General features: G+C 73.3%; 843 protein-coding genes, 8 tRNA genes, 6 rRNA genes, 7 pseudogenes and 5 riboswitches (2 of these 869 running past the window's edge). Of the genes and pseudogenes, 526 read left to right on the top strand and 338 right to left on the bottom strand.

Going from position 1 to position 903150, the window contains the following annotated elements:
- From ACT7CP_RS14180 to ACT7CP_RS14170, 3 genes are all read left to right on the top strand, one after another.
- Positions 1 to 333, top strand: partial view of a hypothetical protein gene (locus tag ACT7CP_RS14180; protein ID WP_445442698.1) — the 3' portion only. It extends 327 nt beyond the left edge of the window; only the last 333 of its 660 coding nucleotides appear in the window; its start codon lies off the left edge, out of view; the stop codon is at positions 331 to 333.
- 109 nt (positions 334 to 442) lie between these two features.
- Entirely contained in the window at positions 443 to 601 is a 159-nt protein-coding gene (locus ACT7CP_RS14175; protein ID WP_307505928.1) for a zinc transporter permease, read from the top strand.
- Between the two features lie 79 nt (positions 602 to 680).
- Positions 681 to 995 carry an ArsR/SmtB family transcription factor gene (locus ACT7CP_RS14170; RefSeq protein WP_413961642.1) on the top strand — a complete coding sequence of 105 codons (315 nt, stop codon included), beginning with the start codon at positions 681 to 683 and terminating at the stop codon, positions 993 to 995.
- A gap of 26 nt (positions 996 to 1021) precedes the next feature.
- Here the strand turns inward: ACT7CP_RS14170 and radA are convergent, their stop codons facing one another.
- From radA to ACT7CP_RS14155, 3 genes are all read right to left on the bottom strand, one after another.
- A complete protein-coding gene (gene radA / locus ACT7CP_RS14165; RefSeq protein WP_445442697.1) occupies positions 1022 to 2383 on the bottom strand; it encodes a DNA repair protein RadA in 1362 nt (453 codons plus the stop codon).
- A gap of 69 nt (positions 2384 to 2452) precedes the next feature.
- A complete protein-coding gene (locus ACT7CP_RS14160) occupies positions 2453 to 3289 on the bottom strand; it encodes a hypothetical protein (protein ID WP_445442696.1) in 837 nt (278 codons plus the stop codon).
- Between the two features lie 113 nt (positions 3290 to 3402).
- Positions 3403 to 4176 (bottom strand): SGNH/GDSL hydrolase family protein, encoded by a 774-nt coding sequence (locus ACT7CP_RS14155; protein WP_445442695.1) that lies wholly within the window; start codon positions 4174 to 4176, stop codon positions 3403 to 3405.
- A gap of 69 nt (positions 4177 to 4245) precedes the next feature.
- Here ACT7CP_RS14155 and ACT7CP_RS14150 point away from each other — a divergent pair, with 69 nt between their 5' ends.
- A complete protein-coding gene (locus tag ACT7CP_RS14150; protein ID WP_445442694.1) occupies positions 4246 to 4713 on the top strand; it encodes a hypothetical protein in 468 nt (155 codons plus the stop codon).
- A gap of 16 nt (positions 4714 to 4729) precedes the next feature.
- On the opposite strand, the gene ACT7CP_RS14145 is transcribed toward ACT7CP_RS14150, so the two are convergent.
- Positions 4730 to 5278, bottom strand: a complete 549-nt coding sequence (locus tag ACT7CP_RS14145; protein ID WP_445442693.1) for a TetR/AcrR family transcriptional regulator — start codon at positions 5276 to 5278, stop codon at positions 4730 to 4732.
- Positions 5279 to 5359: 81 nt separating this feature from the next.
- Here ACT7CP_RS14145 and ACT7CP_RS14140 point away from each other — a divergent pair, with 81 nt between their 5' ends.
- On the top strand, positions 5360 to 6292 hold the full coding sequence (locus ACT7CP_RS14140; protein WP_445442692.1) for a ketopantoate reductase family protein: 933 nt from the start codon (positions 5360 to 5362) through the stop codon (positions 6290 to 6292).
- A gap of 22 nt (positions 6293 to 6314) precedes the next feature.
- Here ACT7CP_RS14140 and ACT7CP_RS14135 read toward each other — a convergent pair whose 3' ends face one another.
- Genes ACT7CP_RS14135 through ACT7CP_RS14105 form a run of 7 tightly spaced genes read right to left on the bottom strand, consistent with a single transcriptional unit; the run spans position 6315 to position 14374 of the window.
- Positions 6315 to 7019 (bottom strand): response regulator, encoded by a 705-nt coding sequence (locus tag ACT7CP_RS14135; protein ID WP_445442691.1) that lies wholly within the window; start codon positions 7017 to 7019, stop codon positions 6315 to 6317.
- Entirely contained in the window at positions 7016 to 9574 is a 2559-nt protein-coding gene (locus ACT7CP_RS14130) for a DUF4118 domain-containing protein (RefSeq protein WP_445442690.1), read from the bottom strand. Before ACT7CP_RS14130 ends, ACT7CP_RS14135 begins: the two co-directional genes overlap by 4 nt.
- A gap of 32 nt (positions 9575 to 9606) precedes the next feature.
- Entirely contained in the window at positions 9607 to 10215 is a 609-nt protein-coding gene (kdpC, locus tag ACT7CP_RS14125) for a potassium-transporting ATPase subunit KdpC (protein ID WP_445442689.1), read from the bottom strand.
- 37 nt (positions 10216 to 10252) lie between these two features.
- Complete coding sequence (kdpB, locus tag ACT7CP_RS14120) at positions 10253 to 12457, bottom strand: potassium-transporting ATPase subunit KdpB (protein WP_445442688.1); 2205 nt, start codon at positions 12455 to 12457, stop codon at positions 10253 to 10255.
- The gene (gene kdpA / locus ACT7CP_RS14115; protein ID WP_445442687.1) at positions 12454 to 14130 is read right to left on the bottom strand and encodes a potassium-transporting ATPase subunit KdpA; all 1677 of its coding nucleotides are present in this window, start codon (positions 14128 to 14130) and stop codon (positions 12454 to 12456) included. Before kdpA ends, kdpB begins: the two co-directional genes overlap by 4 nt.
- Positions 14130 to 14234, bottom strand: coding sequence for a K(+)-transporting ATPase subunit F (gene kdpF, locus ACT7CP_RS14110; protein WP_307505958.1), 105 nt, complete (start codon positions 14232 to 14234; stop codon positions 14130 to 14132). Before kdpF ends, kdpA begins: the two co-directional genes overlap by 1 nt.
- Positions 14231 to 14374 carry a hypothetical protein gene (locus tag ACT7CP_RS14105; RefSeq protein ID WP_413961632.1) on the bottom strand — a complete coding sequence of 48 codons (144 nt, stop codon included), beginning with the start codon at positions 14372 to 14374 and terminating at the stop codon, positions 14231 to 14233. Before ACT7CP_RS14105 ends, kdpF begins: the two co-directional genes overlap by 4 nt.
- Before the next feature lie 188 nt (positions 14375 to 14562).
- Here ACT7CP_RS14105 and ACT7CP_RS14100 point away from each other — a divergent pair, with 188 nt between their 5' ends.
- On the top strand, positions 14563 to 14793 hold the full coding sequence (locus ACT7CP_RS14100) for a hypothetical protein (protein ID WP_445442686.1): 231 nt from the start codon (positions 14563 to 14565) through the stop codon (positions 14791 to 14793).
- Positions 14794 to 14812: 19 nt separating this feature from the next.
- Here ACT7CP_RS14100 and ACT7CP_RS14095 read toward each other — a convergent pair whose 3' ends face one another.
- Entirely contained in the window at positions 14813 to 15613 is an 801-nt protein-coding gene (locus ACT7CP_RS14095) for a sulfite exporter TauE/SafE family protein (protein ID WP_445442685.1), read from the bottom strand.
- 71 nt (positions 15614 to 15684) lie between these two features.
- The gene (locus ACT7CP_RS14090; RefSeq protein ID WP_445442684.1) at positions 15685 to 16302 is read right to left on the bottom strand and encodes a TetR/AcrR family transcriptional regulator; all 618 of its coding nucleotides are present in this window, start codon (positions 16300 to 16302) and stop codon (positions 15685 to 15687) included.
- 64 nt (positions 16303 to 16366) lie between these two features.
- Between ACT7CP_RS14090 and ACT7CP_RS14085 the strand changes: the two genes are divergently transcribed.
- Positions 16367 to 16912: a hypothetical protein gene (locus ACT7CP_RS14085; RefSeq protein ID WP_445442683.1), complete on the top strand. Its 546-nt coding sequence runs from the start codon at positions 16367 to 16369 to the stop codon at positions 16910 to 16912.
- Positions 16913 to 16922: 10 nt separating this feature from the next.
- Here ACT7CP_RS14085 and ACT7CP_RS14080 read toward each other — a convergent pair whose 3' ends face one another.
- Positions 16923 to 17639, bottom strand: a complete 717-nt coding sequence (locus ACT7CP_RS14080) for an NADPH-dependent F420 reductase (protein WP_445442682.1) — start codon at positions 17637 to 17639, stop codon at positions 16923 to 16925.
- A gap of 214 nt (positions 17640 to 17853) precedes the next feature.
- Between ACT7CP_RS14080 and ACT7CP_RS14075 the strand changes: the two genes are divergently transcribed.
- Together ACT7CP_RS14075 and ACT7CP_RS14070 are read left to right on the top strand one after the other, a co-directional pair.
- Positions 17854 to 18555 carry a GAF and ANTAR domain-containing protein gene (locus tag ACT7CP_RS14075; RefSeq protein WP_445442681.1) on the top strand — a complete coding sequence of 234 codons (702 nt, stop codon included), beginning with the start codon at positions 17854 to 17856 and terminating at the stop codon, positions 18553 to 18555.
- Positions 18556 to 18607: 52 nt separating this feature from the next.
- Entirely contained in the window at positions 18608 to 19336 is a 729-nt protein-coding gene (locus ACT7CP_RS14070) for a GAF and ANTAR domain-containing protein (protein ID WP_413961625.1), read from the top strand.
- A gap of 19 nt (positions 19337 to 19355) precedes the next feature.
- On the opposite strand, the gene ACT7CP_RS14065 is transcribed toward ACT7CP_RS14070, so the two are convergent.
- Complete coding sequence (locus ACT7CP_RS14065) at positions 19356 to 19997, bottom strand: HAD family hydrolase (protein ID WP_445442680.1); 642 nt, start codon at positions 19995 to 19997, stop codon at positions 19356 to 19358.
- A gap of 209 nt (positions 19998 to 20206) precedes the next feature.
- On the opposite strand from ACT7CP_RS14065, the gene ACT7CP_RS14060 reads away from it, so the two are divergent.
- The 7 genes from ACT7CP_RS14060 to ACT7CP_RS14030 all read left to right on the top strand — a co-directional run bounded on the left by ACT7CP_RS14060 (position 20207) and on the right by ACT7CP_RS14030 (position 26245).
- Entirely contained in the window at positions 20207 to 20788 is a 582-nt protein-coding gene (locus tag ACT7CP_RS14060) for a hypothetical protein (protein WP_445442679.1), read from the top strand.
- A 65-nt stretch (positions 20789 to 20853) separates the two neighbouring features.
- Positions 20854 to 20943, top strand: a tRNA-Ser gene (locus ACT7CP_RS14055).
- A gap of 263 nt (positions 20944 to 21206) precedes the next feature.
- Positions 21207 to 22310, top strand: coding sequence for an AI-2E family transporter (locus ACT7CP_RS14050; protein WP_445442678.1), 1104 nt, complete (start codon positions 21207 to 21209; stop codon positions 22308 to 22310).
- 58 nt (positions 22311 to 22368) lie between these two features.
- Complete coding sequence (gene glpX / locus ACT7CP_RS14045; protein ID WP_413961621.1) at positions 22369 to 23355, top strand: class II fructose-bisphosphatase; 987 nt, start codon at positions 22369 to 22371, stop codon at positions 23353 to 23355.
- Positions 23356 to 23368: 13 nt separating this feature from the next.
- Positions 23369 to 24283, top strand: a complete 915-nt coding sequence (locus ACT7CP_RS14040) for an alpha/beta hydrolase fold domain-containing protein (protein WP_445442677.1) — start codon at positions 23369 to 23371, stop codon at positions 24281 to 24283.
- A 126-nt stretch (positions 24284 to 24409) separates the two neighbouring features.
- A complete protein-coding gene (locus ACT7CP_RS14035; RefSeq protein ID WP_445442676.1) occupies positions 24410 to 25768 on the top strand; it encodes an ABC transporter substrate-binding protein in 1359 nt (452 codons plus the stop codon).
- Between the two features lie 78 nt (positions 25769 to 25846).
- Positions 25847 to 25911, top strand: a riboswitch (guanidine-III (ykkC-III) riboswitch).
- A gap of 10 nt (positions 25912 to 25921) precedes the next feature.
- Entirely contained in the window at positions 25922 to 26245 is a 324-nt protein-coding gene (locus ACT7CP_RS14030; RefSeq protein WP_307506003.1) for a DMT family transporter, read from the top strand.
- 38 nt (positions 26246 to 26283) lie between these two features.
- Here the strand turns inward: ACT7CP_RS14030 and ACT7CP_RS14025 are convergent, their stop codons facing one another.
- The 4 genes from ACT7CP_RS14025 to ACT7CP_RS14010 all read right to left on the bottom strand — a co-directional run bounded on the left by ACT7CP_RS14025 (position 26284) and on the right by ACT7CP_RS14010 (position 30282).
- Positions 26284 to 26997, bottom strand: coding sequence for an ANTAR domain-containing protein (locus ACT7CP_RS14025; RefSeq protein WP_445442675.1), 714 nt, complete (start codon positions 26995 to 26997; stop codon positions 26284 to 26286).
- Between the two features lie 67 nt (positions 26998 to 27064).
- Complete coding sequence (locus ACT7CP_RS14020; RefSeq protein ID WP_445442674.1) at positions 27065 to 28048, bottom strand: carbohydrate ABC transporter permease; 984 nt, start codon at positions 28046 to 28048, stop codon at positions 27065 to 27067.
- Positions 28048 to 29007 (bottom strand): carbohydrate ABC transporter permease, encoded by a 960-nt coding sequence (locus ACT7CP_RS14015; RefSeq protein WP_445442673.1) that lies wholly within the window; start codon positions 29005 to 29007, stop codon positions 28048 to 28050. Before ACT7CP_RS14015 ends, ACT7CP_RS14020 begins: the two co-directional genes overlap by 1 nt.
- A gap of 129 nt (positions 29008 to 29136) precedes the next feature.
- Positions 29137 to 30282: an ice-binding family protein gene (locus tag ACT7CP_RS14010; RefSeq protein ID WP_445442672.1), complete on the bottom strand. Its 1146-nt coding sequence runs from the start codon at positions 30280 to 30282 to the stop codon at positions 29137 to 29139.
- Between the two features lie 97 nt (positions 30283 to 30379).
- Between ACT7CP_RS14010 and ACT7CP_RS14005 the strand changes: the two genes are divergently transcribed.
- On the top strand, positions 30380 to 30802 hold the full coding sequence (locus ACT7CP_RS14005; RefSeq protein ID WP_445442671.1) for a GNAT family N-acetyltransferase: 423 nt from the start codon (positions 30380 to 30382) through the stop codon (positions 30800 to 30802).
- A gap of 15 nt (positions 30803 to 30817) precedes the next feature.
- Here ACT7CP_RS14005 and ACT7CP_RS14000 read toward each other — a convergent pair whose 3' ends face one another.
- The 4 genes from ACT7CP_RS14000 to ACT7CP_RS13985 all read right to left on the bottom strand — a co-directional run bounded on the left by ACT7CP_RS14000 (position 30818) and on the right by ACT7CP_RS13985 (position 33613).
- Positions 30818 to 31456 (bottom strand): hypothetical protein, encoded by a 639-nt coding sequence (locus tag ACT7CP_RS14000; protein WP_445442670.1) that lies wholly within the window; start codon positions 31454 to 31456, stop codon positions 30818 to 30820.
- Between the two features lie 2 nt (positions 31457 to 31458).
- A complete protein-coding gene (locus ACT7CP_RS13995; RefSeq protein ID WP_445442669.1) occupies positions 31459 to 32418 on the bottom strand; it encodes a hypothetical protein in 960 nt (319 codons plus the stop codon).
- A gap of 86 nt (positions 32419 to 32504) precedes the next feature.
- Positions 32505 to 33308 carry a nitroreductase family protein gene (locus ACT7CP_RS13990; protein WP_445442668.1) on the bottom strand — a complete coding sequence of 268 codons (804 nt, stop codon included), beginning with the start codon at positions 33306 to 33308 and terminating at the stop codon, positions 32505 to 32507.
- Between the two features lie 2 nt (positions 33309 to 33310).
- On the bottom strand, positions 33311 to 33613 hold the full coding sequence (locus ACT7CP_RS13985; RefSeq protein ID WP_413961610.1) for a hypothetical protein: 303 nt from the start codon (positions 33611 to 33613) through the stop codon (positions 33311 to 33313).
- A 243-nt stretch (positions 33614 to 33856) separates the two neighbouring features.
- On the opposite strand from ACT7CP_RS13985, the gene ACT7CP_RS13980 reads away from it, so the two are divergent.
- The gene (locus ACT7CP_RS13980; RefSeq protein ID WP_445442667.1) at positions 33857 to 34540 is read left to right on the top strand and encodes a histidine phosphatase family protein; all 684 of its coding nucleotides are present in this window, start codon (positions 33857 to 33859) and stop codon (positions 34538 to 34540) included.
- Here ACT7CP_RS13980 and ACT7CP_RS13975 read toward each other — a convergent pair.
- The gene (locus ACT7CP_RS13975) at positions 34537 to 34905 is read right to left on the bottom strand and encodes a hypothetical protein (protein ID WP_413961608.1); all 369 of its coding nucleotides are present in this window, start codon (positions 34903 to 34905) and stop codon (positions 34537 to 34539) included. The two genes, ACT7CP_RS13980 and ACT7CP_RS13975, sit on opposite strands and share 4 nt — an antisense overlap.
- A gap of 221 nt (positions 34906 to 35126) precedes the next feature.
- Between ACT7CP_RS13975 and opgC the strand changes: the two genes are divergently transcribed.
- The 5 genes from opgC to ACT7CP_RS13950 all read left to right on the top strand — a co-directional run bounded on the left by opgC (position 35127) and on the right by ACT7CP_RS13950 (position 41295).
- Complete coding sequence (gene opgC / locus ACT7CP_RS13970; protein ID WP_445442666.1) at positions 35127 to 37706, top strand: OpgC family protein; 2580 nt, start codon at positions 35127 to 35129, stop codon at positions 37704 to 37706.
- A gap of 169 nt (positions 37707 to 37875) precedes the next feature.
- The gene (locus tag ACT7CP_RS13965) at positions 37876 to 38211 is read left to right on the top strand and encodes an STAS domain-containing protein (protein WP_445442665.1); all 336 of its coding nucleotides are present in this window, start codon (positions 37876 to 37878) and stop codon (positions 38209 to 38211) included.
- The gene (locus ACT7CP_RS13960; protein WP_445442664.1) at positions 38204 to 38626 is read left to right on the top strand and encodes an ATP-binding protein; all 423 of its coding nucleotides are present in this window, start codon (positions 38204 to 38206) and stop codon (positions 38624 to 38626) included. The genes ACT7CP_RS13965 and ACT7CP_RS13960 overlap by 8 nt, the downstream gene beginning before the upstream one ends.
- Complete coding sequence (locus ACT7CP_RS13955) at positions 38626 to 39954, top strand: PP2C family protein-serine/threonine phosphatase (protein WP_445442663.1); 1329 nt, start codon at positions 38626 to 38628, stop codon at positions 39952 to 39954. The genes ACT7CP_RS13960 and ACT7CP_RS13955 overlap by 1 nt, the downstream gene beginning before the upstream one ends.
- 102 nt (positions 39955 to 40056) lie before the next feature.
- Complete coding sequence (locus ACT7CP_RS13950) at positions 40057 to 41295, top strand: PP2C family protein-serine/threonine phosphatase (RefSeq protein ID WP_445442662.1); 1239 nt, start codon at positions 40057 to 40059, stop codon at positions 41293 to 41295.
- A 54-nt stretch (positions 41296 to 41349) separates the two neighbouring features.
- Here ACT7CP_RS13950 and ACT7CP_RS13945 read toward each other — a convergent pair whose 3' ends face one another.
- The gene (locus ACT7CP_RS13945) at positions 41350 to 41895 is read right to left on the bottom strand and encodes a DUF2087 domain-containing protein (RefSeq protein ID WP_445442661.1); all 546 of its coding nucleotides are present in this window, start codon (positions 41893 to 41895) and stop codon (positions 41350 to 41352) included.
- Between the two features lie 106 nt (positions 41896 to 42001).
- Here ACT7CP_RS13945 and ACT7CP_RS13940 point away from each other — a divergent pair, with 106 nt between their 5' ends.
- From ACT7CP_RS13940 to ACT7CP_RS13930, 3 genes are all read left to right on the top strand, one after another.
- Entirely contained in the window at positions 42002 to 42175 is a 174-nt protein-coding gene (locus ACT7CP_RS13940) for an antitoxin (RefSeq protein WP_445442660.1), read from the top strand.
- Positions 42176 to 42301: 126 nt separating this feature from the next.
- The gene (locus ACT7CP_RS13935; protein ID WP_445442659.1) at positions 42302 to 42442 is read left to right on the top strand and encodes a hypothetical protein; all 141 of its coding nucleotides are present in this window, start codon (positions 42302 to 42304) and stop codon (positions 42440 to 42442) included.
- A gap of 125 nt (positions 42443 to 42567) precedes the next feature.
- Positions 42568 to 42858, top strand: a complete 291-nt coding sequence (locus ACT7CP_RS13930) for a hypothetical protein (RefSeq protein WP_445442658.1) — start codon at positions 42568 to 42570, stop codon at positions 42856 to 42858.
- A 75-nt stretch (positions 42859 to 42933) separates the two neighbouring features.
- On the opposite strand, the gene ACT7CP_RS13925 is transcribed toward ACT7CP_RS13930, so the two are convergent.
- The 8 genes from ACT7CP_RS13925 to ACT7CP_RS13890 all read right to left on the bottom strand — a co-directional run bounded on the left by ACT7CP_RS13925 (position 42934) and on the right by ACT7CP_RS13890 (position 52521).
- The gene (locus tag ACT7CP_RS13925; protein ID WP_413961598.1) at positions 42934 to 43125 is read right to left on the bottom strand and encodes a DUF2795 domain-containing protein; all 192 of its coding nucleotides are present in this window, start codon (positions 43123 to 43125) and stop codon (positions 42934 to 42936) included.
- Between the two features lie 22 nt (positions 43126 to 43147).
- Positions 43148 to 44113, bottom strand: coding sequence for a glycosyltransferase family 2 protein (locus ACT7CP_RS13920; protein ID WP_445442657.1), 966 nt, complete (start codon positions 44111 to 44113; stop codon positions 43148 to 43150).
- Positions 44110 to 45696 (bottom strand): D-glycero-beta-D-manno-heptose 1-phosphate adenylyltransferase, encoded by a 1587-nt coding sequence (gene rfaE2 / locus ACT7CP_RS13915; RefSeq protein ID WP_445442656.1) that lies wholly within the window; start codon positions 45694 to 45696, stop codon positions 44110 to 44112. The genes ACT7CP_RS13920 and rfaE2 overlap by 4 nt, the downstream gene beginning before the upstream one ends.
- On the bottom strand, positions 45693 to 47183 hold the full coding sequence (locus ACT7CP_RS13910) for an aldehyde dehydrogenase family protein (protein ID WP_445442655.1): 1491 nt from the start codon (positions 47181 to 47183) through the stop codon (positions 45693 to 45695). The genes rfaE2 and ACT7CP_RS13910 overlap by 4 nt, the downstream gene beginning before the upstream one ends.
- 129 nt (positions 47184 to 47312) lie before the next feature.
- On the bottom strand, positions 47313 to 49109 hold the full coding sequence (locus tag ACT7CP_RS13905) for a glycoside hydrolase family 35 protein (protein ID WP_445442654.1): 1797 nt from the start codon (positions 49107 to 49109) through the stop codon (positions 47313 to 47315).
- 88 nt (positions 49110 to 49197) lie between these two features.
- Positions 49198 to 50553: an ABC transporter substrate-binding protein gene (locus ACT7CP_RS13900; RefSeq protein WP_445442653.1), complete on the bottom strand. Its 1356-nt coding sequence runs from the start codon at positions 50551 to 50553 to the stop codon at positions 49198 to 49200.
- 73 nt (positions 50554 to 50626) lie between these two features.
- The gene (locus tag ACT7CP_RS13895; protein WP_445442652.1) at positions 50627 to 51577 is read right to left on the bottom strand and encodes a carbohydrate ABC transporter permease; all 951 of its coding nucleotides are present in this window, start codon (positions 51575 to 51577) and stop codon (positions 50627 to 50629) included.
- A gap of 2 nt (positions 51578 to 51579) precedes the next feature.
- Complete coding sequence (locus tag ACT7CP_RS13890) at positions 51580 to 52521, bottom strand: carbohydrate ABC transporter permease (RefSeq protein ID WP_413961591.1); 942 nt, start codon at positions 52519 to 52521, stop codon at positions 51580 to 51582.
- Between the two features lie 110 nt (positions 52522 to 52631).
- Between ACT7CP_RS13890 and ACT7CP_RS13885 the strand changes: the two genes are divergently transcribed.
- Together ACT7CP_RS13885 and ACT7CP_RS13880 are read left to right on the top strand one after the other, a co-directional pair.
- On the top strand, positions 52632 to 53681 hold the full coding sequence (locus tag ACT7CP_RS13885) for a LacI family DNA-binding transcriptional regulator (protein ID WP_445442651.1): 1050 nt from the start codon (positions 52632 to 52634) through the stop codon (positions 53679 to 53681).
- 85 nt (positions 53682 to 53766) lie between these two features.
- Positions 53767 to 54903, top strand: coding sequence for a glycosyltransferase family 9 protein (locus ACT7CP_RS13880; protein ID WP_445442650.1), 1137 nt, complete (start codon positions 53767 to 53769; stop codon positions 54901 to 54903).
- Between the two features lie 43 nt (positions 54904 to 54946).
- Here ACT7CP_RS13880 and ACT7CP_RS13875 read toward each other — a convergent pair whose 3' ends face one another.
- The 4 genes from ACT7CP_RS13875 to ACT7CP_RS13860 form a co-directional block, all read right to left on the bottom strand.
- On the bottom strand, positions 54947 to 56260 hold the full coding sequence (locus tag ACT7CP_RS13875) for an alpha/beta hydrolase (RefSeq protein WP_445442649.1): 1314 nt from the start codon (positions 56258 to 56260) through the stop codon (positions 54947 to 54949).
- 169 nt (positions 56261 to 56429) lie between these two features.
- Positions 56430 to 57878 carry a glycoside hydrolase family 26 protein gene (locus ACT7CP_RS13870; protein WP_445442648.1) on the bottom strand — a complete coding sequence of 483 codons (1449 nt, stop codon included), beginning with the start codon at positions 57876 to 57878 and terminating at the stop codon, positions 56430 to 56432.
- A 146-nt stretch (positions 57879 to 58024) separates the two neighbouring features.
- Positions 58025 to 59029: a glycoside hydrolase family 26 protein gene (locus ACT7CP_RS13865; RefSeq protein ID WP_445442647.1), complete on the bottom strand. Its 1005-nt coding sequence runs from the start codon at positions 59027 to 59029 to the stop codon at positions 58025 to 58027.
- 89 nt (positions 59030 to 59118) lie between these two features.
- Positions 59119 to 59628: a luciferase domain-containing protein gene (locus ACT7CP_RS13860; protein ID WP_445442646.1), complete on the bottom strand. Its 510-nt coding sequence runs from the start codon at positions 59626 to 59628 to the stop codon at positions 59119 to 59121.
- 286 nt (positions 59629 to 59914) lie between these two features.
- Between ACT7CP_RS13860 and ACT7CP_RS13855 the strand changes: the two genes are divergently transcribed.
- Positions 59915 to 60199, top strand: coding sequence for a hypothetical protein (locus ACT7CP_RS13855; protein ID WP_445442645.1), 285 nt, complete (start codon positions 59915 to 59917; stop codon positions 60197 to 60199).
- A gap of 83 nt (positions 60200 to 60282) precedes the next feature.
- Here ACT7CP_RS13855 and ACT7CP_RS13850 read toward each other — a convergent pair whose 3' ends face one another.
- From ACT7CP_RS13850 to ACT7CP_RS13805, 10 genes and pseudogenes are all read right to left on the bottom strand, one after another.
- Complete coding sequence (locus ACT7CP_RS13850; protein ID WP_413961584.1) at positions 60283 to 61017, bottom strand: SDR family oxidoreductase; 735 nt, start codon at positions 61015 to 61017, stop codon at positions 60283 to 60285.
- Between the two features lie 86 nt (positions 61018 to 61103).
- On the bottom strand, positions 61104 to 62480 hold the full coding sequence (locus ACT7CP_RS13845; protein ID WP_445442644.1) for a PfkB family carbohydrate kinase: 1377 nt from the start codon (positions 62478 to 62480) through the stop codon (positions 61104 to 61106).
- Positions 62477 to 64423 (bottom strand): glycosyltransferase, encoded by a 1947-nt coding sequence (locus ACT7CP_RS13840; RefSeq protein ID WP_445442643.1) that lies wholly within the window; start codon positions 64421 to 64423, stop codon positions 62477 to 62479. The genes ACT7CP_RS13845 and ACT7CP_RS13840 overlap by 4 nt, the downstream gene beginning before the upstream one ends.
- Complete coding sequence (locus tag ACT7CP_RS13835; RefSeq protein ID WP_445442642.1) at positions 64420 to 65490, bottom strand: glycosyltransferase; 1071 nt, start codon at positions 65488 to 65490, stop codon at positions 64420 to 64422. Before ACT7CP_RS13835 ends, ACT7CP_RS13840 begins: the two co-directional genes overlap by 4 nt.
- Entirely contained in the window at positions 65487 to 66587 is a 1101-nt protein-coding gene (locus ACT7CP_RS13830; protein ID WP_445443992.1) for a glycosyltransferase family 9 protein, read from the bottom strand. The genes ACT7CP_RS13835 and ACT7CP_RS13830 overlap by 4 nt, the downstream gene beginning before the upstream one ends.
- Positions 66588 to 66608: 21 nt before the next feature.
- A pseudogene (locus tag ACT7CP_RS13825) lies at positions 66609 to 67100 on the bottom strand (D-glycero-alpha-D-manno-heptose-1,7-bisphosphate 7-phosphatase); the annotation flags it as partial.
- A 180-nt stretch (positions 67101 to 67280) separates the two neighbouring features.
- Positions 67281 to 67940, bottom strand: coding sequence for a DUF2238 domain-containing protein (locus ACT7CP_RS13820; RefSeq protein WP_445442641.1), 660 nt, complete (start codon positions 67938 to 67940; stop codon positions 67281 to 67283).
- Positions 67934 to 68779: an endonuclease/exonuclease/phosphatase family protein gene (locus tag ACT7CP_RS13815; RefSeq protein ID WP_445442640.1), complete on the bottom strand. Its 846-nt coding sequence runs from the start codon at positions 68777 to 68779 to the stop codon at positions 67934 to 67936. The genes ACT7CP_RS13820 and ACT7CP_RS13815 overlap by 7 nt, the downstream gene beginning before the upstream one ends.
- A gap of 94 nt (positions 68780 to 68873) precedes the next feature.
- The gene (locus ACT7CP_RS13810) at positions 68874 to 70181 is read right to left on the bottom strand and encodes an ABC transporter permease (RefSeq protein ID WP_445442639.1); all 1308 of its coding nucleotides are present in this window, start codon (positions 70179 to 70181) and stop codon (positions 68874 to 68876) included.
- Positions 70178 to 70924, bottom strand: a complete 747-nt coding sequence (locus tag ACT7CP_RS13805; RefSeq protein ID WP_445442638.1) for an ABC transporter ATP-binding protein — start codon at positions 70922 to 70924, stop codon at positions 70178 to 70180. Before ACT7CP_RS13805 ends, ACT7CP_RS13810 begins: the two co-directional genes overlap by 4 nt.
- Positions 70925 to 71092: 168 nt before the next feature.
- Between ACT7CP_RS13805 and ACT7CP_RS13800 the strand changes: the two genes are divergently transcribed.
- Positions 71093 to 72355, top strand: a complete 1263-nt coding sequence (locus ACT7CP_RS13800; protein ID WP_445442637.1) for a sensor histidine kinase — start codon at positions 71093 to 71095, stop codon at positions 72353 to 72355.
- On the top strand, positions 72352 to 73035 hold the full coding sequence (locus tag ACT7CP_RS13795; protein ID WP_445442636.1) for a response regulator: 684 nt from the start codon (positions 72352 to 72354) through the stop codon (positions 73033 to 73035). The genes ACT7CP_RS13800 and ACT7CP_RS13795 overlap by 4 nt, the downstream gene beginning before the upstream one ends.
- Before the next feature lie 43 nt (positions 73036 to 73078).
- On the opposite strand, the gene ACT7CP_RS13790 is transcribed toward ACT7CP_RS13795, so the two are convergent.
- Entirely contained in the window at positions 73079 to 74122 is a 1044-nt protein-coding gene (locus ACT7CP_RS13790) for a DMT family transporter (RefSeq protein ID WP_445442635.1), read from the bottom strand.
- Positions 74103 to 74473, bottom strand: a pseudogene (locus ACT7CP_RS13785) (ArsR/SmtB family transcription factor). Before ACT7CP_RS13785 ends, ACT7CP_RS13790 begins: the two are co-directional and overlap by 20 nt.
- 212 nt (positions 74474 to 74685) lie before the next feature.
- Here ACT7CP_RS13785 and ACT7CP_RS13780 point away from each other — a divergent pair.
- The 3 genes from ACT7CP_RS13780 (at position 74686) to ACT7CP_RS13770 (ending at position 77201) form a co-directional block, all read left to right on the top strand.
- Positions 74686 to 75351: a DedA family protein gene (locus ACT7CP_RS13780; RefSeq protein ID WP_445442634.1), complete on the top strand. Its 666-nt coding sequence runs from the start codon at positions 74686 to 74688 to the stop codon at positions 75349 to 75351.
- 90 nt (positions 75352 to 75441) lie between these two features.
- Positions 75442 to 76506, top strand: coding sequence for a glycosyltransferase family 9 protein (locus ACT7CP_RS13775; protein WP_445442633.1), 1065 nt, complete (start codon positions 75442 to 75444; stop codon positions 76504 to 76506).
- A 155-nt stretch (positions 76507 to 76661) separates the two neighbouring features.
- On the top strand, positions 76662 to 77201 hold the full coding sequence (locus ACT7CP_RS13770) for a helix-turn-helix domain-containing protein (protein WP_445442632.1): 540 nt from the start codon (positions 76662 to 76664) through the stop codon (positions 77199 to 77201).
- A gap of 3 nt (positions 77202 to 77204) precedes the next feature.
- Here the strand turns inward: ACT7CP_RS13770 and ACT7CP_RS13765 are convergent, their stop codons facing one another.
- Complete coding sequence (locus ACT7CP_RS13765) at positions 77205 to 77786, bottom strand: hypothetical protein (protein WP_445442631.1); 582 nt, start codon at positions 77784 to 77786, stop codon at positions 77205 to 77207.
- 115 nt (positions 77787 to 77901) lie between these two features.
- Positions 77902 to 78966, bottom strand: a complete 1065-nt coding sequence (locus ACT7CP_RS13760; protein ID WP_445442630.1) for a S66 family peptidase — start codon at positions 78964 to 78966, stop codon at positions 77902 to 77904.
- Positions 78967 to 79054: 88 nt separating this feature from the next.
- On the opposite strand from ACT7CP_RS13760, the gene ACT7CP_RS13755 reads away from it, so the two are divergent.
- On the top strand, positions 79055 to 79315 hold the full coding sequence (locus ACT7CP_RS13755) for a type II toxin-antitoxin system ParD family antitoxin (protein WP_445442629.1): 261 nt from the start codon (positions 79055 to 79057) through the stop codon (positions 79313 to 79315).
- Positions 79316 to 79424: 109 nt separating this feature from the next.
- Here the strand turns inward: ACT7CP_RS13755 and ACT7CP_RS13750 are convergent, their stop codons facing one another.
- Positions 79425 to 80096, bottom strand: coding sequence for a response regulator transcription factor (locus ACT7CP_RS13750; protein ID WP_307506128.1), 672 nt, complete (start codon positions 80094 to 80096; stop codon positions 79425 to 79427).
- 124 nt (positions 80097 to 80220) lie between these two features.
- Between ACT7CP_RS13750 and ACT7CP_RS13745 the strand changes: the two genes are divergently transcribed.
- Complete coding sequence (locus ACT7CP_RS13745; RefSeq protein WP_413961568.1) at positions 80221 to 80502, top strand: GlsB/YeaQ/YmgE family stress response membrane protein; 282 nt, start codon at positions 80221 to 80223, stop codon at positions 80500 to 80502.
- Between the two features lie 114 nt (positions 80503 to 80616).
- On the opposite strand, the gene ACT7CP_RS13740 is transcribed toward ACT7CP_RS13745, so the two are convergent.
- Positions 80617 to 81456: a ferritin-like domain-containing protein gene (locus tag ACT7CP_RS13740; RefSeq protein WP_445442628.1), complete on the bottom strand. Its 840-nt coding sequence runs from the start codon at positions 81454 to 81456 to the stop codon at positions 80617 to 80619.
- Positions 81457 to 81607: 151 nt separating this feature from the next.
- Complete coding sequence (locus ACT7CP_RS13735) at positions 81608 to 82435, bottom strand: sugar phosphate isomerase/epimerase family protein (RefSeq protein ID WP_445442627.1); 828 nt, start codon at positions 82433 to 82435, stop codon at positions 81608 to 81610.
- A 177-nt stretch (positions 82436 to 82612) separates the two neighbouring features.
- Here ACT7CP_RS13735 and ACT7CP_RS13730 point away from each other — a divergent pair, with 177 nt between their 5' ends.
- From ACT7CP_RS13730 to ACT7CP_RS13705, 6 genes are all read left to right on the top strand, one after another.
- Positions 82613 to 83344: a ThuA domain-containing protein gene (locus ACT7CP_RS13730; RefSeq protein WP_445442626.1), complete on the top strand. Its 732-nt coding sequence runs from the start codon at positions 82613 to 82615 to the stop codon at positions 83342 to 83344.
- A complete protein-coding gene (locus tag ACT7CP_RS13725) occupies positions 83341 to 84501 on the top strand; it encodes a Gfo/Idh/MocA family protein (RefSeq protein ID WP_445442625.1) in 1161 nt (386 codons plus the stop codon). Before ACT7CP_RS13730 ends, ACT7CP_RS13725 begins: the two co-directional genes overlap by 4 nt.
- 115 nt (positions 84502 to 84616) lie before the next feature.
- Positions 84617 to 85231 carry a nitroreductase family protein gene (locus ACT7CP_RS13720; RefSeq protein ID WP_445442624.1) on the top strand — a complete coding sequence of 205 codons (615 nt, stop codon included), beginning with the start codon at positions 84617 to 84619 and terminating at the stop codon, positions 85229 to 85231.
- A 194-nt stretch (positions 85232 to 85425) separates the two neighbouring features.
- Entirely contained in the window at positions 85426 to 85596 is a 171-nt protein-coding gene (locus ACT7CP_RS13715; RefSeq protein WP_413961562.1) for a hypothetical protein, read from the top strand.
- A gap of 136 nt (positions 85597 to 85732) precedes the next feature.
- Entirely contained in the window at positions 85733 to 86191 is a 459-nt protein-coding gene (gene ctaF / locus ACT7CP_RS13710) for an aa3-type cytochrome oxidase subunit IV (protein WP_445442623.1), read from the top strand.
- Between the two features lie 132 nt (positions 86192 to 86323).
- Positions 86324 to 87706, top strand: coding sequence for a serine hydrolase domain-containing protein (locus tag ACT7CP_RS13705; protein WP_445442622.1), 1383 nt, complete (start codon positions 86324 to 86326; stop codon positions 87704 to 87706).
- Between the two features lie 105 nt (positions 87707 to 87811).
- Here the strand turns inward: ACT7CP_RS13705 and ACT7CP_RS13700 are convergent, their stop codons facing one another.
- The 6 genes from ACT7CP_RS13700 to ACT7CP_RS13675 form a co-directional block, all read right to left on the bottom strand.
- Positions 87812 to 88345 carry a RipA family octameric membrane protein gene (locus tag ACT7CP_RS13700; protein WP_445442621.1) on the bottom strand — a complete coding sequence of 178 codons (534 nt, stop codon included), beginning with the start codon at positions 88343 to 88345 and terminating at the stop codon, positions 87812 to 87814.
- A complete protein-coding gene (locus ACT7CP_RS13695; RefSeq protein ID WP_445442620.1) occupies positions 88335 to 88640 on the bottom strand; it encodes a DUF7701 domain-containing protein in 306 nt (101 codons plus the stop codon). The genes ACT7CP_RS13700 and ACT7CP_RS13695 overlap by 11 nt, the downstream gene beginning before the upstream one ends.
- Positions 88631 to 89014 carry a TIR domain-containing protein gene (locus ACT7CP_RS13690; RefSeq protein WP_445442619.1) on the bottom strand — a complete coding sequence of 128 codons (384 nt, stop codon included), beginning with the start codon at positions 89012 to 89014 and terminating at the stop codon, positions 88631 to 88633. Before ACT7CP_RS13690 ends, ACT7CP_RS13695 begins: the two co-directional genes overlap by 10 nt.
- 245 nt (positions 89015 to 89259) lie before the next feature.
- Entirely contained in the window at positions 89260 to 90924 is a 1665-nt protein-coding gene (locus ACT7CP_RS13685) for a catalase (RefSeq protein WP_445442618.1), read from the bottom strand.
- A 106-nt stretch (positions 90925 to 91030) separates the two neighbouring features.
- Positions 91031 to 92920, bottom strand: a complete 1890-nt coding sequence (locus tag ACT7CP_RS13680) for an amidase (protein WP_445442617.1) — start codon at positions 92918 to 92920, stop codon at positions 91031 to 91033.
- A 130-nt stretch (positions 92921 to 93050) separates the two neighbouring features.
- Positions 93051 to 93236, bottom strand: a complete 186-nt coding sequence (locus ACT7CP_RS13675; protein ID WP_307506148.1) for a PspC domain-containing protein — start codon at positions 93234 to 93236, stop codon at positions 93051 to 93053.
- Positions 93237 to 93515: 279 nt separating this feature from the next.
- On the opposite strand from ACT7CP_RS13675, the gene ACT7CP_RS13670 reads away from it, so the two are divergent.
- Positions 93516 to 94091: an ANTAR domain-containing protein gene (locus tag ACT7CP_RS13670; RefSeq protein ID WP_445442616.1), complete on the top strand. Its 576-nt coding sequence runs from the start codon at positions 93516 to 93518 to the stop codon at positions 94089 to 94091.
- Between the two features lie 35 nt (positions 94092 to 94126).
- On the opposite strand, the gene ACT7CP_RS13665 is transcribed toward ACT7CP_RS13670, so the two are convergent.
- Positions 94127 to 95089: a sigma-70 family RNA polymerase sigma factor gene (locus ACT7CP_RS13665; protein ID WP_445442615.1), complete on the bottom strand. Its 963-nt coding sequence runs from the start codon at positions 95087 to 95089 to the stop codon at positions 94127 to 94129.
- A gap of 251 nt (positions 95090 to 95340) precedes the next feature.
- Between ACT7CP_RS13665 and ACT7CP_RS13660 the strand changes: the two genes are divergently transcribed.
- Complete coding sequence (locus tag ACT7CP_RS13660) at positions 95341 to 96873, top strand: amino acid permease (protein ID WP_445442614.1); 1533 nt, start codon at positions 95341 to 95343, stop codon at positions 96871 to 96873.
- Between the two features lie 18 nt (positions 96874 to 96891).
- Here the strand turns inward: ACT7CP_RS13660 and ACT7CP_RS13655 are convergent, their stop codons facing one another.
- The 3 genes from ACT7CP_RS13655 to ACT7CP_RS13645 all read right to left on the bottom strand — a co-directional run bounded on the left by ACT7CP_RS13655 (position 96892) and on the right by ACT7CP_RS13645 (position 103269).
- Positions 96892 to 97695, bottom strand: coding sequence for a DNA-formamidopyrimidine glycosylase family protein (locus ACT7CP_RS13655; protein WP_445442613.1), 804 nt, complete (start codon positions 97693 to 97695; stop codon positions 96892 to 96894).
- Between the two features lie 30 nt (positions 97696 to 97725).
- Positions 97726 to 102522 carry an Lhr family ATP-dependent helicase gene (locus tag ACT7CP_RS13650; protein ID WP_445442612.1) on the bottom strand — a complete coding sequence of 1599 codons (4797 nt, stop codon included), beginning with the start codon at positions 102520 to 102522 and terminating at the stop codon, positions 97726 to 97728.
- Positions 102523 to 102627: 105 nt separating this feature from the next.
- Positions 102628 to 103269: an alpha/beta hydrolase gene (locus tag ACT7CP_RS13645; protein WP_445442611.1), complete on the bottom strand. Its 642-nt coding sequence runs from the start codon at positions 103267 to 103269 to the stop codon at positions 102628 to 102630.
- Positions 103270 to 103454: 185 nt separating this feature from the next.
- Between ACT7CP_RS13645 and ACT7CP_RS13640 the strand changes: the two genes are divergently transcribed.
- Positions 103455 to 104009, top strand: coding sequence for an NUDIX hydrolase family protein (locus ACT7CP_RS13640; RefSeq protein ID WP_307506168.1), 555 nt, complete (start codon positions 103455 to 103457; stop codon positions 104007 to 104009).
- Positions 104010 to 104054: 45 nt separating this feature from the next.
- On the opposite strand, the gene ACT7CP_RS13635 is transcribed toward ACT7CP_RS13640, so the two are convergent.
- From ACT7CP_RS13635 to ACT7CP_RS13620, 4 genes are all read right to left on the bottom strand, one after another.
- Positions 104055 to 104678: a TetR/AcrR family transcriptional regulator gene (locus ACT7CP_RS13635; RefSeq protein WP_413961547.1), complete on the bottom strand. Its 624-nt coding sequence runs from the start codon at positions 104676 to 104678 to the stop codon at positions 104055 to 104057.
- Positions 104679 to 104868: 190 nt separating this feature from the next.
- The gene (locus tag ACT7CP_RS13630) at positions 104869 to 106410 is read right to left on the bottom strand and encodes a DEAD/DEAH box helicase (protein ID WP_413961546.1); all 1542 of its coding nucleotides are present in this window, start codon (positions 106408 to 106410) and stop codon (positions 104869 to 104871) included.
- A 234-nt stretch (positions 106411 to 106644) separates the two neighbouring features.
- Positions 106645 to 107292 (bottom strand): DUF1684 domain-containing protein, encoded by a 648-nt coding sequence (locus tag ACT7CP_RS13625; protein WP_445442610.1) that lies wholly within the window; start codon positions 107290 to 107292, stop codon positions 106645 to 106647.
- A gap of 52 nt (positions 107293 to 107344) precedes the next feature.
- Positions 107345 to 107905: a hypothetical protein gene (locus ACT7CP_RS13620; RefSeq protein ID WP_445442609.1), complete on the bottom strand. Its 561-nt coding sequence runs from the start codon at positions 107903 to 107905 to the stop codon at positions 107345 to 107347.
- 81 nt (positions 107906 to 107986) lie between these two features.
- On the opposite strand from ACT7CP_RS13620, the gene ACT7CP_RS13615 reads away from it, so the two are divergent.
- From ACT7CP_RS13615 to ACT7CP_RS13605, 3 genes are all read left to right on the top strand, one after another.
- On the top strand, positions 107987 to 108487 hold the full coding sequence (locus ACT7CP_RS13615; RefSeq protein ID WP_191147480.1) for an EVE domain-containing protein: 501 nt from the start codon (positions 107987 to 107989) through the stop codon (positions 108485 to 108487).
- Complete coding sequence (locus ACT7CP_RS13610) at positions 108471 to 109061, top strand: 2-phosphosulfolactate phosphatase (protein ID WP_445442608.1); 591 nt, start codon at positions 108471 to 108473, stop codon at positions 109059 to 109061. The genes ACT7CP_RS13615 and ACT7CP_RS13610 overlap by 17 nt, the downstream gene beginning before the upstream one ends.
- A 149-nt stretch (positions 109062 to 109210) precedes the next feature.
- A complete protein-coding gene (locus ACT7CP_RS13605) occupies positions 109211 to 109513 on the top strand; it encodes a DUF427 domain-containing protein (protein ID WP_445442607.1) in 303 nt (100 codons plus the stop codon).
- 13 nt (positions 109514 to 109526) lie between these two features.
- Here the strand turns inward: ACT7CP_RS13605 and ACT7CP_RS13600 are convergent, their stop codons facing one another.
- The 6 genes from ACT7CP_RS13600 to ACT7CP_RS13575 are packed head-to-tail and all read right to left on the bottom strand — an operon-like array spanning position 109527 to position 114136.
- Positions 109527 to 110240: a CGNR zinc finger domain-containing protein gene (locus ACT7CP_RS13600; RefSeq protein WP_445442606.1), complete on the bottom strand. Its 714-nt coding sequence runs from the start codon at positions 110238 to 110240 to the stop codon at positions 109527 to 109529.
- On the bottom strand, positions 110237 to 110752 hold the full coding sequence (locus tag ACT7CP_RS13595) for a SprT-like domain-containing protein (RefSeq protein ID WP_445442605.1): 516 nt from the start codon (positions 110750 to 110752) through the stop codon (positions 110237 to 110239). Before ACT7CP_RS13595 ends, ACT7CP_RS13600 begins: the two co-directional genes overlap by 4 nt.
- 36 nt (positions 110753 to 110788) lie before the next feature.
- A complete protein-coding gene (locus ACT7CP_RS13590) occupies positions 110789 to 111319 on the bottom strand; it encodes a hypothetical protein (RefSeq protein WP_094127718.1) in 531 nt (176 codons plus the stop codon).
- 10 nt (positions 111320 to 111329) lie between these two features.
- Positions 111330 to 112514 (bottom strand): PQQ-dependent sugar dehydrogenase, encoded by a 1185-nt coding sequence (locus ACT7CP_RS13585; RefSeq protein ID WP_445442604.1) that lies wholly within the window; start codon positions 112512 to 112514, stop codon positions 111330 to 111332.
- 43 nt (positions 112515 to 112557) lie between these two features.
- The gene (locus ACT7CP_RS13580; RefSeq protein WP_413961536.1) at positions 112558 to 113415 is read right to left on the bottom strand and encodes a spermidine synthase; all 858 of its coding nucleotides are present in this window, start codon (positions 113413 to 113415) and stop codon (positions 112558 to 112560) included.
- A gap of 52 nt (positions 113416 to 113467) precedes the next feature.
- Positions 113468 to 114136, bottom strand: a complete 669-nt coding sequence (locus ACT7CP_RS13575) for an MBL fold metallo-hydrolase (RefSeq protein ID WP_445442603.1) — start codon at positions 114134 to 114136, stop codon at positions 113468 to 113470.
- Between the two features lie 305 nt (positions 114137 to 114441).
- On the opposite strand from ACT7CP_RS13575, the gene rpoB reads away from it, so the two are divergent.
- The 36 genes from rpoB (at position 114442) to map (ending at position 145225) form a co-directional block, all read left to right on the top strand.
- The gene (rpoB, locus tag ACT7CP_RS13570; protein ID WP_413961534.1) at positions 114442 to 117930 is read left to right on the top strand and encodes a DNA-directed RNA polymerase subunit beta; all 3489 of its coding nucleotides are present in this window, start codon (positions 114442 to 114444) and stop codon (positions 117928 to 117930) included.
- Positions 117931 to 117978: 48 nt separating this feature from the next.
- Complete coding sequence (locus ACT7CP_RS13565) at positions 117979 to 121878, top strand: DNA-directed RNA polymerase subunit beta' (protein WP_445442602.1); 3900 nt, start codon at positions 117979 to 117981, stop codon at positions 121876 to 121878.
- A gap of 166 nt (positions 121879 to 122044) precedes the next feature.
- Positions 122045 to 122524: a hypothetical protein gene (locus ACT7CP_RS13560; RefSeq protein ID WP_445443991.1), complete on the top strand. Its 480-nt coding sequence runs from the start codon at positions 122045 to 122047 to the stop codon at positions 122522 to 122524.
- A 200-nt stretch (positions 122525 to 122724) separates the two neighbouring features.
- Positions 122725 to 123573, top strand: a complete 849-nt coding sequence (locus ACT7CP_RS13555) for an amino acid ABC transporter substrate-binding protein (RefSeq protein ID WP_445442601.1) — start codon at positions 122725 to 122727, stop codon at positions 123571 to 123573.
- 44 nt (positions 123574 to 123617) lie between these two features.
- Positions 123618 to 124283 (top strand): amino acid ABC transporter permease, encoded by a 666-nt coding sequence (locus ACT7CP_RS13550; protein WP_413961531.1) that lies wholly within the window; start codon positions 123618 to 123620, stop codon positions 124281 to 124283.
- Positions 124270 to 125100, top strand: a complete 831-nt coding sequence (locus ACT7CP_RS13545) for an amino acid ABC transporter ATP-binding protein (protein ID WP_445442600.1) — start codon at positions 124270 to 124272, stop codon at positions 125098 to 125100. The genes ACT7CP_RS13550 and ACT7CP_RS13545 overlap by 14 nt, the downstream gene beginning before the upstream one ends.
- A gap of 73 nt (positions 125101 to 125173) precedes the next feature.
- Positions 125174 to 126130 (top strand): hypothetical protein, encoded by a 957-nt coding sequence (locus ACT7CP_RS13540; protein ID WP_445442599.1) that lies wholly within the window; start codon positions 125174 to 125176, stop codon positions 126128 to 126130.
- Positions 126131 to 126149: 19 nt separating this feature from the next.
- Positions 126150 to 126575, top strand: coding sequence for a DUF6121 family protein (locus ACT7CP_RS13535; protein ID WP_445442598.1), 426 nt, complete (start codon positions 126150 to 126152; stop codon positions 126573 to 126575).
- Positions 126576 to 126840: 265 nt separating this feature from the next.
- Positions 126841 to 127215 (top strand): 30S ribosomal protein S12, encoded by a 375-nt coding sequence (gene rpsL, locus ACT7CP_RS13530; RefSeq protein ID WP_012039312.1) that lies wholly within the window; start codon positions 126841 to 126843, stop codon positions 127213 to 127215.
- The gene (gene rpsG, locus ACT7CP_RS13525; RefSeq protein WP_012039311.1) at positions 127215 to 127685 is read left to right on the top strand and encodes a 30S ribosomal protein S7; all 471 of its coding nucleotides are present in this window, start codon (positions 127215 to 127217) and stop codon (positions 127683 to 127685) included. The genes rpsL and rpsG overlap by 1 nt, the downstream gene beginning before the upstream one ends.
- A 47-nt stretch (positions 127686 to 127732) precedes the next feature.
- Entirely contained in the window at positions 127733 to 129847 is a 2115-nt protein-coding gene (gene fusA / locus ACT7CP_RS13520; protein ID WP_413961527.1) for an elongation factor G, read from the top strand.
- 114 nt (positions 129848 to 129961) lie between these two features.
- Entirely contained in the window at positions 129962 to 131155 is a 1194-nt protein-coding gene (gene tuf, locus ACT7CP_RS13515; RefSeq protein ID WP_043584326.1) for an elongation factor Tu, read from the top strand.
- A 165-nt stretch (positions 131156 to 131320) separates the two neighbouring features.
- Positions 131321 to 132289, top strand: coding sequence for a DNA topoisomerase IB (locus tag ACT7CP_RS13510; protein ID WP_445442597.1), 969 nt, complete (start codon positions 131321 to 131323; stop codon positions 132287 to 132289).
- A 438-nt stretch (positions 132290 to 132727) separates the two neighbouring features.
- Positions 132728 to 133036 (top strand): 30S ribosomal protein S10, encoded by a 309-nt coding sequence (gene rpsJ / locus ACT7CP_RS13505; protein ID WP_012039307.1) that lies wholly within the window; start codon positions 132728 to 132730, stop codon positions 133034 to 133036.
- A gap of 8 nt (positions 133037 to 133044) precedes the next feature.
- Complete coding sequence (gene rplC / locus ACT7CP_RS13500) at positions 133045 to 133698, top strand: 50S ribosomal protein L3 (RefSeq protein ID WP_012297754.1); 654 nt, start codon at positions 133045 to 133047, stop codon at positions 133696 to 133698.
- A 2-nt stretch (positions 133699 to 133700) separates the two neighbouring features.
- Positions 133701 to 134357 (top strand): 50S ribosomal protein L4, encoded by a 657-nt coding sequence (gene rplD / locus ACT7CP_RS13495; RefSeq protein WP_307506227.1) that lies wholly within the window; start codon positions 133701 to 133703, stop codon positions 134355 to 134357.
- Positions 134354 to 134653, top strand: coding sequence for a 50S ribosomal protein L23 (rplW, locus tag ACT7CP_RS13490; RefSeq protein ID WP_191147461.1), 300 nt, complete (start codon positions 134354 to 134356; stop codon positions 134651 to 134653). Before rplD ends, rplW begins: the two co-directional genes overlap by 4 nt.
- A gap of 22 nt (positions 134654 to 134675) precedes the next feature.
- Positions 134676 to 135515: a 50S ribosomal protein L2 gene (gene rplB / locus ACT7CP_RS13485; protein WP_307506231.1), complete on the top strand. Its 840-nt coding sequence runs from the start codon at positions 134676 to 134678 to the stop codon at positions 135513 to 135515.
- 12 nt (positions 135516 to 135527) lie between these two features.
- A complete protein-coding gene (gene rpsS, locus ACT7CP_RS13480) occupies positions 135528 to 135809 on the top strand; it encodes a 30S ribosomal protein S19 (RefSeq protein WP_012039302.1) in 282 nt (93 codons plus the stop codon).
- 25 nt (positions 135810 to 135834) lie between these two features.
- Complete coding sequence (gene rplV, locus ACT7CP_RS13475; protein ID WP_116054425.1) at positions 135835 to 136227, top strand: 50S ribosomal protein L22; 393 nt, start codon at positions 135835 to 135837, stop codon at positions 136225 to 136227.
- Positions 136227 to 137024 carry a 30S ribosomal protein S3 gene (gene rpsC, locus ACT7CP_RS13470; protein WP_012039300.1) on the top strand — a complete coding sequence of 266 codons (798 nt, stop codon included), beginning with the start codon at positions 136227 to 136229 and terminating at the stop codon, positions 137022 to 137024. Before rplV ends, rpsC begins: the two co-directional genes overlap by 1 nt.
- Positions 137025 to 137026: 2 nt before the next feature.
- Positions 137027 to 137446 carry a 50S ribosomal protein L16 gene (rplP, locus tag ACT7CP_RS13465; protein ID WP_191147459.1) on the top strand — a complete coding sequence of 140 codons (420 nt, stop codon included), beginning with the start codon at positions 137027 to 137029 and terminating at the stop codon, positions 137444 to 137446.
- A complete protein-coding gene (gene rpmC, locus ACT7CP_RS13460; RefSeq protein ID WP_063070794.1) occupies positions 137446 to 137772 on the top strand; it encodes a 50S ribosomal protein L29 in 327 nt (108 codons plus the stop codon). The genes rplP and rpmC overlap by 1 nt, the downstream gene beginning before the upstream one ends.
- 2 nt (positions 137773 to 137774) lie before the next feature.
- Positions 137775 to 138071 (top strand): 30S ribosomal protein S17, encoded by a 297-nt coding sequence (rpsQ, locus tag ACT7CP_RS13455; protein WP_094116585.1) that lies wholly within the window; start codon positions 137775 to 137777, stop codon positions 138069 to 138071.
- Positions 138072 to 138099: 28 nt separating this feature from the next.
- Positions 138100 to 138468 (top strand): 50S ribosomal protein L14, encoded by a 369-nt coding sequence (rplN, locus tag ACT7CP_RS13450; protein WP_012039296.1) that lies wholly within the window; start codon positions 138100 to 138102, stop codon positions 138466 to 138468.
- A 2-nt stretch (positions 138469 to 138470) separates the two neighbouring features.
- Positions 138471 to 138830, top strand: coding sequence for a 50S ribosomal protein L24 (gene rplX / locus ACT7CP_RS13445; RefSeq protein WP_043668810.1), 360 nt, complete (start codon positions 138471 to 138473; stop codon positions 138828 to 138830).
- 2 nt (positions 138831 to 138832) lie between these two features.
- Entirely contained in the window at positions 138833 to 139429 is a 597-nt protein-coding gene (gene rplE / locus ACT7CP_RS13440; protein ID WP_413961525.1) for a 50S ribosomal protein L5, read from the top strand.
- Between the two features lie 138 nt (positions 139430 to 139567).
- A complete protein-coding gene (gene rpsH, locus ACT7CP_RS13435; protein WP_012039293.1) occupies positions 139568 to 139966 on the top strand; it encodes a 30S ribosomal protein S8 in 399 nt (132 codons plus the stop codon).
- Between the two features lie 4 nt (positions 139967 to 139970).
- Complete coding sequence (gene rplF, locus ACT7CP_RS13430; RefSeq protein WP_307506247.1) at positions 139971 to 140507, top strand: 50S ribosomal protein L6; 537 nt, start codon at positions 139971 to 139973, stop codon at positions 140505 to 140507.
- 2 nt (positions 140508 to 140509) lie between these two features.
- Entirely contained in the window at positions 140510 to 140881 is a 372-nt protein-coding gene (gene rplR / locus ACT7CP_RS13425) for a 50S ribosomal protein L18 (protein ID WP_012039291.1), read from the top strand.
- A 35-nt stretch (positions 140882 to 140916) separates the two neighbouring features.
- Positions 140917 to 141582 carry a 30S ribosomal protein S5 gene (rpsE, locus tag ACT7CP_RS13420; protein WP_012039290.1) on the top strand — a complete coding sequence of 222 codons (666 nt, stop codon included), beginning with the start codon at positions 140917 to 140919 and terminating at the stop codon, positions 141580 to 141582.
- Positions 141582 to 141764, top strand: coding sequence for a 50S ribosomal protein L30 (gene rpmD / locus ACT7CP_RS13415; RefSeq protein WP_012039289.1), 183 nt, complete (start codon positions 141582 to 141584; stop codon positions 141762 to 141764). Before rpsE ends, rpmD begins: the two co-directional genes overlap by 1 nt.
- Positions 141764 to 142339 carry a 50S ribosomal protein L15 gene (gene rplO / locus ACT7CP_RS13410; protein ID WP_445442596.1) on the top strand — a complete coding sequence of 192 codons (576 nt, stop codon included), beginning with the start codon at positions 141764 to 141766 and terminating at the stop codon, positions 142337 to 142339. The genes rpmD and rplO overlap by 1 nt, the downstream gene beginning before the upstream one ends.
- A 124-nt stretch (positions 142340 to 142463) precedes the next feature.
- Positions 142464 to 143786, top strand: coding sequence for a preprotein translocase subunit SecY (gene secY, locus ACT7CP_RS13405; RefSeq protein WP_413961524.1), 1323 nt, complete (start codon positions 142464 to 142466; stop codon positions 143784 to 143786).
- Positions 143783 to 144385, top strand: coding sequence for an adenylate kinase (locus ACT7CP_RS13400; RefSeq protein WP_445442595.1), 603 nt, complete (start codon positions 143783 to 143785; stop codon positions 144383 to 144385). The genes secY and ACT7CP_RS13400 overlap by 4 nt, the downstream gene beginning before the upstream one ends.
- 3 nt (positions 144386 to 144388) lie before the next feature.
- Complete coding sequence (gene map, locus ACT7CP_RS13395) at positions 144389 to 145225, top strand: type I methionyl aminopeptidase (RefSeq protein WP_445442594.1); 837 nt, start codon at positions 144389 to 144391, stop codon at positions 145223 to 145225.
- A 60-nt stretch (positions 145226 to 145285) separates the two neighbouring features.
- On the opposite strand, the gene ACT7CP_RS13390 is transcribed toward map, so the two are convergent.
- Entirely contained in the window at positions 145286 to 147280 is a 1995-nt protein-coding gene (locus tag ACT7CP_RS13390; RefSeq protein WP_445442593.1) for a BglG family transcription antiterminator, read from the bottom strand.
- A gap of 208 nt (positions 147281 to 147488) precedes the next feature.
- Here ACT7CP_RS13390 and ACT7CP_RS13385 point away from each other — a divergent pair, with 208 nt between their 5' ends.
- The 17 genes from ACT7CP_RS13385 (at position 147489) to glmM (ending at position 161428) form a co-directional block, all read left to right on the top strand.
- Positions 147489 to 147896 (top strand): PTS sugar transporter subunit IIB, encoded by a 408-nt coding sequence (locus ACT7CP_RS13385; RefSeq protein WP_445442592.1) that lies wholly within the window; start codon positions 147489 to 147491, stop codon positions 147894 to 147896.
- A 113-nt stretch (positions 147897 to 148009) separates the two neighbouring features.
- Positions 148010 to 148276, top strand: a complete 267-nt coding sequence (locus ACT7CP_RS13380; protein WP_191147452.1) for an HPr family phosphocarrier protein — start codon at positions 148010 to 148012, stop codon at positions 148274 to 148276.
- Positions 148273 to 149943: a phosphoenolpyruvate--protein phosphotransferase gene (gene ptsP, locus ACT7CP_RS13375; protein WP_445442591.1), complete on the top strand. Its 1671-nt coding sequence runs from the start codon at positions 148273 to 148275 to the stop codon at positions 149941 to 149943. Before ACT7CP_RS13380 ends, ptsP begins: the two co-directional genes overlap by 4 nt.
- Positions 149944 to 150053: 110 nt before the next feature.
- Positions 150054 to 151592, top strand: coding sequence for a PTS mannitol transporter subunit IIBC (locus ACT7CP_RS13370; protein ID WP_445442590.1), 1539 nt, complete (start codon positions 150054 to 150056; stop codon positions 151590 to 151592).
- A gap of 117 nt (positions 151593 to 151709) precedes the next feature.
- Entirely contained in the window at positions 151710 to 152147 is a 438-nt protein-coding gene (locus ACT7CP_RS13365) for a PTS mannitol transporter subunit IIA (RefSeq protein ID WP_307506273.1), read from the top strand.
- Positions 152144 to 153319: a mannitol-1-phosphate 5-dehydrogenase gene (locus ACT7CP_RS13360; protein WP_445442589.1), complete on the top strand. Its 1176-nt coding sequence runs from the start codon at positions 152144 to 152146 to the stop codon at positions 153317 to 153319. The genes ACT7CP_RS13365 and ACT7CP_RS13360 overlap by 4 nt, the downstream gene beginning before the upstream one ends.
- Before the next feature lie 231 nt (positions 153320 to 153550).
- Positions 153551 to 153772, top strand: coding sequence for a translation initiation factor IF-1 (gene infA, locus ACT7CP_RS13355; protein ID WP_012039277.1), 222 nt, complete (start codon positions 153551 to 153553; stop codon positions 153770 to 153772).
- 70 nt (positions 153773 to 153842) lie between these two features.
- The gene (gene rpmJ, locus ACT7CP_RS13350) at positions 153843 to 153956 is read left to right on the top strand and encodes a 50S ribosomal protein L36 (RefSeq protein WP_043668846.1); all 114 of its coding nucleotides are present in this window, start codon (positions 153843 to 153845) and stop codon (positions 153954 to 153956) included.
- A 155-nt stretch (positions 153957 to 154111) separates the two neighbouring features.
- Complete coding sequence (gene rpsM / locus ACT7CP_RS13345; RefSeq protein ID WP_015491172.1) at positions 154112 to 154486, top strand: 30S ribosomal protein S13; 375 nt, start codon at positions 154112 to 154114, stop codon at positions 154484 to 154486.
- Positions 154487 to 154531: 45 nt separating this feature from the next.
- Positions 154532 to 154930, top strand: coding sequence for a 30S ribosomal protein S11 (gene rpsK / locus ACT7CP_RS13340; RefSeq protein WP_012039274.1), 399 nt, complete (start codon positions 154532 to 154534; stop codon positions 154928 to 154930).
- 162 nt (positions 154931 to 155092) lie between these two features.
- Positions 155093 to 156088, top strand: a complete 996-nt coding sequence (locus ACT7CP_RS13335) for a DNA-directed RNA polymerase subunit alpha (RefSeq protein ID WP_043668849.1) — start codon at positions 155093 to 155095, stop codon at positions 156086 to 156088.
- A gap of 51 nt (positions 156089 to 156139) precedes the next feature.
- Positions 156140 to 156709 carry a 50S ribosomal protein L17 gene (rplQ, locus tag ACT7CP_RS13330; RefSeq protein WP_445442588.1) on the top strand — a complete coding sequence of 190 codons (570 nt, stop codon included), beginning with the start codon at positions 156140 to 156142 and terminating at the stop codon, positions 156707 to 156709.
- Positions 156710 to 156809: 100 nt separating this feature from the next.
- On the top strand, positions 156810 to 157901 hold the full coding sequence (locus tag ACT7CP_RS13325; RefSeq protein WP_445442587.1) for a GNAT family N-acetyltransferase: 1092 nt from the start codon (positions 156810 to 156812) through the stop codon (positions 157899 to 157901).
- Positions 157902 to 157931: 30 nt separating this feature from the next.
- Positions 157932 to 158921, top strand: a complete 990-nt coding sequence (truA, locus tag ACT7CP_RS13320) for a tRNA pseudouridine(38-40) synthase TruA (protein ID WP_445442586.1) — start codon at positions 157932 to 157934, stop codon at positions 158919 to 158921.
- Positions 158922 to 159072: 151 nt separating this feature from the next.
- Positions 159073 to 159519, top strand: coding sequence for a 50S ribosomal protein L13 (rplM, locus tag ACT7CP_RS13315; RefSeq protein WP_043668861.1), 447 nt, complete (start codon positions 159073 to 159075; stop codon positions 159517 to 159519).
- A gap of 50 nt (positions 159520 to 159569) precedes the next feature.
- On the top strand, positions 159570 to 160055 hold the full coding sequence (gene rpsI / locus ACT7CP_RS13310; protein WP_043668864.1) for a 30S ribosomal protein S9: 486 nt from the start codon (positions 159570 to 159572) through the stop codon (positions 160053 to 160055).
- Between the two features lie 23 nt (positions 160056 to 160078).
- Entirely contained in the window at positions 160079 to 161428 is a 1350-nt protein-coding gene (glmM, locus tag ACT7CP_RS13305) for a phosphoglucosamine mutase (RefSeq protein WP_445442585.1), read from the top strand.
- A gap of 69 nt (positions 161429 to 161497) precedes the next feature.
- Here glmM and coaA read toward each other — a convergent pair whose 3' ends face one another.
- On the bottom strand, positions 161498 to 162457 hold the full coding sequence (gene coaA, locus ACT7CP_RS13300) for a type I pantothenate kinase (RefSeq protein WP_445442584.1): 960 nt from the start codon (positions 162455 to 162457) through the stop codon (positions 161498 to 161500).
- 169 nt (positions 162458 to 162626) lie between these two features.
- On the opposite strand from coaA, the gene glmS reads away from it, so the two are divergent.
- The 7 genes from glmS to ACT7CP_RS13265 all read left to right on the top strand — a co-directional run bounded on the left by glmS (position 162627) and on the right by ACT7CP_RS13265 (position 170509).
- Complete coding sequence (gene glmS / locus ACT7CP_RS13295) at positions 162627 to 164477, top strand: glutamine--fructose-6-phosphate transaminase (isomerizing) (protein WP_413961511.1); 1851 nt, start codon at positions 162627 to 162629, stop codon at positions 164475 to 164477.
- A 10-nt stretch (positions 164478 to 164487) separates the two neighbouring features.
- The gene (locus ACT7CP_RS13290; RefSeq protein ID WP_445442583.1) at positions 164488 to 164847 is read left to right on the top strand and encodes a holo-ACP synthase; all 360 of its coding nucleotides are present in this window, start codon (positions 164488 to 164490) and stop codon (positions 164845 to 164847) included.
- Entirely contained in the window at positions 164844 to 166001 is a 1158-nt protein-coding gene (gene alr / locus ACT7CP_RS13285; protein ID WP_445442582.1) for an alanine racemase, read from the top strand. Before ACT7CP_RS13290 ends, alr (ACT7CP_RS13285) begins: the two co-directional genes overlap by 4 nt.
- Positions 165998 to 167755: an alanine racemase gene (gene alr, locus ACT7CP_RS13280; protein ID WP_445442581.1), complete on the top strand. Its 1758-nt coding sequence runs from the start codon at positions 165998 to 166000 to the stop codon at positions 167753 to 167755. Before alr (ACT7CP_RS13285) ends, alr (ACT7CP_RS13280) begins: the two co-directional genes overlap by 4 nt.
- 9 nt (positions 167756 to 167764) lie before the next feature.
- Positions 167765 to 168382: a tRNA (adenosine(37)-N6)-threonylcarbamoyltransferase complex dimerization subunit type 1 TsaB gene (tsaB, locus tag ACT7CP_RS13275; RefSeq protein WP_445442580.1), complete on the top strand. Its 618-nt coding sequence runs from the start codon at positions 167765 to 167767 to the stop codon at positions 168380 to 168382.
- Positions 168379 to 169992: a tRNA (adenosine(37)-N6)-threonylcarbamoyltransferase complex transferase subunit TsaD gene (gene tsaD / locus ACT7CP_RS13270; RefSeq protein WP_445442579.1), complete on the top strand. Its 1614-nt coding sequence runs from the start codon at positions 168379 to 168381 to the stop codon at positions 169990 to 169992. The genes tsaB and tsaD overlap by 4 nt, the downstream gene beginning before the upstream one ends.
- Before the next feature lie 112 nt (positions 169993 to 170104).
- Entirely contained in the window at positions 170105 to 170509 is a 405-nt protein-coding gene (locus ACT7CP_RS13265; protein ID WP_413961505.1) for a DUF4190 domain-containing protein, read from the top strand.
- Between the two features lie 82 nt (positions 170510 to 170591).
- Here the strand turns inward: ACT7CP_RS13265 and ACT7CP_RS13260 are convergent, their stop codons facing one another.
- A complete protein-coding gene (locus ACT7CP_RS13260) occupies positions 170592 to 171794 on the bottom strand; it encodes a THUMP-like domain-containing protein (protein ID WP_445442578.1) in 1203 nt (400 codons plus the stop codon).
- 144 nt (positions 171795 to 171938) lie between these two features.
- Here ACT7CP_RS13260 and groES point away from each other — a divergent pair, with 144 nt between their 5' ends.
- The 3 genes from groES (at position 171939) to ACT7CP_RS13245 (ending at position 174784) form a co-directional block, all read left to right on the top strand.
- A complete protein-coding gene (gene groES, locus ACT7CP_RS13255) occupies positions 171939 to 172235 on the top strand; it encodes a co-chaperone GroES (protein ID WP_012039257.1) in 297 nt (98 codons plus the stop codon).
- Between the two features lie 130 nt (positions 172236 to 172365).
- A complete protein-coding gene (gene rarD, locus ACT7CP_RS13250) occupies positions 172366 to 173319 on the top strand; it encodes an EamA family transporter RarD (RefSeq protein WP_445442577.1) in 954 nt (317 codons plus the stop codon).
- Positions 173320 to 173497: 178 nt separating this feature from the next.
- A complete protein-coding gene (locus ACT7CP_RS13245) occupies positions 173498 to 174784 on the top strand; it encodes an ABC transporter substrate-binding protein (protein ID WP_445442576.1) in 1287 nt (428 codons plus the stop codon).
- Positions 174785 to 175224: 440 nt separating this feature from the next.
- Here ACT7CP_RS13245 and ACT7CP_RS13240 read toward each other — a convergent pair whose 3' ends face one another.
- From ACT7CP_RS13240 to ACT7CP_RS13225, 4 genes are read right to left on the bottom strand one after another with little or no spacing between them, the layout of a single operon-like run.
- The gene (locus tag ACT7CP_RS13240; RefSeq protein WP_413961501.1) at positions 175225 to 175983 is read right to left on the bottom strand and encodes an ABC transporter ATP-binding protein; all 759 of its coding nucleotides are present in this window, start codon (positions 175981 to 175983) and stop codon (positions 175225 to 175227) included.
- Complete coding sequence (locus ACT7CP_RS13235; protein ID WP_413961500.1) at positions 175980 to 176903, bottom strand: ABC transporter ATP-binding protein; 924 nt, start codon at positions 176901 to 176903, stop codon at positions 175980 to 175982. The genes ACT7CP_RS13240 and ACT7CP_RS13235 overlap by 4 nt, the downstream gene beginning before the upstream one ends.
- A complete protein-coding gene (locus ACT7CP_RS13230; RefSeq protein ID WP_413961499.1) occupies positions 176896 to 177867 on the bottom strand; it encodes a branched-chain amino acid ABC transporter permease in 972 nt (323 codons plus the stop codon). The genes ACT7CP_RS13235 and ACT7CP_RS13230 overlap by 8 nt, the downstream gene beginning before the upstream one ends.
- 6 nt (positions 177868 to 177873) lie before the next feature.
- Positions 177874 to 179289 (bottom strand): ABC transporter permease subunit, encoded by a 1416-nt coding sequence (locus ACT7CP_RS13225; RefSeq protein ID WP_445442575.1) that lies wholly within the window; start codon positions 179287 to 179289, stop codon positions 177874 to 177876.
- A gap of 278 nt (positions 179290 to 179567) precedes the next feature.
- Between ACT7CP_RS13225 and guaB the strand changes: the two genes are divergently transcribed.
- The 8 genes from guaB (at position 179568) to guaA (ending at position 188754) form a co-directional block, all read left to right on the top strand.
- The gene (guaB, locus tag ACT7CP_RS13220) at positions 179568 to 181070 is read left to right on the top strand and encodes an IMP dehydrogenase (protein ID WP_413961497.1); all 1503 of its coding nucleotides are present in this window, start codon (positions 179568 to 179570) and stop codon (positions 181068 to 181070) included.
- A 165-nt stretch (positions 181071 to 181235) separates the two neighbouring features.
- The gene (locus tag ACT7CP_RS13215) at positions 181236 to 182378 is read left to right on the top strand and encodes a hypothetical protein (protein WP_445442574.1); all 1143 of its coding nucleotides are present in this window, start codon (positions 181236 to 181238) and stop codon (positions 182376 to 182378) included.
- Positions 182371 to 183489, top strand: coding sequence for a GuaB3 family IMP dehydrogenase-related protein (locus ACT7CP_RS13210; protein WP_413961495.1), 1119 nt, complete (start codon positions 182371 to 182373; stop codon positions 183487 to 183489). The genes ACT7CP_RS13215 and ACT7CP_RS13210 overlap by 8 nt, the downstream gene beginning before the upstream one ends.
- Positions 183490 to 183587: 98 nt before the next feature.
- Positions 183588 to 184121, top strand: a complete 534-nt coding sequence (locus ACT7CP_RS13205) for a cation:proton antiporter regulatory subunit (protein WP_307506320.1) — start codon at positions 183588 to 183590, stop codon at positions 184119 to 184121.
- Between the two features lie 3 nt (positions 184122 to 184124).
- On the top strand, positions 184125 to 185660 hold the full coding sequence (locus ACT7CP_RS13200) for a cation:proton antiporter (RefSeq protein ID WP_445442573.1): 1536 nt from the start codon (positions 184125 to 184127) through the stop codon (positions 185658 to 185660).
- The gene (locus ACT7CP_RS13195; protein ID WP_445442572.1) at positions 185660 to 186604 is read left to right on the top strand and encodes an SURF1 family cytochrome oxidase biogenesis protein; all 945 of its coding nucleotides are present in this window, start codon (positions 185660 to 185662) and stop codon (positions 186602 to 186604) included. Before ACT7CP_RS13200 ends, ACT7CP_RS13195 begins: the two co-directional genes overlap by 1 nt.
- 9 nt (positions 186605 to 186613) lie before the next feature.
- Positions 186614 to 187177, top strand: coding sequence for a DUF3817 domain-containing protein (locus ACT7CP_RS13190; protein ID WP_413961492.1), 564 nt, complete (start codon positions 186614 to 186616; stop codon positions 187175 to 187177).
- Positions 187174 to 188754 (top strand): glutamine-hydrolyzing GMP synthase, encoded by a 1581-nt coding sequence (guaA, locus tag ACT7CP_RS13185; RefSeq protein ID WP_445442571.1) that lies wholly within the window; start codon positions 187174 to 187176, stop codon positions 188752 to 188754. The genes ACT7CP_RS13190 and guaA overlap by 4 nt, the downstream gene beginning before the upstream one ends.
- A gap of 100 nt (positions 188755 to 188854) precedes the next feature.
- Here the strand turns inward: guaA and ACT7CP_RS13180 are convergent, their stop codons facing one another.
- Complete coding sequence (locus tag ACT7CP_RS13180; RefSeq protein WP_413961490.1) at positions 188855 to 189658, bottom strand: Bax inhibitor-1/YccA family protein; 804 nt, start codon at positions 189656 to 189658, stop codon at positions 188855 to 188857.
- Between the two features lie 141 nt (positions 189659 to 189799).
- On the opposite strand from ACT7CP_RS13180, the gene ACT7CP_RS13175 reads away from it, so the two are divergent.
- Positions 189800 to 190876 (top strand): glycerophosphodiester phosphodiesterase family protein, encoded by a 1077-nt coding sequence (locus tag ACT7CP_RS13175; protein ID WP_445442570.1) that lies wholly within the window; start codon positions 189800 to 189802, stop codon positions 190874 to 190876.
- A 174-nt stretch (positions 190877 to 191050) separates the two neighbouring features.
- Entirely contained in the window at positions 191051 to 193501 is a 2451-nt protein-coding gene (locus ACT7CP_RS13170; protein ID WP_445442569.1) for an ATP-dependent helicase, read from the top strand.
- Here ACT7CP_RS13170 and ACT7CP_RS13165 read toward each other — a convergent pair.
- Positions 193473 to 195473: a hypothetical protein gene (locus ACT7CP_RS13165; protein WP_445442568.1), complete on the bottom strand. Its 2001-nt coding sequence runs from the start codon at positions 195471 to 195473 to the stop codon at positions 193473 to 193475. The genes ACT7CP_RS13170 and ACT7CP_RS13165 overlap by 29 nt on opposite strands.
- 101 nt (positions 195474 to 195574) lie before the next feature.
- Positions 195575 to 196396: an oxygenase MpaB family protein gene (locus ACT7CP_RS13160; RefSeq protein WP_445442567.1), complete on the bottom strand. Its 822-nt coding sequence runs from the start codon at positions 196394 to 196396 to the stop codon at positions 195575 to 195577.
- 248 nt (positions 196397 to 196644) lie between these two features.
- Here ACT7CP_RS13160 and sucC point away from each other — a divergent pair, with 248 nt between their 5' ends.
- The 11 genes from sucC to ACT7CP_RS13105 all read left to right on the top strand — a co-directional run bounded on the left by sucC (position 196645) and on the right by ACT7CP_RS13105 (position 214168).
- Positions 196645 to 197808, top strand: a complete 1164-nt coding sequence (sucC, locus tag ACT7CP_RS13155; protein WP_445442566.1) for an ADP-forming succinate--CoA ligase subunit beta — start codon at positions 196645 to 196647, stop codon at positions 197806 to 197808.
- 27 nt (positions 197809 to 197835) lie between these two features.
- Entirely contained in the window at positions 197836 to 198723 is an 888-nt protein-coding gene (gene sucD, locus ACT7CP_RS13150) for a succinate--CoA ligase subunit alpha (RefSeq protein WP_413961484.1), read from the top strand.
- Positions 198724 to 198883: 160 nt separating this feature from the next.
- Positions 198884 to 200164, top strand: coding sequence for a cell division protein PerM (locus tag ACT7CP_RS13145; RefSeq protein ID WP_445442565.1), 1281 nt, complete (start codon positions 198884 to 198886; stop codon positions 200162 to 200164).
- A 3-nt stretch (positions 200165 to 200167) separates the two neighbouring features.
- A complete protein-coding gene (gene purN, locus ACT7CP_RS13140; protein WP_445442564.1) occupies positions 200168 to 200767 on the top strand; it encodes a phosphoribosylglycinamide formyltransferase in 600 nt (199 codons plus the stop codon).
- The gene (gene purH, locus ACT7CP_RS13135; RefSeq protein WP_445442563.1) at positions 200764 to 202389 is read left to right on the top strand and encodes a bifunctional phosphoribosylaminoimidazolecarboxamide formyltransferase/IMP cyclohydrolase; all 1626 of its coding nucleotides are present in this window, start codon (positions 200764 to 200766) and stop codon (positions 202387 to 202389) included. Before purN ends, purH begins: the two co-directional genes overlap by 4 nt.
- Before the next feature lie 573 nt (positions 202390 to 202962).
- Positions 202963 to 204483, top strand: a 16S ribosomal RNA gene (locus ACT7CP_RS13130).
- 427 nt (positions 204484 to 204910) lie between these two features.
- Positions 204911 to 208030, top strand: a 23S ribosomal RNA gene (locus ACT7CP_RS13125).
- Positions 208031 to 208148: 118 nt separating this feature from the next.
- A 5S ribosomal RNA gene (gene rrf, locus ACT7CP_RS13120) occupies positions 208149 to 208265 on the top strand.
- The 16S, 23S and 5S rRNA genes sit together here, the layout of an rRNA operon.
- A 331-nt stretch (positions 208266 to 208596) precedes the next feature.
- Positions 208597 to 209928: a dimethylargininase gene (gene ddaH, locus ACT7CP_RS13115; protein WP_445442562.1), complete on the top strand. Its 1332-nt coding sequence runs from the start codon at positions 208597 to 208599 to the stop codon at positions 209926 to 209928.
- Between the two features lie 668 nt (positions 209929 to 210596).
- Positions 210597 to 212363 (top strand): ABC transporter ATP-binding protein, encoded by a 1767-nt coding sequence (locus tag ACT7CP_RS13110; protein ID WP_445442561.1) that lies wholly within the window; start codon positions 210597 to 210599, stop codon positions 212361 to 212363.
- Positions 212360 to 214168: an ABC transporter ATP-binding protein gene (locus ACT7CP_RS13105; RefSeq protein ID WP_445442560.1), complete on the top strand. Its 1809-nt coding sequence runs from the start codon at positions 212360 to 212362 to the stop codon at positions 214166 to 214168. The genes ACT7CP_RS13110 and ACT7CP_RS13105 overlap by 4 nt, the downstream gene beginning before the upstream one ends.
- 57 nt (positions 214169 to 214225) lie before the next feature.
- Here the strand turns inward: ACT7CP_RS13105 and ACT7CP_RS13100 are convergent, their stop codons facing one another.
- From ACT7CP_RS13100 to ACT7CP_RS13090, 3 genes are all read right to left on the bottom strand, one after another.
- Positions 214226 to 214741 carry a hypothetical protein gene (locus ACT7CP_RS13100; RefSeq protein ID WP_445442559.1) on the bottom strand — a complete coding sequence of 172 codons (516 nt, stop codon included), beginning with the start codon at positions 214739 to 214741 and terminating at the stop codon, positions 214226 to 214228.
- A gap of 119 nt (positions 214742 to 214860) precedes the next feature.
- Positions 214861 to 215181: an MGMT family protein gene (locus tag ACT7CP_RS13095; RefSeq protein ID WP_445442558.1), complete on the bottom strand. Its 321-nt coding sequence runs from the start codon at positions 215179 to 215181 to the stop codon at positions 214861 to 214863.
- Positions 215182 to 215184: 3 nt separating this feature from the next.
- Positions 215185 to 215637: a GNAT family N-acetyltransferase gene (locus ACT7CP_RS13090; RefSeq protein WP_413964118.1), complete on the bottom strand. Its 453-nt coding sequence runs from the start codon at positions 215635 to 215637 to the stop codon at positions 215185 to 215187.
- Between the two features lie 222 nt (positions 215638 to 215859).
- Here ACT7CP_RS13090 and ACT7CP_RS13085 point away from each other — a divergent pair, with 222 nt between their 5' ends.
- From ACT7CP_RS13085 to ACT7CP_RS13065, 5 genes are all read left to right on the top strand, one after another.
- Positions 215860 to 217074: an NADP-dependent isocitrate dehydrogenase gene (locus ACT7CP_RS13085; RefSeq protein WP_307506365.1), complete on the top strand. Its 1215-nt coding sequence runs from the start codon at positions 215860 to 215862 to the stop codon at positions 217072 to 217074.
- A gap of 245 nt (positions 217075 to 217319) precedes the next feature.
- On the top strand, positions 217320 to 220382 hold the full coding sequence (locus tag ACT7CP_RS13080) for a S8 family serine peptidase (protein ID WP_445442557.1): 3063 nt from the start codon (positions 217320 to 217322) through the stop codon (positions 220380 to 220382).
- A gap of 313 nt (positions 220383 to 220695) precedes the next feature.
- A complete protein-coding gene (locus ACT7CP_RS13075) occupies positions 220696 to 224313 on the top strand; it encodes a S8 family serine peptidase (RefSeq protein WP_445442556.1) in 3618 nt (1205 codons plus the stop codon).
- A gap of 110 nt (positions 224314 to 224423) precedes the next feature.
- On the top strand, positions 224424 to 225479 hold the full coding sequence (locus ACT7CP_RS13070; RefSeq protein ID WP_445442555.1) for an ATP-binding cassette domain-containing protein: 1056 nt from the start codon (positions 224424 to 224426) through the stop codon (positions 225477 to 225479).
- Positions 225476 to 226330 (top strand): ABC transporter permease, encoded by an 855-nt coding sequence (locus ACT7CP_RS13065; RefSeq protein ID WP_445442554.1) that lies wholly within the window; start codon positions 225476 to 225478, stop codon positions 226328 to 226330. Before ACT7CP_RS13070 ends, ACT7CP_RS13065 begins: the two co-directional genes overlap by 4 nt.
- Positions 226331 to 226372: 42 nt before the next feature.
- Here ACT7CP_RS13065 and purU read toward each other — a convergent pair whose 3' ends face one another.
- Positions 226373 to 227245, bottom strand: coding sequence for a formyltetrahydrofolate deformylase (purU, locus tag ACT7CP_RS13060; RefSeq protein WP_445442553.1), 873 nt, complete (start codon positions 227243 to 227245; stop codon positions 226373 to 226375).
- A 78-nt stretch (positions 227246 to 227323) separates the two neighbouring features.
- Between purU and ACT7CP_RS13055 the strand changes: the two genes are divergently transcribed.
- From ACT7CP_RS13055 to ACT7CP_RS13045, 3 genes are all read left to right on the top strand, one after another.
- On the top strand, positions 227324 to 228634 hold the full coding sequence (locus ACT7CP_RS13055) for an MFS transporter (RefSeq protein ID WP_445442552.1): 1311 nt from the start codon (positions 227324 to 227326) through the stop codon (positions 228632 to 228634).
- Positions 228635 to 228659: 25 nt separating this feature from the next.
- Entirely contained in the window at positions 228660 to 229580 is a 921-nt protein-coding gene (locus tag ACT7CP_RS13050) for a hypothetical protein (protein ID WP_445442551.1), read from the top strand.
- A gap of 92 nt (positions 229581 to 229672) precedes the next feature.
- Positions 229673 to 230923 (top strand): Nramp family divalent metal transporter, encoded by a 1251-nt coding sequence (locus ACT7CP_RS13045; protein WP_445442550.1) that lies wholly within the window; start codon positions 229673 to 229675, stop codon positions 230921 to 230923.
- Between the two features lie 21 nt (positions 230924 to 230944).
- Here ACT7CP_RS13045 and ACT7CP_RS13040 read toward each other — a convergent pair whose 3' ends face one another.
- A complete protein-coding gene (locus tag ACT7CP_RS13040; protein WP_445442549.1) occupies positions 230945 to 231625 on the bottom strand; it encodes a metal-dependent transcriptional regulator in 681 nt (226 codons plus the stop codon).
- Between the two features lie 129 nt (positions 231626 to 231754).
- On the opposite strand from ACT7CP_RS13040, the gene ACT7CP_RS13035 reads away from it, so the two are divergent.
- Positions 231755 to 232786 carry an aldo/keto reductase gene (locus tag ACT7CP_RS13035; RefSeq protein WP_445442548.1) on the top strand — a complete coding sequence of 344 codons (1032 nt, stop codon included), beginning with the start codon at positions 231755 to 231757 and terminating at the stop codon, positions 232784 to 232786.
- Here the strand turns inward: ACT7CP_RS13035 and ACT7CP_RS13030 are convergent.
- A complete protein-coding gene (locus ACT7CP_RS13030) occupies positions 232695 to 234164 on the bottom strand; it encodes an MFS transporter (protein WP_445442547.1) in 1470 nt (489 codons plus the stop codon). The two genes, ACT7CP_RS13035 and ACT7CP_RS13030, sit on opposite strands and share 92 nt — an antisense overlap.
- A 151-nt stretch (positions 234165 to 234315) precedes the next feature.
- On the opposite strand from ACT7CP_RS13030, the gene ACT7CP_RS13025 reads away from it, so the two are divergent.
- Positions 234316 to 235173 carry a LysR family transcriptional regulator gene (locus ACT7CP_RS13025; protein WP_445442546.1) on the top strand — a complete coding sequence of 286 codons (858 nt, stop codon included), beginning with the start codon at positions 234316 to 234318 and terminating at the stop codon, positions 235171 to 235173.
- A gap of 30 nt (positions 235174 to 235203) precedes the next feature.
- On the opposite strand, the gene ACT7CP_RS13020 is transcribed toward ACT7CP_RS13025, so the two are convergent.
- Together ACT7CP_RS13020 and ACT7CP_RS13015 are read right to left on the bottom strand one after the other, a co-directional pair.
- Positions 235204 to 235701: a hypothetical protein gene (locus ACT7CP_RS13020; RefSeq protein ID WP_445442545.1), complete on the bottom strand. Its 498-nt coding sequence runs from the start codon at positions 235699 to 235701 to the stop codon at positions 235204 to 235206.
- A gap of 40 nt (positions 235702 to 235741) precedes the next feature.
- Positions 235742 to 237364 (bottom strand): alpha-amylase family glycosyl hydrolase, encoded by a 1623-nt coding sequence (locus ACT7CP_RS13015; protein ID WP_445442544.1) that lies wholly within the window; start codon positions 237362 to 237364, stop codon positions 235742 to 235744.
- A gap of 200 nt (positions 237365 to 237564) precedes the next feature.
- A riboswitch (ZMP/ZTP riboswitch) is annotated at positions 237565 to 237648 on the top strand.
- Positions 237649 to 237680: 32 nt separating this feature from the next.
- On the opposite strand from ACT7CP_RS13015, the gene glyA reads away from it, so the two are divergent.
- Together glyA and ACT7CP_RS13005 are read left to right on the top strand one after the other, a co-directional pair.
- Entirely contained in the window at positions 237681 to 238958 is a 1278-nt protein-coding gene (gene glyA, locus ACT7CP_RS13010; RefSeq protein ID WP_445442543.1) for a serine hydroxymethyltransferase, read from the top strand.
- Positions 238955 to 239857, top strand: a complete 903-nt coding sequence (locus ACT7CP_RS13005) for a bifunctional methylenetetrahydrofolate dehydrogenase/methenyltetrahydrofolate cyclohydrolase (RefSeq protein WP_445442542.1) — start codon at positions 238955 to 238957, stop codon at positions 239855 to 239857. Before glyA ends, ACT7CP_RS13005 begins: the two co-directional genes overlap by 4 nt.
- A gap of 48 nt (positions 239858 to 239905) precedes the next feature.
- On the opposite strand, the gene ACT7CP_RS13000 is transcribed toward ACT7CP_RS13005, so the two are convergent.
- Genes ACT7CP_RS13000 through galT form a run of 4 tightly spaced genes read right to left on the bottom strand, consistent with a single transcriptional unit; the run spans position 239906 to position 243764 of the window.
- Positions 239906 to 240499: a gamma carbonic anhydrase family protein gene (locus ACT7CP_RS13000; RefSeq protein ID WP_445442541.1), complete on the bottom strand. Its 594-nt coding sequence runs from the start codon at positions 240497 to 240499 to the stop codon at positions 239906 to 239908.
- Positions 240496 to 241422: a GNAT family N-acetyltransferase gene (locus ACT7CP_RS12995; protein ID WP_445442540.1), complete on the bottom strand. Its 927-nt coding sequence runs from the start codon at positions 241420 to 241422 to the stop codon at positions 240496 to 240498. The genes ACT7CP_RS13000 and ACT7CP_RS12995 overlap by 4 nt, the downstream gene beginning before the upstream one ends.
- 42 nt (positions 241423 to 241464) lie before the next feature.
- Positions 241465 to 242625, bottom strand: coding sequence for a galactokinase (gene galK / locus ACT7CP_RS12990; RefSeq protein ID WP_445442539.1), 1161 nt, complete (start codon positions 242623 to 242625; stop codon positions 241465 to 241467).
- Positions 242622 to 243764 (bottom strand): galactose-1-phosphate uridylyltransferase, encoded by a 1143-nt coding sequence (gene galT, locus ACT7CP_RS12985; RefSeq protein ID WP_445442538.1) that lies wholly within the window; start codon positions 243762 to 243764, stop codon positions 242622 to 242624. Before galT ends, galK begins: the two co-directional genes overlap by 4 nt.
- A gap of 92 nt (positions 243765 to 243856) precedes the next feature.
- Here galT and ACT7CP_RS12980 point away from each other — a divergent pair, with 92 nt between their 5' ends.
- Together ACT7CP_RS12980 and ACT7CP_RS12975 are read left to right on the top strand one after the other, a co-directional pair.
- Positions 243857 to 244681, top strand: coding sequence for a DeoR/GlpR family DNA-binding transcription regulator (locus ACT7CP_RS12980; RefSeq protein WP_445442537.1), 825 nt, complete (start codon positions 243857 to 243859; stop codon positions 244679 to 244681).
- A gap of 10 nt (positions 244682 to 244691) precedes the next feature.
- Positions 244692 to 245612 (top strand): aldose 1-epimerase family protein, encoded by a 921-nt coding sequence (locus ACT7CP_RS12975; RefSeq protein ID WP_445442536.1) that lies wholly within the window; start codon positions 244692 to 244694, stop codon positions 245610 to 245612.
- On the opposite strand, the gene ACT7CP_RS12970 is transcribed toward ACT7CP_RS12975, so the two are convergent.
- Entirely contained in the window at positions 245609 to 245854 is a 246-nt protein-coding gene (locus ACT7CP_RS12970) for a hypothetical protein (protein WP_307506427.1), read from the bottom strand. The genes ACT7CP_RS12975 and ACT7CP_RS12970 overlap by 4 nt on opposite strands.
- Before the next feature lie 397 nt (positions 245855 to 246251).
- On the opposite strand from ACT7CP_RS12970, the gene ACT7CP_RS12965 reads away from it, so the two are divergent.
- A complete protein-coding gene (locus ACT7CP_RS12965; RefSeq protein ID WP_445442535.1) occupies positions 246252 to 247574 on the top strand; it encodes a hypothetical protein in 1323 nt (440 codons plus the stop codon).
- A 136-nt stretch (positions 247575 to 247710) separates the two neighbouring features.
- On the opposite strand, the gene ACT7CP_RS12960 is transcribed toward ACT7CP_RS12965, so the two are convergent.
- Positions 247711 to 247783: transfer RNA gene (locus tag ACT7CP_RS12960), tRNA-Lys, on the bottom strand.
- Between the two features lie 34 nt (positions 247784 to 247817).
- The gene (locus tag ACT7CP_RS12955; RefSeq protein ID WP_413964139.1) at positions 247818 to 247988 is read right to left on the bottom strand and encodes a hypothetical protein; all 171 of its coding nucleotides are present in this window, start codon (positions 247986 to 247988) and stop codon (positions 247818 to 247820) included.
- A gap of 72 nt (positions 247989 to 248060) precedes the next feature.
- Here ACT7CP_RS12955 and ACT7CP_RS12950 point away from each other — a divergent pair, with 72 nt between their 5' ends.
- The 3 genes from ACT7CP_RS12950 (at position 248061) to ACT7CP_RS12940 (ending at position 250722) form a co-directional block, all read left to right on the top strand.
- Positions 248061 to 248693 carry a DNA-directed RNA polymerase subunit beta gene (locus tag ACT7CP_RS12950; RefSeq protein WP_413964140.1) on the top strand — a complete coding sequence of 211 codons (633 nt, stop codon included), beginning with the start codon at positions 248061 to 248063 and terminating at the stop codon, positions 248691 to 248693.
- 572 nt (positions 248694 to 249265) lie between these two features.
- Complete coding sequence (locus ACT7CP_RS12945; protein ID WP_445442534.1) at positions 249266 to 249868, top strand: sigma-70 family RNA polymerase sigma factor; 603 nt, start codon at positions 249266 to 249268, stop codon at positions 249866 to 249868.
- The gene (locus ACT7CP_RS12940) at positions 249865 to 250722 is read left to right on the top strand and encodes an anti-sigma factor (RefSeq protein ID WP_445442533.1); all 858 of its coding nucleotides are present in this window, start codon (positions 249865 to 249867) and stop codon (positions 250720 to 250722) included. The genes ACT7CP_RS12945 and ACT7CP_RS12940 overlap by 4 nt, the downstream gene beginning before the upstream one ends.
- 76 nt (positions 250723 to 250798) lie before the next feature.
- On the opposite strand, the gene pstB is transcribed toward ACT7CP_RS12940, so the two are convergent.
- From pstB to ACT7CP_RS12900, 8 genes are all read right to left on the bottom strand, one after another.
- Positions 250799 to 251578 (bottom strand): phosphate ABC transporter ATP-binding protein PstB, encoded by a 780-nt coding sequence (gene pstB, locus ACT7CP_RS12935; protein WP_307506439.1) that lies wholly within the window; start codon positions 251576 to 251578, stop codon positions 250799 to 250801.
- A 43-nt stretch (positions 251579 to 251621) separates the two neighbouring features.
- The gene (gene pstA / locus ACT7CP_RS12930) at positions 251622 to 252722 is read right to left on the bottom strand and encodes a phosphate ABC transporter permease PstA (RefSeq protein WP_445442532.1); all 1101 of its coding nucleotides are present in this window, start codon (positions 252720 to 252722) and stop codon (positions 251622 to 251624) included.
- A complete protein-coding gene (gene pstC, locus ACT7CP_RS12925) occupies positions 252722 to 253723 on the bottom strand; it encodes a phosphate ABC transporter permease subunit PstC (RefSeq protein WP_445442531.1) in 1002 nt (333 codons plus the stop codon). Before pstC ends, pstA begins: the two co-directional genes overlap by 1 nt.
- A 105-nt stretch (positions 253724 to 253828) precedes the next feature.
- Positions 253829 to 254932 carry a phosphate ABC transporter substrate-binding protein PstS gene (locus tag ACT7CP_RS12920; protein WP_445442530.1) on the bottom strand — a complete coding sequence of 368 codons (1104 nt, stop codon included), beginning with the start codon at positions 254930 to 254932 and terminating at the stop codon, positions 253829 to 253831.
- Positions 254933 to 255135: 203 nt separating this feature from the next.
- Positions 255136 to 256077, bottom strand: coding sequence for an NUDIX hydrolase (locus ACT7CP_RS12915; RefSeq protein WP_413964144.1), 942 nt, complete (start codon positions 256075 to 256077; stop codon positions 255136 to 255138).
- Between the two features lie 71 nt (positions 256078 to 256148).
- Entirely contained in the window at positions 256149 to 258329 is a 2181-nt protein-coding gene (locus ACT7CP_RS12910; protein ID WP_413964145.1) for an RNA degradosome polyphosphate kinase, read from the bottom strand.
- Between the two features lie 93 nt (positions 258330 to 258422).
- The gene (mshD, locus tag ACT7CP_RS12905; RefSeq protein ID WP_445442529.1) at positions 258423 to 259337 is read right to left on the bottom strand and encodes a mycothiol synthase; all 915 of its coding nucleotides are present in this window, start codon (positions 259335 to 259337) and stop codon (positions 258423 to 258425) included.
- Complete coding sequence (locus ACT7CP_RS12900; protein WP_413964147.1) at positions 259306 to 259998, bottom strand: response regulator transcription factor; 693 nt, start codon at positions 259996 to 259998, stop codon at positions 259306 to 259308. The genes mshD and ACT7CP_RS12900 overlap by 32 nt, the downstream gene beginning before the upstream one ends.
- A 53-nt stretch (positions 259999 to 260051) precedes the next feature.
- Here ACT7CP_RS12900 and ACT7CP_RS12895 point away from each other — a divergent pair, with 53 nt between their 5' ends.
- The 4 genes from ACT7CP_RS12895 to ACT7CP_RS12880 all read left to right on the top strand — a co-directional run bounded on the left by ACT7CP_RS12895 (position 260052) and on the right by ACT7CP_RS12880 (position 263357).
- Positions 260052 to 260318 (top strand): hypothetical protein, encoded by a 267-nt coding sequence (locus tag ACT7CP_RS12895; RefSeq protein ID WP_445442528.1) that lies wholly within the window; start codon positions 260052 to 260054, stop codon positions 260316 to 260318.
- A gap of 193 nt (positions 260319 to 260511) precedes the next feature.
- On the top strand, positions 260512 to 261111 hold the full coding sequence (locus ACT7CP_RS12890; protein WP_445442527.1) for a heme-binding beta-barrel domain-containing protein: 600 nt from the start codon (positions 260512 to 260514) through the stop codon (positions 261109 to 261111).
- Positions 261101 to 262252 carry a CAF17-like 4Fe-4S cluster assembly/insertion protein YgfZ gene (gene ygfZ / locus ACT7CP_RS12885; protein ID WP_445442526.1) on the top strand — a complete coding sequence of 384 codons (1152 nt, stop codon included), beginning with the start codon at positions 261101 to 261103 and terminating at the stop codon, positions 262250 to 262252. Before ACT7CP_RS12890 ends, ygfZ begins: the two co-directional genes overlap by 11 nt.
- On the top strand, positions 262236 to 263357 hold the full coding sequence (locus ACT7CP_RS12880; protein ID WP_445442525.1) for an FUSC family protein: 1122 nt from the start codon (positions 262236 to 262238) through the stop codon (positions 263355 to 263357). The genes ygfZ and ACT7CP_RS12880 overlap by 17 nt, the downstream gene beginning before the upstream one ends.
- Here the strand turns inward: ACT7CP_RS12880 and ACT7CP_RS12875 are convergent.
- Positions 263354 to 264166, bottom strand: a complete 813-nt coding sequence (locus ACT7CP_RS12875) for a class I SAM-dependent methyltransferase (RefSeq protein WP_413964152.1) — start codon at positions 264164 to 264166, stop codon at positions 263354 to 263356. The two genes, ACT7CP_RS12880 and ACT7CP_RS12875, sit on opposite strands and share 4 nt — an antisense overlap.
- Before the next feature lie 35 nt (positions 264167 to 264201).
- Between ACT7CP_RS12875 and ACT7CP_RS12870 the strand changes: the two genes are divergently transcribed.
- The gene (locus ACT7CP_RS12870; protein ID WP_307506473.1) at positions 264202 to 264957 is read left to right on the top strand and encodes a phosphoglyceromutase; all 756 of its coding nucleotides are present in this window, start codon (positions 264202 to 264204) and stop codon (positions 264955 to 264957) included.
- Positions 264958 to 265042: 85 nt separating this feature from the next.
- Here the strand turns inward: ACT7CP_RS12870 and phoU are convergent, their stop codons facing one another.
- The gene (phoU, locus tag ACT7CP_RS12865) at positions 265043 to 265696 is read right to left on the bottom strand and encodes a phosphate signaling complex protein PhoU (protein ID WP_012039182.1); all 654 of its coding nucleotides are present in this window, start codon (positions 265694 to 265696) and stop codon (positions 265043 to 265045) included.
- Between the two features lie 205 nt (positions 265697 to 265901).
- On the opposite strand from phoU, the gene ACT7CP_RS12860 reads away from it, so the two are divergent.
- Both ACT7CP_RS12860 and ACT7CP_RS12855 read left to right on the top strand, forming a co-directional pair.
- Positions 265902 to 267065 carry a sensor histidine kinase gene (locus ACT7CP_RS12860; RefSeq protein ID WP_413964153.1) on the top strand — a complete coding sequence of 388 codons (1164 nt, stop codon included), beginning with the start codon at positions 265902 to 265904 and terminating at the stop codon, positions 267063 to 267065.
- The gene (locus ACT7CP_RS12855) at positions 267062 to 267742 is read left to right on the top strand and encodes a winged helix-turn-helix domain-containing protein (protein WP_413964154.1); all 681 of its coding nucleotides are present in this window, start codon (positions 267062 to 267064) and stop codon (positions 267740 to 267742) included. The genes ACT7CP_RS12860 and ACT7CP_RS12855 overlap by 4 nt, the downstream gene beginning before the upstream one ends.
- Positions 267743 to 267834: 92 nt before the next feature.
- Here the strand turns inward: ACT7CP_RS12855 and ACT7CP_RS12850 are convergent, their stop codons facing one another.
- Positions 267835 to 268401, bottom strand: a complete 567-nt coding sequence (locus ACT7CP_RS12850) for a hypothetical protein (RefSeq protein ID WP_413964155.1) — start codon at positions 268399 to 268401, stop codon at positions 267835 to 267837.
- Between the two features lie 172 nt (positions 268402 to 268573).
- Between ACT7CP_RS12850 and ACT7CP_RS12845 the strand changes: the two genes are divergently transcribed.
- The 4 genes from ACT7CP_RS12845 (at position 268574) to rlmB (ending at position 272915) form a co-directional block, all read left to right on the top strand.
- Positions 268574 to 269056: a CarD family transcriptional regulator gene (locus tag ACT7CP_RS12845; RefSeq protein ID WP_307506486.1), complete on the top strand. Its 483-nt coding sequence runs from the start codon at positions 268574 to 268576 to the stop codon at positions 269054 to 269056.
- Between the two features lie 43 nt (positions 269057 to 269099).
- On the top strand, positions 269100 to 270332 hold the full coding sequence (gene ispD / locus ACT7CP_RS12840) for a 2-C-methyl-D-erythritol 4-phosphate cytidylyltransferase (protein ID WP_445442524.1): 1233 nt from the start codon (positions 269100 to 269102) through the stop codon (positions 270330 to 270332).
- 83 nt (positions 270333 to 270415) lie between these two features.
- On the top strand, positions 270416 to 271867 hold the full coding sequence (gene cysS, locus ACT7CP_RS12835; RefSeq protein WP_445442523.1) for a cysteine--tRNA ligase: 1452 nt from the start codon (positions 270416 to 270418) through the stop codon (positions 271865 to 271867).
- Positions 271857 to 272915 (top strand): 23S rRNA (guanosine(2251)-2'-O)-methyltransferase RlmB, encoded by a 1059-nt coding sequence (rlmB, locus tag ACT7CP_RS12830; protein ID WP_413964158.1) that lies wholly within the window; start codon positions 271857 to 271859, stop codon positions 272913 to 272915. The genes cysS and rlmB overlap by 11 nt, the downstream gene beginning before the upstream one ends.
- 71 nt (positions 272916 to 272986) lie before the next feature.
- Here the strand turns inward: rlmB and ACT7CP_RS12825 are convergent, their stop codons facing one another.
- Together ACT7CP_RS12825 and ACT7CP_RS12820 are read right to left on the bottom strand one after the other, a co-directional pair.
- The gene (locus ACT7CP_RS12825; protein ID WP_043673521.1) at positions 272987 to 274291 is read right to left on the bottom strand and encodes a DUF4032 domain-containing protein; all 1305 of its coding nucleotides are present in this window, start codon (positions 274289 to 274291) and stop codon (positions 272987 to 272989) included.
- A gap of 100 nt (positions 274292 to 274391) precedes the next feature.
- Entirely contained in the window at positions 274392 to 275492 is a 1101-nt protein-coding gene (locus ACT7CP_RS12820) for an ABC transporter ATP-binding protein (RefSeq protein ID WP_307506499.1), read from the bottom strand.
- Between the two features lie 317 nt (positions 275493 to 275809).
- Between ACT7CP_RS12820 and ACT7CP_RS12815 the strand changes: the two genes are divergently transcribed.
- Both ACT7CP_RS12815 and ACT7CP_RS12810 read left to right on the top strand, forming a co-directional pair.
- Positions 275810 to 276727 carry a DsbA family protein gene (locus ACT7CP_RS12815; RefSeq protein WP_445442522.1) on the top strand — a complete coding sequence of 306 codons (918 nt, stop codon included), beginning with the start codon at positions 275810 to 275812 and terminating at the stop codon, positions 276725 to 276727.
- Positions 276728 to 276768: 41 nt separating this feature from the next.
- Positions 276769 to 276841: transfer RNA gene (locus ACT7CP_RS12810), tRNA-Thr, on the top strand.
- Between the two features lie 40 nt (positions 276842 to 276881).
- Here the strand turns inward: ACT7CP_RS12810 and ACT7CP_RS12805 are convergent.
- Together ACT7CP_RS12805 and msrB are read right to left on the bottom strand one after the other, a co-directional pair.
- On the bottom strand, positions 276882 to 277484 hold the full coding sequence (locus ACT7CP_RS12805; RefSeq protein ID WP_445443990.1) for a nitroreductase family protein: 603 nt from the start codon (positions 277482 to 277484) through the stop codon (positions 276882 to 276884).
- Between the two features lie 5 nt (positions 277485 to 277489).
- Positions 277490 to 277891, bottom strand: a complete 402-nt coding sequence (msrB, locus tag ACT7CP_RS12800; RefSeq protein ID WP_116056251.1) for a peptide-methionine (R)-S-oxide reductase MsrB — start codon at positions 277889 to 277891, stop codon at positions 277490 to 277492.
- Between the two features lie 236 nt (positions 277892 to 278127).
- On the opposite strand from msrB, the gene ACT7CP_RS12795 reads away from it, so the two are divergent.
- The 4 genes from ACT7CP_RS12795 (at position 278128) to groL (ending at position 281325) form a co-directional block, all read left to right on the top strand.
- Positions 278128 to 278457: a DUF3263 domain-containing protein gene (locus ACT7CP_RS12795; protein ID WP_445442521.1), complete on the top strand. Its 330-nt coding sequence runs from the start codon at positions 278128 to 278130 to the stop codon at positions 278455 to 278457.
- Between the two features lie 33 nt (positions 278458 to 278490).
- Positions 278491 to 279063 (top strand): LytR C-terminal domain-containing protein, encoded by a 573-nt coding sequence (locus ACT7CP_RS12790; protein WP_445442520.1) that lies wholly within the window; start codon positions 278491 to 278493, stop codon positions 279061 to 279063.
- Positions 279064 to 279298: 235 nt separating this feature from the next.
- The gene (locus ACT7CP_RS12785; protein WP_413964228.1) at positions 279299 to 279517 is read left to right on the top strand and encodes a cold-shock protein; all 219 of its coding nucleotides are present in this window, start codon (positions 279299 to 279301) and stop codon (positions 279515 to 279517) included.
- 188 nt (positions 279518 to 279705) lie between these two features.
- Positions 279706 to 281325, top strand: a complete 1620-nt coding sequence (groL, locus tag ACT7CP_RS12780) for a chaperonin GroEL (RefSeq protein WP_413964162.1) — start codon at positions 279706 to 279708, stop codon at positions 281323 to 281325.
- A 101-nt stretch (positions 281326 to 281426) separates the two neighbouring features.
- Here groL and ACT7CP_RS12775 read toward each other — a convergent pair whose 3' ends face one another.
- The 6 genes from ACT7CP_RS12775 to ACT7CP_RS12750 all read right to left on the bottom strand — a co-directional run bounded on the left by ACT7CP_RS12775 (position 281427) and on the right by ACT7CP_RS12750 (position 288251).
- A complete protein-coding gene (locus ACT7CP_RS12775) occupies positions 281427 to 281717 on the bottom strand; it encodes a WXG100 family type VII secretion target (RefSeq protein WP_043586029.1) in 291 nt (96 codons plus the stop codon).
- Between the two features lie 46 nt (positions 281718 to 281763).
- Entirely contained in the window at positions 281764 to 283524 is a 1761-nt protein-coding gene (locus ACT7CP_RS12770; protein WP_445442519.1) for a sensor histidine kinase, read from the bottom strand.
- A 118-nt stretch (positions 283525 to 283642) separates the two neighbouring features.
- Entirely contained in the window at positions 283643 to 284335 is a 693-nt protein-coding gene (locus ACT7CP_RS12765; RefSeq protein ID WP_012039163.1) for a response regulator transcription factor, read from the bottom strand.
- 64 nt (positions 284336 to 284399) lie between these two features.
- Entirely contained in the window at positions 284400 to 286052 is a 1653-nt protein-coding gene (locus ACT7CP_RS12760; protein WP_445442518.1) for a DNA repair helicase XPB, read from the bottom strand.
- Between the two features lie 20 nt (positions 286053 to 286072).
- On the bottom strand, positions 286073 to 287971 hold the full coding sequence (locus ACT7CP_RS12755; protein WP_445442517.1) for a helicase-associated domain-containing protein: 1899 nt from the start codon (positions 287969 to 287971) through the stop codon (positions 286073 to 286075).
- Positions 287972 to 287981: 10 nt separating this feature from the next.
- Positions 287982 to 288251, bottom strand: a complete 270-nt coding sequence (locus tag ACT7CP_RS12750; RefSeq protein WP_413964167.1) for a hypothetical protein — start codon at positions 288249 to 288251, stop codon at positions 287982 to 287984.
- Between the two features lie 154 nt (positions 288252 to 288405).
- On the opposite strand from ACT7CP_RS12750, the gene ACT7CP_RS12745 reads away from it, so the two are divergent.
- Both ACT7CP_RS12745 and ACT7CP_RS12740 read left to right on the top strand, forming a co-directional pair.
- Positions 288406 to 288789 (top strand): cold-shock protein, encoded by a 384-nt coding sequence (locus tag ACT7CP_RS12745; RefSeq protein WP_086517722.1) that lies wholly within the window; start codon positions 288406 to 288408, stop codon positions 288787 to 288789.
- Positions 288782 to 289549 carry a DUF3027 domain-containing protein gene (locus ACT7CP_RS12740; protein WP_445442516.1) on the top strand — a complete coding sequence of 256 codons (768 nt, stop codon included), beginning with the start codon at positions 288782 to 288784 and terminating at the stop codon, positions 289547 to 289549. Before ACT7CP_RS12745 ends, ACT7CP_RS12740 begins: the two co-directional genes overlap by 8 nt.
- Positions 289550 to 289625: 76 nt before the next feature.
- Here ACT7CP_RS12740 and serC read toward each other — a convergent pair whose 3' ends face one another.
- Positions 289626 to 290744: a phosphoserine transaminase gene (gene serC / locus ACT7CP_RS12735; protein ID WP_445442515.1), complete on the bottom strand. Its 1119-nt coding sequence runs from the start codon at positions 290742 to 290744 to the stop codon at positions 289626 to 289628.
- A 109-nt stretch (positions 290745 to 290853) separates the two neighbouring features.
- On the opposite strand from serC, the gene ACT7CP_RS12730 reads away from it, so the two are divergent.
- The 4 genes from ACT7CP_RS12730 (at position 290854) to ACT7CP_RS12715 (ending at position 295792) form a co-directional block, all read left to right on the top strand.
- Positions 290854 to 291552, top strand: a complete 699-nt coding sequence (locus ACT7CP_RS12730) for an iron-dependent transcriptional repressor DtxR (protein ID WP_445442514.1) — start codon at positions 290854 to 290856, stop codon at positions 291550 to 291552.
- A 403-nt stretch (positions 291553 to 291955) separates the two neighbouring features.
- On the top strand, positions 291956 to 292807 hold the full coding sequence (locus tag ACT7CP_RS12725) for a C40 family peptidase (protein WP_445442513.1): 852 nt from the start codon (positions 291956 to 291958) through the stop codon (positions 292805 to 292807).
- Between the two features lie 357 nt (positions 292808 to 293164).
- Positions 293165 to 293662, top strand: coding sequence for an HNH endonuclease (locus ACT7CP_RS12720; protein WP_119434481.1), 498 nt, complete (start codon positions 293165 to 293167; stop codon positions 293660 to 293662).
- A gap of 57 nt (positions 293663 to 293719) precedes the next feature.
- The gene (locus tag ACT7CP_RS12715) at positions 293720 to 295792 is read left to right on the top strand and encodes a prolyl oligopeptidase family serine peptidase (protein ID WP_445442512.1); all 2073 of its coding nucleotides are present in this window, start codon (positions 293720 to 293722) and stop codon (positions 295790 to 295792) included.
- Positions 295793 to 295834: 42 nt separating this feature from the next.
- Here ACT7CP_RS12715 and ACT7CP_RS12710 read toward each other — a convergent pair whose 3' ends face one another.
- The 4 genes from ACT7CP_RS12710 to ACT7CP_RS12695 all read right to left on the bottom strand — a co-directional run bounded on the left by ACT7CP_RS12710 (position 295835) and on the right by ACT7CP_RS12695 (position 300063).
- Positions 295835 to 296629, bottom strand: a complete 795-nt coding sequence (locus tag ACT7CP_RS12710; protein WP_445442511.1) for an AfsR/SARP family transcriptional regulator — start codon at positions 296627 to 296629, stop codon at positions 295835 to 295837.
- A 229-nt stretch (positions 296630 to 296858) separates the two neighbouring features.
- Positions 296859 to 298355 carry a hypothetical protein gene (locus ACT7CP_RS12705; RefSeq protein ID WP_445442510.1) on the bottom strand — a complete coding sequence of 499 codons (1497 nt, stop codon included), beginning with the start codon at positions 298353 to 298355 and terminating at the stop codon, positions 296859 to 296861.
- A 219-nt stretch (positions 298356 to 298574) separates the two neighbouring features.
- Positions 298575 to 298925, bottom strand: coding sequence for a histone-like nucleoid-structuring protein Lsr2 (locus ACT7CP_RS12700; RefSeq protein ID WP_413964176.1), 351 nt, complete (start codon positions 298923 to 298925; stop codon positions 298575 to 298577).
- A gap of 355 nt (positions 298926 to 299280) precedes the next feature.
- Positions 299281 to 300063, bottom strand: a complete 783-nt coding sequence (locus ACT7CP_RS12695) for an L-threonylcarbamoyladenylate synthase (protein WP_413964177.1) — start codon at positions 300061 to 300063, stop codon at positions 299281 to 299283.
- Between the two features lie 205 nt (positions 300064 to 300268).
- Here ACT7CP_RS12695 and ACT7CP_RS12690 point away from each other — a divergent pair, with 205 nt between their 5' ends.
- Positions 300269 to 301819, top strand: a complete 1551-nt coding sequence (locus tag ACT7CP_RS12690; protein WP_445442509.1) for an SNIPE associated domain-containing protein — start codon at positions 300269 to 300271, stop codon at positions 301817 to 301819.
- Between the two features lie 188 nt (positions 301820 to 302007).
- On the top strand, positions 302008 to 303120 hold the full coding sequence (locus ACT7CP_RS12685) for a type I restriction endonuclease (protein ID WP_445442508.1): 1113 nt from the start codon (positions 302008 to 302010) through the stop codon (positions 303118 to 303120).
- 22 nt (positions 303121 to 303142) lie between these two features.
- Here ACT7CP_RS12685 and ACT7CP_RS12680 read toward each other — a convergent pair.
- Positions 303143 to 303214, bottom strand: a tRNA-Arg gene (locus ACT7CP_RS12680).
- Positions 303215 to 303472: 258 nt separating this feature from the next.
- Between ACT7CP_RS12680 and ACT7CP_RS12675 the strand changes: the two genes are divergently transcribed.
- The gene (locus ACT7CP_RS12675; RefSeq protein WP_445442507.1) at positions 303473 to 307198 is read left to right on the top strand and encodes an AAA family ATPase; all 3726 of its coding nucleotides are present in this window, start codon (positions 303473 to 303475) and stop codon (positions 307196 to 307198) included.
- Entirely contained in the window at positions 307198 to 307497 is a 300-nt protein-coding gene (locus ACT7CP_RS12670) for a hypothetical protein (RefSeq protein ID WP_445442506.1), read from the top strand. The genes ACT7CP_RS12675 and ACT7CP_RS12670 overlap by 1 nt, the downstream gene beginning before the upstream one ends.
- A 50-nt stretch (positions 307498 to 307547) precedes the next feature.
- On the opposite strand, the gene mscL is transcribed toward ACT7CP_RS12670, so the two are convergent.
- From mscL to ACT7CP_RS12655, 3 genes are read right to left on the bottom strand one after another with little or no spacing between them, the layout of a single operon-like run.
- Positions 307548 to 308030 carry a large conductance mechanosensitive channel protein MscL gene (gene mscL / locus ACT7CP_RS12665; protein ID WP_413964183.1) on the bottom strand — a complete coding sequence of 161 codons (483 nt, stop codon included), beginning with the start codon at positions 308028 to 308030 and terminating at the stop codon, positions 307548 to 307550.
- A gap of 28 nt (positions 308031 to 308058) precedes the next feature.
- Positions 308059 to 308487: an FmdB family zinc ribbon protein gene (locus ACT7CP_RS12660; protein ID WP_413964184.1), complete on the bottom strand. Its 429-nt coding sequence runs from the start codon at positions 308485 to 308487 to the stop codon at positions 308059 to 308061.
- Between the two features lie 6 nt (positions 308488 to 308493).
- On the bottom strand, positions 308494 to 309069 hold the full coding sequence (locus ACT7CP_RS12655; RefSeq protein ID WP_307506563.1) for a 5-formyltetrahydrofolate cyclo-ligase: 576 nt from the start codon (positions 309067 to 309069) through the stop codon (positions 308494 to 308496).
- 40 nt (positions 309070 to 309109) lie between these two features.
- On the opposite strand from ACT7CP_RS12655, the gene galU reads away from it, so the two are divergent.
- From galU to ACT7CP_RS12625, 6 genes are all read left to right on the top strand, one after another.
- Complete coding sequence (gene galU, locus ACT7CP_RS12650; protein WP_307506565.1) at positions 309110 to 310006, top strand: UTP--glucose-1-phosphate uridylyltransferase GalU; 897 nt, start codon at positions 309110 to 309112, stop codon at positions 310004 to 310006.
- A gap of 93 nt (positions 310007 to 310099) precedes the next feature.
- A complete protein-coding gene (locus tag ACT7CP_RS12645) occupies positions 310100 to 310768 on the top strand; it encodes a GNAT family N-acetyltransferase (protein ID WP_413964185.1) in 669 nt (222 codons plus the stop codon).
- Positions 310769 to 310891: 123 nt separating this feature from the next.
- Positions 310892 to 311854 carry a hypothetical protein gene (locus ACT7CP_RS12640; protein ID WP_445442505.1) on the top strand — a complete coding sequence of 321 codons (963 nt, stop codon included), beginning with the start codon at positions 310892 to 310894 and terminating at the stop codon, positions 311852 to 311854.
- 66 nt (positions 311855 to 311920) lie between these two features.
- Positions 311921 to 311993, top strand: a tRNA-Ala gene (locus ACT7CP_RS12635).
- A gap of 93 nt (positions 311994 to 312086) precedes the next feature.
- A complete protein-coding gene (locus tag ACT7CP_RS12630) occupies positions 312087 to 313706 on the top strand; it encodes a DUF7059 domain-containing protein (RefSeq protein ID WP_445442504.1) in 1620 nt (539 codons plus the stop codon).
- Between the two features lie 9 nt (positions 313707 to 313715).
- Entirely contained in the window at positions 313716 to 314111 is a 396-nt protein-coding gene (locus ACT7CP_RS12625; RefSeq protein ID WP_445442503.1) for a DUF3054 domain-containing protein, read from the top strand.
- Between the two features lie 16 nt (positions 314112 to 314127).
- Here ACT7CP_RS12625 and ACT7CP_RS12620 read toward each other — a convergent pair whose 3' ends face one another.
- The gene (locus ACT7CP_RS12620; RefSeq protein ID WP_413964189.1) at positions 314128 to 314565 is read right to left on the bottom strand and encodes a pilus assembly protein CpaE; all 438 of its coding nucleotides are present in this window, start codon (positions 314563 to 314565) and stop codon (positions 314128 to 314130) included.
- A 118-nt stretch (positions 314566 to 314683) separates the two neighbouring features.
- Here ACT7CP_RS12620 and ACT7CP_RS12615 point away from each other — a divergent pair, with 118 nt between their 5' ends.
- From ACT7CP_RS12615 to arfA, 5 genes are all read left to right on the top strand, one after another.
- Entirely contained in the window at positions 314684 to 315691 is a 1008-nt protein-coding gene (locus tag ACT7CP_RS12615; protein ID WP_445442502.1) for a LacI family DNA-binding transcriptional regulator, read from the top strand.
- Between the two features lie 98 nt (positions 315692 to 315789).
- The gene (locus ACT7CP_RS12610; protein ID WP_445442501.1) at positions 315790 to 317142 is read left to right on the top strand and encodes an extracellular solute-binding protein; all 1353 of its coding nucleotides are present in this window, start codon (positions 315790 to 315792) and stop codon (positions 317140 to 317142) included.
- 73 nt (positions 317143 to 317215) lie between these two features.
- Positions 317216 to 318163, top strand: a complete 948-nt coding sequence (locus tag ACT7CP_RS12605) for a carbohydrate ABC transporter permease (protein ID WP_445442500.1) — start codon at positions 317216 to 317218, stop codon at positions 318161 to 318163.
- Complete coding sequence (locus tag ACT7CP_RS12600) at positions 318160 to 319074, top strand: carbohydrate ABC transporter permease (RefSeq protein ID WP_445442499.1); 915 nt, start codon at positions 318160 to 318162, stop codon at positions 319072 to 319074. Before ACT7CP_RS12605 ends, ACT7CP_RS12600 begins: the two co-directional genes overlap by 4 nt.
- A gap of 85 nt (positions 319075 to 319159) precedes the next feature.
- Positions 319160 to 320698 carry an arabinosylfuranosidase ArfA gene (gene arfA, locus ACT7CP_RS12595; protein ID WP_445442498.1) on the top strand — a complete coding sequence of 513 codons (1539 nt, stop codon included), beginning with the start codon at positions 319160 to 319162 and terminating at the stop codon, positions 320696 to 320698.
- A 69-nt stretch (positions 320699 to 320767) separates the two neighbouring features.
- Here arfA and ACT7CP_RS12590 read toward each other — a convergent pair whose 3' ends face one another.
- On the bottom strand, positions 320768 to 322366 hold the full coding sequence (locus tag ACT7CP_RS12590) for a S1C family serine protease (protein WP_445442497.1): 1599 nt from the start codon (positions 322364 to 322366) through the stop codon (positions 320768 to 320770).
- A 136-nt stretch (positions 322367 to 322502) separates the two neighbouring features.
- Here ACT7CP_RS12590 and ACT7CP_RS12585 point away from each other — a divergent pair, with 136 nt between their 5' ends.
- Both ACT7CP_RS12585 and ACT7CP_RS12580 read left to right on the top strand, forming a co-directional pair.
- Entirely contained in the window at positions 322503 to 322961 is a 459-nt protein-coding gene (locus ACT7CP_RS12585; RefSeq protein WP_445442496.1) for a hypothetical protein, read from the top strand.
- A gap of 51 nt (positions 322962 to 323012) precedes the next feature.
- Entirely contained in the window at positions 323013 to 324005 is a 993-nt protein-coding gene (locus ACT7CP_RS12580) for an aldo/keto reductase (protein WP_413964197.1), read from the top strand.
- Positions 324006 to 324071: 66 nt separating this feature from the next.
- Here ACT7CP_RS12580 and ACT7CP_RS12575 read toward each other — a convergent pair whose 3' ends face one another.
- Together ACT7CP_RS12575 and ACT7CP_RS12570 are read right to left on the bottom strand one after the other, a co-directional pair.
- Positions 324072 to 324545 carry a hypothetical protein gene (locus tag ACT7CP_RS12575; protein ID WP_445442495.1) on the bottom strand — a complete coding sequence of 158 codons (474 nt, stop codon included), beginning with the start codon at positions 324543 to 324545 and terminating at the stop codon, positions 324072 to 324074.
- A gap of 114 nt (positions 324546 to 324659) precedes the next feature.
- Positions 324660 to 325871 carry an MFS transporter gene (locus ACT7CP_RS12570; protein ID WP_445442494.1) on the bottom strand — a complete coding sequence of 404 codons (1212 nt, stop codon included), beginning with the start codon at positions 325869 to 325871 and terminating at the stop codon, positions 324660 to 324662.
- A 362-nt stretch (positions 325872 to 326233) separates the two neighbouring features.
- Between ACT7CP_RS12570 and ACT7CP_RS12565 the strand changes: the two genes are divergently transcribed.
- The 3 genes from ACT7CP_RS12565 (at position 326234) to ACT7CP_RS12555 (ending at position 330575) form a co-directional block, all read left to right on the top strand.
- On the top strand, positions 326234 to 328735 hold the full coding sequence (locus ACT7CP_RS12565) for a ribonucleoside-diphosphate reductase subunit alpha (RefSeq protein ID WP_445442493.1): 2502 nt from the start codon (positions 326234 to 326236) through the stop codon (positions 328733 to 328735).
- A gap of 162 nt (positions 328736 to 328897) precedes the next feature.
- Positions 328898 to 329893, top strand: a complete 996-nt coding sequence (locus ACT7CP_RS12560; RefSeq protein ID WP_015491025.1) for a ribonucleotide-diphosphate reductase subunit beta — start codon at positions 328898 to 328900, stop codon at positions 329891 to 329893.
- 145 nt (positions 329894 to 330038) lie between these two features.
- Positions 330039 to 330575: a GNAT family N-acetyltransferase gene (locus ACT7CP_RS12555; protein WP_445442492.1), complete on the top strand. Its 537-nt coding sequence runs from the start codon at positions 330039 to 330041 to the stop codon at positions 330573 to 330575.
- Here the strand turns inward: ACT7CP_RS12555 and ACT7CP_RS12550 are convergent.
- The 5 genes from ACT7CP_RS12550 to ACT7CP_RS12530 all read right to left on the bottom strand — a co-directional run bounded on the left by ACT7CP_RS12550 (position 330538) and on the right by ACT7CP_RS12530 (position 335463).
- Entirely contained in the window at positions 330538 to 331608 is a 1071-nt protein-coding gene (locus ACT7CP_RS12550) for a D-alanine--D-alanine ligase family protein (RefSeq protein ID WP_445442491.1), read from the bottom strand. The genes ACT7CP_RS12555 and ACT7CP_RS12550 overlap by 38 nt on opposite strands.
- Complete coding sequence (gene alr / locus ACT7CP_RS12545; protein ID WP_445442490.1) at positions 331605 to 332873, bottom strand: alanine racemase; 1269 nt, start codon at positions 332871 to 332873, stop codon at positions 331605 to 331607. The genes ACT7CP_RS12550 and alr (ACT7CP_RS12545) overlap by 4 nt, the downstream gene beginning before the upstream one ends.
- Entirely contained in the window at positions 332870 to 333496 is a 627-nt protein-coding gene (locus ACT7CP_RS12540) for a M15 family metallopeptidase (protein WP_413964204.1), read from the bottom strand. Before ACT7CP_RS12540 ends, alr (ACT7CP_RS12545) begins: the two co-directional genes overlap by 4 nt.
- A 144-nt stretch (positions 333497 to 333640) precedes the next feature.
- Complete coding sequence (locus ACT7CP_RS12535) at positions 333641 to 334726, bottom strand: sensor histidine kinase (RefSeq protein WP_413964205.1); 1086 nt, start codon at positions 334724 to 334726, stop codon at positions 333641 to 333643.
- Positions 334723 to 335463 carry a response regulator transcription factor gene (locus ACT7CP_RS12530; RefSeq protein ID WP_413964206.1) on the bottom strand — a complete coding sequence of 247 codons (741 nt, stop codon included), beginning with the start codon at positions 335461 to 335463 and terminating at the stop codon, positions 334723 to 334725. Before ACT7CP_RS12530 ends, ACT7CP_RS12535 begins: the two co-directional genes overlap by 4 nt.
- A 108-nt stretch (positions 335464 to 335571) precedes the next feature.
- Between ACT7CP_RS12530 and ACT7CP_RS12525 the strand changes: the two genes are divergently transcribed.
- Positions 335572 to 336423 carry a sulfurtransferase gene (locus ACT7CP_RS12525; protein WP_445442489.1) on the top strand — a complete coding sequence of 284 codons (852 nt, stop codon included), beginning with the start codon at positions 335572 to 335574 and terminating at the stop codon, positions 336421 to 336423.
- Here the strand turns inward: ACT7CP_RS12525 and ACT7CP_RS12520 are convergent, their stop codons facing one another.
- A complete protein-coding gene (locus tag ACT7CP_RS12520) occupies positions 336424 to 337590 on the bottom strand; it encodes a PP2C family protein-serine/threonine phosphatase (RefSeq protein ID WP_445442488.1) in 1167 nt (388 codons plus the stop codon).
- 247 nt (positions 337591 to 337837) lie between these two features.
- On the opposite strand from ACT7CP_RS12520, the gene ACT7CP_RS12515 reads away from it, so the two are divergent.
- Positions 337838 to 338488: a nuclease-related domain-containing protein gene (locus tag ACT7CP_RS12515; protein ID WP_445442487.1), complete on the top strand. Its 651-nt coding sequence runs from the start codon at positions 337838 to 337840 to the stop codon at positions 338486 to 338488.
- A gap of 18 nt (positions 338489 to 338506) precedes the next feature.
- Here the strand turns inward: ACT7CP_RS12515 and hrpA are convergent, their stop codons facing one another.
- Positions 338507 to 342325 (bottom strand): ATP-dependent RNA helicase HrpA, encoded by a 3819-nt coding sequence (hrpA, locus tag ACT7CP_RS12510; protein ID WP_445442486.1) that lies wholly within the window; start codon positions 342323 to 342325, stop codon positions 338507 to 338509.
- Between the two features lie 136 nt (positions 342326 to 342461).
- Here hrpA and ACT7CP_RS12505 point away from each other — a divergent pair, with 136 nt between their 5' ends.
- Genes ACT7CP_RS12505 through ACT7CP_RS12495 form a run of 3 tightly spaced genes read left to right on the top strand, consistent with a single transcriptional unit; the run spans position 342462 to position 346505 of the window.
- On the top strand, positions 342462 to 343307 hold the full coding sequence (locus tag ACT7CP_RS12505) for an aldo/keto reductase (RefSeq protein ID WP_445442485.1): 846 nt from the start codon (positions 342462 to 342464) through the stop codon (positions 343305 to 343307).
- Between the two features lie 59 nt (positions 343308 to 343366).
- Positions 343367 to 344542 carry a magnesium and cobalt transport protein CorA gene (locus ACT7CP_RS12500; protein ID WP_445442484.1) on the top strand — a complete coding sequence of 392 codons (1176 nt, stop codon included), beginning with the start codon at positions 343367 to 343369 and terminating at the stop codon, positions 344540 to 344542.
- Between the two features lie 55 nt (positions 344543 to 344597).
- On the top strand, positions 344598 to 346505 hold the full coding sequence (locus ACT7CP_RS12495) for a thioredoxin domain-containing protein (protein ID WP_445442483.1): 1908 nt from the start codon (positions 344598 to 344600) through the stop codon (positions 346503 to 346505).
- 36 nt (positions 346506 to 346541) lie between these two features.
- Here ACT7CP_RS12495 and ACT7CP_RS12490 read toward each other — a convergent pair whose 3' ends face one another.
- The gene (locus ACT7CP_RS12490; RefSeq protein ID WP_445442482.1) at positions 346542 to 347498 is read right to left on the bottom strand and encodes a 5-dehydro-4-deoxyglucarate dehydratase; all 957 of its coding nucleotides are present in this window, start codon (positions 347496 to 347498) and stop codon (positions 346542 to 346544) included.
- 143 nt (positions 347499 to 347641) lie between these two features.
- On the opposite strand from ACT7CP_RS12490, the gene ACT7CP_RS12485 reads away from it, so the two are divergent.
- The 3 genes from ACT7CP_RS12485 to ACT7CP_RS12475 are packed head-to-tail and all read left to right on the top strand — an operon-like array spanning position 347642 to position 350381.
- Entirely contained in the window at positions 347642 to 348448 is an 807-nt protein-coding gene (locus ACT7CP_RS12485) for an NAD-dependent epimerase/dehydratase family protein (protein ID WP_445442481.1), read from the top strand.
- A complete protein-coding gene (locus ACT7CP_RS12480; protein ID WP_445442480.1) occupies positions 348445 to 349260 on the top strand; it encodes an IclR family transcriptional regulator in 816 nt (271 codons plus the stop codon). Before ACT7CP_RS12485 ends, ACT7CP_RS12480 begins: the two co-directional genes overlap by 4 nt.
- Positions 349257 to 350381: a hypothetical protein gene (locus ACT7CP_RS12475; RefSeq protein ID WP_445442479.1), complete on the top strand. Its 1125-nt coding sequence runs from the start codon at positions 349257 to 349259 to the stop codon at positions 350379 to 350381. The genes ACT7CP_RS12480 and ACT7CP_RS12475 overlap by 4 nt, the downstream gene beginning before the upstream one ends.
- On the opposite strand, the gene ACT7CP_RS12470 is transcribed toward ACT7CP_RS12475, so the two are convergent.
- The 4 genes from ACT7CP_RS12470 to ACT7CP_RS12455 form a co-directional block, all read right to left on the bottom strand.
- Positions 350378 to 350749 carry an SdpI family protein gene (locus ACT7CP_RS12470; RefSeq protein ID WP_445442478.1) on the bottom strand — a complete coding sequence of 124 codons (372 nt, stop codon included), beginning with the start codon at positions 350747 to 350749 and terminating at the stop codon, positions 350378 to 350380. The genes ACT7CP_RS12475 and ACT7CP_RS12470 overlap by 4 nt on opposite strands.
- Before the next feature lie 37 nt (positions 350750 to 350786).
- Complete coding sequence (locus ACT7CP_RS12465) at positions 350787 to 352154, bottom strand: L-serine ammonia-lyase (RefSeq protein WP_413964219.1); 1368 nt, start codon at positions 352152 to 352154, stop codon at positions 350787 to 350789.
- A 9-nt stretch (positions 352155 to 352163) separates the two neighbouring features.
- A complete protein-coding gene (locus tag ACT7CP_RS12460; protein ID WP_445442477.1) occupies positions 352164 to 352820 on the bottom strand; it encodes a hypothetical protein in 657 nt (218 codons plus the stop codon).
- 148 nt (positions 352821 to 352968) lie between these two features.
- Positions 352969 to 353229, bottom strand: coding sequence for a GlsB/YeaQ/YmgE family stress response membrane protein (locus ACT7CP_RS12455; RefSeq protein WP_413964221.1), 261 nt, complete (start codon positions 353227 to 353229; stop codon positions 352969 to 352971).
- Positions 353230 to 353414: 185 nt separating this feature from the next.
- Here ACT7CP_RS12455 and ACT7CP_RS12450 point away from each other — a divergent pair, with 185 nt between their 5' ends.
- Positions 353415 to 353924, top strand: coding sequence for a DUF427 domain-containing protein (locus tag ACT7CP_RS12450; protein ID WP_445442476.1), 510 nt, complete (start codon positions 353415 to 353417; stop codon positions 353922 to 353924).
- 34 nt (positions 353925 to 353958) lie between these two features.
- Here the strand turns inward: ACT7CP_RS12450 and ACT7CP_RS12445 are convergent, their stop codons facing one another.
- The 5 genes from ACT7CP_RS12445 to treS form a co-directional block, all read right to left on the bottom strand.
- The gene (locus ACT7CP_RS12445) at positions 353959 to 354489 is read right to left on the bottom strand and encodes a CoA-binding protein (RefSeq protein ID WP_445443989.1); all 531 of its coding nucleotides are present in this window, start codon (positions 354487 to 354489) and stop codon (positions 353959 to 353961) included.
- 218 nt (positions 354490 to 354707) lie between these two features.
- Complete coding sequence (locus tag ACT7CP_RS12440) at positions 354708 to 356003, bottom strand: O-acetylhomoserine aminocarboxypropyltransferase/cysteine synthase family protein (protein ID WP_307506661.1); 1296 nt, start codon at positions 356001 to 356003, stop codon at positions 354708 to 354710.
- A gap of 118 nt (positions 356004 to 356121) precedes the next feature.
- The gene (locus tag ACT7CP_RS12435) at positions 356122 to 357126 is read right to left on the bottom strand and encodes a YeiH family protein (protein WP_445442475.1); all 1005 of its coding nucleotides are present in this window, start codon (positions 357124 to 357126) and stop codon (positions 356122 to 356124) included.
- The gene (locus ACT7CP_RS12430) at positions 357126 to 358811 is read right to left on the bottom strand and encodes a dolichyl-phosphate-mannose--protein mannosyltransferase (RefSeq protein WP_445443988.1); all 1686 of its coding nucleotides are present in this window, start codon (positions 358809 to 358811) and stop codon (positions 357126 to 357128) included. The genes ACT7CP_RS12435 and ACT7CP_RS12430 overlap by 1 nt, the downstream gene beginning before the upstream one ends.
- Positions 358812 to 358906: 95 nt before the next feature.
- Complete coding sequence (gene treS, locus ACT7CP_RS12425; protein WP_445442474.1) at positions 358907 to 361174, bottom strand: maltose alpha-D-glucosyltransferase; 2268 nt, start codon at positions 361172 to 361174, stop codon at positions 358907 to 358909.
- A 178-nt stretch (positions 361175 to 361352) separates the two neighbouring features.
- Here treS and ACT7CP_RS12420 point away from each other — a divergent pair, with 178 nt between their 5' ends.
- On the top strand, positions 361353 to 361853 hold the full coding sequence (locus ACT7CP_RS12420; RefSeq protein ID WP_413964225.1) for an ATP-binding protein: 501 nt from the start codon (positions 361353 to 361355) through the stop codon (positions 361851 to 361853).
- A 9-nt stretch (positions 361854 to 361862) separates the two neighbouring features.
- On the opposite strand, the gene ACT7CP_RS12415 is transcribed toward ACT7CP_RS12420, so the two are convergent.
- Positions 361863 to 362960, bottom strand: a complete 1098-nt coding sequence (locus ACT7CP_RS12415; protein WP_445442473.1) for a fatty acid desaturase family protein — start codon at positions 362958 to 362960, stop codon at positions 361863 to 361865.
- A 224-nt stretch (positions 362961 to 363184) separates the two neighbouring features.
- On the opposite strand from ACT7CP_RS12415, the gene ACT7CP_RS12410 reads away from it, so the two are divergent.
- From ACT7CP_RS12410 to rsmI, 3 genes are read left to right on the top strand one after another with little or no spacing between them, the layout of a single operon-like run.
- Complete coding sequence (locus ACT7CP_RS12410; RefSeq protein ID WP_445442472.1) at positions 363185 to 363682, top strand: SRPBCC family protein; 498 nt, start codon at positions 363185 to 363187, stop codon at positions 363680 to 363682.
- Positions 363683 to 363730: 48 nt separating this feature from the next.
- Positions 363731 to 364024 carry a hypothetical protein gene (locus ACT7CP_RS12405; RefSeq protein ID WP_445442471.1) on the top strand — a complete coding sequence of 98 codons (294 nt, stop codon included), beginning with the start codon at positions 363731 to 363733 and terminating at the stop codon, positions 364022 to 364024.
- Complete coding sequence (gene rsmI, locus ACT7CP_RS12400; RefSeq protein WP_445442470.1) at positions 364021 to 364836, top strand: 16S rRNA (cytidine(1402)-2'-O)-methyltransferase; 816 nt, start codon at positions 364021 to 364023, stop codon at positions 364834 to 364836. The genes ACT7CP_RS12405 and rsmI overlap by 4 nt, the downstream gene beginning before the upstream one ends.
- A gap of 13 nt (positions 364837 to 364849) precedes the next feature.
- Here the strand turns inward: rsmI and ACT7CP_RS12395 are convergent, their stop codons facing one another.
- Positions 364850 to 365410, bottom strand: a complete 561-nt coding sequence (locus ACT7CP_RS12395; protein ID WP_445442469.1) for a CGNR zinc finger domain-containing protein — start codon at positions 365408 to 365410, stop codon at positions 364850 to 364852.
- Positions 365411 to 365483: 73 nt separating this feature from the next.
- Between ACT7CP_RS12395 and ACT7CP_RS12390 the strand changes: the two genes are divergently transcribed.
- Positions 365484 to 366512 carry an EamA family transporter gene (locus ACT7CP_RS12390; protein WP_445442468.1) on the top strand — a complete coding sequence of 343 codons (1029 nt, stop codon included), beginning with the start codon at positions 365484 to 365486 and terminating at the stop codon, positions 366510 to 366512.
- Here the strand turns inward: ACT7CP_RS12390 and ACT7CP_RS12385 are convergent.
- Both ACT7CP_RS12385 and ACT7CP_RS12380 read right to left on the bottom strand, forming a co-directional pair.
- A complete protein-coding gene (locus tag ACT7CP_RS12385; protein WP_445442467.1) occupies positions 366498 to 367601 on the bottom strand; it encodes an FUSC family protein in 1104 nt (367 codons plus the stop codon). The genes ACT7CP_RS12390 and ACT7CP_RS12385 overlap by 15 nt on opposite strands.
- A 67-nt stretch (positions 367602 to 367668) precedes the next feature.
- Positions 367669 to 368529, bottom strand: a complete 861-nt coding sequence (locus tag ACT7CP_RS12380; RefSeq protein WP_445442466.1) for an aldo/keto reductase — start codon at positions 368527 to 368529, stop codon at positions 367669 to 367671.
- Positions 368530 to 368737: 208 nt separating this feature from the next.
- On the opposite strand from ACT7CP_RS12380, the gene ACT7CP_RS12375 reads away from it, so the two are divergent.
- The 3 genes from ACT7CP_RS12375 to ACT7CP_RS12365 all read left to right on the top strand — a co-directional run bounded on the left by ACT7CP_RS12375 (position 368738) and on the right by ACT7CP_RS12365 (position 372205).
- Positions 368738 to 370288: an MmgE/PrpD family protein gene (locus tag ACT7CP_RS12375; protein WP_445442465.1), complete on the top strand. Its 1551-nt coding sequence runs from the start codon at positions 368738 to 368740 to the stop codon at positions 370286 to 370288.
- Positions 370288 to 371202, top strand: a complete 915-nt coding sequence (gene prpB / locus ACT7CP_RS12370; protein ID WP_445442464.1) for a methylisocitrate lyase — start codon at positions 370288 to 370290, stop codon at positions 371200 to 371202. Before ACT7CP_RS12375 ends, prpB begins: the two co-directional genes overlap by 1 nt.
- Positions 371203 to 371308: 106 nt before the next feature.
- A complete protein-coding gene (locus tag ACT7CP_RS12365) occupies positions 371309 to 372205 on the top strand; it encodes a hypothetical protein (RefSeq protein ID WP_445442463.1) in 897 nt (298 codons plus the stop codon).
- Between the two features lie 59 nt (positions 372206 to 372264).
- On the opposite strand, the gene ACT7CP_RS12360 is transcribed toward ACT7CP_RS12365, so the two are convergent.
- Positions 372265 to 372894, bottom strand: a complete 630-nt coding sequence (locus tag ACT7CP_RS12360; protein WP_445442462.1) for a TetR/AcrR family transcriptional regulator — start codon at positions 372892 to 372894, stop codon at positions 372265 to 372267.
- A 45-nt stretch (positions 372895 to 372939) separates the two neighbouring features.
- Here ACT7CP_RS12360 and ACT7CP_RS12355 point away from each other — a divergent pair, with 45 nt between their 5' ends.
- On the top strand, positions 372940 to 373983 hold the full coding sequence (locus ACT7CP_RS12355) for an NAD(P)-dependent alcohol dehydrogenase (protein ID WP_445442461.1): 1044 nt from the start codon (positions 372940 to 372942) through the stop codon (positions 373981 to 373983).
- A gap of 15 nt (positions 373984 to 373998) precedes the next feature.
- Here the strand turns inward: ACT7CP_RS12355 and ACT7CP_RS12350 are convergent, their stop codons facing one another.
- The 3 genes from ACT7CP_RS12350 to ACT7CP_RS12340 form a co-directional block, all read right to left on the bottom strand.
- Positions 373999 to 374589 (bottom strand): NAD(P)H-dependent oxidoreductase, encoded by a 591-nt coding sequence (locus ACT7CP_RS12350; protein WP_445442460.1) that lies wholly within the window; start codon positions 374587 to 374589, stop codon positions 373999 to 374001.
- A gap of 54 nt (positions 374590 to 374643) precedes the next feature.
- On the bottom strand, positions 374644 to 374877 hold the full coding sequence (locus tag ACT7CP_RS12345; RefSeq protein WP_445442459.1) for a PLDc N-terminal domain-containing protein: 234 nt from the start codon (positions 374875 to 374877) through the stop codon (positions 374644 to 374646).
- A 131-nt stretch (positions 374878 to 375008) separates the two neighbouring features.
- Positions 375009 to 376478, bottom strand: coding sequence for a dihydrolipoyl dehydrogenase family protein (locus ACT7CP_RS12340; protein WP_445442458.1), 1470 nt, complete (start codon positions 376476 to 376478; stop codon positions 375009 to 375011).
- Between the two features lie 267 nt (positions 376479 to 376745).
- On the opposite strand from ACT7CP_RS12340, the gene ACT7CP_RS12335 reads away from it, so the two are divergent.
- From ACT7CP_RS12335 to ACT7CP_RS12315, 5 genes are all read left to right on the top strand, one after another.
- On the top strand, positions 376746 to 377897 hold the full coding sequence (locus ACT7CP_RS12335; RefSeq protein WP_445442457.1) for a bifunctional 2-methylcitrate synthase/citrate synthase: 1152 nt from the start codon (positions 376746 to 376748) through the stop codon (positions 377895 to 377897).
- Between the two features lie 84 nt (positions 377898 to 377981).
- The gene (metG, locus tag ACT7CP_RS12330; protein WP_445442456.1) at positions 377982 to 379559 is read left to right on the top strand and encodes a methionine--tRNA ligase; all 1578 of its coding nucleotides are present in this window, start codon (positions 377982 to 377984) and stop codon (positions 379557 to 379559) included.
- 58 nt (positions 379560 to 379617) lie between these two features.
- Complete coding sequence (locus tag ACT7CP_RS12325) at positions 379618 to 380568, top strand: TatD family hydrolase (RefSeq protein WP_307506726.1); 951 nt, start codon at positions 379618 to 379620, stop codon at positions 380566 to 380568.
- Positions 380565 to 381494, top strand: a complete 930-nt coding sequence (gene rsmA, locus ACT7CP_RS12320) for a 16S rRNA (adenine(1518)-N(6)/adenine(1519)-N(6))-dimethyltransferase RsmA (protein ID WP_445442455.1) — start codon at positions 380565 to 380567, stop codon at positions 381492 to 381494. Before ACT7CP_RS12325 ends, rsmA begins: the two co-directional genes overlap by 4 nt.
- A 10-nt stretch (positions 381495 to 381504) precedes the next feature.
- Positions 381505 to 382443, top strand: a complete 939-nt coding sequence (locus ACT7CP_RS12315) for a 4-(cytidine 5'-diphospho)-2-C-methyl-D-erythritol kinase (RefSeq protein ID WP_445442454.1) — start codon at positions 381505 to 381507, stop codon at positions 382441 to 382443.
- A gap of 39 nt (positions 382444 to 382482) precedes the next feature.
- Here the strand turns inward: ACT7CP_RS12315 and ACT7CP_RS12310 are convergent, their stop codons facing one another.
- On the bottom strand, positions 382483 to 383043 hold the full coding sequence (locus ACT7CP_RS12310; RefSeq protein ID WP_445442453.1) for a helix-turn-helix domain-containing protein: 561 nt from the start codon (positions 383041 to 383043) through the stop codon (positions 382483 to 382485).
- Positions 383044 to 383074: 31 nt separating this feature from the next.
- Here ACT7CP_RS12310 and ACT7CP_RS12305 point away from each other — a divergent pair, with 31 nt between their 5' ends.
- On the top strand, positions 383075 to 384016 hold the full coding sequence (locus ACT7CP_RS12305) for a DMT family transporter (protein ID WP_445442452.1): 942 nt from the start codon (positions 383075 to 383077) through the stop codon (positions 384014 to 384016).
- Between the two features lie 94 nt (positions 384017 to 384110).
- On the opposite strand, the gene ACT7CP_RS12300 is transcribed toward ACT7CP_RS12305, so the two are convergent.
- Complete coding sequence (locus ACT7CP_RS12300; RefSeq protein ID WP_413963733.1) at positions 384111 to 384584, bottom strand: DUF1772 domain-containing protein; 474 nt, start codon at positions 384582 to 384584, stop codon at positions 384111 to 384113.
- Positions 384581 to 385003 carry an ester cyclase gene (locus ACT7CP_RS12295; protein ID WP_445442451.1) on the bottom strand — a complete coding sequence of 141 codons (423 nt, stop codon included), beginning with the start codon at positions 385001 to 385003 and terminating at the stop codon, positions 384581 to 384583. Before ACT7CP_RS12295 ends, ACT7CP_RS12300 begins: the two co-directional genes overlap by 4 nt.
- 109 nt (positions 385004 to 385112) lie before the next feature.
- Here ACT7CP_RS12295 and ACT7CP_RS12290 point away from each other — a divergent pair, with 109 nt between their 5' ends.
- On the top strand, positions 385113 to 385697 hold the full coding sequence (locus ACT7CP_RS12290; protein ID WP_445442450.1) for a TetR/AcrR family transcriptional regulator: 585 nt from the start codon (positions 385113 to 385115) through the stop codon (positions 385695 to 385697).
- A gap of 13 nt (positions 385698 to 385710) precedes the next feature.
- Here ACT7CP_RS12290 and ACT7CP_RS12285 read toward each other — a convergent pair whose 3' ends face one another.
- Positions 385711 to 387432 (bottom strand): glycosyltransferase family 39 protein, encoded by a 1722-nt coding sequence (locus ACT7CP_RS12285; protein WP_445442449.1) that lies wholly within the window; start codon positions 387430 to 387432, stop codon positions 385711 to 385713.
- On the opposite strand from ACT7CP_RS12285, the gene ACT7CP_RS12280 reads away from it, so the two are divergent.
- Positions 387431 to 388618 carry a ThiF family adenylyltransferase gene (locus tag ACT7CP_RS12280; protein ID WP_445442448.1) on the top strand — a complete coding sequence of 396 codons (1188 nt, stop codon included), beginning with the start codon at positions 387431 to 387433 and terminating at the stop codon, positions 388616 to 388618. The two genes, ACT7CP_RS12285 and ACT7CP_RS12280, sit on opposite strands and share 2 nt — an antisense overlap.
- 594 nt (positions 388619 to 389212) lie before the next feature.
- On the opposite strand, the gene ACT7CP_RS12275 is transcribed toward ACT7CP_RS12280, so the two are convergent.
- Positions 389213 to 390496, bottom strand: a complete 1284-nt coding sequence (locus ACT7CP_RS12275) for a hypothetical protein (RefSeq protein ID WP_445442447.1) — start codon at positions 390494 to 390496, stop codon at positions 389213 to 389215.
- A gap of 277 nt (positions 390497 to 390773) precedes the next feature.
- Between ACT7CP_RS12275 and ACT7CP_RS12270 the strand changes: the two genes are divergently transcribed.
- The 4 genes from ACT7CP_RS12270 (at position 390774) to ACT7CP_RS12255 (ending at position 396684) form a co-directional block, all read left to right on the top strand.
- Positions 390774 to 392258 (top strand): M20/M25/M40 family metallo-hydrolase, encoded by a 1485-nt coding sequence (locus ACT7CP_RS12270; protein WP_445442446.1) that lies wholly within the window; start codon positions 390774 to 390776, stop codon positions 392256 to 392258.
- Positions 392255 to 393523, top strand: coding sequence for a glutamate--cysteine ligase (locus tag ACT7CP_RS12265; RefSeq protein WP_445442445.1), 1269 nt, complete (start codon positions 392255 to 392257; stop codon positions 393521 to 393523). Before ACT7CP_RS12270 ends, ACT7CP_RS12265 begins: the two co-directional genes overlap by 4 nt.
- A gap of 102 nt (positions 393524 to 393625) precedes the next feature.
- The gene (locus ACT7CP_RS12260) at positions 393626 to 395644 is read left to right on the top strand and encodes an aldo/keto reductase (protein ID WP_445443987.1); all 2019 of its coding nucleotides are present in this window, start codon (positions 393626 to 393628) and stop codon (positions 395642 to 395644) included.
- Positions 395623 to 396684 carry a LacI family DNA-binding transcriptional regulator gene (locus ACT7CP_RS12255; RefSeq protein WP_445442444.1) on the top strand — a complete coding sequence of 354 codons (1062 nt, stop codon included), beginning with the start codon at positions 395623 to 395625 and terminating at the stop codon, positions 396682 to 396684. The genes ACT7CP_RS12260 and ACT7CP_RS12255 overlap by 22 nt, the downstream gene beginning before the upstream one ends.
- 29 nt (positions 396685 to 396713) lie before the next feature.
- Here the strand turns inward: ACT7CP_RS12255 and ACT7CP_RS12250 are convergent, their stop codons facing one another.
- Positions 396714 to 398894 (bottom strand): ATP-binding protein, encoded by a 2181-nt coding sequence (locus ACT7CP_RS12250; protein ID WP_445442443.1) that lies wholly within the window; start codon positions 398892 to 398894, stop codon positions 396714 to 396716.
- A 296-nt stretch (positions 398895 to 399190) separates the two neighbouring features.
- On the opposite strand from ACT7CP_RS12250, the gene ACT7CP_RS12245 reads away from it, so the two are divergent.
- Both ACT7CP_RS12245 and ACT7CP_RS12240 read left to right on the top strand, forming a co-directional pair.
- The gene (locus tag ACT7CP_RS12245) at positions 399191 to 399541 is read left to right on the top strand and encodes a GntR family transcriptional regulator (protein WP_445442442.1); all 351 of its coding nucleotides are present in this window, start codon (positions 399191 to 399193) and stop codon (positions 399539 to 399541) included.
- Between the two features lie 17 nt (positions 399542 to 399558).
- Entirely contained in the window at positions 399559 to 400500 is a 942-nt protein-coding gene (locus tag ACT7CP_RS12240; protein ID WP_445442441.1) for a DUF1648 domain-containing protein, read from the top strand.
- 34 nt (positions 400501 to 400534) lie between these two features.
- Here ACT7CP_RS12240 and ACT7CP_RS12235 read toward each other — a convergent pair whose 3' ends face one another.
- The 3 genes from ACT7CP_RS12235 to moaA all read right to left on the bottom strand — a co-directional run bounded on the left by ACT7CP_RS12235 (position 400535) and on the right by moaA (position 402287).
- The gene (locus ACT7CP_RS12235; protein ID WP_445442440.1) at positions 400535 to 400870 is read right to left on the bottom strand and encodes a hypothetical protein; all 336 of its coding nucleotides are present in this window, start codon (positions 400868 to 400870) and stop codon (positions 400535 to 400537) included.
- Positions 400871 to 400933: 63 nt separating this feature from the next.
- On the bottom strand, positions 400934 to 401200 hold the full coding sequence (locus ACT7CP_RS12230; RefSeq protein WP_445442439.1) for a MoaD/ThiS family protein: 267 nt from the start codon (positions 401198 to 401200) through the stop codon (positions 400934 to 400936).
- Between the two features lies 1 nt (position 401201).
- Positions 401202 to 402287 (bottom strand): GTP 3',8-cyclase MoaA, encoded by a 1086-nt coding sequence (moaA, locus tag ACT7CP_RS12225; protein ID WP_445442438.1) that lies wholly within the window; start codon positions 402285 to 402287, stop codon positions 401202 to 401204.
- 93 nt (positions 402288 to 402380) lie between these two features.
- On the opposite strand from moaA, the gene ACT7CP_RS12220 reads away from it, so the two are divergent.
- From ACT7CP_RS12220 to ACT7CP_RS12205, 4 genes are read left to right on the top strand one after another with little or no spacing between them, the layout of a single operon-like run.
- Positions 402381 to 402893 carry a TOBE domain-containing protein gene (locus ACT7CP_RS12220; protein WP_445442437.1) on the top strand — a complete coding sequence of 171 codons (513 nt, stop codon included), beginning with the start codon at positions 402381 to 402383 and terminating at the stop codon, positions 402891 to 402893.
- Positions 402890 to 403720: a molybdate ABC transporter substrate-binding protein gene (modA, locus tag ACT7CP_RS12215; RefSeq protein ID WP_445442436.1), complete on the top strand. Its 831-nt coding sequence runs from the start codon at positions 402890 to 402892 to the stop codon at positions 403718 to 403720. The genes ACT7CP_RS12220 and modA overlap by 4 nt, the downstream gene beginning before the upstream one ends.
- Positions 403674 to 404522, top strand: coding sequence for an ABC transporter permease (locus tag ACT7CP_RS12210; RefSeq protein WP_445442435.1), 849 nt, complete (start codon positions 403674 to 403676; stop codon positions 404520 to 404522). The genes modA and ACT7CP_RS12210 overlap by 47 nt, the downstream gene beginning before the upstream one ends.
- A gap of 14 nt (positions 404523 to 404536) precedes the next feature.
- Complete coding sequence (locus tag ACT7CP_RS12205) at positions 404537 to 405592, top strand: ABC transporter ATP-binding protein (protein WP_445442434.1); 1056 nt, start codon at positions 404537 to 404539, stop codon at positions 405590 to 405592.
- Between the two features lie 64 nt (positions 405593 to 405656).
- On the opposite strand, the gene ACT7CP_RS12200 is transcribed toward ACT7CP_RS12205, so the two are convergent.
- Complete coding sequence (locus ACT7CP_RS12200; RefSeq protein ID WP_414751297.1) at positions 405657 to 406007, bottom strand: metalloregulator ArsR/SmtB family transcription factor; 351 nt, start codon at positions 406005 to 406007, stop codon at positions 405657 to 405659.
- Between the two features lie 113 nt (positions 406008 to 406120).
- On the opposite strand from ACT7CP_RS12200, the gene arsB reads away from it, so the two are divergent.
- The 6 genes and pseudogenes from arsB to ACT7CP_RS12170 form a co-directional block, all read left to right on the top strand.
- Complete coding sequence (arsB, locus tag ACT7CP_RS12195; protein ID WP_445442433.1) at positions 406121 to 407242, top strand: ACR3 family arsenite efflux transporter; 1122 nt, start codon at positions 406121 to 406123, stop codon at positions 407240 to 407242.
- A gap of 30 nt (positions 407243 to 407272) precedes the next feature.
- Entirely contained in the window at positions 407273 to 407692 is a 420-nt protein-coding gene (locus ACT7CP_RS12190) for an arsenate reductase ArsC (protein ID WP_445442432.1), read from the top strand.
- 13 nt (positions 407693 to 407705) lie between these two features.
- On the top strand, positions 407706 to 408377 hold the full coding sequence (locus tag ACT7CP_RS12185) for an arsenate reductase/protein-tyrosine-phosphatase family protein (RefSeq protein WP_445442431.1): 672 nt from the start codon (positions 407706 to 407708) through the stop codon (positions 408375 to 408377).
- Positions 408374 to 409366 (top strand): thioredoxin-disulfide reductase, encoded by a 993-nt coding sequence (gene trxB, locus ACT7CP_RS12180; protein ID WP_445442430.1) that lies wholly within the window; start codon positions 408374 to 408376, stop codon positions 409364 to 409366. Before ACT7CP_RS12185 ends, trxB begins: the two co-directional genes overlap by 4 nt.
- Before the next feature lie 26 nt (positions 409367 to 409392).
- Positions 409393 to 410717, top strand: a pseudogene (locus tag ACT7CP_RS12175) (FAD-dependent oxidoreductase).
- An 8-nt stretch (positions 410718 to 410725) separates the two neighbouring features.
- Positions 410726 to 411202: pseudogene (locus ACT7CP_RS12170) on the top strand (GNAT family N-acetyltransferase); the annotation flags it as partial.
- 171 nt (positions 411203 to 411373) lie between these two features.
- On the opposite strand, the gene ACT7CP_RS12165 reads toward ACT7CP_RS12170, so the two are convergent.
- The gene (locus ACT7CP_RS12165; protein ID WP_445442429.1) at positions 411374 to 412819 is read right to left on the bottom strand and encodes a glycosyltransferase family 87 protein; all 1446 of its coding nucleotides are present in this window, start codon (positions 412817 to 412819) and stop codon (positions 411374 to 411376) included.
- Positions 412820 to 412897: 78 nt separating this feature from the next.
- Here ACT7CP_RS12165 and ACT7CP_RS12160 point away from each other — a divergent pair, with 78 nt between their 5' ends.
- Both ACT7CP_RS12160 and ACT7CP_RS12155 read left to right on the top strand, forming a co-directional pair.
- On the top strand, positions 412898 to 414142 hold the full coding sequence (locus ACT7CP_RS12160; RefSeq protein WP_445442428.1) for a molybdopterin-dependent oxidoreductase: 1245 nt from the start codon (positions 412898 to 412900) through the stop codon (positions 414140 to 414142).
- Entirely contained in the window at positions 414139 to 414603 is a 465-nt protein-coding gene (locus ACT7CP_RS12155) for a hypothetical protein (protein ID WP_445442427.1), read from the top strand. The genes ACT7CP_RS12160 and ACT7CP_RS12155 overlap by 4 nt, the downstream gene beginning before the upstream one ends.
- Here the strand turns inward: ACT7CP_RS12155 and ACT7CP_RS12150 are convergent.
- The 3 genes from ACT7CP_RS12150 to ACT7CP_RS12140 are packed head-to-tail and all read right to left on the bottom strand — an operon-like array spanning position 414552 to position 416634.
- The gene (locus tag ACT7CP_RS12150; protein ID WP_445442426.1) at positions 414552 to 415250 is read right to left on the bottom strand and encodes a class I SAM-dependent methyltransferase; all 699 of its coding nucleotides are present in this window, start codon (positions 415248 to 415250) and stop codon (positions 414552 to 414554) included. The two genes, ACT7CP_RS12155 and ACT7CP_RS12150, sit on opposite strands and share 52 nt — an antisense overlap.
- Positions 415247 to 415930, bottom strand: a complete 684-nt coding sequence (locus ACT7CP_RS12145) for a TIGR04282 family arsenosugar biosynthesis glycosyltransferase (protein WP_445442425.1) — start codon at positions 415928 to 415930, stop codon at positions 415247 to 415249. The genes ACT7CP_RS12150 and ACT7CP_RS12145 overlap by 4 nt, the downstream gene beginning before the upstream one ends.
- Positions 415927 to 416634 carry a glycosyltransferase family 2 protein gene (locus ACT7CP_RS12140; protein ID WP_445442424.1) on the bottom strand — a complete coding sequence of 236 codons (708 nt, stop codon included), beginning with the start codon at positions 416632 to 416634 and terminating at the stop codon, positions 415927 to 415929. Before ACT7CP_RS12140 ends, ACT7CP_RS12145 begins: the two co-directional genes overlap by 4 nt.
- Before the next feature lie 119 nt (positions 416635 to 416753).
- Here ACT7CP_RS12140 and ACT7CP_RS12135 point away from each other — a divergent pair, with 119 nt between their 5' ends.
- The 4 genes from ACT7CP_RS12135 to ACT7CP_RS12120 all read left to right on the top strand — a co-directional run bounded on the left by ACT7CP_RS12135 (position 416754) and on the right by ACT7CP_RS12120 (position 420829).
- Entirely contained in the window at positions 416754 to 417590 is an 837-nt protein-coding gene (locus tag ACT7CP_RS12135) for a response regulator transcription factor (protein ID WP_445442423.1), read from the top strand.
- Positions 417587 to 418855, top strand: coding sequence for a sensor histidine kinase (locus tag ACT7CP_RS12130; protein WP_413963704.1), 1269 nt, complete (start codon positions 417587 to 417589; stop codon positions 418853 to 418855). Before ACT7CP_RS12135 ends, ACT7CP_RS12130 begins: the two co-directional genes overlap by 4 nt.
- Positions 418852 to 420471, top strand: coding sequence for a molybdopterin-dependent oxidoreductase (locus ACT7CP_RS12125; protein WP_445442422.1), 1620 nt, complete (start codon positions 418852 to 418854; stop codon positions 420469 to 420471). The genes ACT7CP_RS12130 and ACT7CP_RS12125 overlap by 4 nt, the downstream gene beginning before the upstream one ends.
- Before the next feature lie 100 nt (positions 420472 to 420571).
- Positions 420572 to 420829 carry a hypothetical protein gene (locus tag ACT7CP_RS12120; protein WP_307506802.1) on the top strand — a complete coding sequence of 86 codons (258 nt, stop codon included), beginning with the start codon at positions 420572 to 420574 and terminating at the stop codon, positions 420827 to 420829.
- A gap of 82 nt (positions 420830 to 420911) precedes the next feature.
- On the opposite strand, the gene ACT7CP_RS12115 is transcribed toward ACT7CP_RS12120, so the two are convergent.
- On the bottom strand, positions 420912 to 421598 hold the full coding sequence (locus tag ACT7CP_RS12115) for a PadR family transcriptional regulator (RefSeq protein ID WP_445443986.1): 687 nt from the start codon (positions 421596 to 421598) through the stop codon (positions 420912 to 420914).
- 271 nt (positions 421599 to 421869) lie between these two features.
- Here ACT7CP_RS12115 and ACT7CP_RS12110 point away from each other — a divergent pair, with 271 nt between their 5' ends.
- Together ACT7CP_RS12110 and ACT7CP_RS12105 are read left to right on the top strand one after the other, a co-directional pair.
- A complete protein-coding gene (locus ACT7CP_RS12110) occupies positions 421870 to 422559 on the top strand; it encodes a hypothetical protein (protein ID WP_445442421.1) in 690 nt (229 codons plus the stop codon).
- A gap of 196 nt (positions 422560 to 422755) precedes the next feature.
- A complete protein-coding gene (locus tag ACT7CP_RS12105) occupies positions 422756 to 423967 on the top strand; it encodes a DUF2510 domain-containing protein (protein ID WP_445442420.1) in 1212 nt (403 codons plus the stop codon).
- A gap of 98 nt (positions 423968 to 424065) precedes the next feature.
- Here ACT7CP_RS12105 and ACT7CP_RS12100 read toward each other — a convergent pair whose 3' ends face one another.
- The 5 genes from ACT7CP_RS12100 to ACT7CP_RS12080 all read right to left on the bottom strand — a co-directional run bounded on the left by ACT7CP_RS12100 (position 424066) and on the right by ACT7CP_RS12080 (position 429966).
- Positions 424066 to 425457, bottom strand: coding sequence for a hypothetical protein (locus tag ACT7CP_RS12100; protein WP_445442419.1), 1392 nt, complete (start codon positions 425455 to 425457; stop codon positions 424066 to 424068).
- A 7-nt stretch (positions 425458 to 425464) separates the two neighbouring features.
- A complete protein-coding gene (locus tag ACT7CP_RS12095; RefSeq protein ID WP_445442418.1) occupies positions 425465 to 426382 on the bottom strand; it encodes a TIGR03943 family putative permease subunit in 918 nt (305 codons plus the stop codon).
- Positions 426369 to 427262, bottom strand: a complete 894-nt coding sequence (locus ACT7CP_RS12090) for a permease (protein WP_445443985.1) — start codon at positions 427260 to 427262, stop codon at positions 426369 to 426371. The genes ACT7CP_RS12095 and ACT7CP_RS12090 overlap by 14 nt, the downstream gene beginning before the upstream one ends.
- 464 nt (positions 427263 to 427726) lie before the next feature.
- On the bottom strand, positions 427727 to 428779 hold the full coding sequence (locus ACT7CP_RS12085; protein WP_445443984.1) for a hypothetical protein: 1053 nt from the start codon (positions 428777 to 428779) through the stop codon (positions 427727 to 427729).
- Complete coding sequence (locus ACT7CP_RS12080) at positions 428776 to 429966, bottom strand: hypothetical protein (RefSeq protein WP_445442417.1); 1191 nt, start codon at positions 429964 to 429966, stop codon at positions 428776 to 428778. Before ACT7CP_RS12080 ends, ACT7CP_RS12085 begins: the two co-directional genes overlap by 4 nt.
- Positions 429967 to 430088: 122 nt before the next feature.
- On the opposite strand from ACT7CP_RS12080, the gene ACT7CP_RS12075 reads away from it, so the two are divergent.
- From ACT7CP_RS12075 to ACT7CP_RS12065, 3 genes are all read left to right on the top strand, one after another.
- On the top strand, positions 430089 to 430538 hold the full coding sequence (locus ACT7CP_RS12075) for a Dabb family protein (RefSeq protein WP_445442416.1): 450 nt from the start codon (positions 430089 to 430091) through the stop codon (positions 430536 to 430538).
- 103 nt (positions 430539 to 430641) lie between these two features.
- Positions 430642 to 431631 carry a CPBP family glutamic-type intramembrane protease gene (locus tag ACT7CP_RS12070; RefSeq protein ID WP_445442415.1) on the top strand — a complete coding sequence of 330 codons (990 nt, stop codon included), beginning with the start codon at positions 430642 to 430644 and terminating at the stop codon, positions 431629 to 431631.
- A 76-nt stretch (positions 431632 to 431707) separates the two neighbouring features.
- Positions 431708 to 432496: a glucose 1-dehydrogenase gene (locus ACT7CP_RS12065; protein ID WP_445442414.1), complete on the top strand. Its 789-nt coding sequence runs from the start codon at positions 431708 to 431710 to the stop codon at positions 432494 to 432496.
- Positions 432497 to 432533: 37 nt separating this feature from the next.
- Here the strand turns inward: ACT7CP_RS12065 and ACT7CP_RS12060 are convergent, their stop codons facing one another.
- From ACT7CP_RS12060 to ACT7CP_RS12040, 5 genes are all read right to left on the bottom strand, one after another.
- On the bottom strand, positions 432534 to 432983 hold the full coding sequence (locus ACT7CP_RS12060) for a hypothetical protein (RefSeq protein WP_413963690.1): 450 nt from the start codon (positions 432981 to 432983) through the stop codon (positions 432534 to 432536).
- Between the two features lie 192 nt (positions 432984 to 433175).
- A complete protein-coding gene (locus ACT7CP_RS12055; RefSeq protein WP_445442413.1) occupies positions 433176 to 434240 on the bottom strand; it encodes an NAD-dependent epimerase/dehydratase family protein in 1065 nt (354 codons plus the stop codon).
- Positions 434237 to 435139, bottom strand: a complete 903-nt coding sequence (locus tag ACT7CP_RS12050; RefSeq protein WP_445442412.1) for an MTAP family purine nucleoside phosphorylase — start codon at positions 435137 to 435139, stop codon at positions 434237 to 434239. The genes ACT7CP_RS12055 and ACT7CP_RS12050 overlap by 4 nt, the downstream gene beginning before the upstream one ends.
- A gap of 97 nt (positions 435140 to 435236) precedes the next feature.
- Complete coding sequence (locus ACT7CP_RS12045; protein ID WP_445442411.1) at positions 435237 to 436010, bottom strand: isocitrate lyase/PEP mutase family protein; 774 nt, start codon at positions 436008 to 436010, stop codon at positions 435237 to 435239.
- A gap of 95 nt (positions 436011 to 436105) precedes the next feature.
- A complete protein-coding gene (locus ACT7CP_RS12040; RefSeq protein WP_445442410.1) occupies positions 436106 to 436330 on the bottom strand; it encodes a hypothetical protein in 225 nt (74 codons plus the stop codon).
- A 341-nt stretch (positions 436331 to 436671) separates the two neighbouring features.
- Here ACT7CP_RS12040 and ACT7CP_RS12035 point away from each other — a divergent pair, with 341 nt between their 5' ends.
- The 3 genes from ACT7CP_RS12035 (at position 436672) to ACT7CP_RS12025 (ending at position 438524) form a co-directional block, all read left to right on the top strand.
- Entirely contained in the window at positions 436672 to 437247 is a 576-nt protein-coding gene (locus ACT7CP_RS12035; protein WP_445442409.1) for a VanZ family protein, read from the top strand.
- Positions 437248 to 437369: 122 nt separating this feature from the next.
- A complete protein-coding gene (locus ACT7CP_RS12030) occupies positions 437370 to 438068 on the top strand; it encodes a helix-turn-helix transcriptional regulator (RefSeq protein WP_445442408.1) in 699 nt (232 codons plus the stop codon).
- A gap of 84 nt (positions 438069 to 438152) precedes the next feature.
- The gene (locus ACT7CP_RS12025; RefSeq protein WP_445442407.1) at positions 438153 to 438524 is read left to right on the top strand and encodes a VOC family protein; all 372 of its coding nucleotides are present in this window, start codon (positions 438153 to 438155) and stop codon (positions 438522 to 438524) included.
- Positions 438525 to 438687: 163 nt separating this feature from the next.
- Here ACT7CP_RS12025 and ACT7CP_RS12020 read toward each other — a convergent pair whose 3' ends face one another.
- Positions 438688 to 439275 (bottom strand): DUF1349 domain-containing protein, encoded by a 588-nt coding sequence (locus tag ACT7CP_RS12020; RefSeq protein WP_445442406.1) that lies wholly within the window; start codon positions 439273 to 439275, stop codon positions 438688 to 438690.
- A gap of 24 nt (positions 439276 to 439299) precedes the next feature.
- On the opposite strand from ACT7CP_RS12020, the gene ACT7CP_RS12015 reads away from it, so the two are divergent.
- From ACT7CP_RS12015 to ACT7CP_RS12005, 3 genes are all read left to right on the top strand, one after another.
- Positions 439300 to 439893, top strand: coding sequence for a sugar O-acetyltransferase (locus ACT7CP_RS12015; RefSeq protein WP_445442405.1), 594 nt, complete (start codon positions 439300 to 439302; stop codon positions 439891 to 439893).
- Positions 439890 to 440489 (top strand): TetR/AcrR family transcriptional regulator, encoded by a 600-nt coding sequence (locus ACT7CP_RS12010; RefSeq protein WP_445442404.1) that lies wholly within the window; start codon positions 439890 to 439892, stop codon positions 440487 to 440489. The genes ACT7CP_RS12015 and ACT7CP_RS12010 overlap by 4 nt, the downstream gene beginning before the upstream one ends.
- A gap of 146 nt (positions 440490 to 440635) precedes the next feature.
- Positions 440636 to 441205, top strand: coding sequence for a GNAT family N-acetyltransferase (locus tag ACT7CP_RS12005; protein WP_445442403.1), 570 nt, complete (start codon positions 440636 to 440638; stop codon positions 441203 to 441205).
- 82 nt (positions 441206 to 441287) lie between these two features.
- Here the strand turns inward: ACT7CP_RS12005 and ACT7CP_RS12000 are convergent, their stop codons facing one another.
- From ACT7CP_RS12000 to ACT7CP_RS11990, 3 genes are all read right to left on the bottom strand, one after another.
- Positions 441288 to 441758 (bottom strand): GNAT family N-acetyltransferase, encoded by a 471-nt coding sequence (locus ACT7CP_RS12000; protein ID WP_413963679.1) that lies wholly within the window; start codon positions 441756 to 441758, stop codon positions 441288 to 441290.
- A 74-nt stretch (positions 441759 to 441832) separates the two neighbouring features.
- Positions 441833 to 442267, bottom strand: a complete 435-nt coding sequence (locus ACT7CP_RS11995; protein WP_445442402.1) for a hypothetical protein — start codon at positions 442265 to 442267, stop codon at positions 441833 to 441835.
- 10 nt (positions 442268 to 442277) lie between these two features.
- Positions 442278 to 442631 carry a hypothetical protein gene (locus ACT7CP_RS11990; protein ID WP_445442401.1) on the bottom strand — a complete coding sequence of 118 codons (354 nt, stop codon included), beginning with the start codon at positions 442629 to 442631 and terminating at the stop codon, positions 442278 to 442280.
- An 86-nt stretch (positions 442632 to 442717) separates the two neighbouring features.
- Between ACT7CP_RS11990 and ACT7CP_RS11985 the strand changes: the two genes are divergently transcribed.
- From ACT7CP_RS11985 to ACT7CP_RS11945, 9 genes are all read left to right on the top strand, one after another.
- Positions 442718 to 444013, top strand: coding sequence for a molybdopterin molybdotransferase MoeA (locus tag ACT7CP_RS11985; protein ID WP_445442400.1), 1296 nt, complete (start codon positions 442718 to 442720; stop codon positions 444011 to 444013).
- Positions 444006 to 444506, top strand: coding sequence for a cyclic pyranopterin monophosphate synthase MoaC (gene moaC, locus ACT7CP_RS11980; protein WP_445442399.1), 501 nt, complete (start codon positions 444006 to 444008; stop codon positions 444504 to 444506). Before ACT7CP_RS11985 ends, moaC begins: the two co-directional genes overlap by 8 nt.
- The gene (locus ACT7CP_RS11975; protein ID WP_445442398.1) at positions 444503 to 445042 is read left to right on the top strand and encodes a molybdenum cofactor synthesis domain-containing protein; all 540 of its coding nucleotides are present in this window, start codon (positions 444503 to 444505) and stop codon (positions 445040 to 445042) included. The genes moaC and ACT7CP_RS11975 overlap by 4 nt, the downstream gene beginning before the upstream one ends.
- Positions 445039 to 445470, top strand: a complete 432-nt coding sequence (locus ACT7CP_RS11970; protein ID WP_445442397.1) for a molybdenum cofactor biosynthesis protein MoaE — start codon at positions 445039 to 445041, stop codon at positions 445468 to 445470. Before ACT7CP_RS11975 ends, ACT7CP_RS11970 begins: the two co-directional genes overlap by 4 nt.
- 270 nt (positions 445471 to 445740) lie before the next feature.
- Complete coding sequence (locus ACT7CP_RS11965; protein ID WP_445442396.1) at positions 445741 to 446286, top strand: hypothetical protein; 546 nt, start codon at positions 445741 to 445743, stop codon at positions 446284 to 446286.
- A 10-nt stretch (positions 446287 to 446296) separates the two neighbouring features.
- A complete protein-coding gene (locus tag ACT7CP_RS11960; protein WP_445442395.1) occupies positions 446297 to 446542 on the top strand; it encodes a hypothetical protein in 246 nt (81 codons plus the stop codon).
- 71 nt (positions 446543 to 446613) lie between these two features.
- Positions 446614 to 446853, top strand: a complete 240-nt coding sequence (locus ACT7CP_RS11955) for a molybdenum cofactor biosynthesis protein MoaE (RefSeq protein WP_445442394.1) — start codon at positions 446614 to 446616, stop codon at positions 446851 to 446853.
- Positions 446854 to 446902: 49 nt separating this feature from the next.
- Positions 446903 to 447637: a glycosyltransferase family 2 protein gene (locus ACT7CP_RS11950; protein ID WP_413963672.1), complete on the top strand. Its 735-nt coding sequence runs from the start codon at positions 446903 to 446905 to the stop codon at positions 447635 to 447637.
- A complete protein-coding gene (locus tag ACT7CP_RS11945) occupies positions 447634 to 448188 on the top strand; it encodes a DUF2304 domain-containing protein (RefSeq protein WP_445442393.1) in 555 nt (184 codons plus the stop codon). The genes ACT7CP_RS11950 and ACT7CP_RS11945 overlap by 4 nt, the downstream gene beginning before the upstream one ends.
- On the opposite strand, the gene ACT7CP_RS11940 is transcribed toward ACT7CP_RS11945, so the two are convergent.
- The 4 genes from ACT7CP_RS11940 to ACT7CP_RS11925 all read right to left on the bottom strand — a co-directional run bounded on the left by ACT7CP_RS11940 (position 448092) and on the right by ACT7CP_RS11925 (position 452831).
- Positions 448092 to 448574 (bottom strand): GtrA family protein, encoded by a 483-nt coding sequence (locus ACT7CP_RS11940; protein WP_413963670.1) that lies wholly within the window; start codon positions 448572 to 448574, stop codon positions 448092 to 448094. The genes ACT7CP_RS11945 and ACT7CP_RS11940 overlap by 97 nt on opposite strands.
- Entirely contained in the window at positions 448571 to 450238 is a 1668-nt protein-coding gene (locus ACT7CP_RS11935; RefSeq protein ID WP_445442392.1) for a DUF2142 domain-containing protein, read from the bottom strand. Before ACT7CP_RS11935 ends, ACT7CP_RS11940 begins: the two co-directional genes overlap by 4 nt.
- A gap of 209 nt (positions 450239 to 450447) precedes the next feature.
- Positions 450448 to 451401 (bottom strand): hypothetical protein, encoded by a 954-nt coding sequence (locus ACT7CP_RS11930; protein WP_445442391.1) that lies wholly within the window; start codon positions 451399 to 451401, stop codon positions 450448 to 450450.
- 98 nt (positions 451402 to 451499) lie between these two features.
- A complete protein-coding gene (locus ACT7CP_RS11925) occupies positions 451500 to 452831 on the bottom strand; it encodes an MFS transporter (RefSeq protein ID WP_445442390.1) in 1332 nt (443 codons plus the stop codon).
- A 148-nt stretch (positions 452832 to 452979) separates the two neighbouring features.
- Here ACT7CP_RS11925 and ACT7CP_RS11920 point away from each other — a divergent pair, with 148 nt between their 5' ends.
- Complete coding sequence (locus ACT7CP_RS11920) at positions 452980 to 454797, top strand: ABC-F family ATP-binding cassette domain-containing protein (protein ID WP_445442389.1); 1818 nt, start codon at positions 452980 to 452982, stop codon at positions 454795 to 454797.
- A 12-nt stretch (positions 454798 to 454809) separates the two neighbouring features.
- On the opposite strand, the gene ACT7CP_RS11915 is transcribed toward ACT7CP_RS11920, so the two are convergent.
- Positions 454810 to 455676, bottom strand: coding sequence for a hypothetical protein (locus ACT7CP_RS11915; protein WP_445442388.1), 867 nt, complete (start codon positions 455674 to 455676; stop codon positions 454810 to 454812).
- Between the two features lie 61 nt (positions 455677 to 455737).
- A complete protein-coding gene (locus ACT7CP_RS11910; RefSeq protein WP_445442387.1) occupies positions 455738 to 456589 on the bottom strand; it encodes a hypothetical protein in 852 nt (283 codons plus the stop codon).
- Positions 456590 to 456896: 307 nt separating this feature from the next.
- Here ACT7CP_RS11910 and ACT7CP_RS11905 point away from each other — a divergent pair, with 307 nt between their 5' ends.
- The 3 genes from ACT7CP_RS11905 to ACT7CP_RS11895 are packed head-to-tail and all read left to right on the top strand — an operon-like array spanning position 456897 to position 459524.
- Positions 456897 to 457829 (top strand): MetQ/NlpA family ABC transporter substrate-binding protein, encoded by a 933-nt coding sequence (locus ACT7CP_RS11905; RefSeq protein ID WP_445442386.1) that lies wholly within the window; start codon positions 456897 to 456899, stop codon positions 457827 to 457829.
- On the top strand, positions 457826 to 458863 hold the full coding sequence (locus ACT7CP_RS11900; RefSeq protein ID WP_445442385.1) for a methionine ABC transporter ATP-binding protein: 1038 nt from the start codon (positions 457826 to 457828) through the stop codon (positions 458861 to 458863). The genes ACT7CP_RS11905 and ACT7CP_RS11900 overlap by 4 nt, the downstream gene beginning before the upstream one ends.
- Position 458864: 1 nt before the next feature.
- Positions 458865 to 459524, top strand: coding sequence for a methionine ABC transporter permease (locus ACT7CP_RS11895; protein WP_445442384.1), 660 nt, complete (start codon positions 458865 to 458867; stop codon positions 459522 to 459524).
- 50 nt (positions 459525 to 459574) lie between these two features.
- On the opposite strand, the gene ACT7CP_RS11890 is transcribed toward ACT7CP_RS11895, so the two are convergent.
- Positions 459575 to 460471, bottom strand: a complete 897-nt coding sequence (locus ACT7CP_RS11890; protein WP_445442383.1) for a LysR family transcriptional regulator ArgP — start codon at positions 460469 to 460471, stop codon at positions 459575 to 459577.
- A 69-nt stretch (positions 460472 to 460540) separates the two neighbouring features.
- Between ACT7CP_RS11890 and ACT7CP_RS11885 the strand changes: the two genes are divergently transcribed.
- Together ACT7CP_RS11885 and ACT7CP_RS11880 are read left to right on the top strand one after the other, a co-directional pair.
- Complete coding sequence (locus ACT7CP_RS11885; protein ID WP_445442382.1) at positions 460541 to 461359, top strand: LysE/ArgO family amino acid transporter; 819 nt, start codon at positions 460541 to 460543, stop codon at positions 461357 to 461359.
- Complete coding sequence (locus tag ACT7CP_RS11880) at positions 461356 to 461724, top strand: TraR/DksA family transcriptional regulator (protein ID WP_413963658.1); 369 nt, start codon at positions 461356 to 461358, stop codon at positions 461722 to 461724. Before ACT7CP_RS11885 ends, ACT7CP_RS11880 begins: the two co-directional genes overlap by 4 nt.
- A 49-nt stretch (positions 461725 to 461773) precedes the next feature.
- Here ACT7CP_RS11880 and ACT7CP_RS11875 read toward each other — a convergent pair whose 3' ends face one another.
- Positions 461774 to 462277: a MarR family winged helix-turn-helix transcriptional regulator gene (locus ACT7CP_RS11875; protein ID WP_413963657.1), complete on the bottom strand. Its 504-nt coding sequence runs from the start codon at positions 462275 to 462277 to the stop codon at positions 461774 to 461776.
- 127 nt (positions 462278 to 462404) lie between these two features.
- On the opposite strand from ACT7CP_RS11875, the gene ACT7CP_RS11870 reads away from it, so the two are divergent.
- Positions 462405 to 463871: a DHA2 family efflux MFS transporter permease subunit gene (locus ACT7CP_RS11870; RefSeq protein ID WP_445442381.1), complete on the top strand. Its 1467-nt coding sequence runs from the start codon at positions 462405 to 462407 to the stop codon at positions 463869 to 463871.
- Positions 463872 to 463969: 98 nt separating this feature from the next.
- On the opposite strand, the pseudogene ACT7CP_RS11865 reads toward ACT7CP_RS11870, so the two are convergent.
- Positions 463970 to 464728: pseudogene (locus tag ACT7CP_RS11865) on the bottom strand (NADPH-dependent F420 reductase); the annotation flags it as partial.
- Positions 464729 to 464790: 62 nt separating this feature from the next.
- On the opposite strand from ACT7CP_RS11865, the gene ACT7CP_RS11860 reads away from it, so the two are divergent.
- The 5 genes from ACT7CP_RS11860 (at position 464791) to ACT7CP_RS11840 (ending at position 469375) form a co-directional block, all read left to right on the top strand.
- Complete coding sequence (locus ACT7CP_RS11860; RefSeq protein ID WP_445442380.1) at positions 464791 to 465180, top strand: MerR family transcriptional regulator; 390 nt, start codon at positions 464791 to 464793, stop codon at positions 465178 to 465180.
- Between the two features lie 77 nt (positions 465181 to 465257).
- Complete coding sequence (locus tag ACT7CP_RS11855; protein ID WP_445442379.1) at positions 465258 to 466610, top strand: NtaA/DmoA family FMN-dependent monooxygenase; 1353 nt, start codon at positions 465258 to 465260, stop codon at positions 466608 to 466610.
- A 103-nt stretch (positions 466611 to 466713) separates the two neighbouring features.
- Positions 466714 to 466785, top strand: a tRNA-Gln gene (locus ACT7CP_RS11850).
- 53 nt (positions 466786 to 466838) lie between these two features.
- Entirely contained in the window at positions 466839 to 468383 is a 1545-nt protein-coding gene (glmU, locus tag ACT7CP_RS11845; RefSeq protein ID WP_445442378.1) for a bifunctional UDP-N-acetylglucosamine diphosphorylase/glucosamine-1-phosphate N-acetyltransferase GlmU, read from the top strand.
- A 14-nt stretch (positions 468384 to 468397) separates the two neighbouring features.
- A complete protein-coding gene (locus tag ACT7CP_RS11840) occupies positions 468398 to 469375 on the top strand; it encodes a ribose-phosphate diphosphokinase (RefSeq protein ID WP_445442377.1) in 978 nt (325 codons plus the stop codon).
- Positions 469376 to 469410: 35 nt separating this feature from the next.
- Here the strand turns inward: ACT7CP_RS11840 and ACT7CP_RS11835 are convergent, their stop codons facing one another.
- Positions 469411 to 469785, bottom strand: coding sequence for a hypothetical protein (locus tag ACT7CP_RS11835; RefSeq protein ID WP_445442376.1), 375 nt, complete (start codon positions 469783 to 469785; stop codon positions 469411 to 469413).
- Positions 469786 to 469855: 70 nt separating this feature from the next.
- The gene (gene gndA, locus ACT7CP_RS11830; protein ID WP_445442375.1) at positions 469856 to 471310 is read right to left on the bottom strand and encodes an NADP-dependent phosphogluconate dehydrogenase; all 1455 of its coding nucleotides are present in this window, start codon (positions 471308 to 471310) and stop codon (positions 469856 to 469858) included.
- A gap of 83 nt (positions 471311 to 471393) precedes the next feature.
- On the opposite strand from gndA, the gene ACT7CP_RS11825 reads away from it, so the two are divergent.
- The 4 genes from ACT7CP_RS11825 (at position 471394) to mfd (ending at position 478705) form a co-directional block, all read left to right on the top strand.
- A complete protein-coding gene (locus tag ACT7CP_RS11825) occupies positions 471394 to 473448 on the top strand; it encodes a gluconokinase, GntK/IdnK-type (RefSeq protein ID WP_445442374.1) in 2055 nt (684 codons plus the stop codon).
- A gap of 170 nt (positions 473449 to 473618) precedes the next feature.
- On the top strand, positions 473619 to 474260 hold the full coding sequence (locus tag ACT7CP_RS11820) for a 50S ribosomal protein L25/general stress protein Ctc (protein ID WP_445442373.1): 642 nt from the start codon (positions 473619 to 473621) through the stop codon (positions 474258 to 474260).
- A gap of 148 nt (positions 474261 to 474408) precedes the next feature.
- Positions 474409 to 474996, top strand: a complete 588-nt coding sequence (pth, locus tag ACT7CP_RS11815) for an aminoacyl-tRNA hydrolase (protein WP_413963647.1) — start codon at positions 474409 to 474411, stop codon at positions 474994 to 474996.
- A 76-nt stretch (positions 474997 to 475072) separates the two neighbouring features.
- Positions 475073 to 478705, top strand: a complete 3633-nt coding sequence (gene mfd / locus ACT7CP_RS11810; protein WP_445442372.1) for a transcription-repair coupling factor — start codon at positions 475073 to 475075, stop codon at positions 478703 to 478705.
- Between the two features lie 71 nt (positions 478706 to 478776).
- On the opposite strand, the gene ACT7CP_RS11805 is transcribed toward mfd, so the two are convergent.
- Positions 478777 to 480006, bottom strand: coding sequence for a Na+/H+ antiporter NhaA (locus ACT7CP_RS11805; RefSeq protein ID WP_445442371.1), 1230 nt, complete (start codon positions 480004 to 480006; stop codon positions 478777 to 478779).
- 107 nt (positions 480007 to 480113) lie between these two features.
- On the opposite strand from ACT7CP_RS11805, the gene ACT7CP_RS11800 reads away from it, so the two are divergent.
- From ACT7CP_RS11800 to ACT7CP_RS11730, 15 genes are all read left to right on the top strand, one after another.
- Positions 480114 to 480896: a nucleoside triphosphate pyrophosphohydrolase gene (locus ACT7CP_RS11800; RefSeq protein WP_445442370.1), complete on the top strand. Its 783-nt coding sequence runs from the start codon at positions 480114 to 480116 to the stop codon at positions 480894 to 480896.
- Positions 480897 to 481051: 155 nt separating this feature from the next.
- On the top strand, positions 481052 to 481699 hold the full coding sequence (locus ACT7CP_RS11795; RefSeq protein WP_445442369.1) for a TetR/AcrR family transcriptional regulator: 648 nt from the start codon (positions 481052 to 481054) through the stop codon (positions 481697 to 481699).
- A gap of 12 nt (positions 481700 to 481711) precedes the next feature.
- The gene (gene hisS, locus ACT7CP_RS11790) at positions 481712 to 483019 is read left to right on the top strand and encodes a histidine--tRNA ligase (protein WP_445442368.1); all 1308 of its coding nucleotides are present in this window, start codon (positions 481712 to 481714) and stop codon (positions 483017 to 483019) included.
- A 115-nt stretch (positions 483020 to 483134) separates the two neighbouring features.
- Positions 483135 to 484415 carry a phosphopyruvate hydratase gene (gene eno, locus ACT7CP_RS11785; protein WP_445442367.1) on the top strand — a complete coding sequence of 427 codons (1281 nt, stop codon included), beginning with the start codon at positions 483135 to 483137 and terminating at the stop codon, positions 484413 to 484415.
- A gap of 172 nt (positions 484416 to 484587) precedes the next feature.
- Positions 484588 to 485142, top strand: a complete 555-nt coding sequence (locus ACT7CP_RS11780) for an FtsB family cell division protein (protein WP_413963640.1) — start codon at positions 484588 to 484590, stop codon at positions 485140 to 485142.
- On the top strand, positions 485139 to 485654 hold the full coding sequence (locus ACT7CP_RS11775; RefSeq protein WP_413963639.1) for a DUF501 domain-containing protein: 516 nt from the start codon (positions 485139 to 485141) through the stop codon (positions 485652 to 485654). Before ACT7CP_RS11780 ends, ACT7CP_RS11775 begins: the two co-directional genes overlap by 4 nt.
- Entirely contained in the window at positions 485651 to 486925 is a 1275-nt protein-coding gene (locus ACT7CP_RS11770; protein ID WP_445442366.1) for a S8 family peptidase, read from the top strand. The genes ACT7CP_RS11775 and ACT7CP_RS11770 overlap by 4 nt, the downstream gene beginning before the upstream one ends.
- A 43-nt stretch (positions 486926 to 486968) precedes the next feature.
- Positions 486969 to 488459, top strand: coding sequence for an NAD(P)/FAD-dependent oxidoreductase (locus ACT7CP_RS11765; protein WP_445442365.1), 1491 nt, complete (start codon positions 486969 to 486971; stop codon positions 488457 to 488459).
- Positions 488460 to 488571: 112 nt separating this feature from the next.
- Positions 488572 to 488646, top strand: a tRNA-Leu gene (locus ACT7CP_RS11760).
- A 178-nt stretch (positions 488647 to 488824) separates the two neighbouring features.
- Positions 488825 to 490024 (top strand): PP2C family protein-serine/threonine phosphatase, encoded by a 1200-nt coding sequence (locus ACT7CP_RS11755; RefSeq protein ID WP_445442364.1) that lies wholly within the window; start codon positions 488825 to 488827, stop codon positions 490022 to 490024.
- A gap of 35 nt (positions 490025 to 490059) precedes the next feature.
- Positions 490060 to 492012: a glycosyltransferase family 2 protein gene (locus tag ACT7CP_RS11750; protein ID WP_445443983.1), complete on the top strand. Its 1953-nt coding sequence runs from the start codon at positions 490060 to 490062 to the stop codon at positions 492010 to 492012.
- Positions 492009 to 492347 (top strand): STAS domain-containing protein, encoded by a 339-nt coding sequence (locus ACT7CP_RS11745; RefSeq protein WP_413963612.1) that lies wholly within the window; start codon positions 492009 to 492011, stop codon positions 492345 to 492347. The genes ACT7CP_RS11750 and ACT7CP_RS11745 overlap by 4 nt, the downstream gene beginning before the upstream one ends.
- Entirely contained in the window at positions 492337 to 492786 is a 450-nt protein-coding gene (locus ACT7CP_RS11740) for an ATP-binding protein (protein WP_445442363.1), read from the top strand. The genes ACT7CP_RS11745 and ACT7CP_RS11740 overlap by 11 nt, the downstream gene beginning before the upstream one ends.
- Complete coding sequence (locus ACT7CP_RS11735) at positions 492786 to 494297, top strand: glycoside hydrolase family 26 protein (protein ID WP_445442362.1); 1512 nt, start codon at positions 492786 to 492788, stop codon at positions 494295 to 494297. Before ACT7CP_RS11740 ends, ACT7CP_RS11735 begins: the two co-directional genes overlap by 1 nt.
- A gap of 174 nt (positions 494298 to 494471) precedes the next feature.
- Positions 494472 to 495413, top strand: a complete 942-nt coding sequence (locus tag ACT7CP_RS11730; RefSeq protein WP_445442361.1) for a ferritin-like domain-containing protein — start codon at positions 494472 to 494474, stop codon at positions 495411 to 495413.
- Positions 495414 to 495508: 95 nt separating this feature from the next.
- On the opposite strand, the gene ACT7CP_RS11725 is transcribed toward ACT7CP_RS11730, so the two are convergent.
- Positions 495509 to 496951, bottom strand: coding sequence for an amino acid permease (locus ACT7CP_RS11725; RefSeq protein WP_445442360.1), 1443 nt, complete (start codon positions 496949 to 496951; stop codon positions 495509 to 495511).
- A 121-nt stretch (positions 496952 to 497072) separates the two neighbouring features.
- The gene (locus tag ACT7CP_RS11720; protein WP_445442359.1) at positions 497073 to 499367 is read right to left on the bottom strand and encodes a hypothetical protein; all 2295 of its coding nucleotides are present in this window, start codon (positions 499365 to 499367) and stop codon (positions 497073 to 497075) included.
- Between the two features lie 180 nt (positions 499368 to 499547).
- Between ACT7CP_RS11720 and ACT7CP_RS11715 the strand changes: the two genes are divergently transcribed.
- Positions 499548 to 500966, top strand: a complete 1419-nt coding sequence (locus ACT7CP_RS11715) for a glycoside hydrolase family 1 protein (protein WP_445442358.1) — start codon at positions 499548 to 499550, stop codon at positions 500964 to 500966.
- A gap of 107 nt (positions 500967 to 501073) precedes the next feature.
- Complete coding sequence (locus ACT7CP_RS11710) at positions 501074 to 501640, top strand: LemA family protein (RefSeq protein ID WP_445442357.1); 567 nt, start codon at positions 501074 to 501076, stop codon at positions 501638 to 501640.
- A 10-nt stretch (positions 501641 to 501650) separates the two neighbouring features.
- On the opposite strand, the gene ACT7CP_RS11705 is transcribed toward ACT7CP_RS11710, so the two are convergent.
- A complete protein-coding gene (locus tag ACT7CP_RS11705) occupies positions 501651 to 502916 on the bottom strand; it encodes a winged helix-turn-helix domain-containing protein (RefSeq protein ID WP_445442356.1) in 1266 nt (421 codons plus the stop codon).
- 98 nt (positions 502917 to 503014) lie between these two features.
- Between ACT7CP_RS11705 and ACT7CP_RS11700 the strand changes: the two genes are divergently transcribed.
- Positions 503015 to 504250, top strand: coding sequence for an AI-2E family transporter (locus tag ACT7CP_RS11700; protein WP_445442355.1), 1236 nt, complete (start codon positions 503015 to 503017; stop codon positions 504248 to 504250).
- Entirely contained in the window at positions 504247 to 505602 is a 1356-nt protein-coding gene (gene ilvA / locus ACT7CP_RS11695; RefSeq protein WP_445442354.1) for a threonine ammonia-lyase, read from the top strand. Before ACT7CP_RS11700 ends, ilvA begins: the two co-directional genes overlap by 4 nt.
- A gap of 120 nt (positions 505603 to 505722) precedes the next feature.
- On the opposite strand, the gene greA is transcribed toward ilvA, so the two are convergent.
- Both greA and ACT7CP_RS11685 read right to left on the bottom strand, forming a co-directional pair.
- Complete coding sequence (gene greA / locus ACT7CP_RS11690) at positions 505723 to 506211, bottom strand: transcription elongation factor GreA (protein WP_413963602.1); 489 nt, start codon at positions 506209 to 506211, stop codon at positions 505723 to 505725.
- A gap of 60 nt (positions 506212 to 506271) precedes the next feature.
- On the bottom strand, positions 506272 to 506754 hold the full coding sequence (locus ACT7CP_RS11685; protein WP_413963601.1) for a DUF4307 domain-containing protein: 483 nt from the start codon (positions 506752 to 506754) through the stop codon (positions 506272 to 506274).
- Positions 506755 to 506820: 66 nt separating this feature from the next.
- Here ACT7CP_RS11685 and mca point away from each other — a divergent pair, with 66 nt between their 5' ends.
- From mca to ACT7CP_RS11655, 6 genes are all read left to right on the top strand, one after another.
- Positions 506821 to 507708, top strand: coding sequence for a mycothiol conjugate amidase Mca (gene mca / locus ACT7CP_RS11680; protein WP_445442353.1), 888 nt, complete (start codon positions 506821 to 506823; stop codon positions 507706 to 507708).
- Entirely contained in the window at positions 507708 to 508046 is a 339-nt protein-coding gene (locus ACT7CP_RS11675; RefSeq protein WP_445443982.1) for a hypothetical protein, read from the top strand. Before mca ends, ACT7CP_RS11675 begins: the two co-directional genes overlap by 1 nt.
- 105 nt (positions 508047 to 508151) lie before the next feature.
- Positions 508152 to 508418 (top strand): hypothetical protein, encoded by a 267-nt coding sequence (locus ACT7CP_RS11670; RefSeq protein ID WP_445442352.1) that lies wholly within the window; start codon positions 508152 to 508154, stop codon positions 508416 to 508418.
- 173 nt (positions 508419 to 508591) lie between these two features.
- Complete coding sequence (locus ACT7CP_RS11665) at positions 508592 to 509578, top strand: carbohydrate ABC transporter permease (protein WP_445442351.1); 987 nt, start codon at positions 508592 to 508594, stop codon at positions 509576 to 509578.
- Complete coding sequence (locus ACT7CP_RS11660; RefSeq protein WP_445442350.1) at positions 509575 to 510486, top strand: carbohydrate ABC transporter permease; 912 nt, start codon at positions 509575 to 509577, stop codon at positions 510484 to 510486. The genes ACT7CP_RS11665 and ACT7CP_RS11660 overlap by 4 nt, the downstream gene beginning before the upstream one ends.
- Before the next feature lie 76 nt (positions 510487 to 510562).
- On the top strand, positions 510563 to 511942 hold the full coding sequence (locus ACT7CP_RS11655; protein WP_445442349.1) for an extracellular solute-binding protein: 1380 nt from the start codon (positions 510563 to 510565) through the stop codon (positions 511940 to 511942).
- A gap of 24 nt (positions 511943 to 511966) precedes the next feature.
- On the opposite strand, the gene trhA is transcribed toward ACT7CP_RS11655, so the two are convergent.
- The gene (trhA, locus tag ACT7CP_RS11650; RefSeq protein ID WP_445442348.1) at positions 511967 to 512734 is read right to left on the bottom strand and encodes a PAQR family membrane homeostasis protein TrhA; all 768 of its coding nucleotides are present in this window, start codon (positions 512732 to 512734) and stop codon (positions 511967 to 511969) included.
- 80 nt (positions 512735 to 512814) lie between these two features.
- On the opposite strand from trhA, the gene ACT7CP_RS11645 reads away from it, so the two are divergent.
- A complete protein-coding gene (locus ACT7CP_RS11645) occupies positions 512815 to 513600 on the top strand; it encodes an isoprenyl transferase (RefSeq protein WP_445442347.1) in 786 nt (261 codons plus the stop codon).
- Between the two features lie 114 nt (positions 513601 to 513714).
- Entirely contained in the window at positions 513715 to 515166 is a 1452-nt protein-coding gene (locus tag ACT7CP_RS11640; RefSeq protein WP_445442346.1) for an RNA 5'-3' helicase PhoH2, read from the top strand.
- A gap of 78 nt (positions 515167 to 515244) precedes the next feature.
- On the opposite strand, the gene ACT7CP_RS11635 is transcribed toward ACT7CP_RS11640, so the two are convergent.
- The 5 genes from ACT7CP_RS11635 to xseA all read right to left on the bottom strand — a co-directional run bounded on the left by ACT7CP_RS11635 (position 515245) and on the right by xseA (position 519714).
- The gene (locus ACT7CP_RS11635) at positions 515245 to 516672 is read right to left on the bottom strand and encodes a class II fumarate hydratase (RefSeq protein WP_413963593.1); all 1428 of its coding nucleotides are present in this window, start codon (positions 516670 to 516672) and stop codon (positions 515245 to 515247) included.
- Between the two features lie 82 nt (positions 516673 to 516754).
- Positions 516755 to 517402 carry a carbonic anhydrase gene (locus ACT7CP_RS11630; protein WP_445442345.1) on the bottom strand — a complete coding sequence of 216 codons (648 nt, stop codon included), beginning with the start codon at positions 517400 to 517402 and terminating at the stop codon, positions 516755 to 516757.
- Positions 517399 to 518130, bottom strand: coding sequence for a DUF4245 domain-containing protein (locus ACT7CP_RS11625; protein WP_445442344.1), 732 nt, complete (start codon positions 518128 to 518130; stop codon positions 517399 to 517401). The genes ACT7CP_RS11630 and ACT7CP_RS11625 overlap by 4 nt, the downstream gene beginning before the upstream one ends.
- A gap of 2 nt (positions 518131 to 518132) precedes the next feature.
- The gene (locus tag ACT7CP_RS11620; RefSeq protein WP_413963590.1) at positions 518133 to 518387 is read right to left on the bottom strand and encodes an exodeoxyribonuclease VII small subunit; all 255 of its coding nucleotides are present in this window, start codon (positions 518385 to 518387) and stop codon (positions 518133 to 518135) included.
- 10 nt (positions 518388 to 518397) lie between these two features.
- Positions 518398 to 519714, bottom strand: coding sequence for an exodeoxyribonuclease VII large subunit (xseA, locus tag ACT7CP_RS11615; protein WP_445442343.1), 1317 nt, complete (start codon positions 519712 to 519714; stop codon positions 518398 to 518400).
- Positions 519715 to 519815: 101 nt separating this feature from the next.
- Here xseA and ACT7CP_RS11610 point away from each other — a divergent pair, with 101 nt between their 5' ends.
- Together ACT7CP_RS11610 and ACT7CP_RS11605 are read left to right on the top strand one after the other, a co-directional pair.
- Positions 519816 to 520850, top strand: a complete 1035-nt coding sequence (locus tag ACT7CP_RS11610) for a 4-hydroxy-3-methylbut-2-enyl diphosphate reductase (protein ID WP_413963761.1) — start codon at positions 519816 to 519818, stop codon at positions 520848 to 520850.
- Positions 520847 to 521710, top strand: coding sequence for a DUF6264 family protein (locus tag ACT7CP_RS11605; protein ID WP_445442342.1), 864 nt, complete (start codon positions 520847 to 520849; stop codon positions 521708 to 521710). Before ACT7CP_RS11610 ends, ACT7CP_RS11605 begins: the two co-directional genes overlap by 4 nt.
- A 79-nt stretch (positions 521711 to 521789) precedes the next feature.
- Here ACT7CP_RS11605 and fbaA read toward each other — a convergent pair whose 3' ends face one another.
- The 3 genes from fbaA to ACT7CP_RS11590 form a co-directional block, all read right to left on the bottom strand.
- The gene (fbaA, locus tag ACT7CP_RS11600) at positions 521790 to 522815 is read right to left on the bottom strand and encodes a class II fructose-bisphosphate aldolase (protein ID WP_307507018.1); all 1026 of its coding nucleotides are present in this window, start codon (positions 522813 to 522815) and stop codon (positions 521790 to 521792) included.
- Between the two features lie 169 nt (positions 522816 to 522984).
- Positions 522985 to 524358: a DNA recombination protein RmuC gene (locus ACT7CP_RS11595; RefSeq protein WP_445442341.1), complete on the bottom strand. Its 1374-nt coding sequence runs from the start codon at positions 524356 to 524358 to the stop codon at positions 522985 to 522987.
- Between the two features lie 88 nt (positions 524359 to 524446).
- On the bottom strand, positions 524447 to 525076 hold the full coding sequence (locus tag ACT7CP_RS11590; protein ID WP_445442340.1) for a 3'-5' exonuclease: 630 nt from the start codon (positions 525074 to 525076) through the stop codon (positions 524447 to 524449).
- A 99-nt stretch (positions 525077 to 525175) separates the two neighbouring features.
- Here ACT7CP_RS11590 and ychF point away from each other — a divergent pair, with 99 nt between their 5' ends.
- From ychF to ACT7CP_RS11575, 3 genes are all read left to right on the top strand, one after another.
- Positions 525176 to 526249, top strand: coding sequence for a redox-regulated ATPase YchF (ychF, locus tag ACT7CP_RS11585; RefSeq protein WP_445442339.1), 1074 nt, complete (start codon positions 525176 to 525178; stop codon positions 526247 to 526249).
- 299 nt (positions 526250 to 526548) lie between these two features.
- Positions 526549 to 528090 (top strand): DUF262 domain-containing protein, encoded by a 1542-nt coding sequence (locus ACT7CP_RS11580; protein WP_445442338.1) that lies wholly within the window; start codon positions 526549 to 526551, stop codon positions 528088 to 528090.
- The gene (locus tag ACT7CP_RS11575) at positions 528087 to 528893 is read left to right on the top strand and encodes a hypothetical protein (protein WP_445442337.1); all 807 of its coding nucleotides are present in this window, start codon (positions 528087 to 528089) and stop codon (positions 528891 to 528893) included. The genes ACT7CP_RS11580 and ACT7CP_RS11575 overlap by 4 nt, the downstream gene beginning before the upstream one ends.
- A gap of 102 nt (positions 528894 to 528995) precedes the next feature.
- Here the strand turns inward: ACT7CP_RS11575 and ACT7CP_RS11570 are convergent, their stop codons facing one another.
- The 3 genes from ACT7CP_RS11570 to ACT7CP_RS11560 are packed head-to-tail and all read right to left on the bottom strand — an operon-like array spanning position 528996 to position 531030.
- Positions 528996 to 529763, bottom strand: coding sequence for an SCO1664 family protein (locus tag ACT7CP_RS11570; RefSeq protein WP_445442336.1), 768 nt, complete (start codon positions 529761 to 529763; stop codon positions 528996 to 528998).
- Positions 529763 to 530314, bottom strand: coding sequence for a DUF3090 domain-containing protein (locus ACT7CP_RS11565; RefSeq protein WP_445442335.1), 552 nt, complete (start codon positions 530312 to 530314; stop codon positions 529763 to 529765). The genes ACT7CP_RS11570 and ACT7CP_RS11565 overlap by 1 nt, the downstream gene beginning before the upstream one ends.
- Before the next feature lie 23 nt (positions 530315 to 530337).
- Positions 530338 to 531030, bottom strand: a complete 693-nt coding sequence (locus tag ACT7CP_RS11560) for a histidine phosphatase family protein (RefSeq protein ID WP_445442334.1) — start codon at positions 531028 to 531030, stop codon at positions 530338 to 530340.
- A 93-nt stretch (positions 531031 to 531123) separates the two neighbouring features.
- Between ACT7CP_RS11560 and ACT7CP_RS11555 the strand changes: the two genes are divergently transcribed.
- Positions 531124 to 531573 (top strand): DUF2510 domain-containing protein, encoded by a 450-nt coding sequence (locus tag ACT7CP_RS11555; RefSeq protein WP_445442333.1) that lies wholly within the window; start codon positions 531124 to 531126, stop codon positions 531571 to 531573.
- Between the two features lie 27 nt (positions 531574 to 531600).
- On the opposite strand, the gene ACT7CP_RS11550 is transcribed toward ACT7CP_RS11555, so the two are convergent.
- Both ACT7CP_RS11550 and ACT7CP_RS11545 read right to left on the bottom strand, forming a co-directional pair.
- A complete protein-coding gene (locus ACT7CP_RS11550; protein WP_445442332.1) occupies positions 531601 to 532053 on the bottom strand; it encodes a universal stress protein in 453 nt (150 codons plus the stop codon).
- Positions 532054 to 532055: 2 nt separating this feature from the next.
- Positions 532056 to 533522, bottom strand: a complete 1467-nt coding sequence (locus ACT7CP_RS11545; RefSeq protein ID WP_445442331.1) for an APC family permease — start codon at positions 533520 to 533522, stop codon at positions 532056 to 532058.
- A gap of 247 nt (positions 533523 to 533769) precedes the next feature.
- Here ACT7CP_RS11545 and ACT7CP_RS11540 point away from each other — a divergent pair, with 247 nt between their 5' ends.
- Positions 533770 to 534174 (top strand): hypothetical protein, encoded by a 405-nt coding sequence (locus ACT7CP_RS11540; protein WP_445442330.1) that lies wholly within the window; start codon positions 533770 to 533772, stop codon positions 534172 to 534174.
- 26 nt (positions 534175 to 534200) lie between these two features.
- Here ACT7CP_RS11540 and ACT7CP_RS11535 read toward each other — a convergent pair whose 3' ends face one another.
- Positions 534201 to 535487 (bottom strand): PIN-like domain-containing protein, encoded by a 1287-nt coding sequence (locus tag ACT7CP_RS11535; RefSeq protein WP_445442329.1) that lies wholly within the window; start codon positions 535485 to 535487, stop codon positions 534201 to 534203.
- A 181-nt stretch (positions 535488 to 535668) separates the two neighbouring features.
- Between ACT7CP_RS11535 and ACT7CP_RS11530 the strand changes: the two genes are divergently transcribed.
- Positions 535669 to 536232 (top strand): GIY-YIG nuclease family protein, encoded by a 564-nt coding sequence (locus ACT7CP_RS11530; RefSeq protein WP_445442328.1) that lies wholly within the window; start codon positions 535669 to 535671, stop codon positions 536230 to 536232.
- A gap of 18 nt (positions 536233 to 536250) precedes the next feature.
- Here the strand turns inward: ACT7CP_RS11530 and ACT7CP_RS11525 are convergent, their stop codons facing one another.
- Positions 536251 to 537372, bottom strand: coding sequence for a zinc-ribbon domain-containing protein (locus tag ACT7CP_RS11525; protein ID WP_445442327.1), 1122 nt, complete (start codon positions 537370 to 537372; stop codon positions 536251 to 536253).
- A 49-nt stretch (positions 537373 to 537421) separates the two neighbouring features.
- Between ACT7CP_RS11525 and ACT7CP_RS11520 the strand changes: the two genes are divergently transcribed.
- Positions 537422 to 537976: a GNAT family N-acetyltransferase gene (locus ACT7CP_RS11520; protein ID WP_445442326.1), complete on the top strand. Its 555-nt coding sequence runs from the start codon at positions 537422 to 537424 to the stop codon at positions 537974 to 537976.
- A 24-nt stretch (positions 537977 to 538000) separates the two neighbouring features.
- Here the strand turns inward: ACT7CP_RS11520 and ACT7CP_RS11515 are convergent, their stop codons facing one another.
- Positions 538001 to 538399: a ChaB family protein gene (locus tag ACT7CP_RS11515; RefSeq protein WP_445442325.1), complete on the bottom strand. Its 399-nt coding sequence runs from the start codon at positions 538397 to 538399 to the stop codon at positions 538001 to 538003.
- Between the two features lie 116 nt (positions 538400 to 538515).
- On the opposite strand from ACT7CP_RS11515, the gene ACT7CP_RS11510 reads away from it, so the two are divergent.
- Positions 538516 to 539286 carry a copper resistance CopC family protein gene (locus tag ACT7CP_RS11510; protein ID WP_445442324.1) on the top strand — a complete coding sequence of 257 codons (771 nt, stop codon included), beginning with the start codon at positions 538516 to 538518 and terminating at the stop codon, positions 539284 to 539286.
- 37 nt (positions 539287 to 539323) lie between these two features.
- Here ACT7CP_RS11510 and ACT7CP_RS11505 read toward each other — a convergent pair whose 3' ends face one another.
- The gene (locus tag ACT7CP_RS11505; RefSeq protein ID WP_413963570.1) at positions 539324 to 539695 is read right to left on the bottom strand and encodes a BlaI/MecI/CopY family transcriptional regulator; all 372 of its coding nucleotides are present in this window, start codon (positions 539693 to 539695) and stop codon (positions 539324 to 539326) included.
- A 114-nt stretch (positions 539696 to 539809) separates the two neighbouring features.
- Between ACT7CP_RS11505 and ACT7CP_RS11500 the strand changes: the two genes are divergently transcribed.
- From ACT7CP_RS11500 to gcvP, 4 genes are all read left to right on the top strand, one after another.
- Complete coding sequence (locus tag ACT7CP_RS11500) at positions 539810 to 540271, top strand: SseB family protein (protein WP_413963569.1); 462 nt, start codon at positions 539810 to 539812, stop codon at positions 540269 to 540271.
- Between the two features lie 141 nt (positions 540272 to 540412).
- Positions 540413 to 540499, top strand: a riboswitch (glycine riboswitch).
- Position 540500: 1 nt separating this feature from the next.
- Positions 540501 to 540594, top strand: a riboswitch (glycine riboswitch).
- A gap of 42 nt (positions 540595 to 540636) precedes the next feature.
- Positions 540637 to 541845, top strand: coding sequence for a glycine cleavage system aminomethyltransferase GcvT (gene gcvT / locus ACT7CP_RS11495; RefSeq protein ID WP_445442323.1), 1209 nt, complete (start codon positions 540637 to 540639; stop codon positions 541843 to 541845).
- A complete protein-coding gene (gene gcvH / locus ACT7CP_RS11490; RefSeq protein ID WP_445442322.1) occupies positions 541842 to 542213 on the top strand; it encodes a glycine cleavage system protein GcvH in 372 nt (123 codons plus the stop codon). Before gcvT ends, gcvH begins: the two co-directional genes overlap by 4 nt.
- On the top strand, positions 542210 to 545185 hold the full coding sequence (gene gcvP / locus ACT7CP_RS11485; RefSeq protein WP_445442321.1) for an aminomethyl-transferring glycine dehydrogenase: 2976 nt from the start codon (positions 542210 to 542212) through the stop codon (positions 545183 to 545185). Before gcvH ends, gcvP begins: the two co-directional genes overlap by 4 nt.
- Before the next feature lie 101 nt (positions 545186 to 545286).
- Here the strand turns inward: gcvP and ACT7CP_RS11480 are convergent, their stop codons facing one another.
- The 3 genes from ACT7CP_RS11480 to ACT7CP_RS11470 form a co-directional block, all read right to left on the bottom strand.
- Complete coding sequence (locus ACT7CP_RS11480; protein WP_445442320.1) at positions 545287 to 546909, bottom strand: solute symporter family protein; 1623 nt, start codon at positions 546907 to 546909, stop codon at positions 545287 to 545289.
- Positions 546906 to 547313 (bottom strand): DUF485 domain-containing protein, encoded by a 408-nt coding sequence (locus tag ACT7CP_RS11475; RefSeq protein ID WP_413963565.1) that lies wholly within the window; start codon positions 547311 to 547313, stop codon positions 546906 to 546908. The genes ACT7CP_RS11480 and ACT7CP_RS11475 overlap by 4 nt, the downstream gene beginning before the upstream one ends.
- A 107-nt stretch (positions 547314 to 547420) precedes the next feature.
- Positions 547421 to 548236, bottom strand: a complete 816-nt coding sequence (locus ACT7CP_RS11470; protein WP_445442319.1) for a CPBP family intramembrane glutamic endopeptidase — start codon at positions 548234 to 548236, stop codon at positions 547421 to 547423.
- Between the two features lie 289 nt (positions 548237 to 548525).
- On the opposite strand from ACT7CP_RS11470, the gene ACT7CP_RS11465 reads away from it, so the two are divergent.
- The 3 genes from ACT7CP_RS11465 (at position 548526) to ACT7CP_RS11455 (ending at position 553273) form a co-directional block, all read left to right on the top strand.
- On the top strand, positions 548526 to 550370 hold the full coding sequence (locus ACT7CP_RS11465) for an ABC transporter family substrate-binding protein (protein ID WP_445442318.1): 1845 nt from the start codon (positions 548526 to 548528) through the stop codon (positions 550368 to 550370).
- Positions 550371 to 550549: 179 nt separating this feature from the next.
- Positions 550550 to 552076: an ABC transporter permease gene (locus tag ACT7CP_RS11460; RefSeq protein WP_445442317.1), complete on the top strand. Its 1527-nt coding sequence runs from the start codon at positions 550550 to 550552 to the stop codon at positions 552074 to 552076.
- A gap of 3 nt (positions 552077 to 552079) precedes the next feature.
- Positions 552080 to 553273 carry an ABC transporter permease gene (locus ACT7CP_RS11455; RefSeq protein WP_445442316.1) on the top strand — a complete coding sequence of 398 codons (1194 nt, stop codon included), beginning with the start codon at positions 552080 to 552082 and terminating at the stop codon, positions 553271 to 553273.
- Between the two features lie 41 nt (positions 553274 to 553314).
- Here the strand turns inward: ACT7CP_RS11455 and ACT7CP_RS11450 are convergent, their stop codons facing one another.
- Positions 553315 to 553920 carry a PH domain-containing protein gene (locus ACT7CP_RS11450; protein WP_445442315.1) on the bottom strand — a complete coding sequence of 202 codons (606 nt, stop codon included), beginning with the start codon at positions 553918 to 553920 and terminating at the stop codon, positions 553315 to 553317.
- A gap of 71 nt (positions 553921 to 553991) precedes the next feature.
- Between ACT7CP_RS11450 and ACT7CP_RS11445 the strand changes: the two genes are divergently transcribed.
- The 4 genes from ACT7CP_RS11445 (at position 553992) to ACT7CP_RS11430 (ending at position 560172) form a co-directional block, all read left to right on the top strand.
- Positions 553992 to 555683, top strand: a complete 1692-nt coding sequence (locus ACT7CP_RS11445) for an ABC transporter ATP-binding protein (protein ID WP_413963559.1) — start codon at positions 553992 to 553994, stop codon at positions 555681 to 555683.
- 96 nt (positions 555684 to 555779) lie between these two features.
- Complete coding sequence (locus tag ACT7CP_RS11440; protein WP_445442314.1) at positions 555780 to 557633, top strand: ABC transporter substrate-binding protein; 1854 nt, start codon at positions 555780 to 555782, stop codon at positions 557631 to 557633.
- A 115-nt stretch (positions 557634 to 557748) separates the two neighbouring features.
- Positions 557749 to 559656: a translational GTPase TypA gene (typA, locus tag ACT7CP_RS11435; protein WP_445442313.1), complete on the top strand. Its 1908-nt coding sequence runs from the start codon at positions 557749 to 557751 to the stop codon at positions 559654 to 559656.
- A gap of 6 nt (positions 559657 to 559662) precedes the next feature.
- A complete protein-coding gene (locus ACT7CP_RS11430; RefSeq protein WP_445442312.1) occupies positions 559663 to 560172 on the top strand; it encodes a hypothetical protein in 510 nt (169 codons plus the stop codon).
- 38 nt (positions 560173 to 560210) lie between these two features.
- On the opposite strand, the gene efeB is transcribed toward ACT7CP_RS11430, so the two are convergent.
- From efeB to efeU, 3 genes are all read right to left on the bottom strand, one after another.
- Positions 560211 to 561506, bottom strand: coding sequence for an iron uptake transporter deferrochelatase/peroxidase subunit (efeB, locus tag ACT7CP_RS11425; RefSeq protein WP_445442311.1), 1296 nt, complete (start codon positions 561504 to 561506; stop codon positions 560211 to 560213).
- On the bottom strand, positions 561506 to 562714 hold the full coding sequence (gene efeO, locus ACT7CP_RS11420) for an iron uptake system protein EfeO (RefSeq protein WP_445442310.1): 1209 nt from the start codon (positions 562712 to 562714) through the stop codon (positions 561506 to 561508). The genes efeB and efeO overlap by 1 nt, the downstream gene beginning before the upstream one ends.
- A gap of 89 nt (positions 562715 to 562803) precedes the next feature.
- Positions 562804 to 563712: an iron uptake transporter permease EfeU gene (gene efeU / locus ACT7CP_RS11415; protein WP_445442309.1), complete on the bottom strand. Its 909-nt coding sequence runs from the start codon at positions 563710 to 563712 to the stop codon at positions 562804 to 562806.
- Between the two features lie 165 nt (positions 563713 to 563877).
- Between efeU and ACT7CP_RS11410 the strand changes: the two genes are divergently transcribed.
- The 10 genes from ACT7CP_RS11410 (at position 563878) to ACT7CP_RS11365 (ending at position 584544) form a co-directional block, all read left to right on the top strand.
- Positions 563878 to 565257 carry a PIG-L family deacetylase gene (locus ACT7CP_RS11410; RefSeq protein ID WP_445442308.1) on the top strand — a complete coding sequence of 460 codons (1380 nt, stop codon included), beginning with the start codon at positions 563878 to 563880 and terminating at the stop codon, positions 565255 to 565257.
- A 41-nt stretch (positions 565258 to 565298) separates the two neighbouring features.
- A complete protein-coding gene (gene fdxA / locus ACT7CP_RS11405; protein WP_445442307.1) occupies positions 565299 to 565619 on the top strand; it encodes a ferredoxin in 321 nt (106 codons plus the stop codon).
- 5 nt (positions 565620 to 565624) lie between these two features.
- On the top strand, positions 565625 to 566725 hold the full coding sequence (gene dapC / locus ACT7CP_RS11400; RefSeq protein ID WP_445442306.1) for a succinyldiaminopimelate transaminase: 1101 nt from the start codon (positions 565625 to 565627) through the stop codon (positions 566723 to 566725).
- Between the two features lie 173 nt (positions 566726 to 566898).
- Entirely contained in the window at positions 566899 to 568221 is a 1323-nt protein-coding gene (locus ACT7CP_RS11395; protein WP_413963549.1) for a citrate synthase, read from the top strand.
- Between the two features lie 154 nt (positions 568222 to 568375).
- Positions 568376 to 569962, top strand: coding sequence for a serine/threonine-protein kinase (locus tag ACT7CP_RS11390; RefSeq protein ID WP_445442305.1), 1587 nt, complete (start codon positions 568376 to 568378; stop codon positions 569960 to 569962).
- Positions 569959 to 575955 carry an Ig-like domain-containing protein gene (locus tag ACT7CP_RS11385; protein ID WP_445442304.1) on the top strand — a complete coding sequence of 1999 codons (5997 nt, stop codon included), beginning with the start codon at positions 569959 to 569961 and terminating at the stop codon, positions 575953 to 575955. Before ACT7CP_RS11390 ends, ACT7CP_RS11385 begins: the two co-directional genes overlap by 4 nt.
- 59 nt (positions 575956 to 576014) lie before the next feature.
- Positions 576015 to 577097, top strand: a complete 1083-nt coding sequence (locus ACT7CP_RS11380) for an AAA family ATPase (protein ID WP_413963546.1) — start codon at positions 576015 to 576017, stop codon at positions 577095 to 577097.
- Positions 577094 to 578617 carry a DUF58 domain-containing protein gene (locus ACT7CP_RS11375; RefSeq protein ID WP_445442303.1) on the top strand — a complete coding sequence of 508 codons (1524 nt, stop codon included), beginning with the start codon at positions 577094 to 577096 and terminating at the stop codon, positions 578615 to 578617. Before ACT7CP_RS11380 ends, ACT7CP_RS11375 begins: the two co-directional genes overlap by 4 nt.
- 134 nt (positions 578618 to 578751) lie before the next feature.
- Positions 578752 to 581175: a transglutaminase-like domain-containing protein gene (locus ACT7CP_RS11370; protein WP_445442302.1), complete on the top strand. Its 2424-nt coding sequence runs from the start codon at positions 578752 to 578754 to the stop codon at positions 581173 to 581175.
- A gap of 90 nt (positions 581176 to 581265) precedes the next feature.
- Entirely contained in the window at positions 581266 to 584544 is a 3279-nt protein-coding gene (locus tag ACT7CP_RS11365) for an FtsK/SpoIIIE domain-containing protein (protein WP_445442301.1), read from the top strand.
- Here ACT7CP_RS11365 and ACT7CP_RS11360 read toward each other — a convergent pair.
- On the bottom strand, positions 584534 to 585544 hold the full coding sequence (locus ACT7CP_RS11360) for an asparaginase (RefSeq protein WP_445442300.1): 1011 nt from the start codon (positions 585542 to 585544) through the stop codon (positions 584534 to 584536). The two genes, ACT7CP_RS11365 and ACT7CP_RS11360, sit on opposite strands and share 11 nt — an antisense overlap.
- Positions 585544 to 586962 (bottom strand): 4-aminobutyrate--2-oxoglutarate transaminase, encoded by a 1419-nt coding sequence (gene gabT / locus ACT7CP_RS11355; protein ID WP_445442299.1) that lies wholly within the window; start codon positions 586960 to 586962, stop codon positions 585544 to 585546. Before gabT ends, ACT7CP_RS11360 begins: the two co-directional genes overlap by 1 nt.
- A gap of 71 nt (positions 586963 to 587033) precedes the next feature.
- On the opposite strand from gabT, the gene ACT7CP_RS11350 reads away from it, so the two are divergent.
- From ACT7CP_RS11350 to dxr, 3 genes are all read left to right on the top strand, one after another.
- Positions 587034 to 587519, top strand: coding sequence for an OsmC family protein (locus tag ACT7CP_RS11350; protein WP_445442298.1), 486 nt, complete (start codon positions 587034 to 587036; stop codon positions 587517 to 587519).
- A gap of 164 nt (positions 587520 to 587683) precedes the next feature.
- Positions 587684 to 588697: an FKBP-type peptidyl-prolyl cis-trans isomerase gene (locus ACT7CP_RS11345; protein WP_445442297.1), complete on the top strand. Its 1014-nt coding sequence runs from the start codon at positions 587684 to 587686 to the stop codon at positions 588695 to 588697.
- An 8-nt stretch (positions 588698 to 588705) separates the two neighbouring features.
- On the top strand, positions 588706 to 589788 hold the full coding sequence (dxr, locus tag ACT7CP_RS11340; protein ID WP_413963538.1) for a 1-deoxy-D-xylulose-5-phosphate reductoisomerase: 1083 nt from the start codon (positions 588706 to 588708) through the stop codon (positions 589786 to 589788).
- A 42-nt stretch (positions 589789 to 589830) separates the two neighbouring features.
- Here dxr and ACT7CP_RS11335 read toward each other — a convergent pair whose 3' ends face one another.
- Both ACT7CP_RS11335 and ACT7CP_RS11330 read right to left on the bottom strand, forming a co-directional pair.
- On the bottom strand, positions 589831 to 590490 hold the full coding sequence (locus ACT7CP_RS11335; RefSeq protein WP_445442296.1) for a hypothetical protein: 660 nt from the start codon (positions 590488 to 590490) through the stop codon (positions 589831 to 589833).
- The gene (locus ACT7CP_RS11330; protein WP_445442295.1) at positions 590487 to 591770 is read right to left on the bottom strand and encodes a serine/threonine-protein kinase; all 1284 of its coding nucleotides are present in this window, start codon (positions 591768 to 591770) and stop codon (positions 590487 to 590489) included. The genes ACT7CP_RS11335 and ACT7CP_RS11330 overlap by 4 nt, the downstream gene beginning before the upstream one ends.
- A 135-nt stretch (positions 591771 to 591905) precedes the next feature.
- Between ACT7CP_RS11330 and ACT7CP_RS11325 the strand changes: the two genes are divergently transcribed.
- From ACT7CP_RS11325 to rbfA, 10 genes are all read left to right on the top strand, one after another.
- Positions 591906 to 593333, top strand: a complete 1428-nt coding sequence (locus ACT7CP_RS11325) for a M50 family metallopeptidase (RefSeq protein ID WP_445442294.1) — start codon at positions 591906 to 591908, stop codon at positions 593331 to 593333.
- A 77-nt stretch (positions 593334 to 593410) separates the two neighbouring features.
- Positions 593411 to 594556, top strand: coding sequence for a flavodoxin-dependent (E)-4-hydroxy-3-methylbut-2-enyl-diphosphate synthase (gene ispG / locus ACT7CP_RS11320; protein WP_413963534.1), 1146 nt, complete (start codon positions 593411 to 593413; stop codon positions 594554 to 594556).
- A 105-nt stretch (positions 594557 to 594661) separates the two neighbouring features.
- The gene (locus tag ACT7CP_RS11315) at positions 594662 to 595693 is read left to right on the top strand and encodes a 3-oxoacyl-ACP synthase III (protein ID WP_307507179.1); all 1032 of its coding nucleotides are present in this window, start codon (positions 594662 to 594664) and stop codon (positions 595691 to 595693) included.
- A 7-nt stretch (positions 595694 to 595700) separates the two neighbouring features.
- Positions 595701 to 598379: an alpha/beta fold hydrolase gene (locus ACT7CP_RS11310; protein ID WP_445442293.1), complete on the top strand. Its 2679-nt coding sequence runs from the start codon at positions 595701 to 595703 to the stop codon at positions 598377 to 598379.
- The gene (locus ACT7CP_RS11305; protein WP_445442292.1) at positions 598376 to 599383 is read left to right on the top strand and encodes an NAD-dependent epimerase/dehydratase family protein; all 1008 of its coding nucleotides are present in this window, start codon (positions 598376 to 598378) and stop codon (positions 599381 to 599383) included. Before ACT7CP_RS11310 ends, ACT7CP_RS11305 begins: the two co-directional genes overlap by 4 nt.
- Positions 599384 to 599431: 48 nt before the next feature.
- Positions 599432 to 601204 carry a proline--tRNA ligase gene (locus ACT7CP_RS11300; RefSeq protein WP_445442291.1) on the top strand — a complete coding sequence of 591 codons (1773 nt, stop codon included), beginning with the start codon at positions 599432 to 599434 and terminating at the stop codon, positions 601202 to 601204.
- Positions 601205 to 601289: 85 nt separating this feature from the next.
- Positions 601290 to 602297, top strand: coding sequence for a transcription termination factor NusA (gene nusA / locus ACT7CP_RS11295; protein WP_445442290.1), 1008 nt, complete (start codon positions 601290 to 601292; stop codon positions 602295 to 602297).
- Between the two features lie 50 nt (positions 602298 to 602347).
- Entirely contained in the window at positions 602348 to 602641 is a 294-nt protein-coding gene (locus ACT7CP_RS11290; RefSeq protein ID WP_445442289.1) for a YlxR family protein, read from the top strand.
- Between the two features lie 96 nt (positions 602642 to 602737).
- Complete coding sequence (infB, locus tag ACT7CP_RS11285) at positions 602738 to 605566, top strand: translation initiation factor IF-2 (RefSeq protein WP_445442288.1); 2829 nt, start codon at positions 602738 to 602740, stop codon at positions 605564 to 605566.
- A 127-nt stretch (positions 605567 to 605693) separates the two neighbouring features.
- Entirely contained in the window at positions 605694 to 606221 is a 528-nt protein-coding gene (gene rbfA / locus ACT7CP_RS11280) for a 30S ribosome-binding factor RbfA (RefSeq protein WP_445442287.1), read from the top strand.
- A gap of 75 nt (positions 606222 to 606296) precedes the next feature.
- Here the strand turns inward: rbfA and ACT7CP_RS11275 are convergent, their stop codons facing one another.
- On the bottom strand, positions 606297 to 607175 hold the full coding sequence (locus ACT7CP_RS11275) for an HhH-GPD family protein (protein ID WP_445442286.1): 879 nt from the start codon (positions 607173 to 607175) through the stop codon (positions 606297 to 606299).
- A gap of 38 nt (positions 607176 to 607213) precedes the next feature.
- On the opposite strand from ACT7CP_RS11275, the gene ACT7CP_RS11270 reads away from it, so the two are divergent.
- Positions 607214 to 607786, top strand: coding sequence for a nucleoside/nucleotide kinase family protein (locus ACT7CP_RS11270; protein ID WP_445442285.1), 573 nt, complete (start codon positions 607214 to 607216; stop codon positions 607784 to 607786).
- 34 nt (positions 607787 to 607820) lie between these two features.
- On the opposite strand, the gene ACT7CP_RS11265 is transcribed toward ACT7CP_RS11270, so the two are convergent.
- Entirely contained in the window at positions 607821 to 608816 is a 996-nt protein-coding gene (locus tag ACT7CP_RS11265) for a ketopantoate reductase family protein (RefSeq protein WP_445442284.1), read from the bottom strand.
- Between the two features lie 85 nt (positions 608817 to 608901).
- Here ACT7CP_RS11265 and truB point away from each other — a divergent pair, with 85 nt between their 5' ends.
- The 4 genes from truB to ACT7CP_RS11245 are packed head-to-tail and all read left to right on the top strand — an operon-like array spanning position 608902 to position 611661.
- Positions 608902 to 609861, top strand: coding sequence for a tRNA pseudouridine(55) synthase TruB (truB, locus tag ACT7CP_RS11260; RefSeq protein WP_445442283.1), 960 nt, complete (start codon positions 608902 to 608904; stop codon positions 609859 to 609861).
- Positions 609858 to 610226: a hypothetical protein gene (locus ACT7CP_RS11255; protein WP_445442282.1), complete on the top strand. Its 369-nt coding sequence runs from the start codon at positions 609858 to 609860 to the stop codon at positions 610224 to 610226. Before truB ends, ACT7CP_RS11255 begins: the two co-directional genes overlap by 4 nt.
- Positions 610227 to 610264: 38 nt before the next feature.
- Positions 610265 to 610726 (top strand): hypothetical protein, encoded by a 462-nt coding sequence (locus tag ACT7CP_RS11250; RefSeq protein ID WP_445442281.1) that lies wholly within the window; start codon positions 610265 to 610267, stop codon positions 610724 to 610726.
- 2 nt (positions 610727 to 610728) lie between these two features.
- Entirely contained in the window at positions 610729 to 611661 is a 933-nt protein-coding gene (locus ACT7CP_RS11245; protein ID WP_413963520.1) for a bifunctional riboflavin kinase/FAD synthetase, read from the top strand.
- Here ACT7CP_RS11245 and ACT7CP_RS11240 read toward each other — a convergent pair.
- Complete coding sequence (locus ACT7CP_RS11240) at positions 611658 to 612359, bottom strand: maleylpyruvate isomerase family mycothiol-dependent enzyme (RefSeq protein WP_445442280.1); 702 nt, start codon at positions 612357 to 612359, stop codon at positions 611658 to 611660. The two genes, ACT7CP_RS11245 and ACT7CP_RS11240, sit on opposite strands and share 4 nt — an antisense overlap.
- 37 nt (positions 612360 to 612396) lie before the next feature.
- Here ACT7CP_RS11240 and ACT7CP_RS11235 point away from each other — a divergent pair, with 37 nt between their 5' ends.
- Complete coding sequence (locus ACT7CP_RS11235) at positions 612397 to 613656, top strand: MFS transporter (protein WP_445442279.1); 1260 nt, start codon at positions 612397 to 612399, stop codon at positions 613654 to 613656.
- A 136-nt stretch (positions 613657 to 613792) separates the two neighbouring features.
- A complete protein-coding gene (locus tag ACT7CP_RS11230; protein ID WP_445442278.1) occupies positions 613793 to 615394 on the top strand; it encodes a PHP domain-containing protein in 1602 nt (533 codons plus the stop codon).
- Positions 615395 to 615455: 61 nt separating this feature from the next.
- Here the strand turns inward: ACT7CP_RS11230 and ACT7CP_RS11225 are convergent, their stop codons facing one another.
- Positions 615456 to 616394, bottom strand: coding sequence for an ROK family protein (locus ACT7CP_RS11225; protein ID WP_445442277.1), 939 nt, complete (start codon positions 616392 to 616394; stop codon positions 615456 to 615458).
- 176 nt (positions 616395 to 616570) lie between these two features.
- On the opposite strand from ACT7CP_RS11225, the gene ACT7CP_RS11220 reads away from it, so the two are divergent.
- The 4 genes from ACT7CP_RS11220 (at position 616571) to ACT7CP_RS11205 (ending at position 620094) form a co-directional block, all read left to right on the top strand.
- Complete coding sequence (locus ACT7CP_RS11220) at positions 616571 to 617341, top strand: SRPBCC family protein (protein WP_445442276.1); 771 nt, start codon at positions 616571 to 616573, stop codon at positions 617339 to 617341.
- A gap of 121 nt (positions 617342 to 617462) precedes the next feature.
- On the top strand, positions 617463 to 618989 hold the full coding sequence (locus tag ACT7CP_RS11215; RefSeq protein ID WP_445442275.1) for an SDR family oxidoreductase: 1527 nt from the start codon (positions 617463 to 617465) through the stop codon (positions 618987 to 618989).
- A complete protein-coding gene (locus tag ACT7CP_RS11210) occupies positions 618986 to 619435 on the top strand; it encodes a hypothetical protein (protein ID WP_413963513.1) in 450 nt (149 codons plus the stop codon). Before ACT7CP_RS11215 ends, ACT7CP_RS11210 begins: the two co-directional genes overlap by 4 nt.
- Before the next feature lie 68 nt (positions 619436 to 619503).
- Positions 619504 to 620094 carry a GDSL-type esterase/lipase family protein gene (locus ACT7CP_RS11205; RefSeq protein ID WP_445442274.1) on the top strand — a complete coding sequence of 197 codons (591 nt, stop codon included), beginning with the start codon at positions 619504 to 619506 and terminating at the stop codon, positions 620092 to 620094.
- Here ACT7CP_RS11205 and ACT7CP_RS11200 read toward each other — a convergent pair.
- Positions 620091 to 620951, bottom strand: coding sequence for a TetR/AcrR family transcriptional regulator (locus ACT7CP_RS11200; protein WP_445442273.1), 861 nt, complete (start codon positions 620949 to 620951; stop codon positions 620091 to 620093). The two genes, ACT7CP_RS11205 and ACT7CP_RS11200, sit on opposite strands and share 4 nt — an antisense overlap.
- Positions 620952 to 621130: 179 nt before the next feature.
- On the opposite strand from ACT7CP_RS11200, the gene ACT7CP_RS11195 reads away from it, so the two are divergent.
- The gene (locus ACT7CP_RS11195; protein WP_445442272.1) at positions 621131 to 623272 is read left to right on the top strand and encodes a S9 family peptidase; all 2142 of its coding nucleotides are present in this window, start codon (positions 621131 to 621133) and stop codon (positions 623270 to 623272) included.
- 60 nt (positions 623273 to 623332) lie between these two features.
- On the opposite strand, the gene ACT7CP_RS11190 is transcribed toward ACT7CP_RS11195, so the two are convergent.
- The gene (locus ACT7CP_RS11190; protein ID WP_445442271.1) at positions 623333 to 624076 is read right to left on the bottom strand and encodes a DUF1684 domain-containing protein; all 744 of its coding nucleotides are present in this window, start codon (positions 624074 to 624076) and stop codon (positions 623333 to 623335) included.
- Positions 624077 to 624219: 143 nt separating this feature from the next.
- On the opposite strand from ACT7CP_RS11190, the gene ACT7CP_RS11185 reads away from it, so the two are divergent.
- Together ACT7CP_RS11185 and ACT7CP_RS11180 are read left to right on the top strand one after the other, a co-directional pair.
- The gene (locus ACT7CP_RS11185; protein ID WP_445442270.1) at positions 624220 to 625974 is read left to right on the top strand and encodes a pyruvate dehydrogenase; all 1755 of its coding nucleotides are present in this window, start codon (positions 624220 to 624222) and stop codon (positions 625972 to 625974) included.
- A gap of 87 nt (positions 625975 to 626061) precedes the next feature.
- On the top strand, positions 626062 to 626379 hold the full coding sequence (locus ACT7CP_RS11180; RefSeq protein ID WP_413963507.1) for a putative quinol monooxygenase: 318 nt from the start codon (positions 626062 to 626064) through the stop codon (positions 626377 to 626379).
- 27 nt (positions 626380 to 626406) lie between these two features.
- Here ACT7CP_RS11180 and ACT7CP_RS11175 read toward each other — a convergent pair whose 3' ends face one another.
- Positions 626407 to 627447, bottom strand: coding sequence for an alcohol dehydrogenase catalytic domain-containing protein (locus tag ACT7CP_RS11175; RefSeq protein WP_445442269.1), 1041 nt, complete (start codon positions 627445 to 627447; stop codon positions 626407 to 626409).
- Positions 627448 to 627541: 94 nt separating this feature from the next.
- Between ACT7CP_RS11175 and ACT7CP_RS11170 the strand changes: the two genes are divergently transcribed.
- Positions 627542 to 627895: a DUF6804 family protein gene (locus tag ACT7CP_RS11170; protein ID WP_445442268.1), complete on the top strand. Its 354-nt coding sequence runs from the start codon at positions 627542 to 627544 to the stop codon at positions 627893 to 627895.
- Here ACT7CP_RS11170 and ACT7CP_RS11165 read toward each other — a convergent pair.
- Together ACT7CP_RS11165 and ACT7CP_RS11160 are read right to left on the bottom strand one after the other, a co-directional pair.
- Positions 627870 to 628685, bottom strand: coding sequence for an alpha/beta hydrolase (locus tag ACT7CP_RS11165; protein WP_445442267.1), 816 nt, complete (start codon positions 628683 to 628685; stop codon positions 627870 to 627872). The genes ACT7CP_RS11170 and ACT7CP_RS11165 overlap by 26 nt on opposite strands.
- A complete protein-coding gene (locus ACT7CP_RS11160) occupies positions 628685 to 629809 on the bottom strand; it encodes a glutathione S-transferase family protein (protein ID WP_445442266.1) in 1125 nt (374 codons plus the stop codon). Before ACT7CP_RS11160 ends, ACT7CP_RS11165 begins: the two co-directional genes overlap by 1 nt.
- A gap of 320 nt (positions 629810 to 630129) precedes the next feature.
- On the opposite strand from ACT7CP_RS11160, the gene ACT7CP_RS11155 reads away from it, so the two are divergent.
- On the top strand, positions 630130 to 632262 hold the full coding sequence (locus ACT7CP_RS11155) for a DEAD/DEAH box helicase (RefSeq protein ID WP_413963502.1): 2133 nt from the start codon (positions 630130 to 630132) through the stop codon (positions 632260 to 632262).
- Positions 632263 to 632331: 69 nt separating this feature from the next.
- On the opposite strand, the gene ACT7CP_RS11150 is transcribed toward ACT7CP_RS11155, so the two are convergent.
- The 6 genes from ACT7CP_RS11150 to thiM form a co-directional block, all read right to left on the bottom strand.
- Positions 632332 to 632541 (bottom strand): hypothetical protein, encoded by a 210-nt coding sequence (locus tag ACT7CP_RS11150; protein ID WP_445442265.1) that lies wholly within the window; start codon positions 632539 to 632541, stop codon positions 632332 to 632334.
- A gap of 54 nt (positions 632542 to 632595) precedes the next feature.
- Positions 632596 to 632775 carry a hypothetical protein gene (locus ACT7CP_RS11145; protein WP_445442264.1) on the bottom strand — a complete coding sequence of 60 codons (180 nt, stop codon included), beginning with the start codon at positions 632773 to 632775 and terminating at the stop codon, positions 632596 to 632598.
- Positions 632776 to 632814: 39 nt separating this feature from the next.
- Complete coding sequence (locus tag ACT7CP_RS11140; RefSeq protein ID WP_445442263.1) at positions 632815 to 634173, bottom strand: MFS transporter; 1359 nt, start codon at positions 634171 to 634173, stop codon at positions 632815 to 632817.
- A gap of 113 nt (positions 634174 to 634286) precedes the next feature.
- The gene (locus tag ACT7CP_RS11135; protein ID WP_445442262.1) at positions 634287 to 635177 is read right to left on the bottom strand and encodes a cupin domain-containing protein; all 891 of its coding nucleotides are present in this window, start codon (positions 635175 to 635177) and stop codon (positions 634287 to 634289) included.
- A gap of 157 nt (positions 635178 to 635334) precedes the next feature.
- A complete protein-coding gene (locus ACT7CP_RS11130) occupies positions 635335 to 637638 on the bottom strand; it encodes a bifunctional hydroxymethylpyrimidine kinase/phosphomethylpyrimidine kinase (RefSeq protein WP_445442261.1) in 2304 nt (767 codons plus the stop codon).
- The gene (thiM, locus tag ACT7CP_RS11125; RefSeq protein ID WP_445442260.1) at positions 637635 to 638462 is read right to left on the bottom strand and encodes a hydroxyethylthiazole kinase; all 828 of its coding nucleotides are present in this window, start codon (positions 638460 to 638462) and stop codon (positions 637635 to 637637) included. The genes ACT7CP_RS11130 and thiM overlap by 4 nt, the downstream gene beginning before the upstream one ends.
- A riboswitch (TPP riboswitch) is annotated at positions 638453 to 638544 on the bottom strand. Its footprint overlaps the gene before it by 10 nt.
- A 623-nt stretch (positions 638545 to 639167) precedes the next feature.
- Between thiM and ACT7CP_RS11120 the strand changes: the two genes are divergently transcribed.
- From ACT7CP_RS11120 to ACT7CP_RS11105, 4 genes are read left to right on the top strand one after another with little or no spacing between them, the layout of a single operon-like run.
- On the top strand, positions 639168 to 640109 hold the full coding sequence (locus ACT7CP_RS11120; protein ID WP_445442259.1) for a nitroreductase family protein: 942 nt from the start codon (positions 639168 to 639170) through the stop codon (positions 640107 to 640109).
- A 26-nt stretch (positions 640110 to 640135) separates the two neighbouring features.
- On the top strand, positions 640136 to 640813 hold the full coding sequence (locus ACT7CP_RS11115) for a hypothetical protein (RefSeq protein WP_445442258.1): 678 nt from the start codon (positions 640136 to 640138) through the stop codon (positions 640811 to 640813).
- Between the two features lie 5 nt (positions 640814 to 640818).
- Complete coding sequence (locus ACT7CP_RS11110) at positions 640819 to 641781, top strand: phytanoyl-CoA dioxygenase family protein (protein ID WP_445442257.1); 963 nt, start codon at positions 640819 to 640821, stop codon at positions 641779 to 641781.
- Positions 641778 to 643046 carry an MFS transporter gene (locus tag ACT7CP_RS11105; RefSeq protein WP_445442256.1) on the top strand — a complete coding sequence of 423 codons (1269 nt, stop codon included), beginning with the start codon at positions 641778 to 641780 and terminating at the stop codon, positions 643044 to 643046. Before ACT7CP_RS11110 ends, ACT7CP_RS11105 begins: the two co-directional genes overlap by 4 nt.
- A 14-nt stretch (positions 643047 to 643060) precedes the next feature.
- Here the strand turns inward: ACT7CP_RS11105 and ACT7CP_RS11100 are convergent, their stop codons facing one another.
- The 10 genes from ACT7CP_RS11100 to ACT7CP_RS11055 all read right to left on the bottom strand — a co-directional run bounded on the left by ACT7CP_RS11100 (position 643061) and on the right by ACT7CP_RS11055 (position 655682).
- Positions 643061 to 645217, bottom strand: a complete 2157-nt coding sequence (locus ACT7CP_RS11100; RefSeq protein WP_445442255.1) for a S9 family peptidase — start codon at positions 645215 to 645217, stop codon at positions 643061 to 643063.
- A gap of 9 nt (positions 645218 to 645226) precedes the next feature.
- Entirely contained in the window at positions 645227 to 645412 is a 186-nt protein-coding gene (locus tag ACT7CP_RS11095; RefSeq protein WP_445442254.1) for an LPXTG cell wall anchor domain-containing protein, read from the bottom strand.
- 110 nt (positions 645413 to 645522) lie between these two features.
- Positions 645523 to 646992, bottom strand: a complete 1470-nt coding sequence (locus ACT7CP_RS11090; protein ID WP_445442253.1) for a maltokinase N-terminal cap-like domain-containing protein — start codon at positions 646990 to 646992, stop codon at positions 645523 to 645525.
- Positions 646993 to 646995: 3 nt separating this feature from the next.
- Positions 646996 to 647265 carry a mycoredoxin gene (locus ACT7CP_RS11085; RefSeq protein ID WP_307507310.1) on the bottom strand — a complete coding sequence of 90 codons (270 nt, stop codon included), beginning with the start codon at positions 647263 to 647265 and terminating at the stop codon, positions 646996 to 646998.
- Between the two features lie 112 nt (positions 647266 to 647377).
- Positions 647378 to 648664 carry a D-arabinono-1,4-lactone oxidase gene (locus ACT7CP_RS11080; protein ID WP_445442252.1) on the bottom strand — a complete coding sequence of 429 codons (1287 nt, stop codon included), beginning with the start codon at positions 648662 to 648664 and terminating at the stop codon, positions 647378 to 647380.
- 110 nt (positions 648665 to 648774) lie between these two features.
- Positions 648775 to 651843 (bottom strand): glycoside hydrolase family 2 TIM barrel-domain containing protein, encoded by a 3069-nt coding sequence (locus ACT7CP_RS11075; RefSeq protein ID WP_445442251.1) that lies wholly within the window; start codon positions 651841 to 651843, stop codon positions 648775 to 648777.
- Positions 651844 to 651980: 137 nt separating this feature from the next.
- Entirely contained in the window at positions 651981 to 652949 is a 969-nt protein-coding gene (locus ACT7CP_RS11070; protein ID WP_413963488.1) for a carbohydrate ABC transporter permease, read from the bottom strand.
- Positions 652946 to 653968: a carbohydrate ABC transporter permease gene (locus ACT7CP_RS11065; protein WP_445442250.1), complete on the bottom strand. Its 1023-nt coding sequence runs from the start codon at positions 653966 to 653968 to the stop codon at positions 652946 to 652948. The genes ACT7CP_RS11070 and ACT7CP_RS11065 overlap by 4 nt, the downstream gene beginning before the upstream one ends.
- Positions 653965 to 655317, bottom strand: a complete 1353-nt coding sequence (locus tag ACT7CP_RS11060) for an ABC transporter substrate-binding protein (RefSeq protein WP_445442249.1) — start codon at positions 655315 to 655317, stop codon at positions 653965 to 653967. The genes ACT7CP_RS11065 and ACT7CP_RS11060 overlap by 4 nt, the downstream gene beginning before the upstream one ends.
- A gap of 104 nt (positions 655318 to 655421) precedes the next feature.
- Entirely contained in the window at positions 655422 to 655682 is a 261-nt protein-coding gene (locus ACT7CP_RS11055; protein WP_307507327.1) for a zinc ribbon domain-containing protein, read from the bottom strand.
- A 183-nt stretch (positions 655683 to 655865) separates the two neighbouring features.
- Between ACT7CP_RS11055 and ACT7CP_RS11050 the strand changes: the two genes are divergently transcribed.
- Genes ACT7CP_RS11050 through ACT7CP_RS11040 form a run of 3 tightly spaced genes read left to right on the top strand, consistent with a single transcriptional unit; the run spans position 655866 to position 659089 of the window.
- On the top strand, positions 655866 to 656348 hold the full coding sequence (locus ACT7CP_RS11050; protein WP_445442248.1) for an NfeD family protein: 483 nt from the start codon (positions 655866 to 655868) through the stop codon (positions 656346 to 656348).
- Between the two features lie 31 nt (positions 656349 to 656379).
- A complete protein-coding gene (locus ACT7CP_RS11045) occupies positions 656380 to 657840 on the top strand; it encodes an SPFH domain-containing protein (RefSeq protein ID WP_445442247.1) in 1461 nt (486 codons plus the stop codon).
- A gap of 49 nt (positions 657841 to 657889) precedes the next feature.
- A complete protein-coding gene (locus ACT7CP_RS11040) occupies positions 657890 to 659089 on the top strand; it encodes an MFS transporter (protein WP_445442246.1) in 1200 nt (399 codons plus the stop codon).
- On the opposite strand, the gene ACT7CP_RS11035 is transcribed toward ACT7CP_RS11040, so the two are convergent.
- The 7 genes from ACT7CP_RS11035 to ACT7CP_RS11005 all read right to left on the bottom strand — a co-directional run bounded on the left by ACT7CP_RS11035 (position 659086) and on the right by ACT7CP_RS11005 (position 663073).
- A complete protein-coding gene (locus tag ACT7CP_RS11035; protein WP_445442245.1) occupies positions 659086 to 659967 on the bottom strand; it encodes a Rieske (2Fe-2S) protein in 882 nt (293 codons plus the stop codon). The two genes, ACT7CP_RS11040 and ACT7CP_RS11035, sit on opposite strands and share 4 nt — an antisense overlap.
- A 121-nt stretch (positions 659968 to 660088) precedes the next feature.
- On the bottom strand, positions 660089 to 660820 hold the full coding sequence (locus tag ACT7CP_RS11030) for a hypothetical protein (RefSeq protein WP_445442244.1): 732 nt from the start codon (positions 660818 to 660820) through the stop codon (positions 660089 to 660091).
- Positions 660821 to 660964: 144 nt separating this feature from the next.
- A complete protein-coding gene (locus ACT7CP_RS11025; protein ID WP_445442243.1) occupies positions 660965 to 661861 on the bottom strand; it encodes a glucose 1-dehydrogenase in 897 nt (298 codons plus the stop codon).
- 70 nt (positions 661862 to 661931) lie between these two features.
- On the bottom strand, positions 661932 to 662225 hold the full coding sequence (locus ACT7CP_RS11020; protein WP_445442242.1) for a hypothetical protein: 294 nt from the start codon (positions 662223 to 662225) through the stop codon (positions 661932 to 661934).
- 4 nt (positions 662226 to 662229) lie between these two features.
- On the bottom strand, positions 662230 to 662505 hold the full coding sequence (locus ACT7CP_RS11015; RefSeq protein WP_413963477.1) for a hypothetical protein: 276 nt from the start codon (positions 662503 to 662505) through the stop codon (positions 662230 to 662232).
- Positions 662506 to 662604: 99 nt separating this feature from the next.
- Positions 662605 to 662760 (bottom strand): hypothetical protein, encoded by a 156-nt coding sequence (locus ACT7CP_RS11010; RefSeq protein ID WP_445442241.1) that lies wholly within the window; start codon positions 662758 to 662760, stop codon positions 662605 to 662607.
- 1 nt (position 662761) lies between these two features.
- Positions 662762 to 663073: a hypothetical protein gene (locus ACT7CP_RS11005; protein WP_445442240.1), complete on the bottom strand. Its 312-nt coding sequence runs from the start codon at positions 663071 to 663073 to the stop codon at positions 662762 to 662764.
- A 211-nt stretch (positions 663074 to 663284) separates the two neighbouring features.
- On the opposite strand from ACT7CP_RS11005, the gene ACT7CP_RS11000 reads away from it, so the two are divergent.
- The 3 genes from ACT7CP_RS11000 to ACT7CP_RS10990 are packed head-to-tail and all read left to right on the top strand — an operon-like array spanning position 663285 to position 668748.
- Positions 663285 to 664916, top strand: a complete 1632-nt coding sequence (locus ACT7CP_RS11000) for a pyridoxal phosphate-dependent decarboxylase family protein (RefSeq protein WP_445442239.1) — start codon at positions 663285 to 663287, stop codon at positions 664914 to 664916.
- The gene (locus tag ACT7CP_RS10995) at positions 664913 to 666286 is read left to right on the top strand and encodes a lysine N(6)-hydroxylase/L-ornithine N(5)-oxygenase family protein (protein ID WP_445442238.1); all 1374 of its coding nucleotides are present in this window, start codon (positions 664913 to 664915) and stop codon (positions 666284 to 666286) included. Before ACT7CP_RS11000 ends, ACT7CP_RS10995 begins: the two co-directional genes overlap by 4 nt.
- Positions 666283 to 668748 carry a GNAT family N-acetyltransferase gene (locus tag ACT7CP_RS10990; protein ID WP_445442237.1) on the top strand — a complete coding sequence of 822 codons (2466 nt, stop codon included), beginning with the start codon at positions 666283 to 666285 and terminating at the stop codon, positions 668746 to 668748. The genes ACT7CP_RS10995 and ACT7CP_RS10990 overlap by 4 nt, the downstream gene beginning before the upstream one ends.
- 90 nt (positions 668749 to 668838) lie before the next feature.
- Here ACT7CP_RS10990 and ACT7CP_RS10985 read toward each other — a convergent pair whose 3' ends face one another.
- Together ACT7CP_RS10985 and ACT7CP_RS10980 are read right to left on the bottom strand one after the other, a co-directional pair.
- Positions 668839 to 669297 (bottom strand): Hsp20/alpha crystallin family protein, encoded by a 459-nt coding sequence (locus ACT7CP_RS10985; protein ID WP_413963472.1) that lies wholly within the window; start codon positions 669295 to 669297, stop codon positions 668839 to 668841.
- 122 nt (positions 669298 to 669419) lie between these two features.
- Positions 669420 to 669770 (bottom strand): hypothetical protein, encoded by a 351-nt coding sequence (locus ACT7CP_RS10980; RefSeq protein ID WP_413963471.1) that lies wholly within the window; start codon positions 669768 to 669770, stop codon positions 669420 to 669422.
- Positions 669771 to 669923: 153 nt separating this feature from the next.
- Between ACT7CP_RS10980 and ACT7CP_RS10975 the strand changes: the two genes are divergently transcribed.
- The gene (locus ACT7CP_RS10975) at positions 669924 to 670616 is read left to right on the top strand and encodes an SDR family oxidoreductase (RefSeq protein ID WP_445442236.1); all 693 of its coding nucleotides are present in this window, start codon (positions 669924 to 669926) and stop codon (positions 670614 to 670616) included.
- A 16-nt stretch (positions 670617 to 670632) separates the two neighbouring features.
- Here ACT7CP_RS10975 and ACT7CP_RS10970 read toward each other — a convergent pair whose 3' ends face one another.
- Complete coding sequence (locus tag ACT7CP_RS10970; RefSeq protein ID WP_445442235.1) at positions 670633 to 671802, bottom strand: epoxide hydrolase family protein; 1170 nt, start codon at positions 671800 to 671802, stop codon at positions 670633 to 670635.
- A gap of 93 nt (positions 671803 to 671895) precedes the next feature.
- Between ACT7CP_RS10970 and ACT7CP_RS10965 the strand changes: the two genes are divergently transcribed.
- The 3 genes from ACT7CP_RS10965 (at position 671896) to ACT7CP_RS10955 (ending at position 674635) form a co-directional block, all read left to right on the top strand.
- On the top strand, positions 671896 to 672501 hold the full coding sequence (locus ACT7CP_RS10965) for a MarR family winged helix-turn-helix transcriptional regulator (protein WP_445442234.1): 606 nt from the start codon (positions 671896 to 671898) through the stop codon (positions 672499 to 672501).
- Positions 672498 to 673457, top strand: coding sequence for an NmrA family NAD(P)-binding protein (locus tag ACT7CP_RS10960; RefSeq protein ID WP_445442233.1), 960 nt, complete (start codon positions 672498 to 672500; stop codon positions 673455 to 673457). The genes ACT7CP_RS10965 and ACT7CP_RS10960 overlap by 4 nt, the downstream gene beginning before the upstream one ends.
- 158 nt (positions 673458 to 673615) lie before the next feature.
- Positions 673616 to 674635 (top strand): NADP-dependent oxidoreductase, encoded by a 1020-nt coding sequence (locus tag ACT7CP_RS10955; RefSeq protein WP_445442232.1) that lies wholly within the window; start codon positions 673616 to 673618, stop codon positions 674633 to 674635.
- On the opposite strand, the gene ACT7CP_RS10950 is transcribed toward ACT7CP_RS10955, so the two are convergent.
- On the bottom strand, positions 674580 to 675779 hold the full coding sequence (locus ACT7CP_RS10950; protein WP_445442231.1) for a YihY/virulence factor BrkB family protein: 1200 nt from the start codon (positions 675777 to 675779) through the stop codon (positions 674580 to 674582). The genes ACT7CP_RS10955 and ACT7CP_RS10950 overlap by 56 nt on opposite strands.
- A gap of 82 nt (positions 675780 to 675861) precedes the next feature.
- Here ACT7CP_RS10950 and ACT7CP_RS10945 point away from each other — a divergent pair, with 82 nt between their 5' ends.
- The 6 genes from ACT7CP_RS10945 (at position 675862) to ACT7CP_RS10920 (ending at position 683726) form a co-directional block, all read left to right on the top strand.
- Entirely contained in the window at positions 675862 to 677445 is a 1584-nt protein-coding gene (locus ACT7CP_RS10945; protein WP_445442230.1) for a CYTH and CHAD domain-containing protein, read from the top strand.
- 22 nt (positions 677446 to 677467) lie between these two features.
- Complete coding sequence (locus ACT7CP_RS10940; protein WP_413963463.1) at positions 677468 to 679201, top strand: carboxylesterase/lipase family protein; 1734 nt, start codon at positions 677468 to 677470, stop codon at positions 679199 to 679201.
- 118 nt (positions 679202 to 679319) lie between these two features.
- Complete coding sequence (locus ACT7CP_RS10935) at positions 679320 to 680501, top strand: inorganic phosphate transporter (protein ID WP_413963462.1); 1182 nt, start codon at positions 679320 to 679322, stop codon at positions 680499 to 680501.
- A complete protein-coding gene (locus tag ACT7CP_RS10930) occupies positions 680498 to 680749 on the top strand; it encodes a hypothetical protein (protein WP_413963461.1) in 252 nt (83 codons plus the stop codon). Before ACT7CP_RS10935 ends, ACT7CP_RS10930 begins: the two co-directional genes overlap by 4 nt.
- Before the next feature lie 126 nt (positions 680750 to 680875).
- Positions 680876 to 682351, top strand: coding sequence for an NCS2 family permease (locus ACT7CP_RS10925; RefSeq protein ID WP_445442229.1), 1476 nt, complete (start codon positions 680876 to 680878; stop codon positions 682349 to 682351).
- A 97-nt stretch (positions 682352 to 682448) separates the two neighbouring features.
- Entirely contained in the window at positions 682449 to 683726 is a 1278-nt protein-coding gene (locus ACT7CP_RS10920; protein ID WP_445442228.1) for an Nramp family divalent metal transporter, read from the top strand.
- A 31-nt stretch (positions 683727 to 683757) separates the two neighbouring features.
- On the opposite strand, the gene ACT7CP_RS10915 is transcribed toward ACT7CP_RS10920, so the two are convergent.
- Positions 683758 to 684273: a GtrA family protein gene (locus ACT7CP_RS10915; RefSeq protein ID WP_445442227.1), complete on the bottom strand. Its 516-nt coding sequence runs from the start codon at positions 684271 to 684273 to the stop codon at positions 683758 to 683760.
- Positions 684274 to 684466: 193 nt separating this feature from the next.
- Here ACT7CP_RS10915 and ACT7CP_RS10910 point away from each other — a divergent pair, with 193 nt between their 5' ends.
- Positions 684467 to 685213: a polyprenol monophosphomannose synthase gene (locus ACT7CP_RS10910; protein WP_413963457.1), complete on the top strand. Its 747-nt coding sequence runs from the start codon at positions 684467 to 684469 to the stop codon at positions 685211 to 685213.
- Positions 685214 to 685271: 58 nt separating this feature from the next.
- Here the strand turns inward: ACT7CP_RS10910 and ACT7CP_RS10905 are convergent, their stop codons facing one another.
- Positions 685272 to 686123 (bottom strand): DUF429 domain-containing protein, encoded by an 852-nt coding sequence (locus ACT7CP_RS10905; protein ID WP_445442226.1) that lies wholly within the window; start codon positions 686121 to 686123, stop codon positions 685272 to 685274.
- Positions 686124 to 686229: 106 nt separating this feature from the next.
- Here ACT7CP_RS10905 and ACT7CP_RS10900 point away from each other — a divergent pair, with 106 nt between their 5' ends.
- Positions 686230 to 687747 carry an aspartate ammonia-lyase gene (locus ACT7CP_RS10900; RefSeq protein WP_445442225.1) on the top strand — a complete coding sequence of 506 codons (1518 nt, stop codon included), beginning with the start codon at positions 686230 to 686232 and terminating at the stop codon, positions 687745 to 687747.
- A 73-nt stretch (positions 687748 to 687820) separates the two neighbouring features.
- Here the strand turns inward: ACT7CP_RS10900 and ACT7CP_RS10895 are convergent, their stop codons facing one another.
- From ACT7CP_RS10895 to ACT7CP_RS10880, 4 genes are all read right to left on the bottom strand, one after another.
- Entirely contained in the window at positions 687821 to 688882 is a 1062-nt protein-coding gene (locus ACT7CP_RS10895; protein WP_445442224.1) for a hypothetical protein, read from the bottom strand.
- Positions 688883 to 688925: 43 nt separating this feature from the next.
- On the bottom strand, positions 688926 to 689063 hold the full coding sequence (locus ACT7CP_RS10890) for a hypothetical protein (RefSeq protein ID WP_445442223.1): 138 nt from the start codon (positions 689061 to 689063) through the stop codon (positions 688926 to 688928).
- A gap of 41 nt (positions 689064 to 689104) precedes the next feature.
- A complete protein-coding gene (locus ACT7CP_RS10885; protein ID WP_413963452.1) occupies positions 689105 to 689983 on the bottom strand; it encodes a fumarylacetoacetate hydrolase family protein in 879 nt (292 codons plus the stop codon).
- A 93-nt stretch (positions 689984 to 690076) separates the two neighbouring features.
- Complete coding sequence (locus tag ACT7CP_RS10880) at positions 690077 to 692599, bottom strand: ATP-dependent DNA ligase (protein ID WP_445442222.1); 2523 nt, start codon at positions 692597 to 692599, stop codon at positions 690077 to 690079.
- A 37-nt stretch (positions 692600 to 692636) separates the two neighbouring features.
- Here ACT7CP_RS10880 and ku point away from each other — a divergent pair, with 37 nt between their 5' ends.
- Entirely contained in the window at positions 692637 to 693764 is a 1128-nt protein-coding gene (ku, locus tag ACT7CP_RS10875; protein WP_445442221.1) for a non-homologous end joining protein Ku, read from the top strand.
- A 3-nt stretch (positions 693765 to 693767) separates the two neighbouring features.
- On the opposite strand, the gene ACT7CP_RS10870 is transcribed toward ku, so the two are convergent.
- Positions 693768 to 694730, bottom strand: a complete 963-nt coding sequence (locus ACT7CP_RS10870; protein WP_445442220.1) for a DNA-3-methyladenine glycosylase family protein — start codon at positions 694728 to 694730, stop codon at positions 693768 to 693770.
- 64 nt (positions 694731 to 694794) lie between these two features.
- Between ACT7CP_RS10870 and ACT7CP_RS10865 the strand changes: the two genes are divergently transcribed.
- From ACT7CP_RS10865 to ACT7CP_RS10845, 5 genes are all read left to right on the top strand, one after another.
- A complete protein-coding gene (locus ACT7CP_RS10865; RefSeq protein ID WP_445442219.1) occupies positions 694795 to 696222 on the top strand; it encodes an FAD-binding oxidoreductase in 1428 nt (475 codons plus the stop codon).
- Between the two features lie 103 nt (positions 696223 to 696325).
- On the top strand, positions 696326 to 697531 hold the full coding sequence (locus ACT7CP_RS10860) for a PrsW family intramembrane metalloprotease (RefSeq protein WP_413963447.1): 1206 nt from the start codon (positions 696326 to 696328) through the stop codon (positions 697529 to 697531).
- A gap of 111 nt (positions 697532 to 697642) precedes the next feature.
- Entirely contained in the window at positions 697643 to 697921 is a 279-nt protein-coding gene (locus ACT7CP_RS10855) for a DUF3072 domain-containing protein (RefSeq protein WP_413963446.1), read from the top strand.
- Positions 697922 to 698009: 88 nt separating this feature from the next.
- Positions 698010 to 698627: a recombinase family protein gene (locus ACT7CP_RS10850; RefSeq protein ID WP_445442218.1), complete on the top strand. Its 618-nt coding sequence runs from the start codon at positions 698010 to 698012 to the stop codon at positions 698625 to 698627.
- 131 nt (positions 698628 to 698758) lie between these two features.
- Entirely contained in the window at positions 698759 to 700147 is a 1389-nt protein-coding gene (locus ACT7CP_RS10845; protein ID WP_445442217.1) for a D-alanyl-D-alanine carboxypeptidase/D-alanyl-D-alanine-endopeptidase, read from the top strand.
- Positions 700148 to 700156: 9 nt separating this feature from the next.
- On the opposite strand, the gene ACT7CP_RS10840 is transcribed toward ACT7CP_RS10845, so the two are convergent.
- From ACT7CP_RS10840 to ACT7CP_RS10820, 5 genes are all read right to left on the bottom strand, one after another.
- Positions 700157 to 700819, bottom strand: coding sequence for a response regulator (locus ACT7CP_RS10840; protein WP_413963443.1), 663 nt, complete (start codon positions 700817 to 700819; stop codon positions 700157 to 700159).
- A complete protein-coding gene (locus ACT7CP_RS10835; protein ID WP_445442216.1) occupies positions 700816 to 702054 on the bottom strand; it encodes a sensor histidine kinase in 1239 nt (412 codons plus the stop codon). The genes ACT7CP_RS10840 and ACT7CP_RS10835 overlap by 4 nt, the downstream gene beginning before the upstream one ends.
- A gap of 81 nt (positions 702055 to 702135) precedes the next feature.
- A complete protein-coding gene (locus ACT7CP_RS10830) occupies positions 702136 to 702345 on the bottom strand; it encodes a hypervirulence associated TUDOR domain-containing protein (protein WP_445442215.1) in 210 nt (69 codons plus the stop codon).
- Complete coding sequence (locus tag ACT7CP_RS10825) at positions 702345 to 703145, bottom strand: SDR family NAD(P)-dependent oxidoreductase (protein ID WP_445442214.1); 801 nt, start codon at positions 703143 to 703145, stop codon at positions 702345 to 702347. The genes ACT7CP_RS10830 and ACT7CP_RS10825 overlap by 1 nt, the downstream gene beginning before the upstream one ends.
- Positions 703146 to 703257: 112 nt before the next feature.
- A complete protein-coding gene (locus tag ACT7CP_RS10820) occupies positions 703258 to 703818 on the bottom strand; it encodes a Dps family protein (protein ID WP_445442213.1) in 561 nt (186 codons plus the stop codon).
- A 245-nt stretch (positions 703819 to 704063) separates the two neighbouring features.
- On the opposite strand from ACT7CP_RS10820, the gene ACT7CP_RS10815 reads away from it, so the two are divergent.
- From ACT7CP_RS10815 to ACT7CP_RS10795, 5 genes are read left to right on the top strand one after another with little or no spacing between them, the layout of a single operon-like run.
- On the top strand, positions 704064 to 704966 hold the full coding sequence (locus tag ACT7CP_RS10815) for an SMP-30/gluconolactonase/LRE family protein (protein WP_445442212.1): 903 nt from the start codon (positions 704064 to 704066) through the stop codon (positions 704964 to 704966).
- Positions 704967 to 705019: 53 nt separating this feature from the next.
- On the top strand, positions 705020 to 705586 hold the full coding sequence (locus ACT7CP_RS10810) for a type 1 glutamine amidotransferase domain-containing protein (protein WP_445442211.1): 567 nt from the start codon (positions 705020 to 705022) through the stop codon (positions 705584 to 705586).
- A gap of 34 nt (positions 705587 to 705620) precedes the next feature.
- On the top strand, positions 705621 to 706136 hold the full coding sequence (locus ACT7CP_RS10805) for a hypothetical protein (protein WP_445442210.1): 516 nt from the start codon (positions 705621 to 705623) through the stop codon (positions 706134 to 706136).
- A 9-nt stretch (positions 706137 to 706145) separates the two neighbouring features.
- On the top strand, positions 706146 to 706754 hold the full coding sequence (locus tag ACT7CP_RS10800) for a signal peptidase II (RefSeq protein ID WP_445442209.1): 609 nt from the start codon (positions 706146 to 706148) through the stop codon (positions 706752 to 706754).
- Positions 706755 to 706776: 22 nt separating this feature from the next.
- Positions 706777 to 707610: an aldo/keto reductase gene (locus ACT7CP_RS10795; RefSeq protein WP_445442208.1), complete on the top strand. Its 834-nt coding sequence runs from the start codon at positions 706777 to 706779 to the stop codon at positions 707608 to 707610.
- A 79-nt stretch (positions 707611 to 707689) separates the two neighbouring features.
- On the opposite strand, the gene ACT7CP_RS10790 is transcribed toward ACT7CP_RS10795, so the two are convergent.
- The gene (locus ACT7CP_RS10790; RefSeq protein ID WP_445442207.1) at positions 707690 to 708421 is read right to left on the bottom strand and encodes a M50 family metallopeptidase; all 732 of its coding nucleotides are present in this window, start codon (positions 708419 to 708421) and stop codon (positions 707690 to 707692) included.
- Positions 708422 to 708527: 106 nt separating this feature from the next.
- Between ACT7CP_RS10790 and ACT7CP_RS10785 the strand changes: the two genes are divergently transcribed.
- The 4 genes from ACT7CP_RS10785 (at position 708528) to ACT7CP_RS10770 (ending at position 713739) form a co-directional block, all read left to right on the top strand.
- The gene (locus ACT7CP_RS10785) at positions 708528 to 709055 is read left to right on the top strand and encodes an adenine phosphoribosyltransferase (protein ID WP_413963432.1); all 528 of its coding nucleotides are present in this window, start codon (positions 708528 to 708530) and stop codon (positions 709053 to 709055) included.
- A 155-nt stretch (positions 709056 to 709210) separates the two neighbouring features.
- Positions 709211 to 709699, top strand: coding sequence for a VanZ family protein (locus tag ACT7CP_RS10780; protein ID WP_445442206.1), 489 nt, complete (start codon positions 709211 to 709213; stop codon positions 709697 to 709699).
- 105 nt (positions 709700 to 709804) lie between these two features.
- A complete protein-coding gene (locus ACT7CP_RS10775) occupies positions 709805 to 712081 on the top strand; it encodes a HelD family protein (protein ID WP_445442205.1) in 2277 nt (758 codons plus the stop codon).
- Positions 712082 to 712173: 92 nt separating this feature from the next.
- Entirely contained in the window at positions 712174 to 713739 is a 1566-nt protein-coding gene (locus ACT7CP_RS10770; RefSeq protein ID WP_445442204.1) for a DASS family sodium-coupled anion symporter, read from the top strand.
- 256 nt (positions 713740 to 713995) lie between these two features.
- On the opposite strand, the gene ACT7CP_RS10765 is transcribed toward ACT7CP_RS10770, so the two are convergent.
- On the bottom strand, positions 713996 to 714730 hold the full coding sequence (locus ACT7CP_RS10765) for an HNH endonuclease family protein (RefSeq protein WP_445442203.1): 735 nt from the start codon (positions 714728 to 714730) through the stop codon (positions 713996 to 713998).
- A gap of 26 nt (positions 714731 to 714756) precedes the next feature.
- On the bottom strand, positions 714757 to 716109 hold the full coding sequence (locus ACT7CP_RS10760; RefSeq protein ID WP_445442202.1) for an MFS transporter: 1353 nt from the start codon (positions 716107 to 716109) through the stop codon (positions 714757 to 714759).
- A gap of 203 nt (positions 716110 to 716312) precedes the next feature.
- Here ACT7CP_RS10760 and rpsO point away from each other — a divergent pair, with 203 nt between their 5' ends.
- Together rpsO and ACT7CP_RS10750 are read left to right on the top strand one after the other, a co-directional pair.
- Positions 716313 to 716582 carry a 30S ribosomal protein S15 gene (gene rpsO, locus ACT7CP_RS10755; RefSeq protein ID WP_012038735.1) on the top strand — a complete coding sequence of 90 codons (270 nt, stop codon included), beginning with the start codon at positions 716313 to 716315 and terminating at the stop codon, positions 716580 to 716582.
- A gap of 475 nt (positions 716583 to 717057) precedes the next feature.
- Positions 717058 to 719331 (top strand): polyribonucleotide nucleotidyltransferase, encoded by a 2274-nt coding sequence (locus ACT7CP_RS10750; protein WP_413963426.1) that lies wholly within the window; start codon positions 717058 to 717060, stop codon positions 719329 to 719331.
- 113 nt (positions 719332 to 719444) lie between these two features.
- Here ACT7CP_RS10750 and ACT7CP_RS10745 read toward each other — a convergent pair whose 3' ends face one another.
- Together ACT7CP_RS10745 and ACT7CP_RS10740 are read right to left on the bottom strand one after the other, a co-directional pair.
- Positions 719445 to 719810 carry a hypothetical protein gene (locus ACT7CP_RS10745; protein WP_445442201.1) on the bottom strand — a complete coding sequence of 122 codons (366 nt, stop codon included), beginning with the start codon at positions 719808 to 719810 and terminating at the stop codon, positions 719445 to 719447.
- Between the two features lie 23 nt (positions 719811 to 719833).
- Positions 719834 to 720363: pseudogene (locus ACT7CP_RS10740) on the bottom strand (YbhB/YbcL family Raf kinase inhibitor-like protein).
- Between the two features lie 482 nt (positions 720364 to 720845).
- On the opposite strand from ACT7CP_RS10740, the gene ACT7CP_RS10735 reads away from it, so the two are divergent.
- From ACT7CP_RS10735 to ACT7CP_RS10705, 7 genes are all read left to right on the top strand, one after another.
- A complete protein-coding gene (locus ACT7CP_RS10735) occupies positions 720846 to 721982 on the top strand; it encodes an aldo/keto reductase (RefSeq protein WP_445442200.1) in 1137 nt (378 codons plus the stop codon).
- Positions 721983 to 722132: 150 nt separating this feature from the next.
- A complete protein-coding gene (locus ACT7CP_RS10730) occupies positions 722133 to 722699 on the top strand; it encodes a hypothetical protein (RefSeq protein ID WP_445442199.1) in 567 nt (188 codons plus the stop codon).
- 227 nt (positions 722700 to 722926) lie between these two features.
- Complete coding sequence (locus tag ACT7CP_RS10725; RefSeq protein ID WP_445442198.1) at positions 722927 to 723583, top strand: hypothetical protein; 657 nt, start codon at positions 722927 to 722929, stop codon at positions 723581 to 723583.
- Positions 723584 to 723652: 69 nt separating this feature from the next.
- Positions 723653 to 725008: a M16 family metallopeptidase gene (locus ACT7CP_RS10720; protein ID WP_445442197.1), complete on the top strand. Its 1356-nt coding sequence runs from the start codon at positions 723653 to 723655 to the stop codon at positions 725006 to 725008.
- Positions 725009 to 725016: 8 nt separating this feature from the next.
- Positions 725017 to 725619 carry a histidine phosphatase family protein gene (locus ACT7CP_RS10715; protein ID WP_413963419.1) on the top strand — a complete coding sequence of 201 codons (603 nt, stop codon included), beginning with the start codon at positions 725017 to 725019 and terminating at the stop codon, positions 725617 to 725619.
- Between the two features lie 55 nt (positions 725620 to 725674).
- Positions 725675 to 726505, top strand: a complete 831-nt coding sequence (dapB, locus tag ACT7CP_RS10710; protein ID WP_413963418.1) for a 4-hydroxy-tetrahydrodipicolinate reductase — start codon at positions 725675 to 725677, stop codon at positions 726503 to 726505.
- Positions 726505 to 726954, top strand: a complete 450-nt coding sequence (locus tag ACT7CP_RS10705) for a hypothetical protein (protein ID WP_445442196.1) — start codon at positions 726505 to 726507, stop codon at positions 726952 to 726954. The genes dapB and ACT7CP_RS10705 overlap by 1 nt, the downstream gene beginning before the upstream one ends.
- Positions 726955 to 726981: 27 nt before the next feature.
- Here ACT7CP_RS10705 and ACT7CP_RS10700 read toward each other — a convergent pair whose 3' ends face one another.
- Complete coding sequence (locus ACT7CP_RS10700; protein ID WP_445442195.1) at positions 726982 to 727902, bottom strand: TIGR01777 family oxidoreductase; 921 nt, start codon at positions 727900 to 727902, stop codon at positions 726982 to 726984.
- An 83-nt stretch (positions 727903 to 727985) separates the two neighbouring features.
- On the opposite strand from ACT7CP_RS10700, the gene thyX reads away from it, so the two are divergent.
- The 16 genes from thyX to dapF all read left to right on the top strand — a co-directional run bounded on the left by thyX (position 727986) and on the right by dapF (position 745576).
- Positions 727986 to 728777 carry an FAD-dependent thymidylate synthase gene (thyX, locus tag ACT7CP_RS10695; protein ID WP_445442194.1) on the top strand — a complete coding sequence of 264 codons (792 nt, stop codon included), beginning with the start codon at positions 727986 to 727988 and terminating at the stop codon, positions 728775 to 728777.
- 34 nt (positions 728778 to 728811) lie between these two features.
- Positions 728812 to 729795 carry a 4-hydroxy-tetrahydrodipicolinate synthase gene (dapA, locus tag ACT7CP_RS10690; protein WP_445442193.1) on the top strand — a complete coding sequence of 328 codons (984 nt, stop codon included), beginning with the start codon at positions 728812 to 728814 and terminating at the stop codon, positions 729793 to 729795.
- 59 nt (positions 729796 to 729854) lie between these two features.
- Positions 729855 to 731531: a ribonuclease J gene (locus ACT7CP_RS10685; RefSeq protein ID WP_445442192.1), complete on the top strand. Its 1677-nt coding sequence runs from the start codon at positions 729855 to 729857 to the stop codon at positions 731529 to 731531.
- 238 nt (positions 731532 to 731769) lie between these two features.
- Positions 731770 to 732810 (top strand): efflux RND transporter periplasmic adaptor subunit, encoded by a 1041-nt coding sequence (locus ACT7CP_RS10680; RefSeq protein WP_445442191.1) that lies wholly within the window; start codon positions 731770 to 731772, stop codon positions 732808 to 732810.
- Positions 732807 to 733514, top strand: coding sequence for an ABC transporter ATP-binding protein (locus tag ACT7CP_RS10675; RefSeq protein ID WP_445442190.1), 708 nt, complete (start codon positions 732807 to 732809; stop codon positions 733512 to 733514). Before ACT7CP_RS10680 ends, ACT7CP_RS10675 begins: the two co-directional genes overlap by 4 nt.
- Positions 733511 to 734743, top strand: coding sequence for an ABC transporter permease (locus ACT7CP_RS10670; RefSeq protein ID WP_445442189.1), 1233 nt, complete (start codon positions 733511 to 733513; stop codon positions 734741 to 734743). The genes ACT7CP_RS10675 and ACT7CP_RS10670 overlap by 4 nt, the downstream gene beginning before the upstream one ends.
- A 77-nt stretch (positions 734744 to 734820) precedes the next feature.
- Positions 734821 to 737700, top strand: coding sequence for an FtsK/SpoIIIE family DNA translocase (locus ACT7CP_RS10665; RefSeq protein ID WP_445442188.1), 2880 nt, complete (start codon positions 734821 to 734823; stop codon positions 737698 to 737700).
- Positions 737701 to 737703: 3 nt separating this feature from the next.
- On the top strand, positions 737704 to 738333 hold the full coding sequence (gene pgsA / locus ACT7CP_RS10660) for a CDP-diacylglycerol--glycerol-3-phosphate 3-phosphatidyltransferase (protein WP_445442187.1): 630 nt from the start codon (positions 737704 to 737706) through the stop codon (positions 738331 to 738333).
- Positions 738330 to 738851, top strand: a complete 522-nt coding sequence (locus ACT7CP_RS10655; RefSeq protein WP_445442186.1) for a CinA family protein — start codon at positions 738330 to 738332, stop codon at positions 738849 to 738851. Before pgsA ends, ACT7CP_RS10655 begins: the two co-directional genes overlap by 4 nt.
- Before the next feature lie 139 nt (positions 738852 to 738990).
- Positions 738991 to 739299, top strand: a complete 309-nt coding sequence (locus ACT7CP_RS10650; protein WP_307507543.1) for a helix-turn-helix domain-containing protein — start codon at positions 738991 to 738993, stop codon at positions 739297 to 739299.
- A gap of 84 nt (positions 739300 to 739383) precedes the next feature.
- On the top strand, positions 739384 to 739608 hold the full coding sequence (locus ACT7CP_RS10645; protein WP_413963405.1) for a DUF3046 domain-containing protein: 225 nt from the start codon (positions 739384 to 739386) through the stop codon (positions 739606 to 739608).
- 268 nt (positions 739609 to 739876) lie between these two features.
- The gene (recA, locus tag ACT7CP_RS10640; protein ID WP_307507547.1) at positions 739877 to 740962 is read left to right on the top strand and encodes a recombinase RecA; all 1086 of its coding nucleotides are present in this window, start codon (positions 739877 to 739879) and stop codon (positions 740960 to 740962) included.
- Positions 740963 to 741084: 122 nt separating this feature from the next.
- Positions 741085 to 742140, top strand: a complete 1056-nt coding sequence (locus ACT7CP_RS10635; protein WP_445442185.1) for a regulatory protein RecX — start codon at positions 741085 to 741087, stop codon at positions 742138 to 742140.
- A 47-nt stretch (positions 742141 to 742187) separates the two neighbouring features.
- Entirely contained in the window at positions 742188 to 743768 is a 1581-nt protein-coding gene (gene miaB / locus ACT7CP_RS10630; RefSeq protein WP_445442184.1) for a tRNA (N6-isopentenyl adenosine(37)-C2)-methylthiotransferase MiaB, read from the top strand.
- Positions 743765 to 744688 (top strand): tRNA (adenosine(37)-N6)-dimethylallyltransferase MiaA, encoded by a 924-nt coding sequence (gene miaA, locus ACT7CP_RS10625; RefSeq protein WP_445442183.1) that lies wholly within the window; start codon positions 743765 to 743767, stop codon positions 744686 to 744688. Before miaB ends, miaA begins: the two co-directional genes overlap by 4 nt.
- 9 nt (positions 744689 to 744697) lie before the next feature.
- Positions 744698 to 745576: a diaminopimelate epimerase gene (dapF, locus tag ACT7CP_RS10620; protein ID WP_445442182.1), complete on the top strand. Its 879-nt coding sequence runs from the start codon at positions 744698 to 744700 to the stop codon at positions 745574 to 745576.
- A 99-nt stretch (positions 745577 to 745675) separates the two neighbouring features.
- Here the strand turns inward: dapF and ACT7CP_RS10615 are convergent, their stop codons facing one another.
- Complete coding sequence (locus tag ACT7CP_RS10615; RefSeq protein WP_445442181.1) at positions 745676 to 746293, bottom strand: class I SAM-dependent methyltransferase; 618 nt, start codon at positions 746291 to 746293, stop codon at positions 745676 to 745678.
- Positions 746294 to 746333: 40 nt separating this feature from the next.
- Between ACT7CP_RS10615 and hflX the strand changes: the two genes are divergently transcribed.
- Positions 746334 to 747899: a GTPase HflX gene (gene hflX / locus ACT7CP_RS10610; protein ID WP_445442180.1), complete on the top strand. Its 1566-nt coding sequence runs from the start codon at positions 746334 to 746336 to the stop codon at positions 747897 to 747899.
- A gap of 73 nt (positions 747900 to 747972) precedes the next feature.
- Here hflX and lexA read toward each other — a convergent pair whose 3' ends face one another.
- Positions 747973 to 748653, bottom strand: coding sequence for a transcriptional repressor LexA (lexA, locus tag ACT7CP_RS10605; RefSeq protein WP_413963398.1), 681 nt, complete (start codon positions 748651 to 748653; stop codon positions 747973 to 747975).
- 361 nt (positions 748654 to 749014) lie between these two features.
- Here lexA and ACT7CP_RS10600 point away from each other — a divergent pair, with 361 nt between their 5' ends.
- The 5 genes from ACT7CP_RS10600 (at position 749015) to ACT7CP_RS10580 (ending at position 752382) form a co-directional block, all read left to right on the top strand.
- Entirely contained in the window at positions 749015 to 749404 is a 390-nt protein-coding gene (locus tag ACT7CP_RS10600) for a hypothetical protein (protein ID WP_445442179.1), read from the top strand.
- Between the two features lie 145 nt (positions 749405 to 749549).
- Positions 749550 to 750158 (top strand): imidazoleglycerol-phosphate dehydratase HisB, encoded by a 609-nt coding sequence (gene hisB / locus ACT7CP_RS10595; protein ID WP_445442178.1) that lies wholly within the window; start codon positions 749550 to 749552, stop codon positions 750156 to 750158.
- Positions 750155 to 750796, top strand: a complete 642-nt coding sequence (gene hisH, locus ACT7CP_RS10590; protein ID WP_445442177.1) for an imidazole glycerol phosphate synthase subunit HisH — start codon at positions 750155 to 750157, stop codon at positions 750794 to 750796. The genes hisB and hisH overlap by 4 nt, the downstream gene beginning before the upstream one ends.
- Positions 750797 to 750868: 72 nt before the next feature.
- Positions 750869 to 751615 (top strand): bifunctional 1-(5-phosphoribosyl)-5-((5-phosphoribosylamino)methylideneamino)imidazole-4-carboxamide isomerase/phosphoribosylanthranilate isomerase PriA, encoded by a 747-nt coding sequence (priA, locus tag ACT7CP_RS10585; protein WP_307507578.1) that lies wholly within the window; start codon positions 750869 to 750871, stop codon positions 751613 to 751615.
- Positions 751615 to 752382 carry an SseB family protein gene (locus ACT7CP_RS10580; RefSeq protein WP_445442176.1) on the top strand — a complete coding sequence of 256 codons (768 nt, stop codon included), beginning with the start codon at positions 751615 to 751617 and terminating at the stop codon, positions 752380 to 752382. Before priA ends, ACT7CP_RS10580 begins: the two co-directional genes overlap by 1 nt.
- Positions 752383 to 752451: 69 nt before the next feature.
- Here ACT7CP_RS10580 and ACT7CP_RS10575 read toward each other — a convergent pair whose 3' ends face one another.
- Positions 752452 to 752925: a DUF1844 domain-containing protein gene (locus ACT7CP_RS10575; protein WP_445442175.1), complete on the bottom strand. Its 474-nt coding sequence runs from the start codon at positions 752923 to 752925 to the stop codon at positions 752452 to 752454.
- Between the two features lie 374 nt (positions 752926 to 753299).
- On the opposite strand from ACT7CP_RS10575, the gene infC reads away from it, so the two are divergent.
- The 19 genes from infC to ACT7CP_RS10480 all read left to right on the top strand — a co-directional run bounded on the left by infC (position 753300) and on the right by ACT7CP_RS10480 (position 771851).
- Positions 753300 to 753893, top strand: coding sequence for a translation initiation factor IF-3 (gene infC, locus ACT7CP_RS10570; protein WP_015490649.1), 594 nt, complete (start codon positions 753300 to 753302; stop codon positions 753891 to 753893).
- Positions 753886 to 754080, top strand: a complete 195-nt coding sequence (rpmI, locus tag ACT7CP_RS10565) for a 50S ribosomal protein L35 (protein WP_012298616.1) — start codon at positions 753886 to 753888, stop codon at positions 754078 to 754080. Before infC ends, rpmI begins: the two co-directional genes overlap by 8 nt.
- Positions 754081 to 754126: 46 nt before the next feature.
- A complete protein-coding gene (gene rplT, locus ACT7CP_RS10560) occupies positions 754127 to 754519 on the top strand; it encodes a 50S ribosomal protein L20 (protein ID WP_094116169.1) in 393 nt (130 codons plus the stop codon).
- Positions 754520 to 754582: 63 nt separating this feature from the next.
- Entirely contained in the window at positions 754583 to 755383 is an 801-nt protein-coding gene (locus ACT7CP_RS10555; protein ID WP_413963392.1) for a TrmH family RNA methyltransferase, read from the top strand.
- Positions 755384 to 755533: 150 nt separating this feature from the next.
- Positions 755534 to 756322: an amino acid ABC transporter ATP-binding protein gene (locus ACT7CP_RS10550; protein ID WP_373425964.1), complete on the top strand. Its 789-nt coding sequence runs from the start codon at positions 755534 to 755536 to the stop codon at positions 756320 to 756322.
- A gap of 166 nt (positions 756323 to 756488) precedes the next feature.
- The gene (locus tag ACT7CP_RS10545; protein ID WP_445442174.1) at positions 756489 to 757412 is read left to right on the top strand and encodes a glutamate ABC transporter substrate-binding protein; all 924 of its coding nucleotides are present in this window, start codon (positions 756489 to 756491) and stop codon (positions 757410 to 757412) included.
- 119 nt (positions 757413 to 757531) lie between these two features.
- Positions 757532 to 758179, top strand: coding sequence for an amino acid ABC transporter permease (locus ACT7CP_RS10540; protein ID WP_445442173.1), 648 nt, complete (start codon positions 757532 to 757534; stop codon positions 758177 to 758179).
- Positions 758176 to 759000 (top strand): amino acid ABC transporter permease, encoded by an 825-nt coding sequence (locus ACT7CP_RS10535; protein WP_413963389.1) that lies wholly within the window; start codon positions 758176 to 758178, stop codon positions 758998 to 759000. The genes ACT7CP_RS10540 and ACT7CP_RS10535 overlap by 4 nt, the downstream gene beginning before the upstream one ends.
- A gap of 128 nt (positions 759001 to 759128) precedes the next feature.
- On the top strand, positions 759129 to 760166 hold the full coding sequence (gene pheS, locus ACT7CP_RS10530) for a phenylalanine--tRNA ligase subunit alpha (protein WP_413963388.1): 1038 nt from the start codon (positions 759129 to 759131) through the stop codon (positions 760164 to 760166).
- A 2-nt stretch (positions 760167 to 760168) separates the two neighbouring features.
- Entirely contained in the window at positions 760169 to 762712 is a 2544-nt protein-coding gene (pheT, locus tag ACT7CP_RS10525) for a phenylalanine--tRNA ligase subunit beta (protein WP_445442172.1), read from the top strand.
- Between the two features lie 133 nt (positions 762713 to 762845).
- The gene (gene argC / locus ACT7CP_RS10520) at positions 762846 to 763895 is read left to right on the top strand and encodes an N-acetyl-gamma-glutamyl-phosphate reductase (protein WP_413963386.1); all 1050 of its coding nucleotides are present in this window, start codon (positions 762846 to 762848) and stop codon (positions 763893 to 763895) included.
- Positions 763892 to 765046, top strand: coding sequence for a bifunctional glutamate N-acetyltransferase/amino-acid acetyltransferase ArgJ (gene argJ / locus ACT7CP_RS10515; RefSeq protein ID WP_413963385.1), 1155 nt, complete (start codon positions 763892 to 763894; stop codon positions 765044 to 765046). Before argC ends, argJ begins: the two co-directional genes overlap by 4 nt.
- A 23-nt stretch (positions 765047 to 765069) precedes the next feature.
- Positions 765070 to 765981, top strand: coding sequence for an acetylglutamate kinase (argB, locus tag ACT7CP_RS10510; RefSeq protein ID WP_413963759.1), 912 nt, complete (start codon positions 765070 to 765072; stop codon positions 765979 to 765981).
- Positions 765978 to 767195 (top strand): acetylornithine transaminase, encoded by a 1218-nt coding sequence (locus ACT7CP_RS10505; protein WP_413963384.1) that lies wholly within the window; start codon positions 765978 to 765980, stop codon positions 767193 to 767195. The genes argB and ACT7CP_RS10505 overlap by 4 nt, the downstream gene beginning before the upstream one ends.
- Positions 767196 to 767382: 187 nt before the next feature.
- On the top strand, positions 767383 to 768306 hold the full coding sequence (gene argF, locus ACT7CP_RS10500; protein ID WP_413963383.1) for an ornithine carbamoyltransferase: 924 nt from the start codon (positions 767383 to 767385) through the stop codon (positions 768304 to 768306).
- A 49-nt stretch (positions 768307 to 768355) separates the two neighbouring features.
- Positions 768356 to 769609, top strand: coding sequence for an argininosuccinate synthase (locus tag ACT7CP_RS10495; RefSeq protein ID WP_445442171.1), 1254 nt, complete (start codon positions 768356 to 768358; stop codon positions 769607 to 769609).
- Positions 769610 to 769613: 4 nt separating this feature from the next.
- Positions 769614 to 771095 carry an argininosuccinate lyase gene (gene argH / locus ACT7CP_RS10490; RefSeq protein ID WP_445442170.1) on the top strand — a complete coding sequence of 494 codons (1482 nt, stop codon included), beginning with the start codon at positions 769614 to 769616 and terminating at the stop codon, positions 771093 to 771095.
- A complete protein-coding gene (locus tag ACT7CP_RS10485) occupies positions 771092 to 771229 on the top strand; it encodes a hypothetical protein (protein ID WP_413963381.1) in 138 nt (45 codons plus the stop codon). The genes argH and ACT7CP_RS10485 overlap by 4 nt, the downstream gene beginning before the upstream one ends.
- A 7-nt stretch (positions 771230 to 771236) precedes the next feature.
- Positions 771237 to 771851 (top strand): DNA-3-methyladenine glycosylase, encoded by a 615-nt coding sequence (locus tag ACT7CP_RS10480; RefSeq protein ID WP_413963380.1) that lies wholly within the window; start codon positions 771237 to 771239, stop codon positions 771849 to 771851.
- Between the two features lie 19 nt (positions 771852 to 771870).
- Here the strand turns inward: ACT7CP_RS10480 and ACT7CP_RS10475 are convergent, their stop codons facing one another.
- Positions 771871 to 773181 (bottom strand): hypothetical protein, encoded by a 1311-nt coding sequence (locus tag ACT7CP_RS10475; protein ID WP_445442169.1) that lies wholly within the window; start codon positions 773179 to 773181, stop codon positions 771871 to 771873.
- A gap of 234 nt (positions 773182 to 773415) precedes the next feature.
- Here ACT7CP_RS10475 and tyrS point away from each other — a divergent pair, with 234 nt between their 5' ends.
- The 20 genes from tyrS (at position 773416) to der (ending at position 797894) form a co-directional block, all read left to right on the top strand.
- Positions 773416 to 774720 (top strand): tyrosine--tRNA ligase, encoded by a 1305-nt coding sequence (gene tyrS, locus ACT7CP_RS10470; RefSeq protein ID WP_445442168.1) that lies wholly within the window; start codon positions 773416 to 773418, stop codon positions 774718 to 774720.
- Between the two features lie 555 nt (positions 774721 to 775275).
- Positions 775276 to 776796 (top strand): 16S ribosomal RNA (locus tag ACT7CP_RS10465).
- 427 nt (positions 776797 to 777223) lie between these two features.
- Positions 777224 to 780343 (top strand): 23S ribosomal RNA (locus ACT7CP_RS10460).
- A gap of 118 nt (positions 780344 to 780461) precedes the next feature.
- Positions 780462 to 780578, top strand: a 5S ribosomal RNA gene (gene rrf / locus ACT7CP_RS10455).
- A 1209-nt stretch (positions 780579 to 781787) separates the two neighbouring features.
- The gene (locus tag ACT7CP_RS10450; protein ID WP_445442167.1) at positions 781788 to 782963 is read left to right on the top strand and encodes a tetratricopeptide repeat protein; all 1176 of its coding nucleotides are present in this window, start codon (positions 781788 to 781790) and stop codon (positions 782961 to 782963) included.
- Positions 782953 to 783984 carry an HAD-IIA family hydrolase gene (locus ACT7CP_RS10445; protein WP_445443981.1) on the top strand — a complete coding sequence of 344 codons (1032 nt, stop codon included), beginning with the start codon at positions 782953 to 782955 and terminating at the stop codon, positions 783982 to 783984. Before ACT7CP_RS10450 ends, ACT7CP_RS10445 begins: the two co-directional genes overlap by 11 nt.
- A 9-nt stretch (positions 783985 to 783993) precedes the next feature.
- On the top strand, positions 783994 to 784200 hold the full coding sequence (locus ACT7CP_RS10440; RefSeq protein WP_445442166.1) for a hypothetical protein: 207 nt from the start codon (positions 783994 to 783996) through the stop codon (positions 784198 to 784200).
- The gene (locus tag ACT7CP_RS10435; RefSeq protein WP_445442165.1) at positions 784193 to 785050 is read left to right on the top strand and encodes a TlyA family RNA methyltransferase; all 858 of its coding nucleotides are present in this window, start codon (positions 784193 to 784195) and stop codon (positions 785048 to 785050) included. Before ACT7CP_RS10440 ends, ACT7CP_RS10435 begins: the two co-directional genes overlap by 8 nt.
- Positions 785014 to 785973 carry an NAD kinase gene (locus tag ACT7CP_RS10430; RefSeq protein ID WP_307500738.1) on the top strand — a complete coding sequence of 320 codons (960 nt, stop codon included), beginning with the start codon at positions 785014 to 785016 and terminating at the stop codon, positions 785971 to 785973. Before ACT7CP_RS10435 ends, ACT7CP_RS10430 begins: the two co-directional genes overlap by 37 nt.
- Entirely contained in the window at positions 785966 to 787681 is a 1716-nt protein-coding gene (gene recN / locus ACT7CP_RS10425; RefSeq protein WP_445442164.1) for a DNA repair protein RecN, read from the top strand. Before ACT7CP_RS10430 ends, recN begins: the two co-directional genes overlap by 8 nt.
- Positions 787682 to 787785: 104 nt before the next feature.
- Positions 787786 to 789528 carry a CTP synthase gene (locus ACT7CP_RS10420; protein WP_445442163.1) on the top strand — a complete coding sequence of 581 codons (1743 nt, stop codon included), beginning with the start codon at positions 787786 to 787788 and terminating at the stop codon, positions 789526 to 789528.
- Positions 789525 to 790196: an NUDIX domain-containing protein gene (locus ACT7CP_RS10415; protein WP_445442162.1), complete on the top strand. Its 672-nt coding sequence runs from the start codon at positions 789525 to 789527 to the stop codon at positions 790194 to 790196. Before ACT7CP_RS10420 ends, ACT7CP_RS10415 begins: the two co-directional genes overlap by 4 nt.
- On the top strand, positions 790193 to 791197 hold the full coding sequence (xerD, locus tag ACT7CP_RS10410) for a site-specific tyrosine recombinase XerD (protein WP_445442161.1): 1005 nt from the start codon (positions 790193 to 790195) through the stop codon (positions 791195 to 791197). Before ACT7CP_RS10415 ends, xerD begins: the two co-directional genes overlap by 4 nt.
- Positions 791198 to 791302: 105 nt before the next feature.
- Complete coding sequence (locus tag ACT7CP_RS10405) at positions 791303 to 792151, top strand: ParA family protein (RefSeq protein WP_445443980.1); 849 nt, start codon at positions 791303 to 791305, stop codon at positions 792149 to 792151.
- Complete coding sequence (locus ACT7CP_RS10400; protein ID WP_445442160.1) at positions 792135 to 792989, top strand: segregation and condensation protein A; 855 nt, start codon at positions 792135 to 792137, stop codon at positions 792987 to 792989. Before ACT7CP_RS10405 ends, ACT7CP_RS10400 begins: the two co-directional genes overlap by 17 nt.
- The gene (gene scpB, locus ACT7CP_RS10395; RefSeq protein ID WP_445442159.1) at positions 792979 to 793617 is read left to right on the top strand and encodes an SMC-Scp complex subunit ScpB; all 639 of its coding nucleotides are present in this window, start codon (positions 792979 to 792981) and stop codon (positions 793615 to 793617) included. Before ACT7CP_RS10400 ends, scpB begins: the two co-directional genes overlap by 11 nt.
- Positions 793601 to 794461, top strand: coding sequence for a pseudouridine synthase (locus tag ACT7CP_RS10390; protein WP_445442158.1), 861 nt, complete (start codon positions 793601 to 793603; stop codon positions 794459 to 794461). The genes scpB and ACT7CP_RS10390 overlap by 17 nt, the downstream gene beginning before the upstream one ends.
- Complete coding sequence (locus ACT7CP_RS10385) at positions 794458 to 795576, top strand: prephenate dehydrogenase (RefSeq protein WP_445442157.1); 1119 nt, start codon at positions 794458 to 794460, stop codon at positions 795574 to 795576. The genes ACT7CP_RS10390 and ACT7CP_RS10385 overlap by 4 nt, the downstream gene beginning before the upstream one ends.
- Positions 795573 to 796346 carry a (d)CMP kinase gene (cmk, locus tag ACT7CP_RS10380; protein ID WP_445442156.1) on the top strand — a complete coding sequence of 258 codons (774 nt, stop codon included), beginning with the start codon at positions 795573 to 795575 and terminating at the stop codon, positions 796344 to 796346. Before ACT7CP_RS10385 ends, cmk begins: the two co-directional genes overlap by 4 nt.
- Positions 796347 to 796385: 39 nt before the next feature.
- Positions 796386 to 797894, top strand: a complete 1509-nt coding sequence (gene der, locus ACT7CP_RS10375; protein ID WP_445442155.1) for a ribosome biogenesis GTPase Der — start codon at positions 796386 to 796388, stop codon at positions 797892 to 797894.
- A gap of 91 nt (positions 797895 to 797985) precedes the next feature.
- On the opposite strand, the gene ACT7CP_RS10370 is transcribed toward der, so the two are convergent.
- Positions 797986 to 799302, bottom strand: a complete 1317-nt coding sequence (locus ACT7CP_RS10370; protein ID WP_445442154.1) for an acyl-CoA dehydrogenase family protein — start codon at positions 799300 to 799302, stop codon at positions 797986 to 797988.
- A 295-nt stretch (positions 799303 to 799597) separates the two neighbouring features.
- Here ACT7CP_RS10370 and ACT7CP_RS10365 point away from each other — a divergent pair, with 295 nt between their 5' ends.
- The 5 genes from ACT7CP_RS10365 to ACT7CP_RS10345 all read left to right on the top strand — a co-directional run bounded on the left by ACT7CP_RS10365 (position 799598) and on the right by ACT7CP_RS10345 (position 804815).
- Positions 799598 to 800134: a hypothetical protein gene (locus ACT7CP_RS10365; protein ID WP_445442153.1), complete on the top strand. Its 537-nt coding sequence runs from the start codon at positions 799598 to 799600 to the stop codon at positions 800132 to 800134.
- An 83-nt stretch (positions 800135 to 800217) separates the two neighbouring features.
- Positions 800218 to 800291 (top strand) — tRNA-Pro (locus ACT7CP_RS10360).
- Positions 800292 to 800546: 255 nt separating this feature from the next.
- Positions 800547 to 801599: a DUF4917 family protein gene (locus ACT7CP_RS10355; protein ID WP_445442152.1), complete on the top strand. Its 1053-nt coding sequence runs from the start codon at positions 800547 to 800549 to the stop codon at positions 801597 to 801599.
- Between the two features lie 162 nt (positions 801600 to 801761).
- On the top strand, positions 801762 to 803177 hold the full coding sequence (locus ACT7CP_RS10350) for a hypothetical protein (protein ID WP_445442151.1): 1416 nt from the start codon (positions 801762 to 801764) through the stop codon (positions 803175 to 803177).
- Positions 803178 to 803486: 309 nt separating this feature from the next.
- The gene (locus ACT7CP_RS10345) at positions 803487 to 804815 is read left to right on the top strand and encodes a PASTA domain-containing protein (RefSeq protein WP_445442150.1); all 1329 of its coding nucleotides are present in this window, start codon (positions 803487 to 803489) and stop codon (positions 804813 to 804815) included.
- A 39-nt stretch (positions 804816 to 804854) separates the two neighbouring features.
- Here the strand turns inward: ACT7CP_RS10345 and ACT7CP_RS10340 are convergent, their stop codons facing one another.
- The gene (locus tag ACT7CP_RS10340; RefSeq protein ID WP_445442149.1) at positions 804855 to 805349 is read right to left on the bottom strand and encodes a GNAT family N-acetyltransferase; all 495 of its coding nucleotides are present in this window, start codon (positions 805347 to 805349) and stop codon (positions 804855 to 804857) included.
- Between the two features lie 241 nt (positions 805350 to 805590).
- On the opposite strand from ACT7CP_RS10340, the gene ACT7CP_RS10335 reads away from it, so the two are divergent.
- From ACT7CP_RS10335 to ACT7CP_RS10300, 8 genes are read left to right on the top strand one after another with little or no spacing between them, the layout of a single operon-like run.
- The gene (locus tag ACT7CP_RS10335) at positions 805591 to 807249 is read left to right on the top strand and encodes a TIGR04028 family ABC transporter substrate-binding protein (RefSeq protein WP_445442148.1); all 1659 of its coding nucleotides are present in this window, start codon (positions 805591 to 805593) and stop codon (positions 807247 to 807249) included.
- A gap of 55 nt (positions 807250 to 807304) precedes the next feature.
- A complete protein-coding gene (locus tag ACT7CP_RS10330; RefSeq protein WP_445442147.1) occupies positions 807305 to 808240 on the top strand; it encodes an ABC transporter permease in 936 nt (311 codons plus the stop codon).
- Positions 808237 to 809088, top strand: a complete 852-nt coding sequence (locus tag ACT7CP_RS10325; RefSeq protein ID WP_445442146.1) for an ABC transporter permease — start codon at positions 808237 to 808239, stop codon at positions 809086 to 809088. The genes ACT7CP_RS10330 and ACT7CP_RS10325 overlap by 4 nt, the downstream gene beginning before the upstream one ends.
- Positions 809085 to 810728 (top strand): dipeptide ABC transporter ATP-binding protein, encoded by a 1644-nt coding sequence (locus ACT7CP_RS10320; RefSeq protein WP_445442145.1) that lies wholly within the window; start codon positions 809085 to 809087, stop codon positions 810726 to 810728. Before ACT7CP_RS10325 ends, ACT7CP_RS10320 begins: the two co-directional genes overlap by 4 nt.
- Entirely contained in the window at positions 810725 to 811822 is a 1098-nt protein-coding gene (locus ACT7CP_RS10315) for a putative FMN-dependent luciferase-like monooxygenase (protein ID WP_445442144.1), read from the top strand. Before ACT7CP_RS10320 ends, ACT7CP_RS10315 begins: the two co-directional genes overlap by 4 nt.
- Positions 811819 to 812490, top strand: coding sequence for a CMD domain protein (locus ACT7CP_RS10310; RefSeq protein ID WP_445442143.1), 672 nt, complete (start codon positions 811819 to 811821; stop codon positions 812488 to 812490). The genes ACT7CP_RS10315 and ACT7CP_RS10310 overlap by 4 nt, the downstream gene beginning before the upstream one ends.
- Positions 812487 to 813119 carry an alkylhydroperoxidase domain protein gene (locus ACT7CP_RS10305; RefSeq protein WP_445442142.1) on the top strand — a complete coding sequence of 211 codons (633 nt, stop codon included), beginning with the start codon at positions 812487 to 812489 and terminating at the stop codon, positions 813117 to 813119. Before ACT7CP_RS10310 ends, ACT7CP_RS10305 begins: the two co-directional genes overlap by 4 nt.
- Positions 813116 to 813790 carry a VOC family protein gene (locus tag ACT7CP_RS10300; protein ID WP_445442141.1) on the top strand — a complete coding sequence of 225 codons (675 nt, stop codon included), beginning with the start codon at positions 813116 to 813118 and terminating at the stop codon, positions 813788 to 813790. The genes ACT7CP_RS10305 and ACT7CP_RS10300 overlap by 4 nt, the downstream gene beginning before the upstream one ends.
- A gap of 74 nt (positions 813791 to 813864) precedes the next feature.
- Here ACT7CP_RS10300 and ACT7CP_RS10295 read toward each other — a convergent pair whose 3' ends face one another.
- A complete protein-coding gene (locus tag ACT7CP_RS10295; protein ID WP_445442140.1) occupies positions 813865 to 815355 on the bottom strand; it encodes an MFS transporter in 1491 nt (496 codons plus the stop codon).
- Between the two features lie 213 nt (positions 815356 to 815568).
- Here ACT7CP_RS10295 and ACT7CP_RS10290 point away from each other — a divergent pair, with 213 nt between their 5' ends.
- The 4 genes from ACT7CP_RS10290 to ACT7CP_RS10275 all read left to right on the top strand — a co-directional run bounded on the left by ACT7CP_RS10290 (position 815569) and on the right by ACT7CP_RS10275 (position 820612).
- Positions 815569 to 816939 (top strand): LLM class flavin-dependent oxidoreductase, encoded by a 1371-nt coding sequence (locus ACT7CP_RS10290; protein ID WP_445442139.1) that lies wholly within the window; start codon positions 815569 to 815571, stop codon positions 816937 to 816939.
- The gene (locus ACT7CP_RS10285) at positions 816936 to 818177 is read left to right on the top strand and encodes an acyl-CoA dehydrogenase family protein (protein ID WP_445442138.1); all 1242 of its coding nucleotides are present in this window, start codon (positions 816936 to 816938) and stop codon (positions 818175 to 818177) included. The genes ACT7CP_RS10290 and ACT7CP_RS10285 overlap by 4 nt, the downstream gene beginning before the upstream one ends.
- A 144-nt stretch (positions 818178 to 818321) precedes the next feature.
- Positions 818322 to 819482: a hypothetical protein gene (locus ACT7CP_RS10280; RefSeq protein ID WP_445442137.1), complete on the top strand. Its 1161-nt coding sequence runs from the start codon at positions 818322 to 818324 to the stop codon at positions 819480 to 819482.
- Positions 819479 to 820612, top strand: coding sequence for a hypothetical protein (locus ACT7CP_RS10275; protein ID WP_445442136.1), 1134 nt, complete (start codon positions 819479 to 819481; stop codon positions 820610 to 820612). The genes ACT7CP_RS10280 and ACT7CP_RS10275 overlap by 4 nt, the downstream gene beginning before the upstream one ends.
- 16 nt (positions 820613 to 820628) lie before the next feature.
- On the opposite strand, the gene ACT7CP_RS10270 is transcribed toward ACT7CP_RS10275, so the two are convergent.
- Positions 820629 to 821177, bottom strand: a complete 549-nt coding sequence (locus ACT7CP_RS10270) for a DinB family protein (protein WP_445442135.1) — start codon at positions 821175 to 821177, stop codon at positions 820629 to 820631.
- A 99-nt stretch (positions 821178 to 821276) separates the two neighbouring features.
- Between ACT7CP_RS10270 and ACT7CP_RS10265 the strand changes: the two genes are divergently transcribed.
- On the top strand, positions 821277 to 821759 hold the full coding sequence (locus ACT7CP_RS10265) for a DoxX family protein (protein WP_445442134.1): 483 nt from the start codon (positions 821277 to 821279) through the stop codon (positions 821757 to 821759).
- A 40-nt stretch (positions 821760 to 821799) separates the two neighbouring features.
- Here ACT7CP_RS10265 and ACT7CP_RS10260 read toward each other — a convergent pair whose 3' ends face one another.
- The 10 genes from ACT7CP_RS10260 to ACT7CP_RS10215 form a co-directional block, all read right to left on the bottom strand.
- A complete protein-coding gene (locus ACT7CP_RS10260; RefSeq protein ID WP_445442133.1) occupies positions 821800 to 822039 on the bottom strand; it encodes a PLDc N-terminal domain-containing protein in 240 nt (79 codons plus the stop codon).
- A 34-nt stretch (positions 822040 to 822073) separates the two neighbouring features.
- Positions 822074 to 823309 carry an amidohydrolase gene (locus ACT7CP_RS10255; RefSeq protein WP_445442132.1) on the bottom strand — a complete coding sequence of 412 codons (1236 nt, stop codon included), beginning with the start codon at positions 823307 to 823309 and terminating at the stop codon, positions 822074 to 822076.
- Between the two features lie 92 nt (positions 823310 to 823401).
- On the bottom strand, positions 823402 to 824859 hold the full coding sequence (locus ACT7CP_RS10250; protein WP_445442131.1) for a threonine/serine exporter family protein: 1458 nt from the start codon (positions 824857 to 824859) through the stop codon (positions 823402 to 823404).
- Positions 824860 to 825101: 242 nt separating this feature from the next.
- Positions 825102 to 826004: a dienelactone hydrolase family protein gene (locus tag ACT7CP_RS10245; RefSeq protein ID WP_445442130.1), complete on the bottom strand. Its 903-nt coding sequence runs from the start codon at positions 826002 to 826004 to the stop codon at positions 825102 to 825104.
- Positions 826005 to 826162: 158 nt separating this feature from the next.
- On the bottom strand, positions 826163 to 826426 hold the full coding sequence (locus ACT7CP_RS10240) for a hypothetical protein (protein WP_445442129.1): 264 nt from the start codon (positions 826424 to 826426) through the stop codon (positions 826163 to 826165).
- Positions 826427 to 826932: 506 nt separating this feature from the next.
- Complete coding sequence (locus ACT7CP_RS10235; RefSeq protein ID WP_445442128.1) at positions 826933 to 827841, bottom strand: GntR family transcriptional regulator; 909 nt, start codon at positions 827839 to 827841, stop codon at positions 826933 to 826935.
- Between the two features lie 21 nt (positions 827842 to 827862).
- Positions 827863 to 828903: a 4-hydroxythreonine-4-phosphate dehydrogenase PdxA gene (gene pdxA / locus ACT7CP_RS10230; RefSeq protein WP_445442127.1), complete on the bottom strand. Its 1041-nt coding sequence runs from the start codon at positions 828901 to 828903 to the stop codon at positions 827863 to 827865.
- Positions 828900 to 830279: a four-carbon acid sugar kinase family protein gene (locus tag ACT7CP_RS10225; protein ID WP_445442126.1), complete on the bottom strand. Its 1380-nt coding sequence runs from the start codon at positions 830277 to 830279 to the stop codon at positions 828900 to 828902. Before ACT7CP_RS10225 ends, pdxA begins: the two co-directional genes overlap by 4 nt.
- On the bottom strand, positions 830276 to 831388 hold the full coding sequence (locus ACT7CP_RS10220) for a 2-keto-3-deoxygluconate permease (protein ID WP_445442125.1): 1113 nt from the start codon (positions 831386 to 831388) through the stop codon (positions 830276 to 830278). Before ACT7CP_RS10220 ends, ACT7CP_RS10225 begins: the two co-directional genes overlap by 4 nt.
- A 115-nt stretch (positions 831389 to 831503) precedes the next feature.
- Entirely contained in the window at positions 831504 to 831923 is a 420-nt protein-coding gene (locus ACT7CP_RS10215; RefSeq protein ID WP_445442124.1) for a (deoxy)nucleoside triphosphate pyrophosphohydrolase, read from the bottom strand.
- A gap of 120 nt (positions 831924 to 832043) precedes the next feature.
- Between ACT7CP_RS10215 and ACT7CP_RS10210 the strand changes: the two genes are divergently transcribed.
- A complete protein-coding gene (locus ACT7CP_RS10210) occupies positions 832044 to 832391 on the top strand; it encodes a LysR family transcriptional regulator (RefSeq protein ID WP_307500782.1) in 348 nt (115 codons plus the stop codon).
- A 40-nt stretch (positions 832392 to 832431) separates the two neighbouring features.
- Here ACT7CP_RS10210 and ACT7CP_RS10205 read toward each other — a convergent pair whose 3' ends face one another.
- Positions 832432 to 833268, bottom strand: coding sequence for an alpha/beta fold hydrolase (locus ACT7CP_RS10205; protein ID WP_445442123.1), 837 nt, complete (start codon positions 833266 to 833268; stop codon positions 832432 to 832434).
- 123 nt (positions 833269 to 833391) lie between these two features.
- On the opposite strand from ACT7CP_RS10205, the gene ACT7CP_RS10200 reads away from it, so the two are divergent.
- The 4 genes from ACT7CP_RS10200 to ACT7CP_RS10185 all read left to right on the top strand — a co-directional run bounded on the left by ACT7CP_RS10200 (position 833392) and on the right by ACT7CP_RS10185 (position 838529).
- Positions 833392 to 835107 (top strand): AMP-binding protein, encoded by a 1716-nt coding sequence (locus ACT7CP_RS10200; RefSeq protein ID WP_445442122.1) that lies wholly within the window; start codon positions 833392 to 833394, stop codon positions 835105 to 835107.
- A gap of 116 nt (positions 835108 to 835223) precedes the next feature.
- Entirely contained in the window at positions 835224 to 835898 is a 675-nt protein-coding gene (locus tag ACT7CP_RS10195) for an FMN-binding negative transcriptional regulator (protein ID WP_445442121.1), read from the top strand.
- Positions 835895 to 837460: an amidohydrolase gene (locus ACT7CP_RS10190; protein WP_445442120.1), complete on the top strand. Its 1566-nt coding sequence runs from the start codon at positions 835895 to 835897 to the stop codon at positions 837458 to 837460. The genes ACT7CP_RS10195 and ACT7CP_RS10190 overlap by 4 nt, the downstream gene beginning before the upstream one ends.
- Before the next feature lie 40 nt (positions 837461 to 837500).
- The gene (locus ACT7CP_RS10185) at positions 837501 to 838529 is read left to right on the top strand and encodes an NADPH:quinone reductase (RefSeq protein WP_445442119.1); all 1029 of its coding nucleotides are present in this window, start codon (positions 837501 to 837503) and stop codon (positions 838527 to 838529) included.
- A gap of 92 nt (positions 838530 to 838621) precedes the next feature.
- Here the strand turns inward: ACT7CP_RS10185 and ACT7CP_RS10180 are convergent, their stop codons facing one another.
- The 5 genes from ACT7CP_RS10180 to ACT7CP_RS10160 form a co-directional block, all read right to left on the bottom strand.
- Positions 838622 to 838918, bottom strand: a complete 297-nt coding sequence (locus ACT7CP_RS10180; protein WP_445442118.1) for a hypothetical protein — start codon at positions 838916 to 838918, stop codon at positions 838622 to 838624.
- A 154-nt stretch (positions 838919 to 839072) separates the two neighbouring features.
- Positions 839073 to 839765 carry an NAD(P)H-hydrate epimerase gene (locus ACT7CP_RS10175; protein ID WP_445442117.1) on the bottom strand — a complete coding sequence of 231 codons (693 nt, stop codon included), beginning with the start codon at positions 839763 to 839765 and terminating at the stop codon, positions 839073 to 839075.
- Entirely contained in the window at positions 839762 to 840556 is a 795-nt protein-coding gene (locus tag ACT7CP_RS10170) for an SGNH/GDSL hydrolase family protein (protein WP_445442116.1), read from the bottom strand. Before ACT7CP_RS10170 ends, ACT7CP_RS10175 begins: the two co-directional genes overlap by 4 nt.
- A 115-nt stretch (positions 840557 to 840671) precedes the next feature.
- Complete coding sequence (locus ACT7CP_RS10165; protein WP_413963360.1) at positions 840672 to 841700, bottom strand: LLM class flavin-dependent oxidoreductase; 1029 nt, start codon at positions 841698 to 841700, stop codon at positions 840672 to 840674.
- 106 nt (positions 841701 to 841806) lie between these two features.
- Positions 841807 to 843246 (bottom strand): MFS transporter, encoded by a 1440-nt coding sequence (locus ACT7CP_RS10160; protein ID WP_413962644.1) that lies wholly within the window; start codon positions 843244 to 843246, stop codon positions 841807 to 841809.
- Positions 843247 to 843350: 104 nt separating this feature from the next.
- Between ACT7CP_RS10160 and ACT7CP_RS10155 the strand changes: the two genes are divergently transcribed.
- From ACT7CP_RS10155 to ACT7CP_RS10130, 6 genes are all read left to right on the top strand, one after another.
- On the top strand, positions 843351 to 845162 hold the full coding sequence (locus ACT7CP_RS10155) for a gamma-glutamyltransferase family protein (protein ID WP_445442115.1): 1812 nt from the start codon (positions 843351 to 843353) through the stop codon (positions 845160 to 845162).
- A gap of 145 nt (positions 845163 to 845307) precedes the next feature.
- A complete protein-coding gene (locus ACT7CP_RS10150; RefSeq protein WP_445442114.1) occupies positions 845308 to 846372 on the top strand; it encodes an acetamidase/formamidase family protein in 1065 nt (354 codons plus the stop codon).
- A gap of 5 nt (positions 846373 to 846377) precedes the next feature.
- Positions 846378 to 848144, top strand: coding sequence for an AtzH-like domain-containing protein (locus ACT7CP_RS10145; RefSeq protein ID WP_445442113.1), 1767 nt, complete (start codon positions 846378 to 846380; stop codon positions 848142 to 848144).
- Entirely contained in the window at positions 848141 to 849370 is a 1230-nt protein-coding gene (locus ACT7CP_RS10140; protein ID WP_445442112.1) for a pyridoxal-phosphate-dependent aminotransferase family protein, read from the top strand. The genes ACT7CP_RS10145 and ACT7CP_RS10140 overlap by 4 nt, the downstream gene beginning before the upstream one ends.
- The gene (locus ACT7CP_RS10135) at positions 849367 to 850641 is read left to right on the top strand and encodes an allantoate amidohydrolase (RefSeq protein ID WP_445442111.1); all 1275 of its coding nucleotides are present in this window, start codon (positions 849367 to 849369) and stop codon (positions 850639 to 850641) included. The genes ACT7CP_RS10140 and ACT7CP_RS10135 overlap by 4 nt, the downstream gene beginning before the upstream one ends.
- On the top strand, positions 850638 to 851234 hold the full coding sequence (locus ACT7CP_RS10130; RefSeq protein ID WP_445442110.1) for an iron-sulfur cluster assembly scaffold protein: 597 nt from the start codon (positions 850638 to 850640) through the stop codon (positions 851232 to 851234). The genes ACT7CP_RS10135 and ACT7CP_RS10130 overlap by 4 nt, the downstream gene beginning before the upstream one ends.
- Before the next feature lie 48 nt (positions 851235 to 851282).
- Here ACT7CP_RS10130 and ACT7CP_RS10125 read toward each other — a convergent pair whose 3' ends face one another.
- Positions 851283 to 851909 (bottom strand): nucleotidyltransferase family protein, encoded by a 627-nt coding sequence (locus ACT7CP_RS10125; protein WP_445442109.1) that lies wholly within the window; start codon positions 851907 to 851909, stop codon positions 851283 to 851285.
- 20 nt (positions 851910 to 851929) lie between these two features.
- Between ACT7CP_RS10125 and ACT7CP_RS10120 the strand changes: the two are divergent.
- The 5 genes and pseudogenes from ACT7CP_RS10120 to ACT7CP_RS10100 all read left to right on the top strand — a co-directional run.
- A pseudogene (locus ACT7CP_RS10120) lies at positions 851930 to 852472 on the top strand (2-oxo-4-hydroxy-4-carboxy-5-ureidoimidazoline decarboxylase); the annotation flags it as partial.
- A 117-nt stretch (positions 852473 to 852589) separates the two neighbouring features.
- Entirely contained in the window at positions 852590 to 852973 is a 384-nt protein-coding gene (uraH, locus tag ACT7CP_RS10115; protein ID WP_445443979.1) for a hydroxyisourate hydrolase, read from the top strand.
- A 43-nt stretch (positions 852974 to 853016) separates the two neighbouring features.
- Complete coding sequence (locus ACT7CP_RS10110; protein ID WP_445442108.1) at positions 853017 to 853385, top strand: hypothetical protein; 369 nt, start codon at positions 853017 to 853019, stop codon at positions 853383 to 853385.
- Positions 853386 to 853508: 123 nt separating this feature from the next.
- Complete coding sequence (locus tag ACT7CP_RS10105) at positions 853509 to 854120, top strand: nucleotidyltransferase family protein (protein WP_445442107.1); 612 nt, start codon at positions 853509 to 853511, stop codon at positions 854118 to 854120.
- Positions 854120 to 854251, top strand: coding sequence for a hypothetical protein (locus ACT7CP_RS10100; RefSeq protein WP_413962654.1), 132 nt, complete (start codon positions 854120 to 854122; stop codon positions 854249 to 854251). The genes ACT7CP_RS10105 and ACT7CP_RS10100 overlap by 1 nt, the downstream gene beginning before the upstream one ends.
- Positions 854252 to 854269: 18 nt before the next feature.
- Here ACT7CP_RS10100 and ACT7CP_RS10095 read toward each other — a convergent pair whose 3' ends face one another.
- From ACT7CP_RS10095 to ACT7CP_RS10075, 5 genes are all read right to left on the bottom strand, one after another.
- Positions 854270 to 855733 (bottom strand): amidohydrolase family protein, encoded by a 1464-nt coding sequence (locus tag ACT7CP_RS10095; protein WP_445442106.1) that lies wholly within the window; start codon positions 855731 to 855733, stop codon positions 854270 to 854272.
- A gap of 147 nt (positions 855734 to 855880) precedes the next feature.
- Positions 855881 to 856786, bottom strand: a complete 906-nt coding sequence (pucL, locus tag ACT7CP_RS10090) for a factor-independent urate hydroxylase (RefSeq protein ID WP_445442105.1) — start codon at positions 856784 to 856786, stop codon at positions 855881 to 855883.
- A gap of 68 nt (positions 856787 to 856854) precedes the next feature.
- Positions 856855 to 858285, bottom strand: a complete 1431-nt coding sequence (allB, locus tag ACT7CP_RS10085; RefSeq protein ID WP_445442104.1) for an allantoinase AllB — start codon at positions 858283 to 858285, stop codon at positions 856855 to 856857.
- A 97-nt stretch (positions 858286 to 858382) separates the two neighbouring features.
- Complete coding sequence (locus tag ACT7CP_RS10080) at positions 858383 to 859360, bottom strand: PDR/VanB family oxidoreductase (protein ID WP_445442103.1); 978 nt, start codon at positions 859358 to 859360, stop codon at positions 858383 to 858385.
- Entirely contained in the window at positions 859350 to 860000 is a 651-nt protein-coding gene (locus ACT7CP_RS10075) for a helix-turn-helix domain-containing protein (RefSeq protein WP_445442102.1), read from the bottom strand. Before ACT7CP_RS10075 ends, ACT7CP_RS10080 begins: the two co-directional genes overlap by 11 nt.
- A gap of 249 nt (positions 860001 to 860249) precedes the next feature.
- Between ACT7CP_RS10075 and ACT7CP_RS10070 the strand changes: the two genes are divergently transcribed.
- From ACT7CP_RS10070 to ACT7CP_RS10040, 7 genes are all read left to right on the top strand, one after another.
- A complete protein-coding gene (locus ACT7CP_RS10070) occupies positions 860250 to 861614 on the top strand; it encodes an amidohydrolase family protein (RefSeq protein WP_445442101.1) in 1365 nt (454 codons plus the stop codon).
- Positions 861611 to 862402 carry an ABC transporter ATP-binding protein gene (locus ACT7CP_RS10065; protein WP_445442100.1) on the top strand — a complete coding sequence of 264 codons (792 nt, stop codon included), beginning with the start codon at positions 861611 to 861613 and terminating at the stop codon, positions 862400 to 862402. The genes ACT7CP_RS10070 and ACT7CP_RS10065 overlap by 4 nt, the downstream gene beginning before the upstream one ends.
- The gene (locus tag ACT7CP_RS10060; protein WP_445442099.1) at positions 862399 to 863313 is read left to right on the top strand and encodes an ABC transporter permease; all 915 of its coding nucleotides are present in this window, start codon (positions 862399 to 862401) and stop codon (positions 863311 to 863313) included. Before ACT7CP_RS10065 ends, ACT7CP_RS10060 begins: the two co-directional genes overlap by 4 nt.
- Positions 863314 to 863488: 175 nt before the next feature.
- Complete coding sequence (locus ACT7CP_RS10055) at positions 863489 to 864682, top strand: substrate-binding domain-containing protein (protein ID WP_413962663.1); 1194 nt, start codon at positions 863489 to 863491, stop codon at positions 864680 to 864682.
- A complete protein-coding gene (locus ACT7CP_RS10050) occupies positions 864679 to 866067 on the top strand; it encodes an FAD-binding oxidoreductase (protein ID WP_445442098.1) in 1389 nt (462 codons plus the stop codon). Before ACT7CP_RS10055 ends, ACT7CP_RS10050 begins: the two co-directional genes overlap by 4 nt.
- Positions 866064 to 866876, top strand: a complete 813-nt coding sequence (locus ACT7CP_RS10045) for a creatininase family protein (RefSeq protein WP_445442097.1) — start codon at positions 866064 to 866066, stop codon at positions 866874 to 866876. The genes ACT7CP_RS10050 and ACT7CP_RS10045 overlap by 4 nt, the downstream gene beginning before the upstream one ends.
- A gap of 11 nt (positions 866877 to 866887) precedes the next feature.
- Positions 866888 to 867472 (top strand): pyridoxine/pyridoxamine 5'-phosphate oxidase, encoded by a 585-nt coding sequence (locus ACT7CP_RS10040; RefSeq protein ID WP_445442096.1) that lies wholly within the window; start codon positions 866888 to 866890, stop codon positions 867470 to 867472.
- 40 nt (positions 867473 to 867512) lie between these two features.
- Here the strand turns inward: ACT7CP_RS10040 and ACT7CP_RS10035 are convergent, their stop codons facing one another.
- The 4 genes from ACT7CP_RS10035 to ACT7CP_RS10020 all read right to left on the bottom strand — a co-directional run bounded on the left by ACT7CP_RS10035 (position 867513) and on the right by ACT7CP_RS10020 (position 871159).
- On the bottom strand, positions 867513 to 868862 hold the full coding sequence (locus ACT7CP_RS10035; protein ID WP_445442095.1) for an amidohydrolase family protein: 1350 nt from the start codon (positions 868860 to 868862) through the stop codon (positions 867513 to 867515).
- A gap of 147 nt (positions 868863 to 869009) precedes the next feature.
- A complete protein-coding gene (locus tag ACT7CP_RS10030; protein WP_445442094.1) occupies positions 869010 to 869582 on the bottom strand; it encodes a hypothetical protein in 573 nt (190 codons plus the stop codon).
- A 184-nt stretch (positions 869583 to 869766) separates the two neighbouring features.
- On the bottom strand, positions 869767 to 870288 hold the full coding sequence (locus ACT7CP_RS10025) for a hypothetical protein (protein WP_445442093.1): 522 nt from the start codon (positions 870286 to 870288) through the stop codon (positions 869767 to 869769).
- A gap of 214 nt (positions 870289 to 870502) precedes the next feature.
- Entirely contained in the window at positions 870503 to 871159 is a 657-nt protein-coding gene (locus tag ACT7CP_RS10020) for a hypothetical protein (protein ID WP_445442092.1), read from the bottom strand.
- Between the two features lie 267 nt (positions 871160 to 871426).
- Here ACT7CP_RS10020 and ACT7CP_RS10015 point away from each other — a divergent pair, with 267 nt between their 5' ends.
- Complete coding sequence (locus ACT7CP_RS10015) at positions 871427 to 872533, top strand: XdhC family protein (RefSeq protein WP_445442091.1); 1107 nt, start codon at positions 871427 to 871429, stop codon at positions 872531 to 872533.
- Entirely contained in the window at positions 872530 to 873837 is a 1308-nt protein-coding gene (locus ACT7CP_RS10010; RefSeq protein WP_445442090.1) for an APC family permease, read from the top strand. The genes ACT7CP_RS10015 and ACT7CP_RS10010 overlap by 4 nt, the downstream gene beginning before the upstream one ends.
- A gap of 19 nt (positions 873838 to 873856) precedes the next feature.
- On the opposite strand, the gene ACT7CP_RS10005 is transcribed toward ACT7CP_RS10010, so the two are convergent.
- Together ACT7CP_RS10005 and ACT7CP_RS10000 are read right to left on the bottom strand one after the other, a co-directional pair.
- Positions 873857 to 876733 carry a molybdopterin-dependent oxidoreductase gene (locus ACT7CP_RS10005; RefSeq protein ID WP_445442089.1) on the bottom strand — a complete coding sequence of 959 codons (2877 nt, stop codon included), beginning with the start codon at positions 876731 to 876733 and terminating at the stop codon, positions 873857 to 873859.
- Complete coding sequence (locus ACT7CP_RS10000; RefSeq protein WP_445442088.1) at positions 876730 to 877641, bottom strand: FAD binding domain-containing protein; 912 nt, start codon at positions 877639 to 877641, stop codon at positions 876730 to 876732. The genes ACT7CP_RS10005 and ACT7CP_RS10000 overlap by 4 nt, the downstream gene beginning before the upstream one ends.
- A 177-nt stretch (positions 877642 to 877818) precedes the next feature.
- Here ACT7CP_RS10000 and ACT7CP_RS09995 point away from each other — a divergent pair, with 177 nt between their 5' ends.
- The 4 genes from ACT7CP_RS09995 (at position 877819) to ACT7CP_RS09980 (ending at position 881732) form a co-directional block, all read left to right on the top strand.
- Positions 877819 to 878532 carry a hypothetical protein gene (locus ACT7CP_RS09995; RefSeq protein WP_445442087.1) on the top strand — a complete coding sequence of 238 codons (714 nt, stop codon included), beginning with the start codon at positions 877819 to 877821 and terminating at the stop codon, positions 878530 to 878532.
- 5 nt (positions 878533 to 878537) lie between these two features.
- Complete coding sequence (locus tag ACT7CP_RS09990; protein ID WP_445442086.1) at positions 878538 to 878978, top strand: hypothetical protein; 441 nt, start codon at positions 878538 to 878540, stop codon at positions 878976 to 878978.
- 106 nt (positions 878979 to 879084) lie between these two features.
- A complete protein-coding gene (locus ACT7CP_RS09985) occupies positions 879085 to 880755 on the top strand; it encodes a stealth family protein (RefSeq protein WP_445442085.1) in 1671 nt (556 codons plus the stop codon).
- Complete coding sequence (locus tag ACT7CP_RS09980; RefSeq protein ID WP_445442084.1) at positions 880752 to 881732, top strand: J domain-containing protein; 981 nt, start codon at positions 880752 to 880754, stop codon at positions 881730 to 881732. Before ACT7CP_RS09985 ends, ACT7CP_RS09980 begins: the two co-directional genes overlap by 4 nt.
- A gap of 18 nt (positions 881733 to 881750) precedes the next feature.
- On the opposite strand, the gene ACT7CP_RS09975 is transcribed toward ACT7CP_RS09980, so the two are convergent.
- Positions 881751 to 882008: a hypothetical protein gene (locus ACT7CP_RS09975; protein WP_307500808.1), complete on the bottom strand. Its 258-nt coding sequence runs from the start codon at positions 882006 to 882008 to the stop codon at positions 881751 to 881753.
- A 70-nt stretch (positions 882009 to 882078) separates the two neighbouring features.
- Positions 882079 to 882513, bottom strand: a complete 435-nt coding sequence (locus ACT7CP_RS09970) for a hypothetical protein (RefSeq protein ID WP_413962680.1) — start codon at positions 882511 to 882513, stop codon at positions 882079 to 882081.
- A 93-nt stretch (positions 882514 to 882606) separates the two neighbouring features.
- Between ACT7CP_RS09970 and ACT7CP_RS09965 the strand changes: the two genes are divergently transcribed.
- Entirely contained in the window at positions 882607 to 883572 is a 966-nt protein-coding gene (locus tag ACT7CP_RS09965; RefSeq protein ID WP_445442083.1) for a 3-methyladenine DNA glycosylase, read from the top strand.
- A 45-nt stretch (positions 883573 to 883617) separates the two neighbouring features.
- Here ACT7CP_RS09965 and ACT7CP_RS09960 read toward each other — a convergent pair whose 3' ends face one another.
- Entirely contained in the window at positions 883618 to 884037 is a 420-nt protein-coding gene (locus ACT7CP_RS09960; RefSeq protein WP_445442082.1) for an RNA-binding S4 domain-containing protein, read from the bottom strand.
- A gap of 43 nt (positions 884038 to 884080) precedes the next feature.
- On the opposite strand from ACT7CP_RS09960, the gene ACT7CP_RS09955 reads away from it, so the two are divergent.
- Positions 884081 to 885601 (top strand): flavin monoamine oxidase family protein, encoded by a 1521-nt coding sequence (locus ACT7CP_RS09955; protein ID WP_445442081.1) that lies wholly within the window; start codon positions 884081 to 884083, stop codon positions 885599 to 885601.
- Here the strand turns inward: ACT7CP_RS09955 and ACT7CP_RS09950 are convergent.
- The gene (locus ACT7CP_RS09950) at positions 885598 to 886368 is read right to left on the bottom strand and encodes a Pr6Pr family membrane protein (protein ID WP_445442080.1); all 771 of its coding nucleotides are present in this window, start codon (positions 886366 to 886368) and stop codon (positions 885598 to 885600) included. The two genes, ACT7CP_RS09955 and ACT7CP_RS09950, sit on opposite strands and share 4 nt — an antisense overlap.
- A gap of 116 nt (positions 886369 to 886484) precedes the next feature.
- On the opposite strand from ACT7CP_RS09950, the gene ACT7CP_RS09945 reads away from it, so the two are divergent.
- Positions 886485 to 887492 carry an NADP-dependent oxidoreductase gene (locus ACT7CP_RS09945; RefSeq protein WP_445442079.1) on the top strand — a complete coding sequence of 336 codons (1008 nt, stop codon included), beginning with the start codon at positions 886485 to 886487 and terminating at the stop codon, positions 887490 to 887492.
- Positions 887493 to 887542: 50 nt separating this feature from the next.
- On the opposite strand, the gene ACT7CP_RS09940 is transcribed toward ACT7CP_RS09945, so the two are convergent.
- The gene (locus ACT7CP_RS09940) at positions 887543 to 888022 is read right to left on the bottom strand and encodes a hypothetical protein (RefSeq protein WP_413962686.1); all 480 of its coding nucleotides are present in this window, start codon (positions 888020 to 888022) and stop codon (positions 887543 to 887545) included.
- Between the two features lie 41 nt (positions 888023 to 888063).
- Here ACT7CP_RS09940 and ACT7CP_RS09935 point away from each other — a divergent pair, with 41 nt between their 5' ends.
- Complete coding sequence (locus tag ACT7CP_RS09935) at positions 888064 to 889020, top strand: NUDIX domain-containing protein (protein ID WP_445442078.1); 957 nt, start codon at positions 888064 to 888066, stop codon at positions 889018 to 889020.
- Here the strand turns inward: ACT7CP_RS09935 and ACT7CP_RS09930 are convergent.
- From ACT7CP_RS09930 to ACT7CP_RS09910, 5 genes are read right to left on the bottom strand one after another with little or no spacing between them, the layout of a single operon-like run.
- Positions 889017 to 890603, bottom strand: a complete 1587-nt coding sequence (locus ACT7CP_RS09930; RefSeq protein WP_445442077.1) for an inositol monophosphatase family protein — start codon at positions 890601 to 890603, stop codon at positions 889017 to 889019. The genes ACT7CP_RS09935 and ACT7CP_RS09930 overlap by 4 nt on opposite strands.
- The gene (locus ACT7CP_RS09925) at positions 890600 to 891796 is read right to left on the bottom strand and encodes an ABC transporter ATP-binding protein (RefSeq protein WP_445442076.1); all 1197 of its coding nucleotides are present in this window, start codon (positions 891794 to 891796) and stop codon (positions 890600 to 890602) included. Before ACT7CP_RS09925 ends, ACT7CP_RS09930 begins: the two co-directional genes overlap by 4 nt.
- A 7-nt stretch (positions 891797 to 891803) precedes the next feature.
- The gene (locus ACT7CP_RS09920) at positions 891804 to 892619 is read right to left on the bottom strand and encodes an ABC transporter permease (RefSeq protein WP_413962690.1); all 816 of its coding nucleotides are present in this window, start codon (positions 892617 to 892619) and stop codon (positions 891804 to 891806) included.
- Entirely contained in the window at positions 892619 to 893572 is a 954-nt protein-coding gene (locus tag ACT7CP_RS09915; RefSeq protein ID WP_445442075.1) for an ABC transporter permease, read from the bottom strand. The genes ACT7CP_RS09920 and ACT7CP_RS09915 overlap by 1 nt, the downstream gene beginning before the upstream one ends.
- Positions 893569 to 894777 (bottom strand): extracellular solute-binding protein, encoded by a 1209-nt coding sequence (locus tag ACT7CP_RS09910; RefSeq protein ID WP_445442074.1) that lies wholly within the window; start codon positions 894775 to 894777, stop codon positions 893569 to 893571. The genes ACT7CP_RS09915 and ACT7CP_RS09910 overlap by 4 nt, the downstream gene beginning before the upstream one ends.
- A 112-nt stretch (positions 894778 to 894889) precedes the next feature.
- On the opposite strand from ACT7CP_RS09910, the gene ACT7CP_RS09905 reads away from it, so the two are divergent.
- Positions 894890 to 895963, top strand: a complete 1074-nt coding sequence (locus ACT7CP_RS09905; protein ID WP_445442073.1) for a LacI family DNA-binding transcriptional regulator — start codon at positions 894890 to 894892, stop codon at positions 895961 to 895963.
- Between the two features lie 62 nt (positions 895964 to 896025).
- Here the strand turns inward: ACT7CP_RS09905 and ACT7CP_RS09900 are convergent, their stop codons facing one another.
- The 5 genes from ACT7CP_RS09900 to ACT7CP_RS09880 all read right to left on the bottom strand — a co-directional run bounded on the left by ACT7CP_RS09900 (position 896026) and on the right by ACT7CP_RS09880 (position 900769).
- On the bottom strand, positions 896026 to 896886 hold the full coding sequence (locus ACT7CP_RS09900) for a DUF3097 domain-containing protein (RefSeq protein WP_413962694.1): 861 nt from the start codon (positions 896884 to 896886) through the stop codon (positions 896026 to 896028).
- Positions 896883 to 897164 (bottom strand): protealysin inhibitor emfourin, encoded by a 282-nt coding sequence (locus ACT7CP_RS09895; RefSeq protein ID WP_413962695.1) that lies wholly within the window; start codon positions 897162 to 897164, stop codon positions 896883 to 896885. The genes ACT7CP_RS09900 and ACT7CP_RS09895 overlap by 4 nt, the downstream gene beginning before the upstream one ends.
- Entirely contained in the window at positions 897165 to 898211 is a 1047-nt protein-coding gene (locus ACT7CP_RS09890; protein ID WP_445442072.1) for a M4 family metallopeptidase, read from the bottom strand.
- Positions 898212 to 898304: 93 nt separating this feature from the next.
- A complete protein-coding gene (locus ACT7CP_RS09885) occupies positions 898305 to 899039 on the bottom strand; it encodes a response regulator (protein WP_445442071.1) in 735 nt (244 codons plus the stop codon).
- Complete coding sequence (locus tag ACT7CP_RS09880; protein ID WP_445442070.1) at positions 899036 to 900769, bottom strand: sensor histidine kinase; 1734 nt, start codon at positions 900767 to 900769, stop codon at positions 899036 to 899038. Before ACT7CP_RS09880 ends, ACT7CP_RS09885 begins: the two co-directional genes overlap by 4 nt.
- 143 nt (positions 900770 to 900912) lie before the next feature.
- Between ACT7CP_RS09880 and ACT7CP_RS09875 the strand changes: the two genes are divergently transcribed.
- The 3 genes from ACT7CP_RS09875 to ftsR form a co-directional block, all read left to right on the top strand.
- Positions 900913 to 902298 (top strand): cation:dicarboxylate symporter family transporter, encoded by a 1386-nt coding sequence (locus ACT7CP_RS09875; protein ID WP_445442069.1) that lies wholly within the window; start codon positions 900913 to 900915, stop codon positions 902296 to 902298.
- An 89-nt stretch (positions 902299 to 902387) separates the two neighbouring features.
- A complete protein-coding gene (locus ACT7CP_RS09870; RefSeq protein ID WP_413962700.1) occupies positions 902388 to 902870 on the top strand; it encodes an FHA domain-containing protein in 483 nt (160 codons plus the stop codon).
- Positions 902870 to 903150: the start of a transcriptional regulator FtsR gene (ftsR, locus tag ACT7CP_RS09865; RefSeq protein ID WP_413962701.1), read on the top strand. The gene runs 421 nt beyond the window's last position; the window shows 281 of its 702 coding nt (coding positions 1-281); its start codon is at positions 902870 to 902872; its stop codon lies off the right edge, out of view. The genes ACT7CP_RS09870 and ftsR overlap by 1 nt, the downstream gene beginning before the upstream one ends.

The following is a 903150-nucleotide window of genomic DNA, read 5'->3' as shown; positions in this document are numbered from 1 at the left end:
CCCAAGCTGTCGTTCACCGTGACGAACACGGGCATGGAGCCCTGCACCGCGAACCTCGGGACGACCACGCAGGTGTTCACGATCTCGAGCGGATCCGACGTCTACTGGAAGTCCACCGACTGCCAGACGGGCGCGGAGGACGCCCAGGTCGAGCTCGCGGCCCGCACGCCGCAGACCTCGTCGCCGTTCGAGTGGTCGCGCCAGCGCTCGTCCACCACCACGTGCCAGGAGCAGCAGCGCCCGGCCGTCCCCGCCGGCGGCGCGACGTACACGCTCTCGGTCGAGGTGGCCGGCGTGAAGAGCGCCGAGCCGAAGTCGTTCCTGCTGTACTGACCGGCGTCGCCCGTCGTGCGCACCTGACGACGGTTCTCGATTGGATGCACGCATTGCCATCCATGCATATGTCTGTCATCCTGGTGCTCCACCCACGGAAGGACGCACCATGACCGACACCACCGAGACGCACGCCGAGCACTCCGTCGCCGAGCACCAGCACGGCGCCGACTGCGGTCACGAGACCGTCACGCACGAGGACCACGTGGACTTCGTCCACGACGGCCACAAGCACGCCGAGCACGGCGACCACTACGACGAGCACTGATCCGTCGCGCGGCATCGCGCGCTGATCGAGACGGGGACCGGCCGCGAGGCCCGGTCCCCGTCGTCGTAGGATCGGGCAGATGACCTACCCTCCCGCCGGCTTCGAGCAGGCAGCCGACCTCTTCAAGGTCCTGTCGTCGTCGTCCCGGCTGGGGCTCCTGGGCCTCCTGGCGTCGCGGCAGATGACGGTGTCCGAGCTCGTGGACGAGTCCGGGATGTCGCAGCCGCTCGTGTCGCAGCACCTGCGGGTGCTGCGATCGTCGGGCCTCGTCACCGTGCAGCGCACGGGGCGGATCGCCCACTACGAGGTGGCGGACACGCACGTGAGCCACGTGGTGGACGACGCGGTCGCGCACGTGCGCGAGCACGCGGCCGGATCCGTCGACGCGGGCTGAGCGCCCCCGCCTCCCCGCCCGCCGGATCAGAACGCCTCGTCGAGCTCCTTCTCCCGCTCGCTCTTCGCGAGGGAGAACGCCCGGCCGAGCGCGGAGAACAGCGGCCCCCACTCGGCGTCGACGATCTGCGTGAAGCCGAGCCGCCGGGCCTCCGCCGCGCGCTGCGGCGCCGACGTGACGCCGCGGATCTCGCCCGCCAGGCTGATCTCGCCGAACGCCGCGAGGTCGTGCGGCATGGCCTTGCCGTTGACGGCGGAGACGAGCGCGATGGCGATCGCGAGATCCGCCGCCGGCTCCGTGAGCCGCACGCCGCCGACCGTGGAGACATAGACGTCGCGGTCCGAGAGTCGCACGTTGGCGCGCTTCTCGAGCACCGCGAGCAGCATGGCGACGCGCGACGCGTCGACCCCGTTCACCACGCGGCGCGGCTGCGGCGCCTTCGTGTCGACGACGAGCGCCTGCACCTCGACGGGCAGGGCGCGGCGGCCCTCCATCGCGACGGTGACGCACGTGCCCGAGACCGAGTGGACGCCGCGCGAGAGGAACATGCCGCTCGGATCCGGCACCTCGACGATGCCGTCGCCCGCCATCTCGAAGCAGCCGACCTCGTCGGTGGGGCCGAAGCGGTTCTTGAGCGCGCGGATGAAGCGGAGCGACGTCTGCCGGTCGCCCTCGAACTGGCAGACCACGTCGACCAGGTGCTCGAGGAGGCGGGGGCCGGCGATGGAGCCGTCCTTCGTGACGTGGCCGACGAGCAGGAGCGGCAGGTCGCGCTCCTTGCAGACGCGGATGAGCGTGACGGCGACCTCGCGCACCTGGCCGGGGTGGCCGGGCAGGCCGTCCGAGGTGCTGCTGGAGACGGTCTGCACGGAGTCGACGATGAGGAGGTCGGGCGCCACCTGCTCGATGTGACCGAGGATCGTGCCGAGGTCGGTCTCGGCCGCGATCATGAGCGACTCCTGCAGCCCGCCCGTGCGCTCGGCGCGCATGCGCACCTGCGCCACGGACTCCTCGGCGGTGACGTAGAGGACCTTCGCGCCCTTCGCGGCGGCGCGCGCCGCGACCTCGAGCAGCAGCGTGGACTTGCCGACGCCGGGCTCGCCGCTCATGAGGATGGCCGCGCCCGGCACGATGCCGCCGCCGAGCACGCGGTCGAGCTCGCCGACGCCGCTCGGGCGGTGGCTGGCGGACGCGGTGCCGACGTGCATGATCGAGCGGGCCTGGCTGGACCCGGCGGGCGTGAGCGTGGTGACCCGACCGGCGGCCGCGGGCGTCTGCGACACCTCGGCGACGGTGTTCCACTGCTGGCACTGGCCGCACTGCCCGACCCACTTCGGGGTCGTCCACCCGCACTCCGAGCAGCGGTACGAGGAGTGGATGCGGGCCATGCGGGGGACTCTACCGGCGGCCGCCGACACCGCTGGACGCACCGGTCGGGCCGGCAGGCGGCCGTCGCGCTAGGCGTCGCGGCGGCGGAACAGGAGGGCCGCGACGGTGGCCGGGATCACGAGCCACGCCGCGACGACCGCGACCTCGAGGAGCGTCACCGGGGGCGGGGCGATGCTCCCGGTCGTGCCCGTCAGGATCCGGCCCGCCTGGGTGAGGAGCAGGTCGTGGACGGCCACGTCGCCGATGTCGGGCAGCAGGCCCACGAGGTTCGGCAGCACGAGCTGGATCGCGATGATGGCGGTGATCCCCGCCACGCCGCTGCGCGTCAGGGTCCCGAGTGCGAGGCCGAGGAGGGCGACCAGGGCGAGGTACGCACCGGATCCGAGCAGCGGCCCGAGCACGCCCCACGACGCGAGGCTGCCGTCGTAGCCGAGGTCGGCGCGCGTGCCGGTGGTCAGCGCGTAGGCGGCGAGGCCGGGCATCACGCCGAGCCCGAACGCGACCAGGGCGGTCGCGAGCGCCTTCGCGGCGAGCGCCTCCAGTCGGTTCGGCACCGCGGCGAGGGTGGAGGCGATCGTGCGGCTCGAGTACTCGGACCCCATGGCGAGCACGCCCAGCACGCCGACGGCGATCTGGCTGAGCAGCAGGGGCGTCGTGAGGATCGCGGCCGTGCCCGCGTCGATCGTCGCCGGCGAGGCGCCTCGGGGCAGCGGGTTGGCCACCAGGGAGGCCATCGCGCTGATGCCCGCTCCGGCGAGCGCGACCAGGACCACCGTCCAGCGGATGGACCGGAGCGTCGCGAGCTTCCGCAGCTCCGCGGCGGTCGCACGTCGGAACGTGACCCGGGTCGGCCGGGGGAGGCGTGCGGTCCGCGGTCGGCGGGAGGATCGGGCGGCGTGGATCATGCGGCCGACGCTACGGAGCGGACGCGCGGTGCCGAGTCGGGCGGCGGTGCCGCGCGGATGGGCCGCGGGTGCCGTGCGCAGGAGGTCCGCGGTACCCGGGGCGCCGCGTCGGGTCAGCGCCCCGACACCGCCAGCGCCCGCACGACCGCGGGGAGGAACGGCAGGAACGCGCTCGCCCAGACGCGGTAGCCGCGGTCGTTCGGGTGGAAGAGGTCGCCCGCGGCCTGGGTGAGCGCGAGGATCGGGGTCTGCCGGCGGGTGGTGGCGTGGAGGGGAGCGATGCGCAGGCCGCGGTCGGCGGCGAGGCGGCGGACGATCTCGTTCGCGACCCGGACCTTGCGCTCGTTCGCGGGGAAGTGGAAGCACGGCAGGTCGGCGACGACGGTGGTCGGCGGCACGGCGTCGAGGATCCGGCCGAGGTCGCGCTCGAAGGCGACCGGCTCGAACGCGGCGATGTCGTTGGCGCCGATCGCGAGGGTCACGACGTCGGGCTGCAGCTTCGCCAGGCGGGGGAGCTGGTAGTCGATGAGGTCGGCGACGCGGGCGCCCGAGACGCTGAGGTTGACGGTGCGGACCGTGCGGCCGCTGAGGGCGCGGATCCGGTCGGCGAGGATCCCGACGTAGCCGTTGCCCGGGCGGCTCGCGCCGATGCCCTGCGCGGTGGAGTCGCCGAGCGCGACGTAGAGGAGGTCGCCCTCGGTCTTCGCGTGGTCGCGCCACCAGGCGGAGTTGACGGGGAGCGTCTCGTTGAGGATCACCGCCCGCTCGCGGCGGCCGGCCTCGAAGCGGCGCGGCACGACGAGGGCGGCGGCGGTGAGGCCGCCGAGCGCGGCGGCGGCGGCGATGACGGCGGCGGGACGGGCGGAGCGGGTGGTTCTCGTGGGCACCTCGGGAGCATACGCGCGTGTCCCCGGGTGCCGACTGGCCGGGCCGATGACGGGCGTCACACTGGAGGCATGAGCGTTCATCCGACAAGAACGGCGGGAGGCGAGCTGTCCGCCGCTGACGGGACGCGGAGAGCGCTGGGCATCTCGTCGGCCGTCGTCTGCTTCTGCGGGGGTTCGTTCGTCCTCTTCCAGGCCGTGTCGTTCTTCGCCGAGAGTCTTTCCCCGGGGACGAGTGAACTAGGGGCTGCGGGGTTCGTGATCACGGCCTTCATAGGGCTCATCGCCTTCGCAGGATTTCTGTGCGCCGCGCTGTGCCTCCGGTCCCATGGGGTGGTGCGGTCGCGGTGGGCCGTCCCGGTCCTGCTCGTCGCGGGCGCCGGGATCAACCTCCTCAACGCCGCGATGCTGAGCGGGCCCTACGGGCTGTGGCTCTCGGGACTGCCCTGGCCGGTCCTCATCCTCCTGTTGCCGGGTCCTGCGGTGCCGCTCGGGATCGCGTCGATCGTCGTGTACCTCGCGCTGCGAGTGCGCACGTGAGCCTCCCGGCGGCGGATCAGGCGACGCGGAGGCCGCGTGCGAGGAGCGATGCGACCTGCCGTGCCTCGGATGTCCGGCGGGGGCTTTCGGCCGCGGCTCCGATCCCGTGGAGCGCCATCATCACGGCCCCCGCGCTCACGTCATCGCGGATCGTGCCGTCGGCGACCCCTCGTGCCATCAGGTCGGTGAGGGTGCGTTCGAGCTCGCTCCCGCCCTCGGCTCGGGCCGCGGCGTCCACGATGCCCGCCAGCGTGCGCGCGAGCGGGGCGTGCTCGAGGACGTAGTCCACGAATGCACGCACGAACGCGTCCAGGGCCTCCGCGGGCGGGAGCGACGAGGCGCGGCCTCGCTCGCAGAGCGCGTCCACCTCGCCGCGGTAGACGGCCGCCGCCAGCGCCTCCCGGGTGGGGAAGTGGCGGTACAGGGTCCCGACGCCCACTCCCGCGCGCGCGGCGAAGTCGTCGAACCTCAGCTGCTCGTCGTGCTCGAACACCGACCGCGCCGCGGCGATGATCGCGTCGCGGTTGCGGCGTGCGTCGGCCCGCAGCGGCTTGTCCTCGGCCATGCGCCCTCCCGTTGACATACGGAGATGACCTCCACATACTGACGGTGTGGAGATCGTCTCAACTTTAGCGGGAGGAGTGCCATGAGGATCCTCATGTTCGGACGCGGGGTCATCGCGACCATCTACGGCCAGGTGCTCCAGGAGGGCGGGCACCAGGTCGAGTTCCTCGTGCGCCCGGGCCGTGCCGCCGAGTACGGCGACGAGGTGCGGACCGACGTCGTGGACGCGCGCCGCTCGCCCCTGGGCCGCCGCGTCCGCACGTCCCTCGCGACGCGGCTGCGGGAGTCCCTCGGACCTGCGGACGGGTTCGACCTCGTCGTGCTCAGCGTCGGACACCACCGCCTCGAGGAGGCCGCCGCGTTCCTCGCGCCCCGCATCGGCGACGCGACCGTGCTGGTCTTCGGCAACGTCTGGGACGAGCCGCTCACGGCGATCGCGCCGCTTCCCGCCGAGCAGGTGGTGTTCGGATTCCCCCAGGCCGGCGGCGGCTTCGGGCCGGACGGGGTCCTCCACGGCGCCCTCTTCCGATCGATCGTCCTCGACGCATCCGAGCGAGCGACCGGTCGTCGCGGGCAGCTGGTGCGCGCGGCGTTCCGGCGAGCGGGGCTGGGCACCCGGGAGGAGGAGGACATGCGGGGATGGCTGCTGCTTCACTTCGCCATGGACGCCGGCATGTTCTCCCAGGCGCTGGCCGCGGGAGGTCTCGCGCGCATGGTCGGGGACCCGCGAGCGCTCCGGGAGGCCTTCCTGGCGAGCCGCGAGCTGATCCCCGTGCTCGAAGCCCGCGGCATGGACCTCCGCAGGCACGTCGGTCCCGCCCTCCCGTGGCGACTGCCCGGGCTGACCGCCGCGATGCTGGCGGCCGCGACCGTCCTCGTGCCGATCGCGCGGGTCAGCCTCGCCGCGCACACCGATCCGGACGCCGCCGAGCACCGCGCTGTCCTCGCCGATGCGCTGAGCACGGCCCGGCAGCTCGGCATCCCGACGCCGCGGCTCGCGCGAGCGGCACGCTGACCCGTCCGTCGGCTGGCGGTGGCTACGCCTCCTCCGGCGCCCGCCCCGCCCCCGCGGGCACGAAGCGGTAGCCCATGCCCGGATCCGTGAGCAGGTGCCGCGGGTGGGACGGATCCGGCTCGAGCTTCTTGCGCAGCTGCGCCACGTAGAGGCGGAGGTAGCCGCTGTCGTTCACGTGGGTCGGGCCCCAGATCTCGGTGAGGAGCGTCTGGCGGGAGACGAGCCGGTCGGGGGCGCGCACGAGTAGCTCGAGCACCTGCCACTCGGTGGGGGTGAGGCGCACGCGCTGGTCGGCGCGGGTGACGACGCGCGCCGCGAGGTCGACGGTCACGTCGGCGAACGACACGGTGGCCGAGCGGTCCTCGTCGGCGGCGGCGCGGCGGCCGAGGGCGCGGATCCGGGCGAGCAGCTCGTCGATGGAGAACGGCTTCGTGACGTAGTCGTCGGCGCCCGCATCCAGCGCCTCCACCTTGTCGGCGGCGCCCGAGCGGCCCGAGACCACGAGGATCGGCGCGGTCGACCAGAGCCGGAGCGCCTGGATCACCTCGACGCCGTCGAGCCGCGGCATGCCGAGGTCGATCATGTAGAGGTCGGGCTTCTCGGCGACGGCCAGGCGGATGGCGGCGGCGCCGTCGTCGGCCGTGATGATGTCGTAGCCGAGGCTCGTGAGGGTGATGCGGAGGGCGCGCAGGATCTGCTGGTCGTCGTCGGCGATGAGGATCCTCACGCGGTCACCTCCGAGGCGGGTGCGGCGGCGGCAGTGGCGGCGGCGGCAGCGGCGGCCGGCGGCGCGGCGGGCGCGGATCCTGCCCGGCAGGCCGGCAGCGCGACCACCATCGTGAGCCCGCCGCCCGGGGTGTCCTCCGCGGTGAGCGTGCCGCCCATCCCCTCGGTGAAGCCCTTCGAGAGCGCGAGGCCGAGGCCGAGGCCGGACGCGTTGTCGGTGTCGCCGAGGCGCTGGAACGGCACGAACATGTCGTCGCGGCGCTCGGGCGCCACGCCCGGGCCGTGGTCGACGACGCGCATCTCCACCGACTCCGCGAACGCGCTCGTGCTGAGCCGCACCGGCACCCCCGCGGGCGCGTGCCGCACGGCGTTGCTCAGCAGGTTGACGACCACGCGCTGCAGGAGGCCCGGATCCGCGACCGCGCCGGGGAGGTCCGGCGCGAGGTCGAGCACGGCGTCGGCGGGTCCGAGGTCGAGCTCGTCGAGGGCGGCGAGCACGACGTCGTCGAGGTCGACGTCCATCAGCCGCACGCCGAGGACGCCCGCCTGCACGCGGCTCACGTCGAGGAGGTCGGTGACGAGGTCGGCGAGCGTGCCGAGGCTCTCCTCCGCGGTGGCGAGGAGCTCGTCGCGGTCGCCGTCGGCCCAGCGCATGCCGGGGGAGCGGAGGGCCGTGACGGCGGCGGTCGCGGCGCTGAGCGGCCGGCGGAGGTCGTGGCTGACGGCCGAGAGGAGGGCGGTGCGCACGCGGTCGGTCTGGGCGAGCGGGCCGACCTCGCGGGCGGTGTCGGAGAGGTCGCGGTGCTCGAGCGCGGCGTCGAGCTGGGCCGCGATGACCCGCAGCAGGCGGCGGCCGGACGCCTCGAGGTCGTCGCCGTAGAGGGTGAGGACGGCGCGGGATCCCACGGGCACGTCGGTGGAGCGGGTGCCGGTGACGACGCCGTCCCACGCGATCGTCGCCTCGCGGTCGGCGAGCTTCACGCCCTGCAGCCCGAACGCCTCGCGCGTGCGGCTGACGAGCGCGTGCACGGCCCCCTCGCCGCGCAGGACGGATCCCGACACGGTCGCCAGGAGCTCGGCCTCGGCGGCCGTGCGGCGGGCGAGGCGCGTGCGGCGGGCGGCCTGGTCGACGATCCAGCTGACGAGCAGCGCGATGACCACGTAGAGCACGAGCGCGAGCATGTGCAGCGGCTCGTCGACGGTGATCGTGTAGAGCGGGTCGATGAAGAAGTAGTCGAGCGTGAACCCGGAGAGCACGGCCGCGAACAGGGCCGGCCAGATGCCGCCGACGAGCGCCACGAGCACCACCAGCAGCTGGTACGAGAGCACGTCGCTCGTGATGGAGTCCTCGGAGCGCGTGGCCGAGAGCAGCCAGGTGAGCAGCGGGCCGCCGACGAGCGCGAGCACGGCGCCGAGGATCCGTCGCTTGACGGTGAGCGCGCCGCCGCGGATGCGGGGCAGCTGGAAGCGCCCGCCGGCGGCCGCGTGCGTGACGATGTGCACGTCGATGTCGCCGGACTCGCGGATCACGGTCGCGCCGATGCCGGGCCCGGTGGTCGCGGCGGCGAGGCGGCTCCGGCGGCTCACGCCGAGCACGAGCTGCGTGGCGTTGGAGGCGCGCGCGAAGTCGACGAGCGCGCGCGGGATGTCGTCGCCGACGACCTGGTGGTAGCTGCCGCCGAGCGAGTCGACGAGCGCGCGCTGGCGGGCGAGCGCCTCCGGGCTGCCGGAGCGGAGGCCGTCCTGGCTGGAGACGTGCACGGCCATCAACTCGCCGCCGGCGGAGCGGGCCGCGATCCGGGCGCCGCGCCGGAGCAGGGTCTCGCCCTCGGATCCGCCGGTGAGCGCCACGACCACGCGCTCGCGGGCCTCCCAGCGGGCGTCGATCCCCTTCTCGTCGCGGTAGGCGGCGAGCGCGGTGTCGACCTCGTCGGCGAGCCAGAGGAGCGCGAGCTCGCGGAGGGCCGTGAGGTTGCCGAGGCGGAAGTAGTGGGAGAGGGCCGCGTCGATCCGCTCGGCCGGGTACACGCGCCCGCCGGCGAGCCGGTCGCGCAGAGCCTCGGGCGCGAGGTCGATCACCTCGATCTGGTGCGCCTCGCGGAGCACGCGGTCGGGGATCGTCTCGCGCTGCGGCACGCCCGTGATCTTCTCGACCACGTCGTTGAGGGACGCGATGTGCTGGATGTTGACGGTCGAGATCACGTCGATGCCGGCGTCGCGGATGAGGTCGACGTCCTGCCAGCGCTTCTCGGAGCGGCCGCCCGGCGCGTTCGTGTGGGCGAGCTCGTCCACCAGCGCGATGGCCGGCCGGCGGGCGATGACGGCGTCCACGTCGAGGTCCGTGATCTCCACCCCGCGGTGCGACACCTCGCGCCGCGGCAGGATCTCCAGGCCCTCGAGCATCGCCGCGGTGGCGGCGCGGCCGTGGGTCTCCACGACCGCGACCACCACGTCGGCGCCCTCGTCGCGCAGCCGCCTGCCCTCCTCGAGCATCGCGTAGGTCTTGCCCACGCCCGGCGCCGCTCCCAGCAGCACCCGCAGTCGACCGCGCTTCATGTCCTGTCCCCCTCGCCCGCGTGATGCGGGCGTCAGCCGCCGAGGCCGGCGAGCGCGATGTTGAGCTCGAGCACGTTGACGGTCGGCTCCCCGAGGTAGCCGAGGTCGCGCGCCTGGACGTGCTGCTCGACGAGTCCGGCGACCTCCTGCTCGGGGATGCCCCGGGCCGAGGCCACGCGGGCCACCTGGAGTCGAGCGTATTCCGCGCTGATGTGCGGATCGAGCCCGGAGGCCGACGCGGTGAGCGCGTCGGCCGGGATGGCGCTCGGATCCACGCCGTCGGACGCGGCGATCGCGGCCCTCCGCTCCTCGATGGAGGCGACGAGGTCCTCGTTCTCGGGGCCGAGGTTGCTGCCGCTGGAGGCGGACGCGTCGTAGCCGTCGCCCGCGGCGGAGGGCCGGGACTGGAACCACTCCGGGAGGGCGGCGCCGTCGGCGTCCGTGAAAAACTGGCCGATGAGCGAGGATCCGACGACCCGGCCGTCGGCGGAGACGGGCGAGCCGTCCGCGCGGGCCGGCATCGCGAGCTGGCCGACGCCCGTGACGACGGCCGTGTAGCCGACGCCGAGGATCACGGTGAGGACGGCCATCGCGCGGACGGCCGTGCCGGCGGTGCGGAGGGACTGGCGGGGGGAGGGCATGGGGTTCCTTGTCTGGTGGGGCGTGCGGGGTGCGGGATCAGAAGCCGGGGATCAGGCTGACGACGAGGTCGACGAGCTTGATGCCGACGAACGGCGCGACCACGCCGCCGACCCCGTAGACGAGCAGGTTCCGGCTGAGCACCTTGGAGGCGCTGAGCGGCCGGTACTTCACCCCGCGGAGGGCGAGCGGGATGAGCACCACGATGATCAGGGCGTTGAAGACGATCGCCGAGAGGATCGCGGAGGCCGGCGAGTGCAGCTGCATCACGTTGAGCACCGCGAGCTGCGGGAAGACGCCCGTGAACATGGCCGGGATGATCGCGAAGTACTTGGCGATGTCGTTGGCGATGGAGAACGTGGTGAGCGCGCCGCGGGTGATGAGCAGCTGCTTGCCGATGCGGACGATGTCGATGAGCTTCGTCGGATCCGAGTCGAGGTCGACCATGTTGCCGGCCTCCTTCGCGGCCGACGTGCCCGTGTTCATCGCGACGCCCACGTCGGCCTGCGCGAGCGCCGGCGCGTCGTTGGTGCCGTCGCCGGTCATGGCGACCAGGCGGCCGCCCTCCTGCTCCTTGCGGATGAGCGCGAGCTTGTCCTCGGGCGTCGCCTCGGCGAGGTGGTCGTCCACCCCGGCCTCGGCGGCGATGGCGCGGGCGGTGAGCGGGTTGTCGCCCGTGATCATCACCGTGCGGATCCCCATCGCCCGCAGCTCCGCGAACCGCTCCTTGAGGCCGTCCTTCACGACGTCCTTGAGGTGCACGACGCCGAGCACGCGGCCGACGCCGGCGGCGTCCTTGGTCGCGACGACGAGCGGGGTGCCGCCGCCGTTCGAGACGGACTCGACGGTCTCCATCAGCTCGGCGTGCAGCGACGACGGCAGCGGACGGCCGCCCTCCTCGAGCCACGCGATGACGGCGGACGATGCGCCCTTGCGGACGACCGTGCCGTCGGGCAGGTCCACGCCCGACATGCGGGTCTGGGCGGTGAACGGCACGTCCACGCCGCGGGGCAGCGTCGACGTGTCGAGCCCCTGCGCGATCGCGAGGTCGACGACGCTGGATCCCTCCGGCGTCGGGTCGGCCAGCGACGACATGGCCGCCGCCCGGGCGAGCTCGTCGTCGCCCACGCCGTCGACGCGGATCAGCGCGCTGGCCCGGCGGTTGCCGTACGTGATGGTGCCGGTCTTGTCGAGGAGCAGCGTCGTCACGTCGCCCGCGGCCTCGACCGCGCGGCCCGACATCGCGAGCACGTTCCGCTGCACGAGCCGGTCCATGCCGGCGATGCCGATGGCGGACAGCAGCGCGCCGATGGTGGTGGGGATCAGGCAGACGAGCAGCGCGATGAGCACCGGCACGCTCACGGTCGCCGCCGAGTAGGAGGCGATGGGGTTGAGCGTGAGCGCCACGACCACGAACACGATCGTGAGGCTCGCCAGCAGGATGTTGAGCGCGATCTCGTTCGGCGTGCGCTGGCGCGACGCGCCCTCGACGAGGCCGATCATGCGGTCGACGAAGGTCTCACCGGGCTTCGAGGTGATGCGCACGACGATCCGGTCGCTCAGCACCCGCGTGCCGCCCGTGACGGCGCTGCGGTCGCCGCCGGACTCGCGGACCACCGGCGCGGACTCGCCCGTGATGGCCGACTCGTCGATGGAGGCGATGCCCCACACGACGTCGCCGTCACCGGGGATCGACTCGCCCGCGACCACGACGACCATGTCGCCGAGGGTGAGGTCGGCGCTCGACACCTCGCGGAGCGCGGCTCGCTCGGCGCCCGGGTCGGCGGACGCGTCGTAGGACGCGACCACGTGCGCCATGGTGCTCGTGCGGGTCTTCCGCAGGCTGTCGGCCTGCGCCTTGCCGCGGCCCTCGGCCACCGACTCCGCGAGGTTCGCGAAGACGACCGTGAGCCAGAGCCACAGGGCGATCCCGGCCGTGAAGGTCGCGGGCACGGCGCTGCCGCCGGAGGATCCGGGGCCGCCCGTGAAGGGCTCGGCGATCGCGAGCACGGTGGTGAACGCGGCGCCGACCTCGACGATCAGCATCACCGGGTTCCGCCACATCAGGCGCGGGTCCAGCTTCCGGAACGCGCCGGGGAGCGCCTCGGCGAGCTGCCGCGCGTCGATGGCGCGGGCGCGGGACGCCTTCGGCTCCGCCGTGCCGGTGGTGCCGGTCGTGCGGGACGGACCGGTCGGGCCGTCCGCCGGCGCGGAGCCGGCCTCGGGGGCGGTGGTGATGGTCATGACTGCAGCCCTTCCGCCAGGGGACCCAGCGCGAGAACGGGGAAGTAGGTGAGAGCGGTCACGATGACCGTCACCCCGATGAGGAGGCCGACGAACTGCGGCCGATGGGTGGGCAGGGTCCCCGCTGTGGAGGGGATGCGGTCCTGCGCCGCGAGGGATCCGGCGAGCGCCAGCACGAGCACGATCGGCAGGAACCTGCCGAGCAGCATCGCGACGCCGAGCGCCGTGTTGAACCAGGGCGTGTTCGCGGTGAGGCCGGCGAATGCGGATCCGTTGTTGTTGCTCGCGGAGGTGAACGCGTAGACGACCTCCGAGAGGCCGTGGAGGCCGGGGTTCCAGATGCTGGTGCCCTCGACGTCCGCCCGGATCGCGGGGATCGCGAAGCTCAGCGCCGTGCCGACGAGCACGAGGACCGGCGTGACGAGGATGTAGAGGCTCGCCAGCTTGATCTCGCGCGGCCCGATCTTCTTGCCGAGGTACTCGGGCGTCCGGCCGACGAGCAGCCCCGCGACGAACACCGCGATGACGGCGAGCACGAGCATCCCGTAGAGGCCGGATCCGACGCCGCCGGGGGCGACCTCGCCGAGCATCATGTTGAGCATCGGCATCATGCCGCCGAGCGCCGTGTACGAGTCGTGCATCGAGTTGACGGCACCCGTCGAGGTGAGCGTCGAGGTGGATCCGAACAGCGTCGAGAGCACGATGCCGAAGCGCTGCTCCTTGCCCTCCATGGCGCCGCCCGCGGCCATCGGGGCCGTGCCCGCACCCTGCAGCTCGAAGAGCGTGAGGGCGGTGAAGGACGCCAGGAAGATCGTCGCCATGACGGCCGCGATCGCGGTGCCCTGGCGGGTGTCGCCGACCATCTTGCCGAAGGTGCGGGGGAGCGAGAACGGGATCACGAGCATCAGGAGCACCTGGAACGCGCTCGTCCAGGCGGTCGGGTCCTCGAACGGGTGCGCGGAGTTCGCGTTGAAGAACCCGCCGCCGTTCGTACCGAGCATCTTGATCGCCTCCTGCGAGGCCACCGGCCCGCCCGGGATGGTCTGCGTGCCGCCCGCGAGGGTCTGCACCTCCTGGAAGCCCAGGAAGTTCTGGATCACGCCGCCCGCGATGAGGACCACCGCGGTGACGAGCGACAGGGGGAGGAGGAGGCGGAGCGATCCGCGGATCAGGTCGACCCAGAGGTTGCCGATGGTGCCGCTGCGCGTGCGGGCGAAGCCGCGGACGAGCGCGATGGCCACCGCGATGCCGACCGCCGCCGAGACGAAGTTCTGCACCGCGAGCCCGGCGAGCTGGACCGTGTAGCCCATGGTCGCCTCGGGCGAGTACGACTGCCAGTTGGTGTTGGTGACGAACGAGACGGCGGTGTTGAAGGAGAGGCCCTCGGGCACGGCGGGGAGGCCGAGCGCGTAGGGGAGGAACGCCTGGAGGCGCTGTATCGCGTAGACGACGAGGACGCCGACGAGCGAGAACGCGAGCACCGCGCGGAGGTAGGCGGGCCAGGTCTGCTCGGAGCGGGGATCCACGCCGATGACGCGGTAGATCCCGCGCTCCACGCGGGTGTCGTGGCGCGACTCGTACATGCGCGCCATGAGGTCGCCCAGCGGGCGGTGGACGAGGACGAGGACCAGGACGACGGTGGCGACCTGGAGGATGCCGGCGAGCGTCTCCATCAGAACCGCTCGGGGCGGATCAGGGCGTACACGAGGTACACGACGGACGCGATGCCGAGCACGGCGGCGGCGAGGCCGGCGGCGTCGGCGAACGAGCTGATCACAGCTTCTCCACCCCCCGGCCGACGAGGCCGACGAGGGCGAACAGGACGATGGCGCCTGCGATGTACACGAGGTCGAGCACGGGGATCCTCCGTTGAGGGGGTGCCGCGCCCGGCTGGGGCGCGGGTGCCCGGCGGGGCACGAGGCACCACTAGACACCTCGCGTGCGGGCGTCCTCACGCATCCATACGGTTCCCTCACGGCCCGGCGGGGAACCTCACGACACTCCTACGCGGCGGGATCGCCGCCGTCGCGACGAGGTGCCGCGTGCCTCCTTCTGGGGCGCGCACGGCGGCCGGCGGTGAGGCTCTCGGCCCTAGCGTGGAGGGCATGGCGAACCGATCCCCCTGGCTCCAGCCCGGCCCCGCGAAGCGCTGCGCCCGGCTCGCCGTGGTGTGGGGCGTGCTCGCCCTGTTCGCGGCCGTGATCGCGGTCGCGCTCGTCGACATCCCGGTCGCGGGCCGGCTCTGCGAGGCGCTCGCCGCGGTCGCCTTCGCGGTGCTCGCGATCGCCTACTACGCCAGCTACCGCGTGCACGCCCGTGGGGGCCTGCCGGGCTGAGCACACCGCGGTGCTCGGATCAGGCGGCCCACTCCGCCACCACGTCCGACCCCACCTTCACGATGAGCACCGCCACCACCACGATGAACGCGATGCGGATGAAGCGGCTGCCGCGGGCCACGGCCATGCGGGATCCCGCGTAGCCGCCGAGCATGTTCGCGACGCCCATGCCGAGCGCGAGCGCCCAGAGCACGTGGCCCTGCGGGATGAAGAAGGCGAGCGCGCCGAGGTTCGTCGCTACGTTCACGATCTTCGCCTTGGCGCTCGCGAGCACGAAGTCGTAGCCGAGCGCGGTGATGAGCGCGATGATCAGGAACGTGCCCGTGCCGGGGCCGATGAGCCCGTCGTAGAACCCGATCACGACGCCGAGCAGCGCCGCGATGCCGTGGTGCTTCCGGCCCGTGTGGCGGAGCGCGGCGACGTCGCCGAGCCGCGGGCGGGCGATGGTCACGACGGCCACGATGATCAGCGCGACCACCACGAGCGGCTTGAACACGGACGCGGGCAGCAGCGCCGCGAGGCTCGCCCCGCCGTAGCTGCCGGCCAGCGCGACCGCGGCCATGGGCAGGGCGGTGCGGAGGTCCGGATGCGTCCGCCGGTACCAGGTGACCGCGCTCGTCGTGGTGCCGAAGAGCGACGCGAGCTTGTTGGTCGCGAGAGCCTCCACCGGCGTGATCCCCGGCACGAGCAGCAGCGCCGGCAGCTGCAGCAGGCCGCCGCCGCCCACGACCGCGTCGATCCAGCCGGCCGCGAGCGCCGCCAGGATCATGAGCAGCGCGACCGCGAGGGTGATCTCGCCGAGCGAGCCGCCGATGTCCATCTGTCCTCCGTCACCGGCCGCCGGTCGGCGCGCGCCCGACCAGCCTTCCACGCGGGAGGCGGTGCCCCGCGTCAGCGCGAGGCGCGGGACGGGCGGCCGGCGGGTGCGGCGAGGGAGTCGAGGTGCCGGGCCAGGGCGTCGGTCGCCCAGCCGGTGGGATCCCCGGACCCCTGATAGACGAGGTGCAGCGCCAGGCCGTCGACGATCGCGTGCAGCCGCGGCGTCTCGGCGGCGACGTCGATGCCCGCGTAGGCCGGATCCGTCGCCAGCGCCGCGAGGAGCTCGGCGCACCCGCTCCGCAGGTCGTCGGATGCGCGGTCGTAGACCGGCCGGAGCGCCGGGTCGGTGAGGGCGACGGTGCCGATCACGAGGAAGACCTCCATCTCGAGGCGCCGCTCGGCGTCGAGCGGCAGCAGGTGGCGGAGCCGCTCCTCGACCGACGCGCGCACGGTCTCGCCCGGCGGCAGCGACCGGATCCGTGCCTCGGCCCGCCGCGCCACGAGCTCCAGCGCGAACACCCGCAGCGACGCCTGCGTGGGGAACGTGTAGCGGAGCGAGCTCGCGGCGAGCCCGGCCTCGGCGGCGACGTTCCGCACCGAGAGCGCCGTGATCCCGTCCCGCGCGAGCACCCGCCACGCGGCCTCGCCGACGGCGGTCTCGCGGGCGTCGTGATCCAGGCTCCTCGGCACCTCGCCATTTTCGCACGACTGTGCGAGAGTGATCCCGCACACTCGTACGAGAAAGAGGGCCGCTGTGATCCTGACCGTCATCATCGCCTGCGAGATCGGCTTCTGGGTCGCCATCGTCGCCGGCCTCGCGGTGCGCTACCTGCTCCGCCGCCCGCGCCTCGGCGCCGCGCTGCTCGTGTGCGCGCCGCTGCTCGACCTCGTGCTCCTCGCCGCGACGGCCGTGCACCTGCGCTCGGGCGCGGAGGCGTCGTGGGAGCACTCGCTCGCGGCCCTCTACGTCGGGTTCTCGGTCGCCTACGGGCACCGCCTGATCCACTGGGCCGACGTGCGCTTCGCCCACCGGTTCGCCGGCGGGCCCGCCCCGGTGAGGCCCTACGGCGCCGCGTACACGCGCCTCTGCTGGGGCGGTGTCGCCCGCACGCTGCTCGCCTCCGCCATCGCGGCGGCCGTCATCGGCCTGCTGATCCTGGTGGTCGGCGACGCGGACCGCACCGCGCCCCTCACGGAGACGTTCGCGCTGCTGGCGCTCATCTCGGGACTCGACCTGCTCTGGGCGATCTCGTACACGGTCTGGCCCCGGCGGGCGCCGGCCGCGCGCTCGGCCGCCTGACGGGAGCGGATCAGCCCGCGTCGGTGCCCGCGTCCGCCGACTCGAGCGCGACCAGGCGACGGATCTCCTCCGCGTCCACGTTCACGCCGAAGAGCGAGCGGCCGGGCTCGAGCACGCGGCCGGCGCTCAGCGGGCCGATGTCGACGGGGTCGAAGCCGAACGCGTCCACGAGCGCCGCGACGGTCGCCCGGGCTGCGTCGTCGTCGCCCGCGACCGCGATGCCCTTGCGGCCCGGCGCGCCGGTGGGCCGGGGCCCCTCGTCGAGGTCGTGGTACCCCATGTGGTTGAACGCCTTGACGACGGTGGACTCGGGGAGGGAGTCCTGCACGAGCTCGCTCGTGGAGGAGGCGGGGCGCGCGAGGTCGTCGCGGTGGCCGTCCACCTCCCACCAGTAGTTCATGGCGTCGACGACGAGCTTGCCGCGGAGCTCGGCGACCGGCACGGAGGCCAGCTTGCCGAGGGGGAGGGCGAGGATCACGACGTCGGCGCGGGCCGCCGCGTCGGCCGAGGTGGTGGCGACGGCGCCGGGCGCGAGCACGTCGACGATGAGGGCGATGCGCGACGGATCCCCCGAGCCCGAGATCAGCACGGGGTGCCCGGCCGCGATGGCGCGGCGCGCGAGCACGGTGCCGACCTTCCCGGCGCCGAGGATCCCGACGGTGACGGGCCGCGCCGCCTCCGACCGGTCGGCGTCGCGTCGGGCGGAGGGGTCGTCGGGGAGCGTCATGCCTCCATTCTCCGCAGACTCCCCCGGGCGGCGCGAACCGGCGTCGCGCCCCCACCCGCACCCGTCGTCCGGATGCAACCCCCCTCGGCACGACGGCCGACGCCGGTAGGGTGGCGGAGCGGTCGGCACCCGGTCCTTGCGCCCGCGTCCCTCTCTCGGCATCGGGCCTCGGAGGCATTCGTGATCAGAGCCATCCCCCCTCGTGCGGAGGACCGTGCCTAGCCGCGCTCTCGTCGCCGAGGCCGCGGAGGCGCTCGAGCACGCGACGACGGTCGGATCCGACCTGTGCGGCCCCCTCGTCGCCGCGTTCGGCGTGAGCGGCGCGGCCGTCTCCACGCTCGGGGATCCGCTCGGCAACGAGACCGTCTGCGCGTCGGACGACCGGTCGGCCCGGCTCGACGAGATCCAGCTCGACCTGGGCGAGGGCCCGTGCTGGGAGGCGTTGACCACGCGCCGGCCCGTGCTCGAGCGCGACATGCGGGATCCCGGCGACACGTCGTGGCCGCTCGCGCGCCAGGCCATGCACGAGGGCGGCGCCGGCGCCGTCTTCGCGTTCCCGCTCGTCGTCGCCGGGCTCAGCCTGGGCGCCGTCGACCTCTACTCCCGCACCGCCCGCGACATCTCCGACCAGGAGGTGACGGACGCGACGGCCCTGTCCCGCATCGTCGCCCGCCAGATCCTCCGTCGTGCCCTGCTCGCCGCGGAGGGGCCGCAGGGGCAGGATGGAGCATGGGAGGGACGGTTCTCGCGCCGCGAGGTGCACCAGGCCACCGGGATGGTCGTCGCGCAGATGGGCATCCCCCCGGCCGATGCGCTCCTCGTGCTCCGCGGCCACGCCTTCGCCACGGGCCGCCCGCTGCGGGACGTGGCCGAGGACGTGGTGGGGCGCACCCTCGACTTCACCCCGGACCGCTGACGCGGACCACCCGCCGAACCGCCCGACCGATCGACCCAGAGGAACCACGACGATGACGGAGACCCGCGAAGAGCTGCTCGTCCACACCTTCGTCAGCCTCGCCGACTCGCTCGTGAGCGACTTCGACGTGCTGGAGCTGCTGCAGACGCTGGTCGACCACGCGACGCTGCTGTTCGACGCCAGCGCGGCGGGGATCATCATCGGCCCCGACGACCGGCACCTCGAGGTCGTCGCCTCGACGAGCGAGAAGAGCCGCCTGGTCGGCCTGATGCAGCTCCAGGCGGGCGAGGGCCCGTGCGTCGAGGCCGTGACGACCGGGCAGGTCGTGTCGGTGTCGAGCGTCGCGGAGATCGGCCACCGGTGGCCGCGCTTCGCCGCCCTGGCCGCGGGCGCCGGCTTCCTCTCGGTGCACGCGATCCCGCTGCGCCTGCGCGGCCAGATCATCGGATCCCTCAACCTCTTTCGCGAGCACGAGGGCGTGCTCAACGCGGCCGACGCCACGGCGGCGCAGGCGCTCGCCGACGTGGCGACCATCAGCGTGCTGCAGGAGCGCACGATCCGGGACAGCACGGTCGTGCACGACCAGCTCCGCCGGGCGCTCGACAGCCGCGTGGTCATCGAGCAGGCCAAGGGCGTCATCGCCCACACGCACGGCGTCGACATGGACGAGGCGTTCCGGCTCATCCGCCGACGCGCCCGCGACACGGGCACGGCGATGCCGGTGGTGGCCGAGGGGATCGTGGCCGGGCGGATCGTGATCGCGCGCTCGAGCGCACGCTAGGCGACCCTGCCCGGCGGGATCAGCCCAGCGTGCCGTCGAGGATCCGGTCGAGCGTGCCCAGGTCCTCCCACACGTGCGCGTGCATACCCGCGCGGCAAGCGGCCTCGACGTTGGCGGGCTTGTCGTCGACGAACAGGATCCGCTCGGCCGGCACCCCGAGGCGCGCCACGGCGACCGGCCACACGTCCGCGTCGGGCTTCGCCATGCCGAGCCGCGCGCTCGTCACGACGTGCTCGAAGCGGGCGCCCCAGCCGGAGCGGTCCTCGAGCACGTCGGCGAGCTCGTGCGGGGCGTTGGACAGGACCGCGAGCCGGTAGCCGGCGGCGATCGCCCGGTCGAGGGCGGCGAGGACCTCGTCGTCGGGCGAACCCCAGCGGCGCTGCTCGATGGCGACGAGCTCCGCGAGCCCGTCCTCCGTGGGGACGGCCGCGTCGACGTCCTCGGCGACCGCGGCCCAGAAGTCGCGGGCGCTTCCGCCGCGGTCGTACGCCTGCCGGTGCGCGTCGAAGGCCTCGCGCACGCGCGCCTCCGCGTCCTCGCCGGTGACGCCCGCGGGATCCAGCGCCCGGGTCAGCGCGCCGATGTCGTCCGGCCGCGTGATGAGCACCCCGCCGATGTCGAAGAGGAGCCAGGGCAGGGCGGGGTCGCGGGTCTCGGGCATGGGTCTCCTGGTGCGGGTGGCGGACGGGTCCCCTCGAGCATGCCCCCTCCGCGGATGCGGCGCCGGGAGCGTCCCGTGCCGCCGCCGCGGCAGTCGCCCGCTCGCCTGTGGGTCGCGGCCGTGCGGATCCCGTGAGGGCCGGCCCCGCCGGCGCACGGCTTCCGTGAGGGCGGGCGACACGGGCCGGGCCCGCGGGTAGACCGGATGCCATGACCCTCACCGCGATCCTCCCGTCGCTCCGCCGCAGCATCCCGGATCCGCTCGCCGCCGCCCTCTGGCCCGCCGGCACCGCCGCCTCCACCACGGACCTGCGGGTCGGCGACGTGTCGCTCGTGTCCCTCGTCGCGGAGCACGGCACGCCCTGCACCACCACGGCGGCCGCGGTCGAGCGGGGCAGCTGCGGCCGGCCCTCGCGCTCGGCGTCGGCCTCGGCGGTCGTGCTGCGGATCCTCGCCGTCGCGCCCGCGACCGCCGACGCCCCGCGCGCCCTGCTCCTCGACGCCGACGTCGCGGGCCTCGCCTGCGTGTGGGAGGAGGTGCGGCTGATCGGCCGCGCGTCGACCGCCGCGGTGCGGCCCGCGGAGATCGGCGGTCACCTCGTGCGCCTGCCCGCCGACATCGCGGCCGGCGACCTGATCGCGGTGCCCGTGCCGGCGGCGGTCGAGGTGCGGGGGATCCGCGTGGTCGACGCGTCGGCGCCGGTCGTGCTCCCGTGCGCCGGCCGCATCGCCCCCGCCCCGCTGCGCGTCGAGGCCCCGGTGCCCGTCCGCGCGCTGTCCTCCGCGCGCTGATCCGCGGCCCTCGGCCCGCCCGCCCCCGTGCGGTCGGGGCGCGGGCCTGTACTACACTCGTTCCCGGTGGCGTGTCCGAGCGGCCTAAGGAGCACGCCTCGAAAGCGTGTGTGGGGGAGACTCCACCGTGGGTTCAAATCCCACCGCCACCGCCAGCAGGATCCGGCACCGCGCCTCGCGCGCAGCCGGGACCGCGTGAAGGGCCCCGGGAGACCGGGGCCCTTCGTCGTCCCCGGGCGGACCCGTTCCGACCGCCCGCACGGACGGCCCACGACTCCCGCACAGCGGCGCGGAGGATCCTCGTGCACACGCATCCGGCGCCGACGCCCGCGCTCCCGTCGGGTCCCGCCATGATGGGCGCCGGGCTCTCCTCCGACCGAGGCATCCCCCTCCCGCGCATCGAGATCGGAGCACCGCCATGTCCCACGACGTCGAGCCCTCGCCGGGCGCCCCGCGCGGCGTCACCCCGGGCGTCCTCCTCGCCGCCGAGTGGTCGTGGCGCCTGCTCGTCATCGGCGTCGCGGTCGCCGCCGCCGTCTGGATCCTCATCGCCGTCAAGGAGGTGGTCATCCCGTTCCTGGTCGGCGTCCTCGTGTGCGCCCTGCTGCAGCCGCTCGTCCTGGCGCTGCGCCGACGCCGCTGGCCCGCGTGGCTCGCCATCACGTCCACGCTGCTCGCCACCGCGGTCGCGATCTCCGGCCTCGTGCTGCTGCTCGTGGCGCAGATCCGCACGGGCATCCCCACCCTGCAGCGCGAGGCGATGACGCGGTTCGAGGACGTGCGCGACCTGCTGGCGCAACCGCCCTTCAACGTGGTGCCGGCCGACTACGACGCGCTGCTCGCCTCAACCGGGAAGGCGCTCGAGAGCAGCCGCGAGGCCCTCCTCACCGGCGCGCTCGACGCGGGGCTCGGCGTCGGGCACCTCGTCACCGGGGCGCTCCTCGCGTTCTTCACCATCGTCATCGTGCTCATCGACGGCCGCGGCATCTGGCGCTTCGTCGTCTCCGTCTTCCCGCGGCGCGCGCGTCCGGCCATCGACGGCGCCGGCCGCGCGGGCTGGGGCACGCTCTCGGCCTTCACGCGCGTGCAGATCTTCGTGGCGGCCGGCAACGCGGTCGGCATCGGCATCGCCGCGTGGCTCCTCGGCCTGCCGCTCGCGATCCCCATCGCCGTCGTCGTGTTCCTGGCGTCGTTCATCCCGGTCGTCGGCGCGATCGTGTCGGGCGCCTTCGCGGTCGTCATCGCGCTGGTGTTCGTGGGGCCGCTGCAGGCGGTCGTCATGCTGGTCGCGGTCATCGGTGTGCACCTGCTCGAGTCGCACGTGCTGCAGCCGCTCGTGATGGGCGGGGCCGTGCACGTGCATCCGCTGGCGGTCGTGCTCGCCGTGGGGGCCGGTTCGTACGTGGGCGGCGTGGCCGGTGCGCTGTTCGCGGTGCCCTTCGTCGCGACGCTCAACGTGATGGTGCGGCACATCGCGGGCGGCAGCGGGACCACCCGCACCCCCGCCGTAGGATCGGAGTGACGCACCTGCGGAGTCGACGGAGCCGCCCGCGCACGTCTCTACCGGGAGGAACCCCACCATGACCGAGGAGAACTACTCGAACCCGGACCGCAACCTCGGGATGGAGCTCGTGCGGGCCACCGAGGCCGCGGCCATCCGCTCCGCCCCCTTCATCGGCAAGGGCGACAAGAACGCCGCCGACGGCGCCGCGGTCGACGCGATGCGCAAGTTCCTCGGCACCGTCGCCTTCGACGGCCTCGTCGTCATCGGCGAGGGCGAGAAGGACGAGGCGCCGATGCTCTTCAACGGGGAGCACGTCGGCAACGGCTTCGGCCCCGCGTGCGACATCGCGGTGGATCCCATCGACGGCACGAGCCTCACCGCCGCCGGCCGCATGAACGCCCTCTCCGTCATCGCGGTGAGCGACCGCGGCAGCATGTTCGACCCGTCCGCCGTCTTCTACATGGACAAGCTCGTCACCGGCCCCGAGGGCCGCGGCGTCGTGGACCTCGACCGCCCCATCGGCGACAACATCCGCGCGCTCGCCGACGCCAAGGGCCTCGCCGTCGAGGACATGCAGGTCGCCGTGCTCGACCGGCCGCGGCACGCGGACCTCATCGCGCAGATCCGCGCGTCCGGCGCCTCCACCCGCCTCCTGCTCGACGGCGACGTCGCGGGCGGCATCAACGCGGCCCGGCCCGACTCGCGCATCGACATGTGCGTCGGCATCGGCGGCACCCCCGAGGGCATCATCACCGCGTGCGCCATCAAGGCGCTCGGCGGCGTGCTCCTGTCCCGCCTCGCGCCCAAGGACGACGCCGAGCGGCAGCGGGCCATCGACGCGGGCCACGACCTCGACCGGATCCTCGACCAGGACGACCTCGTCACGGGCGACAACGCGTACTTCGTCGCGACGGGCGTCACCGACGGCGCGCTCGTCGCCGGCGTCACCCGCCACCGCGGCATGATCCGCACCTCGAGCATCGTGCTCCGCTCGCACTCCGGCACCATCCGCCGCGTGGAGGCCGACCACCTGGTCTCCAAGTGGTACAGCTCCGCGAGCTGACCCGGCCCGCGCCATGACCCGCACCCGCCGCAGCCTGCTGTCCCGCCTCGCCCCGGCGGTGATCCGGGTGGTCGGCGGGCAGGGCGAGTTCGCGTCGCCCGAGCGCACCATGCGCCGCGCCGCGCGGCGGGTCCTCCGGCCGGGTGGGTTCGCCCCGCCGCCGCTGCTCCGCGGCGTGCGCGTCACCGCGCGCGTGGAGCGCGGCTGGCACGTCTACGAGGTCGCGCCGAGCGCCGCGGGCGCGCCGACCACCCGGCGTCGCGCGCTGTACGCGCACGGCGGCGGGTGGACGCACGAGATCTCGCCGTTCCACTGGTGGCTGGTCGCGGGGCTCGCGCGCCGCACGGGCACGCGGATCACGGTGCCCATCTACCCGCTCGTCCCGAGCGGCACGGCGGCCGACGTGGTCGCGCGCACGGCGGACCTCGCGGAGGCGCTCGTCGCGGAGGTCGGGGCCGGGGCCGTCACGTTGATGGGCGACTCGGCGGGCGGCCAGATCGGGCTGTCCACGGCGATGGAGCTGCGGGACCGCGGCGTGCCCGCGCCACGCGACGTGGTGCTGATCTCGCCCGCGCTCGACCTGTCGTTCACGGATCCGCTCATCGCGCGCATCCAGCCGACCGATCCGTGGCTCGCGGTCGACGGCCTCCGCGCCGCCGTGGAGTCGTGGCGCGGCGACCTGCCCGTGGAGGATCCGCGGGTGAGCCCGCTGCACGGGTCCCTGGCCGGGCTCGGCCGCATCACGGTCTTCACCGGCACCCACGACATCCTCTTCGCCGACGCGCGCGCCCTCGAGCGGCGGGCGGCGGCGGTCGGGCACCCGGTGCGGATCCACGTGGAGCCGAACCTGCTGCACGTGTACGCGCTCATGCCCATCCCCGAGGGCGCCCGCGCGCGCGACGCGATCGTCGAGCTCCTGCTCGCCTGACGCGGCACCGCCCCCCGCCTGTCCCGGCGCGCCCCGCCCGCGCCGCCCCGCCGCCGGGAGCGAGGACAAGCAGGCTACGGTCGAGGAGGGGGCGATGGGGCCCCCCGTGCTCTCGAGGGGATCCACATGACCAGGACACACAGGACGCTCGCGGTCATCGCGGCAGCCGCCACGGCCACGCTGCTGGCGGGATGCGGATCCGGCGGCTCGGGCGCGGCCGACGCCCCCTTCACGACGGAGGCGAGCGGCACCCTCAAGGCCTGGGCCTTCGACGGCGCGGACGACGTGGGCGAGGCCCGCATGCAGCACGCGGCCGACGCGCTCTCCGGCGTCACGATCGACCTCGACTCCACCGCGTTCGACGCGCAGAAGTTCACGACCCGCGTCGCGAGCGGCCAGACCCCCGACGTCGTGCAGATGGACCGCCAGTTCGTGGCGACCTACGCGGCGCAGGACCTGATCCTCCCGCTCGACGAGTGCTACGCGGTCAACGACGTGGACCCGGCGGAGCGCTTCTACGAGTCCGTCACGAACGACATCCGGTACGACGACGCCATCTGGGCCGTGCCGCAGTTCTTCCAGCCGCCGGCGATCCTCCTCAACGAGCGCGTGCTGGGCGCGGCCGGCGTCACGGCCGACCAGTTCGACACCTCGAAGCCCGACCAGCTGCTGGAGGCCGTCGGCGAGGTCTACCGGGAGTCCGGCGGCGACCCCGCGGTGCTCGGCCTCGACGCCGTGCCCACCAGCCAGGCCGCGCTCTGGATGCTCGGCTTCGGCGGCCAGCTCGTCGACGACGAGGGGAAGCCCACCCTCGACGACCCGTCCAACCTGCCGGGCCTCGAGTTCCTCACGCGCCTGTCGGACGCGCAGGGCGGCTACGCGAAGGGCAAGAGCTTCAGCGACGCGTTCGACACGTTCGGCGACGGCAACCAGTTCGTCAAGGACCAGGTCGGCGCGCAGGTCGGCGCCCAGTGGTACCTCAACGTGCTGTCGCCGTACCGCGACGACATCGACATCTCGGCCGTGCCCTTCCGCGACAGCGAGGGCCAGCCCTTCTCGGTCGCCGGCGGATCCGCGTTCGTGATCCCCGCGGGCGCCGCGAACAAGGACGCCGCGTGCGCCTGGATGCTCGACCTCACCAGCCAGGAGGCGTGGGAGGCCGCGGGCGACGTGCGTGCCGCGACCGTGACCGAGAACGGCGGCATCAACACGGGCCTCTTCACGGGATCCCCGGCCGCCGACCAGGCCGTCCGCGACGCCCACGTGGTGCCGAGCGGCGACGACGGGATCGATCAGGCGATCGCCACGTTCTACGACGTGGTGGCGGAGGGCCGCTCGATCGGCGGCTCCCCGGCGGGGCAGCAGATCCAGAGCGAGCTCCAGAACGCGGTGGCCTCCACGCTCCTCGGCGACAAGGAGCCCGCGAAGGCGCTCGCCGACGCGCAGACCGCGGCGATGCGCGCCTACGAGCAGGCCGCGCGCTGATCCGCGTCGCCGGCGCCGCCTGACCTGATCGGGACCTGCGCAGCCGCACCACCGGAGGGGCGCCCGGGTACCGTGGTACCCGAGCGCCCGTCCGCGCTCCCGGACGACGGATCAGTACCCGGAACGCGACAAGACTGGCCAGAGGGAGCAGTCATGTCGTGGATCGTCCTCATCGTGTCCGGGGTGCTGGAGGCCGTCTGGGCCACGGCCCTCGGGAAGTCCGCCGGGTTCACCAAGCTCGGGCCGTCGATCGTCTTCGGCGTCGCCGTCGTGCTGAGCATGGTCGGCCTCGCCTACGCCATGCGTGAGATCAGCACGGGCACCGCGTACGCCGTGTGGGTCGGCATCGGGGCGTCGCTCACGGTGACCTACGCCATCGTCACCGGGGCCGAGCCCGCGAGCGTCGTGAAGATCCTGCTGCTGCTCGGGCTCGTCGGCTGCGTCATCGGCCTCAAGCTCGTCGACACCGGGCACTGAGCCGGCCCGCCGCCGGGCGGGTCAGGCGCTGACGCCGGTCAGGCGACGGGGCTCCGCCGGTCGGGCTGCACGGCCTCCGCGGCGACGTCGTGGATCCGCCGGCCCGTGCTGCGCGCCTCGTGCCGCAGGGCGGCGAACGCCGCGTCCAGGCTGATCCCGAGGCGGTGCGCGAGGGCGCCCTTGGCCTGCTCGATGACCACGCGGCTGTCGAGGGCGTGCTGGAGCTGCTCGGTGAGGGCCTGGCTGCGATCGATGGCGTGCTGCTGCAGGACGCTCAGGGTCGCGGCGTCGGCGAGCGTCTGCACGAGGGCCGCGTCCCGGTCCGACAGCGCGCCGGGGGTCGGCGCGAAGAGGCAGAGCGATCCCAGCGTGCGGCCGCGCAGGCGCATCGGCGTGGCGTGCACGGCGCGGAAGCCGCGGTCCTCGGCGATGCGGGCGAACGCGGGCCACTCGGCGAGCGTCGTGTCGAGGTCCGGCACCTCGACGGGCTCGCCGTCGCGGACGCAGTCCCAGCAGGGGCCCTCGCGGGTGCCGAGCTGGGCCTCCTCGACGTCCGCCGCGCGCTCGCTCGTGGAGGCCACCACGTGCAGGACTCCGTCGCGGTCGGCGAGCACGATGCCGCCCTCGGTCGCCGACGTGTGGTCGACGCACGCGCCGACGAGGCCGTCGAGGACCTGCACGATGTCGGACGCGCCGAGGTTCTCGGCGAGGGACGTGAAGAGGGTGCGGAAGCCGGATTCGTGCGCGTTCACCCTTCGACGATAGACGGTCGTCGCGGCGCCTCGGGGTGCCGGCGGCCCGGCGGCCCGGCGGGCGGCGTCAGCCCTTGCGGCCCTGCGTGGCGATGCCCTCCACGAAGTAGCGCTGCCCGAACGCGAAGAGCAGGAGCATCGGCAGGGTCACGAGGAGCGCCGCGACCATCACGAGCTGGTAGTCGCCCTGCCCGCCGTTCGTGGGGCTGAACGCGGTCATCGCGTAGGAGAGGCCGAGCGGCACGGTGAAGCCCTCGACGCTGCCGGCGTTCAGGTAGATGAGCGACGCCTGCAGGTTGTTCCAGCTGGCCTGGAACTCGAAGATGAAGATGATGACGAACGACGGGATCGACAGCGGCAGCGCGATCCGCCGGAACAGCCCGAAGTAGCTCGCGCCGTCGAGCCGGGCCGCCTCGAAGAGCTCCCGCGGCAGCCCGAGGAAGAACTGGCGCTGCAGGAAGATGTAGAAGGCCGAGCCGAACAGGTTCATGCCGAACAGCGGCACCCACGTGCCGATCAGCCCGAGGTTCTTCCAGATGAGGAACTGCGGCACCATCGTGACGGCGCCCGGCAGCATCATCGTCGCGAGCACCAGGCCGAAGAGGATCCTGCGCCCCGGGAACCGGAAGTACGCGAAGCCGAACGCCACGAGCGCGCTCGAGATCGACACGAGGGCCGCGGAGATGAGCGCGATGGCGAGGCTGTTGCCCATCCAGCCGAGGAGCGGCAGCTGCTCCCACACCTCGACGTAGTTCTGCGGTGTGAAGGTGCGCGGCCAGAGCGCGTTGTCGAACACCTCGCCGCGGGGCTTGAGGCTCGCGGCGAGCAGCCAGACGAACGGGTAGAGGAACAGGAGCGCGAAGCCGACGAGCACCGCGGCGATGAGCGCGCGCGCGATGCGGGAGCGGACCCGGCGGACGCGGTCGGGGTCGCGGCGCCCGGGACGCGGATCCCGCGACGGCAGCGGCGTGAGGGCCGCGGCGAGGCGCGGGTCCCCGGTGGCGGCGGCCGGCGCCACGGGCGTGGCCGGCGTGCGGTCGGTGACGGCCATCAGCGGTCCCCCTCGTAGTAGACGAACCGGTTGCTCAGCTTGACCTGCACGAGCGTGATGAGCAGCACGATCACGAACAGCAGCCACGCCATCGCGGCGGCGAACCCGAAGTCGAACGACCGGAACGCCTGCTGGAACAGGTACACGCCGTAGAACAGCGACGAGTCGGGGGAGGCGCTCGTCTGGTCGCGCCAGAACAGCAGGTACGCCTGGTCGAACACCTGCAGCGCGGCGATGGTCAGCACGACGATGTTGAAGAAGATCGCGCCCGAGATCATCGGCACGGTGATGGCGAAGAACTGCCGCACGGGCCCGGCGCCGTCGAGCGAGGAGACCTCGTAGAGCTCGCGCGGCACGTCCTTGAGGGCGGCGAGGAAGATCACCATGGTGCCGCTCACGCCCCAGAGCGTCATGAGCACGATGGACGGCTTCACCCACGCGGGGTCGATCAGCCACTGCGGGCCGTCGATGCCGATCGCCTCCAGCCCCTGGTTCACGGCGCCCGTGTTGCCGTTGAGGAGCAGGAGGAACACGCTCGCGGTCGCGACCGTCGGGGTCATCTTCGGCAGGTAGTAGAGGGTGCGGAAGATGCCGGCGCCGCGGCCGAGGCGCGCCAGGAGGATCGCGAGCACGAGCGCGAGGCACACCTCGAACGGCACGGCGAGGATCGCGTAGAAGAGCGTGTTGCCGAGGGAGAGGGCGACGCGCGGATCCGTGAAGAGGCGCTCGTAGTTCTCGGTGCCGACCGGGGTCGCGATGTCGGTGGCGAGGTTGTAGTCGCTGAACGACACCACGAGGCTGTACGCCATCGCGCCGAGCGTGAAGACGAGGAAGCCGAGGATCCACGGGCTGATGAAGAGGTAGCCGGCCACGGCCTCGCGGCGGGCCATACGGGAGCGGCGGGGACGGGGCGGCCGATCGGCGGCGGTGGGGCGCGGTGGGCGGCTCGTCGTCGTCATGGTGGTCCTCGTCGACTGGTGGATCGAGGCGTCGTCGCCTCCACCGCCGACTGTACATGCGCTCCTCCTCCCGCCCGGGTCGCGCGGGAGCGCGTGATGCCGGCCGCGCCGCGAGCGCCGGCGGCTCCGCTACCGCCGGCGGCAGCGGGCCCGCACGGCGAGGACCGCGACGACGCCGGCCGCGAGCGCCGCGGCGCCGAGGCCCAGCTCGAGCGCGAGGCGCGCGCCGTCGCCGCCCGTGCGGGGGAGGCCGGGGTGCGCGGGCGGCACGTCGCCGGGCGGGGTGGTGCCGGGCGGGGTGGTGCCGCCGGAGACGTCGGGCGTGGGGCTCGGGGCAGGGGCGGCCGCGGGCGGCCCGGCCGGGGTGGGCGCGGATCCCGCGGGCGGGGTGGGCGTGGGCCCGGGGGCCGTGGAGGGGGTCGGCGTCGGGGTGACCACGGGGCTGCTGCCGGCGCCGACGGTCGTCCTGCCGGAGCCGACGGGCGAGGTGCCGGTGCCGCAGGTGGAGGAGACGAAGGCGTCGTCGTCGAGCGTGACGGACCCGTTCCGGGCGAGCACGCGGCCGTCGACCGTGACGCCCGTGCCGAGGGAGACCGAGGTGAGCGCGAGCACGGTGCCCGCGAACCCGGATCCCGTGCCGAGCGACGCCGAGCTCGCGACCTGCCAGAAGACGTTGCACGCCTGCGCCCCGTTCACGAGCGCGACGCGGCTGCCGGACCCCGTGGTGAGCGAGGAGGGCGCCTGGATGACGAAGACGGCGGACGGGTCGCCCTGCGCGTCGAGCGTGACCGTGCCGGTGAGGCCGAGCGGGCCGGCGGCCGTGTACACGCCGGGCGTGAGGGTGGATCCGACGAGGTCCGCCGGCACGGCGGCCGTGGTGGGGCGGCCGGCCGCGTCGTCGTAGGCCGTGGTGAGGTCGGTCTGGGCCTGGCCGGCGGCGGCGTCGGCCGCGTGCGTGGCCCCGCCGACGACGCCGGGCGGGAAGCCCGTGACGGCGGCGGAGGGGCTGGTGCCGAGATCCGCCGAGAGGGTGCTGGGGCCGGTGTTCGTGACCCCCTGGCCGGCGAGCACCGAGTAGGACGCGGTGGTGCCGAGGCCGATCGTGGCCGTGGCGGCGGAGGCGCGGGCCGGTGCGAGGAGCGCGGGGCCGAGGCCCGCAGCGGCGACGGCGGCGACGGCCAGGGCGGCGGCGGCCCACCGGGCCGACGGCATCCGGTGGGGCGAGGGCGAGGAGGAGGAGGGCGAGGACGTGCGGGCGTGGCGCGGCTGGGGCATGAGCGGCTCTCATCCGAGGGAATGCGGGGGAACCGCGAACGTATCGAGCGGCGTGCATCGGCCGGGCGGCGACTGCACAGGCCGGTACGGTGTCGGGGTGATCGCCATCGCCGACGAGGTCCCCGCCCGCGACGAGCTGCTCGACCTCTACGGATCCGTCGGCTGGAGCGCCTACACGCGCGACCCGGAGAAGCTCGAGCGGGCGCTCGCCGGATCCGCCCTCGTCGCCACCGCGCGCGACGCCGACGGGCGCCTGGTCGGCCTGGTGCGCACCGTGGGCGACGGGGTGTCGATCTGCTACGTGCAGGACCTCCTCGTGCGGCCCGACCGGCAGCGCGGCGGGATCGGCCGCGCCCTCCTCGAGCACGTGCGCGCGCGCCAGGCCGAGGGCGCGCTCCTCGTCCTCACCACCGACGCCGGCGGCACCGAGGACGGCGATCGCTCGCACCCGTTCTACCGGTCGCTCGGCTTCGTGCCGCACGCGGCGCAGGGGCTGGCGGCGTTCTCGCGTCGGGTGTGAGGATCCGCCTGCCGGTCAGCGGGGCTGGGCGCGGGCGCGCTGCGGGTCCTCGATCAGGCGGACCGCGCCGGGGATGTCGAGGCGTCCCGGGAAGTTGAGGTGCGTGAAGCGGCCCTCGGGGTCGTAGGACGCGGTGGGCGCCTCGATGCGGGAGCCGCGGACGGCGGAGAGGAGCGCGGCCGTGCGCTCCGGCGAGAGGGCGTCCGTCGGGCCGATCGCCAGCACGACGCGGAAGCGGCCGCCGCCCGCGAGGTCGAGGCGGAGCGTCAGCGGATCGCGACGGGGCCGACGGCGGGGCGTGTCGTAGCGGGACGGCGGGGTCTCGGCCGTCTGCTCCACGAGCGCGCCGACGAGGTCCGTGAACGGGCGCTCCCTGCCGCGCAGGCGCAGGATGCCGCGGGACGCGTGCACGTCGAGCCCGGGGGTGAGCCGCGTGATGACCAGGATCGTCAGCGCCTCGGCGATGACGAGACCGACCACGAGGACGGCGATGACGGTGAGCAGGCCGCCGCCCAGCGCCTCCTCGACGCGGCGGCCGAGGGTGACGAGCACGTTGCTCCCGAGGTAGGCGACCGCGAGGGTCCAAAAGCCGCCGATGATGAGGCGCTGGCGGTACGTGGGCGGCGGGATCCGGACCCAGCCGTCGTCCGCCACCGTCAGCTCCCGTCGGCGGGGCGGGTCGTCTCCGCGGGCTCCGCGGATCCGCCGCGCTCGGCCTCCGCCCGGGCCGCGTCGGCGGCGGCGCGCTGCTCGGCCGCGCGTCGCGCGTCGCGGCGGGTGACGAGCAGCGCGCCGATGCCGCCGGCCAGGAAGAGGACCGCGAGCCCGACCACCGGGATCTCCGTACGCCCGAACACCGCCGCCGGGTTCCGCACCGCGACCACCGCGAAGAAGGCGCCCATCGCCGTCGCCACCCCGGCGATGACGTACTGCGCCCGCATCGAGACGCGGTTCCGGCTGGGCGTGCCCGCGGGGCGGACGTTCCGCGCGCCCGTGCCCTGACCGCGCTGCCCGCGGGCGGCCATGGGCTCGGCGGTGCCGCTGCCGTCGACGAGCGCCGCGGTGTCCTCGAGCGTCAGGTGGCCGGGGAACTCGACGTGCGCGAAGCGGCCGTGCGGATCGTCCTTCGAGCGGGGCGGCGCGATGCGGGATCCGGCGACGAGGGCGAGGAGCGCGTCCCGCTGCGCGTCGTCGATCCGCACCCCCTCGCGCGTGGAGATGACCACGCTGCAGCTCTCGCCGCCGGTCGTCGAGAGGCGGAGCACCAGCGTGTCGTCGCCCGGGCCGCCCGCGAGCTCGATGCGGGCGCCGGTGACCTCCGAGAAGCCCCACTCCTTCCGGCCGATGCGGAGGAGCTGGCGTGCGACGTCGATCGCGGGCGGCGCGCTGCGCTCGGCGACGATGAGGTACGCGATGCCGACCACGGCCGCGATCAGGAGAATCGGCAGACCCACGGAGATGAGCGGCGACGGGCCGATGGCGCGGTCGATGATGCGGGTCACGCCGCCGACGGGCGACCAGATCAGGACCCCGGCGACGGCGAGCGACGCCGCGGTGAGGAGCCAACGCTGCCGGGCGCTCGGGGACGGGATGCGCACCCAGGCGCCGCTGCTCATGCCTCGACCCTAGGGCGGTGCACCGCCCGTCCCGGGCCGCGGGGCGCCGACGCGCGCCCCCAGTAGGAGGCGCGCGGGCGGCGGGATCAGGGAGCCGCCGGCTCGTCCCACCCCTCCTGCGGGGTGTCGCACGTGCCCCGGTACACGTACTGCGAGGGGCGCTTGCGCTCGCGGCTCGACCAGTCGATCGCGGGTCGGCGGGCCTCCGGCGGCAGGTAGCCGAGGCGGTACACGGCCATGAGCTGGAGCTCCGGCGGCACGCGCAGCAGCTCCTCGACGCGGGTCCACTGCTCGCGGATCTCCATCGGGAAGGAGATGAACTGGATCCCCATGCCGATCGCCCCGGTCGTCAGCCACACGTTCTCCATCGCGGCGCCCATCGAGAACGTCGAGTAGAAGGCGGCGAGGGACTCGGGGCGCTCCTCGGCGCGGTCGAGCATCACGCCGATGAGCAGCGGGCTGCCGGCGACGAGCTTGCGGTTCTCGCGGCCGAGCGTCCTCGGCACCTGCAGCGAGTTCATCAGCCGCTGGCCGCGCGGCGTGAACGCCTGCTTCGTGAACGGGCGCAGCGGCGCGGGGAGCTTGTCGAAGAGCATGCCGTCGCGGCGGCGGTCCATCTCCTCCTGCGAGAAGCGGAAGTAGTGCTTGTAGCGCTCGAAGAAGGTGCCGTTCGACATCGTCTCGGTCATGCTCTCGCCGCTGATCTCCGCGATCCGCTCGATGGTGTCGCGCTCCTCGACGAGGACGAAGCGCCACGGCTGGCTGTTGAGCTGCGAGGGTGCGCGGCCGGCGACCTCCATCAGGAGGCGCTGGTGCTCCTCGGTCACGGGGTCGGGCAGGAAGGCGCCGTTGGTGGTCTTCCGGGCGCGCAGGACGTCGAGGAATTCCACGGTCATCTCCAGGCGGTGAGGGTGCCCCAGGCGAACCAGGGGGCGGCGGTCAGGGCGACGGCGGGGTGCCGTCGGGTGCGCGTGCCGGCGGCGGGGAGCGCGGCGAGCGGGATCAGGGCGGGCGCCAGGCGGAGGGCGGCACGCAGGGCGGCCCGGCGGGCGGGCGGGGTCCGGGCTCCGAGCGGCGAGGTCAGCGCGACCGCGGTCAGGGTGCACGTGAGCACGTACGCGCGGTGGTGGAGGCGGAGCTCCGGGCGGGGCGGCAGGATCCGGGCGGCGGCGCCGATCCCGATCGCGCAGTTCACGAGGTACGCGGCGGTGGCGGCGGCGAAGGCGAGGTGCGTCGCGGGCGCAGCGGCCGGTCGGGGCGGGGTTCGAGTGGCGATCGTGGCTCCCGTGCTCCCGCTCCGTCCGATGCCCGGGCGGTCGCCGCGGGCTCCTCCGACGCTAGTCCGGCCGTCCCCGCGACGGCTCCGGCGCACAGGTGCCGGGAAGGTCCTGCGGCAGTCCGCGGAGGACGGCGACGCGGGTCCGGGAGGATGGTGTCCATGCAGACACCCCCGGCCGCGCCCGCGCGCCTGCTCCTCACCCGGCACGCGCAGACGCCCTGGAACCGGGAGTACCGGTACAACTCGCGCACCGACGTCGACGTCGGCGACGACGCCCCGGAGCAGCTGGCGCCCCTCGCGGCGCGGCTGCGCGGGGAGGGGGTGGAGCGGATCCTCGTGAGCACGCTCGTGCGGGCCCGCAGCACCGCGCGGATCCTGCAGGAGCAGGGCGTCGCGCCGGGTGTCGTGCCCGAGCCGCGGCCCGAGCTCGTGGAGCTGGACTTCGGCGGCTTCGAGGGGATCACGCGCGACGAGCTCCGCGGGCCCGTGCACGGGGAGGCGTTCGCGGCCTGGCTCACGGGCGACGACGGCGAGCCTGCGGCACCCGGCGGCGAGACGTGGGCGGAGGCGGCCGTGCGGGCGCGGGCGATCCTCGAGGACGTGGCGGCGGATCCGCGCACCACCCTCGTGGTCGCCCACGGCTACCTGCTGCGCGTGCTCTACCTCACGGCGCTCGGGCGCTCGCCGGCGCTCACGCGCTCGCTCGTGTGGGCGAACGGGCAGCTCATCGAGCTGGAGCGCGACGGATCCGGGTGGCGCGAGCGCGAGGCGTCCGCGGACGCGACCGCGAGCCGGGCCGGGGCTGAGGCCGGGACCGGGGCCGGGGCCGAGGCCGCCGGCTAGGAGTCCGCGACCGCGGGATCCGCCATCGACGCCGGGTACCGCAGCTCGAACACGACCTCGTCGAGCGCGCCCGTCCAGACCATGTCGGGACCGCGGCGCGCGAGCGGGCCGTCGGTGAGGTCGATGGCGTCGGCGAGGCCGAGCCCGGCGATCCACGACTCGATGATCTCGCGGCGCATCTCGGGCGCGTAGGCGTCGGCGTCGCCCGCGAAGTGCACGCCCTCCCACGGGCCGCCGAGCTGCCAGGCCAGCGGCGGGAGACCGCGGATGGCGCCCTCGGCGTTCCAGGCCAGCGCGATGGAGGTCTCGATCGCCTGTCGGGTGATGTGCCGCTCGGTCGGAGCGTGCTCGCGTGCGGTCGACACCGTGGTCTCCTCGGCCAGCCGATGGCCGCCCTGCTCGTGGAACTTGTTTGCCGGGATCGAGGATATCCGCCGCGTCGCCCGGCTGGCGACCCGGTGCCGGTGGGTGGATGCGCGGCGGGCCGGGCGGTGCGACGGGGCGCCGCGTCACGTCCCGGCTCGACCCTCCGCGTAGGCTCGGCTCGACGCGCATCTCGGGGGAGCATCGGCGTCGGGGGAGCAGCATGCGCACGCGGGACCACCAGGGGCACGGACGGCCGGCCTCGCAGAGCGCGCGCGCGCGCCCGCGCCCGCGCCCGCGGATCCTCCGCGCGCTCGCCGTCGCGGGGCTCGCCGCCGCCGCGCTGCTCGCGGCCCCGATCCCGGCGACCGCGGCGCCCGCATCCGCTGCGGCCGCGCCCGCCGGCGCGCCCGCATCCGCGCCCGTCCCCGCCCGCGACCTCCCCGACATCCTCGTCCCCGACAGCGGTGCGTACCTCGGCGCGACCATCGACTGGAGCCGCGACAGCGCCGCCGCGCAGGCCGACCGGCTGGGGGCGCCCGCCGCCGTCTACGCGCACGCGGGATCCGTGCCGATGGCCGACGGCGAGATCACCTACCTCCGCCAGTTCGCGCAGCAGGCCGCCGCCGTCGGCGCGATCCCCGTCCTCACCCTCGAGCCGGCCGTGCCGCTCGCCGAGATCGACGACGACGCGGCCGCCGAGCTCGCGGCGGACGTCCGCACCGTCCTCGGATCCGCCGATGCCCCCGCCTACGTGCGCTTCGCCCCCGACATGAACACGCCGTGGTCGGCGTGGGGCATGCAGCCGGGCGCCTACCGCGCGGCCTTCGCGGCGGTGGCGGGCGCGGTGCACGCCGAGCTGCCCGGATCCGCCGTGGTGTGGTCGCCGAGCTGGGGCGGCTCCTACCCGTTCGGCGCCGACCGGCCCGCGTCCGACGCGGACCTCCGCGCCCTCGACACCTCGGGCGACGGCGCCCTCGACCCGGTCGACGACCCGTACGGCCCGTACCTCCCGGCCGCGGGCGACGTCGACGTGGTCGGCCTCTCCGTCTTCCACGACGACTCGCCGGAGGGCCGCGTCGTGATGACGCTCCCCGCGGACGGCGAGCTGGCGGCCCGGCTCGGGCCGGCCGAGGTCCCCGCGGAGGGCGCCGCGCCCGACGACTTCGTCGCGCGCTTCTCCACCCCGACCGCCACGCCGCTCCTCCTCGAGACGGCCGCCCTGACGAGCCCCGCCGCGGAGGCGGGCGGCCCGGCCGCGATCGACGTGCAGCGGGCGTGGTGGCGGCAGGTCATGGCGGCCGCCGGCGACGACGCCTACCCGACCCTCGCCGCCGTGCTCTGGACCGACGCGACGACCGCGCGCGACGGCGTGCCGATCCAGTGGGGCGTGAGCGAGGTCCCGGACGTCGCCGCGGCCTTCACCGCGGATCTCGCCGGCAGCGCCCTCGTCACGGGTCCCGTCCTCGATCCCGTCGCCGCGTCCGCCGCCGCCTCGGGGCCGGGCGTCATCCCGCCCGGCTGGAGCGTCGTCGTCGCCGTCCTGGTGCTGCTCGCCGCGGCGGCCCTGTACGTCCTCGCGACGCGGCCCCGGATCCGCGCGCGCCTCGCGTACGACGAGCCCGGCCGCCGCGACCTCCGCATCGACACGATGCGCGGCATCGCCATCGTGTTCGTCGTCGTCAACCACGTGGGCCTCGTCTCCGCGTTCCAGACGATCACCCAGGAGGGCGTGGGCGTGGTCTCCGGCGCCGAGCTGTTCGTGCTGCTCTCGGGGGTCGTGCTCGGCCTCGTGCACCGGCCCGCGATCGAGGCGGGCGGCATGCGGGAGGTCGCCGGGCGCACCACGCGGCGCGCGGTGAAGCTCTACGTGACCGCGCTCGTCGTGGTGCTCGCGGTCTTCCTCCTCAGCCGGATCCCCGGCGTCGACGGGACCGTCGTCACCACCTTCACCGACGAGGGCACGGGCGCGGCCGGCGCGGGCGCGTCCGGCACCGTCTACGACCTGTACGCGGGGAGCGAGCAGCTGTTCGCGTACCCCGTGTCCCTGCCCGCGGTGATCGACCTCCTGCTGCTGCGGGTCGGGCCGTGGCAGTTCAACATCATGGGCCTGTACGTGGTGCTCCTCGCGGTGTCGCCGCTGATCCTGCTGCTCCTCGCCCGACGCCGGTGGCCGGTCGTGCTCGCGGTGAGCGTCGCGCTGCACATCGTGGGCGCCGTCGCCCCCACGCGCCTGCTGCCGTCCCAGTTCGAGGACTCGTTCCCGCTGCTGTCCTGGCAGCTGCTCTTCGTGGTCGGGATGGTCGTGGGGTACCACCGCCGGAGCATCCTCGCGTGGTGGTCGTCGCGCGCCGGCCGCGTGGTCCTGCCCGCGTGCGTGCTGCTCGCCGTGCTCCTCGGGCTGTTCGCCTGGAGCAACCCGTACCTGGCGGATCCGCTCGACGTGCGGCTCTCGCTCCTGCCGGACGCGACCTACCAGCAGGTCTACGACGCGTGGTTCCAGCGCACGCGGGTCGAGCCCGGGCGTCTCCTCGACGTGCTGCTCGTGGTGGTCGTGGGCTACGCGGCGCTCACCGCGTTCTGGCGGCCGATCCACCGGGCGCTCGGCTGGTTCCTCGTGCCGCTCGGACAGGCCACGCTCTACGTCTTCATCATGCACGTGCTCCTGGCGCTGGTCACCGCGAACATCCCGGGCCTCGCGTCCTCCGGGGTGGTGGTCGGCACGCTCGCCTACGTGGTGATCCTGGGGCTCCTCTGGGTCATGGTCCGCACCCGGTTCCTGTTCCGCCTCGTGCCGCGCTGACCGGCCGGCGACGTGTCCCCCGGAGAGCCCCACGGGATTCCCCCAGCATGGGAGACTGAGCGCGAACGGGGTGCGGGACGACCGGCGGACGCGTGCGAGGGGCATGCGGGCACGCCCACCCGCCGTCCGACCGGATCCGGTCGGCCCGTCCGCGACAGGGGGAGAGCTGATGGCATTCACGACGACCACCGCGATCGTCGACGAGACGACGGTGGTGACCCCGGACGGGATGCTCAACATGGCATCCGCGCCGGAGCTGCGACGCGCGATCGAGGAGGCCGTGGTCGACGGCCCCGCCCGCGTGGTGGTGGACCTCTCCGCCGTCCCCTTCATCGACTCGTCCGGCCTGGGCGCGCTCATCGGCTGCCTCAAGGTCGCCCGCGACCGCGGCGGCGACCTCCGCATCGCGGCGCCCGGCGCGCAGGTGTCGATGGTGCTCAAGCTCTCCAACCTCGACCGCGTCCTGATCTCCTCCCCGACCCCCGAGGCGGCCTACCGTGACTGAGACCACGCGGACCATGACCCTGCAGGCGCCGCCGGACGACGTCGACGCCGTGCACGAGCTCGTCGCCCGGCTCTGGGACGACCGCCCCGACGTGGGCGACCTCGACCGCATGGCCTTCGAGACGGCCCTCGTGGAGCTCGCCTCCAACGTGATCGAGCACGCCGACACCGGCGAGGGCGTCTCCTGCGTGGTCAGCGTCACGGTCGACGACGGCACCATGAGCGCGCGGCTGCGCGACGGCGCCGAGGCCGGCGACTTCCGCCTCGTGCACCGCGACATGCCGGACGTCGACGCCGAGTCGGGCCGCGGGCTCGCCATGGTGCAGATGCTCTGCGACGAGCTCACCTACGAGCGGGTGGGTGACGAGAACGTGTGGAGCGTGCGCCGGACCCGGATCGAGCCCGAGGCGAGCTGATGACCGCCTCCACGCCCGTGCCCGCCTGGAGATCCCGCACCACCTGGCTGCTCGCCGCGGACGACGACGCCCCGACGCTCGACCTGGGCTCGGCCCGCAGCTCCACGACGGCGGGCCCGTCCGCCCTGCTCAAGCAGGGGCCGATGGTGGTGCTGTACGCCATCTCGCTGCTGATGGGGCTCGTGGTCCCGTCGCTGGCCGTGGTCGACCCCGGTGCGCTCGCCGTCTCCGCCGTGATCCTCGTCGTCGCGACGCTGCTCGCGGCGGCCGTCTCGGTCCGGCCGGACCTCGCCCGCCTCACGAACCTCGTGCCGGTGCTCGACTTCGCGGTCGTGGCCGTCCTGCGGCTCGCGACGGGCGAGAACGCGTCCATCTTCGGATCGCTCCTCGTGCTGCCGGTGGTGTGGCTCGGCGCCAACCGCGGGCGCTGGCACATCCTCACGGTGTTCGTCGGCGTCTACCTGACCCTCGCCCTGCCGGGGCTGCTGGCCCTGCGCGGGCAGAACGAGAACGAGCTCTGGCGCGGGCTGTACAGCGCGCTGGCGTTCGCGTTCGCGGCCTTCGTGGTCAACGAGCTGTCGCGCCTCGCGCGGCGGAGCCTCGACGCCGCCCGGGACCGCGAGCGGGCGTCGGAGGAGGAGCTGGCGCGCGCGTCCGCGGTGCAGCAGGCGCTGCTGCCCAAGACGTCGGTGCCGTTGGCCGGCTACCAGGTGGCCGGGGCGTGCCTCCCCTCCAAGGCCGTCGGCGGCGATTTCTTCGACTGGTACCCGGTGAAGGAGGGACTCGCCTTCACGCTGGGCGACGTGATGGGCAAGGGCGTCGGCGCCGGCATCATCGCGGCGACCGCGCGCGCCGTGGTCCGCAGCGCCAAGAACGTGCCGGATCCGGTGGCCGCCATCGAGCGCACCGCCGACTGCTTCACCGCGGAGCTCGGCGAGACGAGCACCTTCGCGACCGTCTTCCACGCGCGCGTGCGGGCCGAGGACGACACCGTCCTGTTCGCCGACGCGGGCCACGGCCTCTCGGCGCTGGTCCGGGCCGACGGATCCTGGCAGCGGCTCGCCTCCGACGACCTCCCCGTGGGCGTCCCCGGCGCCGCCGGCTGGACGACGCACGAGGTGCGGCTCGCGCCGGGCGACCTCATCGTCACCTTCAGCGACGGCGTGCTCGACCTCTACGACGGCACCCTCCGCGCGGTCGACCACGTGGTCGAGCTCGCGCGGGCGTCCTCCTCGGCGGACGACCTCGTGGCGCGGATCACCGCGCTCGCCTCGGAGCAGGCGAACCCGGACGACGTGACCGTGCTGGTGCTGCGCCGCGAAGCCTGACGGCATGCCCGGCACGGGCCCGCGCGGAGGGCCCCCACCTAGACTCGGGGCCAGGCGCCGCGGTCCGGGGGATCGGCCGTCGACGGACGCAAGGGGGATCGGATGGCCATGCAGGAACCCGTCGCGCGCTCGGGCGGATCGGACCCGGCGGGCCGGCCCACGGGCGGCCGCTCCGGCCTCGACGAGCAGGCGCGGCTGCGCGCCGTGCAGTCCCTCCGGCTGGTGGGATCCACCGCGGAGGAGCGCTTCGACCGTGTGACCCGGCTGGCGCGCGAGCTGTTCGACGTGCCCGTCGCGGAGATCAACCTCCTGAGCGAGGTCGAGCAGTTCACGAAGTCGCCGCAGCCCGCGGGCGTCTCGCTGATCTCGGACCGCGCGCAGTCGTTCTGCGACATCACCATCCGCTCGCCGGAGATCCTCGTGGTGCCCGACGCCACCAAGGACGAGCGCTTCGCGCACCGGACCACCGTCACGGGCCCCCGCCACATCCGCTTCTACGCGGGACGCCCGCTCGTCTCCGGCGGCCAGGCCGTCGGCACGCTCTGCCTCGTGGACACCGAGCCGCGCGAGCTCCGGCCCGCGCAGGAGAAGCTCCTCGACGAGATGGGCGCGTGGGTCGAGCGCGAGCTCCGCGACAGCGCCGACGAGGAGGTCGCCGGCGAGGTGCAGCGGCGCCTGCTGCCCGTCGACCGGCCGCTGTGGCCGGACTACGACCTGGCGGGGATCAGCATCCCGTCCCGCGGCGTCGGCGGCGACTTCTACGCGTGGGGCGAGGACGCGGACGGCCTGCACGTGACCGTGGCCGACGTCATGGGCAAGGGCGCGGGTGCGGCGATCCTCGCGAGCGCCGTCCGCTCCGGGTTCCAGGCGCACCGCGGGCCCGACGTCGAGGACACCGTCACCGCGGTGCAGGCGCAGCTCCAGCCCGACCTCGACGCGACCGAGACCTTCGCGACGTTCCTGCACTGCCGCATCGACGGATCCACGGGCCGCTTCGCCTACGCCGACGGCGGCCACGGCCTCACCGTGCTGCTCCGCGCCGACGGCACGCACGAGACGCTGCCGGCGCTCGGCCTGCCGCTCGGCGTCGTGCCGGACGCGACCTGGTCGGCGGGCCGCGGCGTGCTCCGCGCGGGCGACCGGCTCCTCACCTTCACCGACGGCGCGCTCGACCTCTTCGACGGATCGCTCGACAGCGTGGCGCCGCTCGTGGAGCTCGTGCGCTCGGCTACCGACGCCGCCGAGACCGTGCGCCGCATCGCCGACGCCACGGCCGAGGCCGCCGCGCGCGGCCTGCTCAGCGACGACGTGTCGGCGGTCTGCGTGCGGCACGCGGACTGATCCGCGGCACGGACGCCCAGGGGAGCGCGGCGGCCCGGGCGACCGGCGTCGCGCTCAGCCGGCGGCGGGATCCGCGGCGTCCGCGCTCGTCGTGCCCTCGTCGGCCGGCCGCGCGTACTCGGATCCGGAGCGCGTGCGGAGGAGCAGCCCCGCGTCCACGAGGTGGCGGCGGAGCAGCGCGTGGTCGTCGGTGAACGGCGCCAGCCGCTCCGTGAGGGCGCGCTCGTCGAGCACCTCGTCGGGCTCCAGGACGCGCGCGGCGACGTGGCGGAGCAGCGCGCCGAGGTCGGCGGGGCTCGCGGGCCACTGCGCGATGCGGCCGTCGCGGAGGAAGCGATCGACGCCCTGGGCGGGCGGCGTCGCGGGCTGCTGGGCGAGGATCGCGCGGAAGACGGAGTCGGGTGCGGTGGCGGTGCCGTCCGCGTCGAGCACGACGAGGCGCGACCCGACGAGGGACGCGCGGGCCTTCGCGCGCCGCGCGGGCGTGAGGGCGGCGAGGGCGTCGTCGAGGCCGGATCCGAGCACCACGCGCGCGTAGGCCGCCCGCAGATCGGCGTCGGCGAGCACGCCGGCGAGGCGGCGGGGGTCGATGCGGTCCATGGATCCAGCCTCGCATCCGCGACGGGGGGATGTCGCGCGCGCCGGATCGGAGCAGGGTGGAGGTGCGTCCCGATCGGGGCGTTCCGCAGACGAAGAGGAGAACGGCATGGCAGATCTCGGAGACAAGGCCAAGGGACTCATCGACAGCGACAAGGGCGAGAAGGCGACGGACGGGGCCATCGACAAGGGCCAGGACGCCGCCAGCAACGCGACCGGCGGCAAGTCCGACGGCGCCGCGGAGAAGGCCGGCGACGTCGCCGACCAGAAGCTCGGCCAGTAGTCCCGCACATCGAACCCGCACCGCCCGGTCCTCGTCACGAGGGCCGGGCGGTGCCGCGTCCGGCATCCGCGCCCCCGTCGGCCCGCGCGCCTTCCGTCCCGCGGGACCGCCCGGTACGGTCGGCGCATGACCGCCCTCCGACTCCTCGGCCGCGCCCTGATGCGGGTGCTCTACGTGCTCGGCAAGGCCCGCATGGCGGGCGACGGGCAGAACCCGGCGAACGGCGACCCGATGGGGTTCGACAAGCCCACCGAGTACCGCCCCTGACCCGCGCCCCCTCCCCGGCCTCCCCGCGGGACATCCCTCCCGGGGAGCTGTCAACCCCGTCCTGACCGATCCGGCACGCGCATACCGTCGAGGGGATGGCGGGGACGCCCAGGAGGAGAGGGAACATGCTGCGGATCGAGGAGCGCCTGGAGGTCGTCGCGCTCTCGGCGACGGAATGGCGGGTGTGCGACTCGCGCCTGCACGAGAACGACGCGCGGAGGCTCCGCGGCTACCTGCAGGCGCAGGGCGAGCGGGTCGAGCTGATGCGCATGCAGCCGGTCCCGGGGCTCTGCGACTGGTTCAGCTGCCTCGAGGACGCGCTGGCCGCGATCGAGGAGGAGCTCCCGGCGGAGGCCGGCGGGCGCGGAGGACGCGGCGGCGGACGAGCCGTCGGTCACGGCGGCGGGCGGGGCTGAGCCCCGCGGAGCACGTGCGACGGCCCCCGTCCTCACCAGGAGGACGGGGGCCGTCGCGGTCGTGCGGGACGGGCGTCAGCTCACGTCGGAGACGGCGGAGTTGATCGCCGTGGGGGCGTCGTACTCCTTGTCCTCGATCTTCTTGAGGGCGTCGAGCGCGTCGGAGTCGGCGCCCGACTCCTCCGCCTTCTTCACGATCGCGTCCTTGGACGCGGGGTAGTCGAGGCCGCTGAGGTGCTTCTGGAGCTCGATGGGGTTGATGGCCATGGTGATGTCCTCTCGTCGGTGATCAGGAGCGGTCGGCGCGGTCGCCCGCGCCTCCCTCGGATCGAGTCGACTCCTCGGCGGGCGCGTCGCCTAGGGGCGCTTCCTGGGGATCCGGCGACTCGTCGGCGAAGACCACGTCGAAGGCGTCCACGTCGCGGACGGGGATGGTGGTCGGCGCCTCCAGGTGCACGGCGCCGCTCGGCACGATGCCCGCGCCGCCGAAGCGCTCCATGACGCGCCACTGCGCGGCCACGTCCTCGCCGGAGTGGTGCTCGGGCAGGCGCTCCCAGAAGTCGAAGCCGCCGGTCTCCACGAGCGCGTCGCGGCGGTAGAGCACGCAGCCGCCGACCCACGCGATCCGGTAGGCGAGCCAGGTGTCGACCTCGAGGTCGAGGTCCGCGGCGATGTGCGCGAGGTTCGCGGCGTTGTGCAGCGGCCACCGGTCGAAGCCCGGGGTGCCGCGGCGGACGCGCTCCGGCTGCACGGCGTCGCCCCACGGCGTGAAGGCCGTGGCCTCGTGGGCGCGGCGGTCGTCGAGGTAGCTGAGGCCCTGCACGGCGGCGCCGACGAAGCCGATGCCGAGCGTCTCGAGCGCGTCGTGCATCCGGCGGAGCATGCCGGGCTCGAGCCACACGTCGTCGTCGAGGAAGAGCACGGCGTCGGCGGTCGCGCGCGCGAGGAGCGACGCGCGGTGCTCGGCGATCCCGCGGCGCGGCAGGTGCGAGACCACCTCGACCTCGCGGCCCTGCGCCCGGAGCACGCGCGCCATGCCCTGGACGCTCGGCGCGGTCTCCGCGAGGGAGCCGTCGGACTGGTCGCTCACGATCACGCGGAACGGCGGATCGTCCTGGCCGGCGAGGCCCGAGAGGGTGACCGCGAGCTCGGCCGTGCGGCCGGCGCTCGGGATCAGGACGTCGATCGCGGGCGCGTCCGGTGCCCGGCCCGCGCCCCACTCGCCGGACCAGCGGCGGCTCCGGCCCGCGGTCACCGGGGGGCTCCCGGCGCGGGCTCCGGATCCGTCTCGGACGCGGGGGCGTCGGCCGCGGGGCCGGCTGGGCCCGCGGCGGGCGCGGACGTCGCCGTGCCCGCGGGGCGGGTGAAGCCGGGATCGGGAGCCGAGGCGCGGATCCGGTCGACCATCGAGCTCGTGGACTGCGACGGCACGTAGCCGAGGATGCTCACCTCGCCGCCGTACGCGCGCACCACGTCGGTCTCGTCGAGCATCTCGGGCGTGTAGTCGCCGCCCTTCGCGTAGACGTCGGGCTGCACCGCCTCGAGCAACGGGATCGGGGTGTCGGTGTCGAACACGGTGATCACGTCGACGCAGGACAGCTCGGCGAGCACGCCCGCACGGTCCTCCGCGGTGTTCACCGGCCGATCGGATCCCTTCAGCCGCCGCACCGAGTCGTCGCTGTTGAGCGCCACCACGAGCACGTCGCCGAGGCGCTTGGCCTGGCGGAGGTAGGTGGTGTGGCCGCGGTGCAGCACGTCGAAGCAGCCGTTGGTGAAGACGATCCGGTGGCCCCTCTCGCGCTCGGCGGCCACGAGGTCGACGAGCTCGGCCTGGCTGACGGTGCGCGAGCGGGTCTCGCCGAGGTGGTCGGCGAGGGTCGCGGCGGAGCACACGGAGGTGCCGGGGAGGCGCACGACCACGTCGGCCGCGGCCTGCGCGAAGTCGGCGCTCACCGTGAGCGGGAGGCCCACGGCGCGGGCGAGCGTGAGGGCCGCGACGAACGTGTCGCCCGCGCCGGACGCCTGCTTCTCGGGCACCGGGTGCGCGCGCGTGCGGTACGGCTCGCCGGCGCCGAGCACCACGGTGCCGTCGCGGTCGAGCGTGACGACGGCGGTCGCGGATCCGGCCGCGGCGAGGATCGCGTCGCCGAGCGCGGCGACCACGGCGGCCCGGTCCTCGTCGCGCGCGAGCGGCCGGTCGACGAGGCGGCCGGCCTCGCCCGCGTTCGGGGTGATGAGGTCGGGGCGGAGCGGCGCCCAGATGGCGGGGTCGTGCGCGTCGACGACGGTGAGGGCGGGGCGGCGGTCGCGGGCGGCGAGCGACTCGAGCACCACGCCGTGCAGCGTGCCGGTGCCGTAGTCGGAGACGATCTCGGCGTCGACGCCGGCGGTGGCCTCGAGGGCGGCGCGGGCGAGGGCGCGCGCGTCGTCGCGATGGACGGATCCGCGGTGCACGTCGTCGACCCGCACGATCACCTGGTCGTCGCCCACGATGCGCGTCTTGGTGGTCGTGCGCAGGCGCGGCGAGTGCACGAGGCCGGTGACGTCGACGCCGGCGGCCACGAGCAGGTCACGCACGCGGTCGCCCGCGGCGTCCTGGCCGACGAGGCCGACCATCCGCACGGTGCCGCCGAGGCTCGCGAGGTTCACGGCCGTGTTCGCGGCGCCGCCGAGGGACTGGATCCGCTCGGTCACGTCCACGACGGGCGCCGGCGCCTCGCGGGTCATGCGGTCGCTGTGGCCGCGCCACCACTCGTCGAGGATGACGTCGCCGATGACCGTGACGGTCGGCCGGCGCTCGGCGAGGAGGCCGATGATCCCGCGCAGCTCGCTCGTCATCGCGCGTCGCCCGCGTCGGTGCTCACGGAGCCGGACGCGTCCTCGGCGGGGGTGACCGCGCCCGCGTCGAGCACGGGCAGGCCGAGGTGCACGACCGTCGTGGTGCTCATCTCGTCGAGGAGCTCGGGGCCGTAGCCGAAGCCGGATCCGCTGCGGCCGCGGGGCTGCGCGGCACCGCCGGGCGCGCCGCCGAACACGCCGTTGACCTTGATGGTGCCGACGGGCAGCTCGGCGGCGGCGCGCTGCGCGTGCTCCATCGACGCGGTGAGCACGCTCGCGGCGAGCCCGTAGCGGTCGGCGGACGCGCGCTCGAGCGCCTCGTCGAAGTCCTCGACGACGCGCACGGCGGCGACGGGACCGAACGTCTCGTGCGTCATGACGACCATGTCGTCGGTGCAGTCGACGAGCACGGTGGCGGGGTAGCGGGATCCGGGGCCGTCGGGCACGTGCCCGCCGACGAGCGCACGGGCGCCGTCGGTGAGGGCCTCCTGCACCTGCTCGTGCACGGCGGAGCGCATGCGCTCGTCGACCAGCGGGCCGAGGTCGCCGGACGAGTTCCAGCGCTCGGCCTCCGCGACCAGCGCGGCGGTGAAGCGGTCGGCGATGTCGCGGTGGACGTAGATCCGCTCGACCGAGGTGCAGATCTGGCCGGCGTTCGCGAAGGAGCCGAGGGCGGCCTGCGCGGCGGCCCACTCGGGGTCGACGCCCGCGTCGACGAGGAGCGGGTCGTTGCCGCCGTTCTCGCGGATCACGTGGGTGGGCGTCCCGGCGGCGCGGCGCGCGATGGCCTCGCCGGCCGCGGTGGATCCGACGTGCGCGACCACGCGCGTGTCCTCGTGCGCGACGAGCTGGTCGCCGACGTCGCCGCCGCCGACCACGGAGACGAGCACGCCCTCGGGGAGCGCCTCGGCGAGGATCCGGCCGAGCAGCTCGCCGAGGTGCGGGCAGCGCTCGCTCGGCTTGTGGATCACGGTGTTGCCCATGACGAGCGCCGCGCCGATGATGCCGGCCGCCACCGCCACCGGGTCGTTCCACGGGGTGAGCGCGACCGTGACGCCGCGCGGGCGCGGCACCGAGAAGTCGACGTTGGGGAGCGTGCCGAGGAGGGCCTTCCCGCGGTGGACGGGCCCGAGCTCGGAGTACTGCAGGAGCGTGTCGACGCCCGCGCCGACGCCGCCGAGCGCGTCGCCCATGGGCTTGCCCGTCTCGCGGACGTTGAGCTCGGCGAGCTCCTCCGCGTGCTCCGCGAGCGCGTGGGCGGCCCGGCGCACGGCCTGGCCGCGCTGGGCGGGCGGCGTCGCGGCCCAGGCGGCGGCCGCGGTGACCGAGCGGCGCACCGCGGCGTCGACCTCCTCGGGGCTCGACGCGTCGATCGCGCCGACCAGGGAGCCGTCGCGCGGATCCGTGATCCGCAGCGTGCCGGGACCGGCCTCGACCTCCTCGGGGTCGACAGGCAAGTCGATGTCGAGTGCGGTGTCCGTGGTCATCGGTCTCCTCGTGCGGGTCGGCGGCCCGCCCGGCGGGGCGCGGGCGGGCGGCGCTCGCGCGCCCACCCGGCCCGTACCCACTTCCCCGCCCGCTCACACGGACCCGGACGACGCGACCGCGAGGAGCCCCTACGACTCCAGGTGCCCGAGCTCCGGCTGCGCGAGGAACGCCACGACCGGATCCGCCGCTGCGCCCGTCTCGAACACGACGAGGTCGTTGCGGCCTGCGCGGAGCTGCGCGCCCGGCACGTAGAGCGTGTGCTGCGGCCCGCGGGTCCAGTAGCGGCCGAGCGCGAAGCCGTTGACGAAGGCGACGCCCTTGCCCCACGAGCGCGTGTCGAGGAAGAGGTCCGCGGGCTCCTCGACGTCGAAGGACGCGTGGGCGAGCACGGGTCCGTCGAGGAACGCGACGGGTGCGGCGGCGGGTGCCGCGGCGGCGCGGGTCGTCGCCTCGGCGGCCAGCGCGTCGAGGTCGAGCGGCCGGCTCTCCCAGCCGGTGAGCTCCATGCCGTCGAGCGTCGCCGGGCCGATGAGGCCCTTCGCCTCGCCGATGCGCACGCCGTAGTTGACCCGCCCCTGGTCCTCCACGAGCACCTCGAGGATCCGCCCGGGCGGCACGGCGATCGCGGTCTCGTGCTGGTCGCGCTGGATCACGCCGACGCGCACCCCGTCGACCGACACGATGGCCCGGTCGCGCACCTCGCCGAACGCCAGCACCCGCGTGCGGTCCGACGCGGGCAGCTCCACCCGGTGCAGCGCGAAGCCGCGGAACACGCCGAGCGCGTCCATCGACGGCACGGCGTCCGTCGCGCGGGACGGGCCCGCCGCCCCGTCCGCGACGAGCGCCGCGAGCGGCACGACCTGATCGAACGCCACCTGGAAGGCGGGCGCGTCCCCGCGTCGCGCGGGCACCTCGTCGGGCACGGATCGGTAGCGGGAGATCACCTCGCGGAAGGCGAGGTACTTCTCCGTCGGGGATCCCGTCTCGTCCAGCGGGGCGTCGTAGTCGTACGAGGTGACGTGCGACTGGTACGTGCCCTTGTGGTTGGCACCGTTCGTGAAGCCGAAGTTCGTGCCGCCGTGGAACATGTAGATGTTCACGGACGCGCCCGCGGCGAGCAGGGCGTCGAGCTCGGCGGCGGCGTCGGCCGCGGACGTCGTGTGGTGGTGCTCGCCCCAGTGGTCGAACCATCCGTCCCAGAACTCGCTGCACATGAGCGGCCCGGTCGGCTGGTGGCGGCGGAGCGTCGCGAGGCGCTCGGTGGCGCGCGAGCCGAAGGACCCGGTGCGGTGCAGCTCGTCGAGGCTGCCGCGGGAGAGCATGTCGTCGGTCGGCTGGTCGACGGTCGTCAGCGGAACGATGATCCCGGACTCCCGCGTGAGGTCCACGAGGTGGCGGAGGTACTCCGCGTCGTCGCCGTACGCGCCGTACTCGTTCTCGATCTGCACGAGGATCACGGGCCCGCCGTTGTCGATCTGCCGCGGCGCGACGATCTCGTACACGCGGCGGAGGAACTCGTCGACCGCCGCGAGGTACAGCGGCTCGCTGCGTCGGACGCCGACGGCCGGGTCCTCGAACAGCCAGCCGGGGAGGCCGCCGCCGTCCCACTCGGCGCAGATGTAGGGGCCGGGGCGCACGATCGCGTGCATGCCCTCGGCGTGGACCAGGTCGAGGAAGCGGCCGAGGTCGAGCCCGGCGGTCGTGTCGAACGCGCCGCGCTCGGGGGAGTGCGCGTTCCAGGCGACGTAGGTCTCGATGGTGTCGAGACCCATGAGGCGGGCCTTGCGGATCCGGTCGGCCCACTGGTCGGGGTGCACGCGGAAGTAGTGGAGCGCGCCCGCGATCACGCGGTGGGGGCGGCCGTCGAGCTCGAAGTCGTCGGCGCCGATGCGGAAGCGGGTGCTGGTGGCGGGGAGGCCGGGCATGGTCATGTCCTCGGGGGTCGCGGGGTGGCATGGGAGAGGGGAGGTGCGACTCGCGTCGCACCTCCCCTCGTCGATCACATCGTGCGGGCTACTTCACCTCGACGGAGAAGCCCTGCTGCTGGCCGTACTCGGCGGCCGCCTTGCCCCACGCCTCGAGGACGGGGTCGAGCGAGGTGCCGTTGGAGTACGCGGCCGAGGCCGAGTCGCTGAAGATGCTGTTCGTGTAGACCTGGAAGGGCAGGTACTGCCAGTCCGGGACGACGTTCTTCGAGGCCTCGCTGAGCACCTCGTTGATCTTCTGGCCGCCGAAGTACTCGGGGGTCTCGCCGAGGAACTCGGGGCTGTTCAGGTCCTCGGTGGTGGACGGGAAGCCGCCCGCGTCGAAGGAGATCTGGCGACCCTCGGCGTCGGCGGTCGTGAACTTGGCGAACTCCGCCGCGACGAGCTTGTTCTCGGACTGCTGCATGACGGCGATGGAGGATCCGCCGCTCTCCGCGGTCGCGGTGTCGCCGGCCGTGTACTGCGGCATGGGCGCGACGCGCCACTGGCCGGAGCCCTCGGCCGCCTGCGCGATGAGGTTGCCGGGCATCCAGGCGCCGGTGATCAGCGTGGCGATGGATCCGTCGCCGAGGCCGCGGAACCACTCGTCGGTCCAGCCGGGCGTCTGGGCGAGCGAGCCGCCCTCGACGAGCTGGTTCCACATGGCCGTGTACTTCTTGGCGCCCTCGTCCTGCATGTCGATGGTGACCTTGTCGCCGTCGACCTTGTAGGGCTGGCCGCCGGCCTGCCAGATCATGCTCGTGGTGAAGCCGGCGTCGCCGGAGTCGCTGGTGATGTACTGGTTCGGGTCGGCGGCGTGCATCGTCTCGGCGGCGGCCACGTACTCGTCCCACGTGGTGGGGACCGCGATGCCGTACTTGTCGAAGACGTCCTGGCGGTAGAACATCGCCATGGGGCCGGAGTCCTGCGGCAGCGCGTAGAGGGCGTCGCCCTCGGTGACGGCGTTCCAGGTGGACGCCGTGAACTGGTCCTCGAGGTCCGTGTAGCCGTAGCCCGAGAGGTCGGCGAGGGACTTGCCGAGCGCGAACTGCGGGATCGCGAAGTACTCGACCTGCGCCACGTCGGGAGCGCCCTTGCCCGCCTTGATGGCGTTCTGGAGCTTCGTGTACTGGTCGGCGCCGGTGCCGACGTTCTGCACGTCGACCGTGATCTTCGGGTGCTTGGCCTCGAAGGCCTCCGCGATCGGCTCGATGGCCGGGGCCCAGCCCCAGACGGTGATGGTCGACTCGGTGTCGAGGGCGGTGGTCAGCTCGTCCGCGGTGGCGGTGTCGGCGCTGGCGCCGCCGCCGGATCCGGAGGAGCAGGCCGCGAGGGAGCCCGCGAGGACGAGGCCGAGGCCGAGCGCGACGACGCGCTTCGCCCTGCGGGGGAACGAGAGGGACATGGTGGTGCCTTTCACTTCTTCGTGGTGGTGAGGGGAGGTGCTGCGGTGCAGGAGGACGTGCTGAGTGCGGGGACTACGCCTTGACGCCGCCGGCCGAGAGGCCGGACTGCCAGTAGCGCTGGAGGAAGAGGAACGCGATCACGATCGGGATGATCGCGAGGAACGAGCCCGTGATGACGAGGTTGTAGATCGGCTGGCCGCCCACGGTGGTGGACTGCGCGTTCCACTGGTTGAGGCCCACGGTGAGGGGGTACCAGGTGGAGTCGCTCAGCATGATCAGGGGCAGGAAGTAGTTGTTCCAGGTCGCGACGATCGAGAACAGCAGCACCGTGATGAGGCCGGGGCTGAGGAGCCGCAGGCTGATCGTGAAGAAGGTGCGGATCTCGCTCGAGCCGTCGATCCGGGCGGCCTCGAGGATCTCCTCGGGCACCGAGTCGACCGCGTAGGTCCAGATGAGGTACAGCCCGAACGGGCTGATGAGCGACGGCAGGATGATCGCCCACGGGGTGTTCGTGAGGCCCATCTGGCTGAAGAGCAGGAAGGTCGGCACCGCGAGGGCCGTGCCGGGGATCGCGACGGCGCCGAGCACCACCGCGAACACGATCCTCTTGCCCGGGAAGTCGAACTTCGCCAGGCCGTAGCCCGCGAGGGTGGCGAGCAGCGTCGCGCCGCCCGCTCCGACGACCACGTAGATCAGCGTGTTGCCGAGCCAGCGCACGAACTCGCCGTTGCCGTAGGTCAGCACGCCCTGGATGTTGTCCCACAGCGCGAAGTCGCCCGAGAACCAGAGGCCGAACGAGCTGAACAGCGCGTCCTGCGTCTTGGTCGAGTTGACCAGGAGCCAGAAGAGGGGGAGCACGGAGTAGATGAGCAGCAGCGACATCACGATGGTGAGCACGATGCTGCGGCGCTCGCGCGGGGCGCCGGCGCTCTTGCGGCGCTTCGGCGTCCTGTCCGCCGGGGCGTTCCGGGTGGGCGTGCCGGCGTCGGGCGCGGCGAGGGGGGTTCCGGTGAGGGTCGACACGGTCAGCTGTCCTTCCGGGTGCCGACGAGCTGCACCACGTAGGCGACCACCATCGTCAGGACGCCCATGATGATCGCGATGGCGGCGGAGTAGTTGAACTGCTGTCCCGCGAAGGACAGGTTGTACGCGTACATGTTCGGGGTGAAGTACGAGCTGATCGCGTTCGGCGCCAGCGTCTGCAGGATGTTCGGCTCGTTGAAGAGCTGGAAGCTGCCGATGATGGAGAAGATCACGCCGATGACGAGCGCGCCGCGGATGGCGGGGAGCTTGATGCCGGTGACGATGCGGAAGGGGCCCGCGCCGTCGAGCTCGGCGGCCTCGTAGAGGTCGGGCGAGATGACCCGGAGGGCCGCGTAGAACAGCAGCATGTTGTAGCCGACGAACTCCCACGTGACGATGTTGCCGATCGACGCGAGGATCCAGCTCTGCGAGAGGAGGTCCGGGAGGTCCCAGCCGGTGGCCTGCTCGATGTTGCCGACGAGGCCGAAGCGGTTGCCGTAGATGAAGCCCCACATGAGGGCCGCGACGACCGCGGGCACGGCGTAGGGCAGGAAGATCGAGATGCGGAAGAACGCCGTGAAGTGCAGGCGGGCCGAGTCGAGGGCCAGCGCCGCGAAGAGGGCGATGGCGAGCATGATCGGCACCTGCACGACGAGGAACAGGGCGACGCGGCCGAGCGCGTCCCAGAAGTTCGGGTCGTTGAGGGCCTGCGTGTAGTTCGCGATGCCGACGAACGAGTTGCCGCCGATCATCCGCTCCTGGAACAGGCTGAGGTAGATCGAGTAGCCGACGGGCGCGATGAGGACGACGAGGAAGACCACGAGGAACGGGGCGACGAAGCCCAGTCCGGTCCAGCGTCGCTTGTCGCGTCGCATCGGGGGACCGCTCGGGCGGGCCGCGTCGGGCGCCTTCGGCCGGGTGGCCGAGGTCGACATCGTCGTCATGTGCTTCCACTTCGTCGGGGGATCTCCGCGCTGCCGGGCCGTTTCGAAAGGCCGGTCACCCACCTCGGGAGGATTGGGTGTTTGCGCAAACATCTGTGATGCTCGCAACCATGACATCTCCACCGTCGGTCGTCAAGTCGGGTGGCCGCCGCACGCTCGGCGGCCGCACCGTGTCCATGGCGGACGTCGCCGCGCACGCCGGGGTGTCGGCGCAGACGGTCTCCCGGGTGTCCAACGGCGCCCAGAACGTGGAGGCCACGACCCGGCAGCGGGTGATGGACGCGATGGCGGAGCTCGGCTACCGGCCGAACAGCGCCGCCCGGGCCCTGAAGACCGGGCGCTTCCGCAGCATCGGCATCATCATGTTCACGCTCTCCACCCTCGGCAACATGAAGACGCTCGACGCGATCGTGACGGCCGCGTCCGGCGCCGGGTACACGATCACACTCATGCCGGTGCCGCATCCCACCGAGGGCGAGGTGGCCGGCGCGTTCAGCCGCCTGCAGGAGGAGGCGGTCGACGGGGTCGTCATCATCATCGAGGCGCACATGCTCGACCGGGCCGACGTGATCATCCCCGCCGGGCTGCCCGTCGTGATCATCGACTCCGACGCGGGCGACCCGTTCGTGGTCGTCGACACCGACCAGGAGCAGGGCACGCGCCTCGCCACGCAGCACCTGCTGGACCTCGGGCACACCGAGATCGTGCACGTCGCGGGGCCCTCCACCTCGTACTCGGCGGCCCGTCGCGCGGCCGAGTGGCGGCAGACGATGCTCGACGCGGGGCTCGCCCCCGAGGATCCGGCGCAGGGCGACTGGACCACGCGGTCCGGGTACCGCATCGGCCGGGAGCTCGGCCAGCGCGCGGACATCACCGGCATCGTCGCCGCGAACGACCAGATGGCCCTCGGGATCATGCACGCGCTGCACGAGCTCGGCCGCGACGTGCCGGGCGACATCAGCGTGGTCGGCTTCGACGACACCGAGGAGTCGAGCTCGTTCTGGCCGCCGCTCACCACCGTGCACCAGGACTTCACCGAGATCGGCCGCCGCTCCATGCAGGTGCTGCTGGAGATGCTCGAGGGGCGCGAGCCGTCGCACGACCGCATCGTGCCGACGCGCCTCGTGGTGCGCGAGAGCGCGGGGGCGCCGCGGGCCTGACCCGTGCTGTCGCGCCCGCGTTTCGACCGGGCCGCCGCGGGGAACGGGGAGGGGGACCCGCCCGCCCGACCAGGAGGCCATCCACGTGCCCGTCGTCGCCCCGCTCCACGAGACCTTCCCCGACGTCCGCTCCATCGCCGTGCTGCGCGGCGGCGGGCTCGGCGACCTGATCTTCGCGCTGCCGGCGATCGCGGCGCTCCGGGCGGCGTACCCGGGCGCGCGGATCACGCTGCTCGGCACGCCGCTGCACCGCGCGCTCCTCGCCGGTCGGCCGGGCGCGCCCGAGGACGTCGAGGTGCTGCCGGTCGCGCACGGCGTGCGGGACGTGCCGGGCACGGATCCCGACCCCGAGGAGATCGAGGCGTTCGCGGCCCGGATGCGGGAGCGCCGCTTCGACCTCGCGGTGCAGGTGCACGGCGGCGGCCGCAACTCGAACCCGTTCCTGCTGCGGCTCGGCGCGCGGCACACCGTGGGCACCGCGACCGACGACGCCGAGCGGCTCGACCGCGTGATCCCGTACGTCTACTACCAGCACGAGGTGATGCGCGGGCTCGAGGTCGCGGGGCTCGCGGGCGCGCCCATCGCGGACCTGGAGCCGGTGGTCGAGGTCACCGACGCGGAGCGGGACGCTGCCGCGGCGCACGTGAGGGACGCGCCCGGCGGGCTCGTCGTGATCCACCCGGGTGCCACGGACAGCCGCCGCCGCTGGCCCGTCGAGTCGTTCGCCGAGGTCGCGCGCCGGGCCGCCGCGGACGACGCCCAGGTGGTCGTCGTGGGCGACGCCTCGGACGCAGCCGACGCGGACCGCATCGTCTCGCTCGCGCGGGACGGGCTCCCGGCGGAGCAGGCGGGGCGCGTGACCTCGCTCGCCGACGCCCTCACGCTCGGCGAGCTCGCCGGCCTGTTCACGCACGCGGACGTCGTGCTCGGCAACGACAGCGGACCCCGCCACCTGGCGCAGGCCGTCGGCGCGCGCACGGTGGGCGTGTTCTGGTTCGGCAACGTGATCAACGCGGCGCCCGTCGGCCGCACCCGCCACCGGATCCACATGGGCTGGACCACGACCTGCCCCGTCTGCGGCGTCGACGTGACCCAGGTCGGCTGGACCGCTGAGCGCTGCGAGCACGACCCGTCGTTCGTCGCCACGGTGCGGGTGGACGACGTGCACGCGGACGTGGAGCAGCTGCGGCGGGCGTCGCTCGGGGAGCGCGTGACGGCGTAGGCGGCGGCGGCGCGGCGCTGGGCTCAGGACGCGAGGCTCGCGCTCAGCGGCCCGCCGGGTCGAGCGCCTCCGTCGCGTGCGGGGTCGTCGCGATCGCCGCGTTCCGCAGCGACTCCGTGCCCGCGTCGAGGTAGCCGTACGTCTTCTCGTGCGCCGCGAACTCGGCGGCGCGCTCGGCCCTGTCGCGGATGGCGGACCAGGCGCGCGAGTCGGGGTCGTCGTTCCAGGGCGAGTGCAGCACGGGCGCATGGCCGGTGACCGGCAGGAGTCCGCGCGCCGGGTCGCCGTCGACGGAGATCACGGTGGCGCCGAAGCCGGGCGCGCGCGGATCCTGCCGGGAGAGCCGGCCCCACACGGCCTCGTCGTCGTCCACCGCCTCGCCCGCGTAGACGTGGCGGGCGTGCAGGTCGCGGGCGTCGTCGATGGAGTCCTCGACGCCCGCCGAGCCGAGCATGACGAAGGAGTAGACGCCGAGGTCGCGGGCGGCGAGGGCGTCGGCGGCCATGGTGGATCCGTACGAGTGGGCGATGACGCTCACCGACGCGAGGTCGCCGCCGGCCCGCGCCGCGTGGAGCCCCGCGATCTCGCTGGCGAGGAGGGGCGCGCCGCGCTCCGCGTGGTCGCCGAGGGTCGCGTCGACGCCGGGCGGCGGCGTGCGGTAGCCGATCCACGCGACCACGGCGTGCGCGGCCGGGGCGCCCACGGTCGCCTGCGCGTCGAAGACGTTCTGCGCGGTCTCCGTCCAGAGCTGCATGTCGTCGGTGTAGGTGCCCATGCCCGGCACGGTGAAGGTCACCTGGCGCGCGGTGTCGAGGTCGCCCACGGCGATGGCGGCGAGCGGCGGATCCCGGTGGGTGAGCGACACGAGCGCCCGCGGGGGCGGGGTCCCGCCGCCCGCGGGGGCCTTCGGGTGCAGCGCGTCGTGGATCGCGGTGAGCGCGGCGAGGCGGTTCCGCGCGTCGACGTCGTCGGCGCGGGCGGCGACGGCGGCCCGCTCCGTGCGCATCTCCGCGCGCAGCTGGCGCCGGTTGGCCGCGTCGCGCGACGCGTAGTCGACCCCGTCCAGGTCGCCGATGAGCTCCGGGGAGCTCCGGATCAGGGCGCGCTGCTGCCTCCGGTCCTTCGCCGCCCACCACCGGACGACGCGCTCGGGCGAGGCGTCCATCACCTGCAGCGCGAGCGCGGGGTGCGCTTCGATCATGCGCTGGGCCTGCGAGGAGGTGAGGGCGGCGTAGCGGTCGAGCTGGGCGAAGCCGGCCTCGACGCCGGATCCGGGCGGGGCCGGGAGGATCACGAGGCCCACGAGCACGGCGGCGAGGGCCAGCGCGGTCTCGCGTCGCCGGTGGGCTCGGGTCACCACCGCCTCCTCGTGCCGCGCGCCGCCGTCGGGTCGGGGCTGCGCTGATCAGAGCGTAGGGGCCGGCTGCCGCGCGCCCGCCGTGCGCGGGCTGGGCGCGCGCCGGGTGGCGGCCATGCGGATCCGGTGACCGGCGGGGGCGCTGCCCGCGGAGGCCGCGGGCGACGGATCAGCGGCGGCGCAGGGCCAGCGCGTCGCGGAGGGCGGCGGCGGAGGCGGCCGTGCTGTCGATCCGCCAGTCCTGCTCCTTCTGGAAGTCGAACCAGACGAACCCGATCACGTCGGGCTGCGCGTGCAGGTAGGCGACGAGGTCGCGCGTCCACGCGGCCTTCGAGCCGCCGACCTCGCTCGAGGCCACCTCGGCGATGAGGAGCGGCTTGCCGGGCGCGAGGGCGCGGAGCCGGTCGAGGCCGGGGCCGAAGAGCGCGGCCGGCTCCGTCCAGCGCTGGCCGGGGGCGGCGGATCCCCAGTTGTAGCCGTCGAGCGCGACGACGTCGACGTACTCGGCGCCGGGGTAGAGCGAGGCCAGGTCGGTGGATCCCGGGTAGGGCACGTTCGGGCTCCACACCCACCGCACGTTGGTCGCCCCCTGCGCGACCACGAGGTCGTGCACGTGCTTCCACGCCGCGGCGGCGGATCCGGGCGCGTTGCCGTTCACGCCGTCGGACCACGGGTACCAGTTGCCGTTCATCTCGTGGGCGAAGCGGAGCTGGACGGGCTTGCCGTAGCGCGCGAGGTCGGCGCCCCAGGAGCGGATGTAGGCGTCGTGGTCGCCCGCGAGGATGCGCGCGTTCGCGTAGGCGGGCTGGGTCGCTCCCGCACCGCCCTTCCAGGGCTCCCACGTGACGAGGGCCTCGGCGCCGCGCGCGGCGACGCTGGCGATGCCCGCGATCGGGGCCGGGTGGGTGAAGTCGACGTGGTTCATCACGATGGACGGGCTCTCGCCGAGGAGGGCGGACGCCTCGTCGAGCTCGGCGTTCGCGGCCAGGCCGCCCGGGGTGGAGAGGCCGAGGCGGAGGCGCGCGGAGCTGATCCCGGGGCCGGCGGCCGGTGGCGCGACGGGGGCCGCGGTCGGAGCGGGGGCGGGCGTCGGGGTCGGCGCGGGAGCCGGGGTGCGGGATCCGGTGCCGGGGGCCGGCGACGGCGTGGGGAAGGGCTTCGGGGTCGGCGACGGGGACGGCTTCGGCGTGGGTGAGGGGGTCGGCGCGGCCTTCGTCACGGTGAACGAGGCGTATGCCTTCTTCGTGCCCACGGACGCGGTGATGCGGATGGTCGAGAGGGAGCCCTTGGGGATCACGATCCTCGAGGTGAACGCGCCGGTCGCGGTGGTCGTGAACCGGGCGGACGCGCTGCCGGCGGTGAGGGTGCCCGCCTTGCGGACGGCGAACCCGGATCCCGTCACGGCGACGCTCGTGCCGACGGTGCCCGAGGGGACCGACAGGACGATGGCGGGGACCGGTGCGGGGAGGGCCGTCGTGCGCGCGGTCGCGGCGACGGCGGGTGCGGCCAGCACGACGGCGGAGACCACGACCGCGGGGGCGATGACGGTCGCGACCACGCGGGTGGCGACGGGCGTGATCACGCTGGCGACGACGTCGGTGCTTCGGCGGCGGGGCATGGCGGATCGGCGTCCTCTCGAGGGGTTCATGCGAATGTATTCGAGAAGGGCCCCGAGCGATAGGGGCAGTCGCGCGACGGACGCGCAGTCATCCGCCCGGCCGGTCTCCCGACCGTCGCCGTCGCCGGCGGCCCCGCGCGAGCCGCTCATCGGCGCCGCAGCGCGAGGGCGTCGCGGAGCGCGTCGGCGGAGGACGCGGAGCTGGCGATGCGCCAGTCGGCCTCCTTGTCCATGTCGAACCAGACCAGCGCGGTCACGTCGGGCTGCGCCTGGAGGTAGGCGACGAGGTCGCGGTTCCACGCGGCCTTGGATCCGCCGACCTCGGACGACGCGGTCTCGGCGATCACCACGGGCTTGCCGGGCGCGACGCCGCGCAGGCGCGCGAGGCCGGGGGCGAACAGGTCGGCCGGGGCCGTCCACCCGTGCCCGGCGATGCCGGTGCCCCAGTTGTAGCCGTCGAGCCCGACGACGTCGACGTAGGCGTCGCCCGGGTAGAGGCCCGCCAGGTCGGTGGATCCGTAGTACGGCACGTTCGGCGTCCACACCCAGCGCACGTTCGTCGCGCCCTGCGCGACGACGACGTCGTGGACGTGCCGCCAGGCCGCGGCGTACGAGCCCGGCGCGTTGCCGTTCGCGCCCTCGGCCCACGGGTACCAGTTCCCGTTCATCTCGTGCGCGTAGCGGAGGAGGACGGGGCCGCCCCAGCTGGCGAGGGCCGTGCCCCAGTCGCGCAGGTACGCGTCGTGGTCGCCCGCGGCGATGCTCGCGTTCGTGAAGGCCGGCTGGCCGACGCCCGCGCCGGCCCGCCACGGCTCCCAGGTGAGGAGCGACTCGGCGCCGCGCGCGGCCACGGCGTCGAGGGCCGCGAGGGGCGGGGCCTGGGTGAAGTCGGCGTAGGAGAGCACGATGCTCGGGCTCTCGCCGACCTGCGCGGCGACCCGGTCGAGCTCGGCGCTCGCCGTGGGCCCGCCGGGGGTCGCGACGCCGAAGCGGAGGCGGGCGTCGGAGGTCGGGGGCGTCCCGGTCGTGTCGGTCGTGCCGGTGGCCTCGGCCGCGCTCGCCGGTGCGGCGGCGCCGAGGAGACCGGCGGTGAGGGCGAGTCCCAGGAGGAGGGTCGTCGCGGAGCGGAGGGGATGGGGGTCGTGCTGCATGTGATCCAGTTCCTGCGGATGCCCGCTAGGTCCGAGGCTAGGCGCTGGGCTCGTCCCGGGACGGCGGAAGTCCGCTCAGGCCCGGACGGTCAGGGGATGGTCGGGTCGGTCGGCGACGCCGGGACGCGCGCCGGGCGCTCATCGCCGGGGTCCCGCGCGAAGGCGATCGCCTCCTCGATGAACCCGACCACGATGTCGAGCTCGGCCGCGTCGCGCGGCCCGTAGACGAGGAACTCGGTGCCGAAGTCCTCGTACTGGTGGGGCGTCGCCCAGCCGAGCGCGGTCAGCTCGGCGCCCCGCGCGACGGGCAGGCAGAGGTGCACGGACGTGTCGTCGACGCCGTGGAGGTGCACGGGCTCGACGCGGCCCTCGGGCGCGAGCGAGGTCCACGGCACGATCGGCGCCTCGAGGTCCCGCAGGAACAGGCCGCGCGAGGAGGCGGGCGACACCTGGCTGTGGCTCTCGTAGACGCCCGGCAGCGCGAAGGCCCGCGCGACGAGGCGGCCCCACAGCTCGGGCGTCGCGCGGTCGCTGAGCTGCCGCTGCGGACCCTCGTCGGAGAGGGTCGGGCGGGGGCCGGGGCGGGATGTGGAGGGCACCCGCCGAACGTATCGTGCGATCGCTACCGTGCCGGGATCCCCCGATCCGACCCCGGAGCCCGATGAGCTACGACGAGTACGAGCACGCCTTCGACGGGCCGGTGCGTCCGGTCCGGCCGCGCACGCGGCGGAGACCGTTTGACCGGGTCGCCGCCGTCCTCCTCCTCGGCGTCGAGGGACTGGTCGCGTGCTAGTGATCATGATCTAGGAATGGAGTTGCGTCCTGCTTTCGACAATGCCTGCAAGGAGTGCGCGGGCGTATGGCTACACGGTACTTTGGCTCGTGGTGGCGCTCGTCGTCGCCTTGATCGCCTACATCAGTAACCTCGCGGTCAGTGGGCTCTTCGGTGTCTGCGGTTATCAGAACCCCAGATGCGACTACGGATTAGTGGACTTCGCGTACAGATTCGGGGCTTACGGAATGACGTCGGTCGCCGTGCTCACGACGGTCGTGACTCTTGTGTCCATCGCTGCTCGTCGGCCGATGAGGAGGATTCCTCTCGCGGGCATCGGCCTCACCTGCGCGGTGGCTGCAGCTGCATTCGTGATGACGCTCATATCCATCGGTTGACCGTCGACTCGAGACGAGCCCGGCACCCGCGCGATGCGGGGCCGGGCTCGTGTCATGCGCGGAGGGCGCGGATCAGCCGTGGATCAGGGCCAGCTGTCCTCGAGCTCGTGGGTGATGACGAGCTCGCGGATCTCGCAGCCGCGGGGCTGGCCGAGGATGAACATCACCGAGTCGGCGACGGCGGCGGGGTCGTTGAGGTTCGCGTCGGAGCCGGGCTTGTACTTCGGGTCGCGGTCGTCGAAGAAGTGCGTCTTCATGCCGGAGGGGATCAGCGTGGTCACGCCGACCTCGCCCTTCGTCTCGGCGGCCAGCGCGCGGGTGAAGCCGAGGACGCCGAACTTGGAGGCGCAGTAGGCGGTGGCGTCCGAGACGGCCTTGATCGCGAGCGACGACGCGACGGTGACGACGCGGCCGTGCGACTCGGTGAGGAACGGCAGCGCCGCGCGGACGACGGCGACCGTGCCCATGAGGTTCACGCCGATGACCTTCTCCCACTCGGTGGGGGCGACGTCGACGAGGCGGCCGCAGCGGTCGATGCCGGCCGCGGTGACGACGGCGTCGAGGCCGCCGTGCTTCTGCGCGATCTCGGTGACGAGCGCCTCGGTGGCGCGGGTGTCGGAGACGTCGATGCGGTGCGCCTCCATGCCGGTGACGCTCGAGGTGTCGAGGTCGAGCACGATGGGCTCGCCGCCGGCCGCGAGGACCGCCTGCGCGACGGCCGCGCCGAGGCCCGACGCGCCGCCGGTGATGAGGACGCGGCCGGTGCTGGGCCGGCCGGTCGCCGCGGGGGCGGGGGCGGTCTGGGGGGAGTCGGTCATGGGTGTTCCTCTCGTGGTGCGGATCCCGCGCCGGTCGAGCGGCGCGGGTGGTGCGGTAGGTGGGGATCGAGGGCCGTGGGGCCGGCTCAGCCGACGCGGGCGAGCGCGCCCGCGAGCTTCGTGGTCGACCGGCCCGGGTGGTACGGGACGGTCACGGCCTGGCCGCCCCACTCGGCGATGACCGCCGACTCGGGGAGGTCCTCGGCGCGGTAGTCGCCGCCCTTGACCCAGAGGTCGGGCTTGATGGAGCGGAGCGCCTCCTCGGGGGTGTCCTCGGAGAAGAGCACCACCGCGTCCACGACGCCGAGCGACATGAGCAGGTCCACGCGGTCCTCCTCGGTCATGATCGGCCGCTCGGGTCCCTTGAGGCGGCGGACGGAGTCGTCCGAGTTGAGGAGGACGACGAGGCAGTCGCCGAGCGCGCGGGCCGCCGCGAGGGTGCGGGCGTGGCCGGCGTGGACGAGGTCGAAGCAGCCGCCCGTCGCGACGACGGTGCCGCCGGCGGCGCGGGTGGCGCGGACCACCTGGAGGGCGCTCGCCGCGTGGCCGCCGATGGGGCGCGCGGCGGGCGGGCCGACGAGGGTGGCCACGCCGCCCGCGTCCACGTACTCGGCGGCGGAGGCGACGGCGTCGCGCACGGCGTCCTCGACGGTGGATCCGCCGGCCAGCGCCGCGAGGGCGGTGGCGGCGAGGCGGTCGCCGGCGCCGCACGGGTCGCCGGTGGCGACGAGCGGGGCGGGGACGACGACGGGCATGGACGTGGATCCGTCGGCGCCCGCCGACACGAGGAGCGCGCCGCGCTCGCTCATGGTGACGGCGACCGTCCGCACGCCCCAGCGCTCGCGGAGGAGGCGGGCGGCGTCGGCGGCCGCGGAGACGTCGCGGCCGGCGAGCCCGGAGAACGCGCGCGCCTCGGCGAGGTTCGGGGTGGCGAGCGCGGTGTTCGGGACGGGCGGCTCGCCCGCGGGGTGCGGATCCCAGACCAGCGGCACGACCGCGGCGCGCGCGTCGAGGGCCTGGCGGAGGCGGAGATCGCGGGTGACGCCGCGGCCGTAGTCGGCGACGACGATGGCGTCGGCCGAGGCGATCGCGTCGAGCATCTCGTCGGTCGCGGCCGGGGTTGGCGGCGGCGCGCAGCCCTCGTCGATGCGGGCGATGGCGTGGCCGTCGGCGCGGACGCGGGTCTTCACGGGCGTGGGCGCGCCGGACGGGCCGGCGACGACGTCGATCCGGTCGAGGCACGCGCGGAGCGTCTCCGAGTGGCGGTCGTCGGAGAGCACGGTGACGAGGCGCACGTCGTGGCCGTCGCGCGCGAGCATGGTCGCGACGAGGCCGGCGCCGCCCGCACGCGGGAGCGACTCCTCGACCTCGATGACGGGCACGGGCGCGTCGGGGCTGAGGCGGTGGGCGGCCCCGGTCATGTCGACGTCGAGGAGGACGTCGCCGACCACGACGATCCTCATGCCGACACCTCCGCGGGCTCGGCGGTGGCCGCCGCGGACCCCGGCGACGCGGGCGCGGCGTCCGCGGTGGCGGAGGCGACGGCCGCGGCCCGGTCGTTGGCCTTCAGGCGGCTCTCGAACGAGCGGCAGATCGCGTGCACGGCGACGAGCTGCGCCTCCTGCACGTTGGCCGACGGGCCGTCGAGCGCGATGTGGTCGTCGCACGCCTCCACGAGCGGGTTGGGGCCGGGGCCCGTCATCGCCCACGTGGTGGCGCCGGCGGCGCGCGCGGCGGCCGCGGCCTTCAGGAGGTTGACGCTCCGGCCGCTGGTGGAGAGGAGCACGACGATGTCGCCGGAGCGCGCGTGCGCGTGCACCTGGCGGGCGAAGACCTCCTCGAAGCCGTAGTCGTTGCCGATCGCGGTCACGGCGGACGACTCGGAGTGCAGCGCGATCGCGGAGAACGGGCGGCGGTCGCCGTCGAAGCGGCCCACCAGCTCGCTCGTGAGGTGCTGGGCCTCGGCCGCGGATCCGCCGTTGCCGGCTGCGAGCAGGCGCGCGCCGTGGCTCATCCGGTCGGCCATCTCGCTGCCCCACGCGGTGAGGCGCGGCGCGTGCGTGCGGAGGGCGTCGAGGACCGGGCCGAGCGCGTCGAGGTGCGCGTCGACCACGGTCGGGTCGGCGGGGAGGTCGTCGAGGGCGGCGTCCTGGATCGCGGACCGGTACGCCTCGGCGGTGCGGGCGGCGACGGTCGCCCACGAGTAGCCGTGCTCCATGCGGTCGCGGCCGGCGCGGCCGAGGCGGCGGCGGCGGGCGGGATCCGCGTGCAGCGCCTCGAGGGCGTCCGCGATGGCGGCGGGGTCGCGCGGCGGCACGAGGATCCCCGTCACGCCGTCGACCACGCTGTCGGTGAGCCCGCCCACGGCGGAGGCGACCACGGGCACGCCCGAGGCCATCGCCTCGAGCGGCACGATGCCGAACGGCTCGTACCAGGGCGCGCACACGACGACGTCGGCGGTGCGCATCACGGCGGGCATGTCGGCCTGGGAGACGCGGCCGTGCAGGCGCACGCGGTCGGCGACCCCGGCGGCGCGGGCGGCGTCCATCAGGCGGCGGGCCTCGGTGTCCTCGCCCGCGCTCTCGGCGTCACCGGATCCGCCGACGATCACGAGCTCGATGTCGCGGCGGCCGCGGCGGTCGAGGATCGCGAGGGCCTCGATCGCGAGGTCGACGCCCTTGCGGGGCACCAGGCGGCCGATGACCATGACGCGCATGAGGCCGGAGGCGTCGTCGTCGGCGCGTGGGGCGCCGCCGTCGAGGGGCACCGTGCCGTCGACGGGCATGAAGTGCTCGATGTCGACGCCGCACGGGATCACCGTGATGCGGGCCGCGTCGACGCCCGCGCGCACGAGCTCGGCGGCCTCGTCGGAGCAGGTCGCGATGACCGCGTCGGCGCGGCGGCCGACGCCGGGCTCGAGGGCGGCGCGCTCGGCGGGGCTCGTGTCCTCGGCGCCGAGGTGGCGGCGCTTCACGGATCCGAGCGCGTGGAAGGTGTGCAGCACGGGCGGGGCCGCGGCGGCGCCGACCGGGGAGGAGGCGAGGCGCGCGGCGGCGTCGAGGGCCGCGATGCCGGACATCCAGAAGTGGCTGTGCACGACGTCGGGCCGGTTCGTGCGCCAGTCGGCGAGGAGGCCGTCGGCGAGCTCGCCCATGTGCGGCAGGAGGTCGTCCTTGGGGACGGCCCGCGCGGGTCCGGCGTCGAGGTGCACGACCTCCACGCCCGGCGCGAAGGCGACGCGGGCGGGCAGCTCCGGGTCGTCGCGGCGCGTGTAGACGGTGACGGTGTGGCCCTCGTCCGCGAGCGCCGCGGACAGCGCCGCGACGTGCACGTTCTGGCCGCCGGCGTCGACCCCGCCGATGGTCGCCAGGGGGCTGGCGTGCTCGGAGATCATCGCGATCCTCATCGTGTCGTCCTCTCGTCGAGCGGGTGGTGCGTGGGGAGCGTGGGGGCCGGGGAGAGCGGGGGCCCGGACCGGCCGGCCCCGCGGCGGGCGCGACGCCCGGCCGCGGCGTCCACCGCGTCCTGCAGCACGGCGTCCATGTCGCGCAGGAACCGGCCGAGGGAGTAGCGGGCGAGCGCGGCCTCGCGGGCGACGCGGCCGCGGCGGGCGGCCTCGTCGGGGTCCTCGGCGAGCAGCCGCGCGACGCGCACGAGGTCGGCCGGGTCGGCGGAGATCGCGCCGGCGTCCGGCGGCACCGCGCGGGAGGCCTCGGTCGCGTCGAGCACCAGCACGGGCATCGCCATGTGCATCGCCTCGAGGAGCGACAGGCCGAGCGAGGTCCAGCGGTGCGGGTGGATGTACGCCCGCAGTCGCGCGAGCTCCGGGTGCATGCGCGCCGTCGGCAGGTCGCCGCGCGGCGCGATCCGGTCGCCGAGCTCGGGGAAGGCGCCCGGCAGCAGGTCGGTGCCCATGCCGAACACCTCGACGGGCGCGACGTCGGCGAACGCGGGCAGCAGGTCCGTGCCGGTGATGCGGCCGCGGCGCACGGGCTCGTTGATCACGGCGCCGAAGGAGGCGACCTCGCCCGTGTAGAGCGCGCCGGGGTCGGGCACGCCGTGCTCGACCACGGTGGTGGGCGCGGATCCGGTGTCCCACATGAGCGCGTTGAAGCGCGTGACGTGGATCACGGGGATGTCGGTGCGGTCCGCGAGCGGGTGCACGGTCTCGGTCGGGGCGCCGCGCGGCGTGTTGTGCTCGAGGAAGACGGCGGCCACGTCCGTGCCGAGGCGGCGGCCGAGGAGGCGCTCGGCCTCGTCGATCTCGGCCACGCGCTGGAGGAGCACCAGGTCGACGCCCGTCTCGTGCAGGAGCGCGGGATCCACCTCGCGGGCGGTCGCGGGCCAGTCGCGTCCGCCGCGGCCGAGGCCCCAGGCGTCGCGGGCGGGCGTGGTGGGGAACAGGATCTCGTGCGATCCGAGGACGAACGAGTCGGTCCAGCCGCCGTGGACGTGCCACATCAGGATCCTCATGCGGGCACCTCCGCGGTCGGGCGCGAGGCCGTGCCGCCGGTGCCGCCCGTGGTGGCGAGCAGGCGCTCGACCGCGTCGGCGACCTCCGCGGGGGAGACGCCCGCGAGGCACGGGTGGCCGGGGATCGGGCAGTCGCGCGCGCGGCTGAGCTTGCAGGGCGCGTCCTGGTCGCCGAGGAGGATCACGGGCACGCGGTACGGCGCCCAGCGGATCGGCGGGACGACGGGCGAGAACAGGCTGACGACCGGGAGGCCGGTCGCGGCGGCGAGGTGCGCGGGTCCGGTGTTGCCGCTGACGAGCACGGCCGCGCGGCGCATGAGCGCGCCGAGCCCGGCGAGGTCGGTGCGGCCGCCGAGGTCGAGGGCGGCGGATCCGGCGACGTGCGCCGTGAGGTCCCGCTCGTCCGGGCCGCCGGTGACGACCACGGGGATGCCTCGCTCGACGAGGAGCGCGACGGCGTCGCGGTGCTGGTCGGCCGGGTAGGAGCGCGCGCCGACCGCGGCGCCCGGGTGCACGAGCGCGAAGGGGCCGTCGGGGAGGAGCGCGGCGACGTCGTCGGGGAGCGCGGCCTCCGTGACGGCCAGGCGGCCGTCGTCGTCGGCGGGGAGCGCGTGGCCGGCCGCCGCGGCGATGGCGAGGGCGCGCTCGGGCTCCGGCTGGTCCTCGTCGAGGTCCTCGCCGGGCTTGAGGCGCACGTCGAGCAGGGAGCCGGCGTAGTCGACGCTCGCGCCCGTGATCCGCCGCACCCCCGCGAGCCGCAGCAGCAGCGCGAGCGGGAGGGGCGACTGGTGGAAGGAGGTGAGGATGACGGCCTCGTCGGGCGCGACCTCGGCGAGGATCGCGTGCAGGGCGTCGACGGACGCGGCGTCGGCGTCGGGCGCGGGGGAGGAGATCCACGGCGCGTCCCACACGTGGACCGCGGAGACGCCGGGCAGCAGCCGGCCGGCGGACGCACCGCGGGGGCCGCAGAGCAGGTGGACCTCGACGCGCGGGTCGGCGGCGACGGCGCGCACCGCGGGTCCGGAGATCAGCACGTCGCCGACCGAGTCGAGCCGGGCGACGAGCACGCGGCGGGGTGCCTCGTCGGGGAGGAGCAGGTGCACGGCGTCGAGGATCGTCGGGGCGACGAGCTCCGCCTCGGCCACCTCCTCCTCGCGCGTGACGGGCGTGGGCACGAGCACGCCGCGCGCGCCCGCGTTCCGGGCCGCGCCCATGTCGGCCGCGATGTCGCCCACGACCGCGACGTCGGACGGGTCGACGCCCCACGTCCGGCAGGCCTCGAGGACCATGCCGGGGGCGGGCTTGCGGCAGTCGCAGCCGTCGTCGGATCCGTGCGGGCACAGCAGCACGAGGTCGAACGCGCCGAGCAGCTCCTGCACGCGCGCGTTGACGGCGTCGGCCTGCGCGCGGGTGATGAGGCCGCGCGCGATGCCGGACTGGTTGGTCACCATGCCGATGCGCAGGCCCGCGGCGCGCACGGCGTCGACGGCCTCGCGGGCGCCGGGCATGAGCTCGACGAGGGCGGGATCCCCGTTGTACGGGACGTCGACGACGAGCGTCCCGTCCCGGTCGAACAGGACGGCCTGGAGGTCGTTCCCGGGCGAGCGCATGACGGGCACGTACCCGACTGCTCCTCCTCCCAAACGCGGCCGCGAGCACTTCTCCTCCTCCCGTCACACTTCTCCGCGAGTCGAGGAGCAGCGCCCCCGCGCGGGGAGCAGCAGCGCCCTCGGGCGGGGGCGTGCGGACGGGGGCGCTGCGATCGGGGGCGCGGGCGGGCGGGGCCGGCGTCAGCGCGCGGCGACCTCCGTGATCCACCGCGACCGCGCCAGCAGCATCGGCATGAGCGGCGCGACCAGCAGCGCCCCGAGCCCGCCGACGGCCATGTCGCCGATGGTGTCGGCGTACCCGGTGAGGATCTCCGGGTCGAGCCACGCCTGCCCCGCCCACTCGCCGAGCTCCCACAGCGCCGAGAGCGCGAGGCCCACCGTGAGGCTCAGGAACCCGAGCGGCAGCGGCCGGCGGTCGACCACGACGCCGGCGCGGTCGGCCAGCAGGATCACGAGCGCGGCGAGCGCGGCCGTCGTGACGAGGTGCGCGGGGATGTCCCACCACGGCAGCATCTCGTAGAGGTCGAGCCGGTTGCTCGCGGCGGAGACGAGGGTCGTGATCCCGATGGCGAGATCCAGCCCCGGCCGCGCCCCGAGGGACCGCGGCGCCACGAGCCCGAGCAGCGCGAGCGCGAACATCGCGGAGGTGACGCCCGTCCACGCGAACACGGAGAAGAGGAACGTGAGCAGCCCGATCACGCGCACGGCGTCGGCGAGGATCGCCGTGATCCCCTGCGGCGGCACCAGGAAGGTGCGGCCGGCGGCGTCGGCGAAGGCCGCGACGTCCTCGGGCGGGGCGGGCTCGTCGGGCGGGTTCGCGGCGGCGGGATCCGTCAGCACCGCACCACCGCCTGCAGCGCCTCGTGGTCGCTCGGCGCGCGGCCTGCGACGCGCGTGGTGTTGATGCCGACGCGCGCGACCTCGATGTCGGGCGTGACGAGCATCCAGTCGATGCGGCGGGTCGTGCGCTTCGGGGCCTTGTAGTTCGACCACGTGCCCCACTCGGGTGTGAGGCGCTCGCGGGCGCCGTCCCACGCGTCGACGAGCGCGCCCGACTCCACGAGCAGCCGGTGCGGCTCGGTGTCGACGCCCGCGTTGGTGTCGCCCGCCACGATCGTGGGCACCTGCACCTCGGCGACGATCTCGAGCATCATCCGCGCGCTCGCCTCACGTGAGCGGCGGGAGAGGTGGTCGAAGTGCGTGTTCACGTGCCGCAGCGGCAGGCCCGTGGCGAGGTCCGTGAAGTCGGCGACCACCGCGATCCGCGGCACCATGTTGCCCCAGCTGCGGGATCCGGCGACCGCGGGCGTGTCCGACAGCGCGACCTGCCGCCAGCTCGTGAGCTCGAGGCGGCGCGTGTCGTAGAAGGTGGGGCAGCCCTCGCCGTGGCCGTCGGGGTTGCGGCCGTGGCCGATCCGCCGGTAGTGGGGGCCGAGCGCCTGCGACACGGCACGCCCCTGCGTGGGCATCGCCTCCTGCGTGCCGAGGAGCGCGGGCTGCTCGCGCTGCAGCAGCGCGGCGAGGAGCGGTCGCCGGTTCGACCAGCGGTCCGGGCTGCCGGGGCGGTAGTGCGCGAACAGGCGGCGGATGTTGTACGTCATCACGTGGAGCTCGGGGGCGTCGACCGGGCCGACGAGCACCCGCCCGTCCCGCAGGGTGCCGTCGGCGCTGAGGGTCATGGATCCATCGTCCCCCAGCGGGGCGGCCGCGGGCGCCGCTGGAGGGGAACCGTCACGTCCCACGGACCCTCCACCGCCCGCCGCCACGCCCGCGCTACTCGTACCGCAGTGACGTCACCGGATCCGCGCGCGCCGCCCGGGCCGCCGGCAGCGTGCCGGCGAGGAACGCGATCGCCATCACGACGAGCACGATGGTCGCGATCGAGGCCGGATCGAACGCGATGAGCGTCAGCCCGGGCAGCCCCGAGAGCAGGCCGCCGGCGAGGGCGGTGCTGATCCCCGTGCCCGCGGCCACCGCGATCACGACCCCGACCGCGCTGCCGAGGAACCCGATGAACGCGGCCTCGATGCTGAACAGCGCGAACACCTTGCCGCTGCTCTGCCCCATGGCCTTCATCAGCCCGATCTCGCGGGTGCGCTCCTGCACCGACATGAACAGCGTGTTCACGATGCCGAACGACGCCGCCAGCAGCGCGATGATCGCGAACCCGTTGAGCACCAGCACGATGCCGTCGATCACGGTCTGGAACGTGCCGAGCTGGTCGGCGACGGTCGTGCCCGTGTAGCCGGCGTCGGCGAGGCGCGCCACCAGCGCGTCCACGTCGGCGTCGGTCGCCGCGGCGTCGAACCGCACCGTCGCCTGCGCGTACCGGTCGGGCTCGTCCGCGGGGAGGCCCGTGTCCTGCGCGGCGGCGACCGCGTCCGTGAGGGCCGCGTTGGTCGTGATGCTCGCCCCCGTCGTCGACGCGATGCTCTCCTCCGCGACCCCCACCACGGTCGCCTCCACCAGGTGCTGCGCGCGTGCGGCGTCGGTGACCGCGAGCGTCACGGTCGACCCGACGGCGGCCGCGTCGTCCGCGAAGCCGAGCGGCTCCACGAACGAGGTGGGCAGGACGGCCTGCAGCTCGGTGGATCCGTCGTCGGGCGCGACGCCCGCCGTGAGCGTCATGGTCTGGCCGGGCGCGAGGCCCGTGGCGCCGACGACGTAGGGCGCGCTGTCGCCCGCCTGCACGTAGTCCGGCGAGAGGGAGACGGTCGGCTGCACGTCGAGCACGCCGCCCACGCCCTGGAGGGCGGTGATGTCGTCGGGCGTGAGCGCCACCACGGTCTGGCCGGGAGGGCCGGTTTGGGCGCTCGCCACCGTGTCGGGGTCGTACTCGCGGGGGCCGGTCGCGCCGGGCCCCGTGGCGGCGTCGTCGCTCGCGCGCGTCACCGTGAGGGTGTCGGAGGACCCGACCGCGCCCACGGTGTCGTCGATGTAGCGGTCGATGCCGGTGCCGATCCCGTTGGTGAGGGTGAGGGTGAAGGCGCCCACGAAGATCGAGAGGACCGTGAGCACGAGCCGCGTGCGGGAGCGGAACGTGTTGGCGACGGCGGACCGGATCAGGTCGAGGGGCCTCATGCCGCCACCGCCTCGGTCGCGGCGACGGCAGCGGTGCCCGCGAGGCGCGGCCCGTCGTCGCCCGAGTCCTCGACGAGCAGGCCGTCGCGGATGAGGATCCGCCGGTCGCAGCGCGCGGCCAGGTCCTCGTCGTGCGTGACGATGATGAGCGTGATCCCGCGCTCGCGGTTGAGCGCGAACAGGATGTCCTCCACCACCTGGCCCGTCGCCGAGTCGAGGTTGCCGGTGGGCTCGTCGGCGAAGATGATCCGCGGGTCGTTCACGAGCGCCCGCGCGATCACGGTGCGCTGCTTCTGCCCGCCCGACAGGTCGCCCGCGCGGTTGCGGGCCTTGTCGTCGAGCTCGAGCTGCGCGAGCGCCGCCATGCCGCGCCGCCGCCGCTCCGTGCGCGGGGTGCCCGCGATGGCCATCGGCAGCATCACGTTCTCCAGCACCGACTGGCTCGCGGTGAGGAAGAACTGCTGGAACACGAAGCCGAAGGTGCGGTTGCGCGTGCGGTCGAGCCGGCGGCCGCGGAGCTCGGACGTGTCGACGCCCTCCAGCTCGACGGATCCGGAGGTGGGCGCGTCCAGGAGCGCCAGCGTGTGCATCAGGGTCGACTTGCCGGATCCGCTCTTGCCCACGATCGCGAGGCTCTCGCCCTGCCGGATGTCGAGGCTCACGCCCTTGAGGGCGTCGAATCGGTTCTGGCCGCGGCCGTACGACTTGCGCACGTCCCGTACCCGGATGATGGGGGTGTCCATGGTCCTCCTCGGTGGTCGGGCGCCGGTCGTCCGGGCCCTCGGTCGAGCCTCGCCGGGGCGCCCCCGGCGCGCGTCGCCCGACCGCGTCCGGCCGATACCGCGGTCGCGGTACCGGCCCTGGTCCGGCGGGGCGACGCGCGGGGTGCGCGCGTCCGGGATCATGAGGGCATGCCCCGTCCCGCGCCGCGTCCGCCCGTCGCGGTCCCGAGCCCGCGGATGCGGCCGCTCGTCGGCGGCGACCCGCTCACCGGGGGTCCCGCGTCGAGGCGCCGCCGCCCGCCCGCGTGGGTCGGCGACCTGCTCGCGTCGGTCCTCGTCGTGGGCCTCGCGTTCGCGCGCTTCCCCGGCGGGGAGTACCGCGCCGACGATCCGCTCACGTTCGCGCTGGCGCTCGCCCCCGTCGCCGTGCTGCCGTTCCGGCGCCGCCGGCCGCTCCCCGTGCTCGTCGCGTGCCTCGCGCTGTTCGGCGCCGCCGCGTTCGCGGGGCTGCTCGCGCCCGGGATCGTGCTGTCCGTGACGATCGCCATGTTCGTGGTGGCGAACCGCCTCGACCGGCGCGCCGCCGTCACCGCCGCCGCCTGCTCGGTGGCGGCCGTCATCGGGCTCAGCCTGCTCGCGGCGGTGGGATCCGTGTTCGACCCGCGGACCTTCCAGTTCGCCGTCATGACGGCGTTCGCCGCCGCCGCCGGCGACGCCACCCGGTCGCGTCGGGAGTTCATCGCGGCCGTGACGGAGCGTGCCGAGCGCGCCGAGCAGACGCGCGAGTCCGAGGCCCGCCGCCGGGTCACGGAGGAGCGGCTGCGCATCGCCCGCGACCTGCACGACGCGGTCGCGCACCAGATCGCGGTCATCAGCCTCAACGCCGGCGTCGCGTCCTCGGCCGTCGACACCCGGCCCGAGAAGGCGAAGGAGGCGCTCGTCACGATCCGCAGCGCGTCGCGCGCCGTGCTGCGCGAGATCGGCGACCTGCTCGAGATGCTCCGCCACGGCGAGGACGCGGGCGAGGGCGCCGGATCCGCCGCGCAGCCCGGGCTCGATCGGCTGGAGGCGCTCGTCGAGCAGTTCGCGACCGCGGGCCTCGACGTCTCCGTGCGGATCGAGGGCGACCGCGGCGCGCTCCGCGGCGCCCCCGACCTCGTGGCCTACCGCGTGGTGCAGGAGGCGCTGACGAACGCGCACAAGCACGGATCCGCCGGCCGCGCACACGTGCTCGTGGCGGTGGGCGAGCAGGAGGCGCGCATCGTCGTGACCAACCCGGTGCCGGCCCCCGCGGCCGGTGCGGGAGGCGACGCCGTGCGCGCCGACGGCCACGGGCTGCTCGGCCTGCGCGAGCGCGTCGACGCGGTCCGCGGGAGCATCGAGGCCGGATCCGCACCCGGGGGCTGGCGCCTCGCCGCCACCCTGCCGCTCACGAGGGAGGGCCGCGCATGATCACCGTGCTCGTCGTCGACGACCAGCCGCTCATCCGGCAGGCGGTGTCCGACATCCTCGACGTGGATCCGCGCACGAGCGTCGTCGGGACCGCCGTCGACGGGCGCGACGCCGCCGAGGCCGCGCGCCGGCTCCGGCCCGACATCGTGCTCATGGACATCCGCATGCCCGAGCTCGACGGCATCGGGGCCACGGCGGAGATCTGCGCGGACCCGGCGCTCGCCGACACGCGGGTCCTCATCCTCACGACGTTCGAGGAGGACGAGTACCTCGTGGCCGCCCTCCGCGCGGGTGCGAGCGGGTTCATCGGCAAGGGCGCGGAGCCCGAGGACATCGTGCGCGCGGTCGTCGCCGTGCACGCGGGCGACGCCCTGCTCTCGCCCACCGCGACCCGCGGCCTCATCACCCGCTACGTGCTGCCGGGCGGCGCCGGATCCCCGTCACCCGCGATGTCGCGGCGCCAGGCGGAGCTGGAGCACCTCACCGAGCGCGAGCGCGAGGTGCTGCTGCTCGTCGCGCAGGGCCTCGCGAACCCGGAGATCGGCGAGCGGCTCTTCATCTCGCCGCACACCGTGAAGACGCACGTGAACCGGGTGATGAGCAAGATCGGCGCGCACGACCGGGCGCAGCTCGTGATCCTCGCGTACGAGACGGGGATGCTGCGGCCGGGCGAGGGCTAGCGGGACGCGACCCGCGAGACCGCTGTCCCCGACCCCGCGGACCTCAGTGCCCGTGCCGGTGGTGGCTGTCCGGGTAGTGCTCGTGCGTGTGGGTGATCGGCTCGTGCGTGTGCACGTGGCGGTGGCGCGTCCCGGGAGCCACGGGCTCCGCGTGGTCGTGCTGGTGGTGCGCGTCGTGGGTGTGCCAGTGGTCGTGGGTCACGGCCTCGTGCGTGTGCTCGTGCTCGTGCCGCTCCGTCAGGTGCAGCCAGACGCCGACGGCCATGAGGATCCCGGAGAGGACCAGCGGCCAGGTCACGGGCTCGCCGAGCACCAGCGCGAGGATCGCGCCGAAGAACGGGGCGACCGAGTAGTACGCGCCGGCGCGGGCCGTGCCCACGTGCCGGAGGGCGACGATGAAGAGGACGAGGCTCACGCCGTAGGCGAGGAAGCCGACCGCCATCGCCGCGGCGACGCTCCCGAGCGCCGGAAGCTGGGCCCCGAGGAGGAACGCGAGCACGAGGTTCACGGGGCCGGCCACGCCGCCCTTGACCGCGGCCAGCCAGGTGGCGTCGGCCAGCGCGACCTTCCGGGTGAGGTTGTTGTCGATGCCCCAGGAGAGGCAGGCGCCGAGGATCGCGAGGGCGGGCCAGGCGCTGCCGAGCTCGACGCCCTGCGGGACGGTGAGGACCACCGCGCCCGCGACGATCGCGACCATGCCGAGCGCGATCCGCCGGTCGAAGTTCTCCTTGAACACGAACCAGGCCAGCAGCGCCGTCGCGACGCCCTCCGCGTTGAGGAGCAGCGAGGCGCCGGACGCGGGCATGTTCACGAGGCCGACCAGCAGGAGGAGGGGGCCGAGGATCCCGCCGAACAGGATCGCCCCGGCCAGCGGCAGGCGCTCGTCGCGGGCGAGGTGCACGCGCGGGGACCGGCGGATGAGGCGGATCAGCCCGAGCCCGATGCCGGAGCCCGTGTAGAGGAGGCCGGCGAGCATCCAGGGGCTCACGGAGTCGAGCAGGAGCTTCGCGGCGGGGGTGCCCGCCCCGAACAGGACCGCCGACAGCAGGGCCGCCTGGACCCCGCGGCTAGCGAGCGCCGTCCGCACGCGCGGCCTCCTCGTGGTGGTGGGCGGGGGATCCGCCGAGCTGGTGCTCCGCCTGGAAGATCGCGTCGGTCACGAGCTGGCGCGCGTGCTCGTCGACGAGCCGGTAGAAGACGCGCGTGCCCTCCTGCCTCGTCGCGACCACGCGCGAGAGCCGCAGCTTCGCGAGGTGCTGCGAGACGGCGGCGGGGGACTTGCCGACGCGCTCGGCCAGGTCGTTGACGGGAGCTCGCCGTCGCGGAGGGCGAGGACGATCCGCACCCGCGTCGCGTCGGCCAGCATCGCGAACACCTCGACCGCGAGCTCGACGTGCTGGCTGTCGGGATGGCGGCCGCACCTGCTATCCGCATGCATGCGCAGATCCTTTCACATGCGACGGGGCGAAAGCGGCTGGCGGCCACGACCGCGGCCGACCCGCATCCGTCGCCCGGATCACCCCGCCGATTCAGCGGTTGCGGAACAGCGTCTCCTAGGCTCGGAGGTCGAGGTGCCCGCCGATCGCGGCGCGCCCTCCGATGCCGTCCGCACGACCCGACGCCCGACCCCCCGACAGAACGAGAGGCCGCATGAGCGCCATCCAGGCAGTGACCCCCGGCGAGATCCACCCGAGCGAGGGATATGACGGCTTCGTCGGCTGGGTCCTCTCGCTCATCGAGACGCTGGGGGAGGTGGGCGTCGGCCTCGCGGTCCTCATCGAGACGTTCGTGCCGCCGATCCCCTCCGAGGCGATCCTCCCCGTCGCCGGCTTCCTCGCCTACGAGGGCCGCATGAACGCGTGGGGCGCCTGGGCCGCCGCCACGATCGGCGCGCTCGTGGGAGCGCTCATCTGGTACGCGATCGGCGCCGCGCTCGGCCGCGACCGCACCCGCCGGCTCGTCGGTCGGATCCCACTGCTCGACCACGAGGACTTCGACAAGGCCGAGGCCTTCTTCGTCCGCTGGGGCGGCACCGCGGTGCTCCTCGGCCGCTGCGTGCCGCTCGTGCGCTCGTTCATCTCCATCCCTGCGGGCATCGAGCGCATGCCCATCTGGCGCTTCTCCCTCTACACGGTGGTCGGATCCGGCGCCTGGAACGCCATCTGGGTGGGCCTCGGCTTCGCGTTCGGCCCGGCGATCCGCCCGGTGCTGGAGCAGTGGAGCGGCCTGATCTCCTACGCGGCGATCGGCGTCATCGCGCTGCTCGTGCTGTGGTTCGTCGTGACGCGGCTGATCCGGCGGGCGCGGGCGGTCTGATCGCGCGTCGGGCGCACGATCGTGCGCCCGACACCGGCCCGGCCCATCACCCCGCCACCTCCGCGCCTCCCCTCTGCCAGGCTGGAACCCATGCAGACCCGAGGCGACAGCGCCGCCCTCCCCGACGACGCCCGCCCCGCTCCCGAGAGCACCGACGGCGCCGCGAGCCCCGACGGCCCCGCCGAGATCCTCGTCCTCCGCGCCATCAAGCTCGGCGACATCCTCGTGGCCGTCCCCGCGCTCCGCGCCATCCGCCGCGCGCACCCCGGGTCGCGGATCCTCCTGGCCACGACCGGCTGGCTCGCCCCCGTCGTGAAGCTCCTCGGCATGGTCGACGAGCACCTCCCGCAGCAGGGCTTCGACCACCCCATCGCGCGCGAGCCCGGCACGGTCGACCTCGCGATCAACCTGCACGGCGCCGGCATCGAGAGCCGCACCCTGCTCCACGAGCTGCGCGCGCACCGCACCCTCGGCCACGCGGCGCCGCGGTTCGACGGCATGCCCGCCGCCGATGGCCCCGAGTGGGAGGACGGCGTGCTGGAGCGCTACCGCTGGGCGCGGCTCGTCTCCTGGCACGGCATGCCCGCGGATCCGGACGACGTCGGCATCGAGGTCCCCGCCGAGCCGCCCGTCGCCGAGCACGCCGTCGTGATCCACGTGGGCGCCGCCTACGGATCCCGCCAGTGGCCCGTCGACCGCTTCGCCGAGGTCGCCCGTGCGCTCGCCGACGAGGGCCGCACGGTCTTCTTCACGGGGTCCGACAAGGAGCGCGAGCGCGCCCTCGAGGTCGCCGCGCTCGCCGAGATGCCCACCTCGACCGTGCTCGCGGGCGAGCTGGCCCTCGACGCCTTCGCCGGTGTCATCGCGGCCGCCGACCTCGTCATCTCCGCCGACACGGGCGCCGCCCACCTCGCGAGCGCCTACGGCATCCCCTCGGTCGTGATCTTCGGCCCGGCCCCGCCCGAGGAGTGGGGCCCGCCCGCGTCCGGCCCGCACATCGTGCTGACCGACGCGTCGCAGCGCCTCGGCGACACGTTCTCGGCCATCCCGGATCCGGCGCTCCTCGCGATCACCCCGGTCCACGTCCTCGAGGCGGCCCGCTCGCTCGACGGCCACCGCGTGATCCGTCCCCTCACGGGTGAGCCGCGCGACTGATCCCCCACCTCCCCGCACCGGGGTCTGTCCCGGGGGCCTCGATCCCTGCTTCCCTGGGGTGGCGGGACCGTGGCGGGTCGCTGGCGGCCGCCTGGCGGGTCACCGGCGGGTCGCTGGCGTGGTGCCGGCAGGAGGGCGAGATGAGCATGGGACGCATGAACACGACACGGATCATGGAACTACGTCAGGCGCAGGGCTGGACCCAGGAGCGCCTCGCCACCGAGAGCGGCGTGGGCGTCCGCACCGTCCAGCGGCTGGAGGCGGGCGAGGACGCGAGCCTCGAGACGCTCTCCCTCGTCGCCGAGGCGCTGCGCGTGCCGGTGCGCGACCTCTTCATCGACATCGACGGCGCCGGGCTGAGCAGCCGCGTCGGATCCCTCGAGGACCGCACGGCGGAGCAGCAGGCCGGGCGCGACCGCATCGCGCGCGCCTGGCTGCTGCTCTACGTGGGGATCGGCATCGTGCTGACCCTCGTGGCGTTCACCGTCCCGGACGGCATCGTCCTGTTCCTCGCCTACTGGCTCGGCGGCACCCTCATCGCGTCGGCTCTCCGGCGCCTGTTCCTCGAACCCCGCCTGGACGTGCGGTACCCGCTGTCCCGCAGCACCCGCACCCGTCGGCAGCGCCGCCGCGAGCAGCGCGAGGCGCAGGCGGTCGCGGCGGGCGACGCACCGGACGTCGTCCCCGCTGTCTGACGGTCAGCGTCGGCGCCGGAGCACCTCGAACGCGAGCTCCACGGGCACGCCGAGCGGCTGCTCCGTGAGCGGCACCTCGTGCGGGAAGCGCTCGTCGCCCAGCCCGGTGACGATGCGGGCGAACTCGCCGTGCCGGTGGATCCCGCGCAGGTGCAGCCCCGGCAGGTTGTCGTCGAGATGCCGTTCCAGCGACGCGAGGTCGTAATGCAGCGTCAGCCAGATCGCCCACGGCGTCATCTCGGCCGGGAAGCTCACCCAGCAGTCGGCGTCCAGGGGCGCCAGCGGCACCACGGCGGCGATGAGCTCGTGGATCCGGTGGGCACTCGCCCCCGCGGGCACGACGACCTCGTGGCCGGTGGTGGTGATGAGCGTCGTCTGCGCCTCCCCGAAGACAATCCCGTCCACGATCCCCACGCCCTCCGGCTGGGACCGCTCCACGAGCGTGAGCCGCGAGAGCAGGTTGCCCCGGAAGGTCGCGCCGTGCGGGAGGTCCGAGTGGTCGGGCAGCGACGCCGGATGCGCGGTTCCGGCCTCATCGTCCATGAGCCCGGGCGACGGATCCTCGCGCCGGGCGGTCGAGGTCATCCGCGCGAGCATGGCCGCGGTCATGACGACGGCGCGGCCCCTCGTCGCGCCTGCCTCGTCTGCATCCACCTCGTCTGCATCCACCTCGTCTGCATCGACCTCGCCCACGGCGGCCTCAGCTGTAGTCCGCGTGCACGGTCTTCGCCGCCCCGTCGAGCCGCACCGTCCCGCCGTGGGGCAGGATCCACTGCGGGCGCGTGTGCCCGAACGGCACGCCGACGCACACCACGGCGCGCGGGTTGTAGCGGGCGATCTGCTCGATCACCGTGTCGCGCTGCTCCGCCCGCAGCCGCGCCCGCTCCTCGGCCGACGGCACGGGGGCGCCCATGACGATGGTGGGCGGCCGGGCGACGAGCACGCCCTGGACGACGTCGAGGATCCCGCGCTCGCCGAGCGCCCGCACCCACCGCCGCACGCTGTCGGCAGACGGTGCCTCCTCGCTCGTCTCGAGCAGCAGGATCCCGCCCTCGAGCCTCGCCACGTCGGGCATGCGCCCGGCCATCGCGATCTGGTCGATGACCTCGATGCAGCCACCCCAAGTCGGTCCCTCCACAGCGGCGGCTGGCCCGGCCCACGTCCACGGCTCGGTCGCCTCGCGCTCGCCGAAGGCGGTGAGGGCGCGAGGATCCGTCCACTCGACCCCGTGGTCCTCCGACTCGCCCGGCTCCGTGATCTCCAGCTCCCCGCCCTCGATCAGCGCGGCCCGCAGCGAGCGCAGGTGCACGTCGTCGATGCCGGGGCCGGCGCCAAGGTGCACCTGGGTGGATCCGCCGTAGAAGCTCGGGATGCCGAGCCCGGCGAGCAGGTTGTGCAGGTTGGTGTTGTCGCTGTAGCCGAGAAAGGGCTTGGGGTTCCGCGCGAGCTCCTCCGTGTCGATGTGCGGGATCACGGTCACCTGGTCGTCCCCGCCCACGGTGGAGAGCACCGCGCGGATGGAGTCGTCGGCGAACGCGGCCGTGATGTCCGCCGCGCGGTCCTCCGCCGACGCGCCGAGCCGCCGGGTGGTCGGGTACTCCACGGGGATCAGCCCGGTCGCCTCCTGCAGCCGCCGCATCGCCTGCTCGTGCACCTCCGGCGCGAGCCCCGGCGCCGCGAACGCGGGCGACAGCACCGCCACCCGGTCTCCCGCCTTCGCCTTGGGCACGGACTTGCGGAACCGGGAGGTCGTGGAGGGGGCCATGCGGGCCATGCTCGCAGAGCAGCCCGTGAGCGCGGCGGCGTTCTGCTCGGAGCTTCCCTCCTGGGCTGATCCTCGGTATCCATGCTCCATGGCACAGGACGACGCGATCAGCCGGGACGCGAATTCGATCGAGCCCCTATTCCGGAAGGTGGCATCGGGGTGCGATCGCTCCCCACGCGAGCTGGCTCGCGCCGGGCTCCGCACCACGGAGGACCAGGAGCCGAAGCTCGACGCCATGCGAGCAGCGTTGGTCGCCGGCGAGGCGAGCGGAGAAGCAGGACCGTTCGACTTCGACGCGTTCGTCGCGGACAAGCGCGGGCGCAGCCGTGCTGGCGCATCCCGGCGGTGACATCCGGCCCGACACGGTCGACGTGATCCAGATCCTGCACCGGCGAATGGACCCGGCGCGGCACCTGTGAGTGCCGCCAGGCTCGCAGGGGGGTAGCGCCGATGGCTCGCTACGGCCCGCCCAACCAGTGGTCGATCCGATGGTGGTCCGGGCTGAACCCGTGGCCCACGCCCCAGATGACCGCCTGGGTGCGGCTCTGCACCTGGATCTTCCGGTAGATCGAGCGGATGTAGCTCTTCACCGTGTTGGGGGAGAGGTAGGTGAGGGCCGCCACCTCCTGGTTGCTCTTGCCCTGCGTGATGAGCGCGAGGATCTCCGACTCGCGGTCCGTGATCCCCTCGCGCTTGCCCGGCCAGTCGAGCGACGGCGCGCTCGCGGCCCGCAGCGGGGCCTCGTTGAACAGCTCCTCCCCGGCCTGGATCCGCTCGAGCGCCTCCACGAGCTCTCGCGCCGGCAGCGCCTTGGAGAGGTAGCCGTGCACGCCCTGGCGGCGGGCGTCGGCGATCAGCTCGGGCTGGAAGTTCCAGGTGTAGACGACCACGTGCGTCGCGCGCGGGTTCCGCACGAGCTCGGCGATCTCGTGGTGGTCCGACTCCGGCTGCGCGAACGAGTCGTAGAGGACGATGTCGATCTCGTCGGAGAGGGCCGCGTTCGCGTCGATCTCGGCGACGACCACGCGGTCGCGGTAGTCGTCGAACATGTGGGCGAGGCCCTTCAGCACCACGTCGTAGTCGTCGACGAGCGCGATCGTGACGGGGCGGGTGCGGGTGGCGGCGGGCATGGCTCCAGGATCCCACCCCCAGGGGTGTGCTCCCACACCCCGGAGGGTGGTTGATTGGAGTCATCGGCCCGAACGGGCATCCACCGCGCGTCTTCCCTGACGTGCCCGCACAGAGGAGAACACCATGCTCGGACTCATCATCAGCCTCATCGTCGTCGGCCTGATCGCCGGCTTCATCGCCCGCGCGGTCGTGCCCGGCCGCCAGAACCTCGGCATCCTCAAGACGATCCTGCTCGGCATCGTCGGCTCGTTCGTCGGCGGCTTCCTCGGCTTCCTCATCTTCCAGCGCGACGCCATGGACGGCTTCTTCCAGCCCGCCGGCATCATCGGGTCGATCATCGGCTCGATCATCGTGCTGCTCATCTACGTGAAGGTCGGCGGCAACCGCAAGTCCGTGCGCCGCTGAACACGACCGGGCGAGCCCTGGACGCGCTGGCGCGGTCCGGACGACCGCCGGTAGTGGAGCACTGAGGAGGGGCGGGTGGCCGAGGAGGCCGCCCGCCCCTTCCGCGTGCCCGGATCAGGCGGTCGCGCCCGAGGCGCGGCCCTCGGCGTCCGCCGGTCCCAGCAGCGGCGCCCGCGGATCCACCAGCACCGACCGCGCCGCAGCACCGAAGCCGCGCATCGCCCGACCCCAGTACGCCCGCGGCGCCACCCCGCACGCGCGCAGGGCCGCGCGGTGGTCGACGACGATCACCGTCGCCGCGCCCGCCGCGACGACCGTCCACGCCGCCCCGACGAGCGCGCGCAGCGGAGCGGGGGTGTCCCGGAAGCCCGTGCGGAGGCGGTCGATCTGGAAGCGGACGTGGTCCCGCTCGTCGTCCGCGATGCGCTGCCCGAGGGCCCGGATCACGGGATCCGGCGCGTGGTCCGCCAGCGCCGTGAAGTAGCCGGTCGCGACCGTCTCCGCGATGAGGAACAGGCTGATCTCCGTCCGCAGCCCGATGAGGTGCCGCAGCCGGGTGAACGCGGCGTCCGTCCAGTGCGCCGGGAGCGCGGGCGCGTCCAGGTGGTCGAGCGCGCGGAGGAAGAGGGCCGCGTGCTTCTGCTCCTCCTGCACGAGGAGCGCGAGCGCGTGCGTGTAGGCGGGATCGCCCGCGGCGGTCGCCAAGCGGAGCAGGTGCGCGCCGTCGCCGCTCTCGCCGAGCGCGAAGCGCTGGAACGAGCGGACGAACGCGCGTCGGGTGCGGCCGTCGAGCGACGAGGGCGCGCCCGCGGGGATCAGCTCCTCGGGGGCGAGGTGCCGCTCGGCGTTCGCGTGGAAGTGGGCGATCCAGTCGACGGCGGTCGCCATGCGCGGCGTCCTGGCGGTGCTCGCGCGGTGGTCCTGATGCGGGTCGGTGTGCGTGATCGAGGTCATGCGCCCACGCTAGGAACGGCCGGCCTCCCGCCTCGCCCGGCGGGAGGGGGACTGGGCGGCGCCGCTCGCCGCATGCGGGAGCGGCAGGATCACCCCGGAGATGCAGCGTCATCCGGCCCGGGGTGCACCCCGGGGTGCACCCCGACGGGGATCAGCCGAACACCCGCCGCACCACCTCGTGCTCCTCCTCGAGGCCGTCCCACTCGTCGGATCCGTCGGGCCGGACCGACTCGTTCACCATCGCGAGCGCACCCCGGTAGCCCGCGTCCTGCAGCACGCGGAGGGAGCGGGCGTAGTCGACGTCGTCGAGGCGGCCGTCCTCGTGGCGGTGCGCCTTGGCGTGGCAGGTGACCGCGTGACCGGCGATGCGGGCCAGCTGTTCGTGCTTGTCGGGCATGGTCCAGTTGCCGAGGTCGATGAGGAGGCGCACGTCCCCGGCGTCGGCCAGGAGCGCGAGCACGGAGTCCGCGTCGGGCAGCATCTCGCGCCAGTTCTCGGTGACCACCTGGATCCCGGGGTGCCCGTCCGCGAGCCGCGACAGCCGTCGGGCGCTCGCCGCCAGCAGCTCCGGGGTCGGTGCGCTCCGACCGGCGGCGACGCGCGCGTGGTGCGCGCCGAGGGTGAGCGCGTCGTCGAGCAGGTCGGAGATCCACCGCTCGTGCAGGTCGGCGTCGGTGGGGTGCACGAGGTCGCCGTCGTCGACGAGGAACGCGTCGAGCACGATGCCGGACGAGTCCAGCGACGCGCGCAGGTCGGCGAGGTACGCCGCATCCCGCGTGGGCAGCTGGAAGTGGGCGAGCTGCACGGCCCGGTAGCCGCGGCGGGCGAGCTCGGCGGGCAGGTCGAGGAGGTCGAGCGCTCCGGCAGCCCGGCCACCGGGGACGACGGGGCCGGATCCGTCCGGACCGGCGACGCGCGGATGCCCGAGCGTCCCGTCGAGGGACCAGGCGTGAACGGCCTTGTCGGTCGGGCCCGTCACCGGAGGGCTCCTGGCGCGTGGACGATGGCGGTCATGCGGCCTCCCGGGTCGCCCGCATCGGCGCGGGGCATGCGTACGATCGTAGGCGCGGGCATGCCGCCGAGTCACGGCCCGTCTCGGGCCCGACCCGGTCGGCCGAGGCCCGCTCCGCCCGATCACCGCCCGATGAGGAGCGCCATGGACATCGTCGTCTGGAACGAGAACGTGCACGAGAGCCGAGGGGACGCGACCGTGCTGTCGCACTACCCGGACGGGATCCACCAGGTCGTCGCCGACGGCCTGCGTGAGCTCCTCGGGGACGACGCGCAGGTGAGCACCGCCACGCTGCAGGATCCCGAGCACGGACTCACCGAGGAGCGCCTCGCCGCCACCGACGTCCTGTACTGGTGGGGCCACGTCGCGCACGGCGAGGTGGACGACGCCGTCGTCGAGCGGGTGATCCGCCATGTCCACGCCGGCATGGGCCTCGTGGTCCTGCACTCCGGCCACTACTCGAAGGTCTTCACGCGCCTGATGGGCACGACGTGCTCCCTCAAGTGGCGGAACGACGGCGAGCGGGAGCTGGTCTGGACCATCGCGCCGCAGCACCCCATCGCCGAGGGCGTGCCGCACCCGATCGTCATCGACCGGCAGGAGATGTACGGCGAGCAGTTCGACATCCCGCGCCCCGACGAGGAGGTCTTCCTCTCCACCTTCGCGGGCGGCGAGGTCTTCCGCTCCGGCGTCGCGTACCACCGCGGCCGCGGCCGCGTCTTCTACTTCTCGCCCGGCGACCAGGAGTACCCCGTGTACCACCACCCCGACATCCGCCGCGTGCTCGCGAACGCCGCGCGCTGGGTCGCGCCCACGCAGGGCCGCGCCGACCTCACGGCCGACCAGCACCCGCGCGACTGGTTCCTCGCCCGATGAGCGCCGCGAAGGCGACGCCCGCCGTGCCCGCGACCCCCGCCGTTCCGGCGACTCCCGCCGCTCCCGCGACCCCCACCGCCCCGGCGACGGTCGCCCCGCCGACCGCACCCGCCTACGACGGCCCGCGCGTCCGCGTGATCCACGTCGGCCTCGGCGGCTGGGGCGGCGACTGGGCGCGCAACGCGGTCCCGGCCGTCGCCGAGATCGAGGTCGCGGCGATCGTGGATCCGAGCGAGCCCACCCGCGAACGCGTCCGCGCGCTCCTCGGGCTCCCGCCCGAGGCGGCCTTCGCCTCGCTCGCCGACGCGCTCGCCGCGGTGGAGGCGCAGGCCGTCATCATCACCGCGCCGGCCGTCACGCACGCGCCGCTCGCGCTCGAGGCGCTCGCCGCGGGCAAGCACGTCATCGTCGAGAAGCCGTTCGCGAACACGACGGCGGAGGCCGCCGAGGTGGTCCGCCGCGCCGAGGAGCTGGGGCTGCTGCTCCAGGTCAGCCAGAACTACCGCTGGTACCCCGCGCCGCGTCGCGTGCGCGAGCTGCTCGCGGCCGACGCGATCGGCGAGGTCGCGACCATCGAGATCGACTTCCGCCAGTGGGACAACGACGAGCCCGACGACTACCCGCACTACCGCTTCCCGCAGCCGATCATCAACGACATGGCGATCCACCACTTCGACCTGATCCGCATGGTCACGGGCCGCGAGGCCGTGCGCGTGTTCGCGCGCACCAGCCGGCCGTCGTTCAGCCACTACCGCGACCCCGCGGTCGCGAGCATGGTCATCGAGCTGGAGGGCGGCCTCATGGTCGACTACCGCGGCAGCTGGCTGCACCGCGGGCCGGTCACGCCGTGGGCAGGCGAGTGGCGCATCTCGGGCGAGGACGGCGAGCTGACCTTCACGAGCCGCGGCGAGGGCGTGACCGCCGACCGGGTCGGGATCCGCGACGTCGCCGGCGCCGAGCGCGAACTGGACCTCGAGACCCTCCCGCTCATCGGCCGCGCCGCGGGCCTCCGCGCCTTCGCCCTCTCGATCCTCGGCGGCCCGCCGCCCGAGACGAGCGGCCGCGACAACCTCGGCAGCCTCGCCCTCATGGAGGCGGCCGGCCGCTCGGCGGAGTCCGGCCTCTTCGAGGACGTGCGGGACCCGCTCGCCGGCTGACCCGGATCCGGACGGGGCGCGCGCCACCGAGGAATAGCCGCGCCCCGTCCCGCCTTGTGCTCGGCGAGGCCCGACGGCGTGCCGACCACCGCCCGCCACCGACCGGAGGATCCGCATGACGCTCACCGACGACACCACCACCACCGCACCCGCATCGACCGCGCGCACCGCCGACACGGCCGTCCCGATCGTGCGCGAGCTCGACGCCCGCTGGAGCCCCCGCTCCTTCGACCGCACCGCGACCGTGTCCGACCAGCAGCTCGACGCGCTGCTCGAGGCCGCGCGCTGGGCGCCGTCCGGCAGCAACCAGCAGCCGCGCCGCTTCATCGTCGCCCGCCGCGGCACGCACGCGTTCGACACCATCGTCGACACGCTCGTCGGCTTCAACGCCGCCTGGGCCGTGAACGCCTCCGCGCTCATCGTCGCCATCGCCGAGACCTCCACGGTCGAGGGCGAGAAGCGCCCCTACGCCGCGTACGACCTCGGCCAGGCGATCGCCCACCTCTCCGTGCAGGCGCAGGCCGAGGGCCTCCACACGCACCAGATGGCCGGCGTCGAGTTCGACAAGCTGTCCGCCGCGTTCGACCTGCCCGAGAACCTGCAGCCGCTCACCGTGACGGCCGTCGGCGTGGTCGCCCCCGCCGACGAGCTCGAGGGCCCGCTCGCCGAGCGCGAGACCCTGCCCCGCACGCGCCTGCCGCTCTCCGAGCTGGTGCTCGTCCGCGAGTAGTCCTCCCGTACGCCACAGCGGCCGTCGACCTCCGGGTCGGCGGCCACTCTCGTGCGCACGGTGCCTCGCTCCTCCTCGGCACGGGTGTCAAGCCCGTCGTCGGCGTCCGGCCGCGCTCCTAGCGTCGACCGTGGGCGGCGGGACCCGTGGATCACGGGCCGCGGAGGGCCGCCGGGGAGGCACGCATGTCCGACATGACCATCACGAGAGCGCACGGTGCGACCGGGCCCGCCTTCTTCCTCGAGCACCCCTTCGATCTCTGGGGCTTCGACGGCATGCCCGAGGACGGCCCGTACCCCTCCCAGGAGGCGGCGGAGTCCGCGGCACGGCTCGTCCTCGAGGCGGTGTGCGGCGCCGACGACTGAGGTCCGGGGATCACGGAGACGCGCGCTCCGCGTCGGGATCACCCGCTAGCGCAGACGCTCCCCGCGGGTCAAGGTCCTGGGCGCGTCCGCCCGACCGGTGTGCGATCGAGGCACGCTCACCGATCCGAGGGGGACCATGCGCGCCAACGTCCGAATCCTGTTCGTCCTGGCCTCGTTCTTCGCCCTCGCGGGCATCGCCTACGTGGTGTGGAACATCGCCTACGAGGCGCAGGGGCTGAACACCGACCCCAACAGCGGGGAGGGGGCGTCGGTCGTCGAGTGGGTCGGCACCGTCACGCTCTTCCTCTCGGCGGCGTTCGCGGCCTTCATCGGGTTCTTCCTGCAGCGCGTGCACACGGCGCAGGAGGGCGAGCTGCCGCAGGACCGCGAGGACGCCAACGTCGACGACGGCGACCCGGAGCTCGGCTTCTTCTCCCCGCACAGCTGGTGGCCGATCACGCTCGCGGGCGGCGGCGCGCTCGTGTTCCTCGGCCTCGCGGTGGGGATCTGGATCGCCCTGTTCGGCGCGATCCTGCTCGTCATCGCGGTCGTCGGCTGGACCTACGAGTACTACAGCGGCTGGCACGCCCGCTGAGGGATCCTCCCCGGGAGGGCGCGGCCGTTCGCGTAGAGTCCGGCAGGCGACCCGCGTCCGCAGTCCGGCATGCGCCGCCCGCGACGACCGGTCGCGTCCCGTGACAGACCGACCGGATCCGGAGCCCCCCGCATGAGCGACATCCTCGAGTACGTCCGCACCTGGCTGGACCTCCGCGTCTGGCAGACCCGCGTCCCCGGCGCGCAGGTCGCCATCGCCCGGCACGGCGAGGTCGTGCTGTCGGAGGCGTTCGGGGTCGCGGATCCCACCACCGACGCGCCGCTCACCCCCGCGCACCTGTTCCGGGTGGCGTCGCACTCGAAGTCGTTCACCGCCACCGCGATCCTGCAGCTCGCCGAGCAGGGCGCCCTCCGGCTCGACGACCGCCTCGGCCAGCACGTGCCCGAGCTCGCGGAGGGCGGATCCGAGCTCGCCGACGTCACGATCGCCTCCCTCCTCGAGCACGGCGCGGGCGTCCTGCGCGACGGCGTCGACGGCGACCACTGGCAGCACGCCGGCCCCTTCCCCGACCGACGCCATCTGCTCGCGATGGCGACCGCACCCGGCGTCGCCAAGGTCGCGCCCGACACGTCGTTCAACTACTCGAACGTCGGCTACGCGCTGCTCGGGCTCGTCGTCGAGGCGGCGTCCGGCCTGTCGTACGCGGAGTACCTGGCCGAGCGGATCATCGCCCCGCTCGGTCTCCGCGACACCGCCTCCGAATACCTGCCGGAGCGCGCGTCCGAGTACGCGGCGGCCTCCACCTCGCTCCGCACCTCCCGCGAGCGCACCGTCCTCCCGCACGTCGACACGCAGGCGATGGCCGCCGCGACCGGCGTCACGAGCACGGCAGCCGAGCTGGTCGCCTTCTTCTCGGCGCTCGTGCTGCCCGGCGACGAGCGGCTCCTGACCGACGCGTCGAAGCGGATCCAGCAGCGCCCGCGCTTCGCCACCGGCCAGGACCCGGCCGGCCCCCGCCGCTACGGCTACGGCCTCATCGTCGAGCGCATTGGATCCGGCGCCCCCGAGACCACGGTCGTCGGCCACTCCGGCGGGTACCCGGGCCACATCACGCGCACGGCGGTGGATCCCGTGAGCGGCTGGGCGGTCAGCGTCCTCACCAATGCGATCGACGGCCCCGCGGCCGCGCTCAGCACGGGCGTGCTGGAGCTGCTGCTGGCCGACTCCGCCGTCTCCGACGAGGAGCGCGCCGCGGTCGACGCGCCCTTCACGGGCCGCTTCGCGAACATGTGGGGCCTGCAGGACTACCAGGTGGTCGGCGACCGCTTCCTCCGCATCGACCCGACGGCCGAGCACCCGCTCGAGTCCGTCGACGTGCTCGAGCGCACGGGCGACTCGTCGGCGCGCATCGTCGCGGGCGAGGGCTTCGGATCCGTCGGCGAGGAGGTCACGGCCGAGCGCGCCGCCGACGGATCGGTCGACCGGATCCGCGCGGGCGGCGGCATGACGCTCGAGCCCGAGCTGCGGTCCTGGGTGCCGCGGTCGCGCGGCTGATCCGACGGCTGAGTCATCCGGCTGGACATGGCACTTCGATAACGGCGGTACGCGTTTACGCCTTAGGGAATAACTTCAATATCTTAAATGCGGTTCGCCCCGGCCTTACATAGCGAGCTTAGCTCCGCTAAACGAAGCCATAATAATCGCCGCTTGCACTAAGAGGCTTATTGCGTACACCGAAAAAAAGACTCGCGGAACCCATGCTTCTCTCTCGGTAAAACTTTGATACTTCTCTGGGTCCTTCCCTTCTCCCAGGGCCACCCACTCGGCGGTGTAAATGGACGCACCCAGGTACCTTTCCAGAGTATTAATGACCTCGAATTTGCCAGTATTCAACTGTCCAAAGGAAATGAGGAGCGTCCACCATGCTTTGGCGAGAATCAGTCCTGCGAAAGAAAGGCCGCCGAGCCCGGCCGCCTGAAGCTGCGTATCTGACCCATTGCTCAGCATAAATCCGGCCGCCGCAATAATTGCCCCATTAACAGTAAAGTAAAAAGTGTTCAATGCCTGACGACGATCCACGAGTTTTTCGGAGCTTTGTACCATCAACTGATACTGCTGCATGAGCGCGATCTTACTTGCCTTGTCGCGTGGCTTTCCGTTCGGGAACAGTGCATCTTCAACGTCAGAGGGCATCGGCTGCCCTCGCCCGGGCGGTGGCAATAATCGCGTCGACATAGGGTTGATCGCTGCTAGCCACGTCTTCTGCGAGATCTTCGTACGGCACAATTGATTCGTGGGCGCTATTCACTGAACACATCCACGCAACCCAAGCATTGTGGACATCTGCGGCCGTTACTGATTCCCCCTTCGCGAGCAGTAGAACTGCATACATGCGGAAAAGCAAACGTGTGTTCTCATCCGGCAACTCGTTGGGAGCAACGCGCTCTCGAATGTTTCCTGCAATCTGCTCCAGGTAATTTATTTCCACGCTTGCAACCGAGCTACGATGTCTACGAATTTCCAGCGAATCACGCTGGCTGCGGGAAGGCCTCCCGGGATGGTGAACGTGCTATTGGTTTGCGTCTGAATTCCAAAGAGGTGATGACCTTGCCGCTTCGTTTCGGCAATCTCCCACAAGACTGCCTCAGATTTGTGGGTCGTCGCGCCGATGAGTACGATTGTGCCCTTCGTGCGCGCGATGCGAAGACTGCAATTTGTCTTCCAGCTCGTATCCCACGGGTTCTGCACGGAGTAATCGACGAACTCGATGTCGTTATTGCTATCTCTTGCTTGCTGAACTAGAAAATCGCGCGCGTATCTGTCCTCCATCTCGAAGCTGATGAATGCCCTAGGGTTGGCCATAACAAATCACCTTTCAAGCGCCGGCGGATCGTCTCTGCCGTATAAGGAATGATGCGATGAAATGCACCCTACACGTCACCGCTAGGCAACGGTAGATGGACAGAAGCAAGTAACCGAACGGGGAACACGGCGCTCATGAGCGCATGCGTCCTCTGCGCGACGAATCTAGGTCCCGCTATGAAATGCTCATCAAGAGGGGCAGGCGTCCGCTGGCCACCCGCCCCTCTTAACGTCTCGAGCGGGCCCTACGCCGCGTCGACCAGGTTGCGCCGCGCGTCGGGCACGCAGTGCGTCATCATCAGCCCGGTGACGTCGCGCGTCCCGTTGTGCCCGAGGTTCGCGAGGCGCTGCTGCTCCTCCTCCGACAGCGTCTGCGACTGCAGCGGCGGCAGGTCCTTGACCTCGTCGAGCGTGATCCCGAGGCCCTCGCCCACGCGGCGGCCCAGGTCGTCCTCCACGAGGTAGAAGTGCCAGAGCATGCGCTCCTGCACGGGACGCGCGGCCTGCGAGATGAGGTCGGTGAGGTTCGCGACGAGGTCGTCGCGCTCCCAGCCCTCCATGAGCAGGTAGCGCTGGCCGGCCTGCAGGTAGTCGGCGGTCAGCGGGATCCGCTTGCGCGTCAGCCGGCCCGTGATCTCCGGGCCCTGGTCGTCGTGCGTCGGGTACTGCCCCTCGCGGAGCCCGCCCGTGATCGACGGCTCGTAGTTGATGTGCGGGTTCTGGCCGCCGTGATCCTGGTGGAACGTCATCTGCCCGTCGCGCTGGTTCGTCGCCACGTTCGCGTGGTGCGGCGCGTTCACCGGCAGCTGCAGGTAGTTCGGGCCCACGCGGTAGCGCTGCGCGTCCGAGTAGGAGAACGTGCGGCCGACGAGCATCTTGTCGTCGGAGAAGTCGAGCCCGTCCACGAGCACGCCGGTGCCGAACGAGAGCTGCTCGTTCTCGGCGAAGTGGTTGGTCACGTTCCGGTCGAGCACCATGCGGCCCACGGCCTTCGGCGGGAAGTCGTTCTCCGGCCAGACCTTCGTGTCGTCGAGCGGGTCGAAGTCGAGCTCGGGGTGGTCGCCGTCGTCCATGAGCTGCACGCGGAGCTCCCACTCGGGGAAGTCGCCGCGCTCGATGGCCTCGTAGAGGTCCTTCGACGCGTGGCCGAGGTCGCCGCCCTGCACGACGGCCGCGTCGGCCTCCGTCATGCTGCTGACGCCGGCCTTCGGGATCCAGTGGTACTTCACGAGCTTCGTGCCGCCCTCGGCGTCCACCCACTTGTAGGTGTTCACGCCGAAGCCCTGCATGTGGCGGTAGTCCGCGGGGATGCCGCGGGGGCTGAACAGGTTCATCAGCATGTGCATCGACTCGGGCGTCTGCGACATGAAGTCGAAGATGCGCGCCGGCTCCTGGCGGAAGGTGACGGGGTCGGGCTTCAGCGAGTGGATCACGTCGGGGAACTTGATCGCGTCGCGGATGAAGAACACGCCGAGGTTGTTGCCGACCATGTCCCAGTTGCCGTCCTCCGTGTAGAACTTCACGGCGAACCCGCGCGGGTCGCGGGCGGCCTCGGAGGAGTCGCGGCCCCCGATCACGGTGGAGAAGCGGATCGCGACGTCGGTGCGCTTGCCGGGCTCCTGGAAGAGCTTCGCGCGCGTGTACCTCGCGATGGGCTCGTCGCCCCACGTGCCGGTCGCCTCGAAGTAGCCGAACGCGACGGCGCCGCGCGCGTGCACGACGCGCTCCGGGATCCGCTCGCGGTCGAAGTGGCTGATCTTCTCGAGGAACTGGTAGTTCTCGAGCGTCGCGGGGCCGCGCGCGCCGACGGTGCGCTGGTTCTGGTTGTCGTAGACGGGGTGGCCCTGGCGGTTCGTGAGGACCTCGCGGTCATCGCCCTCGGCGGGGCCCTGGGAGGAGACGTCGGTCATGGGGGTTCCTTTCGTCGTCGTGCCTCCAGCCTGCCGGGGGACCGCCGACACGCCCAGCGCCGCGCGGCGACTCCCAGAGGATCGGCCGGTCGCGGATCGGCGACGCCTAGGCCGGGCGGCGTCGGCTTCGGCGGAGGAGGCCGGAGGCGAGGGCCGTCAGGATCCCGCCGGCGAGCGCGAGGCCCGCGGAGATGGCGGCGTTCTGCGCGCCGGTGTTGACGCCGAGGCCGGCGATGCGGGCGGCGCCGAGCGCCTGGGGGACGGATCCGCCGGGTGCGGTGCTCGCGTCGGCCGGGGGCGTCGCCGGGTCGTCCGCCGCCTCGTCGGCACCGGGATCCGCGACGGTCGCCAGCTCCGGCGTCGACGCGGGCGCGACCCGGTGCCGCGTCGCCTGCTCGTACGCGTAGGCCATCGCGAGCAGGTCGCCGTCGCGGCTGCGCGGCGCGGCGAGCTCGAGGCCCACGGGCGCGCCCGTCGACGTGGTGCCCGCCGGCACCGAGATCGTGGGGATCCCGGTGTTCGCGCCGACGTCGCAGTACGTGGTGCCGGCCCAGGTCGGGGTCGCGCTCGTCGCGCTAACGGGCATCACCAGGGCGTCGACGCCCTGCTCGACGAAGAAGCGGTCCATCGCCGCCTTGCCCGCGTCCTGTTCCGCGATCGACCGCTCGTAGTCGGGGTTCGGGATGTCCTCGTGGCTGAGGAAGTAGGCGATGTCGGTGTCGGTGAGCGCGCTCGGCCGGTCGGCGATCACGTCGGCGAAGCTCAGCACGTCGGCCGGCTCGGTGCGCGCGGAGAGGCGCGCGGGCCAGGTGGCCGGCGTCTCGGCGAGGAAGCGGTCGATGCTCGGCCGGATGTCGCGCCAGCCGCCGCTCTGCAGCGTCCCCTCCACGAACTCCTGCGTGAGCGGCACCTCCACGACCTCGGCGCCCTGGGCCCGCAGGTCGGCCGCGGCCTGCTCCATGAGGGCGTCCGTCTCGGCGAGGCCCGGCCGCTCGGGATCCTCCGCGATGTCCCAGCGCACCCAGCCGATGCGCTTCCCGGCGAGGGCGGTGGTCGACAACCCGGCGACGTAGGCGTCGGTCGCCTGCTCGTCGGCGACGGCGGTGAGCGGATCCGCGGGGTCGCGCCCCGCGAGCACCTCCATCAGGAGCGCGGCATCGGCCACCGTCGTCGTCAGCGGCCCCGAGACGTCCTGCCGCGGCGACAGCGGCAGGATCCCGGCGGTGCTCGTGAGGCCCATCGTCGGCCGGTAGCCCACGAGGTCCTGGTGCGCAGCCGGCCCGAGGATGGATCCGCACGAGTCGGTGCCGAGCCCGGCCGGGGCGTACGCCGCCGCGACGGCCGCGCCCGTGCCGCCGCTGGATCCGCTCGCGCTGTTCCGCTGGTCGTAGGGGTTCGCGGTGCGGCCGCGCGCGGAGCTCAGCGTGTACGTGCCGTGCCATGCGAACTCCGACATGTTGGTCTTCGCGAGGATGATCGCGCCGGCTGCCCGGAGGCGTGCGACCGCGGTGGCGTCGTCCTCCGTGCGGTAGCCGCGGAGGGCCGCGCTGCCCGCGGTCGTGGGCATGTCGACGGTCGCGTGGTTGTCCTTCACGACGACCGGCACGCCGTGCAGCTTGCCGCGGATCGTACCGGCCGCCCGCTCGGCGTCGAGCTCGGCGGCGGTCGCGAGCGCCTCGTCGTTCACCGTGATCACGGCGGCGAGGCCCGGCTGGTCGCCGTAGGCGCGGTCGTACGCCTCGATGCGCGCGAGGTAGGCGCGGGTCAGCTCGACGGAGGTGGTGGCCCCGGACTCGAGGAGCGCGAGCGCGTCGGCGACGCCGAGGTCGACGACGGCGGGCGGGGTCGCGTCGGCCGCGCCGGTCGCCGCTCCGGCACGCGGGATGACCGGATCCGCGGAGGCGGGCGCGATGCCGCCCGCGAGCGCGAGCCCCAGGCAGAGGACCGCGGCCGCGGGGAGGCGGGCGGCCGCGCGGATCCGGGGGCGTGCGGGCATGCGCGGTCCTCCAGATCGGGGAGAGGTGTCTCCCCAGTCTGGGAACCGGGTGTTGCGGCGGCGTTTCGGGCGCGGGACGTTCCCGGTCCGCCCGCCGTCACGGGCGGGGGCGGGAGCGCGCGCGACGGGGTCAGGCGCGCTGCTTGGGGAACACGATCCAGAGGATGAGGTACAGCAGCACCTGCGGGCCCGGCAGCACGATCGAGATCACGAACAGGAGCCGGACCAGGAATCGGCTGATGCCGAAGCGGTCGGCGAGGGCGGCGCAGACGCCGGCGATGATCTTCCCGCTACGGGGACGCATGAGGGTGGCCATGCATCGAGCATGGCAGGGGCGCCTGCGCCGCGGCCAGGAGGGCGCCCCCGGCGGATGCCCGGCGCGCGCCCGGCGGATCCGCGTCGAGGACGCCGTCCGCGCCGCCGCGTCGTGCGGGAACGGCTCCCCGTGAGTTCTCCCCGACCTCCGTTTGGGCCCAAAGCGATGGTGCGATACTCGGACGTCGAGCCGGGCTCGGCGTCTCCTCGCGCCGGCGCGGGTCCAGGCGGCGCACGCAGCCGCCGAGCCGCCTGCCCCACGAGTCACGGGAGGAGCCGCATGGAGCCGCACCGCTCGCCCCTGCCCGCCCACGTCGTCGCCGGGTTCCACGCCGCCCCGCGCCGCGCCGCCGCCGTCGAGCGGCTGCTCGCCGCCCTCCTCGACGCCTCCTCCGCCACGGGGGCGGCCGTCCTCCTGCCGCGCGCGTCCGGGGTCGAGGTCGCGGGGGAGTCCGGCGACGCGCTCGCCGCGCTGCTCACGCAGCCCGCTCCGGCGACGGGTCCGGGTCTGCTGCTGGTCGCGATGGGCGACGCCCCCGACGCGGATCCGCGGACGGCCGGAGCGGTCGCCCTGCACTGGGCGTCCGGCGCGCTGACGGACGCCGACCGGGCGCTCGCCGAGGAGGTCGCCGTGCACGCTCGCGTCGCGCTCGCCGCGCGGGACGCCACCGAGGAGCTCGAGCGCGGGCTCGCGGCCCGCACGCTCGTCGGGCAGGCCCAGGGGATCCTGATGGAGCGCTTCTCGCTCGACGCCGACCGCGCGTTCCAGGTGCTCCGCCGCTACTCGCAGGACGGCAACGTGAAGCTCGCCGAGGTCGCCCGCCGCGTCGTCGAGACGCGCGCGCTGCCCGGCTGACGCAGGCGCCGGGTGATCCGCGCCCGACGCGTCGGTCAGGCCGAGCGGCGGTCCGCGTCGCGGAGCCGGATGGGCGACACGGCCGCGAGCGGCGCCGTCTCCGGCACGAGTTCCGGCTCGCCGCGGGTGAGCTCGGTCCGCAGCTGCCCGAGGATCCGCGCGAGCAGCCGCGACACCTGCATCTGGGTCACGCCCAGCTCGGCCGCGATCTCGCTCTGGCTGCACTCGTCGACGAAGCGGAGGTGCAGGATCCGCCGGTCGCGGTCGCTGAGGATCCCGCGCGCGGCGTCGAGCAGCACGCTGCGCTCGGCGCGGGCGTACCCGGGGTCGTCGGTGCCGATGGTGTCCGCGAGGGACGTGCCCTCGTCCTCGTGCACCGTGAAGTCGAGGGACACCGGCCGGAGGCTCGAGTGCGCGGCGAGCGCCTCGGTGACCTCCGCGCGCGGGTGCCCGGTGTGCGCGGCGAGCTCGGCGTCGGTGGGCGTGCGGCCGAGGCGCTGCGTGAGCGCGGGCACGACGGACAGCAGCGCGTGCCGCAGCTCCTGGATCTGCCGCGGCGGCCGGACCACCCAGCCGTTGTCGCGGAGGTGGCGCTTGATCTCGCCGGAGATGGTGGGGATCGCGAACGACACGAAGGGCGCGCCGAAGCCGGGGTCGTAGCGGCGCGCGGCCTTCACGAGGCCGAGGTAGCCGACCTGGCGGAGGTCGCTCCAGTCGTGGGCGCGGCCCGCGTGCTGGCGGGCGAGCTGGTCGGCCAGCTCCAGGTGGTCGAGCACGATCTGGTCGTGCAGGCGGCGGCGCTCGGCCTCGCCGGCCGGATCCTGGGCCACGGCGGCGGCGCGCACGAACCGGTCCTGCGTCACGCGGCGCTTCTCCTCGCGAGCGGCGGCGATGCCGGTCGGGACGGCGGCCGCGAGGGGCACGGGCGTCGCGGGGGCGACGCCCCGCAGGGCGGACGGTGCGGCGACGAGGGCGCGCGAGCGCAGCGATTCGATCACTCAGGACCCTCCGGACGAGGACGGACGCGGCACTCTGCTTGACCGCTCCTCCAGAGAAGCACTGCTTCTCGGGGGTGCCTAGGTCGGGCGAGCACTTCTCCTCCTGCTTCTCCTCCTTCTCCTGCAGGCCGGGCGTGTCGATGGCCCGCGCATCCGCACCAGTCCGGAGCAGCGCCCCCGGACGGGGGCGCAGGCCCCACGCCGGTAGGCTCGATCCCCGTTCCCCGCCTCCCCACCCGAACGGACGCCCCATGAGCCTGTTCCGCACGAAGAGCATCGAGTCGTCGCTCGCCGACGCCGCGGGAGGCGAGCGCAGCCTCACCCGGTCCCTCGGCACCTGGGACCTCATGCTCATGGGCGTGGCCGTCGCGGTCGGCGCCGGCATCTTCTCCGTCGGCGCGAAGGCCGCCGGGAACTACGCGGGTCCGTCGGTGACGCTGGCGTTCGTGCTCGCCGCCGTCACGTGCGGCCTCGCGATCATGTGCTACGCCGAGTTCGCCTCGGCCGTGCCGGTCGCGGGCAGCGCGTACACCTTCACCTACGCCACTATGGGCGAGCTGCTCGCCTGGATCATCGGCTGGGACCTCATCCTCGAGATGCTCACCGCGGCGGCCGTCATCGCCAAGTACTGGGGCATCTACCTGGAGTCGGCGCTGCAGCTCGCGGGGCTCGACATCCCCGCCACCATCACGGTCTTCGGCCTCGGGATCAGCTGGGGCGCCGTGCTCATCACCGCGATCTTCACCGTGCTGCTCGTGCTCGGCACCAAGCTCTCCAGCCGCGTCTCGAGCGTCTTCACCGTGCTCAAGGTCGCCGTCGTCCTGTTCGTGATCGTCGTGGGCGCCTTCTACGTGAAGGCCGAGAACTACGCGCCCTTCATCCCGCCGCAGCAGCCCGCCGAGGGCGCCGCCGCCGACGTGTGGACCCAGTCCCTCTTCTCCTGGGCGAGCGGCCAGGAGCCCACGCAGTACGGCCTCTACGGCCTGCTCGCGGGCGCCTCGCTCGTCTTCTTCGCGTTCATCGGGTTCGACGTCGTCGCCACGAGCGCCGAGGAGGTCAAGGACCCGCAGCGCACCCTGCCGCGCGGCATCTTCGCGGGCCTCGCGGTCGTCACCGTGCTCTACGTGCTCGTGACCCTCGTGCTCACCGGCATGGTGCCGTACACGGTGCTCGCCGACGCCGAGGACCCCTCGCTCACGACCGCGTTCACCGCCGTGGGCGCGGGATGGGCGGCGCAGGTCATCTCCATCGGCACGCTGCTCGGCCTCACCACCGTGCTCATGGTGCTGCTGCTCGGCCTCGCGCGCGTGGTCTTCGCGATGAGCCGCGACGGCCTGCTGCCGCGCGGCCTCAGCCGCACGAGCGCCAAGCGCCGCACGCCCGTGCGCGTGCAGATCATCGCGGGCGTCGTCGTCGCGGCTCTCGCCGGCTTCACCGACGTGGGCGTGCTGGAGGAGATGATCAACATCGGCACGCTGTCCGCGTTCGTGCTGGTGAGCATCGGCGTGATCGTGCTGCGCCGGAAGCGCCCGGACATCCGCGCGTCGTTCCGCGTGCCCTTCATGCCGTGGCTGCCGATCCTGTCGGCCGTGCTCTGCGTGTGGCTGATGCTCAACCTCACGACCCTCACCTGGGTGCGCTTCGTCGTGTGGCTCGCGATCGGCTTCGCGATCTACTTCCTCTACGGCCGCCGCCACTCGGTGCTCGGCAAGGAGGAGGCGCGGATCGCCGCGGGCGGTGCCCCGGCCCCCGAGCTGCCGTCGGTGTCGACGCCGCGGGACTGACCCCTCAGCGCCCGCGCGTCAGGTCTGGCAGCGCGGGCACCAGTAGGTGACCCGGTCCTGCGATCCCATGCCGGGCCGCACGGGGTCGCCGAGCTGGCCCTGCAGGATCCGCGTGCCGCACCGGAGGCACGGCTTGCCCTTCCGCCCGTAGACCCAGTCGGTGCGGCCGCGGCGGAGGTCGCCCGTGGTGGTGCGCTCGATGCGGTCGCGGTTGGCGCGCATGGTGCGGCGGGCGAGCGCGACCATCGCGGGCAGGTCCGGCACCTCGGCCACGGGCCGCGTGGGCAGGACGCCGCGCAGGAAGCAGAGCTCCGCGCGGTAGACGTTGCCGATGCCGGCCGCGTTCCGCTGGTCGAGGAGCGCCAGGCCGATGGGCCGCTCGGGCTGGGCGGAGATCCGCCGCACGACCTCCTCCGCCTGCGCGTCATCCCAGCCAGGGCCGAGGATGTCGGGGCCGAGGTGCCCGACGACCGTGTGCTCCTGGTCGCGGGGGATCACCTCCAGCACCCCCAGCGCGAAGCCCACCGTGACCCGCTCCGCCGTCTCCAGCACGACGCGCGCCTCGAAGGTCGGCCGCCGCCACGCGGTGCCGTGCTGGTAGATGTGCCAGGACCCCTCCATCTTGAGGTGGCTGTGGATCGTGAGGTCGCCGACGCGGTGCAGGATGTGCTTCCCGACGCTCACCACCTCGTCGACCTCCCGGCCCGCGAGGTCGAGGGTCGCGAAGGCGGGCACGCGGAAGTCGGTGCGCGTGAGCACCCGGCCGCCGATCGCCTCCTGCAGGTGCGCGGCGGTGCGGTAGACGGTGTCGCCCTCAGGCACGGGCGTCTCCGCTGCGTCGGGTGAGCCGGGTCACGTGCGCATCCGCAGCCCGCGCGGCGTCGCCGAGAAGCCGTGCTCCTGGAGCGCGGAGCCGAGCGGCGTGCCGAGGATGAACTCCCCGTTGACCTTCTCGATCGCGAGCTTGGCCACGCCGCCGCGCCGCACGACGCCGCCGAGCGACTCGGCGGCCGCCCGCAGCACGGCCTCGTCGGCGTCGAACTGCAGCACCGTCTTGCCGCCGCGCTCCACGTAGAGCACGAGCTCGCCGTCGACCAGCACGACGAGCGCGCCCGCCTTCCGGCCGGCCCGGTGGCCCGTGGGCCGCTCGCCGCGCGCGTCCACGCTGCCGGCGAGGGCGATCGCGCCGACCTCGGGCGCTGACGCGTCGCCCGACGGATCCGCGCCCGCGGCGTCGTCGCCGTCCGCCGCCGACCCGTCGAGCCGGGGCCAGGGCAGCGCCGCGCCGTACGCGTTGGCCGGATCCGTGGCCGCCAGCGTCAGCGCGTTCAGCGGCCGCTCGCCCGCGTCCGGATCCCGCGTGAACCCACGCAGCCGGTCGACCGTGCCGCCCGTGGAGAACTGGGCCGCGCCCAGCGTCTCGATGAAGTACCCGCGCCGGGCCCGCCCGGTGTCCTCGAACCCCGCGAGCACCTTGTAGGTGAGCGCGAAGCCGCCGGGCACGCGCTCGGTCATGACGGATCCGCGCGTGACCACGCCGTACCGCTCGAGCAGCAGCTCGGCCGTGCCGGCTGCGCGCACGGTGGCGTCCGTCTCGGCGAGCGGCACGATCGACCACCGGCCGGCCGCCGTCGACGGCCCGGTGCGCGTCGGCATGTCGGGTCGCGGCATCCGCCCGCCCCGGTACATCCGCCCGCGCGGCGCGCGCTGCGGCGTCTTGTGCGCGGTGGATCCGCCCGCGAGCAGCGCCCGCAGCGGCGAGAGCGTGTCGTTCGTGACGAGGCCCGCCCACACGAGGTCCCACAGCGCGGTGACGAGCGCCTTGTCGTCCGTGGATCCCACGGCGTCGCTCAGCTGCCGGAAGAAGTAGCCGCCGCCCGTGCCGAGCGTGGTGAGGACCTCGCGCTGCAGCTCGTCGGTGTCGTGCGCGTCGGGCTCGGGCAGCGTGAGCGCGACCTGGTCGGCGAGGTGCAGGCTCACCCAGCCGTCGGCACCCGCGAGCGTGCCGGCCCCCGACCAGATGACCTCGCCCGTGGACGTGAGCTCGTCGAGGAAGGCGGGCGTGTAGTCGCGCACCCGGGCGGGCAGCACGAGCGTCTCCCACGCGGAGGCGGGCACGGGCGCGCCCGCCAGCTGCTCGATGACCTGCAGCACGCCGTCGACCCCGCGGAGCCCGCGCTCGCGATCCGCGCCCGCGACGTGCTGCCACGCCGGGAGGAAGCGCGCGAACGCCGCCTGCTCGACCGGCTCGACCTCGCTGCGGAGCGCGGCCAGCGAGCGGCTGCGGAGGCGCCGCAGCACCTCGACGTCGCACCACTCGCTGCCGGACGCCCCCGGCCGGAACTCGCCCTCGACCACGCGCCGCTGGGCGCCGAGCCGGGCGAGCGTGTCGGCGATGACGGCGGATCCGAGGCCGATCGCGGTGGCCGCGTCGGCGATCGTGAAGGGGCCGTGGGTGCGCGCGTAGCGGCCCACGAGGTCGCCCAGGGGATCGGCCACGGGCTCCACGAACGCGAGCGGCGTGCCGATGGGCAGCGGCACGCCGAGGGCGTCGCGCAGGCGGCTCGCGTCCTCGATGGCGGCGACGCGCGGGCGGCCGCCGAACGAGACGCGGAGCGCGCGCTTGCCGGCGACGAGCGCGTCGAGGTGCGCGGCGGCCTCGCCGGCCTCCTCGGGCTCCAGGCGCGCGGCGACCTCCTCGGCGTCGAGCGGCCCGAGGATCCGCAGCAGGTCGGCCACGCCCTCCCGCCCCTTCGCGCGCCGGTCGGTCGCAAGGCGCTGCAGCTCGAGCTCGGTGCGCGCGATGACCGCCGGATCCAGCAGCTCGCGCAGCTCCGCCCGCCCGAGGAGCTCCGACAGCAGCCCCGCGTCGAGCGAGAGCGCGGCGGCCCGGCGCTCGGCGAGCGGGCTGTCGCCCTCGTACATGAACGCGCCGACGTAGCTGAAGAGGAGGCTGCGCGCGAACGGCGACGCGTCCTCCGTGGTGGTCTCGACGATCCGGATGCGCCGGGCCTCGATGTCCTTCGCGAGCGACGTGAGCGCGGGCAGGTCGTAGACGTCCTGCAGCACCTCGCGCACGGTCTCGAGCACGATGGGGAACGCGGGGTACTTCCGCGCGACGTCGAGCAGCTGCGACGCCCGCTGCCGCTGCTGCCAGAGCGGCGAGCGGCGGCCGGGGTTGTAGCGCGGCAGGAGCAGCGCGCGGGCCGCGCACTCGCGGAAGCGCGAGGCGAACAGCGCGGATCCGCCCACCTCGCGCGTGACGATGGCGTCGAGCTCGTCGGGCTCGAACACGAACAGGTCGGCTCCCGGCGGCTCGCCGTCGGTCTCGGGGATGCGCACGACGATGCCGTCGTCGTTCGCCATGGTGGCGCCGTCGATGCCGTACAGCTCGGTGACCCGCGCGCCGACCGCGAGCGCCCACGGCGCGTGCACCTGCATCCCGTAGGGGGAGTGCAGCACCACGCGCCAGTCGCCCAGCTCGTCGCGGAAGCGCTCGACCACGAGGGTGCGGTCGTTCGGGACGTGCCCGGTGGCCTTCTTCTGGTCGTCGAGGAACGCCAGCAGGTTGTTCACGGCGCGGTCGTCGAGGCCCACGCGACCGGCGCGCGCCCGGGCGTCGTCGACCGCGGATCCCGACAGCTCCCGCACGAACGCTCCGATGGCGCGTCCCAGCTCGAGCGGCCGGCCGAGCCCGTCGCCCTTCCAGAACGGCAGCTTGCCGGGCTCGCCGAACGCGGGCGTCACGAGCACGCGGTCGTGCGTGATCTCCTGGATCCGCCAGCTCGTGGCCCCGAGCGCGAACACGTCGCCGACGCGCGACTCGTAGACCATCTCCTCGTCGAGCTCGCCCACGCGCGACGCCTTCTCGCCCACCATGAACACGCCGAACAGGCCCCGGTCGGGGATGGTGCCGCCGGAGGTGACGGCGAGCCGCTGCGCGCCCGGCCGCCCCTCGATGGTGCCCTCGTCGCGGTCCCACACGATGCGGGGCCGCAGCTCCGCGAACTCGTCGGACGGGTAGCGGCCGCTGAGGAGGTCGAGCGTGGCCTCGTACGCGGAGCGCGGCAGGGTCGCGAAGGGCGCGCTCCGCCGGACCGTGTCGAACCACTCCTCGACACCCACGGACTCGAGCGCGACGGCCGCGACGGTCTGCTGCGCGAGCACGTCGAGCGGATTCGCCGGCACGCGCAGCGACTCGATCTGCCCGCTCGCCATGCGCTCGGCGGCGACGGCCGAGTGGATGAGGTCGGCCCGGTGCTTGGGGAAGATGACGCCGCGCGAGACCTCGCCGACCTGGTGGCCCGCACGGCCGACGCGCTGCAGCCCGCTCGCGACCGAGGGCGGCGCCTCCACCTGCACGACGAGGTCGACGTCGCCCATGTCGATGCCCAGCTCGAGGCTCGACGTGGCCACCACGCAGCGGAGGCGGCCGGACTTGAGGTCGTCCTCGATGAGAGCGCGCTGCTCCTTGGAGACGGATCCGTGGTGCGCCTTCGCGAGCACCGGATCCGCGCCCTCGGTGCTCCCCGCCTGCGCCATGACCTCGGCGGGCGGGCGCGCGGCGGTGCGGCGCATGGCGGAGAAGGCCGTGGCGTCGACGGACGATGCGGATCCGGCCCCGGCGCCCGCCAGCACGGGCACGGCGTCGGCCGTGGCGCCCGCCCCCGCGGACCCCGCGACGATCGCCCGCCCCTCGGCGTCGATCCGCCCGTCCTCGATGCGTCCCGTGTAGATCTCGTTGAGCCGGGCCGTGAGCCGCTCCGCCAGCCGCCTGCTGTTCGTGAAGACGATGGACGACGTGTGCTGGAGCACGAGGTCGACGATGCCCTCCTCCACGTGCGGCCAGATGGACCCCTGCTGCGGCTCGCCCTGCGCCGCCGACCCCTCGAGCGGCGCGGTGGTGCCGAGCTCGGTCATGTCGTCGACGGGCACGATGACCCGCAGGTCGAACTCCTTGGTGTTCTTCGGCGACACGATGGTGACGGGCGACCGCCCGCCGAGGAACCGCGCCACCTCCTCGGGCGGCCGCACGGTGGCCGACAGCCCGATCCGCTGGGCCGGCCTCTCGAGCAGCGCGTCCAGCCGCTCGAGCGAGAGCGCCAGGTGGCTGCCGCGCTTGGTGGCCGCGACCGCGTGCACCTCGTCGACGATGACCGTCTCGACCCCCGCGAGCGTCTCGCGCGCGGCCGAGGTGAGCATGAGGAACAGCGACTCGGGCGTGGTGATGAGGATGTCCGGCGGCGTCTTCGCGAGCGCGCGCCGGTCGGCCGCCGGGGTGTCGCCCGAGCGGACGCCCACCGTGACCTCGGGCGGCTCGGCCCCCAGCCGCTTCGCCGTCTGCACGATGCCCACGAGCGGCGAGCGGAGGTTCCGCTCCACGTCGACCGCGAGCGCCTTGAGCGGCGAGATGTAGAGGACGCGCGTGCGGCGCATCGGATCCTCCGGAGCGGGCCGCGAGGCGAGCCGGTCGATGGACCACAGGAACGCCGCGAGCGTCTTGCCGGATCCGGTGGGCGCCACGACGAGCGCGTGCGACCCCTTCTGCACGGCCTCCCACGCGCCCGTCTGCGCGGTCGTGGGGCCGGGGAACGCGCCCTGGAACCACTCCCGGGTGGCCGGGGAGAAGCGCGCGAGGACGGGATCCATCTCCCCATCCTCCTCTGCGCCACCGACATCGGGCCGGGCCCGGCGCTCCCCGGACGACCGCGACGCGAGCCGTGCCGCGAGCTGGGCCGCGCGCCGCGCCGCGCGTCAGCTCGCGTGCTCCCGGATGAACGCGGACACGTCCCGCAGCTCGGCCGCCGACACGGAGTGGGGCAGGTCCTCGTAGATGCGCTCCGTGAGGGCGGTGTGGGCGCCGATCCAGCCGCGCGTGCGGGCCACGGCCGCGTCGGGGATCACCGTGTCGGCCGTGCCGCGGCCCCAGAAGACGGGCGTCGGCGCGGCGACGAGGGCCGGGTCGCCCGCGTGCTCCCCGCGCACGGAGAACCCGCTGAGCTGCACCGCGTAGGAGAAGCGTCCGGGCGCCAGCCGCAGCAGCTGGAGCGCTGTCGCGCCGCCCTGGCTGAACCCGAGGAGGCCGACCGAGCGCGGCGGCGCGGGCAGCGCGTCGAGCCAGTCGAGGACCCCCTGCGCGGCGGCGTCGGCGGCGTCCGGATCCGGGTCGCCGGTGGATCCGGGCACGATCGGGAACCACGCGTGCCCGCCCTGCAGCGCGATCGGCGCGCGCAGCGACGCGATCACGGGCCCGAGCGGCAGGTACGGCGACAGGCCGAACAGGTCGCCCTCGTGCGAGCCGTAGCCGTGCAGCAGGACGAGGAGCGGCCGGTCGGCGAGCTCGGCGGCGGAGGCCGACCAGAGGACGGCGTCGGGATCCAGCGGGAGAGCGGTCACGGTGTCCTCGTCGGCTGCGGCGGATGCGCGGACGCGGGGGATCGGCCGGCCCGCCCATCCTCGCACCCGCGCCCGGGCGGCCGTCCGGCTCGCGCGGCCTACGCCCTGCGGCCCGTCCCGCCGCCGGCGCGTCCGGCCAGCGCGCCGGGTGGCGGCCGCGCACCGGCGGTGGGTGACAATGGACCATGACCGTTCGCACCCCGGACCCGAACATCCCCGACCCGAACTCCGGCTGGCTGTCGGACGTGGAGCTGGCGCAGATCCGGCAGCGGCTGCCCCTCCTCTACGTGGAGGCCGTGCCCGTGCGGGTCGACGGCATGGGCCGGGTGAAGGACATCGGCGTGCTCCTGCGCGCGACGGTCACCGGCCAGATGACGCGCATGCTCGTCTCCGGCCGCGTGATGTACGGCGAGACCCTGCGCGACGCGCTCTTCCGCCACCTCGAGAAGGACCTCGGGCCGATGGCGTTCCCGCAGCTCCCCGCGAGCCCGACCCCGTTCTCGGTGGCCGAGTACTTCCCGTTCCCCGGCGAGAGCCCCTACACGGACGAGCGGCAGCACGCCGTCTCGCTCGCGTACGTGGTGCCGGTGACGGGCACGTGCGATCCCCGCCAGGACGCGCTCGAGATCACCTGGATGACGCCCCAGGAGGCCGCGTCCGACGCCGTCTCCGCCGACATGGAGGGCGGCCGCGGCGCGCTCCTCCGCGCGGCCCTCGCCTCGGTGGGCGTGCTGCCCTAGCCGGACCGCCGCGTCCGCTGCACCGCGTCCGCGGCGCCGGGGTGCTCAGACCGCGGCGACCCGCTCGGCGAACTCCGGCGGCTCCAGGTAATGGCGCCGCAGGTCCTCGAACGCCTGGCTCGCGCCCGCGCCGACGCCGTAGGACCGCTGCACGTGCAGCCCGTCCATGGCGGAGAGCACGACGGCGGCCGCGGCCTCCGGGTCGAGGTGCGGGTCGATGAGGCCCCGCGCCTGGTCGACGATGACGCCCGAGGTGATCCGCTCGAGCTCGCGGGCGCGGCGCTCGCGGAACAGCTCGTGCAGCGGGTGCCCGGCCGCCGAGGCCTCCGACGAGACGACGGCGATGACGCGCGTGAGGCACGCGCTCTGCTCCCCGTCGGCGATGGCCACGGCCGCGTGCTCGGCGACGCTCCGGGGCCGGTGCAGCTCGATGGCCGCGGCGAGGCGCTCCTCGCGGCGCTCCAGCACGGCGAGCAGCAGCTCCTCCTTGCCGCGGAAGTGGTGCAGCAGGCCGGCCGGCGTGATCTCCGCCCGTGACGCGATCTCCCGCAGCGAGCTGCCGCGGTACCCCTGCTCGGCGAACACCTCGATGGCGGTGCGGATGAGGAGCTCCCTGCGCTCCACGCCCTTGCGGTACGGGCCACGGGCGGCGAGGGCGGGGCGTGTCATCCGCACACCGTATCCGGATGCGCGCGCACGCCTCCCCGACCGTCCCCAGGCCGCGCCGCGGCTCCCGACGATCGGGGCGCGGACGCGTCGCCGGGCGTCCTCATCTGATCGCCCCGGGGACGACGGAGGGCCCCCGTCCGCAGACGGGGGCCCTCGATGTCATGCCGGCGCGCGCTGCGCGCCGTGCGGTCTAGCGTCCGCTGGAGACGCGGCGGTGCGTGCGCGCACGACCGCCGGCCGCGGCACCGCCGGAGGCCGCGGGGCGCTCCTGGCGGGGACGCGAGGGAGCGGCGGACGAGCCGCCGCCGAAGCCCTCGGATGAGGTGCTGAACGTGCGGGGCGTGCCGCCGCGCTGTCCGCCCGAGGCGGCTCCGTCGCGGCGACCCGACGCGGCGCCCTCGCGGCGACCGCCGACGGGCGCGCCGTCGCGGACCGCGCGCTTGCGCTGCGCGTTCGCGCCCTGCGAGCGTCCGCCGCCGTTCGCGCGGCCGCCCTGCGACTGGCGCTGGGTGGACTCGCGGACCGACTTCGTCTCGCGCGGCGCGGGCTTGACGTACGCCGCGACGGCGCCCGTCAGCTCGGCCACGGCGGGGGAGGACTCGGTGACCTGCTGCGGCGTGACGTGGATGTCGGCCTTGCGCATCAGGAGCTGCACGTCCTTGCGCTGCGCCGGCAGCATGATCGTGACGACGTCGCCCGCGGAGCCCGCGCGCGCCGTGCGGCCCGAGCGGTGCAGGTACGCCTTGTGCTCGGCCGGCGGGTCGACGTGGATCACGAGCTCGATGTCGTCGACGTGCACGCCGCGCGCCGCGACGTCGGTGGCCACGAGGACCTTGACGTCGCCCGCGGAGAACGCGGCCAGGTTGCGGTCGCGGGCCACCTGCGAGAGGTTGCCGTGCAGGTCCACCGACGGGATGCCCGCGTCGGTGAGCTGCTTCGCGAGCTTCTTGGCGTGGTGCTTGGTGCGCATGAAGAGGATGCGACGGCCGCTGCCGCCCGCGAGCTTCTGCACGAGGAGGCGCTTGGCCTCGACGTCGGACGCCTCGAACACGTGGTGCGTCATGGCGGCGACGGGCGAGTTCGCCTCGTCGACGGAGTGCAGCACCTGGTCGTGCAGGTAGCGGCGCACGAGCTTGTCCACGCCGTTGTCGAGCGTGGCGGAGAACAGCATGCGCTGGCCGGTGTTCGGGGTCTTGTCGAGGATCCGCGTGACGACGGGCAGGAAGCCCAGGTCGGCCATGTGGTCGGCCTCGTCGAGGACGGTGATCTCCACGGCGTCGAGGTTCACGAAGCCCTGCTTCATGAGGTCCTCGAGGCGGCCGGGGCAGGCCACGACCACGTCGACGCCGGCCTTGAGGGCCGCGACCTGGCGCTGCTGCGAGACGCCGCCGAAGATGGTCGTGGTGGTCAGGTTGTACGCCTCGGCCAGCGGGGCCATGGCGGCCGTGATCTGCGTGGCGAGCTCGCGGGTCGGCGCGAGGATGAGGCCGAGCGGGCGGCCCGGACGACGACGGCCGCCGGCGAGTCCGCCGCCGAGGCGCGCGATCATCGGGATGGCGAACGCGAGCGTCTTGCCGGAGCCGGTCTTGCCGCGGCCGAGCACGTCGCGGCCGTTGAGGGTGTCGGGCAGCGTGTCCACCTGGATGGGGAACGGCGTCGTGATGCCGTTCGCCGTGAGGGCGGAGACGAGCGGTGCGGGCACGCCGAGCGCGCCGAAGGTGTCAGTGGTCATGCGGGGGAGTTGCCTTCCAGGCAGGGGTCCGCCCCGGTGTGCGTTCTCGGGGATGTGCGACTACGCACGGAAGCGGAGGATGGCGAAGGCGCCGATGGGCGCATCCGTTCGCCGTAAGAAAGATGTCACCCGCACCCGTCGGCCGGAATCGGCGATCTGATCGGGGCGAGGAGGGACGCGTTCTCTCGACGCAGGGAGCACGATGATGTGCTCGCAAGTCCTCCCACTCTAGCGTCAGTCCTGCGAGAAAGCCATCTCGCCCACCGGCACCTCGAATCCGAGCACGTTCCCGGCGGGCGCGAGCGGGCAGGCCCAGGCCGGGTCGTAGGCGCACGACGGGTTGTACGCGAAGTTCAGGTCGACCACGATCGACCCCGGGGCGCCGGGCCCGAGGTCGGATCCCTTCACGGTGTCGAGCAGGTAGCGGCCGCCCCCGTAGGTGCCGCCCTCCCGCCGGTGCGACGCGTCCTTCACGGGCAGGTGCAGGCCGCCGCCGTAGCTCACGAGGCGCCAGACGTCGAGGGTCGCCTCGTCGCGTCCGTCGGCGGCGGGCAGGTGCACGGATCCGAGGAGCTCGAACGGCACGACGCCGTCGGTGCCCGTCTCGACCTCGTGGCGCTCCTCGCCGCGGTCGTCGTGGATCTCCAGCTCGAACCGCCAGTCCGGGTCGTACTCGGCCACGTCGAGGCGGTCGAAGTCGGCGCGGTGCTCGGGGAGGAGCGGCGTCGCGGGGTGGCCGCGGAACATGTCGTCGCGCGTGCGGCGCCAGAGGGCGTGCGCGGCGGCCGGGTCCGTCTGCGCCACCCAGCGGACCTCCGCGTACATCTCGTGCGTGCGGCGGCGCCAGTCGGCGACGTGGAGGGCGGTGACGGCGGAGGGCATGGGGACACCGTACGCGTCGGGTCAGCCGGATCCGCGCGGCGGGGACCGGTCGTCAGCCGGCGGACAGGGGCGCGCCGTCGGGGCCGGGCGCGGCGGCGGCGTCGGACGGCTCGGGCTCCCAGTCGTAGGCCCACGTCGGCGCGAGCTGACGGAGCCGGAAGGCGCGCCACTGCCAGAACGCCCAGAAGGTGGGCCACATCGCGGGCCCGAGGAGGCCCGCCTCGAACTCGAGCTGGTCGCGGAAGAGGGTCCTGACGCGGCCGTCCTCGTCGGGGCCGGCGGGATCCGCGGACACGGCCATGCTGTGCCGCATGCTCGTGGGGATCGACATGAGCCCGGAGAGCCCGTGGCCGTCGTCCCGCACGATGCGGACGCCGTCGACGCGCGGCTTCATGTCCCGCAGGCGGATGCTCTGGCGGCCGGCCGTGAAGGGCCCCGTCTGCATCGCCGCGACGTGCTCGCGGCCGTCCCAGCTGGTGGGGAACCCGCTGTCCTCGAGCGGCACGAAGTCGACGAGCGGACCCGCGACCTCCCGCATGACGGTGGGCGAGTGGAGCGCGCGCCAGGCGGCGTCGGGATCGCAGTCGAGGATGGTCTTCAGCAGCACGCGCATGGCCCCAGTCTGCTCCGCGCGGCTGGGGGATCGGCCGGGCGGGCCGGGCGTCCGTCCCCCGTGGGACAGGATGGGACGGACATGATCAGGTACTGGGTGGGCGTCGTCTCGCGCGACCGCGTGCTCGACGGCCTGGACCTCGGCATCGCGCAGGTCAACCGCGGCGCCCGCGAACCGGTCGAGCGGCTCGGCGAGGCCGACGGCTTCGTCTACTACTCGCCGCGCGAGTCGTACCCGGACGGGCAGCTCCTCCGCTCCTTCACGGCCATCGGCCGCGTCGCCGACGCCGCGCCCTACCAGGGGCGCGTGGGCGAGTGGCGGCCGTGGCGGCGGCGGATGGACTGGGACCTCGGCGCGGTCGACGCCCCCATCCGGCCGCTCGTGCCCGTGCTCGACTTCACGCGCGACTCCCTCGAGTGGGGCCGCAAGCTCGCACCCGGGCTGCTGGAGATCACCCGCGACGACTTCGAGGTGATCCGCCAGGCCATGCGCCGCGGGGCGCCCGAGCCGTCGCGCCGCGTCATCCGCGGAGGGGCGGGGCCCTGGACGCCCGTAGCATCGGATCGTGACCTCCTCCGCTGACGCCGCGCACCCCGACCCGTCGACGCAGGCCCGCTACCAGGTCCGGCTCGACGGCGGGGTCGCCGGCGCCCGCCGCATCGCCTCCGGCGCCGACGTCATCGTCTGGGTGGACGCCCTGCCCTCCGTCCCGCCGCCCACGGCCGCCCGCCGCGACGAGGTCCTCGCGACCATGCCCGCCCGCCCCGCCGTGGTGAGCGCGGGCCTCGCGGACGGCCCGGCCGTCGCCGCGTGGATCCTCGCCCTCCAGGAGGCGCTCGGCCGCCGCGCGTACGTGGCCGTCGTCGCCGCGGGGACGGTGGAGGCCGACGGATCCTGGCGCGCCTGCGCCGAGGACCAGCTGGCCGCGGGCGCCGTGGTCGACGCGCTCGCCGCCCTCGGGATCGACGCGACGTCGCCCGAGGCCGCGGTCGCGTGCGCCGCGTACCAGCAGCTGCGGCCCGCCGTCGGCCACCTGCTCACCGCGAGCGTCTCCGCGCGGCGCCTCGACGCCGCGGGCCACGGCGCGCTCGTGTCCGCGTCGCTCGCCGCGGATCCCGCCGACGTGGTCGTGCACCGCCTCCACCGCGACGCCTAGTCGGCCCGCCGCCCGCCGCCCGCCGCCCGCGGCCCCGTCCCGCGCCGACCCGGCCGCTCCCCGCGGAATGGGCTCACGGGCGCGCGTGTTCTCCTGGATCAGGCGCCGCCGTCCGCGTGACGCCCCCGATCGTCAGGAAAGGCACGCACATGAAGGCACTTCTCAACGGCGTCACCGTCGCCGAGGCTCCGAAGGACGAGCTCATCGAGATCGAGGGCAACTGGTACTTCCCGCCGCAGAGCGTGGACATGTCGCTCCTCACCGAGACCTCGACGCCGTACCACTGCCCGTGGAAGGGCGACACGCAGTACTACTCCGTGAAGGACGGCGAGACCCAGCTGCAGGACCGCGCGTGGTCGTACCCGACGCCCATCCCGTCGTCGTTCGACCGCGTCGGCCGCGACTACAGCGGCTACGTCGCGTTCTGGAAGGAGGTCCGCGTCAGCGAGTGACGCGGATCGCCGATCACGGCCCGGGGGCTCCGGCTCCCGGGCCGTCGTCGTCCCCGGGGCCGTCCGCGGGAGCCCCGGGGACGGACGCCGGACGGAGCGGCGCCACGCGGGCCGGGATCCCCGTCCGCCGCTCGCGCAGCTGCCGGGCGCGGTGCGCGCGCACCTTCGCGCGGTTGCCGCAGCGGCGCATCGAGCACCAGCGGCGCGTGCCGGACCGGGTCGTGTCGAGGTAGAGCACGGTGCAGTCGTCGGCCGAGCAGCGGTGGATCCGCTCGGACCCCGCCCCGAAGACCGCCACCGCGTCGCGCGCCGCCGAGGCGAGCGCCTGCGCGGGCCGGGCGAGCGCGCGGCCGGCCTGGCGGGATCCGCCGCCGAGCGCGGGCGGCAGGTCGGGCGTCGCCGCGTAGAGGTTCAGGACGTCGACGTCCCGCGGCGCGGGCGCCCGGCCGTCGGCGAGCGCGGCGGCGATGTCGCCGATGGCCTGCCGCAGGGTGCGCGCGTCGGCGAGGTCCCGCTCCGCCGGCTCCGAGACGGGCGCGAGGTGCTCGCTCAGCCACGCGCCGAGCGCCGCGGCGTCGGGCAGCGCCTCGCGCGGCTCCGGGTCCCCGAGCGCGCCGGTGTAGGCGAGGTCGAGGCTCACGGCGCCCGTGTCGAGGAACCAGCGGAGGCCGTCCGGGTCGGTGATCCACTGGCCCGTCGGCCGCTCGGACCCCGGCGCCCGGCTCACGCGGCGCCCTCGCGCCGTGCCGCCTCCGGTGACGGAGGCCCGGCCGCGGCCGCACCCGACGGCACGTCCCGCTTCGTCCACGCGATCAGGTGCGCGGCGTCGAACCGGCGCGAGCAGAGGCCGCACGCGAGCGGCCGGGTCGGCTTCCGGTAGCGGAAGTGCGCGTGCCCGGCCGGGCAGGCGCCCACCCACGGCGCGAGCTCCTCGGCGACCGCGCCCGAGTGCAGGCGGGATCCCTCGTAGCCGAGCTCGGCGGCCGTCCGCTTCCAGCGCGGACCGTGCCCGGCGCGGGATCCGGCGAGCGCGTGCGCCACCTCGTGCAGCAGCACCTGGTGGATCTCGTCGTCCTCGAAGCGCCCGGCCAGGTGCCGCGAGACGGTGATCCGCCGGTCGCCGTAGTGGCAGGCGCCCGCGCGCGTGCGGGCGTGGTCGAACGCGAAGGTCCACGACGGGTCGAGGTGCAGGGCGATGAGGGCCTCGGCCCAGATCCGCACCCGGACGAGGTCAGCCACGGCCGGCCGCCCGCGGCCGGCGGGGGAGCGCGCCCATCACGCGGGCTGGGCGGCGATGCGCTCCTTGGCGACGTCGATCGCGAGCGCCGAGCTCTCGAGCTGGTCGCTCGGGAGGCCCTCGCGCGTGCGGAGCGTGTAGGCGTCCTCGAAGTCGCTCAGCGCGTGGCGGTAGTCGCCGCGGTCGAAGTGCACCTTGCCGCGGTGCTGAAGCGCGAACGCCTCCAGCGCGTACCACTCGTGCGCGCGGGCCTCGTCGACGCAGCCGCCGAGGTCCTGCAGCGCGATGTCGAGCTTGCCCTGGTACTGCTGCACCTGCGCGCGGCGGATGCGGCACGCGAGCAGCGTCTCCCGGTCGCCCGTGAAGCGCGCCTGGCGGACGGCCGCGTTCGCCATGTCCCACGCCTCGTCGAGCCGGCCGAGCATGCGGAGGAGCGCTACCTTCTCGGTGATCGCGGAGAGGCTGCGGAGGTTCTCGAGCTCGTCCAGGCGCTCGCCGGCCGCCCGCAGGTCCACCTTCTCCCGGAGGGTGTCCCTGTCGTAGCCGATGATGATCGCGGTGCCTGTCACGAGGAAGAGATTATCCCGCCTGGATCGGCATGAGCTCGACCCGGAGCAGCTTGTCGTCGCCGTCGCGCGGCGTCCCGCGTCCGTCGGTGTTGCCGGTGAGCATCCGGAGCGACCCGTCGGGGGCCGCCTGGACGTCCCGGATCCGCCCGTACTCGCGGGTGTAGAACTCGGTGACGCGGTCGTCGGGGATGGGATCCGTGGCCACGGCGCCGGGCCGCACGACCCAGAGGCGCTGGCCGCCGAGGCCCGCCATGAAGACCGTGTCGCCCACGACGGCGATGCCGCTCGGGCTCGCGTCGTCGGTGCCCCACTGGCGCACGGGGTCGATGTACGCGTCCGAGGCCGCGTCGTCGCTCGCGCCCTCCACGACCGGCCAGCCGTAGTTCCCGCCGGGCTCGATGAGGTTCAGCTCGTCCCAGGTGTCCTGCCCGAACTCCGCCGACCAGAGGTTCCCCTCCGCGTCCCACGCGATGCCCTGCGGGTTCCGGTGGCCCATCGAGTACACGGGCGATCCCGGCGTCGGATTGTCCTCGGCGCCCTGCCCGTCGGGCGTGAGGCGGAGGATCTTGCCCGCGAGCGAGATCGGGTCCTGCGCCGCGTCGCGGAGGTTCGCGTCGCCCGTGGTGGCGTAGAGCATGCCGTCGGGGCCGAACGCGATCCGGCCGCCGTTGTGGGTCGTGTCGCGGGGGATCCCCGTGACGACGTCCTCCGCGACGCCCAGCCCGAGCGACCCCGGCGCGCCCGTCACGCCCATCCGCACGATGCGGTTGTCGGTGGCGCTCGTGAAGTAGGCGTAGAGCTGCGTCCCGCCGTCGACCTCGCGCGTCGCGATGCCGAGGAGGCCGCCCTCGCCCACGGGGCCCACGCCCGCGATCGTCCCCGCGACGCGCGTCGTGCCGTCCGCGAGCACCTCGACGATGCGCGAGGTGTCGCGCTCGCTCACGAGCAGGGCCCCGGACGGCAGCTCGGCCATCGACCACGGCGACGTGAGGCCGGTGGTGGTCGCGGTCGGCGTCCCGGAGGGGGCGACGCCCGCGGGCGCCGTGTCCGTGCTCGTCGGGGAGGGCGCGGGCGGCTCCGTCGCCCGGACGTCGACCGGCGATCCGTCGTCGTTCGTGCAGCCCGAGAGCGCGACGATCGCGGCGAGGCCGAGCACGGCGAGGCGCGCCGGGCGGGTGCGGGAGCGGCGGTTCATGGGGACTCCGGTGGTTCGGCGGGCGTCGGCGCCCGGGGCGGCCTCAGGGCCTGGTCTGGAAGACGCTGCGGGCGGGGGAGGGGGACGGGACGGCGGTCGCGTCGGTGACGACGGACGCGCCGGCGATGAAGTCGGCGAGCTCGCGCCCCTCGACGACCTTGGCGGGGTGGGGGCCGCCCGCGAGCAGGCGCGGCACGAAGTCGAGCGGGAGCGGCGTGGCGGAGGCCGCGAAGACGACGTTGCCGAACCGCCGCCCCTTGAGCACCTGCGTCTCGGCGAGCGCGGCCACATGCGGCAGCACGTCGCGGATGGTGGCGGCCTGCCCGCGCGCGAACGCGAGCCCGTGGCCGTCGGCGACGTTGACCGTCATGATCCCGCCGGGGGCGAGCATCGCGGCGGCCTCCGCGTGGAACTCGCGGCTCGTGATGTGGGCGGGCGTGCGGGCGCCGCTGAAGACGTCCACGACGACGAGGTCGACGGATCCGCGGAGCCCCTGCGGCAGCCGCCCCATGACCTCGCGGGCGTCGCCGTAGCGCAGCCGGATGGAGGCCTTGCGCGACCAGGGGAGGTGCTCGCGCACGAGGTCCACGAGGTCCTGCTCGAGCTCGATGACCTGCTGGCGCGATCCCGGCCGCGTCGCCTCGACGTAGCGCGGGATGGTGAGCGCGCCGGCCCCGAGGTGCAGCGCGGTGATCGCCTCCCCGGGCTCGCCGAGCAGGTCGATGACGTGCCCCATCCGCTGCACGTACTCGAAGAACAGCTCGCCCGGGTCGTCCATGTTGACGTGCGACTGGGGCGTGCCGTCGACCACGAGCTGGTAAGCGCCCGGCACGAAGCGGTCGGGCTCGATGACGGCCCGGTGCCCGCTCAGGGACAGGACGGTCGACGGGTGCTCGGGCATCTCCTCAGCCTAGGCGTCCGCCCCGCGCCCAGCTGGGCCGCGGGGCGTCCCGTCACCAGCCGCGCGCCCGCCAGTCCGCGAGGGACCCGCGCTCGGCGCCGAGCGTGGTCGAGTCGCCGTGGCCGGGATGCACGTGCGCGTCGTCGGGGAAGCGCGCGAACAGCCGCTCCTCGACGTCGTCCATGAGCTGGCCGAACCGGTCCGCGTCCCCCTGCGTGCTCCCCACGCCGCCCGGGAAGAGCGAGTCGCCGGTGAAGAGGTGCGTGCTGCCGTCGCCCGGCTGCAGGACGAGCGCGACGCCGCCCGGCGTGTGGCCGCGGAGGGCGACGACCTCGACCGTCACGCCGCCGAAGGCCGCCCGGTCGCCGTGCGCGAGGCGCCGGTCGGCGTCGACGGGGAGGTCGCCCGCGTCCTCCGCGCCCACGGCCGCGTCCGCGTCGGTCGCGTCGAGCACGGCCGCGAGGGCGCCGTGGTGGTCGGCGTGCCCGTGGGTGGTGACGACGACCGCGAGCCGGCCGACGGGATCCGGCTCGGCCGCGAGGGCGAGCAGGCGGTCGACGTCGGCGGCCGCGTCGACGAGCAGGCGCTCGCCGGAGTCGAGGTCGGTGAGGAGGTACGCGTCGTTGTCCATGGGCCCGACGGAGGCCTTCCGGATCTCCACGTCGCCCGCCCGGTGCACGTGCGAGGGGCCGCCGGGGGACACGTGCCAGGGTGCGCTCATCCCCGGAGGCTACGCGCGCCCCGGGCCCAGGGAGCCGGGCGACCGGACGTTATACACCGAGACACGCCGAGGATGCAAGATTCCGCTGGACATGGCGCGTCGCGACCTCGTATAGTGATCCTTTGCGCTCCCACTCCCTTTGCCTTCATATTGCGGTCGGTCATCGTGTGCGCTCGGGTCGATCCCGAGCCCATCCCGCGAGGTGTGGCGAGCAACTCCATCAGGATCGGCACGGGTGACAACCCGGGTCGGTCTCGGCGTATCGACGACATCGGAGCCCGACGGGGCCCACGGAGGTAATTTCCTTGGCTGCTGCGCGCAACGCAACTCCCACTCCCCAGAACGGTCGCGACGCATCGCGGCTCTCGTTCGCGAAGATCACTGACACCCTCACCGTCCCCGACCTGCTCGCCCTGCAGACCGAGAGCTTCGACTGGCTCGTCGGCTCGGACGTGTGGAAGCGGCGTGTCGAGGAGGGCACCAAGCAGGGTCGCACCGACCTCGCCCTCAACTCCGGCCTCGAGGAGATCTTCGAGGAGATCTCCCCCATCGAGGACCTCGGGGAGACCATGCAGCTCGGGTTCACGAACCCGTACCTCGAGGAGCAGAAGTACTCCATCGACGAGTGCAAGGAGCGCGGCAAGACCTACTCCGCTCCCCTCTACGTCGAGGCCGAGTTCATGAACCACCTCACGGGTGAGATCAAGACCCAGACGGTCTTCATGGGCGACTTCCCCCTCATGACGGAGAAGGGCACGTTCATCATCAACGGCACCGAGCGTGTCGTCGTGTCCCAGCTCGTCCGCTCGCCCGGCGTGTACTTCGAGCGCCAGCAGGAGAAGACCTCCGACAAGGACATCTACTCCGCCCGCGTCATCCCCTCCCGCGGCGCCTGGCTCGAGTTCGAGATCGACAAGCGCGACCAGGTCGGCGTGCGCATCGACCGCAAGCGCAAGCAGTCGGTCACCGTGTTCCTGAAGGCCCTCGGCCTCACCAGCGAGCAGATCCTCGAGGAGTTCAAGGGCGTCGCGTCCATCGAGCTCACGCTCGAGAAGGACTCCATCCTCACCAAGGAGGAGGCCCTCAAGGACATCTACCGGAAGCTCCGTCCCGGCGAGCAGGTCGCCGCCGAGGCCGCCCGCGCGCTGCTCGACAACTTCTACTTCAACCCGAAGCGCTACGACCTGGCGAAGGTGGGTCGCTACAAGATCAACCGCAAGCTCGGCATCGACAAGCAGCTCACCGACTCGGTGCTGACGGTCGAGGACATCCTCGCGACCATCAAGTACCTCGTCTCGCTGCACGCGAACGAGACGAAGATGAGCGGCACGCGCGACGGCAAGCCCGTCGAGCTGCGCCTCGACGTGGACGACATCGACCACTTCGGCAACCGCCGCATCCGCGCGGTCGGCGAGCTCATCCAGAACCAGGTGCGCACCGGCCTGTCCCGCATGGAGCGCGTCGTCCGCGAGCGCATGACCACGCAGGACATCGAGGCCATCACGCCGCAGACCCTGATCAACGTGCGCCCCGTCGTCGCCGCGATCAAGGAGTTCTTCGGCACGAGCCAGCTGTCGCAGTTCATGGACCAGAACAACCCCCTCGCGGGTCTCACCCACAAGCGCCGCCTCTCGGCGCTCGGCCCGGGTGGTCTGTCCCGTGAGCGCGCCGGCGTCGAGGTCCGCGACGTCCACCCGTCGCACTACGGCCGCATGTGCCCCATCGAGACCCCGGAAGGCCCGAACATCGGCCTGATCGGCTCGCTGGCGTCGTTCGCCCGCATCAACTCGTTCGGCTTCATCGAGACCCCGTACCGTCGCGTCGTCGACGGCGTGGTCACCGACACGATCGACTACCTCACGGCCAGCGAGGAGGACGAGTTCCTCGTCGCCCAGGCCAACGCGCCCCTCACGAAGGACTTCCGCTTCGCGGAGGACCGCGTCCTCGTCCGCCCCAAGGGCGGTGAGGTGGAGCTCGTCGCCAAGGAGAACGTCCACTACATGGACGTCTCCCCCCGCCAGATGGTGTCCGTCGCCACCTCGCTCATCCCCTTCCTCGAGCACGACGACGCGAACCGGGCCCTCATGGGCGCGAACATGCAGCGTCAGGCCGTCCCGCTGCTGCGCAGCGAGAGCCCGCTCGTCGGCACCGGCATGGAGGGCTACGCGGCGATCGACGCCGGCGACGTCCTCACGGCCGACGCCTCGGGCGTCGTGCAGGAGGTGTCGGCCGAGGTCGTCACCATCCAGCTCGACGAGGGCGGCACGCAGACCTACTACCTGCGCAAGTTCGACCGCTCCAACCAGGGCACGAGCTACAACCACCGCGTCCTGGTCTCGGCCGGCGACCGCATCGAGGCCGGCGAGGTCATCGCCGACGGCCCCGCCACGGAGAACGGCGAGCTCGCGCTCGGCAAGAACCTGCTCGTCGCGTTCATGCCGTGGGAGGGTCACAACTTCGAGGACGCGATCATCCTGAGCCAGAACCTGGTCAAGGACGACACCCTCTCCTCCATCCACATCGAGGAGTACGAGGTCGACGCGCGCGACACGAAGCTGGGCAAGGAGGAGATCACCCGTGACCTCCCCAACGTCAGCCCCGAGCTGCTCGCCGACCTCGACGAGCGCGGCATCATCCGCATCGGCGCCGAGGTCCGCCCCGGCGACATCCTCGTGGGCAAGGTCACGCCGAAGGGCGAGACCGAGCTCAGCGCCGAGGAGCGCCTGCTGCGCGCGATCTTCAACGAGAAGAGCCGCGAGGTCCGCGACACGTCCCTGAAGGTGCCCCACGGCGAGCAGGGCACGATCATCGGCGTCAAGGTCTTCGACTCGCAGGACGGCGACGACGAGCTCGGCTCGGGCGTCAACCAGCGCGTCGTGGTGTTCATCGCGCAGAAGCGCAAGATCACCGAGGGCGACAAGCTCGCCGGCCGTCACGGCAACAAGGGCGTCATCTCCAAGATCCTGCCGGTCGAGGACATGCCGTTCCTCGCCGACGGGACCCCGGTCGACGTCATCCTCAACCCGCTCGGCATCCCCGGCCGCATGAACTTCGGCCAGGTCCTGGAGACCCACCTCGGGTGGATCGCCAAGCAGGGCTGGGAGGTCGAGGGGAGCCCGAAGTGGGCCGAGCGCCTGCCCGACCACGCACGCCAGGCCCCGGCCGGCACGAAGGTCGCCACCCCGGTGTTCGACGGAGCGCTCGAGGAGGAGATCGCCGGCCTGCTCGACTCGACGACGGTCACCCGCGACGGCGACCGCCTCATCGGGTCCAGCGGCAAGACGCGCCTGTTCGACGGCCGCTCCGGCGAGCCGTTCCCCGAGCCCGTCTCGGTCGGCTACATGTACATCCTGAAGCTGCACCACCTGGTGGACGACAAGATCCACGCGCGCTCGACGGGTCCCTACTCGATGATCACGCAGCAGCCCCTGGGCGGTAAGGCCCAGTTCGGCGGCCAGCGCTTCGGCGAGATGGAGGTGTGGGCGCTCGAGGCATACGGAGCGGCCTACGCGCTCCAGGAGCTCCTCACCATCAAGTCGGACGACATCCTCGGCCGCGTGAAGGTGTACGAGGCCATCGTCAAGGGCGAGAACATCCAGGAACCGGGTATCCCCGAGTCCTTCAAGGTCCTGATCAAGGAGATGCAGTCCCTCTGCCTGAACGTCGAGGTCCTCTCGGCGGACGGCCAGGCGGTCAGCCTGCGCGACACGGATGACGAGGTCTTCCGCGCGGCGGAGGAGCTCGGCATCAACATCTCCACCCGCTTCGAGTCGTCCAGCATCGACGACATCTAAGCCCGCTCAAGACTTTCGACTCGAAGCTTTCCAAGGAGAGAAGGAAAATTGCTCGACGTAACAACTTTCGATGAGCTGCGGATCGGCCTCGCGACGGCCGACGACATCCGCCGCTGGTCGCACGGTGAGGTCAAGAAGCCCGAGACCATCAACTACCGCACGCTGAAGCCCGAGAAGGACGGCCTCTTCGGAGAGCAGATCTTCGGACCCAGCCGTGACTGGGAGTGCTCCTGCGGCAAGTACAAGCGGGTGCGCTTCAAGGGCATCGTCTGCGAGCGCTGCGGCGTGGAGGTCACCAAGTCCGCGGTCCGCCGCGAGCGCATGGGCCACATCGAGCTCGCCGCGCCCGTCACGCACATCTGGTACTTCAAGGGCGTGCCCTCGCGCCTCGGCTACCTGCTCGACATGGCGCCGAAGGACCTCGAGAAGGTCATCTACTTCGCCGCCTACATGGTGATCAGCGTGGACGAGGACGCTCGCCACGAGGACATGCCGGGCCTCGAGAACGAGCTCCGGCTCGAGATCAAGACCCTGCAGGACCAGCGCGACTCCCAGATCGCCGAGCGCCTCGGGCGTCTCGAGACCGACCTGGCCGCGCTGGAGGCCGAGGGCGCCAAGAGCGACCAGAAGCGCCGCGCGAAGGACGGCGCCGAGAAGGAGATGGGTCAGACGCGCAAGGCGTTCGACGAGGACATCTCCCGCCTCGAGCGCGTCTGGGAGGAGTTCCGCAGCCTCAAGGTCGGCGAGCTCAAGCCCGAGGACGCCGTCTTCCACGAGCTGCAGGACCGCTTCGGCATCTACTTCGAGGCCCACATGGGCGCCGAGGCGATCCAGAAGCGCCTGGAGGCCTTCGACCTCGAGGCCGAGGGGGAGCTGCTCCGCGAGCAGATCGCCACCGGCAAGGGCCAGAAGAAGATCCGCGCCATCAAGCGCCTGCGCGTCGTCAGCTCCTTCCTCGCGACCGGCAACTCGCCGGCCGCGATGGTGCTGCAGGTCGTCCCGGTCATCCCGCCGGAGCTGCGCCCCATGGTGCAGCTCGACGGCGGCCGTTTCGCGACCAGCGACCTGAACGACCTGTACCGCCGCGTGATCAACCGCAACAACCGCCTCCGTCGTCTGCTCGATCTCGGCGCCCCCGAGATCATCGTGAACAACGAGAAGCGCATGCTGCAGGAGGCCGTCGACGCGCTGTTCGACAACGGCCGCCGCGGTCGTCCCGTCACGGGCACCGGCAACCGCGCGCTCAAGTCCCTCAGCGACATGCTGAAGGGCAAGCAGGGCCGGTTCCGCCAGAACCTGCTCGGCAAGCGCGTGGACTACTCGGGCCGCTCGGTCATCATCGTCGGACCGCAGCTCAAGCTGCACCAGTGCGGTCTGCCCAAGCAGATGGCGCTCGAGCTGTTCAAGCCGTTCGTCATCAAGCGCCTGATCGACCTGAGCCATGCCCAGAACATCAAGGCCGCCAAGCGCATGGTCGAGCGCAGCCGCGGACAGGTCTGGGACGTGCTCGAGGAGATCATCCGCGAGCGCCCCGTGCTGCTCAACCGCGCGCCCACGCTCCACCGTCTGGGCATCCAGGCGTTCGAGCCCCAGCTCGTGGAGGGCAAGGCGATCCAGCTGCACCCGCTCGTCTGCGCCGCGTTCAACGCGGACTTCGACGGCGACCAGATGGCCGTCCACCTGCCCCTGTCGGTCGAGGCCCAGGCCGAGGCGCGCATCCTGATGCTCGCCTCGAACAACATCCTCAAGCCGTCGGACGGACGCCCGGTCACCCTGCCCACGCAGGACATGATCATCGGCCTGCACCACCTGACCACCCTCAAGGAGGGCGTCGCCGGTGAGGGTCGCGCGTTCAGCTCGGTAGCCGAGGCCATCCTGGCGAAGGACCAGCTCTCGCTGGACCTCAACGCCAAGGTGCGCATCCGCCTGCACGACCTGTACTTCGCCGAGGGCGAGACGCCCGAGGGCGTCGAGCTCGACGAGAAGGGCAAGACCGTCGGTCCCGTGCTGCTCTCGACCACCCTCGGTCGCGCGCTGTTCAACGAGACCCTGCCGGTCGACTACCCCTACATCGAGGCCGTCGCCGACAAGGGCAAGCTCTCCGAGATCGTCAACGACCTCGCCGAGCGCTACCCCAAGGTGGAGGTCGCGGCAGCGCTCGACCGGATCAAGGACGCGGGCTTCTACTGGGCCACGCGCTCCGGCGTCACGGTCGCCCTCTCCGACGTGCTGACCCCGCCCACCAAGGCGGCCATCCTGTCGGGCTACGAGAAGCAGGCCGCCAAGGTCCAGGGCCAGTTCGAGAAGGGCCTCACGACGAACGCCGAGCGTCGTCAGGAGCTCATCGAGATCTGGAACAAGGCCACGGCCGAGGTCGCGAAGGCGATGGAGGACAACCTCCCCGCCGACAACAACATCAACCGCATGGTGTCCTCCGGGGCACGAGGCAACTGGATGCAGGTCCGCCAGATCGCCGGCATGCGCGGCCTCGTGTCGAACCCGAAGGGCGAGATCATCCCCCGCCCGATCGTCCACTCGTACCGCGAGGGCCTGACGGTGGCGGAGTACTTCATCTCCACCCACGGCGCCCGCAAGGGACTGGCCGACACCGCGCTGCGCACCGCCGACTCCGGGTACCTCACCCGTCGTCTGGTGGACGTGTCGCAGGACGTCATCATCCGCGAGGACGACTGCGGCACCAGCCGCGGGCTCGACCTGCCGATCGCCGCGTACGCGGCGGACGGCACGGCCGTGCGCGACTCCAACGTGGAGAACTCCGTGTACGCCCGCTCGCTGGCCGCTGACGCGGTCAACGAGTCCGGCGAGGTCGTGGCCCCCGCGGGCAGCGACGTCGGCGACGTCCTGATCGACCACCTCATCTCGGCCGGCGTGCACGAGATCAAGGTGCGCTCGGTCCTGACGTGCGAGTCCGCCGTCGGCGTGTGCGCGGCCTGCTACGGCCGCTCGCTCGCCACCGGCAAGCTCGTCGACATCGGCGAGGCCGTCGGCATCATCGCGGCCCAGTCGATCGGCGAGCCCGGCACGCAGCTCACGATGCGCACCTTCCACACCGGTGGTGTGGCATCGGCGGACGACATCACGCAGGGTCTGCCCCGCGTGCAGGAGCTCTTCGAGGCCCGCACCCCCAAGGGCGCGTCGCCGATCGCGGAGGCCGCCGGTCGCATCACGATCGAGGACACGGATCGCAGCCGCAAGGTGATCCTGACCCCGGACAACGGCGACGAGCCGCACCTCTACCCGGTGCTCAAGCGCGCGACCCTCCTCGTCGAGGACGGCCAGCACGTCGAGCTCGGGCAGCAGCTGCACGTCGGCGCCATCGACCCGAAGGAGGTCCTCCGGGTCAAGGGCGTGCGCGAGGTGCAGAAGCACCTCGTGGGCGGTGTCCAGGGCGTCTACCGCTCGCAGGGCGTCCCGATCCACGACAAGCACATCGAGGTCATCGTGCGGCAGATGCTGCGCAAGGTCACGGTCGTCGAGCACGGCGACACGGATCTCCTCCCCGGTGAGCTGGTCGACCGGGCCCGCTACAACGAGGTCAACCGCGCCACGCTGACGGAGGGCAAGAAGACCGCCTCCGCCCGCCAGGAGGTCATGGGCATCACCAAGGCCTCGCTCGCGACCGAGTCGTGGCTGTCGGCCGCGTCCTTCCAGGAGACGACCCGCGTGCTCACGCAGGCCGCCATGGAGGGCAAGTCCGACCCGCTGATGGGACTCAAGGAGAACGTCATCATCGGCAAGCTGATCCCGGCCGGGACGGGGCTCGCGAAGTACCGCGACGTCACCGTCACCGCGACGGAGGAGGCCAAGGCCGAGCGCTACCCGAACCGCATCTTCACGGATGAGTCGGTGTTCAACGAGTCCGACCTGAGCTTCGTCGACTTCGACAGCTTCAGCTCGGACGACTACACGCCCGGCACCTACAACTAGGGACGCCGGCGCGTGAGCGCACGATGAGAAGGGCCCCGCTCCGGCGGGGCCCTTCCTCGTTCCCGGGCCTCCGCCGCCGCGTCCCGGCCCGGCGGCGCCCGGCGATACAGTGGGCGGGACCCGGCGGCCGCCTCGCCGGGGACCCGAGGAGGCGTCGGACGTGCGGATGCTGGAGGACGTGGTCCTGGCGTGGCGCGCGCACGCGCTCCGCTACGCGACCGAGTCGCCGACTCCGGCCGGCGGCGGAACCGGGTCCTGCCCGGCCTGCGACGCCTCGATCTTCACGGACCAGGAGGCGATCCCCCGCGACGCGCCCCACACGGCGATCCACCCCCTCATCGCCGCGCTCGAGGCCACCCGCGCGGAGGCGGCACTCGACGCCCGGGAGCGCCTGTACCGCGAGACGCGCGGCCCCGTCTACCGCGACCACCCCTTCGGGATGCCGGCGTTCGTGGACTACGGGGAGCGGGACGCCGAGATCCAGCACGTGGTCGACCAGGCGCTCGCGCGCGAGCTGGCGCCGCTCGCGCCCGTGATCCGCCAGGCCCTCGACCGCTTCGTCAACCTGCGGCTGCTGGAGCTGGAGGGCGAGATCGGGCCCGTACCCGACGGCCGCGACGGAACGGATCCCGAACCCCTCTTCTAGCCGCCGGGCGACGCCCTCGGGCCGGGTGCGCCGTCATGCGGCGACATGGGAATACCGACACGACGTCGGCGTTGAGACCATGGCGACCGGCGCTCCCGGATGCCGGGCATCCGGCGCCGCATCACCGCACCCCGCAGCACCCGCAGCACCCGCACGAGGCGATCCCGCACCGAGGACGCGCCCTGACCGCAAGGACCCCCATGACGCTCCTGTCCCGCATCCGCCCGTCCCTCGCCCTCACCGGCCTCGTCGCCGTGGCCGCCCTCGGCCTCGCCGGCTGCGCGTCGGGCGACACGGGCACCGGATCCGCGCCGGACGCCTCGGGCACCCCCGCCGCCGCGTCGAGCCTCGCCGACGTGCAGGCCGCGGGCGAGCTCGTCATCGGCACCGAGGGCACCTACTCGCCCTTCTCCTTCCACGAGGGATCGGGCTCCGGCGCCCTCACCGGCTACGACGTGGAGATCGCCACGGCGGTCGCCGAGGAGCTCGGCGTGAAGCCGGTCTTCGAGGAGACCCAGTTCGACGGCATCTTCGCGGGCCTCGAGGCCGGCCGCTGGGACGTCATCGCCAACCAGATCTCCATCACCGACGAGCGCCAGGAGGTCTACGCGTTCTCCGAGCCGTACACCGTCTCGCCGGGCGTGATCATCGTCAAGGGCGCGGACTCGGGCATCTCCTCCTTCGCCGACCTCGCCGGCAAGACGACGGCGCAGTCGCTCACGAGCAACTGGAACGAGCTGGCGACCGAGAGCGGCGCGAAGGTCGAGGCCGTCGAGGGCTTCGCCCAGGCCGTCACGCTGCTGCAGCAGGGCCGCGTCGACGCGACCATCAACGACCGCCTCACCCTCCTCGACTACCAGAAGCAGCAGGGCGACTCCGACCTGCAGGTGGCCGCCGAGACCGACGACCCGTCGCTCAGCGCGCTCGTCTTCCGCAAGGGCAGCGACGACCTCGTGGCCGCGGTCGACAAGGCCCTCGCCGACCTCCGCGCCGACGGCACGCTGGCCGCGATCTCCGACGAGTACTTCGGCGCGGACGTCACGCAGTAGCTCCCCGCGTACGCTGACGGACGAGGACGAGACGAAGGGGACGCATGTCGAGGGAGTGGGACCTGTTCTGGTCGTCCTTCGGGCCGCTCGCGCTCGAGACGCTCCGCGGCACCATCCCCCTGGCCCTCGTCACGTTCGTCCTCGGGCTCGCCATCGCGCTGGGCCTCGCGCTCATGCGCCTCTACGGCAACCGCCTCGTCTCCGGCATCGCCCGCTTCTACATCTCGGTCGTGCGGGGCACGCCGCTGCTGGTGCAGCTGTTCGTGATCTTCTACGGGCTGCCGTCCATCGGCGTCGTGCTCCCACCCTGGCCGAGCGCGGTCATCGCCCTGTCGGTCAACGTCGGCGGCTACGCGGCGGAGATCATCCGGGCGTCGATCCTGTCCGTCCCGCGCGGGCAGTGGGAGGCCGGCCACACGATCGGCATGTCCCGCGCGATGACGCTCCGGCGGATCATCGTGCCGCAGGCCGCCCGGGTCTCCGTCCCGCCGCTGTCGAACACGTTCATCAGCCTGGTGAAGGACACGTCCCTCGCCTCGGTGATCCTCGTGACCGAGCTCTTCAAGCAGGCGCAGCTCATCGCGTCCTCCACGTTCGAGTACATGCTGCTGTACCTGGAGGCGGCGCTGATCTACTGGCTCGTCTGCCTCGTGCTCTCGTTCGCGCAGACCCGCCTCGAGAGGAGGCTCGACCGGTATGTCGCCCACTGATCCCGCACCCGCCGCGCACCGCGCACCGGGCGAGCCCGTGCTCACCGTCCGCGGCCTCCGGAAGTCCTTCGGCGACAACGAGGTGCTCCGCTCCATCGACCTCGAGGTGCGCCGCGGCGGCGTGACCGCGCTCATCGGGCCGAGCGGATCCGGCAAGACCACGGTCCTCCGCTCGCTCAACGGGCTCGAGGTGCCCGAGGCGGGCGTCGTCGAGGTCGCGGCCGCGGACGCCGACTCGCGCGCGGGCACCACGGGCCCCCTCACGGTCGACTTCGGGCGGAAGCCGAAGGCGCGCGAGCTGCTCGCGCTCCGCGACCGCTCGGCGATGGTGTTCCAGCAGTACAACCTGTTCCCGCACCGCACCGTGCTCGAGAACGTCATCGAGGGCCCCGTGCAGGTGCAGCGCCGGCCGGTCGCCGAGGCGACCCGCGAGGCCGAGGAGCTGCTCGCCCGGGTGGGCCTCGCCGACAAGCGCGACCAGCACCCCTTCCAGCTCTCCGGCGGGCAGCAGCAGCGCGTGGGCATCGTGCGCGCGCTGGCGCTGCGTCCGCAGATCCTGCTGTTCGACGAGCCGACCTCGGCCCTCGACCCCGAGCTCGTGGGGGAGGTGCTCAGCGTCATCAAGGAGCTGGCCGACGAGGCGTGGACCATGGTGATCGTCACGCACGAGCTGGCGTTCGCCCGGCAGGTGGCCGACTCGGTCGTCTTCATGGACGGCGGCGTGGTCGTCGAGCGCGGGCACCCGTCGCAGGTCCTGCAGCATCCCGCGGAGGAGCGCACGCGCCGCTTCCTGCAGCGTCTCCTCGAGCCGTTCTAGCCGCTCGCGGCCATCTGACAGCTCCCCGGCACGCCGCCCGGGCGACGGACGCCCCCCGTTGTAGGTTCGAGCCATGACCGACGACAGGCCCGCCCCGCACCGACAGCCCGACGAGGCCGACCAGCCGCGGGACCCCCGCCCCGCCGACGAGGGCCACGTCGCCGCCGTCGCCGCGTTCGACGACGGCCCCGCCGACCGCACCGCCGACTCCGGCCACTCCGACACCTCCACGTTCGACGAGACGGCGTTCGCCGCCACCGTCGACGAGGACCGCGAGGCGCGCGAGCGCGCGGCCCGCCAGCGCGAGGCGCGCGAGCACGAGGCCCGCGAGGCGGAGGCCCGCGAGGCCGAGGCGCGCCAGCGCGACGTCGAGGACCGGGAGCGCCGCGAGCGCGAGGCCCGCGATGCCGACGCCCGCGAGCGCGAGGAGCGCGACCGCCGCGCCCGCGACGAGGAGACCGCACGGCAGAGCGCGTCGCAGCCTATCTACGTCCAGGCCCCCGTCCCGCCGCAGAAGCGCGGCAACCGCGGTTTCGGCGTGCTGATCGCGATCGTCGCCGCCATCCTCTTCGCCCTGCTCTACTCGCTCGGCACGGCGCTGCTCGCCTCGGTCCGCAATCCGGACGCGTTCGGCGACGTGTTCGGCCGGTACCTCTCGTCGCCCGTGTTCTACGTCCCGACGATCGCCTTCCTCATCCTCTTCGTCCTGCTGGCGCTCCTCGTGAACCGCGGCAGGTGGTGGGCGTTCGTCCTCGGCGGCCTGCCCGTCGCGATCCTCGTCTACGCCGCGTACGTCGGCACCCGCCTCCTGCAGGGCGGCGTCATGGACCTCGCCCCCGCGGAGCAGGCGCTCCTCCTGCAGCGCACGGTGACGTTCCCCGACGGGATCCTCGCCGGCTTCCTCGCCCGCGAGCTCGTCACGTGGCTGGGCGCCGGCATCAGCGCGCGCGGCCGCCGGGTCAAGGCGAAGAACGTCGAGGCCCGCGCCGAGTACGACCGCAAGCTGGCAGAGCAGCCGGACCACCGCTGACGCGTGTCAGGGTGGGGGAGTGATCCCCCTCCTGGCCGCCGTCCTGCACGTCGCGCTCGTCGTGTGCGTCTTCGGCTTCGTCGCGCTGCTCGGCGGTGACGACGTGATCCCGGAGCGCGACGCGGGCGTCCTGCTCGGCCCGTCCATGGTGCTGAGCGCGACGCTGGTCTTCGCCGGCGGGCTCGTCCGCACCACGCGGGAGGCGGACCGCGAGCGCCGGAGCCCCGTGATCCCCGTGCTCGGCTGGGGTGGCGCCGCCTGGCTCGCCTACGGGATCGTGGGCGCCGTCGCCTACCTCGTCGGCGGCGCGGACGTCTTCGCGAGCCTCGCGTTCGCCGGCCGCCACCTCGTGGATCCGTTCGGGATCGCGGTGCTCGGCATCTCGGCCCTGCTCGGCCTCGGCGCGGTCGCCCTGGCCGCTCGGGGGCCCGCGTCCACCGTTTGACCGGCGAGTCGCGGAACTGTATCGTAGCGGGGGTGTGCGCTCAGGCGTGCGCTCGTGTCGTGCCGTGAAGTCGGGACGTCCGAGCGGGCCGGGAGCGCACCGATCAGGGTTCGTCCATTCGGCCGGCCCCCACGGCATACCCGCCGGCGCCTCCCACTCCCGTGGACGGCGGACGCGCGGGTCCAGTTGAACTCGATCCCGTCCTACGGGCATCGAATGCTGACCATCAACCCGCTGTCACCGTGCAGCATCGAGGAGTCCCGTAGTGCCAACCATCCAGCAGCTGGTCCGCAAGGGCCGCACGCCCAAGGTCGTCAAGACCAAGGCGCCCGCCCTGAAGGCCAACCCCCAGCAGCGGGGCGTCTGCACCCGCGTGTACACGACCACCCCGAAGAAGCCGAACTCGGCTCTCCGCAAGGTCGCCCGCGTCAAGCTCAGCAACGGCCAGGAGGTCACGGCCTACATCCCCGGTGAGGGCCACAACCTCCAGGAGCACTCCATGGTGCTCGTCCGCGGCGGTCGCGTGAAGGACCTCCCCGGCGTGCGCTACAAGATCGTCCGCGGCGCGCTCGACACCCAGGCCGTGAAGAACCGCAAGCAGGCTCGCAGCCGGTACGGCGCGAAGATGGAGAAGAAGTAATGCCTCGCAAGGGTCCCGCCCCCAAGCGCCCTGTCGTCGCAGATCCCGTCTACGGTGCGCCGATCGTCAGCCAGCTCGTCAACAAGATCCTGCTCGACGGCAAGAAGGGCCTCGCCGAGAAGATCGTCTACGACGCCCTCGCCGGCGTCGCCGCGAAGAACGGCCAGGACGCCGTCGTCACGCTGAAGAAGGCGCTCGACAACGTCCGCCCGGCCCTCGAGGTCCGCTCGCGCCGCGTGGGTGGCTCCACCTACCAGGTGCCGATCGAGGTCAAGCCGCACCGCGCGAACACCCTCGCCCTCCGCTGGCTCACGACGTACGCCAAGTCGCGTCGCGAGAAGACCATGACCGAGCGTCTCACCAACGAGATCCTCGACGCATCCAACGGCCTCGGTGCCGCGGTCAAGCGCCGCGAGGACACCCACAAGATGGCCGAGTCGAACAAGGCCTTCGCGCACTACCGCTGGTAGTCGTCCACCTCGTTCGACAGCACCACCAACCCCTTTCGGAGGAACCTGTGGCACAGGACGTGCTCACCGACCTGAACAAGGTCCGCAACATCGGCATCATGGCTCACATCGATGCCGGCAAGACCACCACCACCGAGCGCATCCTGTACTACACGGGCATCACTCACAAGATCGGCGAGGTCCACGACGGCGCCGCCACGATGGACTGGATGGCTCAGGAGCAGGAGCGCGGCATCACGATCACGTCCGCCGCGACGACGTGCTTCTGGAACAAGAACCAGATCAACATCATCGACACCCCCGGGCACGTCGACTTCACCGTCGAGGTGGAGCGTTCGCTCCGCGTCCTCGACGGCGCGGTCGCCGTGTTCGACGGCAAGGAGGGCGTCGAGCCCCAGTCCGAGACGGTGTGGCGCCAGGCCGACAAGTACGACGTGCCGCGCATCTGCTTCGTCAACAAGATGGACAAGCTCGGCGCCGACTTCTACTTCACGGTCGACACGATCATCAACCGCCTCGGCGCGAAGCCGCTGGTCATCCAGCTGCCCATCGGCGCCGAGAGCAGCTTCGAGGGCGTCATCGACCTCGTCGAGATGCGCGCGCTGACCTGGCGCGGCGACTCCAAGGGAGACGTCGAGCTCGGTGCGAAGTACGACATCGAGGAGATCCCCGCGGATCTGCAGGAGAAGGCGGACGAGTACCGGGCCAAGCTGCTCGAGACCGTCGCCGAGACCGACGACGCGCTGCTCGAGAAGTACTTCGGCGGCGAGGAGCTGACGGTGGCGGAGATCAAGGCCGCCATCCGCAAGCTCACCGTCAACAGCGAGATCTACCCCGTGCTGTGCGGCTCCGCGTTCAAGAACCGCGGCGTCCAGCCGATGCTCGACGCGGTGATCGACTACCTCCCCAGCCCGCTCGACGTGCCCCCCATGGAGGGCCACGACGTGCGCGACGAGGAGAAGATCATCATCCGCAAGCCCGACTCGACGGAGCCGTTCTCGGCCCTCGCGTTCAAGGTCGCGGTGCACCCGTTCTTCGGTCGCCTCACGTACGTCCGGGTCTACTCGGGCCACATCGCGAGCGGCGCCCAGGTCATCAACTCGACCAAGGGCAAGAAGGAGCGCATCGGGAAGATCTTCCAGATGCACTCCAACAAGGAGAACCCGGTCGACTCGGTCACCGCCGGTCACATCTACGCGGTGATCGGCCTCAAGGACACGACCACGGGCGACACGCTCTGCGACCCGACGGACCAGATCGTCCTCGAGTCCATGACGTTCCCCGAGCCCGTCATCGAGGTCGCGATCGAGCCGAAGACGAAGGCCGACCAGGAGAAGCTGGGTCTCGCGATCCAGAAGCTCGCTGAGGAGGACCCGACCTTCCGCACGGAGCACAACCAGGAGACCGGCCAGACGGTCATCAAGGGCATGGGCGAGCTCCACCTCGACATCCTGGTCGACCGCATGAAGCGCGAGTTCAACGTCGAGGCGAACGTCGGCAAGCCGCAGGTCGCGTACCGCGAGACCATCCGCGGCACCGTCGACAAGCACGACTTCACCCACAAGAAGCAGACGGGTGGATCGGGCCAGTTCGCCAAGATCCAGATCAAGATCGAGCCCATGGAGGTGACCGCGGAGAAGACCTACGAGTTCGACAACAAGGTCACCGGCGGTCGCGTCCCGCGGGAGTACATCCCCTCGGTCGACGCGGGCATCCAGGACGCGCTCCAGGTCGGCGTCCTCGCGGGCTACCCCATGGTCGGCGTCAAGGCGACCCTGCTGGACGGCGCGGCGCACGACGTCGACTCCTCGGAGATGGCGTTCAAGATCGCCGGCTCCATGGCGTTCAAGGAGGCGGCCCGCAAGGCGAAGCCTGTCCTCCTCGAGCCGCTCATGGCTGTCGAGGTGCGCACGCCCGAGGAGTACATGGGCGACGTCATCGGCGACCTCAACTCCCGCCGCGGCCAGATCCAGGCCATGGAGGACGCGAGCGGCGTCAAGGTCATCACGGCCAACGTCCCCCTGTCGGAGATGTTCGGCTACGTCGGCGACCTGAGGAGCAAGACCTCGGGCCGTGCGGTGTACTCGATGAGCTTCGGCAGCTACGCCGAGGTCCCGAAGGCTGTCGCCGACGAGATCGTCCAGAAGAACAAGGGCGAGTAGCCCTCCAGTTCGAGCGGCATCCGCCGTTTCAGTAACATAAGCACCATCTCCAATCCGCAGGGCGTCCGAGGAACAACCGGACGCCCTGCCACCGAGTCCTGAGGAGGACCCACAGTGGGTAAGGCCAAGTTCGAGCGGACCAAGCCGCACGTCAACATCGGAACGATCGGTCACGTCGACCACGGCAAGACGACGCTGACGGCAGCGATCTCCAAGGTCCTGGCGGACAAGTACCCGTCGGCGACCAACGTGCAGCGCGACTTCGCGTCCATCGACTCCGCTCCCGAGGAGCGCCAGCGCGGCATCACGATCAACATCTCGCACGTCGAGTACGAGACGCCCAAGCGTCACTACGCTCACGTCGACGCCCCGGGTCACGCTGACTACATCAAGAACATGATCACCGGCGCGGCGCAGATGGACGGCGCGATCCTCGTGGTCGCCGCCACCGACGGCCCCATGGCCCAGACGCGCGAGCACGTGCTGCTCGCGAAGCAGGTCGGCGTGCCGTACCTGCTCGTCGCGCTCAACAAGTCCGACATGGTCGACGACGAGGAGATCCTCGAGCTCGTCGAGCTCGAGGTCCGCGAGCTGCTCTCCAGCCAGGACTTCGACGGCGACAACGCCCCCGTCGTCCAGGTCTCCGGCCTCAAGGCGCTCGAGGGCGACGAGAAGTGGGTCGAGCAGATCGTCAAGCTCATGGAGGCGGTCGACGAGTCCATCCCCGAGCCCGTCCGCGACAAGGACAAGCCGTTCCTCATGCCCGTCGAGGACGTCTTCACGATCACCGGTCGTGGCACCGTCGTCACGGGTCGCGCCGAGCGCGGCACGCTGGCGATCAACTCGGACGTCGAGATCGTGGGCATCCGTCCCACCGTCAAGACCACCGTCACGGGCATCGAGATGTTCCACAAGCAGCTCGACGAGGCCTGGGCCGGCGAGAACTGCGGTCTCCTGCTCCGCGGCACCAAGCGCGAGGACGTCGAGCGCGGCCAGGTCATCGTCAAGCCGGGTTCGGTCACGCCGCACACGGACTTCGAGGGCACCGCGTACATCCTCTCCAAGGAGGAGGGCGGGCGTCACAACCCGTTCTACGCGAACTACCGTCCGCAGTTCTACTTCCGCACCACCGACGTCACCGGCGTCATCACGCTGCCCGAGGGCACCGAGATGGTCATGCCCGGCGACACCACCGACATGAACGTCGCGCTGATCCAGCCGATCGCCATGGAGGAGGGCCTCGGCTTCGCCATCCGCGAGGGCGGCCGCACCGTCGGCGCCGGCACGGTCACGAAGATCGTCAAGTAGCACCCAGCTCCACCAGCACCACCAGCACCACCTCCGACAGGGTCGGGCCGTCATGGCCCGGCCCTGTCGGCCGTTAACCCAGGGAGTCCTCACGGCCTCCTGCGGATGCCGGCCCGCGATCAGTCGTGCGCTAACGATCTCCCGCTCTGCGCGTAGGTTCGAGGGATGGTCAGACTCCGTCGCAGCGACGCCAACGGCAAGGGCTACACGCGGAAGCGGTCCGGGAAGGGCTGGACCTACCTCGACTCCGACGGGAACCGGGTGAGCGACCGCGACCTCCGTGCGCGCATGGAGGGCCTCGGCATCCCGCCCGCCTGGACCGACGTGTGGATCGCCCCGTACGAGAACGGCCACGTGCAGGCCACGGGCGTCGACAGCGCCGGGCGCCGGCAGTACATCTACCACCCGACCTGGCGCGAGCAGAAGGACCGGATCAAGTTCGACCGCGCGCTGCAGCTGGCCGAGTCGCTCCCGTCCGCGCGCCGGCAGGTGACGATGCACCTCCGCCAGGACGGGTTCACGCGCGAGCGCGCCCTCGCCGCCGGCTTCCGCATGCTCGACACCGGCAGCCTCCGGGTCGGCAGCGAGCGGTACACCGAGTCGAACGGGAGCCACGGGCTGACGACGCTGCTCTGCTCGCACGTGACCGTGCACGGCGACGCCGTCCACCTCGAGTTCCCCGCGAAGAGCGGGCAGGAGTGGTCGAGCGACATCCGGGATCCGGACCTCGTCAAGGTCGTGCGGGGCCTGAAGCGCCGCGGCCCGAATGCCCGCCTCCTGGCCTACAAGGAGGGGACGGCCTGGCACCCGCTCGGCGCCGCCGACATCAACGACTACGTGCGGGAGCGCACCGGCGGGGAGTTCACCGCCAAGGACTTCCGCACGCTGCACGGCACGGTCGCCGCGGCGATCAGCCTCGCGAAGCACGGCCCCGAGGAGACGAAGGGCAAGCGGCAGCGTGCGCTCGCGCAGGCGTACCGGGATGCCGCCGAGGTCCTGAGCAACACCCCCACGATCGCGAAGAACAGCTACGTGGATCCGCGGCTCGTCGACGAGTACGCGCACGGCCGGACGATCGACCCGCAGCGCGTCGCCTCGGGGGAGACGGAGCTCCGGAACCTGCTGTTCCGGTGATCGGGAGACGGCCGTCGAGCTCCCCTCCAATGCTGTCCCGAGGCCCGGGATTCCGGGGGAGTGGGCGCGACACGCCCGGGTTGCACGTGGGGCCCGACTATGACAAACTCGTCTAGTTCAACATTCCGGTGCACGGCGCCCTGCGCGCGAGACACCGGATCACTGCCAGGCAGTGCATAGCCGCCCGGAGCGCACGTCGCTCCAGGAGCAGGTTAGGCCGCGGGCAGCAGAGCACAGGCACCGACACCCACCGGATGAGCATCGCTCCTCCGCGCCCGCATGCGGGCGGGTGCACGAGCTGCCCGAGGCCGCGTCCCACGATGCGAGCCCGGGTGCACGACGGACCAGGACGCCACGAGGCGCACCGGTCCGAGCGAGGGACACACGCGTCCAATACGGTCCGAGGCCGCATGACGCACGAAAGAGAGAGAGTCACACATGGCGGGACAGAAGATCCGCATCCGACTTAAGTCGTACGACCACTCGGTCATCGACTCCTCGGCCCGGAAGATCGTCGACACGGTGACCCGCGCGGGCGCCACGGTCGTCGGCCCGGTGCCGCTGCCCACGGAGAAGAACGTGATCTGCGTGATCCGTTCCCCCCACAAGTACAAGGACAGCCGCGAGCACTTCGAGATGCGCACCCACAAGCGTCTGATCGACATCGTCGACCCGACGCCGAAGGCGGTCGACTCGCTCATGCGACTCGACCTCCCGGCCGACGTCAACATCGAGATCAAGCTCTAAGGGAACCCATGTCTACCGCTAACAGGACTTTCACCGGTCTGCTCGGCACGAAGCTGGGCATGACGCAGGTGTGGGACGAGAACAACAAGCTCATCCCCGTGACCGTCGTGCAGATCACCCCGAACGTCGTCACCCAGGTGCGCACGCCCGAGGTCGACGGCTACGGCGCGATCCAGATCGCCTACGGCCAGATCGACCCCCGCAAGGCCGACAAGCCGAGCACCGGCCACTTCGACAAGGCCGGCGTCACGCCGCGCCGCCACCTCACCGAGGTCCGCACGGCCGACTTCGCCGAGTACACGCTCGGCCAGGAGATCACGGTCGGCGCCTTCGAGCCCGGCACCAAGGTCGACGTCGTCGGCACCAGCAAGGGCAAGGGCTTCGCCGGCGTCATGAAGCGCCACAACTTCAAGGGCGTCTCCGCGTCGCACGGTTCGCACCGCAACCACCGCAAGCCCGGTTCCATCGGCGCCTCCTCGACCCCCAGCCGTGTCTTCAAGGGCATGCGCATGGCCGGTCGCATGGGTGGCGAGCGCGTCACCGTGCTGAACCTCGTCGTCCACAGCGTGGACGCCGAGAAGGGCCTCCTGCTCGTCAAGGGCGCAGTGCCCGGCGCGCGTGGCCGCATCGTCTTCGTCCGCAACGCAGTGAAGGGGAAGTAGTCATGGCTACCGACACCCAGCTCGACGTCCTCGACGCGACCGGTGCAGTCACCGGCTCCGTCGACCTGCCCACGTCGATCTTCGACGTGCAGACCAACGTCCCGCTCATCCACCAGGTCGTCGTCGCCCAGCTCGCCGCGGCGCGCCAGGGAACGCACAAGACCAAGGGCCGCGGCGAGGTCTCCGGCGCCGGCCGCAAGCCGTTCAAGCAGAAGGGCACCGGCCGCGCTCGTCAGGGCTCCATCCGCGCGCCCCAGATGACCGGCGGTGGCATCGTCCACGGACCGACGCCCCGCAACTACTCGCAGCGCACCCCCAAGAAGATGATCGCCGCGGCTCTGCTCGGCGCCCTCTCCGACCGCGCGCGCGGCGCCCGCCTCCACGTCATCGAGAGCCTCTCCGCCGGAGACGTCCCCTCGACGAAGACCGTGGTCGCGCTGCTCGACGGCATCGCCACGAGCAAGCACGTCCTCATCGTCCTGGAGCGCACCGACGAGGTCAGCCTCCGCAGCGTGCGCAACATCCCGACGGTCCACGTGCTGTCCTACGACCAGCTCAACGCGTACGACGTGCTCGTGAGCGACGACATCGTCTTCACGAAGGGCGCGTTCGACGCGTTCGTCGAGTCGAAGACGGCCAAGGAAGAGGTTGCCGCATGAGCGCCACCCAGAAGGACCCCCGCGACATCATCATCGCGCCGGTCGTCTCCGAGAAGAGCTACGGCCTGATCGACCAGGGCAAGTACACGTTCATCGTGGACCCCCGCTCGAACAAGACCGAGATCAAGCTCGCGATCGAGAAGATCTTCGGCGTGCAGGTCGCGTCGGTCAACACGCTCAACAAGCAGGGCAAGACGCGCCGCACGAAGTTCGGCCTGGGCAAGCGCAAGGACACCAAGCGCGCCATCGTCTCCCTCAAGTCGGGCTCCATCGACATCTTCACGACTGTCGGCTGAGACCGGGACTAGGAAAACACCAATGGCTATTCGCAAGTACAAGCCCACGACCCCGGGTCGTCGCGGTTCGTCCGTCGCCGACTTCGTGGAGATCACGCGCTCGACGCCCGAGAAGTCGCTGCTCCGCCCGCTCTCCAAGACCGGTGGCCGCAACAACCAGGGTCGGATCACGACCCGTCACATCGGTGGTGGCCACAAGCGCCAGTACCGCGTGATCGACTTCAAGCGCAACGACAAGGACGGCGTCATCGCGACCGTCGCCCACATCGAGTACGACCCCAACCGCACGGCGCGCATCGCGCTCCTGCACTTCATCGACGGCACGAAGCGCTACATCCTCGCGCCGAACAAGCTGAAGCAGGGCGACAAGATCGAGTCAGGCGCCACGGCCGACATCAAGCCCGGCAACAACCTGCCGCTGCGCAACATCCCGACGGGTACCGTCATCCACGCCATCGAGCTCCGCCCCGGCGGCGGCGCGAAGATGGCCCGCTCCGCCGGCGCCTCCGTGCGCCTCGTGGCGAAGGACGGCCCCTACGCCCAGCTGCGTCTCCCCTCGGGTGAGATCCGCAACGTCGATGCGCGCTGCCGCGCCACCATCGGCGAGGTCGGCAACGGCGAGCAGTCCAACATCAACTGGGGCAAGGCCGGCCGCATGCGCTGGAAGGGCGTCCGCCCGACCGTCCGTGGTGTCGCCATGAACCCGGTCGACCACCCGCACGGTGGTGGTGAGGGCAAGACCTCCGGTGGTCGCCACCCGGTCAGCCCGTGGGGCCAGAAGGAAGGCCGCACGCGCCACATCAACAAGCCCAGCGACAAGCTCATCGTTCGCCGCCGCAACGCCGGCAAGAAGCGCAAGTAGGAGTTGTAGAAGATGCCACGCAGTCTGAAGAAGGGCCCCTTCGTCGACGACCACCTGCTCCGCAAGGTGATCTCGGCGAACGAGGCCAGCAGCAAGAACGTGATCAAGACCTGGTCGCGCCGCTCGATGATCATCCCGGCGATGCTGGGTCACACCATCGCGGTGCACGACGGTCGCAAGCACGTCCCGGTGTTCGTCACCGAGTCGATGGTGGGCCACAAGCTCGGCGAGTTCGCTCTCACGCGCACCTTCCGCGGCCACGTGAAGGACGACAAGAAGGGTCGTCGTCGCTAACGCGGCGACGAGAAGGAGGAGAGAAATGGTGGAGTCGATCGCACGCGTGCGTCACATCCGCGTCACCCCCCAGAAGGCCCGTCGCGTCGTGGACATGATCCGCGGGAAGCAGGCCGAGGAGGCCCTGGCCATCCTGAAGTTCGCGCCGCAGGGCGCGAGCGAGCCGATCTACAAGCTGGTGGCCTCGGCCATGGCGAACGCGCGGGTCAAGGCCGACGCGTCGAACAGCTTCCTCGCGGAGCAGGACCTCTACATCGCCAAGGCGTTCGTGGACGAGGGCACCACCCTCAAGCGGTTCCAGCCGCGCGCACAGGGTCGCGCATTCCGTATCAACAAGCGCACCAGCCACATCACGGTCGTCCTCGCGACGCCGGATGAGGCGGACGTGGCGTCGACCACGAAGAAGGCGAGCAAGTAATGGGACAGAAGGTCAACCCGTACGGGTTCCGTCTCGGGATCACCACCGACCACGTGTCGCGTTGGTTCTCGGACAGCACGAAGAAGGGGCAGCGTTACAGCGACTACGTCGCCGAGGACGTGCGCATCCGCACCATGCTCAAGACGAGCCTCGACCGCGCCGGAGTGGCGCGCATCGAGATCGAGCGCACCCGTGACCGTGTCCGCGTGGACATCTACACGGCCCGCCCGGGCATCGTCATCGGCCGCCGCGGCGTCGAGGCCGAGCGCATCCGCGCCGACCTCGAGAAGCTCACGGGCAAGCAGATCCAGCTGAACATCCTCGAGGTGAAGAACCCCGAGGCCGAGGCGCAGCTGGTCGCCCAGGGCATCGCCGAGCAGCTCGCGGGTCGTGTGGCGTTCCGCCGCGCGATGCGCAAGGGCCTGCAGGGCGCCCAGCGCGCCGGCGCCAAGGGCGTCCGCATCCAGGTGTCGGGCCGCCTCGGCGGCGCCGAGATGAGCCGGTCGGAGTTCTACCGCGAGGGCCGCGTTCCGCTGCACACCCTCCGCGCGAACATCGACTACGGCTTCTACGAGGCCCGCACCTCCTTCGGCCGCATCGGCGTGAAGGTCTGGGTCTACAAGGGCGACATCACCAACAAGGATCTCGCTCGCGAGCAGGCGAACCAGAAGTCGTCGCGCCCCGAGCGCCGTAACGACCGTTCCGACGGTCGAACCGGGGATCGCCGCACCAACGCGCCGCGCACCGCGCCGGCCGCCGAGGCAGCGCCGGTCGCCGCAGCAGGAGTTGAGGCGTAACCATGCTTATCCCCCGTCGAGTCAAGCATCGCAAGCAGCACCACCCCGGTCGTACCGGCCACGCGACCGGTGGCACCACCGTGTCGTTCGGTGAGTACGGCATCCAGGCCCTCACGCCCGCCTACGTGACGAACCGGCAGATCGAGTCCGCTCGAATCGCCATGACGCGTCACGTCAAGCGCGGCGGCAAGGTGTACATCAACATCTTCCCCGACCGTCCGCTCACCAAGAAGCCCGCCGAGACCCGCATGGGTTCCGGCAAGGGCTCGGTCGAGTGGTGGGTCGCGAACGTCAAGCCGGGCCGCGTGCTCTTCGAGCTCTCCGGAGTCGACGAGGTCACGGCGCGCGAGGCGCTCACCCGGGCCATCCACAAGCTGCCCCTCAAGGCACGCATCATCAAGCGCGAGGAAGGCGACGCATAATGGCGATCGGTTCCAAGGAGCTCGCCCCCGTCGAGCTGGACACTTTCGAGGACGAGCGACTCGTCGAAGAGCTGAAGAAGGCCAAGGAGGAGCTGTTCAACCTGCGCTTCCAGTCGGCCACCGGTCAGCTCGACAGCCACGGCCGCCTCCGCGCGGTCAAGCGCGACATCGCTCGGATCTACACGGTCATCCGCGAGCGCGAGCTGGGCATCCGTCCCACGCCCGCCCCCGTCGAGGTCCCCGAGAAGCCCGAGAAGAAGAAGGCGACGAAGAAGGCCGCGAAGGCCGACGACGCCGCCGTCACCGAGAAGGCTGAGGAGGCTTGATCATGGCGAACGCCGAAGAGAAGAACACGGCGGACACCGCGACGGTCGACCGCGGCTACCGCAAGTCCCGTCGTGGCTACGTCACGAGCGACAAGATGGACAAGACCATCGTCGTCGAGGTCGAGGACCGCGTGAAGCACCCGCTGTACGGCAAGGTCATCCGCCGCACCTCCAAGGTCAAGGCGCACGACGAGGCGAACTCCGCCGGCATCGGCGACCTGGTCCTCATCAACGAGACCCGTCCCCTCAGCGCCTCCAAGCGCTGGCGCCTGGTCGAGATCCTCGAGAAGGCCAAGTAGCCCCGGCTGCTTGGATGAAGGAGCAACAGTGATTCAGCAGGAATCCCGCCTCAAGATCGCGGACAACACGGGCGCCAAGGAGATCTTGACCATCCGCGTCCTCGGTGGCTCGGGTCGCCGCTACGCCGGCCTCGGTGACGTCATCGTCGCGACCGTCAAGGACGCGATCCCCGGCGGCAACGTCAAGAAGGGCGAGGTCGTCAAGGCCGTCATCGTCCGCACCAAGAAGGAGACGCGCCGTCCCGACGGCTCGTACATCAAGTTCGACGAGAACGCCGCCGTCATCCTGAACAGCAACGGGGAGCCCCGCGGCACCCGCATCTTCGGACCGGTGGGCCGCGAGCTCCGGGACAAGAAGTTCATGAAGATCATCTCGCTGGCACCGGAGGTCATTTAGTCATGGCGAACATCAAGAAGGGTGACCTCGTGCAGGTCATCACGGGTCGCACGCAGGCCAAGGGCGGCGACCGGGGCAAGCAGGGCAAGGTCCTGTCCGTCCTGGTCGAGCGCAACCGCGTCGTCGTCGAGGGCGTGAACTTCATCACGAAGCACGTCCGCGTCGGCCAGACGCAGCGCGGCTCCAAGACCGGCGGCATCGAGACCGTCGAGGCGCCCATCCACATCTCCAACGTCGCGCTCGTCGACCCCGAGTCCAAGAAGCCCACGCGTGTCGGCTTCCGGACCGAGACGGTCGAGAAGGACGGGGTCTCCAAGACCGTCCGCGTCCGCTACGCCAAGAAGTCAGGTAAGGACCTCTAGCAATGACCGACACCGCAACCGCTGGCACGGCCGAGGGCAAGCAGCTCCCGCGCCTGAAGCAGAAGTACCGCTCCGAGATCGTCAGCCAGCTGACCGCTGATCTCGGCCTCACGAACGTGCACCAGGTGCCCGGGCTCACGAAGATCGTCGTGAACATGGGCGTCGGCGACGCGGCTCGCGACGGCAAGATCATCGACGGCGCGGTCGCCGACCTCACCAAGATCACGGGCCAGAAGCCGCAGGTCACCAAGGCCCGCAAGTCGATCGCCCAGTTCAAGCTGCGTGAGGGCCAGGCCATCGGCACCCACGTCACGCTGCGCGGCGACCGCATGTGGGAGTTCCTCGACCGCCTGCTGTCCCTCGCCCTGCCCCGCATCCGCGACTTCCGTGGGCTCAGCCCCCGGCAGTTCGACGGCAACGGCAACTACACGTTCGGTCTCAACGAGCAGTCCATGTTCCACGAGATCGACCAGGACCGCATCGACCGGGTCCGCGGCATGGACATCACGGTCGTCACGACCGCTCGGACGGACGACGAGGGACGCGCGCTGCTCAAGGCGCTCGGCTTCCCGTTCCAGACGCCCGAGAACACGCCGTAGCACGCACCACACGCTCCACCCGCACGACCAGCACCACCGCACGATCGGCGCCGGGCACCCCCGCCCGGCGCCGCCACCACCACAGGTCGTCATCCGTGTCCGGATGAACGAAACCAGGCGAGAGAGGTACCACCAGTCATGACAATGACCGACCCGGTCGCCGACATGCTGACCCGACTCCGGAACGCGAACTCCGCGCACCACGACACGGTCTCCATGCCGCACTCCAAGCTCAAGTCGCACATCGCCGACATCCTCAAGTCCGAGGGCTTCATCGCCGGCTGGGACGTCGCGGACGCCCGCGTCGGCCAGACGCTGACGCTCAGCCTCAAGTTCGGACCGGACCGCGAGCGCTCCATCCGGGGCATCAAGCGCGTGTCCAAGCCCGGCCTCCGCGTGTACGCGAAGTCCGCCGAGATCCCCCAGGTCCTCGGTGGCCTCGGGGTCGCCATCCTGTCCACCTCCTCGGGGCTCCTCACGGACCGCCAGGCTGCGAAGAAGGGCGTGGGTGGGGAAGTCCTCGCCTACGTGTGGTAACGACATGTCCCGCATCGGAAGACTCCCCATCGACGTCCCCGCAGAGGTCGACGTCACCGTGGCCGGCCAGGTCGTCACGGTCAAGGGCCCCAAGGGCGAGCTGAGCCTCACCGTGGCCCAGCCCATCCGCGCCGAGGTCCAGGACGGACAGGTGCTCGTCACCCGTCCCGACGACGAGCGCGAGTCGCGCTCGCTCCACGGCCTCACGCGCAGCCTCATCGCCAACCAGATCGTCGGCGTCACCACCGGCTACACCAAGGGCCTCGAGATCGTCGGCACGGGTTACCGCGTCGCGATCAAGGACAAGGGCGTCGAGTTCGCGCTCGGCTTCTCTCACCCGGTGTACGTCGAGGCGCCCGCGGGCATCAGCTTCACCGTCGAGGGCGTCAACAAGATGACCGTCGTCGGCATCGACAAGCAGCTCGTCGGCGAGACGGCCGCCAACATCCGCAAGATTCGCAAGCCCGAGCCCTACAAGGGCAAGGGCGTCCGCTACGCCGGCGAGAACGTTCGCCGCAAGGCCGGAAAGAGTGGTAAGTGATCATGGCTCTCGGAGTTAGAGGAAAAAGCAAGTCCGCCGCCCGCGGTCGCAGGCACGCACGCCTGCGCAAGAAGGTGGAGGGGACCGAGCTGCGTCCGCGCCTCGTCGTCACCCGTTCGGCCCGTCACGTCTTCGTGCAGGTCGTCGATGACAGCCGTGGTCACACCGTCGCGTCCGCGTCGACCCTCGAGGCCGACATGCGCACGTTCGACGGCGACAAGACCGCCAAGTCGCGCAAGGTCGGCGAGCTCGTCGCCGAGCGCGCCAAGGCGGCCGGCGTGGAGAGCGTCGTATTCGATCGTGGTGGCAACCGCTACGCAGGACGCGTCGCGGCCATCGCCGAAGGAGCTCGAGAGGGTGGTCTGAGCCTGTGAGCGCAGCCGAGAACAACAGCAAGGAGCCCGAGGTCGTGGCCGTGGCGGAGACGCCCGTCGAGACCGCGGCGTCCACCGCACCCGCGCAGAACGAGGGCCGTGAAGGCCGTCGTGGCGGACGCGACCGGAACCAGGGCGGCCGCGACAGCCGCGGTGGCCGTGATGCCGACAAGAGCCAGTTCCTGGAGCGCGTCGTCACCATCAACCGCGTGTCCAAGGTCGTCAAGGGCGGTCGTCGCTTCAGCTTCACCGCTCTCGTGATCGTCGGAGACGGCAACGGACTGGTGGGCGTCGGCTACGGCAAGGCCCGCGAGGTCCCGACCGCCATCTCCAAGGGCGTCGAGGAGGCGAAGAAGAACTTCTTCCGCGTCCCCCGCATCGGCCTGACCATCCCGCACGCCGTGCAGGGTGAGGCCTCCGCCGGAGTCGTCCTCCTGCGTCCCGCGTCCGCGGGTACCGGCGTCATCGCCGGTGGCCCCGTCCGCGCGGTGCTCGAGTGCGCCGGCATCCACGACGTGCTGAGCAAGTCGCTCGGCTCGTCGAACACGATCAACATCGTGCACGCCACGGTCGAGGCGCTCAAGCAGCTCGAGGAGCCGCGCGCCGTCGCGGCCCGTCGTGGGCTCGAGCTCGAGCAGGTCGTCCCGGCCCGCATCCTCCGCGCCCAGCGTGCCGAGGCCGACGCGAAGGCAGGTGTCTGATGGCTCAGCTCCGAGTGACGCAGATCAAGTCCAAGATCAGCGAGAAGCAGAACCAGCGCGACACCCTGCGGAGCCTCGGGCTCCGTCGCATCGGTGCCGTGGTGGTCCGAGAGGACAACGCCCAGAACCGCGGCTACGTCAACACCGTCGCGCACCTGGTGAAGGTGGAGGAGATCGACTGATGGCTGAGAAGAACGAGTCGGCCGAGCAGGCGCCCGTGAAGGCGCCCAAGGCCGCACCCAAGAAGACCGCGAAGACCCCCGTCGCCGCCGCTTCCGCCGAGACGACCACGGTCGCCTCGACGGAGACGGTCAAGCGCGAGCAGGTCCTCAAGGTCCACCACCTCCGTCCCGCCGCCGGGGCCAAGAAGGCACGCCAGCGTGTCGGCCGCGGTGAGGGCTCGAAGGGCAAGACCGCGGGTCGTGGCACCAAGGGCACGAAGGCCCGCTACACGGTCCGCATCGGCTTCGAGGGTGGGCAGATGCCGCTGCACATGCGCACCCCGAAGCTCCGCGGGTTCAAGAACCCGTTCCGCGTCGAGTACCAGGTCGTGAACCTGGAGAAGCTCGCCGTTCTCTACCCCGACGGCGGCGACGTCACCACGAGCGACCTGGTCGCCAAGGGTGCCGTGCGCAAGAACGAGAAGGTCAAGGTCCTCGGGGACGGCGACATCTCGGTTAAGCTGACGGTTGCTGTCGACAAGGTCTCCGGCTCCGCTGCGGAGAAGATCGTCGCAGCAGGCGGCTCCGTCAAGTAGCACTGCAGGACGCACGGGAGGGGCGGTCGGGAATCCGGCCGCCCCTCCCGGCTACTGGGGCCGCATCGGGTCGGCCCGACCCCCGCCTCCCGGCGGACCTCCCACAGAAAGCAGGACACCCTCCGTGTTGAGCGCCGTCGTCAGGATCTTCCGCACCCCCGATCTGCGTCGCAAGATCGGCTTCACGCTGGGCATCATCGCCCTCTTCCGCCTGGGATCCTTCATCCCCGCGCCGTTCGTCGACTTCGCCAACGTGCAGTCGTGCCTCGCGGCGAACCAGGGCACCTCGGGCCTCTACGAGCTCGTCAACCTCTTCAGCGGCGGCGCGCTGCTGAAGCTCTCCATCTTCGCGCTGGGCATCATGCCGTACATCACGGCGTCGATCATCGTCCAGCTGCTCCGCGTGGTCATCCCGCACTTCGACACCCTCTACAAGGAGGGCCAGTCCGGCCAGGCCAAGCTCACGCAGTACACGCGCTACCTCACGATCGCCCTCGCGGTCCTGCAGTCCACGACGCTCATCACGGTCGCGCGCAGCGGTGCGCTGTTCGGCCAGACGAACGTCAGCGCCTGCACGCAGCTCATCACGAACGACGCCTGGTACGCGATCATGCTCATGGTCATCACGATGACCGCCGGCACCGGCCTCATCATGTGGATGGGCGAGCTCATCACGGAGCGCGGCATCGGCAACGGCATGTCGCTCCTCATCTTCACGTCGGTCGCCGCGGCCTTCCCGACCTCGCTGCTCGCCATCCAGCAGAGCCGCGGCTGGGAGGTCTTCGCCCTCGTGATCCTGGTCGGCCTGCTGGTCGTCGCCGCCGTCGTCTACGTCGAGCAGTCGCAGCGCCGCATCCCCGTCCAGTACGCCAAGCGCATGGTCGGGCGCCGCACCTACGGCGGCAACAACACGTACATCCCCATCAAGGTCAACATGGCCGGCGTCGTGCCCGTCATCTTCGCCTCGTCGCTGCTGTACCTGCCCGCGCTCGTCGCGCAGTTCAACCAGCCGGCCGTCGGCCAGGCGCCCGCGCCGTGGGTGCAGTGGATCACCGACAACCTCACGACGGGCGACCACCCGCTCTACATGGCGATGTACTTCCTGCTCATCGTCGGCTTCACGTACTTCTACGTCGCCATCACCTTCAACCCGGAGGAGGTCGCCGACAACATGAAGAAGTACGGCGGCTTCATCCCCGGCATCCGCGCCGGCCGCCCGACCGCCGAGTACCTCGACTACGTGCTCACGCGCATCACACTGCCGGGCTCGCTGTACCTCGGCCTCATCGCGCTCCTGCCGCTCATCGCCCTGTCGCTCGTCGGCGCCAACCAGAACTTCCCGTTCGGCGGCGCGAGCATCCTCATCGTGGTGGGCGTCGGCCTCGAGACGGTGAAGCAGATCGACTCGCAGCTGCAGCAGCGCCACTACGAGGGGCTGCTCAAGTGACCCGGCTCCTGATCGTCGGCCCGCCCGGCGCCGGCAAGGGCACGCAGGCGAAGCGCATCGCGGCCGAGTACGGCATCCCGGACATCTCGACGGGCGACATCTTCCGCCAGAACATCAAGGACGGCACCGAGCTCGGCCAGCAGGTCCAGGCGCTCGTCGACGCGGGGAACTACGTCCCGGACGAGCTCACCAACAGCCTCGTCACCGGCCGCCTCCAGGAGGAGGACGCGCAGGCGGGCTTCCTGCTGGACGGCTACCCCCGCACGCTCGACCAGGTCGCGTACCTGGAGGAGCTGCTGCAGGGCTGGGGCCACGAGCTCGACGCCGTGATCCAGCTCGTCGCCGACGAGGACGAGGTCGTCGCCCGCCTCACGCGCCGCGCCACCGAGCAGGGCCGCGCGGACGACAGCGAGGACGCCATCCGTCACCGCCAGGAGGTGTACGTCCGCGAGACGTCGCCGCTCATCGCCGTGTACCGCGACCGCGGGCTGCTGCTCGAGGTCGACGGCCTCGGCGAGGTCGACGAGGTCGCCGCCCGCATCCGCGAGGCCCTCGCCGCCCGAGGCATCCGCCCGGTCTCCGACGCGGGCCGCGTCTAGCCCGTGGGAGCGCTCCGCCGCACGCCCGGGATCTACAAGACCCCGGACGAGATGCGCCGCATGGTCGCCCCCGGGCTCGCCACCGCCGCCTCGCTCGACGCGGTGCGGGCGCTCATCGCCCCCGGCGTCACGACCCGCGAGCTCGACGCCGCGGCCGACGCCGCGATCCGGGCGCTCGGCGGGCACTCGAACTTCCAGCTCGTGCCGGGCTACCGCCACACGGTGTGCGTCTCGGTGAACGACGAGGTCGTGCACGGGATCCCCGGCGACCGGGTCCTGCAGCCGGGCGACATCGTCTCGGTGGACAGCGGCGCGGAGATCGACGGCTGGAACGGCGACTCGGCCATGACCGTCGTCGTCCCCGATCCCGCGCGTCCGGACGTCGTGGAGGCGCGCGAGCTCCTGTCCCGCGTCACCGAGGACTCGCTGTGGGCCGGCATTGCCCGGCTCGCGACGGCGTCCCACCTCAACGAGGTGGGGGAGGCGGTCGAGGAGTCCGTCGAGGCCGCCGGTGCCTTCGGCATCGTCATGGACTACACGGGCCACGGCATCGGCCGGAGCATGCACGAGGATCCGCCGGTGTTCAACTACCGCGTGCGCGGGAAGGGCCCGGCGGTGAAGCCCGGGCTCGTCGTCGCGATCGAGCCGATGATCACCGACGGCGAGTCGGAGACGCGCGTCCTCGACGACGACTGGACCGTCGCCACCGTCGACGGCAGCATGGCCTCGCACTGGGAGCACTCCGTCGCGGTGCACGCGCGCGGCATCTGGGTGCTCACCCTGGCGGACGGCGGGGCGTCGCGCCTCGTGCCGCTGGGCGTCACGCCCGTCGCGCCCTGAGCGTCGCCGGCCGCTGACGGCCGAGTGCGTCCGGGGCCGGCGCGGCCCGCCGGCCCCGGGTCAGGTGTCCATGACGTGCACGAGCTCCTCGATGAAGGAGCCGTGCGATCCCGACGCCCGCATGATCGCCTGCACGTCGCGGTGGTCGGAGAAGACCTCCACGAACTGGTCGAACACATGCTGGAAGCTCGTGCGCCCGCTCGCGCTGAAGGCGACGAGCGCCACCACGTGCACGCGGTTGCCGCCCCACTGCATCGCCTCGTCGTTCACCACGATCGCGATGGCGGTGCGGTGCGCCGTCATGGCGAGCGAGTGCGGCACGGCGAGCGTGTCCGTGAAGGCGGTGGACGACAGCCGCTCGCGCTCGATGGCGCCCTCGATGTACTCGGGCTCGATGATGCCCTGCTCGACCATGCGCTGACCGAGCAGCCGGATCATGGCCTCCTCGTCGGGCGCGTGCAGGTCCCGGAAGAACAGCGACTCGTCGAGGAAGCGCAGCAGGTCGTGCTTCATGGAGCTCCGGCGCGCGTGCCGGCGGACGCGGGCCACGGCGCGGCGGATCGACTCGATGTCGTCCGGCGTCGGCAGCGGCTGCACGACCACGACGTTGTCGGCGGGCGGCCGGGATCCGGTCGCGTCGATCACGAGCTGCACCCCGAGCGCGTCGGCGTCGACGTCGGTGCGCGTCACGACGGCGTCCACGCTGATGTCCGCGCCGAGCGCCTGCTCGATGCGGCTGCGCATGATCTGGTGCAGGTCGTAGTAGTTCGGGCACACGAGCGCGGTGGCGACCCGGTCGTCGCGCCGCGCGACGCGCTCCCGGTGCGACCCCACGTGCAGGGCGATGTAGGCGATCTCGTCGTCGTTGATCGCGATGCCGCGGCGGCGCTGGACCTCGCTCGCGATGAAGACCGCGATCTCGTAGGTCATCGGGTACGAGGTCTTGATGGAGCGCGCGAGCGGGTTGCGGGAGAAGGAGCGGTCGGCGGCGCGCGCGACGAGGTTGCCGAGGTGCAGGGAGAAGCGGACCGTGAAGTCCTCGTCCTCGAGATCGACCAGGTACTCCTGCTTCACGCGGCGGACGATGGCGCGCACCACGTCGAGGTCGCTCTCGACGACGTGCTCGCGCATCACGGTGGCCAGCGACTGCTCGTTGCCGGGGGTCACGACGCGCGTGCGGACGAGGAGGGCGAGGTAGGCGACGTCGCCGGCCGGCACCGGCACGTCGAAGTGGGCGGCGAGGAGGCGGGCGAGCACGTCGCGGATGGCGAGCGCCGTGGGATCCGCGGCGGCTCCGGCGGCGGCGTCGTGGCCGGCGGCATCGGCCTCGTCGGCCGGATCCCCGTCCGCCGCGGGGAGGGCATCGACCTCGGCGTCCTCGTCCGCGCGCCGCGGCGACCGCGCGAGCCGGTCCATCGCGATCGCCACGTGCAGGAGCACGTTGTCGACGCCGTACTCGTTCACGAAGAAGCCGCGCTCCGTGAGGTCGCGGATGAGGTCCGTCTTGAACGCCTTCAGGGAGTCGGAGGCGAACTCGCGCTGCACGGACTCCAGCGGCAGGAAGCCCTGCGCGCTCTCGTCGCGGAACATGCGGGACAGCAGCCGGCGGAAGTCGCGCTCCGAGCCCTCGAGGACCACCGTGGAGCCCGCACGGCGGAGCGCCAGACCCGCGTCCTCGACGAGGGCGCGCACCTTGCGGAGGTCCGCCTCCACGGTGGACTCGCTCACGTGCAGCTCGTCGGCGAGCGCGTGGACGTCGAGGCCGTCGGGCGCGTCACCGAGGCGGCGCACGAGGGCGTGCAGGCGGTCGCGGGGCGTGCCCTGCGGATCCGCCGCCGGCCGGTCGCCGAGGTGGCGGGCGTAGCTGCCGGCGTCGATGCGGTAGCCGTCGGGGGAGGAGGCGATGGCCACGCTCGAGCGCTCCCGCACGGCCGTGACGTAGTTGCGCACGCTGCGGGTGGTGACGCCCAGGCGGTCCGCGAGCTCGCCGGCCTCGACCCAGCGGTCGGCGGCGGACAGGTAGTCCAGCAGCCTCTCCTGGTTGTCGCTCAGCATGGTCGTCTCCCTCGCGGCGGTCCGCCTCGGCCGGATCCGCGGGGCGAGGCCGGTCCGTGCACACCGAGTCAACCATCCGGTCCGGGCGCGGATGCCCGCGCGGGCCCGCGCCGCACCGGTTTTCCTACCCTGCGGAAGCGGATCTGCTGGCGCCCCGCCCGGCCGCGGAGCACGATGGGACGACCAGCGACGACGCGAGGAGGCAAGCATGACCGGGAGGATCCTCGTCGTCTGCGGCTCCGGCGCATCCAGCACCTTCCTCGCCCACCGCCTCCGCGAGCTCGCCGAGGCCGACGGGCTCGAGATCGAGGCCGTCGCCGGATCCCTCGCCCACGTGCGGCTCGACGCCGCCGGCATGGACGTCGTCCTCCTCGGCGCCCACCTCGCCGACCGCCTCGACGCCGTCCGCGACGCGGCCGCCGACGAGGGCGCGACCGCGGTCCTCCTCGACGCCGACGCCTCGCGTCCCGAGGGCGCGCGCGCCGCGCTCGACCGGGCCCTCGCGGCGATGCGCACGGGCGCCCGCTCGCTCCGCCGCGCGCCCGGCCTGTCGGGGCTGTCCGCGATCCCCGGCCTCCACGGCCGCCCCGCCGGGGGAGCGCCGCCCGCCGCCTGATCACCGGCGCCCGCGCCGACCCCGCGAGACCCGCAGGACCCGCACGACCACCCAGACCCGCACGACCACCGCCCACCAGGGCCCCGCCGACGGGGCCGAACGAAGGAGCCACCATGGCAGAACGCACCGTCACCATCGCCTCGTCGCACGGGCTGCACGCCCGCCCCGCCTCGCTGTTCACGCAGGCCGCCGCGAAGGCCGGGATCCCCGTGCAGCTCGCCAAGGGGGAGCGCAGCGTCAACGCCGCGAGCATCCTCGGCGTCATCTCGCTGGGCGTCGACACGGGCGACGAGGTCGTCGTCTCCGCCGAGGGCGAGAACGCCGAGCAGGTCGTCGCCGACCTCGCGACGCTCCTCGAGTCCGACCTGGACGCCGCATGAGCTCCCGCACCCTCTCCGGCATCGGCATCGGCCGGGGATCCGCCGTCGGCCCCGTCATCCGGATGCCCGACCCGCTCCCCGAGCCCGCCGACACCGCGAGCGCCCTGACCGCCGACGAGGAGCGCATCCGCGTGAGCGCGTCGCTCGCCGCGGTCGCCGCCGACATCCGCATCCGCGGGGAGAAGGCCGGCGGCGCCGCGAAGGACGTGCTCGAGGCGCAGGCCTTCATGGCCGAGGACCCCACGCTCGTCGACGACATCACCGCCCGCCTCGCGACCGGCCGCACCGCCGAGCGCGCCGTGCACGAGGCGTTCGCGGGCTTCCGCGACCTGCTCCTCAGCATGGGCGGCTACATGGGCGAGCGCGCCACCGACCTCGACGACGTCTCGCAGCGCGTCGTCGCGCACCTGCAGGGCGTCGCCGCCCCGGGCGTGCCGGACCCCGACCACCCCTTCGTGCTCGTCGCCCGCGACCTCGCGCCCGCCGACACCGCGCTCCTCGACCTCGACAAGGTCCTCGCGCTCATCACGACCGACGGCGGCCCCACCTCGCACACGGCGATCCTCGCCCGCGAGAAGGCGATCGTCGCGGTCGTCGGCGTCGCGGCCGCGGCCGACCTCGCCGACGGCGAGATCGTCGTGGTCGACGCGCTCACGGGCGCCGTCACCGTCGCGCCGAGCGAGGGCGAGGAGCGGGCGGCCCGCGCCGAGATCGAGACCCGCCGCAACCGCACCGCCGTGCCCACCGGCCCCGGGGCGCTCTCCGACGGCACGACGATCCCGCTGCTCGCGAACCTCGGATCCGCCGACGGCGCCGAGGACGCGGTGGCCAAGGGCGCCGAGGGCGTCGGCCTCTTCCGCACCGAGTTCCTCTTCCTCGACGCCACGAGCGCGCCGACCGTCGCCGAGCAGGAGGAGCACTACACGCGCCTCCTCCGGGCGTTCCCCGGTCAGAAGGTCGTGGTCCGCGCGCTCGACGCCGGCGCCGACAAGCCGCTCGCCTTCCTCAATGACGCCGACGAGGAGAACCCGGCGCTCGGGCTCCGCGGCCTCCGCGTGCTCCGGGCCAACGAGCAGATCCTTCGCGACCAGCTCACCGCACTCGCGAACGCCGACGCCGCCACCGAGGCCGACCTGTGGGTCATGGCCCCCATGGTCTCCACGGTGGAGGAGGCGCGGTACTTCTCCGCGCTCGGCCGCGAGCTGGGCCTGAAGACCGTCGGCGTGATGGTGGAGGTCCCGTCCTCCGCCCTCCTCGCCGACCGGATCCTCGCCCACGCCGACTTCGCGAGCATCGGCACCAACGACCTCACGCAGTACACGCTCGCGGCCGACCGGCTGCTGGGGTCCGTGGCCGCGTTCCAGGACCCGTGGCACCCCGCCGTCCTCCGCCTCGTGCAGGAGGTCGGTGCCGCGGGGCGGGCGCTCGGCAAGCCCGTCGGCATCTGCGGCGAGGCGGCGGCCGACCCGCTGCTCGCCGTCGTGCTCGTCGGCCTCGGCGCCACCAGCCTCTCGATGTCGCCGGCGGCGCTCGCCGACGTGCGCGCCGAGCTCGCCCTCCACACGCGCGAGGAGGCGGAGGCCCTGGCCGCCGTCGCCCTCGCCGCCGACAGCGCCGTCGAGGCGCGCGCCGCGGTCACCGCGGCGTCGGCGCCCGCCACCGTCTGACCCGCACCACCGACCCTCTCCACCGCACCACCCGCACCCGCGATCCCTCCACCCGCAGCACGGCGGCCCGCAGCAGGCCCGCCATCCACCACGACAGGAGCACCACCCCCATGACGACGTCGTCACCCACCCGCAGCACGGGCCAGTCCGTGCGCACGGGCGTGCAGAAGTTCGGCACGTTCCTCAGCGGCATGATCATGCCCAACATCGCGGCGTTCATCGCCTGGGGCCTGCTCACGGCCCTGTTCATCCCGGACGGCTACCTGCCGAACGCCGACATCGCGCAGCTCATCGCGCCGGTGCTGTACTTCCTCCTGCCGCTGCTCATCGCGAACACCGGAGGCCGCATGGTCTACGACGCGCGCGGCGGCGTGGTCGCGACCATCGCGACCATGGGCGTCATCGTCGGCACGGTCGGCGAGCCCTACTTCGACGGCGGCAGCCCGATGTTCCTCGGCGCCATGATCACGGGCCCGCTCGCGGCCTACCTGCTGAAGGTCATCGAGCGCCTGTGGATCGACCGGATCCGCCCCGGCTTCGAGATGCTCGTCAACAACTTCTCCGCCGGCATCCTGGGCGCGGTCTTCGCGATCGGCGCCTACTACCTGCTCACCCCGGTGATCCGCGGCATCACGTCGATCCTCGGCGGCGGCGTCGGCTTCCTGGTCGACAACGGCCTCCTGCCCCTCACGAGCATCGTGATCGAGCCGGCGAAGGTGCTGTTCCTCAACAACGCCATCAACCAGGGCATCCTCACCCCGCTCGGCACGACCGAGGCGCTGGAGGACGGCAAGAGCATCCTGTTCCTGCTCGAGGCCAACCCCGGCCCGGGTCTCGGCGTGCTCCTCGCCTTCGCGATCTTCGGCGCGGGCGCGGCGCGCTCCACCGCCCCCGGCGCGATCCTCATCCAGTTCGTCGGCGGCATCCACGAGATCTACTTCCCCTACGTGCTGTCGAAGCCGCTCCTGTTCCTCGCGGTCATCGCGGGTGGCGCGTCGGGCGTCGCGACCAACGTCGCGTTCGGCTCCGGCCTCCGCGGCCCGGCCTCGCCCGGCAGCATCATCGCCGTGCTCGGCCAGACGGAGCGCAACAGCTTCCCGGGCGTCATCCTCTCGGTCATCATCTCCGCGGCCGTCACCTTCATCGTCGCCGCGGTCATCCTCCGCACCGGCAAGAAGGGCTCCGGCGACTTCGGCGCCGCGGTCGCCGCGACGCAGGCCAATAAGGGCAAGGAGTCCTCGATCCTCACGGGCCTCGGCGCCGAGACCGGCACCGCGGGCACGGTCGGCGGCCTCGCCGACGGCACGGCCGGCACGAACGCCACGGGCACGGACGGCGGGACGGCCACGGCCACCCGCATCCAGGACATCGTCTTCGCCTGCGACGCCGGCATGGGCTCGTCCGCCATGGGCGCCTCGGTGCTCCGCAACAAGATGAAGAAGGCCGGCCTGACGGACGTCACGGTCGTCAACAAGGCCATCGCGGCCCTCGACGGCTCGGCCGACCTCGTGATCACGCAGCGCGAGCTCACCGACCGGGCCCGCCAGAAGAGCCCGGGCTCCGAGCACGTCTCCGTCGACAACTTCATGAACTCGCCGCGCTACGACGAGATCGTGGAGCTGGTCCGGAAGCAGCGCTCGGACAGCTGATCCCGGTCCGCCCCCGCGGCGGACCCGCACCACCGCACGCGCAGGCCCCCGGGGCCCGGTCGACACCGACCGGGCCCCGGTAGCCTCGCATCAGGCACGCAACACGTCAGGAGCACCATGTCGAACGTCCTCGAACCCGCCCAGATCCGCGTCGGCGGCACCGCGTCCAGCGTGGAGGAGGCCATCGCCGAGGCGGCGGCCATCCTCGTCGCCGCGGGCGCCGTCACCCCCGAGTACGAGGGGTTCATGCTCGAGCGCGAGAAGAGCGTCTCGACCTACATGGGCAACCTGCTCGCGATCCCGCACGGCACCAACGAGGGCAAGGACACGATCCTCGACTCCGCCCTCTCCTTCGTCCGCTACGACGCCCCCCTCGACTGGGCGGGCAACGAGGTCCGCTTCGTGGTCGGCATCGCCGGCAAGGACAACGGGCACCTCGAGATCCTCAGCAAGATCGCCATCATCTTCAGCGACGACGACGAGGTGCAGAAGCTCCTCGACGCGTCCACCGCGGAGGAGCTCTACGCCCTCCTGTCCGAGGTGAACGAGGCGTGAAGGCCGTCCACTTCGGCGCCGGCAACATCGGCCGCGGCTTCGTCGGGCTGATCCTGCACGAGGCCGGCTACGAGGTCGTCTTCGCCGACGTCAACGCCGAGCTCATCGGGCACCTCGACGCCGCCGAGTCCTACCGCGTCACCGAGGTCGGGCCGCACGCGCGCGACTGGACCGTCACCGGCTTCCGCGCGATCGACAGCGCGGCGGACGGCGAGTCCCTCATCCGGGAGATCGCCACCGCCGACATCGTCACCACCGCGGTGGGCCCGAACATCCTCCGCTTCGTCGCCCCGGCGATCGCCGCCGGCCTCCGCGCGCGCTCCGCCGACCTCGGCCCCGTCGCCGTCATGGCCTGCGAGAACGCGATCAACGCGACGGACACGCTGCGCGCCGAGATCGAGAAGGCCCTCGTCGAGGAGCCGGACGCCGTCGGCCGCGCGATCTTCGCCAACACGGCCGTCGACCGCATCGTCCCGAACCAGGACCCCGCCGCGGGCCTCGACGTCACCGTCGAGGACTTCTCGGAGTGGGTCGTGGAGCGCGGGCCGTTCGGCGACGCCGTCCCCGAGATCGCCGGCGCCACGTTCGTCGACGACCTCGCGCCCTACATCGAGCGGAAGCTCTTCACGGTGAACACCGGGCACGCGACCGTGGCGTACCACGGCTACGCGCGCGGCGCCGTGAGCCAGTCGGACGCGATGGCGATCCCCGAGGTCGCCGACGAGGTCCGGCAGGTGCTCGAGGAGACGAGCGCGCTGCTCGTCGCCAAGCACGGCCTCGACGAGGCCGAGCAGGCGGCGTACCGCGAGAAGAACCTCGCGCGCTTCGCGAACGCCGCCCTCGCCGACACCGTCGAGCGCGTCGGCCGCCAGCCGCTCCGGAAGCTCTCCCGCGAGGAGCGGTTCGTGGGCCCCGCGTCCCAGCTCGCCGAGCGGGGCCTCCCGCACGACGCGCTCGTGCGCGCCATGGGCCAGGCGCTCCGCTTCGACCCCGCGGGCGACCCGCAGGCGCTCGAGCTGCAGGAGCTCCTCCAGACCGACACCGCGGCGGATCTCGTGCGCCGCGTGACCGGGCTCGACGACCAGCACCCGCTGACCGCCGACCTCGTCGCGCTCGTGGACGCGGCCCAGGCCGACCGCCGCAGCGCCCCCCGCCACCGCGCGGACCAGTAGGGCCACGCGCACGGGCCGGGCGGGCGACCGCCCGGCCCGTCGTGCGCTCCGCTAGCGCAGGATCCGCGGATCCGGCCGCGACACGCGGGAAGAATTGCGACACGCCCGGGTATGCCGTACTCTCGACCCTTGGTGCTCGGCCGCCTCCCGGCGTGCCATCGGCACCACGCGCGCTCCACCTGATGCGCAACCGCACGACCAGCAGACACCACCTCTAGCGACAGTGAGTATATGGCCAAGAAAGACGGCGTCATCGAGATCGAAGGCGGAGTTGTCGAAGCTCTGCCGAACGCGATGTTCCGCGTTGAGCTGAGCAACGGGCACAAGGTCCTCGCCCACATCTCGGGCAAGATGCGTCAGCACTACATCCGCATCCTCCCCGAGGACCGCGTGATCGTGGAGCTGAGCCCGTACGACCTCACGCGCGGCCGGATCGTCTACCGCTACAAGTAGGCCTGCTGCACAAGGAACGGCCCCGCAGCCGCGGGGTACGAGGCCAGCGAAGAACACATAAGGAAGCGTCATGAAGGTCAACCCGAGCGTCAAGCCGATCTGCGAGAAGTGCAAGGTCATCCGACGCAGCGGCAACGTGATGGTCATCTGCGAGAACCCGCGCCACAAGCAGCGCCAGGGCTGATCAGACCCATCGCACGGCACCACCCGCACCACCCATAAGAAGAACGACAGCAACGCCGGAAGCCGGGACCCGCGAGGGTCCGGGGGACACCATCGGTCGGAGGCCGGTGCACAGGCGCTGCTGCAGACCTCCACTCATCACCAGGAGAAGCCTCAATGGCACGTCTAGCAGGCGTCGACCTCCCGCGCGACAAGCGCGTCGAGATCGCACTCACGTACATCTACGGCGTCGGCCGCACCTCGAGCGTCAAGACCCTCGAAGACACCGGCATCGACAAGAACATCCGCGTCAAGGACCTGAGCGACGACCAGCTCATCGCCCTGCGCGACTACATCGACGGGAACTTCAAGGTGGAGGGCGACCTCCGTCGCGAGGTCGCCGCCGACATCCGCCGCAAGGTCGAGATCGGCAGCTACGAGGGCATCCGCCACCGCCGCGGCCTCCCTGTCCACGGGCAGCGCACGAAGACCAACGCTCGCACCCGCAAGGGCCCGAAGCGCACCGTAGCCGGCAAGAAGAAGGCGCGCTAGGCCATCGGCCAGCGCCCTCGCCACCCGTAGACACAGGAGAATTCCATGGCAGCACCCAAGTCGGCTGTTCGCAAGCCGCGCCGCAAGGACAAGAAGAACATCGCCGTGGGCCAGGCCCACATCAAGAGCACCTTCAACAACACGATCGTGTCGATCACCGACCCGACCGGCGCCGTCATCAGCTGGGCGTCCTCGGGCGTCGTCGGCTACAACGGCTCGCGCAAGTCGACGCCGTTCGCCGCGCAGCTCGCCGCCGAGTCGGCCGCCCGCCAGGCGCAGGAGCACGGCATGAAGAAGGTCGACGTGTTCGTCAAGGGACCCGGCTCCGGCCGTGAGACCGCGATCCGCTCGCTCCAGGCCGCCGGCCTCGAGGTGGGCTCGATCAACGACGTCACCCCGCAGGCGCACAACGGCTGCCGCCCGCCCAAGCGCCGCCGCGTCTAGCTCGCGCTGATCGGCCGCTGCCGTCCCGCTCCGCAAGGAGGGGGACGGCGTCGGCCGATCCGCCGTGTGTCCGATCGACCAATCCACCACCCGCCCGGGCCGCCATCCGGGGGGCATCGCAGGCGTCATATAGCGGACGCCTCGCCGAAAGGAAACAACACAGTGCTCATTGCGCAGCGCCCCACCCTCACCGAGGAGCAGATCTCGGAGTTCCGCTCGCGGTTCGTCATCGAGCCGCTCGAGCCCGGCTTCGGCTACACGCTCGGCAACTCGCTCCGCCGCACGCTCCTCTCGTCCATCCCCGGCGCGGCCGTCACCAGCATCCGCATCGACGGCGTGCTGCACGAGTTCAGCACCGTCCCCGGCGTGAAGGAGGACGTGACCGAGATCATCCTCAACATCAAGGGCCTCGTCGTCTCCAGCGAGCACGACGAGCCGATCACCGCGTACCTGCGCAAGCAGGGTGCGGGCCAGGTCACGGCCGCCGACATCTCCGCTCCCGCGGGCGTCGAGATCCACAACCCCGAGCTCGTCATCGCCACGCTCAACGAGAAGGCGAAGTTCGAGCTGGAGCTGACGATCGAGCGCGGCCGCGGCTACGTCTCCGCGACCCAGAACCGCAGCGAGTTCAGCGAGGCCGGCCAGATCCCGGTCGACTCGATCTACTCGCCCGTGCTCAAGGTCACCTACCGCGTCGAGGCCACCCGTGCCGGCGAGCGCACCGACTTCGACCGCCTCGTGGTCGACGTCGAGACCAAGTCGGCCATCACGCCGCGCGACGCCATCGCGTCGGCCGGCCGCACGCTGACCGAGCTCTTCGGCCTGGCGCGCGAGCTCAACACCGCCGCCGAGGGCATCGAGATCGGCCCCGCGCCGGTCGACGCGGTCCTCAGCTCCGAGCTGTCGATGCCCATCGAGGACCTCGACCTGTCGGTGCGGTCGTACAACTGCCTCAAGCGCGAGGGCATCAACAACGTCAGCGAGCTCGTCGCCCTCTCGGAGACGCAGCTCATGAACATCCGCAACTTCGGTCAGAAGTCGGTGGATGAGGTCAAGGACAAGCTGGTCGAGCTGGGTCTGTCGCTGAAGGACGCCGTCCCCGGCTTCGACGGCGCGCACTACTACAGCTACGACGAGGACGAGACCACCACCAACTGACCCGTCCGGCCTCGGCCCGACTTCCTTTCGACCATTACGGAGACATAGACCATGCCCAAGCCCACCAAGGGTCCCCGCCTCGGAGGCGGCCCGGCGCACGAGCGCCTCATGCTCGCGAACCTCGCCCAGAGCCTGTTCGAGCACAAGTCCATCAAGACGACCGAGACGAAGGCCAAGCGCCTGCGTCCAGTCGCCGAGCGCCTGGTCACCTTCGCGAAGCGCGGGGACCTGCACGCCCGTCGCCGCGTCATGGGGATCATCCCCTCGAAGAGCGTCGTCCACGAGCTCTTCACGGAGATCGCGCCCCTCGTCGCCGAGCGTGACGGCGGCTACACCCGCATCACGAAGCTCGGCTTCCGCAAGGGCGACAACGCCCCCATGGTGCAGATCGAGCTCGTGCTCGAGCCCGTGACCCCGAAGGTCCGCTCCTCGCGCACCGCGACCACGACGGCCCCGGCCGCTGCGGCCCCGGTCGCCGAGGCGCCCGCCGAGGACGAGACGACCGACGTGCCCGTCGAGGGCACCGACGCCATCGAGCACACCGACGCGACCCCCGCGGAGGCGACCGACGAGGCCGCCGCCGAGGTCGAGGCCGACGCCGCGGAGAAGTCCGACAAGTAGCACCCGCATCACCCGAGAGCCCCCGCCGCCCTGCGCGTCGGGGGCTCTCGCGCGTCCGGGCGCCCCGGCCGTGGGGTCGGAGCCCCGGTACCCTGGACGGATGACCGACAGCAGCACGACCATGCCGGACGACCCCGCCTCCACCGCCCCCGTCCCGCTGCCCGAGGGGCCGGACGGGATCACCTGGCGCGCCATGTCCCCGGACGACGTCGACGCGCTCGTGGAGCTGCAGAGCGCCATCGCCGACGCCGACCACCCGGAGTACCGGGCGGCGCGCGAGGACATCGAGATGGCCCTCGGCTTCTCCTACGTCGACGTGGCGCGTGACGGGATCGTCGCGGTCGACGCCGACGGCCGCCTCGCCGCGGAGGGCCACGCGATCGTGAAGCCCGACGACGAGTCCATCGTCCGCGCCGACATCTCGGGCGGCGTCCGGCCCGACCTCCGCCGCACCGGCATCGGCGCGCGCCTCCTCGAGTGGCAGGTCGCGCGCGCCGCCGCGAAGCTCGCGACCGCGCAGCCCGCCGAGCACGTCGAGGGTCCCGTGCCCACGCGCATGACCACCGAGACGCAGGCCGACTCCGCGGGCGCCGCGGCGCTGCTCGCGTCGCGCGGCTTCTCGGTCAGCCGGTACTTCATCGAGATGCACCGCGACCTCGCCGCCGACCTCCCCGAGGTCCCCGTCCCGGAGGGGCTGCGCCTCGTCCCCGTGACGCGGGAGTGGTGGGAGCGCACCCGTCAGGCCAAGAACGAGGTGTTCCGCGACCACTGGGGATCCGAGCCCATCAGCGTCGAGCGGTGGGACGCCTTCCTGTCGCTGCCGACCGCGCGCGGCGACCTGTCCGTCATCGCGGTGACGGGCGACGACGAGGACGCGGTCGTCGCGGGCTTCGCCATGGCCGAGGTGTCTCCGGACGACTGGGAGGCCGCGGGCTACACCTCGGCCTACATCGGCCTCGTCGGCGTGCGCCGCGAGTTCCGCGGACGCCGGCTCGCGCAGGCGCTCCTGTCCGCGTCGCTCGCGGGCTTCCGCGCCGAGGGCCTGCAGCGCGCGGTGCTCGACGTGGACTCCGACAGCCCCACGGGCGCGCTCGGCCTCTACGAGCACCTCGGCTTCACGCAGGCCAGCCGCACCGCGGTGCACGAGCGCGAGGTCGGCACGACCCGTCCGCGGTCGACCCCGGAGCGATGAGCGGATCCGCCCGATGAGCGGCTCCGCGCCGTGAGCGGGGACGGCGGCGCGCGCGTCCGCCTCGACGTCGCTTACGACGGCACCGGGTTCGCGGGCTGGGCCAAGCAGCCCGGCCTGCGCACGGTGCAGGGCGTCCTCGAGGACGCCCTCGCGCAGCTGCTCGCCCGCACGCCGCCCGCCCCGGCCCTGGTGGTCGCGGGTCGCACGGATGCGGGCGTGCACGCGACCGGGCAGGTCGCGCACCTGGACCTCTCGGACGCGCAGGTCGCGTCACTCGACCGCCCGCCCCGCGGACGCGCGGCGGAGGCCGCCGCGGGGGAGGGGCCGCACGAGCCCTCCGTGGAGCGCGCCGCTCCCGCCCTGGCCCGCCGGCTGAACGGCGTCCTCGGCGCGCGCTCCGACGTGGTGGTGCTGGCGTGCGCCCCCGCGCCCGACGGCTTCGACGCGCGCTTCTCCGCCACCTGGCGGGCGTACCGCTACCGGATCTCCGACGCGTCCGGCCCCCGCGACCCCCTGCAGCGGCACCGCACCGTCGAGGTCCCGGTGGGGCTCGACGCAGCTGTGCTGCAGGAGGCCGCCGACGCGCTGCTCGGCCTCCACGACTTCGCGGCGTACTGCAAGCCCCGGGAGGGCGCCTCCACCATCCGCACGCTGCAGGAGCTCACCTGGACGCGGACGGCCGACGGAGCGCTCGAGGCCGTGGTGCGCGCCGACGCGTTCTGCCACAGCATGGTCCGCGCGCTCGTCGGGGCGTGCGTCGCGGCGGCGTCCGGCCGCGTCGCGGTCGCCCGGCTCCGCGACCTGCTGGAGCTGCGCGAGCGCACGAGCGAGTTCACCGTGATGCCCGCCCGCGGCCTCGTGCTCGAGCGGGTGGGCTACCCGGCCGACGCCGACCTCGCGGCGCGGAACGAGATCACCCGCGCGCGACGCGGATCGCACGAGGTCGACCCCGTGCGCGAGGGCGCCGACCAGGCCGCCCGCGACCTCGCGCGGCTCCGCGACACGCCCGGGATTGCCTGATCCCCTCGGATCGCGTACTCTGAACCGGTTGTCTGCACGTCAGCGTGCGACGACGTACAAGGTTGAGCCCTCCACCGGATGCGTTCTCGTCAGAACGCCCACGGAGCGGGATCCACGACCATCTCACCTCGAAAAGAAGGCAGTCAGATCAATGACGCGCACCTATTCCCCCAAGGCCAGTGAGGTCCAGCACGACTGGGTCGTCATCGACGCCACGGACATCGTCCTCGGCCGTCTCGCCAGCCACGCCGCCGCGCTCCTGCGCGGCAAGCACAAGGCCACCTTCGCCCAGCACATGGACATGGGCGACTTCGTGATCATCGTCAACGCCGACAAGGTGGCGCTGACCGGTCAGAAGCTCGAGAAGAAGCTGGCCTACCGCCACTCCGGCTACCCGGGCGGCCTCTCCTCGATGACCTACGTCGAGATGCTCGAGAAGCACCCCACGCGCGCGGTCGAGAAGGCCATCCGCGGCATGCTGCCGAAGAACTCGCTGGGTGCGGCGCAGCTGAAGAAGCTCAAGGTCTACGCGGGCCCCGAGCACCCCCACGCTGCTCAGCAGCCCACCCCGTACACCCTCGGCCAGGTCGCTCAGTAGCTCCGGCTGCCGACAGCGACGACCAAAGACCTCAGAAGGAATCGAACCCAGTGGCTCAGATCTCAGACTCCCTCGACGTGGCTCCCGAGAGCTTCTCGACCGAGACCCCGAACGAGGAGGCCCCCAAGGCCCCCCGCGCGGTCCTCAACGTGTCCGGCGGCGCCGTCGGACGACGCAAGCAGGCCATCGCCCGCGTGCGCCTCGTCCCCGGCTCCGGCTCGATCACGGTCAACGGCCGTGAGTTCGCGGACTACTTCCCCAACAAGCTGCACCAGCAGCTCGTCAACGACCCGTTCAAGGTCCTCGACCTCCTCGGCAGCTACGACGTCGTCGCGCGCATCTCCGGCGGTGGCCCCTCCGGCCAGGCCGGCGCCCTGCGCCTCGGCATCGCCCGCGCCCTCAACGAGATCGACGAGGAGAACAACCGCGCCACGCTGAAGAAGAACGGCTTCCTCAGCCGCGACGCGCGCGTCAAGGAGCGCAAGAAGGCCGGACTCAAGAAGGCCCGCAAGGCGCCCCAGTTCTCGAAGCGCTAAGGCGCTCGGGTACCCCGGCAGCCATGCCCCGGCTCTTCGGCACGGACGGCGTCCGCGGCCTCGCCAACGGCGAGACCATCACGGCGGACCTCGCCCTGCGCCTGGCCCAGGCCGCCGCGCACGTGCTCGGCCAGGACGCCCGGGATTCCGGGCGACGACCCATCGCGGTCGTCGCCCGGGACCCCCGGGTGTCCGGCGAGTTCATCGCGGCGGCCGTGGCCGCCGGCCTCGCGAGCTCCGGCGTCGACGTGTTCGACGCCGGGGTCATCCCGACGCCGGCCACGGCGTACCTCATCTCGGACTTCGACGCCGACTTCGGCGTCATGATCTCCGCATCGCACAACCCCGCTCCCGACAACGGGATCAAGTTCTTCGCCGCGGGCGGACGGAAGCTCGCCGACGAGCTCGAGGACCGCATCGAGGCGCAGCTCAGCGAGCCCGTCCTGCTCCCCACGGGAGCCGACGTCGGCCGCATCCGCCGCTTCGCCGACGCCGAGGACCGCTACGTCCTCCACCTGCTCGGCACGCTGCAGCACCGCCTCGACGGGATCCACGTGGTCCTCGACTGCGCGCACGGCGCCGCCGCGGGCATCAGCCCCGAGGTCTTCACCGACGCGGGCGCCCGCGTCACCGTCATCGGCAACGACCCCGACGGCATGAACATCAACGACCGGGTCGGGTCCACGCACCTCGACCTGCTCGCCGAGGCCGTCCTCCGGCACGGCGCCGACGTGGGCATCGCGCACGACGGCGACGCCGACCGCTGCCTCGCCGTCGACCACACGGGCGCCATCATCGACGGCGACCAGATCATGGCCGTCCTCGCGCTCTCCATGGCCCGCCGCGGCCTCCTGGTCGACCGCACGCTCGTCGCCACCGTCATGAGCAACCTCGGCCTCCGCATCGCGATGGCCGAGAACGACATCACCGTGCTGCAGACGCGCGTCGGCGACCGCTACGTGCTCGAGGCCATGAACGAGGGCGGCTACTCCCTCGGCGGTGAGCAGTCCGGGCACCTCGTCATCGCGGAGCACGCGACGACCGGCGACGGGATCCTCACGGGGATCCAGCTGCTCGGCGAGATGGCGGCGACCGGCAGGAGCCTCCAGGAGCTCGCCTCGGTCATGACCGTGTACCCGCAGGTGATGATCAACGTCCGCGGCGTCGACCGCGAGCGCGTCGGCGACGACGCGGAGCTGAACGGCGCCGTCGCGCGCGCCGAGGCGGAGCTGGGCGACACCGGCCGCATCCTCATGCGCGCGTCGGGCACCGAGCCGATGATCCGCGTGATGGTGGAGGCCGCCGACCAGGCGACCGCCGAGCGGCACGCGCAGGAGCTGGCCGCGCTCGTGACCCAGCGCCTCGCGATCTAGCCGCGCCCCGGGATCCCGCCGCGCGCCGCGTCCGTCCCGTCTCCCGCGAGGAGGGCGGGGCGGCAGCCGTCAGAGCTTCCGCAGCAGGACGTTCGCGACGGAGTGGTCCGCGTCCTTCCGCAGCACGAGCGTCGCGCGCGACCTCGTCGGCCGGATGTTCTGCTCGAGGTTCGGCTCGTTGATGCTCGACCAGATCCGCCGGGCGCGCGCCACCGCCTGGTCGCGGCTGAGGTCGGCGTAGCGGTGGAAGTAGGAGCGCGGGTTGCTGAAGGCGCCCTGCTGCAGGCTCAGGAACCGCTCCTCGTACCACTGGGCGATGTCCTGCGTGCGGGCGTCGACGTAGATCGAGAAGTCGAAGAGGTCGCTGACGGCGAGCTTCGCGCCGGACGCCGCCGGCTGCAGCACGTTGAGGCCCTCGATGATGAGCACGTCCGGCTGCCGGACCACCACCTCGGCGCCCGGCACGATGTCGTACGCGAGGTGCGAGTAGAACGGCGCCCGCACCTCGGGCACCCCGCTCTTCACCTGCGTGACGAACCGCAGGAGGGCGCGCCGGTCGTAGGACTCCGGGAAGCCCTTGCGCTCCATGAGGCCGCGGCGCTCGAGCTCCGCGTTCGGGTGCAGGAAGCCGTCGGTGGTCACGAGCTCCACGCGCGGGGTGTCCTCCCAGCGGGCGAGCATCTCGCGGAGGAGGCGGGCGACGGTCGACTTGCCGACGGCCACGGATCCCGCGACGCCGATGATGAACGGCGTGCTCTTCGCCCGCTCGCCGAGGAAGGCGCTCGTCTCCCGGTGCAGCTTCTTGGTGCCCGACACGTAGAGGTTGAGCAGTCGGCTGAGCGGGAGGTAGACGTCGCCGACCTCGCGCATGTCCATCCGGTCGCCGATGCCGCGCAGCTGCACGAGCTCCGTCTCCCGGAGCGGCAGGTGGGTCGCGGGGGCGAGCGCCGCCCAGTCCGCGCGGGCGATCTCCACGAAGGGGGAGAGGCTGCCGTGGCTCGTCGGGTGTCCCGTCGCGGTGTCTGCCATGGCGTCCCCATCCTACGGCGGGGCCGACGGGCGACCGGTGCCGCGCGGGTGCCGTCGCGCGCTCGCGTCGTGCCGCGACAGGGCTGCGGCACGGCGCCGCGCGGGCGGGGCGCGCCGCCGGGCCGGGCGCGCAGGGGAAGCCCTGCGCGGGCGGCTAAAGTGGTGCCCCATGTGCGGAATCGTGGGATACGTCGGTGAGTCCAAGAGCCTCGAGGTCCTCCTCGGGGGACTGCGGAGGCTGGAGTACCGGGGATACGACTCCGCGGGCGTCGCGGTGCTCGACGAGGACGGGACGCTCGGCGTCCGCAAGCGCGCCGGCAAGCTCGACCGCCTGCTCGAGGACCTCGAGGCGTCGCCGCTGCCGAACGGATCCACCGGCATCGGCCACACCCGCTGGGCCACGCACGGCGGTCCCACCGACCGCAACGCGCACCCGCACCTCGGCGACGACGGCAAGCTCGCCCTCATCCACAACGGCATCATCGAGAACTTCGCGGAGCTCAAGGACGACCTCCTCGCGGACGGCTACTCGTTCGACAGCGACACCGACACCGAGGTCGCCGCCCGCCTCCTCGGCCGCGAGTACGCCGTCACGCAGGACCTCGAGCAGGCGTTCCGCAACACGGTGAGCCGCCTCGAGGGCGCCTTCACGCTCCTCGCGGTGCACCGCGACCAGCCCGGCCTCGTGGTCGGCGCCCGCCGCAACTCCCCGCTCGTCATCGGCCTCGGCGACGGCGAGAACTTCCTCGGATCCGACGTCGCCGCGTTCGTGGAGTTCACGCGTCGCGCGGTCGCCATCGGCCAGGACCAGATGGTCGCCATCCGCCCCGACTCGGTCACCGTCACCGACTTCCACGGCGCGCCCGTCGAGACGCACGAGTTCGAGATCGCCTGGGACGCCTCCGCGTCCGAGAAGGGCGGCTGGTCGAGCTTCATGGCGAAGGAGATCAGCGAGGGCCCGGACGCCGTGGCGAACACGCTGCGCGGCCGCATCGTCGACGGCGTCGTCGTGCTGCCCGACCTCGACGCGATCGGCGAGGTCGACCTCGCCGACATCTCGCGCATCGTCATCGTCGCCTGCGGCACGGCCGCGTACTCCGGGATCCTCGGCAAGTACGCCATCGAGAAGTGGGCGCGCGTGCCCGTCGAGGTCGAGCTCGCCCACGAGTTCCGCTACCGCGACCCGGTGCTCGACGCGACCACGCTCGTCATCTCCATCAGCCAGTCCGGCGAGACCATGGACACGCTCCTCGCCGTCCGGTACGCCCGCGAGGCCGGCGCCCGCGTCCTCTCCATCTGCAACACCCAGGGCGCGACCATCCCGCGCGAGTCGGAGGCCGTCGTCTACACGCACGCGGGCCCCGAGGTCGCCGTCGCCTCGACCAAGGCGTTCGTCGCGCAGGTCGCCGCGCTGTACCTCTTCGGGCTGCACCTGGCGCGCATCCGCGGCACGCTGTCGGCCGACGAGATCGTCGCGAACACCGAGGAGCTGCTCGCGGTGCCCGAGAAGCTCGCCGCCGTCGTGGCGCAGGGCGAGAAGATCAGCCAGCTCGCCAAGTGGATGGCCGACACCCGCGCGGTGCTCTTCCTCGGCCGCAACGTCGGCTTCCCGGTCGCGCTCGAGGGCGCGCTGAAGCTCAAGGAGCTCGCCTACATCCACGCGGAGGGCTTCGCCGCGGGCGAGCTCAAGCACGGGCCCATCGCGCTCATCGAGCCCGGCCAGCCCGTCTTCGTCATCGTGCCGAGCCCCGTGCACCAGCTCGCGCTGCACAAGAAGGTCATCTCCAACATCGAGGAGATCCGCGCGCGCGGCGCCCGGGTCATCGCGATCGCCGAGCAGGGCGACGCGTTCGTGCTGCCGCACGCGGACGAGGTCATCCCGATCCCGCTCGCCGCGCCGCTGTTCGAGCCGCTGCTCGCCGTCACGCCGCTGCAGATCTTCGCCATGGAGCTCGCGGCGGCCAAGGGCCTCGACGTCGACCAGCCGCGCAACCTCGCGAAGTCCGTCACCGTCGAGTGACCGAGCGCGTGTGATCAGGGGCATCGGCGTCGACGTGGTCGACGTGGCGCGCTTCGCCCGGAGCGCCGAGCGGACGCCGGGCCTCGTGCCGCGCCTGTTCGCGCCGGCCGAGCGCACCCTGCCCGCGCGTTCGCTCGCGGCGCGGTTCGCCGCGAAGGAGGCCCTGATCAAGGCGCTCGGCGGCCCCGGGGGCATCAGCTGGCAGGACATGGAGGTCGTCCGGGATGCGCACGGCGACCCGTCGCTCGTGGTGCGCGGGGCCGTGGCGGCGGTCGCGGCCGAGCGCGGCGTGACGCGGATCCACCTGAGCATGAGCCACGACGCGGGGCTCGCGACCGCGTTCGTGGTCACCGAGGGGGAGGGCGCATGACCGACGAGGCGACCGTCCAGCTGCCCGCCGCCCTCCGCCGCGAGGCGCGCATCGACACGGGCGCCATCTCCGCCAACGTCCGCACCCTCCGGGCCGCCACGGGCGCGCCGCTCGTGATGGCGGTCGTCAAGGCCGACGGCTACGGGCACGGCGCGGTCGCCTCCGCGCGCGCGGCGCTGGCCGGCGGGGCCGATCGTCTCGGCGTGGTCGACATCCGCGAGGCGCTCGCGCTGCGGGCCGCGGGCGTCGAGGCGCCGATCCTCACCTGGATGCACGCGCCCGGCGCCGACTTCGGCACCGCCATCGCGCACGGGATCGACCTCGGCCTCAACAGCCTCCGCCAGGTGCGCGAGGCGGCGGAGGCCGCGCGCCGCGTCGGCCAGCCCGCCGACGTCCACCTCAAGGTCGACACCGGCCTCGGCCGCAACGGCGTCACGCCGGCGGAGTGGCCGGGCGTGGTCGCCGAGGTGGCCGCCCTCGTCACGGCGGGAACGATCCGCCTCGGCGGCGTCTTCAGCCACCTCGCCAACGCCGGACCGGACGAGGACGCCGCGCAGGTGCGCGCGTTCCACGCGGCCGTCGACGTGGTGCGGGCCGCGGGGCTCGAGCCCGGGATCCGCCATCTGGCCGCGACCGCCGGCGCCCTGCGCGTGCCGGAGGCCCGCCTCGACATGGTGCGCCTCGGCATCGGGATCTACGGGATCTCGCCGCTCGACGGCGTCACGTCCGCCGACCTCGGCCTCGTGCCGGCGATGACCCTCGTCGGCAGCGTCGTCGCGGTCAAGCGCGTGCCCGCCGACACCGGCGTCTCCTACGGCTACACGTACCGCACCACCCGCGCCACGACCCTCGCGCTCGTCTCGCTGGGCTTCGCCGACGGCGTGCCGCGGCTCGCGAGCAACCGCGCCCCCGTCGCGATCCACGGCGCGCGCTTCCGGGTGAGCGGCCGGATCGCGATGGACCAGTTCGTGGTCGACGTGGGCGACGGCGCGGTCGACGGCCGCCCGGTCGCGGTGGGCGACGACGCCGTCCTCTTCGGGGATCCCGCGACCGGCGCGCCCTCGGTGGAGGAGTGGGCCGAGGCGACCGGCACCATCGGCTACGAGATCGTCACGCGCGTCGCCGGCCGCGTGACCCGGAGGCACGCCCCATGACCGGTCCCGCCCACGCCGCCGACCCGGCCGCGTCCGCCTCCGCTCCCGCCGGATCCGCGGCCGCCGCACCGGCGCCCGTCGCGCCCGGCCGCCGCGCCGTCGTCGACCTCGACGCGATCCGGCACAACGTCCGCACGCTCGCCGCGCTCGCGGCACCCGCCCGCACGATGGTCGCGGTCAAGGCCGACGCCTACGGCCACGGCGCCCTGCAGGTCGCCCGCGCCGCCCTCGAGGCCGGCGCCGAGAGCCTCGCGGTGCTCGACGTCGCGTCCGCGGTCGAGCTCCGCCGCGCCGGCGTCGAGGCCCGCCTCCTCGCCTGGCTGCACGGCGTCGACACCGACTTCCGCACGGCCGTCGAGGAGGGCATCGACCTCGGGGTCTCGGCGCTGTGGGAGCTGGAGCGCATCGCCGCCGCGGGCCGGGCCACGGGGATCCGCGCCCGCGTGCACCTCAAGGCCGACACGGGCCTCAGCCGCAACGGCGCGACCCCGGAGATGTGGCCGGATCTCGTGCGCGCCGCGGTCGCCGCCGACGCCGCGGGGGAGCTGACCCTGCACGCGCTCTGGTCGCACCTCGCCGACGCCTCGCCCGAGGACGACGACGCCGCGCTCGCCCGCTTCCACGAGGCCGTCCGCGTGGCCGAGGAGCTGGGCGCGCGTCCGGTCGAGAAGCACCTCGCCGCGAGCTCGGCGGGGATCCGCCTGCCCGCCGCGCGCTTCGACATGGTGCGCTTCGGCATCGCCGTCTACGGCATCTCCCCGTTCGACGACCGCTCCGGCCGCGACCTCGGGCTCGTCCCCGCCATGACGCTCGAGGCCGACGTCGTCTCGGTGAAGCGCGTCGCGGCGGGGCACGGCGTCTCGTACGGCCTCGACCACCGCACGGCCGGTCCGTCGACGCTCGCGCTCGTGCCGCTGGGCTACGCCGACGGGATCCCGCGCATCGCCGGCCCCCGCGCCTCCGTGCTGCTGAACGGCCGCCGCTTCCCGGTCGCCGGCCGCATCGCCATGGACCAGCTCGTGCTCGACGTCGGCGACCTGCCCGTCGAGGTCGGCGACACCGCCGTGATCCTCGGGCCGGGCGACCGCGGCGAGCCCACCGCGGAGGAGTGGGCCGGCTGGGCCGAGACGATCGGCGACGAGATCGTCACGCGCGTGGGACCGCGGGTCGACCGGATCCACCTGCACGAGCACGCGATCGCCGACGAGGCCGCCGCCGCCGAGGCCGCCGCCGCCGACGAGGTCCTCTCCGACGAGCTCGTCCCCGTCGCCACCACCGACGACATGGAGGCGCTCGGCCGCGCCTTCGCCCGCGAGCTCGGCGCGGGCGACCTCGTCGTGCTCTCCGGCCCGCTCGGCGCCGGCAAGACCACGTTCACGCGCGGGCTCGGCGACGGCCTCGGCGTCCGCGGACCCGTCACGAGCCCCACCTTCGTGCTCGCGCGCACCCACCCGAGCCTCGTCGACGGCCCGCCGCTCGTGCACGTCGACGCGTACCGGCTCGCCGACGCCCGCGAGCTCGACGACCTCGACATCGACTTCGCCCGGTCCGTCGTCGTCGTCGAGTGGGGCCAGGGCAAGCTCGACGGCGTCGCGGACGAGTGGTGGGACCTCGCCATCGCTCGGCCGACGGGCGCGGGGGACGCGGATCCGGAGCCCGGCGACGAGGCCGACGACCCCGCGGATCCGGACGCCGCCCCCGAGGAGCCCCGCGCGGTCCGCGTCCGCCGCCTCCGCGCGCGCCCCCGCGCCTAGACTCGTCCAGTGCTCCTCGCGATCGACACCTCCGCCGGCACGGGCGTCGCCGTCATCGACCCCGACGGCCGCGTCCTCGCGGAGCGCCAGGAGGCCGACACGATGCGGCACGCCGAGGTCATCGGCACGCTCCTCGAGGAGTGCCTCACCGCGTCCGGCGTCGAGCGCTGCGACATCCGCGCCGTCGTCGCGGGCATGGGCCCCGGCCCGTTCACCGGCCTCCGCGTCGGCATCGCGGCGGCCCGGGTCCTCGCGACCGGCCTCGACGTCCGGGTGATCCCCGTGGTCAGCCACGACGCCCTGGCCCACGACCACTACGCGGCGGGCGGCACCGGATCCCTGGTGGTCGTCACCGACGCGCGCCGCCGCGAGCTGTACTGGTCCGTGTACCGCGCCCCCGAGCCGGGCGGCGTCGCCGAGCGCACGGCCGGCCCCGGCCTCAGCAGACCGGACGACGTGCCACCCGCCGACCACCGCCTCGACGCCACCGCCGTCCGCGCGGCCTCCCTCGCGCAGGTCGCCCGCCGCATGGACGAGCTCGACCTCCCGTTCGCGGCCGACGAGGCGCTGTACCTCCGCTCGCCCGACGTCACCGTGTCCGCCGGACCGAAGCGGGTGACGGCGTGAGCGTCCTGTTCCGCCCGGCGGAGCTCGACGACCTCGGGCCGCTCATGCACCTGGAGACGACCACGTTCGTCAGCGACGCCTGGTCGCCCGACGCCATGCGCGGCGAGCTCACGACCCGTCACGGCTGGTACGTCGTCGCGGTCGACGAGGCCGACGGCCGGATCCTCGGCTACGCCGGCCTCTCCTGCCCGCGCGGGGCGCACACCGCCGACGTGCAGACCATCGCGGTCGCCGACGGGAGCCGGGGCCGCGGCATCGGCCGGGCCCTCCTCACGCGGCTCGTCGCGGAGGCGCACGCCCGCGGCGCCCGGGAGGTGCTGCTCGAGGTCCGCGACGACAACCCGGTGGCGCAGGCCCTGTACTCCTCGCTCGGCTTCGAGGCCATCGCGGTCCGCCCGCACTACTACCAGCCGGACGACGTCGACGCCGTGGTGATGCGCGTCGCCCTGGGGGAGGCGCCGCCCGAGGTCGTCGACCCGCGCGACGCACCGCGCCCGGTCGGCCCCGCGGACGTCGACCCGGACCCCGACGCTCCGGAGCGCGCGGACGCGGACGCCGGCCCCCTCGTCCTCGGGATCGAGACCTCCTGCGACGAGACCGGCATCGGCATCGTCCGCGGCCAGACGCTCCTCGCCAACGTGATTTCCAGCTCCATGGAGGAGCACGCGCGCTACGGGGGCGTCGTGCCCGAGGTCGCCGCCCGCGCGCACCTCGAGGCCCTGACCCCCGCCATCGACGCCGCGCTCGCCGAGGCCGGCGTCGCCCTCCGTGACCTCGACGCCGTGGCCGTCACCGCGGGCCCCGGCCTCTCCGGCGCGCTCATGGTGGGCGTCGGCGCGGCCAAGGCGCTCGCCGTGGCCCTCGACGTCCCGCTGCACGGCGTGAACCACCTCGTGGGGCACGTCGGGGCGGACCTCCTCAGCGTCGACGGCGGTCCCGGCCGCCCGCTCGAGACCCCGAGCATCGCGCTCCTCGTCTCCGGCGGCCACACCTCCCTGCTGCTCGTGCGCGACCTCGTCGACGACGTCGAGCTCCTCGGCGAGACCATCGACGACGCCGCGGGCGAGGCCTTCGACAAGGTCGCGCGCGTGCTCGGCCTGCCGTACCCCGGCGGCCCGCACATCGACCGGGTCGCGGCCGGCGGCGACCCGAAGGCGATCCGCTTCCCCCGCGGCCTCAGCCTCTCGAAGGACATGGAGCGCCACCGCTACGACTTCTCCTTCTCCGGCCTCAAGACCGCGGTCGCCCGCTGGGTGGAGAAGCGTCAGGACGCCGGCGAGCCCGTCCCCGTGGCGGACGTCGCCGCGAGCTTCCGCGAGGCCGTCGTCGACGTGCTGCTCACCAAGGCCGTCGCCGCGTGCGTCGACCACGGCGTGCCGCGCCTCCTGCTCGGCGGCGGCGTCGTCGCGAACGCGCGGGTGCGCGAGCTCGCCGCGGAGCGGTGCGCGGCCGCGGGCATCGAGCTGCGGATCCCGCCCCTGTCGCTCTGCACGGACAACGGCGCGATGATCGCGGCGCTCGGCGCCCGCCTCATCGTGTCCGGCCGTGCGCCGTCGGGCCTCGCGTTCGGCGCCGACTCGACCCTGCCGGTCACCGTCGTCCAGGTCTGACCGCCCCCGTCCCCGCGTCGCCGCGGGCGGGACCCCCGTCCGGGGCATTTCCGCGTGCCGCTGAATCCGGGCCCCGCATCACGGTATGTTCCCAGGGACGAAAGGAACGACAATGACCGATCCGCAGAATCCGGACCGCTCCGCCAACGACTTCCCGCCCGCTCCCGGCCAGCCGTCCTACCCGGCGGCGCCCGCTGCCGGATCCGGCTCGCCCTACGCGGCGCCGTACCAGCCCGGCCAGGGCGGTGCCCCGGCCTCCAAGGGCCTCAGCATCACGTCCATGGTGCTCGGCATCGTGTCCGTGGTCACGATCCTCTTCTGGTTCCTCTCGGCGCCCCTGGGCATCGCGGCCATCGTCACGGGCATCCTCGGCAAGAAGCGCAACCCCGACGCGAAGGGCTTCTGGCTGACCGGCATCATCACCGGCATCGTCGGCCTCGTGCTCGCCGTCGGCCTCGCGATCCTCGGCTTCATCGCCCTGGCCGCGCTGCAGGAGCAGGGCTACACCGCTCCGTAGCACGCACCACCCGCACGCCACGACGCGGCCGTCCCCTCGGGGCGGCCGCGTCGTCGTGTCCCGGCCCGTCGGCGGAGCGGCCTCAGCCCGCGTCGACCCCGTGCCGGTCCGCGAGGATCGCGACCCGCCGGCCGCCCACGCGCGTCGCGATGAGCGTCGCCGACGCGTCGCCCTTCAGCTGCAGCCGCGTGCGCAGCCGCGCCGGGTCGACGTCGACCCCGCGCTTCTTGATCTCGAGCGTCCCTATCCCGCGCGCCCGCAGCTCGCGCTTCAGCCGCTGCTCGTCGAGCGGCAGCACCTCGCGCACGCGGAACCCGCGCGCGAAGGGCGTCGCCTGCTCTCGGTCGGACGTGATCCACGCGATGCCCGCGCCGACCATGTGCCCGTCGAGCGACCGGGCCACGTCGCCGATGAGCCGCGCGCGGATCACCGCGCCGTCCGGCTCGTACAGGTGCGCGCCGAGCTCGCCGAGCTCCGCGTCCTCGCTGTCGGCGGCCGAGGTGAGCTCCGCCTGCGACCCGCCCGCGATCACGAGCGCCGCCCGCCGCACGCCGTCGCGCCGCGTCGGCCCGAACCACAGGCCCATCTCCACCGCCTGCCCGTCGACGGAGACCCACTGCGCCTCGGCCTCCTCGGGGATGAGGTCGCGGTCGAGCCCCGGCCCGAGCTTGATCCCGGCGGCCCGCCCCGCCGCGAGCGCGAACGCGGCGGAGAGGGTGGGGGAGTAGGCGTCCGGATCCGAGATGCGCCGGGTGGAGGAGTGCCCGTCCGTGCGGCGCGCCGGGTCGAGGTACACGCCGTCGACGCGGCCGGCGTCGAACGCCTCGGCCGTGCCCTGCTCGACCTCGGCCTCGGGGAACGGCGCGAGGTTCCAGCCGGCGACCGCCGCCGTCACCTCGTCGCGCTCGACCGCCGTGACGCGGATCCCGATGGCCGCCATCGCCATCGCGTCCCCGCCGATCCCGCAGCCGAGGTCGGCGACGTGCGCGACGCCGGCCTGCTGGAACCGGCCCGCGTGCTGCGCCGCGACGGCCAGCCGGGTCGCCTGCTCGAGCCCCGCCTCGGTGAAGAGCATGCGCTCGGCGAAGTCGCCGAACTTGACGCGAGCCCGGGCCCGCAGGCGGGCCTGCGTGAGCACGGCGCTGACGCGGGCGGGCGAGTGCCCCTCGGCCCGCAGCGCGCTGACGATCCGGACCATGTCGTCACCCGGCCGGGGCTCGGGGAGGGAGTCGAGCAGGCGGAGCCCCTCGAGCGAGAGCACCTCGCGGAGGTCGGTCTGATCCATCCGCCCACCGTACCGGGGCCGCTCCCCACGGATTGGCACTCGCGTTGCACGAGTGCAAGCCCAGCCCGTAGAATCTCACCTGGCACTCTCCCCCGGGGATTGCCAATCAGTCTTGTCCCGTATGTGAGAAGGAAGAGGTCAACCGTGTCGGTCTCCATCAAGCCGCTCGAGGATCGCATCGTCATCCAGCAGGTCGAAGCCGAGCAGACCACCGCGTCTGGTCTGGTCATCCCCGACACCGCCAAGGAGAAGCCCCAGGAGGGCGAGGTCGTGGCCGTGGGCCCCGGTCGCATCGACGACAACGGCAACCGCGTCCCGCTCGACGTCGCCGTGGGCGACAAGGTCATCTACTCCAAGTACGGCGGAACCGAGGTCAAGTACGACGGCCAGGACCTCCTCGTCCTCTCCGCGCGCGACGTGCTCGCCGTCATCGAGCGCTGACGCTCCGCACACCGCGACACCGCACCACAGCACCACCCGGGAGCCCGGCCGACACGTTCGGCCGGGCTCTCGCGCGTCACGGGGTCGCCGCGTGGCCGGGCCGCGGTCGCCCCGGCGCTAGCCTCGTCGAGTGACGCGCCCCGCCTCGGAGTCCTCGACCCGCACCGGCCTCCTCGCTGCCGTCGGCGCCTACGGGCTGTGGGGCGTCCTCCCCGTCTACTTCCTGCTGCTCGCGCCCGCGGGGGCCCTCGAGATCGTCGCCTGGCGGATCCTCTTCTCGCTCGTGGTCTGCGCCCTCGTCATCACGGCTGCCCGGCGCTGGTCGCACGTGCTCGCGATCGTGCGGCGGCCGAGGCTCCTGTTCGGCCTCGCCCTGGCGGGCCACCTGATCCTCGTGAACTGGACCGTCTACGTCTACGGCACGCTCTCCGGCCACGTCGTCGAGACCGCGCTCGGCTACTTCATCAACCCGATCGTCACGGTGCTGCTCGGCGTGATCCTCCTGCGCGAGCGCCTGCGCCCCCTGCAGTGGAGCGCGGTGGCGCTGTCCGCGATCGCGGTGGCCGTCATCGCGATCGGCTACGGCCAGCTGCCGTGGGTCTCGCTCGCGCTCGCCGGGTCCTTCGGCCTGTACGGCCTCGTGAAGAAGCGCGTGAGCGGCGGGGCGGACGCGCTGTCCGGCCTCGCGATCGAGACCGCGTGGCTGGTGCCCGCGTCCACGACCATGCTCGTGATCACCGGCGCGGGCGCGGGGCTCACCCTCGGTCAGGTCTCGCTCGGGCACACGCTCCTGCTCGTCAGCACGGGGGTCGTGACCGCGGGGCCGCTCCTCCTCTTCGGCTTCGCGGCCGGGCGCCTGCCGCTGTCCGTGATCGGCCTCACCCAGTACCTGGCCCCGCTGCTGCAGTTCGCGTTCGGGGTGTTCGTGATGCACGAGGCGATGCCGCCCGAGCGCTGGGCCGGCTTCGCGATCGTCTGGGCGGCGCTCGTGCTGCTCACGGTCGACATGCTCCGCGCGTCCCGCCGCACCATCCCGGTCGCCGAGCGCGCACAGAGGGAAACGCCGGTCGCCGAGGGCATCTGATTCGGATCCCGTCGCGCATTCGCCGGATGGTAACGATCAGGTCGCGTTACACGCTGGAAATGCCGATGCATTGTGTCCGTCTCATCCGCACCCTAGGGTCGCACCAGGCGAGGCGCGCATTCGCGTGCCTCATGCACCACATTCCCGAGCATCACCACACACATCCATAAGGAGCACCATGAGCGCATTCGGCAGGGCTTCGGCCTCCCGCTCACGATCCGCCCGCACCGCCCTCAGCGCCGTCACCGTCGCGGTGGCCGGCGCCCTCGTCCTTGCCGGCTGCTCCAGCAGCAGCGGCGGGAGCGACGGGGGCGCGACGGCCGATGGCGGCCTCGAGCTGAAGATCGGCACGATCCTCCCCCAGACCGGCTCGCTGGCCGTCCTCGGCCCGCCCGAGTTCGCCGGCGTCCACCTCGCCGAGCAGGAGATCAACGACGCGAAGGCCGGCATCACGGTCAGCGTCACCGACAAGGACTCGGGCGACACCACCACCGACATCGCGAGCCAGTCGGCCACGTCGCTCATCGCGGACGGCAACAGCGCCATCCTCGGTGCCGCGTCCTCCGGCGTCTCGAAGACCTTCATCGACCAGGTCACGCAGGCCGGCGTCGTGCAGCTGTCGCCGGCGAACACGTCGCCCGACTTCACGACCTACGAGGACGACGGCTACTACTGGCGGACCGCCCCCTCGGACGTGCTCCAGGGCCGCATCCTCGGCAACAAGATCCTCCAGGACGGCAAGACCAACGTCTCGATCCTCTACATGAACGACGCGTACGGCACCGGCCTCCGCGAGAACATCAAGAAGACGCTCGAGGAGGGTGGCGCCACCATCGCCGCCGAGTCGGTGTTCGAGCCGTCCGCGACGGACTTCAACAGCGCCATCACGTCGGTGCTCGCCCCGAACCCCGACGCGCTCGTGGTCATCTCGTTCGACGAGATCAAGACGATCGCCGACCAGCTCGCGTCCAAGGGCTTCGACTTCAACAACTTCTACGGCACGGACGGCAACTACGGCGTCATCAAGGAGACCGACACCAACGTCGACATCGCGGGCGCGCAGTTCACGAACCCCGGCGTCGAGGCCAAGGAGGACTTCCAGGGTCGTCTGCAGGACATGGTCAAGGCCGATGGCGAACCCGAGCTGACCGTCTTCAGCTACGCCGCCGAGTCCTACGACGGCACGACGCTCCTCGCGCTCGCCGCCCTCCAGGGCGGTGCGACCGACGGCGCGACGCTGAAGGAGAACCTCCAGTCCGTCTCCGAGGGCGGCACCAAGTGCGAGTCCTTCGCCGATTGCGCGAAGCTCATCGCCGACGGGGAGGACGTCGACTACGACGGCATCTCCGGCCCCATCACGTGGGATGAGAACGGCGACCCGACCGAGGCGTACGTCTCCGTCTACAAGTACACCGAGGGCAACGTCCAGACCTTCTCCGAGCAGGTCTACGGCAAGCTCGACTAGCACCGCACCACGCACGGCTGAGGGCCCGGTCCGCATGGACCGGGCCCTTCGGCGTGCCCGGAGGACCCGGGGCCGGGCGGGCGACGCAGGGGGCCGCCTGCGGCGGCGGAGAGGTGCTGCCGGGTCCGCTCGGGGAGGAGCGCCGAGCGGCGACGGAGAGGGGCTCCGGGGCCGGTGCCGGGATCACGACGGCGGCCGTCACAGGTCAGGAGAGGCGATGCGGGGACGGCAGGTGATCCAGGGACGGGTGCCCTCCCGATGCCGGACGAGGGGCACGTCGAGGGCCGCTCCGGCGATCAGCCCGACCGAGAGCGGCCCGGCTCGGTGCGACGGCCGCACAGGCCCCCCCCGGCGCGTCCGTCCCCTGAGGGCACCCGCCCCGCACACGACGACGCGGCACCCCCGGAGGGATGCCGCGTCGGGTGGTGCGAGGTCCGGGATCAGGGCTGGGGCGCCGCCTTGGCCTTCTCCTGGTCGGCCGCGAGCGTGCCGAGGTACAGCTCGATGACCTTCGGGTCGTTCATGAGCTCGCGCCCCCGACCCTCGTACGCGTCCTTGCCCTGGTCGAGGACGTAGCCGCGGTCGCAGATCTGCAGGGCGCGGCGCGCGTTCTGCTCCACGATCATGACGGAGACGCCCGCGCGGTTGATCTGCGCGACGTTGATGAACGTCTCGTCCTGGCGCACGGGGGACAGGCCGGCGCTCGGCTCGTCGAGGAGCAGCACCGTGGGGTCCATCATGAGCGCGCGCGACATGGCGACCATCTGGCGCTCGCCGCCCGAGAGGGATCCGGCGCGCTGCTTGAGCCGCTTGCCGAGCTCCGGGAACAGGTCGGTGACGAACGCCAGCCGCTCCTTGTACAGCTTGGGCTTCTGGTAGACGCCCATCTGGAGGTTCTCGTCGATGGTGAGCGTGGGGAACACGTTGTTGTTCTGCGGCACCATGCCGACGCCGCGCGACACCAGCTTGTCGGCCTTCAGTCCGGTGATGTCCTGGCCGTTCAGCTCGATGCTGCCGCCGCGCACGTTGACCTGCCCGAAGATCGCCTTCAGGAGCGTGGACTTGCCCGCGCCGTTCGGGCCGATGATGCCCACGAGCTCGCCCTTGTCGACGTGCACGTTGCACCCGTTGAGGATGTTGACGCCGGGCAGGTAGCCCGCGTGGAGGTCGGTGGTCTGGAGGACCCGCTCTACCGTCACTTCTCTGCCGCTTCCTTCTCGATCTCGTCCTTGACGAGGTCGGACTCCATGTCCTTCGCCACCTCGCGCTGGCCCGTGAGGGTGCCGAGGTCGGTGTCGTGGTGGGCGCCGAGGTAGGCGTCGATGACGGCCGGGTCGCTCATGACCGTCGAGGGCGGGCCCTCGGCGACGATGCGGCCCTCGGCCATGACGACCACCCAGTCGGCGATCTCGTTGACCATGTGCATGTCGTGCTCGACGAACAGCACGGTCATGCCCTCGGTCTTGAGGTCGAGGATGTGGTGCAGCAGCGACTGCGTCAGCGCGGGGTTGACCCCGGCCATCGGCTCGTCGAGCATCACGAGGTCGGGCTTCGTCATGAGCGCCCGCGCCATCTCGAGGAGCTTCCGCTGGCCGCCGGAGAGGCTGGCCGCATAGTCCTCCTCCTTGGCGTCGAGCTTGAACTTCTTGAGGAGCCCGCGGGCGCGCTCCGTGATCTCGTCCTCCTTCTTGCTCCAGAGGGGGCGGATCAGCGCGGAGAAGAAGTTCTCGCCGCCCTGGCCGGTGGCGCCGAGGCGCATGTTCTCCAGCACCGTCATCCCGCCGAGGGCCTTCGTGAGCTGGAACGTGCGCACCATGCCGAGGCGGGCGACGCGGAACGCGCTCATCCCGGCGAGGTTGCGGCCCGAGAACTCCCACTTGCCGCTGTTCGGCTTGTCGAAGCCGGTCAGCAGGTTGAAGAACGTGGTCTTGCCGGCGCCGTTCGGCCCGATGAGGGCCGTGATGGAGCCGCGGGGGATCTCGAGGTGGTCGACGTCGACCGCCTTCAGGCCGCCGAACTGCCGGCTGACGCCGTGGGCGACGATGATGGGGTCCTTCTTGGCGCAGCCCGGACCGGCGTCGCCGTCGAGGATAGCCGAGACCGGGGTCTTGTCAGGCAAAGTGCGTCTCCTTCTTCTTCCCGAAGATGCCCTGTGGTCGGAAGATCACGAGCAGCATGAGCGCGACGCCCACGATGATGAAGCGGATCGGGCCCTGCTGGGTGCTCGAGATGGGCAGCCACTCGTTCGTGACCGCGAGGCTGAGCAGGCCGTCCGAGAGCGACAGCGTGACCCAGAAGATGATCGAGCCGATGACGGGGCCGAAGATCGTGGCGGCACCGCCGAGCAGCATGATCGTGTAGAGGAAGAACGTGAGCTGCGTGCCGTAGTTGTCGGGCTGCAGCGACCTCGGGAGGATGAAGACCACGCCCGCGAGCCCGCCGAACACGCCGCCGAGCACGAGCGCCTGCATCTTGTAGGAGTACACGTTCTTGCCGAGCGCGCGGACCGCGTCCTCGTCCTCGCGCACGCCCTTCAGCACGCGGCCCCAGGGGCTGCGCATGAGGAGGAACACGAGGAGGCAGGCGATGCCGACGAGGCCCCAGCCGACGATGCGGATCCACCACTGGTCGGCGGAGTAGGTGAGCACCCCGGCGCCGAAGCGGCCCTCGGGCAGCGGGTTGAGGTCGTTGAACCCGGCCGCCGCGCCGTTGATGCCCTCGGAGCCGCCCGTGACGCTCGAGAACTCCGGCGTCTTGACGCTCAACCGGATGATCTCCGCCGCCGCGATCGTCACGATGCTCAGGTAGTCGGCCCGCAACCGGAGGGTCGGGATCCCGAGGATGAGCGCGAACACGGCGCTGGCGACGATCGCCGCGAGGAGGGACGCCCAGACGGCCCAGTCGTACATGACCGCCGTGATGGCGAACGCGTACCCGCCGATGGCCATGAAGCCGGCCTGGCCGAAGTTGAGCAGGCCCGTGAACCCGAAGTGGATCACGAGGCCGACGGTCGCGAGCGCGTACGCCGCGGTGGTCGGCGAGAAGATCTCGCCGATCGCCAGGAAGATGAAGTTGGAGTTCATGCGCGGCTAACCGATCCGATCTTTCCGACCCAGGATGCCCTGGGGCCTGACGAGCAGGATGACGATCATGACCACGAGAGCGGCCACGTACTTCATGTTCTCGGGCAGGACCATGGTGCTGACGTTGATGAACACGCCGATCACGATCGAGCCGATGAGCGCACCGAACGCGGTGCCCAGGCCGCCGAGGACGACAGCCGAGAAGACGAGCAGCAGGATGGACGCCCCCGTGTCCCACCGCAGCGACTGGTAGTAGGCGATGAAGACGCCCGACAGCGCGGCGAGGGCCGCGCCGCCGATCCACACGACCCGGATCACGCCCTCGACGTCGATGCCGGACGCGGCCGCTAGCGAGCGGTTGTCGGAGACGGCGCGGGTGGCCTTGCCGATCTTCGTGTAGAGCAGCACGTACGCGACCGCCAGGAGCAGCACGATCGAGACGACCGCGCCGGCGACGTCGGTGAACTTGAGGCTCACCGGCCCGACGACCAGGAACGGCGCCGGGCTGTTGGGGAGCGTCAGGCGGTCCGCGCCGAAGATGAACTGGAACAGGTAGCGGAGGGCGAGCGACAGGCCGATGGTGACGATCATCAGCGGCACGAGGCCGAGGCTCCGCTTCCGGAGGGGCTTCCAGATCGCCGCGTCCTGCGCGTAGCCGAACGCGCCGCCGAGGACCACCGTGATCAGGATCGCGAGCACCGGGTTGAGGCCGAGCACGTTGCTGAAGAGGTACGCCATCAGCGCGCCGAAGGTCACCAGCTCGCCGTGGGCGAAGTTGTTGAGGCCGGTGGTGCCGTAGATGAGGGAGAGGCCGATGGCGGCGAGGGCGAGGAGGAGGCCGAAGATGAGGCCCGTCACCACCTTGGGCCAGAAGATCTTCCAGAAGTTGTTGCCCGTCACGGGCTCCGCGGTACCCGAGACCGCGCCGGTCTCGGTGTCCGGGGCGGCGGTCTCGCCGCCCGACGGCGTCCCCGCGTCGGTGCTCGGCGTGGGGCTCGCACCGACAGCACCGCCCGCGGCGCCGTCGGGGGAGAGGAAGAAGAAGGCCGGCACGTTCTTGTTGCCGGCTGCGACGTCGATCTCGCGGGGGCTCGAGCCCGCGCGGGGGACGCCGGCGCCCTCGGGGATGGTCGACTCGTCAACCTGCACCGTGTAGGAGCCCGGCGCGCTGAGGCCGACCTCGGCCTTGCCGTCCGCGCCGGTCGTGCCGGTGGCGTCGACGCCGCCGCCCGAGACCGTGACGGTGACCCCGGCGATGCCGGTCTTGTCGGCGTCCGCCCGGACCCACACGAGCAGCGACTGCTCGGCGGCGGCCGGGTCGACCGCCTGCGGCGCCGCGCGTGGATCCGCGTGGGCGTCCGACGGGGACGAGAGGAGAAGTGCGGTGCAGGCGAACGCCACCGCGAGAATCAGGGCCCACAAGCGCTGCGCGCGTGCTCCGGCCGAACCAGTGGCTATCACTAGACCTCCATAGGGGGAGCCGGCGGATGGTGAGTTCCGCGCAGGCGCCGCGACTACCGTCAGGACGACGTTGGTTGACAGTACGTGCTGATTATGTCCTGGATGTTTCGGGCCCGGGCCGCGTGGCGACGTGCGACGCCGGGAATAGCGCGCGACGGCGACCGTTAACATCGACACACCGGTTGCCGACGCGGTCCCCCGGCTCCACCATCCGCCTCTCATCGTCCCCTGGAGGGAACTTGGATCAGTCCGACCCGTTCGGCGTCATCGGCCTCACCTACGACGACGTCATGCTCCTGCCGGGGCACACCGACGTCATCCCGAGCGAGGCGGACACCACCTCCCGCCTGACGCGCAACATCAGCGTCGTCGCTCCCCTCCTCTCCTCCGCGATGGACACCGTCACCGAGGCGCGCATGGCGATCGCGATGGCCCGCCAGGGCGGGCTCGGCGTCATCCACCGCAACCTCTCCATCGAGGACCAGGCCGCCTTCGTCGACAAGGTGAAGCGCAGCGAGTCCGGCATGATCACGAACCCGGTCACCACGCGCCCCGACGCCACGGTCGCCGAGGTGGACGCCCTCTGCGGCCAGTTCCGCGTCTCCGGCCTCCCGGTCGTCGAGTCGGACGGCACGCTCGTCGGCATCATCACGAACCGCGACATGCGCTTCGTCTCGCCCGTGCAGGCGGCCACGACGCTCGTCCGCGACGTCATGACGCGCACCCCGCTCATCACCGGCCAGGTCGGCATCGACCCGGACCACGCCATCGCGATCTTCGCGGAGCACAAGATCGAGAAGCTGCCGCTGGTGGACGACGCGGGCAAGCTGCGCGGCCTCATCACCGTCAAGGACTTCGACAAGTCCGAGCAGTACCCGGACGCCACGAAGGACGCCGAGGGGCGCCTCCGCGTCGGCGCGGCCATCGGCTTCTTCGGCGACGCCTGGCAGCGCGCGCTCGCGCTCGTCGACGCCGGCGTGGACGTGCTCGTGGTCGACACCGCGAACGGCGACAGCAAGGGCGTGCTCGACATCATCCGCCGCCTGAAGACCGACCCGGCCACGTCGCACGTCGACGTGATCGGCGGCAACGTCGCGACCCGCTCGGGTGCGCAGGCGCTCATCGACGCCGGCGCGGACGCCATCAAGGTCGGCGTCGGACCCGGATCCATCTGCACCACGCGCGTGGTCGCCGGCGTCGGCGTCCCGCAGGTGACCGCGGTCTACGAGGCGTCGCTCGCGGCGCGCGCGGCGGGCATCCCCGTCATCGCGGACGGCGGCCTCCAGTACTCGGGCGACATCGCCAAGGCGCTCGTCGCCGGCGCGGACACGGTCATGCTCGGCAGCCTGCTCGCGGGCTGCGACGAGAGCCCCGGCGACCTCATGTTCGTCGGCGGCAAGCAGTTCAAGAGCTACCGGGGCATGGGCTCGCTCGGCGCGCTGCAGACGCGCGGCACGAAGACGTCCTACTCCAAGGACCGCTACTACCAGGCGGACGTGCCGAGCGACGACAAGCTCATCCCCGAGGGCATCGAGGGCCAGGTGCCCTACCGCGGGTCCCTCGCCAACGTCGTGTACCAGCTCACGGGCGGACTGCGGCAGTCGATGTTCTACGTCGGCGCGCGCACGATCGGCGAGCTCAAGGACCGCGGGCGCTTCGTGCGGATCACCGCGGCGGGGCTCAAGGAGTCGCACCCGCACGACGTGCAGATGGTGGTCGAGGCGCCCAACTACCGGCGCTGAGGCGAGGAGCCGCGCGATCCGCGCGGCGATGACGAGGGGCCGGTGCGCATCGCACCGGCCCCTCGCGCGTGCGGGCGCTCCCTCACAGGGCGCGCTGGGCGCGGGGTGTCCGGCGGGTCGCGGTGCGTCCCGTCCCGGGGCGGTCGCCGACGCGACACTGCCCGCATGCCGTCGTCCCTGCGTCCCGTGCCCGCCCCCGCTCCCGCCCCCGCTCCTGCTGCTCCTGCGACGGATCCCGCGCTCGGGCCGCCCGGGGTGGTGCTGATCCTCTCGGGGGCGCCGCCCGCGTCCCCGGCGTCGTGCCTCGGCTGCTTCGGCTGCTCCGGCGAGGAGGAGCGCGCGGACGCCGGGACCGTCGCCCGGGCGGAGGCGCGGGGCGCGCTCGTCCGGCTGCGCGCCGGGGTGCACGTGGATCGCGCCGCGTGGGAGGCGGTGTCGGCGCGCGAGCGGCACCTGCTGCGGATCCGCGCGCTCGCCCGGGTCTCCGCGGCGCCGATCGTGCTCGGCGGGGCGTCCGCGGCGGCCGTGCACGCGCTCCCGCGCCTCACGCCGTGGCCGTCCCTCGTCACGCTGCTCGAGGTGCCGGGGATGCCGGCGGGCCGTCCGGCGGGCACGCGGATCGCCCGTGATCCCGCGCGGGGGCGCTCGCCGCTCGTGCGGGTCGCGGAGGCCGTGCGTCTGCCGGGGCTCGCGGCGACGGCGCTCGCCGCGTCGCACGAGGCGGCGATGGCGGCGGTGCGGGACGCCGCGCCGCACGGTCCGGGCTGGCTCGCCCACGGGCTGGTCGCGCTCGACCACGCGCTCGGACCGGCGCGCGCCTCGCCGGCGACGCGCGTGGACCTCGAGGCGGAGCGGGCGCTGCGCGGTCCCGGGCCGTGGAGCCGGCGGGCGGAGCTGCTCGTGGAGGCGGCGGAGGGCGCGTCCCGCTGCCCCGTCGAGTCGGTCGCCCGCGGCGTCGCCCGGGAGGCGGGGCTCGCGCATCCGGACGTCGGGGTGCGTGTGCCCGGTCACGGCCGGCTCGCGCTCGCCTGGCCGCGCGAGCGGGTCGGTCTGCGGGTCGCGGGGGCGGCGGCGCGCGGCGGCGACCGGCCGGATCCCTCCGCCGGGGAGGCGCAGGAGCGCGGTCGGTGGCGCGTCGTCGTGGCGGCGGAGCGCGACGTCCTGGCCCCGGGCCGCCTGCGGGCGCTCCTGCTCCATGCGGGTCTCGAGCCCGAGCGCCGGTCCGCGCACGCACGACCGGCGGCGCGGCCGGATCCGGGCGGCGGCCGGTCGCGCAGGAGCTCGCCGCTAGGCTGTGCGGGTGAGTGATGTAGAGATCGGCCGCGCCAAGCGCGCCCGCCGCGTGTACGCGTTCGACGACATCGCCATCGTCCCGTCCCGTCGCACGCGCGACCCCCAGGACGTGTCGGTCTCGTGGTCGATCGACGCGTATCAGTTCGAGATCCCGTTCCTCGCGGCGCCCATGGACTCCGTGGTCTCCCCGGCCACGGCGATCGCCATGGGCCGTCTCGGCGGCGTCGGCGTCCTCGACCTCGAGGGCCTCTGGACCCGGTACGAGAACCCCGAGCGCCTGCTCGAGGAGATCCGCTCGCTGCCGCCCGAGTCGGCGACCGCGCGCATGCAGCAGATCTACGCCGAGCCGATCAAGCCGGAGCTCATCACGGCGCGCATCGCCGAGATCCGCGCGGCCGGCGTCGTCGTCGCCGCGGCCCTCTCCCCGCAGCGCACGGCCGACCACTACGAGACCGTGGTCGCGGCCGGCATCGACCTCTTCGTCATCCGCGGCACCACCGTCTCCGCCGAGCACGTCTCCAAGGGCGCGGCGCCCCTCAATCTCAAGGAGTTCATCTACGAGCTCGACGTCCCCGTCATCGTGGGCGGCGCGGCCACCTACACGGCGGCCCTGCACCTCATGCGCACGGGCGCGGCGGGCGTGCTCGTCGGCTTCGGCGGGGGAGCGGCGTCGACCACGCGCTCGGCCCTCGGGATCCACGCGCCCATGGCGACCGCGCTGTCGGACGTCGCGGGCGCGCGACGCGACTACATGGACGAGTCCGGCGGCCGCTACGTGCACGTCATCGCGGACGGCGGCCTCGGCAGCTCCGGCGACATCGTCAAGGCCATCGCGGTCGGCGCCGACGCCGTCATGCTGGGCTCGACGCTCGCACGCGCCACGGACGCACCCGGCCAGGGCTTCCACTGGGGCGCCGAGGCGCACCACCCCGAGCTGCCGCGCGGCCACCGCGTCCGCGTCGACCAGGTCGCGCCCCTCGAGCAGATCCTCTACGGCCCGTCGACCACGGCCGACGGCAGCTCCAACCTGGTCGGCGCCCTGCGCCGCGCCATGGCCACCACCGGCTACTCCGACCTCAAGGAGTTCCAGCGCGTCGAGGTCGTCGTCGCGCCGTACGGCAAGTAGTACGGCGGCCGCTCCGCGGGACCCGCATCGCGTCGAGCGACCGGGAACATGCGAGGCACGGCCGGCGTTGTGATCCACAGGAAGAGGGAGGTGCGCGCATGGCGGAGGTCCGTCGCGTCAAGCTGCCGGGTGTCGGCGTGCTGCACACCTTCATCACCGACGACGGGGGCAAGGTCGGCGTCATCGCCCACCGCTCCGGCCACAGCGACCTGATCACCTTCTCGGAGGAGCAGGACGGGCCCGACACGCAGAAGGTGTCGCTCCGCCTCAGCGAGGACGAGGCCCACACGCTCGCGGAGCTGCTCGGCGGCACGCGCATCACCGAGTCGCTCGACAAGCTCGACCAGATCCCGGGCCTCAGCATCGACTGGTTCACCGTCGACTACGACGACCACATCGCCGGCCAGGCGCTCGGCAACCTCGCCTCGCGCGGCGTCGTCGGCCTCACGGTCGTGGCGGTCGTGCGCGGCGACTCCGCGAACCCCGCGCCCGCCGACGACTTCACCGTCTACCCGGGCGACACGCTCGTGGTCGCCGGCTCGCCGGAGAAGGTCGCCAAGGCCTTCGCGTTCTACCGGACGGGCGAGTTCCCGCACCGTCCCGCATCCGGCTCCGCGCCGGACGGAGGGTAGCGGGTGCACCACGGCCAAGACCTCATCGTCCTCGGCCTGCTGTTCGTCCTCGCCTACGCGTTCGGCCAGCTCGGCAAGCGCGTCGGCCTGCCCGCCATCCCCATCTACATGCTCATCGGGCTCCTCGCGAGCCCGAGCGTCGACTGGTTCCCGCTCGACTTCGCCTCGGGCGACATCGAGCTCATCGCCGTCTTCGGCCTGATCCTCCTGCTGTTCAACCTCGGCCTGGAGTTCGACCAGGACGAGTTCTTCGGCAACGCGGGCAAGCTCATCGTCTCCGGCGGCTCGTACGTGCTCATCAACATGGGCGTGGGGTTCGCGTTCGGCTTCGCGCTCGGCTGGGGCACCCGCGAGGCGCTGGTGATCGCGGGCATGACGGCCACGTCGTCGAGCGCCATCGTCACGAAGCTCCTCATCGAGCTGAACCGGCTCGCCAACGACGAGACGCCCATGATCCTGGGCGTCACGGTGGTCGAGGACATCTTCATCGCCGTCTACCTCGCCATCGTGTCCGTCGTGCTGAGCGGGGAGACCGAGCCCTGGGCCGTGGTCGGCCAGCTGGCGGTGTCGTTCGCGTTCCTCGTCGTCATGTTCACGGTCGCGCGGAAGGGCGGCGCGTTCCTCTCGCGCTTCCTCCGCACGCGCGACGTCGAGCTGTTCACGGTCCTGTTCTTCGGCCTCGCGATCCTCTTCGGCGGCATCGGGGAGGTCCTCGGCGTCACCGACGCGATCGGGGCCTTCCTCATCGGCCTCGTGCTCGGCGCGACCCGCGTGCGCAACCGCATCGAGCAGATCGCCATCCCGCTGCGCGACGTGTTCGGCGCGTTCTTCTTCCTGAACTTCGGGCTCGCGCTCGACCCGGGCGAGTTCCCCACGGTCGTGGTCCCGGTGCTGGTGGCCGTCGCCATGACCGTCACGCTCAACCTCATCGCCGGCCAGTTCGTGGCCTGGCTCAACGGCCACGGCGCGCAGGCCGGCATCAACACGGCCTTCATCCTGCAGAACCGGGGCGAGTTCGCGCTCATCCTCGCGACGCTGTCGCTCTCGGCGGGGCTCGACGAGCGGATCCAGCCCTTCGCCGGCCTGTACGTGCTCGTCATGGCGATCATGGGACCGCTCCTCGCCGCCAACTCGGTGCGCATCGGCACGGCCGTCCTGCCCACGCGCTACCGCTCCGCCACCAAGCGCGCGGCCGAGAAGGCCGAGCGCGACGCGGAGCGCGCGGGGGCCCTCGCCCTGTTCGAGGCGGCCGAGCGCGGGGAGGCCGTGCCCGCCGACGCCTTCGACGACGGCCTCGCGGTCGCGGGATCCCGATCCGGCACGGCCGCGCGCGGCACGACGCCGGGCACCGGCCCCGAGGCGGAGGGCGGACGCGCGCCGGGCGTCCCGCGCGGTGCGGGAGCCGACGACCCGGCGAGCGATGGCGATGCCGAGGACGTGCGTCCCGCCCCGGACCGCCGCCGAGCCGAGCAGGCCGGGCAGCAGTCCGACCACGACACCTGGACACCGCCCACCCGCGAACGGGAACCCGACTACTGATGACGCACGCATCCGACCACCGCATCGACGACGCCGCGCGCACCGGCCCCACCATCGCCCAGGTAGCCCGGCGCCCCCGCTCGATCGCGCTGCTGGCGCTCGCGCTGGTCATCGCCGCGGGGTTCGCCGCGCTCGGGCAGTGGCAGCTGGCCCGCGCCGTCGAGTCGGGCGTCGTGATCGAGCGCGACACCGAGACGGCGCTGCCGCTGGGGACGCTCGCCGAGCCGCAGGGCTACGTCACCGACCGGTCGGCCGGGCACATGGTCACCGTCTCCGGCGCGCTCGTCCCCGGCGACTTCGTCGTGGTGTCGGACCGGGTGGACGACGGCCGCACCGGCGCCTGGGTCGTCGGCCACCTGTCGATCACGGACGACGGCCGGCCCGCGGATCCCGCGCCCGACGCCCTCCCCGCCAGCGTCCCCGTCGCCCTCGGCTGGGCCGCGACCGACGACGAGGCCGCGGCCGTCGCCGCGCGCCTGAACACCGACGCCGGATCGTCCGCGGGCGCCGAGGAGGTCGTCGGCCGCTTCCTCCCCAGCGAGCAGCCCGAGCCGTCCGGCACCGGCCAGGACCCGCAGCGCATGACGCGCCTCAGCACGGCGGCGCTCGTCAACGTCTGGCAGGGCGACGTGGGCGACGTCTACAACGGCTTCGTCGTGGCTTCGGACGCCGTCGCGGGGCTCACGCCCATCGACTCGCCGCCGCCGAGCGAGGACGTGCAGCTCAACTGGCTCAACATCTTCTACGCGGCGGAGTGGGCGGTCTTCGCGATCTTCGCGATCGTCATCTGGTACCGCACCGTCCGCGACACCTGGACCCGCGAGCAGCCGGGCTACCGCGAGGACGAGGACGACGACGAGGACGAGGACCCGCTCCCCGAGGTCGCCCTCGAGGCGCCCACCGGCGCTCCCCGCCCCGGGAGCCGCGCAGACGCCGACCGGTAGGATCCACGCATGGCCTACGGACTCAAGCGCTCCGACGTCCCGCAGATCCGGAGGGTCCTCGGCTTCTACCGCGTCATGGCGTTCATCACCGGCGCGTTCCTCCTCCTCCTCGTCGTGGAGATGGGGTTCAAGTACCTGCCGGGCTTCCAGTTCGTCGACGGATCGCTGCAGTACCTCGCGGGCGCCGGCTACGAGCTCGAGCTGAACGGCCCGTCGGGCTTCCTGGCGCTGTCGCCTGCCGACACCCTCACGGGCACGAACCTCAGCCTCATCGTCCAGATCGTCCACGGCAACATCTACGTCGTCTACCTCATCAGCGACTTCCTGCTCTGGCAGAGGATGCGCTGGTCGTTCACGCGCTTCATCCTCATCGCGGCGGGCGGCGTCGTGCCGTTCCTGTCCTTCGTGGTGGAGGCGCGCATCGCCCGCCAGGTGCACGCCACCATCGCGGAGCTCGAGGCGCCGCGTCGCGCGACCGCGAGCGCGACCGCGACCGCGAGCTCCTCCGGCGACGACGACCGCCGCGCCCCCCGACCCACCGACCCGACCACCACCACGGAGGCCACCACTTGAGCGTCGACAACCCCACGAACCAGCGCCCCGTCCTCGTCGTCGACTTCGGCGCCCAGTACGCGCAGCTGATCGCCCGCCGCGTGCGCGAGGCCAACGTCTACTCGGAGATCGTGCCGTCCACGATCACGGCCGAGGAGATCCGCGCGAAGGACCCGTCCGGCATCGTCCTGAGCGGCGGCCCGTCCAGCGTCTACGAGGAGGGCTCGCCCGGCCTCGACGAGGGGATCCTCGACCTCGGCGTCCCCGTGCTCGGCATCTGCTACGGCTTCCAGGTCATGGCCCGCGCGCTCGGCGGCGAGGTCGCGCACACCGGCCAGCGCGAGTACGGATCCACCGCGGTCACGCTCACGCCCGGCAGCACCCTGCTCGACGGCCAACCCGACGACCAGACGGTGTGGATGAGCCACGGCGACTCCGTGTCGAAGGCGCCCGAGGGCTTCGAGGTCCTCGCCTCCAGCGCGTCCACCCCCGTCGCCGCGTTCGCGAGCGACGAGCGCCGCCTCTACGGTGTGCAGTGGCACCCCGAGGTCAAGCACTCCGCGCACGGCCAGGCCGTGCTCGAGAACTTCCTGCACCGCGCCGCCGGCATCCCCGGCGACTGGAACAGCGGCAACGTCATCGCCGAGCAGGTCGAGCGGATCCGCGCCCAGGTCGGCGACGCCCGCGTCATCTGCGGCCTCTCCGGCGGCGTCGACTCCGCGGTGGCCGCCGCGATCGTGCACCGCGCGGTCGGCGACCAGCTCACGTGCGTGTTCGTCGACCACGGCCTGCTCCGCCAGGACGAGCGCCGCCAGGTCGAGGAGGACTACGTGGCCGCCACGGGCATCCGCCTTGTCACGGTGGATGTCGCGGACCAGTTCCTCGACGGTCTCGCGGGCGTCACGGATCCCGAGGCCAAGCGCAAGATCATCGGCCGCGAGTTCATCCGCACCTTCGAGGGCGCCGCGGAGGCGCTCGTGCTCGAGGCGAAGGCCGACGGCGAGCCCATCCGCTTCCTCGTGCAGGGCACGCTCTACCCGGACGTCGTCGAGTCGGGCGGCGGCACGGGCACCGCGAACATCAAGAGCCACCACAACGTGGGCGGCCTCCCGGAGGACCTCAAGTTCGAGCTCGTCGAGCCGCTGCGCACCCTCTTCAAGGACGAGGTGCGCGCCATCGGCCGCGAGCTCGGCCTCCCCGAGGTCATCGTCGGGCGCCAGCCGTTCCCCGGCCCCGGCCTCGGGATCCGCATCGTCGGCGAGGTCACGGCCGAGCGCCTCGAGCTGCTGCGCAAGGCCGACGCCATCGCGCGCGCCGAGCTCACCGCCGCGGGCCTCGACCAGGAGATCTGGCAGTGCCCCGTCGTGCTCCTGGCGGACGTCCGCTCCGTGGGCGTGCAGGGCGACGGCCGCACCTACGGCCACCCCATCGTGCTGCGCCCCGTCTCGAGCGAGGACGCGATGACCGCCGACTGGACCCGCCTCCCGTACGACGTGCTCGCGCGCATCTCGAACCGCATCACGAACGAGGTCGACGGCGTGAACCGCGTCGTGCTCGACGTCACGTCCAAGCCGCCGGGCACCATCGAGTGGGAGTGATCCTCCTACCCGGGCCCTGAACGACGAAGGCCGCTCCCCGTGGGGGAGCGGCCTTCGTCGTGCTGCCGGTCCGCGGTGCTGTGCCGCGGACCGGGTGGTGCTAGTCGTTGCCGCGCAGGATCGCGAACAGGCGGAGCAGCTCGACGTACAGCCACACGATGGTGACCACGAGGCCGAAGGCCGCGGTCCAGCCGTAGCGACGCGGGGCACCGGCGCGGACGCCGCGCTGGATGAAGTCGAAGTCGAGCACCAGCGAGTAGGACGCGAGCAGGACGACGAAGATGCCGAGGATCACGCCGAGCGGGATGCCGAACACGGGCTGGCTCCGCAGCCCGAAGGCGCTGTCGGTGACGCCGAACGCCATGAGGCCGAAGTTCAGCAGCGAGAACAGCAGGTAGCCGACCATCGCGACCATGAAGATCTTCGTGGCCTTCTTCGAGGCCCGGATCTTGCCGCTGCGGAACAGCAGGAGGACGGTGGCGAACACCGCCGCCGTGCCGAGGACCGCCTGCGTCGCGACGCCGGGGTAGATGCCCTCGAAGACGCGGGAGATGCCGCCCACGAACAGACCCTCGAACGCGGCGTACGCGACGATGAGCGGGACGGACGGCTCCTTCTTGAAGGAGTTGACGAGTCCGAGCACGAATCCGCCGAGCGCGCCGAGCAGCGCGAGGGGCATGGCGAGCGGGCCCGAGAGCCAGGCGACCGCGCCGAGGACGATGACGATGGCGAGCAGGCTGACCGTCTTGACGGTCGTGTCCTCGAACGTCATGCGGTCGGTCTCGGAGGCCGTGGCGGACGGGCGGTTGTAGAGCTCGTCGAGGCTCTCCGGGGTCACATCCCTCGTGGGCGTCGCACCCCGGCCGTTGAAGACCGGGTTGTTGGAGAACGTGGGGTTGGCCATGATCCTTCTACTCTCAATGGTGGATGAACGTGATCGGACATCAATTTAGCCGACCAGGCTGGGAAACCACTCGCGCGGGCCCTGTATTTCCTCGGATGAGTACCCGCTCGCCGTCCACCTGGCGCCTGTAGCGTCCCCCGCGTGGATCACGCCCCTCGCCCCCGCCCCCTCGTCATCGCCCATCGCGGAGCCAGCGGCCACCGCCCCGAGCACTCCGCCGCCGCGGTGCGGCTGGGCTTCGCGCAGGGTGCGGATGCCGTCGAGCCCGACCTCGTCGCCTCGTCCGACGGGGTGCTCGTCATCCGGCACGAGAACGAGCTGTCGGGCACCACCGACGTCGCGGACCGCCCGGAGTACGCCGACCGCCGGACCACGCGCCTCGTCGACGGCGTCGAGCGCACGGGCTGGTTCACCGAGGACATGACGTGGGCCGAGATCCGCACGCTGCGGTGCCGGGAGCGGATCCCCGCGATCCGGCCGGGCAGCGCGGCGCATGACGACGAGGAGACGGTGCTGTCGCTCCCCGACCTGCTCCGGATCATCGACCAGGAGTCCGCGCGCCACGGCCGACCGCTCGGCATGGTCGCGGAGATCAAGCACGCCACCCACTTCGCCACCCTCGGCCTGCCGCTCGACGAGCTGCTCGCCCGCGACCTCGGCGCCCACGGCTGGGCGTCGGACGCATCGCGCCTCACGATCGAGTCCTTCGAGCGGGACGTGCTGCTGCGGGTCCGGGCACGCGGCGTGGAGGCGCGGCTGGTGTACCTGCTCGAGGGGCGCGGCACCGCGGTGGACGAGGTCGCGCGCCACGGCGACTCGGCGGCCACCTTCGACGAGCAGCTGACGGATGCGGGGCTGGCGGCGCTCGCCGCGGACGTGGACGGGATCAGCGTGGGGGTGGAGCGGATCTGCCCGGCTGCCGGCTTCGCCGCCGTCCGAGGCGACGATGCCGACGAAGCGGTCGTGTCCCCCGTCTCCGACCTGGTCGCGCGTGCGCACGCCGCCGGCCTCTCCGTGTTCACCTGGACGCTCCGGCCCGAGAACGCGTTCCTGCCGCGACCCCTCCGCGGGTCCGGGCCGAAGTCGGCGCACGGCGACTTCCGCGCGCACTGGGGGCGGCTCCTCGACGCGGGCGTCGACGGCGTGTTCGTCGACCACCCGGATCTCGCGGTGCGGTTCGTCGAGGAGCGGGCGGCGGCGGTCGGGGTCGCGGGATAGGGCCGACGCGTCCGGCCCGGCCGGGCGGCTCCGGGCCGCTCGGGTCACGCGCGGCGCGGGCGGTGCGCTCGCTCGCTCGCGGCGGCCTCGGGCGGACCGCGTGGCTCGGCCACCGGCGCGCACGTCTCCCGCCCCGGACCGGCGTCGGGGGCAGCGCCTAGGATCGATGCCGACATGAGTGCCGACCCCGCCGCCGTTCCCGCCTCCAGCACGCCGATCATCCTCGACGGCCACGGTGGCGCCGGCGGAGGGTCCGGGAGCCCGTCGGATCCGCTGCTCGAGGGCCTCAACCCGGAGCAGCGCGAGGCCGTCGTGTACCGCGGGCCTGCCCTCCTCATCGTCGCGGGCGCCGGCTCCGGCAAGACGCGCGTGCTCACCCACCGCATCGCGAGCCTCATCGAGTCGCGGGAGGCGTGGCCGAGCCAGATCCTGGCCATCACGTTCACGAACAAGGCCGCCGCGGAGATGCGCGAGCGCGTCGAGTCGCTCCTCGGGCAGGCGTCCGAGGGCATGTGGATCTCGACGTTCCACTCCGCGTGCGTGCGCATCCTGCGTCGCGAGGCGGAGGCCTTCGGCTTCACGCAGAACTTCACGATCTACGACTCCGCCGACAGCCGGGTCCTCATCAAGCGGATCATCAAGCAGCTCGACGCGGACACGCTCGGCTTCACGGTCTCCTCCGTGTCCGGCCGCATCTCGAAGCTCAAGAACGAGCTGTCGGACGCCGACACCTTCGCCCGCACGGCCAACTTCAACGACCCGGCCGAGGCCATGTTCGTGGAGATCTTCCGGCAGTACACCCGCTCGCTCGCGTCCGCGAACGCCTTCGACTTCGACGACCTCATCGGGCAGACCGTGTTCCTCTTCCGCGCGTTCCCGAAGGTGGCGGCGCTCTACCAGCGGCGCTTCCGGCACGTGCTGGTGGACGAGTACCAGGACACGAACCACGCGCAGTACTCCCTCATCCGCGAGCTGACGCGGGCGGTCTCGCCCGACGACGTGCCCCTCGACACGCGCATGTCCACGAACGGCATGGGCGGCATCGACGGGGCGTCGCTCACCGTGGTGGGCGACAGCGACCAGTCGATCTACGCCTTCCGCGGCGCCGACATCCGCAACATCACCGAGTTCGAGCGGGACTTCCCGCAGTCGAAGGTCGTGCTCCTCGAGCAGAACTACCGGTCGACGCAGAACATCCTCACCGCGGCCAACGCCGTCATCTCCCACAACTTCGACCGCAAGGACAAGAAGCTGTGGACGTCCATCGGCGACGGCGACAAGATCATCGGCTTCACGGGGTACTCGGGTCATGACGAGGCGCAGTTCGTGGCCGACGAGATCCAGAAGCTGCACGAGGAGGGGACGGCCTACTCCGAGATCGCGGTCTTCTACCGGACCAACGCGCAGACGCGTGCGCTCGAGGAGATCCTCATCCGCTCCGCCGTGCCGTACCGGATCATGGGCGGCACGAAGTTCTACGAGCGGGCCGAGATCAAGGACGCCATGGCGTACCTGGTCTCCGTGGCGAACCCCGCCGACGTGCTCGCGCTCCGCCGCATCCTCAACACCCCGAAGCGCGGCATCGGCCCCGCCACGGAGACGGCGCTGGCGAACTTCGCCGAGGCGCACGGCGTCACCTTCCGGGAGGCCATGCGACGCGCCTCCGAGCTGGGGCTCGGGCCGAAGGTCACGCAGGCGATCCTCACGCTCTCGCGCATGCTCGACGAGGTGGTGCTGCTGCTCGATCCCGACCGGCCGGAGGGGCGCACCTCCGTCGGCGACCTCGTCACCACCCTCCTCGACCGGAGCGGCCTCGTGCAGGCCCTGCGCGCGAGCAAGGACGCCCAGGACGAGGCGCGCGCGGAGAACGTCGAGGAGCTCGTCGCGGTGACGAAGGAGTTCTCGCGCAACAACCCGGAGGGCCAGCTGGTCGACTTCCTCACGGAGGTCTCCCTCGTGGCAGCGGCCGACGAGCTGGACGACTCGAGCGGCACGGTGTCCCTCATGACCCTTCACACGGCGAAGGGCCTCGAGTACGACTCGGTGTTCCTCACCGGCGTGGAGGAGGACCTGCTCCCGCACCGCATGTCCGCGAACGAGCCCGGCGGCCCCGCCGAGGAGCGCCGCCTGTTCTACGTCGGCATCACGCGGGCCCGCCGGCGCCTCTTCATCTCGCTCGCGATGACCCGCGCGCAGTTCGGCGAGGTCAACGTGGCCATGCCGAGCCGGTACCTCCAGGAGATCCCGGCCGAGCTGATCGACTGGAAGCAGTCCCCGGGCATGGCCACGTCGCGCGGCGGCACCCAGCCGCGGGCGCTCAACGCCCGACGCGAGGGCGGCGGGTACGGTGGCCGATCCCGGTCCACGAGCGGCTTCGAGGACCCCGCCCTGCCTCCGCCCCCGCGCCCCAAGACCCAGTGGGCCAACACGGTCACCGGGCAGGTGCGCGACAACGGCGACCTGGAGCTCGCGTTCGGCGATCGGATCCGCCACACCGACTTCGGCGACGGCCGGGTCACCGCCGTCACCGGCGAGGGGCGCAAGCGCATCGCGGAGGTGCAGTTCGACGGGCCGGCGGGACGGAAGCGGCTCCTCATCAAGATCGCGCCCATCGAGAAGATCTAGCGGTCCTCCGGCGACGCCGGCCGCTGGTGCGGGCGCCGACGCCGAGCGCGCCGATGGTGCCGACGGCCGCTGCCGCGCAGGCCAGCTGCCCGGCGCCGACCCTGTACCCGGCCGCCGATCCCGGGACGACGATGCCCGGCGCACCGCCCGTCATCGCGAGCTCGGGATGCGCGGGCGGCACGGGCGGGGTCGCCGCCGGGGGCGGGCTGACATGGAACGACTCGGCCGCGTGCGCGACGTGGTCGGCGAACGGGGCGATGGCAGCCCCGTCGGCGTCGCCCGCCGGGCGCCCCGCGCTGTCGAGGACGGCGACGTACCACCCGGGCGCGTCGACGCGCATGCACGGCGTGGTCGCGTCGCCGTCGTCCGTGAGCTGCACCTCGGCCTGTGCGACGGCGGGTGACGCATCGTCGGAGGACGCGACGGCCTCGCCCTCGGCAGGAGCGGAGGCCAGCGGTCCGACGAGCCGCACCCGGACGGGCACGGGCCCCACGCCGACGAACCCCGTGGTGTGCAGCGTGTCGGTCTGACAGTCGCCCGTGGTGATCTCCGGCGCCCCGATCGTCGTCGTGATCGTCGGAGGCTGCGGGACCTGCGTGGACTCCGTCGCGGCGCCGAAGGTCGAGTGCCAGGGGAGCACCCGAGTCCGGCCGTCTGCGATCGGGGTGTCGTCAGGCGAGATGGACTCGACCCAGGTGTAGAAGCCGCCCGCGGGCACGCGGCAGGCGGGCGTCGTGTAGTCGCCCGGTACGTGGTCGACGGAGGTCGTCACCTCACAGACCTGCGGTGCGTCGTCCGGGACGCCGTCCCGCTCCGGGCCCACCTGCTCCGGGAAGGGGCCGAGGAGCCTGCTCCGGACGATCACGGGCACGGGGACGAGGCTCCCGTCCTCACGCCGCGCGACCCCCCAGCCGTCGGAGGTGGCCGGCCTCCCGGGGGTGGCGGGCACCGCCGGGTCCGCGGAGACGAGGAGATGGTCCGTGAGCTCGTCGCCGACCGCGGCCACCGCACGGGACGTGTGCGTCACCACCCGGGGCGCGAAGGGGAGGGGGCTCGGCGCCCGGGCATCCGCCCGTGCCTCGGCGCGTGCATCCGCGGGACGGGCCAGGACCAGGCGCTGCGACGCGCCCCCGTCGCCGACCAGGTCGAGCGCGTCGCCGTAGGGGAGCCCGGAGAACGCCACGCTCGCCGTGACGTGGGACTCCGGGGAGGACCCGGTCGCCGTGATGGGGACGGGGGTGCCGTTCGCCACCTCCGCGCTCGTGCTGCCGTCCGCGAAGACGGCGCCCTCCAGGAAGACGGTGCCCGTGCGGGTCCCGGGGGCGACGTCCGAGGGGCCGGTGGCGAGGAAGTCGGCACGCAGGTCGGCGCGCACCGTGCCGTGGCCGTCGTCGCCGAGGGTCACCGTGGCAGCGGCGGTGACGGACCGCGAGGCGCCGGTCGCGGAGCCGGCCTCGGCGAGCATGTCCCGAGCGCGCGACTCCACGACGCCCGCCCGATCACCGGCGCGCGACGCGTACCAGTCGAGGTCGTGCCCGCCGAGGCCGGTGATGCTCCACGTCGCGAGCTGCCCGGCGGCCGCGGTGTCGGGATCCGCGGTCCCCGCCCAGGTCCGGGCGATGTAGGCGAGGCGGGCCCGGTCCTCGGGGGAGCGACCCGCGTCGTCCACCGGCGCGTAGTCGTGTCCGGGCGGAGCGGCCAGCCCGACGTCGATGCAGAAGCCGAGCCGCCCGTCGTCCAGCCGGTACGTCCCGAGCCAGCGGCCGTCCGGGCCGGAGGCGTAGCCGGTCCCGCGGGAGGTCGCGCTGAGCGCCTGGGCAGGAGGGGCGGCGCTCGCCGCGAGGCCGAGGCCGGGGCCGACGGCGAGCCCGATGCCCACGAGCGTGGCGATGAGGCGGGCAGCGGGGCGGCGGCTCGGCGGACGCGCGGGGCGGTGGAGGGACGGGGGAGCGGGGGAGGGGATCCGTGTCATGGCCGCAGGGTGCGACATCGCGCCCGCCGCCGATCGGGATCCCGGCGGGACGGGGAGCGGATGCGGGGCGCGGGCCCTGTGCAGGAGCGGCCCGGCGTCCGCTAGGCGACGTCGCGCCGCCGGTACCGGCGCGTGATCACCGACCGCGGCGCCTCGCGGACCGCGCGCGGCATCAGCCGGTAGACCGCGAGGACGGTGCCGAGCGCACGTCGGAAGCGGCGCTCGAGCCGCGCGTCCCAGCGCATCCCGAAGCCCGAGCGGATCCGCGGCGGCAGCAGCCCCGCGGTCACGAGGGCGACGAGCGGCATCACGGCGCGGACCGCAGGCGATCCCACGCGTCCGCCCAGCAGCGTCCGCGCGACCCGGCGGGCGTCGGCCGTCGGCTCGAGGGTCGCGATGCGCTCCTCCCAGTACGCGCGGAAGGCGGCCCGGTCCGCGGGCCAGCGCCCCTCGGGCACCTGCAGCGCCGTGCCCAGGACCGCGTACTCCGCGTAGATCCGATCCGCGGCCTCCTCGGGCAGCGCACCGAAGGAGATCTCGAACATCGTGACGGCCGAGTCGTAGAGCGTCGCCGCCACCCACAGCTGCAGGTCGGCGTCGTAGGCGGAGTACGCCGGCGCGGAGCCGTCCGCCGCGGCGACCGCGGACCGCACGGGAGCGTGGGCGCGTCCCACGATGCGTCGCGCGCGCGCGACCTCGGCGGGCGACCCGAAGACGACCGCGTACACGTAGCCGAGCGTGCCCTCGAGCCGGTCGAGCGGACGCGACGCGAAGTCGCTGTGCTCGGCCACGCCGCGGGCGACCGACGGGTCGGCGATCTGCAGCAGGATCGCCCGCCCGCCCGCGGCCAGGAGGATCCCCTCGCCCGCGAGGTCGCGGATGGATCCGTCCCGGCGTCGCGCCGCATGCGTCGTCGGCCTCATCCGCCCAGTCTCCCTCCCCAGGCGGTCGGATCGCGTCCCGCAGCACGGCCGCAGCGCACCCGGGCCGGCCGACGCGGGACCCGATAGGCTCTCCACGGTCGTCGACGCGGCGGGCAGGTCCACCCCGGTGGGCGGCGTGCGCGTCGGCCAGCCGCTACACACCGGGTGCCGCCACCAGACGGTCGTGGCACCGCAGCCTCGAACGACGCACGTAACCGCCGAGCGCGGGTGCGGATGGGATGACACGCGTGGATCTTTTCGAATACCAGGCCAGGGACCTCTTCGAGTCCTACGGCGTCCCGGTCCTCCCGGGGATCGTCGCCGACACCGCCGAGGAGGTGCGCGCCGCGGCGGAGAAGCTGGGCGGCACCGTGGTCGTGAAGGCGCAGGTGAAGACCGGCGGCCGCGGCAAGGCCGGCGGCGTCAAGGTCGCCCAGAGCGCCGACGCGGCGTACGAGGCGGCGCAGTCCATCCTCGGCCTCGACATCAAGGGCCACATCGTGGACCGCGTCATGGTCGCCGCCGGTGCGCGCATCCAGCAGGAGTTCTACTTCTCGATCCTGCTCGACCGGGCGGAGCGCTCCTACCTGTCGCTCACCAGCTACGAGGGCGGCATGGAGATCGAGGAGCTCGCGGTCACGCGCCCCGAGGCCCTCGCCCGCATAGAGATCGACCCGGTCACCGGCATCGACGCCGCCAAGGCCGAGGAGATCGCGCGCGCCGCGTCCTTCCCGGAGGAGCTCATCGCCAGGGTCGCACCCGTGTTCGAGCGCCTCTGGTGGGTCTACCGCGACGAGGACGCGACGCTCGTCGAGGTCAACCCGCTGGTGCTCACCGAGTCGGGCGACATCATCGCCCTCGACGGCAAGGTCACGCTCGACGAGAACGCCGGCTTCCGTCACGAGGGCCACGCGGCCCTCGAGGACGCGGCCGCCGCGGACCCCCTCGAGGCGAAGGCCAAGGAGTCCGACCTCAACTACGTGAAGCTCGACGGCCAGGTCGGCATCATCGGCAACGGCGCGGGTCTCGTCATGTCCACGCTCGACGTCGTCAGCTACGCGGGCGAGCAGCACGGCGGCGTGCGCCCCGCGAACTTCCTCGACATCGGCGGCGGAGCGTCGGCCGAGGTCATGGCCGCGGGTCTCGACGTCATCCTCGGCGACGAGCAGGTCCGCAGCGTCTTCGTCAACGTCTTCGGCGGCATCACGTCGTGCGACGCGGTCGCGAACGGCATCGTCGGCGCGCTCGACAAGCTGGGCGACACCGCCACCAAGCCGCTCGTCGTCCGGCTCGACGGCAACAACGTCGAGGAGGGGCGCCGCATCCTCGAGGAGCGCGCGCACCCCCTCGTCACCGTCGTCGGCACCATGGACGAGGCGGCCGCCAAGGCCGCCGAGCTGGCCGCCGCGTAACTCCCGAGAGAGAACAGGAACACGTACATGTCGATTCTTCTCGACGAGAACAGCAGGATCATCGTCCAGGGCCTCACGGGCTCCGAGGGCACCAAGCACGCGGGCCGCATGCTCGCGTCGGGCAGCAAGGTCGTGGGCGGCGTGAACCCGCGCAAGGCCGGCACCACGGTCGAGATCGAGGGCGTCGAGCTCCCGATCTTCGGCTCGGTCGCCGAGGCCATGGCGGAGACGGGCGCCGACGTGTCGGTCATCTTCGTGCCCCCGGCGTTCGCCAAGAGCGCGGTGGTGGAGGCGATCGACGCGGCCATCCCGCTCGCGGTCGTCATCACCGAGGGCATCCCGGTCAAGGACTCCGCCGAGTTCTGGTCGCACGCCAAGAGCACCGGCGGGAAGACCCGCATCGTCGGCCCGAACTGCCCCGGCATCATCAGCCCCGGCAAGTCGAACGCCGGCATCATCCCCGCCACGATCACCGAGGCCGGCCCCATCGGCCTCGTGTCGAAGTCGGGCACGCTCACGTACCAGATGATGTTCGAGCTGCGCGACCTGGGCATCTCCACCGCCATCGGCATCGGCGGCGACCCCATCATCGGCACCACGCACATCGACGCCCTCGAGGCGTTCGAGGCGGACCCGGAGACGCGCGCCATCGTCATGATCGGCGAGATCGGCGGCGACGCCGAGGAGCGCGCGGCCGAGTACATCAAGGCGCACGTCACCAAGCCGGTCGTCGCGTACGTCGCGGGCTTCACCGCTCCCGAGGGCAAGACCATGGGCCACGCGGGCGCCATCGTCTCCGGCGGCAGCGGCACGGCGCAGGGCAAGAAGGAGGCCCTCGAGGCCTCCGGCGTCAAGGTCGGCAAGACGCCGACCGAGACGGCGAACCTCCTCCGCGAGGTCTTCGCCGCGCTGTAGCGCGCACGCGCTCCCGGGCGCACGACCGACGGCTCGCATCCGGTGGATGCGGGCCGTCGTCATGCCCGCGCCCCCTCCCCAGGCGGATCCGTCGCGGATGCCCCGGCGCGCCCGCCTCCGGACCGGTCGCGCAGGGCCCGGCCGGTAGGGTCGTCGAGGCATGAACCGACACGCAACCGCCCTGTTCGCGGCACTCGAGGCGCTCCTGGTGGTGGGGGTCGGCGTCGCCCTGCCCCTCGTGCCGCTCACCGCGCTCTGGGCGGGGCAGTACGACCTGCAGATCGACTGGGGCGTCTTCGCGCGCACGGCGATCGACCTGTGGCTCCTGGGGCACGGCGTGCCGCTCACCGCGTCGCTGGATCCGGCGCTCGCGGCGGCCTTCGGGCTCCCCGCGGTGGACGCGCCGTTCGCGCTGTCGCTCGCGCCGCTCGGCTTCGCCCTCCTCACGCTCCTCCTCGGGATCCGCGCGGGGCGTCGGATCGTCGAGACCGACCACCCGGGGATCGGCGCGATCGCGGCCGTCGGGACCACGGCCGTCTTGTCGCTCGGCCTCGCGCTCGCGGCGCAGCACGAGGGCATCGCCCCGGCCGTCGTGCGGGGCGCCGTGCTCCCGACGCTGGTGCTCGCCCTCGGCCTCCTCGTGGGCGGCATCGCCCGCGTCGATCGCGCGCGCGCCGGCAGATGGTGGGCCTCCCTGTCGTCCGGCCGCGCCGCGGCGGCCATCCGGAGCGGGCGCGACGCGTTCGACCGCCTCCCGGCAGGGGCGGCGTCGGTCGCCGCGACGGCCGTGCGCGGGGGAGCGGCGGCGGCCTTCGCGGTCGTCGCCGTCTCCGCGGTCGTCGTCGCCGTGCTGCTCGGCATCCAGTACGCCACCGTCATCACGCTCTACGAGACGCTGCAGACGGGGATCGTCGGCGGCGTCGCGCTCACGCTCGGGCAGCTCGCGCTCCTGCCGAACCTGGTGCTCTGGACGGCGTCCTGGCTCCTCGGTCCGGGCTTCGCGATCGGCACCGGGTCGTCCGTGTCGCCGCTCGGCACGTCGGTGGGCCCGCTCCCGTCGGTGCCCGTGCTGGGCATCCTGCCGCAGGGCGCGTTCGACCTCGGCTACCTCGGCATCCTCGTCCCCGTGGTCGTGGCCTTCGTCGCGGCGGTGGCGCTGTCGCCGCGGGTGTCCCGCATCCCCGAGCCGGAGGCCCGTCGGTGGCCGTGGTTCCTGGCGGCCGGGCTCGGCATGGGCATCGTCGGCGCGGGGATCCTCGCGCTGTTCGCCGTGGTCTCCGGCGGGGCCGCGGGTCCGGGGCGCCTGGCCGACGTGGGGCCTGCCGCCGGGTGGATCCTCCTGGCCGCCTTCCTCGAGATCGGCATCGCCTCCGTCGCGGGCATGTTCGTGTCCGGGCTGATGGCCCCGCTGGTCCGGCGCAGCGCCGAGGGACGCGGATAGGCTGTGGCCGTGCTCAACGTGGTCGTCCTCATCTCCGGCAGCGGGACCAACCTCCACGCCCTCCTCCAGGCGGCCGAGCACGCCGACTACCCCGCACGGGTGGTCGCCGTCGGCGCGGATCGCGACGCCGACGGCCTCCTCTTCGCCGAGGAGCGCGGCATCCCGACCTTCACGGTCCCGTTCGGCAGCTTCCCCGACCGCGCGGCATGGGGCGACGAGCTGGCCGCCGCCATCGCCGGCTGGGAACCGGACCTGGTGGTCCTCAGCGGCTTCATGCGCCTGCTGCCGCCGCGCGCGGTCGCGGCCTTCGCGCCCCGCATCGTCAACACGCACCCGGCGTACCTGCCCGAGTTCCCGGGCGCGCATGCGGTGCGCGACGCCATCGCGGCCGGGGCGACGAGCTCGGGCGCGTCCATCATCGTCGTCGACACCGGCGTCGACACCGGTCCCGTGCTCGCGCAGGAGCGCGTGCCCGTGGAGCTGGGCGACACCGAGCACACCCTGCACGAGCGCATCAAGGTCGTGGAGCGCAGGCTCCTCGTCGACACGGTGCGCGCGATCTCCCTCGGCACCATCGACCTCAAGGAGCTGTCCCCGGCATGAGCGGACCCCGTCACGACCCGTCCCTGTTCCGCGATCGCGACGGCATCGAGGTGGCACGCGCCCTCGTCTCCGTGAGCGACAAGACCGGCCTGCTCGAGCTGGCGTCGGCCCTCGCGGAGGCGGGCGTCGAGATCGTCTCCACCGGATCCACGGCGAGCACCATCGCGGAGGCGGGCTTCCCCGTCACCCAGGTGCAGGACGTCACCGGGTTCCCCGAGTCCCTCGACGGGCGGGTGAAGACGCTGCACCCCGCCGTGCACGCGGGCCTCCTCGCCGACCTGCGCCTGGAGTCGCACGAGGTGCAGTTGGCGGAGCTCGGGATCTCGCCGTTCCAGCTGGTGGTCGTGAACCTGTACCCGTTCGTGGAGACGGTCGCCTCGGGCGCCCCCGCGTCGGACGTGATCGAGCAGATCGACATCGGCGGGCCCGCCATGGTGCGCGCCTCCGCGAAGAACCACGCGAACGTGGCCATCGTCGTGTCGCCCTCGAGCTACGACGAGGTGATCGCGGCGGTCCGCTCCGGGGGGACGACCCTCGAGCAGCGTCGGCGCCTCGCCGCCGCGGCCTTCGCGCACACGGCCGACTACGACCGGGCCGTCGCGGACTACTTCCGGTCCGCGGTCGTCGGCACGGAGCCGTCGGCATCCGGCGATTCCGGCTGGCCCGCGACATGGGACGTGCAGGGCGGGCTCGCGCAGGTGCTCCGGTACGGCGAGAACTCCCACCAGGACGCGGCCCTGTACCGACGATCCGACGGGGCGGGCATCGCCCAGGCGGTGCAGCTGCACGGCAAGGAGATGTCCTACAACAACTTCGTCGACGCGGATGCGGCGGTCCGAGCCGCTCACGACTTCGCCGAGCCGGCGGTCGCGATCATCAAGCACGCGAACCCGTGCGGGATCGCCGTCGCCGCGCCTCGGGCGGTGGACGCCATCGCCTCGGCGCATCGGAGCGCCCACGACTGCGATCCGGTGTCGGCGTTCGGCGGGGTCATCGCGGCGAACCGCACCGTGACGCTGGGGATGGCCGAGACGGTGAAGGAGATCTTCACCGAGGTCCTCGTGGCGCCGGGGTTCGACGACGACGCCCTCACGCTGCTGAAGACCAAGAAGAACCTGCGGCTGCTCACCCTGCCCGAGGGCTACCACCGTGAGGACCTCGAGGCCCGCCAGATCTCGGGCGGCTACCTCGTGCAGTCGGGGGATGCGTTCCCGACCGACGGCACGCGCCTGTCGGAGTCATGGACCCTGGCCGCCGGAGAGCCGGTGGACGACCAGACGCTCGCCGACCTCGAGTTCGCGTGGAAGGCGTGCCGCGCCGTGAAGTCGAACGCGATCCTCCTCGCGCACCACGGCGCATCCGTCGGCGTGGGGATGGGGCAGGTGAACCGCGTCGACTCCTGCCAGCTCGCGGTGCAGCGGGCGGGGGACCGGGCGGCCGGCTCGGTCGCGGCATCGGATGCGTTCTTCCCGTTCGCCGACGGCCTGCAGGTCCTGCTCGACGCCGGCGTCCGCGCCGTCGTCCAGCCCGGGGGATCGGTCCGCGACGAGGAGGTCGTCGAGGCCGCCCGTGCCGCGGGCGTCGCCATGTACTTCACGGGCGAGCGCCACTTCTTCCACTGACGGGGGAGCGGCGGCGCCTCCGGGTGCCGCCGCCGCTCCCGTGCGGGACACCGTCGCGACACGCCCGGGATGCGGGTTGTTTTGCGGGGGTGGGGTGGTCCGCGTAATGTCTCCTCTTGTCGCCGGAACGGGCGGGAAGCTGAAAGGCTTCCGGAGCTGTTCTGGCGGGTGATGATCCTGGTGAAACAGAAGTTGCCGCGGCCTACGGGTTGCGTGTGTACCACCAACTGAGCTAGGGTCTGATTCTGCTTCCGACGTGAGTGCTGGGCCTTGAGGTCTGGATCACTCCCACGGGGAGCGGTGGAGTGTGAGCTCCGATGGCTGGCTGTGATGGTCGGTGTCGGGAGCGTCCGTTCCTTGAGAACTCAACAGCGTGCACAATGTCAAATGCCAAATACCCGTGGCATCGTCCTTCTGGATGGTGTCCGGATTCCTTTGGAAAACATTTAAACAAACAAGCAAGTCAGTAATGATTTGTTCTGTCGGTTTCAAACTTGCTGGTTCGTGTTCGATTCCCGTTCACGTCCGGCTTTAGATGTGCCGATCGCCTTCGGGTGGTCGTGCGTTTAAGCATTTATGGAGAGTTTGATCCTGGCTCAGGACGAACGCTGGCGGCGTGCTTAACACATGCAAGTCGAACGGTGAAGTCAGAGCTTGCTCTGGCGGATCAGTGGCGAACGGGTGAGTAACACGTGAGTAACCTGCCCCCGACTCTGGGATAACTGCTAGAAATGGTAGCTAATACCGGATATGACGACTGGCCGCATGGTCTGGTCGTGGAAAGAATTTCGGTTGGGGATGGACTCGCGGCCTATCAGGTAGTTGGTGAGGTAATGGCTCACCAAGCCTACGACGGGTAGCCGGCCTGAGAGGGTGACCGGCCACACTGGGACTGAGACACGGCCCAGACTCCTACGGGAGGCAGCAGTGGGGAATATTGCACAATGGGCGAAAGCCTGATGCAGCAACGCCGCGTGAGGGATGACGGCCTTCGGGTTGTAAACCTCTTTTAGTAGGGAAGAAGCGAAAGTGACGGTACCTGCAGAAAAAGCACCGGCTAACTACGTGCCAGCAGCCGCGGTAATACGTAGGGTGCAAGCGTTGTCCGGAATTATTGGGCGTAAAGAGCTCGTAGGCGGTTTGTCGCGTCTGCTGTGAAATCCCGAGGCTCAACCTCGGGTCTGCAGTGGGTACGGGCAGACTAGAGTGCGGTAGGGGAGATTGGAATTCCTGGTGTAGCGGTGGAATGCGCAGATATCAGGAGGAACACCGATGGCGAAGGCAGATCTCTGGGCCGTAACTGACGCTGAGGAGCGAAAGCATGGGGAGCGAACAGGATTAGATACCCTGGTAGTCCATGCCGTAAACGTTGGGAACTAGATGTGGGGACCATTCCACGGTCTCCGTGTCGCAGCTAACGCATTAAGTTCCCCGCCTGGGGAGTACGGCCGCAAGGCTAAAACTCAAAGGAATTGACGGGGGCCCGCACAAGCGGCGGAGCATGCGGATTAATTCGATGCAACGCGAAGAACCTTACCAAGGCTTGACATATACCGGAAACGTGCAGAGATGTGCGCCCCGCAAGGTCGGTATACAGGTGGTGCATGGTTGTCGTCAGCTCGTGTCGTGAGATGTTGGGTTAAGTCCCGCAACGAGCGCAACCCTCGTTCTATGTTGCCAGCACGTAATGGTGGGAACTCATAGGAGACTGCCGGGGTCAACTCGGAGGAAGGTGGGGATGACGTCAAATCATCATGCCCCTTATGTCTTGGGCTTCACGCATGCTACAATGGCCGGTACAAAGGGCTGCGATACCGTAAGGTGGAGCGAATCCCAAAAAGCCGGTCTCAGTTCGGATTGAGGTCTGCAACTCGACCTCATGAAGTCGGAGTCGCTAGTAATCGCAGATCAGCAACGCTGCGGTGAATACGTTCCCGGGCCTTGTACACACCGCCCGTCAAGTCATGAAAGTCGGTAACACCCGAAGCCAGTGGCCTAACCGCAAGGGAGGAGCTGTCGAAGGTGGGATCGGTGATTAGGACTAAGTCGTAACAAGGTAGCCGTACCGGAAGGTGCGGCTGGATCACCTCCTTTCTAAGGAGCATGTGCACCTCTCCTCTGTATACAGGGAGATCAAGGGTGCCAAGTCACGCGTCAGGCGTATGTCCTGGCGGTGGCGCTCATGGGTGGAACATTGACATTGATGCCGGCTGATATGTCGTGCTGCTAGTACGCCTCCTTGTGGGGTGGGAACGTGGTGCGGGGTGTCGAGGGCATGTTGCACGCTGTTGGGTCCTGAGGGACCGGGCCGCACCTTTCGGGTGTGTCTGGTTTCTTGTCGGACCCTTTCCGTCGTCCTTGCATGGATGGTGGTGGGGTACCGCCCGTATATTGAGAACTACACAGTGGACGCGAGCATCTTAGATTCACCGGTTTTCCGGTGGATCACAAAGATCTATTTATAGATCATTGGTCAATTCTGTCTCCTCTAGGGGAGGCGAAACGATTCAATCTCATGTGATTTCAAGATTCTAAGAGCAAACGGTGGATGCCTTGGCATCTGGAGCCGAAGAAGGACGTATAAATCTGCGATAAGCCTCGGGGAGCTGATAATAGAGCTTTGATCCGAGGATCTCCGAATGGGGAAACCCCGCCAGGCCCTTTGGGTGACCTGGTGACTCCCGCCTGAATATATAGGGCGGGTAGAGGGAACGTGGGGAAGTGAAACATCTCAGTACCCACAGGAAGAGAAAGCAAAAGCGATTCCGTTAGTAGTGGCGAGCGAAACCGGAAGAGGCCAAACCGATCATGTGTGATATCCGGTAGGAGTTGCATGGTCGGGGTTGCGGGACTTTCCGTACAGTTCTACCGAGCTGTGAGGGCAATGAGCGCGATATAGACGAATGGTCTTGAAAGGCCAGTCATAGAGGGTGCGAACCCCGTAGTCGAAATGTCGTCGCCTGTCCGGAGAGTATCCCAAGTAGCACGGGGCCCGAGAAATCCCGTGTGAATCTGTCAGGACCACCTGATAAGCCTAAATACTCCCAGATGACCGATAGCGGACAAGTACCGTGAGGGAAAGGTGAAAAGTACCCCGGGAGGGGAGTGAAATAGTACCTGAAACCGTTTGCTTACAAACCGTTGGAGCACCCATGTTGGTGTGACAGCGTGCCTTTTGAAGAATGAGCCTGCGAGTTAGTGATATGTGGCGAGGTTAACCCGTGAGGGGCAGCCGTAGCGAAAGCGAGTCTTAATAGGGCGTATGAGTCGCATGTTCTAGACCCGAAGCGAAGTGATCTATCCATGGCCAGGTTGAAGCGACGGTAAGACGTCGTGGAGGACCGAACCCACTTCAGTTGAAAATGGAGGGGATGAGCTGTGGATAGGGGTGAAAGGCCAATCAAACTTCGTGATAGCTGGTTCTCTCCGAAATGCATTTAGGTGCAGCGTTGCGTGTTTCTTGCCGGAGGTAGAGCTACTGGATGGACGATGGGCCCCAAAAGGTTACTGACTTCAGCCAAACTCCGAATGCCGGTAAGTGAGAGCGCAGCAGTGAGACGGTGGGGGATAAGCTTCATCGTCGAGAGGGAAACAACCCAGACCACCATCTAAGGTCCCTAAGCGCGTGCTAAGTGGGAAAGGATGTGGAGTTGCATAGACAACCAGGAGGTTGGCTTAGAAGCAGCCACCCTTGAAAGAGTGCGTAATAGCTCACTGGTCAAGTGATTCCGCGCCGACAATGTAACGGGGCTCAAGCACGCCACCGAAGTTGTGGCATTTATATTATAGGCAGGCCTTCGTGGTCCAGCCGTATGGATGGGTAGGAGAGCGTCGTGTGGCCAGCGAAGCGGCGGTGTGAACCAGCCGTGGAGGCCACACGAGTGAGAATGCAGGCATGAGTAGCGAAAGACGGGTGAGAAACCCGTCCTCCGAAAGACCAAGGGTTCCAGGGCCAGGCTAATCCGCCCTGGGTAAGTCGGGACCTAAGGCGAGGCCGACAGGCGTAGTCGATGGACAACGGGTTGATATTCCCGTACCGATGAAGAACCGCCCAAGACAATCCAGTAATGCTAAGTGTCTGAATCCTTGATTCGATCCCTTCGGGGTGACGGTCTTGGCCTAGCACACGACCCTACGCTGGGGCGTTTAGCGTATTAACAGGTGTGACGCAGGAAGGTAGCTGAGCCGGGCGATGGTAGTCCCGGTCTAAGGATGTAGGGCAGAAGATAGGCAAATCCGTCTTCTATTAAGCCTGAGACCCGATGGGTAGTCCTCACGGACGAAATCAGTGATCCTATGCTGCCGAGAAAAGCATCGACGCGAGGTTCCAATCGCCCGTACCCCAAACCGACTCAGGTGGTCAGGTAGAGAATACTAAGGAGATCGAGAGAATCGTGGTTAAGGAACTCGGCAAAATGCCCCCGTAACTTCGGGAGAAGGGGGGCCTGAGGCGTGTAGGGATTTACTCCTGAAGCGTTTGAAGGCCGCAGAGACCAGTGGGAAGCGACTGTTTACTAAAAACACAGGTCCGTGCTAAGTCGCAAGACGATGTATACGGACTGACGCCTGCCCGGTGCTGGAAGGTTAAGAGGAACGGTTAGCACGCAAGTGCGAAGCTGAGAATTTAAGCCCCAGTAAACGGCGGTGGTAACTATAACCATCCTAAGGTAGCGAAATTCCTTGTCGGGTAAGTTCCGACCTGCACGAATGGCGTAACGACTTCCCAGCTGTCTCAACCGCGAACTCGGCGAAATTGCACTACGAGTAAAGATGCTCGTTACGCGCAGCAGGACGGAAAGACCCCGTGACCTTTACTACAGCTTGGTATTGGTGTTCGGTGTGGCTTGTGTAGGATAGGTGGGAGACTTTGAAGCTCGGACGCTAGTTCGGGTGGAGTCATTGTTGAAATACCACTCTGGTCACTCTGGATATCTAACTTCGAACCGTAATCCGGTTCAGGGACAGTGCCTGGTGGGTAGTTTAACTGGGGCGGTTGCCTCCTAAAAAGTAACGGAGGCGCCCAAAGGTTCCCTCAACCTGGTTGGTAATCAGGTGTCGAGTGTAAGTGCACAAGGGAGCTTGACTGTGAGACTGACAAGTCGAGCAGGGACGAAAGTCGGGACTAGTGATCCGGCAGTGGCTTGTGGAAGCGCTGTCGCTCAACGGATAAAAGGTACCTCGGGGATAACAGGCTGATCTTGCCCAAGAGTCCATATCGACGGCATGGTTTGGCACCTCGATGTCGGCTCGTCGCATCCTGGGGCTGGAGTAGGTCCCAAGGGTTGGGCTGTTCGCCCATTAAAGCGGTACGCGAGCTGGGTTTAGAACGTCGTGAGACAGTTCGGTCCCTATCCGCTGCGCGCGTAGGAAATTTGAGAAGATCTATCCCTAGTACGAGAGGACCGGGATGGACGAACCTCTGGTGTGTCAGTTGTTCCGCCAGGAGCACCGCTGATTAGCTACGTTCGGAACGGATAACCGCTGAAAGCATCTAAGCGGGAAGCCGGCTTCGAGATGAGATTTCCATCCCTTTCAGGGTGAAGGCTCCCGGCTAGACTACCGGGTTGATAGGCAGGATGTGGAAGCGAGGACTAAAGACTCGTGGAGCTGACCTGTACTAATAAGCCGATATCTTGAAAACACTTTGCTTGCGTCCACTATGTGGTTCCCGATATACGGTCGGGTATCAATTGAACAACCAGCTTGACTGGTCGATTCATCACAGATTTCATGCCCTTTGTGGGGTGTGTATGGGATGTTTCGGCGGCCATAGCGAGAGGGAAACGCCCGGTTACATTCCGAACCCGGAAGCTAAGACTCTCAGCGCCGATGGTACTGCAGGGGGGACCCTGTGGGAGAGTAGGACACCGCCGGACTTAACTTGTTTGATCGGGAGGCCCGTCGCACTTTGTGCGGCGGGCCTTTCTGCGTTAACACGCCCCGCGTAGCCTCGGCCGTGCGCGGTGCACGGGCGACCGAGCAGCACGCGGCGACCGTGCGGGAGCGCAGGTGCTGACCGACTCGGGGCGGGAGCAATTCCTACCGAAACGTCTACGCACGTCCGTCTCGAGGGGACGTCGCACCTACGAGGATGCGGTTCTCGAGCGGACTGTGCAGAGATGGCACCCGTGCGCGCAGCCGGTGCCGCCGCCCCTTGTCAGCGCCCTCACATCGCGTTCATCAGCCCGCCCGTTATGGTCGTGGGTCGTGACCGATCCCCGTGAGAACGACCGCGCATCCGACCAGTCCGACGAGAACGCCGCCGCCGCTTCGCCGGCGAGCCGCCCCTCTGCTCCCTCGACGGCCCCCTCGCGCTCGACGCGCCGCGCGTCCGCGGGTACGCCCCTCGGGCGTGCTCTGTCCGCCGCGCTCGTGGCCGCCGGGATCTCCGCGATCCTCGGGCTCCTCTTCAGCGTCCTGACCCTGTTCAGCGCCAACCAGCCCGGCGCTGCCGTCCTCGTGACGCTGCTCGACTACTGGACCGTCCACACCCTGGTCGCGTTCGTGCTCCTCGCCGCCCTCGCGGGGACGGGCATGTACCGCCGCCTGTGGACGACCATCGTCGGATCGGTCGCGGCGGCGGTCGTCGGCGCCCTCGTGGGGAGTCTCGTCGGAGCGATGGGGCAGGGGGCGACGGTGTCCGGCGACATCCTCGGTCCGCTGCTCGAGACGCTCCTGGGCCTGAACCTCATGTTCGTGCTCGGGGTGTCGCTCGCGTCCGTGCTCCTCGGTCGTCGCATCTGGCTGCGGCTCGTCGGCGGCGTCGACGAGAGCGAGCGGGAGCGCGTCGCCCTGGTGCGCATCCCGTCGTCCCGTCTCGCGGAGGGGGAGCTCACGCACCTCGAGCGTCGTCCGGTCGACGGCGAGCTCGCCGACCAGCAGTGGGAGCGCTACGTCCTCGCCTTCGAGGAGCACGGCTGGTCGACCCGCGAGGTGCCGCCGGCGGACGACCACCCCGACTCCGTCTTCGTCGAGGACGCGGTGCTCGTGCTCGGCGGCACCGCGGTGCTCCTCACCTCCGGCGCCGAGTCCCGCCGGGGCGAGCGCACGGGTGTGGAGCGCGCGCTCGAGGACATGGACCTCACCGTGACGTCCATCGACCTGCCGGCCACCATCGACGGCGGCGACGTGCTCGAGGTCGGGCGCACGATCTACGTCGGTGCGAGCAGCCGCACGAACGCCGCGGGGATCCGTCGCCTGCGCGAGATCGCCCGTCCCCTGGGGTACTCCGTCGTGGGCGTGCCCGTCAGCCGCACGCTGCACCTCAAGTCGCAGGTGACCGCTCTGCCCGACGGCACCGTGATCGGGTACGAGCCGCTCGTCGACGAGCCCCGGCTGTTCCCGTCCTTCCTCGCCGTCCCCGAGGCGGAGGGGACCGCGGTCGTGGCGCTCGATGCGCACACGCTGCTCCTCTCCGCCGCGGCGCCCCGCACCGCTGAGCTCCTCCGTGCGCTCGGCTACGAGGTCGTCACGGTCGACATCAGCGAGTTCGAGAAGCTCGAGGGCTGCGTCACCTGCCTCTCGGTGCGCATCGCCTGACGAGCCTCCACCCACGAAGAGCCCGGCTCGCATCCACGGATGCGGGCCGGGCTCTTGTGCGCGCACTGCTCCGCTCCCTATCCTGAAAGGCTGCTCGGAGCGGCCACCCACGTGGCCATCCCGGTGCGGCCCACACGTGAATCGCATACGCAGCCAGGGAGGATGTCATGACCACGACATCGACGACAGACGCACGCACGGCCTCGAACCGGATCGGCGCCGCCCGTCGGCGCCTCGTCCCCGCGTCCCCCGCCCCGATCCGCTAGCGCGGCGCACCGGTCCGGCGCCTCCGATCGTCGGAGTCGGCTGCACCACCGCCCGAGGGCGGGTGTCCTCGCGGCATCCGCGTGCGCGGGCGGCATCGTGTCGGAGCCGGACGCGAGGCTCGCGCTCCTCCCCGGTGCTCGTCCCAGGTCCTCCGGCCGCCCGTCGGCCTCCGTGCAGGGACTCGACCGTCGCCACCGACGCCCGCCTGCCCGTCGTCTCCGCTCCCACCCACCCCGGTCCTCCGCCGCGCGCGTCACGACGCGCACGGCCGCAGAGCACGTCCGGCCGCGCATCGGCCGGGACTACAGAAGGAATGACACGTGTCCACCTCCCCGCCCGAAACGCCCGAGCAGGCGCCGTCCGACCGGCACGGTCCGCGGCCCGGAACGATCCGTGTGCTGATGCGGCTGCTGCCGTTCGCCCGCCCCGCCATGCCCAGCATCATCGCGGGCATGGTGGTCGCGCTCGTCGGGTCGCTGCTGTCGCTCGTGATCCCGCAGGTCCTCCGCGGGCTCGTGGACGGACCGCTCGGTGACGGCGACTCGGCCGCCGTCGTGCCCGCCGTGCTCCTGATCCTCGGGCTCGGGATCCTCGAGGCCGTGATGATCGCGCTCCGCCGCTGGTTCGTGCTGAAGCCGGGCACGCTCATGGAGGCGGACATGCGGAACTCGTTCTACCGGAAGCTGCAGCGGCTGCCGGTCGCGTTCCACGACCGATGGCAGAGCGGCCAGCTGCTCTCGCGCATGGTCAGCGACCTGAACCTCATCCGGCGCTGGATGGCGTTCGGGCTCGTGCTGTTCATCGTGAACATCCTGACGATCCTCGTGGGGATCGGGTTCCTCGTCGCCATCGACTGGCGCCTGGGCCTCGGGTTCCTCGTCTGCTCCATCCCGCTGTGGGTGTACGGCTACCTGTTCGAGCAGAAGTACTCCTCGGTCGCGCGGCTCAGCCAGGACCAGTCCGGCGACCTCGCCACCAGCGTCGAGCAGTCCGTGCACGGGATCCGCGTGCTCAAGGCGTTCGGCCGCGGCAAGCACATGCACGACGCGTTCGCCGAGCAGGCGGAGGAGCTGCGCGGCACGGAGATCAAGAAGGCGAAGGCGATCGCCGGCATCTGGCTGTGGCTGCTGCTGGTGCCCGACCTCACCTTCGCGCTCGCCCTGCTCGGCGGCGTGCTGCTGGCGTACGGCGGCGAGATCTCCGTGGGCGACCTCGTGGCGTTCTTCGCGACCGCGGCGGTGCTCCGCTGGCCGATCGAGTCGGTGGGCTTCCTGCTCTCCATGACCTTCGACGCGCGCACGGCCATCGACCGCTACTTCGAGGTGATGGACGAGGACGACACGATCACGGACCCGGCGACGCCGACGCGCATCGCCGAGCCCCGCGGCCACCTGGTCTTCCGGGGTGCGCACTTCCGCTACCAGGACGCCGTCGCCGGGCAGCCCGACCTCATCGACGGCGTGGACCTCGACCTGCAGCCGGGGGAGACCATGGCGCTCGTCGGGATCACCGGCTGCGGCAAGTCCACGCTGACGGCACTGACCACGCGGCTGTACGACGTGACGGGCGGCAGCGTCGAGCTCGACGGCGTGGACATCCGGGACCTGCGGCTCGAGGAGCTGCGGAGCCGGATCGCCATGGCCTTCGAGGACGCCACGCTGTTCTCCTCGAGCGTCCGCGACAACGTGCTGCTCGGCCGCCCCGACCTCGCCGACGGCGGGCCCGAGGCCGAGCGCGTGCTGCAGGAGGCGCTCGACATCGCGCAGGCCGGGTTCGTCCGGGACCTGCCCGCCGGCGTCGACACGACCGTCGGCGAGGAGGGGCTCAGCCTCTCCGGCGGCCAGCGCCAGCGGCTCGCCCTCGCGCGCGCTGTCGCCGCAGCGCCGGACGTGCTGGTCCTCGACGACCCGCTCTCCGCGCTCGACGTCGACACGGAGGCGCTCGTCGAGGCGGCGCTGCGGCGCGTGCTCGCCTCCACCACCGCGCTCATCGTGGCGCACCGCCCCTCGACCGTGATGCTCGCGGACCGGGTGGCGCTCATGCAGGACGGCCGCATCACCGCGGTCGGCCGGCACTCCGATCTGCTCGCCACCAGCGAGCACTACCGGTTCGTCATCTCGAGCCTGGACGTGGAAGGGAACACCGTGCGCGAGGAGGCCTCAGCATGAGCGTCACCGGGGTCACCGGCGAGGAGAGGGACGACTTCTCCCGCGCCGAGAGCAAGGCGATCCGCCAGCGGTCGACGCGGCTGCTCGTCAGCACCATCCAGCCCGTCAAGCGGACGCTGATCCTCACGGCCGCGACGATCCTCGTCGCCACCGCGGCGAACGTCGCGGGACCCGCGCTCATCGGCGTCGGCCTCGACCGCGCCCTGCCGGCGCTGCTCGAGACGGACGACCCCACCGGGCTCGCGCTCGTGATCGGGGCGTACGTCCTGGTCGCGGTGACGGGCGCGGTGCTCGTCGCGAAGTACCAGGTGATGTCCGCGCGCATCGCGCAGGAGATCCTCATCGACCTCCGCAAGCGCATGTTCCTGCACACCCAGAAGCTGAGCCTGGAGTTCCACGAGACCTACACGTCCGGCCGGATCATCTCCCGCCAGACGAGCGACCTCGACTCGATCCGGGAGCTCCTCAACGGCGGCATCAACCAGCTCGTGCAGGGCGCGCTCTACATGGCGTTCACCGCCATCGCGCTGTTCTCCTTCGACTGGGTGTCCGGCCTCGTGCTGCTCGCCGCGCTGGTGCCGCTGTTCTTCCTGAGCCTCTGGTTCGCGGTGAAGTCGCAGGCGCTGTTCCGGCAGACGCGCGTGAAGTCGGCGCGGCTGATCGTGCACTTCGTCGAGACGATGACGGGCATCCGCGCGGTGAAGGCGTTCCGCAAGGAGAAGCGCAACGCCGAGGAGTTCGCCGAGCACGTCGAGGGGTACCGCGACACCAACATGCGCGTGATCCAGGTGTTCGGCGTGTTCGACCCGGGTCTCGTCCTCATCGGCAACGTCACGGTCGCCGTGGTGCTGCTCGTCGGCGGCCTCCGCGTCGCCGACGGGCAGCTCGGCATCGGCGCGCTGCTCGCCGTGGTGCTCTACACCCGGCAGTTCTTCGGGCCGGCGCAGGACATGGCGATGTTCTACAACAGCTACCAGTCGGCGTCGGCCGCGCTCGAGAAGATCTCGGGCGTGCTCGAGGAGGAGCCGAGCGTGCCGGATCCGGTCACGCCGGTCGACCTGTGGGAGTCGACGGGGCACGTGTCCTTCGAGGGCGTCGAGTTCGGCTACGGGAAGGGCAAGACGATCCTGCCGCGGTTCGACCTCGACATGCCGGCCGGGCAGACCATCGCGCTCGTCGGGTCGACGGGAGCGGGCAAGACGACGCTCGCGAAGCTCATCTCCCGGTTCTACGACCCGTCGGACGGCCGCGTCGCGCTCGACGGGATCGACCTCCGCGACCTGCACCCGAAGGACCTCCGCCGCGCCATCGTGATGGTCACGCAGGAGGCGTACCTCTTCTCCGGCTCCGTCGCCGACAACATCGCGATCGGCAAGCCCGACGCGACGCGGCGCGAGATCCAGGAGGCGGCCGAGGCGGTGGGGGCGCACACCTTCATCGAGTCCCTGCCGGACGGGTACGACACTGACGTGAACAAGCGCGGCGGGCGGGTGTCGGCGGGTCAGCGCCAGCTGATCTCCTTCGCGCGCGCGTTCCTCGCGGACCCGGCCGTGCTGATCCTCGACGAGGCCACGAGCTCGCTCGACATCCCGAGCGAGCGGCTCGTGCAGCAGGGGCTCACCACGCTGCTCGCGGACCGGACGGCGATCATCATCGCCCACCGGCTCTCGACGGTCGCGATCGCCGACCGCGTGCTCGTGATGGAGCAGGGCCGCATCGTCGAGGACGGCACGCCGGCGGCGCTCATCGAGGGCACCGGCCGGTTCTCCCAGCTGCACGCCGCCTGGCGGGAGTCGCTGGTCTAGGACCGATCGCGTCGGACGGCCCGGACCCCCGTGATCGCGGAGCCCGGGCCGTCGGCGTCAGAGGTCGAGCGCGGGGGCGCCCGCCGGCAGCCACGCGCGCACGGCGTCGCCGTCCGCGGCGGCCAGCCAGCCGTCGCCGCACGTCATGGTCGCGGCGGGGGAGGGATCGGGCCACCACGTGTCCTGCACGCCGGGCGGCGCGGGATCGGCGGGCGCGGCGTCGCAGCCCAGCTGGTCGGCCGGCGTCGCCGAGCGGAACGCGAGGATCGCGCCCTCGCCGCGCAGGGACGTCTTGATGCGGACGTCGGTCGCGTCCGCGGGGATCCACGACGGGATCCGGCCCTCGGCGTCCGCCGCCGTCGCGTAGACGCGCGCGTCGGCCGGGGTGGTCATGCCGCCGACGGTGCTCGCGGCGCCGCAGCCGCCGAGCGCCAGCACGAGGAGCACGGCCAGGGGGACGGCCGTGAGGCGCGCCGTCGGCCGGTGCCCCGTCCGACGAGCGGGCGCTGGGCCGGCGACGCCCGGCTCGGAGGATGACGCGACGAGGGGGAGGGCGGACGGGCTGCGGGGCATGATCCCAGTCCAGCGGAGCGGCGGATCCGGCGCATCGGCCGCGAGGCCTCGCCCGTGGTCCCGCAGCATGACCCGCGTTCGGCCGGAAGGCGGACGGCTCGCCCCGGGTGGTCAGGGGATCAGGGGAACCAGCGTGCCGCCTCGAGGTCGACACGGTATCCCGCATCGGTGGGGGCGGGGATGAGCGGCGTCCCCTCGGCCTCGTAGCGGGGCCGCGCCTCGTCGGCCAGCCCCGTCGGCGGGTGCCCGCCCGCGCGGAGGACGCGCCACCAGGGGAGCCCGGAGCCGTGGTAGCGCAGCACCATGCCGACCGCACGCGCGCCGCGTCGGCCGAAGACCGCGGCGACGTCGCCGTACGTCATGACCCGGCCGGACGGGATCTCGGCCACGACCTCGAGCACGCGGTCGGTGAACTCGCCGGGCGTCGCGAAGACGGCCACGCGCTAGAGCGCCAGCGCGCCGATGGCCTCGCCGTACTGCGTCTCGCCGATGACCGCGAAGCCGACGCGCGTGAAGAAGTCCTCCGGGCCGTCCTCGCCCGGCTCCCACACGACGGTGAGGCGGTCGAAGCCGCGCGAGCGCGCCTCGTCGGCGAGGGCGAGCACCGCGAACCGGCCCACGCCGTGGCCCTGCGCGTCGGCATCGACGTTGATGCGCCAGATGCAGCTGCGGAAGATCTCCTCGTGGGCCTCGGGGTCGAAGTTGCCCATGATGAAGCCGACGACCTCGTCGTCCTCGATGACGACGCGCGGCCAGGCGGTGGTGGGGTTGACGTACGCCTCGGCGATGGAGTGCGACACGGGGGCGACGTAGTTCTCCTGCCCCGGCTTGAGCGTCAGCGTGTTGGCCGCCACGATCGTGCGGGCGCTCAGCTCTTCGAGTCTCATGTCGCTCATGGGCACAGGGTATCGGGCGGATCCCGCTCGGGCCAGGAGCGCGCGGGCGCCCGGGAGCGGGGCGCGACCCGGCGGAGCGGCCCGACGCACCGGTCTCTCGATGTCGAGAGACCGGGGTCGGCGGGTAGGCTGGCCGACGGATCCACCGGCGACGAGCCGGACCCGCCGCGCGCCGACGGAGACGCGCGGACGGAGGGCACCGACGAGCATGAGGAGGACTTCGTGGAGAAGATCAAGGTAGAGGGGACCGTCGTCGAGCTCGACGGCGACGAGATGACGCGCATCATCTGGCAGTCCATCAAGGACACGCTCATCCACCCGTACCTCGACATCGACCTCGAGTACTACGACCTGGGCATCGAGAAGCGCGACGAGACCGACGACCAGATCACGATCGACGCGGCCGAGGCCATCAAGCGCCACGGCGTCGGCGTCAAGTGCGCCACGATCACGCCCGACGAGGCGCGCGTCGAGGAGTTCGGCCTGAAGAAGATGTGGCGCTCGCCGAACGGCACCATCCGCAACATCCTGGGCGGCACGATCTTCCGCGAGCCCATCATCATCAGCAACATCCCGCGCCTCGTGCCCGGCTGGAACAAGCCGATCATCGTCGGCCGCCACGCGTTCGGCGACCAGTACCGCGCCACCGACTTCCGCTTCGAGGGCGAGGGCACGCTCACGATGACCTTCACCCCGAAGGACGGCTCCGAGCCGCAGCAGTTCGAGGTGTTCCAGAGCCCCGGATCCGGCGTCGCGATGGGCATGTACAACCTCGACGACTCGATCCGCGACTTCGCGCGCGCCTCGCTGTCCTACGGCCTCGCCCGCAACTACCCCGTGTACCTCTCCACCAAGAACACGATCCTCAAGGCCTACGACGGCCGCTTCAAGGACCTGTTCGAGGAGGTCTTCCAGGCGGAGTACGCCGACCAGTTCGCCGCCGCGGGCCTCACCTACGAGCACCGCCTCATCGACGACATGGTCGCCGCGTCGCTCAAGTGGGAGGGCGGCTACGTCTGGGCCTGCAAGAACTACGACGGCGACGTCCAGTCCGACACCGTCGCGCAGGGCTTCGGCTCGCTCGGCCTCATGACCAGCGTGCTCACCACGCCCGACGGCAAGGTCGTCGAGGCGGAGGCCGCGCACGGCACGGTCACGCGCCACTACCGCCAGCACCAGCAGGGCAAGCCCACGTCGACGAACCCCATCGCGTCGATCTACGCCTGGACCCGGGGCCTCGCACACCGCGCCAAGCTCGACGGCAACGACGCCCTGAAGGAGTTCGCGGACACCCTCGAGGACGTCGTCATCACGACGGTCGAGTCCGGCAAGATGACGAAGGACCTCGCGCTCCTCGTCGGTCCCGACCAGCCGTACCAGACGACCGAGGAGTTCCTCGCGTCGCTCGCGGACAACCTGCAGGCGCGCCTGGCCTGATCCGTCGGCGTCGCCCGCGACGCCGCACCGCACGAGAGGCCCCCGACCGCGCCGGTCGGGGGCCTCTCGTGCGTCCGGGCCCGCCCTCGGGTGTGCAGAGGGCGGGTGCGGTGCGCCGCGTCCTCCCTACGGTTCTCCCCATCGCGTCGTCGACGCGACTCCGCGACGGCGATCCCGCCGTCCCGCGCACGTGGTGCGTCGCGGATCCGCACGCCGGCGGCCGCCGGTGACAGGAGGGAACAGCCATGCCCATCCATCGAGACCCGATCCCGCCCGGCCGGAGGCGCGCGCGGCACGCGGCCCGGCCCCTCACCGCCTGCGCCCTCGCGTTCGCGCTCGTCGCCGCCGGGGGATCCGCGGCCGGCGCCGCGGTCCTCCCGCGGGCCGCCGTGCCGCTCCACGCCGGCGACGGCCACTACCTCGTCACGCTCAAGGACCAGCCGGCCGCCACCTACGACGGGACCGTCGACGGGCTCCCGCGCACGGAGGTCGACGCCGGCGCGCGCCTGGACGCGCAGTCCGACGCCGTCCAGCGCTACACCGACCACCTCGCCGAGGCCCATCGCTCGGTCGCGGACTCGATCGGCGTGACGCCCACGCACGAGTACTCCCTCACGACGAACGGCTTCTCCGCGGACCTCACCGCGGCGCAGGTCCGGGCGCTCGGCCGCTCCGCCGACGTCCTGAGCGTCGAGCCCGACCAGACGATGCACACGCAGTCGACGCCCGCGACGCGCGCGCTCGGCCTCGAGGGCGAGCACGGGCTCTGGGCGGCCGCGGGAGGTGCGGACCAGGCGGGCGCCGGCACGGTGATCGCCGACATCGACTCCGGCATCGCCCCCGACAACCCGTCGTTCGCGGGGAAGCCCCTGGGCTCGACGCCGGGCGACGAGCCCTACCGCGATGGGACCGGCATCGCGTTCCGGAAGGCCGACGGCGGCGTCTTCCACGGCGCCTGCCAGACCGGGGACGGCTTCACGGCGGCCGACTGCTCGACGAAGCTCGTCGGCGCCCGCTACTTCGTCGCCGGACGGGACGCGGCGAAGGACCCGCTCGGCCCGCAGGAGACGCGCTCGCCGCGCGACGCGGGCGGGCACGGCACCCACACCGCGAGCACGGCTGCGGGCGTCGTGGGCGTCCCCGCCGTGATCCAGGGACGCGTGCTCGACACGATCTCGGGGGTCGCGCCGGCGGCGAGGATCGCCGCGTACAAGGTCTGCTGGCAGGGCCCCGACCCGGACGCCGAGACGGACGACGGGTGCCAGGCCTCCGACATCATCGCGGCGATCGACCAGGCCACGGCCGACGGCGCGGATGTCATCAACATGTCGCTCGGCGGCAGCGGGAAGTCGCCGGACGCGTGGCAGCGGGCCCTCCTCGGCGCCGCGAGCGCCGGCGTCTTCGTCGCCGCGTCCGCGGGCAACAGCGGCCCCGACGCCGGCACCGTGACGAACCTCGATCCCTGGATCACCACGGTCGCGGCCAGCAGCGTGCCGGAGAACTACTCGGGGACCGTGGAGCTCGGCGACGGCGAGCGGTTCTCCGGAGCCTCCATCACGGTGCCGTCCGCGGTCACGGGCCCGCTCGTGCGCGCCGCCGTCTCGGGCGTCGCCGGCGCGAGGTCGCCGGAGCTGTGCGGCGCGGGCACGCTGGATCCGGCGAAGGTGACGGGCCGGATCGTCCAGTGCGACCGCGGCGGGTCCGCGCGTGCGGACAAGAGCGCCGAGGTCCGCCGCGCGGGCGGGATCGGCCTGGTCCTCACCAACGTGCAGGCGGACTCCGAGGAGCTCGACACCCACGCCGTGCCCACCGTGCACCTCGACGTCGACGCCCGGCCCGCGGTCGTGGCGTACGCCGCGAAGCCCGGCGCGACCGCGACGCTCGTGCCCGGCAACACCTCGGGCGTGCAGCGACCGGCCCCGCAGGTCACCGGGTTCAGCTCGCGCGGCCCCGACCCCACGGACGGCGGCGACATCATCAAGCCCGACATCACCGCTCCGGGGTCCGGCATCCCCGCGGCGTACGCCGACATCGACGGCAAGCCGGGCTTCGCGGTGCTGTCCGGCACGTCGATGTCCTCGCCGCACATCGCCGGGTTCGCGCTCGACTACCTCGGCATCCACCCGACGGCGTCGCCGTCGGAGATCAAGTCGGCGATGATGACCACCGCGACGGACACGGTCGACGCGCAGGGCGGGCCCGTCACGGATCCCTTCGCGCAGGGCGCCGGCGAGATCGCGCCGGGCAGGTACCTGCACCCGGGCCTCGTGTACGCGAGCGGGCCGCGCGACTGGGCGGGCTACGCCGCCCAGACGGGGCTCGCGCTGCCGCACCCCGCGGCGGCCGTGCCGGTGTCGCAGCTCAACCTGCCGAGCATCGCGGTCGGCTCGCTGGTCGGCAGCACGACCGTCACCCGGACGGTGACGTCGCAGGCCGCTGGGACGTGGGCCGCCTCCGTGCAGGGGGTGGCCGGTGCCGATGTGTCGGTCAGCCCGGCGAAGCTGACCTTCACGGCCCCGGGCCAGACCCGCTCCTTCCGCGTCCGCATCACGGCGAAGGCCGGGGCGTCCACGGGAGCCTGGACGACCGGGTCGCTCACCTGGACGGGCCCCGGCGGCACCGTCCGCAGCCCCGTCGCGGTGCGGCCCGTGGAGGTCGCTGCCCCGACGGGCGTCGCGGGCAGCGGCACCACCGGGAAGGCCGCCGTGACGGTGACCTCCGGCGTCACGGGGCGGATCGGGCTGACCGCGTCCGGCCTCGCCAAGGGGCAGGTGCTCCGCGATCCGTCCGGGTCGCCGACGGGGCCGACCGGGTCCCTCGCGAAGGGCCAGGACCTCGAGGTGCCGTTCACCGTGGCCGCGGGCGAGAGGACGCTGGTGCTCGACGCGACCCCGCGGGACGGCGCGTCGGACCTCGCCCTGCAGCTGGAGGAGGTGGCCGCCGACGGCACGCGCACCGTGGTGGACGTGCAGGTGACGTCGTCGCCGTCGGAGCGGATCGTCGTGCCGGCGCCCCGGGCCGGGTCGTACGTCGCGACGGTGGAGGCCGGGTCGGTCACGGGGTCGGCGACGGCGGCCGACGTCGACCTCACCCGCTACGACGTCCCCGCCTCGGGCGGGGAGGGGGCCTTCGCGGTCGCGCCCGCGCAGCTGCACGTCGCGAAGGGGCGGAAGGCGACGTACGTCGCGTCGTGGTCCGGCCTCGCGTCGGGCTCCCGGTACGTCGGGGTCGTGTCGTACGCGGGATCCGACGCCACCACCTTGGTCGACGTCACGACGCCCGGGCAGGCGGAGCACCCGGTGGGCTGACGCGCGCGGGACGCGGAGGGGCGGGTGCCGACGGCACCCGCCCCTCCGTCGTCCCCGGCGTGCGGCCTCGCGCATCCCACCGGACGGGGTGCTGGACGCCTGCTGTGCGCGAGGCATCCGCACCCGGTCCGAGACGGGATCGGGCGGGGATCGGACGGGGCGAGAACGCCGGGAGGACGGGCATCCGAGAGCTCCGGGGAACTGTTACACGGCGGTAACACGCGCCCTGTCTCAGGGCGAATACCCGGGGTATGTTGAGGATTCGCGCGCGTCGCACGGGGCGCGGGCGACCACCCATCCCCTCTCGAAGGACGTGTTCGTGATCCCACGCTCCCCGCGGCTCCGCACGGAGTCCGCCCGCGCCGCATCGCTGCGCAGGGCGACGGCCTCCGTCGCCGCCACCGCCCTCGTGGCCGCCGGCCTCGTGACCCTCGGGGCCGGAGGGGCCATGGCGGCCCCCGCCCCGACCGTCGCGACGCAGGCGTCCGATCTGAAGGACGGCCGCTACATCGTGACCCTCGCCGACGAGGCCGCCGCGACCTACCAGGGCGGCGTCTCCGGGCTCGCCGCGACGCAGGTGCGCTCGGGCGCGCAGCTCGACGCCGAGGCCGCCCCGGTCGTCGAGTACACCGACTACCTCAAGCAGCAGCAGGAGGAGGTCGCCGCCAGCGTCGGCGCCGACATCGCCTACTCGTACTCGCTGACGGTCAACGGGTTCTCCGCCGACCTCACCGCCGCGCAGGCCGCGAAGCTCTCGAGCGACCGCGCGGTCGCGAGCGTCGAGCCCGACCGGATCTACCACCCCACCACGACCCCGGCCGCCGACTTCCTCGGCCTCACCGGGCCCGACGGCGTGTGGGCCGAGACGGGTGGCCAGGAGAAGGCCGGCGAGGGCGCCGTCATCGGCGTCATCGACACCGGCATCGCACCCGAGAACCCGTCCTTCGCAGGGGAGCCGCTCGGCCGCGCCAAGGGGTCCGCGCCGTACCGGCAGGGCACGACCATCCGCTACGACAAGGGCGACGGCACGCAGTTCACGGGCCTCTGCCAGACCGGCCCGCAGTTCACGGCGGCCGACTGCTCCACGAAGATCGTCGGTGCGCGCTACTACGTCGACGGCTTCGGCAAGCGGAACATCGGCACGGCGAAGACGGGCGAGTACCTCTCCCCGCGGGACGGCGACGGGCACGGCTCGCACACCGCGTCCACCGCGGCCGGCAACGCCGGCGTGACGGCGACCATCGGCGGCAACGACCTCGGCGAGATCTCGGGCGTCGCGCCCGCGTCGAAGATCTCCTCGTACAAGGTCTGCTGGTCCGGCCCCGACCCCGCGTCGCAGGACGACGACGGTTGCGCCGGCGCGGACCTCGTCGCCGCCATCGAGCAGGCGACGAAGGACGGCGTCGACGTCATCAACTACTCCATCGGCGGCGGATCCGCGGCGACCACGGTCTCCGCGACCGACGTCGCGTTCCTCGGCGCGGCCGCGGCCGGCATCTTCGTGTCCGCCTCGGCGGGCAACTCCGGCCCCGGCGCCTCGACGCTCGACAACGCCTCGCCGTGGATCACCACGGTCGGCGCGAGCACGGTCGCGGGCAACTTCGCCGCCACGGCGCAGCTCGGGAACGGCACAGCCTTCGCGGGCGCGTCGATCACCGTCACGGAGCCCGTCTCGGGCGCCTTCGTCACGGCGGCCTCGGTCGCCGCGGCCGGCGCCACCACGCCGGCGCTCTGCGGTCCCGGATCCCTCGACCCGGCGAAGGCCGCGGGGAAGATCATCCTGTGCGAGCGCGGCACGTTCGACCGCGTGGCCAAGTCGGCCGAGGTCGCGCGCGCGGGCGGCATCGGCATGGTGCTCGTGAACCCGACCCCCAACTCGACGGACTCCGACACCCACGCGGTGCCGACGGTCCACCTCGACGCCGACGTCTACGCGGCGGTCTCGGCCTACGCGGCCACGCCCGGCGCGACCGTCACCCTCGTGCCCGACAACACGACGGGCATCGAGGAGCCGACGCCCCAGGTCGCCGGCTTCAGCTCGCGCGGCCCGGTCCTCGCGGACGGCAGCGACATCCTGAAGCCCGACGTCACGGCGCCCGGCGTCGCGATCATCGCGGCGACCAACAACGCGAAGGGCGGCGAGCCGACCTTCGGCCTCCTGTCCGGCACGTCGATGGCCGCCCCGCACGTCGCCGGCCTCGCGCTCCTGTACTTCGGCGAGCACCCGAAGGCGCCCGTCTCGGAGATCAAGTCCGCGCTCATGACGACCGCCTACGACACGGTGGACGGCGACGGCCAGCCCGTCACCGACCCGTTCACGCAGGGCGCGGGTCACGTCGACCCGACGCGCTACCTGTCGCCCGGCCTGCTGTACCTCAACGACCGCGACGACTGGCTCGGCTACGTCGCCGGCGTCGGGTACGACAGCGGCGCCGACCCGGTCGACCCCTCCGAGCTCAACCTGGCGAGCATCGCGATCGGCACCCTCACGGGCGCCGAGACCGTGACGCGCGAGGTCACCTCCACGGGCCCGGGCACCTACACGGCGTCGATCCAGGGCCTCGAGGGCGTGCGCACCGACGTCACGCCGAAGACGCTCGAGTTCACGGCCGCGGGCCAGACCAAGTCGTTCGAGGTGTCGTTCACGCGCACCACGGCGACGGTCGACGAGTACGCCACCGGATCGCTCACCTGGACGGGCGGCGGCACGACCGTGCGCAGCCCGATCGCGGTGAACCCCGTCAGCATCGCGGCCCCGGCCGAGGTGCGCGGCGAGGGCACCGACGGATCCGTGGACGTCACCGTGACGCCCGGCACCACCGGCCCCATCGACCTCACGGCCGAGGGCCTGGCCGCCGGTCGCACGTTCCCGGACCCGGACGACGCCGCGTCGCCGTTCACCGGTTCGGGCGCCGCCAAGGAGGACTTCCAGTACCGCACGACGGTGCCGGCGGGCCAGCTGGCGACGCGGATCGACCTCGACGCGGACGACGACGCCGCCGACCTCGACCTGTCGGTCTTCCGGCTCGAGGGAGGGGAGCCCGTGGAGCAGTTCGACTCGGCGACCGCCTCGGCCGACGAGTCCGTCACCATCGAGACCCCGGTCGCCGGCGACTACGTCATCCAGGCGTCGATCTTCTCGATCCCGAAGGGCCAGCGCACCGAGGAGTTCATGGTCACGCAGTTCGACCTCTCCACGACGACGGACGAGGGCGCCTTCACGGTGACCCCCGACCCGATCGCCGCGACGCAGAGCCGGCCGACCACCTACACCGCCTCGTGGAGCGGCCTCGCTCCCGAGACGGCGTACCTCGGTCGCGTCGCCTACGCGGGCAGCGGGGCCACGACCTACGTGCGCGTCGAGTCCGGTGCGGCGCCGGCCCCGGAGGCCACCGCGGCTCCCGTGATCACCGGGACCCCCGCCGTCGGGCAGACGCTCACCGCGTCGACCGGTGAGTGGGACGCCGAGGGCCTCACGTTCTCGTACGCCTGGTACGCGGACGGGAAGCCCCTCGCCGGGCAGACGCGGGCGACCCTCCGGGTCTCGCCGTCGGTCGCCGGCAAGGAGGTCACGGTCGTCGTCACCGCGACGCGCGCCGACGGCGCCACGGGCACCGCGACCAGCGCGGGCGTCCGGGTGAAGCAGGCCAGCACGATCACGGTGGGCCTCACGCCGTCCGTCGTGACGAGCACGCAGAAGGCCGTCGTCACCGTCAAGGTCGACAGCCCGGCCGCCGCGGCGCCCACGGGCACCGTCACCGTGACGGTCGGCTCGGACGCGTACGAGGTGACGCTCGACGCCGCCGGCACGGGCCGCATCGAGCTCCCGGCGTACGCGAAGGGCCGCTACGCGGTCGTCGCGACCTACCCGGGCGACGAGGCGAACACGGACAAGACGAGCGCGCCGAGGTACCTCGTCGTGAGCCGCTGACCCGGCTGATGTAGGGGGTTCGACCGCGGAGGGGCGGGTGCCGGGAGGCGCCCGCCCCTCTCGGCGTCCGGATCCGTTGCGTGGGGAAATGCCCGGCGCTACCATGCGCCATGGCCGTCATCGAAGCCGAGGGGCTCGTCAAGACCTACCACCCGCGCGGAGCGCCGCCGGTGCACGCCCTCGCGGGCCTCGACCTCGACGTGCCCGAGGGCACGGTCCTCGGGCTGCTCGGACCGAACGGCGCCGGGAAGACCACCGCCGTCAAGGTCCTCACCACGCTCGTGGTGCCGGACGCGGGAACCGCCCGGGTCGACGGCGTCGACGTGCTCGCCCGCCCCGCCGAGGTGCGCGCGATGATCGGCGTCTCCGGCCAGTACGCCGCCGTCGACGAGAACCTCACCGCGTTCGAGAACCTCGACATGGTGGGCCGCCTGTACCACCTCGGGCGCCGCGCCTCCCGGGCGCGGGCCGACGAGCTGATCGGCACGTTCGGCCTGACCGAGGCGCGCGACCGCGCCGTCAAGGGGTTCTCGGGCGGCATGCGGCGGCGCATCGACCTGGCGGGCGCGCTCGTCGCCCGGCCCCGCGTCCTGTTCCTCGACGAGCCGACCACGGGCCTCGACCCGCGCAGCCGCCTCGGCCTCTGGGATGTGATCACCCAGCTCGTCACCGAGGGCACGACCGTGCTGCTCACCACGCAGTACCTGGAGGAGGCCGACCGCCTCGCCGACGACATCGCGGTGATCGACGGCGGCACCGTGATCGCCCGCGGCACCGCGGACGAGCTGAAGAGCTCCATCGGCGGGCACCGGGTGGAGGTCGCGCTGGTGCGCGAGGCGGACGGGCCGGCGGTGCGGGGGATCCTCGAGCGCGCGGGCACGACGCCGCCCACGGTGTCCTCCGACGGTCGCACGCTCTCGGTGCAGGTCGACGACGGCCCGCGCGCGCTCGCCGCGGTGGTCGGCGAGCTGACGGCGGCGGGCATCGAGCTGCACGACGCGGGCATGCGCCGACCGACCCTCGACGACGTGTTCCTCCGGCTGACCGGGCACGCGGCGGCCGGGGAGGACGGGGACGCGGACGGGGACGCGGCGGGATCAGGCGGATCCGATCCCGCGGCCGCGCACCGCGCCGCCGGCCGCGCGCAGGGGACGGACGCGGCATGACCGCCGTCGAGGGCCGCCAGTCCGCCCGCCCGCCGCGTCCCGCGCCGCGCTCCACGTTCGGCACCTGGCTCGAGGACGGGTGGATCGCGACCCGTCGGAACCTCATCAAGATCAAGCGGCTGCCGGACATCCTCGTCTTCACGCTGATCCAGCCGATCATGTTCGTGCTGCTGTTCAGCTTCGTCTACGCGGGCGCGATCGACATCCCGGGCAGCGACTACAAGGAGTTCATCATGGCGGGCATCTTCGCCCAGACCGTGGTGTTCGGGTCGACCTACTCGGGGTCGGCGATGGCGAACGACCTCAAGGACGGGATCATCGACCGCTTCCGCACCCTGCCGATGAGCCCGTCGGCGGTGCTCGTGGGGCGCACCAACGGCGACCTCCTCATCAACGTGTTCTCCATGGTCGTGATGCTCGCCACCGGGCTCGTCGTCGGCTGGCGCGTGCGCTCGAGCCTCCTCGAGGCGCTCGCGGGCGTCGCGCTCCTGCTGCTGTTCGCGTACGCCCTGTCCTGGGTGATGGCGCTGCTCGGCATGAGCGTGCGGAGCCCGGAGGTGATCAACAACGCGTCGTTCCTCGTGCTGTTCCCCCTGACCTTCATCAGCAACGCGTTCGTGCCGAGCGACACGCTGCCGACGCCGCTGCGGGTGTTCGCCGAGTACAACCCCGTGTCGTCGGTGGTGCTCGCGGCGCGGCAGCTGTTCGGGAACGTGCCGCCGGGCGCGCCGGAGCCGGACGCGTGGACGCTGCAGCACCCGATCCTCACGACGCTCGCGTGGGCGGCGGTGCTCCTCGTCGTCGCGGTGCCGCTCGCCGTGCGGAAGTACCGGACGATCAGCACGCGCTGACGGCGGGGCGGGCGGGCGCGGCCGGGCGGGGCCGCCGTCGCGTCAGCGGAAGATGATCGTCCGCGCCCCGTCGAGCAGCACGCGGTGCTCCGCGAACCAGCGCACGGCCTGCGTGAGCGTGCGCGACTCCTCGTCCTGGCCGATCGCCATGAGCTCGCGGGCGCTCCGCGAGTGGTCCACCCGCACGACGTTCTGCTCCACGATGGGGCCCTCGTCCAGGTCGCTCGTGACGAAGTGGGCGGTCGCGCCGATGAGCTTCACGCCGCGCGCGTGCGCCTGCTTGTACGGGTTCGCGCCCTTGAAGCCGGGCAGGAACGAGTGGTGGATGTTGATGATCCGGCCGCTGAGCGCCGCGCACAGCCCGGGGGAGAGGATCTGCATGTAGCGCGCGAGCACCACCAGCTCGATGTCGTGCTCCTCGACCGCGCGCAGCACCCGCGCCTCGAACGCGGTCTTCGACTCCTCGTCGGTGACGGGCACGTGCTCGAACGGCACCCCGTAGAAGCCCGCGAGGTCGGCGAGGCGCCCGTGGTTGCTGAGCACCAGCGGGATCTCGACGGGCAGCTGGCCCGCGCGCTGCCGGAAGAGCAGGTCGTTCACGCAGTGCTCGGCGGTGGATCCGAGCACCAGCGTGCGGAGCGGACGGCCCACCTCGTCGAGGTGCCACGTCGCGTCGTAGCGCTCGACGACCGCGGCGAGCGCGACGGCCAGCCGGTCGTCGTCGGCGGCGGTCTGGATCTGCAGGCGCATGAAGAAGCGGCCCGTGTCGGCGCTCGAGAACTGCTGCGACTCCGTGATGTCGCCGCCGGCCTCGACGATGGCGCCGGCGATGGCGTGGACGATGCCGGGACGGTCGTCGCAGGAGAAGCTGAGGACGCGGTGCGGGGCGCGCGCGCGGGTGGCCTGGTCGGTCATCCGTCTAGGCTATTGCCTGGCTGCGCGGATCCCGCCGGCCCCGGGAGCTCTCCCGCCGTCGACGTCCTGTGGGTCTCCATGACGAACACCTCCCCCATCTTCCTGCCCGATCCCGACCGCGCCGCGCACGCCGGCCGGCGGTCCCCGGCGCCGCCGCACGACCCGGCCGACCCGGCGTTCCGCTTCCCGTGGGTCGGCATCCTCACGCTCGCGGCGTGCGTCTTCCTCAGCGTGACGAGCGAGATGCTGCCCACCGGCCTCCTCAGCGAGATGAGCGGCGACCTCGGCGTGGAGGAGTCGCGCGTCGGCCTCCTCGTCTCGGTGTTCGCGGTCGCCGTGGTCGTCTCGAGCGCGCCGCTCGCGGCCCTCACCCGCCGGGTGCCGCGGCACGCGCTGCTGCTCGCGGTGCTCGCGGTGTTCGCGACGAGCAACCTCCTCACCGCGCTCGCGCCCACGTTCGAGCTCGTCGTCGCGACGCGCGTGCTCGGGGGACTCGCGCACGGCCTGTTCTGGGCGGTCGTCGGCGCGTACTCGGCCCACCTCGTGCCGCCCGCGCTCATCGGCCGGGCCGTCGCGCTCACGGTCGGCGGCGGCAGCCTGGCGTTCGTCCTCGGGGTGCCGCTCGGCACCGCGGCCGGGCAGGCCTTCGGCTGGCGCGCGGCGTTCGCGGGGATCGGCGTGCTCACGCTGCTCGGGATCCTGCTCACCTGGCGCTTCCTGCCCGCGGTCGGCCGGCCCGAGCGGGAAGCGCCCGCGGACGTGCCCGCGGGCGCGCGCGTCGGGATGCGGCAGCGCATGGCCGGGCAGGGCCTCGGCGGGGTGCTGTTCGTGTGCCTGACGGCGATGGTCATCATGATCGGCCAGTACGGCTTCTACACGTACGTCGACCCGTTCGTCACGCGCGTGATGGGGATCCCGGAGCAGCAGCTGAGCGCCATGCTCTTCGGCTACGGGATCGCGGGCGCCGTGGGCCTCCTGCTCGCCGGCACGGTCTTCTCGAGCCGCCCGCAGCTCGGCGTGCTCGCGGGCCTCGCGGCCGCGGCGCTCGGCGTCACCGCCCTGGCGCTCGTGCCGGGCCTCTGGGCGGTCGCGATCCCCGGCTTCCTCCTCTGGGGCGTCGCGTTCGGCGCGATCCCGTCCCTCCTCCAGACGCGCATGCTGCACGCGGCGCACCCGTCCTTCCGCGACACCGCGAGCTCCTTCTACACGACGGCCTTCAACGTCGGGATCGGCGGCGGCGCCCTCGTGGGCGGCGCGCTCCTCGACGGGCTCGGCATCGCGTCGCTCCCCGGGGCGTTCCTCCTGGTGATGGCGGTCTCGCTCGTGCTGGTGGTCGGATCCGCGGGCCGGGCCGCCCGCGGTCGCGCCGTCGCGCGCGCCGCCGGCTGACGCCGGCCTGCGGGAGGATGGATCCGTGACCACGACCCCCGCGCCCCTCGGCCTCCTCCTCGACGTCGACGGCCCCATCGCCAGCCCGATCACCCGCACCCTCGCCATCCCCAGCATCGCGGCCGACCTCGTGGAGCTCGCCGCCGCCGGCGTGCCGATCGTGTTCAACACCGGCCGCTCGGACGCCTTCATCCGCGCGCAGGTCGTCGGCCCGCTGATCGACGCGGGGCTGCCGCAGGGCGCGCGCGTGCACGCGGTGTGCGAGAAGGGCGCGTCGTGGTTCTCCATCACGCCCGAGGGCGCCGGGGAGGTGCACGTCGACCGGACGCTCGCGCTGCCCGAGGCGTTCATGCGCGACATGGAGCGGCTCGTGGCGGAGCGCTTCGCCGACTGGATGTTCTTCGACACGACGAAGCTCGCGATGGTCTCGCTCGAGCAGCTCACGAGCGTCGCGTCCGCCGACTACCTCGCCGTGCAGCCGGACCTCGACGCGCGCGCGGTCGAGATGCTGTCGGCGCACGGGCTCGGCTCGGTGCTCGAGGGCGTCGAGGTGCCCGACGCCGAGGGCCGCGTGCAGGTGCGGGTCGACCCCACCATCATCTCGACCGACGTCGAGTCCATCCGCCTCGGCAAGGACCTCGGAGCCGCCCGCGCCCTGGAGCTCCTCGCCCACAGCGGGCCGCTCCCGCTCCGCTGGCGCACCGTCGGCGACTCGCGCACCGACTACGCGATGGCGGGCTGGCTGCACGAGAACGGACACGAGGTCGCGCACGTCGACGTGCGCCCGGCCGACGGCATCCCCGCGACGCCGTACCCCGTGCTCACGGCCGGCGACCTGATCCACGACGAGGCCGGTGCCGCCCTCCTCGCGCACTGGGTGCGCATGATCCGCGGCGAGGAGGCCGACGACTCCGCGTTCCTCGCCCCGTCGCGCCCCGCGCGCTGATCGCCGGGGGACGGGCGCCGATCCGGATCCGCCCCTTCTCGGCAGCCGCCACGAATGTTAGCCTCGGCTAACACTTCGACGGAGAGGCCGCCATGACCCGCACCGCCCCCGCGCCCGGTCGCGCGCGCCGGCCCGTCACCGGTCCCCAGCTCGTCCTGCTGCTCGGCCCGGCGTTCGTCGCCGCCATCGCGTACGTGGATCCCGGCAACGTGGCGGCGAACCTCACCGCCGGCGCGCGCTACGGGTACCTGCTGGTGTGGGTGCTCGTCGCCGCGAACCTCATCGCCGTGCTCGTGCAGTACCAGTCGGCGAAGCTCGGGCTCGTGACCGGCCGGAGCCTCCCGGAGCTCCTCGGCCAGCGCCTGCCCACGACGCGCCGCCGGGCGTTCTGGGTGCAGGCCGAGCTGATCGCCGCGGCCACCGACCTCGCGGAGGTCATCGGCGGCGCCATCGCGCTGCACCTCCTGTTCGGGATCCCGCTCGTGGCGGGCGGCGTCATCGTCGGCCTCGTCTCCATCGGCCTCCTCGCCGTGCAGTCGCGGCACGGGCAGCGGCCCTTCGAGCTGGTGATCGGCGCGCTGCTCCTCGTCATCACGGTCGGCTTCCTCACGGGCCTCGTCGTGAGCCCGCTGTCGGCGTCCGGCATCGCGGGCGGCCTCGTGCCGCGCTTCGACGGCACCGACAGCGTGCTGCTGGCCGCGAGCATGCTCGGCGCGACCGTCATGCCGCACGCCGTCTACCTGCACTCGTCCCTCAGCCGCGACCGGCACGGGGTCCAGACGGACGACGGCGTCCTGCGCCGGCTCCTCCGCGCGACGCGGTGGGACGTGATCACGGCGCTCGCCGTGGCCGGCGCCGTCAACATCTCCATGCTGCTCATCGCGGCCGCGAGCCTCGGCGGCGTGCCCGGCACCGACTCGATCGAGGGCGCGCACGCGGCCATCACGGCCTCGCTCGGGCCGGTCGTGGGCGTCGTGTTCGCGGTGGGGCTCCTCGCATCCGGCCTCGCGTCGACGTCGGTGGGCGCCTACGCGGGTGCGGCGATCATGGGCGGGCTGCTGCACGTCAAGGTGCCGCTGCTCGCGCGCCGGGTGGTGACGCTGATCCCGGCCCTGGCGATCCTCGCGATCGGCGTCGAGCCGACGTCGGCCCTCGTCGTCAGCCAGGTCGTGCTGAGCCTCGGGATCCCGTTCGCGCTCGTGCCGCTCATCCGCCTGACGGGCGACCGCCGGGTGATGGGCGACCACGTCGACCGGCCGCTCACGCGCGTCGCGGCGTGGGTCGCGGTGTCGCTCGTGGTGGTGCTGAACGTCGCGCTCGTGGTCCTCACCGTCACGGGCTGATCGGGCGGCCGGATCCGCGGGTCAGCCGGCGTCGGACACCCAGACCGCGGACGCCGCGGCGGGCGTGAGCGGGCGGCCCGCGGATCCGTCGACCGTCACGACCACGGCGGCGGGGTCCCGCCCGTCGGATCCCGCGGCCCGCACGAGCGTGGCGTCCAGCCCGATCCCGTGCTCGGCGAGCTCGCGCAGCAGCCGCGGGTCCTCGTCGGAGATGCGGCGCACGCGCATGGGCCGGTCGGCGACGGCGTCCGCGAGCACCGTGGCCTCCGGGAGGTGCGGCTCGCCGTCGGCCGAGGGGATCGGGTCGCCGTGCGGATCCCGGGACGGGTGCCCGAGGTGCGCGTCGATGCGCGCCACGAAGTCGTCGGAGACCGCGTGCTCGAGCACCTCGGCCTCGTCGTGCACCTCGTCCCAGCCGTAGCCGAGCACCTCCACGAGGAACGTCTCGAGCAGCCGGTGCCGGCGCACCATCTGGATCGCGTGCCGCCGGCCGTCCGAGGTGAGCTCGATGCTGCCGTACGGCCGGTGCTCGACGAGGCCCTGCGCGGTGAGGCGGCGGAGGCCGTCGGAGGCGGTGGCGGGCCGGATCCCGAGCCGCTCGGCGAGCCGGGTCACGGTGACGGGCTGGTCGGACCACTCGGTGGCGGTCCAGATGAGCTTGAGGTAGTCCTGCGCGGCGCTCGAGAGCTCGTCGACGGACATGCGCCCATGGTAGCGACCGGCCCGCCGGCCACCCCGTCCCCCGGACGCGCCCCCGACCCGCCCCGGCGGAGCATGCTGGGTGGTGACCGCGGGCAGGGACGCCCGCGGCGGATCCGATGGAGGAACCCCATGCAGTACCGCACTCTCGGCAACAGCGGCGCGATCGTGTCGACCTACGCGCTCGGCACCATGACCTTCGGCGCGGAGGCGGACGAGGAGACCTCCGGTCGCATCCTCGAGGCCTACGTCGCGGGCGGCGGCACGTTCATCGACACCGCCGACGTCTACTCGGCCGGGATCTCGGAGGAGATCGTGGGCCGCTGGCTCGCGGCGCACCCCGCCGAGGCCGACCAGCTCGTCATCGCCACGAAGGGCCGCTTCCCGATGGGGGAGGGCAACAACGACGTCGGCACCTCGCGCCGCCACCTCACCCGCGCGCTCGACGACTCGCTCCGCCGCCTCGGCGTCGACACGATCGACCTGTACCAGATGCACGCGTGGGACGCGGTGACCCCGCTCGAGGAGACGCTGCGCTTCCTCGACGACGCCGTCCGCGCCGGCAAGATCTCGTACTACGGCTTCTCGAACTACCTGGGCTGGCAGCTCACCAAGGCCGTCGGGCTCGCGAAGGCGCTCGGGTACACGCCGCCCGTCACGCTGCAGCCGCAGTACAGCCTGCTGGTGCGCGAGATCGAGTCGGAGATCGTGCCGGCGTCGCTGGACGCGGGCATCGGGCTCCTGCCCTGGTCGCCGCTCGCGGGCGGCTGGCTCACCGGCAAGTACCGCCGCGACGAGACCCCGACCGGCGCGACCCGCCTCGGCGAGGACCCGGAGCGCGGCATGGAGGCGTTCACGCCGCGGAACGGCCAGGAGCGCACCTGGGCGATCCTCGACGAGGTGCGCCGCATCGCGGACGCCCACGGCTCCAGCTCCGCGCGCGTGTCGCTCGCGTGGCTCGAGGCGCAGCCGGCCGTGACCAGCGTGATCCTCGGCGCCCGCACGGTCGAGCAGCTCGAGGACAACATGGCCTCGGCCGACCTGGAGCTCAACGCCGAGGAGATCGCCTCGCTCAGCGCGGTGAGCGCGCCCGTGGTGTCCGACTACCCGTACGGCCCGGCCGGCGTGCAGCAGCGCCACCGCGCGATCGACGTGCGTGGCTGAGACCGCCGCCGGTCGTCCCCGCGTCCGCTGCGGCGGCGCGGGGACGACCGGCCCCCGGCGCCCGGGGCGTGATCCGCACGCGCGGCACGTGCCGGCGCACCACGACCTCGAGGGTCAGCTGTCCCCGCCGGGCGAGCACCACGGCCACGACCGCCGCGGCCAGCGCCGGCATCCCGCCGGACACGACCATGCCGACGTGCACGCCCCACGCCTCGACGATCCCGCCCATGAGCGGACCGCCGACGGCCTGGCCGCCGAGGAGCACGAGCACGTAGACGCTCATCACCCGCCCGCGGATGGCGACGTTGCTGGAGAGCTGCACGAGCGAGTTCGCCGCTGTCTGGAAGAGCAGCGACGCCATGCCGACCGTGACGAGCACGGCCGCGAACGGGGCGATGCCGGGCATGAGGCCCGCGACCGCCTGCAGGACGCCGGTGATCCCGACGCCGACCACGATGGTCCGCAGCCGCACGGTCGCCCGCCGCGTCGAGAGGAGCGCGCCCGTGAGCGCGCCGATCGCGACCATCGAGTTGAAGAAGCCGTAGCCGCCCGCGCCCACGTCGTACACGTCGCTCGCGAACGCCGCGAGGAGCACGGGCATGGTCAGCCCGAAGACGCTGAAGACGGCCACGAGCACGACGGGCCAGAGGATGGTCGGCTTCGACCGCGCGTACCGGAGGCCCTCCGCGAGCTGGCCGCGGCGGCGCGGGGCGGGCGGGATGCGGATGAGGTCCCGGGTCCTCAGGCTCCACAGGGTCAGGACCACGACGACGCACGCGACCGCGTTGATCGCGAACGACCAGCCGGCGCCGACCGCGAGCAGCAGGATCCCGCTGAGCGCCGGGCCCACCATGCCGCCGAGCTGGAACACCGATGAGTTGACGCTGATCGCGTTCCGCAGGTGCTGCTGCCCGACGATCTCGGTCACGAACACCTGGCGCGCCGGATTGTCGATGACCGTCACGAGCCCGGTCGCGAACGCGATGGCGAAGATGTGCCACGCCTCGACCGCACCGGACAGGGTGAGGACGGCGAGCAGCGCGCTGAGGAGCGCGTACGTGCCCTGCGTGATCATCATCAGCATCCGCTTCGAGCACCGGTCGACGATGACGCCGCCGAGGAGGCCGAAGAACAGCATGGGCGCGAACTGCATCGCCACCGTGATGCCGACGGCGGTCACGCTGCCGGTGAGCTCGAGCACGAGCCAGTCCTGGGCGATGCGCTGCATCCAGCCCGAGGTCATGGCGATCACGTTCGACGCCGTGAAGCGGCGGAAGTTCGGCACGCTCAGCGCGATGAGCGTGTGGCGCCACGGCGGGCGCTCGGTCTGGACGGGGAGCGGGGCGGTCGGGGGGAAGGCGTTCGGGGGCGGGGTCACTTCATCCTGCGTGTGCGTTGCGTATGGGCGGATCGGTTCCGTATGGGTGCGGCCGCGGAGGGCCGACATCGACGGTACTCCGGGGCTTCCCATTCGGATCCCGCCTCGACATGATGAATGCCATCACGTGATCGAATGACCGGAGGCCGCCGTGCTGGACCCGACCCTGCTCGCCACGTTCCTCGCGGTCGCCGACACCCGGAGCTTCACGCAGGCGGCCGCGCGGCTCGGCATCAGCCAGCCCACCGTGAGCCAGCAGGTGCGGCGGCTCGAGCGGGCCGTCGACCGGACGCTCGTCGCGCGCGACACCCGCGCCATGCGCCTCACCGACGCGGGCGACGCGATGGCCGGCTTCGCGCGCACGATCCTCGCCGCGCACCAGGCCGCGGAGAGCTACTTCGGCGGATCCGCGGTGAGCGGCCGCCTGCGCTTCGGCACCGCCGACGACCTCGCGATCACGCAGCTCCCGCGGATCCTCCGGCACTTCCGGCAGCTGCACCCGCAGATCGAGCTGGAGCTCACGGTCACGCAGAGCGCGCCGCTGCACCGGCGGCTGCTCGCCGGGCAGCTCGACCTCATCCTCACGAAGACCGCGGTCGACGAGCAGCCGGCGGCGCGGCGCGTGGGCCGCGACCGGATGGTGTGGGTCGGCCTCGAGCGCACGCTGGTGGAGCCGGGCGCGAGCGTCCCGCTCATCGCGTACCGCGCCCCGAGCATCAGCCGGCGGATGGCGATGGACGCGCTCGAGCACGCCGGGCGCACCTGGCGGATCACGTGCAGCACGCGCGACGTCAACGGCGTGCTCGCCGCGGTGCGCGCCGGCATGGGCGTCGCCGTGCTGCCGCAGGCGCTGATCCCCACCGACCTCGTGAAGGTGACCTCGCGGCTCGGCCTGCCCGAGCTCGACGAGGTGGACTACGTGCTCCTCGACAACCCGGCGGGGCCGCGCGCGTCCATCGAGGCGCTGACCTCGGCGATCATGTCGCGCGGGGTGGCGCGGGCGAGCTGATCGCGGGCGCGGGCGCGCCCGGCTCCTCCGCTACCAGCGGGCGACGGGCGGCAGGCCGTCGTCGTCGAGGTCGCCCTCGCGGACCCGCGTGCGGCCCTTGCGACCACGGGGGCCGGGCTGGTGCGGCGGCTCGGGCTTGTCGGGATCGGCGGTCGGATCGCCGGGCTGCTCCAGCTGCATCGCGAGCGCACGGAGCCGGGCGTCCATCTCCGCGTGCGCGGCGGCCGCGTCGCTCGGGCGGGCCGGATCCTCGTCCGGGTCGGCGGGCATGCGCGTGGCCTGCGCGAGCGGCAGGGCGTCGGCCTCGGCCTCGGCGAGTCGGCGGGCACGACGGCGGGATGCGAGGATCCCGAACGCGCCCACGGAGATCTGGAACGCGCCGAGCCAGCCGGACGCGTCGTTGACGGGGGCGACCACGTGCCAGGCGCCGAGCGCGATCCAGCCGATGTTGACCCACATCGGCCATGCGAACCCCGTCGGGCGCGCGCCCTCGCGCGGCTCGTCCGTGCCGCGTCCCTCGTCGCTCATGCCGTTCCTCCGTGCCGCCCCGCCTGTGACCGCGAGTGTGTCACGGCAGGTCGTGAGCGGCCTGGAGCCAGACGAACGTGCGCGGGCTGAGCACGATGCCCTTCGTCAGGCGGAGGCGCTCGTCGCGCACGAGGTCGACGGCGTGCTCGGCGAAGCCGCCGAGCGTCTCCGCGGAGACCGTCGCGGGCTCGTCGCCGAGGTTGGCGAGCACGAGCACCGTGCCGTCCTTGTGCGGGCGCTGGTAGCCGAGCACCCGCGGGTCCTTGGCGTCGAACCCGACGACGCGCGTGCCGCCGAGCGCGGGCGTGGCGCGGCGGACGGCCACGAGGCGGCGGACGCCCGCGTGGATGACGCCCGTGCTCGTGGTGCGGTCGTCGCGCTGGTCGTAGCGCTCGAAGGGGTAGAGCGGGCGGTTGACCCAGCGGCTGTCCTCCGCGTGCGCGGGCACGTCGTCGTAGCCGTAGTCGTTGATCTGGCCGACCTCGTCGCCGAGCACGATGAGCGGCAGGCCGCCCGTGCTGAGCGCGACGGAGTGGGCGAGGAGGATCCGCTCGACCGCGCCCGGGTCGTCCTGCTCGAGCCCCGCGAGGGACGCCGTGGTTCCGGCGACCGCGCCGTCGGCGTGCCAGATGCCGCGCGCGTGGCTGCCCGGGAAGCGGCCCACGTGGTAGTCGGCGAGGAAGCGGCGGTGCTCGTCGGGATCGATGCCGAGGGCGCGCGCGTCCTCGTCGTCGAAGGCCCAGCGGAGGGCGTCGTGGCTGCGGACGCGGGCGATCCACGCGGATCCGGCGGGCGCCTCGCCGCGCCGGGCCAGCGCCCGGGAGAGGAGGGACGCGGACCGGGTGGCGAGCGCCTCCCAGACCAGCGCGGTGAGCGCGGGATCCTCGGCGAGGCGCACGGCGTCGCCGTCGAGGAGGTCGGCGCCGCCGCGGGGCTCGGCCTCGGCGGCGACGGCCAGCGCGAGGGCCGGCGCAACCCGACGGGCGAGGGCGCCGATCACGCGGAGGAGGGCGGCGCGGTCGGCGGCGGGGCGGTCGCCGAGGACGGCGGCCGGGTCCACGCGCACGACGTCCGCGCCCACGGCGGCGAGGGCCACCGCCTCGCGGACGGCGGCGCCGACGCGGTCGGCGGGCGAGGCGTCGGGATCCGCGGGGGAGAGGTCGACGGCGAGCGTGAGGCCGGCGTCGTGCAGTGCGTCGACGAGCGCGGCCAGGTCGTCGGCGGATCCGAGGCCCGCGCGCACGCGCACGCCCGGCGCGAGGAGAGCGTCCCGGTCGTCGTCGGTCGTCCGCTCGGCGACGGGCGTGACCTGCAGGTGCGTGAGCCCCAGGTCGCGGAGGGCGGGGATCCGCGCGACGAGTCCGCGGAGGTCGTCGGCGTAGCGGTCGACGTAGCAGACGCCGCCGGTGCGGCGGTCGAGGTCGAGGGACGCGGGCGGGGTGCGACGGGCGCGCACCTCGCGGAGGTCGGCGGCGAGGGAGTCCGCCAGGGCGTCGGCGTCGGCGTCGTCGCCGAGGAGCGGGCGGAGGTCGGCGGCGAGGGCGTCGCGGTCGACCGGGGGCGCCTCGGCGGGTGCCGCGGGGGCGGCCGCGTCGTCCGGGCGCGCGTCGTCGTGGTCGTGTCCGCCTGCCGCGGGATCGGTCGTGAGCGCTGTGCTCCCCATGCTCGGTCCTTCCTCCGCATCCGGCGGGCGACGTCGCCCGATCCCCCGATCCTACGGGCGGGGGGTGCCCGTGACCGGCGGATCCGTTCGTGCCCTCCGCTTTTCCTCGCTCGGCGGCCAGGTGCGCGCCCGGCCGGGCTGTCCGCGCGCCCTCGGCGGGCGGCTCCCGCCTCGCATCGGCACGCCCGCCCGGGTAGGCTCGACCTCGTCGCGACTGGCGTTCGGATGGGTCACCATCGGGGAGCGACTCACACGGTTGGTGGCCGTACGCCTGGGCCACGACGCATCCGCTCGTCCACCGTGCACAAGGAGTCCCATGCCCGTCGACCAGTCCTTCAACGCCTCCCTCTCCGAGGTCGATCCCGAGATCGCGGCCGTCCTCGAGCAGGAGCTCGGCCGCCAGCGCGGCACCCTCGAGATGATCGCCAGCGAGAACTTCGTGCCGCGCGCGGTGCTGCAGTCGCAGGGATCCGTGCTCACCAACAAGTACGCGGAGGGCTACCCGGGCCGCCGCTACTACGGCGGCTGCGAGTTCGTCGACGTCGCCGAGCAGCTCGCCATCGACCGCGCGAAGAGCCTCTTCGGCGCCGAGTTCGCCAACGTCCAGCCGCACTCCGGCGCCACGGCCAACGCGGCCGTCCTCGCCGCCATCGCGCAGCCGGGCGACACGATCCTCGGCCTCGAGCTCGCGCACGGCGGCCACCTCACGCACGGCATGAAGCTCAACTTCTCCGGCAAGCTCTACGACGCCGCGGCCTACGGCGTGGACCCCGACACCTTCCTCATCGACATGGACGTCGTGCGGGAGAAGGCGCTCGAGCACCGCCCGCAGGTCATCATCGCCGGCTGGTCGGCGTACCCCCGCCACCTCGACTTCGCCGCCTTCCGCTCCATCGCGGACGAGGTCGGCGCGAAGCTCTGGGTCGACATGGCCCACTTCGCCGGGCTCGTCGCCGCCGGCGTCCACCCCTCGCCCATCCCCTACGCGGACGTCGTCTCCTCCACCGTGCACAAGACCCTCGCGGGTCCCCGGTCCGGCGTGATCCTCAGCCGCGACACCGCGCTCGCCAAGAAGCTCAACTCGGCCGTGTTCCCGGGCCAGCAGGGCGGGCCGCTGATGCACGTCATCGCCGCCAAGGCCACGGCGTTCAAGATCGCGGCCACGGAGGAGTTCGCGGACCGCCAGCGCCGCACCATCCAGGGCGCGCAGATCCTCGCCGAGCGCCTCACGGCCGCCGACTCCACCGAGGCCGGCGTCTCCGTGCTCACGGGCGGCACCGACGTGCACCTCGTGCTCGCGGACCTCCGCCACTCCGAGATCGACGGCAAGCAGGCGGAGGACGCGCTGCACGAGGTCGGCATCACGGTGAACCGCAACTCGGTGCCGTTCGACCCGCGCCCGCCCATGGTCACCTCCGGCGTCCGCATCGGCACGTCGGCGCTCGCGACCCGCGGCTTCGGCGAGGCCGAGTTCACCGAGGTGGCGGACGTCATCGCGGAGACCCTGAAGCCCGGCAGCGACCTCGCGAGCCTCCGCGCCCGCGTGCTCACGCTCACCGACGGCTTCCCGCTCTACGAGGGCCTCACCCAGTGACCGCGGTCGTGCTCGACGGCGTCGCGACCGCGTCGGCCGTCAAGTCGGAGCTGGCCGTGCGGATCCGCGCGCTCCGGGAGCAGGGGCTCGTCCCCGGCCTCGGCACGCTCCTCGTGGGCGACGACCCGGGATCCCGGTCGTACGTCGCGGGCAAGCACCGCGACTGCGCCGAGGTGGGCATCGAGTCCATCCGCGTCGACCTCCCGGCCGACGCGAGCGAGGCCGACGTGCGCCTGGCCATCGAGCGCCTGAACTCGGACCCGGCCGTCACCGGCTACATCGTGCAGCTGCCGCTGCCCGCGGGCATCGACGAGAACGCGATGCTCGAGCTCATCGACCCGTCGAAGGACGCGGACGGCCTGCACCCGGCGAACCTCGGGCGCCTGGTGCTCGGCGTCCAGGGCGAGCTGACCTCGCCGCTGCCGTGCACGCCCGCCGGCATCGTCGAGATGCTCCAGCGGTACGACGTGCCCATCGCGGGCCAGCACGTGGTCGTCGTCGGCCGCGGCCTCACGGTCGGCCGCCCGCTCGGCCTGCTGCTCACGCGCAAGGGCCTCGACGCCACCGTGACGCTCACGCACTCTCGCACGCGCGACCTCGAGCAGGAGGTCCGCCGGGCGGACATCGTGGTCGCGGCCGTCGGCGTCGCGCACCTGATCCAGCCCGGGTGGGTGAAGCCGGGCGCCGCGGTGCTCGACGTCGGGATCACGCGCGTCGTGGATCCGGAGACCGGAAAGGCGCGCCTCACGGGCGACGTCGACCCGGCCGTCGCCGAGGTCGCCGGGCATCTGTCGCCGAACCCGCGCGGCGTGGGTCCCATGACGCGCGCGATGCTGCTCGTCAACGTGGTGCTGGCCGCCGAGCGCGACGCGCGCCTGGCCGCCGAGCTGCGCGGCTGACGGCGCTCGCCGCGATCGAGCGGCGGCGATGCAGGAGGGGACGGCCGGTCAGGCCGTCCCCTCCTCGCGTGCGGGGTCCGTCGACGCGGCCAGGAGCACGGCCGGCGTCGGGATCGTGCCCGCGTGCAGCCGTGCGTTCTCGACGTAGTGCGCGGCGTTCGCGCGGAGCCCGGCGACCTCCTCGTCGGTGAGCTCGCGCCGCACCTTCCCGGGCACGCCCGCGACCAGCGAGCGCGGCGGGATCACCTGCCCCTCGAGCACGACGGTGCCGCCCGCGAGCAGCGACTCCCGGCCGACGACCGCGCCGTTCATCACGGTGGCGGACATGCCGACGATGCAGTCGTCCTCGACGGTGCAGCCGTGCAGCACGGCGTTGTGGCCGACGCTCACGCCCGAGCCGACGGTGAGCGGGAAGCCCGCGTCGACATGGCAGCTCACGTTGTCCTGCAGGTTGGAGCCGGCGCCGATCACGATGTCCGCGGCCTCGGCGCGCAGCACGGCGTTGAACCAGACGCTGGATCCGGCGCCCAGCGTCACCCGCCCGACCACGCGCGCACCGGCGGCCACGAGGGCGTCGGGGGCGATGTCGGGAGCGGGCGACCCGGGGAGCGCGCGGACGGTGGCCTGGGGGTCGACGGTCATGCCGCCAGGGTAGGCCGCGGGCGCATGCGCGTGCCCCGCTCCATGGGTGCGAAGCCCACCGCGACGTAGGCGTCCCACGGCGCGCGGTAGTACGGCAGCGGGGAGGCGTTGATGAACACCTCGCGGCCGTCCAGCTCGGCGACGCGGCGGGAGACGTCGAGCGCGAGGATCCCCGCGAGCCCCCGCCGCCGGTGCTCGGGCACGATGCCGAGCGGCTCGAGCTCCGCCCATCCGGTGGTCGGGTCGAGCCAGGCGGTGCAGGTCCCGGCGAGCGAGCCGTCCGGCGCCTCGATCACGAGGTCGAGGTCGCGTCGGTAGACGGGTGCGAGGCGCATGGCGGCGTAGGCGTCGGCGTCGAACCGGCTCTCGGCGTCCGGGTCGATGCCGTCGCCGGATCCGTCGGTGAAGGGCAGGTGGACCGGCTTCCATGCGCGGCGGTGCGCGTCGACCTTCGCCCGCTCCTCGCCGTCCGCGACCGGGCGGATCCGGTACCCGGCGGGCGCCCGCGCGCCGGCGTCGCGGGCGGCATGGCGGAGCCCGGCGAGCGGGATCGCCTCGTCGACGAAGCCGCGGTCCGCGAGGATCCCGCGCAGCCGCTCCTGCCCGCGGTGGACGGCGACGCTCGCGGACGCGCCAGCGGCCGCGTCGAGGAGCCAGGCCGCCAGCAGATCGGTCGTCGCGTCGTCGCCGGGTCCGCACTCGACGCGCGCGTCGTCCGGCGAGGAGGCGGCCCAGCCGATCACCGCGCCGGCGTCGTCGCGGACCACGGCGATCCGCGCGGGCAGCTGCCCGGTGGCGGCCTCCCACGCGAAGCCACCGGGGTGGGTCGACGCGGGGAACCACGCGGGGAGCGCACGCGCGATGTCCCGCACGGCATCGCCCCGGTCGTCCGTGATCTCGGTCAGGCCGGGGGTCCGTCGCATGCGCCCGAGCCTAGGGGCGGCGCCGCGCGAGCGCCCCGCGCCCTACTGCTCCGCCTTCGCCCCGTCCGACGGCGTGACCGTGAAGACGGTCGGGCCGGTGTAGCCGTGCTCCGCGAAGGCGCCGTCGATGGCGACCTGCAGGCGCGAGAGGGAGTCGACGTCGATCAGCGCGATGGCCGATCCGCCGAAGCCACCGCCGGTCATGCGCGCGCCGATCGCGCCCTCGTTCTGCGCCACCTCGACCGCGAGGTCGAGCTCGGGGACGCTGATCTCGAAGTCGTCGCGCATGGAGCGGTGGCTCGCGTCGAGCAGCTCGCCGATGGCGCGCGGGCCCTCCTCGCGGAGCGCGCGCACGGTGTCGAGCACGCGCTGGTTCTCGGTGACGATGTGGCGCACGCGGCGGAACGTCTCGTCGTCGAGCACCTCGCGGGCGCGCACCAGGTCGTCCACGGAGAGGTCGCGGAGGGACGTGACGCCCATCAGGCGCGCCCCCGTCTCGCACGACTCGCGACGTGCGCGGTAGCCGCCGTCGGCGTGCGCGTGGGCCACGTGCGTGTCGATCACGGCGATGGTCAGGCCGGCGGCCTCGAGCCCGAGCGGGATGACCTCCGCGTCGAGCGAGCGGCAGTCGAGGAACACGCCCGCGTCCTGGCGGCCGAGGAGGCTCGCGGACTGGTCCATGATCCCGGTCGGCGCGCCCACGATCTCGTTCTCGGCGAGCTGCCCCACCGCGGCGAGGGTGGGCCGGTCGAGGCCCAGGCGCCAGATGTCGTCGAGCGCGAGGGCGACGGATCCCTCCAGCGCGGCCGACGAGGACAGGCCGGCGCCCACGGGCACGTCGCTGTCGATGAACACGTCGAAGCCGGGCACGGCGGCGAGGTCGGCCCCGCGCTGCCCGAGGGCCCACGCGACGCCGAGCGGGTAGGCCTGCCAGCCCTCGATGCGCTCGCCGGTGAGGTCGGCGAGGCGCGCCTCCACGACCTCCTCGGAGAAGGAGCTCGCCAGGCGGATCCGGTCGTCGTCGCGCGGCGCGAGCGCGATGACCGTGCGGCGGTCGATCGCGAACGGGAACACGAAGCCCTGGTTGTAGTCGGTGTGCTCGCCGATGAGGTTCACGCGCCCGGGCGCGGACCACACGCCGTGCGGCTCGGTGCCGAAGCGCTGGCGGAATCCCTCGCGCACGTCGTCTCGGATGTCGGTCATGCGTCCTCCACTGCCTTCCGGATCATCTCCGCCGCCTTCTCGGGCGGCACGTCGCCGATCCAGGCGCCCATGGCCGCCTCGGATCCGGCCAGGAACTTGAGCTTGTCGGCCGCGCGTCGCGGCGAGGTGATCTGCAGCATCAGGCGGATCTCGTCCCGGTGCGCGTCCACGGGCGCCTGGTGCCAGGCGGCGATGTACGGCGTGGGGGTGTCGTAGAGCCGGTCCATGCCCTGCAGCAGCTTCAGGTACATCGTGGCGAGCTCGTCGCGCTCGGCGTCGGTCGTCTCGGCGAGGTCGGGCACGTGCCGGTGGGGGAGCATGTGCACCTCCACGGGCCAGCGCGCCGCGAACGGCACGAACGCGGTGAAGTGCTCGCCGCGGAGCACGACGCGCTCGGACGCCTGCTCGGTCTCGAGGATCCGCTGGAACAGGCCCGGCCCGAAGCGCTCGATCGACTCGACGAGGCGGCGCGTGCGCGGCGTGACGTAGGGGTAGGAGTAGATCTGCCCGTGCGGGTGGTGGAGCGTGACGCCGATGGCCTCGCCGCGGTTCTCGAACGGGAACACCTGGCGGATGCCGGGCATCGCGGAGAGGGCGCGCGTGCGTTCGGCCCACGCCTCCACCACGGTGCGGGCGCGAGACGGCGTGAGGCCGCTGAACGAGCCGGTGTGCTCGGGGCTGAAGCAGACGACCTCGCAGCGGCCGACCGAGGTGCGGGTGCGCTCGACGCCGACGGAGGTGAGGTCGTCGTCGTCGACGGGTGCGTCGACGCCCGCGGTGTCCGCGAGCGCCGGGCCGAAGGACGGCGACTTGTTCTCGAAGACCGCGACGTCGTACATGCTCGGGATCTCGGACGGGTTGGTCGCGCTCGCCGGGGCGAGGGGATCCAGCTCCGCCGGCGGCAGGTGCGCGCGGTTCTGGCGCGCGGCCGCGATCGACACCCACTCGCCCGTGAGCACGTCCTGCCGCATCGTCGCGGTGGGCGGGCGGGGCGCGGCGGGGCGGGCGTCGACGGCGCGCTCGGGCGGCAGGGTCGTGTCGGCGTCGTCGAAGTAGACGAGCTCGCGGCCGTCGGAGAGCAGCGTGCGGCGCTGCGTGATCCCGGACGGCGACGTCGTGACGGTCTGGTCGGCATGCATGATCCCCCGATCCTACGGGCTCGCGCGGCCGGGATCTGCGCTCGCGAAAGGCCGGCTTGCGTTCCGGCAACCCGGTGGTGGAGGCTCGCGGCATGGCCGACGACACCGCATCCGTCCCCGCGGGGACCCGCCGCTCCCGGATCCTCGCGGCGCTCGCCGACCGCGGCTTCGCGACCGTCGCCGAGCTGGCGGCCGACGCCGGCGTCTCCGCGGTCACGATCCGCGCCGACCTCGACGCGCTCGCCGACTCCGCCGCCGTGCAGCGCGTGCACGGCGGCGCGGTCCTCCGCTCGGGCCTCGGCGCCCGCGAGCAGAGCCTCGAGGTCACGTTGGAGTCCGCCGCCGACGCCAAGCGCGCCATCGGCCGGGCCGCCGCCGACCTCGTCGAGAGCGGGCAGAGCGTCCTGCTCGACGTCGGCAGCACGACGCTCCAGGTGGCCCGGGCGCTCGTCGCGCGGGAGGACCTCGTCGACGTCACGGTGATCACGAACGGGCTCACCCTCGCGCTGGAGCTCGAGCGCGCCATGCCGCGCTTCACCGTCGTCGTCACGGGCGGCACGCTCCGGGCGCTGCAGCACAGCCTCGTGGATCCGCTCGCCTCGGTCGTGCTCGACCGCCTGCACCCCGACGTCGCGTTCATCGGCTGCAACGGCATCGACGTCGACCGCGGCGTGACGAACGTCAACCTGCCCGAGGCGGAGGTGAAGCGGCGGATGGTCGACGCGAGCGCCCGCACGGTGGTCGTCGCGGACGGCGCGAAGCTCGGCCGCACGCACCTGGGGTCGGTCGCGCCGCTCGACCTCGTCGACACGCTCCTCACCGACGACGGCGCGGACCCGCAGGAGCTCGCCCGTCTCCGCGACGCGGGCCTCCGGATCGTCCAGGCCGGCCGGTCGCCCGGGGCCGGACGGCCGTAACGTGGATCCCATGAGACCCGTCACCGGAGACCAGCACCACCTCGTCCACGCCGGCCCGTCCGGTGAGCTGCGCGCCACCGTCGTGCAGCTCGCGGCCGCCATCCGCGGCCTGACCCTCGACGGCGTCGACCTCGTCGAGCCGTACGGCGAGGACCTCGTGGCGCCCATGGGCGCCGGCATGGTGCTCGTGCCCTGGCCGAACCGCATCCGCGGCGCCCGCTACGAGCTCGACGGGAAGGCGCAGTCGCTCGACGTCTCCGAGCCCTCGCTCGGCAACGCCTCGCACGGGCTCCTCCGCAACACCGGCTACGCCGCGTCCGACCGGGCCGACGACCGCGTGACCCTCTCGGCGACCGTCTTCCCTCAGCACGGCTACCCATTCCTGCTCGACACCTCCGTCACGTACCGGCTCGCCGACGACGGCCTCGTCGTCACGCACCGGATCCGCAACGACTCGGAGGCCCCTGCTCCCGTCGCGGTCGGGGCGCACCCCTACCTCGCGATCGGCGGCGTGCCGTCGTCCGAGCTCACGCTCACCGTCCGCGCCGACACGTGGTCCGAGGTCGACGACGCGCTGATCCCCGTCGCCGACCACCCCGTCGACGGCGCCGACGAGGACCTCCGCCGGGGCCGCGTCGTCGGCGAGCTCGACCTGAACACGGGCTACGGCGACGTGCACGTGGTCGACGGCACCAGCCGCCACGGCCTCACGGCGCCCGACGGCCGCGGCGTCGAGCTGTGGGCTGACGCGTCCTTCCGCTTCCTGCAGGTCTACACGCCGCGCGAGTTCCCGACGCACGGACGCCAGGCCGTCGCCATCGAGCCGATGACGGCGCCCGCGGACGCCTTCAACTCCGGCGTCGGCGTGCGGCGCCTCGAGCCCGGCGAGGAGTGGACGCTCAGCTGGGGGATCCGCGCGACCGGCTTCTAGCCCTCGTCCTCCTGCGCCCACTGCAGCGCCACGCGCCGCGTGTACTGCTCCAGCGCGATCCGGTTCTCCTCGGGCTCGCGCAGCCCGTCGATGTAGGCGAGCAGCCGTCCCACGACCCCGGACAGGTACTGCACGCCCCGGTCGTCGTGCTCCTCGAGCGCGGTCCTCAGCAGGTCGTACCGCTCGCTCGTCTCCTCGGCGGTCAGCATCGCGATCACGAGTTCGTCGGCCTGCATGCTCATGCGCTCCAGCATCGCACCGCCTCGCGGCACGGGGACGGGTCGGCCGCGCAGCACGGTCCGGGCGGGCCGCATCGGAGCCCTCGCCGGCACCGGCGGCACGCCACCCCCGAACTGGGCGTTACGCTCCGGCGCGCGGGGGCCCACCCTGGCCCTACCCAGCGTGGTGGGCCGGAGCTCGGGGGAGCGCATCCGGCACGACGCAGCTGAACCCGACAGCACGGTCACCCGGAAGGCCCCCTTGTCCCTCGCGCGCGCCCGATCCACCTCGTCCACCGTCACCCCGCCCCCTGCAGCTCCTTCCGCAGCCGCGCCCGTGGTCGCCCCCACCGGGGACGCGTCCGCGCCACCACGGCGCGGATCCGCCGCGCTCGGTCGGCGGTCCGTGCTCCTCGCCGCCATGGGTGCGACCGCGGGGGTCGCCGCCGTGGCCGCCCCCGTCGTGGCGCCGCCCGCGTCGGCCGCCGTCGTCGGCGACCAGACGCGCGTCTACTATCCGGAGCAGTTCGGCTTCGTGCCGTCGGCCGCCGACCACACGAAGGCCATGAACGCGTTCTTCGCGGCCCTGCAGAAGACCGGCGGCCGGGGGATCCTGCCGCCCGGCGAGATCCGCGTCACCTCCACCGGCATCGACTACTCGAGCGCCATCTGGCCCAAGCAGCCCCTCTCCGGGGCGCCGTACGGGTACCCGGCCATCTCCATCGAGGGCTACGGGCGGCGCGTCACGACCATCCGGCAGATCGCGGGATCCACCGGCGACGTCTTCAAGGTGCAGGGCAAGATCGGCGCCGACTCCGGCCCCGCCGCGAACAACAAGGCCACGGTCACGCTCAGCGGCTTCAGCATCACCGGCACGCGCACGGGCCGCCACGGGCTGTACCTGCGCTCGCTGCTGCACTGCCGGATCACCGACATCGAGCTGAACGCCACGGGCGGCGCGGGCGTCTACTTCGCGCGCACGAACTTCACCGCGGCGAACGACGAGTACTCGTACGCCAACGTGATCGAGGGCCTCCGCGTCATCGCGGCCGGCACCTGGGGCGTCGACTGCGACGGCGTCAACGCCATCGACATCGTCATGCGCGACACCGAGATCGTGAACTGCGTGGCGGGCGGGATCCGCATCGCCCCCACCAACGCGCGCTTCGAGAACACGCGCGTCATCGGCTGCGGGGCCGGCAACAAGGCGGCGCGCGGCTTCCTCGCGATCCCCACCAGCAACGCGTCGTCCATGGTCTCCGAGCTCGGGATCAACGGCATGCGCCTCGAGGGCAACTCGGGCGCGGGCGGGTACCAGATGGAGATCGGCGCGGGCGTCGGGGCCACCGTCGTCGGCTACAACATCGTGACGGGCGGCGACCTCGGCGCCCACGGCATCGGCGTCGGCCTGGTCGACCAGGGCACGCGGTTCGCGCAGGACACGCTCGTCGGCCGCGGCACCATGTTCATGACGCCGACGAAGTACCCGTCGCAGCGGGTCGTGGTGGTGGGCAAGTACGCCCGTGACACCCGCGTCGAGCGCCCGTCCCTCCCCAACAACCCCGACACCCCCTTCGCGTCCGTGGTCACCGACGGCGGCGTGCGCAGCATCGACGGCTTCGGCCGGCCGCTGACCGCGGTGGCGACGCCGACGCCGACCCCCACGCCGACTCCCACGCCGACTCCGACGCCGGCGCCGACCCCGGCTCCCGCGCTGACCCCCGCTCCCGCCGCGACGGCCTGATCACCCGGCGTCCGGCGCCCCGCAGGCGGCGCCGAGCGCAGGGGACACCGTCCGTCCACGGGCACGCGGCGCAGACGTCCTCCGGTGCCGACCGGCGGCGCGATGCGGCTGCCCCATGGACGGCGCAGCGCGGAAGTGGGCCCCGTCGGGCTCGAACCGACGACCCAGGGATTAAAAGTCCCTTGCTCTACCAACTGAGCTAGAGGCCCGCGTCCCCGATGCTACGGGACGGCGGATGCGCCATCAGAGCCGGTCGACGTCGCGCGAGGAGCCGCGGCGCACGACGGCGCCCGCGACGAGCGTCACCACCACGAGGAAGATCCCGACGCCGACGAGCCACGCCAGCGCCTTCACGACGAAGCCGACGACGACCAGGACGAGCCAGAGGGCCACCAGGCCGAGGACGAAGCGCATGGATCCAGCCTACGGCCGCCGACCGGACGCGAGCCCGACGACGGGCGCCCCACCCGGCGTACGCTTGCCGGGATGTCCGGCGAATACCACAAGCCCACCAAGTTCTCCGGGTCCAAGTTCGAGAGCATGCTCGGCGGCGAGGACCCCGCCACGATCAGCCGCGTGGCCCACGAGACCGCGTCGGCCCTGCTGGCGCGCGTGCGCGCCGATCCCGACCCCGCCGTCGTCGAGCGCCTCATCGCGTACACCGACGAGCACGGCATCGACGCGGTCGCCGAGCTCTGGTCCCGCGCGAGCCCGAGGAGCCTGCCGGGGGCGCTCTGGCGGCTGTACCTGATGCGCGCCCTCATCCGCCAGGATCCCGACGGCATCAGCCTGCTCTACCAGCGCGGCACCGAGGTGGCCACGACCATCGACCAGGTCGTCGCCGGCGCCACCGCGCCGACGGGGCCGGCGGAGATCATGGACCTCGCCGACAGCATCCTCCGCGGCCTCTTCACGGGCGACTTCGCCGTCGCCCTCGACCGCGCGGGCGCCTTCAGTCGCCTGGCCGCGCTCGGCGCCACGAGCGTCGCGGACGACCTCGACGCGACGGCCTCGCCCGAGCGCGCCGGCGACCTCACCACCCGCGCCCTCCGCCTCTCGCAGATGGCGGTCGACCTCGCGCAGTGCGCCCGGCTCTGGCGGAGCGACCGGCTCGACTGATCCCGGCCGCGGCCACGACTCGGCCCCGGCGCGCGCCGCGGATCCGCACCGTTCGCTGTGAGCGCGATCCCGGGGACGACAGTCCGCGCCGACTCGGTTACAGTAGACGAGGTCGGGCCGCAGTAACCCCGGGCTCCAATATTCGCCGCTCCGAGCGGCCTCGCGCCGAGAGGCGTTCTGCGGCCCGGCTTCCCTCTTCCCCCTCCTCGCCGGAGGGTCGGCCCCCACGTGAGCGGCCGCCACGACCGGCGGGCCGTCGCGTCCTCATCCGCGGCCCCTGTGACCAATCCGCGCCGCCATCCGCGCCGAAGAGTCATCGTGAGGCGGTCACCCGCCTCGCACCCGTCACCCGCGAGGGTGCGACCCGCATCGGTCGGATCCTGTCGCGTGGCAGGCCGCCCGGCCATCCCAGATGTCCCGCATGCGGGGCCCGGCCGATGCGGGGCGACGCACCGCGCGGCCGACGTCCATCACCCGAACCACGACCGGAAGCACCAGATGACCTCCCCGCTGCACGACCCCAGCTCGCCGGGCCCCGCCCTGCCTGCATGCGGAACGCACGTGCGTCTGGGATGCTGGGGTTCGTGCCTTCATCGATCGAGCGTCCCGACCTGCCAGGGCCGGCGGACCCCGAGTCGAAGGAGGCCCTCCTCGGCCGCGTCGCCCAGGGCGACAGGCGCGCCTTCTCGGAGCTCTACGACCAGCTCGCCCCCCGCGTCCTCGGCCTCGTCCGACGTCTGCTCGTCGACCACGCGCAGTCGGAGGAGGTCACGCAGGAGATCTTCCTCGAGATCTGGCAGTCCGCTTCCCGCTTCGACCCCGCGAAGGGCGCAGCGACCACGTGGGTCCTCACCATGGCCCACCGCCGCGCGGTCGACCGCGTGCGCGCCTCCCAGTCGAGCCGTGACCGCGATGTCCGCATCGGCATCCGCGACCACGAGAACGGCTACGACCAGGTCTCCGAGACCGTCGAGATCAGCATCGAGCACGAGAGGGTGAAGAAGGCGATGACGAAGCTCACCGAGATCCAGCGCCAAGCCGTCTCCCTCGCGTACTACGGCGGCTACAGCCACAGCGAGGTCGCCTCCATGCTCGACGTGCCCATCGGCACCGTGAAGACGCGCCTGCGCGACGGCATGATCCGCCTGCGCGACGAGATGGGGGTCGCATCATGACCGCCGACGACGAACTGCGCACCCTCACCGCGGCCTACGCGCTCGGCGCCGTGGACGCGGACGAGGCGGCCGAGTTCGAGGCCCTCCTCGAGCGCGACCCGGCTCTCCGCGCCGAGGTCGAGGAGCTGCGGTCCACCGCGGCCGACCTCGCCTGGACCACCGAGCCGGTGACCCCGTCGCCGCGCCTCAAGTCCGACCTCATGGCCATGCTCGATGCCACGCCGCAGCTCCCGCCCCTCCACGTCCCCACCGCCGTCCCGGACGAGGAGCGTCAGCCCGCGCCCGTAACCGAGCTGCGCCCGGCCGCGCGGCCCGTCGCAGCGCCGTCGGCGCCCCAATCGAGCGCACCGCGTGAGCGCCTCGGATCCGCGTCCGCCCGCGCCTCCGAGCGCTGGTTCCGCAAGCCGGGCGCCCTGATCGGCGTGGCCGCGGCCGCCGTCGTGCTCGTCGTGGGCGGCGTGGTCGTCGGAACGAACGTGGGTGGCCCCGGCAGCTCGCAGGCGCCCGTCGCCTCGGCGTACGAGCGGGTCACGACCGCGTCCGACGTGGTCATCGACAAGCGCGACGTCGTCGGCGGCGGCACCGCCACCGTCTACTTCTCGGCATCCGAGGCCAAGACGGCGGTCGTGCTCAACGACGCGTCACCGCTGCCCGAGGGCCGCGTCCTGCAGCTCTGGTACGTCGGCCAGTCCGGCCCCGTCTCCGCCGGCGTCATGCCGTCCGAGGGCGGGGCGGGTCACGCCGTCCTCGAGGGCGCGTACACGCCCGGCGACACCGTGGCCATCACGGTCGAGCCCGCGGGCGGATCCGAGCAGCCCACCACCGAGCCCATCGTGGCGGTCACCAGCACCTGATCGGCCGCACGGCCCGCATGCGACGACGGCCCCGCATCCTCCAGAGGATGCGGGGCCGTCGGTCTCGGTGCGGGGATCAGCCGAAGCGGCCGCTGACGTAGTCCTCGGTGGCCTGCACGCTGGGCTTGGAGAACATCGTGGTGGTGTCGTCGTACTCGATGAGCTTGCCCGGCTTCCCGGTGCCCGCGATGTTGAAGAACGCGGTGCGGTCCGAGACGCGGCTGGCCTGCTGCATGTTGTGGGTCACGATGACGATCGTGTACTGCGCCTTGAGCTCCTCGATGAGGTCCTCGATGGCGAGCGTGGAGATCGGGTCGAGCGCGGAGCACGGCTCGTCCATCAGGACCACGTCGGGCTGCACGGCGATGGCGCGGGCGATGCAGAGGCGCTGCTGCTGGCCGCCGGAGAGGCCCGAGCCCGGCAGCGCCAGGCGGTCCTTCACCTCGTTCCAGAGGTTGGCGCCCATGAGGGACTGCTCGACGAGCGCGTCCGCGTCGCCCTTGGAGATCTTGCGGTTGTTCAGCTTCACGCCCGCGAGCACGTTGTCGCGGATCGACATCGTGGGGAACGGGTTCGGCCGCTGGAAGACCATGCCGACCTGACGGCGCACGAGCACCGGGTCGACGCCCGGGCCGTAGAGGTCGTTGCCGTCGACGAGGACCTCGCCCTCCACGTACGCGCCGGGGATGACCTCGTGCATGCGGTTGAGCGTGCGGAGGAAGGTCGACTTGCCGCAGCCGGACGGGCCGATGAAGGCGGTGACGGTGCGGGGCTCGATCCGCAGGTTGACGTCCTCGACCGCCTTGAACTTGCCGTAGTAGACGTTCAGGTCGTTGACTTCGATGCTCTTGGACAAGGGTTTCCTAACCGTTCGGGTTCGTGGGCCGGGGGAGCGGGGGCTAGCGGCCGAGCTTGGGGGCGAAGAGGCGCGCGATGAGGCGCGCGATGACGTTGAGCGCCATGACGATGAGGATGAGCACGAGCGCACCCGTCCACGCCCGGTCGACGTAGGCCGCGGCATCCGCGCCCTGGTCGGCGTACTGGCGGAAGACGAAGACCGGCAGGGTCATCATCTGGTCCTTGAAGGGGTTGTAGTTCATCCCCTGCGTGAAGCCGGCCACGATGAGCAGCGGCGCGGTCTCGCCGATGACGCGGGCGATCGCGAGCATGACGCCCGTGACGATGCCGGCGAGCGACGTGGGCAGCACGATCTTCACGATCGTGAGCCACTTCGGCACGCCCAGCGCGTAGGAGGCCTCGCGGAGCTCGTTCGGCACCAGCCTCAGCATCTCCTCGGCGCTGCGGACGACCACGGGGATCATCAGCACCGCGAGCGCGAGCGCGCCGCCGAAGCCCATGCGGACACCCGGGCCGAGGAACAGCACGAGCAGCGCGTAGGCGAAGAGGCCGGCGACGATGGAGGGGATGCCCGTCATCACGTCGACGAAGAAGGTGATGGCGCGGGCGAGGCGGCCGCGGCCGTACTCGACCAGGTAGATGGCCGACATGAGGCCGACGGGGATGGAGATGACCGCGGCGATGGCCGTGATGATCAGCGTGCCCATGATCGCGTGGAGCCCGCCGCCGCCCGCGCCCACCACGTTGCGGAGGCTCGAGTTGAAGAACAGCGGGTCGAAGCGCGCGGCGCCGTTCGTGACGGCGGTGAGGACGAGCGAGACGAGCGGGATGAGGGCCAGCACGAACGCGACCGTCACGAGGATCGTGATGACGCGGTCCTTCGCCTTCCGCTCGCCCTCCACGGCGAGCGAGATGCAGAACAGGGCGACCCCGAACAGGAGCGTGCCGAAGACGGCGGTGCCCACGAGGTTGAACTCCTCCGCGGCGCCCGAGAGCACGAGCACCAGGAAGATGACGGCCATCACGAGCCACGACGCGAGGAAGATCGCGGGGGCCGTGAAGCGGTGCAGCTTGCCGGCGGTGAGGGAGTTGGGCAGCGTGCTCGCGACGGGCCGCGTGCGGGAGGGGGCTGTCGTCGCCATTAGTTCGCTCCGGAGAAGGCCTTGCGGCGGCTGATGATGTAGCGGGCCAGCATGTTCACGGCCAGCGTGATGATGAAGAGCATGAGGCCCGAGGCGATCAGCTCGTTGATCTTGAGGCCGTACGCCTCGGGGAAGCTCAGCGCGATGTTCGCGGCCACCGTGTTCGAGTTCGTCGACTGGAACCAGGCGAAGTTCACGACCGCGGCGGGGGAGAGGACGATCGCGACCGCCATCGTCTCGCCGAGCGCACGGCCGAGGCCGAGCATCGAGGCCGAGATGATGCCGGGGCGACCGAAGGGCAGCACGGCCGTCTGGATCATCTCCCAGCGCGTGGCGCCGAGTGCGAGCGCCGCCTCCTCGTGCAGCTTCGGGGTCTGGAGGAAGACCTCGCGGCACAGCGCGGTGACGATCGGCAGGATCATGACGGCGAGGACGACCGCGACCGTGAAGATCGTGCGGCCGGTGCCCGAGACGGGGCCGGCGAAGAGCGGGAACCAGCCGAACGTGTCCGTGAGGAACGCGTAGAAGGGCTGGAGGAAGCGGGCGAGGACCGTGATGCCCCAGAGGCCGAAGACCACGGAGGGCACGGCGGCCAGGAGGTCGATGATGTAGCCGAGGCCCTGGGCGAGCCGGCGGGGCGCGTAGTGCGAGATGAAGAGCGCGATGCCGACGGCGACCGGGACGGCCATGACCATGGCGAGCGCGGCGGCGTACACGGTGCCGAACATCAGCGGCCCGACGAAGCCCCAGAAGCCGCCGCCGCCGGAGACCTCGGCGGGCGGTGCGGTGAGGGCCGGGATGCTCTGCACGATGAGGAAGAGCGCGACGGCCGCGAGGATCACGAGGATCAGCATGCCGGAGCCGGAGGACAGGCCGGAGAAGACGCGGTCGGCCAGGCGGGCCTTGGCCTTCACGTCCTGGGAGCTGCGGGGAGCGACGGCCGCGTCGCGCGGCCGGTCGGACTCGGGAGCCTCGGGAGGCTGCGGGGCGGCGGTCGTCATGGGTCGGGATCCCTACGTCGAGATGGTGGAGCTGGGAGCGGCGGGCCGCCCGTGGGAGCGCCCCCTGACCCGCGCGGACGCGGATCAGGGGGCGGACAGCGGGTGCTACTTGATGGACTCGACCGCGGTCTTGACCTGCGCGGCGACCGTCTCGGAGAGCGGCGCGGCGCCGGCCTCGTCCGCGGCGACCTGCTGGCCCTCGGTGCTGGTCACGTAGCCGAGGTAGGCCTTGACGAGCTCGCCGACGGCGGGGTCCTTGTACTCCTGGCAGGCGATGAGGTAGCTCACCAGGACGATCGGATAGACGCCGGCCTCGGTGGTGGAGTAGTCGAGGTCGAAGACCACGTCGTTCTCCTCGCGGCCCTCGGCCTCGGGGGACGCCTCGACGACGGCCGCTGCGGCCTCCGGCGAGAAGCCGACGAACTCGTCGCCGACCTTGATCTTGGCGGTGCCCAGCTCGCCGGCACGCGACGCGTCGGCGTAGCCGATGACGTTGGTGCCGCCGGTGACGGCGTCGACGACGCCCGAGGTGCCCTGGGCAGCCTCGCCGCCCTCGTAGGGCCACACGCCGTCGGGCTCCGCGTCCCACACGTCCGCCGCGGTGGCGTTGAGGTAGGTCGCGAAGTTCTCGGTGGTGCCCGAGTCGTCCGAGCGGTGCACGGCGGTGATCGCGGCGTCGGGCATCGTGGCGTCGGGGTTGAGCGCGGCGATGGCCGGGTCGTTCCACTTCGTGATGGTGCCCTTGAAGATGCCCGCGGCGGTGGCCGGGTCGAGGTTCAGCTCGTCGACGCCGTCGATCTGGAAGATCATGGCGATCGGGGAGATGTAGGCGGGGACGTCGATCGGCTTGGTGCCGTCGGCGCACTGGCCGAAGGTGCCCTCGAGCTCGTCGGTCTTCAGCGCGCGGTCGGAGCCGGCGAAGTTGGCGTTCTGGCCGCCGGCCATGAAGGCCTCGCGACCGGCGCCGGAGCCGTCGGGGGAGTAGTTGAGCGTGACGCCGGAGTTGGCCGTCTGGAACGCGGCGATCCAGGCCTCCTGGGCCGAGCCCTGCGAGGAGGCGCCGATGCCGTTGAGCGTGCCCTCAAGCGTGGAGGCGGACGGGGCGCCGGCGCCACCCTCGGCGGGGGCCTCGTTGGCCGCGCAGGAGGAGAGGGCGAGGGCGGTGACGGCGGCGAGCGCTGCTGCGCTGCCGAGACGCGAGATCTTCACGTGATGGAGCCTTCCGGGTATTTCGTGCTGTGAGGGGGCCGGTGCGAGCCCCTCGGAGACGCTATGTCGGGCTCTTGTCCGGATCGGCCGATATCGGTGAACGGAAGGTGAACAGACCGCGCGGATCGGCACGGGCTCAGCCGGACGGGCGGACAGTTGTCGGTCGGGCTGCGCTCAGTCGCCGGATCGGCGCACCTCGGCGGTCAGGCGGACGGGCCGTAGCTCTCCACCGCGAGGATCCCAGCCTCCGGGTCGGACGCCGACAGGTGCACCACCGAGAACTCGGCGGGCGACAGCATCCCCGCGCGCGGCATCCGGCTCGCACGCGGCGTCTCCGTGGCGAGCGCGATCTCGTGCAGGATCTCGGGCAGCACGGGGCTGTGGCTGCACAGCACGGCGCTCCGCGCCTTGCGCACGCGCTTCGCGACGGTCTCCCGCACGGATCCGCCGTCCGTCTCGTAGGCGTCCTGGCTGATGCCCGCGTCCTCCTTCACCCGGCGGCCGAGCGCCTCGGCGAGGGGCGCGACCGTCTGCAGGCAGCGCTCCGCGGTGCTGCTCGTGATGACGCGCGGCCCGAACGCGGCGAGGGTCGGGACGATGGACCGCGCCTCGCCCTGGCCGCGCGCGCTGAGCGGTCGGGACGCGTCCGGCCCGTCCCACTCGTAGGGCTGCACGGCGTGGCCGTGCCGCAGCGCGATGAGCGCGAACGAGCGGTGCGACCCGGTCTCCACGAGGCCCGCGAACAGGTCGAGGATGTCGATCTCGCCCGGGTAGTCGAGGCGCTTGCGGGCGTTGGGGATCGACACCCACTCGATGCTCTCGACCTCGTGGCCCGGCTCGAAGCGGCCGGCCTCGACGGCGGCCTCCGTGGCCTCGGCGGCCCAGTAGCTCACCGACTTGCGGCGACCGCCCGAGATGCCGTACTCGATGGCGCCGAGCGGCACGCCGAGCGCGATCCGGAGGCCCGTCTCCTCGTGCACCTCGCGGACGGCGGTCTGCGGCAGCGTCTCGCCGGGATCGACCTTGCCCTTGGGCAGCGACGTGTCACGGCGGCGGGTGCGGTGGATGATGAGCACCCGGATCCGCCCCTCGACGACGCGCCAGACGACGGCGCCGGCGGCGAGGACGGTGGGGGCGGTTCTCACGCCTCCCACGCTAGCCGGGTCGGCGGCGGCGGGCCGACCGCCCGGCGCGGCCCCGCTCAGCGGAGCGGTGCTCAGCGGAGCACGCGACGCTTGCGCTTGGCCACGATGCCCATGACCGCGGTCTGCAGGTCCTCCAGCGTCGTGCCGTCCTCGGCCTTGTTGCGCCGGGTCCACTCACCGGCGGAGTCGAGCACCCACGCCGACGTCGTGTCGGCCATGGCGCGGTCGAAGAGGTCCTCGATCTCCTGCAGGTGCGCGGGGTCGACGAGCCGGACGAGCGCCTCGACGCGGCGGTCGAGGTTGCGGTGCATCATGTCGGCGCTGCCGATGTACGTGGCCTGGTCGCCGCCGTTGACGAAGGAGAACACGCGCGAGTGCTCGAGGTACCGGCCGAGGATCGACCGCACCTCGATGTTCTCGCTGAGGCCCGGCTGGCCCGGGGTGAGCGAGCAGATGCCGCGCACCCAGACCTGCACGGGCACGCCCGCGTTGCTGGCCCGGTAGAGCGCGTCGATGATCTTCTCGTCGACGATGGAGTTGACCTTGATCCGGATGCCGCTGGGCTTCCCGTCGAGGGCGTTCTGCGTCTCCACGGCGATGCGCTTGAGCAGGCCCTTCCGCAGGTGCAGCGGCGCGACGAGCAGGCGCTTGAACTTCTTCTCGATGCCGTAGCCCGACAGCTCGTTGAACAGGCGCGTGAGGTCCTTGCCCACGACGTCGTCCGCGGTGAGCAGCCCGAGGTCCTCGTAGATGCGGCTCGTCTTGGGGTTGTAGTTGCCCGTCCCGATGTGGCTGTAGTGCCGGAGCACCCCGCCCTTCTCCTGGCGGATCACGAGCGCGAGCTTGCAGTGCGTCTTGAGCCCGGCGACGCCGTAGACCACGTGCACGCCGGCCTTCTCGAGCTTGCGCGCCCAGGTGATGTTGGCCTGCTCGTCGAAGCGCGCCTTGATCTCCACCAGCGCGAGGACCTGCTTGCCCGCCTCGGCCGCGTCGATGAGCGCCTCGACGATGGGGCTGTCGCCGCTCGTGCGGTAGAGCGTCTGCTTGATGGCGAGGACGTGCGGATCCGCCGCGGCCTGCTCGAGGAACGCCTGCACGCTCGTGGTGAAGGACTCGTAGGGGTGGTGGAGCAGGATGTCCTGCTGCGCGATGGACCGGAAGATGTCGGCGCGCGAGTTGTCCTCGCCGGGCTTCAGCGCGACCGCCGTCGTGGGCACGTTGTTCGGGTAGTGCAACGCCGGCCGGTCGAGCTTGGCGAGGTCGAACAGGCCGCCCAGGTCGAGCGGGGAGGGGAGCGTGAACACCTCCTGCTCGGTGATGTCGAGCTCGCGCATGAGCAGGTCGAGCGTGACCGCGTCCATGTCGTCCGAGATCTCGAGGCGGATGGGCGGGCCGAACCGGCGTCGCAGCAGCTCCTTCTCGAGGGCCTGGATGAGGTTCTCGGTCTCGTCCTCCTCGATCTGCACGTCCTCGTTGCGCGTGACGCGGAAGACGTGGTGCTCGACGATCTCCATGCCGGGGAACAGCGTCTGGAGCTGGTTCGCGATGAGGTCCTCGAGGGCGATGAAGTCGATGGGACCCGAGCGGGTGTCCGGCGAGAGCGGCATGAAGCGCGGCAGCATCTGCGGCACCTTGATGCGGGCGAACTCCTGGCGGTTGGTCTTGGGGTTGCGGATGCGCACCGAGAGGTTGAGCGACAGGCCCGAGATGTAGGGGAACGGGTGCGCGGGGTCGACCGCGAGCGGCATGAGCACGGGGAAGACCTGCTCGGAGAACAGCTCGTGCAGGCGGTCCTGCTGCGCCTCGTCGAGGGAGTCCCAGCGGACGATGCGGATGCCATGCTCCTCGAGCGCCGGGCGGACGCTGTCGTTGAAGGCCGCCGCGTGGCGGACCTGGAGCCGGTAGGCGGTCTCGTTGATGGCGGAGAGCACCTCGGAGGGCGTCCGGCCGATGTTAGTGGGGACCGCGAGGCCCGTCGCGATGCGGCGCTTGAGGCCGGCGACGCGGACCATGAAGAACTCGTCGAGGTTGCTCGCGAAGATCGCGAGGAAGTTGGCGCGCTCGAGGACCGGCAGCTCCGGGTCCTCGGCGAGCTCCAGCACGCGGCGGTTGAAGGCCAGCCAGCTCAGCTCCCGGTCGAGGAAGCGCCCCTCGGGGAGGGTCCCGTCGTCCTCGAGGATCTCGTCCTCGTCGAAGTCGTCCAGGGATTCGGCGACCGCCTTGGCATCGCCGATGTACGTCTCGCTGTCCATCCGCCCATCATGGCATCGCGGTGCGCGGTCCGGCCTCCGGGAGGTGAACGCAGGGTGAACCGGACCGGGGGAGGCGTTGGGGAGGCGCGGGGATCAGGCGCGGCGGTACTGGACGTCGACCGCGGCGTCGACGAAGGCGGCCCGGCGGTAGAGCGCGAGGGCGGGCGCGTTGTCCGCCTCGACGTAGAGGTCGACCTCCTCGTGGCCCCGCTCGGCGAGCAGGTCGAGGCCGGCGGCGAGGAGGGCGGACCCGAGCCCGCGGGCCGCGCGGTCGGGGTCGACGCCCAGCACGTAGACCTCCGCCTGCCCGTCCTCGACCTTGAGCCAGTGGAAGCCGGCCAGCCGCCCGTCCGCGTCGCGGGCGAGGAGCAGCGCCGCGGGGTCGAACCAGGGCTCGGCGACGCGGTCGTCGAGGTCGGCGCGGGTCATGCGGCCCTGCTCGGGGTGGTGCGCGAACGCACGCGCGTTGAGCGCGACCCAGTCGTCGGCGTCGGCGGGGGAGAAGGACGAGAGCGCGAGGCCCTCCGGCATCGGCCGCTCCCCGAGGCCGGCGCGCGCCTCGGGGACCGACGCGCGCAGCTGCAGGAGCTCCCGGGCGCGGTCGAGCCCGGTGGCCGCGGCCAGCGCGCGGGCCGCCGGGTGGTCGCCGTGGGCCCAGACCGAGACGGGCGCGCCGTCGGCCTCCGCGAGGACGGCGTCGAGGAGCGCGCGGCCGATGCCGCGGCGGCGGTGGTCCGGATCCACGACGAGCTCGGCCTCGATCCCGGCCTCGCCGCGGGCGACGACCGCGGCGCCGGCCGGACGGCCGTCGGGGGCGTGCGCGACGAGCGCCGCGGGACCGCCGTCGGCGCCGAGCGCGAGGCGCGTCTGCTCGTTGAACGGGGCCGGGCCGTCCGCCCGGCGCGCGCGGTCGGCGAGCGCGAGGATCGCACGGGCGTCCTCGGGGGACGGCTCGACCCGGGTGACGCGACGCGCGTCAGGCTCCGGCGGGGGCGGGAACGCGCTCACTGTCCTCCTCGTACACGTTGAAGCGGTAGCCGACGTTGCGCACCGTGCCGATGAGCGACTCGAGGTCGCCGAGCTTCGCCCGCAGGCGCCGCACGTGCACGTCGACCGTGCGCGTGCCGCCGAAGTAGTCGTACCCCCACACCTCGCTGAGCAGCTGCTCGCGCGTGAAGACGCGGGAGGGGTGGCTGGCGAAGAAGCGCAGGAGCTCGAACTCCTTGAAGGTGAGGTCGAGCGGCTTGCCGTGCACCTTCGCGGAGTAGCTGGCCTCGTCGATGACGACGCCGGAGGCCTGGATCTTGCTGCCCGTGCGCTCCTGGGCCGCGCGGCCGATGACGAGCCGCACGCGCGCGTCCACCTCCGCGGGGCCGGCGGAGTCGAGGATCACGTCGGTCGCGCCCCAGTCGGCGCTGACCGCCGTGAGGCCGCCCTCCGTGAGCACGAGGATGAGGGGCGTGCCGCCGCCCGTGGTGGTGAGGATCTTGCAGAGCGACTTGGCGCTGGCGAGGTCCCGGCGCGCGTCGACGAGCACGAGGTCGGCCGCGGGGGCGTTGACCAGGCTCGCCGCATCCGCCTGGATGTGCCGGGTGCGGTGGCTGAGGAGCCCGAGTGCCGGGAGCACGTCGGTGTCCGCGGACGAGGTCAGGATCAACAGCTGGGCCACAGGGATCCTCCATGGATGAATTGACCCCATGATACGTGGGGCAGGATTGGCGGGTGACCTCCCCCCTGCGCAGCCTCCTGCCCGTCTGGCTGACCGCCGTCGTCGGCGCGGTCGTGGTCGCCGTCGCGGTGGGCCCCGATGACGCCCCGCGCTGGTTCCCCCTCGTGCTCGCCGCGTGCGTCATCGGGACCTTCGTGATCCAGCTGGCGCTGCCCCGCAAGACCGGCTTCGTCGACCGCGCGGTGGGCAGCGTGGTGGGGGCCGTGCTCGTGCTCGCGGCCGCCACGGCCGTCGTGATGCTGCTGCCCGTCGCGGGCTGACCCACCCGGTCGGACAGGCCCCGCCCGCCGGTCCGCCCCGGCCGCCCGTGGGGTAGATTGAGGCCATGTCGTCGCTGCTTGCTCTGGAACTCCTCTTCACCGGACTGCTGGTCCTGGCGAGCCTCTCCATCGGCTGGGTGTCGCTCGTCGTGGTGTACAACCTCTTCCGCGGCCAGCGCTGACCGCGCGCCGCATGATCGAGATCCCCACGGGCCTCCCCGCCGAGCTCGTCCCCCTGTCCTGGCTCCTCGGCGTCTGGGAGGGCACCGGCGTCGTCGAGTACGCCGTGGGCGACGACCTGGTCCGCCGCGAGTTCGGGCAGCGCATCAGCTTCAGCCACGACGGCCTCCCGCACCTCAACTACTCCTCCTACGCGTGGATCGAGGGCGACGACGGGCCCGTCCCGTTCGTCACCGAGACCGGCTACTGGCGCCTGCGCCGCCGCGTCACCGACGGCGACCCCGGACCGGCGATGCTGCCGCCCGCGGGGGAGCGCCCCTTCACGACGGCCGACGAGGTCGAGACGCTCCGGAACGCCGACGGCGGCTTCGACGTCGAGGTCGCGCTCGTCCACCCGGGCGGCGTGAGCGAGCTCTACGTCGGCCAGGTGAAGAGCGCGCGCATCGACCTCGCCACCGACGCGGTCATGCGCACCGAGGGCGCCAAGGAGTACACGGGCGCCACGCGCCTCTACGGCCTCGTGGAGCGCGACCTCCTGTGGGCGTGGGACATCGCGGCCCTCGGCCAGCCGCTGCGCACGCACGCCTCCGGGCGGGTGGCACATGTCGACTGATCCGGAAGCCGTCATCCGCTCCCCGTTCCTCGACCTGCCCGGCGCCGTCGCCGCGTACGGCGCGGACGCCGGCGTGCCCGCGCACCTCGGATCCCTCGTCGCCGAGCAGCGCGCGCTCGCCGCGGGCACGGCCGTCGTCGACCTCTCCCACCGCGCGGTGCTCTCGGTCGCGGGCGAGGACCGGCTCACCTGGCTCGACTCCATCACCAGCCAGTCGCTCCGCGGCCTCGCGCCGGGCGACTCCGCCGAGACCCTCTTCCTCGACCAGAACGGCCGCCTCGAGCACGCGGTCGGCGTGCTCGACGACGGCGTCACCACCTGGCTCCTGCTCGGCGCCGGCGACGCGGACGCCCTGCTCGCCTACCTGCAGCGCATGCGCTTCATGCTCCGGGTCGAGCCGGCCGACCGCACGGCCGAGCTCGCCGTGATCGGCACGCTGGGCGAGCCCGACCTCCCCGTCGCCGCGCCGGACGGCGTCCCGCTCGTGTGGCGCGACCCGTGGGCGCGCGTCGTGCCCGGCGGCCACCAGTACGCGTCCGCGTCGCCCCATCCCGCCGAGGGCTGGACCTGGAGCGAGCGCCTCGTGCCCCGGTCGGAGCTGCCCGCGCTCGCCGCGCGCGCCGCGGCCGGGGAGCTGCCCGTCGCGGGCGTCCTCGCAGCCGAGGCCCTGCGGATCGCCGCGTGGCGGCCGCGCTTCGCCACGGAGGTCGACGACCGCACCATCCCGCACGAGCTCGACTGGCTGCGCAGCGCCGTGCACCTCAGCAAGGGCTGCTACCGCGGCCAGGAGACGGTCGCCAAGGTGCACAACCTCGGCCGTCCCCCGCGCCGCCTCGTGCTGCTGCAGCTCGACGGCTCCGACGCGGTGCTGCCGGGTGCCGGATCCGAGGTGCGGCTCCCGGCCGACGCCGAGGGCGCGCTCGGCGAGGTCGTCGGATCGGTGACCTCCAGCGCGCTGCACCACGAGCTCGGCCCGGTCGCGCTCGCCGTGGTGCGGCGGAACGTCGACCCCGCCGCGCAGCTCGAGGTCGTCGCCGACGACGTGCGGGTGCAGGCGGCGCAGGACGTCATCGTGCCCACCGACGCGGGCCGATCCGCCGACGTCCCCCGCCTGCCCCGGCTCGGTGCGGTCCGCCGCTGAGCGCGGGCGGCAGCGGTCGGCCCGTGCCGCCCGCACCCTGAGGCACCGGGCGGACCCGCGGGCCGCGCTCCTGCGGCTCTGGGGATCCGCTCCCGCCGCGCTGCAGATCGCCGTCGCGGCCACGGGCGGCTGGGCCTTCGCGCACCACGTGCTGGGCCACGACACCCCGCTGCTCGCGACGACCGTCACCATCACGAGCCTCGGCTTCGTCCGCGACGCCCGGCCCGTGCGCGTGCTCGAGACGGCGATCGGCATGACCGTGGGCATCACGCTGAGCGAGGTGCTGCTGCTCGGGATCGGGCGGGGCGCGTGGCAGCTGTTCGTCATCATCCTCGCGACGCTGCTCGTGGCGCGGCTGCTGTCGTCGAACGCCGCGTTCGCGGTGGCCGCGGGCGTGCAGGCCGTGCTCGTGGCGCTCCTGCCCGCGCCGCCGGGCGGCGTCTTCGTGCGCAGCGTCGACGGGCTCGTGGGCGGTGCGGTGGCGCTGCTCGCGACGGCGCTCATCCCGCGGGATCCGCGCCGGCAGGCCCTCCGCGAGGCGCGCCGTGTCTTCTCCGAGTGCTCCTACGCGCTGACCTCGCTCGTCACGGCGCTGCGCCTCGGCGACACGACGGCGGCCGACCGCGCGCTCGACCGGCTGCGGCGCACGCAGCCGCTCATCGATGCGTGGAGCGCGGCCGCGGACTCCGCCCTGTCGATCGCGCGCATCTCCCCGTTCCTCCGCCGCCACCTCCCGGAGCTCCGCGACCAGCGGCGCGTGCTCGACGGCATGGACCTCGCGGTGCGGAACCTCCGGGTGATCTCCCGGCGCATCGACTTCCTCGTCGTCGACGGGGTCAGGCGGCCGGTCCTCGCCGAGCTGCTCGCCACCGTGTCGAACGGGGTGAACCTGCTCGGGCAGAGCCTGTCGGACCCGTCGGCCGCGCCGCTCGCGCAGCAGAACCTCGTGCTGGTGGCGGTGCGCCTGGATCCGCGCGAGCTCATCCCCGGCGCCCCCGTCGGCGAGGTGATGCTCGTCATGCTGCTGCGGCCCCTGCTCGTCGACCTCCAGGTCGCGGCAGGCGTCGACGAGACCGCGGCGCGCGCGGCGCTCCCCGCGGTCTAGGCCGGCGCCACCGCGGACCACGGCACGGTCAGCTCGCCGAGCCGCCACCGCGCGGGCCCGCCGAGGACGGGCACGCCCGCGTCGCGCATCCGCCGCACGGCCCCCAGCCACTGCTGGCGCGGGCCGTAGACGCCGAGCGGGGCGCTGAGGATCCAGCTCCGGTCCAGGAGCGCGAGCACCTCGTGCACGCGCTCGCCCGGGACGTTGCGGTGGATGAGCGCCTTCGGCAGCCGCTCCGCCACGATCGACGGCAGCTCGAGACCGGCCAGCCGCAGCGAGATCGTCAGGCTCCGGGGCCCGTCGGCGCGGACGTCGACCCAGCTCGCGACGCGGCCGATCTCGTCGCACGTGCCCTCCACCACGGATCCGCCCGGGGACAGCCGCGCCGCCATGCGCGCCCAGGCGGCCGGCACCTCGGCCTCGTCGTACTGCCGCAGCACGTTGAACGCGCGGATCACGGTCGCGCGCTCGCCGCCGGGCAGCGGCACCTCGAAGCCCCCGCGCACGAAGGACACGCGCTCGCGCGCCTCCGCGTCGGGCCACCCCGCGAGCTGCTCGCGGGCCCGCGCCACGCGCCCGGGCTCGATCTCGATGCCCACGACGCGCACGTCCGGCCGCGCCTCCCGCAGCCGCCGGTGCATCTCGAGCGCCGTGATCCCGCTCGCCCCGTAGCCGAGGTCGACCACGAGCGGCGCCTCCGCGGTGCGCAGGGAGTCGAGCGTGCGGATCCACCGGTCGACGCGCCGGAGGCGGTTCGTGTTGGTCGTCCCGCGCGTGACGGAGCCGACGGGGGAGGCGGCGCCCGGCATGGGTCCAGTCTCCCATCGCTCGGTAGGCTGGCGGCATGGCTGAACCCCGCACCCTCGTGCTGCTGCGTCACGGCAACAGCGACTGGAACCAGAAGAACCTGTTCACCGGATGGGTGGACGTCGAGCTGAGCGAGCAGGGCGTCGCGGAGGGCCAGCGCGCCGGCGAGCTCCTCGCCGAGTCCGGCATCCTCCCCGACGTGCTGCACACCTCCGTCCTCATCCGCGCCATCGACACCGCCAACATCGCGCTCAAGCGCGCTGGCCGCTCGTGGATCCCGGTGCAGCGCACCTGGCGCCTCAACGAGCGCCACTACGGCGCGCTCCAGGGCAAGGACAAGGCGCAGACGCTCGCCGAGTACGGCCCCGAGCAGTTCGCCACCTGGCGCCGCTCCTTCGACGTGCCGCCGCCCCCCATCGACGACGCCGACGAGTACTCGCAGTCCGGCGACCCCCGCTACGCCGACCTCGGCGACGACCTGCCCCGCACCGAGTGCCTCAAGGACGTCATCGAGCGGATGCTGCCCTACTGGGAGTCCGACATCCAGCCCGACCTCGCGTCCGGGCGCACGGTGCTCGTCACCGCCCACGGCAACTCGCTGCGCGCGCTCGTGAAGCACCTCGACGGCATCTCCGACGCCGACATCGCCGAGCTCAACATCCCCACGGGCATCCCGCTCGTCTACCGGCTCGACGAGGACTTCCGCCCCCTCGTCCCCGGTGGCGAGTACCTCGACCCCGAGGCCGCCGCGGCCGGCGCCGCCGCGGTCGCCGCGCAGGGCACCAAGAAGTAGGACCGCCCGCACCGACGACGAGAGCCCGACCGGATGATCCGGTCGGGCTCTCGTCATGCGGGCCGGACGTGCGCCGGCGCGCGGGTCAGGCGTCGGCCTGCACCCAGTCGCCCGTGGCGAGGTACTGCACGGTCTTCGCGATCGACACCGCGTGGTCGGCGAAGCGCTCGTGATAGCGGCTGGCGAGCGTGGAGTCGACCGTGTCGACGGCCGCGCCCTTCCAGGTCTCGCCGAGCACCTTGTCGAAGACGCTGAGGTGCAGCTCGTCGATGCGGTCGTCGTCGTTGCGGATCTCCTCGGCGAGCTTCGGGTCCTCGGTGGTGAGGAGGTCCGTGAGCTTGCGGGCGATGGCGACGTCGAGCTGGCCGAGCTCGAGGAACGTGGGGCGGAGCGACTTCGGCACCACCTTGTCCGGGAAGCGGTAGCGCGACAGCTGCGCGATGTGCTCGGCGAGGTCGCCCATGCGCTCGAGCGAGGCGCTGATGCGGAGCGCGCTCACGACGATGCGGAGGTCGCGGGCCACGGGCTGCTGCCGGGCGAGGATGTTGATGGCCAGCTCGTCGAGGCTCGTGGCGAGCTCGTCGATGCGGCGGTCCTGCTCGATGACCGTCTCGGCGAGGCTGACGTTGGACTCGTTGAACGCCCGGGTCGCGTTCTCGATGGAGATGGCGACGAGCGCGGAGATCTCGATGAGACGCTCCTGGACCTCGTGGAGCTCCTGCTGGAACACTTCGCGCATGGGGACGTCCTTTCAGGCCGCCCCGCTGCAGGAGGGACGGGGTGGTTCTCGGGCACGGCGGACCCCGGGTGCCGGATCCACATCACCCGACTCTGGTCATGCGAGGTTAACGCACGGTGCCGTCGAGCTGAATTCGCGGCTCCGGCCCCTCCTCCGAGCGCTCGGACGGCCGGATGGGCCCGACGCCGTCTCCTAGTGTGGGCGCATGGACACCGGTGCGTTGGTGCTCGTCTGCCTCCTCATCGGATTGGCGGTCGGCGCGGGATTCGTGTGGCTGCTGCACCACGCGGCGGACCGCGGCGACCGTGCCGTCGAGATCACCAACCCCGTCGTCCCGGACGGCGTCGACCAGGTCCTCGAGGCCCTCGAGTCCGCCGGGATCGTGCTCGACCCCTCCAACAACGTGATGAAGGCGTCGCCCGGCGCCATCTCCTCCGGCCTCGTCTTCCACCAGGCCCTCGTCCACCCCGAGCTCGTCACGATGGTCGACCGCGTGCGTCGATCCGGCGAGGCGGTGGCGGAGGAGGTGTCGCTCGCGCGCGGCCCGTTCGGCGCGGCCGAGTTCCAGATGCACGTGCGGGTCGCCCGCCTCGGCACGCGGTACGTGCTGCTGCTCGCGCAGGACCGCACCGAGTCGCACCGGCTCGACCAGGTGCGGCGCGACTTCGTGGCGAACATCAGCCACGAGCTGAAGACGCCCATCGGCGCGGTGGGGCTGCTCGCGGAGGCGCTCGACTCGTGCGCCGACGACCCCGTGCAGGTGCGGCGCTTCGCGGCCCGGCTGACCACGGAGTCGGCCCGGCTCGCGCGCATCACGCAGGAGATCATCGAGCTGTCGCGGCTGGAGGCGTCGAACGCGCTGGAGAAGGCGGAGCCCGTCGACGTCGACCACGTGATCAGCGTGGCGCTCGACCAGGTGCGGCTCGGCGCGGAGCTGCGCGGGATCGAGCTGGCCCGCGGCAAGCGCTCGCGCTCCACCGTCTACGGGGACGAGGCGCTCCTCGTGGTCGCGGTGCACAACCTGCTGAGCAACGCGGTGAACTACTCGCCGGACGGGTCGCGCGTCGGCATCGGCGTCATGGTCGACGACGGGGCCGTCGAGATCGTGGTCACGGACCAGGGCATCGGCATCCCCGAGGACGAGCAGGGCCGGATCTTCGAGCGCTTCTTCCGTGTCGACCAGGCCCGCGCGCGCGACACCGGCGGCACCGGGCTCGGGCTCAGCATCGTCAAGCACGTCGTGCAGAATCATGGCGGCGACGTGCGCGTCTGGTCCCGCCCCGGCCGCGGCTCCACCTTCACCATCCGCCTCCCCGAGGCATCGCAGACCCCGGCGCTCGCCGGTACGGACATCGGAGAACCCACGTGACACGCATCATGCTCGTCGAGGACGAGGCGTCGCTCAGCGAGCCGCTCGCCTTCCTGCTCCAGCGCGAGGGCTACGAGGTCGACGTCGTCGAGGACGGCCCGTCGGCCGTGGCCGCGTTCGACCGGGACGGCGCGGACCTCATCCTGCTCGACCTCATGCTCCCGGGCCTGCCCGGCACCGAGGTGTGCCGGGAGATCCGCACGCGCTCGGCCGTGCCGATCATCATGCTGACCGCCAAGGACTCCGAGGTGGACATCGTCGTGGGGCTCGAGCTCGGCGCCGACGACTACGTCACGAAGCCGTACTCGACCCGGGAGCTGCTCGCGCGGATCCGCGCGGTGCTCCGCCGCCGCGTCGAGGTCGACGAGGAGCCCCTCAACGTGCTCGAGGTCGGCGCCGTGCGCATGGACGTCGAGCGCCACACGGTCGAGGTCGACGGGCGCGAGATCGCCATGCCGCTGAAGGAGTTCGAGCTGCTCGAGCTGCTGCTGCGGAACGCCGGCCGCGTGCTCACGCGCGGACAGCTCATCGACCGGGTCTGGGGCTCCGACTACTTCGGCGACACCAAGACGCTCGACGTGCACATCAAGCGGATCCGCTCCAAGATCGAGCGCGAGCCGTCCGACCCCGTGCTGCTCGTCACCGTGCGCGGGCTCGGCTACCGCTTCGAGGCGTAGGCGCGTCGCCCGCCGGTGCGCCAGCGACGACGAAGGCCCCGTCCCTCAGGGGCCGGGGCCTTCGTCATGCGGGGCCGGGATCGGCGGCGCGGTCAGTTCTGGTCGTCGTCGAGACCCTGGTCCTCGTCGCTGGTACCCGGCGTGGTGGTCACGGTCGTGTCGGGCGTGGAGCCCGTCTCGCCGGGGACGAGGTCCGTGTACGTCTCCTGGTCGCCGTTGAGGACGGGGACGTCCATCTCGACGCCCTCGGTGTCGCCGTACTGGATGTAGATCTTGGTGAGCGACCCCGGGGTCGGGTCGACGGAGTCGAAGACGATGCGCTGCGAGTCCTCGGCGCCGTACTTCGTGAGGCCGGGCGCCGCCGTCACCGTGCGGGTCTCGCGCTCGGCGCCGCCCTCGGTGAGCTCGTGCTGGAAGGAGACGCGCTGGCTGTCGGACGAGCCGTTGACGAGCGTGACGACGAGGCTGGCGCCCGCCTCGGATCCGTCCTCGGTGAGGAGGATCGCGTTGCGCACCTCCACGTCGCCGACCGTGGCGTCGAAGCCGTCGCTCGGGAAGTAGGAGATCCGCGTGGCCTGGGGCGTGATGAACGTGCACGACGACGTGCCGACCGCGATCAGGGCCGCGAGGACGATGGACGATGCGGTACGCGCTCTCACGGGACCCTCCGGTTGTTGCGCGGTCCGGCGCCGGGCGTCCGGGCGTCCGCGCGTGGATCAGCTGACCCGCCCAGCCTACGGGATCGCGTGCCGCGCGACCGCCTGCCGACCGCCCGCGGGTGCCCGCGACCCGGCTGGTAGCCTGGACGGCAGTCTGAGGAACGGGGAGTCCATGATCTTCGAGGTCGGCGAGACCGTCGTGTACCCGCATCACGGGGCGGCGACCATCATCGAGGTGAAGAAGCGCGTCATCCGCGGCGAGGAGAAGCTGTACCTCAAGCTCGACGTCAACCAGGGTGGCCTGCGGATCGAGGTCCCGGCGGAGAACGTCGACATGGTCGGCGTGCGCGACGTCATCGGGCGCGAGGGCGTCGAGCGGGTGTTCGGGGTGCTGCGCGCCGAGTTCACCGAGGAGCCCACCAACTGGTCGAGGCGCTACAAGGCGAACCTCGAGAAGCTCGCCTCGGGCGACGTGCTGAAGGTCGCCGAGGTCGTCCGCGACCTGTGGCGCCGCAACGAGGACCGCGGCCTGTCCGCCGGCGAGAAGAGCATGCTGCAGAAGGCGCGCGGCATCCTCGTGGGCGAGCTGGCCCTCGCGGAGAAGACCGACGAGGAGCACGCGTCGACGCTGCTCGACGAGGTCCTCGCCTCCTGACCCGCGGGCATCGGCCGTCGCGACCCGCCGGTAGCCTGACCGCATGAGCCACGACCCCGTCGCCCCGTCCGCCCGCGCGACCGACGACGGGGCACCGGCCGGCCCCCGGCTCGGCGTCGTCGTGGTCGCGGCGGGCAGCGGCACGCGGCTGGGCGCGGGGATCCCGAAGGCGCTCGTCGAGGTCGGCGGGGCCACGCTGCTGGCCCGCTCCCTCCGCGCGGTCCTCGGCCTCGCCGAGGAGGCGCACGTCGTCGTCGTCGCGCCCGCCGCGCACGTGGCGGAGACCACCGCCGTCGTGGACGCGGTCGCCGGCGCGGCCCGCGGATCCGTCGCCGTGGTCGTCGGCGGGGCGACCCGCCAGGGATCCGTGCGGGCCGGCCTCGCGGCGCTCGCCGGATCCGTCGACGTCGTCCTCGTGCACGACGCCGCCCGGGCGCTGACCCCCACCTCCCTCTTCGCCTCCGTCGCGCGGGCCGTCCGCGCCGAGGCCGCCGGCGTCGTCCCCGGCCTCCCCGTCACCGACACCGTCAAGCGCGTCGACGCCGCGGGGGAGTGCCTCGGCACGGTCGACCGCAGCGACCTCGTCGGCGTCCAGACCCCGCAGGGGTTCCCGCGCGGCCCGCTCGACGCGGCCTACGCCGCGGCGACCGCCGAGCACACCGACGACGCGGCGCTCTTCCAGGCCGCGGGCGGCGCGGTCCGCGTGATCCCCGGCGACGCGCTCGCGTTCAAGGTCACCACCGCGTGGGACCTGCGGCGCGCGGAGGAGCTCGTCGCGCGGGCCGAGGGGAGCGGATCCGCGGCCTCCCGCCTCCGCTCGGGCATCGGGACGGACGTCCACGCGGTCGACGCGAGCCAGCCGCTCTGGCTCGCCGGCCTGCACTGGCCGGGCGAGGCGGGGCTCGCCGGCCACAGCGACGGCGACGCGGTGAGCCACGCCATGTGCGACGCGCTCCTGTCCGCCGCCGGGCTCGGCGACATCGGCGGGATCTTCGGCACCGACGACCCCGAGCTCGACGGCGCGCACGGCGAGGTGTTCCTGCGCCGCACCGCGGAGCTCGTGCGCGGGGCCGGCTACGGCATCGTCAACGTCGCGGTCCAGGTCATGGCGGTGCGCCCCAAGCTGTCGCCGCGGCGGGCCGAGGCCGAGCGGATCCTCTCGGCCGCGGTCGGCGCGCCCGTCTCGCTCGCGGGCACCACGACCGACGGGCTCGGCTTCACGGGCCGCGGCGACGGCGTCGCGGCGGTCGCGACCGCCCTCGTCGAGCGCCTCTGACCGCGGCCGTCCGGGGCATCGGACCCGGCCGCACGGCCCGTCATCCGGTGGGGGCGCGGAGGCGCGCTGACTAGGATCTCTCTGTGACCCTGCGCCTCCATGACTCCCGGACGCAGTCCCTGCGGGACTTCGTGCCCCTCGTCGACGGCAGGGTCGGCATCTACGTCTGCGGTCCGACGGTCCAGTCGGCGCCGCACATCGGCCACCTCCGGAGCGCCCTCGCGTACGACCAGCTCCGCCGCTGGCTCGCCTACCGCGGGCTCGACGTCACGCTCGTCCGCAACGTCACCGACATCGACGACAAGGTCATCGACAACGCCCGGCGCGGGCAGGAGGCCGGCGGCACCGAGGAGTGGTGGGCGCTCGCGTACCGCGTCGAGCTCGAGTTCTCCCGCGCCTACGCCGCCCTCGGGATCCTCCCGCCCAGCTACGAGCCCCGCGCCACCGCGAGCGTCGGCGAGATGCAGGAGATCATCCGGCGCCTCGTCGACCGCGGGCACGCGTACCCGGCCGACGACGGATCCGGGGACGTCTACTTCGACACCGCGTCCTGGCCCGAGTACGGCGAGCTCACGCGCCAGCGCGCGGCCGACATGGAGGCCGCCGCCGACGCGGATCCGCGGGCCAAGCGCGACGTCCGCGACTTCGCCCTCTGGAAGGGCGCGAAGCCCGGGGAGCCCGCGAGCGCGTCGTGGCCGTCGCCCTGGGGCGCCGGCCGTCCCGGCTGGCACATCGAGTGCTCCGCCATGTCCACGCGCTACCTCGGCGCCGAATTCGACATCCACGGCGGCGGCCTCGACCTGCGCTTCCCGCACCACGAGAACGAGCTCGCGCAGTCGCGCGCGGCGGGGGATCCGTTCGCCCGCTACTGGCTGCACAACGGGCTCGTCGCCGTGGCCGGCCAGAAGATGAGCAAGTCGCTCGGCAACTCCCTGTTCGCGGCCGACCTGCTCGCCTCCGCGCGCCCGGTCGTCGTCCGCTACTTCCTCGGATCCGCGCACTACCGCTCCACCCTCGAGTTCCACGACGGCGCGCTGGCGGAGGCCGAGGCCGCGTTCGACCGCATCGAGACGTTCCTCGACCGCAGCGCCCGCCGCCTCGCCGGCACGCGCTTCCAGGCCCCCGCCCCCGACGGCGGCGCTCCGGCCCCCGTGCCCGCGGCCTTCGCCGAGGCGATGGACGACGACCTGAGCGTCCCACAGGCGCTCGCCGTGCTCCACGACGCCGTCCGCGCGGGCAACGCCGCCCTCGACGCCGGCGACCTCCAGGAGGCCGCCGCCCAGCGCGCCGACGTCTCCGCGATGGTGGCCGTGCTCGGCATCGACCCGCTCGCCGACGAGTGGCGCACCGCGTCCGACCAGCCCGCGCGCCGTGCGCTGCAGGCGCTGGTCGAGCACCGGATCGCCGAGCGACAGACCGCGCGGGAGGCCAGGGACTTCGCCCTCGCCGACCGCATCAGACAGGAGCTGGCCGAGGCCGGCATCACGATAGAGGACTCGCCCGGCGGGTCGCATTGGAGCATCGATGGCGAATAAGCCCAGCCGTTCAGGCGCGGTACGCAAGACCAAGAAGGGCCCGCTCAAGGGTTCCGGAGGGCAGGGCAGGCAGGCCCTCGAGGGCAAGAAGCCCACGCCGAAGGCGGAGGACCGCCCGTACCACCCCGCGGGCAAGCGCAAGGCCGCGAAGGACCGGTACGACGCGGCGTCCGCGGGCGCCAGCCGCGGCCGCGAGGACCGCCCCGAGCGCTCCGCCCCGCCGCGCGCCCGCGCCACCGACCGCCCCGCGGCGGCCGACGCCCCGCGCGCCCGCCGCGCCAAGCAGCAGGACGAGTCCGAGGTCGTCACCGGCCGCAACTCGGTGGTCGAGGCGCTCCGCGCGAAGATCCCCGCGACGGCGCTCTACATCGCGTCGCGCATCGAGTACGACGACCGCGTCAAGGAGGTGCTGTCGCTCGCCACCGGGCGCGGGATCCCCGTCCTCGAGGTCATGCGCCCCGAGCTCGACCGCATCGCCGGCCACGACGCCGTGCACCAGGGCCTCGCGCTCAAGGTGCCGCCGTACGAGTACGCGGACGCGATCGAGCTGCTCGACAAGACCATCTCCCGCGGCCAGGTGCCGCTCATGGTCGCGCTCGACGGCATCACCGACCCGCGGAACCTCGGCGCCATCATCCGCTCGGTCGCCGCGTTCGGCGGGCACGGCGTGATCGTGCCGCAGCGCCGTTCGGTCGGCCTCACCGCCAGCGCGTGGAAGACGTCGGCGGGCGCCGCGGCGCGCACGCCCGTCGCCATGGCGTCGAACCTCACGCAGACGCTGAAGGCGCTCAAGCAGCGCGGCGTCTTCGTGGTCGGCCTCGACGGCGGCGGCGACATGTCGCTGCACGAGTTCACGCTCGCCGACCGGCCGATCGTGGTCGTCGTCGGATCCGAGGGCAAGGGCCTGTCGCGCCTCGTCACGGAGACGTGCGACACCATCGTCTCCATCCCGATCGGCGCCTCCACCGAGTCGCTCAACGCGGGCATCGCGGCGAGCGTCACGCTCTACGAGATCGGCAAGCTGCGCGCGGCGGCCCGCCGGAAGTAGCCCCACCACGACGACGAGCCGGGACCCTCGGGTCCCGGCTCGTCGTCGTCTCGGGGCACGCGCCCTGAGGATCAGACCTTGGTGCGCCAGTCCTCCGCGGCCTCGGCCTCGGTGATCGGCACGTCCGACTCGTCCTCGATCACGCCGATCGACTCGGTCGGCGGGTCGATGACGGTCGCCTCGTCGCGGCGGTGGCGGAGGATGTCCTGCACGTACGCGGTGACCGCCTCGGCGAGCGGGATGTCCCGGCTCAGCTTCTGCGACATGTACCAGCGGTGCTCGAGCAGCTGGTGGAAGACCTCGGCCGGCTCGAGCTTGCCGCGGAGGTCGCGCGGGATCGCGCGCACGACGGGCTCGAAGACGCGGGCGAGCCACTCGTGCGCGACCATCTCCTCGTCGAGGTCCTGCTTGTCGAAGGTCGCCGTGTACGAGTCCAGGTCGTTGAGGAGGCGGCGGGCCTGGTTCTCCTGCGCGTCCACGCCCGTGAGGCGCAGCAGGCGGCGCTGGTGGTGGCCGGCGTCGACGACCTTGGGCTGGATCCGCACCTGCGAGCCCTCCGCGGTCGTGCGGATCGCGAGCTCCTCGATGTCGAACCCGAGGTCGTTGAGGCGGTCGACGCGCTCGTTGATGCGCCAGCGCTCCGACGTGGGGAACTCCTCGCGGCCGGTGAGCTCCTTCCAGAGCGTGCGGTACTGGGCGACGATGCGCGTGCTGGTCTCGAGCGGGTCGAGCCCCTCCTCGATGCGGCCGCCGGCCTCGAGGTCCATGAGCTCGCCGGCGATGTTGACGCGGGCGATCTCGAGGTCGTTCTCGCGCTGCCCGTTGGAGAGGCCGCCGTTGAAGAGCTTGCCGGTCTCCGCGTCAACGAGGTACGCGGCGAAGGCACCGGCGTCCCGGCGGAAGAGGGTGTTCGAGAGCGACACGTCGCCCCAGAAGAAGCCGATCATGTGCAGCCGCACCAGGAGCACGGCCAGGGCGTCGACGAGCCGCGTGGCGGTGTCGGGCCGCAGCTGCTGCGAGAAGAGCGCCCGGTAGGGGAGGGAGAACTTGAGGTGCCGGGTGACGAGCACGGACTTCAGCGGGTCGCCGTCCTCGTCCGTGCGGTTCATGATCACGGCGACGGGCTCGACGCACGGGATCTCGAGGCGCTGCAGCGTCCGCAGCATGTCGTACTCGCCGCGTGCCATCTCGTCCGTCGTCTCCTTGATGGCGATGACGTAGCCGGACAGGTTCGCGAAGCGCACGAGGTGCCGCGAGATGCCCTTCGGCAGCGTCGCGATCGCGGAGGAGGGCCACTCGTCGAGCGGCAGCTGCCAGGGCAGGTCGAGGAGCGCGGGATCGACCGTCGCCGAGGTGATGTTCAGGGATCCGGCCATGCTGCGACCCTACCCGACCGGGGAAACGGAGCTGCCGCGGCCCCGGCTCTCCGAGGGAGAGCGCGGGACCGCGGCAGCGGACGTGCGGTGTCGAGCTGGATCAGCCCGCGGCGACCGGCGCGTTGAGGCGGAGGCCGCTCTCGGCGTCGAAGGCGTGGAGGTGACCCGGCTGCGGCGTGATGAAGACGGTGTCGCCGGCGTTGGGGTGCAGGCGGCCGTCGACGCGCGCGACGAGGTCGGTGCGCTTGCCCTCGATGTCGGTGTGGCCGTAGAGGTAGCCGTCCGCGCCGAGCTCCTCGACGAGGTCGACCGTGACCGAGAGGCCCTGGCCCTGCGTGGTCGACACGACGACGTCCTCGGGGCGCACGCCGATGGTGACCGCGCCGCCCGTGGCGTGCGTGAGCACGTCGCGCTCGACCGGCACCACGGCGGAGCCGAACTGCACGCCGCCGTCGACGACGTTCGCGGTGAAGAGGTTCATCGCGGGGGAGCCGATGAAGCCGGCGACGAACACGTTCTGCGGCTTCTCGTAGAGGTCGCGGGGCGTGCCGACCTGCTGCAGGACGCCGTCCTTGAGGACCGCGATGCGGTCGCCCATGGTGAGGGCCTCGGTCTGGTCGTGCGTGACGTAGACCGTGGTGACCCCGAGGCGGCGCTGGAGCGACGCGATCTGCGTGCGGGTCTGGACGCGGAGCTTGGCGTCGAGGTTCGACAGCGGCTCGTCCATGAGGAACACCTGCGGCTGGCGCACGATCGCGCGGCCCATGGCGACGCGCTGGCGCTGGCCGCCGGAGAGGGCCTTCGGCTTGCGGCTGAGGTAGGGCTCGAGGTCGAGGAGCTTGGCGGCCTCGAGGACGCGGGTGGCCCGCTCGTCCTTGCCGACGCCGGCGATCTTGAGCGCGAAGCCCATGTTCTCGGCGACCGTCATGTGGGGGTACAGCGCGTAGTTCTGGAAGACCATGGCGATGTCGCGGTCCTTCGGCGGCACGTCCGTGACGTTGCGGTCGCCGATGAAGATGTTGCCGTCGTTGACCTCCTCGAGGCCCGCGAGCATGCGGAGGGTGGTCGACTTGCCGCAGCCGGACGGGCCGACGAGGACGAGGAACTCGCCGTCGGCGACCTCGAGGTCGATGCCGTCGACCGCCGGGCGCGTGGAGCCCGGGTACAGGCGCGTGGCCTTGTCGAAAGTTACAGATGCCATTTCGGTGTTCTCCTTCACGGGCAGGTACGTGCCCGACGATCCGTGGTGATGGATGTGATGCTCATGGCTCATCGCTGTGGGCGACGATGACCACCCGATGAGTATTGCACGGGGCCATCCGGCCGACTACCCCGCCGTGGTGCGGATCGGCGGCCATTCCCCGCCTGGGGGATCAGGGCCCCCGGCCTGTATCGTCACCTGCGGCGCCGTACCCGCGCCCGCCGCGTTGGCGCTTTCCCAGACTGGCCGCCTAGAGTCCTGAGGTCGTCCGGGAGCCCGCCCGCGCCCGACTCCCCCATCCCCGGAGCGAGGACCCCATGAGCAGCACGCCGCCCGCGCACGAACCGCACGGCGGTCATCGACGACGCCGCGAGGCGGCGCGCGAGAAGGCGCGGCTCAACCGGATGAAGCAGCGGCGTCGCGACGTCGCGGCGCGCGGCCTCATCCGCGGCGGCATCGCGGCGGCCCTCGTCGCCGTGGTCGTGGTCGTCGGCCTCATCGTGGTCCAGGGCGCACGACCCGCGGGTCCCGGCCCCGAGAACATGGCGAGCGACGGCATCCTCATCGGCAAGGACCTCGCCGCCGTCCCCACCGAGGCCCTCGACCCCGAGCAGGACCCGGTGCCCACGGCGTCGCAGGCCGCCGGCGTCGCCCACATCCGCGTCTACGTCGACTACCTCTGCACCGCGTGCAAGGAGTTCCAGGACACGAACGGCGCGCAGATGGAGGGCTGGCTGCAGTCCGGCGCCGCCACCGTCGAGATCCACCCGGTCGCCATCCTCACCAGCAAGTCGCAGGCCTACTCGCTGCGCGCGGCCAACGCCGCCGCCTGCGTCGCCGACTCCTCGCCCGACGACTTCTGGGCCTTCAACTCGGCGCTGTTCGCGGAGCAGCCGGCCGAGCAGAGCACGGGCCTCAGCGACGACCGCATCGTCGAGCTGGCCGAGAAGGCGGGAGCCGGTTCGCCCGACGTGGCGAAGTGCGTGTCCGACCAGCGCTTCCAGTCGTGGGTGAACGGCGCGACCGACCGGGTGCTCGACGGCGACATCCCCGACTCGAACGTGGAGAAGGTCGTGGGCGCGCCCGTGATCGTCGTGGGCGACCGCCAGTACACGGGCCAGCCCGACGACGCCAAGGCGTTCGCCGCGTTCGTCCTCCAGGCCGCGGGCCAGGACGCGACGCCCGCGCCGACCGAGGCGCCGACGCCCACCGAGACGCCGACCACCGCCCCGTAGCGCGGCTCCTATGATGGATCGACGGCCCGCGAGGGACGTCGGCCGGCCTGGCGCAATTGGTAGCGCACCGCACTTGTAATGCGGCGGTTACGGGTTCGAGTCCCGTGGCCGGCTCCGAGACGGGAGCCGCCCCCGTGGGGCGCGCGGCGCGGGATCAGTCGAGGACCGTGATCATGCGCTCGCCCTCGACGGTCGAGCGGGGGCCCTTGTCGTCCGGCTCCGCGGCCCCGACGTACAGCCAGCCGAGGAGCTCCTCGCCCTCGCGCAGGTCGTGCATGCGCCGCACGGCGTCGCTGCGCGTGAGCGATCCGGTGCGCCAGAAGACGCCCCACCCCTGCTCCTCGAGCAGCAGCGTGAGCGCGTGCGCGACACCGGCGGCGACGGCCTCCTGCTCCCACCCCGGCACCTTGCGGCTCGGCGCCACGCAGGCGACGACGGCGACGAGCAGGCTCGCCCGGTGGGTCTTCTTGCGGTGCTTGCCGGATCCGGGGTCGCCCGCGGCCTCGTCCATCGCGGCGCCGAGGCGGTCGCGGGCCGCGCCGCGGATCTCGATGATCCGCCACGGCCGCAGCCCGCCGTGGTCGGCCAGCCGCGAGGCGGCCTCCACGAGCGGGACGAGGGCCTCGTGCGTCGGCGCGGCCTCGCCGACGGACGAGCGCGACCGTCGGTCGCGCAGCGCCGTGAGCACCGGGCCGGCCCATCCGGGTGTGCCGGGCGCGGACGGGTCGGCGTCGCCGCCCGCCCGATGCCGCGGCACGTCGGTCACTCCGCGGTGCGGAACGACATGGAGACCGAGTTCATGCAGAACCGGTCGCCGGTGGGGGTCTGCGGCGCGTCGTCGAAGACGTGCCCGAGGTGGGATCCGCAGCGGGCGCAGACGACCTCGACGCGCTTCATGCCGAGGCTCGTGTCCGTGTACAGCTTGACCGCGTCGCTCTCCTTGGGCGCGTAGAAGCTCGGCCATCCGCAGTGGGAGTCGAACTTGGTGTCGCTCGTGAAGAGCTCGGCGCCGCAGGCCTTGCAGCCGTAGACGCCGGTGCGCTCCTCGTCCAGCAGCTCGCCGGTCCAGGGGCGCTCGGTGGCCTGCTGGCGCAGCACCGCGTACTCCTCGGGGGAGAGCTCCTGACGCCACTGGTCGTCGGTCTTCTCGATCTCGTAGGCCATGGTGCGGGTCCTTTCTCGCTGGTCGATCCTAGGGGCGGCGTCCCAGCGCGCCTCCAGGGGGAACCGCCGCGACGGCCCGGGGATTCCTCCATCCGGGGAACTCCCGGCCGGGCGTGCGGTGTCGGCGGCCCCGTCGCGGAGCCCGTCCGGAGCGGCCGGGGACACCCCGAGCGCGTGAGCGGGGCGCCCAGGGAGGCGCACCTAGTATGTGGGGGATGTCGGGGAAGGAGCACGCCGTGGACCAGCGCGAGACCCGCCCCGCGACCGCCCCGGTGGCCGAGCAGCGTCCCGCCGTCGAGCTCGACGACCGGGCACGCGCGGTGCTCGACTTCGAGCGGGACTGGACGCGTCACGCCGGTGCGAAGGAGGAGGCGATCCGCCAGACCTTCGGCATCTCCGCCACGCGCTACTACCAGCTGCTGGGCGCCCTCCTCGAGACGCGTCAGGCGCTCGCCTACAACCCCCTCCTCGTGGGGCGCCTCCTGCGCCTCCGCGAGACGCGCGCCGCCGCCCGTGCGGCCCGCGCCCTGCCCGCCGGTCTCCCGCACCGTCCGTCCGCGCGCTGACCCCGCGCCCCACCGAGGAGACACGAGACCGCCATGCCCTCCCACGCTCCCGATCGCTTCGACGACGTCCCCGGTGACCTGAGCCGCGTGGGCGCACACCGCGCACCCCGTCCGCGTCACCACCGGTTCCGCGCCTTCGCCTGGGCTGCGCTCGCGACGGGCGTCCTCGTCGGGCTGGGCGTCGTCGGCCTCTTCGTCATCGACGACCGCGTCTCCTTCACCGACATCATCCCGAGCGACAGCGCATCCGAGGCGGCGGCCCCCACGGAGGTGCCGACCGCGGCGCCCACCGCGGTCCCCGGCATGGTCGTGACCGTCCTCAACGGCACGCGGACCTCGGGCCTCTCCGCGCGGGCCGCCGCGACGCTCGAGTCCGGGGGCTGGAAGGTCGGGTCGCGCGCCAACGCCAGCACGTCCGACATCACCGCGACGACCGTCTACTACTACGACGCCGCGGACGAGGGCGCCGCGCGAGGACTGGTCCAGGCGCTGGGGGTGGGCGACGTGCAGCAGTCGGACCAGTTCCGGCCCGCGGAGGGCACCCCGTCCGCGTCGGCGCCGCGGCTGACGGCCGTGCTCGGCTCGGACTACGCGTCCCGCGGCTGACCGGCGGCGCACCCGCGGCGCACCGCAGACCACGCGACGCGCCTCCGTGGAGGAACCGGACCGCGGATCACGGGCCCTGGCTATGGTGCTGCCTGGTCGCACGCCCGTCGCGCACCAGGCGCTGCATGCGGTGAGTCCCGAGGGCGTGGCGCGGGGTCGATGCAGGGCTCCGCGGACGACCCGGGGGTGGCGGCACCGCGCCCTCGACACCGCGCAGTCGCACATGGAGAAGCACATGGCCAACGGCACCGTGAAGTGGTTCAACGGGGAGAAGGGGTTCGGGTTCATCACCGTCGACGCCGTCGAGGGCGGACCGGCCCAGCAGGACGTCTTCGTCCACTACTCGGCGATCGAGATGTCCGGCTACAAGGTCCTGGAGGAGGGGCAGCGCGTCGCCTTCCAGATCGGGCAGGGCTCCAAGGGCCTGCAGGCCGAGAACGTCACCCCCGCCTAGAGGGGCACCGCCACGACGCCGTCGCCCACGAGGGCGACGGCGTCGTCGCGTTCCCCGGGCCGCCCGGCCTGTGAGCGGCTCGCTTGCACTCCCGTAGGGCGAGTGCCAGAATCGTCCCTGGCACTCCCTCACGGGGAGTGCTAGACGACTGCCTTTTTCCTGACGTCCGGGAGGGACGAGAGATACACATGGCTAAGATCATCGCTTTTGACGAAGAAGCCCGCCGCGGCCTCGAGCGCGGCCTGAACATCCTGGCCGACGCGGTCCGCGTGACCCTCGGCCCGCGTGGCCGCAACGTCGTCCTGGAGAAGAAGTGGGGCGCCCCCACCATCACGAACGACGGCGTCTCCATCGCCAAGGAGATCGAGCTCGACGACCCGTTCGAGAAGATCGGCGCGGAGCTCGTCAAGGAGGTCGCCAAGAAGACCGACGACGTCGCCGGTGACGGCACGACCACCGCGACCGTCCTCGCGCAGGCCCTGGTCCGCGAGGGCCTCCGCAACGTCGCCGCGGGCGCCGACCCCATCAGCCTCAAGCGCGGCATCGAGAAGGCCGTCGCCGCCGTCACGGAGGAGCTGAAGCTCGCCGCGAAGGAGATCGAGACCAAGGAGGAGATCGCCGCCACCGCGTCCATCTCCGCCGGCGACGCCACCATCGGCGCGATCATCGCCGAGGCCATCGACAAGGTCGGCAAGGAGGGCGTCGTCACCGTCGAGGAGTCGAACACCTTCGGCACCGAGCTCGAGCTCACCGAGGGCATGCGCTTCGACAAGGGCTACCTGTCGCAGTACTTCGTCACCGACCCCGAGCGCCAGGAGGCCGTGTTCGAGGACGCGTACATCCTGATCGTCAACTCGAAGATCTCGAACATCAAGGACCTGCTGCCGATCGTCGACAAGGTCATCCAGTCGGGCAAGCAGCTCCTCATCATCGCGGAGGACGTCGACGGCGAGGCCCTGGCCACGCTCGTCGTGAACAAGATCCGCGGCATCTTCAAGTCGGTCGCCGTCAAGGCCCCCGGCTTCGGCGACCGCCGCAAGGCGCAGCTGCAGGACATCGCCATCCTCTCGGGTGGCCAGGTCATCGCCGAGGAGGTCGGCCTCAAGCTCGAGAACGTCACCCTCGACCTGCTCGGCACGGCCCGCAAGGTCGTCATCACCAAGGACGAGACCACGATCGTCGACGGCGGCGGCGACGCCACCGAGATCGCGGCCCGCGTGCAGCAGATCCGCAACGAGATCTCCAACACCGACAGCGACTACGACCGCGAGAAGCTCCAGGAGCGCCTCGCGAAGCTCGCGGGCGGCGTGGCGGTCATCAAGGCCGGCGCGGCGACCGAGGTCGAGCTCAAGGAGCGCAAGCACCGCATCGAGGACGCCGTCCGCAACGCGAAGGCCGCCGTCGAGGAGGGCATCGTCGCCGGTGGCGGCGTCGCCCTCATCCAGGCCGGCAAGCTCGCCTTCGAGAAGCTCCAGCTCGAGGGCGACGAGGCCACCGGCGCGAACATCGTCCGCGTCGCGGTCGACGCTCCGCTCAAGCAGATCGCCCTCAACGCGGGCCTCGAGCCCGGCGTCGTGGCCGAGCGCGTCCGCAACCTCCCCTCGGGTCACGGCCTCAACGCCGCCACGGGCGAGTACGTCGACATGCTCGCCGCGGGGATCAACGACCCGGTGAAGGTCACGCGCTCGGCTCTGCTGAACGCCGCGTCCATCGCCGGTCTGTTCCTCACGACCGAGGCGGTCGTCGCCGACAAGCCCGAGAAGAACCCGGCCCCGGCCGGCGACCCCACGGGTGGCATGGACTTCTAGTCCGACCGGGCGGGAGCGGCAGCGCTCCCGCCCACCAGCACGATCTGCACGACGAAGCGGGCGGTCCCTCACCGGGGCCGCCCGCTTCGTCGTGCCGCGGGTCAGTGCGCGAACATGCGCGCGTTGCCCTCCTCCACCTCCGCGTACTGCCGGGCCGCGGCGCTCAGCGCCTGGTTGATGCTCGCCAGGGCCTCCTCGACGCGCTGCTGCGTGCCCTTCCACTCGGCGACCACGCCCTGGAACGCGGTCGCGGCGCTGCCCGACCACGATCCCTGCAGATCGGCGAGCTGGCCGTGCAGGCCCGCCACCTCCGCCTGGATGCGGCCGATGCTGCCCTGCACGGCAGCCGTGGCCGACAGGACGGCCTCGCTGTCCACCTGGTACCTCGTCATGCGTCTCCTCCATCTCGTCGTGGGACGGGCGGAGGCTAGGCCTGCCTCAGGAGCCGGATGCGGCGGGAGGCGCGGGCGTGGACCGTGCCGGCGCCTCGGGGCTGGGGAGGAGCGGCAGGATCACGCGGAAGGTCGCACCGCCGCCCTCGGTCTCGACGACGTCCACGCGGCCGCGGTGCGCGGCGACGATGGCCGACACGATGGCGAGGCCCAGACCGCTGCCGCCGGTCTCGCGCGTGCGCGACGTGTCCGCGCGCCAGAAGCGCTGGAAGATCTTCTCCCGGATCTGCGGGGGGACCCCGTCGCCGTGGTCGCGCACCTCGATGCGCGCCTCGCGCGCCGCCTCATCCACGACCGTCGCGAGCTCGATGGGGCTGCCCGCGGGCGTGAAGCGCACGGCGTTCCCGATGAGGTTGGTGACGACCTGGCGGATCTTGTTCTCCTCGGCCGACACCATCGCGACCCCCTCAGCGGAGACGGGCGAGCCGTCGTCGCCCGGGCGCACCGGCGCGAGGGCGTCCGTCGCCGTCTCGCCGGGGCGGCGGAACCGCCGGGCGCGGAAGCGCGACAGGGTGGCGCCCGCGAAGGCGATCGGGCCCGTGGCGTCGTTCCCGGTGACCGCGCCCGCGGCCCGCAGCGCCTCGGGGGACATGTCCTGCGTCGGCTCCAGCCCGTCGGCGTCGAGGATCGGGCCGACCGGGTTCACGAGCACGGGCGGCAGGGCGGTGACGGTGCGCGTCTGCGAGGACGCCATGGCGTCGAGGGCGGCGTCGCGCGCGATGGGGTAGAGGTCGACCGGGGCGAGCTGCAGCGGCTTCGTCTCGTCGAGGCGCGCGAGCTCGAGGAGGTCCTCGACGAGGCCGCCCATGCGGATCGCCTCCTTCTCGATGCGCTCCATGGCCTGCGAGACGTCCTCGGGGGTCTGCAGCGCGCCCATCCGGTAGAGCTCGGCGTAGCCGCGCACGGAGACGAGCGGGGTGCGCAGCTCGTGGCTCGCGTCGCCGACGAAGCGCCGCATCTGGTCGATGGTCTTGGCGCGGTCGGCGAAGGCGCGGTCGATGCGGCTGAGCATCATGTTGAGGGAGCGGTTGAGGCGGCCGACCTCGGTGTTGGGGGTGGCGCCGCCGAGCCGCTGGCTGAAGTCGCCGCCGGCGATGGCCGCGGCCGTGCGCTCCACCTCCCGCAGCGGGCCGAAGGTGCTGGTCACGAGCATGCGGGTGACCGCGGCGCCGAGCACGACGACGGCGAGGCCGAAGCTCGCGAAGATCACGATGTAGGTGGCCACGAGGTCGTCGACCTCCTCGAGCGGCTTGGCCACGACGAGGGTCGAGTACTCGGTGGAGTCGGGGCCCGTGTTCTGGGAGACGCGGACGATGCCGTGCCAGCTGTTCTTGCCGGAGTTGTCGGAGAAGACCACGATCTGGTCGTTGACCTGCGAGGCGCGAGCCAGGTCGAGCCCGAACACGCGGGGGTGCCGGGACGCGTCGCCCGTCCAGTTGTCGGCGATGACGTCGCCCTGGGCGTCGAGGAGGACGACGAACCACGACGGGTTGGCGCCCTCGACGTCGGCTTCCGTGAAGGTGTCGGGCTGGGAGGGGTCGGTGTCGAGGACCTTGGGGAGCTGGTTGATGGCGATCGAGAGCTGGCCGTCGAGCTGGGTGACCATCTGCTGCCGCAGCAGGTACATGGTGCCCGCGCCGGAGACGAGGAGGCCGAGGAGCAGGAGGAGCACGGTGACGCCCGTGATCTTCGTGCGCAGGGAGACGTTGTTCCACTTCTCCGAGACGTAGTCGTGCACTGGCCGCACCCCGTGTTCCTCGTCTTGGTGACCGTGTCCCACGAGGATAGGCGACGCCGGATGTGCGACCGGCCGGGCGCCCAGGGGCGTCCGGCCGGCCAGGTGGTGCGGGCGCGAGCCCGGCGGGTCAGGACTTCGCGGCCTTCAGCATGTAGCCGAAGCCGCGCTTGGTCTGGATGACCGGCTCCGACGAGTGCTGGTCGAGCTTGCGGCGCAGATAGGAGATGTACGACTCCACGATGCCGGCGTCGCCGTTGAAGTCGTACTCCCAGACGTGATCGAGGATCTGCGCCTTCGAGAGCACGCGGTTCGGGTTCAGCATGAGGTAGCGCAGGAGCTTGAACTCGGTGGGGCTCAGCTCGATGGGCTCCTCGCCGACGAGCACCTCGTGCGTGTCCTGGTCCATCGTGAGCTCGCCCGCGCGGATGATCGCGTCCTCGTCGGCGTGCATGGTGCGGCGGAGGATCGCCTTGATGCGGGCCACGATCTCGTCGAGGCTGAACGGCTTGGTGACGTAGTCGTCGCCGCCGACCGTGAGGCCGGTGATCTTGTCCTCGGTGTCGTCCTTCGCCGTGAGGAAGAGGATCGGCGCGGTGTAGCCGGCGGCGCGCAGCCGCTTCGTGACGCCGAAGCCGTTCATGTCGGGCAGCATCACGTCGAGGATGATGAGGTCGGGCTCCTCCTCGAGGACGGCCGAGATGGCCTGGGCGCCGTTGCCGACGGCGCGGACGGCGAACCCGGCGAACCGGAGGCTCGTGGTCAGCAGGTCGCGGATGTTGGGCTCGTCATCGACGATAAGGATCTTCGGGCCATCGCTCATGGGATGAAGTATCTGCGCACTCGCTGGGAGCCGCCTGGATGCGCAGTGACGCGCAGCCGTGCGCCTATCGAGCGGCGGCGCCGGTGATGCCGGCGGCGTCGAGGATCGTGTAGCTGTAGCCCTGCTCGGCGAGGAAGCGCTGGCGGTTCTGCGCGAAGTCCTGGTCGACGGTGTCGCGCGACACGAGCGTGTAGAAGCTGGCCGACAGGCCGGACGCCTCGGGGCGGAGGAGCCGACCGAGCCGTTGGGCCTCCTCCTGGCGCGACCCGAACGAGCCGGACACCTGGATCGCGACGGTCGCGTCCGGCAGGTCGACCGAGAAGTTGGCGACCTTGCTGACCACGAGGACGCGCTCCGTGCCGTCGCGGAACGCCTGGTAGAGCCGCTCGCGCTCGGGGACGGGCGTCGCGCCGGTGAGCTTCGGGGCGCCGAGCGCCTCGGACAGCTCGTCGATCTGCTCGAGGTACTGGCCGATCACGAGGATGCTCTCGCCGCGGTGCCGCTCCACCAGCGCGCGCGTCACCTCGATCTTCGCGGGCGCCGTGGCCGCGAGCCGGTAGCGCTCGTCGTCGGCGGCCGCCGCGTAGGTCAGGCGCTCGTCGTCGGGGAGGTCGATGCGGACCTCGAAGCACTCCGCGGGGGAGATGAAGCCCTGGGCCTCGATCTCCTTCCACGGCGCGTCGAACCGCTTCGGGCCGATGAGGCTGAACACGTCGCCCTCGCGACCGTCCTCCCGCACGAGCGTCGCGGTGAGCCCGAGGCGACGACGCGCCTGCAGGTCGGCGGTGAGCTTGAACACCGGTGCGGGCAGGAGGTGCACCTCGTCGTAGACGACGAGGCCCCAGTCGAGCGCGTCGAGGAGGGCCAGGTGGGCGTACTCTCCCTTCCGCTTGGCGGTCAGGATCTGGTAGGTCGCGATGGTGACGGGCCGCACCTCCCGGGACTGGCCCGAGTACTCGCCGATCTCGTCCTCGGTGAGGGTCGTGCGCTTCAGCAGCTCCGCGCGCCACTGGCGGGCCGACACGGTGTTGGTCACGAGGATCAGCGTCGTCGTCTTGGCCTTGGCCATCGCGGCCGCGCCCACGAGCGTCTTGCCGGCGCCGCAGGGGAGGACCACCACGCCGGATCCGCCGTCGAGGAAGTGGTCGACCGCGTCCTCCTGGTAGCCGCGGAGCGACCACCCGTCCTGCACGAGCGCCATGTCGTGCGGGGTGCCCGGCGTGTAGCCGGCGAGGTCCTCGGCGGGCCAGCCGATCTTCACGAGCTCCTGCTTGAGCTGGCCGCGCGCCCACGCCTGCACGCGGTAGGTGGAGGCGTCGACGCGCTCGGTGAGGAGCGGCGCGATGCGGCGGGCGCTCGCGATCTCGGAGAGGACCGCGGACTCCGTGCTGGAGATCTGCAGCTCGCCGTCGGCGTCGCGGCCGATCACGAGGCGCCCGTAGCGGCCCACGGTGTCCGTGATGTCGACCGTCACGGACTGCGGGACCGGGAAGCGCGAGTAGCGCTCGAGCGTGGCGAGCATGTCCTCGGCGGTGTGGCCGGCGGCGCGCGCGTTCCAGAGCCCGAGCCGGGTGATCCGGTACGTGTGGATGTGCTCCGGCGCCCGCTCCAGCTCGGCGAACACGGCGAGGTCGTGGCGCGCGTCCTCGGCGTCCGCGTGGGCGACCTCGAGGAGGACGGTGCGGTCGCTCTGGACGATGAGGGGGCCGTCGGACATGCCCGCCAGCCTAGGCGCGCTCACCCGGACGTCGGCCCGGGGGAGAGGGACACGATGCTCGACAGGGGGAGGGTGCGCTCCACGTCGGCCACGCGGTCGCGGGCGCGCAGGCGGCCGCCGGCCACGCTGGCGGGCTCGAGCACGTGATCCACCTCGCGCCCGTCGGGCATGCGGACGCGGACGCGGAGGGCGGCCTTGGCGCGGATCGCGACCTCCAGCTGGCGCGCGGTCCACGCGGCTCCGTCGTCGGGGCCGTCGGCGGCGCGGACCCGGGCGACGAGCGCGTCCGCGGCGTCGGGCTCGGGGTCCCGCGCCGGACCGGGTGTCGGGGACGTGCGGGGAGCGGGGGCGATGCGGCGGCCGTCGGCGTCCTCGCGGACGGGGCCGAGCTTCGCGGCCGAGAGCGCGCGCTCGACGGCCTCGGGCGGTGCGGCCGAGACGAGGACGCCGTCGGCGGCCCGCGTGAGCCGGAGCGACGCCAGGTCGCGGTCGACCAGGAGGGTGGCGAGCAGCGTCGCGTCGTCCGAGACGACCGCGGTCCGGGCCTCCGGTGCGGTGCCAGGTGCGGCGTCCGAGGGTGCCGCCGGGCGGACGCGCAGCCGGCCGAAGCGCGCCGCCGTCTCGTCGAGCAGGTAGTCGAGCGGCTGGGGGATGCCCGTCAGCGAGATCCCCGCGAGGAAGGAGCGGACGGCGTCGACCGACTCGCCCGAGGCCAGGGCGCGCGTGACGGAGCCCGCGGACACGCGGTAGCTCGCGGCGAGGCCCCGGCCCTCCGCGTCCGCGACGGACAGCAGGCGCGACTCGACCGCGGGATCCAGCGGGCCGGGCGAGACGATCGTGAGGTCGTGCTGCAGGTAGACCCGGTCCACCTCGGCCGGGAGGTGCGGCGCGAGCGCGGCGGCGGCCGCGGCGGGGCCGGCTGTGAGGAGCGCGCGGCCGGCCGAGCTCGGCACGTCCCCCGTGGTGATGCCGAGGAGGCCGGCGTCGCGCGTGAAGGCGGTGATGCGCGCGCCGATCCACGCGGATCCGCCGGGGAAGCGCCAGAGCACGCTGTCGAGGAGGCCGGCGCCCCACGACGCGTCGGCGCGCTCGGCCAGGATCCCGCGGGTCGCGGGCGCCAGCGCCTCGAGCCAGGACGCGGCGAGGGCCTCCCACCTGGCGGCGGTCGGGCGCCCCGACCAGGCGGTGGAGGCGGCGGCCGCGGACCACGTGCGGCCCGTGCGTGCGACGAGGCCGGCGCGGGCGGCGATGGAGAGGACGACCGGCACGTCGTCGACGTCGGCGCCGAGCGCGGCCGCCAGCCGTCGCGCGTCGGGGAGCGACATGCCGCCGCGGCTGAGCTCGCGGGCGGGCTCGGTGAGGAGCTCGTCGACGAGCGCGGCCACGGCGACGACGGAGGCGAAGGCGCTCTCGCCGGCGCGACGGTCGACCTCGTCGGGGTCGGTGCGCGGGACGGCGGCGAGGGGCGCGGGAGGGTCGAGGCGCGCGAGCTCGTCGGTGCCGGGCAGGCCGTCGGCGGGCCACGCCGCGAGCGCGGCCGCGACCTCGGGGTGCGTCGTGACGCCGCCGTCGTCGAGGTCGGCGAGGAGGGTGGAGGCCGCACGTGCGGCGGCGTCCGCCAGCTCCCGCTCGTCGCGCGGCTCCTCGCCCGAGCGCCGCGCGACGGCGTCCCGGACGTCGTCGAGCGGGACGCGGCGTGCGGTCGCGCCCTCCGCGGCGGCGACCGCGAGGACGGCCAGCGCGGTGCGGTCGAGCTGCTCGAGGGCCCGCGCCACGGCGTCGGGGGCGAGCAGCGCGTCGGCGAGGTCGAAGAGGTCGGCGATGCGCGCAGCGTCGATCCCGCGGTCGCGGACGAGGGCCGCCAGGGACTCGTCGTCGAGCGCGCGCAGGCGGGACGCGAGCACCAGGGCGTCGGTCATGGTCGTCCCGCTAGCGGGACGGGCCGTCCACGCGACGACGGCGACGGACGCTGATGACCAGGATCGCGATGAAGAGGAGCGCGGCGATGGGGATGCCGACGGCCGGCAGCAGCAGGATGACCTGCCAGAGAGGCGTGCTGTACTCGGCCGCGTCGACCGCGATGAGCGGGGCCAGCAGGATCGCGAGGATGCTGAGGACGGCGACCAGCAGGATCCCGGCGAGCATGTACGCGAGGATGCGCTCGGCCCGTCCCTCGCTCGGTGCGGTCTCGGATGCCATCCGCCCAGACTACGCGGTGGCACGCCCGGGCGCGTCGCGGAGCAGCGGCGCCGCTCGGGCCCCGCCGCCGCCCCGTGCCGCCCGGGGACCGGGCGAATAGACTGGACCGCCCACCAGCACATCGAGCCCCTCCGGGGCGAGGGAAGAGGATCGCATGCCCACCGGCAAGGTGAAGTTCTACGACGAGGACAAGGGGTTCGGGTTCATCAGCTCGGACGACGGCCAGGAGGTCTTCCTGCACGCGTCGGCCCTGCCCTCGGGCGTCGCCGGCGTGAAGGCCGGCACCCGGCTCGAGTTCGGCATCGCCGACGGCAAGCGCGGCGCGCAGGCCCTCTCGGCGCGGATCCTCGACGCCCCGCCCTCGCTCGTCCGCATGTCCCGCAAGCCCGCCGACGACATGGCCGTCATCGTCGAGGACCTCGTGAAGGTGCTCGACGGGATCGGCACGAACCTCAAGCGCGGCCGCTACCCGGACGACGCCCACAGCCGGAAGATCGCGGCGCTGCTGCGCCGGGTCGCGGAGGAGCTCGATGCCTGAGCGCCGGGACGACGACGTGAGCACGGCCGAGGACGGCGCCGCGACGGACGCCGAGCCGACGACGGGCGCCGGCGCCGGCTCCGCGTCGGATCTCGACGCCGAGGCGACGACGTACAGCGAGTCCGCCGCGGACGCCGCGACCCCGGAGGCGACCTCCTCCGAGCAGGGGCCTGACGATGACTCGCCCGAGGAGACCGTCGCGCCGGACGCCCCCGAGGCCAAGGCCTTCGCGGAGCCGGCCGTCCCCGACGCCGAGCTGCTCGCGGCCGTGGACCTCGCCCGCGCCGCGCTGCTGGAGATCACGCCCGCTGAGACCGTCGGCGAGCCCGCTGGCTCGATCGTCGAGGGCGAGCGCGTGCTGTCGCTCCTGTTCCAGAACACGATGCCGGGCTACCCCGGCTGGTTCTGGACGGTGACGCTGGCCCGCGTCGAGGACGCCGCCCCGACCGTCCTCGAGGCCGAGCTCATGCCCGGGGAGGGTGCGCTGCTCTCGCCCGAGTGGCTGCCCTGGTCCGACCGGCTCGCCGGGATCGAGGCCGACCAGGAGGCCGAGCGCATCGCGGCGGAGTCCGATGACGAGGACGACGAGGACGACGAGGACGACGACGAGGACGACGACTCGTCGGAGGACGCCGAGGACGCGGACGACGTCCTGGACGGCGTCGACTTCGAGACCGCCCCGGCGCAGGACGATGACGATGACGACGATGACGACGACGACGACGACGACGACACGAGCTTCGACGGCGCCGATCGCTGACCCGCACCCCGCATGACGACGGCGGCGGCCCCCGAGGGGACCGCCGCCGTCGTCGTCATGCACGGGAGGGGCGGGATCAGCCCGCGCCCTGCTCCACCACGAACTCGATGCAGCGCACGAGCGCGCGCACGTCGTCCGGCTCGATGGCCGTGAAGGTGGCGACGCGCAGCTGGTTGCGCCCGAGCTTCCGGTAGGGCTCGGTGTCGACCACGCCGTTGGCGCGGAGCGTCTTCGCGACGGCCGCCGCGTCGATGCCCGCGTCAAAGTCCATCGTCACGACGACCTGCGAGCGGTGCGCGGGATCCGACACGAACGGCTGCGCGTACGTGACCCGCTCCGCCCACTCGTAGAGGACGGAGGACGACTCGCGCGTGCGGGCGTCGGCCCAGGCCAGGCCGCCCGCCCTCTCGATCCAGTCGAGCTGGTCCTCGAGCATCAGCAGCGTCGCGAGGGCGGGCGTGTTCAGCGTCTGGTTCAGTCGCGAGTTGTCGACGGCGTTCTTGAGGCTGAGGAACTCGGGGATCCACCGGCCCGACGCCGCGATGCGCTCGACGCGCTCGAGGGCGGCGGGGGAGAAGAGGGCGAGCCACACGCCGCCGTCGCTCGCGAGGTTCTTCTGCGGGGCGAAGTAGTAGACGTCGGCCTCGGCCGCGTCGAAGTCGATGCCGCCCGCCGCGCTCGTGGCGTCGACGACCGTGAGCGCGCCCTCGTCGCCGTGCACGCGGGTCACGGGCGCCATGACGCCGGTGGACGTCTCGTTGTGCGGCCACGCGTAGACGTCGACGCCCTCGACGGGGTTCGCGGCGGCGCGGCTGCCGGGCTCGGCGCGGATCACGTCCGGCGCCTCGAGGAACGGCGCGCTCGCGGCGGTCGCGAACTTGCCGCCGAACTCGCCGAAGACGAGGTTCTGGCTGCGGCGCTCGATGAGGGAGAACGCCGCGGCGTCCCAGAAGGCGGTGGACCCGCCGTTGCCCAGCACGACCTCGTAGCCGTCGGGCAGGCGGAACAGGCGGGAGAGGCCGTCCCGCACGCGGCCGACCATGTCCTTGACGGGGGCCTGGCGGTGGGACGTCCCGAGGATCTGCGCGCCCGCGAGCGCCAGGTGGTCGAGCTGCGCCTGCCGCACCTTGGACGGCCCGCAGCCGAATCGTCCGTCGAGGGGCAGCAGTTCGGTGGGGATCTTCGTGGTCGGCATGCGGCAATGGTAGGGGACCGTGCCCGCGGAGCCGGGGGCCTCCCGCGCCCCCGCGCCGTCCATCCCGCACCCGGGGAAGTAGGCTGGTCCCTGGCGCAAGGGAGGCCCGATGACTGATCTCGTGGACACGACGGAGATGTACCTCCGCACCATCCTCGACCTCGAGGAGGAGGCCATCGTCCCCCTGAGGGCGCGCATCTCCGAGCGCCTCGGGCACTCGGGCCCCACCGTCTCGCAGACCGTCGCCCGCATGGAGCGCGACGGCCTCGTGGTCGTCAGCGGCGACCGCCACCTGGAGCTCACCCCCGAGGGGCGCAGCAAGGCCGTCCACGTGATGCGCAAGCACCGCCTCGCCGAGCGCCTCCTCAGCGACGTCATCGGGCTCGAGTGGGAGTTCGTTCACGACGAGGCCTGCCGCTGGGAGCACGTGATGAGCGAGCAGGTGGAGCGCAAGATCCTCGACCTCCTCGGCCACCCCACGGAGTCCCCGTACGGCAACCCCATCCCCGGGCTCGACGAGCTGGGCGACTCGCCCGCCGTCGCGTTCATGGCCGGCGTGGTGAGCATCGTCGAGGCGTCGCTCGGCACGACGGAGGACGCTCCCGCGCGCGGCGTGATCCGCCGGCTGGGCGAGCCCGTGCAGTTCGACCCGGAGCTCCTCTCGCAGCTCAAGCAGGCCGGCGTCCTGCCGGGCGCCACCGGATCCTTCTCCCGCGAGGGCGCCTACGTCCTCGTGCGCGTCGACGGCGTGGGATCGGGCCTCGAGCTGCCGCTCGAGGTCGCGGGCCACATCTTCATCGAGCGCTGACCGGGTCGGCCGTCGGGCCGCTCGGCGGGCGCATCCTCGGGGACCACCCCCGGACTGGGCACACGGCGACGGCACGCCGCCGTCACCGGGGGTTCTGCCCCGCATCCCTCGTGAGGATGACGTCTGCCGTTATGGATTCGTTAGAAATATGGTCCCTCAGGATGACAAACCGGGGCCCGTCCCTTACTCTCGAACAGGCCCGACCGACCACCACAGAGGTTCCGGGCCCGGTGCAGGGCGTCTCGACACCCGTCCCCTGCATGTGTACCCCTCGACGACCTTGGAGGGACGGGGCGCCCGCATGCCCGGCGTCGAGACGCAGGAGGTTCACAACTTGATCCATGGTGACATCAGCGGTTCCGTCGGGAACCCGTCCGACCCGACTCGACCGCCCGCACCCGGGATGGATCGCCTGCCCACTCGCCGCGAGCTCCGCGCCGCCGAGACCGCGAAGGCCGTCCGTCCGCGTCGCGACTCCGCGACCCGCACGCTCCAGGCACCCGCTCCGCGCCTGACGCCCGCCCCCGTCGGCCGCTCGCGCCGCACGAAGGCCGCGAACGCGGTCGTCATGACCTTCGTCACCGGCCTCGTCGGCGTCATGGCCATCCCGGCCTACGCCGCCGGATCGCAGCTCGACCACACCTCGACGGCCGAGGGCACCTCCCTCCAGGACTACACGGCCGCCAACGCGCAGGTCGTCACGGCAGACCGCGCGACGTCGACCCCGGTCGAGGAGGAGGGCTTCACGGCCACCTCCGTCGCCGAGCTCAACGCCGCGAAGGCCGCGGCCGCGCAGGCCGCCCTCGCCGAGCAGCGCCGCGTGCAGCTGGCCTCCACGGCGACGACCTACACGGGTGCGTCGGCCGCGCAGATCGCCGCCAACCCCGTCTACCAGACGCCGCCCACCTCCGCGGCTGCGGGCGGCGTGGCCGCCGTGGCCCGCCAGTACCTCGGCGTGCCCTACGTCTTCGGCGGCGAGACCCCCGCGGGCTTCGACTGCTCCGGCCTCGTCAAGTACGTGTTCGCCCAGTTCGGCCTGAACCTGCCGCACTCCGTGCGCGCGCAGCACAACGCCGGCGTCGTCGTCTCCCGTGCGGATGCCCGCCCCGGCGACATCGTGGTGTGGAACGACTTCAGCCACGACGGCATCTACACCGGCAACGGCATCTTCATCGACGCGCCGAAGCCCGGTGACCGCGTCAAGGAGCGCCCCATCTGGAGCCAGAACGTGCACTTCGTCCGCCTCCTCGGCTGACATCGGCACGAGCTCGACCTGCGAGGGCCGGCGGCACGCATCCACGGATGCGCCGCCGGCCTTCCGCATTCCCCGGGACAATCGGGACCCGCTGAGCTACCCTGGCCGGTGAGACGTCCCTCGACCCGCCCGGGAGCCCGAATGATCACCGCACGCGACATCCGCACCATGGATGCGCACGTGCGCCACGGCCATCGGCACCATCCCCGGGTGGGCATCCACCGGATCCACCCGAGCGGTCACCCGCTCTCCTAGAAGGCATCGCCGAGCATTCGGCGGTGCCTTCGCGTGTTCCCGGGGGCGGGGCGCCTCGTTCGGATGCCTGGAAGCCGTCCAGGCCGGTCTGAGAGGGATGTCGTGCGCACACTGGTACTCAACGCGGGCTTCGAGCCGCTCGCCGTCGTGTCGTTCAAGCGGGCCCTGGTGCTCGTGCTGAGCGGCAAGGCCACCATGCTCGCCCAGGACGAGGAGCATCCGATCCTCGGGAGCGGCGGGGCGTGGGGCCGTCCGTCCGTCATCCTCCTCACGCGCTACGTGCGGATCCCGCATGCGCGCCGCGTGCCCGTGTCGCGCCGCGGCGTCCTCCGCCGGGACGGCGGGCGGTGCGCGTACTGCGCGCGGAACGCGACGACCATCGACCACGTGCTCCCGCGCTCGCGCGGCGGCAAGGACACGTGGGAGAACCTCGTGGCCTGCTGCCTCTCCTGCAACAACCGCAAGAGCGACCGCACGCCCGAGGAGATGGGCTGGACGCTCCGCACGGCGCCGCGGGCGCCGCAGGGGAGCGGCTGGGTGGTCAGCGGGATGGAGCGGCCGGCGCCCGGGTGGGACGAGTTCCTCGCCCCCGCCGCCTGACCACGGGTGCGCCGGGCTCGGCGGAGGTGGGCCGGGCCTCGTCCGTAGGCTGAGGGGATGACCGACGACGCTCGCGCCTCCGAGACCCCCGACGACCCGTTCCTCTGGCTGGAGGAGATCCACGGCGACCGCGCCCTCGCGTGGGTGCGCGCGGAGAACGAGCGGACGCTCGGCCGGTCCTCCGAGGAGTCCCGCGCCGGGCTCACGGGCGAGCTGCTCGAGGTGCTGGAGTCCGACGAGCGGATCCCGTACGTGACGCGCCACGGGGACCACCTCTACAACCTCTGGCGCGACGCCGAGCACGTGCAGGGCCTCTGGCGGCGCACGACGATGGACGAGTACGAGGCGCCCTCTCCCGAGTGGGAGGTGCTGCTCGACCTCGACGCGCTGGGTGCGGCCGAGGGCATCCCGTGGCAGTTCTCGCGCGCGCAGCTGCTGCCGGAGGAGCGGGACCGGGCGCTCGTGTCGCTCTCGCCCGACGGCGGGGACGCGGTGGCGGTGCGGGAGCTCGACCTCCGCACCGGCCGCTTCGTCGCGGGCGGCTTCGAGGTGCCCGTGGCGAAGACGATGGTGTCGTGGATCGACCGCGACACCGTGTTCGTCGGCACGGACTTCGGCCCCGGCAGCCTCACCGAGAGCTCGTACGCGCGGACCGCCCGGCGCTGGAGCCGCGGGCAGGCGCTCGCCGACGCCCCCGAGGTGCACGCGGTCGCGGCGACGGACATGCTCGTCCACGTCACGCACGACCCCACGCCGGGGTTCGAGCGGGACGTCGTGCGCGAGGTGCCCGACTTCTTCACGTCCCGCACGCTGCTGCTGACGGACGCGGGCACCGTGCCGATCGAGGTCCCCGAGGACGTCGACGTCGACCTGCACCGCGAGTGGCTCGTGCTGCGACCGCGCACGGACACGGAGATCGGCGGCGTCGTGCACGCGGGCGGCTCGCTGCTGGCGGCGCGCCTCGACGACTTCCTCGCGGGATCGCGCGAGCTCGCCGTGCTGTTCGCCCCGACCTCGTCGCGGAGCCTCGAGGACTGGGCGTGGACGGCGGGGCACCTCGTCCTCACGCTGCTCGAGGACGTCGCCAGCCGGATCCGCGTGCTCACGCCGCCGGCGTCGCACGGTCCCGCGAGCTGGCACGAGGAGGACGTGCGCGTGGGGACGCCGCTCGCGTCCGTCTCCGTCGTCGCGACCGACCGGGAGACCGACGAGTACTGGCTCGCGGTGACCGGGTTCCTCACGCCGCCCACGCTCCTGCTCGGCGTCGTGGGGGAGGGCGCGCCGCGTCCGGTCAAGGAGCAGCCGGCGTCGTTCGACGCGCTGGGGCTCGAGGTCGCGCAGCACTTCGCGGTCTCCGACGACGGCACGCGCGTGCCCTACTTCCAGGTGGGGCCGCGGGACCTGCCGCTCGACGGATCCGCCCCCACGCTGCTCTCCGGCTACGGCGGCTTCGAGAATAGCCGCCTGCCCTCGTACAGCGGCGTCGTGGGGCGCGGCTGGCTGGCGCGCGGCGGCGTCTTCGTGCTCGCCAACATCCGGGGCGGCGGGGAGTACGGGCCGGCATGGCACCGGGCCGCCCTGCGGCAGGACCGCCACCGCGCGTACGAGGACTTCGCCGCCGTCGCGCGCGACCTGGTGACGCGTGGCGTGACCGTGCCGGCGCGCCTCGGCTGCGAGGGCCGCAGCAACGGCGGGCTGCTCGTCGGCAACATGCTCACGACCTACCCGGAGCTGTTCGGCGCGGTGATCTGCGGGGTGCCGCTGCTCGACATGCGGCGGTACACGCGGCTGTCGGCGGGGGCCTCGTGGATCGCCGAGTACGGCGACCCGGACGTGCCGTCGGACTGGGACTTCATCCGCACCTTCTCGCCGTACCACAACGTCCGCGCGGGGGTCGCGTACCCGCCGACGCTCGTCTACGCGGCCACGAGCGACGACCGGGTCGGCCCCGTGCAGGCGCGGAAGATGGTCGCGCTGCTGCACGAGACGGGGGTCGAGGACGCCTGGTACTTCGAGAACACGGCCGGTGGGCACGGCGGATCGGCTGACAACCCCGCGACCGCGCGCCTGCAGTCGCTCATCCACGCGTTCCTGTGGGAGCGGCTCGGGGGCGTGCGCGTCGGGCGGTGACCCCGGCTCGGGCGGTCCGGCGCGGGGGTGGCCGGGTGGCGGTCAGCTGCGGCGTCGGAGGGCGCCGGCGCCGACGCTCGCGCCGACGCGGGTCCGCAGCCCGGACACGAGGTCGGTGAGCATCGGGGTCGGCTCGAGACCCACCTCCCGGTCGAGCCGGGTCCGGTAGATCCCGTAGGCCCGCAGGGCGTCCGACTGGTTGCCGGCGGCGACGTGCACGGCGATGAGGCAGCGCTGCGCGGTCTCGCGGAGCGGATCCACGTCGATCGCCCGCCGGGCCGCCGACGCCGCCTCGTGCAGGCGGTCGCGCGCGAGGAGCGCGTCGGACTGGGCCTCGAGCGCGTTGACCCGGAGGTGCCGCCACTCCTCGGCCGCGGGCTCCAGCCACGCGTCGAACCAGTCGGGCAGCAGGTCGGAGCTGAACAGCGCGACGGCCTCCGGCGAGATGTCGGCCGGATCCACCGCGTCCGTCGCCGTCCGGCGCGGCTCGAGCAGGCGGGCCGCGGTGGCCCGGGCCGTCCGCAGGTCCACCGCGACGGCCTCGTGCAGGACGAGCCCGCCGGGTGCGGGGTCGACGATCTCCCGGCCCCCGTCGCCCAGGCGGGCCAGCGCGGAGCGGAGGCTCGAGGCGGCGCGGCCGTCGAGCGCGTCGGGCCACAGCTGCGCGGCGAGGGTGCCGCGGTCAGCAGCGCGGGTGCGGATGGCGAGGGCGGCGATGAGGCGACGGGTGCCGTCGGAGAGCCTGACGCCGGCGGGATCCGCACCCGGCGACGCCGATCCCGGCAGGGCGCCGAGCCCGGCGATGCGGAAGCCGCCGAGCACATCGACGGTGATCACCGCGACGCCCCGGGGGCTCGTCGCCGGCGTCGTGAGGAGGGCGGGGAGATCGGCGAGCGGCGCGCGGGAGGGAGTCTCCTGCCCCGCGCCTGCTGATCCATGCGACCCCCGTCACGGCCACGGTAACCGCTCCGAGGCGAATCCCCACCACCGGCGTGCTTTTGGGGCTACCGACGACCCATCGCCCATCGACGGATCGACGGGCGATGGGCGGCGGATCGCGTGGTGGCTAGCCCTGCGCGGACCGGCGGCGGGCGTGGATCCCGAGTCCTAGCGCACCGAGGACGAGGGCGGCGAGGCCCCAGCCGATCGTGGGCGTCGGGTCGTAGCCGGTCACCGGCAGCGAGTCGTCCGGCGTGGTGCCGCTCGGGATGAGGGGCGCCGCGGTGGTGCGGGTCGGGGTGGGCGTCACCGCGGTCGGCGTGGGCGTCCCGGCGGTCGGGGTCGGCGTCGGGGTCGGCGTGCCGGCGGACGGCGTCGGCAGCGGGGCCGTCGCGGTCGGGGTCGGCGCGGTGGGCGTCGGGACCGGGACGGTGGCGGTCGGGACCGGCACGGTGGCGGTCGGGATCGGCACGGTCGGGGTGGGGACCGGGACGGTGGCGGTCGGGGTGGGCGCGGTCGGCGTCGGGATCGGCACGGTGGCGGTCGGCGTCGGCGCGGTGGGCGTCGGGAGCGGCGCGGTCGGCGTGGGCGTCGGGGCTGTGGGCGTCGGTGCGGGCGTCGGCTCGATGGTGGGCGCGATCGTGGGCTCGACGGTCGGCTCGGTCGTCGGCTCGACGGTCGGCTCGATCGTGGGCTCGATCGTGGGCTCGATGGTCGGCTCGATCGTGGGCTCGATGGTCGGCTCGATCGTCGGCTCGACGGTCGGCTCGATCGTCGGCTCGACGGTCGGCTCGACGGTCGGCTCGACGGTGGGATCGATGGTCGGCTCGATGGTCGGCTCGACCGTCGGGTCGATGGTCGGCTCGACGGTGGGGTCGATGGTCGGCTCGACCGTGGGCTCGACGGCGGGGGTCACGAAGTTGCGCACGCTCGTGGCGCAGCGCACGATGCTGCCGGCCCTCGCGGAGCCGTTGCACTGGTCGACCTGCACCAGCAGCGCCGAGGTCACCGTTGCCGTGGTGGGCACGGTGCAGGTCACGGTGCTGCCGCCGCCGTTGCCGGAGCCGTTGCACTGGGTGATGTCCGCGTTCGTCGTGTTCGCGACGGGTGCGCACACGGTCGTGCCGCCGCCCTCGCCGGAGCCGATGCACTGGTTGACGGTCGCGGCGATCGTGGTGCTCTCGCCCACGATGTTGTTGATCACGTCCACGTTGCAGATCACGTTGCTGCCGCCCGCGGCGACGCCGTTGCACTGCTCGACGGAGTCGATGAGGATGCCCGCCCGCTCCTGCACGGAGGTGGTGCAGAGCGGAGCGCCCGCCGCGCCGGAGCAGACGCGCGTGGTGACGGTGGAGGAGCCCTCCTGGGTCGCGACGTCCAGCTGGTTGACGACCGTGACGTCGCACTGGACCTCGACACCGGCCCCGGTCGGGACGTCGTTGCACTGCGCGAGGGTCGTGAGGGAGACGGCGGCGGATGCGGACTGCATCTGGCCGGTCATCCCGACGACGGCGACGAGCGCGATGAGCGCTGCCCCGGCCGACGCGGCGATGCGCGCGCGGAGGGGGCGGCGGCGGCGGGTGGCGGGCTGGGCGTTCCCGGGTGTTGCGAGGTGTCTCGGCACGGTGCTCCTTCTTCGCGCCCAGGATGCTCGCGCCCTCGCGACGGATCCGCGACGGGAGCGTGACGCCCGCGTGACACGCGGCGCGCCGAGGTCGTACACCCCCGTATCCCAGGAGCAGGGAAATTCATTACGGAGTGCCGCCGAACGACGACGAGGGCCGATCCTGTGGCGGATCGGCCCTCGTCGTCGTGCTCGCGCGCGGATCGCGCGCGGTGTCGCCTACTTGTTGGCGCGGTATTCCTCGAGCAGGTCGGCGGAGATGCGTCCGCGCTCGGAGACCTTGTGGCCGTGCTCGCGCAGCCATTCGCGCGCGGCGCCGAGGTCCTCCTTCGGGGCGCTCGAGGACGAGCGGCGCGGGCTGGAGGAACGGCCGGAGGAGGCGCGGCCGACGCGGCGCGCGCGGTCGACGTAGGTGTCCAGCGCCTCGCGCAGCTTGGCGGCGTTGGCGTCGCTCAGATCGATCTCGTAATTCACGCCGTCGAGGGCGAAGGGGACGGTCTCGCCCTTTCCCTCTTCGATGACGACGCCGTCGATGTCGTCGACGAGCGTGGTGACAACCTTGCGAGCCACGTCTGTTCCTCTCCTTGCAGATGGTGCATCAGATGATGCGGCGATCCACACGATACCTGTTCTCGGCGTGAATTCCGACAACATGTGCCGAATGCGTCGATGAACGTGGTTAATGCCCGTGCATCGTGTCCGTATCGGCGCTCCGGCGTGCGAATCCGGATTGCCCATGGGCACGAGCGGCCATTCCGCGTCGATTAGCGGTGATGCGGGGTCGGCGCGAGGGCGCATTCACCGGGAGCGTCGCCGAGAATCTCCTCAGTGGCGGAATTCGTTGCGATCTCCGACGAACACCGGAGCGGACGCGCGAGGGCCCGCGGAGACGTGCTCCGCGGGCCCTCGCCGGTGCCGGTCGGGATCAGTAGTACTCGCCGTGGCGGTAGTCCCACGACGGGAACGACCGCGCGAGCGCCGACATGATCACGTCGACCGCGAGGCCGCGGCGGATGAGCGTGGGGTTCGGCGTGACCGAGCGCTCACCGCGCTGCTCCGGCACGAGCGCGCCGGCCGCGTCGACCATGGAGACCATGACGCCCTGCTCGTGCCGGCTCGTCTCGTCGAGGCCCGGCTGGATGGAGGCGACGTAGTCGTCGGCCGCGACGATCACGTCGGCCTGCTGCTCGATGCGCTCGCCGATCCCCTCGACGCGTCCCCGGTTGCCCTGGCCCGACGGGTTGGCGGAGCTCGCGAAGGAGAGGCGGCGGCTCTGCCACAGCCGCTCGGCGAGCTGCTCCGCGGGTCGGCCGAAGCGGATCACGAAGCAGCTGGTGCCGCGGCGGTCCATGGCGAGCTCGCCCGCGACCGCGTCGGGGATGAGGTGCTTCGCGTCCTCGCGCCACGGGAGGATGCAGCCGAGCAGCACGTCGGCATCCCAGTGCTCCTGGTAGAAGGCGAGGATCTCGTCGTTCAGCACCGCGAGCTCCTGCAGCTGCTCGATGCTCGTGCAGAGCACCACGCCCGGCTTGTCGCGGTTGCGCTGCTTGGCGTCGAACTTGCGCTCGAGGCCCGTGCCATCGGTGGTCATGAGGATGTAGCCGACCTTGGTGGCGGCGACGACGAGGCCGCCGGGCGCCTCGAGGGCCGCGGCGGCCCGCGGGTCGAGCGTGCCGTCCCAGGGGATCGTGCGGGTGGTGTCGGTCATGGGCGCGTGCCTCTCGTGGGTAGCGGGACGGGGGCCGCCCGCACGCACCTGCGTCGGGGCGGGGTGCGTCGTGCCGCGTGTGCGGCGGGAGGGCGGTGGGGATGACGGTAGGCGCGGGGGAGCGGCGGGGCGGGTGAGCGTCCACAGGGGAGGCCGCCTCGAACGGGGGCTCCTGATGGCCGGGGTCGCTGCCTAGCCTGGGCGGATGAGCGCTGCTGCCGGCTGGTACGACGACCAGGACCCCCGCTACATCCGCTGGTGGGACGGCGTGCAGTGGACGGATCACGTGCAGCAGAAGCCGGAGGCTGTCCCCGCACCCGAGGAGTCGGCTCCTGAGGAACCGGCCCCGCTCGCGGCGCCTCCTGTCGACCGTCTCTCGAAGCGCGACGCCCGGGAGCGGGCTGCCTCCGCGGAGGCGCACATCGCGGTCCTGGAGGACCTGATCGCGCGCCACGGTGCACGGTCGTTCGCGGAGATCGACGACTACCGCGCAGCAGCCGAGCAGGAGGCGGAGGCGAGCCGGCGGACAGGGGCCGAGGCGGCGGCCTCGCTGGTCGCCGCGGCGCGCGAGGAGCGGGACCGGATCCTGGCCGAGGCAGGTGCCTCGCGATCCCGGGCCGAGGCGGAGCTCGCGGCGGTCGACGAGGAGGTGCACGCGCGGCTGGAGACCCGCCGGCTCCTGGAAGCGCAGATCCAGGCGGCCCGCGCGGAGCTGGTCGAGGTGACGACGACCGCGGACCTCCAGGGCGTCGGCCTGTTCGACTACGACCACCCGGCCGAGACCTCCGCGGAGCTCGCCTCGCGGCTGGAGGCCCTGCGGTACACGATCAAGAACGCGGTGCGGGACAAGAAGGCGGTGACCGCTACCTCCGGCTTCACCTTCAACGGGTCGGAGGCGCAGGGGCGCAAGTTCGTCGGCGACATGTCCAAGGTCCTCCTGCGCGCCTACAACGCCGAGGCGGAGAACGCCCTGAAGGCCACGAGGGCGGGCAATCTGCAGACGGCGCAGACGCGGTTGACCCGCGCCGCGGAGCAGATCGCGAGGAGCGGCACCATGATCGACCTCCGCATCGAGGACGGGTACCACGAGCTCCGGCTGGAGGAGCTGCAGCTCGCGAGCGCCCACCTCCGCGTCCTGCAGGCGGAGAAGGAGATGGAGCGGGAACGCCGGGCCGAGCTGCGCGAGCAGGCGAAGGCCTCCGCCGAGCTCCAGGCGGAGCACGACCGCCTCGACAAGGAGCGCGCCCACTACGCCGCCACGCTGGCAGCGCTCGAGAGCAAGGGCGACCTCGAGGGAGCGGCGCGCATGCAGGCGCGCATCGACGACGTCGACCGCGCCCTCGTCGAGGTCGACTACCGCGCTGCGAACGTGCGCGCCGGATACGTCTACGTCATCTCGAACGTGGGCGCCTTCGGGGAGCGCATGGTGAAGATCGGCATGACCCGGCGGCTGGAGCCCATGGACCGGGTCGTCGAGCTCGGCGATGCCTCCGTCCCCTTCCGCTTCGACGTGCACGCGCTGTTCTTCGCGGACGATGCCGTGGGGGTCGAGGCGATGCTGCACCGCACGTTCGCCGAGCACCGCGTCAACCGGATCAACCTGCGCCGGGAGTTCTTCTACGTCACCCCGGACGAGGTGCTGGAGGCGCTGAAGGCGCACGCCGTGGAGATCGTGGAGTTCGCTCTGCACCCGGCCGCGGAGGAGTACCGGGCGAGCCGAGCGCTCGAGGGGACGGAGCCGGTGCTGGCCTCGTGATGGCTGGCCGGTGACGGCGGGATCCGATGTCGGAGCGCACGGAGCGCACGGGGCGCCATCGCGAGGGCGAGGGTGACATCGCGGAGCGCCCGCATGCGATTCGGCGCTCGTCCCGAAATGGGGGCACGCCCATCTCCATGTGCACGCATCGCCCGCATCGTCTGACCCACCGAGACGAGGGAGTCCCCGTGGAATTCGCCGAACGCCTGGCCGCCCTGGCCCTGAAGGTCCGCAATCAGCGTGACGCCATCCAGACGGAGGAGGCGACGAAGAACGCGTTCATCATGCCGTTCATCTCCACGATCCTCGGGTACGACGTCTTCAATCCCCTCGAGGTGGTGCCGGAGTTCACCGCGGACCTCGGCCTCAAGAAGGGCGAGAAGATCGACTACGCGATCATGCGCGACGGCGAGGTGCAGATCCTCATCGAGTGCAAGAAGTCGACGGAGCCGCTCAAGATCGAGCACGCCTCGCAGCTCTTCCGCTACTTCGCGGTGACCAACGCGCGCATCGCGGTGCTCACGAACGGCGAGGTCTACCACTTCTACACGGACCTCGACGCGCCGAACCGCATGGACGAGAAGCCGTTCCTCGTGCTCGACCTCGCGGACATCGACGAGACGCTGCTGCCGGAGCTCATGAAGCTCACGAAGGACGTGTTCGACCTCGACTCGATCATCAGCGCCGCGGGTGAGCTGAAGTACGTCGGTGCGTTGAAGCGGGCGATCGCGGCGGAGTTCCGCGAGCCGACGCCGGAATGGGTGAAGCTCCTCACCCGCCGCGTGTACGACGGGATGTTCACGGAGAAGGTGCGCGAGCAGTTCACGACGCTCGTCGGGAAGGCGTCGAAGCAGTACCTGAACGAGCAGGTGAACGACCGCCTGAAGACGGCGCTCGGCGCTCCTGCGTTCCCGTCCGCGCCGACCACCCCGTCCGCCGACGTGATCACCAGCGAGGACGTCGTCGCAGCGGACCTCGACCGCGACACGGAGATCGAGACCACGCTCGAGGAGCTCGAGGGATATCAGATCGTGAAGGCCATCGCGTGCAGCGAGGTGAAGCCGCAGCGCGTGGTCCACCGCGACGCGAAGTCCTATCTCGCGATCCTCCTGGACGACAACAACCGCAAGCCGATCGCGCGCCTGCACTTCAACGGCAAGAGGCAGAAGTACCTCGGGCTCTTCGACGCGCACAAGGTGGAGACGCGGCACCCGATCGGGTCGCTGGACGAGATCTACGCGCACGCGGACGAGATCCGCGAGGCCATCCGGATCCACGCGGGGGAGCCGATCGGCGCCTAGACGCGGGCGGCGAGATGCGCGGTGCCCCTGGAGGGACTCGAACCCCCAACCCTTTCCTTAGGACGGAACTGCTCTTCCATTGAGCTACAGAGGCTGACCGACCCATGGTAGCGGAGGGGAGCGCGGCGGGCCGAGGCGCGTCGGTGCCCCGACGCGGACGCCGAGCCGGGCCTCCGACGCGGACGCCGAGCCGGGCCCCCGACCCCTCGGATCCGCGTCCGCACGGCGTCGCCTGCCGGTTTCCCCACCCGACGCGTCGTACTGTTGCCGGGTGTGGCGTGCCAATGAACGATCCGACGACGACGACGACCTGCTCTCCGGGTTCGCCGCCGAGCCTCTTGAGGACCCCCACGTGAATGCTTCCCACAACAGCACCAGCCCCCACGACCTCCGGGTCGGCGACGTGCACCTGGGGAGCGGAAACGTGGCCGAGCCCCGCTGGCGCGAGTGGCGCGAGCAGCTGGCCGGCATCGGCGGCTCCTCTCCCCTCCTCCACTTCGTCGACGCCCCGGGCTCGCGCATCGAGCTGAGCACGACCCACCCGGGCGGCCTCGCGCAGTTCATCACGGGCAAGACGACGCTGCTGTCGTCCCTGATCCGCGACGAGCTGGCGCTCCGCAGCGCCCGCAAGGCGGCGAACCGCATCACCCAGAAGGGGATCGAGCTGGTCTCCGCCCGGGGGATCGAGTCGATCCACCTGGCCATCGGCCTCGCCGAGTGGCGCTTCGCGGACGAGCAGTTCCGCGGGCCGGTGCTCCTGCGTCCGCTCGCGATCCGCCGCCACGGCAGCGACTACGAGGTGCGCCTCAAGGGCCAGCCGTTCCTCAACCCGGCGCTCGCGCGCGCCCTCGAGGAGCAGTTCCAGATCACGCTCGACGCCGACTCGTTCGTCGCCCTCGCCGTGCAGAACGGCGCCTTCAAGCCGCAGCCGGTCATCGACCGCCTGCGCGGCCTCACCTCCCACCTGCCCGCCTTCACCGTGCAGCCGCGGCTCGTCGTCTCCTCATTCGCCGAGGTCGGGCAGGCGCTCGCCGAGGACGCGGCGGACCTCGAGCACCTCGTCATCGACGCGATCGCCGGCAACCCCACGGCCAGGTGGGGCGTCGGCGAGGCGTACGCGCCCGTCGACCCGATCCCGCAGGACCAGCGCCCGCCCGTCACCGACACCCTGCTGCTCGACGCGGATCCCGAGCAGGAGTACGTCATCGCGCAGATCAACGCGGGCAACTCGCTCGTCGTGACGACGCTGCCGGGCACCGGCGGCACGCAGACCATCGTCAACTCCATCGGCTGCCTGGTCGCGCAGAACAAGCGCGTCCTCGTGGTGAGCCCCCGAGCGTCGTCGCTCAAGGGCATCGGCCAGCGCCTCGCGGACGTGGGTCTCCCGGGCCTCGCGGTCGCGCCGAAGTCGCTCAAGCGCGACGTGGTGCAGTCCATCGTCCGCAACGAGAAGGCCGCGCCCGCGCAGACGGCCGAGGTCGACGACGCGCTCGTCCGCCTCCGCCACGTGCTGCTCGACTACCGCTTCGCGCTCGGCCGTCCCGACAAGGACCTCGGCGTCTCCGTGCTCGACGCGCTCGGCGAGCTCTCCCGGCTCGCCCTGCTCCCCAGCCCGCCGGCCACGACCGCGCGCCTCACCCGCGGGGCCGTGACGGCCATCGCGCACGACCGCGCGAGCGCCGCGGCCTCCCTCGTGAAGGCTGCGAGCCTCGGCGAGTTCCGCTACGGCCCGGGCGACTCGCCCTGGTACGGCGCCACCTTCTCCACGAGCGCCGCCGCGACCCACGCGCACGACCTCGCGAAGTCCCTGTCCGCGGAGGGCCTGCCGCGCCTCCTCGAGCGCGCCGACGAGCTCGTCGGCCAGACGCGGATGCGCGCGTACCGGTCCATCGACGAGCTGGGCGTGTACCTCCGCCTCCTCCTCGACGTCCGCGAGACCCTCGACAAGTTCCAGCCCGTCGTGTTCGACCGGTCGCTCAGCGAGATCATCGCGGCCACCGGATCCCGCCGCGACGCTCCGGAGATGACGAGCATCACCCGCCGGCGCCTCCGCAAGCTCGCACGCGAGTACGTGCGCCCGGGCGTCCACATCTCCGACATGCACGAGAGCCTCAAGGCGATCCAGAAGCAGCGGATCCTGTGGCAGCGCTACGTCGCGGTCGGCTCGACCCCCGAGGTCCCGCGCGGCATCTCCGACGTCCACGCGCGCTTCCAGGAGGTCGCCGCCGACCTCAAGGTGCTCGACGAGCCGCTGAGCATGGTCACGCGCCCGACGCCGCTCGCCGAGCTGCCCGTCGACGAGCTGCGCGAGAAGGTCGCCCAGCTCGCGGAGGACAGCGAGGTGCTGCAGAACCTGCAGGAGCGCACGTCGCTCCTCGCCGACCTCCGCCGCCTCGACCTCGACCCGCTGCTGCACGACCTCTCCGACCGGCACGTGCCGCAGGAGGCCGTCGCCGCCGAGCTCGAGCTCGCGTGGTGGCAGTCCGTGCTCGAGCAGATGCTCGCGGGTGACAAGGCGCTCCTCAACGCGAACACGAGCGTCCTCGACCGCCTCGAGTCGGACTTCCGCCTCGTGGACGAGGCGCACGCGACCGCCAGCGCGGGGCTCCTCGCGTGGCAGCTCGCGGAGACGTGGAAGATCGGCGTGGTCGACTGGCCCGAGGAGGCGCACCACCTGCGCCAGCTGCTCGGCGGATCCGCCCCGGTCGACGCCGCGGCCCTCCACCACTCCGCGCCCCACCTCTCCCGCACGATCGCGCCGGTCTGGCTCGCGTCGCCGTACGAGGTGCCGACCATCACCGACGAGATGCCGTTCGACGCGGTGTTCCTCGTGGACGCCGGCGCCATGACGCTCGCGGAGGCCCTCGGCGGCATCCGCCGCGGCAAGCAGACCGTCGTGTTCGGCGACCCGGTCACGCAGACGCCGTCGCCCTTCACGATCGCGGTCGTCCCGCAGCCGGAGCGCTCCACGCCGCAGCTCGCGGACGACGACTCCACGCTGGAGGAGCGCCACGCGGACTCCGCCCTCGCGCGCCTGAGCGAGCTGCTGCCCACCCTCTCCCTCACGCGCAGCTACCGCGCGGGCGGCGAGGACCTGGCCGAGCTCGTCAACCGCCGCTTCTACGGCGGCCGGATCCAGTCCCTCCCGTGGGCGGGCACCTTCCTCGGCCACGGCAGCCTCTCGCTCGACTTCGTGGCCGACGGCCACGGCATGCCCGACGAGGACACCGGCGCCGTCGAGAGCGTCGACGCCGAGGTGATCCGCGTCGTGGAGCTGGTCCTCGACCACGCGAGCCACCGCCCGCGCGAGTCGCTCATGGTCATCACCGCGAGCGCCCGGCACGCCGTGCGCGTGCAGCAGGCCGTGCTCCACGCGGCCGCCAAGCGGAGCGACGTCACCGAGTTCTTCATCGGCGACCGCGCCGAGCCGTTCATGGTCGCGACCCTCGAGCAGTGCGTCGCGCAGAGCCGCGACCGCGTGATCTTCTCGGTCGGCTACGGCCGCACCCCGCACGGCCGCGTGCTGTCGAACTTCGGCGCCCTCGCGGCCCCCGGCGGGGAGCGCCTGCTCGCCGTCGCGATGACGCGCGCCCGCCGCTCGATGGTGGTCGTCTCCTGCTTCCAGCCCTCCGACATCGACCAGGACCGGATGAAGCACGGCATCGTCGCGCTCGCCCAGATCCTCTCCGAGGCGGAGGCCCGCTTCAAGGAGGACCCGATCCCGGACGACGGCGACGCCATGCTGGTGGACCTCGCCCGCCGCCTCGAGGGCCTCGGCCTCGCGCCCGCCCTCGGGCACCGCGACAAGCTCGGGCTCGTCGCCTCCTACGGGGGCCGTGCCATCGCGATCGAGACGGATCCGGTGGTCAACCAGACGAGCCTCCGCGAGTCGCTGCGCCTCCGCCCGGAGATGCTGAAGCGCCTCGGCTGGCACTACCTGCGCGTGCACTCCTTCGAGCTCTTCGCGGATCCGGACGCCGTCGCCCGTCGCATCGCCACGGCCCTCGGCGCGATCTCGGACGCGCACCCCGTGACCGCGCCCGTGCAGGTCCAGGCCGGCGCGCACCGGGCGGAGTGATGCCCGAGCGCGACGCGGCGGACGGGGCCGACGGGGCCGAAGGGGCCGATGCGGCCGCCGCGGCCGCCGGTCCCGCCGGTCCCGCCGCGTCCGCCGCGGGGGAGCGGCGCCCGGCCCGCCGGTCGCGGCGCGCCTCCACCGCGCCCGTCCCCGGATCCGACCCCACGCCCCAGGCCGACGCGCACGAGGCCGCGGTCCGCGCCGCCGAGGACGCCCCGCAGGGCTGGGGCGACGCCCCCGCCGCATCCGACGCCAACGACGACCGCCTCCGGCTCGACCGCCCGCCCCACTGGGGCTGAGGGGCCGACGCCGGAGGCGGTCGGGTCGTGCGGGTGATGCGTCCGGCGCGCTAGGCGGGCTTCCCGGGCTCGGCCACGTGCTGACCGGACGACGACGGGATGCCGTGCGCTCCCTCGGGCGACGGCCGCCCGGCGAGCAGGTCGCGGATCTCGATGAGCAGCTCGGTCTCCGTCGGCGGCACGTCCTTCGGCGTCGCCTCCTCCTCGGCCTTCTGCTTGGCGAACGCGACCTTCTTGAGGTGGTTCACCGGCAGCACGAGCGCGAAGTAGACGACCGCGGCGACGATCAGGAAGTTGATGATCGCGGCGATCACGGCCCCGAAGAAGATCGTGGCTTCGCCACCCGACGCCGTGGGGATCGTGACGGGCAGGGCCTTCGCGAGCGTCGAGGCGTCGAACAGCGCCCCGATCAGCGGGTTGAACACGGACGTGACGATCGACGTCACGATCGCGGTGAACGCCGCGCCGATGACGACCGCGACCGCGAGGTCGATGACGTTGCCGCGGAGGATGAACTCCTTGAAGCCCTTCACGGGTGCTCCTGTCGGACGGGCCGCCCGATCAGGTGGACGGCGAGGACGATCCCGAGCCGGAGGACGCCGGACCGGAGGGGGTGCTCGGCGTCACGGTACCGGAGCCCTGGCCGACCGTGCCGGAGCCCGAGGACCCGGACGACCCCGAGGACCCGGACGAGTCGGACGATCCCGAGGACGACGAGGATTCGGAGGACCCCGACGACGAGGACTCCGACGAGCCGGACGCCTTCGCCGAGGACGAGCCGGACGACGAGCGCGACCGCTTGGCCGCGTCCTCGGTGCGCGAGTCGTTGCGGTAGAAGCCGCTGCCGGTGAAGCTCACGCCGACGGCGGCGAAGAGCTTGCGGAGCTTGCCGCCGCAGACGGGGCACTCGGTGAGGGAGTCGTCGGTGAACGCCTGGACGATGTCGAAGGCGTTGCCGCACACCGTGCAGCGGTAGGAGTACGTGGGCATGGGTCCCTAGAAGGAGTGGATGAGGGTGGGGGTCACGATGCCGTCGACCGGCATGTCGTGCTTCTCCCGCGGGAGCTCGTCGACGAACTCGGCGTCGAACACCACAGCGTAGACCGGGGGGCAGGCCTCCATCGAGCCGAGGGTCTTGTCGAAGTAGCCGCGACCCCAGCCCATGCGCATGCCGCCCTGGTCGACCGCCGCGGCGGGGACGACGATGAGGTCGACGTCGTTGATCGCGATGGGCCCGAGCAGCTCGCCCACCGGCTCCGGCAGGCCGAACAGGCCCTCGGTCTCGGTGCCGTCGCTCACGACCCAGTCGAGCAGGCCGTCGTTGCGCGACACCGGCAGCAGCACCTGGCGGCCGTCCGCGTGCAGCCACTGCAGGAACGGGCGCGTGGTCGGCTCGTCCACCGTGGAGAGGTAGCAGGCCACGCGGCGGGCGTCGTGGTTGGCGACGAGCTCCGTCAGGCGGCTGGTGAGGCCGTGGGCCGCCTCGTCGCGCTCCGTCGAGGTCATCTGGCGACGACGCTCCCGCAGCTGGGCGCGCAGGGCCCTCTTCTCGTTCCCGACTTCGCTCGGCATGGGTCGAGTCTAGGTATGTTCGCCCGCTACGCTCGATCGCATGGTCACCCACATCACGAAGGCCGTCATCCCCGCAGCGGGACTCGGAACACGATTCCTGCCCGCGACGAAGGCGATGCCGAAGGAGATGCTGCCGGTCGTCGACCGCCCGGCCATCCAGTACGTGGTGGAGGAGGCCGTCGGGGCGGGCCTCCACGACGTCCTCATGATCACGGGCCGCAACAAGACGGCCCTCGAGAACCACTTCGACCGCAACGCCGAGCTCGAGGCCACCCTCCAGCTCAAGGGCGACGCCGCGAAGCTCCGCAAGGTCAACGAGTCCACCGACCTCGCCGACATGCACTACGTCCGCCAGGGCGACCCCAAGGGCCTCGGCCACGCGGTGCTCCGCGCCGAGATGCACGTGGGCCGCGAGCCGTTCGCCGTGCTCCTCGGCGACGACATCATCGACAAGCGCGACGTGCTCCTCTCCCGCATGATCGAGGTCCAGCAGCAGCGCAACTGCTCGGTCGTCGCGCTCCTCGAGGTCGACCCCTCGCAGACGCACCTCTACGGCGTGGCCACGGTCGAGGAGACGGACGACGACGACGTCGTGCGCATCACCGGCATGGTCGAGAAGCCGGCCGCCGGCACCGCGCCCTCCAACCTCGCCATCATCGGCCGCTACGTGCTGCGCCCCGAGGTCTTCGACGTGCTGCACAAGACGGAGCCCGGCAAGGGCGGCGAGATCCAGCTCACCGACGCGCTCGAGAAGATGGCCGCCGCACCCGAGTGGACCGGCGGCGTCTACGGCGTCGTCTTCCGCGGCCGTCGCTACGACACAGGCGACCGGCTCGACTACCTGAAGGCCATCGTCCAGCTCGGCGTCGACCACGAGGACCTCGGCGAGGGCCTGCGCGAGTGGCTGCCCGAGTTCGTCAAGACGCTCGAGCGCTGATCCCGGTCCCCGGCGCGCGGACGGCTCCCGACGAGCCGCTCCGCGCGGGGACGTCGCGGGGTCGCGTCGTCGCGTCCGGGCGGGCCTAGGCTCATGGACGTGCCGCAGACCGTACCCACCATGCGGGACGGGCGCATCTCCGTCCGCCCCATCCGGCTCCGCGACTCGCGGGCCCTCGAGCGCTCCCTCCTCGACAACCGCTCCTGGCTGCGGAAGTGGGAGGCCACGAGCCCCTATGCGCCGATGGCCTTCGACACCCGGGCGAGCATCCGGTCGCTCCAGGCCAACGCGCGCGCCGGCCTCGGCGTGCCGCTCGTGATCGAGTACGACGACGAGTTCGCCGGGCAGCTCAACGTGTCGTCCATCGCCTACGGCTCGCTCTCGAGCGCCACCATCGGCTACTGGGTCGGCCAGGAGTTCGCCGGCCGGAACGTGACACCCACGGCCGTCGCGCTCGCGACCGACCACTGCTTCACCACCCTCGGGCTCCACCGGATGGAGATCTGCATCCGCCCGGAGAACGCACCCAGCCTCCGCGTCGTGCAGAAGCTCGGCTTCCGGTACGAGGGGCTGCGCCGACGGTACATCCACATCAACGGCGACTGGCGCGACCACTTCTGCTTCGGCCTCGTCGTCGAGGAGCTCTCCACCAGCGTGCTCGCGCGCTGGAAGGAGGGCGGCGTGGATCCCGAGTGGTCGCGCGTCCCCGACGCCGACATCGAGGCGGCCGCCGCGCCCCTCGCTGTGCAGCGCCGGATCTGACGCCGGCCCGGGGTCACCCGCGGCACCCGCCGACGCGTTCCGACCTGCGGATGCGCCGGTCCGACCGTGGACACGCGGCGCGCTTCCCGCGCCGCACCCGCCGGACCTCCTAGCCTCGGGATCATGCAATCCGGCGGCATCATCATCGCGCTCTCCGCGGTGCTCTGGCTCGCCTACCTCCTGCCCACGTGGCTGCACCGGCGCCAGTACATGGCGACCGAGCGCAATGCCGTGCGCCTCCAGCAGACCCTGCGGATCCTTGCCGAGACGGCCGAGGTCCCCGACGCCGTGCGGGCGGAGACCAGCGCCCGCAGCGTGGTCGAGCAGCAGCGCGCCCTCCGCCGGGCCGCCGAAGAAGCCGAAGCCGCCGCGCGAGCGCGGGACGCCGCCGCCCAGCGCGCCCTACCGAAAGTGGCCCCCGTGTCCGCAACGTCGCCCTCCGCCGCCACGCGCCTCCGCCGCAGCCGGCTCACCGCCACCGTCGTCCTGGCGCTCGCCCTCGTCGGCGTGATCGCCGGCCTCGCGCAGGTCACGGCGTCCGGCGCCTGGACGCTGCTCGTGATCTCCTCCCTCGCCACCATGGGCTCGCTCGCGGCCCTGCAGCGCATGTCCCAGATCGCCGCCGCGCGCCGCCTCCAGGCCCCCGAGGCGCGCCCGCGCCCCCGCACCGGCTTCACCGACTTCCACGAGACGGCCGCACCCGTCGCCGAGACGGTCGCCGAGCGCGAGGAGGGCGAGTCCTGGACCCCCGTGCCCGTGCCGAAGCCGCTCTACCTCTCGCGCTCGCAGGCGCCCGGCCCGCGTCCCGGCGCCGGCAGCGCGCCCCGCACGCCGCTGTCGCCCGTCGAGGAGATGCGCCGCGCCGCCGCCGCGTCCGAGGAGACCCTGCGCCGCGCCCACCTCGAGCCCGAGGTCGCGCGCCTGTCCGCCGAGGAGGAGGCCGCGCCCGCGGCCGTCGCCCCGGCCGCTCCCGCCGCCCGCACGTCGCCCGCCAGCCGCTTCTCCCGCATGGGCATCGTCGACGACGCCGAGCCCGGCATGGGCGACCTCGACGAGGTGCTGCGCCGCCGCCGGGCTGTCGGCTAGCGATGCTCCTCCGGGCCACGCGGTCCGGAAGGCTCCCCGCGACGTGGTAGTCTCGTGGAGTTGTCAGGGCCTATGGCGCAGTTGGTAGCGCGCCTCGTTCGCATCGAGGAGGTCAGGAGTTCGAATCTCCTTAGGTCCACAAGAACCCCGCTCCGGCGGGGTTTTTGCTTTCCCCCGGCGCCTGCGCGCGACGCCGCCGTCGGGGCGCGGCGCCCCCGGTTAAGATCGGTCAGTGCCCCGCCCCGCGATCCCGCCCGTGACCATCGCGAGCCCGGAGGTGCAGGCGCTCCGGGCCGACCTCGAGGCGGCGCCCTTCTCCCTCGCCTCCGCGCTCGACGTGTGGGGCGACGCGGCCGGGCAGGCCCTGCACCGCGGGAACCGGATCCCCGCCCGTCGCGCCGTCGCCGCCGCGCGCACCGTCGACGGCCTGCCGGCGCCCGCCGCGCTCGCCGCCCTGTTCGTGCTCGGCGACCCGGTGGACGCGGACGACCTCCGCCGCGCGCTGCCCGCCCTCGGCCTCGACGGCGCCGCCCGCCTGGGGCTGGTCGAGGTCGACGGCGACCGGGTGCGCCCGGCGGTCGACCTCCGCCCCTACGGCTTCATCGACGCCCACGGCGTGGGCGAGTGGTGGATCGCGTCCGACCTCGGCGAGCTCGCCACCGGCGGCGCGCTGGACGAGGACCACGTGCTCGGCGTCGGCGGCGCGTCCGCCACGCTCAGCGGCCTCATGATCTCCGCACCCGTCGCGTCCGCGCTCGACCTCGGGACGGGCTGCGGGATCCAGGCGCTGCACGCATCCCGGCACGCGGACCGCGTGGTCGCGACCGACATCTCCGCCCGCGCCCTCGCCTTCGCGGCGCTCAACGCCGCGCTCAACGGGGTGACGACGATCGAGCTCCGCCTCGGCAGCCTCTTCGAGCCGGTGGCGGGGGAGCGGTTCGACCACATCGTCTCGAACCCGCCGTTCGTCATCACCCCGCGCGCCGAGGGCGTGCCGGCGTACGAGTACCGCGACGCCGGCCTCGTGGGCGACGCGCTCGTCGAGGGCGTGGTGGCGGACCTCGTCGACCACCTCACGCCCGGCGGCGTCGCGCAGCTCCTCGGCAACTGGGAGCACCGCGCGGGGGAGCCCGGCCTGGAGCGTGTCGCGGGCTGGCTCGACGCGGCCGCGCGTCGCACCGGATCCGGCCTCGACGCCTGGATCGTCGAGCGCGAGGTGCAGGACGCCGCGCTGTACGCCGAGACGTGGATCCGCGACGGCGGCACCCGCGCGGGCACCCCGGAGTCCGAGGTGCTCGTCGACGCCTGGCTCGACGACTTCGCCGCGCGCGGCGTCGACGGCGTCGGGTTCGGCTACCTCACGCTCCGCCGTCCGGCCGCGGGCGCGCCGACCCTGCGTCGCCTCGAGCGGCTGCACGGCGGCCTCGGCCACAACCCGACCGGCCTCGGGGACCACCTCCGGGCCTCGCTCGCCGCGCACGACGCGCTGGCCGGGATCGACGACCGCGCGCTCGCTGGACTCGCGCTCGTGGTCGCGAGCGACGTCACCGAGGAGCGGCACTACTGGCCGGGCGCCGAGGACCCCACGGTCATGACGCTGCGCCAGGGCGCGGGCTTCGGCCGCGAGGTGCCGCTCGACACGGGGCTCGCCGCGCTCGTCGGCGCGTGCGACGGGGAGCTGGCGGTCGGCGCCATCGTCGACGCGGTCGCGCAGCTCACCTCGGTGGACGCCGGCGCGCTGCGCGGCGAGCTGCTGCCGCGCATCCGGACGCTCGTCGCCGACGGCTTCCTCCTGCTGCCGGCCGTCGCCGACGGCGGGACGCTCGCCGACCGCCCAGCCCGCGACGCCTAGGATCGCGGGGTGACCCGCCGCTCATCCCGCCCCGCCGCCCGTCCCGAGATCGTCCGCGCCGTCGTGCTCGACGCCGCGCTCATCGTCGTCTTCGCCCTCGTGGGCCGGGCGAGCCACGGCGAGGACCTCGCGCCGTCGGGCGTCCTCGGCACCGCGTGGCCGTTCCTCGCCGGAGGCCTCGTGGGCTGGATCGTCGCCCGGGCCTGGCGGAGCCCCTCCCGCGTCGTCCCCACGGGGCTCGTGGTCTGGGCCGTGACGGTCGTCGTCGGTGTCGTCCTCCGCGCGCTCACGGGCGAGGGCGTGGTGGTGCCGTTCGTCATCACGACGGCGATCATCCTGGGCGTCCTGCTGCTCGGCTGGCGCGCGATCTCAGCCCTCGTGGTCCGCCGGCGCGCGCGGCCCTGAGTCCGGCGAGACCGCCCTAGGCGGCCGGCGACGCGGAGTCCGCCGCCTCCATGACCGCGATGAGCGCCTTGGCGTAGGCCTCCTCGGCCTCGAGGTCGCGGTGCTCGACCTCCTCGCCGTCGATCACGACGAGCACCACGTGCGCGCCGTCCTCCGCGCCGCCGATCTCGCGGCGGAGCGACCGGAACGCGCCGCCGAGCAGCGCCCGCAGCTGGTCCTCGCGCGGCAGCCACAGGCTGTCCTCGAGCGCGACGGAGTCGAGCGCCCACTCGGTCGTGCCGTTGAAGCCGAGCACCGTGCCCGTGGCGTGCTCGTGCGCCTCGATGGTGAGCTCGCTGATGGTGAAGACGTCGGACTCGAAGCCCTGGCCGCGGATCCGGAACCGGTCGCCGGGCTCGGGGCTCCACTCGAGGCCGAGCTCCAGGAGGGTCGTGGCGTGCGCGGTGGAGATCATCCGTGCAGTATGCCCGGCGCTCCCGGGCATCGGCTCCGCAGCTGAGGGAATCCGGGTGCGTTAGATTCGGGGACACCGCCCGCGGCGCATCCCGCGGTCGGCCGGCCCGGGGAGGACCATGCGCGCGACAGTCAAGGACGTCGCGGCGCGCGCCGGCGTCTCCCCGAAGACCGTGTCCAACGTGATCACCGGCCGGGTGGCCGTGAGCCCCGCCACCCGGGAGCGCGTGGAGGAGGCCGTCGCCGAGCTCGACTACGTGCCCAACCTCAGCGCCCGCGGCCTCCGCAACGGGCGCACCGGCGTGATCGCCGTGGCCCTCCCGGACCTCGGCACGGCGTACTCCGCGGAGCTCGCCCACCACCTGGTGGAGGTCGCGCACGAGGCCGGCTACAGCATCCAGATCGAGGAGACGGGCTCGCGCCCCGACCGCGAGCGCGACCTCATGTCGCGGGCGCGCGAGCACCTCGTCGACGGCCTGATCCTCAACCCCGTGCTCCTGTCGAAGAGCGCCATCGTGCGCGCCGAGTCGCTGCCGCCCGTCGTGGTCATCGGCGAGGTCGAGCAGGAGATCGCGGACCGCGTGGGCGTCGACAGCGTGGCGGCGGCCTCCGACATGACGCGGTTCCTCCTCGCCACGGGCGCCCGGCGCATCGCCGCGGTGGGCACCGCCACGCGCGAGGAGTCCGCCGCGGGCGACCTCCGGCGGATCGGCTACCGGCGCGCGATGGAGGAGGCGGGCGAGGCGCCGATCGAGATCGACCGCACGGGTTGGACGAGCGCGTCCGGGGCGGAGGCCGTGGAGGCCTGGCTCGCCGACGGCAACCCGCTGCCCGACGCGCTGTTCTGCTTCACCGACGGCCTCGCGTTCGGCGTCCTGCGCGCCCTCGCCGACCACGGCGCGCGCGTGCCCGAGGACGTGCAGGTCGCGGGCTTCGACGACGTCGACCAGTCCCGGTTCTCGATCCCCACCCTCACCACCGTCCACTTCGACATCCGCGCCTACGCGGAGGCGGCCGTGGGCCAGCTCGTGCGCCGGATCGAGGAGCGCGAGGGCCCGGCCGTGCAGCTCGTGATCCCGCACCGCATCGTCGTCCGCGGCAGCACGCGCGGCCCGGTCCCCGCCTGAGAGCGCTCCCTTGGCCACTCCGGCCAGATCGTGATCGCGAAAGGTTGCGCTGCGCATTACAACGATGTAATGATTCGGGGATCACGAAGGGGTGATCGATGGATTCGAACGAGAAGTACACCGGGGGACGACCCTCGGCCTGGTCCCGGCGTCAACTGCTCATGGGCGGCGCGGCCGCCCTCGGCGGCGTGTTCCTCGCGGGAGGGCTCTCGGGCTGCGCGCCCCGGGTCGCGTCCGCCGGCGGCATCGTCGACTTGAAGTACTGGCACCTGCTCTCCGGCGGTGACGGCATCCGGATGGCCGCGATGGTCCAGGAGGCCAACGAGGCGGGCGATGGATTCGCGGTCGAGCAGACGGTGCTCGCCTGGGGGGCGCCGTACTACACGAAGCTCGCCATGGCGTCGGTCGGCGGGCGCGCACCGGAGCTGGCCGTCATGCACGCCGCGCGCGTGCCCGGCTTCGCGCCCGGCGGCCTCCTCGACCCGTGGGACCTCGACGAGCTCGCGGAGCTCGGCATCCGCGAGGGCGACTTCGAGCCCCGGGTGTGGGAGAAGGGGGTGTTCGAGGGCCAGCTGTACTCCGTCGCCCTCGACAGCCACCCGTTCATCATGATGTACAACACGGACATCGCGGGCGAGGCGGGAGTCCTCGGCGACGACGGCCAGATGGTGCCCATCGACTCGCCGGACGGGTTCCTCGACGTCATGCGGAAGATGCAGGCGGTGACGGGCGTCCACGGGCTGAGCTTCGGCTACCTGGGGGACGGCGCCCAGATGTGGCGCGCGTTCTACACGTTCTACAAGCAGATGGGCGGCGACATGGAGCTGCCCACGGGCGGCCAGGTCGTCTACGACCGGGACAAGGCAGTCGCCTCGCTCGAGTTCATCCAGTCGCTGCTCGACGGCACCATCGCCACGCCGAGCGGGGACGCCGGCAACGCCATCGCGGAGTTCGCGGGCGCCAAGAGCGGGGCCATCTTCACGGGCGTGTGGGAGCTGCCCACGTTCCAGACCGCGGAGCTGCCCTTCGACGCCATGCCGATCCCGAACCTCTTCGGCACGGCGGCCACCTACGCGGACTCGCACGCGTTCGTCCTCCCGCACCAGAACTCGCCGGACCCGGTCAAGCGCCGGAAGACGTACGAGTTCGTCGCGGACATGCTGAAGAACTCGCTGCAGTGGGCGGGCGCCGGCCACATCCCCGCGTACAAGCCCATCATCGACAGCCCCGACTACGCGGACCTGCTGCCCCAGGCGCACTACGCGAACGCGGCTACGCAGATCAACTACGACCCCGTGGCCTACTTCACCGGCTCCGGTTCGGACTTCCAGTCGTTCTTCGCCGAGAACGTGCAGAACGTCTTCCTCGGGCGGCAGGACGCGGGCGAGGGCATCGACGCGTTCGTGCGCCAGATCGACGCCCTGCTCGCCAAGCCCAACCCCACGGCCTGATCACCGCCCGACCCCCTCCGGCCCGGCCGGATCCGCACGAGCTCATCCAGCGATACGACGAAGGAGTCCATTCGTGACAACGGCAGCACCACCCACCCCCGTCGCTCCCGCGGCGAAGACCGCGGGCGCGAGCCCGCAACCGGCCCCGCCGAGGGTCCGCGCCAAGGAGCAGATGCAGGGGATCCTGTTCATCGCCCCGTTCGTGATCACCTTCCTGCTCTTCCTCGTCTGGCCGGTGCTCTACGGGTTCTTCCAGAGCCTCACCGGCCAGAGCCTCACGGGGGCGAACGGGCAGATCATCGGCTTCGACAACTACGCGGAGGCGTTCGGCGACGCGCAGATGTGGCGCTCGCTCGGCAACACCGTGGTGTTCACGATCGCGAGCACGGTCCCGCTCCTCGTCGTCGGCCTCGTGATGGCGCTCCTCGTGAACCTCGGGCTCCCCGGCCAGTGGCTGTGGCGGCTGTCGTTCTTCCTGCCGTACCTGCTGGCGTCCACGGTCGTCTCGCTGTTCTGGCTGTGGATGTACAACCCCCAGCTCGGCGTGATCAACGCCATCGCCGGGGGGCTCGGGCTGCCGCAGCCCGCCTGGCTGCAGGACGCGAACGTCGCGATGGCCAGCGTCGTCGTCACCACGGTGTGGTGGACGGTCGGCTTCAACTTCCTCATCTACCTGGCGGCGCTGCAGAACATCCCCGACCAGCAGTACGAGGCCGCCGCCCTCGACGGCGCGGGCAAGTGGCGTCAGCTCTTCTCCATCACGATCCCGCAGCTCGGGCCGACCACCGGCCTCCTCGCGATCCTGCAGGTGCTCGCGTCGCTCAAGGTGTTCGACCAGATCTACCAGATGACCGCGGGCGGCCCGGGAGGGGCGACCCGGCCCATCGTGCAGTACGTCTTCGAGACCGGCTTCACCGGGTTCCGCCTCGGCTACTCGGCCGCGATCTCGTACATCTTCTTCGCCCTGATCGTCGTGATCTCGGTCATCCAGTTCACCGCGACGTCCCGGAGGAAGTCATGACCACCGCCACCCGTCCGGCACCCGTCGGCGCCCAGCCCAGGAGCCGCAGCGCCGCCATCGCCCGCGAGGGCCGCACGGAGAAGCCGCGCTTCGACCTGGCGAAGGTCGTCGCCCTCATCGTCCTCGTCGTCATGTCCGCCGTCTGGCTCCTGCCGTTCCTCTGGGCGGTGCTCACGTCGTTCAAGTCCGAGACGGACGCGGCGGCGTCCCCCGTGACCATCTTCCCCGCGGGGGGCTTCACCCTCGACGCCTACGCCAGCGTGCTCAACGGCGGCAGCATCCCGTTGTGGACGTGGAACAGCCTCATCACCAGCATCGTGATCACGGTCGTCTCGATCGTGTTCTCGGCGCTGGCCGGCTACGCGCTCAGCCGCATCGACTTCCGCGGGAAGAAGCTGCTGATGGGGGCGATCATCGCGTCGATCATCATCCCGCCGCAGATCCTCATCGTCCCGCTCTTCTACCAGATGCTGTCGTTCGACCTCATCGACACCCTCTGGGCCGTGATCCTGCCGCAGATCGTGCAGCCGGCCATGGTCTTCATCCTGAAGAAGTTCTTCGACCAGATCCCCATCGAGCTCGAGGACGCCGCGCGCGTCGACGGGGCGAACCGGGTGCGGGTGTTCCTGCAGATCGTGCTGCCGCTGTCGCGGCCCATCCTCTCCGCGGTGTCGATCTTCGTGTTCATCGGCGCCTGGAACAACTTCCTCTGGCCCTTCATCGCGACCAACGACGCCTCGCTCATGACGCTGCCCGTCGGCCTGCAGACCGTGAAGAGCGCCTACGGGATCCAGTACGCGCAGAACATGGCCTCCGCCGTGCTCGCCGCGCTGCCGCTGATCATCGTGTTCCTCTTCTTCCAGCGCCAGATCATCAAGGGCATCTCGACCACCGGGTTCGGCGGGCAGTGATCGCCCGCCCCGCGCCCGCCACCGACCGATCCACCCACCCCGCCCGGGACGCACGCGCCCGGCCGTCCGTCCAGGAGGACGCCCCATGACCCGCGCCCGCATCACCATCGACCGCGACTTCACCATCGGCGACGTGCCCCGCCGCCTCTTCGGCTCGTTCGTCGAGCACATGGGCCGGTGCGTCTACACCGGCATCTACGAGCCCGGGCACCCGACCGCGACGCCCGAGGGCTACCGGCAGGACGTGCTCGACCTCACCAAGGAGCTCGGGGCCACGATCGTCCGCTACCCCGGCGGCAACTTCGTCTCCGGCTACGACTGGGAGGACGGCGTCGGCCCGGTCGAGGACCGGCCCCGCCGCCTCGACGGCGCCTGGCACACGGTGGAGACGAACGCGTTCGGCCTGCACGAGTTCATGGGCTGGTCGAAGGCCGCCGGCGTCGAGGTGATGGAGGCCATCAACCTCGGCACGCGCGGCGTCGACGCGGCGCGCTCGCTCGTGGAGTACGCGAACCACCCCGGTGGATCGAAGTACTCCGACATGCGTCGACGCAACGGCGCCGAGGAGCCCTTCGACATCAAGCTGTGGTGCCTCGGCAACGAGCTCGACGGCCCGTGGCAGATCGGGCACAAGACGCCCGACGAGTACGGGCGCCTCGCGCAGGAGGCCGGCAAGGCCATGCGCCTGGTGGATCCGAGCATCGAGCTGGTCGCGTGCGGCAGCTCCAACTCGGGCATGCCCACGTTCGGGCAGTGGGAGCAGACCGTGCTCGGCCACACCTACGACGTCGTCGACTACATCTCGCTGCACGCCTACTACCAGGAGCAGGAGGGCGACGTCCGGAGCTTCCTGGCGAGCAGCGTCGACATGGACTTCTTCATCGAGTCCGTCGTCGCGACCGCGGACGCCACCGGTGCACGTCTCAAGAACCGCAAGCGGATCGAACTCTCGTTCGACGAGTGGAACGTCTGGTACCAGCGCGGGCTCGACGGCGAGGACCAGCCGCACCGCATCGAGAAGGCCGGCTGGCGCGAGCATCCTCGCGTGATCGAGGACGAGTACAACGTCACCGACGCGGTCGTGGTCGGCACGCTCCTCAACTCGCTGCTGCGGCACGGCGACCGGGTGAAGATCGCGAACCAGGCCCAGCTCGTCAACGTGATCGCCCCGATCCGGAGCGAGGAGGCCGGGCCCGCCTGGCGCCAGTCGATCTTCTGGCCGTTCGCCCGCATGGCCCAGCTCGCGACGGGACGGATCCTCCAGGTCGAGGTGGACAGCGACCGCTACGACAACGACCGCTTCGGCACGGCTGACGTGGTCGACGTCAGCGCGACGTGGGACGACGAGGCCGGCACCGTGTCCCTGTTCCTCGCGAACCGCGACCTCGAGGAGGCGGCGTCCACCGAGGTCGCGCTCCGCGGGCTCGACGTCAGCCGGATCCTCCGGGCCGAGGTCCTGCGCGTGCCGGAGGGCGGCGACCGCTTCACGAGCAACACCGAGCAGTCGGGTGAGCAGGTCGGCCTCGTGCCGCTCGAGGGCGTCCACGCGGAGGGCGGCCTGCTGACGCTCACGCTCCCGGCGCTGTCGTGGGCGGTCGTGGTGCTCGACGTCACCCGGAGCTGAGGCACGACGCACGACGACGGCCCGCCCTGCGCGATGCAGGGCGGGCCGTCGTCGTGGTGGTGCGGCGGATCAGCCGACCGGGCCCTCGGTGAGGGTCACGGTGCCGGTCTTCTGGGCGCCGGCCGCGGTGGTCCACCCGAGGGTGACCCGGTCGCCGGGCTCGTGCGCCGAGATGGCGGCGCTCAGCTCGGACGCCGACGCGACGGCCTTCCCGTCGACCGAGGTCACGACGTCGCCCTGGGCGAGGCCGGCCTGCGCCGCTCCCGACCCGTCGACGACGCCCTGCACGGGAGCGCCCGCGACCGTGCCCGCGCCGTTCGCGAGCAGCACGCCGAGGAACGCCGGGTAGCCGATCTCCACGGTGCCGGACTCGACGCCGCTCTCGATCTGCTTCGCGATGCCCATGGCCTTGTCGATCGGGATGGCGAACCCGGCGATCTGCGCGGAGCCCGAGGACGCGGCCGTGTCGATGCCGACGACCTCGTTCTCGGCGTCCACCAGCGGCCCGCCGGAGTCGCCGGAGACGATGGGCGCGTCGGTCTGGATGAGGTCGGTGAGCGTCTCGCCCGCCGCCGTCCCCTCGGACTGCGTGGTGATCGTCTGGCCGAGCGCGGTGACCTGGCCGGCCGCCGCGGTGAGCGTGCCCGTGCCGCCCGCGTTGCCGACGCCCGTGACGGCCTCGCCGACCTGCACGCCGTCCGTGTCGAGCTTCGCCGGGGTGAGCCCCGAGGCGCCCTCGAGCTTGAGGACCGCGACGTCGTTCGTGGCGTCGGTGCCGACGACCTTGGCGACGTACGCCTTGCCCGTGGACTCGACGGTGACGCGGATGCTCGTGGCGCCGCTGACGACGTGGTTGTTGGTGAGGATCGTGCCGTCGGACGACAGGATGATGCCCGTGCCGGCGCCGGCCGCGTTCTCGTACGTGAGCGCCGAGTCGATGGTCACGACCCCGGCGGTCTGGGCGGCGTCCGCCGCGGGCGACGTGACGGACGCGCCCCTCCCCGTGCCCGACTGCGTCCCGGAGCCCGAGCCGCTGCCCGACCCCTGGCCGGGCAGCGTGGTCGTGCCGCGGCCGAAGCCCTGGCCGGGCGTGAAGGAGCCCGGGTCCTGGATCCGCGTGTCGCCGGCCGGGGAGGAGGAGCGGCCGAGGTCGGCCATGAAGCCGACCGCCGTGCCGCTGCCGAAGGAGAGGAGCAGGGCGAGGGCGGATGCGCCCGCGATGAGGCCGGTGCGGAGGCCGCGCCGCATGGGCTTCCGGGGGGCGGGGGTCCCCGCCGGGTCGACGGGGAGGGGGCGGCCGAAGGCGTCGGTCGCGGGTGCGGGCCACGGGGATCCGGCTGCGGCGGGCTGACCCGCGGCGGGCGGGGCGCTCGCGTACGCGGCGGTGGCGTGCTCGGCGGCGGGCTGGTGCGGCACGGGCTGCGGCGCCGCGGGGGCGGCGGGGGCGGCGGGGACGGCCGGGGCGGCCGGGGCGGATCCCGGTGCGGCGGGTCCGTCGACCGCGGGCCCGGAGGGGGCGGTCCAGGTCGCGGCCGGCGCCTCGGGCGCTGCGGTCGCGGCGGCGGGCTGCTCGGGCGCGCGGTCCGCGGCGTCGGAGCCGGTCGCGCGGGTGTCGTCGGTGGGGGCCTCGTCCGGACGTCCGGTCGGCTCCTGGGGTGTCTCGTTCATGACGGGTCCTTCGTGTCTCGGGTGGGCCCGGCGGGGGCCATGAGGAGATCACAGCGGCCGACCCTATGAGCACCCCATGACGAGCACGAGCGTCCGCCATGGATCCCGTCCCGGGCCCGGGCGTACCCTGAGCGGCATGACGCGGAGGTCGGACAAGGACGGCGAGCCCCTCGACGTGGATCCGCGCTACGACCCGGCGTTCCAGCGCGCGGCCGGATCCGCCGCCCCGCCTCCCGCCGCCCCGCCCGTCGCGACCGCCGCCGTCCCGGACGCGCTGCTCGCGGAGCCCGTGCCTCGGGATGCGGGGGAGTCGCGAGAGGACCGGGGCGACCGCCCCCTCGTCGCCCGCTGGCTCGCCCCCGTGCTGTGGATCCTCGCGGTCGCCTTCCCCGCCGCGGGCCTCGCCCTCCGCGCGCTCGCCGCCGGGATCGCGACGTCCATGCCCTACTCCAGCTTCGGCGAGCCGCTCGGGCAGCGGTGGCTCCTGGAGGTCGTGCCGCTCATCGTGACCCTCGCCCCGGGCGTCGTCGCGGGCGGCCCGGTCGCGGTGATCGCGGCGCTCGCCGTGCACGCCCTGCACCGCCGTCCGCGCTGACCGGGCCCGCCCGGCCCGGGCGCCGCCCTCCCGCCCGCGTAGGCTCGACCCATGGAGCAGAGAAGCCTCGGCAGGACCCATCGGAACGTCTCGGTCATCGGACTCGGGACCTGGCAGCTCGGCGGGGACTGGGGTGACGTCGCCGAGGACGACGCGCTCGCGGTGCTCGACGCCGCGGCCGACGCGGGCATCACCTTCTTCGACACGGCGGACGTCTACGGCGACGGCCGCAGCGAGACGATCATCGGATCCTGGCTCCGCGCGCACCCGGGCGCCGGCGTCACGGTCGCGACCAAGATGGGCCGACGCGACGCGCAGGATCCCGCGAACTTCACGCTCGACCGCTTCCGCGAGTGGACGGACCGCTCGCGCCGGAACCTCGGCGTCGACACCCTCGACCTCGTCCAGCTGCACTGCCCGCCGACCGCCGTCTTCTCGAGCGACCGCGTCTACGACGCCCTCGACGAGCTCGTCGCCGACGGTGCCATCGCGTCCTACGGCGTGAGCGTCGAGACGACGGACGAGGCGCTCCTCGCGATCGCCCGGCCCGGCGTCGCGAGCGTCCAGATCATCCTCAACGCGTTCCGCCACAAGCCGCTCGACCGCGTGCTGCCGGCCGCCGCGGAGGCGGGCGTGGGCATCATCGCGCGCGTCCCGCTCGCGTCGGGCCTCCTCAGCGGGCGGTACACCGCGGAGACGACGTTCGCCGAGACCGACCACCGCAACTACAACCGCCAGGGCGAGGCCTTCGATGTGGGGGAGACCTTCTCGGGCGTCGACTACGAGGAGGGCGTGGCCGGTGCCCGCGAGTTCGCGGCCGCCGCGCACGAGGCGGCACCCGACCTCACGCCCGCGCAGGTCGCGCTCGCCTGGATCGTGCAGCGCGAGGGCGTCTCCACCGTGATCCCCGGCGCGCGCAACGCCGAGCAGGCGCGCGCCAACGCGCAGGCGGGCGACGCCCCGGCGCTCGGCGAGGTCTTCGAGCGGCAGGTCGCGGACATCTACGACCGGCGCTTCCGCGCCGCGGTCCACCCCCGCTGGTAGCACCACCCGGACGTGCGACGGCCCCGGTCAGCGATGCTGACCGGGGCCGTCGTCCGTGCGGATGCGCTACTGGAGGGAGTCGCAGGCGCTCGACAGGCTCGTCCTGAGGTCATCCGGCAGGGGCTTGCCGACCAGCGCTGCCATCTGGTCCGCTCCGGCATTGATCTGCTGCCCGTACTGGTCGGCGTTCGGCACGCCGCTCTCCTGCGCCTGCGTGGCGAGATCGCGGTAAGCCTGCACGTCGGACTCCTCGATGGTCTCCTTGTCCTTGAGGCCGCACGTGAAGTCACGGACCTTCGCGAGCGTCGCCTCATCCGTACCGGTCGCGCCGGATCCGGCGTCGCCCTCGGTGGTCGCCTCGGGCGTGGGGGTCGCGGCCTCGGCGGACGCGGACGCGGAGGCGGACGGGGTCGGCGTGCTGGCGGCGTCGTCGGCGGCGGGCGAGCTGCAGCCGGCGAGGGCGAGGCCGAGGACGAGCCCCAGTCCGGCGATCCCGGCCCGCAGCCGGCGCGTGGTCAGAGGGGTCTGCTGAGAGGTCATGCCCTCACACTATCCAGCGCGCCGTCGGGAATTCCGCGGGGGCGGAGACCCCGGGGCGCGGCTCACGGTCCGCGGTCCGCAGGGCGGATGGCCTCCGGAGCGGAGCCCCGGGCGTCACGTCACGACGTGGACGGGCTCCGTGTCCGGGATGGGGCCGGCGTCGCGGCCGCGGAGGTCCGGGCTGTGCCGGTGGAACACCGCGGCGATCGCGGCGCCCACCGCGAGCAGCGCCGCCGCCACGACGAACGCGCCCTGCGCGCCCTGCGCGTCGATGACGAACCCGGCCGCGGCCGACCCGAGCGCGGCGCCGATGAGCTGCCCGGTGCCGACCCAGCCGTAGGCCTCGGCCGTGTCGCTGAAGCGGACCGACGACGAGACCACCGCGAAGAGCACGGCCAGCGCGGGGGCGATGCCGACGCCCGCGAGGAAGAGGAAGACGGAGAGCCAGGCGAACTGCATCCACACGGCGGCCAGCGCGGTGCCGACCAGGATGATCGTCATCCGTCGCGCCATGGCCCACGGGCTGATGGGGATGTGGCCGAGCGCGAGGCCGCCGATGAGCGAGCCGACCGCGAAGATCGCGAGGACGAAGCCCGCCTCCGGGCCGCCGTGTCCGTAGACCGCGACGACACCCGCCTCGATGGCCGCGCAGGCCGCGATGAGGAGGAAGCCGACGACCGTGCTGAGGAGCACCGGCGGGCGTCCGAGGACCACGCCGAAGCGGCGCTTGCTGCGGGGGATCCGCACGCGGCCGAGCTCGGGGGAGGAGATGAACCACGCGCCGCCGCCGACCAGGAAGGCCGCCGCGACGAGGATGCCCGCGCTCGTGTCGACCTGGATCGCGAGGAACGTGGCGATGACCGGCCCGAGCACCCAGATGATCTCCTGGGCCGACGCGTCGAGCGAGAAGAGCGGCGTGAGCTGCTTCGAGTTGACCATCTTCGGGTAGATGGTGCGGACGGCCGGCTGCACCGGCGGGTTCGCGAGCCCGGCGAGGAGGCCGAGCCCCATGAAGGCGGGGACCGAGGTGCTCGCGTCGGCGAGGGCCACGGCGACCACGGCGGCCGTGCACACGGCCGACGTGAGGATGAGGACCGGGCGCATGCCCCAGACGCCCATCCACCGGCTCGTGAGGGGGCCGGCGATGGCCTGGCCGATGCTCGTCGCGGCGAGCACGAGGCCGGCGGCGCCGTACGACTCGTGGATCCGCTCGACGTGCATGAGGAACGCCAGCGAGAGCATGCCGCCGGGGAAGCGCGCGACCAGCTGGGCGGTGATGATCCGGCCCACGCCGCGGGTCTTGAGGAGGCTTCCGTACGTGCTCACGAGGGTCAGATCCTACCGTCCGGGGAGGGTCCGCCCGTAGCCCGGACGTCGCCGGACGTCGATGTCGGGAGGTCTCCGTAGCCTGTGGAACATGTGGAGAAGTCCGCGGACTTATCCACACCTGTGGACGACACGCCCACTACATATGGGGTTGGGCGCGGCCGGTCGCCCGCATATATAGTGATGGAGACGGCAGCGGCCCCCGGTCGTCCCGGCTCCACGGAGCGGGCGCGGAGGGGCCGACCGAGCATTTCCCCTGGTGAGGCGCAGGGCGCGGCGGGTACGTCCCGCACCGCGTCGCCGCCGACCGCAGGACAGTCCGCCGCCGATCAGCGCGGACGACGAAGACGACGAGGAGCAGAGTGTCCATCACCGTAGTGAAGCGCGACGGCACGCGGGAGCCGTACGACGCGAACCGCATCAACCTGGCCATCGAGGACGCCACGCAGGGCCTCGACGAGAACATCGGCTGGGTCACGCAGATCGCGTCGGAGCTGGAGATCACCCTCTTCGACGGGATCAGCACCCAGCAGCTCGACGAGGCCGTCATCCAGGTCGCGCTCCAGAACGTGAAGGACGACCCGGCCTTCGACACCGTCGCCGCGCGCCTCCTCCTCAAGACCATCTACAAGCGCGTCCTCGGCGACTACTCGTCGCCCGAGGAGCTCAAGCGCCTCCACGCGGAGCACTTCGCCCGCAACATCCAGCGCGGCGTCGACGAGATGCTCCTCGACTCCCGCCTCGTGCAGCTGTTCGACCTGGAGCGCCTCGCCCAGGCCCTCGAGCCCGCGCACGACGAGCTGCTGAAGTACATCGGCGTCGTCACGCTGAACAACCGCTACGGCATCAAGGGCCGCAACGGCGACGCCCTCGAGGTCCCCCAGTACTTCTGGATGCGCATCGCGATGGGCCTCACGCTCAACGAGCAGAACCCCACCGAGACGGCCATCGCCTTCTACGAGAAGATGTCGAAGCTCGAGTACCTCGCGGCCGGCTCCACCCTCGTCAACGCGGGCACCATCTACCCGCAGCTCGCGAACTGCTTCGTCATGGAGATGCAGGACGACATCGAGCACATCGCGAAGACCACGCGCGACGTCATGTGGCTCACGAAGGGCACGGGCGGCATCGGCCTCTCCGTCTCCAAGCTGCGTGCGCAGGGCTCGCCCATCCGCTCGAACAACACCACCTCCACGGGCCCGATCCCGTTCATGCACACCATCGACTCCGTGCTCCGCGCCGTCAGCCGCGGCGGCAAGAAGTTCGGCGCCCTGTGCTTCTACATGGAGAACTGGCACCTCGACTTCCCCGAGTTCCTCGACCTGCGCCAGAACTCGGGCGACCCGTACCGCCGCACCCGCACCGCGAACACCGCGGTGTGGATCAGCGACGAGTTCATGAAGCGCGTCCAGAACGACGAGGACTGGTACCTCTTCGACCCGCTGGAGGTCTCCGACCTCAACGAGCTCTACGGCAAGGCCTTCTCGGAGCGCTACGCGTTCTACGTGGGCGAGGCCGAGGCCGGGCGCATCCGGATGTTCAAGCGCATCAAGGCGCGCGAGCAGTTCAAGTCGATCCTCATCTCCCTCCAGACCACCAGCCACCCGTGGCTGACCTGGAAGGACACGATCAACAACCGCGCCCTGAACAACAACACGGGCACGATCCACCTCTCGAACCTCTGCACCGAGATCACGCTGCCGCAGGACGAGGACAACGTCTCCGTCTGCAACCTGGCGTCGATCAACCTGTCGCAGCACTTCGCCGACGGCAAGGTCGACTTCGCCAAGATCGAGCAGAGCGCGCGCCTCGCGGTGCGCCAGCTCGACAACCTCATCGACATCACGCGCTCCAGCGTGAAGGAGGCGGACTTCTCCAACCAGCAGAACCGCGCGGTGGGCCTCGGCGTCATGGGCTTCACCGACATCGTCGAGAAGCTCGGCTACTCGTACGAGTCCGAGGAGAGCTACGACCTGATCGACGAGATCATGGAGCACGTCTCCTACGCGGCGATCGACGAGTCGGCCGACCTCGCCCAGGAGCGCGGCGCGTACCCGAACTTCGAGGGCTCGCGCTGGTCGGAGGGCCTCGTGCCGCTCGACTCGATCGCGCTCATGGAGGCCGACCGCGGCGTGCCCGTCAAGGTCAACCGCACCACGCGCCTCGACTGGGACGCGCTGCGCCTCAAGGTCAAGGGCGGCATGCGCAACGCGACGCTCATGGCGATCGCGCCCACCGCGTCCATCGGCCTCGTCGCCGGCACCACGCCGGGCCTCGACCCGCAGTTCTCGCAGATCTTCAGCCGCTCCACCTCCTCGGGCAAGTTCCTCGAGGTCAACCGGAACCTGGTGAAGGACCTGCAGGAGCTCGGCATCTGGGAGGGCGTCCGCGAGGACATCCTGCGCAGCCAGGGCGACATCCAGAACATCGCCGCCATCCCCGACCACGTCAAGGCCACGTACCGCACGAGCTTCCAGCTCTCGCCGTACGCGTTCCTCGAGGTCGCGGCGCGTGCGCAGAAGTGGATCGACCAGGCCATCAGCCGCAACATGTACCTCGAGACGCGCGACCTCGGCGACATGATGGACATCTACTTCGCCGGCTGGGAGCGCGGGGTCAAGACCACGTACTACCTGCACATGAAGCCGCGTCACACGGCTGAGCAGTCGACCGTCAAGGTCGACAAGTCGCAGGACGCCGACGGCACCAAGCGCAAGGGCTTCGGCGGATTCGGCGGCGGCGCGCCCGCAGCCGTCCCCGCCACCGCGGCCGGCGCATCCACGCCCGCGGACGCCCCGGCGCCGCAGGCCGCTCCCGCGCCCCGCAAGGGCTTCGGATTCGGTGGAGTGGGAGGTGCACGCTGATGAACGACGACACGTTCGGCGACTACGTCGTCCCCATGGACCCCATGGACGAGCTGCAGTGCGACTCCTGCCAGTAGGCGGGACCACCTAGCAGCATCGTCGCGGCGCACTCGGCCGTCCCCACCCGCACCACCACGCACGTCACCCGGAGAGAAGAAGCAGATGTCGAAGATCCTCGGCACGGGAATCCAGGAGGGCCTCCTCCTCAAGCCCGTCAACTACCAGTGGGCCATGGACCTGTACGACCAGGCCGTCGCGAACACGTGGTTCCCCAACGAGATCCAGCTCGGTGAGGACATCGCGGACTTCAAGAAGATGACGGACGAGGAGCGCCACGCGATCACGTTCCTCATGAGCTACTTCAACCCGAACGAGCTGCTGGTGAACAAGGCGCTCGCGTTCGGCGTCTACCCGTACATCAACGCGCCGGAGTGCCACCTCTACCTGGCGAAGCAGATGTGGGAGGAGGCGAACCACTGCATGTCGTTCGAGTACGTCCTCGAGACGTTCCCGATCGACCGCGAGGCCGCCTACAACTCCCACGTCGACATCCCGTCGATGGCCCGCAAGGAGGAGTTCGAGGTCAAGTTCATCAAGCGCATGACCGAGCAGACCCTCGACATCACCACCACCGAGGGCAAGAAGGACTTCGTCCGGAACCTCGTCGCGTACAACGTGATCCTCGAGGGCATCTGGTTCTACTCGGGCTTCATGGTGTCGCTGTCGTTCCGCCAGCGGAACCTGCTGCGCAACTTCGGCTCGCTCATGGACTGGATCGTCCGCGACGAGTCGCTGCACCTCAAGTTCGGGATCAACCTCATCCTCACCGTGCTCGAGGAGAACCCCGACCTGCAGACGGAGGAGTTCGCCGCCGAGATCAAGCAGATGATCCTCGACGCCGTCGAGATGGAGGAGCAGTACAACAAGGACCTCCTCCCCAACGGCATCCTCGGGCTCAACGCGAACTACATCAACCAGTACGTGAAGTACCTCGCCGACCGCCGCCTCGAGGAGCTCGGCTTCGAGGCCGAGTACAAGGTCTCGAACCCGGCGAAGTGGATGGCCACGGCGAACGACACGCTGCAGCTCGTCAACTTCTTCGAGTCGACGAACACGTCGTACGAGTCGAACGCGTCGGCCACCGTCGGCGCCAAGTAGGACCGACCGCCGCAGCACCGCACGACCGCAGCACCCGACGCCGCCCGCGCCGCGCATCCGACGAGGATGCGGGTGCGGGCGTCGTCATGCCCGCCCGGGCCACCGCCACCACCCAGCACCGACGTCGCCGCCATCGAGAGGGCCCATGGACCAGCAGCACGACACCGCACCGCGTCACCTCGCCCGGGACGGACGGGCGTACCGCACCCGCGTGGTGGGGTGGGACGACGCGCGCGGCGCGCGCATCCGCCGCGCCATGGAGGACGAGATGGACGTCCGCTACGAGGGCCGGCACGCGGACGACCCCGACTGGCCCGCGAAGGCGGCGGTCGCGTTCGCGCTCGACCCCGCGGACGTCGAGGCGGTGGTGCTCCTCGTGCCCGAGGGCGACGAGGCGGGGGCGGCCGCGCACGGCGTCATCCGGCGGCTGGGCGGCGAGCTCGAGCTGAAGAAGGTCGTCGTGGATCCGGCGCATCGCGGCACCGGCCTCGCGCGCGTGCTCATGGCGGAGCTCGAGCGGGTCGGCCGGGAGCTCGGCGCGCCGCGGCTGATCCTGCAGACGGGCGACCGGCAGCCGGACGCTGTGCGGCTCTACGAGACCGCGGGGTGGCGGCCCATCGACGTGTACCCGCCGTACCTGCCGGTCACGAACTCGATCTGCTTCGAGAAGCCGCTGGGCTGAGGTCGGCCGACGCCGGCCGGGCGGCCGCCGCGCCGCGCAGGGCGTCGTCCACCAGGAGCGCGAGCAGGTCCGGGAAGGGCAGGCCGTCCGCCGCGAAGCTCCGCGGGACCTGCGAGGCCGCGGTGGATCCGGGCGTCGTGTTCACCTCGTTGAGCACGGGGCCCTCGGGCGTGAGGAAGAAGTCGACGCGCACGACGCCGCGGCAGTCGAGGGCTTCGACCAGGCGCGCCGCGGCGTCGTGCAGCGCGGCGAGCTCGTCGGCGGCGAGCGGGGCGGGGATCCGGAAGACGGCGCCGCCGTCGTACTTCGTGCCCGCGTCGAAGACGCCCTCGGTGACGACCTCCACGGCCGGGCCGATGCGGATCGTGCCGTCCCACGCGCGGAGGACCGGCACGTCGATCTCACGGCCCGCGACCAGGTGCTCCACCAGCACGCGGTCGCCCACGGCGAAGGCGGCGGCGAGGGCGGCGGGCACGTCCGCGGCGGCGAGGGCGAGGCCGACGCCGTGGCTGGATCCCCCGCCGGACGGCTTCACGACCACCGGGCGCTCCCAGGTCCAGGCGGCGGCCGACGCGCGGGTCAGCTCGACGCCCGGCGCGACGTCGATGCCGAGGGACGCCGCCAGGAGCTTCGTCGCCTGCTTGTCCATGCCGATGGCGCCCGCGCGCACGCCCGAGCCGACGTAGGGGATCCCCACGAGCTCGAGCAGGGCGGCGATCGTGCCGTCCTCGCCGTCCCGGCCGTGCAGCATCGGGAGGGCGACGTCGCACGCGGCGAGCGCCTCCACCGCACCGGCGAGGGCGATGGCGCGGCCGGCGGCGTCCGTCCAGCCGTGGTCGCGGCCGAGGGTGAGGGGGACGACGTCGAAGCGCGCGGCGTCGAGGGCGGAGGCGACCGCGGCGGCGGAGGCGAGCGAGACGTCGTGCTCGGTGCTGCGACCGCCGCCGATGACGGCGACGCGGGTGCGGGCGGTCGTCCCTGGCGGTGCGGGTGTGGTCGGCGGCACGGCCGGGCGGGGTGGGGTGGCGGTCATGCGGGGATCTCCGTCCGGGCGGGGTGGGTGGGGGCATCGGGGGCAGCGGGTGGGGCGGTGCATGCGGGATCGGTGCGCGGAGCTGGCTCGGTGGGTGCGCGGGTGGATGGGGCTCCGGGGCGGGGCGGCGGCGCAGGCGCAGGCAAGGGATCGCGGGACGCGGCCGCGCTCCCGACGGACGTGAGCACCTCGTGCGGGATCGTGCCCGCCCACGCCGCCCAGTCGCCGGCGGTGGGCGCGCCGTCGGATCCCGCGCCGATGACGACGGCCTCGTCGCCCGCCGCGTCCCGGGCGTCGGGACCGAGGTCGACGACCGTCTGGTTCATGGAGAGCACGCCGGCTACCGGGACGCGGCGGTCGCCGATCCCCACGGAGGCGCGCGCGGAGGCGGCACGCGGCAGGCCGTCCGCGTAGCCGACGGGCAGCAGCCCGAGCGTCGTGTCGCGCGCGGCCGTCCACGTGCCGCCGTAGCCGACCGGGGTCCCCGCGGCGACGCGACGGACCCCGACGAGCGGGGCGCGCAGGGTCAGCGCGCCGCGGAGTCCCGCCTCGCCGCCCGTCGCGTCGATGCCGACCAGGCCCGCGCCGACGCGCACGAGCGTGCCGTGCGAGGCGGGGTCGAGGAGGGCGGCGGCGGATCCGGCCGCGTGCCGCTCCTCGGGATCCAGGCCCGCGGCTGCGAGGACCGCGAGTCCGTGCGCGAACGCCGCGCGCTGGGCGGCGTTGGCCGGGTCGGTGGGGCGGTCGGCGGAGGACAGGTGGGTCATGGCGCCGACCACGCGGATCCGCCCGCGTCGCTCGGCCCGGGCGGCGCGGGCCGCGAGGAGCTCCCAGTCCTCCGGGGCGAAGCCCTCGCGCGCGAGCCCGGTGTCGAGCTGCAGGTGGATCCGCGGGCTGCCGTCCGCGGTGATCGCCTGACGGAGCTCCGCGAAGGTGCCCACGGCCACGTCGACGCGGTGCTCGACGGCGACCGCGAAGTCGACCGGCGACGCGTCCAGCCAGCTGAGGGCGGGGACCGCGATCCCGGCCCGGCGCAGGCGCACGGCGTGGTCGACGGTGGTGACGCCGATCCAGGTGGCGCCGCCCTCGACGGCCGCGCGCGCCGCCGTGCGGGCGCCGACGCCGTAGCCGTCGGCCTTGACCACAGCCATGACGGCGACGCCCGTGCGCGCCACGAACACGGCGGCGTTGTGGCGGATCGCGTCCGCGTCGACCTCGACGCGCGCGCCGGTGCCCGTGCGTGCGCCTGCTCGGGGGACGCTCATCCCGCCGCGTCCTGCAGCCCGGCCGGGCACGTGCCGCCCGGCTCGGTGCCGAGCTCGAAGTGCCACATCTCGTTCGCGTAGGTCTGGCACAGGCCGTAGCGGTCGCCGTGCTGCTGCAGCCAGCTGTCGGCGTCGGTCGGGCCGATGTCGACCGCATCACCCGTGACGTGCGCCGAGCGCTCGGGCGTGCTGACCCACTTGCGGGCCTCGGCGGCGCTGCCGTACTTCGCGACGCCGTCCTCGAGGAGGCTCCGCTGGTAGCGGGCGCTGCGCCAGCCGGACGCCACGACCATGTCCACGCCCTGGGCGGCGGCGTCGCGGGCTGCGTCCTGCATCGCGGCGCGGAGGGCGGGATCCAACCGGGCGATGCCGGGGTGCTCGTCGTCGAAGGGCGAGATCGGCGCCTCGAGCGGGATCCAGCCGTCGTCGGGCGTGCGGGGGTCGCCCGTGGGGTCGGCGTCGGATGCGTCGTATCGGGAGGCGCCGGACGCGGATCCGTCGAGGGCGGCCCCTGCGGGATCGGTCGCTACGCATCCGGCGAGCACCGGGACGAGGAGGACGGCCGCGAGGAGGGCGGCGGCGGGGCGTCGCCGGGGGAGGCGGGATGCGGGGGTGCGGTTCACGGGAGCCTTTCCGCACGCCGCGGGGGCGACGTGCGGATCCAGACCACCAGGGCGCGTGTCGCCCGGGCGTCGCCCTTTCCGCATACGCCCGCGATACGTCCCGTCGGGCAGGATGCGCGCGGTGCCGACAGGCCGGGCGCGGGATCAGCGCGGCGCGGGGAACACCACGCGCACGTCGAGGCCGCCGCCCGGCTGCGGGTCGATCGTCAGCTCCGCGGCGTGCAGGCGGGCGACGCGCGCGACGATCGTGAGTCCGAGGCCGCTCCCCTCGACGGCCGGGATCGCGCGGCCGTCGGGCGTCGTGGGCCGGCCGGCGCCGCGCACGAACGCGTCGCTCAGCGTGCGGGCGACGTCCGGCGGGATCACCGGCCCGGTGTTGCGGACGCGCACCTCCACGCGGTCGTCGTCGAGCGTCCCCGCGGTCACGAGCATCCGCCCGCCCGCGGGGTCGTTGTGTCGGATCCCGTTCACGACGAGGTTCATGATCAGCTGCCCGACGAGCACCTCGTCGCCGTCGAAGTCGCCCTCGCCGAGCTCGGTCGCGACGGCCACCCGCGCCTCCGCCGCGAGCGGCTGCGCCTCGTCGACGACGCGCGCGACCAGCTCCGCCACGTCGACCGGCCGGCGCTCGATCTCCACGAGGTGGTCGAGGGTCGCGATCGTGAGCAGCGCCTCCACGGCCTCGGTCCCGCGGCGGGTGGTGGCGTCGAGGCGGCCGAGGAGCTGCGGCACGTCGACGCGCGTCGGATCCGCCAGCGCCACGTCGAGGACGACCCGCGAGATCGCGTACGGCGTCCGCAGCTCGTGCGACACGTTCGCGGTGAACCGCTCCTGCTCGGCGAAGGCGGCCTGGAGGGTGTCCAGCATGGAGTCGAACGCGTCACCGAGCCGGCCGAACTCGTCGTGGCGGTCCAGGCGCACGCGCGAGTCGAGGGATCCGTCGGCGACCCGCTCGGCCACGGCGCCGAGCCGCTGCAGGGGCCGCAGCATCCAGCCGGCCAGGTACCAGCCGCCGACGAGCCCGACCACGAGCAGGACGGCCGTGACCTGGAGGGCGCGCGGCCAGAGCGCGGCGAGCAGGTCGCCCTGGCTCGGCACGAAGCCATCGGCGCTGGGGATCGGCGCGTCCGGCACGAAGCGGAGGACGTAGAGGAGCAGGAGCAGCATGGCCGCAGCCGCCAGCACGAGGAACGCCGCGTAGCTGAGGGTCAGGCGGAGGCGGGCGCTCATGCGGGCGGCTCGGGCGCCGGGTGGTCGGCCCCAGCGCCGGCCTCGGTCCCTGCCCCGGTGCCGCGCGGCCCGGCGTCGGGCGCGTCCAGCCGGTAGCCGACGCCCGCGACCGTGTGGATCAGCCACGGGTCGCCGAGCCGCTTCCGGAGCGACGAGATGGTGATCCGCACGGCGTTCGTGAACGGGTCGGCGTTCTCGTCCCACGCCCGCTCGAGGAGGGTCTCGGCGCTGATCACCCCGCCGCGCGCCTGGAGCAGCACCTCCAGCACCTGGAACTGCTTGCGGGTCACGGCGACGTAGCGGCCGTCGCGGTACACCTCCCGGCGGAACGGGTCGAGGCGGAGGCCCGCGTGCTCGAGCACCGGGGGCGCCGCGGCGGCGGAGCGGCGGCCGATCGCGCGCAGCCGCATCACGACCTCCTTCAGCTCGAAGGGCTTCGTGATGTAGTCGTCCGCGCCGAGCTCGAACCCGCGGACCTTCTCGTGCAGGCGGGCGGCGGCGGTCACCATCACGATGCGGCACGGGATGCCCGCGGCGACCACGCGGCGGGCGACCTCGTCCCCGTCGATGCCCGGGATGTCGCGGTCGAGCAGCATCACGTCGTACGGGTTCTCGGCGAGGGCCTCCATCGCGCGCTCGCCGTCCGGGGCGATGTCGGCGGTGATGGCCTCGAGCCGGAGCCCGTCGCGGAGCGAGGCGGCGAGCAGGGGTTCGTCCTCGACGATGAGCACGCGCATGACCCCGAGCCTACGGTCCCGCCTGCGCGCCTCCTCGACGCGGCCTCCCGCCGGCACCCGGGCCGGGCGCTCCCGCCTGCGCGGCACCGGGCCTGCGAGCATGGGCGGATGGACATCCTCATCACGCCGGCCGAGCTGGACCTCGCCCTCCGCACCCGCGACGACGTGCGCGTGCTCGACGTGCGGTGGTCGCTCGGCGGCCCTCCCGGCCGCCCGCTGCACGAGGCCGGGCACATCCCCGGTGCCGTGTACGCGGACCTCGACACCGAGCTCGCCGGGCACGGCGCGCCCGAGGACGGCCGGCATCCCCTGCCGACGGTGGCCGACCTCGAACGGGCCGCGCGCCGCTGGGGCATCCGGCGGGGCGACACGGTGGTCGTGCACGACGGCGGCGGAAACATGGCGGCCGCGCGCGCCTGGTGGCTGCTGCGCGACGCGGGGATCCCGGACGTGCGGCTCCTCGACGGCGCCCTGCCCGCCTGGGTCGCCGCCGGCCTGCCGCTCTCGACCGGATCCGCGACGCCCGAGGAGGGCGACGTGACGCTCACCTGCGGCGCGCTCCCCACCCTCGACGAGGACGCGGCCGCCGACCTCGCCCGCACCGGCGTCCTCCTGGACGCGCGCGCGGGGGAGCGGTACCGCGGCGAGGCCGAGCCCGTGGATCCGCGCGCCGGCCACATCCCCGGCGCCCGGAGCGCGCCCACCGCCGAGACGATCGACGCGGACGGCGCGTTCCTCCCCGCCGAGGCGCTGCGCGAGCGGTACGCCGCGCTCGGGATCCAGCCGGGCGGGACCGTGGGCGTCTACTGCGGCTCCGGGGTCACGGCCGCGCACGAGATCGCGGCGCTCGCCATCGCGGGGATCGACGCGGCGCTGTACCCGGGGTCCTGGTCGGCGTGGTCGAACCGGCCGGAGCGGCCCGTCGCGACGGGTGCGGAGCCCGGCGGCGACGACCGCTGATCAGGCGGTGCGGCGGACCGCGATGACCGTGCAGTCGTCCGGCTGCCCCTCGGGCGTGAGCTTCACCAGCGCGTCGACGAAGCCCTGCGCGGACGTGTGCCGGCCCATGAGCCCGCCGAGGAAGTCGTAGGTCGCCTCCTCGTCGTCGAAGAAGTCGAGCAGGCCGTCGCTGAAGATCACGAGGCTGTCGCCCGGGTCGAGGTGCACGGACTCCTCCTCCCACGCGTCCTCGGCCTCGAGGCCGAGCGGGAGGTGGCGACCGTGCAGGCGCTGCAGGCCGCCGTCGGCGCGGACCACGAGCGACAGCCCGTGCCCGGCGTCGACGTAGGTGAGGACGCCGGTCGACAGCGCCAGCCGCGCATGGAACAGGGTCGAGAAGGAGCCGGCCGTCGAGAGGTCGTCGACGAGGGCGGCGGCGGTGCGCACCATCGTGCGGCGGACGCCGTCCGTGCGGGACGCGAGCCGGATGGTCGCGCGCACGCCGGCGGCGAGGATCGCGGCACCGACGCCCTTGCCCATCACGTCGGCGAGGGTGAGGCGGAGGTCGCCGCCCTCGAGGAACCAGTCGTGCACGTCGCCGCCCACGACCTGCGCGGGGATGCTCGTGCCCGCGACCTCGTAGCCGTCGAGGTGCACGGCGGCCTTCGGCGAGAGCGCGCGGGCCACCTCGGCGGCCCTCGCGCTCTCGGTCTCGCGCGCGAGCTCGTCGGAGAAGAAGTCCCCGATCACGGCGAGGCGCGCGCGGTCGGTCGCGCCGAACTCGCGCGGCGACGTGTCCGCGATGAAGAAGACGCCGATGACGTTGCCGTCGGGGGCACGCAGGTGCTGCGCCGCGTAGAAGCGCACGCCGAGGGGACCGGTGACGCTGGTGGAGGTCGCGAGCCGCGGATCGAGGAGGGCGTCCTCGACCACGAGCATGCCGTCGTCGGCCGCGAGGGCCGCGTCGGTGAAGGTGCCGTGGCGCGCCCATCGCGGCGTGGGCAGGCCGAGGCTCGCCTTCATCCAGATGGCGTCGGCGCCGATGATGCCGATCGCGGCGATGGGCACGCGGTAGAACTCGGCGATCATCATCGTGATCCGGTCGAACCGGGTCTCGGGCCCCGAGCCGAAGAGGTGCAGGGTCTCGAGCGTCTCGAGGCGCTGGCGCTCGCGGAGGTCGGTGTCCATGCGAACCGCCCCTCCTGATCTCCTGCGGATCCCCCGATCCGCGCTCCGCACGCACCGGTGACCGGCTCGCGTGCGATGCCCAGAGTCTACGCGCCAGGGGAAATGCCGGGTCCGCGCCGGACCGGTGGACGCGATCCCGCGCGCGCCAGCAGGGACGACCCCCGCGCCCTCCGGGGCCGCGATCACGAGGTCCGATGCCCCCGATCGGGGGTTGGCGGCGAGGATCGCCGACTGGCTCGATGGGGGCATGGACAGCGGGGACGGCACGGGGGCGGGCGCATCGGCGCGCCGCGAGTACGAACGGCGCCGGGCGCGGGATCAGGAGGCCACCCGGCGAGCCTGGGGGCGGTTCGGCGGGATCGCGGTGGCGCTCTCGACCGAGCGCCGGAGCACGACGGCCTGGAGGACGGGCGCGGTCGGTGAGGAGCGGCTCGGAGCGGCGCTCGACGGCATCGCGTCCCCACGGCTGCGGGTGCTGCACGACCGGCGCATCCCGGGGACTCGGGCGAACATCGACCACATCGCCGTGACGGGTGCCGGCGTCTGGGTGATCGACGCGAAGCGCTACACGGGCCGGGTGTCCCTCCGGGTCGAGGGTGGACTGCTCCGGCCCCGCACGGAGACCCTGAGGATCGGCGGCCGCGACCGGACGAAGCTCGTGACCGGGGTCCAGCGACAGGTGGCCCTCGTCCAGGCGGCGCTGCCCGACGTCCGGGTGACGGGAGCGCTGTGCTTCGTCGACGCGGACTGGCCGCTCCTCGGCGGCGACTTCGTCATCGGCGGAGTCCGGGTCCGTCGGCCCCGGACGCTCACGAAGGCCCTCGCCGGGGATGACGGCGGCACCCTGGACGTCGATGCGGTGACGGCCGTGCTCGCCGACCGCTTCCGGGGCGCGTGAGCCGCGCCGCGGCCCGCGTCAGCCCGCGAGCACCTTGCGGATCCGCTGCAGCGACACCGGCTCGGCCGTCGGCAGGTGCTGGGCGAAGAGGCTGAGGCGCAGCTCCTCGAGCATCCATCGGGCGTGCACGAGCGACTCGGGCGCGTGCGGCGCCGACGGGATGACACCGCCGGCCTCGCGGTAGAGGTCCGTCGCCTTCTGCACCTCGGTCATCCACGCGCGGTCGCGGGCGGGCTGGTCGGGGAGGCGCTGCACGCGGTGCGTGAGGCCGGACAGGTAGGCGGGCAGGCGCTGCAGCCGCGCGAGGCCGGTGGCCGACACGAAGCCCGGGCGCACGAGGCCCGCGAGCTGCTCGCGCGCGTCGGTGAGCGCGCCGATCAGCTGCATGCTCGTGGCCGCCTTGATGGCCCGCTCGGCGTCGCGGTACCCCGTGAGGATCCGGTTCACGAGCGCCACCGTGTCGAACATGGAGTCCATGACGACGCCCGAGACGCGGTCGCGCGCGGTCTCGAACAGCTCCTTCGAGTAGATCGCGCCACCCGGGGCCACGCGCTCGAGCACCTGGTCGATGCACGCGAGCAGGCAGTCGTCGAAGAGCGCCTGCACGTTCGGGTACGGGCTCGTCGCGAGCATCAGCTTCTCCTGGCTCGTGAGGTGCTGCTTCACGTAGGCGGAGGGGTTCGCGATGGCGAGGACGAGCAGGCGCCGCACGCCGCCGGGCATGGCGCGCGCCTGGTCCTCGGCGGTCGCCATGAGGCGGATCGCGACGGTGGATCCCTCGTCGACGAGCGCCGGGTAGGCGCGGATGACGTGCCGGCTGTCGCCCGTGCCGCCCTGCGCAGTGTCGACGAAGCGGGGCAGCTCGTCGAGGTCCCACGTGGTGAGGCCGGTGCGCTCCATGCCGCGGGTCGCGGATCCGGTCGCCCCGGCCACGCGCTCGACCGGCCGGGCCGTGGCCCGGGCGACGCTGTCGCGGGCGCGGCTGGAGAGCCGGGCCTGCAGCTCGGTGAGGTCGCGTCCGGCGGCGACCTCGCGGCCGCGCTCGTCGACGACCCGGAACGCCATGCGGAGGTGCGCGGGGATCCGGTCGAGGTCGAAGTCGTCGTCCGCGACACGCACGTGCGCCTTCCGCATGATGAGCGACGCGATGGTGGTGGTGAAGGCGACGGGGTGCTGCGGATCCGGCTCGGGCAGCCCCTCGAGCAGTCGGTCGGCCCAGTCGGCTGCCGGCACGACGTTCTTGCGGAGCGCCTTCGGGAGGGCCTTGATCATCGCGGTGACGAGGTCGCGCCGCATGCCGGGCACCTGCCAGTCGAAGCCGGCGGGGCTCAAGCGCGCGAGGAGCGCGAGCGGGACCTGCACGGTCACGCCGTCGTCGGGCGCGCCCGGCTCGAAGCGGTAGGTGAGCGAGAGGCGCTGGTCGCCCTGCTGCCAGGTGGGCGGGAAGGCGGCCTCGTCGACGTCGATCGCGTCCTCGGCGAGGAGCTCCTCGGCGGTCATGGTGAGGAGGTCGGGCGTCTCCTGCCGCTGCTTCTTCCACCAGCCCTCGAAGGCGCGCGTGGAGGCGACGTCACGCGGGATCCGCTTGTCGTAGAACTCGAACACGGCCTCGTCGTCGTTGAGGATGTCGCGGCGGCGGGTGCGCTCCTCCACCTCGGCGAGCTCCTCGCGGAGCTCCCGGTTGGCGCGGTCGAACGCCTGCTGCGACTCCCAGTCGCCCTCGACGAGCGCGTGCCGGATGAAGAGCTCGCGCGCGTACGCCGGATCGATGCGGGAGAACTGCACGCGGCGCTTGAGGATGATCGGGACGCCGTAGAGCGTCACCCGCTCCCACGCCACGGTCGCGCCCTGCTTCTTCTCCCAGTGCGGCTCGCTGTGCGTGCGCTTCACGAGCCCGCCCGCGATGGGCTCGGCCCACGCGGGGTCGATGGCCGCGTTGGTGCGCGCGAACAGGCGGCTGGTCTCCACGAGCTCGGCGCTCATGATCGCGTCGGGCTGCTTCTTCGCGAGCGCGGACCCCGGGAACACCACGAAGCGCGACTGCCGGGCGCCGACGTAGTCCTTCTTCTGCGCGTCCTTCAGCCCGATGTGGGAGAGGAGGCCCGCGAGGAGCGACTTGTGGATGCCGTCCGGGTCGGCCTTCGGCTCGTTCATCGTGAGGTCGAGCGGGCGGGCGAGCTGGCGGAGCTGCCGGAACACGTCCTTCCACTCGCGCACGCGCACGTAGTTGAGGAACTCGGCCTTGCACATGCGGCGGAACGCGCTCGAGGAGAGCTCGTCCTCCTTGGCCTCGAGGTGGTTCCAGAGGTTGAGCAGCGTGATGAAGTCGCTCGTGGGATCCACGAACCGCGCGTGCTGCTGGTCGGCCTGCGGGCGCTTCTCGAGGGGCCGCTCGCGCACGTCCTGGATGGTGAGGCCGGCGACGATGATCATGACCTCGCGGCTGACCCCGTGCTTCCGGGACTCGACGACCATGCGGGCGAACCGCGGGTCGATGGGGAGGCGCGACAGGTCGCGGCCCACCTTGGTGAGCGCCGGGGTGCCGTCGGGGGAGCGGACGACCGCGCCGAGCTCGGTGAGGAGGTCGACGCCGTCCTTGATGCCGCGCGAGTCCGGCGGCTGGAGGAACGGGAACGCGGCGATGTCGCCGAGGCCGAGCGACACCATCTGCAGGATGACGGCCGCGAGGTTGGTGCGGAGGATCTCCGGCTCGGTGAACTCGGGCCGCCGGAGGAAGTCCTCCTCGGAGTACAGGCGGATGGCGATGCCGTCGCTCGTGCGGCCGGATCGCCCCGAGCGCTGGTTCGCGGACGCCTGCGACACGGCCTCGATCGGCAGGCGCTGCACCTTCGAGCGCACCGAGTAGCGGGAGATGCGGGCGGTGCCGGCGTCGATGACGTACTTGATGCCGGGCACCGTGAGGCTCGTCTCCGCGACGTTGGTGGCGAGCACGATGCGGCGGCGGACGCCCGCCTGGGTCGACGGCTGGAAGACGCGGTGCTGGTCGGCGGAGGAGAGCCGCCCGTAGAGCGGCAGCACCTCGGTGTGCGGGAGGTTCCGGCTGCGGATCGCGTCCTCGGCGTCGCGGATCTCGTTCTCGCCGCTGAGGAACACGAGCACGTCGCCCGAGGACTCGCCCGCGAGCTCGTCGAGCGCCGCGTTGATGCCCTCGAGGTAGTCGCGGTCGTCGGCCGGGCGCTCGAGCGGCGCGTCGGCGAGCTCGTCGTCCTCGCCCGCGACGGCGGCCTCCGCCACGAGCGGCCGGTACCGGATCTCCACCGGGTACGTGCGCCCGGAGACCTCCACGATGGGCGCGTCGCCGAAGTGCTTCGAGAAGCTCTGCGGGTCGATGGTGGCCGACGTGATGATGAGCTTGAGGTCGGGCCGGCGCGGCAGCAGCTGCTTGAGGTAGCCGAGCAGGAAGTCGATGTTGAGGCTGCGCTCGTGGGCCTCGTCGATGATGATCGTGTCGTACTTCCGCAGGAGCCGGTCGCGCTGCAGCTCGTTGAGGAGGATGCCGTCCGTCATCAGCTTGATGCGGGTGTCGGCCGAGACCTTGTCGGTGAAGCGCACCTGGTAGCCGACGAGCTGGCCGACCTCGCCGCCGAGCTCCTCCGCGATGCGCTCCGAGATGGTGCGCGCGGCGAGCCGGCGGGGCTGCGTGTGGCCGATGCTCTCGCGGCCGAGCTCGAGGCAGATCTTCGGCAGCTGCGTGGTCTTGCCGGACCCGGTGGCTCCCGCGACGATCACGACCTGGTTGTCGCGGATGGCGTCGGCGATCTCGTCCCGCATCCGGCTGACGGGGAGCTCCGGCGGGTACGCGATGCTGAATTCCATACGGCGTCCAGTCTATCCGCGGGGGCGCACGCGATCCCCGGCCGGCCGGGCGTCGGTATCGTCGGTCGGGTGCGCCGATCCGACGGCGCCCGGGCCGGCGCGACCCGCCCGCGACGGCCTTCCGACGGGACACCGCATGACCTCCGACCCCTCCCTGCGCACGCCCATCCCCTCCGTCCCGATGGGCGACGGGATCCCCATCCCCCAGTTCGGCGTCGGCACCTACAAGGTGTCGGACGCGGAGGCCGAGCGGATCGTCGCCGAGGCGCTCGAGGTCGGCTACCGCCACATCGACACCGCGGCCATGTACGGCAACGAGGAGGGCGTCGGGCGGGCGATCCGCGCCTCCGGGATCCCGCGCGACGAGCTGTTCGTCACCACGAAGGTGTGGAACGACGACCACGGCCGCGACCGCGCGCGCGACGCGATCCGCCGCAGCCTCGACCGGCTCGACCTGCCCGCCGTCGACCTGCTCCTCATCCACTGGCCGGCGGCCGAGCGCGGCCTCTACGTGCAGACGTGGGAGGCGCTCGCCGTGGCCCGCGAGGAGGGCCTGACCCGCTCCATCGGCGTCTCGAACTTCCTCGTGCCGCACCTGGAGGCGCTCGCCGCCGCCGGGCTGCCCGCGCCCGCCGTCGACCAGATCGAGCTGCACCCGCGGCACCAGCAGCGGGAGACGACCGCGTACCTGGCGGAGCACGGGATCGCCGTCCAGGCGTGGAGTCCGCTCGCCCGCGGTGCCGTCGCGGACGCGCCCGTCGTGCGCGACGCCGCCCGCGCGCACGGCCGCACCGACGCGCAGGTCGTGCTGCGCTGGCACGTGCAGCGGGGCGCCATCGTCTTCCCCAAGACCACGCGACGGGAGCGGCTGGTCGAGAACGCGGACGTGTTCGACTTCGCGCTGACCGACGCGGAGATGGCGGGGATCACCGCGCTCGAGGCCGCCGGACGCGTCGGAAGCCACCCGGACCAGGTGGTCTGACCCGCGCTCCCGCCCGGCCGTCCACGGGTGGCGGGGAGGCGTCACCTCCGGCGGGTACGGTGGCCGTCATGTCCCAGCACCGCATCCGCACGCGCCTCAAGTCCGTGGTCGCCCGGGGCGTCGCGCCCCTCGGCGGGAGCGCCGGCGGTGCATCGGGATCCGACGCCGACGGGGCCGCGCACGGCACCCCCGCCGCCCCCGGCGGCACGCGCCGCCCGAGCCTCGTGGACAACGGCGTGTACGTCGACGGCTGCCGCGTCGCCTCGCCCGCGACGCTTGCGGACACCTTCCGCGAGCTGGACGAGCGGCCCGACGCGATGGCGTGGATCGGCCTCTACCGCCCCACGGTCGAGGAGCTGCAGGCGCTCGCCGAGGAGTTCGACCTGCACGAGCTGGCGGTCGAGGACGCGATCCAGGCGCACCAGCGCCCCAAGACCGAGCGCTACAGCTCCACCCTCTTCACCGTGCTGCGCGCCGCCCGGTACGTGGACGAGCGCGAGGAGGTGGAGTTCGGCGAGCTGCACGTGTTCCTCGGCCGGAACTTCGTCATCACGGTCCGGCACGCGGAGTCGCCCGACCTCTCGGCCATCCGCACCCGCATGCAGGAGCGGCCGGAGCTGCTCTCGAACGGCCCCGAGTCCGTGCTCTACGCGATCCTCGACGCGGTCGTCGACGGCTACGCGCCCGTCGTCACGGGCCTCGCCAACGACATCGACGAGATCGAGGACCAGGTGTTCGACGGGGACCCGGCCGTGTCCCGCCGCATCTACGAGCTGTCCCGCGAGGTCATCGACTTCCAGCGGGCCGTGCGCCCGCTCACCGGCATGCTGCAGCAGCTGCAGGCCGGATCCGGCAAGTACCGCGTGGGGGAGGAGCTCCAGCAGGCGCTCCGCGACGTGGCCGACCACGTCATCGTCGTCAACGAGCGCGTCGAGGAGTTCCGCGTGCTGCTCCGCGACATCCTCACGGTGAACAGCACGCTCGTCGGCCAGCGCCAGAACGAGGAGATGCGCGAGCTCAGCGAGTCGAGCAACCGGCAGAGCGTGGAGACCCGCAAGATCTCCGGCTGGGCGGCCATCCTCTTCGCGCCGACCCTCGTCTCCAGCGTCTACGGCATGAACTTCGACCTCATGCCGGAGCTCCACTGGGACTGGGGCTACCCGCTCTCCCTCGTGCTCATGCTCGGCGTGAGCGGCGTGCTCTTCGGGATCTTCCGCAAGCGCGACTGGATCTGACCCGGCCGCGGGCCCGACCCGCCCCCGTACCCGGACCCGCGCGTAGCGTGGACGCATGCCCAACCGCCTCGCCGACGCCGTCAGCCCGTACCTCCTCAGCCACGCGGACAACCCGGTCGACTGGCGGCCGTGGGGCGAGGAGGCGTTCGCCGAGGCCCGGCGCCGCGACGTGCCCGTGCTCGTCTCGGTCGGCTACGCGACCTGCCACTGGTGCCACGTCATGGCGCGCGAGACGTTCGCGGATCCGGCGCTGGCGGAGCGGCTCAACGCCGGCTTCGTCGCGATCAAGGTCGACCGCGAGGAGCACCCCGAGGTGGACGCGGCGCTCATCACCGCGGCCGGCGCCTTCACGCAGCAGCTCGGCTGGCCGCTCAACGTGTTCACGACGCCCGAGGGCCGCACGTTCCACGCGGGCACCTACTCGCCGCCCGAGCCGCGCGCCGGTCACCCGTCGTTCCGGCAGGTGCTCGACGCCGTCGCCGACGCCTGGACCACGCGACGCGACCAGGTGGAGCAGGGCGCGGGGCAGCTGAGCGCGGCGATCCGGGAGGCCTCGGCGCGCGGAGCCGTCGCCTCCCCCCTGCCGGACGCTGCCGCCCTCGACCGCGTGGCCGCCGAGCTCGCGGGGTTCGAGGACCCGGAGCACGGCGGGTTCGGATCCGCCCCGAAGTTCCCCGTCGCGCCCGTCGTGCTGCTGCTCGACACGCTCGCGACCGCCGGGGTCCTCGCGCCGGAGCGCGCGCGGGCGACGGGCGCGCTCGTCCGCCGCACGCTCGACGCGATGGCCCGCTCCGACCTCCGCGACCCGGTCGAGGGCGGCTTCTTCCGCTACTCCACGCGCCGCGACTGGACCGAACCCCACTACGAGCGGATGCTCTACGACAACGCGCTCCTCCTCGACGCGTACGCGCGCGCGGGCGACGAGGACGTCGCGGCCGGGATCGCCGCGTTCCTCACGACGACGCTGCGGAGGGCGTCCGGCGGCTTCGCGTCGGCGCAGGACTCCGAGAGCACGGTCGGCGGCCGCCGCGTCGAGGGCGGGTACTACGCGCTCGACGCCGCCGGCCGCGCGGCCGAGGAGCCGCCCGCGGTCGACGGCAAGGTCCTCACCGGGTGGAACGGCCTCGCGATCGGCGCGCTCGCCCGCGCGGGCCGCGCGTTCGACCGGCCCGTGTGGATCGCCGCCGCCCGGGACGCCGCCGACATGCTGCTCGCGGAGCACGTGCGCGCCGACGGGTCGCTCGTCCGCGCGTCCATCGACGGCCGCGTCTCGCCCGCCGTCGCCACGCTCGAGGACCACGGCATGCTCGCCGACGGGCTGCTCGCGCTGGCCCTCGCGACGGGGGAGGTCGGGTACGCGGTGCGCGCCCGCGACCTCGTCGACGCGCTCATCGCGGCGGCCGACGGCGCGCCCGAGCCCGGCTCCGCGGGGTTCCGGGTGCCGACGGGCGCGGATCCGGTGCTCGCGGGCTTCGGCCTCGACCTCGCCGCCGACCCGTCCGAGGGCGCGTACCCGTCGGGCCTGACCGCGGCGTCGTCGGCCGCGCGCGTGCTCGGGCGGCTGACGGCGGATCCGCGCTACGAGCGGGCGGCCCGGGCCGCGCTCGCGACGGTCGCGGCGGGCGGCGCGACCCGGCCCATCGCGTTCGGCGGCGCGCTCGAGCAGGCGGTCGCGGTCGACGCGGCGGGCCGGCAGCTCGTGGTGGTGCTGCCCGACGGCGTCGATCCCGCGGGCGACCCGCTCGCCGACCTCGCGCGGCACCGCATCCGCCCGCCGGACGTCGCGCTCGTCGTCACGGCATCGGCCGCACGGGCCTGGGCGGAGGCGGGCTTCGAGCTGCTCGCGGACCGCACCGCGGGATCCGGCGCCACGGCGTACCTCTGCGCCGACTTCGTCTGCCGTCTCCCGGTCACGACCGCGGACGCGCTGCGGGCGCAGCTCGCCGAGGGCCCGGCCGCCTGACCCGCGGACCGCGGCCGCCTGCTCCGGCGCGCACGCTCAGGCGACCAGCTCCTCGCCGCGGGCCAGGATCCGCTCGAGCGCGCCGAGCTGCGCGGGGGACGGGTCCACGAGCGGCGCCCGCACGGATCCGACCGGCACGCCGCGGAGCCGCAGCCCGGCCTTGATGAGCGACACCGCGAACCCGGGCGTCTCGTCGCGGAGGCGCACGAGCGGCGTGAAGAAGCCGTCGAGCAGGAGGTGCTGCGTCGCCTCGTCGTCGGCCAGGTGCGCGGCATGGAAGGCGAGCGCGATCCGCGGCGCCATCGCGAACACGGCGGACGAGTAGAGCGGCACCCCGATCGCGCGGTACGCGGCCTGGCTCGCCTCCGCGGTCAGCATCCCGTTGAAGAACCGCACGTCCGACCGCCCCGCCCGGCGGGCCGCGAGCACGAAGCGCTGCATCTGCGCCATGTCGCCCACGCCGTCCTTGATCCCGGCGAGGGTCGGCAGCCGCAGCAGGCGCTCGACGGTGGCGTCCCCGAAGGTCGCGCTGCCGCGGTGGTAGGCGATGACGGGCAGCGGCGTGACCCGTGCCACCGCCTCCACGTACGCGGCGACGCCCTCCTGCGGACCGGTCACGAGGTACGGCGGCAGCACGAGCAGGCCGTCGGCGCCCGCGTCGGCCGCGATCCGGGCGCACCGGCGGGCGTGCCCGAGCGGGCCTCCCGCCCCCGCGATCACGAGGTGGCGGCCTCCGGCGGCGGCGACCGCCACGCGCACCGCCTGCGCGTACTCGTCGATGTCGAGCGCGTGGAACTCGCCCGTCCCGCAGGCGACGAAGGCGGCGCCCGCGCCGTCCGCGAGCCCGTCGGCGACGTGCCGCGCGAGCACGTCCTCGTCCACCCGGTCGGCGGCGTCGAACGGGGTGACGGGGAAGAAGAGGACCCCCTCGAGCGGCGGGAGCGGGCGGTGCCCGGCCGGCGCGGCCGTGGTCGGGTCGGCTGTCTCGGTCATGGCTGCCTCGTCGCGTCGTGGGAGTCGGATCACGACCCCGCATTCACCTACGTGAACGTCTTCCGTCATCGTGAACGTGGCTGCTACCGTAGGCGGCATCGGGTCCGCCGTCAACGAGGACGGACCCCGGAGGGAGACCAGGCATGGCCGACGCACGACGCATCGTCATCACCGGCGCGGCGGGACAGGTGGCCCGCGGGGTGCGCCCGCTGCTGCGGGAGGCCGGACACCGACTGACGCTCCTCGACCTGGTCGACCCGGATCCGGTGGACGGCGAGACCGCGGTCGTCGCGTCGGTCACCGACACGGCCGCCGTCTGCGCGCCCCTGGTCGGCGCGGACCTCGTGGTGCACCTCGGCGGGCTCAGCCGCGAGCGCCCCTGGGCCGCCCTCGCCGACGCGAACGTCGAGGGCACGCGCAGCGTGCTCGAGGCCGCGCGCGACACCGGCGTGCGCCGCGTCCTGCTCGCGAGCTCCAACCACGTCGTCGGCTTCCACCCCATCCCGGCGCATCCCGCCGAGGAGCTGGATCCCCGGCCCGACGGCTACTACGGCGCGAGCAAGGCGGCGATGGAGGCGCTCGGCTCCGTCTTCGCCGACCGGCACGCCCTCGCGGTGGTGAGCGTGCGGATCGGGAGCGTCCTCGAGCGGCCCGTGAACCGGCGGACGCTCTCGACCTGGTTCTCCTTCCCCGACGTCGTGCGGCTGATCGAGGCGGCCGCCGTGCTCGACGAGCCCGGCGCGCACGTCGTCTGGGGCGTCTCGCGCAACACCCGCGCGTGGTTCTCGCCCGTCCCCGGCGAGCGGATCGGCTTCCACCCGCGGGACGACTCCGAGGTCCACGCCGACGCCGTCCTCGCGGAGGCCGGGGACGCGGACGACCCGGACGCGAACGGCCTCATCGGCGGCGAGTTCGCCGCCCCGCAGCACGCCCTGGGGGAGCCGTGGTGACGGCGGAGGCGGCGGCCGAGGCGGTGGAGGAGGCGCCGGCCGACCGCGCCCTCCGGCCCGTGAAGTCCGCCGAGCGCACGCTCGCCCTCCTGGAGCGGCTGGCCGAGGCGGGCGAGCCCGTCGCGGTCGTCGACCTGCACCGGGCCTCCGGCTACCCGCGCTCGAGCCTGCACCAGCTGCTGCACACCATGGCCGCGAGCGGCTGGATCGAGATGCTCCACGACGGCACGCACGTCTCCATCGGATCCCGCGCGCTCGTCGTCGGCACGGCCTACCTCGACCGCGACCGGGCGCTGCCGCACGCGCTCCCGGCGCTCGAGCGGATCCGCGACGAGACGGGCTACACCGCGCACTACGCCCGGCGCGAGGGCGGGCGGGTGCTCTACCTCGCCACCCGCGAGACGACCGAGCCCCGACGGGCGGCATCCCGCGTGGGCCGGCAGCTCCCCGCCCACGCGACCGCGCTCGGCAAGGCGCTCCTCGCCGAGCTCACCCCGGAGGAGCGGCGCCGGGCGCTCGGCGCGGGTGGCCTCGCGGCCCTCACGCCCGCGACCGTCACCGACCGGGACGCCCTCGACGCCCAGCTCGACGCGGCGCGCGCGGCCGGCCACGCCACCGAGCGGGAGGAGAACACGCCCGGCGTCGCGTGCGTCGCCGCGGCGGTCGGCTACCGGATCCCCGCCACCGACGCCCTCAGCTGCTCGATCCCCGTCGAGCGGGCCGACGCCGCCGAGGTCGCCCGCGTCGCCGCGGTCATCGAGGCGCACGCCCGCCGCCTCGCCGCGACCCTGCGGTCGGCGGGCGTGCGATGAGCGCCGCCGCCCCGCGCCTCTCCTTCTGCGCCTACCCCTGGGACCTCGTCGACGACCCCGACGCCGTGGCGCGCGTGCGCGGCGCGGGCGCGGACGGCGTCGCGATCGCCTCGGCCTACCACTCGGCGCGCGCCGCCACCCCGCTGCATCCGCGGCACCGGATCGTCGACGCCCGGTCCGCCGCGCTCTACCTCCCCGTCCGCGACGGAGCATGGGGCGAGCTCCGCCCGGACGACCGGACGCCCTGGGTCGGCCCCGACGCCTTCGCCCGCGCCGCCGCGGTCGCGCGCGCGGGCGGCCTCCGCGTCGAGGCGTGGATCGTCCTCACTCACTCCACGAGCGTGGGGAGCCGCAACCCGGGCAGCTGCGTGGTCAACGCGTTCGGCGAGTCCTACCCGTACGCGCTGTGCCCCACGCGGCCGGAGGTGCGGGAGTACGCGACCGCCCTGGTCGCCGAGACCGCGGCCGTCGCCCCGCTCGACGGCGTGCTGCTCGAGGCGTGCGGCCCGATGGGCGTCGCGCACCTGGGCCACCACGAGAAGACCGCGGGCGCCGACTGGTCGGCGGACGCGGAGGCCCTGCTCTCGATCTGCTTCTGCGCGGCCTGCGGCGACGCGCTCCGGGCGGATGGTGCGGATCCGGACGCGCTCCGCCGCCTGGTGCGCGACCGGGTGGACGCGGACGGCGGCCTCGAGGGCCTCGACGCCGTGCTCGCCGTCCGGGCCGCCGCGCGCCGGCTGCTCCTCGAGTCGTGCGTCGCCGCGGCCCGGGCGGCGAGCGTCGCGCGCGTCGTCGTGCACGCGCAGGCGGATCCCTGGGGCACCGGCCCCTTCGCCGCGCTCCTCGACGAGGCGGACGCGGTCGACGGCGTCGTGCTCACCGACGCCGTCGCGTCGGACGCGGCCCAGCTCGCCGCGCTCCGGCACCGCCTCCCGGGCACGCGGCTCGGCGGCTGGATGTGGGCCCTGCCGCCCGCGACCCCCGCGAGCATCCGCGCCGACTGGCCGGCCGCGGTCGCCGCGCTCGACGACGTGTACGCGTACCACCTCGGCCTCCTCGGCCGGGAGCGCCTCCACGCGGTCGGCGACGCGTTGACGTCGGGTCGCCCGGTCGGGCGCTAGCCGCGGCGGAGGGGCGGGCGCTCGTCCTCGCGGCGGCGCGTGACGGCGCGCGCCGCCCGCCCCGCCCGGAAGGTGCTCCACACGATGCCGCCGACGAGGAGCAGACCGCCCCAGCTCGCGACGCTGTTCATGCCGGCACCCGCGGCGATGCCGCCGATGACCCCGCCGATCGCGACCGGCAGGCACGTGCCGCGGAGGGCGGGGAGGGCGGCGCGGTGGCCGGCCCGCCAGGCCTCGTCGCTCGCCATGAGGGGGCGCGTGCGGATCCCGATCCAGCCGTTGCGCTTCAGCGCGCCCCACGCGGCGAGCTGCGTGGTGCCGAGGATCAGCAGCGCCGCGACGGCGAGGAGCAGCGCGGGGACACCCATGCCCTCAGCCTGACACGGCCGGCGGCGCCTGAGCCCCTCAGCACTCGATGACGTTGACCGCGAGCCCGCCCGTGGACGTCTCCTTGTACTTGGTGGACATGTCGAGGCCCGTCTGCCGCATCGTCTCGATCACGGTGTCGAGCGAGACGAGGTGCGTGCCGTCGCCGTGCAGCGCCATGCGCGCGGCGTTGACGGCCGTGGACGCCGCGATCGCGTTCCGCTCGATGCACGGGATCTGCACGAGCCCGCCCACGGGATCGCACGTGAGGCCGAGGTGGTGCTCCATCGCGATCTCGGCGGCGTTCTCGACCTGGCGCGGGGATCCGCCGAGCACCGCGCAGAGCGCCCCCGCGGCCATCGCGCACGCCGTGCCGACCTCGCCCTGGCAGCCGGCCTCGGCGCCCGAGATGGACGCGTTGGCCTTCACGAGCGAGCCGATGGCGGTGGCGGTGAGCAGGAAGTCGCGGATCCCGTCGCGGTCGGCGCCGGGCACGAACCGCAGGTAGTAGGAGCCGACCGCGGGGATGATCCCGGCCGCGCCGTTCGTGGGCGCCGTCACCACGCGGCCGCCCGACGCGTTCTCCTCGTTGACCGCCAGCGCGAACGCGTGCAGCCACTCGTGCGAGGTGTCGCGCGCGCCCTCGGCATCGATGGTGGCGAGCTGCGAGGCGACCCGCGCCGCCCGCCGTCGCACGTTGAGGCCGCCCGGCAGCGTGCCCTGGCCGCCGAGGCCGGCGGTGACGCACGCGGCCATGGCGTCCCAGATGGCGTCGAGCCCGGCCACCGCGCGGCGAGACCCGTGGATCGACTCCTCGGTGTCGCGCGCGACGTCGGCGATGGAGCGCCCGGTCGACTCGGCCAGCGCGATGAGCTCGTCGGCGTTGGAGAAGGAGTGGGGGAGCCCGGTGGGCAGCACGGCCGACGGCGCCTGGTCCTCGCGCAGCACGAACCCGCCGCCGACGGAGAACCACGTGCTCTCGAGCACCGTGGCGCCGTCGGCGTCGAGGGCCGCGAGGTGCATGGCGTTGGGGTGGCGGGGGAGTCGCGTGAACGGCTCGAAGGTGAGGTCGCGGCCCACCATCCGCACGGGGTGGATCCCCGCGAGCGGCACGTCGACGCCCTCGCCGAGCCCGGACCAGCGGCCGCGCACCTCGTCCGGATCGCACGTCTCGGGCGCGAGGCCGGCGAGCCCCGCGACGACGGCGTCGGGCGTGCCGTGGCCGAGGCCGGTCGCCCCGAGCGAGCCGAACAGGCGCACGGTGACGCGCGCGATCTCGGTGAGCCGGGGCGAGGCCGCGCACTCCTCCGCGAACAGCAGGGCGGCGCGCATGGGGCCGACGGTGTGCGAGCTCGACGGCCCGATCCCGATGGAGAAGAGGTCGAGTGCCGAGACGTACGCTGTCATGCCGTCAGACTATGCCGCCGCTCCGGCCCGCCCGGCCGAGGGGGCGGCGGGGCCGACGCGGGCGGCGCGGGCGGTGCGGCGGGGCCCGCGGGAGGCGAGCGCCAGCCAGGTCCAGCCGACCGCGAGGCCGAGCATGGTGATCACGCCGCGCGGCGGGAAGATGTGGCTGTCGACGAACGAGACGGCCGCGACCACGGCGATCACGGCGCCCGGCAGCGCCCGGAGCCCCGCGTGCCGGATCACGAGCGCGCTCGCGAGCACGGTGACGGCGACGTACGCCCACACGCCGGTGACGACGATCCCGTCCGCGAGCGCGTACATGGTGGTCACGCCCTGGCCGCCCTCGAGCTTCAGGGCGCCGGCCGCGATGCCCGCGAGGATGTCGAGCGCCTGGTAGCAGACGGCGTACGCGAAGCCGAGGACGATCGCGAGGATCCCGAGCCGGCGGTCGTGGCGGCGGGTGAGGAGGATCGGCGCGATCGCGAGGAGCGGGAAGACGGGGAGGAGGGCGATGTGGAGGTCGCGCCAGCGCATCGCGGTGTCGTCGGTCAGCGAGGTCGGGTGCGTGAGGCCCGCGGCGGCCAGGGCCAGCGGCGGCAGGGCGACGGCCACGAGGACGGCGGCCGTGCGGGATCGGGAGGAGGAGGCGGCGTCGGCGTCGGGCATGCGGTCATCGTAGGCAGGGCGCGTCCGGGATCCGGCGCGGATCAGGAGCCCGACATGACCCGGCCGGACCCCGGCCGGACATGCAGAGAGCCCCCGCCGCCCGGACCACGAGGGTCAGGCGACGAGGGCTCTGTGAGCTGCAGAAGGACTAGGCCTTCTTGCGGCCGACGATCGCGCCGTAGACCAGCAGGACGATGATCGCGCCGACGATGGCGAGCGCGAGCGAGCCCAGGTCGAAGCTGTCCACGCCCTTGCCGAAGACGGCGCTGCCGATGAGGCCGCCGAGGAAGGCGCCGACGACACCCAGGATCAGCGTGACGATGATTCCGCCACCCTGCTTGCCCGGGAGGATCAGCTTGGCGAGCGCTCCGGCGATCAGGCCCAGAACGAGAAAACCGATGATGCCCATGTGCGTTACTCCTCAAAGATGACGTGCTGTGTGACACCCGAATGCGGGTGGACGTGCCCCAGTCAAGCACCCTGAGGACCATTCGTGCAAAAACGTTTAGTGGATACGCCTTTACGGGACGGGGTCCGGCAGCCGGATCCGCCCCGGGATCCGGGCCGTCCAGGCACCCGCGGTACCGTCAGCGCATGCGCATCCCCCCGGTCCGTCGTCCCCGTGAGATCCCCGGCGAGGGGCAGGAATCCGTGTGGGACTACCCGCGTCCGCCGCGCGTCGACCCGTCGCGGGAGCACGTCGTGATCGAGCTCGGCGGGAAGGTCGTCGCCGACACCCGCGCGGCGGTCCGCGTGCTCGAGACGAGCCATCCGCCCGTGTACTACATCCCCTCGGGCGACTTCGCGGCCGGCGTCCTCGCCTCCGCCGCCGGGCGCTCCTGGTGCGAGTACAAGGGGGAGGCGTCGTACCTCACCATCGCGGGCGGCGGCGTCACGGCCGACCGCTCCGCGTGGTGGTACCCGTCGCCGACGCGCGGCTTCGAGGTGCTCGCCGACATGATCGCCGTGTACCCGTCGCGCATGGGTCGCATCACGGTCGACGACGTCCTCGTGGAGGCGCAGGAGGGCGACTTCTACGGCGGCTGGATCACGCCGCGGGTCGTCGGCCCGTTCAAGGGCGCGCCGGGCACGCTCGGCTGGTGAGGCGCGCGGGCTGCCCGCCGCCGGATCCGCTCCACTAGACGACGGCCTTCCGCGAGCTGATGACGCCCGTGTCGAAGCCGAGCAGGTGCAGGCCGCCGTGGAAGCGGGCGTGCTCGACCTTGATGCAGCGGTCCATGACCACGGTGAGGCCGCGCCGCTCGGCGTCCTCGGCCGCCTCCTGGTTCCAGATGCCGAGCTGCACCCAGATGACGGGCGCGCCCACGGCGACCACGTCGTCCACGACGGACGGGATGTCGCTGGCCTTGCGGAACACGTCGACGATGTCGGGCACCTCGGGCAGCGACGCGAGGTCCGGGTACGCCTTCTGGCCGAGGATCTCGGTGGCGTTCGGGTTCACGAAGTACACCCGGTAGTCGCTCGACTGCTGCAGGTACGTGCCGACGAAGTAGCTGGAGCGGGCGGGATTCGGGGACGCGCCGACGATGGCGACGCTCGTCGCGCGGCGGAGGATCGCCTGGCGCTCCTTCGCGCTCGGGCCGGTCCACGTGCGCTCCGAGCGGAGGAGCGCGGCGAGCGGGCTGGAGCGGGGGATCGCGCAGGTCAGGCCGTTCTGGAGCTGCGTGGTCTGGGTGCCGTCGGCGTCCGGGTCGGCGACCGGGGTGACCGGCGCGGTCGCGTCGTCGTCCTGCGCCTCGGCGGCGTCGCCGGCGGCGCGGTCGGCGGCCTCCTCCGCGGAATCGAGGGGCGCGAGGTCGGCGGCGTCGGCCGCCGGGTGGGGAGTGGATCCGGTGCGCTCGGGCGGCACCCCGCCGGTGTCGAAGCTCACTTCGCTCCCTCCGTGGCGGCGGCGAGCGCCTGGTCCAGGTCGTGGATGATGTCGGCGACGTCCTCGATGCCGACGCTGATGCGGACGATGCCGGGCAGCACGCCCGCGTCCACCAGCTGCGCCTCGCTGAGCTGCGCGTGGGTCGTGGAGGCCGGGTGGATGACGAGCGTCTTCGCATCGCCGATGTTGGCGAGGTGGCTCGCGAGCTCGACCGACTCGATGAAGCGCTGGCCCACCGCGCGGCCACCCGCCACCTCGAACGTGAACACGGATCCGGGTCCCGTCGGCAGGTACTTGCGCGCCCGCTCGTGATGCGGGTGCGCGGGGAGGCCGGCCCAGTTGACGGCGGTGATGCGCGGATCCGCGTCGAGCCACTCGGCGACGGCCCGCGCGTTGTCGATGTGCGCCTGCATCCGGTACGGGAGCGTCTCCACGCCCTGCGCGAGGAGGAACGCGGAGTGCGGCGCGAGCGCGGGCCCGATGTCGCGGAGCTGCTCGGCCCGGAGCCGGGTGAGGAACGCGTACTCGCCGAAGTTGCCGGTCCAGTTCAGCCCGCCGTAACTCGGCACGGGCTGGTCGAGGAGCGGGAACCGCGCGCTCTCCCAGTCGAAGAGGCCCGACTCGACGACCACGCCGCCGAGCGTGGTGCCGTGCCCGCCGAGGAACTTGGTGGCCGAGTGGATCACGATGTCGGCGCCCCACTCGATGGGCCGGTTGAGGTACGGGGTCGCGATGGTGGAGTCGATGACGAGCGGGACGCCGGCGGCGTGGGCGACGGCCGCGAGGCCCTCGATGTCGGCGATCTCGCCCGACGGGTTCGCGACGGTCTCGGCGAAGACGAGCTTGGTGCGGTCGGTGATCGCGGCGGCGTAGTCGGCCGGGTCGCTCGACTGGACGAACGTGGTCTCGACGCCGAAGCGGCGGAGGGTGACGTCGAGCTGCGTGATGGATCCGCCGTAGAGGTTCGCGGAGGCGACGATGTGGTCGCCGGCGCCCGCGAGCGAGGCGAAGGTGATGTACTGCGCGCTCAGCCCGCTGGCCGTCGCGACGGCGCCGAGTCCGCCCTCGAGGCTCGCGACCCGCTCCTCGAACGCGGCGACGGTGGGGTTCGACAGGCGCGAGTAGACGTTGCCGTACTTCTGCAGCGCGAAGCGCGCGGCGGCGTCGGCGGTGTCGTCGAAGACGAACGCGCTCGACTGGTAGATGGGGAGGGCGCGCGCGCCCGTGGTGGCGTCGGGGATGTTGCCCGCGTGGATCGCCCTCGTCCTGAACCCGTACTCGCGATCGACCATGGCCTCACGCTAACCCGGGCTCCCGACGGTTCCCCGGCCGCGTCGTAATGCGGCGACATGCGCGTGACACGGCGGCTGGCGCGGGTGACGGCACAGCCGGGTCGGCGGGCGCGGCGGATCAGGAGAGGCGCACGGCCGCGAGCGCCAGGCCCGCGATGAGCGCCCAGGAGAGGAGGCCGGCGGCCAGCGCGGAGCCGCCCTGGCCGACGAGCTCGCGGAGGCGCACCGCGGATCCGAGGGCCACGAGCGCGATCGCGAGGAGCGCCGTCTGCACGACCTGCGCGGCGTCGAGCACGCCGTCCGGCAGCGGGACGAAGGTGCGCACCAGCACGGCGGCGAGGAAGCCGAGCACGAACAGCGGCACGATCGGCGGACGCGACGCGCCCTCCACCCGGCCCTCGCGGCGGCGCATCACGACGCCCGCGACGGCGACCACGGGCGCGAGCAGCAGCACGCGCGTGAGCTTCACGGCGATCGCGATGGTGAGGGCGGCGGATCCCGCGATCTGCGCGGTCGCGACCACCTGCCCCACGTCGTGCACGCCCGCGCCGACCCAGTGGCCGAACGCGACGTCGTCGAGGCCGAGCGGACCGGCGAGCGGCGGCAGCACGGCGATCGCGAGGGTGCCGCAGAGGGTGACGAGCGCGACGGGCGCGCCCTGGTCAGCGGGCTTGGCGCGCGTGACGCCGGCCATCGCGCCGATCGCGCTCGCGCCGCAGATCGAGAAGCCGGTCGCGAGGAGGAGCGGCTGCTGGCCGGGCATCCGGAGCGCGCGGGCGATGGCGTAGGTGCCCGCGAACGACAGGACCACCACGGCGACCACGAGCAGCACGGCGCGCCAGCCGAGCCCGACGATGTCGGAGAGCCCGAGCTGCAGGCCGAGGAGCACCACGCCGATCCGCATCAGCCGCTTCGACGCGAGCGTGAGGCCGGGCTTCAGCGGGCCGGTGAGCGCGGGGCGGGCGGCCGGGACCTGGGCGGCGGCGATCCCGAGGGCGACCGCGACCGTGAGCAGCGGGATCGCCGGGACGAGCAGGTGCACGACCCACGCCACCAGCGCGGCGGCGGCGGCCGCGGCGAGGCCGGGGAGCGCGGGGTGGAGGCGGGAGGCGGTGGCGGGCATCAGATCCAGCCCGAGGGGATCCACGCGTGCAGCCGCCAGAACCAGGTCGGCACGAGCTGTCCCGTCCAGAGCGGGTAGAAGAACGCGCTGACGAGGACGCACACGACGAGGACCGCGCCGACGATCACGACGCCGCGGGTGCGCCGGCGGCGGGGATCGTCCCGCTCGCCGAGGACCATCCCCAGCACCATCGCGAGGCCGAGGAGGAGGTACGGCTCGAACGCGATCGAGTAGAACTGGAACACCGTGCGGTTCACGTAGAGCAGCCACGGCAGGTAGCCCACGACGATCCCCATCAGCACGAGGCCCACGCGCCACTCGCGGCGGGCCGCGAGCCGGTACACGAGGTAGAGCATCGCGGCGACGGAGAGCCACCAGATGATCGGGTTGGCGATCGAGGTGATGGACGCCGAGCACGCGTCGATCGTGCAGCCCGCCTCGCCGGGGCCGTAGCCCTCGTAGTAGAACTGCGTCGGCCGGTACAGCAGCAGCCACAGGCGCGGATCCGCCCGGTAGGGGTGCGTGACGTCGAGCCCCACGTTGAACTGGTACTGCTGCGAGAGGTAGTGCCACAGGCTCTGGACCGACAGCGGCACCCACGCGAGCCCGCCCTGCCAGGCGTTCGCCCCCTCCGCCGCCCAGCCGCGGAAGTAGCCGTCCGCCGTCGCGAACCAGCCCGCGTAGGAGGCGAGGAAGGCGGCGATCGCCGGCGGCACGAGGAGCAGGAAGGAGATCGGTCCCTGAACGACCGCGCCCGCCGTGAACCAGGCGGCGAGCCCGTGGCGGCGGCGCAGGAGCATGTCGGTGAGCACCACGTAGAGGCCGAAGCCCGCGAGGAAGAAGATCCCCGACCACTTGACCGACGACGTCGCGCCGAACGCGAGGCCGGCGGCGATGAGCCAGGGCCGCCACAGGACGACCGGGCCCCACTCGAGCGGGCGGGCGTCGTCCGGGCGGGCGTCGCGGCGGAGGGCGAGCAGCCGCGCGAAGCGGCGCTCGTGCCAGGTCCGGTCGAGGAGGATCGCGCCGAAGCCCAGCAGCCCGAAGAACATGACGTGCGTGTCGAGGAGCGCGACGCGGCTCATCACGATGGCGTGGCCGTCGATCGCGAAGAGGAGGCCGGCGATGGCGGCGACGACCGCGGATCCGGTGAGGCGGCGGGCGATGAGCATGAGCAGGACGACCGCGAGCGTGCCGACGACGGCCGTCGCGATGCGCCAGCCGACCGGATCCGCGGCGCCGAACACCGCGAGCCCGAGCGCGATGACCCACTTGCCGAGCGGCGGATGCGCCACGAACGCGGGCGCCTGCAGGTAGCCGTCGGTCTGCCCGGCGATGAAGTCGGGGTTCGGATCCGTGGGCCAGGAGCCCTCGTAGCCGAGGTGGAGGAGGGTCCACGCGTCCTTGACGTAGAACGTCTCGTCGAACACGAGGGTCGCCGGGTGGCCGAGCGACTGGATGCGGAGCACCGCCGCGAGCAGCGTGATGAGGATCGGCGCGCCCCAGTGCCAGACGCGGCGGCGGGCGGGCGTGGAGACGATGCGCGCCCACCGGTCGTCGAACCGGGATCCGCGGGCGGTGAGCGCCCGCTCGTCGGCCCGCTGGGACGCGCGGGTGGGGACGCCGTCCGTCGCGTCGACCTGCCGGGCCTCGTCGACGCCGTGCGCGGCGGGGCGGTGGGGCATGTCGGGCACGGCTCATCATGGCATGCGGGTGCGCGCCCGCCCGGGCGGGCGGGGAGCCGGCGACCCGCCGGTCGCCGGCAGCTCCCGCGGCGCCGCTACCGGTCGGCGTCCTCCTCGTCGGGCTCCGCGGACTCCGGCTCCTCGTCGAGCAGCAGGAACAGGCCCGCGTACGGGCCGAGGTGCACGGGGAAGCTCGACAGGTCGTCGACCGTGCCGACCTCGTCGCCCGTGGTCGCGTCGCGGACGACCCGGCGGGTCGGGAGGTGCTCGGAGCGGACCGTCGCGAGGATCGGCTCGTTCGTGAAGTTGAGCACGGTGAGCTGCAGGCCGGCGTCGGCGGCGGAGTCGCCCCCGTCGAGCCGGTGCACCATCACGAGCATGCCGTGGTGGCCGACGTCCGGGACGTCGACCTGCGTGCCGACCGCGACGTCGAAGCGCTCGCGCACGTCGAGCACGCTGCGGAGGCCGGAGGCGAACGACGTGGGGTCGTCCACCTGCGCGGGAAGGGATCCGTAGAGCGAGCGGCCGCGCGGCATGCCGGATCCGGACGTGGTCGCCTCGGGCGCCGCGTCGAGCAGGTCGTGGCCGCCGCGGTGCACCCAGCGCGTGTCGCCGCCCTCGATGAGCTCGGCGACCTGCGACGCCTGCAGCGGCAGCACGCCGAGCAGGTCCCACGCGGAGAGCGCGAAGACGCCCGGCTGCCACGCGTTGAACTTCGCGAGCAGGAGGTGCGCGGCGCGGATCCCCGCGACGTCGTCCTCGCCGATCGCGTCGAGGGTCGTGAAGCCCTGCGCGGCGGCGATGACGGAGGCCGTCGTGCAGGCGATGCCGTTCGTGGTGAACACGTGGTTGTAGTCGGCGCTCTCGCCCGTGAGCTCCTCGAGGAGGTCGCCGCGGATCGTGACGGCGAGGTCCGCGCCGGTCACCTCCTCGCCCCGGAACGGGAAGACGTCGGCGCAGTGCTCGGTCGCCCAGTGGACGAGCTCGTAGGTGAGCTCGTCGTGGTTCTGCAGCGCGTGCACGAGGGTCACGGGCTCCACGCCGACCTCGAGCGAGGTGCGGAGCGTGAGGCGCAGGAACTCGGTGTCGCCGGTCGCCAGCGCGTGCTGGTACGCGGGCCGGTTGATGAAGTCGTAGGAGAGGTCCGCGCCGACGCGGCCCGTGTCCCGGATGTCCTCCATCGTGAGGTTCAGCTCCTGGAAGGAGAACCCGCCGACCTTGCGCACCATGCTCGCGATGAGGTGGTTCGCGGCCTCGGAGAGCGGGTGGCCCTCGGACCACGCCGGTCCCTCCACGCTCTTCTCCACGCCGAGGAAGCCGTTCGCATCGAGTCGCAGGGCGCTCGCGCCGAGGTCGCCGAGCGAGTGCAGCGCATCGCCGATGACCATGCGCATGCCCGCGAACGTGGGGTCCAGCCAGTTGATGGAGGGCTGGCCCTGCTTGAAGTAGTGCAGGTAGACCCAGCGGCGCGTGCGGCCGTCGACGCCGAGCACGGGCGCGGTGGCGCTCCAGTTGGTCTCCTTGACGCCGGGCGCGTAGAAGATCACGCGCTGGAGGCGGCCGATGATGTAGCCCTGGTCGGCGAGCGCCTGCTCGGCGGCGACGTCGAGGTTCACGGCGTCGCGGCCCGGCAGCACCTCGGGCAGGAGGTGCCAGTCCTCCTCGGGGATCTCGACCATGTGGTAGATCCCGGGGAAGTCCTTGTAGCCCATCTCCGCCAGGCGGAAGTCGGCGCCCTTGCCGGTGTGGCCGGGCACGATATCGTCGATGACGCTGCCGCCGTGCTGCTCGGCAACGTCGGTGAGTCGGCGGAACTCGTCCTCGGTGCCGAAGGCGGAGTCGATCTGCGTGCTGATGCGGTCGAAGTGGCCGTCGACGCTCGCGGTCTGCGACCACTCGGTGATGCCGCCGGCGAGCTTCACCGGCCCGGTGTGCACGGCCTCGATGCCGATGGCCTCGAAGATCCGCCAGAGCTCGGGGTCGCCGAGCGCGCCGAGGTACGACTCGCCGGGCTTCGTGATGAGCGAGATCGGGTACGCGGTGAACCAGACCGACGCGGTGCCGATGGCGCGGCGGGCGTCCGGGCGCGCGTACGGGTTCGACCACATGCTGGGCGAGCCGGAGAGGCCGCGGCTCAGCACGTCGGCGTCGCCGAGCATCGACTGGCGGCGGAGCCACTCCACGTAGGAGGGGTTCGAGGCGTCGGCGGCGCGCGGGTCCGAGGAGGAGCGGCGGATCCCGCTCGCGCGCATCTGGGGGCGGGAGCGGAGACGCGCGGGACGCGCCGGGAAGCGGGCATCGTCGTACGTGATCTCCGTGGGCTCCGGGTCGGGGATCGCGTTCGTCTCGATGGCGTCGTCCACTGTGGTGCTCCTCGGGGTGGTGGTGCGCGCCCGGTCCGGGCGCCGTCGGCCCGCGGGCCGCTGCCACGAGCGTACGCAGGATGGCGGGCCCCGTGGTCCGCCACGGCGTCGCCCGGCGCCGAGCAGCTCAGCCGCGGGGCCGCTAGGAGCCGGCCCGGTCGTGTGGGAGCATCGCGCCATGGGGAGCGAGGACACGGGGGATGCGTCGGTGATCCACGGGCCGGCGTGGGAGCGCACGGTGCTGCTGCTGGTGCCGCCGAACGACGTCGACGAGGTGCACGAGTCGGTCGACGACTTCTGGCACCTGAACGCCGACCTGGGCGACCGGGAGCGGATCCGCTTCGAGACCGCGCTGGTCGAGCTCGCGGGGAACGTCATCGAGCACGCCGACGGGGGCGAGCGGCTGCTGTGCCAGCTGACCCTGCAGCGCACGGCCACCGCGCTGGAGGCCGTGCTGAGCGACAGCGGAGCCGAGGTGCAGGTCCCGTTCCGCTCGAAGATGCCGGACCCCGAGGAGATGGCGGAGTCCGGCCGCGGCATCGCGATGATCGAGCTGCTGATGGACGACTTCTCCTACGAGCGCGATCCCGACGGCAACCGCTGGCGCCTGGTGATGCGCCTCCCCGACGCGCTCCAGCGCGATCACCACGTCGCCGTCAGCGGCGAGACCTCGAACTGAGCACGGATCTCAGCGTCCGAAGGACGCCGATGCGGGGCAGTCGAACGGGTCGCCGCCGGCGGAGAGGCCGACGCGGTTGAGGTACGCGACGACGATGCCGTACGAGGCCAGCAGCGTGGTCTCGGTGTACGGGATCGAGTGGGTCGCGCAGTACTCCTTGGCGATGACCTGGGCCTTCTTCAGTGCCGGGCGGGGCATGTTCGGGAAGAGGTGGTGCTCGATCTGGTAGTTGAGGCCGCCCATGTAGATGTCGGTCAGCCAGGTGCTCTTGATGTTCCGCGACGTGAGGACCTGTCGGCGGAGGAAGTCGACCTTGGAGTCCTTCGGCAGGACGGGCATGCCCTTGTGGTTCGGGGCGAAGGAGGCGCCCATGTAGACGCCGAAGACGGCGAGCTGGACGCCGACGAACGCGAACGCCATGCCGAGGGGGAGGAAGAAGAACACGACGGCGAGGTAGGCGATGATGCGGGTGGAGAGCATCGAGATCTCGAGCCAGCGCTTGTCGACCTTGCCGCGACCGAAGACCGTGCGCATCGACGTGACGTGCAGGTTCAGCCCCTCGAGGGTGAGCAGGGGGAAGAACAGCCACCCCTGGCGCCGGATGATCGCGCCAGCGAATCCGCGGGCGCCCTGCGCGTCCTCCGGCCGGAACACCAGCACGCCGGGGGCGATGTCCGGGTCCTTCTCGACCACGTTCGGGTTGGCGTGGTGGCGGGAGTGCTTGGTCATCCACCACGAGTACGAGATGCCGACGAAGAGGTTCGCCAGTGTGCGGCCGGCGATGTCGTTGGCCTTGCCGGACTCGAACACCTGTCGGTGGGAGGCCTCGTGGGCGAGGAAGGCGAACTGCGTGAAGATGATGCCGAGACCCGCGGCGATGAGCAGCTGGAACCAGCTGTCGCCGAGGAGAACGAAGCCCGTCACCGCGCCGCCCAGCGCCACCACGGTGGCGGAGAACATCGCGACGTAGAACCCGACGCGGCGGCGGAGGAGCCCCGCGTCGCGGATCGTCCGCAGCAGGCCCGAGTACTCGGACGTCGGGTTCACGCCACCCCCGCGCTTGGCACGCGTCAGCACGATCCGCGGGGCTGCGGTGGTGTCGGTCATGTCTGCTCGTTCCCGGGCCTGGGGGCCTGATCGAGCGGCTCGTGTGGCGAACCGCTGGGGGTGACGTCGTGGATGTGCGGCCGGGGTCTGGGGCAACGCCTGAGCTTCCCACCGAAACGCGTCGAGCGTTCCCAGCCGGTCCTCAGGCGGATGCCCTCGGGTCGGGGAGCGGATACGGGGGCGCGAGCCGCGGCCGGCGGCGGACGGCATGCCAGCATGGATCCGTGCCCGTCGTCGAGTCCCGCCGCATCGTCCCCGTGGAGCCCGCCGTGGCGTTCGCGATCTCGCAGACGCAGGGGGAGATCCGCAAGCGGTGGGATCCCTTCATCGCCCACCAGCACCTCCTCGGCGGCGCGACCGAGCCGGCCAAGGGCGTCCGCACCTTCACCGTCTCGCGCCTCGGCCTCGGCATGGTGAGCGAGTACGTCTCGCACCAGCCGCCCACGAACGTGGGCATGAAGATGACCCAGGGGTCCTGGTTCTTCGCGCGCATGGGCGGCGGGTGGCGCTTCGCGGCGGTGGACGGCGACCCGGGGCGCACGCTCGCGGTCTGGCGGTACAACTTCGCGTGCCGGCCCGCGTGGCTCGCGCCCGTCGCCGAGCGCATCGGGGCGTGGATCCTGCAGCGCGACATGGACCGGCGCATCGACGGCTTCGTGCGCGGCTGCGAGGACCCCGTAGTGCTGGCGCACGTGGGCGCGGGCGCGCCCGCCGCGGGCTGACGGGTGTTCCTGCGGGACCGGTCGCGCGGACGCGACACGTGGAGCCTGGTGCTCCTGGGGGTCGTCCTGTGCGCGGTGTCGGTGCTCGGGCTGACGGGTGCCTTCGGGGAGCTCAACGGCGCAAGGCACTTCGGCACCATCGTCCTCATCGGCGTGCCCCTGGGGCTCGTCGCGATCGGGGGCGGGATCGCGAACGCGTTCCGCGGCGGCAGCGACCTGCGCGAGGGCGACCGCGATGCGCCCGAGCCCGGCGACCGAGCCGACCTCCCGCGCCCGGACGGCAGCGGTCCGGACGGCACCGACCCGGCGCCCACCCGCCCGGATGGGATGATCGACCGGTGATCATCCTCGGCGCGACCCCCATCGGCAACCTGGGCGACGCGTCGCGGCGGCTCGTGGAGGCGCTCTCCTCCGCCACGGTCGTGGCCGCCGAGGACACCCGCACGACCATCCGCCTGCTCGGCGCGCTCGGCGTCGAGAACCGGCCGCGTCTCATCGCGCTGCACGACCACAACGAGCAGGAGCGCTCCGCCGACCTCGTCGAGCTGGCGCGCGAGACCGACGTGCTCGTGCTCTCCGACGCCGGCATGCCCGCGATCTCCGACCCCGGCTTCCACCTCGTGGAGGCAGCGGCCGCGGCGGGCGTCCGCGTCACGGTGATCCCCGGCCCGAGTGCCGTCCTGAGCGCGCTCGCCGTATCCGGTCTCCCCACCGACCGCTTCACGTTCGAGGGCTTCCTGCCGCGCAAGGGCGGCGACCGGCGCCGCGTGCTCCGCGAGCTCGTGCGCGAGCGCCGCACCATGGTCTTCTTCGAGTCGCCGAACCGGCTGCAGGCGTCGCTCGAGGACGTCGTCGCGGAGTGGGGGCCGGATCGCCGGCTCGTCGTGTGCCGCGAGCTCACGAAGCTCTACGAGGAGGTGCGCCGCGGATCCGCCGCCGAGCTCGCCGCCTGGGCCGCCGAGGGCGTGCGCGGGGAGATCGTCGTCGTGGCCGAGGGCGCGGCGGCGCTCGAGGTCGACCTCGCCACGGGTGTGACGCAGGTGCTCGAGCTGGTGTCCGACGGCGCGCGCCTCAAGGACGCGGCCGGCACCATCGCGGAGGCGACCGGCCTCGGCAAGCGCGACCTGTACCAGGCGGCGCTGCAGGCCAGGTGACCCGGCCGGCGGGCTAGCCCGTCGGATCCTGCGCGCGGCGCTCGCGGAACGCCACCATGTTCATCCGGTTGCCGCAGCGCACGCTGCAGAACCGCTTCGACCCGTTGCGGGACAGGTCGACGAGCACGCCGTCGCAGTCGTCGGCCGCGCACACCCGCAGGCGGTCGGTGGCGTCGGAGCGCACCACGTCGATGAGCGCCATCGCGGCCTCCACGAGCACGCGGTCGGCGAGCGGCGCGTCGTCGGGCGTCGCGTGCAGGTGCCAGTCGAGGACGTCGTGCCGGACCAGCCGGGGGGAGGCGCGGTGGCGGGCGAGCAGCTCGTTGACGGGATCCACCATGGCGTCGCGGTCGAGGGTCCAGATCTCGCGCAGCCGGGCGCGGGCGTCGTGCACCTGCCGGAGCTCGCGCTCGTCGCGGTCGAAGCGGCCGGAGAAGCCGCTGCGCGTCATGAGGTCGGCGAGCTGCTCCGGGGTGGCCAGCAGGTCGAGGCCGGATCGGGTGGCGCGCGGCGCCGTGTTGAGGATGACGGCGTCGAACGCGAGCACGTCCTCCGTGTCAGGGGCGAAAAGCAATTTGACTCCTTATCCGAGACCAGTCTAGCGTCAGGACCGTAGGCCGCTTGGCCCCTGACGGAACGAGCTCATCATGGAACGACGCCACCTCACCACCGGACTCGTGCTCGCGGTCGTCGCCGCGGCGTCCTTCGGCCTCTCGGGCGCGTTCGTGAAGCCGCTGCTCGAGGCCGGCTGGAGCCCGGTCGCCGCGGTCACGCTGCGCGCGCTCATCGGCGGGCTGCTGCTCGCGCCGGTCGCGCTCGTGCAGCTGCGCGGCGACCTCCGACCCGTGCTGCGGGCCTGGCGGCGGGTGCTCGGCATGGCGCTCGTGGGCGTGGCCGGCGCGCAGGTGATGTACTTCGCGGCGATCGAGCGGATCCCCGTCGGCACGGCGATCCTCATCGAGTTCATGGCGCCGCTGCTGCTCGTCGCGGTGGCGTGGGCGATGAGCCGGCGGCGGCCCGCGGTGCCGGTGCTCCTCGGATCCGTCGCGGCGGCCGGCGGGCTCGCGCTCGTGGTGTCGCCGTCGGGCGGCGGGGCGCTCGACCCGATCGGCGTGCTGCTGGCGATCGGCGCCATGGTTGGCTGCGCGGGGTACTTCGCCATCGCGGCGCAGGGCACGGACGGCCTCCCGCCCGCGGCGCTCGCGGCGGCGGGGCTGCTCGTCGCGGCCGTCGTGCTGGGCCTCGTCGGCGTGACCGGGATCCCGCCCTTCACCGGCTCCGTCGCCGACGTGGTCGTGCTCGGGAACGTGGTGCCGTGGTGGGTGCCGATGCTCGTGGTCGGCGTCATCGCGACGGCGCTCGCGTACGGGGCGGGGATCACGGGGAGCGCGATGCTCGGGTCCCGCCTCGCGTCCTTCGTGGGCCTCCTCGAGGTCGCGGCGGCCGGCGCCTGGGCGTGGCTGCTGCTCGGCGAGGAGCTGACGGCGCTGCAGATGGTGGGCGGCCTGCTGATCGTCGCGGGGATCGTGGCGGTGCGCTTCGACGCGCGGGCGGACGCGCTGCCCGTCGCGCTGCCCGTCGGCGTCGAGCCCGGGAGCGAGGCGGGCGCGGAGGCCGCGCCGTCGCCGTCGCCGTCGCCCGAGGCGGATCCCGACCCGGCGCTACGGGGCCGGTGACTCCGCCGCGTCCACCGGCTCGAGGTGGGCCAGCACGCGTTTGAGGTGCATCGCGGTCAGGACGCCGGGGCCCATGGCGCGGCCGAGCTCCTGGGATCGCCGGTCGACGGCCTCCACGAGCAGGCGCACCCGCCGCGCGGCCTCGCCCATCGCGCGGTGGCGCTCGGGGGAGTCGGGGTCGTCGAGGTCGAGCACGCCCGCGACGGCGTGGCACGCGTCGCGGACCGGCCCGGTGATCTCGCGGTCGAGGCGGGGAGCCCCCGGCCGCTCCCAGATGGTGTCCGCGAGCGCCCCCGAGATGTCGCGCACGTGGAAGACGATCTGGTCCATCGCCTCGAGCCGCGCGTGGTCGATGCGCACGTCGCGCTTGTTGAGGAGCGCGCGCGGGTTGCCCTTGCGGCTCTCGTCGGCCTCGGCGAGGTCGGCGCGCACGGCGCGCGCGGTGTCAGCGAGGCCCTCGCTGGCGAGGATCCAGTCGTCGTGCGCGGGCGGCGCGTCGGACTCGACGGCGTCGCCCACCTCCCGCAGGCGCTGCGCGACCTCGCGCTGGAACGCGCCGATGCGGGCGCTCGCGGCGCCGCTCGTCAGCTGCGGGACCACGAGCACGTTGACGAGGAGTCCGGTGACGACGCCGACGGCCATCTGCACGAGGTAGCCGAGCGAGTACGTGTCGGCGTCCTGGCCGCCGACGATGAGGACGAACAGCGCCGCCATCGGCACGTACTCGCGGCCCGCGCCGAACCAGCCGGAGCCGGAGAGGATCACGCCGATGCCGACGATCACGGGGATCGACCACCAGGACGGGCCCGTGGTCAGGGTCACCGCGGTCGCGAGGACGATGCCCGCGCCGAGCCCCAGGAGCGTCTGCAACCCGGTCTTCGCGGATCCCATGAGGGTCGGGTACATGCTCACGAGCGCGCCGAGCGGCGCGTAGTAGGGGTAGTCGTTCGCGACGCCGGGCACGTAGGGCGCGATGGCCCACGCGATGCCGACCGCGAGCGCCGTCTTGGCCGCCAGCAGGAGGCGGCCGGTCGAGGTCGCGGCGTGCCAGGCGCGGGCGGCCTCGGTGCGCACCGCGGGGGATCTCATCCCCCGAGGCTAGGTGACGCGCGCGCGGGCGCCGTCCGGGCGGCGCCCGTCCGGACGGCTGCCGGCGTCAGGCCCCGGTGAGCCGCGCGATCTGCTCCGCCGTCAACTCGAGGTCGGCGGCGCGTGCGGAGTCGGTGATGCTCTCGGGTCGGCTGGCCCCCGGGATCGGCAGCACGGCGGGCGAGAGCGCGAGCTCCCACGCGAGCGCGACCTGCTGCGGGCTCACGCCCAGCTCGTCGGCGACCTCGCCGAACGCGCGGTTCTCGTCCGCGAGGCCGGCGGTGCCCTGGATCCCGCCGATGGGGCTCCACGGCAGGAACGCGAGGCCGAGCTCGGTGCACAGCTCGAGCTCCGGCAGGCTCGCGCGCCAGCCGGGGGAGAAGCGGTTCTGGACGGACACGAGCTTCGTCCCCAGGATGCGGTGCGCCGTGCGGATCTGCCCCGGGTCGGCGTTCGAGATGCCGACCGCGCGCACGATGCCCTGGTCGACGAGCTCGCCGAGCGCGCCCATGGTCTCCTCGTAGGGCGTCGCCGGATCCGGCCGGTGGTGCTGGTACAGCGCGATCGCCTCGACCCCGAGCCGCGCCGCCGACGCACGGGCGGCCTCGTGCAGGTGGGCGGGGGAGCCGTCGGTGTCCCACGGGCCGTCGTCCCGGTGCAGCATGCCGCCCTTCGTGGCGACCACGACGTCGGACACGTCGCCGCCGTACGCCTTCAGCGCCTCGGCGATGAGGATCTCGTTGTGCCCCACGCCGTCCGCGTCGAGGTGGTACGCGTCCGCGGTGTCGATGAGGGTGACGCCCGCGTCGAGCGCCGCGTGCACCGCCCGGATCGACGTCTCCCTGTCCTTGCGCCCGTCGACCGACATGGGCATGCCGCCCAGACCGATCGCCCCGACCTCGTACGGACCCAGCTGCCGTGCCCTCATGGTGACCTCCTCGTCGCCTGCCACGCTACGCCGGTCAACCCGCGTCGCCCGGCCCGCCCGGCTCGCGCCGCACGGCCCGCCCGGCTCGCGCTCGTCCGCTCGTCCGCACGCCCGCCGAGGTCGGCCGCGGCGGTGGATACGCTGGACCGGTGCCGCGCGGACGAGGTCACGAGCCCTCCGCATCCGGCGCCCGACCGTGAGGAAGAGCATGCAGATCCACCGCGTCCGCGTCCACCGCAGCGACGAGGCCCTGCCTCCCGGGGAGCAGCTGGCGGGGCGCATCGCCGCCGTCGCCGCGGACCCGGTCGAGGTCGACGCCGAGGTCACCGAGATGATCGTCAACCGCATCATCGACAACGCCGCCGTCGCGACCGCCTCGCTCACCCGCGCGCCCGTCGTCGCGGCGCGCGCGCAGGCCCTCGCGCACGGTCCGTCCACGGGCGGTGCCGGCGCGACCGTCGTGGGCGCGGATCCCCGCACCCGCGTGAGCGCCGAGTGGGCGGCCTGGGCGAACGGCGTGGCCGTCCGCGAGCTCGACTACCACGACACCTTCCTCGCGGCCGAGTACTCGCACCCGGGCGACAACATCCCGCCGATCCTCGCGGCCGCGCAGCACGCGGCCGCCGCGGGACGCCCCGACGGCCGCGCGCTCACGGGCGCCGACGTGGTCCGCGGCATCGCGACCGGCTACGAGATCCAGGTCGACCTGGTGAAGGCCATCAGCCTGCACGCGCACAAGATCGACCACGTGGCGCACCTCGGCCCGTCGGCCGCCGCGGGCATCGGCACGCTCCTCGGGCTCGACGAGGGCACCGTCTTCCAGGCCATCGGCCAGGCCCTGCACACCACCACCGCCACGCGCCAGTCGCGCAAGGGCGCGATCAGCACGTGGAAGGCGCACGCGCCCGCCTTCGCCGGGAAGATGGCCGTCGAGGCGATCGACCGGGCGATGCGCGGCCAGACCAGCCCCACCCCCATCTACGAGGGCGAGGACGGCGTGATCGCCTGGCTCCTCGACGGCCCCGACGCGGCCTACGAGGTGCCGCTGCCCGCGCCCGGCGAGGCCAAGCGGGCGATCCTCGACACGTACACGAAGGAGCACTCGGCCGAGTACCAGGCCCAGGCGTGGATCGACCTCGCCCGGCGCCTGCACCACGCGCACCCGGTGCTCGCGGACGCCGCGCGCGTCGACCGCGTGCTCATCCACTCGTCGCACCACACGCACGTGGTCATCGGGTCCGGCGCGAACGACCCCCAGAAGTACGACCCGCGCGCCAGCCGCGAGACGCTCGACCACTCGATCCCGTACATCTTCACCGTCGCGCTGCAGGACGGCGCCTGGCACCACGTCGACTCGTACGCGCCCGAGCGCGCCGGCCGCCCCGACACGGTGGACCTCTGGCGCCGCGTGACCACGACCGAGGACCCCGAGTGGACCCGCAGGTACCACTCCATGGACCCGGCCGAGAAGGCGTTCGGCGGGCGGGTGGAGATCCGGCTGACCGACGGCTCGACCATCGTCGACGAGATCGCCGTCGCCGACGCGCACCCGCTCGGCGCCCGGCCGTTCGCGCGCGCCGACTACGTGGCGAAGCTCCGCACGCTCGCCGACGGCGTGCTCGAGGAGACCGAGGTCGACCGCTTCCTCCGGCTCGTGGAGCGCCTGCCCGAGCTGACCGCCGACGAGCTCGCCGGCCTCACCGTGACCGCCAGGCCCGGCCTGCTCGGCGGCGCCGGCTCCCCGAAGGGACTCCTCTGATGCTGCACTCCGCCCTCACCTCCGCCGCCAAGCGCCGCGCGTTCCGCGAGCGCCTCGCCTCAGGCGAGCTGCTCCGGATGCCCGGCGCGTTCAACCCGCTCTCGGCCCGCCTCATCCAGGACAAGGGCATGGACGGCGTCTACATCTCCGGCGCCGTGCTCTCGGCCGACCTCGGCCTGCCCGACATCGGGCTCACCACGCTCACCGAGGTGGCGGGGCGCTCGCAGCAGATCGCGCGCGTCACCGACCTGCCGTGCCTCGTGGACGCCGACACGGGCTTCGGCGAGCCGATGAACGTCGCGCGCACCGTGCAGATGCTCGAGGACGCGGGCGTCGCGGGCCTCCACATCGAGGACCAGGTGAACCCCAAGAGGTGCGGCCACCTCGACGGCAAGCAGGTGGTGGACGAGTCGACGGCGCTGAAGCGGATCCGCGCGGCCGTGGACGCCCGCCGCGACCCCGACCTGCTGGTCATGGCCCGCACCGACGTGCGCGGCGTGGACGGCATGGCCGCCGCGGTCGACCGGGCTCGCGCGCTCGTCGACGCCGGCGCCGACGCGATCTTCCCCGAGGCGATGGCCGACCTCGCCGAGTTCGAGGCGATGCGCGCGGCCGTCGACGTGCCGATCCTCGCCAACATGACCGAGTTCGGGAAGAGCGAGCTGTTCACGACGTCGCAGCTGCGCGACGTGGGCGTGAACATCGTGATCTACCCGGTCTCGCTGCTGCGCCTCGCGATGGGCGCCGCCGAGCGCGGCCTCGACGCGATCCTCGAGGAGGGCACGCTGGCCTCGAAGGTGCCGGAGATGCAGACCCGCGCCCGCCTCTACGAGCTGCTCGACTACGCCGGGTACAGCGCGTTCGACGAGGACGTGTTCACCTTCACGCTGGAGGGGAACCGCGGCGGGGTATAGCTGCGGATATAGAACGTGCGCATGTGCCGCGTAAATTGCGGCGCGTCTGTAGAATGCGGCGTTGCCTGCATTATGCCTTCAGCTGTTCCTGCCGTAGGATCCCTACATGGGTAATCGCTTCCCGAACGACACATGCGTTTTTTGCCACAAACCGAATCACGGCGTGGGTGAGCACGTGTGGCCGTCATGGTTTATCGCTGAATTCCAAGAACAGGGTCCGCATGTAAGCTCGCATGCTGGTGTGCCTTACATGAAGCGCGACAAGTCGACTCCAGTCGTTATGTCAGCTCTCCCAGGGGTGCACGTCCCTGCGTGTAAGGAGTGTAATTCAGCTCTCGATGCGAATCTTGAGAAGCCGGCAAAGGGTATTGTAAGGCGTCTTCTCGCGCACAAAGAATCTACTGACAAGCTAGACGTCTCGGGTGACGAAAGTTCGGCGTTGGCCTGGTGGATACTAAAGGTGGGCCTTCTTGCAATGCACCCGGATGCGAGTTACGATCACAGTGGTGTCAATAAAGATCCTGATCGACCGAGGCTTTCCTTTCTCCAAGCGGAGTGGCTGGGATGGATGAAGGACGGGGCGGCGCCTCCGTCTGGATTCTCTGTGTTTTTGACTCGGCGCGCACTTCATCCCGAAGCTGATGAGCCCGCTCGGATGCAGCACATATTATTGCCACGCCTGGTCGTCGACGGAAGAGATCTTAATTTCTTTAGCAAAGCCTTCGGCTTCACGGGGGTCAATGCCACGATTGTATGGCACCCGGGGCTCTCGATTACTCACGCACAAGTAGATGCCCGACGTGCAGTGCGGCTTTGGCCCGATCCGCATGGATTTGATTTTGGCGCATTGCCGCAGGTGCATCCAAAGGAGTTGGCATTCTGGCGCGATGAAAGTTACACGGATCTGACTGAGGTTGAATTAGTTGAGCGCTCTAAGCGACCGCTAAGTGTCCAGTCGGACGCGCAGGAGCTGCTTCGCGCAATTTTCGACATAGGGGCTTAATGGTCTATCACGCTGGATATCGCGTCTGCACGTTTAGGCATCATCAGGAGGGAGTGGCTTTACGTTTGACTTGAGCACCAAGCCGGGGCGACCGTTGCGCGCGTCAGTGCGTCACCCCCCCCGCAGAGCCCGTCCCGCACGAACGCGGCCAGCGCCGCGCGCCGCCGCGCGTGCAGGTCCGCCGCGTCGTCCGTCGTCGCGACCGTCGTGATCGAGACCTGCGCCCAGCTCGCGGCCGTGGCGATGAGCAGGGTCCACACGTCGTCGGGCTCGAGGTCCGCGCGGATCCGGCCCGCGGCCTGGGCGGCGGCGATGTCTCGGCGGTGACCCGCGTCGTGGTCCTCGAGGCCGGGGTAGAGGTAGCCGGTGCCGTCGCGCTCGAGGCGCTTCCACATCACCAGGCGGGCGAGCGCGGGATCCTGGAGGTAGTCGTCGTAGAGGCGCTCCGCGTAGCCGGGCAGGTCGTCGGCCGTGAAGGGCACGCGGTCGCCGTTCGCGATGACGTGCGCGGCGAAGACGGCGTCGAACAGCCGGTCCTTGGCCCCGAAGTGCGCGTACAGCATCGGCTTGCTCATGCCGGAGGCCGTGGCGATGCGGTCGACGCGAGCTCCCGCGATGCCGCGGGCGGCGAACTCGTCCGTCGCGGCGTCGAGGATGCGCTGGCGTGTGCGGTCGGCCGACGTCGTCATGCCGCCGACTTTACATGCCTACCAACTGGTAGGTAGGTTGAGCGCATGCGGACCACAGCCCTCCTCTCCCCGGCCTCCGGCCAGCCCCTCCGACCTGTCGGCATCGACCGCCGCGACCTCCGGCCCGACGACGTCGACGTCCGCGTCACCCACTGCGGCGTCTGCCACTCCGACCTCCACGCGCTCGGCCAGCCGGGTCGCGACCACGCGCTCGTGCCCGGCCACGAGTTCGTCGGGGAGGTGGTGGCCGTCGGATCCGCGGTCACGTCCTTCGCGCCCGGCGACCCCGTCGCGATCGGCAACATCGTCGACTCGTGCGGCGCGTGCCGCATGTGCCGGGCGGGGCACGAGAACATGTGCGTCGAGTTCCCGACGCTCACCTACGGCGGCCGCGACCGCGTCGACGCATCCACGACCCTCGGCGGGTACTCGGGCCGCTACGTGGTCCGCGAGTCGTTCGTCTACCGCCGGCCGGAGTCGCTGGATCCCGCCGCCGTCGCCCCGCTCATGTGCGCGGGCGTCACGGTGTGGGAGCCCCTGCGCGCCGCGGGCGTCGGGCCGGGCACGCGCCTGGGCGTCGTCGGCCTCGGCGGGCTCGGCCACCTCGCGGTGCGGCTGGGGCGGGCGCTCGGAGCCGAGGTCACGGTGTTCACGACGACCGCGGCCAAGGGCGCCGACGCCGTGCGCCTGGGCGCGACCCGCGTGGTCGTGTCCACGGACGCCGCGGCCATGGCCGCGGCCGGATCGAGCCTCGACCTCGTGCTCGACACCGTCTCCGTCGACCACGACCTCGCCCCCTACCTCCGGGTGCTCGACCTCGACGGGACGCTGTGCGTCCTCGGCTTCCTCGGCCCGCTCGGCGTGCAGGCGATGGACCTCCTCACCGCACGCCGCCGCCTCGGCTCGTCGGGCAGCGCCGGACGGCCCGCCACGCAGGACCTGCTCGACTTCTGCGGCGAGCACGGGATCACCGCGGACGTGGAGGTCGTGCCCGTCGCCGACGTCGAGGTCGCCTTCGACCGGCTGCGCCGCAACGACGTCCGCTACCGCTTCGTGCTCGACATGGCGGGGATCGACGACGCGGTCTGAGCGGCGGCGGTCGCGTCAGGCGCCCGTGACCGCCGCGACGACCTCCGCCACGGCCCGCTCGACCTCCGCCGCGACCGCGTCCCGGTCGCCCGACTCGGAGTCGTGGACGAAGGCGGTGGCACCCCGGCGCGCGCCGCAGTAGTCGAGGATCCCGTGCCCGACCTGCGTCTCGAACGACGCGAGGTAGCCGTGCCGGGCGAAGGACTCCCGGCTCGTGCCGGAGACGGGCACGAGGTGCACGGTGAGGCGCTGCAGCCGCTTCTCGATGCGGCCGTCGTCGTCGACGCCGAAGGCCCAGCCGGCGATGAACGTGCGGTCGATCCAGCCCTTGAGCAGCGCGGGCATCGACCACCACCACACGGGGAAGACGAGCACGACGTGATCCGCCCGGTCGAGCCGCGCCTGCTCGGCGACGACGTCGGCGGGGGCGGCGGCGTCGCCCGAGTAGGCGCGCCGGTCGGCCATGCCGAAGACCGGGTCGAAGCCCTCCTGCGCGAGGTGCGCGACCGTCGTGCGGTCGGTGCCGAGCGCGTCGGCGAGCCGGCGGGCGACGTCGTGGGTGAGGGAGTCGGGATCGGGGTGGGCCGTGACGATGAGCGCGGGCATGCGTCCATCCGACCACGCGCGACCGGGCGTCCTCGCCGGATCGCCCGGCGGGGGTCAGCGCAGGGCGCGCGCGTTCCGGCGGTCGAGCCCCCGTGTGGCGGCGCCGAGCGTCAGGTCGATCAGCCAGCCGACGAAGCCGACGAGGGGCAGCAGCACGATGACGAGCGACCAGACGACCTTGGCCGTCCTGCTGCGGCGCGGGTCGCGCGTGACCTGCACGAGCGCGACGAGGTCGAGGGCGAGCACGATGCCGATGATGATCGTGTGCCAGGCGGTGAGGGATCCCACGGTGTCCTTCCGGATGCGCGGCCGACGAGCTCGGCCTGCCTGCACCGTACGACGCGGGTGCGCCCGGGCGCGTCACCCCCGGGTACGACCCGGGCAGGCCGCCGGGCCCGGTAGCCGGGCCCGACCCGCCGTCAGTCGAGCTCGGCCGGGGTCTGCTCCGCCAGGAGCGCCCGCGCCGCGATCCCGATGATCGCGCTGTACGTCGGGTACGCGAACCGCACGTGCGCGAGGGTCGCGACGTCGACGCCCGCGGCCATCGCGGTGGTGACCGACTGGATCACCTCGACCGCGTTCTCGCCCACGGCGTGCGCGCCGAGGATCAGCTCGCGGCGGCGGTCGGCGATGAGCAGGAGGAAGCCGGCCTCGCGGTCGTCGATCACCGCGCGGTCGACCGCGGAGAACGGCACGCGCGCGACGACGCACGCGCTGTCGCGCTCGCGGGCCTCCGCCTGGGTGAGGCCGACGCCCGCGTAGTCGGGGTCGGTGAAGCCGCCAGCGGGGAGGAGCTGCAGCGGGATCCGCCGGTTGACGCCCAGCACCGCGTTCTCGGCCGCGGCCTCGCCCTCGGACTGCGCCGCCTGCACGAGCATGTCCTTCCCGTTGGCGTCGCCCACCGCGAGGATGTGCGGCACGCGCGTGCGGAGGTACCGGTCCACCGGGATCGCGGACCGGGCGACCTCGACGCCCGCGGCCTCGAGCCCCAGGTCCTCGACGTCGGCCGGCCAGCCGGTGGCCATGATCACGGCGTCGAAGCTGGAGGACTGCGGGCGGTCGCCGTCGCGCCAGAGCAGCGTGAGGGATCCGTCGCCCGAGCGCGTGATGCCCGTCACCGTGTCGATGCCCACGTGCACGCGCACGCCCTGCGCGACGAACGCGTCGGACACGGCCTCGGAGATCGCCGCGTCGGAGGCGGTGAGCACGCGCGGCGCGACGTCGAGGAGCGTGACCTCGGATCCGAACGAGCGGAAGACGGTGACGAGCTGCGCGCCCGTGTTGCCGGCGCCGATCACGGCGAGGCGACGGGGGATCCCGGGCAGCGCGAGCACGTCCTCGGGGACGGTCGCGAGCTCGGCGCCGGGCACGGGCAGGCGGCGGGAGTGGCCGCCGACGCACACGATGATCGAGCCCGCGGTGATCCGGCGCCCGCTGTCGAGCACGAGCGTCCGGTCGTCGACGAAGCGCGCGCGGCCCTCGTGGATCAGCTCCACGCCCGCCTCGCGGAACCGCTCGCCCTCGCGCTTGAGGGAGCGCACGCGGTCGACCTGCTGGTGCACGCGCGCCACGATCGACGGCCAGTGCGGCGTCGGCTCGCCCACGCCGATCCCGTTCTCGCCCGCCGAGCGGACCTCGCGCACGAGGCGCGCGGTCTTCGCGAGCACGCGCGTGGGCACGCACCCGGTGTTGACGCACGTGCCCCCGACGCGGCCGGCCTCCAGCACCACGACGGACGCGCCCAGCTCGGCGGCGCGGAGGGCGGCGGCGGTGCCCGCGGGTCCGGCGCCGATGACGGCGACGTCGTAGTGGGCCGGGGTGTCGGGGGTATCGGGGGTGGCGTCCGATGCGTCGGCGGCGGGATCGGCGTGGTCGGTGCTCTCGGGCATGGCGTCCTCCGGGGTCGGCGCGGCTGCGCGGGCGGCGCCTCGGGTGCGCCTGCTCGTGAGGCTACCGAGCGGATCCGGCCGCGACCCGGGTCCGGAGGCACCCGTCATGCCGCGGGGCCGGGCCGGTGGCCCCTCGCGTCTTCTCCCCAGCCCGCCCCCGGGCGTGCACCCGGCCGTCGCGGGCGACCCTCGCTCCCGCGCCACCCGCCCCGATACAGTGACGAACGCACCCGGAGGCACCCGATCCGCCGACCACGCGGGTGCGGCATGCCGCGAAGGAGCAACATGACCGACATCCGCAAGGGCCTCGCCGGCGTCGTCGTCGACACGACCTCCGTGAGCAAGGTCGAGCCGGCCACCAACTCCCTCCTCTACCGCGGCTACCCGGTGCAGGAGCTCGCCGGCTCCTGCTCCTTCGAGCAGGTCGCGTACCTGCTGTGGCACGGCGAGCTGCCCACCGACGAGGAGCTCGCGCACTTCGAGGCCCAGGAGCGCGCCGAGCGGCAGCCCGACGAGGCCGTGCTGCGGATCGTCGACGCGCTGCCCGTCGACGCGCACCCGATGGACGTCCTCCGCACCGCGGTCAGCGCGATCGGCGCGGCGGATCCGACCCCGGAGGACCACTCCGCCGACGCCGACCTCGAGCGGTCCGTGCGCCTCCTCGCGCAGATCCCCGTCCTCATCGCCTACGACCAGCGCCGCCGCCGGGGCCTCGCCCCCGTCGAGCCGCGCGACGACCTCGGCCTCGCCGAGAACCTGCTCCTCATGGTGCACGGCGACCGGCCCACCGAGGCCGACGCGCACGCGCTCGAGGTGTCGCTGATCCTCTACGCCGAGCACTCCTTCAACGCCTCCACGTTCACGGCCCGTGTCATCACCTCCACGCTCGCCGACCTGCACTCCGCCGTCACCGGCGCGATCGGCGCGCTCAAGGGCCCGCTGCACGGCGGCGCCAACGAGGCCGTGCTCGAGACGCTCGACGAGATCGGCGACGCATCCCGGGTGGAGGCGTGGCTCGACGAGGCGCTCGCCGCCAAGCGCAAGGTCATGGGCTTCGGGCACCGCGTCTACCGCGCGGGCGACTCGCGCGTGCCCACCATGAAGGACGCGCTCGACGAGCTCGTCGCCGTGCGCGTCGCGGCCGGCGGCCCGGCGGGGGAGTCGGCCGTCCGCACCATGGAGCTGTACGACGCGCTCGAGCGCGGCATGGCCGAGCGCACCGGGATCCTGCCGAACCTCGACTACCCGTCGGGCCCGGCGTACGCGCTCCTCGGCTTCGAGACGCGCGCCTTCACGCCGCTGTTCGTGGCCGCGCGCGTCGTCGGCTGGACGGCGCACATCGTCGAGCAGCGGGCCGCGAACTCGCTCATCCGGCCGCTCTCCGAGTACGACGGGCCGGCCGAGCGCCACCTCTCCTAGGCACGCCCGCCGGCAGCGGAGGCACCGCGTCCGACGCCCGTCACGCGGCCGGGAGCCCTCCCGCCGATCGTTAGGATGGAGCCCATGTCCCGCGGCGAGCCCTTCTACATCACCACGCCGATCTTCTACGTGAACGACGTCCCGCACATCGGGCACGCGTACACGGAGGTCGCCGCCGACGTCCTCGCCCGCTGGCACCGCCAGCGCGGCGACGACACCTGGTTCCTCACGGGTACCGACGAGCACGGGCAGAAGATCCTCCGCACCGCCACGGCGCACGACACGACCCCGCAGGCCTGGGCCGACCGCCTCGTCACCGAGAGCTGGCAGCCGCTGCTCGAGGCCGTCGACATCTCCAACGACGACTTCATCCGCACCACGGACGCCCGCCACGAGGAGAGCGTCACGATCTTCCTGCAGCGCCTCCACGACGCCGGGTTCATCTACACGGGCGAGTACAAGGGCTACTACTGCGTCGGCTGCGAGGAGTACAAGCAGCCCTCCGACCTCCTCGAGGGCACGGGGCCGTTCGAGGGCCAGCTGGTCTGCGCCATCCACTCCAAGCCCGTGGAGCTGCTGGAGGAGAAGAACTACTTCTTCCGCATGAGCGACTTCGGCGAGCGCCTCCTCGCCTTCTACGAGGAGCGCCCCGACTTCATCCAGCCCGAGAGCGCCCGCAACGAGATCCTGTCGTTCGTGCGCCGGGGCCTCGAGGACCTCTCCATCTCGCGCTCCAGCTTCGACTGGGGCATCCCGATCCCGTGGGACGAGAGCCACGTCGTCTACGTGTGGTTCGAGGCGCTCATGAACTACGTCACGGCCATCGGCTACGGCGTGGACGACGAGCAGTTCCAGCGCCGCTGGCCCGCCACGCACCTCGTCGGCAAGGACATCCTCCGGTTCCACGCGGTCATCTGGCCCGCCATGCTCATGGCGCTCGGCGAGGAGCCGCCCCGCCGCGTCTTCGGTCACGGCTGGCTGCTCGTCGGCGGCGAGAAGATGTCGAAGTCGAAGCTCACGGGCATCGTGCCGCAGACCATCACCGACACCTTCGGCATCGACGCGTTCCGCTACTACTTCATGCGCGCGTTCGCCTTCGGCCAGGACGGCTCCTTCAGCTGGGAGGACCTGAGCGCCCGCTACCAGGCGGAGCTCGCCAACGGCTTCGGCAACCTCTCCTCCCGCGTGATCGCCATGGTCGGCCGTTACTTCGAGGGCCGCGTCCCCGAGGCGCACGAGCTCACCGAGGCCGACGAGCGCGTGCTGTCGGTCGCGCGTGCCGCGGCCTCCACCGCGGACGACGCCATCGAGCGGCTCGCGATCCACGAGGCGCTCGCCGCCGTGTGGACCCTGGTCGACGAGCTCAACGGCTACATCACCAGCCAGGAGCCGTGGGCGCTCGCCAAGAAGGACGAGGACCGCGCGCGCCTCGAGACCGTGCTGCACACCGCGGTCCGCGGCCTCGGCACGCTCGCCGTGCTGCTCGCGCCCGTCCTGCCCGGCGCCACCGCCAAGCTCTGGACCGCGCTCGGCGGCGACGGCACGGTGGGCCAGCAGCGCATCGACCTCGCCGACCAGTGGACCGGATCCGGCGTCGTCACCCCGCTCGAGGCGCCGCTGTTCCCGCGCATCGAGCAGGAGCCGACGGCCGCCACCGCGTGACGTCCCGGGTGCCGCGCCCCGCCGGGCGCGGCACCCTCCCGTCGGTAGAGTGAGCGCGATGTCCGATTCGAACTACGTGCGCCAGCGCGACACCACCGCGGTCCACGGCCAGACGCGCGACCTCACGTACCCGCCGCTGCCCGAGGCGCTCACGGTCCCCGTCTACGACAACCACACGCACCTCGAGATCGCGGACGGCGAGTCGCCCATCGACTTCACCGAGCACCTCGACCGGGCGAGCTCGGTCGGCGTCCGCGGCGTGATCCAGGTCGGCGGCGACCTCGAGACGTCCCGCTGGTCGGCCGAGACCGCCGCGCACGAGCCGCGCATGCTCGCCGCCGTCGCGATCCACCCGAACGAGGCCCCGGCGTACGAGGAGGCGGGCACGCTCGACGACGCGCTCGCCGAGATCCACGAGCTGGCCGGTCGCCCGCGCGTGCGCGCCGTCGGCGAGACCGGCCTCGACTTCTTCCGCACGGGGGAGGACGGCCGCGCCGCCCAGCAGCGCTCGTTCGAGGAGCACATCCGGATCGCCAAGGAGCGCGGCATCGCGCTGCAGATCCACGACCGCGACGCGCACGACGAGGTCGTCGCCACGCTGCTGCGCGTCGGCGCCCCCGAGCGCACCGTCTTCCACTGCTTCTCCGGCGACGAGGACCTCGCCCGCATCTGCGCCGAGAACGGCTGGTACATGTCCTTCTCCGGCACGGTCACCTTCAAGAACGCGCACGATCTCCGCGAGGCGCTCGCCTTCGCGCCGCGCTCGCTCCTGCTCGTGGAGACGGACGCGCCGTTCCTCACGCCCGTGCCGTTCCGCGGCCGGCCGAACGCCCCGTACCTCATCCCGCACACGCTGCGGGCGATGGCCGCGCACCTCGGCACCGACGTCTCGATGCTCGCCGCGCAGATCTCCTCCAACACCGAGCTCGTCTACGGCCGCTGGGATGACGAGCCCGTCACGTCGCCGTCGAAGGACCCCGCCGAGATCGACCCGGCGGGCCGCGCGTGAGCGACGAGGCGTCGACCACGCCCGCATCCGCCGGACCACCCGCATCCGCCGCACCCGCCACGCTGCTCGGCCCCGCGGAGATCCGCGACCTCGCCGAGCTCCTCGGCGTCGCCCCCACCAAGAAGCTCGGCCAGAACTTCGTCATCGACGCGAACACCGTGCGCCGCATCGTCCGGGTCGCGGGCGTCACGGCGGGCACGCACGTGGTCGAGGTCGGGCCCGGGCTCGGATCCCTCACCCTCGGCCTCCTCGAGACGGGCGCGAGCGTCGTCGCGGTGGAGATCGACGGCCGGCTCGCCGAGCAGCTGCCGATCACCGTGGGCCTGTACCAGCCGGAGGCCGACCTCACCGTCGTGCACGAGGACGCGCTGCGCGTCGCCGAGCTTCCCGGGGATCCGACCGCGCTCGTCGCGAACCTGCCCTACAACGTCTCCGTGCCCGTGCTGCTGCACCTGCTCGAGCACTTCGCCGCGATCCGCACGGGCGTCGTCATGGTGCAGGCCGAGGTCGGGCACCGCATCGCCGCGGCGCCGGGATCCAAGGTGTACGGATCCCCGAGCGTCAAGGCCGCCTGGTACGGCGCGTGGCGCACGGCCGGCCAGGTCAGCCGCCAGGTGTTCTGGCCGGTGCCGAACGTCGACTCCGTGCTCGTCGCGTTCGAGCGCCACGCGGAGCCCTTCGCGTCGGAGGCGCTGCGCGTGCGCACCTTCCGGATCGTCGACGCGGCCTTCCAGCAGCGCCGCAAGATGCTCCGCCAGGCGCTCGCCGAGCTGCTCGGCGGGAGCGAGGCGGCGTCCGCGCTCCTCGAGGCCGGAGGGGTGGCCCCCACTTCACGGGGCGAGCAGCTGAGCGTCCACGACTACCTGCGCGTAGCGCACGCCTGGGCCGATCGGGACGCGGACGGAGTGCCTCCCGCCCTCCGCTAGGTTGGAGCACATGACCTCCGCGGCCACCACCTCCGACGTGGTGCACGCGCGGGCCCCCGGCAAGATCAACGTCTCGCTCACGGTGGGCGCCCTCCAGGAGGACGGCTACCACGACGTCGCCACCGCCTACCAGGCCGTGAGCCTCTACGAGGACGTGTGGGCCACCAGGTCCGACGGCTTCTCCGTCGAGTTCGGCGGGTCCATCGACACGTCGCACCTCACCACCGGCGCCGACAACCTGGCGATCCGCGCCGCCCGCCTCCTCGCCCGGAACACGGGCCACCGCGGCGGGGTGCACCTGCGCATCGAGAAGAACGTGCCCATCGCGGGCGGCATGGGCGGCGGATCCGCGGACGCCGCGGCCACCCTCCTCGCCTGCGACGCCCTCTGGGGCACCGAGCGCACGCGCGACCAGCTGCTCGCCCTCGGCGCGGAGCTCGGGGCCGACGTCCCGTTCGCGCTCGCCGGCGGCACCGCCATCGGCACGGGCCGCGGCGACCGCCTCAGCCCCGCGCTCGCGAAGGGCACCTTCCAGTGGGTGCTCGCCATCGCCGAGTTCGGCGTCTCCACGCCCGACGTCTACGGCGAGCTCGACAAGCACCGCGAGCGGCACGCGCAGGACATCTTCCCGGCGCAGCAGATCCCGCAGGTCGACTCGGGCGTCCTCCAGGCGCTCCGGGCGGGGGATCCGCACATGCTCGCCGAGGTCCTCCACAACGACCTCCAGGCACCCGCGCTCCACCTCGCGCCCGGGCTCGGCGAGGTGCTGCAGCTCGGCGAGGAGAACGGCGCGCTCGCGGGCATCGTCTCGGGATCCGGCCCCACGGTCGCGTTCCTCGCGGCCGACCTCGACAGCGCGCTCGAGCTGCAGATCGCCTTGAGCGCCGCCCGCCTCACGGTCATCCGGGCCACCGGGCCCGTGCACGGCGCGCGCATCATCACCGGCTGAGCCGGAGCGCGGCGCACGGCGCACCGCCCCGGCGGCCGGTCAGCTCACGACGATGCGCGTGAAGACGACGGCGTCGACGTCGCTGGCGTTCGCGTAGGCGTACGACCGGGCCGTGGAGAAGGCGACGTGCTGCCCCACGGCCAACGAGACGACGTCGTCCGCGCCGCGCTCGAGGAGGAGCGTGCCCGCCGTGACGAGGAGGATCTCGTGCCACCCCTCCGGGTCGGGCTGCGCGTCGTAGCGCTCGCCCGGGCCCAGGGACCAGGTCCAGAGCTGCGCCTCCGCCCGGGCCGGGACCGACGACATCAGCACCGCGACGCTCGCGGGGTGGCGTCCGCGCCAGGCGACCTCGTCGATGGCCGCGGGCGAGGCGCCGGGCGCGGAGACGAGCGCGGTGAAGGTCGTGCCGAGGGCCTCCGCGAGGCGGTCGAGCCCGATGAGGCTGATGTTCGCCTCTCCCGCCTCGACCATGACGATCGTGCGGCGGCTGATCCCGGACCGCTCGGCGAGCGCCGCCTGGCTGATCCCCGCGGTGTGGCGGACGCGACGGAGGTTGCCGCCCACGTGGACGAGGACGGCGGTCGACGGCGGCGTTTGCATGCGCAACATCTTGCACCATAGGGTGTGCAGGATGTTGCGCATTCCTTCGCCGCTAGCGATCCGGCCCTCCCGTCCCGAGTGGGCCCTCATCGGCATCACGGCGATCTGGGGCGGGACGTTCCTCGCGGTGCACGTCGCGATGGAGCACAGCGGGCCGCTCTTCTTCGTGGGGCTCCGGTTCCTCGCGGCGGGACTCATCAGCGCGGTCGTGTTCCGCCGGGTCCTCGCCGGGATGCGCCGCGTCGACCTGGGTGCGGGCGCGGCGATCGGCGTCATGATCTTCCTCGGCTACGGGCTGCAGACGTACGGCCTGCAGACGATCCCGAGCAGCACGTCCGCCTTCATCACCGCGCTCTACGTGCCGCTGGTGCCGCTCCTGCAGTGGGCCGCGTTCCGGAAGCGGCCCGGGGTGCCGGCGCTCGTGGGGATCGCGCTCGCCTTCGTGGGGCTGCTGCTCGTCGCCGGTCCGCAGCAGGGAGTCGCGCTGGGCGCGGGGGAGCTGGCGACGCTCGTCAGCACCCTGCCCATCGCGGCCGAGATCATCCTCATCGGCCTGTTCGCCGGACGCGTCGACGTCGGGCGCGTGACCGTGGTGCAGCTCCTCGTCGCCGGCGCGCTGTCGCTCGCGTGCATGCCCCTGGCGGGCGAGGCGATCCCGGCGTTCTCCTGGGTCTGGCTGATCGCGGCGCTCGCGCTCGGGGCGAGCAGCTGCCTCATCCAGCTCACGATGAACTGGGCGCAGCGCTCCGTCTCGCCCACGCGCGCGACCATCATCTACGCGGGCGAGCCGGTCTGGGCGGGGGTCGTGGGGCGCCTCGCCGGCGAGCGGCTGCCCGCGCTCGCGATCCTCGGGGCGGCGCTCATCGTCGCCGGGACGGTGGTCAGCGAGCTGAAGCCGCGGGCGCGCCGGGAGCCGGACGCGGTCGAGCCGGAGCGGATCGCCGCGGACGGGGACGGGCCGCCCGTCTCCTGAGGGATCGCCGGGGTGCCGCCCGCCGCCCGGTGCGCGGTCGCGCCGGACCCGGATCCGGACCCGGACCCGGACCCGGATCCGGGTCGCGAGCCGCTCAGAGCAGGATCAGGGTGCCGGCCACCGCGAGGAGCGCGAGCCCCTGCAGCGTGGCGCGGAGCACGATGATCCGATCCCAGCCGGCCTGCAGCGCTCTCGCGTCCGCAAGCGTCTCGCCCCGGTCGGCGGCGGCCGTGAGCCGGTGGTTGATCGGCGCGCTGATCCGCGCGTAGAGCGCGAGCCGCACGACGAGCAGCACGAGGGCCGCGCCCGCCGCCACGGCCGCGGCGGCGTGCCCCGAGAGCGCGGCGGTCACCGCGGCGGCGGCCGATCCGACGAGGCCGACGACGCCGGGGATCGGCATGCGCGCGTCGCCGTAGCGGTGCACGCTCCCCATCGCGGCGGTCAGAGTCCGGTCGTCGACGCGGGCGAGGGCCGGGCGCATCACGAGCGCGCAGAACGCGTCCGTGCCGAAGACGAGCCCGATCCCGAGGACGGCCGCGAGGGCGGCGAGCTGCGCCGCGAGGATCACGACCGGGCCTCGCCGCCGCCGAGCTGCGGCAGGACGCCGACCTGCTGGAAGACCTCCATGAGGTTGAGCTCGTCCCAGTGCTCGGAGAGGAGGCCGTCCTCGACGCGCCAGATGTCGATGCTCCGCATCTCGACCCGGGCGCCGGTGGCGGGGATGCCGAGGAGCTCGCCGCGGTGTGTGCCGCGGTACACGAAGCGGCCGACGACGCGGTCGCCGGCGATCACGACGTCCTCCACGGTCACGACGACGTCGGGGAGGCCGGCGAAGAACATCGACCAGAAGGCGCGGTTCGCCTCGCGGCCGTCGGCCACGACCACGTTGTGGTTGACGTAGTCCGGGGCGATGAAGCGGTCGACGAGGTCGGCGTCGTGGGTGTTGAGCATGTCGAGGTAGGTCTCGACGAGTGCGCGGGGGTCCATGCTGTCCTCTTCTCGTATTGCTAGCGGCGCTAACTGCTAGCAACGCTAACGGCGACGACCGCAGCCGTCAAGACTGGCGCTCGCATCGCTAGCGGCGCTACCATCCGGCATGACCATCGAAGACCGACGCGCACGCGAGCGGGCCGCACGGCGTCGCCTCATCGCCACCACCGCCCGGGAGGTCGCCGAGCGGGAGGGCTGGGAGGCCGTCACCACGCGGCGGCTGTCGACCGAGATCGAGTACAGCCAGCCGGTCATCTACAAGCACTTCGCGTCGCTCGACGAGATCACCGACGCCGTGGCCCTCGAGGGGTTCGCCGAGCTGGCGACGGCGCTGCGCGAAGCGCGGGAGGCGGCGGGGCCCGCGGACGCCGCCGGGGCCGTGCACGCCGTGGCCCACCGGTACGCGCGGTTCGCGACGGACGCGCCCGCCCTCTACGACGCGATGTTCAGCAGGCGGACCCGCCTCCGGTTCGGGGAGGCGGCCGTCCCCGAGCTCACGGCGGCCTTCGCCGAGCTGCGCGCCGCGGTCGAGCCGGCGGCCGGCGACGCGGAAGCCGAGCTCCTCACCGAGGCGGTGTGGGCGGCCCTGCACGGGATCGTGGTGCTCGATCGCGGGGGGCGGCTGCATCCCGACCAGGGCGCCGCGCGGATCGACCTGCTCGTCGACCGGCTGGTGCCCCGCCCGGCCTGAGCTGCAGCGCGGCTCAGCCTGCGGCGGGTCGGCCCGCGGCGATCCGCTCGTAGCGCTCGACGTTCGCGTTCTTCACGTGCCAGTCGTCGGTCTTGGCGAAGCCGCGCGGGGTGAGCGCCTCCGCGACCTCGGGTCGGATGTCCTGCTTGTCGCTCGTGACGAGCCACACGACGTCCGCGCCGTCGACCTCGTCGACCCGGTCGGCGAGGGGGTACGCCTCCTCCCAGAGACCGTCGGTGTCGCCGGGCGGGGTGCGCAGCAGGATGTCGTCCATGCCGCGGAAGGCGTCGGGGTACGTGTAGGCGACGACGCGCGAGGTGGCCTTCGGGTGGCGGCGGACCGGTCCGAAGATCACGGCCTCCGCGGTGCCGGGCGCCTCCTGCGCGCGCTCCGCGGTGACGATGCGCGCGATGCCCGCCCAGTCGGCGTCCGCCTTGCGCGTGGTGCCGCGGTCGTGCGCGACCTGCACGAGCGACAGGGCCACGAGCCCGGCGGTGACGATCGCGACCGCGGGCTTCCACCGCAGCGCGAGGATCCCCACGGCCATGAGCATCGCGAACGCGGGGGCCGTGTACGCGAGGTACCGCGGCGAGTACAGCGGCGACGTGAGCGTGGACGCGTAGACGAGCAGCGTGGTCGGCACGACGAGCCACACGACCGCGAGCTGCAGCAGCGTCGGCGACCAGCCCGCGTGGAGGTACGCCGACTCGAAGGCCGCCATCTCGCCCACGGGCTCCGCGGTGGAGGCCCGGCGGGCGCGCACCAGGCGGATCCCGCGCCGCACGAGCATCGCGAGGCCGAGCAGCGCCAGCGGCCAGGCGACCCAGGCGAACGCGGCGTTCTCGGGGAACAGCTGCGTGAGGATCACCTGCCCGGGCGTCTTCGGGCCGATGGGCTTGATCCAGCCGACCTGCCCGGACTGCGCGGTGACCACGTCCACGAGCGGCAGCGACAGGAGCCCCGCCGAGATGGAGGCGATGCCCCAGCCGAGCAGGGAGACCATCATCGGCCGGAGGGTGCGGCGGCCCGCGCGGGCGGAGGCGATGGACCACATGATCACGGCGCCGTGCGCACCCACGAGCAGGGCCAGGTAGATGAAGGTGGACGCGCCGAACCACGCGATGAGGCCGTACAGCGCCCACCACGCGGCCTGCACCCGGGGCGGCGAGCCCGCGCGCCTCGCCGCCAGCACCAGGACCACGGTGAGCGCGACCGCGATGAGCGTGCCGAGCGCGAAGGATCGGCCCTCCGTGCCCATCCAGGCGGAGCGCGGGATGACGACGAACGCGATGCCCGCGACGACGCCGGTGGCGCGCGTGGAGACGGTGCGCGTGAGGAGGACCACGCCGGCGGCGGCGAGCCCGACGAAGACGGCGCTCGGGAACCGGAGCGACGTGGGTGAGTAGCCCACGAGGTCGAACCACACGTGCATGAGGGCGTAGTAGAGGCCGTGCACCGCGTCCACCGTGCTGAGCATGCGGAGGAGGCCGTCCCAGTCGCGCGTGGCCGACACGACCGTGGCGGCCTCGTCGTACCAGACGGACGGCTGCCCGGCGAGGGGGAGCGCGAGCAGGAAGCCGAGCAGGCCGATGAGCCAGGCGTCGCCCCAGCGGCGGTGGTGGAAGCGGCCGAGGGGGCCGGAGGGACGGCCGCCGCGGGTCCCGTCGGCGGGCCGTCGTACGCTGGGTCCGGTCGACGCGGGTCCGCGTCCGCCGTCCGTACGGAGGTCTGTCATGGGGTCGTCACTGCCGCTCGTCGATCTGGACGGCACGCACCCCGGGGGGCGGGGCCTGGGTGGTCATGGCTCCGGGCGGGATGCGCACGAGCGGCGCGAACGGCACTCCCGGCACCTCGCCCTTCCCGGCGTCGGGATGGGGGGTCAGTCCCGCATCGACCGCGCGCGCGTCCTCGTGATCGGCGCGGGCGGCCTCGGCTCCCCGGTGCTGCAGTACTTGGCCGCGGCGGGGATCGGGACCCTCGGAATCGTAGACGACGATGCTGTGGACCTCTCGAACCTCCAGCGCCAGACCATCCACGGCACGCCCGACATCGGTCGACCGAAGACCTCGTCAGCGGCGGATTCGGTGCACCGGACGGACCCCGGGATCGAGGTCGTGGAGCACGCCGAGCGGCTGACGAACGACAACGCGCTGCGGATCCTCGGCGGATACGACGTGGTCGTCGACGCCACCGACAACTTCGCCACGCGGTACCTCATCAGCGACGCGGCGGCCCTCGTCGGCATCCCGTGCGTGTGGGGATCCGTGTACCGGTTCGACGCGCAGGTCACCGTCTTCTGGGACGCGGCGCCCGACGGCCGGGGCATCGACTACCGCGACGTGTTCCCCGAGCCGCCCGCCGACGGCGCCGTGCTCTCCTGCGAGGAGGCGGGCGTGTTCGGCGCGGTCTGCGGCACGGTCGGCTCGCTGATGGCGACCGAGGTCATCAAGCTCGTGACGGGCGCGGGCCAGCCGCTGCTCGGCCGGGTCGTGGTGCTCGACGCCCTGGCTGGCACGAGCCGCACCATCGGCGTGAAGCGCGCGAAGGGCCGCCAGCGGGTCACGGCGCTCGCCGACTACGACCTGTTCTGCGGCGTGGGCGCCGCGACCGACGGCACCGAGCTCGACGCGGAGGAGGTGGAGCGGATCCTCGCCTCGGACGAGCCCGTCGTCCTCCTCGACGTGCGCGAGCCCGACGAGCGCCTCGCCGACTCGATCCCCGGCCACGTCGCGGTCCCGGTGCGCATCGTCACGGTGGATCCGGGGGCTGTGCCGGGCGCCGTCACCGACCGGGTGGTCGTCTACTGCGCGTCGGGCGTCCGCTCGCGGGCGGCCGCCGCCGCGCTCCGCGAGGCGGGGCGGGACGCGGTGAGCCTGCGCGGCGGCATCCAGTCGTGGCGGAGCGTGGCGGGGAGGGCGTGATCGATTTACAGCACTTGCTGGGGGTAGCAGACGTCTACGGCAGAGGTCGCACTGATCTGAATTCCTCTTCGGGCAGCTCGACGAAAGCCCACGTCAGCGTGAAGCTCCTCGGGCTGAGCGATAACCGCCTCTCGACTGAGAAGTAGAGCAGATCACCACTGCGGACGATCGTGGGAAAGTGCGTCTCAAACCGCAAGAGCGACGAGGCCTGGTCAGGGGAGACCTCATTGCTCCGCACCTCGATGTCCTTCCCAGACGAATTGCGAATAGACCAGCTTCCTTCACGAGACTGTCTCGGTGCTCCCCAGGCACTTCTCCTGCTGGACGTTGCGAGCTGTTCCTGCGCTGCCGCCAGCCGGATCAAGGCTTGCTGCGCTTCATGGCCTGAATTCCTTGCGCTTCTTGCTTGAACAAGAGCGATCACAGCACTGGCGACTGCAGCTATAGCCGCCGTGATGCTCACGATGTCTGTCATATCCATGTTCTCTCCCTCATCGGGTCTCCGCGGGGCGGGCGTAGCGGGGGAATGTCGGGCCCCGATTCGGGCACGACATCAGGCCACGATCTCGGGTATACCGATACCGAACTCGCTGATTAAGAATGTGGTACGTCAGGCTCATCGCCAGAATGGGAGCTGTCTCTCGTCTCAGCGCCCTTGCGACGGCGCAGCGCGCCTTCCGCGAGCTTGAGCGACAGGCCGTCGGCCGCAGCGCGGCCTCTGCCGAACGCCGCCGCCCCGAGGCGGCGGGCGGTGTCGACACCCTCAGCGCCCTGGCCACGTGCGGAGTCCCACGTGTCGCCCACGGCAGTCAGCCAGCGTCGGGCCTCCAGCGACTCGCGCTCGTCGGCGACGCCGAGAAGGCCGTTGAACTGGACCACGCCTGTCGCAGCGCGGTTGCTCGAACCCACGACGGCGCGCGAGTCGAACGGGTTGAGCAGCACCTTGGCGTTGGCCGTCCCGGCCGCCGCGTCCATGCGCTCCAGCAGCCGGTCGGTCGTCCGGCCGATGACGGCGAGCCGGTTCTGGCGGACCGTGCGCAGGCCGAGCCGGTGCTCGTCCAGTTCCTCCGGGGACGCGTCGAGGACGCGGTCGAGCTCGAGCACGGCGACGGCGTCCTGGAGCTGGAAGCACCGGGCGATCACGGCGAGCCACTCGCGGACGGTCGCCTCCGCGTCCTTCGTCACCTTCACGAGGTCGTCGACCTTCGTGGTGCGCTCCATCTTCTCGGCCAGGGCGTCGAGCTGGCGGAGCGCGTAGCCCTGCGTCCGCGCGAGCGTCTGCGTCGTGCCCTGCGCCTTCGACCACGTGATGTCGGAGACCCGGCCGACCCGCTCCCGGATCAGCGTGGCCTCGTCGACGACCATCTCGACGCCGATCATGTCGGCGAGCACGGCGTCCTTCTGCCCGCGCAGGATGTCGTCCACCTTCGCGTCGATGACGGCGAGGTAGTCGCTGATCTCGTCCATCGTCTGCTGCATGGCGTACTGGGCCATGATCCCCGCGGCGCCGGAGAGGATCGCGGGATTGGTGAGGTACGCGCCCGGTCCGCGGGCGAACTCCACGATGCCCTTGATCCTGTTGCCGTCCATGATCACGCCGCGTTCGAGGTTCGGCACGGAGCCCTTCATGGCCGAATGAGCGTCGAGGAGCTTCCTCGACTTGTCGGAGAGCTTCACCCACCGCCCGTGGTTCTCCGCGATGACGGATCCGGCCTGCGCCGCGGCCGCCGCCATGCCGACGACGGGCGCCAGCCTCTCGAGCCCGAGATCCCGCCCCTTCGGTAGCTCGTTCGCCGCGAGGAACCGCTCCACCGCGCTCGGCTCGCCGATGACGGCGAGGCCGTCTCCATCGCTGATCAGCTGGACGTCGTCATCCACGGGGGCTCCTCGTTCGATGCGGGCGGGGAGCCCGGCGGGTATGAGGCGAGTCTGTCACCGGCGGCGCCCGGCGCCCCACCCCCGAAGGGAGCACGTGCTCGCCGCGGTCGGGCGTGCGCCAGCACCCGGTCCGTCGTGTCGGGACAGGACGTGGCCGCCGATCGGATGCCCATTCCGATCCGCCGGTCCGTTGTCAAGGCCCGGATGCCTCCCCGCGCGTCCCGCTTGGCTCGAGGTGCCGCGTCGACGCCGACGCCGGACGCGACGAGAGGACAGCATGACGACGACACCCCCCGCCCCGGCCCACCTGACCGCCGCCCCGGGCATCTGCCCGAGCGCCGCCGACGACGACGTGGCCCGGTTCCTCCGCGAGCGGTCCGGCGAGCTCGTCGCCGCCCTCGCGGAGTGGGTGCGCATCCCGTCGATCTCGGCCGAGGAGGCGCACGCGGTCGACGTCGAGCGGTCGGCGCACTGGCTCGCGGGCGAGCTGCGGTCGCTCGGGTTCGCGACCGAGCTGATCCCGACCGGATCCGCGGTGGCGGTGCTCGCCGAGCGCCGCGTGGACCCGGCCCTCCCGACCGTGCTCGTCTACAGCCACCACGACGTGCGCCACGCGAAGCCGGAGGAGTGGTCGGAGACCGCGCCGTTCGAGCCCGTCCTCCGCGACGGGCGCCTGCACGGGCGCGGGGCGTCGGACGCCAAGGGCCAGGTCCTCGCGCACGCGTGGGGCCTCCGCGCGCACCTCGCGGAGCGCGGCGACCGGGACGCCGCCGTGAACCTCGTGCTGCTCGTGGAGGGCGAGGAGGAGATGGGATCGCCGCACCTCGCCGAGCTCCTCGACCAGCACGCCGACCGCCTCGCGTGCGACGCCGTCGTCTTCTCGGACACCCTGCAGTGGAAGGGCGGCGACCCCGCGGTCGTGTCGTCGATGCGCGGCATGGTCAGCGCGACCCTCCGGATCGCCGGCCCGAAGCGCGACGTGCACAGCGGTGCCGCCTCGGGACCCGCGCCGAACCCGGTGCACGTGCTCGTCGACGTGCTCGCGCGCCTGCACGACCCGCGCGGGCGGATCGCCCTGCCCGGGTTCCACGACGACGTCGAGGAGCCGACGCCGGAGCGGCGCCGCCAGCTGGAGGAGCTGCGGTTCGACACCGGCACCTGGATCGAGCGCACCGAGACGCGCAGCGTGACGGGCGAGGACGGCTTCACCGTGGAGGAGCGGCTGTGGGCGCGGCCCTCGCTCGAGGTGCTGTCGGTGCTCGCGGGGGACCCGACGGGGATCCAGCGGGCGGTGATCCCCGCGGAGGCGACGGCCGACCTCAACGTGCGGACGGTGCCCGCGCAGCGCGTGGCGACCGTGGCCGAGCAGCTGCGCGCGTTCTTCGCCGAGCACATGCCGGACACCGTCGCGTACGAGCTGGAGGTCGCGGAGGAGACCGGGCAGGAGCCGTACGTCACGCCCGAGGGGCCCGCGATGGACGCGCTCATCCGCGCCATGGAGCGCGGCCATGGGACCCCGACCGCCGGGCGGATGGGCAACGCGGGCGGCGGGCCCGCGGAGCTGCTCGCCCGCGTGCTCGACGCGCCCGTCCTGTTCCTCGGCACGGGCCTGCCGGAGGACCACTGGCACGCGAGCGACGAGAGCGTCGACGTCCGGATGCTGCTCGACGGCGCCGCGTCCATCGCACACCTCTGGACGGAGCTGGGGGCGGCGCTCGGGCCCGGCGGCGGCGACGCGGCCGGTGCGGCGGGTCCGCGATGAGCGCGACGACCGGATCCGCGGCCCCCGCGCCGATGCCGCCCGCGAGCCCCGCGCCGCCTGGCCGGCCCGCGACGGCCCACGTCCCGCCGCCGGCCACGGCCCCCGTGCCGCCCGGCGCCCGGGTCGTCCGCACCGTCGGGGTGGAGGAGGAGCTGCTGCTCATCGACGCGGAGACGCTGCAGCCGGCGCCGGTCGCGGGCGACATCATCCGCGGGCCCGGCTCGGTCGACGGGGGAGACGCCGCCGCCGTCACCGCGCGCACCGCGGACGGCCTCGTGCCCGGCGCCCTGCTGGAGCTCGAGGTGAAGCACGAGCAGATCGAGGTGGTCAGCCCGCCGCTGCGCACCCTGGACGAGCTGCGGGACGCGGTGCTGTCCGGGCGGCGGGCCGCGGACCGGGCCGCCGGCGAGGTCGGTGCGCGTGCCGTCGCCGTGGCCACGAGCACCGTGCCCTGCACTCCGCACGCGGTCCCCGGCCCGCGGTACGACCGGATGATCGAGCGCTACGGCCTCACCATGACCGAGCAGCTCACCTGCGGCTTCCACGTGCACGTCGCGGTCAGCTCGGACGAGGAGGGCGTGGCGGTGCTCGACCGGATCCGGCCGTGGCTGCCCGTGATCCTGGCGCTCAGCGCGAACTCGCCCTTCTGGCAGGGCGGCGACACGGCGTTCGCGAGCTACCGGTACCAGGCGTGGGGCCGGTGGCCGTCGGCCGGGGCGTACGACGTGCACGGATCCGCCGCCCGCTACGCCGCGTCGCTGGGGGAGATGCTCGCGGCCGACGTGTCCCTCGACATCGGCATGGTCTACTCCGACGCCCGGCTGTCGGCGCACTCGCCGACCGTGGAGACCCGCATCGCGGACGTCTGCCTGCGGCCGGAGGACGCGGCCGTGATCGCGGTGCTCGTCCGGGCGCTGGTGGAGACCGCCGCCGCCGAGTGGCGGGCGGGCATCCCGGCGGACGACGTGCCGACCTCGCTGCTGCGCCTCGCCACCTGGCGCGCGAGCCGCTCCGGCCTCGACGACGACCTGCTGCATCCGGTGACGCGCCGGCCCTGCCGGGCGGCGGACGCGGTGGCGGCGCTCCGCGAGCACGTCCGGGACGGGTTCGCGGACGACGCCGAGCGGCGGGCCGTGGCGGAGGGGCTGGCCGCGGTCCTCGCGCGAGGGAACGGCGCCAGGCGGCAGCGGGAGATCATGGCGCGGGCGGGGAGCTGCGAGGCCGTCCTGGCGGAGATCGCCGACGCCACCATCGGGGAGGCGTGAACGTTCACGACCGCATCCCGCCCGCGCCCTTGACCCTCGCGGAGCGGACCCCGTAGCGTCGTCGTGAACGTTCACGCCGACGACGCCGCGAAGGGCCCCACCATGACCGACCCCACCCCGACCACCCCGACCGCACCCGGCTGGGCGGTCCTCGGCCCGGGCTCCATCGCCCGCCGCTTCCTCTCCCAGCTGCCCGCGAGCGAGCGGGGCGCCCGCCTCGTCGCCGCCGGCAGCTCCAGCCCCGAGCGCGCGGAGGCCTTCGCGGCCGAGGCCGCCGGCGAGGGCTTCGCCGACGTCACCGGCGGCGGCTACGACGCCGTCCTCGCGGATCCGGACGTCCACGCCGTCTACATCTCCACGGTCCACACCGGCCATGCCGACCTCGTGATCCGCGCGCTCGACGCCGGCAAGGCCGTCCTCTGCGAGAAGCCGCTCGCCGTCAACCACGGCACCGCGATGGCCCTCGTCGACGCGGCCCGCGAGGCCGGCCTCCCGCTCGTCGAGGCGTACATGTACCGCTTCCACCCGCAGACCGCGGCGCTCCTCGAGCTCCTCCGGGACGGGGTCATCGGCGACGTCGCGCACGTCGACGCGTCCTTCTCCTTCCGCACCGGATCCCGCACCGGCCGCCTCTACGACCCCGCGACCGCGGGCGGCGGCATCCTCGACGTGGGCGGCTACACCGTCACGGCCGCGGCGGCCGTCGTGCAGGCCGCGACCGGGATCGCCGTCGCCGAGCCCCTGACCCTCGAGGTCGACGGCACGGTCGGCCCGACCGGCGTCGACGAGTGGTCCGTCGCGCGGGCAACCTACCGCGGCGGGATCACCGCGACCCTCCGCACGGGCGTCGCCCTCGACGAGCCGCAGGCGCTCACGATCCTCGGCAGCCGCGGCCGCATCCACCTCGCCGATCCCTGGACCCTCGGCGGCGAGCCGGCGATCGTGGTCTCCGTGGTCGGCGAGGAGCCGCGCACGCTGACGTTCCCCGACGCGAAGCCGTACGCGATCGAGGCCGACGCCACCACCGATGCGCTCGCGGCCGGCCTCGGCGAGGCCGCGCAGATGACGCTCGACGAGATCCTCGCGACCGCCCGGACGCTCGACCGCTGGCGCGCCGCCCTCGAGCTCCGCTACCCGTTCGAGGCCGAGGACGCGGACATCCCCACCGTCTCCGGCCGCCCGCTGCGCGTCCGCGACGACAGCCCCATGCTCTACGGCGAGATCCCCGGCGTCGGCAAGCGCATGTCCCGGCTCGTGATGGGCGTCGACAACCAGCCCGACCTCGCCCACGCCTCGGCGATCTTCGACCACTTCGTCGAGCAGGGCGGCAACGCCTTCGACACGGGCTACATCTACGGCGGCGGCGTGCTCGAGGGGCGCCTCGGCACGTGGATCCGGAACCGCGGCATCCGCGAGGACGTCGTCGTCATCACCAAGGGCGCCCACACCCCGCACTGCGACCCGGAGTCGCTCACGAGCCAGCTGCTCGAGAGCCTCGAGCGCCAGGGGACCGACTACGCCGACATCTACCTCATGCACCGCGACAACCCCGACGTGCCGGTGGGGGAGTTCGTCGACGTGATGGACGAGCACCAGCGCGCGGGGCGGATCCGCTCCTACGGCGTCTCGAACTGGACGCCCGAGCGCTTCGACGAGGCGCAGGCCTACGCGCAGGCGAACGGCCGGGCGGGCTTCCAGGCGCTGAGCGACCACTTCGGCCTGGCCGAGGCGTACGACGTGCCGTGGGCCGGATGCGTGCACGTCACGGATCCCGCCTCCAAGGCCTGGCTCGAGGAGCGTCAGATCCCGCTGCTCCCGTGGTCGTCGCAGGCCCGCGGCTTCTTCACGGGCCGCGCCCGCCCGGACGACCTGAGCGACCCGGAGCTCGTGCGCTGCTACTACGGCGACGACAACTTCGAGCGCCTGCGCCGCGCCGAGGAGCTCGCGGCCGAGCACGGCGTGCAGGCGACGGCGATCGCGCTGGCCTACGTGCTCGCGCAGCCGTTCCCGACCTTCCCGCTGTTCGGCCCGCGCACGATCTCCGAGGTCCGCTCCTCGATGCGCGGCCTCTCGGTCGAGCTCACCCCGGAGCAGGTGGCGTGGCTGGACCTCCGCGGCTGAGCGGTCCGGACGAGGCCGGGAGGGGCGCGGCCGGGAGGGGCGCGGCCGGTCGCGAGGCGGCCGGCCGCGCCACCATCCACGACGTCGCATCCGCCGCCGGGGTCTCCCGCCAGACCGTGACGCGCGCGATGAACGGCATGCCCGGCATCAGCGAGGCCACCAAGCGGCGCGTGCTCGACGCCGCCGAGGCGCTCGCGTACCGGCCGTCGCGCTTCGGCCGCGGGCTCGTGACGGGCGGGGACCACCAGCTCGGCCTCGTCGTCGACGACCTGCGGAACCCGTGGTCGCCCGAGCTCGCGGCCGCGGTCGTGCGGATCGCCGCGGCCCGCGGCTGGAACGTGTCGCTCGCCGACGTGGGCCTCGCGGCCGACTCCGACCGCATGGTCCAGGCGCTCGGCGCGCAGACCGACGCCGTCATCGGCACGCTCGGGTTCCGCGCGGCCGAGTGGATCGCCCGGCTGGGCTCCGTGCCCGTCGTGGAGCTGGATCCGCATGCCGCACCCCTCCGCGCCGCCGTGCAGCTGGATCCCTCGGAGGCGATCGAGGCGCTCGCCGATCACCTGGCCGCGTCCGGGGTGCGCCGCCCGGTCGTGCTCGACGCCGCGGTCGCCGTCGGCCCGAGCGCGCGCGCCGCGCTGCTCCTGCGCGCCTTCCAGGCCCGGTCGATGGAGGCGACGATCGTCCGCGCGCCCGCCCCCACCGCCGAGGCCGCCGCCGCCGCGACCGAGCGCATCGTCGCGCGCCCGCGCACGGCCGACGCGATCGTCGCCTTCAACGACGTGTGCGCGCTCGGCGTGCTCTCCGCCTGCCGCCGCGCCGGCGTGGACGTGCCGGGCGAGGTGCGCGTGGTCGGCATCGACGGGCTGTCCCTCGGGCGCCTGCTCGCGCCCACCCTCACGACCCTCGCGGTGGACCTCGACGAGCTCGCCCGCCACGCGCTCGACCTCGCGGTCGCGATGATCGCGGGCGAGCTGCCGCGCTCGGGCCCCGAGGTGGTGCGCACGGTGCGGCACCAGCTGGTGGTGCGCGAGTCGGCCTGAGGGCGGGCCGATAGGGCGGATCCCGGGCGTCAGCGCGGCGCGCGGGCCGCCGGTCGCGGGACGGTCGTCCACAGGTCGACCGTGTCGTCGCCGTCGAGCCCGAGGGCGGCCGCCATCTCGTCCGGTGAGGACGCGACGATCGTGACGGCCGTGTCCGACTGGGGATCCCCGGTCCGGATCACGATGCGGCTGGACCGCACGGGACGGAGCCGCTCCGCCACGTCGTCGAGCAGGGCGTCGAGCGCCGCGGGTGCGAGGTCGTCCAGGCCGCCGTCGTCGAGGACCTGCACGAGCGCGCCCCGTCGGCGGTGGGCGCGGATGACCCGGCGCAGGGCGTCGTTCAGGAGGCGCCGGCCGCGGATCTCGTCCCGCAGGGTCTGCTCGAGGACGCGGCACTCCGCCCGCGACGCGTCGTCCAGCTCGCCGTCGCGCTCGACGATCCGACGGAGCACGGGCGCGACCTCGCTCTCCGCCCTGCGCAGCCGGTCCTGCCGCTCGAGCTGGTACGCGTCGAGCTCGGCCTGCCAGAGCAGGGTCTCCCGCTCGGTGGCGGCGGCCCGCTCCGTCGCGTCGGTCACGCGGCGGAGCGCCCGGTGCAGCAGGAGGCCGGCGGCGACGAGCACGATCTCGGCGGCGAGGCCCAGGCGCACGACGTCCGCGGGGCCGCCCCAGACGGCGATCGCCGCGACGAGGAAGGCCGTCGCGACGAGCGGCGGCAGGCGGTGGCCGGCCATCCACACCAGGACGCAGCCGGCGAGCACCCCGCACGTGAGCCAGGCGATGGTCACGGAGTCGACCTCGCCGGGGGCCAGCCCGATCGTGCCGGTCACGCAGATCCCGCCGCCGACGGACGCGAGGGTCCAGGCGGTGCGCGTGCGCATCCGGCCGGTGCGCGCCCCGCGGATGAGGAAGGGCATCGCGGTGAGCCCGAGGGCCGCCGCGATCATGGGCCCGACAGCCCGGTAGACGAGCGCGGCCTCCAGGGTGGCGGCGACGATCGCGCCCATGGCGAGGCCGATCATCGTCGCGTACAGGACCCGCCGAGGGACGAGGCTCTCGCGCGTCGCGTCGACGGCGGCGTCCGCCGGGGGAGGGGCGTCGTCCGGCCGCCACTCGAGCACCACCGTGGTGCCGCGGCCCGGCACGGACCGGACGTCGGCGTCGCCGCCGACCTGCCGCATGCGCTCGAGGATCGAGACGCGGACCCCGAGCTGGTCCGGCTCGAGGTGCGCGGGGTCGAAGCCGCAGCCGTCGTCGCGGACGCGGATCCGCAGCCCGCCGTCGTGGGTCGGCGCGGCCGTCGCGGTCCGCACGGTCACGGCGCCGGCGTGCGTGACGCTGTTGCTGAGGGCCTGGATCATGGCGGAGACGAGGGCGTCGGCCACCGCGGACGGCAGCTCGACGGCGGCCACCCGGGCGAGGTCGAGCCGCGCGAGGCCCTCCAGCGGGGCGATCTCGCGCTCGGCCGCGGCGACGGCGTCCCCGAAGCGCACCGTGCGGGATCGGGCATCGGGCCCGCCCGCAGTGTCGGAGACGATGTCGAGGGCGGAGCGGGCCATGCGCGCGACCCGGTCGGGCGCGTCGCGGCCGGCGGCGGACAGGAGGGCCGCGAGGACGGTGTCGTGCAGGAGCGCGTCCGTGCGCACGCGCTCCGCGGTGAGCGCGGCCCCGCGGCGCGAGCCCTCGAACAGCGCCCGGGCCCGGCGCTCCGCCGCGTCGGCCCGGCTCGCCCGCACGCGCAGGGCCCGGACGCCGAGCACGAGGGCCGCGGCGATGGCCGCGAGCCCGACGGCCTGGATGACGAGCTCCGGGGTGGGCAGGCGGCCCGCGTAGATCGCGGCGACGAGCACGACGCACGCCCAGCAGGCGGCGAGGGCACGGCGCGGGTCCTCCACCCCGATCGCGATGCAGCTGAACCCGATGCACGACAGCGCGACGAGCCACGGCGCCGCGTCGGGGAGCGTCGACCCCGCGATCCGGAGCGGCTCGAGGGCGATGAGCACCGCGTAGAGGAGGGCCGACAGGTGCAGGCTCCGGTACGCGGGCAGGCCGCGCGGCACGAGGGACGCCGGCACGGCCGCGATCATCAGCGTGGCGAGGCACACCGCCACGGCCATGGGGGGCGGGGCGATGTCCGCGTCCTCCACCGCGAGCGCGGGGAGCGACAGCAGGGCGAGCAGGGGGCCGATGACCGACAGCGTGCGGACCATCCCGCGCTCCACGCCCGCGCGGATGGGCGCCTCCGCGATGAGGCGCGCCACATCCGGCCCGACCGCGCCCCGGCGCAGACGGAACCCCCGCCTCCGACGCCGCGCGTCGGAGGGCCGCCCCCCGCGGTCCTCCATGACCCCACGCTAGGGCGCGACGGTGCGGGATGCGAGCGCGGGCGCGCGACCGGGGCCGCATGGGGGCGCCGGGGACGGGAGGTCGTGACCATGACCGTCATCGTCGCCGCCACGCACGCTGCCCTCTGGCGTGCACACCATTGTTCGCATACAATGCAAACATGCTGATCACGGTGGACCCTGCCGCCCGCGCCTCGCTCGCCGAGCAGGTGGCCACGCAGATCCGCCATGCCATCGCGCGCGGGGAGCTCGCGAGCGGGGAGCGCCTGCCGTCGGCCCGCGACCTCGCGGCCGCCGTCGACGTCAACATGCACACGGTCCTCCGGGCGTACGCCGCCCTCCAGGACGACGGCCTCATCGAGCTGCGGCGTGGTCGCGGCGCGACGGTCCTGCGTTCCGGCAACGCCTCGTTCGACCGCCTGCGGACCCTCGTCGAGGAGCTCCGCGACCAGGCGGAGACGCTCGGGGTCCCCGTCGACGACCTCGTCACGATGATCAAGGGAGCACGATGATGCACGAGACCGCAGCCATGACCACCCGGACGCGCGTGGCGGTCGTCGCCCCCGGGGTGGTCGTCGCCCTGGCCCTCGTCGTGGCGGCGGTCGTGCTCGCGCCGTCGCTGCCGGGTCGCGTCGCGATCCACTTCGCGGCCGATGGGCAGCCGGACGGGTGGGGCTCGCCGTGGGTCCTCCTCGGGATCGCGCTCGGCCTCGCCGTCCTCGGGGTGGTGGTCGCCGTCGTCAGCCTCGGGGCACGGGATCGGCGCACCGCGGCGACGTGGCTGCTCGTCGTGCACCTGCTCGCGGGCAGCCTCGCCGCCGCGTGGATCGCGATCGCGGCGAGCGCCGCAGTCGGCGACGGCACGCTCCCGATGTGGTGGGCCGCGGTGATCCTGGGCGTCGGCGCGGTGGCCGCGGCGATCCCCGCGCTCGCGCTGATCCGCGGGGCCGCCCCCGTCCCCGCCCACGACGTGCCGCCACTCGCGGTCCCCGCCTCGGCCCGGGTCGCCTGGCGCGCGCACGCGGGCAGCGGCTGGTTCGCCGGCGTCGGCGCCCTCGTCCTGGCCCTGGGGATCGGCGTCGCCGTCGCGGCTCCGGCGACCGGCGCGGGGAGCGCCGCGCTGGCCGCCGTCCCGCTGCTCGTGGCCGGCCTGTCGATGCTCGCGCTCGCTCGGGTGGAGGTCACGGTCGACGCGCGGGGGCTCCGGGTCACGTCCTCATGGAGCCGGATCCCGGTGATGCGCGTGCCCCTCGACCGGATCGAGTCGGGCGGCTGGGAGGACGTGTCGCCCGGCCAGTGGGGCGGCTGGGGCCTGCGGCTCTCGGGTCGCGGCGTCGCGTACGTCACCCGATCGGGGCCCGGCCTCGTCGTCCGGCTCCGGAACGGCCGGGCGCGGCTCGTGACCGTCGCGGACGCCGAGCGCGGGGCGGCTGCCGTCGCGACCCTGGTCGCCGCGCGCGGGGCCGCCTGACGGCGCGGGCGCGGACGGCATGGGCGGTCGGCGGTCAGGCGCCCGCCGCGCCCGCCGCCCGCTCGGCGCCGAGCAGCAGGAGGAGCGAGCCGAGCCCGACGACGGCGATGAGGATCATGAGCCAGGCGAGGGCGACGTTCCGCGTGCGGACGGGGCGCACGGTCCCGGCGACCACGAGCATCGCGGCGTAGAGCAGGGCGGTGGCGGCGATCCCGACCGCGGGGATCCACGTCTCGAGGTCGAGCGCCGCCACGAGCAGCGCGATCGTCACCGCGGCGAGCAGCCCGGCCGGGACGAGCCAGGCCCGCCGTCGTCCGCTCCGGATCGCGGGCTGGCCGCGGACGCGCGTGGGGTCGATGTCGTCGCTCATGCCCCAGCCTCCCGCGTCCGCGGGCCGACGCCTACGGGGCGGGGGCCGCGGATCCGCGTCGGATCAGCCGCCCGAGAACGGCGGCAGCACGTCCACCGCGCTGCCGGCGGTGAGGGGCGCGTCGCGGTCGGTGGTGGCGACGCCCTCCACGAGGTAGGAGCAGCGGGCCAGCACGGCCGCGGCGTTCGCGGGGTCGTCGGTCGTCGCGCCCTGGGCGCCGAGCGCGTCCATGAGGTCGCCGAGCGCGGCGCCGTCGGGCAGGTCGACCTCGTCGGTCGTGCGGCCGAGCGCGGCGGCGGCGGCGGCGAAGAGCTCCACGGGCACGATCACGTCAGCCCCCGATCGCGCTCATCGAGCGGGCGGGCTGGATGAAGTCGGCGTCGTCCATGCCGTGGCCCTTGGGCTTCGCCCACATCGCGCCGCGCCAGAGGTCGGCGATCTCCCGGTCGGAGGCGCCGGAGCGCATCGGCGCGAGCAGGTCGGTCTCGGTGTGCGAGAAGAGGCAGCTGCGGACACCGCCCGTGGCGGTGAGGCGCGTGCGGCGGCAGTCGGCGCAGAACGGCTCGGTGACGCTCGCGATCACGCCGACGCGGCCGAGCATCGCGGTGCCGGCGCCGCCCTCGCGGGAGTGCACGCGCCACAGCTCCGCGGGGGCGCCGTCACGCGGCTCCTCGTCGGGCACGAGCGTGAAGCGCTCCGAGAGGCGCGCGCGGATCTCGGCCGCCGTGATCATCTCGTCCCGGTCCCACGCGTGGTCGGCGTCGAGCGGCATCTGCTCGATGAAGCGGAGCTGGTGGCCGCCCTGCACCGCCCAGGCGAGGAGGTCCGCGGCCTGGTCGTCGTTGACGCCGCGCACGAGCACCGCGTTGATCTTGATGGGCGCGAGCCCCGCGGCCGCGGCGGCGTCGATCCCCTCGAGCACCCGGTCGAGGAACGGCCTGCGCGTGATGAGGCGGAAGGTCTCGGCGTGCACGGAGTCGAGCGAGACGTTGATCCGGTCGAGCCCGGCGTCGGCGAGCGCCTGCGCGCGGGAGGAGAGGCCGATCGCGTTGGTGGTGAGGGAGATCTCGGGCCGGTCGGGGAGCGCGGCGCACGCGGCGATGATCTCGATGAGGTCGCGGCGGAGGAGCGGCTCGCCGCCCGTGAAGCGTACCTGGCGCACCCCGAGGTCCCGCGTGCCGATGCGCACGAGCCGCTCGATCTCGGCGAGCTGCAGCGCCTGCCGGTCGGGCGTGAAGGGCAGCCCCTCGGCCGGCATGCAGTAGGTGCAGCGGAGGTTGCAGCGGTCGGTGAGCGAGATGCGGAGGTCGGTCGCGCGGCGGCCGTGGGCGTCGAGGAGCGTCGGGTCGTCGGGCCGGGCGGGACCCGGCGCGGCGGCGGGACGCGGCATCGCCGGCATCCCCAGCGAGGTGCTCATGGGACCAGGCTACGCGGGCGTCGCGGCGGGGCCGACGCGGACCGGATCCGGCTCGTCGTCGCGCGCCGCGGGTGCGGTGCCTAGGATCGGTCCATGACGCAGAAGAGGGACCGCAGGTCGTCGCGCGCCGCGGATGCCGAGGTGCCATCGGACGCCGCACCCGCTCCGACGCCGTTCCGCTACCGCGTGAGCGAGGCCGCCGCGCTCATCGGCGTGAGCGACGACACGCTCCGGCGCTGGGCCGACGCCGGACGGCTCGACCTCGTGCGCGGGGAGGGGCGGCTGATCCAGGTCGACGGCGTGCAGCTCGCCCACCTCGCGACGGAGCTCGCCGCGGACGGGGCGCTCGCCGCCTCCGCCGCCCGCGGCCCGCAGGCGTCGGCGCGGAACCGCATGGCCGGCATCGTGACGCGCGTCGTGCGCGACGGGGTGATGGCGCAGGTGGAGATCCAGGCGGGACCCTTCCGGATGGTGTCGCTCATCAGCCGCGAGGCCGCCGACGAGCTCGGCCTCGAGGTCGGCGCGCCCGCCGTCGCGACCGTGAAGGCCACGGCCGTCGGCGTCGAGCTGCTCGCGCCGGACGCGCTCACGGGCGGGCGGGCGTGATCCGCGCGGGCCGCTCGCGCCGCGGGCGCCGGCTCGCCGTCGTGGGCGCGGCCCTCGCGGCCGCCGGGCTCCTGGCCGCGTGCTCCTCGGGCGGATCCGCGCCCGTCGCCTCCACCGCCCCCCGCTCCGACCCCACTGGCCCCGACGCCCTCACCGGCGCCCTCGTGGTGCAGGCCGCCGCGTCGCTCACGGGCAGCATGGACGAGGTCGCCACCGACTTCTCCGCCGCGCACCCGGGCGTCACAGTCACCGTGACCTACGGCGGGAGCTCGACGCTCGCGCAGGCGATCGTGCAGGGCGCGCCCGCCGACGTCTTCGCCGCCGCGTCCGACGCCACCATGCGGACCGTCGTCGACGCGGGCGAGGCGGCCGCGGATCCGCGCGTCTTCGCCCGCAACGCCCTCGAGATCGCGGTGCCGCCCGGGAACCCCGGCCGCGTCGCCGGGCTCGCGGACTTCGCCGACGCCGACCGCACCTTCGCCCTCTGCGCGCCCGAGGTGCCCTGCGGTGCGGCGGCCGCGACGGCCTTCCAGGAGGCGGGCGTGACCCCGCGGCCGGACTCCCTCGAGCAGGACGTGCGCGCCGCCCTCACGCGCGTCGAGCTCGGCGAGGTGGACGCCGCGGTCGTGTACGCGACCGACGTGCGGGCCGCGGGCGACCGGGTCGAGGGCGTGCCGCTGCCCGCGGACGTCGACGTCACCACCGACCTCGTCGTCGCGCCGCTCGCCGGATCCGCATCGCCCGAGGCCGCCCGCGCGTTCGCCCACTTCGTGGCCGGCGATGCCGCTCGCGCCCGCTTCGAGGCCGCGGGGTTCCGTGCGCCGTGACGAGCGGGCCGACCGCGTGCCCGTCCTCCTCTGGATCCCCGCCGGCACCGCCCTCGCCGTCCTCGTGCTGCCGCTCGTCGCCCTCGTGGTGCGCGCGCCGTGGGCGACGCTGGGGGAGCGGCTGGCGGAACCCGCCGTCGCCCGCGCGCTCGGCCTCTCGCTCGGCAGCGCCCTCGCGGCCACCGCGCTCAGCCTCGTGCTCGGGGTGCCGCTCGCGTTCGTGCTCGCGCGCTCGGCCGGGCGCCCGCCGGTGGTGCAGCGGATCCTCCGCGCGCTCGTGACCGTGCCGCTCGTGCTGCCGCCCGTGATCGGCGGCGTGGCCCTGCTCCTGCTGCTCGGCCGCCGCGGGCTCGTGGGCGGGCCGCTCGAGGCGCTGACGGGGATCACGATCCCGTTCACGACCGCCGCCGTGGTGATCGCCGAGACCTTCGTGGCCATGCCGTTCCTCGTGCTCGCGGTGGAGGGGGCGCTGCGCGGCGCCGACCGCCGCTTCGAGGACGCCGCCGCGACCCTCGGCGCGAGCCGCGGGACCGTGTTCCGCCGGGTGACCCTGCCGCTCGTCGCGCCCGGCATCGGCGCGGGTGCGGTGCTCTGCTTCGCGCGCGCCCTCGGCGAGTTCGGGGCGACGCTGACCTTCGCGGGCAGCTTCCCCGGCGTGACGCGGACGATCCCGTTGGAGGCCTACCTGGCGCTGCAGACGGATCCCGACGCCGCCGTCGTCCTGAGCCTCGTGCTGCTCGCGGTGTCGGTCGTCGTGCTGGTGTCGCTCCGCGACCGGTGGACGTCGGGGGTGCGCGAGTGAGCGGGGCGGTCTCCGTGGACCCCGGCGTCCCCGTCGGCGGCCTCGCGGCGCGCGTCGTCGTGGAGCGCGCCGCCTTCCGGCTGGACGTCGACGTGCGCGTGCCCCCCGGATCCGTCGCCGCCGTCGTCGGGCCGAACGGGGCCGGGAAGTCGACGCTGCTCCGCGCGCTCGCCGGGCTCGTGCCGCTCACCGCGGGACGCGTCGCGCTCGACGGCCGCGTGCTCGAGGAGGCGGGCGCGGGACGGGCCGTGCGGATCCCCGCCGAGGGCCGGGGCGCGGGCGTCGTCTTCCAGGACCACCTGCTCTTCCCCCACCTGACCGCGCTCGCGAACGTGGCCTTCGGGCCGCGCGCGCAGGGCGTCCCGCGGGCCGACGCCGAGGACCGCGCCCGCGCGCTCCTCGACCGGCTCGGGATCGCGCACCTCGCCGACCGCCGGCCCGCCCGGCTGTCCGGCGGGCAGTCCCAGCGCGTCGCGCTCGCCCGCGCGCTCGTGCTGGAGCCGCCGCTGCTGCTCCTCGACGAGCCGATGGCCGCGCTCGACGCGGGCACGCGGCTCGACGTGCGCGACCTGCTCGCCGAGGAGCTGCGGCGCTTCGGCGGGGCGGCCGTGCTCGTGACGCACGATCCCGTGGACGCGCTCGCGCTGGCCGACCGGATCCACGTGCTCGAGGGCGGCCGCGTCGTGCAGGAGGGCGCGCCCGCGGAGGTCGCCGCGCGGCCCGCGACGGCCTACGTCGCGCGGCTCGTGGGCATGAACCGGATCGAGGGGAGGGACGCCGCGGGACGCCCGACCGTGCTGATCGCGGCGCCCGGCGACGTGCGGCTGTCCCGCGGGTCCGACGGCCGGCCCGACGACGCGGCCCACGTGCGCCTCGCGGGGGTCGTCCACCGCGTGGAGGCGGCGGCCGGCCGGATCCACGTCACGCTGCGCCTGCGCGCGCCCGCTGCCGGCGGCCTGATCCCCGACGCGGGCGCCGAGGTCACCGCCGAGCTCGATGCTGCCGCCTTCGCCGCGCTCCGGCCGGCCGCGGGCGAGGAGCTGCGCGTCGGGATCCCGCGCGTCGCCTGATCGGCCCGCGGGTCAAGCGCCGGGCCCGTCGCCCGCCTGCGTCCGCGCGGCTCGACCGCCCTGCTCAGACGGTGGCGATGAGCCCCGCGAGGGAGTCGAGCGCACCGGGCACGAGCCGGTAGTAGGCCCAGATGCCGCGCTTGTCACGACTGAGGATGCCGGCGTCGACGAGGACCTTGAGGTGGTGCGACACAGTCGACTGGCCGAGCCCCAGGGGCTCGGTGAGGTCGCAGACGCAGGCTTCCTGGCCGTCGTGCGCGGCGACCATCGAGATCACGCGGAGCCTGGCGGGGTCCGCGATCGCACGGAGTGACCGGGCGAGCTTGTCGGCGTTGTCGGCGCTCATCGCCTCACGGGTGAGCGGTGCGCAGCACGCGGTCACGTCCGTGATGGGGAGCATGTCGAGGGCGGCCATGCGATCGATCCTGGCACAGATTGACAGCTGTCGATGGGTTGCGTCATGCTCAACCCATCGACACTCGTCGATGGCTTCATGCTCGCGACTTCCGGAAGATGTGACACCTCTCGATGGCTTCTGCTGCTCCCGCCCCTGCCCGCCTCGGCACCACTGACCGGCTGCTGCCGGTGTGGATCCTCGCCGCGATGGGTGCCGGCCTCCTGCTGGCGGTGTTCGCGCCGGCGGTAGGGGAGGCGCTGCACGCGTTCAGCGTCGGGTCGGTGAGCGTGCCGATCGCGGTCGGGCTGCTGGTGATGATGTACCCGGTGCTCGCGAAGGTCCGCTACACCGATGCCCGCGCCGTCGCCGGCGACCGGCGGCTGCTGATCTCCTCGCTCGCGATGAACTGGATCGTCGGGCCCGCGCTCATGTTCGCCCTCGCCTGGCTGCTGCTGCCGGATCTGCCGGAGTACCGGACGGGCCTGATCATCGTGGGCCTCGCGCGCTGCATCGCGATGGTGCTGATCTGGAACGACCTCGCCTGCGGCGACCGGGAGGCCGCGGCGTTCCTCGTCGCGGTCAACAGCGTCTTCCAGGTCCTCGCGTTCGGCGCGCTCGGCTGGTTCTACCTCCAGCTCCTCCCGTCCTGGTTGGGACTTCCGACCACGAGCGCGGAGTTCTCGTTCTGGGCCATCACCGCATCCGTGCTGGTGTTCCTCGGGATCCCGCTGCTCGCTGGGTACCTGTCCCGCCGTATCGGGGAACGTGCCAAGGGGCGCACCTGGTACGAGGACCGGTTTCTGCCGAAGGTCGGACCGTTCGCCCTCTACGGGCTGCTGTTCACCATCGTGATGCTGTTCGCCCTCCAGGGGCAGCAGGTCATCGACCGGCCGCTGGACGTGGTCCGCATCGCGATCCCGCTGGTCATCTACTTCGCCGTCACGTTCCTCGTCGGGTTCCTGCTCGGCAAGGCCGTCGGTCTCGGCTACGAGCGCACCACGACCCTCGCGTTCACCGCGGCGGGCAACAACTTCGAGCTCGCCATCGCGGTCGCGATCGGGACGTTCGGCGCCACCTCCGGGCAGGCCCTCGCGGGCATCGTCGGCCCGCTGATCGAGGTCCCGGCGCTGCTCGCGCTCGTCTACGCCGCCCTGTGGCTGCGCCCGCGCCTGTTCCCCACCCGCACCACGGACCCGGTCACCGCCGCCGATCCTGCCGTCTCTGCCCTCGACCCGGTCGCCGACCGGGCCTGACCTTCCACCGCACACGTCAAGGAGTCTTCGATGACCGACACCACCGCTGCCCCCACTGTCCTGTTCGTCTGCATCCACAACGCCGGCCGCTCGCAGATGGCCGCCGGGTACATGCGCGAGCTCTCCGCAGGCGCCGTCCAGGTCCGCTCCGGCGGCTCGGAGCCTGGCGATCAGATCAACCCCGTCGCGATCCAGGCGATGGCCGAGGAGGGCATCGACATCTCCCAGGCCGTCCCGCAGCTGATGACCACCGAGCAGGTCCGCGACTCCGACGTCGTCATCACCATGGGCTGCGGCGACGTGTGCCCGATCTTCCCCGGCAAGCGGTACGAGGACTGGGAGCTCACCGACCCCAAGGGCAAGGGCCTGGATGAGGTCCGCCCCATCCGCGACGACATCAAGAACCGCGTGCAGAAGCTCCTCGCCGAGCTCCTGCCCGCCACCGTCTAGGAGCCCTGACACCATGACCGACATGAGCACCCGCCGGGGAATGCTCGGCCTGACCTACCCGGAGGGCTACCTCGCCCGCCTCGCGGACGAGCTCAGCACCCGCTTCTCCGGGATCTTCGCCAAGGAGACCGTCGAGCGGTACGTGCTGGAGTCCTACACGGGGCTGCTGCGCACCTCGAAGGTGAAGGCGCACCTCGCGAACCAGACCGTCCGCTTCGCCACCGACCGCCTCACCGCCCTCGCGCAGGCCAAGGGCGCCCTCGCGCACGACGTGCCGGAGATCCTGTTCATCTGCGAGCAGAACGCCGGCCGCTCCCAGATGGCCGCGATCCTCACCCACACCATGTCCGCCGGCCGCGTCCACGTCCGCTCCGCCGGATCCATGCCCGCCGCAGAGCTCAACCCCGCCGTCGTCACCGCCATCGGTGAGCTCGGGCTCGACATCACCGAGGCGTTCCCGAAGCCCCTCACCGACGACGTCGTGCAGGCCGCGGACGTGGTCGTCACGATGGGCTGCGGCGACGCGTGCCCCATCTACCCGGGCAAGACCTACCAGGACTGGGACCTCACCGACCCCGCCGGCCTGCCCCTGGAGGAAGTCCGCACCATCCGCGACCAGATCGCGGAGCGGGTCGAGGCGATGCTGGCCGGCCTCGGCATCGAGACGACGGCACCCACCTCATGAGCGACCAGGTGATCGAGAACGTCGTCGTGGTCGGCTCCGGCCCCTCCGGCTACACGGCCGCGATCTACCTCGCCCGGGCAGGCCTTGACCCGATCGTGCTCACCAGCAGCGTCGAAGCCGGCGGTGCACTCGTGAACACCACGGAGGTCGAGAACTTCCCCGGCTTCCCCGACGGCATCATGGGCCCGGACCTGATGGACAACATGCGCCGCCAGGCCGGACGGTTCGGCGCCCGCATCGTCTACGACGACGCCACCGCACTGGATCTCACCGGGGACGTGAAGAGCATCACCACCGGCAACGGGAACACGTACCGGGCGCACACGGTGGTCCTCGCGATGGGATCCGCGTACCGGAAGCTCCGCGTCCCCGGCGAGCAGCGCCTCACCGGGCACGGGGTGTCGTGGTGTGCGACCTGCGACGGGTTCTTCTTCCGCGGCAAGGACGTCGCCGTCGTCGGCGGCGGCGACTCCGCCCTCGAGGAGGCCATGTTCCTCACCCGCTTCGCCGCAACCGTCACCCTCATCCACCGCCGCGACGCACTACGGGCGTCGCGCATCATGCAGGACCGGGCGCTGGCGAACCCGAAGATCCGCATGCTCTGGAACACCGAAGTCACCGAGGTAGTCGGCGACGACGCGATGACCGGCCTCGCGCTCCGGGACACCGCCACCGGAATCACGTCGGCGATCCAGGCGCAGGGCCTGTTCATCGCCGTCGGCCACGACCCCCGCTCCGAGCTCGTCACCGGACAGGTGGATCTCGACGCTGACGGGTACATCCTCGTGGACGCCCCCACCACGCTGACGAACCTGCCCGGGGTGTTCGCTGCCGGCGACCTCGTCGACCACCGGTACCGGCAGGCGATCACCGCCGCCGGCACCGGCTGCTCGGCCGCCGAGGACGCCGAGCACCACCTCGCACTCCACGGCCTCGCCACCTACGCGCAGGCCGAGACTGCTGGACTGGACGCGTCCGTCCCCGCGTGAGCGGAGACACCATCAAGGAGCACCACATGTCGATGACCCTCACCGTCCCGCCTCGCACGGACGAGCGACGCCTCACGGGGCTGCCCGTCGCGATCATCGGCGCCGGCCCCGTCGGGCTCGCCGCGGCCGCGCAGCTGCTCGAGCGCGGCATCGACGTCATCGTCTACGAAGCAGGCGACACCGCCGGCGCCGCCGTCCGGCAGTGGGGCCACACGCGCCTGTTCTCCCCGTGGGAGTACCTCGTCGACGACGCCGCGGCCCGACTCCTGGATGCCGCCGGCTGGGATGCGCCGGCGGCGAGGCGCCTCCCGACGGGGCATGACCTCGTCGACAGCTACCTCGCACCGTTGGCCGCGACCCCGGAGCTCGTGCCGCGGATCCGGTACGGGACCCGGGTGCAGGCGGTCACCCGGCAGGGCATGGACCGCACCCGCTCCACCAAGCGCGGATCCGCCCCGTTCCTCCTCCGCCTCGACACCACGGCCGGTGTCGAGGACGTCCTCGCCCGGGCCGTCATCGACACCTCCGGCACCTACTCCTCCCCGAACCCCCTCACCTCCAACGGCCTCGCACCGGCGGTCCCGGCCGAGGTCGCGGAGCGGATCAGCCATGCCCTGCCCGACGCCAGGGTGCGGACCGGGCCCGGTTCGCTGGCCGGCACGTGGTCGTCGTCGGCGCCGGCCACTCGGCCGCGAACACGCTCCTCAATCTCGCCGCCCTCGCCCGTGAAGAACCCGGCACCACCATCACCTGGGCCATCCGCTCCACCAGCCCCGTCCGCGTCTACGGATCTGCGCGCGACGAGCTGCCCGAGCGCGGCGCCCTCGGTGGTGTCCTCCACGACCTCGTCCGCCAGGGCGCCATCACCCTCATCGACCGGTTCGAGATCGACCAGGTCACCGCCGCCGACGAGGACCGGGTGGCGCTTCTCGGCCGTCGCCGGAACGACCCGTACCGGGTCGAGGCCGACGTCGTCGTCAACGCGACCGGGTTCCGCCCGAACCTCGACATGCTGCGCGAGATCCGCCTGTCGCTGGACGAGATCGTCGAAGCACCCCGCCTGCTCGCGCCGCTGATCGACCCGAACCTGCACTCCTGCGGCAGCGTCCCGGCCCACGGCGTCGCCGAGCTCGCCCACCCGGAGCCCGGGTTCTTCATCGCCGGCATGAAGAGCTACGGCCGCGCGCCCACGTTCCTGCTCGCCACCGGGTACGAGCAGGTCCGCTCCATCGCTGACGAGCTCGCCGGGGACCACGACGCTGCCCGCCGCGTGCAGCTCGTGCTCCCCGAGACCGGGGTGTGCTCGACCGACATCGGCACCGGATCCGACGGCTCGGGCTGCTGCGCGTGATCCGCCCCATGACCCCGGCGGACTGGGGCGCGGTCCAAGCCGTCCACCAGGAGGGCATCGAGACCGGACACGCGACCTTCCAGACGGCGCCGCCCGCGTCGTGGGACGAGTTCGACGCCGGCAAGCTCGACGTCGCCCGCCTGGTCGCGGTCGACGGCGACCGGGTCCTCGGCTGGGTCGCCCTCTCCCCGACGTCGACCCGGGAGGTGTATCGGGGCGTCGTCGAGCACTCCGTCTACGTCGCCGCCGCTGCGCGTGGCCGCGGCGTCGGCCGTGCCCTGCTCGAAGCGCTCACCGAGGCGGCCGACGCGTCGGACATCTGGACGATCCAGGCGAGCACGTTCCCCGAGAACACCGCCACCATCGCCCTCCACGCGGCCGCCGGCTTCCGCCGGGTCGGCACCCGGGAACGCGTCGCCCGCATGGCGTACGGCCCGCTCGCCGGCACCTGGCGCGACACCGTCCTCATCGAACGGCGCCGCCCGCATCACCTCGACGCGCGTCGGAGTCGACAGGCCGACGACGCCACCCCGCCCCCGGGAAGCGCGCGGGGTGCTGAGCGAGCAAGGCCGTCGGGCGGACCATGACCGGCTCGACTCGGTGTTGTGCTGAGCCGACGGGCTCGCATCGGATCGTGGCGGCGGCTGCTCCGGAGGTCAGGCGCCGGGCCCATCCGTCGTCACGCGCTCCCGGCCGAGCCGCCGCCGCACGGCCGCGGGCACGAGACGCCGCCGCCCGTCCGGGCCGAGGCGCACGAGCGAGCCGGCCACGACGATCGCCAGCGCCGCCACGAGCGCGATCTGCCACGCCCAGATGTCCGGCGCGAACAGCCGGATCGCCAGCGCGCCGACGACGGCGAACCACTCGCCGCGGCCCGTCATGGCGATGAACGGGATGAGCAGCAGCGCGTACCAGGAGTAGCGCGGGCTGACGGCGAGGAGCGTGACGCCGATCATCACGACCTGGCCGAGCCACGGATCCGCCGGGTCCGTCCGCCACCAGACGAGCGCCGCCGTGACCGCGAGGATCAGCGCGACCGCGACCAGCCCGAGGCGCCCGGGCACGACGAGCTCCACGAGCGGGAACCGGCCGCCGTCCTCGTAGCCCTCCTCCTGCAGGTAGCCCGGCAGGTAGCCGAGCACGGCGATCCCGGTCGTGAGCACGTAGGGCACGTAGAGCAGCGCGAAGGTCACGACCGCGGCGGTGATCACCTTCCACGGCTGCCGACGCAGCAGCGCGGGCGCCGCGATCACGGGGATGAGCTTGGTGGCGATGGCCGCGCCGAGCGCGATGCCGCCCCGCCAGCGCATCCCGCCGGCGACGAGCAGCGAGGCCGCGAGCGCGAGCAGCGCGCCGAGCGCGTCCACGTGCGAGTTGGTGACGACCTCGCTCGCGACGAGCGGGCACCACGCCCAGAGCGCGGCCCACCACACGGGTCGGCCGCGCGTGCGGAGCGCGCGCACGAGCAGGAGCGTGACGGCCGTCATCATCAGGAGCCCGGCGGCCTGGAAGACCCAGTACTCCGCGGTCGCGGGCACGACGCCGCGCACGCCCGCGAAGAACAGCTCGGCCATGGGCGGGTAGATGGTCGGGACGTGCGGGCGGTTGAGGGCCGTGCACATCGGCTCGCCCGTCCGGTCCTCGCGCAGGCCCTGGATCCGGGTGCCCGTGCAGGTCGCCGAGCCGTCGGCCCGGGCGACGGTGTCGGGGTACAGCCAGGCGGGCCGGAGCTCCCGCAGCGCGGGATCGGCGGGCGTGTACCGGTACGGCGACTCGCCCGCGTTCTGCACGATGCCGTCCCAGGCGTAGCGCGCGGAGTCGGTGCTGGTGTTCGGCGGGCCGGCCATCGCGGCGGCGCCGAGGCCCACGGATCCGAGGATGATGAGCGCTGCGGCCGATCGGGCGGGCAGTCTCCGCACCAGGAGCACCGCGGCTCCGAACACCACCCAGAGCACGACGACGAGCCAGAAGAACGGCGCGGCACCCTCGCGACGGAAGAACGCCTCGTCGTCGGCCTCGCCGAACAGATCGAACGCGACCACCGACCACCCGGTGAGCGCGGCCAGGACGAGCAGGACGAAGGCGGTGAGGGCGGTGCGCACACCCCATCTTGGCGGCCGTGCCCCGGACGATCGCCGCACGACCCCGACCACCCACCCCCGAGACGCCGGAAGGCCCCCATGCGGACGCTGATGCACGAGGCCCGACGGCGCCTGGCCTCGCCCGCGCGCACGACGCGCCTCGCGGTGGTGATCGGCCGCCTCCTCGGCCTCGCCTTCCTGGTCTGCTTCGCGACCGGCCTCTACAGCCACTACCTGCAGGAGCCGCTGCCGTGGATGCGCTTCCCGACGGCGCCCGTCTCGCTGTACCGGGTGTCGCAGGGGATCCACATCGCGGCGGGCATCGCGTGCGTGCCGCTGCTGCTCGCCAAGCTCTGGATCGTCTTCCCCGAGCTGCTCACGTACCCGCCCGTGACCGGGGTCGTCTCGTTCCTCGAGCGCGCGTCGATCGCCGTGTTCGTGGGGGCGTCACTCCTCGAGGTGGCCATCGGCCTCCTCAACACCTTCCAGTGGGTGCCGTTCCCCTTCTACTTCCGGCAGACGCACTGGGCGCTGGCGTTCGTGGTGGTCGGGTCGCTGGCGATCCACATCGGCGTGAAGCTGCCCGCGATCGCCGGGCACTGGCGGCGCGGGCAGGCGGACGAGTCGCCCATCGTCGAGGACGAGGCAGCCGTCGAGGCGCCCGTGGCCGTCGCGGCCGCGTCCGCGCCCCGCGGCGTCACCGGCCGGGTCATCGCCTGGATCGACGACACCCCCGTCACGCCCGCCCCCGTCGCGCGCCGCGGGTTCCTCGTGGCGGTCGGCGCGTCCGTCGCCGCGGTCGTGGGCCTCACCGCCGGGCAGTCCTTCCGGATCCTCGCCCCGTTCAACGCCTTCGGCCCGCGCGTCATGGGCACCGGTCCGCAGGCGCTCCCCGTCAACCGCACGGCCGAGGCCGCCGGCGTGACCGAGTCCGCGGTGGATCCCGCGTGGACCCTCACCGTGACCGCCGGATCCGCCTCGCGCGCCTTCACGCTGGCGGACCTCCGCGGCATGGAGCTCGTCACCGCGACGCTGCCCATCGCCTGCGTCGAGGGCTGGAGCCAGTCGGCGACCTGGCGCGGCGTGCGGCTGAAGGACCTGATGGACGCGGTCGGGGCCGACCCTGGCGCGCGCCTCCGCGTCACGAGCCTCGAGCAGCGCGGCGGCTTCCGGCGCACCGAGATGGGCCCGGAGTACGTGCGCGACCCGCTCACCCTCGTCGCGCTCGAGCTCGACGGCGCGCCCCTCGACATCCAGCACGGCTACCCGGCGCGCATGATCGCGCCCGGGCGTCCCGGCGTGCTGCAGACCAAGTGGCTCTCGACCCTGGAGGTGGTGTCATGACCGGCACCCGGCGGATCCTCGCGGCACGCGTGATCCTCATCGCCGTCGGCGTGGTCGGCCTCGCCGTCGGCGTCCGCACGCTGCTCGACACGCAGCGCACCGACCAGGTGATCGGCGTCGCCGTGTTCCTGCTGCTCGCGATCCTCGTGCACGACGCGATCCTGTCGCCCGTCGTCTTCGCGGCGGGCCTGCTGCTGCGGAAGGCCGGCCGGCGGCTGCCCCCGGGCGCGCTCGTGATCGTGCAGGCGGGCGTCGTCGTGATGGCCGTCATGACGCTCGTGGTCGTGCCGGAGATCCGGGCCCGGGCGATCGGCAACGAGAACCCGACGATCCTCATCGCCGACTACGCGCCGCGCCTCGCGCTGATGTGGCTGGCCACCGCGGTGGCGACGGCCGTGATCGCCGCGCTCTACGCGCGGACGAGGCGGCAGAAGGACCGGCCCTCGGTCTCCCACGACTGATCGAGCACGAGGCCCGCGTCGGCGGCCATGCGCGCGACGGCGTCGCGGCCGACCTGCGCCCACGGGAAGGGATCGCTCGCGCGGCCCTGGCCGTCCTCGACCGTGCACTCGAAGGTGCGGTCGCGGGCGGGATCCGGGTGGGTCTCCACCACGAGCGCGCCCTGGTCGTCGAGCAGCTCGCCACACCGGGCGAGGAGCGCGGCCGCGTCGCCGCCGATGCCGATGTTGCCGTCGAGGAGGAGCAGGGTGCCCCAGCCGCCCTCGCGGGGCAGGCGCTCGAAGACGGAGCGGTGGAGGACGGGGAGGCCCTGGCCCGCGGCCATCTCGACCACGGTGGGGGAGACGTCGATGCCGAGGGCGCCGAGGCCGGCGTCCATGGCCGCGCGGACCATGCGGCCCGGGCCGCAGCCGATGTCGAGGACGGGGCCGGCCGCGTCGGCGAGGAGGCTCGCGTCGACCGCGTCGGCGTCGGCGCTCCAGCGGCTGATGTCGATGACCTCGGCGCTGTCGTCGTCCGCCGCGAGCGACAGGAAGAGGACCTCGCCCGCGTCGCGGAGCGCCCGGGCGTACGGCTCGCCGCCTCCGGATCCGAAGGTGCGGCCGCGCGACGCCGCGCGGTCATCGGGGTGGTCGACGGCCAAGCTCATGCGGGGTCCCCCTGCGGTGGTGCGGTCGGTGCGGACGCGTCGCGGGTGTCCGCGGCGGTCATCAGGGTTCGGAGCGCGACCGCGAAGCGATGGGCGGGCGCGGCCACGGCGGCCTCCCGCGCGTCGTCGACGGTGTCCACGTCGGTGAGCTCGGGCAGCATCGCGACGTCGAGCCCGGCGTCGATCAGGCGCGAGAGCTGCACGGCGCCGGTGTCGTCGCGCGACATGGGGACGCCGCGCACGAGGGCGCCGTCGGGATCCCGCAACCCGAGCGCCCAGAAGCCGCCGTCGTTCGCCGGGCCGAACCAGGCGTCGGGCCCGCGGGCGCCGTCCGCCCAGGAGTCGAGCACGGGGCGGAGCAGGTCCGCGGTGAGCTGCGGGGTGTCCATGCCGACGAGGAGGACGGGGCCGTCGAGCGCGTCGAACATGGCGGCGAGCCGCTCATCGAGGTCGCCCGCGACCTGCGGGATCACGTCGTAGCCGGCGGCCTCGGCGGGCGGGGTCGTGCCGTCGAAGAGGAGGACGCGGCGGTCGGGGGCGGCGGCGTCGACGGCGGCGAGCGTGTCGGCGAGGGCCGCGGACGCGAGCTCGGCCGCCTCCTCGAGCGTGAACGGCGGGTGCAGGCGCGTCTTCACGCGGCCCGGGATGCACTCCTTGGCGATGACGACGACGGCGGTCACGCGGCTCCTCCCGGGGTGCGGTCGGCGCCGGCGGCTGCGGCGCGCGCCTCGGCGAGCACGCGCGACATGTCGCGCACCGCCTGGACGGTCCCCCGCACGGTGCCGGTCACCTTGGAGCGCCCCACGCGCGGCGCGTACGGCATCTCCACCTCCAGGATGCGCCACTCGGCCGCCGACGCCCGCAGCAGCATCTCCAGCGGATAGCCGCTGCGCCGGTCGAGGATCCCGAGGCCGAGCAGCTCGGTGCGCCGGCCGCAGCGCATCGGGCCGAGGTCGTGCAGCGGCACCCCGGTGATCCGCCGGAGCCGTCGCGCGAGCTCCAGGTTCGCGATCCGTGCGTGCAGCGGCCAGGCGCCGCGCGTCGACGGGATCCGGCGCCCGAGCACGAGGTCGCGCTCGCCGTGCCGCACGGGGTCGACCACGCGGGGGAGGAGCACGGGATCCATCGACGCGTCGGCGTCGCAGAACGCGACGAGCGGCGCCGTCGCGGCCTCGAGCCCCGCGTGCGCGGCCGCGCCGAACCCGCGGCGGGACTCCGTCACCACGAGCGCGCCGTGCTCCCGCGCGACCTCGGCGGAGCGGTCGGTGGATCCGTTGTCGACCACGATCGCGCGGTACCCCTCCGGCAGGCGGCCGAGCACCCAGGGCAGGGCCTCCTCCTCGTCGAGGCAGGGGAGGACCACGTCCACGAGCGCTTGCGTCATCCGTCGAGCCTAGGAGCCCGCGCCGCCCGCGGGCGCCGCCGGGGCCCGAGGGGTGACGGCTCGCTCGCAAGCCGGACACGCCCGGGCTCACATCAGGGACCGGCGCATATCCTGGCCGGGTGAGCCCCACCTCCGATCCCGCGCGCGTCGACGCGGCACGCCCCGAGTCCGCGCGCACCGACCCGACGCGGCAGGACCCCCTGCGCGGCCGCCGCATCCTCGTGGTCGAGGACGACCCGACCGTGAACGAGGTCGTGTGCCGCTACCTCAAGGCGTCCGGCTTCCAGGTGGAGACGGTCGCCGACGGCCTGGAGGCCGTGCGCGTCGCCACCGAGCGCATGCCCGACCTCGTCGTGCTCGACCGCATGCTCCCCGGCCTCGACGGCCTCGAGGTGTGCCGCCGGATCCGCGCGGAGCACCCCGAGTCGCCCGTCCCCGTCGTCATGCTCACGGCGCTCGGCCAGGGCGAGGACCGCGTCAACGGCCTCGACGCCGGCGCCGACGACTACCTCGCCAAGCCCTTCTCCCCGCGCGAGCTCGTGCTGCGCGTGCGCGCCGTCCTCCGCCGCACCGTGCCGGAGGCCCAGCCGGAGCCCGCGTTCGTCGCGGGCCCGTTCGTGCTCGACCTCGGGGCGCGCGAGATCCACCAGGCGGGTGCGATGCTCTCGCTCACCTCCCGCGAGTTCGACCTCCTCGCCTTCCTCCTGCGGAACCCGCGCCGCGTCTTCGGGCGCGACGACCTGCTCCGCTCGGTGTGGGGCTGGGAGATCGGCGACCTCTCCACGGTCACGGTGCACGTGCGGCGCCTGCGGGAGAAGATCGAGGCGGATCCCGCGCACCCCGTGCTCCTCGGCACCGTGTGGGGCGTGGGCTACCGCTTCGACCCGGACGCCGCGACGCCGGCGACGCCCGCCGCGACGGCCGCCCCCGCGACGCCCGCCGGGAGCGACGCGTGACCCCCGACTCCTTCCTCATCGTCGTCCTGACGGCGCTCGTCTGCGCCGCGGTCGTCGGCCTCGGCGCGAGCGTCCTGCTGCGCCTGCTCCGCCGCCGCTCGCTCGTGCTGCAGATCTGCGTGGTCGCGCTCGCCGCCGTGCTCTCGGTCGTCGGCGGCATGGTCGCCGTCACCGCGACGATGCTCGTCGACGACGCCGGCCTCAGCGCGTTCCTCTCCGTCGCCGCCGTCTCCGCGCTCGTCTCCCTCGTGATGGCCGCCATGCTCGGCATGACCCTCGTGCGCGGCAGCCGCGAGCTCGGCCGCTACGCCGCGTCCATGGGCGAGGAGGCCGCCGTCGAGCCCGGCCGCCCCACCAGCACCGAGTTCGCCCAGCTGGCGCGCGAGCTGAGCGCGGCCAACCGCCGCCTCGCCGACGCGCGCGACCGCATGGAGGCGCAGGAGCGCAGCCGCCGCGAGCTCATCGCGTGGATGTCGCACGACCTGCGCACGCCGCTCGCCGGGATCCGCGCCATGGCGGAGTCCCTCGAGGACGGCATGGTCGACGACGAGCACCGCTACTTCCGGCAGATCCGCGTGCAGGCGAACCGCCTCAACGGCATGGTGGACGACCTGTTCGAGCTGTCGCGCATCAACTCGGGCAGCCTCGAGCTCGCCGTCGAGCGCGTCTCCCTCTACGACGTCGTGAGCGACACCGTCGCCGAGCTCGGGCCGGTCGCGCAGGCGCGCCAGGTCGACCTCCGCGGCGTGACCGCGCACGACGACCTCGTGGTGCAGGGCGACCCCCGCGAGCTGTCGCGCGTGGTCGGCAACCTCGTCATGAACGCGATCCAGCAGTCGCTCCCGGGCGGCCGCATCGTGATCTCCGCGCACCGCGACTCCGGCAACCTCGCCGTCCTCTCCGTCGAGGACACCGCGGGCGGCATCCCCGAGGACGACCTCCCGCGCGTGTTCGACGCGGGCTGGCGCTCCACCGGATCCCGCACCCCGCGCGCCTACGCCGGGAGCGCCGCGCAGCGGGCCGCCCTCGGTCCGGACTTCCCCGAGCCCGCGCCCGCCGACGAGGCCGCCGAGCCGGATCCCGCGGTGCAGGCCGAGTCCACCCACGACGGCGGCTACGCGTCGGGCGGCGGCGGCGCGGGCCTCGGCCTCGCGATCGTCCGCGGCATCGTGCGCGCCCACGACGGCGACGTCACCGTCCAGAACGTCGACGGCGGCTGCCGCTTCGACGTGATCCTGCCGTACAGCAAGCCGGTCACCGCGTGACCCGCACGGCCCTCCGCGCGTGGTCCGCGTTCCTGGGGGTCGTCGCGGCGCTGGCCGTCCTGGCGGTCGCCGAGATCGCGGCCGCCTTCGTCGCGCCCGCGGCGAGCCCGGTCCTCGCGGTCGGCGCGCTCGTCATCGACCTCGTGCCGCCGGGTGTGAAGGACGCGGTGATCGCCCTGTTCGGCACGGGCGACAAGGTCGCGCTGATCGTCGTGCTCGGCGTCGTCGTGCTCGTCGCGGCCGCGCTCGCCGGGATCCTGCAGGTGCGCCGCCCGCCGCTCGGCGTGGTCGTGCTCGCGCTGTTCGCCGGCATCGCCGTCCTCGCCGCGACCACGCGCGCCGGGGCGACGGGCGCCGCCGCGATCCCGACGATCGTCGGGATGCTGGCAGGCGTCTTCATCCTCCACCGCGGCGCCGACCGCCTCCGCGACTGGCGGGACGCGGCCGACCGCGCGTCCGCCGCGTCGGCCGAGGCGGCCGAGCCCGTGCGCGCCATCGTCCGTCCGGCCGCGCGCGCCCCGCTCACGTCCGGCGGCGGCGCCCGCGTCGAGCGCCGCACCTTCCTCGTGATGACCGTGGTCGCGGGCGTCGCGTCCGTCGTCGCCGGATCCGTGGCCCGGGGCCTCAACGCCGCCGCCGCACGCGTCGACGACTTCCGCCGCACCCTCGTGCTCCCGCGCGCCGCCGCCCCCGCCGCCGCGATCCCCGCCTCAGCCGAGCTCGGGATCCCCGGCCTCGCGCCCTTCGTCACGCCGTCGGGCGACTTCTACCGCATCGACACGGCGCTGCAGGTGCCCTCGGTCGACGCCGCGTCCTGGCGGCTGCGGATCACCGGCATGGTCGAGGAGGAGGTCGAGATCTCCTTCCGGGAGCTGCTCGCCCTGCCCCTCGAGGAGCACGTCGCCACGCTCGCGTGCGTGTCGAACGAGGTCGGCGGCAAGCTCATCGGCAACGCGACGTGGCTCGGCTACCCCATCCGGCTGCTCCTCGAGCGCGCACGCCCGACCGCCGGCGCCGACATGGTGCTCTCCACCAGCCAGGACGGTTGGACCGCGAGCACGCCCCTCGAGGCGCTCACGGATCCCGACCGGGCATCGATCCTCGCGGTAGGCATGAACGGCGAGCCCCTCCCGCAGCAGCACGGCTTCCCCGTGCGGATGGTGGTGCCCGGCCTCTACGGCTACGTCTCGGCGACCAAGTGGGTCACCGAGCTGAAGGTCACGACCTTCGCCGACGACGTCGCCTACTGGTCGACGCGCGGCTGGACCGAGCGCGGCCCCATCAAGACGGGCTCCCGCATCGACACCCCGCGCTCCGGCGTGCGGGTCGACGCCGGCCGCGTCGCGGTGGCGGGGATGGCGTGGGCGCAGCACACCGGCATCGAGCGCGTCGAGGTGCGCGTCGACGAGGGCGACTGGGTCGAGGCGACGCTCGGCGACGGCGTGGGAGCCGACACATGGCGGCAGTGGTCGTACGCGTGGGACGCGACGAGCGGATCCCATCGCGTGGAGGTGCGCGCCACCGACACGACGGGTGCGACGCAGACCTCCGACGAGGCGCCGCCCGCGCCCGACGGCGCGACCGGCTGGCACGGGGTCACGGTCTCCGTCGCCTGATCCGCCTCCCCGCGTCTCGATCCCGGGTCGTCCGGAGCGAGGGCGCGTACCGTCGAGGGGCGGCGCGACCGCGCCGCATCGACCAGCAGAGGAGAGCACCGTGAGCGACATCGAGAACCCCCGCGATCCCGCGGACCGCGACCTGGACGACACCGGCATCGACGAGGAGGAGGCCGTGGGCACCGACGGGCGCGACGCCGCGGAGGCGGTCGACGCCGAGCGCGTCGTGCCGCTCGACGACGACTCCGTCGCGGACGACGACGCGGACGACGACGGCCTCGGCATCGACATCACGCAGTCGGACGGCCCGTACCTCGAGTCGGGCGACGACCTCGACACGGGGGCCGCGATCAGCTGATCCCGCCTCCCGCACGCACGACGACGGCCCCCGCCGCAGCGGGGGCCGTCGTCGTGCGCGGCGCGGCTGCGCCGGACGGGGATCAGTCGGCGAGGATCGCGTACAGCGCGCGCCGCGTCTCGTCGAGCTTCGCCGCCGCGGCCTGGCGCTGGGCGTCGGTCGCGTCGTGCATGAGGGGCTTCACCACGCCCATGAGCTTCATGAGGCTCGTCTGGAACGCGTCCTCGCCCTCGGACTTGTCGGTGGTCGCGGCCCAGGCGGCGTCGATCTCGGCCTGGTGCTCGGCGACGTGCGCGCGGCCCGCGTCGGTGAGGGAGTAGACGCTCTTGGCGCTGGACTCGTCGGCGACGATGAGGTCCTCGTCGACGAGCTGCTGGAGCGTGGGGTAGACGGATCCGGGGCTCGGACGCCAGGCGCCCTCGCTCTTCGCGGCGATGCCGGTGATGAGGCCGTAGCCGTTCGAGGGGGCCTCGGCGAGGAGCGAGAGGATCGCGAGCCGGACGTCGCCGCGGCGGGCGCGACCCCGTCCGCCGCGTCCGCGGCCCGGGCCGAAGCCGGGGCCGCCGAAGCCGCCCATGCCCGGGAAGCCCGGGAAGCCGGGGAAGCCGGAGCCGCCCTCGCCGGGGTGGAAGCCGCGGGCGAGGGGGTGGCCCGGCATGAACCGCGGGCGGCCGCTGCCGTGGTGCTGCATGCGGGGCTCGTGGCGTTCGGCGGGGGATCCGTCGTGGGAGCGGGACGACCCGTGGTCGTCGTGGTGGTGGTGGTGGATGCGCATGAGCGCTCCTTCCGGTCAAGTGATGTCGGGGATCGCGGCGTGCTGTCGCGATGTAGCGACGATATATCGGCGACAGTCGGGATGTCAAGACCTCCGGGGAGCCCGTGCAGTGCTCCGCCCCGTGATCTCGGGGGAGCGGCCGCCCAACCTGGCGTTCCCCTGGGAAAGGAGCGCGTTCCCCAACCCGTTCCGCCGTGGTGCCGAAGTCCCTGTGTCGCCCGGGGGTACCGGGCGGATCCCCAGTCCACACAGCGAAGGAAATCCCATGCGCAACCTCACCAAGTCCGTCTTCGGCCTCGCCACCGCCGGCTTCCTCGTCGTCGGCCTCGCCGCCTGCTCCACCCCCGCCGAGACCCCGTCCTCCTCGTCCGCCGCGCCGTCCGCGTCGGCCACGACCGAGGCGAACCCCACCCCGCTCGCGTCCATCCCGACCCTCACCGGCGTCGACACCAAGGTCACCCTCGACGCCGGCTTCGCCAGCGCCCTCACGACCCTGGGCCTGACCCCCGGCGTCATCGGCGGAGCGACCCTCGACGCCGCCACCGGCACCCTCGCGTTCCCCATCACCGGCGGCAACGTGGACTACTTCGACCCCGAGATGGACTACCGCCCCTACGTCCAGGGCGAGATCGACCACGCCGGCTCCGGCATCAGCCTCACCGCCGGCGAGACCGTCGTGAAGCTCACCGACTTCGTCATCGACCCCGGAACCAGCCGCCTCACGGGCTCGGTCCAGGTCGGCGAGGGCGAGATCATGAACGACGTCTACATCTTCAACCTCGACGGCACGACCCTGAAGCCCCTTGCCATGGAGGGCGACAACGCCGTCCTCGAGGGCACCACGGTCAAGGTCAGCCCCGACGCCGCCGCGCTGCTGAACAGCACCTTCGGCACCGACGCGGTCACCGACGAGCTCGTCGTCGGCATCGCGAAGATCACCGTCAACACCAAGTAGCACCCACCCGGCACACGCCGGGACAGCACCACCTGCGATCACAGCGGAACGCATCGACGGCCTCGTCTCCCCTCCGGGAGCCGGGGCCGTCGGCGCGTGCGGGCGCCGTGCGCCGACGTCCTGCCCGCCGCTCGGAGTCCGGAGTGCCCCCGGACGGGGTCTGTTCCCATGGGCACGACACGACCAGGCTGACGAGGTGACCGCGACTGCGCCCGGGTGGTTCCCCGATCAGACCGATCCCGACCTCGAGGTGTACTGGGATGGCTCGAAATGGACGGGCGAGCGCCGCAACGTGCAGCGGGATGCGACGCCGAACGCTGTCCCAGTCGCACATGACGCGGACGCCCTCCCATCGCCCGAAGGGTCGCGCGAGGCCGAGCACCACTCCACATCGGCTGCCCCATCCACTGGAGCTCGGGATGTGCCGCCTGGTTTGGCCTTCATCCGCTCCGTCCGAGGGAGGTGGATCAGCGGCGGCATCGCCCTCCTGCTGCTCCTCGTCGCGGTGGGCATCCCCCTGGTCGTCGGAGGAATCGAGACTCAGCAGAGGGAGCAGGCGACAGCCCGTGAGGAACAGGTGCGTACTGCCCGCCTAGCGAATGACGCCCGGTCCGACGCGCTCGTCTCTCGCGACGAGACCCTGGCTACGGCCCGTGCGTTCGTGCTCACGGATCTCAGCTATGCCCCGGGGGACACCATCGCCGATCTGGCGAAGGCCATCAAGGAGCTCGAGGACGTCTCGGTCACCGACACCGACGCCATCAACTCGGCTGTGGTGCGCGTGAAGAACGGCATGACGAACGTGGGGAAGCCGTACACGTGGTCGATGTCCTGCACGGACTCGGCGTACAAGTCTCATGACTTCGCCGACTTCAGGGCGGTGTGGGCGTCGACGCTGCCCTTGAGCCGCTGCGAGGCCGGGACGAAGAGCGGCACCTTCTACACCGAGGCGCAGAGGGCCGCGCTCTCGTCAGGAGCCATCACCAGTCTCGACGGCAACGGCACGCTGCAGAGCATCTGCGCTTCGCTCGGTTTCGGGAGCTACGCGAACATGGCGACCTACAGCGCGAGCCAGGCCAAGGAGCTCACGGGAGCCCTCACCATCTGCCCGGACCACCCCAAGGCGGCAGACGTCCGAGCGCGGGTGGACAGCTCCCTCGCGGAAGAAGCCGCTCTCGCCGACGGCAGGGCGTTCGGCGCAGGTGTCAAGCGCATCGGTGAGGACATCCAGCCGGGGACCTACGTCACGGAGGGGGAACTCGACGGCTGCTACTGGGAGCGGACGGACGCTGCGGGCGAGATCATCGACAACAACTTCATCAGCAGCGGCCTCCGTGCGGAGGTGGTCATCCGATCGGGTGACTACTCCTTCACCTCGACCTCGTGCGGGACCTGGCGGAAGCAGTGACACCCGGCGGAGTCCTCGCCGCGATGTGAAGGGGAGTGATCCGGCGAGGCGATCGAGTGCGGCCACGTGCCGGCTCACCCGTGCCGTGCGCGCAGAGGTCAGCCGATCGTGACCTCGAAGCCCGCGACGCTGCGGGTCACGGTGCCCGTCGCGAGCTCGACGAGGAGCGTGGTCACCGTCGTGTCGCGCGGGTTCCGCGGGTAGTCATCGCTCGCGCCGCGCGCCGGATCCGGGACGGTCTCGAGCAGCGCGAAGCGGCCGTTGGGCGTGACGGTGAGGCCCGTGATGCGGGTCGCCGGATCCGCGGGCACGTACACGTCGCTCGCCGTGCCGCCGCGCACGACCACCAGGCGCTGGGTCGCGGCGCCGGTCGAAGGATCGAGCGCCGTGCGCACGCGGAGGACCGCGGCGTCGTCGCCGGGCACGAAGGAGATCGCCCCGTCGTACTGCAGGTCGGCGCCGCCGGTCTCGGTGGGCAGCGTCGTCTGCTCCGCGGTGCGGAGGTCGATCTCGGTCGTCGAGCCGGGGTCCGTCACCGCGAGGCGCGTGCCGTCGGCGGAGAACGGGCCGAGCGTGCCGTGGCGGCCGAGCGGGACGATGGGCGTGGATCCGTCGACCGTCACCAGGAAGAGGTCGCCGTCCTGCCCGTGCGCCACGAGCTGCGGCCGGCCGGGCACGAAGCCCCAGGCCTGCACGCTGAGGTCCTGCCCGTCGAGCCCGACCACGGCCGTGGGCGCGGCGCCGGACGCGACGTCGTCGACCATGAGCGCGTCGTCGTAGCGGTCGCCGTCGGCGCTCGTGAAGCGGAAGCCGACCGTGGTGCCCGCGTCCTCGGCGTGGAGGTCCTGCAGCGTGCCCCGGTCGGGGAGCGGCAGGGGCACCTGGCCGGATCCGTCGAGCGCGGCGATCACGAGGCCGTTCGTGCCGTCGTCCTCGAGCGTCGCGACCACGAGCGACTGGCCGACGACCGCGTACTCCTGGATCTTGGTGGCCTCGAACACCACGTCGCTCGCGCCGGACCCGGTGCCGGCCACCGTCTGCCGCACGATGCGGTCGGCCTGCTGCTCGCCGCCGCGGATGAGGACGTACATGCCCGGGTCGCCCGTGCGGAAGGACGTGCGGAGGTCGGACGCGGGCCCGCCGCCGACGCCCTGGACGCCGTCGATCGCGACCGTGTAGTCGGCGTCGTAGGCGAGTGGGCGGGCGAAGTCGATGATGATCCGGTCGGCCTGCGTGTCCACGCTGAAGTCGGCGCCGGGCTCCATCCGGATCCGCGACGCGTCGACGGGCTGGAGCGGCCGGTTCGCCGCGAGCACGAGCCGCTGGCGGGACTGCTGCACGACGGCGAGCGGATCCACGTCGGTGCGCACGAGCCGCGGTCCCTGGCTGCCGGCGACGGCGAGCAGGCCCCCGCAGACGAGCGTGAGCACGACGATCACGGCGGTGAACGCCCGGCGGAAGGCGCGCGGGGAGGCGGCGGCGTCGGTCACGGGCGGCTCAGTAGACGTAGGGGTCGGCCGGCTGCTCGACCTGCTCGACGCCCTGCGGCATCACCGCGAGCGGCTGGCGGCTCTTCGCGCTCGGGTTCGAGGCGAACGGGCCGGTGACGCGCACCCATTCGTCGATCTCCAGCGTGGACGCCCAGCCCGGCTGGTAGACGGGCACGCCGACGGGCTGCGCGTCGACCGCGCAGCACGTGACGACGAAGCGCGTCACGTAGAAGACGTCCTCCGGGTCGTCGGGGTCGGCGCTCACGAAGCCCGTGACGTCGACGGACTTGGACGTGAAGAAGGTCGGGTCGGTGGTCTGCGAGAGGAGCACCGACCAGTCCTTGACGCCCAGCGTGGAGAAGTCGCTCGTGCCGAGGAGCTCCTCGTCGGGCGCGGCGTCGGAGGCGACCGTGCTCGAGTTGAGGGCGCGCTGCGTGACCGTGCTCGAGGTGAGGGTGCGCGGCGGGAGGACGAGGACCGCGACGACGGTGATCGTCACGACGCCCGCGACGGCGAGGCGCCCGACGCGCGCGCGGAGGTGCCGGCGGTCGGCCGACGGGGTCGCGGGAGGGGCGGCAGCGGCGAGGCCGAGCGGGTCGTGGTCGTGCGCGTGGTCGTGCTCCTCCGCGGCGTCGGCGGGGCGCAGCGCGAAGCCGGCGACGGTGGCGACCAGGCCGATCACGGCCATGATGCCGGTGAAGACGAAGTAGCGCGGGTGGATGTAGAGGCCGAGCTGTCCGGTGATCGTGAGCCACAGCGTCGAGACGACGCACGCCGCGAGCAGCACGAGGCCCACCGTGGAGGAGGCGCGCCCGCCGGCCGCGCGGCGGCGTCCGACCGGGCGCAGGGCGAAGGAGGTCCGGCCGTCGGGGGTGCGGCCGTCGGGCTGCTGGTCCTCGGGCATCCGGTCGTCAGGCGATCGCATTGACACCCCATCCCAGCGCGAGGCTGATCAGCGCGACGACCGAGGTGATCATCACGAGCGTGCGGGTCGAGTAGGTGGTGCGCATGAGCGCGAGCATCTTCACGTCGATGACCGGGCCGAACACGAGGAACGCGACGATGCCGCCGGGCAGGAACACGGATCCGAACGAGAGCACGAAGAACGCGTCCACGTTGGAGCAGACCGAGACGACGAAGGCGAGGAGCATCAGCGCGAGCACGGACAGGATCGGGCTGCCGCCGAGCGTGACGAGCACCTCGCGCGGCACGGCGACCTGGATGAGGCCGGCCAGCAGGGAGCCGATGACGAGCGCCGGCATGATCGTGGTCGCCTCGCGGCCGAACAGCGAGATCGACTTCCGGACGCGCGCGCTGCCGTGCGCGTGCGTGTCGGGCAGGGCGCACTCGGCGCGGAACTCGTCGGTGAGGAGCCGGTCGGGCTGCGGGTGGAGGCTGAACAGCCAGCCGACCACGTTCGCGATGAGGAAGCCGCCGACGATCCGGGCCACGAGGATCCAGCCGTCCCAGCCGAAGGCCGCGTGCGTCGTGATGATGGTGATCGGGTTGAGGATCGGCGCCGCGAGCAGGAACGTGATCGACTCTGGCACCGTGAAGCCGCGCACCACGAGCCCGCGCGCGAGCGGCACGTTGCCGCACTCGCAGACGGGCAGCGCCATGCCGAGGAACGAGATGCAGGCGCGGCGCGCGAACGGGTTGCGGGGGAGGCGGCGCTCGATGACGCCCGGCGGCACCCACACCTGCACGGCGATCGACAGGACGATGCCGAGGATCACGAACGGCAGCGACTCCACGATGACGCTCACGGACAGCGTGACGAGGTCCTGCAGCCGGTCGGGCAGCACGCTGTCGCCGAGGGCGGGGGAGGCGGCGCGGAGGGCGAGCAGTAGGAGGACGAGGGCGAGGCCCGTCGCGAGGCCGCTGCGGAGGCCCGTGGGGGTCGCGGGGCGGGAGGGGCCTGCGGTGGCGGATCCGTGGTCGTGGTCGTGGTGCTGCGCGGCGTGGGCGTCGCGGGGGCGGGTGGCGGTCGCGATGGCGGAGGCGGGGGCCGCGGCCTCGGGTGCTGTCACGGCGGCGGGGGCAGCCGCGCTCTCGCGTGCCCGGCGGTCGCGGGTGCGCTCGCGGCGGGGGCGCGCGGGGCGGTCGAAGGGCGAGGCGCCGTCGTCGGGTTCGTAGGGCGAGCGCGGATCCGTCATCGCGGACCGGTGGCGCGGGGCCGGGGTCCGAGGAGGGCGCGCACGGGATCCACCCTAACCGCGGTGAGAAGCGTCCTCAGCAGGCGGGGCGGCGGGTCACGCGCGGTGCCGGCTCAGGGGAGGCGCGCGGGCGCCGACGGGCAGAGCGACTCCAGCATGCGGTGGTCCGAGGAGGGCGTCGGCTGCCACCAGTCGCCGCTGCGGGCCCGCGCGACGAAGGTGGCGCGATCCGGCACCTCGTCCTCGTAGGGCTCGCCCTCGGAGGCGTAGCAGGGGATGAGGAACGACACGAAGTAGTCGTGGAGGTAGGCGAGGGCGGGGTCGGTGAGGGGGCCAGCCGGAGCCCGCGGGAAGCGCACCGAGCAGCTGTAGTCCACGACCGGGTCGATCTCCGCGTCGCTGAGCCGCTGGTCCGGTCCGGTGCCGATCAGCGTCACGTCGACGCCCGCCTCCCGCAGGCACGCGGCGTGCTGGGCGAGCCAGTCCGCGTCGGGGATCACGCGCTCCGTGGCGACGTCGGGGCGGACCGCGCCCGGGGACGTCGACGCCGTGTTCCTCCAGAGGGCGTCGCCCTGCTCACGGAGCGCCTCGGCGGTCTGCGCCGCCGTCAGCTGCTCGGTGAACGGGTCCGGCGGCTCCGCCGTGAACGCGGGGACGGGTTGGCCGATGCGGGGATCCGGCGTGCTGGGCGGACCCGGGGTGGAGGTGGGCTCCTGGTTGCGCCAGCTGTCGTCGTCGCTGAGGAGGCCGGACGCGGACGCGGACCCGAGACCCGCGACGACGCAGATCGCGACCGCGGCGGCGGCCACCGGCCCGGGGCGGAGGAGCCGGCGGGCGTGCGCGAGGGGTGCGCGGTCCCGGGTCGTGCGGGTCAGCGGTGCGCGGCGGGGCGTCGGCGGGTCGGGCGTCGGCGGCCCTGGTGCCGGCTCCGCGGGTGTCGGCGGCCCGGGCGTCGGCTCCGTGCGCGCCTCGGACTCGTCCGCGAGCATCCGCCGCCCCTCGTCGACGAGCCGCGCCTCCTCCGCGAGGAGCGCCTCGGCGGCGCCGTCGTGGGATCCGTCGCGCCCGTACGCGGCTCGGCGGAGGCCCGCGAGCCGCTCTGCCGCTCCCGGGGCGTCGCGCAGCCGACGGTGCAGGGCGGCGTCCGGCGTCGGGTCGTCGGTCATCGCCACGCCGGCGGCTCGGACGGGCAGCGCTCCAGGAGGGCGTTGTCCATGCCATCCGGGTACGGGAACCAGGGGGTGCCCGACCGTGCGCGTGCCACGAAGTCCTCACGCGCGGGCACGGCGTCCATGTACGGCGACCCCTCCACGGCGTAGCAGGGGAGGACGAAGGAGACGATGTAGTCGTGCCGGTACGCGAGCTCGGCGTCGGTCAGCGGGTCGGGCAGCTGCATCGGGAACCGCGTCGCGCAGGCCCAGATCGCGACGGGATCGCCGTCCTGGTAGGCGAGGCCGCCGTCTCCCGTCGCCTCGGCCCGGATCCCCGCCGCCGTCAGGCATTCCACCTGCTGCACCGGGTAGTCCTCCTCCGACATGACCCGCTCGAGGGCGACGTCCGGCCGCACCGCGTCCGGCACCCCCTCGGTCCACATCCTCCAGTTGACGTCGGCCTCCTGGCGGTAGGCGGCGGCGAGCTCCTCCTCGGTCGCGGCGACGTGCGGTGGCGGCGGCGCGGTGAAGGCGGGGAGGGCAGAGGCGGCGGACGGGCGACGGCCGTCGGGCGTTCCCATCGCCTCGACGCGCGAGCCGCGCCCGTCGCCGGCGGAGGTGCCGGTGGCGGTGGCGGGATCCGTGGCGTCACGCAGGTCGGAGGCGACGGTGCCGCCGAGGGCGCCGATCACGAGGGCCGCGGCGACCGCGGCGACGACGGTGCGTCGGCGGAGGGGGCGGGTCCGCGGGTGGAGGGCGGCGTGCGCGTCGGCACCGCTGGACGCGTGCACTCCTCCATGCGGCACCGAGCCGGCGGGCGCCGGTCCGGTGCGGTGGTCGCCGATGGGCCCGTCGGCGGGCTCGTCGGCGGGCTCGACGCGGGCGAGGCGATCGCCGTCGAGCAGGGTCCGGCCCTCGGCGACGAGCCGCGCCTCCTCGGTCAGCAGGGCCACGAGCGGGGCGGGCAGCGCGGGATCCTCGATGCCGGTGACGCGGCGCAGCTCGTCGGGGACGGGGACGAGCCGCGCGTCGGTCGCCGCCCGGCCGTAGGCGTCGCGGCGGAGCGCCTCCAGCTGGCCTGCCGCGACCTCGTCGTCGCGCAGCCGCCGGGCGAGCGCATCGTCGTCGCGGGCAGGGGCGCGGTCGCCGGACGTGCGCGCGTCCGAGCGGACGGATGCCGGGCCATCGCCGGGTGCGCCCATGCGGCCTCCTCGTCGCCTCGCCGGATGCGCTCAGGCTACGGCCCGGCGTCCGCCGGCGACAGCGCCCGGACGGGGGCCGCCAGCACCGGGCGGTCCGCGCCCGGTGGGGCCAGGCTCGACGCATGACCACCGGATCGCCCGACCCCGACCGCCCCGCCCTCACCGACGCCCAGCTGACCGCCCGGGACCACGTCCCCGGCCTCGTGCACCACGTCGTGCTCTTCCGGCTCCGCGACGACGCGGCGCCCGGATCGCACGACGAGGTCGAGCGCCGCTTCCGCGCGCTCGCCGACTCGCCGCATCCCGACGGCTCGGGCACCTACATCCGCTCGCTGCACGCGGGCCCGCAGTCGAGCCCCGAGGGCGTCGGCCGCGGCTTCGAGCTCGGCTTCGTGCTCACCTTCTCCTCCGAGGGCGACCGCAACCTCTACCTGGGCGAGCCGCTGATCTCCGACCCCGCCCGCATCGACGCCCAGCACGCCGCGTTCAAGGAGTTCGTCGGGCCGCTGCTCGCGCCCGATCCGCACGGCGTCCTGGTCTTCGACTTCACGGAGGGGGCGCCCGCGGCCTGATCCGGCGCCCCCGATGCGGGCCGCGCCGTGCGAGCGCGTGGCGCGGGCGGCGGGGGCGGTGACCATGGGGGTCGTCCCTCCGCCGCCCGACGAGACGAGCACCGTGACCTCCTCCTCGCATCCGCCGCACGCCGACGCCCCGCTCCGCGACGACGGTCCGGACGAGGACGCGCAGGCCGGACGTCCGCAGCCGTGGATCCGCGCCGTCCTCGTCGCCCTCCTCGGCTGGGTCGTGCTGGGCGTCGGACTGGGGCTCGCGATCGGCGTCGCCGATGCCGTGACGCGGACGACGGGTGCGGGCCTCCTCGTCGAGGTCGTCGTGCAGGCGGTGCTGATGTCGGCGCTGGTGCTGCCCGCCGTGGTGCTCCTGCGGCGACGGCTCGACCGCCGCAGCCTCCGCACGCTCGGCCTGGCGCGGCGGGTCGCCCGGCCGCTCGCGCTGGGCGTCGGCGTGGGGGCGGCGACCGGCGCGATCACGTGGGTGCCGGCCGGCCTGCTGGGCTGGATCCGCGTCGACGCCCTCGACCTCGCCGCCTTCGCGGGCTTCCTGCTCCTGAACGGCGTGGTGCTCGCCCTGTACGAGGCGGTCCCGGAGGAGCTCGCCCTCCGCGGGTACGTGTGGACCAACCTGCGCGACGGCCTCGGGCTCGTGACGGCCACCCTCCTCACGACCGCGCTGTTCCCGTTCCTCGGCGTCGTGATCGCGCCGGTCCGCACGCTCCTCGCGATCGTCACCGGCGGCGATCCGGGACCGCTCCGGGTGTTCCCGCAGGGCCAGGACCCGGCGGTGTACGTCGTCCAGCTGGTGCTGTTCGGCCTGGCGCTCGTGGCCGCGAGGCGGATCCCCGTGGAGGGCGCGCTGCTCGTGGCCGTCGCGTTCCACTGGACGCAGCTGACCGTGACGCGGATCGTCCTCGGCGGCACGGGATGGGCGCCGTCGGGCTGGGACGTCGCGTTCGCCGAGCCCGACGCGATCGCGCTGGTGCTCGTGCACATCGTGCTGGCGGGACTCGCCTTCGTCGTGATCCGCAGGGTCGCGGAGCGCCGCCTCCGCTCGGACGGAGCCCGCGCCCAGAATCCCGACCTACGGTAGGTATGTCCATGCGATCGCATGGACGGTGGCTCCGCCCACGTGGTGCGGGCCGCCGCCCCACCCGTCAGGAGACCCCATGACCACCACACGCTTCACCGACCAGGTCGTCCTCATCACCGGCGGAGGATCCGGCCTCGGCCGTGCCGCCGCCGTCCGCCTCGCCGCCGAGGGCGCGCAGCTCGCCCTCGTCGACATCTCCGAGGAGGGCGTCACCGCGACTGTCGAGGCCGTCCGCGCGGGCTCGCCCGACGCGGAGGTCCTCACCGTCGTCGCCGACGTGTCCCAGGAGGCCGACGTCGACGCGTACGTCAGCCGGACGGTCGAGCGCTTCGGCCGCATCGACGGCTTCTTCAACAACGCCGGCATCGAGGGCCGCCAGAACCTCACCGAGGACTTCACGGCCGCCGAGTTCGACAGGGTCGTCGCGATCAACCTGCGCGGCGTGTTCCTCGGCCTCGAGAAGGTCCTCGCCGTCATGCGCCGGCAGGGTTCCGGCATGGTCGTGAACACCGCGAGCGTCGGCGGGATCCGCGGCGTCGGCAACCAGTCCGGCTACGCGGCCGCGAAGCACGGCGTCGTCGGCCTCACCCGCAACTCGGCCGTCGAGTACGGCGAGTTCGGCATCCGCGTCAACGCGATCGCGCCCGGGGCCATCTGGACCCCCATGGTCGAGGCGTCGATGAAGCAGCTCAGCGCCGAGGACCCGCGCGGCGCGGCCGAGCAGTTCATCCAGGGCAACCCGACGAAGCGCTACGGCGAGGCCGAGGAGATCGCCTCGGTCGTCGCGTTCCTGCTCTCGGCGGACGCGGCCTACGTGAACGCGGCCGTGCTGCCCATCGACGGCGGGCAGTCCGCGAAGTACTGACGGCGGCGACGGCGCCTGCCGGGACCGACGGGCGCGGTCAGCCGAACGGCGCGGTCGGGACCTGGCACGTCACGGGCTGCCCGGGGGCGGCCGTCGACGTGGCGATCTCGGTCACGCCGTCGACGAGGATCCGGCAGGTCAGCGCCTCGCCGTCCACCGGCGTCGCCTGCACGAAGGCCCAGTCCTCCGCGGTGACGACCGACTCGACCGACCAGACGCGGCTCGCCGAGTCGTCGCCCGGCGCGAGCGGGGCGTCGCCCACCTCCTGCACGATCGACGGGCGGCCGCGGTGGGACGCCTCGGCGTAGGACACGTCGGTCAGCCCGCCGTCGGCGGCGCCGGTGGTCGTCACCTCGTACGTGATGGCGTAGATGTCGGCGATGTCATCCGTGACGCTCGAGCAGCCCGCCAGTGCGAGGGCCGTGGCGCCGAGCGCGAGGGCGGCGCCGGAGCGCGCGGTGAGGCGGAGGGAGCGAGCGGAGGGCATGCCCCCAGTCTCGCCGGGCGGGGTCGCCGGCTCATCCGCCGGAGGTGCCGGGATCCCCGCCGGCCCCGTACCCGGGTACCGGTCGCGGTGGTCCGGTGGGCGGCCGGCCGGCCGGCCGTCCGGTCGGGGCGGTCGGAGGGGGCGTCGATCTCCGCACCCGAGCCGAGCCCGAGATCCCAGCCCGCCTCCGCGTCAGACCACCGCGCTCCGCAGCGGCGCCGTCGCGAACTCGCGCATGCCCTCCGCGAAGGTCATCTGCGGCTCCCAGCCGAGCTCCGTGCGGAGCCGCTCCGAGGACGCGGTGATGTGCCGCACGTCGCCGAGCCGGTACTCGCCCGTGGTGACGGGTGCGGATCCGCCGGCTTCCCGCGCCAGCGCCTCCGCCATCTCGCCGATGGTGTGCACGGTGCCGCTGCCGACGTTGAACGCGCGGAAGGATCCCGCCTCCCGCGTCGCGGTCCAGGCGAGCGCGGCGACGTTCGCGCCCGCGACGTCCCGGACGTGCACGAAGTCGCGGCGCTGCCGGCCGTCCTCGAAGACGCGCGGGGCCTCGCCGCGCGCGAGCGCCGAGCGGAAGAGCGACGCGACGCCCGCGTACGGGGTGTTCTGCGGCATGCCCGGCCCGTAGACGTTGTGGTACCGCAGGGCGACCGCGCGGCCGCCCGTGGCCCGGGTCCAGGAGCTCGCGAGGTTCTCCTGCGCGAGCTTCGTGGTGGCGTAGACGTTGCGCGGATCCAGCGGCACGTCCTCGCTGATGAGCGTGGGGACGAGCGGCTCGCCCGTGGCGGGATCCACGGGGTCGAAGATGCCCGCGTCGAGGTCGGCGATCCGGCGGGCGGGCGGGCGCACCGGGCCGTCGGCGCCCTCGTACGCGCCCTCGCCGTAGACGACCATGGAGCTGGCGAGCACGAGGCGGTCGATGCCCGCGCGGGTCATCGCCGCGAGGAGGACGGCCGTGCCGCCGTCGTTGGTGGCGACGTAGTCGGGCGCATCGAGGAAGTCGACGCCGAGGCCGACCTTCGCGGCCTGGTGGCAGACGACGTCGACGCCGTCGAGGGCGCGCGCGACCGCGTCCGGATCGGTGACGTCGCCGCGGACGAGCTCGACGCGCGGGTCGATCTCCGGGGTGCCGCCGTGCACGTCGGCGCGCAGGGAGTCGAGCACGCGCACGCGCCGACCCTCCTCGAGCGCCGCGGTGACGACCGTGCCGCCGATGAAGCCCGCGCCGCCCGTGACGAGGAGGATCCCGTCGCTCACGAGCGCGCGCCGGTCGTCGGACGCGCGAGCACGGACGCGACGGCGTCCGGGTCGATGAGCGGCAGCCCCCGGTAGCCCGCGGGGATGGCGCGGATGACCGCCTCGATCGCCCGCACGATGCGCGGCTGGGCCTCCGCGAGCCGCGCGAACACGATCTCGGCCGTGACCGCGTCGCCCTGCTCGCCGGGCAGCGGGGCGAGGCCCGCGTCGGCGTCGGTGACGAACGACAGGTTGACCGTGCCGATGTTCAGCTCGGACGCGAGGACCACCTCCGGGTACTGCGTCATGTTGACGATGTGCGCGCCCGCCTGGCGGAACCACAGCGACTCCGCGCGCGTCGAGAAGCGCGGCCCCTGGATCACGACGACCGTGCCCGAGGTGCGGAGGGGTCCGGCGGGATCCGCGCGGTCGCCGCCCTCGAGCTCGACCAGCGCGGCGGCGGCGTGCGCGTGCAGCTCCGGGTCGAAGGGGTCGGCGGCGGAGAGGTGCTGCACGACGCCCTGGTCGAAGAAGGTGTCGGGCCGGCCCCACGTGCGGTCGAGCAGCTGGTCCGTGAGCACGAGCGATCCCGGCGGGTAGTCCGGCGAGACGCCGCCGACCGCCGAGGACGACACGATGGCGGAGACGCCGAGCGACGCGAGCGCCCAGACGTTCGCCCGGTAGTCGATGAGGTGCGGCGCGACCGAGTGGTCGGAACCGTGCCGGGTGAGGAACGCGACCCGGCGCCCGGCCAGCTCGCCGACGGTGACCTCGCTCGAGGTCGGGCCGAACGGCGTCTCGACCGTGAGCGACGTGCTGGTGGCGGGGTCGAGCAGGGCGTAGAGGCCGGATCCGCCGATTACGCCGACCTCGGCGCGGGGAGCGGAGGCGTCGGGCGCCGGGGCGGGGGTGTCGGTCACGTCGTGCTCCTTCGGGTGGGTGCCCAGTCAACCAGGGCGCGGTGGACGCGGGCTCGACCGCGTCCGCCGTGCCCTGGTCGACGAGGACGGGGCCGGGTCAGTTGAGCGGCCGCGTCCCCTCGGGGAGCGCGCCGCCGGCGTACAGCTCCGTCGCCGCGTCCTGGAGGGCCGTGAGCGCCACGCGCTGGGTCCACGGGCCGTACGAGATGCGGGCGACGCCGAGCTCCTCGAAGCGGGCGGGGGAGAGGGATCCGGGGATGCCGATGACGGTGAGGCGCTGCGGACCGAGGGCGTCGACCAGGGTGCGGACCTCGTCCTCCGTGAGCGGGCCGGGCACGAAGATCGACGTCGCCCCCGCGGACAGGTAGGCGCGGCCCCGCTCGACGGCGTCCGCGAGGATGTCGGACCGGTCGCGGTCGCCGCCGAGCACGTAGGCGTCGGTGCGGGCGTTGAGCGCGAACGGCACGCCCTCGGCCTGCGCGGCGGCGACGGCGGCCTCGACCGCGCGGATCGAGTCGGCGAGGGGGCGCATGCCGTCCTCCAGGTTGGCGCCGACGACGCCGACGCCGATGGCGCGGCGCACGGTCTCGCCCGCGTCGCCGTAGCCCGACTCGAGGTCGGCCGAGACGGGCTGCTCGACGGCCGCGACGATGCGGCCGATCATCTCGAGGTGGAGGTCGAGCGGGATGTTCTCGCCGTCCGCGTAGCCGAAGGCGGCGGCGATGGAGTGGCTTGCGGTGGCGAGCGCCTTCGTCTCGGGGAGGGCGGCGACGGTGGCGGCCGAGATGGCGTCCCACACGTTCACCACCCGGAGGAGCTCGGGTGCGGTGTGGAGGTCGACGAGGTTCTGCCCGCGGGCGGCGATGGTCATGCCCCGACCCTAGGGCGGGCGCGCCGTGCGCGGCAGGGCCCGGTTCGGGAGCCGGACACGGATCCGGCGACGGCCCCTGGGGAGGAGCGGCCGGACTAGCCGGCGCGGCCCGCGCCGGCCCGCACGGCGGAGACGACGAGGCCCGCGCCCGCCGTCAGGAGGGCGAGCCCCGCCACGAGGAGGAGCAGCCCGAGGTCGGATCCGCCCGTGTAGACGACCACCCCGGCGACGCCGAGCGCGATCGCCGCCGCGATCAGGACGCCCCCGGTTACGGCGGCCACGCGGCGGCGGAGGGCGGATCGGCGCTCGTGCAGGTCCATGCGCCCAGGGTCCCCCGCGCTGCACCCCGGCGGCAAGGCCCCGGACGACGCGGCCGCGTCCGCGATGACGGGGGTGGTGATCCCCGACCGCCCCGCGGGCCGCCGACGACGCGAAGTGGACGAGCGCCGACTCGACCGGCTGGCACCCGACGGAGGGCGTGCGGGCCCGGGCAGAGGAGAGGGGAACACCACGTCGGGGACCGGACTGGTCCATCGCAGGCGGTCATGGTGGGGCGCGGTCGAGCGCCAGCCGCCCGCGACGTCCGGTGGGCGGTCGGCTGCCGGGCAGCTCGGAACGCGTCAGTCCTGGATGACAGATCCGCGTCACTAGGCTTCACCGGATGTCCTCTGACCCGTTCGGCGAAGTCCCCGCCCTGCCCGTCGCTGTCGCGGTCGGCGCCGTCGTGTTCCTCATCCAACTCGTCCTCCTGCTTCGACGAGGGCACTTCACATGGCCGCGCGCTGCCGTCGCCGCCGCGATCGCCGTGTACGCCGCGGGGATACTCGCGAACACGGTCTTCCCGATCTTCCTCGACGCGGCGCCGAACGAGGAGCCGTGGTCGCCGGCGCTGGCGCTGATCCCGTTCCACGACTACGAACTCACCGACGCGCTCACCAACCTGGTGGTGTTCGTACCGCTGGGCATCCTGATCCCGCTCCTCATGCGACGTCCGTCGTGGTGGAAGGCACTGCTCACCGCCGCGGCCGTCAGTCTGACGATCGAGCTCCTGCAGCTCGCCGCGCAGAAGCTGTTCTCCGGCGGCCACGTCGCGGACGTCAACGACTTCATCTGGAACACCGTCGGTGGTGTCATCGGCTACGCGATCTTCGTCGTGCTGACGCGCGTACCGGTCCTGTCAGCACTCCTGGACCGGTTCCGCTGGCACTCGACCGGTCGGGCGGCGCGCACCCCCTGACCTGCGTGGCAGCGTCCGCTTGCGGATGCCCTTTCGCGATGCGGCCGCCCGCACTCGTGGGTGATGGGCGATCCCATGCCGCCGCCGCATGGGGGATCGCACGCGATGCCTACGCTGGGGCCGTGACCCGCACCGATCGCCTGTACGCCCTCGTGGAGGAGCTGCGTCGTGTGGCGCCGCGTCCTCGGAGCGCGCGTCAGCTGGCGGAGCGGTTCGAGGTGAGCTCGCGGACGATCGAGCGGGATCTGTCGGCCCTGCAGCAGGCGGGCGTCCCGATCTGGGCGGAGCCCGGGCGGACCGGCGGGTACTGCATCGACGCAGCTCACACGTTGGCCCCGTTGGGGTTCACGGTGGAAGAGGGGCTCGCGGTGACGATCGGACTCGCGATGCTGCGGGAGGGTCCGTTCGCGCCGGCCGCGACCTCGGCCCTGCAGAAGGTGCTCGCCGTCACCGAGGGGCGCAGGGCGGACGAGGCGACCGGTCTCGCGACGCGGGTGCACCTGCTGGAGGACGGGCACGCCGCCACGTTCCCGTCCGGCTTCGCGGATGCGCTCCGGAGGCGCGAGGTGCTGCGGATGCGCTACCGCGACCGGGATGACGTGGAGACGCTGCGCGAGATCGAGCCGCTCGGCTACGTGCACCGCGACCGGAGCTGGTACCTCCTCGGCTGGTGCCGGACGCGTGACGGGATGCGGGCGTTCCGCGCTGACCGCATCGTCACGGCGGACCCGACGGGGGAGCGTCCCCCGCGACGCGAGCTCCGCGCGGAGGACCTCGAGATCCCGCATGGCGACCTCCGCCCCGTCCACGAGATCGGATGAGCCCGCAAACACCGACACGACGGTGTCGTCGACGTCCGTGAGCATGGTCCCGCCGGGTCGAGCGATCCGGCGGAGAGGATCAGCATGGACTTCGCATCGATCAGGATCATCACGGACGACGTCGACCGGCTCGCGCGCTTCTACGAAGCGGTGCTGGGCGTCGTCGCCGCACGACCAGCGCCCGTGTTCGCGGAGCTGAGGACCGGAGGTGGTGCCGTCGCGATCGGCAGTCGGGCCACCGTCGCCATGCTGGGGGAGGCGACGCCGCAGCCGGCGAGCAACCGCTCGGTCATCCTCGAGTTCCTCGTCGACGACGTGGACGAGGAGTTCGCCCGGCTTCGCGGGCTCCTGGAGGACGTCGTGCAGGAGCCGACGACGATGCCGTGGGGCAACCGGTCGGTGCTGTTCCGCGATCCCGACGGGAACCTCGTCAACCTGTTCGCGCGACCGAGCTGAGCTTCGCGGGGAGGGGGGCGCTGCGCAGCTGGTCCTCGAGAGCGGCAGGCTGGGGGAGCCCGGCGAAGGGTGCCACGCGGTGTTCGAACTCCGCAAGGCGTGCGCCGTGAGGTGGACCTGGGCGCTCGACCCCGTCGCAGGGGGGGGGGGGCCACCGGACCGCCTAGTCGCCCGGGTGCAGGCTCCCGTCCGCCGGCCCGGCCTTCCACGCCGTGAACAGGACGGCGAGGCCGGCCCGCGAGGGAGCGCAGCACAGCGGGCCGGCGGTCACGGCGGCATCGGGATCCAGGGGTGCCACCCGCACCAGGCGCCACGGCTCGTCGTCCACCCGCGCGCGGACCGTCAGCGCGTCGCCGGAGCGGCTGGCGCGGATCGTCACGATCCGGCCGTGCCAGCCGGGCACAGGTGCCAGCGACCAGTCGGACATGCCGCGGGTGACGACGGCCCCGAGGCCGTCCTCGCCGTCGCTGCGCTCGACGCCCGCCTTGGTCCACGTCGTGTCGTCGACCTTCACGAAGATGCCGGCCTGGTCGAACTGCGCGGAGAAGTCGAGCAGGAACGACACCTCCATCGCCGTCCCCTGGTCGAACGGCGCGAGGAGGGCGTGCTCCGTGTCGTGCACGAAGCCGTAGGAGGTGACCCGCCAGGCGTCGCTCCCCTCGACCGCGGTGACGCGCATGCCGTCGGCGTCGACCTCCACGTGGGCGGGCGCGGTGGTCCAGGTGCCGGAGGTCCAGTCGATGTCGGTCATGGGGCCGAGTGTACGCTTGTACAAATGACGACTGCCTACTTCGACGGCGACGACCGCAGCAACCGCGAGCGGATGCTCGCCGGCGACCCGTACATCGCCGACGACCCCGAGAGCGCCCGCATGGCGCAGCGCGCCGTCCGGCTGGCGGACGCGTACCGCCGTGCCGCTGTCGAGGATGAGACCGCGGCGCGCCCCCTGCTCGAGGAGCTGCTCGGGTCGCTCGGTCCGGACGCCTTCGTCAAGCCGCCGCTGTACGTCGACTACGGGGAGAACATCCGCATCGGCGCTCGGACATTCGTCAACGTCAACCTGACGGCTCTGGACGTCGCCGCGATCACGATCGGCGAGGACTGCCAGATCGGGCCGAACGTCCAGCTCCTCACGCCCACGCACCCGATCGATCCGCAGCCCCGACGTGACAAGCTCGAAGCGGCCCGCCCGATCACCATCGGCGACAACGTCTGGCTCGGCGGTGGCGTGATCGTCTGCCCGGGCATCCGCATCGGCGACGACAGCGTCATCGGCGCCGGATCGGTCGTGACCCGCGACATCCCCGCGGGGGTGGTCGCCGTCGGGAACCCCGCCCGGGTGATCCGCGAGATCGCGCCCCGCGGATGACGGCCCCGGTCCCTGCGCGGTCACCCCGGCGATCGGATCCGCACCGTCGGGATCGGATCGTCGAGGCCTGCCTCGACGTCATCGCCGACGTCGGCGTCGACGGGACGACGCATCGCCGGGTGGCCGCCGCGGCCGACGTCCCGCTCGGCTCGATGACCTACCACTTCGCCGGCATGGACGACCTGCTCCACGAGGCCTTCACGCTCTTCGCCGACCGCGTCGCGGAGCAGATGCGACGCCGCATGAGCAGCGCCGGCACGACCGAGGAGGCTGCCGCTGCCGTGGTCGACGTCATCGTGCGCGACCTCCTGGGGACGCAGCGCGACCTCGTCCTCACCCACGAGCTCTACACGCTCGCCGCCCGCCGACCCGAGTACCGGACCATCACGCGGACGTGGATGGCCCGCAGCCGCGCTGCCCTCGAGGAGCACGTCGACCCGACCACCGCGCGCATGCTCGACGCGCTCATCGAGGGCCTCTCCATCCACCGCGCACTCGACCCCGAGCCGCCGGACGAGGCCTTCGTCCACGAAGCCGTGCAGCGCATCCTGCGCATCCCTCCCGCGCCGACGGCACGGGATCGGCTGTCTCGGTAGCCGACCCCCGGCCGGACGCGCACGAGCTCGCGCCATCGCCGGCGCGCACCTGCGGCCGGGTGCGGAACCGGGTCGGCCGGGTTCTCCCTCGCGGGGACGAGTCCCGCGGTCGCCGGTCGCCCGCCGTCCTTCACTAGCCTTCGGGCATGCCCTCGCCGCACGACCACCTGGCCCTGACGACCGCTCGCCTGACCATCGAGCCGCTCGCGGGTCGCGACGTCGACGCCTTCACCGAGTACCGGCGGGATCCGGACGTGGCCCGGTACCAGTCGTGGGGGACCGACTACTCCCGAGCAGATGCCGAGCGCCTGGTCGCCGCCCAGCCCGACGGAGGCCTTCCGCTGCCCGGCGGCTGGGTGCAGCTCGCCGTCCGCGAGACCGCGTCGGGCGGGCTCCTCGGGGACCTCGCGCTGCACGTCCTCGACGAGCAGCCCGACACCTTCGAGGTCGGCGTCACCCTGGCGCGCTCGTCGCAGGGCCGGGGCATCGCCTCCGAAGCGCTCGGAGCGCTGCTCGACCGGGTCTTCGAGCACGAGCGCGCCCACCGGGTCGTCGCCTCGTGCGACTCACGCAACGAGTCGGTGGCACGGCTGCTGAGGCGACAGGGGTTCCGGCAGGAGTCGCGGCAGGTCGAGGCCGACTGGTTCAAGGGCGAGTGGACCACGCTCGACGGGTACGCCCTGCTCGCGCACGATCGGTCCGGCCAGGCGCGCTGAGCGGCGTCGGGGAGCGTCCGCCGAGCGATCCCCGCAAGGGCGGATGGCGGGGCGCGGTCCCGGTCGCTGGGCGCCCGCGCGCCTAGGAAGGCGGCGGGAGCGGGCGGACGAGGATGAGGGTCGGGCCCGACCAGTCGAGCCCCGTGTGCTCCTCGAGCGGCAGGAATCCGAGTCGGCGATAGAAGCGGCGCGTGTGCGCGTACGGCTCGTTCGCGAACGACGGGCCGACCGTGTGCACCGAGAGGAGCGCGCATCCGCTCGTCGTGAGATCGCTGACCGCGCGATCGATGAGGAGTCGGCCGACGCCGTACCCTCGCGAGTCCGGAGCGACCGCGATGAGGTGCAGCTCGGCCGTCTCGGGGAAGTGCCGACGGATGAGGGCGACGCCGACCACGCGCGGGCCGTCGGTCGCGAGGTAGCTGTCGTAGCTGTCGCTCTCCGAGGCCGCCACGTAGCCCTCGATCGCGTCCGGGTCGCCGAACCAGTCCGGCAGCGATCCCAGGATGCGCCGGACGTCGGTGCCGCTTCGCCCGGACGTGACGTCGATGGCCATGCGTCCATCGTGGCAGGAGGCCTGCGCCGGGACTCGCCATCGCGTCCCGGAAGGAGCGGCCTGTCGAGACGGCGCTATTCCACCGTGAGCAGGAGCATGTCTCCGTCCTGGGTGGCCGTGACGACGGCGCCAGGTGTCCAGCTGTCGGGTCGTTCGACCCGTGAGGTGGTGGGACCGAGGTCGGCGGAGCAGGCGGTGCCGGCTCCGGTGTCCTCCGCCACGACGAGGGTCTGCGATGCGTCCCCGCGGAACGCGATGGGGATGCGAGGGCAGCTCGAGCTGCCGATGGAGGTGATGAGGAGATCGCGCGGTTCCTGCGGCCACGTGATGGTGATGCCGCCGACCTCGACCTGGGCGACGACGTCGGCCGGCGCGGGCGTGCTGCTCGTCGAGTAGCGGTTCAGGGTGCTGGCATCGCCCGGTGTCGTGCAGGCGGAGAGCGCTGCGAGGCTCAGGACCGCGCCCACGGCGAGACCTGCCCGTCGGAGCGTCCGTGCTGATGCGATCACGTCGTGCTCCTCATGCTGCTCCGGGAGTGAAGAGGTACCACGGGATCTGACCGAACCAGAGCGTCGGGAGCGACATGACGACGCACACGACGTCGGCGATCAGGATCCCGACGGTGCCGGCCGTCCTGCCTTCTCGCGTCGCCAGGGCGACGATCGCGAACACCAGGCTGAGGAGCGCCAGGAGCTCGATGGGCACCCACGCGACGAGGAACAGCGGGTAGAGGATCAGCAGCCCGGCGCCGTCGATGTGGAACGGGATCCACATCACGCACCAGAGCACCGCGTACGTCGCCAGAGCGACGGCGCCTGTGAGGATCGCGACCTTCGTCCACCGGTCGTCGCGCAGCGATGCCTCATCCACCATGCAGTTCCGTCTCCTCCGCGGGTGGTCTCAGGGTAGGGGAGGGCCGGCGGCGGGGCGGGTCCGGCCGCGTCGGGGATGATGGGGTGATGAGCCCCGACCGCCCCGCGGACCGCCGACGACGCACGGTCGACGAGCACCGGGCGGCCGTGTCCGCGCTCCTCGCCCCGCTCGCCGACCGGGGGACGGAGGAGCTGCTCGTCTCCGCGGACGCGCTCGCCGCGGATCCGCACCGGTACGCCGAGCGCGTCCTCGCGCGCGACGTCACGAGCCCCCTCGACCTGCCGCCCTTCCGCAACTCGCAGATGGACGGCTACGCCGTGCGCGCGGCCGACCTCGCCGGCGCCTCCGAGGCGCGGCCGGTCGCCCTGCGGATCGCGCCCCGCATCCCCGCGGGCGTGGCGCCGGATCCGCTCGCCCCCGGCACCGCCGCACCGTGCATGACGGGAGCGCCCGTCCCGCCCGGCGCCGACGCCATCGTGCCCATCGAGGCCGCGACGCCCGACCGCTTCGTCGACGAGGACCGGGTCGACGCGACCGTCGCCTTCGCCGCGCCCGTGGATCCCGGCGCCTTCGTCCGTGCGCAGGGCAGCGACCTCGCCGCGGGCAGCGTGCTCGTCGCCGCCGGCACGCGCCTCCTGCCCGCGCACGGGGGCGTGCTCGCGTCGGCCGGCATCGCGCGCGTCGAGGTGCGCCGCCGACCGGTGGTCCTCATCCTCTCCACCGGCCTCGAGCTCCGCGGGCCGGGCGAGGAGCTCGCGCCCGGGCAGATCCACGACGCCAACTCGATCGCGCTCGCCGCGTCCCTCACGGGCGTGGGCATCGAGGTCCGCACGCTGCGGGTCGCCTCCGACGACGCCGCCCGGCTGCGCGACGCCCTCCGCGACGCGGCACCGGGCGTCGACCTCCTGATCACCACCGGCGGCGTCAGCGCCGGCGCGTACGAGGTCGTGCGCGACGTCCTCGAGGGGGGCGGCGTCGAGTTCGCCTCCGTCGCCGTGCAGCCCGGCGGGCCGCAGGGCCTCGGCACGGCGGAGCTCGGCGGCGCGCGGATTCCCGTCGTCGCCTTCCCCGGCAACCCCGTGAGCGCGCTGGTCTCCTTCGAGCTCTTCCTCCGCCCCGTGCTGCGCGCCCTCGCGGGGCACCCGCACCCGGACCGCCCGTCCCGGCAGCTGCCGCTCGCCGCGCCGCTCGACTCGCCCGCCGGCAAGCACCAGGTGCGTCGCGGCCGAGTCGACGCCGACGGCCGCGTGCTCGCGGTCGGCGGCCCCGGATCCCACCTCCTGCACGCGTACGCGACCGCCACCCACCTCGTCCACATCCCCGCGGGCGTCGACCGGCTCGAGGCCGGCGACCCCGTCACCGTCTGGAGCATCGATGACTGATCCCACCCCGACCGCGGACGCCGCGCCGTCCCTCACCCACCTGCGGCAGGACGGATCCGCGCACATGGTCGACGTCACCGACAAGGCCGTCACCAAGCGCCGCGCCGTCGCGCAGGCCGTGCTCGTGACCCGGCCCGAGGTCGTCGCGGCCGTGATCACGGGCGACCTCCCCAAGGGCGAGGCGGTCGGCACGGCGCGCATCGCGGGGATCATGGCGGCGAAGCGGACCTCCAGCCTCATCCCGCTCTGCCACCCGCTGCCCATCGGGCGCATCGAGATCGACATCACCGGGGCCGACGACCGACTCACCGTGGTCGCGTCGGTGAGCACCACGGGCGTCACGGGCGTCGAGATGGAGGCGCTCACCGCCGCGTCGGTCGCGGCGCTCACGCTCTACGACATGGTGAAGGCCGTCGACGCGCGGGCCGTCATCACCGACGTGCTCGTGCGGGAGAAGCAGGGCGGCAAGTCCGGCGACTGGGAGCGGGCATGACCGCCGGGGACCCGCGGGGCCGCGCGGTCGTGATCGTCGCCTCCACGCGCGCCGCGGCGGGGCTGTACGAGGACCGCACGGGTCCCGTCATCGCCGCCTGGCTCGCCGAGCGCGGCTTCGAGGTCGACGGCCCGCACGTGCGCGCCGACGGACCCGGGGTGGCGGCGGCGCTCGCCGAGGCCGTCGCGGGCGACGCGCGCGTGATACTCACCACCGGCGGCACGGGCATCACGCCCACCGACCGCACGCCCGAGGCGACGCGGCCGCTGCTCGACCTCGAGATCCCCGGGATCATGGAGGAGGCCCGCCGCATCGGCACCGCCCACACGCCCACGGCCGTCCTCACGCGCGGGCACGCGGGGGTCGCGGGCGGGGCGTTCGTCATGAACCTGCCGGGCTCGCCCGGGGGCGTGCGCGACGGGCTCGGCCTCCTCGACGGGATCCTCGACCACGTGCTCGCGCAGATCCGCGGCTCCGTGCATCCCGCGATGGATGCGGCGGCCGACACGGCACGCGACGCCGAGGCCCGCTCGTGACCGCCGACCGCGTCCTGTTCGCCCGCATCGCCGGCGGCGCGATCCGCGTCGAGGACTGCGCCGACGCCGTGCGCGCCGACGACGCGGGCGCCGTCGTGACCTTCGAGGGCGTCGTGCGCGACCACGACGACGGGAAGGGCGTCCTCTGGCTCGACTACTCCGCGCATCCGGCCGCCCGCCAGGCGATCCAGCAGGTCGCGCTCGACGTGTCGGCCCGGTACCCGGACGTGCGGATCGCGGCCGAGCACCGCATCGGCCGGCTCGGCATCGGCGACGTCGCGCTCACGTGCGCCGTCTCGTCCGCGCACCGCGCCGATGCGTTCGCGGCGTGCGGCCTGCTGGTCGACGAGATCAAGCAGCGCGTGCCGATCTGGAAGCAGCAGGCCTTCGACGACGGCACGAGCGAGTGGGTGGCCTCGCTCGGCTAGCTCGCCGTGCCGAGCGCGTGAGGTTCGTCGCCCTGTGGACCGTGTCGACGGGCTCGGAGCACGAGTCCTGAGTTCGGCCTCGAGGGCTCAGCCGATCCTGGAATTCCGACCGAAGCCCACGTCACGCGCGGCATCTCCGAATGCCGAGCCCTGCCGTGCTCACTCGGCACATCGGGCGTAGGTCGAGCAGCATCGGTACGCAAGCCGCCTCACTTCCTTATGAGAGGAAAGGCGAATGAAGAGCAGATCGAAGGCTCCACTCCATTTTCCGTGGCGGCATTCGTCGCTGTCGGACTGACGTGCATCTCCTCCGTCGGAGCGGATGCGGCTGAGATGGATCCGTCTCCGCAGTCGTCCGCGATCTCGGAGCAGGCGACCAGTCGCTGGCACGCCGAATTGGACGCGTCGGACGTCCCTCGAGAGATCTCGCTGGTCCGTGGGCGGTCCGTCACGACCTACCACGTGGGCAACGGGATGGAAGTCGCATTTCCTGGAAGGGCGGCAGCCGCTCCTCCCCAGGGGGAGTTCGAGTCGAAGATGTCCGGCGGCCTCGACGACGGTACTGCGCATCCGTACATCCTCTTCAATTCGTTCGATCAAGATGCCATCATCAACGGCAGCGGCTTCCTCATCGGAGTCGCCGCGTGCGGCGCATTCCCCGAGACTTGCGTCATCACTACCGGTATGCTCGCGGCCGCGCAGCAGTACCTCAGCTACAACGGGAAGTGCTCTGAGGATCGTCAACTGCTCCTCCCCTTCTTCGGTCATGAAGCGGCGTGGTCTGGCGTAGACGATTCATGGATCCGGTGCGTCTGACGCTCACACCATGTGGGAGGTGGGTGCTGCGAGAGCCGCGGTGCCCACCTCCGGAAGAGAGGCCACATTGAGGTGCAAGATCGCGGGGATCGTCGTCCTCGGGCTCGGGGTCGTCCTGCTCATCCAAGCTCTCACCTTCGAGCGAACCGGAGTGATTCGCGTCGCGGGGTCGATCGCCTTCGGGGTCATCATCGTGATCTCCGGCCTCGCGATCAACGCAGTCGTACGCCAAGATCGTCAGAAGAGCTCTGAGTGAGGGGGCGTTCATCGACGAGATCGACGGTTCGGGTTCCGCGCCGTCACGTCGAGGTCAGGGGCCGCCCGTCGATGCGAGCGTCGTCAGCCGCATCTCGGCGGCACAGCCCTCTCGGAGAGTACGTCGGGTACCGCATCGGCCGGCTCGGCATCGGCGACGTCGCGCTCACCTGCGCCGTCTCCTCCGCGCACCGCGCCGATGCATTCGCGGCGTGCGGCCTGCTGGTCGACGAGATCAAGCAGCGCGTCCCCATCTGGAAGCAGCAGGCCTTCGACGACGGCACGAGCGAGTGGGTGGCCTCGCTCGGCTGACCCGGCGATCCCGCGCGGGCGCCCGGCGTCGGCTTGCTACCCTCTCAGCATGCCCGCCAGCCTGAGCACGACCCTCATCGTCATGCCCGCGTTCAACGAGGAGGAGGCGGTCGGCGCGGTGGTCCGGGAGGTGCTCGACACGCTCCCCGGCATCGCGTGCCTGGTGGTCAGCGACGGCTCCAAGGACCGCACGGTCGAGGTCGCGCAGGCCGCCGGCGCCCGCGTCCTCGAGCTCCCGTTCAACCTCGGTGTGGGCGGCGCGATGCGGGCGGGCTTCCGCTACGCGCAGCGGCACGGCTTCGAGAACGTCATCCAGATCGACTCCGACGGGCAGCACAACCCCGAGAGCGTCCCGCAGCTGCTCGAGGCCCTCCAGCGCAAGGACGTCGTGATCGGCGCGCGCTTCGCCGGCGAGGGCGACTACGAGGTCTCCGGTCCGCGGAAGTGGGCGATGAGGTTCCTGAGCTTCACCCTCAGCCGCATCGCGCGCACGGCCCTCACCGACACGACCTCCGGCTACCGCGGATCCGGCCCCCGCGCCGTCGCGCTCTTCGCCGAGAACTACCCGGCCGAGTACCTCGGCGACACGGTCGAGTCCCTCGTCATCGCGGCCCGTCACGGCCTCACGATCGAGCAGGTGCCCGTGTCGATGCGCCCCCGCGCCGGCGGCGTCGCCTCGCACAACCCCGCGAAGGCCGCCATCTACCTGGCGCGCGCCGGCATGGCGCTCGTGATCGCCCTCATCCGTCCCATCAGCCGACCCGTCAAGGCGGTCACCGCGTGAACCCCACCAGCTACGTCTTCACCCTCGTCGCGGCGCTCCTCGCCGTGGGCGTCGTGATCGAGCGCCTCCGCCGCCGCCGCCTCCGGGAGCGCCACGCCGTCTGGTGGCTGGTCGCCGGTCTGGTGGCGCTCGTCATCAGCGTGTTCCCGCCGCTGCTCTCGGGCCTCGCCGGCTTCCTCGGCGTGCAGGAGCCGCTGAACCTCGCGTTCTTCGCGAGCATCGTCGTGATCTTCCTGGTGTGCGTGCAGTTCAGCGCCGAGCTCACCGATCTCGAGGACAAGGTGCGCCGCCTCGCCGAGGAGAGCGCGATGACCGACCTGCGGCTGCACGACCTGGAGCGGGCAGCCGAGGCGGCACGCCCCGACACCGCGCGCCCCGGCACGGCACGCCCGAGCGCGGCCGGCCCGGGCGCGGGACGACCCGGCTCCGCGACCGATGCGGGCGAGGTCCGGGATCAGCCGGCGCTCGGCTCCGAGGGCCGCCCGTCGATGCCGGCGTCGCCGTCGGCCGCGCCGTCCGTCGAGCGATCCGCGAACACCCAGAAGCGGTAGGCCGCGTAGTTCCAGAGCGTGGTCAGCGCCGTCGAGACGAACTTGCCGACCACGTAGCCGAGGCCGATGCGATCGAAGAGGCTCACGATCAGGACGGTCGCGAGCGAGTTCACGGCCACGAGCACGCCGTACTTCCAGAGGCTGTGCCAGTCGGAGCGCTGGTGGCGGAACGTGAGGAAGCGCTGCGTCACGTAGCTGACGACGAGGCCCGCCCAGAACGACACGGCGCTCGCGGCGGCCAGCGGCCAGCCGAGCAGGTCGCGCCCGACGATGAGCAGGCCGAGGTCGACGACGAACGCCAGGCCGCCGACGGCGAGGTAGACGAAGGGGCCGTAGAGGCGGCCGGAGCGGAAGCGCGCGAGGCGGCCGGGGATCCCGGTGCTCATGCGCCGCGCGATCCGTCGACGGAGGGGGCGGCGACGGCGGCGACCGTCCCGTGCGGTCCGGGGGATCCCGTCTCCGCGCCGTCCCGGGACCACCCGTCGGGGCCGTCGGCGGCCGATGCACCCGCGGGGGCGTCGCGCCGGGCGGCGAGGACGGCGAGCAGCAGCGCGGCGCCCGCGACGACGGACCCGACGGCCATCGCGAGGATCCAGGGCTCGACGCCCACGACGGGCGGCGACCACCGCGGTCGCAGCACCAGGTCGGACCACGAGGCGCTGAGGCCCACGGAGTTGCGGCGGAGGAACGTCATGAGGCCGACGAACGCGGCCGCGGCGTGCACGACCACGACGAGCACGAGGATCCGCCGGCGGACGAGGGCGGGCACGCGGTCGAACGCGGGCGCCGTGACGACGGCCGCCACCATGATCAGCAGCAGGTAGGCGGGCAGGTTGTAGCGGCCCTGCCAGACGAAGCCGGACACCGTCACCGACGACGCCTGCACGACCGCGGGCAGGAGCAGGAAGCCGACGAGGGCGACGCCGACGGCGAGCCGCCCGCCCTTCGCGGCCGGGATGAGGAGGGCCGCGGCGACGAGCACGCCCCAGCCGACGAAGTAGGGGAAGACGACGTAGGACGGGATCGCCGTGTCGAGCCAGCCGAAGTTGCCGACCATGTCGCGCGCGTAGTCGAAGGTGCGCTCGAGCATGATCACGAGGCCCTCGCCGAAGCTCGTGCCCGCACGCTCGTACACGCCGACGGCGGCGAGCGAACCGGTGCGGAGGATCCACACGATCGCGAGGACCGTCGACACGGCCACGACGCCCACCGCCGTGAGCACCTGGGGCCGGCGGAGGTACGCCCAGAACCGGGACCAGCCGACCAGGCAGGCCCCGGCGACCACGACGACGCCGAGCCACATGGGCGACAGGCCGCGCGCGTGCACGAGGAGCCCGCCCGTCACGGCGAGGAACGCCGCGGTGCGCCAGCTCACGGGGCCGCCGCGCACGAGGCCCGTGACGTAGGCCGCCGCGAACGCCGCGGTGGCCGCGATCTCGAAGGCGTTGGGGTTCACGGATCCGAAGAGCGAGTGGGTCATGGGCGTGAGCGCGGCGAAGGTCGCGAGCACGGGGAGCACGGGGCGGGGGAGGCGCGCGAGGTAGGCGAGCGCGCCGGCGGCGAGCAGCGAGCAGAGGAGGGCGCTCACGAGGCGCATGCCGAAGACCGCCGTGGTGCCGCCGCCCCAGATGAGGGTCGGCCAGCCGACGAGCAGGTAGTAGACGGGGTCGTAGAGGCCGGCGCTCGTCTCGGTGGAGACGATGCGGTCGGCCGCGTCACCGGCCGGGAAGCCGGGCGCGCAGTCCGCCGTCCGGTCGCCGTCGTGCCGGGCGCACGCGGATGGGTCCGAGTACGCGACGCCCTCGGGCACCTGGACGATGCGCACCTGCGGGTTCTCCGTCACCTCGCCGAGGAACTGGCCGCGCACGACGGACGCCGCTTTGTTGAGGTGCGCGGGCTCGTCGGGGCTCGCGCCGAGCGGCGTGGTGACGGCCCACAGCGCGCTCAGCACGCCGATCCCGACGAGCGCCGCGAGGAAGACGAGGAACGACGCCCGGCCCGGCCGTCCGTCGGTGCGCGGGGCGCGGGCGTGCGGGGGCGTTCGGTTCATGGTCTCTCCGGGGGCGTGCAGCGCGTGCGGACGGGAGCGGCCGACGGGCACCCCGCTGGCGGTGGGCCGCGTGGCGGTCCCGCGGTCCGTGACGAGGATAGCCCGTCGCCCGCGCCCGCCCGGGAGGCGTCGACGGCCGCGCCCCGGGTCCCGGGAGCGCCGACGTCGGTCCTCCGCGCGGCGGCTCCGCGCCGCGGCTCCGCGCCGGCTCAGTCGCGGAATGCGCCGCCCAGGTGCTCCCGGATCAGGACCGTGAGCGCCGCACGCTGCGTGTCCTCCAGGTGCGCGGGGAGCACGTGCTCGTCGCCCGCGTGCAGCCGGTCGCCCTCGACCCGGAGCGCGGCGGGATCGAGGCCGGCGAGTCTCGTCGCGACGGGCGGCTCCATCAGGTCCTTCGAGCGGATCGCGGCATCCGTGACCACGAGCCCGTACGGACCGCCCAGGGTCTGGTCCGTCACCGTGAAGGCGACCCGCTCCTCCGCGGGCAGCGCCAGTGCCTTCACGAGCCGGGCCATGTGCTTGCGGTGCCGCGGGTCGTCGGGCAGCCGCACCACGTCCTGGAGCCCGAGCTCGGCGACGCGCCCGCCGAGGTCCCGGGCGCGCGGCACGGCGGCCGGCAGTCGACGGGAGGTGCGGGCGTCGTGCTCGAGCGTGAGGGCGACGGCCGTCTCCAGCGCGCCGAGGAGCGCGGGTCGCGTGTCCGCGGGGAGGAGGTGGTCGGCGTGCTGCCAGGCGAACCCGTCGGCGGCGGAGGCGGTGGTCGCCGCCGCGGAGGCGGCCGTACCTTCCGGGCCCCGGAGGAGCGGGATCCTCCGCACGCGCGCGCGGAGGATCCCGGAGGGCGCGTCCTTCACGTGCACGGCAAGGTCCGTCACGAGGAACCCGACCGCCTCGCGGGAGCGCGTGATGCGGTTCACCGCGTGGTAGCCGAGGAACGCGACCGGGCGCTCGTCGGCCCCGTCGAGGAGCTGCGCGGCGGCCCGCCGGAACACCTCGACCGCGTCCTCCATCGGGTGCGGCACGGCCGCGGGCACGAACACCAGCTGCGCGATCCGCGGGTCGCCGCTCGTCGCGTGGCCGACCGCGCCGACGAGCCGGCCCCATTCCGCCTCGGGGCCGATCTCGTCCTCGCCTGCGTCGCCGTCGTCGTCCGGATCCGTCATGGTGCCCCCTGCCGTCGGTCGTCGCGACGAGCCTGCCAGGCCCGCGCGGTCCGCGGAAGGGGCGGGACCCGGCCCGCCCGCGTCCCGCGGCGCCGGCCTCAGGCGCCGGTGGCGGCGTCCCGGGCGGCGATCCGCTCGGCCCGGCGCGTGCGGCGCCCCGTGAGCTGCAGCACGAGCGCGACCAGGGCGCTCAGCGCGACGAACGCGCCGTAGACGGTGAGCACGACCGGGAGGCCGTCCGCCTCCACGAAGATCCCCGCGACGATGCTCGGCACGCCGAAGGCGAGGTAGCTGGCCACGTACACGGAGGAGAGGAGGCTCGCGCGCTGGTCGACGGGCGCCTCCGCGAGCACGAGCCGGAGGCCCGCCTGGAAGCCGGCGCCGAAGCCGACGCCGCCGACGACCGCGGCGACCGCGAAGAGGGGGAGCGATGCGGTCCAGATGGCCGCGACGAGGCCGACCGGCCCGAGCACGAGGGCGACCACGCCGACGACGAGGCTGCGGCGGGCGTCGCGGGTGCGGATCACGATGCCCGTGATGGCGCCCGTGCCGGTGAACAGGGCGATGGCCGCGCCCGTGAGCGCCGCGCTGTGGAGGCCGAACGTCGTGCCGAGCACGGATCCGATGAAGGCCAGGAACATGCCGCCGAGCGCCCAGCTCGCGATCATGCCGCCGACGACCGCGGTGAAGACGGACCGCGCGGCGCGCGGCACGGCGACCGACGGGATCAGCGACCGGAGCGCCCCCGCCCGGCGCGGCTGCCGCTCGGGCACGACCGCGACGCCGACGCCCGCGGCCACCATGAGCGCCGCGAGCACCAGGAACACCGTCTCCTCGGGCGCGGGCCCGTAGGCGACGAGGAACCCGCTGCCGAGCGCGCCGACCGTGAGGGCCGCGGGCGGCACGACGCCGTTGAGGAACGCGGCGAGGCCGGTTCGCCGGGTCGGCTGGTGGTCGATCATGCCGGCGCCGAGCGCGCCCGTGGCGAGGCCGATCGCGAGCCCCTGGAGGATCCGCGCGACCACGAGGGCGAGCCCGTCGTGGGCGAACGCGAACACGAGCATCGCGACCGTGGAGACGGCGAGGGCCCCGAGGATCACGGGACGGCGGCCGATGTGGTCGGAGAGGCGGCCGGCGGTGAGCAGCGTCGCGAGCAGGCCGGCGACGTAGACCGCGAACACGACCGTGAGGACGACGGGCGGCAGCGCCCACTCCTCCTGGTACACGGGGTAGAGGGGCGAGGGCGCGGCGCCGCTCGCGACGAGCACGAGCAGCGTGAGCGCGTAGACCACGAGCCCGGCGGCGGACTCGCGGCGGGCAGGAGCGGCGGCGGGAGCGTGCGCGAGCGGCTCGGCGGGCGCTGCGGGCGCTGCGGGCGCCGCGGTCGCCGCGGTCGCGGGGAGGGATGCGGTGTCGGGGCCGGTGGTCATGTGCGCTCCTCGCGGTGGGCGGATCCCCGTCGGCGGGCGGCGGGCGGGCTGCTCCCCGTCGAGCGCGCGGCCCTCGCGGGTCACGAGGAGGGCCAACGGCGGGCGGCTCGCGGGAATTCCCCGGGCACGGACCACCTAGGCTCGTGCGGTGGCCCATCTGCTGGGAGCCGAAGCGCTCCACCTCGAGTTCCCGACGCGCGTGATCTTCGACGACGTGACCATCGGGGTGAACGAGGGCGACCGCATCGGCATCGTCGGACGCAACGGCGACGGCAAGTCGACCCTCCTCTCCCTCCTCTCCGGCCGTCTCGAGCCGGACGGCGGCCGCGTCACGCGTCGCCGCGGCGTCACTATCGGCGTGCTCGACCAGAGCGACACCCTGCCCGACGGCCAGACCGTCGGCGAGGCGATCGTCGGCGGCATCGACGAGCACGAGTGGGCGGGCAACCCGCTCGTCCGCGACGTGATCGACGGCCTCGCCTCCGATGTGCCGTGGGACGCCGACGTCGCCCAGCTCTCGGGCGGCCAGCGCCGCCGGGTCGCGCTCGCGAAGCTCCTCATCGGCGACCACGACATCCTCTTCCTCGACGAGCCCACCAACCACCTCGACGTGGAGGGCATCGCCTGGCTCGCCGGGCACCTCCGCCGCCGCTGGTCGCCGAACTCGGGCGGCCTCATCGTCGTGACCCACGACCGGTGGTTCCTCGACGAGGTGGCGAACTACACGTGGGAGGTGCACGACCGGCTCATCGAGCCGTTCGAGGGCGGCTACGCGGCGTACATCCTGCAGCGCGTCGAGCGCGATCGCAGCGCGGCCGTCTCCGAGGCGAAGCGCCAGAACCTCATGAAGAAGGAGCTCGCCTGGCTCCGCCGCGGCGCGCCCGCGCGCACGGCCAAGCCCAAGTTCCGGATCGAGGCGGCCAACGCCCTCATCGCCGACGAGCCGCCCGCGCGCGACACCGTGTCGCTCGCGTCCATGGCGATGCAGCGGCTCGGCAAGGACGTCGTCGACCTCCTCGACGTGTCCGTCAGCTACGGCGACCGGCAGATCCTCAAGGACGTCGAGTGGCGCATCGCGCCCGGCGAGCGCACCGGCATCCTCGGCGTGAACGGCGCCGGCAAGTCGACCCTGCTCTCGCTCGTCGCCGGCACGCTCCAGCCCACGACCGGCAAGGTGAAGCGCGGCAAGACCATCAAGGTCGCCGTGCTCACGCAGCAGCTCGACGAGCTGAAGGACGTGCTCGAGGACCGCGTGTCCACCGTCATCGGCCGCCAGCGCACCACCTACGTCGCGGGCGGCAAGGAGATGACGCCGGGCCAGCTGCTCGAGCGCCTCGGCTTCACGAGCGCGCAGCTGTCGACGCCGGTGAAGGACCTCTCGGGCGGCCAGAAGCGGCGCCTGCAGCTCCTCCTCATCGTGCTCGACGAGCCGAACGTCCTCATCCTCGACGAGCCCACCAACGACCTCGACACCGACATGCTCGCGGCGATGGAGGACCTCCTCGACTCGTTCCCCGGCACGCTCCTCGTCGTCAGCCACGACCGGTACCTGCTCGAGCGCGTCACCGACCAGCAGTACGCCGTGATGAACGGGAACCTCCGCCACCTCCCCGGCGGCGTCGACCAGTACCTGAAGCTCCGCCAGCAGCCCGGCAACGCCGAGAAGTCGACGGTCGCGCGCCCCGACGAGGTGGGCGGGCAGGCGACGGCGACGCTCGGCGGATCCACCGGCCCGTCCCTCCAGGGGGCCGAGCTGCGGAACGCGCAGAAGGAGCTCGCGAGCATCACCCGCAAGCTCGAGAAGGCCGACACGCGCCGCCGTCAGGCCCTCGACGCCATGGCCGAGCACGACCCCAACGACTACGAGGGGCTCGCGAAGGCCAACGAGGGCGTGCGCGCCATCGAGGGCGAGGTCGAGGCGCTCGAGAGCCGCTGGATGGAGCTCAGCGAGCTGCTCGAGGGCTGATCCGCCGACCGGTCAGTACGCGAGCTGACCTGCCGGGAAGGCGAGGGTGATCGTGCCGTCCGGGGCCAGGGCGGCCGTGAGTTCGATCCCCGCCCGGACGATGCTGCCGTCGAAGGCGCGCAGCGGTGCGTCCGCGACCCAGGTGACGTGGAGGTCGGAGGCGGCGAGCTGGGCGGGGGACACGCACGACAGGACCCCCGATCCCGGGCTCGAGTCGTCCTCCTGGGGGGAACCCGACCACGGGTACACCAGTAGGCACACGTCGGCGGAGATCGTGCGCGCGACGTAGAGGCCCACGCTCGTCTGCACGCCGCGGATGGAGGAGAGGTCGACGTCGCCGCGCGGCGAGCGGGGCGGCGAGTCCGCCTGCTCCTGGGGGCGGTCGAGGACGTCCTCAAGGGCGACTCCGCGGGACCGTCCGCTGATCTCGGTGCCGAGGAGCGAGCGCACGGTCGCGGGATCCGGCGGCGCGGGGTCGACGGAGGCGGTCGGCGCGGGGGACGCGCGGGGCGCCGGATCGGCCGACGGCGCCGCGGATCCCGCGCCGAGCCCGGTCGCGACGCCCGCGCCCGCGAGGAGGCCGACCGCGAGGGCGGCGCCGGCCCAGGCGAGCGGGCGACGGCCGCGGCGGGCCGTCGCATCGGCCGCGGCGGACTCGTCGGAGGACGTGGCCGGCTCGTCCGCGTCGTCCGCGTCGTCCGCGTCGCCGGCGTCCTCCGGGGCGGTCGACGCCGCCCGCTCGCGGCGCGTCAGCTCGGCGGCGGCGCGGATCCACCGCTCGTCGCGCTCGTCGGCGCCCTGCGCGAAGACCCGCTGCCGGAGCTCGTCGAGGGGGAGCGCGGCGAGGTCGTCGTCCGACCCGGGTGCGCGTGCGGACATCGTGGTCCCCTTCCGTCGCAGCGACCCTCCCACACCGCCCGCGCGGTCCGTCGGGATCCGCTCAGTACGCGAGGATGCGGTCCGGCGTGGTCAGCGTGATGAGGTCGTCACCCGACCAGATCGCCTCGACGTCGCCCGTGATCATGCCCGTCGACCCGTCGCGGTTCCGCGAGGGGAACTCGGTGGTCCAGGCGATGCGGAGGCCGTCGGACCCGACCCGGTCGGGCGATGCGCACGTGACGACGCCCGCGCCGCCGCTCGGGAACACCAGGAGGCACCGGTCACCCCGGTCGGACAGCGCCGCGTAGAGGCCGACGCTCGTCTGGACCGCGCGGATCGTGGTCGCGTCGACGTCGGCGCGCACGGCCCGCGGCGGCAGGTCGCCGTCCTCCTGCGGGCCGTCGAAGATCGGGCCGGCGGGGCGGCTGCGGCGGTCGGAGGAGGAGTCGGGGCCGAGGAGCGCGGGGCCGTCGGCGCTCGCCGTGGGGGCGGGGGAGGATCCCGCGGCGACGGGAGGCGCGTCGGCGCCGGGGCTCGGGGTGCCGTCGGTGCTCGCCGTGGGGGCGGGGGATCCGGCGGAGGCCGCGCCGATCGCGCCGCCCGCGAGGAGGCCCACCGCGAGCGCGCCGGCGGCCCAGGCGAGGGCGCGGCGGGATCCGGGGCCGGGGTCGTGCGCATCGTCATCGTCCGCCGTCGGGTCCGCCTCCGCGGGGTCGGGGGCCTCGGCGGAGCCGGAAGCCTCGTCCCCGCGGACCGCCGCCGCCGCCTCGGCCGGCCGGGACGCGCGCTCGCGCCGGTCGAGCTCGGCCGCCGCGCGGATCCATCGCTCGTCGCGCTCGTCGGCGCCCTGCGCGTACACCCGGCGCCGCAACTCCTCGACGGGGAGCGCGGAGACGTCGTCGTCCTCGTGCATGGGCACCTCCGTGGCCGACCCTGCCACATCCCGCGGGCGCCGCGGGGTGTCCCCGTGTTACGGCCCGGTTCGACACGCCCCCGTCCGGCCGCCTACCGTCGAGGTGCTGCAGGGACGCGGCGACCGGCCGTCGTCGGCGTCCCGCACCGCGCACCGCTCACCCGCGTCGTGCGCCCCCGCGGGGTCGCCCGCCATGCCGTCGCGCACCGCCGCCGTCGTGCGCTCCCGCGCCCGCAGCACCCCGCATCGCCCGAACCGCCCGCACCACCCCGGACAGCACCGGCCCCGCACCACCGAGAGGATCCCCATGACCACCCAGGCACCCCTGATCGACGCACCGAAGCGGAAGAACCGCCTCGGCCTCATCATCGGCGCGGTCGTCGTCGTCCTCGCGATCGTCGCGGCCGTGCTCTTCGCGACCGGCGCGTTCTCGGGCGGGAGCAAGTCCGTCCGCATCGGCGTCGTCGGCGCGAGCGACCCGCAGTGGCAGCCCTTCGTCGACGCGGCGAAGGAGGAGGGCATCGACGTGGAGGTCGTGAACTTCTCCGAGTACACGCAGCTGAACCCCGCGCTGTCCGAGGGCGAGATCGACCTCAACCAGTTCCAGCACCTCGTCTACCTCGCGCAGTACAACGAGGGCGCGGGCGACGACCTCACGCCCATCGGCGCCACCGCCATCTACCCGCTCGCGCTGTACTCGCAGAAGCACGGCTCGGTCGACGAGATCCCCCAGGGCGGCACCGTCGTCGTCCCGAACGACGAGTCGAACCTCGCCCGCAGCCTCCTCGTGCTCCAGAGCGCGGGCCTCGTGACGCTGGAGGGCGGCGGATCCAGCATCTCGACGCTCGACGACATCGACCAGGCCGCCTCCAAGGTCACCGTCACGCCCGTCGACGCCGCGCTCACGGCCACGTCGCTGCCCGACGCCGACGCCGTCATCATCAACAACGACTTCGTCACCGACGCCGGCCTCACCTCCGATGACGCCATCGCCCAGGACGACCCGAGCGACCCGAACTCCCTCGCCTACGTCAACGTGTTCGCGGCCCGAGCCGACGACGCGGAGAACGAGACGTACCTCCAGCTCGCGCGGATCTTCGAGGACACCCCGGCCGTCATCGACGCCCTCGTCGAGAACTCGGGCGACACGGCCATCCCGCTGAAGACGCCGGCCGACGAGCTGCAGAGCATCCTCGCCACCACCGAGAAGGCCGTCGCCGACAAGAAGTCGGCTCAGTGACGGACGCCCCGCACGTCTCCCTGCGGGGCGTCGGCAAGCAGTACCCGCCGCGCGCGAAGGGCGAGCAGGGCCTCGACGCCCTCGCCGCCGTCGACCTCGACATCCGCCGCGGCGAGGTGTTCGGGATCATCGGCTACTCGGGCGCCGGCAAGAGCACGCTCGTGCGGCTCGTGAACGCGCTCGAGCGGCCGACCTCCGGCACGGTGTCGGTGGACGGGCGGGAGATCCAGGACCTGCCCGAGCGGGAGCTGCGGAAGCTCCGGCTCGGCATCGGCATGGTGTTCCAGCAGTTCAACCTCTTCGCGTCGAAGACGGTGTGGGGCAACGTGGCGTACCCGCTGTCCGTCGCGGGCATGCCGAAGGACCAGCAGCAGCGGCGGATCAGCGAGCTCCTCCACTTCGTCGGCCTCGCCGACAAGGCGCACGCCCGGCCCGACGAGCTGTCCGGCGGCCAGAAGCAGCGCGTCGGCATCGCCCGCGCGCTCGCCACGAGCCCCGCGATCCTCCTGGCCGACGAGGCCACGAGCGCGCTGGACCCCGAGACCACGAGCGAGGTCCTCGCGCTCCTCCGCCGCGTCAACGAGGAGCTGGGGGTCACCATCGTCGTCATCACGCACGAGATGGAGGTCATCAAGTCCATCGCCGACCGCGTGGCCGTCATGGACTCCGGCCGTGTCATCGAGCAGGGCGAGGTGTTCGACGTGTTCTCCCGGCCCACGAGCGACGCCGCGCGGCGCTTCGTCTCCACCGTCGTCGCGGGCGTGCCCGAGCCCGAGGAGGTCGCGCGCCTGCGGGCCCGGCACCCCGGCCGGCTGGTCACGCTGTCGTTCGCCGACGGCGGCGCCACCCAGAGCGAGGTCTTCCGCGCGCTCGCGGATGCGGGCATCGGCTTCGAGGTCGTGCACGGCGGCATCACCGACATCCAGGGCCGCACGTTCGGCAACCTGACCCTCGCGCTCGGGGGCGACCCCGCGCGCATCGACGAGGTGCTCGCGGCCGACCGCGCCGGCGTCACCGTGACGGAGGTGGTCTGAGATGGACGCGCTGACCCCGCTCCTCCCGCTCCTCGGCCGTTCCACGGTCGAGACGCTCACGATGGTGCTGCTGACGCTCCTCTTCGGCGGGCTCGGCGGCCTCCTCATGGGCCTCGGGCTCTACCTCACGCGCGGCGGCAGCCTGCTCGCGAACCGGCCCGTGTTCGCGGTGCTCAACGTGGTGGTCAACACCTTCCGCCCGATCCCGTTCATCATCTTCCTGGTCGCCGCCCAGCCCCTCGCCCGCGTCGTGACGGGCAGGGGCATCGGGCAGGCGGCGATCATCTTCACGCTGTCGCTCGCGGCCTCGTTCGCCATCAGCCGCATCGTCGAGCAGAACCTGCTCACGGTGCAGCCCGGCGTGATCGAGGCGGCCCGGTCCGTGGGCGCGAGCCCGGTGCGGATCATCTTCACGCTGCTGATCCCGGAGGCCCTCGGCCCGCTGATCCTCGGCTACACCTTCGTCTTCGTCGGCATCGTCGACATGACGGCGGTCGCGGGCGCGATCGGCGCCGGCGGCCTCGGCGACTTCGCGATCGTCTACGGGTACCGGCAGTTCGAGCCGGTCGTCACATGGGCGGCGGTGCTCATCATCATCGTGCTCGTGCAGGTGGTGCAGCTCATCGGCAACCGGCTGGCCCGGGCGGCGCTGCGACGCTGATCCCACGGGTCGCCGACCCGCTCCTCGCACGACCCGCGGCCGCCCGCTCCCTACCGGAGCGAGGCGGCCGCGGCGCGCACGTGCCGGGTGAGGTCGGCGAGCACGGGGGAGTCGACGCTCCACCGCTGCCAGTGCAGCGCCACGTCCACGTGGCTGGCCGCGTCGAGCGGCACCAGCACGCCCTGCTCCACGAGCTCCTCGGCCTGCAGGTCCGGCAGCATTCCCCAGCCCATGCCGAGCGCGACCGCCGTGACGAACTCCGCCGACGACGGCACGTAGTGGCGCGGCTGGCCCGCGGGCGCGCGGCGGCCGCGGAGCCAGCGGTCCTGCATCGCGTCCTTGCGGTCGTACATGACGAGGGGCGCCACGGCCAGCGCGCTCGGGGTCGGCCCGTCGGGCAGGTGCGCGGCGACGTAGGCGGGCGTCGCGAGGGCGCGGTACCGCATCCGGCCGAGGCGCTCCGAGGTGCAGCCCTGCACCGGGTCGCGCACGCTCGTGACCGCGGCCATCGCGGATCCGTCGCGCAGCAGGTCGAGGGAGTGGTGCTCGTCCTCCCGCAGCACCTCGACGGCCTGCCCTGTCTCCGCCGCGAGGCCCGCGAACGCCGGCAGCAGCCACGACGCGAGCGAGTCGCCGTTGACGACCACCGGCACCGCGGCGGTGCCCGCCCGGGGCGCGTCGCCGTCGCCCACGCCGAGCAGGCCGTCGAGGTCGCGCTCCAGCAGGAGCACCTGGCGCGCGTGCCGGAGGACGGCGTCGCCCGCCTCGGTCGTGGTCGCGGGCCGGGTGCGGCGGAGGAGCACGCGGCCGGCGCTCCGCTCGAGCGCCGTGATGCGCTGGCTCACCGCGGACGGCGTGAGGCGCAGGGCCCGCGCGGCGGCGTCGAGCGTGCCCGTGTCGATGACGGCGGCGAGGGTGCGCAGGTGCTCGGTGCGGATGTCCATCATCAGCGATGCTAATGGCGCTGCAGGAACATGAGCTGGTCTGATGCACGCGCGATCCCTAGCGTGGAGGCCATGCACCCCCTCGCCCACGCGCTCTCCGGCTTCGGCCTCGGCTTCTCGCTCATCGCCGCGATCGGCGCGCAGAACGCCTTCCTCCTCCGCCAGGGCACGCGGCGCGAGCACGTGGGCGCCGTCGTGGTGATCTGCGCCCTCTCCGACGTGATCCTCATCGGCCTCGGGGTGGCCGGGGTCGGCGCGGTCATCGAGGCGGCGCCCGTGGCGATCGTCGTGATCCGCGTCCTCGGCGCCGCCTTCCTCGCGGGCTACGCCGCCCTCTCGCTCTTCCGGGCCGTCGCGCCGCGGGGCCTCGCGGTCGCCGCGAGCGCGCCCCGCTCCCTCGGCGCCGTGGTCGGCGCGTGCCTCGCGCTCACCTGGCTCAACCCGCACGTGTACCTCGACACGGTGCTCCTCGTCGGGTCCGTCGCCGCCGGCCACGGCGACGGCCGCTGGGCGTTCGGGATCGGCGCGATGGTGGCCAGCTGCGTCTGGTTCACCCTCCTCGTCCTGGCGGCGCGCGTCTTCGCGCCCGTGCTCGCCCGCCCGGCCGCCTGGCGCGTCCTCGACACCGCCATCGCCGTCGTGATGCTCGTGCTCGCCGTGCAGGTGCTGCTGCCGCTCGTGCCGGCGGGCGCGGGGGAGGGGGCGCGGATCCTCGTGGCGACCGCGATCTGCCTCGCCCTCGCCGGAGTGGTCGCGGCGTGGTCCCGCGCGCGGTCGCGTCGTGTTGCCGCCGCCACCGCCGACCCGGGGACGCAACGGGACGCCGTCGCCGCGCCCCTGGCGGATCCGGCCGGGAAGCCCGCGGACCCCCGGCGCGTTCCCGTGGAGTGACCTCCGCCCCCGATCCCGACCCCGTCGACCCGCCCGTCGACCCGCGCGCCGCCCTCGCCGCGCTCCGCGCCGACACGCTGGCCCTCATCCGCGGCCTCGACCGCGATGTGGCGGCGATCGTCGAGGCGCGCCAGGACGCGAACTCCGACGACGAGCACGACCCCGAGGGCGCCACCCTCGCGTTCGAGCGCTCGCAGTCCGACGCGATGATCCGCGAGGCCCGCGTGCGCCTCGACGACGTCGACGCCGCGGTGGCCCGCCTCGACGCGGGCTCCTACGGCCGGTGCGAGGTGTGCGGCGAGCCGATCCCGGCGGGCCGCCTCGCGATCCGCCCGGCCGCGCGCCGCTGCGTCGCCCACGCCTGACCCGAGGGGATCGCCCGTCGCCGAGGCGCCGGACGCCGCCGAGCCGGCCTCAGGCCCCGTCGTCGTCGAGGTCGAGGATGAGCTGCCGCAGCAGCCCCGCGAGCACGTCGCGATCGGCGGCGGGCATCGTCGCGAGCAGGTCCGCCTCCTCGGCCACGAGCCGCGTGATGGCCGTGTCGACGCGCGTGCGCCCCGCGGCCGACATGACGACGAGGATCCCGCGCCCGTCGTGCGGGTCGGTGCGCCGCTCGACGAGGCCGCGCGCCACGAGCCGGTCGATGCGGTTCGTCATCGTGCCCGAGGACACGAGCGTCTGCTGCAGCAGGGCCTTGGGGCTCAGCTGGTACGGATCGCCCGCCCGCCGCAGCGCCGACAGCACGTCGAACTCCCACGACTCGAGCTCCGACTCCTGGAAGGCCGAGCGCCGCGCGCGCTCGAGCAGCCGCGACAGCCGGCCGACCCGCGACAGCACCTCGAGCGGCGAGAAGTCGAGGTCGGGCCGCTCGCGGCGCCACGCGTCGACGATGCGGTCGACCTCGTCGCGGCTGGGCATCCCCCCATCATGCCGGTCCGGGCGGAGCCGGTGGATCGCGGCGCCGCCGGGCGAGCGCTCGGCGCACGGGCGCCGGATCCGCTGCGGACTTGACCTTCACACTTATGTGAATGTCGACGATGGAGGGATGACCACTTCCCTCCGACCGCGCGAGCAGCCGCGGACCGCCGATCGCCTCCAGCCGGGCGACGCGCTCGTCATCGGCCTGCTGATGGCGTCCACCTTCCTCGTGCTGCTCAACGAGATGCTCCTGGGCGTCGCCCTGCCCACCCTCATCGCCGACCTGCGGATCACCCCGTCCGCCGGTCAGTGGCTGACGACCGGCTACCTGCTGACCCTGGCGGTCCTGATCCCCGCGACCGGCTTCGTGATGCGCCGCTTCCACCTGCGCACGATCTTCCTGACCGCGCTGTCGGTGTTCATCATCGGCACGGCGGTCTCGGCCGTGGCCCCGTCCTTCGGGATCCTCCTGATCGGCCGGATCGTCCAGGCCGTCGGGACGGCGGTGTTCCTGCCCCTGCTGATGACCACCGCCATCCGGCTCATCCCGGAGTCGCGCCGGGGTCGCGTCATGGCGCTCGTGACCGCGGTCCCCGCCATCGCTCCCGCCGTGGGGCCGGCCGTCTCGGGGCTCGTGCTGACCTACCTCCCGTGGCGGTGGCTGTTCCTCCTCGTGCTCCCGCTCGCCGTCATCGCGCTGATCGCCGGTGCCGTGAAGCTGAGGAACATCACGACCCCGGAGCGCGCCTCGCTGGACCTCGTCTCCCTGGCCCTGTCGGCGGTCGGCTTCGGCGCCCTCGTGCTGGGCCTGTCCCTCATCGGCGAGTCCGCGTCCGGCCACGCCCCGATGCCCCCGCTCGTCCCGACCGTGATCGGCCTCATCGGGGTCGCCGGGTTCGTCTGGCGCCAGGTGGCGCTGCGCCGCCGCACCGAGCCGTTCCTCGACATGCGCATCTTCCAGAGCAGGCGGTTCGCGGTCGCGGTCGTGGTGATGCTGTTCGTCGCGATGAACGGCTTCGGCGTCGCCCTGGTCCTGCCGTTCGTGCTGACCGGGGCGCTGGGGCTCAGCACGCTCGCGATCGGGCTGTTCCTCCTCCCCGGCGGCGTCATCATCTCCGTCGTCTCCGCGCTCGGCGGGCGCGTCTACGACCGGTGGGGTCCCCTGCCGCTGACCATCCCGGGTGCCGTGATCTGGGCCGCGAGCATCTGGTTCCTCAGCACCCTGGACGACACGAGCAGCGTGTGGACCTACCTCACCGGCTACCTCCTCATGGCGGCCGGCCAGGCGATGATCTGGGGACCGGTGACGACGCTCGCCCTGTCGTCGCTGCGCTCGCAGCTGTACCCGCACGGGACCGCGGCGTTCACCACGGTGCAGCAGCTCGCGGGCGCCGCCGGCGGGGCGGTCCTGGTGTCCGCGTACACGATCGGCTCCCGCGCGACCGGCCCGGGTGCCCTCACGGTGGCGCAGACGGTGTCGGCGGGTCAGGCGGCCTTCACGACCGGTCTGATCATCGCGATCGCCGGCCTCATCGCCACCCTGCTCATCGGCCGCCGTCGGGCGACCCCGGCCGACGCGGCTCCGAGCGCCTGATCCCACCGGGCACGACGAGAGGCTCCCTCAGGGAGGGAGCCTCTCGTCGTGCGTCCGGCCGTCGGCGCGATCACCGTCGTGTCGGGGCGGCCCCGCGCTCAGTAGACGGCGCGGTTGAGCCGCACGAGGTAGTCGGAGGTCACGTCCCCGCCGGCTTCCGCGCGCTCGGTCACGACGTCGATGACGAGATCGCGGCGGCGCGCCGACCTGGCCCGGTCGGCCGCGGCCAGGGCGGCGGGCAGCTCCTCCGCGGTGAGGTCCGTGCAGTACGCCGGGGTGCCGGGCTGCTGTCGCCACGACTCCGCCAGCGAGCCGCTGTCGAACGCGTCGAATCCGGTGTCCTCCACCAGCGACATCGCCAGCGCCTGCGCGGCCGCGTCGTCTCCGGCGACGGGGACGGCGATCCGCCCGGCGGTGCCCTCCGGGGTTCCGCGCTCCGCGAAGGACTGCGCCACGATCGCGTTCCACGCCTTGACCAGCGGTCGGCCGTACTGCTCGCCGACCCACAGGCTCTCCACCTGGCCGCCGTCGAGCTCGGCGATCGCCTCGTCGCGCATCGGGTAGTAGTTCGAGGTGTCGATGACGACGGCGCCCTCGGGCGCCGCGCGGACGAGGGGCGCGACGTCCGGGACCCGGTTCAGCGGCACGGACACGATGAGGACATCGACCCCCGCCGCGACGTCGGCCGCCTCCACCGCCCGCGCGCCGGTGCTGAGGGCCGCGCCCTCGATGGTCTCGGGGCCTCGGGAGTTCGCGACGGCCACGTCGTGCCCTGCGCCGGCGAGGCGCTGCGCGAGGGTGGCGCCGATCATGCCGGTGCCGATGATGCCGATCTTCATGGTCCTGCCTTCCTGTCCTGGTGCCCTCCAGTGTCGACGTTGCCATTAGTGTGAAGGTCAAACGCGGACGAGAGGACGGCATGCGCATCGGAGAGCTCGCGAAGAGGACGGGCGTGCCACCGCGCATGCTCCGGTACTACGAGGAGCAGGGCCTGATCTCCCCGCAGCGCCTCGACAACGGGTACCGCGACTACGGGGACTACCTCGTCGACCGCGTCAACAAGATCCGCGGCCTCGCCGACGCCGGCATCCCCTCGCGCATCATCATCGACATCCTCCCGTGCCTCGATCAGCCGCAGACGATCGTGGTCCGGAACGCGGAGCCCGGGCTGCGCGACCTCCTGACGCGCGAGCGCGACCGCATGGCGGAGAAGATCGACTTCCTCATGCAGAACCGCGACGCGATCACGAGCTACATCGCCGCCCTCGACGAGGCCACCACGCAGGAGCCGCTGGCGCACGCGAGCTGAGCGCGCCGCGACATCCGACGTCCACGGCGAGACGCCGCTTGACATTCACACCTATGTGAAGGTCGGAGCATGGATCCATGGAGAACGACGACACGTCCCGCACCACCCCCCAGATGCTCATCGCCATGCAGCTCGTCGGCGGCTTCGGCGGCGTGCCGGGCGCCTGGCGGCTCCCGGGCGTGCGACTGGACAGCTACACGGACATGGACGAGCACGTCCGCCACGCGCGCTCCGCCGAGCGCGGCAAGATCCACCTGCTGTTCTTCGCCGACACCCCGGCCTTGGAGACCGACCTCGAGGTCCAGCCGCAGCGGCACGTGATCGACCCGGTGGTCGTCATGACCTCCATCGCGCGTGAGACGTCGCGCATCGGCCTGGTCGCGACCGCGTCCACGACCTTCAACGAGCCGTACAACATCGCCCGCCAGTACAAGGCGATGGACGTGGTCAGCCACGGCCGGATCGGCTGGAACGCCGTGACCACGTCGAACCCGGACGCGGCCGCCAACTTCGGCGCGCAGGTGCCGCCGCGGCCGGAGAAGTACGCCCGGGCGCACGAGGTCATCCAGATCGTCGAGGCGCTCTGGGGCAGCTGGGAGGAGGACGCGCTGATCGGCGACGTCGCGGCGGGCCGCTACGCGGACGCGTCGAAGGTCCGGCCGATCAACCTGAGCGGCCAGCACGTCGCGTCGGTCGGACCCCTGCCGATCCCGCCGTCCGAGCAGGGGCAGCCGGTGATCTTCCAGGCCGGGGGAGGGCAGAACGGGCTCGAGCTCGCCGGCCGCTACGCCGACGGCGTCTACGCGAACCCGTTCGACATCCCCTCCGCCCGCGCCCAGCGCGATGCCCTGCGCGCGGCCGCCGTCGCGGCCGGCCGGGACGCGGACGACATCAAGATGTTCGCCGGCTTCATGCCCACGGTCGCCGCGACCAAGCGCGAGGCCCTCGACCGGCGCCGGTTCCTGGACGAGTCGCTCGACCTGCGCCAGCGCGTCGCCTACCTCGGGCACATGATCGGCCTGCCGCTGACGTACGACGCCATCGACGAGCCCGTGCCCGCGGAACTCCTCGCCCGCGCGGTCGCGAGCCCCGGGGATCCGCGGGCGGTCCGGGCCCTCGAGGTCGTCCGCGAGGGCTGGTCGCTGCGCGACGTCATCGCCCACGGCGTCATCGACTTCCACCCCGTGGTCGCGGGGACGGCGGAGGAGGTCGCTGACTTCATGCAGGAGTGGTTCGAGGCCGGCGCCTGCGACGGCTTCTCCCTCTCCATCGACAGCCTCCACGACGGCGTCGACGACTTCGTCGATCAGGTCGTGCCGATCCTCCAGGAGCGCGGGATCTTCCACCGGGACTACGAGGCCGCCACCCTCCGCGAGAGCATGGGCGCGGCCCCGCGCTACGGGCGGGACCCGCGCGTGCGAGGTCGCTAGGGGGTGCCCGCGGCGCCCACCCGGCCCGCCGGCCGCACGCACGGGCAGCCCGCGCCCCGTGGTCTGGCAGACTCGACCTGCGCACGGCCGGGCCGTGGAGCGGTCCGCCTTGGTGTAACGGCAGCACTTCAGCCTTTGGAGCTGTGAGGTCCAGGTTCGAATCCTGGGGGCGGAGCGACGCCCCACCCGGGCGCGCCGGACCGACCGACCCAGATCAGGGAGATCGCCATGACCGACTCAGACAGCACGCCGAGGACCCGCGAGATCCCCATCGTCACCGGCGAGCTCGACGTCGACGGGGAGCCCCGCAGCCCGTCCATCGCGGTCGTGATCCTCGCGGCCGGCCAGGGCACGCGCATGCGCTCGCGCCTCCCCAAGGTCCTGCACCCGCTCGCCGGCCTGCCGCTCGTCGGCCACGTGCTCGCGACCGCGGAGGAGCTCGGCGCGCGCCACATCGTCACGGTCGTCCGCCACGAGCGCGACCAGGTCGTCCAGGTGGTCCGCGCGCTCTCCCCGCAGGCCGTCGTGGTCGACCAGGACGAGATCCCCGGCACCGGCCGCGCCGTCGAGGTGGGCATCACGGCCCTGCCCGACGGGTTCACGGGCCAGGTCGTCGTGCTCTCCGGCGACGTCCCGCTCCTCGACGCGGCCACGCTCCGCTCGCTCGTCTCCGCGCACCGCCAGGCCCGCAACGACTTGACCCTCCTCACCGCCCGGCTCGACGATCCGACCGGCAACGGCCGCATCATCCGCGGCCAGGACGGGGCCTTCGAGGCCATCGTCGAGCAGAAGGACGCCACCGGCGACCAGCTCCGCATCGACGAGGTCAACGCGGGCGTCTACGTCTTCGACGCCGAGGCCCTCCGGCAGACGCTCGGCGTCATCGGCACCGAGAACGCGCAGCGCGAGAAGTACCTCACCGACGCGGCGGACGTGATCCGTCGCGCGGGCGGATCCATCGAGGCCCTGCCCGTGCGCGACAGCTGGCTCGTCGCCGGCATCAACGACCGCGTGCAGCTCACGGCCGCCGCCACCGAGCTGAACGCGCGCATCATCCGCCGCTGGCAGCTCGCGGGCGTGACGATCCAGGACCCGCGCACCACCTGGATCGACGTGAAGGCCACGCTCGCCGCCGACGTCACGATCCTCCCGGGCACGCAGGTCCTCGGCGCCTCGACCGTCGCCGCGGGCGCGACCGTCGGCCCCGACACGACCCTCCGCGACACCGAGGTCGGCGAGGACGCCGAGGTCCGCCGCACCGACGCGAACCTCAGCGTCATCGGCGCCCGCGCGACCGTCGGGCCGTTCTCCTTCCTCCGGCCCGGCACGCGGCTCGGCGACGACGGCAAGATCGGCGCGTACGTCGAGACGAAGAACGCGGAGATCGGCGCGCACAGCAAGGTCCCGCACCTCAGCTACGTGGGCGACGCGACGGTCGGGGAGCACTCGAACATCGGCGCGGGCGCGATCTTCGCCAACTACGACGGCGTCGCCAAGCACCGCACGGAGGTGGGCGACCACGTCCACCTCGGCTCGCGGAACGTCCTCGTGGCACCCGTTAGGATCGGTACGGGCTCCTACACGGGTGCCGGTGCCGTCATCCGCAAGGACGTCCCACCCGGCGCACTCGGCATCTCGGTGGCGCCGCAACGCAACATGGTCGGCTGGACCGAGGCCAAGCGACCGGGCACCCCCGAGGCCCGGGCCGCCGTCGAGGCCGCCGACGGGCACCAGGACGAGCCGTCCGGGACCGACCCCACCGAGCAGCACTGACGAGACGGAGTCCCGTGCCCGCAATCAAGACCGCCGGAGAGAAGCGGCTCGTGATCGTCACGGGTCGCGCGCACCCCGAGCTCGCCGAGCAGATCGCCCAGGAGCTCGAGACCACCCTCGTGCACACCGACGCGCGGACCTTCGCCAACGGCGAGCTCTACATCCGCTACGACGAGAGCGTCCGCGGCAGCGACGCGTTCGTGATCCAGTCGCACACGGCGCCCATCAACGAGTGGCTCATGGAGCAGCTCATCATGGTCGACGCGATGAAGCGGGCCTCGGCCAAGCGCATCACGGTGGTCGCGCCGTTCTACCCCTACGCCCGCCAGGACAAGAAGGGCCGCGGCCGCGAGCCGATCTCCGCCCGTCTCGTCGCGGACCTCTTCAAGGCCGCCGGTGCCGACCGCATCATGTCGGTCGACCTGCACGCCGCGCAGATCCAGGGCTTCTTCGACGGCCCCGTCGACCACCTCTTCGCGATGCCCGTGCTCCTCGAGCACATGCGCTCCGTGCTCGACTCCACGACCCTCACGGTCGTGTCGCCCGACATGGGCCGCGTCCGCGTCGCCGACATCTGGAGCGACAAGCTCGGCGCGCCGCTCGCAATCATCCACAAGCGCCGTGACCCGAAGGTGCACAACCAGGTCACCGTGCACGAGATCGTCGGCGACGTGGAGGGCCGCGTCTGCCTCCTGGTCGACGACCTCATCGACACCGGCCGCACCATCGTCTCCGCCGCCGAGGCGCTGAAGAAGAACGGCGCCACGGGCGTCGTCGTCGCGGCCACGCACGCGGTCTTCTCGGACCCGGCCACGCAGATCCTGAACAGCCCGCACATCGACTCGGTCGTCGTCACGGACTCCCTGCCGATCCCCGAGGAGAAGCGCTGGGACAAGCTCACGGTGCTGCCCATCGCGCCGCTGCTGGCCCGCGCGATCCACGAGGTGTTCGACGACGGATCCGTCACGAGCATGTTCGACGGCGCGGCCTAGGCCGCAGCTCGTCCGCGTCGGGCGGAGCGACCGGGTCAGTCCCGGGAGCCCCGCTCGACGACCTCGCTCGCGACGCGCCCCGAGGGGATGACGCCGAGCGAGACGATGTGCTCGTCGCCCCCGAAGGCGTACCTCGTGTAGCACTCGTAGCCGACGACGCCGGGGCCGAAGAGCTGGAACCGCACCTCGTAGGAGGGGGAGTCGGGCCGCTCGAAGCGCACGAAGTCGGCGCAGGCCATGTCGGCCGTGTTCGCGCCGACGCGCACCATGGTGACGACGCCGGGGAGCAGCAGGCTCACGATCCCGACGACGACGACCACGCGCATCACGAGCAGGGTCCGCTTGCTGCGGAGGCTCCGCGGCCGGTGCGGCTCGTAGCCGGCCAGCTCCGGGTGCTCGTCCTCGTCCATCCGGCCCAGTCTGACAGACGCCCCGCCGCCCACGAGGGGCGGCGGGGCGTCGGCGACGGTCAGCGGACGGTCAGTGCGTGTCCTCCGCCTCGACCTCGGAGCGGTCGCCGGACCACAGCGTGTGGAAGGTGCCCTCCCGGTCGGTGCGGTGGTACGTGTGCGCGCCGAAGAAGTCGCGCTGGCCCTGCACCAGGGCGGCGGGCAGGCGCTCGGAGGCGAGCGAGTCGTAGTAGCTCAGCGCGGACGCGAAGCCGGGGACCGGGATCCCCGACAGCGCGGCGACCGAGACGACCCGGCGCCAGGCCTGCTCGCCGTCGGCGACGGCCTTCGCGAAGTACGGGTCCTCCAGCAGCGTCGCGAGGCCCGAGTCCTTCTCGTACGCCTCCACGATGCGGTTGAGGAACTGGGCGCGGATGATGCAGCCGCCGCGCCAGATCTCCGCGACCTTGCCCTTGTCGATGTCCCAGCCGTACTCCTTGGCGCCCGCGATGATCGCGTCGAAGCCCTGCGCGTACGCGACGACCTTGCTCGCGTAGAGCGCGGCGCGCACGTCGTCCTCGAACGTGTCGCCGCCGGACTGGATCTCCGGACGGCTCGTGATCGTGGCCTGCACGGCCTTCCGCTGCTCCGGCTTCGACGACACGGCGCGCGCGAACACGGCCTCCGCGATCCCGCCGACCGGCACGCCGAGGCCCACCGCGTTCTGCACCGTCCAGACGCCCGTGCCCTTGGAGCCGGCCTGGTCGACGATCACGTCGACGAGCGGCTTGCCCGTGGACGCGTCCTTCTGCCGGAGCACCTCCGCGGTGATCTCGATGAGGTACGACTCGAGGTCGCCCCCGTTCCACGCCTCGAACACGTCCGCGATGGCGTCCGGCTCGTGGCCGCCCACGCGACGCAGGAGGTCGAACGACTCGGCGATGAGCTGCATGTCGGCGTACTCGATGCCGTTGTGGATCATCTTCACGAAGTGCCCGGCGCCGTCGGTGCCGATGTGGGTGACGCAGGGATTCCCCTCCGCGACCGCGGCGATCGACTCGAGGATCGGGCCGAGCGTCTCGTACGCCTCCGCGGTGCCGCCGGGCATGATGCTCGGTCCCTTGAGCGCGCCCTCCTCGCCGCCGGAGATGCCGGCGCCGACGAAGTGCAGGCCCTTGGCGCGGACCTCCTTCTCGCGGCGGATCGTGTCGGTGAACAGCGCGTTGCCGCCGTCCACGATGATGTCGCCCTCCTCGAACGCCGCGGTCAGCTGCTCGATGACCGCGTCCGTGCCGCGCCCGGCCTTGACCATGATGATCGCGGTGCGGGGGCGCTGCAGCGAGGCCGCGAACTCCTCGACCGTGGTGGCGGCGACGAAGCCGGCCTCCGGGTGCGCCTCGATGAGGTCGGTGGTCTTCTGGGTGGTGCGGTTGTACACCGCGACCGTGTTGCCCTCGCGGCTGGCGAGGTTGCGGGCGAGGTTCGAGCCCATCACCGCGAGCCCCACCACCCCGATGTTCGCCGTGGCCTGCTGGTCATCTGACATCTGATGCCTCCTTGTCGACAGTGGTGCTCAGGCTACGCCCGGGCTCCCGCGCGTCAGCGGGACGACAGGGAGCGTCTCGTAGGATGGACGGGCGCACCGAGACGGTCGCGCCGCACGAGTTCCTCACCGAACCGCAGGGAGTGATCCGCATCGACGCCGTCCGACCGTTCCCGCCCGTGATCGTGATGGGGGTCTCCGGATCCGGGAAGTCGACCGTCGGCGAGCTCCTCGCCCAGGACGCGGGCGTGCCCTTCGTCGACGGCGACGACCTCCACCCGGAGGCCAACCGCCGCATGATGGCCGAGGGCCGCGCCCTCGAGGACGACGACCGCCGCCCCTGGCTCGAGGAGGTCGGGCGCGCGCTCGCCGGCCGTGCCGAGGGCGGGCCCGTGGTCGCGTGCAGCGCGCTGAAGCGCTCCTACCGCGACATCCTCCGCGCCGCCGTGCCCGACGCCGTCTTCGTGCACCTCGCCGGCGACCACGAGCTGCTGGCCGAGCGGCTCGGCGCCCGCGAGGGCCACTTCATGCCGTCGAGCCTCCTCGCGTCGCAGCTGCGCACGCTCGAGCCGCTCGGCGACGACGAGGCGGGGATCACGCTCGACATCACCGACGACCCCGTGGCGCTCGCCGACGCGGCCGTCCGCGAGCTGCTGCCGGGCGGCCGGACGGCGTCGCCCGGGCGGGTCGACGACGCGCCGGCCACGTCGACCGAGCCCGCCGCGGCGGTGCCCGAGGCGGACGTGCCCGCGCTCGTCCGCGAGGCCCGCTCCGACGAGGACGTGCCGCACCCCGTCGCCTCCGCGGACGCCCCGCGCCACGCGGCCGGAGCGCCGCCGGAGCCGTCCGCCGCGATCCGCGCCGCCGACGACGCCCCCGCGGCCGCCACGGGCGACGGCGCCCCCGCGGCGGCCGTGCACGAGCCCATCCGCGTCGCGATCGTCGGCTGCGGTGTCATCGGGACGCACCACGCGCGCGTCCTCGCCGAGCACCCCGAGTTCCACGTGGCCGCGCTCGTCGACGTCACCGCGGCCACCGCCGAGGAGCTGGCCGACGTCGTCGTCGACGAGCTGCGCGCCGCCCGCCCGCGCGTGTTCGCCCGGCTCGGCGACCTCATCCGCGAGGACGCCGCCGAGCTCGTCGTGATCTGCACCCCGAGCGGCCTGCACATCGGCCTCGCCGAGGAGGCGCTCGCGGCCGGCCTGCACGTCGTCATCGAGAAGCCCCTCGACGTCGACCTCGCGCGGGGCCGCCGCATCGCCGAGCTGGCGCGCGAGGCCGCCGGGCGGGGGATCCTCTCCACCGTCATCAGCCAGCACCGCTTCAATCCGTCGAGCGTCGTGGTGGACCGCGCCGTGCGCTCGGGCCGCCTCGGCCGCCTCACCTCCGCCGTCGCGAGCGCGCCCTGGTGGCGCAGCCAGGGCTTCTACGACTCCGGCCACTGGCGCGGCTCGTGGGACCTCGACGGCGGCGGCGCGCTCATGAACCAGGGCGTCCACACGCTCGACCTCCTCGTCTCCTACCTCGGCCGCCCGGTCGAGGTGTACGCGCAGACGGCGCTGCTCGCCCACGACGGCATCGAGGTCGAGGACGTCGCGGTCGCCGTGATCCGCTTCGCGTCCGGCGCCCTCGCCACCATGCAGGCGACGACGGCCGGGTACCCGGGGCTCGACACCCGCGTGCAGGTGCAGGGGACGCGCGGATCGGCCGTCATCGAGGCGGGGTCGCTCACCTACTTCCACGCGGCGCCCGAGTCGGGCGTGCCCGCGCAGGCCGACGTCCGGAACGACGCGGAGCTCGAGATGCACGCCGCCGAGCTGCCGCGCTCGCCGCGCCTCGACAACACCTACCTCGAGGGCCACTACCGCCAGTACGACGACATCGCGGACGCGCTCCGCACCGGCCGCCCCGCCGGCGTCACCGTGGACGACGCGTTCCTCTCGCTCGCCACCGTCGTCAGCGTCTACGTGTCGGCCACGCTCGGCACCCCCGTCGCGTTCGAGGACGTCGTCGACGGCGTGCACGACGGGCTGCGGCTCCGCGTGGGGCAGTCCACGCCGCCCGCGCCGGGAGCGCCGGCGCCCGCTGCCGCGCAGACTCCGGCCGGGGACGCGTCGACCGGGGACCCGTCCGTCCGGTAGCATCGGGGGTTGAACTTCGGCGAGGGATCGCAGGAGCCGTGCGCGAGCGCGGCGGCGGTCCGTTATCGACGCGGTGGACGGGGCTCGCACCTCATTCCTCACGCGCAAGCGTTCGAGCAGACGACACACACACGACGCGAGCCCTCACGGGCCGCACTAGGAGCGACACCATGGTTGACAACAACCTCACCGCGGAGCTGCGCACGCAGTTCGGCAAGGGCGCGGCCCGCAAGATCCGCGCGGTCGGCAAGATCCCCGCGGTCATCTACGGCCACGGCACCGACCCCCAGCACGTAACGCTGCCGGGTCACGAGCTCATGCTCATCATCCGCAAGGCGAACCAGATCATCACGCTCGACATCGCCGGCACGCCGCAGCTCGCGCTGGTGAAGGACGTCCAGAAGGACCCCGTCCGCCAGATCATCGAGCACGTCGACCTCATCGTCGTCCGCCAGGGCGAGCGCGTCGAGGTCGAGGTCCCGATCCACGTCGAGGGCGAGTCCTACCCCGGCACGATCCACTCCCTCGAGAACACGTCCATCACGGTCGACGTCGAGGCCACGCACATCCCCGAGTCGTTCGTCGTCTCCATCGAGGGCTTCGAGGACGGCACGCAGGTCTCGGCCGGGCAGGTCACCCTCCCCGCCGGCGCCACGCTGGTCACCGACCCCGACACGCTCGTGCTCGCGGTCTCCGTGCCCCAGCTCGACCTCACCACCGACGCGGAGGACGCGCAGGCCGAGGGCGACGAGGGCGTCGAGGTCACGGGCGAGGGCGGCACCGGCGACGAGACCGTCGACGCCGACAAGTAGCGTCCTGCGGCCCCGCGCCGCATCGCACGTCAGCACCACCAGCACGACAGCACCACGGAGCCCGTCGGCCGCCGTCCGGGACACCGGCGTCGGCCGACGGGCTCCGCGCATCCGGGACCGGGTGCGCACGAGGACGAGGAGAGCGCACGTGGACGACCGGACCCTGCTCGTCGTCGGCCTCGGCAACCCCGGCCCGCAGTACGCGGGCACGCGCCACAACGTCGGGCAGATGGCGCTCGACGTCCTCGCCGACCGGATGCGCGTCGCCTTCCGCTCGCACCGCGCCAACGCGCAGGTCGCGGAGGGGCGCGCGGTCCCGGGCGGGCCGAAGCTCATCCTCGCCAAGCCGAGCTCGTTCATGAACCTGTCCGGCGGGCCGGTCGCGAACCTCCTCAAGTACTTCTCGCTCGACGCGTCGCAGCTCGTGGTCGCGCACGACGAGCTCGACATCCCGTTCGACGCGATGAAGCTCAAGCAGGGCGGCGGGCACGGGGGCCACAACGGCATCCGGGACATCATCTCCTCGGTCGGCTCGGGCGACTTCACGCGCGTGCGGATCGGCATCGGCCGCCCTCCCGGCCGCCAGGACGCCGCCGACTTCGTGCTCAAGCCCTTCTCCTCCACGGAGCGGCAGGTGCTGCCGAACGTGCTCGAGGACGCGGCCGACGCGGTCGAGATGATCGCCTCCGACGGCCTCATCGCCGCGCAGCTGCGCTTCCACACCGCCGCGTCCTGATCCCGCCCCGGGATCCGCGCGTCCGCCCACGGCGGACGACGGCGGCCCTGTCGGTGGCGGCGCGTACGATCATCTGGTGATCCTCCAGGGCTTGATCCCGGCGCTCTCGCGCGCCTCCACGTTCGACGACGCCCTCGCATCGGCCTCCCGCGACGCCGACTTCTCCCTCACCGAGGGGCTCCAGGGGCCGCTGCTCGCGGGGCTCCTCCGCCAGCGCATCCAGCGCGGCATCCCGGGGTGCCTGCTCGTCGTCACCGCCACGGGCCGCGAGTCCGAGGGCATGCGCCGCAGCCTCGACGCGGTGCTGCCCGACGCCGAGATCCTCGAGTTCCCGGCCTGGGAGACGCTGCCGCACGAGCGGCTGAGCCCGAGCGCCGAGATCGTGGGCAAGCGGATCCACGCCCTCCGCCGCATGGAGCAGTGGCACGCCGCGCTCGGTGCGGGCGCCCGCGAGGTGCCGGCCGCCGAGGTCCGCCCGCTCGTCATCGTCGCCTCGGTGCGCGCGGCGCTGCAGCCCGTCGCCGACAACCTCACCGAGCTCGCGCCCGTGCAGCTCGCCACGGGCAGCCGCGGCCACGACCTCTCCGAGCTCGCCGTGCGGCTCGTCGACCTCGCGTACTCGCGCGTCGACATGGTCACCCGCCGCGGGGAGTTCGCGGTGCGCGGCGGCATCCTCGACGTCTTCCCGCCCGTGTCCGACCACCCCGTGCGCGTCGAGTTCTTCGGCGACGAGGTCGACCAGATGCGGCCGTTCGCCGTCGCCGACCAGCGCTCCCTCGAGGAGACGGTCGACTCGGTGGAGCTGCCGCCGAGCCGCGAGCTGCTGCTGAGCGCGCCCGTGCGCCAGCGCGCCCGCGAGATGCAGCACGAGTTCCCGAACCTGCAGCAGATGCTCGCGAAGATCGCCGAGGGCATCCCCGTGGAGGGCATGGAGTCGCTCGCGCCGGCGCTCGTCGACCGGCTCGTCCCGGTCACCCACTACCTGCCGGTAGACGCCGCCATCGCCGTCGTCTCGCCCGAGCGCGTCTCCACCCGCGCGCAGAGCCTCGCCGACACGAACCGCGAGTTCCTCGACGCCGCCTGGAACGCCGCCACGGCCGGCGCGCAGGCGCCCATCGACCTGGCGTCCGGCGACTTCCTCTCGCTCGGCCGCCTGCGCGACGCGCGCGGCCCCCGCCGCTGGTGGACCCTGTCGGGCTTCCAGGCCACCGACGTGCTGCCGGAGGACCTCGGGATCGACGAGGTCATGACCGTGCGCATCGAGGCCGATCCCGTGCCGAGCTTCGCGGGCAACGCCGACGGCGCCATCGAGCACGTGCGCGAGCGCCTCGCGGCCGGCTGGAGCGTGGGCATCGTGGCCCAGGGATCCGGCCTCGTCGAGCGCGCCGACACCGTCCTCCGCGAGGCCGGCGTCCCCGCGCGCGTCGTCGAGGAGTTCCCCCCGGAGCCCGAGGCGGGCATCGCCTACCTCCTCCGCTCCGCCATCGACGCGGGCTTCGAGATGCCCGAGGTCAAGCTGGCGCTCCTCACCGAGAGCGAGTTCTACGGGCGCGCGGCCGGGTACGACAGCCGCCAGGTCAAGAAGCTCGCCACCCGGCGCAAGAACGTCGTCGACCCGCTGCAGCTCAAGACCGGCGACCACGTCGTCCACACCACGCACGGCATCGGGAAGTTCGTCGAGCTCACGCAGCGCGAGGTCTCCTCCGGCGGCCGGAACGCGGTCAAGACGCGGCGCGAGTACCTCGTCATCGAGTACGCGCCCTCGAAGCGCGGCTACCCGGGCGACAAGCTCTTCGTGCCCACCGACCAGCTCGACCTCCTCAGCCGCTACGTCGGCGGCGAGGAGCCGACCCTCAGCAAGATGGGCGGCAGCGACTGGGCCGCCGCCAAGGGCAAGGCGCGCCGGGCCGTCCGCGACATCGCCGTCGAGCTCGTGAAGCTGTACTCCGCGCGCATGGCGTCGCGCGGGCACGCGTTCCCGCCGGACACGCCGTGGCAGCGCGAGCTCGAGGAGGCGTTCCCCTTCATGGAGACGCCCGACCAGCTCACCGTCATCGACGAGGTGAAGCGCGACATGGAGAGCCCCATCCCCATGGACCGCCTGGTCTCGGGCGACGTCGGCTTCGGCAAGACGGAGATCGCCGTGCGCGCCGCCTTCAAGGCCGTGCAGGACGGCAAGCAGGTCGTGATGCTCGTGCCCACGACGCTCCTCGTGAAGCAGCACTTCGAGACGTTCTCCGAGCGCTTCGCCGGGTTCCCCGTGCACCTGCGCCAGCTCAGCCGCTTCCAGTCGGAGAAGGAGTCGCGCGAGACCGTCAAGGGCCTCGAGGACGGATCCGTCGACGTCGTCATCGGCACGCACCGCCTCCTCACGGGCAGCATCGCGTTCAAGGACGTGGGGCTCGTCATCATCGACGAGGAGCAGCGGTTCGGCGTCGAGCACAAGGACGCGCTGAAGAAGCTGAAGGCCAACGTGGACATCCTCGCGATGTCGGCGACGCCCATCCCGCGCACGCTCGAGATGGCGGTCACGGGCATCCGCGAGATGTCGACGCTCGCGACCCCGCCGGAGGACCGGCACCCGATCCTCACGTTCGTGGGCCCCAACAGCGAGAAGCAGATCGCGGCGGCCATCCGGCGCGAGCTGCTGCGCGAGGGCCAGGTCTTCTTCGTGCACAACCGCGTGTCGAGCATCAACCGCGTGGCCTCCGAGCTGGCGGAGCTCGTGCCCGAGGCGCGCGTCGCCGTGGCCCACGGCAAGATGAGCGAGGCGATGCTGGAGCAGGTCATCGTCGACTTCTGGGAGCGGAAGTTCGACGTGCTCGTGTCGACCACCATCATCGAGACCGGCCTCGACATCGCGAACGCGAACACGCTGATCATCGACCGGGCCGACAAGTACGGCCTCAGCCAGCTGCACCAGCTGCGCGGCCGCGTGGGCCGCGGCCGGGAGCGCGCGTACGCGTACTTCCTCTATGACGCCGACAAGCCGCTGTCCGAGACGGCGCACGACCGGCTGTCCACCATCGCCGCGAACAACGAGCTGGGCTCGGGCATGCAGGTCGCGCTCAAGGACCTCGAGATCCGGGGCGCGGGCAACCTGCTGGGCGGCGAGCAGTCCGGCCACATCCAGGGCGTGGGCTTCGACCTCTACCTGCGGATGATCGGCGAGGCCGTCTCCACCTTCCGCGGCGACGTCGCCGAGGGCCAGACCGAGCTGCGGCTCGAGCTGCCGGTCGACGCGCACATCCCCGAGGAGTACGTCGACAGCGAGCGGCTGCGCCTCGAGGCGTACCAGAAGCTGTCGACCGCGGCCTCGCCCACGGCGACCGACGACCAGATCGACCGGGTCATCGAGGAGCTGTCGGACCGCTACGGCGAGCCGCCCGTGGAGGTCGACAACCTCGTGCGGGTGTCGCGCCTCCGCCGCGTCGCGCAGCGGGCCGGGCTCAGCGAGGTCGTCGCCATGGGGCCGAACCTGCGCATCGCGCCGGCCGACCTCCCGGACAGCAAGCAGGTGCGCCTGCAGCGCATGTACCCGGGGAGCCGCCTGTTCGCGCAGACCAACGCCGTGACCGTGCCCCTGCCCAAGCGCGACGGCGAGCCGCTGCCCGACGCCGAGCTCGTCGACTGGGTGCGGCAGCTGCTCGACGCCGTGTTCACGGTGGAGCCGGCGCCCGCCGCGAAGGAGTCCGCGCCGAAGGCGTGACCCGCCGGTGGTCCGGGCGGCACCGTGGAGTCCGCGCGGAAGGCGTCACCCGGCGGCGGTCCGGTCCGCGCCTAGGCGCGGACCGGTCCGCCGTCGACGTGCGCCGGGAAGTCGTCGCGCGTCGCGTCGTCTCCGTCGCCGGCGGCGCCGTCGCGACGCGCGCGGCGGCTCCGGATCGACAGGGTGACGGCCGTCGCGACGATCGAGACGCCCGAGCCGAGCAGCACCGCGAGGGTGCCCTCGTCGCGCACCTCGTCGAGGCCCGCGAACGCGAGCTCGCTCATGAGCAGCGACACCGTGAAGCCGATGCCGCCGAGGAGCGACACCGTCACGAGGTCGGGCACGGCGAGGCCGCCGGCGGATCCGCGACGGCGGGCGACCCAGGCGCCGAGCAGCCCGCCCGCGGTGATCCCGACGAGCTTCCCGAGCGGCAGCGCGAGCGCGATGCCCCAGAAGGCGGGCGCGAGCTCCGCGAGGCCGACCGCGGGGATCGCGACGAGCGCGGCGGAGAACGCGAACAGCGGCAGCACGATCCCGTTCGAGAAGGGCTCCAGCGCGTGCGCGGCGCGGAGGCCCGAGAGGCGGGGGAGCGCGAAGCCGAGCGCCACGCCGGCGATGGTCGCGTGGATCCCCGAGGAGAGCGTCGCCCACCAGGTCACGAGGGCGATGAGGACGAGCAGGGCGACGACCGCGACGCGCACCGCGCCCGTCCGCCCGACGCCGAGGCGGCCCACGACGGCGAAGAGCACGACGCCGACCACGGCGATGACGAGCGGCACGATCGCGAGGTCGGTCGTGAAGAAGACCGCGATGATCCCGATGGCGATGAGGTCGTCGAGCACCGCGAGCGCCAGGAGGAACACGCGCACGGCTGCCGGGAGGCCCCGGCCGAAGACCGCGAGCACGCCGAGCGCGAAGGCGATGTCGGTGGCCGTCGGCACGGGCCAGCCGCGCTCGAAGCCGCTGCCGGCGGTGATCGCGAGGTAGACGCCCGCGGGCACGACCACGCCGCCGACCGCCGCGATCGCGGGCACGAGCGCCGCGGAGACGCTGTTGAGCCCGCCCGCGAGGAACTCGTGCTTGAGCTCCACGGCGACGATGAAGAAGAAGACGACGAGCAGGCCGTCGCTCACCCAGTGGCGGAGCGACAGGTCCACGCCGATCGCGGGGAGCGCGAGGTGGCCGTCGGCCCAGGCAATGAGGCCGGGTCCCGCGGGCGTGTTCGCGACGACGAGGCCGACGACGGCGGCGAGGAGGAGGAGTCCGGCGGCGATGCGCTCGGAGCGGATGAGGGCGGTCATGTGCGCCTTCCGGGGTCGGGGGAGGGGGAGACGGTCGCCCGCCGCCGACCAGACTTCCCGGCACACCAGCTCCCAGAGTACCCCGACCCCGGTGCGAGGATGGCGGGATGAGCGAGCCCGCGACCCCGATCCCGTCCGCATCGGCCTCCGACGCCGACGCCGACGCCGACGCCGCGGCCGTCGCGGAGCTGGCGGCGACCATGGCCGTCCTCCGCGCGCCCGACGGGTGCGTCTGGAACCGGGGCATGACGCACCGCTCGCTGGTCCCGTACCTGATCGAGGAGAGCCACGAGCTCGTCGAGGCCATCGAGACGGACGACGTGCCCGGCATGCGCGAGGAGCTCGCGGACGTGCTGCTGCAGGTCGTCTTCCACGCCGACATCGCGCGCACCGAGGGCGAGGGCTTCGGCCTCGCCGACGTCGCCCGCACCGCGACCGAGAAGATGGTGCGCCGCCACCCGCACGTGTTCGGCGACGAGCGCGCGGACACCGTCGAGGACGTGCTGCGCGTCTGGGGCGCCGCCAAGGACCGCGAGAAGGCCGCGCGCACGAGCGTCCTCGACGGGATCCCGACGGGCCTGCCGTCGCTCGCCCTCGCCGCCAAGCTGCTGGGGCGGGCGGAGCGGATCGGCCTGCTCGACGCCGACGCGCCGCCCGCGATCCCGGTGGAGGACGAGGACGACCTCGGCCGCCTGCTGCTCGCGGTCGTCGTCTCGGCTCGATCCCGGGGCCTCGACGCCGAGCGCGCGCTGCGCACGACGCTCCGGTCGCTGACGGAGGAGATCCGCGCGTCGGAGCCCGTGCGGGGCGGCGCGGACGCGACGGCGGAACCGGCAGCGGACGACGGCGATGCGGCCGGCGGATCCCCCAGCGCGGGCCGGAGCGCCTAGGGCGTCGTCCGGCCCGCGGGGGCGTCACCCGGGATTTACCCGATCCCGGGCCGCCTCGTCCGACGCCTCCACCCGAAGGAGACGACGGACAGACTCGGGCACCCACACCGTACGGGTCTTCGCGGCTTGTCCATCACGCTTGTTATGGTGAGAGCGTGGCAGCTCACGATCCGCACCGTCGCGACGATCTGCTGGCCCACATCCTCGACCACCTCCGCACGCACCCGCTCCAGTCGGTGACGTTCCGCGGCCTCGCCGACGCGCTGGGGGAGAGCACGTTCGTGCTCGTCTACCACTTCGGTTCCAAGGACGCGCTGCTCGAGGCCGCCATGGACGCCATCGACCGGCGCCAGGGGGAGATGGTCGAGGGCGACCCGCGCACGATCCGGACCGACCAGCTGCGTGAGTGGACCACCCGGGCCTGGAGCTGGCGCCTCACCGACGTCAATCGCGACTTCCAGCGGCTCGAGTTCGAGGCCGCGCTCCTCCGCAGCCGCGACGGCATCGTGCGCCCGCACGCCATCGCGAGCGTCACCGCGTGGCGCAGCTTCGCGCTCGAGTGGATGCTCGCCCACGGTGTGCCTGACGACGTCGCCGTCGACACGGCCGACCTCCTGCAGGCGGGCTGCTACGGCCTCCAGTTCGACTTCGTGATCTCGGGCGACCGCGACCGGGCGATGCGCGGCTTCGAGGCGCTCATCGACGCCTTCACCCCGCGCATCGAGCCGTGGAACGACCTGGCGGCGGCGGCCGAGGCGGCCGCTGCGGCGTCCGGGGCGCCGGAGGGCCCGCCCGCCGCCTGACAGAATCGGGGGATGCCCCAGCAGATCACGCCGCCCCGCGGCATGCGCGACTTCCTGCCCGCCGAGAAGGCCCGCCGCGAGCAGGCGCTCGCGATCATCCGCCGCACGTACCGCGCGCACGGCTTCGACGAGATCGAGACGCCCGTGGTCGAGGAGTCCGGTCGGCTGCACGCGGGCCTCGGCGGCGACAACGAGAAGCTCGCCTACTCGGTGCTGAAGCGCGGCCTCTCCGGTGACGACCTGCACGCGGCCGCCGACGCGGGCGACGTGCTCGCCCTGTCCGACCTCGGCCTCCGCTTCGACCTCACGGTGCCGCTCGCGCGCTTCTACGCGTCCCACCGCGCCGAGCTGCCGGGCGTCTTCCGCGCGATCCAGGCAGCTCCCGTCTGGCGCGCCGAGCGCCCGCAGAAGGGGCGCTACCGCCAGTTCATGCAGTGCGACATCGACGTCATCGGCGAGGCCGGCCAGCTGGCCGAGGTCGAGTTGATCTCCGCCACGGCCGCCACGCTCGCGGCCCTCGGCCTCACGGGCTGCACGATCCGCGTCAACGACCGCCGCCTCCTCGCCGGGATCCTCGACTTCTGCGGCTTCGCGCCCGACCGCCAGGCGCAGGCGCTCATCAGCATCGACAAGCTCGACAAGATCGGCGCCGCGGGCGTCGTGGCCGAGCTCGCCGAGGACGGGGCGGACGCCGCGGCGGTGCTCGGCGGGATCCTCGAGCGCATCGAGCCGGCGCTCGCCGACGGCGGCGTGCCGATGACGACCGAGGCGATCACGGCCATCCTCCCCGAGGGCGTCGACCCCGACGCGGTCGCCGACCTCGAGACCCTGGCCGGCGCCCTCGTCGGCCTGCCCGAGGGCGTCACGCTCCGCTTCGACCCGACCCTCGTCCGCGGCATGGGCTACTACACGGGCACGATCTTCGAGATCGCGCACCCCGCGTCCGGCAGCTCCGTGGGCGGCGGTGGCCGCTACGACGGCATGATCGGCCGCTTCCTCGGCCAGGACGTGCCGGCCGCCGGATTCTCCATCGGCTTCGAGCGGATCGTCGACCTGGCCGTCCTCCCGGCCGCGGAGGACGCCGACGCCATCGCGCTCGTGCACGACCGGCGGACCCCGGTCGCCGTGCTCGCGCGCCTCAAGGCCGAGCTCGTCGCGTCCGGTCGTCGGGTGCGGCTGGAGCCGCGACCGAAGAACGTCGCGCCGCTGCTCGAGTCGCTCAAGCAGCAGGGGTTCCGCACGTTCGCGGCGGTCGACGCCGACACCGCGGACGCCGCGTCGCTGCAGGAGCGCCCGCTCGACGGCGGCCCGCGCGGCTGATCCGTCACCTGCGCGACACCTGCGCGGACGCGTCGCCGCCCGCGGCCCGGAAGGGGCCCGCGGCTAGGATGGACGCGACTTCCCACCCCCCACCGCAACGCAAGGAGACCATTCCGTGGCAGCCATCGAAGCAGTCAACGCACGCGAGATCCTCGACTCCCGGGGCAACCCGACCGTCGAGGTCGAGGTGCTCCTCGAGGACGGCACGTTCACGCGCGCCGCCGTCCCGTCCGGCGCGTCCACCGGTGCCTTCGAGGCGTACGAGCTGCGCGACGGCGACGCGGGCCGCTACCTGGGCAAGGGCGTCCAGAAGGCCGTCGCCGCCGTCGTCGACGAGATCGGCCCGGCCATCCAGGACCTCGACGCCGCGGACCAGCGCATCGTCGACGCCACGATGATCGAGCTGGACGGCACCGAGAACAAGTCCCGCCTCGGCGCCAACGCGCTCCTCGGCGTCTCCCTCGCCGTCGCGAAGGCCGCGGCCGACTCGGCCGAGCTGCCCCTCTACCGCTACCTCGGCGGCCCGAACGCGCACACGCTGCCCGTGCCGATGCTCAACGTCATCAACGGCGGCTCGCACGCCGACACCAACGTCGACATCCAGGAGTTCATGCTCCTCCCCGTCGGCGCCAGCACCTTCTCCGAGGGCCTGCGCTGGGGCGTCGAGACGTACCACGCGCTCAAGAGCCTCCTCAAGGGCAAGGGCCTGTCCACCGGTCTCGGCGACGAGGGCGGCTTCGCCCCGAACCTCGACAGCAACCGCGCCGCGCTCGACCTGCTCATGGAGGCCATCGAGTCCGCCGGCTTCACGCCCGGCAAGCAGATCGCGCTCGGCCTCGACGTCGCCTCGAGCGAGTTCTACTCCGACGGCGCGTACACGTTCGAGGGCCAGAAGGTCGACGCCGCGCACATGACGGCGTACTTCGCGGACCTCGTCGCGTCCTACCCCCTCATCACCATCGAGGACCCGCTCGACGAGGACGACTGGGCCGGCTACGACCACTTCACCGCCGAGCTCGGCTCCAAGGTGCAGATCGTCGGCGACGACCTCTTCGTCACGAACCCGAAGCGCCTCGCGGACGGCATCACGCGCGGCGTCGCCAACTCGATCCTCGTCAAGGTCAACCAGATCGGCACGCTCACCGAGACGCTCGACGCGGTCAGCCTCGCCCAGCGCAGCGGCTACACCACCGTGCTGTCGCACCGCTCGGGCGAGACCGAGGACACGACCATCGCCGACCTCGCGGTCGCGGTGGAAGCGGGCCAGATCAAGACCGGCGCCCCCGCCCGCAGCGAGCGCGTCGCGAAGTACAACCAGCTCCTCCGCATCGAGCAGGACCTCGGCGCCGCCGCGGTCTACGCCGGCCGCAGCGCCTTCCCGCGCTTCCAGGCCTGATCCGGCCGGCCCGCCCCGCCCACCGGCGCGGGCGGGCCGCCGGCGCACCACCGGATCGCAGGGCGGGGCGACGGGCCATCGGGCCCGGCGTCCCGCCGCCTCCGTCCCGGACGACCGCACCACCGCACCGCACGACGACGCCGCACGACACGACGCACACGAAGGAGGACCGATGGCCCGCTTCCCCGGCCTCGACACCCTCCGCGCCCGCCGCGCGTCGCGCCCGCGCACCGAGCGCGTCCCCGTGGCGCTGCCCGAGGACGCCCCCGCCGGCAACTGGCTCCGCAGCATGCGGTTCTCCGGGTTCTCCGCGATGGTCCTCGTGCTCCTCGTCCTCACGGTCGTGGTGCTCGCGCCGGGCCTGCGCATCTACCTCGAGCAGCGGCAGCAGCTGAGCAGCCTGCAGAGCGCGGTGGACGCCCAGAAGGGCACCATCGCCGAGCTCCAGGACCAGCGCGCCCGCTACGACGACCCCGCGTTCCTCAAGGCCCAGGTGCGCGACCGCCTCTTCTACGTGATGCCCGGCGAGACGAGCTACCTCGTCCGCGGGCTGCCCTCCGCATCCGGTGACGCCGCGACCACGGCCGACGGCGCGCCCATCAGCGACGACCTGCAGGAGACGCGGAAGGACTGGGTCCAGGCCCTCCTCGGATCCGCGCTCACCAGCGCCCTCAGCGACACCCCGCCCGACCAGCTCCAGGGATCCGTCCAGGGAGGCGACCAGTGACCCGACCCCCCTTCGACCCGCCCTCCGAGCGCGACGTGCGCATCGTGTCCGAGCAGCTCGGACGCCCCGCGCGCGACGTGGTCGGCATCGCGGCCCGCTGCGTCTGCGGCAACCCGACGGTCGTGAGCACGGCCCCGCGCCTCAGCGACGGCACGCCGTTCCCCACGCTCTACTACCTGTGCCACCCCGCCGCCACGGCCGCCATCTCGCACCTCGAGGCCGAGCACGTCATGGCCGAGCTGCAGGACGACCTCGCCGAGGACGAGGCGCTGCGCGACGCGTACGCCGCCGCGCACGCGTCGTACCTCGCCGACCGCGAGTCGATCCTCGTGGTCCCGGAGCTCGCGGGCGTCTCCGCGGGCGGCATGCCGGTGCGCGTGAAGTGCCTGCACGCGCTCGCGGGCCACGCGCTCGCCGCGGGGCCCGGGGTCAACCCGATCGGCGACATCGCGCTCGCCCGGGCGTCCTGGTCGCCCGACGTGTGCGAGTGCGCCGAACCCGCCGCGGCATGATCCGCGGGCGCCCCGTCGACGCGGCCGCCCCGCGGCGCCGGCTCGCGCGCGCGGCCGTCGTCGGGATCCTCGCACTCGCGGTCGTGCTGCCCGCCGCGGCGCCCGCGCAGGCGGATCCCGTGCGCGAGCGCCAGTACTGGCTCGCCGACTACGGCGTCGAGCAGGCGTGGCAGACCACGCGCGGCGAGGGCGTCAAGGTCGCGGTGATCGACACGGGCGTCGACGCCTCCGTGGCCGACCTCCGCGGCGCCGTCGTGGGCGGCACGGACGTCTCGGGCATCGGATCCGCGGACGGCACCCGCCCCGTCGGCGCGTCCAGCGAGCACGGCACCATGGTCGCGTCGCTCCTCGCCGGACGCGGCACGGGCACCGGATCCGGTGTCGTCGGCGTCGCGCCCGGCGCGAGCCTGCTCGCGGTGTCCGTCGCGCTCGGCGGCCCGACCCCGGGCGCGCGCGACGAGGACGCCCAGATCGCCGACGCCGTCCGCTGGGCCGTCGACAACGGCGCGAGCGTCATCAACATGTCCCTCACCCGCAACTCGCTCGACTGGCCGGAGAGCTGGGACCGGGCGTTCCTCTACGCCTACGAGCACGACGTCGTGGTCGTCGCGGCCGCGGGCAACCGGGGGAGCGGCACGACCGAGGTCGGCGCGCCCGCCACGATCCCCGGCGTGCTCGCGGTCGCGGGCGTCGACCGCTCGGGAGCCGCGAGCTTCGACGCGTCGTCGCAGGGCATCACGATCGCCGTGGCCGCGCCCAGCGAGCAGCTCGTGGGCGTCGAGCCCGGCGGCGGGTACGTGCAGTGGAGCGGCACGAGCGGCGCCGCGCCCCTTGTCTCCGGCGTCGTCGCGCTCGTGCGCGCCGCGCACCCGGAGCTCAAGGCCGACGACGTCGTCGAGCGCGTCCTCGCCACCGCCCGCCAGAAGGGCCAGCCCGAGATCTACGGCCGCGGGCTCGTCGACGCGGCCGCCGCCGTGTCCGCGCCGGTCGCGCCCGCGAGCGGCAAGCCCCTCGGCGACCTGGCCGAGTGGGTGCGCCTCTACCGCCGGGCGCCCGTCGCCACGCCGACGCCGACCGAGACCGCCACCCCGGACGCCAGCCCGGCGGTTCCCGCGGACGCCCCCACCGCCGACCCCGCGGCCGACGCGCTCCCGACCGCAGGGACGCTCCGCCAGGTCGGGATCCCGGCCCTCGTGCTCTCCGTCTTCGCGGCGCTCGCGGCCGCCATGGGCGTCGTCGCGTTCCGGCATTTCAGACGTCTGCTCCGTTAGGGGTAGCCTGATTTCGACCACAACCTGCAGGGAGTCATCCATCGTGCCCAAAATCCTGATCGTCGGCGGCGGCTACGCCGGTTTCTACACGGCATGGAAGCTCGAGTCGCACCTCCGATCCGGCGAGGCCGAGGTCACCATGGTGGACCCGCTGCCGTACATGACGTACCAGCCGTTCCTGCCCGAGGTCGTCTCCGGATCCATCGAGCCGCGCCACGCGGTCGTGTCCCAGCGACGCCACCTCCGCACCACCAACGTCGTCACGGCGAAGGTCACCGGCATCGACCACGCGTCGAAGACCGCGACCATCACGCCGCCCGTGGGTGAGCCGTACGAGTTCCAGTACGACATCATCGTCGTCACCGCGGGCAGCGTCTCCCGCACGTTCCCGATCCCGGGCGTCGCGGACGAGGCCATCGGCCTGAAGACGATCGAGGAGGCCGTCGCCATCCGCGACCGCATCTTCGCCAACTTCGACCGCGCCGCCACCCTGCCGGCCGGACCCGAGCGCGACCGCCTCCTCACCTTCGTGGTGGTCGGCGGCGGCTTCGCGGGCATCGAGGTCTTCGCCGAGATGCGCAGCATCGCGACCGACCTCGTGAAGAAGTACCCCGAGATCGACTTCGAGGACACGCACTTCCACCTGATCGAGGCGATGGGCCGCATCATGCCCGAGGTGTCGCTCGAGACCAGCCACTGGGTGCTCAAGAACCTCGCCGAGCGCGGCGCGCTCGTGCACCTCGACACGCAGCTCAAGTCCGCCGTCGGCGGCGTCGTCGAGCTGTCGACCGGCGAGTCGTTCGAGTCCGACGTCATCGTCTGGACCGCGGGCGTCATGGCGAGCCCGATGCTGAAGAACACCGACCTCCCGATCGAGGAGCGCGGGCGCCTGCGCGTGCGCGCCGACGGTCGCGTCGAGGGCGACGACGGCATCGTCGCGGACGCCTGGGGCGCCGGCGACGTGGCGGCCACCCCCGACCTCACCGGCGGCGGCGTCGGCGGCTTCTGCGTGCCCAACGCGCAGCACGCCGTCCGCCAGGGCAAGCTCATGGCGAAGAACCTCACCGCGAGCCTCCGCGGCGAGGGCATCACCGACTACTTCCACAAGAACCTCGGCGCCGTCGCGGGACTCGGCCTGTACCAGGGCGCGTTCCAGTCCGGCAAGATCGGCATCACCGGCTTCCCCGCCTGGGTCATGCACCGCGGCTACCACGGCCTCGCGATCCCGAGCTTCGAGCGCAAGGCGCGCGTCGTCACGGGCTGGCTGAACAACCTCGTCTGGGGTCGCGACATCGTCTCCCTCGAGGCGCGCGAGACCCCGCGCGTCGCGTTCGAGACGTTCGCGTCGCGCCCGCGCCCCGCCGCGGACGCCGCCCCGGCCGCGCCCGCCGAGAAGAAGGAAGCCCCTTCCAAGAAGGCGGCCGACGAGGCCAAGGCCGACGCCCCCACCGAGGGCGAGAAGTCCCCGGCCCTCGCCGGCAGCTACAGCACGTCGCCCACCGCGGAGACGAAGGGCGAGGAGCGCACCTCCTGATCCGCTAGCACCACCCGTCGACGGCCCGCAGGCAGCAGCCTGCGGGCCGTCGTCATGCCCGGACGCGTGGCGCCCCGGCCGACCGTAGGCTGTCGGGAGCGCTCCGGCGCCGGCCCCCGTAGTCCAATTGGCAGAGACGGGCGACTTAAAATCGCTACAGGTCAGGGTTCGAGTCCCTGCGGGGGCACCGTCACCCGTCACGAGCGCGGCCGCGCGTGCCGACACCCCTGGCCACCCCCGGCGCGACCACCTAGGTAGCCGCGCGGCACCACTTGGTGCGCCCGCGAAGGATCCGGGCACGTAAGCTGAGGGAGCCCGAGGAATCGGGTCCGTGGACGGGGGTCCATGTCAGCGAGGGGGCGGGAATGAGTCTGATCGACGACGCACGCCGGTCGGGGGCCCGGCAGCGCGCGGTGGATGCGCTCGGTCTCCTCGACAGCGCGCCCGAGGAGCGCTTCGACCGCGTCACGCGGCTCGCGCAGACCGCCTTCGGCGTCCCCCTGTCCACCATCGGCCTCGCCGACCACGACCGCATGTGGTTCGCGTCCTGCGCGGGCGCCGAGGTGCAGGAGGCGCCCATCAGCGGCATCTTCTGCGACACCACCATCCGGGAGGAGCGGGTCCTCGTCGTCGAGGACGCCCAGCAGCACCCGGTCTTCCGCGACCTCCCGAGCGTCGCCGGGGAGCCGCACGTGCGCTTCTACGCCGGCTACCCGCTGCGCGACACCGAGGGCCTCGTCATCGGCACGTTCTGCCTCTACGACGTGCGGCCGCGGAAGCTCGACGACCAGCAGCTCGCCCTGTTCGGCGAGCTCGCCGAGTGGGCCCAGCGCGAGCTGGTCGCCAGCGCCGAGATGGAGCGGGCGCAGGCCGTGCAGGTGGCGCTCCTCCCCGAGGCCGAGGTCGTCGTCCCCGGCTACGAGATCGCCGCCGTGTGCGTGCCCGCCCAGGTCGTGGGCGGCGACTTCTACGACTACGAGCGCACCGCGTCCGGTCTCCGCTTCGCCATCGCCGACGTCATGGGCAAGGGCACGGGCGCGGCCATCCTCACCGCCACCGTCCGCGCGGTGCTGCGCGGGCTCGCCGGCGCGGCCGACCGCTACGGCGCGGGGGTCCTCGAGGACACCGGCCGCATGATGAGCGACGCCGCGTACGCCCTCGACGCCGACCTCGACCGCACGGGCGCCTTCGTCACGCTGCAGCACGGCCACCTCGACGCCGCGTCCGGCCTCCTCCGGTACGCGGACGCGGGTCACGGCCTCACGATCGTCGTGCACGCCGACGGCCGCGTGACGCACCTGGTCACCACCGACCTGCCCATGGGGATCGACGTGGAGCACCCGTGGCGCGAGCGCCACGTCGTGCTCGCGCGCGGCGACACGTTCGTGACGTTCAGCGACGGCCTGTTCGACATGTTCGGCGGCAGCGGCCCGGCGTTCTCGCTCATCGGGCGGATGGTCCAGGAGGCCGGCGGCGTGCAGGCGCTCGTCGACCGGGTCCGCCTCCTCTCGTCCGCGGGCACGCCGCTCGACGACGTCACCGTCCTCGCCGTGAGGCGAGCATGACGGCCACGGCGACGCGCGCGCCCGGCACCTCGCGCATGACGTTCCGCTTCGCGCTCATCCGGCTGCTCGCGGTCGTCACGGCGATCCTCGGGCTCAACTACATCGTCTGGCGGCTGCTCTTCTCGGTGAACCCGGGGGCGCTCTGGATCGCGATCCCGCTCGTGCTGGCCGAGACCTACAGCCTCATCGACTCGCTCCTGTTCGGCTTCACCATGTGGCGCGCCCGCGAGCGGCCGAAGCCGCCGTCGCCCGCGCCGGACCTCACGGTCGACGTCTTCATCGCGACGTACAACGAGCCGCTCGACCTCGTGATGGACACGGCGCGCGCCGCCAAGCGCATCACCTACCCGCACAAGACGTGGGTGCTCGACGACGGCAACCGGGAGGAGCTGCGCGAGATCGCGGAGGCCGAGGGCATCGGGTGGATCACCCGCAGCGCCGACTGGACGGGACGCGCCCGCCACGCGAAGGCCGGCAACCTCAACAACGCGCTGCTCACGACCGAGGGCGAGTTCATGCTCATCCTCGACGCCGACCAGATCCCCGAGCCGGACATCCTCGACAAGACGCTCGGGTACTTCGACGACCCGCAGATGGCGCTCGTCCAGACGCCGCAGGTGTTCGTGAACGTGCCCGAGGACGACCCGCTCGGCAGCCAGGCGCCCCTGTTCTACGGCCCCATCCAGCAGGGCAAGGACGGGTGGAACGCCGCGTTCTTCTGCGGGTCGAACGCCATCCTCCGCCGCGAGGCGCTCATGCTCCTCGGCGTCTCCCGCTACGTCACCGACATCGAGATCAGCGTGTTCCGCGCGCTCCGCACCGCGGCCTACGTCCTCAAGCGCGCCCGGGCCGAGCTCGAGCCCGACCAGCAGGAGCTCCGCCAGGCGCTCGACGACGTCGACTACGACGTCCGGCGGGCGCGTGCCGAGCTCCGCCGCGGCCAGCCGCTGGCCGACGTGACGTTCCGCTTCCAGAGGCGCGTCGACTCCATCGCGTCCCGGGTCGTTCAGAGCGACATGGCGGCCCTGAACGCCGACCTCGCGGAGATCCAGGCCCTCGCGGGCGCTCCGATGACGGAGGAGGGCGCGGCGCCGCTCGTCGACGAGCGCGCCATGACCCGCCTCGCCCAGCGCGACTGGTCGCCGCTCGGGGCCATCGACGCCGTGCGCGCGCTGATCTCCGAGATCGACGTGCACCGCGAGTCCGACGCGCAGTCGATCATGCCGCTGGCCACCATCTCGGTCACCGAGGACATGGCCACCTGCATGCGCCTGCACGGCCTCGGCTGGAAGACGGCGTACCACGACGAGACGCTCGCCTACGGCCTCGCGCCTGAGGACCTGCCGACGATGCTCACCCAGCGGCTCCGCTGGGCGCAGGGCACGATCCAGGTGTTCTTCCGCGAGAACCCGCTGCTGCAGAAGGCGCTCACCATCCCGCAGCGCCTCATGTACTTCGCGACCATGTGGAGCTACTTCTCCGGCTTTACGGCCGTCGTCTACGTGGCCGCGCCCATGATCTACCTCGTCTTCGGCGTGCTCCCCGTGCAGGCGCTGTCGAGCGACTTCTTCATCCGCCTGATCCCGTTCCTCGTGGTGAACCAGATCCTGTTCGCCGTGGTCGGGCGGGGGAAGCGCACCTGGCGCGGGCAGCAGTACTCGCTCGCGCTGTTCCCCGTGTGGATCGAGTCGGTGACGACCGCCGTGGCCAACGTGTTCTTCCACAAGCCCCTCGACTTCGCCGTCACCCCCAAGGTGCGGGCCGAGAGCGGGAAGCCGCGGTGGGATCTCGTGAAGCCGCAGCTCTGGGTCATGGGGCTGCTCGTCGTGTCGTCCGCCATCGGCCTCATCCGGCTCGCGGTCGGCCAGGCGACGGCGCTCGGCACCTTCACCAACATCGCCTGGGTCGTCTTCGACCTGGCCATCTTCAGCATCATCATCCGTGCGGCCCGCTATCGGGGCTTCACGCCGGCACAGGAGGACGCATGATCGACATCGCAGTGGACGACGAGGGCACCGACATCAGCATCGTCGCACCGACGGGACGCCTCAACATGGTCTCCGCGCGGCAGCTGACCACCGTGATCACGGAGGTCATCGACGGGGGCCGTCCCTTCGTGATCGTGGACCTCGGCGCCACCGAGTTCATGGACTCCTCGGGACTCGGCGCGCTCGTCTCCGCCCTCAAGCGCGCGCGGCAGGCCGGCGGCGACCTCCGGCTCGCGCGCCCGAACGCGCAGGTGCAGGCGGTGCTCGAGCTGACGAACCTCAACCGGGTGCTCACGGTGCATGAGTCCACCCAGGGCGTGTTCCGTGACCGATGACGGCATGACGCACCACGCGCCGCCGGTGCGGGCCAACGTCACGCTCCCGGCCGTCGAGGAGAGCCTCTCCGCGGTGCACGCCGTGATCGCCGCGGTCTGGGACCAGGCCTTCGACGTCAGCGACACCGAGCGGATGCTGTTCGAGACCGCCGTGGTCGAGATCGCGGGCAACGTGGTGGAGCACGGCGTCGCGGTGGGCGAGCGCGCGGGGTACCCCGTGACCTTCACCATGACCGTGATCTGCCAACACGACCGCATCGTGGCGCTGTTCGAGGACGACGGGCAGCCCGCCGTCGTCGACCTCACGCAGGTGTCCATGCCCGACGACCTCAGCGAGAGCGGGCGCGGGCTGGCGCTCGCGCAGGCGGTCCTCGACGACCTGACCTACGAGCGCACCGACGGCAGCAACCGCTGGCGGCTGGTCCGGCTCCGCGGCTGATGCCCGCGCGCCGCCGGGTGCGTGCGCCCGGCCGGATGCGCGTCTCGGCGGCGGCGACGGCGGTGGCGGCGGTCGCGCTGGCGGTCGTCCCCGCGGCGGCGGCCGGCGCTGCTCGGGCGGCGACCGCGGCCGCGGCCGCTTCCGCTTCCGACGAGGTCGACCTCACCACGGCGCCCGACGCGCCGTGGTTCGGCGGCATCCTCGACTGGGCGGAGGACGACGCCCGCAGCTACGCCGACCGGCTCGGCGCGATCCCCGCGGTCCTCGGCCAGTCGGTGCGCTACCCGCTCGGACCCGACGACGTCGCGTACCTCGACGGGATCGCCGAGCAGACGGCCCGGCAGGGATCCCTCCTGCTCCTCACCCTCGAGCCGACCGTGCCGCTGGCCGAGCTGACGGCGGAGGACGCGACGGTGCTGACCGACCGGCTGGAGGCCCTCCGGGAGCGGGTCGGGCTGCGCGCCCTCGTGCGGTTCGCGCCGGAGATGAACGGGTCGTGGACCCCCTGGGGGCAGCAGCCCGCCGCGTACGTGTCCGCGTTCCGGGTCGTCGCCGACGCGGTGCACGCCTCGGACGCGGGCGCCGTCACGGTGTGGTCGCCGGCGTACGCCTCCGGCTACCCGTTCGGATCCGCGGACGGCCGGGTCGAGGGCTCCGCCGCACGCTCGATCGCCGAGCTCGACACCGACGGCGACGGGCGCGTCGACGTGGACGACGACGCGTACCGGCCCTACTACCCGGGGGACGACGCGGTCGACTGGGTCGGCCTGTCCGCCTCGCACTTCGGCGCGGAGCGGGACGCCGCGACCGGCACCGAGGAGGAGGAGTACCTCGGCGGCGACGTGGTGCCCCGGCAGGCGTTCGGCGCGAACGTCCTCCCCGAGGACGGAAAGTTCCTGCGCCAGCTGCAGGGCGCGTACGGCTACCCCGACGAGGGCGGGACGGGTCGCGACTTCGCGGCGGAGTGGATCGACGGCACCGGCAAGCCCGCCGTGATCGAGACCGCGGCGCTGCACGATCCCGCGCGCACCGACGGCGCGAGCGGGATCGACATCACGCGGGCGTGGTGGGAGCAGGTGCTCGCGCCGGAGGTCCGCGCGGCGCACCCGGGCATCGGCATGGTCGTCTGGCGGGAGCTCGAGCGCGCGGAGGCGGAGGCGGACGCGGCCGTCATCGACTGGCGCGCGACGGCGGATCCCGCCACCGCGGCGGCCCTGCGCGCGCACCTGGACCTCGCGACCGCGACCCTGGGCCCGGTCACGCGTGTCCCCGGGGCGGATCGCGCGGAGGACGCACTCGCGCAGGGCGGCGACCCCGCATCGCCGGCGTCCCGGCAGGACGCGCGGACGGTCGGGATCGCGCTCGGCGCGGTCGCGCTGCTCGCGCTCGGCGTCGCGGTGGTCGTCCGGCGGGTCCGGTCGGCTGGTGCTGCCCGGGGCCGGCGCGCGACCGGTGCGTCGTCCCGCGCGTCGGCGCGCGCGACGCGTTCGCGGCCCCGGGCCGGTCGCTGACCGTCGTCCCGGGAGACCCGGGCAAACCGTCCGGGGCAGGGTTCCGAACCGCATCCGACATCCACGGGAACAGGAGCCACGCGGCCTGTCCCGGATGCCTGTCACCCGTATAGCGTTCGAACCAGCTCGCGTCGTCATCTGGGATGCGCCGCGCCGATCAAGGGAGCTCCATCCATGTTCGACAAGAAGTTCATCACCCAGGCCATCGACAGGAGCGCGCAGTCGCCCCTCGACCGTCGTCGCTTCTTCAGCGCGGCGGGCATCGCGGGACTCGGCGTCGGCGCCGCCGCCCTGATCCCCGCGACCGGAGCCCAGGCGGCCGACGCCCAGGCCGAGGCCGACTCGGGTCAGGCCACCGACCTCGCCGTCCTCAACTTCGCGCTCAACCTCGAGTACCTCGAGGCCGAGTTCTACCTCCGCGCCTCCACCGGCGCGGGCCTCGTCCCGAACGACATCTCGGGCGTCGGCACGCCCGGCGGCGTCACCGGCGGTCGCCAGGTGCAGTTCAAGGACCGCGCGATCCGCGAGTACGCCCGCGAGATCGCCCAGGACGAGAAGGCCCACGTCAAGTTCCTGCGCTCGGCGCTGGGCTCGGCGAAGGTCGCCCGTCCGGCCATCGACCTGGACGCGGCGTTCTCCGCCGCGGCCACGGCTGCCGGCCTCATCAAGCCGGGCGAGAAGTTCGACGCGTTCGCGAGCGACGAGAACTTCCTGCTCGCGTCCTTCGTCTTCGAGGACGTCGGAGTGACCGCCTACAAGGGCGCCGCTCCGCTCATCACGAACAAGACGTACCTCGAGGCGGCCGCCGGCATCCTCGCGGTCGAGGCGTACCACGCGGGCATCATCCGCACCTCGCTGTTCGCGAAGGGCCTCGCGGCCCCGACCAACGCGATCTCGAACGCGCGCGACTCCCTCGACGGGTCCACGGACCTCGACCAGGGCATCACGATCTCGGGCGGCGCGAACCTCGTGCCGACCGACGCGAACGGCATCGCGTTCAGCCGCACCACCGGTCAGGTCCTCAACATCGTGTACCTGAACAACAAGGCCGTCACCAAGGGCGGGTTCTACCCGAACGGCGTCAACGGCGGCATCAACACCAGCGGCGCGAACTAGCCCGCAGGCACGTGCACGCAGGGGCGCCGCCCACCTCGCGAGGTGGGCGGCGCCCCTGTCGTCGTCCAGGCGGGTGAACCGGCCGGCGGCGTGCGTCAGCTCCGGTTGCGCGGGCTCTCGGGCGCGAGCACGGAGTTCCGGCGCGAGTACGTGAGGTAGATGACGAGGCCGATCGCGAGCCAGATCCCGAAGCGCACCCACGTCTCCCACGGCAGCGACGACACGAGCCACAGCGAGAACGCGATGCCGACGATGGGCACCACGGGCATGAGCGGCAGCCGGAAGGTCCGCGGGATCTCGGGCCGCCGGTAGCGCAGCACGATCACGGCCGCGCAGACCACGACGAAGGCCAGCAGGATGCCGATGTTGGTGAGCTCCGCCACCACGGTGATGGGCAGGAAGCCCGCGAACAGGGCCGAGCCGATGCCGATGATCCACGTCACGCGCGTGGGCACGTTCCGCTTCCGGTCGGTCACGGCGAACCACGCCGGCAGCAGGCCGTCGCGGCTCATCGAGAACCAGACGCGGGACGCGCCGAGCATGAAGGTGAGCATCACCGTGACGACGCTGACGATCGCGCCCACCGCCACCACGTTGGCGACCGCCGGCAGGCCCACCGACTCGAAGGCCGTCGCGAACCCGCTCTCCGGGTTGATGTCGGTGTAGCGCTGCATGCCCGTGAGCACGATGGTCGCGAGCACGTAGAGCACCATCGCGATCCCGAGCGACAGGAGGATCGCCTTCGGCATGTGCTTCGTGGCGTCCTTCGACTCCTCCGCGGCGGTGCTCATGGCGTCGTAGCCGAACACCGCGAAGAAGACGGTCGCGGCGCCCGTGAAGACGCCGGCCGCGCCGAACGGGAAGTACGGCTGGTAGTTGGCGCCGGTGATCTGCGTGAAGCCGATGACGACGATCACCAGCACGAGCGCGACCTTGAGCCCCACGAGGTAGAGCTCGAAGCGGCCGACGCTCTTCATGCCGCGGGTGAGGACGAAGGCGGTGCCGAGGCAGAGGATCACGGCGAAGAGGTCGACCACGTGGCCGTCTCCGGTGCCGGCCGCGCCGAGCATCCACGCCGGGAGGTCCACGCCGAGCTGGTCGAGCAGGAAGCCCGCGTAGCCGGAGACGCCGATGGCGACCACGCCCACGATGGCGGTGTACTCGAGCAGCAGGTCCCAGCCGATGAACCAGCCGACGATCTCGCCGAGGGCCGCGTAGCCGTAGGTGTAGGCGGATCCGGCCTTGGGGATCATGCCCGCGAACTCCGCGTAGGAGAGGGCGGCCGCCGCGCTCGCGATGCCGGCGATGAGGAACGAGATGAGGACGGCGGGGCCGGCCGTCTGGTTCGCGACCGTGCCCGCGAGCGTGAAGATGCCGGTGCCGATGATGCCGCCCACGCCGATCGCCGTGAGCTGCCAGAGGCCGAGGGAGCGGGTGAGGCCGCCCTCGGGGGTGCCCGCGCCCGGCTCGTCCTCGATGGCGTCCACGGGCTTCCGCCGGGTGAGGGCCGCCCGGAGGCTCGTGCGGGATGTGCTCATGCAGGACTCCTGCCGTCGGGGCCGCGGGGGCCGGACCGAGGCCGCCGGAGCCGGCGACGCCCCCAGTGTGGCCCCGGCCGGGCGCGCGCGCCAGGTGCGCGACGGGCGGCGGGGAGCGCTGCTAGGGGCGCTGGAGGGAGGGCTCGACCACGCGGATCCAGAGCCACACCGCGACGCTCACCGCCGCGAATGCCGCGGCGATCACGAGGGCGGTGATCCAGACGCCGGCCTGCACGCCGCTCGCGGTGGTGGCGACGGCCGCGAAGGCCAGCGTGAGCACGACGACGCTCGCGCCGGCCCAGAGGGGGAGGGAGCGGACGAGCAGCGACCGGCCGAGCACGAGGGAGACGGGCGCGAGCGCGAGGGCGGCGGAGCTCAGCGAGGCGAGCGTGATGACGCTGAGCAGCTCGTTCGCGAGCTGCGGCCACATGGCGCCGTCGGCGGGGAAGAGGCCGTAGAGGATCCAGGCCACGAGCCCGAGCGTCGCGAGCGAACCCGACTGCACGAGCGCGAGGCGGGCGCGCGACCGGTCGTCGCGGTCGTCGGCGACGAGCCCGAGCACCTGGCCGAGGACCACGGGCGGCGCGAGGCCGAGGGTGCGCGACATGAGCACCGCCGTGGCCGAGAGGACGAGGAGGGCCGGCACCGCGCGGACCCGGGCGGGACCCGCGCCGACCCGGCCGGCGACCGACGCGACCGCGACGACGCCCACGCCGTTGACGATGGCGAGGCCCACGAGCGCCGCGAGGAACAGGCGCACGGCGTTGGGGTCGGATCCCACGGGCAGGGAGAGCGCGGCCAGCGCGGCGGCGAGGGCGAGCGCAGCCGCGGCCCCGCCCCACCGGCCTGCGCGGCCGGGCTCGCGTGGCGGGCGCGCGCCGAGCAGCGTCGGCTCGGCCTCGCTGCGGGCGGGCACGGGGATGGGCGCCGAGTCGAGCCGGCCGGGGACGATGCGCATCTGGCCGGTCGTGGCCGCGGAGTCCGTGAAGGCGGCGGCCGCGGCGCGCGTGGTGAGGGCCCCGGCGTCGCCGCGGGGGACGATCCGGAGCGGCGTGACGTCCTCGGCCGCGCGGTGGCGCCCGCCGAAGCGCCCGATGAGCGCGCCGCGGAGGAGGAGCGCCGGCAGGGTCACGAGGAGCACCGCGCCGAGCGCGAGGAGGAGGGGGAGCAGGCCCCGGCCGTCCGTGAACGCGATGGGCAGCGGCTGCAGCGACGTCCCGAAGCGCGTGGGCGCGTTCCAGGTGCCGGGCACGGCTCGCGAGGGCGCGGATCCGGCCCCGGGCGCGCCGTCGGGAGCGGCCCCGGGGCCGGAGGAGGAGCCGCCGCCGGATCCCGGCACGGGCGCGGGAGCGGCCTGCGTGCCCTCGGGCGAGCTGGTGGCCTGCGGCGTGGGGGTCGCGGGCGGGGTCGTCGCGCCCGGCGTGGGGGAGGAGGCGGGGGCGGCGACGGTGATGCGCACCTCGGAGGCGAGCGTGCTGATGTTGCCGAGCGGATCCGTGACCGTCGCCGTGATCCCGAGGGGACCGGGCGGCAGCGTGCCGGTCGTGCACGACCACCGGCCGCCGGACACCTGCGCCTGGCACGCGGCGTCGCCGTAGCCGGAGAGGTAGGCGCGGACGGTGGCGCCGTCCTCGTCGGACGTGCCGGAGATCGCGATGCCCGCCTGGTCGACGGTGGCGCCCGCGGCGGGAGCCGTGATGACCGCGGCACCGGGGGCCGTCGTGTCGAAGGCGGCCGTGCCGCGGCCGACCGCGGGAGCGCCCGTGCTCCAGGACGTGCTCTGCGTGGCCGTGACGGGGACGCCCGTGCCCGACGTCGGCGGCGGCGCGAGGAGGCAGGCCCACGTGCTCGAGGCGCCGACCGTCGCGCGGCAGGCCGCGGATCCGGAGCGCGCGTCGACCGTGGCGCCCGGGTAGCCCGTGCCGCTGACGAGCCCGGTCGTGACCACGGGGAAGCTGTTGACGCCGGGGGCCCGGAGGACGGAGGCGGTCGCGGAGGCCTCCTGGCCGGCCGACGTGACGCGGATGGGGTTCTGGCCGTCGGGCACGCCGGTGGCGGTCGCGCGCCACGTGGTCGAGGAGGGCAGCGTGACGGCGGCGGGCACGCTCGCGATGGTGACCCGCACGTCGGCGCCCGCGGGGCGCGTGCCCGCGACGGCGACGGCGCCGTCGGTGGAGAAGGGCGGCGCGTCCACGGTGGGGCCGGGCGCGGGCGCCGGCGCGGCGGAGGGGATCGGGCTCGGTGTGGGCGTCGGGGTCTGCGGGGCGGCGGACGCGGCGGCCGAGCCGCCGGCGGCCAGCGCCGCGAGGAGGGCCAGGAGGGCGACCGCGCGGACGACCCGCTCGCGGGATCGCCGGACGTCGCCCGCTCCACCCCCCGTGGACGGACGTGCCCCGTTCTCCGCTCTGTGCTGCACCGTGCGTCCATTCATGCGTGCGCGTCCGGGCGTGTCAACCACCCGCACCGTCCGTGATGGAAGTGGTACGGGAACCTGGACGCGGCGTCCCCGGGCCCGGTGCGCGGGGTGTGCACGGGCGGTGCGCCGCCGGGATCGCGCCGGCCCGGATGGCCCGTCGCCGTGCCGGATACTGACGGGGTGACCCCTCGCGACGCCGTCCCCGACCGCCCCACGCCGACCGAGCTGGCGGGGCTCCTCGCGGGCGGCCCGCGCGTCGGGGTGAGCACGAGCGCGACCAAGGTCGAGGGCCGGGCGCACGAGGGCGGCCGCACGGAGTCCGCGTGGGACGCGTTCGCGCGCCGGCCCGGCGCCGTGGCCGACGGCAGCGATCCCGAGCGCGGCGCCGAGCACATGGCCAGGTACCGCGAGGACGTCGCGCTCGCGGCCGAGCTCGGCGTCGACGTGCTCTCCTTCTCCCTCTCCTGGTCCCGGATCCAGCCCGAGGCCCGCGGCGGCCTCCGCCGGGAGGGCATCGGCTTCTACGACGAGCTGATCGACGCGCTGCTGGCCGCGGGGATCCGCCCGCGCGCCGCCCTGCACGACCACGACCTGCCCGTCGAGCTGCAGGACCGCGGGGGCTGGCTGCACCGCGACACGGCGCTCCGCTTCGGCGACCTCGCCTACCTCGCCGCCGAGGCGCTTGCCGACCGCGTGCCCGACTGGGTGACGCTGCGCACGCCCGCGCTGACCACCATGGCCGGCCATGTCACGGGGGAGCACGCGCCCGGATCCCGCCTCGGGCTCGACGCGCTGCCGACCGTGCACCACCAGCTGCTCGCCCACGGCCGCGCCGTCGAGGCGATCCGGGGCTCGCGCTCGTCGGCGCGCGTCGGCATCGTGAACGCGCACCGCGTCATCGAGGCCGCCTCCGCGGACGACGACGACCAGGCGGCCGCCGTCGCGGCGCGCGCCCTGCACCAGGGCCTCTTCGCCGACGCCGTCCTCCTCGGCCGCTACCCGGACCTCGACGGCCCGCACGCGGAGGCCTTCGCGCGCCTCGGCCGCGTCGACCCGGCCGACCTCCGCGCCATCGGCCAGCCGCTCGACCACTACGGGGTCGCGCTCGCCGACCCCATCCGCGTCGCCGCCGTGCCGCGCCTCACCCCCGGATCCGCCGCGATCCCGTTCGCCGAGCTGCCCTGGACCGACCACCCGTCCGCGCTCGACGGCCACGTCGTCGCGCCCGACCTCGTGCCCGCCGTGCTCGCCGACCTCCGCGCGCGCTACGGCGACGCCCTGCCGCCGGTCGTCCTCTCGGGCCTCGACGCCGCGCACCCCGAGCAGGTCGACGAGCGCGACGGCTCGCGTCGGGACCCGCGCCGGGCGCACGCGATCTCCGACCACCTCGTGCAGGCGCTCGCCGCGGTCGCCCCCGGCGGTCCCGCGGAGGGCGTCCGGCTCGAGGCCGTCATCGCGGGCAGCCTGCTCGACGGCTTCGAGTGGGAGGCGGGACGGGCCCACCCGCGCGGCCTCGTCCACGTGGATCCGCGCACCGGCGACCGCACGCCGCGCTCCTCGTACCGCTTCCTCCGCGACACCCTGCGCGAGCGCGGCTGACGCCCGCCCCCGCGCCCGACGCGCACCGCCGGTGCGACGCCCCCAGAACGGGTGCGCGGGGCCTCCTGCCCCGGGTCCTCCCCGGACCGCCGCGTAGGATCCTGACCATGGAATTGTGGATCGCGCTCGGAGTCGTCGTGCTCCTGGCAGTTCTCGTCGGCATCTACCTCTGGGCGACGTACAACGCCCTCGTCACCCTCAACGTCCGCGTGGACGAGGCGTGGAGCGACATCACCGTGCAGCTGAAGAGGCGCGCGGACCTGCTGCCCACCATCATCGAGTCGGTCAAGGGCTACGCGTCCCACGAGAACCGGGTGTTCGACTCGGTCGCGTCGGCCCGCACGGAGACGATCAGCGCCGCGAACCCGGCCGAGGCGAGCTCCGCGGAGGAGCACCTGCAGGGCGCCATGAAGTCGCTGTTCGCGGTCGCCGAGGCGTACCCGCAGCTGCAGACGAGCCAGACCTTCCTGCAGCTGCAGGGCGAGCTCGTCGACACCGAGGACCGGATCCAGGCCTCGCGCCGCTTCTACAACGGCGGCGTGCGCGAGCTGAACACCAAGATCACGCAGTTCCCGAACACGCTCTTCGTGCGCGGGCTGGGCTTCGGCGAGCGGGACTTCTACGAGGTCTCGAGCCTCGCGTCCATCGCCGAGCCGCCGCGCGTGCAGTTCTAGGGACCGCGCCTCAGGCGGTCGGATCCGTCGCCGGGTCCTCCGCCGCCGGCTCGGCCGCCGTCGCCTCCACGGCCGGCAGGTGCACCCGCAGCGCGCCCGCGAGCGTGCCCCGGTCGACCACCCCGACGCGCTCGAGCCCCTGCCAGGCGGCGGCGCGCTCGAGCAGCGGCGCGATCCGCTCGGCGACGACCGCGGCGTCGTGCCGCCCCTCGATCCACGACGCCTGCACCCGCAGCACGCCCGACTGCCGGTCGCTCTTGAGGTCGACCCGGGCGACGATCTCGTCGTCCACCAGCACCGGCAGCACGTAGTACCCGTGCACGCGCTTCGCCGCGGGAGTGTAGATCTCGATCCGGTAGTGCAGGTCGAAGAGGCGGAGCGCCCGCTCGCGGAACCAGACCACCGGGTCGAAGGGCGACAGCAGCGCCTCGCCCGCGATCCGGCGGGGGAGCCGCGCGTCCCGGTGCAGCCACACGGGCAGCGGCTTCCCGCGCCCCTCCCAGCCCGGCACGGTCACGGGGAGCACCTCGCCCGCGTCGGCCAGGTCGCGGAGCGCGCGGTCGGTCGCGGCGCGGGACAGGCGGTGGTAGTCGCCGAGGTCCGCCGCCGTGCCGACGCCGTGCGCGATCGCGGCGCGTCGGACGAGCTCGCGCACCCCGTCCTCCTCGGGCACCTCGCGCGCGAGGACGCCCGCGGGCAGCACGTCCTCCGCGAGTCCGTACACGCGCTCGAACCCGCGCCGGCCGGCGCTCGCGATCTCGCCCCACGCGAACATGGCCTCGAGCGCGCGCTTCACGTCCGACCAGCCCCACCAGGGGCCCGTGCGCACGTTCGCCTCGTGCTCGATGGCGCTCGCGGGCACCGGTCCCGTCCGGGCGAGCTCGGCGCGGACCTCGGCCAGCAGCGGCGCGTGCTCGAGCGCCCAGGATCCGGGCCGCATCCGGCGGGCGCGCTCCCCCTCCATCCGCCAGCGGTACAGCGGCAGGTCGTCGACGGGCAGCACGGCGGCCTGGTGCGCCCAGTACTCCGTGTACGCGCCGCCGCCGCCGAAGAGCATCCGGTCGAGCGCGGCGCGGTCGTAGGGCCCCACGCGCGCGAGCACGGGCAGGTGGTGGCTCCGCTCGAAGACGTTGACGGAGTCGATCTGCAGGAGGCCGAGGCGCCGGATCTCCGCCGCCAGGCGCCGCGTGCCCGCGGCCCCCGGATGCGGTCGGCCGAGCCCCTGGGCCGCCAGGGCCACGCGTCGGGCGAGGGCGGGGGAGACGGAGTCGGGCATGCCCCGACGCTACCCGCGGCCCCCGACCCGGCGTCCGGCCGGCGACGGCTCGGCCCGCCGGGCGCGGCGGCACGGGAGGCCCGTCCTAGACTCCCAGCATGATCTTCGGCCAGCGATCCCGCGCGCGAGCCGCGGCGGACGCGCGCGCCGCCGAGCGCCGCGTCGACCCCGACGTCGACACCGTCCAGCCGGTCGCGCGCACCGTCGCCGCGACCGTGCCGCCCGGCATGGTCATCGCGGGCGCGTGGGCCTGGCGGCTGCTCCTGATCCTCGGCGTGCTCGGCGTCGTCGGCTGGCTCGTGATCCAGCTCGAGTACGTGGTCATCCCGCTGTTCCTCGCGATCGTGCTCGCGGCCCTGCTCGTGCCCATCTCGAACTGGATGCAGCGCCATCACGTGCCCAAGTGGCTCGCGGTCGCGATCTCCGAGATCGGCGTCATCGTGGCGGTGGCGGCGCTCGTCTACCTCGTCACCACGCAGATCATCGGGCAGTACGACTCCATCCGCGCGCAGACGATGACGCGGTACGCCGACGTCCGCGACTACCTCACCGACGGCCCGCTGCAGCTCTCCGAGGCGCAGCTCACCGACGCGTACGCGCAGGCGGTCGACGCCGTGCAGCGCGACGCCGGCGTGCTCCTCAGCGGCGCGCTCTCGGTCACGTCCTCGCTCGGGCACGTGCTCACGGGCGTCCTGCTCGTGCTGTTCTCGACCCTGTTCATCCTCATCGACGGCCCGGGCATGTGGCGCTGGGTCGTGCGGCTGTTCCCGCGCCTCGCGCGCCCCGCGGTCGACGGCGCGGGCAAGGCCGGCTGGACCACGCTGCAGAACTTCGTGAAGGTCCAGGTGCTCGTGGCGCTGATCGACGCGGTCGGCATCGCCGGCGGCGCCGCCATCATCGGGGTGCCGCTCGCGATCCCCATCGGCGTGCTCGTGTTCCTCGGCTCGTTCATCCCGATCGTCGGCGCGGTGCTCACGGGCTTCCTCGCCGTGTTCGTGGCGCTCGTCTACAACGGCCTCCCGCAGGCCGTCGGCATGGTGGTGATCGTCCTCATCGTGCAGCAGGTGGAAGGGCACATCCTCCAGCCGCTCATCATGGGCACGGTCGTCAAGGTGCACCCGCTCGCGGTCGTGCTCGCGGTCGCGGCGGGCGGGATGGTCGGCGGCATCGCGGGCACCTTCTTCGCCGTGCCGCTCGTCGCCACGCTCAACTCCATGGTCAAGCACGTCGCCAGCGGCGCCTGGCGGGGGCAGCCCGAGCCGCCCCCTCCCGCTCTCCCCGCCGACGCCTCGCACGCCACCCGCCGCCCCACCCCCAGGAAGCGCACCCGATGACCGACGCCGCCACCGCCCCCGCCGCCGCGCACGCCGACCTCCCGCACCTCCGCGCGGTGGGCGACGAGCTCGACCCCTCGCAGCTGGGCGAGGAGGCCGCGGCGCTCGCGGGGGAGCTGCCCCGCGGATCCGCGCCCACCCTCGAGCGCATCGAGGCGGCCCGCGTGGTCGTCAGCCGCGTCGCCGACGTCACGCCCATGGAGTCGTCGCGCTTCCTCGCCGAGATCCTCGGCAGCCCCGTGCACCTCAAGTGCGAGAACCTGCAGCGCACCGGGTCGTACAAGATCCGCGGCGCCTACAACCGCATCTCGCGCCTCACCGACGAGGAGAAGGCGCGCGGCGTCGTGGCCGCGTCGGCCGGCAACCACGCGCAGGGCGTCGCCTTCGCGGCGCGCGAGCTCGGGATCCGGGCCACGATCTTCATGCCCGTGGGCGTCGCGCTGCCGAAGCTCCAGGCCACGCGGCAGTACGGCGCCGAGGTCATCCTCCGCGGCCACACCGTCGCCGAGCCGCTGCTGGCCGCGGCCGAGTTCGCCGCGCAGACGGGCGCCGTGCTCATCCCGCCCTTCGACCACGAGGACGTCATCACGGGCCAGGCGACGCTCGGCCTCGAGATCCTCGACCAGACGCCCGACGTCGAGACGGTCGTGGTGCCCATCGGGGGCGGCGGCCTGATCTCCGGCGTCGCCACCGCGCTCAAGCTGCGCGCGGCCGAGGGGGGCCGGACCATCCGCGTCGTCGGCGTGCAGGCGCGCAACGCCGCCGCCTACCCGCCATCGCTGGCCGCGGGCCGGGCCACGGAGATCGAGATCACGCCGACCATCGCCGACGGCATCGCGGTGGCGAAGCCGGGCCTGCTCAACTTCGACATCATCCGCGAGAGCGTCGACGAGGTCGTGACGGTCGAGGACGACGACACCGCGCGCGCCCTGCTGCTCCTCCTCGAGCGCGCGAAGCTCGTGGTGGAGCCCGCGGGCGCGGTGGGGGTCGCGGCGATCCTCGCGGGCCTCGTCCAGGACGCCGGCCGCACCGTCGTGATCCTCTCGGGCGGCAACATCGACCCGCTCATGATGGAGCGCGTCATCAGCCGCGGCCTCGCCGCCTCCGACCGCTACGTGAAGCTGCGGATCATGCTGCCCGACCGCCCGGGCCAGCTCGCCCGCACGTCGCAGATCATCTCCGAGGCGAACGCGAACGTCGTCGAGGTGCTGCACACCCGGCACGGCCGCGGGCTGCAGATCAGCGAGGTCGAGCTCGAGGTGAGCGTGGAGACGCGCGGCGCCGAGCACACGGCCGAGGTCGTGCAGCGGCTCCGCGACGCCGGCTACGACCCCCGGCTCCAGCGCGACTGACGGACGGCCGCCCGGCAGCGCGGTCGCGCGACGGCGCGGTCGCCGGACAGCGCTGCCGCCGGACGCACGAGGGGCCGCGGACCCGATGGTCCGCGGCCCCTCGCCGCACGTCCGGGAGCGCTATGGCGTGTAGTTCTCCACGGCCTGGATCTCGACGGGGATCTCGCGGCCGTTCGGAGCGGTGTACGCGCCCTTCTGCCCGACCTCCCAGCCGATGATCGCGGCGCCGAGGGGCGACTGCTCGCTGTACACGTCGAGGTCGCTGTCGCCCGCGATCTCGCGGTTGCCGAGCAGGAACTTGGTCTCGTCGCCGGCGATGAGCGCGGTGACGACCGTGCCGGGCTCCACGACGCCGTGGCTCTCCGGGGCGTCGCCGACCTCGGCCGTCCGCAGCAGCTGCGTGAGCTGGCGGATGCGCGCCTCGATCTTGCCCTGCTCCTCCTTGGCGGCGTGGTAGCCGCCGTTCTCCTTGAGGTCGCCCTCCTCGCGCGCGATCTCGATCTTCTTCGCGATCTCCTGGCGGCCCTGCACGCTGAGGGTGTCGAGCTCCCTGCTGAGGCGGTCGAACGCCTCCTGGGTCAGCCAGGTGACTGCCTGCTCCTGCGCCACGATGGACTCCTTGCACTCGCACGGACGCCCCGACGGATCCGTCGGGGCGAATCCCCCACTCTAGGCGGGCCAGCAGCTGTGGATCAACCCGGTCACGGCGGGACCGGTGGTGCGCAGGCGCACCGTCTCCGTGCGCTCGAAGCCGTCCTCGGCGGGGAGCTCGACGACCTGCCAGCCGACGATGGAGCGCTGCTCGTCCTGCGCCTGCACGGCGCAGAAGGCCTCGGTGCCGGCCGGCATGACGACGGAGAACGTCACGTCGATGGTGCGCTCGTCGACGATGTCGAACGCGCGGTCGGTGGCGTCGATGGATCCCGACGCCTGGTCGAGCCCGGCCCACAGCACCCACGCGCCGAACACCAGGGCGACGAGCCCGCCGGCGACCCCGTAGAGCCAGCGCTGGCGGATGCGCGCGGGCCTCGTGCGGCCGTACCGCTCGTCGAGCGCGGCGCTGGATCGCGGCGCGGGGACCCGGTGCTCGACGGTCTCGTCGTCGTCCCCGAAGGGGCCGGCGGGGACGGGGGAGCGGGACTCGGTCGTCACGGCCACTCCTCCACACGCACCTTGTACTCTGGGGATCCAGACTACCTTCCCCACCCTTGGAGCCCCGTGACCCTGCGCCTCATGGCCGTGCATGCCCACCCCGACGACGAGTCGAGCAAGGGCGCCGCGACGTACACCCGCTACACGCAGGAGGGCGCCGAGGTCATGGTCGTCAGCTGCACGGGCGGCGAGGCGGGCGACATCCTCAACGAGGGCCTCGCCGAGCGCGCGATGGCCGAGCGCGACCTCCCCGGGCTCCGTCGCATCGAGATGGCGCGGGCGCAGGCCGTCATGGGCGTCCAGCACCGCTGGCTCGGCTACGTCGACTCCGGCATGGCGCGCGAGGACGGCTCGCTGCCGCCCGCGAGCTTCGCGAGCATCCCGGTGGAGGTGTCGGCCGAGCCGCTCATCCGCCTCGTCCGCTCCTTCCGCCCGCACGTGCTCGTGGCGTACGACGAGAACGGCGGCTACCCGCACCCCGACCACATCCAGGCGCACGTGATCGCGATGGAGGCGTGGCGCGAGTCCGGCGTCCCGGGCTCGTACCCCGACGCGGGCGAGCCGTGGGAGGTGGCCAAGCTCTACTTCGACCGGATCTTCAACGGCGCCAAGCTCCGCGCCGTGCGCGAGCACCTGGTCGCCGACGACGCGGCGCCCGAGATGCTCGAGGCCGTCGACGAGATGCTCGGCTGGATGGGCGACCGCCCCGACCTCGCGACCACGCACGTGCACGTGGCCGACCACTTCGAGGCCCGCGACCGCGCGCTCCTCTCGCACGCGAGCCAGGTCGCCCCCGACAGCACGTTCTTCCGCTGGCCGCGCGACCTCCAGCAGCGCGCGTGGCCGTTCGAGGACTTCCAGCTCGTGGAGTCGCGCGTCGACGTGCCGGACGAGGAGCAGGACCTCTTCGCCGGCATCGCGGACGACGCCGAGGACCGGGCGGCGCGCGCGTGATGGGCACGGACCTCGCCCTCCGCCTGGCCGCCGCGGTCACCACCCCGAGCCCGACGCCGACCGCCGAGTTCGACCCGGACACCGTCTCACCCGGGCCCCTCGGCTTCATCGCGATCTTCTTCGTCGCCGTCATGGTGCTGCTGCTCATGGTCGACATGACCCGCCGGATCCGCCGCACGCGCTACCGCGAGGAGATCCGCGGCCGTCTCGAGGCGGAGAAGCTCGAGGCCGACCTCGCGCGCGATGCCGCGCCCGAGCGCGGCGACCGCACGACGGACCCCGCGGTCGGCGACGGCACCGCGGATCCGGACGACGTGTCGGGCCCGGCCCGCGGCTGACCGGCGCGGATCTCGGCGGCCTGCCCGTCCGGTCGCTGTGGAGGCGGGCCGTCCCGCCGACCGGCCGACTCCGTAGTCTCGTGCCTCCCCCGAGAACGGAGTCCCATGAACACGTCATCCCCCATGCCCTCGAGCCGATCCCCGCGTCGTCCCGCCCGGGCCGCATCCGTCACGGCCGTCGCCGCGGTCGCGCTCACCGCCACGGTCGGTCTGGGCATCGTGCACGCATCGGCGTCGGCATCCGCGACCGCTGCCTCGGATGCTGTCCGCGTCAGCGCCATGGGGCACGGCCACAGCCCGGCCGAGCCGGATCCCTACTACGTGGGAGTGCCCTCGATCGGGGAGTGGCGCCACAGCCACCACGGGGGCTGATGCTCGGCAGCTGATCCACCTGCCCTCGACCGGCGTCCCCCGTCCGGGGGGTGCCGGTCGTCGCTCGTCCGTCCGCTCGCCACCCGCGTCCACCCGTCCGTTCACCCGTCCTGCCTACCGTGGCCAGGCATGGAGGGAACGTTCCCTCCCCCTGCTCCACGAGGAGGTCCGACGTGACGCACGCCCCCGCGCCCGCCCGGGTCGCGCCGACGCCGGAGGCGGTGCCGACACGGAGGTCGACCGTCCGCCGGGCCGCCGCGCGTCCCGTCCCGCGCCGCCGCCGCCCGGGCCGCGTCCGCGACGGGCTCCTGTTCCTCGCCTTCGTCGGGCCGAACGTGCTGCTGCTCGCGGTCAACACCTACAAGCCGCTGCTGGAGTCCTTCTACTACTCGACGCTCCAGTGGAACATCGGCTCGCAGGTGGCGCGCGAGGTCGGCCTCGCCAACTACGTCGCCTGGTTCCAGGATCCGCAGACCCCCACGGTCGTCGGCGTCACCCTGGTGTTCACGGGCGTCACCGTCGTCGGCTCGATGGTGCTGGGCCTCGGGGTCGCGGTGCTGCTGAACCGGCGGATCCGGCTGCGCGGTCCCGTGCGCACGATCATCGTCGCGCCGTACGTGCTCTCGGGCGTGGCCGTCGGCTTCCTCTGGCTCTACGTCTTCGACCCGAACTTCGGCCTCATCGCCGCCGGCCTCACCGCCCTCGGCCTCCCGTCGCCCGACTGGTACGACGACCCGGCCGCGGCGCTCGCCATGGTCACGACGGTGCAGGTCTGGCGCGACCTCGGCTACTGCGCCCTCATCTACCTCGCGGGCCTGCAGGCCGTGCCGAGGGACCTGCTCGACGCGGCCGCCCTCGACGGCGCGGGACCGGCGCGCGCCTTCCTCCGCATCGTGCTGCCGCTGCTCAGCCCGACCACGTTCTTCCTCAGCGTGACGACCCTGCTCAGCTCGCTGCAGACCTTCGACCTCATCAGCGCCATGACCAAGGGCGGGCCCCTGCAGGGCACGACCACGATGATGTACCAGATCTACCACGAGGGCTTCGTCGCCGGACGGGCCGGCTACTCGTCGGCGGTCGCCACGATCCTCTTCCTCGTCCTGCTCGTCGTCACGCTCGTCCAGCTCGTCGTCGTCCAGCGGAAGGTGCACTACTCGTGACCGCGACCCCCACCCGACCCGCGCCCGCGGCGGTGCCCCGCGCCCCGCGTCCCCGAGGCCGCCGTCGATCTCGCACGTCCGGCGGGCCCGCGCGGCCGCCCCTCACCGGCACCTACCTCGCCCTGCTGCTCGCGGTGCTCGTCATGCTGCTGCCGCTCATCTGGATGGTGCTCACGAGCTTCAAGGGATTCGGCGAGATCTACTCGCTCCCGCTCACGATCCTCCCGTCGTCGTTCGCGCCCGCGAACTACGCGACGGCCTCCGACACGGTCTCCTTCTCCACGCTCGCCGCCAACAGCCTCGTCAAGACGCTCGTCGGATCCGGCCTCAAGGTGCTGCTCGGCCTCATGACCGCGTACGCCCTGGTGTTCATCCGCGTGCCGTTCCGCAGCGCGTGGTTCGGCGTCGTGATCCTCGCGCTCCTCGTGCCGCAGCAGATCGTGATGATCCCGAACTACCAGGTCGTGGCGGGCCTCGGCTGGATCAACACCTACCCGGGCCTCATCCTCCCGGGTGTCGCGAGCGCCTACGGCACGTTCCTCTTCCGCCAGCACTTCCTCACGCTGCCGCCCTCCGTGCTCGAGGCTGCCGCGATGGACGGCGCAGGCCACCTCCGCCGCCTGCGCTCGTTCGTGATCCCGATGTCGGGCCCGACCATCGCCGCCGTCGCGCTCGTCTCCGTCGTCGGCGAGTGGAACGACTACCTGTGGCCGCTCCTCGTCACGACCGACCCGCGCATGATGACGCTGCCCGTGGGCCTGACGCTCCTCCAGGACACGACGGGCATCACGAACTGGGGCGTGCTGATGGCCGGGACGGTCATCGTCACGCTGCCCGTGCTCGCCGTGTTCCTGGTCTTCCAACGGCGCATCGTCGGCGGCCTCACCGCCGGCGCCGTCACCGGCTGAGCCGGGCACCGCGCTCCTCGTCGCTCCGTCCGTCCGCTCGTCCCGCCCCCGCCCTGCCATCGACCCCAGGAGAACCATGCCCATCCACCCCCGCTCGGCCCTCGGCGCCGCGGCCACCAGCCCCCTCCGTCGGCGCGACGTGCTGAAGCTCGGCGCCGTCCTCGGCGGCACCGCGCTCCTCGCCGCCTGCTCCGGCCCCGCCGTCGGCGGTGACGCGCAGGCCGCGGTCGCCCCCGACACCGACTGGGACGGGATCGAGCCCGCCACCGAGATCAGCTGGTGGACCACGCACCCCGGCCAGACCTCCGACCTCGAGGCGCAGTTCGCCGCCGACTTCCTGGCGAAGACGGGCATCACCGTCAACGTGATCACGGGTGGTGCGAGCTACGACGAGATCGCGCAGAAGCTGCAGGCCGCCGCGGGCACCGACAGCATGCCCGACATGGTGAACGCCAGCGACACCTGGTGGTTCCGCTTCATGGTGAACGGGCAGACCGCCGCGATGGACGGGCTCATGGCGCACCTCGGGTTCGAGCTCGACGACTTCAACGGCGTCTTCCTCGACGACTACCTCTACGACGGCGCGCGCTACGCGGTGCCGTACGCCCGCTCGACGCCGATCTTCTACTACGACCGGTCGATCTGGCAGCGCGCGGGCCTGCCCGACCGCGCGCCCGACACCTGGGCCGAGCTCGAGGAGTGGGCGCCGGCGATCATGCGGGCCACCGGCGGGACGCCCGCGATCCGCCTGCCCCAGGGATCCATCGGCACGTGGGCGATGAGCAACGTGCTGTGGGGCCGCGGCGGCCGGTACTCCGACGGCTGGGACCTCACGCTCGACCAGCCCGAGACGCTCGAGGCGGCCGGCTACGCGCGCGGCCTCGTCTTCGACTCGAGGATCGCGAACGTGGCGGCGGCCAGCGGTGACACCGCGGTCGACTTCGCGGGCGGGCTCGCCCCGTGCACGATCGCCTCGGCGGGCGCGGTCGGCATCGTCACCGCGAGCGCGGCGTTCCCGATCGGCACGGGCGTGCTCCCGGGCGGGCCGGAAGGGCGCTTCGTGCCCACGGGCGGCACGGGCCTCGCGGTCGTCGGCAGCAAGAGCAAGGAGCAGCAGCTCGCGGCCGGCATGTTCATCCAGCACGTGACGGAGGTGGACCAGCAGGTCGCGTTCGCGAAGAGGACCGGCTACGCGCCCGTCCGCACGTCGGCGGGGCGGTCGTCGGACCTCACCGGGTACTGGGACGCGAACCCGGCCTTCCGCACGGCGTACGACAGCCTCGAGCACGTGCGCTCGCAGGACTGGGCGCGCACGTTCATCCCGAACGGCGACACCTACCTGCAGCAGCCGTGGGCGCAGATCCTCACGCAGGACGCCGACCCGGCCCAGGTGTTCCCGGCGGCCGCGACGCAGCTCACGGCGGCGTACACGGAGAACGTGCAGCCCTACCTGTAGCGGGCGCCGGACGCGCCCGCCCGGTCAGAGGACGGGCGGGTGCGTCGCCACCAGGAGGATCCCCGTCCAGTGGCAGAGGAACGCCACGAGCGTGAACGCGTGGAAGATCTCGTGGAAGCCGAAGCGGCCGGGCCAGGGGTTCGGCCGCTTGAGCGCGTAGACCACCGCGCCGACCGTGTAGGCGAGGCCGCCCGCGAGGATCAGCGTCATCATCGCGGCGTCGGCGCGGAAGAAGTCGATGATGAACACGAGCGACGCGTAGCCGAGCACGAGGTACAGCAGCACGTAGAGCCAGCGCGGGGCGCCGATCCAGAGCACGCGGAACAGCACGCCGAGCGCGGCCCCCGACCACACGAGCCAGAGCAGCAGCACTGACTTCCCGTGCGGCAGCGCCAGCACGGTGATGGGCGTGTACGAGCCCGCGATGAGCAGGAAGATGTTGGCGTGGTCCATCCGCTTGAGGAGGACCTTCGTGCGCGGCGACCAGTCGAACCGGTGGTAGACCGCGGAGACGCCGAACAGCAGCAGCGACGACGCCACGAACACGGCGCACGCGATGCGGGCGGCCGTCCCCTCGGCCGCCGCGATGAGCACGATCCCCAGCACGAGCGCCACGGGCGTCATGCCGGCGTGCAGCCAGCCGCGCCAGGTGGGGCGCGGCTCCGGGCCGACGTCCTGCGCGTCCTCGACGAGGGGGAGGTGCGGGCCGGGCGCCGCGGCGCTCGCACCGTGATCCGCGCGGTCGTCCTCCGGGGTGCCGAGCGGTCCGGGGGACGAGGCGGCGGGCGTCATCCTGCGAGTGTAGGACAGCCGTGGTGACGTCCACCGGCCGGGCGATCCGGTCTCCCGGGCGTGTGGGCTAGCGTGGGATGGTGCGAGAGAAGCCGATCCGACCGTGGCGCGGTCTGCTCTACCGGGCGTACCAGAAGCGCATCCGCCGCGGCCTCGACCGGAACGCGCTGCCGCACCACATCGCGATGATCCTCGACGGCAACCGCCGCTGGGCCCGCCAGCTCGGACTCGAGTCCGCGGCCCACGGGCATCGTGCGGGCGCGGCCAAGTTCCTCGAGTTCCTCGAGTGGTGCGACGACCTCGACATCAAGGTCACGACGCTCTACCTGCTCTCGACGGACAACCTCACGGGCCGCGGCAGCGCCGAGCTCACCGCGCTCATCGACATCATCGGCGAGCTCGCCGAGGACCTCTCCCGGCACCGCGACTGGCGCGTCAAGCACGTGGGATCCGACGAGGGCCTGCCGGCCGAGCTCATCGCGCGGCTCGACGCGTCCGAGGAGCGGTCGAAGGGCAACACGGGGCTGCACATCAACCTCGCGGTCGGCTACGGCGGGCGCACCGAGATCGCCGACGCCATGCGCAGCATCGTGCAGTCGCACCACCTCGCGGGCGGCACGCTCGAGGACCTCGCGGCCCTCCTCACCCCCGACCTCATCGGCGAGCACCTCTACACGGGCGGCCAGCCCGATCCCGACCTCGTGATCCGCACCTCGGGCGAGCAGCGCATCAGCGACTTCATGCTGTGGCAGTCGGCGCACAGCGAGCTCTACTTCATGGAGGCGCTGGGGCCGGACCTCCGCGAGGTCGACTTCCTCCGCGCCCTCCGCGACTACTCCTCCCGCCAGCGCCGCTTCGGCTCCTGACGCGCCGGGCCCGGGCCGCGGGGTCCCGGGCAAGAGTTAATGTCCCTGACACATCGGCTCGCGCGTGGCACTGGTCACCGGGTGGGGTGGCGACGTAGGTTCCACTCATCGGGCATGGCGCCCGATCGAGAGGGCCGCAGGACCGCTTCTCGTCACCGTGGCCCGATCGCCGTCAGGATCCGAGCGCGAACGCTCGGGGATGGAGTGGCCCGTGACCCCGATGGACAGCCGCAGCAGCACCGCACGACGCGCGAGCCGGGGGAGGGGACGCCGCAGGCCGAGCGCACGTACGTGCTCGACACCTCCGTCCTCCTGTCCGACCCGCGTGCGCTCTTCCGCTTCGCCGAGCACGCGGTGGTGATCCCGGTCATCGTCATCACCGAGCTCGAGTCGAAGCGGAACGACCCGGAGATCGGCTACTTCGCCCGCCAGGCGCTCCGCTTCCTCGACCAGCTCCGCGAGGAGCACGAGCGGCTCGACTTCCCCATCGAGGTGGGCGAGGCCGGCGGCACGCTGCGCGTCGAGCTCAACCACTCGAGCATGGCGGCGCTGCCCAACGGCCTGCAGCTCGGCGACAACGACTCGCGGATCCTCGCGGTCGCCCTCAACCTCTCGACCGAGGGCCTCGCGGTCACGGTCGTCTCGAAGGACATGCCGCTCCGCGTGAAGGCCGCCTCCATCGGCCTCCAGGCGGAGGAGTACCGCGCCGAGCTCGCGGTCGACAGCGGCTGGACCGGCATGGCCGACGTCACGCTCTCCAGCGAGCAGATGGCCGGCCTCTACGAGAGCGAGACGCTGCAGACCCGGGCCGTGCAGGACCTGCCCGTCAACACGGGCGTCGTGCTGCACTCGGACCGCGGATCCGCGCTCGGCCGCGTCGTCCGCCGGGGCACCGTGTCCCTCGTGCGCGGCGACCGCGAGGTGTTCGGGCTCAAGGGCCGCTCCGCCGAGCAGCGGCTCGCGATCGACCTGCTCCTCGACCGCGAGGTGGGCATCGTCTCGCTCGGCGGCAGCGCCGGCACCGGCAAGTCGGCGCTCGCCCTCTGCGCCGCGCTCGAGGCCGTGTTGGAGAAGCAGCAGCACCGCAAGATCATGGTGTTCCGGCCGCTGTACGCGGTGGGCGGCCAGGAGCTCGGCTACCTGCCGGGCGACGCCGCGGAGAAGATGAACCCGTGGGCGCAGGCCGTGTTCGACACGCTGGGCTCGGTCGTCTCGCAGAACGTCATGGACGAGGTGGTGGAGCGGGGGATCCTCGAGGTGCTGCCGCTCACGCACATCCGCGGGCGCTCGCTGCACGACGCGTTCGTGATCGTCGACGAGGCGCAGTCGCTCGAGCGGAACGTGCTGCTCACGGTGCTCAGCCGCATCGGCCAGAACTCGCGCGTGGTGCTCACGCACGACGTGGCGCAGCGCGACAACCTGCGCGTCGGCCGGCACGACGGCGTCGCCAGCGTGATCGAGACGCTCAAGGGCCACGAGCTGTTCGGCCACATCACGCTCACCCGCTCGGAGCGGAGCGCGATCGCGGCCCTCGTCACGGGGCTGCTCGACGGCGACCCCGTGTGATCCGCGCTGCCGCCGCATGACGACGGGCGCCGGTCCCCGAGGGGATCGGCGCCCGTCGGCGTCCGTGGGAGCCGCGGCCTAGAGGCCCGGCGCCGTCATCCGCAGCACGTCGAGGCCCTGGTCGAGCTGCTCCTCTGTGATCTCGCCGCGCTCGACGTAGCCGAGGTCGACGACGGCCTCGCGCACGGTCATCTTCTGGGCGACCGAGTGCTTCGCGATCTTGGCCGCCGCCTCGTAGCCGATGATGCGGTTCAGCGGCGTGACGATGGACGGCGACGACTCCGCGAGGGCGCGGGCGTGCTCCTCGTTGACGCGCAGGCCGTCGACCGTCTTGTCGGCGAGCAGGCGCGTGGAGGACGCGAGGATGCGGATCGACTCGAGCAGCGACGAGCCCATGACGGGGATCGCGACGTTGAGCTCGAACAGGCCCGAGGCGCCCGCCCACGCGACGGTGGCGTCGTTGCCGATGACGCGCGCGCACACCATGAGCACGGCCTCGGGGATCACGGGGTTGACCTTGCCGGGCATGATCGAGGACCCGGGCTGGAGGTCGGGGATGTGCAGCTCGCCGAGGCCCGTGTTCGGGCCCGAGCCCATCCAGCGGATGTCGTTGCAGATCTTGGTGAGGCTCACGGCGAGCGTGCGGAGCGCCCCCGACGCGTCGACGAGGCCGTCGCGCGCGCCCTGCGCCTCGAAGTGGTCGAGCGCCTCGGTGACGGGGAGGCCCGTGTCCTCGGCGAGGACCCGGATGACCTTCTGCGGGAACCCGAGGGGCGTGTTGATGCCGGTGCCCGTGGCGGTGCCGCCGAGGGGGACCTCCGCGACGCGGGGGAGCGCGGTGCGGACGCGCTCGATGCCGAGGCGCACCTGCCGCGCGTAGCCCGCGAACTCCTGGCCGAACGTGACCGGGGTGGCGTCCATGAGGTGCGTGCGGCCCGCCTTGACGAGCCCCTTCCACGCCTCGGCCTTGGTCTCCAGCGCCTCGGCGAGGTGCTCGAGGGCGGGGATCAGCTCGGCGAGGAGCGCGCCCGTGACGGCGACGTGCACCGAGGTCGGGAAGACGTCGTTGGAGGACTGCGACGCGTTGACGTGGTCGTTCGGGTGCACGGGCTTCCCGAGCGACGCCGTGGCGAGGGCCGCGAGGACCTCGTTCATGTTCATGTTCGAGCTCGTGCCGGAGCCCGTCTGGTACACGTCGACGGGGAAGTGCTCGTGGTGGGATCCGCCCGCCACCTCGTCCGCCGCGGCGACGATGGCCTGGGAGACGTCGGCGTCGATGATGCCCATCTCGCCGTTCACGATCGCGGCGGCGCGCTTGATGCGGGCGAGCGCCTGGATCTGCGCGGGCTCGAGGCCGCGGCCGGAGATGGGGAAGTTCTCGACGGCACGCTGCGTCTGGGCGGCGTACAGCGCGGTCCTGGGGACCCGCACCTCGCCCATCGTGTCGTGCTCGATGCGGAACGCGTCCGCGCCGTTCGTCTCTGATCCGGGGGAAGTGTCGACCACGCTGTTTCTCTCTCCTTCGGGATGGTGATGCACCCGGGCCGCACGGGCCGCGGGGGTAGGCGGGTCAGCGCGGACAGCCCCTCTAGCGAGGGATGTCGCCCACGATGACGTCGGGCACCGCGGTGCCCTCGAGGAGCTTGTAGTTGGCGCCGACGATGGCCAGGCTACCGGCCGCCACCTTGTCGGAGATCATCTCGGACGCCTCGAGGAGACGGGTCACGGTGTCGCGCAGGTGCTCGCGGCCGACCTCGCCCGCGTCGACCTCGGACGGCACCACGGGGTCGCCCGCGACGCGGCGGACGGCCGGCTCGATGGGCGCGATGAGGCGGGCGATGTGGGGCGGCAGCGCCTCCGCGTCGGGGGCCGCGCTCTCGATGGCGGCGCGCACGGCACCGCACTCGTCGTGGCCGAGCACGACGATGAGCGGGACGCCCAGCACGGCGACGGCGTACTCGAGGCTGCCGAGCACGGAGTCGGAGATGATCTGCCCGGCGTTCCGCACCACGAAGAGGTCGCCGAGGCCCTTGTCGAAGATGATCTCGGCCGCGAGGCGCGAGTCGCTGCAGCCGAAGAGCGCGGCGGTCGGGCGCTGCACGTGCGCGAGGGCGGCGCGGCGCTCCACGTCCTGCCGCGGGTGCCGGGGCTCGCCGGCGACGAAGCGGGCGTTGCCCTCCATCATCTCGGCCCAGACCTCGGCGGGCGCCTGCACGGCCTCGTCCTGATCGGTCATCCCTCGATCCCCTCTCCGGGTGCGGTGGTGCTGGTCGTGTCGTCGGTGGTCGTGCCGTCGGCGGTGGGGGCGGGCGTCGGCGTGGTGCCCGCCGCGGTGCCGCGCGCGGCGGCGACCGCGTCGATCGCGGTGCGCAGCTCGTTCGCGTCGGCCGTGCCGTAGACCGCGTAGGTGCTGTCGCCGTCGACGGCGCTCGCCGCGAGCACGACGTTGCCCGGGTCGTCGGCGCCGCTGTTGTCGTAGAGGGTCCACTCGAGGCCGCCGATCTCCTCGCGGCTCACGTCGGGGGCGGACTGCAGCGTCTCGTCGAGCCAGGTGGGGTTCGCGTCGATGCCCTGCGAGATCCCGACGTAGCGGTTGCTCGGCGTGATGAGGCCGATGTACCAGACGGCCACGCCGTCGCGGCCGGCCGGGCGGATCTCGGCGTCGTTGCTCTTCCACGCGGTCGGCAGCTCCGGCACGACGAGCGTCTCCGGGAAGCCGCCCTGCGCCTCGGCCGCGGCGGCGGCGTAGTCGACGTCGGGGAGGATCGTGGTGTTCGAGCGCGGCACGATGGCGACGATGACCGCGACGGTCGCGACCGTCACGATGAGCGAGTACAGCAGGTTGCGGAAGGTCTGCTTGGCGCGGTGGCGGCGGGAGTCGGCGGCCTTGCGGGCGGCGGTCTCCTCGGGCGTCTCGGGCCGGCCGAGCTCGGCGACGACGTTCGGGGTGCGGGGCTTCGCCACGGTCAGCGGGCGTCGGACGCGGTGGTGCGCGCGGCGTCGAGCCGCGCCTTGGCGCCGAGCAGCCACTCCTCGCAGCGGGCCGCGAGGGCCTCGCCGCGCTCCCACAGGGCGATCGACTCCTCGAGCGTGGACGCGCCCTGCTCGAGGTCGTTCACGACGCGGACGAGCGCGTCGCGCGCCTCCTCGTAGCTGAGCGCGGAGACGTCGGGCAGGCGTGCGCCGGTGTCGGCGCCGGTGTCGGCGGGGCTGGTGGGCATGGGGGAGATCCTAGCTTCCGACGTCGGACGCGGGCCGGGCGTCGCGGGCGGGCGAGGCGGGCAGCCGCGCGGCCGACGAGGGGATGTCGTCGGTGGGGCCCGTGGACGTGGCGCCGAGCGCGCCGGCGGCCAGGCGCAGCACGAGCCCGGTGCCGTCGGGGGCGTCGGCGGGGGCGCGGAGGGCGGATCCGTCGGCCGTCTGCACGATGGCGTAGCCGCGGTCGAGGACGTGCTGCGGCGAGAGGGCGCGGAGCTGCCGGGACAGCTCGCTCGTCCGCTGCACACCGCGCTCGACGACGCGGCCGGCGAGCTCGGCGGAGCGCGCGATGTAGCGGCCGAGCTCCTCGGCGCGCGAGTCGACGATCCAGGCGGTGCTCGCGAGCACGGGTCGCGACCGCAGCTGCTCGATCCGGTCGATCTCGCCGCGCACCTGCGAGGTGAGGCGCATGCCGATGCGGGCGCGCGCCTGCTGCACGCGGGACAGCTCCTCGGAGACGTCCGGCACGACGCGCTTCGCGGCGTCCGTGGGGGTGGAGGCGCGGAGGTCGGCGACGTCGTCGAGGAGCGGGCGGTCGGCCTCGTGCCCGATGGCGCTGACGAGCGGCGTGCGGCAGGCCGCGGCCGTGCGCACGAGCGTCTCGTCGCTGAAGACGAGCAGGTTCTGGAAGTCGCCGCCGCCGCGGGCGATGACGATGACGTCGACCTCGGGATCCTCGTCGAGCACCCCGATGGCGCGCGTGACCTCGCCCGGCGCCCGGTCGCCCTGCACCGCGGTGTGCACGACGCGGAACCGCACGCTCGGCCAGCGCAGCTGGGCGTTCCGGAGGACGTCCTTCTCGGCGTCGGAGTCCTTGCCGGTGATGAGGCCGATGCAGCCGGGCAGGAACGGGAGCCGCCGCTTGCGGTCGGCGTCGAAGAGGCCCTCGGCGCGGAGCGTCTGGCGCAGGCGCTCGAGGCGCTCCAGCAGGTCGCCGAGGCCGACGTGGCGCATCTCCAGCACCTGCATCGTGAGCGTGCCGCCCTTGACCCAGTAGTTGGGCTTCACGAGCGCGACGACCCGGGCGCCCTGGCCGAGGTCGGCGGGGATCTTCGCGCGCACCGACGACCAGACGGTGAAGCTGATGGTGGCGTCGACGTCGAGGTCCTTGAGCTTCCCGTAGACGTTGCCGCCGGATCCGCCCCACTGGGTGATCTCGCCCTCGACCCAGGCGGTGCCGAGCCGGTCGATCCAGCCCTTGATCTTCCCCGACAGCACCGAGACGGGCCACGGGGCGTCGACCGTCGGGGCGTCCGCCGCGGGCATGGACACCGTGCGCGTCTCGCTCATGGTCCCCCACTCGGCGCCCAGCGCGGGCGCATACAATTGAATACGTGACTACAGCGACCATTGACCAGCGACTCGTGGGAGCACCCGTCGTCAGCCTGTCGATGCCGCGGATGCCCGGCGTCCGCAACAGGCTCAAGGATAACCCGGTGGACGGACCCAAGCGGGTCCTGCTCGCCGCTCCCCGCGGCTACTGCGCGGGCGTCGACCGCGCCGTCGTGGCCGTCGAGAAGGCGCTCGAGCGCTACGGCGCCCCCGTCTACGTGCGGAAGCAGATCGTCCACAACGTGCACGTCGTCTCGACGCTCGAGCGCATGGGCGCGATCTTCGTGGAGGAGGTCGACGAGGTGCCCGAGGGCGCCCACGTCGTCTTCAGCGCGCACGGCGTCTCGCCGGCCGTGGTGCAGGGCGCGGCCGACCGCGGGCTCCAGGCCATCGACGCGACCTGCCCCCTCGTCACCAAGGTCCACCGCGAGGCCGTGCGCTTCGCCAAGGCCGACAAGCAGATCCTCCTCATCGGCCACGAGGGCCACGAGGAGGTCGAGGGCACCGCGGGCGAGGCGCCCGAGCAGACCATCATCGTCACCTCTCCGGAGCACGCCGACGTCATCGAGGTGAAGGACCCCGACAACCTCGTGTGGCTCTCGCAGACCACGCTCTCGGTCGACGAGACGATGGAGACGGTACGCCGCCTCCGCGCCCGCTTCCCGAACCTGCAGGACCCGCCGAGCGACGACATCTGCTACGCCACGCAGAACCGCCAGGTGGCCATCAAGAAGGTCGCGGTGGACGCCGACCTCGTCATCGTCATCGGATCCGCGAACAGCTCCAACTCCGTCCGCCTCGTCGAGGTCGCGCTCGAGTACGGCGCGAAGGCGTCCTACCGGGTCGACTACGCGTCCGAGGTCAAGCAGGAGTGGCTCGACGGCGTGCAGACGGTCGGCGTCACGAGCGGCGCGTCCGTCCCCGAGGTCCTGGTGCAGGAGCTGCTCGACGACCTGGCCGACGCCGGCTACGGCGAGGTGACCGCGGTCGTCACGGCCGAGGAGGACCTCGTCTTCTCGCTCCCCAAGGAGCTGCGCAAGGACCAGTCCGGCAACACGGACTCCCGCGCCATCGGCGGGCGCACCCGCGCGTGAGCGACGACGACGGCACGCGCCGTCCCGGCCGTCCCGCTCCGCGGTACGGCGAGTACGCGTCGCCCGCGGGGTCCGGGTCGGGCTCGGGCTCGGGCTCCGGCTCCGGCTCGGGTGAGGGCGGCGCTGATGCGTCGGGCCTGTCCGAGGCGGATGCGCGCATCGTCGCCGAGGCCGCGGAGTACCGCCGGGCGCAGGCCGAGCGGGACGCCCCCGCATCCGCCCCGGCCCGCGGCGCGAAGAAGGCCGGCAAGGCCTCCGCCCCGCAGACCCTGGCCGAGCAGATGGCCGAGGAGCGGCGCGCGGCCCGCGAGCGGATGCTCGCCGATCGCCGCGAGGCGGAGAAGGCCGCCGAGGTCGCACGCCGTGAGGCGCGCCGGTCGTCCGCCGCGAAGGCGCCCGCGCGCCCCGCCAAGGACGGCGCCGCCTCGCCCGCCGCCGGTGCGCGTCCCGAGCGACCCGCCTACCTCGCCGGCCAGGACGCCCGTCGGGCGCCGCGGCGCTTCGACGCGGCCATCACGATCGGCCTGCTCGCCGCGGGCCTCGTGAACGTGGTCGGCAGCATCGGCGCCAACGCGGATCCGTCGCGGGCGATCAACCAGTCCTACGCGATCTTCGGCGGCGGCACGTACACCGTGACGCCGCAGACCTCGACGATCGGCATCGCGGTCAACGTCGTGAACATCGTCGTGTTCGTGCTCGCCGCGTGGATCTCGCTCGAGCTCGTCAAGCGCAAGCGCGTGGCCTTCTGGGTGCCGATCGCGGGCGCGGTCGTGGCGACGGTGATCACCAGCATCCTCGTGCTGACGCTGATCGTGGCGGATCCGGCGTTCCAGCAGATCATGTCGAGCCGGAGCCCCTGAGGGTCGCAGCGACAGACGAACGACGGCGGGGCCGGTCCTGGTGGACCGGCCCCGCCGTCGTCATCCGTGCTCGTACCGGCTAGCTCTGCGAGTGGCCGTGCGAGCCGAGCTGGCGCGTGGCCTCGACGACGCGGGCGGCCATGGCCGTCTCCGCGGTCTTGCCCCAGGCGCGGGGGTCGTACGTCTTCTTGTCGCCGACCTCGCCGTCGACCTTGAGGAAGCCGTCGTACTTGCGGAGCACGGAGTCCGCGATGGAGCGGCTGAAGGCGTACTGCGTGTCGGTGTCGATGTTCATCTTCACGACGCCGTTGCGCACGGCCTCCGAGATCTCGTCGTCGGAGGAGCCGGATCCGCCGTGGAAGACGAGGTCGAACGGCTTCTCGCCGGTGCCGTACTTCGACTGGATGCCGTCCTGGATCTCCTTGAGGAGCGACGGGCGGAGCTGGACGCCGCCCGGCTTGTACACGCCGTGCACGTTGCCGAAGGTGAGGGCGGCCATGTAGCGGCCCTGGTCGCCGAGGCCGAGGGCCTCGACGGTGGAGATGGCGTCCTCGAGGGTCGTGTAGAGGTGCTTCCCGGTGTCGTGGCTGACGCCGTCCTCCTCGCCGCCGACGACGCCGATCTCGACCTCGAGGATCGCGTTGATCGCCTTCATGCGGGGGAGCAGGTCCTTCGCGATGTCGAGGTTCTCGTTGAGCGGGATGGCCGAGCCGTCCCACATGTGCGACTGGAAGATGGGGTTGCCGCCCGCGCGGACCTGCTCCTCGCTGGCCTCGATCATGGGGATGACGAAGCCGTCGAGCGCGTCCTTCGGGCAGTGGTCGGTGTGCAGCGCGACCGTGATGGGGTAGTTCTTGGCGACCTCGGTGGCGAAGCGCGCGAACGCGAGGGCGCCAGCGGCCCGGTTCTTCACGGTGTGGCCGGAGAAGTAGTCGGCGCCGCCCGTGGTGACCTGGATGATGCCGTCGGAGCCGGCGTCGGTGAGGCCCTGGAGGACCGCGTTGATGGTCTGCGACGAGGAGACGTTGACGGCCGGGTAGGCGAATCCGCCGGACTTGGCGCGATCCAGCATCTCGGCGTACTGCTCGGGGGTTGCTACGGGCATGGTGCATCTCCTTCGGCGGATCCACGGCGGCGCCGTGCGGCTGTCGCGGGAGCCCGTCGGCCGGTGGACGCGTCGTCCGCGGCCGGGCCCCGCGTGCTCGCCACTCTATCGATGGGCCGTGCCCGCGGCCCGGGTCGCGGCGCGGGTGGACGCGCGGGCGGGCGATGGGCTACCGGTCGGCGCCCGCGGTGGATCCGGTGGAGGTGAACTCGTCGGCCGTGAGCTCGCGCACGGTGGCCTCGAGCGGTTCGAGCGTGCCGATGACCTTCGACTCGTCGAGCCGGGTGAGGCGGCGGGCCGTGGGGAGGACCTGGCGCTCGAGGGATCCGACGACGCGGTTGTAGTCGCCCACCGCACCCGTGAGCGAGCGCCCGAGCTTCGCGATGTGCTCGCCGCTCGTGGCGAGGCGCGCGTGCAGCTCGCGGCTGAGGTCGAAGAGCTGCTTCGCGTCCTCCGTGAGGACCTCCTGCTGCCAGCTGAACGCGACCGTCTTGAGCACCGACCAGAGGGTGACGGGGGAGGAGAGCGCGACCCGGCGGCTGAACGCGAACTCCATGATGCTCGGATCCGCCTCCAGCGCCGACGACACCAGCGACTCGCTCGGGATGAAGGCGATGACCATCTCCGGGCTGGCGTCGAGCCCCTCCCAGTACGCCCGGCTGCCGAGCGCCGTGATGTGGTCGCGGACGGCCTGCACGTGCTGCTTCATGAGGTGGTCGCGTCGGGCGCCCTCGGCCCCGGTCGCCGAGGCGGGGATGGCGCTCGCCTCGAGGTACGCGGTGAAGGGCGCCTTCGCGTCCACCGCGATGTTCTTGCCGCCGGGCAGGTGCACCACCATGTCGGGCCGGCCGACGCCCTGCGCCGTGGAGATGGACGTCTGCACGTCGAAGTCGACGCGGTGGATGAGGCCCGCGGCCTCCACGACGCTCCGCAGCTGGGTCTCGCCCCACACGCCGCGCGTGCTGTTCGACCGCAAGGCGGACGCCAGCGTCTCGGCCGTGGCGCGCAGCCGCTCCTCCGCCTCGGTGGCGCTCCGGAGCTGCTCGCTCAGCTCCCCGTGCTGCTGCCGGCGCTGCTCCTCGAGCTCGTGCACCTTCGCCTGCACCTGCTTGAGGCTCTCGGCGACCGGGCTGAGCGCGGTGAGCACGCGGCCGTCCTCCTCGGTGCGGGCGACCTCGGCGCGCTGGACCTCGCGCAGCCGGGCCTGGAGCTCCGCGATGCGGTCCTCCTGCTGGCCGATCTGCTCGCGGAGGTGGGACTCCTGCGCGTCGAGCCGCTCGCGGTGCAGCGCGTCCTGCGCCTGAGCCCGTGACGCGAACTGCGCGGTCGTCTGCCCGATCTGCTCCTCGGCCAGCCGCTCCGTGCGGTCCAGCTGCTCCCGGAGCGCGGCGACCGTGGCCTCCGCGGCGGCCAGGCGAGCGGCCTCGCCCGCGCGACCCGGCGCGTCGACGCCCGAGCGGGCGCGCGACACGGTGAGGCCCACCACCGCGCCCACGGCCAGGCCGATGACGAGGCCGACGAGCAGGGCGATGACGGGATCCATGCGTGCAGTGTGCCAGCGGCCTCCGACACGGCCGGGACGCCGGGCGGGCGGCCGAGGGACGGATCCGCCGCGGTCGCCCGGGGGAGGGTCAGGCCCAGTCGATGGGCGGGGTGGCGGCCGCCGACGCGCGCGTGACGGTCTGCGTGCGCGGCGCGCCGATGCGCCCCATGCCGACGCCGGACGCCTCCGCCAGCCCCGCGATCGAGGCGGCGCCGTGCCGGGACGCGGCGTGCACGACGATGGCGGCGCAGGCGCGCGCGTCGGCCAGCGCCTCGTGGTGCGCGAAGTCCTCGAAGCCCGCGGCCCGCGCGGCGACCGGCAGGCGGTAGGACTCCAGCGCGTAGGTGCGGCGTGCGACCTGGAGGCTGCAGAGGTAGGAGTACGGCGGCGCGATGAGCGCGGTCGCCTTGCACGCGCCCTGGATCACGCCCATGTCGAAGCGCGCGTTGTGCGCGACGAGGTGGTCGTCGCCCGCGAAGGCCATGAGGCGCGGCAGCTGGTCGGCCCAGCCGTCGGCGTCGGCCACGTCGTCCTCGACGATGCCGTGGATCCGCGTGTTCCAGATGGAGAAGGAGTCGTGCCCCGCGGGCGGCCGGATGAGCCAGGACGCGGCGTCGACGACGACGCCGTCGCGGACCTTGACGAGACCCACCGAGCAGGCGCTCGCCGACGAGTTGTTGGCGGTCTCGAAGTCGATCGCGGTGAAGTCCAACGGCATGTGCTCGAGTGTTCCACGCACGACCGACGCCGCATCTCGGGAGAGCCCAGCCGCGCGCGGGCGGGGGAGGAGCCGGCCCGCCCCGTACGATGGACTCCCGTGGCACTCACTATCGCGATCGTCGGTCTCCCCAACGTCGGCAAGTCGACGCTCTTCAACGCCCTGACCAAGAACCAGGTGCTCGCCGCGAACTACCCGTTCGCGACGATCGAGCCGAACGTGGGCGTGGTGAACCTGCCGGACCCGCGCCTCGAGGTGCTCGCCGGCCTCTTCGGCTCCGAGCGGATCCTCCCGGCCCCCGTCTCCTTCGTCGACATCGCGGGCATCGTCCGCGGCGCGAGCGAGGGCGAGGGCCTCGGCAACCAGTTCCTCGCGAACATCCGCGAGGCCGACGCCATCGCGCAGGTCGTCCGCGGCTTCGAGGACGAGGACGTCGTGCACGTCGACGGCCGCGTGGACGCCGCGAGCGACATGGAGACCATCAACACCGAGCTGATCCTCGCCGACCTGCAGACCCTCGAGCGCGCCGAGCCGCGCTACGAGAAGGAGCTGAAGACCAAGCGCATCGAGCCCGTCGTGCTCGAGACCGCGAAGGCCGCGCGCGAGTGGCTCGACTCGGGCAAGCCGCTGTCGGCGTCGGGGATCGACCTCGAGCCCGTCCGCGAGCTCGGCCTCCTGACCGCGAAGCCCTTCATCTACGTGTTCAACGTCGACGAGCAGGTGCTCGGCGACGAGGCCAAGCTCGCGGAGCTGGCCGCCCTCGTGGCGCCCGCGCAGGCCGTGTTCCTCGACGCGAAGATCGAGTCCGAGCTGATCGAGCTCGACCCCGAGGACGCCGCCGAGATGCTCGCCTCGACCGGCCAGGAGGAGTCGGGCCTCGACCAGCTGGCCCGCATCGGCTTCGAGACCCTCGGCCTCCAGACCTACCTGACGGCAGGCCCCAAGGAGACGCGCGCCTGGACCATCGGCCGTGGCTGGAAGGCCCCGCAGGCCGCCGGCGTGATCCACACCGACTTCGAGAAGGGCTTCATCAAGGCCGAGGTCATCTCCTACGACGACCTGGTCGAGACCGGCTCCATCGCCGAGGCGCGCTCGAAGGGCAAGGCCCGCATCGAGGGCAAGGAGTACGTCATGCAGGACGGCGACGTGGTGGAGTTCCGCTTCAACAACTGAGTGACACGTGCGGCCCCAACCGTCCCGGTAGGGCGCTCCGCGTAGTGAAGGTGATCCGAGTCGACGTTTTAAGTGCGTCTGTCGCGACACCCCTTTGGGGGCTAGGTGATCGAGTTCTTGCTCTGCCAAGCTCGAAGAGCGCTTAGGCGCAATAAGGCCTGTGTCATGAGACTCGTGACCCTTCGTCTAAATCTTCTACTGGCTTCGCGGTGCATCGCGCACCAGCTCGCGCAGCCTAACCGCACTCGCCGCATACCTCGCGCTGTGCTGCCGCCCGTCCAAGGAAGCGAATCAGCGATATGCAGCACGTCTCCCGCAACATGGGTGTACCCGAGCTCATTCGATTAGCCCACAGTGGCGCCCTCGCCCTGCCAGAGTTTCAACGCCCTTTCGTGTGGGAGCCGAGCCGGGTTGTTGAGCTATTAGATAGCGTCTTAAATGGCTGGCCTATAGGGTCCTTACTCATGCTGGAGGGTCCTCAGCCATTTCAAATTCGAGAGATTGACGGAGCTCCCCCCGTCTTTGAAGATGACGTAAAGCTGTACCTTTTGGACGGGCAGCAGCGTGTAACAGCTTTATATCATGCTCTCACTGGCACTAGTCATACGGCGTACTACGCTGACTTCAGTGATCTTGACGAAAATGAACGCCCTTCGTTAAAGTGGGCAAAGAAGTCACCATCAAGTAATGCTGCGTCAGCGTCGAGAGTGCCATTTTCTATCCTCTTGCGTGAAGACCTTTTCGATGCCCTTGCTCAAGAGGTTCCGCAACATGTTTCTGACTGGATGTATGAAGCCCGGCGGGTCCTGGTAGACGACGACCTTGGAAGCGCATATAGTGTCCCGGCCATCGTTATGGAACAAGCGATCAGCCTAGAGGCATTAACGCGAATATTCGAGACGCTGAACAGGACCGGAGTACGTCTTAATTCCTTTGACTTGATGGTGGCTGTTCTGTATCCCTCAGGCTTCAACCTGCGGGAAGAGTGGAACGCGGCACGAGCGACATCAGCTGCTTTAGACCAGTTTGACAGCAGTGGCCTCGAAATACTGAAACTTATTGCTCTGTGGCAAAAAGACGAAGACCAGCTCTCCAGATCACGGCCCGCTTCGAGGCGCGTTACTGGAATTAGACAAAGGGATGTTCTAAACATTCCGCCGGAGTCGGTTGAACGCTGGTGGAAACGCGCCATTGCGGCATACAGCGACGCGCTGGGTATGTGTTCGCAATCTTTCGGGATCCAAGGGTCGGATGGCCTTCCCTCAGAAACAATGGTGCTCGCGCTGGCGTATTTCATCGATAGAGGCATCGCTGAGGGCACTATTAGGCGTTGGTACTGGGCCTCGGTAGCGATGCAGACCTACGCTCAGGGCGCCAACACTCAAATTATCATCGATACTCGATCGGGTTCTCCAGAACTTCCTCCAATCACGTCAGTGGAAGCCGCGCTCCGCGCAGATCTAGGCGATGAGGTGCGTAGGAATAAGATCTTGCGACTTGGCGTGCGTGCTCTGTCCGTTTTGCACGATGACGGAGACCCTGCCACTGGAATGCCATTTCGTGGTTCCGTTGTCGAAGTATCTCTTACTGCCCTCCTTGAGGATCGTGTGGCAGTGGACGGAGACGCGGCGGTTGCTGATCTGGTGTTCGTGTCAAAAGAATCTATTAAGGTTCTTCGCAAGCGGCGCACGGCAGGTGAGCGCCTAATGGACCGAATTGATTTCGATACCCTCCTTCGACAGGGTTTTGAAAGCATGCACGATACTGAAAGCGATTTGCTCGATGGTAGCGCGGGGCGAGTGCAAACGCTGGTAACTAGATTCCTGATGAGGATGTCGTGAAACTGAAGACAGCAGTACTAATTGCCGGTGTACTTGCCGTGGTGGTTTGGCTTGCCCTCTGGGCGTTTGTGATATTGCTCTCGACCGTCCTGCCAGCTGGACAAGCGTCGAAGTATGGGCAAGTCGGAGATATGTTTGGCGCTGGCTCTTCTCTCTTTTCGGCTATTGCGGTTGCGGCAGTAGCAGTTGTTCTTGTTTTCGATGTCAACGAAAGGCGTCGTGACCTAGAACACCGGGAGCAAATGGCCGACAATGATCGGCTGGGATTGCGACCGTACGTCGTTGGTTACTTGGCGGACAGGGATGGTCGCATTGACCAGTCCCAGTGGATTGCAGGGCAGCTTCATGTGACGCTCGTGTTTAAAATTACGCTGAGAAATCAAACCGCAGACCCCGCTCTCAATGTCACACTAAGTATGCGCGCGGAAGAAGCTGGTGATGCGTCTGCGGTCGTTGCGGTTCCATTGCCATTGTCGGAAGGAAATCTGGAGACTGCAGAGCTGTCGCTCAGTCTGCGAGGTAGCGAAGCGAGTAGCGCATTGCGCGATATTGCGAATCGGTCCTACAGCGTTGCGATACTTATTAATTATACGAGCTTGAACGGCACCAGCTGGTACTCGCGTGTTAAATATGAGTTCGGGGTCGGCAATGCATCGGTCGCCGCGATTATCCCAAATCTGCAGGACGAGCAGAGTGGCGAGTCCATAGTGTCTGAAGGGGGATTTGGTGGGGGTGTGGTGTATCCGTTAAAGGCAGTCGCGAGTCCGGGTTCATGGGAGCAGGCAAATGTTAGTGCTAAATAATTTGCGCGCGTCCGGTCGTTTACTTTTCGCTCAGTATGACTTATCTCCCTTTTGGTTTCGCCGTCGCTAGCGTATCGAGTGGTGTGTATTCCCGTCTGCCAGCTAAAACAGCGGCCATGGGACCGCGGACTGTTGCCCGGATGGCGCCGGGAACCGTGCATCCGCGCGCAAGCGGGTGCATCGATCGGCCAGCGCCGCGACCTCCTCCGCCGTGAGCAGCTCCGCCAGCTCGCGCCCCAGATCACCGTCCAACCCCGCGACGACCCGGTCGACGCCCTCGAGCTCCTCGGCGGTCAGCGGATCGCCGATCCACCCCCACAGCACCGTCCGCAGCTTGTGCTCCTGGTGGAAGGTGATGCCGTGGTCCACGCCGTGGCGGTGGCCGCCCGGCATCGCGAGGATGTGGTCGCCCTTGCGGTCGGCATTGTTGGCGATGACGTCGAAGACGGCCATGCGGCGGAGCGCGGGGGTGTCCTCGTGGATCAGGGTGACGGATCCGCCGTCCTGGTCCTCGCCCTCGAGCACGGGCTTCCAGCCGTCCTCCGGCACCTCGTCCGTCGGGAGCAGGTCGACGGCGGTCTGCTCGGGATCCGTCTCCTGCCAGAGCTGCACCATGCCCTCGCCGAACGGCCCGTCACGCAGCCACGTGCGCGGCACGACGCCCCAGCCGAGCGCCTCCGAGAGGCGGTACGCGGCGACCTCGCGGTGCGCCAGGGTGCCGTCGGGGAAGTCCCACAGCGGGTTCTCGCCGTCGATGGGCTTGTAGACGACGACCACGTCGCCGATGGTGCCGAGGAAGGTCGCGTTGGACGCGGTGCGGATGCGGCCGGTGAGCGTGAGCTCGGCGGTCACGAGATCCGTCGCCGGCATCAGTCCTCGCGCGGGATGCAGATGTGGCCGTCGGGATCCATGGGCTCGCCGCAGAACGGGCACGCCGGGCGGCCGGCGCTCACGATGGCGCGGGTGCGCTGGGCGAACGCGCGGGCGGCACCGACCGGCATCCGCACGAGGAGCATCTCGGTCTCGGAGGAGGCGTCGTCGGCCCGGAACACGTCGTCGTCCGCGTCGTCCTCCGTGAGGGGGTACGCCTCGACCACGATCTGCGCGGTGGTCGGGTCCCAGCCGAGGCTCATGGCGCCGGTGCGGAAGTGCTCCTCGACGGGCTCGAGCTGGTCCTCGTCGATGAGCTCCGGCGGCGTGCTCGCGGGGATGCTGAAGGGGTTGCCCTCGACGGCGATGAGCTGGTCGAGGATCTCGTCGATCTTGTCCGCCAGCAGGGCGGACTGCTGCTTCTCGAGGGCGATGCTCACGACCCGCGCGCCGGAGCGCACCTGCAGGTAGAACGTGCGGGCCCCCGGGAGGCCGATGGTGCCGACCACGACCCGGTCGGGCCAGTCGAACTCGAGGGCGCGTGTGGGCATGGTTCCACTCTATGCGCGGCGGATCACGGCGTGCTGTGCCCGGCGCCGCCGCCGACCGGCGCATCGCCCGATCCGGTGCCCTTCGCGAGCCACGCGAGGTCGCCCGCGTCGGTGTTGGTCGCGTGGACGGTCGGCCGGCTCGTGCCGTAGCGCACGATCGAGACCGACGCGGGGCCCACGTCGATGCGCTGGAACAGGTCGAGGTGCGTGCCGAGCGCGTCGGCGAGGATCGACTTGATGACGTCGCCGTGGCTGACCGCGACCCACACGGCGCCGGGCCCGTGCTCGGCCTCGATGGCGGCGTCATGACGGCGGATCGCGGCGACCGCGCGCGCCTGCATCCCGGCCATCGACTCCCCGCCCGGGAAGACGACCGACGACGGGTGCGCCTGCACGCGGGACCAGAGGTCCTCCTTGGCGAGCTCGCCGAGCGCGCGGCCCTGCCAGTCGCCGTAGTCGCACTCGGTGATGTCGGGCTCGATCGGCTGGGTCGGCTTCCCCGGCTGCCGCTCGAGGATCCGCTGCGCGGTCTCCCAGCAGCGCTGGAGGGGGCTGGACACGACGGCGGCCAGCGGCACCGCGGCCAGCCGCTCGGCGGTGCGGTCCGCTTGCTCTCGTCCGATGTCGTCGAGGTCGACGCCGGGGGTGCGCCCCGCCAGGATCCCGGTCGCGTTCGCTGTGGTGCGTCCGTGCCGCACGAGGATCACTGTCGCCATGCGGCCAGCCTAGGGACCTGGGGGTGGTGATCCGCCGCGCGGCCGGACACGAGGGTGGTGCGGAGGGCGGGCGACGGCCCACGATGGGGCCAGATGCTCACGACGAGAGGCGAGACGATGGCAGCTGAGGCGCAGGCCGGGTGGTACGACGACGGTTCCGGGATCACCCGGTGGTGGGACGGCGCGGGGTGGACGGAGACGGTGCAGCCCCCGCCGCCGCCCGGATACGGCGCGTCCGCGACGCCCGCTGTGTCCGCGGAACCCGCCGTGGCCGCGATGCCCGCCGCCGCCCCCGCCGCATCGCCCGCCCCGGTCGTCAGCGCGCGGAAGCGCGGCAAGAGCTACGTCGTCCTGCAGACCATCCTCAAGGAGAAGCTGTGGGGCACCGGATCCGGGAACCTCACGGAGCTCGAGCAGGCGATCAACGCGCAGGCCGCGCTCGGATACCGCCTGCACACGATCTCGACGGCCGTGTCGGGGAGCAAGGGCCTCGGCGGCGGCGACCGCATCCAGGCGACCATGGTGTTCGAGGCGATCGACTGAGAGCCGGGTGACGCCGGGGCGATCCGCCTACGCGCGCCCCCGCACCGGCCGGCAGATCAGCACCGGGCAGGGCGCCGAGTGCTGCACGCGGCTCGCGGTGCTGCCCAGGAGGATCGTCGCCGTGAGGCCGCGGCTGCCGGCGGCCATGGAGATCAGGTCGGCGTCGAGGTCCTCGGCGGCGCGGATGATCTCGGTGGCGGGGGAGCCGCTGCGCACCTCGCGGTGGATCCTCGGCCCCCAGCGGTCGAAGACGGCGGCGACCACGTCGACGGCGGACTCCGCGTCGCGGCGGTAGCTGAGCTCCGTCTGGCCCGGCGCGTGGTGGGGGCCCAGCTCGTTGGCGAACGGCGCCGCGGCGTACGGGCTCACGACCGCGAGGACCGTGACGTCACGGATCTCGCGGGAGTCGGCGATCAGCTGGAACTGGCGGGCGGCCTCGAGTGACGCCTTCGATCCGTCGGTGGTGACGATCACGTGCATGGTCAGACCTCCCTGTCCGTCGGGCCGGCCGCGGCGACCGCCGCCGCGTCCCCGGGATCCGGCCGCTTGTTCCCGAAGGCGCGCTGGGCCAGGTAGAGCACGAGCCCCAGCGCGAGGAGCCCGCCGACCCACCACAGCGCGGCGGGGTCGTCGATGAGCGTGTAGATCAGCACGGCCACGTTGCCGATGATCCCGACGATGAGCAGCGGCGTGTTCGCGCGGTAGGTGTCCGCCGTCTCGTCGTGGCCGCGGAGCTTCAGGCACGCGACGATCACGAGCGCGTAGATGAAGAGGAGGAACACCACGGTGATGGTGGCGAGGCGGTCGACGATGTCGAGCCGCTCGTCCTCGGGGATGCCCGCCTGGCTGGAGCGGATCGCGGCGCCGATGACCAGGAGGCTCGCGACCACCGCGCCGCCGAAGATGAGCGCGACGTAGGGGCTGCGCCGTGCGGGATGGACCTTCGCGAAGATCGCGGGCACGACGTTCTCGCGGGCCATGCCGAAGAGGATCCGCGACTGGGCCACCACGGTCACGAGCGCCGTGTTGCTGATGGCGACCATGGCGATCAGGCCGAAGATCACGAGCATCACGGCGGCGGGGATGAAGAAGAGGTCGGCGCGCACCACCTCGAGGAGCGTGTTGCCCGCGAGCGCGTCGATCGGGACGGCGAGGGCCGCAGCCATCGAGACGAGCACGTAGACGACGCCGGCGGTCATCATGCCGCCGATGAGCGCGCGGGGGAACGCGTGCGACGGGTCGATGGTCTCCTCGGCGACGTTGGCCGCGTTCTCGAAGCCGGTCATCGCGAAGAAGGCGAGCGAGACGCCGGCGAGGACGGCCAGCACCGCGGATCCGCCGCCGCCCTCGACCTGGAACTGCAGCAGGACGGCCGGGTCGCCGACGCCCTCGACCAGTGCGATCACGCCGATGGCGACGACGACGATCAGGCCGCTGATCTCCACGAACGTCATGACCACGTTCGCGACGACCGACTCGCTGATCCCGATGAGGTTGATCACCGTGATGACGGCCACGAACGCGACCGCGATGCCGGTGGTCGCCCAGATGGCGGACTCGGGCAGGCCGATGAGGTCGCTGAGGTAGCGGACGAAGCCGGCGGCGAGGGAGCCGACCGCGGCCATGTTGGCGGACAGCATGCAGATGGTGATGAAGAAGGTGAGCACCGGGCTGCGGAACGCCTTGTTGATGTACAGGGAGGCGCCGGCGGCCTGCGGGTACTTGGTCACGAGCTCGGCGTAGGCGAGGCCCGTGATGGTCGCGATGGCGACGCCCACGAGGAACGCCATCCAGAACGCGCCGCCCACGGCCGCGGCCACGAGGCCGACGAGCACGTAGATGCCGGATCCGAGGACGTCGCCGACGACGTAGAAGTACAGCTGCTTCGCGGTGATGGACCGCTTGAGCACGCTGCGCGATGGTGCGTCTGCCTCGATGGGATTCGCCATTTCCCCACACTAGGGGCGGGGTGCCGGGCGGTGAAGGGGGTCGCGCGGATCGGGCAGCGACCGCTATACCGCGCATCGGGCGGGAGGAGCGCCGGAGGATGGCCGCGTCGTGCCGCGGATCGGCCGCCACGCGCCGGTCGCGGACGGATCCCTCGGCGATACTGGACGAGGCGGCGCCGTCCCGAGGGCCGCCGCCGTGACGGGGAGGTCGCATGATCCGAGCAGCCGACGCCAGCGGGGTGCGGGCATGACGCCGCGCATCCGGGCCCTCCTGCTCAGCGGGGTGATCACCGGTCTGACCATGGCGATCGTCGCGGCCGCGCGTCCCTGGACCCGGCGGCCCGAGCCCGACGACTGGGTCGTGCTGCGGTTCGCGGCGGGCCCGGACGCGTCCGCGTACGAGGCGTTCGAGTCGCTGGCCGCGACGGAGGCCGCGGGCGACGACGCGCTGCAGCTGCTCGAGGCGGGCCGCATCGACGGCAACGAGTTCGGCGAGGACTCCTACGACGTGCACTTCGTGGGATACGAGCGCGGGATCATGTGGAGCGTCCTCGAGCCGATCTTCGCCGGCGCGCTCGTGCCCTGGACCTCGGTGGAGCTCCGCCGCGGCTTTGAGGACCAGGCACCCGTGGTGGTGCGGGCGTCGCGCTGAGGCGCGTGACCTCAGTTTCCGCGTTTCTAGGCGACGGTTCCGTCTGGGCCCTCGATCGTGGACACCGCAAAGCCAATTGCAGAATCCGTAGTCGGGCCGGAACTTGCCTCGTATTTGACGAACTCTTCCGGAACCGAGTACCCGATTGCTTTACCAGGGCCTGTGTACTCTGCGCGCATTGGCTCTTGGGCCTGCTTCGAAACGAGCCCATCTGCTACCAAGGCACTCATGGCGTTTCGTGCAGGAGTGGCGAAATGTCGAAGAGAGCGTGCGTCCTCATCCTGCTTGATGATCTCGTACAGGCTGGATCGGCTAATAAAACCATCTGCCCTCGCGGCTTCCACTATGACGTCGGCCCGCTCCCCATTGCCCGTGGACCTCAATGTGGCTAGAAGCTGTTCATAGGCGGCGGCGGTCCATGTCGCAGGAGATGGGTTCAAGGCGTCCTCGGACTCGTCGAGGGTAGTGGTGGAAACCTTTTCGGGATCACGGCTTTGAACAAGAAGTAGCAGATCCCGAGTGGTGAGAAGAATGAGGTCCGTACCGCCCGCTCCACGCACATCCTCCACGAGGATGGAGTGCGGGCCTGCGTTCAGTTTGCGCTGCTTAAATAGCCAGTCGCCTTTTGCGGCATCGTCACTGACCACTACTACGGCTCTATTCTGAAGCTCTGGAGCCCTCAGTACTTCGGCCCACCACAAGTAGTCGCCATCGCTCTTGTCTTTGAATCCAGGGGCAAGCTGCGCTTCATGGCGCCTCTCCGCCTCGGCAGCGTCGGCGAGCAGCAGCTGGTCAGAAGGGCGGGCTCCGACTTGGTCTCCGATTATCAGTTCCAGTCGAGCAGTGAGTTCGTCTTTGTAGCCAACCATTTTATCTGGGTTGAGATCATAGCTATTATCGGCCTCGGTCTGCGCGCTATCCAGTACATCAAATAGATTCGACCTGGCGGCTTCGAGTCCCTCGATGTCGCTGGGGTGTAGCGTTCGCCTATTGGCGAATGCGTTGATCAGCGCTCTAGTCGCAGACCTCAGCTTGTCTATTTCGGCTTCAGTTTGCTCCAATTCCGTGCGGCGTTGGTCCACGACATCGACGCGATTACGATTAAACTCCAGTGCAATCTGGTATGGAATAAACAACTGGTTTTTGATCTCGCCGAGAACTGCCAGAAGTTCTTCGCGGGCAAGGGGGGAGTAGCGCAGAACATGGAGTAAAACATTCGTGTCGACTACAATTAAGCCGTCCTCGAAGGCGGCCTCTATGCGATCCTTGACTGGCCTGTAGTAATGATCGAACCCGTCGGTAAGACGTGCCACGTGAAACTTCCCATCGTCGTTTGCCTAAACCATATGAGTCCGAGATGGTCGAGCCAAGCCCCCATTCAGGGTGCTTCATGGCGTGGCACGCAAGTTGCACGCGAGCTCGGACGGTGACGACTCGCTCCATTCGGCCTTGTGGTCGGCACCAAATGTCGGCCCCCGCGTCTAGCGTCGGGGCATGACGTCGAGTCGATCCGCGGGGTGCTGCGCCGAGGGCTGCGCGGCGTCGGCCGAGCGCGGGGCGCCCGTGCCGCTGTGCGCGGCGCACCTCGTCGCCTCGGCCGGATGGGCGGAGCGGGAGCACGGCGTGGAGGACGTGCTGCCGTCGCCGTGCCCGGCCTGCGGATCGCGCCTCGGCGTGCGGTACCCCTCCGGCTGGCTGTGCGCGGTATGCGAGTGGCGGCACGGGGATCACCCGGACGGCGAGCTCGCGCCGCCGCGGGTCGACGTCGTCTACTACATCCGCTTCGGCGACCGGATGAAGATCGGCACCAGCGCCAACCCGCGGCAGCGGCTCGGCACGCTCCGGCACGACGAGCTGCTCGCGTTCGAGCGCGGCGGCCGGGCCGTGGAGCGGGCGCGGCACGCGCAGTTCGCCCGGCAGCGGTACGACCGCACCGAGTGGTTCGCGCTCGACGCCGGGTTGCGCGCGCACGTGGCCGCGCTCGCCGCGGGCCAGCCGGATCCGTGGGAGCTCCTCGCCCGGTGGCGGAGCGAGGCGCTGGCGCTGCGGGTCAGCTGACGCGACCGGTACGGCACGTCATCCGGCCGCGGCCGACGGCGGCGCCTCGCGCAGGTACGCGTCCACGAGGAACGGGCCGCGGATCTCGCGGAGCCGGTCGAGGAGCTGATCCACCGTGCCGCGCGTGAGGCCCGACACGCACAGGTCGTACGGCCCGAGGGGCGGCAGCTTGCCGGTGCGGATGCGGATCACCTCCCAGCCGGCCGAGCGCAGCGCGCGGTCCTTGCGGCGGTCGGCGTCCTCGCGCCGGCCGACGTGCTCGAGGCCGTGGCGGCCGGTGGAGTCGTACTCGATCGCGACGCGCAGCTCCGGCAGCAGGATGTCCGGCCACGCCTCCAGGTGCTCGAAGAACGGCCGCGCCAGACGCACCGCGTTGAGGCCGGTCGTGTGCTCGAGGCGCGCGGCCAGGTCCTGGCGGAGGCGCTCCTCGACGGCGGACGCGGGTGGCGGCGCGCACGCGCTCGCGAACGGCTCGCCCACGGGGAGGTCGGGCGTCTTCGCGCAGATGCCGGGGGAGCGGCGGGCGCGGGCGGGAGAGGCAGCGGCGCGCGCGGGAGGGGCGGCGGCGCCACGCTCGGAAGGCGCGGCGGCGGAAGGCGCGGTGCCGCTCGGCGTGCCGTCCTTCCCGCGGCGGTCGCGCCCGGTGCCGCGGGCCGTCGGCATGCCGTCGCGCGATCCGCGTCGCGCCCGGGGAGCCCCGGACGTCGGCACGGTGGACCCGTCGCTCGACGCCGCGGATCCACCGGACGCACCTGCCCCCGCCACCGGCCCCGCCACGAGCGGCGACGCCCCCGGCCACCGCACCTGGTCGGCCATCGGCAGCACCGGCGTGCGCGGGGACGCGGCCTCCGCGCAGTCCGGGCACCACGACGACCGGCGGCGCTCGCGGCCCGGCCGGTTGCGCTGCTCCTCGGGCGTGGCGACGAAGACGTGGCCCGTGTCGCACTGCCAGATGAGGAGGACGTCGGCCGCGGGCGGCACCTGCGTGAGCGTGATGCCGCGGTTGTACTCGGGGTGGTACTGCCGGATCAGCACGGGGAACGACGCCCACGCCTCCCGGTACGCGCCCACCGGGTACGGCACGTCGAGGCCGCGCGACCAGCGGCGTCGCGCCCACCACGCATCCACCGGCTCGGGCATGCGGTCACGGTACGAGGAGCCACCGACGTCGGCCGCCTAGCCTGGGTCGATGCCCGACCTCGCGACCGACCGCCTGCTCCTCCGCCGCTTCACGGAGGCCGACGCGCCGTTCCTGCTCGACCTGCACTCCCGGCCCGACGTGCAGCGGTGGATCGGCTCGGGGGAGGTGCACACGGACCCCGCGAAGGCGGTCGCCCGTGCCGCCCGCTACGCCGCCCTCGAGCACCCGGTGCGCGGGATCTGGGCGATCGCCGACCGCGACGGCGGCGCGCTGCTCGGCACCCTCCTCCTTAAGGACCTGCCGGCGTCGAGCGCACCCGTGCCCGACGACGACCCGGCCCCGCGCGACGCGCCGGAGGAGGGCGAGACGGAGATCGGCTGGCACCTGCACCCCGACGCCTGGGGCCGCGGCATCGCGACGGAGGCGGCCCGGCGGGTGCTCGCGCACGCGGCCGCGGGCGGGCTGGCGCGCGTCCTCGCGGTCACGAACCCGGCCAACGCGCCCTCGCAGGCCGTGTGCCGGCGGATCGGGATGCGCCCGCTCGGCCGCACCCGCGCCTACTACGACGCCGAGTGCGAGCTGTTCCGCGTCGACCTGCCCTGAGGCCGGATCGGCACGGGCACGGGCTCAATCCTCGCGCTCGCGCGCCTTCCGGGTCTCGCGGTCGTTCGCCTTCCGGATCCCCGCAACCAGCTCGTCCTTCGTCATGCGGCTGCGTCCGCTCACGTCGAGGCGGCGGGCGACGTCCATGAGGTGCACCTTCGACGCGTTGGCATCGACGCCGCCCTTCGTGCCCGCGCCGCGTCGCTCGGCTCCGTCGTCCGACGGGCCCTTCTCGTCCTTCGGCTCCCAGTGGTCGCCGACCTTCTCGAAGCCGTGCTTGAGCGCGGCGTAGGCGGTGCGCTCGGCGCGCTCGCCGGATCCGTACTGCTCCTCGGCCGCCGCGTGCGCCGCCGACCAGGTGGCCTGCGCGTGCTCGGGGGAGCGGCGGATGGTGCTCGGCATGTCGTCGTCGTCGGGGGCCACGGATCCTCCTCGTGCTCGGTGCGGGCCGCCTCGCGCGCCCGCCGTCCCTCCACCCTGCCCCTCCGTCGGGCCGCCGGCCTCGGCCCACCCGCCCGATCGCAGGGGATGATGGACCCATGGCGTCTCCGCTCCACCCCCGCACCCCGTCCGTCCTCCGTCGCGCCGCGCTCGCCGCGTCCGCCGCCGCGCTCGTGGTCGGGGGCGCGCTGATCCCCGCGGGTGCCGCCTCCGCGCACGACCGGCTGGTGGGGTCCACGCCCGCCGCCGACGCGACCGTCACGGCCGAGCCCGGCACCATCGCCCTCGACTTCAGCGAGGACCTCCTCTCGCTCGACGCGCAGAACTCCGGCTTCGCGATCCAGGTGGTCAACGCCTCGGACGGCTCCTTCCACGAGGACGGCTGCGTCGCGGTCGACGGCACCACCGCCACGAGCCGCATCGCGCTCGGCACGGCCGGCACCTACCAGGTCACGTGGCGCGCGGTCTCGAGCGACAGCCACCCGATCGACGGCACCTACTCCTTCACCTACGCGCCCGAGGGCGACACGGCCGGCACCCCGGCGGTGCTCGCCGCGCCCGCGTGCGGGGACCCCTGGGCGGGCAGCGAGCCCACCCCGACGCCCGAGCCCGAGGGCACCATGACGACGCAGGGCGCGGAGTCCGCGGCGCCCGCGCCGACCTCGGACGCGCAGTCCGGCGAGTCGGTGCCCATCGCCGACGCGGCCGAGGACACGCCGGTCGGGGTCTTCGTGCTCATCGGCTTCGTGATCCTCGCGGCCGCCGTGCTCGTGGTGCTCGGCGTGGTGCGCCGGTCGTCGCGCCGCTTCCCGGGCGAGGACGGCCGGAGCGTCGGCGGACCGCTCGACGGCGCCGACGACCCGCGCTAGCCGCGGCGACGCGCGGGGCGGGGATCCGACGGGTCGGCTAGGCCCGGTCGTCGGAGCCGAGCGCGCGGCGGAGGGCCGTGAGGTCGTCCCCGTCGAGCGTGCCGGCGAAGCGCAGGAGCGCGGCCTCGCGGTCCTTCGTGGCCGCGAGCGCGCCCGACATGAGCGACGCCGCGTGGTCGGTGCGCGAGCGGGCGGGCGCGAACGTGAGGGCGCGCGCCTCGTCGGAGCGCACCACGAGACCCTTCTGCCCGAGGCGGTCGAGCACCGTGAGCACCGTCGTGAGAGCGGGCCGCGGATCGGCGATGCGCGCGACGACGTCCTTGCCGGTGAGCGGCTCGTCGGCGTCCCAGAGGGCGTCCATGATCGCGGCCTCGAGCTCGCCGCGGGGTCGCTGACGTCCGATCGGCACGGCGGCTCCCCTCGGGTCGGGCGGCGGATGGGAAAGGTCGATCCTAACTCCGCCGGGCACCCGCCGACCTCGCGCGGTCAGGCACCGCGGCGCCCGATCGGGCACGATGGGGACATGACCGATTCACAGGACCGAGAGCCCACCCCCCTCGAGCAGGCCATCGCGCGCGGCCAGGCCGGCGAGTCCGACATGACCGCCGTCCTCACCGAGTTCATCAACACCGTGGTCGTCGTGCCGACCGCCACGCCCCTGACCCCCGAGACCGACCAGCTCCAGCCGGTCCTCTTCGACCGCGACGGCGTGCCCATGCTCGCCGCGTTCACGCACGAGGACCGCATCGACGAGAAGGTGACGAGCGTCGCCGACCACGTCGCCACGATCCCGGCCGCCGAGCTCGTGCAGGCGATCCCCGAGGGCACCGGCCTCGTCATCAACGTCGGCACCACCGACGGCTTCGAGATGATGCCCGAGGGCGTCGCGCAGCTCGCCGACGACGTGCGCCGCGTCATCGACCAGGACGACGACGGCCAGCCCGGCACCCCGGCGCCGGCCGCGCCCTCGCCCGACGCGGTCTGACCCGCGCGGTCCGACCGACCACCGACGCCGTCGCATCCGAGGAGGATGCGGCGGCGTCGTCGCGTCCGGACCGGTCGCCCCGCGGATCGTCACACGCCGGAAACCTCGGGCTCGATATGCTGATCCCCGTAACACGGCCGCGCACGCATCGCGGGAGAGCTCCTCCGGGAGCACCGAAGGAGCAAGCCTCCCCGCCAATCTCTCAGGTCCACGTACCGCGATGCACTGGCCACTCTGAAAAGCAGCCGTCCCGCACGGCTCGCCCACGGTGAAAGCACCGTCCTCGGACGGCGCGAAGCTCTCAGGCCCATGACAGAGGGGGAGTCCCGCATCCGGCGTCCCGCCGGGGAAGACCGGAGGACTCCATGACCGACGCACCCGCCCACGCCGCAGCCGAGGCGCCGCCCCGGCGATCTCCGCTGCACGCCGTGCACGAGGCCGCCGGCGCCTCCTTCACCGACTTCGCCGGCTGGCTCATGCCCGTCCGCTACACGAGCGACCTCGCCGAGCACCGCGCCGTCCGCGAGGCCGCCGGCATCTTCGACATCTCGCACATGGCCGAGATCGCCGTGGAGGGCGAGGGCGCGGGCGCGTTCCTCGACTCCGTCCTCGCCGGCAGGCTCTCCGCCATCGCCGAGTGGCAGGCGAAGTACACGCTGCTGCTGGATCCCTCGGGCGGCATCGTCGACGACCTCATCGTCTACCGCACCGGCGAGGAGTCCTTCCTCGTCGTCGCCAACGCCGGCAACCACGACCCCGTCCTCGCCGTCCTCGCCGAGGCCGCCGCCGGCCTCGACGACGTGGAGGTCGACGACGCGAGCGACGACGTGGCGCTGATCGCCGTCCAGGGCCCGGTGTCCCGCGCGATCCTCGAGGCCACCGTCGGCCTCGACACCGAGACGCCGCTCGAGGCGCTCCGCTACTACCGCGCGACGCCGGCGCGCTTCGCCGGGCAGGACGTGCTCGTCGCCCGCACCGGCTACACGGGCGAGGACGGCTACGAGCTGTACGTCGCCACCGAGGACGCCGTCGCCCTGTGGGAGGCGCTCGTCCAGGCCGGCACGCCGCTCGGTCTCCTGCCCACCGGCCTCGCCTGCCGCGACACGCTCCGCCTCGAGGCGGGGATGCCGCTCTACGGCCACGAGCTCGGCCTCCACACGCTCCCCGTGCAGGCCGGCCTCGGCAAGGCGGTCGCGCTCGCCAAGGAGGGCGACTTCCGCGGGCGCGCCGCCGTGGAGAAGGGCCCGGATCCCGTCGCCCGCGTGCTCGTCGGCCTCGTCACCGAGGGCCGCCGCGCGCCCCGCGCCGACTACCCCGTCTACGCCGAGGAGGCCGCGGGCGACTCCGCCGCGGCGCTCGAGGCCGTGATGGAGGCGACCGAGGGCGCCGTGCCGCCCGTCGGCATCGTCACGAGCGGCGCCCTGTCGCCCACGCTCGGCCACCCCGTCGCCATGGCGTACGTGGATCCCGCGCTCGCCGCCCCCGGCACGCGCCTCGCCGTCGACGTCCGCGGCACGCGCGTGCCCGCCACCGTCGTGACCCTCCCGTTCTACTCGCGAAAGGCCTCCGCATGACCGACCAGACCAGCCTCCAGTACACCGCCGAGCACGAGTGGGTGCAGGTCGACGGCGACGTCGCGACCGTCGGCATCACGGCCTACGCGGCCGACAAGCTGGGCGACGTCGTCTTCGTCGAGCTGCCCGCCGTGGGCGACGAGCTCGCAGGCGGCGAGGTCGTCGGCGAGATCGAGTCGACCAAGTCGGTCGGCGAGCTCTTCGCGCCCATCGACGGCACCGTCACCGAGGTCAACGACGACGTCGTCGCCTCGCCCGACCTCGTGAACAGCGACCCGTTCGGGGCCGGCTGGCTCGTGAAGGTGCGCTTCGAGGCCCTGCCCACGCTGCTGAGCCACGACGAGTACCTCGCGCTGGTGGGCGAGTGACCGCCGTCGACGCCGGCACGCGCCCGGCCGCTCCCGCCCCCGTCTCCGCGCCCGACATCGCGGAGGAGTCCTCCGCGTTCGCGCCCGGCGCGTTCGGCGCCCGCCACATCGGCATCGACTCCGAGGCCCGCGCCACCATGCTCGGCGTGCTCGGCCACGACTCCATCCCGTCGCTCCTCGCGGCCGCCGTGCCCGAGACGATCCAGGTCGACCGCTTCCGCACCGACGGCGACTCCGTGCTGCCCGAGGCCGCCACCGAGCGCGACGCCCTCGCGGAGCTCCGCCGCATCGCGAGCCGCAACCGCGTGCGCACGTCGATGATCGGCCTCGGCTACCACGACACGATCACGCCGGCCGTGATCACCCGCAACGTGCTCGAGAACCCGAGCTGGTACACCGCGTACACGCCCTACCAGCCGGAGATCTCGCAGGGCCGCCTCGAGGCCCTCATCAACTTCCAGACGATGGTCGCCGAGCTCTCGGGCCTCGCAACGGCGAACGCGTCCATGCTCGACGAGGCCACGGCCGTCGTCGAGGGCATGCTGCTCGCGCGCCGCGCCTCCAAGGCCAAGACGCCCGTCTTCCTCATCGACCAGGACGCCCTGCCGCAGACGCGCGCGCTCCTCGACAGCCGCGCCGCCGCGCTCGGCATCGAGCTGGTCGCGCACGACCTCGCCACGGTGGATCCCGCGGAGCTGCCCGACGCGTTCGGCGCCTTCATCCAGTACCCCGGCGCCTCCGGCCGCATCTGGGACCCGAGCGCGGTCATCGCACGCGTGCACGCGGCGGGCGGCCTCGCGGTCGTCGCGGCCGACCTGCTCGCGCTCACGGTCATCACCTCGCCCGGCGAGCTCGGCGCGGACATCGCCGTCGGCACGTCGCAGCGCTTCGGCGTGCCGATGGGCTTCGGCGGCCCGCACGCCGGCTACCTCGCCGTGCGCGCCGGCCTCGAGCGGCAGATGCCCGGCCGCCTCGTCGGCGTCAGCCAGGACGCGGCCGGCCACCCCGCCTACCGCCTCTCGCTGCAGACGCGCGAGCAGCACATCCGCCGCGAGAAGGCCACGAGCAACATCTGCACCGCGCAGGTCCTGCTGGCCGTCATGGCCTCGATGTACGCCGTCTACCACGGGCCCAAGGGCCTCCGCGTGATCGCGCGCCAGGCCAACCGGGGCGCCCGCCGCCTCGTCCGGTCGCTCGCGTCCGTCGGCGTCGAGCCGGTCCACGCCGCGTTCTTCGACACCGTGCGCGTCGCCGTGCCCGGTCGCGCCGACGCGGTCCTCGCGGCCGCCGCCGAGGGCGGCGTCAACCTGCTCCGGGTGGACGCCGACACGATCGGCTTCAGCGTCGACGAGGCCACCCGCGTCGAGGACCTCCAGGTCGTCGCGCGCGCGTTCGGCGCCGAGCTCGCCGACGACGAGGGCGCGTCCGGCGACCTGTCCTCGATCCCCGAGGCGTCGATCCGCACGAGCGAGTACCTCACGCACGCCGTCTTCTCCACGCACCGCTCCGAGACCGGCATGATGCGCTACCTCAAGCGCCTGTCCGACAAGGACTACGCGCTCGACCGCGGCATGATCCCGCTCGGTTCCTGCACCATGAAGCTCAACGCGGCCACCGAGATGGAGGCCGTGACCTGGCCCGAGTTCCAGGCCATCCACCCCTTCGCGCCGGCCGACGACGTCGAGGGCTACCTCGAGCTCGTCCTCCAGCTGGAGACCTGGCTCGCGGACGTCACCGGGTACGACACCGTGAGCCTCCAGCCGAACGCCGGCAGCCAGGGCGAGCTCGCGGGCCTCCTCGCGATCCGCGGCTACCACCTCGCGAACGGCGACACCCAGCGCACGGTCTGCCTCATCCCGCAGAGCGCGCACGGCACGAACGCGGCCAGCGCCGTGCTCGCCGGGATGCGCGTCGTGGTCGTCGCATGCGACGAGCTCGGCAACGTCGACGTCGCGGACCTGCGGGCCAAGATCGCCGAGAACCGCGACGCGCTCGCGGCCCTCATGATCACGTACCCCTCCACCCACGGCGTCTACGAGCACGAGGTCGGCGTGATCTGCGAGACCGTGCACGAGGCCGGCGGCCAGGTCTACGTCGACGGCGCGAACCTCAACGCGCTCCTCGGCTTCGCCCGGTTCGGCGACTTCGGCGGCGACGTCTCGCACCTCAACCTGCACAAGACCTTCTGCATCCCGCACGGCGGCGGCGGACCCGGCGTCGGGCCGGTCGCGGCGAAGGCGCACCTCGCGCCGTTCCTGCCCGGCCACCCGCAGGCGCAGCGCAACGTCCACGCGCTCGTGCAGGGCGGCGTCGTCTCCACCATCGAGCACGGCGGCGCCCCGGTGTCGGCCGCGCCGTACGGATCCCCGAGCATCCTCCCCATCAGCTGGGCCTACGTCCGGATGATGGGCGCCGAGGGCCTGAAGCAGGCCACCGGCGCCGCGGTGCTCTCGGCGAACTACATCGCCGCGCGCCTCCGCGACCACTACCCCGTGCTCTACGCGGGCGAGGACGGCCTCGTCGCGCACGAGTGCATCCTCGACCTCCGCCCGCTCACGGCCGCGACCGGCGTGACGGTGGACGACGTGGCCAAGCGCCTCGTCGACTACGGGTTCCACGCGCCGACGATGAGCTTCCCGGTGCCCGGCACGCTCATGGTCGAGCCTACGGAGAGCGAGGACCTCGCCGAGGTCGAGCGCTTCATCGCCGCGATGATCGGCATCAAGCAGGAGGCCGACTCGGTCGCCGCGGGCGAGTGGCCGGCGGACGACAACCCGCTGCGGAACGCGCCGCACACCGCCGAGTCGGTCATCGCGGGGGAGTGGACGCACGCGTACACGCGCGAGCGCGCCGTCTACCCGGTGGCGACCCTCGTGCGCGACAAGTACTGGCCGCCGGTGCGCCGGATCGACCAGGCCTACGGCGACCGCAACCTGTTCTGCGCCTGCCCGCCGCCGGAGGCGTTCGCCTGATCCGCGCCTGACGCGCGACGCACGACGCACGCACCGACGAGGGCGGCGGGACCCACGGGTCCCGACGCCCTCTGCGCGTCTCCGAGAGGAGCCGCCCGCGCCTAGTGCTCGGTCGCCTTCTCCGCGCCGTGCCCGGTGAGCGACCGCACGTCCATCTCGGCCGCGACGAGCGGATCCTCCTTGCGCGAAGACGTCACCGTCCCGATCCAGCCGAGCAGGAACCCGACGGGGATCGACACGATCCCGGGGTTGCTCAGCGGGAACCAGGAGAAGTCGGCCCCGGGGATCATCGACGTCTCCGCGCCCGACACCACGGGCGAGAACGCGATCAGCACGAGCGCGGTCCCGAGGCCGCCGTACATGCTGAGCACCGCGCCCCGCGTGGAGAACCGCCGCCAGTAGAGGGAGTACAGGATCGTCGGCAGGTTCGCGCTCGCCGCGACCGCGAACGCGAGCGCCACGAGGAACGCCACGTTCTGTCCGTTCGCGCCGATGCCCGCGAGGATCGACACGATCCCGATCACGACCACCGTGATCCGCGCGACCCGCACCTCGCCGTTGGCGGAGACCTGCCCCTTCTTGATGACGCTGCCGTACACGTCGTGCGCGAAGGACGCCGCCGCCGTGATGGTGAGCCCCGCCACCACCGCGAGGATCGTCGCGAACGCGACCGCCGCGATGATCCCGAGCAGGATCGGCCCGCCGAGCTCGAGCGCCAGCAGCGGCGCCGCGGAGTTCACGCCGCCGGGGGCCGCGAGGATCCGCTCGCTCCCGAGCAGCGCGCCCGCGCCGTAGCCGAGCACGAGGGTGAAGAGGTAGAAGATCCCGATGAGCCAGATGGCCCAGACGACGCTGCGCCTCGCCTCCTTCGCCGTCGGCACCGTGTAGAAGCGCATGAGCACGTGGGGGAGTCCCGCGGTGCCGAGCACCAGCGCGAGCGCGAGCGACAGGAAGTCGAGCTTCGTGATCCCCGTGGCCCCGTACTGGTTGCCGGGCTCGAGCACGGGCTTGTCGGCCGCCGCGGCTGCGGCGCCCAGGAGCTCCGAGACGTTGAACCCGTGGATCGCGAGCACCCACACGGTCATCACGGCGGCGCCGGCGATGAGCAGGCAGGCCTTGATGATCTGCACCCAGGTCGTGCCCTTCATCCCGCCGACGAGCACGTAGACGATCATGAGCGCGCCGACCACCGCGATCACGAGCGACTGCCCGAGCCGGTCGTCGATCCCGAGCAGCAGCGAGACGAGCCCGCCAGCGCCCGCCATCTGCGCGAGGAGGTAGAAGAAGCAGACCGCGAGGGTCGTGGTCGCCGCCGCCAGCCGCACGGGCCGCTGCTTCAGCCGGAAGCTCAGCACGTCGGCCATCGTGAACTTGCCGGTGTTGCGCATGAGCTCGGCCACGAGCAGGAGCGCCACGAGCCAGGCCACCAGGAATCCGATGGAGTAGAGGAAGCCGTCGTACCCGTTGATGGCGATGGCGCCCACGATCCCGAGGAATGACGCCGCCGAGAGGTAGTCGCCCGCGATCGCGGTGCCGTTCTGCGGACCTGTGAAGGAGCGGCCGGCCGCGTAGTAGTCGGCCGCGGTCGAGTTGTTCCGGCTCGCGCGGAAGACGATCACGAGGGTGATCACGACGAACGCCCCGAAGATCGAGATGTTGAGGACGGGATCCCCGGTGTCGGTCGTGGGCGTCGTCGCCCGGACCGCCGAGGTCGCGGCGCTCACCGCCGGCCGCCCTTCCGGCGCTTCGGCGGCGTGGACCCGCGCGGACCCCGCACCGCGACGCGCTCCCGCTCCTCCAGGTCGGCGCGGATCTCCGCGGCGATCGGGTCGAAGCGCGCGTTCGCCCGGCTCACGTACCAGGTGGTGATCGCGAAGGTCGTGACGAACTGCCCGAGCCCGAGCAGGATCCCGAGGTTCACGTTGCCGAGGACGGGGGTGGACATGAACTCGTGCGCGTAGTCGGACAGCAGCACGAACGCGAAGTACCAGACGAGGAACGCCACGGCGAGCGGGAAGACGAAGCTGCGGTGCGCGCGCTTCAGCTCCCGGAACCGGGCCGAGTCCTCGACCTCCAGGTAGTCGACGGCCGGCCGGGGGTCCCCGGTCGGATGAGCGGCGTCGCCCATGGGTTCTCCTCGAGATGAGGCCGCACCTCGTCGTGCGGCGTTCCCAGGTTAGGCACAGGTGCGCCGGATGCGCCAGGGTCACGCCCCCGGCAGCGCACGAACACCTGTCAGGCGAACACCCCGGGCAGCAGCGCGAGCGCGACCGGGTAGCCCACGAAGCTCACGACGTCGAGGATCAGGTGGGCCACCACGAGCGGCGCCGTCCGGCCGAACCGCACGTAGCACCAGCCGAACACGACGCCCATCGCGACGTTCCCGACGAAGGGTCCGTAGCCCTGGTAGAGGTGGTAGCTCCCGCGGAGCACCGCGGCCGCGAGGATCACGCTCCACATGCCGAGGCGGCCGCGCCCCCAGCCGAGCTGGCCGAGCCGGGTGAAGAGGTAGCCGACGACGATCACCTCCTCCTGCAGCGCCGCGCGCAGGGCGACGAGCACGAGCACCGGCACGGTCCACCAGTACGAGTCGAGCGCGGTGGGCACCACGTCCACCGTGATCCCGAGCGCCCGGCCGGCGAAGTAGAGCCCGAGCCCCGGCACCCCGATGAGCGCGGCCAGCCCGAACCCGGCGGCGACGTCGCGTCCCGGGCGCGCGAGGTCGAGCCCGATGCGCCGGAACGCGCTGCGTCCCGGCTGCCACAGGAGGAAGAGCACGAGCGCCACCGGCACGAGGGCCGTGGCGACGTCGAGCAGCTGGTACAGGAGGTCGAACACCTGCCGGTCGTTCAGGCTCCGGTTGATGGTGGCGCTCTGCGATCCGAGCGACTCCGACCGCGTCGACAGGTCGACGATGCGGAGGACCGAGTACACGGCGCTGGCCCCGAGCGACAGCCCGAGGACGATCGCGATCTCGATCCGGAGCCTGGTCCGCATGGAGCGCCGCAGCGGCGGACGCGCGTCGCGGGGGAGGGCGGGAGCGACGGGCACGGGCCGATCCTAGGCGCGCGGCAGGCACGCACCGTCCGTCGGCCGGACGTGGTCCGAGAGGCCCCTGACGACGCGATCCGTCGCCGCGAGCGGCGGGAACACGCGATCCCGCCCGTCAGGACGCACGGATCCGGACTCCCACGCGCGGATCCGCGCGTCCGCGTTACCGGTGTGTAACGTTTGGGCCCAGTTTTTGCAAAGACTCTCAGGCGTACCTAGGGTCATTCATATCTGCGCGGCCGACCGCACGCACGGTGGGTCCGCGCCATTCCCATGCACAGGAGGAACATTGAAAATCAGACGCCTCGCAGCGGCTGGTGCCGTCATCGTCTCCGGTGCCCTCGTCCTCAGCGGCTGCTCTGCGCCCGCTCAGGAGTCCGAGGTCATCGACGGCTCTGAGATCACCGTGGCCTGGAACGACCCGTTCCTCGAGTACAACAACCTCTCGGCGACCGGCAACGCGACCGCCAACACGAACATCGTCTACCTGACGAACCGGTCGTTCAACTACTACGACGACGGCCCGACCCTGGTCAAGGACGAGGACTTCGGGAGCTACGAGAAGGTCTCCGACGACCCGCTCGTCGTGAAGTTCACCGTCAAGGACGGCGTCAAGTGGAGCGACGGCACGCCCGTCGACGCCGCGGACATGCTGCTCAACTGGGCGGCCAACACCACGAACGTCAACACCGTCGGCGGTGACGAGGTCCAGACCGACGAGGAGACGGGCGCCGTCACGACCGGCGACGACCAGGTCTTCTTCAACTCGGGCGCCGTGGCGGACACCCGCCTCGGCCTCGTCACCGAGACCCCCGAGATCGGCGACGACGGCCGCAGCCTGACGTACACGTACGACAAGCCGTACGTCGACTGGGAGGTCGCGACCGGCAACGGCGTCGGCGTCTCCGCGCACGGCACCACGCAGCTCGCGTTCCCCGACGAGGACCTCTCGGCCGAGGACGCCAAGGACAAGCTCATCAAGGGCATCCAGGACAAGGACGCCAGCGTCCTCGCCCCGGTCTCCAAGATCTGGAACGACGGCTACCGCTACTCGGACATGCCGGCCGAGGCGCAGAAGACGCTGGCCACCGGCCAGTACGTCATCTCGGACCTCAAGGCCGACCAGTACGTGACGCTCACCGCGAACCCCGAGTACACCGGCACCAAGAAGCCGAAGTACCAGAAGATCACGGTGCGATTCATCGCGGACCCGCAGGCGCAGATCCAGGCGCTCGAGAACGGCGAGGTCTCGATCGCGTCCGGCCAGCCGACGGCTGACCTCCTCAAGCAGGTCCAGGGCCTCAGCGGCGTCGAGTACAAGGGCCAGGCCGAGGGCACGTACGAGCACGTCGACCTCCAGGTCACCAACGGCGGCCCGTTCGACCCCGCGACCTACGGCGGCGACGCCGCCAAGGCGCAGGCAGTCCGCGAGGCGTTCTTCAAGACGCTGCCGCGCGAGGAGATCCTCGAGAAGCTGATCAAGCCCCTCCAGGAGGACGCGGAGCTCCGCAACTCGAACGTCTTCGTGCCCGGCACGGAGAACTACGAGGCCTCCGTCGAGGAGAACGGCTACGCCGAGCAGGCGGTCGACATCGAGGGCGCCAAGGCGGACCTCGCCGAAGCCGGCGTGACGGGCACGATCGACGCCCGCGTCCTGTACGGCCAGGGCAACACCCGTCGCCAGCAGGAGTTCGAGCTCATGCGCCAGTCCGCCGCCCAGGCCGGCTTCAACCTCATCGACGTGAACAGCGCGACGTGGGGCGCCGACCTCTCCAGCAAGACCGACTCGTACGACATCGCCCTCTTCGGATGGCAGTCCACGAGCCTCGCGGTCGGCGAGTCCGGCCCGAACTACCAGACCGGTGGCATCAACAACTACTACGGCTGGTCCAACCCGGAGATCGACGACCTGTTCATGCAGCTCGACACCGAGATCGACCCGGACAAGCAGCGCGATCTGCTCATCCAGGCCGAGACCCTCATCCAGCAGCAGGGCTGGACGACGCCGATCTTCCAGTTCCCCGGCCTCACGGCCTGGAGCGACACGGTGTCGGGCGTCAAGCCGGCCTTCCTCTCGCCCACGTTCTTCTGGAACTTCTGGGAGTGGGCACCGGCGGACTCCTCTGCCGAGTAGCACGGATGCAGTGAACGCCCGCCCCCGAACGGGGTGAGCGTGAGGGTGCCGAGGCCACCTGGCCTCGGCACCCTCTCCATGTCCGTTGCCGATTCGTGATCCTCGGATCCGGCCGCGTATGCTCTCGTCGGGTCGGGTCACGAGCCCTGGCCGAACACAGAAAGGGACGTCGTCGCCCTGTGCTTACCTTCGTCTTGAGACGCCTCGTCGCGTCGTTCTTCGTCCTCCTGGGCGCCAGCTTCATCATCTACAACCTGGCCGCCAACTCGGGTGATCCGCTCGCCGATCTGCGGGAGTCGCCGTCGCCGAACAGGGATGCGCTCATCGCCGCGCGCACCGAGGCCCTGAACCTCGACGTCCCGCCGCCGCTGCGCTACTTCTACTGGCTCGCCGGCGTCCTGAAGGTGTTCATCGGGCAGATCGACCTCGGTCGCGCGATCGACGGCCGCGAGGTCAACGGCATGATCGCGACGGCGGCCGCCCAGACCATCCAGCTCGTGACCATCGCCACCATCATCGCCGTCATCATCGGCGTCGCCGTCGGCATGACGACGGCCCTCCGCCAGTACAGCGGGTACGACTACACCATCACGTTCTCGTCGTTCCTCTTCTTCTCCCTCCCCGTCTTCTTCGTGGCCGTGCTCCTCAAGCAGTACGTCGCCATCGGCTTCAACGACTTCCTCACGGACCCCTCGATACCGCCGCTCGTCATCGTGGTGCTGTCCCTCCTCTCCGGCTTCGTCTGGATGAGCGTCATCGGCGGCGACCCCAAGCCGCGCCTCGTCGTCTTCGGCTCCGCCACGGTCATCACCGCCGTCGTGCTCACGTACCTCACGGTCACCGAGTGGTTCGCCCGGCCCGGCCTCGGCATCCTGCTCATCGCCGCGCTCGGCGCCCTGGTGGCCGTCCTCATCACCTCGCTGTCCACCGGCCTCCGCAACCGGCGCGCGTTCTACTCGGCGCTCGGCATGGCCGCGCTCGGGGCCGCGCTCTGGTTCCCGCTCCAGTACGTGCTCACGGTCTCCGCGCCCTGGTGGATCACGCTGGTCCTCATCGCCGCGTTCGTGATCATCGGCATCGTGGTCGGCTACGTCGTCGGCCAGAACGACAAGCCGATCGTCGCCCGCGGCGCCGCCATCACCGGCGGGCTCGTCGCGCTGCTGATCATCGTCGACCGCGTCATGCAGGTGTGGCCGGACTACGTGCAGAACACGCGCGGACGCCCCATCGCCACCGTCGGTGCCGTGACCCCCGGCCTCAACGGCTCGGTCTGGCAGGGCATGCTCGACAGCTACACGCACCTCCTCCTGCCGACCATCGCGCTGCTCCTCATCTCGGTCGCCAGCTACTCGCGCTACTCGCGGGCGAGCCTCCTCGAGGTGATGAACCAGGACTACGTGCGCACCGCACGCGCGAAGGGCCTCACGGAGCGCACCGTGATCATGCGCCATGCGTTCCGCAACGCCATGATCCCCGTCGCGACCGTCATCGCCTTCGACGTGGGCGCCCTCATCGGCGGCGCGGTGATCACGGAGACGATCTTCGCCTGGAAGGGGATGGGCTCGATCTTCCAGGAGGCCCTGACGAGGACCGACCTCAACCCCTTGATGGGCTTCATCCTGATCACCAGCATCCTGACCGTGATCTTCAACATGCTGGCCGACATCCTCTACTCGGTCCTCGATCCTCGAATCCGGGTGAGCTGACACATGACGAACGCATTGATGGGGAACCCCAACGACCCCCACAACGACCCGAGCCTGCCTGAGGGCGGCGCCAACTCCGAGCTGACCATCGAGCAGCGCGAGATCGAGGGCCTCAGCCAGGGCACCGTCGTACGACGTCGATTCCTCCGGCACAAGGGCGCCATGACGGCGCTCGTCGTGCTGGCGCTGATGGCGATCCTGGTGTACTCGTCCGTCGGCATCCAGTTCTTCGGGTTCCGCATCCCGGGCTGGTGGATGTGGAACTACGAGGACGTCTCGCCCATCGTGCAGGGCGGCGATCCCACCTGGGTCCTGCCGTTCCAGTTCGGCGTCCACCCTTTCGGCCAGGACGAGATCGGCCGCGACATCTTCGCCCGCGTCATGCGCGGCACGCAGCAGTCCATCGTCGTGATGGTGCTGTACGGCATCATCGCGGCATTCATCGGCATCGTCGTCGGCGCCATCGCCGGCTTCTTCCGCGGCCGCATCGACTCGCTCCTGATGCGCTTCACCGACCTGATCATCGTCATCCCGGTCATCGTGATCGCGGCCGTCCTCGGACGCACCTTCGGCGGGCTGGGCGCGGTGGTGCTCGGCATCGTCCTCGGGCTCATCGGCTGGCCGAGCCTCGCGCGCCTCGTGCGCGGCGAGTTCCTCAGCCTCCGCGAGCGGGAGTTCGTGGACGCGGCGCGCGTCGCCGGCGCCTCGAACAGCCGCATCGTGTTCCGGCACATCCTGCCGAACGCCATCGGCGTCGTCATCGTGTCGACCACGCTGCTCATGAGCGCGGCGATCCTGCTCGAGGCGGCGCTCTCGTTCCTCGGCTTCGGCATCGTGAAGCCCGACGTCTCGCTCGGCCAGATCATCAACGAGTACCAGGGGGCCTTCGCCACCCGGCCGTGGCTGTTCTGGTTCCCGGGCCTGTTCATCATCATCATCGCGCTGTGCATCAACTTCATCGGGGACGGCCTGCGCGACGCGTTCGACCCCCGCCAGCGCCGCATGCCGGGCGGACAGGGCCCCTACCGCCAGATGTTCGCGATGCTCACGGGCCGCGGCGGACGGGACTCCGGTCCCCAGGCCGGATCCGGCGCGGAGGGCGTGCGCGTGCCGCCGCCCGTCGGGTCCGCCCGACCGGGCGCCCAGGCCGACGGTCCCGCCGAGGGCCAGGCGCCCGACGGCGCGGACGGCCGATGACGGTCATCGCCGTCGGTCGTCGGCCCCTCGGGGCCCGGCTCTCAGAGCAGGCCGCTCAGCACCGTCGCGACGACGAGCACCGCGAGCACGGCGATCTCCGCCCAGTGCGTGCGCACGCGTCGCGCCTCCTCCTCGACCGGGCCGCCCAGGTGGCCCGCCTCGGCGAGGTCGGCGAGGCGCAGGCGGATCACCGTGGCGGCGTCACCGGAGTCGGTGCGCGGCAGATCGCCGCGGCGCGCGTCCTGCATCATCGCGCTGAGGTGCGGCTGGTTCCGCTCCTCGTTCGTGGTGATGTACGCGTTCGAGTGCCGGCCGGGCGCCGGAGCGGCCCAGGCCGTGACGCGCTCGTGGGCGGTCGTGATGTTCAGCGCCCACTTGGTGTCGACGCGACGGATCGCGGGCCACGAGATGTCGTGCGTGCGGAAGACGTTGCGGATCTCGACGCCCTCGGTGGCGATGCGCACCCGAGGAGCCCAGAAGACGAGCCACGCGGCGTAGGCCAGCAGGAGCGGTCCCCACGCCTGCGTCGGCAGGAGGTCGGCGCGACCGCCGACCACGGTGCTCACGAGCACCAGCGCCGCGATCGCCGAGACGATCACGGTCAGCAGACGTCCGAACGACGGGCGGATGACGACGGGCTGATCCATGGCCTCATCGTCCCACGGCCCGCCCGGACGCCCCTCGTACCCCTTGTCCCCAGCAGCCAGGAGGCCGCAGCATGAGCGCTCACGTGAACGGGGCGGACGCCATCGTCCCCATCCTCGAGGTCTCCGGCCTCGGCGTCGACTTCTGGGTCGGCGACGAGTGGATCCCCGCGGCCATCGACATCGACTACAAGGTGAACCCGGGCGAGGTGCTCGCGATCGTCGGCGAGTCCGGCTCGGGCAAGAGCGTCAGCTCCATGTCGCTGCTGGGCCTGCTGCCCAAGAACGGCCGGGTCCGGGGGAGCGCCAAGCTCAAGGGCGTCGAGATGGTCGGCGCCGACCAGGCGACCCTCCGGAAGGCCCGCGGCAACGACATCGCCGTGATCTTCCAGGAGCCCATGACGGCGCTCAACCCCGTGTACACGGTGGGCTTCCAGATCGTGGAGGCCCTGCGGGTCCACCAGTCGATCATCCCGTCGGCCGCCAAGGTGCGCGCGCTCGAGCTGCTGAAGCTCGTGGAGATGCCGGACCCGGAGAAGGCGTTCGACTCCTACCCGCACCAGCTGTCGGGCGGCCAGCGCCAGCGCGCCATGATCGCCCAGTCGCTGTCGTGCGACCCGGACATGCTGATCGCCGACGAGCCCACCACGGCGCTCGACGTGACGATCCAGGCCGAGATCCTCGACCTGCTGCGGAAGCTGCACCAGCGCCTCAACAGCGCGATCGTCATCATCACGCACGACATGGGCGTGGTCGCCGACCTCGCGACCAACGTCATCGTGATGAAGAGCGGCCGGATCGTCGAGCGCGGCTCGGTGCGCGAGATCTTCCAGGCGCCGAAGGACCCGTACACGAAGCAGCTGCTCGCGTCGGTGCCGCACCTCGGCACGGGCGAGGCGTCGCAGGTCGAGATCGCGGCCCGCACCACGGAGCCCGCGATCTCGCTCAAGGACGTCGACATCGACTACCCGAAGCTCGGCCGCGTGCCGGCGTTCCGGGCCGTGTCGGGTGCCTCCTTCGACATCCACCCCGGCGAGGTCGTCGGCGTCGTGGGCGAGTCGGGGTCCGGCAAGACGACCATCGCGCGCGCGGCGGTCGGGCTCCTGCCCGTCGCGGGCGGGGAGATGACGGTCGCGGGGCGCCGCATGACCGGCATCTCGCAGAAGGACCTGCGTGCCGTGCGCCGGGAGATCGGCATCGTGTTCCAGGACCCGGGATCCTCGCTCAACCCGCGCTGGCCCATCGGCCAGAGCATCGGCGAGCCGCTCGAGCTCTCGGGCCAGTTCTCGAAGAAGCAGCAGAGCGACCGGGTCGAGGAGCTGCTCGAGCAGGTGGAGCTCCCGCGGAGCTTCCGCAACCGCTACCCGAACGAGCTGTCGGGCGGCCAGCGCCAGCGCGTCGGCATCGCCCGGGCGCTCGCGCTCCGGCCCAAGGTGCTCGTGGCCGACGAGCCGACGTCGGCGCTCGACGTGTCGGTGCAGGCGCGCGTGCTCGCGCTGCTGCAGGAGATCCAGAAGGAGCTCCAGTTCGCGTGCCTGTTCGTGAGCCACGACCTCGCGGTGGTCGACCTCCTCGCCGACCGCATCGTCGTGATGAACCACGGGAAGATCGTGGAGCAGGGGCCGACCGAGTCCATCCTCCGGAACCCGCAGCACCCGTACACGCAGAAGCTCATCGCCGCGGTGCCGCTGCCGGATCCCGACCAGCAGCAGGAGCGCCGCCGGCTCCGCGAGGCGCTGCGCGACCAGCAGCCGCCCGCGGCCTGATCGGCCCGCACGACCCGGCCCGCTGTCCGTCGCACCCCCTCGCGGGGGCGCGCGGGCGGCGGGCCTCGTCGTGCCGCTCGCGTAGGATCGACGGCGATGGACAGCGACACGCGAGGCCCCGAGGCCGCCCGAGCCCGGCGCCCGCGAGGGAGCCGCCGGGCCCTCCGCGGCGCATCCGCCGCCGTCGCCCTCGCGCTCGTCGCGGGCCTCGCCGCCTGCGCGCCGACGACCGGCACGGTGGCCGACACCGAGATCCGCGCCGCGCTGCCCACCTCGTTCACCTCCTACAACGCGGCGTCGCGCACGGGCGGCACCGACGGCAACCGGCAGATCGTGCACGCCACCAACTCGCGGTTCTCGGAGGTGTCCGCGGACGGCACCGTCGCCACCGACCCGGGGTACGGATCCGCGCGCGTCGCCTCGCGCGACCCCTTCACCGTCGAGTACACCGTCGCGGAGGGCGTGCGCTGGTCCGACGGCGAGCCCGTCGACGCCGCCGACCTCCTGCTCGCCTGGGCCGCGGGATCCGGCGCCTTCGACACCCCGGGCTTCGACCCGGCCGGGTACGTCGACGAGGCGACCGGCGGCTACACCGGCCCGCTCCCCGAGGGGACGGTGCACTTCGACGCCGCCGCCGACGAGGCGCTCACGCACGTGACCCGCACTCCCGAGATCGGCGACGGCGGACGCTCCATCACCATGGTCTTCGACGAGTACACGCCCGACTGGCGCCTCGCGTTCGAGGTGGGCCTGCCGGCGCACGCCGTCGCGCAGCTGGGGCTCGACATGTCGAGCCCGGGACGCGCGAAGCAGACGCTCGTGGACGCCGTGCAGGACCGCGCGCCCGAGCTGCTGTCGCCCATCTCCGACGCGTGGAACCGCGGGTTCGGCGTGGCCGAGATCGCGGCGCACCCGGACCGCGCGGTCGGCTCGGGGCCCTACGCCATCGAGTCGATCGACCCGGGGACCTCCGTCACCCTGCGCGCCAACCGCTACTACACGGGCCTGCACCGGCCGTCGGTGGAGCGGATCGTCGTCTCCACCATCGAGGACCCCGCCGCCGCGGTCGCCGCGCTGAAGGCGGGCGACGTCGACGTGATCGCGCCCAGGGCCGACGCCGACGTCATCGACGCGCTGGACGACGTCGACGGCGCGACGGTCGTCCGGGGCACGTCCTCCACGTGGGAGCGGCTCGACCTCCAGACCCTCGGCGCGCGCGATCCCGCCATGTCGGACGTCGCCGTCCGCACCGCCTTCCTCTCCACCGTCCCGCGCGAGGCGATCGTCCGCCAGGCCGCCGCACCCGTGGATCCGGACGCGACGACGCGCGACTCCTTCGTGCTCGCGCCGGGCGCCGACGGCTACGCCGACCAGGTGGGTGCCAACGGGTCGAGCCGCTTCGACGACGTCGACCTCGACGAGGCGCGCCAGCTGCTGGCGTCCGTCGGCCAGACCGCCCCCGAGGTGTGCGTGCTCTACGACCCGGCGGACCCCCGCCGCGTCGCCGCCTTCGAGGCCATCCGCACGTCCGCCGAGAAGGCCGGGTTCGTCGTGGCCGACTGCTCCACCCCGCAGTGGGAGAGCGTCCTCGACCAGCCGGACGCGTACGACGTGGCGCTCGTCGGCTCGGACGACGCCTACCCGTCCGTCGCGGGGATCCGCGCCGCGCACGAGGCCCGCGCCGACGCGCGCGACGGGCTCGCGACCGTCGACCCCGACGTGGCGTCGCTGTTCGCGTCGCTCAGCCGCACCGAGGAGGAGGACGCCCGGTCCGAGCTGCTCCTGCGCCTGGACCGCCGCATGTACGGCGACCGCGCCGGCCTCCCGCTCTACCAGCACGCCGCCGTCGCGGCGATGCGGGCGGGCGTCGAGGGCGTCCGGGTGTCCCCGCACCAGGCCGGGATCCTCGACGACGCCTGGCGCTGGACGGTCTCTCCCGCCGCTCCCTGAACCCGGCTTGCGTCGGCACGGTAGACTGGTAGCGCTGGGAATAGCAGACGGCGGCTCTTCGCCCTACTCCCTTGATGACAAGGCCAGCATCCTCTTCCCACTGAAGGACAGCACTATGGCGCTAGTCGCGCGCAACGACCTCCGCAATGTGGCCATTGTGGCCCACGTGGACCACGGCAAGACCACCCTGGTCGACGCCATGCTCAAGCAGACGAACTCGTTCGACGCCCACTTCGAGGGCGAGGACCGCATGATGGACTCGAACGACCTCGAGCGCGAGAAGGGCATCACGATCCTCGCGAAGAACACCGCGGTGCTCTACAACGGCAAGCACGCCGACGGCTCGCCCATCGTCATCAACGTGATCGACACCCCGGGCCACGCCGACTTCGGCGGCGAGGTCGAGCGCGGCCTGTCCATGGTCGACGGCGTCGTGCTCCTCGTCGACGCGTCCGAGGGCCCGCTGCCCCAGACGCGCTTCGTGCTCCGCAAGGCGCTCGAGGCGAAGCTCCCCGTGATCCTCCTGGTCAACAAGACCGACCGCCCCGACGCGCGCATCGACGAGGTCGTGGCCGAGAGCCAGGACCTGCTCCTCGGCCTCGCGTCCGACATGTCGGACGAGCACCCGGACCTCGACCTCGACGCGATCCTCGACGTCCCCGTCGTCTACGCGTCCGGCCGCAACGGCGCCGCGAGCGACAACAAGCCGGAGAACGGCGAGCTGCCGGACAACGACGACCTCGAGCCCCTCTTCAAGGCGATCCTCGACCACGTCCCCGCGCCGACCTACGACGACGAGCACCCCCTCCAGGCCCACGTCACCAACCTCGACGCGTCGCCCTTCCTCGGCCGCCTCGCCCTCCTCCGCGTCTTCAACGGCACGATCAAGAAGGGCCAGCAAGTCGCCTGGGTCAAGCACGACGGCACCGTCAAGAACGTGAAGATCACCGAGCTCCTCATCACGAAGGCGCTCGAGCGGTTCCCGACCGAGTCCGCGGGCCCCGGCGACATCGTCGCCGTCGCCGGCATCGAGGACATCACCATCGGCGAGACGCTCGCCGACCCCGACGACGTCCGCCCGCTGCCCACCATCACGGTGGACGACCCGGCCATCTCGATGACCATCGGCACGAACACGAGCCCGCTCATCGGCAAGGTCAAGGGCCACAAGCTCACCGCCCGCATGGTCAAGGACCGCCTCGACCGCGAGCTCATCGGAAACGTGTCCATCAAGCTGGTCGACATCGGCCGCCCGGACGCCTGGGAGATCCAGGGCCGCGGCGAGCTCGCGCTGGCGATCCTCGTGGAGCAGATGCGCCGCGAGGGCTTCGAGCTCACCGTCGGCAAGCCGCAGGTGGTCGTCAAGCAGGTCGACGGCAAGATCCACGAGCCCTACGAGCACCTCACCATCGACTCGCCCGAGGAGTACCTCGGCGCGATCACGCAGCTCCTCGCCGCCCGCAAGGGCCGCATGGAGGGCATGAGCAACCACGGCACCGGCTGGGTCCGCATGGAGTTCGTCGTCCCCTCGCGCGGCCTCATCGGCTTCCGCACGGAGTTCCTCACGATCACGCGCGGCGCGGGCATCGCCAACGCCGTGTCGCACGGCTACGAGCAGTGGGCGGGCGAGATCACGACCCGCGTCAACGGCTCGATCGTCGCCGACCGCGCGGGCGTCGCCACGCCGTTCGCCATGGTGGCCCTGCAGGAGCGCATGTCGTTCTTCGTGGAGCCCACCCAGGAGGTCTACGAGGGCATGGTCGTCGGCGAGAACTCGCGCGCGGACGACATGGACGTGAACATCACCAAGGAGAAGCAGCTGACCAACATGCGTCAGTCCACCTCCGACTCCTTCGAGCGCATGACGCCGTCGCGGAACCTGACGCTCGAGGAGTGCCTCGAGTTCGCCCGCGAGGACGAGTGCGTCGAGGTCACGCCCGAGTTCGTGCGCATCCGCAAGGTCGAGCTCGACGCCAACGCGCGCCAGCGCAAGACGTCGCGACTGAAGAAGCAGAACGCCTAGTCCGGCATGAGCCCGACGAGCCCGTCCGGCAGGTCCCTCCGCAGGAGGGGGCTGGCGGCCGGGCTCGTCCTCGTCGTGGGCACCGCGCTCGCCGGCTGCAGCCAGGTGGGCGAGGCCGTCCGCGACGCCGCCCAGGAGGGCGCCGAGCAGGTGCGCCACGGCGTCGAGGACGTCGTGGGCGACACCCTGGGCAAGGTGCAGGTGTCGAACGACGGGCACGTGCCCGACTCGTTCCCGTCCGACGCCGTGCCGTTCGCCGAGGGGGAGCTGCTCGGCGGGGGAGCCGCGCCGGAGGACGCCGGCTGGGTCGCGCAGGTCCAGGTGCCGGACGTCGCGGGCGGGTTCGCCGACGCGCGGACGCGGCTCGAGGCCGCGGGCTACGCCTCCACCGAGGTCGCGGCCGACGACGCGCGCGGGTACGGGCGGTTCACGACCGACGCGCTGACCGTCATCGTCACGGTGTCCGCGGACCTCGGGTCGCCGGTCGCGACGTACGTCGTGCTGCCCGCGCCCTGATCCGCCGCCGCCGCCGATGCCGGCCGGTCCGGGGCCGGTCAGGAGGCGAAGAGGGTCTCGCCCACGAAGCCGTCGCGGCCCGCGCCCGGCGGGACCGCCCAGATCCCGCTGCCCACGTGCCGCAGGTACTCGTTCATCGCGTCCCGCGCCAGGCTCCGCTGGATGGGGATGAACTGCGCGCGCGGATCCCGCTGGAACGCCAGGAAGAACAGGCCCGCGTTCAGCCGCCCCAGGTCGTCGTTGCCGTCGACGAAGTTGTAGCCGCGGCGGAGGAGCACCGCGCCGGCGTTGGCGTCCGGGTGCGCGAGCCGCACGTGCGACGCCGGGTCGATGAGCGGTGCGTCACCGCGACCCGTGGCGTGGAAGTCCGGCGCCGTCGTCTCCGTGCCGCCGCTGAGCGGCGCACCCGAGCCCTTCGTGCGGCCGACGACGCGCTCCTGCTCGCGGAGCGACGCGCGGTCCCACGTCTCGATGGTCATGCGGATCCGCCGCGCGACGAGGTACGAGCCGCCCTGCATCCACGCCTCGGCGGGCGAGGACCCGGCGTCGGCCCAGACGTGGTCCTCGACCTGGCGGGTGTCCTCGGACTTCACGTTCGCCGTGCCGTCCTTGAAGCCGAAGAGGTTCCGCGGCGTGACCTGCGCGCGGCTCGTCGACGACGTGCGGCCGAAGCCGAGCTGCGACCACCGGATGGCGGCGCGGCCGAAGGCGATGCGCGACAGGTTGCGGATCGCGTGCACGGCGACCTGCGGGTCGTCGCTGCACGCCTGGATGCAGAGGTCGCCGCCCGTGGCCTGGGGCACCAGTGCCTCGCCGGGGAAGCGCGGCAGGTCGACGAGGGCGGCGGGGCGGCGGTCGGCGATCCCGAACCGGTCGACGCCGTCCGCGGTCGTGAACAGCGACGGGCCGAGGCCGAACGTGATGGTGAGGCCCGCGGGCGGCAGGTCGAGCGCCTCGCCCGTGTCGTCCGGCGGGGAGTCGTAGGGGCCGTCGACCGCGCCGAGGGCGCCCGCGGATCCGCCCGCCGTCATGCGCGCGGCCGCCGCGCTCCAGTCCTGGAGGAGCGAGACGAGGCCGGCCCGGTCGATGTCCGCCACGTCGAACGCGGCGAAGTGCAGGCGGTCCTGCGCGGGCGTGGTGATCCCCGCCTGGTGCGGCCCGTGGAACGCGTACGTGACGCCGCCCGCGGCCTGGCGCGCGCCGGCGAAGGCGCGGTCGGCCATCACGCCGCCGGCCGCCCCGACGAGGCCGCCGCCGAGCGCGCCGGCGCCCAGGAGGCCGAGGACCCCGCGGCGGGAGATGCCGCCGGGGGCGACGGTGCCGTGGTCCGTCATCAGCCGACGAGCGCGCCGGTGAGCCGCGACAGGGGCTCGGCCAGCGCGTTCACGCCGTCCGCGAGGCCCTTCACCTGCTCCGTGGTGAGCCGGTCGTAGGGCGTGAAGCCGCGGTCGAGGGATCCGTACGCCCCGAGGTCCTGCTCGAGGGAGGCGAACTGCGCGTCGAGGGTCGCGACGAGCTCCGGGTCCTTCGGGGCGACGATGTCGCGGACGCCCTCGTAGGCCACGCGCGCACCCTCGAGGTTGGCCTGGAAGTCCCAGAGGTCCGTGTGCGACCAGATCTCCTCCTCGCCGGTGATCTTGCCGGACGCGACCTCGTCCATCAGCCCGACCGCGCCGTTGGAGACCGTGGAGATGTCGACCGAGAAGCCGTCCGCGTGCACCGCGTCGTAGAGGCGCTGCGTGTCGGCGGTGAGCTCCTCGGCGAAGTGCGCGCGATCCGCCGTGCCGAGCGGCGTGTAGACGTCGCCGCCGTTCGCGTCGGGCGCCGGCTGCCAGAGGTCCTTCTCGATCCGGTGCCAGCCGGTCCACTCGGTGCCGCTCTCGACGTCCGCCTCGCGGAAGTCGATCTCCGGGTCGAGGTCGCCGAAGGACTCGGCGACCGGCTCCACGCGCTCGTAGTACGCGCGGGCCGTGGGGTAGAGCGCGCGGGCCCGCTCGTCGTCGCCCGCGAGGTACGCGTCGGCGAACTCCTGCGTCGCGGGGAGGAGGCGTCCGATCTGGTCCTTGACGTAGGCGAGGTACGCGGCGGCGGCGTCCTGGCCCTGCTGCTCGGCGTCGCCCGCGAGCGCGACCTGGTCGCCCGTGACGGTGAAGGGCGTGCGGCCCACGCCGTCGCCCACCATGCCCGGCTTGCAGACGGTGAAGTAGTCGCCCGGCTGCGCCGTGAGCACGAGGTCGCGCTCGATGCCGGGGCTCACGTTCTCGACCTCGCCGACGATGCGGAGGCCGTCCGCGGCGAGCAGGTAGAACTCGGTCACCTGGTCCGTGGAGTTCGTGACGTGGAACGACACGGTGCCGCTCGGCGCGGTCGCCGCGGAGACGGTGCACGCGTCGGCGGAGCTGTCGACCGTGAGCTGCGTGATGCCGGAGGCGGCGGCGGCCCCGTCGCCGGGGGATGCGGCGGGGGCGTTGGCGACGCAGCCGCTGAGGGCGAGGGCGGCGCCGGCCAGCAGGGCGGCGGCGGGGAGGGTCGAGCGCGTCATGGGTCCTCGTGGGGGAGCGGGCCGGCGGTGCCGGGCGGTGGATGGAGCGGGAAGAGGAGGGGAGGAGGGGGGCGGGAGCGGGGCCGCGGTCAGCGCGCGGCCGGCGCGTCGACGACGCGGGGTGCGGCGTGGGCGTGGGCGTCTGCGGCGGCGGGGCCGGGCGCGGCATCGGCACCGGCTGCCGGCCGCGCCCGCCGCCCGCGACGCGAGAGGGCGAGGTAGACCGTGAGCGTCGGCACGACGTACAGCACCCACGTGATCCCCTCGAGCCACGTGGTGGCGGGGGAGAAGCCGACGGTGCCCTTGAGGAGCGTGCCGTACCAGGATCCGGGCGGCACGGCGCCGGAGACGTCGAACGCGAGCGCGCCGAGCCCCGGCAGGATCCCCGCCTCCTGCAGGTCGTGCACGCCGTACGCGAGCACGCCTCCGGCGACGACGAGGAGCAGCGCCCCGGTCCAGGTGAAGAAGCGCGCGAGGTCGATGCGGAGCACGCCCCGGTAGACGAGCCAGCCGAGCCCGACCGCGGTGACGAGGCCGAGGCCCGCGCCGACGAGCGGCATGGTGGTGGAGCCCGTGGCCTGCACGGCCGACCAGAGGAACAGGGCCGTCTCGATGCCCTCGCGGCCGACCGCGAGGAACGCGACCGCCACGAGGCCCCACGCGGCGCCGGCGATGGCCCGGTCGACCGCGCCCTGCAGCTCGGCGCGCATGTCCTTCGCGGTGCGGAGCATCCAGAACACCATCCAGGTGACGAGGCCCGTGGCGACGATGGAGAGGGATCCGCCGATGGCCTCCTGCGCCTCAAAGGTGAGGCCGTAGGCGCCGTAGGTGAGGATCGCGCCGACGGAGAGCGAGAGGAGGACGGCGAGGGCGACCCCGGTCCAGAGCCGGCCGAGCACGTCGCGCCGGCCGATCTTGACGACGTAGGCGATGAGGATCGTGACGACCAGTGCGGCCTCGAGGCCCTCGCGCAGGCCGATCAGGTAGTTCGCGAACACGCGTGCGCCTCTCGGGGCGGCGGACGCGACGGGGCGCGTCCTATTGCTGGTGGTGGGGAAATGTAGGTGAGGCTTGCCTTACCTCGTGCACAGTAGCGCGGGGGCGGCAGCGCGTCCAGTCGCGGTCCCAGGGAGGGGCGGCGGGGTCGCGGATAGGATCGCCCGATGACCTCCGGCACGTCCCGACGCCCCGCTCGGGCCGCCCGCACCCGTCGTCCCGATCGCGAGCACGTGCTGTTCGTGCACGCGCACCCCGACGACGAGAGCATCGTCACGGGCGGCACCATCGCGAAGCTCGTGCGGGACGGCGTCCCGGTCACCGTCCTCACCTGCACGCGCGGTGAACGCGGCGAGGTCATCCCCGCGGAGCTCCGCCACCTGGAGGGCGACCTGCGCGCGCTCGCCGACCACCGCGAGACCGAGCTGGCCGACGCCATGACAGCGCTCGGCGTAGTCGACCACCGCTTCCTCGGCGACGCGGACGCGCGCTGGCGCGGGCTCGAGCCGCGGCGCTACGTCGACTCCGGCATGGAGTGGGGCGAGGACGGGGTGCCGGTCGCGCTCCGCCCGCTGGATCCCGACTCGCTGTGCGCGGGCGACGAGGCCGACGAGGCGCGCGACGTGCTCGCCGTCATCGCCGACGTCGACGCCACGAGCGTCGTCACCTACGACGACCACGGCGGCTACGGCCACCCCGACCACGTGCGGACGCACGTCATCGCCACCTGGGCGGCGGAGGAGGCGGGGATCCCCGCGTACCTCGTCACGACGACGCGGTCGTCGGCCCGGGAGGCGCACGACCTCGTCCAGGCGCGCGGCCGCTTCCCCGCGCCGGAGCCGGACCCGGCGGGCGTGCTCGTGCTGCCGGACGATGCCGTCGACCTCCATGTGGACGCGTCCGACGTGCTCGACCGGAAGATCCGCGCGGTCGCGGCGCACCGCACCCAGACCGTCGTCGACGGCGACCAGTTCGCGCTGTCGCACGGGATCGGCGCGCCCGTCTCGCCCGTCGAGATGTACCGGATCCACCGCCCGGCCGGCGCCCCGGCCGACGACGACGGCGCCCCGCGACCCCCGCGCGGCGCGCAGCGCGTCGGCACCGCGGTCGCCTCCGTCGTGCTGGGCCTCCTCGTGGGCGCGGTCGGCACGGCCGCGCACCGGGCCACCGTCCCGGTCGGCGACGCCGCGCTCCCGGTCGGCCTCGTGCTCGCCCTCGCGACGCTCGCCTGCCTGCTCGTCGCCTTCCGCCTCCTCCTCGTCGACCGGCTGCACGCGCTGTGCCTCGGGCTCGGCGTGGTCGCGGCCGTCGCGGTCCTCGGCACGCGCGGCCCGAGCGGATCCGTGCTGTTCCCGGACGACGGACTGAGCCAGGTGTGGGCGGTCGCCCCCGCGATCCTCGTCGCCGCGGTCGTCGTGTGGCCGCGCTTCTCCCGGAGCGTGCCCGCCGGGGGCTCCGCGGACGGCGCGGGGACCGGCCCGGACGGCGCTCCCGGGGCGGCGTCGGCCGACCCCGCCCCGGCCGGGACGGGTCCGCGCGCCGCGTAGACTCGTCCGGGCCGCACCGCTCCCGGAAGGACCCGCCCGAAGTGACCTACGTCATCGCCCTGCCCTGTGTCGACGTCAAGGACCGCGCCTGCATCGACGAGTGCCCGGTGGACTGCATCTACGAGGGCGAGCGGTCGCTCTACATCCACCCGGACGAGTGCGTGGACTGCGGCGCCTGCGAGCCGGTCTGTCCCGTCGAGGCGATCTACTACGAGGACGACCTGCCCGAGAAGTGGTCCGACTACTACACGGCCAACGTCGAGTTCTTCGCCGAGATGGGCTCGCCCGGCGGCGCCACCAAGGTCGGCGTGATCCACGCCGACCACCCCGTGATCTCGGCCCTCCCGCCCCAGGCCGGCTGACGCGCATGGCCCTCGGCGAGCTCCCCGACTACCCCTGGGACCTGATGGCCCCGTACGCCGAGCGCGCGAGGCGGCACCCGGACGGGATCGTCGACCTGAGCATCGGATCGCCCGTGGACCCGACGCCGACGCTCATCCGCGACGCCCTCGCCTGGGCCACCGACGCGCACGCGTACCCGACCACGGTCGGCACCCCGGAGCTCCGCCGCGCCATGGTCGACTGGCACGCGAGGCGCCGCGGCGCGACGCTCGACGTCGACCAGGTGCTCCCGACCATCGGGTCGAAGGAGATGGTGGCCTGGCTGCCGTTCATGCTCGGCCTCGGGGAGGGCGACGCGGTCGTCCACCCGCGCGTCGCGTACCCGACGTACGCCGTCGGCGCCGCGCTCGCCGGCGCCCGGAGCGTGCCCGCCGACGACCCGGCGGACTGGCCCGCGGACACGCGCCTCGTCTGGCTCAACTCGCCCGGCAACCCCGACGGCCGCGTCCTCGGCGTCGATGAGCTGCGCGCGGCGGTCGCCCGCGCGCGCGAGCTCGGCGCCGTCATCGCGAGCGACGAGTGCTACGCCGAGCTCGGCTGGGAGGGGGAGTGGGCCGACGGCCCGACGCCCTCGATCCTCGACGCCCGCGTGGTCGGCGACGACCACCGGGGCGTCCTCGCGCTGTACTCGCTGAGCAAGCAGTCGAACCTCGCCGGCTACCGGGCCGCGCTCGTCGCCGGCGACCGGGACGTGATCGCCCGGCTGATCCGCGTCCGCAAGCACGCCGGCCTCCTCCCGCCCGCGCCGCTCCAGCACGCCATGACGGTGGCGCTCGGCGACGACGAGCACGTGCGCGCGCAGCGGGAGCTCTACCGCGCCCGGCGCGCGACGCTGCGGCCCGCGCTCGAGGAAGCCGGCTGGCGCATCGACGCGAGCGAGGCCGGGCTCTACCTCTGGGCGACCCGCGGCCGCGACGCCTGGGAGGGCATCGCGGAGCTGGCCGACCTCGGGATCCTCGCCGGCCCCGGCACCTTCTACGGCGACGCGTCGCCCGAGCACGTGCGCCTGTCCCTCACGGCGAGCGACGAGCGCGTCCAGGCGGCGGCCGCGCGGCTCCGCGCTTAGCGCACGCGTGGCACGACCTCCAACGGATCCACGCGGATGCTGGCGGAGGCGACAGTGTCCCGGTCGGCCCTTTAGGCTGTAGTCGGTTCGGACCCGGCGCCGTGAACGGTGCCACGAGCGCCCGCAGGCGCGGATCTGTCCGACCGATCCGACACCAGACTCGAGGAGGCGCCGTGACCGATGGCGGGCAGCAGGCGGACGACCGGCAGGCGGACGAGCCGCAGAAGGCCACGCTGACGTACCCGGGCGGCCGGGTGGAGTTCCCCATCCTCCCCGCGGTCGACGGCGCGTCCGGCATCGACATCTCCGGGCTCACCCGGCAGACCGGCCTCACCACGCTCGACAACGGCTTCGTCAACACGGCGTCGACCCGCTCGGCCATCACGTACATCGACGGCGACCAGGGCATCCTCCGCTACCGCGGCTACCCGATCGAGCAGCTCGCGCGCCAGTCGAGCTACCTCGAGGTGGCCTGGCTCCTCATCCACGGCGAGCTGCCCACGGCCGACGAGCTCGCGAAGTTCGACGACGACATCCGCCGCCACACGCTCCTCCACGAGGACTTCAAGGGCGTGTTCCGCGCCCTGCCCACCAACGCGCACCCCATGTCGGTGCTCTCGAGCGCGGTCTCCGCGCTCTCCACCTACTACGAGGACTCGCTGAGCGTCCACGACCCCGAGCAGGTCGAGATCTCGACGCTGCGCCTGCTGGCGAAGCTGCCGGTCATCGCGGCGTACGCGCACAAGAAGAGCCTCGGCCAGGCGTTCCTCTACCCGGACAACTCGCTGTCCTTCGTCGACAACTTCCTCCGCCTCAACTTCGGCAACAACGCCGAGCCCTACGAGGTGAACCCCGTGGTCAGCCGCGCGCTCGAGCGCCTGCTGATCCTGCACGAGGACCACGAGCAGAACGCGTCGACGTCGACCGTGCGGCTCGTCGGATCCACCGAGGCCAACATGTTCGCCTCCGTCTCGGCCGGCATCGGCGCGCTCTTCGGCCCGCTGCACGGCGGCGCGAACGAGGCCGTGCTCTCCATGCTCGGCCGCATCCGCGACTCGGGCGAGGGCGTCGACCGCTACGTCGAGCGCGTGAAGAACAAGGAGGACGGCGTCCGCCTCATGGGCTTCGGGCACCGCGTCTACAAGAACTTCGACCCGCGCGCCCGCCTGGTGAAGGAGAGCGCCGACGAGGTGCTGGAGGCCCTCGGGATCCAGGACCCGCTGCTCGACATCGCCAAGGAGCTCGAGGCCGTCGCGCTCGCGGACGACTACTTCATCGAGCGGAAGCTCTACCCGAACGTCGACTTCTACACGGGCGTCATCTACAAGGCGATGGGCTTCCCCACGCGCATGTTCACGGCGCTGTTCACCATCGGGCGCCTGCCCGGCTGGATCGCGCACTGGCGCGAGATGAACGAGGACCAGACGACCAAGATCGGCCGCCCGCAGCAGCTCTACATCGGCCAGCCGGCACGGGACCTCCCGCCGCGCGACTGACCGACCCGCACGACGGACGCTCCCGAACAGGGGGCGTCCCGAGGCCGCCGATCCGTGTACCCGCGCGGATCGGCGACCTAGACTCGACTGCACCGACAACCCGCCCGCCGCCCGCAACAGCCCCTGCCGCCGGTCCGAACCCGAAGAGGGGGCCATGGCCAGACGCCTGCCGTCGTCCCCGCCGGTGCTGCCGGGGTTCACCTACGTGACGGTGCTCGGATCCGGCGGCTTCGCCGACGTCTTCCTCTACGAGCAGGACATGCCGCGCCGCCAGGTCGCCGTGAAGGTCATGCTGGCCGAGATCGTGACCGAGCGCCTGCGCGCCATGTTCCGCGCCGAGGCCGACCTCATGGCGCAGCTGAGCGCGCACCCGTCCGTGCTCACCGTGCACCAGGCGAGCGTCGCCGCCGACGGGCGGCCGTACCTCGTCATGGAGCTGTGCTCGTCGAGCCTCAGCGACCGGTACCGGCGCGAGCCGCTGGGGGTCGCCGAGGCGCTGCGCGTCGGGATCCGCATCGCGAGCGCGGTGGAGACCGCCCACCGCGCGGGCGTGCTGCACCGCGACATCAAGCCCGCGAACATCCTCACGACCGCGTTCGGGCACCCCGTGCTCAGCGACTTCGGCATCGCGTCGACGCTGGAGGACGCCGCGGCGACCGACGCCGTGGGCCTGTCGATCCCGTGGTCGGCGCCTGAGGTGCTGGCCGAGGAGAGCCCCGGCACCGTGCGGAGCGAGGTGTGGTCGCTCGCCGCGACCGTCTACTCGCTGCTCGCGGGGCGCAGCCCCTTCGAGGTGCCCGGCGGGCAGAACGCACCCGCGGACCTCATCGCCCGGATCCAGAAGGCGCGTCCCCTGCCGACCGGACGCGCCGACGTGCCCGAGCGGCTCGAGCTGGTGCTCCGCCGCTCGATGTCGCGGCAGCCGGAGGCCCGGCCCGAGTCGGCGCTCGCGTTCGTGCGCGAGCTGCAGGCCGTGGAGGCCGAGCTGCAGCTGGCGCAGACGCCGCTCGAGGTCGCGAGCGAGGAGTGGGCGTCCGCCGTGGCGGCGGTGCCGGACGAGGACGACGACCCCACGCGCGTGCGCGGCATCGTGCAGGTGGACCCGGGTGCCGGCCCGCGGGGTGCGCGGCGGGTGCGGCGGAAGGCGACGGCGACGGCGGCGCGCGTGACCGACCCGGGGGCGCGGGCGGGTGCGGGTGCGGGTGCGGGTGCGGTCGCTGGCGCGGCGCGCGGCGGCCCCGGCGGAGCGTCCACCGCGTCCGACCCCGTGCGCGCGGGATCCGCGTCCACGTCGTTCGGCCGGTCCGGATCCGGGCCCGTCGGCGCCTCGACGCCCGGCCGCGCCGCCGCGCCGGCACCGCGGTCCTTCCTCGCCCGGCACCGGATCGCGCTCGGCGCGGCGGCCGCGGGCGCGGTCGTCGCGAGCGTGCTCGTGGGCGTCCTGCTCGGCGGTTCCCGCGGCGGCACGGATCCGCGCGACATCCCCGTGGTGGGCGAGATCCGCACCTCGGCCACGGCCGACGGCGTCCTGTTCTCCTGGGCCGACCCCGGGCTCGACGCCGACGACGCGTACCAGGTGGTCCGCGACGGCGGCCTGCCGAGCACGCAGCGCGACACGTCGTTCCGCGTGGCGACGGGGGCCGCGGGCACGAGCGACCGCGCCTGCGTCCAGGTCACCGTCACGCGCGACGGCATCGCCGGGGAGCCCTCGACCGAGAAGTGCGCGGAGCTGCCGCGATGATCCGCGGGTGGATCCGCCGCCACCGCCAGGCCGCGACGACCGTCACCGGCGGCGCGCTCGTCCTCGCCCTCCTCACGGGCTTCGCCCTCGTCTCCGACGGGTACGACGCGCAGCGCGTCGACCTCGACGACGGCTCCGTGTGGGTCGTCAACTCCGCCCAGCAGGCCATCGGCCGCGCCAACACGGCCGTGCTCGAGCTCGACAGCGTGGTCGACTCCCGCAGCCAGGACATCGACGTGCTGCAGGCCGGATCCACCGTGCTCCTCGCCGACAGCGGCAGCTCGCGCCTCGACGTGGTGGACGACGCGACGAGCGAGGTCGTCGACACGGCCCCGCTGCCGGCGGGCGCCGAGGTGATGCTCGCGGGAACCCGCGCGGCGATCCTCGTGCCCGCCACGGGCCAGCTCTGGCTCGTGCCCGTGGCCGGGCTCGCCGCGTTCGACGCGGCCAGCGCGCCGACCCTCTCCCTCGGCGCCGACGCGGTCGCGTCGATGGACGCCGACGGCACGCTCCTCGTGTACTCCGCCGACGCGGGCACGCTGTCGCGCATCCGGGCGGCCACCGACGACACCGTCGAGGAGACCGTGGACGTGGGTGCCGTGGGCGCGCCCGCCGAGGAGCAGGCGGAGGCGGCGGCGGACCCGGCGGTCGCGGTCGCGGGCGAGACCGTGGAGGCCGGCGGCCCGGGGCGCCCGGCCGGGCAGCGCCTCGCGCTCACGGGCGTCGACGACCACTGGGCGCTCTACGACGCCGACGCGCGCGCCCTCCTCGTGGACGGCCGCGCGGTCGACCTCGGCGGATCCGTGGCGGCCGACGCGCAGGTGGCCCTGCAGCGCGCGTCCGCGGACGGCGGCAGCGTCCTCGTCGCGCACTCCGGCGGGCTGCTCGAGGTGCCGGTCGCGGGCGGCGACCCGGTCGTCGTCTCCGATGCCGTGCAGGGCGCGCCGGCGCGGCCCGTGCGCGTGGCCGGCTGCGAGTACGCGGGCTGGACCGACGGATCCGGCTGGCAGCGCTGCCTCGCGCCCGCGGTGCTCGCCGGGACGGATGCCGAGGGGATCCGCACCACGGCCGGCGCGACGGCCGGGCTCGGGTCGATGCCGGCGCAGGCGGCGCTGCGGTTCCTCGTCGACGGCACGCGCGTCGTGCTCAACGACGTGCGCGGCGGCGCGGCGTGGGCCGTGCAGCGCGGGGCGGGCCTCATCGACAACTGGTCGGACCTCATCGACCGCGACCGCTCCGACACCGTCGTCGAGCAGAACACGGCCGACACCCCGCCCGAGAGCGACCGCGTGCAGCAGCCGCCCGTCGCCGTCGACGACGACCTCGGCGCGCGCCCCGGCCGCACCACCGCGCTGCCCGTGCTCCTCAACGACCACGACCCGAACGGCGACGTGCTCGTGATCGACTCCGTCACGCCCGTCGACGCCGAGGTCGGGACGGTCGACATCGTGGACGAGGGCCAGGGGCTCCAGCTCGCGCTGCGGCCGAGCGCGTCCGGGACCGTGCGGCTCTCCTACGTCGTGAGCGACGGCCGCGGCGGCACCGCGACGGCGGACGTCCGCGTGGCCGTGCGCACGGAGGGCGAGAACTCCGCGCCCGTGCAGGTGCGGCCCGCGACCGGCACGGTGGCCGAGGGCGACCGGCTGCAGACCGACGTGCTGGGCGGCTGGTACGACCCGGACGGGGATCCGCTCTACCTCACGCGCGCGAGCGTGCCCGCGCCGGACTCCGTGAGCTGGAAGCCCGAGGGCCGCGTCGTCTACACGGACGCGGGCGCCGGCGGCGACACGCGCACGGTGGCGCTGCAGGTGTCCGACGGGCGCGAGGAGGGATCCGGCGAGCTCGTCGTGACCGTGCGCCGCGCGGGCGACGTGCCGCTCGTGGCCGAGGGCTTCGTCGTGCAGGCGGCGGTCGGGCGCGAGATCACCGTGGAGCCGCTCACGCACGCGCGGGGCGGCAGCGGGGCGATCCGGCTGGCGGCCGTGCCCGCGCGCGCCGGCGTGCAGGTCACGCCCGACCTCGAGGCCGGCACGTTCCGCCTCCAGGGCAGCCAGACCGGCACGCACCTGCTCGAGTACACGGTGACCGACGGGCGGACGACCGCGACGGGCGTCGTGCGGGTCGAGGTGCGCGGCGTCCCCGAGTCCGACGGCCGGCCCGTCACCGTGCCGCACACCGTCTTCGTGCGCGCGCTCCAGGCGCAGGACGTGGACGTGCTCGCGACCGACTTCGACCCCGCGGGCGGCGTGCTCGTCATCACCGACGCCGTCTCGCCCGGCGACGCCGTGGGCGTGCGCGCCGAGGTCGTGCAGCAGCGGCTCGTGCGGATCAGCCTGACCCGGCCGCTCGACGGACCCGTGGACGTCGCGTACCGGGTGAGCAACGGCGTGGCCGAGGCCACGGGCGTCATCACGGTGATCGAGGTGCCCGAGCCCGCCGTGCGCCAGCCGCCCGTCGCGACCGACGACCGCGTGGCCGTGCGCGTGGGCGACGCCGTCGACGTCCCCGTGCTGGCCAACGACGAGCAGCCCGACGGCGACGCGCTCCGCCTCGACCCCGTGCTCGTGGATCCGCTGCCCGAGGGCGCCGGCCTCCTCTTCGCGAGCGACGACCGCCTCCGCTACCTCGCGCCCGACCGCACGGGCGACTACACGGCCGTCTACCGCGCGGTCGCGCCCGACGGCCAGTGGGCGACCGCGACCCTCACGATCTCCGTGCGCGAGGCCGACGTCGCGACCAACGCGGCGCCCGTGCCGCGCCCGCTCACCGCGCGCGTGCTCGCCGGCGAGACCGTGCGGATCCCCGTGCCGCTCACCGGCATCGACCCCGACGGCGACTCCGTGCGCCTCCTCGGGCAGGACACCGGGCCGGAGAAGGGCCAGGTCACGGAGGTGGGGGCGGACTGGATCGACTACCAGGCGGGCGACTACTCCACGGGCACGGACGCGTTCGCGTACGCCGTGGTCGACGGCCTGGGCGCGCGGGCGACCGGCACGATCCGCGTGGGCATCAGCCCGCGGGTCGAGGGCGCGCGGAACCCCGTCGCGACCGCCGACACCGTCACGGTGCGGCCCGGCCGCGTGCTGCGCGTGCAGGTGCTCGCCAACGACACGGATCCCGACGGCGGCGCGCTCTCGCTCGTCTCGGTGCAGCCGCAGGTCGCCGGCCTCGTCGCGGGCCTCGACGGCGACACCGTGCGCGTCGTCGCGCCCGAGGCCGCCGGGCGGTACGGCTTCGTCTACGGCGTCCGGAACGCGCGCGGCGGCACGGACGAGGCGTTCCTCACCGTGATCGTCGACCCGGCCGCGCCGCCCACCCGGCCCGTCGCGCGCGACACCGTGCTGCAGCTGTCCGACGTGCTCGACCGCACGAGCGTCGACGTGGACGTGATGCGGAACGTCTTCTCCGCGGAGGGCGACGTCTCCGCGCTCGTGATCGGCGTCGGCGCCGGCTACGAGGACGTGGCGCGCGTGACGCCCGACGGGCGGATCCGCGTGGAGGTCGGCGACGAGCGCCGCATCGTCCCCTTCACGGTCGCGCAGCCCGACGACCCGGCGATCTCCGCCACGGCCTTCATCTGGGTGCCGGGCTTCGAGGACACCCTCCCGCAGCTGCGCGTCGGCCAGCCGCGGCCGACCGTCGCGAGCGGTGAGCGGCTCGTGCTCGACCTCGACGACCACGTGGTCGCGGCCGGCGGGCGCGCGGTGCGGATCGCCGACCCGAACGCGCTCACCGCGACGCACGCCGACGGGCCGGTCGAGCTCGTGGACGAGAACACCATCGCGTACCGCAGCGAGCCGGGGTACTTCGGGCCCGCGGCCGTGTCCTTCAGCGTGACCGACGGATCCGGGACCGGCGCCGGGTCCGCGGGCGGGCGCACCGCCGCGCTCGTGCTGCCCATCACGGTCACGCCCACCGAGAACCAGCCGCCCGTGTTCACGGGCGCGGTCATCGACCTCGAGCCCGGGCAGTCCAAGGACATCGACCTCGGCCGCCTCACCACCTACCCCTACGCCGACGACCGCGGGCAGCTCGCGTACGCCCTCGAGGGCGCCGTGGCCGCCGGCTTCCGCGCCTCCGTCGACGGCGGCACGCTGCGCGTCTCCGCCGACGAGGGCGTCGCGACCGGCCAGGCCGCGTCCTTCCCCGTCAGCGTCCGCGACGCCACGCAGACCGGGCGCGCGGGCCGGGTCGACCTCCGGGTCGTGCCGTCGACGCGCCCGCTCGCCGAGCCCGCGACCGATGAGGGCGCCGTGACCCGCGGATCCTCCACCACGATCGACGTGCTCGCCAACGACCAGGCCGGCAACCCGTTCCCGGGCACGCCGCTCACGGTCGCGTCCATCCGCGGCGCGGACGGCGCGAGCCTCCCCGCGGGTGTCACCGTGACGCCGTCGGCCGACAGGGCGACCCTCGCCGTCACGGCCGCCGCGGACGCCGAGCCCGGCGACGTGCGCGTGCAGTACGAGGTGCGCGACGCCACGGGCGACGCGGGCCGGGCCGCGTTCGGCACCGTCGTGATCCGCGTGCAGGACCGCCCGGGACCCGTCTCGGCCCTCCGCTCCACCGGCTTCGCCGACCGCTCGCTCACGGTCGCGTTCGAGCCGGGCGTCTTCAACGGCTCGCCCATCACCGGCTACCAGGTGCGCGTGCTCCGCGGGGGCACGGCCACCGCGACCGTCACGTGCGCGTCGACCACGTGCGCCGTCCCGACGCCGGGCAACGGGCCGGCGAACGCGGTGCAGGTCGAGGTGTCGGCCGTCAACGGCGTCGGCGCGTCGGATCCCGCGTCGATCTCGGGGCTCTGGTCGGACGTGCTCCCCGCGGCCCCCGCCGGCCTCACGACCGAGCCGCTCGTCGACGGGCTGCGCGTCTCGTGGCGTCCGTCGGAGGCGCCGTCGGCGTCGAGCCCGGTCACGCAGCACGTCGTCACGGTGGGCGGCGTGACCCGGCAGGTGGCCGCGGACGCCACGAGCGTCGAGGTGCGGGATCCGTCGCTCGTCGCCGAGGTGCCCGTCGCCGTCGCGGTCGCCGCGCGCAACAGCGCCCAGGTGCAGGACGCGTCCGCCTGGCTCGCGGCGTCCGCCACCGGCACGCCGCGCGGCGCCCCCACCGCGACCGGCGCGCCCTCCGCGGTCGCCGACCCCGCCGACGAGACGCGCGTCACCGTGTCGTGGCCGGCGTTCCAGGGCCAGGGCGTCGACGGGATCCGCTACCTCGTCGCCGCGTACGCGCCCGGATCCGCGCCCGGCTGCTCGGTCGCCACCGAGGGCGTGGCGCCGTGGTCCGCCGACCACGGGCCCGCGGTCGACGTGGGCGCCGCGACCAGCCACCAGTTCACGGGCCTCGCGACCGACCAGCCCGTCGCGTTCGCCGTGCTCGCCGCCAACAGCCAGGGCTGCACGGTCGTCGAGGCCGGCCAGCTCACGCCGCGCACCGCGCCGTCGACGCCCGTCGTCACGGTCGGACTGCCGGACCCCGACAGGTCGTCGGACGGCGTCTCCCGCGCGGTCCTCGCCGACGCCCGCTACCGGCCGGGCAGCGCGTCCGCGTCCGCCCAGCTGCTGTACCGGGTCGACGGGCAGGGCGACGGCGTGCCGGTCGGCGTCGGCCAGGAGCTGACGCTGCCGCGCCCGGGGGCCCGCGCGAGCATCCAGGTGCGCGTCGTCGAGGACAGCGGCGACGGGCGTCCGCGCTCGAGCGGCTGGTCGGATCCCGTCGACGCCGGCGTCGCGGTCGACGCGCGCGCGGGCGACGTGCGGTTCACGGCCGACGACGCGGGCGCCGTGAGCGCGTCCTGGACCTCGATGCCCCCGGTGGCCGCGGGCGGCTACTCCCGGAGCGAGTACCGCTGCGGCGGGACGGGCGCCTGGACGGACGCGTCGTCGGGCGCGGCCGGATCCTGCGCGATCCCCGCGGGAGGCGAGCGGATCCTCGAGGTGCGCGTCGCCGCGAACTCGGGCAACCTGTACACGTACGCCCACCGCGGATGACGGCCGATCCCGCGGCCCTCGTGCCGGAACACGCGGCCGCACCCGAGAGGCACGCCCCCATGACGATGACCGCCGACGAGGCCCGCGCCTTCCAGGACGAGTTCGCCCGGCTCGTCCGCAACGTCGAGCAGGTGCTCCTCGGGAAGTCGCACGTGGTGCGCCTCGCCTTCACGGCCATGGTCACGGGCGGGCACCTGCTGCTCGAGGACGTGCCGGGCACCGGGAAGACCTCGCTCGCCCGCGCCATGGCGCAGACGGTCGACGGCACGCACAGCCGCGTGCAGTTCACGCCCGACGTGCTGCCCGGCGACATCACGGGCGTCAGCGTCTACGACCAGCGCACGGGCGAGTTCGAGTTCCACCGCGGGCCCGTGTTCGCGAGCATCGTGCTGGCCGACGAGATCAACCGCGCGAGCCCGAAGACCCAGTCGGCGCTCCTCGAGGTGATGGAGGAGGGCCGCGTCACGGTCGACGGCACGCCGTACGACGTGGGCGACCCGTTCATGGTCATCGCGACCCAGAACCCCATCGAGCAGGCCGGCACCTACGCGCTGCCCGAGGCGCAGCTCGACCGCTTCCTGCTGCGCACCTCCATCGGGTACCCCGACCACGAGTCGATGCTGCGGATCCTGCAGGGCTCGGCCGTGAGCGCCCACGACGTGACGCTCGCGCCGGTCGCGTCGGCCGCGTCCGTGCGCGCGCTGCAGGAGCGCGCGGGGACCGTGCACGTGGACCCGTCGGTCGCCGACTACGTGGTGCGCCTCGTCGACGCGACCCGCACCGCGCCCGAGGTGCGGCTCGGCGCGAGCGTGCGCGGCGCCCTCGCGCTCGTGCGCGCCGCCCGCACCTGGGCCGCCGCCGACGGCCGCCACTACGTGCTGCCCGACGACGTCAAGGCGCTCGCCGAGCCCGTGCTCGCGCACCGGCTGCTGCTGGATCCCGAGGCCGAGTTCGACGGGGTCACGCCCACGAGCGTGCTGTCGCAGATCCTGATCGAGACCGCGCCGCCGCGGGACCGGTACGCGGGGGCGCCGTTCGCGGGGGACGCGGGGGCGGGCGCGCGTGCGGCCGGTGACGGTGCCGCGTCCGCGTCCGCGTCCGCCTCCGGCTCCGGCGCCGCGGGCGCGCGGCCGGGCGGATGACCGAGGTCGGGACGCGCGGCGCCGCCGATGCTCCCGGTCCCGGCGTCCCCGAGGTCCCGGACGCCGCGCCGGGCGCCGCCCCGCCCCGGAACGCGATCGCGCGCCTCGTCGGCGTCGTCACGCCGCTCGGCCGCGTCGTCGCCGTCGTCGCCGTCCTCGCGAGCGCGGCCGGCTACGCGCTCGGCTGGCGCGAGCTCGTGGCCGTCGGCTGGACCGCCGCCGCGCTCTGGGTCGTCGCGCTCCTGCACCTCGTCGGATCCTCGGGCGTCGAGGTGACCCTGCGCCTCCCGCGCGACCGGGTGGTGGCGGGGGAGCGCGCGCCCGCCACGGTCGCCGTGCGCAACCCGCTCCGGCGTCGGGCCGTGGGCCTCACGGTCGAGGTGCCCGTCGGATCCGGGCTCGCCGAGATCCACGTGCCGTCCCTCGGGCACGGCCACTCCCACGAGGACGTCTTCGTCGTGCCCACCTCGCGGCGCGGCGTGATCCCGCTCGGCCCCGCCCGCATCGTCCGCGGCGACCCGATCGGCCTGGTGCGCCGTGAGTCGACCGAGGCCGCCGCGACCCGGCTCCTCGTGCACCCGCGCACGCTCGCGATGCCGAGCACGAGCACGGGCTTCGTCCGCGACCTCGAGGGCCGCGCCACGCGCGACCTCACCGACAGCGACGTGTCCTTCCAGTCGCTCCGCGAGTACGTGCCGGGCGACGCCGTGCGGCACATCCACTGGCGCTCCACCGCGAAGACGGGCGTGCCCATGGTGCGGCGCTTCGAGGAGACCCGGCGGAGCCACATCATGGTGGCGCTGTCGCTGCACGCGGGGGACTACGGGGACGCGGCGGACGACGGGGACGGCGCGGCCGGCGGCGCGGGCGCGGACGCGCGTGCGGGCGCCGCCGGCGGGTCCGGCTCGGGCGGCGACGCCGGGATCCCCGCGGGCGGCACGACGGTCGCCGCCGGGGGAGCGGCGGCGCGCCCCGGATCCACCGCCGACGCCGAGTTCGAGCTGGCCGTGAGCGTCGTCGGATCCCTGGGCGCGCGCGCCATCGTCGACGCGCGCACCGTCTCGGTCGTCGCCAGCGCCGACCGCACGGGCCGCCCGCGCGCCCGCCGCCTGCCGACCGTCCCCACGCTGCCCGGCCTCGCGCGCACCGTCCGCCGCCCGGCGCCCGCCGCCTCCCGCTCCGGGCGCCTCCGCCGCCTCGCCACCGTGACGCGCGACCGCCTCCTCGACGACCTCGCCGAGATCGCCGCCGACGACCGCGCCGCACCGCTCGGGGAGCTCGCGCGGGCCGCGGCCGACGAGGTCGCGGGCGTCTCGGTCGTCTTCCTCGTCTGCGGCACCGGCGCCGCGCCCGCCGCGATCCGCTCAGCCGCCGTCGGCTTCCCGCCCGGCGTGCAGGTGGTCGCGGTCGTCTGCGACCCCGAGGCCGAGGCCGGGCTCCGCCGCCTCGGCGACCTCAGCGTCCTCACCGTCGGCTACCTCGACGACCTGCGCGGCGCCCTCCAGCGGAGCGCGTCGTGAGCGCCGGCGGCGGACGCCGGGCGGCGGGCGTCGCGGCCGGGCCCGTCGGTGCCGATGGCCGTGGCCGTGCCGGTGCGCGTGCCCGTGCCCGCGTCCCCGCCGGCGCCCGCGACCCCGGCCGCACCCTCGTCCCCGTGCTCGCGATCGCCGTCCTCACGGCGCTCGCCGCGGCGGCGTTCTGGCCCGTGTACCGCGACGCCTCGTTCGTCCGCATGGCCGGGATCACGCTCGCGGTCGGCGCGCTCATCGCGGTCGCGGGGGCCCGCCTCCGCTGGGGCAGCGCGGTCGTCTCCGGGGCCGTGGTCCTCGCCTTCCTCGTGCTCGGGGTGCCGCTCGCGGTGCCGACCGCCGCGGTCGACGGCTGGCGTCCCACGCTCGAGGGCCTCGGCGAGCTGGTCGAGGGCGCGTCCCTCGGGGTCGTCCGGCTGCTCACGATCGCGCTCCCGGTCGGCGACTACCAGGCCCTCCTCGTGCCCGCGTTCGCGCTCGTGCTGCTCGGGTCCGTGGTCGGCGTGACGGTGGCGCTCCGCACACGCCGGCCGGAGCTCGCGGTGATCCCCTCCCTCGTGATCCTCGTCGCCGCGGCCGCCCTCGGCCCCGACCGCAGCCAGGGTCCGGACGCGCCCGACGCCTCGGGCCTCCTCGTGCCGCTCGCGCTGGCGTGGCTCGCGACCGCGCTGCTGTGGATCGCCCGCTGCCGCTGGCGCCGCCGGCACCGCGCGGTCCGCCGCCTCGGCCGGCAGGCCGGGATCCCCGTGGAGTCCGCGTCCGACCGGCGGCGCTCGGGCACGCGCGCCGGGGCATCGGCCGTCGCCGTCCTCGCGGTCGCCCTCGTCGCGGGCGTCGCGGCCACGAGCGCCGCCCCGCCGGACGCCTCCCGCACCGGCCTCCGATCGACGGTCGAGCAGCCCTTCGACCCGCGGGCCCAGGTCAGCCCGCTCTCGTCGTTCCGCACCTACTGGAAGGCGCCGGCCGTGGGGGACACGCTCCTCACCGTCGCCGGCCTGCCGCCGGGCGGACGCGTCCGGCTCGCCGCGCTCGACACCTACGACGGCGTCGTCTACGGCGTGGGCGGCGCGCGCGGCAGCGTCGACGCGTCCCGCACCGGGCAGGCGTCCGGCACGTTCGCGCGCGTGCCGTACCGCCTCGACCAGACGGGCGTCCCGGGCGACGGCGTGACCCTCGACGTCGTCATCGACGCCTACCGCGGCGTCTGGCTGCCGGGCGCGGGCCGCCTCGAGCGCATCGGGTTCGCGGGCGACGACGGCGGGCGCCTCGCCGACTCCTTCTACTACGACGACGCGACGGCCACCGGCGCGGTCATCGGCGGGCTGGCTGCGGGCGACGCGTACGAGATCGAGGCCGTGGTCGCCTCGACGCCGCCGCTCGAGTCGCTCGCCGACGAGCGCCCGGGCGACGCCGTCGCGCCCCGGCCCACGGGCGTGCCCGACGAGGTCGCGGCCCGCATCGCGGCGTCCACGGCCGCCCCCGACGGCGCGACCGCCGGCGGCTCGGGCGCCGGCGCCGGCACCGCGGCCTCGCCCGGCGCGCAGCTCGTCGCCGCGATCTCCGCCCTCCGCGCGGACGGGTACGTCAGCCACGGCGTCGGCGACGCGCCCTTCAGCCGGTCCGGCCACTCGGCCGAGCGCATCGCGGACCTCCTCACCACCCGCCCCATGCTCGGGGATGCCGAGCAGTACGCGGTCGCGGCCGCGCTCATGGCCGACGAGCTCGGCTTCCCGGTGCGCGTCGTCATGGGCTTCGCGCCGGGCGAGGCCGCCGTGCGCGAGGCGGAGGGGCGGCCGGTGCCCATCACCGGATCCGACGTCACGGCCTGGATCGAGATCGACACGGCGTCCTCCGGCTGGGTCGCGGTGGATCCGAACCCGCCTGTCCGCGACGTCCCCGACGCCCTGCCCGACGAGCCCACCGAGGTCGCCCGCCCGCAGACCGTGCTGCCGCCGCCCGTCGAGGAGCAGGCCGAGCCCGAGGATCGCACGCCGCCCGACGCGAGCCGCGATGACCGGCCCGACGCGGACCCCGCGCTCCAGGCCCTGCTCGCCGCCGTGCGCGTCGCGGGCTGGTCGCTGCTGGCGCTGGGGCTCGCGGCGTCGCCGTTCCTCGCGGTCGTGGGCGCGAAGGTCCGACGGCGCCGCCGGCGACGCGGGGCCGCGGACGCGCGCACCCGCGTCGGCGGCGCATGGGACGAGTTCCGCGACGGCGCGCTCGACCGGGGCCTCGTGCCGCCGGTCGCCGCGACCCGCCGCGAGGTCGCGCGGCTCGCCGGGGTCGGCGGCGCGCGGGGGCTCGCGGACGTGGCGGACGAGTCGGCCTTCGCGCCCGGCGACGTGCCGGATCCGCTCGCCGACGCCGCCTGGCGCCGCGTGGACGAGCTGGCCGCGCGCATGGACGCGGGGCGGACCCGGCGGCAGCGGCTGCGGGCGCTCGTGTCGCTGGCGTCGCTGCGGGGGGCGCGGCGCGCGCGGGGCACCGGCGGTGGCCGTGGGGCTCGCGGTCGCGCGGGTGCTGCGGCCGGACGGGGTCAGCCGGGCGGCTGACGGATCCTCCCCAGGCCGCCTCCCCGCCGTCCATGCACGGGCAGGGGCTCGGGCTGGGAGACGGCGCGGCTGACGTGGTGTCCTCGGCCCGTGGACATCGCCCCGCCCCCATCGCCCCCGCCCGCCCCGCCCCCGCCGTTCCCCGTGCTCGGCGTCGCGGCGCCGCTCGTTGTCAGCGCGGCGGTCTGGGCCGTCACGCGCTCGCCGTACGCGCTGCTGTTCGCGGCCCTCGGGCCCGTGGTCGCGGTCGCGGGCGTCGCGGATCAACGCATCTCCGGCCGCCGCTCCGCCCGCCGCGCCGCCCGGGAGGCCCACGACGCGGCCGCGCGCCTGCACGACGAGGTGCGGGTGCGGGTCGCGGCCGTGCGCGCGGTGCTGCGGTCCCGCGCGCCGTCGGCCCGCGAGATCCTCGACGGGCGCGCCAACCCCGCGCTCCTCTGGCGCGCGGACCCGGGAGCGGACGGCGCCGCGCCCGTCCTCGCGCTCGGCACCGGGGAGGTCCCGAGCGGACTGGTGTGGCGCGGGGATCCGCGGGCGCGGGTGCCGGATGCGCCCGCGTCCGCGCGACGCCGGCTCATGCGCCGCTCGCGGGGCCTGCCGCGTGCGCGTCGCCCGGATCGCCGGTCCTCCGCCGCGGGTGCGGGCGGTCGGCGGAGCGGGTCCGGCGCGCCCGAGCCCGCCCGGTGGGCGGATCTCGTCGGCTGGGTCCCCGACGCCCCCGTCCTCGTCGCCGGCACCGGCGGCCTCGGGCTGCGCGGCCCGCGCGCCCTCGTCGCGCCCGTGCTCCGGGCCGCCCTCGTCCAGCTGGTGCACGCCCTCCCGCCCGACGACCTCCGCGTCGTCTCCCGTCCGGCCGGCGCGGAGTGGGACTGGCTGGCGCGCCTCCCGCACGCCGCGGACGGCGTCCGCGCGGAGGCCGGGATGCCGGGGGAGCCCGACGCATCCGTCATCCGGCTCCGGCTCGGCGCGCGCGAGGTGGTGCTGGCCGCGGCGTCGCGGGTCGAGTCGCTCCCGGCCGCGTGCCGCACGGTGCTCGACGTCCGAGGTCCCGGTGCCGCGCGGATCCTCGTGGCCGAGCTCGCGCCGGACGCCCCGGCGGTCGCACCCGGTCCCGGAGCCGTGCCCGTCCCGGACGCGCCGCCTGTCGCCCTCCCGCCGGGCGATGCGCCCGCCTCCGCGCACCCCGGCGAGCCGGAGGGCGACCCGACCGCGCGGACCACGCGCACCGGCCTCGTGCGGCCCGAGCTGGTGTCCCTCACGGAGGCGGAGCGCCTCGCTGACGAGCTCGCGGCGCTCGCCCGCGACCGGGGCCTCGCGGCGGCTCGGTCGCCCCTGCCGTCCCGCGTGCCGTTCGCGGACCTCCCGTGCCTCGCCGAGCCCGCGGGTCGCCCGGGCACGCTCGCCGCCGTCGTCGGCGTCGGGCACGGGGGCCCCGTCGCGGTGGACCTCGTCGCCGACGGCCCGCACGCGGTGGTCGCGGGCACGACGGGCAGCGGCAAGAGCGAGCTGCTCGTCACGTGGATGGCGGCGCTCGCCGCGGCGCACCCGCCCGAGGAGGTCACCGTCCTCCTCGTCGACTTCAAGGGCGGCGCGGCCTTCGATCCGCTGCTCGTCCTGCCGCACGCGGTGGGCCTGGTCACCGACCTCGACGGCCAGGGCGCCCGACGCGCGCTCGAGAGCCTCCGCGCCGAGGTGAGGCACCGCGAGCGGACCCTGCGCGAGGCCGGAGCGCGCGACGTCGACGACGCGGCGGCTGCGGGGATCCTGCCGCGCCTCGTCATCGTCGTCGACGAGCTGGCCGCCCTGCTCGCCGACCAGGACGGCCTGCACGAGGTCGTCGCCGACATCGCCGCGCGGGGCCGATCGCTGGGCATGCACCTCGTGCTCTGCACGCAGCGCCCGGCCGGCGTCGTGCGCGACGCGGTGCTCGCCAACTGCGACCTCCGCCTCTCGCTGCGCGTCAACAACGACGCCGACAGCCGGGCGCTCCTCGGCACGACCGCGGCCGCGCGCCTCCAGGACGCGCCTCCCGGCCGCTGCCTCGTCGGAGCGCACGGCTCTCCGGCGCGGCCGTTCCAGGTCGCGGTCACGACCGCGGACGACCTCGCCGCCATCGCCGCCGCACGTGCGACGCGGATCCCGGTGCGACGCCCGTGGCTGGATCCGCTCCCCGCGGTCGTGCCGCTGGCCGACCTCGCGGGGCACGCCGCCCATCCGCCGACCGGCTGCGGCGCCGGGCCCGTCCCGGGACCCGGCGCCGTCCCGTCGCTCCCGTTCGCCCTCGTCGACCTGCCCGCGGAGCAGCGGCGGGCGACCGCGGTCTGGCGGCCCGCGACCGACGGGCACCTGGTCGTCGTCGGCGGCCTGGGGTCCGGCCGCAGCACCCTCCTGCGCACGCTGGCCGCCTCGGCGGATGACGCCGGCATGCGCGTGCGGACCGTCCCCGCCGACGCCGAGGGCTGCTGGGACGGGCTGAGCGCCGTGGTCGCGCGCATCCGGGATCCCGCCGGCCCCCGCGAACCGCTCCTCGTGCTGGCGGACGACCTCGACGTCGCGGCCTCGCGTCTGGACCCCGAGCACCAGGCCGCGCTGCTCGAGCTGGTCGCCGTCGTCGTCCGCGAGGGCCCGATCGCCGGGGTGGCGCTCGCGGCCGCCGGCCGACGCGCGAGCGGACCGCTGCAGGCCGTGGCCGCCGCGTCGGGTCCGCCCGTGATCCTCGCGCTCCCCACCCGGCAGGAGCACGCGCTCGCGGGCGGCGACGCCCGCCTCCTCGAGGCCCGCCCGGCACCCGGCGCGGGGGAGTGGCGGGGCGAGCGGATCCAGGTGGCGCTGCCGCCCGCGCCCGCGCCCGTCGGCACCGCCGCGGAGGCGCGCGATCCGGCGCCGCGCGTGGTCCTCGACGCCGCCGTCGTGCACGCGCTCGTCACCCCGTCGCCCGTCGCCGCGGTCGCGCGCCTGCGGGAGCGCGGCGTCGACGCCGTCGAGGCGGCGGATCTCCCGCCCGGGTGGACGCCGGACGCGCCCGCTCCCACCGCGCGTCATAGCGGCACGGCCACGACGGGTCCCGGCTCCGCAGCGGCATCCGGCAGGGCCCGCATCGTGATCGCGGACCCCGACGGCTGGCTCCTCCGCGGTCCGCTCCTCGCGGGGATCCGCCGAACCGGCAGCGTCGTGCTGGAGGGCTGCGCCCCGCGCGACGTCCGCACGCTGCTCCGGGTCCGCGCGGTGCCGCCGCCCCTCGCACCCCTCCCCGGACGCGCGTGGCTGGTCGCCCCGGACGGCGCGGTGCGCCGCGCCTCCTGGCCGCCGGCACCGGCGGGGCCGGCGCAGCCCACCGGCACCGCGCCGCCCGCGGAGGTCAGCCGATGAGCGCCGGCGACACCCGGATCTCGCCAACGGGCACGCCGCCGCCGAGCACCACGAGGTCGAGCTCAGGGCGCACGCGCTCCACGTCGTCGCGCGAGATCGCCCCCGCCTGCGCGAGCAGCTCCAGCGCCACGATCGTGGATGCCCGCAGGCTCCCGTCGAGCGTCTTCGACGCCACGGTCGTGCCGTCGGGCGCGGTCATGATCATGATCCCCTCGGCCCCGCCCTTGGCGAAGAGCCCGAGCCGCTCGATCACCACGGTGTTCGCGCGGCCCGGTCCGTCGATGGCCCAGCCCTCGGCGCGCACGGCCGCGGTGAGGGCGGCCGCGTGGCGGTACAGCGCGAACGGCGAGCCGGGCGCGGAGGTCGCGATGCGGTGGATCCCGCGCGCGAGCGCCGTCAGCGACATCGCGTGCACGGGCGCGCCGCAGCCGTCGACGCCGGTCGTCGCGATCCGCTCGCCCGTGAACCGCTCCACGACGTCGCGGATCCGGACCTGCAGGGGGTGGTCCGGGTGCAGGTAGTCGTCGGTCGACCAGTCGTTGGCCACGCACGCGAGCAGCATCGCGGCGTGCTTGCCGGAGCAGTTCATGTAGACGGGCGAGGCCGGGATCCCGGCGCGCACGAGCTCGTCGCGCGCCGCCCGGTCGAGCGGCCAGTCGGCGGGGCAGCGGAGGGCGGACTCGTCGAGCCCGGCCTTCGCGAGGATCCCGCGCACCACGGCCACGTGCCGCGCGGTCGCCGCGTGGCTGGCCGTGGCGAGCACGTGCTCCTCCTCGGTCAGCTCCGCGCCGCTCGCCAGCACCGCGAGCGCCTGGAACGGCTTCATGCTCGAGCGCGGGAACACCGGCGTGGTGGCGTCGCCGACCTCGCGCAGCACCTCGCCCGCGGGCGAGAGCACCACGGCGGCGCCGATGTGGCGCGACTCCACGAAGCCGCTGCGGTCGAGCACCGCGAGCTCCACGGCGCCCTGGACGGGGATCGTCTCGACGGTCGACCCCATCACAGCGCCCGGAACGCGTCGGCGATCACGCCGAGGGCGTCGTCGAGCAGCTCCTCGGAGATCGCGAGGCTCGGCAGGAAGCGGAGGACGTTGCCGTACGTGCCCGCCGTGAGGATGATCACGCCGTGCGCGTGGCAGTACGCCGCGATGGCCGCCACCGCGTCGGCGTTCGGCTCCTTGGTGGTGGATCCGGTGCCCGGCTGCACGAGCTCGATGGCGGTCATGGCGCCGATGCCGCGCACGTCGCCGATGATGTCGTGCTCCGCCTGCAGCGCGGTGAGCGCGCGGTGCAGGTGGTCGCCGATGCGCGTGGCCTCGGCGAGCAGGCCGTGCGCCTCGATCGCCTCGAACACGGCGACGGCCGCCGCGGCCGCGACGGGGTTGCCGCCGAACGTGCCGCCGAGCCCGCCGGGGAGGGCGGAGTCCATGATCTCGGCGCGGCCGGTCACGCCCGCGAGCGGCAGGCCGCCCGCGATGCCCTTGGCCGTGAGCACGAGGTCGGGCACGAGGCCCAGGTGCTCGCTCGCGAAGAAGCGCCCCGTGCGTGCGAGGCCCGACTGGATCTCGTCCGCGATGAAGACCACGCCGTTGGCCGTGCACCACTCCTGCAGCGCCGGCAGGAAGCCGTCGGCCGGCACCATGAAGCCGCCCTCGCCCTGGATGGGCTCGGCGACCACGCACGCCAGGTCCGTCGCGCCGATGCGCTTCTCGAGGTACGAGATGGTGCGGGCCGCGGCCTCGGCGCCCGAGAGGCCGTCGTGATACGGGTACGAGCTCGGCGCGTGGTAGACGTCGCCGGCGAACGGGCCGAAGCCGGTGCCGTAGGGCGAGGCCTTGTAGTTCATCGCCATCGTGAGGTTGGTGCGGCCGTGGTAGCCGTGGTCGAGCACCGCCACCGCGCGGCGTCCCGTGTGCTTGCGCGCGATCTTCACGCCGTTCTCCACGGCCTCCGCGCCCGAGTTCACGAGCACGGTGCGCTTCTCGTGCGTGCCCGGGGTGTGCTCCGCGAGCAGCTCCGCCACGCGCACGTACTCCTCGTACGGGGTCACGGTGAAGAGCGTGTGGATCACGTCGCCGAGCTGCTCGGTCGCCGCGTCCACGACCTCCTGGCGCGTGTGGCCCACCGTGGTGACGCCGATGCCGGCGCCCAGGTCGATGAAGCGGTTGCCGTCCACGTCCTCGACGACCGCGCCGTGGGCGCGCGCGATGTAGACGGGCAGCAGCGACGAGACGCCGGGCGGCACCACGCGCTTCCGGCGCTCGTGCAGCTCCCGGGAGAGCGGGCCGGGGATCTCCGTCACGATGCGTCGCTCCTGCGGCACCTGCGGGCGGGCGTCGCGGCCGGTCGGGGCGGCGGGGGAGTCGGAGGCGGGGCCGGCAGGAGTGCCGACGAGGGCGGAGTCCAGGGTGTCTGTCATGATCCGGCGAGTTTACCCGCGCGGGCAGCCGGATCCGGGAGGGCCGCGGCCCCGACGGCTAGCGTGATCCCATGCAGATCGAGCACCGCTACGCCCTGTCCCTCGAGTGGACGGGCGACCGCGGATCCGGCACGTCCGACCACCGCTCCTACGGCCGCGACCACGTCGTCCGCATCGACGGCAAGCCCGACCTGCTGGGCTCCGCGGACCGCCCGTTCCGGGGCGACGTCGACCGGTGGAACCCCGAGGACGCCCTCATCTCCGCGCTGGCCCAGTGCCACCTGCTCAGCTACCTGCACGCCGCCGCGACGGCCGGCGTCGTCGTGGTCGGGTACCGCGACGAGGCCACGGGCACCATGCGGCAGACGGACGGCGGCGGCGGGCACTTCGTCGAGGTCACGCTGCGCCCCGTGGTCACGGTGCGCGACCCCGCCCACGTCGAGCTCGCCACGTCGCTGCACGCGGGCGCCGCCGAGCGCTGCTTCATCGCGTCCTCGGTCAACTTCCCCGTGCACCACGAGCCGCGCACCGTCGTCGCGGAGGCCGCCGCGTCCTGATCCGTCGGCGTCCGGACGACCTGCTCCCGCACGCCCGCGCGACCCCCGCGACCCCTCGCGTCCCTCCCCGCACGCCGCCCCTGTCAGCCGTCCCCCGGCCGCGTCGGGCAGACTGTCCGGGTCCCTCCCACATACCTGGTGCGTCCGGCGCGCCGATGAAAGCGATGACCGTGAAGCGACGCATCCCCCTCACCCTGGCCGCGGCCGCGATCCTGGCGCTGTCCGCCTGCTCCAGCGGCGGCACGTCCGACGCGGACCCGTCGGCGAGCCCGACGGCCGGCGCGCGCACCGCGGGCGCCTCCTGCATCGACACGCCCTCGGGCGACGCGTCGAAGTCGGTGAAGGTCTCCGGCGACTTCGGGTCCGCCCCCGAGGTCACGGTCGACGGCCCGCTGTCGGTCGACACGACCGAGCGCACGGTCGTCACCGAGGGCGACGGCGCGGAGATCGCGGCCGGCGCCACGGCGAACATCGCGCTCGCCGGCTACAACGGCACGACCGGCGAGGCCCTCCCGCAGCTCGCCTACAACGCCGAGGCCCCGCTGCCCGCCACCATGAACGACGGCGCGCTGGTCCCCGGCGTCGTCCGCGCGGTCGAGTGCACCACGGTCGGCTCGCGCGTCGTCGCGGTCGTGCCCGCGGCCGACGGCTTCGCCGCCGAGCAGGCCACGCAGCTCGGCCTCGGCGCCGACGACCCCATCGTCATCGTCGTCGACGTCCTGAGCCAGGCCGCGACCCGCGCCGACGGCGTCGACCAGCCCGCGCCCGAGGGCTTCCCCGAGGTCACGCTGGCGGACGACGGCGCCCCGACCATCACGATCCCGGACGCCGCCCCGCCGACGGAGACGCGCATCGCGAACCTCAAGGCGGGCGACGGCGACGAGGTCACCGACGGCGCGAGCGTCACCGTGCAGTACACCGGCATCAACTGGAACACCAAGAAGGTCTTCGACTCCAGCTGGGAGCGCGGCCAGTCCGCCACGTTCGTCACCTCGCAGGTCATCCCCGGCTTCACGAAGGCGCTCGTCGGCCAGAAGGTCGGCTCGCAGGTCATCGCGATCATCCCGCCGGCCGACGGCTACGGCGAGGCGGGTTCCGGCGAGGACATCGGCGGCACCGACACCATCGTGTTCGTCGTCGACATCCTGGGCACGCAGCCCGCCGCCGCGGGCCAGTAGGAGCAGCCGTGCGCCGCGTCATCGTCCTCGGATCCACGGGCTCCATCGGCGTGCAGGCCCTCGAGGTCATCGCACGCCATCCGGAGCGGTTCGAGGTGGTCGGGCTCGGCGCCGGCAGCAAGCGCGAGGCGCTCGCCGAGCAGGCGAGGATCGCGGGCGTCGAGCACACGGCGCTCGGCGCGGACGAGGCCGAGCAGCTCATCCGCTCGGTCGACGCCGACGTGGTGCTCAACGGCATCACCGGATCCGTGGGGCTCGGCCCCACGCTCGCGGCGCTCGAGGAGGGCCGCACCCTCGCCCTCGCCAACAAGGAGTCGCTCATCGTGGGCGGCGAGCTCGTCCGGTCGATCGCGAAGCCGGGCCAGCTCGTGCCCGTCGACTCCGAGCACTCCGCCATCGCGCAGGCCCTGCGCGGCGGCACCGCCGAGGAGGTCAGGCGCCTCGTCGTCACGGCCTCCGGCGGGCCGTTCCGCGGCCGCACGCGCGCGGAGCTCGCGCACGTGACGCCCCGCGAGGCGCTCGCGCACCCCACGTGGGACATGGGCCTCGTCATCACGACGAACTCCTCGACCCTCGTGAACAAGGGCCTCGAGGTCATCGAGGCGCACCTGCTCTTCGACGTGCCCTACGACCGGATCGACGTGGTCGTGCACCCGCAGTCGCTCGTCCACTCGATGGTCGAGTTCATCGACGGCTCCACGCTCGCGCAGGCGTCGCCGCCGGACATGCGGCTGCCGATCGCGCTGGGGCTCGACTGGCCGCACCGGATGCCCGACGTGGGCGTCCCCATCGACTGGACCCGCGCCGCGACCTGGACCTTCGAGCCGCTCGACGACGAGGCCTTCCCCGCGGTACTCCTCGCCAAGGAGGTGGGCCGGGCCGGATCCACGTACCCGGCCGTCTACAACGCCGCGAACGAGCAGGCCGTGCACGCGTTCCACGCGGGACGCGCCGGCTTCCTCGACATCGTCGACACCATCCGCCGCGTCGTGGACGCGCACGAGCCGGCATCCGGCGCGCTCACCCGCGAGTCCCTGGCCGAGGCGGAGCGCTGGGCGCGCGCCGAGGCCGACCGCGTGCTGGGGGTCTGACCCGGCCGCTCGGATCGCCGCCCGCGAGGTCGGCGGGACGGCTCAGCCGTTCCCCGATCCGCCGTTCCCGTTGCCCGAGTTCCCGTTCCCGTTCCCGGAACCGCCGTTGCCCGAGCCGCCGTTGCCGGAGTTCCCGTTCCCCGTGCCGCCGTTGCCGCCGCCGTTCCCTGACTCGCCCTCGCCGTCGTCGTCGCCTCCCGGTGCCGGGCTCGGGGTCGGGCTGGGCGCGGGCGTCGCGGTGCGCGTCGGCGTCGGGGTCGGCGTGGGCGACGGCGTCGCGGTGCGCGTGGGAGCCGGCGTCGGCGAGGCGCTCTCGGACGGCGCGGGCGTCGGCGTCGGCGTCGATCCCGCGGCGTCGCGCGCGGCCTCGAGCTGCGCGCGCACCGCGTCGATGCGCGCGATGACCTCGTCCCGTCGGGCCTTGTCGATGGATCCGTCGGCGAGGTCGGCCTCGACGGCCGTGCGCAGCTCCTCGAGCTGCGCGAGCGCCTTGGCGTAGTCGCCGTCGGCGGAGGACTGCGTCACCGACAGGGTGCGCTGCTGCAGGTCGTCGAGCGCGCGGTCCTCCGGGGTGGACGGGCCCGCGCAGCCGGCGAGCAGCAGGAGGGCGGCGGTGGTGGTCGCGAGGCCGACGGCGGCGCGGCCGCGGAGCGTGCGGCGCGCGGGGGAGCCGGGCTCGCGGCGGGGGGATGTGCGGATCACGGGGCGTCCTCCACGCTCTTCTGCAGCTCCTCGAGGCTGGCACCGAGGGGGCCGGGCACGGCCGGGTACGAGGTGTCGTCGTCCCGCATCGAGGTGACGGTCACGACGCCGACCACGGCGGCCGCCGCGATGAGCACGGAGACGACCGCGATGCTGAGGGCGCGGCTGCCGCGGCGCTTCGCCGGGACACGGTCCGGATCCCGCTCGGGGCGTCCGGCCGGCGGGGCGGGCGCCGTGCGCACGGTCGGCACGTCCGCCCGAGCGGTCGACGTCGCCGGCGCGGCGGCGAGCCGCTCCGTCCGGGCGTCGGGATCCGCGACGGGAGCGGCGGCGGCGCCCGCGAGCCCCGCGGCGGCCGCCCCGGCCCCGAAGCCGGCGACCTCGGCCGCGGGCATCACGCGCGTGGACTCCGCGGTCGGCTCGTCCACGCTCGACAGGGGCGCGCGCCCGGTCCGCAGCTCCGCGGCGACCTCGCGGGCGGTGGGTCGCGCGGCGGGGTCGCGGCGCGTCATGCGGGTGAGGAGGTCGACCCACGCCGCGCCGAGGCGGGCGGGGATCTCCGGGTCGCGCACGACGCGCGCCATGGTCGACTCGGCGGCCGTTCCCGGGAAGGTGCGGCGGCCGGTGAGGCACTCGAGGAGCACCAGGCCGAGCGCGTAGACGTCGGTCGGGGCGCCCACGGACTCGCCGAGCGCCTGCTCGGGGCTGAGGTAGCTGACCGTGCCGACGATCGACCCGGTGGAGGTGAGGCGCGTGCCGTCCACGAGGCGCGCGATGCCGAAGTCCGTGAGCTTCGCCGCGGCGGGCTCGTCGTCCTCGGGGCGCGCGAGCAGCACGTTGGCGGGCTTGACGTCGCGGTGCACGACGCCACGGCGGTGGATGTAGCCGAGCGCGTCCGCGAGGATCCCGCCGATGCGCGCGACCTCGGGCCCGGGCAGCGGCCCCTCCTTCATGCGGTCGGCGAGGGTGGTGCCGTCGACGATCTCCATCACGATGAACGCGAGCACGCGGTCGGCGACGACGTCGTCGCCCACGTCGAAGAGCGTCACGAGGCCCGGGTGGCTGAGGCCCGCGAGCATGCGCACCTCGCCCTCCTGGCGCTCGACCTCGGCCGGATCGGCGGAGTCGGTGGCGAAGACCTTGACGGCGACCTCGCGGCCGAGCGTCTCGTCGACGGCGCGGTGCACGGTGGCCATGCCGCCGCGCCCGAGCAGGCCGCTGATGCGGTACCGGCCGGCCAGCAGCGTGCCGGCGAGGCCGTCGGACCGTTCTCCGGGCATGGGGGCACCTCTCGTCACGGGATCACCAGCCTAGCCGGGGTCGCGCACACGGCCCCGGCCGCGCCGCCCGGCCGCCCCGCCCGATCCGCGCCACGGCGGCGTCCCCCCAGGGTGCGGGAGGTAGCCTCCTTCACCATGGACGGCGTCTTCCTCTACATCCTCGGGGTGCTCATCATCGTGGTCGGCGTCGCCGTGTCCATCGGCCTCCACGAGGTCGGGCACCTGGTGCCCGCGAAGGCCTTCGGCGTGCGCGTCACGCAGTACATGATCGGCTTCGGGCCGACCATCTTCAGCCGCCGCAAGGGCGAGACCGAGTACGGCGTGAAGGCCATCCCGCTCGGCGGCTACATCTCCATGATCGGCATGTTCCCGCCGCAGAGCTCGCGCGCCGGCACGAGCAGCACCGGCATCGCGCAGCTGGTCGGCCCCGACGCGCGCCGCGGGTCTGCCCCCGACGCCGGATCCGCGCCCGCCCCCGACGCCGACGACCGCGCCGGCCGCGGCTTCTTCGACCTCCTCGTGCAGGACGCCCGCCAGGCCAGCGCCGAGAGCATCGGCGACGAGGAGGGCCGCGCCTTCTACAAGCTGTCCGTGCCGAAGCGCATGGTCATCATGCTCGGCGGCCCCGTGATGAACTTCCTCCTCGCGATCCTGCTGTTCGCCGTGGTCCTCTGCGGCTTCGGCGTCACGACGCCCACCACCACCGTCGGCCAGGTGAACGCGTGCATCGTGCCCGCCGGATCCACGTCCTCCGCCGACGCCGCCACGTGCCCGGAAGGGGCGCCCGCCGCCCCCGGCGCCGCGGCCGGCCTCCAGCCCGGCGACACGGTCGTCAGCATCGACGGCACCCCGATCACCGCGTGGGACCAGGTCACCGGCATCGTGCGGGTGTCCGCCGGCCGGGAGCTCGACGTGGTCGTGGAGCGCGACGGCGCACGGCAGACCCTCGCCATCACGCCCGTCCTCACCGAGCAGGCCGTCATCGGCCAGCGTGGCGCCCCCGAGGTCGATGAGCAGGGCCGTCCGGTCACGCGCGAGGTCGGCCTCATCGGCTTCAGCCCCACGCAGGCCGTGCAGCGGCAGCCGCTCTCCGCCGCGTTCACGACTACCGGCGAGAACATGGCGGCCGTCGGCAACCTCATCCTGAACCTCCCGCAGCGGCTCGTGGACGTCGGCCGCGCGGCCTTCGGCGGCGGGGAGCGCGACCCCAACGGCCCCATGAGCGTCGTGGGCGTCGGCCGCGTCGCCGGCGAGATCGCGAGCCTCGACGAGACGCCGGTCGCCTCGCGCGCCTCCGCCATGATCGGGCTGGTCGCGTCGCTCAACGTGGCCCTCGGCATGATCAACCTCCTGCCGCTCCTGCCGCTCGACGGCGGGCACGTGCTCGGCGCCGTCGTGGAGGGCGTCCGCCGCTTCCTCGCGAAGGTCTTCGGCCGCCGCGACCCGGGCCCGGTCGACGTCGCGAAGCTCATGCCGCTGACGTTCGTGGTCGTGATCCTCTTCGGCGCCATGAGCGCGCTGCTGATCTTCGCCGACCTCGTGAACCCGGTCCGCCTCACCTGACCCGCCGCCCGGCGGCGACCCGGCCTCCGCGCCCCCGACGCACCGGGCGCGCAGGAATCGGACGTAGGCTCTGATGCGTGCCAGCAGTCAATCTCGGAATGCCGAAGGTCCCTGAGGTCCTCGCGCCCCGTCGGAAGACCCGTCAGATCAGCGTCGGCAAGGTGAAGGTCGGCGGCGACGCGCAGGTCAGCGTCCAGTCGATGACGACCACGCAGACGACCAACATCAACGCCACGCTCCAGCAGATCGCCGAGCTCACGGCCACCGGCTGCGACATCGTGCGCGTCGCGGTGCCGCACCAGGACGACGCGGACGTGCTGCACATCCTGGCGAAGAAGAGCCAGATCCCGATCATCGCGGACATCCACTTCCAGCCCCGCTACGTCTTCACGGCCATCGACGCCGGCGTCGGCGCCGTGCGCGTCAACCCCGGCAACATCCGGAAGTTCGACGACCAGGTGGGTGCCATCGCGAAGGCCGCCAAGGACGCGGGCGTCTCCATCCGCATCGGCGTCAACGCCGGGTCGCTCCACCCGAGCCTCCTGCAGAAGTACGGCAAGGCCACCCCGGAGGCGCTCGTCGAGTCCGCCGTCTGGGAGGCGAGCCTCTTCGAGGAGCACGACTTCCACGACTTCAAGATCTCGGTCAAGCACAACGACCCGGTGATCATGGTCAAGGCCTACCGCCAGCTCGCCGAGCGCGGCGACTGGCCCCTGCACCTCGGCGTCACCGAGGCAGGTCCCGCGTTCCAGGGCACGATCAAGAGCGCCACGGCGTTCGGCATCCTGCTCTCCGAGGGCATCGGCGACACCATCCGCGTCTCCCTCTCCGCGCCCCCCGCGGAGGAGGTGAAGGTGGGCCTGCAGATCCTGCAGTCGCTCAACCTCCGCGAGCGGAAGCTCGAGATCGTCTCCTGCCCGAGCTGCGGCCGCGCCCAGGTCGACGTCTACTCGCTCGCCGAGCAGGTCACCGAGGGCCTCAAGCACGTCAACGTCCCGCTGCGCGTCGCCGTCATGGGCTGCGTCGTCAACGGGCCCGGCGAGGCCCGCGAGGCCGAGCTCGGCGTCGCGTCCGGCAACGGCCGCGGGCAGATCTTCGTCAAGGGCGAGGTCATCAAGACCGTGCCCGAGGCCGAGATCGTCCAGACCCTCATCGAGGAGGCCAACCGCCTCGCCGCCGAGATGCCCGCCGGATCCATCGGCAGCCCCGAGATCCTGGTCTGACCCTCCCCTTCCCCACCCGCCTGCCCGGCGGCGTGCGTCCGCGCGCGCCGTCTGCGCGTAGGCTCTGCTAGTCGTCCGCCCGGCGGACCGCCCCACGAACTGAGGATGCTGTTGAACGGTAACGCCACATTCCGGCATCGGAACACCTCCCTGCTGGGGCTCGCCAGCGTCCTCGCCCCGCACACGGTCACCTCCGCCGAGATCGACGACCGGCTGAAGCCCGTGCTCGCGCGCCTCCGCCTCCCCACGGGACTCCTGCAGCGGGTCGCGGGCGTGCTCGAGCGGCGCAACTGGGACGCCGGCATGTCGTTCGACGCGGCCGCCACCCAGGCGGGCCGGAAGGCGCTCGCGCAGGCGGGCGTCGACGCGTCGCAGATCGGCCTGCTCATCAACACGTCGGTCACGCGCGCGCACCTCGAGCCGAGCGTCGCGGTGAGCATCCACAACGGCCTCGGGCTGCCGTCCTCCGCGCTCAACTTCGACATCGCGAACGCCTGCCTCGGCTTCGTCAACGCGATGACGCTCGCGGGCCACCTCATCGACTCGGGCCAGATCGACTACGCGATGATCGTCGACGGCGAGGACGCCGGCGAGATCCGCCACAACACGGTCGCGCGCCTGCTCCGCCCGGAGACCACCCGCGCCGACTTCCTCAGCGAGTTCCCCAGCCTCACGCTCGGCGCCGGCGCCGCGGCCGCCGTCCTGGGGCGCACGAGCGACCACCCCGAGGGGCACCGGATCCTCGGCGGCGTCACGCGCGCGGCCACCCAGCACCACGAGCTCTGCATCGGCGACGTCGACGGCATGTTCACCGACACGAAGGAGCTCCTCCGCGGCGGCATGGAGCTGGTCGTCGACGCGTGGAAGGAAGCCGCCCAGGACGACTGGGACTGGTCGGACATGGACCGCTACATCCTCCACCAGGTCTCCGACGTGCACACGAACGCCATCGTCAAGGCGGCGAAGCTCGACAAGTCGCGCGTGCCGCTGACCTACCCGCGCTACGGCAACGTCGGTCCCGCGAGCATCCCGATCACGCTCGCCGACCAGGCGGACAGCCTCAGCCGCGGCGACCGCGTGCTCTGCATGGGCGTGGGCTCCGGCCTCAACACGGCCATGACCGAGATCCTCTGGTAGCCGCGCCGTGACGCGCGAGGGCCGCACCAGCGCGGCGACCGTCCCCGTGCCCGGCCCCGACGGGCGCCCGCTGCCCGGCCTCGACCCCGCCTGGTCGCGCGTCGTGCGCGCCGGCGGCCACGGCTGGCACCTGCTCGACACGGGGGAGCGGCTGGCCGCCACGGGCGCGCCCGTCGCCGGCACGATCCTCTGCGTGCACGGCAATCCGACGTGGTCCTACCTGTGGCGGCGCATCGCGGCGGAGTCGCTCGCGCGCGCCGAGCGGGATCCGTCGCGCCCGGCCTGGCGCGTGGTCGCCGTCGACCAGCTCGACATGGGCTTCTCCGAGCGCACGGGCGAGGCGCGCACGCTGCCCACGCGGCTCGACGACCTGCAGGCCCTCACCGATGAGCTGGGGCTGTCCGGATCCGACGCCGCCGGTCCCGTCGTCACTCTCGGCCACGACTGGGGCGGCGTGGTCAGCCTCGGCTGGGCGCTCCGCAACCGCGACGTGCTCGCCGGCGTCATGGCGCTCAACACGGCCGTGCACCAGGAGGAGGGCGTGCCCATCCCGTGGCCGCTGCGCCTCGCGCTCGCGACGGGGATCCACGACGCCGCCACGCGCGGCACGCCGGGCTTCCTCGCCACCACGCTCGCCCTCGCGCACCCGCCGCTCGACCCCGCCGTGCGCCGGGCGTTCGCCGCGCCGTACCAGGGCGCGGACCGCCGCGACGGGATCCGCGGCTTCGTCGCCGACATCCCCGTCGGCCCCGCGCACCCCAGCCACGCGACGCTGGTCTCGATCGCCGAGGGCCTCCGCGACCTCGACCTGCCGGCCCTGTTCGTCTGGGGCCCGCGCGACCCGATCTTCTCCGACGTCTACCTCTCCGACCTCCTCGAGCGCCTGCCGCACGCGGACGTCCACCGCGTCGAGGGCGCCGGGCACCTGGTCGCCGAGGACCACGACTACGCGTCCGCCGCGCTCGACTGGCTCGCCGACCGCGTGGTGCCCGGATCCGCCCGCGCCGCTGTGCGCGCCCCCGCGGTCGCCGCCGACGTCGACCCCGTGCGCCCGCTCGGCGCGCTGCTCGAGGAGCTCCGCGACAGCGACGCCCCCGTCCTCGTGGAGATGGCGCCGCGCGGCGGCGGCGGACCCCGCAGCGTCTCCTGGCGCCTGCTCTCCCGCCGCGTCCGCGAGATCGCCGCGGGCCTGCACGCCCGCGGCCTCCGCGCGGGCGACCGCGTCTCGCTCCTCGTGCCGCCCGGCGCCGACCTCACGGCCCTCCTCTACGCGTGCCTCCGCATCGGCGCGATCGTCGTGGTCGCCGACGCGGGCCTCGGCGTGAAGGGACTGGGACGCGCGGTCGCCGGATCCCGCCCGGACATGGTCGTCGGCATCCCCGCGGGCCTCGCCCTCGCGCGCGCCCTCGGCTGGCCGGGGGAGCGGATCTCCGTGACGACCCTCGCGCCGCCCGTCGCCCGCGCGCTCGGCGTCGCCGCGAGCCTCCCGGAGATCGCCCGCGACGGCCGCGCGCAGGTCCTGCCCGCCGAGCCGGCCGCGGACGACGACGCCGCGATCCTCTTCACCTCGGGATCCACGGGCCCCGCCAAGGGCGTCGTCTACACGCACCGGCAGCTGGCCGCCCTCCGCGACACCCTCGGCGCCCGCTTCGACGTGGGCGTCGGCACGGGCCTCGTCGCCGGGTTCGCGCCGTTCGCGCTGCTCGGGCCGGCGCTCGGCGCCACGAGCGTCACGCCCGACATGGACGTGGCCCGCCCGCGCGACCTCACGGCCTCCGCGCTGGCCGCCGCGGCCCGCGCCGCGGACGCCACGGTCGTCTTCGCGTCGCCCGCCGCGCTCGCCAACGTCGTCGCCACCGCGGACGCGCTCACGGCCGACGACCGCGCCGCCCTCGGCCGCGTCCGGTCGCTGCTGTCCGCCGGGGCGCCGCTCTCGGAGGCGCTGCTCACGCGCGCCGCCGCGCTCGTGCCCGCCGCCTCGGTCCACACGCCCTACGGCATGACCGAGGGCCTGCTGCTCACCGACGTGACCCTCGACGGGATCCGCGCCGCCGCCCTCCGCGGCGACGCGGGCGTCTGCGTCGGCGCGGCCGTCGACCCCGTGGCGATCCGCATCAGCCCGCTCGACGCGGACGGCGCCGCGACGGGGGCGCTCACCACGGTGCCGGGCGTCACGGGCGAGATCGTCGCCGCCGCGCCCCACGTCCACGACCGGTACGACCGCCTGCACGTCACCGACCGGGCGGCCCGCCGCGACTCCGCCGACGGGGTCCGCCGCCACCGCACGGGCGACGTCGGCCACCTCGACGCGACGGGCGCCCTCTGGATCGAGGGCCGGCTGCCGCACGTGATCACCACGGCCGACGGCGTCCTCACGCCCGTCGGCCCGGAGCAGCGCGCCGAGTCCGCGCCGGGGGTCGGCCGCGCGGCCGCCGTCGGCGTCGGACCCGCGGGCGTGCAGCAGCTCGTCCTCGTCGTCGAGACCGTGCCGGCCGCGCGCCGGGTCGGCCTCGCGGAGGCGGGTCTCGCAGCCGCCGTGCGCCAGGCCGTGGACCTCCCGGTCGCCGCGGTGCTCGTCGTCCCCGTCCTGCCGACCGACGTCCGCCACAACTCGAAGATCGACCGGGCGCGCCTCGGCCGCTGGGCCGCGGGGATCCTCGCGGGCGGACGCGTGAGCGCGCCGTGATCGTGCTCGTCACGGGCGCGAGCGGCATGCTCGGGCGCGCCGTCGCCGAGCGCCTCGCCGTCGCGGGGCACGCGGTCCGCACCTTCCAGCGCCAGCCGTCCGGCCTCGCGTCGAGCGGCACCGCGCCCGTGCCCGGGGCGGTCGTCGACCTCCGCGGCAGCATCGCGGATCCGGCCGCCGTGGCCCGCGCGGTCGCGGGCGTCGACGCCGTCGTGCACCTCGCCGCCAAGGTCTCGCTCGCCGGGGACCCGGCCGACTTCCGCGCCGTGAACGTGGAGGGCACGCGCTCGCTCCTCGGCTCCGCACGTGCGGCCGGCGCGACGCGGTTCGTCCACGTCTCCTCGCCGTCCGTCGCGCACACCGGCCTCTCGATCACGGGCGACGGCGCCGGCCCCGCGGATCCCGTCCGGGCGCGCGGCGACTACGCCCGCACCAAGGCGGAGGGCGAGCTGCTCGCCCTCGCGGAGGACTCGCCCGGCATGCGCGTCCTCGCGGTCCGCCCGCACCTCGTCTGGGGCCCGGGCGACACGCAGCTCGTCGCCCGCATCGTCGACCGCGCCGCCCGCGGCCGCCTCCCGCTCCTCGGCCACGGCGCGGCGCTCATCGACACGGTCTACCGCGACAACGCCGCCGACGCGATCGTCGCCGCCCTCGACGCCGCCGACACCGCGCACGGCCGCGCCTACGTCGTCACCAACGGCGAGCCGCGGCCGGTCGCCGAGCTGCTGGCCGGCATGTGCCGGGCCGCCGGCGTCCCCGCGCCCCGCCTCCGCGTCCCCGCCGCCCTCGCCCGCGCCGCCGGGGGAGCGGTGGAGCGCGTGTGGGCCGTCCGCCCCGGATCCGACGAGCCGCCCATGACCCGCTTCCTCGCCGAGCAGCTCTCCACCGCGCACTGGTTCGACCAGCGCGAGACCCGCCGCGCCCTCGGCTGGACCCCCGCGGTCTCCCTCGACGAGGGCTTCGAGCGCCTGCGCCTCTCCTACGCGACCGGCGCCCGTCGCTGAGCCGCCGCCGCACCGGAGCGACGCGCCCGGATCGCTAGGCTGTGTCGGGTGTCCACACGCCTCTCCAAGCTCTTCGTCCGCACCCTCCGGGAAGACCCCGTCGACGCCGAGGTGGCCAGCCACCGCCTCCTCGTGCGCGCCGGCTACATCCGCCGCCAGGCCCCCGGCATCTTCGCCTGGCTGCCGCTCGGCCTCCGGGTCAAGAACAAGGTCGAGGCCATCGTCCGCGAGGAGATGGAGCGCATCGGCGCCCAGGAGGTGCACTTCCCCGCGCTCCTCCCCGCCGAGCCGTACCAGACCACCGGCCGCTACGACGAGTACGGCCCCGGGATGTTCCGCCTCGAGGACCGCAAGCGCGCGCCCATGGTGCTGGCGCCCACGCACGAGGAGTTCTTCGCGCTGCTCGTGAAGGACCTCTACTCGAGCTACAAGGACCTGCCCCTGTCGATCTACCAGATCCAGGACAAGTACCGCGACGAGGCCCGCCCCCGCGCCGGCATCCTGCGCGGCCGCGAGTTCACGATGAAGGACGCCTACTCCTTCGACGTCACCGACGAGGCCCTCTCGATCAGCTACCAGGCCCAGCGTGACGCCTACGAGCGGATCTTCCAGCGCCTCGGCCTCGAGTACGTCATCGTCGCCGCCGACGCGGGCGCGATGGGCGGCTCCAAGAGCGAGGAGTTCCTCCACCCCACGCCCATCGGCGAGGACACGTTCGTGCGCTCGCCCGGCGGCTACGCGGCCAACGTCGAGGCGTTCGCGACCCTCGTGCCGGAGTCGATCCCCATCGAGGGCCAGCCCGCGGCGCGCGTCTTCGACTCGCCCGACACCCCCACCATCGCCACCCTCGTCGACCTCGCGAACGCGCAGGAGCCCCGCGAGGACGGCCGCGCCTGGACGGCGGCGGACACGCTGAAGAACATCGTCCTCGCGCTCACCCACCTCGACGGCACGCGCGAGCTCGTCGTCGTCGGCATCCCCGGCGACCGCGACATCGACCTGAAGCGCGCCGAGGTGGCGTTCTTCCCGGCCGAGGTCGAGCCCGCCACCGCCGCCGACCTCGCGAAGCAGCCCGGCCTCGTCACGGGGTACATCGGCCCGTGGTCGCCCGAGGGCCCGGTCCTCGGGTCGACGTCCACGACGAAGGTGCGCTACGTGGTCGACCCCCGCGTGGTCGACGGCACCTCGTGGATCACCGGCGCCAACGTCGCCGGGAAGCACGTGCTCTCGCTCGTCGCCGGCCGCGACTTCACACCCGACGGGGCCGTCGAGGCCGCCGACGTGCGCGACGGCGACCCCGCGCCCGACGGCTCCGGCCCCATCAGCGCGGGCCGCGGCACCGAGATCGGCCACGTCTTCGAGCTCGGCCGCAAGTACGCGGAGGCGCTCGGCCTCAAGGTCCTCGACGAGAACGGCAAGCTCGTCACGGTCACCATGGGCTCGTACGGCATCGGCATCACGCGGAACCTGGCGCTCGTCGCCGAGGCCACGCAGGACGGCCGCGGCCTCCTCTGGCCCGCGTCCATCAGCCCGTTCGACGTCCACGTGGTCATGACCGGCAAGGACGAGGGCGTGCGCACGGCCAGCGAGGAGCTGGTCGACGCGCTCGACGCCGCCGGCCTCGACGTGCTCTTCGACGACCGCCCGAAGGTCTCGCCCGGCGTGAAGTTCGGCGACGCCGAGCTCATCGGCGTCCCCACCATCGTCATCGTCGGCCGCGGCGCCGCCGACGGCATGGCCGAGCTGTGGGACCGCCGGACCAACGAGCGCACCCCGATCGCGCTCACCGAGGTCGTGGGAGCCCTCGCCGGCGACCGCTGATCCCCTCCCGCTCCGCCCCGCAGGCTGCCCGACCCGTCCCGGTCGGGTAGCCTGTGGTGTTTCCAACCGAATAGAGGAGTCGCCCGTGGACATCGACCTGAGCGTCTTGCGCATGATGGAGCGCGAGCGCGAGATCCCGTTCGAGGAGCTCGTCTCGATCATCGAGCAGGCCATCCTCACCGCCTACCTCAAGCACACCGACCAGGCCGACGCCAAGCCCGTCGCCGACGGCGTGCCCCCCGCCCGCGTGCACCTGGACCGCAAGTCCGGCTACGTCTCCGTGCACGTCCCCGAGCTCGACGAGGACGGCCTCGTCATCGGCGAGTCCGAGGACAGCCCCAGCGACTTCGGCCGCATCGCCGCCTTCGCCGCCAAGCAGGTCATCAACCAGCGCCTGCGCGACATCGGCGACGACCGCATCCTCGGCGAGTTCAAGGGCCGCGAGGGCGACATCGTCGCCGGCGTCGTGCAGCAGGGCCCGAACCCCCGCATGATCCACGTCGACCTCGGCACGATCGAGGCGATCCTGCCGCCCGAGGAGCAGGTGCCCGGCGAGAAGTACACGCACGGCTCGCGCCTGCGCGTCTACGTCACGAGCGTCTCGCGCGGCGCCAAGGGCCCCCAGATCACGGTCTCGCGCACGCACCCGTCGCTCGTCCGGAAGCTCTTCGCGCTCGAGGTGCCGGAGATCGCCCAGGGCCTCGTCGAGATCGTGTCGCTCGCCCGCGAGGCCGGCCACCGCACCAAGATCGCCGTGCGCGCGACCGAGCCCGGCATCAACGCCAAGGGCGCCTGCATCGGCGAGCTGGGCCAGCGCGTCCGCGCGGTCACGGCGGAGCTGAACGACGAGAAGATCGACATCGTCGACTACTCCGAGTCGCTGCCCGTGTTCGTGGGCAACGCGCTCTCGCCCGCGAAGGTCACGAGCTCGTTCGTCATCGACCAGGCGACCAAGGCCGTGCGCGCGCTCGTGCCCGACTACCAGCTGTCGCTCGCCATCGGCAAGGAGGGCCAGAACGCCCGGCTCGCCGCGAAGCTGACGGGCGCGAAGATCGACATCCAGCCCGACAGCATCCTCGAGGGCGACGACTGAGCGCCGCCCGTCGGGACCCCGCCTCCCCGCCGCCGGACGGAGGGGGTAGTATGGATCCGGTAAGAACGTGCGTCGGCTGTCGTCGGCGTGCCCCGAGGTCCGCTCTCCAGCGGATCGTGGCCGATCCCCGCACCCGCTCCCTCGTCGTCGACGAGCGTGCGGTGCTGGCCGGCCGGGGTGCGTGGATCCATCCGACCATCGAGTGCATCGACAGAGCGATCGCGCGGCGAGCCTTCGGGCGGGCCCTGCGGAGCGATGCGGCGCTCGACCCCGCAGCTCTTGGGGGACTACGAGAGCGGCTCGCGGCCCAGCCGAGCGCGCGAGCATCCGAGAGAACAGGCTGAACGGCACATGGACAACTAATGAGCGGCTCGAAATGAGATCCGTCCAGCACTAGCGGTCCCCTCCTGCCTGGGAGAGGACCCCCAGACAGGAGAACAGTGGCAAAACCACGCGTACACGAGATCGCCGCCGAGATCGGCGTCGACAGCAAGACCGCACTCGCCAAGCTCAAGGAGATGGGCGAGTTCGTCAAGGGACCGTCGTCGAGCATCGAGCCCCCCGTGGCCCGCAAGCTCAAGGCGGCCCTCGAGGCAGCCGGCCTCACCGGACAGGCCGCGGCACCCGCCGCGACGCCGTCGTCCGCGCCGCGCCCCGGAGCCCGCTCGTCGGCTCCGAAGCCCGGCGGCCGCCCCACCCCCGGCCCGCAGCCGACGGCCCCGGTCGCCGACGCCCCCGAGGCGTCCGACGTCCCCGCGCCCGTCGCGCCGCTGACCGTCGCGGAGCGCCAGGCCCAGGCCGAGGCGAGCCGCAAGGCCGTCGCGGACGAGAAGGCGCAGGCCGCCAAGGCCGCTCCCGCCGCCCCCGAGGCGCCCGCCGCCGCCGCCCCGAGCACCCCGCGCCCGGACGCCGGCAGCGCGCCCGCGCCCTCCAACGGCATCCCGCGTCCCGGGATCCCGCGTCCGGCGGCCCCGCGCCCCGGCAACAACCCCTTCGCGAGCAACCAGGGCATGGGCACCAAGCCCCGCCCGGGCAACAACCCGTTCGCGAGCAACCAGGGCATGGGCCAGCGCCCCGCCGCGGGAGCCGCAGGCCCCCGTCCGGCCGCTCCCCGTCCCGGATCCCCCCGCCCCGGCGCCCCGCGTCCCGGCGGCGTCGGCCAGGGCGCGCGCCCGGTCGGCTTCGGCCAGCGTCCCGCGGGTGCGGGTCGTCCCGGCGGCGCACCCGGCGGAGCGGGACGCCCCGGCGCCCCGGCAGCCGGCGGCTTCCAGCGTCCGGCCGGCGGCTTCGCCGGTCGTCCCGGTGGCGGCGGTCGCGGTCGCGGCCCCGGCGGCGGCACCGCAGGTGCCTTCGGGCGCGGCGGCGGCAAGAGCAAGTCGCGCAAGTCGAAGCGGACGAAGAGGGCCGAGTTCGAGCTGCGCGAGGCTCCGTCGCTGGGTGGCGTCAGCGTCCCCCGCGGCGACGGCAACACGGTCGTCCGCCTGCGTCGCGGCGCGTCCATCTCGGACTTCGCCGACAAGATCGACGCGAGCCCCGGCAACCTGGTGACCGTGCTGTTCCACCTCGGTGAGATGGCCACGGCGACCGAGTCCCTCGACGAGGCCACGTTCGACGTGCTCGGCACGGAGCTCGGCTACAAGATCCAGGTCGTCTCCCCCGAGGACGAGGACCGAGAGCTGCTCGAGGGCTTCGACATCGACCTCGACCAGGAGCTCGAGGACGAGGACGACGACGTGCTGGAGATCCGGCCGCCCGTCGTCACCGTCATGGGCCACGTCGACCACGGCAAGACGCGCCTGCTCGACGCCATCCGCAACGCCAACGTCATCGAGGGCGAAGCGGGCGGCATCACGCAGCACATCGGCGCATACCAGGTCTGGGCGCCGCACGAGGGCTACGAGCGCGCCATCACCTTCATCGACACCCCGGGCCACGAGGCGTTCACCGCCATGCGCGCCCGTGGTGCGCAGGTCACCGACATCGCGATCCTCGTGGTCGCGGCCGACGACGGCATCATGCCGCAGACGGTGGAGGCCCTGAACCACGCCCAGGCGGCGAACGTGCCGATCGTGGTCGCGGTCAACAAGGTCGACAAGGAGGGGGCCAACCCCGCCAAGGTGCGCCAGCAGCTCACCGAGTACGGCCTGGTCGCCGAGGAGTACGGCGGAGACGTCATGTTCGTCGACGTCTCGGCGCTCACCGGCAAGGGCGTGGAGGACCTCCTCGAGGCCGTCCTGCTCACCGCCGACGCCGGGCTCGACCTGCGCAGCAACCCGAACAAGGACGCGCGCGGCGTGGCCATCGAGGCCCGCCTCGACAAGGGCCGCGGTGCGGTCGCGACCGTGCTCATCCAGTCGGGCACGCTCCGCGTGGGCGACGCCATCGTCGCGGGAACGGCCTACGGCCGCGTCCGGGCGATGATGGACGAGAACGGCGACCCGGTCCACGAGGCCTACCCGTCTCGTCCCGTCCAGGTCCAGGGCCTCTCGTCGGTCCCCGGCGCGGGCGACACCTTCCTCGTCACCGAGGAGGACCGCACCGCCCGTCAGATCGCCGAGAAGCGCGAGGCCGTCGAGCGCAACGCCCAGCTCGCCAAGTCGCGCAAGCGCATCAGCCTCGAGGACTTCACTCGTGCGCTGGAGGAGGGCAAGGTCGAGTCGCTCAACCTCATCATCAAGGGCGACGTGTCCGGTGCCGTCGAGGCGCTGGAGGAGTCGCTCATGAAGATCGAGGTGGACGACTCCGTGCAGCTGCGGATCATCCACCGCGGCGTCGGAGCGGTCACCGAGAGCGACGTCAACCTGGCGACGATCGACAACGCGATCATCATCGGGTTCAACGTCCGCCCCGACCCGAAGGCCCGCGCCCGCGCGGCTCGCGAGGGTGTCGACATCCGCTTCTACAGCGTCATCTACTCGGCGCTCGAGGAGATCGAGTCGAGCCTCAAGGGCATGCTCAAGCCCGAGTACGAGGAGGTCCAGTCCGGCGTCGCCGAGATCCGCGAGGTGTTCCGCTCCTCCAAGTTCGGCAACATCGCGGGTGTCATCGTCCGCTCGGGCACCATCACCAGGAACGCCAAGGCGCGGGTCATCCGCGACGGCGTGGTGGTGGGCGACAACCTCGCTATCGAGTCGCTGCGACGGTTCAAGGACGACGTCTCCGAGGTCCGCACGGACTTCGAGGCGGGCATCGGCCTCGGCAAGTTCAACGACATCGAGATCGGCGACGAGATCGAGACGATCGAGATGAAGGAGAAGCCGCGGGCGTAGCCTCGGCTGATCCGGGCCCCGTTCCCCATGAGGGGAGCGGGGCCCTCCCCGTCCCGCCCCGTGCGGGACACGAGCAGGACGCCGGGCGAGCACGCCCGGCCGCACCCGTCACGGAAGGACGTCGACCATGGTCGATCACGCGAGGGCCCGGAAGATGGCCGACCGCATCAAGGAGATCGTCGCGCGCAAGCTCGACCGGGGGATCAAGGACCCGCGGCTCGGCTTCGTGACCGTCACCGACGTGCGCGTCACGGGCGACCTGCAGCACGCCAGCATCTTCTACACGGTCTACGGCACCGACGAGGAGCGCGCCGACACGGCCGCGGCCCTCAAGTCCGCCACCGGCATGCTGCGCAGCGAGGTGGGCAAGAACATCACCGCGCGCCTCACGCCGTCGCTCGAGTTCATCCTCGACGGCGTGCCGGAGAACGCGGCCGCCATCGAGGCGCTCCTCGAGGAGGCGCGACGTCGCGACGCCGACGTGCACACGCAGGCGCAGGCCGGCGTGTACGCGGGCGACGAGGACCCGTACGTCAAGCCGCGCGTGATCGCGGACGACGATGACGAGCTGGACGACGACGACGACGAGGACGAGGACGCCGACCCGGCCGACCCGGCCGACCCGGCCGCGCCGGGGAGTGCGCCCGCGCACTGATCCACGTCCACGTCGGACGACAGGAGGGGACCCGCGTCGGGCGACGCGGGTCCCCTCCTCCCGTTCCGGGTCGTGTCAGCTCGGCAGCGCGTAGGTCCCGTCCGGCTGGCGGACGGCGAGCCCGTCGGCGAGGAGCCCGTCGAGCGCGCGACCCCGCTGCACGGGCTCCGGCCAGGCGGTCGCGAGGTCGGCGGCCGACACGGGGGAGTGGCTCGACCGCAGCTCCGCGAGCAGGAGCCCGCGCACCTGCCGGTCGGATCCCTCGTAGCGCTTCTGCACGACCCGCGCCGGGCCGTCGTAGGCCGGGTACCCGGCGGCGCGCCACGCGCACAGGTCGCGCACCGGGCACTCCTCGCAGCGCGGGGAGCGGGCCGTGCAGACGACCGCGCCGAGCTCCATCGCGCCCGCGTTGAAGACGCGCGCCTCGGCCACGTCGTCGGGCAGCTGCGCCGCCATGGCCGCGAGGTCGGCGGCGGTGCGCGCGGGGCCGGGATCGCCCTGGCCGGCGACCGCCCGGGCGAGGACCCGGCGCACGTTGACATCGACGACGGGGTGCCGGTGCCCGAAGGCGAACGCGGCGACGGCGCGCGCGGTGTACGGGCCGACGCCGGGCAGGTCGAGGAGGGCATCCACGTCCTCGGGCACCTCGCCGCCGTGCCGCTCGACGATCGCGACGGCGCACGCGTGCAGGTTGAGCGCGCGGCGCGGGTAGCCGAGGCGCCCCCACGCCCGGACGGCCTCGCTCGCGGGCGTCGCGGCCAGCGCCGCGGGGACGGGCCAGCGCGCGAGCCACTCCTCGAGCCGCGGGATCACGCGCACCACGGGGGTCTGCTGCAGCATGAACTCGCTGACGAGGATGCCCCACGACCCGAACCCCTCGCGCCGCCACGGCAGGTCGCGCGCGTTCTCCCGGAACCACGCGTTCACGGGCGGGGCGAGGGCGGTCTCCGGCACCCGGTCAGCGTAGGGGACTTCGCGCCTAGGCTCGTCGCATGCCCCTGTACCGCGCCTCCCGCGCCGAGGTCCTCGCCTCGCTCGCAGACGAGTTCCTGCACAACTACGGCCGCGGCCGCGCGTTCCTCGCGGTCGACGGCGGACCCCTCGCCGACCCGGTCGCGTTCGCGCGCGACCTCGCCGACGTGCTGCGCGCCGACGGCCGCGGGGCGTACGTCGCGTCCGCCGCAGACTTCGCGACCCCGGGCAGCGCGACGGCTCCGCTCGCGGACGCGCTCCGCGACGGCCTCGCGCGCCCCTTCCGTCGCGCCGGCACCCCCTTCGCGCTCCGGCCGGACGGCGATCCGGTCGCCGACGCACCCGATGACGCCGTGCTCCTCGTGGCCGGCGACGCCCTGCAGAGCCCCGAGCTGCGCGGGCTCTGGAACGCCGTCGTGTACCTGCTGCTGCCGGACGAGCCGCTCGCGACGTCGGGCGGCGACGCGGGATCCGCGGCCCAGGAGGCGCACGCGCGCTACATCCGGGCGGTGAACCCGAGGCGGGCCGCGACCATGATCGTCGACGTCTCCGACCCGGAGCTGCCGCGACGCGTCTTCGCCGACAGCTGCTGACCGCAGGCCGGCTCGGCCGCGGGCGGCCGCCGGGCTAGCGCGGGATCAGCCGCGCGAGCTCCGCGGGGGAGATGTGCCGACCGCTCGCCTCCACGCCGTGCACGAGCTGCACCAGCGCCGCGTTCACGCGCGCGTCCTGGCCGGCGCCGGGCGCGAGGGTCGCGACGGCGCCGTTGAGGTGGTCGACCTCGGTCGGCCGGTCGCGGCGGATGCTCTGCAGCGTCGACCCCGGGTTCGGCACCTGCCCCATCCCGCGCGCGAGCATCACCGGCATCCGCGCGGCGAGGCCGAGGGGGAGCGCGGCGAACAGCCGCAGCCGGCGGTGCGTCAGCCCGCTGAGGGAGCCGAAGACGATGCCGCGGGCGAGGCCCGTGCGCACGGTCTCCTGCATGGCGCGCGTGACGATGCGCCGCAGGGCGGGATCCGCGATGACCGCCTGCACGCTGAGCCCCGTGATGGCCGGCACGGCGTTGATCCCGTTGACGACGAGCTTGGTCCACTGCGCGCCGCGGAAATCGTCGGCGACCGTGACGGGCATGACGGGATCCAGCACCCGGCGCACGAGCTCGACGCCCGCGCCGTCCGGGCCGTCCGCGGAGCCGACGTGCAGTCCCGCGGGGGCGGTCACGGTCACGAGCCCCGGCTCCGTGAGCGACGCGGCGACGAGCGCGAGGCCGCCCACGACCTGGGAGCGCGGCAGGCACTCGGCGCCCATCGTGAGCGCGGAGAGCCCGTTCTGCACGACGAGCACGGGGATCCCGCGGAGCCAGCCCGCGTTCTCCGTCATGGCGTCCCGCGCGTCGGCGATCTTGGTGGCGACGACGGCGAGCTCGGGCGGACGGCCCAGCCGCTCGGCCGCCGCGACGTGCGCGACGTGGTCGCCGTAGCCGCCGGCGAGGCGGAGGCCGCGGTCCTGGACGGCCCGGAGGTGCGGGCCCCGGGCGGTGACGTCGACCTCGTGGCCGTCGCGGTCGAGGAGCGCCGCGATGGTGCCGCCGACCGCGCCCGCTCCCAAGACACCGATCCGCACGCGTCCTCCTCCGACCTCCCGATCCTAAGCCGGGCGACCCGGGGGGAGCCGGGCGGCGGCCCGGGCACGGCATGATGGTCAGGCCATGGAAACACCCACCCCCCGCGCCGCGCCCTCCACCGCGAGCGGCCTCCTCCTCATCGACAAGCGCGGGGAGTGGACGAGCCACGACCTCGTCGCCCGCACGCGCCGCCTCGCCGGGACCCGCAAGGTGGGCCACGCGGGCACGCTCGACCCGATGGCGACGGGCCTCATGATCCTCGGGGTCAACAGCTCCACGCGCCTGCTCACGTACCTGGTCGGCCTCGACAAGGAGTACCTCGCGACCATCCGCCTCGGCCGCGCGACCACCACCGACGACCGCGAGGGCGAGGTCGTCTCGCGCGCCGAGCCGGGCCGGATCCGGGACCTGGCCGTCGCCGACGTGGAGCGCGCCATCGCCGACCTCCGCGGGACCATCTCCCAGGTGCCGAGCGCCGTGAGCGCCATCAAGGTCGACGGCAAGCGCGCCTACGCCCGCGTCCGCGCGGGGGAGGACGTGGAGCTCGCCGCGCGGGAGGTCACCGTCTCCGCGTTCGACGTGCTCCGCTTCGACGCGGTCGAGCCCGAGGAGGGCGAGGAGGACGGCGCGCAGCTGGACCTCGACGTCCGCATCACCTGCTCCTCCGGCACCTACGTGCGCGCCCTCGCGCGCGACCTCGGCCGCGCGCTCGGCGTCGGCGGCCACCTCACGGCGCTCCGCCGCACGCGCGTCGGGCCCTTCCACGTGGACGACGCCGTGCCCGTCGACGAGCTCGTGGTCGCCGACCGCCTGATCCCGCCGGCGGACGCGGCCGGGCGCCTCTTCGACGTGCTGCACCTCACCGAGCAGGAGGCGGTCGACCTCGGGCACGGCAAGAGGCTCACGACCCCGGACGACGCGCCCACGGAGGATCCGCTCGCCGCGGTCGCGCCCGACGGCCGCCTCGTGGGGCTGGTCGGCTTCCGCGGCCGCACCGGCACGTCGATCGTCAACTTCCCGGCCGACGAGGCGGGCGCCTCGTGATCGGCTGGTTCACGGTCGCGCAGATCGCGGTCGCCGTGGTCGCCGGCGTGCTCTGTCTCGTGCTGGGCGCCATCGGGCGGAAGCCCAGCGACCTCACGATGGGGCCGACCGCGCTCGTGGAGGTGCTGCTCGTGGGGCAGCTCGTGGTCGCCATCGTGGCGCCCGCCGTGGGCAACCCGCCGACCGGCAACCTCGTCGAGTACTACGCGTACCTCGTGAGCGGGCTCCTGATCCCGCCGCTCGCCATGTTCTGGGCGCTGGTCGAGCGCACGCGGTGGAGCACGCTGATCCTCGGCGCCTCCTGCCTCGCGATCGCGATCATGGTGTACCGGATGGACGTCATCTGGAACGTCCAGTCGGCGTGAGCCGCCCCTCCCTCGGGTAGGGGATAATCGCAGGTGCCATGACTGACTTCCGGAACTCGCGCATGACCGGCCTCGGGCGGGTCCTGGTCTTCTTCTACGGGCTGCTGGCCCTCGCCGCGACGGGTCGCTCGGTCACGCAGATCCTCACCAAGTACGACGAGGCGCCCGTCGCCTACGCGCTCTCGGCGCTCGCCGCCGTCGTCTACATCGTCGCGACGGTCGCGCTCGTCGCGCCCGCGCGCACCCCGGAGGCCGCGCGCCGCTGGTACCGGATCGCGTTCGCCACGATCGCGTTCGAGCTGGTCGGCGTCCTCGTCGTGGGCACGCTGAGCCTCGTCGACTCCGAGCTCTTCCCGCACGACAGCGTGTGGTCGGTCTACGGCTACGGCTACGTGTTCATCCCGCTCGTGCTCCCGGTCCTCGGCCTCCTGTGGCTGCGCCGCGGCGGACGCTCGCGGGTGAGCGCGGTCGACGAGCGCCCCGTGCGCGGGGACCGCTGACCGTGCTCGTCGTCCACGACCCGGCGCAGGTGCCGGAGGGCTTCGGGCCGAGCGCGGTCACGATCGGCAAGTTCGACGGCGTGCACGCGGGGCACCGCGCGGTGATCCGCCGCCTCCTCGGCATCGCCGCCGACGAGGGCCTGTCCTCCGCGGTGGTCACGTTCGACCGCCACCCCGCCGCGCTCCTGGCCCCGGCCGCGCGCCCGCAGAGCCTCGTGAGCAACCGGCAGAAGATCGAGCTGCTCGCCGAGCTCGGCGTCGACGCGACGCTCATGCTCCCCTTCGACGAGCACCTCCAGCGGCTGAGCCCGGAGGAGTTCGTGCGGCAGGTGCTGGTCGACGCCCTCCGCGCCCGCGTCGTGCTCGTGGGCGAGGACTTCCGCTTCGGCGCGCAGGGCGCGGGTGACGCCGCCACGCTCACGCGCCTCGGCGAGGCCCACGGCTTCCGCACGGTCGTCGTCGGCGACGTCATGCCCGACGGCAGCCGCAAGGTGTCGTCCACGTGGATCCGCGACCTCATGGACCGCGGCGACGTCGAGGCCGCCGCCGAGCTGCTCGGCCGCGCGCCCGCCGTCCGCGGCCTCGTCGTGCACGGCGAGAAGCGGGGCCGCGAGCTGGGCTTCCCCACCGCGAACCTGTCGCCCGAGGCCGAGGGCCTCATCCCGGCCGACGGCGTCTACGCCGGCTGGCTCCGCGACGGCGACCGCACGTACCCCTCCGCGATCTCCGTGGGCACCAACCCGACCTTCGCCGGCGTCCGGCCGCGCGTCGTCGAGGCGTTCGTGCTCGACGAGACGCTCGACCTGTACGACCACGAGGTCGAGGTCGTGTTCGTCGCCCGGATCCGCGGCATGGTCGCGTACGAGGGCCGCGACCCGCTCATCGCCCAGATGACGGACGACGTCGTCCGCACGCGCGTGGTGCTCGGGCTCTAGGCGTCGTCGCCGGCGGGCTCCGCCGGTGCGGGCGCCGCGTCGCCCTCGGGGCGGGGCGTGCGGCCGAAGAGGTACATGATCAGCGTCGAGGCGGTGGCCTCGATCACGGGGCCGTGGCCCACGCTCCAGCCCGCGTCGGACGCCCGCAGCGTCCGCGCCCGCAGCACGCCGCGGATCTCCGCGGGCGCGATGGCGGCCCGCGCGATCGCGACCGCGCCGGTCGACCGGGCGTCGAGCTCGAGGTCGGCCTTCAGCGCGTGCGCGATGTCGAAGGCGTGCACCACCACCTCGAGCAGCTCCGGCAGGCGCTTGCGGCCCGTCCCGGCGCGCTTCAGGGCGGCGATGGCGCGGATCCGGGCGACGAGCTCCTGGGGGGAGCGGGCGGCCTCGTCGGCGCTCAGGTCGTCCATCACGCGCATGGGGTTGAGGTGCGGTCGGCGGCGCATCGAGCCGACCGCGGTGCGCACCATGGCGGCGTTGCTCGCGCCCACCCGCCACAGGATGTGACCGGCGACGTCGCGCACGGTCCACCCCTCGCACATGCTCGCCGCCTCCCAGCCGTCCGCGTCGAGGGACGCGAGGAGGTCGGCGGTGCGGTCGAGGACGTCGGCGATCTCCTCGCTCCAGACCGCCGTGACCTTCGCCTCGGGTTCGGGCGCGCGCTGGCTGAGGGGCAGGTGCCGGGAGATCTCGCTCATGGCCCGCAGCCTATTCCGGCCACCGTAGAATCTGGTGGTGACGACGACCCCCGCAGCTCCCCGTGCGGGCGCCCTCCTCGCCCTGGTCGGCATCGTGCTGGTGGCGCTGAACCTCCGCACCGCCGTGGCCGTCTTCTCCCCGATCGTGGACCAGATCGGCCGCGACGTGCCGCTCGACAGCGTGTCCATCGGCGTGCTCGGCGCCCTGCCGCCCGTCTGCTTCGCGCTCTTCGGCCTGCTCGCGCCCGCGATCTCTCGGCGGCTGGGCCTCGAGCTCACCGTGGTGGTGGGCCTCCTCGCGATGGTCGTGGGGCACCTCGTGCGGGCCGGATCGGACCAGGTGGTCGTCTTCGGCATCGGCACGGTCCTCTCGCTCGCGGGCATGGGGCTCGGCAACGTGCTCCTGCCGCCGCTCGTGAAGAAGTACTTCCCCGGGCGGATCGGGCCGCTCACCTCGCTCACGACCGTGATGATGTCGATCAGCACGGGCGTCCCCTCGCTCGTCGCCGCGCCGCTGGCCGACGGCGCCGGCTGGCGCGTCGCGATCGGGACGTGGGCCGCGGTCGCCGTCGTGGCGCTCGTGCCGTGGATCGCCCTGCTCGTCCAGCACCGCCGCGACACCCGCCGCGAGCGCGAGGCCGCCGCCGCGCTCGACCGGGTCGAGGAGGCGCCCGCGGCCGTCACGGGCCGCGTGTTCCGCTCGCCCGTCGCGTGGGCGCTCGTGGGGATCCAGGCCGCGTCGTCCTTCAACGCCTACGCGATGTTCGCGTGGCTGCCCGCGCTCCTGCAGGACACCGCCGGGCAGACGCCCGTGGAGTCCGGCGTGCTCCTCGCGGTCTTCGGCTTCATGGGCCTGCCGACCGCGATCATCATGCCGCTGCTGGCCGCGCGCATGCGGAACGTCGGCATCCTGATCCAGCTCGGCGTCCTCTTCTTCGTCGTCGGCTACGTGGGCCTCCTGGTCGCGCCGGCCGCCGCGCCGCTCCTCTGGGTGGCCGCCGCGGGCCTCGGGCCGCTCCTGTTCCCGCTGGTCTTCGTGCTCATCAACCTGCGCACCCGCACGCACGGGGGAGTGGTCGCGCTCAGCGGCTTCGTGCAGGGCATCGGCTACTCGGTCGGCGCGATCGGCCCGCTGCTGTTCGGCGTGCTGCACGAGGTCTCCGGCGGCTGGACCGCGCCGCTGCTCATGCTCTTCGCGATGGTCGCCGTGGCCAGCGCGTCCGGCTTCTACCTCGCGAGGCCGCGCATGCTCGAGGACACCTGGGACCGCCCCGTTCGCGAGCCCGCCGCGCGCTAGGCCGCGGGCGCCGGACACCGCACCGGCTGCCGCCCCGTTCACCTCCCGACCGCCGGGCGTCCACCCGCGGTCCACCCGTCGTCGCCCGGTTCCGGCAGGGTGCGGATGCACCCGCACAGCGACACGGAGGACACACATGACGAACGACGCACGCACGACGGTGAGCCGCAGGGGCCTGCTGCAGGGAGGCGCCGCGGTCGGCGCCGGGGTGGCCATCGCCGCCCTCGGGTCCGCCCCCGCCGCCCGCGCGGCCGGCGCCCCCGCCAAGGTCGGCGGCTACCTGTGGCTCGAGGGCGACCACCACGTGCACACCCTCTTCAGCAACGACGGCAAGTACCGCGTCCGCGACCACATCCGCCAGGCCGTCGCCAACGGCGTGCAGTGGATCGTGCTCACCGACCACGGCAACACCGCGCACGCCACGAAGGGCAGCGTCGATGCGATCGTCCCCTTCATCGAGGAGGCGCGGAAGGAGTTCGGCTCCGAGATCGTCATCTTCCACGGCCTCGAGTGGAACATCCCGGGCGCTGAGCACGCGACCGTGCTCGTGCACCCGCAGGGCGACGCGACCGGCGTCCTGAAGGAGATCGAGGAGCGCTGGGACGCCCGCGTGAAGGGCACGCGCGACGGCACCCCGGCGAACGAGGCGCTCGCGCTCGAGGGGATCCGCTTCCTCGAGCAGGCCGTCGCCTCGCGCCGCGTGAAGGACGCCGCGATGCTCCCCAACCACCCGTCGCGCCTCGGCATCGACTCCCCGCACGAGCTGCGCGCCTGGCAGGACGCCGGCCCGCGCGTGGTCCTCGGCATGGAGGGCGCGCCCGGCCACCAGGCGGGCGGCCTGCCCTCCCCGCACAGCACGGTCGGCGCGCGCGGCCTGTACGGCAACGCCGCGAGCACGTACTCGTTCCCGGGCTACCCGGCCGAGTCGTACCGCACCTGGGGCGGCTTCGACTGGGTCACGGCCACCGTCGGCGGCGTGTGGGACTCGATGCTCGCCGAGGGCCGCCGCTTCGTCGTCACCGCGACGAGCGACAGCCACAACGTCTACCTCGACACCACCGAGGTCGGCCCGGGCAGCGACTACGACCGCGACGGCCGCATGGTGGATCCCGTCTACCGCGGCGGCGTCGACACCGACGAGAACGACTTCTGGCCGGGCCACTACAGCCGCACCCACGTCGGCGCCGTCCGCCAGGACCACACGTCGGTGCTCGACGGGATCCGCGCCGGCCGCGTCTGGGTCGACCACGGCGGCCTCGTCGACGCGATCGACGCGCGCCTCGTCCTCGAGCGCGGCCGCAGCGTCCCTCTCGGCGGCACGCTCGTCGGCAAGCGCGACCGCAAGGTCACCGTGACGGCCGACATCATGACGGCCGCGCGCCCCAACCGGGCCGGCTTCGTGCCCGAGCTCGCGCGCGTGGACGTGATCGTCGGCCGCATCGACGGCCCCGCCGCCGACCGCGACGCGACGACCGCGCCCGCCACGCGCGTCGTCGCGCAGCTCCCGGTGTCCCGGCTCACGGCGATCCCCGGCGGGTACCGGCTGTCGCTCGAGATCACCCCGCCCGGCGACCGCTTCTACGTGCGCCTTCGCGGCACCGACGGCAAGCGCCAGCAGCCCGGCTTCCTGGGCGCGGCGATCGACCCGGCGGGCCCCGCCATCGACGTGCTCGGCGATGCGGACCCGTGGGAGGACCTCTGGTTCTACACGAGCCCGCTCTACGCCGAGCTCTCCTAGCGGATCCGCTCCCGCGGACGCCGGCGTCGCCTCCCGGGCGGCGCCGGCGTCCGCGTCCGGCTCAGAAGCTCGGGACCATCGCCTTGCGGTGCACGAGCGCGCCCGCGCCGACGATGGGGCCGTCCTCCGAGAGGCCGGAGGGCACGACGCGCGTCTTGGTCACGAAGCCGAACTGCTCGCGGAGCGCGATCGGCTCGCGGATCATGTCGAAGAGGTCGGGCGTCACCCGGCTGAAGCCGCCGCCGATGGCGACGACGTCGAGGTCGACGAGGGAGCTGGCCGACGCGATGGCGCGGCCGATGGCGAGGCCCGCGCGGCGCACGGCCTGCACCGCGAGCTCGTCGCCCGCCCGGTAGCCGGCCGCGAGGTCCTCGCCGGTGGATCCCGTCCAGCCGCGGGCCCGCGCCCACGCGACGCTCCGGGGTCCGGACGCGACGGCCTCCACGCAGCCCTGGCCGCCGCAGCTGCACGGGTCGTCGAACCCGGCGACCTCGACGTGGCCGATGTGCCCGGCGTTCCCGGTCGGGCCCGCGACCGTGCGGCCGCCGAGCACGAGGCCGCCGCCGACCCCGGTCGACACGATCATGCCCATGACGTCGTCGTAGCCGCGGCCCGCGCCGACCCAGTGCTCGGCGAGGGTGATGGCGAGCCCGTCCATCTGGAGGGTGGTGGGCACGTCGGGCGTGAGCTCGGCGACGCGGTCGCGCAGCGGGTAGTCGCGCCAGGCCGGCACGTTGAGCGGGGAGACGAGGCCGCGGCGCACGTCGACGGGGCCGGCGGCCGCGAGGCCCGTGCCGATGAGCTCCGCGTCGTCGGGGAGCGCGGCGAGCGCCCGCCGGGCGACCCCGAGCACGGCGTCGAGCAGCTCGTCGGCCGAGCGCTCGGGTCCGGTGGGGCCGCGGAAGCGGCTGCCGGCGAGGACGCGGCCCTCGTCGTCCACGAGCGCGGACTCGACCTTGGTGCCCCCGAAGTCGACGGCGAGCGCGAGCGTGCGAGGCATCTTCGTCCTGTCCCGGTCCCGGATCCGCCCGTGCACCGGCGTCCAGGATACGGGCGGGTTCGCGCCAGGACGCGGGACGCGCGGCCCGCCATCCGCATCGCGTCGACCTCGCGACGGCCCTGCCACCTGTGTGGGAATCGGGGACCGGGGGACCGGTCCCCGCCTAGGCTCGGCACGTGGATCCCGATCACACCCCCGGACGCGCCCCGCGCGATGCCTCCGACCCGCGCGCCGACGCCGCCGTGCCTCCCCGCCGCGGCGGCGCCCCCGCCCTCGACTACGCCGACGCCGCCGAGGCGCGCCTCGCCTCCCGCGAGCTCGACGAGGGCATGCCCGCCTCCGCGGGACTCGACGGCGACGACGACGGCGACGCCCGGAGCCGCGCCCGCTTCCCCGCCCTGCCCGGCGCCGTCCTCTCCGAGGCCCGCGCGTCCACCGTCCTCCTGCCCTACGAGTTCGTGTTCCGCCGGCTCATCGACCTGCCCGCCCTCATCGTGTGGGACGCGGTCTCGGATCCCGACATGGTCTCCGGCTGGCTGGCCGAGGCGTCCATCGACCAGGAGGAGGGCGGCGACTTCTGGTTCGAGTGGATGACGGTCCCCGACCGCAGCCTCGCGTCCGCGTCGGGCGGGCTCGTCACGCGCTTCGAGGAGGGCCGCGCGATCGACTACACGTTCCTGCACGAGGGCGAGGTCACCGCGCGCTTCCGCCTCCGGCTGCAGGAGGTGCCCGGCGGCCCGCGCGACCGGCAGACGGAGCTCGGCGTCACGGTCTCCGGCGTCCTCCCCGCGGGCATCGCGAACGTCCTCAAGGCCAGCTGGCGCCTGCACCTCGACCTGCTGGAGGACCTCGTCCACGGCCGCCCGGTCGACTGGACGACGTGCGAGGCCGAGCACGGCGCCACCTGGCGCGGCTACCTCGCCGAGCTCGAGTCCGCCGAGGGCTGACACGCGGGCTGATGCGCGGGCCGGCCTGCGGGCTGACCTGCGGGCTGATCCGCGGGCGCCGTCCACCCCGCGTCCCGGCTCCTGGGAGGGCCTTGCCAGGCTGATTGCCTAGCGTGAGGGAATGACATCGCCGAGCGCCTCCTCCCGTCTCGCCCTCGTGACCGGAGCGACGGGCTACATCGGCGGCCGGCTCGTGCCCCGCCTCCTCGCGGCGGGCTTCCGGGTGCGGGTCCTCGTGCGCGATCCGCGCCGGCTCACCGACGTCCCCTGGCGCGAGGACGTGGAGGTCGTGCAGGGCGACCTCGCGGACGCGTCCACGCTCGCCCCCGCCGTCGCGGACGTCGACGTCCTCTACTACCTCGTCCACGGCATGGGGGCCAAGGGCGACTTCGCGTCCTCCGAGCGCGCCTCCGCCGAGCACGTCGCCGAGGCGGCGCACGCCGCGGGCGTCGGGCGCATCGTCTACCTCGGCGGGCTGCACCCCGACACCGACGAGCTGTCGAAGCACCTCGCCAGCCGCAAGGCGGTGGGTGACGTGCTGCTCGCGAGCGGGGTGCCGACCATCGCGCTGCAGGCCGGCGTCGTCATCGGATCCGGCTCCACGTCGTTCGAGATGATCCGCCACCTCACCGAGGTGCTCCCGTTCATGCCCGCCCCCGGGTGGGTGCGCAACTTCATCCAGCCCATCGCGATCCGCGACGTCCTCTACTACCTCGTCGCCGCGGCCGACCTGCCCGCCGACCTCAACCGCACCTTCGACATCGGCGGCCCCGACGTGCTGCGCTACGGCCAGATGATGAACGGCTACGCGGTCGAGGCGGGCCTGCCGCAGCGGCCCATCGCGTCCATCCCGATCTTCGCGCCCCGGCTGGCGGCCCACTGGGTCAACGTCGTCACGCCGATCCCGCGCACGCTCGCCGTGCCGATCATCGAGTCGCTCCAGTACGACTGCGTGATGGGGGAGCACGACATCTCCACCTACATCCCCGACCCCGAGGGCGGCCTCACGGGCTACCGCCGCTCGGTGCGCCTCGCGCTCGGCAAGATGCGCGACGGCGTCGTCGAGACGAGCTGGAAGGACTCCGTCGTCGTCGGCGCGCCCAGCGACCCGCTGCCGAGCGACCCCGACTGGGCCGGCCACACCGTCTACCTCGACCTCAAGGAGCGCTCCACCGAGGCGGCGCCCGAGGACCTGTGGGCCGTCATCGAGTCGATCGGCGGCGACAACGGCTGGTACTCGCTGCCCGTCGCGTGGGCCGCCCGCGGCTGGATGGACAAGCTCGTCGGCGGCGTCGGCCTCCGGCGCGGTCGGCGCAGCGCGACCACGCTGCAGACCGGCGACGCGCTGGACTTCTGGCGCGTCGAGCACATCGAGCGCGGATCCGCCCTGCGCCTGCGCGCCGAGATGAAGCTGCCGGGCGAGGCGTGGCTCGAGCTGAGCGCGACGCCCCGCGCGGACGGCGGCAGCGACTACCGGCAGCGCGCGATCTTCTTCCCGTCCGGCCTCGCCGGCCGGCTCTACTGGTTCGCGATCCTCCCGTTCCACGGCGTGATCTTCACGTCGATGGCCACCCGGATCACCGGCAAGGCGCTCGCCGCCACGCGCCGTCGCGAGGCCGGCCGTCCCCTCGAGGGGGCCGCCCGGTGACCCGGCGGACGAGGGCCCCGCGCATCGGCCTCATCGTCCTGACCCTCCTGGGCATCGCCCTCGCCTCGGCCGGCCTCGCGACCGCCGTGACGATGAGCGTGTCCGGGCCGGTGCAGGCGCGCGCCGACCTCGCGGTCATCGCGGGCGAAGAGCCCTCGACGACGCGGACGCCGAGCGGGGCGGCCACGCCGGATCCCGCGGCCTCCGAGGCGTGGACGCCCGTGCCCGTGGACGCCGCCGGGAACCGGAGCATCACCGACCTCACGGACGGCGCGGTCACCCGCGTCACGGTCGACGTGCTCGGGATGGCGCTCAGCCCGGGCCAGGCGGGCGCGCTCGTGGCCGCGATCCTGTCCCTGCCGCTCCTCGTCGCGGTCGCCGTGCTGGTCGCGGCCCCGGGTCCACGACGCTGGTGGCGTCGCGCGCTCGGTCGCCCGCGCGGATGACCTCCCCCGTCGGGCCGATGACATCCCCGGACGCGGGGACCATGATGGGCACGACGAGAGGCGGATCCATGGCATCGCGCACGCGCACGACCGTCCTCCTCGGGGACAGCCTCGCGGAGGACGGCGGCTGGGGCGGCATCGTCCCCGGCCAGGACGACGGCGAGGGCGGCGCGTCGGTCGTCGACCTGGGCCGGCCCGGCCAGACCACCGACGACGTGCTGGCGCTGCTGCCCGAGGTGGTGGCCCAGGACCCCGCGACGGTCGTCGTCTCCTGCGGCACGCACGACCTCGGCGCCAAGCGCCGCGGGCCCGAGCAGACCGTCCGCGCGCTGGAGACGATCCTCGCCCACCTCCGCCGCGACCTGCCCGCGGCGCGTCTCCTCGTGCTCTCGGTGCCGCCGCGCGGGCGGGAGCACGCCGAGCGGATCCGGGTGGTCAACGTGCACATGCGCCAGTACGCGCCCGCGGTCCGCGCGCAGCACGTGGACCTCTGGCCCGCCCTCCGCTTCGGCGACGGCGAGCTCGACCCCACCCTCACCGACGACCGGCTGCACCTCAACGCCGACGGGGTCGCCGCGGTGCGCGCCGTGCTCGGGCCGCTGCTCGCGGAGCCCGCTCCTGCGGCGGCGGACCACCCGTCGGATCCGGCCGGCTCCTAGCGGGCGCGGACGCCGGGGCCCGCGGACCGCAGCTCGGCCACACCCGCCAGGACCACGCCGAGCTTCCGCCGCCACCAGTCCCGGGGCGTCGCGGCGGATCCGGTCGACACCTCGCCCGCGAAGCGCGCGGTGACGCGGTCCACGGTGCCGAGGGCGTTCCGCTGGGCCTCCTCCTCGCGGGCGTGCACGGCGTCCGGCGCGCCGGACGAGTGCGCCGGGCTGCCCCGGCGCGGCGCGTGCGGGGAGGACGCCGCGTCGGCGTCGGCCACGCGGTCGGCGGCGATCCCGTCCGCGGCCAGGGCGAGCAGTCCGCGGCCCATGGAGGCGGGCATCGTCGCGTCCACGATGGGCGAGGACGAGGCGGGCCGGTCGTCCCCGCCGCCGGCCACGGCGAGCACGCGCTCCCAGCCGACGTAGGACTCGACCGCGATGTCGAGCACGGTGTCGAGGACCAGCACGGCCTCCGCCTCCGGGAAGCCCATGCGGGTGAGGTCGCGGATGGCGCCCGTGAAGCGCAGGACGACCTGGTCCGGCGCGGTCTCGAGGTGGTGGATCGCGCTGGCCAGCCCGGGGTGGCGGTCGTACATGTCCCACACGCGCTCGACGGCCTGCTCGAGGTAGGCGCGCCACGACTCGTCGTCGGGAGCGGCGAGGACCTCGGCGGGGGAGTCGGGCACGAGGGGCCAGTCCATGGCGGCGAGGGCGGTGTCGCAGGCGAGCAGGACGATGTCGTCCCGGCTCGCGACGTGCCGGTACAGGGTCGAGTGGTCGACGCCGAGGCGATGCGCGAGGGAGGTGAGCGTGAGGGTGCTGAGCCCGACCTCGAGGGCGGCCTCGGCGATCAGCCTCCGTGACACCCGTGCGGGCCTCCCGACCCGACCGGCTCCCCGCTCCATGGCGACGATCCTACCGTGACGGCGCGAAGGTTTCGGGTGCTGACGACTCGGGCATCGACGAGGGCGGGCGCCGCTGGGGCGGGGCACCGGTCGGGCCGGGGCGGCGGCCGACGCCCGGCGGCCGCGGCTAGCGTGGGACCATGCCCGACAACCGCACCCCCTTCTCCGAGCTCGACGACTTCATCGCCATGCCGCGCCTCGGCGGCCTCGTGCTCTCGCCCGACGGACGCCGCGCGGTGCTCACCGTCACGACCCTCGACCCCGCGAGGACCGGCTACCGGCACGCCCTCTGGGTCGTGCCCGCCGCGGGCGGCGGCGTGCCGCAGCGCCTCACCCGCTCCGCGAAGAGCGAGGCGGGCGCGGCCTTCACCGCCAGCGGCGACCTCCTCTTCGTCTCCTCCCGCCCCGACGCGGACGACGCCGACGAGAAGGAGGTCGCGCAGCTGTGGATCCTGCCGGCCGCCGGCGGCGAGGCGCGCGCGATCACCCGGCTCGCGGGCGGCGTGGCCGGCATCGCCGCCGTCGCGCGCGACGCCTCCACCGTGGTCCTGCACGCGCCGCTGCTGCCCGGATCCGGCTCGCTCGAGGCCGACGCGGTCGCGCGGAGGACGCGCGCGGACCTCAAGGTGAACGCGATCCTGCACGAGAGCTACCCGGTGCGCTACTGGGACCACGACCTCGGGCCCGACGAGCCGCACCTGCTCGCGCTCGACCTCGCCGACGCGCTCGTCGAGGAGCCCGCGCGTCCCACGACCGCCGACGCCGCGACCGCGCTCGCCGCCGAGGCCGCGACCGAGGACGGCGGATCCGCGGCTGCCGCGGCCGCCGCCACCGCGCAGCCCTACCCGGCCTCCCTGCCGCGTCCGCGCGACCTCACCCCGCGGCCCGGCCGCACGCTCGACCACGCCGCCGCCGCCCTCACCCCGGACGGCCGCACGCTCGTCGTCGCCGTCGGCGTGAAGGAGCGCCGCGGCGACCGCCAGGCGCTCGAGTCGATCGACGTCGCGACGGGCGAGCGCACCACGCTCCTCGACCTGCCGGGCGTCGACGTCGAGTCGCCCGCCGTCAGCCCCGACGGCGCGCTCCTCGCCTACGTCCGAGCCGACCGCGCGACGCCCGCCGGCCCGACGCAGCAGGAGATCTGGGTGTCCGCGCTCGATGGGTCCGAGGCCCGCCGCGTCGGCGCCGACTGGGACCGCTGGCCCTCCTCGCTGCAGTTCGACGTGGACTCGCAGGCGCTCGTCGTCACGGCCGACCAGGACGGCCGCGGACCCGTGTTCCGCCTCGGCCTCGACGGATCCGTCACGCAGCTCACGACCGACGACCACTCCTACACGGACGTGCACGTCGACACCGAGACGGGCGACGTCCTCGCCCTCCGCTCCTCCTGGCTCGCGCCCGCGCACCCCGTGCGCGTGTCGGCGGCCGACGGATCCGTGACCGAGCTGGCCACGCCCGCCCCTGTCCCCGCCGCGGTCGGCACCATGACCGAGGTCGAGACCACTGCGGCCGACGGCGCGCGCGTGCGCGGCTGGCTGGTGCTGCCCGAGGGCGCGTCGGTGGAGGCGCCCGCGCCGCTGCTGCTGTGGATCCACGGCGGCCCGCTCAACAGCTGGAACGCGTGGAGCTGGCGCTGGACCCCGCAGGTGATGGCGGCGCGCGGCTACGCGGTGCTGCTCCCGGATCCCGCGCTCAGCACCGGCTACGGCCTCGACTTCATCGCGCGCGGCTGGGACGCGTGGGGCGAGGCGCCCTTCACCGACCTCATGGCGATCACCGACGCGGTCGAGGCGCGCGACGACATCGACGCGACGCGGACCGCCGCGATGGGCGGCTCCTTCGGCGGCTACATGGCGAACTGGGTCGCGGGCCACACCGACCGCTTCCGCGCCATCGTCAGCCACGCGAGCCTGTGGGCCCTCGACCAGTTCGGGCCGACGACCGACTCCTCGCAGTACTGGCAGAGCATCTTCTCCGCCGAGGGGCTCGACCGGAACTCGCCCCACCACTCGGTGCGCGACATCGTGACGCCCATGCTCGTGATCCACGGCGACCGCGACTACCGCGTCCCCGTGGGCGAGAGCCTGCGCCTCTGGTCGGAGCTCGCCGAGCACCACGCGGCGGACGACGGCACGACCCCGCACCGGTTCCTGGTCTTCCCGGACGAGAACCACTGGATCCTGAAGCCCCAGCAGTCGGTGGTCTGGTACCGGACGGTGCTCGCGTTCCTCGACCAGCACGTGCACGGGAAGGAGTTCGTGCGGCCCGAGGTGCTCGGCTAGGACGGGCGCGCCGCCGCGGAGCGACCGCGCGGCACGTGCCGTGCGGCGGGGGTCGGCGGGTCAGGCCTCGTCGCGGTAGACCACCCGGCGCTCGCCGGCGCGCACGGCGGCCGCGAGGCGGTTGCCGGCGGGCGGGAGCGGGCAGTTCATCCAGTCGGAGAAGCCGCAGGGCGGGACGACGGCGCGCGTGAAGTCGAGGGTCACGGGCCCGTCGCCGTCGGGGCGCGGGAGGAAGAGGAAGCGGCTGGGCGCGTAGCTCTCGCGGCCGGTGGTGGCGTCGGCGAAGACGAGCTGGAGGCGGTCGCCGTCGGCGAAGGCGCTGAGGCGCACCTCGCGCCCCTCGATCTCCACGACGATGTCGCCGGGCACGGGCAGCTCGCGCGTGCGGCCCTGGTCGGCGATGTGCTCGAAGGGGATCACGCGGTCGTCGTCGACGCGCTCGAAGCGGCCCTCGAGGATCCACTCGGGCGCGTACGGGTAGACCTCGATGTCCTCGAACGCGCGGTTCCTCGGGGACGCGGAGTCCCACAGGCGGTAGCCGTGCTCGGGCTCGCCGGTGTCGAGCGATACGCGCTCGATGCGGGTGAGCTGCACGGTGTCGGGCTGGCCCTCGAGCGCCTCGAGGTCGCTGACCTCCTGGCCGGGAGCGAGCCACGTCGTCTGGATCAGCGCGAGGCTGCCGAACGGGCTCGTCACCGCGGCGAGGCGGGCGCGGTGCCAGGCCTCGTAGTCGGCCTGCGCAGCGGCGGTGAGGTCGGCGTCGGATGCGGCGGGGCGGGCGGGGGTCTCTCGCGTGTCGGTCACCCCGGGGCAACGCGTCCGGCGTCCGACGGCATTCCCGACGACCGCCGACGCCCGCCGACACCCGCCGACGACCATCGCGGCCGCCCGGAGCCCGCGCGGAGGCGACGGGTATTGACTGGGCGCACCGACGGAAGGACGCTCCCATGGCACGCACGGTCGCCGACCAGCTCATCGCCCAGCTCATCGAGGCGGGGGTGAGCCGGATCTACGGGGTCGTCGGCGACAGCCTCAACCCCGTCGTGGACGCCGTGCGGCGCACGGGCGGGAGCCGCAAGGGCGGCATCGACTGGATCCACGTCCGGCACGAGGAGGCGGGCGCGTTCGCGGCCTCCGCCGAGGCGCAGCTCACCGGGAAGCTCGCGGTGTGCGCCGGATCCTGCGGGCCCGGCCACCTCCACCTCATCAACGGCCTCTACGACGCGCACCGCTCGGGCGCGCCCGTGCTCGCGATCGCCAGCCACATCACCACGAACCAGATCGGCTCCGGCTACTTCCAGGAGACGCACCCCGACCGCCTCTTCGTCGAGTGCTCGCACTACACGGAGATGATCTCGACCGCGGTGCAGGCGCCCCGCGTCGTCGACCAGGCCATGCGGCACTCCCTCGCGCTCGGCGGCGTCAGCGTCATCACGCTGCCCGGCGACGTCGCCGAGTTCGAGGCGGAGGGCGAGGCGCCCACGTTCACGCTGCCCCGCCGACCCGCCATCGTGCCCGCCGAGGAGGACGTGCGCGCACTCGCCGCCGCCATCGACGAGGCGAGGAGCGTCGCGATCTTCGCGGGCCGCGGCGCCGGATCCGCGCACGCCGAGCTGATGCAGCTGGCCGACAAGGTCGCCGCGCCCGTCGGCCACTCGCTGCGCGGCAAGGACGTGATCCAGCAGGACAACCCGTTCGACGTCGGCATGACGGGCCTCATCGGCTACGGCGCCGCGGCCGCCGGCATCTCGGGCGCCGACCTCCTGATCCTCATCGGCACCGACTTCCCCTACGACCAGTTCCTGCCCGGCAAGGAGGTGCGCACGGCGCAGATCGACATCGCGCCCGAGCGCCTCGGCCGCCGCACCGACGTCGACATCGCGATCCACGGCGACGCCCTCTCCACGATCCGCGCGGTGCTGCCGCTCGTGCAGCGGAAGACCGACCGGCGCTTCCTGGAGAAGCTGCTGAAGGAGCAGGACAGGAAGGTCGAGCAGGTCGTCGGCGCGTACACGTCGAAGGCCGAGAAGCTGCGGCCCATCCACCCCGAGTACGCGGCCAGCATCCTCGACGAGGTCGCGGCCGACGACGCCGTGTTCCTCAGCGACACCGGCATGTGCAACGTGTGGAGCGCGCGCTACCTCACCCCGAACGGCCGCCGGCGGATGCTCGGATCGCTCGTGCACGGGTCCATGGCCAACGCGCTGCCGATGGCGATCGGCGCGCAGGTCGCGTTCCCGGACCGCCAGGTGGTCTCGATCTCGGGCGACGGCGGGCTGTCCATGCTGATGGGCGAGCTCGTGACGGTCGCCGCGTACGGGCTGCCGGTGAAGGTCGTCGTGTTCAACAACTCGACGCTCGGGCTGGTGAAGGTCGAGATGCTCGTCGACGGGATCCCCGACTTCGGGGTCGACGTGCCCGTGGTCGACTACGCGGCGGTCGCGGCCGCGCTCGGGATCCACTCCCAGCGCGTCGAGGACCCCGCCGACATCCGCGGCGCGCTCGAGGCCGCGTTCGCGCACGACGGGCCCGCGCTCGTCGACCTCGTGACCGACCCGATGGCCCTGTCGATCCCGCCGGAGATCACCGCCGCGCAGGTCAAGGGGTTCGCGCTGTCGATGTCGAAGATCGTGATGAACGGCGGCGTCGGCGAGGCCGTGAAGCTCGCCCGCTCGAACCTGCGGAACATCCCGCGGCCCTGAGCCGCCTAGCCTGAGCGTCGGTCCCGCCTGCGCGCAGGTCCGCCCGCGCACCCGTCCCACCCCGCACGTCCCACCCGAGGAGTCACCATGTCCCAGCCCGTCGTCGTCACCGCCGTGTTCACGCCCGTCGAGGGGAGGCGGGACGAGGCCGTCGCCGCCCTCTCCCGCGGCATCGCCGAGGTCCACGAGGAGGAGGGGTGCGAGGTCTACGCGATCCACGACGCGCCCGACGGCACGATCGTCATGCTCGAGAAGTGGTCGTCCGTGGAGGCGCTGGACGCGCACGGCGCGGGCGAGCCCGTCGCGCGGATGGTCGCGTCGCTCGCCGGCCTGATCACCGGACCGGCGCAGGTCACGCGGCTCGCGCCCATCCCGGCGGGCTCGGAGCTGCAGGGCGCGCTCTAGGCGCGACGCCCGCACGCCGCCGTCGGGTCAGCCGACCTCGACCAGCGTGATCCCCGCCGACCGGTCGCCCGACGCCAGCGCCTCGAGCGCGGCGGGGGCGTCCTCGAGCGGGATGCGGTGCTCGATGAGCAGCTCCGGGCGGAGCGCGCCCGAGGCGACCATCGCCATCAGCTCGGCGTAGTCGTGCGCGGGCATGCCGTGGCTGCCGTGCAGGCTCAGCTCCTGGCCGATGATCACGGGCACCGGCACCGTGGGCTCGCTCGCGAAGAGGCCGATCTGCACCTGCCGGCCCGTCGGCGCGAGCGCGAGCAGGCTGATCCGGAGGGTCGACTCGCGGCCGAGCGCCTCCACCGACACCTGGACGCCCTCGGGCGCGGCCGCGCGGATCGCGGCGAGCACGTCCTCCTCGGTGAGCCCGGACGAGTCGATCGCGTGCGCGGCGCCGAGCTCGGTGGCGCGCGCGAGCGCGGCCGGGTCGATGTCGACCGCGATGACCTCGGCGCCCACGGCGACCCCGATCATCACGGCGCTGAGGCCCACGCCGCCGCAGCCGACGACGACGAGGCGCTCGCCATGCTGGATCCGCGCCCGGTGCACGAGACCGCGGAACGCCGTGGCGAAGCGGCAGCCGAGGAGCGCCGCGGCGCCCGCGTCGAGGTCGTCGGGCACGGGGATCAGGTTCACGTCGGCGTCGTGCAGCGCGACCAGCTCGGCGAAGGACCCCCAGTGCGTGAAGCCGGGCTGCGTCTGGTCGCGGCACACCTGGCCGTTCCCGGCGCGGCACTCGGGGCAGCGGCCGCACGCGCAGACGAAGGGCACGGTGACGCGCTCGCCCACGTGGAAGCGCGTGACCTCCGGCCCGACCGCGTGGATCCGCCCGACCAGCTCGTGGCCCGGCACCTGGGGGAGCGCGATGCCGTCGTCGTGCCCGAGCCAGCCGTGAGCGTCGCTGCGGCAGACGCCCGTGGCCTCGACGCGCACGACGACGCCGCGCGCGGAGGGGACGGGATCCGGCAGGTCGCGGACGACGGGCGTCGCGCCGAACTCCTCGTAGACGACGGCACGCATGGGGGCTCCTCGGATGGTGCGGGATCGGGTGAGCCGTCCACGCTATACGAGCGGGGGCGGCGACCCGGCCGCCCCGCGCTGGCAGACTGGGCGCGTGACCCGCACCCCCGCCGCCGCCCCCGCGTTCACCCGACCGTCGCTCGCCCCGGGGCTCCTCGGCGCCATCGTGCTGCTGGCCGGGTTCGCGGTCATCGACGGCGACCTCTTCACCGTCGTGCGCTTCGCGGTGTCGATCCTCGCGCTGATCATGATCGTGTTCTCGCTGCGCGCCCGCAGCTGGTGGAGCGCGGTGCTGCTCGCGGGCGTCGCCGTGATGTGGAACCCCGTCGCCGTGATCCCGGTCGAGGCCACGACGTGGCAGTCTCTGCAGTACGTCGCCGCGATCGTGTTCATCGCGGCCGGCATCCTCGTGAAGGTGCCGGTCAGCTCATCTCCACCCCGGAGGTAGTGCCGAACTCGCGCTCCTCCGTGAGGCCGCGGCGGAGGAACGCCACGATCTCGTCGAGCGAGCGGCGCGTGAGCTGCGGATCCACGCGGGGCAGCGCGAGCCACCCCCGGTCGGCGTTCGGCAGCGTCACGAGCCGGGACTTCACGCCCGCCGCGCGCAGCTCGGAGACGGCGGCCACGAGGCGCTGATGGCGGGGGTCCGCCGCGCCCGTGTGGATGAGGTTCGACGGCAGGTCGCGGAGGCCGCGCGGGCCGGATCCGGTGCGCGAGCTGTCGTCGGCGGCGATGTCACCCGCGGGCAGCGTGCCGGAGGGACTCACGAGCACGAGGCGCAGCACGGACGGCCCGCCCGTGTCGCGGGCCGTCGCCGTGACGCGGAGCGCGAGGTCGGCGCCCGGCCCGTCGCCGAGGACGCCGAGGCGCTCGGGCGTCCCGTTCCAGCCGGCCGTGCGCGCCGCGATCCAGCGCATCCCGGCGAGGGCGAGCGCGTCATCGTCCGTCGGCATGCTCACGACCACCGCGCGGAGCTCCTTCGCGAGGGTCGACGGCAGCCAGTCGCCGCGGATCCGCGGGAACACCACGACCACCGGGGATCCGGTCTTCCCCAGGTCGTGGTCCGGCGGCAGCCAGACGTCGAGGTCGAGCGGCGGGCCCTGCTCGCCCGTTGTGCGGCGATCCACCGTGGTGCCGGCCGCCTGCGACCCGCGGAGCGCGCGCGCGGCCTCGGGGAACTCCCGCCCCGCCCACCACAGGAGGCGGCTGCGGGTCGGGACGGCGGTGCGGTCGGACATCACGCGTCCTGCGCGTCGACGGCGGGCAGCTCGGCCGGGGCGGCCTCGGACGGACGCGTCTCGCGAGATCCGCGCGGGACGGCGCCGTGGCCCTCGGGCACGCGCTCGCCCTCGCGGACGGGACCGGGGGGCGTGCCGTCGCCGAACGGGCGGCCGCCCAGCTCCTCGCGCCCGTGCGGCTCCAGCCAGCCCCACGTCTCGGGGCCGACGGGCACGACGCGGGTCGGGTTGATGTCGGTGTGCGTCAGGTAGTAGTGCTGCTTGATCTGCACGAAGTCGATGGTGTCGCCGAAGCCGGGCGTCTGGAAGAGGTCGCGCGCGTACGCCCACAGCACGGGCATCTCGGCGAGCTTCTGCCGGTTGCACTTGAAGTGGCCGTGGTACACGGCGTCGAAGCGCGCGAGCGTCGTGAAGAGGCGGACGTCCGCCTCCGTGATCGTGTCGCCCACGAGGTAGCGCTGCGTCGCGAGGCGCTCGCTCAGCCAGTCGAGCCGGGAGAAGAGGCGGTCGTAGGCCTTCTCGTACGCCTCCTGCGATCCCGCGAAGCCGCAGCGGTAGACGCCGTTGTTCACGTCGCGGAAGACGAGGTCGGCGACCTCGTCGATCTCCGCGCGGAGGTGCTCGGGGTAGAGGTCGGGCGCGCCCTCGCGGTGGTGCTCGGTCCACTCGGTGGAGAGGTCGAGCGTGATCTGCGGGTAGTCGTTGGTCACGACCTGGCCGGAGGGGATGTCGACGAGGGCCGGCACGGTGATCCCGCGCGGGTAGTCGGGGAAGCGCGCGAAGAACGCCTCCTGCAGGCGCTCGATGCCGAGGACGGGGTCGCGCCCGTCGGGGTCGAGGTCGAAGGTCCAGCTGCGGGCGTCGTGCGTGGGGCCGGGGAGACCGAGCGAGATGGCGTCCTCGAGGCCGAGCAGGCGGCGCACGATCACCGAGCGGTTCGCCCACGGGCAGGCGCGCGCCGCGACGAGGCGGTAGCGGCCGGCCTCGACCGGCCAGCCCTGCGAGCCGTCCCGGAGGATGCGGTCCTCGATGTAGTTCGCGTCGCGGGTGAACTCACCCTCCTCGACGTAGCGGCCGGGGGCGCCCGCCTCGTTGGTACCGGTGGGTGTCGCCTGATCCGTCATCCTCCCAGCCTAGGCCGGGTGCCCCGCGGCGACCGGGGCGGGAGGCGCTCCGGCACCCGGCGGATCACCCGGGACGCGCGGCGGACGAGGGCGCGCCGCGGTCCCGGCGTGCCCTAAACTCCTCATGTGCCCGTCCTCCCCGAGGCGGCCGGGCGCAGGCGGCGGACCCGCATCCCACCCCCGACCCGGAACCCCGGTTGCTCGAGGAAGGTCCCCTCGCCACCGTCCGACCGCACGCGTCACCGTGCGCGACGGGCGCTGAGTCCTTCCGATCCGGGAGCGCAGGCGAGGCCTCGCCCCGGCAGTGAACAAGGAGTTGCATGGCTCGCACCGGCCAGCGGCGGTCGTCCGCCCGCACGCGCACGATCGACAACGAGGGGCTCATCCCCGTCCTGGCGCGCGCCGTGCGCGAGATCGAGCAGGCCGCGCAGCGCGGCAAGCTCAAGCCGGTCAACCGCACGAAGTTCCAGGTCATCGCCGTGCTCATGCGCGAGGAGCGCACGCACGCGAAGGACCCGGCCACCCCGCTCAGCGACTCCGAGCGCGCCGAGACGCTGAAGCGCCTCGACGGCATCGCCAGCATCCTCGCCCGCACCGCCGCGCGCGACACCTCGGTGCTGCCGCTGCTGGATCCCGACGCCAAGCTCTCCGAGGCCGCCCGCGCCATGCGCAAGCACATGCTGTTCGACGGCGGCGTGGAGATGGTCGTCGAGGACGAGCCGGAGCCCGAGCCCGAGGATCCCGCCCTCGCCAAGCTGCACGAGCGCCAGGTCGTACCGCCGTCGGTCAAGGCGCGCGTGCTCGCGAACCCGTTCCTCGAGCCGGACCTCGACCGGCCCGCGCCCGCCGCGCCGCCCACCCGCCTGCTGGCGAACTGGGAGCTGCTCGGCCCGCTGTTCAAGTCGTTCGAGTACGGCGCCGGCGGCGGCATCGCGAGCATGGACCTCCCCGAGAGCCCGCGCATCGACCGCCTCTCGCCGCAGAACCTCGAGCTCATGCGCCACCAGGCCCGCTTCCTGGAGAGCGTCCGCCTCGGCCACCGCGAGTTCCTGCTCGCCGACGAGCCGGGCCTCGGCAAGACCGCGCAGGCGCTGCTCGCCGCGTCGGTCGCCGACGCGTACCCGCTGCTCGTCGTCGTCCCGAACGTCGTCAAGATGAACTGGAAGCGCGAGGTGGAGCGCTGGACGCCGCACCGCCGCGCCACCGTCATCCACGGCGACGGCGCCGGGCTCGACGCCTTCGCCGACGTCGTCATCGTCAACTACGAGGTGCTCGACCGCCACATCGGCTGGCTGCGCACGCTCGGCTTCCGCGGCATGGTCGTCGACGAGGCGCACTTCATCAAGAACCTCCAGTCGCAGCGCTCGAAGTTCGTGCTCGCGCTCGCCGAGAGCATCCGGGAGCGCCAGTCGAACCCGCTGCTCATGGCGCTGACGGGCACGCCGCTCATCAACGACATCGACGACTTCCGCGCCATCTGGCAGTTCCTCGGCTGGATCGACGGCGACAAGCCCACGTCCCGCCTCATGGGCGAGCTGGAGGAGGCGGGCCTCACGCCCGCCGATCCCGGCTTCTTCGCCGAGGCCCGCCGCGCGGTCATCGACCTCGGGATCGTCCGCCGCCGCAAGATCGACGTGGCGACCGACCTGCCCTCCAAGCGCATCGCCGACCTCCCCGTCGAGCTCGACGACGACCTGGGCCGCTCCATCCGCCAGGCCGAGCGCGAGCTCGCGGCGCGCCTCGTCAAGCGCTTCACGGCGCTCGTCGGCGCCCGCGGCACCACCGTGCCCGACGTGCTCGACGGGCCCGCCTCCGAGCGCGCGCACCTCATCCGGCTCGTCGCGCAGTCGGAGCTCGACGAGGCCAAGGCCCAGAAGACCGGCGAGAACGTGTTCACCATGGTCCGCCGCATCGGCCAGGCGAAGGCCGTGCTCGCGGCCGACTACGCCGCGCAGCTCGCGCGCTCGGTCGGCAAGGTCGTGTTCTTCGCCAAGCACGTCGACGTGATGGACCAGGCCGAGGCCACGTTCGCGAAGCGCGACATCCGGTCCGTCTCCATCCGCGGCGACCAGACCCCGGCCGCGCGCCAGCACGCGATCGACGCCTTCCAGAACGACCCCGAGGTCCAGGTCGTGGTGTGCTCGCTCACCGCGGCGGGCGTCGGCCTCAACCTGCAGGCGGCGTCGAACGTGGTGCTCGCGGAGCTCAGCTGGACGAGCGCGGAGCAGACGCAGGCCATCGACCGCGTGCACCGCATCGGCCAGGAGGAGCCCGTCACCGCGTGGCGGATCATCGCGGCGCAGACCATCGACGCGAAGATCGCCGAGCTCATCGACAGCAAGGCGGGCCTCGCGGCGCGCGCGCTCGACGGCGAGGACTTCGACGAGGCCGGATCCACGTCGGTCCAGCTCGACGCGCTCTCGCACCTGCTCGAGGAGGCGCTGGCCGCGTAGCCGTCGCGCCCCGCACGACGACGCCCCCGCGACCTGCTGGTCGCGGGGGCGTCGTGCGTGCGCTGTCCGCTAGCCGCGGTCCCGGCGTCGCCTGTCCGCTGCCCGGCGGATCAGGTAGGCGGCGGAGAAGACGAGGACGCCGGCGACGAGCGCGGGCCCGAGATGCTCCGTCGCCGTGCCTCCGTCGACCAGCGGGACGACGACGAGCTGCGACACGAGGACGAAGGCCGTGAGGATGACGGCGTCGCGGAGGGCGCGGCGGCGGGTGGTGGAGGTCATCCGCCCAGGATGCCCGGCGAGGCCGAGCGGGGCGTCGACGCTCCCCAGCGCCGATCAGCCGCGCTCGGACCGGCGACGTGCCCGCTCGGCCTTCCGGGCGGCGCGGCGCTCGCGGGCGACGGCGTCCTGCGCGTCCTGCGTCGGGTTCGAGCGCGAGGTGCCGATGACGGCGAAGGCGATGAGGACCACGACGACCGCCAGCACCGGGTAGACCAGGATCATCATGCCGGTCATGCGCGCTCCTCGGGTCGGGTGCTCCGAGCGTAGCGGCGGTCAGTCCTCGAGGGCCGCACCGCGGAGGTCCGGCAGGGTGAGCGCGGCCGCGGCGGCCAGCGCGAAGACGCCCGCGAAGACGCCGAACGGCAGCGCGACGCCGCCGAGCGCGAGGAGCGGCGGCACGCACAGCGGCGCGATGATCGACGCGAGCCGCCCGAAGCCCGCCGCGCTGCCCGCGCCCGTCGCGCGCACCCGCGTCGGGTACAGCTCCGGGGTCACGGCGTAGAGCGCGCCCCACGCGCCGAGGTTCGAGAACGACATGAGGGAGCCGAACACGAGGATCGCGGTCACGTCGTCGGCGGTGCCGAAGAGCCCGGCGGAGACGGCGGACCCCGCGAGGAAGACCGCGAGCGTCACGCGGCGGCCCCAGCGCTCGACGAGCCAGGCGGACACGGCGTAGCCCGGCAGCTGCGCGAGCGTGATGAGCAGCGTGTACGCGAACGACCGCACGAGCGAGAAGCCCTGCGCCACGAGCAGCGTCGGCAGCCAGATGAAGGCGCCGTAGTAGGCGAAGTTGACGCAGAACCACACGATCCAGAGGGACAGCGTGCGGCGGCGGAGGCGCGCGCCGAAGAGGCGCTCGCGGGGCGCCGGGGCCGCGGCGTCGGCGGCGTCGTCGGCCCGGAGGTCCGTCGGCGTCTCCATGACCGGATCCGGGGCGGGAGACGCCCCCGCCGCCGCCTCGAGGCCGCGCACGACCCGCTCGGCCTCCGCGTGCCGGCCCTTCGCCTCGAGGAACCGCACCGACTCCGGCAGGCGCAGCCGCACGAAGATCGCCCAGACGGCGGGGACGGCGCCGAGCGCGAGCGCCCACCGCCAGCCGTCGTCGCTCGACGGGATCACGAGGTAGCCGATGAGCGCCGCCGCGGTCCAGCCGACGGCCCAGGACGACTCGAGGATCACGATCACGCGGCCGCGGATCCGCGCCGGCGCGAACTCGCTCACGAGCGTCGACGCGACCGGCAGCTCGGCGCCGAGCCCGAGCCCGACGACGAAGCGGAGCGCGATGAGCGCGCCCACCGACATCGCGAGCGCGGAGACGCCCGTCGCCAGGCCGTAGACCAGCAGCGTGAGCGCGAACACCTGGCGGCGGCCGAGCCGGTCGGCGAGGAGCCCGCCGACGCTCGCGCCGATCGCCATGCCGAGGAAGCCGGCGGACGCGACGAGGCCGAGCTGGCCGGCGTCCGCCTTCCACACCACCGCGAGCTGTGCGATGACGAACGAGATGAGGCCGACGTCCATGGCGTCGAGCGCCCAGCCGACGCCGCTTCCGCCGAGGATGCGCGAGTGCGCCCGGGTCCAGGGGAGGGCGTCGAGGCGCTCGGAGCGGCTGGGCCGCGAGGTGGTCGTGGTCATGATCCTGCTTCCGGGAGGGCGCGCGGCCGGCCGGGCGCCCTCCCGGGGGAGGAGGAGGCGCTCGCGGTGGGTCGAGCGTAGCGCCGCGACCGGCCGCCGCCGCCTCTGTGACGTCAGCGCTGCCGGACCCGCTCCGCCAGCCGCGCGAACGCCGCGGCGTGCGTCACCCGGAGCTCCTCCCACGAGGCGGTCATGTCGACGCGCTCGGGATCCGCCACCACCTCGGCGTAGCCGTGCTGCGCGCGCGGGACGGCGTCGCCCGGGAGCACGAGCGACTGGATGAAGGCACCCGTGTCGTCCGAGAAGGTCAGGGTGTGGCTCGCGACGTTCCGGTCCCAGTCGTCGGACGGCCAGGACAGGAACGCGACGTGCCGGGGCGCGACGCCGGTCGCCGCCGCCGAGACGTAGCTCCCGTGGTGCTCCTCGCCGGGCGAGAGGATCTTGTACGCGCCGTTGTCGAGGTACACGAGGAGCGCCTCGTCGAACGGCTTCGGCCCGTACATCGCGGTGTAGCGGAGCGCGTGCACGAGCACGGGGCGGCCGAGCGGCACCGGGAGCGCGGCCGCGGGCGTGGCGCCCGGCGTCGCGACGGAGGCGGGGGCGGCGGGCCGCAGGTAGTCCTCGTCGGCCACGTGCTCGGCCCAGGCGGTCGCGCCGACCGGGTCGTCGCCGTCCTCCAGGACCGCGATGTGCTCCATCGGCGCGTGGGCCGTGGCGCCGTGCCAGTGCTCCTCGCCGGCCGCGATGTACACGGATCCGCCGGGACCGACCTCCACCACCTGGCCGTCGCGCGTGCCCACGCGGGCGATCCCGGAGGTCACGTGCAGGGTCTGCCCGAGGACGTGGGAGTGCCACACGGTGCGGGCGCCCGCTGCGAAGACGACGGACGCGACGACGGCGCGCTGCGCGGGCGTCTGCGGGGTGGAGAGCCAGCGGAGGCGGACGTCGCCCGTGAACTGGTGGGCGGGCATCGGGACGGCGGGGGTCTCGGCCTGGACGCGCATGCGGGGTCCTTCCTGTCGGGCACGCAGGATGCCCGGGTCGTGGAACGGGGAGCCCCGGCGCGGGTGGTCGCGCCGGGGCACGCGCATCCTCCCGCGGGTGCGGCTGGGAGGGGGCCGGGGCGTCCCCAGGCTGATCCGCGGGCGCGGCGCCCTCCGATCAGCTGAGCGCCTCCGGGGCGCGGAAGAAGTCGCGCTCGTAGGCCGCGGAGACGCGGGACGCCTCGAGCATCGCCGCGCGTCGCCCGGGTCCCGCGAGAGCGGCCGCCTCGTCGACCAGCGCGCACGCGCGCTCCGTGGCAGCCGCGAACGCCGGATCCGCGTACGTCTCCAGCCACGCCGCGTACGGGTGAGTGGCGCCGGACGCCGCCGCCGCGGATCCCGCCGTCCGGAGGCGCGTGCCCACGTCCGCGTAGATCGTGAAGCACGGCAGCAGCGCCGCGACGAGCACGGCGTAGTCGCTCGTCGCCGCGTGCGCGAGGAGGTGGTCGACGTACGCGCGCGTCACGGGTCCGACGACTGAGGGCGCGGGGTGGCGCGCCAGCCACTCCTCGTGCAGCGCGGACTCGGCGGCGATCGCGTCCGCGGCGGAGCGTGCCCAGGCGACCTGCGCCTCGGGCGTCGGCGCGAGCTGGCTCGCCCGCGCGAGCACCCGCGAGTAGGCGCGGAGGTAGATCGCGTCCTGCGCGAGGTAGTGCGAGAACCACGCCTCCGGCAGCGAGCCGTCGCCCAGGCGGCGGACGAAGGCGAGCTCGTCGATCTCCCGGCGGAGGTCCGCGGATCCCGCCCACATCTCCGCCGAGATCGGGGCCGCGTGCGTCCCCGCGGCGTCCCACAGCGCGCGCAGGTGGTCGAGCGGGCCGGCGCCGGCGCCCACGTCGAGGTCCTCGGCGTGCGCGAGGGATCCGGTGAGCCAGCCCTTCGCCTCCGTGAGCGCCGCGAGCCAGTCGCCGCGGCGCGGGTGCAGCGTCGCGAGCGCGCTCGACAGCGAGCAGCCGGTGCCGTGCGTGCTGGTCGTCGCGATGCGCGGGCCGGCGACGACGTCGACCGCGGCCTCCGCGCCCGGCGTGCCCGACGTGCCCGGCGACACGAGCGCGTCCGGGCAGTCGTCCTCGCGCAGGTGGCCGCCCTTGACGATGACGCGGACCCCGTGCCGGTCCGCCAGCGCGCGGCCCTGCGCGAGCGCCTGGTCCCAGCCGTCAGCCTCGCGCTCGCCGAGGAGGGCCGCGAGCTCGGGGAGGTTCGGCGTCACCACGTCGGCGAGCGGCAGCAGGCGGCGGAGCGCGTCGGTGGCGTCGTCGTGGAGGAGGGCGTCGCCGGACTGCGCGACCATGACCGGATCCAGCACCACGACGGGCGGGCGCACCGCGCGCAGCCAGTCCGCCACCTCGTCGACCACGGCGGCCGAGCCGAGCATGCCGATCTTCACGGCGTCGATCGCGACGTCGTCCGAGACGGCGTCGAGCTGCGCGCGCAGGAACGCCACGGGCGGCACGTGGATCTCCCGCACGCCCCGCGTGTTCTGCGCCACGAGCGCCGTGACGACGGCCATGCCGTAGCCGCCGTTCGCCGCGATGGACTTGAGGTCGGCCTGGATGCCGGCGCCGCCCGTCGGATCCGTGCCCGCGATGCTGAGGACGCGCGGGACGCGGGTCGGGTCGGGCACGGGGTGCGGGGTGCCCGTCGCGTCGGCCGTCGCCGGGGCCTCGGCCGTGGCCGTCGCGGCGCCCTGCGCGTCCGCCGCCGCGTGGTCGCCCTCGCCGCCCTCCCCGCGCACGCGCGCCCACGCCGCCGCGAGCTCGCGCGCCGCGGCAGCCGGATCGTCGGCCGCGCAGATCGCCGACACGACGGCCGTGCCCGCGCCGCCCGCTGCCGCGATCGCCGCGACGTCCCGCACGTCCACGCCGCCGATCGCGACGCACGGCACGGGGGAGAGGCCCGCGATGATCCCGAACCCGTCGTGGCCGAGCGGCGCCGGGTGGTCGGGCTTGGTGCTGGTGGGGCGGATCACGCCCACTCCGAGGTAGTCGACCGTCCCGGCCGGGAGCGCGCGCACCGCCTCGACGTGCGCGGGCGTGTTCGCGGTGAGGCCGACGACGAGCCGCCGGTCGGGGCTGGCCGCGTCGAGCATCCGCCGGACGAGGTCGGCCGGGACGTCGGACTGGCCGACGTGCACCCCGTCCACGCGCGTGCCGCGGGCGAGGGCCGCCAGGACGACGTCGACGCGGTCGTCGACGAGCAGCAGCGGACGGGCGGCGTCCGGGTGCGCGGACGCGTGCGCGTCGATCGCGTCGGCGGCGGCCGTCACGGTCGCCAGCAGGGCGGCCGCGCTCGCGTGCTTGTCGCGGATCTGCACGGCCGTCGCCCCGCCCGCGACCGCCGCCGCGACGACCGCGGGCACGCCGCGCTCGCCGCAGAGCGCGGGGTCGGTGACGAGGTAGACGGAGAGGGCGAGCGCGCTCACGAGAGGCGCTCGCGCTGGGCGACGAGCTCGGGCGTGACGGCGTCGAGGGCGTCGAGGAGCGCGACCGCGAACGATCCGGGCCCGCGCGCACCCTCGGCGGCGACCTCGGCGGCGATCGTGTAGACGCTCGTCGCGGCCACGGCGGCCCGCAGCGGATCCGGGTCCAGCGACACGTACGCCGCCATCACCGCGCCGAGAGCGCAGCCCCCGCCGGTCACCTTGGTGAGGAGCGCGTCGCCGGTGTGCACGCGCACGACGCGGTGGCCGTCCGTGATGTGGTCGACGGGCCCCGAGACGGCGACGACCGTGCCGTAGGTGCGGGCGAGGAGCGTCGCGGCGTCGAGCGCGGCCTCCACCGCGTCGGTCGCGTCGACCCCGCGGCCGCCGGCGCCGCCGGTCGCCAGCGCGATGACCTCCGACGCGTTGCCGCGCACGATCGTCGGCGACAGCGCCACCAGCTCGTGCGCGAGCCGGGTCCGCACCGGCAGGGCACCGACCGCGACGGGATCCAGCACCCACGGCGTGCCCGCCTCGCGCGCCGCGTGCGCGGCCTCGACCGCGGCCTCCCGCTGCTCGGCGTGCGGCGTGCCGAGGTTGACGAGCACGCCCGACGCGATCCGCGCGAACGGCCCCGCCTCGGTCGGCACGTCCGTCATCGCGGGCGCGACGCCGAGCGCGAGGAGGACGTTCGCGGTGAAGCCGGTGACGACCGCGTTCGTGATGCACTGCACGAGCGGCGTGCGCTCCCGCAGCAGGCGGAGGAGGTCCGCCGAGGCGGTCCCCGCTCCCGTGGTCTCGTGGGTGGACGGGCGCGCAGCGCTCATGATGACATCCCTCCGCCGGTGCGAACCGGATCAGGTGCGACGGGTCTCATCTCAGCCCTCGTGGGCACCCCGTGTCAGGGATCCACACTAGGGGGCGCGCGGCGGCTCGAGGCGCGTGATGTAGTCGCTCGCCGTCGGCGCGCGACGGACAGCCCTCAGTAGCCCGTACCCAGATGATCCATGAGTCGGGAGATTCAACTGCCGTGCGAGTGGAGAGACTTCCTGACTGAGCACGCGTCTTGCTGAGGTGACGCATCGCGCGGCACGCAAAGCCCGAACCACGGCGCACGATGCGCAGATGCAATACGTTGCCATTTCGCGCGTTGCCGCTTGGGTCTCGTCGCGTCAGGCTTCTCATAATTCGCTATCCGGGGAAATTTACATATGCGCTTTGCGGTCACCGCGCGCACCATACAGAAGGCATGTTGGTGTGTCAATAGCGTGGCGATTCGTGCCTCAGCTGCATACGCTTCAGTCCACGCCGATGCCGATCAGGCTTATTCGGCGGCTAAGGAAAAACTGACAAGCGAAGGAGAATGAAATGACGAGCACTGTGAAGACAGCCCTCCTCCAGGAGGGCGCTTGCAACCTGGTACAGATCGTCCCGAAGCCCCGCCTGAAGCCGAAGCGGGCGCGGCTGTCCTAATTGTTCGCAGTGGGGTCCGGCGCAGCCGGGCCCCACTGCCTTAGCCGAAGGATTGAACCATGGTTGTCAGCGCTGCCGCATCACTTCAATATGATTCGGAGGGGCGCGCGTGGCTTGAATGGTCCACGTCGGAGCCCGCGGTCCTCCTCGATCCTCATGTGGCCCAGGACATAGCATCTCAAGGGGCGCTGACATGCGAACCTACGAAAGGCGTGTCTCCTGACATTCGCGCTCGCCTGCAGGCTTCCGGTCGTCAGCGGGTATCGGGGTACCACGCCGCGACAAAGGATCACCCGTTCCTGGATATGTCGCGCGGAATGGCGGCACGCGTTGAAGACGCAAGGATCATGGCCGGTTATGTGGAGGCTGACGAGTATCCCGACGTGTATCTCGATCTCCCGTGTCTCTCCACGCACCCCTTGGAGCGAGCGAGCGATCTCGGTCTGGATGCTCTTCGAAATTCAGACCTACATCAGCTTGCGGCGATTCTTGCCGGTGTGTTCGGTCAAACACATCGCCAACCTGCGTACTACGATCCCGATACGGGATACCACCAGGTAGAGCTGATCTATCGGTCAGTGCCGAGTGGAGGAGCACGTCACCCTACGGAGTGTTTCGTCGAGGTACTGAGGTCTCCGAGGTTCATTTCCGGCAATTACTACTTTGACACGCGATCCAACGCACTGGTGCGTGTCAACGACCAGCCGCCAAGCGGCACCGACGCTGAGGAGCTTGCATCCGACGCGGACTGGGTGCTGGACGTGAGACTGGCGCCCGTCGTGCGACGCGCGATGTTCCGGTACCGAGACCCGCGGAGCTTCCGCGCGCTACTCGTCGACGCTGGTCACGCCGATGGACAGTTGCACGCCCTCGCGGCCTTTTGCAACTGGCGCTACAGCTCGGCGACCGACATCGACCTGCAATATACCGTCGATCGATACGGAATGGGTCCCGCAGAGGCTCCCGTACTAATTCGAGGGAGGCTGGAAGGTTGGCTTTGATCACGCGATCAATTGATCATCTCGGAATGAGCTACATCCCGAGCTTTTGGGCGGAGTCGAATTGGGCACGCCCATATCGTTTTCTGGAGATTGCGGCTGACGCGCCCGGCATGGACGTGTCTCACCTCGGGCCTCGTCGATACATGTACGACAAGATCGTCTCAGGATTCGACTTCCACGGTGCCGTGAGGCGTCGTAGCCTCGCGGCGGACGCAGGAACGTCGATGCTTCGTCCTGCATTCGAGTCCATCTTGCGCTGTCTCTATCAGATTCTCGCCGAAGAGCCTGCACTCCTTTGCGGTGTCGTGACGAGCGACGTGGAGGACTGGAAAGATGCGGCTTGGATCGTCGACACACAACCGCGCTCGTTGCGACAGGTGCCGCGCGCGCTCTTGGCAAGCGATTTTGCCTCCATGATCCAGGGGCAGGGGTGGGGGAATGGGCCTGGGCTCGGGGTGGTATTCGGCATCGCCTGGGACCGGGTCGAGGATGCGCCAGAGCAACTCGAGCGCTCGTACGCGAGAGCCCTGGTCTCCGTCGGCAGTGCTGGTCAAGCGCTCCTTCTCGAAGGTCAGCATCATGGTCTCGCTGCGCGGATGACTCCCGCGATCAAGGAGTCCTTCGCCGCGGAGGTGTTTCAGTTGGACGACTCGGTCGACATGCTCTACGCCATTCGTCTATCGACCCCGAAGAGCGGCCGTTGAGTTCGATGAGTGCCACGACGCAAGCCGTCGCGCATTATCGCGAAACCGGCCATGCGGTGTTGCGAGACATCCTGGATCGGGAGCGCGTCGGGCGAATTCAAAGGCAGATTGCCAGGCAGTTCAGTATGTCGGGTGTCACAGACGGATCAATTACCGGGCGCGGACAGCTTCGCTACGTCGCACGGGAAAATGAACGACCCGAGGACTTCCTCCTCGAAGTAACAGCTCGTTCGCAGGACCTTGAAGCGCTGTATCACACGCCTGCAGTCCGAGACGCGGTTTCCGCGATATTGAACCACGATGAGGTGTTCGTCCATCCCCTTAAGCATCTTCGGGCCGTGCCTCCGGAAATCTCTCCGCTCTCCTTCCCGGCAGGTGAGCATCAGGACTTTCCTGAACTGCAGGGGAGCATGAGCCAGTTGACTATGTGGACGCCTCTCTTCCGGACGATGCCGGACACAGGATCCCTTCCGGTGTTTCGAAGGGATCGCGACTCCGTGATGCCCATGAAGCTCGCTGAGAACCCATCTGGGTGGGCGATCGACAAAACGTTCCTCGTAGGTGAGGTGCGATACGACCTGCACCCAGGCGACGTGCTCGTCTTCAACACGTTCACACCGCATGGTGGGGCAAGGAATCGCGGTGATGGCGTCCGAGTCAGCGCGGAGGCCAGGTTTCAGCCGCTCGCTGATCCCGTGGCCGAGGGTGTACTCGCTTCACCGTTGATCGCCGAAAGTTGGGCCGCCCACTACGAAGGGTGGCCCGAGGAGCTCGCCTACTACTGGCGTGAGAGACATCCCTCGACGGTGCCCTTCGACGATACCTGGGAGCGTTGGCGGGACATCATGGCGGTCGACGAGGCGAGAAGAGGCAATGACGACGCTTACCAGGCACTGGTGATCGCGGCGCAGTTCGCGCGCAACGAGCCGACCCGACGCGAGGCAAAGCGCCTCCTCGGGTCGACATGACGCGTCCTCTCTCGTCGGCTTCCGGCAAGCCAGTGCTGATCAACCGGGACTTCGCCTGGTTGTGGGCTGCCCAGGCCACCTCGTCCTTCGGTGAGTACCTGCTCGCCTCCACCGTCACCGTCTGGCTCATCACCGGCCTCGCGGCGGGCGAGCCGGAGCTGCCTGCCCTGGTCTCGGCGGTCGTCGTGACCAGCACGCTGCCGCGCCTCGTCGTCGCGCCGCTGGTGGGGGTGCTCGTCGATCGCTGGCGAGCCGGCAGGGTGATGGTCTCCGCCGACCTGATCCGCTTCGCTCTGCTCCTCCCGATGCTCGCGATCGCGGCGAGGGGCGGCGAGGCCCTCGTCATCGTGGCGCTGCTGGTGACCCTCACGCTGATCGGCGCGGCCTCGCAGTTCTTCCTGCCCGCACGCGCCGCGGCGCTCCAGGTGCTCCTCCCCGAGGATCGACGTGCGGACGCCGCCGGGAAGATGATGTTCGCCGCCGTCGGCATCGCCGTCATCGCCACGTCGGCGGGACCCGCGCTCTACGCGCTGCTGGGGCCTCTCCCCGCACTGGCGGTGAACGCCCTCACGTTCGCGCTGTCCGCGGTGTGCGTCAGCAGGGTGGAGGGTGCGCGGTCGGCGCGGCCGGATGCGGACGCGGCACGTCGCTACTGGCCGGAGTTCGTCGCCGGTCTCTCCGTGGCCTGGCGGACCCCGTCGATCCGCCTGGTCATCGTCGGGGTGTCGGTCTACGGCCTCTCGCTCGGGATCAACAACTCGGTGCTCGCCCTGTTCGCCCTCGAACACCTGGGGCTCACGCCCGCGCAGTACGGCGTCGTCAGCGGCGCGTTCAGCCTCGGCGGACTCGCCGGATCGCTCCTCGCTCCGCGCCTGGCGGCCGTCGTCACGCCGCGCGCGGCATTCCTCGCGGGTCTCGGATCGATGGGGGCCGTCTACGTCGCCTACTCGCAGGTGCGCGCCTTCGAGGCGGCCGTGGCGCTCATGGGCATCGCGGGCGTCGCGTTCTCGCTGTACGTCGTCGCGCAGGGGCCCATCCTGCAGGCCGCGACACCGCTTGGGTTCATGGGGCGCGTGACCGCGATCACCACCCCGGCCGTGGCGCTCACGTCGCTCCTCGGCACCGTCGCGACTGGGTGGCTCCTGAGCGTCGTGCGGGACGCCCGGCCGGCCGCCTACGGGAACGCGATCCTCGTCGGAGCGCTCCTGCTCTGCCTGGGTGCGTCGGCGATGGCGGCCGGAGGGCGGGTGGCCCCCCGCGGGTGACGGACGAACCGCCTCTACGCGAGCCCCGCCACGTCGAGCACCCACGCGTAGTCGGAGGCGCGCTCGCGCCACGCGTCGTAGCGGCCCGACTTGCCGCCGTGGCCGGCCTGCATCTCGGTGCGCAGCAGCACGGGCGCGCCGACCTCGCGGAGGCGGGCCGTCCACTTCGCGGGCTCGACGTAGAGGACGCGGGTGTCGTTGAGGCTCGTGACCGCGAGGATCCGCGGGTACTCCACGTCCTCGCGCACGTTCTCGTACGGCGTGTAGGACTTCATGTACGCGTAGACCTCGGGGTCGTGCAGCGGGTCGCCCCACTCGTCCCACTCGATCACGGTGAGCGGCAGCGACGGGTCGAGGATGCTCGTGAGCGCGTCCACGAACGGCACGCCCGCGAGGATCCCGGCGAAGCGGTCGGGCGCGATGTTCGCGACCGCGCCCATCAGCAGGCCGCCGGCGCTCCGGCCCTCGGCCACGAGGCGGTCGGGGCTCGTCCACCCGCGCGCGATGAGGTGGTCGGCCGCCGCGACGAAGTCGGTGAAGGTGTTGCGCTTCGTGAGCGTCTTGCCCTCGTCGTACCAGCGGCGGCCCATCTCGCCGCCGCCGCGCACGTGCGCGATGACGAACGCCATGCCCCGGTCGAGCAGCGACAGCCGCGCGATGGAGAACGACGGGTCGATGCTCGCCTCGTACGAGCCGTAGCCGTACAGCAGGAGCGGCGCGGGCGTGCCGGGGTGCACGAGGCCGCGCTTGTAGACGACCGACAGCGGGATCTCGGTGCCGTCCTCCGCGGTCGCCCACTCGCGCGTCTGCACGTAGTCGTCCGGGTCGTAGCCGCCGCGCACGGGCTGCTGCTTGAGGAGGCGGAGCTCGCGGGTGGCGAGCACGTAGTCGTAGGTGGTGGCCGGGGTCGCGAGGCTGGTGTAGCCGAGGCGCACGGTGGGCTGCGCGAACTCGGGGTTGCCGGCCGTGCCGACCGTGTAGATCGGCTCGTCGAACGCGATCTCGTGGAGCTGCTCGCCGTCGAGGACCCGGTCGAAGGGGATCACGCCGACGCGGGTGAGGCCCTCGCGGCGGTACGAGACGACGACGTGGTCGGCGAACGCGCTGGCGTCCTCGAGGCGCACGTCGTCGTCGTGGGGGATGACGACCTGGCGGTCGGTCGTGGACGTGGGATCGTCGGCGGGCACGTCGATCAGCTCGAAGTTCGTGGCGCCGTCGTTGTGCAGGATGAGGAGCCGGTCGCTGCCGTCGATGACCGCGTGGTCGACGTCGTACTCGACGCCGTGGCGGCGCGGCCACACCGGGCGGAAGGTGCCCGTGGGGTCGCCGGCATCGAGCAGCAGCACCTCGGTCGTGATCTTCGAGCCGACCTGGATCACCAGGTACTGGCGGCTGCGGGTCATGCCGAAGCCCGTGAAGTAGCTCTCGTCGGGCTCGGTGAAGACCTTCACGTCCTGCGCGGCGGGCGTGCCGACGCGGTGGCGCCACACGGTGTCGGGGCGCCAGGCGTCGTCGACCGTGACGTAGAAGAGGTGGTCGCCGTGCGCCGAGAAGGTGGCGCCGTGGCTGGTGCCGGGGATCTCGTCGGCGAGGTCCTCGCCCGTGGCGAGGTCGCGGATCCGGAGGGTGAAGCGCTCGTCGCCCTCGACGTCGACCGAGTAGGCGAGGAGCGATCCGTCGGGGCTGACCTCGAACGCGCCGAGCGAGAAGAACTCGTGGCCCTCCGCCTCGGCGTTGGAGTCGAGGAGCACCTGCTCGCCCTCGACCGCGACGCCGTCGTCGGCGGCCTCGATGACGGGCGGCGTCCAGCCGTCGGGGCCCTGGACGGGGCGGCGGCAGCGGATCGCGTACTGCGACCCCTCGACCGTGCGGGCGTAGTACCACCAGTCGCCCTCGCGCACGGGGACCGAGAGGTCGGTCTCCTGCGTGCGGTCCTTGATCTCGGTGAAGATCCGCTCGCGCAACGGCTCCAGGTGCGTCGTCGCGGACTTCGTGTACGCGTTCTCGGCCTCGAGGTGCGCGATGACGTCGGCGTCGTCCTTGTCGCGCAGCCACTCGTACCGGTCGACGAAGGTGTCGCCGTGGAAGGTGCGCTCGATGGGGCGCTGATCCGCGACGGGAGGGGTGGGGGAGGAGGACTCGGAGACGGCCGGGACGGCGGGGTCGGTCATCCGACGAGCCTATCGACGGAGCTGCCGCCGCCGCCCACCGCGTCGGCCGCGGACGGCCCCGACCACCGCGCCGACGACGACGAGGATCCCTCCCGCGGCGCCCCACCACCCGGACGCCGGGTCCGCGGGCCCGGCCGGGACGGACAGGGCGATGAGGCCCGCGCCCACGAGCGCGAGGAGGATCCAGCCGAGCATGCTGTCTCCGTCGGGGTGAGGACGCCCCGGTGCGGGACGGCGCGTCCCGTCACGGTAGGTGCGCGGCCGCGTCGCGCGCGGAGACCGCCCCCAGGGAGGGCGGGGTGGCGTCAGGAGGAGATCGGCCCCGCCTCGCGCGGACCCGTCGCGCCGGGCGTGGTCTCCCGACCGATGGTGCTCGAGCGGGTGGCGAGGCGCGCGACGGCCTGCAGCGGGATCGACAGCCAGCCCGGACGGTTGCGGACCTCGTAGATCGCCTCGTACACGGCCTTGTCGATCTCGAACGCGTCGAGCAGGGCCCGGTTCGCGCGGAGGTCGGTGCCGGAGCGGGCGATGTAGCCGTCGACGAAGGCGCGGCGCGCATCCGACGCCCATGACGCGGCGGACTTGCCGGGGTGCGCGAGCGCGTAGGACCCGGCGACGTAGTCGAACGAGCGGAGCATGCCGGCGACGTCGCGCAGGGTGACGTCGGGCAGCGAGCGCTCGTGCATCGGGCGGAGCGGCTCGCCCTCGAAGTCGAGGAGGACCCAGCCGCGGTTCGGCACGGAGAGCACCTGGCCGAGGTGGTAGTCGCCGTGGATGCGCTGCAGCTTGGGCCACTCGCCGTGCTCGGCTGCGTCGTAGACGCTGGAGATGGCGTCGTGGAACGCGGCGATCTCCGGCACCTCGCGCTCGGCCGTCGCGTGACGGCGGCGGAAGCTGACCATGATGCCCTCGATGACCTCGGGGGTCGCCTCGACGGTGGGGAGCGCGGCGGCGAGCGTGGCGTGGACGTCGGCGGTCGCCTCGCCGAGCGCCCGGGCCTGCGCCTGGAAGTCCTCGTCGGCCTCGGCGGCGCGGAGCGCGACGCGCCAGGCGTCGGTGACGCCGGGCAGGAACTCCTGCGCGAAGGCGACGTGCCCGATGGCGTGCCCCTCCTCGCGGCCGGAGTCGCTCCACTCGGCGAGCACGCTGCCCATGGTCTGCGGCACGAGCCGGGATCCGGCGCCCGCGATGGCGGACTGGAGCACGACGTCGGGGTTCTCGCCGTGGTGCAGCGCGCGGAAGACCTTGACGATCATGGAGTTCGCGGCCGTGCCGTCGGCCGAGACCATGTCGTAGATGATCGACGTGTTCGACTGCTCGCCCGAGAGCACGTGGGATCCGACGACGGTCGCGATCTCCACGCCCGGCTGGCGCTGGCCGCGGGCGGTCGCGCCGAGCGAGGTCTCGTCGACGTCGGCGTCGCGCTCGTCGAGGATCGTGCGGATGAGCGCCCACGCGTACGCGGGGTCGTGCGGGCCGTCGTAGACGTGCAGCTCGACGCCGTCGTCCTCGACGACGCTGCCGATGTGGAAGGGCTTCAGCTCCTCCAGCGGCGCCTGCCGGTAGGTGAGCGGGACCTGGTACAGGACGGGCTTCGCGCTGCCGTGGTCGATGATCAGGTGCGTCTCGATGCGGGCGAACCAGCCCTCGTCGCTGAAGCTCCAGCCGCCGATGCGCTCGAGGCGGGGCTCGGTGCCCTTCGAGGCGAACCAGCGCTGCTCGCGCATCCAGGCGGCGAGGAACTCGGGGATGACGCTGAGGTCGTGGTGCTGCATGGCTCAGGCCACCTTCGCGGTCACGTCGGCGAGCGACGGGTTGGTGGCGGACGAGCCGTCGGGGAAGAGGACGGTGGGGACGGTCTGGTTGCCGCCGTTGATGGCCGCCACCAGCTCCGCGGTGCCGGGCACCTGCTCGATGTCCACCTCGTCGTAGCCGATGCCCGCTCGATCGAGCTGCGACTTCAGCCGGCGGCAGTAGCCGCACCAGGTGGTGGAGAACATCGTGATCCGCCCGGGGGCGGGCACGTAGGAGGAGGTCTCGGGCGCCATGGTGCTCACCCTACGCGCCGAGCGCGACGCCGACCCGCGATTCCCGCGGCCGAGGGAGAAGCCTCGGCGCGTCGGGATCGCGGGTGCGGTGCCGGTCAGCGGCGGATGCGGATCAGCCGCGGAGCGAGCGCTCGAACCAGTCGTTGCGGAACTTGCCCGCGGGGTCCAGGCGCTCGGCGAGGGCGAGGAAGTCGCCCGCGCGCGGGTAGAGCGGCACGATGTCGGCCGCCGTGGCGGTGAAGACCTTGCCCCAGTGCGGACGCGCGCCGAACGGGCGGATCGCCGCCTCGAGCTCGACGAGCAGCGCCTCCACGGCCTCCTGCTCGCGCTTCCACGTGAAGTGCAGGCCGATCGTGGTCTGCCCGTTCTGCGGGCTCAGCCACAGCTCGTCGGCGGCGACGGCGCGCAGCTCGCAGACGAGGAGGATCGGGCGGATCCGGTCGCCCATCGCGCGGAGCGCCTGCACCGCCTCGACCGCGCGGTCGAGCGGGACGTGGAACTCCGACTGGATCTCCTCGCCGTCGCTCGGCGTGAAGCCCATCTTGAAGTGCGAGAGGCGGTCGGACCAGAGGCCGACGACCCCGAGCTGGGAGGTGCTGTTCACCGGATCGATGCCCAGGATCGGGTGCCGCTCCTCGGTGGCGGCGGGCGCCCCGAAGTACTCCTCCATGACGACCTCGTCCTCGGGCTGGCCGTCGACGCCCAGCTGCACGCGGCTCTTCAGCCACACCTGGTCGGTGGCCTCGCCGAAGCGCGTGAAGACGCTGACGCTGTAGGCGCCGCCGAAGACGTCCTCGAGGTTCCGGTCGAACGCGTCCCAGCTGAGGCCCTCGAAGACGCGTTGACGCACGAGGTAGGAGGGCTCGACGTCGAGGGTCACGCGCGTGACCACGCCGAGCGCGCCGAGGCCCACCACGACGCCGTCGAAGTCGTCGTCCCCGCGGCGGTAGGTGACGGTCTCGCCGTCGGCCGTGATCAGCTCGAGGGCCGCGACGGCCGTGCCGAGGTTGCCGTTGCCGATGCCGGATCCGTGGGTCGCCGTCGCGATCGCGCCCGCCACCGAGATGTGCGGCAGCGACGCGAGGTTGTGGATCGCGAGGCCCTCCTCGCCGAGGAGCTCCGCGAGCTTCCCGTAGGCGAGGCCCGCGGAGAACGTGGCCGTGCTGGCGTCGCGGTCGATCACCAGGTCGGCCGGCAGCTCGGTGAGCGAGACCAGCTCCTCGGAGTCGGCGATGTCGTTGAACGAGTGGCGGGATCCCAGCACCCGGATCCTCGACGCGTCGCGGACGATGGTCCGCAGCTCCTCGATGCTCGTCGGTGCGTGCACGGTCCGTGCCCGGTAGGCGTAGTTGCCGGCCCAGTTGGTGCCCGCGGTGCCCTGCTCGATGGTGTCGGTCATGCGTCCTCCTCGCGCCCGCCATCGGACGCCGTCGTCTCCAGCTTGCCCGCCCTCCGGCCGGAGGGCGAGCGACGGGCCGCCGGAGGGGCGGCCCGTCACGTGCTCCGCGGTCAGCGGCTGCGGATGGTGAGCTCCAGCGTCCGGGCCGACGGCCACAGCTGGTGCTCGGGCAGCACGTCGAGCCCGCACGCGCGCGAGCCCAGCCCGTGCTGCGCGGCGTCGATGTAGAGGTGCACCGCCTCGCTGGCCGGCAGCTCGTGCGGGTGCGCCGCGCGGTCGAGCTCCTGCGGCGTGTGGCGCGAGGCCGTGAAGCCGGGGCGGCGGCCCGCGATGTCGGGCAGCGCCTGGATCACGATGCCGCCCTCGCCGTCGAACGTGCCGAGCTCGAGCTCCCGCAGGTCGCTGCGGTGGCCGGTTTCCTGGGGTCGCGAGTACACGGCGCCCAGGTCGTCCACGAGCGACGAGAACCGGCCGACGAGCGCGGCCCTGCGCGAGTCCGGGTACGACTCGAGCGGCCCGGTGCCGAACCACTCGGCGTTCGTGACGCTCGCGGGCAGGTCGATGCGGATCCCGACGCGCGGCCAGGTGATCGCCCACCCGGCGCTCGGCACGATGTCGACGCGGAGGCCCAGGTCGCCGTCGGCGCCCTCGGTCCAGCAGTACGTCGTGTCGACCGAGTCGAAGGACTGCGCGGCGCTCGTGCGCACGACGACCGTGAGCGAGCCGGAGCCGACCTTCACCGAGCGGACCCGGTGGGTCAGCCGGTCGAGGCCCGCCCCGCGCCATCGCGCCTCGCTCGACGGCCCGGGCACGCCTTTGCCGAAGGTGAGGCGCGGGTCGGCCAGCTCGTAGGAGCCGCTGCTGTCGCTGCGGTCGTTGTCGGTGGGCGCGCGCCACAGCTCGAGGCGCGGGCCGTCGACGTCGAGGCCGCCGAGGCGGACGAGCCGGCCGGTCGCGAGGTCGAACTCGCCGTCGCCCAGGGTGAGGCGCGTGGCGCCGGCGGCCGGGTACGTCTCCTCGGCGGCGTCGACCCAGCGCGCGGGCACCGCCGGGCGGGGCGCGGCCGTGAGGTCGAACTGCTCGACAGCGACCACGTGGCCCGCCTCGGCCCACGGCTCGTCGTCGCGGAGGATCGCCTGCACCGTGAGCCACACCTCGGGCGCGGGGCCGCGCTCGCGGTCGGCCGCGAGCTCGCCCGCGTCGAGCGCGTCGGCGGGCAGCGGGATCCGCACGGTGTCGCCGGCCGCGACGGGCTCGGCGTCGAGGACGCCCGTCGCGATGTCGTCGCCGTCGACCGCGAGCACCCAGGCGAGGCTCGTGAGCGCGGTGGAGACGGAGTGGTAGCGGCTCTCCACGACGAGGGACGCGGATCCGCCGTCGCGCTCGAGCCGGAACGCGATCGGCTGCACGACGGCCTTGTACTCGGCGAGGCCGGGCGTGGGGGTGTCGTCGGGCAGGACCATGCCGTCCATCACGAAGTTGCCGTCGTGCACGACCTCGCCGAAGTCGCCGCCGTACGCGTAGAAGGCCTCGCCGTCCGCGGTCTCGGTGAGGATCCCGTGGTCGCGCCACTCCCACACGAAGCCGCCGTGCAGGCGCGGGTAGCGGAGCACGAGGTCCTCGTACTCGCCGATCTGGCCGGGGCCGTTGCCCATCGCGTGCACGTACTCGCAGAGGATGAAGGGCTTGGTGCGCTGGCGCATGCCCTCCGCGGGCGAGCAGCCGAGCAGGTCGCCCGGGATCACGTCGCTGCCGATGGACTCGGTCTCCTGCAGGTTCGAGTACATGCGCGAGTAGACGTCCGTGTACTCGCCCGTGTAGTCGCCCTCGTAGTGCACGGGGCGTCCCGGGTCGCGGCGGTGGACCCAGGCCGACATGGCGGCGAGGTTGCGGCCGGTGCCCGCCTCGTTGCCGAGCGACCACATGACGATCGAGGGGTGGTTCTTGTCGCGCTCGACGGTGCGCTCGATGCGGTCGAGGTAGTGGTCGGCGAAGCGCGGGTCGTCGCTGGGGTTGCCGACCCAGCCGCCGAACTCGAAGCCGTGGGTCTCGAGGTCGCACTCGTCGATGACCCAGAAGCCGAGCTCGTCGGCGAGGTCGAGGACGCGGGGGTGCGGCGGGTAGTGGCTCGTGCGGATCGCGTTGACGTTGTGCTGCTTCATCAGCAGCATGTCGGCGCGCGCGTGGTCCTCGTCGAATACGCGGCCGCGCTCCGGGTGGGCCTCGTGCCGGTTGACGCCGTGGAAGACGACGCGGCGGCCGTTGACGAGGAACCGGTCGCCCTCGATGCGCACGGTGCGGAAGCCGAGGCGGATGGAGAGCGCCTCGACGTTGGTGCGGAGGAAGCCCTGGTACTGCGTGGGGCTCTCGGCGCTCCACGGCTCGACGTGCGCGACGTGCACGGGCGCGACGTCCTCGGGGGTGTCCCACGTGACGTGGATCCCGAGGTCCTCGACCTCGAGCGTGACGGGGAACGCGGCGGGCTCGGCGTCGACCTCGACGTGCACGGTGCCCGCGCCCGTCACGTGGTCGTACTCGGCGCGGGTCCACGCGTCGTCGATGCCGCCCTCGGGGCGGCCGAGGAGCGTGACGTCGCGGAAGATGCCGGGCATCCACCACTGGTCCTGGTCCTCGAGGTAGCTGCCGATCGACCACTGGTGCACGCGCACCGCGAGCACGTTGGCGCCGGGGTGGAGGAACTCGGTGACGTCGAACTCGTGCGAGAGGCGGGATCCCATCGCGGTGCCGACCGCGTGCCCGTTCAGCCACACCCGGAACGCCGACTCGACGCCCTCGAAGCGGAGGACGACGCGCTCGAGCGACTGCCAGTCGGTGGGCACGTCGATCTCGACGCGGTAGTCGCCCGTCGGGTTCTCGTCGGGCACGAAGGGCGGCTCCACGGGGAACGGGTACTGCACGTTCGTGTAGGCGGGGAGGCCGAAGCGGCCGTCCTGGCCGAGCACCCAGTGGCTCGGCACGGGGATCTCGTCCCAGCCGGAGTCGTCGAACGCCGGGTCGGCCATCTCGTCGGAGAGGCCGCGGGGCGTAGGGGAGAGGCGGAAACGCCAGTCGCCGTTCAGCACGATGCGCGGGGCATCCGAGTGCAGGCAGGAACGGGGGCGGCGGGCCGGGCCCGTCGTGGGGGCGAAGTCCTCGAAGAAGGGGAGGGCGTGCGTCATGGGCTTCCTTGCGCGTGGGCGGGGGCGGCGACGTGCCGCGCATCCATCATCGTGGGTCGGGGGGCGGCGCGCCGAATGCGCGGATGGCCGGGCAGGTCGCCCTGCCCGGCCGTCCGGGTCATCGCGGAGCGCCCGGGTCAGCCCTTCACCGCGCCGTCGGTGAGGCCCCCGCGCCAGAACCGCTGCAGCACGATCATCGCCGCGATGAGCGGGATGATCGAGACGAGCACGCCGCCCGTGGTCAGCTGGTAGAACTCCGGCAGCCGGTCGACCTGGCTCCGCCAGTTGTTGAGGCCGAGCGTGATCGGGTACAGCTTCGAGTCGGCCAGCATGATCAGCGGCAGGAAGTAGTTGTTCCAGATGCCGACGAGCTGGAAGAGGAACACCGTCACGAGCGCGGGCGTCATGGAGCGGAGCGCGAGCGTGTGGAAGATCCGCAGCTCGCTCGCCCCGTCGATCCGGCCCGACTCGATCACCGCGTCCTCCACCGACGCCTGCGCGTAGATCCGGCAGAGGAACAGGCCGAACGGCGAGACGAGCGACGGGATGAGCACCGACCAGTACGTGTTCGCGAGCCCCATGCTGCTGAACAGCAGGAACAGCGGCAGCGCGGTCGCCGTGCCGGGCACGAGCACGCCGCCGAGGATGGTGCCGAACACGATGTTCGATCCCCGGAAGCGGTACTTCGCGAGCGCGTACCCGCCGGCGGCCGCGAAGTACGTCGCGATGAGCGCGCCGACCCCGGCGTAGAGCACCGAGTTCAGGAACCAGCGCACGAAGATGCCGTCGTCGTAGGTGAACACCATCGTGAGGTTCTGCCAGAGGTTCATCTGCGCGAACAGGAACCCGTTGGTGCTGAACAGGTCGGCGGTCGTCTTCGTGGCCGCGACCACGACGTAGTAGACGGGGACGAGGAAGTACAGCGCGACGACCGCGAGGATCGCCGTGACGATGATCCGGGTCGCCGGCTTCGTGCCCGCTCCCGGCGTGCTCCCGGCCCTCGACGGCCGGCTCACCTTCGCCTCGGCGGCCTCTGCGGCGCGCTTGTGCTCCGCCTTGTCGGCGGCGGACTCGTCCGTGGTCGGTCTGGCCTCTGTGGCGGTCATGCGCGCGCCCCCTTCTTCCTGGCGGCGGCAGCTTCCCGCTCCTCCTTGGGCTTCCTGTTGGTGATCGCGAGGAACACGAACGACAGCACGAACGCGGCGAGGGCGATGATGACCGCCTGCGCCGCGGCGACGCCGTAGTCGTTGTACGCGAACGCCGTGGTGTACGCCGAGAGGTTCGGCGTGTACTGCGAGTCGATCGCGGGGGCGGAGGTGGCGAGCACCTGCGGCTCCGCGAACAGCTGCAGCGTCCCGATGATCGAGAAGACGGTCGCGAGCACGAGCGCCGGGCGGATCAGCGGCAGCTGGATCGACCGGGCCGTCCGCCACGCGCCGGCGCCGTCGATGCGCGCGGCCTCGTAGACGTCGCCGGGGATCGACTTGAGCTGGGCGATGATGATGAGCATGTTGTAGCCCGTGTAGGTCCAGGTCACGATGTTCGCGATGGACCAGAGCACGGTGCCGGCGCCGAGGAAGTCGAGCTGGAGCCCGAGCATCTCGCCGATGTCGATGATCGGCGACAGCCCCGGGATGTAGAGGAAGCCCCAGAGGATCGTCGCGATGACGCCCGGCACGCCGTACGGCATGAAGTACGCGGCCCGGAAGAACTGGGGCCACTTCGCCGACGCCGACTCGAGCAGCAGCGCGAGGATCGTGCAGAGGATGATCATCACCGGCACCTGCACGATGCCGAACAGCAGCACCCGGCCGATGGACGCCGTGAAGGCGCCGTTCGCGAGCGCGAGCGCGTAGTTCTCGAACCCGGCGAACGCGGTGGTCACGCCCTGCTCGCCGAACAGGCCCTCCCGCCGCACGGTCGTGAACGACTGGAACACGGCGTACACGATCGGCAGCACGAAGGTCAGCACGAACACCGCGAGGAACGGCGCGAGCAGCACCCACGGCGCGACGGTCTGCGACCTCTTCAGCTGTCCCTTCCGGACGCCGGAGCGCTCGGTCCGGGCCGGACGGGGAGCGGCGCCGCCGCGGTGCGCGCCCGCGGGCTTCGTGACGGCGCTCATGCGGACGCCGCCTCGACGCGCAGGCCCTTGTTGCGGAAGGCCTCGATCACGGCCTCCTGCGCGATCGGCAGGGACTCCACGAGGGTCTGGCCGCTCGTGAGCTTGCGGCGGAACTCGTCCTGCAGCGTGTTGAGCGTGTACTGCGTGAGCGGCGACCACGTCCACTCGAGGTTCTGCTCCTTCGCGGCGGGCACGAAGACCTCCTCGTTGTAGGACTGGCCGCTGAAGAACGCGCTCGGCTCCTGGCGCGGCGCGCCGATGTAGTCGGGCGAGGGGGACCAGCCGATGCCGGAGTTGGCGATCATCGCGTCGATGCCCTCGGGCGACGTCGTCATCCAGGTCATGAACTTCAGCGCCTCCACGGGGTGCTTGCTGTTCGCGAGCACGGCTGCCGTGGATCCGCCGAGGTAGCTGGACCCGTACGACCCGTCGAAGGACCACGTCTGCATGGGTGCGACGCGCCACTTGCCCTCGCCGCCGGAGACGGACTGGATGAGGGCGTCACCCCAGCTCGCGCTCGTGCAGCCGAAGATCTTCGCGTCGGCGGCCGCCGCGTACCAGGGCGGCGAGTAGGCGCTGAAGGAGGTGTTCACGATGTCGTCGTCGACGGCCTTGTCGAAGAACGCGGCGACCTCCATCGTGCGGTCGTCGAGCATGTCGATCACCCAGCGCTCGCCGTCGACCTGGAACCAGTTCGCGCCGGCCTGCGTGGCGTACGCGGTGAAGACGCTGGCGTCGGCGACGGGGAAGCAGTCGAGGTAGTTGCCGGCACCGGTCTTCCGCACCTCGGCGCTGAGGGCGGCCCAGTCGTCCCAGGTCGCGGGCGGCTGCCCGCCCACCTGGTCGAGGAGCGCCGGCTGGTAGTAGAAGGCCATGGGGCCGGAGTCCTGCGGGATCCCGAAGACCCCGTCCTGGAAGCTCACCTGCTTCCACAGCGCCTCGTCGTAGCGGTCGCGGTACTCCTCGACGCCGTAGCGCGTGAGGTCGACGAGGCCGTTGGCGAGGAGGAACTCGGGCAGCTGCCGCAGCTCGACCTGGCCGATGTCGGGGCCGCCGCCCGCCGTGATCGCGGAGTACATCTTCTGGTAGCCGCCGGCGTTGCCGCCGGGGATCCAGACGGCCTCGACCTGGATGTCGGGGTTCTCGGCGTTCCAGACGTCCGCGACCTTCTGCAGGTCCTTCAGCCACGCCCAGTACGTGAGCGTGACCTTCTCGCCCGGTGCGGCGGCGGGGAGGACCGGATCGGAGTTGACCAGCCTCCCGCCCGGTGCCGAGCAGGACGCGAGGGCCAGCGTCCCCGCCGCGGCGGCCCCCACCCCCAGCGCCTGTCTCCTGCTGATCGAATGCATCGTCGCATCCCTCCCGTCGTCGTTGATGGCAGTCGGCGCATGGCGCCGGCTCCACTCTAGGCGGGGAGCGAAACTTATCCCAACCTCTGGTCGGGATCACCGGATCAGGGGCGCGCGCCCCGGTTCCGCACGGCCCACTCGAGGCCGTGCATCGCCTGGTCCTTGGTGAGGCGCGTCTCGGCGCCGCAGTTCGAGCACTCGACCCGGTAGGTGGAGCGGAGCGGGATGAGCGGGACGAAGAAGAGCGTGAAGCGGACGGTGCGGTGGAGCACGCGCTGCGGGGCGGTCACCCCGCACACGAGGCAGGCGAACGTGACGACGACGAGGAGGGCGTCGCGCGCACGCGTGCCGAAGAGGAGGATCACCTCCCGAACCTACGCTCGCCGGCGTGGAGCATAGGGGTTCCGGCGGCCCCCGGACGAGGAGGCGACGCGGGATGGATCAGCCGCTACCTTCAGAGGACAGGCACTCGGCAGATCGGCCCCCATGACCCCGCACCACGACGGCGCGCACGTCAGCGCAGTCCCGGCCTGCCCGGGAGGCGCCGCGTGACCGTCTTCGTGATCGTGGGGGCGGTCGGCCTCCTGCTCCTCCTCTCCAGCATCCTGCTCGGCGACCTCCTCGACGCCGTCGGCGGCGGCGACGGCCTCGTCTCGGGCGTCGCGCTCGGCGCCGCCCTCGCCATCTACGGCGTCGGCGGCGTGCTCGCCGACCAGGTCGGCATCGGGTCCGGCGGCGCCGTCGCGATCGGCGTGGCCCTCGCGCTCGTCGCGCTGGTCGTCGTGCAGCTGGCCGTCCGCTTCGTCGCGAAGCAGGAGAGCGGCGGCTCGTACTCGCCCGTCGGGATGGTCGGCGTCGTCACGTCGCCCACCTCGCCGACCGGCGGCGAGGTGCGGCTCGAGCACGTCCGCGAGCTCGAACGGCGCCTCGCCGTGAGCGACGCGCCCCTCAACATCGGCACGCGCATCCGCGTCGTGTCGGAGGACGGCTTCCGGGTGCGCGTCGAACCGCAGCCCGGGGATCCGGCCTAGCACCACCCGTCCCAACGAGAGGAACCCTTCCGTGGATCTCATATCCGGCGGCGCGAGCGCGATCGCCGTCATCGTCGTCATCGTCATCCTGGTGGCGCTGGTCGCCTTCATCGCGTCGCGCGTGCGCCGCGTGCCGCCGAACCAGGCGCTCGTCATCGTCGGTCGCAACGCCGAGAAGAGCGAGAGCGGCGCCGGGTTCTCCAGCCCGCAGAAGGTCATCATCGGCGGCCGGACCTTCATCTGGCCGATCTTCCAGGAGGGCTTCACGCTCTCCCTCGAGCAGTACCAGACGAGCGTCACGGCCGAGGCGCGCGATGCGAACTTCATCAACACCGCCGTCGTCGCGACCGTCAACTTCAAGGTGACGGGCACCGAGGACGGCGTGCGCCGTGCCGTCCAGCGCTACCTGCTGCAGCAGGACGCCCTGCCGGAGATCGTGCGGCAGTCGCTCGAGGGCGCGATCCGCGGCCTCATCGGCGACCGGCCCGTCGACGAGCTCGTGAAGAGCTTCTCCGTCGTGGCGCAGGAGGCCGTGAACCAGACGAAGAACGACCTCGCGGAGCTCGGCCTCCAGATCGAGACGCTCAACGTCCGCGAGATCACGACCCCCGGCAGCTCCTACCTCGACGACCGGGCGCGCTCGAACGCCGCCCGCGCCCGCCAGGTGGCCGAGGTCGCGGAGGCCGAGAACAAGCGGATCTCCGCGCTCGCCGCGATCGAGAACGACCAGCAGACCGCCGAGCGCCAGCTCGAGCTCGACCTGCGCCGCGCGGCCATCAAGGCCGACACCGACCGGGCCAACGCCACCGCGCTCGCGGCCGGCGAGCTCGCGAAGGCCGAGCAGGACCGCCTGGTCGCCGACCAGGAGCGCACCGCCGTGGCCGCGCAGGCCGAGGTCTCGAAGGAGCGCCTCCGCATCGACGTGGAGCTGCCCGCCGAGGCGCGCAAGTACGCGACCGTCCAGGACGCGCAGGCCGCCCGTGACGCCGAGAAGGCGAAGGTCGACGTGGAGGTCTACCAGCGCACGCAGAACGCCGAGGCGGCGAAGACCGCGGCCGTGAACGAGGCCGCGTCCATCACCGCGCTCGGGAAGGCGAACGCCGACGCGATCCAGGCCCGCGGCCAGGCGGAGGCCCAGGCGGCCGCCGCGCTCGCCGAGGCGCAGAACAAGCTGTCCCGCGAGGCCCTGCAGGCGCGCATCATCGCGTCCATGCCGGAGATCGCGCGCGAGATGGCGGCGCCGCTCGCGAACGTCGACAACATGACGATCATCTCGGCGGACGGCGCCAACGCGCTCAACCGCTCGGTGGCCGAGAACATGGCGACGCTGCCGAAGCTGCTGAAGGACACCACGGGCATCGACGTCGCCACGGCGCTGAGCTCGTTCCTCGGCTCGACCGCCGCGGGGGCGTCCGCGGGCGGATCCGCGTCCGGTGCGACGGCCACGGACGTGGGCCCCGTCTCGGCCGCGTCCGAGGGCGCCGGGATCTGATCCCGGTGCCGGTTCCCGTCGGGACGCGCGGCGTCCCGACGGGCCCGGTGTGAGATCCTCGAGCCCGTTCCGGGCGTTGTGGGGCGCGAACGCGCTCTCCAACCTCGCGGACGGGCTCGTCTTCGTGGCCGTGCCGCTCGTCGCGGCCGACCTCACCGACGACCCCCGCGCGGTGGCGGGCCTCGCGACGACGTACGCGCTCGTGCGGCTCCTGGTCGCGCTGCCCGTGGGCGTCCACGTCGACCGGCTCGACCGGCGCACGCTACTGGTGGTCGCGAACCTCCTCCGTGGGGCGGCGCTCGTGGCGCTGGCCGCGGCGATCCACTCGGGCGTCGCCTCGCTCGTCCTCCTCTACGCCGTGATGGCCGTGGTCGGCGTGCTCGAGAGCGCGGCCGACGGTGCCGCGGTCGCCGTGCTGCCGTCGCTCGTGCCGTACGACCGGCTCGACCGGGCCAACGCGCGGATCACCGGCACGCAGCTCGTGGCCGACGAGTTCGTCGGGCCGCCGCTCGGCGGGATCCTCTTCGCGCTCGCCGCCGCCGTGCCCCTGTACGCGACGGGCGGGCTCTGGGTCGCGGCCGGTGCCGTGGCCCTCGCGCTGCCGCGGCGGCTGCCGGCCGTGGACCCCGTCCCTGCGCCGCGCGCCTCCGTCGTGCGCGAGGCCGCGGAGGGCGTGCGCTGGCTGGCGGGTCACCGCGCGGTCGGCGCGCTCGCGCTCCTCGGCGGCCTCGCGAGCGTCGGCTACATGCTGCCGTTCTCGGTGCTCGTGCTCTTCGCGCGCGACCGGCTGGGACTCGACGCCGCGGGCTACGGCGTGCTCCTCGCCGCCTCCGCGCTCGGCGGCCTGGCCGGATCCGCGATCGCCGCGCCCCTGCGCGCCCGCCTCGGCGCCCGGTGGACGATCGTCGCCGCCCTCGCTCTCGGCGCCGCGAGCCTCGCGGGGCTGGCCGTCACCCGGGATCCGATCGTCGCCGGGGTCCTGCTCGCGCTCTACATCCTGCACGCGGTGGTGTGGGGCATCTGCGCGACCTCGCTCCGGCAGCGCCTGGTCCCGGATCCGCTGCTCGGCCGCGTGGGCGCCGCCGGCCGGGTGCTCAGCCTGCTGGGCCTGGCGGTCGGCTCGGCGCTCGGCGGCGCGCTCGCGACCGTCGGCATCGCGGTGCCGACGGTCGCGGGCGCGGCCGTGTTCGCGGGCTGCGCGCTGCTGGCGGTGCTCCGCCTCCGCGGATCCGACGCGCTCGCGGACTAGCCCGCGTTGGGCAGCCGCACCTCCACGAGGCCGGCCGTGACGCGGGTCTCGAAGCGCGGCTGCGGCGCGGTCGCGGGGCCGTGGATCACCTCGCCCGTCTTCAGGCTGAAGACGCTCTGGTGCCACGGGCAGGTGACGCAGGCCTCGCCGGTCTTCGGGTCCTTCCCGAGCTCGCCCTCGTCGAGCGGCGCGGAGAGGTGGCTGCACGTGTTGCTGAGGGCGTCCACCGTCATGCCGTGGCGGCGCACGAGGACCGGCAGGCCGGCGACGTCGCGCTTGGCGAGGCGGCCGTCGGGCAGGTCGTCGAGTTGGCCGAGCTCCTGCCAGCCGGTGGGGAAGCGGTGCGGGACGTCCTCGGCGTGGTTCGCGCCCGAGGCCTGGCGGTACGCGAGGTGCCCGCCGAGGAAGCCGCCGGCGGAGACGAGGCCGAGGCCCGCGAGTCCCAGGAGCTTGCCGCTCGTCTGCTTGCCGCGGGCGCGCTGGATCCATGACAGCCCGTAGAGGCCGGTGGCGAGCGCGTTGGCGGCGGAGTGCACGATGCCGACCCGGAGCTGCTGCTCGTGCAGCTGCGACCAGTCGGCGTAGCCGGAGACGATCGACGGCGCGGCGCTGAGGATCCCGACGCCCACGAGCGCCTGGCTGGCCTTCTCGTTGCCGGGCAGGAGGTCGAGGACCGCGGAGGAGATCCACGCGCCCGACGGGATCAGCACGGCGACGGGGTGCAGCGGGTGCCCGAAGGGCACGCCGTGCAGCAGGTCGGCCAGCGCGCGCGGCTTGAGCAGGGCGACCACGGTGCCGCGCACCTTCGCGACGATCGGGTCGAGCACCTCGGCGTCCTCGATCTTCGTGATGGCCGAGACGAGCTTCAGCTCCCTCATGGGATCTCCGTTCTTCATCGGCGCCGCCGTCGACGCGCTCCTCCCAGGCAACGCCCCTCGCGGCGCGACGACAAGGCCGGGCCGCACGATGACCAGCGCCGCGTAACCGGGAGGCCCCGGATCAGGCATCGGGATCGCGCGCCGGGTGCCGCGAGGAGACGGGTGCGCCGTGCCGCGCGTCCCGATAGGCGGGGGCGCGGAGGCGGCGCGCCCAGGGATAGGTCGTGTCGCCGGGCGGCGCCGCGAGCACCGGGTCGACGCGCGTGGCGGTGTCGAGCGGGCCGGCGGCGTCGTGGGTCAGCTCGATGCGCGCGGCCACGTGCCAGAGCCCGCGCGGCGTCGCGTGGACGAGGCGCAGCCGGAGCGGCCGGGTGGCGAGGGCGCGGCCGAGGTCCTCGGCGCCGGCGGGCAGCGGCGGGTCCCGGTCCACCAGCACGCCGAGGAGCACCGGCCCGGTGGATCCGCGGTACGGCATCAGCGTCGTCATGCGGGCGCCGGAGAGGGACCGCCTGGGCTGGAGCAGGAAGCGGCCGGGGAACCCGATGCCCGTTGTCGAGACGAGCACGTCGACGGTCGTGTCGCCGCCGTCGGGGATCCGCAGCGCGAGCCCGAGCACGTCGGGGAGCGCGGCGGGGGTCCCGGCTCCGCGCGAGAAGCGGGCGGTGATCTCCAGCGGCGCGTCGAGCCCGTCGAGCCACGCGAGCCCGGAGGCGGCGCGACCGACGACGGGCGTCAACGTGCCGGCGAGGGCGACCCCGGCCGGGTGGATCGGACGGGGGCGGCGGACCAGCCGCACGGCGCGGATGAGGGCGGCGAGGACGTTCCCGCCGACGCGGGCCGGGATGTCGGTCATCGCTCGACCCTATTCCGGTGCGCGTCCGTCGTCCCGGCCGCGATGGGGAGACGGCGGCGGCGGACGCGACGACGCCCGGGCCGACCGTGCGGTCGGCCCGGGCGTCGGGGGTGCGGGGCGTGCGGCGCCGGGAGGCGCGGTCCGCTACGGCGTCGGCATGCCGCCGTTGACGTGCAGCGTCTCGCCGATCACGTAGCTCGACTCGGGCGACGCGAGGAACACGAAGGCCGGGGCGAGCTCGGCGGGCTGACCGGGGCGGCCGAGGGGGGTGTCCTCGCCGAACGACGGCAGCGCCTCGGCGGGCTGGCCGCCGGCGGTCTGGAGCGGGGTCCACACCGGGCCGGGCGCGACGACGTTCACGCGGATGCCCTTGGGCGCGAGCTGCTGCGCGAGGCCCTTCGAGAACGCGTTGATCGACGCCTTCGTGGTCGCGTAGTGGATGAGGTTCGGCGACGGCTGGTACGCCTGGATGGACGACGTGTTGATGATCGTCGAGCCGGGCTTGAGGTGCGGGAGCGCGGCCTTCGTGATCCAGAACATCGCGTAGACGTTGGTCTTGAAGGTGACGTCGAACTCCTCGTCCGAGATCTCCTCGAGGGTGTCGAAGTTCTGCTGCTTGCCCGCGTTGTTCACGAGGATGTCGAGGCCGCCGAGGCCCTCGACGGCCTTCGCGACGAGCTCGCGGCTGAACTCGGCCGTGGAGATGTCGCCGGGGATGGTGACGGCCTTCCGGCCGGCCTCCTCGATGAGGGCGACGACCTGCTTCGCGTCCTCCTCCTCCTCGGGGAGGTAGGAGAGGGCGATGTCCGCGCCCTCGCGGGCGTAGGCGATGGCGACGGCCGCGCCGATGCCGGAGTCGGCGCCCGTGATGAGGGCCTTGCGTCCCTCGAGGCGGCCGGATCCGCGGTAGGTCCTCTCGCCGCGGTCCGCGGTCTCCTCGAGGTCGGCGTCGAGGCCGGGTCCGTCCTGCTCCTGCGCGGTCGTGTCGATGCCGCTGTACATCGCGGCGGGGTCCTGGAAGGTGTACTGGTCCTGGCTCATGGGGTCTCCTCGTGCTGGGTCTGCGTGCGTGCGTGCGTGCGTGCGTGCGGATGCGGTGCGGGTGCCGGCGTCAGCTCGGCGGGGTGTCGTCCAGGTCGATGTCCTGGCCGGCGAGGTCGTTGGGGGCGAGCGCGGGCTCGGCCTCGCCGTCGACGCCGAGGGAGTCGGCCTCGGGCTCGGCGTTCGCGGCCATGACGGCGTCGTCCTCGTCGAGCACCTCGACGGGCTCGTCGGTGTCGGGGAGGACGGTCTCGCCGGCGACGGCGTCGTTGACGACCGTCTCCTTGTCCATGCCGACCATGTCGAGCGCGGTGTCGTCGCCGGTCGAGTCGTCACCGGGGGTGGTGGAGGTGGCGTCGCTCATCGGGTCACTCACCGGCCTCGGGCTTGGGGTGGCCGGGGATCGAGTCGCCGCTGAGGTTGAGCTCGTCGGGGTCGACGTCGATCTCGCCCACGTCGTCGGGTCCGCCGGAGCCGGGGAGCACCTGCACGTCGTCCTCGGCGTCGGGGGCGTCCGGGGAGACGGCGTCGCTGTCGGAGATCTGCTGCTCCTGCAGCACCTTGGTGTCGTCCTCGCTGGGCGAGGTGAAGTCCCTGTCCGGGAGCGTGTCGGAGGGCTCGAGGTGCGGGTAGTCGGTGTCCATGCGTCCGACGCTACGCTCGGCCTCCAGCGGCGTGGGGTGGCATCCGGGAAACGCCCATGAACGGTCCGCGGAGGCCGCTGGCACGCTCCCGGGGTCGCGCTACTGGTCGTCCGGGCCCTCGCCGAGCGGGTCGGGCGCGGCCTTCCTGCTGTCCTCCTCCTCGGCCTCCTCGAGGGAGAGGACGGAGTCCGCGTCGAGGGGCGCGGGCTCGGCGAGCGGGGTCGCGCCGGGCTCGCGCGCGCCGGGATCCGTCACGTCAGCGGCCCTCGGGGTCGACGTGGCCCGCGGCGTCGTCGGCCGGCGCGCTCATGCGCGAGTCGGCGGCGGTGACGGCGCGGTTGTCGGGGACGGCGGGGTACTCGGCGTCGGCGGGATCCGCGTCCTCGACCTCGAGGGTGTCCTCCTCCGCGTGCCCGTAGGTCGTGCCGTCGGGTTCGCGGACCGCGTCGCCGGTGCCCGCGGGTGCGTCGTCGGCCGTGACCACGTCGTCCACGGTCACCAGCCCGTCGGGATCGCCGGGGCCGCGCCCGGTGCGGATGCCGTCTGCCTGGTCGTCTCGGTCGCTCATGCTCCCCACCCTACGAGCGGCGGGAGGGGGACGACGCCGGCGCTCGCGCCCCCGAATCGGGGTCGCCGGACCGCCTCGCGGAGGGTCCCCGCGAGTCGCCGCCGAGCGGGTTGCGTTCCCGTCCGAGCGCCCCCATATTAGGTGAGCCTTGCCTAACTCATCCTGATGCTCGTGACCCGACACGGCTCCCCATCGAACCGACGAAGGACCCATGACCCTCTCCCCGCACGCCTCCCGCCCGTCCGATCCGACGCTCGACGAGCCCCGTTCCGACGAGGCCGCCACAGTGGATCCCGCCGCCGAGCTGTTCTCCGACCGCTCCCTCCCCGGCTGGGACGCCGCCCTCCGCGCCGCCGCCGCCCACGTGCGCACCGCCGCCCTCCGCGCCGACGGTCCGTTCACCGGGATCACCCCCGACCACCTCCGCCGCTCCTTCGGCGGCCTCGACCTCGACCGCCCGCTCGGCGGGCTCGACGACGCCCTCGACGAGCTCGACGGCCTGTACCTCCGCGACGCCGTCTGGTTCCACGACCCGTCGTACGTCGCGCACCTCAACTGCCCGATCCTCATCCCGGCCATCGCGGGGGAGCTCATCCTCTCCAGCGTCAACACGTCGATGGACACGTGGGACCAGAGCGCCGGCGCGACCCTCATCGAGCGCGCCCTCGTCGACTGGACGACGGGCCGCATCGGCCTCGGCGACGACGCGGACGGCGTCTTCACGAGCGGCGGCAGCCAGTCGAACCTGCAGGCGCTGCTGCTCGCCCGCGACGAGGCGGCGGCCGTGCACGGGCTCGCGCCGGAGGACCGGCAGCGGATGCGGATCCTCGTGAGCGACGTCGGCCACTTCAGCGTGGAGAAGTCCGCGCGGATCCTCGGGCTCGCGCCCGACGCGGTCGTCCGCGTGCCGAGCGACGACGCCATGCGGATGCGGGTCGACGCCCTCGAGCGCGAGCTGGCGCGCTGCTACGCGGCGGGCCTGGTGCCGATCGCGGTGGTCGCGACCGCGGGCACCACCGACTTCGGGAGCATCGACCCGCTGCCCGCCGTGGGCAACGTGTGCCGGCGCGAGGGGATCTGGCTGCACGTCGACGCGGCGTACGGCGGCGGGCTCCTCGCCTCGCTCCGGCACCGCGACCTCCTCGCCGGCATCGAGCGCGCCGACTCGGTGACCGTCGACTACCACAAGACCTTCTTCCAGCCGGTGAGCTCCAGCGCGCTGCTCGTGCGCGACGGCCGGACGCTCCGGCACGCGACGCTGCACGCCGACTACCTGAACCCGGCCGACCGCGCGCACGAGGAGATCCCGAACCAGGTCGACAACTCGCTGCAGACGACCCGGCGCTTCGACGCGCTGAAGCTGTGGCTCACGCTGCGGACGGTGGGCGCCGACGGGGTGGGGCGGATGCTCGACGACGTCATCGCGCTCGCCGACCGCACGTGGCTGGCCATGCTGCGCCATCCGGCGCTCGACGTGGTCGTGCGGCCGGAGATCAGCGCGCTCGTGTTCCGCTACGTGCCCGCGGGGGAGCGGGACGGGACGGCGGGGCCGGACGCGGGCGCGCGGTCGGACGCCGTGAACCGCGGCATCCGGCAGGCAATCCAGGACTCGGGTCGCGCGATGGTCGCCGCCACCCGCGTGGACGGCCGCGCGCACCTGAAGCTCACGCTGCTCAACCCCGCGACGACGGACGCGCACCTCGCCGCGATCCTGCGCATGGTCGTGGAGGCCGGCGACGCGCTCGACGCCGGGCTGGGCGCGGATGCCGCGGCCCGGGCGGTGCGCGCGGCGGCGGCGGCGACGACGGTGGCGGCGGACGACCGGGCGGAGGCCGGCCGATGAGCGCCGCCGTACCCGGCCGCGTCCACGACGTCGTCGCCGTGGGCCTCGGCCCCGCGAACCTCGGGCTCGCCTGCCTCGCGGATCCGCTCGACCTCGACCTCGTCGTGCTCGAGCGGAAGCCGCGCTTCGACTGGCACCCCGGCATGATGCTGCCGACCGCCCACCTGCAGACCCCGTTCCTCGCCGACCTCGTGACGCTCGCGGATCCGACCTCGCGCTTCTCGTTCCTCGCGTACCTCAAGGACACCGGGCGGCTGTACTCCTTCTACATCCGCGAGGACTTCTTCGTGCTCCGCAGCGAGTACGTCGCGTACTGCCGGTGGGCCGCCGAGCGCGCGCGGGGCATCGAGCTCGACCGCGACGTGCGGGCGATCCGCTACGACGAGGTGGAGGGCGCGTACGTCGTCGAGTCGGTCGACGCCGCGGGCGTCGCGCACGTGCACCGCGGCCGGCACCTCGTCGTCGGCGTCGGCACCCCGCCCTGGCTGCCCGACGCGGTGCGCGACCTCCCGGGCGTCGTGCACAGCTCCGGCTACCTCGGCGCGAAGGACGCGCTGCAGGAGCGGGACGCGATCACGGTGGTCGGCAGCGGGCAGAGCGCCGCCGAGATCTACCGCGACCTCCTCGAGGACGTGGACTCCCACGGGTACCGGCTCGACTGGATCACGCGCTCGCCCCGGTTCTTCCCGCTCGAGTACACGCGCCTGACGCTCGAGATGACGAGCCCGGAGTACAGCGACCACTTCTTCGGCCTCCCCGCGGATGCTCGCGAGGTGCTCCTGCGCGAGCAGCGGAACCTCTACAAGGGGATCGACTCCGAGCTCGTCGACGAGATCTTCCAGACGCTGTACCGGAAGCGGCTCGCCTTCGACGCGCTGCGGGCGGAGGGGCGGCTGGCGCCCGGCGGCGACGCGGGATCGGGCGTGCCGACGCGGCTGCTCACCAACGCGGAGGTCGTCTCGTCCCGGGCGACGCCCGACGGCGGCGCGGTCTTCGGACTGCGGCACGCCGAGACCGGCGCGGAACGGGAGTGGCCGACGGGCGCGGTGGTCATGGCGAGCGGATACGACGCCTCGGCCCCGCGGATCCTCGACGGGCTCGGCGACCGCGTGCACCGCGACGCGCGCGGCCGGCTCGACGTGGCGCGCGAGCACACGGTCGACGACGCCGGCACGCTCTTCGTGCAGAACGCGGAGGTGCACACGCACGGCTTCGTGGCGCCCGACCTCGGGATGACCGCGCACCGCAACTCGCGGATCCTCCGCGCCATCACGGGGCGCGCGCCCTACCCGGTGGAGGAGCGGATCGCGTTCCAGGAGTTCGGGCTGCCGGACGACGTGCCCGCGGCGGGATCGGGGGTGCTCGCGTGAGCGCGCCCGCGCCGACCGTGGCGACCCCCGTCCACCCGCTCGCGATGCGCCCGCTCGACCCAGACGGCGACGCGCCCCTCGTGCACGGCTGGGTCACCGCGCCGCGCGCCCGCTTCTTTCAGATGGAGCACGCGACCCTCGACGACGTGCGGGCCGAGTACGCCGGCATCGCCGCGGATCCGTCGCGCCGCGCCTGGATCGGCCTCCACGACGGCGTGCCCGCGTTCCTCGTCGAGGAGTACGACCCGGCGGACGACCCGATCGGCCCGCACCTCGACCCGCTCCCCGGCGACCGCGGGATGCACCTGCTCGTCGCCCCGGCCGCCGGCGACCCGCTGCCCGGCTTCACCACCGCGGTGATGCGCCACGTCGTCGCGCACCTGCTCCGGGGTCCCAAGGTCCGGCGCCTCGTCGTCGAGCCCGACGTGCGGAACGCCGCGATCCAGCGCCTCAACGCGCGCGTCGGCTTCCGACCGCTCCGCGTCGTCGACACCGGCGCCAAGCACGCGCTCCTCAGCGTCCTCACGCGCGACGACGCCCTCCTGCACGCCCTCGACACGGACGGACCCCGCATGATCCCCACCCTCGCCCCCGCCCCCATCCGCGACCGGACGGCCGACCCCGACCCGCGCGTCCACCGCGCCGCGCACCTCCGGCCCGACGCCTGGGCGGCCGCCACCCGCCACCTCGTGCGCAAGGCGCTCGCCGAGTTCGCGCACGAGCTGCTCATCGCCCCCGAGCGCGCGGAGCCCGAGCGGCCGCCCGGCGCGCCCCGCCGCCCGCACGATCCCCGGGACTGGGCCGACTACCGCGTCCCGAGCGCCGACGGTCGGAGCGTCCACGCCTACCGGGCACGGATCCTCGCGCTCGACCACTGGGACGTCGACGAGTCGAGCATCCGCCGCACGGTGGACGGCGAGCCCGCCGCGCTCGACGCGATCGACCTCGTGCTCGACCTCCGCGACCGGCTCGGGATCACCGACGAGGTCCTGCCCGTCTACCTCGACGAGATCCAGAGCACGCTCTCGGCCGCGGCCTTCTCGCGCCTCCGCGACGTGCCCGACGCGCGCGGCCTCCTCACCGCCTCGTACGCCGAGGTCGAGTCGACGATGGACGAGGGCCACCCGTGCTTCGTCGCGACCAACGGCCGCATCGGCTTCGACCTCGACGACCACGACCGGTACGCGCCCGAGGCGGGTCAGGACGTCCGGATCCTCTGGCTCGCCGTGCACGAGCGCCTCGCGCACTTCGCCGCCGTCGACGGCCTCGACCGGGACGCGTTCCTCGACGCGGAGCTCGGCGCGTCCGTCCGCGACCGCTTCCGCGCGCGGCTCGCCGACCTCGGCATCGACCCCGCCGCCCGCGTGCTCGTCCCCGTGCACCCGTGGCAGTGGGAGAACGTCGTCACGGTCACGTTCGCCGGGCTCGTCGCGACGCGCGACATCGTGCTCCTCGGCACGGGCGACGACGAGTACGGCGCCCAGCAGTCGATCCGCACCTGGGCCAACCGCACGACCCCCGAGCGCTGCTACGTGAAGACGTCGCTGTCGATCCTCAACATGGGGTTCACGCGCGGGCTGTCGCCGGCCTACATGGCCGTGACCCCGGCGATCAACGACTGGGTGCACGCGCTCGTCGTGGGCGACGCGGAGTTCGCGCGGCTCGGCTTCGGGATCCTCCGCGAGGTCGCGTCCGTCGGCGTGCGCGACGCCCGCGTCGACTCGGCCCTGCCGCCCGGCCACGCGCACGGGAAGATGCTGTCCGCGCTCTGGCGCGAGTCGCCGGTGCCGGGACTCGCGGAGGGCGAGCGGCTCATGAGCATGACGAGCCTCCTGCACGTCGACGCGGCCGGTGCCCCCGTGATCGGGGCGCTCATCGACGCGTCGGGGATCGGTGCCGCGGCCTGGCTCCGCCGCTGGCTCGACGCCTACCTCGTGCCGCTCGCGCACGCGCTCCTCGCGCACGACCTCGCGTTCATGCCCCACGGCGAGAACGTGATCCTCGTGCTGCGCGACCACGTCGTCGTCCGCGTGCTGATGAAGGACATCGCCGAGGAGGTGGCCCTGTTCGACCCGGAGCGGGACCTGCCGGAGGACGTGCGGCGGATCCGGATGGACGTCCCCGAGGACGAGCGCGCCCTCACGGTCTTCACCGACGTGATGGACGGCTTCCTCCGCTTCGCCGCCGCGCTCCTCGAGGACCGCGACGACCTCGGACCCGACGGCCTGTGGCGCGTGGCCGCCGAGGCGCTCGCCGACCACGAGCGCGCGCACCCGGAGCTCGCGGAGCGCGCCGCCCGGTTCGACCTCTTCGCGCCGTCGTTCGCGCGCTCGTGCCTCAACCGGCTGCAGCTCCGGGACAACCGGCGGATGGTCGACCTCGCCGACCCCGTGCTCCAGATCCACGGCTCGCTCGTGAACCCGCTCGCGATCCACGCGGGGCTCCGGCCGCGCATCGGCTGACCCGGCGCCCCCGGACATGCGAGGAGCCGCCGCCCGCGGTGCGGACGACGGCTCCTCGTCGTGGGCGGCGCCGAAGGGGCACCGGGCGGATCAGCTCGCGGCGGACGCGCCCTGCTCCACCGTCAGCGTGCGCGCGTCCTGGCCCTGGGGCTCCTCGGACGTGACCGCGATCTTGCGCGGCTTCGCCCGCTCGCTCACCGGGATGGTGACGCTGAGCACGCCGTTGGCGTAGTGCGCCGAGATGCGCTCGGTGTCGATGCCCTGGCCGAGCGTGAGCTGGCGCAGGAACGTGCCGGCCACGCGCTCGCGGGTGAGCCAGCGGACCCCGGGGTCGCCGGCGAGCGTGCGCTCCGCGCGGATGGTCAGCAGCTGGCCGTCCACGTCGATGTCGACCGAGCCCGGGTCGATGCCCGGGAGGTCGGCGGCCAGCACGTAGGTGTCGCCCTCGCGGTGCAGGTCGATGGGCATCGGACGGTTGGCCTGGCGGGTCTCGGCCAGGGCGCCCATGGCGCGGTCCAGCTCGCGGAACGGATCGAAGGTCATGTTCATGCTCGACTCCTCTGATGATCTGTGGGGTTGAGCCCCCTCGGCTCAACTGCGTCGAGATTAGCACTCGGGGCATGCGAGTGCCAAGCCGTTCGCCCAGGGCGAATGGCGCTCTGACCACCGGTTCAGGCGCGTCGGCGGAGGTCGCGCTCCATGCGCCCGATGAGGGTCCAGACCGCGCGTGAGAGGTCCGGATGCTCCAGCGCGATCCCGCGCAGCAGCCGGTACTCGAAGCGCGCGACGACGCCCGGCGCGGTCGACGGATGGCGCACGCGCGCGAGCTCCTCCGCCACGCCGTCCGCCTCGAGCGCGTCCTGCCGGAGGGTCGCCACCACGTGCTCGTCCACGGTGGGCAGCTCCGGGATGACCTCCCACGGGTCGTCGCCGTTCCGGCAGCGGTGCTCGATCACGGCGTCCAGCTCGTCGCGGGCCTCCTGGCGCAGCACCTCGAGGCTGGCGGGGAAGCGGGCGTGCACGGGCGGATCCTCTCGGTGCGGGTCGGGGCGGGGACCCGGCCTCGCGACCGGGTCCCCTTCACGCTACGTCATGCCCCGGACGGCCCCGGACCGCACCGGGCGGGGAGGCCGGACGCCGTGGGTAGCCTGGAGGCCCGGCCACCAGGAGGACCCATGACCGACACCGCCCGCCCCGTCGCCCTCGTCACCGGGGCCACCCGCGGCATCGGCCGGGCGATCGCCGAGGACCTCGGCCGCACCCACCGCGTCATCGTCCACGGGCGCGACCGGGACGCGGTCGACGCGCTCGCCGCCTCCCTCCCCGACGCCGTCGGCTGGGCCGCCGACCTCGCCGCGGGCGGGCTGGAGGGATCCGTCCCCGCGCTCGACCGGCTCGATGTGCTCGTGCACTCGGCCGGCGTGATCGGCGGCGACGCCGTCGACCGCACGCCCGTCGAGGAGTGGCGCCGGGTGTTCGAGGTCAATGTCTTCGCGGTCGCCGAGGTCACGCGGATCCTCCTGCCCGCGCTCCGGGCGGCCCGCGGGCAGGTCGTGCTCGTCAACTCCGGATCCGGCTTCACGGCGAATCCCACGGGCGGCGTCTACGCGGGATCCAAGTTCGCCCTCCGCGCCCTCGGCGACGCCCTCCGCGAGGAGGAGCGCCCGCACGGCGTGCGCGTCTCGAGCGTGCACCCGGGCCGCGTCGCCACCGACATGCAGCGCGAGCTCCGCGCCAAGGAGGGCGGCGAGTACGACGAGGCGCGCTACCTCGAGCCCGCGTCCGTCGCGCGCGCCGTGCGCCTCGTGGTCGACCAGACCCGCGACGGCACCCTCGAGTCGGTGTCGCTGCGGCCGTTCGGGGGCTGACCCGCCGGGTCGCGGATCAGCGCCCGCGGAACGTCGTCCGGATGTCGTCGACGAGGAGCCCCGGCTGCTCGAGCAGCGCGAAGTGCCCGCCGCGCGCGACCTCGCTGAACAGCACGAGGTCCGTGTACCGGCGCTCCGCCCAGCGGCGCGATCGGCGCACGTACTCGCCCGGCATGACGCTGAGCCCCGTCGGGATGGTGATCGGCGCGTCGATCGTGCCCGGCGTCGCCCAGCCGACCTGCGCCGACTCCCAGTAGAAGCGCGCCGCGGAGGCCGCCGTGCCGGGCAGCCAGTACAGCATCACGTCGTCGATCATCTCGTCGAGCGCGAAGAGCGCCTCGGCGTCGCCGTGCTCGTCGTGGGATCCGCCGACGTCCTGGAACATGGCGTAGATCCACGCGGCGAGCCCCGCGGGGGAGTCCTGCAGCGCGTACCCGACGGTCTGCGGCCGGGTCGACATCATCTGCGAGTAGCCGGACAGCTGCTGCCAGTAGTGCCCGGTCTCCGCCATCATCCGCCGCTCCTCGTCGGTGGCCTCGCGCATCTCGTCGTCCGTGGGCATGAAGGGCGCCATGTTGAGGTGGATCGCCCGGAGCCCGATGCCCTCCGCGGCCTCGAGGGCCGCGAGCTCGGACGTGACCGACGCTCCGAGGTCGCCGCCCTGCGCGTACCAGGCGTCGTAGCCGAGGCGGCGCATGAGCTCGGCCCAGGCGCGGGCCGTGCGCCGCGCGCCCCAGCCCGTGCCCGTCGGCTTCCCCGAGAAGCCGAAGCCGGGGAGGCTCGGGATCACGACGTGGAAGGCGTCCTCCGCGGAGCCGCCGTGCGCCACCGGGTCGGTGAGCGGGCCGATCGCGTGGCGGAACTCGAGGACCGAGCCCGGCCAGCCGTGCGTCAGCAGCAGCGGACGGGCGCCGGGCTCGGGGGAGCGCACGTGCAGGAAGTGGATCCGCAGGCCGTCCACCTCCGTCGTGTGCTGGCCCCAGCCGTTGAGCAGCGCCTCGGTGCGGCGCCAGTCGTAGCCGTCGGCCCAGCGCTCGACGAAGCGCCGCATGCGCGCGAGCTGCGGGCCCTGGGAGGTGTCGCCGACGGTCTCGGGATCGGGCCAGCGGGTGGCGAGGAGGCGGCGGCGGAGGTCGTCGAGGTCGGCCTCGGGGACGTCGAGGCGGAAGGGGGTGATGGCGGACATGCGCGGCTCCGATGGGGGTCGTGGCGCGCGGCGGATGCCTGCGCTCGGAGATCATCTTCACACAAGACGATCTGAACCGGATACGATCTCGGCATGACCTCCCCCGCCGCCTCCGCCCCCCGGGCCGACGACCGCGCCGCCGACGACGCCACGGGCATCGACTGGGGATCGGGCGGCATCGAGACGCAGTTCGGCTGGTCCATCCAGGCCGTCTACCAGGGCTTCGCGCGCACCGCGCAGACCGCCGTGGCGGACGTGCCGGGCGGGCCGCGCGGGTACCAGGTGCTCGTCGCGATCACCACGGAGGAGCCCACCTCGCAGCTCGCCCTCGCGCAGCGCCTCGGGATCGACAAGACGCAGATGACCTACGTGATCGACGCGCTCGCCGACGGCGGCCTCGTCGAGCGGCAGCCGCACCCGCGGGACCGCCGGATCCGCCAGGTCCTGCCCACCGACGCCGGACGCGCCCTGCTCGAGACCGCCCGCGTGGCGCTCCGCGACGTCGAGGACGCCCTCATGCGCGACCTCGACCCCGACGAGCGCACCGCGCTCCGGCGCCTCCTCGCGCGCGTCGCCCTCGGCGCCGGCGACGCCGCCGCCTGCCTCCCCGACGGGCAGCCGATGGAGCAGCCCGTCGCCGCCCCCCACCGCTCGCGCCGACCGGCGCGCCGCACCACCCGAGACGGAGACCCCTCGTGAGCACCCCCAGCCCCACCACCCCCGCATCCGGATCCCCGTCCGGTCCCGTCGTCGTCGCCGGCGCCACCGGCGACCTCGGCCGCCGCATCGTCCGGGAGCTCCTCGCCGCGGGCGCCCGCGTGCGCGTCCTCACCCGCCCCGGCAGCACCGCCACGGCGGAGGCGTGGGGCGAGGATCCCCGCGTCGAGGTCGTCGAGGCCGCGTACACGGACCGGGCCGCGCTCATCCGCGCGGTCGCCGGCGCCCGGGTCGTCGTCTCCGCCGTGAGCGGCGCCCGCTCCGTGATCGTCGGGGCCCAGCGCGCGCTCCTCGCCGCGACCGTCGCGGCCGGCGTCCCGCGCTTCATCCCGTCGGACTACTCCTCGGACTACCGCCGCGTCACCCCCGGCAGCAACCGCAACTTCGAGCTGCGCCGCGAGTTCGCCGCCGACCTCGACGCCGCTCCCGTGCGCGTCACCTCGGTGCTCAACGGCGCCTTCGCCGACATGCTCACGGGCCAGGCGCCCATCGTCCTGTTCGACCGGCGCCGGGTCCTCTACTGGTCGTCCGCCGACCAGGTGCTCGACTTCACGACCAAGGACGACACCGCCCGCGTCACGGCGCTCGTCGCCCTCGACGACGACGCGCCCCGCGTGGTGGAGGTCGCGGGGGACCGCGTCACGGCGCGCGACCTCGCCCGGATCATGACCGAGGTCACCGGCACGCCCTTCCAGCTGCAGTGGGCGGGGACCACGGGCGTCCTTGCCGCGGCGAGCAAGGCCATGCGCCGCGTGGCGCGGGACGAGCAGGAGACCTTCCCGGCCTGGCAGGGGATGCAGTACCTCGTGAGCATGTACAGCGGCGAGGCGGAGCTGCGGCACGTCGACCGCGAGCGGTTCGGCGAGCTGTCGTGGACGGGCGTGCGCGAGGTGCTCGCCGCGCACGTCGCCGAGCGGGGGAGCGCGCCGGCCGCGTAGCCCCCGCCGGGTGGTCGGCCGGGCGACGCGCCCGGCCGCCCCGTCCCGAGGCCACGGCTCGCTGGGTGCCGCGTCCAGGCGGCGGTGGTCGGATGGCTCCGCGCCACGAGCGCCGCGGGCGGCCGTCCGACCGCCCGCACCCCGAGCGAAGGAGACCCATGACCGCACGCAGCATCCAGTGGCAGCTGGCGAAGCGCCCCACCGGCGAGCCCACCCCCGACGACGTCCGCCGCGTCGAGGTCGACCTCCCCGACCTGCGGGACGGCGAGGTCCGCGTGGAGAACGAGTACATCTCCGTCGACCCCTACATGCGCGGCCGCATGAACGACGTCCCCTCCTACATCCCGCCCTTCGGGCTCGACGAGGCCATGACCGGATCCGCGGTGGGCCGCGTCGTCGAGTCCCGCTCCGACGACCTCGCCGCCGGCACGCTCGTCAGCCACAGCCTCGGGTGGCGCGACGTCGCCCAGGGCGAGGCGGGCGCGTTCCGCCCCGTCCCCGAGATCCCCGGCGTGCCGTCCTCCGCCCACCTCGGCGTGCTGGGCCTCACGGGCCTCACCGCCTACGTCGGCCTCGCCCGCATCGCCTCCATCCGCGAGGGCGACGTCGTGTTCGTCTCCGGCGCGGCCGGGGCCGTCGGCTCGATGGTCGGCCAGATCGCCCGGCTCCTCGGCGCCTCGCGCGTCGTCGGCAGCGCCGGATCCGCGGAGAAGGTCGAGCGCCTCACGTCGCACCTCGGCTTCGACGCCGCGTTCGACTACCACGGCGGCGACCTCGAGCGGAAGCTCGCGGAGGCGGCGCCCGACGGCATCGACCTCTACTTCGACAACGTCGGCGGCGACCACCTGTCGGCGGCGCTCGGCGCCCTGCGCGACGGCGGCCGCGTCGCGAACTGCGGCTCGATCTCGACCTACAACTCCACGGGCGAGGAGGTCGCGATCCGCAACACGGGCCGCATCGTCACGCGCGGACTCACGCTCCGCGGCTTCACCCTCGGCAACCACCAGGACCTCGCGCCGGAGTTCGCGGGCCGGATGGGCCCGTGGCTCGCCGAGGGCCGCATCACGGCCGACGAGACCGTGATCGACGGCATCGACCGCGCGTTCGACGCCTTCACGGGCCTCATGCGCGGCGAGAACGTCGGGAAGATGGTCGTGCGGACCCGCGCCTCCGCCTGACCCGCACCTCGCGGGCGTCGTCCTCGGGGAGCGTCGGCGGCGCATCCGCCCGGCGCTCCTCGCGGGCGTCGTCCGCGGCGCCGTTCCGCGCCTCCCGCAGCCGCCGCCCCTCGTCCTCGAGGAGGGCGCGGCGGCGCGCGAGCCGCTCGGCCCGCGTCGTGTCGCGCACCGGCAGCCGCAGCGCGTGCTCGGCGGCGATCCCCGCCTGCAGCTGCCGGGCGCGGATGATCTCGACGTCGAGCTCGCCGCCCAGCACGAGCGACAGGTTCCCGATGTAGAGCCAGAGCAGCAGCACGATGACCGCGCCGAGGACCCCGTAGGTCGACTCGTAGCTCGCGATGGTGGTCACGTACCCGACGAAGCCGGCGGTGCCGAGCCCCCACGCGACGATCGCCACGAGGCTGCCCCAGGTGAGCAGGTCCACCCGGCGGCGGCGCAGGTTCGGGGTCGCCGCGTACAGCACGCCGATGATCCCCGTGAGCAGCGCCACGAGCAGCGGCCACTTGACGACGGCCCACACCACGAGGGTCGTGTCGCCGAGCCCGAGGTGCTGCCCGAGCGCCCGGGCCCCCTCGTCCGTGAGCAGCAGCATGCCCACCATCACGACGCTGACGACGAGCAGCGCGATCGTCACCAGGAGCATCAGCGCCCGGTACTTCACGAGCGGCCGGCCCTCCTCGGTCTCCTGGACGCGGTTCATGGCGCGCCCGAACGCGGTGACGTAGGCGGCCGACGTCCACAGGGCGCCGAGCGCGCTGATGCCGAAGGCGAGCCCGGAGCGCGGCCCGTCGGCGAGCTGCTCGACCGGGTCGCGGATCACGTCGACCGCGGGGTCGCCGAGGACGGCCGTGAGGACCCGGAGCACGCCCTCGACGCCGGCGCGCGTGTCGCCGACCAGGCCGATGAGGCTGAGCACCGCGACCGCGGCGGGGATGAGCGAGAGCGTGGAGTAGAAGGTGAGGCTCGCGGCCGCGTCGATGCCGCGGTGCTTCATGAAGCCGTAGACCGCGCGTCGGCAGGCGTACCAGCCGAGCTCCCGGCCGATGGGCTGGCGCCGGTGGAGGGCCGCCTCGTCGAGCGCGTCCTGCGGATCCGCGTCCGGCCTCGCGTCGTCGGGGGCGGAGCGGGTCGCGCGGTGGGGCATGCCCGCCAGTCTGACCCACGTCCGCCGCCTCGGCCGCCCCGGTGGCTAGGCGCACCCGCCCGCGTGCGCTACACAGGGAGGCATGGTGCACACGGAGTCGGTCGAGATCGAGCGCAAGTACGACGTCCCCGAGGGGGTGCCCGTCCCGGCCTTCGCCGGCATCGAGGGGATCGCCGAGGCCCGGCCCGAGGAGCCCGTGACCCTGGTGGCCGTCTACCTCGACACCGAGGACCACGCGCTCGCCGACCGCCGCATGATCCTGCGCCGCCGCGAGGGCGGGCACGACGCCGGCTGGCACGTGAAGCTCCCGGCCGACGGCGGCGAGGGCCGCACCGAGCTCGGCTGGCCCCTCGCGGACGGCGACGACGGCGACGGCGCCGTGCCGCCCGCCGTGCTCGACGCGGTGGCCGTGCACCTGCGCGGCCGCGTGCTCACGCCGCTCGCGCGCCTCGAGACCGTGCGCACCATCGTCACGCTGCACGACGCGGACGGCCGCGCGGTCGCGGAGTTCGCGGACGACCGGGTCACCGGATCCGACGTGCGCGGCGGCACCGTGCGCGCCTGGCACGAGTGGGAGGTGGAGCTGCTGCCCGACGCGCCCGCGAAGCGCAAGCAGCGCACCGCGCTCCTCGACCGGATCGAGCAGCACGTCCTCGACGCCGGCGGCCGCCCCTCCGACAGCGCCTCCAAGCTCGCCCGCGCGCTCGGCGCCGACGCGCTCGGCCGGCAGGCGCCCGCGGGGCCCGCGCTGCCGGATCCCGCGACGCTCGCGAAGGACAGCCCCGCCTCCGACGTCGCCCGCGCGGTGCTCGCCCGCGGCGTCCGCGACCTCGTCGCCGCCGACCCGCACGTCCGCGCGGACGAGCACGACTCCGTCCACCGGATGCGCGTCGCCGTCCGCCGCCTCCGCAGCGCCCTCCGCACCCACCAGGACGTGATCGACCCCGCGGCCACCGCGCCGATCCGCGCCGAGCTCACGGCGCTCGGCACCGTGCTCGGCGAGGCCCGCGACATGGAGGTTCTGCGCGACCGCGTCGTGTGGTCGGTCGTCGAGCACGACACGGCGACCGTGCCCGACCACGTGGGCGACGCCCTGCACGACGTCCTCGACGAGCGCTACCACCGGGCCCGCGAGCGCGTCGTCCGGGCGCTCTCCTCCGCGCGCTACCTCCAGCTGCTCGACTCCCTCGACGCCCTGGTGCAGGATCCGCCGCTCACCCACGACGCCAGCGCCCCGGCCGGCCCGGCCCTGCACGCCGCGCTCCGCCGCGACGCCGAGCGCGTCGGACGGCGCGCCGCCATCGCGCAGGAGGCGGTCGGCGAGGCCGCGCGCATCGAGGCGCTGCACGAGGTCCGCAAGGCCGCGAAGCGCCTCCGCTACGCGGCCGAGGAGGTCAGCGGGCGCACGGTCGCGGTCCTCGGGCGGAAGACCCTGCGGCTCGCGACGGCCGCCGAGGAGGTGCACGACGAGCTCGGGGAGCACCGCGACGGCATCGCCATGCAGCGCGTCCTCCGCGAGGAGGCGCAGCGCCTCGCGGCCCGCGGCGAGGACTCCTTCGCGCTCGGCGTGCTGCACGAGGCCGAGCGGCTGCGCACCGAGTCCGCGCTGTGGCGGGCGCAGCGCGCGCTCGAGCGCCTGCTCGCCACCGCCGTCCCGGGAGCGTGAGGGCGGCTCGTAGACTCGTCAGGTGACCCCCGACGCCGAACCGCCGACCCCGGCGTACGACCCGTCGGAGCTCGACGTGCGGGTCACGGGCGGCACCGTCCGCGGCGTGCGCGAGCGCGGCGTCGAGGCGTGGCGCGGGATCCCGTTCGCCGCCCCGCCCCGCGGCGACCTCCGCTTCCGGGCGCCGCAGCCCGTCGTCGGCTGGGAGGGCGCGCGCTTCGCGCAGCACTTCGGCAAGGTGGCGCCGCAGGTCAGCGCGGGCGCGTTCCTCGGCGCGCCGCAGGGCACGCCCATGGGCGAGGACTGCCTCACCATCAACGTCATCGCGCCGTCCGGGCTCAGCCCCGACGCCGCGCGGGTCAACCGGGAGTCGCAGCTGCGGCCGGTCATGGTCTTCATCCACGGCGGCGCGTACGTCGTCGGATCCTCGCGGGAGAACCCCGTGCAGGGCGAGGGCCTCGTGCGCCAGGGCGGCATCGTCTACGTCAGCTTCAACTACCGCCTGGGTGCCCTCGGCTACCTCGACTTCAGCCGCTACTCGACGCCCGAGCGCCCCATCGAGTCCAACCTCGGCCTCCGCGACCAGGTGCAGGCGCTCCGCTGGGTGCGCGAGAACATCCGCGCGTTCGGCGGCGATCCCGACAACGTCACGGTGTTCGGCGAGTCCGCGGGCGGCAACGCCGTCACGACCCTCATGGCGGTGCCGTCGGCGCACGGCCTGTTCGCCCGCGCCATCGCGCAGAGCTCGCCCACCAACGCCATCTACCCGTCGGAGCAGACGGCCAGGTGGGCGGAGCAGTTCGTGCGGATCCTCGCGGACCGGGCGGGACGCGCGCCGGACGACGCCGAGGCCGTCCGCCTCCTCACCTCCGCGAGCTCCTCCACCCTCGCGACGGCGGCGAACGAGCTCATGGTCCGCACGCCCGACGAGGAGCCCGGCACGATCACGTTCAGCCCCGTCATCGACGGCGACGTGCTGCCCGAGCGCCCCCTCGACGCCTTCAAGCACGGCCGGGCGGCGCGCGTGCCGCTCATCATCGGCACCAACGAGCGCGAGGGGTCGCTGTTCACCGGCCGCCTCGACATCCTCGCGACCACGCCTCGGCGGATCGAGGCGGTGTTCGCCAAGACCGACGAGGAGCACCGCGAGGAGCTGGCGGCGCTCTACCCGGGGCTGCCAAAGCGCCGCGCGGCCCTCGACTTCGGCGGCGACTACGCGTTCTGGTTCCCGTCCGTCAAGGTCGCCGAGCGCCACGCCCGCTACGCGCCCGTGCACTTCTACCGCTTCGACATCGCGCCCCGCCTCGTGCGCCTCATGGGCCTCGACGCCACGCACGGCCTCGAGCTCTTCGCCCTCTTCGACCGGATGGACTCCCTGGTGGGCCGCGGCATGACCCTGCTCGGCGGCCGTCGCGCGTTCGTCGCCGCCGGCGAGCGGATGCGCATCGCCTGGCTCCGGTTCGCGCAGGACGGCTCGGTCGACGAGTCCTGGCCGGCGTACGTGGGCGACGACGAGGACGCGCTGCGCGACCTCGAGGAGGCCGACGACCGCACGGCGGGCACCGGTGCGGCGGGGGAGCGCGGTCCGTCGCGTCCCGGATCCGGCCCCCGCCCGCCGCGCGTGCGCCCGGGCGGCATCCGCGATCGCGGCCCCCGCCGCCGCGCCACCCTCGTCTTCGACGTGGTGGACCGCGTCGAGCACGACCCGCACGCCGACCGCCGCGTCGCCTGGCGCGACTTCGTCCCGCACATCTGAGCGGTCCGCCCCGGCGCGCGATGTTCATCCGATCGTCATCCCGCCGTCGCCCGTCCCGAGCGCCCGTGTGCAGGCCGTTAGGATCGATGACTGTGACATCCGCTCGAGGGATCCGGTAGTGGATCTCACCCTCATCGTCGTCCTGGTCATCGTCCTGGCGCTGTTCTTCGACTTCACCAACGGCTTCCACGACACGGCCAACGCGATGGCGACGCCCATCGCCACCGGCGCGCTGAAGCCCCGCGTGGCCGTCGCGATCGCCGCGGTGCTCAACCTCGTCGGCGCGTTCCTCAGCACCGAGGTGGCGAAGACCGTCTCCGGCGGCATCATCCGCGAGGGCGACGGCGGCGTGCAGATCACGCCGACCATGATCTTCGCGGGCCTCATGGGCGCCATCGTCTGGAACCTCGTGACCTGGCTCCGCGGCCTCCCCTCGAGCTCCAGCCACGCGCTGTTCGGCGGGCTCATCGGCGCGGCCGTCGTGGGCGCGGGCCTCGGGTCGGTCGACTTCGGCGTCGTCATGTCGAAGGTGATCCTGCCGGCGCTGCTCGCCCCCGTCATCGCGGGCGTCATCGCGTACACGACCACGAAGCTCGCCTACTCGATCACGCGCCGCTCGAGCGGCCCGAACGAGCGCGGCGGCTTCCGCTACGGCCAGATCTTCACCTCGTCGCTCGTCGCGCTCGCGCACGGCACCAACGACGCGCAGAAGACCATGGGCATCATCACCCTCACGCTCATCGCGGGCGGCTTCCAGGCGGCGGGCTCCGGCCCCGAGTTCTGGGTCATCGCGGTGTGCGCCGTGGCCATCGCGCTCGGCACCTACATGGGCGGCTGGCGCATCATCCGCACGATGGGATCCGGCCTCACGGAGGTCAAGCCCGCGCAGGGCTTCAGCGCCGAGGCCTCCACCGCGGCGACGATCCTCGCCTCCAGCCACCTCGGCTTCGCGCTCTCGACCACGCAGGTCGCCTCGGGCTCCGTCATCGGCTCGGGCCTCGGCCGCCGCGGCGCGTCCGTCCGCTGGAACACGGTGGGCCGGATCGCGCTCGGCTGGCTCCTCACGCTGCCGTCCGCGGCGATCGTGGGCGGCGTCGCGGCGCTCGTCGCGAGCACCGGCACGGTCGGCTTCGTCATCGACGCGGTCGTCGGCGTGGCCGTCATCGTGTGGATCTTCTGGCGCTCGCGCCGGAACGCCGTGCACGCCCGCAACGCCATCGTCGAGGTCGACGCCGCCGGGTTCGCGGTGCGCGGCCGCAAGGCCACCAAGGCCGCCCGGAAGGCCAGGGAGGCCGCATGATCGACTGGAGCGCGTTCCTCATCGTCGCCGTGGCCGCCCTCGTGGGCGCCGTCGCGGTGGTCTGCCTCTTCTCGCTCGGCGTCCGGCTCCTCGCCGTCGGCACCGAGTACGACGACGAGGGCCACAAGGTCTCCGTCACCGGCATCCGCCCGCAGGCGGCGACCGTGGGCGGCTACGTCTGCTTCGCCCTCAGCGGCCTCGCCGTGCTGTACGGCGTCTACCTCATCGTCCCCGCGCTGCACTCCTGACCCGGCCGCGCGCGGTCCCGGGCTGGTCCCGGCCGCGCGCCCGGCCCTAGGCTCGATCCCATCCCGACGCCGTCGTCGGCTCCTCCCTCCTCCTGTCGTCCGACCCGACCCCTCGCGGAAGAAGCCATGACCGAAGCGCGCACGTCGTCCCCCGCCCCCGCGACCCCGGGAGCGCGCGGCGCGCTCGACCGGTTCTTCGAGATCACGGCGCGGGGCTCCACCTACGCCCGCGAGATCCGGGGCGGCGTCCTCACGTTCGTGACGATGGCGTACATCGTCGTGCTCAACCCGCTGATCCTCGGCGGCTTCAGCGCCGACGCGGCCACGCTCGACGTCGAGGGCAACTGGCTGCAGGCCACGCAGGTGGGCGCCGCGACGGCCCTCACCGCGGGCGTCATGACCATCCTCTTCGGCCTCGTCGCGCGCCTGCCGTTCGCGTTCGCGGCCGGCCTCGGCATCAACTCGTTCCTCGCGGTGAGCGTGGTCGGCGAGGTCACCTGGCCCGAGGCGATGGGCCTCGTCGTCATCAACGGCCTCGTGATCGTCCTCCTCGCCACCACGGGCCTCCGCACGCTGATCTTCCGGGCCGTCCCGCGGGAGCTGAAGACCGCCATCACGGTCGGCATCGGCCTCTTCATCGCGTTCATCGGCTTCGTCGACTCCGGGTTCGTGCGCGGCACGGGCGTGCCGGCCTCGCCGCTCGCGCTCGGGATCGACGGCTCCATCGCGTCGCTGCCGACCGTCGTCTTCATCCTCGGCCTCGTGATCATGGGCGTCCTCATGGCCCGCCGCGTGCCCGGCGCGCTCCTCATCGGCATCGTCGCGACCACGCTGATCGCCATCGTCGTGGAGCAGGTCTTCCGCATCGGCCCGTCGAACACCTCGGGCGCCACCGGCTGGAACCTCAACGCGCCCGTGCTGCCCGCCGCGCCCGTGTCGCTCCCGGACCTCGGCCTCGTCGGCGCCTTCGACTTCGGCGCGTTCGGCCGCATCGGCGTCATCTCCGCGCTCATGCTCGTCTTCACGCTGGTCTTCACGAACTTCTTCGACGCCATGGGCACCATGACGGGCCTCGCGAAGGCCGCCGACCTCTCCGACGAGCGCGGCGACTTCCCCCGCCTCAAGGGCGCGCTGGTCGTCGAGGGCTTCGGCGCGGTCGCGGGCGGCGCCACCTCGAGCTCGTCGAACACGGTCTTCATCGAGTCGGCCTCCGGCATCGGCGAGGGCGCGCGGACGGGCCTCGCGTCGATGGTCACGGGCGTGCTGTTCCTCCTCGCGATGTTCTTCACGCCGCTCACGCAGGTCGTGCCGCTCGAGGTCGCGGCCGCCGCGCTCGTCATCGTCGGCACGCTCATGGCGTCGCAGATCAAGGACATCGTCTGGACCGACTTCTCGGTGGCGCTGCCGGTCTTCCTCACGGTGCTCGTGATGCCGCTCACCTACTCGATCGCGAACGGCATCGGCGTCGGCTTCCTGTCGTGGGTGCTGGTGCGCTCGTTCTCGGGCCGCGTGCGCGAGGTCTCGCCGCTGCTCTGGGTCGTCTCCGCGGGCTTCCTCGTCTTCTTCGCGCGCGGGCCGATCGAGCAGCTGCTCGGCGTCTGATCCGCGCGGCTCGCGCCGCCTCCGGGTTGGCGCGAGCGGCGGACGCCCCCGTAGGGTCGGTGGGGACCCCCCTCCGACGACGCACGGGAGCCCGCACATGATCGACCTCGACAGGCGCGGCGACGTCCGCGAACCCCAGGAGCCCGCCAAGCGCTGGCGCATCGTCGGGCCGGGCCTCGTGGTCGCGGCCACGGGCATCGGGGCGGGGGACCTCGTCGCGACCCTCGTCGCCGGATCCCGCTTCGGCTACGCCCTGCTCTGGGCGGCCGTGCTCGGCGTGGTCATCAAGATCTTCCTCGTGGAGGGCGCCGGCCGGTACTCGCTCGCGACGGGCCGCACGATCTTCGAGGGCTGGCGCACCGTCGGCCGCTGGACGACGTGGTACTTCGGCCCGTACATCCTCATCTGGGGACTCGTCTACGGCGCCGCCGCCATGAGCTCCTCGGCGCTTCCGCTCGCCGCGCTCTTCCCCGGGGTCGACCTCAAGGTGTTCGCGATCGGCTGCGGCCTCGTGGGCGCCGTCGTGGTCTGGTTCGGCCGCTACTCGGCGTTCGAGCGGATCATCGCGGTCTTCGTCGGCCTGATGTTCGTGACGGTCGTGGGCGCCGCGGTCGTCACCGTGCCGAACGTCCCGGCGCTCCTCACGGGCCTCGTGCCCACGATCCCCGAGGGCGGCCTCGTCGTCGCGCTCAGCATCGCGGGCGGCGTCGGCGGCACCATCACGCTCGCGGCGTACGGCTACTGGCTGCGCGAGAAGGGCTGGGTGGCGCCCGGCTGGATGAAGGTCATGCGCATCGACAACTCCGTCGCCTACGTCATGAGCGGCGTCTTCGTGCTCTCGATGCTCGTCGTGGGCGCCGAGCTGCTGTACTCGGCCGACATCGCGCTGGCCGACGGCGAGGGCGGCCTCGTGCAGCTCGCCGACGTGCTGGGGGAGCGCTACGGCGCCTTCATGACGTGGTTCTTCCTGCTCGGCTTCTTCGCCACGTCGTTCTCGTCGATCCTCGGCGTGTGGAACGGCGTCTCGCTCATGTTCGCCGACTTCCTCGGCACCGTCCGCGGCCTCGACGTCCACGACCCGCGCCGTCGCCTCGGCGGCAGCTACTACAGGGCGTTCATCGTCTGGCTGACGATCCCGCCCATCGGCCTGCTGTTCCTCGACCAGCCGATCGGCCTGATCATCGCCTACGGCGTGCTCGGGGCCCTGTTCATGCCGTTCCTCGCCATCACCCTGCTCGTGCTCCTCAACACCGACCGCACGCCGCGCGCGTGGCGGAACCGCCCGCTCAGCAACACGGTGATGGGGATCTCCGCGCTGCTGTTCGTGGTGCTCGGCGTGCAGCAGCTCGTGACGGAGATCGGGAAGCTGCTCTAGCGGCGGCGGCGGCGGCCCGCGCTCGGGCCCGTCAGTCGGCGGAGGCGGTCGCCCGCACGTCCGAGGTGCCGGGGACGGCCCGGTCGCCGGACGTGGGTGCCTCGGCCGTGCGGAACACCACGAGCCGGTAGAGCGTGAAGTTCCAGACGAGGCCGATGAGCACCGCCGTGGCCTTCGCGATGTTGATCTCGAGGAACTCCTGCTCGGCGCTCGTGCCGAACATGATGAGCGAGCGGCCGAAGGTCGTGTCGAACCCGCGCTCGAACAGCCAGATCACGCCGCTCTGCAGGAGCAGCGAGCTGAAGCCCGTCACCGCGAAGAAGCGGAGGAAGCGGCCCATGGTCACGGGCCCGCCCTGCCGGAACACGAAGTAGTGGTTGAGGAAGTAGGAGATGGTGATGCCCACGGTCACCGAGACGAGGTTCGCCCCGATCACCGGCATGGCGGCGCCCAGGATCAGCAGGTTGAGCAGCACGAAGTCGAGGCCCGTGTTGAGGAGCCCGGCGAGGAGGAAGCGGACGCGGCGGTCGGCGAGGAGCTTCGTCATGCTGATCCTCCCGGCATCCGGCGCGAAGGCCGTCCGGTCGGCACGCGCACGGCGTCAGGGCGCCGAGCCTCTGGCAGTGTAACAAGCGCGTAACGGCCACGCAGGGGCCCGCGCGGCCGGATCGGCGGTCGCTGGCTAGAATCGACGGGGCCCGGATCCGGGTCATCCCCGATTCGGAGACGGAACCACCAGCTTGAGCAGTCTCACGATCGTGATCCCCACCTACGAGGAGGCGCGCAACGTCGGGGAGCTGCTGCCCCGCCTCGCCGCCATGTCCGCCGAGAACCCCGACGTCCGCATCACCGCGATGATCGTCGACGACTCGTCGCCCGACGGCACCGCCGACCTCGCCCGGTCGCTCGCGGCCGACGTCGCGACCGACACGTTCGACGTGCGCGTCGAGACCCGCGCGGAGAAGGCCGGCCTCGGCGCCGCGTACATCTGGGCCTTCGAGCGGCTCCTCGGGGCGGACGAGCCGCCCACGCACATCCTGCAGATGGACGCCGACCTCTCGCACGACCCCGCCTACATCACCGAGATGCTGCGCCGGGTGCGCGGCGGCGCCGACCTCGTGGTCGCCTCCCGCTACATCCGCGGCGGCGCGACGCCCGACTGGGACCTCAAGCGCCGCTTCCTCAGTGTGGGCGGCAACCTCTACACGCGGCTGTTCCTCGGCTCCCGCATCACCGACTACACGGGCGGATTCAACCTCTACGAGACGGGGCTGCTGCGCCGGATCACCCCGTCGACCATCACGACCACGGGCTACGGCTTCCAGATCGAGATGAAGCAGCGGGCGCTCCGGTACGCGAAGCGCCCGACCGAGGTCGCGATCGTGTTCATGGACCGCGCCGAGGGCGAGTCGAAGATCCCGAGCGACACGCTCGTGACGAACCTGCTGCTCGTGCTCCGCCTGCGCTTCGGGCGCCGCCGGCCCTGATCCCGCCCGGCGGGCCGCGGCCGCCGCGCCGTCCGGCCGCCGAGCCGAGCCCGCCGGGTCAGCCCGCGGACGCGTGCAGCGGATCGTGCGGGGCGCGCTGGTGCGGGCGGGCCGGCGCGATGATCGTGCCGCGCCGCCCGAGCGCGTCGACCACGGGGTCGGTCGACCCCAGCACCTGCGAGCGCGCGGTGCCGTGGCGGGCCCAGTAGGCCGCCGTCCACGCGCAGATGAGTCCGTCGAGCAGGTCCTCGAGGTGCTTGTGCTGCCGCTCCACGATCGCGGGTCCATCGGCGACGAGGGCGGCCGCGCGCGGGTGCGTGGCCACGTCGAGCGCCGGATCCGCGTGGGCGAGCCCCGCGACCCGGTCGAGGACGATGCGGAACTCGGCGGCGCGGTGCGGGCGGCGGTCGGCGGTCGCGAGCAGCGGGGCGAGGCGCTTGTACCGCGGCTTCATGGCGTCGAAGCCGAGCTCCGGGGCGCCGACGAGGGTCGTGTACGGGTAGCACTCGATCATCGTGCGGGCGTCGTCGGCGCGGTCGGCGGCCGAGCCGTCGTCGTAGTCCCAGCCCGCCGCCTCCAGCCGCGTGCGGAGCGCGACGGCGCCCTGGGCGGGCATGCGGGCGTTCGACGGGTAGGCGGAGATGCCGAGCCGGCCGTAGCGCGAGGCGACCTCCTTCTCGGCGAGGCGGCTGCCGGTGGCGTTCGCGACGACCAGCGGGCCGTCGACGGCGGCGACGGCGCCGGGAGCGCCCCACTCCTCGGTCCACGCGACCACGGCGTCGATGCCGCGGGCCGTGCTGAGGTCGAGCACGCGGCCCTCCTCGTCGATGCAGGCGAGTCCCGTCTCGCGGGCCGGACGGGCCGCCGTGCCCTCCGCCCAGGCGAGGTCGATCCCGAGGAAGCGGCGCATCCGACGAGCCTATCCGCGGGTTCCGGAGCCCTCGGCCGGCCGGAGGGCCGCTAGTAGTGTCGAGGGATCCTCCTGCCACGAGCGACGAGACGATGGAGCCTCCACCATGACCCCAGTGAGCCCGAACGACGACCGCATCCCGACCCCCGACGGCCACCCCGTCCGGACCGAGACCGACAGCCTGGGGAGCCTCGACGTCCCCGCCGACGCCTACTGGGGGATCCACACGGCGCGCGCGCTCGAGAACTTCCCCATCAGCCTGCGGCCGTTGAGCGTCTACCCGGAGTTCGTGGTCGCGCTCGCGCAGGTGAAGCAGGCGGCGGCGCGCGCCAACGTGCAGATCGGCGTGCTCGACGCGCGGAAGGCGAAGCAGATCGACGAGGTCTGCTCGGAGATCATCGCGGGGGAGCTGCACGACCAGTTCGTGGTCGGCGTGATCCAGGGAGGCGCCGGCACGAGCACCAACATGAACACCAACGAGGTCATCGCGAACCGCGCGCTCGAGCGGGCCGGCCACGCGCTCGGCGACTACCGGCACATGCACCCGCTCGACGACGTGAACCGCAGCCAGTCCACCAACGACACCTACCCGACGGCGCTCAAGGTCGCCCTCATCCACTCGCTGCGGCAGACCCTCGACGAGCTGGAGCTGCTGCGGAGGTCGTTCCTCACCAAGAGCGCGCAGTTCTCGCAGGTGCTCAAGGTCGGCCGCACGCAGCTCCAGGACGCCGTGCCCATGACGCTCGGCCAGGAGTTCCACGGCTTCGCCACCACGCTCGGCGAGGACCACGCGCGGCTCGGCGAGCTCGTGCCGCTGCTGTCGGAGATCAACCTCGGCGCCACGGCGATCGGCACGGGCATCACGGCGGATCCGAACTACGCGGCGGCCGTGCGCGGGCACCTCAGCGCCATAACGGGCTACACGCTCGTGACCGCGAGCGACCTCATCGAGGCGACGAGCGACGCGGGCGTGTTCATGACGCTCTCCTCGACGCTCAAGCGGAGCGCCATCAAGCTCTCGAAGATCTGCAACGACCTCCGGCTGCTGTCGTCGGGCCCGCAGGCGGGGCTCGGCGAGATCAACCTGCCGCCGCGGCAGGCGGGGTCGAGCATCATGCCCGGCAAGGTGAACCCGGTGATCCCCGAGGTCGTCAACCAGGTCGCGTTCTCCATCGCGGGCGCCGACGTCACGGTGACCATGGCGGCCGAGGGCGGGCAGCTGCAGCTCAACGCGTTCGAGCCGGTCATCGCGCACTCGCTGCTGCAGTCGCTCAGCTGGCTGCGGAACGCCGCGTGGACGCTGCGGGTGAACTGCATCGACGGGATCACCGCGAACACCGAGCGACTCGCGGCGCAGGTGGAGTCGTCGGTCGGCGTCGTGACGGCGCTCACGCCGTACATCGGCTACGCGGCCTCCTCCAGCCTCGCGAAGACGGCCCTGATGACGAGCGCGTCGATCCCGGACCTCGTGGTCGAGGCGGGCCTCATGACGCGGTCGCAGGTGGAGAAGATCCTCGCGCCCGACCGGCTCTCGGGCCTCGAGCCCGTGACGGCGGCGATGACCGCGATCACGCCGGAGATGCTCGCCGCCCACGCCGCCGAGGAAGGTGGCGCACTCAGCTGACGGGCGCCTCGACGACGACAGCGCGCCGCGGCCCGAGGGCTGCGGCGCGCTGTCGCGTGCGGGGGATCCGGCGCTAAGCGTCCGGCTCCGTGGCGGTGCGGGCCGGCGTGGTGCCGGACGCGTCGTCCGCGGCGGCGTCGCGCGCGGGCTCCTCGCGGTGCACGGATCCGGCGATGTCGGCCGGGGTGGGGACGTGCGGGGCGTCGGCGGAGGTCGGCTTCGGGGCCGCCTTCCGCTTCGGCGCGGGCCTGCGGGCGGCGGCGCTCGGCGCGACGGGCGCGGGTGCGGGCGGCGTCTCGGCGGCCGGCTCCTCGGCGGACGGCTCGTCGGCGTCGGCCGGCTCGCCCAGGTCGTCGGGGCCGAGGGTGTCGAGGTCCTCGTCCGCGTCGTCCTCGGTGCCGTCCGCGGAGGCGTCGGCCTCGCCGGCGCGCGCGGCGCCGGTCGCGGGGATCTGGACGGGACCGGTCTCATCCTCGTCGTCGAAGGACGCGAGCGCCTCGTCGCGCGCCTCGGCCGCGGTGAAGACGGCGCGGCGGCCGGCCTCCTCGCCGCGCTCGCGGAGGTCCTCGGCCGTCGCCTGGACGCGCGTGCGCGCCTCCTCGGCGGTCTCGACGACGCGGCCGCGGACGTCCTCGGCCGTCTCGGCGACGCGGTGGCCGACCTCGGTCGCCTGCTGGCCGACGCGGTCGACGACGTGCTTGGTCTGGTCCGCCGTGCGGGTGCCGAGGTCCTTGGCGGTGTCGCCGACCCTGCCCGCGATGTCCTGGGTGGTGCTGCCGACCTTGCCGGCGATGTCCTGGGTCGTGCTGCCGACGCGGCCGGCGACGTCCTGCGTGGTGGTGCCGATGCGCTCGCCCACGGTGTGCGCGGTGCGGCCGACGGCGACCGCCGCGCCCTGGACGGCGTGCCCGACGAAGCCCGCGACCTCGCGGGCGGTCTCGACCGTGCGCTCGACGACGACCGGGCCCTTCTCGTCGAGGACGGCCTGCGCCTCGCGGACGCCGCGCTGCACGGGCGCGCTCGACCAGACGGTGCGCGACGTCCGGGCGATGCCCTCGTAGCGCTTCCGGCCGGCGCGCGCGCCGAGGACGTAGCCGGTGCCGAGGCCGGCGAGGAGGAGGAGACGGTTGATCATCCGTCCAGCCTAGACGCGCGGCTCGGGGATCGGCCGGGAGGGGCTACGCGTCCCGCTCGCCCTGGGGGCCCGTGGCGTCGTGGACCTCGTCCGCGTCGGGATCCGCCGCGTCGGGCGCGGTGAGGTCGGCGTCCTCCGGGATGGAGTGGTCGTGGATCGGGTCCTGCGGCTGGTCGGTCATGCGGTCGAGCCTACGCGCGGGCGTCGGGCGCCCGACCCCGGTCAGAGGATGCGCGTGTGCGTGGTCAGCGAGCCGATGCCCTCGACCGAGACGGTGACCGTGCTGCCGTCCTTCAGGAAGATCTGCGGGTCGCGCGAGTAGCCGGCGCCGCTCGTCGTGCCCGTGGAGATGAGCGTGCCCGGCTGCAGCGTGGAGGAGGTGGAGAGGTAGGAGACGAGGCGCGCGACCGTGCGGACCATGCCGCTCGTGCGGCCGTCCTGCACCGTCTCGCCGTCGAGGACCGTGGTGATGCGGAGGTCCTGCGGATCCGGCACCTCGTCGCGCGTGACGACGACGGGACCCGTGGGGGAGAAGCCGTCGAAGCTCTTGCAGCGGCTCCACTGCTGCTCCGAGAACTGCAGGTTGCGGGCGGTGATGTCGTTGACGACCGTGTAGCCGAAGACGTGGTCGAGGGCGTCCGCCTCGGACACGTCGCGCGCGGCCCGGCCGATGACGACGCCGAGCTCGACCTCGTAGTCGACCTCCTCGCTGAGCGAGCGCGGCCAGCTGGTGGTGCCCTCGTGGCCCGCGAGCGAGTTGGGCCAGAGCGCGAAGACGGTGGGGGCGGAGGCGCTCGTGATGTTGAGCTCCTCGGCGTGCGCGGAGTAGTTGAGGCCCACGGCGTAGACGGCCGGCGGGCGGAGGATCGCGGAGGCGTGCGTGAGGCCGTCCACCGGGGTGGTGCTCGTGCGGCTGGCGACGGCGCGCTCGACGGTGGCGCGGACGCGGGCCATCTCGTCGTCGCCGCGCTCGATGAGGTCCTGCAGGTCGCGCGGGGAGTCGTCGAGCACCTCGTCGAGGAAGAGCGCCTGGCCCTCGGAGACGATGGCGGCCAGTCGGGGGGTCACGCCGTCGTCGGCGAGCAGGTGCGCGAACTTCATGCCACCACCGTATCGGGCGGGCGCGGTCGGTCGCGGTTGCGGTCATAACGTGCATGGGACGTGCATCCGGCGTGCACGCGCGACCGCGGCGGCTCAGTCCTCGCGCACGACCTCGTCGGGGGACTTGTCGTGCCGCCAGCCCCGCCACGAGGCCTGGCGGAGTCGGCCCGTCGCGGTCCACTCGGCGAACTCGACCTCGCCGACGAGGCGCGGGGTGATCCAGCGCGCATCGCGGGCGTCGGCGGCCGGGACGTCGGCGAAGGGGCTCGTCTTCCGCTCCAGCGGCCGGAAGCGGCGGAGGGCGTCGGCCAGGTCGCGCTCGGTGAAGCCCGTGCCGACGCGGCCCGCGTACGCGAGGCCGTCGGGCCCGGGGACGCCGACGAGCAGCGAGCCGACGCCGGAGGAGCGGCTGCCGGATCCGGGGCGCCAGCCGCCGACGACCACCTCCTGCGCCCGGTGGTGCTTGACCTTCACCCACGCGCTCGACCGCCGCCCGGACTCGTAGGGCGCGTCCACGCGCTTCGCGACGACGCCCTCGAGGCCGAGCTCGCGGCTGGTGGCGAGGGCGTCGTCGAGGTCGCCGTCGAACGCGGGCGGGACCTGGATCCGGCCGCGGTCCGGCGCGCGCACGGCGTCGAGGAGGGCGGCGCGGCGCTCCCGGTACGGCGCGTCCACGAGGACGCGGTCGCCGATCGCGAGCGCGTCGAAGAGCATGAGGTGCACGGGCGCGGCCTTCCGGGCCCGGGCGACGTCCCTCTCCCCGGTGAGGCCGAGGCGCGTCTGCAGGAGCCCGAAGTCGGGGCGGCCGTCGGGGCCCAGCACGACGATCTCGCCGTCGAGCACGGCGGCGTCCACGTCGAGCTGGTCGGGCAGCTCGGCGAGCTCGGGGAAGGCGGCCGTGAGGTCGACGCCGTTGCGGCTCGTGATGGTCGCGCGGCCGTCCGCGACGACGGCGATCGCGCGGTAGCCGTCCCACTTCATCTCGACGGCCCACTCCTCGTCGGGGTCGAGGCCGGCCCCGGTCGCGGCGGTCGCGAGCATGGGCGCGGGGGCGGACGCCGCGCCGCCCCGCCGCCGGGCGCCGACGCGCGTCCGCCCGGCCGCCTTCTCGAGCTTCGCAGCGCGCGCCGGCGCGACGTGGCGCTTCGCGGGCGCGTCCGCGGGCTCCATCAGGTGGATCAGCCAGTTCGCGTCGGCCTTGCCGTGCCCGCCCGTGTGGATGAGCGCGTAGCGGCGCGGCCCGTCGATCCCGGTGCCCTCGCCCCGCCCGTGCAGCGTCGCGATGACCTCCTTCCCGTCGCGCCACTTCTCCAGCTCGTAGGTGCCCGCGTCCCAGATGGCGACATCGCCGCCGCCGTACTCGCCCGCGGGGATCGTGCCCTCGAAGGAGCCGTACTCGACGGGGTGGTCCTCGGTCTGCACGGCGAGGTGGTTGGTGCCGTGCTCGGTGGGCACGCCCTTGGGGAGGGCCCAGCTCACGAGCACGCCGTCGTGCTCCAGCCGGAAGTCCCAGTGCAGCGCGCGGGCGTGGTGCTCCTGGATCACGAAGGACCGGCCCTCGGACGGCGCGGGCGGCTCCGCGGGGACGGGCTCGCTCGTCCTCGCGGCGTCGCGCTTGGAGCGGTAGGTGGCGAGGCGGTCGGTCCCGGGATCGGCGGCGTCGCCCTGCCCGTCCTTCCGCTCGAAGCCCGCGAGGCGCTCGCGGGTCGGCTCGAGGCTCTCGCGGTGGCCCTCCTCGACGGGCGCGAGCGGGTCCTCGCGCGTGCGCATGCGGTCGAGGACCTCGTGCATCTCCAGGTGCCGGAGCGCGGGCGAGGCGAGCTCGCGCCAGGTGCGCGGCACCGCGACCGTCGGCCGCGAGCGCCCGCGGAGCGAGTACGGGGCGACCGTCGTCTTGTTCGGGTTGTTCTGGCTCCAGTCGACGAGCACCTTGCCCTGCCGGAGGGCCTTCTTCATGTCGCTCACCACGAGGTCGGGGTGGTCGGCCTCCAGCGCGCGGGCGAGCTCGTGCGCGACCTCGGAGATCGCGGCGGCGTCGTGGCTGCCGTCGAGGGCGGCGTAGAGGTGGACGCCCTTGGATCCGCTCGTCACCGGGTAGGGCTCGAGGCCCATGTCGCGGAGGATCGCGCGGGCCGCCTTCGCGACCTCCACGCACTCGGGGAGGCCGGCGCCCGGGCCCGGGTCGAGGTCGAGCACGAGCCGGTCGGGCCGGCGGACGTCGCCCGTGCGGCCGAAGCGCCACTGGGGCACGTGCAGCTCGAGCGCGGCGATCTGGCCGAGCCAGGTGAGGGTCGCGACGTCGTTCGCGAGCGGGTAGTCGTTGGCGTGGTCGCGGTGCTGGATCGCGCGGCGCAGCACCCACTCGGGCGTGTGCGCGTCGAGGTCCTTCTGGAAGAACATCTTCCCCGGGTGCTCGTCGGTGCCGACGCCGTCGACCCAGCGCTTGCGGGTGACGGGCCGGTCGCGGAGGTGCGGGATCATGTGCGGCGCGATGGCGGCGTAGTACGCGATGACGTCGCCCTTGGTGGTGCCCGTCTCCGGGTAGAGCACCTTGTCGAGGTTCGACAGCGTGATCCGCCGGCCCTCGACCTCCACCTGCTGCTTCGCACCCGCCATCGGTCCAGCATGGCCCGGGCCGGTGTTCACTGGACCCATGAGAGCCATCTGGAAGGGCGCCGTCACCTTCGGCCTCGTCAACGTGCCCGTGAAGGTCTACAGCGCCACGCAGGACCACGACGTGCCGCTGCACCAGGTCCACGACGCCGACGGCGGCCGGATCCGCTACCAGCGCCGCTGCGAGATCTGCGGGAAGATCGTCGACTACGCGCACATCGACAAGGCCTTCGACGACGGCGACCGCACGGTCGTGATCACGGAGGAGGACCTCTCCTCCCTCCCGGAGGAGAAGAGCCGCGAGATCGACGTGGTCGAGTTCGTGCCGAGCGACCAGATCGACCCCGTGATGCTCGACCGCAGCTACTTCCTGGAGCCGGACTCCTCGAGCCCCAAGTCGTACGCGCTCCTCCGCCGCACGCTGCAGGAGACCGACCGCACGGCGATCGTGCACGTGACCCTCCGTCAGCGGACCCGGCTCGCGGCGCTGCGGGTGCGCGGCGACGTGCTCATGCTGCAGACGCTCCTCTGGGACGACGAGGTGCGCGAGGCCGACTTCCCGTCGCTCGACGCCGCGCCCAAGGTGTCGCCGCGGGAGCTGAAGATGTCGGCGCAGCTCGTCGAGGGGTTCGCGGAGGACTTCGACCCGTCGAAGTTCAGCGACGAGTATCAGGAGCAGCTGAAGACGCTCATCGACGCGAAGCTCGCCCAGGGCGACTCGCTCGACACGGATGCCACCTTCGGGGAGTCCGACGACGACGAGGACTCCGGCGGCGAGGTGCTCGACCTCATGGACGCGCTGAAGCGCAGCATCGAGCGGAGCCGGGGCGGGGGAGGCGCGAAGCGGAAGGCGCCCGCGCGGAAGCCGGCGGCGAAGGGGAAGGCGGCGGCGGACGACGCGGAGGACGCGGACGAGGCGCCCGCGGAGGCGGCGGCGGAGAAGCCGGCCAAGGCGGCGGCGAAGAAGCCGGCGGCGAAGACCAAGGCGAAGTCGACGTCGAAGGGGACGTCGGCGGCCTCGAAGTCGACGGGATCCGCGACCGCGAAGGCGAGCACGACGCGGAAGTCGAGCGCCACGAAGGAGTCGAGCGCCGCGACGAAGAAGGCGAGCGGGGCGGGGAAGTCGAGCACCGCGAAGGAGCCCGCCGCCGAGCGGAGGAGCGCGTAGGCCTCAGCCCGCGGCCGGCATCCCGTCGGTCATGACGCGCCAGAGGTGCAGGGTCGCGTAGGAGCGCCACGGCGACCAGGCGGCCCCGCGCGCGTCGAGGGCGCGCGCCTCGTCGGGGAGCCCGAGGGCGGCGGCCCCGCGGCGGACGATGAGGTCGCCGGAGAGCAGCACGTCGGAGGATCCGAGGGCGCGCATCGCGACGTAGTCGGCCGTCCACGGCCCGACGCCGTGGAAGGCGACGAGCGCGGCCCGGAGCTCCGCGCGCGGCATGCCGTGCTCGACGACCAGCTCGCCGGTCGCGAGGGCCTCGGCGAGGCGGATCAGCGTCGCCGTCCGCCGGGCGGGTCCGCGCAGCAGCTCGGCGCCGTCCTGCGCGATCCGGGCGGCCGAGGGCGGGAGGCGCGTGACGGATCCGTGCGCCACGGACGCGGGCAGGTCCTCGCCGAGGTCCGCCGTCATGCGGCCGTGCGTCGCGCGCGCGGAGGCGACCGAGATCTGCTGGCCGACGACCGTGCGGAAGAGGGTGGAGCGCGGATCCAGCGTGCCGGGGATGCGGAGCCCGGGCGTCGCGCGCACGGCCGCGGCGAGCGCGGGGTCGCGGGCGAGGTCAGCGTCGATGCGCGCGGCGTCGACGTCGAGGCCGAGGAGGCGGCGGGTGCCGGCGAGGAGCTCGGCGGCGTCGTCCGCGTGCTCGACGCGGGTGGTCACCTCGACGCGGGTGGACGCGTCCGGCGCCTCCCCGGCCTCCGGGGTCTCCGGGGCGAGCAGCCGCACCGTCACCGTCCCCGCGCCGTGCGCGAGCCGCGCCGACTGCGTGAAGGACGTCGCGTCGCCCTCCTCGGCCCCCGTCACCGCGTGCCAGGACAGGAAGCGGATCACGCCGCCGCCGTCGAAGGGCGCGGGCACGTCGAGCACGGTGCGGGCGACGTGCGCGCCGGCGGACGCGGCGACGTCGGGGGAGTCCATGCGCCCAGACTGCCCGACGCGCCCGACCCCCGCCCCCGCGGGCGCGCGACCTAGGGTGGACTGCATGATCGACGACGACGTGGTCCGCACCTCCCCGACGCCCGCCTCCGCCGACGCCGTCCGCGCGGAGCTGGTCGCGGCCCTCGGCGACCTCGTCGCCACCGACCCCGCGTCCCTCGAGGACGCGCGCTCCGACCGGTCCGGCTACCGCAGCCCCGCGGACCCGATCGCCGTCGTGCGCGCGACCGAGGTGGCGCACGTCGTCGCGACCCTCCGCATCGCGAGCGCGACCGGCACCCCGGTCGTCACGCGCGGCGCGGGCACGGGCCTCGCGGGCGGCGCGACGGCGACCGCGGGCGAGATCGTGCTGTCGGTGCGCGGCATGGACCGGATCCTCGAGGTCAGCGAGGACGACGAGCTCGCGGTCGTGGAGCCCGGCGTCCTGAACGACGACCTCAACGCGGCGCTCGCGCCCCGCGGGCTCTGGTACTCGCCGGATCCCGCGAGCAAGGCCATCTCCACCATCGGCGGCAACATCGCCACCAACGCGGGCGGCCTCCTCTGCGCCAAGTACGGCGTGACCCGCGAGGCCGTCCTCGCCCTCACGGTCGTGCTCGCCGACGGCCGCGTGGTCAACACCGGCCACCGCACCGTGAAGGGCGTCACCGGCTACGACCTGACCGCGCTGATGATCGGCTCGGAGGGCACGCTCGGGGTCATCGTCCGCGCCACCGTGCGCCTGCGGCCGCTGCCGACCGCCACGCCGTCCACCGTCGCGGCGTCCTTCCCCGACGCGACGGCGGCCGCGGCGGCGGCGTCCGCGATCACGGCCGCGCGCATCCGGCCCGCCGCCATGGAGCTGCTCGACGCGGGCGCGCTCGCGGCCATCGACGCGCACCTCGGCACCGACCACTCCGCCCGTGGATCCGCGCACCTCCTCATCCGCTCCGACGGGCCGGACGCCGCCGCCGAGGCCGCGCGCGTGGTCGCGGTCGTCGTCGCGGGCGGCGGCACGGCCGAGGTCACCGACGACGCCGACGAGGGGGAGCGCCTCCTCGCGATCCGCCGCGCGTTCCACCCGGCGCTCGCCGCCCGGGGACGCGTGCTCATCGAGGACGTCGCCGTGCCGCGCTCGCGCCTCGCCGAGATGCTCACGCGGATCCGGGAGATCGAGCGCGAGACGGGCCTCGCCATCCCGACCGTCGCGCACGCGGGCGACGGCAACCTGCACCCGAACTTCTGCATCCCGGAGGACCCGACCACGCCCGACGGCGACGCGACCGGCATCCCCGACGCGGTCTGGCACGCGGCCGACCTCCTCTTCCGCGCGGCCGTCGACCTCGGCGGCACGCTGACGGGCGAGCACGGCGTGGGCCTGCTCAAGCGGCGCTGGCTGGCCGACGAGCTGGGCGAGGACGTGATGGGGCTGGCCGCGGGGATCCGCCGCGTGTTCGATCCCGCCGGGATCCTCAACCCCGGCAAGGCGGCGTGACGGACCGCCGCCGCATCCGCGTGTCCGCGCGCGACGCGACCCCGGACGGCCGCCGATCCCGCCAGTAGGCTGGCGACGCCGATCCGCCGAAGAGAGGGCCGTCGTGACCGACCCGTCCATCCCCGTGACCGTCCACCGTCCCTCGCCGGCGTCGCCGCCGCCGGCCATGGAGCTGCCGACCCCGCACCCGCCGTCGCGCATCACCGCGTCGGCCGTGCTCGGCGTCGCGGGCGTCGCCGTCCTGCTGCTCGTCGGCCTCGTCGTCGCCGCGTACCTCGTGCTCAGCCTCGGGATCGAGGCCGTCGCGATCTGCGCCGTCCTCGCCCTCATCCCGCTCGGCTTCGTGCTCCTCGCCATCCGCTGGGTCGACCGCTGGGAGCCCGAGCCGCGGCTCGCGCTCCTGTTCGCGCTCCTCTGGGGCGCGGCCGCGTCCGTGGCCATCGCCCTCCTGTTCGACCTCGTCGTGCAGTACGCGCGCCTGGCCGTGGGCGTGCCCACCCGGTACACCGAGTTCCTCCAGCTCGCCGTCCAGGCACCCGTGGTGGAGGAGTCGGCGAAGGCCATCGGCCTGCTCCTCATCTTCTGGGTCGCCCGCCGCCACTTCGACGGGCCCGTCGACGGCATCGTCTACGGCGCGACCATCGCGGCCGGCTTCGCCTTCACGGAGAACATCGTCTACTTCGGCGGCCCGCTCGTCTCGGGCACGGAGGGCGCGCTCGTCACCACGTTCGTGCTCCGCGGCCTCTTCTCGCCGTTCGCGCACGTGACCTTCACGATGATCACCGGCATCGCCATCGGCTACGGCGCCCGACGCGGACCGGGCGCGGCCCTGGGCTTCGGCGCGATCGGCCTCGTCGGCGCGATCGTGCTGCACGCGCTCTGGAACACCGGGGTCACCATCACCGGCGACTTCCTCACCTTCTACGTGCTGCTGCAGGTGCCGATCTTCGCGTTCCTCGTGACGGTCGTGATCCTCCTGCGCCGGTACGAGATCCACCTCACGCGCCGCCGCCTCCGCGAGTACGCGGCCGTCGGCTGGTTCACGCCCGCCGAGGTCGAGATGCTGAGCACGTGGCAGGGACGGCGCCGCGCCCGGCTCTGGGCGCGGACGCGCGGCGGCGACGCGGGACGGGCCATGGTCCTGTTCACGCGCGACGCCACGCGCCTGGCGTTCGCGCGGCAGCGGATGCTGTCCGAGCGGCCCGCCGCCTCCGGCCGCTCCGAGGCCGGGCACCTCGACGACGAGCGCCGCCTGCTGCAGGCCGTCACCGACCACCGCGACGCGCTGCTGCGCGGAGGTCGGCGCTGATGCCGATGCGCTAGCCGGGCAGCGTCCGGGCCGCCCCGGCGCCCCCGGCGCGCCCGTCGCTGTCGGCGGTCGCGAGTAGCGTCACAGGGACACCACGAGGAAGGCACCACCATGAGCGATGCGAACCAGGACACCACCGGCGGCGACGACAGGGAGATGCTCGGATCCTCCACGCCCACGCCGCCGCAGAGCGCCGAGAAGGACCCGAGCACGTGGGTCACGGGCGACGAGCCGATGACGGGCGCGCAGCGCAGCTACCTCGACTCCCTCGCCACCCAGGCCGGCGAGGAGATCCCCGCCGACCTCAACAAGGCCGAGGCGAGCGAGCAGATCGACCGCCTGCAGGAGAAGAAGGACACGGCGTCGCCGCAGTCCGACGACGCGAGCTGATCCGCCGCATGCAGCGGACGGGCGGGTGCCGCGACGGCGCCCGCCCGTCGTCGCGTGACGCGGGGGTGCACGCAGGGAGGAAGGCCGCATGACCACGCTCGTCGGGTACGCCCGCGTCGCGCGCGCGGAGGAGTCGTACCAGGACCAGGTCGACGCCCTCGACGCCGCGGGCTGCGAGCGGATCTTCGTCGACGTCGCCGGCGGACCGAAGGCCGCGCGCCCGGGTCTCCAGGACGCCCTCGACTACCTCCGCGAGAACGACGAGCTCCTCGTCGTGAGCCTCGACCGGCTGGGCCCCGGGACGGCCGACGTGGTGCGGATCCTCAACGACCTGGAGGCGCGCGGCGTCGCGTTCCGCGCCGTCCGCGACGGGCTGGAGGCCGGCACCGAGGCCGGCCGCGGGCTCTTCGCCGTCACGCTCGCGCTCGCCACGGTCGAGGCGACGACCGAGGCGGAGCGGCGCCGCCGCCGCTCCGCGGAGCCGAGCGCCCGGGAGGCCGCCGCCGCGTCCGCCGCACCTGCGCCGCCCGCGCTGCCGTCGCTCCCCAAGGGCATCACCCGCCGGAAGCTGCAGATCGCCGTCGAGGAGCGCTCGAAGGGCCGCGACACGGCCGAGATCGCGCGCGTGCTCGACGTGAGCGAGCGCACGGTCACACGCGCGCTGGCCTGGGCGGAGTCGGGCCGCACGGGCGGCCTGCTGCGCTGACCCGCGTCCGCCCGCTCGTGCTCGTGCTCGTCCCCGTCGCCGTCCCCGGCCGTCCCCCTTCGTCCCCCCGGAGGAGCGCGTCGGGACCCGCGGCCGAGGTGGCGGTCCGGCGCGTTTCCTAACCTGGGGACATGGCACCCTCCCGCCCCGCGCCCGCTCGTCGTCCCGCGGCGCGCTCGCGCGCGGCGATCCGGCGGCGGCGATCCGCGCTGCTGGCGGCCGTCGTGGCGACCGCCGTCGTCGGCGCCGGGGTCGCCACGGGGATCCTCCCGTCGCCCGTCGGCGGCGCGTCCGCGGATCCCGCGTCCTGCACCGTCGACGCGCTCACGGCCGGCTGGTCCACGGGCACGCTGCACCTCTCCGCCGCGGAGGTCGACGGCGGGGCGGGCGAGGCCGTGCTCGACGTGCGCGCCGACGAGCCGGCGGCGACGGCCAGCACCATGAAGGTCCTCACGGCCGCGGCCGCGGTCGAGGCGCTCGGCCCCGACCGGCGGATCTCCACCCGGGTCGTGCAGGGCGCGCGCGCCGACACGGTGGTCCTCGTGGGCGGCGGCGACCCGACGCTCAGCCGCCTCCCGTCCGGCACCGACGGCGTCTACCCCGACGCGCCGCACCTCGACGACCTCGCGCGCCAGGTGCGCGAGGCCCGGCGCCTCGACCTCGACCTCGCCGACGTCCCGATCCGCCGCCTCCAGGTGGACAGCAGCCTGTTCACGGGCCCGGCGTGGCTGCCCGAGTGGCCGATCGCGGCGCGGCGCGGCGGATCCATGTCGAACATCACGGCGCTCATGGTCGACGGCGACCGCGACGATCCGGCCGTCGCGTACTCCCGCCGCGGCGAGGCGGCCGTCGCGCGCGCCGCCGAGGCCTTCGCGCCCCTGCTCGGCGACGACGTCGCGACCGACGGGCCGCTCGTCACCGCCGCGCCCGGATCCGCCGTGCTCGGCGCCGTCGAGTCCGCCCCGGTCCGCGAGCTGGTCGGCCACATGCTCACGCACTCCGACGACACGCTCGCGGAGACCCTCGCGCGCCTCGTCGCCATCGAGACGGGCGCCGGCAGCGCGGCCGCCGACATCCAGCGCGGCACGCCCGCGGCGCTCGCCTCGCTCGACCTGCCGGTGGACGGGATCCGGCTGGTCGACGGCTCGGGCCTCTCCGACGCGAACCGCGTGCCCGCGGAGCTCCTCACCCGGCTCATGGTCCGCGTGGCCGAGCACGCGGGCGACCTCGAGGTCGTCGACGCCGGGCTCGCGGTCGCCGGGCGCACGGGCACGCTCGCGGAGGAGGGCCGCTTCGCGGGGGAGGCGGGCCAGGCGGCCGGCCGCATCCGCGGCAAGACGGGCACGCTCGAGCGGATGCACGGCCTCACCGGCATCGTGGACGCCTCCGACGGCACCGGGGTCGCCTTCACCATCTGGGCCGAGGACGTCGATCCGGCCATCCCCGCGACCGCCGCCCGCGCCGAGATCGACGCGCTGGCGACCGAGCTGCACCGCTGCGGCGGCGCGCTCGGCGGCTGACGCCGGTCGCTAGGCGCCCGAGCGCTCCACGAGCCGGTGGTCGTGCGCGTACACGACGAGCTGCACGCGGTCCCGCAGCGCGAGCTTCGCGAGGATGCTGCTCACGTGCGTCTTCACGGTCGACTCGCTCACGAACTCGAGCGACGCGACCTCCGCGTTCGAGAGGCCGCGCGCGACGTGCCCGAAGACGTCCTTCTCGCGGGCGCTCAGCGACCGGAACGCGGGCGGCGCCGGGGGAGCGGGCGCGACGGTCGCATCCGAGGTGAACAGCTGGGTCAGCTCGTCGGGCGCGAGGACGGCGCTGCCGGCGTGCACGGCGCGGATCGCCGCGGCCAGGAACGCGGGCGTCGCGTCCTTGAGGAGGAAGCCGCTCGCGCCGCCGCGGATCGCCGTGGCGGACGCCCGGTCGAGCGCGAACGTCGTCAGCACGACCACGCGCGGCGGGTCCGCGCGGCTCCCGTCGAACAGGGCCCGCACGGTCTCGAGGCCGTCCATCACGGGCATGCGCATGTCGAGCAGCACGACGTCCGGCCGGGTCGCGTCGATCACGGCGAGCCCCTCGCGTCCGTCGCCGGCCTCGCCGACCACCTCGAGGTCGGGCTGGGCGTCGAGCGCGACGCGCACGCCGCCGCGGAACAGCTCCTGGTCGTCGACGAGCACGATGCGGATCACGGGCGGCCTCCCGGCACGGTGAGGGGGCGCGCACCCGGGATCGGGATGCGCGCGCGGGCGGTGAACAGGTCGTCGACGGCCTCGGCCTCGAGGTCGCCGCCGACCGCGGCCAGCCGGGTGCGCATCCCCTCGACGCCGGTGCCGACGCGCGGCGGTGCGGCGTCGAGGGGCGCGGCGGCGCCGTCGTCCTCGCGCGCGGCGACGGGGTTCTCGACCTCGAGCACGACGTCGGTCGCGCGCCAGGTCTCCCAGAAGCGGATCCGGCCGCCGGGCGCGCCGTGGCGCATGGCGTTGGTGGTCATCTCCTGGGCGACGCGGCGGATCACGACCTGGCGGGCGGGGTCGACGGCGCGTCGCGTGCCGCGCACCTCGTGCCCGAGGTCGACGCCCGCGGCCCGCAGCTGCGCGACGACCGCGTCGAGGTCCTCGGGCCCGTCGTCGGCCTCGGCCGGGCTCGTGCCGCTCAGCACCTCGCGCACCTCGGCGAGCGAGCGACGCGCGGTGTCGGCGATGGTGGCGGAGACCCCGCGGATCCGCTCCTCGTCGTCGAGGAACTGCACCGAGTCGGCCTGCGCGATGATCACCGCGAGCGAGTGGCCCACGATGTCGTGCACGTCGCGCGCCATGCTGGCCCGCAGCGTCTCGGCCTGCGCGAGGTCGACGGCCTTCACGGCCGTGTCCTCGGCCTGGACCCGCAGCTGCGACTCGGCGGTGCGGGAGCGCGCCACGCGGACGACGAGCCCGGACAGCCACGCGATGAGGAGGATGAGCACGGGCGCGGCCGCGAAGATCACGCCGCTCGGGCCGCTCGCCTGCGTGAGCACGGAGAACCGGGCCCCGGTCTGCAGGAGGTAGGCCGTGGCGGCGGCACCGCCGAGGAGCGCGGACGCGGCGCCGAGCGCGGCGGTGGGACGCGATCCCCGCCGGGCCGTGGAGTACAGCACGAGCAGGAGGGCGAGATCCGCGAAGCCGGGCCGCTCGCCCACCGCCCACTGCGTCAGCGCCATCGCCCAGGCCAGCACGAGGGCCACGCCGGGGAAGGCCGAGCGCACGACCACGGCGACCAGCGCCAGCAGCGCGACCAGGGCGCCCGCCTCCTGCACCTCGACGGGCGGCGTCAGGGCGAGGCCCACGACGATCAGGCCGACGAGCGCGTCCACCGCGACCTCGAGACCGCGGTGGCGGGACGGCCGGGCGCGCGTCGCGCGCGCGGCGGCGGCGGTCCCGGTGTCCATCGGCCACAGCCTAGGTGCGCGGCCTCACGCGGGTCGCCCCCCGCGGGTACCGGTCGCCGGTACCCGCGGGGGAGCCCGCGCCTACTTCCTCTTCGTCAGCGCGGAGCCCTTGTGCGCCGCGGTCTTGCCCGACTTGTCGCTCTCCACGATGTACGCGGGCTCGTCCTCCGACGCGCGGAAGTGCTGCCCGTCGTGCTGGAAGTCCTTCGTCCTCTCCTCGACGACCTTCCCGTGCGTCTCGCCCTGGGACGTGTTCCAGGTGACGTGGTCGCCCTTCGTGAAGCTCGCCATCAGATCGTCGCCACCGATCCGGAGTCGACGCGGTAGTTGGATCCGTTCACGAACGACGCGAGGTCGGAGCAGAGGAACGCGACGACGTTCGCGACCTCGGTCGGCTCGCCGCGGCGCTTCAGCTCCATGTAGGGGCGCTCCTCGTCGAGGAACGAGTCGATCGCCTCCTGCTTCGAGGTGCCGAGCTGCTCGGCGCGCTTGTCCATCATCGCGTCGGTCATGGGCGTGTGGATGAAGGCGGGCGACACGGCGTTCACGAGCAGCCCCTCCTTCGCGTAGCTGCGCGACAGGCCCTTCGACAGCGCGAGCACCCCGGCCTTGGCGGCGCAGTAGGGGAGCTCGTCGTCGTACGGCTGCACGGCGTCCTCGGAGGCGAGGAACACGATCCGGCCCCAGCCGCCCGTCCGGAGCGACGGCAGGAACGCCTTCACGAGCCGCACGGGGCCGAGGAGGTCGACCTCGATGGTGTCCGTCCAGCCCGCGTCGTCGATCTCGTGGAAGAGCCCCTGCGCGCCGGTGATCCCGGACGACTGCACGAGGATGTCGATGTCGCCGACGGCCTCCTGCACGCGTCGGTGCAGCTCGTCGAGCGCGGCGACGCTCGTGACGTCGGCCGCGAACGCGTGCAGCCGTCCCTCCGGCGCGTCGAGCCGCGCGGCCGCCTCGTCGAGCAGCCCCTGCTCCTTGTCGCTGATGACGACGGTCGCGCCCTCCGCGAGGAGGATGCGGGCCGTCTCCCACCCGATGCCCGAGTCGGCGCCCGTGACGAGCGCGGTCTTCCCTGTGATCCCGAGATCCATCCCGGTCTCCTTCCTGTGCCCGCGAGGGGCGGTAGAGGCGTGCGCGTGGTCGTGCCCTCGGACACGACGAGGGCCGCACCTGGTGGTGCGGCCCTCGGGTGGTGCGGTGTCGCTACTCGGCGGCGGAGCCGACGCGGCGGTTCTCCGCGGAGACCATCCACGCGTACTGCTCGAGCGCGGTGATGAAGCCGTGGAGGAGGTCCGCGGTGGTCGGGTCCTCCTCGTCGACGTCGTCGTGGACCTCGCGCATGGTGTGCACGGCGGCCTCGAGGCGCTGGGTCACGAGGTCGACGGTCTCGGCCGTGTCCACCTCGCCCTGCGGGTACTCGGGGAGCGTCGTGTTCTCGGCGACGGTGTCGCTGCGGCCGTCGGGCGTCGCGTGCAGGGCGCGCATGCGCTCGGCCAGGTCGTCGCTGAACTCGCGCGCCGACTCGATGATCTCGTCGAGCTGCAGGTGCAGGTCGCGGAAGTTCTTGCCGACGACGTTCCAGTGGGCCTGCTTGCCCTGGATGTGCAGCTCGATCAGGTCGACGAGCACCTTCTGCATGTTCTGGTGCAGCTCGTCGGAGGCCTTGAAGCCGCGCTCGGCGTTCTGGCGCTTGGTGGGCTTGGAGCCCTCGGGCTGCGTGGCCTTCTCGGAGGTGCTGGTGGGGCGTTCGACGGTCGTGGTCATGTGCGACTCCTCGGTTCTTCGTTCTCGTGGGGTCGGGGGTCTCCCGATCCGTGCGGCGCGGCATCCGGTGGGATGGGCCCGCGTGGGCCGGGCGCGCGTTCGCGCGACGTCCGGCCTGACTCCGACGGTACGCCCGCCTCATCCACGTCGCACGAACGGTGAGTGCGCTCACAGTCCGCGTCCAGGGACGGCGGTCGCGTCGTCGCTCCCCGGACGAGGGGCGGCTCCGGTGCTTGGCTGGATCCATGAGCGTCCTCACCTCCGACATCCGCGTCCTGCGCGACGCCCGCGCGATCCTCGTCGAGAGCCTCTGGTGGGATCCCGCCGGCGACGTGATGTGGAACGACATCACCGCGGGCACCCTCCACCGGAGCCCGTGGACGGGCGCCGCCGACGGATCCGACGACACCGTGCTCGAGCTGCCGCCGCCGCTCGCGTCCTTCCAGCCGGCCGACGACGGCGGGTTCGTCGCGGCGCTCGGCGACCGGATCGTGCTCGTCGACGCTGCCGGGCGGATCACGCGGGAGCTGGCGCGGGTCGCGCACACGCACGACGGCATGCGCCTCAACGAGGGCAAGTGCGATCCCGCGGGCCGCTTCGTCGTCGGCTCGATGGACCTGACCGAGGGCGACCCCGACGCGGCCGTCTACGCGGTCGACGGCGCGGGGAGGCTGCGCACGCTCGTCGGCGGCTTCGGCACGACCAACGGCTTCGAGTGGACCGACGGCGGCCGCACCATTATCCTCACCGACACCGCGACCACCACGGTCTTCCGGGCGCCCTACTCGGAGGACGGCGAGCTGGGCGAGCTGGAGCCCTGGATCCACGGCGAGATGAGCGACGGCCTGACCCTCGACGCGGACGGCTACGCGTGGAACGGGATCTACGGTGCCGGCAAGGTGATCCGCTGGGCGCCCGACGGCTCGAAGGACCTCGAGATCGAGGTGCCGGCCCCGAACGTCACCTCCGTCGCCTTCGCCGGCCCGGACCTCCGCACCCTCGTCATCGGCACCGCCCGGGAGAACATGACGGAGGAGCAGCTCGCGGAGCACCCGCTCTCGGGCGGCGTCTTCGCGATCGACACCGCCGTCGCCGGGCGACCGGTGGCGGTCTTTCGCACCGCGGTCGGCGGCGGCGCACGCGCGTAGCGTCGGAGGCGCCGTCCGACCGGGCGGCACCACTCTCACGAGGAGGAACGCACATGACCGGAGAGAGCATCCAGGGCCGCACGGTGGCCTTCCTGCTGACGGACGGCTTCGAGCAGGTCGAGCTGACGGAGCCGTGGAAGGCCGTCCAGGAGGCCGGCGGCACCCCCGTGCTCGTGTCCCCGAAGGCGGACACCGTGCAGGGGCTCGACCACATCGACAAGGCCGACACGTTCGACGTGGACGTCCAGGTGAAGGACGCGAACGCTGCCGACTACGACGCCCTCGTGCTGCCGGGCGGCGTCGTGAACGCCGACGACATCCGCGTGGACGCCGACGCGGTCGCCTTCGCGAAGGCCTTCTTCACGGCGGGCAAGCCCGTCGCGGCCATCTGCCACGCGCCGTGGCTCCTCATCGAGGCCGGCGTGGTCGACGGCCGCCGCATGACCTCGTACCCGACCCTCGCCACCGACCTCCGCAACGCGGGCGCCGAGTGGGTCGACGAGGAGGTCGTGGTCGACAGCGGCTTCATCACGAGCCGCAACCCCGGCGACCTGCCCGCGTTCAACGCGAAGCTGATCGAGGAGATCGCCGAGGGCGAGCACGACGAGCAGCACGCCTGACCCGTCGTCCGCCACGCGCACCTAGGGTGAGGGCGTGACCACGCCCTCACCCGACGCGCGCTTCCGCCAGACCGTGCGCGCCCCGCGCGCCATCCGCGTCGCCGGGCTCGTGATCGCGGCGGTCGGTCTCGTGGCGCTGGTCGCGACCGGGGGCAGCGCGCTCGGCGCGGTCGTCGCCGTGCTGCTCGTCGCGGCCGGTGCCGTGGTCGGCTCGCTGCGGATCCGCATCACGCTCGACCCGGACGAGGTCGAGGTGGCGCTCGTCCCGTTCCGGCGCATCCGGATCCCGTACTCGGCGATCGCGGACTGCGTGGTCGTCGACCACCTCCGCCCGCGGACCGTCGGCGGGATCGGCGTCCGCGCGCTCCCCGGCGGGGGCGCCGCGCTCCTGCTGGACGCCGGGCCGGCGATCCGCATCGAGTCGGCCGACGGCACCCATCACCTCGTCCGCAGCACGTTCCCGCGCGAGGCGGCCACGCGGATCCGCGACCGCGCCGCCGCCCGGGCCGTGGTCGACGGCCCGGGCGACCGCCCGGCGCCCACCGCCTAGGCTCGTCGCGTGACCACCGCACCCCCCGCCGCACGCCGCCCCCGCACCTCCCGCCCCGTCGTCGTGGCGCTCGCGGTCGTCGTGCTGGTGGTCGGCTTCGTCCTCGACCAGATCAGCAAGACCTGGGCCGTGGACGCGCTCGGCGACGGCGCGACCATCCCGCTCATCCCGACCGTGCGCTTCGCGCTCGTCTACAACCCGGGCGTCTCCTTCGGCATGGGCGCCGAGGTCGGGCCGCTCCTCACCGTCGGGATCATGGCGCTCGCGCTCGGCCTCGCGATCTGGGTCGGCTGGCAGATCCGCCACCGCGCGTCGCTGCTCCAGGTGCTCCTGCTCTCCGCCGTGCTCGCGGGCGCGCTCGGCAACCTCTTCGACCGCATCACGCGCGCGGAGGACGGGCCGCTCTCCGGGCACGTCGTCGACTTCATCGCCGTCGAGTGGTTCGCCGTCTTCAACGTGGCCGACATCCTCACGGTGTGCGGCATGATCGCGTGGGCCCTCACCACGGTGTTCGGGCGCGACCACGTCGCGGACGCGCGGGCCGACGCCGAGCGGGACGCCGACGCCGAGCGGGACGCGGACGCCGCCGCCGGCTCCGCCCCCGCCGACCGCGCCTGACGCCCCGGCGTAGCGTGAGGGGATGACCACGATCCCCACCCTGGAACTGTCCGACGGGAACCGCATCCCCGCCATCGGCCTCGGCACGTACGGGCTGAACGAGGACGCGGGCGCCGAGCTCGTGTCCGGCGCGATCGGCGCCGGCTACCGCCTGCTCGACACGGCCCTCAACTACGGCAACGAGGCCGCGGTGGGCGAGGGGATGCGCCGCTCCGGCGTCCCCCGCGAGGAGCTCTTCCTCACCACCAAGCTGCCCGGCCGCCACCACGGCTACGACGAGACGCTCGCCTCCTTCGAGGAGTCGCGCGCGTCGCTCGGGGTCGAGTTCGTGGACCTCTACCTCATCCACTGGCCGAACCCGAGCGTCGACAAGTACGTCGACAGCTGGCGCGCGCTCATCGAGCTGAAGGAGCGCGGCCTCGTCCGGTCCATCGGCGTCTCGAACTTCACGCCCGCGCACCTGCAGCGCCTCGAGGACGAGACGGGCGCGCTGCCGGTCGTCAACCAGGTCGAGCTGCACCCGTCGTTCACGCAGGCCGAGCTCCGCGCCGAGCACGCGCGGCTCGGGATCGTCACCGAGAGCTGGTCGCCGTTCGGCACCCGCGAGCAGCTGATGCAGGACCCGCACGTGGTGGCGGCCGCCGAGGCGCACGGCGTGACGCCGGCTCAGGCCGTGCTGCGGTGGCACATCCAGTCGGGTGCGCTGCCCATCCCGCGCTCGACGGATCCCGAGCGCCAGCGCCGGAACCTCGACGTGTTCGGCTTCGAGCTCAGCGAGGAGGAGCTGCGCGCGATCGGCTCCGGCCCGCAGTCGCGCCTCTGGGACGGCGACCCGGACACGCACGAGGAGATGTAGCGGCGCCTCCCTGTCGTCGTCGGCCGTCGTGTCCCTCGTGGGGTGCGGCGGCCGCGTCGCGTGCGGGCGGCGCCGCGGGTCAGGCCCCGAGGAGCGTCGGGATCCCGAGCAGCAGCGCGCCGCCGACCAGGCACGCGGCCGCGACGAGCACGAGCACGCTGACCCAGAGGATCCCCGGCAGGTGCGTGAGCCGCCCGAGCTGGTCGGCGTCGGAGGCACCGCCCCCGCGCCGGGACCGCGAGCGCTGCAGCTCCAGCGTCGCCCGCAGCGCGCCGAGGAGCAGGAACAGCGCGAGCGCGTGCGCCGCCACGCCCTGCACGATCACGGGCGCGATCCCGGCCACCACGCCGACGACGACGCCCGCCACGAGGCACGACCAGAGGCCGAACCAGTTGCGCACCTGGATCACCACGAGCGCCAGCAGCAGCAGCCAGAGCCACAGCACCGCGGCCGACCGCCCGGATCCCGCGAGCCACGCGGCCCCGAGGCCCGCCAGCGCCGGCGCCGGGTAGCCCGCGAGCAGCGTCACCACCATGCCGGGGCCGCGCGGCCGGCCGACGCTGACGGTGAGGCCGGAGGTGTCGGAGTGCAGCCGGATCCCCGCGAGCCGCCGCCCGCTCAGCGTCGCCGCGAGCCCGTGCCCGCCCTCGTGCACGATCGTCACGGCGTGCCGCGCGAGCCGCCACGCGGCCGGCACGAGCACGAGCGCCGCGGCGAGCGCCACGGCGACGAGCGCGGGTCCCGCCGCGAGCGGCGCCTGGACGGCGGTGGCACGCGCCACGACGTCGCGCAGTATCTCGACGGGGTCCATCGGGTGCTCCTCGGGGGGGGGGGCGGATGCGGCGGGCGGGGAGCGCCAAGCCCACCACACCCGCCTGACGGACGGCCGTCGCCGCCCCACCGACTACCGTTGTCGGGTGCCCGACACCCCCGTCTCCGACCTCGTCCGCTCCCTGCTGCTCACCGTCCCGGACTTCCCGCAGCCCGGGATCCTGTTCCGCGACCTGACGCCGGTCCTCGCCGACGGCCCCGCGCTCCGCGCCGTGGTCGACGACCTCGTGGCCGCCGGGGGACCCGTCGACGCGGTCGCGGGCGTCGAGGCGCGCGGGTTCCTCCTCGCCGCGGCCGCCGCCTACGCGTCCGGCGTCGGCACCCTGGCCGTCCGGAAGGCCGGGAAGCTGCCCGGCGAGGTGCTGCGCGAGTCCTACGACCTGGAGTACGGCGAGGCGGCCATCGAGCTGCACCCCGGACAGCTGCCCGCCGGATCCCGCGTGCTGCTCCTCGACGACGTCCTCGCCACCGGCGGCACCCTCGAGGCCGCCGCCCGGCTCCTGGAGCGCGCCGGCTACGAGGTCGCGGGCATCGGCGTGGTGCTCGAGCTCGAGGGCCTCGGCGGCCGGGAGCGGCTCGCGGGCCGCGACGTGCACGCCATCATCGCGCTCTGACGCGCCCCGCCGCGACGCCGCGCCCGCCGCGACGGAGGGCCGGACGCACGCCGGCACGGGGTCATCCGCGAGGACGGGGCGATCGCGACGGGGCGTCACGGAACCGGCACCTCCGACGGACCCGACGCCCAGGGGCGAGCCCGGATGATGGACGGATGCTCCTCCGCCACCCCGTCCTCGGATCCGCCACGGCCCTGTACCTCGGCCTGGTCGCCTGGATCACGCTGTCGCCGGAGCCGTACGACCGCCGCATCGACGGCTTCCTGTTCCGCGCGCTGCAGGCGCTCCACCAGCGCGGCGGCCCGTCGTGGATCACGTACTCCGCCGTCGAGGGCGCCGCGAACGTCGCGATGTTCCTGCCCGTCGGCATGTTCCTGGTGCTCCTGCTCGGGCGATCCCGGTGGTGGCTCGCCGTCGCGCTCGGCGTCGGGCTGTCGGCCCTCATCGAGACCGCGCAGGTGTTCCTGCCCACGCGCGTCTCCGACGTCCGCGACCTCGTCCACAACGGGCTGGGCGCGCTGCTCGGCGTCGTGCTCGTCCTGATCCTCACGGCTCGCTCCGAGAACGCCCGCCGCCGCGCGCTCCGCCGGCGCCCGCAGTCGGCGGCCACGGGCCCGCAGCGACTGGTCTCCCTGTCCCGCTGACCCCCGCGCGAGCACGCCGTCGGCGTCGACCGGCGTCCCGCCCGCGGTCCGGGGGCGTCACCTCGGCTCGATAGGATTGACGCCGGAATTCCAAGGGGTGTGCAGGTGACCGGTACGGAGCTGGAGCGCGAGCGCGAGTACGTCACGCGCCTCTACGGACGACTCGACGCGGTGCGGGCGGAGACCCGCGATCAGCTGACGGCGGTGCGCGACAGCCCCACCGGCGGAACGCACCAGAACCGGTCGGAGCGCGACGCGTTCGCCCGCATCTACGAGGACCGCCTGCAGGCGCTCCGCGAGGTCGACGAGCGCCTGGTGTTCGGCCGCCTGGAGTTCGAGGACGGCCACCTCCCGGAGGACGAGCCGCGGGGCGCCGCGCCCGCGGGGGAGTCCGCCGACGGCGACCCCGTGTACAGGTACATCGGCCGCATCGGCCTCCGCGACGACGACCTCCAGCCGCTCCTGCTCGACTGGCGCGTCCCGCAGGCGAGCGCGTTCTACCAGGCCACCGCCGCCACCCCGCTCGGCGCCCGGGCCCGCCGCCACCTCACGACGCGCGGTCGCGAGGTCGTGCACGTGGAGGACGAGATCTTCGACCCCACGCTCCTCGACGAGGGCCGCACGAGCCTCCAGGGGGAGGGCGCGCTGCTCGCCGCGCTCGCCGCGGGCCGCACCGGCCGGATGAACGACATCGTCGCCACCATCCAGGCCGAGCAGGACCGGATCATCCGCTCCGACCTCCGCGGCGTGCTCGTCGTCCAGGGCGGTCCCGGCACCGGCAAGACCGCCGTCGCTCTGCACCGCGCGGCGTACCTCCTGTACTCGCACCGCGACCGCCTCGCGTCCTCGGGCGTGCTCGTCGTCGGCCCCAGCCGCTCCTTCCTCCAGTACATCGAGGCCGTGCTGCCGTCCCTCGGCGAGACGGGCGTCGTGCTCGCGAGCGTCGGCCAGCTGTTCCCCGGCATCGAGGCGACCGCCGAGGACGCCCCCGAGGTCGCGGCCGTGAAGGGCGGATCCGAGATGGCCGGCCTCCTGCAGCGCGCGGTCCGCTCGCGCCAGGTCGCGCCCACCGAGCCCGTGACCCTCGACGTGAACGGGGAGCGCATCGTGCTCGAGCCGTCGCTCGTGGCGAACGCGCTCCGGCGCGCGCAGGACAGCCGGAAGCCGCACAACGAGGCCCGGGTGGTCTTCAACAAGGCCGCGCTCGGATCCCTCGCGCAGGTCCTCGCCTCGCAGATGCGCCGCAACGGCAGCGCGCTCGACGACAGCGACCTGGCCATGCTCCGCGAGGACCTCCGCACCTCCTACGACGTGAAGGTCGCGCTCAACACCGCCTGGCTCCCGCTCACGCCCGAGAAGCTCGTGCAGGACCTCTACGCGCGGCCGCAGTGGCTGGCCTCGCTCACGCCGCGGTGGAGCCCGGAGAAGCGCGCGCTCCTCCGACGCGTCCGCGACGCGCCGTTCACGATCGCCGACGTGCCGCTCCTCGACGAGGCCGCGGAGCTCCTCGGCGAGTTCAGCGCGCAGGCTGACGCGAGCGCCCGCGAGCGCGAGCAGCAGCGCCTCCGCGACATCGAGAACGCCGAGCAGGCCATCGAGAACATGGGCGTCGGCGGCATGGTCACGGCCGAGCGCCTCGCGGAGGGCTTCGCCGAGCAGGCCGCCCGCCGCACGACCGCCGAGCGCGCCGCGTCCGACCGCACCTGGACCTACGGCCACATCGTGGTCGACGAGGCGCAGGAGCTCAGCCCGATGCAGTGGCGCGTGCTCCTCCGCCGCTGCCCGCTCCGGTCGTTCACGATCGTGGGCGACGTCGCGCAGGCCAGCTCCGCCGTCGGCGTCACCAGCTGGCAGGACGCGCTCGGCCCGGTGCTCGGCCGCGAGTGGCGCCTCGAGGAGCTCACGGTCAACTACCGCACGCCCGCGCGGATCGCCGAGGCCGCCGAGCGCATGGCCATCGCGCACGGCCTCCCGGTCACCCGCTCGCGCGCGGTCCGCGAGGGGGAGCACCCCATCGACACGGTCGAGGTCGCGGCCGACGAGGTCGTCGCCGCCGTCGTCGACGTGGTCGACGAGGAGCGCGAGGGCGGCGACCAGGGCACGCTCGCGGTCATCGCCCGCGACGACCGGGTCGAGGAGCTGCACCGGGCGCTCGCCGAGCGGTTCGGGTCCTCGGTCGGCATCGGCGTGGGGGGCCTCGGCCGGCCCATCGCGGTGCTCGGCTCGCAGGAGGCGAAGGGCCTCGAGTTCGACGTGGTGGTCATCGCCGAGCCCGACGAGATCCTCGCCCACACCTCGCGCGGCGCGGCCGGCCTCTACGTCGCCATGACCCGTCCCACGCAGCGCCTGCACATCGTCACGTCGACGGGCTTCTCCGCCTGATCCGCGTCGGCCGCACCCCGGTCCGGCACCGCCCGTGAACACTATGAGCACAAGTGGCATCGGGGCTGGCACGCGCGGAGGATGGGCCGGTCATGACCCCTCCTCCCGCAGCCCCCGACCCCTCGTCCGCCCCGGGGACGGGGACGGACCCCGCCCCGGGCGACGCGGCGGATCCCGCGCCCGAGGGCGTCGCGTCGGTCCCGGCCGCACCGTCTGACACGTCCGCGGGGGCCGCCCGCCGGGCCCGTCGCGCACGCCTGGTCCAGGTGGTCGTCATCGTCGCCGTGGCCGTCGGCATCGCCCTCGTCCCGCCGCCCGCCGGCGTCGACCCGCGCGGCATGCACATGGCCGGGATCTTCGTCGGCACGGTCCTCGCGCTCATCCTCCAGCCGCTGCCCACGGCGCCCGTCGCGCTGATCGGCCTCGCCGTCGCGATGCTCACCGGGACCATGGCCACGGACGGCGAGGCGCTCGAGGGCTTCGCGAACCCCACCATCTGGCTCATCGTCGCGTCGTTCTTCATCGCGGACGGCTTCCTCGTCACGGGCCTCGGCCGCCGCATCGCGCTCGCGTTCGTGGCGCGGCTCGGCGGATCCAGCCTCGGCCTCGCCTACGGCATGGCGCTCACCGACCTGGTGCTCGCGCCGGCGACGCCCTCGAACACCGCGCGCGCGGGCGGCGTCGTGTACCCGATCGTCGCGTCCCTCAGCCGCGTGCAGGGGTCGAGCCCCGAGTCCGACGCCTCGCGCCGCCGCCTCGGCTCCTATCTCGCGCTCACGAGCGTGCAGGTGAACACGGTCACGTCGGCCATGTTCGTGACGGCGATGGCCGGCAACCCGGTCGCGCAGAAGGCGGCCGCCGACCTCGGCATCGAGATCACCTGGGGCGGCTGGGCGCTGGCGGCGCTCGTGCCGGGACTCGTCAGCCTGGTGGTCGTGCCGTGGGCGATGTCGCGCGTCTACCCGCCGACGCTGACCCGCACCCCCGAGGCCCCCGCGCACGCCCGCGCCGAGCTGCGCGGGCTCGGACCGCTGTCCGGCCACGAGCGGATCATGGCCGCCACGTTCGTCCTGCTGCTCGTGCTGTGGTGCGGCGGATCCCTCCTCGGCATCCCCGCCACCGCCGCGGCCTTCGGCGGCATCGCGGTGCTGCTCGTCACGGGCGTCCTCAGGTGGTCGCACCTCGCCGCCAACGCGTCCGCGTGGTCGACGCTCATCTTCTTCGCGGTGCTCGTGGGCATGGCCGACCAGCTCGACGCGCTCGGCGTCATCGACCTCGTGGGCGGCGCCGTCTCGGGATCCGTCGGCGGCCTGCCCTGGCCGTGGGCCTTCGCGGTGCTCGCGCTCGTCTACTTCTTCTCGCACTACCTGTTCGCGTCGAACACGGCGCACATCGTCGCGATGTACGCGGTCTTCCTCGGTGCCGCGGTGGCGACCGGCACGCCGCCGCTGTTCGCCGCGCTCGTGCTGGGCTTCATCGGGAACCTCTTCGGCGGCATCTCGCACTACGCGTCGGGGCCGTCCGGCGTCGTCTTCGGATCCGGCTACGTGACGACCAGGGAGTGGTTCCGCGTCGGCTTCGCGATGGCCGTGGTGCTGATCGTCATCTGGGGCGTCGTCGGCACGGCGTGGATGGGCGTGCTCGGCCTGCTGGCCTGAGCGTCATCTCCTGAGGGCACGGAGATGGGCCGACCCGATGACGGGCCGGCCCGGCGGTCGTGGTCCCGGCGCCGAGACCCCTCTCCGTGCGCCGTCCGTGCGACCGCTCTCCCCATGACATCCGGACCCGTGGTGCATCGCGTCTCTGGTGGTCCGGAGCATTGCGGTCTCTTCGGAGCGCCCGGGCGATCGGATGGGCCGGCGACATGACGGGGTCCTGGGCGCCGCTGCCCGGGACCTGGCCCCGGCTCGCCGGTCAGCGCGCGGGCGCCGGCCAGCGCACGTCGTCGGACGAGACGAGCGGCGCATCCGCGCACCCGTCGAGCACGCGCGCCATGGCGTCGCGCTCCGCCCGCGTGACGCTGAGCTCGGTGCGCACCTTGATCGACACCTGCCGGGCCACGAGTGCGCACGCGTCCCGCGGATCCTCCGGCAGCCACGCGTCCGCGGTCGCGTCCGACTTCGCCGAGTTCTCGGCGCCGGACGCGGCCACCAGCTCCAGCGGGTCGTTCGCGAACGCCGCGCGGTAGTCCGCGTCCCAGCGCCACGCGCCCGACGACCAGGCGTCCGACAGCGACACCACGTGGTCGATCTGCACCGCCTCCGGATCCCGCGACCGGTCGAAGCGGATCCGCTCTCCCGAGTACGGGTCCTCGAGCACGCCCGCCTGCACGACGCAGCCGCGCGTCCCGCTGCGGATCTCCGCCTCCAGGAGGTCGCGCCGCAGCACGTCGTTGCGGGTGTCGCAGCCGTTGCGGTCCACGTCCTCGCGCCACGAGAAGGACTCCCGGTCGTAGCCGGGCACCCGCTCCTCGCTCCGCACCTCGAGCCCGTCGAGGGCGAGGCGCGCGGATCCGGTCGCCCCCGGCTCCGCGCCGAGCCCCGACCCCGGCGCCCCGCCCACCGAACCCGCGCCGAGCCCGGATCCCGGGTCGCCGCGCCACTGCACGAGCCCCGCGACGATCACCAGCACGAGCGCCGCGATCGTCACCAGCACCGGGGTCCGCCGCCGCCGCGTCACGGGGTGGGGTTCCGCGAGTCGTAGTGCTCGAACGACGGCAGCGCACGGATGAGGATCCACACCACCACCGCGATGAGCAGCCCGCCCACGAGCGACGGCACCCACAGCGCCGCGAACGCCGTCACGATGCCGATGTAGGCGTCGCCGAGCCGCGGACCGCCCGTCACCACGACGATGAAGATGCCCTGCAGCCGCCCGCGCATGTTGTCGGGCACCGCGGTCTGCAGCATGGTGTTGCGGAAGATGGAGGAGATGTTGTCGGCCGCGCCGGTGCAGGCGAGGAGCACCGAGGCGGCGACGATGCCGGGCACGCTGGCGTCCTCGATGCGCGAGCCGATGCCGTGCAGCACGCCCGGCTCCGACGCGAGGAGGAGCACGAGGCCGAACCCGGCGGTCGAGAGGCCGTAGGCGACGATGGCCCAGCGGATCGCGCGACCATGCCGCGTCACCCGCCCGACGGACCCGCTCAGCAGGCTGCTCACGAGGCTGCCGACGGCGCCCGCCGCCGTCAGGATGCCGACGGTCACCGGTCCGCCGCCCAGCACGACCGCGCCCACCGCGGGGAAGAGCACGCGGGGCTGCCCGAAGGTCATGGCGATGATGTCGACGATGAACGACATGCGGATGTTCGGGGCGGTCCGGAGGAACCCGATCCCGTACCGGATGGACGCGAGGCCCGGCCGCTGCACCTCGCCCTCGGGTGCGATCCGCGGCAGCGCGAGCACGCCCGTGAACGCCGCGAGGAACAGGACGGCGTCGACCGTGTAGGTCCACTGGAACCCGACGGTCGCCACGAGCACGCCCGCGAGCGCCGGGCCGACCGTGACCATCACGCCCAGGCTGATCCCGCCGAGCGCGCTGGCCGCGGGCAGGAGGTGCGGCGGGAGGATGCGGGGGAGGATCGCCTGCCGGCTGGTCCCGATCACGGTCGCCGCGACCGCGTTGAGGATGCTCAGCGCGTAGAGCGACCACACCGTCTCCGCGTGCGTCCACGCGAGCAGCGCCAGCGCGATGGTCGAGCCCCACGCGGCGCACGACGCGACGAGCGCGACCTTCCGCCGGTCGAACGCGTCCGCGAGCATCCCGCCGTAGAGTCCCGCGAGGATCATCGGCAGGAGCGACAGCACGCCCACGAGCGCGACGGCCCCGGTGGATCCGGTGATCTCGTACACGTGCAGCCCGATCGCGACGATCGTCATCTGGCTGCCGATGCCGGCGATCGCGTTGCCCGCCCAGAGCCGGGCGAAGGCCGGGCTCTCCCGCAGGGGCGTCAGGTCGACGAAGTGGCTGCCGCGGACCTGCCGTTCGTCGGAGATGGGGATGGGGGAGGTCTCGGGCGGGGTGCTCACGTGTCGCTGCGTCGTCTCTCTAGGGTGGTTCTCCACGCTAGCCGAGACCACGGACGCGGCCGCCGTCGCGCAGGGCCCGCCCGCGGGTGCGGGCCCCGCCCTCTGGTATGCTCGTGCGGTTGCCGTCTGAACGGCCGCGGATCAAGAGAGCTCGCACATCCTGTGACGGGCGCCGCGCAACGAACACGAGAGGGGATCATCACATGGCTCTGGAAGCAGACGTCAAGAAGGCGATCATCGACGAGTACGCGACCCACCCCGGTGACACCGGATCCCCCGAGGTGCAGATCGCGCTCCTCACCAAGCGGATCACGGGCCTCACCGAGCACCTGAAGGAGCACAAGCACGACCACCACACGCGTCGTGGCCTGCTCCTCCTGGTCGGCCAGCGTCGTCGTCTCCTCGGCTACCTGTCCAACGTCGACATCGAGCGCTACCGCGCCCTGATCGCACGTCTGGGCATCCGCCGCTGACACGCACCACGCGTCGCTGATCGCATCACGACGAACGCGCGAGCCGTCACCCTCCGGGGTGGCGGCTCGTCTCGCGTTAACGAGGAGGTCGCCCGGCCGACACCCGGCCATCCCGGTCCTCCGGGGCCCGGAAGGGGTCCGGTGCTACCATGGACGCAGTGATCCGACGGGCGCCCAGCGTCACGATGGGATCACGACAGATGGAGCTGGCCGGCAGGAGCTGGCCGTTGGTGGTGGTATTCCGAGTCGCTCGGAGCATTCCCACTGATGGTCAGACATGCGCCCGCCGCCGTCGGCCACCGGTCGACGAGCGGAACCAGCCGCGCACGTGCACCCGGGATCCGCATCAGGCGGACCCCGACGTGTCGCCTCGCCCGCTCCTCCTCTGTCGCAGGAGGTCCGCATCCACACGGGATGCAGGACGAGCGCCCGACGGGCGTCGCCGAGAGGCGCAACACGAAGGAGAGAGACCTCAATGGAAGGTCCAGAGATCAAGTTCGCCGAGGCAGTCCTCGACAACGGCAAGTACGGAACCCGCACGGTCCGATTCGAGGCCGGCCGCCTCGCGCAGCAGGCGCAGGGCGCGGTCGCCGCGTACCTCGACGAGGACACGATGCTGCTGTCCGCCACCTCGGTGGGCAAGCACCCGAAGGACAACTTCGACTTCTTCCCCCTGACCATCGACGTCGAGGAGCGCAGCTACGCCGCGGGCAAGATCCCCGGCTCGTTCTTCCGTCGCGAGGGCCGCCCCTCCACCGAGGCGATCCTCGTCTGCCGCCTCATCGACCGGCCGCTGCGCCCGTCGTTCATCACGGGCCTCCGCAACGAGGTCCAGGTCGTCATCACCGTCCTCAGCATCGCGCCGGACGAGTTCTACGACAGCCTCGCCATCAACGCGGCGAGCGCCTCGAGCATGCTCTCGGGCATCCCGTTCTCCGGCCCCATCGCGGGTGTGCGCCTCGCGCTCATCGGCGACCAGTGGGTCGTCTTCCCGAAGCACTCGCAGCTCAAGGAGGCCGTCTTCGACATCACCGTCGCCGGCCGCGTCGTCACCGACTCCGAGGGCAACGAGGACGTCGCGATCATGATGGTCGAGGCCGAGGCCACCGAGGGTGCCTGGGACCTCATCCAGGCCGGCGCCACGAAGCCCGACGAGGCCATCGTCGCGCAGGGCCTCGAGGCCGCGAAGCCGTTCATCCAGCAGCTCGTCGCCGCGCAGGCCTCGCTCGCGCAGCAGGCCGCGAAGCCCACGGTCGACTACCCCGTCTTCCTGCCGTACGCGCAGGAGTCGTACGACGCCGTGTCGGCCCTCGCCCTCGACGAGCTGGGGACCGTGTACCAGATCGCCGACAAGATCGAGCGCCAGGACGCCGACGACGCGCTCAAGACCCGCACCAAGGAGGCCGTGGCCGCCAAGGTCGAGGCCGGCGAGCTGCCGCAGTCGGCGCTCACCGAGTTCTCCGCGGCGTACAAGTCCGTCACGAAGACCGTCGTCCGCGGCCGGATCCTCCGCGACGGCATCCGCATGGACGGGCGCGGCCTCGCCGACATCCGCCCGCTCGACGCCGAGGTGCAGGTCATCCCGCGCGTCCACGGCTCGGCCATCTTCCAGCGCGGCGAGACCCAGATCCTGGGCGTCACCACGCTGAACATGCTCAAGATGGAGCAGCAGATCGACTCGCTGTCGCCCATCACGAAGAAGCGCTACCTGCACCACTACAACTTCCCGCCCTACTCCACCGGTGAGACCGGTCGCGTCGGGTCGCCGAAGCGCCGCGAGATCGGGCACGGCTTCCTCGCCGAGCGCGCACTCGTGCCGGTGCTGCCGAGCCGCGAGGACTTCCCCTACGCGATCCGCCAGGTGTCCGAGGCCCTCGGGTCCAACGGCTCCACGTCGATGGGCTCCGTCTGCGCCTCGACCCTGTCGCTGCTGAACGCGGGTGTGCCGCTGCGCGCCCCCGTCGCCGGCATCGCCATGGGCCTCGTCTCCGACACCGTCGACGGCCAGGTCCGCTACGCGGCCCTCACCGACATCCTCGGTGCCGAGGACGCGCTCGGCGACATGGACTTCAAGGTCGCCGGCACGTCCGAGTTCGTCACGGCCATCCAGCTGGACACGAAGCTCGACGGCATCCCCACGTCGGTCCTCGACGGTGCGCTCAAGCAGGCGAAGGAGGCCCGCACGGCCATCCTCGGCGTGCTGAACCAGGCCATCGACGCCCCCGACGAGATGGCCCCGACCGCGCCCCGCGTGATCTCGGTCAACATCCCCGTCGACAAGATCGGCGAGCTGATCGGCCCGAAGGGCAAGACGATCAACGCCATCCAGGACGAGACCGGCGCCGACATCTCCATCGAGGAGGACGGCACCGTCTACATCGGCGCCGTCGACGGCCCGTCGGCCGAGGCCGCGCGTGCGCAGGTCAACGCCATCGCGAACCCGACGAACCCGGAGGTCGGCGAGTCCTTCCTCGGCACCGTCGTCAAGATCGCGACGTTCGGCGCGTTCGTCTCGCTGCTGCCCGGCAAGGACGGCCTGCTGCACATCAGCGAGGTCCGCAAGCTCGCCGGCGGCAAGCGCGTCGAGAACGTCGAGGACGTGCTCGGCGTCGGCCAGAAGATCCTGGTGGAGATCACCAAGATCGACGACCGCGGCAAGCTGTCGCTCGCCCCGGTGATGGAGGAGCCCGCCGATCAGGAGGGCCGCGACGCCGCGAGCGAGGGCCCCGAGGCCCCCGCCGAGGGCTAGTCCCGACGCACCCCGCACGACCCGGATGCCCGTCCCACCTCGGTGGGGCGGGCATCCGTCGTGTGCGGGGCGCGGACCCGTGCGCGCGTCCACGCATGCTCGGGTCCGGCCGGCTACTTCCCGTCGTCCGGATCCGCGGGGTACGGGACGTCAGGCGCCGGCGGCACCGAGATGGACGGCACCGGGGTGCGGTCCGCGGTGGGGCTCGGGGCGGGCGTCGGAGCCGGGGTGCCCGCGTCGGTCGGCGTCGGCACGGGTGATGGCGTCGTGTCCGGCGTCGTGCCGGGCTCGCCGGTGGCGGGCACGGGCGACGCGGGCGCCGTCGGCTCGCCGCCCGGGGACAGCGCGATCGCCGCGAGGATCCCCGCGACCAGGAGCACCGCCGCGACCAGCGCGATCACGAGCGCGAGCCGGCGACGGTGGGACGGGGCGTCGCCGCCCGCGTCCGTCGCCGTGCGCTCGTCGCCGTGCTGCGTCATGACGCGCCCTCGATCCGGTCCGGTCAGTCCGCGACGGTGATCGCGGTGCCGACGAGCTGGGCGCGCCCGATCACGTGCGGCAGCATCAGGAAGCCGAGGATCGCGGGGGTCGCGCCCTCCGGGACGTCCACCGACTCCACGTCGAGCGCGGTCACGGTGAAGAAGTACCGGTGCGTGCCGTGGCCGCCGGCGGTGTCGCCCCGGCGAACCGCGTCTCGCGGGCCTCGTTGTGCAGGGTCACGGCGCCCTCGGGGAGCAGGCCGGCGTCCGGGTCGCCCGCCCCGGCCGGGAGTGAGGTCGTGGTGGCGGGGATCCCGCGCACGGCCCAGTGCCAGAAGCCGCTGCCCGTGGGGGCGTCGGGGTCGTACGCGGTGAGCACGTAGCTGCGCGTGCCCTCCGGCGCGCCGGTCCAGTTCAGGGCGGGGGACAGGTCCTGCCCGCCCTGGCCCGCGCCGCGCGCCGACTCGGGCAGCGGTGCCCCGTCGGCGAAGTCGGGGCTGGTGAGGTGGAAGGGGGCGGCATCCGGCAGGCGGTGCAGCGGGTCGTTGGGCACAGGGGTTCCTCTCGGTCGTGCTGACGCCCCAGCCTCGCACGACGCGCCGGGACCCGGCCGGGAGGCGTCCCCGGAGCGCATCCCGGTGGTCGGCTCGGGCCCCGGTGCGGACGTCGGAGCCCGACCGCACCCCCGAAGAGGGGCTGGGGCCGGGCGATGACCGCTCGATAGCGTGGGCTCTGCAGGCAGGTCCACGCGACCGCCTGCCTCCGGGGGACGCATCGGGGGATGCAGGCCGCCGAGGGGTGCCGGGGTCGGGGGATCCACGGCACCCCTTCCTGCATCCGGACGGCTCGGACTGTCGAGCCCGCCTCGCGCGAGCAGCTCCCCGTCGCTCGTGCGACGCGCCGTCGCGGCCGCGGTGCTCGGGATCCGCACCCTCGCTCGGGGCCCGCCGCTGCGCCTGTCCTGACGACGAACGGGGTCGGCGGCAATCCCTTGGTACCCAAACGTTTCGCGCGCTGGCAGGTACGGTGGGACATGTGACGACGTCCCTCCCCACCGCCTCGAACGTGGCGCCCGGCTCCTCGCCCCGGCGCCACCGCGGCGGACCCCTCGGGGCTCTCCTCACGCGGACCGCCGAGCCGGCGACCGGGCCCGCACCCGTCGTCGAGGCCACCGTGCAGGCGGCCGGCGCCCTCGTCCTGGAGGCCGCCGCCGCGCCCGGGCTGCGCACCGGCGGGAGCATCCCGAACCCGGCGCGTCGTCGCGCGATCGGCGACACCGACCTCCGCGTCTTCCCCCTCGCGCTCGGCGGGAACGTCTTCGGCTGGACGGCCGGCCCCGACGACACCTCCGCGATCCTCGACCGCTACCAGGAGGCGGGCGGCAACTTCCTCGACACCGCCGACTCCTACGCGAGCGGTCGCAGCGAGCACATGATCGGCACGTGGATGCGCGAGCGCCGCAACCGCGACTCGATGGTCGTCGCCACCAAGATCGGAAAGAGCGAGGACTTCCCCGGCCTCGGCGGATCCCGCATCGAGCGGGCCGTCGACGCGAGCCTGTCGCGCCTCGGCACCGACTTCATCGACCTCCTCTACTTCCACTGGGACGACCTCGACGTGCCCCTCGAGGAGAGCCTCTCCGCGGCCGGGCGCCTCATCGCGTCGGGCAAGGTGCGGCACCTCGCCGCCTCCAACTACGCGGCCGAGCGCCTGCTGCACGCCCGGATCATGGGCGGCCTGTACGGCGCACCCCGCTTCGTCGCGCTCCAGACGCACTACAACCTCGTCAACCGCGCGCCCTACGAGTCGGAGTTCCTCGACGTCGTCCGCGGCCAGCAGCTCGCGGTCATGCCCTACTTCGCGCTCGCGAACGGCTTCCTCACGGGCAAGTACCGCACGCGCGACTCCGTGCGCGAGGGCGCCCGCGGACAGCGCGCGGCGAAGTACCTGCACCGACGCGGCCTCCGCGTGCTCACGGCGCTCGACGAGATCGCCGAGCACCACTCGACGAGCATCGGGACCATCGCCCTGGCCTGGCTCCTGGCCAAGCCGGGCGTCGTCGCGCCCGTCGCGAGCGCGAGCCGCCCCGAGCAGGTGCACGACCTGGTGCAGGCGGCGCACGTGCAGCTCTCGCGGCACGACGTCGCGCGCCTCGACCGCATCAGCGAGTAGCCCCTCCCCAGGCGCCGTCCGCGCTCGTCGTTCGCGCGATGTGGACCGATGCCGCCGCGCCCGCATCCCCTCGGCTAGCTTTCCCGGACCCGCGACGCCCGGACGCCCGTGCTTCCACGCGGGCATCCGAACGGCCCGGGGGAGACGACCTTGCACGAACGACCGCGCGACCTGACGCTGCGACGACGAGCGGGAGCGGCGGCGTTCGCGCTGGCCGTCGTGATCGCGATCCCGGTGATGGCCGGCTGCACGGCTGCCCCGCTGGCCGACCCCGCTCCCACGCCGGTGCCGTCCCCGTCCCTGACGCAGGAGCAGCAGGACGACGAGGCGTTCCGGGATGTCTTCACGCGATTGGTGAGCTTGAGCCCGAGTGAGGAGACGGCCGACAACCTGTCCGGACTGCTCGAGGGCGATGCGCTGGACGGCGAGCTGTCCTCGCTACGCGACACCGAGGCGAAGCATCAGCACGGAGAAGGCAAGGCGACGATGTCCGCCTTCGAAGTCACGAGTCACGGATCGGACGGGCAAGGCGCCTTCATGGTCGCCCAGGCCTGCCTCGACGTGAGCGGCCTCCGGATCCTCGACGAGTTCGGGCACGACGTCACACCGCAGCGCGACGTGCGACTGTCGGTTCAGATGAAGGCGAAGAGGTCGGACGACGGTACGTGGCGCATCAGCGACTCCCTCCGCAACGAGGAGGTCCACGCGTGCGGATGACGTCGATCTTGATCGCCGGGTCCATCGCTCTCACGGCCGTCGTGGCCTTCCCCGCTCAGAGTCGAGCGGCAGCTGGTTCGTGTGCGCAATCGGCTGGAAACGCCGGGAGTTGTGCTTCAGGAGCCATCGCGGGCGACGGTGTCGCGCTCACGGGGCAGGAGACGCCCTCTCGCGGATCCCAGTCGCCCAGTGGGCCGGAGGACGTGGGACCGTCGCAGGCTGGTGTCGTGCCGCCGGTGGTGCCGCATCCGGTGCCACGGCAGGACCGCCTCGCCGCGGACGTCGACACGGCCTGTCGGCCGGGGAAGGGCACCTGCCTGGACGGGCAGCACGCGTTCCTCCCGCCCGCCCAGCCGCCCGTGAAGCCCGCCGACCCGGCCCCGGCCGCGCCTGCTGACCCGGGGGTGACGCTGGAGGACGTGGCGCAGTTCGTGCCGCGGTCGGCGTCGATCCGGTCGCAGCCGAACGGGTGGGCGTTGGTCGGGGCGCCGGTGAACCTGCTCACGGACGCGTCCGCGCAGGTGGTCGACGGGACGCTGCTGGGTCGGCCGGCGCAGGTGCGGTTCGTGCCGGTGTCGTTCACGTGGGATCACGGTGACGGGACGTCGACGACGGTCCAGGGTCCGGGGTCGTCGTGGAGGCAGCTGGGCCAACAGGACTTCACCCCCACTGACACCAGTCACGTGTATCCGAGCGTCGGTGACAGGCAGATCAGCCTGACGATCGCGTATTCGCCGTCGTACCGGTTCGACGGGGGTGGGTGGCAGCAGATCCCGGGCACGCTCCCGGTGGTCAGCGGGCCGGTCACGCTCCACGTCCTGCAGGGTTCCACGGTCCTGGTCGGCGGGGCGTGCGGATCGGCTCACGCTGGACCAGGCTGCTGACCGCCGCCACCGCCACCGCCCCGCGTCCACCCCGATCCGAGAGCAGGCCCGTGGCGTAGGGTGACGCTGATGTCCCGCGCCGTAGAACTCCCCCTCGACCTCCCCGAGCTCACCGTGCAGTCGGCGGGCGGTGCCGGCGTCCGGCGCTCCGTCCTCCCGTCCGGCGTCCGGATCCTCAGCGAGGACGTGCCGGGCAGCAGCAGCGCCACCATCGGCATGTGGGTCGCGGTCGGGTCGCGCGACGAGCAGCCCGGCGACCTCGGGTCCACGCACTTCCTCGAGCACCTGCTCTTCAAGGGCACCCCGTCGCGCTCGGCGCTCGACATCGCCGTGGCCTTCGACGCGGTCGGCGGCGAGCACAACGCCGTCACCGCCAAGGAGTACACCTGCTACTACGCCAAGGTGCGGGATCGCGACCTCGGCATGGCCGTGGACGTGCTGGCCGACATGGTCACCTCCAGCCTCATCGACGCCGAGGAGTTCGAGACCGAGCGCGGGGTCATCCTCGAGGAGCTCGCCATGGCGGACGACGACCCGGGCGACGTCACGAGCGAGCGCTTCTTCGAGGCCGTGCTCGGGGATCACCCGCTCGGCCGGCCCATCGGCGGCAGCCCCGCGGACATCGAGGCCGCCGAGCGCGAGGCCGTCGTCGCCCACTACCGCCGCAACTACCGCCCGCAGGACCTCGTCATCACGGCGGCCGGCGCGGTGGACCACGACGCCCTCGTCACCCGCGTCACCGTGGGCCTCGAGCGCGCCGGCTGGGACCTGTCCGTCCTCGCCGCGCCCGTCGCCCGCCGGACCGGCGACGTCGGCGTCATCACGCGCGGCAGCGACCTCGTCGTCGTCGACCGCCCCATCGAGCAGACCAACATCCTGCTCGGCGTTCCGGGCCTCGCCGCGTCCGACGACCGGCGCCCCGCCCTCGCCATGCTCAACTCCGTGCTCGGCGGCGGCATGTCGTCGCGCCTGTTCCAGGAGGTGCGCGAGAAGCGCGGCCTCGCCTACTCCGTCTACTCCTTCGGCGCGTCCTACTCGGACGCGGGCGTCTTCGGCCTCTACGCCGGATGCACGGCCGCCAAGACCGCGCAGGTCTCCCGCCTCATGATCGACGAGTTCCGGCGCCTCGCCGAGGACCACGTGACCGACGAGGAGCTGACCCGCGCCTTCGGCCAGCTCTCCGGCCAGTCGGCCCTCGCGCTCGAGGACTCGGACACGCGCATGTCGCGGCTCGGCCGGTCGGAGATCACGACGGGCGAGTACGTCGACCTCGACGAGACGCTCACCCGCCTGTCCCGTGTCACCGCCGAGGACGTCCGCTCCCTCGCGGCCGACCTCGTCTCCCGTCCGCTCTCGATCGCCGCTGTGGGCACCGTCGGCGCCGACGCGTTCGCCCCGCTGCTCGAGACCCGCTCGCTCCTCTAGGAGGATCCGTGTCCCACTACATCTACCTCGTTCGCCACGGCGAGCAGCAGGACGCCGAGCACGGGCTGCCCGACGGCCCGCTCTCCGGCCGCGGCAAGCGCCAGGCGCACTGCATCGCCGACCGGCTGAGCGGGGTGCCGTTCACGTCGGTGCGCCACTCGCCGCTCGCGCGCGCGGAGGAGACGGCCGCGATCATGGCCCAGCGCATGCCGGCCGTCGAGCCGGAGCCGTCGTCCCTGCTGTTCGACTGCATCCCGTCGGGTCCCGTGCCCGACATGCCGCACGCCTTCGAGTCGTTCTTCGGCGGGGTGACCGAGGAGGAGATCGACGCGGGCAGCGCCCAGATGGCCGACGCGGTGAGCGAGTTCCTGGCGCCGGCGCGCGGCGACCGGCACGACCTCCTCATCACGCACAACTTCGTCATCGCGTGGTTCGTGCGGCACGTGTTCGACGCCCCCGAGTGGCGCTGGATGGGGATCAACCAGGCCAACTGCGGCCTCACGATCATCCGGGTGCGCTCCGCGAAGCCGCCCGTCCTCGTGGTGCACAACGACCTCGGCCACCTCCCGGTCGAGCTCCGCACGGGACTGCCGGAGCAGCAGCCCTACTAGGCGGGTCCGCCGGGGCGGCCACCGTCGCCGCGGACCGCGCCGGTACGCTGGCGGGATGACAACCACGGTCGCCGTCGTCGGCGCAACGGGCCGCATGGGCCAGCTGATCACGCAGATCGTCGAGGCGAGCACCGAGTTCGAGCTCGTCGCCAGCCTCGACTCGAAGGACGAGCTGTCCGACATGCTCGGCGCCGACATCGCGGTCGACGTGACGCTCCCGGCGGTCAGCCAGGGCGTCGTCGAGTACGCCGTCGCGCACGGCATGAACGTGCTCGTGGGCACGAGCGGCTGGACGGGCGAGCGGATCCAGGACCTCGAGCGGCGGATCACGGGCAACCTCGCCGTGGGCGTCGTCATCATCCCGAACTTCTCGGTCGGCAGCGTCCTCGCGACATCCTTCGCGCAGATGGCGGCGCGCTTCTACGACTCCATCGAGATCGTCGAGGCGCACGGCGCCACGAAGATCGACTCGCCGTCGGGCACCGCCGTCCGCACCGCGGAGCTCATGTCGCAGGCCCGCGGCGCACGCGGCCCGGTGCAGGCGCCGCACACCGACCAGCGCGCCCGCGGCCAGCAGGTCGCGAGCATCCCCGTGCACAGCCTCCGGATGCAGGGCGTCGTCGCCAAGCAGGACGTGGTGTTCGGCGGGAACGGCGAGGTGCTCACCATCAGCCACGACACGCTCGCGCCGAGCGCCTATGAGGCGGGGATCCTGCTCGCCCTCCGCGCGGTCCGCACCGCCCGGGGCGTGGTGGTCGGGCTCGACCGCCTCATCGACCTCGACGGGTCGCGCGAGCGCGCCACCCGGGACGCGGCCGCCGCGCCGACCGGGCCCGTGGACGACGGCGGGCCGAGCGGCCAGGCGGCCACCGTCACGAGCTCCTGATGGGCACGCGCATCGGCGTGGCCCTCATGGCCGTTCTCATGATGCTGTACCTGGCGGTGGCCGGCCAGTTCGCCGTGCTGCTGATGATGTCGGGCGAGCTCGTCGGCGTGGCGCTCGGCCTCGGCCTCGTGTTCCTGTCGCTCGTCGGCGCGTGGGCCCTCGTCCGCGAGCTGCTGTTCGGGATCCGCAGCGCGCGCCTCACGCGGATCCTCGACGAGGAGGGCGGCCTGCCCGTCGCCGACCTGCCGTCCCGCGCGAGCGGCCGCCCCCTGCGGGACGCGGCCGACGCCGCCTTCCCCGCCTACCAGGCCGAGGTCGAGGAGGAGCCCGCCAGCTGGCGGGCGTGGTTCCGGCTGGGCCTCGCCTACGACGCGAGCGGCGACCGACGACGTGCGCGCGGCGCGATCCGCCGCGCGATCGCCCTGCACGGATCCGAGCCCGCCGCCTGACCGACCGGGCGACGGCGAACCGGCGGCTCAGGCCCTCGCGAGCAGCCGGTCGATCGCGAGCTCCACGGTGGGGTCGCGGAACGCGAAGCCGTCGGCGAGGAGCTTCTCGGGGCGCGCGGGCTGGCTGGACAGCAGCAGCTCCTGGCCCGCGTCCCGCAGTGCCAGCCGGATCAGGGCCTCCGGCGCGGGCACGAGGTAGGGCCGATGCATGCGCGTCGCGAGATGGCGCATGAGGCGGTCGGCCATGACGGGCTCGGGGCCGGTCAGGTTCACCGGGCCGGACAGCGACGACGTCAGCAGGTGCACGATGGCGGCGGCCTCGTCGCGGAGCGAGATCCACGGCCACACCTGGCCGCCCGTGCCGAGCTTCCCGGCGAGCCCCAGGTTCGTGAGGAGGCGCAGCGGCGCGAGGGCCCCCGCCTGCGCGAGCACGAGGCCGGTGCGCAGGGCGACGACGCGCACGTCCGCGGACGCCTGGAACGCCTCGGCCTCCCACGCCTCCACGACCTCGGCGAGGAAGCCCGTCCCGCGCGGCGAGTCCTCGGTGAGGCGCTCGGCGGGGCGGTCGCCGTAGAACCCCACAGCGGATCCGTTCAGCAGCACCCGGGGCGGCGTCGACGCCGACGCCAGGGCACCCACGATCGTGCGCGTCGCCTGCACGCGCGAGGACCGGATCTCCTCCTGGTACGGCTTCGTCCACGGCAGGCGGCTGATGGACGCGCCCGACAGGTTCACGACCGCGTCCACGCCGTCGAGCACCGCCGGGTCCAGACGGCCCTCCGCCGGCTGCCACTCGTGCTCGTCCGGACCCGAGGGGGCGTGCCGCACCAGCTTCTCCACGCGGTGCCCGGCCGCGCGCAGCTGCGCCTGCAGCTCGGTGCCGATGGTGCCGCCCGCGCCGGAGATCAGGACGGTGAGCGGGGCGGGGGATGCGGTGCTGTCGGACATGGTCGAGCCCTTCGTCGGTGCCCGTCAGCCTACGGCCCGGTCCTCCCACGAGCCGGGGCGGGCGCCGCGGGCGGTCGCGTACAGTGACGGTCGTGCCCCACGACGACATCGCCTTCCGCTCCGACATGACCGTGGAGCTCGTCCGCTCGAGCGCCCACGACTCCGACGTGATCTTCGCCGCCCGCGTCTCCACCGCCGGCGAGAAGACCCTCGAGCGCGCGCTCGACGAGCCGGACGGCCAGGACCGCGCCCTCGAGGGCGACGTCGACACGGAGGCCGAGGAGAAGCGCGTGAAGCGCGACCGCGGCCTCATCAACTACCTCATACGCGACCGCCACGGATCGCCCTTCGAGCACAACTCCATGACCTTCTACGTGCAGGCGCCGATCTTCGTCTTCCGCGAGTTCATGCGCCACCGCATGGCCTCCTACAACGAGGAGTCGGGCCGCTACAAGGAGCTCGACCCCGTGTTCTACGTGCCCGGGCCCGAGCGCAACCTCGTGCAGGTCGGCAAGCCCGGCGCGTACGAGTTCCTCGCCGGGAGCCCGGAGCAGACCGACCTCGTCCAGGCCGAGACCCGCCGCACCTCGACGGAGGCCTACGCGTCCTACCAGCGGATGCTCGGCGAGGGCGTGGCCCGCGAGGTCGCGCGCATCGTCCTGCCGCTCAACATCTACTCGTCCATGTACGTGACGCTCAACGCGCGCGCCCTCATGAACTTCCTGTCGCTGCGCACCAAGCACGAGGACTCGACGTTCCCGAGCTTCCCGCAGCGGGAGATCGAGATGTGCGCGGAGAAGATGGAGACCGAGTTCGAGCGGCTCATGCCCCTCACCCACGCGGCCTTCCAGAAGAACGGCCGCGTCGCGCCGTAGCGCGCCCGGACCCGACGACCGTCCGCCCGATACGATGGAGCGCGTGTCCACAGAGAACCCCTTCGGCCAGGTCCTGGTGGCGCTCGTCACCCCGTTCACGGCCGACGGCGAGGTCGACTGGCCGGGCGTCGAGAAGCACATCGACGACGTCATCGTGGCGGGCGCGGACGGCATCGTCGTCACGGGCACCACGGGGGAGACCAGCACGCTGACGGACCCCGAGAAGGTCAAGCTCGTCGAGGTCGGCCGCTCGGTGAGCGCGGGCCGCGCGAAGATCATCACGGGCGGCGGGTCGAACGAGACCGCGCACGCCATGCAGCTCGCCCGCCAGAGCGAGAAGGCGGGCGCCGACGGCAACATGATCGTGACGCCGTACTACAACAAGCCCACGCAGGCCGGCGTCCTCACGCACTTCCGGATGATCGCCGACGCCACCGACCTGCCGGTCATCCTGTACGACATCCCGGGCCGCACGGGCATCCCCATCCAGTACGAGACGATCCTCCGGGCCGCCAAGCACCCGAACATCCTCGCCATCAAGGACGCCAAGGGCGACCTCGCGCAGGCCAGCCGCGTGCTCAACCAGACCGGCCTCATGTACTTCGCGGGCGACGACGCCAACGCGCTGCCGACCCTCGCGATCGGCGGCACCGGGCTCATCGGGGTCACCGCCAACGTCACCGCCACGCCGTACCGCACCATGGTCGACGCCGTGAACGCGGGCGACCTCGCCGCCGCCACGCACGCGCACCAGCAGCTCGAGCCGCTCGTCCGCGCCGTCATGACCCACGTGCCCGGCACGGTCGCGGCGAAGTACATCCTCCACGGCCTCGGCCGCATCGGCAGCCCCCGCGTCCGCCTGCCCCTCGTGGGCCCGGAGGAGTGGGAGGCCGCCCAGATCGAGGACGAGATCGACCTCGTCCGCGACGTCCCCGGCGTCGACTTCCGCAACTTCCGCCCCGACCGCAACGCCGCCGCCGGCGGAGCCCTGCCGAAGATCGCGGGCACCACGCGCTGACGCGCCCCACGCACATCCCCGCCGGCCCCTTCGGGCCGCACCCCCGACCGAGGAGCCCCATGCCCCAGACGATCTACGATCCCCCCGCGCTCAAGCCCGGCATCCTGCGCATCACGCCCATCGGCGGCCTGGGCGAGATCGGGCGCAACATGACCACGTTCGAGATCGACGGCAAGATCCTCGTCGTCGACTGCGGCGTGCTCTTCCCCGAGGAGCACCAGCCGGGCGTCGACCTGATCCTCCCCGACTTCTCCTCCATCGCGGACCGCCTCGACGACGTCGTCGGCATCGTGCTCACGCACGGCCACGAGGACCACATCGGCGCGGTGCCCTACCTCCTCAAGCTGAAGCAGGACATCCCGCTGATCGGCTCCGGCCTCACGCTCGCCCTCATCGAGGCGAAGCTCAAGGAGCACCGGATCAAGCCGTACACGTTCCAGGTCAAGGAGGGCGACCGCGAGCGCCTCGGGCCGTTCGAGCTCGAGTTCGTGGCCGTCAACCACTCCATCCCGGACGCCCTGGCCGTCGCCATCAAGACCGAGGCGGGCAGCGTGCTGCACACGGGCGACTTCAAGATGGACCAGCTGCCGCTCGACGACCGCATCACCGACCTGCGCGCCTTCGCGCGACTCGGCGAGGCCGGCATCGACCTCTTCATGTCCGACTCCACGAATGCGGACGTCCCCGGCTTCACGCCCACCGAGCGCTCCATCGGGCCGGTCCTCGAGGCCGTCATCTCGAAGGCGCCGCGCCGCGTCATCGTCGCGAGCTTCTCCAGCCACGTCCACCGCGTGCAGCAGGTGCTCGACGCCGCCGTCGCGAACGGGCGCCGCGTGGCGTTCATCGGCCGCTCGATGATCCGCAACATGACCATCGCGGCCGAGCTCGGCTACCTCAAGGTGCCGGAGGGGGTCCTCATCGACTCCAAGAAGGCCGTCAACCTGCCGGACGACAAGATCGTCTACATGAGCACGGGGTCGCAGGGCGAGCCGATGGCGGTGCTGAGCCGCATGGTCAACTCGGAGCACCAGATCGAGATCGGCCAGGACGACACCGTCATCCTCGCGTCGAGCCTCATCCCCGGCAACGAGAACGCCGTGTACCGGATCATCAACGGGCTCACGAAGCTCGGCGCGAACGTCGTGCACAAGGCCAACGCGAAGGTCCACGTCTCGGGCCACGCCGCCGCGGGCGAGCTGCTGTACTGCTACAACATCCTGAAGCCGCGGAACGTGCTCCCGGTGCACGGCGAGTACCGCCACCTGGTCGCGAACCAGCAGCTGGCGATCCAGACCGGCGTGCCGGAGCGCAACACGTTCCTCGCGGAGGACGGCACCGTCCTCGACATGAAGGACGGACACGTGCGCGTCACGGGGCAGCTCGACATCGGGTACGTCTACGTCGACGGCTCCACCGTGGGCGAGATCACCGACGCCGACCTCAAGGACCGCCGCATCCTCTCCGAGGAGGGCTTCGTCACGATCTTCGCGGTCGTCGAGCCGCAGACCGGCAAGGTCATCGTGGGCCCGGAGATCGAGGCGCGCGGCTTCGCCGAGGACAGCAAGGTCTTCGACAGCGTCAAGCCGCTCGTGGTCAAGGCGCTCGCGGAGGCCGCGGCCAACGGCACGCGCGACACGCACGCGTACGCGCAGGTCGTCCGGCGCACGGTCGGCCGCTGGGTCAACTCGTCGCACCGCCGCCGCCCGATGATCATCCCGGTGGTCATCGAGGCGTAGCGCCACGGCCGCCGCGGCGGAGCAGCGCGTCCCGGAGGGGGCGGGGGAGACCCCGCCCCCTCCGTCGTCCCCCGGGCTCCCGTCGGTGCTCGGTCGCGCGACCCGGAGCGCCTCCCCCTCGGGGCCCCCTCGCGTGGGCGCGCATGTCATCCCCGCGGCCGACCCGCCCGCCGTGCTCCGCCCCTAGCGTCGAGGGTGACCGGACGGACCGCTGGGGGACGCCGGGGAAGGAGCGGCCGTGGGCGTCTGGCGGAGATGGATCCTCCCGATCACGAGGCTCGTCGTGCTGGCCGCCATCGCGGTGGCCCTCGTGCGCATGGCGTTCTTCGGGACGACGGCGGAGGAGGCCTCCGAGACGCCGACGGGCTCCGTGGTCGAGTCGCAGGTGCCGGCGTCGATCGCGACCGTGGTCAACGACGTGACCGTGAAGGGCAGCATCCAGCCCGACCCCGCCGTCCCCGTGAAGGCGACGCTGCAGGGCAAGGTCTCCAAGCTCGTCGCCGGGCAGGGCGCCACGCTCGCGGCCGGCGACCCGATCCTCGTCATCCGCCAGGAGACCCCGGTCGACCCGGTGGTCGCCGCGGACGGCACGGTCACGCAGCCGAAGCCCAAGGTCGTCACCGAGACGGTCACCGTGAAGGCGGCCGGCTCGCTCACCGAGCTCGGCGTCCTCGTGGGCCAGGAGGTCGCCGTCGGCGACGCGGTCGGCCGGATCTCGCCGCCCACCTTCCGCGCGAGCGCCCCGCTCACCGCGGAGGAGCAGTACCGGCTCGTCACGCAGCCGGGCGCCGCGCGGGTCGCGATCACGTCGGGACCGGCCCCCTTCGAGTGCGCCGACCTCCGCATCGGCCAGCCGTCCGCGACGGCCGGCGACGGCGCGACGGGCGGCGCGGGCAACGCCGGATCCCCGGGATCCACCGGGTCCACGGGAGGCGGGGAGTCCGCGTCCACCGGCGCGACCGTCTCCTGCGCCGTGCCCGCCGGCACGCGCGTGTTCCCCGGGCTCGCCGCCGAGATCACGATCCCCGCGGGCGAGGCGCCCGACGTCCTCACCCTCCCGACCACCGCGGTCGAGGGCCTCGCCGACACGGGCAACGTCTGGCTGCCGTCGGAGTCCGGCGAGCCGGAGGAGCGCGCGGTCGGCCTCGGCATCAGCGACGGGAAGGTCGTGCAGATCACCTCCGGCCTCGCCGAGGGTGACATGGTGCTGGAGTTCGTGCCCGGCGCCCCCGCGCCCACGGCGGACCCCATGATGATGCAGGGCGGGTACGGCGGATGAGCCTCATCCGCCTCGAGCGGGTGACCCGCACGGTCCTCCGACCGGACGACGAGCCGCTGACGATCCTGCACGGCGTCGACCTCGACGTGTCCGTGGGCGACCACGTGTCGATCGTCGGCCGCTCCGGGTCCGGCAAGTCGACCCTGCTCAACATCCTCGGCCTGCTCGACACCCCCACCACCGGCGAGGTCCTCCTCGACGACGTGCCCATGGCCCGCGTCTCCGGCTCCCGCCGCGACCGGGCCCGGGGCGGGGACATCGGCTTCATCTTCCAGCAGTTCAACCTGCTGCAGGGGCGCACGGCACGCGAGAACGTGATGACGCCGCTGCTCTACTCCACCGGCCGCACCTTCTGGCGGCGCGCGTCCATCGCCGCCGACATGCTCGAGCGCGTCGGCCTCGGCCACCGGATCGACTCCATGCCGGAGACCCTGTCCGGCGGCGAGCAGCAGCGCGTCGCCATCGCGCGGGCCCTCGTCCGCTCGCCGCGGCTGATCCTCGCCGACGAGCCCACGGGCGCCCTCGACATCGAGACCGGCGCGACAGTGATGACCCTGCTGGCCGAGGTGGCGCACGCGTCCGGCGCGGCGCTCGTCACCATCACGCACGACCCGACCGTCGCGGCGCGCGCCGACCGGCACCACCGGCTGGAGGCCGGCGTGCTCGCGCCGGCCGAGGCGCTCGTCCGCGAGGTGCTCGCGTGAGCGGCTGGCTCGCCCGCACGGGCACGGGCCTCGTCGGCGCGGTCGTCGAGGCGTGGGCGGAGCTGCGGATCCACCGCACGCGCGTCCTCCTCTCCCTCATCGGCGTCGCCGTCGCGGTCACGGCCATCACCTCCGTCGTCGGCCTCGGCGGGGTGGTCCAGCAGTCGCAGACGGAGCAGTACGAGCGCGAGTCGGGCCGGCCCGCGGCGCTGTCGGTGTCGACGTACTCGGAGACGGGGGCCGGGATGCCGTACGCGGACCAGCGCGCGCTCCTCGCCGAGACCGCCGACCGCTACGGCATCACGTGGTCCACGGTGATCGCCTCCGCGCCGTTCCCGGTCGAGCTCCCGGGCGGCACCGCCGAGGTGCAGGCGACCGTCGTGGACGTGGACTACGGCGAGATGCGCCGGGTCGACCTGGTGGACGGGCGGTGGTTCGACGACCGGGACGCGGACCGGCTCGCCCCGCCGATCGTGGTCAACGCGGCCTTCATGGCGGCCCTCGGCTCGCCGGAGCTCGCGACCCATCCCACCGCCGTGCTGCGGGGGTCCGAGGGCGACGCCACCGGCGTCGTGGTGGGCGTGACCCCGGACCGCTACGCGGAGGAGCCGCCTTCCATGCTCGTGCTCGCCGCGTCGGCGGAGCGGCTGATGGGGCCGACGGGGCTGGACGCGATGCAGCCGCAGATGGAGTTCTGGGTGCCGGAGGCGGAGTCCGAGGGGCTGATGGCGGCGATCCAGTCGGACGTGGCGGCGTCGGCTCCCGACGGCGTGCAGGCGACCGTCAACCGGACCGACTACGGCACGTACGACTACGACCCGCTCCTGTCGCTGAAGATCCTCGTCGGGGGAGTGGCCGGCCTCGTGCTCCTCCTCGGCGCGCTCGGCCTCGTCAACATCTCGCTCGTCACCGTCACGCAGCGGATCCGCGAGATCGGCGTCCGCCGCAGCTTCGGCGCGAGCGCGGGCCGCGTGTTCTTCGCCGTGATGATGGAGAGCGTCGTCGCCACGACGGCCGCGGGCGTGGTCGGCGTGATGGCGGCGGTCGCGATCGTCAAGAACCCCTGGATCCTCTCGTTCGTCTCCTCCGGCGTCACCGAGTTCCCGCCGTTCCCGCTCAGCGCCGCGCTCCTCGGGCTCGGCGCCTCGCTCGTGGTCGGGGCCATCGCGGGCCTGCTGCCGGCGCTCGTCGCGGTGCGGGTCTCCGTCATCGACGCGATCCGGTACTGATGCCGGGTCCGGGCGGCGAGCGTCCCGCCCGGCTCGGCGGACGTACGGCGACGGCGGCGCGGGATAACGTGGGTCGCATGGCTACGAGCACCAGGTCGACCAGCCGCGCCGGGAAGACCTCCTCGCCCGCGCCGCGCGCCACGCCCCCGCGCAAGGGGCGTGCCGCCGAGACGAAGCAGCAGACCGTCGCCTACCCCGTCCAGGCGGAGCGGCGCGGCCCGCTGGTCGTCGCGTGGATGGGCCTCGCCCACGCCACCGGGGCCCTCTTCCGCGCCCTCGGCCCGGAGAAGCTCGCGAAGGAGGAGCGCCGGGACGGCATCCCCTTCCTCCTCGTGGTCCTCGCGATCGCCGGCGTCGTCGTCGAGTGGTTCAACCCGCTGAACGACGTGGCGATGGCCTTCGACGCCTACACGTTCGGCGGCCTCTTCGGCCGGGTCGCGTTCGCGCTGCCCATCGTGATGGTCCTCCTCGCGCTCTGGCTCTTCCGCCACCCCGCGTCGGTCAGCGACAACGGGCGGATCGGCATCGGCGTCACGCTCTTCCTCGTCTCCATCTCGGCGCTCTGCCACCTCTTCAACGGGGCCCCGGATCCGCGCGACGGCATGCTCGCGCTGGCCCGCGCCGGCGGCGTCCTCGGCTGGGTGCTCGCGGCCCCGCTCGCCCTCCTCATCACGCCGATCGGCGCCGGCATCGTGGCCGGGATCCTCCTCGTGCTCTCCCTCTTCATCATCACGCGGACGCCGCCGAACCGCGTCGGCGTCCGCCTCCGCGAGCTCTACTCCTACCTCTTCGGCGCCCCGCCGGTGGACGAGGAGCAGCGCGCCGCCGACCGCGCCGCCCGCCGGTCCGGCGCGACCGAGCAGGTCGAGCTCGACGGCCTCGACGACGGCCCCGTGGACACCGACAGCCTCCCGTGGTGGCGCCGCAACCGCAGCCAGCGCGAGGACGCCCCGGCGTTCGACAGCCCCGTGCTCGCGCCGCACGCCGGGTCCGACGACGCGGACGAGGACCAGGACGACGACCGCGACCGCGACCGAGGCCGCGGCCGTCGCGGGCGGCCCGCCGCCGAGGCTCCCACCACCGTCATCGACCGCACCGTGGATCCGGACGCCTCCCGCCCCGAGCCCGGCGCCTTCGCCGGCGACGACGCGGCGACCCGACGCATCGACCTCGGCGAGCCCGTCGCGGACGCGACGGCCACCGCGATCCTGCCGTCCATCCCCGTGCACCCCACCGGCATCCGCGACGACGACGAGCCCGCCGTGCTCCCCGGGTTCGAGGACGACGGATCCGACGCGGCCACCGTCTCGGGGGAGTCCGACACCCCGCAGGCCCCCTACCGCCTGCCCGCGGCGAGCACCCTCTCGCCCGGCACGCCCGCGAAGTCGCGCTCGTCGGTCAACGACGAGGTGGTGCGCGCGCTCACCGAGGTGCTCACCAACTTCCAGGTCGACGCGACGGTCACCGGCTTCTCGCGCGGCCCGACGGTCACGCGCTACGAGCTCGAGCTCGCGCCCGGCGTCAAGGTCGAGCGCGTCACCGCGCTCGCCAAGAACATCAGCTACGCGGTCGCCTCCAACGAGGTCCGCATCCTCTCGCCCATCCCGGGGCGCAGCGCGATCGGCGTCGAGATCCCGAACACGGACCGCGAGATCGTCTCCCTCGGCGACGTCCTCCGCTCGTCGGCCGCCACGAACAGCGCGCACCCGATGACCATCGGCGTCGGCAAGGACGTCGAGGGCGGCTACGTCATCGCCAACCTCGCGAAGATGCCCCACCTCCTGGTCGCGGGATCCACGGGCTCGGGCAAGTCGAGCTTCGTCAACTCGATGATCACCTCGCTCCTCATGCGCGCGAAGCCGAGCGACGTGCGCATGGTCCTCATCGACCCGAAGCGCGTGGAGCTCACCATCTACGCGGGCGTGCCGCATCTCATCACGCCCATCATCACCAACCCGAAGAAGGCGGCCGAGGCGCTGCAGTGGGTGGTGAAGGAGATGGACATGAGGTACGACGACCTCGCCAGCTTCGGCTTCCGCCACATCGACGACTTCAACAAGGCCGTCACAAGCGGATCGATCGTGCTCCCCGAGGGCAGCGAGCGGACCCTCCGCCCGTACCCCTACCTCCTCGTCGTGGTGGACGAGCTCGCGGACCTCATGATGGTGGCGCCGCGCGACGTCGAGGACTCCATCGTCCGCATCACGCAGCTCGCACGCGCCGCCGGCATCCACCTGGTGCTCGCCACGCAGCGCCCCTCCGTCGACGTCGTCACGGGTCTCATCAAGGCCAACGTCCCGTCCCGCCTCGCGTTCGCGGTGTCGAGCATGACCGACTCCCGCGTGATCCTCGACCAGCCGGGCGCCGACAAGCTCATCGGCCAGGGCGACGGCCTCTTCCTCCCCATGGGCGCCAACAAGGCGGTCCGCGTGCAGGGCGCATGGGTGCAGGAGGCGGAGATCGCGAAGGTCGTCGAGCACGTGACGCGCCAGGCCCGCCCGGACTACCGCCAGGACGTCGCCGTCGCCGCCGAGCGCAAGGAGATCGACGCCGACATCGGCGACGACCTCGAGGTGCTGCTCGCCGCGGCCGAGCTCGTGGTCAGCACCCAGTTCGGCTCGACCTCGATGCTGCAGCGGAAGCTGCGCGTCGGGTTCGCCAAGGCCGGCCGGCTCATGGACCTCCTCGAGGCGCGCGAGATCGTCGGCCCGTCGGAGGGATCGAAGGCGCGCGACGTGCTCGTCTCGGCGGAGCAGCTGCCGGGCGTCCTCGCGACGCTGCGCGGGGAGACGCCGGCCGCCGCGCCCGCGGCAGCACCGGCAGCACCGGCCGCCATCGCCGCTGAGCCGGACGACGACCGCTACCCGTCGGATCCGCTGCACAAGGACCTCGACGCCTACGAGCAGGTGGAGGCCGAGGGCGACGACGACGCCTGGGGCCTCACGGGCAGGGACTGAGCCGTGGCCGAGCTGAGCGGATCGGGCGCCACCGGGATCGGGGCACCGCGCGTCTGGCGCGCGGGCGACTCCCCGGCTAGTCCCTGGAACGTCGCCAACGTCCTCACGATCGCCCGGATCCTGCTGGCCCCCGTCTTCGTCGTCCTGCTCGCGGCGGACGACGGTGCCGACGGGCCGCTCCGCTACGCGGCCGCCGCGCTGTTCGTGATCGCCATCGCGACCGACGGCGTCGACGGCCACATCGCGCGCAGCCGCAACCTCGTGACCGACCTCGGCAAGCTCCTCGACCCCATCGCCGATAAGGTGCTGACGGGCGCCGCCCTCGTGATGCTGTCCGTGCTCGGCGAGCTCCCGTGGTGGGTGACGATCGCGATCCTCGTGCGCGAGCTCGGCATCACGGCTTACCGGTTCGCGGTGCTCCGCGACCGCGTGGTGGCCGCGTCGCGCGGCGGCAAGCTGAAGACCGTCGCGCAGGCCGTGGCCATCAGCGTCGCGCTGCTGCCCCTGTGGGACGTCGTGGGCGACGGCATGCACGTCGTCAACACGGTGCTGATGTCGATCGCCTTCGTCCTCACGATCCTCTCCGGCCTCGACTACATGCGCCAGGCGCTGCGGTCGGAGCGCGCATCGTGACCGCCTTCGACGGCGTGACCGACGAGCAGCTCGCCGAGCGCGTGATCGCCGCCCTCGTCGCGAGCGGACGCCGCATCGCGGTCGCGGAGTCCCTCACGGGCGGCCTCCTGACGGCGGCCCTCGTCGGCGTCCCCGGAGCCTCCCGCGCGCTGTCGGGCGGCATCGTCTCCTACGACACGGCCCTCAAGCGCACGATCCTCGGCGTCGAGTCGTCGATCCTCGCGGTCCACGGCGCCGTGCACCCGGACGTCGCGCGGCAGATGGCCCGCGGCGTGCGCCAGGTCTGCGCGGTCGACGGACGCCCGGCCGACGTGGGCGTCTCCACGACCGGAGCCGCCGGTCCGGATCCGCAGGACGGACAGCGGCCGGGCACGGCGTTCGTGGGCCTGTCCGTCGACGGGGACTCGCGCGCCGTCGCGCTCCACCTCGACGGGGACCGTCAGGCGGTCCGCGCCGGGGTGGTGCGGGAGGCCCTCGCGACCCTCGTCGATGCGCTCGAATCCGGCGGGAACATCTGATGCGGGTCCCGCGTTGTCATGATCAGGTTCACAAGCAACGCCCAGTGCCCCTGCTTAGCCTGGGTCCTCGGCCGGATGCTCACCCATCAGCCCCGGACCTCCGGTTCGATCAGGCACCAGGCGCAACGAGGAGGGTCCCGTGGTTCTAGTCCGTCAGGAGATCGGCGACGTCCTTCGGGACTTCCGCCTGCAGAAGGGGCGCACGCTCCGACAGGTCGCCAGCAAGGCCAGCGTCGCGCTCGGCTACCTCAGCGAGGTCGAGCGGGGCCAGAAGGAGGCGTCGAGCGAGATCCTCGCCTCCGTCGCCGACGCGTTGGACACCCCCATCTCGGTCATCATGCGCGAGGTCGGCGACCGCCTCGCGGTCATCGAGGGGCTCAACCCCATCCCCGACACGATCCCGGACGAGCTCGTCGCCGGCTTCGACAGCGGCCTCGTCGCGCGCTGACCCCACCACCACGACCTCCCGCCCCGCCCGTCCTCGCGACGGGCGGGGCGTCGTCGTGCCGGGCGCAGCGGGTAGCGTGAGGGCATGCGACTGAGCGAGTTCCAGCGGGCCGTCTCCGACGAGTTCGGTGCCGGCTACGGACCGGTGCTCGTCGCGGACCTCGTGCTCGGCGAGCTCGGCGGGCGCACGTGCGCGCAGGCGCTGAAGGACGGCACGCCCGCCCGCGAGGTGTGGCTCGCCCTCTGCCGCGCGCAGGACGTGCCGCGATCGCGCTGGAACGGCGCCGGCGTGCCCGAGCCGCGCGCCTGACGTCCTCTCGCCCGCCACTTGGGCGGCGTACCGCGGCGACACGCGGCGCGCCGTTCGAATATCCCTTCGAACGCGCGTAGTCTCCCCACAGGAGCGATTCGAAGCGCGGACTGCACAGGTCCGGCCCTCGACGGCAGCGATGTCGGCGGTGCCGCATAACGTGCACCTCGCGGAGATCACCCGTCGCCTTGTCGGTGCCGGACCCCGCGGCCAGCGGGAGCGGAGCGACAGCCTGCAGGCACATCACCTTCGACACGAGGAGCACCCCATGGCATCATCGGCAGACCGCGAGAAGTCCCTCGAGACCGCGCTCGCCCAGATCGACCGTCAGTTCGGAAAGGGCTCGGTCATGCGCCTGGGCAGCGACGAGCGCGCGCCCGTCGCCGTCATCCCCACCGGCTCCGTCGCGCTGGACGTGGCCCTCGGCATCGGCGGGCTCCCGCGCGGCCGCATCGTCGAGATCTACGGCCCGGAGTCCTCGGGGAAGACCACGCTGACGCTGCACGCCATCGCGAACGCGCAGCGCGCCGGCGGCATCGCCGCCTTCATCGACGCGGAGCACGCGCTCGACCCGGAGTACGCGAAGAAGCTCGGCGTCGACATCGACGCGCTCCTCGTCTCCCAGCCCGACACGGGTGAGCAGGCCCTCGAGATCGCGGACATGCTCGTGCGCTCGGGCTCCATCGACCTGGTCGTCATCGACTCGGTGGCGGCGCTCGTGCCGCGTGCCGAGATCGAGGGCGAGATGGGCGACTCGCACGTCGGCCTCCAGGCGCGCCTCATGTCGCAGGCGCTCCGCAAGCTCACGGGCGGGCTCAGCCAGACGCAGACCACCATGATCTTCATCAACCAGCTCCGCGAGAAGATCGGCGTGTTCTTCGGCAGCCCGGAGACCACCGCGGGCGGCAAGGCGCTGAAGTTCTACGCGTCCGTGCGCCTCGACATCCGTCGCATCGAGACCCTGAAGGACGGCACCGACGCGGTCGGCAACCGCACCCGCGTCAAGGTCGTCAAGAACAAGATGGCGCCGCCCTTCAAGCAGGCGGAGTTCGACATCCTCTACGGCACGGGCATCTCGCGCGAGGGCAGCCTCATCGACTTCGGCGTCGAGCACGAGATCGTCCGCAAGTCCGGCGCCTGGTACACGTACGACGGCGACCAGCTCGGGCAGGGCAAGGAGAACTCGCGCAAGCACCTCCTCAACAACCCGGAGATCGCCGCCGAGATCGAGCAGAAGATCAAGGTCAAGCTCGGCCTCGTGAAGGACCCGAACGCCGACGCGGCCGCGGCCGACGCGGCTCCGGCGCCCGTCGCCGCCGTGGCGCCGAAGGCATCCGCACGCAAGAGCGCCTGACCCGGCGCTCCACCGGCGGGGCGCGTCCACCCGACGCGCCCCGCCCTCCGCACGACACCGGCACGACGCCGTGATCCACGCACCGCGCGATCCGCCGTCGTCCACCTGAGGACGGAAGCACCATGGTCAGATTCCCCTCCGAGGACGAGCAGGGCACCGGCCCCAGCCCGGACGAGGTCGCGCCCGTCGCGTCGCTCGCCGACCGGCGTTCCCGCCGCGCCGCCGCGCGGCCGTCCATCGAGCCGACGGCACCCGTCGAGGAGCCGCCCGCGACGCGGGTCGAGCCCACGCATCCGTCGCGGGGCCGCACGGTCACCGAGGTCGACGGCATCGTCACGATCGGTGCCGCGGTCGACGCCTCCGAGGCCGGTCGCGCGCTGGCCGCGCAGGAGCGCATCGCCGAGGCGCGCCGCGTCCTGGCCGAGGCCGAGGCGCAGGCGGCCCGAGGGGCGTCCGACGCCGGGTCCGCTCCGTGGACCGAGGCCCGCCTGGACGAGACCGACCCCGCCGAAGCCGACGAGACCCCCGCCGCTTGGCGGGCCGAGCAGGAGCGCGCGGAACGCGCACGCGCGAAGGCCGAGCAGGACGAGGCGTACCGGCAGGACATGCTCCGGCTCGAGGAGGACCGCGTCGAGGACGCGCGTCGTGAGGCCGAGGCCGAGGAGGAGCGTGCCGCCGAGCGCACTCCCGAGCGCCAGCGCCGACGTGCCGACAACGTCCTCGCCAACCGGCTGCGCGGCCGGGGCCTCTCGCTCGCCGAGGCGCGCGAGGTGCTCGACGGAGCCGAGATCGATCCCGACATCACCGAGGAGACGCTCGCGCGCTACGTCTCCCTGCAGTACATCGACGAGGCCGCGCTGGCGGAGCAGATCCTGCACACGCACCTCGACCGCAAGGGCCTCGGTCGGCGTTCGGTCGAGATGGAGATGCGTCGCCGCAAGCTCGACCCGCTCGTCATCGAGGAGGCCATGGCGGAGCAGCCCGACGAGGAGCTCGCCCGCGCCACCGAGGTGGCGATGAAGCGCGTCGGGCAGCTCTCGTCCTACGACGACGAGACCGCCGAGCGCCGCCTCACGTCGTTCCTCATGCGTCGTGGCTACGGCGGCGGGGTCGTGCGCGATGCGGCCAAGGCGGCGCTGGCGACGCGTCGTGGCTCGTCGCGCGTGCGCTTCCGCTGACCGGTCGCGGGGGAGCGGTGCATGCCCGCACGTAGGATCGAGTCATCATGAGCACCGTCGCCGAGCATGTCCGTGTCGCCGTCCCGCCCGCCTCCGACCGGCCGCGGACGTACGAGGTCCGCACGTACGGCTGCCAGATGAACGTCCACGACTCCGAGCGCCTCACCGGCTCGCTCGAGGCCGCCGGCTATGTCTCGGCCGAGGGCGCCGAGGCCGACATCGTCGTGATCAACACCTGCGCCGTGCGTGAGAACGCGGACAACAAGCTCTACGGCAACCTCGGCCACCTCGCCGGGGTCAAGCGCCGGCACGAGGGCATGCAGATCGCGGTCGGGGGCTGCCTCGCGCAGAAGGACCGCGCGACCGTCCTCGAGAAGGCGCCGTGGGTGGACGTCGTGTTCGGCACGCACAACATGGGCGCCCTGCCGACGCTGCTCGCGCGCGCGCGGCACAACGGCGAGGCGCAGCTCGAGATCCTCGAGAGCCTCGAGACGTTCCCGTCGACGCTGCCCACCAAGCGCGACGAGATCGCGAGCGGCTGGGTGTCCATCTCCGTCGGGTGCAACAACACCTGCACGTTCTGCATCGTCCCCGCGCTCCGCGGCAAGGAGAAGGACCGCCGGCCCGGCGACATCCTCGCCGAGATCCAGGCCCTCGTGGACGACGGCGCGGTCGAGGTCACGCTGCTCGGCCAGAACGTGAACTCCTACGGCGTCGAGTTCGGCGACCGGCAGGCGTTCGGCAAGCTCCTGCGGGCCGCCGGTGCCATCGCTGGCCTCGAGCGGATCCGCTTCACCAGCCCGCACCCGGCGGCCTTCACCGACGACGTGATCGACGCGATGGCCGAGACGCCCGCCGTCATGCCGCAGCTGCACATGCCCCTGCAATCCGGCTCCGACCGCATCCTGAAGGCCATGCGCCGGTCGTACCGCTCGGAGCGGTTCCTCGGGATCCTCGACCGGGTGCGCACGCGCATCCCGGACGCGGCCATCACCACCGACATCATCGTCGGCTTCCCCGGCGAGACCGAGGAGGACTTCCAGGAGACCCTGCGCGTGGTGGAGGCCGCGCGCTTCTCCTCCGCGTTCACGTTCCAGTACTCCATCCGCCCGGGCACCCCCGCGGCGACCATGGACGAGCAGGTCCCCGCGGACGTCGTGAAGGAGCGCTACGCCCGCCTCACCGCGCTGCAGGAGCGCATCAGCCACGAGGAGAACCAGCGCGTCGTCGGACGCACGGTCGAGGTGCTCGTGAGCACCCACGAGGGGCGGAAGGACGGCGACACGCGTCGCGTCACGGGCCGTGCCCAGGACGGCCGCCTCGTCCACCTCGACGTCCCCGCCGGCAGCGGTGAGCCGCGGCCCGGCGACGCCGTGCAGGTGGAGGTCACCCGCGCGGCGCCGTTCCACCTCATCGCGGACTCCGTCGACCAGGCGCCGCTGCGCATCCGACGCACCCGCGCCGGCGACGCCTGGGAGCGCGCGCAGGCGGACTCGTGCGGTGTGCCCGCACCGGCCGCCGGGACCATCACGACCGGCGGCGCGCCCCGTGTGTCGCTCGGCCTGCCGTCGCTCCGGGTGCCGTCGCCCGCGGTCGACGGTGCCGCGCACCCGCGTCACCGCGCGTGACCCCGATCCTCGCGGTCGTCGGGGCCACCGGCACCGGCAAGTCGGCGCTGTCCCTCGACATCGCGGAGCACCTGCGCGCCGAGGGGCGTGCGGCGGAGATCGTCAACGCCGACGCGATGCAGCTGTACCGCGGCATGGACGTCGGCACGGCGAAGCTCCCGGAGTCGGAGCGTCGCGGCATCCCGCACCACCTGCTCGACGTCCTCGACGTCACGGCGGAGGCCACGGTCGCCGCCTACCAGGAGGAGGCGCGGGCAGCGGTCGGCGACATCCTCGCGCGCGGTGCCGTCCCGATCCTCGTCGGCGGATCCGGGCTCTACGTCTCGTCGGTCCTGTTCGACTACGACTTCCCCGGCACCGACCCGGAGATCCGCCAGCGCCTCGAGCGGGAGCTGGCGGAGACCGGGCCCGGCATGCTGCACCGGCGGCTGCGGGAGCTCGACCCGGCCGCCGCCGAGCGCATCGGCGCCCACAACGGACGGCGTCTGGTGCGGGCGCTCGAGGTCGTCGAGATCACGGGCCCCCAGCCGGAGCGGGAGTCCGCCGAGCCGCGCGCCTGGCACCCCGCGCGGATCCTCGCGCTCACGCTTCCGCGCGAGGAGCTCGTGCCCCGGCTCGACGCCCGCGTCACCGGGATGTGGGCCGGCGGCCTCGTGGACGAGGTGCGGGGGCTGCTGCCCGCCGGGCTCGCCGACGGCGTCACGGCATCGCGCGCCATCGGGTACGCGCAGGCCGCGCGTCAGCTCGCGGGGGAGCTGACCGAGGAGGAGGCGATCGAGGAGACACGCGCCCTCACGCGCCGGTACGCGCGCCGGCAGGTGTCGTGGTTCGGCCGCTACGCCGACGCCGTGCGGCTCGACGCGCGCGATGACCGGCTCCTGGAGCACGCCCTCGACGCCCTCCCGGCGACGCGCCCGTAGGCTGGCGGGATGGCAGACCTGCAGTTCACCAAGGGCCAGGGCACGGGCAACGACTTCGTGCTGTTCGCGGATCCCGCGGGCGAGATCGACCTGACCGACACCCAGGTCCAGGCGCTCTGCGACCGCCACTTCGGCATCGGCGCCGACGGCACGATCCGCGCGGTGCTCTCCAGCCGCATCCCCGAGGGTCGCGCGGCGCTCGAGGAGGACCCCGACGCGGAGTGGTTCATGGACTACCGGAACGGCGACGGCAGCCCCGCCGAGATGTGCGGCAACGGCATCCGCGTCTTCACGCTCTTCCTCATCGAGAACGGGCTCATCGAGCTGCCGCCGGGGCGCACCGTCCCGATCGGCACGCGCGCCGGCGTGCGCGACGTGCAGCGCAGCGGATCCGGCTTTCAGGTCGACCTCGGCCGCTGGTCCCTCGCAGGTGGCGAGCCGCTCGTGCGCGCCAAGGACCTCCAGGTCGCCCGGCCGGGCCTCGGCATCGACGTCGGCAACCCGCACGTGGTCGTCGCGCTCTCGAGCGAGGACGAGCTCGCCGAGGCCGACCTCGCGTTCGTCCCGCAGCTGGATCCCGAGCCCGCGGACGGCGCCAACGTGGAGCTCGTCGTGCCGGCCGACCCGCTGGTCGTCGACGGCATCGGCCACATCGCCATGCGCGTCCACGAGCGCGGGAGCGGCGAGACCCTGAGCTGCGGCACGGGCGCGGCGGCCGCCGCCCTCGCCACCCGGCACTGGGCCGGCGCCGCGGCACCCCACCAGTGGCGGGTCCAGCTGCCGGGCGGCGTGCTCGGCGTGCGGATGTTCCCGACGGAGGACGGCGAGCACGTGGGCCTCTCGGGTCCGGCGGAGCTCGTCTTCGACGGGGTCGTGGCGCTGGCCTGATTCGTTCGCGCAGCCCGGACGGGGTCGCGGAGCGACGCCCGGACGCTCGTGTGAGGTGCCGGACCGCGTGCGGTCGGGGAGGGCGGGGCGGGATCCGCCCTAGGAGTCCGCGCCGCGGTGCACGCGCAGCACCCGGAAGCCCTTGTCAGACGCGGCGCGCGTCGTCTCGAGGCCCGCGGGCAGGGTGTCGGCGAGCCAGCGCTGCAGCGAGTCGGATCCGAGGTGGCGCTGCACGACGAGCCATGCGTCCGCGTCGGGGGCGAGCCGCGGCACCCACTCGAGCAGGATCGCGTGCAGCGCCTCCTTGCCCACGCGGATGGGCGGGTTCGACCAGACGGCCGCGAAGCGGAGGTCCGCGGGAACATCCTCGGGCAGCACGGCGTTGACGTTATCGAGACCGAGGGACCGGGCATTCGCCCGCGTCAGCTCGAGAGCACGCTCGTTCACGTCGACCGCCCACACGGTGGCCGACGGCGACCGCATCGCCAGATCGAGCGCCACCGGACCCCAGCCGCAGCCCACGTCCAGCAGATGACCCTCACGAGGAGGCGTCGGGACGTGGCGCAGCAGGACCAGGGTCCCCTGGTCGACGTGCTCGGGGCTGAAGACGCCGCCCGCGGTCTCGACGTCCACCGTCCGTCCCCCCAGCTCGACCGCGATCGTGCGGGTGCGCAGGGGCCCGGCCGGCGACGAGGAGAAGTAATGCGCGTCGGCCATACCGGGACGATACCGGACGCCGAGGCTACGATGGGAGCACATGATCACGCACGACGAGCACGACCACGAGTCCACGGACACGACGACGACGTCCACGGAGAGCAGCATCGGGGACGACGTCGTCGCGCGCGTCCTCGCCCGGGCGGAGAACCGGTCCGCCGGCTACGCCCTCTTCCGCGGATCGGGCGCGCAGGCGCTGTCCGCGGACCCCGACACCGATCAGGGATCCGACGGCGACCAGAGCGAGCGGGCCGACCGCCAGGCGCTGCGGCGCGTCGCCGGGCTCTCGACCGAGCTCGAGGACGTCACCGAGGTCGAGTACCGGCAGCTGCGCCTCGAGAACGTCGTCCTCATCGGCGTGTACTCGCAGGGATCGGTCGACGACGCAGAGAACAGCATGCGCGAGCTCGCGGCCCTGGCCGAGACGGCGGGCGCCGTGGTGCTCGACGGCCTCCTCCAGCGCCGTCCCACGCCGGATCCGAGCACCTACTTCGGCAGCGGCAAGGCGGAGGAGCTGCGCGCCCTCGTGGCCGCGGTCGGCGCGGACACCGTCATCGCCGACACCGAGCTCGCCCCCAGCCAGCGGCGCGCGCTCGAGGACGTGGTGAAGGTCAAGGTCATCGACCGCACGGCCGTGATCCTCGACATCTTCAGCCAGCACGCCAAGAGCCGCGAGGGCAAGGCCCAGGTCGAGCTCGCCCAGCTGCAGTACCTCCTCCCGCGCCTGCGCGGATGGGGTGACTCGATGTCGCGCCAGGCCGGTGGCCAGGTCGGCGGCGCGGGTGCCGGCATGGGATCCCGCGGACCCGGTGAGACGAAGATCGAGCTCGACCGCCGCCGCATCAACACGCGCATGGCCAAGCTCCGGAAGCAGATCGCCGGGATGAAGCCGGCCCGCGACACCAAGCGCGCCAACCGCGACCGGAACGCCGTGCCGTCGGTGGCGATCGTCGGGTACACGAACGCCGGCAAGTCGTCGCTGCTCAACCGCGTGACGAAGGCGGGCGTGCTCGTCGAGAACGCCCTGTTCGCGACGCTGGACGCCACGGTCCGCAAGACCGAGACGGACGAGGGGCAGCTGTACACGCTCGCCGACACGGTCGGGTTCGTCCGGAACCTGCCGCACCAGCTGGTGGAGGCGTTCCGCTCGACCCTCGAGGAGCTCGCCGACGCGGACGTGCTCGTGCACGTCGTCGACGCCTCCCACCCGGACCCCGCGGCACAGCTCGCCACGGTGCACGAGGTCATCGCGGAGGTGGACGCCTCGTCCATCCCGGAGATCATCGTGTTCAACAAGAGCGACCTGGCGTCGGACGACGACCGCGTCGTGCTGCGCGGGCTCGCCCCGCAGGGCGTCTTCGTCTCGGCCCGCACGGGCGAGGGCGTCGACGAGCTGCGTCGCCGCATCGCCGAGCTGCTCCCGCAGCCGACCATCGAGGTCGACCTGTTGGTGCCGTTCGAGCACGGCGAGATCGTGGCCATGCTGCACGAGGGCGCCAAGGTCCTCGAGACCTCGTACGTGGAGGAGGGGACGCGCGTCCGTGCCCTCGTCACGGCCGAGCAGCAGGCGCAGGTCCAGGACTACGCGGTGTCGCCCGCGGTCTGATCCGCGTCGCCCGCACGCACGAGAGCGGCCGATCCCCTCGGGGACCGGCCGCTCTCGTGCGTCGTGGTGAGGGTCAGACGGAGCGCATGACCGCCACGACCTTGCCGACGACCTCCGCGAAGTCGCCGAGGATCGGCTCGAACGCGCTGTTGCGCGGCAGCAGCCACGTGTGCCCGTCGCGCTGGCGGAACACCTTGACGGTGGCCTCGTCGTCGAGCATGGCGGCGACGATGTCGCCGTTCTCCGCCGTCTTCTGCTGGCGGACGACGACCCAGTCGCCGTCGCAGATGGCCGCGTCGATCATCGAGTCGCCGACGACGCGCAGCATGAAGAGGTCGCCCTTGCCGACCAGCTGGCGGGGGAGGGGGAAGACCTCCTCGACCATCTGCTCCGCGGTGATGGGGATGCCCGCCGCGATGCGGCCGACCATCGGGACCATCGCCGCGTCGCCCACGGGCGTCGACGGCTCGCCGCTCTCCGCGGCGCCGTTGCCGGGCAGGTCGATGAGCACCTCGAGGGCGCGCGGGCGGTTCGGGTCGCGGCGGAGGTAGCCGGACAGCTCGAGCTGGTTGAGCTGGTGCGTGACGCTCGAGAGCGACGCCAGGCCGACGGCGTCGCCGATCTCGCGCATGCTCGGCGGGTAGCCCTGGCCGGCGATGGTGCGCTGGATGAACTCCAGGATCGAGATCTGCTTGTCGCTGAGGCTCTTGCGGCGCCTCGTCGCGCCGCCTCCCGCTGCTCGCTCGTCCGCCATGCCACGGCCCGCCTCTCGTCGCCGACGCCCTCCGCGGCTCGTCGACCCGGCGGGCCGACCCCCTCGCGAGGGCGATGTCGGTGGTACCCGGTCGAATGGACTCCAGGCACTCGAAACTGTATCCAGCCGAGGCACCCCGGGCAAACACCTGTTCGAGCGTGTCGCGCGTCGGAGGCGCGGATCGAGGCGATGAGGGCTTGCGGAGGGCTGGTTTCGAATGTATGTTCGGAACACAGCTTCGCACCCGGCTCTCCCGGCCGAGAGCCGGGTGCGAGCTGCCCGACCCGCATCGCATGCCGTACCGCACTGCATCGCCGGGCGCGTCGCCTCGATGCCCCACCGTCTCGCACGAGAGGTCACCATGAACACCGCAGCAGCAACCCCCACCGTCTCCGCCGCCGACGCCGCCGTCCCCGTCGCGGAGGCAGCCGTCGCGCCCCGCACGCGCCTGCGTATCACGCGCCGCGGCCGCATCGTCCTCACCGCGCTGGTCGCGGCCCCGCTCGCGCTCGGCGCCGGGCTCGTCGCCCTCAACGGCGGCGCGGCCGTCGCGTCGAAGGACGTATCGGGCACCGCCTTCGAGTACGTCACCGTCTCGAGCGGCCAGTCCCTGTGGGACCTCGCCGAGGAGATCGCGCCCAGCGCCGACCCGCGCGACGTCATCGCGTCGGTCGTCGACCTCAACCGCCTCCCCACGTCGGACGTCGCGGCGGGCCAGCAGCTCGCCGTGCCCGCCGAGTACGCGCACTGATCCCACCCGCGCTGCGTCCCGCGGCCGCGGGTCGCAGCCGCGGGTCGCAGCCGCGGGTCGATCGGTGCGGACGGGCCGGCCTCGGCTCCCGGTGGCGGCCGGGAGCGAGGTCGGGCGGTCGGAAGCGATCGGTAGCATGGAGGCCATGAGCACCCTCGCGCGCACCGCGCACGTCACGCGGCAGACCAGCGAGTCCAGCATCGAGCTGCAGCTCGACCTCGACGGCACCGGCGTCTCCGAGATCAGCACGTCGGTCCCGTTCTACGACCACATGCTCACCGCGTTCGCGAAGCACTCGCTCACCGACCTGAAGGTCACCGCCACGGGCGACACGCACATCGACGTGCACCACACCGTGGAGGACGTCGGCATCGTCCTCGGCCAGGCCATCCGCCAGGCGCTCGGCAACAAGTCCGGCATCGCGCGCTTCGGCGACGCGCTCGTCCCCCTCGACGAGGCGCTCGTGCAGTCGGTCGTCGACATTTCGGGCCGCCCGTTCCTCGTCCACTCGGGCGAGCCCGCGGGCTTCGAGATGCACCTCATCGGCGGGCACTTCACCGGATCCATGGTCCGCCACGTCTTCGAGGCCATCACATTCCACGCGGGCCTCACCGTGCACGTCACGGTGCTCGGCGGACGCGACCCGCACCACATCGCGGAGGCCGAGTTCAAGTCCTTCGCCCGTGCGTTCCGACAGGCGAAGGAGCTCGACCCCCGCGTGTCCGGCATCCCCTCCACCAAGGGCGCGCTGTGACGCGCCCGTCCGTCGTCGTCCTCGACTACGGCAGCGGCAACATCCACTCGGCCGTCAAGGCCCTCGAGCTGGCCGGCGCGGACGTCGAGCTGACGGGCGACCCGAAGCGGGCGCACGAGTCCGACGGCCTCCTGGTCCCCGGAGTGGGCGCGTTCTCCGCCGTCATGACCGCGCTCCGCGCCGCCGGCGGCGACCGCGTGGTCGACCGCCGCCTCGCGGGCGGGCGTCCGGTGCTCGGCATCTGCGTCGGCATGCAGGTCATGTTCGACCGGGGCGTCGAGCGCGGCGTCGACGTGGCGGGGTTGGGGGAGTGGCCCGGCACGGTGGGGCGCCTCGAGTCCGACGTCCTCCCGCACATGGGCTGGAACACGGTCGAGGTCCCCGAGGGCTCCGCGCTGTTCGCGGGGCTCGAGGAGGAGCGGTTCTACTTCGTGCACTCCTACGCCGCGCGCACGTGGGGGATCGACCCGCTCCCGCCGCTGCCGGCCCCGCGCGTCACCTGGGCCACCCACGGCGAGCGGTTCGTCGCCGCCGTCGAGAACGGCCCGCTCACCGCCACGCAGTTCCACCCCGAGAAGTCGGGGGAGGCCGGGATCCGGCTGCTCGCGAACTGGCTCGGCACCCTCCGCGCCGCCTGACGCGGCTCGCACCGCGCCCCCGCCGTCCCCGACGGCCCCGTCCGCCCCGTCCGTCCGATCGAAGGCCCTCCCATGAGCGAGTTCACCAGCACGCCCCGTCTGACCCTCCTGCCCGCCGTCGACGTCGCGGGCGGCCAGGCCGTCCGCCTCACGCAGGGCGCCGCCGGCACCGAGACCGGCTACGGCGACCCCGTCGACGCCGCGCGCGACTGGGCCGAGCAGGGCGCCGAGTGGCTGCACCTGGTCGACCTCGACGCCGCGTTCGGCCGCGGGGACAACCTCTCCGTCATCTCGCGGGTGATCCGCGCGATCGACGGCGTGCAGATCGAGCTGTCCGGCGGCATCCGCGACGACCGCTCCCTCGACGTGGCGCTCGAGAGCGGCGCGACGCGCATCAACCTGGGCACCGCGGCGCTCGAGAACCCCGAGTGGGCGGCGAGCGTCATCGCGCAGCACGGCGAGGCCGTCGCGGTCGGGCTGGACGTGCGCGGCCGCACGCTCTCCGCACGCGGCTGGACCCAGGACGGCGGCGACATCTGGGAGGTGCTGGAGCGCCTCGAGGAGGCCGGCTGCGCGCGGTACGTCGTCACCGACGTCACCAAGGACGGCACCCTGCAGGGCCCGAACCTGCAGCTGCTCCGCGACGTGCTCGAGCGCACCGAGCGCCCCGTCGTCGCCTCCGGCGGGGTGTCGAGCCTCGACGACATCCAGGCGCTCCGCGAGCTCGTGCCGCTCGGGCTGGAGGGCGCCATCGTCGGCAAGGCCCTCTACGCCGGCGCGTTCACGCTCGCCCAGGCGCTCGACGTCGCCGGGGAGTGATGACGGGCTCCACGCCGCACGCCGACTCGGCCGGGACACCGTGGGCCGGTCGCTCGTTCGAGCCCACCGCCTTCCCCGGGGACGACGGGTCCGCGCCGCCCGCCCTGGCCGACGCGCTGGCGCGGCACGGCCGCGGCGAGGCCGGCCAGGCGGACGTCGTCGACGCCCTGCGGGAGGCGCGCCTGCTGATCCCGCTGGTGGCCCGCCTCGGCGAGGAGGGCCTGAACGACGCCGGCCTCACGGTCGACAAGAGCGCGGAGCTCTCCATCATCACGGTCGCCGGACCCGACGGGCGCACGGTGATGCCGGTCTTCACGTCGGTCGCCGCCATGGGCCGCTGGAACCCCGCCGCGCGTCCCGTGCCGGCCGATGCCGTGCGCGTCGCGCTGGCCGCGGCGAGCGAGGAGACCGACCTCGTCGTGCTGGACCCCATGTCGGACACGGAGTTCGTGCTGCGGCGCCCGGCCGTCTGGGCCGTCGCGCGGTCGCTGCCGTGGACGCCGAGCCCCGAGGATCCCGAGGTCGCCGCGGCGCTCCAGGCGAGCGTCGTGGAGGAGCCCGCGGTCGTCGCCCTGGGCACGTCGCCTGGCGACCCGCGGGCACGCCTCGAGGGGCCGGAGCTGATGATCGCGCTGGAGCTCGTCGACGGCCTCGACCGCTCCGCGCTCGACGCGCTGCTGGCGCGCCTGCAGGGGGAGTGGTCACGCAGCGCCGTGCTCGCCGACCGCGTCGACAGCATGGGACTGCGGATCATCTCCGCTCGCTGAGGGGCGGACGCGGACCGTCGACCCGGCGACCGCCGGACCGACGACCGGCGACCCGCGCGGGCCGGACGCCTAGGAGACGGGGCCCGTGTACTTCTCGCCGGGTCCCTTGCCGACGGCGTCCGGGTACGGGGACGCCTCGCGGAAGGCGAGCTGCAGGGAACGCAGGCCGTCGCGGAGGCTCCGCGCGTGCTGGTCGCCGAGCTCGGGCGAGGCCGCGGTGACGAGTCCCGCGAGCGAGATGATGAGCTTCCGCGCCTCGGCGAGGTCGGTCTGCGTGGCGGGATCGTCGGCGAGTCCGCACTTCACGGCGGCCGCGCTCATGAGGTGGACGGCCGTGGTGGTGATGACCTCGACGGCGGAGACGTCGGCGATGTCCCGCGCGTACTGGTCGGCGACGAAGTCCGCGGTGTCGTCGTCGGCGACGCCCCCGGCGGAGGCCGTCGTCCCGGCGTCGGCGCCGGCGGGCTCCTCGAAGCGGTGGACGTGCGCGTCGGCGGCGGCGTCCGCGGGGGCCGCGTGGTCGGGGCGGGGCGAGTCGGTCATGTCTGTCCTCGGGCTCGGGGCGGTGGCGGATGGCGGCCGGCGGCGGGACCCGGGCGATGCCCGCCCTTCCGGGACGAGGTCGGCGTCTGCTATGCTGATCGACGGCTCCGGGGCTGTCACAGTCCCGGTTCGAAAGAGGATTGATCTCCCACCCGCGCTTGACCGCCTCCATAGGTTACCGGGTCGATTTCGCTCCCCCGTCCGAGCGGCTCCCCAGAGGGCGTCGCGCACGACGGGAGCCCCGCGTCAGCGGGCATGGGCGTGTTGCCGAGTACGACGTACGCGTCGGACCCTGGTGAAGAACCCTCCTCGTCTCGAATCCGAGCGGCTCACGCAGCCGCCGGGCCACCCGAAGACACGAATAGGAGCAGTCCATCAGCGATCCCCGTACCAACGATCGAATCCGAGTTCCCGAGGTTCGCCTCGTTGGCCCAGCAGGCGAGCAGGTCGGCGTCGTATCCATCGACGTCGCACTCCGGCTCGCGCAGGAAGCCGACCTCGACCTCGTGGAGGTCGCGCCCAATTCCAAGCCCCCCGTGGCGAAGATCATGGACTACGGCAAGTTCAAGTACGAGGCCGCGCAGAAGGCCAAGGAAGCGCGTCGCAACCAGGCGAACACCATCCTCAAGGAGGTGCGCTTCCGCCTGAAGATCGACAAGCACGACTACGAGACCAAGCGCAAGCGCGCCGAGGGCTTCCTGCAGGACGGCGACAAGGTCAAGGCCATGATCCTGTTCCGCGGTCGCGAGCAGTCGCGTCCGGACCAGGGCGTGCGCCTGCTCAAGATGTTCGCGGAGGACGTCGCCGAGTTCGGCAGCGTCGAGTCCACCCCCACGATCGACGGCCGCAACATGGTCATGGTCATCGGACCGCACAAGAACAAGTCCGAGGCCAAGGCCGAGGCCAACGCGAAGCGCGACGCCACCAAGGCGAGTGCACGAGAAGCGAGAGAAGAGAACAATGCCTAAGCAGAAGACCCACTCGGGTGCCAAGAAGCGATTCAAGGTCACCGGCAGCGGCAAGATCATGAAGCAGCAGGCCGGCATGCGCCACAACCTCGAGGTCAAGTCCTCCAAGCGCAAGGCGCGACTCAACCAGGACCAGCCCCTGGCCAAGGCCGACATGAAGGTCGCCAAGAAGCTCCTCGGCCGCTAGGCCCCTCGTCGTCCGCGACACCTGAACTCGAATAGGAATCACTGAAATGGCAAGAGTCAAGAGGGCCGTCAACGCCCACAAGAAGCGTCGGGTCATCCTCGAGCGCGCCGCCGGATACCGCGGCCAGCGCTCGCGCCTGTACCGCAAGGCCAAGGAGCAGGTCACCCACTCCCTCGTCTACGCGTACCGCGACCGCCGTGCGAAGAAGGGCGAGTTCCGCCGCCTCTGGATCCAGCGCATCAACGCGGCCGCGCGTCTGAACGGCCTCACGTACAACCGCCTCATCCAGGGCCTCGCCCTCGCCGGCGTCCAGGTCGACCGTCGCATCCTCGCGGACCTCGCGGTCCACGAGCCCGCGACCTTCGCCTCGCTCGTCCAGACGGCCAAGGCCGCCCTGCCCGCGAACACCTCGGCCCCCAAGGTCGCCGCGAACGCGTAGCACTCCCCGCACCACCGCCGACGGCGCGTCCCCGACAGGGGGCGCGCCGTTAGTGTTGGGGCCATGCTCGACAACCCCCGCTCCCCGCGTGTCCGTGGCGTCGCCAAGCTCGCGAAGCGGGACGCGCGCGCCGACACCGGCCTCTTCCTCCTCGAGGGGCCGCAGGCCGTCTCCGAGGCGCTCGCGTTCCGGCCGGACCTCGTCCAGGAGCTCTTCGCGACGCCCACCGCCCTCGACCGCTACCCGGACCTCGCGCGCGCGGTCCGCGAGTCGTCCGTCGAGGTGGAGTACGTCACGGAGGACGTGATCGCGGCCATGGCCGACACGGTCACCCCGCAGGGCGTGGTGGGCGTCTGCCGCCAGTTTCCCACGTCGCTCAAGCAGATCCTCGGCGACGAGCCGCGCCTCATCGCGATCCTCGAGGAGGTGCGCGACCCGGGCAACGCCGGCACCATCATCCGCGCGGCCGACGCCGCGGGGGCCGACGCCGTCGTGCTCACCGGCCGCTCGGTCGACCTCTACAACCCGAAGGTCGTGCGCGCCACGACGGGTTCCCTCTTCCACCTGCCGGTCGCGATCATGCCGGAGCTCGACGCCGTGCTCGCGCGGGTCCGCGAGGCCGGCCTCCAGGTGCTCGCCGCCGACGTGAAGGGCGACGACCTCCTCGCCGAGCGCACGTCGGGCGGCCTCGCCGCGCCCACCGCGTGGCTGTTCGGCAACGAGGCGCGCGGCCTCCAGGACGACCACCTCGCGCTCGCCGACCGCGCCGTCGTCGTGCCCATCTACGGGCAGGCCGAGTCGATGAACCTCGCCACCGCCGCGTCGGTGTGCCTCTACGAGTCGGCGTTCGCGCAGCGCGCCTGACCGCGGATCCGCCGACGCCTGACGGGGGAGAGGCGTCCGCCGTCCCCGGACACCGGCTCTGACCGGCGCAAACGCGGATGCCGCGTCACGAGTGGGTGACGATGCCGCGCGGAAACGCGGACGAAACACCGTCACGGATATGGTGTTCGCATGGAGCAGAGCCCCACGGCGGACACCGCCTCGCCCGCCGCGGTCGCGGTCGGCGAGCCCCTGGTCGTCGTATCCCACGTCAACAAGCACTTCGGGGACCTGCACGTCCTCAAGGACATCTCGACCACGGTCAACCGCGGGGAGGTCGTCGTCGTCATCGGCCCCAGCGGGTCCGGCAAGTCGACGCTCTGCCGGGCGATCAACCGCCTGGAGACCATCGACGACGGCACCATCACGATCGACGGCCAGGACCTCCCGTCCGAGGGCGCCGAGCTCGCGCGCCTCCGCGCCGACGTCGGCATGGTGTTCCAGTCGTTCAACCTCTTCGCGCACAAGACCGTGCTCGAGAACGTGACGCTCGGACCCATCAAGGTGCGCAAGAAGGGCAAGGCGGAGGCGGAGAAGCGGGCGATGGAGCTCCTCGACCGCGTCGGCGTCGCCAACCAGGCGCAGAAGATGCCGGCCCAGCTCTCGGGCGGCCAGCAGCAGCGCGTCGCCATCGCCCGCGCGCTGGCGATGGACCCGAAGCTGATCCTGCTCGACGAGCCCACCTCGGCCCTCGACCCGGAGATGATCACCGAGGTCCTCGACGTCATGGTCGGCCTCGCGAAGGACGGCATGACGATGATGGTCGTCACCCACGAGATGGGCTTCGCCCGCAAGGCCGCCGACCGCGTGATCTTCATGGCCGACGGCGCCATCGAGGAGGACACCACCCCGCAGGCGTTCTTCGACGACCCGCAGAGCCCGCGCGCGAAGGACTTCCTCTCGAAGATCCTCGCCCACTGACGCCCGCGGAGGGCCGACGCCCTCCCGCGCACCGCACCCGGACGCCGTCGAGGCAGGCGCGTCCGGGCGCCGCACCACCGCCCCACCTGCACGATCGGCACGACCCGCACCACGGGCGCTCGCGCTCGCCTCCGTCATCCACCTCACCAGCAGAGAAACGGGAACCATGAAGCACAGGAACCTCTCCATCCTCGCGGCCGCCGCCGCGGTCGTCGTCGGCCTCACCGGCTGCGGCGCGGCCGGCAGCGCGTCCGGGCCCGCCGTCGACGCGGGCACCGACGCCCCCGCCAACGGCGACGGGCCGTACAAGCTCGAGCTCGCCGAGGACCCCACGTTCGACGAGGGCACCACGATGGCGCGCCTCGCCGAGGCGGGCTCCATGAAGGTCGGCACGAAGTTCGACCAGCCGCTCTTCGGCCTCGCGGGCCTCGACGGCAAGCCCGCCGGCTTCGACGTCGCGATCGCGGCGCTCGTCGCCAGCAAGCTCGGCATCGGATTCGACGACATCGCCTTCACGGAGACGGTGTCCGCGAACCGCGAGCCCTTCATCCAGAACGGCTCGGTCGACGCGGTCGTCGCGACCTACACGATCAACGACAAGCGCAAGGAGGTCGTGGACTTCGCGGGCCCGTACTACGTCGCCGGCCAGGCGCTCATGGTGCTCGCGGACGACACCACGATCAACACGCCCGAGGACGTCCGCGGCAAGCAGGTCTGCTCGGTCGCCGGATCCACCCCCGCCGCGAACATCGAGGCCACGTTCGGCGCGGTCGTCGTGCCGACCGACGTCTACAGCAAGTGCCTCGACCCGCTGCGCAACGGCCAGGTCGCCGCGGTCACCACCGACAACGTGATCCTCTCCGGCTTCATCGACCAGAACGAGGGCGAGTTCAAGCTCGTCGGTGACGGCGAGACCTTCACGGAGGAGCCCTACGGCATCGGCATCGCCAAGGACGACGAGGCGTTCCGCACCTTCATCAACGACACGCTGGAGGAGGCCTACGAGGACGGCACCTGGGCGCGCCTGTTCGAGGCGACGGCCGGCACGGTCATCGACACGCCGGAGCCCCCGGCGGTCGACCGCTACTAGTCCCACCCGGGTCCCGCGGGCGCCGACGGCGCGCGCGGGACCCGTCCCTCGTCCGGGCACCCGAGCCCGGATCCGCCAGCCGCCCGGCCCGCCGGGCGCATCATCCAAGGAGGTGTGCCGTGGGAGTGATCCTCGACAATCTCGACGTGTTCCTGCGGGGGTTCGGCGGCACGCTGCGCCTCCTCCTCACCACGGTGCTCTTCGCGCTCCCGCTGGGGGTCGTGATCGCCGCCATGAGGATCTCGCCCGTCGCGAGCCTCCGCGCCACCTCCACCGTCTACGTCGAGCTGCTGCGGAACACCCCGCTGCTGCTCGTCTTCACCTTCTTCAGCGTCGTGATCACGTCGATCTCGGGCGCGCTGCCGTTCATGACGGCCGCGGTGCTCGCGCTCACGCTCTACACGGCGCCCTTCTTCGCCGAGGCGATCCGCTCCGGCATCAACAGCGTGCCCGTCGGTCAGGCGGAGGCCGCGCGCAGCATCGGGCTGACGTTCGGGCAGACGCTCGGCCACGTGATCCTGCCGCAGGCGCTGCGCACGGTCGTGCCGCCGCTGATCAACGTGGTCATCGCGCTCACCAAGAACACGTCCATCGCCGGCGCGTACTTCATCTACGAGCTGTTCAACGTGGGCCGCGACGTCGCGAACGCCAACGGGAACGCGGTCGTGTGGGTGTTCGTGGGCGTCGCGTTCTTCTACCTCATCATCACGGTCCCGCTCGGCCAGCTGGCGGACCACCTCGAGAAGCGAGTGGCGGTCTCCCGATGAGCCAGGTCCTCTACGACGTCCCCGGGCCCCGCGCCCGCCGGCGTTCGCGCATCCTCTCGATCGTCACGGGCGTCGTCCTCGTCGCCGTGCTCGCGTTCGCCGCCGTCCGCCTCCAGCAGGCCGGGCAGTTCAGCCCCGACATCTGGCGCGTGCTCAACGACCCGCTGGTGTGGGGCCTGCTGCTGAAGGGCCTGTGGGTCGTCCTCCAGTCGGCCGCGGTCGCCGCCGTGCTCGCGATCCTCCTGGGCATGGTGCTCGCGCTCCTGCGGATGAGCGAGCACCGGGTCATCCGCTACGCGGTCACCGTCGTGCTCGAGTTCTTCCGCGGCATGCCCGTGCTGCTGATGATGCTCTTCATCTACCTGATCTTCCCGATCGGCCCGTACTGGGCCGTCGTCACCGCGCTCACGCTCTACAACGGCGCGATCATCGGGGAGGCGCTGCGCTCCGGCATCCTCGGCCTGCCCCGCGGACAGCGGGAGGCGGGCCTCGCGATCGGCCTGCGCCCCCTGCAGAACCGGCTCCTGGTGGAGTTCCCGCAGGCGTTCCGCACCATGCTGCCGATCATCGTCGCCCAGCTCGTCGTGCTCATCAAGGACACCGCGCTCGGCACCATCGTCAGCCTCGTCGGCCTCACCAAGCAGGGCGAGCTGATCCTCGAGGCCACGAGCCGCGCCAACTCGCTGCCGATCTTCGTGGTGATGGTGGGCATGTACCTCGTGCTGAACCTCACCGTGTCGACCATCGCCCGGCGCCTGGCGCGGAAGCGCGGACCGCGCATGGCCAAGACCGTCGCCGCGGGGACCTCGCAGGGCGCATAGCCGTCCCGCCGGGCCCTCCCGGTCGCCTGACGGGCCCGTCGCCTCCGCGCGGCGGGCCCGTCGTGCGTGCGGCGGCCGGGCCCGTCGCGGGCCGGGGGCGCCCACCCCGATCGGTAGACTCGGGCCTCATGTCCGAACCCCAGATCTCCGAGGAGAGCGTCGGCGCCGCCGTGGAGCAGGCGATGGCCGCGCTCGCCGCGACCACCGACTCCGCGTCGCTCGCGCAGGCGCGATCCGCCCACATCGGCGAGGCGTCGCCGCTCGCCCGGCTGAACGGATCGCTCCGCTCCCTGCCGCCCGCCGACCGCAAGGACGCCGGGAAGCTCGTGGGCCAGTCCCGCGCCCGCGTCACGCAGGCCTTCCAGGCCCGCGAGGCGGAGATCCAGGAGCAGGAGGCCGCCGAGCGCCTGGTCGCCGAGGCCGTGGACGTCACCGCGCTGCCGAGCCGCTGGCGCGCCGGCGCCCGGCACCCGCTCACCATGCTGGAGGAGCGCATCGCCGACATCTTCGTCGGGATGGGCTGGCAGGTGAACGAGGGCCCCGAGCTCGAGAGCGAGTGGTTCAACTTCGACGCGCTGAACTTCCCGCCGGACCACCCGGCGCGCGCCATGCAGGACTCCTTCTACGTGGATCCCACCGACGCGCACCTGGTGCTCCGCACGCACACGTCGCCCGTGCAGATCCGCACGCTGCTCGCCGACGCGCTGCCCGTCTACACGATCGCGCAGGGCCGCACCTTCCGCAGCGACGAGCTCGATGCGACGCACACCCCCGCGTTCCGCCAGGTCGAGGGCATCGCGATCGACCGCGGCCTCACCATGGCGCACCTGCGCGGCACGCTCGAGCACTTCGCGCGCTCGATGTTCGGACCCGACGCGCGCATCCGCCTGCGCCCCAACTACTTCCCGTTCACGGAGCCGAGCGCCGAGATGGACGTCTGGCACCCGGCCGCCGCGGGCGGACCCCGGTGGATCGAGTGGGGCGGCTGCGGCATGGTGAACCCGAACGTGCTCCGCTCCGCCGGCATCGACCCCGACGAGTACCAGGGCTTCGCGTTCGGCATGGGCACCGAGCGCACCCTCATGTTCCGCAACGACCTCTCCGACATGCGCGACATCGTCGAGGGCGACATCCGATTCGGCGCGCAGTTCGGGATGGTGGTGTAGTCGTGAGGATCCCGATCAGCTGGCTCGGCGAGCACGTCGAGCTCCCCGCGGGCGTCACCCCCGAGGACGTCCACGCCTCGCTCGTCAAGGTGGGCCTCGAGGAGGAGGACGTGCACGCGTTCGCCATCTCCGGCCCCGTCGTCGTCGGGCAGGTGCTCGAGGCGACCCCCGAGCCGCAGACCAACGGCAAGACCATCAACTGGTGCTCCGTGCGCGTCGCGCCCGAGGGCGCCACGGCGGCGGACGGCGGCGAGGACGTCCGCGGCATCGTGTGCGGCGCCCACAACTTCGTCGTCGGCGACAAGGTGGTGGTGAGCCTGCCCGGCGCGGTGCTCCCCGGCCCGTTCCCCATCTCCGCGCGGAAGACGTACGGCCACGTGTCCGACGGCATGATCGCGTCGTCGCGCGAGCTCGGCCTGGGGGAGGAGCACGACGGGATCCTCGTCCTCTCCTCGCTGGGTCTCGACCCGGAGGTGGGCACCGACGCGCTCGCGCTCCTGCACCTCGACGACCGGGCCGTGGAGGTCAACGTCACGCCCGACCGCGGGTACGCGTTCTCGATCCGCGGCATCGCCCGGGAGTACGCGCACGCCACGGGCGCCGCCTTCACCGACCCCGCGGACGCGCTCGCGCTGCTCACCGCGGACGCGCCCGTCACCGGGATCGAGGTGCGCGTCGCCGACGCCGCCCCGATCCGCGGCCGCGTCGGCGCGGACGTCTTCGTCACGCGCGTGGTGTCCGGCCTCGACGTGTCGCGGCCCACGCCGCCGTGGATGGTGTCGCGCCTCACCCTCGCGGGCGTCCGCTCCATCTCGCTCGTCGTCGACGTCACCAACTACGTCATGCTCGAGCTCGGCCAGCCGCTGCACGGCTACGACCTCGACCGGCTGCAGGGCGGCATCGTCGTCCGGCGCGCGGCCGAGGGCGAGGCGCTCGTCACGCTCGACGGTCGCGAGCGCGCGCTGCACGTCGAGGACCTGGTGATCGCCGACGACTCGGGGCCCGTCGGCCTCGCCGGCGTCATGGGCGGCGCGGCCACGGAGATCGGCGCGGGCACCACGCGCGTGCTGATCGAGGCGGCCGGCTTCGACCCGATCTCCATCGCGCGCACGGCCCGACGCCACAAGCTGCCGAGCGAGGCGTCCAAGCGCTTCGAGCGCGGCGTGGATCCCCGCATCGCGCCCGCCGCCGCGGCACGCGCCGTGCAGCTCCTCGAGGAGCTCGCCGGCGGCCACGCGGAGGGCCTCGGCTCGCTCCTCGACACGACCGCGCCGCCCGCGGCCGTCGAGCTGCCCGTCGGCTACCCGGCGTCGCTCGTCGGCGTCGACTACACCGAGGACGAGGTGCGCCACGCGCTCGTCGACGTCGGCTGCGCCATCGAGGAGCGCGACGGCGTGCTCCTCGTCACGCCGCCCACCTGGCGGCCCGACCTCCGGCACCGCGCCGACCTCGTGGAGGAGGTCGCCCGCATCGTCGGCTACGACCGGATCCCCGCGGTCCTGCCCGTCGCGCCCCCCGGCCGCGGGCTCACCGTCGCCCAGCGCCTCCGCCGCCAGGCCTCGATCGCGCTCGCCGCGGGCGGGCTCACGGAGGTCATGGGGTCGCCGTTCGCGTCCGAGGCGCAGAACGCGCGCTTCGGCGCGGCCGACCGCGACGACGCCCCCGCCGTCCGGCTGGCGAACCCGCTCGACGTCGCGTACCCGTTCCTCCGCCGCTCGCTGCTGCCCGGGCTCATCGACATCGCCCGGCGCAACCTGTCGCGCGGATCCACGGACCTCGCGCTCTACGAGACCGGCACCGTGTTCCTCCCGTCCGCGGGCGTCGCCTACGGGTCCCCGCAGATGCCGCCCGGGGCCGCACGTCCCGACGCGACGACCCTGCGGGCGCTCGACGCCGGCATCCCGCCGCAGCCCCGCCACGTCGGCGTGCTGATCCTCGGCGACGCCGTCCCGAAGCAGCCGGGCACCCCCGCGCAGCGCGCCGGCCTCGTCGACGCGCTCGACGCCGTGCGGCAGCTCGCGCACGCGGTGGGCGTGGAGATCCGCTTCGAGCAGGGCGCGCACGCGGCCATGCACCCGGGTCGCACGGCCGCGGTCGAGGCCATGACCGCCGACGGTCCCGTCATCGTGGGCTTCGCGGGCGAGCTCCTGCCGGCGCTCGCCGCCGAGCTCGACCTGCCCGAGCGCGTCGCGCTCGCCGAGGTCGACCTCGACCGCCTCGTCGCGCTCGCGGGCGGCACCGTCGAGGTCCGCCCTCTGCGGTCGATGCCCGTCGCCACGCAGGACCTCAGCCTCGTCGTCCCGCTCGAGGTGCCGGCGGGCGAGCTCCTCGCCGCGGTGGTCGAGGGCGCGGGCGAGCTGCTCGAGACCGCGCGCCTCGTCGACGACTACCGCGGGCCCGGTGTCGAGGCGGGCACCCGCTCGCTCACCTTCGCCCTCCGGTTCCGCGCGCCCGACCGCACGCTGACCGCGGCCGAGGCGAGCGAGGCGCGCGACGGATCCGTCCGTCTCGCCGGAGAGCGGTTCGGCGCGACGCTCCGCGAGTAGCGCAGGGCCGTCGCGGGGTCTCGCGACGGGACCGACGCGGGCGGGCTCCTCCCCAGGGAGGGCCCGCCCGCGTGCACGTCCCGCGGCCCTCCGCCCGGCGGGAGCCCTCCCGCACCGGCACTAGATTTGATGCATGTCATTCTCAGTCGCCGTCGCGGGCGCCAGCGGCTACGCGGGCGGGGAGCTCCTCCGCCTGCTCGCCGACCACCCGCGCCTCGAGGTCACGACGCTCACCGCCTTCCAGAACGCGGGCGAGCGGCTCCGGCAGGTGCACCCGCACCTCACGTCGTACGCCGACCGCACCTTCGTCGAGACCACGGCCGAGCAGCTCGCCGGCCACGACGTCGTCTTCCTCGCCCTGCCGCACGGCAAGTCGGGCGCCATCACCGCCCAGCTCGACGACGCGACCCTCGTGGTCGACTGCGGCGCCGACCACCGGCTCGTCGACGAGGCCGCGTGGGACGCGTTCTACGGCGGCGAGTTCGCCGGCGCCTGGCCCTACGGCCTCCCGGAGCTGCTGCACGCGGAGGAGGGCGGCACCCAGCGCACGCACCTGTCCGGCGTGAAGCGCATCGCGGTCCCCGGCTGCAACGTCACCGCCATCACGCTCGGGCTCCAGCCCGGCATCCGCGCGGGCGTCATCGAGCCGGAGGACATCGTCGCCGTGCTGGCGGTGGGCCCGTCCGGCGCCGGCCGCTCGCTGCGCACGAACCTGCTGGCGAGCGAGATCCTCGGATCCGCGAGCGCCTACGCGGTCGGCGGCACGCACCGGCACACCCCGGAGATCCGGCAGAACCTCGAGACGGCCGGCGGCGGGCACGTCAGCGTCTCGTTCACGCCCGTCCTCGTGCCGATGGCCAGAGGGATCCTCGCCACGGCCACCGCCCGCCTCGCCCCCGGCTTCTCCGCGCACGACGTGCGCGCCGCCTGGGAGCTCGCGTACGCCGAGGAGCCGTTCGTGCACCTCCTGCCGGAGGGCTCGTTCCCGAACGTCTCCGACGTCACGGGATCCAACACCGCGCTCGTGGGCCTCGCCATCGACGAGGCCGCGGGCCGCGTCGTCACGGTCACCGCCATCGACAACCTGGTCAAGGGCACGGCGGGAGCGGCCATCCAGTCCGCGAACATCGCGCTCGGGCTGCCCGAGGCCATGGGCCTCCCGGTGAACGGGGTCGCCCCGTGAGCGTCACCGCCGCGCGCGGCTTCGTCGCGGGCGGGGTTGCCGCCGGCCTCAAGTCCACGGGCGCGCTCGACGTCGCCCTCGTCCGCAACACCGGTCCGTCGCAGGCGGCCGCCGCGGTGTTCACGAGCAACCGCTGCCAGGCCAACCCCATCCTGTGGTCCCGCCAGGTCATCGGCGACGGCCGCGTGAGCGCGGTCGTCCTCAACTCCGGCGGCGCCAACTGCTACACCGGATCCCGCGGGTTCCAGGTCACGCACGCCACCGCCGAGGCGGTCGGCCGCGCCCTCGACGTGTCGAGCGGCGACGTGCTCGTCTGCAGCACCGGCCTCATCGGCGAGCAGCTCCCGCTCGAGAAGCTCGAGGACGGGGTCGCCCGCGTCTCCGCGGCGCTCGCCGCGGACGGCGGGGATGACGCGGCGCGCGCCATCATGACCACCGACACCAGGCCCAAGCAGTCCGTGCGCGCGTCCGACGCCGGCTGGTCGGTCGGCGGGATGGCCAAGGGCGCCGGCATGCTCGCGCCAGGCCTCGCGACCATGCTGGTCGTCATCACGACCGACGCCGACCTCGACGCCCCGGCGCTCGACCGCGCGCTCCGCGAGGCCACGCGCGTCACCTTCGACCGCCTCGACTCCGACGGCTGCATGTCGACCAACGACCAGGTCACGCTCCTCGCGAGCGGCGCATCCGGCGTCGTCCCCGACGCGGACGCCTTCCAGGCCGCGCTCACCGCCGTATGCGCGGACCTCGCCGAGCAGCTCCAGGCCGATGCCGAGGGCGCGTCGCACGACATCGCCATCGAGGTCGTGCACGCGGCCGACGACGCGGACGCCGTCGAGGTCGGCCGCGCGGTCGCGCGCAGCAACCTGTTCAAGGCCGCGGTGTTCGGCAACGACCCCAACTGGGGCCGCGTGCTGGCCGCGGTCGGCACCACGGGCGCCGCCTTCGACCCGTACGGCATCGACGTCGCGATCAATGGCGTCCAGGTGTGCCGCGCGGGCGAGCCGCACGAGAGCCGCGACCTGGTCGACCTCCACCCGCGCGCCGTGCACGTCCTCATCGACCTGCACGCGGGTGACGCGACGGCCACGATCCTCACCAACGACCTCACGCACGACTACGTGCACGAGAACAGCGCGTACGCGAGCTGATGGGCGACGCAGACGGGACGGACGTGACCGCGATCACGCAGGAGGCCGCCGACCTCGACCAGGCGCAGGCCGAGTCGAAGGCGGCGACCCTCATCGAGTCGCTGTCGTGGCTGCAGCGCTTCCACGACCGCATCGTGGTCGTGAAGTTCGGCGGCAACGCCATGGTCGACGAGGAGCTCACGCGCACCTTCGCCGAGGACGTGGTGTACCTCCGCTACGCCGGCCTCCGGCCCGTGGTCGTGCACGGCGGCGGTCCGCAGATCAGCGCGATGCTCACCCGCCTCGGCATCGAGAGCGAGTTCCGCGGGGGATACCGCGTCACCACGCCCGAGGTGCTCGAGGTCGTCCGCATGGTGCTCACCGGCCAGGTCAGCCGCGACGTCGTGCGCGGCATCAACGCGCACGGGCCGCTGGCGGCCGCCGTCTCCGGCGAGGACGCGGGGCTCTTCACGGGCCGCCGCCGCGGCGCCGTCGTCGACGGCGTCGAGGTCGACCTCGGGCTGGTCGGCGACGTCGTCGCCGTGGATCCCACGGCCGTGCTCGCGCAGCTCGACGCGGGCCGCATCCCCGTCGTCTCCTCCATCGCGCCCGACGAGTCCGACCCGCAGGTGTCGCTCAACGTGAACGCCGACGCGGCGGCCGCCGCGCTCGCCGTGGCGCTCGGGGCCGAGAAGCTCGTCATCCTCACCGACGTGGCCGGCCTCTACCGCGACTGGCCGGATCGCGGATCCCTCGTCTCGGACATCCGCGCCGACGAGCTGCGCGCCCTGCTGCCCTCGCTCGAGTCGGGCATGATCCCGAAGATGGCCGCGTGCCTCGAGGCCGTCGACGGGGGAGTGCCCAAGGCCGCCATCATCGACGGCCGCATCCCGCACTCGATGCTCCTCGAGATCTTCACCACCAACGGAATCGGAACGGAGGTCGTGCCCGCATGACCACGACCCCGCCGGAGCGCCGGACCACGCAGACCGAGAGCGAGTGGTCCGACCGCTTCCAGGCCGCGATGATGCGCTCCTCGCCGCCCCCGCTCGCCATGCTCGTGCGCGGCGAGGGCTCCCGCGTGTGGGACTCGACCGGGCGTGAGTACCTCGACTTCCTCGCGGGCATCGCCGTCAACTCGCTCGGCCACGCCCACCCGGCGCTCATCCGCGCCGTCACCGAGCAGGTGTCCACGCTCGCGCACGTCTCCAACTACTTCGCGACGCCGCCGCAGATCGCGCTCGCCGAGCGGCTCCGCCGCATCACGGGCGCAGGCGACACCGGCCGCGTCTACTTCGGCAACTCCGGCGCCGAGGCGAACGAGGCCGCCTTCAAGCTCGCCCGCCGCAACGGCAGCGACCGACGCACGCGCGTCATCACGCTGCAGGGCTCGTTCCACGGCCGCACCATGGGCGCGCTCGCGCTCACCGGGCAGCCCGCGCTCCAGGCGCCCTTCCTCCCGCTGCCCGGGGGCGTCGAGCACATCCCGCCCACGATGGAGGCGCTCGAGGCCGCCATCGACGACCGTGTGCAGGCGCTCATCCTCGAGCCGATCCAGGGCGAGGCCGGCGTCGTCGACCTGCCCGCCGGCTTCCTGCGCCGCGCCCGGGAGCTCACGCGCGAGCACGGGGCGCTCCTCATCCTCGACGAGATCCAGACCGGCGTCGGCCGCACGGGCCGCTGGTTCGCCTACGAGCACGAGGGCGTGCGGCCGGATGCGGTCACGATCGCCAAGGGCATCGCGGGCGGCGTCCCGATCGGCGCGCTCGTCGCGTTCGACGCGGCGGCCGACCTCCTGCAGAAGGGCCAGCACGGCTCCACCTTCGGCGGGAACCCGCTCGCCACGGCCGCCGGGAACGCGGTCCTCGCCGAGATCGAGGACGCGGGGCTGGTCGAGAACGCCGCCCGCCGCGGCGAGGAGATCCGCGCCGCCATCACGGGGCTCGACTCGCCGCTCATCGCGGAGGTGCGCGGCCGCGGTCTCCTCATCGGCGTCGGGCTGCACCGCGAGGACGGCGGGCGCATCGCGGCGGCCGCGTTCGGCGAGGGCCTCATCATCAACGCGCCGAACGCGCGCAGCCTCCGCATCGCCCCGCCGCTCATCGTGGGCGACGACGAGGTGCGCGACTTCCGCGAGCGGTTCGGCCGCGCGCTCGGCCACCTCCGCTGATCCGCGGCGCGGGGAGGGGCGCGAGACGCCTCGACCCACGCCACGCCGTGGCGCCGCGGCGCGCGGCCCGCACCTCCCCGTCGACGCCGTCGGCCGGCACCCCCGCGGGGGCCGCCGGCCGACGGATCCGCCCCCGCACGTCCCCTAGGCTTGAGCGATCCCGAGTCCCCCGAGAGCGAGCGATGCGATGACCCGCCACTTCCTGCGCGACGACGACCTCAGCCCGGCCGAGCAGGCCGAGGTGCTCGATCTGGCGGTGCGGCTGAAGCGCGAGCGCTGGTCCGAGCGCCCCCTCGCCGGCCCGCAGACGGTCGCGGTCATCTTCGACAAGTCGTCCACGCGCACGCGCGTCTCCTTCGCGGTCGGCATCGCCGACCTCGGCGGGGTGCCCCTCATCATCAGCACGGCCAACAGCCAGCTCGGCGGCAAGGAGACCGCGAGCGACACCGCGCGCGTGCTCGAGCGCCAGGTCGCGGCCATCGTCTGGCGCACCTACGGCCAGGCGGGCCTCGAGGAGATGGCGGCCGGCACGACCGTGCCCGTCGTCAACGCCCTCTCGGACGCCTTCCACCCGTGCCAGATCCTCGCCGACCTCCTGACCATCCGCGAGCACCGCGGCGACCTCGCGGGCCAGACCCTCACCTTCCTCGGCGACGGCGCCAGCAACATGGCGCACTCGTACCTCCTCGGCGGCGTCACCGCCGGCATGCACGTGCGCATCGCGTCGCCCGTCGGCTACCGGCCGGACGAGCGCGTCGTCGCGGACGCCGAGCGCATCGCCCGGACCACCGGTGGATCCGTCCAGGTCCTCGCCGACCCGGTCGAGTCCGTCCGGGGAGCCGACGTCGTGATCACCGACACCTGGGTGTCGATGGGCCGCGAGGAGGAGAAGGCCGAGCGGCTGGCGGCGCTCGGGTCGTACCAGGTGACGACCGATCTCATGGCGCACGCGGTCGACGACGCGGTCTTCCTGCACTGCCTCCCCGCCGACCGGGGCTACGAGGTGGCCCCCGAGGTCATCGACGGCCCGCAGTCGGTGATCTGGGACGAGGCGGAGAACCGCCTCCACGCCCAGAAGGCGCTGCTCGTCTGGCTCCTGCGCCAGTCCTGACGGACCCCCCACACCCCGAGACATCTCAGCAACGGAAACGGAGAACGACATGGCCGAACGCGTGGTTCTGGCATATTCAGGCGGACTCGACACCTCGGTCGGCATCGGCTGGCTCAAGGACGCGACCGGCAAGGAGGTCGTGGCCCTCGCCGTCGACGTCGGCCAGGGCGGCGAGGACATGGAGGTCATCCGGCAGCGCGCGCTCGACTGCGGCGCGGTCGAGGCCGTGGTCGTCGACGCGAAGGACGAGTTCGCGGACGACTACATCGTCCCCGCCCTCAAGGCCAACGCGCTCTACCAGAAGCGCTACCCGCTGGTCTCGGGCCTCAGCCGCCCGCTGATCGCGAAGCACCTCGCGCGCGTGGCCCACGAGCTCGGCGCGAACAGCGTCGCGCACGGCTGCACGGGCAAGGGCAACGACCAGGTGCGCTTCGAGGCCGCCGTCGCCGCGCTCGCGCCCGACCTCACCTCCATCGCGCCCGTCCGCGACCTCGCGCTCACCCGCGACAAGGCCATCGTCTACGCGAACGAGCACGACCTCCCCATCGAGCAGAGCAAGAAGAGCCCGTACTCGATCGACAAGAACGTCTGGGGCCGCGCGGTCGAGACCGGCTTCCTCGAGGACCCGTGGAACGGGCCGATCGAGGACCTCTACGAGTACACGCAGGACCCCGACGTCCTCCGCGATCCCACCGAGGTCACCATCACGTTCGAGGCGGGCGTCCCGGTCGCGATCGACGGCGTGCGCTACTCGCCGCTGCGCATCGTGCAGGAGCTCAACGCCGCCGCCGGCGCGCACGGCATCGGCCGCATCGACGTGGTGGAGGACCGCCTCGTCGGCATCAAGAGCCGCGAGGTCTACGAGGCCCCCGCCGCCATGACGCTCATCGAGGCGCACGAGGAGCTCGAGAGCCTCACGATCGAGCGCGACCTCGGCCGCTACAAGCGGGGCGTCGAGAAGGACTGGGCCAACCTCGTCTACGACGGGCTCTGGTTCTCCGGCCTCAAGCGCTCGCTCGACGCGTTCATCGAGGACTCGCAGCGCCACGTGTCCGGCGACATCCGCATGACGCTGCGCGGCGGTCGCGCGGTGGTCACCGGTCGGCGCAGCCAGACGAGCCTGTACGACTTCGACCTCGCGACCTACGACACGGGCGACACGTTCGACCAGTCGCTGTCCAAGGGCTTCATCGAGCTGTGGTCGCTGCCGAGCAAGATCTCGGCCCGCCGCGACCTCGCGGTCGAGCAGGCCGCGCTCGCGGCCGCGACCCCGGCGCCCGACGCCGCGCCCGCCGCGGAGTAGCCGCATGACCGAGAGCACGGATCCGTCCACCCGGGCGAGCGAGGCGGGCGCCCTCTGGGGCGGCCGCTTCGCCGGCGGCCCGTCACCGGAGCTCGTCGCGCTCAGCCGCTCGACGCACTTCGACTGGCAGCTGGCGCCGTACGACATCGCCGGTTCCCGGGCGCACGCCCGTGCTCTCGCGTCCGCGGGGTACCTGTCCGACGCGGAGCGCCAGGCCATGCTGCAGGCGCTCGACACCCTCGAGGACCGCGTCCGCTCGGGCGCGCTCGTCGCGTCCGAGGCGGACGAGGACGTGCACGGCGCCCTCGAGCGCGGCCTCATGGACATCGCCGGGCCGGAGCTCGGCGGCAAGCTCCGCGCGGGCCGCAGCCGCAACGACCAGATCGCGACGCTCGTGCGGATGTACCTGCGCGACCACGCCGCCGTGATCCACGCGATGCTCGTGCGGCTCGTGGACGCCCTGGCGGCGCAGGCCGAGGCGGCCGGCGGCGCGGTCATGCCCGGCCGCACGCACCTGCAGCACGCGCAGCCGGTGCTCCTCGCGCACCACCTCCTCGCGCACTGCTGGCCCCTGGTCCGCGACCTCGAGCGGCTCGCCGACTGGGACGCGCGCGCCGACGTCTCGCCCTACGGATCCGGCGCGCTCGCGGGCAGCACCCTCGGGCTCGACGCCGGCGCGGTCGCCCGCGACCTCGGCTTCGCCCGGAGCTCCGAGAACTCCATCGACGGCACGGCCAGCCGCGACGTCGTGGCGGAGTTCGCGTTCGTGCTCGCCCAGGTCGGGATCGACCTCTCGCGCCTCAGCGAGGAGATCATCCTCTGGAACACGCGGGAGTTCGGCTTCGTCACCCTGAGCGACTCGTTCTCCACGGGGTCCTCGATCATGCCCCAGAAGAAGAACCCCGACATCGCCGAGCTCGCGCGCGGCAAGTCGGGCCGCCTCATCGGCAACCTGGCCGGCCTGCTCGCGACGCTCAAGGGCTTGCCGCTCGCGTACAACCGCGACCTGCAGGAGGACAAGGAGCCCGTGTTCGACTCGGTGCAGACCCTCGAGGTCCTGCTCCCGGCGTTCACCGGCATGATCGCGACGCTGCGCTTCGACGTGGACCGGATGGCCGAGCTCGCGCCGCAGGGCTTCTCGCTCGCGACCGACGTGGCGGAGTGGCTCGTCAAGCACCGCGTGGCCTTCCGGGACGCGCACGAGATCACGGGCGAGCTCGTGAAGCTCGCCGAGTCCCGCGGGGTGGGCCTCGAGGACCTCTCCGACGACGACCTCCGCGGCGTCTCGCCGCACCTCGTGCCCGAGGTGCGGGAGGTCCTGAGCGTCGAGGGATCCGTCGCCAGCCGCGACGGCGCGGGCGGCACGGCCGGCGTCCGGGTCGACGAGCAGCGCGCCGAGCTGGTGCGCCGCGTCGCCGACCTGCGGGCGCGAGCCGACGCCGCGGCCGAGCGCCGGGCGACGGCGTCCGCGGACGCGTCGTCATGACCCTGTCGAACGGCCGTCGCCCCGAGCGCCCCGAGCCGCGGCATCGCTGGCTCCTGCCGCTCGTGGTCGGCGTGGCCGTCGCCGTGCTGGTCTTCGTCGTGGTCGTCGCGGGCCTCAACGGCGAGCTGATCTGATCGACGCGTGATCGACCCCGGCTCCTTCGCGCGCGACGCGGTCGAGGTGGCGCCCGAGCTCCTCGGCGCGATCCTGTCGCGCGACTCCGAGGAGGGCCGGGTCTCCGTGCGCCTCACCGAGGTGGAGGCGTACCGCGGGGTCGGCGAGGATCCCGGCTCGCACTCCTTCCGGGGCAAGCGCGCGCGCAACGCGACGATGTTCGGGCCGCCCGCGCACCTGTACGCGTACTTCACGTACGGGATGCACACGTGCGCGAACATCGTCTGCGGCCCCGAGGGGACGAGCGCGGGCGTCCTGCTCCGCGCCGGCGAGGTGGTGGAGGGCGCCGACCTCGCCCGGAGCCGGCGGGGCGCCGCCGTCCGCGACCGCGACCTGGCGCGGGGCCCCGCCCGCCTGGCGGTCGCGCTCGGGATCCCGCTGTCCGACGACGGCGCGCCGCTCGACGCGGCACCGTACGGGCTGCTCCTCCCCGACGCCCCGCTCGCGCTGCCCGCGTCGGGCCCGCGCGTGGGCGTGTCCGGGCCCGGCGGATCGGGGGAGCTGTTCCCGTGGCGCTTCTGGGTGCCGGGCGACCCCACGGTCTCGCCGTACCGCGCGCACGTCCCCCGCGTCCGCCGCTGAGCCGGGGTCGAGCCTCCGGCTACCGGACGACGAGCACGACGGCCGCGCACGACGCGGCCCACAGCCAGCTGACGAGGGTGCCGATGATGAAGCGCTCGCGCGCCTCCGCAGCCTCGCCGAGCTCGCTGAACCGGCCGACGCCCTTGATCGCGATCACGACCGCGAGCGCCTCGGGGTACCCGGCGAGGATCACCGCGGCGACGGCGAGCCGCTCGAGCATGCCGATCGTGGCTCCCCCGCGCAGCACCTCGCGGGTGGGCCGCCGGATCGCGGCCGGGTCGTCCTCGTGTCCGCGGGGCGGGACGAGGATCCCGCCGTACGCGCCCGGGGGCACCGAGCCGCGCGTCGCGAGCGACAGCACGACGGTCGAGGCGGATCCGCCGCCGAGCACCGCGAGCACGACCATGACGAGCCCGAGGTACCCGACGACCAGCGGTGAGGCGGCATCCACGAGCGCGAGCCCGAGGACGAGCGCCGCGGCGAGGGCGCTCGCCGCGCCGGCGACCGGTCGCGTGCGGGGTGTCCGCAGGGTCAGCAGCGCCAGCACGAGCGCCCCGGTGGCCAGCACGCAGAGCACGGCCCAGGCCGTCACCTCGGCGGGGGAGCCGGCGGGGATCACGACCGTGCCCCCGTCCGGGCGGGGCGATCGGCCGGGGGGGGCCGGGGGGTCGCCCGGGGAGGCCGCGCGGTCGAGGTGCGCGAGCAGGGCGGTGAGCCCGGGGATGGCAGCCCGCTCGGCGCGCCACCCGCTGGTGCGGAGGCGCGTGCTCACCGCCTGCGGGGTGATGCCCATCGCGGCGGCGACCTCCCGCTGCGTCCCGCCGTCGGCCATGCGGTCGACGACCTCCCACCCCTGCGGGGTCCGCCGATCGCGCGCGAGCAGCAGCAGGGTCAGGAGCGCCTCGACCTCGGCGGGTCCCGGGAGCCCCGTCGTCCGGTCGTCGGCTCCGTCGTCCGGAGCGTCACCGCGGGGGAGGGCGGGTGGATCCGTCGCGAGGGCGAACCGCGTGGCGCTGCGCTTGGCCGCGGTCACGGCGTCGCGCGCCGCGATGAACGCCGGGCCCGTCGCCTCGCGCGTCGCGCGGGGGAGCGGGGTCCGCACGGTGCCGATGCCGAGGCCGACGCTCCAATGGCCGGCGCGGGTGAGCCGCAGCACCATGTCGAGCGCCGTGGCGGCGTCGGCGACGAGCGCCTGCACCTCGTCGCCGGCCGTGCGGTCGACCGGCAGCACGACGCGGCCGGCGTAGCGGGAGGCCAGCTCGTCGCGCTCCGCGCCGGCGCGGTCCACGTCGTGGCGGCTGGCCTTCTGATCGGCGGTGATGACGAACATGCGGCCCCCTCAATCCTCAGAGCTTGATCTGCCCACATCAATGCTACGCACTTGACCTACTCAGATCAATGCCCCAGCCCTGACGCGCCCCCGCGCTCTGGATTCCACACTCACCCGGACCACCGACAACGCGACCACCGCGTCATCCCCCCCCCCCGGCGGACTCCGCGTCGGGCATGCCGGACGCCGCCGCGCCCCACCGTCCAGCAGGGGTCGCGCTGGTACCGTGGGCGGGTGACGAACGCCGATCCTGCACGCCTCACCGACCAGCGCAACGACCCGTCCTTCGCGGACGTGTGGGAGGAGATCGTCTGGCGCGGGTACGTGCACGTGTCGACGGACCAGGAGGCCCTCAAGGAGGCGCTGGCCGGTCCGCCCATCACGTACTACTGCGGCTTCGACCCCACCGCGCCGAGCCTGCACCTCGGCAACCTCGTGCAGCTGCTCCTCATGCGGCGGCTCCAGCTGGCGGGGCACCGGCCGCTCGGGCTCGTGGGGGGATCCACCGGTCTCATCGGGGATCCGCGCCCCACCGCGGAGCGCACCTTGAACACCCCGGAGGTCGTCGCCGAGTGGGTGCGGCGGCTGCAGGCGCAGGTGTCGGCCTTCCTGAGCCCCGAGGGCGACAACGCGGTCCGCATCGTCAACAACCTGGACTGGACGGCGCCGCTCAGCGCCATCGACTTCCTCCGGGAGGTGGGCAAGCACTTCCGCGTAGGCACGATGCTCAAGAAGGACGCCGTGAGCGCGCGCCTCAACTCCGACGAGGGCATCAGCTACACGGAGTTCAGCTACCAGATCCTGCAGGGCCTCGACTTCCGGGAGCTGTACCGCACCCACGGGTGCGTGCTGCAGACCGGGGGCAGCGACCAGTGGGGCAACCTCACGAGCGGCACGGACCTCATCCGCCGCAGCGAGCGCGCGACGGTGCACGCCATCGGGACGCCGCTCATCACCAACTCCGACGGCACGAAGTTCGGCAAGAGCGAGGGCAACGCCGTCTGGCTGGACCCGGAGCTCACCAGCCCGTACGCGTTCTACCAGTTCTGGCTCAACACCGACGACGCCGACGTGATCCACCGCCTGCGCATCTTCACGTTCCTCGACCGCACGCGCATCGAGGAGCTGGCCCGCGCCGTGGAGGCCGAGCCGTTCCGACGCGAGGCGCAGCGCGAGCTCGCGTGGGAGGTGACGACCCTGGTGCACGGGCGGGCCGCCACCGAGTCGGCGATCGCCGCGTCCCAGGCGCTGTTCGGCCAGGGTGAGCTGGGCGTGCTGGACGAGCCGACGCTCCGGGCCGCCCTGGGTGAGCTGCCATCGGCCGAGATCGCCGCCGGCACCACGGTCATCCAGGCTCTCCTCGACACCGGTTTGGTCTCGAGCGCGGGGGAGGCCCGAAGGGCGATCACGCAGGGCGGGGTGTACGTGAACAACGCCGCCGTGGGCGACGCCGGAGCCGTCGTGGACGACCTCCTGCACGGCCGTTTCGCGGTGATCCGCCGGGGCAAGAAGACCCTCGCCGGGCTCACCATCTCCTGAATCGGTCTTTGACCGGCCGTTCTCCTCGGAGGCCGTCGCGACACGCCCGGGATGCGGGTTGTTTTGCGGGGGTGGGGTGGTCCGCGTAATGTCTCCTCTTGTCGCCGGAACGGGCGGGAAGCTGAAAGGCTTCCGGAGCTGTTCTGGCGGGTGATGATCCTGGTGAAACAGAAGTTGCCGCGGCCTACGGGTTGCGTGTGTACCACCAACTGAGCTAGGGTCTGATTCTGCTTCCGACGTGAGTGCTGGGCCTTGAGGTCTGGATCACTCCCACGGGGAGCGGTGGAGTGTGAGCTCCGATGGCTGGCTGTGATGGTCGGTGTCGGGAGCGTCCGTTCCTTGAGAACTCAACAGCGTGCACAATGTCAAATGCCAAATACCCGTGGCATCGTCCTTCTGGATGGTGTCCGGATTCCTTTGGAAAACATTTAAACAAACAAGCAAGTCAGTAATGATTTGTTCTGTCGGTTTCAAACTTGCTGGTTCGTGTTCGATTCCCGTTCACGTCCGGCTTTAGATGTGCCGATCGCCTTCGGGTGGTCGTGCGTTTAAGCATTTATGGAGAGTTTGATCCTGGCTCAGGACGAACGCTGGCGGCGTGCTTAACACATGCAAGTCGAACGGTGAAGTCAGAGCTTGCTCTGGCGGATCAGTGGCGAACGGGTGAGTAACACGTGAGTAACCTGCCCCCGACTCTGGGATAACTGCTAGAAATGGTAGCTAATACCGGATATGACGACTGGCCGCATGGTCTGGTCGTGGAAAGAATTTCGGTTGGGGATGGACTCGCGGCCTATCAGGTAGTTGGTGAGGTAATGGCTCACCAAGCCTACGACGGGTAGCCGGCCTGAGAGGGTGACCGGCCACACTGGGACTGAGACACGGCCCAGACTCCTACGGGAGGCAGCAGTGGGGAATATTGCACAATGGGCGAAAGCCTGATGCAGCAACGCCGCGTGAGGGATGACGGCCTTCGGGTTGTAAACCTCTTTTAGTAGGGAAGAAGCGAAAGTGACGGTACCTGCAGAAAAAGCACCGGCTAACTACGTGCCAGCAGCCGCGGTAATACGTAGGGTGCAAGCGTTGTCCGGAATTATTGGGCGTAAAGAGCTCGTAGGCGGTTTGTCGCGTCTGCTGTGAAATCCCGAGGCTCAACCTCGGGTCTGCAGTGGGTACGGGCAGACTAGAGTGCGGTAGGGGAGATTGGAATTCCTGGTGTAGCGGTGGAATGCGCAGATATCAGGAGGAACACCGATGGCGAAGGCAGATCTCTGGGCCGTAACTGACGCTGAGGAGCGAAAGCATGGGGAGCGAACAGGATTAGATACCCTGGTAGTCCATGCCGTAAACGTTGGGAACTAGATGTGGGGACCATTCCACGGTCTCCGTGTCGCAGCTAACGCATTAAGTTCCCCGCCTGGGGAGTACGGCCGCAAGGCTAAAACTCAAAGGAATTGACGGGGGCCCGCACAAGCGGCGGAGCATGCGGATTAATTCGATGCAACGCGAAGAACCTTACCAAGGCTTGACATATACCGGAAACGTGCAGAGATGTGCGCCCCGCAAGGTCGGTATACAGGTGGTGCATGGTTGTCGTCAGCTCGTGTCGTGAGATGTTGGGTTAAGTCCCGCAACGAGCGCAACCCTCGTTCTATGTTGCCAGCACGTAATGGTGGGAACTCATAGGAGACTGCCGGGGTCAACTCGGAGGAAGGTGGGGATGACGTCAAATCATCATGCCCCTTATGTCTTGGGCTTCACGCATGCTACAATGGCCGGTACAAAGGGCTGCGATACCGTAAGGTGGAGCGAATCCCAAAAAGCCGGTCTCAGTTCGGATTGAGGTCTGCAACTCGACCTCATGAAGTCGGAGTCGCTAGTAATCGCAGATCAGCAACGCTGCGGTGAATACGTTCCCGGGCCTTGTACACACCGCCCGTCAAGTCATGAAAGTCGGTAACACCCGAAGCCAGTGGCCTAACCGCAAGGGAGGAGCTGTCGAAGGTGGGATCGGTGATTAGGACTAAGTCGTAACAAGGTAGCCGTACCGGAAGGTGCGGCTGGATCACCTCCTTTCTAAGGAGCATGTGCACCTCTCCTCTGTATACAGGGAGATCAAGGGTGCCAAGTCACGCGTCAGGCGTATGTCCTGGCGGTGGCGCTCATGGGTGGAACATTGACATTGATGCCGGCTGATATGTCGTGCTGCTAGTACGCCTCCTTGTGGGGTGGGAACGTGGTGCGGGGTGTCGAGGGCATGTTGCACGCTGTTGGGTCCTGAGGGACCGGGCCGCACCTTTCGGGTGTGTCTGGTTTCTTGTCGGACCCTTTCCGTCGTCCTTGCATGGATGGTGGTGGGGTACCGCCCGTATATTGAGAACTACACAGTGGACGCGAGCATCTTAGATTCACCGGTTTTCCGGTGGATCACAAAGATCTATTTATAGATCATTGGTCAATTCTGTCTCCTCTAGGGGAGGCGAAACGATTCAATCTCATGTGATTTCAAGATTCTAAGAGCAAACGGTGGATGCCTTGGCATCTGGAGCCGAAGAAGGACGTATAAATCTGCGATAAGCCTCGGGGAGCTGATAATAGAGCTTTGATCCGAGGATCTCCGAATGGGGAAACCCCGCCAGGCCCTTTGGGTGACCTGGTGACTCCCGCCTGAATATATAGGGCGGGTAGAGGGAACGTGGGGAAGTGAAACATCTCAGTACCCACAGGAAGAGAAAGCAAAAGCGATTCCGTTAGTAGTGGCGAGCGAAACCGGAAGAGGCCAAACCGATCATGTGTGATATCCGGTAGGAGTTGCATGGTCGGGGTTGCGGGACTTTCCGTACAGTTCTACCGAGCTGTGAGGGCAATGAGCGCGATATAGACGAATGGTCTTGAAAGGCCAGTCATAGAGGGTGCGAACCCCGTAGTCGAAATGTCGTCGCCTGTCCGGAGAGTATCCCAAGTAGCACGGGGCCCGAGAAATCCCGTGTGAATCTGTCAGGACCACCTGATAAGCCTAAATACTCCCAGATGACCGATAGCGGACAAGTACCGTGAGGGAAAGGTGAAAAGTACCCCGGGAGGGGAGTGAAATAGTACCTGAAACCGTTTGCTTACAAACCGTTGGAGCACCCTTGTTGGTGTGACAGCGTGCCTTTTGAAGAATGAGCCTGCGAGTTAGTGATATGTGGCGAGGTTAACCCGTGAGGGGCAGCCGTAGCGAAAGCGAGTCTTAATAGGGCGTATGAGTCGCATGTTCTAGACCCGAAGCGAAGTGATCTATCCATGGCCAGGTTGAAGCGACGGTAAGACGTCGTGGAGGACCGAACCCACTTCAGTTGAAAATGGAGGGGATGAGCTGTGGATAGGGGTGAAAGGCCAATCAAACTTCGTGATAGCTGGTTCTCTCCGAAATGCATTTAGGTGCAGCGTTGCGTGTTTCTTGCCGGAGGTAGAGCTACTGGATGGACGATGGGCCCCAAAAGGTTACTGACTTCAGCCAAACTCCGAATGCCGGTAAGTGAGAGCGCAGCAGTGAGACGGTGGGGGATAAGCTTCATCGTCGAGAGGGAAACAACCCAGACCACCATCTAAGGTCCCTAAGCGCGTGCTAAGTGGGAAAGGATGTGGAGTTGCATAGACAACCAGGAGGTTGGCTTAGAAGCAGCCACCCTTGAAAGAGTGCGTAATAGCTCACTGGTCAAGTGATTCCGCGCCGACAATGTAACGGGGCTCAAGCACGCCACCGAAGTTGTGGCATTTATATTATAGGCAGGCCTTCGTGGTCCAGCCGTATGGATGGGTAGGAGAGCGTCGTGTGGCCAGCGAAGCGGCGGTGTGAACCAGCCGTGGAGGCCACACGAGTGAGAATGCAGGCATGAGTAGCGAAAGACGGGTGAGAAACCCGTCCTCCGAAAGACCAAGGGTTCCAGGGCCAGGCTAATCCGCCCTGGGTAAGTCGGGACCTAAGGCGAGGCCGACAGGCGTAGTCGATGGACAACGGGTTGATATTCCCGTACCGATGAAGAACCGCCCAAGACAATCCAGTAATGCTAAGTGTCTGAATCCTTGATTCGATCCCTTCGGGGTGACGGTCTTGGCCTAGCACACGACCCTACGCTGGGGCGTTTAGCGTATTAACAGGTGTGACGCAGGAAGGTAGCTGAGCCGGGCGATGGTAGTCCCGGTCTAAGGATGTAGGGCAGAAGATAGGCAAATCCGTCTTCTATTAAGCCTGAGACCCGATGGGTAGTCCTCACGGACGAAATCAGTGATCCTATGCTGCCGAGAAAAGCATCGACGCGAGGTTCCAATCGCCCGTACCCCAAACCGACTCAGGTGGTCAGGTAGAGAATACTAAGGAGATCGAGAGAATCGTGGTTAAGGAACTCGGCAAAATGCCCCCGTAACTTCGGGAGAAGGGGGGCCTGAGGCGTGTAGGGATTTACTCCTGAAGCGTTTGAAGGCCGCAGAGACCAGTGGGAAGCGACTGTTTACTAAAAACACAGGTCCGTGCTAAGTCGCAAGACGATGTATACGGACTGACGCCTGCCCGGTGCTGGAAGGTTAAGAGGAACGGTTAGCACGCAAGTGCGAAGCTGAGAATTTAAGCCCCAGTAAACGGCGGTGGTAACTATAACCATCCTAAGGTAGCGAAATTCCTTGTCGGGTAAGTTCCGACCTGCACGAATGGCGTAACGACTTCCCAGCTGTCTCAACCGCGAACTCGGCGAAATTGCACTACGAGTAAAGATGCTCGTTACGCGCAGCAGGACGGAAAGACCCCGTGACCTTTACTACAGCTTGGTATTGGTGTTCGGTGTGGCTTGTGTAGGATAGGTGGGAGACTTTGAAGCTCGGACGCTAGTTCGGGTGGAGTCATTGTTGAAATACCACTCTGGTCACTCTGGATATCTAACTTCGAACCGTAATCCGGTTCAGGGACAGTGCCTGGTGGGTAGTTTAACTGGGGCGGTTGCCTCCTAAAAAGTAACGGAGGCGCCCAAAGGTTCCCTCAACCTGGTTGGTAATCAGGTGTCGAGTGTAAGTGCACAAGGGAGCTTGACTGTGAGACTGACAAGTCGAGCAGGGACGAAAGTCGGGACTAGTGATCCGGCAGTGGCTTGTGGAAGCGCTGTCGCTCAACGGATAAAAGGTACCTCGGGGATAACAGGCTGATCTTGCCCAAGAGTCCATATCGACGGCATGGTTTGGCACCTCGATGTCGGCTCGTCGCATCCTGGGGCTGGAGTAGGTCCCAAGGGTTGGGCTGTTCGCCCATTAAAGCGGTACGCGAGCTGGGTTTAGAACGTCGTGAGACAGTTCGGTCCCTATCCGCTGCGCGCGTAGGAAATTTGAGAAGATCTATCCCTAGTACGAGAGGACCGGGATGGACGAACCTCTGGTGTGTCAGTTGTTCCGCCAGGAGCACCGCTGATTAGCTACGTTCGGAACGGATAACCGCTGAAAGCATCTAAGCGGGAAGCCGGCTTCGAGATGAGATTTCCATCCCTTTCAGGGTGAAGGCTCCCGGCTAGACTACCGGGTTGATAGGCAGGATGTGGAAGCGAGGACTAAAGACTCGTGGAGCTGACCTGTACTAATAAGCCGATATCTTGAAAACACTTTGCTTGCGTCCACTATGTGGTTCCCGATATACGGTCGGGTATCAATTGAACAACCAGCTTGACTGGTCGATTCATCACAGATTTCATGCCCTTTGTGGGGTGTGTATGGGATGTTTCGGCGGCCATAGCGAGAGGGAAACGCCCGGTTACATTCCGAACCCGGAAGCTAAGACTCTCAGCGCCGATGGTACTGCAGGGGGGACCCTGTGGGAGAGTAGGACACCGCCGGACTTAACTTGTTTGATCGGGAGGCCCGTCGCACTTTGTGCGGCGGGCCTTTCTGCGTTAACACGCCCCGCGTAGCCTCGGCCGTGCGCGGTGCACGGGCGACCGGCAGTGGCGACGACGGCCGAGTTGGCGGCGGACGGAGCGCGCCACGGCCGACACTGAGCGCACGCCGCGTTCGTGCGGTGATCACGCCGTGTGTGGATCCCGCCCCTGGCGGCAACCCCTGCCGTCGACTGGGCCGCGCCGGACGTGATCGCCGTCGCGCGTCATGACGATGACGGCCGGAGGACCAACACCTGCGAGGGGATCAAGCTGCCTGCGACACGACGTCGGGCACTGAGCAGCCGTTAGCCTGGAGTCGCACATCCGCACGACCCACAACACCACAGACATCATCTGGCCCGCGAGGCCGACAGGAGCACAGTGAGCGACTCATCCGATCGAGACAGCCGGCCCGAGGGCCAGGACCGCGGATCGTCGCACTCCCCGCGCGGCCGCGAAGGCGGGAAGCCCCCGTACGAGCGCGGTTCGTCGGGGGCTCCTCGCGGTCCGCGTGACGGCGGCCGAGCATCGGGTCCGCGTGGCGCAGCAGGCGATCGTCCGCAGCGTGAGGGGGAGCGGAAGCCCTGGTCGAAGGACGGCACCGGCGACGGCGGCCGTCCTGCCCGTGACGGGGAGCGGAAGCCCTGGTCCCGTGAGGGCGCCGGCGGTGCCGGCCGTCCTGCCCGGGATGGGGAGCGCAAGCCCTGGTCGAAGGACGGGGCTGGCGGTGCTGGCCGTCCTGCCCGTGACGGGGATCGGAAGCCGTGGTCCCGTGACGGCGCCGCAGGTGGCGCGCGTCCTGCTCGCGATGGAGATCGGAAGCCCTGGTCGAAGGACGGGGCGACGGGATCCGGTCGGCCTTCCGGCGCGGGTGACCGCAAGCCCTGGTCCCAGGACTCCGCCGGTGGCGGTCGTCCGCAGCGCGACGGCGACCGGAAGCCCTGGTCGCGTGACGGTGCGCCCGCGGGTGCCCGTCCCGCCCGTGACGGGGAGCGGAAGCCGTGGGCGAAGGACGGCCCGCGAGAGGCCGGCCGGGGTGGCGCCCGTCCGCCCCGCGACGGCGACAAGCTCTGGACGCGGGACGGGCGTCCCGCGCGCAACGACCGCGACGCCCCTCGCTACGAGGAGGCGCTCACCGAGGAGCAGCTGCGCGCGCGCGAGCTGCGGTCGGTGCGACCGCGCCATGAGGATCCGGAGATCCCCGAGGACGTGCAGCCGGGTGACCTGGATCGGATCGCGCGGAACGAGCTGAAGACCCTCAGCAAGGACAACGCCGAGGGCGTGGCGCAGCACCTCGTCATGGCGGCCCGCCTGATCGAGGAGGACCCGGAGCTCGCGCACCGCCACGCCACCTCCGCGGCCCGACGTGCGGGACGGATCGCGGTCGTCCGCGAGTCCCTGGCGATCACCGCGTACGCCGTGGGCGACTACGCACTGGCCCTCCGCGAGCTGCGCACGTACCGGCGCATCTCCGGCAAGAACGACCAGCTGGCCCTGATGGTGGACAGCGAGCGGGGACAGGGACGTCCCGACAAGGCGCTCGAGCTCGGTCGCTCGGTGCCGAAGGAGACCCTGCCCGCCGCGGAGCAGGTCGCCCTCGCGATCGCGATGTCGGGCGCGCGGCTCGACCTCGGCCAGACGGAGGCGGCTCTCGACGAGCTGTCCATCGCGCAGCTGAACCGGGACGTGGCCTACTCGTACAGCGCCGACCTCTTCCACGCGTACGCCGAGGTCCTCGAGGAGCTCGGACGCTCCGACGAGGCCGACGCCTGGCGCCAGCGCGCCGACACGGCCGAGGCGGCGTTCGCGGATCCGGACGAGGGATGGGACGACATGGTCGAGGTCGTCGAGGAGGAGCTGGAGCTCGGGGGCCAGGCCGACGAGGGCCAGGTCGACGAGGACCAGGTCGACGAGGATCAGGCCGACGAGGATCAGGCCGACGAGGATCAGGTCGACGAGGATCAGGCCGACGAGGGCCAGGCCGACGATGCCCGGTACGACGCGGAGGATGTCGGCGGCGTGACCCGCGCGGACGATGACCCGTCGGACGAGTTCGCGGAGGACGCTGCCCATGAGGACGTCGAGCCCGAGGCCGTCGCGGCGGATGCCGCGCCCACCCCGCCGAGCGAGGACGGGGACAGCGAGGAGATCGCGATCGACGTCGACGACGAGCTCGACGCGTCCGCGGGTTCCGAGGGTGCCGCCGACACCGCGGTCGCTCCGGACGGGGATGCGCGACCGGACGCTCACGCTCACGCTCACGCTCACGCTCACGCTCACGCTCACGCTGACGCTGACGCCGACGACCGCTCCGGCGACGATGAGGAGCGTGACGATGTTCGCTAGGGCGGCGAAGGGGAGCGCGCCCCTGGACGGCGTGGACGTGATCCTCGCGGACCTCGACGGCGTCGTGTACGCCGGGCCTGACAGCATCCCGCACGCCGTCGACGCGCTGAACCGCGCGGAGGGCGCCGGGATCCGGCTGGGCTACATCACGAACAACGCGTCCCGCACCGACGCGTCGGTCGCTGCGCACCTCAGCTCGCTCGGGCTGACCGTCGCGCCGGAGGACGTCGTGACCTCGCCGCAGGCCGCGCTGCGCCTGCTCGCCGACCGCGTGCCCGCCGGATCCACCGTGCTCGTCGTGGGCGGGGAGGGCCTCGTGCACGAGCTCGAGAAGGCCGGATACGTCGTCACGCGCACGGTCGAGGACCACCCCGTCGCCGTGGTCCAGGGGTTCGCCCCCGAGGTGGGCTGGACCCAGCTCGCCGAGGCCGCGTTCGCCCTGGCGGACCCGGACGTGGTCTGGGTCGCGACCAACACGGACTGGACCATCCCCGTCGCGCGCGGAATCGCGCCCGGGAACGGCACGCTCGTCTCCGCCGTGCACACGGCCGTCGGCCGCCTGCCGGTGGTCGCGGGCAAGCCCGAGACCCCGATCTTCGACGTGGCACGCGAGCGCTTCGGCGCGCAGCGTCCCGTCTTCCTCGGCGACCGGCTCGACACCGACATCCTCGGGGCAACCCGCGCGGGCATGGCGTCGGTGCACGTGCTGACCGGGATCGACCGGGCCAAGCAGCTCCTCGCGGCGGAGGAGGACCAGCGGCCCACCTTCATCCTCGAGCACCTCGGCCAGCTGCACGAGCCGTACCCGGAGACGCGCTTCTCGCAGCAGGGGAGCGTGGCAACGGTCGGCAAGGCGTCCGTCCGCATCGCGGGCGACCGCGTGGAGGTCGTCAAGGACGGCGGGTCGACGATCGACACGCTGCGCGCCGCCTGCGCCGTGATCTGGAACTCGGGCCGGCCGATCTACGGGCTGGACGTGCCGGAGTCGCTGTACGTCGCGGCGGGTGCCGGCCCTGCGTAGCGTGACGGCGTGAGCGACGACGCGGACCAGGTGGACATCGGCCCGGATCCTGCCGGGGCCGCCGGCGACGATCACGACGTCGCGGAGGAGCTCGTGTCCCGCCTCGAGCTGATCGAGGGGCGGCCGCTCGACGAGCGCGCCGCGTCCTTCGCGCTGCTCCACGACGAGCTGCGGACCCGCCTCGAGGGCGGGGACGGGGCGACGCCGCGTGGCTGACCCGACGACCGAACCCGGCGCCGATGCGTTCGACGCGATCGGCGGCGAGCTCCGGCTGGACGCCGCCCTGCCCGCCCTCGGCCTCGCGCGCTCGCGCACCCACGCCGCCCGGCTGATCGGCGACGGGCTCGTCACGGTGGACGGGCGCGGCGTCGTCAAGGCCTCGTTCCGCGTCGTGCCGGGATCCGTCGTCGAGGTCGCGGGGACGGACGCGTACGTGAGCCGCGGCGCCCACAAGCTCATCGGCGCGCTCGACGCGTTCCCCGAGGTCGAGGTCGCGGGGCGCCTCGCGCTCGACGTCGGCGCGTCGACCGGCGGCTTCACGCAGGTCCTGCTCGAGCGGGGCGCGCGGCGCGTCGTCGCGCTCGACGTGGGGCACGGCCAGCTGGATCCGCTCATCCGCGAGGATCCCCGCGTCGACGTGGTGGAGGGGTTCAACGTGCGCGACCTCACGCCGGAGACGCTGGCCGCGGTCGCGCCCGGGGCCGCGGGTGAGGCGCCGGGGCTCGTCGTCGGTGACCTCTCCTTCATCTCGCTCGGACTCGTGCTGCCGGCCGTCACGCGCACCGCGGCCGAGGACGCGGACATCGTGCTGCTGATCAAGCCGCAGTTCGAGGTGGGGCGCACGGGCATCCGCGAGGGCATCGTGCACGACGCCGGGCTCCGGGACGACGCCGTGATGCGCGTGCTCTGGTCGGCGTGGGACCTGGGGCTCGGCACCGCCGGCCTCGTCTCCTCCCCGATCGTCGGCGGCGCCGGGAACCACGAGTACCTCGCCTGGTTCAGCGGTCGTGCGGGGAGCAATCCGACACAATGGAGATCGACGTCGAACGAGATCACAGGAGCGTGAGCGAAGTGGCTGGACCCGCGAGGCACATCCTGGTCGTGTCCCACACGGGACGGCGCGACTCCATCGACGCGGCGCTCAGCGTGTGCGCGCAGCTCGCGGAGGCCGATGTCCGCATCGTGCTCACGGCCGAGGAGAAGGCCGACATCCTGCCGTTCGCGCCGGAGATGTCCGGCGTCGCGGTCCTCGGCGAGGACGTGCAGACGGCCGACCTCGAGATCGTCATCGTCCTGGGCGGCGACGGCACCATCCTCCGCTCCGCCGAGCTCGTGCGCGGCACGTCCGTGCCGCTCCTCGGGGTCAACCTCGGGCACGTCGGCTTCCTCGCGGAGAGCGAGCGGGAGGACCTGACGGCCACCGTCCGCCGCGTGCTCGACCGCGACTACACGGTGGAGGAGCGGATGACGCTCGACGTCACGCTCAAGGTCGGCGCCGACATCGTCTACCGCACGTGGGCGCTCAACGAGGCGACCGTGGAGAAGGCCAGCCGGGAGCGCATGCTCGAGGTCGTGGTGGAGATCGACGGCCGTCCGCTCGCGTCCTACGGCTGCGACGGCATGGTCGTCTCGACGCCCACCGGATCCACGGCGTACGCGTTCTCGGCCGGCGGCCCCATCGTGTGGCCGAGCCTCGAGGCCATGCTCGTCGTGCCGCTCAGCCCCCACACGCTCTTCGCGCGCTCGCTCGTGGTGGGGCCGGAGTCCACGGTCGCCGTCGAGGTGCTGAGCCGCACCGCGGGCTCCGGCGTGCTCTGGTGCGACGGCCGCCGCACGCGCGACATGCCGCCCGGCGCGCGCGTCGAGGCGCGGCGATCCACCATCCCCGTGCGCCTCGCGCGCCTCAAGCAGTCGCCGTTCACCGACCGCCTCGTGAACAAGTTCGAGCTGCCGGTCACCGGCTGGAGAGGTCCCGTCGACCGTGATTGAGGAGATCACCATCCGCGACCTCGGGGTGATCGGCCAGGCGACGCTGCCGCTCGGCCCGGGCTTCACGGCCGTCACCGGCGAGACCGGCGCGGGCAAGACCATGGTCGTGACCGCGCTCGGGCTCCTGCTCGGCGCGCGCGCCGACTCGGGGGCCGTGCGGCAGGGGAGCGAGCGGGCGGTGGTCGAGGGGCGCTGGATCATCGCGGCCGACGGCCCCGTCCCGGAGCGCGTGCGGGACGCCGGGGGAGACGTCGACCCGTTCGGCGACGGGACGCGGGGCGAGCTCATCGTCACGCGCCAGCTGTCGGCCGAGGGCCGCAGCCGCGCATCGGTCGGGGGCCGGGGTGCGCCCGCGGCGCTGCTCACCGAGATCGGCGAGCAGCTCGTCGTGGTGCACGGGCAGTCCGACCAGATGCGGCTGCGGTCGTCCACGGCGCAGCGCCAGGCGCTCGACCGGTTCGCCGGATCCGCGCTCGCGCCCGTGCTCAGCGAGTACCAGGAGGTGTTCCGGCGGTGGCAGTCCGCCCGGGCGGAGCTCGACCGGCTCGTGACGGAGCAGGACGCCCGCACGCGCGAGGCCGAGGAGCTGCGCGCGGCCATCGACGCGATCGAGGCCGTCGCCCCGCAGCCGGGCGAGGACGAGGAGCTGCGCGAGCGCATCGACCGCCTCACGAACCTGGAGGACCTCCGCGCCGCCGCGTCCGCCGCGCACGAGCTGATGTCGGCCGAGGACGCCTCGGGCGAGATGGCCGACGCCGCCTCCGTGCTCGACACCGCGCACCGTCGGCTCGACCGCGTCGCGGCGCACGATGCGGGCCTCGCCGAGATCATCGAGTCGCTCGACACCGCGCGCATCCTCGTGTCGGAGATCGCGGTGCAGCTCTCCGGCTACCTCGCGGGACTCGACGCCGACGGCGCCCGCGAGCTCGAGTCGCTGCAGGACCGCCGGGCCGAGCTCGCGGCCCTCACCCGGGTGCACGGGCCCACGGTCGAGGACGCGCTCGCGTTCCTCGACACCGGCAGCGCGCGCCTGCTCGAGCTCGACGGCGACACGGACCGCATCGACCTGCTGCGCGGGGAGGTGGAGCGCGACGAGGCGCTCGTCGGCGAGCTGGGCGCGCGCGTCACCGCGGTGCGCGCGGAGCACGGCGCCCGCCTCGCGGAGGCCGTCACCGCGGAGCTCGGCGCGCTCGCCATGGCCGACGCGTCGCTCGAGGTGCGCGTGTCCCCGCGCGAGGAGCCGGCGCTGTCCGGGGCCGACCGCGTCGAGATCCTGCTGCGGCCGCACGCCGGCGCCGAGGCGCGCCCGCTCGGCCGCGGCGCGTCCGGTGGCGAGCTGTCGCGCGTGATGCTCGCGATCGAGGTCGTGGTGGCCGGCGACGACCCGGTGCCCACCTTCGTGTTCGACGAGGTCGACGCGGGGGTCGGCGGCGCGGCCGCCATCGAGATCGGGCGACGCCTCGCGCGGCTCGCCGAGCGCGCGCAGGTCATCGTCGTCACGCACCTCGCGCAGGTCGCCGCGTTCTCCACGAACCACCTGCGGGTCGTCAAGGGCGGCGACGGGCAGGTCACCGCGTCCAGCGTCACGCAGCTCGAGGGCGACGCGCGGATCCAGGAGATGGCGCGCCTGCTCTCCGGCCTGCCGGACAGCGAGAGCGGCCTCGCGCACGCCCGCGAGCTCGTGGAGACGGCTGCCTCGCTCCGCTGATCCGCGGCCGGGGGCCCGGCGCGGGCCATCCGTCCGGGGACCATGCGGCCCGTCGGCGCGCCCGGCTGTCGCACCGCCCCGATTCCCACGTAGGATGGAAGCCCGTGGCGATCATTCACTCAGCAGCGGACACGGACTCGAGCAACACGACCAGCACGACCAGCACGGCAGGCGGCAGGACCACCCGGCACATCTTCGTGACCGGCGGCGTCGTCTCCTCCCTGGGCAAGGGCCTCACGGCGGCCAGCCTGGGCAACCTCCTCACGGCGCGCGGTGTTCGCGTCGTCATGCAGAAGCTCGATCCCTACCTCAACGTGGATCCGGGCACCATGAACCCCTTCCAGCACGGCGAGGTCTTCGTGACCGACGACGGCGCGGAGACCGACCTCGACATCGGGCACTACGAGCGCTTCCTCGACATCGAGCTCGACCAGGCGGCCAACGTCACCACGGGTCAGATCTACTCCGAGGTCATCGCCAAGGAGCGCCGCGGCGAGTACCTGGGCGACACCGTGCAGGTCATCCCGCACATCACCGACGAGATCAAGCGCCGCATGCGCCTGCAGGCCTCCGACGAGCCGCAGCCCGACGTGATCATCACCGAGATCGGCGGCACGGTCGGCGACATCGAGAGCCAGCCGTTCATCGAGGCGGCGCGGCAGGTGCGCCACGAGCTCGGCCGGAACAACGTCTTCTTCGTGCACGTCTCGCTCGTGCCGTACATGGGCGCGTCCGGCGAGCAGAAGACCAAGCCCACGCAGCACTCGGTGGCGGCGCTGCGCTCGATCGGGATCCAGCCGGACGCGCTCGTGCTCCGCAGCGACCGGCCCGTCTCCGACTCGAACAAGAAGAAGATCGCGCTCATGTGCGACGTGGACGAGCAGGCCGTCGTGAACGCGGTCGACGTGCCGAGCATCTACGACATCCCCGAGATGCTGCACCGCCAGGGCCTCGACAGCTACATCATCGACCACCTGGGGCTTCCCGCCGCGGACGCCGTCGACTGGTCCGGCTGGAGCGACCTGCTGGACGCCGTGCACGACCCGAAGCACGAGGTCACCGTCGGCCTGGTCGGCAAGTACATCGACCTGCCCGACGCGTACCTCTCGGTCACCGAGGCGCTGCGCGCCGGCGGGTTCGCGCACTCGACGCGCGTGAAGCTGCGCTGGGTCGCGTCCGACGAGTGCGAGACGCCCGAGGGCGCCGCGAAGATGCTCGGCGACCTCGACGCGCTGTGCGTGCCGGGCGGCTTCGGCATCCGCGGCATCGAGGGGAAGCTCGGCGCGCTCAAGTTCGCGCGCGACAACGGGATCCCCGTGCTCGGCCTGTGCCTCGGCCTGCAGTGCATGGTCATCGAGTACGCGCGCAACGAGGCGGGCCTCGCCGGCGCCTCCTCCACCGAGTTCGACCCGGACAGCGAGTTCCCGGTCATCGCGACGATGGCCGAGCAGGTCGACATCATCGCGGGCGGCGACCTGGGCGGCACCATGCGCCTCGGCGTCTACGAGGCGGCGCTCACCCCGGGCAGCCTCGCGGCCGAGCTCTACGGCGCGCCTGTCTCGCACGAGCGCCACCGCCACCGCTACGAGGTCAACAACCAGTACCGCGAGCGCATCCAGGACGCGGGGCTCGTGTTCTCGGGCACGTCGCCCGACGGCATGCTCGTCGAGTACGTGGAGCTGCCGCGCGAGGTGCACCCGTTCTACATCGGCACGCAGGCGCACCCGGAGCTCCGGTCGCGCCCGAACCGCGCGCACCCGCTGTTCGCCGGCCTCGTCCGCGCGGCCCTCGACCGCCAGGCGGCCAGCACGCTGTTCGCCGAGGACGACGCCGAGGCCGTCGCGTGACCGACGCCCCCACGGGATCCCCGGCCGACGGGCTCCACGACGACCCGGTGACGTACGACATCACGTCGAGCGAGCGGGTCTTCGAGGGCAAGATCTGGGACATCCGCCGCGAGACGTTCCGCTACGGCGACAGCGAGATCACGCGGGAGTACGTCGACCACACGGGCGCCGTCGCGGTGCTCGCGATCGACGACCAGGACCGCGTGCTCCTCATCAAGCAGTACCGGCACCCCGTGCGCACGCGCGAGTGGGAGATCCCGGCGGGGCTCCTCGACGTCACGGACGAGCCGCCGCTGACCGCCGTGCAGCGCGAGCTCGCGGAGGAGGTCGACCTCGAGGCCGCCGAGTGGAGCGTGCTCGCCGAGTTCCTCACGACGCCCGGCGGCAGCGACGAGGCGATCCGCGTGTACCTCGCCCGCGGGCTCACCCCCACGGCCGAGGCGTTCGCGCGCACCGACGAGGAGGCGGACATCGAGAAGCGCTGGGTGGACCTCGACGAGGTCGTCACCGCGGTGCTCGAGCGGCGGATCCAGAACCCGTCGACCGTGATCGCGGTGCTGCAGGCGCACGTCGCCCGCTCGCGCGGCTGGGCGTCGCTCGGCCCCGCGGACGCGCCGTGGCCCCGGCACCCGAAGCTCCGCGACGGCGGGAGCGCGTCGGGGTCGTGACGGCCGCGGCCGAGGGGACCGGGGGAGCGGCGCCCGACGTCGCGCCCGAGGTCCCCGCTGCGCCCGAGGTCCCCGTCGCGCTGCGCCGTGCCGTCGACCGCTGGCTCCGCCACGTCGAGGTCGAGCGGGGCCTCTCGCGCAACACCGTCCAGGCGTACCGCCGCGACCTCGCGCGCTACACCGCGCACCTCGCGGAGGAGGGCGTCGCGTATCCCGCCGACGCGACGGCCGCGCACGTCACGGGCTTCGCGCAGCGCGTCCGCGACCCCGCGCAGGGCGGCCTCACCGCGTCGTCGCTCGCGCGCATGCTGTCGAGCGTCCGGTCGTTCCACCGCTTCCTCGTGGAGGAGGGGATCGTCGAGGTCGACGTGTCCGCCGACGCCCGGCCGCCCAAGCTGCCGAGCCGCCTGCCGAAGGCCGTGTCGGTCGAGACGATGGGCCGGATCCTCGAGGCGACCGACGGCGACGACCCGCTCCGCGTGCGCGACAAGGCCCTGCTCGAGCTGCTGTACGCGACGGGCGCGCGCGTCAGCGAGATCACCGCGCTCACGGTCGACGACGTGCTCGGCCCGGACGGCGCGGCCGACGAGCTGGTGCGCGTCCTCGGCAAGGGCGGCAAGCAGCGGATCGTGCCCGTGGGGTCGTTCGCGCGCCGCGCCGTCGACGCGTACCTGGTGCGGGTCCGCCCGATCCTCGCCGCGCGCGGCACCGCGACGCCCGCCCTCTTCCTCGGCCTCCGGGGGCACGCGCTGTCCCGCCAGAACGCCTGGCTCGTGATCAAGGCGGCCGCCGAGCGCGCCGGCGTGACGGAGGAGATCTCGCCGCACACGTTCCGCCACTCCTTCGCGACGCACCTGCTCGCGGGCGGCGCCGACGTGCGCGTGGTGCAGGAGCTGCTCGGCCACTCGTCGGTCGCGACCACGCAGATCTACACGCGCGTGACGGTCGACACCCTGCGCGACGTCTACACGACCGCGCATCCGCGTGCCCGCCGGGCGTGACGCGGCCTCCCCGGTAGACTCGCAGGATCCGGCGGGACCGCGCCGGAGGAGCGGCAGGAAGAGACCCACGTGACGCGCAAGCCAGATGTGACCGAGCTCCCGGGAATGGACGTCCCCGTGCTCGGACCCACCGGCCGGGAGCTGCGCGACTTCGCCGAGCCGGAGCCGCTCGGCTCGCACGGGCCCGCCAAGATCATCTCGCTCTGCAACCAGAAGGGCGGCGTCGGCAAGACGACCACCGCCATCAACCTCGGTGCCGCGCTCGCGAGCTACGGCCGCCGCGTGCTGGCCGTCGACTTCGACCCGCAGGGCGCGCTGTCCGCCGGCCTCGGCGTGCAGACGCACGACGCCGTCACGATCTACGACCTCCTGCTCGGCACCGTGAAGGACCCGCGCGAGGCCATCCAGACCACGGGCTTCGAGGGCCTCGACATCATCCCGGCCAACATCGACCTGTCGGCGGCGGAGGTGCACCTCGTCAACGAGGTGGCGCGCGAGCAGATCCTCGCGAGCGTGCTGCGCAAGGTGAGCGGCGACTACGACGTCATCCTCATCGACTGCCAGCCGTCGCTCGGCCTCCTCACCGTCAACGCGCTCACGGCCAGCCACGGCGTGCTGATCCCGCTCGAGTGCGAGTACTTCGCGCTCCGCGGCGTCGCGCTCCTCGTGGAGACCATCGAGAAGGTCAAGGACCGGCTGAACCCGGGGCTCGCGCTCGACGGGATCCTCGCGACCATGTACGACTCCCGCACGCTGCACTCCCGCGAGGTGCTGCAGCGCGTGGTCGAGGCGTTCGACGACAGCGTGCTCGAGACCGTGATCGGCCGCACCGTGAAGTTCCCGGATGCGTCGGTGGCGGGCAAGCCCATCATCCAGTTCGCGCCCGAGCACCCGGCCGCGCTCGCGTACCGCAAGGTGGCGCGGGAGCTCATCGCGCGTGGCGCCGTCGCGTAGGGGCACGCCCCTGGTGGAGCCCGAGCTCCCCGACGCCCCGACCGGGGCGGATCCGGAGCGCGCGTTCCGCGTCAGCATCGGCAACTTCGAGGGCCCGTTCGACCTGCTGCTCTCGCTCATCGGCAGCCACGAGATGGACATCACGGAGGTCAGCCTCAGCCTCGTGACCCACGAGTTCATCGCGCACATCCGCGGGCTCGACGGGCCGGACGACCTCGACGAGGCCAGCTCGTTCCTCGTCGTGGCGGCGACCCTGCTCGACCTCAAGCTCGTCGGCCTCCTGCCGCAGGGCGAGCTGGTGGACGCCGAGGACGTCGCGCTCCTCGAGGCTCGCGATCTGCTCTTCGCCCGGCTGCTGCAGTACCGCGCCTTCAAGCAGGCGGCCGCGTGGTTCCAGGAGCGGATCGCCGCCGAGTCGACCCGCGCCTTCCGCGACGTGCCGCTCGAGGAGCGGTTCCGCGCGCAGGTGCCGGAGCTCGTCTGGACCACCTCGCCCGCCGACCTCGCGGCCATCGCGCTGCTCGCGCTCGCGCCGCGCGAGATCCCGACCGTGGGGCTCGACCACCTGCACGCGCCGCTCGTGAGCATCCGCGAGCAGGCCGCCGTGGTCGTCGCGCGGCTGCGGAGCGGGGAGCCGGTCACGTTCCGCGAGCTCGTGGCGGACGCAGGGCTCACGGGCGTCGTCATCGCGCGGTTCCTCGCGGTGCTCGAGCTGTACCGCGTCGCCGCGATCGAGTTCGACCAGCCGGAGGCGCTCGGCGAGCTCACGCTCACCTGGACCGCCGAGAGCTGGAGCGACGACGCGCTCGCGAGCCTGGGGGCCGGCTATGACAGCTGAGGCGGATCCCGTGGGCCTGGACGCGGAGGCCGTCGCTGCGGTCGCCGCCGCCGACGACGACCAGCCGGACGCCCCGCTCGACCTCGACCGCGCGCTCGAGGCGCTGCTCATGGTCGCCGACGAGCCGCAGAGCGTCACGTCTCTCGCGACCGCCACCTCCACGCCCGTGAAGGAGGTGCGGCGCTCCATCCAGCGCCTCGTCGACGACTTCGACGGCCGGACCGGGGGAGTGCGCCGCGGCTTCGAGCTGCGCGAGGTCGGCGGCGGCTGGCGCGTGTACGTGCGGCCCGAGTACGACGTGGTCGTGCGCGACCACGTGCTCACCCAGAACCCCACCCGCCTCTCGCAGGCGGCCCTCGAGACGCTCGCGGTGATCGCCTACAAGCAGCCGATCAGCCGCAGCCAGGTCGCCGCGATCCGCGCCGTCAACGTCGACTCGGTGGTGCGGACGCTGCTCGCGCGGGGCCTCGTGACCGAGGCCTTCACCGACGGCGAGACCGGCGCGATCCATTACGGTACGACAGACCACCTGCTCACGCAGCTCGGCATCAACTCGCTCGACGAGCTCCCCCCGATCTCCCCGTTGCTCCCCGACGGGGCGGAAGGCTTCCATGACCCCCTCCACTGAGAACAGCCACGCCTGGAACCCCGATGAGCCGGTGCAGGGTGTCCGCCTGCAGAAGGTGATGGCCGCCGCGGGCGTCGCCAGCCGCCGCGTCTGCGAGGACATGATCGCCGCCGGTCGCGTCACCGTGAACGGCGAGGTCGTCACCGAGCCCGGCCGCCGGATCGACCCGGACGTGGACGAGGTCGCGGTCGACGACCAGGCTGTGCAGCTCGACACCTCGAAGCGCTACCTGATGCTCAACAAGCCCGTCGGCATCTACTCCTCCCTGCGCGACGAGCGCGGCCGCCCCGACCTCCGCGAGTTCACCGAGGAGTTCGAGGAGCGTCTGTTCAACGTCGGCCGCCTCGACGCGGAGACGAGCGGCCTGCTGATCCTCACCAACGACGGCGACCTCGCGCACGTGCTCGCGCACCCGTCGTTCGGGGTGCTGAAGACGTACATCGCCAAGGTCACCGGCCGGGTCACGCCCCAGACGATCCAGCGGCTCACGCAGGGCGTCGACCTCGAGGACGGGCCGATCCAGGCGGATCGCGCGCGCATCCTCTCGGGCGGCGGCGACCAGACGCTCGTGGAGATCACGCTGCACTCGGGCCGCAACCGCATCGTCCGCCGCATGCTCGACGAGGTCGGCCACCCCGTGGAGGAGCTCGTGCGCCGCCAGTTCGGGCCGCTGCACCTCGGATCGCTCGGGGTCGGCCGCGTGCGCGACCTGACGTCCGACGAGCTCGGCCAGCTCCTCACCATCTCCCGCGAGGCCCGCGCGCAGGCCGGACCCGCGAACCCGCAGGGCGCCGGCGCGGCCGCCGAGGCGCAGGGGGACGTCGACCGCGAGGACGGCGAGTGAGCGATCAGGCCGCCTTCCCGGAGGCGACCGACACGCGCGTGCAGGGCACCGTCCGCATCGTCGGCACGGGGCTCCTCGGCACGAGCATCGCCCTCGGGCTCCGCGCGCGCGGCGTCGACGTGGTGCTCGCCGACGCGTCGCCGACCACGCTCCGCCTCGCCGCCGACATGGGGGCCGGACGCATCGCCGACATCGGCACCGCACCCGACCGCCCGTCGCTCGTCGTCGTCTGCGTGCCGCCGGACGTGACCGCGCGCGTGGTCGCGGCCGAGCTCGACGCGCACCCGGAGGCGCTCGTCACGGACGTCGCGAGCGTGAAGGCCGCGCCGCTCGAGGAGCTGCGCGCCATGGGCGCCGACCTCTCCCGCTACCTCGGGTCGCACCCGCTCGCCGGGCGCGAGCGCGGCGGCCCCGTCTCCGCGACGGGTGACCTCTTCCTCGGCCGGCCCTGGGTCATCGCGGGGCACGGCGGCATCAGCTACACCGCGGGTGCGCCCGTCGAGCAGCTGATCCTCGACCTCGGCGCCGTCCCCATCGAGATGACGGCGGAGGAGCACGACGCCTCCGTGGCGCTCGTGTCGCACGTGCCGCAGATCGTCGCGAGCCTGCTGGCGTCGCGGCTGACCGACGGATCCGGCACCGCGCTCGGCCTCTCCGGGCAGGGCCTCCGCGACACGACGCGCATCGCGTCGAGCGACGCGTCGCTGTGGGTGCAGATCCTCGGCGCCAACGCCTCCCGCATCGTGCCGATCCTCCGCGCCATGCGCACCGACCTCGACGAGGTCATCGACGCCCTCGACGACGTCGACGCGCAGGGCGCCCGGCTCCGGGTGGCCGAGCGGATCCAGGCGGGCAACGCCGGCGTCGCCCGCATCCCCGGCAAGCACGGCCAGGACCGCCGCTTCGCCGCGATCACCGTGATGATCGACGACCGCCCCGGCCAGCTGGCCGCGCTGATCTCCGACGTGGGCGCCGCCGACGTCAGCATCGAGGACCTGCGCCTCGAGCACTCGCAGGGCGCGCAGGTGGGTCTCGTCGAGATCGCCGTGCTGCCCGAGGCCCGCGACCGCCTGGTCGCGCGGCTCGACGAACGGAACTGGAGGATCGCCGGATGACCGGACGAGACATGCCCGCGGACGACACCACCGTGCCGGGGACGGAGGCGAGCGAGGCCCCCGCCCCGGACGCGCTCGAGGACGTCCTGCTGGTGGACGCCACGCTCAACCGCACGGTCGTCGCCGTCGACGGCCCCGCCGGCAGCGGCAAGTCGAGCGTGAGCCGCGCCGCCGCGCGCGCCCTGGGCTTCGACTACCAGGACACGGGTGCCGCGTACCGCGCGCTCAGCTGGTTCGCGCTGGAGAGCGGCGTCGACACCGAGGACCCCGCGACGGTCACGAGCCTCATCGAGGGCTTCGAGTACGACATCGCGATCGACCCGTCCGAGACGCGCGTCACCGTCCGCGGCACCGACGTCACGGAGGCGATCCGCACGCCCCGCGTGTCCGCCGTCGTGAGCCGCGTGGCCCGCGTCCCGGAGGTGCGGCACTACATGGTGGAGCTGTTCCGCTCGCTCATGGCGTCGAGCGACAAGCCCGGCATCGTGGTCGAGGGACGCGACATCACGACCGTCGTCGCACCGGACGCGCAGGTGCGCATTCTGCTGACGGCCTCCCCGGAAGCTAGGATGAGGAGGCGTTCCGCGCAGACGACCGACCAGTCGGCCGCCGCGGTCGGCGAATCACTCGCCTCCCGGGATCGGGCCGACTCGCAGGTCGTCGATTTCATGAACGCCGCAGATGGTGTGACCACCATCGATTCCACGGACATCGACTTCGACCAGACCGTCCAGGCGGTGGTCGATCTCGTTCACGCACGAACAGATTGAGGCGCGGCCCGGTGACGGGCCGACACGCCAGAGGACAACATGGCTGATCACGACGACGACTTCCCCGAGCTCGACAGCGGGCTCTCCGAGCGCCTGTCGAGCATCGACGAGGAGCTGGCCGCGCAGCGCGCGCAGACGCTCCGCGCCGGGCTCGAGGACTACGAGCTGGAGGACGAGGACCTGGAGGTCCTCGACTCCGCCACCGACGACCCGGACCAGGTCACGTACCTGCCGGCGCTCCCCGTGCTGGCGGTCGTCGGCCGACCGAACGTGGGCAAGTCGGCGCTCATCAACCGGATCCTCGGCCGCCGCGAGGCAGTCGTCGAGGACACCCCCGGCGTCACGCGCGACCGCGTCTCCTACAAGGCCGAGTACGCCGGCCGCTGGTTCACCCTGGTGGACACCGGCGGCTGGGAGCCCGACGCGAAGGGCATCAACGCGTCCGTGGCCATGCAGGCCGAGATCGCGATGGACCTCGCCGACGCCGTGCTCTTCGTCGTCGACGCGAACGTGGGCGCCACGAGCACGGACGAGCACGTCGTCCGCCTGCTCCGCAAGACCAAGAAGACGGTGATCCTCGCGGCCAACAAGGTCGACGACGCGCGCCAGGAGCCGAACGCCGCCTCGCTGTGGTCGCTCGGCCTCGGCGAGCCGCACCCCGTCTCCGCGCTGCACGGCCGAGGTGTCGCGGACCTGCTCGACCTGGTGCTGAAGACCCTGCCTCTCGTCTCCAAGGTCGCCAAGGAGGAGGTCGGCGGTCCCCGTCGCGTCGCCATCCTCGGCCGCCCGAACGTCGGCAAGTCGAGCCTGCTCAACAAGGCCGCGGGCGAGGAGCGCGTGGTCGTCAACGAGCTCGCCGGTACCACGCGCGATCCCGTCGACGAGCAGGTCGAGATCGCCGGCAAGGTGTGGCGCTTCGTCGACACCGCCGGCATCCGCCGCCGCATGCACCTCGCCCAGGGCGCCGACTTCTACGCGTCGCTCCGCACGAGCGCGGCGCTGGAGAAGGCCGAGGTCGCGGTCGTCATGATCGACGTCTCCGAGGTCATCAGCGAGCAGGACATCCGCATCATCGAGCTGGTGCTCGAGTCGGGCCGCGCGCTCGTGCTGGCGTTCAACAAGTGGGACCTCCTCGACGACGAGCGTCGCCGCTACCTCGAGCGCGAGATCGAGACCGACCTCGCGCACGTGTCGTGGGCGCCGCGCGTCAACATCTCGGCGCGCACCGGCCGCCACATGGAGAAGCTCGTGCCGGCGCTCGAGACGGCGCTGGAGTCGTGGGACACCCGCATCGCGACGGGCAAGTTCAACGCGTTCCTCGCCGAGCTCACCGCGGCGCACCCGCACCCCGTGCGCGGCGGCAAGCAGCCGCGCATCCTGTTCGGCACGCAGGCCTCGAGCCGGCCGCCGACATTCGTGCTCTTCACGACCGGGTACCTCGACCCGCAGTACCGCCGCTACATCCAGCGTCGCCTGCGCGAGATCTACGGCTTCGAGGGCAGCCCGATCATCGTCAACATGCGCGTGCGGGAGAAGCGGAAGCGCTAGCGCGTTCCCGCGGGCTCTCCGCTCGCAGCACGACGGACGGCGTCGATCCCGATGGGGGTCGGCGCCGTCCGTCGTCGAGGGCGGATGCGGATCACGTGTACCAGGTCGGCTCCGGGATGTCGCCGAGGAGCACGTGCCGGCCGACCTCGCGCCGCTTGTACGCGATCGGGTCATGGAGGCTGTGGGTGTGGAGGTTCCGCCAGAACACATCGAGCCCGACGCTCGACGCCGACGCCCGGGCGCCCGTGAGCTCGAACACGCGCGTGCCGACCTCGAGCCCGTCCTCGACGATGCGCGTCTTGGCCGCGGCGACCCGCACGGCGATCTCCCCGCGCTTCCGCTCGGTGAGCTTCTCGCGCGGCGCGTGCAGCACGGCGCTGATCTCGGCGCCCACCGCATCCAGCAGCGCCTCCGACGCCCAGAGCTTCGACTGCAGCTGCCCGTAGCCCTCGAGCACGTACCACTCGTCCGTCGCGCGCTCCTTGTCGTCGCCGCCGTACGGCCAGGCCCGGGTGGTGCTCCGCGTGTAGGCGGCGGCCGTCTCGAGCGCGCCCTCTGCGATCCCCTGGTAGAAGTTCGCGAACACCAGCTGGATCGCGGGCACGTTGAGGGTGCCGTAGGTGAGCGGCTGGAAGACCCTGTCGACGAAGCCGGCCGCGTCCGACCACGGCACCCGCACGTCCCGGATCTCGACCGAGCCCGACTCCGTGAGCCGCTGCCCGAGGCTGTCCCAGTCGTGGCCGAAGACGATGCCCGGCTGGTCCGTGGGCACGATCGCGAACACGTGGGTGTCCGTGCCCTCGATGACGCCCTCGAGCACGGTGAGGTCGGAGACGACGCCGCCCGTGGAGAACGACTTCCGGCCGGAGTAGACGAGCTCGTCGCCGTCCTCGCGGATGACGAGGTCGGAGTCGCGCGGGTTCACGGCACCGCCGAAGAGGAGGTTCCCGGTGGTGGCGAGCTTCTCGACCGCCGCGATCTGCGCATCGGTCGCGACGAGGCGCGCGGCCCACGCCCAGAGGTAGTGGTAGCCGAGGAGCTGGCCGATGGATCCGTCGCCGCGGGCGACCGCGCGGATCACCCTGTACGCGGTGTCCCAGGTCTGCCCGCCGCCGCCGTGCTCCGCGGGGCCGAGCAGCGTGACGAGGCCGGCGTGCTTGAGGAGCGCGACCTCCTGGTGCGGGCTGGCGCCGGCGCGGTCGCGCTCGACCTGGTCGACGGCGAGGATGTCGGCGACCTCGCGGGCGCGGGCGATCCATCCGGCGGGGGTGGTGGGGCGCGGGGCGCCCTTCCAGCGGTCGACGGGGGCGTCGCCGAGGGGTGCGGGGCGGGGGCGGGTCGGGGTGCGGGTGCTCGTGCTGCTCGCGGTCGCGGATGCGGCACGGTCGTCGCGGTCGATCAGGGTCATGTCCTGTCCTCTCGTGAAGGGGCGCGACCGGTGCCGCGCCTCGCGGTGGGGCCACGGTAGGGGCGGGTCGTCCGGGGCCGCGAGGGGTGTGACGGCGGGTTGCCCCGCGTGACGACGCGGGGCGTCATGGGCCGTCACGCGGGGATCCGGGGTCGCGCGCGACCGGGCCGGCGAGGGGCGCCGACGTGTCCCGATCCCGCGCGCCTGTGCGTTCGCGGCCGGCGCGCGGCGTCGCGTCGTACCCTGATCCGGGCGCATCCGACGCCCGCTCACGAGACCGTGGAGGATCGCACCGGTGGACCAGCTGCTCAGCCGTCTCGACCGCATCGCCGCGGGTCGCCAGGCGGGCCACGTGATCGCCGAGGACATGCGCGACCACCCGTGGACGGCGCGGGCGTTCCGCTGGATCCGGTGGATCCTGGTCGCGGAGACCCTCGTGGGCGCGACGGCCGTGGCGATCGCCCTGACGCTCGCGGCCGACGGCGTGGACGTCGCGCCGGCCGTCTGGTTCCGCTCCTTCGTGGTGCTCGCGATGACCGTCACGCTCTACTACTTCGCCTGGCGCGCCTCGGCCGGCTACTGGTGGGCGTACTCGCGCCTGCGGCTCTTCAGCCAGGTCTTCCCGGTCGTGACCCTCGTGATCGCCGCGATCCCGGGCCTCTACCCGCTCTGGATGGTCGTGGAGCAGATCGTGTTCTCGCTGCTGCTCATCGGGGTGGGGGACATCCTGCGGGGCGACCACATGCGGGACGCATTCCCGAAGCCGGGTCGGGTGGGGCGCGCGGCGTCCGGCTCGTCGTCGGCCCGGCCGTCGGGCGGCGCGGCTGCCTGATCCGGTGCTGCTCTCGCGGCTGGCGCGTGCCGGAGCAGTCCCGCTGATGCGGTAGGCTCTACGAGTTGCCCAGCGATGGGTAGCGGGCTGTGGCGCAGCTTGGTAGCGCACTTGACTGGGGGTCAAGGGGTCGCAGGTTCAAATCCTGTCAGCCCGACGGACATGCCTCGGAAGGACCCAATGGGTTCGGCCGGGGCATTCGTCGTATACGGGTCCGTGCAAGACCGGATAACGGTCGTGCGCGTGTATAAGCTCGCGACGAGTTTTCGGAGCAACGTTTTGGCGGGTGCCGTAAGCGCAAAGAATCTATGGTTTATAGGCATTCTCCAGCTGGCCCCCTAAATGGGGCTGGTCTCATGCGAGTTCTTCAGCCACTATCGAGAACCTATAGTTCTTGGGAGTTGACCTTCGTATGCCCGATTCGCGAGTGCAATCTTTTGAGCAAGCCATGGGCTGGGTAAGCCAAGGGGATGAAAGCAAGGTTGCTTTACTACTCGGAAATGGCTTCAGCATGGCATATGATTCTGAGCGCTTTAGCTATGGGGCCTTAGCGACACTTGCACAAGATCGCAATCTTTTGCCGTCATTCGCGCTTCGGGTTATGGCTGCGAGCGGATCGCCCGATTTTGAGTCTCTCATGCGGCAGCTACAAGATACCGTCAGTACACTACGGACGCTAGATGCCGTATTGCACGCATCGCTTATAGAGGAACTTGAAGAAGCTATCGCCGGCGTTCGGGAGGCTCTTGCTCAGTCAATTGCGGGCTTGCATCCGGATCGGCCATATGAAATCTCCGAATTGTCTTATGTTGCGGTGCGGTCGTTCTTGGATCGGTTCGCAAATATATATACTGTGAGTTATGATCTGTTGCTTTATTGGGCGCTGATGCAGGATATTGACGGCGCGGCACGAAGAGCCGACGACGGTTTCCGTGATAGCGGAGTCGCGGGGGACGAAACAGTTTTATGGAATATTTACGACGCGGTGACTCAAAACGTGCATTACCTGCACGGCGCCCTGCATTTATACATCGGCGCAGACGGACTTCGAAAAATCACATACGTTCGTACGAGTGAGGCGCTAATTGATCAGGTCCGACATCAACTGGCACTGCTAAGATATCCGTTATACGTTGCAGAAGGTCAATCACGCGATAAGCTTGCCCGAATCAACTCGAGCGCATACCTGGGTAAGGCGCTTCGAAGTCTGTCTGGGCGCGGCAATGGCATGGTGCTGTACGGCCACTCGCTAGACAGCAATGATGACCACATATTCGAGGCTATCATTCATTCAAAAATCAGCCGCTTGGCGATATCTCTTTATGGAGACCCGGATTCGCCGGCTAACTCCGAAATTCGCCGTCGTGCGGCGGACATATCTGCCCGAAGGTTGATCAAGCGGGCGACACGCCCGCTTGATGTTCAATTTTTCGATGCCGCCAGCGTGCGTATATGGTCAAGTTAGTCAATATGGCGATATTAAATTGCGTACTAGGCGCCGTGAGGTATATGCGGGCTTCATGCAAGGAACATACAACGTGCAGCACGCAGTCGAAAGCGACACGACTTACGAGAGCGTTTCCGAACCTACTCCTTTGTGATTGATAATGGGCCAGAAGGCGAATGAATGAACGAGCTCGACACGGCACGGGCCCCAAGGGGCATTCTTGGTGCGCAACGCCTCATCTTAGAGGTTTCTGAGATCGGAGACATGGCGGAGCGTCACTACCTCGAATTAAAAAGCACCCTCGACTTAGGGTCTAAGAGGGACAAAGAGAAAATCGCCAAGTTCGTTCTAGGGGCGGCCAATCGTATGCCAGACGTGGCAGCGACCGCTTTCGAAGGCTACGGCGTTATGATTGTTGGCGTTTCTCGCGGTGCGATCATTGGGATTCCTCCGGTCGAAATGATGGAGATCGCAAAAATTGTTCAACAGTACGTGGGAGCCGCTGGTCCCCGTTGGGACGTGCTTTGGGTACCTTTAGAAGGCACTACCAATCAAGTTCTCATTGTTCTTGTTGATCCCCCCCTGCCAGGGCAAAGGCCCTTTCCCTGCAGAACAAGCGGCGACTCCCTTGCCGGTGGAAGAATCTATGTTCGCGCCGAAGGTGAGACGCGTGAGGCAAATGCCGACGAAATGGATCAGTTAATTGGGCGTGGTTTTGCCCCATTGAAGGCTAAGGTCGATTTTGCAGTTGAAGTGTTGGGTGACATATCATCATGCTTTTACAGCGATGAATCTACCGTTGAAGAGTACTTGACAGCAAAGCGGAAAGGACTCCTGGCGGCGCTTCCGTCGGAGGAGTTGCCCAGGTCGTCGAGCCTGAAAGAGAGTGGGTCGAGTCTGAGCGGCTTTGCCGCTGCGTATGCTGCGGCCCGGGAGAGTACTTCGGCGATTATAAATTCGTTGACTGTTCCTGAGGACCGAACTGAGGACGAGTATCGATCCGCTATTGTCCAGTGGGAAGCGCGTTTTCGGGTGTCTTGGGCGAAGGCCAAGGTAAACATAATTGCAAGCCAGCTCGCTCCCGTGTTTGTGAGGCTCACTAACCGCACAACGACATTTTTCCATGACGTCGAATTGAAGTTGCACTTGGAAGGCGATGTTTCGGCTCTCGAATACGTTGACGCCGAATGGATTAATGACTTTTCGGGGCTTGAGTTACCTCCGCCGCCGCGCAAATGGGGACCTCGTCAGCCCAGGATGGCCGTTACGGACTATAGCCGATTTCAGTCAGTCGCGCCGGCCGTGCGCAACTCGTACGTGCCACCTTCTGTGAGCTTTAAAAACGGCGGATCTGTCTCTTTCGACCTAAACGTAGGCGACCTCCGTCCCCTAGGGGTTTATGAATCCGAGGATCAGGAACTCGTGCTGCTTGTTGCCGACGCGAAATTGCTTACTGTTCATGGAGAGTGGCAGCTCACGGCCCGCGGCCATGACGAGGTCTACGCCGGTGAAATGAACATACCCGTAGCGGGCGTGAAAGATGTCACGGTATTTGCGCGGCGTGTCTTGGGTCTGGCGGATCAAAAGGCCCAATAATGTAATTCTATCCTAAAGGGATACTCGCCGTGTCTATATTCGTTAGTCACGACCAATTTTGAGCGGTGAGTTTAATCACAGCGCTGTGCGCCCCTTCGAAAAGCGGAAGGGCTGAGCGCCGGCAGCCTCCTCGGTCCGCTGCCGGCGCGGCGCGGCGCGTCCATTCGGCCGCGGATCGCAGTAGTGCGGCGCTTTCACCCCCGTGTGAGGGCTTCCCGCCGGGAGAGCGCGGTCATAGCCTCAGGCGTCGACATTCGACGGATCCATCGCCGCCTACCCCCTCGTCGCGGCACGCACCCGAGGAGCACCATGCCCGACGTCCCGTCCTCCGCACCCGCCGGCTGGTTCCCCGACGGATCCGGTCAGCTCCGGTACTGGGACGGCGCCGCGTGGACACAGTACGTCGCGCCGATGGTCCAGCCTGCTGCCCCGCAGGCACCAGCCGCGAACGCGGCACCGCTGGCCGCCGCGGAGGTCGCGCATGCTGGTGCGGCTCGTGCCGCCGAGACTGCCCGGGCACAGGCCGAGCGTGCCGCCGAGGTGTCGCGTGTGCAGGCCGCTCGCGTCGCCGAGGTGGAGCAGCAGCGGGCTGAGAAGGCCGCCCAGCGCGAAGCGGCCAGGCAGGTCAAGGCCGCGGAGCGCGTCGAGGCGGCGCGGCTGAAGGCGGAGCGCGCGGCTGCCACGGCGGTCGTGGCGCCCGCTCCTCCAGCACAGCGCGCCATCGAGGCTCCCGTCGTGCCCGCAGCGGCCTTCGCTCCCGCGGCTCCGACCGCGGTGCTCACGGACACGCGCCCGAGCCGGCACCCGGCGACGTCGTGGGTCATCGCGGCGGCCGTCGCGCTGGCGGTGCTGATCACCACCGCGCTCGGCGGCTTCGGGGGCATGTTCGTCTCCGTCGGGCTGGTCGCCCTCGTGACCGCGCTGTACCCGCTCTTCACCGGCCGACGCAGCTGGGTGCCGGCGCTCGCCTCCCGGCCCCGCAACAGCGTGACCGCCGCCGGGGCGATCCTGCTCCTGATCATCGGCGCCGCCGTCCCTGTCGCCGCCTCGGCACCCGGCCTGCGTACGGCGGACGCGATCAGCGCGAGCTCGTCGCCGACGCCCAGCGCCACGCCGACGCCGTCCGCCACGCCGACCCCCGTGGTCCACGTCGTGGAGGACGTCAGCACCAAGTCCGCCACCGATGCGCGCACGCTGCTCCGTGAGGCCGGCTACCTCGTCCAGTACGTGCTCGAGTCGGGGGAGAAGACGAGCGCGACCGACGGCATGACCGTCAAGTCGCAGAGCCCGACCCCGGGGTCGCGCGTCGACGCCGGATCCACCGTGACGCTCACGCTGCTCGCGCCCGCTCCGGCGCCCACCGTCGAGCCGACGGTGGCACCTGCTCCTGCGCCGGCACCCGCTGCTCCGGCTCCCGCGCCGAAGCCGGCTGCGCCCGCGCCCGCCCCGGTCGCGCCCGCGCCGGCTCCTGCGCCGCCGGCACCCGCGCCCGCTCCGGCCCCGCAGACCGGCGGCATCAACCCCGGTGGATTCTGCTCGCAGGTTGGCGTCGTGGCGCAGGCGGCCAACGGCCGCAGCTACCAGTGCGGCGGCAAGGGTCCCGACGCCAACGGGAAGTACCACTGGAACACGATGTGAGCAGTAGCAGGGCGGCCGACGGCGTCGGCCCGGCCATCCTCACCGCACCATGCGCACCGTGACCATCTCCGCGCCCTGGAACGTCTGCCGCTCCACGGCGCCGTCGCGGGCGAAGCCGTTGCGGCGGTAGAAGGACTCCGCGCGCGGGTTGTCGTCGGCGGCCCAGAGGTAGGCGGGGACATCGCCCACGGCCGCGTCCAGCAGGACCTGGCCCGCGCCGGTGCCATGGGCGGAGGCGACCACGTTGATCGCGTAGAGCTGGAACGGGCGCGGCGGATCCGCGTCTCGCGCCGGCCCCGTGAGCGCGAAGCCGACGACGCGGTCGCCGTCGAGGGCGACGAAGGGCGGCGTCTCGGCGGAACCCTCGGTGAGCGTCCGGCGCCAGTCCTCGGCGCGCGTGGTGACGTCGAGTCCGTCGAGGTACGACGCCGGGAGCAGGTGCGCGTAGGTCTCGCGCCAGGTGCGGATGTGGACCTCGGCGATCCCGTCCGCGTCATCGGGGGCGGCGGGGCGGACGGTCGGCGGCGCGGTCATCCCGAGATCCTAGGCGGGGGCGGCGCCCGGCCACGCAGGCACGAGCGGCGGAGGCGGCCACGCAGGCACAAGCGGCGAGCCCTCACGCAAGCCGGCGAACGGCGCGCCCGCCGGATCCATTCCCCCCATGACGCCGCGTTTCACCCCGTTACGCCGTGTGATGACGCCTGCTGCGAAAACCCTGCATGCGTGTTGGAGTGGCGTCATCCCACCCGCACCACAGACACGCAGGAGCAGAACCATGCCTCGTCCACCGCGCACCGCCATCGCCCTCACCGCCTTCGTCGCGGCGACCGGTCTGCTGGCCGGCTGCTCGGCCGGTGGCGGGGGAGGGGCGGATCAAGCCGCGAGCGGCGAGCCGAAGCCCGGCGGCACGCTCACCTACCTCGAGCCGCAGACCTGGACGACGCTGTACCCGCCGGCCGCGGGCTTCTACCCGAACGGCGCGGTGGTCAACAACATCACCGACCGCCTGCTCTGGCAGGACCCGGAGACGCTCGAGCTGCAGCCGTGGATCGCCACCGCGCTGCCCGAGGTCAACGCCGACGCGACCGAGTACACCTTCGACATCCGCGACGACGTCACCTACTCCGACGGCACCCCGCTGACCGCGGAGAACGTGGTCGCCAACTTCGACCTCTACGGCAAGGGCGACACCGCGCGCGCCCTGACCGTCAGCGAGGCGATCAACAACTACGACCGCGGCGAGGTCGTCGACGCGGACACCGTCAGGTTCCACTTCACCGCCCCGGCGCCCGGGTTCGCGCAGGCGACCTCGACCATCAACTCGGGTCTCGTCTCGGACTCCACGCTCGCGAAGGCGGACGACGGCTTCGGGCCCGGCCAGGCGAAGACGGTCATCGGCAGCGGCCCGTTCGTGGTCGGCGACGAGGCCGTCGGCACGCAGATCTCCCTCACCGCCCGCGAGGACTACGACTGGGCGCCGCCCGAGGCCGAGCAGCAGGGCCGCGCGCTCGTCGACGGGGTCGACCTCATCGTCACCGCCGAGGACAGCGTGCGCGTCGGCACGGTCGTCTCGGGCCAGGCCGACGTCGCCCGGCAGATCGAGGCGCCGGACGAGGCGCAGTTCCGCACCGGGGACCTGCAGCTCGTCGCCGCGGCGACCAATGGCGTCGACAACGGCCTCAACCTCCGCTTCCGCACCCCGCAGCTCGAGGACGTGCGGGTGCGGCAGGCGATCATCGCGGGCGTCGACCGCCAGGCGATCCTCGACACCCTCTTCAGCGACAGCTACCCGCTCGCGACCGGCGTGCTCGCGAAGAGCGCGCTCGGCTACGTCGACACCTCCGCCTCCTACGAGCACGACGCCGACAAGGCGGCCGCCCTCCTCGACGAGGCCGGCTGGATCCTCGGATCCGGTGGCGTCCGACAGAAGGACGGGCAGGACCTGGAGCTCGTGTTCAACGAGGCGCTCCCGCAGCCGCGCTCCAAGGAGGTCGTGACGCTCATCCAGTCGCAGCTCGCGGAGCTCGGCGTGAAGGTCGAGCTGTTCTCGGGCGACCAGGCCGCGCAGACGAAGGCCTCGCAGGACCCGGACGCGCTCGAGGTCTACCACTCGATGGTCGGCCGCGCCGACTACGACGTGCTCAAGTCGCAGTACTTCTCGACCAACCGGAACGTGCTGCTGAACCGGGACCCGTCCGACGGCAGCATCGCCGACCCGGAGCTCGACGCGCTCCTCACGGCGATCGCCTCGGAGCCCACGACGGAGGGCCGCCAGGCCGCGTCCGCCGCCGCGCAGCAGCACATCGCCGACCAGGCCTACGTGCTCCCGCTCTTCGAGGAGCCGCAGGTCTACGGCCTCCGCGGCGACGTGCAGGGCTTCGCCACCGAGTCGGTCGGCCGTCCCACCTTCTCGGGCGTCTGGCTGAACCGCTGATGCGTCGGCCGTCGCGCGCGACGGCGCGGCAGCCGGCACGGCGAGGGGGACCGCGATGAGCTACGTCCTCCGCCGCGCCGGCCAGGCCGTCGTCGTGCTGGTGCTCGCCTACGTCGTCGCCTACGTGCTGCTCGCGGCGCTCCCCGGCGACGCCGTGCTCGCCCGCTACGGCAGCCCCGAGCTCGGCCTCTCGCCCGAGCAGCTCGCCGCGATCCGCGAGTCCTACGGCGCCGACCGGCCGCTGATCGTGCGGCTCGGCGAGTCCGCGGGCGCGTTCCTCCAGGGGCAGCTCGGGTACTCGGTGCAGAGCGGCGCGGCCGTGTCCACGCTGCTCGCCACCGCGATCCCGTCGACGCTCGTGCTCGCCGTGCTGGGACTCGTCGTGGCCGTGGTGCTGGCCGTGCCGATCGCGTTCCTCGCGACCTACGGCGGCGCCCGCTGGATCCGCCGCATCTTCCGCGACCTGCCGCCGCTGCTCGTCTCGCTGCCCGTGTTCTGGGTGGGGATCATCCTCATCCAGGTGCTGTCGTTCCGCTTCGGGCTCGTGCCGCTGATCGGGGCGAGCCCCGGCGAGGCGCTGATCCTCCCGGTGCTCACCATCGCGGTGCCGATCGCGGCGCCGCTCGCGCAGGTGCTCATCCGCAGCATCGACGACGTCTCCGCGATGCCGTTCGTGCAGGTGGTGCGCTCGCGCGGCGCCGGCACGCCGTGGCTGCTCCTCCACGGGGTCGGCCGGAACGCGCTGCTGCCGACGCTGACCATGGCCGGGCTCCTGTTCGGCGAGCTCGTCGGCGGGGCCGTCGTCACCGAGGCCGTGTTCGGCCGCGCGGGCGTCGGCCAGCTCACCGTCCAGGCCGTCGCCAGCCGCGACAGCCCGGTGCTGCTCGCCGTCGTCGTGCTCTCCACCGTCGCCTACGTCGTGATCAACCTCGTGGTCGACCTCCTCTATCCGGTCCTCGACGCGCGCCTGCGCAGAGGAGGTGCGCGATGAGCGCCACCACGCTCGCCACCCTCGACGCGCCCCGCGCGCGTCCCGCCAGCCGGGCCCGCCTCGCGTGGGGGCTCGCCGTCCCCGTGCTCGTCGTGCTCGTGATGCTGCTGTGGGCGGTCGCGCCGCAGCTGTTCGCATCCGGCAGCCCCACGGCCTCGGTCGCGCCGTCGCTGCAGGCGCCGAGCGCCGCGCACTGGTTCGGCACCGACGCCACCGGTCGCGACCTCTACACGCGCGTCGTGTTCGGGGCGTCGCAGTCCGTCGTGGGCGCGGTCGTCGCCGTGCTCGTCGGGCTCGTCGTCGGGACGCTGCTGGGCGTGGTCGCGGGGGCGGTCGGCGGCATCGTCGACGACGTCCTCATGCGGCTCGTCGACGTGCTGCTCGCGATCCCCGGGCTGCTGCTCTCCCTGAGCATCGTGATCCTGCTGGGCTTCGGCACCACGAACGCCGCCATCGCGGTGGGCGTCACCTCCATCGCCGTGTTCGCCCGGCTCTCCCGCGCGGAGGTCGTGCGCGTGCGCGTGAGCGAGTACGTCGAGGCGGCCTACGGATCCGGCGGCACGCTCGTGCAGGTGCTCCGCCGGCACGTGCTGCCCAACTCCCTCACGCCCGTGATCGCCCTCGCGGCGCTCCATTTCGGGTCCGCGATCCTGCAGATCTCCACCCTCGGCTTCCTCGGCTACGGCGCCCCGCCGCCCACGCCCGAATGGGGCCTCCTCGTCGCCGAGGGTCGCGACTACGTGGCCACCGCGTGGTGGCTCACCGTGCTGCCGGGCGCCGTGGTCGTCGCGGTCGTGCTCGCCACCAACCGCATCAGCCAGTCCATCCGAGGAGGGCAGCTCGCATGACCGATCCCACGCCCCCGCTCCTCGCCGTGCGCGACCTCCGGGTCGACTACCGCACGGCGGCGGGCACGCGCACGGCCGTCGACGGCGTCTCCTTCGAGGTCGCCGCCGGCCGCGTCACCGCGCTCGTCGGCGAGTCCGGATCCGGCAAGTCGTCCGTCGCGCAGGCCGTCGTCGGGCTGCTCGCGCAGAACGGGACCATCGCGGGCGGCGCCGTCGCGCTCCGCGGCACGGAGCTGGTGGGCATCGGGGAGTCCCGGCTCCGCGGCATCCGCGGGCGCCGCATCGGGCTCGTGCCGCAGGATCCGGGCAGCTCGCTCGACCCCGTCGCCACCATCGGCCAGAGCGTCGCCGAGGGCCTCCGCATCCACGGATCCCGCGACCGCCGCCGGAACCGGGCCCGCGTGCTCGACCTCCTCGAGCGCGTCGGCATCGACGACCCCGAGACCCGCGCCCGGCAGTACCCGCACGAGCTCTCCGGCGGCATGCGCCAGCGCGTGCTCATCGCCGCGGCGATCGCGCTGGAGCCCGAGCTGATCATCGCCGACGAGCCCACCAGCGCCCTCGACGTGACCGTGCAGCGCCGCGTGCTCGACCTGCTCGACGGGCTCCGCGCGGAAACCGGCGTGGGCGTGCTGATGATCACGCACGACCTCGCGGTGGCCGCCGAGCGCGCCGACGACGTGGTCGTCCTGCAGCGGGGCCGCGTGCAGGAGCAGGGACCCGCCTCCCGCGTGCTCGCCGCGCCCGCCTCGCCGTACACGCGCGCGCTCCTCGCGGACGCGCCGTCGTTCCGCCAGGTGGTGGAGCGGCGGCCCGCGGTCGTCGACGTCTCGGCGCCGCCGCTCGTGGAGGTCGCGGGGCTCCGGCGCGAGTTCCGGCGACGCGGATCCTCGCCGCTGGTCGCCGTCGACGACGTCTCCTTCGCGGTGCCGCGCGGCACGACGCACGCGATCGTGGGGGAGTCGGGCTCCGGCAAGACCACCATCGGCCGCGCCATCGCGGGCTTCGACCGGCCGACCGCGGGCACCGTCCGGGTCGGCGGCGTCGACGTCACCGCGCTCCGCGGGCGCGCGCTCCGGGAGTCCCGGCGCACGGTGCAGCTCGTGCACCAGAACCCGTTCGGGTCGCTGGATCCGCGCCAGACCGTCGCGCAGATCGTCCGCGAGCCGCTGCTCAACTTCCGCGACGGCGGCGACGCGGCATCACGCCGGGAGGCCGTCGCCGAGCACCTGCGGCTCGTCGACCTGCCACCCGAGACCGCCGAGCGGCACCCGCGGGAGCTGTCCGGCGGCCAGCGGCAGCGCGTCGCGATCGCCCGTGCGCTCATCCTCCGGCCCGAGCTGGTGGTGCTCGACGAGGCCGTCTCGGCGCTCGACGTGACCGTGCAGGCGCAGGTGCTGCGCCTGCTCGCGCGGTTGCAGTCCGAGCTCGGGCTCACGTACGTGTTCATCTCGCACGACCTCGCGGTCGTGCGGCAGATCGCCGACACGGTCTCCGTGCTCCGGCGCGGCCGGCAGGTCGAGGGAGGACGGGTGGACGACGTGTTCCACGATCCGCAGCACGAGTACACGAGGGAGCTGATCCGGGCGATCCCCGGCACCGGTCGCCCGGCCCGCGAGGACGAGGGGGCGCGCGCATGACCGGCGCCCGGCTCGGCTTCTTCGGCCGCGTGCTCGACGCCGGCACGCCCGCGGAGCGCTACGAGGCGGCGCTGGAGCAGATCCAGCACGCCGAGCGGCACGGGTTCGCGTCCGTCTGGCTCGCGCAGCACCACTTCGGCGAGGAGGGCGGCGGGCTGCCGTCCCCGTTCGTGTTCCTCGCGGCGGCCGCCGCGCGCACGTCGCGCATCGGCCTCGGCACGGCGGTGCTCACGCTGCCGATCGAGGACCCGCTGCGGGCCGCCGAGGACGCCGCCGTGCTCGACCTCCTGAGCGGCGGACGCGTGCAGCTCGGCCTCGCGAGCGGCGGCACGCCCGCGTCGTTCCCGGCGTTCGGACGCGACCCCGGGGAGCGGCACGCCCTCTTCCAGGATCACCTCCAGGTGCTGCTCGACGCGCTCGACGGCCGCGGGGTGCGCGGCACGGACTCGCGCATCTACCCGCCCGCGCCGACGCTCTCGGCCCGCATCTGGCAGGGCACGTTCTCGGCGGCGGGCGGCGCGCGCATCGGATCCCGCGGCGACGGCCTCATGCTCTCCCGCACGCAGCCGCGCCCCGACACCGCGCCCGACGCGCCGCTGCACGAGCTGCAGCTGCCGATCATCGACGCCTACCGGGAGGCGCTGCCCGCGGGCGCTCCCGAGCGGGTGCTCGCGTCGCGCACGGCGCTCGTGGTGGATCCGGCCGACGTCACCGCCGCCCGCGCCCTCGCCGAGCCCGCCCTCCGCCGCTTCGCCCGCACGATCGTGGGGGACGCGGCGGACTCCCTCGACCTCGACGCCGTGCTCCGGGTGACCGACACGCACCTCGGCACGGTCGACGAGGTCGCGGACGGCCTCGCCGCCGACCGCACGCTCGACGCGGCGACCGACGTCTCGTTCCAGGTGCACTCCATCCCCGCCACGCACGCGCTCACCCTGCGGAGCCTGGAGCTGCTGGGCGCCGAGGTCGCGCCGCGCCTCGGCCTCGCCACCGGAGGAGCCGCCGCCGACGGCCTCCGCGACGCGCACCTCGGCATCGCCGACCGCACCCCGACCCCCGCACGCCTGACCCCCGCACGAGGAGGAGCCTCATGACCGGATCCGACACCGCCCGCGCCGACGTGATCGACCTGCTGGCCGGCCTCGCGCCCGACCACCCGCTGAGCCGCGTGCGCGACCTGCGCCCCGACGCCCGCGCCAACGCCCAGCGGAGCTTCGAGGCGCTGCTGGAGCCCGCGGATCCCGGCGCCTTCGGGTACGCGGAGCGGTACGCCGTGGCCGCGTTCGTGGCCGGGCTGCACGGATCCGAGCGGGCCGCCGCCTTCTACGCCGACCTGCTCGGCGACGCCGACGCGGAGCTCGCGCCCGTCGTCGACCGGGCCGCCCGCGCCGCCGCGACCGCGGGGCCGACCGGCGCCTACCGGGAGCCGGGCCTCGCCGACGAGAGCGTGCCCGGGGAGCCCTGGCAGCCGGACGCCGCCGCGCACGACGCCCTCGGCACGCGGCTGGCCGCGGCGCTCGCGCACGCGCACCTGCTCGTGATCCGCGCGCGCGAGTCGAACCCCGCGGCCCTCCGCGCGCTCGGCGCCGCCGGCTGGACGCCCGACGAGATCGTGAGCCTCTCGCAGCTGATCGCGTTCCTCACCTTCCAGCTGCGCGTCGCGTGGGGGCTCACGGTGCTCGCCGCCGATCCCGCTGACGCGACCGCGGAGCCCGCCGCCGGCCCCGCATCCACCCCCGACCCGGCAGGAGCCGCCCGATGACCGCCGTCGATCCCGTCACCGACCCCGTCGACCTCGCCCGCCCCGACGCGTTCACGCAGCAGGGCCTCGGCTGGGTGCCCTGGCTCGAGCCCGTGGCCGAGGACGCCCTCGACGACGTCCAGCGCGCCGCCCTGATCGAGCCCGCCCGCGCGCGCATGCCGTACTTCCGGCTGCTGGCGCGGGATCCGGCCGCCCTCGAGGCCCGCACGCTGACCGACCTCGACATCTTCCACAACCCCGACGGCGGCATCGGCCGCGCGGAGCGGGAGCTCGCGGCGGCCGCCACCTCGCGCGCCAACGGCTGCGTGTTCTGCGCGTCCGTGCACGCCGCCGCGGCGACCCGCTTCTCCGGTCGCGAGAACGACGTGCAGCGCCTCCTCGACGAGGGCACCGACGCCGTGCTCGGCGACGAGCGGTGGGACGCCGTGGTCGCCGCGTCGGTGGCGCTCGCGTCGACGCCGCTCGCGTTCGGATCCGCCGACGTCGCCCGCCTCCGCGCGGCCGGCCTCGACGACGCGGCCGTGGTCGACGTGATCAACGGCGCCGCGTTCTTCAACTGGGCGAACCGGCTGATGCTGTCCCTCGGCGAGCCCGAGGTGCCCGCGGCCCGACGCGGAGCGGGCGCGTGAGCGCCGCACCCGTCGCACGCGACGCCGTGCCCGCGCTCCTCGACCACGTCGTCATCGCCGGCCCGGACCTCGCGGCCCTCGTCGCGTGGTTCGCCGAGCGCACGGGCGTCGAGGCCGAGCCCGGGGGCGTGCACCCCAGCGGCACCGCGAACGCGCTCGTCGCGTTCACGGTCGACGGCGTCCGCGGGCCGTGGTACCTCGAGCTCATCGGCCCGGATCCGGCGCGCGTCGACCGGGCGATGCCCACGCGCTTCGGGATCGCCGAGCTGACGGCGCCGCGCGTCGTCACGTACGCGGTCCACCCGGCCGGCATCGCCGACGTCGCGGCCCGGGCGCGCGAGCGGGGCGAGGATCCGGGACCCGTGTCGGACCTGTCCCGGCGCACGCCCGACGGCACCCTCCTCGAATGGCGCCTCACGCACCCGCGCGGCGACCGCCCGGACGTGCCGTTCCTCATCGACTGGGGATCCACGCCGCAGCCGGGCACCACGATCGGCCCGGCCGTCGAGCTGCTCGCGTTCACGCAGACCGCGGGGGATCCGACGCCCACCGAGGCCGCCCGCGCCGCCCTCGACCTCCCGCCGGGATCCCTCGCGGATCTCGCGACGGGCCCCCGCGACGGCTACGCGCTGCGGGTGCGCCGGGCCGACGGGACGCCGGTCGACCTCTGACCCGGGCGGCAGCACGATACGACGCGAGGCGGTGCCCGGGATCGCTCCCGGCCACCGCCTCGCGTCGTGCTGCCCTAGCGGGCGGTCGCGCGCTCACGCTCCCGGCCGTCCGTGCCCGCGGATCCCGCCACGGCCACCGCGGGATGCACGGCCTCCGCGTCCGACGCCGACGCGGACGCCGACGCCGCCTCCGCCCGCCGCGCCGCGATCGCCTCCCGCGCCGGGTCCTTCGCGAGGACCGCGGCCGTGATCGTGAGCACCGCGTAGAACCCGATGTACGCGCACAGGATCCACGGCGATCCGTTCCCCCACTGCAGGAACAGCACCGCGAGCAGCGGCGTGAGTCCGACGGAGAAGATGCTGCCCACCTGGTAGCCGAGCGAGACGCCGCTGTAGCGGACGCCGGTCGGGAACTGCTCGGCGAACCACGCGGCCTGGGGGCCGTAGATCGAGTCGTGGAAGACGTTCATGCCGAGCGCGAAGACGAGCGGCAGGAGCAGGAGCGGGCCGGAGTCGAGGAACGCGAAGAACGGCCAGATGAGGATCCCGATGCCGGCGGCGCTCGCGATGGTGAGGCGGCGGCGGCCCACCCGGTCGGAGATCCAGCCCCAGAGGGGCGTGGTGAGCACGCTGAGCGCCGAGACGATCAGCACCGAGGTGAGGGCGACGCCCGAGTCGCCGCGCTTCGACGCGAGGTAGGACAGCGTGTAGACGGTGAGGATCGAGTAGAGCGCGGGCTGCACGAGGCGGAGGCCCGCGGTGATCAGCACGGCGCGCGGATGCTTCCGGAGCACCACGCCGAGCGGGAAGCGCTCCACCTTGCCCGAGGCCTTGATCTCCGTGAACTCGGCGGCGTCCTCCACGCGGAGGCGGATCACGAGGCCGACGCCCACGAGCACGGCGCTGAGGAGGAATGGCAGCCGCCAGCCCCAGGCGAGGAACTGCTCCTCGCCGAGCGTGAAGCGGGTCGCGGCGAAGACGCCGGTCGCGAGGAGCATGCCGCCCGCGGAGCCCATCTGCGTGAACGCGCCGAAGAGGCCGCGGCGGTGGGCGGGGGCGTGCTCGACGGACAGCAGCGCGGATCCGCCCCACTCTGCGCCCGCCGCGATGCCCTGCACGAGGCGCAGGAGCACGAGGCCGACGACGCTCGCGAGCCCGATGGTCGCGTAGGTGGGCAGGACGCCGATGAGGGTCGACGCGATCCCCATGAGCACGAGCGAGTAGACGAGCATGCGCTTGCGGCCGATGCGGTCGCCGAGGTGGCCGGCGACGATCCCGCCGATGGGCCGGGCGAGGAAGCCGACGCCGTACGCGGCGAACGAGGACAGCAGCGCGACCGCGGGCGTCTGGTTCGGGAAGAACTGGCTGCCGAACACGAGCGCGGACGCCGTGGCGTAGAGGTAGAAGTCGTAGTACTCGACGGTGGTGCCGACGAACGACGCGGTGAGGACGCGGCGTCGGCGGCGCGCGACGTCGGCGGGGGCCTCGGGGGCGGATCCGGCGGGATCGGCGCCGGCGGACGACGCGGACGACGCGGCAGATGCGGCGGGCGGTGCGGTGGTCATGGTGTCTCCAGCGGTGCGGCTGCGGTGCAGGGGGAGCGGGCCGGGCGGGGATCCGCTCGGGTGCCGCCCACCGTGCCCGTGTTCCCGCGACCGGGGAAGGGGCGCGGTCACGTCGCGTAACGCGGGCCGGTAACGCCGCGTCACACACGGGCCGGCGGATTCCGGCGGCCGGGGAACCGGATGGGAGGGTGGGACCTCGACGAGAGGATCCACATGCCCGACGTTCGACCTCCCCTCCGCTTCGCCGCGTTCGTGATGAACACCGCCAGCCACATCCAGCACGGGCTGTGGCGGCACCCGTCGGCGAGGCAGCACGAGTTCGACGACGTCCAGCTGTGGGTGGATCTCGCCAGGACGCTCGAGCGCGGCCGCTTCGACGCCATGTTCTTCGCCGACGTGGTCGGGCTCTACGGACCGGGCGACGGCGCCTACGACGTGAACGCGCGCGAGGGCCTCCAGTTCCCGAGCAACGACCCGCAGGTGCTGATCTCCGCGCTCGCCGTGAGCACCGAGCACCTCGGCTTCGCGTTCACGAGCTCCGTGCTGCAGGCGCACCCGTTCGACTTCGCGCGCAAGGTCTCCACGCTCGACCACATCTCGAAGGGCCGCATCGCCTGGAACGTCGTGACCAGCGCGCTCGACGGCGCCGCCCGCAACTTCGGCCACGACGGCCTCGAGGACCACGACGCCCGCTACGCCTGGGCCGACGAGTACCTCGACGTCGTCTACAAGCTGTGGGAGGGCTCGTGGGACGACGACGCGCTCCAGCGCGACAAGGAGCGCGGGGTGTTCTCGGACGCGTCGAGGATCCACCGCATCGACCACGAGGGGCCGCGCTACAAGGTCGCGGGCCCGCACCTGTCGTCGCCGTCGCCGCAGCGGACGCCCGTGCTCTTCCAGGCCGGATCCTCGCCCGTGGGTCGCCGCTTCGCCGCCCGGAACGCGGAGGCGCAGTTCATCCTGTCGTCGACGCCGGAGAAGACCCGCGCCCTCATCGAGGACACCCGGGCGCTCGCCGTGGACGCCGGCCGACGCGCGGACGACCTCTCCTTCTGGCTCGGGCTCTCCTTCATCACGGGCAGCACGGAGGAGGAGGCGAAGCGCAACGAGGCCGAGATCGACGAGTACCTGAGCGCCGACGGCTTCCTCCTGCACTCCAACCTCGGCTTCGATCCGAAGACGGGCGAGCAGCTGGATCCGGCGACGCCGCTGTCGCAGGTCGAGACGCAGGCCGGGCAGAGCCACCTCACCTGGCTGCGGGAGGCGTCGCCCGACCGCGAGCCGACCATCGCCGACCTCGCGCGGCTCTCCGCGAAGCTGCGCGGACGCGTCGTCGGCACGCCCGAGCAGATCGCGGACGTGCTCGCGGGCTGGCAGGAGGCGGGCGTGGACGGGATCAACGTCATCAACTGGACCCTGCCCGGCAGCTACGAGGACTTCGTCGACCACGTCACGCCCGTGCTCCAGGAGCGCGGCCTGCAGCAGCGCGAGTACGAGCCCGGCACGCTCCGGCACAAGCTCACCGGGCGCGACCGTCTGCCGGAGTCGCACCCGGCGGCGGCGTACCGGGGCGCGTTCTCGTGACGCACGGCTCGGCGACGGGTGCGTCCACCGCGGACCTGCGGGCCGAGTTCCTGCCGCTGTTCGACCGGATCCGGGAGGGCGCCGTCGCCCGCGAGCGCGACCGGGAGCTCGCCTTCGACGCCGTCGCGCTCCTCCGCGACGCCCGGTTCGGCGCGATCCGGCTGCCCGTCGCCGACGGGGGTCGCGGGGCGTCGCTCGCGCAGCTCGTCGAGCTCGTCGTCGAGCTGTCGGCCGCGGACGCCAACGTCGGCCACCTGCTCCGCGGCCACTTCGGCTACGTCGAGCTCGTGCTCCGCCGGCCGGCGGGGGAGGCGCGGGACGAGTGGATCCGCCGCATCGCCGACGGCGCGATCGTCGGCAACGCCACGAGCGAGCAGACCGGCAACACCCTCGCCGACATCTCCACCACGCTCACCGAGCGCGACGGCCGGTGCTTCCTCGACGGCACCAAGTACTACTCGACGGGCACGCTCTACTCCGACTGGATCTACCTCGCCGCGGGACGCCAGGCGGCGGACGGCGTCGAGCGCGTGACGCTCGCGATCCCGACCGATGCGCCCGGCGTCACCGCGGTCGACGACTGGGACGCGTTCGGCCAGACCCTCACGGCGAGCGGCACCACGACCTTCGCCGGGGTGGAGGTGGATCCGGCGACCGTCACGGCCTACCGCGAGGCGCCGCTGAGCCACATCCAGGCCTTCTACCAGCTGCACCTCGTCGCCGTGCTGGCGGGGATCGCGCAGGAGGTCGAGCGGGACGCTGTCGCGTACGTGCGGAGCCGCACGCGCACCTACATCCACGCCAACGCGGCCCTCCCGAAGGACGACCCGCAGGTGCTCGACGTCGTCGGCCGGATCTCCACGGCCGCGTTCGCCGTGCGCGCCACCACCCTCGCGGCGGCCGCCCTGCTCGACGCCGCCGTCGCCACCGCTCCCCCCGGCGAGGCCCTCGACCGGCCGACGCTCGACGCCGCCGAGAACGCCGTCTACCAGGCGCAGGTGCACGCGGTCGAGCAGGTGCCCGCCGCGGCGACCCTGCTGTTCGAGGTCGGGGGAGCCTCCGCCACGTTCCGGGAGCGCGCGCTCGACCGGCACTGGCGGAACGCGCGCGTCGTCGCGAGCCACAACCCGGCGATCTACAAGAGCCGGGCGATCGGCGAGTACGCGGTCGCGGGCCGCGGCCCGGTCGCGGCGTGGGCCGCGTACGAGAAGGTGGGCGCGACGGCGTTCCCGCGCTGAGCCCGCGCGCGTCGAGCCGGTTGCGCTGACCCGTCCCCGCAGCCCGCCGTGCCGCCCGACCTGGGGGCGTCGGAGCGACCGGGAGCTCCGCCCGCGCTCGGTACGGTGGACGGGCGGGATCGGGGCCCGCGGACCGGGGGATCCATGACGACGCACGCGCCCAGCCGCCCGCAGCTGGACACGACGCCGCTGACCGGCCGCATCGACCGCGACGACCTCCGCCGGTTCCGCCGCGAGTTCGCCGCGCGGTTCCCGGTGCTCGTGTCACCGCTGCTCCTCGTCGGCCGCATCGGGATGGGTCTCCTCGCCGCGCTCGCGATCCCGCTCGGCGGCGTCCTGCTGCTCGTCGGGGTGCTCGGCGCGATCTTCGCCTCCGAGCCCGAGACGCGCGGCGACGCGCTCGGCATGGCCGTCTTCGGGATCCCGATGCTGGGAGCCGGCGTCTTCTTCGCCTGGTACCTGATCCGCACCCGCCGGCGCCGCAGCACCCTCCGCGCCCACTACCGGCTCGCGCGCTTCGGTCGGGTCAACGGGCTCAGCTACACGCCCGGCCCGCTCGCCGACGGGCACATGGGCGAGGCCGCGCGCGGCATGCACGTCACGCGGATCATGCGCCCCCGCACCGCGCGCCCGGTGGAGTTCGGCAACCACGAGCTGAGCCGCACCTCGGACTTCCGGGGCATCACCCAGTTCGGCGGCTACGCGATGATCGGGCTGCGGCGCGAGCTGCCCCACATCCAGGTGGTCGCCAACCGCACGCGCCTCCGCCGGGCGATGACGCCGACCGTCGACGTGGCGCGCTCGCAGCGCCTCGAGCTCGAGGGCGACTTCGATGAGCACGCAGCGCTCTACTGCCCGGAGGGCTACGAGCGCGACGCCCTCTACCTCTTCACGCCGGACGTGATGGCCGTGCTCGTCGACCGGGTGCGCGGCTTCGACGTGGAGATCCGCGGCGACCGCCTGCTGCTGCGCTCGCCGGCCGACATGGTGACCCTGGATCCCGACCGCTGGCGTGACGTCATCGACGCGACCGCCGCCCTCCTGGGGAAGGTCGACCGCTGGGAGCGCTGGCGGGATGACCGGCTCGCGTCGCTCGAGGGCGTCGAGGAGTCGGTGCTGACGGCATCCGACGACGCGCTCGCCGTGCCCGCCCCCGGGAAGGCCCGTCGCCGCCCCCGGCGCTCGCGCGGCGTCGCGGCGGCCGGACGGCGCCTCCGGATGCGGCCGACGGTCGGCCTCCTCCTGCTCTGCCTGCTGGCCGCCGTCTTCGTCGGCCTGGGCTTCCTGATCACGACGCTCCCGTGAGCGGCGATCGGGCCCTCACGCGGTCCCGCCTCGACACGGCCCCGCTCACCGACCGCATCCGCCGCCGCGACCTCCGCGCGTTCCGACGGGAGTTCCGCCGGGCGCACCCGGAGGCGGAGGGGATCGGGGTGAGGGGACGCACCGCGCTCATGGTCCTCCTCACGTGGATCAGCGCCCTGGCGCTCGTCCTCCTGGCGGGGATCGTCGTCGACACCCTGCAGGAGGGCGAGCCCGACGCCGGCGAGGAGGTCGTGTTCCAGGGGCTCATCGGCGCGATCTTCCTCCTCATGCTGATCGTCTTCGGCAGCTGGGTGATCCGCTCGCGCGGCCGCCGCGGCGGCTACCGCGCCCACCTGCGCCTCGTCCGCTTCGGCGAGGCGAACGGCATGTCGTACCTGCCGGGGCCCATGTCCGACGGGCACTTCGGATCCGCGCGCCGCTACCTCGACCTCACGCGCGTGATGCGGCCGATCGCGGCGCCCGGCGTCGAGTTCGGCAACCACGAGATCGTCGCGTCCGGACGACGGAACGGGTCGCCGCGCTTCGGCGGGTACGCGATGATCCGGCTCGGGGCCGAGATGCCGCACATCCGCGTGATCGCCCGGCGGGGTGCGCTCCGACGCGCCCTCTCGGCCGCGCGGCAGCCCGACCGGGATCAGCGCCTCTCGCTCGAGGGCGACTTCGACCGGCACTTCGCGCTCTACTGCCCGGAGGGGAGCGAGCGCGACGCCCTCTACCTCTTCACGCCCGACGTGCTCGCCGTGCTCATCGACCGCGTGCGCGGCCTCGACGTCGAGATCGCGGGCGACCGCCTGCTGCTCACCTCGCACGACGACGTGGTGACGCGCGACCCGGAGCGCTGGCGCGACGTGATCGAGGCGACGACCGCGCTCGTCGCCAAGGTCGACCGCTGGGAGCGCTGGCGGGCCGATCGCCTCGAGCGGCCGGAGGATCCGTCCGCGCTCGACGCCGTCCTCGCCGCCATGGGCCTCCCGGACACGGGGCGGGCCTCCCGGCCGAGGCGCGTGCGGCGGCTGCGGATGCGGCCGACGCTCGGCGGCGTCGTCGCGGTGGGCGTGCCGGTCCTCCTCGCCATCGTGTGGTGGATCGCGGTGGCCGTCCTCGCGTGACCCGCCGCCGCCCGCGTCACTCGCCCGTTACGCCGTCGACGAGCTCCCGGATCGCGTCGACGTGGCCCGCGTGGCGCGCCGTCTCCTCGATGAGGTGCACCACGATCCAGCGCAGCGACGGCATCTCCTCGGGCGGCCCGGCCGCCGCGATGTCGTCGAGGTCGTGCCGCGCGATGACGGCGTCGCTCTCCGCGCAGGCCCGCTCGTAGTCCGCGACGATCTCCGCGAGGGAGTCCTCGGGGCCGACGCGCCACTCGCCGTCGGGGTCGTCGTCGCCCCCGAAGCGCCGGGCGTAGTCGCCGGCCTCCATGGTCTCGACGGTCCACGACCGCTCGACGTCGGCCAGGTGGCGCAGCACGCCGGAGATCGACGTGGCGCTCGGGAGGACCCGCCGCGCGCCGTCGGCGTCGGAGAGGCCGCGGGCCTTGCGGATCACGGTGGCGCGGTTGAGCGCGAGGAAGCCGGTAAGGCAGGCGCGTTCGTCGGCGCGCGGCGGGAGGGGGCGGTCGTCGGGGCCGAGGACGTCGGCGTCCGCGCCGCCCGCGGTGTCGGGGCTGTCGCTCATGGCGGGAGCCTAGGGCGGGTCCCGGCACCCGGGGAAGGGCTGCGGACGCGGGGATCCGCGTGGAGCGCCCGCGCATCCGCCCCGGGTCAGACTGGGCGCATGACCTCGAGCCCCGCCTCCCGCCCGCGTGCCGCGACCACCGACCCGCGCATCGCCCCGGACGGCGGCCGGCGCTCCCTCCCGCGCACGCTCGCGCGGATCCTGCTCGGCCTCGTGCTGATCCTCGCCGGCACCGGCCACCTCACGGTCGCGCGGCAGTCGTTCCAGGCGCAGGTGCCGACGTGGCTGCCGATGGACCCCGACTTCGTGGTGCTCGCGTCGGGCGTGGTCGAGATCCTGCTCGGCCTCGCGCTCGTGCTGCTGGGGCGCTGGCGGGTGTGGGTCGGGCTCGTGGTGGCCGTCTTCTTCGTCGCGATCTTCCCGGGCAACGTGTCGCAGCTCGTCACCCGCACGCCGGCCTTCGGGCTGGAGACCGACGCCGCGCGCGCGATCCGGCTCGTCTTCCAGCCGCTCCTCGTGATCTGGGCGCTCTGGTCGACCGGCGCCTGGTCGGCCTGGCGAAACAGGCGCGCCCGCCGCTGACCAGGGTCGAGCGGCGGGCGCGGGAGCGTCGGCGGAGCGGCTAGAGGCGGAGTCGCAGCCGCTGGACGGCGCGCTGCGCCTCGCCCGTGCGGTGCCCGACGCCGAACCAGGCGATCGCGCCGAGCACGGGGAACAGCACGATGGCGACGACCCACAGGTCGCGCGCGAAGCCGGCGAGGGACCGGTCGCGGACGACCTGCACCAGCGCCGCCGCGACGAGCGCGACGTACGCGAGGGCGAGCGGGGCGACGACGGCCCCGGCGATCAGCGCATCCGACATGGTGGTGCCTCCTCCGTGATCGTGTCCGACGACCCTAGGCCCGGGCCGTCCCGACGCGCGAGAGGATGGCGGCCGTCGCGGCCTTCACGCCCGTCTCGAGGGTGCCCTCGAGCGTCGGCGCGAACTGCGGCGTGTGGTTGCCGGGCGGCGGGGTCGCGCCGCCGTAGGCCTCGGGCTCCACCCCGCCGAACGCCCAGTAGACGGTGGGCACGCCGATGGCCTCGCCGAGGATCCCGAAGTCCTCGCTGCCCATGATGGGCGGCGACTCGACGACGCGGTCCGCCCCGAGCTGCGCCGTGAGCGCCGCGACGACGCCGCGCGTCGCCTCCGGGTCGTTGCGGTTGAGCGGGAACGAGACGATCTCCTCGATCTCGGGCTCCGGCGCCCCGCTCGCGGCGGCCTCGGCCACGATGATCCGTCGCACGGCCGCCAGCACGCGCTCGCGCAAGGCGACGTCGAAGGTCCGGATGCTCAAGCCCAGCACCGCGTGCTCGGGGATGATGTTCTCCTTCGTGCCCGCCTGGAACGTGCCCACGGTCACGACGGCCGCGGCCTGCGGGTCGATCTCGCGGGCGACCACGGTCTGCAGGCGGAGCACGATGGCGCTGGCGGCGACGATCGGGTCGATGGAGTTGTGCGGCTGCGACCCGTGGGCGCCGCGGCCCTTCACGGTCACCCGCCACGAGTCGGACATGCTCATGAAGGCGCCCTCGCGGGTCGCGACCATGCCGACGGGGAGCGGGAACACGTGCTGGCCGAGGATCACCTCGGGGCGCGGCGCGCGGTCCCAGAGGCCGTCGGCGAGCATCGCGCGGGCGCCCTCTCCGGTCTCCTCGCCGGGCTGGAACACGAAGACGACGGTGCCGGCCCAGGCGTCGCGGTTCGCGGCGAGCGCCTGCGCCGTGGTGAGCGCGGCGGCGACGTGGAAGTCATGGCCGCAGCCGTGCATCGTGGGCACCTCGGTGCCGTCGCGCTGCACGCCGGTGTCGCGGCTGGCCCACGCGAGGCCGGTCTCCTCGAGGATGGGCAGGCCGTCGGTGTCCGCGCGGAACGCGACCACGGGGCCGTCGCCGTTGCGGAGGATCCCGACCACTCCGGTGCCGCCGCAGCGGCTGGTCTCGGCGCCGATCGCCTCGAGGTACGCCTCGATCGCGGCGGCGGTCGCGTGCTCCTGCATCGACAGCTCGGGGTGCGCGTGCAGCGAGCGGAACAGCTCGTGCGCGTCCCGCACGTCGTCGTCCAGCAGGGTGACACCGGGGTGCACGTCCATGGGGATCCTCCTCGCGGGTGGGTGGCGTCCCTCGTGGGGACAGGTGGAGCCAGGCTATGCCCGGCCCTCCGCCGGCCCCGTGCCGCTCGCGGTCAGCCGAGGTCCGTGGTACCGCCGGGAGCGGGAGCGGGAGCGGGAGTCGGAGCCGGCGCGGGATCCACCAGTGCCGGGTCGCGGATGATCCCGATGGGCGTCGTGTCCAGGTTCACCGACTGCACGACCACCCGCTTGGAGCGGCGGCGGAGGTGACGCCTGGCCTGCGGGGTCGCGAGGAGGTTGCCGAGCACGAGGCCCGCGCCGATCGCGAGGGTGGTCGCCATCGCGCCGACGAACGCGCCCGTCGCGCCGGAGGTGCCCGCCATGGAGTTGAGCAGCGCCGAGGCGACCGCGAGCGACGGCAGGAGGGATCCGCAGAACGCCGGCACCGCGATCGCCGTGGCCGAGACCCGCAGGCGCGCCGCGACCACCGTCCCCAGCGCGCCGAGCAGCGTCGCCACGAGGAAGGTGGCGGCGAGCAGCGGCACCCCGGCCGCCTTGAGGAGCCACAGCGACGTGGTGCCGACGAGCGCGACGGCGATGGCGACGGGCATCACGCGCGCGTTGGCGCCCTGCGTGATCCCGGTGGCGCCGGCCGCGAAGAACGTGGTGATGAGCAGCATCCAGAACGGCAGGGCGCGGAGCGTGATGTCGGTCGGATCCACCTCGATGTCGACGCCCGCGGTGAGCGCGAGGCCGCCGGGGATGCCGACGGCGATGCCCGCGACGATGAGCAGGATGATCATGGCCCGCGACACCGACATGGCCCGGAAGCCCGAGATGGCGTCCTGCGCCCAGGTGACGATCGTGACGTGGGGGAGGATCAGCACCACCACGGCCGCCACCATCGCGGCCGAGCTGCCCGCCGGCAGGAGCCCCCACCAGATGGCGAGCGTGCCGAGCGCGGCGACGGCCGCCGACTGCAGGGCGACCACGAAGAACGGCGGGATGCCGCGGCGCGACAGCTGGCGGCCGAGCACCATGACGCCGATCATCAGGAGGAACGCGCCGACCGCGCCCGCGAGCGATCCGCCGGCCTGCAGCGAGACGGAGACGCCGAAGAGGCCCATGGCCGCGTCGGTGATCCACGACGGCCAGCGCGGCGGCGACTTGAGCACCTCGACGAGCCCGTCGACGGCGCTCGTCATGTCGCGGTCGTCGTGGAGGAGCTCGTCGACGATCTGGTAGACGAGCGAGAGCCGGTGCAGGTCGCTGCCCTCGGCCGTGACGACGCGGAGCTTCACGAGGGGAGGCCCCTCGAGCGGCGCGTACTGGATCGTGATGGCGGTGCCCGTGATGTCGAGCTCGAGCGGCGCGAGGTTCCACTTCGTGCTCACGGCGACGATGGCGATCTCGACCGCGCGCACGTCGGCGCCGCTCGCGAGCATGACCTCGCCGAGGTCGAGGCAGAAGTCGATGATCTGGCGCGGCGAGTACAGGTCGCCGAGGCGGCCGTGCGCGGGCTCGGTGCCCTCGTAGATGGTGCCGCGGAGGCGCGCGCGGACGTCGCGCATCTCCTGCGGGTTGACGCGGCGGCGGCGCTGGCGCGGCGGACGCGCGGCGCCGGGGTCCCGGCGGGGGCGACGCGGATCCGCGGGCGGCGGGGTGGTGCTCAGCGCGATCAGCGCTCCGTTCGTGGCCAGCCCGCATCGAGCGGGGGCGGATGGTGGATCGCTCCCACCCTAGGCGCGCGTCGGGGGACACGCGCGTGGCGTCCGACCCGGAGGTCGGACGCCGCGCGGACGGGCGGGCGGGATCAGCCCTTGCCGCAGGAGCTGAGCGACGCGCTGATGGGGCCGCCGACCTTCGGGGCCGGGCAGATGTACTTCGCGTACGCGCTGTTGCCGTCGAGGTAGCGCTTGAGGAACGCCGTGACCGCGACGCGGATCGTGGGGGCCGGCACGTGCTCGCCCGCGCCGTGGCCGAGGCCCGTGAGCTCCAGGTACTGCTTCGGCGTGCCGACGGGGATGGAGTCGTAGATGGGCTTGCCGAAGTACTTCGGGTCCGCGACGTCGTCCTTCTGGCCGGTGATGACGAGGCTCGGCGTCGTCAGCTTCGGGTACGACGGGGTCGTCGCGTCGGGGACGTTCGCGTCGGGGATGTCGAACGGCATGAGACCGATCGCGGCCTTGACCGACGGGCGCGCCTGCGCGGCCTGGAACGTGCCGCCGCCGCCGAACGAGTAGCCGAGGAAGGCGAGGTCCTTCGCGGAGACCTCGGCCTTCACCGCGCTCTGGCCGGTGAGGTAGTCGGCCGCCGCGAGGATCTCGGTGGCGCGCTGGTCGGGGAGGTCGCCCACGTCGAGCGTGTCGATCGCGAACGCCACGAAGCCCTGCGAGGCGACGAGCTCCGCCATCTCCTTCTCGTCGGCGTTCGTGTCCGTGAAGCCGGGCGTGATGACGACGGCGCCGAGGACGGGCTTGCCGGTGTCCTGCGGAGCGTAGATCGTACCGCCGCCGAACGTCGTCACGGCGGTCTTCGGGACGACCGTCGTGCGCACCGCGAAGGGCGCGTGGTGGTGGGCGGCTGTGGAGGCGGGCGCCGCGTGGTGAGCCGGGGTCGTGGCCTGGGCGGCGGTGGGGATCGCGAGGGTGGCGACGAGGGCGAGCGCGGCGACGGCCGCGGGACGCGAGCGGAGCGGGGAGGGCATGACGGACATGGGCCATCTCTCGTGTCGGTGGGTGGGGAGCCGGCGGCGATCGCCGCCGGCCGGTACGGCAGGACGATAGGGGCACCCGCGTCGTCCGCCGCCGGGTCGTCCCCAGCCGCGACACCTGGGGATGATCGGCCCGCGGGTCGCGCTGCTACCTCGGTCGGTCAGATGAGCCGGGATCCCCGCCCGAGCACGACCTCCCGGCCGAGCCCCGCGTCGACGACCACCGGCACGTCCGCCGCCGTCTGCGTGCCCTCGGGGACCCACGCGCGGTCCGGCGCCACCAGGATCACGAGCCCGTCGATGTCGCCGACCGCGGCGAAGACGTCCGTCGCGAATCCGCCGTAGGCGCGCAGACCGGCCTCCTCCAGCAGCGCGACCGTGGCGGGCACGTCGTCGACCACGACGCCCACCTCGCTCACGGCCACGACGTCGGATGCCCGGAACGGCCGGGCCGGCCGGTCGTCGGACGCGAGGGCACGGCGCGATCAGCTCCAGCACCTGCGCGTCGGGCCCCCGGAAGTAGACCGAGCGGGAGTCCCAGGTGCCCGGCCCCTCGAACTCGTCACGTCCGTCGGGCGCGATGACCTCCGCCCGCTCGCCGAGCCAGGCCCTGGCCGCGGCGAAGGTGCCCGTCGGGATCGTGAACGCGAGATGGTGCGCGCCGCGGTAGCCGGCGTCGCGCGCGAAGCGGAGGAGCGACGGGCCGACCTCCACCTCGGCGACGTCGTCGGTGATGCGCACCGGGAAGCCGAGCGCCCGGTAGGCGTCGGCGACCTCGGCGGCATCGCGGGCGGGCAGGGTGACGGCGTGGATCCTCATGCGCCGATCACAGCAGTTCAAGTTTCCTCGAGGTCAAGCGCCGCGGCAGGCCGCGGCCGAGCACGTCCCGCGCATCCGCCGGTGCCGGGCGAGCGGCGACCGCGATCCGGGGTCAGCTCAGGCGACGCGCCAGGTCCGCCAGCTCCCGGGACAGGGCGAGCGCCCGGGCGGCGAGGGCGGCATCCGGAGCGGCGGACGTCGAGGGCGTCGCCGGTGCGGCCGCGGGCGCCGCGTCCTGGTCGACGGGCGCGGATGGCGGTGCCGGTGCGGCGGGTTCGCCGTCCCCGGTCAGCACGTCGATGTCGAACACGAAGCGGTCGGCACGGTGCCAGGTGCGGAACACCTCGACGGGCTCGCCGGCTGCGTCCGTGCTCGTGCCCTCGAGCACCAGGACGGGCGTGCCGGGCGCGATGGCGAGGGCCGCGGCGACCTCGCCGCTCGCGCCCACGGCTCGCACCTGGCGGCGACCGGCGGCGACCTGGATCCCGAGGCGCGAGCGGAGGAGCGCGTGCAGGGACGCGTCGGTGAGGTCATCCGCGGTCAGCCGCTCGGCGATCGCGCGCGGGAGCCAGGTGTGGATGAGCGCCACGCCCTCGCCACCCGCGGAGCGGAGGCGGCGGAGGAGGTGCACGTCGGATCCCCCGAGCGCGCGCTCCGCGTCCGCGTCGCGCCCGGGCGCCAGCTCCAGCACGCGCGTGGTCACGGACGGGACCTGCGTCGAGAGCCCCGACACCCGCTGCACGAGGCGGTGCAGCTCGCCGCGCGGCGCCACGATGCTGCCGCGCCCGCGTCCCCGCTGCACGAGGCCCTGGGCCGTCAGCGCGTGGAGCGCCTGGCGGACGACCGACCGGGACACGCCGAAGCGCTCCTGCAGCTCGGCCTCGGTCGGGAGCTGGGAGCCGGGCGGCCACGCGCCGTCGGCGATGGGGGACCGCAGCAGGGCGGTCAGCTGCGCGTGCAGCGGGCCCGCGTGCGCCGGGGAGACCGCGCCGGGATCCAGGTCGTCGATCCGGTTCGGCACGGTCTCCTCGGGTGTCACGGGTCAGGCGGCGGGCGCGTCGATCTTCTGCGCCGTGCGCCAGACGTGCTCCCAACCGGGTGCCAGGGCGGCGGCGCGCTCCACCGACAGTACAAGGCTCGCCTCCCGGGCGATGCCCTGGCCCGCGATGTCGAAGGCGGTGCCGTGATCCACTGACACCCGCACCACGGGCAGGCCCACGGTGATGTTCACGCCGTCGTCGCCGTACACGGCCTTGAAGGGCGCGTGGCCCTGGTCGTGGTAGCAGACGACGACGAGCTTGTACTTGCCGCGGACCGCCGCGGGGATCAGCGCGTCGCCGGGCACGGGCCCGACCACGTTGAGGCCCCGCGCCCGGGCGGCCTCGACGGCGGGCGCGAGGATGTCCGCGTCCTCGTCGCCGAACAGCCGGTTCTCGCCCGCGTGCGGGTTGAGGCCCGCGAGGCCGATGAGCTCGTCGGGCGTGCCCATGGACGCGGCGAACGCGCCGGCCAGGTCGAGCACGTCACCCGTGCGCTGGGGCGTGATGTCGTCGATCGCCTGGCGCATCGACACGTGCGTCGTGAGGTGGAAGAAGAACAGCTCGCCGGCGGAGAGCACGAGCGAGAAGTTCTCGACCCCGAACTCGTGCGCGAGGAGCTCGGTGTGGCCGGGCCACTTGTGCCCGCCCGCGTGCATCGCGGCCTTGTTGAGCGGCGCGGTGACGATGCCGTCGACCTCGCCCTCGCGCGCCAGCCGGCACGCCTCCACCACGAAGCGGTAGGAGCCGTCGCCGGCCGCGGCGCTGAGCTCGCCGACCGGCACGTCGGCGAGCGACGGACCCGTCTGGATCAGCTCGATCGTGCCGGGCTCGTTGCGCGCCTCGGCGACGGAGGCGATGACGCGCACCTTCTCCGGGTCGCCGCCGACGGCGACGACGCCGCGGCGCATGGCGGCCTCGTCGCCGATGACGACCGTGATGGCCTTCTCGCGCAGGTCGTCGTGGCCGAGCAGGGTCTTGGCGGTGATCTCGGGGCCGATGCCCGCGACGTCTCCGAGGGTGAGGGCGAGACGGGGGAGGGTCATGATGCTTCTCCTTGCGTGGGGGTGGATGCGGGGTGGTCGAGGAGCTCCGGCACGATGTCCGTGAGCGACGAGGGGGAGCCGAAGCCGCCCGCCTTGGTCACCACGGGCATGCCGTGCAGCCGTCCGCCCTCGATGGTGCCGAGGGGCATGCCCTCGCGGATGGCGTCGCGGACGAGGATCGCGTCGGCGCCCTGACGGGTGAGCACGGCGCGCGCGCCCTCCCCGCCCATGAGCACGAGCGCGCTCGCGCCGCGGCGCGTGATGACGCGGTCGGCGATGCGGGCGAGCCCGGCCGCCACGCGCTCGGCGACGGTCGGCGATCCGTCGGGCGTGGAGCGGTCGTCGCGCGCGGTGCGCTCGGGGGCGAGGACGACGGTGACGGACGCGGCGTCCGCGTCGGTCCCCGTGTCGTCGACGGTCGGATCCGCGCCCGCGTCGCCGATCAGCTCGTCGAGTGACGGGGCGATGGTGCGGACGCTCTCATGGAGGGATCCGCCTGCCGCGGCCGCCGCCAGGTGCGCGTGCTGCCCGCGGGAGACGTCGTGCAGCGAGCTGACGACGACCACGACGTGGCGCGGGGCGGCGACGGACGCGCCTACGCGCGGGGCGTCCGCGTGCGGGGCCTCGAGGCCGGCGCCCCACTCGCGCGCCATCTCGCCGGCGAGCCCCGCGGATCCCACGGGGACGGCGCGCGGCCCGAGCAGCGCGAGCGCCTCGGCGACGAAGCGCAGGTCGGCGGTGGTGACGGCGTCGACGGTGACCACGCGGGCTCCCGCCGCGGCGGCCGTGGCGATGCGGACGGCGAGGTCCGCGGCGTCGGAAGCCGCTTCGACATGCGCGCTCCCGGGAAGGAGGGCGGCCAGGGCGCTCGTCGTGACGGGGGTCACGGGGTCACGGCCGACCGAGGTCGTCTCGACGCCCCTGCCGTCGACGAGCAGGAGCCCGCCCTCGATCGTGCGGCCCATGGCGGGGTACGCCGGGCAGACGACGGCCACGGCGCTCGGCTCGCGAGAGGCCCAGGCGGCGAGCGCCCCCTCGACCTGCTCCTGGACGGTGCCGCGCATGGTCGAGTCGATCTTCACGAAGAGCCGGTCGTCGCCGTCGGCGACGGCGCGTGCCACGGCGGCGCGGGTCGACTCGCGAGCCTCGTCCGGATCCTGCGCCCGCGCGTCGGTCACGATCGCGATGACCGACCCGTCGTGGCCGTGCTGCTGCACGGCGTCGCCGAGCGCGAGACGCGCGGCCCAGCCGGCCCGGGCGAACTGCACGGCGGAGTCCGCGGCACCCGTGAGGTCGTCCGCGACGATCGCGACGGATCCGACGGATGTCCGCGTGCCGGCGGCGGGGACCGTCACGGCGGGGGAGGCCGGCGTCACGCGGCACCCGCCCCCGGGCCGGCGCCGCGTCGGCCGGTGGATCCGGGTCCCGAGCCGTCCGCGTCCGCGTCGGCGGCGATCGCCGCGGCCTCGCTCTCGGCCAGCGCCTCGTCGCGGGCCCGGTCGTCGGAGATGGCCTTCATGCCGCCCTCGCGCTTGAGGACCCAGGCGGCGAGGATCGGCGCGAGCACGGCCGAGACGAGCACCGCGGAGGCGACCTGCGCGGTCGCGACCTCGACGTACGGCGCGAAGCTCGGGTCGGCCGCACCGACGATCGCGGGCGTGGCGATCGCGTTGCCCGCGGTGGTGGCCGACGCGATGCCGAGGCCGGACTCCTTGCCGCGACGCAGGAGGAACCGGTAGCCGAGGTAGGCCACGGTGCCGGTGAAGACGGTCGCGATCACCCCCACCACGATGCCCGACAGCCCGCCCGAGACGACGTTGCCCAGGTCGATGCCGGTCCCGAGCGCGAACGCGAAGAACGGGATGACCATGTTGGGGATGGGCCGCATGATCTCGGTCCACTTGGCGTCCAGGTTGCCGACGATCACGCCGAGCAGCAGCGGGATCACGGCGGCGAGCAGCAGCGTGTACGGGATGTCGGCGAGGCCGGCGGCACCGAGGAACAGCAGCGAGAAGAAGGGACCGTCGTTCACGGCGCTGGCGATGTACGCCCCGCGGTCGCGCTCCCGGCCATAGCGGCCGGTGAAGGCGAGCCAGATGCCGCCGTTGCTGTTGTCCATGCTCACGAGCAGCGCGAGGATCGACACCCCGAGCAGGCCGTCGAGCCCCACCAGGTTGCCGAGGACCACGACGGCGGTGGCCGGGATGATCGACTTCGTCAGCAGCAGCACTCCCGAGGTCGCGAGCACGGGCCCCGAGGTGCGGAGGGTGATCTGCATGCCGGTCGCGAAGATCAGGATGCCGATGAGGGGGAGCGCGCTGTCCTTGAAGAGCGCGGTGGTGAAGTTCCCGAGGTCGAGGAAGCCGGGCGCGAACGTGCCGACGACGGATCCGAGGATCAGCGGGATGAGCATGAGGCCACCGGGGATGCGGTTCATCCCGTCGAACAACGGGACGCGGCTGGTGGGCAAGGGGTCGGATGCCATGGCGGATCTCCTCTGATCGTCGGCGACGTTGCCGCGCGCACCCTCGGCTTTGAGTACGTACACGGTGTACCTACATTAGCTCCGTCTGCCGAGGAGCGTCAACGGCGGCCGGCGGTCACGGCTCCTCAGTCGGCTGAGCTCCGCGAGCATCGCGGATCAGCCGGGCGACGGCCGGCAGGTCCGGCGCCGACCAGGTCAGCGCACCGAGCTCCGCGAGCGGCACCCAGCGCAGCTCGTCGTGGTCGGTGCTCACGACGGGCAGCTCGCCGACGGGGTCCGCGAGGTAGCAGGCGAGGTCGATGACCCGGTCGCCGACCGGCACCTCGGAGCGGTCGACCAGCGCGCCGACCGCGACCTCGATCCCGAGCTCCTCGCGGATCTCGCGCGCGAGCGCCTCCTCGGGCCGCTCGCCGGGCTCGACCTTGCCGCCCGGGAACTCCCACGTCCCCGCGCCCGGCTTGTGCGCCGCCCGTCGGCACGCGAGCACGTGCCCCTCGCGGACCATCACCGCCGCCACGACCTCGAGTCCCGCCATCGTGCGCCTCCCGTCGGGGCCGCCGGGCCCGCGTCGACGCTACCGGCCCGACCGGGCGCGCCCCCGACCGGCCTGTACCGTGGGACATCCGGCATCCGCCGCGACGAGAGGCTCCACCACGTGAAGATCAGCCACCAGCGTCACTTCGTGGTCGCGGCCGAGGTGCTGCACCTGCCGAAGGCGGCGGATCAGCTCGGCATCTCGCGCGCGAAGCTCGCCTCCTCCATCCGCGCGGTCGAGGAGCACTACGGCAAGGCCGTCTTCGACCCGCAGAGCACGGAGACCCGCCTGACGAAGACCGGGCGGCTCGCCTACGAGGAGGCGCTCGAGGAGCTCGCGAAGCCGTCGACCCCGCCCGAGGCGCCGAAGCCCCCGGCCGGCGGCAAGGCCAAGGCGTCCAAGGGGCAGGGCCGCGCGCCCGTGGTCAAGGGGCAGCCCAAGCCCTACAAGCGCACGCAGGGGCGCTGACCCGGTCCGGATCAGCGCCCCTGCGCGGTGGTGATGGGTCCTACTTCGCGAGGAACCCCAGCACGACCCGGTTCCACTCCTCGGGGTGGCTGACCGTCACGCCGTGCGGGGCGCCCTGCACGACGTGCAGCTCGGAGCCCGGGATGGCGCGGTGCGTGCGCTCGCCGGATCCCGCGAACGGCACGGTCGCGTCGCCGTCACCGTGGATGACGAGCGTCGGCACGGTGACCTGCGTGAGGTCGTCGCGGAAGTCGGTGGTCGCGAACGCGGCCATCGACGCGAGCGCCGCGTGCTTCTTCGACTGGTGCGCGAGCGCGATGGCCTCCTGGCGCTCGGCCTCGGTGACCTTCAGCACGCCGTCCACCGAGAAGAACCCGGTGGTGAACTCCTCGTAGAAGGCGTCCTCGTCCTTCGTGAGGCCGGCGGTCATCTCGGCCGCGGCCTCCTTCGTGAGCGGGCCGTCCGGGTTGTCGTCGGTCTTCTCCAGGTACGGCGGCACGGCGGACGCGAAGACGACGCTGCGGAGGCGCTCCTCGCCGCGGGTCCCGATGTAGCGGGCGATCTCGCCGCCGCCCATCGAGAAGCCGACGAGGGTCACGTCGCGGAGGTCGAGCTCCGTGAGGACCGCGTCGAGGTCGGACGCGAAGGTGTCGTAGTCGTAGCCGGTGAGCGGCTTGTCGCTCCGGCCGAAGCCGCGGCGGTCGTACGTGATGACGCGGAAGCCGGCGGCCTGGAACGCGGGGACCTGCTTGGACCAGGACTCGCCCGACAGCGGCCAGCCGTGGATCAGGACCACGGGGCGGCCGGAGCCCCCGGTGTCGTCGACGTGCAGGTTCGTGTCCTTGAGCAGCCCGTGGTGGGCGGTGATCTCGGTCATGCGTCGTCCTTTCGTCATGCGATGGGTTCGTGCACTACCTGATGACTTCGGAGCCGTGCGGGGATCGGAGCGGTCGCGTGCCCGGACGCATGGCGTGGAGCGTCGGGGCGGGAGGATGGACCCATGACCCGAGCGAACCCGTCCTACCGCGCCGCCCGCGACCTCCTGCAGGAGATGCGCGCCGACCGGACATCCGCGACCGAGCGCTTCGCGTGGCCGGACGTCGGCACCTCCTTCAACTGGGCGGTCGACTGGTTCGACGGGATGGCGCGGGGGAACGACCGGGTGGCGCTGCGCGTCGTCGCGGGCGACGGATCCGAGCGGAGCCTCACCTTCGACGAGATGGCCACGCGCTCCGACCGGGTCGCGACCTGGCTCGTCGCCCGGGGCGTGCGCAAGGGCGACCACGTCATGCTCATGCTCGGCAACCGGGTGGAGCTGTGGGAGGCGATGCTCGCCATCATGAAGGCGGGCGCCGTGATCCTGCCCACGTCCACCGTGCTCGGATCCGCGGACCTCGCCGACCGCGTGACCCGCGCGGGCGTCGCCCACGTCATCGCCGACCTCGCGCACACGGCCGTGTTCGACGACGTGCCGGGCGGCTACGGCCGCATCGCGATCGGCGCCACCGGGGCCGCGCCCGTCCCCGGGGGCTGGGCCGACTACCGCGAGGCCGACGAGGCGCCCGCGGACCGGGTGGGCGTCGAGGTCGCGTCCACGGATCCGGCGCTCGTCTACTTCACGTCCGGCACCACGAGCAAGCCGAAGATGGTCGTGCACACGCACACGTCGTACCCGGTCGGGCACCTGACCACCATGTACTGGCTGGGGCTTCGGCCGGGCGACGTGCACCTCGCCATCAGCTCGCCCGGCTGGGGCAAGCACGCGTGGAGCTGCTTCTTCGCCCCGTGGATCGCCGAGGCCACCGTCTTCGTGCACGACTACGCCCGGTTCGACGCGCACGCGCTCGTGGAGCAGCTCGACCGCGCGGAGGTCACGACGTTCTGCGCGCCGCCGACCGTGTGGCGGATGCTCATCCAGGCCGGCATCCGCGAGCGGCCCGGGAGGCTGCGCGAGATCATGTCCGCCGGCGAGCCGCTCAACCCCGAGGTCATCGCGCGCATCGAGGAGTGGTGGGGGCTCGTGATCCGCGACGGCTACGGCCAGACCGAGACCACCGCCATCGTGGCCAACCCGCCCGGCGCGCCCGTCGTGCCGGGGTCCATGGGCACCGCGCTGCCGGGCGTCGACCTCGTGCTCGTGGATCCCGTGACGGGGGAGCCCGCCGACGAGGGCGAGATCTGCCTCGACCTCGCCACCCGGCCCGTGAACCTCATGGCCGGCTACCTGGGCGACGACGCCCGCACGGCCGAGTCGATGCGCGACGGGTACTTCCACACGGGCGACGTCGCCCGGCGCGACCCCGACGGCACCATCACGTTCATCGGCCGCACCGACGACATCTTCAAGTCCTCGGACTACAAGATCTCGCCGTTCGAGGTCGAGAGCGTCCTCATCGAGCACCCGGCCGTCGCCGAGGCCGCGGTGGTGGGCGCGCCGGATCCCGTGCGGCTCAACATCGCGAAGGCCTACGTGCACCTCGCGGCCGGGTGGGAGCCCGACGAGGAGACCGCGCTCGCCGTGCTGAAGCACGCGCGCGAGCGGTGCCCCGCGTTCATGCGCGTGCGCCGGCTGGAGTTCGGCGAGCTGCCGAAGACCGCGTCGGGCAAGATCCGCCGCGTCGAGCTCCGGCAGCGCGAGGTCGAGGCGGCCGACGCCGGCGAGCGCCTCGCGGGGGAGTGGCGCGACGACCAGTTCCCCGGGCTCCGGGCGCGCTGAGCCGGCCCCCCTCCCGGTGGCCGCCGCGCGGTGACGGGAGGGGGTCCCGACGGCCGGTAGCATCCCGTCATGTCCCTCGCCTCCCCGTCCGCCCTCGAGCCGCGGCCGGCCGCCCGGTGAGGGAGAACCCGTCGTACGCGCTCGAGGACGTGGGCGAGATCCGCCGGCTGGTCGCCGAGAACCCCTGGGCCACGATCGTGAGCGGCACGGGCGCCGGGCTCGTCGCCTCGCACTACCCGGTGCTGCTCGATCCCGACCGCGACGACCTCACGCTCCTCACCCACGTGGGGCGGCCCGACGAGCGGATCCACGAGCTCGGCCGGCGCGACGGCGTCGACGGCGAGGTGCTCGTCATCGTGCAGGGCCCGCACGGCTACGTGTCGTCCGGCTGGTACGACGACGACCCGGCCGTGCCCACCTGGAACCACGTCAGCGCGCACCTCACGTGCCGCGTCGAGATCCTCTCGCCCGAGGAGAACCTGCGGGTGCTCGGGCAGCTGGTCGACCGCTTCGAGGACCGCATGCCGGAGCCCCGCCGCATCCAGGGCACCACCCCCGACGCCGCGTACGCCGCCCGGATCAGCGCCGGCACCGTGGGCCTCCGCCTCGTCGTCACTCGGTCCGTCGCGAAGGCGAAGCTCAGCCAGGACAAGCCACCGCACGTCGTCGAGCGCGTCCTCCGCGAGCTCGAGCACGGCGCGGAGTACCCGAACGCGGCGCTCGCCGCGGAGATGCGGCGTGCGGCGACGCGGGCCGCGTCCCCGGCGGCACCCGGGGAGAGCCCCGCGTGAGCGCGCTGCTCCTCGCGGGCGGACGCCTGCCCGGATCCGACGCGCCCGTCGACGTGCTCGTGCGCGACGGCGTGATCGCGTCGGTCGGCCCCGCCGGATCCGCGGACGCGGCGGGCGCCGAGACGCGCGCCCTCGACGGCCGGTTCGTGATCCCCGGCCTGTGGGACAACCACGTCCACTTCACCCAGTGGACGAAGGTCTCCCGCCGCCTGGACGTGTCGCGCGTGACCTCCGCCGCCGAGGCCGTGGCGCTCGTCCGGGACGCGCTCGCGGCCCGCGCCGCGGCGACCGGATCCGGCCCCGTCACGAGCGCGGGCGCCCCCGAGGCGCTCGTCGGCTACGGCTTCCGCGACGGCCTCTGGCCCGACCTCCCCACGAAGCACCTGCTCGACGCCGTCGCGGGCGACACCCCCGTCCTCCTCGTCAGCGGCGACCTGCACTGCTGCTGGGCGAGCTCCGCGGCGCTCGCGCCCCACGGCTACGGGGATCACCCGACCGGGCTCCTCCGCGAGGACGACTGCTTCGACTTCATGTACCGCGTGGAGGAGGGCGACGCCTCGTCGCTCGACGCGCGGGCCGTGCAGGTGGCCCGCGACGCCGCCCGCCGCGGCGTGGTCGGCGTCGTCGACCTCGAGATCGACGAGAACCAGGACCGCTGGCGCCGGCTCGCCGCCCTCGGGCACGACGCGCTGCGGGTCGAGTTCGGCATCTGGCCGCAGCACCTCGACCGCGCCCGCGAGGAGGGCCTCCGCACGGGCGACGTGCTGGACGGCACGCGCGGCCTCGTGCGCGTGGGACCCGCGAAGGTCGTCACCGACGGATCGCTCAACACGCGCACGGCGTACTGCTTCGACCCGTACCCCGACCTCGACGGCCAGGGCGGCGGCGCGCACGGCGGCGCCTGCGGCACGCTGTCCGTCCCGCCGGAGGAGCTGCTCGGCCTCATGGTGCAGGCCGCGACCCAGGGGCTCCGGCCCGCGATCCACGCCATCGGCGACCACGCCAACCGGCTCGCCCTCGACGCCTTCGCGCGCCTCGACCGGGAGCTGGGCGGGGAGCACCGCGACGCGGAGGGGCTCGCGGGATCCATCGAGCACGCCCAGCTGCTCACGCACGAGGACGTCGCGCGGTTCGCCGCGCTCGGCGTCGTCGCCAGCGTCCAGCCCGAGCACGCCATGGACGACCGCGACGTCGCCGACGTCTACTGGGCCGGCCGCACGGGCCGCGCCTTCGCCCTCGCCGACCTCCGCGCCGCGGGCACGCGCCTCGCGCTCGGCTCCGACGCGCCCGTCGCGCCGCTGGATCCCTGGATCACCATGTCCGCCGCCGTCGGCCGCGCGCGCGACGGCCGCGAGCCGTGGCACCCGGAGCAGGCGATCGACCGGGCCGCCGCGCTCGACGCGTCCGTCCGCACGCGCGTGGCGCCGGGCGAGCGGGCGGACCTCGCGGTCGTGGACGCGGATCCGCTCGCGGGCGGCTCCTCCGCCGAGGACCTCCGCGGCATGCGCGTCGCCGCCACGCTCCTCGGCGGCCGGTTCACCCACGACACGCTCGGGAGCTGACGGCAGGAACACCTCGGGGGAGCCGGGCGTTGGGCCCAGCATGAGAGCGATCACCTACACCCGCACCGGTGCCCCCGACGTCCTGCAGCTCGTCGACCGCGACGAGGCCGCGCCCGGCCCCGGCGAGGTGCGCGTTCGCGTCGTCGTCTCGGGCGTGAACCCCACCGACTGGAAGTCCCGCGACGGCGGATCCGCCGGCCAGGAGCTGCCGTTCCCCGAGGTCGTCCCGAACCAGGACGGCGCGGGCGTCATCGACGCCGTCGGCCCGGACGTGACCGACCTCGCCGTGGGCGACCGCGTCTGGATCATGCTCGCCGCGCACGGCCGCCCCACCGGCACCGCGCAGGAGAAGACGGTCCTCCCCGTCGACCGCGTCGCGCCCCTGCCCGACGGCCTGTCCTTCGAGCTCGGCGCGAGCCTCGGCGTGCCCGCCGTCACCGCGCACCGCGCGCTCACCGTCGCCGAGGACGGCCCGTCGCGCCTCGCGCCCGGCGCCCTCGCGGGGAAGCACGTGCTCGTCGCGGGCGGTGCGGGAGCGGTCGGCCACGCGGCCATCCAGCTCGCGCGCTGGGCCGGCGCGACCGTGATCACCACGGTCAGCTCGCCCGAGAAGGGCGCGCTCGCGACCGCCGCCGGCGCTCACCACGTGGTGGACTACCGCGCGGGTGACGCCGCCGCGGAGATCCAGGCCATCGCGCCCGACGGCGTCGACCTGATCGTCGAGGTCGCCCCCGCGCAGAACGCGGACCTCAACCAGGAGGTCGCGCGGAACCGCGCGTCCATCGCCGTCTACGCGAACAACGGCGGCGACGAGATGACGCTCGCCGTGGTCCCCAGCTTCGTGAAGAACCTCCGCTACCAGTTCCTGCTGCTCTACACGGTGGGCCAGGAGGCGCTCGACGCCGCCCGCGCGGACATCCACCTCGCGCTCATCGACGGCGCGCTGCCCGTCGGCGAGGAGGCGGGCCTGCCCCTGCACCGCTTCGCGCTCGAGGCCACGGCCGACGCGCACCAGGCGGTCGAGGACGGCGTGACCGGCAAGGTGCTCATCGACGTGACGCCCGCCTGATCCCCGGGTCCAGGACCGGGCCCCGGACGACGGATGGCCGCATCGCCTCGGCGATGCGGCCATCCGCGCGTGTGCCCCCCGGGCCGGTGCGGCTACTCCGTGCGCGCCACGCGGCGACGCGGTCGTCCGGCGCGCGACAGGATCCCCTGCATGACCAGCGGCGCGAGGGCGCTCGCGTTCAGGCACGTGGAGATCAGGGACGCGATCGCGAGGAGCGAGTCCGGCAGGCCCCGGGCGTCGTCGACGAGGTACAGCGCGACGACGGCGAGCGATCCGGCGAGCAGCAACCACGACGATGCGCGGATCCACCGCGGGGTGCGCGCCCCCGCGAGGGCGACGATCGCCATGATCGCGGCGTTCGCGATGGCGAGGGCGAGCGGGACGGTCATGCCGTCCCCCCGCGTCCGGTGGTGCGGGTCCTGGCGTGTTCGTGCATGGTGTCGTCCCCCTTCGACGGGCCGTTCGGCCTGATCCGACTCTGACGGGGCGGGAGCGTCACCGGAAGTCGGCGTTGTCGAGGACAAGCACGTCCCGGGCGCGTCGTCAGGCGTCGGCGCGGACGCGCGGGGTCGCCCCGGAGAGGTCGAGCCCCACGTCCACGAGCACCACGCGGCCCGCGAGCGACCGGGCGGGCTCCCGCAGCAGGCCGGCCTTGCCCGCGCCGAAGGTGACCGTGACGTCCGCGGGCAGCACGGTCGGATCCGGCACGGCGCCGTCGTCGCAGCCGACGCCGCTCGGGATGTCGCACGCGACGACGAGCGGCCCGTCCGGGGCCGCGACCACGGGCAGCAGGGCGGCGACGACGCGTCGGGCCTCGCCGCGGAGGGCCGGGCTGGCTGTCGTGCCGATGCCGAGGATCCCGTCGACGACGAGCGCGGACGCCCGGCCGAGCGCCGCCACCTCGTCATCGGTCAACTCCTCGGCGGCGGCGACGTCGATGCCCGCGGCAGCGGCCTGCGCGGCGCCGTGCTCGTGGATGCGGTCGGCCGTGCGGATCACCCGCACCTCACGTCCCTCGCGCGCGAGCTCGGCTGCGGCGAGCAGGGCGTCGCCGCCGTTGTTGCCCGCGCCGACGAGCACGAGCACGGCCCCGGCGGGCGCGAGGGCGCGGCACTCCCGCGCGAGCCCGGCCGCGGCGACGCGCATCAGCTGCGCCCCGGCCGCCAGGAGCGGCGCCTCGGCCGCGCGGATGTCCGCGGCCGCGTATCCGTCGGCCAGGGAGCCGGGCGCGCTCACGCCGGCGCGATCCGGTCGACCAGCAGCTCCGCCCAGGCCCGGTAGACGCGCCCGTAGAGCGTGTCCTCGGGGTTCGGGGCCGCGAACTCCGGGATGCGCCAGGCCGGGAACGGGACGCTGTCGGCGCGGTCGAAGCGCTCGACGACGCGTCGGGTGCTGCGGTTGAGCGCATCCGCGTGGCGGCCCACGGGACCCGCGATGAGCGGCGGCGTGACCGGCGAGATCTCGAGCGGCGGGACCTCGGTCACGAGCACGAGCGCGCCCTCGGGCATGCGCGCCTGCATCTCCGTGATGCACGCCCCGAGCAGCGACTCCCAGAGCGGGGTCGGCGTGAAGCGGATGGCGTCGCCGATCCCGAGGGCGAGGACGGCGACGTCGGTGCTCGCCCAGGCGGGGAACGCGTCGAGGCCGGCGCGCCAGGAGCGCACGGTGAAGTCGGGGAACGACTGGACGGACCAGAAGACGCCGCGCCCGGTGCGGACGGAGAGCTTGTGCGCGACCTGCCCGGCGACGCCGAGGTCGTGCGACACCGTCTGGTAGCCGACCGCGGTGCCCTCGCCGACGACCGCGAGGCCGTAGGGATCCGGCCCGGGCAGCGAGCCGGTGGGGGAGTCGCGGGGGAACGTGGCACGGCGCATCTCGCGGTAGAGCACGCGGTACTGCAGCCGGCCGACGGTGGCCGAGCGGAGCGACGCGAGCGGACCGGAGGAGAGCACGCCGGAGCCCGACGCGTCGCGGACGGGCTCGTGGTCGCGGCCCGGGTCGGCGGAGGTGGGCGGATCGCCGGTCATCGCAGCCCGTCCCGTCCGTCGCGATGCCCCCGAGCGGGGACGTTCGCAGGATATCCCGCGCGCGGGGGCGCCCTCCACCAGGGGCGCCCCCGCCTTCGCAGGACGGCCGGGCGGATCAGGCCAGGATGTCGCGGACCATGGGCGCCACGATCGTGCCGTAGCGCTCGATCCCGCCCATCATGCGCTCGTGCGAGAACGGGCCCGCGCTGTACTTGAGGTCGAAGCGCGTGGCGCCCACGGCCTTGAGGGTCGCGGCGATCTTGCGGGCGACGGTCTCCGGGGATCCGACGTACAGCGAGCCGTGCTCGATCTCCTGCTCGTAGGAGGCGCGGGCGAGCGGCGGCCAGCCGCGGTCCTTGCCGATGCGCGCGTGCATGACCTGGTAGTCGGGGAAGAAGGCCTCGCGCGCCTCGGCGTCGGTCTCGCCGACGTAGCCGGGCGAGTGGATCCCGACGGGCAGGCGCGGCTGCTCGAGCTGGTCGAGGGCGCGGGCGAACAGGTCGGCGTAGGGGGCGAAGCGGTGCGGCTCGCCGCCGATGATCGCGAGCATGAGGGGCAGGCCGTGGCGCGCGGCGCGGACGACCGACTCGGGGCTGCCGCCGACGCCGACCCAGGTCCTGATGCCGTTCACGGTCTTGGGGAACACGTCGTGCTCGGTGAGGGAGGCGCGCGTGGTGCCGCTCCAGGTGACGGGCGTCTCCTTGATCAGCTCGGCGAACAGGCCCAGCTTCTCCTCGAAGAGGCGCTCGTAGTCGCTCAGCTCGTAGCCGAAGAGGGGGAAGGACTCGGTGAAGGAGCCGCGACCGAGGATGACCTCGGCGCGGCCGTCGGAGACGGCGTCGAGCGTGGCGAAGCGCTGGAAGACGCGCACCGGGTCGTCGGAGCTGAGGACCGTGACGGCGCTCCCGAGGCGGATGCGCTCCGTCTTCGCGGCGATGGCGGCGAGCGCGACCTCGGGGGAGGAGATCGCGTAGTCGTCGCGGTGGTGCTCGCCGAGGCCGATGAAGTCGATGCCGACCTGGTCGGCCAGCACGCCCTCGGCGACGACGTTGCGGATCACCTGGGCGTAGGGCAGCTCACGGCCGTCCGGTCCCACGGTCACGTCGCCGAACGTGTCCAGTCCGAGCTCGATCTCCTGCGCCATGCTGTCCTGCTTCCTGATCCATGCGAACGTATGCATTCGGGTCAACTGTAGGGGCGCGTCCGGCATTCCCGCGAATCGGCGGGACGGGAGCGGGCGGCGACCGGGATCAGTCGACGACGGGCTCGGCGCGAGCGATCTCGGTGTCCTCGACGCGGGACTCCGGCATCAGCAGCCCCGCGACGACGGTCGCGAGCGCGCAGACGCCCACCGCGAGGAACACGGCGCCCGACGCGGCGATCACGGCGTCCGGATCCCGCTGCCCGCCCGCGGAGGCGGCGAAGATGGCGTTCGCGATGGCCCCGAACACCGCCACGCCGACGGCGCTGCCGATGGACCGCGCGAACAGGTTCGCGCCCGTGACGACGCCCCGCTCGCCCCAGCCGACGCTCGACTGCGCGCCGATGAGGCTGGGCGTCGCGACGAGGCCGAGCCCGAGGCCCACGACGAAGCAGCCGACGGCGATGCCCGCGAGGGTCGGCGTGGCCGCGAGCCAGGCGATGGACCCGGTGCCCACGATGGTGAGCGCCATGCCGATGAGCACCGTGCGGCGGAACCCGATGCGGAGGTACAGGCGGCCCGAGAGCGACGCGGAGATCGGCCAGCCGATCGTGAGCGCCGCGAGCGCGAGGCCCGAGACGAGCGGCGTGACGCCGATCGACCCCTCCAGGTACGTGGGCACGTAGGACGTGAGGCCGATGAGGATCGCGCCGACGCCGAGCGAGACGAGCGTGGTGGTGAGCAGGAGGCGCCGCGAGAAGACCCAGAGCGGCAGGACGGGCTCGGCGGCCCGGCGCTCCACGAGGAGGAACGCGACGATCAGCACGGCGCCGACGCCGAACGCGCCGATGCTCGGCAGGGAGTCCCACGCCCACGCCTGGCCGCCCTCCAGCACCGCGAGGATCAGCAGGCTGAGGCCGACCGTGAGGAGCGCGGCCCCGGCGTAGTCGACGCGGTGGCGCGTGCGCTCGATGGACTCGTGGAAGCGGCGGACGATCATCCAGCCGGCGACGAGGCAGAGCGGCACGTTGACGAAGAAGATCCAGCGCCAGCTCGTGAACTCGGAGAAGACGCCGCCGAGCGTCGGGCCGACCACGCTGGAGACCGCCCACACGCTCGCGAGGTAGCCCTGCGTCTTCGCGCGCTCGGCGACCGTGTAGATGTCGCCCGCGATCGTGATCGCCATGGGCTGCACGGCGCCGGCGCCGAGACCCTGGATCGCCCTGGCCGCGATGAGCGCGGGCATGCTCCAGGCGAACCCGCACAGCACGGATCCCACGAGGAAGAGGCCGATGCCGATGAGGATGATGGGCTTCCGGCCCACGGTGTCGGCGAGCTTCGCGTAGAGCGGCACCGACACGGCCTGCGCGAGCAGGTAGATCGAGAACAGCCACGGGAACGAGGCGAAGCCGCCGAGGTCCGCCACGATGGACGGCACCGCGGTGGCGAGGATGGTCGAGTCGATTGCCACGAGGCCCGTCGTCATCATCAGGGCGATGAGGATCGGGCCGCGCTCGGATCGGAATCCGACGCCGCTGGTGTCAGTCATGTGCCTCCCGGGTCGTCCGGTCAACGGGGGCGGGGCCGGGCGCATTCCCGCACCGGGGGAACGCATGTGGTCGACTGGGGGCATCCCACCGGAAGGACCCCCTCGTGACGTTCCGCGCCCCCGACGCCTTCACCACCCGCCCCACGCTCCGCGGCACGTTCGGCATGAGCGCCTCCACGCACTGGCTCGCGTCCGGCACCGGCCAGGCCGTCCTCGAGCGCGGCGGCAACGCGTTCGACGCCGCCGTCGCGAGCGCCTTCGTGCTGCACGTGGTCGAGCCGCACCTCAACGGGCCGGGCGGGGACATGACCGCCGTGGTGCACGTCGCGGGGGAGGACGCGCCGAAGCTGCTCATGGGGCAGGGATCCGCGCCCGCCGCCGCGACCCCCGAGCGCTTCCGGGAGGAGGGGCTCGACCGCGTGCCCGGCGCGGGTGCGCTCGCGGCCGCCGTGCCCGCCGCGGTCGACGCCTGGCTCCTGCTGCTGCGCGACCACGGCACATGGGAGCTCGCCGACGTGTGGGCGTTCGCCATCGGATACGCCCGGGACGGGCACCCGATGCTCGAGCGCGTGAGCCGCACCATCGCGAGCGTCGCCGACCTCTTCCGCGAGCACTGGACCGCGTCCGCCGCGTTCTGGATGCCCGGCGGCGAGGCCCCGGTCGCCGACTCGCTCGTCATGAACCCGGCGTGGGCGGCGTCCCTGGAGCGGATCCTCGCCGAGGCGTCGGCCGCCGCGGGGCCGGACGCGACGCGCGAGGACCGCATCGAGGCGGCCCGCACGGTCTGGGCCGAGGGCTTCGTGGCCGAGGAGATGGTCGCGAGCGCGCGGGAGCCGCACCGGCACTCCACGGGCGCCGACCACGCCGGCCTCCTCACGGCGGAGGACCTCGCGTCCTCGCGCGCGTCGTGGGAGGACCCGGTGTCGATCGGGTTCCGCGGGCTGCGGATCTGGAAGACCGACGCGTGGGGCCAGGGCCCGGCGCTGCTGCAGGCCCTGATGATCCTCGACGGCTTCACGGACGACGAGATCGACCCGGCGACGGCCGCGGGGATCCACCGCATCATCGAGGCGCAGAAGCTCGCCCTCGCCGACCGCGAGGCGTACTACGGCGACGCCGTCCCGGGCGGCGCGCCCCTCGACGTGCTGCTGTCGGCGGAGTACGCGGCCGGGCGCCGCGCCCTGATAGCGGACGAGGCCTCGCACGAGCTGCGGCCCGGACGCGTCGACGGCGTCGAGCCCTTCCTGCCGCCGCTCGTGGTCGAGGGCGACGCGCCCGCGTCCGCCGGCGGCACGGGCGAGCCGACCGTCTCCCGCGCGGGCGAGACGCGCGGCGACACGTGCCACCTCGACGTCGTCGACCGCTTCGGCAACATGATCTCCGCCACGCCCTCCGGCGGCTGGCTCCAGTCGTCCCCGTTCATCCCCGCGCTCGGCTTCTGCCTCGGCACGCGCCTGCAGATGACGTGGCTCGAGCCGGGCGGCCCGTCGTCGCTCGTGCCCGGGCGCCGACCGCGCACGACGCTGACGCCCACGCTCCTCACCCGCGACGGCGAGCCGGTGGAGGCGCTCGGCTCGCCCGGCGGTGACCAGCAGGACCAGTGGCAGCTGCCGTACCTCCTGCGCACGATCGTCGGCGGCTTCTCCCCGCAGGAGGCCGTGGACGCGCCGACGTTCCACACGACGAGCGTCCCCGGATCCTTCTGGCCCCGCACCTGGACGCCCGGCGGCCTCGTGGTGGAGGGGCGCGTGGGCGACGACGTGATCGCCGACCTCCGCGCGCGCGGGCACGAGGTGGAGGTCGTCGGCGACTGGACGCTCGGGCGGCTGTCGGCGGTCACGCGCGATCCCGCGACCGGCCTGCTCGGCGCCGCCGCGAACCCGCGCGGGGCGCAGGGGTACGCGGTCGGGCGCTGAGCCGGGCGGACGGGACCACGGCGGGCGGATCGGTCGGTGACAGGATCCGGGCGCGGGCCCATAATGTAGATCACGTCAACACTGACGGCGACCCCGCCGACGGGTCCGCTCCGCCGGAGCCGTCGGCCCGAGCACCGCGAGGCGCATGAGACCCGACGAGATCCTCCAGCCCGGTCGGGGCGCCCTGCGCGGCGACCACTACCTCCCGGCGACGGGCGGCAACGTGCTGTGGGGCCGCCTCCCGTGCGCCGCCGACGCGCCCGTCCTCGAGGTCGACACGGGAGCGCTCGTGACCTTCGACACGCTCAGCCACGAGGGCGTGCTCGACGACCAGGGGTCGGATCCCGTCGCGTTCTTCGGCGCCCACGGCGTGCCGCGCGAGCTGGTGCTCGACGACGCCGTGGCGCTCACGCGGGAGCGCACGCGCGGTGCGACCGACGGGCCGCACGTGATCACGGGTCCCGTGCGGGTGCGCGGTGCCCGCGTCGGCGACCTCCTGCGGATGACCGTCGTCGAGACCCTCCCGCGCGTGCCCTACGGCGTCATCTCCAGCCGGCACGGCCGCGGGTCCCTGCGCGGCGAGCACCCGGCCACCCCCGGCACCGTCAGCGTGTTCGCGCGCGTCGACGGCGAGCACGGCACGCTCCCGCGCACGTGGGGCGGCCCGCACGACGTCCGCTTCCCGCTGCGGCCCTTCCTCGGGATCATGGGCGTCGCCACCGCGGGCACCACCCGCGCGCACTCCGTCCCGCCCGGCCCGCACGGCGGCAACATCGACATCGCGCTCCTCACGGCCGGCGCCTCCCTGCTGCTGCCGGTGCAGGTGGACGGCGCGCTGGCCTACGTGGGCGACCCGCACTTCGCCCAGGGCGACGGCGAGGTCGCGCTCACGGCCATGGAGGCGTCGCTCCGCGCGACCGTCCGGCTCGACGTGGTGCCCGCCGAGGAGGCCCGGCGGCTCTACGGGGCGATCCGCGGCCCGCTCGTGGAGACCGACGACCTGCTCGTGCCCACCGGCCAGGACGAGGACCTCGACGAGGCGGTGCGCGACTGCGTGCGCGCGGCCGTCGACCTGCTGGGCGCCCGCTACGGCATGGATCCCGCGCTCGCCTACGCGTACCTCAGCGCGGCCGTCGACGTGCGCATCTCGCAGGTCGTCGACATCGTGCAGGGCGCGCACGCGACCATTCGGAAGTCGGACTTCGCGTGAGCGGCGTGAGCGGCGTGAGCGGCGGCGAGCGGGCGGCGACGCGGCCGTCCGGCGGATCCGCGCCCGCCGGCCTGCTGGACGCCGTGCGCGCGTACGAGCGGGCGCTCGCCGCCGACGACGTGCCCGCGCTCGCCGCGGCCTTCGCGCCCGGCCCCGACGCCCTCCGCGGGGACGCCGCCGGGCTGCTCGCCGGACACGACGCCATCACGGCCTTCCGCGGATCCCGCGGCGGTGCCCCGGCGCGCGCCCTCGCCGAGGTGCAGGTCCGCGAGCTCGGCCCCGACCTCGCGCTGGTCATGAGCGTGACCGCACCCGATGCCGGCGGCGCGGGCCTCGTGACGCAGGTGTGGTCCCGGGCGGACGGCGGCTGGCGGATCCTCGCCGCGCACGTCCAGGGACCGGCGCCCGCGTTCGACCCGAGCGTCTGGCGCGTCCTCGGCGACCCGCTCGTGCCCGGTGCCGCATCACCGGCCGCCGACGGATCCCCCCTGCCGCTCGCCGGCGTGCGCGTCGCCGTCAAGGACGTCGTCGAGGTGCAGGGGCACGCGATGGGCGCGGGGAACCCCGCGTTCCTCGCCGGCGCCCGGCCCGCCGTCCGCACGGCCCCCGCCCTCCGCGCGCTCCTCGACGCGGGGGCCTCCGTCCGCGGCATCGCGCGCACGGACGAGCTGGCGTACAGCGTCGCCGGACGCAACGCGCACACGGGCACGCCGCCGAACCCGCGGGTGCCGAGAGGGCTTCCGGGCGGATCCACGAGCGGTCCCGCCGCCGCCGTCGCGCTGGGCCACGCCGACCTCGCGCTCGGCACGGACACCGCGGGCAGCATCCGCGTGCCCGCCTCCTACCAGGGCCTCTGGGGGCTCCGGCCGACCCACGGCGCCGTGCCCGTCGAGGGCGTGCTGCCGCTCGCGCCCACCTTCGACACCGTCGGCTGGATCGCCCGCTCGCCCGAGGTGCTGCGGCGCGCGGCGGCGGCGACGCTCGGGGAGGGCGCCGCGTCCTCGGAGGGTCCCGCCGCGGCGTCGTCGTCCGCGGCGCCGGGGCTGGTCGTCGCGACCGCCCTGCTGCGCGCCTGCGACGACGCCGTGCGCGACGCGTTCACCGCGCTCGTCTCCGCGCTGGAGGCCTCCTGCGCGATCGCGCCCGTCGAGGTCGTCGGGCTCGACGACCTCGACGACCTCCCGGGGATCGCAGCGGACCTCCGCGTGGTGCAGGCCGCCGAGGCCTGGCGGGCGCACGGGGACTTCGTGGCGGCGCACCCCGGATCCCTCGGCGAGGACGTCGCGGCCCGCTTCGCGTACGCGCGCACCGTCGGTCCCGCCGACGAGCGCGCCGCCCGCCAGCGCCTCGCCGAGCGCCGGGCCGCGCTCGAGCGCGTGCTCGGGGACCGGATCCTGCTGCTGCCCTCCACCTCGTCGCCCGCCCCCGACCGTCGCGGTGACGCGGCGGCCGTCGACGCGGCACGCACGGCCACGCTCGCGCTCACGTCGCTCGCCGGCGTGCTCGGGCGGCCGGCCCTCTCGGCGCCGCTGCTCGAGGTCCCCGCGCGGCCGCCGCTCGGCGACGCCACCGCGCCCGCCGTCGGACCGGCCTCCGAGCCCGTCGGCCTCTGCCTCGTCGGCCCGCCCGGGTCCGAGCTGCGGCTCATCGACCTCGCCGCCTCCTGGGCCGCCGCCCGGGAGGCCTCCCGCGCACCCGCCGCCCCCGCCCCATCCGCCCCCGCCCCATCCGACTCCGCCCCATCCGCCCCCGACCAGACGGGCCCCGCATGACGCACCTCCCGATCGACCCGCCCGCGCGCCTGCTCATGGGCCCCGGCCCCATCGACGCCGATCCCCGCGTGCTGCGCGCGATGTCGGCCCAGCTCGTCGGCCAGTACGACCCGTGGATGACGGCCACGATGAACGAGACGATGGAGCTGTACCGCGGCGTGTTCCGCACCCGCAACGAGCAGACGCTCCTCGTCGACGGCACCTCGCGGGCGGGGATCGAGGCCGCGCTGGTCTCCCTGCTCGAACCCGGCGACCGCGTGCTCGTCCCGGTCTTCGGCCGCTTCGGGCACCTGCTGCGCGAGATCTGCGAGCGGGCCGGCGCCGAGGTCCACACCATCGAGGTGCCGTGGGGCGAGGTCTTCGCGCCGGAGGCCATCGAGGAGGCGATCGTCCGGATCCGGCCGAAGCTCCTCGCGGTCGTGCACGGCGACACCTCGACGACCATGGCGCAGCCCCTCGACGAGCTCGGCGCGATCTGCCGCGAGCACGGCGTGCTCCTCTACACCGACGTCACCGCGTCCCTCGCCGGCAACGCGGTCGAGACCGACGCGTGGGGCCTCGACGCCGTCACCGCGGGCCTGCAGAAGTGCCTGGCCGGGCCGAGCGGCTCCGCGCCCGCCACGTTCTCGCCCCGCGCCGAGGCGGTCATCCGCGCGCGCAGCAGCGTGGAGGCGGGGATCCGGGCCGAGGGCGACCCGGTGCGCGAGGACCGCATCCGCTCGAACTACCTCGACCTCGCGATGATCTTCGACTACTGGGGTCCGCGCCGCCTCAACCACCACACGGAGGCCACGACCATGCTCTACGGCGCCCGCGAGTGCGCGCGCCTCCTCGTCGCCGAGGGCATGGACGCCGCCGTCGAGCGGCACCGCCTGCACGGCCGGGCGATGCTCGCGGGCGTCCAGGGCCTCGGCCTCCGCACCTTCGGGGACCTCGCGCACCGGATGAACAACGTCGTCGCCGTGGAGATCCCGGACGGCGTCGACGGCGACGGCGTGCGCGGCGCCCTGCTCGCTGACTTCGGCATCGAGATCGGCACGTCCTTCGGCCCGCTGCACGGCCGCGTCTGGCGCATCGGGACGATGGGGTACAACGCCCGGAAGGACACCGTGCTCACGACGCTCGCCGCGCTCGAGCAGGTGCTCCGCCGGGCGGGCGCCCCCGTCACCCCGGGCGGCGGGGTGGGCGCGGCGTACGACGCGTACGCCGACGAGGAGCGCGCGTGACCACCGATCCCGCCGCGCACGCTTCCGCAGCGGACCGAGCCACGGCCGCCGTCGTGCTGGCGCGCTGCGACGAGCTCGCCCGGCACACCTCGCGCGACGACGGCCTCATCGAGCGCGTGTACCTGTCGCCGGAGCAGGCCGCCGTCGACGCGATCGCGGCCGGGTGGATGCGCGAGGCCGGCATGACGACCTGGCGCGACGCCGCCGGCAACCGCTGCGGCCGCCTGGAGGGCGCGACGCCCGGGCTGCCCGCGCTGCTGATCGGATCGCACCTCGACACCGTGCCCGCCGCCGGCCGCTACGACGGCATCCTCGGCGTGCTCGGTGCCGTCGCGGTCGTCGACCGGATCCGCGCGTCCGGCCGCCCGCTCCCCGTCGCCCTCGAGGTGGTCGCGTTCGCCGACGAGGAGGGCACCCGCTTCGGCCGCGCGCTCCTCGGCAGCCGGGCGCTGGCCGGATCCTGGGACGACGCCTGGTGGGACCTCGTCGACCGCGACGGCGTCGCCCTCCGCGACGCCTTCGCCGCCGCGGGCCTCGACCCCGCCCGCGTGGGCGACGCGGCCCGGCGGCCCGAGGAGCTGGTCGGCTACCTCGAGGCCCACATCGAGCAGGGCCCGTACCTCGAGGAGGCCGACCGCGCGCTGGGGGTCGTGACGTCGATCGCGGCCGCCCGGCGCCTCGTCGTCCGGGTGCACGGGCACGCCGGCCACGCGGGCACGCCGTTCGCCCGCCGCCGGGACGCGCTCGCCGGCGCGAGCGAGGTGGTGCTCGCGATCGAGCGGATCGTCCGCGCCGAGGGCCTCATCGCCACGGTCGGCCAGCTCACCGTGGCGCCCGGCGCCGTCAACGTGATCGCGGGCGAGGTCGAGCTCAGCGTCGACCTCCGCGCCGAGCACGACGACGACCGCGACCGCGTGTGGGACCTCGTCGCCGCCGAGGTCGACCGCATCTGCATCGCGCGCGGCCTCTCCTGGGATGCGCACGACACGCACCGCGCTCCCGCCGCCCGCTGCGACGACCGGCTGCGCGACGCGGTCGCGCACGGCGTCCGCTCCACCGGCGACGCGGATCCGCTCGCCCTGTTCTCGCGCGCCGGCCACGACGCGATGGCGGTCGCCGACGTGACCCCGATGGGCATGCTCTTCGTGCGCTGCGCCGGCGGCGTCAGCCACCACCCCGACGAGTCCGTGACCGAGCCCGACGTCCAGGCGATGCTCGACGCGCTCGAGGCCGCCGTCGTCCACGTGCTCGACGACCGGGGCGCGCGATGACCGACGCCGTGCCCCCGACGCTCGACCGGCAGATCGCGTCGGCCATCATCGCGGACCACGCCCGGCGACGGCACGGGAGCGACGGCGCGCTGCGGGCGGCGTCCGCGCCGGGGCGGCTCGTGGCCGAGCCCGGCGCGACGGTCGACGACGCGGGCGAGGTGCTCGGCTCCTCCGAGCAGCGCAACGCGACCTGCGGCGACGTCGTCGACCTCCGGATCCTCGCGGCCGATCCGGGCGACGGCCCCGCCCGCGCGGAGGACGCCGGTCCCGTCGATCCGGCCCGCCGCCTCCGGGTGCGCTGGCACGGTCGCGGCTGCACGGTCTCGCAGGCGTCCGCGTCGATGCTCGCCGAGGTCGTCGAGGGCCGGACCGCCGCGGAGGCCGTCGCGCTCGTCGCCGAGCTGCGGGCGGTGATCCGCGCGCAGGAGATCCGCCCCGGCGCCGACGAGCGCCTCGGCGACGCCTTCGCCCTCGCGGACTCCGGCCGCTACCCCCTCCGCGGCACCTGCGCCCTGCTCGCCTGGCACGCGCTCGAGGAGGCGGTGGCCGACGGCGGCGCGAGCGCGGGAGGACGCGCGGGATCCCCCGGGTGAGCCCGTGCCGGGAGCGCGCGCCTCAGCGCGGCGGGTCAGCGCGGCGGGTCACCGCCGCGGGTCGACGTCCACGTCCGTGCCCGTCGTGAGGTCCGCCGCCTCCACGAGGAACGCCCCGTGCTCCGTGAGGTAGCCGCGCGCCCCGGCGTCGCCGTGCGCGCCCGCGGCCAGCGCGTCCCAGTGGGCGCGACCGAGGAGCGCCGGATGCCCGGGGCGCCCGTGGAAGACGGCCTGTCGGAGCGTCGACGGGTCGACGGGACCGGCGTCGACGACGCGACGCACGGTCGCCGCGTCGAGGTCGGGCACGTCCACGGGGGCGACCGCGAGCGCAAGGGGTGGCGGATCCAGCGCGCCGGCCGCGCGCAGCCCCGCGCGGAGCGACGCCGAGAGGCCCGTCGCCCAGTCGTCGGCGCGCAGCGCGCGCACGTCCCCGAGGCCCGCCGCGGACGTGAGCACCGCCTCGGCCTCGTCGCCGCGCGCGCCGAGCACGACCAGAACGGGGGAGCAGCCGGCGCCGGCGAGCGCCCGGATCGCGGTGACGAGCCACGGCGTGCCGTCCGCGTGCGCGGCGAGGGCCTTCGGGCCGCCGAACCGGGAGCCCGCGCCGGCGGCGAGCACGAGGCCGGCGATGCGCGGGGCGGCGGGGTCGGGTCGCCCGTCCGTCGTCTCCGCCATGCGCCCATGCTAGGAGCCGGATGCGCCGCCCCCGCGTGCTTGGATGGCACGACCGCCGCGATCCCGGGAGAGCCATGACGTCGTCCGACCCCGCATCCGACCCCCGTCCGCCCGCCGTGCCGTCGTCGCCCGCCGAGCTCCGCGAGCTGCTGCTGGCGTGCCTGCACGTGGCGCGCGTGGCCGACGAGGTCGCGGCCCGCGCGCCGTTCGCCGACGGCGCCGCGCTCCTCGCGGCGTTCCGGGAGGCCGCGGTGCTCGACGACGCCGAGGTCGACGAGGCGATGTCCACCCACCCGCGCATCGGCGAGCGCCCGCGCGGCGAGAGCCGGTCGGCCGCGTTCTCCCGCCGCGAGCAGGCGTCCGCGGACGCCGACGACGCGGAGCTCGCCGCCCGCCTCGCCGACGGGAACGCGCGCTACGAGGAGCGGACCGGGCGCGTGTTCCTCATCCGCGCCGCCGGACGCACGCGCGCGGAGATCCTCGCCGAGCTCGAGCGGCGGATCACCCTGCCCGCGGAGGAGGAGACGCGCATCGTCGCGTCGGAGCTCCGCGACATCGCGCTGCTGCGGCTCGCCGCGGCGACGGGGGAGCCCGCGCCCGCGCTCGGCGACGCGTCGGCGGCCGCGGCAGCACCGGCACCGGCACCGGCACCGGCAGCAGCACCGGCACCGGCACCGGCACTGGCGGCGACGACGCCGGCCGCCGCGCCCGCCCCCGCCGCCGCGCGCAGCCGCATCACGACCCACGTCCTCGACGCGGTCGCCGGCCGCCCGGCCGAGGGCGTGCCCGTCGCGCTCGAGCGCCGGGACGCGGAGGGCGCCTGGATCCCGGTCGCCACGGGCACCACGGACGCCGACGGTCGCGTCGCCCGCCTCGGGCCCGACGACGTGCCGGCAGGCCGCTGGCGCATCGCCTTCGACACGGGCGCGTGGTCCGCCGCCCGGGGCCGCGCGACCTTCTACCCCGAGGTCGTCATCGTGTTCGAGGTCGAGGACCGGTCCGCCCACCACCACGTGCCGCTCCTCCTCAGCCCGTTCGGCTACTCGACCTACCGCGGCAGCTGACCGCCCCCTCGCCCTCCACGGCCGCCGCGCCTAGGGTCGAGGCATGGATCCCGACACCGCGTTCGCGCTCGCCCTCACCCTGTCCCTCGGCGTGCCCGTGCTCGCGATCCTCGTGGCCGTGATCCTCGCCGTCGCCCGTTCGCGCGGGGCCGGGTGGGGCTGGTACCTGGTCGGGTGCACGGTCGTCGCGCTGGTCCTCGCCCTCGGCCTCGCGGTGCTCGCCACCTGGGCGGCGCGCGACGGCGCGGGCTACGCCGACGACGGCAGCGGCACGTTCGGCATCGTCCTCATGGGCATCCTCGGCGCCGTCGCGACCTTCGTCGTGGGCCTCATCGCGGGCGTGGCGGGTCTCGTCTCGGCCGCCGTCCGCCAGCGCGACCGCGTGCCGTCCTCGGCGCTCGTCCACGGCTGAGGCGCCTCCTCGCACCGGCTCACGGGCCGCCAGGTGTCCCTGGGAAGGTGAACCACATCTGGCTCAAGTGATGCATGATTGCATCGGAGTGCGGCAATCGCGCTGCGCAGGATGAGGGGACGCATGCAGATCAGCGATGTCGGGGCCGACCTCTTCGGCGACGCGGACGCGGCGGTCCTCCGTGTGCTCGCCGCGCAGGGACGGGCCGTCTCGGGGCGGGAGGTCGCGCGGCTGTCCGGCCGCAACCAGTCCTCCGCTCGGCGGGCCCTGGGCAGGTGGGCGGCCGTCGGCCTCGTGCACGGCGAGGCGAGTGCCCACGCGACCCTCTTCTCAATCAACCGGGCGCACGTCCTCTGGGAGCCGATCGAGCGGATCCTGGCCTCGCCGGCGCGTCTCGAGCACGCGATCGCCGACCTGGTGCGAAAACGGACGGACGGCAGGGCCACCGTCGCGGTGTACGGCTCCGTGGCCCGGGGCGACTCCCACGCGGACAGCGACATCGACCTGGTGCTGGTGGCCGCGGACGACATGGACGCCGACGAGGTCGAACGCCTGCGTGATGACCTCACGGGCACGGTCGAGCGGCTCACCGGCAACGCCGTGCAGGTCATCGAGGTGTCGCGAGCCCGGCTCCGTGAGATGGCGCGGGACGACGATCCCCTGGTCCTGTCCTGGCGCGAGGAGTCGCGGACGCTGGCCGGCGAGGACCTGACGCGGCTGATCGGCGCCGCCTGATGGCCGGTGTCCGCACGCGTCCGACGCAGTACAGCCCCGCGACCACGAGCTCGGAGGTGGCCACGCGCTCCCTGGTGTGGGCGGAGCGGCTCGTCCAGGCGATGGAGGCCGTGCTCACCCGGCCGATGTGAGCGCCGGATGGGCGTCGCTCAGTCGGCCGACACCCGCCGCCCCTGCACGTGGACGCCCGCGATGGCGGGCTCGCGGAGGCCCATCAGGAGGGTGAAGAGGATCTGGTCGGTGGCGCGCGCCTCGTCGTCCGAGCGGATGCCGTGCGCGAGCGTCCGGGCGAGCGGCTCCCAGAGGTCCGGCGTGATCGTCAGGAAGTCGGCGTCCTTGCCGACGTCGAGGTTGCCGTAGCGGTCCTCCATGTCGAGGGCGCGGGCACCCGCGAGGGTGCCGGTGAACAGCAGCTCGGCGGCGTCGAGCTCCACGCCCGCGTCGCCCGGCTCCGAGAGGTGCACCTTGAACGCGTCGTTCAGCACCCGCGAGATGAGCCACTCGTCGCCGGCGCCGACGTCGGATCCGAGGGCCACGTTCACGCCCGCTCCCACCGTGCGCCGCCACGGCATGGTGCCGGATCCCAGGAACTGCTGCGACGTCGGGCAGTGCGCGATGCTGCTGCCGGTCTCCCGGAGGCGCGCGAGCTCGGAGTCCTGGCAGTGCACCGCGTGGGCGAGCACGCTCCGGCGGCCGAGGAGGCTGGATCCGCCGCGCTCGGACCCGGGCAGGAACCGCCCGTCGTAGGTGTCGAGGTAGGTGTCGGTGCCGTAGACCGCGCGCACCGCGGCGATCTCGCCCGTGCCCGGCCGGTCGTTCTCGTTGAGGTGCGAGTGGAAGTAGACGCCCTCGCCGCGCGCCACGTCGTAGAGCTCGCCGAGCGCGCTCAGCGTCGTGGGCGTCACCGAGAGGCTGAAGCGGGGGACGATCGCGACCTGCAGGAGCGCGGTCGTCGCGTCCCCCGTGTCGACGGCGTGCCAGCGGTCGATCTCCGCGCAGGAGAGCTCGATGGCGCGCTCCTCGGAGGTGAGGAGCGGGGCGGCGGGACCGGAGCCGACCGTCTGGATCCCGCGGCCGCTCACGAGGCGGAGGCCCGCGTCGCGCGAGGCCTCGAACAGGGCGTCCTGCGCGTGCGGGAACGCCGACCCGAACACGAGCGCGCTCGTGGTGCCCGCCATGATCCGCCGCCGGGTGAAGTCGCGCGCGATCATGCGGGCGAAGCCCTCGTCCTCGAGGCGCGCCTCGGAGGGGAACACGCAGGAGTCGAGCCACTCGAGGAGCTGGCCGCCGCCGTGCGCGCTCGTCGTGTAGGTCTGCGGGAAGTGCACGTGCGCGTCGACGAAGCCGGGCAGGAGGAAGTCCGACGCGTCGCCGTGCACGGGGGCGTCGGCGAAGGAGGCCGGCAGGTCGCGGTACGGGCCGACCCAGGCGATCCGCCCGGCGTCGTCGACCGCGAGCGCGCCGTCGGGGACGGAGACCAGGTGGCGCCTCGCGTCCTCGACGCGCGGCGCGCCGGCGATGTGGAGGACGTGCCCGCGGTGCACGGCGCGGCGGCTGGCGGGGGCGGGCCCATCGGTCGATGCGGCGGTGCTGGTGGCCCGGTGGTCGCTCATGCGGATCCTCGTCCTCCGCTGGTGCGCGGCGCTCGGGGGCTGCGGTGCCCTGCTGTCTGGGTGGCTGTCACACCGAGCCGGTGTCCGTCACACCGAGCCCGTGGCTGTCACACCAGCCCCGTGGCTGTCACACCAGCCCCGTGGCTGTCACACCAGCCCCGTGTAAGCGTCCCACGCGGGCCCGGCATCGGGACCGTCGTCGTGGAGCACGCTGGCCTGGATCAGGCCGTACGGTCGATCGTCGACGCGGAAGACCTCGTTGTCGTTCGACACGCCGAACGGTGCGACGTCGTACAGGAAGTGGTGAACGTTCGGGGCGGACAGCCGCACCTCCGCGACCTCCGGGAACCCCTCCAGCACGGCGCGCCCCATCTCGTACAGCGTCTGCTGGAGCGCGAGCGAGTGCACGGTCGCGAAGCGCTCGAGGAGGATGCGGTGGATCCCCGCGTACGCCGCGGCCCAGTCGACCTCGGTCGTGCGGAAGCGCCAGCCCGCCGTGAGCGACGTGGACATCACCCGGTCGTGCGTGGGCTGCAGGCGCGTGTACGGGTCGACCATGAACCCGGCGAACTCGCTGCCGGTGGACTTGAGCATCACGAGGTCCTTGATCCCGCCCACCACCCACGAGCGCCGGCCGGCGGCGGAGTCCTCGACGGTGATGGCCGCGGTGCGGACGCCCTGCCCGCGGCGCACCCACGTGTGGTCGTGCTCCCGGCCGTCGACCGAGACGCGGTCCCAGGCGAACTCCTCGATCTCGACCCGCGCCGTGGTCACGGGCGGGATGTCGTCGACGAAGTGCGCGGCGAGCGCCAGCCCGTACGGCTCGATGCCGCGGACCGCGTGGTCCTTCGCGTACGCGTAGGCCGTCTGCTTCTGGCTGTCGGTGGGCAGGACCTGCGCCTGGTCGCCGTGCAGGTGGGCCGCGCCGAAGTCGCCGCGGAGGGCGGTCGAGACGTTGAGGTCGTGGATCTCGTGCCGGGCGGCGTCGCGCTCGATCCGCACGATGCGGTTCTGCGCCTTGCCGTAGCGGTTGGGTCCGAGGACGATCGCCATGCGTGCTCCTGGTGCTCTCGTGGGGCGGGTGGGGGCGGTCCGTCGCCGGTGACGGGGGTCGGTGCGGCTCAGGGCCGGGTCAGCAGCCGGCCGCGCGGATCGGGGGCGGCGGGGCCCGCGGCGTCGGGGCCGCCGTCGGTCGGGCCGAGCGCGTGGACCACCTCTCCGGCGAGCCACGTGGTGCGCACGACGCCCGCCAGCTCGGATCCGGCGAAGGCGCTCACCGGGTTCCGGTGCAGCAGGCGCGCGGGGTCGACGACACGCGTCTCGTCGGTCGCCAGCGCGGCGAGGTCCGCGCGGGCGCCGATGCGGATCGCGCCGCGGTCGTCGAGGCCCAGCAGGCGGGCGGGCGCGGCGCTCATCCAGCCGACGACGCGGTCGAAGGGGATGCCGCGTCCGCGGGCGGCGGTCCAGGTGGCGGCGAGGCTGAGCTGCAGGCCGGAGATGCCGCCCCACGCCCGGCCGAAGTCGCCGCCGTGCCCGGTCTTGAGCTCCACCGTGGCGGGGGAGTGGTCGGAGGCGACGAGGTCGATCACGCCGTCGAGGAGGCCCTGCCACAGCTCGTCGCGGTTGGCGGCGTCGCGGATCGGCGGGCAGCACTTGTAGGCGGTCGCGCCGTCGGGGATGCCCTCGGCCGCGAACGCGAGGTAGTGCGGGCAGGTCTCGACCGTGAGCGGCAGGCCCTCGGCCCGGGCGTCGCGGATGCGGTCGAGGGCGCGCGCCGTCGACAGGTGGAGGATGTGCGCCCGGACGCCGGTCTCGTGGACGGCGCGGATCACCTGGTCGATGGCGTCGAGCTCGGCCGCCGGCGGGCGCGTGGCCACGAAGTCGGCGTAGGCGGGGCCGCCGGGACCCTGGTGCGCGTCGAGCACGTCCGGGTCCTCCGCGTGCACGAGCAGCAGGCCGCCGAAGCCCGCGATCTCCCGCGCCGCCCGGCCGAGCTCCGCGCGCGTCAGGTGCGGGAACTCGTCGACGCCGCTCGGCGAGAGGAACGCCTTGAAGCCGAACACGCCCTCGTCGTGCAGCTCCTCGAGCCGGCCCAGGACGGACGGGATGGCGCCGCCCCAGAAGCCCACGTCCATCCGCGCCACGGGCCGGGCGGCGTCGCGCTTGAGGGCGAGCGCCGCGGGATCCACCGTGGGCGGGATGCTGTTGAGCGGCATGTCGACGAACGTGGTGACGCCGCCGGCCGCGGCCGCGGCGGTCGCGCTCGCGAAGCCCTCCCACTCGGCCCGGCCCGGCTCGTTCGCGTGCACGTGCGCGTCGACGACGCCGGGGATGAGCGCTTGGCCAGCGGGGAGGGAGACGTCGCGCGCGGCGGCGACGGGGGCGTCCCGGTCGAGGACGGCGGCGATCCGGCCGGCGCGCACGGCGACGGCGGCGGGCCGGGTGCCGTCGGGCAGCACGACCCGGTCCGACCGGATGACGAGGTCGAGCTGATCCGTCACGCGCGCCTCCCGGGTCCGCCGCGGTCGGGTCGCCGCGGATGTTGATGACATCGACAATGGCACGGCCGGAGGCGCGGACACGGCCTCGCGCCGCACTTGTAACGCGCCCGACACATGGGGCCGGCGCAGGGCCGGTGGGCGCGGGCGGCTAGAGGTCGAGCACGAGCCGCGGGCAGCGCGAGCGGGACACGCAGACCATCATCACGCGGTCCTCGGCCTGCTCCTCGAGCGTGAGGACGGAGTCGCGGTGCTCCACGGACCCCTCGAGCACGGGCGTCTCGCATGTCCCGCAGGTGCCCTCCCGGCACGAGGCGAGGACCAGGGCGCCGGCCTCCTCCGCGACCTCGAGGATGCTGCGGTCGGGCGGCACCGTCACCGTCACGCCGGTCATCGCGAGCTCCACCTCGAACGGCTCCTGCAGGACCGCCTCGCCCAGCTCGCGGGCCGTGAACCGCTCGGTGCGGAGCGTGCCGGGCGGCGCCGTCGCGGTCAGCTCCTCGAGCGCGTCGACGAGGCGGGCCGGGCCGCACGCGTACACGGGCGCTCCCTCGGGCCGCGCCGCGAGCACCGCGGCGAGGTCGAGCCGGACGCCCTCGTCGCCCGGGTGCAGGCGCACGCGGTCGCCGTGCGCGGCGACGAGCTCCGCGGCGAACGCCATGGTGCTCCGCGAGCGCCCGGCGTAGTCGAGCGTCCAGTCGGCGCCCTGCGCAGCGGCGGCGCGGACCATCGGGAGGAGGGCGGTGATCCCGATGCCCGCGGCGACGAACGCGTACGCGGGCGACGGGTCGAGCGGGAAGCGGTTCCGCGGCCCCCGCACGCGGAGGACCGTGCCGACCTCGAGGATCCGGTGCAGCCGCTCGGACCCGCCGCGGCCGCCCGGCTCGCGCAGCACGGCGATGCGCCAGGCGGTGCGGTCGGCCGGGTCGCCGCAGAGCGAGTACTGCCGTTCGAGCACGGGCCCGCCCGGGTCGTCCGCGTCGGCGGGCACGAGGACGTCGAGATGCGCGCCCGGGCGCCAGGCGGGCAGGTCCCTGCCGTCGGCGAAGCCCAGCTCCCACGCGTCGATGCCCGCGGCGACCGCCCGCCGGGAGCGCACGACGACCTCGTAGCCCGCGTCACCGGCCACGGAGGTCCTCCTCGGCGTCGTCGGCGGGGAACCCGGAGGCGAAGACGCGATCCCGGTCGGGATCCCGCCCGCTCGCGGCCGAGCGCTGCTTCACGAGGAACAGCCGGTAGGGCTCCCCGTCGGGCGACGACCACCGATGGCGCGTGCCGCCGCTGTAGTACACCGAGTCGCCCGCGCCCAGCACGTGCGATCCCTCGGCGTCGAGGTCCATGACGATGCGGCCCTCGACCACGTAGACGAACTCGTCCTCGTCGTGGACGTAGTGGTCGCCGGGATCCGTGTTGCGGCCGGCGAACTCGAGCGGGTGGAACGCGCGGTGGCTGTGCACGAGGAGGCGCGCGGTGCCGCCGGCGTACGGGCCCACGACGCCCTCGTCGGCGCGGACGACGGTGGGGCCGTTCGGGTCCTCGGGCGCGCCCGCCTCCTGCGCGGCCGCCATCAGCTCGATCTGGCTGGTGCCGAGCGCGCGGGCGATGCGCTCGAGCGAGACCATGCTCGGGCGGGCGTGCCCGCGCTCCAGCTGGCTGAGGAACGGGTGCGACAGCTCGGTGAGCGCCGCCAGCCGCACGAGGGTCAGGCCCTGCTCGCGCCGGTGCGCGCGGATCCTGGCGCCGATGCCCGCCGCCTGCGCGTCGAGCACGGCGGCATCGTCCCGGGGGCCGGGAGCGGGAGTGCGGGGCATGGGCGACCTCCGGTCGGGGAGCGCGCGCGGCGCTGGCGCGAGAGTTGACGATCGGGAAACGGCGGCGTCATGTGTCGGAAACGCGCCGAACGTAGATTCGCTTGTGTTGACGAGATCAACATTCTTGCACGACCGCCGGATCGCCGACCAGGAGCATCCCCGCCCCGCCGGCGATCCCGACGCACCGCACCCGACAGGAAGCACCACGTGACCCAGCCCCCTCCCTCCGCGCAGCTGCCCCTGCAGGTGCGGCTGCTCCGCGGCGTGACGCTCGCCGACGGCGCGCGGTACGACGTGGCGGTGTCGGGCGACCGCGTGACCCGGGTGACGCCGGCGGAGGCACGGGCCGGTGCGGCGGACGAGGCCGCGCGCGATCCGGAGGGCGCCGTCCTCGACCTCGACGGCTTCGTGCTGCTGACCGCCCCCGCGGACCCGCACGCCCACCTCGACAAGGCGCTGTCCGCGACGGCCATCGACCCGCCGCTCGGCGACCTCGGCCGCGCGATCGCCTCGTGGAAGGCGTACGCCGCGACCATGACGGAGGACGACATCGCGGACCGGGCGAAGCGCCAGGCGCTCGCGATGCTCGCCCAGGGCACGACCGCCGTCCGCACCCACGTCGACATGCTGGCCGGGGACGACCCGCTCCGCGGAGCCCGCGCGCTCGTCCGGGTGCGCGACGAGCTGGCGGACCTCGTCGACCTCCAGCTCGTGGCCCTCGCCGGACCGGACGTGCCCGACGCCGTGATCGACGCGGCGCTCGACGCGGGCATCGACCTCGTGGGCGGCGCCCCGCACCTCGCCGCGTCGCCGCTCGAGGACACGCGCCGGCTCATCGCCGTCGCCGACCGCCGCGGCGTGGGCGCGGACCTCCACACCGACGAGAGCCTCGACGGGCCCGTCACCGTGCTCGAGCTCGCGCGCCTCGTCCGCGACCGGCCCGCCGACCGCGACGCGACGGCCGGCCACTGCGTGCGCCTCGGCACGATGGAGGAGGAGGAGCTGGCGGAGGCCCTGGCCGCCATCACCGCCGCCGACCTCGGGATCGTCACGCTGCCCATCACGAACCTCTACCTGCAGGGGTGGGACCACCCGGTGGCGACGCCGCGCGGCCTGCCCCCGCTGCGTCGCCTCCTCGACGCCGGCGTGCGGCTCGGCGCGGGCGGTGACAACGTCGCCGACCCCTTCAACCCGGTCGGCCGGTCGGATGCCCTCGAGACCGCCGCGCTGCTCGTGGCCGCCGGTCACCTGACGCCCGACGAGGCCTACGCGCTGGTGAGCGACGGCGCGCGCGACGTGATGCGGCTGCCCGTCGCGGGTCCCGTCGAGGGCGCCGCGGCCGAGCTGCTCGCCGTGCGCGCCGGATCCGTCGCCGAGGCCGTGGCGCGCGCGTCCGCCGACCGGGTCGTGATCCACCGCGGCCGCGTCGTCGCGTGGACGCGCACCGAGAGCGCGGTCGCCGAGCCGACGGCCCGTACCGCGCCCGTCCCCGTTCCCGCGCCGTCCGCCCCCGCCCTCATCCCTCCCGTCCTCCCGCCCGCCCTCCACGGAAACGAGGTGATGCGCCCATGACCGTCGCACCGCTCGCAGCGCCCGCCCCTCCCGCCGGGGGCACCCGCCCCGGCAGCACGCTCCTCGACTTCCGGGACGTCGCCATGACGTTCCCCGACGGCACGACCGCGCTCTCCGGCGTCGACCTCACCGTCGACCGCGGCGAGTTCGTGACGGTCGTCGGGCCGTCCGGCTGCGGCAAGAGCACGCTGCTGCGGATCGCGTCCGGGCTCGAGAGGGCGTCGGAGGGCGAGGCCCGGGTGGACGCCGGGCGGATCGGCTACGTCTTCCAGGACGCCACGCTCCTCCCGTGGCGCGACGTCCGCCGGAACGTCGAGCTCCTCGCGGAGCTGCAGGGCGACGCCAAAGCCGACCGGATGCGGAAGGCCGCCCGCGCCATCGAGCTCGTCGGCCTCGGCGGGTTCGAGCAGCACCTGCCGCAGCAGCTCTCGGGCGGCATGCGGATGCGCACGTCGCTCGCGCGGTCCCTCACCCTGGAGCCCGAGCTGTTCCTGTTCGACGAGCCGTTCGGCGCGCTCGACGAGATCACGCGCGAGCGCCTGAACGACGAGCTCATCGGGCTCTTCGCGGCGCAGCGCTTCGGCGGCCTGTTCATCACGCACTCGGTGTCGGAGGCCGTGTACCTGTCCACGCGCGTCGTGGTGATGTCCGGCCGCCCCGGGCGCATCGTCGACGCCTTCGAGGTGCCGTTCGACATGCCGCGGGACCCCGAGATCCGGTTCACGGGGGAGTTCGCCTCCCTCGTGGGCGACGTCTCCCACGCTCTCCGAGAGGGGCACCGCTCATGACCGACACCCTGCGCGCCGACGCCGCACCCGGCACCGGGGGCGCCGTCCCCGCCGCCCCGGAGGCCCCGAGCCCGACCTCGGCCGCGTCCCGCCCCGCCGCCCCGCCCGCGTCGCCGGTGTCCCTGTCCTCCCGGATCCGCGGCATCCGCGACGCCTGGCCGTCGCTCGCGGTCTTCGCGGGGATCCTCGGCCTCTGGTACGCGGTGACCTACCTCGTCCTCGCGCCGACCAAGCGGTTCCTGCTGCCCGCGCCGCACGACGTGCTGCTCACCTTCGTCACGCCGTCCGTGCTCACCGAGATCATGCAGGCGCTCGGCCGCTCGGGCCTCGTCGCGCTGACGGGCCTCGCCGTCGCCATCGCCATCGGCCTCGTCTGGGCCATCGCGATGTCGCAGGCGCGCTGGGTGGAGCGGGCGCTGTTCCCGTACGCGGTGGTGCTGCAGTGCATCCCGATCCTCGCGCTCGTGCCGCTCATCGGCTTCTGGTTCGGCTTCGACTTCACCGCGCGCGTGATCGTCTGCATCATGATCGCCCTGTTCCCCATGGTCTCGAACACGCTCTTCGGCCTCCGCTCGGTGGACCGCGGGCAGCGGGAGCTCTTCCAGCTCCAGGGCGCCTCGCGCTGGACCGTGCTCCGGAAGCTCGAGATGCCGTCGGCGCTGCCGGCGATCTTCGCCGGCATGCGCATCTCGGCCGGCCTCTCGGTGGTCGGCGCCATCGTCGGCGACTTCTTCTTCCGCCGCGGCGACCCGGGCCTCGGCGCCCTGATCAGCAACTACCAGTCGCGCCTGCAGGGGCCGGAGCTGTTCGCCGCGATCCTCACCGCCGCCGTCTTCGGCGTCCTCATCTTCGTGCTCTTCGGCTGGCTCGCGAACCGCGTGGTCGGCAGGTGGCACGTCTCCGGATCCTGACCCGGCTCCGCCCGCCCGGCCCACCCGGCACGGGACCGCACCACCCGCACCACCTGCACGGCCGGCACGCAGCACGACCGGCACGCAGCGCACGACCCGCACGGCACGGCCCGCACGACCCGCACGCACCGCACGCACCGCACGGCACCCCGCCCCACCCACACCAGGAGCCCCCATGCCCAGAACCACGCGACGGACCACCACGAGGCGCACCGCGGTCGCCGCCGGCCTCATGATCTCGAGCATCGCCCTCGCCGGCTGCTCGTCGAACTCCGGCACCGGCGACTCCGCCCCCGACGCCGACACCGACATGCAGGTCGGCTCGATCGACCTCAGCGGCGACTGCCCGGACACCATCGTGATCCAGACCGACTGGAACCCCGAGAGCGAACACGGCCACCTCTACCAGCTGCTCGGGGACGACTACACGGTCGACGCCGGGGCGAAGTCGGTCTCCGGGCCGCTCATGGCCGGCGGCGAGTACGCCGGGGTCGACGTGGAGATCCGCTCGGGCGGGCCGGCGATCGGCTTCTCGACCGTCAGCGCCCAGATGTACCAGGACGACGCCATCACCCTCGGCTACGTCAACACCGACGAGTCGGTGCAGCTGTCGACCGAGCAGCCCACCGTGGCCGTGTTCGCGCCGCTGGAGAAGAACCCGCAGATGATCATGTGGGACCCGGAGACGTACCCGGACGTGACGAGCATCGCCGACCTCAAGGGCACCGACGCGATCGTCCGCTACTTCGGCGGCAGCTCCTGGATGGAGTACCTGCTCGCCGAGGGCATCCTCGACGCCGACCAGGTCGACGGCTCCTACGACGGCACCCCCGCGAACTTCGTCGCCGCCGGCGGGAAGGACGCGCAGCAGGGCTTCGCGAGCGCCGAGCCGTTCGTGTACGAGAACGAGATCGCCGACTGGATGAAGCCGGTCGACTACCAGCTCATCGACGACGCCGGGTGGCGCATCTACCAGGCCTCCGTCTCCGTGAAGAGCGCCGACCTCGAGACCCTCACCCCGTGCCTCCGCGAGCTCGTCCCCGTCCTGCAGCAGGCCGAGGTCGACTTCTTCTCCGACCCGACGGCGACCACCGACCTCATCCTCGAGCTGGTCGAGGAGTTCGACACGGGCTGGGTCTACTCGCAGGGCGTCGCCGACTACAGCGTGAAGACGATGATCGACGACGGGATCGTCAGCAACGGCGACGACGCCACGATCGGCGACTTCGACGACGCGCGCGTCCAGAAGGTCTTCGACGACTCGGTGCCGCTGTTCACGAAGCTCGGCAACCCGCCGGTCGAGGGCCTCACGGCGTCCGACCTGTACACGAACGACTTCATCGACGACAGCATCGGCCTGACCGAGTGACCGGCCCGGCCACCGCCGCGCCGCCCGTCGCCGACGAGGCGGCCCTCGCGGCCCTCGCCGCGGACCTCCGCGCGCTCCTCGGCGACCGCGGCGTCACCACGGACCTGCGGGGGCGCGAGAAGGCGTCCCTCGACGGCGCGTGGATGAGCCCCATCCTCACGGCGCAGCTCCCGCTCGGCCTCGCCGACCTCGTCGCGTTCCCCGCGAGCGCCGAGGAGATCGCCCAGGTCATCGGCCTCGCGGTGCGGCACGGCGTGGGGATCACGCCGCGCGGCAAGGGCACCGGCAACTACGGGCAGGCGATCCCGCTGCACGGCGGCCTCGTGCTCGACCTCAGCCGGGCGCGGCAGGTGGTGGAGGTCGGCGACGGGTTCCTCACCGCCGAGGCCGGCGCGAGCATGGTGCAGCTGGAGCAGGCCGCGGCGCGCACGGGACAGCAGCTCTGGATGTACCCCTCCACCGCCCAGTCCAGCATCGGCGGCTTCCTGTCCGGCGGCAGCGGCGGCACGGGATCCATCCAGCACGGCGCGAACCACATGGGCTTCGTGCAGGCGCTCGACGTCGTGCACGCGGTGCCGGACGCGCGCCTCGAGCACGTCGAGGGCGACGCGGCGCAGCCGTTCGTGCACACGTACGGCACGGCGGGCATCATCGCGCGGGCCACCGTGCGCCTCGAGCCCCTCGTGGACTGGCGGGGGCTCTACGCGAGCTTCCCCGGATTCGACGGGGTGCTCGCGGTGGTGCGGGAGGTCGGCGCGCTGACGCCGACCCCACGGCTCGTGTCGGGCGACCTGCCGGAGGTCGCCGACACCCTGCCGGACGACCCCGCCATCCCGCGCGGCCGGGCGAGCCTCCGGGCGATCCTGCACCCGGACACGATCGCCGCGGCGACCGCGCTGATCGAGGCGGCCGGCGGCCGGGTCGAGGAGATCCGCGAGGGCGCGCCGGCGACCGTGCGGATCAGCATGCTCAGCTACAACCACCCCATCGAGTGGCTGCAGCGCCAGGAGCCGGGCAAGTGGTTCCACGTCGAGGTGTCTGGCGACGCCCTGGTCGAGCGCATCGACGAGGTCCACGCCGTCTACCCCGGCGGCCGCCTGCACATCGAGGCGCAGCACCGGTGCCCGATCGGCATGCTCGCCGGGATCTACGCGTCGCCCGAGCAGGTCCGCGCCGGCATGGCGGCGCTCCGGGCGCTCGGCGTGGGGGTGCACGACCCGCACCAGTACTACGTCGACCACGAGGTGGAGCGGACGGCGGAGCTCGCGCGGCGGACGGATCCACGGGGGCTCCTCAATCCGGGGAAGCTCGACGCGACCCGGCAGGGGCCCACGAAGTACGGCGAGCGGCCGTTCGCGGGAGCGACCTCCGCCACGGCCTCGTGACCACGCGCCTGCTGGCGGAGCTCTCGGGCCCCGCGACCCGGGCGGCGCTCGGACCCGAGTCGGTGATCGTGCTGCCCGTCGGCGCGATCGAGCACCACGGCCCGCACCTGCCGCTCGCGACCGACGCCCTGATCGCGGAGGCCGTCGCCACGGCGGCGGTCGCGCAGGGCGTCGCGGAGGGGCTCGACCTCTGGCAGCTGCCCACCCTGTCGTTCACGAAGTCGGACGAGCACCACTGGGCCTCCGGGACGATGTGGCTGACGTGGGAGACCCTCATGTCGACGCTCGTCGACCTCGGCCGGTCGGTCGCCGCGACGCCCGCCCGGCGGCTGGTGTTCGTCAACGGGCACGGCGGCAACGCGGCGCTCCTCGGCGTCGCGAACCGCGAGCTCCGGCGCCGGTTCGGGCTCCGGACGTTCAGCATGGCCGCCGGGGGCGTGCGGGCGGCGACCGGGGCGGACGGCGAGCCGGACGAGCTGGGCATGGGGATCCACGCGGGGTTCGGCGAGACCTCCCTCATGCTGCACCTGCGGCCGGACCTCGTCGACATGACGCTCGCCGAGCGCAACGTGCCGGAGCACCTCGCGGACCTCCGGCACGTGGGCTTCAACGGCTACCCCGTGCAGTTCGGGTGGCTGAGCGACGACTTCGGGCCGTCCGGCGTCGTCGGCGACCCCACCGGCGCCACGGCCGAGCGCGGGGCCGTCGTCTTCCAGGACGCGGTGCGCGCCGCGGTCGGCGCGCTGCACGAGATCGCCGTCTTCCATCCGTCCGAGCCGCCCGCGCCGTCCGGGCCGCCCGCGCGATGACGGTGCCCGTCGTGGATCCCGTCGCGCTCGCGCTGTCGTGGCTGCCCGGGCCGGCGGATCCGGACCGGCCGCAGATCACGGTCGCGACGGTCGACGCGGACGGCGGCCCCGACGCGCGCACCGTGCTGCTCACGGCCGCCGACGCCCGCGGCTTCGCGTTCCACACGGACGCGCGCTCCCGCAAGGCGGCGCAGATCGCGGCCGAGCCGCGGGTGGCGATCGTGGTGCTCTGGCCGCTCTTCACGCGCCAGCTCGTGATCCGCGGCGTGGCGTCACCCGTGGACCCCGCCGAGGCGCGCGCCGCCTACCTGTCCCGATCGCCGTACCTGCAGCAGCTCGCGTGGCAGAACACGCGCGAGCTGGCGGTGCTCCCGCGCGCCGAGCGGGTGGCGGCGTGGGAACGGTTCCCGGCGGAGCACCCGGACGCGCACGGGACCGACGGCCCGGAGCCGCCGCCGACCTGGACGGGGTTCCTGGTGCGGCCCACGCGGCTCACGTTCTGGGAGAGCGACTCCGAGGCGGCGAGCCGACGCCGGGAGTTCTCGCGGCCCTCCCCGGACGCGGAGGAGTGGGTCGAGGAGCACCTGCCCGGCTGAGGCGCGCGGCCGGTCGCGGCGGCCGGCGCCGTGCCTCGGGCTAGCCCGCCCGACGCGCGGCGAGCAGGTCGGCGAGGTCGCGCACGAGCGCCGGCTCCTCCGCCGTCGCGAGCACGCCGTCGCGCACCACCACGCGGCCGCCCACGATCACGTGCCGGGGCCGGCGCCCGGGCGCGGCCCAGAGCAGCCCGGCGACCGGATCCGCGACACCCGCGTCCTGGACGCCCGACACGTCCCACACGCACGCGTCGCCGGCGGCTCCCGGACGCAGGTGCCCGAGCTCCGGGCGGCCGAGCCCGCGCGCGGATCCGCCGGTCGCCAGGGCGAGCGCCTCGCGCGCGGCGAGCGGGCGTCCGACGAGCGGCGCGACCTGCATGGCGAGCCGCGCGTCCGCGAGGAGGTGCCCGGCGTCGTTGCTGCCCCCGCCGCTCGTGCCGAGGCCCACCGGGACGCCCGCGTCGAGGAGCGCGGCCACGGGCGCGATGCCCCAGCCCATCGGCAGGTCGCAGCCGGGCGCGTGCGTCGCCGTGACGCCGCGGGCGGCGAGCCGGGCGATCTCCTCCGCGGTCACGCCGCAGAGGTGCGCGAGGGTGACGTCGTCGGCGAGCCAGCCCCAGTCGTCGAGGAGGTCGAGGGGGCGGCGCCCGTAGCGGTCGGCCGCGATGGCCACGTCGACCTGCTCGTTCGCCTGGGTCCGCCGGCGGAGTCCATGGCGGGCCGCGACCTCGCCGAGGAGGCGGAACGTCTCCTCGCCGTCGCTGTGCACGCCGGCGGGGCCGACGGCGACCTGCAGCATCCCGTCGTCGGCGATGCCGTGCACGGCGCCCGGGACGAGCGCGGCGACGACGGCCTCCGCGGAGAGCGCCGCCTCCTGGGGGTCGTCCCGCGCGGACCCGCGGACGAACACGATCCGCCCGCCGAGGGACGCGGCCGCGTCGGCGGCGCCCCGCGCGATGGCCGTGCCGTCGGAGCCCGACGGCCAGGTGAGGTGGTGGTCGGCCACGGTCGTGACGCCCGCGAGCAGCCCCTCGGCGACGCCGACGCGGGCGGATGCGCGGGCGAGCTCGCCGTCCACGCCCACGGCCCGGTAGGCCGCGGCCATCGTGGGCAGCCACTCGGCCATCGGCACCCCGCGGGTGCCCGGCAGGGTCCGGAACGCGCTCTGCAGCAGGTGGTGGTGGGCGTTGACGAGGCCCGGGGTGATGACGCAGCCGGAGACGTCGAGCGTCTCGTCGAGCGTCTCGTCGTCCCCGTCCGCCGAGCCGGCAGCCGCCCCGGGATCCCCGGCGGCCGCGCCGTCGATGACCCGCCCGCCGCGGATGAGGAGGTCGCCGTCGCGCTCGGTGCGGTCGTCGACGAGGATGCGGACGGCGCCGCGCAGGGTGAGCATCCTCCCGTTCTAGCAGCGGCGTGTTGCGGGCCCGTGACGGGACGCGGTCGGTCGTGCGCGGACGCGCTGACGCGCGGGGCCGGGCGACGCGGGCGCCGAGCGGCACGCCCCGTCGGGCGACAGGCGTCGGGCGACGCACGCCGCGCGTCAGGGGCGGGTCGAGGGATCCGCGTCGGCCGTGACGACGGGCGGTCGCCCGCCGTCGCCCGCGCGAAGCTGACGCAGCAGGTCGTCCACGCGGGGGATCGCGCGCCGGGTCTGCACGATGGAGAACGCGCCCACCGCCAGGAAGACGACGAGGACGAGCCAGCCCGTCGGCGTCGCGGGGTCCGTCAGCACGATGACGATGCCGAGCAGGACGAAGGCGGCGAGCGGGATCAGCGCCCAGACCGACCGCCGGAGCTGCGCCCGCCGCCACTCCAGCGCGGGCACCCACACGGCCGGGTCCGCGTCCGCCGGCAGCCGGCCGGTCGTCATGGCCCGCTGGATCTCCACGTTGGTCGAGGTCCCGCCGCTGCGCCGCCGCTGTCGACCGAGGACGAACGCCATCAGGGCGCCGAAGAGCATCGCGGTGACGAGTCGGATGCCCGTCAGGAGCGGGTCGAGGAGATCCTCGCGGGCGAACGCGTCGAACACCGTGCGCATCACGAAGAAGATCGCCGTCGACAGGAGGAACATCACCCCGAGCGGCGCGGTCTCCAGCCGGCGCCAGCCGTTCACCGGGCGGCCGTCGGACGGGGGCGGGCGGGAAGCGTCATCGTCTCTCCTCGGATGGGTGGCCGGATCCGGGATCGCCGGGGCGCACTGCACCCTATCCACCGGGTGCGGCCGGGACGGCGGCGGGGCATCGCGTCCCGATGACGCGTCCACCCGGCCGGCCCGCCCCTGGCTCGCCGGTCGACCGCTAGTCCGAGCCGGGATCGTCGCGGTCGCGGCGCGCGTCGCCCTCCGCGTCGAGCAGCGGCATGAGGAGCGCGTCGATGCGGGCGAGGCGGGTCGCACGGGTCACCCGCTGCCCGACGAGCACCGCCGCGAACAGCGCGAGGAACGGCCAGAGGGCGCCGGGGCCGCCGAGGACCCCCCAGGCGACGCCAGCCAGCAGCATCAGGATCGCGAGCACCGTCAGCAGCGGACCTGTCTCGGACTCGGCCGATGCGCGGCGCCGCAGGAGCGCGCCCGTCCACGCCTCAGTGTCCGCGTCCTCCGGCAGCACGCCGTCCTCCAGCGCCTCCGTGACCACGAGTCCGTCGGGGTGCGGCCCGGTCCGCTCGCGCGCGCGGTGCAGGACGAGCGCGAGGATCGCCCCGCCCACGGCACCCACCACCAGCTGCGCGGTCAGGTGCGCCGGCGCCAGGACGTCCTCGCCGAGGGAGGCGTCCACGAGGGCCCGGGCACCCAGGAAGGCGACGACGAGCGGCACGACCATCAGGATGATCGGCCCGGTCAGCCATCGTCGGCGAGCACGCCGGTACCAGCCCCGCGCGGCGCCCGTCACGGTGTCGCCCCGGCGAGGCGTCGGGCCGCGATCGCGACGGGACGCAGCCGCCTCACCAGGCAGGGGCGGCGTCGGGGAGGGCGCGGTGCGTCATCGTGTCTCCTCGGATGCGGGGCGCCGGGTCTGTGGGCACCGCGGCACGACCCTATCCAGCGGCCGGGGGGATCCCGTCCCCGGGCGCGGGCGGCGCCCAGGCGGCGCGCTCCTCGGCGTCCTGCACGCTGCGCTCCTGGAGCGGGATGAGGAGGGCGTCCACGCGGTCGCGGCGGGAGGAGCGGGAGACGATGTGCCACGCGGACCACGTCGTGAGCACCGCGAGCCCGACGAGGAACACGGCGTCGGCGGCATCGCGCGGGTCGCCGGCCCCGCCGCGCGCCGGGATGACGACCAGGAACGCCAGGCCGACCACGAGCACGAGCGTGACGGGCATGCCCCAGGTCTCCTGGCGGATCTCGTGCCGGCGGCGCTCCAGCGCGCCGAGCCAGGCGGACGCATCGGCGCCCGAGGGCAGCTCGCCGTCCTCCACCGCCTCCGACACCTCGACCTCGCGCGGCGCACCGGGCCGCAGGCGCGCGCGGATGCGGCGCGACCCGATCGCCAGGGTCGCGAAGAGCGCGGCGATCACGATCCGGAGGACGAGGGCGCCGGACCCCTCCGAGGGCCCGCCCACGTCGAGCGCCCAGAGCCAGACGTAGGACAGGGCGGCGATCACGAGCGCCTGCACGACGGCGGGGGCGTCGGCCCACGCGCGGCGGACCCGTCGGAACAGCGGCTGCCGGCGGTCGGGAGCGGTCGTGGTCATGGGGCCTCCTCGTCCCGCGCGGCGGATGCGGCGCGCGGCGCCGAGGGAGCCCCCCGGCATCCGCGCCCACCCTATCCACGCGGCCGCGGGGGCTTGACGCGGGCGGTACCCTTCGCGTGCCGGCGGTCGGGGGCATCGCGGACCGGCGCCTGAGCGGATCCGACCCCCGGCCGTGGGAGGCTGGGCGCCGACGGGCACGCGTCCCGTGCCATCCCGCCGTCCACCCGTCCCGCGCCCGCTCGCCGGCGCGCCCGTCCCGGAGGTGCCGTGCTCGAGATCGCCGCCGAGGTGCTCGACGCCCTCGCCGACGGCCGCCGCCTCGCCATCGCGTGCGTGACCGACGTGCTGGGCAGCGCGCCGCGCACGGCCGGGACCGCGATGGCCGTGGACGACCGGGGCCGCGTCATCGGATCCATCTCCGGCGGGTGCGTCGAGGGCGCGGTCGTCGAGGTCGCCGCGAGCGTGCTCGACGACGGGGTCCCGGTGCTCACGTCCTTCGGCGTCAGCGACGACGACGCGTTCCAGGTCGGCCTCACCTGCGGCGGGCGGATCGGCGTGGTCGTGGTCGAGCTCGCCCCGTCGGGGGATCCGCGCTCGCCCGTCCCGGACGCCGTGCGCGCCGCCCTCGAGGACGCCCGCGCGGGACGCGGCGCCTCGCTCGCCCTCGTGGTGGAGGGCCCGACGGCCGGCACGTGGATCACCGCCGCGCCCGACCCCGACGTCGACGCGGCCGTCGGCGCCGACCCCGCCCGGCGGATCCGCGCCGAGCTCGCCGCGCGCCTCGCCGCCGGCCGCTCGGGCACCACGGAGGTGGACTGCGCCGACGGGCCGCTCCGGGTGCTGCACCTCGTCGCCGCGCCGCCGCCGCGCCTCCTCGTCTTCGGCGCCGTCGACTTCTCGGCCGCCCTCGCGGACGCCGCCGCGCTCCTCGGCTACCGGGTCACCGTGTGCGACGCCCGGCCCGCCTTCGCCACCCGCGCGCGCTTCCCGTCCGCGCACGAGGTGGTCGCCGAGTGGCCCGACGAGTACCTGGCCCGCACCGAGGTCGACGCCCGCACCGTGATCTGCGTGCTCACCCACGACGACCGCTTCGACGTGCCGCTCCTCGTCGCCGCGCTCCGCCTGCCCGTCGCGTTCGTCGGGGCGATGGGATCCCGCACGACGCACGAGCGCCGCCGCGCCCGCCTCGTGGAGGAGGGCCTGACCGACGCGGAGCTCGCGCGGCTCCGGTCGCCCATCGGCCTCGACATCGGCGCGAGCACGCCCGAGGAGACGGCCGTCTCGATCCTCGCGGAGGTGCTCGCGGCCCGCGCCGGCGCCGCGGGCGCACCGCTCACGACCACCACCGGGCCGATCCACGGGGAGACCTCATGACCGCCGCATCCGCATCCGCCGCGTCCGCCGTGCCGGCCCAGCCCGGCCTCGCCCGCCGCCTCGGCCTCCTCGACGCCACCGTGCTCGGCCTGGGCGCCATGATCGGCGCCGGCGTCTTCGCCGTCATGCCCGCGGCGGCGCGGGCGGCCGGCGGCGGGCTGCTCATCGGGCTGGCGATCGCCGCGCTCGTCGCCTTCTGCAACGCGACCGCGTCCGCGCAGCTCGCGGCCCGCTACCCGTCGTCCGGCGGCTCGTACCTCTACGGCCGGGAGCGCCTGGGCGCGTGGCCGGGCTTCCTCGCGGGCTGGTCGTTCGTCATCGGCAAGACCGCGAGCTGCGCCGCCATGGCCCTCACCTTCGCCGCGTACGCCGTGCCGGCCGCCTGGCAGCGACCGGTCGCGGCACTCGCCGTGGCCGCGCTCGCGGTCGTCGGCTGCCTCGGCGTGACCCGCACGGCCCGGCTCGCCCGGGTGATCATCACGGTCGTCCTCGCGGTCATCGCGCTCGTGCTCGTGGCGGGCCTCGTCGCGGGCGGGCCGGGAGCGGCCGCGGGCCCCGCGGCGGGTGTCGTCGACACGACCCCCTACGGCGTGCTCCAGTCCGCGGGCCTGCTGTTCTTCGCCTTCGCGGGATACGCGCGCATCGCGACCATGGGGGAGGAGGTGCGGGATCCCGCCCGCACGATCCCGCGCGCGATCCTCCTGGCGCTCGGCGGCGCCCTCGTCGTCTACGCGCTCGTCGCCGTGACCCTGCTCGGGGTGCTCGGGGAGGCGCGCCTCGCCGGATCCACCGCGCCGCTCGCCGACGTCGTCCGCGACGCGGGCTGGGCGTGGGCGGTGCCCGTGGTGGCGATCGGCGCGGCCTGCGCGTGCCTCGGGGCGCTGCTGGCGCTCCTCGCCGGGATCGGGCGCACGTCGCTCGCGATGGCGCGCGAGGGCGACCTGCCGCGCGGGCTCGCCGTCGTGCACCCGCGGTACCGGGTGCCGCAGCGCGCGGAGATCGCCGTCGCGGTGGTCGTCGTGGCGCTCGTGCTCACGGTGGACCTCCGGGGCGTCGTCGGCTTCTCGTCGTTCGGCGTCCTGCTGTACTACGTGGTCGCCAACGCCGCGGCCTTCACCCAGGACCGCGCCGACCGCCGCTACCCCAAGGCGCTGCAGGTGACCGGCGTCGTCGGCTGCCTGGTGCTCGTGGCGACCCTGCCGCTGCCGTCGATCGCCGCGGGCGCGGGCGTCCTCGCCGTGGGCGTGGTCGGGCGGGCGGTCGTGCTCGCCCGGCGGCGCCGCGGATCCGCGCCCGCCGCCTGATCCCGCCGCCTGATCCCGCTCAGGACTCCCGCGTGCCCCGCTCGCCGAGGGTCGTCGGGCTGTCGAACCGCGGCTGCGGCCCGCCGCCGTGGAGGAGCCGCCACACGCGGTCGCGCGACATGGGCAGGTCGTGCGGCCGGATCCCGATCGCGTCGCGCACCGCGTTCGCGAGCGCCGGCGCGACCGGGTTGTAGGGCGCCTCGCTCATCGACTTCGCGCCGAGCGGCCCGTTGTCGTCGTGCGTGTCGGCGAAGAGCACCTCGGTCACGGGCAGGTCGGCGAGCTGGGGGATGTGGTAGTTCCGCAGCACGTCGGTGAGGATCCGCCCCTCCCCGTCGTGCACGACCTCCTCGTACATGGCCGTGCCGATCGCCTGCGCCGTGCCGCCCTCGACCTGGCCGCGCAGCTGCGCGGGGTTCAGCACGGTGCCCGCGTCGACGGCCTGCACGGAGCGGAGGATGCGCACCTCGCCGGTCGCCGGATCCACCGCCACCCGGAACGCGTGCACGTTGAACGCGAGGGAGCGGAGCGCGCCGTCCTCGCGGGCCTCCGCGGCGAGCCCGTCGGGCCCGACGAGGTCGGCGACGGGCACCCGGACATCGCCGGCGACGAGCGCGTCGGGCGTGAGGGCGAACGCGGCGCCGGCGATCCCCGTGCGCGCTGAGGCGCCCTCCCGCAGCAGGTCGGCGAGCGCGGTCGCGGCCCGGTGCACGGCCTTCCCGGCGACGACGGAGCCCGCCGAGCCGAAGGCGCCCGTGTCGTAGCCGGTGACGTCGGTGTCGGACTGGCGGATGCGGATCCGGTCGGGCGTCGTCCCCAGCGCGGTCGCGGCGAGCTGCGCGTGCACCGTGGTGGTGCCGTTGCCGAACTCGGCCGTGCCCACCGACACCGTCACGATCCCGTCCGCGGCGAGCCCCACGTGCACCTCGGCGAAGTGCCCGCGCGGCGGCATGGTCGCGATCATCGCCGCCGCCATGCCCTCGCCCACGAGCCAGCGGTCACCGTCCGGCACCGGGTCCCCGCCGCCGTCGCGGAGCGCCGCCTCGGCGAGGTCGAGGCACTGGTCGAGGCCGTAGCTGCCGCCGAAGCCGAGGTCCGGGCCCTCCGCGTGCGTGATGATCAGCGGATCGCCCGGCACGACCGCGTTCCGCCGTCGGATCTCGAAGCCCGAGATGCCGAGCCTCCGCGCCAGCTCGTCGAGCGCCGACTCGATCGCGAAGATCACCTGCCCGAGGCCGTAGCCCCGGAAGGCGCCCGACGGGAGGTTGTTCGTGTAGACGCTCTGCGCGTCCACGCGCTTGGCCGGTGCGCGGTACAGGGCGATCGACTCGTTGCAGCCGTGGAACATGACGCCCGGGCCGTGGTTGCCGTAGGCGCCCGTGTCCGAGAGCACGTCGACCGCGAGGGCCGTGAGCACGCCGTCGGCGGTGGCGCCGACCGTCACGCCCACCCGCATGGGGTGCCGCGCAGGCGAGAGCGTGAACTCGTCGGACCGCGTGAACTCCAGCTGCACGGGGCGGCCGGTCGCGAGGACGGCGAGGGTCACGACGTCCTCCGTGAGGATCTCCTGCTTGCCGCCGAAGCCGCCGCCCACGCGCGCCGTGAACACGCGCACGCGGTCGGGCTCCAGCTCGAACAGCCGGCAGATCTCCCGCTGCACGAGGAACGGCACCTGCGAGCTCGTGCGGAGGACGAGGCGGCCCTCCTCCATCCAGCCGACGGTCGCGTGCGTCTCGAGGTGCGTGTGCGCGACGCGCTGCGTGGACCAGGTGCCCGACACGACCTCCGCGGCCTCCGCGAGCCCGCGCGCCACGTCGCCGTGCTCGCCGTGCATCTCGGCGACGATGTTCCGCTGCGGGTCGGCGAGGCGGGAGACGGCGGGGTCCTTGTCGCCGTGCACGAGGGGCGCGCCGGGCCGCCGGGCGTCCTCGGGGTCGAACACCGCGGGCAGCGGCTCGTAGTCGACCCGGACGAGGCGCACGGCCTCCTCGGCGATCCCGACGGTGTCGGCGATCACGGCCGCGACGCGCTGGCCGCGGAACCGCACCACGTCGTCGAAGACGCGGCTGTCGTCGGGGTCGTCGAAGCGGTCCTCGTGCCGGGCGGACGAGTAGAGCGTCGCGGGGGAGTCGTGGTGCGTGAGGACCGCGTGCACGCCCGGCAGCGCGAGGGCCGCGGAGGCGTCGATCGAGAGGATCCGCGCGTGCGGGTGGGGGCTGCGCACCAGGCTCGCGTGCAGGAGGCCGGGGACCGTCACGTCGAGCGTGTACGGCTCGAGCCCGCTGACGACGCGCTCGCTCGCGGGGGCGTGCAGGGACGTGCCGACGCGGCCGCTCTGGGCGCGCTCGCCGGTGCGGGCACGCTCGTCCGTCGGGGCGCCGGGAGCCGTGGATGCGGTCGCCCGCACCGGCCCCAGCCCCTCGGGTCGCGCGCCGCCGCAGCCCGCTGCGTGCGCGTGGTCCGGCCCGCCGTGCTCGCCGCGGATCGCCTCGTCGATGGCGCGGTACCCCGTGCACCGGCAGAGGCTGCTCTTCATCAGGCGGGGGAGGTCGTCCAGCTCGTCGTCGCCCAGCGACGCCGCCGTGACCACCATGCCGGGAGTGCAGAACCCGCACTGGAACCCGGCCGCCTCCACGAAGCGCTCCTGCACCGGATGCAGGTCGCCCGGCGTCCCGAGGCCCGCCGCGGTCGTGACCACGCGGCCCGCCGCCCGGAACGCCGGCATGATGCACGAGTGCACGGCCTCCCCGTCGAGGAGCACCGCGCACGCGCCGCAGTCGCCCGAGTCGCAGCCCTTCTTGACGCTGTGCACCTCGTGCTCGCGGAGCCACGTGCGGAGGCTCTGGCCGGGGGCGGGGTCGCCCGGGATGTCGCGTCCGTCCACCGTCATGCTCATGCGCGGGCTCCCGTCGTCGTGGTGGCCGCGGGCCCGGGCGGGGTGCCGCGCTCGCCGGATGCGGGGCCGTCGCCCGCGCCCGACGCGTCCCCGGCCAGCTCCGCGCGGATCTCCTCCGCCAGCAGCCCGCTCACCGACCGGCGCCAGTCGGCGGCCCCGTGCGCGTCGGTGAACCAGGATCCGATCGCCCGCACGTCGTCCGCGAGCGCGCCCGCCGCGGGGAGCGCCGGGTAGCGGAGCAGCTCGGGCCGGAGCGTCGCGCCGGTGACGCAGAGCGTGAACGCGCCGTCCTCGTCCCGCCGCCCGATGACCACGGACCCCGACCGCCCGATGGGCGACAGCGCGATCTTCCGGAACGCCGTCCGGGCCCGCAGCGCCGACGCCGGCACGTGGATCGAGCGCAGCACGTCCCCGGGGTGGAGCGCCGTGGTGCGGTCGCCCGTCACGAGCTCGGCGACGGGCATCCGCTCGTCGTGCGCCGACACCTCGTCGGTCGCGGCGCGCCAGATGAGGGCGTCGGCGTCGAGCGCGGCGGCGAGCGCCGTCATGGGACCGGCGGGGAGGGCGGAGCAGATGTTGCCGCCGACCGTGGCGACCCGCCAGATCTTGGTCGACCCGAACAGCGCGGTGCACGCCTGCCGGAACAGCGGGTGCGCCGACCAGCCCTCCCGCCGTCCGAGCCCGGCGACCTCCGCGATGGTGCACGTCGCGGCGATCTCGAGCCCGTCGTCGGTCACCGTCAGCGCCGGCCAGCCGAGCGTCTGCAGGTCCACGAGCCCGGTGAGGTGCGGGTGCGGCTCGGCGAAGATCCCGGATCCCCCGGCGAGCGCCGCGACCGACGGACCGAGCGCGCCGAGGTCGTCCCGCGATCGCGCGGGGAGGACGGAGCGGACGGTGGGCTGGTCCATGGGTCTCCTCCCGGGCGTCACCGGGTCGACGGCCGCGGATCCAGTAGAGCGCAGTCGTGTGTCGGGCGTGTGACAGCGATCCTCGCACCCGCCACCGCGCGCCCCCGACCGGCGCCCCCGCGCTTGCCGACCCTCACCGGCAGCTGTCACAGTCGGGTGATCGACCCGGGGGACACCATGAGCAGCCGCACGCCCGCACGCAGCCGACGACGACGACGCGCGGCCCCGGCGGCCCGCGGTGCGGCCGCGCTCGCCGCGTCCGCCCTCCTCCTCGCCGGATGCTCCGCGGGTCCGGACGGCCCGCCGCCCGTCCCGTTCGACGCCGTGGCCATGCCGGCCGAGGCGCCGACCGCCACCCCGGGCCAGCGCCTCGCGCTCGGCGACCCGATCGCCCTCCCGAGCGCGGACGCGACCGGCGCCGTGTCCGACGTCGTCGCGACGGCGCTGCTCGGCGTGGTCGAGGGCCAGCCCACCTACTGGTCCGGCTACGAGGACGGCGAGCGGTTCACGGATCGGACCCCCTACTTCGCGTTCGTGCAGACCCGGTGGCTCCAGGGCGAGCGCGGCCCGCAGGACGAGCCGGTCCTCCGCCCGTTCCTCGCCGACGGCACGGAGGTCGACATCATCCAGCGCGAGGTGGGCGGCATCAGCATGGGCGGCGAGTGCCCGTACGAGGTGCCGGACCTCCGCCTGGAGGAGGGCCACGACGTCGCGGAGGACCTCGCGTGCGTCGTCTACGCGGTCCCCGCCGGCCAGGAGCTGACGGAGCTGCGCTGGCACGACGTCCCGCGCATCGTCGTGCAGACGCCGGATCCCGCCACGCACCCGTTCCTCGCGGCCCCCGTGGTCTGGGAGGTCGACCCCCTGCCGGCCACCCCGGTGGAGGGCTGACCGCCGTGGGCCCGTCGCGCCTCGCCCGCCGGGAGCTCCGGGCCGCGGCCGTGCTCCTCCTCGCCCAGGGCGTCCTGATGGAGGGCCTGGTGGCCGTCGGGCTCGTCGTCCTGCTGGTCCTCGGCGTCCCGCAGTCCACGTTGACGGACGACGCGAAGGTCTTCGCGCTGCCGTACCTGCAGGAGAACCTCCACCTGATGATGGCGATGAGCGGCATCTTCGCCGCCCTCCGCATCACCGCGGGCATCGGCCTCTGGCGGGACCGGCTGTGGGGGCTCGCGCTCGCCGGGATCATGTGCGCGGTGACCCTCGTGCTCATGGTGTTCCTGCTGCCGGCCGGGCTCCTCGACGGCGTGCTCTCCGGCACGGCCCTCGTCCTCCTCCTGCACGCGCGGCTCGGCCGCGACGCCGACGGGCGCCCCCGACCCGCCCTGCCCGCGCGCTGACCGCCCCCGGCCGGGGGCGCGCACCCGCGCTCGGTACAATGATCCGTCGCCCCCTCATCGGTCGGGCGCACACGACAGCACACGAGAAGCAACAAGGGGATGATCCATGGCGGGCAGCGCACGGCAGTTCAACGTCGCGCTCGAGCCGACCGTGGATCCGGCCACCAGCGAGGAGGAGTTCTCCCGCCAGGACGACGCGGTCGCCCCCGCCCCCGCCACATGGCCCACCACGCACCACCGCCCGGACGTCGTCGTCCGCAAGGGCCTCGCCACGCTGGTGAACCGCGAGCTCACGCCCCACCAGGCGCTCGTGACCGACCTCCTCTTCATCCGGGACGCGCTGCTCGCGACCGGCATCGACTTCTGGCTCATCCGCGGCAACGACGAGCGCCCGGTCATCGCCATCGACGTCCAGAACCGCGACACCGTCGTGCGCGCCCTCGTCGCCGCCTGCGCCGACGAGCCGCTCTACGCGAAGACCGTCGACGGGCGCCGCCGCCCGCCGCTGCTCGTCGCCGACGGCCGCCTCACCGACAACCCCGACGCCGGCATCTTCCGCCTCTATCGCCCGCGGATCGAGCCGGACGGCCTCCTCGCGTACGGCGCCTCCACCGCGGTCGAGCTGCAGTTCTTCCGCTTCGAGGGCGAGACCATCGTCTGGCCGGTCGAGAACTCGCTCACCCGCGAGATCCTCCCGGCGAACGAGGTCGTGCCCGCCACGGTCGAGATGTACGGCCACGAGTGGAAGACGCTCCGCGGCATGTTCGACGCGCAGGCGTCCGACATCACGTTCGACATCGACATGGTCTTCTCCTGGGTCGACGGCAACGACCCCGAGTTCCAGAAGCGCCGCGCCGAGCGCATGAAGGACGTCGTGGTCGGCGAGGGCGACGACTCCGAGGCGCGCTTCCGCCAGATCGACGAGCTCAAGTACGCCCTGCGCTCCGTCTACCTCTTCGCGCCCTGGGTGCGCCGGATCTTCATCGTCACCGACTCCCCGCGGCCGGCCTGGCTCGCCGACCACCCCGGCGTCACGTTCGTGCGCAGCGAGGAGTTCTTCACGGATCCCGCCGCCCTGCCCACGCACAACTCGCAGGCCGTCGAGTCGCAGCTCCAGCACATCCCGGGGCTCAGCGAGCACTTCCTGTACTCGAACGACGACATGTTCTTCGGCCGCCCCGTGCAGCCCGGCATGTTCTTCTCGCCCGGCGGGATCACGAAGTTCATCGAGGCGTCCACGCGCATCGGCCTGGGCGACAACGACTCCGACCGCAGCGGCTTCGAGAACTCCGCGCGCGTCAACCGGCGCCTCCTCATGGACCGCTTCGGCCGCCTCATCACGCGGCACCTCGAGCACGCGGCCACGCCGCTGCGCAAGAGCGTGCTGCTCGAGCTCGAGCAGGAGTTCGCCGAGGACTTCCACCGCACGCAGCTCAGCCGCTTCCGGTCGAGCACCGACATCTCCGTCACGAACTCGCTGTACCACTACTACGCCCAGATGACGGCGCGCGCGGTGCAGCAGGAGAGCGCCAAGGTCACGTACGTCGACACCACGTCCCGCGCCGGTCTCGACCTCCTGCCGGGCCTCCTCAAGCGCCGCTCGCAGGACTTCTTCTGCCTCAACGACGGCTCCTTCCCCGAGGTCCCCGCCGACGAGCGGCAGGAGCGCGTGCAGGACTTCCTCGAGCGCTACTACGGCATCCCGGCGCCCTGGGAGGCGGAGGTCGCCGACGCGTCCGCGTCCGCGGACGCCGCGCCCGCCTCCCCGGCGGAGTGAGCCGCGCGGGCAGCCCCGCCGACCGCACCCCGTACGAGGTGCTGGGCGTGGATCCCGCGGCCGGCACCGCGGACCTCCGCGCCGCGTACCGCCGGCTCGTCCGCGCCACCCACCCGGACACGGGCGGGGAGGCGCACCTCTTCCACGCCGTGCAGCGCGCGTGGGAGCTCGTCGGGGATCCCGCCGACCGCGCCGCGTACGACCGCGGGCAGGGGCGCGCCTCGGCGTCCGACGACGACCCGCTCGGCCCGGACGACGCGGGGTACGCGCCCGCGCCCGGATCCGGCACGCGCCTCGGCGCGACCGTGCACGGCGTCGCCGGCGCCCTCGCCCGCGCCCACTATCTGGCCCGTGTCGCCGAGTGGCAGGGCGTCGCGCCCGGTGCCGACCTCGGCGTGGATCCCTGGTCGCCCGAGCTCGTGCGCCGCGCGCCCCGGGACGTCCGCTGGCTCCTCGCGAAGGCCCTCGCCGAGGAGGCGACCGCGCGCGCCGCGGCGTCCCTCGGGATGGGCGCGACGATCTTCCACGACGTCCGTCCGCTCGCCGGCGACGGCAAGGTCGACCACGTCGTCCTCGCGCCCGCGGGCCTGTTCGCGCTCAGCTCCGAGGACTGGGGCGCCGCGGTGCAGCTGGTGCGCGGGGAGCTGCAGCCCGTCGCGGCGGATCCGGACGGCGCCTTCGCCCCCGGCGACGCGCCCGTCACGTGGCTCGTCGGCGCCGCCCGGTCGCTCGCGGCGTCCGCGGGCGTGCGGTTCGCGGCCGCGGTGGTCGTCGTGCCGGACGACGCGCTCGCGCAGCCCGTCGAGCGGGTGGAGCGCGGCCGCAACCGGGGCGCGCTCGTCGTCCGCCGGTCGGTGCTGCCGCTCGTGCTGCGCGACGGCGTCTCGGAGGAGGGCCGGCTCAGCGTGGCGGATCCCTACGCCGTGCGGGCGCTCCTCCGCGAGCGGCTGACGCTGCTCGGGCCGTCCGCGGGCTGACGCCCGCCTCGTCGCGGGTCAGGCGGGCAGGTCGGTCGGCGCGTCCTCCGCGCCCGACGCGGTGTCGGCCGCATCCTCGTCGGCCGCGACCGAGTCGCCGCCGCTCGAGAGGCCGCCGTCGCCCGGGGCCTCCTCGTCGTCGAGGTGCCGGACGGCCTCGCCGTCGGGGACGATGCCGCCGGTGCTCGAGTCGGGGTCCCCCTCGCCGGGCATGCCCTGCGTGACGCCGGGGGCGCCCTGGACGGTGGACAGGGGATCGATGTCGGAGTCGCTCATGCGTCGACCGTACGCCGGAGCCCCGCGCGCGTCAGGGCGGGCGGGGCTCCGGGGTCCGTGCGGACGGGGGTCAGTCGATGCGCTTGAGGCTCTCGAGCCGGCCGAGCAGGTCGCGGTCCTGCGCGTCGAGGTCGCCCTCGGCGGCGACGACGCGGATGGCGGCCTCGAAGTCGAGGTCCTGGTCGTCGGCGACGCCGGCGACGTCGGCCACGACCCAGAGGAAGCTCACGAGCTCGGGGAGGATCTCGGACAGCACGGCGTCCGGGAAGATCGCCGCGGCCTGGCGGAACAGGCGGTCGGTGGCCGGGCCGCCGAACGCGTGGTCGAGGTCGGCGACGATGCCGTCGTCCTCGTCGAGGTCGGTCGAGATCCAGTTGGCGACGTGCTCGCCGTCGAGGTGGATCGCCGAGATGAAGAGCGGCTCGCCGCCGGACTCGCTCTCGACGATCTCGGTGATCGTGTAGCCGGCGACGCCGGGAGGCGTGAGAAGGGAGTCGTCATCCATGCGCCAATGCTAGCCGTGCGGAGGTCCCCGTCGAGGCCGGATCCGCGTCCCGACGGCGCGGGATCGCCCGGCCGCCGCGGGTAGCCTCGTGAGGTGATCCCCGCCGTCGACCTCCTGCCCGCCGAGCGGGCCGACGCGTCGACGGCCGCGGAGGAGCGGCCCCGCGCGGCGGTCCTCGACCCGTCCGCCTGGCGCGACCGCGCCGACCGGCACGCCGCCCGGGCCGACGCGTTCTCCGCCGGCTTCCGCGAGCGCCGCCTGGCCGGCCGCACCCACGAGGTCGACGACTTCCTCTTCACCTACTACCCGCACAAGCCCTCGCTCCTGCGCCGCTGGCACCCGGGCGCGGGCGTCGTGCTCGCGGACGGCGCGGGCGAGGAGCGGTCCGCCTGGCGCTGGTACGTCGGCGACGCGGAGCGCGCGGCCGACGGCGTGCGCGTGGACGCCGGCGCGTACCTCGCGGCCCGCGGGTCCACGGCGTCGTTCGTCGAGCGGATCCTCTCCCGTACCGCCGCCCGCCCCGGCCGCTTCTCCTGCTTCGGCCTGCACGAGTGGGCGATGGTCTACCGCGTCGCCCCCGGCGAGCAGCGGCACGAGCGGCTGCCGCTCCGGCTCGGCTCGGCCGCGACCGACGAGGTCGTGGAGGGGCACAAGCTGGCCTGCACCCACATCGACGCGTTCCGCTTCTTCACGCCCGAGGCCGTGCCGAGGAACGCCCTTTCGCCCACCCGCGAGACGCAGCCGGACCTCGAGCAGCCCGGCTGCCTGCACGCGGGCATGGACGTCTACAAGTGGGCGACGAAGCTCGGCCCGCTGGTCCCCGGCGAGCTGCTCCTCGACGCGTTCGAGCTGGCCCGCGACATCCGCTCGCTCGACATGCGCGCGAGCCCGTACGACGTCTCCGGGCTCGGCCTCGAGGCCGTGCGGATCGAGGAGCCTTCGGGCAAGGCCAGGTACGCGGCCGAGCAGCGGGGATTCGCGGAGCGGTCGAACGCGCTGCGGGCGCGGATCCTCGACGAGCTCGCGCACGCGCGCCGCGTGGCCGCCGCCGGCCTCTAGCGCGACACCGCGGCGTGGCGCGGCCGACGTCGCGACCGCCGGCGGTCAGCGTCCGCGCACGCCCTCGGGGTCGCGCAGCCGCTCGATCTCGCGCCGGTCGCGCTTCGTCGGACGCCCCGCGCCGCGATCGCGCACGACGGTCGCGGGCGCCGCGTCGCGCGCCGGGGGCGGGGGAGTGAGGTCGGTCATCGCCTCCGCGGCGACGGCGGGACCCACGCGCTTCACGAGCGTGCGGCGCACCACGAGGATCCGCTCGGCGCCCGCGACCCGCACGCGCACCTCGTCGCCCGGCCGCACCGACTGCGACGCCTTGACGCGCTCGTCGGCGACCCGCACGTGCCCGGCGCGGCACGCGGCCGTCGCCTGCGACCGGGTCTTGTAGACGCGCACGGCCCACAGCCAGCTGTCGACGCGGACGGCCGCCTGCCCGGCGGGGGCGGGGGGCAGAACGTCGTCGAGGGGCATCCTCCGACCCTAGGCGACGGCTCCCCGGTACGCTGGCCCGAGCATGTCGATCACCCGCCGCACACTCCTCACCGCGTCCGTGTCGGGGCTCTCGCTCCTCGGCCTCGCGGCGTGCACGCGGACGACGCCCGCCCCGGCCACCCCCACGGCGACGCCGTCCGCGATGCCGACGCCCGTGCCCACGGCGGGTGCCACGGGCCTCCCGGACCCGGTCGCCTTCGCGCGCTCCGACTGGGCGGGCGACCCCTTCGCCCGCGGGTCCGGCAGCTACCTCCGCCCGGGCGCCACGCGCGCCGACCGCGAGGCCCTCGCGCGTCCCGTCGACGACCGCGTGTTCTTCGCCGGCGAGGCCACGAGCGCGGACCGCCCCGGCACGGTCGCGGGCGCCTACGCGTCCGGCCTGCGCGCGGCGGACGAGGTGGACCGGGCAGGCGCCGGCACCGAGCGCGTCGCCGTCATCGGCGCCGGCATCGCGGGCACCGCCGCGGCCCGCGCCCTCCGCGACGCCGGCCACGACGTCGTGCTCGTCGAGGCGCGCGCGGAGCTCGGCGGCCGGATCCGCGCCGCCGGCGGCACGGAGAGCCCCGACTGGCCGCACCCCGCCGAGGTCGGCGCGCTCTGGCTCGCCGCCGACGACGACCACGTGCTCCGCGACGCCGTCGAGGCCGCGGGCATCTCCCGGTACGGCCTCGCGCTCATCGCCGAGCACCGCGGCCCCGACGGGCAGGTGCGGGATCCGTCCACCGCGGGATCCGACGCCCTCGCCGCCGCGCGCGCCCACGCCCTCGCCCAGCCGGGCGCGATCAGCCTCGCCGCCGCCCTGCGCGACACCGGCGGCGACGACCTCGACGCGGCCGGCGGAGCGGCCTCGCCCGCCGCCGACCTCGCCGCGCTGCTCGCGACCGACGTCGCCATCGCCCACGGCGCCGCCCCGGACGAGATCTCCGCCGCGCACGGCCTCGACGAGCCGGCGCCCGTCGGCAACGTCGCCGTCACGGGCGGCTTCGCCGGCCTCGTGCAGCACCTGCTGCGCGACCAGGACATCGACGTGCTGCGCGAGGCGACGGTCTCGCGCATCGCGTACGGCGAGGGGCGGGTGGGGCTGCGCCTCGGATCCGGCGAGTCGCTCTCGGTCGACCGCGTCGTCGTCACGGTGCCGCTCGGGGTGCTGCAGGAGGGCGCGATCGCGTTCGACCCGGCGCTCCCGGCCGCGCACGACCAGGCGATCCGGGCGCTCGGCCCCGGCCGCGCGGACCGCGTCTGGCTCCGCTTCGCCGCGCCGTTCTGGTCGACGACCGCCACCGTGTGGACCTCGCACGACGCCGACGGCAGCATCACGCGCTGGTACAACCTGATGCCCATCTCGGGCGAGCCCGTCCTCATGGCCGAGGTCGGCGCCCTCGCAGCCGAGCGCGTCGCGGCCATGGACGACCAGGAGCTGCGCGCGGCGGCGCTCCGCACGCTCCTGCCCTTCGCGGATCCGGACCTCGTCGGCCCGGCGACGCCCGCCCCGACGGACGGACCGGGCGGGACGGCGACGCCGAGCCCGACCCCGACGCCCTAGCGCTCGGAGCGGGCAGCGGCCCGGCGGGGCGCGACGGGCGCGTCCTCCGCGGGATCCGGCATGGCCGGCGGCGGCGCGGATCCGGTCGAGCCCACGGTGTCGTCCGCAGCCGCCACCGGCGACGCGTCCTCCCGCGCCCGCGGCGGCGCATCCGCCGGCCGCACGCGGCTCAGCCCCACGACGAGCGCCGTCACGCCCGCCAGCACGCCCGCGACGAGCGCCAGCCACGCGGCGATCTCGAAGGGCACGCCCACCTGCGCGGGGTCGAGGAAGAAGTACGGGTACCAGCCGACGCGCGGCCCGCGGATCTCCGTGAAGGCGCACCACGCGAGGGGGAACGGCATCGCCCAGCCGACGGCCTTCCAGGTCACGCGCGGGCGACCGGGCGCGAGGGTCCAGTCGAGGAGCGCGTACGCCGGGATCACGAAGTGCAGCAGCCGGCTCGACCACGGCACCTCCACGTAGTACGCCTGCGCGCTCGACTCCAGCACGATGAGCCCGAAGACCACGCCGGACACCACCACGTAGCTGAGGACGACGGCGCGCACGGCCGCCATCAGCCGCGGCTCGACGCCCCCGCGGAGCGCGTGGAGGCCCGACGCGGTGAGCACGACGACCCCCGCCATCCCGCTCTGCGTGGTGAAGTAGCTGAACCAGTTCTCCGCGGCGAATGTCGTGAAACCCTGCACGTAGTCGAAGTCCGCGGCGAGGGCGACGACCCCGACGAGCGCGGCGACCAGGCGCACGGCACCGAGGATCCTCTGCACAGCACTCCGATCGCGGCCGACTCCCGGCATCCCCGTCGCGTCCAGTCTACGAACGAGGTCTCACGATCGCCTCCGTGCCCTCGCGCGTCGCGGGCGGGGACGGCAGGATGACCGCCATGAGCCCTTCATCGCGATCCACCAGCCAGCGGGTGCAGTTCGCCTCCTTCGGGGGCGTCGACGTCCTCGAGGTCGTCGACGTCCCGCGGCCGACGCCCGGCCCCGGCGAGGTGCTCGTCGAGGTCTTCGCGGCGGGCATCAACCACATCGAGGCGTACATCCGGCAGGGCCGCTTCCCGGACGAGGTGCCGACGGCCTTCCCGAACGGCCAGGGCAGCGACTTCGCGGGTTGCGTCGCCGCGGTCGGCGAGGGCGTCACGCGCTTCCGCAAGGGACAGGACGTCCTCGGCCACACGGTCATGGCCGCCCACGCGACGCACGTGGTCGTGCCCGCGGGCAACGTCGTCCCGAAGCCCGCGCAGCTCCCGTGGGAGGTCGCGGGCGGCCTCTTCCTCGCGGGCCTCGTCGCGCACGACGTCCTGCACGCGGTCACGGTGGGCGAGGGCGACACCCTCGTCGTGTCCGCCGCGGCCGGCGGGGTCGGCAGCATCGAGGCCCAGCTGGCGATGCGCCGTGGCGCCCGCGTCATCGGCACGTGCGGCGAGCGCAACTTCGACTACCTGCGCCAGATCGGCGTCACCCCGGTCGTCTACGGGGACGGCCTCGCCGACCGGATCCGGAAGGCCGCCCCGAACGGCGTGCAGGCCTTCGTCGACAACTTCGGCGGCGGCGAGCAGGTGGCCGAGGAGCTGGGCGTCACGGCGAAGCGCTTCAGCTCGAGCGACGACCGGAAGCACCTCGAGCTCGAGGCCGTGCTGCCGCCCGTGGACGAGGACGACGTGCACCGCTCCCGGACCCTCGCCACGGTCGCGGAGCTCGCGGCCAAGCGCGAGGTCGACGTGCTCGTGTCCGGCTTCTACCCGCTCGCCCAGGTGCAGGAGGCGTTCGACGACCTGGAGCGCCGGCACGCGCGCGGCAAGATCGTGCTGGGCATGCGCCCCGTGCACTACCCGGGCGACCGGCGCAGCACGGCGAAGGCCCGCGACGTCGCCGACGGCCGGGCCTGACGCCGGCGGCGTCCGGGGACGCGATGCCCGCGCCCCGCGGATCGGCGGCGTCAGGTGCGGAGGACCTCGGCGGGCTCCGGCTCGGCCGGAGTCTCGATGTGCGCCTCGCGCCAGCGGAGCAGGTCGCGCACGGCCGGCGACTCGTCGCACTCGAGCATCACGACGGCCGCGCGCGGCGTCGCGTCGTTGATCGCGAGCCAGGAGCGCACGCGCTCGGAGGTGTCGCCCACGAGCATCGTGAGCACGGTCGCGGGCGCGGCGGAGTTCCGGGCGAGGCAGGCGCGCACGCCCTCGTCGGGATCGCGCGCGAGCGCCTGCTGCACGTCGAGCGGCGCGTGCCGGCTGCTGGCGACGCTCTCGCGCACCTTGGGGTCGCGGTGCTCGGCCAGCAGGCGCAGCCGGCGGATCTTGCTGGGCGTGATCTCGGGCGCGGGATGCAGGGCCGCGGCCTGCTCCGCGGTGAGGACGGCGGGCGCGGTCCGGTGCAGGGCCTCGAGCTGCGCGGCGGTGGTGAACCTGATGCACGACATCCCCCGACGCTACCGAAGGCGACCGTGAGATGGTGGATCGCATGAGCGCCGATCGCCCGCCCGAGCTCCCGCGCGGTGCGCATCGCGACAGCGGCGACGCCTGGGTCGAGGGCCCCGACGGGCAGCGCTTCTGGGGCGCGTTCGGCGCCGCGGGCCTCCTCGTGCACGACCCCGACCGCGGCGTCCTCCTGCAGCACCGCGTGGCGTGGAGCCACCACGGCGGCACGTGGGGCCTCCCGGGCGGGGCGCGTCACGCGGGCGAGTCGGCCGTCGACGGCGCCGCGCGCGAGTCGGCGGAGGAGGCGGGGGTGCCGCCCGCCGGGATCCGGCCGGTCCTCGCCACCGTGCTCGACCTCGGCTTCTGGAGCTACGCCACCGTCACGGCGCGCGTCCTCCGCCCCTTCGAGCCGCGCGTCGCCGACGCCGAGAGCATCGAGCTGCGCTGGGTGCCGGTCGACGAGGTCGACGCGCTGCCGCTGCACCCGGGCTTCGGCCGGTCGTGGCCCATGCTGCGCGCGGAGCTCGCGCGCGACGTGACCCTGGTGGTCGACACCGCGAACCTGCTCGGCTCCCGGCCGGACGGCTGGTGGCGCGACCGCGCCGGATCCACGACCCGCCTCCTCGCCGAGCTCGACGCCCTGGCGCGCGACGGGCTGCCCGCCGCCGACCTGGGTCTCCCGGGCGACGTGCGCTGGCCGGACGTCGTGGCCGTCGTCGAGGGCGCCGCGCGCGACGCGGTGCTCCCCCCGGCGCCCGCGACGGATCCGGCGCTGCCCGTCCTCCGCGCCCCCGGGCTGACCGTGGCGCCGGCCCCCGCGGACGGCGACGGCGAGATCGTGCGGATCGTCGCCGCGGCGCGCGACGCCGGCCGGGAGGTCGTGGTGGTCACGGCCGACCGCGGGCTGGTCGCGCGCGTCGAGGAGCTCGGTGCCCGCGTGCTCGGCCCCGGCCGGATCCGCGCGCTCCTCGACGCGCGCGCGGATCGCGACGCGGGCTAGGCCGGAGGGGTCGCGCCCGCCCCCGCGGGCATCGCCGCGCTCAGGGCCTCGACGATCCCCGCGCGCCACAGCCCGTGCAGCGCCGCGGCGGTCGGCCGGTCCCGCGCCGCGAGCACGCCGCCGGACTCGGGGAAGAGCGCGTCGTCCCCGTCCGCGTCGAGGACCACGCCGCCCGCCTCCCGCACGATCAGCGTCGCCGCGAGGTGGTCGACCGGCCCGAAGGACCCGATCACGGCCCCCGCGCCGTGCCCGAGCGCGATCCCGGCGACCGTGAGGGTGCCGGATCCCATGATCCGCAGCGTGCACCACCGGGCCGCGAGCGCGTCGAGGAGCGGCAGCATCCCCGGCCAGGGCGCGTGCCCGGCGAGCTCGGTGCTCACCATCCGGCCGCGCAGGGGATCCGCGGCGGGGGCGGCGACGCCGTGCGGGGTCGCCGCGAGGTCGAGCCGGCGGCCGTCGGACCACGCGCCCTCCCCGGCGGCGGCCTCGACCAGGGTGCCGCGCCAGGGATCCGCCACGACGCCGACGACGGGCGCGCCGTCCACCACGAGCGCGAGCGAGAAGCTCGTCCACGGCACGCCGTTCGCGAGGTTCGCGGTGCCGTCCACGGGGTCGAGGTACCAGCACGGGCGCCCGGGCACGGCCTCGCCGCCGTACTCCTCGCCGACCAGCACGTGGTGCGGGAACTGGGCCCCGATGACGGCGCGCACGTCGCGCTCGACGGCGCGGTCGATCTCGGTCACGTGGTCCGCGGGGTTCGCCTTCGTCGCCACGTCGCCCACCGCGTGCGAACGGACCCGGTGCACGGCCCATCCGGCGAGCTCGCGCGCGACGGACCGCGCGCGCGTGCGCTCGGCGGCCGGGGCGGTCGCGGCGGCGTCGGCGGCGGCGACGTCCGCGGCCCGGCGCGCCAGCACGTCGAGGAGGAGCGGCAGCTGGTTCGTCGTGATCGCGTCGACGCCGATCGACGCGAGCCACGCCATCTGCGCGGGCTCGTCGACGGTCCACGCCGCGACGCGGGCACCGTGCGCGTGCACGGCCTCGACGAGCGCGGGACCCACGACGAGGTGCGGCAGGTTGACCACCGCGGGCCGCAGCTCGGCGAGGTCGTCGGCGGTCGGCGGCACGGCGTCGGCCCAGGGGAGCCAGATCACGGCGTCGGGGTCGAGCGCCCGGATCGCCCGCATGCCGTCGAGGTGCCCGCACCAGGCGACGCGCGGGGTGCGCGGCGCGGCGGCGACGACCGCGTGGGCGGCGGCGGCCGGATCCCCGGACGCCATGTCGATCACGAGCTCGGCGCCCGTGGCGGCCAGGAGGTCGAGCGCCTCGGCCAGGAGCGGGATCCGCAGGTCGCCGCCGCCGAGGGCGCGCACCTCGGCGAGGTCGAGGTCGGCGACGCGCGCGTCCAGGCCCCAGAGGCGCGCGAGCGTGTCGTCGTGGAGGAGCACCACCTGGCCGTCGCGCGTGACGCGCGCGTCGACCTCGACGGCCGCGGCGCCGGCCTCGGCGGCCGAGCGGAGGGCCGCGAGCGTGTTCTCGCGCTGCCGGGAGGAGTCGCCGCGGTGGGCGGTCGCGGCGGTCATCGCGTCGCGCCCGTCGTCACGGCCGGAGCAGGAGCAGCGTCGGCAGCGGAGGCCGGGGCGGCAGCGGCCGCGGACGCGTGACGCGGCCCGTCGTCCGCGAGCATCCCGTCGCGGTAGTGCCGCACGTCGCGGAGCGTGACGGTGCCGCCGTCGCCGACCGCGGGGGCGGATCCGGTGACGAGCGCGCGCACCTCCACGCCGCCCGCGTCGAGCACGAGCTCCTGGAAGTGGCCGTGCGGCAGCACGCGGCGGACGACCACCGAGGTCGCGTCGACCTCGGGGCGGGATCCGCGCGGCGCGAAGGCCACGTCCTCGGGGCGCACGGCCCAGACGTCCCGGTCGGCCGAGGTCGGCGCGAACGCCGCGGGCGCGCCCCCGACGAGCGTCTCCGGCGTCGTGCCGGGCAGCCGCGGCGACGGCAGCAGGTTCATGCTGCCGATGAACGACGCGACCACGAGCGTCCGCGGCCGGGCGTAGAGCTCCGTGGGCGCGGACACCTGCTCGATGCGGCCCCGGTCCATCACGGCGACGCGGTCGGAGATCGCGAGCGCCTCGTCCTGGTCGTGCGTGACCATGAGGGTCGTGATCCCCAGCCGCTGCTGGATGTCGCGGATCTCCTCCCGCACCTTCACCCGCAGCTTCGCGTCGAGGTTCGACAGCGGCTCGTCGAGGAGCAGCAGGTCGGGCTCCTGCACGATGGCGCGCGCGAGGGCGGCGCGCTGCTGCTCCCCGCCCGAGATGTGCGCGGGGCGCGAGTGCGCGTGGTGGGCGAGGTTGACGGTCTCGAGCGCGGCCATCACCCGGCGGGCGACCTCGTCCTTCGGCAGCCGCCGCAGCGTGAGCGGGAAGGCCACATTCTTGAAGACCGTGAGGTGCGGCCAGAGCGCGTAGGCCTGGAACACCATCGCGCTCGGTCGCCGGTCGGGTCCCGCGTCGGTGACGTCCCGGCCGCCGATGACCACGGATCCGCGGTCGGGCGCGAGGAAGCCCGCGATCATCCGCAGCGTGGTGGTCTTGCCGCAGCCGGAGGGGCCGAGCAGCGCGACGAGCTCGCCGCGGGCGACGTCGAGGTGGAGGTCGTCGACGATGGTGCGGCCGCCGAGGTCCTTGGAGAGCCCGGCGACGGCGAGTCCCGAGGGAGCGGGGGACGCCGGGGCGTCGGTGATCGTGGGGGAGGGAGCGGGAGCGGTCATGGCCGGCCTAACGGATCTGGAAGCCCTCGGCCAGACGCCCGCCCATGATGTGGCGGCGGGCGAGCAGGAGGAGGGCGACGGAGGGGACGGAGAGGAGGATCGCGAAGACGGCCGCGACCTGCTTCGGGTGGTTGAGGACGAGGGAGTACATCTCGGTCGGCATCGTCATGTAGACGGGCGCGCCCACCAGGTACGTGCCCTGCGCCTCGTCGAACGCGGCGAGGAACGACATGAGGACCGCCACGAGGATCCCGGGCAGCGCGAGCGGCAGGGTCACGTGCAGGAACGTGCGCACCCGGCCCGCGCCCGCGTCGCGCGCGGCCTCCTCGAGGGCGCGCGGCACGGCGCTGAACGCGGCGGCGGGGATCCAGGTCATGAAGACGACCGTGCCGATGAGCTGCACGATCACGATGCCCGCGACGGTGTTCATGAGGTGCAGCCCGTAGAACAGCGACGCCATCGACACGAAGAGCCCCATCTTGGGGAACGCGTTCGTGGCGAACAGGCCCACCAGGAGGATCCGCCGGCCGGGGAACGAGAACCGGGAGAACGCGTAGGCCGCCGGGAGGCACACGACCGCGGAGACGAGCACGGTGATGGGCGCGAAGTACAGCGAGTTGCGCACGGCCGCGGCGAGCTGCGGGTCCTCGAAGACGACCGCCCACCAGCGCAGCGTGAGGCCCGCGGGGACGAGGCTCGGGTAGTCCCAGTCCGTGGCGAACGCGTGCACCGCGAGCCACAGGAGCGGACCGAGGATGAACACCGCGACGACCGCGAACAGCGCGGCCTGGACCCACCCGCGGGCGGAGAGGAGCGCGCGCATCAGACCCGGCCCTCCGCCTTCGCCGAGCGGAAGTTCGCCCGGACGTAGAGGAACGCGATGCCCGACGCGAGCACGAACACCACGACGGCCATCACGATCGACTGCTGCGGGTGGTTGAAGCCCGTGAAGTACTTGGAGATGTCGACGCCGAGCATGCTGGGCGCGTTCGGGCCGGTGAAGTACGGCACCGTGAACGAGCCGAGCACGCCGATCGCCGTGAACGTCGTCGCGATCACGAGCGGGATCGCGGCGAGCGGCACCAGCACGCGCGTGACGATCGCCCAGGTCGATGCACCGGCGTCGCGGGCCGCCTCGATCATGGCGTCGGGGATGCCCTGCACGCCCGAGGTCGCCATGAGCGTCGCGAACGGCAGGCTCGTCCAGACGGATCCGATGACCACCGCGACCGTCGTGTAGCCCCACGTCGGCCCGTCGAGCCCGAGGAGCGCGAACACCGTGCGGACGAACCCGTCGCCCGAGTAGAAGGTGAGGATCGCCCACGACGCGATGACGACGGGGATGAACAGCGGCACGATCGCGAGGCCCGCGAACAGCGACGCGAGCCGGCCGCCGCGCAGGCGCAGGTTGAGCGCGATCGCGAGCGACAGGGCGATCACGATGGCCGTGGAGAGGACGGTGACGAGCACCGTGACGCCGAGGTCCCGGAGGAAGCGCGGGTCGGTGAACACGTCGACGTAGGCGTCGAGCGTGCCCCACCAGCTCGTGGCGGTGCGGGTGCCGAGGCCGATGGACGCGATGGTGCTGTTGAGCCCGCCCGTGTGGCCGAGGCTGAAGCCGATGGCGAGCACGACGGGGATCCCGACGAACACGGCGAGCAGCAGCGCGGGCGGAAGCGCGAGCGCGAGGCCCACGCCGGCGCGGCGGGTCTCGGGGGAGATCCGCCGCGCGCGCACGGCCGGCGCGGCGGGGGCCGCGGTCCGGACGGCCGTCACTGGCCGGGCACCTTCCGGTCCCAGAGGTTCGCCATGTCCGACGCCATCTGGCTGTAGTACCCGGGACGGAGCGTCGACGGGTCGGCCGAGGCGAACTGGGCCTTGAGGTCGTCGGGCACCTGGTCGAGCGAGATGACGGGGTAGCCCGCGATGGTGCTCGCGATGACCGCCTGGCCCTCCGCGGAGAGCACGTAGTCGGCGAGCTCCTGCGCGACGTCCGCGTGCTCGGCCGTCTTCGGGATGCCGAGGAAGGACGCGTGGCCCGTGAAGGCCGGGTCGGAGATCTGCGCGTACGCGATGGTCGACGGCAGCGTGCCCGCCTTCTGCGCGGTGATGACCTGGTCGCTCCAGACCGGCGCCATCTCGATGGCGCCCGTGCCGAGCAGGTCGAGCACCTGGTTGTTGCCGTTGGGGTAGACGCCGCCCTGGTACATGGAGGCGTCGAGGCTCTTCAGCTGGTCGAAGCCGGCGTCCCACGCGCCCTCGAGCGACGGGTCGTACCCGGTCGTCATCTTCTCGCGCGTGGCGTCGTCGAGGTGCGTGTCGAGGACGGTCGTGACGAAGGCCGCGCCGGATCCGCCGGTGGAGGGGGAGTTGTAGGCGAACCGGCCCGGGTGGGCCTCGATCCAGGCGAGCAGCTCCGCGAGCGTCCTCGGCGGGGTCGGCACCTTCGTGGAGTCGTAGGCGAGGAGCACGGAGGACGCGCGGTAGGGGATCCCGAAGCCGCCGCCCGACTGGACGGTCGCGTCGGGCACGGTGGCGAGGTTCGGGATCGTGTCGGCCGTGACGGGCGCGAGGAGCCCGCCGGTGCCGGCCGCCGCGGTGAAGCCCGCGTCGATCAGGTCGTAGCCGGGATCGGTCCCGCCCTGCACCGAGCTCGTGAGCGTGGCCATGGTCTGCGCGTCGTGCTCGCCGTGGAGGTCGAGCGTCGTGGTGACGCTGGCGCCGGGGTTCGCCTTCTCGAACGCGGGGATGATCCCGTCGTCCCAGAGGGCCTGGACGTTGGTGTCGCCGGAGATGAAGACGCGGGCGGTGCCCGAGGCGTCGGTCACGGCGTGGTTCTGGGCCTGGGCCTGCGTGCTCGTGGTGGGAGCGCAGCCGGCGAGCGCGACCGCGGCGGACGCGGCGGCGGCGAGGGCGAGGAGGTGACGACGGGGGATCACGGGTCGGGTGTCCTTCTGCTGGGGGAGCGATGCGGATCGCATCGTTTCGATGGTGCGGGGCGCCCGTGGCCCGGACGTGAACGGAACGTTGCGATCGCGGTCCCCGAGGGCGAACGCGCCGATCGGGCGGCGACGCGTCAATATGGTGGACGGCATGAGGAGGAACTCGCCGCGCACCTCCGTCACGCTCGCCGACGTCGCCGCGCTCGCGGGCGTCTCCACCTCCACGGCGTCGCTCGCGTACCGCAGCACCGGCTCGATCACGCCGGCCACGCGCGAGCGGATCCTGCGGGCGGCCGCCGAGATCGGCTACGCCGGCCCGGATCCCACCGCCCGGTCCCTGAAGAGCGGCCGCTCGGGCATCGTGGGCGTGGTCGTCGCCGGCAGCATCCGGCGCGCGTTCCAGAACCCGGTCGCCCTCGCGACCATGGCGGGCCTCAGCGAGGCGCTCGACGAGCTCGACGTGGGGCAGCTGCTGCTGCCCGGCCGCCGGGAGCCGCGCGCCGGATCCGCGCCCCTGCTCGACGGCATGCCCGTGGACGCCGTCGTCTTCCTCACCCGCGGCGAGGAGGTGGACGCGCTCCTGCCGGGCCTCCGCGCCCGCCGGATCCCCATGGTCGGCGTGGAGGGCCCGCACGAGGAGGGCGTCGCGGTGGTCGACATCGACGACGCCCGCGGCATGGGCGAGCTCGCCCGGCACGTGCGCGGGCTCGGCCACCGCCGCGTCGGGGTGCTGATGCGCACCACGCGCATCGACCAGGACGGCCCGCCCGGCCCGGTCCTGCCGGTCGGCGACGGCCTCGAGGCCATCGTCAACCGTACGATCCGCGAGCGGCTCCGGGCGGCGCGCGCCGTGTTCCCGGACGCCGTCCGCGTCGAGGCGGGCGGGCGCGACCTGGAGGCGGGGGAGGCCGCCGCGGGCGTGCTGCTCGACCTGCCGTCCCGGCCCACGGCGATCCTCGCCCAGAACGACGTGCTCGCCGCCAGCGCCCTCCGGGCCGCGGACGCGCGCGGGCTCCGCGTGCCCGAGGACCTCACGGTCACGGGCTTCGACGGCGCCGACCTGCCGTGGCTCGGGGCGCGCCTCACCACGGTCGAGCAGCCGCTGCACGACCGCGGCGTGCAGGCGGGGCGGATGGTCGGCGAGCTCCTCGCGGGGCGCACCCCGGCGAGCGTCGTGCTGCCCGTGCGCCTGCGGCTCGGCGAGACGGCGGCCGCGCCGGCCTGACGTCGCCGGCCCGAGCGGCGGCGCGGAGGGCGCGCGGGGCGGCGGGCGCGCGGGGGCGGCGGCTACCGGGCGGCGGGATCCGTCACGAAGTCGATGAGCTGCTCCACCCGGCCGAGGAGCGCGGGCTCCAGGTCCCGGTACGAGCGCACCTGGCCGAGGATCCGCTGCCAGGCCCGCGCGATGTCCGCCTGCTCCTCGTGCGGCCAGCCGAGCGCGGCGCAGATGCCGTGCTTCCACTCGACGTTCCGCGGGATCACGGGCCACTCGCGGAGGCCCAGCCGCCCGGGCTTCACCGACTGCCACACGTCGACGTAGGGGTGGCCGACCACGAGCGCGTGCGCGCGGTGCGGCCCGCGGGCGACGGCCTCGGCGATCCGGCTCTCCTTGGATCCGGGCACGAGGTGGTCGACGAGCACGCCGACGCGGCGGCCCCTCCCGGGACGGAACCGGTCGAGCTCCTCGTCGAGGTGGTCGACGCCCTCCAGGTACTCGACGACGACGCCCTCGATGCGGAGGTCCTCGCCCCACACCTTCTCCACGAGCTCGGCGTCGTGCCGGCCCTCCACGAAGATCCGGCTGGGCAGCGCCACGCGCGCCTGCCGGTCGGCGACCGCGAGCGACCCGGACGCGGTGCGCGCGGGTCCGGCGGGCGCGGCGCGGGGCACGCGGAGCGCGACGGGCTCGCCCTCGAGCAGGAAGGACCCGCCGAGCGGGAAGGTGCGCTGCTTCCGCCGGAAGTCCTCGAGCACGACCATCCCGGACTCGACGCGCACGATCGCGCCGCAGAACCCCGTCGACAGCTCCTCGACCACGAGGTCGCGCGTCGCGTCCTGCGGCCGGGGGGCCGCCTTCGCGGGTCCGCGCCAGCCGGTGGCGAGCACGTCCTGTCCGTAGCGGTCGTCGTCGAGGGGAGGCGGCGTCATCCCCCCAGGCTCCCACGGGACGCCTCGCGCACCCGGTCGACGAGCCGACGCCACGGGCCCTCGACGGCGGCCTCGCCGAGGCGCGCCTCCCGGTCGTCCGCGCGCACGACGTACGTGAAGCGGTCGGCGCCGGGCGTCGGCGGGGCCGGCTCGTCCCAGGGGCAGTCGTCGACGAGCGCGCACCACGCGGCCTGCTCGTCCGCGCCGTCGTCCACGCGCACCGACCAGGTGCGGGTCATGCCCGCGATCCCGCCCGTGCGCGACACGGCGATCTCCACCTAGACCTCGATCCCGACGCCCTCCCACGCCGCCTGGACCGCGGCGACCTCGGACGCGTCCTCACCGTACCGCGCCGCCGCCGCGTCGATCGTGGCCCGGGCGAACGCCGGGAAGTCGCAGTCGGCCCGCACGCTGCCCGACTCGAGGACGTCGTACCAGACGCGGCCCGCGCCCTCCCAGGCGGCGCCGCCGATGGCCGTGGCGGCCAGGACGAAGGCGCGGTTCGGGATCCCGGAGTTGATGTGGACGCCGCCGTTGTCCTCCTGCGTCTCCACGTAGTCGTCCATGTGGCCGGGCTGCGGGTCCTTCCCGAGCACGTCGTCGTCGTAGGCCGTGCCCGGCGCGCGCATCGACCGCAGCGCGAGCCCCGTCGACCGGTCGAGGAACAGCTCCGCGCCCACGAGCCAGGTGGCCTCGTCGGCCGTCTGCCCGAGCGCGTGCTGCTCGACGAGGACGCCGAACACGTCGGAGATCGACTCGTTGAGCGCGCCCGACTGCCCCTGGTAGACGAGGCCGAGCGTCAGCTCGGTGACCCCGTGGGTCAGCTCGTGCCCGATGACCGTGAGCGAGCGCGTGAACGGCGCGAACACCTCGCCGTCCCCGTCGCCGAAGACCATGCGCGTGCCGTCCCAGAACGCGTTGTCGTACTCCTCGCCGTAGTGCACCGTCGCGAGCAGCGGGAGGCCGCGGTCGTCGAGCGACTCCCGGCCGTAGACCTGGGAGAAGAGGGAGTAGGTGGCGCCGAGACCCGCGTAGGCCTCGTCGACCTCCGCGTCGCCGGTGGCGGGCGCGTCCTCGACGCGCACCGTGCGGCCGGGCAGCTCCTCGCGGTTCCCGGCGTCGAAGATCGTGCGGTGGATCCCCGACGGGTCGCGATCCGCGCGCGCCGACGCGTCCGGCTCGGCGCCGGGTCCCCGTCGGTCGTGGATGAGCGGCCCCTGGTCGCGGAGCGCGCGACGGGCGGCCTGCCGCGCGGCGGACATGCGCTCGGGGTCGGCCTCGGCGAGGCGGGTCAGCAGGTACGGCGGGAGGATCGTGCGTCTCATGTCCCGAGACTCGCACGGGGCGGCGACATCGTCACGGGCGGGAGCGGATCCGGCCCGGCCATGGCGCGGCGGGACCCGGTGCCGTACGGTGCCTCACCGCGTCCAGCGGTACCCGAGCTCCGGCCGCCCGGGCGTCCCGTAGCGCGGCACGCGCTCCACCTGGCCGACGTCCGCGAGGTACTCGAGGTACCGGCGAGCGGTCACGCGCGACACCTCGAGCGCGCCGGACACCTCCGCGGCGGACACGCCCTCCGCGGCCGGCGCGCCGTCCGCCCCGCCGACCGCGGGCCCGTCCCCGTCCCCGTCCCCGCGGGCGATCCCGCGCACGAGGTCGAGCGTCTCCGCCGACATGCCCTTGGGCAGCCGGGCATCGGACGCGGGGGAGCGCAGGGCCGCGAGCGCCCGGTCGACCTGCAGCTGCGTCGTGCTGCCGCTCCCCGCGCCGAGGCCCTCGCGGTACCCGACGTAGGCCGCCATCTTCTCCGCGAAGGCCGCGAACGTGAACGGCTTGATGAGGTACTGCACGATCCCCGCGGTCACGGAGCTGCGCACCACGGCCTGGTCCCGCACCGCGGTGACGGCGACGACGTCGGTCGCCCGTCCGGCCGCGCGCAGCCGGCGGCAGACCTCCAGGCCGTGCATGTCCGGCAGGGTCATGTCGAGGAGCACGAGGTCGATCCCGTCCGCGCCGGCCTCCGCGACGAGCCGCAGCGCCTCGCCGCCCGTGTGCGCGACGCCCGCGACCGTGAAGCCGTCGAGCCGCCCGACGTAGAGGGCGTGCGCCTCCGCGGTCAGCACGTCGTCGTCGACCACCAGCACCCGGATCACGCGCGCACCACCCCGGCGCGGGCGGCGTCGGCCGCGTCGTCGACGGCGCGCCCCGCGGGATCCGCCGGCAGCACGACGCGCACGCGCGCCCCGCCCAGCCGTGCGTCCGCGTCGCCCACCTCGACCGCGCCGCCGAGCCGCGCGGCCGACCGCGCGACGAGCGCGAGCCCCACGCCGCGCGGCCCCGCGTCGCCCGTCTTGGTCGTCACGCCGAACTCCAGCACGCGCGGCCGCACCGCGGGATCCACGCCCGGCCCGTCGTCCGCCACCTCGATGACGAGCGCGCCCGCCGCCGTCCGCGACAGCGACAGCTCGACCCGCCCGCGGTCGTCGCCGCGCGCCGTGGCGACGGACGGGTCGGCCGCGGCGTCGATCGCGTTGTCCACGAGGTTGCCGAGGATGGTCACGAGCTCCGGCGCCGGGACGCCCGGATCGCCCGTGCCCTCGGCGACGCGCACGGTCAGCTCGACGCCGCGCTCGGCGGCCTGCGCCGCCTTGCCGCGCACGAGCGCCCGCACGACGGGATCCGCGTCCTCGGTCAGCCCGCCCTCCGACGCCCGCCGGTCCGTCTCGAGCTCCGCCGCCGCCAGCGCGAGCGCCTCGCGCGGCCGCTCCAGCTCGATCAGCGAGACGATCGTGTGCAGGCGGTTCGCGAACTCGTGCGTCTGGGCGCGCATCGCGTCGGCGAGCGTCCGCAGGGTGGCCAGCTCGCCCGACAGGCGCTGGACCTCCGTGCGGTCGCGCAGCGTCGTCACCGTCCCGAGCCGTGCGGCGCTCCCCGTGCGGCCGGTCGGCAGCGCCGGCCGCTGCGTGACGACGAGCACCCGCCCGGACGGCAGGTGCACGACCTCGTCGGCCGTCGTCCCGGCGGCCAGCAACCGCTCGACCGCGGGCGGGAGGCCGAGCCCCTCGACCGCGACGGGTGCGTCGGCCGGATCCAGGTCCGTCTCCAGCAGCTCGGCCGCCTGGTCGTTGTGCAGCACGAGCCGCCGGTCCCGGTCGACGAGCACGATGCCCTCGCCCACGGAGTGCAGCACCGACTCGTAGTACGCGAGCATCCGCGCCATCTCCTCGGGCCCGAGGCCCCACGTCGTCCGCTCGAGCGACCGGCTGAGGAGCACCGCGCCGGCCGCGAGCAGGAGCGCCAGCGCCCCGACCGAGCCGACGAGGCCCGGCAGGCGGGCGCCCAGCACCTCGGTCACGCGCTCGACGGTGACCCCGGCCGCGACCAGCCCGACGATCCCGCCGTCCGCGTCGCGCACGGGCACGACCGCGCGGACGCTCGGCCCGAGCGTCCCGGTGAAGGTCTCGGTCATCGACCGCCCGGCGAGCGCCGGGCCGGTCGTGCCCAGGTACCTCCGGCCGATCTCGTCGGGGTCGGGGTGGGTCACCCGCACCGTGTCGCGGTCCATGATCGTGACGAAGTCGACGCCGGTGTCGCGCGTCACGTCCCGTGAGTAGTCGAGGAGCGCGCCGGTCGGATCCGCGGAGGCCAGCCCCTCGGCGACGCGCGGCCAGTCCGCCACGGTCGTCGCCACCGCGAGGCTCCGGTCGGCGGCGGCCTGCTCGGCGCGCTGACGGGAGTCCGCCCAGAGCGCCGCCGTGGCGACGACGGCGACGACGAGGAGCACGGCCAGCTGGACCGCGAGGAGCCGCGCCGCGATCCCGCGGGGGAGGCCCGGTCGGCGGAGGCGGAGGCGGATGCGGCCGGGCAGCGCGCGTCGCGACATGCTGCCTCCTCGCGTCCGCTGCCGGCACCCCGGCAGGAACATTATGAACACAACACCGGGCCGTGCCCGCTCCTGGGACATCCTGACGATGACCGCCTGGCGCACCCCGTGCGCCGGCGCCGCTCACGAGACAAGGACGTCCCATGACCAACCCCATCGCCGCGCTCCGTCGCCTGGACCGCCAGCACTACCTCTACATCGCCGTCATCGTGGCGGTGCTCCTCGGCGTCACCGTGGGCCTCGTCGCCCCCGAGACGGGCGTCGCGCTCAAGCCCGTCGGCGACGCGTTCGTCGCCCTCATCAAGATGATGATCGCGCCCATCATCTTCTGCACCATCGTGCTCGGCGTCGGATCCGTCGCGAAGGCCGCCACGGTCGGCCGGGTCGGCGGGCTGGCGCTCCTCTACTTCATCGTCATGTCGACGTTCGCGCTCGCGATCGGCCTCGTCGTCGGCAACCTCATCCACCCGGGCGAGGGCCTCGACCTCAGCGGGCTGCGCGCGCCGGAGGGCTCCACGGAGGCGACCGACGAGAAGGACTTCCTCCTCTCCATCATCCCGACGTCGCTCCTGTCGTCCCTCACGTCGGGCAGCATCCTGCAGACCCTGTTCGTGGCGCTGCTCGTCGGCTTCGCCCTGCAGCAGCTCGGCAAGCGCGGCGAGCCCGTGCTCGAGGGCATCCGCAACATCCAGATCCTCGTGTTCCGCATCCTCAGCATGGTGATGTGGGTGGCGCCCCTCGGCGCGTTCGGCGCCATCGCGGCCGTCGTCGGGGCGACCGGGATCCAGGCGGTCATCAGCCTCGCGACCCTCATGATCGGCTTCTACATCACGTGCGCGCTCTTCATCGTGGTGGTGCTCGGCTCGCTGCTGTGGTTCGTCGCCCGCGTCAACATCTTCCGGCTGATGAAGTACCTCGGCCGCGAGTACCTCCTCATCGTGTCGACGTCCTCCTCCGAGGTCGCGCTGCCCCGCCTCATCGCGAAGATGGAGCACGTCGGCGTCTCGAAGCCGGTGGTCGGCATCACGGTGCCCACGGGCTACTCGTTCAACCTCGACGGCACGGCGATCTACCTCACGATGGCGTCCCTGTTCATCGCGAGCGCGCTCGGCAGCCCGCTGGCCATCGGCGAGCAGGTGTCGCTGCTGGTGTTCATGATCATCGCGTCGAAGGGCGCCGCGGGCGTCACGGGCGCCGGCCTCGCGACCCTCGCGGGCGGCCTGCAGTCCCACCGCCCCGACCTCGTGGACGGCGTCGGGCTCATCGTCGGCATCGACCGGTTCATGTCCGAGGCGCGCGCCCTCACGAACTTCACCGGGAACGCGGTCGCCACCCTGCTCATCGGCACGTGGACCCGCGGCATCGACGCCGACCGCGTCGCCCTCGTCCTCGGCGGCGGCGACCCCTTCGACGAGACGAGCATGGGCACCGAGCACGACGCCGAGCTGAAGGCGCCGGCGGAGGCCCTCGAGGCCGACGTGACCCGCGCCGGCGAGCGCGGCGACGACCCGCGACCCGCATCCCGCTGATCCGTCGCCGGGACCACGCCCGGGTCGTCCCCGTCGTGGTCCCGGCCGTGTCCCATCCGTTACGCTGTCAGGTCACAGGAGGTACGACCATGGATGGACGCGAACAGGGTCACGACGCCACGCGCGTGCCCGAGCAGTACACGAGCACGGACACCACGGCCACCTTCCGCGACGAGCTCGGAGCGGCCCTCGCGGGCCTCGACGGCGCCGTCTCGGTCGAGGAGAAGGACGCCGTCACGGCGCTCCCCTCGGGATCCGCCCTCCTCGTGGTCCGGCGCGGACCGAACCAGGGGGCCCGCTTCCTCCTCGACGCCGACGTCACGGTCGCCGGCCGCCACCCCGACGCGGACATCTTCCTCGACGACGTGACCGTGTCCCGCCGCCACGCGGAGTTCGTCCGCCAGGGCACCTCGTTCCAGGTCAAGGACCTCGGCTCGCTCAACGGCACGTACTTCGACGGCGTCCGCATCGACACCGCCCTGCTCCAGGACGGCGCGGAGGTGCAGGTGGGCAAGTTCCGCCTCACCTTCTACGCGTCGCGCACCGACCTCGTCGGCCGGACGATCGAGTAGTGCCGGCGTCCGCCGCCCGGTCGACGCCAGCCCGCACCCCCGGTCTCCTCAGCATCGGGCAGGTGCTCGCGCGCCTCACCCCGGAGTTCCCCGACCTCACCAACAGCAAGCTCCGCTTCCTCGAGGAGCAGGGCCTCGTCCAGCCGTCCCGCACGGAGTCCGGCTACCGCAAGTTCAGCCCCGCCGACGTGGAGCGCCTCCGCACCGTCCTCGGGATGCAGCGCGACCACTACCTCCCGCTCAAGGTCATCCGCGCCTACCTGCGGGACCTCGACGCCGG

It is taken from the genome of Clavibacter rahimiani (assembly GCF_052654495.1).
The sequence above is the reverse complement of the archived record's forward strand: the minus strand, read 5'-3'. Positions and strand labels throughout refer to the sequence as shown.

Coding starts and splice junctions, on each gene's coding strand:
- ACT7CP_RS12655 (WP_307506563.1), bottom strand. CDS start 309,069: ATGCCGAGCGAAGTCGGGAACGAGAAGAGGGCCCTGCGCGCCCAGCTG.
- galT (WP_445442538.1), bottom strand. CDS start 243,764: ATGCATGCCGACCAGACCGTCACGACGTCGCCGTCCGGGATCACGCAG.
- ACT7CP_RS12755 (WP_445442517.1), bottom strand. CDS start 287,971: ATGACCGACGCCCTGGTGCTCGCGTCCCGCCTGCGCGCGCTCGACGAC.
- ACT7CP_RS12640 (WP_445442505.1), top strand. CDS start 310,892: ATGCAATCCGGCGGCATCATCATCGCGCTCTCCGCGGTGCTCTGGCTC.
- der (WP_445442155.1), top strand. CDS start 796,386: ATGGCTGATCACGACGACGACTTCCCCGAGCTCGACAGCGGGCTCTCC.
- ACT7CP_RS10220 (WP_445442125.1), bottom strand. CDS start 831,388: ATGGCATCCGACCCCTTGCCCACCAGCCGCGTCCCGTTGTTCGACGGG.
- ACT7CP_RS10870 (WP_445442220.1), bottom strand. CDS start 694,730: ATGGACTCCCCCGACGTCGCCGCGTCCGCCGGCGCGCACGTCGCCCGC.
- coaA (WP_445442584.1), bottom strand. CDS start 162,457: ATGGCAGACACCGCGACGGGACACCCGACGAGCCACGGCAGCCTCTCC.
- phoU (WP_012039182.1), bottom strand. CDS start 265,696: ATGCGCGAAGTGTTCCAGCAGGAGCTCCACGAGGTCCAGGAGCGTCTC.
- ACT7CP_RS12860 (WP_413964153.1), top strand. CDS start 265,902: ATGGACACCGGTGCGTTGGTGCTCGTCTGCCTCCTCATCGGATTGGCG.
- ACT7CP_RS13575 (WP_445442603.1), bottom strand. CDS start 114,136: ATGAGCGCACCCTGGCACGTGTCCCCCGGCGGCCCCTCGCACGTGCAC.
- ACT7CP_RS12350 (WP_445442460.1), bottom strand. CDS start 374,589: ATGCCCGCGCTCATCGTCACGGCCCACCCCGATCCCGACTCCCTCACC.
- hrpA (WP_445442486.1), bottom strand. CDS start 342,325: ATGGAATTCAGCATCGCGTACCCGCCGGAGCTCCCCGTCAGCCGGATG.
- ACT7CP_RS13145 (WP_445442565.1), top strand. CDS start 198,884: ATGAACCGACACGCAACCGCCCTGTTCGCGGCACTCGAGGCGCTCCTG.
- ACT7CP_RS11390 (WP_445442305.1), top strand. CDS start 568,376: ATGGCCAGACGCCTGCCGTCGTCCCCGCCGGTGCTGCCGGGGTTCACC.
- ACT7CP_RS10600 (WP_445442179.1), top strand. CDS start 749,015: ATGAACACCGCAGCAGCAACCCCCACCGTCTCCGCCGCCGACGCCGCC.
- ACT7CP_RS11930 (WP_445442391.1), bottom strand. CDS start 451,401: ATGACGGATCCGGACGACGACGGCGACGCAGGCGAGGACGAGATCGGC.
- trhA (WP_445442348.1), bottom strand. CDS start 512,734: ATGACGCCCGCCGCCTCGTCCCCCGGACCGCTCGGCACCCCGGAGGAC.
- ACT7CP_RS10745 (WP_445442201.1), bottom strand. CDS start 719,810: ATGACGCAGCACGGCGACGAGCGCACGGCGACGGACGCGGGCGGCGAC.
- ACT7CP_RS09960 (WP_445442082.1), bottom strand. CDS start 884,037: ATGCCCCTCGACGACGTTCTGCCCCCCGCCCCCGCCGGGCAGGCGGCC.
- ACT7CP_RS12380 (WP_445442466.1), bottom strand. CDS start 368,529: ATGAGGGCACGGCAGCTGGGTCCGTACGAGGTCGGGGCGATCGGTCTG.
- ACT7CP_RS13380 (WP_191147452.1), top strand. CDS start 148,010: ATGGCAGAACGCACCGTCACCATCGCCTCGTCGCACGGGCTGCACGCC.
- ACT7CP_RS12315 (WP_445442454.1), top strand. CDS start 381,505: ATGACCTCCGCGGCCACCACCTCCGACGTGGTGCACGCGCGGGCCCCC.
- ACT7CP_RS10890 (WP_445442223.1), bottom strand. CDS start 689,063: ATGACCGACCAGCCGCAGGACCCGATCCACGACCACTCCATCCCGGAG.
- ACT7CP_RS12265 (WP_445442445.1), top strand. CDS start 392,255: ATGAGCGCGACGACCGGATCCGCGGCCCCCGCGCCGATGCCGCCCGCG.
- ACT7CP_RS11580 (WP_445442338.1), top strand. CDS start 526,549: ATGCAGCACGTCTCCCGCAACATGGGTGTACCCGAGCTCATTCGATTA.
- ACT7CP_RS11225 (WP_445442277.1), bottom strand. CDS start 616,394: ATGCCTCGCACGCTCGCGCTCGCCGTCGACTTCGGGGGCACCAAGGTC.
- ACT7CP_RS12310 (WP_445442453.1), bottom strand. CDS start 383,043: ATGCAAACGCCGCCGTCGACCGCCGTCCTCGTCCACGTGGGCGGCAAC.
- ACT7CP_RS13365 (WP_307506273.1), top strand. CDS start 151,710: ATGTCGAACGTCCTCGAACCCGCCCAGATCCGCGTCGGCGGCACCGCG.
- ACT7CP_RS11475 (WP_413963565.1), bottom strand. CDS start 547,313: ATGGGCGACGCCGCTCATCCGACCGGGGACCCCCGGCCGGCCGTCGAC.
- ACT7CP_RS13585 (WP_445442604.1), bottom strand. CDS start 112,514: ATGAACCGCCGCTCCCGCACCCGCCCGGCGCGCCTCGCCGTGCTCGGC.
- ACT7CP_RS13555 (WP_445442601.1), top strand. CDS start 122,725: ATGACGCTCCTGTCCCGCATCCGCCCGTCCCTCGCCCTCACCGGCCTC.
- ACT7CP_RS13750 (WP_307506128.1), bottom strand. CDS start 80,096: ATGCCCGCCGCCACCCGCACCCGCCCCGTCACGATCGCGCTCGTCGAC.
- ACT7CP_RS12415 (WP_445442473.1), bottom strand. CDS start 362,960: ATGACCGACACCACCGCAGCCCCGCGGATCGTGCTGACGCGTGCCAAG.
- ACT7CP_RS12250 (WP_445442443.1), bottom strand. CDS start 398,894: ATGGTCCGCACGCTGTCGGTCATCGGCCCCCTGCTCGCCCTGCTGTCG.
- hisB (WP_445442178.1), top strand. CDS start 749,550: ATGAGCACCCTCGCGCGCACCGCGCACGTCACGCGGCAGACCAGCGAG.
- ACT7CP_RS10165 (WP_413963360.1), bottom strand. CDS start 841,700: ATGGCGCAGGAGATCGAGCTCGGACTGGACACGTTCGGCGACGTGACC.
- ACT7CP_RS13110 (WP_445442561.1), top strand. CDS start 210,597: ATGCGGCTGCTGCCGTTCGCCCGCCCCGCCATGCCCAGCATCATCGCG.
- ACT7CP_RS12280 (WP_445442448.1), top strand. CDS start 387,431: ATGGGGTCGTCACTGCCGCTCGTCGATCTGGACGGCACGCACCCCGGG.
- glpX (WP_413961621.1), top strand. CDS start 22,369: ATGACCGAGGAGAACTACTCGAACCCGGACCGCAACCTCGGGATGGAG.
- ACT7CP_RS14130 (WP_445442690.1), bottom strand. CDS start 9,574: ATGAAGCGCGGTCGACTGCGGGTGCTGCTGGGAGCGGCGCCGGGCGTG.
- glyA (WP_445442543.1), top strand. CDS start 237,681: ATGCCCGTCGACCAGTCCTTCAACGCCTCCCTCTCCGAGGTCGATCCC.
- hisS (WP_445442368.1), top strand. CDS start 481,712: ATGCCCCAGCAGATCACGCCGCCCCGCGGCATGCGCGACTTCCTGCCC.
- ACT7CP_RS12975 (WP_445442536.1), top strand. CDS start 244,692: ATGAGACCCGTCACCGGAGACCAGCACCACCTCGTCCACGCCGGCCCG.
- ACT7CP_RS13020 (WP_445442545.1), bottom strand. CDS start 235,701: ATGAGCGACGAGGGACGCGGCACGGACGAGCCGCGCGAGGGCGCGCGC.
- groL (WP_413964162.1), top strand. CDS start 279,706: ATGGCTAAGATCATCGCTTTTGACGAAGAAGCCCGCCGCGGCCTCGAG.
- ACT7CP_RS09920 (WP_413962690.1), bottom strand. CDS start 892,619: ATGCGCGCGCTCCTCTCCGCCCGCGGGTGGGTCCAGGCCGCGCTGTTC.
- ACT7CP_RS14140 (WP_445442692.1), top strand. CDS start 5,360: ATGAGGATCCTCATGTTCGGACGCGGGGTCATCGCGACCATCTACGGC.
- ACT7CP_RS13720 (WP_445442624.1), top strand. CDS start 84,617: ATGACGCTCACCGACGACACCACCACCACCGCACCCGCATCGACCGCG.
- ACT7CP_RS10615 (WP_445442181.1), bottom strand. CDS start 746,293: ATGGCCGACGCGCATTACTTCTCCTCGTCGCCGGCCGGGCCCCTGCGC.
- ygfZ (WP_445442526.1), top strand. CDS start 261,101: ATGTCGACTGATCCGGAAGCCGTCATCCGCTCCCCGTTCCTCGACCTG.
- ACT7CP_RS11875 (WP_413963657.1), bottom strand. CDS start 462,277: ATGCCCAGCCGCGACGAGGTCGACCGCATCGTCGACGCGTGGCGCCGC.
- ACT7CP_RS11540 (WP_445442330.1), top strand. CDS start 533,770: ATGACGCCGCGCATCCGGGCCCTCCTGCTCAGCGGGGTGATCACCGGT.
- ACT7CP_RS13910 (WP_445442655.1), bottom strand. CDS start 47,183: ATGACCACGGACACCGCACTCGACATCGACTTGCCTGTCGACCCCGAG.
- ACT7CP_RS11530 (WP_445442328.1), top strand. CDS start 535,669: ATGACGTCGAGTCGATCCGCGGGGTGCTGCGCCGAGGGCTGCGCGGCG.
- ACT7CP_RS12845 (WP_307506486.1), top strand. CDS start 268,574: ATGATCTTCGAGGTCGGCGAGACCGTCGTGTACCCGCATCACGGGGCG.
- ACT7CP_RS12890 (WP_445442527.1), top strand. CDS start 260,512: ATGATCGAGATCCCCACGGGCCTCCCCGCCGAGCTCGTCCCCCTGTCC.
- ACT7CP_RS12200 (WP_414751297.1), bottom strand. CDS start 406,007: ATGGCCGCCCTCGACATGCTCCCCATCACGGACGTGACCGCGTGCTGC.
- ACT7CP_RS13045 (WP_445442550.1), top strand. CDS start 229,673: ATGACCCGCACCGCCCCCGCGCCCGGTCGCGCGCGCCGGCCCGTCACC.
- ACT7CP_RS13700 (WP_445442621.1), bottom strand. CDS start 88,345: ATGCCCTCTGACGTTGAAGATGCACTGTTCCCGAACGGAAAGCCACGC.
- ACT7CP_RS13015 (WP_445442544.1), bottom strand. CDS start 237,364: ATGGGGAGCACAGCGCTCACGACCGATCCCGCGGCAGGCGGACACGAC.
- rpsM (WP_015491172.1), top strand. CDS start 154,112: ATGGCACGTCTAGCAGGCGTCGACCTCCCGCGCGACAAGCGCGTCGAG.
- ACT7CP_RS13765 (WP_445442631.1), bottom strand. CDS start 77,786: ATGACCTCGACCGCCCGGCGCGAGGATCCGTCGCCCGGGCTCATGGAC.
- ACT7CP_RS12940 (WP_445442533.1), top strand. CDS start 249,865: ATGACCGCCGACGACGAACTGCGCACCCTCACCGCGGCCTACGCGCTC.
- glmM (WP_445442585.1), top strand. CDS start 160,079: ATGCCCCGGCTCTTCGGCACGGACGGCGTCCGCGGCCTCGCCAACGGC.
- rplT (WP_094116169.1), top strand. CDS start 754,127: ATGGCAAGAGTCAAGAGGGCCGTCAACGCCCACAAGAAGCGTCGGGTC.
- ACT7CP_RS10685 (WP_445442192.1), top strand. CDS start 729,855: ATGCCCCAGACGATCTACGATCCCCCCGCGCTCAAGCCCGGCATCCTG.
- rplC (WP_012297754.1), top strand. CDS start 133,045: ATGTCTACCGCTAACAGGACTTTCACCGGTCTGCTCGGCACGAAGCTG.
- msrB (WP_116056251.1), bottom strand. CDS start 277,891: ATGGCCTACGAGATCGAGAAGACCGACGACCAGTGGCGTCAGGAGCTC.
- ACT7CP_RS10095 (WP_445442106.1), bottom strand. CDS start 855,733: ATGAGCGACCACCGGGCCACCAGCACCGCCGCATCGACCGATGGGCCC.
- ACT7CP_RS12450 (WP_445442476.1), top strand. CDS start 353,415: ATGCGCATCCCCCCGGTCCGTCGTCCCCGTGAGATCCCCGGCGAGGGG.
- ACT7CP_RS13925 (WP_413961598.1), bottom strand. CDS start 43,125: ATGGCCATCAACCCCATCGAGCTCCAGAAGCACCTCAGCGGCCTCGAC.
- ACT7CP_RS10250 (WP_445442131.1), bottom strand. CDS start 824,859: ATGCGCGACGTCCGCGCGCGCCTCCGCGGCACCATCTACGAGGGCACC.
- ACT7CP_RS09905 (WP_445442073.1), top strand. CDS start 894,890: ATGAGGAGGAACTCGCCGCGCACCTCCGTCACGCTCGCCGACGTCGCC.
- ACT7CP_RS10215 (WP_445442124.1), bottom strand. CDS start 831,923: ATGGCGGGACTCGAGGTCGTGGCGGCGGTGATGGTCCGCGAGGGGCAC.
- ACT7CP_RS13550 (WP_413961531.1), top strand. CDS start 123,618: ATGTCGAGGGAGTGGGACCTGTTCTGGTCGTCCTTCGGGCCGCTCGCG.
- ACT7CP_RS10820 (WP_445442213.1), bottom strand. CDS start 703,818: ATGACCACGACCGTCGAACGCCCCACCAGCACCTCCGAGAAGGCCACG.
- rpsJ (WP_012039307.1), top strand. CDS start 132,728: ATGGCGGGACAGAAGATCCGCATCCGACTTAAGTCGTACGACCACTCG.
- ispD (WP_445442524.1), top strand. CDS start 269,100: ATGAGCCACGACCCCGTCGCCCCGTCCGCCCGCGCGACCGACGACGGG.
- ACT7CP_RS12875 (WP_413964152.1), bottom strand. CDS start 264,166: ATGCCGGGCGCCGCCTCCCCCGTCGGCTCCGTCACGCGCGGGACGACC.
- ACT7CP_RS11630 (WP_445442345.1), bottom strand. CDS start 517,402: ATGACCGATCAGGACGAGGCCGTGCAGGCGCCCGCCGAGGTCTGGGCC.
- ACT7CP_RS12260 (WP_445443987.1), top strand. CDS start 393,626: ATGACCGACCCCACCCCGACCACCCCGACCGCACCCGGCTGGGCGGTC.
- ACT7CP_RS11195 (WP_445442272.1), top strand. CDS start 621,131: ATGCCCGACAACCGCACCCCCTTCTCCGAGCTCGACGACTTCATCGCC.
- ACT7CP_RS14015 (WP_445442673.1), bottom strand. CDS start 29,007: ATGACGACGACGAGCCGCCCACCGCGCCCCACCGCCGCCGATCGGCCG.
- ACT7CP_RS13035 (WP_445442548.1), top strand. CDS start 231,755: ATGCAGTACCGCACTCTCGGCAACAGCGGCGCGATCGTGTCGACCTAC.
- ACT7CP_RS14145 (WP_445442693.1), bottom strand. CDS start 5,278: ATGGCCGAGGACAAGCCGCTGCGGGCCGACGCACGCCGCAACCGCGAC.
- ACT7CP_RS11095 (WP_445442254.1), bottom strand. CDS start 645,412: ATGCTCGGCTGGATCCTCCTCGCGCTCGTGGGCGCGGGCCTCATCGCC.
- ACT7CP_RS14010 (WP_445442672.1), bottom strand. CDS start 30,282: ATGCCCCAGCCGCGCCACGCCCGCACGTCCTCGCCCTCCTCCTCCTCG.
- ACT7CP_RS11180 (WP_413963507.1), top strand. CDS start 626,062: ATGTCCCAGCCCGTCGTCGTCACCGCCGTGTTCACGCCCGTCGAGGGG.
- alr (WP_445442581.1), top strand. CDS start 165,998: ATGACCGGTCCCGCCCACGCCGCCGACCCGGCCGCGTCCGCCTCCGCT.
- ACT7CP_RS13650 (WP_445442612.1), bottom strand. CDS start 102,522: ATGGATCCCGTCCTCGCGCGCTTCTCCCCGGCCACCCGGGAGTGGTTC.
- rbfA (WP_445442287.1), top strand. CDS start 605,694: ATGGTCGATCACGCGAGGGCCCGGAAGATGGCCGACCGCATCAAGGAG.
- ACT7CP_RS12730 (WP_445442514.1), top strand. CDS start 290,854: ATGACTGATCTCGTGGACACGACGGAGATGTACCTCCGCACCATCCTC.
- typA (WP_445442313.1), top strand. CDS start 557,749: ATGGCGCTAGTCGCGCGCAACGACCTCCGCAATGTGGCCATTGTGGCC.
- opgC (WP_445442666.1), top strand. CDS start 35,127: ATGCGCACGCGGGACCACCAGGGGCACGGACGGCCGGCCTCGCAGAGC.
- ACT7CP_RS11090 (WP_445442253.1), bottom strand. CDS start 646,992: ATGCAGCACCACGACCTCAGCGTCATCCCCGAGTTCCTCGCCGCCTGG.
- ACT7CP_RS13540 (WP_445442599.1), top strand. CDS start 125,174: ATGACCGACGACAGGCCCGCCCCGCACCGACAGCCCGACGAGGCCGAC.
- ACT7CP_RS12490 (WP_445442482.1), bottom strand. CDS start 347,498: ATGACCGAGACAGCCGACCCGACCACGGCCGCGCCGGCCGGGCACCGC.
- ACT7CP_RS10020 (WP_445442092.1), bottom strand. CDS start 871,159: ATGACCACGACCGCTCCCGACCGCCGGCAGCCGCTGTTCCGACGGGTC.
- ACT7CP_RS10370 (WP_445442154.1), bottom strand. CDS start 799,302: ATGACCCTGATCGACCGCGACGACCGTGCCGCATCCGCGACCGCGAGC.
- ACT7CP_RS09870 (WP_413962700.1), top strand. CDS start 902,388: ATGGATGGACGCGAACAGGGTCACGACGCCACGCGCGTGCCCGAGCAG.
- argC (WP_413963386.1), top strand. CDS start 762,846: ATGTCATTCTCAGTCGCCGTCGCGGGCGCCAGCGGCTACGCGGGCGGG.
- ACT7CP_RS13560 (WP_445443991.1), top strand. CDS start 122,045: ATGCTGGAGGACGTGGTCCTGGCGTGGCGCGCGCACGCGCTCCGCTAC.
- kdpA (WP_445442687.1), bottom strand. CDS start 14,130: ATGGAGACGCTCGCCGGCATCCTCCAGGTCGCCACCGTCGTCCTGGTC.
- ACT7CP_RS12590 (WP_445442497.1), bottom strand. CDS start 322,366: ATGAACGAGACACCCCAGGAGCCGACCGGACGTCCGGACGAGGCCCCC.
- ACT7CP_RS12870 (WP_307506473.1), top strand. CDS start 264,202: ATGGCTGAACCCCGCACCCTCGTGCTGCTGCGTCACGGCAACAGCGAC.
- ACT7CP_RS12065 (WP_445442414.1), top strand. CDS start 431,708: ATGACCACCACACGCTTCACCGACCAGGTCGTCCTCATCACCGGCGGA.
- ACT7CP_RS09970 (WP_413962680.1), bottom strand. CDS start 882,513: ATGGATGACGACTCCCTTCTCACGCCTCCCGGCGTCGCCGGCTACACG.
- ACT7CP_RS12520 (WP_445442488.1), bottom strand. CDS start 337,590: ATGGACACCGACCTCCGCGAGCGCCAGCGCCTCGAGACGCTCGAGACC.
- ACT7CP_RS13780 (WP_445442634.1), top strand. CDS start 74,686: ATGAGCGCCATCCAGGCAGTGACCCCCGGCGAGATCCACCCGAGCGAG.
- ACT7CP_RS12615 (WP_445442502.1), top strand. CDS start 314,684: ATGCGCGCGACAGTCAAGGACGTCGCGGCGCGCGCCGGCGTCTCCCCG.
- ACT7CP_RS09995 (WP_445442087.1), top strand. CDS start 877,819: ATGAGCAGCCGCACGCCCGCACGCAGCCGACGACGACGACGCGCGGCC.
- dapB (WP_413963418.1), top strand. CDS start 725,675: ATGACAACCACGGTCGCCGTCGTCGGCGCAACGGGCCGCATGGGCCAG.
- ACT7CP_RS12995 (WP_445442540.1), bottom strand. CDS start 241,422: ATGCGACGGACCCCCGGCCTGACCGAGATCACGGACGACCGGGGCGAT.
- ACT7CP_RS12210 (WP_445442435.1), top strand. CDS start 403,674: ATGCCGCTCGCGCCCGCTTCGAGGCCGCGGGGTTCCGTGCGCCGTGAC.
- arsB (WP_445442433.1), top strand. CDS start 406,121: ATGGCTTCTGCTGCTCCCGCCCCTGCCCGCCTCGGCACCACTGACCGG.
- rpsO (WP_012038735.1), top strand. CDS start 716,313: ATGGCTCTGGAAGCAGACGTCAAGAAGGCGATCATCGACGAGTACGCG.
- ACT7CP_RS12000 (WP_413963679.1), bottom strand. CDS start 441,758: ATGGCCATCGACGTCACGTCCGGGCGAAGCGGCACCGACGTCCGGCGC.
- purH (WP_445442563.1), top strand. CDS start 200,764: ATGAGCGGACCCCGTCACGACCCGTCCCTGTTCCGCGATCGCGACGGC.
- ACT7CP_RS13715 (WP_413961562.1), top strand. CDS start 85,426: ATGACCATCACGAGAGCGCACGGTGCGACCGGGCCCGCCTTCTTCCTC.
- ACT7CP_RS13180 (WP_413961490.1), bottom strand. CDS start 189,658: ATGGCCAACCCCACGTTCTCCAACAACCCGGTCTTCAACGGCCGGGGT.
- ACT7CP_RS13955 (WP_445442663.1), top strand. CDS start 38,626: ATGACCGCCTCCACGCCCGTGCCCGCCTGGAGATCCCGCACCACCTGG.
- ACT7CP_RS11175 (WP_445442269.1), bottom strand. CDS start 627,447: ATGCGTGCCGTCGTCTACGAGGAGTTCGGCGCGACGCCCGTCGTCCGC.
- ACT7CP_RS11145 (WP_445442264.1), bottom strand. CDS start 632,775: ATGACCGGCATGATGATCCTGGTCTACCCGGTGCTGGCGGTCGTCGTG.
- ACT7CP_RS13965 (WP_445442665.1), top strand. CDS start 37,876: ATGGCATTCACGACGACCACCGCGATCGTCGACGAGACGACGGTGGTG.
- ACT7CP_RS11885 (WP_445442382.1), top strand. CDS start 460,541: ATGCACCCCCTCGCCCACGCGCTCTCCGGCTTCGGCCTCGGCTTCTCG.
- ACT7CP_RS09910 (WP_445442074.1), bottom strand. CDS start 894,777: ATGCGATCCGCATCGCTCCCCCAGCAGAAGGACACCCGACCCGTGATC.
- ACT7CP_RS10825 (WP_445442214.1), bottom strand. CDS start 703,145: ATGGATCTCGGGATCACAGGGAAGACCGCGCTCGTCACGGGCGCCGAC.
- ACT7CP_RS10575 (WP_445442175.1), bottom strand. CDS start 752,925: ATGACCGACTCGCCCCGCCCCGACCACGCGGCCCCCGCGGACGCCGCC.
- ACT7CP_RS13840 (WP_445442643.1), bottom strand. CDS start 64,423: ATGAGGATCGCGATGATCTCCGAGCACGCCAGCCCCCTGGCGACCATC.
- ACT7CP_RS12550 (WP_445442491.1), bottom strand. CDS start 331,608: ATGACCGCCACCCCACCCCGCCCGGCCGTGCCGCCGACCACACCCGCA.
- ACT7CP_RS13615 (WP_191147480.1), top strand. CDS start 107,987: ATGATCAGGTACTGGGTGGGCGTCGTCTCGCGCGACCGCGTGCTCGAC.
- ACT7CP_RS11140 (WP_445442263.1), bottom strand. CDS start 634,173: ATGACCACGACCACCTCGCGGCCCAGCCGCTCCGAGCGCCTCGACGCC.
- ACT7CP_RS13980 (WP_445442667.1), top strand. CDS start 33,857: ATGCAGACACCCCCGGCCGCGCCCGCGCGCCTGCTCCTCACCCGGCAC.
- ACT7CP_RS12980 (WP_445442537.1), top strand. CDS start 243,857: ATGGCCGACGACACCGCATCCGTCCCCGCGGGGACCCGCCGCTCCCGG.
- ACT7CP_RS11450 (WP_445442315.1), bottom strand. CDS start 553,920: ATGGATCAGCCCGTCGTCATCCGCCCGTCGTTCGGACGTCTGCTGACC.
- alr (WP_445442490.1), bottom strand. CDS start 332,873: ATGAGCGTCCCCCGAGCAGGCGCACGCACGGGCACCGGCGCGCGCGTC.
- rplR (WP_012039291.1), top strand. CDS start 140,510: ATGGCTCTCGGAGTTAGAGGAAAAAGCAAGTCCGCCGCCCGCGGTCGC.
- ACT7CP_RS10125 (WP_445442109.1), bottom strand. CDS start 851,909: ATGGCGGAGACGACGGACGGGCGACCCGACCCCGCCGCCCCGCGCATC.
- xseA (WP_445442343.1), bottom strand. CDS start 519,714: ATGAGCGAGACGCGCACGGTGTCCATGCCCGCGGCGGACGCCCCGACG.
- ACT7CP_RS12475 (WP_445442479.1), top strand. CDS start 349,257: ATGAGCGCCGCCGCCCCGCGCCTCTCCTTCTGCGCCTACCCCTGGGAC.
- ACT7CP_RS10995 (WP_445442238.1), top strand. CDS start 664,913: ATGAGCGCCGCCGTACCCGGCCGCGTCCACGACGTCGTCGCCGTGGGC.
- ACT7CP_RS11570 (WP_445442336.1), bottom strand. CDS start 529,763: ATGCCGGCGACGGATCTCGTGACCGCCGAGCTCACGCTCACCGGCCGC.
- ACT7CP_RS10635 (WP_445442185.1), top strand. CDS start 741,085: ATGGTCAGATTCCCCTCCGAGGACGAGCAGGGCACCGGCCCCAGCCCG.
- ACT7CP_RS10180 (WP_445442118.1), bottom strand. CDS start 838,918: ATGACCGTCCCGCTCGCCCTCGCCATCGCGAACGCCGCGATCATGGCG.
- ACT7CP_RS11870 (WP_445442381.1), top strand. CDS start 462,405: ATGACCACTTCCCTCCGACCGCGCGAGCAGCCGCGGACCGCCGATCGC.
- ACT7CP_RS12305 (WP_445442452.1), top strand. CDS start 383,075: ATGTTGCGCATTCCTTCGCCGCTAGCGATCCGGCCCTCCCGTCCCGAG.
- ACT7CP_RS10200 (WP_445442122.1), top strand. CDS start 833,392: ATGACCCGAGCGAACCCGTCCTACCGCGCCGCCCGCGACCTCCTGCAG.
- ACT7CP_RS11000 (WP_445442239.1), top strand. CDS start 663,285: ATGACCCTCTCCCCGCACGCCTCCCGCCCGTCCGATCCGACGCTCGAC.
- ACT7CP_RS10140 (WP_445442112.1), top strand. CDS start 848,141: ATGACGCACCTCCCGATCGACCCGCCCGCGCGCCTGCTCATGGGCCCC.
- infA (WP_012039277.1), top strand. CDS start 153,551: ATGGCCAAGAAAGACGGCGTCATCGAGATCGAAGGCGGAGTTGTCGAA.
- ACT7CP_RS11860 (WP_445442380.1), top strand. CDS start 464,791: ATGCGCATCGGAGAGCTCGCGAAGAGGACGGGCGTGCCACCGCGCATG.
- ACT7CP_RS11315 (WP_307507179.1), top strand. CDS start 594,662: ATGCTGTTGAACGGTAACGCCACATTCCGGCATCGGAACACCTCCCTG.
- ACT7CP_RS11730 (WP_445442361.1), top strand. CDS start 494,472: ATGTTCGACAAGAAGTTCATCACCCAGGCCATCGACAGGAGCGCGCAG.
- ACT7CP_RS12760 (WP_445442518.1), bottom strand. CDS start 286,052: ATGTCCGACGGCCCCCTCATCGTCCAGAGCGACCGCACCGTCCTCCTC.
- ACT7CP_RS11240 (WP_445442280.1), bottom strand. CDS start 612,359: ATGAGCGAGATCTCCCGGCACCTGCCCCTCAGCCAGCGCGCGCCCGAA.
- ACT7CP_RS12290 (WP_445442450.1), top strand. CDS start 385,113: ATGACCATCGAAGACCGACGCGCACGCGAGCGGGCCGCACGGCGTCGC.
- ACT7CP_RS11445 (WP_413963559.1), top strand. CDS start 553,992: ATGAGCGCTCACGTGAACGGGGCGGACGCCATCGTCCCCATCCTCGAG.
- ACT7CP_RS11550 (WP_445442332.1), bottom strand. CDS start 532,053: ATGCACGTGATCGTCACCACCGACGGATCGAAGGCGTCACTCGAGGCC.
- ACT7CP_RS14065 (WP_445442680.1), bottom strand. CDS start 19,997: ATGCCCGAGACCCGCGACCCCGCCCTGCCCTGGCTCCTCTTCGACATC.
- ACT7CP_RS11375 (WP_445442303.1), top strand. CDS start 577,094: ATGACCGAGGTCGGGACGCGCGGCGCCGCCGATGCTCCCGGTCCCGGC.
- ACT7CP_RS13230 (WP_413961499.1), bottom strand. CDS start 177,867: ATGAACTCCAACTTCATCTTCCTGGCGATCGGCGAGATCTTCTCGCCG.
- ACT7CP_RS11385 (WP_445442304.1), top strand. CDS start 569,959: ATGATCCGCGGGTGGATCCGCCGCCACCGCCAGGCCGCGACGACCGTC.
- rpmC (WP_063070794.1), top strand. CDS start 137,446: ATGGCGATCGGTTCCAAGGAGCTCGCCCCCGTCGAGCTGGACACTTTC.
- galU (WP_307506565.1), top strand. CDS start 309,110: ATGGTCACCCACATCACGAAGGCCGTCATCCCCGCAGCGGGACTCGGA.
- ACT7CP_RS11430 (WP_445442312.1), top strand. CDS start 559,663: ATGAGCCCGACGAGCCCGTCCGGCAGGTCCCTCCGCAGGAGGGGGCTG.
- ACT7CP_RS10700 (WP_445442195.1), bottom strand. CDS start 727,902: ATGTCCGACAGCACCGCATCCCCCGCCCCGCTCACCGTCCTGATCTCC.
- ACT7CP_RS10320 (WP_445442145.1), top strand. CDS start 809,085: ATGACCGATCCCACGCCCCCGCTCCTCGCCGTGCGCGACCTCCGGGTC.
- ACT7CP_RS10815 (WP_445442212.1), top strand. CDS start 704,064: ATGAGCGTCCTCACCTCCGACATCCGCGTCCTGCGCGACGCCCGCGCG.
- ACT7CP_RS13245 (WP_445442576.1), top strand. CDS start 173,498: ATGAGCGCATTCGGCAGGGCTTCGGCCTCCCGCTCACGATCCGCCCGC.
- ACT7CP_RS11440 (WP_445442314.1), top strand. CDS start 555,780: ATGGACAGCGACACGCGAGGCCCCGAGGCCGCCCGAGCCCGGCGCCCG.
- ACT7CP_RS11250 (WP_445442281.1), top strand. CDS start 610,265: ATGACTGACTTCCGGAACTCGCGCATGACCGGCCTCGGGCGGGTCCTG.
- ACT7CP_RS11835 (WP_445442376.1), bottom strand. CDS start 469,785: ATGGACGAGGACGAGCACCCGGAGCTGGCCGGCTACGAGCCGCACCGG.
- ACT7CP_RS11855 (WP_445442379.1), top strand. CDS start 465,258: ATGGAGAACGACGACACGTCCCGCACCACCCCCCAGATGCTCATCGCC.
- ACT7CP_RS11060 (WP_445442249.1), bottom strand. CDS start 655,317: ATGCATTCGATCAGCAGGAGACAGGCGCTGGGGGTGGGGGCCGCCGCG.
- ACT7CP_RS12725 (WP_445442513.1), top strand. CDS start 291,956: ATGGATCGCCTGCCCACTCGCCGCGAGCTCCGCGCCGCCGAGACCGCG.
- ACT7CP_RS12335 (WP_445442457.1), top strand. CDS start 376,746: ATGCCGCGAAGGAGCAACATGACCGACATCCGCAAGGGCCTCGCCGGC.
- ACT7CP_RS12670 (WP_445442506.1), top strand. CDS start 307,198: ATGCCCGAGCGCGACGCGGCGGACGGGGCCGACGGGGCCGAAGGGGCC.
- ACT7CP_RS12075 (WP_445442416.1), top strand. CDS start 430,089: ATGACCACCGGATCGCCCGACCCCGACCGCCCCGCCCTCACCGACGCC.
- ACT7CP_RS14150 (WP_445442694.1), top strand. CDS start 4,246: ATGAGCGTTCATCCGACAAGAACGGCGGGAGGCGAGCTGTCCGCCGCT.
- ACT7CP_RS11910 (WP_445442387.1), bottom strand. CDS start 456,589: ATGCACGAGGACGACGACGTCTCCGCGCTCCCCGTCGAGGAGTTGCGG.
- rpsS (WP_012039302.1), top strand. CDS start 135,528: ATGCCACGCAGTCTGAAGAAGGGCCCCTTCGTCGACGACCACCTGCTC.
- ACT7CP_RS13160 (WP_445442567.1), bottom strand. CDS start 196,396: ATGAGGCCGACGACGCATGCGGCGCGACGCCGGGACGGATCCATCCGC.
- efeO (WP_445442310.1), bottom strand. CDS start 562,714: ATGACGCGCTCGACCCTCCCCGCCGCCGCCCTGCTGGCCGGCGCCGCC.
- gcvT (WP_445442323.1), top strand. CDS start 540,637: ATGACCGACGCACCCGCCCACGCCGCAGCCGAGGCGCCGCCCCGGCGA.
- ACT7CP_RS09945 (WP_445442079.1), top strand. CDS start 886,485: ATGAGCCCTTCATCGCGATCCACCAGCCAGCGGGTGCAGTTCGCCTCC.
- ACT7CP_RS13885 (WP_445442651.1), top strand. CDS start 52,632: ATGACATCTCCACCGTCGGTCGTCAAGTCGGGTGGCCGCCGCACGCTC.
- ACT7CP_RS09930 (WP_445442077.1), bottom strand. CDS start 890,603: ATGACCGCCGCGACCGCCCACCGCGGCGACTCCTCCCGGCAGCGCGAG.
- ACT7CP_RS12955 (WP_413964139.1), bottom strand. CDS start 247,988: ATGCGCTTCGTCCTCGGCCTGGTGGCCCTCTGGCTCGTCCTGGTCGTC.
- ACT7CP_RS12455 (WP_413964221.1), bottom strand. CDS start 353,229: ATGGGCATCATCGGTTTTCTCGTTCTGGGCCTGATCGCCGGAGCGCTC.
- ACT7CP_RS10850 (WP_445442218.1), top strand. CDS start 698,010: ATGACCACGCTCGTCGGGTACGCCCGCGTCGCGCGCGCGGAGGAGTCG.
- ACT7CP_RS10260 (WP_445442133.1), bottom strand. CDS start 822,039: ATGTCGGATGCGCTGATCGCCGGGGCCGTCGTCGCCCCGCTCGCCCTC.
- ACT7CP_RS11410 (WP_445442308.1), top strand. CDS start 563,878: ATGACCTCCGGCACGTCCCGACGCCCCGCTCGGGCCGCCCGCACCCGT.
- ACT7CP_RS13745 (WP_413961568.1), top strand. CDS start 80,221: ATGCTCGGACTCATCATCAGCCTCATCGTCGTCGGCCTGATCGCCGGC.
- ACT7CP_RS13770 (WP_445442632.1), top strand. CDS start 76,662: ATGAACACGACACGGATCATGGAACTACGTCAGGCGCAGGGCTGGACC.
- ACT7CP_RS10245 (WP_445442130.1), bottom strand. CDS start 826,004: ATGTCCGTCATGCCCTCCCCGCTCCGCTCGCGTCCCGCGGCCGTCGCC.
- ACT7CP_RS12965 (WP_445442535.1), top strand. CDS start 246,252: ATGGGTGCGACCGCGGGGGTCGCCGCCGTGGCCGCCCCCGTCGTGGCG.
- ACT7CP_RS11110 (WP_445442257.1), top strand. CDS start 640,819: ATGAGTGCCACGACGCAAGCCGTCGCGCATTATCGCGAAACCGGCCAT.
- ACT7CP_RS12385 (WP_445442467.1), bottom strand. CDS start 367,601: ATGAGATCCCCCGCGGTGCGCACCGAGGCCGCCCGCGCCTGGCACGCC.
- rplD (WP_307506227.1), top strand. CDS start 133,701: ATGGCTACCGACACCCAGCTCGACGTCCTCGACGCGACCGGTGCAGTC.
- ACT7CP_RS12525 (WP_445442489.1), top strand. CDS start 335,572: ATGGACATCCTCATCACGCCGGCCGAGCTGGACCTCGCCCTCCGCACC.
- ACT7CP_RS11525 (WP_445442327.1), bottom strand. CDS start 537,372: ATGCCCGAGCCGGTGGATGCGTGGTGGGCGCGACGCCGCTGGTCGCGC.
- ACT7CP_RS11345 (WP_445442297.1), top strand. CDS start 587,684: ATGACCGTGAAGCGACGCATCCCCCTCACCCTGGCCGCGGCCGCGATC.
- ACT7CP_RS13795 (WP_445442636.1), top strand. CDS start 72,352: ATGATCACCGTGCTCGTCGTCGACGACCAGCCGCTCATCCGGCAGGCG.
- ACT7CP_RS10350 (WP_445442151.1), top strand. CDS start 801,762: ATGAACGAGCTCGACACGGCACGGGCCCCAAGGGGCATTCTTGGTGCG.
- ACT7CP_RS11725 (WP_445442360.1), bottom strand. CDS start 496,951: ATGAGCACATCCCGCACGAGCCTCCGGGCGGCCCTCACCCGGCGGAAG.
- rpsG (WP_012039311.1), top strand. CDS start 127,215: ATGCCTCGCAAGGGTCCCGCCCCCAAGCGCCCTGTCGTCGCAGATCCC.
- galK (WP_445442539.1), bottom strand. CDS start 242,625: ATGACCGACATCCGAGACGACGTGCGCGAGGGATTCCGCCAGCGCTTC.
- ACT7CP_RS10270 (WP_445442135.1), bottom strand. CDS start 821,177: ATGAGCGACAGCCCCGACACCGCGGGCGGCGCGGACGCCGACGTCCTC.
- ACT7CP_RS11820 (WP_445442373.1), top strand. CDS start 473,619: ATGGTTGACAACAACCTCACCGCGGAGCTGCGCACGCAGTTCGGCAAG.
- ACT7CP_RS11230 (WP_445442278.1), top strand. CDS start 613,793: ATGACGAACGACGCACGCACGACGGTGAGCCGCAGGGGCCTGCTGCAG.
- ACT7CP_RS11135 (WP_445442262.1), bottom strand. CDS start 635,177: ATGCGCGTCCAGGCCGAGACCCCCGCCGTCCCGATGCCCGCCCACCAG.
- ACT7CP_RS11455 (WP_445442316.1), top strand. CDS start 552,080: ATGACGAACGCATTGATGGGGAACCCCAACGACCCCCACAACGACCCG.
- ACT7CP_RS13000 (WP_445442541.1), bottom strand. CDS start 240,499: ATGACCGTCGACCCCCAGGCCACCGTCCGCGCGCTCCCCGGGTCGCCC.
- rpmI (WP_012298616.1), top strand. CDS start 753,886: ATGCCTAAGCAGAAGACCCACTCGGGTGCCAAGAAGCGATTCAAGGTC.
- ACT7CP_RS10340 (WP_445442149.1), bottom strand. CDS start 805,349: ATGACCGCGCCGCCGACCGTCCGCCCCGCCGCCCCCGATGACGCGGAC.
- ACT7CP_RS13890 (WP_413961591.1), bottom strand. CDS start 52,521: ATGACGACGATGTCGACCTCGGCCACCCGGCCGAAGGCGCCCGACGCG.
- ACT7CP_RS11950 (WP_413963672.1), top strand. CDS start 446,903: ATGCCCGCCAGCCTGAGCACGACCCTCATCGTCATGCCCGCGTTCAAC.
- ACT7CP_RS12715 (WP_445442512.1), top strand. CDS start 293,720: ATGACCGACGACGCTCGCGCCTCCGAGACCCCCGACGACCCGTTCCTC.
- ACT7CP_RS13685 (WP_445442618.1), bottom strand. CDS start 90,924: ATGACCGACGTCTCCTCCCAGGGCCCCGCCGAGGGCGATGACCGCGAG.
- ACT7CP_RS13870 (WP_445442648.1), bottom strand. CDS start 57,878: ATGCCCCGCCGCCGAAGCACCGACGTCGTCGCCAGCGTGATCACGCCC.
- ACT7CP_RS10295 (WP_445442140.1), bottom strand. CDS start 815,355: ATGACCACCGCACCGCCCGCCGCATCTGCCGCGTCGTCCGCGTCGTCC.
- ACT7CP_RS10065 (WP_445442100.1), top strand. CDS start 861,611: ATGACCGTCGCACCGCTCGCAGCGCCCGCCCCTCCCGCCGGGGGCACC.
- ACT7CP_RS11655 (WP_445442349.1), top strand. CDS start 510,563: ATGCCCATCCACCCCCGCTCGGCCCTCGGCGCCGCGGCCACCAGCCCC.
- ACT7CP_RS10130 (WP_445442110.1), top strand. CDS start 850,638: ATGACCGACGCCGTGCCCCCGACGCTCGACCGGCAGATCGCGTCGGCC.
- rpsH (WP_012039293.1), top strand. CDS start 139,568: ATGACAATGACCGACCCGGTCGCCGACATGCTGACCCGACTCCGGAAC.
- moaA (WP_445442438.1), bottom strand. CDS start 402,287: ATGAGCACCTCGCTGGGGATGCCGGCGATGCCGCGTCCCGCCGCCGCG.
- ACT7CP_RS12695 (WP_413964177.1), bottom strand. CDS start 300,063: ATGACCGACACCACCCGCACGATCCCCTGGGACGGCACGCTCGACCCG.
- ACT7CP_RS12295 (WP_445442451.1), bottom strand. CDS start 385,003: ATGGACCCCCGCGCACTCGTCGAGACCTACCTCGACATGCTCAACACC.
- ACT7CP_RS11565 (WP_445442335.1), bottom strand. CDS start 530,314: ATGCCCACACGCGCCCTCGAGTTCGACTGGCCCGACCGGGTCGTGGTC.
- ACT7CP_RS12660 (WP_413964184.1), bottom strand. CDS start 308,487: ATGCCCACGTACTCCTACCGCTGCACGGTGTGCGGCAACGCCTTCGAC.
- ACT7CP_RS13105 (WP_445442560.1), top strand. CDS start 212,360: ATGAGCGTCACCGGGGTCACCGGCGAGGAGAGGGACGACTTCTCCCGC.
- ACT7CP_RS11610 (WP_413963761.1), top strand. CDS start 519,816: ATGCCGCGGATGCCCGGCGTCCGCAACAGGCTCAAGGATAACCCGGTG.
- ACT7CP_RS13730 (WP_445442626.1), top strand. CDS start 82,613: ATGGACATCGTCGTCTGGAACGAGAACGTGCACGAGAGCCGAGGGGAC.
- ACT7CP_RS10430 (WP_307500738.1), top strand. CDS start 785,014: ATGGAGATCGACGTCGAACGAGATCACAGGAGCGTGAGCGAAGTGGCT.
- ACT7CP_RS11085 (WP_307507310.1), bottom strand. CDS start 647,265: ATGGCGCCCGAGACCTCCTCCTACGTGCCCGCCCCCGGGCGGATCACG.
- ACT7CP_RS12555 (WP_445442492.1), top strand. CDS start 330,039: ATGGACCAGCAGCACGACACCGCACCGCGTCACCTCGCCCGGGACGGA.
- ku (WP_445442221.1), top strand. CDS start 692,637: ATGAGAGCCATCTGGAAGGGCGCCGTCACCTTCGGCCTCGTCAACGTG.
- ACT7CP_RS11670 (WP_445442352.1), top strand. CDS start 508,152: ATGAACACGTCATCCCCCATGCCCTCGAGCCGATCCCCGCGTCGTCCC.
- ACT7CP_RS12160 (WP_445442428.1), top strand. CDS start 412,898: ATGCGGACGCTGATGCACGAGGCCCGACGGCGCCTGGCCTCGCCCGCG.
- ACT7CP_RS12045 (WP_445442411.1), bottom strand. CDS start 436,010: ATGACCATCGCCGCCCGCGGGCAGAACCTCGTCGACCTCCACACCGCA.
- ACT7CP_RS10170 (WP_445442116.1), bottom strand. CDS start 840,556: ATGACCGGCGATCCGCCCACCTCCGCCGACCCGGGCCGCGACCACGAG.
- ACT7CP_RS13670 (WP_445442616.1), top strand. CDS start 93,516: ATGGAGCCGCACCGCTCGCCCCTGCCCGCCCACGTCGTCGCCGGGTTC.
- ACT7CP_RS11215 (WP_445442275.1), top strand. CDS start 617,463: ATGACATCGCCGAGCGCCTCCTCCCGTCTCGCCCTCGTGACCGGAGCG.
- ACT7CP_RS12495 (WP_445442483.1), top strand. CDS start 344,598: ATGCCCAACCGCCTCGCCGACGCCGTCAGCCCGTACCTCCTCAGCCAC.
- ACT7CP_RS10970 (WP_445442235.1), bottom strand. CDS start 671,802: ATGTCCGCCATCACCCCCTTCCGCCTCGACGTCCCCGAGGCCGACCTC.
- ACT7CP_RS11560 (WP_445442334.1), bottom strand. CDS start 531,030: ATGGCGACAGTGATCCTCGTGCGGCACGGACGCACCACAGCGAACGCG.
- ACT7CP_RS11825 (WP_445442374.1), top strand. CDS start 471,394: ATGGACGGGCGCACCGAGACGGTCGCGCCGCACGAGTTCCTCACCGAA.
- ACT7CP_RS11710 (WP_445442357.1), top strand. CDS start 501,074: ATGGAATTGTGGATCGCGCTCGGAGTCGTCGTGCTCCTGGCAGTTCTC.
- fbaA (WP_307507018.1), bottom strand. CDS start 522,815: ATGCCCGTAGCAACCCCCGAGCAGTACGCCGAGATGCTGGATCGCGCC.
- ACT7CP_RS13805 (WP_445442638.1), bottom strand. CDS start 70,924: ATGGACACCCCCATCATCCGGGTACGGGACGTGCGCAAGTCGTACGGC.
- ACT7CP_RS11005 (WP_445442240.1), bottom strand. CDS start 663,073: ATGAGCGACCGAGACGACCAGGCAGACGGCATCCGCACCGGGCGCGGC.
- ACT7CP_RS11025 (WP_445442243.1), bottom strand. CDS start 661,861: ATGAGCCAGGACCAGTACACCTTCCAGGACCCCGCCGCGATGTACAGC.
- ACT7CP_RS10930 (WP_413963461.1), top strand. CDS start 680,498: ATGATCGACTGGAGCGCGTTCCTCATCGTCGCCGTGGCCGCCCTCGTG.
- ACT7CP_RS10495 (WP_445442171.1), top strand. CDS start 768,356: ATGGCCGAACGCGTGGTTCTGGCATATTCAGGCGGACTCGACACCTCG.
- ACT7CP_RS11155 (WP_413963502.1), top strand. CDS start 630,130: ATGGCTCGCACCGGCCAGCGGCGGTCGTCCGCCCGCACGCGCACGATC.
- ACT7CP_RS12970 (WP_307506427.1), bottom strand. CDS start 245,854: ATGAGCATGCAGGCCGACGAACTCGTGATCGCGATGCTGACCGCCGAG.
- ACT7CP_RS11545 (WP_445442331.1), bottom strand. CDS start 533,522: ATGGCGAATCCCATCGAGGCAGACGCACCATCGCGCAGCGTGCTCAAG.
- ACT7CP_RS14030 (WP_307506003.1), top strand. CDS start 25,922: ATGTCGTGGATCGTCCTCATCGTGTCCGGGGTGCTGGAGGCCGTCTGG.
- ACT7CP_RS13370 (WP_445442590.1), top strand. CDS start 150,054: ATGACGACGTCGTCACCCACCCGCAGCACGGGCCAGTCCGTGCGCACG.
- ACT7CP_RS11620 (WP_413963590.1), bottom strand. CDS start 518,387: ATGCCCACCAGCCCCGCCGACACCGGCGCCGACACCGGCGCACGCCTG.
- ACT7CP_RS12505 (WP_445442485.1), top strand. CDS start 342,462: ATGACCTCCGACCCCTCCCTGCGCACGCCCATCCCCTCCGTCCCGATG.
- ACT7CP_RS12790 (WP_445442520.1), top strand. CDS start 278,491: ATGCCCTCCCACGCTCCCGATCGCTTCGACGACGTCCCCGGTGACCTG.
- ACT7CP_RS12585 (WP_445442496.1), top strand. CDS start 322,503: ATGACGCGGAGGTCGGACAAGGACGGCGAGCCCCTCGACGTGGATCCG.
- ACT7CP_RS12005 (WP_445442403.1), top strand. CDS start 440,636: ATGCCCTCGCCGCACGACCACCTGGCCCTGACGACCGCTCGCCTGACC.
- ACT7CP_RS13070 (WP_445442555.1), top strand. CDS start 224,424: ATGGCCGTCATCGAAGCCGAGGGGCTCGTCAAGACCTACCACCCGCGC.
- ACT7CP_RS11520 (WP_445442326.1), top strand. CDS start 537,422: ATGCCCGACCTCGCGACCGACCGCCTGCTCCTCCGCCGCTTCACGGAG.
- ACT7CP_RS13090 (WP_413964118.1), bottom strand. CDS start 215,637: ATGAGCGACATGAGACTCGAAGAGCTGAGCGCCCGCACGATCGTGGCG.
- ACT7CP_RS13195 (WP_445442572.1), top strand. CDS start 185,660: ATGACGCACGCATCCGACCACCGCATCGACGACGCCGCGCGCACCGGC.
- rplQ (WP_445442588.1), top strand. CDS start 156,140: ATGCCCAAGCCCACCAAGGGTCCCCGCCTCGGAGGCGGCCCGGCGCAC.
- ACT7CP_RS12465 (WP_413964219.1), bottom strand. CDS start 352,154: ATGACAGCGTACGTCTCGGCACTCGACCTCTTCTCCATCGGGATCGGG.
- rfaE2 (WP_445442656.1), bottom strand. CDS start 45,696: ATGACGAGCGAGCTGCGCGGGATCATCGGCCTCCTCGCCGAGCGCCGG.
- ACT7CP_RS12390 (WP_445442468.1), top strand. CDS start 365,484: ATGGAACGACGCCACCTCACCACCGGACTCGTGCTCGCGGTCGTCGCC.
- ACT7CP_RS12610 (WP_445442501.1), top strand. CDS start 315,790: ATGGATTCGAACGAGAAGTACACCGGGGGACGACCCTCGGCCTGGTCC.
- ACT7CP_RS11745 (WP_413963612.1), top strand. CDS start 492,009: ATGATCGACATCGCAGTGGACGACGAGGGCACCGACATCAGCATCGTC.
- ACT7CP_RS11800 (WP_445442370.1), top strand. CDS start 480,114: ATGAGCGAGCCCGCGACCCCGATCCCGTCCGCATCGGCCTCCGACGCC.
- ACT7CP_RS11030 (WP_445442244.1), bottom strand. CDS start 660,820: ATGACCGACATCCCGGCCCGCGTCGGCGGGAACGTCCTCGCCGCCCTC.
- ACT7CP_RS11590 (WP_445442340.1), bottom strand. CDS start 525,076: ATGCCGTTGGACTTCACCGCGATCGACTTCGAGACCGCCAACAACTCG.
- ACT7CP_RS11020 (WP_445442242.1), bottom strand. CDS start 662,225: ATGAGCGACGCCACCTCCACCACCCCCGGTGACGACTCGACCGGCGAC.
- ACT7CP_RS12820 (WP_307506499.1), bottom strand. CDS start 275,492: ATGGCATCTGTAACTTTCGACAAGGCCACGCGCCTGTACCCGGGCTCC.
- ACT7CP_RS12530 (WP_413964206.1), bottom strand. CDS start 335,463: ATGCGCGTGCTCATCGTCGAGGACGAACCCCTGCTCGCCGCCTCGCTC.
- gndA (WP_445442375.1), bottom strand. CDS start 471,310: ATGTCAGATGACCAGCAGGCCACGGCGAACATCGGGGTGGTGGGGCTC.
- ilvA (WP_445442354.1), top strand. CDS start 504,247: ATGACCGACGCCGCCACCGCCCCCGCCGCCGCGCACGCCGACCTCCCG.
- ACT7CP_RS11290 (WP_445442289.1), top strand. CDS start 602,348: ATGGATCCGGTAAGAACGTGCGTCGGCTGTCGTCGGCGTGCCCCGAGG.
- ACT7CP_RS11755 (WP_445442364.1), top strand. CDS start 488,825: ATGAGTCTGATCGACGACGCACGCCGGTCGGGGGCCCGGCAGCGCGCG.
- ACT7CP_RS10985 (WP_413963472.1), bottom strand. CDS start 669,297: ATGAACATGACCTTCGATCCGTTCCGCGAGCTGGACCGCGCCATGGGC.
- ACT7CP_RS12775 (WP_043586029.1), bottom strand. CDS start 281,717: ATGACGAGGTACCAGGTGGACAGCGAGGCCGTCCTGTCGGCCACGGCT.
- ACT7CP_RS11115 (WP_445442258.1), top strand. CDS start 640,136: ATGAGCTACATCCCGAGCTTTTGGGCGGAGTCGAATTGGGCACGCCCA.
- ACT7CP_RS12470 (WP_445442478.1), bottom strand. CDS start 350,749: ATGGGTGTCCCCGCGCTGCTCCTCGCCGTCGCGGCGCTGCTGATCCTC.
- ACT7CP_RS12365 (WP_445442463.1), top strand. CDS start 371,309: ATGGGTAATCGCTTCCCGAACGACACATGCGTTTTTTGCCACAAACCG.
- ACT7CP_RS12355 (WP_445442461.1), top strand. CDS start 372,940: ATGCGGACCACAGCCCTCCTCTCCCCGGCCTCCGGCCAGCCCCTCCGA.
- ACT7CP_RS12140 (WP_445442424.1), bottom strand. CDS start 416,634: ATGACGCAAGCGCTCGTGGACGTGGTCCTCCCCTGCCTCGACGAGGAG.
- ACT7CP_RS10105 (WP_445442107.1), top strand. CDS start 853,509: ATGCAGATCAGCGATGTCGGGGCCGACCTCTTCGGCGACGCGGACGCG.
- rplM (WP_043668861.1), top strand. CDS start 159,073: ATGACGCGCACCTATTCCCCCAAGGCCAGTGAGGTCCAGCACGACTGG.
- ACT7CP_RS10705 (WP_445442196.1), top strand. CDS start 726,505: ATGGGCACGCGCATCGGCGTGGCCCTCATGGCCGTTCTCATGATGCTG.
- ACT7CP_RS13265 (WP_413961505.1), top strand. CDS start 170,105: ATGACCGATCCGCAGAATCCGGACCGCTCCGCCAACGACTTCCCGCCC.
- dapA (WP_445442193.1), top strand. CDS start 728,812: ATGGAGCGCGTGTCCACAGAGAACCCCTTCGGCCAGGTCCTGGTGGCG.
- ACT7CP_RS12040 (WP_445442410.1), bottom strand. CDS start 436,330: ATGGACCTGCACGAGCGCCGATCCGCCCTCCGCCGCCGCGTGGCCGCC.
- ACT7CP_RS10555 (WP_413963392.1), top strand. CDS start 754,583: ATGCTCGACAACCCCCGCTCCCCGCGTGTCCGTGGCGTCGCCAAGCTC.
- ACT7CP_RS12020 (WP_445442406.1), bottom strand. CDS start 439,275: ATGACCGACATCGACTGGACCTCCGGCACCTGGACCACCGCGCCCGCC.
- ACT7CP_RS12285 (WP_445442449.1), bottom strand. CDS start 387,432: ATGACAGACCTCCGTACGGACGGCGGACGCGGACCCGCGTCGACCGGA.
- ACT7CP_RS13385 (WP_445442592.1), top strand. CDS start 147,489: ATGACCGGGAGGATCCTCGTCGTCTGCGGCTCCGGCGCATCCAGCACC.
- ACT7CP_RS12580 (WP_413964197.1), top strand. CDS start 323,013: ATGGAGCAGAGAAGCCTCGGCAGGACCCATCGGAACGTCTCGGTCATC.
- ACT7CP_RS12690 (WP_445442509.1), top strand. CDS start 300,269: ATGAGCGCTGCTGCCGGCTGGTACGACGACCAGGACCCCCGCTACATC.
- radA (WP_445442697.1), bottom strand. CDS start 2,383: ATGGCCCGCATCCACTCCTCGTACCGCTGCTCGGAGTGCGGGTGGACG.
- ACT7CP_RS12220 (WP_445442437.1), top strand. CDS start 402,381: ATGACGCAGAAGAGGGACCGCAGGTCGTCGCGCGCCGCGGATGCCGAG.
- ACT7CP_RS12155 (WP_445442427.1), top strand. CDS start 414,139: ATGACCGGCACCCGGCGGATCCTCGCGGCACGCGTGATCCTCATCGCC.
- ACT7CP_RS11325 (WP_445442294.1), top strand. CDS start 591,906: ATGGACGGCGTCTTCCTCTACATCCTCGGGGTGCTCATCATCGTGGTC.
- pheS (WP_413963388.1), top strand. CDS start 759,129: ATGTCCGAACCCCAGATCTCCGAGGAGAGCGTCGGCGCCGCCGTGGAG.
- ACT7CP_RS11805 (WP_445442371.1), bottom strand. CDS start 480,006: ATGACCGCCCTCATCCGCTCCGAGCGCATCGCCGCCGGACTCCTCCTC.
- rplO (WP_445442596.1), top strand. CDS start 141,764: ATGGCTGAGAAGAACGAGTCGGCCGAGCAGGCGCCCGTGAAGGCGCCC.
- ACT7CP_RS11500 (WP_413963569.1), top strand. CDS start 539,810: ATGACCGATTCACAGGACCGAGAGCCCACCCCCCTCGAGCAGGCCATC.
- ACT7CP_RS13545 (WP_445442600.1), top strand. CDS start 124,270: ATGTCGCCCACTGATCCCGCACCCGCCGCGCACCGCGCACCGGGCGAG.
- ACT7CP_RS11350 (WP_445442298.1), top strand. CDS start 587,034: ATGCAGATCGAGCACCGCTACGCCCTGTCCCTCGAGTGGACGGGCGAC.
- ACT7CP_RS12240 (WP_445442441.1), top strand. CDS start 399,559: ATGACCACCCGGACGCGCGTGGCGGTCGTCGCCCCCGGGGTGGTCGTC.
- ACT7CP_RS11065 (WP_445442250.1), bottom strand. CDS start 653,968: ATGAGCGCCGTCACGAAGCCCGCGGGCGCGCACCGCGGCGGCGCCGCT.
- ACT7CP_RS14060 (WP_445442679.1), top strand. CDS start 20,207: ATGACCCTCACCGCGATCCTCCCGTCGCTCCGCCGCAGCATCCCGGAT.
- ACT7CP_RS10955 (WP_445442232.1), top strand. CDS start 673,616: ATGACCGCACGCAGCATCCAGTGGCAGCTGGCGAAGCGCCCCACCGGC.
- ACT7CP_RS10505 (WP_413963384.1), top strand. CDS start 765,978: ATGACCACGACCCCGCCGGAGCGCCGGACCACGCAGACCGAGAGCGAG.
- ACT7CP_RS11895 (WP_445442384.1), top strand. CDS start 458,865: ATGGACGCGCTGACCCCGCTCCTCCCGCTCCTCGGCCGTTCCACGGTC.
- rplX (WP_043668810.1), top strand. CDS start 138,471: ATGGCGAACATCAAGAAGGGTGACCTCGTGCAGGTCATCACGGGTCGC.
- ACT7CP_RS13635 (WP_413961547.1), bottom strand. CDS start 104,678: ATGACACGCCCCGCCCTCGCCGCCCGTGGCCCGTACCGCAAGGGCGTG.
- ACT7CP_RS11705 (WP_445442356.1), bottom strand. CDS start 502,916: ATGCCCGACTCCGTCTCCCCCGCCCTCGCCCGACGCGTGGCCCTGGCG.
- ACT7CP_RS10280 (WP_445442137.1), top strand. CDS start 818,322: ATGACGACGCACGCGCCCAGCCGCCCGCAGCTGGACACGACGCCGCTG.
- ACT7CP_RS12420 (WP_413964225.1), top strand. CDS start 361,353: ATGGGGAGCGAGGACACGGGGGATGCGTCGGTGATCCACGGGCCGGCG.
- ACT7CP_RS13680 (WP_445442617.1), bottom strand. CDS start 92,920: ATGCCCGCACGCCCCCGGATCCGCGCGGCCGCCCGCCTCCCCGCGGCC.
- ACT7CP_RS09875 (WP_445442069.1), top strand. CDS start 900,913: ATGACCAACCCCATCGCCGCGCTCCGTCGCCTGGACCGCCAGCACTAC.
- ACT7CP_RS12085 (WP_445443984.1), bottom strand. CDS start 428,779: ATGACCGACGACCCGACGCCGGACGCCGCCCTGCACCGTCGGCTGCGC.
- argF (WP_413963383.1), top strand. CDS start 767,383: ATGACCCGCCACTTCCTGCGCGACGACGACCTCAGCCCGGCCGAGCAG.
- ACT7CP_RS12440 (WP_307506661.1), bottom strand. CDS start 356,003: ATGGTCGATCGCGAGTACGGGTTCAGGACGAGGGCGATCCACGCGGGC.
- ACT7CP_RS11330 (WP_445442295.1), bottom strand. CDS start 591,770: ATGCCCGGAGAACGGTCCGACGGCCTCGCCGGCACGCTGCTGGCCGGC.
- ACT7CP_RS11160 (WP_445442266.1), bottom strand. CDS start 629,809: ATGACGGATCAGGCGACACCCACCGGTACCAACGAGGCGGGCGCCCCC.
- ACT7CP_RS13935 (WP_445442659.1), top strand. CDS start 42,302: ATGACCGCCCTCCGACTCCTCGGCCGCGCCCTGATGCGGGTGCTCTAC.
- trxB (WP_445442430.1), top strand. CDS start 408,374: ATGAGCGACCAGGTGATCGAGAACGTCGTCGTGGTCGGCTCCGGCCCC.
- ACT7CP_RS09925 (WP_445442076.1), bottom strand. CDS start 891,796: ATGACCGCTCCCGCTCCCTCCCCCACGATCACCGACGCCCCGGCGTCC.
- ACT7CP_RS12080 (WP_445442417.1), bottom strand. CDS start 429,966: ATGGGCGCACCCGGCGATGGCCCGGCATCCGTCCGCTCGGACGCGCGC.
- ACT7CP_RS11165 (WP_445442267.1), bottom strand. CDS start 628,685: ATGTCCGACCGCACCGCCGTCCCGACCCGCAGCCGCCTCCTGTGGTGG.
- ACT7CP_RS10160 (WP_413962644.1), bottom strand. CDS start 843,246: ATGACTGACACCAGCGGCGTCGGATTCCGATCCGAGCGCGGCCCGATC.
- ACT7CP_RS10855 (WP_413963446.1), top strand. CDS start 697,643: ATGAGCGATGCGAACCAGGACACCACCGGCGGCGACGACAGGGAGATG.
- ACT7CP_RS11915 (WP_445442388.1), bottom strand. CDS start 455,676: ATGTCCGCACGCGCACCCGGGTCGGACGACGACCTCGCCGCGCTCCCC.
- ACT7CP_RS10110 (WP_445442108.1), top strand. CDS start 853,017: ATGGATCCCGACACCGCGTTCGCGCTCGCCCTCACCCTGTCCCTCGGC.
- ACT7CP_RS13640 (WP_307506168.1), top strand. CDS start 103,455: ATGACCGTTCGCACCCCGGACCCGAACATCCCCGACCCGAACTCCGGC.
- rplB (WP_307506231.1), top strand. CDS start 134,676: ATGGCTATTCGCAAGTACAAGCCCACGACCCCGGGTCGTCGCGGTTCG.
- ACT7CP_RS14170 (WP_413961642.1), top strand. CDS start 681: ATGACCTACCCTCCCGCCGGCTTCGAGCAGGCAGCCGACCTCTTCAAG.
- ACT7CP_RS11925 (WP_445442390.1), bottom strand. CDS start 452,831: ATGACCACCGGCCCCGACACCGCATCCCTCCCCGCGACCGCGGCGACC.
- ACT7CP_RS10925 (WP_445442229.1), top strand. CDS start 680,876: ATGACCGAAGCGCGCACGTCGTCCCCCGCCCCCGCGACCCCGGGAGCG.
- ACT7CP_RS11975 (WP_445442398.1), top strand. CDS start 444,503: ATGACCGCCGGGGACCCGCGGGGCCGCGCGGTCGTGATCGTCGCCTCC.
- ACT7CP_RS10900 (WP_445442225.1), top strand. CDS start 686,230: ATGACCCCAGTGAGCCCGAACGACGACCGCATCCCGACCCCCGACGGC.
- ACT7CP_RS13725 (WP_445442625.1), top strand. CDS start 83,341: ATGAGCGCCGCGAAGGCGACGCCCGCCGTGCCCGCGACCCCCGCCGTT.
- ACT7CP_RS11150 (WP_445442265.1), bottom strand. CDS start 632,541: ATGACCTCCACCACCCGCCGCCGCGCCCTCCGCGACGCCGTCATCCTC.
- ACT7CP_RS11700 (WP_445442355.1), top strand. CDS start 503,015: ATGATCTTCGGCCAGCGATCCCGCGCGCGAGCCGCGGCGGACGCGCGC.
- ACT7CP_RS12750 (WP_413964167.1), bottom strand. CDS start 288,251: ATGGCATCCGAGACCGCACCGAGCGAGGGACGGGCCGAGCGCATCCTC.
- ACT7CP_RS10315 (WP_445442144.1), top strand. CDS start 810,725: ATGACCGGCGCCCGGCTCGGCTTCTTCGGCCGCGTGCTCGACGCCGGC.
- ACT7CP_RS13740 (WP_445442628.1), bottom strand. CDS start 81,456: ATGACCTCGATCACGCACACCGACCCGCATCAGGACCACCGCGCGAGC.
- ACT7CP_RS10795 (WP_445442208.1), top strand. CDS start 706,777: ATGACCACGATCCCCACCCTGGAACTGTCCGACGGGAACCGCATCCCC.
- ACT7CP_RS12645 (WP_413964185.1), top strand. CDS start 310,100: ATGGACGTGCCGCAGACCGTACCCACCATGCGGGACGGGCGCATCTCC.
- ACT7CP_RS14160 (WP_445442696.1), bottom strand. CDS start 3,289: ATGATCCACGCCGCCCGATCCTCCCGCCGACCGCGGACCGCACGCCTC.
- rplE (WP_413961525.1), top strand. CDS start 138,833: ATGACCGACACCGCAACCGCTGGCACGGCCGAGGGCAAGCAGCTCCCG.
- ACT7CP_RS10310 (WP_445442143.1), top strand. CDS start 811,819: ATGACCGGATCCGACACCGCCCGCGCCGACGTGATCGACCTGCTGGCC.
- ACT7CP_RS12560 (WP_015491025.1), top strand. CDS start 328,898: ATGTCGAAGATCCTCGGCACGGGAATCCAGGAGGGCCTCCTCCTCAAG.
- ACT7CP_RS12765 (WP_012039163.1), bottom strand. CDS start 284,335: ATGAGCGATGGCCCGAAGATCCTTATCGTCGATGACGAGCCCAACATC.
- ACT7CP_RS12245 (WP_445442442.1), top strand. CDS start 399,191: ATGCTGATCACGGTGGACCCTGCCGCCCGCGCCTCGCTCGCCGAGCAG.
- rplV (WP_116054425.1), top strand. CDS start 135,835: ATGGTGGAGTCGATCGCACGCGTGCGTCACATCCGCGTCACCCCCCAG.
- serC (WP_445442515.1), bottom strand. CDS start 290,744: ATGCCGACCACGAAGATCCCCACCGAACTGCTGCCCCTCGACGGACGA.
- ACT7CP_RS14040 (WP_445442677.1), top strand. CDS start 23,369: ATGACCCGCACCCGCCGCAGCCTGCTGTCCCGCCTCGCCCCGGCGGTG.
- ACT7CP_RS11100 (WP_445442255.1), bottom strand. CDS start 645,217: ATGACCGACCCCGCCGTCCCGGCCGTCTCCGAGTCCTCCTCCCCCACC.
- ACT7CP_RS13815 (WP_445442640.1), bottom strand. CDS start 68,779: ATGACCCTCAGCGCCGACGGCACCCTGCGGGACGGGCGGGTGCTCGTC.
- ACT7CP_RS11780 (WP_413963640.1), top strand. CDS start 484,588: ATGGCCCGCTTCCCCGGCCTCGACACCCTCCGCGCCCGCCGCGCGTCG.
- ACT7CP_RS10255 (WP_445442132.1), bottom strand. CDS start 823,309: ATGGACGTGCACCCCGGTGTCACCCTGCTGGACGACGACGTGCGGGAC.
- ACT7CP_RS13065 (WP_445442554.1), top strand. CDS start 225,476: ATGACCGCCGTCGAGGGCCGCCAGTCCGCCCGCCCGCCGCGTCCCGCG.
- ACT7CP_RS10355 (WP_445442152.1), top strand. CDS start 800,547: ATGCCCGATTCGCGAGTGCAATCTTTTGAGCAAGCCATGGGCTGGGTA.
- ACT7CP_RS13950 (WP_445442662.1), top strand. CDS start 40,057: ATGGCCATGCAGGAACCCGTCGCGCGCTCGGGCGGATCGGACCCGGCG.
- ACT7CP_RS11675 (WP_445443982.1), top strand. CDS start 507,708: ATGGGCACGGACCTCGCCCTCCGCCTGGCCGCCGCGGTCACCACCCCG.
- efeB (WP_445442311.1), bottom strand. CDS start 561,506: ATGACGGACCACGGCACCGTCGCCCCCGGCGGCATCTCCCGCCGCGGG.
- ACT7CP_RS10060 (WP_445442099.1), top strand. CDS start 862,399: ATGACCGACACCCTGCGCGCCGACGCCGCACCCGGCACCGGGGGCGCC.
- ACT7CP_RS10790 (WP_445442207.1), bottom strand. CDS start 708,421: ATGGACCCCGTCGAGATACTGCGCGACGTCGTGGCGCGTGCCACCGCC.
- rpmD (WP_012039289.1), top strand. CDS start 141,582: ATGGCTCAGCTCCGAGTGACGCAGATCAAGTCCAAGATCAGCGAGAAG.
- ACT7CP_RS11205 (WP_445442274.1), top strand. CDS start 619,504: ATGGCATCGCGCACGCGCACGACCGTCCTCCTCGGGGACAGCCTCGCG.
- rpsK (WP_012039274.1), top strand. CDS start 154,532: ATGGCAGCACCCAAGTCGGCTGTTCGCAAGCCGCGCCGCAAGGACAAG.
- ACT7CP_RS12325 (WP_307506726.1), top strand. CDS start 379,618: ATGTCCGATTCGAACTACGTGCGCCAGCGCGACACCACCGCGGTCCAC.
- pstC (WP_445442531.1), bottom strand. CDS start 253,723: ATGACGACCGCCGCCCCGCAGCCTCCCGAGGCTCCCGAGTCCGACCGG.
- glmU (WP_445442378.1), top strand. CDS start 466,839: ATGACCGACTCAGACAGCACGCCGAGGACCCGCGAGATCCCCATCGTC.
- ACT7CP_RS11035 (WP_445442245.1), bottom strand. CDS start 659,967: ATGAGGGAGCTGAAGCTCGTCTCGGCCATCACGAAGATCGAGGACGCC.
- cmk (WP_445442156.1), top strand. CDS start 795,573: ATGACCGGACGAGACATGCCCGCGGACGACACCACCGTGCCGGGGACG.
- ACT7CP_RS10950 (WP_445442231.1), bottom strand. CDS start 675,779: ATGCCCCACCGCGCGACCCGCTCCGCCCCCGACGACGCGAGGCCGGAC.
- thiM (WP_445442260.1), bottom strand. CDS start 638,462: ATGAGCGCTGCGCGCCCGTCCACCCACGAGACCACGGGAGCGGGGACC.
- ACT7CP_RS11985 (WP_445442400.1), top strand. CDS start 442,718: ATGAGCCCCGACCGCCCCGCGGACCGCCGACGACGCACGGTCGACGAG.
- ACT7CP_RS11990 (WP_445442401.1), bottom strand. CDS start 442,631: ATGGTGGATGAGGCATCGCTGCGCGACGACCGGTGGACGAAGGTCGCG.
- ptsP (WP_445442591.1), top strand. CDS start 148,273: ATGAGCTCCCGCACCCTCTCCGGCATCGGCATCGGCCGGGGATCCGCC.
- ACT7CP_RS13900 (WP_445442653.1), bottom strand. CDS start 50,553: ATGTCCCTCTCGTTCCCCCGCAGGGCGAAGCGCGTCGTCGCGCTCGGC.
- ACT7CP_RS11890 (WP_445442383.1), bottom strand. CDS start 460,471: ATGATGGACATCCGCACCGAGCACCTGCGCACCCTCGCCGCCGTCATC.
- ACT7CP_RS12375 (WP_445442465.1), top strand. CDS start 368,738: ATGCAGATCCACCGCGTCCGCGTCCACCGCAGCGACGAGGCCCTGCCT.
- ACT7CP_RS10965 (WP_445442234.1), top strand. CDS start 671,896: ATGACCTCCCCCGCCGCCTCCGCCCCCCGGGCCGACGACCGCGCCGCC.
- ACT7CP_RS10675 (WP_445442190.1), top strand. CDS start 732,807: ATGAGCCTCATCCGCCTCGAGCGGGTGACCCGCACGGTCCTCCGACCG.
- ACT7CP_RS10865 (WP_445442219.1), top strand. CDS start 694,795: ATGATCGACGACGACGTGGTCCGCACCTCCCCGACGCCCGCCTCCGCC.
- prpB (WP_445442464.1), top strand. CDS start 370,288: ATGCTGCACTCCGCCCTCACCTCCGCCGCCAAGCGCCGCGCGTTCCGC.
- ACT7CP_RS11905 (WP_445442386.1), top strand. CDS start 456,897: ATGACCACCCAGGCACCCCTGATCGACGCACCGAAGCGGAAGAACCGC.
- ACT7CP_RS13865 (WP_445442647.1), bottom strand. CDS start 59,029: ATGCAGCACGACCCCCATCCCCTCCGCTCCGCGACGACCCTCCTCCTG.
- ACT7CP_RS13905 (WP_445442654.1), bottom strand. CDS start 49,109: ATGCCCGGCCTCCCCGCCACCAGCACCCGCTTCCGCATCGGCGCCGAC.
- ACT7CP_RS12190 (WP_445442432.1), top strand. CDS start 407,273: ATGACCGACACCACCGCTGCCCCCACTGTCCTGTTCGTCTGCATCCAC.
- ACT7CP_RS14050 (WP_445442678.1), top strand. CDS start 21,207: ATGTCCCACGACGTCGAGCCCTCGCCGGGCGCCCCGCGCGGCGTCACC.
- ACT7CP_RS13620 (WP_445442609.1), bottom strand. CDS start 107,905: ATGCGCGTGCTGCTGAAGACCATCCTCGACTGCGATCCCGACGCCGCC.
- ACT7CP_RS10645 (WP_413963405.1), top strand. CDS start 739,384: ATGCGACTGAGCGAGTTCCAGCGGGCCGTCTCCGACGAGTTCGGTGCC.
- ACT7CP_RS14080 (WP_445442682.1), bottom strand. CDS start 17,639: ATGACGCTCCCCGACGACCCCTCCGCCCGACGCGACGCCGACCGGTCG.
- ACT7CP_RS09985 (WP_445442085.1), top strand. CDS start 879,085: ATGGCGGGCAGCGCACGGCAGTTCAACGTCGCGCTCGAGCCGACCGTG.
- ACT7CP_RS10150 (WP_445442114.1), top strand. CDS start 845,308: ATGAGACCCGACGAGATCCTCCAGCCCGGTCGGGGCGCCCTGCGCGGC.
- dapC (WP_445442306.1), top strand. CDS start 565,625: ATGGCCCTCGGCGAGCTCCCCGACTACCCCTGGGACCTGATGGCCCCG.
- ACT7CP_RS10975 (WP_445442236.1), top strand. CDS start 669,924: ATGACCGACACCGCCCGCCCCGTCGCCCTCGTCACCGGGGCCACCCGC.
- rpmJ (WP_043668846.1), top strand. CDS start 153,843: ATGAAGGTCAACCCGAGCGTCAAGCCGATCTGCGAGAAGTGCAAGGTC.
- ACT7CP_RS11185 (WP_445442270.1), top strand. CDS start 624,220: ATGGCACGCACGGTCGCCGACCAGCTCATCGCCCAGCTCATCGAGGCG.
- lexA (WP_413963398.1), bottom strand. CDS start 748,653: ATGGCGGACGAGCGAGCAGCGGGAGGCGGCGCGACGAGGCGCCGCAAG.
- ACT7CP_RS12825 (WP_043673521.1), bottom strand. CDS start 274,291: ATGGCCGGATCCCTGAACATCACCTCGGCGACGGTCGATCCCGCGCTC.
- allB (WP_445442104.1), bottom strand. CDS start 858,285: ATGTCATCAACATCCGCGGCGACCCGACCGCGGCGGACCCGGGAGGCG.
- ACT7CP_RS13580 (WP_413961536.1), bottom strand. CDS start 113,415: ATGCCCGAGCACCCGTCGACCGTCCTGTCCCTGAGCGGGCACCGGGCC.
- ACT7CP_RS10915 (WP_445442227.1), bottom strand. CDS start 684,273: ATGACGAAGCTCCTCGCCGACCGCCGCGTCCGCTTCCTCCTCGCCGGG.
- ACT7CP_RS10185 (WP_445442119.1), top strand. CDS start 837,501: ATGAGAGCGATCACCTACACCCGCACCGGTGCCCCCGACGTCCTGCAG.
- ACT7CP_RS13260 (WP_445442578.1), bottom strand. CDS start 171,794: ATGGATCAGACCGACCTCCGCGAGGTGCTCTCGCTCGAGGGGCTCCGC.
- ACT7CP_RS12945 (WP_445442534.1), top strand. CDS start 249,266: ATGCTGGGGTTCGTGCCTTCATCGATCGAGCGTCCCGACCTGCCAGGG.
- ACT7CP_RS10545 (WP_445442174.1), top strand. CDS start 756,489: ATGAAGCACAGGAACCTCTCCATCCTCGCGGCCGCCGCCGCGGTCGTC.
- rpsC (WP_012039300.1), top strand. CDS start 136,227: ATGGGACAGAAGGTCAACCCGTACGGGTTCCGTCTCGGGATCACCACC.
- ACT7CP_RS13755 (WP_445442629.1), top strand. CDS start 79,055: ATGGCACAGGACGACGCGATCAGCCGGGACGCGAATTCGATCGAGCCC.
- moaC (WP_445442399.1), top strand. CDS start 444,006: ATGACTGATCCCACCCCGACCGCGGACGCCGCGCCGTCCCTCACCCAC.
- ACT7CP_RS10580 (WP_445442176.1), top strand. CDS start 751,615: ATGACGGGCTCCACGCCGCACGCCGACTCGGCCGGGACACCGTGGGCC.
- metG (WP_445442456.1), top strand. CDS start 377,982: ATGTCCCGCGGCGAGCCCTTCTACATCACCACGCCGATCTTCTACGTG.
- ACT7CP_RS13605 (WP_445442607.1), top strand. CDS start 109,211: ATGAAGGCACTTCTCAACGGCGTCACCGTCGCCGAGGCTCCGAAGGAC.
- ACT7CP_RS11555 (WP_445442333.1), top strand. CDS start 531,124: ATGCTCACGACGAGAGGCGAGACGATGGCAGCTGAGGCGCAGGCCGGG.
- ACT7CP_RS10770 (WP_445442204.1), top strand. CDS start 712,174: ATGACCCCTCCTCCCGCAGCCCCCGACCCCTCGTCCGCCCCGGGGACG.
- ACT7CP_RS11770 (WP_445442366.1), top strand. CDS start 485,651: ATGATCCGCGGGCGCCCCGTCGACGCGGCCGCCCCGCGGCGCCGGCTC.
- hflX (WP_445442180.1), top strand. CDS start 746,334: ATGATCACGCACGACGAGCACGACCACGAGTCCACGGACACGACGACG.
- ACT7CP_RS12745 (WP_086517722.1), top strand. CDS start 288,406: ATGCCCACCGGCAAGGTGAAGTTCTACGACGAGGACAAGGGGTTCGGG.
- miaB (WP_445442184.1), top strand. CDS start 742,188: ATGAGCACCGTCGCCGAGCATGTCCGTGTCGCCGTCCCGCCCGCCTCC.
- ACT7CP_RS12910 (WP_413964145.1), bottom strand. CDS start 258,329: ATGGACAGCGAGACGTACATCGGCGATGCCAAGGCGGTCGCCGAATCC.
- ACT7CP_RS10475 (WP_445442169.1), bottom strand. CDS start 773,181: ATGTTCGTCATCACCGCCGATCAGAAGGCCAGCCGCCACGACGTGGAC.
- ACT7CP_RS12950 (WP_413964140.1), top strand. CDS start 248,061: ATGTCCGGCGAATACCACAAGCCCACCAAGTTCTCCGGGTCCAAGTTC.
- ACT7CP_RS14095 (WP_445442685.1), bottom strand. CDS start 15,613: ATGGACATCGGCGGCTCGCTCGGCGAGATCACCCTCGCGGTCGCGCTG.
- ACT7CP_RS10845 (WP_445442217.1), top strand. CDS start 698,759: ATGGCACCCTCCCGCCCCGCGCCCGCTCGTCGTCCCGCGGCGCGCTCG.
- ACT7CP_RS10345 (WP_445442150.1), top strand. CDS start 803,487: ATGCCCGACGTCCCGTCCTCCGCACCCGCCGGCTGGTTCCCCGACGGA.
- ACT7CP_RS14175 (WP_307505928.1), top strand. CDS start 443: ATGACCGACACCACCGAGACGCACGCCGAGCACTCCGTCGCCGAGCAC.
- ACT7CP_RS12010 (WP_445442404.1), top strand. CDS start 439,890: ATGACGGCCCCGGTCCCTGCGCGGTCACCCCGGCGATCGGATCCGCAC.
- ACT7CP_RS10535 (WP_413963389.1), top strand. CDS start 758,176: ATGAGCCAGGTCCTCTACGACGTCCCCGGGCCCCGCGCCCGCCGGCGT.
- pdxA (WP_445442127.1), bottom strand. CDS start 828,903: ATGACCCTCCCCCGTCTCGCCCTCACCCTCGGAGACGTCGCGGGCATC.
- ACT7CP_RS12270 (WP_445442446.1), top strand. CDS start 390,774: ATGACGACGACACCCCCCGCCCCGGCCCACCTGACCGCCGCCCCGGGC.
- ACT7CP_RS11935 (WP_445442392.1), bottom strand. CDS start 450,238: ATGAACCGAACGCCCCCGCACGCCCGCGCCCCGCGCACCGACGGACGG.
- ACT7CP_RS13835 (WP_445442642.1), bottom strand. CDS start 65,490: ATGAGGATCCTGATGTGGCACGTCCACGGCGGCTGGACCGACTCGTTC.
- ACT7CP_RS12360 (WP_445442462.1), bottom strand. CDS start 372,894: ATGACGACGTCGGCCGACCGCACACGCCAGCGCATCCTCGACGCCGCG.
- ACT7CP_RS10945 (WP_445442230.1), top strand. CDS start 675,862: ATGGTGCACACGGAGTCGGTCGAGATCGAGCGCAAGTACGACGTCCCC.
- ACT7CP_RS12015 (WP_445442405.1), top strand. CDS start 439,300: ATGACGACTGCCTACTTCGACGGCGACGACCGCAGCAACCGCGAGCGG.
- ACT7CP_RS13165 (WP_445442568.1), bottom strand. CDS start 195,473: ATGACACGGATCCCCTCCCCCGCTCCCCCGTCCCTCCACCGCCCCGCG.
- ACT7CP_RS12185 (WP_445442431.1), top strand. CDS start 407,706: ATGACCGACATGAGCACCCGCCGGGGAATGCTCGGCCTGACCTACCCG.
- ACT7CP_RS12235 (WP_445442440.1), bottom strand. CDS start 400,870: ATGAGCGACGACATCGACCCCACGCGCGTCCGCGGCCAGCCCGCGATC.
- ACT7CP_RS10325 (WP_445442146.1), top strand. CDS start 808,237: ATGAGCGCCACCACGCTCGCCACCCTCGACGCGCCCCGCGCGCGTCCC.
- arfA (WP_445442498.1), top strand. CDS start 319,160: ATGACCCGCGCCCGCATCACCATCGACCGCGACTTCACCATCGGCGAC.
- ACT7CP_RS10005 (WP_445442089.1), bottom strand. CDS start 876,733: ATGAGCATGACGGTGGACGGACGCGACATCCCGGGCGACCCCGCCCCC.
- ACT7CP_RS12095 (WP_445442418.1), bottom strand. CDS start 426,382: ATGCGATCGCCTGACGACCGGATGCCCGAGGACCAGCAGCCCGACGGC.
- rlmB (WP_413964158.1), top strand. CDS start 271,857: ATGGCGAATAAGCCCAGCCGTTCAGGCGCGGTACGCAAGACCAAGAAG.
- ACT7CP_RS11735 (WP_445442362.1), top strand. CDS start 492,786: ATGCCCGCGCGCCGCCGGGTGCGTGCGCCCGGCCGGATGCGCGTCTCG.
- ACT7CP_RS12110 (WP_445442421.1), top strand. CDS start 421,870: ATGCGCAACCTCACCAAGTCCGTCTTCGGCCTCGCCACCGCCGGCTTC.
- dapF (WP_445442182.1), top strand. CDS start 744,698: ATGGCAGACCTGCAGTTCACCAAGGGCCAGGGCACGGGCAACGACTTC.
- kdpC (WP_445442689.1), bottom strand. CDS start 10,215: ATGCCCTCCCCCCGCCAGTCCCTCCGCACCGCCGGCACGGCCGTCCGC.
- ACT7CP_RS11510 (WP_445442324.1), top strand. CDS start 538,516: ATGGCGTCTCCGCTCCACCCCCGCACCCCGTCCGTCCTCCGTCGCGCC.
- ACT7CP_RS13080 (WP_445442557.1), top strand. CDS start 217,320: ATGCCCATCCATCGAGACCCGATCCCGCCCGGCCGGAGGCGCGCGCGG.
- ACT7CP_RS14035 (WP_445442676.1), top strand. CDS start 24,410: ATGACCAGGACACACAGGACGCTCGCGGTCATCGCGGCAGCCGCCACG.
- ACT7CP_RS10780 (WP_445442206.1), top strand. CDS start 709,211: ATGCTCCTCCGCCACCCCGTCCTCGGATCCGCCACGGCCCTGTACCTC.
- ACT7CP_RS09880 (WP_445442070.1), bottom strand. CDS start 900,769: ATGTCGCGACGCGCGCTGCCCGGCCGCATCCGCCTCCGCCTCCGCCGA.
- ACT7CP_RS13675 (WP_307506148.1), bottom strand. CDS start 93,236: ATGGCCACCCTCATGCGTCCCCGTAGCGGGAAGATCATCGCCGGCGTC.
- ACT7CP_RS11120 (WP_445442259.1), top strand. CDS start 639,168: ATGGTTGTCAGCGCTGCCGCATCACTTCAATATGATTCGGAGGGGCGC.
- ACT7CP_RS10205 (WP_445442123.1), bottom strand. CDS start 833,268: ATGACCGAGATCACCGCCCACCACGGGCTGCTCAAGGACACGAACCTG.
- ACT7CP_RS10885 (WP_413963452.1), bottom strand. CDS start 689,983: ATGAAGTTCGCGCACCTGCTCGCCGACGACGGCGTGACCCCCCGACTG.
- ACT7CP_RS12060 (WP_413963690.1), bottom strand. CDS start 432,983: ATGCCCTCCGCTCGCTCCCTCCGCCTCACCGCGCGCTCCGGCGCCGCC.
- ACT7CP_RS11270 (WP_445442285.1), top strand. CDS start 607,214: ATGCCCCTGTACCGCGCCTCCCGCGCCGAGGTCCTCGCCTCGCTCGCA.
- ACT7CP_RS11595 (WP_445442341.1), bottom strand. CDS start 524,358: ATGGATCCCGTCATCGCCCTGCTCGTCGGCCTCGTCATCGGCCTGGCC.
- ACT7CP_RS13215 (WP_445442574.1), top strand. CDS start 181,236: ATGCCGTCGTCCCTGCGTCCCGTGCCCGCCCCCGCTCCCGCCCCCGCT.
- gabT (WP_445442299.1), bottom strand. CDS start 586,962: ATGACAGACACCCTGGACTCCGCCCTCGTCGGCACTCCTGCCGGCCCC.
- ctaF (WP_445442623.1), top strand. CDS start 85,733: ATGCGCGCCAACGTCCGAATCCTGTTCGTCCTGGCCTCGTTCTTCGCC.
- ACT7CP_RS13690 (WP_445442619.1), bottom strand. CDS start 89,014: ATGGCCAACCCTAGGGCATTCATCAGCTTCGAGATGGAGGACAGATAC.
- recA (WP_307507547.1), top strand. CDS start 739,877: ATGGCATCATCGGCAGACCGCGAGAAGTCCCTCGAGACCGCGCTCGCC.
- ACT7CP_RS13170 (WP_445442569.1), top strand. CDS start 191,051: ATGAGTGCCGACCCCGCCGCCGTTCCCGCCTCCAGCACGCCGATCATC.
- ACT7CP_RS10665 (WP_445442188.1), top strand. CDS start 734,821: ATGGCTACGAGCACCAGGTCGACCAGCCGCGCCGGGAAGACCTCCTCG.
- ACT7CP_RS13510 (WP_445442597.1), top strand. CDS start 131,321: ATGGTCAGACTCCGTCGCAGCGACGCCAACGGCAAGGGCTACACGCGG.
- ACT7CP_RS11070 (WP_413963488.1), bottom strand. CDS start 652,949: ATGACCGCCACAGAGGCCAGACCGACCACGGACGAGTCCGCCGCCGAC.
- ACT7CP_RS13800 (WP_445442637.1), top strand. CDS start 71,093: ATGCCCCGTCCCGCGCCGCGTCCGCCCGTCGCGGTCCCGAGCCCGCGG.
- rplP (WP_191147459.1), top strand. CDS start 137,027: ATGCTTATCCCCCGTCGAGTCAAGCATCGCAAGCAGCACCACCCCGGT.
- ACT7CP_RS11940 (WP_413963670.1), bottom strand. CDS start 448,574: ATGAGCACCGGGATCCCCGGCCGCCTCGCGCGCTTCCGCTCCGGCCGC.
- ACT7CP_RS10405 (WP_445443980.1), top strand. CDS start 791,303: ATGGACGTCCCCGTGCTCGGACCCACCGGCCGGGAGCTGCGCGACTTC.
- ACT7CP_RS13705 (WP_445442622.1), top strand. CDS start 86,324: ATGAGCGACATCCTCGAGTACGTCCGCACCTGGCTGGACCTCCGCGTC.
- ACT7CP_RS10485 (WP_413963381.1), top strand. CDS start 771,092: ATGACCCTGTCGAACGGCCGTCGCCCCGAGCGCCCCGAGCCGCGGCAT.
- ACT7CP_RS10835 (WP_445442216.1), bottom strand. CDS start 702,054: ATGGACACCGGGACCGCCGCCGCCGCGCGCGCGACGCGCGCCCGGCCG.
- ACT7CP_RS10290 (WP_445442139.1), top strand. CDS start 815,569: ATGCCCGACGTTCGACCTCCCCTCCGCTTCGCCGCGTTCGTGATGAAC.
- ACT7CP_RS09975 (WP_307500808.1), bottom strand. CDS start 882,008: ATGAGCGACTCCGACATCGATCCCCTGTCCACCGTCCAGGGCGCCCCC.
- ACT7CP_RS12740 (WP_445442516.1), top strand. CDS start 288,782: ATGCCTGAGCGCCGGGACGACGACGTGAGCACGGCCGAGGACGGCGCC.
- ACT7CP_RS12340 (WP_445442458.1), bottom strand. CDS start 376,478: ATGCCCGAGAGCACCGACCACGCCGATCCCGCCGCCGACGCATCGGAC.
- ACT7CP_RS10100 (WP_413962654.1), top strand. CDS start 854,120: ATGGCCGGTGTCCGCACGCGTCCGACGCAGTACAGCCCCGCGACCACG.
- ACT7CP_RS11955 (WP_445442394.1), top strand. CDS start 446,614: ATGCGAGCGTCGTCAGCCGCATCTCGGCGGCACAGCCCTCTCGGAGAG.
- ACT7CP_RS11750 (WP_445443983.1), top strand. CDS start 490,060: ATGACGTTCCGCTTCGCGCTCATCCGGCTGCTCGCGGTCGTCACGGCG.
- sucD (WP_413961484.1), top strand. CDS start 197,836: ATGTCGATTCTTCTCGACGAGAACAGCAGGATCATCGTCCAGGGCCTC.
- ACT7CP_RS12025 (WP_445442407.1), top strand. CDS start 438,153: ATGGACTTCGCATCGATCAGGATCATCACGGACGACGTCGACCGGCTC.
- ACT7CP_RS10265 (WP_445442134.1), top strand. CDS start 821,277: ATGACCTCGAGCCCCGCCTCCCGCCCGCGTGCCGCGACCACCGACCCG.
- ACT7CP_RS11015 (WP_413963477.1), bottom strand. CDS start 662,505: ATGGACACCGACTACCCGCACCTCGAGCCCTCCGACACGCTCCCGGAC.
- glmS (WP_413961511.1), top strand. CDS start 162,627: ATGTGCGGAATCGTGGGATACGTCGGTGAGTCCAAGAGCCTCGAGGTC.
- ACT7CP_RS12575 (WP_445442495.1), bottom strand. CDS start 324,545: ATGACCTCTCAGCAGACCCCTCTGACCACGCGCCGGCTGCGGGCCGGG.
- ACT7CP_RS10025 (WP_445442093.1), bottom strand. CDS start 870,288: ATGGTCGTGCCGCTCGTCGTCGCCTTCCTGGGTGCCCGGGCCCTCGTG.
- ACT7CP_RS12785 (WP_413964228.1), top strand. CDS start 279,299: ATGGCCAACGGCACCGTGAAGTGGTTCAACGGGGAGAAGGGGTTCGGG.
- ACT7CP_RS13850 (WP_413961584.1), bottom strand. CDS start 61,017: ATGACCGACTCCCCCCAGACCGCCCCCGCCCCCGCGGCGACCGGCCGG.
- ACT7CP_RS13630 (WP_413961546.1), bottom strand. CDS start 106,410: ATGACCACTGACACCTTCGGCGCGCTCGGCGTGCCCGCACCGCTCGTC.
- ACT7CP_RS11640 (WP_445442346.1), top strand. CDS start 513,715: ATGGCGCCCGATCGAGAGGGCCGCAGGACCGCTTCTCGTCACCGTGGC.
- ACT7CP_RS13660 (WP_445442614.1), top strand. CDS start 95,341: ATGAGCCTGTTCCGCACGAAGAGCATCGAGTCGTCGCTCGCCGACGCC.
- scpB (WP_445442159.1), top strand. CDS start 792,979: ATGACAGCTGAGGCGGATCCCGTGGGCCTGGACGCGGAGGCCGTCGCT.
- ACT7CP_RS10880 (WP_445442222.1), bottom strand. CDS start 692,599: ATGGCGGGTGCGAAGCAGCAGGTGGAGGTCGAGGGCCGGCGGATCACG.
- ACT7CP_RS11360 (WP_445442300.1), bottom strand. CDS start 585,544: ATGGGGTCGACCGTCGAGACGATCCCCGTCCAGGGCGCCGTGGAGCTC.
- ACT7CP_RS09955 (WP_445442081.1), top strand. CDS start 884,081: ATGTCGATCACCCGCCGCACACTCCTCACCGCGTCCGTGTCGGGGCTC.
- ACT7CP_RS12620 (WP_413964189.1), bottom strand. CDS start 314,565: ATGATCTCCACCGCGCACGCCACGACCCTCCTGGAGCTCGGCCTCGAG.
- ACT7CP_RS13945 (WP_445442661.1), bottom strand. CDS start 41,895: ATGGACCGCATCGACCCCCGCCGCCTCGCCGGCGTGCTCGCCGACGCC.
- ACT7CP_RS14070 (WP_413961625.1), top strand. CDS start 18,608: ATGACGGAGACCCGCGAAGAGCTGCTCGTCCACACCTTCGTCAGCCTC.
- ACT7CP_RS11960 (WP_445442395.1), top strand. CDS start 446,297: ATGTGGGAGGTGGGTGCTGCGAGAGCCGCGGTGCCCACCTCCGGAAGA.
- ACT7CP_RS13810 (WP_445442639.1), bottom strand. CDS start 70,181: ATGAGGCCCCTCGACCTGATCCGGTCCGCCGTCGCCAACACGTTCCGC.
- ACT7CP_RS12515 (WP_445442487.1), top strand. CDS start 337,838: ATGGACAGCGGGGACGGCACGGGGGCGGGCGCATCGGCGCGCCGCGAG.
- ACT7CP_RS13995 (WP_445442669.1), bottom strand. CDS start 32,418: ATGAGCAGCGGCGCCTGGGTGCGCATCCCGTCCCCGAGCGCCCGGCAG.
- ACT7CP_RS11380 (WP_413963546.1), top strand. CDS start 576,015: ATGACGATGACCGCCGACGAGGCCCGCGCCTTCCAGGACGAGTTCGCC.
- pucL (WP_445442105.1), bottom strand. CDS start 856,786: ATGGCGATCGTCCTCGGACCCAACCGCTACGGCAAGGCGCAGAACCGC.
- rplF (WP_307506247.1), top strand. CDS start 139,971: ATGTCCCGCATCGGAAGACTCCCCATCGACGTCCCCGCAGAGGTCGAC.
- ACT7CP_RS13775 (WP_445442633.1), top strand. CDS start 75,442: ATGCAGACCCGAGGCGACAGCGCCGCCCTCCCCGACGACGCCCGCCCC.
- ACT7CP_RS13055 (WP_445442552.1), top strand. CDS start 227,324: ATGACGAACACCTCCCCCATCTTCCTGCCCGATCCCGACCGCGCCGCG.
- ACT7CP_RS12435 (WP_445442475.1), bottom strand. CDS start 357,126: ATGCCCGCCACCGCCTCCCGCCTCCACCCCGCGCTCCCCGGCCTCGCC.
- ACT7CP_RS09890 (WP_445442072.1), bottom strand. CDS start 898,211: ATGAGACGCACGATCCTCCCGCCGTACCTGCTGACCCGCCTCGCCGAG.
- ACT7CP_RS10445 (WP_445443981.1), top strand. CDS start 782,953: ATGTTCGCTAGGGCGGCGAAGGGGAGCGCGCCCCTGGACGGCGTGGAC.
- ACT7CP_RS12535 (WP_413964205.1), bottom strand. CDS start 334,726: ATGAGCGCCCGCCTCCGCCTGACCCTCAGCTACGCGGCGTTCCTCGTG.
- ACT7CP_RS09935 (WP_445442078.1), top strand. CDS start 888,064: ATGAGCGCCGATCGCCCGCCCGAGCTCCCGCGCGGTGCGCATCGCGAC.
- ACT7CP_RS12815 (WP_445442522.1), top strand. CDS start 275,810: ATGAGCAGCACGCCGCCCGCGCACGAACCGCACGGCGGTCATCGACGA.
- ACT7CP_RS13190 (WP_413961492.1), top strand. CDS start 186,614: ATGGCCTACGGACTCAAGCGCTCCGACGTCCCGCAGATCCGGAGGGTC.
- ACT7CP_RS13100 (WP_445442559.1), bottom strand. CDS start 214,741: ATGCCCCGCAGCCCGTCCGCCCTCCCCCTCGTCGCGTCATCCTCCGAG.
- ACT7CP_RS14100 (WP_445442686.1), top strand. CDS start 14,563: ATGGCGAACCGATCCCCCTGGCTCCAGCCCGGCCCCGCGAAGCGCTGC.
- ACT7CP_RS13390 (WP_445442593.1), bottom strand. CDS start 147,280: ATGCTGAGCGACAACCAGGAGAGGCTGCTGGACTACCTGTCCGCCGCC.
- ACT7CP_RS10905 (WP_445442226.1), bottom strand. CDS start 686,123: ATGCGCCGCTTCCTCGGGATCGACCTCGCCTGGGCGGAGGGCACGGCG.
- argH (WP_445442170.1), top strand. CDS start 769,614: ATGACCGAGAGCACGGATCCGTCCACCCGGGCGAGCGAGGCGGGCGCC.
- ACT7CP_RS13940 (WP_445442660.1), top strand. CDS start 42,002: ATGGCAGATCTCGGAGACAAGGCCAAGGGACTCATCGACAGCGACAAG.
- ACT7CP_RS09900 (WP_413962694.1), bottom strand. CDS start 896,886: ATGACGCCGCCTCCCCTCGACGACGACCGCTACGGACAGGACGTGCTC.
- ACT7CP_RS10305 (WP_445442142.1), top strand. CDS start 812,487: ATGACCGCCGTCGATCCCGTCACCGACCCCGTCGACCTCGCCCGCCCC.
- ACT7CP_RS11105 (WP_445442256.1), top strand. CDS start 641,778: ATGACGCGTCCTCTCTCGTCGGCTTCCGGCAAGCCAGTGCTGATCAAC.
- ACT7CP_RS10055 (WP_413962663.1), top strand. CDS start 863,489: ATGCCCAGAACCACGCGACGGACCACCACGAGGCGCACCGCGGTCGCC.
- rplW (WP_191147461.1), top strand. CDS start 134,354: ATGAGCGCCACCCAGAAGGACCCCCGCGACATCATCATCGCGCCGGTC.
- ACT7CP_RS10830 (WP_445442215.1), bottom strand. CDS start 702,345: ATGGCGAGCTTCACGAAGGGCGACCACGTCACCTGGAACACGTCCCAG.
- pstA (WP_445442532.1), bottom strand. CDS start 252,722: ATGGCGACGACAGCCCCCTCCCGCACGCGGCCCGTCGCGAGCACGCTG.
- ACT7CP_RS13930 (WP_445442658.1), top strand. CDS start 42,568: ATGCTGCGGATCGAGGAGCGCCTGGAGGTCGTCGCGCTCTCGGCGACG.
- ACT7CP_RS10550 (WP_373425964.1), top strand. CDS start 755,534: ATGGAGCAGAGCCCCACGGCGGACACCGCCTCGCCCGCCGCGGTCGCG.
- ACT7CP_RS12600 (WP_445442499.1), top strand. CDS start 318,160: ATGACCACCGCCACCCGTCCGGCACCCGTCGGCGCCCAGCCCAGGAGC.
- ACT7CP_RS10330 (WP_445442147.1), top strand. CDS start 807,305: ATGAGCTACGTCCTCCGCCGCGCCGGCCAGGCCGTCGTCGTGCTGGTG.
- priA (WP_307507578.1), top strand. CDS start 750,869: ATGAGCGAGTTCACCAGCACGCCCCGTCTGACCCTCCTGCCCGCCGTC.
- ACT7CP_RS10035 (WP_445442095.1), bottom strand. CDS start 868,862: ATGCTCACCCTGCGCGGCGCCGTCCGCATCCTCGTCGACGACCGCACC.
- ACT7CP_RS10920 (WP_445442228.1), top strand. CDS start 682,449: ATGATCGACCTCGACAGGCGCGGCGACGTCCGCGAACCCCAGGAGCCC.
- ACT7CP_RS11080 (WP_445442252.1), bottom strand. CDS start 648,664: ATGACCGACACCATCGAGCAGGGCACCGCGGGCACCAACTGGGCCGGC.
- ACT7CP_RS13625 (WP_445442610.1), bottom strand. CDS start 107,292: ATGCCCTCCGCCGTCACCGCCCTCCACGTCGCCGACTGGCGCCGCCGC.
- gcvH (WP_445442322.1), top strand. CDS start 541,842: ATGACCGACCAGACCAGCCTCCAGTACACCGCCGAGCACGAGTGGGTG.
- ACT7CP_RS12035 (WP_445442409.1), top strand. CDS start 436,672: ATGTCCTCTGACCCGTTCGGCGAAGTCCCCGCCCTGCCCGTCGCTGTC.
- ACT7CP_RS14020 (WP_445442674.1), bottom strand. CDS start 28,048: ATGGCCGTCACCGACCGCACGCCGGCCACGCCCGTGGCGCCGGCCGCC.
- ACT7CP_RS10720 (WP_445442197.1), top strand. CDS start 723,653: ATGTCCCGCGCCGTAGAACTCCCCCTCGACCTCCCCGAGCTCACCGTG.
- ACT7CP_RS12460 (WP_445442477.1), bottom strand. CDS start 352,820: ATGCCCGACGCCGACGCCGCCTCCTCCTCCCGATCCCGCACGGCCGCC.
- ACT7CP_RS11075 (WP_445442251.1), bottom strand. CDS start 651,843: ATGACGCACGCCCTCCCCTTCTTCGAGGACTTCGCCCCCACGACGGGC.
- alr (WP_445442582.1), top strand. CDS start 164,844: ATGACCGACGAGGCGACCGTCCAGCTGCCCGCCGCCCTCCGCCGCGAG.
- ACT7CP_RS10750 (WP_413963426.1), top strand. CDS start 717,058: ATGGAAGGTCCAGAGATCAAGTTCGCCGAGGCAGTCCTCGACAACGGC.
- rpsQ (WP_094116585.1), top strand. CDS start 137,775: ATGGCGAACGCCGAAGAGAAGAACACGGCGGACACCGCGACGGTCGAC.
- purU (WP_445442553.1), bottom strand. CDS start 227,245: ATGACCGACCAGGCCACCCGCGCGCGCGCCCCGCACCGCGTCCTCAGC.
- ACT7CP_RS13845 (WP_445442644.1), bottom strand. CDS start 62,480: ATGAGGATCGTCGTGGTCGGCGACGTCCTCCTCGACGTCGACATGACC.
- ACT7CP_RS13325 (WP_445442587.1), top strand. CDS start 156,810: ATGACCGACAGCAGCACGACCATGCCGGACGACCCCGCCTCCACCGCC.
- ACT7CP_RS13040 (WP_445442549.1), bottom strand. CDS start 231,625: ATGTCCGTCGACGAGCTCTCGAGCGCCGCGCAGGACTACCTCAAGCTC.
- ACT7CP_RS10390 (WP_445442158.1), top strand. CDS start 793,601: ATGACCCCCTCCACTGAGAACAGCCACGCCTGGAACCCCGATGAGCCG.
- ACT7CP_RS10010 (WP_445442090.1), top strand. CDS start 872,530: ATGACCGCCGCATCCGCATCCGCCGCGTCCGCCGTGCCGGCCCAGCCC.
- ACT7CP_RS10335 (WP_445442148.1), top strand. CDS start 805,591: ATGCCTCGTCCACCGCGCACCGCCATCGCCCTCACCGCCTTCGTCGCG.
- kdpB (WP_445442688.1), bottom strand. CDS start 12,457: ATGACCATCACCACCGCCCCCGAGGCCGGCTCCGCGCCGGCGGACGGC.
- truB (WP_445442283.1), top strand. CDS start 608,902: ATGGAAACACCCACCCCCCGCGCCGCGCCCTCCACCGCGAGCGGCCTC.
- ACT7CP_RS12430 (WP_445443988.1), bottom strand. CDS start 358,811: ATGCCCCACCGCCCCGCCGCGCACGGCGTCGACGAGGCCCGGCAGGTC.
- ACT7CP_RS10000 (WP_445442088.1), bottom strand. CDS start 877,641: ATGGACCAGCCCACCGTCCGCTCCGTCCTCCCCGCGCGATCGCGGGAC.
- ACT7CP_RS12485 (WP_445442481.1), top strand. CDS start 347,642: ATGGCCGACGCACGACGCATCGTCATCACCGGCGCGGCGGGACAGGTG.
- ACT7CP_RS09940 (WP_413962686.1), bottom strand. CDS start 888,022: ATGTCGTGCATCAGGTTCACCACCGCCGCGCAGCTCGAGGCCCTGCAC.
- ACT7CP_RS13760 (WP_445442630.1), bottom strand. CDS start 78,966: ATGGCCCCCTCCACGACCTCCCGGTTCCGCAAGTCCGTGCCCAAGGCG.
- ACT7CP_RS12150 (WP_445442426.1), bottom strand. CDS start 415,250: ATGAGCTTGGCCGTCGACCACCCCGATGACCGCGCGGCGTCGCGCGGC.
- ACT7CP_RS10895 (WP_445442224.1), bottom strand. CDS start 688,882: ATGATCAACCGTCTCCTCCTCCTCGCCGGCCTCGGCACCGGCTACGTC.
- ACT7CP_RS13205 (WP_307506320.1), top strand. CDS start 183,588: ATGGCGGAGGTCCGTCGCGTCAAGCTGCCGGGTGTCGGCGTGCTGCAC.
- ACT7CP_RS10810 (WP_445442211.1), top strand. CDS start 705,020: ATGACCGGAGAGAGCATCCAGGGCCGCACGGTGGCCTTCCTGCTGACG.